Genomic DNA, 902455 nt, shown 5'->3' with positions numbered 1-902455 from the left:
GGGCTGTGCACGGCCTACGGCTCACTTAAAGGCGTAGAGCTTGCCCTCGCCGCGGCCCCTGTAGTCTTAGAGTTCAGCGAGAAGAGGGCTTGGTGCCGCTACTTCTGCCCCGTGGGCGCCGTGCTGGGAGCCGTAGGCTTTAGGAAGGTCTTCGGAGTCAAGATAGATACCGAGAAGTGTATAAACTGTAAGGCCTGCATGAGGGTTTGCCCGACGGGAGCCATAACGGAGGACAGCTTTAAAACTGGGGAGGTTTCGCGGACTGAGTGCATAATGTGTCTCAGATGCTACGACGTCTGCATGTATGACGCTTTAAAGGTCGGAGTGCTACCTCGCGCCCACGGGTAGGTTCTAAAGGGGAAAAGTTGTCATTTTATCATATTTTACCCCGTGAACGTAGTTAATAGTAGAATTTCACTTAAAACCGTTTAAACCCTTAAGTCGAAGGCTGGTATCGAAGACTTGGTGAACGGGATGCACCGGAAAACCCTGGGCCTAGTACTGCTACTGTTGCTAGTAGCCTCCCTTGCGGGCGTAGCTCCAGTAGTCTCCGCACAGCAGGCGTCGACGGAGCAGGAGCGGCTCCAGAGGCACATAAGCTTCCTGCTCAACCAGACTGCGAGGCTCGAGAACTTCGTGAACTCTAGGGTTTCGAACGCCACTCTGAAAGAACTCTTGTTGCAGCAGATATCCACTGCGAGATCCACGTTGCAGCAGGCGCTTCAAACCCTCCAGTCCGGGGACGTGAACGGCACCAAGGAGCTCGTACGGGAAGCCTCCGCGGAGCTTAGGAGCGTGGCGCTTCAACTCTACAAGGAGATTAGGGAGCGGGAAAAGCTCAGAGCCGCGCACCTACTAGAGGTGGAGATAAGGGTTCTGCAGAACCAGCTACGCGCTTTGAGGAACGTCGCTTCGAGGCTTGGAAGCCTCGGCGCTGATACTTCGAATGTCACAAGGCTTATCGACGAGGCATCAAGCCTACTCGATCAGGCTCTTAACTCGTTGAAGCAGAACAACATGGCGCAGGCCTCGCAGCTAGTCGAGCAGGCGAGGTTGAAGGTTAAGGAGGCCGAGAGGTCTATATGGTCTCTGGCCGTCCAGCTGAGGTCTAAGAGGGCGGAGAAGGACTTAGAGCTCTTCGCGAACGCGTCGAGAAAGGTGTACGAGAGGCTCCTGAAAGTTTCGCCGGGGCTCGCCGCTCAGTTCAAGAACTGGTCTGACGCGCGTATAAGCGAGATCAAGAAGCTCATAAGCGAAGGTAAGCACGTCGCCGCGCTTGAGGAGATCAGGAAGAGCTTCCACAGGATGGGCTGGGTCGTCGCAGGCCTAGCGGAGCTTGGAAGAGTAGAGGCCTTAGCGCGCGAGGGCGAACGCGTAGCCAGCGTTATCAAGGTGTGCAACGCAACGCTTGCAGGCGAGATCTCCAAGGTTGCAGCGCAACTAAGGGATGCTGCGAGCAAAAGGGATCTCCAAAAGGTGCGGGAGCTGTCCGCGCAGCTGAGGGACCTCCTCGTAGAGGCCAGGTTCGCCTGCAGGCCTGGGCACCGTAAAGGTAAGCCCTAAAAATTCAAAAAATTTTTTATTTTCCGAGTAGCCTTCTAAACCAGTCTACGATGCTTTCTATAAATAGTGATATTCTCAGGAGGATCTCTTGTAGCCAGTCCGTTAAGCTTTTACCGGGTTGGCTAGGTTTCTGGGGAGGTTGCTCCGGCTGGGTGGGAGCGCTGGGCGTCTTTTGAGTTTCCGCCGGTTGTCCCGGCTTTACGCGCGCTAGGTCCAGGGTGAGTTGCCCGAGTTGTGAGCCAAGCTTGAGGTATGCGAGCGAATCTCTCAGCTCGGCGCCGTAGGACTGATTGATGTAGTACACGGTTACAAGCATGTCGCTCGTGGCGGAGGCTACGCTTAGAGCGTTCTCCAGGGATACCCCGGAGTAGGGGTCTTTCCCGGAGGCTTGCACTTGGAAGTAGAGCATTGCGGCCTCGGCCAGCGCCACGCTCCTAGCGGCGGCCACCGCCGCTAGCAAAGGCTTCCTGGAGGAGTACAGCCTGGCAGAGATCTGGTAATAGGCGCTTGCTGCGTCAATGAGAGTTAGGTCTCCGCCAGCCTCGCTGAGCACGGAGTATATGTACGGCCACGTGCTTCTTGCCACCGAGAGGTATGTTGCCGCCGCTTGAGATGCCTGGATGCCCCCTCCCCTCGGGATGCCGCTCAGCCAGTTCTCTGCCTCGTCCAGCAGGGCTGACGAGTAAGCTAGCTTCTGCAGGGCTGTCGCCGGGTCGCTACTCCACGCGGCGGCCGACTCGTTGAAGAGCTTCAAAGCGTGGATCACCTTGTCTGTTGCCAGTATGAGTGCATTGATCTCTCCTATGCTCCTTGGCGCGGAGTCCTCGACCGCGCCCGCGAGCCGGGAGAGCCTGTCGCTGACCTCTTGTACCTGCTGGTCCAGTTGCAGGCCAGAGTAGTAGTCTACCAGTAGCTTAATCCACCTCGACACGGCTATGCTGGACGTGAGGAGGGGTATCGACGAGATGCCCTCCGCCCTCGTCGCCGAATCCAGGTAGCTCTTCGCGTACCTGTCCAGGTAAGACTTCAGCGTGGATTTTCCGAGCTGTGTTAGCCGCGAGGAGTTAACGTAGGAGTAAGCCTCGCCGAGCTCTTTCCGCGCCAGCGAGGTTAGCGAGCTTTTCACCGAGGCTATCTTTTCCCTCGTGTCTGCGCTCAGGTAAGGCTTCCCTAACGGTGGCCGCGCGACGCTGACGCCGAAGAAGTAGCGTAAAGCTTCGGAGAGGGTGGATATCTCCACGACCCTGAGGTGCCAGTTCTTGTAGGCGTACTCCGTCAGGTTTACGGTGACGGGCTGGGTCGTGTAGAGCCTGAAGGGCCCAATCTTCCTCTCGACGGTCTGGTACTGCGTTACGATGCTTTGCCCGGGTGGGACTAGGAACACCTTCGCACCCGCCTGAGCCACTGCCTGAGCTTTTTCGAAAACTCCGCCCACCGGGCCGACGGTGCCGTCCGGCGAGATCATACCCGTGACGAAGACTGTTCGGTTGATCGGCTTACCCGTGAGCGCCGAGTATACGGCGACCGCCATGGCGACTCCCGCGCTGGGCCCACCCACTATCACGGCGTCGCCCTGCACCTTGAAGTAGTAGTTGTACTGCGAGAAGTTAAGCCCGAGGAGCCTCGTGACGACCCTCGCGGCGGCCGTAGCTGCTCCCTGGAAGTCCTCCTGGGTCAGGGAGTACGTGGAGACGTAGACGTCTCCCCAACCCTCCGTTACGAATACCGAGATGTTGGTAGCGGAGCCTACGAGGCCGGACTCAGTCTGCGCCACCGCGGGGGCGAGTATCCAGGCTGAGCCGATTACCTTGAGCTGAGCGGTAGGCGGGCTCGCCGCGACGACCACCGCGGACAAGGCTACGAGCAAAGCTAGAGGTAACCCGAGGAACTTCTTTTCGAGCATAGCCGATACTATTACAGCTTCCGGGCTAAAAAAGATGCTTTTAGGCGTGGAGACCCCGCGCCCTCAAGCACTCAACAATAGCGCCCGGGTTGTCCACGGTTACGAAGTCGGCGCCCAGCTCGACCACCCTTAACGCATCCTCGCAGCCGTTTACGCCCCAGACATTTACCAGTAGCCCCCTTCTGTGAGCCTGCAGGGCGTGCTCTTCCTCGAAGAGCGCGGCGTGGATGCTGACGATATTTGCCACTTTCACCGCCGAGGATATGGACTGGGGAGACGGGCTGGGCAGGTCGGCGAGAGTAGCTATCCCCGGGTCGAGCTCCTTCACCCTCCTCAGCACGCTCCAATACCCCGAGAGCACAACCGCTCTCTCCTCTAGCCCCCACTGCAGGATCCTCCCGACGACCTCCTCCTCTATACCCGGGACCTTAACCTCGACGAACACCCCCGCGCTCGTCGAGGCGATGTAATCGAGGAACTCCTCGAAGAGCGGTACCTGTACTCCCGCGTACCTCCCGGAAAACCAGGAGCCGGCGTCCAGGCTCCTAACGTAGTCCACAGTCTTCTCCGAGACGTACCCGTCCCCGTTCGTGGTCCGGTTCAGCGTTGCGTCGTGAATGCAGACGAGCGCGCCGTCCCGCGTCCTGTGCACGTCTGTCTCCACGAAGTCTGCCCCTGCCCTCACGGCTTCCTCGAACGCTGGCATCGTGTTCTCCGGGGCAACGGCGCTAGCCCCTCTATGCGCTACGACCAGTACTTTCCTGGGCACAGGCTTAGCGCGCCGTGGCTTAGAAAAAGCTGTCGACGCGCGCGAGGCGGGGCTTCGGGATTTCCAGTCCCACCGCCATCTTAAGCTTGTCTAGTGTTGCGAAAGCTATTACTATCCTTCACCGCGTAGTCTTGCGGGGTGCCGGGCGTGGAGGAGGTAGAGGTTAGGCCTCTCGAAAAAGCGGAGGAGTTCTCGCAGGCAATGGAGGTGCAGAAAACGGCTTGGGGGATGCCGGACATAGAGGTCATACCGTCCAGGATCCTGATAGCCATAGCCAGGAACGGGGGCCTCGTTCTCGGCGCGTTTGCGCGCGGAAGGCTCGTAGGGTACTCCTTCGGCTTCCTGGCTAGGGACTCGCAGGGCCTCTACCTCTACAGCCACCACACGGGGGTGATCCCGGAGTACGAGGACAAGGGTGTGGGCTTCGCCCTGAAGGCTAAGCAGAGGGAGTACGCGCTGAGGATGGGTCTCAGCAGGGTGAAGTGGACCTTCGACCCCCTGCAGAGCAGGAACTCCTACTTCAACCTCGTCAAGCTCGGCGCGGTGGTTAGAGAGTACCACGTGAACTACTACGGGGAGCTCACGGACCAGCTGAACAGGGGCCTGCCTTCCGACAGGGTGGTCGCGGAGTGGTACCTGGAGAGCCCCAGGGTGGTCAACAGGCTGGGCGGTAGGAGGCCCGCCGCGCCGGGCGGGGCGGTCCCGGTCATAAGGGTTAGGGGCTCGGAGCCCGTCTTCGAGCCCGCCGAGTCTACCAGCGTGCTTGTACTCGTCCCGCTGGATATAGGCGGGGTTAAATCGAGGGACCCGGAGCTGGCGCTCAAGTGGAGGCTGGAGACCAGGAAGGCCTTCCAGTACTACTTCTCGAAGGGCTACATAGACCACCACTACGTCAGGCTGGACGAGAACTACGGCGCCCACGTGCTCTCCAAGGTGTCGCTCGAGGAGGTCTTGCTTGACGCGCTACCCGGGTAGCCCGCTCACTGCGAGCCATAGGCGTAGTCGTCTATGCGTCTCCGGCGCCTTTCGAGCATAACTGCGCCTATATGCGTGCAGATACTCCTCCGCCGAGCCCAGCCGTACGCACCCCTGTAGCACGAGCACTCGTAGCGGTCGCCCGTGAAGGTGACGATGTACAGCGGCTTCCTGTCGCCCAGCTCCGGGACACCTCTCACGACCCACGTCGACGACCCCTGCCTCTCGACAGTACCCAGGAGGTAGCGCGCCAAAGCCCTCCTCAGCCACTCCTCCCTAGGAACCCTCTCGTAGAGGTCCCTCAAAGCCTCCTCCAAGGAGCCGCCGGGTTGCCCGCCGAGCGTCCTCCTAATGATCTCCCTGGCTTCCCTCAAAGCCTGCTTTACGCGCGTCTCGCGGCTTTTCTGCACGTAGCCCGAAAAACCCACCCCTACCTATATAGTTTGAGCACAGATATATCCAACCGCCTTTATCGTGGGGCTCGTGGACGCGAAGCCAATCCTGGCTGTCGGGCTACTAGTGGCGGCGACGTTGTTACTTGTAGCTCTCGCCTGGTACGACGTAGAGAGCAGGACCGCGCCACTGCCCAGGGTTAACCCCACTCCGCAGCCGCGGCAACCCCCGGCCGGCGCCGAGCAGGGCCCGGAGACAGGCGGAGAACCGCGGAACGCCAGCCTTCCTAGCACCTCGGGCTCGACGGCTGGGCAAGGGGGCACCGCGCCTGTCGCGGGCAACCTGACCGGGGGAGGCTCGCCTTGCCCGTCTTGCAACGTGTCGGCGCCGGGGAACTGGTCTCCCGGAGCTTGGAGGGTTATCTACGCGTTGAAGATAATCGTTACAGGGGGTCCAGAGTCCAATGCGAGCGCGGTGCCCGTTCTAGGCAACCTCAGCGTGGAGGTTGTATCCGTGGATCGGAGCGGCTACCAGGGATCCTGCGTCGCCACGATGAAGCAGAGGACAGAGGGGGGAGTGGCCTACGTCGACGTAACCATACCGGTGTCGATGGACAAGTGCTACTCCATTAAACCGCGCCTCGTGAAGGCGTCGCCGAGCGAGGTTGTGTACGAGCTGGACCCCGTGGAGGACCCTGGGGGCTTCTGCCACGGTTGCGCAAAGTTCACGCTGAAGATATCCTACCTCCCGCCGGGGAGCTACCAGTCCTGCCTCGTCCCCTACAAGTGGTAACGCCCCGGGGGCTAGTCAAGGAAGCTGGTAAGCCTCGACTGGCGGCTAGTGCTCTTTTTCGGGAAGGCTGGCCTACACTCTACGCCTTCGTCCCTGCAGGCCTCCAGGAGGACTCGCTCCACGAGCGCGCGCCACCGCGGGTCGGTGGACGTAGCGTCGGGGTGCTTCTCGAGGACGGGGGACATGGACTCGTCGAGCGCGGGCTTGAAGTGGAAGAAGTCGTAGAAAACCTTGGCGCCCACGCGCCCCGCCGTCTCCACTATTTTCCTGAGGTTCTCCGCCGAGTCGTTCACCCCCCTCATTATAGGCCCCACGAAGACCCACGTCTCCACGCCGGCCTCGCTCACCTTTCTCAACGCTCCCACCCTGCTGGCAGGGGGCGGGGCTCCCGGCTCCACTAGGCGAGCGGTCTCGGGGTCTAGCGTCGTTACCGTGAAGCCCACATCCACAAGGCCCGCGTACTTCTCCAGGACGTCGAGATCCCTCACGACTAGCGGGGACTTCGTCTGCACGCTCACCCTGAACCCCTCTCCTAGGAGCACCTCTAGCCCGCGCCTTGTAAGCTCTTCAACCTCCTCCACGGGCTGGTAGGGGTCCGTTAGGGTCGACACTCCTACCACGCCTTTCCTCGCCACCCTTACTTCCCGCCTTAACACCTCCACGGCGTTTTCCTTTACGTAGACGACCCTGCCCCAGTTCCTCGCCACCTCGGTGTGCCTCGTGTACGCCCTCGCGTAGCAGTAGGCACACCCGTGGGAGCAGCCGACGTAGGGGTTGTAGGCGTAGTCTAGGTCGTAGAGCCCGGACTTGGAGAGAACGCTCTCAACCCTGATCCTCCTGTACACTACCCCCTCCATATGTACGCCTCGATGCTACTCTGCCTCAAAAGCCTCCTCAGGAGGGTTGACGCGGCGAGCCACGTGCCCAGGGGTAGCCTCGTAGACTTCTCCAACCTGCGTAGCACCTCTTCGAGGCTTTCGTACCTCTCCGGCTTGGACCTGAAGAGCTCCCTCACGTTTTCCCGTACGAACCAGACCCCTATCGGCAGGAAGAAGCCCTCGTATATCTCGCGGAGGAGTATCGCCGTTCCCTGCCTCTTCTCCCGGAGCATGAACTCCGCGGTTGCAAGCCTGGCGGCGTAGTAGCAGCCTCCCAGCGAGGCGTACGTGGTTCTACCCTTGAACCCCTCCCAGTCCCCCTCGACCTCGAGCCTCGCCGAGGGGTTCCACGTCGTGTGCGGGAACCACGCCTCTATCCACTCGTAGCTCCACGCGCCGGGCGCTATTATCGCCACGAACGTGTTATCCGAGAACTTTCTCTCGAAGAACAGGTACTCGTCGAAGTAGTCCAGCCTCTTAACCTCTTCGATCAGCTCCTGCGACAGCGTCGAGTCCACGGCTGTTATAGCCCACCTAGTCGGGACGATCCTCCTACGCCCTCCCAGCCCCAGAGCCCCCACGGATAGAGCCCTCTGGATGTAGTGTACCGGCACGCCCTCCCTGTAGAGTGCATATATAGCCTCGCGGGCGCCCAGGTCGTAGTCGTAGTAGGCTTTCTCCAGGCTCCTGGGCACGCTCGGGTTACCCAGCACGCTTATCTTCGCAGCCGGGCCGGCGGGCCCCAGGGGAGGGGAGAAGAGGTCTACCAGTGGCCTCGCCCTGGGGGCTTTCTCCAGTAGGATCTCGACGTCGACGGGCCTAGAGGAGAGAGCGGCAAGCCTAACCTCGTCCGAGAGCCCCCGACCGTCGACCTTGACCCGTACCTCGCCCCTTACTATCCCGAGCCTCATGCCTATCACGTCGCGTAGGGGCATCGAGAGCCACCGCTCCTGGTCCTCGAACAGCGCGGGGTCTCCCTCGATGGACGGGACGCCGACGCTGAACCTGACCTCTGGGTACCCGTGCCTCCCGACGAAAACGGTGGGCGGAGAGTAACCGTCGATCTCTCTTGTCTCCGGAACCCTGACCCTCTCGAGTGCTAGCCACAAGTCGAGCACAGGGCAGCTACTCTTACCGCAGAGCCTCTTAGCCCCCCTGCACTGCAGGCACGTGGCCGCCGCGCGCTCGCCCATCCTGCCCTGCGCTATCGGCGTGCGCCGAGATATAAGGTAAGCGGAGAGTTTACTGAAAGTTTCCCCGCGCTAGATCCTGGAGAGGAGCGCGATAAGCAAGGCCGACAGGACGAGCGTAGCCAAGTAAGCGTAGATGTACTTGCTTCCGGGGTTCCGCGGGGAGAAGGCTGAGAACCGTGCCTCCGCGACTTTCGCCTCGCGTTCCTGGGCTATCACCGCCGGAAGCGAGGGTCTATCCGTCTGGGACACGTTGGGGTACACTATCTTCAGCACCTCGACTACGTCCTGCCTGCTCCCCTTGAGGTCCCCCTTCCTGATCGCGCCCCTCGGAACGCCCAGCTCTTCGAGCTTCCCGACTAGGATCCCAGCGACCGCCTTCCTCACCTCCTCCTCTCTCCCCGGGTAGAGCGCGTAGCCCTCGTCGAGCATTACGCGGGCAATCCAAGCTGTCCTCACGACAACCTTGGAGGGCTCGTACGCGAGCAGGTAGTCGCCGTAGCGCTTAAACCACTCCTCGAAGTCGCGCATCTCCAACTTAACCTTCTCGCTACTCAGTATGGAGCTCTCAATGTCCCCGGACACGGTGTACAACACCCAGTCTAGAGATTTATACTCTGCGCACGCTAAAGCATCGAGTCGAGGAAGAGCATGAGCAGGAACCCGAGCAGGAAGCCCGCGGTAGCCGCGTACTCGCCGCTTTGCTCCCTGTATATCTCCGGGACTACCTCCTTGACTGTCACGTAGAGCATTGCCCCTCCCGAGAAGCTCATGCCTATGGGGAGGAGCGCGGAGAACACGGTGAAGAAGTAAGCCCCTAGCACTGCCATCAGGGTCTCCGAGAGCCCGCTCAGCACTCCGTAGGCTAGCCCCTTCCTTGGACCCGCTACCTGAGCCATGGGGAATGCCACGGCGAACCCCTCCGGGATGTCCTGCAAGCCTATCGCGAGGCCCGTGGCTACTCCCAGGGGGACGGAGTAGGCTATGGACGTGCCGACCGCTAGCCCCTCCGGTATGTTGTGGATGATGACAGCCAGGGCTATGAGCCAGCTCTTCTTGAGGAGCCTCCTGCCCTCGGGGGGACCCTCGTAACCCTTGAGGAGGTGCTCGTGGGGAACCAGCCTGTCGACAGCCATTATCGCCAGCACGCCTAGAAGTATCCCCGAGGATACTAGCGCGAAGGACCTCGTCGCCTCGAGGGCCGGCAGTATCAAGCTGGTAAAGCTCGAGACGAGCATCACTCCGGCAGAGAACGAGAGGGCCAGGGTGAAGTGCCTCCAGGCCTTCTTCCCGAAGAGAACGGGCACCGCGCCGAGGCTCGTCGTGAAAGCCACGAATAGCCCCATGGCTAGGCTCGCCAGTACAGGGTCTCCCGGCAGGGCGAGCCCTACCTCTCGAAGCATAAACTTCTGAGAATTAGCACCCAGGAATAATTAAAAGTTTTTAGCCTCCCAAGGGTTATGGGTCCCTATGGACTCCGAGCCCAGGGTTGTGGTTAGCGTTACGCCCGAGCTGGCCCTTGACGACGGCTACACGTTCGCCGGAGGCCTAGGCGTGCTGGAAGGCGACAAGTTCTACGCGGCGGCGAAGCTGGGGCTGAAGTACTACGCCTTGACGCTGTTCTACAGGAACGGCTACGTGGACTACGCGTTCGATGACTCGCTGAACCCGGTCGCCAAGCCGCAACCCCAGCCTGCGAGCTTCCTGGGGTCTCTCAAGGACGGCGGCGAGCTGGAGGTCTTCCTGAAGGGGGAGAAGGTAGCCGTCAAGGCATGGGAGTACGAGCATGGAAGCGCTAAGGCTGTGTTCTTCGAGCCCGTAAGCCCGGATTGGGCGCGTAGCCTCGGCGAGAGGGTTTTCCTGGAGAGGGACGCGGAGGAGAGGTTCTACAAGTACATCCTCCTCGCGCGCGCCGCCGTAGCCTACATGAAGGACAGGATAGGCCTGGAGAACATAGCGTACATAGACCTCCAGGAGGCGTACACCGCCGTGATACCCCTAGTGTTCAAGATACCCGGGAGGTACCGGCTGGTGATACACACTCCCGGGCCCTGGGGGCACCCGTCCTTCCCGAGGGACCTCTTTGCCAAGGAGCTCGGCTACCGGTTCATCGAGAACCCCGTTGTGCTGACAAGTATCGGGGCAGCCACCGCCTACGAGGTAGTAATGGTCAGCTCGAAGCACTTCGACATAATGAGGCGCGTGATACCCCAGTACTACCACAAAGCGAGGTTCGTGACTAACGGCGTAAACATAGATAGGTGGATGAACCCCAAGCTGAGAAACCTGTTCGCGAGCGGGAGCCTCGACGTCGCTACGCTGAGAGGCGTCAGGCTCGAGATGCGGGACCAGCTCGTCAGGTTCCTGAAGTCCAGGAAACAGGTCAACGTTGACCAGGACACCTTTATCTTCGCGTGGACGCGCAGAGTGACGAAGTACAAGAGGCCCTACTTCCCCGTCAGGCTCATAGAGGAGCTCGGCGACAGGGACACGCTCTTCGTTCTCGGCGGGAAAGCGCACCCGGAGGACAAGGAGGGGTTGCAGTACATGAGGAAGTTCAAGGAGCTGGAGAAAACGCGGCCCAACGTTGTCTACGTCCACGACTACTCCGTGGAGAGCGCTAAGATCATACTCTCGGGGGCCGATGTGCTGGCATTTACGCCTTTCCCCGGGTGGGAGGCTTCGGGGACGAGCTTCATGAAGGCAGGGGTTAACGCTGTCCCGTCCATCGCTTCGCGCGACGGCGCCGTAGTAGAACTCCTCACGGACGGGGTGAACGGGTGGCTGTTCGGGGAGGACATAAGGGAACTGATAGACTTCGGGAAAGACCCCCGCGTGAGCGAGATCGACGAGAAGGACTACGAGGAGTTCAAGAGGAAGTACGCCCAGGCTAAGGATCTCTACGCGAACGACAGGGAAGGCTTCCTCAAGGTCGCGCTGAGCGCTGTCCTCTCGCTGACGATGCGCGTCGACATAGTGAGGGCACTGAGGGAGTACTACCCGGACCTCGTACAAACCTAGAGGCCTTGGCTTGACGGCTTTTTCCTCCAGGAGCCTGCGTCTATCTCTGCGGTCATCGATCCGAGCCGCCCGACCCTTACCCTCGCCCCGTACCTCTCAGCGAGCATCGAGGCTTGAAGAAAGCTGGCGGGAAACCCTAGAGCTTTCTCCACGGTGGCGATTATCCTAGCGAGAGCCCCGCCTCCGTCGTAGTCGAATATGAGGACGCTTTTCCTAGACACCCTCAGGGCTTCTTCCAGCGCGTCGAACGGCCGCACGAAGTGGTGTAGCGAGTCGTGGAAAACCGCGGTATCGAAGCAGGAGTCCCTGAACGGTAGCATGCACGCAGATGCCACTACGTAGCAGGCATGAGGGCTCCTCGGCGAAGCCTTCACGAGTTCCGCGTCGACATCAACCCCGACAGCGAAACCGTACCTCCCAGCAAGGGATCCGAGGAAAAGCCCCCTCCCGCTACCCACATCAATCAGCATGGGGGAATACGGAACCTCCCTCGCCTTGGAGCGGTAGTAAGCCTGGGGGACGAACCTGTACAGGAGGCGTAGCAGGCGTTGCCCCGGCGCGCCGCTGGGCATTCCTCGATGCAAACCCCTGCCCCCGTTTCTCGTGTAGGCGATCTTTAAATACCTAACCCGCCGTAGACCCCGCGTGAGCGTTTGGAGGCTCGCGTTAAAGTTCGTCGAGAGGGACATACTCTTCAAGAAGCTCATAGCCGCGCTAACGATCCTCGCGATAGCGAGCGGCGTCGCCACGTTCGTAAGCCTCAGGATCCTAAGCCTTGGAAGCCGCACGGCGGCTATGAACATTGTACAGCAGGTTCTCCCCGGGGAGGTCGTTGTCTACGGGCAGGGGCTCTACGACGTGTCCGAGGACGTTCTCTCCGATATCAAGAGGCTTCCCGGCGTGAAGGACGTTACACCGGCAATCCTAGTCACGGGGTACGTTGGGAGGAACGCCGTCTTCCTGCTCGGCGTCCGCCCCGAGGACATAAAGAACGTGGTTTCGAGGTTCGTCGACGGTCAGCCCTTCACGGGGTTGACGGGGGCCTACGCGATAGCGGACGTCGGCTTGGCTAGAAAGCTGGGGTTAAAGGTGGGCGACAAGGTCACCGTTAAGCCCCCCTACGGGACCTACTTCAAGCAGTACGAGGTAGTAGGGATAGCCGAGGTCGCTATGAAGATCGAGGAGATAGGAGCGGCGGGGGGCTACCTGATCCTTCCCCTCAGGGAGGCGCAGAACCTCCTCGGGAGGCCCGGCTACGTGAGCATGGCGGTCGTGAAGGTCGAGGACGGCGTCGACCCGCAGGAGGTCAAAACACTGATCTCGCTTGTATACCCGGGGTCTAGGGTGATGCTCCGCGAGGAGGTCATAGGGGTAGTCTTCAAGGTAATGTCGCTGATAGAGGGCCTCCTCCTCTCCACAACGCTGGTAGGCCTCGCTGTGGCAGTCTTCGGGACTACGAGCACGATTACCTCCACGGTTAGGGAGCATCAACGCGAGATAGCGATTATGCGCGCGGGAGGGTCTTCGAGGAGGGACATAGCGTTGATATTCATGCTCGAGTCGCTGGTCTACGGCGTGTCGGGAGGCATCCTTGGGATAGTGTTCGGCATAGTCGGCGCCCAGGTAGGTATAGAGGTGGTGTCTTCCTACGGCTTCCTGAACCCTCCGCTCATACTCGAGCCCGCGACCCTACTGCTGGGCTTCCTGCTCGCCGCGGGGCTCAGCGTTCTGTCGTCGCTATACCCGGTCTGGAAGGCTACCTCGATAAGGCCTGTCGAGGTGTTGAAGAGTGAGTGAGGAAGCCCTAGTCTTAAGGGACATCTGGAAGATCTACAGGACGCAGTCCGAGGAGATCCCCGTCCTGAAGGGCGTTAACCTCTCGGTGAATCAGGGGGAGCTAGCAATCATAATGGGGCCCAGCGGTAGCGGTAAGAGCACCCTGCTCTCCATAGCGGGAGGGCTCGAAAGGCCATCGAAGGGGAGGGTCATCGTGGGCGGTGTCGACATAACGGACCTAGACGAGGACGAGCTGACGAAGATAAGGGCGAGGAAGATAGGCTTCGTATTCCAGTCATTCAACCTGATACGCAACCTCACGGCCGTGGAGAACGTAATGATGCCGCTGATATTCACGGGTATGTACTCCTGGAGGCAGGCCCGCGAGATAGCACTCAAAATGCTGGAAATAGTGGGGCTCAAGGGACACGAGGAGAAGTTCCCTAGGCAGCTTAGCGGGGGGCAGCAACAGAGAGTCGCCATCGCGAGGGCGCTCGCCCCGAGCCCCGACATAATACTCATGGACGAGCCGACGGGTAGCCTCGACGTGGACTCAGCGTCGAGAGTCCTCTCGCTCGTTAAGTGGCTCAACGAGGCCTTCGGGCAGACGATAATAATCGTTACTCACAACCCGGAGATAGCCGAGCTCGCCACGAGGACGTTCTACATAAGGGGCGGGGAAATATACCAGCAACCACCCACGTCGACTCTCGCCGACAAAGTGAAGGAGCTAAAGTCCTCCGCTGGTTACGGGAGCTTCGCGAAGGTACAGCTAGACCTGCTGAAAATAAAGCTGGAAGCCTTGGAGGCCGCAGCCAAGCAGGGGAAAATCCCCCCAGAGGTTCTGGAAGGAGAGTTGAAGTCCCTCGAAGCCAGGATATCCAAGCTGGAGAAGTACGCCTCCTCGTAAGGCGCAGGTACAAGCCTTCTGCCCTGGAAGTAGCCGTGGCGAGAGTGGCGTGTAGTTTCAGGGGGACAAGTGTTTCGACAAATGGCTAAAAACATTGTTTGTAGAAAAGATATGTTTAAATATGTGATATCGCAGTAGACCACCATGAATGCCATGCTTAGACGTGTATTGGCGGTGCTCGTAGCCTTAACCGTGCTAGCTCCGGCTTTGTACGCGCAACCGGTTATCGGGGTCAAGAAGACAGTCGTAAGGGAGATGGACGTAGTGCCAGGGTGTAGCTACAATACCACGGCGACCGTCACGCTCATATTTGACGGGGACGTCGTGCTGAACTTCACGGACTACGTGGCGTACCCGGAGGAGGGGGACGTGGCCTCCACGGAGCCCCCGGCTTCCTCGCTGGTCACGGGTAATCTACGCGCAACTACGTGGAGAAACCTCAACGTAACGAAGGGTTACAGTTTAAAGTACAGTGTTCCCTCCAGGAGCCTCTTCAACGTGTCGGTCCAGCTGAGCGCCGACGGAAAACCGCTTAAGCTCAACTGCTCCAGCGGCTACTGCGTGGCGCAAGCCCTCAAGGCTAAGACTCTCGAGTACACGTTGACAGTTTCGGCTATCGACCCGTTGCTAAGCAAGCTACAGCTCCCCATCTCCGTCAGCTGGAGCGTTGACCCCGCGTACCTTTACCCGGTAGCCTACTCCGAGAACCCCCAGAGCGTACGCGAGTCCGGGACCGAGGTGAGCTTCCAGTGGAGCTCCGTGATTAACGGCTCGTACTCTCTGAGCGTGGTCTTCGAGATTCGAGGCGAGAACCCCTGGGGCGAGGTAGCCGTGTCCCCACCGATAGTGACGGTGACACTCGACCCGCGCGTGCAAGCAGCCCTGATGTCGAGGTACAAGTCCTTCATGTACAAGTTCCTCGAGTCAAACCTGGGAAACCTCACGCAGCTCGAGGAGAACGTGACGCAACTGAGGGACCTTCTCTACAATCTCAGCAAGGGGTTCGGAGAGGAGGCTTCAATGCTGGAATCGGCGGCGGGGCAGGCGGAGCAGGCTTCGAGCTACATGTTTACAGCGGCTCAGCAGATAAAGAACCTCTCGGGAAGGGCTGGGAGCCTCCGAGGAGAAGCGGCGGCGTGGTTGCAGAACGCGTCGGAGCTCGTGGCTAAGGCGAAGGAAGCGCTGGGCAGTGCCTCGCGCAACGCGTCTTTGACCGATGAAAAGGTAAAGAAGGTACTCGCGGCTCTGAACTCCTCTGCCTATGTGAACGTGTCGGCGGTTACCTCCCTGATAGAGGTCTCCCGGAACCAGCTTGGCGAGGTCGAAGGACTCCTAGAAAGGTACAAATCGATCCTCGCAGAGATAGAGGGGCTCCAGGGGCAGGCCTCTGAGGCGGCCGAGAACCTCGCCTCGGGGGCCCAGAGGCTAAGGCTGATGTCGAGCATGCTTAGAGAGGCGGCCTACAACCTGAGGTCTCTGTCCGAAGGGCTCGCGAGGGCGGCTTCCCTCATAGACTCCTCGCTGGGTAAGCTTTCGAAGCTGGGCTCGTCCAGCGTGATGCCGGAAGGGTTCGACGAGTACAACAGGACGTTCTACAGCCAGGTAGCGGTAAGCCTGACGCCGGGTGTAGAGCTAAGAACGGAGATGATGGGCGAGGTCTACTACTTCTCCTTGCCGTACATCAAGGTGAAGAGAAGCGTGCCGGACGTCTCCGGGGTGAAGCTCGAGTCCCCCTCCAGGAGGGTTGCCTCTGCGTGGCCGCTCGCGCTACTCGTAGTCTTCGCCGGCGCCGCGCTAGCTCTCGGTAAGCGGGGCTCCAGGCAGTCTTCGCCGGCGAGCGAGGAGGCTCTCTCGAGGATAAGGAGCCTCAAGGAGAGGATCTCGAGGATAGAGGTGGGGGTTGGTGCCTGAAGCATCCACGAAGAACGTGTTGCTGAGGGGGGTCGACGGGGAGGCTTACGGCGAGCTGTCTAGGGCTGCCAAGAGGATGGGTGTCAGCGTTGGCTACCTGGCGTCTCAGGCGTTCAAGGTCTTCTTAGCGCTTCTAGACGCAGGCCCACAGCTTGCGGGCTTCAAGGGGGATCTCCCGGGCTTTATAGGCAGGGCTCTCGCCGTGGAGAAGCGCAGGAAGCCTGTGTTCATCAGGCACGTTGGGAGGCTGGTTTTATCGAGAGAGGACCTCGAGAAGGTCGACGGCTCCCTGTTCATATTCGGCGTCGGCGAGCTCGTGTTCGACCCCTCGGTGGACACTAAGCTCTTCGAGGAGAAGGTCCTGAGGATAGTAGACTGCGGGAAGGTAGTCATCCATAGGGGGCTCGACAAGCTCGCGGTTCTCTCGAAGTCCCTCTTCATCGGAGAAATACAGGAGGTACTCTAGCGTCGAAATCCAATTAAGGTTGCGCGAGGAGAGTACGCGGAACCCTATGGGCGGTAGCGCTTTGATCATAACGTGTAAGCTCGGCTTCGAGAGGGTAGTAGCGTCCTACGTAGAGGAGCTCGACCCGGCGGCGGAGGTTGAGGCTACGCCGCAAGGCTTCGCCGGGCTTGTACTGGTTCGGCCGGGCAACCTTAAAGCCGAGGAGCTCGCACGCGCGGTTAAAGAGAGGGTTCCGGAAGCCGAGAAGGTGTTCGTCGCGGACGCTGAGTGCAACGCGAGCATAGAGGAGATAGTCAGGTGCGCGGTGGGGATAAGCGCCGGGATAAGCCGGGAGGAGAGCTTCGCCGTTAGGACTGTGAGGAGGGGTAGCCACGGCTTTACAAGCCTAGACGTGAACGTAGCCGTGGGTTCAGCAGTGAAGGAAGCAACGGGGGCCAGGGTCGACCTGGAGAACCCCGACAAGGTAATCTTCGTGCAGATACTGCAGGACAAAGCTTACCTGTCCCTGGTCCCGGGCTCCGAGTTCTACAAGAAGATGCCCTCCTCGAAGTACCCCGTGTACAAGGTCTTCAGAAAGCTCGTCGTGGCACACGAGCCGTACCTCGGTCCTCCGGACGCGTCGTACGTCATGGGTACCCGTATCGGCAGGGAGGTCCAGGTGTTCGAGGTCGGAAAGCTGTACGTAACGCCCGTGGGGGCGGTTGACGCGTACTCCCTCTACAGCTTCCTGAGGGGCGCCTTCGAGGGGCAGAGGTCCCGGTTCGAGTTGCAGAAGAGGAGCTACGGGAGGGAGGTCGTCAAGACGGAGGTGTACGTGCAGGACATGTACCAGTTCGCGAGGTCCAGGCTCGGGAAGCCGCTCATAATATTCGAGCCCGAGGGGGAGCCCGTGTCCAGGGTGGCCGGGGAGGTCGCGGACTTCATAATAAGGAAGGTCTTCAAGGAGAAAGAGGAGGTAGCGATAATGGTTGGGGCTAGAGAAGGCGTGCCGACGGGGCTTTTCCGGTTTGCGGACTTCGTTCTCGACGTGGCCCCCGGGGTGGTTATCTCGACGGAGTACGCCCTTTCCTCCGGGCTGATAGCGCTCGCCACGATACTTCACGAGAAGCTCGTAGAGGCGGCGTCCAGCGGGGAGCTAGGCGCGGGCGAGCCTTAGGAAGCTCAAGGCATAAATATATGTAAATGGGGATTTGCTAGGCTTACTTATGCGCGGCTACCCCCTTTTAGGCGGCACGCGCTCGAGGCTACTCGTAGCTTTCCTGGCTGTCCTCCTGGTGGCGCTGGTACGGGTAGCCGTCTCCGCGCCTGCATACACTTCCACGCACTTCGAGGTTTACGACTCCGCGGGAGCGGGCGTAGCGTACGCGCAGAGTGTCGCCGCGGAGCTGGAGTCGGCGTACTCGGCTCTCAGCGGCTCCGGGGCTAGCCTAGCGCCTCCGTGCTCTGGTAGCCTCTACGTCGTGAACGTGACCCAGTTGCCTGGCGGGGAGGGAGGATACGTGAGATGGACGTACTACTACGATTCGTCGGGCAGGATAACTTCTTCCTGTGTGAACTACATCGCGATAGCGCCTGGGCTTACCTCGTCGACTTTGAGGCATGTCGCCTTCCACGAAATGGTTCACGTGTCGCAAGTCTCCTACTTCAGGTACACTGCGGTGCCGAGTAGCTACCCGTGGTACATAGAGGCCAGCGCGGAGGGGATCTCCAGCGAGCTTAGCGGTGTCTGCGGGTGGGAGCCCTACTACTTCAGCAACTCCCTCTACTCCAGCAACCCCTACAGCTACTCGGGCTCCGCGTGGCAGAGCTACGCCTACGGAGCCTTCTACTACTGGGTGCTCGCTTCCGGGACCTCTACAGTTCCGGGAGCCCTTTCCGGTAGCGTCTCGGGTAGTAGCGTGGACTCTGCGTGGGTTGACTCCACCTACGTGTCCTTCCTCCTAGCGATAGTCAAGGGCGTATCCATCTGCGGAAGCATCTACAAGCCGAGCTTTCAGAGCGTCTCCGTTACCGGCACATCTACGAGCTTCCAGGTGTCTCTCAGCGGTCTCAGCGCATCGTACTACAGCGTCTCGCTACCGGGGCCCGGCATGGTCACGGTGAGCGTGTCCGGCAACGTGCGTAGCAACATAGCCTTGAACCAGGCTTTCTACGAGTCTAACTCCTCGCTCCTCCTAGCCTTGGTCAACCCGTCTACCTCCAGCGCTACCTACCAGGTTACGATAACCTTCTCGCCGCCGCTCCTGGTAAAGGTGTCCGGCGGGACCTTCTACCCCGTGGACGGCAGGCTCAGCCTCCAGCTCTACGTAACGTACGCGGGTCAACCCGTGACGGGGACGGTGAGGGTAAACGGGGTAGACGTCCAGGCATCCTCGGGCTACGCGTCCGTAACGTTGACGAACGTTACCTGGGGTAGCGTCCAGCTAACGGTGGAGTACTCCGGCTACTCCTCCACGCTGAGCGTCGCACTGCAGAAACCATCGGTTACTCTATACACGCAGACCCCGCTCTTCCTGTCGCCGAGCGGGTACGGGGACCTCGTCCTCAAAGTGTCGAACCCGAACCAGGTCGCTCTCTCGCTCCCCCTGGTGGTACGCCCGCCGGTGAACAGCTCCCTAGCTTTCCAGAGCCTAAGCCAGACCCTGAGCCTTAGCCCCGGCGATAACACCGTTAGGCTGAGCTTCTCGGTGACGGGCGCGCCCGCCCAGGGGACGGGCTACGTGGACGTACTCACGGGGAGCAACGACAAGGTATCCGTGCCCTTCTCCGTTGTCCCAGCGTCTCTCTCGGTCGTAAAGGCTAGCTACGACGGGGCGCGCGGCAAGACGATAGTAGACGTCGCGGTTCAACCAGCCGCCCTAACGGTTACCGTCGAGGTAGGCGGGCTCGGCGGGAAGGCGGCTGTGCCTCTCTCCACGTACATCGTGGGCGTGGTGGAGGTATCGATACCAGCACCGTCGGCGTCCCTGTCCGCAAAGCCAGAGCTCGTGGCGCCGTCCTGGTTTACGGCTAGAGTCTCCGTCTCGCTGTCGGCTCAGGGTAGCTGTCCGCCGTACCCCGTGAGTTACTCGCTGAGCCTGAGGGTGAACGGCTCCGACATCGGGAGCGCCTACTTCGCATGCGGAGCCTCCAAGGACGTGGAGGCAACGGTTAACGCGTCGCGCTCAGACAGGGAGGTCTACCTCTTCGTGCTCAACGGGAACCCCTCCTGGAGCGCAAAGGTCAGGGTAGTACCCCCGACCATCAGCGCCTCCCTGGTCAGGTGGACTGTACTTGGGAACGGTAGCATCGTGGAGGCTAAGGTCGCGGTCGCGGGGCCGCACAAGTACCTGGTTCTCGGCAGGGTCTTGTCGAACGAGAGCTTCACGCTGACCCGGAGCCTGCCGGCCGGCGTCAAGGCGCTCGACGTGGACACCGGCTTCGCCAAGTTGCGCCTCGAGATGCCGCCCGTGAAGGTCCACGTCTCTGCGCCCGAGGTAGTCCTCATACCCAACGCCGTCACCGTGAGGGTAACCGTGGAGACGGAGGCTGTCGTCAAAGCCTCCCTGGAGGTCAGGCTGAACTCCTCCCTGCAGAGAGAGCTTCCGGTAGACACGTCGCTGAACAGGACCTCGTTCGTGTTCGAGCTGAAGCCGGGCGCCCCCGGAGTGTACACGCTGAGCGTAGGCTCCTGGTTCGGCGGGAGCGAGGCGTCCTTCTTCTACGTGGTAGTCAAGGGGGTCGACGTCGAAGCGCCTCCCTTCGTGCTCGTAAACGAGCAGGCAGAGGTTCACGTAAAGCTGTACGTCTACCCGAAGCTACCGATCCACGCGAACCTCTCCGTGGCCGGATGCGGGGTGGGCGAGTACAGGAGGATCCTCGGGAACCAGTCCTTAACGCTACGCTTCGACAAGGCTTGCTCCGCCGTAGTAACGGTGTCCGTGCTCAACTTCACGGCCTCCAGGAGGATTTACTGGGACTACCTCAACCTGGCGCTTGAGAACGTGCTCGGAACCCTCGACGGGGCCCCCATAGTGGGTAACGGCACGGTGACGGGCAGGGCTTACTTTGCAAACGGGTCCGCCGTACCCGCCAGGGTGAAGGTCGACGGCGAGTACTCGGTAACCGTGGCGGAGACGGGCGAACGGGTATTCAGGCTTTCCGTGGAGTACCTCGGCTGGCACAACGAAACCACGGTCAAAGCTTTCCTAGTGCCGGCGACCCTCTACCTGAAGGCAGTCAACGTGAGCAGGGAGCTCGGAAGCCCGGCGAGCCTCGAGGAACGCATAAGGCTCGCGGTGGTCTCGGGGGAGTGGGGTAGCCTTTCCCGCGCGCTGAAGGTCTACGAGGAGTCGCGCGAGAAGGCTAAGGCGGCAGACCCACTGGCGATGCTCGCAAAGAGCCTCTCGGAGAGGTGGGCTACCGAGGGGGACGAGAAGCTGATAGAGTACTCCGACTTCATACTGAGGTACGAGGTGCCTATATACGCGTCCATCGCGCTGTTAGCCGTGGCGGTCCTAGCCGCCCGGAGGCTCCGGCGCAGGCGCGGCGAGAAGGTCTAGGCGCCCGTCAGCAAAGACCAATCTCTTCACGCACGCTCGGCTCGACGTGCCTCGTCACCCGGGCGCTTAGAAAGGTTCGCGCGGAGATATAAGGTAAACGAATCCTTTTTTAAAGACGGCCGCCCCGAGAGAGCCGTGGCCAGCGCAGTAATAACGGGCGCGTCCTCCGGGATAGGCAGGGAGCTATCGGCAGAGGCCTGCAGGCGGGGTTACAGGGTCCTCGGGATCGGGCGGAACGAGGCGGCACTGAGGGAGCTAGCCTCCGAGCACCCGGACTGCTTCGCGTACCTCGTCCTAGACCTCTCGGACCCGGCTAGCGCCGAGCGGGTAGCAGAGTTCGTCTCCAGCGAGTTCCGTAGCCTCAGCCTGCTCGTTAACAACGCGGGGTACGGGGTCGGCAGGGGGATTCTCGAGATGACGCCGAGGGAGATCCTCGACACGGTAAACGTGAACTTCGCAGCCCCGCTCCTCCTAACCAAGCTACTTCTACCCTACATGGAGAGGAGCGGCACCGTGGTGAACGTTGTAACGGCGGGTATACACGTGCTCATGACCAGGCTACCGCTCTACGGGGCCACGAAAATCGCCCTGCACTACGCATCGGAGGCCCTCAGGAGGGAGCTGTCAGACAGGGGCGTAAACCTCCTCGAAGTCTTCCCGGGAGTCGTGGAGACGAGCTTCCACGAGAGAGCTGGGCTCGGCAGGCAGAAAGGGTACCCCGCCCGGAGAGTCGCGGTAGAGATACTGGACGCTGTCGAGAAGAGGAAGAAAAAGCTCTACGTTCCACGGTACCTAGCCGCCCTAAGGCTCCTGGGCCCCTACCTGCCGGCCCTCTACTGAGGCATGCCTAGTCGCCAATGCAGAGAACTCCCGGCAAGTCCTTGAACAAGCTATCCTTCCTGGCGTACACGTTGATTCAGCGATGAGAGGGGTCTATGTATACCGAGCGAGGAGCCCCCTTACCCTTAACCCTCCCTTCTCGGTTCCGAGGAAGTACTCGACCCGGGCAATCGTATACCACTACGCCCTGTCCTCCATCCTGTCCTCAGGAGAGAAGGGCTCCACCTTCCCGCGGTCGGCGCCGAAGAGGTCCTCCGGTATCCCCAGCTCCTTGTAGGCGAGCTTAGCCACTACTTCGTCGAAGCTTCTAGCCCCCATCCTCTCCTTCAGCCTGACGAGAGCCCTGTAAGTGCTCTCCCTCAGCCGTATGCTCTTAGCCACGCTACAATCTACGTTCTACAGCCCATAAGCCTATCGCGACACGAAACCTTAATACCTGCGGAGAGCTAGAAGGGGTCCGAAGCTTATGACGGGCGAGCCACGCGTGCTGAGGGACGAACTGCTCTGCGAGGGGAGGAGGGTCAAGCTGTACAGGAGAGTTGTCTCGGCCGGGGACGCCGAGGTCGAGAAGGACTACGTGGCTTTCGGCGAGAGCGTCGTAGTCGTGCCGGTACTGGAGGGCGGAGCCCTGGTCTTCGTCAGGCAGTGGAGACCTGCGATAAACCGCTGGATAGTAGAGCTTCCAGCCGGGCGCGTCGAGCTGGGCGAGGGCGTCTTGGAGGCCGCTGGGAGGGAGCTCGAAGAGGAGACAGGCTTCAAGGCTGGCGCACTGAGGGAGGTGGGCTCTTTCTACGTTTCACCTGGGTACAGCGACGAGTTAATTCACGTCGTGGTAGCGGAGAGACTCGTAGCCGCCAAGGCGCACCCGGAGCCCGGCGAAGTTCTCTCGGTGGTCGTGATGAGACCGGAGGAGTACCTCTCGAGGGTTGGACGCGAGAGCCTGGACCTGAAAACGGTGGCGGCGATACACCTTTACCTCGGCGGGTCGAGGTGAAGGGCTCTGGGCTTGAAGAGTACGGGGCTCCTCTTCTACGCGGAGAGGGTTTACAGCACGCTTACGGGGCTCCTCTTCGTACTCATAGTTACGAGGAGCCTTTCACCGGAGGAGTTCGGCGCGTGGAGCGTTATATCCACGCTCCTCTCCTACGCGACGGTAGCCACAGTGGTAAACTACTGGGTTACGAGGCTCAGGTCCAGGGGGGTCGTAGAGGTAACGGTGAGCGGGCTCGCCTTATCGCTCCTCTTCGCGCTCGCGTCGAGTGGAGCGTACCTAGTCCTGCTCCCGTACCTCTCCGGGGAGTTCGGGGTAGCCCGCTCCGCGCTGCTGGTGTCCACCCTCTACATACCGGTGCTCTACGTCAACGGGGCCCTCTACTCCAGCCTCTACGCGGTGAGCCCGGCGCGCGCGGCTGTCTCGGAGTTCCTGTTCGAGACGGGGAAAACAGTGGCCGCCGTCCTCTTCGCCCTCTCCGGCGGGGTGAGCCTGGTATCCGCGCTTATAGCCGTGCTGGCAGGGCACATCCTGCAGGGAGCGTTCCTCGCCGTCTCCACGAGGAGAGACCTGGTGCGCAGGCCGAGCGCCGCCCTCGCGAAGAGGGTACTCTCGCTGTCAACCTTCAACTTCGCCGCGCAGCCCTCTACGTTGCTCTCCAGCCTGGACGTACCCCTGATATCCGCGGTTAGAGGAAACCTCTCAGTCGCGTACTACACCGTCGTTAACACCTTCTCCAACCTCGTCGGCTACTCCGGGGTGCTCTCCAAGGGGCTCTACCCCTCCCTTCTCTCAGTGGACGACTCGTCGGCCCACAGGGAGAGAATAGAGGAGTCGCTGAGGCTCGTACTGCTCGTAGGAATCCCCGCCGCGGCGGGAGTCGCGGCGCTGGCCCCCAACCTCCTCTACCTCCTCAGGCCGGACTACGTCGCCGCGGCGAACGTCCTGAGGGTGGCCGCCGTCACGTCCATCGTAGCCTCGGTGAACGGTGTTTTCTCGGACGCCCTGCAGGGCGTTGAGCGCGCAGACCTGGAGGGGAAAGGCCTGAGGGAAGTGGCCAGGAGCAGGATATTCAAGGTTTTCGCGCTCGGCTACGTGAAGCTCGCGGTGGGGCTACCCGGGGTAGTCGCGGCGGTCTACCTCTCCGGGGATCCGCTTGCCGTGGCTCTACTCGGGAAGGCGTCCTGGCTAGCGGCGGAGCTCGTTGTCTTCGCAATCCTCCTCTGGTGGATCCGCGGACACGCAAGGCTCGGGGCCGTGGCAAGGTCCCTTCTCGCGTACTCCGCGGCGTCTGTACCCGCGGTTCTCGTCGCGCTCGCGGTGAACCCCTACAGGATACGCGAAGCCTTCCTGGCGCTCCTCCTGGCGGGCGCAACCTACTTCGGCTCGCTCTACGTGCTAGACCCCTGGTTCAGGAGCCAGGCATCCCGCGTCGCCGCCCTATTGGCGCGGCGCTCGCCGCCCTCTACGACAAGCGCGAGATCAGGGTAGACCTTGCCCAGCTCTTCGCGCAGGGCTTCCAGCGGTTCACCCAAGCTCCCGGCGGCGGGGGACAGGAAAAGGGTAGCCTTCCCGTACCCGGGTTCTAGGAGCAGTACGCCCAGGATCCTCCCGCGGAAGCCCAGTAGGAGCTCGTAGGCATGTAGCCTAACGTGGAAGCCCCTAGCCCTCAGCCTGGAGGCCAGCTCTAGGCGCGTCCTGGGGCTCAGGTTCATCTACTCACCAACAAGAAAGCACCGAGCCGGAGTAAAAAACCCGTGCTACGCGCGCTACTTCCCGGTTCTGAGAAGCCACTCCGAGACTTTCTGCGCCGCGAGCCTCCCGCTACGCATGGCGAGCCCTATGTTCGACGGCCCGTGCGCGACGTCTCCAGCCGCGAAGAGCCCCTTCACGCTCGTCATGAAGTTCTCGTCGACCTTTATAGACCCGTCCCTGTTGAGCTCGACCCCGAGCGACTGCAAGCCGGGGGGAGGCGTAGGCTGTAGCCCGACCGCCGCTACCAGGGAGTCGAGCTCGATTACGAACTCGGAGCCCGGTATGACCTCGGTCGCCGCTGTTCGGCTCGTCGTAGGCTTCACCCTGGCGAGCTTCAACCCGCTGATAGAGTCTCCCCCGACGACCTCTACGGGGACCACGTTCTCGATGAACTGTACGCCCAGCTCCTCTAAGTGTTTAAGCATGTGCTTCGCTGGTGCAACGCTCATAGGCCTCCTGTACAGGAGGATGGGCTTCGCACCGTACTCGTGCACCGCGAGCTCCGCTACGTCTACGGCCGTTAGCCCCGCCCCGACTATTCCCACCCTGCCCTCGAGAGGAGGAGGCGGGCTCGAAGCATAGCCGAGCTTGTAGGACATGAAGTGGTATATCCAGTCGAGCGCGTTGTACACTCTACCCTTGTTCTCCCCGGGAATCCCGAGAGACCTCCCCTTCCAGGTCCCCGTGGAGATGACAACCGCGTCGTAGTCCTCCAGGAGCTCCTCGACCTTCAGGTCCCTGCCCGCCTCGGTATCCGTATAGAAGCTCACACCTATACCTGCTATCGCCTTTATACTTTCTCGTACATCCTTCTTCGGGATGCGGAACTCCGGGATAGTGAACATGAGCATGCCGCCGGGCTCCGGTAGGCGGTCGAAGACGTCCACCTTGTGGCCTAGGCACCTCAGAACGGAGGCCGCCGCTAGGCCAGCGGGGCCGGACCCTACGATCGCTACCTTCTTCCCCGTCTCTGGCGCCGGTTGGTTGCACGTAAGGAACTTTATCGGCATTTCGGTTCAAGTTTATAAGTATAAAGCCGGCTCATTAGTATTTCTCTTTACATAGAGAGCGCTCTCTAAGAACATTTGTAAAGACATGCGCTTTACAAAGGCTAAGAACAAGCTGGGAGAAAAAACCTCTCAAGACTGTCGTGCGGCAACAAGCGCCCTGCGCGGAGCGAGGCGCCCCCTCGTTACGCCGAGAGAACTATCAGTGGCTTCCATGCCGGCCTCCGGGTCTCCGCCTAGAAACATCGCCCTCACAGCGTCGATGTTCTCGGGGATCACCACGGCTTCCTGGTGAACCACGTACGACAGCGTCGCATACTCGCCGTCTACGTGCACAGAGTCCTCTAGCACGGCTACCTCGTACATGTCGCCCCTAAGCCTCCTGTCCCGGAAGAACTCCAGGAGATCCGGGGTCGCCTCGAACTCGCCTCCTGCGACGACTATCCTCCTGTGCGACTCCAGAGCCTCGATGACGTCGCCCCTCGACAGCCTGCCGCCGAGCCTTACGCGCGCAACGTGGAGGTGCGCGAGGGTGGTCGGAACTTTCACAGCCACCGTGAACACGTTCAGCCAGGGGAGAACAGTCCTAACGTCCGACGCGTGGTGCGACGGGACGCCTCCGTCGAGGCTCAAAGCGTTGAGGCGCGCTCCCTTCCTATCCGCTGGGTCCGCAGCCCTCCTAGCTATGACGACGAAGACCTCGCGCAGCTCTCCCAGCGAGGAAAGAGCGCTGACAACCCTCAGGATACCGGTAGTATTGCAAGACGGAACCCTGACGTACCTCCTGCCGAAAGCATCCCCGTAGTTGAAGAAGGGGCTAAACGTGAGCTCCGCGACAGCCGCCGGCTCACCACCCTGGAAGACCGCGCGAACACCGTACCTCGAGTAAAGCTCGTCCCTGTTCCTCAGCCCCTCGCCCCCGGGCGCCGCGTCCACCACGACGTCCACCCTCCCACTCCCAAGCAAGTCCTCGAGAACACCGCCAACCCTCACTCCGCGCTCCTCGAACAGCGAGGGACTAGCGCCGCGCACGTAGAAAGGCACACCCTCGAGGACCCCTCCCCGAGACAAGCTACTAAGAACCCCGAGGCTAGGCCTCGGCGACGATACACCTACAAGCACCATGTCGGGCTGTAGCGAGACGGCGTGCGCCACCCTCTTGCCAATAGTACCGATACCGTTCACAAGTACTCTTATCGGCACGAGCATGGGGGAGGCAAAGTAATTAATAAAAATTATTAATGATAAATTCAACGAATCGAGATAACCAGGGCCGCTCTCTTAAACGGGAAAAAGAACTAGCCTTTACGGGGGCGTTGCTCCTCTGCCGAGCATTCTTCTAAGCTCCTCTATCCTCGAATCAACCTCCTTCAATTCCTCTTCCACTCCCTTTATCTCCTCTTCGAGGCTCTTCCTATACTCCTCCAGCCACCGCCTGTAGTCCTCGAGGTACCTGAGCTCCTGCTCCGGGGACATCGGAGGAGCCCACGGAGGCATCGCCGGAGGATAGCCGTAGTACGGCGGGTAACCCCAGCCGCCCCACCCAGCCCTCCAATACCTCCTCCAAGCGAAAGCCATGCGGATCACCACCAGGGCAACCAGTACCTAGCTTGCCAGGGTGCTGGGTAGTAGGGCTTTGGGTAGTACGCCCAGTAGTAAGGCGCTGGGTAGTAAGGTGTCCACGGGTACCGTGCCCAAGTGTACGGTGCTAGCCGCCAGCAAGCACCCCTACCGAACACCCAGCCAGGCCTCTGCCAGGGCGGCAGGTAGCTGAAAGGACCCCTACCAGGCCACCCACCCCACCAACTCATTCTGCCTCACCGATTTACGTGATAAATCACGAAATATTTAAGCATTACGCTTAAAGAAGGCTTTAAATGAAGGGTACCCGGCTTGTTAAGGTGTAGGGGGTTTGGCGATGCCCGGGCATGGGTGGTGCTACAGGCACAGGAGGGGGAGGATAGGAAGGCCGCCGAAGCCGGTCAGCGTGGGGTTTCTTCCAAGCGTGCAGGGCTTTAACCCCTACCCTCCGCCTCCTTTACCCATAGAGCCCGTGGTGCTTGAACCGGCGGAGGTCGAAGCGCTCCGACTGGTAGACTTGGAGAAGCTGTCGTACGAGGAGGCGGGGGCGAGGATGGGCGTTTCGAGAACCACCGTGTGGAGGCTCGTTGAGAGCGGTAGGGAGAAGCTTGTCTCGGCGATCCTCGAGGGGAGGCCCATAGTGATAGCCCAGCTCCCCGGCGCTCCCGGGGAGACCGGGCAGGGATGACAGTTTTTCGCGCAACTATCACGCGGCGTCATGCATAAATGATTCTTGGCATCACTGGGGCTTAGGGATGTTGAAGCTTGAGTGGAGCGCGGGGACTATACTGCTCAGGGGTTCTCCCCCGCCGAGCGTGGCTCCCTACTTCCGCTTCGACCCTAGGGTCAAGGGTTACCGCGCCCTCGCGATACAGTACAGGTGGATAGTGGAGGCCTTGAGGGAGGCTGGCGTCGAGTTCGAGGACGACGTCCTGCACCCTCCCCAGTGCAAGCTCCAAGCGCGCGAGGTCCAGCTCAGGGACTACCAGGAGGAGGCCCTGGAGAGGTGGATGGCTGGGAGGAGGGGGGTCGTGGTCCTGCCTACGGGGGCAGGCAAGACGATGGTCGCCCTCGCGGCGATCGCTAGGCTCGCTTGCCCCACGCTGATAGTCGTGCCGACACTGGAGCTCATGGACCAGTGGGAGGAGGGGGTTAGGAGGCACCTGGGGGTCGCGCCGGGGAGGTACGGGGGAGGGGAGAAGGAGGTGGGCTGTGTCACTGTAGCCACGTACGACTCGGCGTACGTGAACGCGGAGTTCCTGGGAGACAAGTTCGAGCTCCTAGTGTTCGACGAGGTCCACCACCTCCCGAGCCCGGGCTACAGGCAGGTAGCAGAGCTCTCGGCCGCCCCCTGGAGGATGGGCCTCACGGCGACCCCGGAGCGGGAGGACGGGCTCCACGAGCTCCTGCCGTACCTCGTCGGCCCCGTCGTGTATAGGCGCGGCGTGGGCGAGATGGCGGGGAAGTGGCTCGCGGAGTTCGACGTTGTCCGCGTGTACGCGGAGATGTCGCCGGAGGAGAGGGAGGAGTACGAGAGGCTTACGAGGACGTACAGGTCGTTCCTGAGGAAGAGGGGGCTCAGGATCCGGGGCCCCCGGGACTTCGAGAGGCTCGCCGCGCTCAGCGTGAAGGACCCCGAGGCCAGGGAAGCCCTCCTCGCGTGGTACAGGGCCAGGAGGATAGCCCTGCACGCCTCCTCGAAGATGGAGGTCCTCGAAGAGCTCCTGGCGAGGCACAGGGGCGACAAGGTGCTGATATTCGCCGAGCACGGCGACGTGGTGAGGAGGATATCCTCCCGCTTCCTGGTACCCGAGATAACGTACAGGACGCCCGAGGAGGAGCGGAGAGCCGTGATGTCCGCCTTCAGGAAGGGGCTCGTGCGCGCCATAGTGACGAGCAAGGTGCTGGAGGAGGGCGTCGACGTCCCGGACGCGAACGTCGCGGTGATCCTGAGCGGAACGGCGAGCAGGAGGGAGTTCGTCCAGAGGCTTGGGAGGGTCCTAAGGCCGCGCGAGGGGAAGAGGGCCGTGGTCTACGAGGTCGTGACCTCCGGAACCAAGGAGGTGGAGATCTCGCGGAAGCGCAGAAAGGCGCTGAAGGGTGGGCAGTAGTGTTGCCGTCCAACCTCCTCGTGGCACGCGCGCGGCGGGGGCGCATCGAGCCCCTGCTACTCGAGCCTTCCGGGCTACCGGTGGCCCTCGCCTCGGAGGTCCTGGAGCTCTTCGAGCGGGGGGTGGGCAAGGGCAGGAGGGAGCTTGAGGAGGGCCTCGCCGACCTGGAGGAACTCGCCCTCGAGCTGGGCCTCGACCTCAGGGTAGTCAGGGCTATGTTCACGCTCGCGGCGCGGCACGCGAGGTTCGAGCCCCCGAAGGCCCCCGTCGACCCCGTGAAGGCGAGGATGGAGGTCTTCGAGGAGGCTTGCAGGGAGTTCGGAGTAGCGGTCACGGAGGAGGAGAGGTCTACGGTGCTCCGGCGGGTAGCGGAGAGGCTCGGCTGCAGCGTCGAGGACCTGGAGTCGGTGCTCGGCGGGTACCTCGAGGAAGTACTGGCGGAGCCCCCGGCGCTGAAGGCCGAGGACCTCGTGAGGATGCTTAACCTCTCGATGGTGCAGACGCTGCTCTTCAAGGCCTCGCAGCTCGAAGTGGTCTTCAGGAGCGACGGCGCGACGGCGAAGAAGCTGCTGAGAGCGGTGAAGAGGCTGGGCCTACTCTACGTCGCGGAGCAGCTCGGCGAGGGGGTGAGGCTAACCGTGGACGGGCCCGCGTCGCTGCTGAGGCAGACCAGGAGGTACGGGACCAGGCTGGCGAAGCTAGTCCCACTCGTGATGCTGGCTGAGCGCTGGAGGATCAGGGCTAGGGTCCCGGCGAGGGGGAGGGACCTCTTCTTCGAGCTCGGCGACGAGAAGTCGGGGCTGTTCCCAAGGGTGGAGGAGGAGCCGGAGCCCCTCTTCGACAGCGAGGTCGAGAGGGAGTTCTACAGGAGCATCTCGAGCCTCGCGCGCGGCTGGAGGGTGGAGCGGGAGCCCGAGCCGCTCGTAGCCGGGAACAAGGTCCTGATACCCGACTTCTCGGTGTCGAACGGCGAGAGGAAGGTGTACATAGAGATACTCGGCTTCTGGACCAAGGACTACCTGGAGAGGAAGATGCAGAAGCTTAGAGAGCTACGCGGGGTCAACATCGTGGTAGCCGTGAACGAGGAGCTAGCGTGCTCCTCCGTGAAGGACCTGCCCCACGACGTCGTGGTCTTCAAGGGGCGGCTGAGGGGGGCGGACGTCTACCCGGTACTCAAGCGCTACCTCGGCGAGCCCCCCGAGGAGCCGCGAGAAGAAGTCGAGTACCGCCTGGAGGGGCTACCGGACCTCTCCGGGAGAACACTCTCCGAGGCTATCAGGGAGCTCAGGAAGCTGGGGGTCCCCGAGAGCGAGGCAGTCAAGGTGCTCGAAAAGCTGGGCTACGGGGTCGACTGGACAACGCTAGACCCCGACAAGCTCGTACTGAAAAAGAATAAACGCCGGTAGCTCGGAAACAGCTTGTGGACTCCGCGCTAGCGTTCGGGCCCGTGCCTAGCAGGAGGCTGGGGAGAAGCCTCGGCGTCAACAACATACCGGCCAAGGTGTGCTCCTACTCCTGCGTGTACTGCCAAGTCGGGAGGACTACGGTCCTCACGGTGGAGAGGAGGGCCTTCTACGAGCCCGAGAAGGTATACGAGGCAGTCAAAGCCAAGCTCGGAGAGGCGGCGTCCAGGGGGGAGAGGGTGGACTTCGTAACATTCGTGCCGGACGGGGAGCCTACTCTGGACGCGAACCTCGGGAGGGAGATCTCGCTCCTAAAGGGCCTGGGGAAACCGGTAGCCGTCCTCACGAACGCGTCGCTCCTGTGGCGCGAGGACGTAAGGGAGGACCTAGCAGGCGCAGACTTCGTATCCGTGAAGGTCGACGCGGTCGAGGAGGGCCTGTGGAGGAGGGTGAACAGGCCGAGCAGGGAGCTAAGCCTTGAGAAGGTCCTGGAAGGTGTATCCGTGTTCGCCGAGGAGTTCAAGGGAACCCTTGTCTCGGAGACAATGCTCGTAGGAGGCGTGGAGTACGGCGAGGAGCTGCAGCGGCTCGCGGACTTTCTGGGAGGCCTGAGGAGGCTCGCGAAGGCCTACGTAGCGGTCCCGGTGAGGCCCCCCGCCGAGAAGTGGGTGAAGCCCGCAGGGGAGGAGGTCGTGAACGCCGCCTACCAGCTTCTCTCGGAGAGGCTCGGCCCAGGCAGGGTGGAGTTGCTCACGGGGTACGAGGGAAGCGACTTCGCGCCAACCGGGAACGTAAGGGAGGACCTGCTCGCCATAACGGCGGTGCACCCGATGCGGAGAGACGCCGTCGAGGAGTTCCTTAAGAGGGCGGGGGCGGAGTGGGGCGTAGTGGAGGAGCTCGTGCGCGAGAACCTCCTGGTAGAGATCGAGTACGAGGGGAAGCTTTACTACATTAGGAGAATAAGCAGGCTAGCCGGGCGGGAGCATTAAACCGCGGTCCTAGACATTTTCTTCGATACTTCGGCAAGCTCGCGCTACAAGGTTTTTCGCCTTGAAGGTGGGCTGGCGAGGGGCTGGCGTCCTCCTAGGATGCGGCGCTTAAAAACAGAAAAGCTTATATAGGGTGTTTATGCATCACGATGCATAAAGGGGGTGGGGTATGCCGGAGGACGAGAAGACAGTGGAGGTTAGCCCTGTCTGGGAGGAGGCCCTCGTGCAGGAGTTCGTCTACCTGATAGGGCACTTGAACCACTCGGAGCAACACCTCCTAGAGGCGGACGCCTACCTGGGGCGCCCGGCCTTCGGGGACCTCGTCGACAGGCTCAGGGAGTGCAGGAAGATCGTGGGGCAGGCTCTCTTCGAGATAGAGGCGCTCGAAGCCCGGGGAGGCGGAGGGGACTTCAGGACCTCCTGGGAAAGCGTGTGGTGCACCTTGAAGCACCTGGCAACCGCGCTCATACACACGGACGAGGTCATAGAGAAGGTTCTCAAGAAGGCGAGGAGCGGGCAACAAGACCTGGAGGCGGCGGCGCGGATAAACTCCCAGCTACAATCCCTGCTCGAAGCCAGGAAGAGCATACTAGACTCCATAGAAGACCTGGTAGCGAGGGCTAAGGCTCTCTCCGGCTCTGTAGACCTCTCCAGCGTGAGGTGCAGGGAGGACCTCTGCCTCGAGGAAAACGATAGCCACGAAGGGGGCTAGCGCCCGGGGAGAGGAATGGGCTTCCCGGAAGCATACGCCGTCGTGAGGCTTTCCCCGGAGGCTCCGAGGAGCATTAAAAACAAGGTATCGAAGACCCTCCTAGGAACGACGGTGACTGTGAAGGGCAAGAGGTACAGGGGGAGGGGGCTGCTCGAAAAGCACGGCGGACTGGCTCTGTGCCCCGGGACATACCTCGTACCCCTAACGGAGCTCGAAGCCTTCCTCGGAGAGCTCGACTCCCGCGGTCTGAGAAACTACGTAGTCGTCGACAACCTCTGCATCTACGCGTGCAGGTAGCGCGAAGACGCGGAAAAGCCCGCCGCTCCCGGTTTTGAAGCGAGGGTTACGCGGCGCGTAGAGCGGGTTATTGCTTCAACGAGTGGACGACCCTGGGTGTGAGGTCGCCGCTCCACTTCAAGACCCATATACCCATCTCCTCGGCGAGCCGCAGGGCGGAGGGGGTAGCGTAGTCCGCGTATATCACTTTGATCATCCTCGACCTCAGCAGGTCGGGCCTCGCCTTGGCGATGTACTCTACCTTCCTCTCCAGCTCCTTTACGAGCTCGTCTCCAAGCCTAACTGTCGCCTCGCCCACCACGCAGAGATCGTCCGACACACCGTACACGTTGATCTCCTTATCGTCTACAACGATCGAGGACAGTGCGATCCTGACGCCCATCTCTTCCCTCATCCTGTAGCTAATAACCTCCCCTGCCTCCTCCTCGACAGTCAGAGTAAGCCTCTCCACTGTCTTCGAAAGCCTGTTAAGCGTAACCCAAATCTTGCCCTGCCCCTCCTTCAGCTCGGCGATCTCCTGCCATATCTTCGTCTGCCCCTCTCTAAGCCCCTTGATCTCCTCCCACATTTTTGTCTGTTCCTTGCGTAGCTCCTCAATCTCCTCCCAGATCTTTGTCTGCTCTTCGCGTAGCTTCTCGATCTCTTCCCACACTTTCTTGATTTCCTTCCACGTCCTCGCCTGCTCCTCCCTCAGCTTTTCAATCTCTTTCCACGTCTTTGCCTGTTCTTCACGCAATCTTTCAATTTCCTTCCACGTTTTCGCCTGTTCCTCGCGTAGCTTCTCGATTTCTCCCCAAACTTTCTCGATCTCCTTCCACGTTCTCGCTTGCTCCTCCCTAAGGTCCCTGACCTCCTCCCACAGCCTGTCGAGCTTCTCCAAAATTTCCCTCATCCCGATAAGCCCGGCTACAGCGTGCCTGAACTCCGCGTCCTCCTCGAGGGTTCTAAGTATCCTCAGCTTCTCCTCCTTGCTGAGCAACTCCACCCCAGCTACCCGGGTTACCTACTCCTGAAGCAGGCTATAAGCTTGTCGAGCGGTTCTCTCCGCCCGGTCACGGGTGTCCCGCGCTCCACGCGTGAGTCCGCGCAAAAGGCAGATAAATGTCGGCTTACCCCCTCTTCATAGATGTCTAGGCGTAGCCTGGCAGAGTTACTAGTCCTCCAGTTGTTGCTCGTAGCGCTCCTAGCCCTGTTCTTCTACAAGCCGGGAGGCACGGCGGCCGGGACACCCGACCTAAGGGAGGTGCCGAGGCTCTTCGTAGAGGCGGTCTACCACCTCAACTCTTCCTCGACGATGCTCCGGAACCCCGCCCGGTGGAACGCGGACTTCCGGTCGATGTCCGCGAACGCTTCTAGGATTGCAGGCGAGATAGCGTCCTACAGGAACGCCCTCTCCGAGATGGACCCCTCCGACCTCGTGTTAAGGCTGTTAAGCGCTTCCGACAGCTACGGCCGGATGGCGAACGCCTCCTCCAGTATCTACGCGGCGCTGGACGTCCTCTCGGGGTCCAAGGAGAGCATCCAGAGGTACCTCGCGGCGCTGGAGGAGTGTAACGCGGCTGAGGCGCACAGGCTCGGGCTGAGCATCGCGGGCAACCTCTCTAGGGCGTACTCCCTGGTAGGACTAGCCGCGGGCAACCTCTCCCTCGCCGACCCCTCGACGCTGCTTTCCCAGAGCCACGTCGACGCCCACCGCAACGCGTCCGAAGCCGTGGACGCCGCTCAGAGGTACCTGAAACAGCTACTACTCGCCGTCGACATAACCTCCAAGCACCCGGAGGAGCTGGACGCGCTGTGCAAGGCGAGGAAAGCCGGGAGGAGCATTGCCGTCAGCGAGCAGCTCGCGAGATCCCTCGGGGCGCTCAACCCTCCGGACGCCGGGCCTTTCTCGTACGCGGTCTCGAGGCTTAAAAGCCTCCTCTACGCGGTAGCGAACGCCCAGCAGGGCGGGGGGAGCGGGGCCGGCTACGGCGCCCCGAGTAGCGACGACTAGGTGGTCCTCCATGTACCTCGTCTTCGGGAAGGCTTACCTATTGCTCCTGGCTCCGGCGTCGCTCCTCGCCATCTACGCGGTGTACAGGCGGGCGAAGAGAGTCCAGGAGGGTATCAGGAGGGCGCTCCCCGGGGAGCTACCGGGGTTGACGCCGCGCCTCGCTCTCGCCTCGGCGATAGCCTTGCTCCTCGTCTTAGCGGCTAGCGAGCCCCGCGTAGTCGAGGTTAAGAGGGTCGAGCTACCCTTGGAGGAAGCCTACAAGCTGAGCGGCGTACCGACGTTGCACGTGGTCGTCCTAGACGAGTCGAAGAGCATGCTCTCCGCGGATGTCTACCCCGACAGGTGCACCCTCGCGAAGAGGTTCGCCGAAAAGTACATAGAGGGGCTACAGCCCTCGGACCTCGTAGTCCTTGTCTTCTTCTCTTCAAGCTCTAACGCCACGGGCCCCCTCCCGAGGGACAACGCGCTGAGAGCGCTGGACGGCTACACGTGCAGGTACAGGTACACGGCGCTCGGCGACGCGCTGGTATCGGCGTACAGCGTCCTCGCCGCCTCGGGGCTCCCGGGAGCCGTTGTCGTAGTGAGCGACGGAGGGTGGAACTACGGGTCAGACCCCCTCCAGGTCGCCCAGAGCATCCGCGCCTCCAACTACAGCCTCGTCCTCGTAAGAGTGGGGGGCGACCCCAGAGGCTCGCTTATGCGTGACGTAGCCTCGAAGGCCAATGGGAAGTACCTCGAGCTCGACGCTTTCTCGCAGGACCTCGCTCCGAGCATAGCGTCCAACGTCTCCGCGACTGCACGCTACGAGGCGCTAAGGCTCGCGGGGCTGGCGTACGCGGACGTAACCGTGGAGACGCCAGTAGGCCGAGAACCGCTACTACTTCTCGCAGCCCTCCTCGCGGCGCTACTCTTCAGAGACGGCCTGTAGGTGGTCCAGGTGTACTTCGAGAAGCCGGAGCTCCTCCTCGCGGGCCCCCTGCTCGCAGTCCTCCTGTACTACCTCCACGTGAAGGGCTACAGGCGGTTCTATGCGAAGAAATCCAGCCTCAAGAACCCCCTAGCCGCGTACGCCGGTACCGGCGGCGCTGAGCCGCGGAGGCTTGGCACGCTGGCCCTCAAAGTCCTCCTAGCCGTTCTCGTAGGGGTGGCTCTCGCGGGCCCCTACATCGTCGTGGAGAAGAGGGTTGAGCGAAGCGGGTCCGCCGAGCTAAACGTAAGCCTCAATGTCGCCAGGCCGGCCGCGGTCCTCGTCGTAGACGTGAGCGGTAGCATGGAGGACAGCATACCCGGTGGGGTGAAGATAGAGGTTGCCAGGAGGGCGGCGACCCTGCTCGTGGAGAGAATGCCGGGCGGCGTGGACGTAGGCCTCCTAGCGTTCTCCGACAGAATCGTACTCTCGTTGCCGCCGACGGGGGACAGGAGGAGGGTTCTCGATGCCATAGAGTCCCTGAAGCCGGGCGGCGGCACTATGTACACCTACCCGCTCCAGGCGGCTCTAAGCTGGCTGAAGCCCTACAAGCTCTTCAACGCCTCGACGCTCGTGGTCTTCGTCTCGGACGGTCTCCCGGCAGATGCGGCCACGTATAGAACCCTTCTGTCCGAGTTCAGAAGCCTGGGCATCCCGGTGTACACCGTGTACATAGGGCCGGGCGGAGACGAGGGGGAGAGGGAGCTCAAGTTAATAGCGGGGTCGACGGGAGGCGAGGAGTACACGGCGGGTAGCGCGGAGGAACTGTTGAAGGCTTTCAAGACGCTCGCGGAGAAAGCCTCCTCGATACTCGTCCGGGCAAGCGCGGTCGGAGTCGCCGGCGGAGTGGTAGAGGAGAAGGTAGGGCTGAGCTGGGCCTTCGCAGTCTCTGCCTTGATCGTTACCCTGATCCTCCTCTACGCGCGTAGCCGAGAATCCGGCGTAGCCTTCTAGCCAGCGCTTTCGCCGCCTCCACGGGGGACGGCGGGGGCACTCCCACTAGCCTGGACTCCGTGACTACGAGCAGGGCGCCGATAGCGGCCAGCACCGCCGCCCTGAGTACCTGCAGGGTTGTCGGCCTGTAAACAGCGACGACCTCGCTACCCTCGTGGCCCACGATGGAGTGGAGCCACTTCTCGACGTAGTCGGGCGGTAGCCCGAGCTTCGACCCTGCCTCCGCTAAGCTGAGCCTAATGGGGGTCGACGAGTTTTGAAGCTCTACGTAGGTAGAGTTAAGCTTCACGGTGACGACGCAGACTAGGTAGCCGCCCTGCTTAAGGGGCACGGCGCCCGCGTAGTACTTAGGGGTGAAGCCTGTCCCTCCCACTATCACGCGTACGCGGGTGGGGAAGGTCGCGTTCTTCTCCTGGAGCTCCACGGCGCCGGACCTCTCCAGCAGTTTCAGAACGTTGCTTATGGTCGCAGGGCTGGGGGGCGATGAGACTAGAAGTCTGTATCTAGCGTGGGTTGCTCGGTCAAGGAAGGCGCATCTAGGCTTCGAGTAGTCGGCGTGGAGTATCACTGGTACGTAGTTTTGCCCGACGAGAACCGAGCCTGGGTACGCCTTGTCGAAGAGCGCTAGGGATGTCTCCACGCGGTAGGTGAAGCCCTCCACGGGATTCGGAGGGGCGACGTCCATCTCCAAGGCTATGAGGGCTGTGTCCCCGTAGACTACAATCTCCGAGGGGCCGCCGGAGAACACGGAGCCCAGGTAGAAGGGTATCTCTCCCATCCTAGTAGCGTACGCTACGAAGATTAAGGAAGCAATCGAGACGGCGATCAACGAGTAGCCCAGCATCCTCAGCATGTGCTACACCTCGAGACGCCTGCTAGTCACTAGGTATACGGCTACCGCTAGCGTGGCTACGAGCACGGCGGAGCCGGCTACCGCGTGCGGTTGCGGGTTTAACGAGTAGTAGAGGGTGAACGGGTAGACGCTCTGCGCGAGAAACTCTAGAAGGGGGTTCAGCGCTCTGCCCTGGATCCGCGATAAGGATGCGAGAAACAGCGTAACAAATGGAGCCGCGACTCTCTGGACGAGCCAAGTCACTACGAGTAGCGCCGAGCTCCTGCCGAGAAGCGCGACGAGGAGCAGGAGGAGCCCCGAGATCATGTTCTCCAGCACCCAGAACGCGTAGAGGGACGGGTCGTGCTCCCAGAGAAGCGCCGGATCCACCACGGCGGCGGAGAACAGCGCGGAGGCTACCAGGGAGGCTAGGGGCGACACGACGACAGCGAGAGCCCAGGAGGCCACGTACTCGGAGCGGCTAAGCGGTTGCGAGAGGTACAGCGCGGCGGAGCCTTTCAGCTCACCTGCGAGCGAGCTAAGCCCCATCAAAACCAGGAAGCCGTACGCGTAGCTCATCAACATGAGGGGGAAGTAGGAAAACGGCGGGCCTCCCGCCAGGCCCCTGCTGGACGCGTAGGCTAGTACGAGGAAGAACTGGAGGAAGCTGAAGCCAACGGCGAGTAGCGACGTTGCGGCTGCAACCTTTCCTGAAACGAAGAGCTCGTGCCTGACCGTCTTCTTCAGGGAGCTAGCCAGCCCTACTGACCGCCTCATACACCTCACCCAAGCTCCGCGATGTAACGCTCCAGCTCTCCGCGAGCCCACTCCTCCTGAGATCCTCGACTACAGCCTCCGCCTCCCGGAGCTTCTCGCCGGGCACCCTCGCCACCACGAGCCCGTCTGAAACCTCCACGGAGAGGAACGCCTCGGAGAGTATGAGCCTGGAGGCCGCGAGCCTGGGGGACCTCGTCTCGATGCGTAGCTCGAGGGTCGCCATGAACCTCCTGGCGAGCTCCAGCAGGCTCCCCTGGGCGACGGCCACGCCCCCGCTCAGCACGACCGCGTAGTCGCAGACCTTCTCCAGCTCCGGTAGCACGTGGGACGATATAACCATCGTTACCCCGAGGTCCTTCTTCAGGTTCTCCAGCATCCCGAGTATCTCGAACCTCGCCGAGGGGTCCAGGTTGGCGGTCGGCTCGTCCAGCAGGAGTAGCTCGGGCTCCCCCATGAGCGCGATCGCGATCCCCAGCCTCTGCAGGTAGCCCCTGGACAGCGACGAGACAGACCTCTCCATGTACCCCTCAATGCCCGCTAGCCTGGCGACGCGGACCGCCTCCTGGGCGGGGAGCCCCCTAAGCCCCGCCAAGTGCTCCAGGAGCCTCCTCACGGTCACGTCCTGGGGGTAGAGGGGCTTCTCGTGGAGCACCCCGACCCTCCTCCGTAGCTCGACGCCGTCGTACCAGGGGTCGAGCCCCAGCACCCTCACCTCTCCCCCGCTCTTCTTCAAGAGCCCCACCGCGAGCTTTATCGTCGTAGTCTTCCCGGAGCCGTTGGGGCCCACGAGGCCGGCTGTGACGCCCCTGGGTATGTGCATGTCCAGCCCTCTGAGGGCGGCGAAGCCGCCGTACTTCTTGACGACCCCCTTGAACTCTATCACCCCCTAGCCACCTCGACCACTTTCCTCAACCCCTCCCTGATAACCTTGATGTGGGCCACCGCCTTCTCGCCCCTGAACTCCTCCGAGACTAGCTTCTCGACGTTAAGCACGAGCCTGTGGTTCAGCACCGGGAAGAGCGCCCTGTCGACGTCGACCCTCTCCACGACGGTGGAACCCCTCATCGCCGCGAGAGCCTTCGAAGCCTTAACGAGCGCTATACCGCTCCTCGGGCTAGCCCCGAGCTCGAAGTACTCGGCGATCTCCGGGTAGACGCTCGGCCTCGTAAGCCTCACGACCCTGGCCACGTACTCGAATACCTCGTCCGGGACCTCCACGCTCCTCGCCACGCAGTCCTGGGCCTCGACGACCCACCCGGGCTCCACGAGCCGCTCGAGGTCCTCGTAGGGCTCCCCGACCCTGTACCCGTGGAGCCTGTATATGCTCACCTCCTCCTCCAGGGAGGACGGGTAGCCCACGAACACCCTCATGAGGAACCTGTCGAGCTGAGCCTCTGGGAGCGGATACGTCCCCTCCTGCTCGACGGGGTTCTGCGTCGCGATCACGAAGAAGAACTTCCCCCTCTCGCGCACCTCCAGCCTGTAGCTCCTATCCCCTATGGTCACCTCCCTCTCCTGCATAGCCTGTAGAAGCGCGCTCTGAGTCCGGGGAACAGCCCTGTTTATCTCGTCTGCTAGCAGGAAGTACGTGAACACCGGGCCGAAGCGCGGCTCGAAGCTCCTCGTGGAGGGGTTGAACACGAGGTTCCCCGTGATGTCGGACGGCATGAGGTCCGGCGTGAACTGCACCCTGGAGAAACCCCTGTAGGCGACGCCGTCCAGCTCCAGCGCGTAGCCCTCGGACAGCCCCAGTAGCCTCGCAAGGCTCTTCGCGAGAGTAGTCTTAGCTATCCCCGGAACCCCCTCCAGGAGGACGTGCCCACCGGCTATGAGCGAGGCGAGCACGAGCGCCTTCTCCTCCTCGTAGCCGACGACGACCCTTCCAAGCTCCCCGAGGAGCTCCCGGGAAACCTCCTTGACGTCGTCGACGCCTACCGGCATCGCGGAGCACCGCCCACTGCGCAAACGCCTCCCCGCTTATCTACTTTACGAGCACCACTTCCCTGGCGGCGAGGACGTCTCTCAGCGGCACGTCCGCGCACTCCGCCGGGCCCGTTCTCTTAGAGTGGGACTCGAGGAGGGGCGACAGCCTCTCGAGGAGGCCCATCTCCGAGAGGAGCCTCCTGGCCTCCTCGACCTCCGCCCCGGAAAGCCTCGGGCTCTTCAAGGGGTCGCGGAACCCCACCAGCCTGTAGTAGGCGTCCTCGCCGGCGAGCCGCCTAGCCTCGGAGAGAAAGGACGCCCAGTTGAGCTCGACCCTGCCCCTCCTCCTGCAGGCCCTGAGCCCAGACTCCCCCGCCCCCACGACGAACCCGTACACGTAGCCGAGCACCCCGTTGCTCGCGCTCACGCACAGCTTGCCGACAACCCCCTCGTCCACCACCGGGCCCCCGGAGAACCTGAGCCCCCTGAACTCTGCCTCCCGCTGGCTACCCAGCAGCACCACCCCGATCCTCTCCTCGGCGCCGGTGGAGGGGTTCTCGAGCACCCTCACGTCTATAAGCGAGATCTCCCCGGGCCTCACGAGCCCCTTCAGCACCCTGACCTCGCGGCCGCCGACCCTGGGGACCTCGAGCCCCAGCCTCCGGGCGGCCAGCACGAGCGCCTCGACCCCCTCCCCGCCCGGCTCAACCCCCCTCTCGCGCAGAGCCCTCCTCAGGGCATCGGCGTCCACGCCCAGGGAGACGTAAGCCTCCAGGACAACCCCCTCGGGCGCCAGCCTGTACCCGCCCACCACGCCGTAAACAAGCCCAGCGGAGTCCACTACGAGCGCGCCTAGGAGCTCCTCCGGGTCGTAAAACTTCATATGCCGCTCCCGCGGTTACCGGGGCGAAGGGCTTAATATGGATGATCACTGCAGGGCGGCGAGGAGCGCGCTGAGGATCGCCGAGAGAGACGTGGCGAACTACGCCACCGGGACGAGCCCCGTCTCGTCGATGGGCCTAGGGCTCGAGTACGTAGACTTCCGCGAGTACCAGCCATTCGACGACGCTAGGCACATAGACTGGAGGGCGACGGCGAGGTCCCCGGGCCCCGACGGGGGCTACAGGCCCATAGTGAAGGTCTACAGGGCCGAGAGAAAGACCAGGGTCGCGCTGGCAGTCGACCTCTCCGCCTCCATGCTGTACCAGTCCAAGCCGAAAACCCTCGTGTATGCGCTGGCAGTCATAGCCGCAGTTGCAGACACCTTGGAGGACACGTTCACGCTAGTCCTATCCACGGGGAGGGGCTTCGAGGTCTACGGGAAGGTGAAGCCCAGAGACCTGCCCCACATCATTGCATCGAGGATATGCGCCTCCACAGCCCCCGGCAAGGCTACCCTGGGAGAGATAGCCGCGAGGCTCCTCGCCCTGCCAAGGGCCCCAGTACTCCTAGTCACGGACTACGCCCACAGCTTGGAGGACTTCGAGCGATCCTCGAAGACCCTAGCCGCGTCGAGGGGAGCCGCGTACCTCCTCGTCTACGACTGGTGGGAAGTCCACCCGCCCCCAGACGCCCTCGCAACCCTCGTAGACCCGGAGACCGGTAGCCGCGTCCACGGAAGGCTACGGGAGGTGTACGCCGGCATAGCGAGGCACGTGGCACTCGCGAGGTCCAGGCTGACCTCCGGCGGGTCAGCCTTCATGGACACCTGCTGGCAGAAAGCCCGGGAGGACAGGGCGAGGCTCTCGCTCCTCTACTTGAAGGCCAGGAGCCTCAAGCCTCCCCGCTGACCCGCTCCGCGCAGGCCTCCAGGACCTTCTCCGCCTCCTCGACTATCTCGTCCTCGCCTCTATCGACCTCTAAGAGCTGGTGCTCCGCGTAACCTCTCTTCCTCTCGGCGAGCGCGGCGCGCCTAAGCTGAACCGCCCGGCGCAGAGGGTGAGCCACGACGTCCATGTAAGCCCTCGCGATAGCGGCGACCGTAGCCTCGTGGAGCACCACGACCTGGTCTTCGAGCTCCAGGATCACCCTCACGTGGCTATGCCCCCTAGGAACGAAGACCGTGACCCCCTCGACCTTCTCGTTAGGGTAGCACCTAACCCTCTTCACGCGGAATCAAGGCGTCCAAGGCTATAAAAAGACCTCGCGCGGCGCACGAGAGGCAGCTACGGGCGAACAGCCGCTACCCATGCACGCGGGGGCTCGGAGGGCGAGCCGAGAACGTTCGGCGAACGCTTCGAGAAAGGGGGCGGCTCAGACGCTACCGGGCAACCTCCCTGTAAACATCGAGGTACTGCGCGTACACCTTGTCCCAGCTGTACTTCTCCGCCACGACTCTCTTCGCGGCCGAGGCCAGGCGGGCCGCGAGGTCGCTGTCCTCCAGGAGCAGCCTGACGGCGCGCGCCACCTCCTCCGGGGATGGCTCGACGAGTAGCCCCGTCTTCCCATCCTCTACCAGCTCGGTGTTCCCTCCAACCTTCGTGGCGACGACGGGGACTCCCATAGCCATCGCCTCCAAGAGCGCGGTGCTAAGCCCCTCGTAGCGGGACGGCAACACGAAGACATCGGACCCCTTCACCACTCTGAGCGCACGCTCCCTCGGCATGGGGCCGAGGAAGTGGATCCTCGGGTCGCCCCCCGCGAGGCTCCTCAGCTCCTCCTCCAGGGGGCCACCGCCGACCACGACGAGGTGCGCATCAACGTCGAGAGCCCTGAAAGCCTTCACCAGGAGGTCGACGCCCTTCTCCCTGGACAGCCTACCGCTGTAGACAACCTGCCTTTCGTACATCCTCTCCCCTTCACCCGGCAGGTCCGACGGGTCGACGGCGTTCGGAACATGGACGACGTTTACGCCGATCCTAGAGTAGTGCTCGGCGGTCGCCCTGGAAACAGACGTCACGCGGTCCGCCCATCCCAGCGCAACCCTCTCGGCGACCCCGCTCAGCCTGCCCAGCAAGCCGCCGTGAAGGTAGCCGACCTGCTCCGAGAAAACCCCGTGGAGCGTTAAAACCCTCCCTCCCCTCGCCGCGCGCATCGCGGGCGCCGACGGCACGTTATGCGCGTGTACAACGTCGTACCTACGCCCCTTCAGCCTGCCAAGTGCCACCTTCAAAGCAGACGTAGCCGCGAAGCTCGGGTTCATCAAGCCCTTCACAGGCAGAATAGGAGTATTCTCGGCGGAGACAACCTCGACCTCGTGCCCATCGCGCCGAAGCAACTCGACGAGCTTCCCGACGTGTTGCGCCACGCCGCCCAGCCCGCTAACCCTCGGCGAAACAACGAGCAACCTAAACGTCTCCATGCACTCCCCCTCTAGGTACAAGCACCACTGCTTAGAACGTCTTAATAAGTTACACTGCGGTACAGAACTCCTAGAAGCGCAGGATTCTCCGCCTTTAATGAAAAGGGATTAAAGGGTGCAGCTTCATAGAAGAAACGTTGTGCGGGATACGCATGGAGAGTGCGTTGTTCCAGGCTCACGGGAAGTTGCGTGCCTTGCTTGCAACCAGAAGGCTCTTCGAGAACTGGGTCTACGCGCGCGAGTCGAATACCACGGCGGCGCGGAGCTATTTTTAAGAGTTCTCGGCGAAGACTTCGCCTGCAGGGATACCGGGTACTCTCCTGCACCCGGAGTCGGGCTCTCGTTTGCAACAAGAAGCGCTAACCCATACTAACGGACATGCTTCTTTCTGCGCGGCGTGCTTACGAAGCGTTCCAAGCTTCTAGCAGTAGCATATGCTAGCATTGAAAGCGACAATGGAAGACCGACAACGAGGCTCGCTATAAAGGTCTTTAAGCCCAAGAGGATACCCCTCCTCTTAGCCTGGTATAGTAGGTAGGGAAGTACATAGGCAGGGAAGAGTAAAGTGAGCATCGGGAGATTTTTCGCAAGTCCGACTATTAGCGCTACAAGCATCGGAAGGTAGCCGAGGTAGTAAAGGTACCTCTTGTACCTCCACATGTAAACGAGTACATCTTTGAGACCCGGATCGAAGCTGAGACCGAGAACCTTTACTTTAGCCTTCTTCCGAATACCCTTTAAAAGTTCGGTGAGAGGTTTAGAAACGTATATGTCGCTACCAGCTCTACCGGTAACGTTCACATCGACAGCCACCACGCCTCTATGCACGGCTACTCTATAACCGAGGGAACGTGCCTTTACGCAGAAATCAGCGTCCTCGCCAAAGGTAAGCTCGGGGTCAAACCTAACCCTATCCAACACGATTTTTCGAATAAGCGTTGCACCCATAGCGACAGCGGGAACAAGCTCTACGCCGATTTTTCCCCTCTTCTTACACAGCTCTTCTAAAACTCTCCAACCTTCTTCTACACTGGAGACTTTAATGGACAGGGTATCTGCGGACAAGATATCGATCCCATAGTCTGAGGCGGCTTCGTATAGCATTTTCAAACCGTCCGGCTCTAGGAGTACGTCGCTGTCCCAGAAGAATATCGCCTCCCCCCTCATCCTCTCGATAGCTATGTTCCTAGCCTCAGGGATATTGCTCCTCTGCACGACGACCTCGAAGCCTGCTAGGTCGGACCCGCTCAGGGCTTCGCGCACAACCTCCACCGTGCGGTCAACGCTCCCGCCGTCCACGAGGACGAAGAAAATCCTGTCGTGGGGGTACGTCTGGGAAAGCAGGCTCTTCAAGGCGTGCCCGATAATCCACTCCCTGTTCAGCGCCACCATCGCGACCGTGATCAACGGGTACTCGCCAGCCCGAGCCACGGCTCTTCGAAGAGCAAGAAGCTTTTTAGCTTTGCGACCAGGCGTAGAGCTTGAAGATGCTCGGAGGCGAAAGCATGAAGGTGCTACTTACACCCCACGTGGAGCACTACACCGTGGGGCTTGCCGGCGAGCTATCGAGAAGAATCAAGGTCGAGCTCCTGGCGTTCGCACGATACCCCGTCTCCGCGAGGCAGATGGTAGTCCCCCGCCTCCCGGTACCGGGGCACCGGGACCTACTCTACAAGTACGCCCTTAAGGCGCTGGCCCGGCGCTACGACGTAGTACACGTGAACACCGCCAGCCACGGAGCCCTCTTAGGCCCCCGCGACAACCTGCTACTAACGGAGCACGGCTGGCCTGAGCCAGAGCTCGTGGAAAGAGAGCAGCGCCGCTTCTACGAGAAGGAGCGCGAGAGCCTGCTTCAGCTATACGAGGCAGGGGTCCCCGTGGTAACTATAAGTAACTTCTCGGCTAGGATGCTCCGCGAGAGGCTGGGAGTAAAGGCTACGGCTGTCGTGTACCACGGGGTCCTGGACACCTTCCGAAGGAATAAGCCGCTGGAACCGCCCATACACCACGTCGTGCTCTGGAACTCGCGTCTCGTAGGATTCAAGGAGCCGTTCACCTTCCTAGAGGCGATCAGGCTAGTGAAGGGGAAGGCGAGCTTCGAAGCGGTCATAAGGGGGGATGGGCCTCTAAAACGGGAAGTTGAAGGCTACCTAAGGAGGCATGGGCTCGAAGACACGGTGCGCTTCGCCGAGAGGATACCCTTCGAAAAGCTCCCCCAGCTTTACCGCTCGGCAACAATATTCATTCACACATGCTCCAAAGAGCCTTTCGGGCTCGCCGTGCTGGAGGCTATGGCGAGCGGTCTACCCGTCATCGTACCCGACGCCGGAGGCGCGGCGGAGGTGGCAGGCGACGCCGGGTTGAAGTTTCGGCCCGGCGACAGCGAGGACCTGGCGGAAAAGCTCCTAGTGTTGCTGACGGACCAACAGCTTTACGAGACCTTCTCCGCTAGGAGCATCGAGAGGTCCGCATTCTTCACTTGGGAAAAAGCCGCTTCCACTTACCTGGATCTTTACAGGAAGATCTCCGGTGCGTGAAGCATGCATTCGAGTAAGCCTCAACTAGCGGTGGTCGCTAACCCCTCGGAGCACGGAAGCGGCGGCGAGCTTAGGGCTTTAAGGTCTGTAAAGGAGTATGCTAAACATTTCCACGTCTACCTTTTCACCCCTCTACGCGCGGTAGGCTCTACGTCCTTAAGGAGCCTTGCGCGGCTGAAGAGCTTAGGCGTAGCTCTCTCGGGATGCATTACGTATCCGAGAATTGGGAAGCTGGAGCCCGAATTCAAGCTTTTTTTCCCGCAATTAACTAGGCTAACGACGACAAAACTCCCCTTCTTCGACGGCATCGTAGTGCTACACGAGAATATAGACTATCTATACGCTGGCTACCTTCTCGGCAAAGCTAGCGGAGCGCCGGCGATGGTTCTCCTGCAGAACCCCCCTCTTTTCGGGTCAAAGAAAAGGCTCAGTGAGATACTCAAAGCTGTATACCTGTGGGAGAAGCTCACTTCAGCTTCCACTCTCGAGGAAGCTTATGCTACCGTGCGCCTTGCAAGGCTACAAGTGAGAAGACCAATAGAGGAGGCCAGAATTCGAATGTTGCTCAACAAGTACTCGCTCGTAGTAGGGGTGAGCAGAGCAACAGTTCTAGAAATGGGGGAACCCTGGTTCAGCAAGGCTTTCTACCTAGATCCGGGTGTAAATCTAAACGAGGAGGAAGTACATTTATTGAGCAGGATTCGCAAAAGTGTTAAAGAGAAGGAAAACTGCATACTGTACAAAGGCGGCCTTACTCCCGTGAAAGGTATCTTAGACGTTCTCCTTGCCTACAGACTCATTAGGAAGGAGAGAGGCGATCTGAAACTCGTCATCACAGGGAAACTGGACAGCAAAACTCATAGAAAGCTTCTCGTAGCACTTAAAAAGCTAAACCTCAAGGACTACGTTGTCCTTACAGGATTTATATCAAGGGAGCAGCTCTTCGAGCTCAACGCTAAGGCAAGGCTCCTGCTCCACCCAAGCCATATGGATTCATTTCCATACACTGTCCTGGAGTCTTTACACGCAGGAACCCCCGTCGTAGGCTACGATATACCCGCGCTCAAAATATACTACGGCGGGCTTCCCGGAGTCAGGCTTGTACGGGAAGGCGACGTAGAAGCCTTAGCAACAGAGGCTATCGACATGCTGGAGAGAAGCCCCAAAGAGGTTAATCCTCCAAGCTTGAAAAGCTGGAACGAGATAATAGAGGAGGAGCTTAGCTTGGTTAAAAAAAAATTGCTAGGCGAACATAGACACTCGTAAGGAAAATATAACTCCTAACCTTAAACCTTCAGGGGGTGTTTACTTTGACGCGCGCGTCGACATGGGCTCCGGGAAGCCCGTGGAGTTCGAGGAAACAGTGCTACCAGCGCTAGCCGAAGCAGCGCGCGCCGCCCTGCAGTCCTAAGTCAGAGTTCCCTGCAGGAGACGTCCGCAACGGTTAACCCGTGCTTCTCCAGAACTTCCCGGGGCAGCTCCGCGCCCTCCCATGCTATCCTCCCCCCGTGTATCACGGCGTACCTGTCCGCCACGCGGGACGCGACCCCGACGTCCTGCGTCGCGAGGAGGACTCCCCTGCCCTCCCGCTTGAGCCTGCAGACAGCCTCGAGCAACGCCGAGGCGGAGCGGGGGTCGAGGTTCGCCGTGGGCTCGTCGAGTAGAAGGTACTCCGGGTCGTAGACGAGCACGGACGCTAGGGCTACCCGCCTCTTCTCGCCGTAGCTCAGCGCGTGGACAGGCCTGTCGAGGAGGCCCTCAACGCCCAGCATGCGGGCGGCGCGCTCCAGGCGGGACGCCTTCTCGGCTTCTGGGAGGCCCAGCTGGTTCAACGCGAACGCGAGCTCCTCCTCGACCGTCGGGTTGAAGAGCTGGTCGTCCGGGTCCTGGAAGACGAGCCCTATCCTCCTCCTAGCGCCGGGGAGCTGGGACCAGAGGTCCCTGCCGTCGAGGAGCACCGAGCCTCTCGAAGGCTTCAGGAGACCCGCGAGCGCGAGCAGGAGGGTAGTCTTTCCGGAGCCGTTCGGCCCCAGGAGGGCTACGACCTCGCCCCTTTCAAGCCCCAGCGTGACCCCGCGGAGCACGTCGCCGAAGCCCGGGTAGCCCGCCCACAGGTCCCTACACTCCAGCACTAAGCCCCACCCGCGAACACCGCCGTCATGAGCAGGGCCCAGGCTATAAGCGCGGCGTCGGCGGGCCGGGGGTCTAGGCGCCTACGGGGGGCTAGCGGCTCGCCGAAGCTCCTCGCCTCCAGCGCCATCTGCAACGCCCGCGCCCTCCTAACCCCTGCGAGCAACAGGTCGCCGGCGACGCTCGAGACAACGGACCAGGAAGCCCGGGAAGACGCGAGAAGCCTGGCCTCCCTGGCGGCCAGCATCCTCGACGCGTCCCTGGCGAAGACGGGGATAGCCCTCAGCGTGAGCCCGAGCTCCCACACGAGGCCCCGGGGGAGCCGTAGCTCCTCGAGCCCCCTCAGCAACCAGAGCCAGCCGAGGGATGCGAGGACACCCGTGAAGGCCGAGGACGCCGCGACAGCCCTCAGGACGAAGAGCGGCGCCCCGGGGTCCCCGCGGAGCAACGCGGGGAGCGCGACCAGCCCGGCGAAGAACGCGGAGACGAGCGTTACCGTGAGCCAGCCCCTTAGCTTCCGGGAGGTTGCAGCGAGCACCGCTCCGAGGGCTATCGCCATGGCCGGCGTGGCGGGCCCGGAGGCGTAGGAGGCCTCCACGTCGGCGGCGAGCCCAACGAGTACGAGCGCCCAGGGGGACGCGGGCGGCTTTCCGGCGGAGCTGAGCTCCTCGGCTACGCCGGACACAGCCTCTAGGAAGGCCTGGAAGAAAGAGAAAGCCCTACTTTTCACGGGTGGTCACTTGAGGGCCTTAAGTAGCAGGTAGCCGAGCGCGAGCACCACTGCGACTCCCAAGAAGCCCGAGACTATGTAGCCCAGCCAGTCCGGGAGCCCGGGCACCGTGTAGTCGAGGAACGGCGTCCAGTTTATCTCCTCCGTCGTCTCGTTGAGGCCGAGCGCCTCAGCGGCGAGGTCCAGGGGCTCGTGGTAGCCCACGAGGTTCGCCAGCCAGACCCCGAACACGGGGCTTACAAGCACCATTGCGAGTACCGCTAGGGCAGCCTTCCTGTGCTTCTTGAGGATGCTTACCACCTTGCCCATCCCCCTCTCACCCCGCTACGAGCTGGGGAGCCTTAGACTTCAGGTAGGCGTAGACGGAAGCCGTGATCAAGCCCTCCACCACCCCGAGGAGCGCGTGCCAGCCCCCCATCACCGGCACCGTGACCGAGAGCCCGTAGAGGAACTGCTTCGAGAGCCCCAGCTCCACGCCGCACACAACGCCCGCCAGGGTTATGCTGAGCCACCCAGCCAGGAAGGCTCCGACCACGCGGAGGCGCTCCGGGAAAGCCCTGTACGCGAGGTACCCGGCGAACACCGCCACTATCCCCATGTTTAAGACGTTGGCGCCGAGAGTCGTTATACCGCCGTCGTGGAAGACTAGAGCCTGCGTCAAGAGCACGAGGAACATAGTGAGGCTAGCGAGCCAGGGGCCAACCAGTATCGAGGCGAGAGCCCCGCCGACCAGGTGCAGCGAGGTCCCGCCGGGTATAGGCCAGTTCAGCATCTGGGCCGCGAAGATAGCGGCGGCGAGGACGGGGACAAGGGTCTTCTGCTCGGAGCCCGCGCTCCTAGCCTTCAACGCGGAGAACGCCAGGACCGCCAGGGAGAGCGCGTAGGTGACTGCGCACATCGCCGGGTCGAGGTACCCGTCTGGTATATGCATACCCGGTCAAACCCCGTGGACGCGGCGCCCGCTTATAAGCTTTGCGCAAGTATTACTAAATCGTGGTAACGTGAGCAACGGGAAAACGCTTATTTACCCGCCGGGAGACGTGCACGCGTGGAGAGCCGCCAGAGCATAGGCAGCGCAGTCTCCGAGACAGCGGCGAGCGCGGTCTCGATACTCGGGGGGCAAGCCTCGGCAACCCTCGTCGCGGGCATAGCCTCGATACTCCTGGCGAGGATACTGGGGCCAGAGGGCTACGGAAAGTACGCCCTCGCGACTACGGTCGCCTCCCTGCTCTCCATATTCACGGACTTCGGAGTATCGGCGGCCGTCGCGCGCGAAGCATCCCGCAGGGGCCGCGAGGGAGTAGCGGGGCTCGTAGGGCTTGCTCTCGCCTTCACCCTGGCGTCGGCGCTAGTGTCGACGGCGCTAGGCGCGCTGCTCTCGGAGAGGCTCACCCTCCTCCTGCTCAACAGGGCCGAGATGGTCCAGCTCACCCTCCTAGCCCTACCCACAGTCTTCCTCAACTCCGCCCTGAACTTCTCGTATTTCGCGTTGCTAGGCCTGGGGGACACCGCGTCCCTAGCGGCCCTACCAGTGATACGCGACCTTTCGAGGAGCGTTCTCTCCCTAGCCCTCGCGGCGGCCTACGGAGTACCTGGGGCGGTCGCGGGGCTAGTCGCAGGCTACGCCTTAGCCGCCGCCTCGGGGCTCGCCGCTCTCTACAGGAGGCTCGGCCGCCTCCCGCTAGCCCCCGCCGGCGAGCTGAAACCCCTGCTGGGCTACGGGCTACCGCTGTACGCGTCGAGCGTCCTGGGAACCCTCTCGGGGATATACCAGAACTCCGTAGCCGCCTGGTTCGCGACGGACGTAGAGGTGGGGAACTTCAAGGTAGCGATGAACTTCGCCGCCCTCATCCAGCTACTCGTAGCCCCCATCTCCCTCTCCCTCCTCCCGGCGTTCTCGAGGCTCAGCGGCGATGACTCCGGGAGGTTCTTCCGCTACGCCGCGCGCTACACCGGGCTAATCCTCGTCCCAGCCGGGGTCTACGCGGCAGTAGAGTCCCGGGACCTCGTCGCCCTCGTTTACGGCCGGGAATACGCGCTCGCGCCGGGCTACCTCTCGCTGTACTCGGCCTCCCTCCTGCTCTCCGGGCTGGGGACAGCGGCGCTGCCGAGCTTCTTCCAAGGGGTAGGCGACACGAGGGCCAACCTCGAAGCCTCGCTAGCCGGGCTCGCGGTACTCCTACCGCTCGCCGCCCCCCTCACGCAGAGGCTAGGGCTATACGGGCTCGTAGCCTCCCTCGTAGCCTCCTCGGCCTCCTCGGCGGCATACGGCGTGTGGAGAGCGCGCAGGGTGGGGGCAGAGGTAGACTTCCTGCACGCTACCAGAACATGCGCGGCGGCGCTAGCCGCGCTCGCCCCGCTAGCCCCCCTAGCGCTTCTCAACGTGCACCCAGCCCTACGCGTAGCCGCGACGGCTACAGCCTACGCCCTCGCCTACGGGGCGCTCGCCCCCCTCTTCGGCTGCATCGACGGGGGAGATATCGAAGTCCTCGGGCAAGCCCTGCGCGGCACACCGCTAAAGCCCCTAGCATCGCTAGTGCTCCGCTACGAGGCAGTCTTCCTGCGCGCGGCGAGGAACCTCTCCGGGAAGTGAAGGCCCGCCCAGCGCGTAGCTCTACGACAGTGTCGGGCAACCCTCCAAAATTGTTCTCAGCTGGTTATTTCTCGCTTCCCCGTTTACCCAGACCCGTACCGCCGCTAAATGCTGTTCCTCCGGCTTTCAGCACGGCGGTGTCCGCAACAGATATAATGAGGCTGAGCCCCTGTTTTCCAGGGGTGCGCGTTGGCGGAGCCCGTAGCGCTCGCCGTCCTCTCGACCGTTATAAGCGTAGCGGCTGCCAGCTCCTCGATGGCCTACTGGCTCGGCAGGAAGTTCGAGAAGATTAACGCCAGGCTAGACAGAGTAGAGGAAAGACTTGGAGGGGTGGAAAAGAGGCTTGAAGGCGTAGAGGGAAGGCTCGACAAAGTGGAGGAGAGGCTTGAAAGCGTCGAGGAAAATCTTGGAGGAGTGCAGGAGAGGCTTACCAAGGCGGAGAGGAGGCTCGCCGACCTGGAGGGAAGGCTCAGCAAGGTAGAGGGGAGGCTCGAAGCGCTGGAGAGGAGGGTTGACGGCGTGGAGAAAGCACTGGGGGACGTGGGGGAAAGGCTGGACGCCGTCGAGGCGAGGCTATCGCGGGTCGAAGGGAGGCTCGAGGGGGCGGAGTCCAGGCTTGCAGGCGTCGAGCACGGGCTCGAGAAAGTTGAATCTAGGCTCTCAAGGGTAGTCAAGGGCTTCGAGTCTCACCAGGAGTTCCTCATAGACTACCTCGCCTCGGAGGGCGTTATAAAGGAAAAGACGGCGCTCGTCGTCCGCGCCGAGCTGAGGTCCGTGCTAAGCCTTCTCTCCAACCCCCTAACGAAGGAGGAGGTGGAGAAGCTGAGGGAGTACCTGGAGAAGGATCCAGGCGAGTTCACGATGGAAGAGGCGGAGGACTTCCTGAGGCTCGCCAGGAAGGCCGTGGAGGAGCACGGGGACAAGTACGAGGTCTACAAGCTCCACCTCTACGCCGCGCTCGTTAGGGGGTGGACGAGGAGGAGGCTTGCGAAAGCGGAGGAGAAGGGGGGTAACCGGTGTGATAGTTAAGGAGAGGCTGGCGCGCGCCCTGGAATACATAGGCTTGCTCAAAGAGCTGAGAAGGCGCGCCTCTCCCGAAGCCCTAGCCGGTGACTACGTTGTAAGAGGGGCTGTCGAGAGGTACCTCCACCTGGCGATCGAGGCCGTAATCGATGCAGGGATGAGGCTATGCTCCTTGCTGAGGCTCGGCAAGCCCGAGAGCTACCGCGACGTTGCCAGAATCCTTCGAGGAGCCGGCATGCTCAGCGCGGCGTCCGCCGGAAAGCTCGAGCTGTGGGTAGGGTTGAGGAACGTGCTCGTCCACGGCTACGCCAGGATAGACTACGGCAAGCTAGCCGAGGCTTTAGGCGAAGTCGAAGAGCTAGAAAACATAGTCTACGAGATCGCCAGGAGCACCGAAAACAGAGGGGTAGACCCCCCAAAGGCCGGGAAAGACGCGGAGACAATCGCCAGGGTGCTCAGCAACAGGAGCAACGTAGTCTTCGCCTATATATTCGGGTCACGCGCCAAGGGTCAGGCCCGCTGTCGTAGCGACATCGACGTAGCGGTGTACACGCGGGGCGAAGCCTCCTGGAAGCACCTCGTAGAGCTGAAAAACGAGCTCGAAGACGCGCTAGGCCTAGACGTGGACCTCGTACACCTAAACGAAGCTCCACTCACGCTAGCCTACGAGGTAGTCTCAACGGGCGTACTGGTTCTAGACAGGGATTCGGAGGCGAGAGCCGAGTACGAAGTCAAAGTCCTAAAGCAGTTCCTAGACATGAAGCCCAGGCTCGAAGAGTACTACGAAGAGCTATTCAGACAACGCGAGTAGAAACAATGAGCCAAAAGCGCGCAAATCTCGCGCGCGGGTTAAGAGTCCTATGGAGCACGGGAACGTTATAGGCAGTACTCCAGGCGAGCTGACGAAGTACATGCTTGCGTCAGAGCTCGAGGGACATTGCTTCTTAGGTAGTTATCTTCGGGCAATAAAAAGAATAAAATATTCTGCCCGAGAGTGCTTTAAAAAAGAAAAGCTTTATTAATTTTTTCTTCGACTAAGAAAGGCGGTGTCTTGCTTGAGGGGCGCGCGCGGAGAGCCTCCATCGCCTGCAGTACCATCGCTGACGCCATCGCTGGTTTCCGCCGCCTACAAGCGCGCGCTGAGGTTCGGGATCGGCGTGATCTATGTGACACCTATTTCCTCATGCGGACGCTGAGACCCCTGTGAGGCCGGGTGCGCGAGCCGCTCTTCGAGGTCACCAGTAAACTAGGGGTCAGAGTTAGGGTCTCCAGGGGGTACTGGGAGTACATTGTCAGCATTAAGCACCCCTCGCTGAAGGGCCTGGAGGGCGTGGTCAGAGAGGCTCTGGCGAACCTCCTCGAGGTTAGGAGAAGCCCTCGCGACCCCAGAGTGTACCTGTACTACGGCACATACATGGATAAGCTCATCTGTGTGGTCGTTAAGCACTTGAATAGCGAGGGTTTTATAATAACGGCCTATAACTAAAAGATATTTAACTAAAAGAGCGGCCAGAGGTGAGGTGGTGTGGAGGAGGCGGCAGACGTGAAGGTACGCGTCTACTACGCTCCGGAGCTCGACACCCTGGACCTGTGGCTGGACGAGCCCGGAAGGGAGAGCTTCTCGGAGCCTCTGAACGACAACATCGTCCTGAAGCTCGACGAGAGGAGAGAGGTCATAGGCTTGGAGATAGTGTCTCTGGGGAGCTTGACCCGCGAGGACGTGCAGGTAATACCGGAAGGCGTGAGGAGGGTCCTGCTGGAGGCGCTGAAGAGGCTCTACTCGAGGACCCTGGCTAGGCTCGAGGCCTAAAGGCGCGGGTTAGCCGCTCCCGGCAGGTTCGGGCGGCACCTCACGCCCCGGCGGTGAGGGAGGAGGAGCTGAAGAGCTACAGGGAGAACGTTACTAGGTTGCAGGAAGACGTTAAAAGCCTGCAGGTAAAGCTGAGTAGCGCTCAGACGGATCTCTCGGCTTTGAAGGCTCAGGTTTCGAGCCTTGAGGCTCAGCTCTCCGAGTCGAGGTCCCGCCTAGCGGAGGCTGAGGCTCGCGCCCAGCTTGTAGGCGTAGCCGGGACCGTGGTAGGCTTAGTGGTGGGCTTCGCTATTGGCTACTTCGTCTCTAGGAAGCGTCTCGGCAAGCCGGAAGCGTCTCCGGAGTAACCTTAAAATATTTTCTTTTTGCGGCGGCGAAATATATAATAAAGTGTATGCCTGTTAAGGGAGGCGGTTCCATGAACAAGGACCAGCTCGTAGGCACGGCTATAATGCTCGCCTCTATCGCCGGGATACTGGTCTACGGGTGGATCCTCTTCTTCACCCAGTGGTCCCTCCTCCTACTCCAGCTCACGGGCTTCGTTGCTGTAGCCGGGGTCCTCGGGATACTCGCCTGGATAGGCTTCACGCTTGCCACTACTCCCCCTCCTAAGCCGATAGAGGAGATAGAGAAGGAGATAGAGGAGGAGCTCAAGAAGCTAGAAGCCGAGGAGAAAAAAGAGGAAAAGCAGTAGCAACGCTGCTCTCAAGCAAACTAATGCTTTTTTGCTTTAACAGTTTCCCAGGCTGTCTAGAGGACTGGCTGGGAAGCCCCCTACCCGATAGCGATAAATACTGCGCGCGAGTCCCACCCCGTGTCGAAGCGCTACCTGGTAGCCGCGCTCGCCGCCCTACTCCTAGCATCCCCAGTACTAGCGATATCCACGCGGCGCCCTGAAACCCCCCTCCTACTCAACCTCACAGTGTACCCGCCGGGGCTCGCCCTCAAAGAGCTTTCAACGACGCGGAGCGGGCTCGCCGCGGTATTCGTGAACACAGCGGACAAGGAGGTAGCCGTGGACAAGCTGTACCTAGCGGTGGAGCCGCCCGAGAGCTTCCAGTGCGCAATCAGCGTGCCACCGCTCCTAGAGACTCCCCCCGGCCCCTGCTCCTACAACTCCTCCAAGGACCCTCTCTTCAAGGCCCCGCGCGTCGAGCCGGGCGGAAGGGTAGCGGTACTCGTAGCCCTCTCGGGAACTCTCAGGCTCACAGCGCTGAACCAGTCGGAGGAAGCCGTCCTGAAGCTCGGGGTGGGAAACGCCACCCTCGTGAAGAAGCTGAGGCTTTACGGCTGGGTAGACGGGGAGGCGAAAACGCTCGGCAGGCCGGGCGAGCTGGAAGTACGCCTAGTGTTCGGCGGCAACTCCACGGCTAGGCTGGCGGTCAGCGGGGCGAGGGTTGAGGTCGCCGGGGCAACCCTGAAGAACCTAAGGGTCGTGGAGGCGGCGAACTTCTCCGGCTCCGTCAAGGCGGAGAACGGCTCGATAGTCGTGGACGGCTACGCGTCGCCCCCAGCCTCCATCAGGGTAGTCGCCGAGGCATACTCGACGGTAGGCGTCGGAGGCGCATCGCCCCGCGTCGTGCTCAGGCTGGGAGACTCGGAGAAGGCTATAGGCAGAGCCGAGGTACCCGCGGCGAAGCTCGTCGACCTGAAACCCCTCCTCGGCTTCCTCCCCTACGCCTACGAGGTATCGGTGGAGGGCGGGGGAAACGGCTACGCCGCGGTGAGGGTAGGCCCCCACACCTACAACGTCACGCTCACCGGCGGCAGGGGCTCCCTAACCCTCGGCGAGGCATTCTGGCCCCTGCTCTCGTCGTACCCCGTGGAGCCCGTCTCGGTGGCGCTTATAGAGGGCAACGCCACCAGGGAGTACCCCGCGGTTCCGCCGGGCGAAGCGCCGAGGGTCACGACGGGGCTCGCCCTCCTAGCCATAATCCTCGCCTCCGCTGCGGCAGTGGCACTGCTGGTGCGCAGGGCGGCGAAGCTCGAAAAGCAGTGCGGCCCGGTAATAGAATTCGAGCTTTAGCAGCGCTCGGCGAGGCTTCTCTCTTTTAGTCGGCTTTGACAAAGCCCCTCGAACGAGCGAAAACTTTTAAATTTTAGAAAAGTTCTTGGCGCAGAAGCTTAACGAGGTTTCGAGACAATGACGTCGGAGCCGTCAGCGCTACTCGGAGCCGTAGCCCCTCCGGGATTGCTCCCGGAAGCCTTCTACCTGCTTCTAGACGCCCTCTCCCTCCTCACCCTCGCGGGCATACTCGCGTGGTCCGCCTACCACGCCCCCATAATCGTCGCCGGGCTACTAGCCCCCCGGGGCAGCGGGGACGACCCGGGGAACGGGCTTCCCAGGGTGACAGTCATAGTGCCGTCGAAGGACGAGGGGAGGCGCGTCGAGCGTTGCCTCAACGCTATCCTATCCTCGGACTACCCCCTGGAGAAGCTCGAAGTGATAGTCGTCGACGCCAGCTCGGACGGGTACGTCGAGGAGATAGTGCGGAGAGCCGGAGAAAGGTACCCGGGCGCGGTCAGGTTGATAAGGGAGGAGGAGCCCCGCGGGAAGCCCGCCGCGCTGAACAGGGCGCTTAGGGAGGCGACGGGGGAGGTCGTAGCGGTGTTCGACGCGGACAGCGTCCCCGAGAGGGACGCCATAAGGCGCGCCGTGAAGCACCTCGAGGAGCCGGGGGTCGCCGCGGTCCAGGGGAAGACGCTGGTACTCAACGAGCGCGAATCGGTGCTCGCGAGGGTAGCCTCCAAGGAGGAGAAGGCCTGGTTCCACGCGCTCATACGCGGGAGGGAGAGGCTCGGGCTCTTCGTACCGCTCACCGGGAGCTGCCAGTTCGTTAAGAGGAGCGCGCTCGAGGAGGTCGGGGGGTGGAGGGAGGACGCCCTCGCGGAGGACCTGGAGCTATCGATGGACCTCCTCGCCAGGGGCTACAGGGTGAAGTACGCGAACGACGTCGTCTCCTGGCAGGAGGCGCCGACCTCGCTGAGGAGCCTCGCCGTGCAGAGGAACAGGTGGTATAGGGGGTACATGGAGGCATTCGCGAGGCACCTGCGCCTCGCCCTCGCGGGCAGGAGGGGGCTGGACGCCGCCATCCTCTCGGCGGGGCCCTACCTGATGGCGCTCAGCCTCCTAGCGGTGGCCGCCTGGCTCGCCTCGACGGCTTTGCCCCACGTAAACCACTTCTCGACACCCGCCGCCCTCGTCGCCGCGCTGAACGCCGTGTCCCTCTTCTCGGTCAGCGTCGCCCTCGCGCTCAGCGAGAGGCCCGTAAGCGCGAAGAACCTAGCCTGGGTCCCGGTTATCTACGCGTACTGGTTCACGCTCTCCGCGGTCGCCCTCCACGCCCTCGCCGAGATAATCCTGAGAAGGCCGCGCGTCTGGAGAAGGACTCCGAAGCCCATATAAGCACGGGGCGGGTGAGGGGCGCGTGAAGAAAGCGGCTCTCGCGGTCCTCGTACTGCTCGTAGCGGCTACGCTCGTACCCCCGCAGCGCCAGGCGAGCGTCGAGGCGAAGCCGCCCGTAGACTGGCTGGAGCTAGCGAGGGCGGCGTGGGGCTACTTCTCCCCCGGCTTCGGGCTGAGCCAGAGGGGGATCAACTACGCGACGCCCTCCTGGCACTACGTGACGGACTGGGACGTCGGCAGCTACCTCTCGGCGATAGTCGACGCGGCGTGGCTCGGGCTGATATCCAGGGATGAGGCTATCAGCAGGGCCGAAAAAGTGCTCGCCTTCCTCTCCACGAGGCCGCTACACCCCTCCGGCGTGCCGTACTCGGCGTACAGCTCGGACACGGGCATGCCGGCGGAGAATGCGGGGCCCTCGAACCCCAGCGACGCCGGGAGGTTGCTGATAGCCCTCTACAGGCTGAAGAAGAGCTTCCCGGAGCTCGCGCCGACCGTGGACTACGTCGTCGAGAGGAACGGCTTCTCGGCCTTCGCGGGCTCGGTGCCGGACAGCGGCTTCTACTCGTACTACTACGCCTACGGCTTCCACCTCTGGGGCTTCAACACCCCCCAGGTCATGAAGGCCCTCTCGATGCTCGGGAGGCTACCCTACACGAGGACTGTCGACGCCTACGGGGTCCGGCTACCCTACGTGGAGGTAACGATGGAGCCGATACTCCTCACGATCTTCGAGCTAGACCCCCCGCCCGAGTTCTACGAGTGGGCGTACAAGGTCTACAAGGCGCAGGAAAACCGCTACCTCGCCACGGGTAAGCCCACCGCGTTCACGGAGGGTCAGGTCAACGCGCCCCCGTACTACATCTACGAGTGGATAGTCGACATATACACGGGCGAGACGTGGACCGTGTGGAGCGGCTCCCTCGGAAAGCTCAGCATGACGCCCGTAGTATACGCCAAGGCGGCTCTAGGCATGCACGCCATCTGGAACACCAACTACACAGCCTTCCTAGCGGAGTACGTGATGAAGGCTAAAACGCCCAACTGCTTCTACGAGGGAGTCGACGAAAACGGCAACGTCGTCTACGCGATAACCGACAAGACGAACGCCATGATAGTGAGCGCCGCGAGGTACGCACTGCAGAGAGCAAGCAAGCCCTCGGTAACGGCGGGAGCGGTCCCAGCCCTCTACCCAGGCGAAAACGCGACGATAACGCTCAACGTAACCCACCAGCTACCCCTACCCATCACCCTAAGCGCGGAAGCCCCACCCGGGATAACAGCTGAGGTCGAGCCCAGCACCGGGAAAGCCAACCTAACGGCGAGGCTAAAGGTATCGGCGCGGCAAGGGCTAGCCCCCGGCAACTACACCGTCACAGTAAAAGTCTCGACGATAGCGCACAACGAGACGCTAACCCTCACCGTGACAGTCAAGCCCCCCGGCTACACCCTCAGAGTAAGAGTAGTAGACGCCTGCGGAGACCCAGTACCCGGCGCAACGCTACTACTAAACGGGCTCAAAGCAGGAGAAACCGACGCCAAGGGAGAAGCCGAGGTAAAACACGTGGAAGGAGAAGCAACGCTCACCGCGATCTACGCAGGGCTAGAAGTAGCCGGGCCACTAAAAATCAGCGTAAACTCCGACACCAACGCGACGCTCAAGGCAAACCTCCGAAAAATAGCAGTCGCCTTCACAACCCCCGACGGAAAACCCGCAACCGGGATACTCGTAGTAGCACTGCTAGGGCGAACAACCCTCTCAACCGCAAAGACGAACTCCACGGGGCACGCACTACTACCGAGAATACCCCCCGCAAACATAACCCTACAAGCCTACACACCCGACGGAAAGCTACTACTAGGAGAATGGACCGTGAACGCCGCGCAAGGCGAAGGAGTAGTAGACCCAGAAATCCCCCCAACCACCAGACACCTAGAGGCATAGACGATGAGCAGGAGGAACGCCGTCCTCTCAGCACTAATACCGGCGCTCGTAAGAACGATCCCCGAAATCCTCTCATGGCCCTACACGGTAGGCTTCGACCCCGTCGGCATATACGCCGTAAACGCCTACCAAGGGGTTTTCCTCTCGATGGGCATCCCCCAGCTCTTCAAGACGACGAGCCTGTACTTCCTAATCGTAACGCTCGCATACAAGGCCCTCGGAGACCCCATCCTAGCGGTCAAGCTCCTCGCACCCATCCTCAACGGGCTCCTAGGCTACACCGTCTACCGCTACGCCAGGTCAACCGGGCTCGGCGAGAAAGCCTCCCTCGCGGCCGCCCTCATCTCAACGACCTACTTCGTGGGGCTCAGGATATCCTGGGAGATGCACAGGCAAATGCTCGCAACAGCGATGCTCCTAGCCTACATGGAGCTCGACAAGAAGCCCGGGCGCGCAGCCGCAGCCGCGCAGGCGGCGCTAGCCTTCCTCATAGGCTGGACCCACGAGTTCATAACAGTGATACTAGCCGCGGTGGCGGCGGCAAGGCTCCTATCCTCGAAGACCCCCAGGGAAGCCCTCAGGGCTTTCACAGCGCTACCGGCGGGCGCCCTCCTACTCTACCAGGTCTACACCCCGGAGACAGGGGCGCTGGCCGTACCCGCCGAGAGGCTCGCCGGGGTAGACCCAGCGTACATGCTAGCGTACGCGACAGGCTTCCTAGCGTACCTCTACGCACCCCTCCTCCCCCTACTAGCCTACGGCGCAAGCACGCTGAGAGACAGGGGGACGCTCGCCTGGACAGCCACCTGCCTCGCGATGACGTACTCCTTCCTGACAGGAACAACGGTGCTCTGGTTCCGCTGGGCGATACTCCTAAACTACCCCGCATCCCTGGCGGCGGGCGCCGGGCTGGAAAAACTCCTCGAAAAACCCGGGCGCGCGAGGAAAGCCGCGCTCGCACTCGTAGCCGTATACGCCTCGATGACCGCGACCTACATAGCCCTACCCCCCGAGCAACAGTTCAACAAGTACTTCGGAGACTGGAACATCTACAAACACTACATGCAGACATCCATGCTCCAAAACACCCTACCACTATCCGACACCCCGAGCGCAATACAGGCAGTAAAGTGGGTAGACACACTACCCGGAAACAAAACCCTAGTACTACACGAAGCCTTCCACAGCTGGGCGGCACTATACGCGAAAAACTCGAAGCTAATACGCGTAGGCGAGCACATGCTCTCAGCGCCGAACCAGTACAGGCCCAACACCGCGGAAGAAATCCTGCGGGCAGCGCGCAGAGAGGCAGCCACGGGCGCGAAGGTCTACACGATCTGGTGGGTCGCGGGAAAAGGCTGGTACAACATGCCAAACCCACCCCCAGGCTTCAAAGAAGTGAAAAGATTCGGGGAAATAGCGGTCTACGAGTACCAAGGCTGAGAAAAGCTTTATTATTTTTTCTTCGACTAAGAAAGGCGGTGTCTCGCTTGAGGGGCGCGCGCGGAGAGCCTCCATCGCCTGCAGTACCCTCGCTGACGCCATCGCTTGTTTCCGCCGCCTACAAGCGCGCGCTGAGGCTCGGAACCTTCTGGAGGCTCTCCGCGGAGGAAAGAGCGCTCCTCAAGCTCGCCGGGAGGCTCAAGGCTATAAAGAGCCCCCTCCTAAAGGAACAGCTACTCAAGATCCTGGAGAAAGTGTGGCCCGAGAAGGCCAAGGTCTTCAAGGCCTTCGAGGAGGGCCTAAAACAGCTCTCCAAGAGGATACAGCTAGCCCTGAAGATAGGGGCCCTCGCCGTCGCAGAAGAGCTTTCGAAGGCGGGGCCCCAGCTAGTACTACATCTAGGGCTAGCCTGGATAAACACACCACCATTCTACAGGGGTGAAGGCTAGGGCGACGAGCACTCCCGCGAACCCCTGGGCCTCCGAGGTAACGATAGTCATCCCAACGCTGAAAGAAGAGAGGGGGGTAGGGCTCGTGATAGACGAGCTTAAAGGCGAGGGATGGACGAACATACTCGTCGTCGACGGGGGAAGCACGGACAGGACGAGGGAAGTCGCCGCGGAGAAGGGGGCCAGGGTCGTGCTCCAGGAGGGCCGGGGCAAGGCGGACGCCGTTAGAACCGCGCTCAGGTACGTCGAAACGCCCTACATAGTCGTGATGGACGGCGACTACACGTACCCAGCGCGGCACGTCGCAGAGCTTCTGAGGACGGCTAGGGAGAGGGGGCTAGACGAAGTCATAGGGGCAAGAACTAGGGGGCGCGAGAACATACCACTCCTCAACAGGTTCGGGAACTGGGTAATCACTGAGACGTTCAACGTTCTCTTCGGGACAAACCTCTCCGACGTGTGTAGTGGGATGTACCTCGTCAGGACGGAGGTAGCGAGGGAAGTCCAGTTCGAGTCCAAAGGCTTCAGCGTGGAGGTAGAGATAGCCGCTCACGTAGCGTCCACGACGAGGAGAATCGGGGAGATACCGATAGAGTACAGGCCGAGGGTCGGCGAGCCCAAGCTCAGGAAGAGGCACGGGCTGAGAATAGTCCTCGACGCGTTCAGGCTCGCGCTCCGCTACAACCCCGTATTCCTATTCTTCTCCGCAGCCTCAATCGTACTCATACCATCACTCGTGCTGGCAGCCTGGGTCGGCTACCGCTGGCTAGTACAGGGAGTCAAGCACCAAGTATGGGGCATAATAGCAATCGTGGGGACAGGCGTGGGCCTCGTAGCCCTGCTCAACGCGATAATGTCCCTCTACCTCAAAAGGCTGGAGCTCAGAATAACAGAGCGACTAACAAGGCTCGAAGCCGAGCTAAAAGCCACCACAAAACAACCGAGCAAGAAAGACGCCGACTCTAGGCGACTTCCATAACCACCGCATACGCTTTAGGTACAAGGGTTAACGGCGTGAACGCCATCGAGCAGGTAGCGAGAGAAGCCTCCGAGACGCAGGTAGTAGTAATGGCCGGCGGGGAAGGGAGAAGAATGGGGCTCGTACCAGTGCCCAAGCCCCTCCTAGAACTCAACGGCAAACCCCTCCTAGAGCACTGCATCGAGTACTACGCGAGGTGCGGCTTCAAGGACTTCACAGTCCTAACAAGGCAGGAACCCGTAGCCGAGAAAGCGCGGGAAGCCGGGAAAAAGCTCGGAGTAAACGTAAAGGTATCGATGGACCCACCCCTACCCAAAGTGGGGAAAGGGAAGGCGCTGAAGCACGCGCTGCAGACGGGCGCCGTGGACCCGGAGAGGAGGGCGCTCGTAGTCTTCCCGGACGACCTCTACCTAGACGACACGTTGCCGCTAAGGTTCCTCGCGAGCCACGTAGAGGCGGCGCGGAGGATGGGGGCGTGGGCGAGCGTAGCGGTGACACTCGGGCTAGCGCTCCCCTACGGCGTGGTCGAGATAGACGCGGAGGGAATGGCTGTAAGCTTCAAGGAGAAGCCGGTACTACCGATACACGCGAGCATAGGGCTGTACGCCTTCGAGCCCCAAGCCCTAAAGCTACTACTAGAGGTCGTAGACATGGACTCGCCCAGCGCGGTAGAATTCGAGTCAACGTTGCTACCCCTGCTCGCAGAGCAACGCAGGCTACACGCATACCCCGTACCCCACCACGCATGGTTGCCGCTGAACACCCTCAAAGAGCTAGACGAAGCCTCCAAGATCTTGGGCGGCAACCGGGAAGCATTGCGCTAGGATAAAACTCTCCAGGCCAAGGATTAGCAGAGCGTATGAAAGTTTGCTTTGTTTGCTCGCATTTATGGCCTCACTCCTACGGCGGGGCAGAGAGGAGGTACTACATCCTCGCCAAAGAGCTTATGAAGAGAGGGCACGACGTCGTATACGTCACGTACGACTACGGCGAAAGCGAAATCCCCCTAGCGACCGTGGGACCCCCACCTAGGCTCTACGACGAGAAGGGCAGGAGGCGCCTACTCCCAGCGCTGGAGTTCGGCTGGAAGACCGCGAAGCTCGTTGAAAAGCTGAAGTGCGACGTGGTAGACGTCACGGTGCCGTACACGACCGCGCTTTTCATGAAGCCACGTAGCTTCGTGCTGACGTACCACGAGTACTGGGGAAAATATTGGGAGCACTACTTCTCCAAGCCTCTGGGAACACTCGCCGCCATCGCGGAGAAAAGGCTACTGAGGAAAGCCGTGCTCGTAATCACACCTTCCAAGCTCGTGGCCAACAGGATCCTAAGCGAGGTGGGCACCGTGAAGGTAGCACCGGTACCCATAGGTCTGAACCCCGACGACTACGCGAAGTACAGGGGGCGAAGCAGGGACATAGACGTCACCATGATCGGCAGGTTCACGTACACAAAGGGCTGGTGGAGGCTAATAGAAGTACTCAGGCAGGTAGACAAGCCCCTCCGAGTAGCAGTAGTAGGAGACGGCCCACTCTACAACGAAGTAACCGCGCAGCTCGAAAAGCTACACCACGAGGTGCACAGCTACAGGAAGGCAAGCGAAGAGGAAAAACTCGAACTACTCGCGCGCAGCAAGTACTACCTAAACCTCTCAGACGCCGAAGGATTCAGCATAGCAACCCTCGAAGCAATCCTATGCGGAGCAACACCCATAGTCCTCGACACAGGGCTCAATGCTGCAGTCGAAATAGTAGAAGAGACAGGTTGCGGCTACATAGCCAAAAACCTGAGAGAAATTGCGGAACAAGTAGCCAAGGAAACCAGTACCTGCACGCCCAATATATCGGGCTACACCATTCAGACTTTCGTCAACAATTACCTCAGATTTTTAGGAGAGCTTCAGACGATGAGAGTAAATGCGTGAAACCAGAATAATATTTTTAACGGACTACTTAACAACTAAAAGTGGCGGTGTAGGTTTTCTCTACGAAGTAATGAAAAAAATAGCTGGAAAATATCGCATAGATATAATTGCGGGGCGTGTTGAGGAAAGCCTCCAAAAGGAAGATTATGTAAGAATTTTGAATCTTAATGTGTACCGGGATGATCTTCCATCAGCACAACCCGAGAATGCAGTAAAATTTCTGAATTTATCGACGAAAATGCTCAAAAGAATAGTTAAGTGCACCGGTGAGGAAGAGTTAATCCTACACTTCAACAACCATTTTCCCAACTTAATACCCTGGTTTATTGTAAATAGTGTGCCAAAAGTATGTTCAATACATCACCTCGAAGAAACAGCGCAATTCTCCGGGGTGATACCCAAGCTCGCCAAGGTAGCGGTACAGGATGTATTCGAGGTCAACAGCCCCTGCACCGTCGTACTTACAGTCTCAAAGAGCGTCAGGCAAAAGCTAGCCTCGCTCAGAGCCGTGAGGAAGGGCGGCATCGTTGTGATCCCTCCGGGCATAGATACTGGGAAGTACCTCTCGGTACGCAGAGATCCAGAGGAAAACACCTTCATCATGGTGGGAAGGCTGGAGAAAAGGAAGCACTACGACCACGCGATAGTAGCCTTCAAAGCGGTAGCCAAGGCAGAGCCCAACGCCAAGCTTCTCATAGTGGGCGAGGGGCCTCTACGACCGTACCTAGCCCAGCTCATAAGAAAGTTTTCACTCGTTAGGAACGTTCAGTTGCTGGGATCAGTAAGCGAAGAGGAAAAGCTGAGTCTGCTTTCAAAAGCTCAGGCGCTGATCCACCTCGGGTACCCCGAGGGATTCGGCATCGTGCTCATAGAAGCGCTCGCCGCCGGAGTACCAGTAATAGCCTACGACATACCACCGCTCAACGAAGTCGTGGAGCACGGTGCAACAGGCATACTTGTGCCAAAGGATGACGTAAGAGTGCTGGCCAGAGCTATAGTCAGGTTCAACAGCTATACCTTCGAGGAGAAAACACTGAGAAAGAGAGCCGAGCGCTACGACATCAACATTATTGCAAGGGAGTTCGCCAGACTCTACGATACGCTAGCCTGCTGTAGGAGAAATAATGCTGGAAGTATTCAATGAAAATCCTTTACGTCAACCCAGCAAACATCGATTACCCAGGTGGCGGCGAAAGATTCGCAGTAGAAGTGCTAACGAGGCTCAGCAAAAGAGGGCACGAGGTCGGAGTCCTGCATATCAACTGGGCGCCGCACCCGGCTACCAGCGCGGGCAACGAGTCGAAGCTCCTAGACCGCGGCGCTGAGCTACACAAGTGCGGCTACATAAAACTGCCGAGAGGCTTCCCAGTAGTGGATCCCCGTTGCCTAGTCAAGCCCTCGAAGCAGTACGACGTCCTCTACATCCCCGCGTACTCCCCCAACGAGCTAACAGTATCCCTCCTGAAAAAGTCCAAGGCGCTAAGCGTGCCAGCAGTTGCCGTCTTCCACTGCATGCTCGCAGACAACGTCCTAGCGCGTCTCTACACCCCGCTCTACATAGCGGCGTTCAACAGCTTCGACAAGCTACATGTGCTCAACAGGTTCCAGCGCAACTTCCTAAAGAGCCACGGGATACCGGAGGAAAAGATCGAGTTCATACCCAATGGAGTGGATACGAGCACATTCCAACTGTGCAGGGACCCCTCTGCCTCCGAGGACTTTAATATCGTCTTTGTAGGAAGACTCTTAAAAGATAAAGGTGTAGACACCCTACTGCGAATTATTTACCTCATTAACGATGAGCTAAATTTACACGACGTGAAGTTTACAATAGTAGGTTCAGGCCCCCTCGAGGAAGACATTAAGAAGCTTGCTCAAAAATACCAAAATGTAGTATTCCTAGGATACGTGAAGCATGAAAACATGCCGAGCATTTATAGGGAAGCAAACTTGTTCCTACTACCCTCCAGATCTGAGGGTATGCCCCTAAGCCTTCTCGAGGCTCAAGCCTGCGGGCTACCTGCCGTCGCCTCAAAGATCCCTGGAGTACTCGACATAGTAAGGGATGGAGTAACCGGGAGGCTGGTCGACGCAGAGGACGTCCGTGGCTTTGTGTCAGCGATAGAAGAGTGTTACCGGCTTTGGGAAAGCTCGCCTCAAGAGTACTATAACTTGAACAAAAAAATTAGAGAATATATAGTTAGGAACTACGACTTAGAGGTAGTCGTGGGAAAAATAGAGAAAATGCTTCACGAAGCAATCTATAAGGTGCAAGTTTCGTGAAACAGGTACAGGAATTCTCGCATAAAGGAAAATACTGCAAAAAGCTTAGAATAGCATTCGTACACAACTACTACATCCACTATAGGGTTCCCCTATTTAAAGCACTAAGCAGAGTTTTTCATGTAAAATTCTTCTTCGATGATGTCTACGAATACGTGAAGAAACCGGAAAAAGAACTAGACTTCGTGATAAATAAAGGACCTAGGATAAAAGGGATAAGGCTTCCAGTCACACTTTTATTCCACTTGTTAAAGCAGAGACCACATCTAGTAATTGCCGGCGACTCAACGTACCCCAGCACGCTAATAGCCTTTCTTACCTCCAAGATGCTAAGAGCGAAGTTTATCCTGTGGGAAGAGAGGTGGTTCTGGCACAGCAGCCTCCTTTCAAATCTTCTATGGCCTTTCTCACGTACGGTGGCACTAAAAGCCGATGCGCTCATAGTACCTGGCACGCTATCCAAAGAGTTTTACAAGAACATAGGAGTCGAGAAGGGAAGGATTTTCGTAGCACCGAATGCAAGCTACGTCGACATAAACGAGGAAATTAAAAACAGGGCTAGAGCTCTTAGAAGAAAACTAGGCTTGGACAATAAGATCGTAGTACTTTACATTGGGAGAGTAATTCCTTTAAAAGGTGTCCACCTAATTCTCAAAGCTTTAACAAAAATAAATGAATATAACCTGCACCTGTTGATTCCCGGCACGTTCGTCGATCCTTGGTACAAGAGACTTCTTGACGATATTGTAAAGGCAAGCAAACTTGAAAGCAAGGTAACAATGCTTAGTCTTAAGTTCGTCAGGGTAGAGGACAGGGGAATCTACTACGAGCTAGCAGACATAGTTTGTTACCCTTCGTACTACGAGGCCTGGGGTATGGTGGTTAACGAGGCGGCATATGCCGGGAAACCGGTAATATCCACGAGAACGTGCGCCGCGGCATACGACATACTCTTCGGACATCCCGAACTCGTAATACCTCCAGGAAACGTTGAAGAACTAGCCAAAAGCCTAAAACTTTTAGCAATGGATGCCAATAAAAGAAAGGCTATCGGAATGGAATTGAAACGCTTAATAAGCGAGAAGTACTCCTACGAGGAAATGCTGAAAGGCTTCCTCAAAGCCATAAAATACACCTTGGTAAATCAGCTTACCGAGCAGTCACAAAACAAGCTAGATTAGTCGCATGAGAATTTTGCTTTTCCTCGGCTTCCCGAATCCGTTCCCAGGCGCGGCTTGGGCGAGGGTAGGCTTCTTTGCCGAGAAGTGGTCCAAGATGGGGCACTCGGTCGGGGTTCTAAGAATATTTACCCCTACAACCCTCAGCAAGAGGGGGCTAGAAGAATGGGAAGCATAAATAAGAATAAGAAAACGTTGCTGTTTATAAGTGCAATTGTAGGATCCACAGGAGATGTAATAAACGAGTGGCAAGTTGCAATGAGTCTTGCAAAGCATGCAAGGAACGTGTTTATTATCGCACCTGTAGGACTGAGGTACGTTATTAGCCGTGAGTATAAAAAATATCTACTTGATAGGCCTTCTAATACGAGAATAATCTTGCTTCCTTTTGCATTATTACCCTCGGATTTTTTATATTTGATGAACTTAATAATTTTTATATTTTACTCTTTGATGATATATATTTTAACGCTAACGCTTGATATGATGATACATTTTGATATAATCTATGTGAGAGACTCTAGGTTAGCATTACTGCTTGCATTTTCTCCACGCTTAGCGAGGAAATGTTTTGTAAAAATAGCCGCTATTCTTGAAGATGGAATTTACCAAGTACTGTTGCGACAGCTGACGTTAATGTTAATAAATTCTATTGACAGACACGTCTTAGAACGAACGGCGGGGATAATAACGCACTCGGCTGATTTTGCTAAGTCTCTTGTTCTTAGAAAGAAGGTTTTACCTAAAAGAATAATTGTAATACCTCCAGGTATAATGCTAAACACAGTAAAAATTGTAAGGCGCATATGCAGAAGGAAAACAAAAACGGAGAACGAGGTGACGGTGGGATTTCTTGGATTTTTAGCTCCATGGCAGGGTGTAGACATGCTGTGCAGTATAGTTGCCGAGCTCAATCGTTTAGGCTATAAGGCGAAGCTAAAGGTTGTCGGTGACGGTCCCTTAAAGCGCCAGCTCCTCAAGGAATGTACGAAGCTAGGAGTGCCTGTCGAAATAACAGGATTCGTTAGTCATCCTGTTGCCCTGTGCATAGCTAGAAGAGACTTCGATGTGATGGTTCTTCCTCGTGTATCGACAGAAACTACAGCAACTATTATGCCGATAAAGGTTATTGAGGCATTAGCCCTGGGAATACCTGTTGTAGCTACCGAGCTCCCCGTGTATGAAAGCTCGGCTTTTAGAGAAAAAGGGCTCTATACGTCAAGGAGGGATCCTAAGGCTTTCGCTGAAACTATTGCTAGGATTCTGCGCGAATCAGGTTCAGATACTATCAAGTTGCCTAGTTTTGATCTTTTTAAACCTTATCTATACGATTATAGTGTTAAGAGATTTATTGAATATGTTTCCGAGGGGTGAAAATTTGTCAGAGCGGACAATCGAAGTTGCTATCTTAATGGTACTTGTTGCCGTTTATGTTCTTTCAACTGCATATAAGTTAGGGGCATCTATTCCTGTAGCATTATTACTATTTTTAATTTTACCAAGCTTTTTCCTGTCGAAAATAATCCTACATAAAAATATATTTAAGGATGTTTACGGGACGCGCGCGGTTGGGAGAGACCATGGCGCGTCGCGTCGTTATCGACTGCAGGCACATAATAGACGCGGTAAAGGCTAGCAAAGCCGGCTTCAAATACTACGGCTTAGGCATATACACCGAGTAACTGTAGTGCTGAGATGCCCAAGGATTCGCTTTCGAGCTTTCCGTCGCCGAGTAGCCCGGGTTGTGGGGCTGGTGGCTTTTCTAGCAGTTTTCTGTACTCCTGTACGAGCCTAGCTGGGTTTGCGTCGGCGCGCGAACAACTCTAAGTTCTCTATCATTACAGTGAGGCAATGATGAAGCGCACGAAGAAGAGCGTAAAGCCTTTCTGTGCATACGACGGGGGAGCAGGGCAAAAATTCATATAATGTGCGCTAATTAGACAGTTGTTTATGTTGAAGAAGGCTGTGATCACAGCTGCCGGCTTGGGCACGAGACTACTGCCCATCACTAAAGAGCTACCTAAGGAGATGTTGCCACTTTTCTCAGTGTCGGACAACGCTGTAGGCCTTAAGCCGATCATACACATTGTTTTCGAGTCGTTGCTCGGTGTGGGGGTCTCAGAAGTGTGTTTTATCGTTGGCAAAAGCAAGCGTGCTATTGAGGACTACTTTACTCCCGATGCAGACTTCATAGAGGTGCTCCGGGCTAAGGGGGTCGAGAATAGGGCTAACGAGCTGATGAAGTTCTACTCCGCGATCCGCAATGCGAAGATATTTTTTATAAATCAGCCTGAGCCGCGTGGCTTTGGCGACGCCGTGCTCAGGGCTGAGCCCTTCGTGGGGGCTGATCCCTTTATCGTCCATGCAGGCGACGATGCCGTGATTAGCGAGGGGCACAACCATTTGAGGAGGCTCGTTAAGGTATTTCAAGAGTACGATTGCGACGCTACATTGCTCGCGGAGGATGTCGAGGATCCGCGGGCTTACGGCGTACTCAGGGGCAAGGTTGTGAACGATTACGGAAGCATATTACGCGTCCTAGATATTATCGAGAAGCCGAGAGAACCCCCTACAAATATAGCCGCTATAGCCGTCTACGCGTTTAAGCCCAAGATATTCTCGTATTTAAGGAACGTTAAGCCTGACAGCGGTGGAGAGGTTCAGCTCACAGCGGCCATTAAGGCTATGATCGATGACGGATGCGATGTCTGCGCCGTAAAGCTCAAGCCTGGCGAGAGGAGGCTCGACGTGGGGACTCCACAGAGCTATTGGAAGGCACTTTATGAGAGCTACCAGCTGGCGGTGCGCAGGATGCTGGTCTCGGTGATGAGCGATGGATAGAGTGGCAGTAATAGGCCTCGGTTACGCGGGTCTGCCCTTTGCCGTTGCCCTAGCCCACCGGGGGTTCAAGGTAGTGGGAGTAGATACTGATGAGGAGAAGGTCGAGCTGATAAATAAGGGCGTGAGCCCGGTGTATGAACCAGCCCTCAATGATTATTTGAAAGGTGTCTTAGAGAGAGGTCTTTTCAAGGCCACTACCAGCGTCGCCAAAGCTATTGAGGAATCGGACGTGGTGTTTGTGTTCGTTGGCACGCCAACGAAAGCCGACGGGTCGCTAGACTTGACGCAATTGGAAAACGCCTCAGAGGACATTGGCAGGGCGCTAAAGGATGAAGGTGGTTACAAGCTTATCGTTGTTAGGAGTACGGTTCTCCCGGGGACCACTGAGGGCGTAGTTAAGAGGATCATTGAGGAGAGATCCGGTAAGATATGCGGCAGAGACTTTGGCCTATGCATGAACCCGGAGTTCTTAAGAGAGGGCAAGGCCCTCTACGACATCTTTAACCCGGCTAGGATCGTCATTGGTGAGTACGATAAGAGAAGTGGTGACATCCTTGAGAGCGTATACAGAAGGTTCCACGGCGAGAAGATGCCGCCGGTTATCAGAACAAGTATTGTTAACGCTGAGCTGATAAAGTACGCGGCAAACGCTTTCTTAGCCATGAAGGTTAGCTTCATTAATTTGATAGCCAGAATCGCACAACGCCTACCTCGAGGGGACGTTATTGAGGTCGCCAGTGGCATAGGTCTGGATCCTAGGATAGGCAGGGATTTCCTCGATGCTGGCCTCGGCTTCGGGGGTTCGTGTCTGCCTAAAGATTTGAGGGCGTTAATAAAACTGGCGAAAAGCCTAGGCGTTGACGCCAAGCTTCTCGAAGCGATTCTCGAGGTTAACGAGACGCAAATAGACGAGGCTTTAGAGCTCCTCAGAAGGGCTCTCGGGGACCTTAGGGGTAAAAGAATAGCTGTCCTCGGCTTAGCATTCAAGCCCGGTACTGACGATGTGCGTGAAAGCCAGTCGATAAAGCTGGTGAAGAGGCTTGCCAAGGAGGGAGCTGTGTTGCATGCCCATGACCCCTTGGCCCTTGATGCCGCTAAAAGAGTCCTCCAAGGTATTGGAAACGTTGCGTTCTTCAGCGACGTCTACGAGTGTGCGAGGAGATGCGATGCTATCGTTGTAGCCACTGACTGGGGCGACTACAGGAATCTGTGCTTTGAGCGGTTGGGAGAGACCATGGCGCGTCGCGTCGTTATCGACTGCAGGCACATAATAGACGCGGTAAAGGCTAGCAAAGCCGGCTTCAAATACTACGGCTTAGGCATATACACCGAGTAACTGTAGTGCTGAGATGCCCAAGGATTCGCTTTTCGAACTTGCGAAAGAATTCCTTTTTTGCATACGATAACTAAAAATGTTTAAAACGCATGCTTAAAATTAAAGCTTTAACTTCAGAAAAAATGTTTGTAGCTTTTCTTGTAATAATATATTCATCTGTATACTTTGCTCTCTCTCCTGGTCGTGATGTTCTAACACCAGATGAGCTCGTGTATCTGAGCAATGCTCAGGATTTCTTGCGCTACGGAATACTGTTACCCTTCGACTACGACCCCGTGAGACCTTACACGGCGGTAGTTAAGGGTAGACTACTATGGCAACTGTACCTCGCATTCGTCGAGGCGGCGTCAGGAACCGCTGTACCCCCAGCACCGGTAGTCAACCTCCCCTTCCTCCTCGTCTACCTTGCGTCCACCTACATGTTAATACGGGAACTTGTAGATTTTCCAGAAGCGCTGATCCTGTGGACCGCGGTCGCATTTAACCCGTTCGCCGTAGTGTACTTCAACTTTTACTTGACGGACTTCGCGTTTGCATCGCTATCCCTACTCTCGATCTACTACCTTATATGGTCCCTTAGAAGATGGGCCAAGCTCACAGGGATCCTCAAATCTTACATAGTAGCAGCCTTAGCCCTATTGGTAAAACTTAACATGCTTCTAGTAATTGCTCATTGGATTCTCTTAGTCGTAGTCTTTGCATGGAAAAAGTATTGGCGCCTCTCAAAGTGGCACAAGACACTTTTCATAGTTGCAATTGCTCTTCCCGTAGCCTACGAGCTCCTTCTAGACGTCCCGGCACACATAACGTACTACGTACTTCACGACCTGAACCTCAACAGGGTGTTTTCTCGATACGTTTTCGTGTCCCCGCTCGGGCTTCTGGTAAACTTCTTTTATAAGACCCCCTTCTCTCCCGGAAGGCTGTGGTACGATATACCCATACACGAAAAATACCTCTACCTCGTGAACACGCTGAGCGTCGATGTGTACAGCCCGCTCCTCTCCTCGCTAGCGTTGCTCTCCCCCCTTCTCTTCTGGAAAGAACGCAGGCACGGCATAATGTTATCACTCTTGTTATTCCTTCTTCTTCCAGTGTTCTATTTTCATATACTCAACGGAAACCTCTGGGATCTAGCTCGTAACAGCCTTTTAGCCTTCGTAATCTTGGAAGTAACGGGCCTTACTGCCCTCTACGCAGTTACGCGGAGCAATACCCAAGTAGTCGTCGCGGCTTTCGTAGCATCTCAGTTACTGCTCTACGCCGAGTACATCGTAAGCCTTAATTACAAGGCAACCTTCCAGGTACCAGGCTCATCTCTCTACAACTTCCTAGAACGTACGCTTTGGGTGAACGGCCTCGTAGCCTCTGCTCTTATGCTCCTCGTAGTAGAGAAAGTGCACTCGAGGATTCCTGTGAGAACACAGCGTGCCATAGCCCTGGTCTTAGTAACAGTACTTCTGCTTGCCAATTCATACGAAACCTTTAGGGTAACCTTCGAGAAAAACGCTTACCTAAGGCAACACGGCGTGCACGAGCTTCTGGCAAAGCTCGGCGAGGCAAACTGCGGGTCCTCCATTGTGTTGACAAATATACCGCAACTGAAGCTCTACCTGCCGCCGGGCATCGTCGTGGTGAACTCTCCTCTTTCTCAGAGAGAAGCACAAGTATTGCTAGGCTCGGGGCTCGAGGTGTGCGTTGCTTTCACGAGCAACGTCATTCCATCCTGGGTAAGTTACCGCGTCGGGGCTTACAACTACATGAAATCGATGTTTTCATGCAGGAATATCCCCGGCCAAACATGCGGGGCAAACTATACAGTTACCATTTTTGAGGGAGAACGCTTAAAGCAGAGCCCAAGCAGCGTGAAATTAGAGTATGCAAAACTAGAAGTCGTAGTAAACGCCAGCGGCATTAGGCAAAAATACGTCGTCACGCTAGGAGTAAATTCGGAGGAACAGTACAACAACACGCTAATCATACTGCAGGGACTCGATAGCGTCTCAAGAGTCGTCGTCATGAACATCGTGCAAGGGCTCAACGAGGTAAAGGTAGAGATTCCAAGTAAAGTTAGAGATCTCGACATAGGCATATTCTTTTCAAGAAAACTCGAGATTACGGTACTGCACCCGCAGAGCAGAAGCATACTACTAAAAACTCTGCTATACCTGCGGGAGTAAAGAAGAATGCCAAGGAATGTTCCTCGTAAAAAGCTAAGAATTTTAATCATAACTTCTTTTGATCATCCCCGGCTAAGACTGGAGGCGGAGGCTCTTAGAGAAGTGTTTCTCGTGGACTACATTTACTTAAAACCCTTATCGGAGATTTTATCAAAGAAGCAGTTGTTCAAATTGTTACTTTCCAGTTTACCGTTGCTATTAAAAAATGAATTTTCATTGAGAATTCCGCCGATCCCGGTAAAGCTGTATCGCGCGCGGTTAATAATGTGGAATATGCCGTAAAGCCAGCTTTCTATGATGAGAGTGTATCTCTGCCATTGTTTTTCAAAATATTATAGCGCTTACATTCTGGTGTTGCTTAATATTTGGATATAAGCTATAAAAGAAGGCGGAAGAAGCGTGAATCTCGTCGATGCGATTAAGAGGATGGTTGTATACCAGAGCAACGAGGCGAAGAAGGATGATGGAGGCAGGAAGTAGTGACATATCGGTTGCTATAGTTTCGTCTGTTGTAGGTAAGTCGCCTAGAGAGGTTACTTACTCGTTTGTTTTCGACGAAGCTTATAGACTGGTGCAAAGAGGAGTGAACGTCCATGTAGTGCGGGCGGCAGTAGAGGAAAGCTCTTCCTCTTATGGTATCAATTTCCATGGAATAAGAAGACGCGTTGATGCAGAAGCATTTGTAGAACTTCTGAAGAACCTTCCGCTGTACTCTCCGTTTGCTCTTCTAAGGAATCCCTTAATGCTTTACTGGGAGAATCTCTACGCTTTAAACATATCCAACGTTGTTGAGAACCTTCGTATCGATCTCATTCATGCTCACTTTGCCTATCCAGAGGGTTTCTCAGGGTTGATAGCTAAACGCAGGACTAAGAAGCCTCTAGTGGTTACTCTGCATGGATACGACATTCTTGTGGAACCATCTGTAAAATACGGTATTAGACTTAGCAAGCGGTACGACGCTTTGGTACGCGAAGTCCTTGTGAACGCAGACGCGGTAATCGTAGCTAGTAGAGCTGTTTTTGAGGAGGCTGTGAAGTTGCGTGGACGGAAAAGCGGTACGTACTTGGTACATAACGGTGTTGACATCAAAAGGTTTAACCCGAACCTTAACGGCTCTCTTATTCGTAAAAGGCTTGGTATAGAAAACAAGTTTGTGGTGTTTAGTGCTCGTCATCATAGACCTGTGTACGGCCTTGAATACCTGATAAAAGCAGCGGCCCTGGTGGTGAAACTTAGAAGCGATGTTGTCTTTGTAATTGGTGGTGAAGGTCCTTTAAGAACATACCACGAAAAGCTTGTTGAAATGTTAAACTTGGAAAACAATGTAATTTTTACTGGCAGGATTCCGCGGGACGAGATGCCTCACTACTATGCAGCAAGCGACGCTGTGGTGGTTCCTTCGTTGCAGGAGGCATGGAGCCTTGTCGTGACCGAGGCTATGGCATCGGGTAAGCCCGTTGTGGGTACGAGAGTTGGGGGGATAGTGGATCAGATAATTGACGGCTATAACGGATTCCTAGTTCCGCCTAGGGATCCAAAGGCTATAGCCGAGAAGATTCTCTGGCTCATCGACAACCCTGACGAGGCTAAAAGGATGGGTATGAACGGCAGAAGATTAGCTGAGGAGAAGTTCGATATTGAAAAGAGAATCGAAAAGATAATTGGTATATATAAAGAGCTTGTAGGGTAGCGCTATGAAGAGGAGGTTAGGGCTCGTCGCTGGGAGGGTCTTCCTGTGGATGAGGATTTTCAGGTCTTTTAGAGGGCTCACGTTTAGGAGTGCGGTAAACATTCCTCTGTCCGCGGCTGTGGATCTGCTGGCTTCTCTCGTAACAACGCCCAGCAACCCTAGGATGCTTTTCAGCGGCTTTTACCTCGTAAAAGAACTAGGTGTGGTGGTTTTCGTTCGAGGAGGGACGGAGGACTTGTACTATTTACTTCCGGGTCGAGAGGGACCCGTAGATGAGTTCATACGTTCAGCCCTGTCGCCGGGAGACGTTTTCGTGGATGTCGGCGCGAATGTAGGTTACTACACTCTCCTGGGTGTGTTGAGAGGTGCTAGGGTTGTAGCCATGGAACCTGTGCCGCAAACGGTAGCTGTGCTGAAAGCTAATCTCCGGCTTAACGGCTTTTCCGGTGTCATAGTAGTCGATAAGTGTGCGTGGAGCACGCGAGGGCGCGTGACGCTATTTGTTCCCTCTGGGCGCTATTACGGGTTGTCATCTGCTTACCATGACAGAGGCGTAAAGGGTTCTTTAGTCGGGGTGGAGGCTGTCAGGTTGGACGACGTGCTAAGGGGATTCGACCGTATAAGGCTTGTTAAGCTGGACGTCGAGGGTGCGGAGTATGACGTTTTGAAGGGCATGGAGAGCGTCTTGGAGAGAGTCGATTTTATCGTAGTGGAAGTATCCCGCAGAGCGAAGGACATTATCTGCTTGTTGAAATCCCACGGCTTTAAGGTGAGGAGGATGGGCTTTACTACATACGTTTTGGCTCAAAGGATCTCATCTTCTCATTAGCTCTGAAATAGTTTTCGTTATTCGCTCGGCGGCTTTTCCGTCGCCGAGTAGCCCGGGTTGTGGGGCTGGTGGCTTTTCTAGCAGTTTTTTGTACTCCTGTACGAGCCTGGCTGGGTTTGCGTCGGCGAGTCTGACCCATTCGGCCTGCACGAGCTCTATCCATTCCGTTCGGTCGCGTAGGACTATCGCTGGCTTTCCTAGAAGGTAGGCTTCTCGTTGCACCCCTCCCGAGTCTGTGACGACGAGTTTTGACCCCGTGACTAGTCTGAGGAAGTCTACGTAGCCGAGGGGCTTCGTGGCTACGAGGTTGGGGTTGCTGTATAGCTCTTTTTCTAAACCTGCTTCTTCTGCTCTGCTCCTTGTGCGGGGGTGGATGGGGAAAACGACCTTCGTGAGTGCCGCCAGTTCTTTGAGGCACTTGATTACTTCTGCTAGCTTTGCTGGGTCGTCGACGTTTTCGGCGCGGTGGATTGTCGCCATCACGTACTCCCCCTCCAGTAGCCCCAGCCTTCCGAGTATGTTGGATCTCTGTATGCTTTCTATCCATTTTTGGAGCACGTCCACGTGGACGTCGCCTGTGAGGAAGACTTTTCCGGGCACGTTTTCTTTCAGCAGGTTGTCCCTGGCGGAGGGGGTCGGCGCGAAGAGGAGTGCTGACACGTGGTCGACGACTCTCCTGTTTATCTCCTCCTGCATTTTCATGTCGTGCGAGCGTAGCCCTGCTTCTACGTGTGCCACTGGGTAACCGGCTTTCGCGGCGGCGAGGGCGCCGGCGAGCGTGCTGTTTGTGTCGCCGTAGACGACCACCACGTCGGGGTTTATGCTCTTCAAGTGCTCCTCGGCTTTCTTGACTATCTCGCCGACCTGGTAGCCCTGGCTCCCCGACCCGACGCCGAGGTGTATGTCTGGGTCGCGGAGTCTCAGTTGCTCGAAGAATACCTTCGACATCTCGTAGTCGTAGTGCTGGCCCGTATGGATGACTGTGTGCTCGAATTCTCTGTCGAAGGTCTCTGCGACCGCGGCTAGCTTCACGAAGTTGGGGCGCGCACCGACTATTGATACAACTTTGGTCATTGCGTGGTTGTTGTTTTTTGGAATAATATTTGTGTTTTCGCCTCGGTGCCTGCGATTTTGAAACAAGGAACTGTATAGTTCGGGTTACCAATCTTACGCCTAGCCGTCGGTGGTGGGCGGATTTTGTGCTCCCAGTGCTGTGTCTCTCGATATAGCCCTTAATAGCGTTGTGGTATAGTCTTCGTGGAAAAACAAAAGAATAACGAAAAGTTTGAAAAAATTTCGGAAAGAAATAAGAAAAAAAATATATGTTAGTTAAGCACAAATAATACTGCTATGGGGAATAAGAAAACAATCGCAGGACAAAAGCTAGTAGCAGTTGTACTAGCGGCAGTGTTGCTGTTCTCTTCTCTTCCAGTAGTAGCATTTCCACGAGAAACACAGCCTTTAGACAACGCGGGTATTCCATCCGGAGTCTTCGTGGGCAACTTTACTGCTGGTGGTGAGCAAGTAAGGGCATCCACGGTAGTGTTTAAGAAGGGTGTCTCGGAGAACATAGTTTCCAAGGCTTACGGCGAAGTGTTGAAAATGTATACCTTTGAGCGTACACTTTCTGTTGCTAACGGGAAACAAGTGAAGGTGAGAGAGGTTAAGGTTTCTAGGCTTGTGATGGACAAGCAGGGCCGCTATATGTTCAGGGTTGCTGAGAAGCCGGAAGTTGTTAAGCAGGTTCTGCGTGCGTATGGTGACTACGTGGAGGCTGTTGTTGCGAAACCTGTTCCTCGAACCTTTGAAAGGTTACCAGAAATCGACAATCTGCCTAAGCTGCCAAGTCCTGCACCTACAAACGTAATTATTGGGCAATTAATAGGTGCAGCGCAGGTACGTTCAGTCTACGGTGTCAACGGCTCTGGTGTGAACATTGCGATAGTAGATACGGGTGTTGACTTTGGTCATCCAGATTTGACTTCGGCACTCGCGTACTGGAGTGGCACTTACAAAGGTGAGTGGGTAGTAGAGCCGCTGGTCTTCGACGCTGATGAGTCTCAAGTGCTTCTTTTCCAGGATGTTCAGCTTGTTAACTCTACTCATGTCTATGTCGGTGGCAAGAGTTACACCACGCTTATACCCTGGCCTGTAGATATCTATCCACCCTACGACTACTACAGAATCCCATTATCTGTGTATAACATGGTGTCTCAGCCTGGTGGCGGGCTTAGGTTTGGTGTCACGTATCTATGGAGGTATGACGGCATACGTATCGTCGGCGTGTTGCTAGTAAAGCCGTACACCTTTGGTTACTACGCCTACGCACTTATAGACGTTAATAATAACGGCAGGTTTGACGACGAGGTGGCACCACCAATTGATCCCTATGGGAGGGGTAGTGTTCTGAGGTACTCAGCGAACAGGGTTATCGCGCCTGATTACGACAGAAATGGTTTTCCTGACGACTCTTTCGGCGTTGCCGGCGGCTTCTTCTATGATTGGTGGTGGTACTTCAACTATCCTGCGGAGATTTTCCCTGGCTGGGATAGACAGGGCCGTTGGCTTAGCATTTTCTACGACTTTTACGGTCATGGTACTTCGTGCGCATCGGCAGCGGCGGGACGTGGCGTCGTAGCGTATAACGTAACTGGGCTGGGCGTGGTCAAGCTTACCGGCATAGCGCCCGGAGCCAAGATAGTAGGCGTTAAGGCTCTGTGGATCGGGAACGTCGAGGTCGGCATGCTGTGGGCGGCGGGCTTTGATGTTAACCCATACGATGGGAAATTCTACTACACTGGTAGCAGGAGGGCGCATATCATAAGTAACAGCTGGGGTACCTCGTACTTCACCTACGACGTAGGAGCTTTCGGCTACGACCTGGAGTCCGTGTTCGTTGCGGGTCTCTCTATGCCAGGCTTCCTCGACCCGAGGTACCCCGGTATTTTGATAGTGCAGGCCGGCGGCAACGGTGGCCCTGGCTACGGTACCATAACGTCCCCCGGCGCGTCTCCCGGAGTATTAACAGTAGGTGCCTCCACCTCGATGCACTTCGCCTACGTACTATCGAAGCAGGGTTACGGCTCTGTCTTCATGTCTGGAGGGGGCTGGGCTTTCGACGAGGTTGTGAGCTGGTCGTTGCGCGGGCCCACTGTTGCTGGCTACGTTAAGCCGGACGTGGTAAACGTGGGCGCCTTCGGCTTCACAGCGGCTCCTGTAACCGTGAACTACACCATATTCGGCGGTACTAGCTACGCTACCCCGCTCACAGCCGGTGTTGCGGCGCTGGTGTACCAGGTTCTGCCCACGGCGGATCCCGACCTCGTGAAGAGCATAATAGCGTCTACTGCCCAGGGAGTAGGGTACGATGGTCCGTCCCAAGGCTTCGGCCGCGTAAACGCATTCTACGCTGTGTCTTTAGCGAGATTGCTTGCTGGTAAAACAGCGGCTAAGTACGAAATTCAGTTTATGAGTAACTCTCTATGGTCTGCCTACTCCTCTAAAGCGGCTAGTACCTGGTACTGGCAGTGGTGCGACAATATCGCTGCGTACATGCTTTGGTGGGCTGGTACCGAGCTATCTCTCCCAAGCTGTAGTATGCCGTCTGCGGTAGCATCGAGAATTGGTGGTTCGCTGTTCTTCGGTGACGTACCGGTCGGTGGCAACAAAAGTATCACACTGACTGTTAAGAACCCAACAAACAAGACTGTTTCCGTCTCCCTGTCTCCACGGATATTTAAGCTGACGAATACCACGGTGCTGAGCAGGTCTCTTTCGCTCTCGCCTGGGACAAGCTACAATAGAACTTACTGGGTCTTCACCGCTGCTAACCTGACGTCCACGTTGCGCTTCATGGAGGTCGTGGCTACTATCCCGTTCTCCAAGTTCGACTCGAACTACAACTATCGGCCGGACGTGAGGGTGAGGGTGTGGATCCACATCTGGAGGAGCGATACCAACGCTAACGGCGTCCCGGATCCAGACGAAATGGTACTCGTGAACTACGGCGCCGCCTGGTCTAACTGGAACCTAGCCACGATGAGCAACCCGGCGGGTAGGCTAAGCGCGGGAGGCTTCAAGGGGATAGTAGTCACGGTAGACCTGGTAAGGGGTCCCGACGCGCCGAGCTACGTACCACCGATACCCGTCACAGTCACAGTTAACTACGTGGACACGGCTGGCGATAGCTGGGTCTCTGTCTCGCCGAGCACGGCTACGATCTCACCTGGTGGCTCGCAGACCTTTACGCTAACTCTCAAGGTTCCAAGCAATGCTGTGCCCACGACGTATATTGGCGAGGTTGTTGCAGTGAACAACGTTACTGGTCACGCAACGGCGATACCGTACTCGTTCAACGTGTATACTACGGTTGGAGCTTCCTCTGTAAACCTGGTTACAGGTGTTAACGGCAGGTGGCCTAGTGCGTTCAGCATTAGGGGTGCTAACGACTGGGGTTGGAGGTACGAGTCGGGCGACTGGCGCTTGTTCCACGTTAAGCCCGGCGTGCCGAACGGTCTAGCTTTCGAGTTCGAGGCTGGCTGGTCTCTGCCTGATACCTCGCTAATAGCCTACGCCGTTGGACCCGACGGCCAGTTCGCGGGTGCCTACTTCGGTCAGGGTGCTTCGTGGCATCGGTACTTGGGAGGAGGGCTTTTCATGTGGTTTGATACGGGCGCGGGCTCTGTGCAGAACGCTAAGCGCGTAGTGATATTCCCGGCTATCGACTACCGTACATGGCTGTACCCGCACGGCAAGCCTGAGAGCGGTGTGTTCACATTTGTAGTGAGGAGCGCGCTGTTTGACGCGTCGGCTGGGGCTTCCGAGATTATCTCGGCGAAAGCAAGGGTGCTACAGGCTCAGCAGAAGCTTCCAGCGTCCGTTACTGGTGGTGGCACGTTCGTGATAAGGTACTCACTTCCGTACATTGTGAAATATATCTCTGCTGGTGCGTATAGACCGATGACTCCGTGGCTCGACTACGATCAGAGATACACGCCGGGGATCACTTCTATCTCGCCGTCCTCGGTCTCTGGACCCTATCCGTCTGGAACTGTGTTTACATTCTCCTTTATGGTGCAGAACTACGGTGCTGAGGGTCAGAAGTTCGATGCCGTTGCTGGCTTCCTTGTAAGTCTCCCGTCGCTACCGGTGTACTACAGGGACTATGGAGGTAGCTACGTAAAATGGACGGACTGGTATCTATTAGAGGACTGGATTAGAGTATCTAAGTAAAAAATAAATTTTTTTACATTTTTAAAGCCTACGGTTTGAGGACTGTTGGTTCTGTCTTGCTGTCTCAGGATTTGTAGCTTAGCTCCATGGAGTTCATGGTGTAAGTACTACACATGCAAGAGGATGTCGAGGTACGAGTTCGCCGTTAGGCTTGCCGAGAGGCTTGGCTACTCGGCTGACCTCGTGGATGCTGTGAGCGCGGCGGAGATGAAGGGGTGGGTGGCTAGGAGGCCTAGGGATTCGAGCCTTGATACTTCGAGGGCGAGGGGTATTCTTAGGACGAGGTTCTACGATACTGGGCTTGCGCTGGACATGTTTGCCGAGGAGTGACGTGGGGGTGTGTCTGGTGCCGTTTAAGTCGTTTAGGAGGCTTGAGATTCCGGACGTGGTGCTCGTCGAGTACGCGGTTTTCCCCGATGAGAGGGGTTTCTTCGCGGAGCTGTACAAGAGGACTGAGTTCCTCTCGGGGGGTGTGCCGTACGGCTTTGTCCAGGTGAATCTTAGCTTTTCGAGGGCTGGGGTTGTTAGGGCTCTTCACTACCAGCTTAAGCCGATGGAGCAGGGGAAGCTTGTGTACGTGGTGAGTGGTAGGGTTTTCGACGTGGCGGTGGATATTAGGAGGGGGTCGCCGTGGTTTGGGAGGCATGTGTCTGTGGTGTTGGAGCCGGGCTTCGCGCTTTGGGTTCCTCCGGGCTTTGCTCACGGTTTTCAGGCTTTGGAGGATTCTTTCTTCCTCTACTTCGTGACGAAGGAGTATAGTCCTCAGCACGAGAGGTGTATTTTCTGGAGGGATCCTGATCTCGGGATTAGGTGGCCGAGGGTGGAGGGGGCTGTGGTGAGTGGTAGGGATTCGAGGTGCCCGTTGTTCAGGGAGGCTGAGACGAACTTCGAGTACCCGCTGTAGCCGCGGGCTACGTAAAGCTAGCGGGGGAGCGGGTGTCTTTCTTCTTCGATTTTTTGGACTTCTCAGCTTCTTCTAATTAGGCTTTTTCGGCTTCGGTTGGCTTTTTCTCCTAGTGTTCTTCGTTCTTTGCTCAGCTCTTTAGCAGTAGTGCTGAACGAAATCGATCAACCTTTGTGCTACGTCATCGGAAAGACCTATGACCTTAGTAAGTTCGATGAGGGTGTCCTCGGGCGCGAGCTTCTTGTCCCGTAGAGCCTTAAGCAGGTAGTTCAGGGCTGCCTTAAGCTTACCGTACTCGCCTTTGGGCAACTGCTGAACCCAAGTCTGTTTTTTGAGGCTTTCCCAAGCCTGCCTGTAGAAGCCGTAGTTCTTCTCGTACTCGCTCCTCAGAGTGGCTACAAGCTGAGCGATAAGTCCTTCGGGTGCATTGCCGCCGAACAGCCTGTACATCTTATACTCGTACTTTAGCGGGCTACTTGCACGGTAGCTCTTCTTTCTTGCCATACCTAAGCAACTAAAAAGCAGGCTCGTATATATTACTTCGTTACTTAATACCACTTTTAAGGACGTATGCGCGAGGCTAGCGGAGCTACCTGAGTAGGTCTCTTACCTTATTCTCTTCAATTTCTACATCTTCTCGGGATGCTTGGCTACGCGTTTTCACCGTGATTTGCGGTTTTCATCGATTATCTCAGCCCACGCGCGGGGGTCTATCTTGTCTTTCAGCGTGCTGGCAAATTCGTCGAGGGCTTTTCTCAGCTCTTCTTCGCCGGTTTTCTCCGCGGTCGGCGCCTTCCCGGTGGGCTTGGATACTTTTGCGCCGCGCTTTTCGAGTATCTTTTTAACCCGGTTGGGGACCTTCGCGCTAGTGGTGTTCAAGCGTTGCCACCTGTGGGCGTGGTGTGTCGGTGCGTGTGGTGTTAAATGTTTTTGGCGGGGCTTTGCCCGTACTTTTCGGCGAGTTCTTCTTCGAGTATTACGTTGTGGGTGGGTTCTCCTTGCTTCTTGAGGAACCCTACCAGGTGGACGTCCCTGGTGAGGAAGAGTAGGCCTCTGGTTAGTGATGTTGTGTAGAGTAGGAGGTCTATTAGGTCTCTGTGGCCTTTCCTTCTCAGCTCGAGCGCTTTCATAACTCCCTCCACTGTCGGGCTTTCCTCTATGAACTCCTCGAAGATGGATGCAAGGCCTGCGAGTGCTCTACTGCTGTTGTACCCAACCCTGCTCAGCTTGCCCACGATTTCTAAGATATTGAACTGCGTGTAGTAGTACTCGGCAACACCGCTGTCGCGGAGCTTCTTTAGTAGAGCTAATGTACCCTCTACACCCTCGACGTTCACACCGACTATAGGCAACAGGTACGTCGAGTCCAAGAGTATCCTAATCCTGGCCGAAGAGCTCATCTTGGAGCTCCTCCGATTCCTTTTCGAATTCCTCAAACGTGGTTTCGGCGAACTTGGAGCCGTGTAGTGCGAGCTCGAAGGGGTCAGGCACGGGCTCGATTATTATGCGGTGGCCCTCGACCCTGAGTTTCAGCTTGGAGCCCTCCCTGATTCCAACGGCTTTGGCTATGCTTTTCGGTATGTATAGGGTGTTCTTTTTGCTGAGCCTTACTCTGACCTCGGATATCATAATTTTCTCAGATACCATCTTGTTACTCAGAAATATAAGGTTTTCCGAGCACACAAGGTTGAGCCAATAGCGCAGACACTAGCCGGGGATCTGGGTGCTCAGAAATATAAGGTTCGGGTGGAAAGGTATTTCAACGCCGGAGTTTATTGTGGAGTGGGGCGTGAGCGTCGTGGGAGCTCGCAAGAAGGTTGTTGTCGAGGTGCCTTGCTTTGTCGGCGAGGAGGATGTGGTTAGGGCTGTTGAGGAGGTTTTGTGCGAGAAGTATGGCGTTGTGGCTGTGGATGCTCTTAGGAGGAGGCTGGGGGTGACGGAGCTCAGGGAGGACGTACCCGTGTATGAAGACGTTGCCGTGTTGAGGGAGAAGGAGGGGAAAAGAGTTGTGTCTAGTCAGGAGTAGGAGCGGTGGATGCAAGCGTAATTGTAGAACTATGAAAAGTTACGCGCGCGTAGCCGCTTGATCCGCGGTGGGCATGTCTTCGCGTGCTCGACCGAGGGTGCTTGGTCGCGGCGCCCGCGTTGATTGTAAAAAGCTACGAGCTAGCTTATAGTGGGGGTGCCTTGAGTAGTTGCGTGGTTGCTAGGGTCGAGGTGTGCAATCTTCGCGATAGGTCTAGGTGTGCTGGCTTCGAGCTTTTGGTCGATACGGGCTCTATGTATACGTGGATTGAGGGTGGCAGGTTAAGGGGGCTGGGCATTGAGCCTACGGGTAGGAGGGTGTTCGGGACGATTGGGGGTAGGGTTGTTGAGCGCGAGATCGGTGAGGCCGTTATTGGGTGCATGGGTGAGAGGGCGACGTGTATTGTTGTTTTCGCTAGGGAGGGTGACGCGGAGGTTCTGGGTGTCACGGCTCTCGAGAACTTGGCACTAGAGGTTGACCCTACGACGAAACAGTTTAGAAGGGTTGAGGCGGTGCCGGCGCTCTGACTGTCCGGGTAGCTGTGTGTCGGCGCGTTGCCTTACGTTCTGGCGTTTCAGTCTACTATCGAGCCGTAGACTACGTCGATGCCGAGTTCTCGTGCTGCTTCGATGGCTTCCTTCGCGGCGTTCACTGCTACGATGATTCTCCTGGTCGGCGTTCTGCCTATGATCTTGGATACGATGCCGCACTTCTCGTTGAACCAGTACACGTCGTCTACTTCCAGGAGGCTTTTCACCTCGATGAAGTAGACGCTGGTGTCGTGCATGTATATGTCTAGCTCTATCCTGGCGCCTCTCCTGTAGTACTTCCCGTCTATGTCGACGTACGTGTACTTTTCTATCTTGCCGACGTCCTTCACGCCGAGTCCTAGCAGCGCGTCTTTGTACAGCTCGTAGACGAGCTTCTCGAGGTCCCTGCCCCACCTCCTGCCGATGGACCCTACGGCGGCCTTCAGCTCTCCCACGCTCTTGGTCAGCTCTTTCAGCCTCTCGGAGTGTTCTTCAAGGATTCTAGAGTGATTTCTGACCTCCCTGGTTAGCTCCTCTAATCTCTTGGAGTGCTCTTCGAGGACTCTGGAGTGATTTCTGATCTCTCCGGCCAGTTCTTCTATTCTCCTAGAATGCTCTCCAAGGACTTTCGAGTGTTCTTCGAGGATTCTGGAGTTATTTCTGACCTCCTTGGTTAGCTCCTCTATCATCTTGGAGTGGTCCTCTATGGCTCTGAGCGTGCTTTCGAAGCCTGTCTTCATGTACTCGGCGAGCACTTTGACGGCCTCGGCTAGGTCTCTCAGCTCATCGGCCCTAGCTCTCCTCACGGCTCTTTCGACTACCTCTTCGAGCCTGGACCAGTCAATGGATGGAATGGCCATTACAGTTTTCCAATTACGCTGTACGCCCGCCAGCTTATATGAATTTTTGGTGAGTTCAGGCGGAGACGTGTTTTAACGCTGAAGCGGTGCGCGCGACTCGTGAGTGGAGGTCACTTCGGGGGAGGGCTTGTCGCCCGCTCTTCTTTGAGGGCTTGGAGGGTGTCTATGGGTTCCTTAGTCGCCAGGAATACGCCCATCTTGGCTAGTATCCTGCCCAGTCTGGCTCCCAGCTCGGAGGGCGGCGGGTCGGTGGGTCCTGTCCAGTAGATTAGCACTGGCACGCCGAGGAGCCTCGCGGCGCCCGCCGCTCTTTCCCACAGCTCTAGGGCCTCCCTGGCTCCGCAGCTCAGTGTGACCTGTAGGTAGGTCCCGATGCTCTCGTCGTGCAGGAGCCTGGCCTCCAGTACGGGGGCGTTCTGCAAGCCCGGGGCTTCCAGTAGTACCGGTTCTCTGCCGGGAGGTTTGTGTGCACGCATGGCCGCGCTTTGGACGTGGCTTTCCGCGCTTAAGGGTTGCGGTGCCGGGGCCTGCGTTCAGCTTCCCCGCCTATCCAGGCGTATGGGTGAGGCTTTTGGCTTTAGTGCGCGGGGGGTCTTCGTCAGGTTTAATAGAGTGTTGCGCTGGATGCGTTGATGGGAATGCCTGTTAATGCGCGTGTATACGTGAGGGACTTCGGTCCTTTCGAGGAGGCGAGTATAGAGGTTAGGCCGCTGACGGTTCTCGTGGGCAGGAACAGTGTGGGTAAGTCGATGCTATTGCAGCTAGTGTGGGCGCTGACAGTAGCGATGCCCGACTTAAAGTTGCTCGGCGAGGCTGTCTCAGAGCTCGGGGCAGGGGAGCTCGTAGGCGAGGTTTTGGAGGGTGTCGAGAAAGGGTCTGCGTCCCGGGATAGCTTCAAGAGGCTCCTCAAGCTATACCTGGAGGCGCTTCCCGGGGCCCTCGCTACGGGCCTCGGCAGGACGCTCGAGGAAGTGTTCGGCGCTGGTCTGCAGGAGCTCGTGCGGAGCGGCTCGGGGCGGGCGGTTGTGGGTGTTGCGGGCTCGTTTTCCTCCATCGAGTTCGTGATTGAGGGTGGGCGCCTCGCAGTGAGCCGGCACAAACCCTACGAGGGCTTCCTGGACGAGCTAGAGGTCACTGTGCCGGCGCCTGGGAGGCTTAGGATTATTCATAGGCTCTCCGGCGTCAGTCTGTACGACGAAGCGGTTTTGAGTCCGTCCGACTTGGTTGACGCGGTGCTCAAGGTGTTAGCGATTTATTTGTACAAGGCTCTCGACATCTTCTTCGAGGCTCCCGGCGTTTCCGTGCTTCTGCCTGACAGCAGGGCTGGGCTTTCAAGGATCCTCCTTAAGCCCTACGCTAGGCCTAGCTTGCTTAAGGACGTGTTGTACCCCGACGAGCACTTCAGGGACGCCTACTTCATGCTGGCCGAGAGCCTGGCCGAGGGGAAGGTCGACACGGGAGACTTGGAGGACTTTCTGAGAGAGCTCGGTTGTAGCGTGGAGGCAATCCCGGAGGGCGGGGTGCGCGCAGTATACGTCAACACGTGGAGTGGCCAGAGGCTTCCCCTGCCCCGCGCCCCCTCGGGTGTGCGCGAGTCGCTAGCTGTAGCGCTGGCCCTCGTGGTTCCAGAGCAACCATGGCTAGTGTTTATCGAGGAGCCCGAGGCCCACCTGCATCCTCGGGCGCAGAAGGCTTTAGCGAGGCTTATCGCTAGGGCTGTCAAGAAGCACGGGAAGGTGGTGGTCCTCTCGACGCACAGCGATTACCTGCTCTACGCGGTTAGCAACATGGTGGCGTTGTCCTCGTCGCCGGGTGTGGCGGAGAGGCTGGGGTACAGCGCGGCCGAGGTTTTGGATCCAGGGCTCGTGGCGGCCTACTTGCTCAGGGCTGAGGGGAGGAGGGCTGTTGTCGAGAGGTTGGATGTGGGGCCGGAGGGTGTGCCTGAGGAGGAGTTCGTGAGGGTCGCCGAGGAGCTGGCGGAGGAGAGGGCGAGGATCCTGGCTTAGCGTGGTCGCCGTGAAGATAGACCTGGAGGAGCTGGCACGCGCGGTGAACTGGAGGGGTAAGCGGGCAGACTACCTCCTCGTAGGCGAGGGCGCCGTGGCAGTGGTGGAGGAAACGGAGAGGGCGAAGATCGACGACGTGAGGAAGCTGGAGAGCACGGTCGAAGCGTTGCTACGCGGGCCGCTCGCCGCCGCTGTGCCGGGGCTCTGCAACCCGTTCAGGATCGTAGCTGTGCTTCACTCCAAGAGGGGGGTGGACAGCATGGTCTACCGAGAGCTAATGTCCCAGACGAGGAAGAGGGGCGTGGTATACCGTGCGGCTAACTGCCAGCAACAGCTGGAGCGGGTGCTGAGAGAGCATGGGTTCAGCGAGTCCTCAGCCGCCCCCCCCAACGCTGATTAATTAGTCCTAGATTTCCTGCTTCTCGACTTTGATCGGGGACTGTAACGTTTGATTCTAGGAGGCTTTATGTGCGTCGAATCTCTAATAGTCGTCCAGGGTTTACTATTCCTGGCTGTACGAGGCTGTTTTCGCTTTTATCCTTCGAAGATGGGAGAAAGTGAGCTTTAAGCAGGAAAGCATGAGCCCTGCAACCAGCAGGTATCCTCCCTCCGGTGACACCTCTTCCAGCTCGCCCGTTGTCGGATTCACCCTCAGGCCCAGGGTCTCCAGCGCGTAAACGCCCAGCAAGGGGACGGGGGCGTCGACTTCGGCTACGAGCACGGGCCACTTCCTGCCTTTGACTTCAACCTCGGCCAAGTACAGCCTGGCTCCGATCCTCCTCTTATCCGCCAGGGTGAGCTCGACGGTGTACGGGGTCTCGTAGAGGCCCAGCTCCCCTAACGGTCGTCGGGTCTAGCACCACGTAGGTGGAGCCCGTGTCGACGAGCATTTTAACAGCCTTGGAGCCCTTGGCCCCACGCACCAGCACGTCGACGTACGTGAAACTCGCGGCGCCGCACCCTCGGCAGTTCAAGGTTTCTCTCTTTTATAGGCTTTACAGTCAAAGCAAACGCGGTTAAGCTACGTCTCAAGCACGGCCCTTCCCGAGAATCAGGCACTGATGCGTGCTCCCGAGTAGAGGCTCAAAGAGGTGGCGACCGGTAAAGCTTTATAGGCTAGCCACTACTCTTGTAAACGCCTAGATGGCTGTACCCATCGCCCTACCTCCAAGTCTCGCTAAAAAGATCTTGGAGGAAGCCAGAAAGCGTGGTGTAACTATCGAGGAGTACATAGTAGACTTTCTCACGCGTGACTTCGACCCAAGCGACAGGGCTAGAGAATATGTGGAGGTTGCCTTGTACCTGCTCGATCGGGCTAGAGAAGAGCTGAAGAGGGGGGATGTTAGACAGGCTGCCGAGAAAACCTGGGGCGCAGCCGCGCTAGCTGTGAAAGCTTACGCTATGTGGAAAGATGGCAGAAGATTAACAAGCCACGGGGAGCTGTGGGACTACGAAAGCCTGATCGAGAGCGAGCTCGGCGAATGGGTCTACGACGCCTGGATGGCTGCTAACGGCATGCATACATGCTTCTACGAGGGATGGTGCAAGGAGAGCCACGTAGAGACAGCTATTAAGCATGTAGAGGGGCTCGTAAAGACGGTAGCTCAAAGGCTAAGAGAACTTAAGAACCGGTAAACTTCTTCCTGGGACTTCGTGGGCTTACAAAGCGCGCGGGAAAATGGTGAGCATTAGGCGTGAAATTAATATTTTACACTGAACGCTTAGTGACGTGGGAGGGGTGGTGGCCGAAGAGGATGTTACCTTGGTAACCGCTGAAGAGATTCTGAAATATGCTGAAGAAGAGTTTGAGAAGGCGATCAAAACAAGGGATGTAATGCTTTACAGAAACGCTGCGGATAAAGCCTTCTTCTCTATGGTACTTGCCGTAAACTCCTACATATACCGAAAGATGAACGTGACGCCGAAATCACACAGCGAACGGAGATCTCTACTTAGAAAGATGAACAGGGAAGACCTTAGAGCTCTCTACAGCGATATCATGAAAACGCTACACGATGAAGCCTTTTACGAGGGAGTCTATAACCCCAAAGAGGCCGAGTACGCAATTAAACAGGTTAAAAAGATGCTTGAAGAGTTCAAAAAGGCTAGAGCTACCTCTGCGAGGAGACAACCTCACTCTCTTAGAGTGATCGATGAACACACTATCTATACTTCGCGCGAAAGCCCCTTGCCTACAGGGCGCGCCTAGTTCCTACGCACGGGATCTGCTAGGCCTCTGGTGCCTTCCCTTCTCAGCTCAGGCTCCCCAGACTTTTCCGCTGATATTTTCCTTCTTCGCGCGCTCCGCGTATGCTCGTGTAGGTGTACGTGGGGTGAGCCTCTCTCGTTTTCTCGAGGGATAGATGGTGAAAGGATATAAGGGGGAGCGGCTGTAGGACTGGGAGGAGTGGGGTCTGCGGTGGATGGTTAGGGAGGAGGCTGTGGACTGGCTTGAGGAGGCTGTTGCAGATCTTGAGAGGGCTGTGAGGGCTGAGGGTGTAGGGGACTATAGCTTGGCTTGTTTCATGGCTCAGCAGGCTGTGGAGAAGGCTTTTAAGGCCTGTTACATAGGGCTTCTGAGGAGGAGGCCTCCTAGGGCCCATGACCTGGTGATGCTTTACAGCGAGTTGAAAGGCACGCTTTCTCTCCCAGGGGACGTCGAGGAGGCTCTCCCGGAGCTTTCCCAGTACTACGTCACAGCCAGGTATCCTAACGCGGGCCTTAGGAGGCCTTCTGCGAGTTTCTCGAGGGCGCAGGCTGTTCGAGCTATAGAGGTGGCTAGGGGTGTCGTTGAAAGGGTTAGAGAGGCTCTCGCTACCCCCTAGGGTTGCGGGGGCCCTGAGGGATTTTGTGGAGAGTATTAGGAGGGTGTGCGGGGATGCCAGGGTCTACTTGTTCGGTAGCTATGCTAGGGGGACGTGGGTCGAGGACAGCGATGTAGACCTGGTGGTGGTTTCTAGGTGCTTTGAGGGTATGGAGCCCGGCGAGAGGTATAGGTTTGTGAGGGGGCTGGCTAGCAGGGAGCTCGCGTTCGAGTTTCTAGTGTATACTCCGGAGGAGTTCGAGGAGGCGCTGAAGAGAAGCGTGGTGGTGCAGGATGCGATGGAGTACGCGGTGGAGCTTTCTTAGGGGGCTGAGTCCCTTGCATGCCGTAAAAGCATTTTTCCCTTTTCAGGAAAGTCATAGACGCAGTGGTAACTATTTCCAGGGGGTTCGCTGAGGAGGCCGAGAGGAGGGGCGTCGACTTGGAGGGGGCTCTGCCGTCTAGGGCTTTAGTAGACCCTGTCGAGGTTGCCGGGGCTAGGATCGATTTCGCCGAGGAGATGCTCAGGGAGGCCGAGGAGTACGTGGCTAAGGGTAACGTTGTTCAGGCTTCTGAGAAGATCTACAAGGCCGTCGAGGAGTGCGTCAAGGCGTTGGCTGAGAGGTTTAACGTTAAGCAGCTTGAAGAGGTTAGGAGGAGGGGGAGGTGGGACGCTTGGTTGCTGGGTCAGGCTTCGACGGATCTCTCCAGGATTCTCGGCGAGGATAGAATCAGGTTCGCTTGGGCTACTGCGTACGATGTTCACGTTTGGGGCTTTCACGAGGCAAAGTACAGGCTCGAGGACGTTGAATCTGCTTTACCGATAGCTAGGTGGTTGCTTGAGTACGCGAGGAAAGTCGTTCAGCAGGCTAAGTAGGGCTGGTAGCGGCCGCCTACCGGTTGCCGTGCTTGCGGACGGTGGATAGGTGTAGCTTTCTCGCCGAGCGGGAGCTCTCTGGGCCGGCTGTAGCTATACTTAAATACTTCTTTACGTGTATACTTACGGGCGGGTTTACGTGAAGGTGAAGGTTACTCTCTCGCTGGATAGGGATCTTGTTTCGAGGGTTAAGAGTAGGCTTGCCTTTGAGGGTAGGTCTCTCAGCGAGCTTGTCGAGGAGCTTCTGTCTATGTACGACGTGGAGGCTTTTGTGAGGGATTTGTGCAGGGATCTCGGCGTCGAGTGTAGGTATTTCTCGCCGCAGGAGGTTGTTAGTGGGAGGGTTAGGGGGTTGAGGGCTGAGGACGTTGTTAGGGAGGTTAGGTATGGGCGTGAGGAGCGTTTACCTTGATACCAGCGCGATTGTCAAGAGGTACGTGGTGGAGGAGGGGACGGACGTGCTCGACGAGATCTATGCGGGGGCGTATGCGGGGGACGTCACGATAGGTTTCTCGCTTTTTAACATCGGTGAGGTAGCTGTGGTGTTCGATAAGTATAGGAGGAGGGGCGTTATCGCCGACGTGAATGACTGTTTCTCGAAGTTCCTGAGCGAGGTTAGCACGCTGGCTAGGTTGGGGTCTCTCAGGGTGGTGCGTATAAGCAAGCCTATACTTGTAGAGTCCGTGAGGTACGTCTTTAGGTACGGGGTTTACATTGCTGATGCTCTTCAAATAGCCTCGGCGAAGAATTTTGAAGCTTTCTTGACGTTCGATGAGAGATTGGCGGAGGTAGCCGTTAAAGAGGGATTAAGGCTCTTCGGTAAGGAGTAGCGCGCTGGGGGCGGTTGCTGGTGATCGACAGGGAGTATGTAAGGAAGCTCCTGCTGGACATAGAAGAATCTATGAGGATGTCCTCGAAGAAGCCTCTAAGCCCTTCGAGAGTCTTTCGCGCGCTGAGAGGAGCGAGATAAGGTACTACCTCGCAGTGCTGGTTGAGGCGCTTATAGCCTTGTGCTACCATATCGCTAGAAACGCCTACGGGGTTAGGCCTGAGACGCCTGTGAGGACGTTTAGCGTGCTAGTTGAGAAGGGTCTTATGAATGCTTGGGAGTTCGAGGAGCTGGTTAAGCTTGTTAGGTTGAGGAACCTGCTTATCCACAGGTACTGGGTTGTAGACGATAGACGCGTGTACGATAGCGTCAGGAAGGATTTTAAAGCGGTTAGAGAGTTCTTGGAGAGGGTGAAGCGAGAGCTTGGCTTTTGACGAGTACAGGTACTACAGTGGGGGTAAGGAGGAGGTTTTGGCTAAGCTGAGGGAGGTGCTTGGCTCCGAGGAGGAGGTGTTGCTGGCCGTAGTGTTCGGTAGTTTTGTCAGCCTCGACAGCTACCGCGACGTGGACTTGGCGGTTTATACTAAGCGCGGGGATCTCGGGTACCTGGCGGCGCTCTCGGCGAGGCTGGAGCTCGCGCTCGGCGTGCCGGTCGACGTGGTTCCTCTCGACGAGATACCGCCCCGGTTTAGGTACAGCGTGCTGACAAAGGGGGTGGTGGTGCTGGAAAGGGTTCCGGGGCTCTACGAGTCCTTGCTGAGCCGGACGCTGGACGAGCTGTACTACGAGGCGGGTTGCAGGAGGTTGTGCGAACGCATCGATGCGTTCTCGGGAGACTTGTAGGTGCCGTAGCTGGGAGGATTCGCGGCGGCTCAAGAGTCTAGCGCTTTGTAAGGATTCGCACAAGAGCCCGGCGGTAGGCTTTCAGCTATCGGGTTACGTTGTCGCCGCGCGCTCTATGCGTGTAGCTTGTAGGAGGTTCTCGTCTTCTCCAATCCTTTCTTCTTCAGCTCTTCGAAGGCTTTTACCAGTTTCTCGAACTCGCCCGTGCTGTGTAGCACCACCCCTTCTTCAAGGGCGCTGATTATTAGCGGGTTACCTTTCTCGACCATTTCGAGGGCTTCACTCAGAGTGTATGGGTGGGGCTCCACAGGGAGCCTGACGTCCCGTAGCGCGTCGAGAACCTCTCCTATCCTATCTAGGTAGTCTTTATCGAAGTCGCCTATTACAAGAAGGTCGTAGTCGCTCCAAGGCTTCCAGTCGCCGCGAGCCCTCGAGCCGAAGAGTATAACTGCGTACACTTTGAACCTGTTTTTCAGTCTCTCAACGACGTCGCTCAAAGTGTTCAAAGGCTTCGCCTCGCAAAGTCGACTATCGCTTTGGCGGCGCTAATAGCCCTTGAAGAGGCTTCGCTGTCGTAAGCTTCGTGCGGCGTTCCCGCTGGGTGGGCATTGGGGTAGCGCGCGGGTATGTAGTGCCTGTCCAGCTCTCTGGCATAGCTGAGGAGCTCATCTATTCTCAACCCCCTGGCCTCAAAGTACCTCTCCAGGAGAACCCTAACGCTGTGCCCCCACGGGGCCTCGTGTATACTGTAAAGTAGCGCTTTACAAGCCTTTTCAGCCGCCTGGTGAGCGTAGAAGGCGGCAGCATTGTACCTACCCGCTTTGTGAAGAATCTCGGCGGTCTCGAGATCCCACTCCGCCTCTGAGAGCCAGCGCAGAGCCTCGTCACTCACCTGCCCGTCCCCTTCTTGCACTTAAAAGCTTTTATATATGTTTATACTTTTTCGCGAACCTCATACTGCATACTCGTCTATGGGGCGCAGGTAGAGACTTATGGAGGTTACTCTCGGGGCACGCGGAGAGGCTCGTGAAGGCTGAGGATCGGCAACCGGAGAGAAGGCTTTTCACAGGTAAACAGTCCTCTAAGCCTTCGAGCGATTGTCGACCTCTAAGCCTCCAGGGGTTACGTGTACGGCTCGTCTCGCGCGTCTCAAGTACTCTTTGGCTTCGTTCTCGCTGACTATGTGTAGCTCTACCGGGGCGTCCCAGGGTAGCCCGTACGCGTCGATTGCTCTTTCAAGGACGTCCGCGTAGAGCCCTTTACGCGCGCCGCCGGGTACCACCACCAGGATGTCTATGTCGCTCAGCGCGGTAACCCTGTCCTCGGCGACTCCGCCGATAACGTAGACCCTGGCGCCGGGCACCACGTCCATAGCCGCTTTAGCAATGGCTTCGGCGTATTCGCGCCACTTCCTCAAGTGCTCGAAGTGACGCTTAACCCAGCTTGACACTCTTAGCCACCTTCTCTAGTGTCTCCACGAGCTTCTCGACAGTCCTAACAGCAATCTCGACGTCCTCGGAGCCGTAGACATACGTTCCGTACCTACCCATCGTGTAGGCTTCCTCGAGGAGAGCCAGGGCGCGGCGGTGCTCGAGGGCTAAGCCTGTGATAGCGTCTGCCTCTTTCTCGTAGCCCGCCTCTCTTAGGCTCCTCGCGAAAAGGCCCAGGAGCTCCCTCAAGCCATGCCCTCGTACCTTCTCGCCGAGTAGCTCGTAGTGAACAGCCTTTATGTACAGCTGGGCGCTTTGCTCAGCGAGGAACAGCGCTAGCCCAGCGTCTTCGATGGACCTTGCTACCTGGAGGAGTTTCACAGCTCTACGCTTCAGGGTCTCTACGTACTCGCCGCTCAACCGGCAACACCTTTACGCGTACCGCCCGGTGCGTGGGCAGGATCACCGCGATAGGAAGCGTAGAAGCCTAATAAGTGTAGCGTAGTTTCCGCTTTTTTCTTCTGTCCCATGCGTAGGCCGGAAGAGCTAAATATCTCTCCACTAATGGAAGATTGAGACCGTGCTGGACTCCCCTGAGTACGAAAGGTGGATGGAGACAGCCAGGAGAACCCTGAGCTCTGCGCGCGGGGATCTAGAGAGAGGAGACTACAACTGGGCTTGCTTTAAGGCCCAGCAAGCAGCCGAGTTCGCGGTTAAGGCTCTTCTCTACGGGCTGGGGCTCCCTCACCACGGGCATAGCGTGTCCCGCCTACTAAGGGTGATGCCTGGCGGCATAAGTGTTCCTCAGGACGTGATGCAGGCTGCGATTACTCTGGACAAGTACTACGTGCCTACGAGGTATCCGAACGCGTGGCACGAGGGTATCCCGGCGGAGTACTACTCCAGGATGGACGCAGAAGAGGCTATAAGGCACGCAGAGGAAATAGTAAGGTGGGTGGAGAGATCTTGGAGGTCGTTGAAAGGAGGGTGAAGCTCAGAGAGGAGGTGGTGAAGGAGGCTTTAGAATGGGCCAGCAGGCTTAGAGGTAGCGTTACGGCTGTGCTCGTAGGCTCCTACGCGAGGGGCGACTTCAACGAGTGGAGCGACGTAGACGTGGTGCTGGTATCCGGGGAGTTCAAGGGAGGCCCCTTGGAGAGGCTGAAGGCCATCGAAGTCCCGCCGGGATACGAAGTTATACCCCTCACCCCCGAGGAGTTCGAAAGGCTCCTCGAGAGAGGAGACCAGCTGGCGCTAGAGGCCGTGGAGAGAGGGGTAAAGCTACGGGACGATCTCGGACTGCTGAGCCGAGACTTCGCCGAGAAAGCCCGAAAGAGCCGACCGGGTACTTCCTAAGCCCCTCGCTTTTCAGCACCTGTTGGGCTACAGTTTTCGGAGAGCCTTAACGGAGAAACGGCGCACGTAGCGGAGGCTCTAAGAGAAAAAAATCACTTGTGCTCTGTTCTCTTGGATCAGCCTGGCTATAGTGGCCGGCTCAACCCTGCTCTCTAAGCGCTCCTTGGTACGCCTCAGCATCTTCCTGGGACGACCTCTTCCCGATTCGCGACGTAGCGCTCGAGCGGGGTCCTCGCGGCTTCGCCGACATTGATGTCGAGCATCCTAGGAACCGTGTGCGGCTCTCCCGGCTTCTAGAAGCTGACAGTGGGCTAGGCTGTTCTCCCTATTATGAGCTCTACGCCCTTCTCGCCGGCAATTTTTTCAAGTTTCTCTGCTAAGTCCCTGGGCGCTGTAAGTATGACTAGGATTTTCCTGGGTTCTTTACCGTACTTGGCTTTCACCAGCTCCGCCTTCCTGACTAGCTTCTCAAGCTCCTCCAGGGACTCTGCGTGTGCCGTTACTTCTCCGACTATGAGTGGTTCTTCGAGGAAGAGGTCTATCTCCTCGCCTTCTACGACCTCCCTCCTCAGCTCTGAGCCTTCCGGGACTTCGCCCGCCTCCCTGAGGTAAGCGGTCAGGAACTTCCTAACAAATTCCTCGAAGGTCATACCCGCAAACTTGCTTAACTCCCCAAAACCGGCAATCATAGCGCTCCTCAACTTTGCTAACTCCTCGCTATGCTTCTCTAAAATCTCCTCATGCCTCCTCAGCGCCTCGTCGTGTCTAGCAAAGCCTTTGTTCATGTCCTCTCTGAGCTTTACTAGCTCTTCCTCGTGCCTCCTCAACGCTTCATCGTGCCTGGCAAATCCCTTATTCATATCCTCCCGTAGTCCCTTCATCTCCTCTTCATGCCTCCTGAATAACTCGTCATGCCTAGCGAAACCGGCGTTCATGTCCTCTCTAAGCCTGGTGAGCTCTTTGTCTTGTCTAGCAAAGCCGGCGTTCATGTCCTCCCTAAGCTTCACGAGTTCTTCTTCATGCCTTTTAAGAGCCTCGTCGTGTCTAGCGAAGCCCTTGTTCATATCCTCCCTCAGCTTGTTGAAGTCCTCTCTAAGCTTCACAAGTTGCTCCTCGTGCCTTCTCGATGCTTCGTCGTGCCTCGCGAAGCCGGAGTTCATGTCTTCCCTAAGCTTTGCGAGTTGCTCGTCGTGCCTGGCAAACCCCTTATTCATGTCCTCTCTAAGCCTGATTAGCTCCTCATCGTGTCTTCTCAAGGCCTCTTCGTGCTTCTCGAGGATCTTTTCGAGCCTTTCAAGTATTTCCCCGTGCTTCGCGAAGCCCGCGTGCATTTCTTCTCTGAGCCTCTTCATCTCCTCGGCTAGGGAGTCTAGCCTCCTCAAAACCTCTAACACTCCCAGGTAGCCTGCGACTGCATACCTAAACTCCACGTCCTCCTCCAGTAGCCTCAGAAACTCGGCCCTAACTCCCAACCCAGGCCCCCAAGTAATCTGGAAGCAGGAGTATTTAAGGCGAACGCCGGGTGCTCGGGTGAGCGTGGGCGGGGATGCATGTTTCAAGGCTCTCTTTACCGGGCTGTGCTTGTTTGTTGGTGCACGTTTTTGTGGCGGAATAAGCATAACATTGTTATATCAATGTATAACGTTGTTATTCAACCTAATCTCTTTTCAGGAATGATTGTATAACATTGTTTTGTCTATGTCTAACGATGTTTTGCTAAGTTGGCTCCAGGCATACGGTGACCAGGTACTTCTCGCCGAGCTCCTCCCTCAGCACTCCTTCAAGCCTACCCACACTCCTGTGGGCTTCCTCTATGCTTTCCCCCCGGGGAACCTTGCACACTATGTCTACGAGCGTCTTCCCCTCGGTCTTTACAACCTTTACGTCGGCGACTTCGAGCTTCCCGCGGAGCCCCTCCCGGCTCAGCACTCTTTCCACGGCTTTCCTGACGTCTTCCTCGCTCTTCGCCGCCGGCTCTACGTGGACAACGACGCTGGAAACGCCGGGCGTCGACTCTACCTCTCTTTTAAGCTCGTCCGCTATCCTCTTCGCCTCCTCGACGCTGACGTCCGGCTTAGCCTCCACGTGAAACCTTACGTGTACCCCGCCCTCGCCCCTGGCTAGCTCTAGTCCGTGCACTCTGACTACTCCTTCGCGGCGAGCCGCCTCTTCCACTCTACGGGCGATCGTAGCCGCTACTTCGTCCTGGGGCTCCATGTGTATAGTAACGTCTACGTCCACCCCCGCCCTGCCCCTCAGCTCCTCCTCCACCTCGTCTACGAGCCTGTGAGCCTCCTCTAGGGTCATGCCCGGCGGGATCCGCGCCACGGCGTCGAGGAAAACCCTGGGCCCCGCCTTCCTGGCTCTAACCCTCTCGACGGGTAGACCGCGGCTCGAGGCGACTTCGCGGAAGAGGGCTACGACCTCTGTGGGAGTCCTATCCATGAGCTCGTCTACGGCTGTCTTGGCGAGCCTCAGCGACGAGTAAGCGAAGTAGCCGGCGATCGCTACGCTCACGGCCATGTCCAGGTACTTGAGGTACGGGCCCTTGTACAGCGTGCCGACCACGCTCAGCGCGAGGATAGTCCCGGTGGCGTAGAAGTCGCTGGTGTAGTGTAGCGCGTCGGCTTCCAGAACCGTGGACCTGTAGAGCCGCGCGCCCCTGGAGAGAGCCCTCGCCCTCCACATGTCCATCGACATCGTGAACGCGAGGAGAAGGGAGGACCACGCGGTGAACGCGACCGAGTAGCTGGGCGCGAGGGCTCTTTGAAGCGACTCGTAAACTATGAACGCAAAGATTACCGTCAGTAGCCCAGCGACGAACAGCGTGCCGAGGCTCTCGGCTTTCTCGTGCCCGTAGGAGTGGTCCGCGTCGGGCCCCTTCGAGGAGACGGCGACAGCCGCTACGGCGAACACGTTCCCCAGTATGTCTACCAGGCTGTGGAAAGCGTCCGCGAGCACGGCGAGGCTGTTCGTAAGCGCGTAGACCGCTAGCCGTAGTGACAGGATCAGGAGTGTGACGAGCAGAGAGGTGGTTACGAGCCTCAGCTTGGATCCTCCTCCGGGCACGGCTACCCCCAGCCCTCAACGCGAAGCCCCATGGTTTAAGCCTGTCGGACGCTAAGGCTTTTTAGTGCTTTTAGCCTCTTGAACCTGTATGAAGTCGCGCCTACTCCCCGTCTTGATGGCTGGCTGGGCTATCGGCGCGATGTACGCGGGAGTGGTCAGCGGGACCTTGACGCTGATAAGGGCGGAGCTCGCGATGGGAGCGGAGGAGGCCGGGAGGGTTCTGAGCAGCTGGCTCCTCGGGATGCTCCTCGGCGCCTCCCTGATCGGCTACCTCTCCGACAGGGTTGGGCGTAGGGCGTCCCTCGTCGCCTCCTACGCACTCATGGGTGTTTTCACCCCTATGAGCGCCGCGGCCCGGGGATGGCTGGACCTATCGGTGTACAGGGTGCTCGCGGGGGCCGGGAACGCGGGCTACATGGTCACGGCGAGCGTGCTCCTAGCGGAGTACGCGCCGACCTCTTCCAGGGGCAGGCAGGTCGCAGTGCTGGAGAGCGCGTGGGCGCTCGGGTGGCTGGCATCCCTCGTGCTATCGCGGCTAATCGCGCCCAGCTACGGCTGGCGCGCCGTCTTCTTAGCGTCCAGCGCGGCGCTGGCACTGCTCCCTGTTCTCTACGTAGCCGTCCCGGAGTCCCTCAGGTTCCTCGTGTCTAAGGGTAGGCTCGCCGAAGCCGAGGCCCTCGCGGGGAGGCTCGGGGTAGAGGTGCCGCGGGCCCAGCCGGCCGCTAGGGCCGGGCTGAGGGACCTCGTCGGGAGGAGGTACCTGAGGAGGAGCGTGATGCTGTGGATCCACTGGTTCATGCTCGTACTCGCGTACTGGGGGATCTTCCTCTGGCTCCCCGACATACTCTACAAGCGCGGCATACCCTTCGTCAGGAGCCTCGACTACGCGATACTGATAACGCTAGCCCAGATACCGGGCTACCTGTCGGGAGCCTACCTCGTAGAGGTCGCCGGCAGGAAGCCCGTCCTCGCCGCCTACATGCTGGGCGCGGGCATCGCGAGCGCCGGGCTGTGGGCCGCGAAGACAGACCTCGAGGCCCTCGCGTGGGGCGTGCTAGTCTCGTTCTTCAACCTCGGCGCCTGGGGCGTGACCTACGCCTACACTCCGGAGCTGTACCCAACCGAGCTCAGGGGAACCGGTAGCGGGTGGGCAAACGCATTCGGGAGGATAGGCGGGATCCTCGGACCCTACGTGGCCGGCGTCATGATACAGTCGTACGGGAACCCCTCGGCCCCCTTCGCCGTCTTCGCGCTGGCGCACGTGGTCTCCGCCGCCGTGGTCGCCGCGCTGGGCGTCGAGACGAAGGGGAGAAGCCTCGAAGAGGTCTCGGCTTAACCCTTTTTCCCTCACACGTGTCTCCACGCGCGGTAGAGGGGGATCGGTCCCCCGGCACCGGGGCTGAGCGCTGTTAACTCTTTAGTTACCAATTTAAAACCGCGAGGTTCTATAATAGTGGGTGCCGATGGGTTTAAACGATTCGAGCGAGGTACCCACGCTTGCAGCGAGGGATGCCTGCAGGAATGTCAGCACGATTCTTTTCGCCTGGCTCTACGCCTCGGCGGTAATGCTGATACTCTACGAGTACAGCGGCTGGCAGCCCCTCGGGGAAGCCGCGAAAAGGTTCGGGGTGTACGCGCTGACAGGCGGGGACGTAGCCTTCCTGCCGACCCTGCTAGCCTTCCTGGCAGCCCTCCTCGGAGCGGAGTGCGCCCAGCCGGACGAGAGTAGCGGGGTGTACAGGCTGAAGGTCTTCGCGTACTTGTCTACCGTCGCGTACGGGCTTGAAAACCTAGCCGCGAGGGAGGCGGCGTACCTCCTTCCCATCCTCGCGTTGCCAGCGATGTACCCGGTCTTCAAGGTAACCGCGGGGAGCGGTGGTGAAGCCTGGTTCCTGGGCGTAACGCTCTTCTTCGCGGGGCTCCTAGCCCTCGCGGTCAAGCCGCCCGTGCTCGCATACGTGGGGTTCGCCTACGCCTTCGTAGCCGTGGCTAGCCAGAGGTGGCGCGAGCTACTCCGTAGCGACGCCTCGCTGCTCGGCAAAGGGTCGGCCCTACTGCTCCTAGCGGTACCCGCCTTCGCCGCGTCAGCCTCTGCCTACGAGGCTGCCCTCGGCTGGAACACCTACCTCGACGTACCGTTACTCGTGCTCGTCGCCTCGCTCACGGTCTTCGCGGCTCTCCGCGTGCTTCTCGAGGGGAGTAGCGCGGGCGTAGTGGCGCCGGTGGTATCCTCGGCCGCGGCCTACGCTGCCCTCGAAGTGTTCAGGGGCACCGCCGTATCTGTGGTGGCGTTGCCCGTCACAGTCCTCCTCGCGGCCACGTACGTGTACAGGCTTCTACCCCGCCGGGACGACTACGCGGCTACGGGTATAGCCTTGATGACGGCTTACATGTCGCTGGTAGAGCCCCTGAGCTACGTGTTCGGGAAAAGCCCCTGCTACGCATGCACGGCGGTAGCCGCGCCAGCAATAGCCGCGGGCCCGCTAACCACCGTGGGCGTTTTAAGGGTGCTCCTACTCCCACCCGGGAAGGCGGAGCCAGAGCGGAAGCAGCCCCTCCTCGAAGCCTGGAGTCCTGCCGCGGTCGCCGTGCAGCGCGGGGCGAAGAGAGGGGCTGTTACCCCGGTGCGCGGTGCCGGCTACGCTAGGCCTAGGCGTAGGCGCCCCGTGGATTTCGACGGCTTAGCCGCCAGCTACTACCGGGAGGCGCAGAAGTACATGGAGCTAGCCTACGAGATGAGAAGGAGGGGGCTTCTCGACCAGTCGATGTTCTACGCCGAGCAGTCCGTGGAGTTCCTGGTAGACGCCTTGGCCCTCAAGGTGAAGAGGATAGTGCCGTCCGAGATAGAGGACTTCAGGAAGCACAGGCTCTTCTCGATGATGCTCTTCCTCGTGGAGGGCGACGCCGTGCCGAGAAAGGTGGAGGAGTGCCTGCACTTCCTGTCTAAGAGCTACACGAGGAGGTACAAGCTGGAGAGCGCCGTGACCTGGGATGAGGCGGACAGGGCAGTAGAGTGTATGGAGCGCGCCTGGGAATACGCCATGAGGAAGTTCGCGGAGCCTCTGCGCGAGCTACGGGAGAAGAGCGCCGGGGAAGGGAAAACCGGGTGAGCCGGGTCTTTCCTTCAACCCTTGCAGGCGCCTCTCAAAGCCTCCTCGGCGGTGGTCTTCGACGGCGATACGAGTAACTCCAGCCTTCTGAGCTCCCAGCTCACCGCTATCCTCTTGGAGTAGAAGACCTCGCTACCGAACTCCACCGATACTACGTGAAGGTCCCTCGCCGACCACTGCCCCGGCGTCGACTCCTCCAGGAGCTCTACCGCCTTGTCGAGGAACAGCTTGAGGTCTACAGCCACGCTCCCCGAGCGTACGGGCGCGCTTGGCGTGAACGCAACGTAGGTCCACCCTCCCCCTATGGAGCGCTGGATCCACACGGTCCAGTTGAGAGGTTTAAGGGTGCAGTTCACGAGAACCGGCGCCTCGAACCTCGATACCGCGGAGCCAGCCGGGGTGGCGTTGTCCCAGTAAAGCCAGACCATGACCTCCAGGTCTCCCCGCGACACCCCGGGCTCCCCCGCCCTCCTCTTCAGCCAGACGTCGTACGCCACGTTCACCCCGGTACTGCTCCAGTGCACGGAGTACTCGGCTAGAGCCACCACCCTGGGTAGTAGGTCCAGCCTAGCGGGGAGAGGGAGAGGGTCGCGCGGAAGGGGGTGCGCGGGGTCGACGCCGAACGGCTTTACCCCGTATATTACCTCGTGGTACGCCACCACGCCCTGCCTCAGAGGGGCGTCGACCTCCAGCGCGGTCTCGATGAGGAGGGGTCCACCCGCCCTACACTCCATCCGCGCCGACCCGCGTACGAGCCCGCTTCCCTCGAAGTCCACAAGCCCCCATAGGTTCGGGTCTATAGACGCCGCCCCCACCGGCTTCCAGACCGAAACCCTGCTCCCGTCCGCCACCGCGACGGCGTACCGGGAGCAGGGAACCAGGGTTAAGCGCCCCTGAGGTTCTTCTAAGCGGAAAACTGTGATGAAAATACCTGCTAGTGTGACTACTAGTACTAATAGCAGAAATAATGCCGTTTTAAATCCGAGCAACATTATTCTCGCCTGAGGCTTTTCTCGGTAAAGACGAAACCTCCATTCTTAAGATGAGAACTATGCCTATTAGGATGATTAGTAGAGTGACTAGACCTAGGTAAAAACTTTCGTTAAGCATTCTACGCTGAATGTGGTATGCTAGAGAGACAGCGTCTAGTAAAAGAAGAGTGAACAGTGCTATAAGCAACTCTCTAGAGCCTAGAGCTACCTTACCTTCTTTCATAAAGCCAGCACCTCACGAAATGTCCGGGTTCAACCTCTATTTCTGGTGGCTTCCTTGTGAAGCATCCGAGCTTCTCTGAAGCGTAGGGACACCTCGAAGCGTACTTGCATCCAGTAGTGGTGTAGACTGTTTCTTCTTCTGCTTCGAGCCTTAGCCTCGCTGCCCGAATCTTTTCCTCGGTCGCCCACCTGGAGCTAAGTGTTGGTACGGATGCTAGAAGGTTCGTCGTGTATGGGTGAAGGGGTTTTTCCAATATTGTGGCGTCCCCTCTTTCCATGACGTGTCCCCTATACAATACAACTATCTCGTCTCCGACGTAGTACGCTTGAGAAACGTCATGCGTTATGAGCAACGTCGAGATGTTTTCACCGGTCTTTAGATCGTAGAGGATATTTAATATGTCCACCCTCGTTGAGGCATCCAGCATTGATACGGGCTCGTCTGCCACTAGTAGTCTAGGTTTCACCAATAGAGCTCTCGCTATGGAGACTCTCTGCAACTGTCCGCCACTGAGCTGGTGAGGGAACTTTCCAAGAACGCTTTGCGGATCAAGCCCCACTCTTTCAAGTACTTGTTTAATCGCGTTTTCTGGGTACTCCGAGCACGTATACTTTTTACACGTTAGCTCTAGGATATCGTCCACCGTTTTCAGGGGGTTAAAGCTGGAGTAGGGGTCCTGAAATATTCCTTGAACGTTTCTGTAGTAAGCCGCAGATTCCTCGGCATCGAAGGCAAAGATATCCTTCCCCTCGAAAATAACTCTTCCGCTAGTAGGCCTTAGGATCCTTAGGATTATCCTGGCTATTGTTGTCTTGCCACTTCCGCTCTCGCCTATCAACGCCAATATCTTTCCTTTATCGACCTTAAAGCTGACATCCTCTACGGCTCTGAACCTCGTTCCACCGAAGAGTCCTCTGGAGTATTCCTTAGTCACGTTCTCTAGTCTTAACAGTTCAACCACTAATCCCACCCCCTCAACCAGCAGGCTACAAGATGACCGTCTACATTTTTTGCTGGGGGCTCCTCGCTTTTACACCTGCCAACCGCGTATGGGCATCGGGGCGCGAACCGGCAACCCGGCGGAGGATTTGCTAGGCTCGGTGGAAGTCCTTTTATTCCCGAAAGTCTCTGCTGAGAAGCCTTAACGCCGAGCTTTGTTAAAGATGATATCAGCATGTTCGTGTATGGATGTAGCGGTTTTTTAGCTATTTCCTCTGCTGGTGCTATCTCCGCTACTTTCCCAGCATACATGACCATGATTGTATCCGCTACTTGGTATATCAGGGATATATCGTGTGTTACCAGTACGGCAGATCCTATAAGTCCTTCATCGACAAATCTTCTAATGTTGAGCATTATCCCCTTCTGCGTGACCACATCTAATGCGGAGGTGATTTCGTCTCCCAGTAGCAACCGAGGCGATGTTAGGGAGGCTATCACTATTGCTACGCGTTGACGCATTCCGCCTGAAAGCTCTATGGGATACATATCAAGTACTTTTTCGGACAGCGAGACCTCCTTAAGCCGCTCTCGTGCCAGCTTAATTATTTCGCTCTCACTCAGTCCATGCGTTTTTGCGAAGTCTGCAAGATACTGCTTTATTCTGAAAACTGGTGGTAGAGCATCCAGTGCATACTGAGGAATAATCGTTAGGCGTGTGCCGAGTACACTTTTCTTTTCTTCCTTGCTCATCCTGTAGAGATTTTTCCCATCAAACAGTGCATCTCCGCCGATGTACTTCATGGGCGGCCTCACATTTACGAGCGAGTTTAGCAATGTTGATTTTCCACTGCCACTTTCGCCTACTATCCCCAGTATTTCTCCTTCGTGGACTTCGAATGAAACTCCATCTACGGCTTTTACCTCTGTACCTTTCACAGCGTAGTATATCCGGGCGTCACGAACCTGAAGGATTGTGTTCACATTCATTCACCCCTTAGCCGAGGATTGAAAAGCTCGTCGAGAGAAGACGATATCACATAGAGGCTACCCAGAAACAGCGTTATCAGTATTCCAGGTATTATTGCCCACCACCATACATTCATCTGTATTGCATTCCAGAGCACTGCTTGTTGAAGTATGAACCCTATGGACATTATGTTGCCGGGTACTAGTCCAAAGAACTCGAGTGTAACTGAGAAGAATACGGCACTTGAGAATTGCAGGACAAACACTAAGGCTACGTATGAAAGCATATTTGGGAGAATATCGTTGAGTATGGTTTCGAACGCGGAAAGCCCGCTCATCCTGGACACTAAAACGAAGTCTCGAGAACGGAGGGACTTTGTTATGCTTCGAACGGCCCTTGCAACCCAGTGCCACTGAAGTAATCCTATCAGCAGTCCATTAAACTCGAGGCCCCTAAAGCCAATGTAAGTGAGTACAAGTATCACTATGAGTAGTGGGGGTATGGTTAGAAGCAAGTTCACTACGAACGATACGATTTCATCGACTAGACCGCCGAAGTACCCCGAGACTAGTCCGAGTAGAACTCCCACAGTTGTTCCGACAATTGCCGCGATGACTCCTACGTAGAGTGATACTCTAAGACCATATACAACTCTTGTAAATAGGTCGAAGCCGAACCAGTCTGTTCCAAGCCAGTACTTACTGCATGGGGGTTGACGCGGGGGTCCCGCCGTTTGAGTAGGGTCGTACGGGGTTATAAGAGGTCCTACAGCGGCAAGCACGATCGTGAACAGTACCCAGAAGAGTGCGAAGCGTACTCTTTGCTTCCTTAAAAGGTATTTTAAACTCCAGACGAAGGAGGCCTTTAGTCTGGACCAAGTGGACATAGCGCTCACCTACTGTTCTGTTAACCTTGTCCTAGGATCTAGAACTCCGTAGAGGATATCTATGATGAAGTTAGCCACGAGAACGCTAATTGTCACTACAAGTACAATGCCCTGTGTCAGGAAGTAGTCCCTGTTTTGTATCGCATTCACTAAGTAGTATCCGAGCCCTGGGTACGAGAAAACAAATTCGACTGCGACTCCCAGGCTAACCAGCATGCCTATCTGTATTCCTAGCCCGGTAACCTGCGGAAGTAGCGCGTGCCTGTATACATACTTGCTCAGCATAGAATCGGAGAAACCAAGGTCTTCCATGTACTTTGCATAATTGGAGCCTAGCTCGTAGATAATCATGTTTCTCATACCTATCATCCACCCGCCCATTTGTACGAGTACGTAGGAGGCAAATGGGAGTATCCAGTGCATGAAAGCATCCCACAAGAACGTAACATTGAGGCTTGGCGTAAGCCCCCTGGAGTATGGGAAGCCGGATGGCAGACATATGGGCGTTGACTTGCAGAGCTCTACGGAGAACACAAACTGGAGTACTACTCCTAGCCAAAAGTACGGTGCATTAGCAAGGTAGTAGGCGAGTGGCACGAGTATGTTGTCGAGTAGGCGCTTCTTAGCTGCTAGAGCTCCTAGCTTATTTCCAATATACCATGATACTAGGAGAGCAGGAGCCACTGGCGCTACAGTGTACGGTATTGCCTCCATTATTATTTCGCTGACAGGTGTGGGAAACCTGTAGACACTGATACCCAAGTCTCCCTGGAAAAGCCCTAGCCAGAAGTTTATGTACTGTTCCCAGAGAGGTTTGTCTAGGGCAAATGCTTTAAGAAAGTAACTTCTCATTTGCTCCGCTGAAGCCTGTAACCCAGTTAAACCCATTCTGCTTATTAATACGTCGACAGGATTTCCAGGAGCCATTCGTGGAATTAACCAGTTTATCGTGACGATGAGGAAGAAGGATAAAAGTAGTATGAATAGCCTTTTAAGAAAATAGTTAAGCAAACCGCTGTTAACCCTATGTCCTTGAAGAATCTTTGAAGTCATCGTCTATCACCCAAAAAGAAAAATATTTATGGGCTTATTGAGGCTTGGTTTCTTCCTTCTTTTTGCGCTGTACAAAGAACATGTAAGCTACGGCAAGTATAGCGACTATCACTATTAGCGCCACTATGTACGGAGTGTAGTCTGGTGCTGGAGCGGTAGGCGTCGTCGGAGCAGTGGGGGTAGTCGGAGTAGTTGGAGTGGTCGGTGTAGTTGTTGGAGTAGTTGTGGGAGTTTTCACAGGTCTGAGTTTAAGGAGCACCAATAAGCCGCCGTCTTGCCACCTCCCAGGCCACGTCACCGGTACGCCGTACGGGTTATCGGCGCTAGGCCATCCTGTCCAGTACAGCTTCGAGCCAATGAACCAGTAGCCGTTGTACCATAATGGTATGTAAGGCATCTCGTCTAGGTATATTTGTTCAAGTTGACCGTAGAGTTGCTTCAGCTTGGTAACATCGCTGAGAGGTGTATTCGCTATTGTGTGCAAAAGCTCTGTTACCTTCGGATTAGAGTACCTGCCAAAGTTCCCGCTCCAGGAGTATTCGCCTACGGGTGGGGCATCGGGCCATAGTGCCCAGTTGTAGATAACCCAGGGGGATATAGAGGCAAAGCTGCCAAAGTTGTTTATCAACATGTCAAATGTTCCTTTGTACAATGCCTCGCTATACGCCGAGTAGTCCGGGAACTGCGCCTCGACGTAAAGTCCTACTCTCTGGAGATCGCTTGCGATAAGTCTGGCTGCCTCCATCCAATCAGTCCAGCCATACGGCACAATTATAGTAAGTTTTAAAGGCTTGCCTCCGGGTAGCTCTCTCCACCCGTCTCCATTATAGTCCTTTATCCCTATGCTGTCAAGCAATTGCTTTGCTTTTTCGGGGTCGTACTTATACCCATACCTAGATATAAGTTCTGTGTCGATGAAAGGCTTGTATCCAGGTATGTCGAGTATGCCTATAGGTAAGGCTTTGATAACGCCCCCCTCAAATACTGTGTTGATTATTTTATCCACGTCTATAGCGTAGTAGAGAGCTTTGCGGAAAGTAGGGTTATCCATGGGCGTTTTTTTCGTGTTCACAAAGAGGAATGCAACGTTTGCAGGAAGGTTCCACGGTGACTTATTATACCAGGTTACTAAGAACGGGTATTGTTGTACAAGACTGGAGAAGCCTGGCAGGAAGTAGTTGCTCCAGTCCAGCTCTCCTCGAGCCAGCATCGCTAGAGCAACAGCGTTACTCGATACCATGACGTATACGATATACCTTGGACCGGGTGTTCCGAAGTACTTCGTGCCCCACCAGTTATCGTCGCGAACCCATATCATGCGGTCAGACGTGTAGCTACTAGCCTTGTACATCCCGGAGCCTATGGGCGGCCAGTTTGCATCTTCCAATGGTTTTTCCTTGTTAACCCATACATGTTTCGGGATTATAGCGACTGATCTCAGGAAATCGTAGATCTGCGGGTAGTTTACGGTTGTGGCATTGCAGACAAAAACTACGGTTCTGGTGTCGGGTGTTTCAACGGACAGCAGGTAGTTTAGAATGCTAGAATAATAGACGGCTGTGTTTTTCTTCGGAAACTCGTAGAACGTGTACGCAACATCTTCGCTTGTAAGCGGTTGCCCGTCCTGCCATCTTGCCTCTTTTAGCTTAATTGTTATTCTCACTGTATTACCGCTTACCTGGAAGCTGGGTTGACCATCGGCTATCCAAGGAATGAAAGTTCCGTTTGCAGGGTTATATAGATACAATGTTTCGTAGACAAGCCCTATTGTACCCGTTACAGCGGACCACGGTATTAGGGGGTTCCAGTTGTTCGGTGGAGACCACATTCCGCCGCCGACGTAGATGGCTTCCTCCCTGGGTATAGTCTCGGGCGCTGCGAAAACAGGGGCGATTGTCGCGAGAACTACTAGTACCAGTATTGGTGCAACTTTTGCCTTTTTCATATTTTCAGCCTCTGTTGCAAGATTGATGTGAACATGGATACTTATAAGTTTTTCTACGAAGTTATAATATTACAACAGGGTAAAGATTTATATAATGGTAAATCCCCAAAAAATGGCAAAGGTGCTTCGAACATGAGTACAATGATGTTTCCGCAAAAATTTAGGTGGGGAGTCTCCGAGTCAGGTTTTCAGTTCGAGATGGGAGACGAGTATAGGCGCTTCATAGACACAAACACCGATTGGTGGCACTGGGTACGTGACCCTCACAACATCTCTTCCAGACTTGTCAGTGGAGATCTGCCAGAAGACGGTATAAACTACTTCGAACTATTTGGGAAGGATCATGAATTGGCAAGGGAGCTGGGACTTAACACTTACAGGCTGGGAATAGAGTGGAGCAGAATCTTTCCACATCCGACCTGGTTTATAGAGGTAGATTTTGAGAAGGATTCCTTGGGTTTCGTTAAGAGCGTAAGGATAGACGAGGATACCCTTAGGGCTCTGGACAGGTATGCTTGTCGGAAGGCCGTGCAGATGTACAGAGAAATACTGCTTGACTTACGCAAAAGAGGATTCAAAGTAATCGTAAACCTTGTACACTTTACGTTACCTTACTGGATTCACGACCCTATAAGGGCGAAGTCTTCTGAGCTTTCTGAGGGACCTTTAGGCCTCCTCGAGGAAAGCTTCCCTATTGAGATGGCGAAGTACGCAGCTTACGTTGCATGGAAGTTTGGCGACTTAGTAGATATGTGGTCCACGTTTAATGAACCAGTAGTACCTATAGAGCTAGGCTATCTAGGCACTTACACAGGTTTTCCTCCAGGTGTCAATAAGCCCCAGGCAGTTCCTAAAGCATTGGTAAACACTGCTATCGCTCATGCCTTAGCTTACGATATGATAAAGAAGTTTGACAATGTAAAGGCTGATCCCGACTCTAATTCTCCGGCAGAGGTGGGTCTAATCTACAATATAATTCCAGCATACTCTCCCGAGGGAACAAAATCAGAAAAAGCCGTTGAGCATTATTCATATTTCCATAACGAGTTGCTACTAGAGGCCGTAAAGAACGGCAGATTAGATGTCGCGCTTGACGGCAAAAATATCCTTAAACCCGCTGCTCTAGGCGGGAAGCTTGACTGGTTAGGTGTTAACTACTACACTAGGATTGTTGTCAAAGAGTCTTCTCGTCGCTTTAACGGACATCCAGTATTAGACTTCGAAGCAGTGGCTGGTTACGGATACGCTTGTGTTCCGTTCGGACTCTCGAAGATTGGAAGAGCTTGTGATGGAATGGGGTGGGAGTTCTATCCAGAAGGGCTTATTGATGCATTGAGGATTGGGTCGACCTACGCGAGTAAGCTTTTAGTCACGGAGAACGGCACCTCCGATCCTAGGGACGTAATACGTCCCAGTTATCTCGTAAACCATCTGTATGCATTATTACTAGCCATAGAGGAAGGAATAAATGTAGAAGGTTATTTGCATTGGGCGTTAACGGATAACTACGAGTGGGCTCATGGTTTTCGGCAACGTTTCGGTTTGTTCGAAGTAGACCTCATCACGAAGAGTAGAATTCCAAGGCATTCTTCAAGGATTTATAAGCATATAATCCAGCAAGGTTTTATACCAAGTGAGTATAAGAAAGACATCGTCGAGTTTAGGGGGATATAGGATGAAGACAATAGCTGTAGATGAGGCGACTTGGAAAAGGCTTAGAGAACTAAAGGATAAACTGGGTTTTCAGTCCTATAACGACGTGATAAGAGCCCTCGTAGAACAATGGCACGTCAGCCGCGTACAGGAAAGCGTTGAGAAGCTTGAAATAGACGTGGATGCCGCCGAAGCTTTAGCCTTCTTTAGACAGATGAAGAGCATTCAAAAAACTAAAGCCTAGGTCTGAAAAATGGAGTATCCTTTAGCGCCGTCGACGGATATACTCTTGGATGCTCCTGCATTGGCGCTACTACACAGTATCCGCTACAAAAACCTTATACCTCTAATCGTAGCTCGATACAAAGTTCATGTGACCGTTTTCTCTCTCGTGGAATTTTTGACTTACCTGTATTACTCTAGGAAAACTAAGGACGGGTTAAAGGTTCTAACAATGCTGAAAAATATCTACGATGTGATTGAGCATCTCGACGATAACGTTGCACAAAGAACTGCGATGATTATGAGCGATCTTCTTCATCACTCACTCAGTGCTCCCTTCGAAGACATCGTAAACGTAGCATACGTTCTGGAGAAGAATTTCGTGCTAGTTAGCGGTGATCCCAGCAGATACGAAGCTCTTCAAAAGTACGGCTTCCTGATGATAAGCGTTGAGATGCTTATTCAAGAGATTGAAAACTATTTGAAAACCAGCAAAGAGAATGAGAGCTAGGTTTTAACGACACGAATAATGGAGCCCGACTTTGGGGGAAATACAGCTCTCATCTCTCTCTTCGACTCTGGTAATAGCCTTGCTTTACCGCCAATTACTTGTGCTTCTACGATTCTTGTAGCACTCGTAATGCTTGTCTCCACATTTTCATTGCTGTGATTAATCACTATTAAAAGATCGTCCTTTTCTCCCGTGTAAACTTGTAGCTCGACTCTAGGATCCTTTGAAGCATAACGTCTTTCTACCTCTGAAACAAAGGCAAGTTGTTCATAAAATATTGTTCCTTCGTGCCATTGAGCGTTTTCCTGTGCCTGTAATATCACCTCTATAGGTATCAGCGATAGAATGGTCTTGCCACGCCCCCTTCGAGAGAAGAAGATTACCGGTTCTCCTTCGTCATCCAAGGCTATTACGTCCGAGTCCGTGCTTTGCGCCTTGAAAGTATAGATGCTTTCTGGTACTTTTAGTAATAGTTCGTCCCCCTCACTGAGGTTGCCAAATTTCCTGACGAATTTCAATTTAACGACTCCGAAGATCTTGCGTCCCATGGAGCCTGCCTCTAGAACGTTTTCCACGCCAAACAGCTCGTTCCAAAGGTGTGTCGGCGCATCGTGGAGGGCTTTGAAAGCACCGGCTCCCCTGATAACGGATGAATAGAGGGTTCCGCCGAGCTCTACATATTCTAGAAGGTTGCGCCACGTAGAAGCAAGTGTAGCTACTACAGAAGGAAGGACTACTAGCTTAGCGCTTTTTAAAATCTTTTTCAGGTCTAGCTCGTAAACCATTCGAGAAGGAACGCTAGAGGCGGATAGAAGCGAGTAGCTCATCAAGTGCGGTTTTATGGATTCCCAAAAGCCTAGTGACTCTTTGTACCATATGAACTCGTAGTCTCTGAATAAGTAAAATGGATAAACTACAAAAGTGCTTGATAAACGTTTGTACTTAGAGTGAAGTCCGAGCTTTTCTATTCTTTCGACCACATGAGAAAAGTTCCTGTAAGAGTCTGCTGCTAGTTTTTCGCTACCGTCTTTCTTCAGTAAACCAAAGCCGAGCTCTAAAGGTCTCCAATCGTATGGCTCACCGCTCTCTTCTGTGAAGTCTGAGAAACACCAAATAAACGCTCCAGAAGCTTCGTGAGCTAGAGATGTGTAAAGAATTTCCTCCACAAATCGCGCGTGGCTTTCCTCGCTGAATTGTAGTGTACTAAAGCCGAACTCTTCAAGTATGACTGGCAGGTCTCCTGCGTTGGAGAAGAGTTCAAGCATTGCCCCATAGAAGTATCCAAGCCGTACGAGATCGGTGTCGTATAGGTACAAGTGTGGCCCAACGTAGTCGACGAGGTGACGTACATTAGGGGTTTCTTGCATAAAGCTGTCTGGTATGTCTCCGCTGGATACGATGTGATTTGGGTCTACGGATTTCATAGTTTTTGTAAATGCTTCGAGTAGCCTGAGGGCATCTTCTCTTGTCGTAGCTCTCTTTACCAAGCTGAGCTCGTTACTTAGTATCCAGCCAGCAAGTGCAGGGTGTGATGCCAGCCTTTCTGCTATTTTTCTCGCAAAAGTAGCGGTCTTCTCCACGGAAGAGGGGGTGTAAAGGCTGTCGAAGCTGGTCCACGGTATTGGGAAGTTTTTTCCGCTCATGTGTCCTACGAGTAACGTTACGAATGCCTGGAGGTTTTTCTCGTGAAGCAAATCGAGGAATCTTTGTAGCTTCTGCAGACTCTCTTCAATTGGAATTCCTCTCTCATCCGCAAAATCTATATCCCTTAAAAATATCCTTACTACTCTAACGCCGAGTTCTTTCATTTTTTCTATGTCTTTCTTTAGGCTCTCTTCGTCCCATTCTTTCCACATTTTTACGTTGTATAGTCTAGGCCAGTAGTTAACTCCTAGTAAGAACTTGAACGCTTCGTCCAATAATACGAAAGACCCGGCTTTTCGTGTTCTCATACTGTCAGCTTGCAAAAATTTATATGCTTATAAATTTTCTGCAAAATGCAAGAGCTATGAGTAGCTTACTCCTAGCATTTTTACTGATTTTACTGTTAACCTTGCCTTCTCTGTATGCAGTGCCCAATAACTCGGCGAGGCTTGTAGCGTGGGTTGTCCCTTGGGGTGAGAGGGTGGATGCCCGCGAGGTGCCGGGCTACATGGTTCCGGGAGTGGTCGTCGCCTACGACGTTGACCGGGGTGTCGAGCCCCCTTCTCTTTCGCAGTGGTTATCGTACTCTGTCTCCCAGATCGAAGCCTTGAGGAGCAGCGGCAGGGAGGTCTTCGTGAACCTGTTCTGCGAGAAGTACGTGCCTTCGTGGAGCTGGAGGGGAGGGCTGAAGACCGTGCGCCTCGACGGCAGGGTGCTCGCAGAGCTGAAGAGGGTGCTGGGGGACGGGGAGGGGGCTTACATAGGCTTCAGCGAGCTGACGTCCTGCGTTAACGACGCCGGGTGCAGGGAAGAGCTCTCGGCGGCGTACAGGGAGCTCAGGGAGGCGTTTCCGGCGGCTAAGCTGTACTACTACGGGTCCGGGGGAGATGACGTGAATGCTCTGCTCGACCTCCAAGCTAAGGCTGGGCTCGACTACGTCGGTATCGACTTCTGGGACCTGGAGCTCGGCCCTCAAGGGGTCCGCGTGAAGAGGTACCTGGTCTCGAAGGTGGAGGAGCTTGCGCGTAGGCTCGGCTGGGGGAAAGTCATTGTCGGAGAGGTTGGGCTGAGGGTAGACGATGAGGAAGCGTACATCGAGCCGTGGAACTGGGGCAGGCGTAGAGTCTTCAATGAGTCGGCGGACGCGAGGTACTACTCGGAGATCCTCACCGGGCTACTCGTAGAGGAGAAGGTAGCGCCCGCCTTCATAGGGGTCTGGGCGTGGAACGACGGTGTCTTCGCGGTTAGAGGCGAGAACGACGTGCTAGATGTGCTTTCACGCTTCGCAACCTCCAGCCCTGAGGGTTCGGCGTCCACTGTGCGGCTCAACACCCCTCTTCCATGGGTGTTCCCGTGGGTAGCAGTCGCACTGGCACCGATCGCTGTCTTCGTCGCCGTAATCCTTCAACGCAGACACCGCTCGAAGCGAGGCGCGCCGGGCAACGCGTAGCCCTACCCGTAGTTCCTAAGGGAAAAAGGAGGAAGATTTCACAGCGCTTACTTGCCGCTCTTCACGTAGTACACGGAGTAGGAGATCGTTAGCCCGCGGCTAGCCTCTTCCAGCGCCGCCCAGTCCTCGGGCTTAAGCCTCCACCCAGCCGCTCCCGCGAGCTCCTCTACCTGGGCGGGGCTCTTCGCGCCGGGTATCGGCACGACCGCCGGGCTTGAGGTTATGAGCCAGTTGAGGGCTACCTGTACGGGGGTTTTCCCGTACTTCTCCCCGGTAGACTTCAGGAGCTGTACGACGCGCCAAACCTTCTCGAAGTTCTCCGGGTGGAAGACAGGCTCCCTGGCCCTCACGTCGGCGAACTGCGGCAGGTTGTCAGGCGTGTACTTGCCGGTGAGGGCCCCCTTGGCTATGGGGCTCCACGCCTGCACAGTTATCCTGTGCTTCTCCGCGTACGGTATCACCTCAGCTTCGGCCCACCTCTCCACGAGGTTGTAGCGGTGCTGGAACACCTCTACGTCTGCCCTCGCCAGGCTGCTCCGGAAGCTCTCCACGAGCTCTACGGGGAAGTTGCTCAACCCCAGGTAGCGTACAAGCCCGACGTTTACCAGTTGCTCCATCGCCCTGGCGTAGACCTTGGTGGGGTAGTTGTGCCAGCAGGGTGGCCAGTGCGCGAGTAGCACGTCGACGTAGCCTAGCCCCAGGAGCTTCACGCTGTGCTCGACCGCCCTGGGTATGTCTAGCGGGTTGAGGAACTCTCCCGGGATCTTTGTTGACACGATTATCTCGTCGCGCTTCGCGCCGAGCTCGCGGAGGGCGGAGCCGAGCGTCTTCTCGCTGAACCCATTGCCGTAGACCATCGCCGTGTCGAAGAAGTTTATCCCGAGCTCCAAGGCTCTCTTCACGACGCTCTTAGCCTTCTCGTAGTCGGTGAGCCCCCATGCCTCGCTGAACTCCCACGCTCCCAGGCCTATCCTAGAAACCTTTTCACCTGTTTTACCTAGAACCGTGTACTCCACGATTCGGGCATATGACAGCGGGGTATATAAGTGTAACTGAGTACCGGGGGCTGACAAGCCCTCCGCCTTGCCACGCGAACAGTTATTAAGCCGCGCCTCCACCCCGGGAGTGTGGGCATCAAGGCGCTCGTGGTAGACCTGGACGGCACCCTCTGGTCCCACAGGGATATCTCGCGCACGCGCCCGCCGTTCAGGAGGGTCTCCGACGGCGTAGTCGTAGACTCCACCGGGCAGGAGGTCAGGCTGAACCCCTGCGTCGAGGAGGCGCTGAGAGCCGCTAGGGAGGCAGGCTTAAGGCTGGCAGTGGCGAGCTGGAACGACCCGGAACCCGCCGTCGAGGCTCTGAAGGCACTCGGGGTCTACGGGTACTTCGACCTCCTAGTGATCGAGCCTCACCCCGGGAAGGACAGGATGCTCGAGAAGATACTCCGAGAGCTACGCCTGTCGCCCGGGGAAGTAGTCTTCGTCGACGACACCGAGTACATGGTCGAGCTCGTGCGGGAGGCGCACCCCGGGATACTCTCCCTGAGGATGGGGGTGGACGTGAGGGATTTCTGCGAGCTTCTACGCAAGTTAAATATTTTTACGACGCAGGGGTTTAGGAGCCGTGGCGAAGGCTAGCAAGTCCAAGCTGGTAGCAACGGTCGGGGTTTTCGCGGCACTCACGACCGTAGCTACGGTGATAGTGCAGATACCCGTCCCGGAGACCAAGGGCTATATCAACCTGGGCGACGCCGTCGTCCTGCTATCGGGCATCGTCCTCGGCCCGGCGGCCGGGGCGCTGGCGGGCGGAATCGGCTCAGCGCTGGCAGACGTTCTCTCCGGCTACGCCCACTGGGCCCCCTTCACCCTGGTGATCAAGGGGGTTGAAGGGTTTCTCGCGGGGCTCCTCTCGAGGACCGGGAAGACGGCTTTGAGGACGTTGGGTGTCTTGCTGGCCGCGTTCGAGATGATTCTCGGGTACTTCCTCGTAGAGACACTCCTCTACGGCGTCGGCGCGGCTCTAGCCGAGCTTCCGGGGAACGTCTTCCAGGCGGTGTTCGGCGCGCTGGTAGCGCTACTCGCGGGGGAGCAGTTGAGGAGGCGCATCGGGGTCGCGGATGCCGTTTCGTAGGCTCGGGAAGCTGACATACGGGGAGCTCGAGGAGCTCCTCTCGAGGCTTAGGAGGCAGGACGCCAGCGTGCTCCTGGGGCCGGCTATAGGCGAGGATGCTGCTCTGATAGACCTCGGGGACAAGGTTCTCGTCGTGCACGCGGACCCGATCACCGGGGCTGTGAGCAACATAGGGTGGCTCTCGGTCCACGTGTCTGCGAACGACGTAGCTACACGGGGGGTCCAGCCCAGGTGGCTTGTCACGGTGGTTCTGCTACCGGAGGGCGCCGGGCAGGATGTCCTATGGGACATAGCCGGCCAGCTGAGGAAGGCTGCCGACGAGATAGGGGCGACGATAGTGGGAGGGCACACCGAGTTTACGCCGGGGCTGGACAGGCCGATACTGGTCACCACGGCTATGGGGGTGGGCGGGAAGGGCGAGGTTCTCGCGACTTCGCGTGCAAGGCCGGGCGACGCCTTGATACTGACCAAGGGGGCGGGGATAGAGGGTACCGCGATACTCGCGACGGAGCTCTACGACGAGCTCTCCAGGAAGGTAGATAGGGAAGTGCTGGAGAGGGCTAAGTCCTTCATCTACGAGGTAAGCGTGGTCAAGGACGCCTTAACTGCGGTGAGGGCTGGGGGTGTCCACGCGATGCACGACCCCACGGAGGGCGGCGTCCTCGGCGGCCTCCAGGAGATGGCTATCGCGGCTAACGCCGGCCTCGTCGTCGAGGAGGAAAAGATACCCGTAAGGGAGGAGACGAAGGCTGTGTGCCGCGCGCTGGGGGTAGACCCACTGAGGCTGATAAGCTCTGGATCCCTGCTGATAGCCGTCGAGGGCTCCAGGGCCAGGGACGTCGTGGATGCTCTCTCCAGGGAAGGCATACCCGCGGCGGTCATAGGGAGGCTTACCGAGGGTAGCGAGAGGATCCTCGTAAAGAGGGGCGGCGAAATCGTAGACCTAAACGAGCCCGTAGTCGACGAGCTCTGGAGAATACTCGGGGAGAGGTAAAAAAAGGCTTATATTTTGAGGCCCAGCTCCCTAGCTATCTGCGCTATCTTTTCCTCCACTTCCCGCGTCTCCGGGGTGAGAGGCGTCCTAGCGTACGGCTTTACCGGGGCACCCATGACTTTCAGCAAAGTCTTCACGGAGGTCGGGAAGGAGGTGGCGTAGTCGTAGACGCGTACGAGCCTCAAGAGCTTGTGCCAAGCCTCCAACGCCCTTTTCAGGTCCCCGGATCTGTACGCGTCGTAGACCTCGCGGTGTATCTGCGGGGCGGCGTTTGCGAGCGCCATTATCCCGCCGTCGCCTCCCATCATCAGCACCGGTAGCAGGAGGTCGTCGAGCCCTGTCAGCACGGCGAAGTCCTTCCTCTCAGCCTTCACTACCTGTACCAGCTGGCGGAAGTAGGTGAAGCTCTCGACGGTAGCCTTGGCGCCCGCCAGGTTGCTGTGCTCCTTCGCGAGCTCCAGGTAGAGCCCCACCGGTATGTTGATCCCCGTAGTCGCCGGTATGTTGTACACTATTATCGGGAGGTCTACCTTTTCGAGGATAGTCGAGAAGTGGACCTTCAGCCTCTCCGGGGACACCTTGAAGAAGTAGGGAGGAGTAACCACGGCGCCGTCGACCCCCAAGTCCTTGAAGGTTCTCCCGAGAGCGACGGAGTCCTCAGTGTAGTTAGCGCTGATACCCGGGATAACCCAGACCTTGCCGCCGACAGCCTCCAGGACCAGCCTCGTTACCTCGACGGCCTCCTCCCTCGATAGGTGCACGAACTCCCCGGTAGTGCTGTTCGGGAAGATCCCGTGAACCCCCTTCTCGGCCTGGTACCTGGCGAGCCAGGCGACCGCCTCCCTGTCCAGCGAGAGGTCCTCCCTGAACGGCGTGATGAATGGGGATATCACTCCGTAGAACCTGGCGCTCACTTCTCCTGCACCTTCTCAGGTAGCGATAGCCGGATGCTGAGGTAGCCGAAGATGGGGCCCAGCAGGTTAGCGGCAACCTGCCATACCAGTGCAAGCGTGGCGTCTAAGAGGAGTTGCCCTGTCTTCGGGTAGAACCCCCCGTAGTACGTTCCGAAGTAGCTGGGGAATGCAAAGAACACGGCCGCACCCGTGAACTTGAACACCGATATTATGTACATCAGTACGAGTACGTCGAGGAATTCGACGAGCATTACCGGGATGATGTAGTGGACTCCAGGCATAGCCTTCACAGCGTAGTCGAAGCCGACAACAGCTAGCCAGCCGAAGACCCCTCCCAGCGGCGTGGCCTTGTATATCTCCTTGAACGCTTTCTTGTCTGCGCCTAGCGCGAAGTAACCTGCCCATGTAACGAACGTTGCCCAGACGGGTAGCCCGAGCGGTGGGAGAGTCACAAGCAGGCTGAGAGCAGCTAAGTAGGCAACTGTAAGCTCTATTGGAACCTTATACCTAACCGACATGTCTACCCACCCGCATTCTTCTCGACCCATTCGCGAACCCTACCGAACCCCTCACGAATCTTCTCCACCGGTAAAACGTACGAGACACGCATGTACCCATCACCGCCCCTCAAGGGGAAGGCAGTCCCAGGTAAGAGAACTACACCCGCCTCGAACAGTAACCTCTTCGCAAGCTCGTCCACACTCCTCAAGCCCGTCGCTCGGAGAACCTCCTTGAAGTTCGGGAAGAGGTAGAATGCACCCCTGGACTTCACGGTGCTAACGCCGGGTATCTTGCTGAGCTCTTCGAAAGCGGCGTCCCTCCTCCTACGGTACTCCTCTAGTAGCGGCTTGAACCAGCCCGTACCCAGCTGGAGCGCCTTGAGCGCCCCGTACTGGAGAGGAGCGGGCGGACAGCTGTACATGTTCGTCGCAAAGACTTCGAGGGCCCGTATGACTTCTTCTCTGGCGACGACGTAGCCGAGCCTCAGCCCGGTCATAGCCCAGGTCTTCGAGAAACCGCTCACGTACACGACGTAGTCGCGCCAGTCCGGTGCCTGGAGGAAGCTCGCGTGCTTCCCCTCGTACACGTAGTCCTCGTATATCTCGTCGCTAATCACGAACATGCCCTTCCTCCTAGCCAGCTCCAGTAGAGCCTCCACGTCTTTCTCCTCGAGCGCCGAGCCCGTCGGGTTATGCGGAGAGTTCACGACGATACCCCTCACCCTGTGGAGGCCCTCTACAGTCCTCTCGACGTCCTCCGCCGAGAGCCTGAACCCTCTCTCCTCCGCGAGCCTCACGAAGACAGGCCTGCCGCCCGCGTACCTAATAACACACTCGTACGTCGGAAACGCAGGGTCCTGCACGACGACCTCGTCTCCAGGCCTCGTCAGGAGGGAGATCGTCATGAAGAGCGCTGCCTTAGCCCCCACGGTTACCGCGACTTCGCTGGGCTTAACGTCCACTCCGTACTTTTCGCCGACGTAGCGCGCTATCTCCTCGCGGAGCTCCGGTATGCCTAGCGGCGAGATGTACCTCGTGTAGCCCCTGTCCAGCGCCTCCTTGATTGCTTCGAGTGCTTCTCTAGGGGGCTGGAAGTCGGGTTGCCCTATCCCGAAGCTGATAACGTCTATACCTTTACGCCTAGCCTCGGCTGCCAAGTCGAGGTATACGAAGGCGCCCTCAGGCTCTAGTTGCTCCGCGAGGGGAGAAAAAACCAGCGTAGGTTTAGGCAAGGGGTATCCCCCTACTCCAGCACGGCGAAAGCCCTGACGGGGCTCGCGGACCCGTTCGTTATCCTCAGGGGCGGGCCGTAGAACTGGAACGTCTTCCCTAAGAGCTCTCCGAGGTTTGTGAGGTTCTCGAATATCACTATGCCCTTCGGTAGCAGGATCTTGTGCCCGGGGAACGGGGCCTGGTCTATGCTGGGAGCATCTATGCCGACAGCGTTCACGCCCAGGTCTGCCAGGTACCTCGCCCCGCCCTCGTCGAGACCCGGGTGGTTGAACCAGTCGGGAGTCCCCGCCTTGGCGTCGTACCCGGTTCTTATCAGGACGACCCACCCGTTACCTACACCTTTCCCCTCTAGAGCCTTCTCTAGGAACTCGCGGGTTATCGGCGCCTTGGGCGGGAGGTGGCTCGCGTCTACGACGATCCCTCTACCCATGAACCTCTCCAGCGGGACCTTGTCTATGGTGGGTGCTCCCTCGATGAAGTGCGCCGGCGAGTCTACGTGGGTCCCCGTGTGCTCTACGAGCATTAACAGGTTGCTGTAGTACCCGTGCTCCTTTATCGTAGTCCACGTGTGGACGATGGGGACGGGGTAGCCCGGGAATACGGGCGCCCCTGTTTTAAGCTCCATCGTCAGATCAACTATTCTCATGGGGCTCAGCCGGTACACTTTTCGCATATCTGTGTGATTAGCTTTCTGCTAAAGCCTTTAACCGAAATCCTTAAATATACCTTCAAGGAAGGCTACGAGCTCTGCGCATGTAGCCAGAGCCCTTCTCCTCCTCACGGAAAGGTAGCTCCTAGCCTGTCCCGTCAGCGCGGCGACTTCTCCCAGGGTGCCTCCAGCGAAGAGCCTTAAATCCTTGTACGTGCAACCGTTGCTTAATCTCTTCTCAAGGTACTCGCGTATACCTACAGCATCTAGAACGAGCTTCGCCGCGGAGAATGTCGATGCGTTTAGACGCATACTCCTAACTATGGAGACTTCGTGCCCTTTCTCCTCCAGGTACTCCCTGAGGCGCTTCGTTACGCCACGCATAACCACGACCACCCAGTACTCGTACCCGTTGCTCGCAAAGAGGGGGCTATGCCAGAAGACGTCCTCCTCCGACGTGAGAGCATCCATAGCCATCGTCGAGTGCATGCGTATCGAGAGCAGAGCCCTCGACCCCCTCTTCGAGACTACCCTTACTTCCTCCACTCTCTCGTCTCCCCTCAGGGAGTCTAAAATGCTTCTAAGCGACGGCGAGTTCCCGACGTAGAGGTACCCGTACACCTTACCGCGGACAAGCCGGGAGGAGAGGGCGTCAAGCCTCTCTTCGGGGAACCTTTCAGAAACGCTCACAACGGGGCAGTCCGGCTGGTGTATACGCCAGACCTCGACGAGCATTTCAAATCTATAGCATGTTCGGCGTAGCCAATAGATAAACCTTGTACCCGTGGAGAAGCTTATTGGAGTTTTCCCGATTTTTCACGTTAAAAGCCCGACGTAGCTAGGGGTGGTGGAGGCCGAGGTTCGCCCGACAAATAGTTTAACTAAGCCTTTAGGCTTTGCATCGGCAGGAGTCACGGAGCACTGGGGGAGGTGCTTGGCGTACCTCCAGAAGAGAAGGCTCCAGGTAGTCACCGACGTCCTGAGCAGGTTGCTGGCGGGCGAGGCCGCTACGAGGGACGAAGCCATCGGCTTGCTGCGCAGAGCATACCTAGAGGCGGGCCTGGAGCCGCTGAGGGGGCTTTCCACTCCTCGGAGCTTCTACAGGGAGATGTCGCTGGTGTACGCCGTGGGCAAGTACGGGCTTGGGCTCGACGAGGAGCTCGAAGGATTGCGGGAAATATTCGAGGTGGAGGCTCTCTGCGACGCGGCGCTGGGGCTCGTGAGGAGCGGCGCCGGCGTCGAGGAGTCGGTTTTCAGGGTGTTCGGGCGCCTAAAGGAGTCCGACGTTAGGAGTTTCCTCAACTACGTCTTGGCGGCGAGCCTGCTCGGCTACGTGGGCTTCGAGGAGCTCTTGAAGGTGCTGGGAGGTCTAGAGGCTTACGGCAACGTAGCGCGGGACTACAGGATCCTGGTGGTAGCGTACAGGCTCGCGGACTTCGTGGGCTCCAACAAGTTTTCCAGGAGGTCCGAGAAGGAGGCGGCTAAGCTGGACCTAGCGAGGAGCCTCGGCGACGAGAAGGCTTTGCCGTCGGACGGGCTCGTCTGGAGGATAGCTGTAAACGTCTACGGCGTAGACGAGGGTGTGGCTAACCGCGTCCTCAGGATGAGCCCCAGCGACCTCGCAAGGGTAGTTCTCGAGTCTAGCACGTGGTGGTACGGGTACGTGGTGTCTCCCGGAGAGCTGGAGGAATACCTCGCCGGCCTCGAGCCGGAGTGGCTCCAGGCGTACCTCTACCTCGAAAAGAAGCTCAGGAAGGCTTTCCCGGCTTCCTCGAGGCTAGTCGCGGCGGCAGCCGTAGACCAGGCGAAGGCGGAGGGGGCGAGCCCCGAGTCCCTGACGGCTAGGAGCGTAAACATCGAGAACCCCGTCTCCAGCCTGCTGGAGTGGGGGTGCTCCGGCTGGAGGTTTACCTACATGAACCTGGCTCCCAAGGGGGAGTTCGAGCTGAGGCTTGAGGACAAGCACGAGGTAATAGTCTTCGACCGCGTCCGGGCGTACGAGGCCCTCGCCTTGGGGGTCAGGAGGCTCAGGGAGAGGATAGCGGAGAAAGCTAGCGGGGACCTCGACGTGAAGGTGAGGCTCGGCGGGAGGCTCAGCGGTATGTGGCTCAGGGTCCAGGCCATGCTCCTCGCGGTTAAAGTCGTCGGGGAGGCCTACGTGTTGACCGCGCCGCCCGCAGCCCAGGCGAGGCTCCGGGAGGGCCTCCTGGAGGAGAGGAGGATCCCGGTGGACGGCGGGGAGCTCGTCGCGAGGCTTGTTGAGCGAGGGTTTAACCGGTACGTCACGCTGGAGCTAGGCGGGAGGAGGATCGCGACGCTGAAGCTGGGCTCCGACCCCGGGAAGCTGGAGGAAAAGGTCGAGAAGATACTCTCGCATAACCTCCCGAAGGGCGTGAGCGAGGAGAAAAGGCGGCTACTGGGAGAAGAGGTGAGGAGCCTGCTCAAGCGCTGAGAGGCTTCGCGCGGAGGCGCGCCCCGAGCTTCTCCTCGAGGAGCCCGAGCATCTCGCGGTAAGCCTGGATCTTCGAGGTGTGCCTGGCGTCCAGGGGTCCCGGCCTCTTCATGTAGAACCTGTTAACCTCCGGTACTGTTCCGCGGAGACCGGCCTTCGCGAGGGCGTAGGCGAGCCTCGCGAGGTCCACGATGTACCCGGCTAGCGCCGGGCTATCGTTTATCCGCATGTTCACTACGAGCTCGTCCGTGAAGCCCCCGAAGGAGACCCACTGAACGTGCATCGAGACGAACTTCTTGTCGCCGAGGGGTTCGAGGTAGCCGGTAGGCCTTATGAAGTGGGGAGGCTCGTAGCCGAGTATGTCCTTTAAGAAGCCCGACTTAGTGTTCTCCTTTGCCAGGTTCCTCTCGGGCTCCGTCAACGCCAGGAAGTCCGTGTTGCCCCCTATGTTGAACTGTGCTATCGATAGAACCCTTCTGTTCCTCTCCTTCAGGTGCTCGGCTAGGTCAACGGTGAGGGGGGTCGCCCCCGTGGCGCCGTCGTCGCCGAGAACCAGCAACCCGTTCTCCCGCGCCTTCTCTACGAACGCTGGGCTACAAGCTACGTAAGCGGGCTGGAGGTTCACGTAGGAGGATCTCCCGTGCCTTAGAACCAGGAAAGCGTAGACCTGCGAGTGGGGTAGATCGCCCCTATATGCTTTCTCCTCGACCTCCCGCCACGAGTAGAGGGGGCTGGAAGCAACGGTACTCGTAACGTCTACGACGACGTCCGGTTTCACGTCGTCTAGCCATTCCTCGAACGCCCCGTAAGCGTCCGCCAGGGGCTTCGAGTCGTCCAGAGCCTTCGTCCTTATGAACCCGGGCGTGCTCCGCAGCTTAAGCCCGGGCGCCACGACGACCTCTCCGAGCTCTGGCTCCGGGCTAAGCCCGTACATAGGTGCCACTTCGCGGAGGCTCTTGCCGACCTTTCTTTCGTCCACGTCTACGCTCCCGGCAATTTCGAGGTCCTCCACCGGGACGCCGAAGTCCACGTCTGCGAGCGGTACTCCCCAGGGCTCGATCTCGCCTTTCTTCAGCTTGCAGAGCCCCCACGCGAAGATCGTTGCGACGTAACCCTGCCCGACCAGGGCTACCCGAACCACGTCTACCGCCAACTAGTTCATGACCATGAACTATATAAATCTTAACTTATACCGGCTCCCGGGCGCGGGCGGGCCTACCTCGTTATCCTCAGCTCCTTTATCTCCTCCAGGAAGCTCCTGCCGGGCCCCTCGGTGAAGTGCTTCCTCGCGGGCGCCAGTATCTCGGCCAGCTCGCGCGATAAAGCCTCCTTTAGGTCCGCCGGGTGCACGAGCCTCTCCCGGAAGGCTTCCTCGAGCTCGCCGTACGTGTTGAAAGCCCTCCTCTCCCCTGTCTTCTTGTTTACAACCTCGAAGGGCTCCTTCCTGTTCCTGAAGACTATGTACCTAGCTATCTCGAGCAGGGGGTTCATCTCGACCTCGCCCGCGGGGCAGAATGCCCTGCCTATCTTGCTCCTGATTTCCTCCTCGGAGTCGTGTATGAATAGCGCGGTCTCGGGCTTCGACTTCGACATCTTAATGTTCACGAGGGTCTCGCGGAAGAGCTCCTTGTCCCCGGAGTTCTTCGCCTCTACGAGCTTCTTCCAGTCGCTGGCGTCGAGCTGGAGCCCCGGGAGGAGGTGGTGATGGAGGGCTACGGGCTTGTACCCGAACAGCTTTTCTCCGACCTCGATCGCTATAACGTGGGCTTTCCTCTGATCCATGCCGCCGTGCGGTATGTTGACGCCCATGCTGAAGATGTCCGCCACCTGCATGGGCACGTAGAGTAGCTGTGCGAAGCTAAGCGCCTCCGACTCCGACCTCCCGAGGATGGTTACAGACCTCCTGACGCGCGACAGTGTCGTCTCCATGGAAACCCTCAGCACGTTCGTGAAGTAGTCTAGTCCAAGCTTCTCGTAGAGCTCCGACCCGAGGATGAACTCCGTTTTGTCGGGGTCTCCCCCCACTATCCTCAGCGAAACCCTCAAGGCCTCCTTGAAGTAGCCGCCGGCAACCCTCCTTATCACGTCGAGGTCCCCTCCAAGCTTCCTGTTGATCCAGCTGTGGTAGTCCGCCAGGAACACCTTAGTCTTCACGCCGACGCTCTGGAGGTCCGCCACTTTCTGCATGGAGATAAGCCCGGTACCGAGGTGGACGAGCCCGGAGATCTCGAAGCCTATATAGTGCACCAGTGGCACTCCGTTTTCGACCAAGCTCTTCAGCCTGTCCGGCGTGAGCAACTCCTCTGTTGGCTCCCGCAAAGCGGCTTCAACAACCTTCTCTGGATCCAAAGCCGACACCCCCGAGAGCGTAGAACACAGCACTCAAATATCTTTCTACTCTACTATCGCGTACCTCTCCGCCCTAAGAACGTTGACCACGGCGGCCAGGCTCGAAGCCAGCGAGAGAAGGGCTAGCTCCGCTATGGGTATCCCCTTGAAGCCCGCCATCGTGGCCTCGCTGCTCACGGAGAAGTCGTAGCTACCCTTACCCGAAACGGTGCACCTGCCGTAGGCATCGCAGGCGAGGACGTCGGTGGTCACGTGGCCCTGCCCCCTGTCTAGCAACCCGTAGGAGTCGAACGAGAGGTTAGCCTTTATCGTTATCTCGACGGGTAAGCCGTTGACGACTCCCCTCAGGCTTTTATCCACGGAGATACTCTTTCCGGCGGCCTGGCTGTTGTAGAGGAGGTTGGCAGCCCTGAGGCGGTTTACAACGACCCTCACGCCGCTACTCGATATGGGGGTGACGTCCAGGACTCCGCCCGGCTGGAGCTGGATTATCACGCTTTCAGAATCGTTGACGCCTCTACCCGTGACGCTCACCGTTAACACCTTGTTCACACCCCCCGTGGTCTCCGCCTCTACAGCCGAGTAGACTGCCGCGGCCGCGACGAGCCCTATCAGCACCGCTACGACTGCCTTGCTGAGCCTCGTGAAGCCCCTCTCAGTGAAGAATATGTTCCTGAAGAAGTAGTGCATCGAAGAGTACAGCCTGAGCAGCCCTATCCTCTCCTCGCTGACGAGCACCGGAAGTAGCGCGAGCCCGCCTATAAACCCCCCTGCGTGCGCGAATACCGCGACGCCGAGGCTAGCCCCCAGGAACCCCTGCAGTATCTGTAGCGCGAACCAGAACACGAGGTAAGCCGCCGCTTTCATGGTGAAGCATAGCGGGATGAATACGTAAAAGAAGCACATCGTGAGCCTGGTCCCCGGGAACAGCAGGAGGTACGCGCCTAGAACCCCGCTTATAGCACCGCTGGCACCGAGGGCCGGCACGAAAGCCGAGCTCGCGCCCTCTATGGGTAGGAACGCCGTGTGGAAGACGCTCGCAAGGATACCGCTCGCGAAGTAAAGCAGGAAGTACCTCTCGCTACCGAGGACTGCCTCGACGCTCTTCCCGAACGTGTAGAGGTAAAGCATGTTGAAGAATATGTGCGCCAGGTTGGCGTGCAGGAACATCGAAGTGAAGAGCCTGTAGAGGTGCTCGGGCCTCGCGAAGTACGCTGGGACAAACGCGAACGCGTTAACCCAGGCGTCGGAGACCGCGAGGAAGCCGTTCTCGTAGCTCGACACGAGGTAGACCGCCACGTTTACGAGTATTATTCCAAGCGTGACCGGGGCTCCACGCCTCTCTATGTCCTCGTAGTCTCGCTGAAACGGCAAACCCATACGTCTCGGGTAAATAGCGCGCACCGGCGTATTAAAACCATATCGCGCGCACTCGAAGGAGAGCCGGGAGTACTTTCAGCAATTCTTTGAGAGTCGCGCGCTAATCGCCCGGGAGAATGCTCAGCATCTCCTCTAGCTCCCTTGCCCTCACGCCGCGCCTCTCCCTGAGCCACTTCACGTACGCTTCGTCGACATTCCTGCTGGTAACCAGGTAGTCGAAGACGTACTCCACGAGCTCCCTCACCCAGCCCTCGGAGCCCACGTCCGGCTCGTCCGTGGGGGGATACGGGAGCCCCCAGACGTCCACGTTCGTCGCACCGGGGACGCTGAAGCTGGAGACCGTCACGTACCCCTCGCGCACCGGGACCTCACTCCTTGAGAGAAGCTTCCTCCACTCCTCCAGCCTAACCTCCCCGGTAACCCTAACCCTGAGCAGCGCCGACAGGAACTCTCCCGCGCTACGGTAAAGCCCCTCGAGCTTGTCCCCGTAGCAGGCTACGCGCGCCCCGAGCACCCGGAGGGACCTGATCAGTGGCTCCTCCACCCAGAGCCAGCCCCTGTAGAACTCCGGCATACCCCTCCTCGCCTCCTCGACCACCCTGTCCCAGCCTACCTCGCCGCGCGCGTAGAGGTTAACGACACGCTCCATCTCCCTGGGGTACGGAACGTAGACGCCGCGAATCTCCTCGCCGAGGTCTAGAAGCTTCTCCGAGAGCTTCAACCGCGCCAACCTGAGCCTGGGACCCCTCAGTACTACGGGCATCCCGCGTAGTGTAAAAAGCCTTAACCTTTTAAGGCTTTTCCAGAAGCAACGGTTATTAGGGTCTGGCTCGACGAGTAGACGTGTACCCGGCGCACGCGGTGGCCGCGGTTAGTTGCGTGGTTAAAAAGGGAGGAAAGTTCCTCCTCGTTAAGCGCGGGAAGGACCCCGGCAGGGGGCTTTGGGCTTTCCCGGGCGGCGTCATAGAGGCTGGGGAAGGGGTGTTCGACGCGGCTAAGCGGGAGCTGTACGAGGAGACCGGGCTGTCCGCTAACCCTCTGGGCGTGGTCGGCGTCACAGAGGTTATACACACTGATGGAGGCAGGGTCAAGCACCACTACGTGATACTGAGCGTCTTGTTCGACGAGGAGAGCCTGGAGGGCTCCCCGAGGGCCGGGGGAGACGTGGAGGAAGTGGCTTGGATGAGCCTCGACGAGATTCTGGGCAGGGGAGACGTGGTCGCCTCGGTTAAAGCACTATCCGCGGACCTGCAGGGCGGGCCGTGTACACTGGGAGTCTACACGCTGAGGCTTCGGGGGTAGCCCGCGTAGCGGGGCTCCTAGCGCTCCTCGAGCTCTAGAACCTCCTTCTTACCCTTCTCCAACTCCTTTACTTGCTCTGGGTCGAGCCTCTCGAGTAGCGAGAGGAACTCTCCTACATGCGTCTTCTCTTCGCGGGCTATGTCCTCGAAGACTTTCCTCGCGAGAGGATCGTCCGTAGCGTTTGCAAGCTGGAGGTAGAGGTTTACCGCGTCGAGCTCGGCGATTATGGAGAGCCTGACTGCCTGGGCGAGCTCCTCCTTAGAGAACTTCCTGCCGGGCGGAACTTCCAATGGGTTTTTCGCGAGCATAATCTAAGTTCGCGTTGCCCCTTTAAAAGCTTGCCTATAGCCGTTAAGGATATATACTCGCAAGCGCCGAGAGTACCAGGATGATGACTTTGCCGAGTGTTGAGCAGTGAAAGACCATTCATGGACTGACGTTTTCAAGCCTCCTTTGAGTACTCCTTGACGCGTAGCCCGAGGAGCTTCGAGACGCTTTTAACCTCCCTTACGACGTCGCCGGGCATTACGAGGTGGTGGTTCGCGGGTGCCACCAGCGGGATTACCTCCGCGTCGAAGTCGAACTCCACGTGTGCCTGCGTCCTGCACATCGCTCGGCTGATAAAGCCAGAGCGCACCACCCTGCCCCTAGCTACGTAGACCTCCGAGAGGTCCCGTGAAAGCGAGGCCACCGTTACCTCACCGGGCTGAAGCTGGGACGCCACTGCTACCGGGTAGCCGCTCTCGAAGTGGTCTACCAGGCTGGGAGCCCTGGCGATGTCGAACGCTATCGTGCAGTGAGAGAAGACCCCGACCCTGCCCTCGAAGTGCGTAGCGTTGGCTATCCACCCCGAGGACCCTGTAAGCTCCCTTGAGACGAGCATTAAGAGCGCCGAGTAGAGGTCAGCCTCGCAGGCCGCCGCGAAGCCGTCCGCGTTCAGGAGCGCCAGCGCAACGCAGGGGGATACGCGGTGCTCTACGAGGTAGGGGAAGCAGTCAACGGCGACCGCGTCGAGCCTTTTCTCCTCGGAGAGCCTCCTCAACGCGTAGTACACCCCGCCGACGTGCTCGAGGCTTGAGCGGTACAACTCGAAGCCCGGGACCCCCGACACCCTGGAAAGGAAGGACTCCACAGCCTCTCTGGGAGCGGACTCTGCGGCGGAGAAAAGCTCCTCGGCGGGCACCACTTCGATAGTCCAGCCGAGCCTCGACGAGAAGACATCCGCGTAGCGAGGCTTAGAGCCCACCACGCCCACCCTCGCCCCCAGAACCCGGCCTGCTCCTCGGGCAACTCTGACAGCCGCGCTCGCCGCGGCGGCGCAGTTGCCGTCCGAGAAGGAGCCGCAGTGGAAGAGAGCTACACCGACCCCCCTGGATTCGAGAGCCGCTCTCGCAGAGATCGCCGAGGCTAGGCTGTTGTGCTCGCCCTGCGCTAATAGCGCCACAGCCCTGAAGCCTCCTTCCGAGGCGAACTCCTGTATCAACCCGCTGGTCCCGCCGGTTAAGACTACGGCTAAGGGGAGGGAGCCCCTAAGCTCCTCGACGGCTTTCTTCAAGGTGTCGCGCTCCGCGACCACCTCGGGGTAGACGGGTACGCGGAGAACGCTCGAAACGTAGCTGTACGCCTGCCTGTAGTAGCCCTCCCCGTGGATCCTCGAGGCGAAGGCTACCGCGTATACGTTCACGAGCTAGTAACTGCGGAGAGGCTAAAAAGCATTGTCGCGCGAGCTTCGCGGGGGGCTCTGCATTTTTCTAAGCTGGCTGAGCGTTTAGCTTATGCGAGTGGAGTAAGCGAAGAGTAGCGCGGCGATCAGCGAGAGAGTTGCGCTGTAGGTGAACGCTACCGCCCTGCCCGCAGTGTCCCACAGGTAGCCTACGACGGTCATACCGGCTAAGGTTGCGAGACCCGTGGCTATGTAGAAGACGCCGTACACGGTTCCCCGAAGCTCTGGAGGAGCAAACCTCGGCAGGATAGCCCTGGAGACTGTCTCGTAGCTCCCGAAGAACACCCCGTAGAGTACGACTGCTACGGCGAAGCCCGCAAGGTTCTCCGTCCTCGCGAGGGCTATCGACGCGAGGGCGAAGAAGACTAGGGAGCCTACGAGGACCTTCTCCTTGCCTACCCTGTCCGAGAGTACGCCTGAGGGGTAGCCTACGGCCGTGTGGAACAGGTTTATGGCAAGGTAGACTAGGGGTACCAGGTCGGCGGCTACGCCCACCTCCCTTGACCTCACGAGCAGGAAGGAGAAGTCGTAGTATCCGAGGCCCATCACGGCGAAAGCGGCGAGCACGAGTAGCAGCCTCTTGTTGCCCAGCACCTGTCTTGCGCCTTTAAGGATCCTGGCCTCCCTGCTCTCCGTCTTCACGTCTACGACGAAGGCTAGCAGTATAGCCAGGGCGATCACCGCGGGAATGAAGGAGACTAGGAAGAGGTTCCTCGGCCCTATGAGCGGCAATAGTAGCGTTGCGAGGAGGGGACCTATCATGGCTCCACTCTGGTCGATCGTTCTGTGAAGCCCGAAGGCTTTCCCAGAGGATTCCTCGTCTATGGACTGGCTTATCAAGGCGTCACGCGGCGAGGTTCTGATACCCTTACCTGTGCGGTCGAGGGCTTTTACGACCAGTGCGTCCCAAGGGCTATGGGCGAACGCGAACAGCGGCTTCGAGACCGCGCTCAGGGAGTAGCCGGCGAACACGAGCGCTTTTCTACGTCCAAGTCTGTCGGATATGTACCCGCTCACGAGCCTGAAGAAGTAGTTCGCGAGCTCTCCGATACCCTCGATGAGCCCGAGTAGCGCGCGGGTAGCCCCAAGCTCCTGGACGAGGAACACGGGGAGGTAGCCGTTAATCATCTCCGTTGAAACATCGGTGAAGAGGCTGACGAAGCCCAGCGCGTAGACGTTCCTTATCCCCGGCTTCCCGTCTTTCTCCGGCACGGTTACGCGTACAACCCGTGAATATATACGCGTTTCGGATTCGAACAGCAAAAAGTAGATATATTCTTAGACGAAGTTGTCGAAGTGTGAGTACAGCAGAAAAGCTCCCGTGCGCAGATTTCCTTCTGTCCAGGAGGAGCGTGAGGAAGTTCTCAGACGAGCCGGTCCCAGACGAGCTGATCTACAGGGCAATAGACATCGCGAGGTTTGCTCCCAGCGCACACAACGCCCAGCCGTGGAGCTTCCTAGTAGTCAAAGACCGGGAGAAGCTGGAGAAGCTCGCAAAGATACACAGGTGGTCGAAGCCCATAGCGAACTCGAAGGTCGCGATAATAGTGTTCTCGGACGAGAAGGTTTCCCCGAAGTCCCACCTCGTCGACGGCGCCATAGTGGCTACGTACCTTTGGCTCGCGCTGCACTGCCTAGGCCTCTCGACGGTCTGGATCTACACCCTGGAGCAAGCGGAGGAGATTAGGCGGATAGTCAACGCCCCGCCGCACCTGTTCCCCGTCGCGATATTCCCCGTAGGCTTCCCGGCGGAGTCGCCGCCGCCGAGGCCTAGGCGGAGCCTAGAGGAGCTTGTTCACGTCGACTCGTACTGAGAGTCGAGTAGCCAGTCCCTTTTTACTTCTTCGTAGTAGTCGAGGACGCGGGAGGCTAGGCGCACGACGGCCTCTTTCGGCACCTCTCCGGCCTTCGGGCACGCAGGGTCGACGTGTACCCAGAGCTTAGGGCTGTACGCCAGCGGGTAGAGCCGGCACGCCGTAGGCCGGTCCTCGTATATGGTGCAGGCGTTGGTGGTGGGGTCGAGGAAGACGCAGTGGGAGTCGACGTTTTTCAGTACGGGTACGCCCGCCCTGTACTCAGCGAAGTCCTCGAACCTGTAGCCCCTGGAGGTTATCCGCTCGATGTCCCTGCGCGTTAGGGGTACTACCGCCTTGTAGCAACACTTGCCGCACAGCCTGCCGTTTACCCGGCAGTCTATCTTCAGTTCCTCCATACGGCGCGTTAAGGCCTGAAGCCAAACACTCTCTCTACGAGAGAGCCGAAGAGGTAGCCTACGAGCACCACGAGGAATACTATGGAGGTGTTTTCGAGGAACTCTCTCAGGAAGTTGCCCCCGAGGATGACCGAGCTGAAGTACGAGAACGCCGCGAGGGCGGCTACGGCTAGCGCGACGGACGCGGCTAGCGCGGTTGCCACCGAGGGTACGAGGAAGAAGGGGGATGTGAGCATAACCACTGTCAACATGTACATTAGCCCCGTTACCAGCGCGTTTACAGCCGGGCTCTTACCCTTCTCCTGCTTTGCCTGCAGGTAAGCCGCGGCCGCCATGGACATCGAGGCGCTTATACCGACTATCAGGCCCGAAATCCCCGTGTAGATCGGCGAAGAAGTGTAGCCGAGGAACCCCGCGTGGACGCCTGAAAGCTCTATGATGGCGTCGGACATGCCGAGAGCCATGGCGCCCAGGTGCCTGACAGCGAACTCGTCTATCTGCGAGGCGAGCGCCTCCTCGTGGTACTTCTCGTCCTCTATTATCCCCTTCAACGCCTCTCTCTGCTCCTCGGAGAGCCCGGCGGACTCGAGCACCCTTACGTACTCCTCGACCACCCTCCCCTCGTGCCTCTCGAGAAACTTGATTATGAACACTTTTCCCAGAATCCTCGACGAGAGGACTAGGAAGGCTAGCTTCAGGCGGTCCCACCTTCCGAGCTCGACGCTCCCCGAGAACCTCGACCAGAACTCGTAGTGGCTTCTCTCCTGCTGTGAAAGCTTCTCGAGGATCTCCCTGTTCGCCGGGTTCTTCTCTATGCCCGCCAGCCTCCTGTAGAGCTCCGAGTCAAACAGCTCGTCCAAGGCGTACTCCGCGAACGGCATACCGGTAGCACCCGCTCTACAACGTCTACGATGCGCGGCGGCGAGATAAAAACCTAAGCGCTCTACTGCTTCTGCTTTACCTTCTCGAATACCTCCATAGCTTCGCTCCAAGTCGGTATCTCGTGCGACCCAAGCCGGGTTACCTTCAGCCCTGCCACCACGGTTGCGAACCTCACGGCATCCCGGAGGTCGAACCTCTTCAAGCCCATGAGTAGCCCCGCCGCGAACGCGTCGCCGGCCCCCGTGGTGTCGACGACGGTCTCGGGCCTGTACGCGGGGACCTCGAACTCCTCGTCCTTGGAGACCACGTAGACGCCCCTGCTACCCCGCTTAACTATCACTAAGCCCGCCCCCTCGCCTAGTAGCACGTTCGCGGCCTCCTTGACGTCTTCTACGCCGGCTATCGCCTTCACCTCTATCTCGTTGGGTAGCACTATGTCCGCAAGCCTGACTATGGGTTTGAGCGCCTCGATCCCCATCCTCGCCTGCCTGCGCCCCGGGTCCCACGAGACCCTCACTCCCAGCTCCTTCGCCGCCTTCGCCACGAAAGCCGAGGTGTCAACCCTGAGGCTGGCTATGTGGAGGTGCCCCGTCTCCTTGAGTATCTTGAGGTTCACCTCCTCGGGTTGAAGGGACTCGGCGACCCCCTTGTCCCCGTACATCACTATCTGCCCCTGGGAGTCGATGATCACTATCGTGAAGCCCGTCTTGCCGTTCAGCGCGTCTATCCTAACGTTGGAGATGTCGACCCCCTCCCTTACGAGGTCTTCGAGGGCGTTCTTCCCGAAGTCGTCGAACCCCACCTTCCCTATGACGGCGGAGCGCCCCCCGAGCCTCCTAACCCCTATCGCGACGTTCGCCGCGCTTCCCCCGACGCCGTGGCTCTGGCTCTTAATGACGCCCTCCCTGTCGGGCGTTGCGAAGGCGTCTACGCAGAACCTCAAGTCCAGGAGTATGTGCCCGAGCGTTACAACGTCGTAGAACGCCATCCCGCCTCACTGCCCCCCGGCTTTCCTCAAAGCCTCTTCGGGAGCGTAGCCTTCGTGCACAACGTACATTATCGCCTTAGCCGCGAGGGTGGGGTCCTCGTGCTGGAAGATGTTCCTACCGACGACGACGCCCTGCGCGCCGGCGTCCATCACGCTCTTCACGACGTAGAGGAAGTCCAGCAGAGTCCTCGCCTTCGCGCCGCCGCTCATAAGCACCGGTACGCCGGCGGCTACCTCGACCACCCTCCTGAAGCTCTCGGTGCTCCCCGTGTAGTAAGTCTTGATCAGGTCTGCCCCGCTCTCGATGGCTGCGCGGACACCGTACCTCACAACCTCCACGTCGTACATGTTCTTTATCGCGGGGCCCCTCGGGTACGAGAGTTGCAGGCAAGGCAACCCGTAGGTCTCCGCGGCCCTCTTCACCTGGAACCAGCGCTCCAGCATCAAGTCCTCGAAGTTGCTCCCCCAGTACACGGTTGCCGCGACAGCGTCGGCGCCCAGCGCGACGGCGTCCTCCACGAAGCCGAACGGGCTTTGAAGCAGCTTCTCTGCCTCGGGCCTCAGGCTAGTCTTGCTAGTCACCTTGACTATCAGCGGCACCTTTCCCTGCCAAACCTCGCTGGTCAGAGCCGCTATGCCCGGTAGCATCATGACGGCGTCCACCTCCCCGACAACCTTGGAGAGGATCTTCCTCGGGTTCACAGTCTCCCCTGGGAAGTCGCCTGGACCGTGCTCGACTCCGTGGTCGAACGCGAACACTACGGCCTTGCCGTCTCTAAGTATCCTGCCGAGCCTAACTCTCTTACCTATGTACCCATAACCCATTTTCTATCGATTCCTACATACCGCATACTTCGTAAAAATACTCTTTGTAATCATCGACGGTAATCATTGGCGTCAGGTATATCTGCCGGGGGGCTGTTCCTATCCACGTGAAGGTAGCCAGGGTAAGCGAGATAAAGCTTCTCGACAGGGAGGCCGCGGAGAAGTACGGCGTAAAGGAGGAGATCCTGATGGAGAATGCCGGCGCCAGCGTAGCCAGGCTTGCCGTGTCGCTCATAGGGCTCCCCATGAGCGCGGCAGTTGTCTGCGGGCCGGGGAACAACGGGGGAGACGGGCTCGTAGCGGCTAGGCACCTTTCAAGCATGGGCGCGGACGTCAAGGTCTTCCTGGTGGCGGCCCCGGACAAGCTGGCAGGCATAGTCAAGGAGAACTACGAGCGCGTAGTCAAGGCCGGGATAGCCGTGGAAGTAGTGGATGAGGAGAGGGCGGAGGGGCTCTCCGAGGAGCTCTCCCTCTTCGACGTCGTCGTAGACGCGCTGTTCGGGACGGGCCTCTCCAGGCCCCTGGAGGGTGTCTACAGGAAGGTTGTAGAGGCGATAAACGGTAGCGGTTCCCTAGTGATAAGCGTCGACATCCCCTCGGGGGTCCACGGGGACACGGGGCAGGTTCTAGGCGTAGCTGTGAGAGCTGACTACACCGTGACGTTCGGGCTCCCGAAGCTCGGGAACCTCATGTACCCCGGCGCCGAGCTAGGAGGCGAGCTGTACGTACACCACATCTCCTACCCCAGGGCGTTGCTCGAGGACAGCCGGTTGAAGGTGGAGACGAACGACCCCGTACCCCTGCCGCCGAGGAGGCCGGACACGCACAAGGGGGACTACGGGAAGGCGCTGTTCGTCGCGGGCTCGCGCAGGTACATGGGGGCACCCCTGCTCTGCTCAAAGTCCTTCCTGAAGGCGGGCGGCGGGTACTCTAGGCTCGCGACGATTAAGTCCATCGTGCCGTTCCTAGGCGTGAGGGCCCCTGAGGTGGTCTACGAGGCGCTCGAGGAGACAGCCTCGGGCACGGTCGCCTACGGCAACCTCGAGAGGATACTGGAGCTCTCGAAGTCCTCGGACATAGTGGCCGTGGGGCCGGGGCTCGGGCTCGAGGAGGAGACGCTGAGGCTTGTCTGCGACCTAGCTAGGAGCGTCGAGAAGCCGCTCATAGTGGACGGCGACGGCCTCACCGCGGTTGCCCGATGCGGCGAGTACATCTCGGAGAGAAGGGCTCCCACAGTGCTCACCCCGCACGCCGGCGAGATGTCGAGGCTGACGGGGAAGAGCGTGGAGGAGGTAAGGGCGTCCCGGGTCGACGCGGCGCTGGAGCTCGCCGGGAAGCTTAAAGCCTACGTGGTGCTCAAAGGGGCTCACACGGTCATAGCAACCCCGGATGGGAGGGCGTACATCAACCTGTCGGGCAACCCCGGCATGGCGACCGCGGGCTCCGGGGACGTGCTGGTAGGGGCCATAGCGGCGCTCTACGGGCTCGGCCTGGGCTTCGAGGAGGCTGTGAGGATGGGCGTCTTCGTGCACGGGCTCGCAGGGGACATAGCGGCGGAGGAGCGCGGGCAGGACGGCTTAACTTCAGTGACTCTGATGAACTACCTCCCCAAGGCTCTGAGGGCGCTGAGGGAAGACTTCGAGAGCGTGCTCGAAAGGTATACCATTAAGGTCCTGCCGTAGGGGACTATGCTGGACCCCCTCGAATACCTGCTGAGGCCCAGCGTCCTCGGCGAGATGTCGGACTTCCTGAAGGGGCGCTGGGTAGCGGTGCACTGCTCCAGGAAGATGAAGGACGGCAGACAGCTCCTCGTCAGGTACGCCGGGGGATCCCCCCTCAAGGCTTCGAGCCCCGCAGAGCTCGCGGCCCTCCTCAGGAGGCTCGGGCGCCTCGGGCCCAGGGCCGTTTACGGCACGGCTAATGTCTACGCGAAGCTGGAGACGAGGGAGGACGCCCTGAACTACTCCGGGAACGTGCTGAGGAGGACCGTGACGTGGGACATAGACTCGCTCCCGGAGCACTGGAGGGCGACGATCGAGGCGGCGCGCGCGATCGTAGACTACCTGGAGAGGGAGGGGGTAGTCAAGAGCGTGTGGCTGAAGTGGAGCGGGCGCGGAATGCACGTACACCTGCACGAGTACGCGGTGACCAGCGAGGTTATCGAGAAGCACGGCGTGCTCGACGCCACGTGGTCCCTGGCCCAGCTAGTCTTGGAGGAGGTCAAGGAGAAGATCCGCGAGGTCAACGCGAAGCACGGGTCGAAGATAAAGGTCGAGAACCTCATGGACCCCCAGAGGGTCTTCACGGCGCCCCTAAGCCTCCACAGGGCCCTGGACGTTGCGTGCGTAGCGCTGAAGCCCGAGCAACTGGACGACTTCGAGCCCTCGTGGACGAACCCGGAAAGCCCCGTCCACAACCCCTCGTGGCGCGCATACGAGGAGGGCGAGGCGGATCACCTGGCGGAGAAGGCCGTCGGGCGCATAGGCGGGTACCTCGGGAAGCCCCGCGCACAGCCCGTAGCCCCGCGCGCCCCTGTCCCCGTGCTCGAAAACCCCTCCGGGTCCCTCGCAGAGGTGAGGCTACGCTTCAACCCGTACCCCGGCCCGCTGAAGGGAAGGAAGCTCTACCTGGACCCTATGAAGGCGGTGAGGCTCCTCGAGGACGTCCTGAGCCACTACGTGCTCGGAAACATAGGACTAGAGGAGGCGGTCAGGTACCTGGAGGCTACGAGGACAGTCACGCTGAAGGCCCAGGGGTACTCCAAGGCTGACCTCGAGCTCCTCGAGAAGCTCTACGACGAGGCCGTAAGGGTGTTGCTCCAGAAGAGTAGGGAGGAAGTCGAGGAGTGGCTTAGGAGAGGGGGTCGGTAAGGCCGGGAAGCCTCATCGATCGGCAGGTAGCCGAACTCCTCATCCCGCGAGAGAATTAGGCACAGCGATAAATGCTTTACCCTAGTTATGTTTAATAGCGCGCCACGCGCGTCACACGAGGTGCTGGCAGTGTCGGAGGAGCTACCGGAGAAGCCCCTGCTCGACCACGTCTACGACTTCCTGGAGACCTTGAGGAGGATACTGATAGAGTTCATAGCCTTCCTAATACTCCTGATATTCCTGCCGGCCCCCTGGATGCTGCCTAGGTCCTACTACCCCCTAGTGTTCGCGTTGATGAACGCGACGAACCACTACATGCTGGACTTCAACGACAACCCCTTCAGCGGGCCTTTCGCGAGGCTCTTCGGGGTTAACGGGTCCAGGGTCGTGCTGATATCCCACGGCTGGTTCGACTCCCTGACCGCGGCGCTACTCCTATCGGTTGTAATAGCGGCGGGCGTCCTGAGCCCGCTGATAGCGTACGAGGTGTACAGGTTCGTGGAGCCGGGGCTCTACTCCCATGAGAAGAGAGTCGTGAAGAGGTACACTGTCTTCGCGCTGAGCCTGTTCGTCGCCGGGCTCCTCTATGGGTACTTCGTAGTGATGCCTATAGTATTCTCGGTCGCCGTGTGGCTGGCAACGCTTGGAGGGGCAAGCCTCTTCTTCTCCATTCAGGAGTTCTACCAGAACATAATGCTCGGAACGCTCGCCACGGGAGTCTTCTTCATGTTCCCCCTCGTAGTACTAGCCTTGCACAAGATAGGCGTGGTGACTTACGAGACTCTCCGCGGCAACTGGCGCTACGTAGTGTTCGCTGTCTTCGCTTTCCTGGTTATGGTGACTCCTGACCCCACGTTTTTCAGCGACCTGGTTCTCGGCGCACCCTTCGTCGCGCTGTACTTCCTCTCGATGTGGCTCGTAAAGCGGGAGGAGAGAAAAGAGAAGAAGAAAAGCTAGCCGGCACCTTTTACTCGGCGAGCTCCTTCTCTAGGAGGTACTCGGTCTTCAGCGTTCTGAAACCGCTCCTCGAGAGCTCCTCCACGACGACCTGCTTGGACGAGTCCACGGGTATCACTAGCGTGTCTATGCCTGCCTCGAGCCCGAAGTCCCGGAACCCCTTGAGCAGAGCCCTGAGGGCCTCCACGGAGCTGTAAGACGACAGCGCTACGTAGTCGGCGAATACCTCGTCGTCCGCGGAGAACTCCGCGACCCCCCTCACTCTCCCCGACTTGTACGCCGTAAGGGTCTTTTCGCCCGCCCCGTACTTCTTGTATATCATCCTGTCCACGGGCTCCGTCAAGGTACTCCACATGGTGGTAGGCTTGTACCTCTTCAGCCTCCCCCTGAGCGGCGCGTCCCGTAGCCTCAGCTCGTAGCCTGGCGGCGCCTCGGCCGGCAGGGAGCCGGTTCGCGCGTACATGAAGAGTATGAGCCCGACCACCCCGTAGCCGCGCCTTAGGTAGAAGTCGAGAGCCCTGAGGTTGCTGTCTTTAACGCTTAAAGCAATCCTTTCGACTCCTCTCTTCGCGAGTAGTTCTTCGAGGCCCGAGAGTAGCCTTCCTCCTATTCCGAGGTCCCTGTACGCGGGGTCTACCGCGAGGCTGTCGACGTAGGCGCGCTCTCTGTGCTTGTAGGCTATGACGAACCCGAGAACCTCGGATCCCCGCTCCGCCACGAGAACTATCCTCCTCGACGACCGGACGGAGAGCATAGCTTTGAACCACTGGTAGTCCTCCTCGTCAAGCCCCTCCAGCGAGCTCAGGTGTATCCTGAATATCGCGTCGACGTCCCTAAGCCTCGCGGGGCGGACAACTACAGCGGAAGCTCCGCTTTCGCCGCTACTAGAAGCCTGTAGTCAACTCATGCCTTCAAACCCACCTAGCACCAGCAAGTGCGCCTCCCCCTTAATAAGCTTTTCGCGTGAATCGAAGCTGAGGACAAGCTTGCGTACGAACGTAGCGTAGTCTGCTGGATCCCTACCGCTACTGCTCGCGCTCTCTCCTACTCCCCTGGCCGCGCCTGGGCTCCTGTGCTCACCCGGGCGTGCGGGCACGCCTCGTTTCGAGCCGTGGGACACGGCTACCTCGTCGCTATACCCCACTCGAGGAGGGCTCTGTGTATCATCTCGGCGCTTATCCCGGCGATGATTATCGCCATGAACCTGCCCAGGCTTCTCACGAAGTTTCTCCCTAGGAGCTCCAGGAGGCTTTCCCCGAACGCCAGCGTGGCGTAGACGAGCAGGGTTGCGAGCAGTGCTCCGAGGAGGGTTACCGGTAGGCCTTCGGACGCGCTTAGGACTATGAGCGTGGTTATGGTTCCAGGCCCGACGAGTAGGGGGGTCGCTATGGGGACTACGAGAGCCTCGTCGCCGCTTTCAAGCCCCTTCGTCCTGCTCATCCCGGAGAGCATGTCCACGGCTATGACCATCAATAGCACCCCGCCGCCCAGGCGTAGAGAGGCAATGCTAACGTTGAGAAGCCTCAGGAGGGGGTCGCCGATAAGGCTAAAGACGACCATGAGGGAGAACACTATCATCGAGGCTTTCCTAACCGCGTGCACCTTTTCCCGGGAGTCCAGGCCCTCCGTCAGGTTCACAAATGTCGGTATAACGCTGACGGGGTTCAAGACGGCGTACAGCTGTACGGCTACGAACAGGCTCTTGAAGAGAGTATCCGCGAGCGCTACGCTCAAGGGTACCACCGCGCCTGCCGGGGGATTACGCCTAAATACTGATAAATCTTTTTAAGCTCGGAGGGAAAGAGGAGGAGGCGTGGATACCGCTCACAAAAAGTATCTACTAACGGCTCTTTCGATAACAACGCTCGGAGCGTTCATGGCAGGCCTCGACGCGCGCATAGTAGTCGTCGGGCTAGACGTGATAGCCTCAGCCCTCAAAGCGGACATCGAGGAAGCGCTCTGGTTCACGCAAGCATACATGCTTGGAAGCACGCTCATGCTTCTACTCGCGGGGAAGCTCGCCGACCTCTACGGGAGGGTGAAGCTCTACGCATACGGCTTCCTGCTGTTCACCCTGGGGTCAATCCTCTCCGGAGCCGCCGCGACCCCCCTACAACTGGCCGCCTCGCGCTTCCTGCAGGGCCTCGGCGCGGGTGTTCTCACAACTCTAAGCGCGACTATAATCACGGACGTCGCCGTCGGCGGACCCCTTGCCTTTGCGTTGAGCATAAACTCTCTAGCCTTCCGCCTCGGGTCAATCCTGGGCTTAACCGCTAGCGGGCTGATAATAGGCCTTCTAGGTTGGAGGGGCATCTTCTACGTCAACGTCCCCGTGGGCATAGCCGGGGCAATACTCTCCAGGAAGAGGCTCAGGGAGACCTACACGCCGCGCGAAAAACCCCTGATAGACTGGGTCGGCTTCTGCCTTTTCACGGTCTCGCTCCTAGGCCTCCTGCTAGCCTTAACGTTCTACGCCTACGGTCTCTCCTATAGGAGCTTCGCCCGCCTACTCCTACTGGTATCCGCAGCCTGCTTCCTCCTCTTCATCGCCGTAGAGGCGAGGAGCGACCACCCGATACTCGACTTATCCCTGTTCAGGATCTGGGGCTTCACGGGGGGAAACATAGCCCAGTTCCTGAACGCCGTTGCGTTCGGCGCGGTCATGCTGCTCTTAACGCTCTACTACGAGGTCGCCCTGCGGAAAAGCGCTTTCGAGACGGGGATAAGCCTCCTCCCCTTCGAGCTCTCGTTCCTCGCGTTCGGGTTGCTGAGCGGAAGGCTCTCCGACAGGTACGGCTACGTCAAGTTCGCCATACTGGGGCTACTCGTGGGTAGCCTCGCACAGCTTCTACTCGGAGGCTTAACGGTGAGCACAAGCCCGGCGCTCGTAGCGGCATACTCGGCACTGCTCGGGGCTGGGAACGGGCTCTTCCTGTCGCCGAACACGAGCGCGATAATGAGCTCTGTGCCCCCGGAGAGGAGGGGGGTCGCCTCGGCTATTAGAGCCATAGTCTTCAACGTCGGGATGACTATAAGCCTGAACATAGCGGTAATACTTATCTCCACGAGGATCCCCTACGAGACGGTAACCCAGCTACTCGTAGGAGCAGAGCTAATGACCTCGGACACCGCTACCAGCAGGGCGCTCCTTGTCGACGCGATAGCCTACACGTTCAGGGTCCTCGCGCTGGTAAACCTCTCGGCGGCCCTCTTCTCCTTCACGAGGCTGAAAGGAGGAAAAACGGGCCGAGCCCTCCCGGTCCTCGCCGAGTAAAGAGCCCCTTCTACCGCCGGGTCCTCGCCACGTAGAAGAAGAACGCCGACGCGAAGACCACCAGGACGGCTATGTCCACCGGGGTCTTGAAGACTCCCAGGGGGTGCACCGGGAGGAAGTTGTAGTACTCGAAGTACGGGTCCCCGAGGAGGGAGACGACGCTCAAGCCCGAGAGGTAGGCGAAGTACCAGAGGTCCTCCCTCCTAAGCCCCACCCCGGCTACGCGCGCAAAGACGGGGACGACGGCGAGTGTCAGCAGGGCTCCTACGAGGGTCCACGGCCAGCAGGACCAGTACGCCACGAGTGTCGAGAAAACGAAGGAGACGTAGGCAACGAGCTTCCCGAAGGGGTTCCTGAAGGCTGGCCTGTAGTCGCCCCTTCCGCGTAGCACGGCGAGCCCGAGGGACGACACGGCGTACGGGACTATCGAGGTCATCACGCCGAGAAGCGCGATCGCCGGGAAGAGCGGCAGGAGTACGAGCACGGCGCTCGCCACGATAGACGAGAGCAGGAGCCCTACGTGCGGGGTACCGTAGCGGTCGTGAACCTTCCCGAGGACCTTGGGAAGGTCCCCCGCCTGCGAGAAGGCGTAGGGGAAGCGCCCGCTGTCGAGAAGCCACACCCCGCTGGCGCCGCCCGTCGAGAAGACCGCGCCCAGCATCACCGCTACTGCCACCGCGAGTAGCCCCCTCGACCTCGCGACGTCGGATAAAGGCGAGGAGAGGTTCGCCAGGGACCCCCAGTCCCCCTGCGCGAGCCCCAGCGACTTCCAGTCCAGGAGGCTCAGGAACGACAGCACTATCAACACGTAGACCGCCGTGACGATACCCATCGAGAGGATTATCGAGAGTGGTACGTCTCTCTGAGGCTTCTTCACCTCCTCGACCGGTATCGTTACGCTCTCAAAGCCCATGTACGGCCAGACAGCCAGGGAGACGGCGAGCCCAAGCGAGACGGCGTCCAGCCCCTCCAGCACGTTGAACCGCGAGGGCTCCGGGTAGGCGAGGCCCGCCGCCGCGAAGATAGCCAGTGCGAACACCTTGAGCAGAGTCGTCGCGGAGGCGTAGAGCCCCCCGTACTTCACGCCGACGTAGTTCAGCAAAGTGAGGAACCAGAGGAAGGCTAGCCCCGCCAGAACTCCTACGGGCGTTAACCGCTGACCCTCAACGAGCCCCGGCACGAAGAAGCCAAGGTAGCTTACAAACGCCGCGGTAACGGCTGAGACGGTTAGAACGCAGGAGACGTAGTAGCCCCAGCCCACCAGGAAGCCCACGGTCCGCCCGAAAGCGGCCCGCGCGTAGACGTAGGGCCCACCTGTATCCCCGAAGGCTGACCCTAGCTCGGCGAAAACCAGGGCGACGACGGTCATCGCTACCCCGGCGAGGATCCAGGCGAGCAACGCGCTGAGACCTGCCGTCGAGAGGGTTAGGGAAGGCATCATAAATATACCCGAGCCTATTATCCCGCCCACGCTGATACCTACAAGCTCCAGTAACCCCAGCTCGCGCCGTAGCTTAGACATAGCCTACCCGGCGGTAGCTATTCATAAAAAGCTTTTCTAGCAATTACTACTGGTAATGAAGGGTGGCTTTCCCCCGGGGAAAAGTATATAAAGCAGAAATTATAGCTAAAAAACGATTTACATGTTGAGCGAGCTTAACACCAACCTAAAGCTCCTCGCCGCGTTGTATGTGATCTTCTCGCTGGCTAACGGGCTACTAGCGGTAGTCATGCCCCCCTACCTCCTTCACCTAGGCTTTACGGGCGCGGAGGCAGGGCTACTACTGGCCGTGATGAACCTAGCGATGATCGCCGGCATGGTACCATTCTCCTACGTGGCGGACCTCAAGGGGAGAAAGCCCCTGGCTATCGCCGCCTTCGCTCTCGCTCTTCCCGCAGGCCTCGCGTTGTACTCCGCGAACAAGGCGGCAGTATTCGCCGCCTACCTGCTCAACGGCCTCGCGAACTCCATGGCCGTCGTCTCCCTCAACCCCCTCGTCGCCGACTCGGCCGGTAGGCGTGAAGTAATGGAGAAAGCTTTCACCGCCCTCCAGGTTCTCTCGCTCGTGTCGTCGTCAGCGGGGATGCTCGTAGCCGCGGCTTACCCGTCGCTCGGCGCCGCGGACAGAGTCTCCGCGTACAGGTCCATGATCCTCTACGCATACCTCGGGCTCCTAGCCGGGCTAGTCCCCCTCCTCGGGGTGCGGGAAGAGTACAGGCCCGGGCCCAGGAATGGGTTAAGACTATCGTTCTCGAAGGTATCCCTGGAACTCGCCCTGCTCGCCGCCCTGACGGGCCTCGGCGCCGGGATCGGCGTCTGGAACTCGGGCTACTACTTCTCGAAGAAGTTCGGCGTCGAAGCCTTCGAGCTGGGCATCCGAGGAGTAGCGGAGAACGCCCTGCTCGCCGCCGCGACCCTCCTCGCCCCCCTCGCTTCGAGGAGGCTCGGCACCCTCGGCGCAGTCGTAGCTTTCCAGCTGGCCAGCGTGCCCCTACTCGCGGCAACGGCCCTCTCGCCCAGCTTCGTCTACGCCGCCGCCTTCTTCACGGCGCGTAGCATGCTGATGAACGCCGCCAACCCCCTGCTCTCAGCCCTCCAGATGAGTCTCGTCGAAGAGGGGGAGAGGGCGAGGCTAAGCATGCTACTCACGCTGGCGTTCCAGCTCCCGGGTAGCATCGGCTCAGCCATCGGCGGCTACCTCATGGACGTGCAGATAGACCTCCCGATCTACCTCACCTCCGCTGTGTACGCCGTCCAGACAGCCCTGCTGTACACCCTCCTGAAACCGCACCTCGCGCAGAGCAAGGCTTCCTGACACACAACGCGTATATACCCCTGGCAGCTTTCTAGCTAGGATGATGACGCCGTCCCAGTAGAAGGATAGATGACTAGCTCGCGACGAGCTGACGCGCTTTTCTCCGGCCTGTTTTCGGGAAAAGTTTCAACGGCGCGGCGGCTGGTGAGGGGTGCAGGCTTTTTGTCTATTGAAATTTTTACGTAAAAATTGGGGCTACCGTTAAATAGGCGCCAGAACCCTCGACATTCCAACATGCCGGTACCCAAACTAGGTAAAAAGGCTGTAGCGGTAGCGGTCGTCGCTCTGGTAGCGGTCGTCGCCGCCTACGTCGCGCTGGCGCCCAAGCCTCCGAAGTACAAGAACGTGATAGTGATAGGTACCACGGACTCCGTGCAGACAACGCTCGACCCGTGCGAGGCCTACGACTACCTCGGCGTAAACATAATCCAGAACATGGGTGAAGGTCTCTTCGGCTACGAGCCCGGCACAGCCAAGATAGTGAACAAGCTCGCCGTGAGCTATACGATCAGCCCGGACAGGAAGGTCTGGGAGATAAAGATCAGGAGGGACGCGAAGTTCCAGGACGGAACCCCCCTCACCGCGCAAGCCGTGGTCTGGTCCTGGGAGAGGACGATAAAGCTGAACCAGGACCCAGCTTTCCTGATAGCCGACCTCATAGAGAAGGCAGAGGCGGTGTCCGACGACACTATACGCGTGTACCTGAAACAACCCTTCGAGGAGACCTACGTGAAGTCGCTGCTAGCTACGTGGGTAGCCTTCCCCGTGAACCCGAAAACCACGCCGATGGAGGTGGTCAAGCCTCCCAACACCGTGGACATGATAGGGCCGTACAAGCTCGCGAGCTGGAAGCCCGGCGAGTACATCGAGCTCGTAGCGAACCCGAACTACTACGGCGAGAAGCCTAAAACCGAGAGGATTATAATCCGCTTCTACAAGGACGCCCAGTCCCTCAGGCTGGCCGTGGAGAACGGGGAGGTGGACGTCGCGTTCAGGACGCTCTCGCCTGCGGACGTTAAGGACATAATCGCCAAGGGCCAGCTCCAGGTCGTAAGCGGGCCGGGCATAGCCCCCATAAGGTACCTCGTCTTCAACGTGAAGAAGGAGCCCTTCAACGACAAGAGGGTGAGGCAGGCCATAGCCTACCTGATAGACAGGAACCAGATAGTGAACACCGTGTTCATGGGGACATTCGCCCAGCCGCTCTACAGCATGGTCCCCATAGGCTTCATAGGCCACAAGGACAGCTTCAAGGAGAGGTACGGCGACAAGCCTAACGTCGAGGCGGCGAGGCAGCTGTTAAGGCAGGCGGGCTTCAGCGAGTCCAACCCGCTCAAAATGGAGCTCTGGTTCACGCCGGTGAGGTACACGCCTGCCGAGCCGGACATAGCCGCCATAATAAAGCAGAACCTCGAGGCCAGCGGGATGATAAAGGTAGAGCTGAAGAGCGCCGACTGGGCTACGTACAGGTCTCTCTTCAAGCAGGAGAAGATAGCCGTCTGGCTGCTCGGGTGGTTCCCGGACTTCCTCGACTCGGACAACTACGTGAGGCCTTTCTACCACTCCGGGGCTAACGGCTGGCTTCACGTGAACTACAAGAACCCCGTCGTGGACGAGCTGATAGACAAGCAGGTCTTGCAGCCGACGGAGGAGAGGATTAAGACCCTCGCGCAGATACAGGACATAGTCGCCGACGATGCGCCGATAATCCCGCTCTGGCAGGAGGGTCAGTTCGCTGTCGCACAGAAGAACGTGAAGGGGATAGTGCTGGACTACTCCCAGATATTCAGGTACTACCTCATATACGCCGAAGTGCAGGGCTAGCCCTAGGTGCCGCCGGGATGGGCCTAAAAGAATATGTTCTTTACAGGGTATTGTTGACCCCCGTGATGCTCTTCGTCCTTCTCTCCTTCGTTTTCATACTCATGAGGGTCCTCCCCGGAGACCCGATAACGATGCTGGAGGGGAAGAACATCCCGGAGGAGGTGCTCGCCAGACGCAGGGCCGAGCTGGGTCTCGACAAGCCGCTGTACGTGCAGTACTTCGACTACCTCTACTCCCTCTTCGTCAAGCGCGACCTCGGCGAAACGGCCCTTGAGAGGATACCGGTGGCCTACCTCGTAGCCTCGCGGTTGCCGGCGACCATAGAGCTAACGGTGGCGGCCACGCTGATCGCCGCGGCTCTGGGCATCGCCCTGGGCCTCCTCTCGGCGAGGTACCAGTACACCGGGGTACAGTACTTCGCGAGGTTCTACTCCTCGGTGGTCTACTCGGTCCCGGTGTTCTACCTCGGCCTACTCCTCCAGGCCTACCTCGCGAAGCCCCTCGGCTTCCCGACGACGGGGCGCCTGAGCCCGGTCAACATGGTCGCTGTCGACAGCCTACCGGTGAGGACGGGCTTCGTGTTCATCGACTCCTTAGCGGCCGGCAGGCTGGACATACTCCTGGACTACCTGGCGCACATAAGCCTGCCAGCCCTCACCCTCGGGGTGTACCTCTCGGGGGTCTTCTCGCGCGTAACGTACCTCTCGGTCGAAGACGCTATGTCCCAGGACTACACCCAGGCGGCGAGGGGCAGGGGGATCAGGGAGTGGACGGTCGTCAAGAGGTACGGCCTGAGGAACGCCCTCATCCCGATACTGACGATGACGGGGCTACAGGTAGCCGCCCTCCTCGGGGGCGCCGTCCTCACCGAGACGACGTTCAACTGGGAGGGGGTGGGGCTCCTGGTGTACGAGGGGATACTCAAGCGGGACTACGCGATCGTGCAGGGAGCGGTCACCATATACGCCGTCCTCGTCACCCTGACGAGCCTAGTCGTGGACGTACTGTACGCCTACGTAGACCCCAGGGTGAGGTACGAGTGAGGCGCCCGAAAACCTTCGGGGAGTGGTGCATCCTCGCGGGGGCAGTTCTCACGTCGCTCGTGGCTCTCCTCGCGGTCCTAGGGGAGGCCCTCGCCCCGGGCAACGCGACCGAGAGCTACCTCGTCGTAGACGGGAAGGTCTACGAGGTTCCCCCGCTCCTCCCGCCCCTCTCGGAGGTCAGGCTTGGCTCCAGGACGGTGGTCTTCCTCATGGGGACGGATCAGCTGGGCAGGGACGTCTTCAGCAGGCTCCTCGCGGGCGCGAGGTTCGTGCTGGCGGTCGCCTTCCTCAGCACGGCGGTCTCCGCGCTCGTCGGCGTGCTCCTGGGCCTCCTCTCCGGCTACGTGGGCGGGTTGCTGGACCGGGCCCTCTCGCTCGTCATGGACAGCCTCTACTCGCTACCCGGCCTTATAGTCGCCATCGCGCTGGCGGCCCTCCTCGGGACGGGGGTTGTGAACATGTCGATGGCGATAGCGGTAGCCTACATCCCGTCGTACTTCCGCATGGTGAGGGGGCAGGTTCTCTCCCTCAAGTCGGCCCCCTTCGTAGAGGCGGCGAGGGTCGCCGGGGCGGGCCCCCTCGACGTGGCCTTGAGGCAGATAATGCCGAACACCTTCCCAGCCATAGCCTCCCTGCTCCCCATAACCTTCGCGGACGCGATCATAACGGAGGCTGGGCTCTCGTTCCTCGGGCTGGGCATAGAGCCTCCCACGCCGGACTGGGGCTTCGACCTCAACAAGGGCAGGCAGTTCTTCCTGGCGGGCTACTGGTGGATAGGCGTGTTCCCGGGCCTCGCGATAGTCGTCACGGTGCTCGGCTTCCTCCTCCTCGGCGAGGGGCTAAACGAGATGCTTAACCCGAAGAGGTGGCAGGCATGAGCCTCCTCGAAGTCAGGGACCTCGTCGTGAAGTACGCTACGAGGCAGGGCGAGGTCGAGGCGCTCGGCGGGGTAACGCTCTCCGTGAACCCGGGGGAGGTGCTGGGCGTGGTCGGCGAGAGCGGGTCCGGGAAGAGCACGCTGGGGCTAGCGATCCTGAGGCTACTGCCCAGGTACGCCAGGGTCGAGAGGGGGCAAGTGCTCTACAACGGCGCCGACCTCCTGAAGCTGGGGGAGGAGGAGCTCAGGAGGATAAGGGGGAGGGAGATCTCGATAGTGTTCCAGGACCCCTACTCCTCCCTTAACCCCGTGATGCGGATAGGGGACCACTTCGTGGAGCTATTCGAGGAGCACGGCTACGGGTACTCCAGGGAGGAGGCCCTGCGCAGGGCGGGGGACATCCTCGAGAGGATGGGCGTCCCGAGGGAGAGGCTCTCCGACTACCCCCACCAGCTGAGCGGGGGGCAGAGGCAGAGAGTAGCGATAGGGCTCGCACTGGCGCTGAACCCCAAGCTGGTAGTAGCGGACGAGATAACGACCGCGCTGGACGCCCTCGTGGAGGCCCAGATAATGGACCTACTGAGGGAGGTCAAGAAGGAGTACGACACGTCCATACTCTTCATAACGCACAACATGGGGCTAGTCGCCGAGCTTGCCGACAGGGTGGCGGTCATGTACGCCGGGAAGCTCGTCGAGCTGGGAAGCACGGGCGAGGTCGTGGGGGACCCCCTCCACCCGTACACAAAGGCTTTGCTGGCGGCTGTGCCGAGCATAGGCGGATCGAGGGAGGTTAAGCCGATACCCGGGGACCCTCCCGACATGAGGAACCCCCCGAGGGGCTGCAGGTTCCACCCGAGGTGCCCCTTCGCGACCGAGAAGTGTAGAGCAGAGGAACCGGTTCCAAGGGATAGGGGTGGTAGGATTGTCGCATGCCACTACGCGTGAACTACTGGTGGTAGAGGACCTCAGGGTCTACTTCCCAGTGAGGAGGACTCTCGGCGAGATACTCAGAGGGAGGCAGAGGCTCCTCAGAGCGGTGGACGGCGTCTCCTTCTCCCTGCGGAGCGGGGAGATAATGGCGCTGGTCGGCGAGAGCGGGTCCGGGAAGACGACGGTTGCACGGGCGGTGGTAGGGCTCGTGAAGCCCACCTCCGGCAGGATACTCTTCGACGGTAGGGACATCTCGAGGCTGGACGGGAGGGAGCTGAGGAGCTACAGGAGGAGCGTGCAGATGGTCTTCCAGGACCCCAGCGTGAGCCTCAACCCGAGGATGAAGGTAGGAGAGCAGGTGAAGTACCCGCTGGACGTGAACAAGGTGGGCTCCGAGGACGAGAGGAGGGAGGCCGCCCTGAAGGCGCTGGAGAGGGTCGGGCTTGTACCGCCCGAGGACTTCTACTCGCGGTACCCTCACCAGCTGAGCGGGGGGCAGAGGCAGAGAGTAGCGATAGCCAGGGCGCTCGTACTGAACCCCAGGCTCCTCCTCGCCGACGAGCCCATATCCAACGTGGACGTCTCGGCTAGGGCCCAGATACTCGCCCTCCTCAAAAGCCTCCGCGACGAGAGATCCCTCTCCATACTCTACATAACGCACGACCTCTCGTCGGCCTGGGCGATAGCGGACAGCGTCGCGGTCATGTACCTGGGAAAGCTCGTCGAGGCGGGACCCGTTCAAGAGGTATTCAGCAACCCGCTACACCCCTACACCAAGGCGTTGCTCTCCGCCGTCCCATCGCTGACGCCCGGCGGCGCGGCCAGGAGGAGGGTGACCCTGAAGGGAGAGATACCGAGCCCCCTCAACCCGCCCGCCGGCTGCAGGCTACACCCGAGGTGCCCCTTCGCGACCGAGAAGTGTAGAGCAGAGGAGCCGGCGCTAGCGGAGGCCGGGAAGGGCCACCTAGTCGCGTGCCACCTCTACGCTACTCCTTAGCGGGCTTACCCGCACCCCTAAGCACGACGTCCACTATCTCCAGGAAGCCGTCGCTGTAAGGCGCCTTTGCCACGTAGGAAGCCTCTTTCTTCACCTCTTCGGGGGCGTGGGCCGGGCACGCCGAGAAGTCAGCAACCCTGAACATGTCCACGTCTACCTCGCTGTCCCCCACCGCCACTACGTAGTCGAAGCCTCCCCCGAGCATTTCGAGGGCTTTCCTCAACCCCACGCCCTTGTTCACGCCGGGCGGGTGGACGTGGAGCGCGACGCCGCTGTACTTAACCTCCAGCCCCATAGCCCCGAATACGTGCCTAGCCTCGCCGACAGCGTAGCCCGGGTCCACGCCTTTCCTCAACGCGAAGGTCACGTCTACGAACCTGAAGAGGTTCTGCCAGCTATCCTCGAGGCAACAGGACAAGCGCTCCCTCGCAACCCTCAAGACCAGCTCCTTGTCTATCCTGCCGAGGATCTCCAGCCTCCTCCCGTCTCCCACAACCCCGCCGTTCTCCCCGACGGCGACCCCGGACGTCGGGAGGTACCTCGAAAGCCCGTAGACTATAGGGTAAGCCGTCGCGCTCGCGAGAACAACGAAGTACCCCTCGCGCTGAAGCCTCTCCAACGCCTCGACAACCCTGCTACTAATCCTCCTCTCCCTGTCCGTCAAGGTCCAGTCGACATCGACGAACACTGCTACCCGCGCCATACCGACCCCACTGAAGCATGCGTACAGGGTTAAAACAGTATCGTAAACTCTCCGAGTAAGAATTCAAAACACTTTTAAAAAAATAGACATATATACCGGTAGAGGACAGAGTTTACTGTGTGGGGCACGACAGAACGATCGGGGGGAGTTTTCGCCCCTACCACATGGGTAGAGTAGCCATCTTCCCGGAGGGTAAGCCTTACTTCTTCCACGTAGTACTAAACCCGGAGGCTTACGTGGTCGTAGGCGTGCTGAGGGACATTCTCGACGTCTTCGCCGGGGAGAAAGTCCCAATACTCCTGTTTAAGACCTCTACACCTCCCCGCGGCTCGGGGGAGGACATACGGGTAATAATAGCGGCGGACATCAAGGAGGACAGGGAGGCTGAGAAAATAGTAGCCGCGCTCAGGAGGAAGAGGTTCGTGAAAGAAGCGGAGTACGCCCCGCCAGTAGCGCCGGGGATAGGCTTAGACGCGTGGAGCTACCCGCCTGTAGCCGCCGGCGAGAGGGCAATAGTGTTTAGAGAGCAGGTATTCAGGCGCCTCGTGAGGTTTGGCTGGGAGCACTTGGGCTCCGGGTACGGCGGGATACTCTACAGGACTTTCTTCGAGGCTGGGAGGGAGGTCTACGAGAACTTCTACAAGAGGCTTGGGCTAGGCAAGGAAGACCTCGTGAGGCTCGCCGAGGAGATGTTCAGGTTGATGGGCTTCGGAATACTGAGGATAGTGGAGCTAACGAACGACAGGATGGTCGCACAAGTCTACGACAACGTCGAGTGTAAAAGCCTCGTGGGGATAGAGGGCGCAGAAGGCACAATAATCAGGGGGTTGCTAGCGGGCTGGCTCTCGGGCTACTGGGGAGTAGACATAAAAACCGTGAGACCAAAAGAGACAAAGTGTATAGCGAGGGGAGACCCCTACTGCGAGTACGTATTCAGAAGAGGATCCTACGACGAAGAGGTTCGGGCGCAGTAGCCCCGAACAAATTTATTCGTATTTTTTCTCCGTAGAGCCGTGGCGGCGCTGAAGTCTGTCTGCCCGAGGGACTGCTACGACACATGCCACCTAGCGGTCTCGCTGGACGGCGGAGAACTGAGAGTAGCGCCGGACCCGGGCTTCGCGTTTACGGCGGGCTTCCTGTGCCCGCGGGGAGCGGTCGAGGCTAGGAGGGTTTTCTCGGCGGGGCGCGTCCTCTTCCCGTACAGGAGGGCCGGGGGAAAGCCGGGAAGGAGCTTCGAGAGGGTTGAGTGGGGTTCCGCGCTGGACGAGGTTGCTTCGAGGCTGAAGGAGGTTCTCGAGGAGCACGGGCCGGGCGCCGTTCTGCACTTAGAGTACGCTGGGAACATGGGGCTGTTGACGTGGTATTACCCTCAGAGGCTCTGGAACTGGCTGGGCGCGGCGAGGACTGACTACAGCATTTGCAGTAAGAGCGGGCACGAAGCCCTCTCCCTGCACTACGGCTTGAGCTACGGCAGGACTCCCGAGGAGGCAGAGGGCTCGAGGCTCTTCGTGTTCTGGGGCTTTAACGCGAGTGTCAGCTCGCCGCACCTCTGGGCCGCGGCGCTGAGGGGGAGGCGTAGGGGGTCCGTGATCGCGGCAGTTGACCCCAGGAGGAGCGAGACCGCGCTGAAGAGCGACTTCGCCGTTCACCCGAGGCCGGGCACCGACGTCGCGCTGGCGTACGGCGTTATCAACTACCTTATCTCGGAGGGGCTCTACGACGAGGATTTCGTAGAGCGCTACACGGTCGGCTTCGAGGAGCTGAGGAGGGAGGCTTCGAGGTGGAGCCTCTCCAGGGTTTCGGGGGTGACGGGTGTAGGCGAGAAGGACGTTGCGAGGCTCGCGGAGCTCTACGCCGAGCTGAAGCCTAGCACTACCTTCATCGGGTTCGGGGTTCAGAAGGGTGTTAACGGGGCGGAGGCTGTGAGGGCAGTCTCCCTTATACCGGCCCTCGTCGGCCAGCACAGGGGCTTCTACTACTCGAACAGTAGGAGGTGGCTCGTCGACCTCGCCGCCGTCACGGGCGAGAGGCACGCGCCCCCGGGGAGGGTTGTCAGCCAGGTGGCACTCGCGGAGCTCGTGGAGAGGGGCGAGTTCAAGTTCATCTACGTGTACAACATGAACCCCCTCTTGACGTTGCCGGGGCAGGGTAAGCTGAGGAGAGGGCTTAGCAGGAGCGACGTGTTCGTCGTGCTCCACGACACGCACTGGAACGAGACCGCGGACTACGCGGACGTGGTTCTGCCCGCCGCCACCTACCTCGAGAAGGACGACGTGGTGATCCCCTACGCGCACGGCTACGTGGCGATGTCCAGGAAGGTTATCGAGCCCTTGGGGGAGAGTAGGAGCGAGGTCTGGGTTACGTGCGAGCTCGCCAGGAGGCTCGGAGCCCCCGAGTGGGTCTGCAGGGACCCCCTCGACGTCCTCAGGGAGGCTCTGGGCGGAGCGCTCGAGGGAAGCTTCGAGGACCTACTAGCCGGCAAGACCCTTAGGCTCAAAGCCAGGAGGCTAGACGAGTACCAGACCCCCTCCGGGAGGATCGAGCTCTACTCGCGGAGGGCCCTCGAGCTGGGTTTCAGCCCGCTACCGGTGCAGGGGGAGTACGACGGGGAGGGCTTCGTCCTCTTAAACTCCGCCACGCCCCTCTACACCCACACGCAGTTCCGCGACGTCTACGGCCCCATACCCGCCGTCGTACACGTGAACCCGGTGGACGCCGAACGGCTCGGAGTTAGGGACGGGGACCTCGTCGAGCTCTACAACGAGCATGGAAGCGTGGTTGTAAAAGCCCAGGTAACGGAGCTCGTACCCCCGGGCGTCCTCTGGTCCCCGCGCCAGCTAGTCGGGCTGGACGGCTCCCCCCAGAACTCGCTCGTACCCACGGAGACGCAGAGGATAGGCGGAGGACCGGTCTTCAACTCTACGAGGGTATTCGCGAGACCCGCGCGGGTAATTTAAGGGGCTAGCCCCTTAGCTCGCGGGGGTGCCCTGGATGCGCGTAGTAGTTGGGGTGGGCTCGGCGAACCCCTCGAAGATAGCCGGGGTCGAGAAGGCCTTCAAGAGGTACTTCGGAGACGTAGTCGTCAAGGGCTTCAGGGTGGAGTCCGGCGTTGCCCGTCAACCGTTCTCGCTTGGGGAGATCCTGAGGGGAGCTAGGAACAGGGCGCTGAGAGCCCTCGAGGCTTGCGGGGAATGCGCGTTCGGAGTCGGGGTCGAGGCAGGCATCTTCGCTGTCGACGGCTTCTACATGGACACTCAGGCCGCCGTGGTCGTGAAGAGGGGTGGAGCGGAGGGGGTGGGCTTCTCGTCCTCCTTCGCGGTTCCCCCGTTCATAGTCGAGGAAATCCTGTCGGAGGGCCTCGAGCTCGAAGAAGCCGTGGACAGGCACTTCGGGACCAGGAACGTCGGGGAGGGCGAGGGCTTCGTCGGCCTGCTCACTAGGGGCGTCGTCGTGCGGGAAGACCTGGCGGAGCAGGCTGTCCTAATGGCGCTCATACCGGTCCTCAACGAGGAGCTTTACTTTAGGAAAAGTAGATAAGCATGTGCGCGGTAAAAAGGGGCTCGGTGGCTTAGGTGAGGGTTGTATCGGGGCTCGCGGCTTTCATCGTGGTGGTTCTAGCCCTAGCGGCCTCCGTAGCGTCTACGTTCATCCTGCCTCCAGCCTTCGCGCCGGCAGTCTTCTGGTTCGTGGTGGGCGGCTGGCTCGTCCTGGCGGCGCTACTCGCGGGGGTGGAGGAGTCCAGGGTTGTCCCAGCTAGGGCTCTCTACGCGCTTTACGGAGGACTAGCCGTAACGGCGTCCGCGGCGTACACGGTGCACCTCCTGGTCGCCGACGCGAGGGTGTCGTTGCTCGTGCTCCTCGCAGGGGTAGGCGCCACAGGGGTCGCGTTCTACGTTGCCCGCGCGCACAGGTAGCCCTACCTGAGCTTTACCGTTTTTACCTCGAAGGGCTTGAGCCTTAAGCGTAGCTTGCCGCCCGACACCTCCACCCTCCCCAGGACCCTCAGCTCCGGTATGTCTACCTCCACGGCCTCCCTAAAGGGGACGTTCACCTCTACCTCCACCTCTACTTCTCCGCGGTGGGGGTTGTACAGCCTCATCACGTAGCCGTCCCCGTCCTCCGCCGCCTTAAACGCCCCTAGGAGGGCCTCCGGGGGGTTGACGGAGAGGAAGCTCTCGGAGCGCTCTACAGGCGCCGTAGCCACGGCGAGGGGCTGCCTGAGGAGCTCGGCGGCCACGAAGGCTACGCGTGCCTCCTCGTAGCCTCCTAGGTGCGGGTAGATGTAGTACGTCGTCTCGAACTCCCCCACGTCGCTCCACGGGTTCGGGAACGTGGGGGACTTGAGGAGGCTGAGGCTAACGTAGTCCTCCCGGACGGAGTAGCCGTGCCTCCCCGGGGCTATCACCGCGAAGCCCCTAGCGCCGTCGGAGACGTCGACCCACCTGAGCGCTGGCGCCTCGAACTTCGCCCTGTCGATGCTCGAAGCCCAAGCCGGGCTCCTGTACACGACGCCGTAGGGGGTCTCGAAGACAGCCGCGGTGGGCTTGAACGCTGGCTTCATCCAGGCCTTCACCAGGAACCCCTTGTCGAACCACTCGAGCCTCGTCTTCACCTCCACCACGGGGCTGAACCTGTAGACGCACACCCTCTGCGTAACTCTGGACTTGCCGAAGCCCTTTACGTACTCGACGCACGCCCTCAGCCGCCCGCGCTCAACGAGCCTGGGCTCCGAGAGCGTCCTCGCCTCCTCCCACCTGGACAGGAAGTCGTCCGTAAGCTCCCAGGCGTCGAAAACCCCCGGCCTGTCGAAGTGCACGCGGAGCTGGTTTGATGGCCGCGACAGCACCTCCTCTCCGCCGGGGAGCAACCTCACGGACCCCAGCGAGCCGTCCCGGTCTACCACCACCTCGACTGCGCCGCTGGAGAGCAGTATCCCGCCGTCGACCTCCTCTACTCTCAGCGGCTCCCCTTCATCCACGCACCCGCCCGACGCGCTGTAGACGCGGTAGCCGGCCGGCGGTAGCTCGACCTCGACCAGAACCCCCTCCTCCGACTCCTGGCACTCCGCGCCGCGCGGCGCCATGCCCATGGGGAGGGAGACGATAGCCCTCCGGGGCCACGGCAGGGGGTTGAAGACTGCGACCCCGCCTTCGCCGCCCCCCAGGTAGGCTTCGAGGGCCTCCCGGGCCAGGGAGGAGGCCTCCCGCAGGACCATCGAGAGGTCCCTGTACGCGTCCTCGTAGACCTCCTTCATCGAGGACCCCGGCAGGATGTCGTGGAACTGGTGCAGGAGGAGGGTCTTCCAGAGCCTCTCGAGGCGCGCCGACAGCCCCTCCCCCGTCCTGGAGGATGCGAGCGAGGCGACCTCCTCGGCTGTCAGGAGGGCTAGCTCCGCCCTCCACATCAGCTCCTTTACCTGTAGGTTCGTGGTGTAGGTCCCCCTGTGGAACTCCACGTAGAGCTCCCCGTCCCACACGGGCATCGAGCCCTCGGAAGCCTTGAGCCTCGCCAGGTACTCCTCCTCTTCCAGGTGCCTGAGCCTCGGCAACCCGGGGAGCCTCTTGACGACATCGAGGGATTCGAGCATCTCCCTGGTCGGCCCCCCTCCCCCGTCCCCGTAGCCGTAGGCGTACGGCAGGAAGGGGACCTCGCCCCTCTGCTTGTACCTGGACCAGTACGCCTTCACGCTTCCCGGGGTGAGCATCTCGTTGTAGCTGTTCAGGAGGATCTGGACGGGTATAGTGGAGCCGTCGACCCCCCTCCAGAGGAAGGAGTGGTAGGGGAACTCGTTGGTATCGTTCCAGAGCACCTTGTGCGTCACGAAGCACTCGAGCCCGCTCTTGACGAGTAGCTGGGGCAACGAGTAGGGGAAGCCGAAGCTGTCCGGTATCCACCCGATCCGGGCTGTCCTCCCGAACCTGGAGTAGAAGTACCTCTGGCCGTACAGGAACTGCCTCGCCAGGCTCTCCCCCTCCACGAGCTGGACGTCGCTCTCAACCCACATGCCCCCAACCGGTATCCACCTACCCGACTCGACGAGGCGCTTGATTTCGCGGAAAAGCTCCGGGTAGTCCTCCTCGACCCACTCGTAGTACAGCGCCGAGCTCTGCGCGTACACGGGTCCCCCGTACTCCCTCAGGAGCGAGACCACGTTCGCAAACGTCCTCGCGACCTTCTCCCTGGTCTCCTGCACGGGCCAGAGCCACGCGGCGTCTATGTGGCTGTGCCCAACTATGAAGAGCTCCCCCGCGCCCTCCTGGCTTTTCCTCAGCTCCTCGAGGAGTGAGAGGAGGGGCTCCAGCCTGTCGCAGGCGCGCTTCACGTCGTCGAGGCTCGACGCGCCCACGTCCCTGAGCCTGCCGCCCAGGATCCCGGCGCCGTAGACACCGGAGAGCCACGCGTAGTCCCCGTACCTCTCGGGCAGGTCCCCCCTCGAGAAGCTCCTCCCGCCCTCATAGAGGAGGCTCAACGCCACCGTTATCTGGAGCACGCTCGGCGAGACGGGAGCGGACATCAAGGCGTCGAAGAGCTCCCCTTCGACCCTCCTCCTCACCGCGTCGTCGGGGGGAAGGGACTTGAGGTAGGACACGAGGGAGAGTAGCTTGAGCGCGAGCGAGAAGCCGCGCCAGTACACCTCGGCGAGGAAGGCTTTCTCGAAGCTCAGGCTCCAGTCGTGGAAGCCGAACATCCCCCTCGGCGAAGCCCTAATCCTCAGCTCGTGGAGCCCCGGGTCCAGCGGGAAGTACGTGTGCGCTTCGTCTATCCCGCCTACCAGCCTCCCGTCGACCTCGAGCGTAGCGTTCCCGCTCAGGACGAACTTCGCGAACCACCTGTGCTCGCTCGACGGGACCCTAGCTTTCCCGACGAACTCGTAGATCCTACCCGGCTCAGCCTGCACGCGTACCGGTAGGAACTTCTCCCTCCCGTCGAGCCTCCAGACGGAGAGCGGGATGTACCTCTGAACGGACGCTACCAGAAGGTCGAACAGCGACCTCTCGGCGTCGCGTAGCTTCATAAACGCATCAACAATCTACGCGCAAAGCGTGCTTAAATTACTTAACTTCGAAAAAGCGCTAACCCGCAGGGCTAGCCGGGGGTGCCCGAGCCGGAGGATATAGCCTCCTCGACGCTCCTGCCGAGCTCCTCCGCCGCCTGCCTGATCAAGCGCTCGGAGAGCTCCCGCCTAACGCCCGTGGCGAGGTAGAAGGAGAGAGCGGCGGACGCGTAGTAAGCCGAGGCGAAGACGGAGGCAGTCCACATGAAAGCCTTGACGAGGGAGACCTTCACCCGGTCGTCGAAGCGCGTGAGTAGCTCGGATAGAGCGAAGCCCAGGAACTCCATGTCGAGCCTCACAGGGACGCCGCGCGAGAGGTTCCGGAGGCCGACCCAGAAAAGCCAGAGCCCGTGCGCCCTGTCGTAGTTCCCGTTGAATACCAGTATGAGGTGCGACTTGCAGAACTCGCGTAGCTCCTCCAGGCTCAGCGCGCCCTCCTTGATGAGCCTGGCTACCTCCTCGTCCTCGTAGACCCTGCCGAGAAAGCCCTCGACCACGCCGTCTATCAACGCGTTGGCATCGCTCCAGGACGACCTGAGAAGCTCGATGTCTGCCTCGGAGATGCCTACAACCTTCCGCGAACGCTGGGACCAGCTCTCGGCGTACTCGACGATGCTACGCTTAACGGAGTCCAAAAGCCCTCGCACAGAGAAAAAAAGGGAAAAGGGCTTAGTTATTCTTTTCGACTAAAAGCCTTCCTCTGTGCGGATCTGCGACACCTCTGGGCGCCGCGTTGGGCTAGAGTCTTAGGTAGAGCCATCCCTCGCTTTCCTTCTTCACTATCTCGGCGACACCGGAATTCACCACCGTTACACCGTCCACCAGGTCCTCGCTCCTAATACCTCTATCCCTCATGGAGTTTCTGCAGGCGGCTATTACTACGCCTCGCTCGACGAAGCCTCTGATTTCGTCGTCGAATCCTTTCCCCTTAACGAGAGCGTTTATCGCCGTCTGGTGGAAGACTATTTCAACGACAGCGTCGGGTACCTCGCTGAGCAGGTTTCTACACGATTTCAGAGCCTGAGGCACGCTGTTCAAGTCTGAGACTTGGACAACGACCTTCAACGGCACGTAGCGTAGAAGCGCCCGCCAGATTAACTGTTTTTCGGTGCACCAGGCTTAAAAGTCCGAGGGGCACTAGGTGACGTGTGGATAGCGTGGACATAACGTTGCCCGGCTTCAACGTGCTTGTGGACGTGAAGGGCGATACGAGCGGCGTCGCACTATCCCTAGCCGGGAATCAATGGTTCGTGGTCGACGAACTCGTACACTACCTGAACTCGCTAGGCTTCACCGTTTACGTCGAGACGATACCGCCGGGGCTGGTCAGGGAGAGAGCCCTGGGGAAGGCTCTTAGAGTTGGAGCTTTAACTGTAAACCTGAGGCCCGAGATAGTCTCGCTACCCCCGCAGATGCTTGCCGGTATCCCAACGGTGGACACGTTCGAGTACGCGGAGAGCGAGGTAGCTGTAGCTTACCAGGGGAAGCCGGTGGAGGATCTGTGCGACATTAGGAATAGGAGAGTTGCGATCCCCAACCCCGTGACAGAGGGTATAGGCGCGTTGCTCAGGGACATGTACAGCGAAGCGTGCGGAGACTACCTGGAACTAATCACTAAAGGCTCCGTATACCTAACCAGGATACACCACAGAGAGATACCGGAGCTTATGAGGCACGGAGTGGTAGACGCGGGGGTAATGTGGGTAACCGAGGCAAGGTACTGGGGCCTACCGTACTTCGCGCCGAGCACGGGGAGGAGGGGGAAACTGGTCTTCGCGTTGCTACCTTGGGCCACGGATAAAGCCAGGCAGCTCTTCAGGCAGTTGCGTAGCCAAAAAGTCAAAGAGATCTACGAGAAGTACGGCTTTAAGTGGATAGCCCAGCCATGAGGAAAGCCCCAGGCAACCGCCCGCTTGGAGGCCGGAAAGCTACCTTAAAGTAGCGCCCTACCCCTGCGCTAACAGCTTCTTGGCTTTCTCCAGCCTACTCTTAGCGCCCGCGACTAGGAACCTGTAGTCGCTACCCAGGGCTATGAGGCTAAATCCTAGGCTTAAGGCGAACTCTAGAGACTCGTCGTCGGAGCAGTACATCCCGCCCGGCACGCCTAGGCTACGGGAAGCATCCGCAACCCTCTCGATCGCCCTGCGTACGGCTTCCTCCTTCCACGACCTATACCCGAACGAGAAGGATAAGTCGTTCGGACCTATGAAGAAAGCGTCGACACCGTCTGTAGACAGTATTTCCTCGATGTTCTTTACCGCTTCCTGCGTCTCTATCTGCACTACGACGAGTACCTTGCCTGCCTCTTCGAAGTACTCGTTCGTTCTCAGACCATAGGAAGCAGCCCTCCTAGGTCCCACCCCTCTAATACCCCTCGGAGGATACTTCGTAGAGGCAACTGCGAGTTTAGCGTCCTCCGACTTGTTCACTAAAGGGAACAGTATTCCGGCTACACCTAGATCGAGTACACGCTTAACGTACACGGGGTCATTGAAAGGCACCCGTACGAGCGGGGTTGCATCGTTCTTTACAGCGATCAGCATGTACTCTAAGAGCTGGAAGTCCAGAGGAGCATGCTCCATGTCGAATAAAAGCCAGTCAAAGCCTAGTAGCGAAAGCATCTCGGGTACCTCGGGGTTACCTATAGTGACCCAGGCGCCAAGCGCCGCTCTCTTTTCCGAGAGGAGTCTAGGTAGCTTACCAATCATTTCTTCGTCAAGCCCACACCCCCTCTGATGTTAAATTGTTTTTGCCTAACGGGTTTATGCATTTTCCCGCAGAATAAACCCAAATGCATTAGGGAAACGCGATATTTATTACCTGTGTGGTGTAGCGAATCGATCGTATGTACAAAATAGCTGTTGTTAATTCAAGGTCTTTCGGGGTAATTGCGCCCGATGTTCTACAAAAATTGCAGGAAGTGGCTCAGATCGATTTTATCGACGTCGAAAAAACTCTGAGAGGTAAAGCGCTAGCTGAAAAGCTCGAAGGATACCATTTCATCATTGCTAGTGTAACTCCTCTCTACGATAGAGAGTTCTTCGAGAACAACCGAAGCTTATTGCTCATAGCAAGGCATGGGATCGGTTACGATAACGTAGATGTAGATGCGGCGACAGAGCAGGGCGTAATAGTTACAAGGGTTCCTGGATCAAGAGAGAGAGACGCTGTGGCGGAACTTGCTGTGGCCTTGTGCCTAAACGTAGCGCGTAAGGTTTGCCAGGCCGCCACGCTGGTTCGAGAGGGAAAATGGGCTGAGAGGGGTAAAATTGTCGGTGTTAATATCTCAGGAAAGACTGTTGGCATAATCGGTTTAGGGAACATTGGTAGTAGAGTTGCAGAAATTTTCTCTAGAGGTTTCAATGCCAAAGTTGTAGCGTACGACCCATTTGTAGGAAAAGACTATGCCGCCCGGTTTGGAGCCGAGCTTGTAGATCTGGATACGCTCCTAAGGGAGTCCGATATAATACTGCTACATGCACCTCTCACGAAGGAAACATACCACATGATCGGCGAGAAAGAGATAGATAAAATGAAGAAAGGAGTCATAGTAGTAAATACTGCTAGAGGCGAGCTGATAGATACTAATGCTCTTATAAAGGGCTTAGAGTCGGGAAAAATTGCAGGAGTAGGCCTTGACGTCGTAGAAGGAGAACCCATAGGAGCAGATCATCCTCTGCTAAAGTATAGAAACGTCGTTATCACGCCGCACATAGGTGCAAATACCTACGAGGGACTCAGGGGGATGGACGAAGCCAATGCTGATGCAATACTAAAGGTTATCCGCGGAGAAGCACCGCTTGAGTACATGGTAAATCCAGAGGTTCTTAAGAGGGGTACCAGGGCTAATCTAAGAACTTAGCGCGCGGAGAACATGGGAAGCAACGCATTTAGCAGGTACTTGAACTCTTTAAACCTTTCCATGTATATTCGCTGATTTTCTGGTATCGGCTCAACGGTTTTATCGAACTTGACTAAATGCTCTACTCCGGCGGCGTTACCCTCTATTGCAATTTTCGCTACAAACGAGGAACCGAGTAGCGCCGCATCTCCTTTGGTAAATGCCTTTATGGGTACTCCGAGTACGTCGGCGAGTATTTGTAGCCATAGCCGCGAGTTAGCACCTCCACCCGTGATTCTCACTTCTCTGAAGCTCAGACCGTTCTCTCTTAGAGCTTCGTTAACAAGGTTTAAGTTAAATGCTACTCCCTCCATTATGGCGCGTAGCACATCTTTCCTTGTATGCCATTCTCGCAAACCGTAAATAACGCCGCTAGCATTGTTCCCAAATTCTGGAAATCTTTCTCCGCTGATATACGGGAGGAAGACTACCCCGTTAGAGCCCGGAGGAGATAGCGCCGCCTCATTGTCCAGTAACTCGTATTCGCTCACCCCCAGTTCTTGCGCTACCAGTCTTTCTAGTTGTGCGAAATTGTCCCTAAACCATCTCAGGACAACAGCTCCGCTGTTCACGGCACCACCGGGTAGCCAATAGCCGCGTAGAGAGTAGTACGTTTGAAAACGCATTTTCGGAGAAGAGTCTATAACGGGAATCCTGCTCGCCACTCTGAGCATAGTACTGGTAGATAGGTGAGAGGTAGCTACGTCTTCCTCAAGTCCACCCAGTCCTAAAGACACTGCTGCCCCGTCAAATACTCCTGCTACTACTGGTACGGGCGATTTCAGCCCGATGCTTCTCGCAATGCTGACTGGCACGTCTCCAACAATAGTATCTGGCTCTACGAGCTGAGGTAGCTTATCGAGGTCCAATCCTGCGCTGTGAATTATCTCGTGGTCCCAGTCCTTTCTCTCTAGGTTGAGGAGCTGAGATCCTGAGGCAGAGCTTACTTCCATAACTTCTTCTCCGGTAAGGCGTAGCAGTAAGTACCCTTTAGCATCTAGAAAGCGTTTTGTTGCACGATAAGTGTTTTCTCTAGCGGTTTTCAGCCAAAAAATCTTTGCGAGCGGGTAAATGAATAGAGGTGGGCACCCGGTTCTCCGATAAACGTCCACGGGGTTGAGAACCTGGAATAAGGTTCTCAGCGTCCTTGTAGCCCGTCTGTCCAGCCAGGTTAAAACATTCGTAAGCGGTTCTCCTTTGCTATCGAGAGCCAACACGCCAAAGAGGTACCCTGAAAGCACCAAGCAATCCACTTCGCTGACTCCGGCCTTCGCTAAAGTTTCCTTTAGGTTCTCCAATACCATTCTGAAAAGAGTTTCTGGATCGTGCTCTGCAGCTTCGGGCTCCGGCCTAAGAATAGGTATTTCTTTCCTCACAAAGCCGGTAACTCCTTTCTCGAGATCAACCAGCGCTGACTTTAAAGTACTAGTGCCAACGTCTACTGCTAGTATTTTCATTCCGTGAATCCCTCGCCCCCCTCCAGAAGGTACTTTAGAATCTTCGACTCGGATCTTCTTATATGTTCTGCAAGCGTAGCCTTTGAGATGCCTAGCTCTTGTGAGAGGTCAGACAACGAGTACTTCCGCGGCCAGTCAAAGTAACCTTTTATTATTGCCTTAGAGAGTATTTTGCGCTGAAGAGGCGTTAATTTCGATAATAGGTCTGTCCGCATTAATAGCGCGTACGAATCCTTTAAGGCGTCCGTTAGTAGCACTTTCTCCATACGCGTCACAGTGCCATACTTCTTTAACCTGTCTAAAAGAATGCTGGGCTCTTCCTCCGAAATGATAAAGAATTTTCTAGTTCCTTTTTTAATTACATAGGGAAATAGTATAAATCTTCCTGTGCCTAAAGTATAGTCGTAGAATGTACAATAATCCCTTTCAAGAATAAAAGTTACGGATTGTTTATTCTTGTTCAAAACCTTGAAATCCAATATTTCGTTTTTGAACTTCATTTCTTCTAACACTTGATAGAATTTTAGGTTCCCAGAAGTTGTTGCGTGTGCTAAAGTCTTGTATGTGCTTCCGCTCTGTATAATATTGAGCACAGTTATCTCGATGCCTGGTAAATTCGTAAGTTCGCTGAGAAGGCTTTTTTGAGGACGCATGTAAACTTTGTACGGCCTTAAGGTTGTCATACTGTAGACTGTGATACTTACCAAAGAGGTATTATTTAAAGTTTGGGCCAAAATATATAAGTGATGATAGGATCAGTGGTAGGAGTGGTGTATGCCTGTTACACGTCTATACGGAATAATTCCTCCCCTTATTACACCTTTTGACACAAAAGGTAATCTCTCGGTAGACCGCCTAAGTGGGATTGTTGAGTTTACAAAGCCCTATGTTCACGGATATTATCTTTGTGGGACTTACGGTCTGGGCCCTCTGATGAGGACTGATCAAAGGAAAAAGGTTGCTGAAAGAGTTGCCGAGCTTGTAGGAGGCGAGAAGCTGATAGTTGTACACGTGGGGTCTGCCGATACAGAGACAGCCGTAGAGCTTGCTAAACACGCGCAGGACATAGGGGCCCACGCCGTGGCTAGTGTACCACCCTTTTATTACCATCACTCTGAGACGCATATACTCAACTTTTTCAGAGAACTCGTAGACTCCGTTTCTATACCCGTATACGCGTACAACAATCCTCCACGAGTAGGTTATCCAATTACGCCCGAACTCGCTCTTAAGTTAAAAGAGGTCGGAGTCGCGGGGATAAAAGATAGTAGCTTCGATGTTCAGGCGTTCATAGACTATAAGGTTACCTTGGGCGAAGATTTTGACGTAGTGGTGGGGACGGAGGCCTTAATGCTTCCCACGTATGTTCTCGGGGCCAGGGCTTTTATACCTGGTATGTCCAACTATGCTCCGGAGATAGTCTTCAAATTGTTTAAGGCTTTAGAGAACAGAGATTTCGAGAACGCCGCTAAAATACAGTATAAAATCAACAAAGTACGGAGACAGGTGCAAAGACTCGGGCCCACAATACCTCTAGTGTACTTGGCACTAAAACTTAGAGGGGTAGACGCCGGCTTTCCAAGAAAACCTTTCCTGCCAGCTCCTCACGAGGTTCAAGAGATTTTAAAGTCGTACATTGAGGAATTGTTAGAAGGAGTAGAGACCTAGCATAGCCCAAACGAATTTGGCTGTAGCTTTAATAATTTATAGTATAAATTTCTTTCTCGATGAGCAAAAAACCTCCAACGAAAATAATTGCTCTCATAGTCTTAGCCGTAATAATAGTCGCAGGAATAGGCGTTCTACTCGTTCAACAGCTAACGCCTAAGCCTAAGCCTCACCTCGTGATCTGGGGTAGAGCTACCTTTGTTCCTCCTCAGATGTACTGGATCGAAAAGAAGGTTCGCGAGTGGGCAAGCAAGAATAATGTGGACGTTGAGATAACTTGGTACGCGGTAGCAGATATAGGTAAAAAGCTGACCGCCGCTGTCGAAGCAGGGAACCCTCCCGACATTGTTATCAACGGGCACCCGGTTGCGATATTCGCTGAGAAGGGTTTGCTACTTCCCTTAGACGATGTTATCGAGAAACTAAACAAGAGCGACTTTTATGAAATTAAGCTCAAAATATGCTCTTGGGGAGGACACTATTACTGTGTGCCTATGGGATTTGAAATGACATGGCTTCACGTGCGCTGGGACATCGTACAGAAAGCCGGTGCACAGAACCTGTTCCCGCTAAAGTCGTTGGATGATTTCTACGTAGCGGCTAAAGCTTTACATAACGTAGAGCCAGGCGTTTACGGCGTAGGCTTGCCACTAGGGCTAAATGGTTACGACACATGGTGGACCTTCGAGCACTTCTGGGGAGGATACGGTGGGGCTATGCTTGCAAATAGGAGCGTTGCCGGAGTGATTATGGACAAGGAACCTTACCGTTCTGCGCTTAAAAAGGCCTTCGAAATAGAGAGGAAAATATGGGTTGAGAAGCTGACACCGCCTGATAGCGACCAGTGGGTGGACGCATCGAATAACAACGCCTACATACAAGGCAAAATAGCTATGACAATAAACCCAGCAAGTATTTACTATGCTCTAATGACGCAAAACCCAGAGCTCGCCGCCAAGACTAAGCTGTTCGTGTTACCCATATCTGTTGATTGTGGAGACGAGAGCACATTCATATTCAAGACTACGAAGTACCCGGATCTCGCAAAGGACCTAGTTTACTACCTATTTGCTGACAAGGATGATTATCGCCGAGGCTTCGTCGAAGCCGGCGCCCTCTACTTCTTGCCTCCATTTAAGTCGCAAATGAAGGTAATTTCCAGTGACTGGAAGAAGGGCAAGTACCCAGCCTTTGGAGAAGACCCAGCAGTTGCAGTAGAGAAAATCAAGTTTATGGAGACTGCTGCTTTCCCGCTTGGCGAGAGAACTACGCCCAGTGAGACGTTCAGAGAAGGCTTCATCTGGAACGAAATGATACAAAGGGTTGTAGTCAAGGGCGAAGATCCCGACAAAGTAATTGACGAGTATGCAGCGAGACTACGCGAGGAAGTGCGCAGGGTTTACGGAGGATAAGTTTTTTCTTTTTAAAGGGTGTTTTTCTCATGAAGCATTCAAAGTTGCTTTCGCAATGGCTTTACGTGGTACCAACACTCACACTTATCATAATTATATTCATTATCCCAATAGGCTACAATGTTTGGCTAAGTTTTCAGGAGAAAAGCCTGGGGGGTGAGGCTGTCTTCATTGGACTTAAAAACTATCAAAGGCTTCTCAGCTCTGCCTCCTTCTACAAGAGTGTCGTTAACTCAGTAATCTACACTTTTACTTCGGTCTTCTTTAAGGCTCTTATAGGCTTAGGAGTAGCTCTGCTTTTAAACAAGAAATTCTGGGGGAGGGGCTTCCTCAGAGGTTTCTCCATACTTCCCTGGGCATTTCCATCGTTCGTGGTTGCTGTACTGTTCTGGTTTAACTATGACTATCGAGGCACTTTCAACACCGTTCTGAAGTTAATGGGTCTTCAACCTGTTCACTGGATGAGCTACGACATGGCGATGGCATCAGTCATACTTATCAATATCTGGCACGGCTGGCCCTTCTTCTTCATGGGGTACCTAGCCGGCCTGCAGGCTATTCCCGAAGAGCTTTATGAAGCCGCTGAGATTGATGGGGCATCAGCGCTTCAGAAGTTCATCCATGTAACCATTCCGCAACTCAAGCCTGTATTATACACTGTAGCTCTCCTCTCCACAATGTGGACGCTCGGGGAGTTTACCCAGATATACATGACTACGGGTGGAGGTCCCGTGGACGCGACAACAACCATTCCAATAGCTACCTTTAAGATAGCCTTTATGACTGAAATAAACTTCCCCCTAGCGGCTGCATACACGATTCTTGTCTTGCCGATATACCTTGTGCTGATTTACTTTACCTTAAAGCAGATGGGTGAGTAGCCATGGGGGAAGGGAGGAAACTGGTTGAAAGATTAATTATCTTTGCAGGCTCTGCGATCTTACTGCTTTGGATAGTAATACCGACGTTCTGGGCTTTTAAAACAAGTATTTCTACACCTGAAGAGGCCTGGAAACCTCTACCAACAAAGATAACCTTGGACAATTACTTAAGTCTCTTTAACCCGTCGCTTGAAGCTATTTTACGTGGAATGGGAATAAGAGCCGCACTGCCTGACCCCATGATTGTATACATTAGGAACAGCCTTATCGTTTCATTGCTAGCATCTACAATAGGCGTTATTCTAGGCTCGCTTGCAGGCTACAACCTTGCGAGGTTCGACTACAAAGGGAAAAGAGTGGTTACATGGCTCGTTTTATTCGCATATGTCTTCCCAGTCTTCATACTGATAGTTCCCGTCTTAATCATCGTGCGGAACCTCGGACTCTATAACACACTTCATGGTCTAGCTTTAGTCCACTTAGCGTACACTTTACCCTACTCTACTCTGATGATGAGAAGCTACTTCTACGGTATACCCAGGGTTCTCGAAGAGGCCGCTTTAATAGATGGTTGCACGAGATTTGAAGCCTTATGGAGAGTCGTTATACCAGTGTCGGTTCCAGGCTTTATCACAGCGTTTATCTTCTCCTTCACTCTCTCCTGGAACGACCTACTCTTTGCATTAGTGCTTCTTAGCTCTAGCAGAAACTATACTCTCCCGATAGCGACGACATTCTTCCTATGGGGAGGCGAGATAGTGGATCCAGGAGGTTTAGCTGCCACGGCAATATTTGCAGGGCTTGTCCCCTCAGTTCTTTACATGCTGGTGCAGAAATACGTTGTAGCAGGATTGATAAGGGGAGCTGTTAAAGCCTAGTGAGCTTTATGGCAATTGTTGTTGTGGACATTGGTACTACAAACATCAAAACGGGTATTTTTAACGAGGATGGGCGTCTTCTGCACTCGTTCACGGAACGTGTTACACTTGAGGTAGACGCATCCGGCAGGGCTGAGCAAAACCCCTATGAGATATACTCGAAAGTAGTTTCTTCTTTGAGGCAAGCCGCTAAGTTCACAAAAGGTGAGGCAGAAGCGATATTTTTCACTTCTCAGATGCACAGCGCAATGATTCTAGACAGAGAGGGCGAACCGCTTTCTGGGCTTGTAACGTACCTAGATACTCGCCCGTCACAATTCATAGATGAGATAGACGCGGAAAGCTACGAGCTGTATCAGGAAACGGGGTGCCCCCCTCTATACGTGTATCCATTGATAAAAATAATTTACCTGAGAAGGCTGTTAAACCCTAGAGCAGGCTTTAAGGTCGCCGTGTCCGTTAAGGAATTCCCCCTCTTCAAGCTAACTGGGCATCTAGCGGTGGACGTTTCGACCGCTTCGGGTGCTCAAATGGTGGATATACGTAGTCTTAAATGGAGCGAAAAAGCAATTGAGATAGCCGGGCTTGGCGAAGAAAACCTCCCAGAGCTGTATATCGGCGAGAAAGAGCATTTAGAGCTCTCCAGTGAGGCTTCGACACTTACAGGCTTTAAAAAAGCTACGCCGATATACCCCGGGGTATCAGATGCCGGTGCCCATAGTTTCGGAGTGATCGCCCTCGAGCGTAACGTTCTAGCATTAAACGTGGGTACGAGTGCCGCGATAAGAGTTACAGAGCCGTCTCCTGTCCTAGACGGAAGGCATATGCGCTTTTTCTCGTACTATGCCGGTAATTCACGGTGGATAGTAGGCGGGGCCGTGAACAACGCGGGGGTAGCCGTGGAGTGGTTTCTAAGAAACTTTGCTACTGCAGAGGAGATTGTATCCGAGACTGCAAACATTGATAGGTTCACTTTGCTAGACATAGAGACTAGGCTCTCGCCGCCCGGAGCTAATGGCCTAGTATTTTTACCTTACTTAACTGGAGAAAGATTCCCGATACGAGACCCATACTTCAGGGGTGCATTTTACGGCGCATCTCTATCTACAACGCGTAACGATATGCTTAGGGCAATAATGGAAGGAGTTGCTTTCACGCTGAAAATGATTCTAGAAGCCTTGAAAGAACACGGACTTAACCCTCTCCTTACTCATGGGGGAGGGGGAGGACTACGGATAGGTACTTGGAGGCAAATATTCTCTGACGTGTTCGGAATGCCTCTCTATGTGGTAAGGGAGCACGTAGAGCCTACACTAGTGGGAGGATGGATTCACTACTCTTTGGCTCAGAACAGAATCGGATACAGAGAAGCATTAGCATTGAAAGATGAAATTTTAGATGGTGGTGCCGAACCCCTTGCACAAAATGTCGAATTTTATTCGAAATACTTTTACTTATACTTTAAGTTTTATCAAGCATTGAAGGAGTATAGTAGAGAATTCCACGAGTTTAGAAAAAGCCTACTTAAAGATTTTTTCTGAACTAGCAACTTGCCTCGTAGCGCTACTTTTTCGACTTTCACATTAGGTTAAGGATTTAACTATCAGAATCGGGTTTTCCAACATATGGAGGGTCAGGGGCTCGCTTTTCTGGAGAAGCTTGGCTACTTGGAGAAGGCTTTCAGGTCTAACGCTAGGCTTGCCGGGGCGCTTAGGGGGTATATTGCCAGGAAGTTCGAGGAGATAAGGGCTAGGGAGGGGCGGGACTACAGGATCAAGATCATGGACTTCTGCGGGACTCACGAGTGGACTATCGTGCACTTCGGGCTTAGGAGCCTCATGCCGGAGGGGGTCGAGCTGGTGGCTGGGCCCGGGTGCCCTGTCTGCGTCACTCCTTCCTGGTACATCGAGAGGGCTATAGAGCTCTCCCTGAGCGGGGTGACCGTTTACACGTACGGGGATACCTTCAAGCTCCGCGCGGTGAACCCCGTGGACGGCGTCTCGTCCCTCGAGGAGGCTAGGGCGGCGGGGGGTAGGGTGAGGCTCGTGGTGAGCTTAGTGGACGCCGTGAGGGACGCCTCTAGGCATGGGGGCGAGTCGGTCTTTCTCGGTATAGGCTTCGAGACCGTTGCCCCCGGCTACGCCCGCGCGGTCGTCTCGGGGAGCCTCCCGGAGAACCTCAAGCTCATGAGCCTCGTTAAGCTCACGCCTCCAGCCATGTTCTACTCCTTGGACATCCTGCGCGACAAGCCCACGGAGCCGCCTGTCATGGGGGTGATAGCGCCGGGCCACGTGTCGACGGTTACCGGGGCGAAGGCGTGGGAGCCCGTCGCGGAGCAGTTCCAGGTGCCCGTGGTCGTGTCGGGGTTCGAGCCTATAGACGTGCTCATGGGTATCGCGGAGATCATGCGGCAACTGGCGAGGGGGGAGTACGGGGTCAAAGTGGAGTATACGCGGGCGGTGACGTGGGAGGGGGACCTGGAGGCGCAGGCGGCTATACACGAGGCGTTTGAAGCTGTGGACGACGCGTGGAGGGGGATAGGGTTCCTGCCGCTCAGCGGGCTTAGGCTCAGGGAGAAGTACGGGCGCCTGGACGCCTTGAGGCACTTCGGGATCGAGGAGCTGACGCCCGAGAAGTGGCGGAAGGACACTCCTCCCGGCTGTAGGTGCGCCGAGGTGACGCTCGGGAAGGCTAAGCCCACGGACTGCCCCATGTTCATGAAGAAGTGTACCCCCGAGAAGCCGTACGGGCCCTGCATGGTTTCCCTCGAGGGGACGTGCGCCGTCTGGGCTAGGTTCGGAGGGGGAGGGCTGGCGGACCAGATAGCTCGAGACCTAGCGCTGGAAGCCGGGCTGGGATAGCGTATGTAAAAATACTACAAGCACGGTTTTTAAGCGGCGCGCGCCTAGCTTTAGTGGTGGTACGCGGTGTGCTGGGGGACTCCGGCCGTCGTGCTGGAGGTTTCGGGCTCCACTGCTAGGGTGGACTACGGGGACGGGGTTGTCAGGGAGGTCTTCGTCGGCATAGCCGGGGACAGGGTCTCCAGGGGGGACATCGTGGTTGTCCACGCGGGCGTCATTATCTCCAAGATCTCGCCCGAGGGGCTCAGGGAGGAGATAGAGTTCCTCAGGGGGATACTCCAGGAGGCGGGCGAGGCCGAGGACGCGCTGACCGCGCTCAGGGAGAACGTGCTGGCGCTCGCGGAGAAGCTGAAGCGGGAGGGGTGAGGCGTATCCCGGGTGGCAAGGGGGTCGTAGAGCTAGCGGACGGCCAGGGGGGCGTGGAGACCCTCAGGCTCCTCGAGGAGCTCTTCTTCAGGAGGGTGAAGGAGCACCTCAAGAGGGTGGAGGGGGGCGTCGGGATAGATTTCCCGGACGACGGCGCGCTCATACCCCTGCCCGGCGGGGGCTTCCTCGTCGTCACGGCGGACTCTTACACCGTGAACCCTCCGTTCTTCCCGGGCGGGAACATAGGTAGCCTCGCGGTTCACGGATCGATAAACGACGTCGTGATGATGGGCGGGAGGCCTGTCGCCATGCTCGACACTATAGTGGTCGAGGAGGGCTTCCCGATGGGCGACCTGGAGGCCATCGTCAACTCTATGCTCGAGGCGCTCGAAAAGGAAGGTGTGCCGCTGATAGGCGGGGACTTCAAGGTCATGCCGAAGGGCCAGCTCGACAGGATAACTGTGACCACGGTGGGGCTGGGGGTTGCGCGTAGCCCCATAGTCGACAAGCCGAGGGGCGGCGACAAGATAGTCGTCACGGACTACGTCGGGGACCACGGCGCGGTCATCCTGATGCTCCAGATGGGGATGGGGGACGTCGAGGAGATAGCGAGCGGTTCTCTGAAGAGCGACTCGAAGCCCCTGACGCCGCTACTACCTGTCTTCGAGAAGTTCGCCGGGTACATCCACGCGGCGAGGGACCCGACCCGCGGGGGGCTCGCGGGTGTTCTGAACGAGTGGGCTAGGAGCGGCGGGCTCCTGGCTGTCATCAGGGAGGAGGAGGTGCCGGTGCGGGACGCCGTCAGGAGGTTCGCGGAGATGCTCGGCGTAGACCCCCTCTACCTCGCGAGCGAAGGCGCAGCGGTCCTCTCGGTCTCCCCCGAGGTAGCCGAGGAAGTAGTCTCCGAGCTCAGGGGGAGGGGTTTCCCGAACGCGAGGGTTATCGGGGAGTTCCGCGAGAACCCCAAGTACAGGGGCTTTGTCGTCTCCGAGACGGGGGTCGGCGGGCACAGGATTATCGAGCCACCTAGAGGGGTCATTGTCCCCAGGATATGCTGAGGTGTAGCTATGAGGCTTAAGCTCGGCGAGGTAACGCTGCTACTTGGGGAGGGGGTCTCCGTCGGGATACTCTTCGGCGGGAAATCCATAGGCGTCAACGCGGGCGGAGGCTACGCGTACCTCTTCTACACCCGCTGCGGCTACGAGCCACAAGGCATCGGCGGCGATTTCTACTCCCCCTGCGGGGGACGCGTCGTGAAGCCTGGAGACGCCCTGGAGCTGGAGGGCTTCAGGGTTAGGGTCGTCAGCGGCTACAGGCGCGCGGAGCAAGGGGGAGGCGTCGGCTACGTGTTCTACCTAGGCGGGGTCAAGGTCTACTATGCCGGCCCGACGGGGCTAGTCGAGGAGATAGTAGGCCTCAGGGGCGAGGATATCGACGTCGCCCTCCTACCCCTCGGCGAGGGGGCCATGACGCCCGAGGAGGCATCCGAGGTCGTGAGGACGGTGAGGCCTAGGGTAGCGGTCCCCCTGAGGGCGGGGCCCGAGAGGTGGCTGTACAGGTTCCGCGACCTCTCACTCGTTTACACGCAGGTAGTCGTACCGGGGAGGAGGTGAGGAGGCGTGGTGCCGGAGCAGGCTAGGAGGGTTGTACCGCCGTCGGCTAGGTTCAAGGTGATGACGCTCGCGGAGTACAGGAGGGTGTATCGGGAGAGCGTGGAGGACGTCTACGGATTCTGGTCCTCCTACGCGCGCCTGTTGCTGTGGAGGAAGCCCTGGGAGAGGGTCGTGGAGGGCGAGGCTCCCAGGGTTAGGTGGTTCGCGGGCGGCGAGCTGAGCCCCTACGAGAACGTTGTCTCGAGGCACAGGGGCACCCCTGTCTGGAGGAAGGTCGCCGTCCTCTACGAGTCGGAGAGCGGGGACGCCGAGGTTCTGACGTACGAGGGGCTCGACGCGCTGGCGGGGAGGATAGCCGGCTGGCTCGAAAGCGTCGGGGTGGGGAGGGGGGACTGGGTCACTGTCTACTCGCCGCCGAACCCCGAGTCGCTGGCATTCATGCTGGCGGCGATGAGGGTGGGCGCCCCCTTCGAGCCCGTCTTCACGGGCTTCGGCTACTACGAGCTGGCGAAGCGCATAGCGAGGAGGGGCTCCAGGGTTGTATTCACTGTGGACGGCTACACCCGCAGGGGGAGGGAGGTGGACACGCTTGGAAGCGTGCTCAGGGCGGTCGAGGAATCGGGGGCTAAGCCCGTCCTGCTCGTCTCGGAGAGGCTGGGAAGGAAGGTCCCGGCGGCGCCCGGCGTCTACACGCTCGATGAAGCTCTCTCCTCGGGCGCCTACAGCGGTAGCGCCGTCCTCGGCTCCTCGGAGCCCCTCTTCGGCCTCCACTCGGCCTACAGGGACGACTTCAAGCCGCTGTCCTACCCGGCTGCGGGCTTCCTCGTACAGGTCTACGCGACGTCTAGGTGGATAGGCCTCAAGCCCCGCGAGACTCTCTTCAACACAGTCTGGCCGGGCTGGATAACCGGTGTCTCCTACCTCGTCTTCGGCCCCCTGATGACGGGCTCCACTGTCGTTCTCTACGACGGCGCGCCGGACTGGAGGGGCTGGGACAGGTGGATAAGCATCGTCGAGAGCTACGGTGTCACGCTGCTCCTGACGACCTCGGGTGCCCTCAGGCTCATGTCGAGGCAACCGGCGGAGCTTTTCCGGAGCCACGACTACGACTCCCTGAAGGCAGTGCTGGTAACGGCGGAGCCCCTCGACGCCGAGACGTGGGGCTGGGCTTACAGCGTGCTGGGAACCCTCAAGAGGCCCCTCGTGGACTCCGTCCCCTCGGAGCTCTCGGGAGCTATACCCGTGCTGGACCTCTACATACAGAGCGAGGTGGGGACGTTCCTCGTCGGCAACCTCCCGAGCTACACGTTTACCCACATAGTCCCCGGTACCTGCGGCCCGCCGATGCCAGGCTTCCACGTCGAGGTCCTGGAGGACGGGAGGCTCGTGGTCAGGAAGCCTTGGCCCGCCATCCCCGTGGAGGCGCCGGGCGACTTCTGGGAGAAGTGGCGGGAAGGTTTCTACGACACGGGCGACGCCGCCCGCTACTCGGTTGACGGCTACATCGAGGTGCTCGGCAGGAGGGACGGCGTGATGAAGGTCAGCGGGTACAGGGTGAGCCCCGGCGCTATAGAAAGGGTGGTCGCGGGGGTCCCCGGGGTGAGAGGGGTCAGGGTCTACGCGAGGCCAGACCCCCTCAAGTTCGAAGTCCCCGTTGTATCGGTGGAGGGCTCCGCGGACCCCGAGGCCGTCAGGAAGGCTGTCAGGGAGAAGCTCGGCCCGATACTCGAACCCGCCCAAGTAACCGTGCCCCAGGAGTCTCACAGCGCTTAGCGCGCGAAGCACATAACTTGGATGAGTGCACTCACCCCTCGGTCTTCGCGTGCCCAGGTTTAGGGGGCTGGGATCATCTGATGCGGGGTTTTCAGAATCCTTATATAGCTGTACTGTGGAATAATCAGAGAGGATTGCATGTCGGAATCTGTTAGAGTTGGGAAGAGGTTCACAGTGGTTATCCCAAAGAGCGTGAGGGAGAAGGTCGGCCTAAAAGAGGGGGATCTACTGGAGGTTAGGGTGGAGGGGGGTAGGATAGTCCTTGAGCGTAAAGATTTCAATCCGTTCAAAGTTCTCGCAGAGGTTATCGGGGAACCTTACAGGGAAGAGAGGGACGAAAGAAAGGCGGAAGAGTGGTTGAGGAATGCCTGTCGTTGATACGGAGTTTCTTTTCGCTTTGAGCCCCGGCGACCCGAGACATGGGAGGGCTTTAAGGTTGCTGTCTATGAAGGGGTTGAAGGTCCCCGATACCGCTCTGCTAGAATTCCAGGTCGTGTTGCGGGCAAGAGGCAGGAAGCCCGGCGAGATAGCCGCTGCGATGAATGCCTTGAAACACGTTTTCAAAAGCTACAGGGTTAGAGAGGTTTCTACGATTGGCACGGAGTTGTTTGTTAGGCAGGCAGAGTTGGAGGAAAAGTACGGGCTGAGCTATTTCGACAGCATGATAGCAGCCTCGGCGCTAGCCGTAGACGGCGTTATTGTCTCGGATGACAGGGCTTTCGATAGGGTGCCAGGCTTGCGGAGAATACCGCTGGGCTGAGTCGTTCGCCTACTGCGGAATTAATTCATGCAAGCAAAAGGTTTCGAGGAAAGAGTCTTAGCGTGCAGGTATTCGTGCTTCAGGAGTCCCGTAGCGCTTAGCGTGGTGAGGCTTGTGAAGCGTGAGGGTAGGCTTCTCTGCGTGGAGGGGCTAGACCTCTTCGACGGTACCCCTGTGCTGGACATAAAGCCATGCCAGTCGACGAGGATGCACGCGCACCGGAGTGGCTTTCGAAGGGGCTAAAGCGGTAGCGCGCGAGTTCAAAGTGGTGGAGGCGGTTAGAAGTCTTCGCGAAGCGTAGTGGGGTGCTCGCCCAGATCTTCGCGTGCTACAGGTTTAGGCGGAGGGTCTCGGTCTTCTCGCTCCTCCCCGAGGCTCCCAGCGAGTCGTCTACGCTCTCTACGGAGAGTACCTGTACGAAGTAGTACTCGTTAACCCCGCTAGACTTCAGTACTTCGTCTAGGCTCGTTCTCTCCTCGTCGTATACGACCTCTACGCGCGAGCCGAACACGTATACGGCTACTACGCCGGGTACTCGGAGCAGGTGTGCCTTGCTTGGAGCCACGCAGCTACCGCACCCTATCCCGGAGACCTTGAGTGTGGCTTTCTTTAAAGGCATAGGCGTCAAACAACGCTAAAGGTTCTAAAATCTTTCGAGCCCGCCCAGAGGGGAAAAAGGAAGTTATTTTCTCCTCAGAACCCCTGGTATTTCTCTCTCGGGGCTCCGCAGATCGGGCACTTCTCGGGCGGCTCTGGTCCAACGTACGTGTGCCCGCATACGGGGCATACCCAGACTTTCCCGTCTATCGGCCAGTCCTTTCCTTGGTCTACGCTGGCTTTAGCCTCCCTGTATAGCTTCGCGTGGATCTTCTCCGCTTCGAGGGCCCAGCGGAAGCTCCTCTCGGCCCCCTTCTCGCCCTGGAACCTGGCGACCTCGATGTAGGCTGGGTACATCTCGTTAACCTCGTATTCCTCGCCCATTATGGCTAGTTCGAGGTTCTTGGAGGTAGTTCCAGGCCCCGCTGGGGTGCCGGCGTACACGGGGAAAGCCTCCTTGTAGTCGCCGAGGTTCCCGTAGTGGTTTTTCGCGTGCACGAACTCGGCGTAGGCTATTGCTCTGAAGAGTCTAGCGACGTTTGGGAAACCTTCTCTATCGGCTATCTCGGCGAACACCAGGTACCTCATGTGCGCCATTGACTCTCCGCCGAAGGCGCTTAGAAGCAAGTCTCTTGTTATTTCGTGGAGCTTCATCGAATACTATCATCCGGCGAGGGTTAATACGGTTTACTGCCGAGACGCTTTTGCCGACGAATGAGGTTTGCAAAGTTGCCTCAGCGCTGGTGGATTATTGGAAGGTACTTGGAGAACTGCTCTACGTACTTGAAGCCGTGGTCGGGGTATACGAGTACGTAGTCGCCCTCGGGTAGCTCGCCGCCGCTGTAGAGAGCCTCGAACGCCGCCGTTACCGCTCCGCTACTGAGCCCCACCAGTATCCCCTCCCTCCTCGCCACCTTCACGGCGTGGGCGACCGCCTCCTCCGGGGTTACGTCGACCACCTTGTCCACGGATACGTAGTGAACCCACTTCATACCCGTCTCCACCCTCCTGATCCCGGGGATCACGGTGCCGGGGGCGGGTTGAACGCCGTATATCTTCACGTCGCTGTACCTGCTCTTAAAGTACAGCGAGAGCGCTGAGAGGTGCCCGGAGGTCCCCAGCCCCCCTACGATGCCGCGCAGATTTAGCTTTGCGCTTCTAACCTGGAGGTCTAGCTCCTTGGCCGTGTACCTCAGGTGTACCCCGAAGTTCGCGTCGTTTTCGAACTGGTTTAGGTGTACCCCGCCCTCCTCTTTCGCTAGGTGCTCCACGTCGTCTATAAACTCGACTGTGAGGCTTTTCGGCACTCTGCGCACTTCTGCCCCCATGACTGACAGCAGAGTGTCGGAAGCCTTTTGGATAGTCTCCGGGAGGAAGAGCTTCACCCTGAACCCTTTAATTGCGCCCATCGCAGCGAGCGCCATCCCCGTGTTCGTGCTCGTCGCCTCGTAGAGCGCGAGGCTCGCGCCGGGATGCTTTTCGAGGAGCTTCTTCACCATGTACCAGCCAATCCTGTCCTTAACGCTCATGCTGAACGGGTTGAAGAACTCGAGCTTAGCCCAGGCGCGCACCTTCCCGTCGCCCAGAGAGTTGAGCCTCACGAGGGGCGTGGGCCAGTTCTTGTAGAGGAGCTCCTCGGTGCTGTTGAAAACCCTAAGGGTGGACGGCGACACGTCTTCGTAGAAGCCGAGCTCCTCCAGGCTACACTCCGCGGGCGCCTCTCCGCACCGCGGAACCCTGCACCCGAGCATAGCGAGGGCCTCCTCCACTAGGGCGTCCTCGGGCCTCCCGGACAAGCACTTAACGCGGCCCTCCCTAAGAATCCTCGAAGCTACTTCGAGCACTCTCCTCAAGTGCTCGTCTCCGCGGAAACGCGCGTCCACGGGGGTCACCTCAGCATGGACAGAGGGTACCTCACCTCCGGTACCTCGAAGCACAGGCGGTGCCTGCTAGTCTTGTGGGGGAGTAGCTTCCCGGTAAACCCGGCTCTAATAACGAGGTCCTTGGTTACAACCCAGTCGCTCCTCCAGCTGTCCACGCTCACGCACGGATCCTCGTAGCTAACCAGCAACGCTGGAACCACAGTCTTCCCCAGCTTCCTGAGAACGGCGACCCTGTGGTGCCCGTCGAGAATTATCAGCGTCTCGCACTCCACGAGTACAGGTCTCTCAAGGTATCCGGCGCCGAGGATCTCCTCCTCGAGCGACCTCAGCCTCGACGGGTCTACCTCTTCGTGAGGCCTAAGTAGCCCGATGGGCACCAGCGCGACTGGGTAGTCCTCGGCGCAGCAGAGGAAGTCTCTCTCCAAGTTGATGACGCCTGATAGCTCGGGGCTTCTAAACAGGTGCCTGCAACACTCGGGGAACACCGTCTCCCCGCGAAATCCCACTGTCATCGAAAGACTTGCTATACAAACTCCTATATATATCCTGCTGTCATATCTTCCCTAATCAACAGCTCTCTCCAGCAGAGCTTCACCAATACGTACACGAGTCTCCTCCTGCCACCATGCTGAAAGTCTGTTATCACAGTTTTTCTCGCCTGGTCTCTCGCTGTTATCGAGGCGTTTAGTACTGTATGTATAAAGTATTTAAGAGACCGGTGCAATGAATGCTCGTGCTGGGCTTCGCGGACTACGTGTTGATGATAGTCTTGGGCTTCGTGACGGCTGTCTGGGGCTATAGGATTGCGAGGCTCTGGGTGTCCTTCATCTCTGCCATCGCCGTGGGCTACGCTTTCTACGCTTTCTCTACGCCGGCTCTCAAGTCGGCGCTAACGCCCCTAGTACTTTTCCTCATAGGCTTCTTTGTGGGCGCGCTCATAGGCTTCGCCGTCTTCAAGCTCGCAGTCTCGCTTATCGCCGGCTTCGCCATAGCCTACGCGCTGGAATCGCACGGGTACGTGGTGCCCGGGGAAGGCCCCCTCCTAGTGTTAGCCCTCGTATTCGCCCTCCTGATCTACGCCGTTATCGACAAGCTACTAGTGCTTGCATTCGCGCTGGCAGGCTCCTCCATGGTATTCCTCGGGCTCCGGGGGGTAGGCCTACCCCTATACGTCTCATTGGCCCTCTCAGCCCTCCTGGCGGTCGTAGCTCTCTACAAGAACCTCAGGTAGGGTCAAGCCTTCGCAACCTTCGAAGGGCATATGACGCTGAAGGGGCAGTACCTGCACTCCCAGGTGTAGCGCGGCGCCCTGGGCTCGCGTATCCTGGAGGCTACCTCGTCGAGCCCCATCCTGTCCCCCACCTCGTACTGAGCCAGCCTCTCGGGGGAGATGTACACCAGGTAGCTCTTCTCGAGGTCGAAGAGAAGGTTGTAGATCCTCGCCTGGTCCACGTGGTGCTCTAGCGGCAGTGCGGCGTCGCCCCTCAACGTCTTGATCTCGACGCCGATCCTAGCCCCCTCGGGCGTCGTGACGACGAGGTCGGCCCTACCCTTCAGGGTGTACTTGGCGTCGTCAACGCTGACCTCGAGGCTTCTCTCGGGCTCCACCTCTACTCTGTACTGCTTTGCGGCGAGAACCTGGGATAGGAGGGCTTCGAGCCCTCGGTGCACGAGCGTTCCGAGGACGAGGGGTGGGCTGAAGAACTCCGAGAGGGCGAGCTCCTCGTATTCCAGCGAGAACACAGGCTTCAGGCTACACGATACGAGGTCTGTAACCCACACAACGCCTCTCTCCCTCTGGTGCCTCGCTCTCTCCTCCCTGAACAGCCCGTAAAGCTCCTTAACTATGTCGAGGCCAGACACGCTGTAGAATCGCGGGGAGGAAGCTATTATACCTGGCGGACTGCGACCCATCTCTCCATTTTGCCGTGCCTTAGTTCGGTGCGCGGGAGTTCAGAAAGCTAGGACTCGCGCACTTGCACGCCCGTAGGAGCTTCCTCAAGGCGTTGCCGATTCTCCTGGAAAGCTTTTCCTCTACTCTCAGCTCTACGAGGGGGGTGGTTCCCAGGATGCGCCTCGTAAACGCCTTGACGGCGTATCCTCGGGCTTCCAGGAAGCGGGAGAGGGAGTAGGCGAGAGGCTCTACGCTTACGTCGGCGTGTATTCCTCCGAGTACCCTTTTAAAGGTCCCGTCGAGCGCCAAGCTGAACCCCGCCAGCCTTGCCCACTCGGCGAGCTCTGATCGAAGCCCGGCGACAGGGGGCGGGAAGAGTAGGAGCACGACCCTGCCTCCCTCCTCGGAGACGGCTAGGCGCAGGACGTGGCTCGGATGCGCGCCGTGCAGGAAGGCTTCCTTGAGCTCGCCGACCGCTTGGTGGAGAAAGTATATCAGAGCTAGTAGCAGGAAGAGGGAGCCATAGCTGAGCTCAAACGCTCTACCCACGCAGATATTCTTCGCAGGCGCAGTATAAAAAGCTCGCGCGCATCAACGAAGGTTTTAAGGTTTAAGGTTGTTAAACTTAGTTGTGACGTTTAAGCGCGTAATAAGGATTAGCGGGGGCTACTACGTCGCGTTACCCAAGGGCTGGGTGGAGCAGCTGGGGCTCGCGGGGTCCTACGTGAAGATAGAGTACTTGCCGGACGGGTCCCTGCTGGTACGCCCGGCGGAGAGGGGGCGGGAGGAGCAGCTAAGCGTAAAGGTTCTCTGCGACGAGCACGTGTTTAGGCGTATACTCTCGGCGTACCTGAAGGGCTACGAGGTCATAGAGGTAGAGCTTTCCCCGGGGTGTCTCGACAAGGCGCGTGCAGGCGTTGAGAGCGCCCAGAGGTTGCTTCCAGGGTTGGAGCTCGTCGAGGAGGGCTCGGAGAGGCTTGTCCTGCAGTGCTTCATAAAGCCTGACTACAACCTTGACTCGATAATCTACAGGATGGATTCTACGACACGGGAAATGCTCCTAAAGGCTACCGACCTGCTTCTAGGAGGAGGCGACGCCTCCGCGGTATCCGCCCTTGACGACAGGGTTGACAGGCTCTACTTTCTAGCCGTGAGGATAATGCGTAGAAGGATTAGGGACCCGACGCTGTCCCCCGACGAGAGGCTGAGGCTCCTCGACATGAGGCTTACGGCGAAGAACCTGGAGAACCTGGGCGACTCCTACGAGAGCCTAGCCAGGCTCGACGCGCGGCTACCGGAGGAAGGCTTGGCGGAAGCTTCCCGGGCGCTGGCCGACCTCCAGAGGAGGTCTGTGAAGCTTTTCCTGGAGGGTAGCGAGAGTAGGGACGAGCTGTTGCTCGACTACCGAAGGCTGGAGGAGTACCTGAAGTCGAGGGAGGGTGTATGGCCTAGGGCCGTAGTCGAAAAGCTGGCGTTCGCCTTAGTCCTGGTGAAGGACATAATAGACCTAGCTTAGCGCGCCGCGCTTGAGCGACCGGGAGAGAATAAAAGATGTTTAGAACCCTTTCCTGGCTTCCCCGCGCTTAACGAACTGTAGTGTTACCGCGGACGCTAGGAGGAAGACTATCGAGTAGGGGAATAGCGCCTGGTAGCCGAGCACGTCTATGAAGAGGCCTGCCAGCGGCGGGGCGGTTATAGCGGCGCTCTGGGACGCGAAGTAGTAGAGCCCCGTGTATGCTCCGAGCCTCTCCCTACTGGTCATGTCCACCACGGTTGGAAGGGAGTTGACGTTGACGAGGGCCCAAGCGAATCCTCCGAAGAAGAATATGGCGCCTAGAACGTAGATCACCGCCCCTGTCTTCACGGCTGTCGAGGCGTAGAACGCTAAGCCGAGCAGGACTACCAGCAGGGCGAGCCCGAGCGTCATGGTCTTCCTCCTGCCGAGCCTCGCCCCGATAAAGCCCGCGGGTAGGGAGAACACGAGGAACCCGAGCGCCACGAAGCCCAGGATCAGGGAGCCCGCCGCCTCCCCGATCCCCAGGTACCACTTCGCGTAGCTGGTGAAGAAAGTCTCTATCGCGTTGTAGCCTATGAACCACAGGAAGATCGAGGCTAGCATGAAGAGGAGGCTTTTATCCTCGCCCAGGAACGCCTCCCTGAGGTTCGCCGAGAGCTCTGAGAAGCTCTTCCTAAACGACTCCCGCAGGAGCTCGCCCAGCCTGACGGACCCTCCCCTCGCCTTGAACTCCTCGGGCTCGTCTACGAGTAGGACAACGAGTAGCGATGCCAGGAGCATCGTGACTGCCGCGGCTACGAAGGGGTAGGAGGGGTTCATTTCGTAGAGCTTTGCGCCCACGAAGAACGCTAGGAGGGATCCAACGCCGCCCATGAAGTTTATTATGCCGTTCGCCTGGCTTCTCTTCTCCGAGGGGGTTATGTCGGGCATGAACGCTATTACAGGCGACCTGAACAACGCCATCGAAAAGTTCATCACGACTATAACGGCTAGCATCGCGTAGAAGTCTCCTCTGAGTAGCGGTATCAGCGCGAATGTCAGCGCGGCTGGAGGGGCCCCGAGGATTATGTAGGGCTTCCTTCTGCCTATCCTCGTCCTAGTTACGTCGCTCAGCACGCCTATGTAGGGGAGAAGCACGACCGCGAATATGTTGTCGATAGTCATTATGAACCCTACGAGCCACGATGCGAGCCCGAACTCTTTCAGGAATATCGGGACGTAGGAGTTGTAGATAGACCACAGGATGCTTATCCCGAAGAACCCGAACCCCAGGAGGAATATCTTCCCGTAGCTGAACCTCTCCATTCAGGGGCACCTCTTTGGGTGCTGATACCTCTCTTTGGGTTATTTAAGCTTTTCGCAAAATACTATATAAGATGGGCTATCGTTGAATTAACCGTGATCGAAGGGTTCAAGCCCGAATGCTTGGCCATCCTCGAAGAAGCCGCTTGCAAGTTCTACACAGCGTTAGCGCGGAAGGTGAAGGACCCCAGGTTGTCTAAAGCCCTCGAGGTTGTGGGCTTAGAAAGCAAAAACCACTACGAGATTATCGTAGCTTTCTTCGGGAAGCCCGCGGGCGCGGAAGATTGCAGGCGCTTCTTTGGAGAGGAAGGCTTCAGGATGGTAGAGGAAATGCTCCAGGTAGCTGAGAGGCTTTCATCCGGGGTGGAAGTCTCTCTCGAGGAGGTCGCGTCGCTACTGGAAAGGTTCAACTCCGTGGAGAAGGTGGCGGGGGAGGAGATCTACAGCAAGCTGTACTCAGTGCTCATAGCTGAGGAGTGCAAGGGTCTAGCATCGTTACTTATGAGGAGCATAGCATCTCAAGAAGACTTTCACTACAAGGTCGTGGAGGAGGTAGCGAGAACCCTGAGAAGAGAGGCGCAGGCAAACCGGGAGCGTTGCCCAGAGTAGGTTTTCCCGTCAACGCTTAGCTCTTAAGCCGAACACTAGTCATTGATAGTGTCTAGGGTATGCGACTGGCTCCGTCAGGCGGCTCACGACCTCAAGCTGGCTAGGAGGTCCATGGATTCCGGGTGCTACGAGTGGGCGTGTTTCGCGGTGCTGAGAAGGTTGTCAAAGCGCTCTACCAGTGCCTCGGCATCGAGATTTGGGGCTACTCGGTCTCTAAGATGCTCGAGCACTTGCCGAGCGAGCTTAAGCCTAGCCAGGAGATTATCGATGCGTCTAAGGAGCTTGACAGGCACTACATACCCACTAGGTATCCGAATGCGCACGTCGAGGGTGCACCGATGGATTACTACACGAGGGGGTGACGCGGAGAGGGCTGTTGATAACGCGAGTAGGGTGATCGAGTACGTCAGAGGTAAGATTCTTCAAGCTGGATGCGGAGAGAGTCGCGAAGGAGTTGAGTGAGTACGCTAAGCGCGCCGTCGAGCGCGGCGCCTTGGCCGTTATCCTAATCGGCTCGCTGGCTAGGAGCGACTACACGGCGTTCTCTGACGCTGATGTAGTCGTCGTGGTTGAGAGAGATTGTAGGAGGCCCATGGATAGGGCTTTAGACTTTCTCGACCCGACGCTGTCCACAGATTTAGAGCCCAGTCTACACAATAGATGAGTTGAAGAGGATGGCCTCGGCTGGGAGTAGGCTCGTTTGTGAAATCCTCAGCTACGGTAGGCTACTAGCCGGTAATCCCTCGGTGATCGAAGAGCTAAAAAGAGCCTACGGTCGCTCTAGCCCTGCTAGCAGACAACTCTAGTCACGCGTTGAACGCTTCTCGAGGCTATTCTCCTGCAATATCTCCGCGTGGTAGAGTAGAGCTTTTCTACTTGGGCTCGGCTCTTTTACGTGGGGGATGAGGAGAGGTTTGGAGCACTGAGGCGTGAAGAGTGGGCTGAGCACGGACCCCGGTGTCTATTCTGCAGAAAACTTATATACAAGATAGCTCTATAGAGCGGAGAGACTATGCTGCATAAGAAGTTGAAGCTTAAAGGTTACCTCAAGCTCTTGGTGCTTGCCGCGCTGGAGAAGGGTCCGCTTCACGCCTACGGGTTGATGAAGGAGCTCGAGAAGAGCCTGGGCTTTAGGCCTAGCCCGGGAGCTTTGTACCCGATACTCAGGAAGCTTATACGCGAAGACCTCGTCGTAGCGGAGCTGAGGGGCTCGGGGGACGTGAAGACCCGGGTCTACAACATCACGGAGAAAGGTAGGAGCTTCCTGGAGCACCACAGGGGCGAGCTCGAAGAGGCTTTGAGCCTGGCGAGGGCGTGGAAGAGGTTCGAGGAGGTGAAGGGTTACAGACTTTTCCACGCTATAGACGAGATCCTGGACTCTATTAACTCGCTGGACGACCAGAGGCTCGCGGAGCTGAGGAGACTTATCGCGGAGTTCGAGCTGAACGTTATCAGGGTTTTAGAGGGTGTGAAGAGTGGTGAGTGAGGCGATTAGAGTCGAGAACCTCGTTAAGAGGTTCAAGGATGTCACCGCGGTCGACGGTGTGAGCTTCACCGTCAGGGAGGGCGAGATCTACGGGTTGCTCGGACCGAACGGCGCCGGGAAGACTACTACGATCCACATTCTGACCACTCTTCTCAGGCCTACGTCCGGGAGGGCCCTGGTAGCCGGGTACGACGTCGTGAAGCAACCTTCAGAGGTCAGGAAGCGTATAGGCATAGTGTTCCAGGATCCGAGCCTCGACAACCAGCTCACGGCCTGGGACAACATGTACATCCACGGCATGCTCTACGGGCTGGGCGGGCAGGAGCTTAAAAGGAAGATAAATGAGCTCCTCGACTTCGTAGAGCTGAAGAATTTCGCGAACAAGCAGGTGAAGTACTTCTCGGGGGGCATGAGGAGGAGGCTGGAGATAGCTAGGGCCCTGCTCCACGAGCCGGAGATACTGTTCCTGGATGAGCCAACCATAGGCTTGGATCCCCAGACGAGGGTTAAGATATGGGACTACATAATGGCGATAAAGAAGGAGAAAGGCATGACTATTGTTCTAACGACCCACTACATGGACGAGGCGGAGCAGCTCTGCGACAGGATAGCGATAATGGATAGGGGGAAGATAATAGCCGAGGGGACGTCGGATGAGCTGAAAGCCCTCGTGGGCAACGAGGTTATCTACTTGAAGCTCGACGGCTCGGCGCCGGCGTGCCTGGAGGCGGACTTCATAAGCAGTTGCAGGATTGTCTCGGGCGGCTTGGTCGAGCTCTCCGTGAAGAACGCTTCTCAAGCGATGCCCAGGGTCTTCGAGCTCGCGGAAGAGAAGGGGCTGAAGATAGTCGAGGTGACTTACAGGCGGCCCACGCTGAACGAAGTGTTCATACACTTGACTGGGCGCGAGCTTAGAGACTCCTTGGAGGAGTCCCCTAGACCGCCGCATAGGAGGTGGTAGGCTATGAGGGGTCTAGCGACGATGGTGTATAGGCAGGTAAAGCGCTTCGTAAACGCGCGTTCGAGGCTCGTCATGTCCGTAGTCCAGCCGGTTACCTGGCTCGTCTTCTTCGGGATGGGCTGGAGCAGGGCTTTCAGCTTCCCGGGGGCGAGGGCGATGTTCGGCGGCCTGGACTACTTGTCCTACCTGGCTTCGGGCATGGTCGCGATGACTATAATCATGGGGTCGTTTATGAGCGGGATCTCCGTTATATGGGACAAGCAGTTCGGCTTCCTGAAGGAGACCTTGGTGGCGCCGGCTTCGAGGGCTGAGATCATAATAGGCAGAGCCCTCGGGGACTCCTTGGTCGTAGTGTTCCAAAGCCTGATAATCATGGCGCTAATGTTCCTGGTGGCGCCCGGGCTTAACCCATACGGGGTTCTGCCGGCGGTGGGCTACGGGCTTCTCTTGTCGCTGGGGTTCGCATCTATAGGGATAGCTTTATCCACGAAGATTACGAGCATGGAGGGCTTCCAGATGATAGTCAACCTGGTAACGATGCCCCTCCTCTTCCTCAGCGGCATCTTTTACCCCATAAACACGATGCCGGACTGGATGAAGGTACTAGCATACCTCGACCCGGCTACGTACGCGGTGGACGGCATGAGGTACTGCCTGACCGGCGTCTCGAGCATCGACCCCCGGGTCGACGTAGGGCTACTCGTAGCGCTCACCTCGGTGTTCCTCGTAGTCGCCGCGAAATCCTTCGAAAAAACGACCATCGAGGACTGAGGTGCCCTGCGGCGCCGCGCGCGAGGAAAAAGGTTTTTTGTAGGCGTGAAGCAACTATTCGCCGCTATTTTCCCAGTAGCTCGCCGAAGAAGGATAGATACCTCTTCACGTGTTGCGTAATGACGAAGTTCCTCCTCACGTGCTCGCGCCCCGCCTCGCCCAACCTCCCTCTAAGCTGGTTGTCCGCCAGCAAGGCCTTAACTCTCTCTGCCAGCTCCTGGACGCTCCAAGCCGTGAATCCCGTCACCCCGTCTACCACTTGTTTCTTGACGCCTCCAACAGGCCTCGCCACCACGGGTACTTTTTTCCATAGCATCTCGGTGACCGCAAGACCGAAGCCCTCGCGGATAGCGGTGTGAAGTCCCACGGTGGTTCCCCTCTGGAAGGCGTTCACCTCCAAGTCCCTGACACCGATAGCGTCTGTCAGTATGTGTACACCCTCTTCGCCCTTAACGTAGCCGAGTACCTTCTCGTAGAAAACCGCGCCCTCTGGGTCGTCCCTCGCCATGGAGGACACGAGGAGTAGCTGGGCGCCGGGGACCTCCTTCTTCACTTCTCTAAAGACGTCGACCGCGCTGAAGACGTCCTTCCAAGGGTCGAAGCGGGCAACCTTGGTGATAACGGGTCTTTCGGGGTCTACTCCGAAGCGTTTAAACACGCTCTCCACCTCTTTTTCGCCGAGCTCCCTGTTCTTGTCGCTGAGAGGATCTATGCTAGGCGGGGATACCAGGACTCTGTCCTCGAACTCCTTTTTAACGTACTCCTCGCTGTGTACTATCACCCCCCTGTAGTACCCGAGGAAGGGGGAGAGCTTTTCCCAGAAGGATGCATTCGGGGAAGAGATGTCTATGTGGCACCTCCAGACCCAGACACCCCTGGCACCGCGCTTGAACATAGGTAGCGCCATGGGCTGGGGGTCGTGCACGAGTACCACGTCAGCGTCGAGGTCGAGGATCTCCGCGTTATACTGGTTCCACTTCAGGTAGGTTCTCCAGTCCTCGTCCGTGAGTACGAGCGAAGGGTTACCCTGAAGCCCGTTGTGAATCTTCTTCGTGACCTGGAAGAACTCGTCCTCGGCTTCCAGAACCTCCCACCTGGCGTCGATCCCGAGAGAACTCATCACCGGGACCATGCTGTGAAGAATCTCGGCGACTCCTCCGCCGTAAGCCGTCGAGTTCACGTGTACTACGCTTACCCCCTTTAACCTCTTGGCGACCCTTACGAGCTCCTCGATATCCTCCCTACCCACGGCGGGCACGTAGTCCTCGATTCTCCTGGAGTACCTCGGGGTGGCTTTGATAGTTACCACCGAAAAGTAGTAGTTGCGTTCAGAAATATTTTTTTCTATCCGGTTATTAGCGTCGTGATGGAGCCGGAGTTCGAGGACGCCTACAATGCCCTAGTCGAGCTGGGGCTAAAGCCGTACGAGGCGAGGGTATACCTCGCCATCGCCGACGGGAGGGAGAGGACTGCGAACGAGATCGTAGCGTTAACCGGCGTCCCCCAGCCCAGGGTCTACGAGACTCTCGAATCGCTGGCGAGCAAGGGGCTCGTGGAAGTCGCCCTTTCGAAGCCGAAGCGGTATAGAGCCATAGAGCCTTCCCGAGCCATAGAGATCTTGGCGGGACTAGCGAGCCGGAGGATCGAGAGCAACAAGGAGAGAGCTTTGAAGGCGCTTAGCCGCGTCTACCTGCAGGCGGAGGACGTGCAGGCGCCCAGGGTGAGGGTCATTAAGAACAAGTCCGAGGCGATTCTCAGGGCGAGGAAGATGCTGGAAAACGCTTCCTACGATGCCCTGGTAGCAGGCCCCCCGCGCCTGGTGGGAGAGATCCTTCCGCACAGTGTTGGGGGCGGCGCGGCTAGAAGGCTCGTAGCGGTTGTCTACTACGAGGGCGTGGAGGAGCCTCTCCCCGCGGAGCCGTGGCTCGGCCTGAGGTTGAGGAGCGTGGGTGTAATCCCTCTCGTCATAGCCGACTCCGCCAGGGCGGTGATCCTCAGGGAGTCCTACGCGCTTGAAATCGCGGAGGAGGATCTCATCAGGACCTTCCTGGACTTCTACTACCACGCGCTGTGGAGGGTGAGTAGCGTGGTGAAACCCTTCGAGCCCGTGGAGGGCTTCGAGTACACGGCTACGTCTATCTGGTTGCTTAACGAGGTTTTAAAGGAGTGCCTCGGCAGGGGGCTAGGCGCGGAGGTTACAGTCGCGGGCGTGGAGAGGAGGACGGGGAGAAGCGTGACGCTTACCGGTAGACCCGCGGAGATATCCGAGAACGGTCAGGGGGTACGCGTCTCCCTCGTGCTCGAGGTGGGCCAGAGAAAAATCACCGTCGGCGGGCTGGGGGCTAGGCTGGAGGACGTCGAGGGCAGGGTTTTCAGGCTGAAGGTACTGCCCCGGGCTCCTTAGGCCGTAATGCTAGCCTTTAACGCCCCACCCGGCGAAGCCCCTCACGTAGTACTTCTTGAACGCGACGTAGACCAGTAGAGGGGGTAGCATCGCCAGTATAGCGCCGGCACTCAGCAAGCCCCAGTCTATGTGGAACTCGCCTTTTAGCAACGCTAGGCGTTGTGTGACAACGTAGTTTGATGGCGACGGGAGGAACACCATCGCGTAGAAGAAGTCTCCCCAGACCCACGTGAACTGTATCGCGGAGGCCGCGACGACTGCGGGCAGGCTTAGCGGCAGGAGGATTTTCCAGAAGATCGTGAACTCCGATGCCCCGTCTATCCTGGCTGCCTCGACGAAGCTTTGCGGTAGCATTCTGAAGTAATTCCTCATGAAGAACGCTATCCACGGAGTTCCCCACGCGCTGTGGAGGAGTATTATGCCTGCAAGCTTGTCGTGTAGCCCTGTCTTCACGTAGAGCGAGAACAGCGGTATGACCACCATTTGCTGGGGCACGGACATGAAGACCAGTATCGAGACGAAGAGCAGAGTTCTGTACCTAAACGAGAGGTACGTGAGGGAGTATGCCATCATCGCCGCGAAGACCACGGGTATCACTGTGCTCAGAGAGGCCACTACGAACGAGTTCTCAAGGCCCTTGACGAAGTTGAAGGATGGGTTAAGGAGTACCTCGACGTAGTTTTCGAGGGAGTAGTTTCCCTGTAGCGTCCACCAGCCGTTGAGGACGACCTCCTTGTACGGCTTCACGGACATAACCACTAGGGCTACGAAGGGCAGGAGCCATAGCGCGGTGAAGACCCAGAGGGCCGCCGCTACGGCTACCCTTGAGGGTGCAAGCCTGCGCCTCATCTCTTCTCACCGCTTAGAATCATCCTTATGTACCAGTACGCGGGCACCAGCGTGAGGAGCGCCAGGATCACGGCAACAGCGGCGGCCTTGCCGTACTCGAGGGAGCTCGCGAAGTACGTGTACATTATCAGGGCTAACACTGTGGAGGAGCCTCCGGGCCCCCCGCCGGTGACCACGTACACTATGTCGAATATCTTGAGGATCCACATCACGGTCATCAGCGTTACCACCACGGTTATCGGCTTTAGTTGCGGTACGATTATTCTCGTGAATATCTCCCACTGGGACGCCCCGTCGACGAGCGCTGCCTCGACCATGCTCGAGGGTATTGAGTCGAGGCCTGCCAGGTAAAGCGTAACGCTGAAGCCCAGCCATAGCCACACCGAGCCGAGTATAAGCGCCAGCAGAGCCGTCTGGGGGTATATGGTCCACGTCTTTGAGAGTAGCGGTACGCCTAGCGCGCCGAAAATCCTGGGGAAAATCCCCAGGCTATCGTCGAACATAAACCTGATTATCAGCCCGCTCACAACGCCCGGTAGAACCATCCCCAGGAAGATCGCGCCGGCGATAAAGCTGGAGCCCGGGACACCCCTGAGGGTGTAGGCGAGGAGCATCCCTAGGAATACAACCGCAGGAACCGCTATCACGATCCAGAGAGCGTTGTGCACAAGGGCGCCCCAAGGCGGGTACGGCCCCGGGTTAGCTACGAGTAGCGCTTTTAGCGGGATGCTCTCGGTCAGTACTTCGACGTAGTTCTTTGCGGAAAGCGCGCCGTCAGCGGTGAAGCTGAGAACAACGGTCGCCACTATCGGGTACACCACGAACACCAGGATTACCGAGAGGGGAATCCCCAGGAAGACCAAGAGGTCTTTCGTAGAAGCATTCTTCATGCAGGTCTCCCCACGAAAGAAAAAGAAAATGGACCTTTTTAGCTTAACCCGACGGCTTCGGCTGACTGCTCTCCAGCGTCTTCAGGACGGAGTCTAGGGCTCCTGGGTTGACCCACAACAGCTTCAGCTGATCCCAGAAGAGCTTCTGCCAGTCTCCCCCGATAGAGTCGTCGAGGTCAGGCAGTATGGCTAGCCCCTTGCCGGTGATCTTGGTGTATACACTCTGCATGGGCTTCCATAGCTTCTCGACGGGTGCCTTCGTCCACGTCGGGATCTTACCGGAAGGTACGCTCGCGTGTACGACCTGCCCCTCCGTGGCGAGGTACTTGATGAAGTCGAGCGCGGCGTCAACGTTCCTCGAGTACTTCGGCACGAAGGCGTAGTCCGCGCCTCCAACGACGCCCTTACTCTCGGGTAAGGGGAAGAAGTCTAGGTCGTTCGGGTCTTCGACCATCCCCGTGATCCAGGTCCCCATGAAGTAGAGCCCGTACTCGCCTGCCCACCACTTGGGTATGACAGTGGTCCACTCTATCGGCTCGCTGAAGTAGCCTTTCTGGAGTAGCGGTATGAGGTAGTCGGAGAACACCTTCCTCACGCTGGGATCCGTGAACCTAGTCTTCCCGGATATGAGGTTTAGTTGCATCTGTGGACCGCCGTACGCGATTATGAAGTGTTCGACAATGTCGCTTATCGGCCACCCGACCCCGTCTCCCGTGGCTATGGGGTTCTTCACGCCGGGTATCCCCTTGATCTTCTCCAGTAGTTGCACGAACTCGGCGTAGGACTTCGGCTCTGTTAGCCCGTACTTCTGGAAGAAGGACTTCCTGTACCAGAAGCCAGGCTTTAGCCACATCGTGAACGGTGCACCCCAGATCTTGCCGTCGGCTTTCACGGCGTCGACGATTCCCGGTACGTACTCGTTTTCCTTGATTATGCCTGTGAGGTCTACTAGATGCCCCTCCTTGCCCATCTTGGCGATGAACCACGCCCACCCGAAGATTACGTCTCCAGGAGCTACGCCGGCGGCGAACTGTATGGGCATTGTCGCCGCTACGTCCTCGGCGCGCATAGTCCTGTACTCAATCTCGACGTTGGGGTGCGTCTTTACGTAGGCGTCGATCACGGCCTGGAAGTACTTCGCCTCGTCACCCGCCCACGGGCCGATCACCACCAGCTTTACTTTCTGTACGGGGGGTGTAGTGGGCGCGGGTTGCTGGGATATCTTCCCGACTTGTTGCTGGAGGCTCGAAACCGTGCCCTGGAGGTTGCTTATCGAGGCTTTGAGATCGCTAATCGCGGATGCCAGCGACTGAACGGTTACAACGGCGTAGAGGCTCACTAGGAGAGCTATTATCCCTACGGCGATAGAGGCTAAAACCAACCTGTTTTGTTGCTGGCTCATCGCTAAATAAGCCAAGATGCAAAGATTTAAGTTTTTCGTCGCTACTACTTAAAGGTGGTAGTTGATCTTTCCCTCGGCAACCGCCGCAAAACCGTCGCGGGGTAAGAGTTAACCTTTAAACCAGCCTTACCGGCTTGTGAATCGTGGAGCCGCTACTGGTTATCACTTCGCCGAAGGACGAGTCGATACTCCTAGAGGCTCTCTTCGAGGCCTTAGGGGTTAAATACACGCTCGCCGAAGAAGGCGACTACGTGACGTTCTACCTGGCGGGCGAGAACGTCGAGACCCTGGCGTACAAGATCGCCGATAAGACCTCGCTGGAGATAGGCGGGGATCTGCTACGCATAATGAGGATAGGCGCTGGGAGCGCCATCGCTAAGTACGGGAAGGTGTTCTACGCCGTCATGAGGAGCGAGGAGGAGGCGGAGAAGGTGGCGTCACTCCTGAAGAGCGCTACCGGCGCGAAGGTTACGCGGAGGGGCCGCAGAGTGTACGGCGGCGGGGAGGCGCTGGAGTGGATGCTCGAAGTCACCCTGAACTACCGCTTCGTGAGGAGGGGCGTCGAGAAGGAGGTTCTCGCCCTAGCCAGGAAGACGCTGGAGCCAGGTAGGAGGAGGGTCCGGGTGGCCCGCAGGCTTATGCTCAGGCTGTACAAGGAGTTCGCGATAAGGGTCGAGGGCGACTACATAGAGGTTCCGGAGGGGAGGATAGCCAGCTACATACTGTCCGGGATGGCCACGGACTGGGAGAACCTCGAGCCCGTATTCCTGGAGCACCTCGGGATCAAGCACGTGGAGACAGCGAAGCTAAGGCTCGGGCACAAAACCGCGCCTGTAGACATATACGTGGTCGGCGAGTACAGGGAGGTCGGCGTCGCCCGGCGGGTAAGCCTCGAAGATCTACGCGACTTCCTCGACGAGGAGCTAGTGGAAATGATCGGCGTGGGGAAGAAGGGGAAGCTCTACATCCCGGACGTCGTTCTCGACGCTCTCCTCGAGGCCGGCGTGCTCGAAAGGTCCCTGAGGCCCCTCGAGTAGCGCGATACGCATTAGTAGGGGCTGGCGGCGGGGAGTACCTGTATGAGGATCCTCTTAACGGGCTTCGGGCCGTTCGGAGAGGAGGACGTCAACCCATCGTCGACTGTGGCTATCGAAGCCTCCAGGAGGTTGCGGGAGGCGGGGTACGAGGCTAAGGCGCTCGAGCTACCGGTATCCTACAGGAGGGCGGGGCAGATGATCGAGAACGCGGTAGCCGAGTATAAGCCGTGGCTGGCTATAGCGCTGGGGCTCTACGGCGGCGTTACGCACGTGAGAGTCGAGAGAGTCGCGCTGAACATCATGGACTTCTCTACTAGCGACGTCGACGGCGCCCAGCCGGTAGACGAGCCCGTAGACCCCGAGGGGCCGCCGGCCTACTTCTCCAGTATACCGACGAGGCGTGTAGTCGAGCGGCTACGCGCCGAGGGGATCCCCGCGGCCCTCTCGTACTCGGCTGGCACGTACCTCTGCAACTACGTGATGTACAAGTTGCTGAGACTGTCCGACGTGAGGGGGGCGCCGGTTCGCGCGGGCTTCATACACCTGCCGTACACGCCGGAGCTGGCGTCGAGGAAGAAGGGCCTCCCACCCAGCCTCCCGCTCGAGCTACAGGTAAAGGCCGTGCTAATCGCGGTCGAAGAGTCTCTCAAGAATGCGGGAAAACACTAAAACCCCGGTCTTCTCTACAAGCGTGTGGCGTCGCGCTCCGCGAAGCCCCTGATCAGGTGGCTGACTGCGGGAGACCTCCCCGCCGCCATGGAGGTGCTAGAAGAGGCGTTCGAGGGGGCCGAGAGGTACTGGAGCACGAGGCTCCTAGGGTACCTCGAGACGCTCGTCGCCGAGATAGACGGGAGGGTGGTGGGAGTCGCGGAGATATACGAAACCGAGGCTAGAGGCTACGGCAGGCTGGGCGTCGTGTCCTACCTAGCGGTGAAGAGGGAGTTCAGGCGGATGGGGGTTGGGAGAAGCCTCGTCGAGGCGGCAGAGAAGATCTTCAGGGAGAGGGGTTGCGCCTACGTGGCGGCGAGCACCAGGAAGTCGAACAAAGCCTCCCAGGCCCTCTTCCGGAAGCTAGGCTACGAGCTCTACGAGAGGGGTAGCAGGGTCTTCGAGGACCTGGAGGGACCTCTCTACGCCTACAGGGACGACGTGGTTATGCTCAAAAAACTCTCCGTGTAGTCCTCCGGAGAAGTACGCTCTGCCTCTAAAGCGTAGTCGTGCAAAACTGTCATGTGAACGACAGGCTTATTACTTCCGGTGCGGAAGTTACTTCCGGTGCGGAAGCCATGCTATTCGACCCTAGGCCGAAAGAGAGGAAGGAGGATCTTTACGACTTTGAAAGGGAGCTGGGAGAACTTGAGAAGTTCGTCGGGGAGCCTCTGGTCGTGGTTTCGGGGCTGAGGAGGACTGGGAAGACCTCGCTCATCCTAACGGCTCTCAACGAGCTGGGAGAGGTGTACGTGTACGTCGACCTGAGGGAGGGGGCTTCGTCCGCCGCCGGGATCTACAAACTTTTGTCGAGGAGCTTCGGCGAGACCTACCGGAGGCTGGGGGGAGGGGTAGGGGAGCTTTTCCGAAGGGTTTTGTCGAGAGTTAGGGGTGTAAGCTTCATGGGGCTCGAGGTCTCCCTGGACTGGTCTCCAAGGGGGAGGCCCTTGCTGAGCGAGCTCTTCGACGCGCTGGACGAGCTCGGGGAGAGGCTCGGGAGGAAGGTCGTGGTCGTGCTAGACGAGTTTCAGAGGGCTAGGACGGGCTTCGGGCTCGCGTTGCAAAACGCTGTGGCCCACTCCTACGACTTCAACAGGAATGTTTCCTTCGTGCTGTCAGGCTCTGAGATGGGCGTGCTCTACGGGGTTCTCGGCAACCCCGAGGGGCCTCTCTACGGGAGGGCTTACGTGGAGGTTAGGACGAGGAAGCTCTCGGCGGAGGAGTCGCTGGACTTTCTCAGGAGGGGCTTCGAGGAGGCAGGCCTCGAGGTTGAGGGGAGGGAGCTGGAGAGAGCTGTGAACGAGCTGGACGGCATAATAGGGTGGCTTACGTACTACGGCTACCTGAGGCTACGCGGGAAAGGCTCCCTCGAGGAGATAGTTAGCGAGGCCACAGCCCTCGCTAGGAGGGAGCTCGAAGAATTCCTCTCCACGCGTATGAGCAGGAGGTACAGGCTGGTGATGAGGTTGCTCGCGAGAGGCGTGAAGGAATGGAGCGAGCTGAAGAGAGAGCTGGAGAGGGCCGAGGGTAGAGAGGTCAGCGACAGGGCGCTATACGAGGTTCTCCAGCACCTGAAGAAGCACTCCTTGATAGACGAGAACAACGAGTATACGGACCCGGTGAACAGGCGAGCCGCGCTGGAGCTATAGCTTGGTCTACGCTTGCTGTGAGGAAGCGTTTTAGAGTTGCTACGTGCGTATCATGGTGGATGTCAGCGTTGAAAATTCCTGCGAGAGGGCTCGACCTAGGTTTAACCCCCTACCCCTCATTCACTCTCTCGCTGTTCGAGGAGGTAGACGGCCGGTACGTCAAGCTGGCAGGACGCTCGGCTGGGTGCTGGATAGCGCAGAGGGGCGACACGGTGGTTTCAACTTGTCCCAGGGGGGAAGTTGAGGAGTACTCTGGCCTCTGGTTCCTCGAAGTCAAGGAGTCTTGCAGAGTGTGCGATAGGCTCTACTGGTTGCTGGAAGCGCTCGAGGAGGCGTACCCGGGCCTCGGCCTCTCGGTCGATACCTACGACCCTCTACACATCTTCACCGCAGTCTTCCTCTCGCAGTCCACGAGCTACCACGTAAACGTGCTTTCCTGGGCTAGGCGCCTCTGGAGGATGAGCGGAGACCCCCTCGAAGCGGCCGAGCTCGCGCCGGGGATCGGGGGGAGCTACCAGCTCAGGAGGCTCCCCCAAGCCGTCAGGTGCGTAGCAGGGGGCTGGCCACGCGACAGCGCGGAGCTGAGGCTCTTCCTGCTCAGGTGCCGCTTCGTGGGTCCGAAGACCGCTGACGCGACCTTGCTGTTCGCGAGGGCGGACACCGCCTCGGCGCCGGTCGACAGGCACTTTGCCGCCATGAACCGGAGGCTTGGTCTCTTCGAGGGGGTGCGTCTGCCGGAGGCGAGGCTGTGCAGGAGGTACAGGTGCGGGGACTGCCCGGCGCGCGGAGATTGCTTGAGGTGGCTAGCCGCCGAGTGCTTCGGGAGGCTGGCGGGCTGGGTGCAGACAGCGCTCTACGTGCACGACAGGAAGTACTGCTCTAGGGGTGGTTGCGGCGAGTGCCCCTTGAGGCGCGAGTGCCGCGGGGTGGGCGGAGTTGAGCGGTGAGCGCGGCTACGACCCCATCCTCCTCGCGGAGGCCGTGCGGAGGATGGTTGCGCGGGGCTCCGAGAGGAGGTACTACAGGTTCAGGGGCGGGAGGTGGTACGGTGGCATAGCCACGGCGGACTGCGTGGGTTGCAACCTGCGTTGCGTCTTCTGCTGGGGGTGGAGGGTCAGGGATAGGCCGAGCGGTGCCGGGCGTTTCTACTCTCCCGAGGAGGTCTACGAGCGGCTAGCCTCCATAGCCGGTAGGAGGGGGTACAGGCTCGTCAGGATCTCCGGGAACGAGCCCACGATAGCGTGGGATCACTTGCTGAGAGTCATAGAGCTGTTGGAGGCGGACGGGCGATTCCGATTCGTGCTCGAGACCAACGGAATACTGATAGGCGCGGATAAGTCGAAGGCGAGGGACCTCTCGAAGTTCTCCTCCGTGCACGTAAGGGTGTCGCTTAAGGGGGCGAGCGAGGAGGAGTTCCACTTGTTGACGGGGGCGAGGAGGGAGTTCTACAGGCTCCAGCTGGAAGCCCTCAGGAACCTGCTGGACGAAGGAGTCCCCGCGCACCCCGCGGTTATGCTGTCGTTCTCCGAGCCCCGAGCGGTCGACGAGCTCAAAGCCAGGCTTGCCGAGATAGACAGATCGCTCGTCGAGGAGTTCGAGGAGGAGTACGTCTTCCTATACCCCCACGTCGTGGAGCAACTGAGGAGGGCGGGGCTCCAGCCGAGGGTAGCCTTCGAGCCGGACAACATACCGGAGGAGCTCGTATAGGCATAAATACCGGGGCCTAGCGCATGGATACTGTGAGCATTGGGAGGCTCTTCGAAGGCTTCTTCGTCGTGGCCCACAGGGGGGCGAGCGGCTACGAACCGGAGAACACGCTGAGGGCTGTGCGCAGAGCCCTGGAGATGGGCGTGGACGCCGTCGAGGTTGACGTGAGGCTTAGCGCCGACGGTGTTCCCGTAGTCATACACGACGAGACCCTCGAGAGGACTACGAGCGGCAGGGGGAGGGTCAGGGACTACCCGGTAGACGAGCTCCGAATGCTGGACGCCGGTAGCGGCGAGAGAATACCCCTGCTCGCCGAGGTGCTGGACGAGGTGAAGGGAAAGGCCGCCCTCTTCCTGGAGCTGAAGGAGGTCGAGGCGGCGGCCCCATCCCTTTCGCTCGTCGAAGAAAAGGGGATGCTGGGCGACGTCCTCTTCATATCGCTCCAGCCCGAGGCGCTCGCCGAGGTCCGCAGGATGTCTCCCCGGGCGTACCTAGGGCTCATCTACTTCAAGCCCGGCGAGTGGATCCTGGAGGCGAAGAGGCTCGGCTGTAGCTTCGTCCTCCCGCACTACAGGCTAGCCACGGAGAAGGCTGTCTCGTTCGCGCACAGGCTGAAGCTACGGGTGGTAGCCTGGACGGTGGACGACCCGGCGACAGCGGCGGAGCTGAAGAAGAGAGGCGTAGACGGGGTGGCGTCAAACTTCCCGGACAGAATCCTCCCTCTGAGGGGCTAGCGCGCGAACCCAGAAAGAGGCTACTTTCCGAAGAACAGTCTCTCGATGGGTATGGACTTGAACTCGTCCGCCGAGCCTTCCCTGACTATCTTCCCGCCGACTAGCACCGCGGCTCTGTCAGCGATTTCGAGCGCCCTGGCAACGTTCTGCTCGACTAGGAGTATCGCGACCCCCCTCGTCTGCTGTATTTCCTTTATTTTATTCATAAGGGTGGCGCCCGCCTTCGGGGAGAGGCCAGACGTGGGCTCGTCGAGCAGTAGCACGGACGGCCTCGTCATCAATGCTCTCGCAACAGCGAGCATCTGCCTCTCGCCGCCGCTGAGCGTCTTCGCCTTCTGGTTCCTCCTCCTCTTGATCTCGGGGAAGAGGTCAAGGATATCCTCTATGTCGGAGCGTATCCCGGGGTCCTTGCCCCGAATGAAGGCTCCCACCACGAGGTTTTCCTCCACTGTCAGGTTCGGGAACACGTTGTCCAGCTGTGGGGCGTAGCTCACCCCGAGCTTAACGATCTCCGAGGGCTTCCTGCCATTCAGCTTGACGCCGTTGAAGCTAACCTCCCCTCTGTGGAGCGTAGCTAGCCCGAAGATAGTGTTGAGCATTGTCGTCTTGCCGGCCCCGTTGGGACCCAGCACCGCCGCTATCTCGCCCTTCCCGAGCTCGAAGCTAACGCCGTGCAACACCTCCATCTTCCCGTAGCCCGAGTAGACGTCCACTAGCCTAAGCACTCCCACCACCTATGTACGCCTCCACCACCTTGGGGTTCGAGGTAACCTCCTCCGGTTTACCCTCCGCTAGTAGCTGCCCGTTGTGGAGCACGTAGACGTAGTCCACGTACTGCATGAGTATCTCGATCCTGTGCTCGACTATGAGGAACGTGTAGCCCTCCGACCTCAGCTCCCGTACGAGCCTGAAGAGCTCGTGCGCCGCCCCCGCCTCCACGCCAGCCGCGGGCTCGTCGAGCAGGAACAGCTTCGCCGGCGTCATTAGCCCCCTGATAGTCTCGAGTAGCTTTATGTGGGCCCCGCTGAGCTCCGACACCCTCACGTTGGCGTACTCCAGGAGCCCGAACCTCCTGAGCAGCGATACTGCCTTCCTCGCGAGAGCTCTCTCCTCCTCGATCCACGACGACGGCTTCAGCGCTTTGAGGGGGTTTTCTCCTTTCTGGGCGAAGGGTGTTACGAGCAGGTTTTCGAGCACAGTTAGGGACTTGAAGAGCCTCGGTATCTGGAACGTCCTGACTATACCCTTGGCGAAGACCTCGTTGGGGTTGAGGCCGTCTATCCTCTCGCTCCGGTTCCCGTCGTTGAACCAGACCTCCCCCTTGTCCGGCACGTAGAACCCCGTTACCACGTTGAAGAGCGTGGTCTTCCCGCTACCGTTCGGCCCTATGAGCCCCACGATGCCCTGGCTCGGCACGGAGAGGCTGACATCCTGCAACGCAACCACGCCCCCGAACCTCTTCGAGACACCTTTAACCTCCAGTATGTTAGCCACTAGCACCACCCCCGAGCTCCTCCCAAGCCACAGTTTCGACCCTCCCCTCGGGTAGTAGCCCCTGCGGCCTGTAGAGCAGTACGAGGACCATCACGAGCCCCACCGCGAACCCCCTCACGTAGTCGGGAGATATCACCGTGACGCCTAGCTGCGGTGTTACGAAGGAGAGAGCCCTATCGATGAACGTGAATATGGACGCGCCGAGTAGCGCCCCCCTGAGGTTGCCCATACCGCCCAGGATTATCATCGCCCAGACGTTGAACGTAACTGCGGGGACGAACATGTCTGGGTTCACGGAGGTTAGGTAGTAGGCGAGGAGCACGCCGGCAACCCCGCTGAAACCGGAGCCTATGAAGAGGACCGTCGCCTTAAGCTTCGGCACGTGCTTACCCATGCAGAGCGCCGCTACTTCGTCGTCCCTGACTGCCCTCAGAGTCCTGCCGAGGGGCGAGTTCGTCAACCTGTCCATCACGAGGTACGTAGCCGCGAGTACTGCGAGCACGAGTGCTAGGAAGAGCACCTCCCTGAGCCTCGGCTGGGGCACCCAGGAGAACGGCCCGGGTATGGACATGAGCCCCCTGCTACCCCCGACGGGCTCATAGTGCTGGAGGAATATGCGGAAAAGCTCGCCCGTGCTTAGAAGCGTGAAGCCCACGAATGCCGGGCCGACCCTGATGATCGGGTAGCTCAGCAGGTAGCCGATCACGCCTGCAACTAGGAAGGCTGTGGCGAGCGAGAGTGCTAGGAGCCCCAGGTTCAGGGCTGGGTTCTTCCCTGCGAGCTCCCCGAGCAACACTATGCCGCTGACGTCGTAGGGCGGGGTCTTCGACACATCGACCCCGTTCAGCAGTAGGAAGAGGTAAACGGTGAGCGTTGCCCCTACGTACGCGCCGAGCCCGTAGAAGAAGACCTTCCCGAAGTTCGTCACCCCGCTCGTACCCGACTCGAAGTTCAGCGTTAACGCGAGTATAGCGTAGATCCCGAGCAGGGTCAGCCAGCTAATTAGGAACCCCACCACGTCTATCATTCCGCCCTCACCTTTCTAGACCTAAACCTGAACGGTAGCCCGCCCGCGGCGCCTAAAGGCGGGAAGGCTATGAGGATCGTGAGCAGGGTCACGAATGTCAGGAATGGTCTGAAGCTTATAGGCACGCCGAAGTAAGTGTTTAGCGCCGCTATCCCGACGTTCTCGATGAAAGCTATAGCCACGGCGCCGAGTCCAGTCCTGAGCAACGAGACGAGCCCCCCTATGAACGACACAGTGAATACCTGTAGGATCATGGCGTCGGCGGATGTCGGCGTCACGGTCCCCGAGAAGCTCGTCCATATGGCGCCCCCCACGGCCGCGGCGCCCCCCGCGATAAGCCAGGTTAGGTTGACTATAGTGTTCCTCGGGATCCCGGATATCTCGGCGAGCACGGGGTTGTCGGCGACGGCGCGCATCGCCTTTCCTAGGGTGGTCTTTTCGAGGAAAAGGTACAGCGAGGCTACGAGCACTAGCGCGGCGAGCCCTCCGGCTACGAAGGATTGCTGTAGCCTGAGGCCCAGCAACTCTACCTCGGGCACGTCGGCGTATACTATCCTGCCGTAGGATATGAAGTTCTTCAGTGTGTAGTAGTGGGCTATGTCCGCAAGCATGTATAGTGCGTAGTTGTACATTATCCAGAGCCCCATGGACGCTATCATTATCAGGCTCATGGAGGCGCCCCTCTTCTCGAGGGGCCTGAACACCAGGAGGTGGTTTACGAGCGCTATGGACCCGCCCACCGCGAAGGCAGCGAGACACGCGAGGGCTAGGCTCGTGTTGCCGAGGAGGCCGTTCAGGAAGACGGCGGTGTAGATGCCATAGGATATGAAGTTCGCGTGTGCGAAGTTGATCACCTTGGTGTTTCGGTAGCTAAGGGTTAGCGGTATGGAGAACAGGATGTAGAAAAAAGTGTATTGGAAAAAATTTAGTATTGAGTAGGGATACCCGGGTAGCATGCTGTAGTTACACCTTCTTTACGGGTACGGTTTAGCCGTAAACACTATGGAGCCTCTCTCGTATACCCCTACGTCTTTGAAGTCGTAGCCCCCGTCGGTCTTGACTATCGCCCATACTCCGTAGTCCTGGTACGCTTTGTCGCCCGCCTCGTCGAATATTGCCCAGCCGCTCACTCCGTAGTAGTGCTTCGCGACTTCGATCAGCGCGCTCCGTATAGCGTTGCCATCGCTACTACCAGCCCTCAGCATAGCCCAGCCCGCGAGCATAACTGCATCGTAGAGCGTATCGCAGAACACGGAGGCGTCCACCCCGTACTTCTCCTTAAGTCTCTTCTTGAAGTCCTCGTAGAGCGGGTTGCCTATGAAGAGTGGGCGTGTCCCCAGCAACTTCGTCTTAGCGGCGAAAGCCCCGACAGCCGGGGCTTTGAGCTCTGCGGCTCCGTGGGGACCCTCGGAGACGAACCACCTCACGCTGGAGAGGACTGGCGACTCGGCGGCGTGCGACAGTATGTTGCCGCCGTCCGTGTCGAACGATATCAGCACGACGGCGTCTACTTTCTCGGACTGCACCTTACTGGCGAGGCTGGCGACCTCTGCGGCGTAGTCGGAGAGGCCGGTCTGGTAGGGAACGTCAATGGAGCTTCCGCCAAGCTCGGAGAAGTACTTCTTGAAGAAGTCCGCGAACGCGTTACCGTACTCGTCGTTCCTGTGGAACACTATGACCTTCCTGGCGCCCTCCTGATAGGCGAGCGTTGCGAGCACTCTTGCCTGCCCGGCGTCGGACCCGACGGTTCTGAAGATGAAGTCGCCGGGTATTGCGAGCGTGGGAGCAGTGGAGGACGGCGAGATTAAGACTATCTGGTTGCTATCGACGAATCCTTTCACGGCCTTAACCTGCGAGCTTGCGGCGGGTCCTATTATGACCTTTATTCCTTGCTGTGCGAGCGTCTGGACGTTTTGGAGGGCCTTCTCGGGCGTAGTCCCGTCGTCGAGTATCACGGCCTTGAACTCTACGTTAAACCCGTAAGCCTGCGCCTCCTTGTTCAGGTCGTCTATTGCCAGGTAGACCACTTTTTCCCAAATTTTCCCGATGGACGAGAGCTCGCCGGTCAGCGGGAGCGTGAAGCCTATAGTGTAGACTTTCTTGGGAGCCTGTTGCGCCGCGCCGGGGGCCTGCCCCGCCGCTCCTCCGAAGATCGCCGCGCCTATGGCTACTCCGACTATGAGGGCGATTATCGCGACTGCTACGAGCTTTACGTCAAAGGCGAATTTTCCCTTTTGCTGAGATTGCGTTGCACTCATGTCTACCCCCCTCTCTGGGGTTAGTGTGCTGTGAAATTACCCTATATATAAGCGTATCCTGTGCATTGCTGAAAAGCGTACGCAAGCATCCTTCGGACAGCTGGAGCGCCCGCCCGGGCCGCCGCGCTTGTGCGGCATTTTTTACGAAAAACGAATGCCTCCCAGTAATGCGTTTAAATGGTCTGGTGAGGGCTCTAATAAAGCTTTACGGGGAAAAGTTGATTAGTAAGCCTTGGAGGGCTCTAGGAGGTTGAGCGGCTCCTCGCCCCGGACGAACCTCAGGACGTTCTCGCAGGCAAACCTGAGGCAGTTCTCCCTAGCCTTCCTGGTCCAGCCGGCTTTGTGTGGAGTCGCGACGACGTTCGGCAACTTGTGGACGCCGAGGGGGGACGGGTAGTCCTTGTCCGGAGGGTACCTCCACCACACGTCTATCCCCGCGCCGGCGATCCAACCCTCGCTTAAAGCCCTGTAGAGAGCCTCCTCGTCTACCACGGCGCCGCGCCCCACGTTGACGAGGTAGGCGGTCTTCTTCATGGACTTCAGCTCCTTTTCTCCTATCAGGCGGTAAGTCTCCCTGGTTAGGGGCAACGCTAGAACTACGAAGTCAGCTTGGGACAGAGCCTCTGCGAGCCTCTCCACGGGGTATACCTCGTCCGCGAGGGAGTCCTTCTCGGGATTCTTCTTCACGGCGAGCACGCGCATGTTGAAAGCCTTCGCGATCCTGGCCACCTCCCTCCCTATGTTCCCGTATCCCACTATGGTCACCGTGGACCCGTCCAGGTCGGCGAGGAAGTTCTCCTCCGTAAAGCTACGCCACAAGCCACGCTTAACCTCCCCGTCCTGCTCCACGACCCTCTTCGCGAGCGCCAGTATGAGCGCGAAGGCGTGCTCCGCGACGGCCCTCGCGTTACAGCCCTTCGAGGTCGCCACCTTGACTCCTCTCTCGAAGAGGTACTCGAGGTCCAGGTTGTCGGCACCCGCGGCGGGAACCTGGACGAACTTGAGCCTCCCGGCCGCCTGGGCGGCGTCCCGTGGAAGGATGAAGGCTATCGCCACGTCTGCCTCCTCTATGCCTGCGAAGCCCTTCCCGCTCTTGTACACAATGCGGGCCTCGCGTGACAAAGTCTCCTCTACGATCCTCCTCTCCCACTCCTTTAGGTCGAGCGCCACGTAGACCGTGTACACACTTAAAGAAAGCCCCCCGGCTTTATAAGCACGCCGGCTATCCTTCCTCTGCTCCAGGCGTGTATATCCGCGCGGGCTTTCCGTCCTCTATCTCCACCACCGTGGCGCCGGGCGGCTCCTCTATGTCTACGTGCGTTATGAGGAAGACCTGGTCGAAGAACCTCGTGAGCTCCCGTGCAAGTAGCTCCACGATCCTGCCCCTCCTCTCCGCGTCCGAGGAGCCCAGCGGCTCGTCGAGGAAGAGGAACCTGGGGTACGTGCCCTTAGCGCTGGGTAGTAGCGAGAGCGTGAAGGCAATTCTCATCGCCAAGAGGAACTGGTCGTTGGTTCCCCCGCTGTAGATATCCCTCTGCATCCACCTCCCAGCCTCCGCGTCGTACACGGACACGTCATACCTCTCAGGGTCGATCTTCACGGCCTTGTACCTCCCGTTGGTCACGTACGACACGATCCAGTTCATGTTCTGCTCGACGCTGGGGGCGAAGGCGGCGCGCCTCTTCGCGGAGACTTCCCTGAGGAGCTTTACGGCCTCCCTCCTCGCGTTAACCTCTACCTCGAGCTCCCTAACCTCGGACTCCAGCTTCGCCAGCCTATCCCTTACCGCGGGTAGCTCCTCCAGCTTCTTCTCCGCGTCTCTCAGCTCGCCCGTTAGAACCCTCCTCCTCTCCTCGGCTTCGGCCAGCCTCCTGGAAACCTGCTGGTAAAGCCTATCGTAGGTGTTGTACACAACCTCTACGCCCTCGATGTCTCTCTCGTCCACGGGCCACACGAGCCCCTCTATCTCGAACGGCGGCTCCGGGACCACTAGCCTGGATAAAGCGTCCAGTAGCTCCTCCCTCCTCTTCGCAAGCTCGCCCAGCCTCTCAACCCTCTCCTCGACGCTCCTCTCGACTTCCTCCAGCTGTTTTTCCAACTGGGAAACCCTCTCCCCCACGGAGGCAGCTTCCTTTTCCAGGGCCTCCTTCTCCGCCCTCGCCCTCTCGTATTCCTCCTCCCGGCGGGCTCTCTCCCTCGAAACCCTTTCCCTCACTTCCTGGAGAGGTAGCTTTGAGAACTCCTCCCCGAGAACCCCTTTGAGCTCCTCCTCTGCTCGAAGTAGCCTGGCGTCGATCTCCTCTAGCCTCTTGGAGAGGCTCTCCCTGTCCGCCACGTCCCTTTCGAGAGACTTGAGCCTCTCCTCCACGAGGGCCCTTTCCCGCTCGAGCCTCTCCCTCTCCAGCCTAAGCCGCGAGACCGTCACGCTTTTCCTGTAGGCTCCGGCGGCCAGCGAGAGTACTGCTAGGAGTGCGCCCGCAATGCTTAGAGCCAGGAGAGCCGGGTTGACGAGGAGGAGGACTGCCGAAGCCACAAGGAGGGCGGCGGACGCCACCTTGCTCCAAGCCGGGAGGCTTTCCCCTGCTATCCTGGACTCCACGGACCTAGCTTCCTCCGCTAGCCTGGCAGACTCGCCGAGGAGCTTGGGCCGCTCTTCGAGCCTCTTGTCGAGCTCTGCTATTCTCTCCAGGGTCCTCCTCTTCTCGTCGAGGAGTGACTGGTACTTGTCGAGCAGCTCGAGGGCTTTTCCGGAGAACTCTATGGCCCTCCTCCTCTCCTCCTCGGCTTTCCTGAAGGCCTCCCGCACGGCCCTTCCCCTCTCCTCCAGCTCGCCCAGGCGCCTCCTCTGGGCCTCTAGCTCTCCTTTAAGCTTCACCGCCTTCTCCTCAAGGCTCCTCCTCTCCTCTTCCAGCTCCCGGATTCTCCTCTCCACCTCCTCGATGCTCCTCGATGTCTTCTCCCTCTCCCTCAGGACTCTGAGCAAGCCGTCGAGGTACTCCCGGACCTTCCTGGACCTCTCCTCCTCGCTCCTCAGGGCGGGTAGCTCCTTCTCAACTTCCTCCAGCTCCCTTCTGTACTCCTCGACTTTGACTTTGAGCTCCTCCAGGTTTCTCAGTTTATCTTCGAGGGAGCTTTTCTCCAGCACCTTTTTCTCGAGCTCTTGTTGCATGGCTCTACGCTCCTCCTCTAGCTTCTCTATCGCCTTGTTGTAGCTCTCGAAGCCCATCATCATGTTTATGACCTTCTCCCTCTCGTTCTTCCCCATTCGCAACAAGTGCTCGAGGTCCTTCTGCGCTATGACGTTCGTAGCCAGCATTTCGCGCCAATTCACGCGTACAAGCTTGGAGACCTCCTCGTTAACCCTAGACGGAGAGGTCGCGATCAGCCTTTCTCCGCCCTGAGTTATCTCTACGAGCCTTGCCTCGACCTGCCTCCCGCCCTCCCTCCCCCTCTCGACTACTCTCTCGACTCTGTACCTCCTACCCTCGACCTCGAATACGACCTCCACCCTCGCCCTACCAGACCTATGGTTCACCACGGAGTCCAGCCCGGCCTCCCGCGCTCCGCGTAGCTCCTGGATTATCCTGTAGTCGCCGAAAAGCCCGAAGAGTACGGCTTCGAGTATCGTCGACTTGCCGGCCTCGTTCCTGCCCCTGATAACGACGAAGCCCTTCGGGAACACTAGCGGCTCCTGGAAGTTAAGCCTCCTGAAGTTCTGCGCCTTGAGGCTTACGAGGGTCACCATGCCCCGCTCTCCTCCAGGGCTTTGACGCCCCGCTCCAAGGCTTTCAGCAGGATAATCCTGTCTTCCTCCGGGGCCTCTCTAAGCCTCCCCTCCACCTCCTCCCTGAAGGCCTCTATGGGGCTCTTGGACTCAACCGCTACGGAAGGTTTCTCGGCGTAGGCGCACCTCAGCTCGGAGTCCTCCACAACCACGTGGAAGAACCTCTTCTCGGCGTTCTTCAGGAGCTCGGCCCTGCTGTACCTCGTGAGCCTGGCGAGGGGTATCGAGCCCTCCACGAGCACCCTTAGGAGGAGCCTCGGGTCCGGCGGTGGGAGGCTCGACAACACGTACCCCACGGGGTCCTCCGCCGAGGGCGGCACCTGGACCCTGACGGTTTTGATAGGCCTCGTGGGCACCTCCTTGAACTCTGTCTCGACGCGCCCGTCGCCGTGGACCTTCACGTAGAGGAAGCCCTTCGCCCCGTCCCCTTCCTCGATGAAGCTCCTCCTCTCCGTGCTACCGGGGTACGCCGCCACACCGCCGTTGCCGAGGGGTATCGTTACCCGGGAGTGCACGTGCCCTAGCGCGGCGTAGACGCAGTTGTCCGGTATGTCCTCCCGGGTTATCCTCGGGGCCCTCCAGGCGCCCGGCACTTCTACCCCAGCGAAGTTGTAGTGCATTAGGACTACCTCTATGTCGCCTTCCCGGGGTACCCTCGCGTTGTACTTCCTCAGCGGGTGCTCGTCCAGCCCGACCTCCGGGTTGTAGGATATCCCGGCGACCGCGACGTCGAACCCGTTCACCTCGAAGTGGTCGACCTCGAACTCCGAGGTCTTCTCGAAGAACCTCGCGTAGCCCGACGCCTCCACCTCCTTGAGCGGCGAGAGCCCCTCCTCCAGGCTCCTGGGCATGTCGTGGTTCCCCGCTATCACGTAGACCCTTACCCCCTCCGAGTAAAGCCTCCGGAACGCCCTTATGACCTGGACCCTGACGGGGTTTCTCGGGTTAACGGAGTCGAAGAGGTCCCCCGAGACGAGGAAGAGGTGCGGCTTCGCCTCGACGGCGAAGTCTACAACCCTCCTGAAGGCGTTGAGGAAGTCCTCCCTCCTATCCCGCACCTTGGGCCCGAGGAAGGTGAACTTGGGGTCGAGGTGGTTGTCGGCTGTATGGACTATGCGCAGAACCTCCACGGCTTACACCTCGGAGAACAGGTTCTCATAAACCCTGCGGCAAAGCTGCCTTCGACAGCCATCGAGCCTACACCTCGGATAGTAGGTCCTCGCCCCTATATGTCCTTGACGCGAGGCTGAGCTCCTCGCGGGCTCTCCGGAGCTCTGCGACGAGGTCTATGTCGGCGCCCCCCTCCCGCGTAAACCTGCGCCTCACCTTCACCACGACGGGTACCCGGGTCAGCTCCCCAACTATTATGGCCTCGCCGACGTTGAGCCCAGGTAGGTCCCTCATGAGGTCCTCCCCCAGCCTCTCGCTAGCCTCGGCGACAGCCCTCTGGTCGCTCGGGTTAGTGATCCTCAGTATTATCTGGCTGTTGCACTGGCTCAGGGCGTCCGCGTCTATCTTGCTCGGCCTCTGGGTCACAAGGATCAGGAACACGCCGAACTTCCTGCCCTCCGCCGCTATCGTGTTTATGATCTCGGAGGACATGGTGGACCTCTTCGAGGCCTTGGATGGGACGAACCTATGAGCCTCCTCTACCACCACGAAGACGGGGTACCTGAACTCCCCCGAGTACCTCAGCCTGTATATCTCCTCTAGCACGGTGCTCACTATGTAGTCCTGGCTCGCGTCGTTAAGCCCGGACAGATCCAGCACGCTCACGTGCCCCGGCTTCAGGATCTCGTCCTTGACGGACGTGGTGTACCTGCCGAACACGCTGAACTTCCTCAGCTTCACGAGGTGGTTGTACGCGCTCGACGCGTAGGCAGCCTCCTTGCCGCCTCCCCGCGACATCTTCTCCAGCTCGCCGAGCAGGTCGTCAATCGTGTAGTCCCTCCCCCTGAGCTTGTCGAGGGCGTCGCGGATAGCCTTCCTTACGTTCGTCCACTTCTCCGGAATCCCGGCTATCCTCGCCACGTCCTCCGCCGAGAGATCGGAGAACTTCACCGTCAGCTCGTGCACGTTGTCCATCTGGCTCGGGTCGTAGCGCCCAGTGCTGTTCGGGTTCCTGAAGACGAGGACCCTGTCCGAGTACTCGTGGCGCCTCATGTCCCTGTCCCTGCTCAGGAACACGTAGTCCGCGTGCGGGTCTATGACTACCGCCGTGGCTCCCAGCCTCAGCAACTCCTCCAGTATGACGCCGACGGTGTACGATTTGCCCGCGCCGGTCTGGGCTATAACGGCGACGTGCCTCCTGAACCCGTTCACCGAGAGGTAGACGTCGACGTTCCTGCGGGAGACGAGGCTACCTATGCGTATACCTTCCTCCCCGGGGTACGAGAAAAACTCCCTGACGAAGTCGTCCGGGGCCAGGTAGACCGGGTTTCCCGGGAAGAAAGCCCTCCTGGGCATCAGGACCACCTTCCTCCCGTCCTCCTCGGCGAGGTAGCCGAGGGTCCGCGCCGCGCAGAGAAGGTTGGCGTCGTCTATCCCAGCCTCGTGTATCCGCTCTAGGCTCTCCAGGTCTAGCCTACTGCTGTACGCGTCGCTCCTGGAAACCACGCCGGTCACCTGGCAGAGGACGTCCACCTCCCTCTCCTCGCCGGCGACCACCTCCCTCGACTTAACCAGCACGTACTCGTACTTCGGCGGGTGGTCCTGCTTCGTCGTGACGAAGATGAAGCTCTCCGGAGTAGCCTCCTCGACTATCCTGCCGACCTGCCTAAGGGAAGAATACACGCCTATCACCCCTCGAGTGTATGATGGCGAGCCCAAGCTCCTGCATCGCGAGCCTGTGGTAGAGCTCCATTGTCTCGGCCGTCGCCTTCACCCTCCTGTCTGCCTCGAGTAGCAGGGCGTTGTACCTCCTCCTACCCGCGTAGAGCAACGCGAGGAAGCCCAGTACCTCCAGCAACTCCCCCGGAGTCTCGGCGAGGAAGCGCGAGTCGCCTGCGGTCTCGTAGCCGCTCCCGCCCGCTAAGTCGACGCGGAGAGGGTCGTCGCCGCGGCTAAAGACGGCGTAGCTGGTGACCACCGGCGGGTACTTCTTCATGCACTCAAGAACCTGCGAAGCCCTCTCGTCGAACTCCTCGCCGAGGCGCTCCGCAGTTTTCTCGAAGACGTCCCTGAGCAACGCGGCCCCGCGGGCCCCGTCCGTCAACAGGATGTCTGTCACGCCCGTAGACACCTTTTCGAGGCTAAGCCTCAAAGGGCGGGAGAAGCCCCTACCTGGGTCACAGGCGAGTATCACCTTGGAGTCTGGCACGGAGCTCGTCGCCTCCTCGAAGAGCTCGTAGACCTCCGGGCTCAACCCTTCTCTTACCAGCTTCCTAACGTTCTCGAGGGCCTCCCTGGGCCTCCTCTTGAGGAGCCTCCAGTAGCCGAGCACGGCGCCTGCGAGCGGCTCGCCAAGCCCCTTCAAGACCGACTTGAGCCTCAGGTAGAGCAACTCCTCCTTCAGGACGGTAGACCTGGAATCCTTGCTTACGCCAACCACGAGCGCGCCGCGGCTCCGCGCCTTGGAGAAAAGCTCGGAGTAGAGCTCGACGTACTCGAACATGAAGTCCTCCCTCCCCTCGACCTCCAGCTCCCTTAAGACGTGGATCATCCTCCCGTACAGCGACCCATCTATCAGCACAAGCCGCGCCCCCTCCTCCACTGCCCGCAGGGCGACGACGTGCTCGACGTGCTCCCTTACGAGCCGCTTAAAGTCGTCGTAGTCCCGCACGTTCCTCGGGTAGAAGGCGTCCAAGCGTAGCTCGCGTATCTCCTCCCCGCCAGCGCTTAGCGCCAACGACCGCGTAACCAGGACGACGCCGCCGCCCTGCACTTCGATGTCATCGCTACTACTGTCCACGGCGTAAGCCGGCCCCCGCGCACCCCTAGGCTCAAGGTCCCGGATCCACGCCTCCCTTACCAGCTCCCCGTAGCGCTCCCTTAACCCTCCCTCGCTTCCCAGAATCCTCTCGAGCTCCGAGCGCTTTCTCCGAACCTCCCTAACGAACAAGTCGGCGAACCTAGGCACAGAAAAAGCTACGCGCAGAACCGATATTAACCTAGTGCGGTTGAAACACCGAAAGTAAAAACAAAAAATAACTAGACTACTTCTCTAGGGATTTGTAGCAGAACCACCAGTCGAAGCACTCGATCTCCTTCCTGGCGGCTTTCTCGAGCCTCTCCTTCGCTGTCTTCTCGTCGCTGGCGGGCGGTATGATCACCTTGCCGCCTATGAGCTCGTTGTTAGGCCAGTTCGCAGGCAGTGCTACGCCGTGCTTGTCTGAAACCTGGAGGGCTTTGACTAGCCGGAGTATCTCGTCCATGTTCCTGCCGACTTCCTGCGGGTAGTAGAGCACAGCCCTTAGAACTCCGTTGGGGTCTATCACGAAGACTGCTCGAACTGTGTTCGTCCCCTTGCCGGGGTGTATCATTCCGTACTTCTTCGCTATCTCCCCAGTATCGTCGGCGATTATCGGGAACTCTATCTCCACTCCGAGCTTCTCCTTTATCCACTCAACCCACTTGATGTGGCTGAAGACCTGGTCTATGCTTAGCCCTATCAGCTGTACGTTGAGCTTCTTGAACTCTTCCATCTTCTTCTGGAAGGAGACGAACTCAGTGGTGCATACAGGGGTGAAGTCGGCGGGGTGGCTGAACAGCACTACCCACTTACCCCTAAAGTCGTCGGGGAAATTTATGACTCCGTGGGTAGTCTTAGCGGTGAAGGACGGGGCCTTTTCGCCCAGTAAGGGCATCCTTATCTCAGACATGTTTTATCGACGACCAAATTACATTGAAATATTTAAACGTTTGGTTCGAAAATCTAACATAATGAGTACGTAAGGATTCGCTTGTACTGCGCGCTTCGCTGTCTCCCGCGGCGCGGCTAAGCGGGAGCTACGCGTTAAGCTCATTACCTGGGTGAACAAGGTTAACTCGATGACCCTGGTTGTAAAGAAGGTGGATGAGAGGAAGCTCAGAGAGTTCAAGGCTGAAGCTATAAGGAGGGGGCTAACCCTCTCCCAGGCAATCGAGGAAGCAATGGACCTCTGGCTCTCCTCCAGGCTCCTCCTAACGGAGGCCGACGCTAACAACGAGGCCTACGCTAGGGAAAAGGAGAGGCTCCTCAAGGAGCACCGCGGCATGTACGCGGTCTTCGCGCACGCCCGCCTGGTAGGCGTCTACGCCACGCTGGACGAAGTGATAGCCGCCCTTAAAGGCATCAGGCCTAAGCACGCGGTGGTAGTGAAGGTCGGCGAGGACAAGGGAGGCGAGCTGGAATGGTGGGGAGGGTCTACGTTCCTGTAGGTTGCTGGGAGTACGGGCGCGGCAGGGTCTATGGATACCCGCAGGTCAGGCTTAAGCTGATCAACCTCCTGGGCGAAGAGCTCGAGCTAGAGTTGCCCGTCGACACGGGCTTCGAGGGCTCCTTGCTTCTAGACAGGGAGACCTACGAGTTCTTCGCGGTAGGCGAGTTACCGCGGGAGGCGTGGAGGACCCATAGAACCCTGGCGGGGCCCTTGCCTATGAGGGCGGCGCGCGCAGTGGCGGTTATAGGCGGCGAGAAGCGCGAGGTGCTCGTAGAGACACCGGTTTACGGTCTAGGGAAGAGGCTCGTGGGTAGAGAGCTGTTGAACTCCCTAACGCTTGTGCTGGACGGCCCGAGAGGGTTATCCTGCTTAGCTGAGCCTACCGGAGGCTCCTAAAATTTGTTGCGAGCGCGTCTCTGGGAGCTCCTATCCGAGGAATTACTATGCTTTGAAGAGGAGAAAGGCCTGTTTTTTAGGGGCTTCCCGGGCTACTCGCCGAACATTATTGGCTTGTTCATCAGGTCTAGGAGTATCCTTACGAGGTTTACTCCCCTAATTCTCCCCAAGCCGCCTCTCGCGCAGGAGATTTCATCGAAGCTCGTAACGTCGTCTCTACGCACGCCGGGGCCGTTTATCAGGAGGGGTACGGGGTCCCCGCTGTGGTCCCTCACCGTGCAGGGGGTCGAGTGGTCGGCGGTTACGGCCACTATCGTCTTTCCGCGGTCTATCCTCGAGAGGAAGCCTGCGAACGCCTCGTCTACGCGCTCGATGAAGCGGGCCTTTTCCAGGGGCTTAGCGTCGTGCCCAGCGATGTCCGTACCCTTCACGTGTATGAAGACGAACTCGTAGCCCCTCCTATACGCGTCGAGCGCCCGGTTGAAGATCGCGTCGAGATCGGTGTCGAGGTCTGCCGTTGACCCACCGGGTATCTCCCCCTCTATGCCGAGTATCCTCGCTACTCCCAGCACCGTTGCCTCCTCCGCGACTAGGTACGCCGTTGCCCCGAACTGTTCACGGAACGGTACTATCCCGTAGGGTACCATGCCCGCCCCCCTCGTCAGCACGGCGTTAGCCGGTAGCAACCCTCTCTTGACTCTCTCCTCGTTTACCGGGCAGCGCTCCAGCTCTTCGTGCGCTCTCAGCAGTAGCTTCCAGAGGATGCGCGCAGTCCTCTCGGACTCCGGGTCGTTCGTCAGCGGTTTAACCTCCCTCACCGGCTCCCCCTCCCTGGCGGTTCCGGGGTCTGAGTCGCTGACACGCGGCGAGAGGGAGTCCCCCCTGAGCACGACGACGAGCCTATGCGCGGTCGCGTGGTGGAAAGAGACCCTTACGTCGTCCACGGAGCCTATCCTCTCGTTGAGGTACCTCGTGAGAGCCTCTGCGTCCTCGCCCCTTATCCTGCCCGCCCGCCTGTCGACGACGATAAGCCTACCGCCCTCCTCTCTCACAGTTGCGAAGTTAGCGCGCAAAGCTACGTCGCCGGGCTTAAGCTCTACGCCTATCCCGGCCGCCTCGAGCGGCCCCCTTCCGGGGTAGAACCTGTAGGGGTCGTAGCCGAAGAGGGCCATGTGCCCCGTGTCAGTCCCGGGGCGGACCCCCGGCTCTATGACGTCCATTATCCCCGTAACGCCCTCGGCCGCTAGGGAGTCGAGGGTGGGCTTCCTCGCAACCTGTAGCGGCGTTCTACCTCCCAGCTCTGGGACTGGCCTGTCCCCCAGCCCGTCGAGTATCAGTACGACGCTCCTGTAAAGGGGCTTAGGGCTCCAGTACTCGCTCATCCACTCCTCACCAGGTAGAGGTCCGAGGGTACCTGCGGCACTACAACCCTCTCCGGCTTGACGTAGTTGAAGAGGTGGAGCGCGAGCCTCGTGGAGTTAGGCTCCTCTCCGTGGTGGAGCACCACCAACCCCTCCTCCTTGAGAGTCCTCTGGACGAGCTCCACGTTATCCCTAACGTCGAAGTGCATCTTGACGGGGACGTCGTAGACCCTGCAGGAGAACCGGACCACTTCGCCGTTAAACGTGAAGGCACCCGCCTCTCTGTGATCGAGCAACCTCCTGCCGAACGTGCCCGGAGCCTGGTAGCCCGTCAGTATGACGGACGAGGAGGGGTCTTCCCTCAGCTTCTCGAAGAACCTCCTGGAAGTCTCCATCAACATGAGGTCGGTTGCGAGCACTACGGACGGCTTTACGCGCGCAACCTCGTCCACCTCGTCCTTCGAGAAGACGTGGAAGGGCTCCGCTAGGTGGGGCTTCCTCTTGGCAACTTCGAGGAACTCAGGCTTGACGTAGCCCTCGTACGCGGCGACACGCTCGACGCCCTCCGCTATAGACTTCTCGACGAATATGGGAGCCCCGCTCCCGAGGATCTCCCTGCTACGGAGGAGGATCATGAGCGTCTCCTGCCCCCTCCCCACGGCTGTAACCGGTATGAGCGCAGTGCCGCCCCGCTTAACAGTTTCGAGGACGAGCGCCGCCACCCTCCGCTCCCCGACTCCCGCGTCCACAACTCTGTCGCCGTAAGAGGCATTCGCTATTACGACGTCGTAGCTACTGGGCGCGGGGGCCGGGTCGCGGAAGACGCTTGACCCCCTGTTTATGTCCGCGGCGTAGAGCATACTCCAGCCGCCCACCGATACCTCCATGTACATCGAGCCTAAAGCGTGGCCCGACTGGTGGAAGGCTACTTCGACGTCGCCGCTAGTAACCACGCTACCATCGCCGACCGTCTTCACCATCTTCCTGGCCTCGTCGCAGTCCTCCTCCGTGAAGAGGGGCTTACCATCCTCCTCGAGGACCGTCCACTTATACCACTGCTTGATGCCCAGCTCGGCGGTCGGCGCGCTCATGTATATCGGGCCGTTGAAACCCCTCCTAACGAGGGCCGGGACAGCGGCGAGGTGGTCCTCGTGGAGGTGGCTGACGAAAACCGCCTCTACCTTCCCGGCGTCTATCAGCCCGAGGAACGGGGGCTCGCCGTACTTGCCCCCGGAGTACACCTTCTTCACGCCGACGTCGAATACGTAGTAGCGCCCCCCGTGCTCCAAGGCTAGGCAGGACCTCCCCTGCTCCCGGTAGCCACCGAGAAAAACGAGCCTCATAACTAGACACCTAAGGAGAAAAATACCCCTATTTTTAGCCTCCCACTTTCAGCTCGACGTACCTGTATACGTCCCTGTAGTACCAGGCGAAGAAGCACGCCGCGGCTACGAGGGCCAGCGCCACGAGCGCGACGTGCGGCTGGCTCGGCGAAGGCGCAGGTAGGACTGCGACTTCAGCCGAGAACGAGGAGCCGGGGCTCAGGGACTTGGGGGTCACGGTTTTCTCGTCGAGGTTCCAGAACTCGAAGCAGGAGTCCACCCTGCGGATATCCAGGGTTGCGACCTTCGATGTTATCGAGGAAACCGCGTACACCGCGTTCCATCCGCTGGGCGGGCACACGCGTATCCTCACGCCCGGCAGGTCGCCGTCCTTCTCCCAGCTAACGGACGTGAAGTAGTTCGTCACGGGTATGTTGAGCACCTTGTCGCTCACGGGGGTGTAGTCCTTGGCGTAGCCGGACTGGATCTTAGCCCCGCTCTTCACCTGGCACACGATGGAAACGGTGACCGTTGCCCACTTGGGGCCGGAGACGGGCTTTTTCAGCGCGATCTCGACTCTGGAGAGGGGCTTCGTTACGAGCTTCGCCTTGCCCGCCAGCTCCTCGCCGTCCAGCACTACGGACGCCTTCGTGAGGTTGGCGCTAACGAAGGACAACCCCAGCGGGACGACGAGCGCGGAGTCCGAGCAGTTCGCCATCTTGAACGAGACCGTTAGGTTAAGCGTGAACACCCCGCTTTCAAGGTCCTCCCTGTACTCCCAGCCCAGTATCTTCACGTCGTAGAGTACGCCCTTGATCTTTGAGGGCTCGGCGCGCGCAGCCGCGGCTACAAGCAGGGTCGCTACGAGTAGCGTGGCGAGGATTACGGAGCCCTTCACGCCTACCACCCTCCTCACACCTTCCACCCCGGAAGCATCCCTATCGAAGCCAGGAAGTTAAGCCAGGGCCAGCCGACGGCGAGGTAGAGGACGTAGCCGATAGTGCATATCGTTAGGCCGTAGATTATCATGTCGCGCATGGTGAAGTACCCGGTTCCGAAGTAGATGAGGTTAGGCTTGCAGTTGTACGGGAACGTGAGGTCCCAGGATATAACGAAGGCGGCGGGTAGCGCTATGGCTACGGGCGGTAGGCCGAGAGCCCTGGCGAGGGCTATGTAGAGCGGTATGAATATCGCGGTTCTGGTCGTCTTGCTCGAGAAGAACACGTGGCTGTAGAGCATGAGGGCCAGGAGGAGCGCGTAGGCTACGAAGAGGTCCACGCCTTTCTGAAGCCCAAGCGCGTTGACAAGCTGCATTACCAGCCACTGCCCGCCCCCGGAGTCGTTGAGCGCGAGCCCAACTGCGTACGCGCCGGCGCTGAATATCATCAGGTCCCACGGTATCTTCGCGTCGCCCCACTTCTTGAGGGGGCCTAGCTTTGGCAGGAACAGTAGGGAGGCACCTATGACAGCCGCGAGAGCGTAGGGTATGCTGAGCCCTGCGAACATTACCTCGTGCCACTGGTCCGTAGCCCATAGGAATAGCACTAGGAGGAATACGGCGAGCGTGTACTTCTCCTCCCGGCTCAGCGGTCCCATGGACTTGAGCTCCTCCTTGAGCTTCGCGCGCCACTCCGTGCTCGCCGTGGAGCCTATCTCGGGCGGGAAGAGCTTAAGCCCGACGATCCACAGTACTACCAGCATTACCAGTATTACGGGCATCTGGGCGACCAGCCAGGTGAGCCACGGTACCTCGACCCCCGCCATCCCCTTCAGGAAGCTCCACGCGAGTATCTGCGGCGCGGTAGCCGTGAGTATCATGGAAGTACTCAGGTTGTTGGCCATGGGCTGTTGCATCATGAGTATCTTCCCGTAGTTGCTCTCGCCGGGCTTAAGATTGTAGGCCTCGGCTATGAGTAGGGCTATCGGGAGCATTATGCTAGCCCTCGCGGTGGTGCTGGGGACTACGAAGGCTAGGGCGAGGTTTATCAGTATCAGCCCCAGTAGCGTTAGGGACGGGGACCCGCCGAAGACTAGGAGGAGCCTGTACGCGAGCCTCTTGCCTATACCTGTCTTCTCCATCGCGCTCGAGAGTATGAAGGCGCAGACCATGAGCCATATAACGTCCTGCCCGAGCTGCTGGAAGGTCGACGTAACGGAGTAGCCGCCGGTTATCGGGAGAAGGGCTATGGCCAGTAGCGAGGTCAGCCAGAAGGGAATCGGCGACGTAAGCCATAGTATGAGGGCGAAGGTGAACACGGCGAGGGCCCTCTGCCCCCACACGGTGAGGCCTGGCGGCGTGGGCATCAGGGAGATCGCGAGGAGCGCGAAGATCGCTAGCGGCATCCCGGCTGCCTGGAGGTACTTCCCGAAACCTCTTTTTTCAGCATTGGTCAAATTTTTTCACCTAGCGTGAAAAATTTGCGCAGACAAGGATAAATACTTTTCTCCGAGAAGCTTAAAACGTGGAAGGGATGGAGCGCGCGCGCACGGGTATAAAGGGGCTGGACGAGGCTCTAGAGGGCGGGTTGCCGAGGCCTTCCTCCGTTCTCGTCGCCGGGTCCATAGGTAGCAAGAAGAACACTTTTGCCCAGAGGATACTCTACGAGGGTCTGCTCGAGGGTGAGAAGGGCATCTATGTTACGGTCGACCTCTTCCCGGAGGACATCGTGGAGAACATGGAGAAGTACGGGATGAGCGCGCGGCGCTTCATAGAGGAGGGCAGGCTTGTCTTCATAGACTGCTTCTCGCCGAGGGTTGGCGTTGAGAGCTCCGCGAGGTACCTAGTCGAGAACCCCTTCGACCTCGACGAGGTGCTTAGGGAGATAGTGGTGGCCAAGCGGGAGTTCCTCGAGCCGGGCGATAGGTACAGGCTCGTGATATCGCACCTCTCGACGCTCTTCTTCTCGGCATCCAAGGAGCTGATACCCGGCTTTATCGGCAGGTTGCACGCAGAGGCTCGCAGATCCCGCGGTATACACGTAATGGTGTACAGCGAGGGGGTGCTCAACAAGCACTACGAGTGCTTCTTGAAGAGCCTCCCCGACGTCGTCTTCGAGCTCTCGAGGCGGGGGAGCAGCCGCTACCTCAGGATTCTGCGCTGCATAAAGACTTCCTACCCTCTAACCCCGTTCAGGCTTTCGCACGATATGAGCGCCGCGACCCCCGTGGAGGGTGAGGAGCGCTAAATGCCAGGCGAGGCTGACCGCGCGGCGATGAGCAGAGTGGAAGAGGTTCTAGCCTCCCTGGGCTTCTCCCGGTACGAGATAAAGGCGTACCTCGCGCTCCTAATAAGGGGCGTGGCGACGGTAAGCGAAGTCGCGGACCTCAGCGGGATATCCTACACGAAGGCTTACGACGTGCTCTCAAGCCTCGAGAACAAGGGGCTCCTAGCCTCGGTGCCCGGGAGGCCCCTCAGGTTCCAGGCACTAGACCCCGAGACCGCTATGCGCAACCTCCTCGAGAGGAGGAGGAGCGAGTTGCTCGGCGAGATAAAAAGGCTCGAGGAGAAGGTCTCGGAGGCTACGAGCGAGCTCAGGAAGCTCTACTCGCCGGAGGCGCGGAGCCCGGTCTTCCTTGTGAGGGGCGAGAGGGCTCTCCCGACCTTGGTGCAGGAGGCTCTGAGGAGCGCGGAGGCAACCGTTGTCTGCTCGGACGCCTCGAAGGTGTTCGGGGAGCGCGACGCGGAGCTTCTGCGCAGAAGGGTGAATGTCGTGGAGCTAGGGGGAGGCGAGCCCGCCGCATTGCTCGTGGAGCCTGGTAGGGTAGAGGTGTACGTGAAGGAAGACGTCGAGGCGAACTCCTACACGGTGGTCGTGAACTCAGAGAGGCTTGCGGGTCTACTGCTAAGGCTGCTCGAAGCCCTCCGGGGCTCCGGCGGGAAGCAGTAGCGCGTCACTCTATTATCCTGGGTAGCGCCGCGGTCGCGGCGAGGAGCATTGCGAGTGAAAAGGTTGCGAGGATCCCGGTATTCGCGAGCGTAGACCAGTAGTCGCAGTAGATCAGCGAGGCGCGGAGCGCCTGGATAGTGTAGGTGAGCGGGTTGAAGAGGCTTACGTACTGGAGCGGTTGCGGCATGAACTCTACGGGGTAGAGAGCGTTGCTTGTGAAGAAAAGCGGCATGGTTATAGCCTGGATGATCCCCATGAACCTCTCCCTCGTCTTCATGGCCGACGCCATTATTATCGAGAGGGCTGTGAGGCCCGTCGAGCAGACGTAGACCGCCAGGGCGGCTAGGCAGAGTGCGAGCGGGTTAACGTTGAGCCTGGCGCCGAGGGGGAGCGCTATGAGGAGAACCACGAACAGCTGGGACAGAGCCCTCGTGGCCCCTGAGAGGGAGCGCCCCAGCACTATGAGGAAGCGGTTAACGGGTAACGTGAGGACCCTTTTGAGTATTCCCGAGTCCCTCTCCCAGACGAGCATTATGCCGTAGGCTATGGCTATAAAGGAGGTTGACTGCATGAGCACGCCGGGAGCTATGAACGTCAGGTAGTCAACGCTACCCGTTGGTATAGCCCTGACCCTACTCATCACCGTGCCGAAGACCCCTATCCACAGCGCCGGTTGCACGGCCCTTGTGAAGACCTCCGTGGGGTCGTGGCGTAGCCTCCTCAGCTCCAGCTCGACGAACGCGAGCACCTTGTCCACAGCCACCTCAACCACCCCTTCCTATAGCCTTACGGGTGGCGGCCACCTCCCTCAGGCTAGACCTCTCTGCCTCCTCGAACGTCATACCCGTAAGCCTGAGGAAGACGTCCTCGAGAGAGGGGGGCTGTAGGCTCACTTTCTTCACGTTGACCCCGTTGCCCAGGAGCGCCCTGAACACTCCGGCTACCTGTACCTCGAGGTCCTCGACTCTCAGTACGACGGGGTTCCCGGCGGAGACCACCTCGACGCCCCTAACCCCCGACAGGGCTCCCAGGGCTTTCTCCAGCTCGCCGTCGAACTCGATCTTCACGGTTGCGCCGCCCCCAGCCTTCTCTACGAGCTCTCTCGGAGCCCCCTCGGCGATAACCCTCCCCCTATTCATCACGGTGACCTTGCCCGCAAACCTCTCCGCCTCGTCCATGTAGTGCGTGTTGAAGACTACCGTCACGCCGCCCTCCCCCGCGTACTCCAGAATCCTGGACCACACGAGCTCCCTCGCGCGGGGGTCAAGCCCTATGGTGGGCTCGTCGAGGAACAGGACGCGCGGCTTGGTCATCAGCGCTATCCCGAGCTCTAAGCGCCTAATCATCCCCCCGGAGTACGTCTTCACAAGCCTGTGCTTAGCCTCCCCCAGGCCCATGAACTCGAGCATGTCCTCGACGACCCTCCTCCTCTCGCTCGGAGGAACCCCGTAGAGCTTCGCGTATATCATGGCGTTCTCGTAGCCCGTAAGGTCCGTCCACACCGAGAACTCCTGCGGCACGTACCCTATGACTTCCCGCACCCTCGCCGCCTCCTTAACGACGTGGCGGCCCAGAACCCACGCATCGCCGCTGGAAGGCTTGATCTGCGTGGTTAGTACACGCATGAGCGTAGTCTTCCCGGCGCCGTTGGGCCCCAGCACGGCGTGTATCTCTCCCTCCTCGACCACCATCGAGACGCCGTCGAGCGCCCTGACCCCGCCGCTAAACACCTTCGAGACTCCTCGGACAACGATGCAGGAGCTTCTACCAACCCCCTCGCCCATACTCGATGGCGCCACGCGACCTACACCTATAAATATTTTGAAAATTGCGAGGCCCCCGCGTAGCTTGTCAGGCTCAGACCGCGGGTGCCTGGCTCTCGAGGGTGTAGCGCCTACGGGCGTTACGAGCGTAGCCGCTCCAGGCGCGCGGCTTTCCCCGAAGAGTTAGGAATAATAGGGGCTTTTCGGAAAGCTTACCCGGCGAGAGGCTTTGGTTGAGCTGACCGTGAAGCCTGTTCTTGCGTACAGCGTGTACGAGAGGCGCGAGGCTACGAGCTGGCGCGCCTGGGGAGGGATAGCGGACGAGGAGAGCGCTGAGGAGGAGAGGCGTAGGATCAAGGCCGAGCTAAAGAACCTCGAGCAGAGAGCCGGCTTCCCCCTCAAGTTTCTACCAGTAGGCATGGTGAAGAGCTACGGGGACGTGGATCGCCTGGAGAAGGCGGACGTTTACCTGCTCTACGCCGCCGGCGGGGACGAGGGGCTCCTGATAGGCGTTGCCTACCGCGGGCCGACAGTTGTTTTCCTCAGGCATAGGTCCGGCCCCCTCTACCTGTGGTACGAGATAATAGACGCCAGGCTGATAAGGCGGTACAACGACCGCATCGGTCAGGTTTGGCTGGACTACGACGACGTGGTCGTAGACGACTACGAGGAGCTTCTGAGGAGGCTCCGGGCGCTCTACGCCTTGAAGAACACCCTCGGGGCTAGGGTTGTCGCGGTTGGAGGCGCGTCGGGGTGGGGTATAGGCGGGAAGGCTGTCGAGCTTGCGAGGGCGAGGTGGCACCTCGACATAGTCGAAGTCTCCTACGCCGAGCTTGCCGAGAGGATAAAGAAGGCTATGGGCGACGAGCGGTGCTTGGAGGAGGCTAAGCGGATGGCTAAGGAGTACCTCTCGGAGGAGGGGGTACGCCTGGAGACTAGGGAGGAGTTCGTCGTGAACGCCTTCGTCCTGTACCTCGTGTTTAAGCAACTCCTCGAGGAGCACGAGGCCAGGATAATAACTGTGAACGAGTGCATGACAACGATAATGCCTATCGCGAAGACCACCGCGTGCCTCGCGCTCAGCCTCCTGAACGACGAGGGTTACCTCGCGCTCTGCGAGAGCGACTTCGTCGCTATACCCGCGGCGATACTTCTCCACTACGCCTCCGGGAAGCCCGTGTTCCTCGCAGACCCCACGTTGCCCCACGACGGCATAGTGACTGTAGCCCACTGCACAGCGCCTAGGCTCATGGACGGCAGAAGTAGGGAGCCGGCCCGGATACTCACGCACTTCGAGTCCGACTACGGAGCGGCACCCAAGGTGGAGTTCAGGAAGGGGCAGGTAGTGACGGTGCTCATCCCAGACTTCGAGGAGAAAACTTGGGTGGGCTTCAGGGGGAAGATTGCAGAAGCCCCCTTCCTGCCCATCTGCAGGAGCCAAGCCGAGATCGAGATAGAGGGGGACTGGCGACGCCTCCTAAGGGAGCTCAGGGGCTTCCACTGGCTGATAGTATACGGGGACTACCTGCGCGAGGTTAGCTACGCGCTCAAAAAGGTGGGGATGGAATTCGTGGAGATAGGCTAGCGGAGGCGGCTGGTAAAGCCTAGCCTACACGCGGGCGCGCCTGACCCGCCGACTTCGAGGCCTCTGCGATGAGTGGCAGAGTCGCGGCGACCAGGAAAGAGCCCGCCAGGTACGGCAACCCCGGGGAAACTGCGGCCAGCAGGCCTGCTAGGAGAGGTACAGCCAGGAGCACGGTCAAGCTCAGCGCGGATAGCCCTGACGATACTAGGGCCGCCTCCTCCCTCGCGATAGAGCCGTAGAGCCAGGCCCTGCTGAACACGAGGAACGCGGAGTCGAACATCCTAAGCGCGAAGCCCAGCACCATGAGGGCCCAGAGCGGGGGCTTCGCCGAGAGGAGGAGCATGGATGCGGAGACCCCAGCCGCCGAGAGAGCCATTGCCCGAAAGCCAAGCCGCGCGGGCACTCTGTCGACTACGAGCATTGAGGCTACGGAGGCAGTGCTCATCGATGCATCGAACAGGGCAACATGGAACAGGTTCCCACCGTACCCCTCTACCACGTAGTTCACGAGGACGAAGGCCGGCGTGAGTTGCCAGGCTAGTAGGTAGAGTAGCTCTACAGACAGGTAGAGCCTCAGCCTCCCCCCGAGCGCTCCGGCCAGTTTTCTCAAGTCGTCTAGCAACGATCCCTCTTCCCCCTCCTTGAGGGTTACCGGGTAGAAGAGCGCGAGCACGTAGATGGCGAGCGCTACGTGGGCAACGGCGAGCGCGAGGAAGCCCTCCCTCACGGAGCCAGGGCGAAGCGCGCTGAGAGCGTAGCCCAGCAATGGGTAGCTGATGGCGGCAGACGCCTCTGGGAGAAGCATGTGCCATACGAGCGCATCTTTCAACCTGTCCTCCGGGTAGACAGCCCTCTCGTACGCCTGGTAGAGCGGGGTGGAGGATCCCCGCTACCTTCGAGAGGAGGAGCGCTACCCTCGCAACGAGGACGGCGAAGCCGCCTGTAGCGAAGTAGAGGAGCAACAGGGACGCGGCCTCTAGCACGTCGATAAACGCTAACCCCTTCTTCACGTCGTGGAAAGTGAAGTACCTGCCGATGAGGATCCTGGCGGGCAACGATGCTACGTTCACGGCCGCGTAGAGAGCGCCGAGCTGAACGGCGGTGTAGCCCTCCTCGACGAGGCTGTAGGGTAGCATGTACCAGGCGAAGAGGAGCGGCGCTGTAGCAACGTGGTAGAGGATGTAGCGCCTAGCGGGCTCCGGTAGTTCACTCCACCTCATGGCTTGCCACCAACACCCCATAAAGACCTAGCTTTTTTTCGCTAACTTTCGGCTCGGCTCTCCAGAGGCCTAATCCAAGCTCTCCCAGCTTTCCTGTACGCGCTCCTTGCCCGCGCGCGGGCAACGATGTACAAATCCTCGGACACGTCCTCGTAGCCTCTCAGCGTCGCTAGATCGACAACGCTGTGTCCCCACGCACTCGGCGTGAGCGCGTAGAGCAGGGCCCTGACTGCTTTTCCGGCGGCCTGTTGCGCCTGAAAGCATGCCCACTCGTAGCTATCGGTAGCCGAGCTGTCACGCGTAGCTTTAAGGTCTCTTAAGGCTTGGAGGAACCGCTTCTTAGCCTCTTCGAACCTATCCGGTACGGCCTCTTCGCTACTGGATGCTAGGAGCATTTATGTTTTAACTGTGGGTCTACGCGCCTTGCCGTCTCGCTAGGGCTCCTCCCTTCGCGAGCTTGGAGGCTACCGCCGTCAGGAGAAGAGTTACCAGGACGATTATTATTGAGAGCGCTGCCCCGTCGCTGAAGTACCCGTCCGTGAATAGGAGGAAAGCCACGACAATCGCGGTCTCAACCTGCGTTGAGAGTATAGCGCTAGCGCTTAACTCCTTCATCGAGCTGTTGAAGACGAAGATCCAGCTACTGAGTAGCGCGCCTGCTGAAAGCGGGAGCACGACCCTTGCTAGGGTTTTGCCGAAGCTTACTCCGTGAATCCTGGAGGCCTCCTCGAGGCTCTCGTCTATTTGGAGGAGTGCGGGGGCTAGCGTCCTAGTAGCGTAGGGCAGGAACCTTATCACGAAAGCTACGAGCAGGATTCCCACTGTCCCGTAGAGTGGTCCGTAAAGCTTACCAGCCGCTACCAGGAGCCCCACGCCTATAACGAGCCCCGGTATGCTGAACGGGAGGAAGACTATGTAGTCTATGATCCTGGAGAGTAGCGAGGGGGAGCGGACGGCAACATATGCGACGAGTAGCCCTACGATGCTCGCTATGCTGGCTGCCCCCAGGCTTAGGAGGAGGGTAGCTACGAGTGCCCTCCTGCTACGCTCCATAGCGAGTATCTTCAGGTAGTGGTCAACCCCCAGATTGGAGAGCGTTATCGGCTCGCCCCACGTTCTCACAAGGGAACCCACGATTACGGCCAGTATTGGCATGTAGACGAGCACCAAGGAGGTTGCAATCGCCGCGAAAGCCTTGTAGCTAGGCTTCCTTTCCTCGACTCTGGCCGCTTTCCCCGTCACGACCGCGTACCTCTTTCTCGAAAGCACGAAGAAGTTCAGGTAGAGCGCGAGCAGGCTTATAGCGGAGAGCACAACCGAGAGTACCTCCGCGGCCGCGTAGTCCACGGGGGACACGGTCATCAGGGAGTATATCTGCGTTACAAGCGTTGTGTACCCCACGGGGAGGCCTAGCACCGCCGGGGCACCAAACTCCGAGATCGAGTAGGCGAACGTCAGTATAAAGCCGGAGAGCACGCTCGGTAGCACGAGGGGTAGCACTATACCCGTGGCTATCCTCCGCGGAGACACACCGTGGATCCTAGCGGCTTCCTCCAGGCTTGCGTCCAGGTTGAGTAGCGCGGGGTAGATCGAGAGCATGGCGAGCGGGTAGTTGTGCAAAGCGAGCACGAAAACGAGGTTTAAGGGTCCGTAGGGGTTTAGCGGGCTCCGCATCCCCGTGAACTGCTCGTAGAGACCGCGGTTTGTCCAGAGCATAATCCACCCTGTTGCTATCAGGAACGAGGGTATCACGTAGGGTCCCGTGAGCAGGGAGAGTAGGAGCTCTCTTCTCGGGATGTTGTAGCGCGCCAGGAGCCACGCGAACATCAGCCCTACAAGCGTGGCCAGGAGAGCCGTAAGGCTACACACGAACACCGAGTTTACTAGCGGCCTATACAGGTAGTAGGGCTTGGAGAGCAGAGAGTTCAGTCTCTGCGGGTCCTCGACGGCCAGCGTTGCCACATCTGAGAAAATGAGCAGTATGGGGGGCAGAACCAGGGCTACGGCCGCTACTAGAAGAGCGACGGTCAGCCACTTAGGCACCATAGCGCAACGCCCAAAAAAATAAAGATTTTTTATCCACCGAATATCTGCGTCCACTTATCCCTTATTTGGCTCACAATGGGCCTTAGCTCGTCCATGCTTACCTTCAGGATCTTCAGCTGGGAGAGCGGTGGAAGACCCTTCGGCGCAGGGGCATCAATCCTGGTAGAGTAGGTGTAGGCATCGGTTAAGGCCTGGGCCCCTAGCTTGGAGAGCAGGAACCTCAAGAACACCTTAGCGTCCTCCGGGTGCTTGGCGTTCTTTACTAGGCCTACGGGGCTGGGTATCGCTATGGCCCCCTCCTCCGGTGCTACGAACTTTAGCGTGGGGTACGCCCCGAGGTACATTGTAAGCGTCACGCCTACGGGTCTCTCACCCGTGGCAACAACCCTTGCGACGTCGGGCACGTCTTGTACAACGAGTACATCGTTTTCCTTCAGCTTTTCGAAGTAGCTCCACCCGAACTTTGAGGCGAGGGCCGCTACTGCGACCTGCGTGGATCCCGAGTAGAGTGGGTTGGCTATCACTACCTTACCTTTCCACTCAGGCTTCACCAAGTCCTGCCACGACTTCGGCGGGTCAGTCACTATGTTCGGGTTATACACTATCACCATTACAAGCACTCTTCCCCACACGTAGTACCCTCTGGGATCCCTGTACTCCTGGGGGATGTATTTCAGCTCGGGAATGTCGGGGAACTTCTCTATGATGCTCTCGTTTATCAAGGTCTCGAACTCGAAGGGTGATGCTATGTAGACAACGTCTGCCTCCACGCTACCGGCCTTTTTCTCCGCAAGGAGCTTAGCGACCACTTTCCCCGTCCCGGACCTCCAGACCTCCAGCGATATCGTAGACCCGAAGTACTTGCTCCAGTTACCCTTCCAAGAATTTACGATGACGTCTGGTATACTTGTGTAGAATACCACCTTGCCGGCGACGTTCTCCGGAACCTCTATTCTTTCGCCGGTCGGTAGCTCGACGACAGCCTTTGCCGGTGTAGCCGGCTGAGAAGGTTTAGAGCCAAAGTATACCAATGCGCCGATGGCTACTGCTAGTACGATTACGAGAAGTATTCCTAGGACTTTGAGCTTTGGCATAATGCCTGCACCAAATATAATTCCGCCAAAAAATACATAAAGTTTATTGCCTCATAATGAGGCGGGATTGCGCCTTGAACTCCGCGAAGCCTCCCCTCTCGTCCTCCGAGGAGGGGATCCCGGGCAGGGGGTGAGTGGGCTATATGCCGTACCTAAGCGCTGAGAACCTGGTTAAACGCTACGGTAAAGTGCTCGCCGTAGACCACGTGAGCTTCTCGGTTGAGAGGGGAGAAATGCTCGGCCTACTGGGCCCCAGCGGCTGTGGCAAGACTACTACTCTTAGGATAATAGCCGGCCTAACGGTGCCAGACGAGGGAAGGGTGCTGGTAGAGGGCGAGGACATCACGAACGCTCCTCCCGAGAAGCGGGGCATGGGGATGGTTTTCCAGAACTACGCTCTTTGGCCCCATATGACGGTCTACGACAACGTGGCCTTCCCGCTCAGGGCTAGGGGCATGCCTGCAGACGAGGTTCAAAGGAGAGTTAAAGAGGCGCTGGAGATAGTCAGGCTCTACGAGTTGAAAGACAGGTACCCCCACCAGCTGAGCGGGGGTCAGCAGCAGAGAGTCGCCTTGGCGCGCGCACTGGCTGTTCAGCCGCGGGTAATACTGCTGGACGAGCCTTTGAGCAACTTGGACGCCAAGCTCCGCGAGGAGATGAGGTTCGAGCTGAAAGAGCTTCAGAGAAAGCTCGGAGTAACAGCCGTGTACGTAACGCACGACCAGGCAGAGGCCCTAGCACTCTCGGATAGGATAGCCGTCATGAAGGACGGCAGAATAGTGCAGATAGGTACTCCGAGGGAAATATACGAAGAGCCTGCCAACGCCTTCGTCGCGGACTTTATAGGCAAGATAAACTTCCTGGAGGGACGCATCGAGGAGTTCCTAGGGGAAGGCTACGTCCTCGTCAGGGTGGGCGACGGGCTTTACGTGAAGGCGTACACAAAGAGGGTGCACGAGAAGGCCCCCGTTATAGTGGGGGTAAGGCCAGGCTACATCGAGCTACGGGGGACGCGCCCAGAGAAAGTCGACGAGTCCAGGGTGAACGTTTTCGAGGGGGTCGTGGTTAGGAAGACGTACCTCGGGGACGTGTACGATTACCGGGTGAGGGTCTCGGAGGGCGTCACCCTTAGAGTCGAGGCCAGGGAGAACTACGATGTTGGATCGAAGCTGTACCTAGTCGTGCCGGCGGATAGGACGCTGGTTATAGACAAGAAGACCGGCTGGGCGTAGCGGTTGCTCCGCAGATCCCTCTTGAGAAGATGAGAAGAGAGAAAAGCCGGGCGCGCGTTAGAGGTCGAGCACCAGTACCTCGTACTCCTCGAGGGGTACTCTTATAGCAACCTCCTCGCCCTTAGTCTCTACCTCGTACTTCTTCGAGGTTAGGGGGGAGTAGGCTTTCTTCGGGGCGAAGCCTCTTAGGCGTAGGTGTGCTTCAACGGGTACTACGCGCCTAGGCGGCATCACGCTCTCGCTCGTCGAGTGCCAGGCATCGGGATCCGCGGTGTTTCCGCGTACAATGATCCTCCTGTCGTACGTTAGGTTCACGAGGTGCACGACTAGCTGACCGCTTCTCGTGTAAGGCTCGACGAGAACGAGTCCCTCGCTCTCCAGCTTCAGCGGGGGCTCTCCGCCGGCCCACCTGGCGGCGTTGAGTATCAGCGCTTCGTGCTGGGGGAGGCCGGTCCTCCAGAACAGCCTGCCGAGTTGTCCGGAGAAGTACACGACGCGAGGTTCCTCCCTCGCGGTGATGGCCGGTGCCCCTGTAGGCGACCCCAGGAGGGGCGGAGACCTCCCGTTCTCGTACTCGTAGCCGTACTCCCCGGCGGGCTCGCCCACGTATCCCAGCACCGAGGTTCCTTCGAGTGCCTTCACGCGAGCGTGCCACGCGATGCTCGGCGGAACCCTTCTACCGTTGAACACCCTATCGTAGTCGCCCCAGAGGATAGCCTCGCCCTGGAGTCCCTCCGTCACGGGGTGCTCGCCGTGTGGGAGGACGTAGCTCCACGGTAGTTCGAGAACCCCCTTGTACGAGACTCCGAGTAGCTCCGATAGCTGGAACTCCTCTAGCTGGCGCCCGTCCTCGTCCATCGTGGACGTCAGGTACGTGGCTACGACTCCAAGGCCTCTCGCGGCGCGCTCTGCGAGCGACGCTACCCCCCTTCTCGACATACTGGCGACACTGCCCAGGAGGAGCACTCTGTAGCCCTTCAGCTCTCCCGAGTCCAGCTGGGTGTCGGATACGAAGTCGACAGGGTACCCGCTGTACGCCAGCGCGTAGTAGAGCCCCCTCGCCTCGTCCGTCACGTGCCTCGGGTCGCTCCGCCCGAGCCAGTCCCTGCTCCTATTCGAGTAGACTACGCCCGCGTAGCGTAGCCGCTCGGCCCCCTCCATGTACTCTTCTAGCGCCTCTACTTCTCTGAAAGCCTGGGCGGCTGCCTTCAGCCCCTTCGGGGACTGAACGAAGGCGGAGCTGAATACCAGGAGCATGGGCTCCCCTCCCGCCGCGAATATCTCGCGTATCCCCTGCCTTACTACTACGGGGCTCGTCGTGGTTGTTGTGAGGGCCATGTGGAACGAGTTGCGGGTTGCCCAAACCCTCTTTGCACCCATAGCCTTGGACAGCTTGACTATCTCGGCGAGGAAGCCCGGCGGCTGGTAGTCAGCCTCGGAGCCCTCGGCGAAGACGACGTCGACGGCGTTCCTGGACATCTCGACTATCGTGTTCGCCCTGCCCCTCCAGCCGGCTGGGTGGCTGTTGTACACGAGGAAGGCTCCCGGCTTCGCCTTTCTCACGAAGTCCTTAACTCTCTCGAGAGCCTTCACGTTCACCCTGTACCTCCACGCGAAGGCCCTCCTGAAGGCCTCGCTGTCCCAGTCTTCCTCCGACGGTAGCTCTCCTCCGACCTCCTCCGCGTAAGCCTTCCTGCAGTTCTCGCAGAAGCAGGCTCTCTCCACGTCGGGCATGTACCTGAACGAGTCGAGGAACACGCCGTCGACACCATAGCGCAGGACCTCCTCCGCCTCCCTGAGCACGTAGTCGAGGAACGGGGAGTTCAGGCACATGAGCGGCCACCTAACCTTGTCCTTAACGCCCTGGGGATCCGTGTCCATGTGTATTACCCTCCCGTTCCTGTCGCGCTGAGCCCACTCGGGGTGGGAGCTGTACAGCTCCGGGTTCGTCGTATGCCCTATCATCGCCACGACCTTTATTCCGCGCCTGTGAGCCTCCTCCACTACTTCGCGTAGCAAGTCTCTGGACTTCAGGCTTGCTACCTTCCTTGCAACGGCGCTGTCGTAGTACGCCCTCCCCCAGGCGTCCCTCGCGAAGATGACTACAGTGTCGCAGTGGAGCTCAGCCGCGAGCCCCACTATGTCCGCGCCGGTAACGCGGTCTGCGTACTGGGCTAGCTTATCCTCGAAGTTGAACTGCAGTATCCTGGCCATTTCACGCACCCCTTAACTCGATTCTCGACGCGGCAAACTCCTCTACTACGGCGTCGGGCCCCCCTATCCTGATGCTCCCGGCGCGCGTGTCCACCACGAAGTGCGCCACGCCCGTTGCCTGGTCTACGACGGCGTCCCGCACTATCCCCTCGACGATGGCTTCTCCCCGGGAGCCCGTGTACCGCCCGTACGCCGTTAGGCTCAGCCTCCTTCCCTCTGAGAGGAGCCTCTGTGCCTCGATGAGTGCGAGCCTGTTCACGGTGAAGCAGGATGGCAGGCGCACAGGCTCATCCCTTATAACGCTACCCCTCAGCCAGCGGTTGAAGAAATCCTGCTCCAAGTAGTCTATCAGCACGGGCTCTTCCACGGATAGACCGTACTCGGGTCTCTCGCCGGGACCGAGCCTCCTTTGCGCCACAAGCGCAACCCGGGAGTCCACGACCACCATCATATCCCCGGAGACAGCCTTCCTAGCCTTCCTGACGACCACCTCGTCCTCCCTGACCGGTATGCCTGGTAGCTCGTAGAGAATGACGAAGACGTTAACCCCTTCTTCCTCCTTCTTTCTCAGCTCCTCCCAGTACGGCTTCACGAACGAGCTGTCGCCGCACACTATGACGTCGCACTTAGCGGACCGTATGTACTCGAGCCCCCGAATGCGGAACGCTCTCCAGCTACGTAGCACGTAGACCCCGTACTCCCGCGAGGCTGGGTGCGCCTGCGCGGAAATGGATTTCAGCCTCTCGAGAGCATTCTTCCTGAGGCTCTCGACCCTGCTCCTGTATATGGCGTCAAACGTTTCCACGGAGACAGCCCTGTATATGCTGGGCTTGCCCCTGCTGACCTCTACCAGCCCAAGCCTTACCAGCCTCTTGAGGTATTGATGGAGCTGCGATCCAACCATGTCCACCTTGTCGCTAAGCTCGCGAAGAGTGGAGGGACCGTACTTCAGTAACGCCTGGTAGATCTCTGCCTCGGGTCTGCCTGCACCGAGCACTCGGAACATCTCGACTAGGCTGTCTGAGCTCACGACTTTTTCTTAACAATGAATTAATAAAAAGTTTTTCATCCCGCCTTAAAAAGCCGGAGAGCGCCGGGTGCAGAGTAATTGATTATCAGAAAAATTTATAACGAAGTTTTCTACAAAGTAATCGATAAAGCATGCCCCAGAAAAAGGTACTGGTAGCAGCGGTAGTAGCACTAGTTGTCCTGGTAGCCCTCGCCGCCTACGTTCTCTACCGGCCGAAGCCGAAGTCTGTCACCCTAACGTTCGTCTCGACGCAGCTCAGCCCTCCCACCGAGCAAGCTTTCATGAGGTCTCTACTATCCCGGTTCGGGAACGAGACGGGCATAAAGGTCGACTTCGTGCCGCTAGGCTACACCGACATGGTGGCGAAGGTAGAAGCAGAGGTCAACTCCGGGAAGGTCTCGACCAACATAATCGGAGGTCTCTCCTCGGAGGTGGACTACTTCGCCAGCAAGGGGCTTGTAGAGGATCTTTCTAAGTTCGGCTCCCTACCCGGCAGGACGTTCTACCCAGCGCTCGAGCAGGCCTCGAAGATGTACGGCATTAAGGCCATGGTTCCCTGGATGACCGCGACCTTCGTTATCGTGGTGAACAACAAGGCCTTCGACTACCTGCCGCCGGGCCTTACGAAGGACGACGTGATAAAGGGAACCGACAAGTGGACGTACGACGCGCTCCTAGCGTGGGCCAAGAACATCTACGAGAAGACCGGGAAGCAGGCAGTAGGGTTACCGGCGGGGGGCGGAGGGCTCCTCCATAGGTTCCTCCACGGCTACCTCTACCCGTCCTACACGGGGTACCAGGCGAAGGCGTTCAACTCCCCGGAGGCCGTGGAGCTTTGGAAGTACCTGAGGGAGCTCTGGAAGTACACGAACCCTGCCAGCACGACGTACGACGCAATGGCGGACCCCTTGCTCAAAGGTGACGTCTGGATCGCGTGGGACCACGTCGCCCGGGTGAAAGCCGCTATAACGACCTCGCCCGACCAGTTCACGGTGTGCCCCGTGCCGCGGGGACCCAAAGGGAGAGGCTACATAGTGGTTCTAGCAGGGCTCGCTATACCCAAGGGAGCCCCCGACCAGGACTCGGCGTGGAAGCTCGTAGAGTTCCTGACGAGGCCAGAGGTTCAGGCCAAGGTGGCCGAGAACGTAGGCTTCTTCCCGACAGTTAAGGAGGCAAGCCCGGCGATAACGGGTCCCATAAAGAAGCTGGCTGACGGTGTGTCCGCTCAGATGGCGGCCCCAGACTCCATAGCGGTTATGATACCGCCGCTCGGCGCCAAGGCTGGAAGCTTCAACTCCGTGTACCGCGATGCCTTCACGAGGATCGTGCTCAAAGGAGAGGACATCCAGGCGGTTCTAGCCGACGACGCCGGAAAGCTTGACAGCATATTCAAGGAGCTGAAGATACCGCCTCCCTAAGCGGTGTCCCAGCCGTGAATAACAGGTTTTTTTCTCCGTCTAAGGCTATGCCCTACCTCTTGATACTCCCCAGCATGCTCTACATGCTCGCCTTCATAGGCTACCCCCTAGTCCAGTCCCTCTCCTGGGCCCTTCTCCCGGACTCCCACGGCTCCATACCCATCGTGAGGATACTGACCTCGGAGAGATTCTCGGAGGTCCTCGTGAACACGTTCCTCCTCCTATTAGCGATAGTCCCGGCACAGTTCGCCTTAGCCCTGCTAGCTTCGCTTGTACTCGTTCAGCGCTTCCCCGGTAGGGAGGTCTCGCTCTACTTCTTCACTGTGCCGCTGGCGCTGAGCGACGTCTCGGCGGCGCTGATATGGTACACTATGCTCTCATCGAGGGGTTTCCTCAACAAGCTCCTAATGGAGGCAGGGCTGATATCCTCCCCGATACAGTTCTTCGGCTACGCTTTCCGGAACATGGAGTTCCTGGCAATAGTGCTCACCGAGGTCTGGAGGGCAACCGCGATAGTCTTCATAAACATCTACGCCGGGTTCCAGACTATTAACCGCGAGCTTCTCGAGGCGGCGGACGTCTTCGGGCTAAGCTCCCTCCAGAAACTCCGGTACGTCACGCTACCGCTCCTCAAGCCGAGCATACAGTCGGCGCTAATCATAAGGACCCTCTTCGCGCTACAGACATTCGCACCGGTGCTAATCCTCGCCGGCTTCGACATACCCGTGCTCGCGACGGAAGCCTTCTACCAGTACACACTGGTGATGGACGTGCCGACGGCGGCCGCGTGGTCCCTGCTCATAGGGGCTGTTACCTTCGCGCTCGGGGCGTTCTACCTCCGCGCGCTGAGAACGCCCGAGGTGGGCTAGGGATGCCGGTCAGGAGGTCTATCTTGTTGTCAATCGTGGGGGCACTGCTCTCGGCTTGGATACTCGTCCCCCTGGCCTACACCATGCTAGCAGCATTCGCGGATCCCGAGGACTACTACCGCCACGTTATTCCGACCAAGTACACGCTGGAAAACGTGAATGTGTTCCTCGAGCTCGGGGCCCTCGACGCTATGGCGAGGAGCGTATTAGTAGCCTTCCTAACCATAGCTATAAGCTTCGCCGTAGGCGTTCCAGCGGGGTACGCCGTGGGGAGGTGGGTGTTCAGGGGCAAGGACTCTTACAGGCTCGCCGTGCTGTCGATGAGGATGTTCCCCGTCATGGTGATGGCGATACCTCTCGCAAGCCTCTACATACGGCTAGGGCTCTACGACTCCCTGCTGGGAGTTGCGCTGGTTCACGCGGCGCTAGCGCTCCCCTTCGTGGTCCTAATAACTTCGAGCATATTTGTCAGCATACCGAGGGACCTCGAGGAGGCGGGCCTAGTCTTCGGTCTGTCGAGGGTCCAGGTATTCACGAAGATCACTGCCCCGCTGGCCCTCCCGGGGCTCTCCGCGGCGGCTATGTTCACGTTCGTCACCTCTTGGAACGAGGTCTTCGCCTCGACGATACTCACGCTCAAGGAGCGCACCCTGCCTGCCCTCACGGTAGCGACGACTATACTCTCGACGGGCGCGGCTGCCCCTGACCCGTACAGGTTCGCCGCGGCGACGCTTTTAGCGCTCCCGGCGTTCATAGTCATGCTCTACATGAGGAAGTACCTCACGGTTATGTGGGGAGGTGCCCGGGTGAGCTAGGATGGTGGGGGTTAGGCTGGAGCACGTTACCAAGCGGTACGGGAAGGTAGTCGCGGTGGACGACGTTAGCCTGGAGGTCAAGGAGGGAGAGTTCTTCGTACTCCTGGGGCCCAGCGGTTGCGGCAAGACAACGACTCTCCGAATAATCGCGGGCCTAGAGGAGCCGGACGAGGGGAGGGTGTTCTTCGGAGAGGAGGACGTGACGAGGCTACCCCCCGGCAAGAGGAAGATCTCGATGGTGTTCCAGAGCTACGCCGTGTGGCCGCACATGAAGGTGTACGATAACATTGCGTTACCACTCAAGGTGCAGGGCTACCCTCCGGAGGAGATCGAGCGCAGGGTTAGGGAGGCGGCGCGGCTCGTGCAGATAGAGGATCTCCTCGACAGGTACCCGCAGCAACTCTCGGGTGGGCAGAGACAGAGGGTCGCGGTTGCCAGGGCGCTGGCAGTGACGCCGCGCGTACTGCTCATGGACGAGCCTCTGAGCAACCTCGATGCCCTCCTCAGGGTGCAGGCGAGGGCGGAGCTAAAAAGGCTCCAGCGCGATACCCGCCTCACCACGATCTACGTAACGCACGACCAGGTGGAAGCAATGGTTCTAGCCGACAGGGTAGCGGTAATGAACAGAGGAAGGGTACTCCAAGTGGGACCCCCGGAGGAGATATACAGCAAGCCTTCGAGCAGGTTTGTCGCGCACTTCATAGGGTCGCCCCCCATAAACCTCTTCGAAGGCACGGTTACGCCTAGAGGTGTCGACGTCGGCTTCGTGGTTCTGCCTGTGGGCGCGGGGAGTCTCGAGGAGTACAGCGGCAAGAGGGTCATAGTGGGCATAAGGCCCGAGGACGTCCATTTAACGGCCTCCCCAGGCTTCATAGAAGTCGAGGGAAGCGTCTGGGTCACGGAGAACCTGGGAGGAGAGTACGTAGTGCTGGTAAGCGTGGGCGATGTCATCCTCAGGGCGAGGAGTCGAGAGAAGCCCGAGTCGGAGAGAGTCAAGGTATACCTTGACCCCTCGAAGCTACACTTCTTCGACAAAGAGACAGAGGCCAGGATCTTCAGCTAATAAAATATTTTTTTTATTCGTGTCGGTGCCTCAGGGCTACAGGGTTCATTCTCGCCTTTAGCTCTTCGCTAGCTTTAGCCTTTATGATATCGAGTACTTTGAGGCACCCGTCGTCGCTACACTCGTGCCGTAGCCTCTCGGCTAGCTCCACGAGCTCTCTGAGGTGCTTCTCCGGGTTCTTGGTCCTGTCCCCCCAGTCGAATATGCTGCAAAGCCTTCTAGCAAGCTGCGGGGTTAGGCGCTCGTTTACGGTGGAGACTACGTCCTCCGGGGCTATAGTGTCCGGGTGCCCGTACGGCATGTCGGTTCCATTGGGTTCGAGGCCGAACAGCGCGCAGCAGTTGAACACGTACAGCTCGAAGTCTTTCCACGTCTTCCTGAACTCTTCCTCCACTTTTCTCAGCCTTCGGCTACCCTCGACGGCGCCCGATATCGTCAGAACGGCTACCTTGTCCACCCTGTAGCCCTTTTCCAGCGCGGCTTGCTTAAGCCTGAGTAGCGAGCCCGATAGAGTGGCCCCGGTCGCTATGGTATCGCCGACTATGACTATGGCTCTATCGGGTAGAGCCTCGAAGTTCTCGTAGCTTATGTCAACATCCCACGCGCCGTCCCCCATCGGGTAGCGCTTCGCGCCCACGATGCACCTCTGAAGGCTCCTCCCGAAGACATCCTTGAAGGCTTCGTCGATCATGTAGTACATGCCCCCGGACATTATCGTCAACTCGCACAGCCTGCTTAGCGGAACGCCCCTCAGGGGTAGCTCGTGGTACAGCACTTTGAGGAACTTGACGGCCACCTCCCTGGCTAGCTCGTGGAGCTTTTCGCCGCAGAGCCACGGCTTCGTGTGGATCTCGAGCACCTCGTCGCACACCATGATGTACTGGTTTCTAGGCAGGTCCTCCCTTACCACCCTGTAGAGTACCACTCCCTCTACGGGGGTATCCACTCTGACCAGCCTAGCTTTTCCCTCAGACGTAGCCGTGCGCATACTCGAGCCACCCCAGCCCGTAGCAGTACCTGAGGACTATGTACAACGCTAGGAGCAGGAGGGAGGATGCTACGACCAGGTAGTCCTCCCTCCTGAACCTGTACTCCCTCAGGCTGCTCCTCCTGGGCGACGCGCCGAAGCACCTGGCCTCCAAGACCATTCCAACCCTTCTAACGAGGCTCAGGCTGTTAACGATGAGAACGGTGAACAGTGTGGAGTAAGCCCTAAGCCTCTCGAGGAAGCCTCCCTCCTCGAACCCCCTGTAGCCCCTGGACTTGAGAGCGTCGGCTATCCTCCTCGCCTCCTCTTCGAGGAACGGTATGAACCTGAAGGTTAGGGCTACCGTAAAGGTCAGTTCGTAGGGTAACCCCACCTTCTCCAGGGAGTTCGCCAGGTCTCTTGGGTACGTGGTGAAGGCTACGGTTAGAAAGCTGAGCATTATCACTAGTAGCCTCAGCGCGGCTCCCACCCCTAGGTAGAAGCCCTCGACGGTTACCGGGTACTTCAACCCGAGGAAGCTGATGTAGAACAGCACGGTGCCCTTTTTCACCTCAACTGCGGCGAAGAGGCCGTTGAAGAGCACTAGTAGTAGCGTGCTCCCGAGGAGGGTCGACATTATCCACTTCGAGTGGAACTCCTTAAGCTCGTATACCCTAGACAGCAGGAGGAATGCTACCGCGAAGGCTAGCGGGGGTAGCAGGTATAGCGGGTCGATCACTATCAGGGCAATCACCATCAGCGAGGTTAGCCACACAATCTTCGCTCTAGGGTCAAGCCTGTGGATCACGGTTATGCCGCCATACCTGAACATCCGGCACCACCTCCAGGTAGCTTGAGAGAAGCTCGCACCGGGCCAGCACCTCTGGAGAGCCGTCCTGCACAACCCTACCCCTTGACATCACAACGACTCTCGTGGCGTACTCGAACGCCAACCGCGGGTCGTGTGTTATGACAACGATTGTAGAGCTTTCCCCCAGCATCCCCAGGACGGTGTCCAGCACCCTCCTCGAGTGGGCACTGGTCATCCCCGTCATAGGCTCGTCGAGGACTAGGACCTTGGGCCTCATCGCTACGATCGACGCTATCATCAACCTCTTGAGCTCACCGACGCTGAGCTCCTCCGGTATCATGTCCAGCTTGTCTTCCAGCTCGAACGCCCTGGCGATCCTCGCGACCTCTCTCCTAACATCGTCCCCGCCTACACCCAGGTGCCGGAGCCCCATCGCTATCTCGTCGTACACGCTCTCCCCTACTATCTGGTGCGCCGGGTTCTGGAAAACCAGCCCCACTATCCTCGACAGCCTGTAAGTAGGGCACGTCCGAGTGTCGCAGCCGTCGACGAGCACCCTCCCGCTGCTCGGCTTGAGAAGACCGTTCATGTGCTTCACCAGGGTGCTTTTACCGCTACCGTTCCTACCCATCAGGAAGACTACCTCGCCCTCCCTAAGCGTTAAATCCACGTGGTCGAGGGCCAGAGTCCCGTCGGGATACCTGAAGCTCACTTCCTCGAACCTGACCACCTCGCGCCCGCGGCTACCCGCCCTCGCCTTCGCAGGGCGCCTCGCCGGGCGGGCGTCCAGCCCCAGCCTAGCGAGAACGTCGGAGCGGAGCACCTTGCTCGGCTCCCCGTCGGCTACCACGCGCCCTCCCTCCATGAGCACGGCCCTCTTAGCGTACCTCCGCGCTACCTCCACCTTGTTCTCCACGACTATAACCGTCAGGCCGTGTTCCTCGTTTAGCCTCTTCAAGGTCTCGTAGACCTGCAGTGTTCCCGGAGGGTCTACGTTCGCCGTCGGCTCGTCCAGCACTATGACCTTAGGCCTGAGGGCCAGTACGGAGGCTATGGCTAGCCTTTGCTTCTCGCCCCCGGAGAGCTCCGAGGGGCTCCTCTCCTCGTACCCCCTAAGCCCGACCATCTCCAGCGCCTCGCCGACCCTGAGCCTTATCTCCTCCGCCGGGACCCCCAGGTTCTCCAGGGGTAATGCCACCTCGTCTACCGCCCGGAGCTCGAGTAGCTGAGCCTCCGGGTCCTGCAGGATTACGCCGACGCGCTTCGCCAGCTCTGCTACGGGGTGCTCCCTGGTGTCCAGCCCGTCTACCTTCACTGACCCCTTAATCTCGCCTTTTACGCAGTGCGGTATCAGGCCCGAGAGGGCGTAGACCAGCGTGGACTTGCCGGACGGGGAAGGACCCATAACCGCGACGAACTCGCCTTGGCTTATCGAGAGGCTTACGGAGTCCAGCGCCCTCCTCCCGTTGGGGTAAGAGAAAGACAGGTTTTCCACTCTAACTACTTCGCCCACTCCTACGCACCCCCCAGTAGCCTCCTAACCCTCTTGTTCTCGAGTATGCTGGCCGTGATGCCTGCCGCTACGAAGTCCTGGACTAGGTCCTTTGCCAGCACGAACCACGTGGGGATCCACGGGTACTGTTGCACAACGTAGAGGGCGAAGGCATCGTAGGGCACGTAGGCTATGGCCCCCATGCAGCCAGCCAGCGTGAGCAACAACCTTCTATTCTCGGGGAACCTTAGGACCAGCAGGGCGGCTACCGCCGCTGCCACAACGCCGCTGACTATGGAGACGTAGGGCACGGCCAGCCCGGTCTCCGGACCTGCCGCCACGGCTCGCTGGGTCATTGATACTAGGTCCTCGAAGGTCACCTTGCCGTACCTCATCTGGTCGACCCACCACGTTAAGAAGAAGCCGCCGAAGAAGAAGAATGGAGGCGCTAGTACCCTGAGCAGTCTCACCTTCTTCGCGAAGAAGCCTGCCACGCCGCCCTGTATGGCTGTGTAGACAACGTAGCCCTCCCACCCGTACTTCACCGCCTGGACGTAGCCGCCGAGGAGGCCTGTAAGGGCTCCTAGCAGAGGGCCTCTCGTGAAGGCTACTAGAAGTATCGGGATCCCGGTCATGCTGAACTGTATGTTCCAGGGGCCAGGTATAGCGAAGAAGCCCAGGACGTTGGCGAGAGCAGCCATAACGGCGACGAGGGCAACGTCCTGCGTGCTTATCCTTCTCTTTACACCCGAGCTTTCCTTAAGGGTGGTACCCAAGTGCCCTTCAAGCCCTGTTTCCAGGTCCTATAAATACCTAACGCTCAGAAATACGGGAAGAATGCTTAAAGGCTTCTCCTGGGCGCGCGGAGCATGCACCGGCGGCTGGGTTTTGAGTGGTTTAGGGGTACTCTAGTTCTCTACCGGTTACGACCAGTACTCCTTTCTCTCTATGTAGCTTCTCCAGGACCTCTAGGGCTTCTCTGCCGAGGTTCGCTACAGCCAGCACTGCTAGCTCCACTTTTCTCCCGCTGATCTCCTCGACTACCTTAACTCTCTCCATAAGCTTAGCCGCCTCCCTCTCGGCATCCTCGGCGGAGCGCAGGTAGGTAGTCACTTCCCCCACTAGCAACGGCTCCTCGCAGAAGAGGTCGAGCTCTACTAGTACGCCTTTGTACGCTAGGTTGACGCCAACCCTGACCCTAGCCTCCGGGTACCCCTTCTCCGCCAGGAGTCTCTCCAGGAAAGCGGCGGCGTAGAACTCGAGTGTCATGCCAACAGCTTCGCCTAGTTGCCTAAAACTGGCGCGTAGCCCATCCACATCTCCACGCAACCTCTCCTGCCCTTCTCTCAGCGCCCTGACCTCCTCCCAGAGCCTCTGCTGGCCTTCCCACAGCTTCCCCTGGTCCTCTCTTAAAGCTCTAACTTCCTCCCATAATTTTTCCTGGTTTTCCCTGAGAGCCTTCACCTCCTCCCACAGCCTCCTCTGATCCTCTCTCAGCGCCTTAACTTCTTCCCATAGCTTTCCCTGCCCCTCTCTGAGGGACTTCACTTCCTCCCATAGCTTTTCCTGGTTTTCCCTCAGAGCTTTTACCTCTTCCCACAGCTTTCTTTGATCCTCTCTCAGCGCTCTGACTTCCTCCCAGAGCTTTCTCACCTCTCCCCACAGCTTCTCCTGTTTTCTCCACAGTTGCTCCTGTCCCTCCCTCAAAGCCTTTATCTCGCTCAGCGTCGCGTCCATCTTCTCGAGCAAATCCCTGAAGCCCAGCAAACCGGCTAACGCGTACCTAAGCTCCCTATCCTCCTCCAAAGCCTTGATAAGCCTCTCCCACTCCCTCCTACCCAGCGCCGCCACCAGCCAAACCCGAGAAAAACTAACCGGAAGTATTTAAAATGGTTTTCTGGAAGGAGGTTCGCGGTCTAGCGTTTAAGTGCTACGAATGCGTCCTGCTACGTGCTAGCATAGCTAGTTCTTTTCTCGACAAGATGTAGTTTCCACCGGTGAGCCTTTTGCCTAGCCTAATAAGGCTTGTCTCACGAATCTTCCCCTTTGCAAGCACAGAGGAGTCTGAAAGCACTTTCCTAGTTGGTCCGTCTGCCACTATCTCTCCGTTAGCAAGCACTATTGTTCTGTCTGTGTATTCCACTGCGAGATCGGTGTCATGCGTTATTAGTACAAGTGTTTTAATGACGCCGGCGTTTACCAGGGAGTCTACGAACTCCATGAAAGCAGTATATGTAGCGTAGTCCTGCCCCGCTGTAGGCTCGTCCAGCACCAGAATCCTTGGCTTCATAGATAGTATTGAGGCAACGCATATTCTCTTCTTCTCCCCATGGCTAGACGCAAAGGGGGAGAAGTCGAGCAAGTGCTTCACAAAGCACCTCTCCGCCGCCTCCTCCACTCTCCCAGGTATCTCGGAGGGCGGAACTCCCAGATTTCTAGGCCCAAATGCTATTTCTTCTCGCACGGTCTCCGCGAATAGCATGCTGAAAGGATCCTGAAACACTAGCCCGACCATCGGCGCGACTTCATAGACTTCCATCGTGTGGGTATCCCGTCCGTAGACCAGGACGCTACCCTCCGTAGGTTTAAGCAAGCCGAGCATGAGCTTCGCCATTGTGCTTTTACCGGCGCCATTGTTTCCGAGAAGCGCGACTCTCTCCCCCTCGCGTATCTCAAGGTTTATCCCTTTGAGTACGGGCTTGTCCTCGTAGCTAAAGCTCACATTCCTAAACTCTACGGCGACTACCCCCGGAGAGTGATGCGGCAGAGAGATGCGTGGAGCCTCCACGATGCCCGGGGGCAAGTAAGCCTCTGCTGGAACCTTCAGTTCATCCGCAAAGTTGGCGAGCTCCTCTACTCTCTCCACCTCCCTAACTATGGTTCCCTCTCTCATCACGAAGACCCGGTCCACCCCTACCTCCAGAACTTCCTCAACTCTGTGTTCCGCTATTACGACTGTTTTTCCCTCTTCGCGGAAACTCTTTATCACCTCTTGAACCGTGGCTACACCTTCGCTATCGAGATTGGCTAGAGGCTCATCCATGAGTATTATTTCGGGCTTCATGGCTAAGACGCCGGCTATGGCTACTCTCTGTTTCTCGCCGCCACTCAGCTCGTTCACGTCGCGATCCTTCAGGTGCAGTATGCCGAGTCTACTCAGCGCCTCTTCAACCCTCCTCTCAATTTCCTCTCTCTCGATGCATAGGTTGGAGGGGCCAAACGCTACGTCATCCGCTACTGTTGGCAGAAATAGTTGCTTCGAGACCTCCTGCATAACTGTGCCTACAATTCTCGACAATTCGTAGACGGGAGTTTCTGCTACGGTAAGCCCCCTTACCCTGACGGCTCCCTTATAAGTTCCCGAGTACCTATGGGGTATCAGCCCATTGATGGCCTTTAAAAGCGTAGATTTCCCGCTCCCGCTCCTACCGGCAAGAAGCACCACTTCGCCCTTGTCTACTTCCAAGCTAACGTTCCTTAACGCTGGCTCCCCTTTACCGGCGTAAGTAAACGAAAGCTCCTCGACCTCTATTTCAGGCACCCGTAAGACCACCGGGAACTCCACGGCTGAACGCAAAAATACCTTGCGCCCTACTTTCCCGTGGGATCCACCTACTAAACCAACACAGATGCTCGGAGAAACCCGCCGAGAGACCTAGCGGGCTAACCCTTGCTTCGCCTGATGCTGCAGGGCGAGGTATAGGTAGTACGCCAGCCCTCCCAGGAGGAGCACGGAGCAGAGCAGGTAGACGGCCGGGGTTAAACTGGGGTCGTAGAGAGGGTTCGCGGCGTAGGGGTAGAGCGGCCTGATGTCGGGGTACAGCGGCGAGTCGAGCAGAACGTGAACCGTGCACCCTAGGATCCCGGCCACCGCGAAGCCCTCGAAGCCAACGCTCCGCGACCCTTCCAGCAGGGCTCTCTTCCAGGCGTTCCCGAGTACCTTCTCCGTCGCGTGCATCAGGAGCCCTAGGCACAGCCCCAGCAACGCGGCGCCGGCGAACGTGTGGAGGTAGCCGTGGAGGGGGTAGTCGAGCCCCAGCACGAGCACTACTAGCGGCTCGACGTCCACCGCGATGCTGGCCAGTATGAACGTGGGGGCGTGGATCCTCTCCCTGAGCGGAAGCCCCACGGCGAGAGCAGGCCCCAGGTGAAACGGCGTGAACGGCATGCCCGTGCACCGCTACCTGAGGCCGGGGATCGACTCCGGGTCTACTTGGACCCACTGCCCGTTCTCGAGCTTCGCGTACCCCCTCGTATACTTCTCGTAGATACTCAGCACCCTCAGCCTCAGGTCCCTGTGCGGGATGAAGTCCGGGGTGCTGTTTATGCCGTCGAAGTGTATCATCTCGACGTGCCAGACGGGCTCCGCGCCCGGAAGCCTCCAGAGCCCCCTGCTCGCGACGAGGTAGAGGGAGTGCTTGACCAGGGATGGCTCGAGCCTTACAAGCCCCTTTGACAGCCTCTCCGGGAGAGTCTCGACGTGCCTCTCATCGTACCTCAGGAGCCTCGGGTCCGCGCCGACCGCGAGAAGCATGAGCAGGACGCCGTTGCACTTGTAGCAGGTACCGCAGGGCTTCACAACCCCGTTCTCTACGTGCGTCGAGTGGCAGCTCGTTACGAGCGGCGCGAGGTCCGGGTACCTGTCGAAGAGTATCCTGAGTATCGTTATGGGTGTTACCGGCCTTAGAGGCGACCACTGCTTGATGCCCAGCCCCCTCTCCTCGAAGTACCGCGTCATGTAGACGTCGAAGTCTAGGGACTGGTCGTAAGTCGCGTAGTAGTGCCTTATACCCTTGTACTCGAACGTCAGCCCCGAGGGGTCGTCGAACTCGTTTCCCATGACTATGTTGCCCACGCCGTACTTGAGCGCCAAGGGGAGGAACGAGAGTATGTAGTGAGCGTACCAGAAGAGCCTGACGGGATATATCTCCCTGTTCTTCCTCCAGTAGTTCGGGACGACTATCTTCATGTTCTTCTCTATGAACGCGAACAGCCTGTCCACGTTGCTCCAAACCCTCCTGGTGTTGGGGTCCCTCCTCGACAGCTCCCTGTAGGCCGTGAGCGCCGTCCACCAGTGCCTCCCGGCCTCGTTGAGGAAGAACGGGTAGACCTCGCACCCGGCCTCCCTGAGGAGTCCGTACGCGAACAGGCTCTCCTTGCCCCCCGACGACATGACGCCGCACTTCGAGTAGTCCGGCTCGGCCTCCAGGTACGTCGAGTCGTCCACGTTCTCGGCGACAACGGTCGCCCGAGGCTCGGCGTCCTCCGGCGTCACGCTCTCCGGGTCGGGGAGGTACTCCTCCTTTATGAGCCCTGTGCGCGCGACGATTCTGTTCACGAAGATGTCCCCTGCCGTTACCCGCGCCATGTCCTCGAAGAACCTCAAGTCCAGGCTGTGAAGCTTCACGTCGAGCCTTATCTCGTCTGCGAACAGTGCGTAGTTAACCGCCGGCACTATGCCGGCCATGCTGGAAGCCTCCTCGAGCACCCTAGGGTCGAGGTCCTCTGGGTAAACGTTCACGAGCTCGTACTCCTTCCTCAACCCGTCGAACTCCAAGACGTACCTAACGCTCGTACGCCTACCCTTGACCTTCACTGGCCCGACAGTTATCTTGTCAAAGCACTTCAGGTCCACTCTTAGCCCACCACTTCCGGGAACCTCCTGGTTATCTCGTCGACAATCCTCCCGACGCCCTCGATCATCGGGACCACGACGGGGATCCCGAGCTCCTTCTCAAGCTTCTCCCTCTCGGCGAGCACCTCCCGCTCCGAGAGCCCCTCGGTGCTGAGAGTGATCGCGAAGACCCTCCTATCGGTTATTATCTCGACGAGCTTCAGGAACTTCTCCAGGGGTGGAACCGGGTACTCGGGGAACCCGTCCAAGTGCTTCCTACCTGGCGCGTGGTGCAGGATGGTGACCTCGGGTTTCAACAGGTTCAGTATCTCGTAGCTCCCCGGGAACACCGGGTGAAGCAGGCTACCCTGACCCGGCACGACTATGACCTTGGGCTTCTCCTCGCTGTACGCCCTCCACACGACGTCCTCCAGTACTCCGGGGACGAAGTCGTTTATCACGCTGTCAAGCACGAAGACGTACTTGGCGCCCTGCATCCAGGCAGTCTGCCCCGTACCGACGAAGACGGCTTTAATTCCCCTCGCGTTGAGCTCGTCGGTCACCATGTGGGCAACCGTCCTCTTGCCGACAGCCGAGTCCGTCCCTATCACGACCACTTTGAGGGCTTTGACCTCCTTTATCTTCCCTGTGTAGAACTTCCTGGTGTTGTAGTATATCTTCCTCACGTCTATTATTTCGGCGCCAGTCTCCCTGGCTATCCTAGAGAGCTCCGGGTCGTCACTGAGAAACTCGTGTAAACCAGAAACCACGCTTATCCCCCTCTTCAACGCCTCCTTCACCACCTCCCTGTAGGACGGCGGGAGCCTGCCACCAGGAGTCGCCACGCCGATTATGAGGAACTTTACCCCGGGGTGCTCCTTCAACGCCTCCTCGAGGGAGGAGTATATCTTTATGCCGCGAGGTTTCCCGTCGAGCACTTCGCCTGCATCCCTCCCAGCGAGGGTGCTGTCTATCACCCCGACTATCTTGTAGCGTAGGCTCTTCCTGACGAGCCCGTGCGCCGTCTTGCCGTCAGTCGTCGAGTAGAGACCCTCCGCCAGTATTACCGCTTCTCCCTCCTCCATCTCCCCGTTATCACCGCTACTACCGGGCCGTCGACCTCGTTTGCCTTAAGGTACTCGCGTACAGCCAGGAGCGCGGACGCCGACGCGGGTAGAGCGCTTACCCCCTCGAACGCCCTGAGGAGTATCGACATCTCGACCATCTCGGAGTCGCTGAAGCCGAACGCCGCGCCCTTAGACGCGTATATAGCTCTCAGAGCCTCCTCGGCGTTCAGCGACCTAATCGCGACGAGCGGCTCGTTCACCGGGGTTTCGCGCACCTCGGAGACCTCGACCGGTAGGGGCTCCGTCGACCCCCTGCTCCAGGAGTAGACGAGCTGGTTCGCGTTGGACGTGCTGGCAGCGACCATCCTCGGGATCCTCGTAGTCTCCCCGGCTCTGTACAGCCTGTAGAAGCCGTGGTATATCCCTACGAGCGTGGTTCCGTTCCCCACGGGTACAGCCACTACGGCAGGGGCGTCTCCGAGCTGCCTCACGATCTCCCTCGCTATGAGGGAGTAAGCCTCTATGCTAACGTGGTCGTTCACGCTACCGGGGTTCGCGTCGTACCACCCGTTAGCCCTTGCGGAGCTCACGCTTACCGCGACCGCGTCCTCGTAGGGCCCCTCCACCTCCACTACACGCGCCCCGTACCTCTTCATCTCCGGCACCCTACTGTTGCTGTAGCCCTTCGGGACGAATATCACCGCCCTAAGCCCCGCGAGCCTAGCGTAGTACGCTACCGCGACGCCGTAGTTACCGCAGGTCCCGACCGTCACCGTGTCGTAGCCGTTGAGAACGGCCTCTCCCACGTGCGCGAGGGCAGCCCTGTCCTTGTGCGTACCCGTGGGGTTGTAGCCCTCGTACTTCAAGTAGACAGCGGCGCCGTCAAGGTTGAGAAGCTTCCTGAGAGATGTGAGCTTGAGCAGGGGGGTTGAGAGCGCTAAAAGTTTACTACTAGATGAGTCTCCCTCCTCCACCTTCACCCTTCACCGTCGATTCTAGACGTTACACCCCTGAGGATTAAACCCTTGTATTGCTAGGAGGGTTTAAAAGAAAAAGGAGCCCGGGAAGTCCGAGGCAAAACTATACTCTACGCGGTTGAAACACGGCGAGCATTTTGCCCCGGCAAAACTTTCGGCACATAGACTTCCACTGGCGGTTCGCGGGAAAGTGTTCAGCCCCGGCGTAGAAAAGCTAAAAAAGGCTCTCTGCCACATCTAGGGGTGCTCGGAACCCTGGTAAACACGCTGACCGTGCTGGCAGGGTCCCTCGTCGGTTTGCTCCTCAGGAAGAGCGTGAACGCCGAGAGAGTAGCGTTTGTCGCCGACGTGCTTGGGCTTTTCACAGTGGCGATCGGGGTTCAAATGGCGCTCCAAGCGAGAAAGCCCGTGGCGATGATAGTCTCGTTGCTCCTCGGCTCCCTGGTGGGCGAAGCCCTCGGCGTGGAGGGAGCTCTTCAGAGGCTTTCGGAGAGAGTATCGAGGACGAGGTCCCAGGGCGTGGTCGACGGGATGCTCACAGCCTTCCTGACGTTCTGCGTGGGGCCAATGACCGTAGTGGGGTCTATCAGGGACGGCTTGGGAGACCCGAGCATACTGCTGGCAAAGTCCGTCATGGACGGCGTCGCATCGGTTGCCTACGCCGCGGCTATGGGTGTAGGCGTGGTGTTTAGCTCCGTCTTGGTGCTGGCCTTCCAGGGATCCCTGGCGTTGCTCGGAGCGCTGACGGGGGCGCTCCTGCCAGAGGCGTCGGTGAACGAGCTGACCGCGGCAGGCGGAGTGCTCCTAATAGGCGTAGGCATCAATTTGTTGAAGCTGAAGAGGATCCGCGTGGGGAACATGCTCCCGGCGCTCCTGCTGGCACCAATCCTGGCGCTGACGGGCATGCCTTAACAAGCCCTCGGAAACGTTACTTTGTCTTCGAAGAGGGTGTATAAAGATTAGAACCTTTTTCCAAAAAATGGAGGAAATCTATTTAACGAAAACGGCTATTGGCAAGAAATCTTTACGAAGGAGCAGTAGAAGAGCATTTAAAACCCCGATCATTTAGCGAGGAACAGGGGGGCTGGAGGGCAACCTCACCCGGGGTAGCGGATGACGTTGTGCAACCCTCCTAAGCCCCCCAGCCAGATATTCTTTTCACGCTTAAGGTTTGCTGGTGAGAGGCTTGCGCCTATGGTAAGGGGCGAAGAACGTATAAAGCGAGGAATACCAGCGAGATTACAGCCGAAAGTATAGCGAAAGCCTTGTCCAGAGTTTTCATGGACAGTTTTCTATACCACGTATGGCACTTTGTCCCTCCGAACCCCCTCAGCTCCATCGCATCGGAGACATCGTAGATGGAGAGCGTTGCAGACACGGTTACGGGCACTATCAACGGGATTACCGCTAAGATCCTGCCGAGAGGATTCTTCCCACCCCGCGGCCTATACCCCCTAGCCATCTGCGCTTCTAATGTGCGCCTTAACTCGTCCACGAACTGAGGGAAGTACCTAAAACCTAGATGTACGGCATACGCGGCCCTGTAGCTCAGCCCGAGTTGTCCTAGCGCAGGAGCGTAAAGGTGAGGAGGAGTTGTGTAAACGAACGCGACCGTAACTGTTGCTACCGCTAGAAGCTTGAGTACAGGAGTGATAGACCTGGAGAGGAGCTCCGCGCTCATAAATGCCTCTAATAGCTCTCCGCGCGGCCTATGGTAGAGCACAGCTACGAACAGATAGTTCAGGAAAGACAGAACCAGGGCTACGATCAGTATGAACTTCCAAGTGTTCTTCGTTTTCGAGAAGGGAAGCCTTGCGAGAAGATAGAACGATAGGCCTAATGCTAGTGTTAGTACCGCTAGAAGGAGGTTGTAGGAAAGCGAAGCCGCTAAAACCACGCTTCCAACAAAAAATAGTTTAACCCTGGGATCCAGTCTGTGTACGATGCTACTCCCTTCAATGTACCTAACTATTCTGCTCGACATTCTAGGTTCTCCTAGACCTGCCTTTTACCGCCGCACTATAAGCTTTGATCAAGACAGGGGTGAGTATGGCGCCGTTAACGGCGTCGGTCACAGCGGCTGGTAGGAACAACGCGTATATTGCCTCTTCGATCGTAGATATCCCATACCCGAAAATGTAGTCAGTAAAGGACGCGAAGCCCATGCCGACTATAGATCCTACGACTGCGAGTACCGACGCTACCATTAACCCCTTCTTCTCTAGTAGCTCTTCGCGCTTAATAATGTACGATGCCAGCCCGGATATCAGTCCGAGGAGCCCGTTGCCCACGTCCCAGTTCCACCAGAAACCTCCCCAGCTCACAGCGTCACTTATCGTGTTTCCGAGAAACCCCACTACAAAGCCTACAACTGGGCCGAATACGTGGCCGAAGAACATGGGTATACTTACGCTGGGACGCACGGAGACGAGTTGTGATCCAGGTATCTGGAGAATGTTGAAGAAAACGTTGAAGGCAGCGTAGAGCGCCGTTCCAATACCCATGGCGACAATATCTGTAGTAGACAGCACTTTTCTTGAACGCTTTAGCTCTGTAGCCACGTTCTTAGTAGCCTTTTAGTCTAAGATAAACTTTTTCGCTTTAATGCCGCGGAAGACAGCTTTATCGTTAGCCCACTTCTCCACGCGTCTACAACCATGCCGGTTATACTTGTGCTAGCGTTTTCGTCTGCAATTTTCATCGAGCTGATTCAGGCCCTTAACACTCTCCGAGCTCGTATCCGTGATGCTCGCCTTGCGGGTGGCATTCGTCTACTCCGTGCACATGAGAGAAACGTTTTTCGCAACGGGTTCTGAGTGTTGGAAGCGTATGTTCGACGCGAAGCCCCTGATAGGTGCCGGTGTACTGGTGTACCTAACGGTAGCCCTCGTGGCGCGTAGCAGGAGGCCTAAGACTCCTGTGTGGAGCATCATGGCGTTTGCCTCTTTCATAGTCGTAGCCACGGGGCTTCTCGGCATAGACGACGTGAGGAAGAGCGTAGACGTAGACGTGATACTATTCCTCGTGGGTATGTTCAGCATAGTAGGGCTCGCGGAGACGAGCGGGCTCCTCACTGCCGCCTCCTACTTCTTCGTATCCAGGTTTCACAGCAGGGTGAAGCTCTTCTACGCGTCGGCCGTTCTCTTCGGCCTGCTCGCCGCGTTCGCGGTAAACGACACCGTTGCCCTCATGGGCCCCGCGGTGGCGTACGTGATTTCGCGGGCGGCCGGCATAGACCCCAAGGCGATGTTCCTCCTCCTGGCCTTTTCGATAACGATAGGGTCGGCGATGACCCCCATAGGGAACCCCCAGAACGTGCTCATAGCCTCGGGCTCCGGGATGCCGGCCCCAATGCTGGTATTCACGGCTAGGCTGGCGGTACCCACGCTCGTCAACCTGCTCCTAACGGCCTACCTGCTCTCCAAGCTCTATGGGCTGAGGGACGCTAAGGTGCAGGTGGCGCTGATCCCGGAGGAAGCCATAAGGAACAGGAGGGATGCCGCCCTGGCGGCCGCCGGCCTCGCCGGAACAGTTCTCGCGCTGGTGGTCAACGACTTCCTCGAGCTCGCCGGGATGCCGCACGTATCGGACAGGGGCATTATACCGTTCGTCGCTGCCGCCGCTATCTACCCGTTCACCTCCAACCCGAGGAGGATCCTCTCGAGGGTCGACTGGTCCACCGTAGTGTTCTTCATAACCATGTTCATAACGGTCGCGGGGGTTATGAGGAGCGGGGTCGTCGACCCCGCACTACGGCTCTTGCTCCCCGAGAAGGCTACCGGAGCCCGGGATCTCTTCGCGATAGCCCTCCTCTCGCTGGCGCTGAGCCAGTTCCTGAGTAACGTGCCGCTGGCAAGCATAATGGTGGAGTACATGAGGGGGCTAGGCTACTCGAGTACCGATGTCCGAGCCTGGCTAACGCTGGCAACAGCTTCAACCATCGCCGGCAACCTTACCCTGCTGGGCGCGGCTTCGAATATCATCATTCTCGAGATGCTCGAAAGGCGCTTCAAGACGACGATAACATTCACGGAGTTCCTCAGGGTAGGCGTGCTCGTAACTGCGCTGAACATGCTCGTATACGCGCCGTTCCTACTCTTGTAGAATGAAATAATTTCAAAAAGCATGCGGCTAGAGGGTTTACCATATGTTCTGAAACGAGAAAAATTATTTATCCCGGATAGCGAGGAATACTTGTGAATAGGCTACCGGTACTGGGGGTCGAGCTGTCAACAGAGGAATCGCTGAGCCTTATAAGGGGGAAAACCTCGGACGAGCACTTCGAGAGGCTCCTGAGGACGAGGAACTCCAGGCTCCTGAGGGACATAGCTGCCGTCATCCTGGTGGCTAAGCCCTCAAGCCTATTCGTGAACACGGGTAGCGAGAGCGACAGAGAGTACATAAGGAGGAGGGCGCTCGATAACGGGGAGGAGCTCCCGACGAGATACGAGAGGCACACCGTCCATTTCGACGGAGCGAAGGACCTCGCAAGGGACGTCGCGAACACGAGAATCCTCTACCCCGGCGGAAGGCGGGTAGCGATGGTCAATACCTACGACAGGGGGAGGGGCGTGGAGGAGCTAAGGGAGCTCTTCGAGGGAGTAATGCGCGGAAGGGAAGCCTTCGTGTCCTTCTACCTCTACGGACCCCGGGGCTCTCCCTTCTCCCTCTACGGCGTCCAGGTAACGGACTCGGCGTACGTTACTCACAGCGAGGAACTGCTCTACAGAAACGCTTACCGGGACTTCGTGGAGAAAGGAGAGGACGTGGAGTACATGCTGTTCGTGCACTCTGCGGGGGAGAGGGACGAGAGGGGTTGGAGCAAGAACACTGATAAGCGCAGGATCTACATCGACGTTGAGAACAGCACTGTTTACTCCGTCAACACTCAGTACGCCGGGAACACCGTGGGCCTGAAAAAGCTCGCCCTCAGGCTTGCTGTATACAAGGGCTACAAGGAGGGCTGGCTTGCCGAGCACATGTTCATCGTCGGGTTGAAGGGGCGCGGAGGCAGGCTAACCTACTTCGCGGGGGCTTTCCCGGCTGGTTGCGGGAAAACGTCCACCGCCATGATCGCGGACACGGTCGTTGGGGACGACCTAGCGCTGATACACGCCGTTAACGGCGTAGCGGTTGCGGTGAACCCAGAGGTCGGCATGTTCGGGATAATAGACGGCGTGAACCCGGCCGACGACCCGGAGATCTACAGTTTACTCACGAACCCCGAGGTGGAAGTAATATTCAGCAACGTGTTGCTCACGAGGGACGGGGAGGTGTGGTGGAGGGGGAAGCCCGAGGAGCCCAGGGAAGGCCTAAACTACGCAGGCGAGTGGTGGCCCGGCAAGAGGGACGAAGGCGGAAAGGAGGTTCCACCCTCGCACCCCAACGCTAGGTTCACGCTCAGCATCAGGCACTTCCCGAAGCTAGACCCGAGAATAGACGACCCGGGCGGAGTCCCCCTCTCCGCGATGGTGTTTGGTGGCAGGGATTCCTCTACCCTTCCCCCCGTACTCGAGTCCTTCGACTGGAACCACGGAGTGGTGATGATGGGCGCGGCGCTTGAAAGCGAGAAGACCGCCGCCGTGATCGGGCAGGTAGGGGTGACAGAGCTAAACCCTTACGCTATCCTCGACTTCCTGCCCATATCCCCCGGGGCTTTCACGGAGCTCCACTTCAGGTTCGCGGGGAAGCTCAGAGTCACGCCGAAGATATTCGGGGTCAACTACTTCCTGAGGGGGAAGGACGGCAACTACCTAGCGGAGAAGCGCGACAAGCTGGCGTGGCTGAGGTGGATGGAGGCGAGGGTTAACGGCGAGGTAGGCGCGGTTAAAACGCCCGTAGGCTACGTGCCTGTCTACGAGGATCTCAGGGAGATCTTCGACAAGCACCTCGGCAAGGAGTTCCCCGAGGGGCTCTACGAAGAGATGTTCTCCGTGAGGGTTCTAAACTACCTGGGCAAGGTGGAGAGAGTGTACAAAGCGTACCTGGAGGACAGCGATGCCCCTCCACTACTCTTCGAAATACTCAGGGACCAGGAGAGGAGGCTTAAAGACGCCGGCGCGCGCTACGGGCCGGTGATAAGCCCCTTCAAGTTCGACAAGGCGTGAGCCCCTACCCGAGGGCGTGCCTCACGACGTACTCTATTACCCTTTCGATCTCGCCTTTAACGCTCTCAGGTAGGCCCGGGGTCTCCGCTGTGAGGTAGCCCCTCAGGAGTATAGACCTCGCCTCCTCCTCGCTGAACCCCCTAGCCATAAGGTACTCTATCTTCTCCCCGGAGAGCATGCCTATAGCCGCCTCGTGCGTCAGCTCAGCCCTCTCCACCCTGGACTTCAGCACCGGGACAGCTTCTATGGTCGAAGAGGGGTCGAGCATGACCCCAAGGCACTCTATGTGCCCCTTCACGTCGTTGGCCTCCGCCTCTACAGACCCCCTGGAGACTATCGTAGACCCCTTGCTCCCGAGCACCCTGGAGACGAGCTCCGCGCTGCTCCCCTCTCCCAGAAGCACGGCCCCTCCACCCACGTCGTAGACGCCGGGCCCCGTGCCGGCGACTACGGAGGTTAGCTTGGCGCTCGCCCGCCTATACAGGTAAACCCTGGGGTACGTCTGCAGGGACGCTACCGGGCTGTACACGGCGTAGTAGCTCACGTATTCTCCGCCCTCCTCCACCCTCACCGCAGTCCTGGGGCGTACGTGCGTACCCTCGCCCCACGCGTGGAGCATGGTGAAGACGAGCCTCGCGCCGGGACCCACGAAGAACTCCGAAAGCCCCACGTGGAGCCCTCCCTTGACGCCGTGCGGCACGAGGCAACCCGTCGTGACGACAGCCTCCGCCCCCTCGTCGAGGTAGACGACGTTGTGAGCGAACTGGACCTCCTCCCCTGTGAAGAGGCTCAGGCAGGTGTATATCGGCACGTCGACCTTGACGCCTGGCGGTACGTAGACGTAGTAGCCGGCCTCCCCGCCGTAGAGGTAGGCGTAGGCGGTGTACTTGTCCGTCGCCGGGTCTATCAGGGACCAAGCTACCCTCGCGGCGGGCCCGTCCTCCTTCAAAGCCTTCGAGAGGGGCTTCACCACGACCCCGTATTCCCGGAATAGCCTCTCGGCTAGAACCCTCGCAAAGATAGTCTCGCCCACCTGGACGTAGCTCGCCCGGGAAACGTCTATGCCGACTCTCTCCTTCACGGAGGAGGAGACAGCCCTGGGCGGCTCCCCGGCGGAGTACCCCGGCGCCGCGACCCTGAAGGACGATAAATCGAGGTCCGGGCCATAGGGAGAGGGCTTCGACAGCGCCTTCCTAGCCGCTTCAACGCGCTCCATCAGCCTCACCGCACAGCCCCTTAAAGCCCCTCTCCTCTACGAGCCCGGCCACGCTCCCCGGGGCGCCGCTGTACACTATCCTCCCATCGCAGAGGACGTGTGCAGCCGTGCCGCCAACCTTCTCTATGAGAGCCCTGGTGTGTGTCACCACGATCATTGCCGTGCCGAACTCCTCCGAGACGAAGCTCAGGGCATCCGCTATCAACCAGAGGCTGTCAAGGTCCACCCCGCTGTCCGGCTCGTCGAGCAACGCGAGCCTGGGGCGCATCAACGCGACTAGGAACAGCTCCGCCCTCTTCCGCTCGCCCCCGCTAAAACCCCTGAAGGAGTCCCTGCCCATCAGGTGCTCCAGTCGTAGCCTGCGTGAAAGCTCCTCCACGTACGCCCCGGTGCCGAACCTCCCAGAAACCAGCTTGGCGAGGCTCCTCAAGGGGACCCCCACGAGCTCCGGCGGGATCTGGTAGGCCAGCGCCACGCCCCTCCTAGCCCTCTCCACCACCGGTAGACCGGTCACGTCCTCGCCGTCCAAGAGGACTCTTCCGGAGACCACGCGGACCCTGGGAAGCCCCGCCAGCGCCGACAGGAGGGTAGTCTTGCCAGCTGCGTTGGGCCCCATCAGGAAGTGCACCTCGGCCTCGCCGACGCCGAGGCTAACCCCTCTCAGCACCTCGGCGCCTCCCACCTCGACGTGCAAGTCCAAAGCCTCTAAGAGAGTCATAGTGCCCGAAGAGAAGCTCCGACCAAGCCTTTAAGCCTACCGCCTCTACACTCTACCTGAGCAGTACGCCTGCTACGGCGGCGCCCAGCAACGCGGAGGCGGAGGACAGCAGGAAGAGGGTTCTCGGGCTGTAGAGGTCCGCGACGAGCCCCGCGGCTACGCCGACCGCGGACCCGAATAGCGCCGAGAGCGTCCCCTCGAAGGCGTAGAACGTAGCTCTCTCCGACTCGTCGCTCAGGTCCATCAAGGCCTTGGAGTACGCGAGCCAGAACGCCGGCCACACCGGTATCACGAAGAACAGGGAGAAGACGAGGTAGTTCGGGGACAGAAAGTACCCCAGGTAGAGAGCGGTCCACCCGAGCCCTGCGAGCACGAACATCTCCCGCGTCGAGAGCCTGTCGGCGAGCCTGCCGTAAGGGATGGACGCTAGCCCGAAGAGAGTTGTGACTGCCACGAGCGTCGACCAAGCTTCAGGCGGGCCGTTAAGGTACTTCACGAAGTACACCGAGAACACTCCTCCGCTCAGAGCCCCGGGGAGGCTGAGCACGAGCCTAGCTAGGTAGAGCTTCCAGAACCTCCGGGGTATCTTCGGGATGCTTACAAGCTTCCTCGAGCTAACGGGGTTCCGGTTACCCTCTTCGGGGATCATGCTTATCAGGACTAGGGGCAAGACCCCGAGCAAGGCGTTCAGCCTGAGCATCCACCTGAAGCCTATCCAGTTGTACAGGAACCCTGAAAGCATGCTACCGGCGAAGCCGCCGATGACCGTGGACGCGTTGTAAACCCCGAGCCTCGACCCCCTCTTGTCCTTGAAGACCTCCGCCATCAAGGCGGAGAACGCCGCTCCCCCAGCGCTCCCGGTGAACGCCCCGAGTATCTGGACGAGTATCGCATCGTTAATGCTTGACGCGAAGCTGAGAGCCAGGGAAGCCAGGGAGCCCGTAGCCAAGCTCAGCTGAACGAACTTCTTCCTCGACCCATTAGTATCAGACAGCCTGGCCCAGAAGAGCCCCATGATCACTGAGACCGCCACCGGGGCCTGGCTGGCAATACCTGCCTGGAAAAACCTCCCGCCGGCGAGCCCGTAGAGGTAGAGAGCCATGAACGGCGATACGAGGTTACCGGCGAAGCTACTCGCAAGCCCGTACGCTACGAGCACTTTCTCCGCTCTTCCACCGCCCGTCGAGGCGCGGGGCTCCGCTCTCTCTCCGCTCTGAGTTTCAGCCTTACGCGACACACATACCACCCCGAACACTCAAAGAGGATGCAGAGAGCCCCCACAAATATAAACCCCGCGCGCGGTATCTTTCCGGGTGGTTGGCTTGGCGGAAGACCTCCAGGAAAGGGTTATCAGAGCCTACGAGAAGGTTAGGGACAGCGTTGTAAGCGTAACGGCGGTAAAGGTCCTGGACTTCCTCTTCGTACGCGAACCAGTCTCGGGGCTAGGGTCCGGCGTAGCGGTAAGCGAGGACGGCTTGGTGGCTACGAATGCCCACGTCGTCGAGGGCTTCGAGGAGATCTCCGTGACGACTCCAGGTGGGGACCACGTAAGAGCGGAGGTCGTAGACGTGGATCCGCACTACGACATAGCGTTTCTTCGAGTAGAGAGGGCGAGGCTTAAGCCAGCCGAGCTGGGCGACTCCGACAGCTTGAGGGTCGGGCAGTTCGTTGTAGCTGTGGGAAACCCCTTCGGCCAGCTCCTCGGAGGTCCCAGCCTGACGTTCGGCGTTGTGAGCGGGCTCGGGAGAAGCCTGAGGGCCGAGGGAAAAATATACGAGAACCTCATACAGACGGACGCGCCGGTAAACCCCGGGAACAGCGGAGGCCCCCTCGTCGACCTCGAAGGGAGGGTCGTGGGGATAACGACCGCTATGATACCGTTCGCCCAAGGCATAGGGTTCGCCATACCCATAAACGAGGTGAAGTACGCCCTGGCCCAGCTTGAAAAGTACGGCAGGATTCTCAGACCGTGGATAGGCGTCTACGGGCTAGACGTGAACCCGGCGATAGCCTACCAGCTAGGGTTGCCGAGAGCGGCCGGAGTGCTCGTACTAAGGGTTGTCCCCGGGAGCCCCGCCGCCAGGGCTGGCGTAAAGCCCGGGGCAGTCATACTGAAGCTGGACGGCTCGGAGGTCAAAGGCACGGGAGACCTCGTGTCTAAGCTCAGGCAGAAGGAGGTAGGGGAAAAAGCGGTCCTAGAAGTCTTCTACGCGGGTACGCTCCGCAGGCTCCAAGTAACGGTAGAGGAAGCACCGTAGCACGCACCGCTAGCACAGGTAGAAGCACTACCCTCAGCTCTACGGTCCCCAAACGTTCAACGTGAACGAGCCGACGTTCTCGAAGCCCACGTAGCTCGGCGAGCCGGGCGGCGCGCAGCTATACCTGGAGAGTATGGAGCCATCCGACCCCCTCACTATGGCTTCGTAGACACCGGATAAAAGCCTAAGGTCAACCCAGTAAGCGCTACCGGTGTACAAGGGCGCAGTCGCCGCGCCGCACACCGCGTAGTAGCTCCCACCGCTCACGTAGACCCCGAACAGCTTGTTCAGGTTTGAGCCGAGGAGGTAGAAGCCGTAGGAACCCGTCCCCGTGAAGTTCGCCGCGTATGAAGCCCCGCCGGCGACGAGGGGTATGCAGACGAGGTTCCCGCTAGACCGGAAGGCAGGGGTCGCAGGCGTAGTAGGTCAACGAGAGGTCGTCCCAGAACAACCCAGAAATAACCTTTTTCGTGCCAGGGATTGCGGGGGTACAGCGCCGGGCATCAGCGGCCATGAAGGTCACAGCGCATGCTAGCGTTAAGGATCCGTCTCCTCCGGGAGCCACTGCCCGTGGCTTGGCTCTGGCTCTACGTAGTTGCGGACGTAGAAGTTGTCATATAGGTGGTCGACGTTCTTGTTGTACGCGCTGAAGAGGCCTAGCCTGGAGCCGGAGGTTATCGGGCTTGAGTCGGTCCAGTCGATAACCTTAGAGTCGTCCACGTACACTGTTATGTGCCCACCGTACAGCCTCATCTCAAGCTTGTACCAAGTATTAGCCTGCAAGCTGTAATAGACGTGCACGGGCTCTACCTCGCTCGGCAGACCAGTACTCTTAACGAGCTCCACGTTAACTCTTGGCCTAAACGTTAACGAGTCGATCAGGCTCGGCGCGTATATGAGCCTAGCGTAGTACTGCCTTATGTAGCCGTTGGCGTCGACACTGTGCCTAGCCGCTACTCCCGCCTCCTCTATCTCCTCGAGCTTCCCGAGGTTTATGAGGACACATACAGCCACGTTACCATTCTGGACGTCCGTCAACGCGTACATGTGGCTAGCGTCAACAGTCACGCGGTGCTTGAGAGCCCCCTGGAAGAGCTGCCAGCCAGAAGAGTCGCTACCGTCCACGTCGCCCCAGCCGTCCGCCCCCTTGTCGTATGGGAAGCTCGTGAAACCTATGGCGCTCGAGAAGTCGTTGAAGTAGATGAACGTCGCCGCTCCGTTGCTCTCGCTAGTAGCAGAGGGGTTTCCGTAGTAGACGTATATCCTGGCTGTCCCGGGGCTGGCAGGTATGCTCGGCACCTTCACCCATACGGTGGCGCAGCCGCCGCTAACGCTCTCCACCCAGTACGGTATAGCTACCTCTCTCCCGTCGGGCTGGAGGTACGAGAACCTGAGGTCCCCGAAGTCCGCCCTCCCCTTCCCGTTCAAGTAGACAGTATCCCCCGAGTCAGTCCCGCTACCACTACACACCCTGAGCCTCACCTGGTAGCCGGAAACAGCCCCCGCAGTAGAGCCAACAATGTCGTGGCCCTTCCTATACAGCCAGCCGCAGTAGAGCCAGCTCATTGTTTTGAATACCCAGACTATCTTCTGCCTAGCCTTGGACGTGCTTGCATTGAAGTAAAGCCACGTGTAGAGCCTGGCGACTTCCGAGCCCAGAGGTGCTCCAGAGCCCACGAGGACTTCTAGCCTGAAGTTCGCGCTTCCCTGCACGCTTACAGGCGCGCCGGCACTCTGCGTTATCGACCCGCTTACTACCTGTACTTGTTGCGTGCCGCCGAGGCTTACGTTTACCGATAGCTGAAACGCGTAGTTACCGGTTACGGACTCCGCATATAGTTTCGCGGGTAGATTGGTTGAAGCGGACAGGACTAGTGCTGGGTCGAAAATGACCCTGCAACCGAGCGGCGCAGTCACCTCGACGTACGTCACGTTTAAGCCGTTCTCCGCTTGCGCGTACGCGGCGGTTCTCTTGACTCCGTAAGCGGCTAGCTTCTTGACGGGGGGCTGGGTCGCCTGGACGTGCCACTCCGTCAGGTTGATTATCGTGACGGCGGCGTAGGCGCCTGCCAGCGCGAGCATGGCTATCGAGAGGGCTAGAACGGTTTTCCTCATGCTAGCCACCCGGGAAGCTCGAGTACGCGGCGTCCAGCCTCTTCAGCTCGGCGAAGGGGGCTGGGCCGAGGGCTAGGGAGAAGTAGCCGTAAGTGCCCCCCGAGAGGAAGAAGTCCCTGCAGAGAGCCACGCCGTATTTTTCGAGCCTCAGCGGCAGGTAGTTGCCGGTCGTACCCGGGTTGAAGGCGAGCGAGGTGTTGCCGCGCAGCGCGATCCTCGGGGAGACCCACTCCAGAACTATCCCCCTGTAGCTGAGGCTGGGCCACACGTATACGAGCGCTGCGTTCACGCCGCGCCCCCACAGTGTCACCGCCGCCTCGACCCTGTAGTTCGAGAAGCCTGTCGTGGAGAACCAGAGGACAGTCCTCACGGGGCCCGAAGCCGCGTTTCTCCAGGAGCCGGGGTCGCTGAGCTCCTCCTTCACCGACTGGTAGGGGAACACCACGTAGCCAGACAGGTTCAGCGAGAAGCCCCTCGCCTCCACGCCCCACCTCGACAGGTTCAGCCTCTCGCCCCCGAGTAGCGCGGCCCCCTCGAGGACCTGCACGTCGCCCGCCTCACCCCAGGGGTACCTCCCGCCCATGTAGATGTAGATCCTGGAGCCGTTCTCCAGGTACGCCGCGAAGACGAGCCTGTCGTCCCCCCAGACGGCCTCCCCGGGCCGCCTAACCCCGGAGGGCTCGGCGACGCCGTCCCCCCTCACCGTCCAAGCCTCGACCTGGTAGGGCAACAGGTAGTCGGCCCCGCTCCTCCGCAACACAACGGCGAAAGCGTCGCTACCGAGCCCGGCTATCCCGGAGATCCTCCTGACGAGCCTCCCGTTGACGTAGACCTCCCCGGACCCCGTGACCTCGAACAGCGCCACCCCCGGCTTCGAGACTACTGGCACGAGCTCCACCCTCCTCGGGAACGTGTTGTTCCACCAGTCGGTAAGCCTGTAGGAAACCCTGACCCTCGACTCCGTAGCCCTGGCGTAAGCCGGATCCACGAACACCAGCTCCACGCTGCCCGGGCTCGAAGCCTTGACGCAGAGGTCGAGCCTAGCGGACGAGCCCGCCGGCAGGACCACCTCCCTCGACGCGTTTACAGCGCCCAGCGCGAAGACAGCGCTACCGTTGAGCCTGAGCTCCAGGAGGCTCAGCCCCCTCGGCGGGGAGGCGCTGATCCTCAAGCGGTACGCCTGCCCCGCGGCGCCGAGGTTCTTCAGTTCCAGCGCTCCGCCGTAGCAGTAGACGGTGGTATTCGAGGCGTAGACGTCGAGCTCGGCGGGCTTTGCCTCGACGTCCCGCGCGCCCCCCACGACCACGGCCTGGACGCCGAGGGGGTATAGCAGTACCAGCGTTGCGAACGCGGCGACGAGCAGCGATGCTAGGTAGAGGTAGACGTCCCTCTTCCTGAGCCGCACGACCATACCACCCACCTACTAGAAAGGCGGTAAAGAAATATAAAGGGTTTAGTTCAAAAAAAGAATTCCTTTTACCCTTGGGATACGACGTCGATCTGAATGCTCATGAGGTCCGTGTTCCAGGAGCTCTGCGGTGTGGATGCGTCTACGAGTACCTCGGCGGATACGGGGACGCAAATACCGGGCCCGACCTGTACGGTGCCCGTGGAAGCGGGTGGTGTGGTCGTGGAGGTTATCGTTATCGAGGGCCCGCTGGGGTAGCCGCCAAGCCATAGGGTTAGGTACTTGACGTAGTTGTTCCAGCCACCGCTACTTATCACTCCCTTGTATACTAGGCTGACGGTGTAGGTCTTCGTGGTGTCCTTGTTGCAGATCTTTATGACCTCGCTGTAGCGGGTGGGATCCCCGGTGTAGCCCTTAATCGTTATCACTGTCCTGTTCGTCCCGTCGCTAGCAGTGGTCGTCGACACGCTTATGAGCCCGGTACCGGCGTCGGCTCCCGCTACCTTGACTATTGGGGGCGTGCCGGCTGCCTGGATGTGCCACTCGGTTATGTTTGTCAGCGTCACCGCGGCTACGGCGAAGGCTGTGGATGCCAGCGCTATTAGGAGTGCTACCAAGGTTGTCTTTTTCACTTGCATGTTTTCACCCTTTGAACCACCGATGGGAGCGGGGGTATTTAAACTTTTTAGTTCGGTTTTCCGGAAGGTCTGCGTTCAGAGCCCTGGACTCCTATCGTTCAATGCGCGGCTTGATATCTGTGCGCGTTGCATTAATACCGGTGGCGGGCTTGAAACGTGTACTGGTGCTGGCAGGTGTCTTGTCCGTGGTGCTAGCAGTGGTCGCTGGTGCTTGCTACTCCGAGGCCGACAGGTACGCCGTCGAAGTAGTGCTCAACAAGCCCGGGGTGGGCTACGACGCGTCGAGGCTCGCGGAGCTACTAGGCGTCGATGAGTCGTGGCTCGGGGAGGCGTTGCGCAAAGGCGTGGCCTACAGGAGCTCCTACGACCCGAGGCTCGTGGTCGTCGTATCGCTACAACCCCTCGAGCCGGGCGGGAAGGCCGAGTATCTCTCTGTGCGCGTCCAGGCGCCCCTGGTCTACAAGGCCGGCGGCGTGGAGGGCGGGGCCGACCTGTGCGGCGTAGGCTTCAAGAAGCCGGTTAGGCTGGCCGCCGGCTCCGGGGAGCTCGAGGTAAGCCTTGGGACGCTCGTAGTCGGGGCGCCGTCGAAGGTTGTCTTCAGGCCTACGCTCGAGTCCGTCGCGCCGCCCTACGCGAACCTCTCCGTAGGGGGTGTCGTCGAGCTGAGGGGTACGCGTAGCTACAGCGTGGCGGCGCCCTGCTTCTACGTTAGGGGGGAGCAGTGCTACAGGGTGATGGTGATCATACCCGGCTACGACGCCCCGATGGACGTGGAGCCCGGGCGGTACGAGGTTTCCATGAGGCTGGGCTGGAAGTCGTCCGCGGACGTGGACGCGGTGCTAGTGCTGGGCGTGGAGTACCGGGGGCTCCCGGCGAACCTCTCGGCGGCGGAGGGGCTGGGCTGGCTGCGCGAGCCTAGGGGCGGCGTCGAGGCTCTGCGCAAGGAGGTGGGGGGCGGGAGTATCTACGTTGTTTTCGACAAGTCCGGGTGCCACGCCAGCGTGGCGGCTTCGGGGCTCGGCGAGGACGCGGTTAGGAGGGAGGTCGACGCGTTGCTGAGGGCTCTGGGCTACTCGTACTACGACCTAGAGCTCTCTGCGAAGGGGCGCGTGCTGGAAGCCGCTTTCGAGCTGAGCGGAGACCCCTTGAGGGAGGCTTTGAGGCGCGAGCTAGGGCTCCTGGTGGAGGCGGGCGCCGTGAAGGGGCTCGAAGCCGCCGACGTATCGGCGATCGTAGCGGCGGCGTCGACGGGGCTCGCGGGTTGGAACGAGAGGCTAGTCTGGCACGACGGGAGGTGGATCCCCTACAGCAGGTACCCCGGCGCCGTGATCGCTAGGTGCGCCGAGCAAGCCCCGGAAGTCTTCCTCTCCGAGAGCGAGAGCTACGAAAAGCTACCAGTGCTAAACCTGCGGGAACCCGGCGGGGGAGGCGCAGAGCTGTGGCTACTCGCCGCGCTACCCCTGGTTGCGGTTCTCGCGGCTATCGCGTACTTCTTCAGGAGGAAGCGGTAGCCGAAAAATTATCCTTTTTCTCTCCAGCCTTAGCCGAAGCCTCGCCCATCCTCCCCAGCTTCTTGTACTCCGCCAGCCCAACGAGGAGCGCGGCTATCAGCGCTACCGCCAGGAATGTCGCGAGACCCGCATTCGTCAACCTCGCGGCGTACCCCGCCGCTTTCTCCGTCTCGATGAGCCTTACTCCCAGAGCCTCGACGTCGAGCCGCAGGAAGGCGCACAAAGCTAGGACGCCGAGCCAGAGACAGCAAAAGGTTGCAGAAAAGGCGAGCACAGCCTTGCCAATGGAGGTCAGCGCCGCGACCCTGGAGCAAGACCCCTCGAACACCACTCTTTCCCCCTCGTCGTGGATGAGGGCGTCCCTTTTTGCGGAGAGGAGGACGGCTAGGGCGAGGAAGAGGTCTCCCCCAGCCCCCATAGTGTTGAAGACAACTATGAACTCGGCAGTTTCCCTCGCAAGCCCTTCCAGCGTCTTAGCCGCTACGAGGGCGGCGGGCGTTAGCACGAGTAGCGGTGCTAGAGCCACTACGAGCCACTCGTCCCTGCGTAGACTGGTCTTGGTCGATACGTAGACCCCTACGAGGATCCAGCTTGCCCGGAAGGGCTTCACGCTTATCCCACGGGCGCCGAACGCGTAGGCAACGGCGACGTGTATCCCCTCGTGGAGAGCAAGCGTGGCGAGCACGCCTAGCGCGAATACTACAAGGTCGGCTGGAGGAGTGAAGCTTCCCAAGAGGAGGACCGCTACGTAGAAGAGTAGGAGCGCGAACCCAGCCACGGCGGCGAGGCTCTCCTTGACGGACACGTAGCACCTCTCTCCCTGCACGCCCTAACTCCCTCTTCGGACGTCTGGCGATAAATCGCTTTCCTTTTATGGTTTTTGACCTGGCATGAAGGTTTTGCCTAGGAAAGATCGGCGAGTGTATCCACGATCCTTAATGCTTCGCACCGCAGTATCTGCGCTTAACGAAGGTGACATCCACGTGGCTCCTGCTTTTTTCCGCCTTCCAGCCTCGACTGTCAGCCAACAGTCGAAGGGTTAGCCGAGGGGGAAGAGCAGGATCACCAAGTAGAGCCACGCTACGTGCGTAGAAACTGCGGCCGCGAGCCCGAGCCTCGTTGCAACGAGCCCCGTGTAGGCGCCGACTACTAGCGCTCCGAGCATGAGCGCCGGGTTGAGCGTGTACACGTGTACTAGAGTGTAGTACGACACCATCACCGCTAGTGCTGCGCGGGTAGAGCCGAAGCGCTCCACGAGAAAGGAGAGGAGCCCGCCCCTCCAGTAGACCTCCTCGGAAGCCCCTATCGCGCAGAGCGCGGTTGCGAGGAGCAGGTCTCTGCGGGCGGATTCCCGCACCATAGAGTATACCTGCTCGACTGCGTAGAAGTACCCGAGCGCCGCGAGGAAATGCTTCCCAGCAACGAAGACGAGGTAGAGCGGGATAGCCGCGAGCAATCCCAGCGCGACTTCCCGTGCGCCGGCGCCCAGCCTCAGGGCTCCGCGCCTAAAGGCTACGGTCGAGATTGCTAGAACCAGCGTTGCCCCAAGCATTGCCTGCACGAACACCTCCCTGAACGCGAGGAACGCTAGGGGCCAGAGTAGCGCCGGTAGGAGCGCGTAAACGTAGCTATACGCGGCCCGCACGGTGTCTCTCCTCAGCCGCCCGCCCGGCTGGACAGCATGCTCCTTATCCTCTCCAGGTACTCCTCCCTCTTAACCACGGCCCTCTCGTGCACCGCGTAACCTATCAGCGTCTTCCCGCTCCACGCCTCTATCCACAGGGTCACCCTCCTCCCGTCGCTCCTCAAGATCCTCCCTCTGACCTCCACCTGGGAGCCTAGCAGCGCCGGCGCTACGTGGTGCACGTCTATCCTCACACCGACAGTCGTGTAGTCCTTCCCGAGTTTCTCGTCGAGGAACACCCTGCTAGCCTCCTCCATGAAGGCCACGAGGTTCGGCGTCGAGAGTATCCCGGTGTCCCCCAGCGATATGTGCCTAGCGAGGTGCTCCCGCTGAACGGTGTAAGTCCTGGAGAACGCCTCGCCCTCCACCACCATCACCCGTGGCTCTCCGTGGGCGCCTCCAGCCGCCTCAGCTCGCCCCTCGCAAGCATCGAGGCCGCTTCGACGACCTCCACGTGTCTGTCAACGGCGTAGACCTCCACGCCGGCCTCCCGGAGCCTGTAGAAAGCCCCCGCCCCTATATCCTTGACTACGACCGCGTCCGGCCTCAAAGAGAGGACGAACCCCAGGACCGCGTGCCCCCTCCCCTCCTCTACGGTCGGGGCGACCGGATTCCTCTCCACCCTCTCAAGCTTCGCGGAACCACCCTCGACTACGACTACCGCGAAGAATGGCGCCCTGCCGAAGTGCGGCGACACTAAGTACTTCCCACCGCTCGGAACAGCTGGAACCAGTACCCTCACACCCACGAGATAGACGAGCAGAATATAAACCTGCCTCCAGGAAGAGTTCTTGTGGCGGGCGTTATACTTGCGCACGGCGACTCCGACGGCGTGACGGCGGCCGCCATAGCGAAGAGCGTTTACAGGGACGCAGAGGTCTTCTTCACGCACCCGGTGGGGCTCGCGAAGGACCTGGAGGAGTTCGCCCGGGGCAGGAGCCCCGTGATCATACTCGACGTCGCCGTCGACGAGGCCGGCGCGCCGAGGCTAGCGGAGGTTCTCCGCTCGCTGGGCGCAGAGGTCGTCTACGTAGACCACCACCCGGGTGGAGAGGCGCTGGAGAAGATACGCGTACCCGGCGTGAGGGTCGTCCACGAGGAGGGGCCCTGCGCGGCGGAGCTTGCCTACAGGTTCTTCAAGCCTCCCAGAGAGATGAGCAGGGTGGCGCTCTACGGCGCTATAGGCGACCACGCCCTGGGAACCGCGTGGGTCGCGGAGGCTCTCGAGGAGTGGGACTTGAAGACGCTCTTCTTCGACGCCGGCGTGCTCGTGCTGGCTCTCGAGGCTCTGGGGAGGGACTACGAGTCGAAGAGGAGGGTCGTGGACCTCCTGGCGGGCGGCGGCGTGCCGTCGCGGGAGAAGAGCCTCGTAGAGCTCGCGGCGAGGCAGAGCCTGCTCAACGAGGAGCTCAGGGTCAGGGTTCGTGAGAAGGCTCTGGTCGTTGGGCAGGTAGCCTACGTCATGGACCCTGGCGGGAGCCTGGGCACCGCGGCCTTCTACGCGAGGGTGGAGAGAGGCGTGAAGGTAGGCGTAGCCGTAGAGCGCAGAGGGGAAACGTGCGTGATGAGCCTTAGGTCTACCGGCGGAGTGGACCTCAACGCCCTGCTGAGAAGGATAGCCCCGAGGCACGGTGGGCACGGGGGAGGACACAGACAGGCGGCCGGCGCCAGGATCCCGTGCGGCGAGCTCGAGAAGTTCTTGGCGGAGCTTGCGGCCAGCCTCGACCGTTAAGGGGTACGCATACCCGCCGAGGGCCCTACGGGAAGAGGGCCATCTTCAAGAGGATCCCCACTACACCCACCAGTATCGGGACGTTAAATGCAATGAACAACTTTACGAATAACCCCATCATTCCCTCGAGCCTGGCAATTCTCTGCTCCAGCGAGCCAACTCTCCGCTCCACTAGGTCGATTTTTTGCTCCAGTAGGTTGATTCTTTGCTCCAGCGAGTTGAACCTTTGTTCGAGCGCCCCGATTTTTTGCTCGACGGTGTCGGCGCGGCTTACGATATCCCCTCTAATCCCCTCTCTCAGCTCCTTCAAATCCTGCTTTGTGGCAACATCTCTGTAGAGAGCGGTTAGCACGGCTATCCTCAGCCTCCTGTCCCCGAAGATCTCCGAGACTAGCTCCTCCGCTAGACCCCTTCTGAGGTCCTCCCTTTGCCTAAGCTCCTCTAGTAGCTTCTCGGCTATAGACAGGCTCATCAAGGATCAAGAGGCTGTATCGAATATTAATAGCTTTGGGGCTGGGTAAAGAGCTATGGCTTGACTACGACCTTTACCTCTCCGGGCCTGAACGACCTCTCGAAGGCTTCCCTCGCCTTCTCCAACCCGCCGTAGACGCTGGTAATCACGGGCCTCACCCTCCCCTCTCTCAACAGCCTTATGGCTTCGCGGAACTCCCTGAAGGTACCGCACCTGGAGCCGATGACGGCGACCTCCTTGACTACGGCCTTGGTGAGGTTAACGCTCCCAGGGTTGCCGGGCGTCGACTTTAAGTGAACAGTGCCCCTCGGCTTTACGAGGTCGACCGCGAGGTTAAGCGCTGAGGGGTCCCCGGAGACCTCGAACACCACGTCGAACCCGACGCCGTCCCCGGACTCGCCGCCCAGCCTGGACGCCTGCTCTGCCGTCACCACCTCAACGTCTAGGCTCCTGAGTATCTCTGCCTTGGAGCTACCAGCCCGCGAGACGACGACGGGCCTGAAGCCCGCGTCCTTGAGCACCTGGACGAGCATCACGGCGAGGTTCCCGGTTCCCACCACGGCTACGCTGTCGCCCGGGGCGGGCGGCTTGAGCCTCAGCGCGTTGAGCAAGGCCGCTAGGGGCTCGACCTCGGTGGCGACTACGGGGTCTAAGCCCTCGGCGGCGTGAAGCGCGGTTGCAGGGGCGACGAAGTACTCGGCGAGGCCCCCATCGAAGTCTATGCCGAGAGTCTTCTTGTAGGGGCAGTGAGTGTAGAGGCCCGACCTGCAGTACTCGCACCTCCAGCACGGGAAATTGATCTCGGAGACCACGAGCCTGCCCACGAGTTCCTCCGGCCCCTCCACGACGACCCCCGAGACCTCGTGCCCGGGGATGAGGGGCTTCTTGAAGAGCGGGTACGTGCCTTTGTAGAACGCCTTGTCCGTCCCGCAGATACCGACCGCGAGGGTCTTTACGAGTGCCCATCCCTCCGGCTTCTCTGGGAGCGGTACGTCCTCGACCCTCAGGTCTCCCGGACCGTAGAGTAACGCGGCCTTCACGCACGTCTACGCTCGGTAGATCAAAATAAATCTTAGTGCGCGCGGTTAGAGAAGTGGGTGCGGATGGATCGGGCCGACTTCGCTAGGGACGCCGCGAGGGTTCTCGAGGTAGCCAGGAGGATAGGCGTGGTGGACGTCGGGAGGCTTAGCGCCGAGACGGGTATCCCGGAGGGCAGGGTGAAGCTCATCCTGCTGATGCTCCGCGACGCCGGCATCCTCTCGGAGGAGGGGCTGGCCTGTAGTGAGTCGGCGTGCGCCTCCTGCCCCCTGAGGGCTGTGTGCACCGCTAGGGGCGGCGCGAAGATATACGTACGTCTACGCAAGGAGCCCTAGGCGGCCGGTGGTTGGGCAAGCGCCTTGGCGGAACCCTCCCTTATGAGCACGAGGGCGGCGATGAACAGCGCTACTGAGAGCAAGCCTGCTACGGCGAGGGCGTGGGGGACTGCGGATAGGAACGAGAGCAGTATCTGTACTACCTCGAGTATAGCCGCCGTCTTGAAGCTGTCCAGCCCGGTCGCCGAGGAGAGCTCGAAGAGCATCAGTATTTCGCCTATCCGCGCCACGAAAGACGCGATGGCCGCAAGGACTACCAGTAGTAGCACAACGATGAAGCCGGTCATTACGGCCAGCATAGCTTCGGGGCCAACGGGTGGGTAGCGCCCGGCGAGCGCGGGCATAGCCGGTAGCGCGAATGCCACGAGAGCGACTACGGCGAGCACTGCGAGCGCGAGGCTCGCCCAGTAGCCGTACTTGATCATCTTCGAGGAGCCGCCCAGAGCCTCCCTCCACTTAGCCAGCCTGTCGGCCGCCGGTATCAGGCGCGCGAAGACAGCGAAGAGCCACAGCACCCCGCCAGCGATGAAGAGGATGAGCACCAGTAGCAAGAGTAGCAGGTGGCGTGCCAACGCTGCGCCTAGGCGGAGCGCCTCCTTGCCTGCCCACAGCTCCGGTACGGATGGGAGGAAGCCGGGCAATAGGAGGGCGAAGACGAGCAGGGCCACGAGGTTTACCAGTTGCGAGGCGAGCATGGCTTCAGAGTAGCCTTTCAGCAACCGCATGCCGTCCACGTAGAAACCAGCCTTCTCGGACACGGAGAAAAGTGTTCTCCCGAGTATTTAAGCATTACCGCCGTGTTGCGCGCGGGTGTACGCGAAGAACCACAGAGCCCCCGCTGCTATCACGGCTAGCCCCATAGCGAGCGCAGTCTTCTCGACGCTCAGGCTGAGCAGAAGGCTCGTGAAGGCGCCGGCAACCGCGTGCCAGGGCCTTAGGGGCGACCTGAAGGGCGGGTCTACCCCGTCCAGGTAGAGCTTCACGTCCGCCACGTTCGTGAGTACGTGGGAGACGAGCACCAGGAAGCTTGTAACCATCGCCAGCCGGGAGATGTCGAAGAGGGCTACGAGTACTAGCATCACGGTCCCGGAGAGTAGCACTGAGTAAACCGGCGTCCCGAGCTTCTCGTTTATCTCGGCTATCTTGTCTGGGATCTCCCTGTTCCTCGCCATCGCGTAGAAAACCCTGGACTGCCCCATGACGGACGTCAGCACGACGCTGAACGTCGCGACGAGCCCTCCCACGCCGACCACCCACCCCACGCCGACCCTGCGCGCTACCTCTTCGAGGGGGGCATTGCTGGAGGCTAAAGCCTCGTACCCGGCGACCCCCACCGCGACCACCGCTACGAGCGCGTAGAGCGCGGCGGATACCGCGAGGGCTAGCAGTATGGCTCTCGGTATGTTCTTCTCGGGGTCTTTAACCTCCTCGGCGAGCGTCGATATGCGCGGGAACCCTATGTAGGCGAAGTAGAAGAGGGCGGAGGCCTCCATCACCGGGAGAAGCCCCTTCGGCGCGAACGGCTGGAAGTTCTCGGGCTTCACGAGCGCCGCCCCCGCGGCTACCAGGAGTAGTAGCACGGAAACCTTCACCGCTACGAACACGTCGTTAACGACCGCTGACAGCTTCGCGCCGAGCGCGTTGAGCAACGTTACGAGCACGACCAGCGCGAGCGCGGCGACCCGCGGGTTAACGCTGGGAACCAGTGCCGAAAGGTAGTACCCGAACCCCTGGCTCGCGGTAGCCCCCAGCACTATGTTGCCGGCTACCCACATCCACCCCATGAGGAAGCCCACCGCCGGGTGGAGCAACGTGTGCCCGTACTCGTAGACCCCGCCCGCCCTCGGGAGGGCCGAGCCAAGCTCCGCGAAGCTAAGCGCGGTCAGCGACGCGCTCAGCCCGGATACGAGGACTGCTAAGACCACGGCGGGGCCCGCTAGCCCTGCCGCTATGCCTATCAGCACGAATATACCGGCCCCTATTATCGCGCCTAGCCCTACGGAAACCGCGTCTAGTAGCGTCAGCGAGCGCCTAAAGCCCTTCTCCCCCGCCACGGTAGTGCCATGCGAAACACGCGCTTAAAAAGCTCGCGACACTAGCACTACGTTCATAGCGGAGGAGAGGCCGGGCACCTTATTCTTCGGTTTCTTGCCCAGCTTTCTGAGCGCTTTGCCAGTGCTTGCCTCAGGCGTTCCAAGAGGCGTTCTACGCTTGGTCCTGCAGGATGGCTCTGCGGCGTTGCCCCTCAATCTTCCTCTATGAACGCTATGAGTACGTTGCAGTCTTTCGAGTGCCGGTCGGCGTACTTCATCGCACTCCCTGGCCGGCAGCGCGATGCTAGGTTTATTCGGGTAGCATAGCTCGATGCGTTGCGCCTACTTTAAGTCACTCCTATGCTTTGAAGAAACTTTTAATGGTCGATGACAGGCTTATTAGAGTCCTCGACGCAAACAGCATGTAATGGCCGTACAGTGGTCCGTCAAGTCCGTCAAGGACTACGTCGACGCCTGCTCGGAGACGAGGCTCAGGGAGCAGTGCGTGAGGGAGGCGGAGGAGTCCGTTGGCACGTGGGTATACAGGGCGAGCTACTCCTTCTTCCTCTCCGGCGTCCTCGGGAGGGCTATACAGCGAGTGCCGCCCGACATTGCGTGGAAGGTCCACGAGTACCTCGTGGTCAAGCCTAGGTCCCGTATACCCTTCGACGAGCAGCTCTACAGGGTGTTAATCGAGGTCTTCAGGGCTGTGGAGGAGAGCCCCGCTACCCCCGAGGAGAAATTGCACGCGAGAAGGCTCAGGGAGCTCGTTGAGACGGCGCTAGCCCTTCGTAGCTCCATTGAGCGCGAGTAAGCCCCCGGCTACGCCTGCACCGCGGCCGCGAGTTTCCGCCGCCTCGGCGGGCTCCTCTCGCTGGTTTGTGCGCAGAGTAAATCTCGTTAGCTAAAAAAGCTTTTAAGAGTCGAGGGCTCTGTGTCGCGCGTGCCGAAAATAAAAATAAGCGTTATAGGCGCAGGTAGCGTTGCGTGGAGCTCTAAGCTCGTACACGACCTCCTGCACACGCCCTCCCTGTACGGTAGCGACGTGTACTTCATGGATATAAACGAGGAGAGGCTACGCATCCTCAGGGGTCTCGCGGAGAAGTACAAGTCGGAGGTCGGGGCGGAGTACAACTTCTTCTACACGACGGACAGGAAGGAGGCTGTGAGGGACTCGGACGTCGTGATAAACACGGCGATGTACGGTGGGCACAGGTACTACGAGCTTATGCGCGAGGTTAGCGAGAAGCACGGCTACTACCGGGGCGTGAACAGCGTTGAGTGGAACATGGTGAGCGACTACCACACGATATGGGGCTACTACCAGTGGAAGCTCGCGATGGACATAGCGAGGGACGTCGAGGAGCTGGCGCCGGGCGCCTGGCTGATCCAGATGGCGAACCCCGTCTTCGAGCTTACAACACTGATTTCGCGGGAGACGAGGGTCAAGGTCGTAGGGCTGTGCCACGGGCACCTGGGCTACAAGGAGATAGCGCAGACGATAGGGCTCGACCCGGCGAGGGTGGGCTTCGAGGCTATAGGCTTCAACCACGTGATATGGCTGACGAAGTTCACCTACGACGGGGAGGACGCGTACCCGCTCATAGACAGGTGGGTAGAGGAGAAGGCGGAGCAGTACTGGTCGCAGTGGAGGATGAGGCAGGTAAACCCCTTCGACATACAGATGTCCCCTGCGGCTGTCGACATGTACAGGCGCTACGGGCTCTTCCCGGTAGGCGACACCGTCAGAGGAGGTACCTGGAAGTACCACTCGAGCCTCAAGACGAAGCAGTACTGGTACGGCCCTACGGGCGGCCCCGACAGCGAGATAGGCTGGGCTCTCTACACCGCGCACCAGGAGTACTGGCTGGCAACGCTGGCCCAGGCGGCCTCCGACCCGAGGATACCGGTCTCCTCCCTCTTCCCGCAGACCAGGACCGAGGAGAGTGTCGTCCCGCTAATCGAGAGCCTCATGCTCGACAAGCCGGGCGAGTACCAGGTCAACGTGCTCAACGGCAACGCGATAGAAGGCATACCCAGCAACGTGGCAGTCGAGGTGCCGGCCAGGGTGGACGCCCGCGGTATACACCCGAAGACCGGGCTGAGGCTACCGAGGAAGATACTCTCGCTCGTCATGCAGCCCAGGCTGCTCCGCGCGGAGATGGCGATAGCCGCCTTCCTGGAGGGCGGGAGGCAGTTCCTTATAGACTGGCTCATGCTGGACCCGAGGACGAGGAGCGAGGAGCAGGCAGAGAAGGTTTGGGAGGAGATACTATCGCTACCCGGGAACGAGGAGATGAAGAGGCACTACAGCTAGCACGCCGAGAGCCGCGGGTACCGTTTAGCCCGGAGAACGAACTAAAATGCTTAAATATTGTTTTTCGGCTTTTCTGCGAGCACGTATGCTGGTGCCGACGCTCTCGGGCCTAGTAGCCGTTCTCACGTCCGCGGTGCTGAGGCTCGCGAAAGGGAAGCCCTCGAGCGAGGACGAGTGGAGCGCCTTCGCGGCGGGGATAGTCCTCGCGTTCATAGATGGCTTCATGATTGCGTATTTGGTGCCCTTCTTCCCGTACTTCGCGTCGAAGTTCCTCTTCCACGTCTACCTCTACACGTTGCTAGCCTCCCTGACCGCCGTCCTCTACGCCATGTACAAGGCGGTGACAGACCTCAGGGTCTACGCGGCGGCATCGATACCCTGGATCCTCGTGATACTGCTCGTAGCCGTCGCCAAAGCCACTGGTTCGCCCACGATATTCCTCGTATAGCGCTAGCTTTATTTACGCCGGGATGAGTCGTGAAGAGCAGGACCATGGAGAAAAGAGCTTTCCTGGCGTTGCTGCTACTGCTCAGCTCTCTCTACGTCGCCGGGCTTTACCGCTCGGAGGCCCAGCCGCCCGCGCTCGTCGTCCTAAGCGGGTCGGCTACCCTTAAGAGCTCGTCTTCGAGCAACGGGACGCACCTCTACGTGCTCTCGGTGAGGGTTCCGCCCCTCTCGAAGCTGTCCGAAGAGACCATTGCGTGCGTCTACAACGCCGGGATAGCCTCCGCGAAGGCCTCTCTCGGCGTGGTGGAGGTTCGGGGCGGCGGGGACTACGCGTGCCTGACCTACACCTTCGACAATAGGGGGCTCGGCTACGTCGAGGATACAGTGTCCCTGGTAGTGGTGGAGCCTCCCCGCGCCGCATCCCCGCCCGTAGCCGAGGTAGCGGTTGCCGTGGCGGCGGTCGCCGCTACCTCTTACCTCACGCTAACCGAGAGCGGCAGGCAGAAGCTGTTCGCAGCTCTCTCAGCGCCGGTAGCCTACTACGTGGCGAAGCGCGAGGACGTGCTGAGGAGCGAGAAAAGGGTGAGGATACTGGAGTACCTGAAGCAGAACCCCGGGGCGAGTATGCGCAGGATCTCCAGGGAGACGGGCGTAAGCTTCGGGGAGGTTCAGTGGCACCTCTCCATACTCGAGCGCCTAGGCTACGTCCAGAGGGTTAGAATCGGGAAGTACACCGTGTACTACCCGACGGGGGTTCCCGCGGAGCGCTGGCTAGCCTGCTTCGCGGAGAGGGAGCTCGGGCTGAAGGTTAAGCCTGGTGCGTTAGAGAAGGCTCTTCCAAGCCTCGAAGAGTACCTTGCCTTCAGGCAGATCCCCCTGGAAGCGTTGCGGTCAGCGCTGGGCTCCTAGCCTCCCCAGGGCTTCCAGCAGTGCCTCCGCCAGCCTGCGCGCAGACTCGGCGACTGGGCGCGAAACTCCCTGCGATACCTCGAGGTTCTGCACCTGTATGCCGAGCACGTAGACCTCCTCGAGCCCCAGGTACTCCGCCACAAGCCTCAAGGGTAGCTTGTGCGTCGAGGGGAGAGCCTCGTAGGCGGCGTCGAGCCTCGACAGCACGATGCTTCCCGGCTCCAGCCCTGCGTCGACCGCGTCCACGATGAGCGCTACCTTTACGCCCGCCCGGCGAAGCTCGTGTAGGCAGTTCTCTAGCCCCTCCTCGCACACGAAGACGTAGGGGTACTCGGCCGAGGCTTTTACGCGCGCCCCTACTAGGAGGCCTGCGGCGTCGTCGCCGCGCAGGTAGTTCCCCAGGAAGACGAGGGCCGGCCTCCTCCGGAGTATCTCCTCGACGGCGCTTTTGAGCACCTCGGGCAACGTCGCCACGCCTCTCCCCCGCTACGCGTACACGACCCTGTACCTGTAGGCGTTACCCGCGTAGCCGAGCTGGGAGGCTAGCCTCTCGACGAGCCCCCGTAGCTCTTTCTCGTACCTTTCCCGTAGCCCGGGGTTTTCGCGGTAGTGCTCCACGAGCCTCTCCCTAAGCCTCCTGGCGCCCCCCTCGTCCCTCAAGGCCTGGAAGACGTAGAAGTAGTGCCGAAAGACGTCAGCCCTGGGGTCGAACCTGTCCTGCGCCGCCTCGTAGCGCTTGAGCAAAGTCTCTAGCTCGGGGGAGTAGAGGCTAGCCTTCGCCTTGACGACCCACCTTAGGTGCTCGACCACCTCGCTGTATATCTCCTCGTAGAGCCTCCTCGTCTCAGAGCCCGGCGGGTAGGAAGCCATCACCTCGAGCAGGAGCTGTACGAGCACGCCCGACATCTTGTACTTCACCGCGCCCCCCGTAGCCCTCCCCACGACCCCCCAGACCCCGAAGCCCTTGTCCGAGTAGGGGTGGCTACCGCTACCCGAGTGTATCGAGAGGTAGGCGTTCATGGACGAGACCACCGCGTGGAGGTTCCTCAGCCTCTCGTAGAGCGCGTGGAGATCCCCCGAGTAGTCCTCCCGCTTCCGGAACCCCACGTTCGGGGCGATGAAGTCCACTCTTAGCCCCCGCCGCAACAGCTCGGACAAGTAGAAGAAGACTTCCCTGGCCTCGCTGACCCCGGGAGTCTCGTCAAACGCGACCTCAAAGCCTAGCTCGACGCCCATCGCCTCCCTAGCGGCCCGGTATATCCTCTCGGCGTAATCGAGGCTCCTTCTGTACTTCACGGCGAGCCTCGCCACGTCCTCCCTAGAGAGCCTCACGGCGACTACGCGGTCGCCGCCAAGGAAGTAGTGCACCCCCTCGTACCTCTCCTCCAGCGCTCTCCTCTCATCCCCGTCGAAAACCTCCTCGTAAGCCGCCGCCACCTCCTCCGCGCCCACCTTATCGTACGAGTAGTCTATGAGCTCGCACGTATCTATGGTGACGAAGTCCACGCCTCCCGCCTCGGCGGCCTCCCTGAGCTCCCTCTCCACGTACCCAATAGACCAGGATACTTCCTCCTCGCTCAGCGGCTCCTCCACGGGGACGCCGGCTATCTTCTTCAATGCTCTCTCCACGCTGCCCAGTATGGAGACGTGGTCGGCCTCTACCTCCACGGGTACGGAGAGAGCCTTCGAGTACTCCTTCACGCTTCGTATAAAGCCCCCTATGCTCGTACCGGTGTGCCCGAAGTAGAAGAGCCTGGGGTCGCTAGACTCGATGTACTCGGCGGGCGCGGTCTCCCTGTTGAAGGAAAGCATGAGCGACCCGGTCATTCCGAGGCTCTTGAAGGCGCTCAGCAGGGGAGGGGCTACGACCTCGGGTATCCTGATACCGAAGCCGGGCCTCGGAATTTTCCCCAAGTACACGTGTAGCAATGCGCCCCTAGGCTTAAAAGGTTTCTACCTTTGCGGGTAGGCTTTTTCCTCGAAGAGGTGAACGTTTAGAGTTCAGAAAGTAAACCAAAGATTTTTATTACGATTACTTCATAATTTTGTTGAATGAAAAAGGTGAGCGCATGAACCTTTTAGAGCAGTGGTTGAGCTACCCTGCTGCGATCGACAGAATTCTATCGATAATAGGCATAGAGATCCACTGGTTCATCCTCCAGTACGTACTCGGGCTACCGCTGGTAATCCTCGTCGCCCTCTTAGCCTACAAGAGGACTGCTAACGAGAGCTGGCTCAAGCTCGCCAGGACATCGGCGAAGGCCCTCGGACTAGTGTTCGCCGTGGGAGCAGCTAGCGGTACGGCTTCGGAGTTCGGGCTCCTCGTGATATGGCCGAACCTTTTGGAGGCCGCCGGGAGGTACATCTACTTCCCGCTCTACGTAGAGATATTCGCCTTCCTAACGGAGATAACCTTCATCTACCTGCTGGTCTTCGGCTGGGGCAAGCTATCCCTTAACGGCAGGATAGCGGTAGCCTTCCTGGCGCTTCTCGGCGCCTGGCTGAGCGGAGCGATGATTATGAGCGTGAATAGCTACATGGTGGCTCCGACGGGGGTCTCGCCAGCCTTCAGCCAGGAAGCCGGCTGGCTCTACTCGCAGGGGTACCCCAAAATTCTCCTAGTAGTCCCGGAGCGGCTCGTAGACGCTCTGGACGTCGGGAAGCTCCAGTCGCTGGGTATGGAGGTCGTCGGGCGGGTAGGCGGGGGAGTCGCGGTGTACATGCCCTCGAGGATCGTAGCGCGCCTCGCCTACGAGGCGTGGGGAGGTAGAACCGTGGGGGAGAGCGTGCTGGCACTAGTGGTGAAGCCCGAGGCTCTTCCAAGCCTTAAAGCCACGCTGGTAAAAGACGTCGTAGACGCTGTGCTCACGGAGACTGTTAGAACCGTCGGCTACACTACAGTGACTTTCAAGTCCCCTGTCTTTGTTGGAAGCTTTCTGCACGCCGTCGGGGCGGCGCTCACAGTAACGGGCTTCACCATCGCGGGAGCCTACGCCCTCCTGTCCCTGCTCTCCAGAAGGGAGTCCAAGTACTACGCGGACGGCCTGCGCTTCGGGGTGGTATTCTCCCTGGTCGCCGTGGCCGTGCAAGGCGCCGTCTTCGGGCACGTTATAGGGACGGAGATAGCGAAGTACAACCCGGAGAAGCTCGCGGCGATGGAGGGTACGAGCAAGGCTGTGCTGAGCATCCCCAGGGCGCTCGGGATAGAGTCCTTGATGAAGGCGATAATATTCGGGAACCCCGGCGCCGCGATGCCTTCATACGACGAGATACCGGTCGACTACTGTAGGCTCGACAACCTGCCGCCGGTACAGGACTGCAGGCCGCCCTTGATCCTGCATTACCTCTACTACTCGAAGATAGGGCTCTCGTTGCTCCTAGGGCTACTCGCGCTAGCCGGGACGGTGCTTATCTACACGGGGAGGGCTCCGGGTAGGCTGACGCTGTACGGGTTTGCCGTGTCCCCCGTGATTGCCCACGCCGTTTCCTTCCTCGGGTGGGCTGTCAGGGAGATGGGCAGGAAGCCTTGGACGATATACGGCGTCATGACGGTCGACGTCGCGCACACGGCTAATCCGGCCGGCGCCGCCGAGTACGCGGTCGTAGCCTCGATCTTCCTAGGGGTGCTCGCCGCTCTCATCTACGCGTCTTGGAGGATCCTCCTCGCGCCCTCCCTGAGGGGTGGTGGTGAATGAACGCCCCCGTGCTCTTCATGGCGCTGGTATTCGGGGTACACATCGTTGCAGTGAATATAGGGATAGCGCTCTCGACGATAGTGCCGCTCCTCGTCAAGAGGTCTAGGGCGCTCGGTGACAAGGGGCTAGAAGGCGTGGCGCGCTCCTTGTTCAAAGTGTACGCGGCTACGTACGGGCTGGCGGGAGTCATGGGTACGGCGTTCACAGTTTTCCTGGCGAGCTTCTACCCAGAATTCGTCGGCGTAGCCGGGAACCTGACGATGGTACCATTCGGCATATCGATTGTATCCATTATGCTCCACTTCTTCGCCATAGTCGCGTTCTGGTACGGCTGGGACAGGTTCAGCCCGAAGGTCCACGAGGCCGTAGGCTGGCTACTAGCGGCCACAGCGTACACGATACCGCTAGGCTTCAGGGCTGTCTTCGCTTTTCTCAACACGCCCGCGGGGCTCGTTCTCGGGGAGAAGCCGAGCCTCAACGTAGTTCAGGCGCTTCTCAACCCGACGTTCCCGCCGCTCTACCTTAAAAGCGTGGTAGGCGCCCTCGTTGCTGGCTTCCTCTTCGTAGCGGCGGTACTGGCGTTCAAGGGGCTTAGGACAGCCTTGACGGACGCTGAGAGGGGGTTGTACGTCTTCAGCCTCCGCTACGCCTCGATGCTTCTCTTCGCGATGATGTTCCTAGGCGCCTGGTACGCAGTCTCCCTAGTGAACGTCCCTGTGAAGTTCAACAATATCTTCGCCCCGCTGGGCGCCTCGCTACCAGCACCTACAACGTCTAACTACGCCTGGCTCTTCCTCGTGAAGATGGTTCTCGTAGCTGTGCAGGGCGCCGCACTGCTACTGGTGCTGCTCCCGCGCGGCAAGGGAGAAAGCCTCCTAGAATCCCCGGCGGGCTACAAGGCAACCATAACCGCGGCAGTAGCGGCTGCCCTAACCGTGCTTACAGGGGAATACCTCAACGCCTTCAGCCAGTACCCGTTCTTCGTAGCTAACGCTCCCCTTATAGCCGACAAGCTCCCGGAACCCTACAGGACCATCCTCACGCGAGCGTTAAACCTTGAAAATGTCAGCCCACTAGCCCAGGATCCGGCGCTCTACGCGGCAACAGTGCTGGGCGTGCTCGTGCTCTTCGCGGCAGCCGGGTACATGATCTACGTGGTCTTCTTCAAGAAGGGAGGCGAGGAGTAAGGCTTTTTTCTCTCTCTCCTCGGTACGGCGCGCGGAGCAGTTAGAGGGGGTCTTGTACGCTATCTTTATAGCTCCCACTGTTATCTAAGCGTCGAGGGTAGGTGGGCGTTGGCTAGGAGGATGGCCCTGAGGAAGCTCCTAGGATACCTCGAGAAGTGCGAGCTCATCTCCGACGAGGAGCTCATGGAGATAGAGGACAGGCTGAGCAGGGGCGAGGACGTTCTCGAGATGGGCATAAGGGTTCTGGGGTACGACGAGAAGAAGGAGGACTACGTAGTCGAGGTAGAGGACCTCGAGGGCCTTCTATCCGAGAACGGCTACAACCCCGACTACGTGAGGTATCAGGAGGAGTAGCCCTTCGGGCGTAGCCACAGCCACGCGAGTACAGCTAAGGCTACGAGGGCCGTCAGGGCTACCGCGAGGAGGGCGAGCACAAGCCCGGCGGAGGAGCCGTACCCGAAGCATAGCGGCACGAAGCCTATGACTACGCAGCCCGCGAACCCCACGGACGCCGGCGACGCGATAAACGAGTAGGCGGCGAGGGCTAGGATCGACGCTACAGCTAGCAGGAAGCCGAGCGCTACGAGCGAAAAACCGAGCTCCTCCAGCTTCCTCACCTGGGAGCCACCCCTCTCAGGAAGTTGAGGAGGATCAGCAGGAACACGGAGAGGAACATTATGGCTATGGCGAGGTAGGCGACCTTCCTGGCGGCCTCGGGGCTAGACCCGAAGATAACCGGTATGGGTCCGACGACGAGCACTCCTCCCGCCTCGACTTTCGACTCTCCGGGGGAGCCTCTGAGGGCCGAGAGGGCTACCAGTATGAAGCCAACGAGGACAAGCACTACGCTCGCCGCTACTAGGGCGATCAAAACCTGGAAGACGGCGTCCATAGCCACCACCGCCCACTTTAGAAAGAAGGCTTAACAGTATAAATTTTCAGCGATGGAAGCCAGACTTAGAGGGGGTTGAGGCGCGTGCTTGTATGCGCTAAGCATAAGTACTTAGCGCGGGTATAAGAGGTAGCAATGTCCGAGACGGTCGTTTTACCGAGAGCAGTGGTCGAGGAAATCGCGAAGAGGGCGTCGGCGCTCGGTGTCAGCACAGACGAGTACCTCGCTGACTCCGTGCTTAGGTTCCTCGACCCGGAGGTTGCCTCCGAGAAGTACCTCGAAGCCTCCCTCCGGTTGCTTCAGCAGGCTAGGGAGGAGCTCAGCAAGGGTGACCTCAGGCAGGCGGGTGAGAAGGTCTGGGGGGCTTGCGCTCTCGCCATTAAGGCCTATGCTTTGGCCACGGAGGGGAGAAGGCTGGAGTCGCACGCGGAGCTGTGGGTATACAAGGATCGGGTAGCGAGGAGGCTCGGCGGCTGGGTTAGGGTTGCGTTCATGCTTGCGAGCTCCATGCACGTTAACTTCTACGAGGGCTTGGCCACCAGGGAGGACGTTGAGGACGCATTGCGGGAGGTCGAAAGGCTGGTAAAGGCTGTGGCTGAAGCGCTGAGGAACCTGCAACGCTAGCCTCTGTTTACGCGCGACCTGTAAGCTCTTACGATCTCCTCTACTGCTTCCTGTATCGTTAGGGCGTTCAGCTCGATGCCTGCCTTGCGTAGCTCGTAGCACAACTGGACTATCTGCGGCGGCTTTATGGCGGCCTTTCTGAGAACGTCGAGCGCCGTGAGTACCTCCCGGGTGTTTCCGTCGAGCACCTTCTCCCCGTTCGCCATGAGTATCGTTCTCCGCGCAGTCTCCGCCGCGAACCTCATATCGTGGGTTATTACAATAACCGTATAAAGTTCTCTTATTCAGCCTCTCGACAAGGTCACGTGCTTCTAGCTTGAGTGGAAGTTCCTTATCGAACGCTTTCACCTAGCCCTGAGGTATTCGTGGAGGAATGCTAGCCCGCTGAGTAGCGAGGCGAGGATTGCGGCGGCGCGGTCTGGGTTCAGCTCTCCGCCCTGTAGCGTTAGCAGAGCTTCCCCGGCCGAGAGGCCGAGGAAGAACGCCGAGTAGAGCAGGAGCCTGTGGAAAGCCCTGCTACCTATGAACACGTAGTCCTTGAGCTTTATACGCTTAGCCACGGTGTAGCCGTCCTCCCCCTTCTTCACGAGCCCCAGGTCCTCCAAGCGGTTCAAGTGGTAGTGAACGGTGCTCGGGGGTAGCCCGAGCTCCCGCGCAAGCTCCCGCACCCCCATTTCCCCTGACTGGAGTAACTCCAGGTATATTCTCAGGGCTGTCCCAGACAGCTCCGGCTCACCGGACATACATGTACACAGCGCGCGTACGAATATGAACTTACAGCTGTACGGCGGCCTGAACGGTGTTGTTCGAAGAGCAGAGTGATAAGGGTGCCCGGCGTAGAAATCGCGGTGAAAAGCCTTGGATAGGAGGATGCTCGTAGCCGTAGTGTTGCTAGCCCTTATCGGCGCGCTCACACCCTTCGCGCTCTACGTAGCGCTGGGGCCCCGCGCGGCCCCCACGGCTGAGACTGGCGCCCGGGGCCAGCGGCTCCTCGAGTTCTACCCGCTGGGTGGCGAGACGTTCGCGTCCCTGAAGGAAATCCTGGACTTCGCGGAGTCCAGGTTGAAGGCACTGGAAACAGCTCGGGCCTACACGGCGGGCGCCGTGCTCCCCACCGAAGCTACGCGGGCGGCAACCGCGGAGGTATCGAAGACGAACGTCCAGGTAGTCGGGGTGGACGAGCCGGACATCGTGAAGGCAGGTAGCGGGGTAATAGCTGTAGCGAGGGGGTCGGAGGTCTACATCGTGGGGATCGCCGAGAGAAAGGTTCTCGGCAAGATCTCAGCTGGGTCCCAGGTTTTCGGCCTCTTCCTGGAGGGGTCTAGGCTCGCCGTGATAACGTCGACGCCACTGATCAGACCCCTCGTAGTCCTCCCGGGAGCCGGGAGTCCCCCCTACCTGGGCGGCGTTGCCAACACGACGCTCCTGGTGTACTCTATCGAGGATCCGTCTAGCCCCAGGCTTCTGTACTCCTCTTCGGTGTCTGGCTACCCGCTCGGCGCGCGCATGCTGGGCGGCGTGGTGTACATCCTCACGTCCGCGCCCCTAGAGGTAAAGCTCCCGCTGGTAGACGGCGAGCCCATACCGCCAGGCTCGGTCGCGAAGATAGACCCGTCGGCATCCTGGTACCTGGTGCTCCTCTGCATGGACCTCTCCACGGGGAAGCACTCGGCGTACGCGTTCACCTCAGCCCCGAGTAGCTGGATCTACATGGGCGAGAACAGGCTCTACGTCGCGTCCTACCCATCAGTATACGAGGAGGCCCTCAAAGAGTTCCTGGAAGCTGTGTCCAAGCGCCTACCCGGCGGCGTCTCCGGCAGGGTCTCCGGGCTGGCTTTTCAAGGGTTGCTCGGCGAAGCTCTCAACGCGCTGGAGGACTACCTATCCTCGGTGAGCTACGATGTAGCGAGGGATATTCTGGAGAAGGCTGCAGCAGAGGTCCCGCCGATACCGGACAAGACGATCTTCAAGGTCTTCGCCGTCAGCGGGCTGAAGGTCAGCTACCGGGGCTCCGTCGAGGTACCCGGGAGGGTTCTCGACCAGTTCTCGATGGAGGAGCTCGGCGGCTACTTCGTCGTAGCCACGACCTCGGGGGAGTGGAGGGTGAGAGCCTCGATTGCGAAGACGCTCATTACGCCCCCGAGCCCCCCAAGCCGCAACGTAACGGTGGAGGTTTGTAGCGGTGGCTCGTGCCGCGAAATCGTCGTGCCGATCACAGTGCAACCCACCTCGCTACGCGCCGGCAGGCCTATAGTCTACGTGGGCGTGGAGCCCGCGGCGGACACCTCTAACAACGTTTTCTCCGTAAGCCTAGAGGACCTGAAGGTCAAGGGCAACCTCACCGGGCTAGCCCCCGGCGAGAGAGTCTACGCCTCGAGGCTCGTCGGGAGCACGATGTACCTAGTTACCTACAGGCAGGTCGACCCGCTCTTCGCAGTGGACCTCTCGGACCCGTCCAGCCCGCGCGTTCTCGGCTACGTGAAGGCTCCCGGCTTCAGCGAGTACCTACACCCCGTCACCGGCAAGCTACTCCTAGGGGTGGGCTTCACAGACGATAGGAGGCTCAAGGTATCCCTCTTCGACGTCTCCGACCCGAAGGCTATAAGGGAGGCCTCCACGGTCACTATCGCCGCCTCGTCCCCCGTAACGTCCGACCACCACGCGTTCAGCTTCGACCCGAGCAACGGGAGGGCGTACATACCCGTCAGCCTCTGGTACACGGGGTCCGGCGGCGTAATGGTGGTCGAAGTCAAGAATGGGAGGCTCTCCTTCGTGAAGCTACTGGAGCACCCGGGCGCCCTGAGGACAGTGTACACTCCAGACGAGGTATTCACGGTGTCGCAGGCATCCGTCAATGTGTACTCCTCCAGCACCCTTGAGAAAGTAGGCGAAATACCCCTCGACTAGTTCCTTTTCGTGCGGAAGAAGCGCCCTGCCTGTCGCGAAGCCTAGCTTCCCTCACGACTCGTTACTCGGCGCGTCTTCTACCGAAGCCGACCTTGATGCGACGCAAAAAGATATTAGGTTTCCGCGGCTTCTACTTTTGTGTGCGATACTCTGGTTGCCCTGAGGGGGGCGACGAGGGACGGAGTAACGATCTTCGCGAAGAACAGTGACCGCGAGCCGAACGAGGCCCAGGTGCTCGAGTTCGTCCCGAGGATGCGGCACACGGAGGAAAGGGTGCGCGTTACGTACGTGGAGGTTGAACAGGTAGACGAGACCTACGCCGTCCTCATATCGAGGCCTTTCTGGATGTGGGGAGCGGAGATGGGCGTCAACGAGTTCGGGGTGGCGGTTGGCAACGAGGCTGTGTTTACCCGCGGGGGCTACTCGAAGACGGGGCTGACGGGCATGGATCTCGTGAGGCTCGCGCTCGAGAGGTCTAGGACTGCGCGGGAAGCCTTGAAGTGGATAACCTCCCTGCTCGAGGAGTACGGGCAGGGCGGTAACTGTAGCTACTTCAGGAAGATGTTCTACAACAACTCCTTCCTGGTGGCGGATCCCCGGGAGGCGTGGGTGCTGGAGACTGTGGGACGCGAGTGGGTCGCTGAGCGCGTAGAGAGCGTTAGGTCGATTTCGAACGCGCTCACCATAGGCGAGAGGTGGGACTCCTCCTCGCCGGGGCTCGAGGAAGCCGCCAGGAGGCTGGGTTGCCGCTCCCCGGTGAACTTCAGGGAGTGCTTCTCCGACTTCCTCTACACGAGGGTCTCGAAGGGCAGGGAGAGGCACAGGTACACGCAGGGAGAGCTGGAGAAGGCTGTCGGGAAGATAGACTTTTTCTTCGTGGCGAGCCTCCTCAGGCGCCACTCCAGGGAGCCGTACGAGCCGTCGAGGGGGTCCAACGCGGATATATGCATGCATGCCGGGGGCCTCACGAGGCCTTCCCAGACGGCGGCTTCCATGATAGCGCTGCTATACGAGGAGGCGCCGGTAGCGTTCGTCACGGGGACCTCGACGCCGTGTATAAGCGCGTACAAGCCGGTCTTCCTCTCGGCGGGGCTCCCGGACCTCGGGCCTAAGCCTTCCCACGTCTTCGACGGGGGCGCGAGCTACTGGTGGAAGCATGAGCTTCTCAGCAGGAAGCTCCTCTGCGGGTACTCCAGGTACGCCGGCGTCGTGGCGCGGGAGATGGAGAGGGTGGAGAGGAAGTACTTCGAGAAAGCCATGGAGGCGAGGACGGGCTACCTCAAGGGGCTCGTAGGCGCCGAGGAGCTCAGGAGGATAACCGCGGAGGCTTTCCGCGAAGCGGCGGAAGTCGAGGAGAGGCTAGCCGCGGAGGTGAAGGCTTCCAGGTGCCTTAACCCGCTCTACGCGCTCTACTGGCGAAGGATTAACAGAGAAGCCTCCTTGACGGCCTAGCCGGAGAGCATAAAGCACAGCTCTACGCGAAAGTTTAAAGCTAGTAGTCCTGGGACTAGACGAGGGGGCTTTGCTGAGTGAATGCATTGTTCGAAGATTCTGGGAAGGCTCTTAAAGCGGCGCGGAGGGAGCTGGACGAGTACAGGAAGACCGGGGATTCCATGAAGCTTAGGCAGGCGGCTGAAAAGGGCTGGCTGGCCATTAACAAGGCTGTCGAGGAATTTCTCAAAACACTCGGCGTTGAAGCAAAGACCTATAGGGAGAAGAGGGATGCCTTGAAGAAGCTGGGGCTCAACACGCTGAGAGATAGGTTCATGGCCAGGGAGAAGGGGGTTACACATAGACTGCTTCTACGACGGGCTGTGCGACGAGGAGTTCGTTGAGTACGAGCTCGGGAAAGTCGAGGAGACAATCAAGGAGCTTGAGAGCATCGTGAAAGAGCGCGTGGGACAAGCTTAGCCTACACTCGGACCGAAACCGGGAAGTCATTGTAGTGGAACCCTCCCGGCCAGCCTATCTGCGCGCGAGAACAGCCAGGCGCGTTAAGCTCCTAGGTGTGGCTGAAGGGAGAGAAAACGGCAAGCGAAAGCTGAAGGAAACGGACGCCTGGCTCTTCCTTTAGGAAGGGCAAATATAAATAATCGTGGGCCGTGTGAAAATTGTGGGCAAGATGGCCAAAGTAGTAGTGGTGGACGCGGAGGGCAGGGTGGTCATCCCCAAGGAGGTTCGGGAGAGGCTGGGGCTAGCCGAGGGTAGCAGGCTGTTGCTCGTTGAGCTGAGCGACGACACCATAGCCCTGAGGAAGCTGGACGCCAGGAAGATCCTGGAGGCGATAGCTAGGGAGGTGAGGGAGAAGAGGGTGAACCTGGAGAAAATAGAGCGCGAAGTGGAGGAGGAGGCTGACAGAGTCGCATCGAGGAGGATCGAAGAGATGCTTGCTGGGCACTAGTGTATCCAGGACTTTTACCGGGATTTTCAGGGCGCGAATCTCAGCTCCTGCTTTACCTCGAAGTGCTCAGTAAGCCTGATGTCCCTCGAAGACGAGCCCACTCTGACTTCGTACTCGCCCGGCTCGACTACCCATACCTTCTCGCGCTCGTCGAAGCTGGCTAGGTCCCTCAGGCTAACCCTCAGCTTTATCCTCTCCGCCTCCCCGGGTTCCAGTAGCCTCGTCTTCCTGAATGCCTTCAGCTCTTGGAACGGCTTGTCGATCCTGCCCCGAGGGGCCCGCACGTAGACCTGCGCTACCTCCTTGCCCGGGCGGCTCCCAGCGTTCACGACTTCGAAGGACACCTTGAGGGCTCCGCGCGACAAGGCGACGCGGAGACCCCTGTACTCGAACTTCGTGTAGCTGAGCCCGTACCCGAACTCGTAGGCTGGCTCCACGCCGAAGGTATCGTAGTAGCGGTAGCCGACGTAGACCCCCTCGCAGTACACGACTCTGCGGGGATCCTCCACGGGTAGCCCCGGGTAGCACTCGGGCGCCTTCGCCGCCGGGACGTCCGTCCAGTCCCGCGGCCACGTCATAGGGAGCTTCCCGGACGGGTTTACTCTGCCTGCCAGCACGTCTGCTACCACCCTGCCGGCCTCCTGCCCCGGTAGCCAGACTACGAGGATCGCGTCGACGAGGTCCCTCCAGCTCGCAACCTCGATTGGGCCGCACACGTTGAGCACGACTACCACCTTCTTACCCCGCCCGCGGAACTCCCGCGATACGAGCCTCAGCAACCTTTCCTCGCTCTCCGTGAGGTAGAAGTCGCCCCTAACCGGGCGCCTGTCCCACCCCTCCCCGGAGACCCTGTAGAGCACGACCACCGCCGCGTCGTTCCTCTCGGCGAACCTAGCCGCGTCGCCCTCGCTGACGATGTCCTGGGGTAGCGGGTCCGCGTACACCTCGTCGAGGTAGAGCTTCTCGAGGAACTCCTCCCCCCTCGCTTCGCGCACGTAGCGCTCGTAGATCGAGGAGAGCTCCTCGTCGACCAGCAACCCCCCGCTCTTCAACCCCTCCAGTACCGTGACCACGTACCTCGGGTGCGTGTGACCACTCCCCATCCCGCCCTTCAGCGTCTCAACCTGCCCCGTCCCGAATAAAGCCACCCTGGCGCCGGGGCCCAGGGGTAGCGCTCCCTCGTTCTTGAGGAGCACGACCCCCTCGGATGCCGCCTCGTAGGCTACCCTAGCGTGCCCATCTAGGTCCGGCGCGCCTCTAGGCCTGTAGCCCCTGTACGTTAGCGACTTCCTCACAAGCCTGAGAACCCTCTCCGCGGAGGCTTCGAGAGCCTCTAGCCGCAGCCTGCCGCTCCTAGCGGCCTCCAAGAGCTTCTCGACGGCCTCGTCGCTCCCGGGCATTATCAGGTCGTTCCCAGCGTTGACCTGCTCCACCGAGTCGTCCCCGGCCCCCCAGTCCGTCATCACTACCCCGTCGAACCCCCATTCCTCTCTGAGCACCCTGGTTAGGAGCCACTCGTTCTGGGAGGAGTACTTCCCGTTGAGCTTGTTGTAGGAGCTCATCACGCACCACGGCTTAGCCTTCTTCACCGCTATCTCGAAGGGCTTGAGGTAGATCTCGCGGAGAGCCCTCTCGGAGACCACGGTGTCTATAACCGTCCTGTTAGTCTCCTGGTCGTTAGCCGCGAAGTGCTTCAACGTCGCACCGACGCCCACGGACTGCACGCCCCTAACGTACGCGGCCGCCATCTCCCCGCTGAGAAGAGGGTCTTCGCTGAAGTACTCGAAGTTCCTGCCGCACAGCGGGTGCCTGTGCATGTTCACCCCGGGAGCCAAGAGCACGTCCACGCCGTAAGCCCTGCACTCCTCTCCTATAGCCCTGCCCACCCTCTCCACGACCTCGGGGTTCCACGTCGCAGCCAGCATTGTCGGCACCGGGAAGGCTGTCGCAAACCACCTGCGCCCCCCGCTAGGCTCAACCCTGAGCCCAGAGGGGCCGTCGGCAGTCACTATGGACGGTACCCTGACGGGCCGCGTCTCCCCGGCGGCTCCCGGTAGGCGCCTGGAAGAGCCCCAGCCGACGACGAGGCTAGCCTTTTCCTCGAGCGAGAGCCCAGGGCCCCTTCCCCTCACAAGCCCCCTTGGCGCGCGTAGCAGGCTAGACACGTGTAGGTAACGCGGAGCCCGTATTTGTCCCTACCGTTGCGCAAAGTTTTTGCGGGTCTGCGGAGGTTTAGGAGGCGTGGCGAGGCTCAGGTACCTTGGGCACGCGGCCTTCGACGTCGAGCTCGAGGGGTTCGACGGGAGGAAGAGGAGGATCCTGCTTGACCCCTGGCTCGAGAACCCCCTCAGCCCGGTGAAGCCCTCCGACTATAGGGGAGCGAGGGTCGACTACATCTTCGTGACGCACGACCACGGAGACCACCTGGGCAACGCGGTGGAGCTAGCAAGGGCTACGGGCGCCAAGGTTGTAGCGGTGTACGAGCTGGCGGAGGAGCTGTCCAAGGAGGGCGTCCAGGCTGTCGGCGCCAACATAGGCGGGCCCCTGGCGCTGGAGGGCATCCAGGCTGTCTTCACGCCCGCTCTCCACAGCTCTTCGAAGGGCGCACCGACGGGCGTCGTTGTGCGCGGCAGGGATACCGCGGTGTACCACGCCGGGGACACGGGGCTCTTCGGGGACATGCGGCTGATCGGGGAGCTCTACGCGCCCGACGTAGCGCTTCTACCGATAGGCGGGCACTTCACGATGGGCGTAGTTGAGGCGCTGAAAGCCGTCGAGTTGCTAAGACCGAGGCTGGCGATACCGATGCACTACAACACCTTCCCCGAGATAAGGGCAGACCCCGAAAAGTTCAAGGAGCTAGTCGAGGCGACAACGCGCACCAAGGTCGTAGTCCTAAAGCCTGGAGACTACGTGGAGTACCCGTAACCGTACTGGCACGTCGAGCTTTAAAAAAGGTTTTTCCCGGCAGGCCTTCGGGGCCTACTTTCTCTATTCGCGTACCTGGGCGCTGGCTAGGCCTCCGCCCTTTGGAGCACGTAGATCTTCGACCCTATAACCATGTTATTGGGGATGAGCGCGAGGCTCCCGTCGCTCTTCCTTATAACCGTGAAGAGGGTGGATATGTCCTCGACTACTCCCTCCTCCCCGGCCACGTTAACCCTGTCGCCTATCCTTATGGGCCTTACTATCAGCGTGAAGAGGCCGGCGAGGGCCTGCCCCAGGACTTGCTGCGAGGCGAATCCTACCACCATCCCGATGAAGCCTCCGAGAGCGACGCCTGCCGCCCCACCCGCTGTCCCGCCGGCTATGCCGGCCAGTAGCGCGCCTATACCCAGTATGGTGAAGAGGCTCCTAACAGCGGCCGCGGTTGGGTGGGGGTACTTCGCGCGGAGCGTCCAGTAAACAGTGTCCGCGAAGGCCCTGATTATCATGTAGCCGAAGAACAGGCTGAGTCCTATCGATATGTAGGTAGCGTAGGCGTCTATGACGGGCTTAGCTAGGGGGAAGAAGTACGGTACAGCGGTGAACACAGTTGCAGTTACAACCACGTAGGTAACGATCCACAAAGCTAGCTTTTGGAGACTCTTCCTCACGTTGGTAGCTACGCTACTCACAGCTAAAACCTTCCAGTAGGCTTCAATAACGTGATCCGACACCATTGACCGTAGTACCGTCGTCGTACGAGCTTTTGGAAACAGTTTCCATATGTTTTGGAGAGATTTATTAGAGAGGCCTTAGAAACTGTTTCACAATGGGCACGGCAAGCGTTCCGGCTGTACGTGCTAGGTACACCAGGATGGGGCTCGTCGCGCTCGCCGCGGCTCTCATGTGTGCCTTTGCCCAGGTGAGCTTCAAGGTCGGCCCCGTACCGTACACTATGCAGAACGCGGGGGTCGTGCTTGCAGGGCTACTCCTAGACCCGGCGGACGCGGCTACCTCCATGCTCGTCTACCTTCTACTCATAGCTCTCGGGGCCCCTGTAGCGGCGGGGCTTAGGGGAGGCCTAGCGGTCCTGCTCGGGTATACGGGCGGCTACCTCCTGGGCTTTGTGCCGTCGGCTTTCCTCATGTCCGTACTCTCAAGGCTCTACCTCAGGGGTAGGGGGTTGGACTCCGCGAACCGCCGGGACCTACTAGTCCTCCTTGCTCTCTCCGCAGTCGCCGTCACGCCAACGTACCTGCTGGGCTTCCTAGTCTTCTCGCTCTACGCTGTGCCGGGATCCAAGCTGTACGCGTGGGCCTCCGGCGTGGCGGGCTGGCTGGGGCTCGGCGGCGCGCCTGGCTGGCTCGTGCTGTTCGTAGCCTCGGTCGCTGTCTTTGTGCCGCAGGACTTGTTGATGGACCACGTGGTAGCCGTGCTCGCCGCCAGGGAGGTCGCGAGGCTCTTGAAGGCGAGGGGTATACGTGTCGGGTAGGGCTGTGAGCGTTGAAGGGCTATCCGTGTCCGTGGGGGGTAAGAGTATACTCGAGGGCTTGAGCTTCGAGGTGGAGGAGGGGGAGCTCGCCGTAGTAACGGGGCCTACCGGTAGCGGAAAGACGACGCTCCTCAAAGTCCTCGCTGGGGTGATACCCGGGCTCTACGACTCCTACAGGGTTACGGGTAGCGTGAAGGTGTACGGCCTCGACCCGCTGGAGGCAGCCGGGAGGGGGCTAGTCGCCTACGTACCCCAGGACCCCCACTACTACTTCCTCGGGGTAACGGTAGGCGAGGAGGTCGCCCTCGCCGGTGGCGTAGCGGGCTTCGCGGAGCACCTGCTCCGGTACCCGTCGCGCAGGATCGACGAGCTCTCCGACGGTGAGCTCTACAGGCTCCTGGCGGCGACCGCCCTCTCCGGCGGCGCCAAGTTGTTACTCCTAGACGAGCCTACAGCCCGCGTCGACCCGTGGGGCCTCGGCGAGGTTCTGGAAACACTCTCGGAGCTCGGCGAGGAGAGAGGCCTAACCACGCTACTCGTAGAGCACAGAGTGGACCTCGTGAAGAGCTATGCCAGCAGGGTGATAACACTCGGCGACGCGCGTGCCGGCGCAACGCCGCCCGCGAGGGTTGCCGGCAGGGCCGGGGCGAGGGTAAAGGTCTACGCGGACAAGCTCGCCTACGCCTACGAGAGGGGGAGGCCCGTGCTCCGCGGTGCCTCGCTGAGGGTGCGGGAGGGGGAGTGCGTCGCCGTGACGGGTAGGAACGGCTCCGGCAAGACGACGTTGCTGAAGATACTGGCAGGCATCCTGAAGCCCTCAGCCGGCACTCTGCTCGTCGAGAAGCCAGTCTTCCTCGTACCCGCCGCGCCGCTCTACTGGTACTCCTCCGCCAGCGTCGAGGAGGAGGTCGAGCTCTTCGCGGAGGCCTGGGGGTTTAGGGGCGACGTCGGCGAAGTGTTGGAGCTCTTCGACCTCGAGAGGCTCGGCGGCAGGAACCCCTACGAGCTCAGCGCCGGGGAGTCGCGGAGGCTCTCGCTCGCGCTAGCGTACGTCTCCCGCGCGGAGACGCTCCTCCTCGATGAGCCGACCCTTGGGCTCGACGCGCCATCCAAGCGGGCCTTGCTCGAAATGCTGGAGGAGTTCGCCTCTAGGGGTTCCAGCGTGGTTGTCGCTACGCACGACCTCGCGTTCGCGAGCCTACTGGACAGGGTGCTGGAGCTCAGGGGAGGCGTCCTTGAGGAAGTTGAGTAGGTTGCTCTGTGAGGTAACCGCGCCCGGCGCGGGCAGGGTCAGGCTTAGCCCAGCCGTAGCCCTAGCCGCTGCTTTCTCGGGGTCTCTGGCCGCGCTCCTAGCCCCAGCCGCCTCGCTACCCCTGGTGCTCGCGGCTTCAGCGCTCCTCTCCTTGACCGTCGCCGGCGCGCGCAGAACGGCCGCGGCGATACTGCTCTCCGCGCCCTTCCTCGGCTTCTACGCCGTCTCTTCTACGGCCGCCCAGCTACTGCTGGGCTTCTTCGACCCCCTCTACGCCGCCTCCACGCTGGCGAGACACCTCTCGGTCGTCCTCCTCTCCTACACCGCCTTCTCCGCGGTGAGCGTGGCGGACCTTTTGAGGCTCGTAGGCAGGCTGAGCCCGGGGCTCGCCGCGGAGCTGGCCCTGGCGTACAAGCTGGCTTACACCGCTAGCCTAACGCTGAGGCAACTCGGCGAGCTCTACGGCGTTAACCTCGGGGGCCGGAGGGCGAGGAGGCTTGTAGCCCTCTCGAAGAGCCTGACCTACCTGACGGCCCTGCACACGCTATATATGCTGGAAGCGCTCTATACCAGGAGGGTGGTCGCGGGGTGGACGGCAAGGAGCTGAGGCGCAGAGTGTTGGAGGTACTGGCTAGGAGGGGTGGCTACGTGAGGGGCGGCGAGCTCGCGGAGAAGCTGGGAGTATCCAAGGTAGCCATTCACAGGGCGATCGTAGGCCTGAGGAAGATGGGCTACGTCGTGGAGTCGCACCCGCGCAGGGGCTACAGGCTCGTCTCCTCCGACAACCTCGCAGACGCGAACGCCGTCGTCGCAGGTGCCGGGAGGACCCTCAGGTACACCGCGTACTACGTCAAGACGTGCGGGTCCACGCAGGACGTTGCCGACGCGCTGGCATCCCAGGGGGCGGAGGAGGGGACGGTGGTCGTCGCGGAGTCCATGACTAGCGGCAGGGGGCGCCTCGGGAGGAGGTGGTTCGCCGGCCCCGGGGGCCTCTGGTTCACGGTGATCCTGCGCCCCCAGCAAATGAAGCACCTCCAGCTACTCTCCCTAGCCGCGGGGCTCTCCGTAGCCAAGTCTGTGAGGGGGCTTTACGGGATAGACGCTAGGCTCAAGTGGCCCAACGACGTGGTCGTAGGCGAGAGGAAGCTCTGCGGCATCCTGGTGGAGGGCAAGGCGGAGGCGGACGCGCTGAAGTACCTCCTGCTAGGCGTGGGTGTGAACGTGAACAACGAGGTCCCGGAGGGGCTGGAGGGCGTGGCTACGAGCATCAAGGAGATACTGGGGCACCCCGTGCCGAGGCTCCCCCTGCTCAAGGCGATACTCGCGGGGCTAGACGGGTACTACGCGGCGCTCAAGCGGGGGGAGCCCGGCAGGGTGGTAGAGGAGTGGAAGACGCTCTCCTCAACGCTCGGGAGGCGCGTAAGGGTATCGATCGTGGGCGGCGGCGTGGTGGAGGGGGTAGCCGTGGACGTTACGAGCAGGGGGGAGCTCGTCGTGCAGAAAGACACGGGGGGAAGGGTCACCGTAGACGCCGGCGACGTGGAGCACCTGAGGTGAAAGCCTCGGGGCTCTACCTCTTCTTGGAGGCGAGCGTCATGGCGACCGTGGCTAGCGCTATGGACACTACGAAGAGCACCACGGCGTAGGCGGCGGACACCGGGAACTGGCCGGCCGTTATCTGGATGAACATCTGTATCGTAACGGTCTCCCAGCCGGGCTTGTAGAGGAAGAGCGACGCTGTGAGCTCGTTCACTATCTCTATGAAGGAGAAGAGAGTGCCCGCCAGTATCCCGTAGATTGCGTTGGGCATTACTATCTTGAAGAACGTTCCGAGAGGCTTTTCCCCGAATACGTACGCCGCCTCCTCCAAGGATCTCCTTATCGTTACGTACGTAGCGTAGGCATAGCGGATAGTGTAGGTTATTCTCCGCGTGGCGAGCATTAAGGGCATTATTAGCCACGTGGAGCCCAGAACCCCCATTACCGGTATGTCCTTCCTGAACGCGAAGAGGAAGCTTGTTCCAACGACTATCCCGGGAACCACGAACATCATTGAGAGAGCCGAGTCTATGACTTCGTTTAGCGGGTGGTTCGTCCTCGTCACGACGTAGGCTCCGAACATTCCAACAAGGAGGCATATAGCAGTCCCTATCGCCGCGTAGATCGCCGTGTTCACGAACGGCGTCGGGCTATGGAATATCGTGGCGAAGTTCTCGAGCGAGTAGCTCGTGGGAAGCGGGGTAAGGCTCCACGCTTTCGAAAGGCTTATCACGAAGACGAAAACGTGGGGAAGGAGCCCCACGAAAAGCGCTAGGTAGATGAGCAAGGGTACTAGCACTCTGCGCACCCCCCTCAGCTCCACCTCTTCTACGGGCCTGGGGAGCCTTAGGCTGGCGTACTCCCTGAGGGAAATGTACTTCTTCATGGCTAGGAACAGCCCGATGACTATTACGAGCATGAAGAAGACCATGTACGTCCCGGTTCTCACCCTTGACTCGTCGATTGCCTGCTGGATGTTTACGAAGGCCTGGGGTGCTAGTAGCTCGTACTGGCCGAGGACTATCGGGGTAGCGTAGTCGGTGAACGCGAAGGAGAAGACCATGAAGAGACCCGTCATAAGCCCGGGAGTCACCGCTGGGAGGGTTACCGTGAAGAACCTCCTTATCGGCGGGGCTCCGAGGGACTCCGCCGCCTCCTCCAGGCTCCTGTCCAGCTTCAGCAGGCTATTGTACACGTTTATAGCTATCCACGGGAAAAGCGTAATCGTTTGTACGAGGATGACGCCGTGAAGACCGTAGATGAAGTTTATGGGTCTCTCGATCAGCCCCCACTCCATTAACAGTAGGTTTACCGTTCCGAACCTTCCGAGCAGGAAGATGACCGATAGGGCGCCCACGAATGGTGGAACCATCGTCGGCATAAACGTTGCCGAGAGGACGTAGTTTTTCCCGAGGACTTTGTACCTGTGTAACGCGTAGGCGTAAGGCACGCCTATCAGCGTGGCTAACAGCGTGGTTACAAGCGCGACGTAGAGGCTGTTTTTAAGCGAGGATAGAAAAAGGTCGCTCTCCAGGAAGGCTACTACTTCGCTCAGGCTCCTAGGGGAAACTACGAAGAGTACGAGGTACGCGAGGGGGTACAGGATGAAAACGGCTACGTACAGGAGGATTAAGAGCCTGGCTACCGAGGTGAAGCTTACGCGCATAGACGGCACCTACCCCTTGAGAACCCTGATATTCCCGGGGTCCACTCTTAGGTACACCTTCTCTCCGGGGCTGAAGAGCCCGGCGCGGGCGGGGTTGTGTATCTCTGCCCTGATCCTCTTCCCTCCTACCTCCACGTCTACCCTCAACAGGCTCCCGAGGAACTGCACCGAGTCCACTCTCCCCTCTAGGAGCCCCGCGCTCCCGCCGCGCGGCGCTCTGAGTATCTCCACGTTCTCGGGTCTGAACGCGAGGTAAACCTCTTCTCCCTTCGAAGCCTTCTCGTCCGCAGAGACGTGTAGCTCCCCGATTTCCGACTCTACGACGAGCTCCCCGGTGTCCGGGGCTACCTCGGCAACCTTTCCTTTCACGATGTTTACCTGCCCAACGAAGTCCGCCACAAAGAGCGTTCTAGGCCTATAGTAGATGTCTAGGGGCGACCCTACCTGCTCTATGAAACCTTTGTTCATAACCGCTATCCTGTCGGATATGACGAGGGCCTCTTCCTGGTCGTGGGTAACGTAGATAGACGTGATCTTGAGCTCTTTCTGAAGCTTCCTGATCTCCGTCCTGACGTTAATCCTGATCTTGGCGTCGAGGTTGCTCAGCGGCTCGTCCAAGAGCAACACGCTGGGGTTTATGACGACAGCCCGCGCGAGCGCTACGCGTTGCTGTTGCCCGCCGCTCAGCTGGTGCGGGTAGCGGTCCAGTAGATCCTCAATGCCCAGCAGAGACGCGACCCTATGGACGCGCTCGTCTATCTCGTCCTTGGGGATCTTCCTTAAGCGTAGTCCGTAGGCAATGTTGTCGTAGACCTTCAAGTGAGGCCACAGCGCGTAGTCTTGGAAGACTAGCCCAACGTTCCTCTCCCAAGGGTTCTTCTCCGTAACGTCCTCCGAGTCGAAGTACACTCTTCCACGCGTAGGCCGGTAAAGCCCACTTATGACTCTCAGCAACGTCGTCTTACCACAACCGCTGGGGCCGAGCAGGGTTACGAGTTCTCCCTCCGCGACCTCCAGGTTAACTCCTCTAAGGGCTTCAACCTTCCCAAAAGTCATCCACACGTCTTCGACTTTAACGGAGACCAACGTCGATCCCCTCGTGAAAAACATGGATCAAAAAATAGTTTTCCGATTTACTGCTTAGCCTTCTTGCCTAGCTTTCCGCGTAACAGGTATGCAAGTGCAGCTATCACGACTAGGGCGATGACCGCGTAGACCAGGATCTCCGTGGCGGAAGGCCCTTTAGGCGCTGTCTCCGCTATTTTCGCGGCTTCCAGAGCTAGCGCCTTGGCAGTGGCGTAGTCTCCCTTGTCGAACGCACTTATAGCCTGGGCCAGCTTGGCTTCCGCGTCCGGCACTCCTTTTACCTTTGCCTGAACGCTTAGAATAGTGCTCCAAGCGTCCTTCAGCTCCGAGTGCTTAGCGACTATCGTGTTGTCGAAAATCTTACTGATATTCGTGTACATAGCTTCAGCGAAGGTGAAGTTGTAGAACTTCACGTTGGTAAAGGTCTTGAGGTAGTCGTATATCGTGTCCTTTCCTCCGAGGTACTCCCTGAGGATAGCAGCCGTGGAGTTTGGAGGTCCGGCTATCTTGACTGTGGGAAGCACGGGTATTCCTCCCGCGCTTAGAGCGGCTTGCTGGGCGTCCTCTGTGTACCACCAGTCGAGGAAGGCTTTAGCGATGTTCGGGTGAGGCGCTCCCTTGAGTAGGGATACACCTGAAACTATGAAACCCGTGGGATCCATGTACATCGAAACGGGGTATCCGTTGTACCTGTTGATAATGGCCCCCTGGCTGTATGCAAAGCCTACGGCATACTCACCTTTAGAGACCAAGTCTACGACGTCCGCGCTTCTCTGCACGAAGGCGCCTACGTTGGCGGCGAGCCTCCTCCAAAAGGCCCATCCCTGATCCCACCCTCTGTTCTGGATTATTATTCCGACGTTGATGTACGTGGACGACGACCTAGACGGTGTACACATGACTATCAGGTCCTTCCACTTGGGGTCTAGCAGGTCGTCCCAGGTCTTCGGGGGTTGAAGTCCGAGCTTCTCGAGAACTTTAGTGTTGTACATGAAGCCGTGCCCCCACCAGAGCTTGGGGTGCCACATTTCATCGGGGTCTTTGAGTGGGAAGCCGAGGAACGTGGACGGAATAGCGTCGTAGCCCGGAGACTTGGGCTTATAGCTTTCTAGGAGACCCTTCTCTTTCAGCTTCCAGTGGTATATGAGGTCTCCTCCGAAGAAGATGTCCGCCTCGGGTTTCCCGTTCCAGGCTATAATCCTGTTCATGCATTCAGGGGATCCCGCCTGTATGAGCTTTACGTCTACGTCCACTCCGAGCTTGTTCTTAGCATAGTTCTTAAACGCTGTTGTGACAGCCTTTAAAAGCAGCGTATTGCTAGGCGTTATCAGGACTAGAGTGTTTTCGTACTGCTGAGTTTCTACATTTAGAGGCGGGGTTTGCACGCTTGCGCTTGCAACGCTGACGACTGCTAGGACCAGTATTGTTAGGATTCCAAATCCGAGTAGTTTCTTGTTCATAGCGCGGTATCCTATACTATCATTGCTTATAAAGCTTTTCTATAAATTTTTTAATCTACAGCCAGCCTCTCTTCCGTAGCGCGTAGGCTAGTATTGCGGTGAGCGTTGCCATTGCTGTGAGGACCGCTGGGTATGCGTACGGCCACCTCGCCTCGGGGATTTCGAGGTTCATCCCGTAGATACCGGCTATCACGAGGAGTGGTAGCGCTATCACGTTTATCGCTGTAAGCTTCTTCATTACCTCGTTGAGGGCTAGCGAGAGGGCGGAGAGGTGGAGGTCCCTTATGTCCGCCAGCCTCTCCTTCTGCGACTCCACCATGTCGAGTAGCTGCACGGCGTCCTCGTAGACCTCCTGTACGAGCCTCTTCGCGCCCTCGGAGAGGTCGTAGACCCCCTCCCCGAGTAGTAGCGAGGCGGCGGCTCTAAGCGAGTAGAGGTCCCTCCGGAACTCCACCAGGGACCCGCGCACGCGCCTAAAGCGCGCCACGTCGACCCGCGTCGGGTCCTCGGCCACGCTGTCCTCCAAGCCGTCTATCTCGTCTTCCAGGGCGTCGTAGTAGGCGTAGTACTCGTCGATGAGCCTCAGCAGGGAGAGGGCGAGGAAAGCGTCCGGGGAACTCCTGCAGCCGTAGGAGTTCTTCTCGAAGTCCTCCCTGAGCCTGGCGAGCAGGCCTCGCGGCGCCGCAACGGCTACTGTGTCGCCTCTAAGCAACGCGGCGAACCGCCCTTTACCGGGGTAGCCGAGGACGACCACAAGCGCGTCCTTGTACGCCGTTACGCGCGTCCTCTCCGCGTCTCTAGCCACGAGCTCCGCGACGTCGAGGTCCACGGGGAGCTCTCTGAGGGCATCCGCGACGCTCCTCCCGTCGACCTCCACGAGTAGCGCCCGCCCGCCCTGAAGGTGTAGCTCGTCACCTGCCATACGTTTTTAATGGTTGCGCGGGGTTAAAATGCAGTATGCGGAGGGTCTTGCTGCTTGCCTGCGCGCTCGCTGTGCTCGCGGCGACCCTGGGCGTGGTGGCGCAGTCCTGCATAACGCTGGAAGACTCCTTGGCGGTGGAGGTCGTCCTGAACAAGCCGGGGGTATCGCTGAACCTAGCCGCGCTCCTGGGCTCGGGGCACGCTAGGAGCGTTTCGGGCGAGGTTGCTGGCTACAGGAGCGGCTTCGACGACAGGCTGGTAGTCCTCGTGGGGTATACGAGGATCTCGGCTAGCTACCCGTTCATCAGGGTTCAGGTCCCCGTGGCCGGCGGGAAACCCCTCTACGCGGTCGGGGAGGGCGAGGTCGTAGCGGTGCTGAGGGAGGAGCTCGAGAGGCTCGCGTCGCAGGGAGTGCTCAGAGGCCTCACGGCGGGGGATATCGAGGCTATCGCCTCTAGGGCGCGCCTCGGCGACGCCGGCTGGGACCTCAGGCTCGTCTACGAGGACGGCGAGTGGAAGCCGTTCAACACCACCAAGATGTACACGCCGCTGAGCGCCTGCCCAGTCCACCCAGAGCTGGACTACGAGTCGCTACCCGTGTACCCAGCCCCCGGCCCGCGAATCCCGGTAGCCCTGCTTGTAGCCGTCGCCCTCGCCGTTGCCATTGCCATCTACGCGCTACGCCTTAGACGCAAGCGAAGCCCGGCGCTTGACGTGCGGCATCGTTCTTCGGCTTAAGTCTGCCTCTCCGCAGAGAATGCCGATAAAAACAACACCGCAGGCTACCCCACTCTAAAAGCCCTGACCCGCACTCCGCCGCCTCGCTCGACGCTCAGCGCCAAGCCGGACTGGAACGGTAGCTCCTCGAATCCCTCACCGCCGAGGTACTCCGCCAGAGTCGACGAGAAGACTGCCACCCACCCGTCCCCGCGTAGCAGGAGCAACCTGTAGTACCTCTCGTGCACCTCGCTCCCCAGCAGGCCGGGCGAGAGGTAGGAGACCGCTACTCCGAGCAGGGAGGAGCCCCACAGCATCGCGGCGACGTTCATCGCCGTCTCCGTGTACCTCGCAGCCTCCCCGAATGCCTCCGCGAGGTTCCCGGCCCCGGGCAGGTCCAGCCTCCTGTACACGTACTCGCCGAGGTAGAACGTGTCGGTAACGTCCGGGAGAACGGGGACGCCCAGGCTCGCCGCCAGGTCCCCCGCCCTCATCGACCCGTTGTGCGCGAGGAACATCTCGTAGCCCCTCCACCCGTAGTGGATCGGGTGAGTGTTCCGGGCACTCACGGAGCCCGCGCTAGCCTTCCTAGCGTGAACGACGAGAACCCCCTCTCCGCGGAGCGCCCGCCTAAGCTTCTCGAAGCCCCAGGCGTCCTCGTACACGGGTATCGTCGACCTGTAGTGCTCCACCCGCTGATACTCTTCGAGCGTCACCGCGGCGAAGCCCCATCCGTCCCCGTGCCTCCCGCACTTCCCGGTGCCCGCGACGCTAGGCATCAGCGGGTCGCACGCCGAGGCCTTCGCGAAAGCCTCAAGAACGGCGGGTGGTAGCTCTGAGAGGTTACCGACAGCTATCAGTTGCCTGCACACGCCCCTCTAAGCCTGGCCCAGGCCTTAAGCTTTTCTCGTACGTCCGCGGGCTTTTTCCCGGGGCCCGGCCTCTCTGAGCGAGTTAAGCAAGGCTATCAGTGAGATCGCGATGAACGCTAGGAAGAGCGCGTCCTCTACGGTCACCCGCCTCCCCCGCCTTTCCTCTCGGCGAGCTTTGCGAGCTCCTTGTTCACCTCGACTACGTTTACGATGTCGTAGCCGGGCCCAAGCACGTAGAGGTTCGCCGCCCTGTACTTCTCCGCGTTCTCCCGGAGGACTCGGGCGACGAGTTCCTCTGGGAGGCCTGTCTTCCTGCTAACCTCCGGGACTTGCCTCAATGCGTAGTCGAGGGGCACGAAGGGGTCGCACCCCGACGAAGTGTTTTCCGGGGCGAACGGCTTGAAGAACTGGGGTTTCTCGCCGTAGCAGGAGGCGAGCTCTGGGCCGCTTTTCGGCACTGCCAGTGATAGCGCCCACACGAGCGCTGGGTAGGCGAAGCCGAGGACTAGCATTAGCGTTGCGGAGAGTGCCAGGGAGGCCGCGGCGAGCCTTACGTAGCGCTGCATCCTATCCCACCCCGAGGTATACTAGTAGCACGTCGATAAGCTTTATCGCTACGAACGGCGTCACGACTCCTCCGAGCCCGTAGACGAGGAGGTTCCTGGCTAGTAGCTCGCTGTAGGAGGCTACCTTGAAGCCTGCACCTCTCAGCGCCAGCGGTATGAGCGACGGTATTATGACGGCGTTGAATATCATCGTTGCTAGTATCGCGGACTCGGGGCTGTGGAGCCCCATGAAGTTCAGCCAGGAGAGCTGGGGGAAGCTCCGGGCGACGATCATCGGGAAGATGGTGAAGTACTTGGCGATATCGTTCATTATGCTGAAGGTCGTTATCGCCCCCCTCGTCGTCTGCAGTTCTCTGCCCACCTCGACTACCCTCACCACCTTGGTGGGGTCGGAGTCCAGGTCTATCATGTTCGCCGCCTCCTTGGCTGCCCGCGTACCGCTGTTCATCGCTATGCCGACGTCCGCCTTGGCGAGCGCGGGGGCATCGTTCGTGCCGTCTCCCAGCACGGCTACCACGTGCCCCTCCAGTTGCTCCTCCTCTACTCTCCTCAGCTTGTCCTCGGGCTTCGCGCGGGCCACGTAGTGCTTTATGCCCACTTCCCTAGCAATAGCCTCCGCCGTCACCGGGTTATCGCCGGTTATCATTACGAGCTTTACGCCCATCTTCTTCAGCCTCCTGATCTTCTCCTTCACCCCCTCCTTGATCCTATCCTTCAGTACGACTACCCCCACAGCCTCGTCGTTCAACGCGACGAGTAGCGGGGTCTCGCCCCTCCTACCCACCTCCTCGACTATGCGGGCTATAGCCTCCCTAGTAGCCCTATCTTCCCTCACTACCTCCAACACCGAGTCCACGGAGCCCTTTATCACGGTTACCCTCTCGCCCCTCTCCCTCGCCTCCAGGATGCGCCTCGACACCTCGCTTAGAGGAGTGACTGTCCCGGCGAAGGGGCTCTTCCTGCGGTACCAGGAGAACTCCACCCCGCTGAACCTTGTGCGCACGTCGAAGCTTATCTTCCTGGCCGAGAGAGCCTCGTTTACCAGCAGGTCTTCCGGTACGTAGCCCTTGGACTTCGCGAGCTCTATGATAGAGATCCCCTCGTGGGTCCTGTCCCCCACTGAGGCCAGGTACGCCGCCACCGCGACGTCTCTCTCGGTGTAGTTCTTTAGCGGGATGAAAGCCACCGCGCTCCTAGAGCCCTCGGTTATAGTGCCCGTCTTGTCGAATACTATCACGTCTACGTCCCCCGCGGCTTCGACCGCCTTCCCGGACTTAGCTACGATGTTCTCAGCCATCAGCCTCGTGACCCCAGCCACGCCTATCGCCGGGAGAAGCCCCCCTATAGTCGTCGGCATCAGCGCCACCAGGAATGCGACCGCGAGCACGGGGTCTGCCCAGCCGCCCACCGATCTAAGGGCGAAGTACAGCGAAGCGGTTATCACGAGGAACGTTAGCGAGAGTCCGCCGAGGAGTATCGAGAGCATGACTTCGCTCTTCATCTTCGGCCTCTTGGCCGTCTGGATCAGCGCCATGAGCCGGTCGATGTAGCTTTTACCGGGCTCCGCGACTATCTCCACCCTGATCCTCCCCCTAACGACCCTGGTGCCGCCTATCACCCTGTCGTCCTTCTTCTTCTCGACGGGCTCCGACTCGCCCGTCAGCATGGATTCGTCTACGTACGCTATGCCTTCTAGCACGTAGCCATCCCTGGGTACGTACTCCCCCTCGCCAACCACCACGACGTCGCCTGGCACAAGCTCCGAGGAGCGCACGTCGACGACACGGTCACCTACGAGCTTATGCGCTACTACGTCCTTTTCGAGGCTCCTGAGGTAGTCGACCCTCGCTCTCGCCTGGTGCTCCGAGATGGACTCCGAGAGCGTGGAGAACCAGACCGTTGCGAGCAGTATGACTAGCAGTTGCACGTGGAGGGCGCTGGCGGCGCCCTCGCGGAGCCCCTCGAGGGTCGCGTAGACGGCCGTAAAGAAGGCGCCGAGCTCCACTACGAACATTATCGGGTTCTCGCCGAAGAGGTACGCCGGGTTGAGCTTTTTGGCCGATTCCCAGAGCACGCTGGTCCACTGAATCTTCACGTCGGGCGGCATGGAGGTTCACCCGGAGGCTAGCGGTCCTATGGCTATGAACGGGAAGAACGTCAGGAGGAATAGGACCAGGATCATTAGGGTCGAGAAGGCAACGAAGAGTAGCCCCCTGGTCTCCACGGGGTCGGGTAGGCTTACCGGGGGGGTCCCGGCGAGGTCCTCGGCTATTAGCAGCATCAGTGCTATCGGCACGTACCTGCCCAGTAGCATCACGATGGCTGTGGATACGTTCCAGAAGGGCGTGTTCGCCGCGTCGCCGAGGTAGCTCATACCCGTGTTCGAGGCGGCCGATGAAAACTCCAGCAATACCTTCGTGAACGTCGCTGGGCCGGGGGGTCCGAGGAAGCCGCACGCCCCCGTTAGCTGGGCTACTACTGTCGGCACGAGTATTATCACGGGGTGGACCAGGAAGAGCGCTACAGCGTACTTGATAGCCCTCGGGGAGACGGCGCGCCCTAGGAACCTCGGAGTCTTGCCGACCATGAGCGACCCTATGAAGACTACTATCACTACGTAGACTGTGAGGTAGACGAAGCCCAGCGCGGATCCGGGCGCGGACTGGATAAACATGCCCATGAGTATCGAGGATACGGCCGAGGGGCCCATCGGGGTCAGCGACGAGGAAGTGGCTCCCGTGTTCGTCAAGGCCGAGACGACGTTGAATATGAGAGTCGGGCTACCTCCCAGCCTCGGCTCTACCCCTCTCCCGAGGAGCGGGAAGCCGCTGAGGGGGGCTATGGCTAGGAGGAGGGAGAGGAGCACCAGGTCTATGGCGTAGAGGGAGTACCCCCTCCCCCGCCCGGCGATCCTTTCGTACGCGAAGGGCAGGGAGAGGGGTACGAGGAGCATCAGGAAGGCTTCGAAGAAGTTTGTAAGCGCGCTCGGGTTTTCGAGGGGGTGGGCGGAGTTCGCCCCAAAGTAGCCTGCACCGACGTTTCCCAGGAGCTTTATCGCCACTAGAGAAGCGACGGGCCCGGCGGGTACCCCGGCTGCAACCAGCGCGAGAGCCGCTAGAACCGAGATGGGGGCGTAGACGACGAGGAGGGATCTTAGGAAGTCGGCGAAGAAGTTCCCGGGCTCGCCCACCACGAGAGACCTCATGAAGGCTACTGCGACCGAGAGGCCGGTGGCGGAGGCTACGAAGGACATCGGTATGACGACGAGCACTTGGAGCAGGGCCGAGAGGTCCCGCTCCCCCACGTAGTGCTGGAGGCCGGTGTTCGTTACCAGCGAGACAGCGGTGTTGAAGGCGAGGTCCAGGGAGACCGGGGGCCCCGCCCGTACTACGCCTTGAAGGTACAGCGCCAGCGTTGCCAGCGCTATCGACGCGAAGTTCAACGCGAGGAGGGAGGCGAGGTACTCCCTCCAGCTCGTCTTAGGCTTCGTGTCTACGCGGAGAGCGCCTAGAACCCTGCCTTCGATGAGCGCCAGGGCTTCCGGGGGGTTCCTGTGCCAATCGACCACGAGCTTCGAGATCAAGCGGCCCAGGAGGCTAGCCGCTAGGCTCACGGATACGAGTAGTAGGGACGCGTGGATCACGTAGACCGCGGTGTCGCTAGCCATATTTTCCTCTAAGGTCGAGTGTAAAGCCGTCCAGTCTTAAGGTTTTCTTTTATTAACGAGCAGTAGTTAGACCCTTGGAGAAAAATATTCCTCGTAGCGAGAAGCCTAGCCCCCTTGGTAAGATTTAAGTAAGACCTGTTTTTTACTCTTCACGTGAAGACCGTTGTCTCGAGGAAGGGGCAGGTGGTTATCCCAAAGGAGGTTAGGGAGAAGCTCGGCCTCGTACCGGGAACGGTGCTGAGGGTGCGCGTCGAGGGGAAGAGGGTTGTCCTGGAGCCGGTAGAGGAGCCTCCCCGCGAGGTTTTCGTCGAGGCTGGGCCCGAGGTTACGGGTAGGCTTCTACGCGAGGCGAAGCTTGAGTCCGATAAGGCCCTGAGGCTCCTGAGGGACCTGGGTGTCGAGGAAGGCTAGGGTGGCGCTGGATACCAGTGTGATAGTGGAGTACATCGACGCGAGGGGCGATCTGCACAGGCAGGCAGAGCTCGTATTCTCGGCTCTACTGTCGGGTAGGCTGGAGGCTTTGATTCCGCACCCAGTCCTAGCCGAGACCTACTACGTTGCGGCGAGGCTTTACCGGGCGTTGGGCGCCGGGGACCCTGAGGGGACGGCTTCCAGGCTCGTGTCTTGGCTCTACAGGCTTCCATCCGTGAGCGTGCCGGAGGGTGGGGTAGAGCTCGCAGTAGAGGCTGGGAGGGTGAAGGCGAGGTACGGGGTAGCGCTGACGGACTGCTACGTATTAGCTGTTGCTAGGGTCTACGCCTGCAAGGCGTTGTTCAAGAGACCCGAGGGCGAGATGGCGAAGCACCTGGACGAGCTGAGAAGGGAGTACGGGGCGGTCTTCCTGGAGGACTACGCCTAGCGGCGCGGTAGCTAGGAAGCACTGTGCGCGCGGTAACCCTCGACGCTATAGTGTATCACGCACGTACTGAGGCCAGCAGGCCCGAGTAGCCCCTGTACTGTTAGCCGGAGGCTGAACCAGAAAAGAAAAAATAATTTTTAGCTAATCCTTGAGCTGGACGCGCTCCAGCGTCAGGGCGAGGTCGCTGCGCACCCCGAGCAACGCGGCGAGCGTCGACGCTGGCACCTCATCTAGCACCCTGCCTTCCCACACGACCTTCGAGGTGGGTAGCGTCCGCTGAGCGCCGCGCATTAGGGCGAACACCGGGATCCCCGAAGCGTAGTCGACCACGAGGTGGAGGGGGAGCGCGCGGCTACTGTACGTTGCGAGCGCGAAGAGGCGGGGGCAGCCTCCCAGCGCGGCGAGCGCACTTGCTAGCTCTGCTTCCTGGCTCAGCGGCCGGTTCAGGGGCCTGGCGAGCACGACTTCGCCCGACGACACGTTTACCTCGGCTACGAGCATCCTCTCCATGTCCAGCACGGTCAACAACTTCATCCTGGCGGTAGCAGGCCTGAGGCTCTCGAGCTTGTAGGGCTCGCCGGGCCTCGCCCAGAGGAAGCTCAGCTCGAGCTCTCTCCCTCTAGCGAAGAGCGGGAACACGAGCCCCACGCGCGTACCGTTGGGGAGGTAGTAAGCCGCGCCGTCGTAGAGGAGCGTCAGGGTCTTCACCAGGCTCATGTTGCCCCCGCCGCGCAACGGCGCGCCACTAAGCGCCAGAGTGAAGTTCACCGCGTAGACCCCTCCCCTCCTGGACACGGAGACCACGAGGCGCGCGTTGCCGGGCTCCGCCTTGACGTCTCCTCCTTCCTCAGCCTCGACGAACAGGAGCGTGGGGCCGAGCGAGTACTCGAGGACGAGGGTTTGGCCCTCCCTCAGCGCAACCCCCGGGCACTTTTCGACGAGCGCGAGGTAGCCGAGGCCGCTCGGCACGCCGGCGGGCAATGTAGCCTGGGCGGGCTCCTCCGGCGAGGAGGGAGCGGCTACCCCGTTGAGGCACCCTTTACTCGCAGAGTACAGCTCGCGCGGGGGGCCCAGGCTTTCAGGGAGCGTTTGAGGAGGAGCTTTGCTTGCACTGAGGTTCAGCCAAAGAAGCACGGAAGTTGCGAGTAGAGCTGCGAGGAGCGCCAAGATGCTAACTCTTTTCACCATAGCGATAAATAGAACAAAACGTGGTTATATATTTCTTGCGCACATTGTACGGCAAAGAGTACAGGTGGTAGGCGAGAAGGCTTGGAGCCTGCGTGCTTATCGTCAAGGACTACGTTCCCGTTGCGGAGAATGGCTGGAGTTGCACGCGAAGTTATGGGTATACAAGCATTGTGAGCCTTTGGGCTCGGTGGCTTTGTCAACTTTTCCTGAAGCTTGCGAGTTTGGTGAAGAGGTTCAGAAGCGTGAAGGCCTCTATGACGCGAGCGCGTATTGTCCCCGACTACGTGAAGGCTCTCTCCGAGCTGGTTACAGCAGCCTTACTTCTATCCTACTTGCACAATCATGCGTGTAACATGCTCGAAGGGTTACCCCTTCCGGGCGCTTTTAGATCGCTGGAAGAATATATGAGGTCTGGAAGAATATATGAGGTAAAGCTTATATATTTAGGCCGTATGTTATACTTGGGGACAGCAATGAACGCTCTCGAAGCGGAAGGTTTAGTGAAGAGGTTTGGGAACGTTGAAGCCCTCCGCGGCGTAAGCCTAGAGGCGAGGAAAGGCGAGCTCCTCGTGCTGGCAGGCCCCAACGGCGCCGGTAAGACCACCACGGTCAGGATCTTCACGACGAACCTCAGGCCCGACGCCGGCGAGGCGAGAGTCCTCGGCTACGATGTCGTCCGAGAGTACAGGGAGGTTAGGAGGAGGATCGCCTACATCCCCCAGGGCTTCGAGCCCTTCTGGGAGCACACACCCGAGGAGTACGTCACTGCAGTCCTCATGATGAGGGGCTGGTCCTTCTGGGAGGCGAGGGCCCAGGCCAAAAGGTGGCTTGACGCGCTGGGACTCTCCGACGCGAGAAGGCCCATCAGGGTGCTGAGCGGGGGCCAGGTGCGAAGGGCCGTGGTGGCCGCCGTACTCGCGACGGAGGCGGAGGTTCTCTTCCTCGACGAGCCGACCGAAGGGCTGGACGTCGAGGTGAGGAGGGAGGTGTGGAGGGCGCTGAGGGAGAGGCTGAGGGACGGGTCTAGCATACTGATGACAACGCACGACATGGGCGAGGCAGAGGTCGTCGCCGACAGAGTCGCCCTGATAAACTCGGGCGTGGTGCTCTGCCAAGAGAGCCCCAGGGCGCTCGTCGAGAAGGTACCCTACCGGTACCGGGCCGTAGTCAAGAAGGGCTCCCCGCTACCAGCCGACGCCGTGGATCTCGGAGACCGAGCCATCGTGTACTTCCGCAGCAGGTCCGAGCTCGGCGAGTTCGTATCCTCCCTCAGCGACCCCGGGCTCCTCGTATCAGCCGGCAGCGTGGGCCTAGAGGACGCGTACCTCTTCCTGCTACGGGGTGGTGGGAGGTGAGGCGGTCCAGGCTCTGGAGGCCCCTCGGCGTCGCTTACGCTGAGCTGATCCTCTGGAGAAGGCAGTGGATGTGGATTGCCCAGGATGCCGTGTGGACCCTTTCGCTACCTCTTATCTTCTACTTCTGGGGAGGCTTGAAGGCGCTGAAGAGCCTCGTCGTCGCCTCATTCGTAGCGACGGGCTGGACGGTGGGGGTGAACCTTGTCGGGCAGACGGTTGGCTGGCAGAGGGTCTCGAGGATACAGGAGGCTCTCGTAGCCTCTCCCCTAAGCCCCTCCGACTACTTCGTGGGCACAGTGCTGGGGCAGATTCCCTACTTCCTTACGGAGTATACGGCATTCACGCTGCTCGCCCTCTGGCTGGAGGTGTCGCCGGCTGGCGTGGCCGCGCTGTACGCTCTCTCCTTCGCCTCGTTGGTGCTCGGTAGCTTCCTCTCCCTAGCCGTCGTGCTGAGGATAAAGAACCCGATGAACATCAGCGCAGTAACGAACCCCCTCGTCACGGTAACTATCATATTGCCGCCGGTGTGGTACCCACTCTCGGCTCTCCCAGAGGTAGCGAGGCTCCCGGCCCTCCTGGCCCCGACCGCCGCCCTCGCAGAGCTCGCCCGGTGGGTCGCCGGGCTAGGTTGCATGGATCCCGCTGTACCCCTCCTGGTCACCTTCGTGTGGATCGCTGGGACGGGGGTTGCGTTGAAGAGCGCCCTGCACTGGGGGCTGGAAAAGTAGCGGTAGTAGCCAAAGAAGATAAGAAGACTTCAGCTTAGTCCATGTGCAAAGAAGGTTTTTCCAGGAAAGAGTTGCTAAACGAATCGGGGAAGTACGGGTATTTTCCCTGAGGACCATGCTTAGCTGTAGCTTGTTTCAGGGTTGTAGCGACACTGGGCGGAGGGGCTCGAGCATTTGGTAATCCTTATATTCTAGGTATACCTGGTATACCAGTATGAGCGTTACTGTTTCGATAAAGGTGCGCAAGGAGGTAGCCCAGCTGGCCGAGAAGATGGTGAGGTACGGGCTCGCCAGGAATAGGTCCCACGCTTTCAACATAATGATCGAGAGGGGGTTGGAGGAGGTCAAAAGGGAGGTTGCGTTCTGGGACGAGGTCTACAGGTCTGCGGAGGAGCTCGAGAAGTCCGGGTTCAGGCTGAGGCACGGCGGTCTGAGCAGGCTACTTGAGGAGGGTAGGGAGAGGTCGTCCACCCCGCCCTGAAGGGGCTCTGTGTCCGGATAACGGGGGCTAGGTATGATCTACCTCGATACGAGCGTGATCGTGTCTTACGTGGACGAGGAGGACCCGAACCACGGGAGAGCTGTCGAGCTGCTGGGCAGACTGATGGAAGACAGGGTCGCCAGCCAGCTCACGCTCCTAGAGCTCGCCGCAGTCTACTCGAGGGCAGGGCTCCCCAACCCCGTCTCGCTCGCAGTGTACTCGCTGAGGGTGGTGGGCGCCTCGCTCGTCGACGTGGACCTTAACCAGGTTTCAAGGCAGGCTTTGAGGTACGCCCAGCTCTTGAGGCTCAGAACCCTCGACTTACTACACGTAGTCGCCGCCAGGATGCTCGGGGCGAGCGCGGTAGCATCCTTCGACAAGGAGATAGCCGAGAGGGCAGGCGCCATCAGGGAGGCGCTGGGCTTGGAGTTCGTAGGTTGAGGGGGCCCGGCTAACCCTTATGTACCGGGGCCCCGCTCTTAGTACTGTGGGCGTGGTCGAGGAGATATACGAGTACGCTCTCTCCAGGGCTGGCTCGGAGAGGGTTAAGCGCGTAGTTATCGGTGTGCACGCGACGCTGGTAGAGCTCGAGGACGGCAGGGCGGGCGTGGCTTACACGAACAGGGAGGGCCCCCTCTCCAGCGTTACCCCGGGGAGGCTGAGGGGCATGAATGTGTCCGACGCCCTGGGGCTCCTCCTGTCCCCCAGGGGGCTCGAGGTCAGCGTGGGGCTGGCGGCTGTGAACGCTCTGCTGAACGCCGCGGGGGAGGGGGTGGTGGAGGCGGACGCGCTGGAACAGGTAGGCGTCGCGCCCGGCGACTCCGTAGTCCTGGTGGGCTACTTCGCGCCGTACGTCGAGGCGCTCAGGGGTAGGGTGAGGAGGCTCGCCGTCCTGGAGTTCGCGAGCGTAGTGGTCGAGGGCGTCGAGGTGTACCCGTGGTGGGCCTACGCCGCCGTGCTTAGAGACGCGGACAAGTTGCTGATAACGGGCTCCTCGATAGTTAACCACACTATCAACTACCTGTTAACAGCCCCGACGCGCGCCGAGAAGCACCTCGTAGGCCCCAGCTCGCCGCTAGCCCCCGAGGTCTTCGGGAGGTACGGCGTGAAGACTATCAACACGGCTGTCGTCGTGGACCCGGAGTCCTGCGCCACGATACTGATGGAGGGCGGAGGCTTCTCGTCGTGCTTCAGGGAGGGTTGCCTGCGGAAGGTTAGCGCCAGGCTAGACGGGTGAAGGGGTTGCGTAGGGCCAGGCTCCAGGAGCCCCTGGGAGGCGGGGTCGTCGCGTGCTTAGCGTGCGAGAGGAGGTGCAGGGTGCGCCCCGGCGCCCGCGGGGCCTGTGGGAACTACGCGAACGTGGGCGGCGTGCTCTGGCACGCTGGCTACGGGAAGCTCAGCGCCGTGGAGCTGAGGCCCATCGAGATAAAGCCGCTGTTCCACTACTGGCCGAACTCCCTGGCCCTCACCTACAGCAACTTCGGCTGCAACTTCCACTGCCCCTGGTGCCAGAACCACCACCTCAGCTTCTCCCTGCCCCCCGAGGGGCTCGAGCCCGTCGACCCCGAGGCCCTCGCGGACCTAGCCGTCTCGGCGGGGGCCCAGGGGATCTCGGCTAGCTTCAACGAGCCTATAACGAACCTAGACTACGTCGTCGACGCGTCCGAGGCCGCGAGGAAGAGAGGGCTGTACTCGATGATGGTTACCAACATGTACTTCACGACCAGCTCGCTCAGGCTCGTACTGGAGGCGGGCGTCGACGGCTTCGCCGCTAGCGTTAAGGGGTGCCCCTCCGCGAGGAGGGTTCTCGCGAACGTCGACCACTACGTGGTCTTCAGGAACGCGAGGGTTGCTCTGGACAGCGGGGCCCACGTCGAGATAGTCTACCTCGTCGTGCCCGGCGCCAACGACTCCAAGGAGTGCTACGAGTGGGTGGTGGGGACCCTCCTGGACACCCTGGGGCCCGAGGTCCCGCTCCACGTGAACAGGTACTACCCCGCCTGGGCCTGGAGGGAGCCGCCGACCCCCCTCGGGAAGCTCCTCGAGGTGAGGGACTACGCCGTCAAGGAGGGCGTGAAGTACGTCTACGTCGGCAACGTCCACGACCCCGAGCTCGAGTCGACGAGGTGCCCCAGGTGCGGCAAGACCCTTGTCAGGAGGGAGGGGTACAGGGTCGTCGAGTTCAACTTGGACTTCGAGGGCGGGAGGTACAAGTGCCCCAGGTGCGGCGAGCCGGTACCCATCAAGGGGAGGTACGTCGCGCCCGGGTAGCTCAGGCAATCCTCCTTCCGAACCCCCTCGGAGAGGCGCTGTTGTCGTAGACTTCCTCCACGTGCACCAGGTAGACGGGCCTATCGCCCCTGCGCTCCGGCGGGGTGTAGTGGAAAGCGTCGTGGACGAGAGTCACGTACTCGTGGTACTCGTCGTCGAGGTGTATCGACGCGTACCCCTTCACCTCGAAGCTCAGGCTGGGCGGCTGGAAGAACACCAGGCTGACCCTGGGATTCCTCTGGATGAGGGTCCACGTGTGCCTCGAGGACCAGGGAACCCGCTTCGCGAGCTCCACAGTCGCGAGGACCTCGAAGTCCATCTCCTTCTCCGCCCTCTCCCTCTCCAGGTACACGTGCTCCAGGAGGAGCCTCACGCCCCTCTCCAGGTGCTCTCGCTCCACCTCCTCCATGCTGGCGCCCTCCGAGAGCCTCTCGTCGGACTCCTCGACGTGCTCCCTGAACACCCTTATCTTCTCGCGGATGTAGTCCCTAGAAGCCACGTAGCCGCACCCCACGACCTTCCCGTTCACCTCGATCCTCCCGTCCACCTCAGCCGCGGTGACGAGCACGGGCGTGTGCCTGGTGAACTCTAGGGCCATGTCTCGGCCGGCGCCGCCGGACAACAGCCTCTCCAGGAGCCTCCGCCTACCGTAGTAGTTCCACTCCAGGAACTCGTCGGGGAGCCTAGCCACGATTGTAGAGCCGCGGAGCCGGATAAATGATTAATGGGGGTAATTGGAGAACAACGCTTAAAAGCGCGGGATGAAGGGGTCCCGGGATGGCTGGGGACGTGGGCGAGCTTAGGGAGAAGCTCTTCCAGGCAGTGGTAGAGGGGGACGAAGCCGCGGCGGAGGAGTACACGAGGCGCCTCGTCGAGCGGGGGCTGGGTCCTAGGGAGATAGTCTCCGAGGTGCTTGTGCCGGCGATGAGGAGGGTCGGCGAGCTCTACGAGAAGGGCGAGTACTTCATACCGGAGCTCGTGATGTCCGCGGAGGCCTTCAGGAGGTCCATGGAGGTCCTGAGGCCGCTGATAAGGGGGCAGGGCGAGTCCCCGGCGAGGTGGGTCGCCGTCTTCGGGACGGTGAGGGGCGACATACACGAGCTCGGGAAGAACCTCGCGGCCGCTGTATTCGAGGCCGAAGGCTTCCACGTCGTAGACCTGGGCGTAGACGTTCCGCCCGAGAAGTTCGCCGAGGCGGTCGAGAAGTACAACGCCAGGGTAGTCGGTATGAGCGCCCTCATGACGACGACGATGCTGGAGCAGAGGAACGTCATCGAGGAGCTGAAGAAGAGGGGGCTCAGGGACAAGGTCATAGTGATAGCCGGCGGCGCGCCTGTAACGGAGGAGTGGGTCCGCGAGATAGGCGCCGACGTCTGGGGTAGAGACGCCTTCGAGGCTGTGAAGATAGTTAAGAGGATGCTGGGTGAGGGGTAGTGGTTCCGTCGGTAAGCGTTCTGAGCAGGAGAGAGGCAGAGGAGATAACCGGCGAGGCGCTGAGAGTCCTGGAGACCGTGGGCGTCTTCTTCGAGGATAAGGGCGTCGAGAGGATAGCCCTGGAGGGGGGAGGGAGGCTAAAGGACGGGCGCGTGCTCATACCCGAGGACGTCGTCAAGGAGGCTTTGAGGACGGCGCCGAGGAGGATCAGGCTCTACGACAGGGACGGCAGGGAGGTCGCCGTCCTAGGGGAGGGCGCGAGGATATTCAACCCCGGATCGGCGGCGATAAGGATACTGGACCACGGCTCCCAGACCCCCCGGAACCCGACGCTGGAGGACTTAAAAAAGCTAGTCATAGTGGCAGACTACCTGAAGGGGCTGAAGGCCCAGAGCACCGCGCTTGTACCCTTCGAGGTCCCCGCCGAAGTCAAGGACGCCGTCAGGCTGTACGTCGTCCTGAAGTACTCCGGGAAGCCCGTGGTCACCGGGGCGTTCACAGTCGAAAACCTCCCGCTCATGGTGGAAATGCTGGGGGCGGTGAGGGAGGACTACGCTGAGAAGCCTTTCGCGATCTTCGACGTCTGCCCCACGCCCCCTCTCTCCTGGAGCACCGTGACGTCAAGGAACCTGGTCGACCTCGCGAGGCTGGGCGTCCCCGCGGAGATAATATCGATGCCTGGGCTCGGGGCGACATCTCCCGTCACGGTTTACGGCGCGATCATACAGCACCACGCGGAGGTGCTCAGCGGCATCGCCTTGTCCCAGCTCGTCAAGCCGGGGGCACCCGTCATCTACGGGGGTAGCCCGACTATGATCCACCCCTACTACGGGACCCCCTCGATAACGGCCCCCGAAGCCGTCCTCATAAGCCTGGCGTACAGGGACCTAGCCCGCTACCTCGACCTTCCCTCGCACACGTACATGGGGCTAAGCGACTCCAAGACCGTCGACTACCAGGCGGGCGCCGAGACGGCCTACACCGCCGCGCTAGCCGCGCTGGCAGGCTTCGACGTGATATCCGGTGCGGGGATGCTGGAGTACGAGAGCGTCCAGTCGCTCGAAAAGCTAGTGCTCGACAACGAGGCGTGCCTCATCGCCGAGAGGCTCGCGAGAGGCGTAGAGGTAGACCCCCAGGCCCTCGACGCCCTGAAGGAGGGGGTGCTGGAGAAGAAGGGCAACTTCCTCGCGTTGAGGCACACGAGGCAACACTACAGGAGCGAGATACTCGTACCGAAAGTCTGGGACCTAGCGCCCAGGGCGAAGTCGACGGGAGTGCCGCTAGCCGAGCTGGCGCACAGAGAGGTAGAGAGGATACTCGCCGAGCACAAGCCGCCACTCCTCGACGGCGACGCGCTCCGAAGACTGGACGCAGTCTACTCGAAGCTGTGGGAGTCGCACGGGCTAAAGCCTGTGCCTCCACCGTAAACGTTTCGGCTTTCGCGGCTACCTCACTGCAACTTTTACGGCTTCATCCCCGGAAAGCGTATAAGCTGGTTTAGCAACGAAGGAGGCATGTTCGCGAGGATACTCGTCGCCTACGACGGGTCGGAGCACGCGAGGAAAGCGCTCGAAGTAGCCGTAGACCTAGCCTCCAAGTACGGGGCCAAGCTGTTCGTAGTCGAAGTCGTCGACTCGAAGTCCCTCACGTCGAGCCTAAGGGAGGTTCCCTCCCTCGACGTCGGCAGGGTTATAGCCGAGATAAAGTCGAAGGCTAGCGTAGACGTCAGGGAGTGCTTAAGGCTTGCGCAGAGCAGGGGCGTAGACGCGGAGGGAGACGTGCTGGAAGGGGACCCAGCCTCGGAGATCCTGAGGTACGCCGAGGAGGTCAAGGCGGACCTGATAGTCACGGGGTCCAGGGGGCTGTCCCTCTGGAAGCGTATCTTCATCGGAAGCGTTTCCAGCAAGATAGTCTCCGAGTCGAAGGTACCGGTCCTCGTCGTGAAGTAGCCTAGGCCTTCCCGAACCTCCTCTCGAGGTAGAGCCTCCTCTCCAGCTCCACAGTCTCCTCCGGTAGCTCGAACGGAGTGCCGAGGATGCGGGAGTACACGGCCACCTTCGCCGCCCTCTCCAGGTACCCCAGGTTTGCTATAGCCTCCTCGAGCGTGGAGCCGCAGGCGAGCGCCCCGTGGTTAGCCATTAAGACCGCGCACCTGTCGCCCAGAGCTTTAACGACGTTCCTCGCGAGCTCCTCGGTGCCGGGAGGGGCGTACTCCGCGACCTCTATCGGCCCGCCGAGGTACAGTACGAGCTCTTCCAGCACGGGCTTAAGCCCCACCCTCAGCGCCGCCAGGACGCCGGAGTAGACGGGGTGCGCGTGGACAACCGCGTTCACGTCCCGCCTCGCCCTGTAGACCGCCAGGTGGGTCTTAAACTCCACGGAGGGCTTCCCCCTGCCGTCGACCACCGACCCGTCCTCCCGGACGACGAGGACGTCCTCGGGCCTAAGCTTCGACTTCAAGACGCCGCTCGGCGACACGACGTAGACGCCCTGCCCCGCGCGCACGCTGATATTCCCGCTGTACCCCCAGTTCAGCCCGAGCTCCTCGAGCCGCCTGAAGGCGTCCGCAACCTCTCTTCTCAAATCCCCGTAGAGCATGGGTAAACAAAGGCTCTCAAGGTTTTTAAACCCTAGCGCGTTCTCGCGGGCGTGGAGGTAGACTCGAAGCCGATGAGGAGGCTGAGGGAGAAGACGGGCGTGGAGAACCTCTGGCTCTACGTTCTCGCAGAGCTCGCCAAGGGGGACTGCTACCCCTACGCGTTGCGCAGGGCAGTCCTGGAGGACTTCGGGGTCGACGCCGGAAAGGTCGTGTTCTACGTGGTTACGGGCAAGCTGGAAGCGGAGGGCTTCATAGAGGGCTACTACAGGGACAGGAGGAAGTACTACCGCATAACCGAGCGGGGGCGGAGGCTACTCAAAGAGGGTATAGCGTACCTGAGGACGCTCGCAGACAGGTTGGAGAGGGTCTCTGAAGGCGGCGCAGCGCGCTGCGAAGGCTAGGTTGCTACGTCGTACTCCTCCGCCATCTCGGACAGCGCGCGTTTGAGCAGGGCGTAGAGAAGCGCCGAAGTCGCGACGGAGGCTGCCGAGAGGACAGAAGCCCAGCTCCAGGCGTTGAGCGACGTGAAGAGGTAGAAGGCGAGTTCGAGGAGTATCAGGAATACGATCGTAATGACCATCACCGCGCCTGAGGCGAGGCCCTCCAGCACCGTGGTACCGCCGTACGAGTACCTCACGACCTTCCTCTTCGAGGCGAAGTAAAGCGTGGACGCCAGCGACAGAAATCCTGTCACAACGAAGCCGGGCGCCGCCACCAGGGGTAGCAAGAGGGGCAAGGGGCTCCACGCCAGAACAGCGTGGACAGCCGAGACTACGAGGGCTCCCTCGGCCATGTGGACAGCGTACTTCACCAGGAGGGCGCCTGCAACGTGCTCCATGCTCGCCGAGTACACCCTGTAGACCCAGTACGCCTGGACATCCTCCGCGAGCTTCTGGGAGAGAAAGCCAAAGAGCGGGATCATCGCCATATAGACCAGAAACACGGGTACAAGCATTAGCGCCTCCCCCTTCAGCGGGCCCAGCAATCTCACAGCTACCAGCGCCACGGCTACCGAGGCGGCGAGGAGAACCGAGAAGCCCTTGAGGTGTCCGGGGCTCAGCAAGCTCCTCCGGAGCACGAAGGACTTAACCGCGGACTCCGGGGAGCTGAAGTCGAGGCTAGGCCCCCGCGCTATCCCTTTCCTCGAGGAGGCCTCCCTGAACAAGTATTCCAGCGGTAGCACGTCCTCGGGGGATACGTACACGCTCAGCCGTACCGCGGCAGCGAACAAGAGAAGCGTTACCAGCGCGGTCTCCGCTAAGGCTAGCAGGAGGTCCGCCACAGTCTCCGCGCGGGTAAACGGGTAGATAACGCACTCCCAGACGGGCCTAAGGGGTAGCGAGAGTAGCGGCGATACGCGACCCTCGACCAGGGAGTGTGCGACTCCTCCCACGGCGTACGCCGCGGCTATACTCCTAGCCGGGAGAGTCCAGCCCTTGGAGCTGAGCGCTTTCCGCAACACTCCGACTGATAAGCGTAAGTACGAGAGGAAAAGCACCTGAAGGAGTGCCGAGAGTGGTAGAAGGAAAGCCTTCGCAGAGCCCCCGCTTACGTCGAGGGCGAGGGGTATAAGGCCGGCGAGGCTGATTATCGGCAGGGCGGACGCGGCTACGTCGAAGAGGGCGTGTCCAGCGATGTACGTGTCCATGCCTACGGGCTGCGAGAGCACGAGCTCGTACTCTGCCTCTCTGACTATGAGCACGGCGTCCCGCCTCCCTGGAGCTAGCGGGCGCATGAAGGCTATGCTCGCGAGCGGGTACAGGAGCGTGAGCGCGCTGAGAATGTCTATCAGCTTTTCCTTGTCGAGACCCAGCGAGCGCAGGAAGCCGCGTATCTGCCCAGCTCCTGACGTCTCGCCGGTCTTCTGCGGGGCCCCGACTTTGGGGAGGAGCACCAGTGCTACCAGCAGGGCAATAAGCACCGCTAAGAGTAGCTTGAGAACCCACATCCTCCTGCGGAAAGGCTTAAGCAACGGGTTGACCACGTCGTTCTTCACGAGGTACTTGAAGAGCGCGAGCGCCTTGGCGGGGTCCACGCCTACCCCCCGGACTCCCCCGACTTCACTATTTTCAGGAAGGCCTCCTCGAGCGTGCTCCCGGGCTTCTCGGAGACCCTGCTCTTGAGCTCCTCCACGGTTCCCTCCGCGATCAGCCTACCCTTGTAGATTATCCCCACGCGGGTGCAGAGCCTCTCCACGGAGTCGAGCTGGTGGCTCGAGATCAGCGACGTCACACCCTTCGACGAGAGCCTCCTAACCTCCTCCTTGAACACGTGCTGGGACTCGGGGTCCATCCCGGCCGTCGGCTCGTCCATCAGGAGGACCTTCGGCCTAACCAGGAACGCCGCGGAGACCAGGACCTTCTGCACCATCCCCCTAGACAGCTCGCCCATGAAGGAGTCCTTCCTACCGGCAAGCCCGAAGACCTCGAGGTAGTACTCGGCGTCGCCCGAAACCTCGCGCCAGTCAAGCCCCCTAAGCGCCGCGACGAACCTCAGGAACTCCTCTACAGTCAAGTTCTGGAAGACGACGGGGTTCTCCGGCACATAGCCGACGAGCCTCAACGCCTCGACGCGCCTACTGGAGACCTCCACGCCGTAGATCCTGGCGTAGCCCCTCGACGGCTTAAGCAACCCCGCCAGGATCTTCAGCGTAGTAGTCTTCCCGGCCCCGTTCGGCCCCAAGAGCCCGTAGATCTCGCCCGGACCAATCCTCATCGTAAGCCCGTTGAGAGCCCAGGTATCCCCGTAGCTCTTGTAGAGGTCGACAGCCTCCACGGCGTAAACCTGCTGGGACATCACACCAGTTGAAGGAAACCATTTTATCTAGTTTTCCTTACCGTCGCGCGGAGGGGCTACCAGTACTCGGGTTTCTCGCTCTCCCTGACGGTCGAGGGGGGATCGCTAGCGTGCCTCCAGAGACCCCTCCTGAAGCTCAAAGCTACTACGCCGAGCTCGTCCATAACGTAGTCGCTGAGCAAGACCTCGTCCACGTAAGGGTTCACTACCAGCACGCACGCGGCCTCACTCTTCACCTCGCCGCCAGCCAGTAGCTGGATGCGGGCCTGGGCGCTGAGAACGTAGAGCGTCACCTCGCCTCCCGCCGTAAAGGCATCCTCGCCCCTCACCTCCTGCGGCGGCCATAAACCGAGCCTCCTCGCCAGGGCGACGGGTATGCACACGTCGGGCTCATCGCTCTCGAAGCCCGAGTTCAGCAGGGCAGACGTTTCGAGAGATCGCTCCCCCACCACTATCCTAACCCTTACCCTTATCCCCATCTACCCTCACGTAGCTAGCAGTTCTCCCTGTCTTCCTGATGTACCCTATGAACTTTATCCTCCTCCTCGACCTCCGCAGCCGCTTCAACTCCTGGACTATGTCCGCGTACCTCTCCACACCTCACGCCCATAATATACCATGGGGGCGCACTATTAAGGCTGACGGGCGTTGAAACTTCTTGCCTAATTTCCTGTGAAAACTTTTAGGCACGCTAAGCTGCGCGGCTCAGTGGTGGGGCTAGGCCTCATGCCTCGGCTGAAACTTCCCTCTTCATCGCCGCTAGGGGAAAGGCGGGAGTAAGCCATATACGTTTCGCCGGGATGAGTGGCGCGTGGGCGAGGTTTACACCCTGGGCTACGGGGGGCTGAGCCCGGAGCGCTTCGCGGAGAAAGTCTTCTCGCTGGGCGTGAGGGTCGTGGTGGACGTGAGGAGGTACCCTAGGTCGAAGGTGGAGTTCTTCTCGGGCGACAAGCTGTCCGCGTGGCTCGCGGAGGCAGGCGTCGGCTACGAGTGGATGGGCGAGCTAGGAGCGCTAGGCATGGCTAGGCGGCGCGGAGAGCTCGGCGAGGCCCCGTGCACGGACTCCCCGACCTTCCGGGTATACGTTGCCTACCTGGTCTCGGACCCCGGGGCTCTGGCGGCCCTCTCGAGGATCGGGGAGATGGCGTCGAGGGGGCTGAGGCCGCTCCTGCTGTGCAGGGAGAGGAAGCCCGAGCACTGCCACAGGCAGTTCGTGGCGGACGCGCTGGTAGCCAGGGGTTTCAGGGTGGTGCACGTCGTGGGCGACGAGCTCGTACCGCACGCCGGCTCCCCGTGCTACGGCTACGTAGCCGAGAGGCTCGAGAAGCTGTAGCGCCTCCCGTCAGCCGGGGACAGCGGCCGGGCACCCGCCGTGCCCCCGGAATCGAGGCTCATCACCCGGCAACTGTATACCGGGCTCCATGCTCTTAAGGTTAGCTCACGGGAGCATCGGAGGGCCCGGTACGCAGACGTAGAACGGCGGGGTGCTTGATAGCGCCTCGCTAGGAGAGTTACACTACTCTACTGACTGCGCCGTGGGTTGTGAAGGGGTAAAGGTAATTAAGGCTCGTATAGCGTATACGATCCTGGATGCTCTCAAAGTTCTTTGAGAACTGGAGTAGGAGGAGGGAGATCCTCGCCCACGCGAGGGACTACGCGAGGCTGATCAAGAGGATCTGCGTCGAGGAGGTGGACAGGGACTGCAGGGTGATACTCTTCGGCTCGGCGGCTAGGGGTGACTACAGGGTAGACAGCGACGTAGACGTCCTCGTGGTAACCGAGAAGGCTGTCGACGCGCTGAGCAGAGCCGAGGTCGCGGCGAAGATATACGAAAGGCTGGGCTTCAGGGACCCTGTAGAGCTACACGTGGCTACGCCCAGGGAGTTCGAGGAGTGGTACAAGAGGTTTATCGACGTTTACGAGGAGTTCTAGCGCGTAAAGCTTAAGGCGCCCCGCCCGGTGTATTGCTTGACCCCGCGGGGCCGAGGGGTGAGGAGGGAGGAGACGGCTGACCCGTGAGGAGCCTGCGCCCCGACGCCGCCGGGGATAAACGCGCCGAAATACGGCATTCTTATAAGCAATCGGGGATGCTTCTGCGCGGTGGGCAGGCGTGTACAGGGTTCTAGGCTTCAGGGACGACGTCTACCTCGGCAGGGTTGTGAAGGCGGAGTTCAGCGCCCCGAGGGAGGGGGAGTACGCCTACCTGCTCGGCAACTTCAACGCGTTTAACGAGGGAAGCTTCAGGATGCGGGGCGCGGGCGACAGGTGGGTCGTCGAGGTAGAGCTACCCGAGGGGGTCTGGTACTACCTCTTCTCGCTGGGGGGTAGGCGCGCGGTCGACCCGGAGAACCCCGAGACCACCGTCTACTCGAGGAGGGCTTACAAGTTTGAGGAGAGGGTTAGCGTGGCTAAGCTCCTTGGCTTCGACCCGGCGTCCTGCAACGGCTTCTGCGAGGAGGCATTGTACCACTACCCGAGCTTGACCTACGTTTACCCCTTCGGGGGCGTGCTCTTCGTTAGGCTCAGGGCGCTCAGGGGGAGCCTCCAGAAGGCTTTCTTGGTTGTCGACGGCAGGAGGCTGGAGATGAGGCTGAAGGCCCGCGACGAGGTATTCGACTACTACGAGGCGAGCCTCGAGGCGGGCGGGGAGGTATCCTACTACTTTGAGGTTCTCGGGGGAGGGAGGCTCCACCGCTACGGGGAGTTCTCCGTAGACGTCAAGTCCCTGGAAAGCCTTATCCGGGTGCCGGAGTGGGTGTACGGAAGCGTGTTCTACCAGATTATGCCGGACAGGTTCGCGGAGGGAGGCCTCGAAGAGATAGCCGAAAGGCTAAACCACGTCTCGGGGCTGGGGGCGAACGCGCTGTACCTTACCCCCATCTTCGAGTCCACGACTTACCACGGCTACGACGTCGTGGACTACTACCGCGTAGCCGGCAGGCTCGGCGGGGACGAGGCGTTCGGGAGGCTCCTCGCGGAGCTGAAGAAGAGGGGGATGAGGGTAGTACTGGACGGAGTCTTCCACCACACGAGCTTCTTTCACCCGTACTTCCAGGACCTCGTGGAGAAGGGGGAGGAGTCGCGGTACAAGGGCTTCTACAGGGTGCTGGGCTTCCCCGTCGTCCCGCGGGAGTTCCTCGAAGCCCTGAGGTCCGGGGCGCCGCGGCACGAGCTGAAGAAGTACCCGCGGAGGTACGAGAGCTTCTTCGACGTATGGCTGATGCCCCGCCTGAACCACGACAACCCGGAGGTCAGGAGCTTCATAACCGGCGTCGGCAGGTACTGGGTCTCCAGGGGGGTAGACGGCTGGAGGCTAGACGTGGCGCACGGCGTGCCCCCCGAGCTTTGGAGGGAGTTCAGGGAGACCCTCCCAGGGGACGTCTACCTCTTCGGCGAGGTCATGGACGACGCGCGCATATGGCTCTTCGACAAGTTCCACGGCGCTATGAACTACCTGCTCTACGACGCGGTTCTCAGGTTCTTCGCCTACCGGGAGATAACCGCCGAGGAGTTCCTCAACAGGCTCGAGCTTCTAAGCGTGTACTACGGCCCCGGGGAGTACGCGATGTACAACTTCCTCGACAACCACGACGTGGACAGGCTCCTATCCCTCGTGGGCGACAGGGACAAGTACCTCTGCGCCCTGGTCTTCCTCTTCACGTACAAGGGGGTCCCCTCCATATACTACGGCGACGAGGTAGGCCTGGAGAACACGGACTCGCCGTTCATGGAGCGTTCCAGGGCCCCCATGCGCTGGGACGAGTCAACCTGGGACAAAGCGATACTGGAGGCTACGAGGGCGCTGGCGTCGCTTAGGAGGAGGAGCGCGGCGCTACAGAGAGGGGCATTCGAGCCGGTGAGATTCGAGGGAGGGCTACTCGTGTACAGGAGGAGACTCGGCGACGAAAGCATCCTCGTCGCCATAAACTACTCCGAAAGCGAAGCCGTACTCGAAGAGCCCGCGCAGAGCGTGCTCTTCCGCTCGGGAAGCGTCAAAGAAAAGCTTCTAGGACCGTTCTCCAGCGTAGTCGCCGGAGACCGCTAAGACGTCGAGGCAGCTACTCCACAGGCTCGAATAAATCCTTTGTTGCGCCGCAGACCGGGCAAACCCAGTTCTCCGGGAGTTCCTCGAAAGGTGTTCCTGGAGGTATGTTGGAATCGGGGTCTCCTAGCTCCGGAGAGTACACATAGCCGCACACGGTGCACCTGTACTTCTTGTACTTTTTCTCTTGCATGTTTCCACCGGCGGTTAGTTGGCGCCCAAAAGGCTAGATTAACTTTTCTATGCCGTTGTCATAGAGCCTTTTTTGGCTCGTTTATTCAAAGAGATTTGGGGAATAGTTTCACCAAAATTTATTAAAAAGGAAAGTTTATTAGATTCCTCTGGAAACTCTGTTCGATGGTTGAAGAGCTATCGGTGCTTATTGGAGGGCAAGCTGGAGACGGCATCAGGCAGACGGGCGTGATTATAGCGAATCTCTTCAACAAGATGGGCTACTGGACCTTTGTCTACGACGATTACCAGTCCCTGATAAGGGGAGGTCACAACTTCGCGATTGTGCGGGCTTCCCGTAGGAAGGTGCAGGCCCACAGAGACAGGGTAGAAATCTTAGTGGCGCTGAACCAGGAGAGCGTGGAGAAGCACAGCTGGAGGCTGGGTGAACGTTCCCTCGTAGTGTTCGACTCGGGTAGCGTCAAGGCGGAGGGCCTGGGGATACCGATGGCGGAGATGGCGAAGAGAAGGGGGCTTCCGCTAATTATGAGGAACAGCGTCGCTGTAGGGGCTTTGGCGTCAATGCTGGGAGTAGAGTTCTCGCTCGTTGAAAGCGTTGTCCGAAGGGCTATCAGCAGGAACGTTGAAGAAAACTTGGAGCTGGCGAGGGAGGGTTACGCGTCGACCGGGAAGTACGCGGGTATGTTCAAGTTGGATGTTCTCGGAAGCCCGCCGGGCTACCTTGTAACTGGTAACGAGGCGCTGTCTCTCGGAGCGGTTAAGGCCGGGATGAAGCTCTACGTAGCATATCCTATGACGCCGTCCTCCAGTATCCTGCACTACCTCGCCGCGAACGAGGACAAGTTCGGGATCGTGGTGATCCACCCGGAGAATGAGATCGCCGTTATAGGCATAGCCGAGGGGGCGGCCTACGCGGGTGCGAGAGTAGCGGTGGGCACGTCTGGCGGGGGCTTCGCCTTGATGGTTGAACACTTAAGCCTCGCCGGCCAGGCGGAGATACCCGTAGTGATCTTCCTAGCCCAGAGGCCCGGTCCGGCGACCGGAGTCCCGACGTATACGGAGCAAGGCGACCTGTTCTTCGCGATTTTCGCCGGGCACGGGGAGTTTCCAAGGGTGGTCCTAGCCCCAGGCGACGCGGACGAAGCCTTCCAGCTATCTGGAGAGGCGATGAACCTAGCCTGGAAGTTCCAGGTCCCCGTAATCGTGCTGAGCGACAAGCACCTCAGCGAGAGCGTGTACACGGCTATCGTAGACGAGGGTTCAGTCAAGGTGGAGCAGGAGAAGCTTTGGGACGGTACGGGGGAGTACAAGAGGTACCTCTTCACCGAGGACGGAGTCTCCCCGCTGGCCTTCCCCGGAACACCGGGGGCTATCGTGAAGGCTAACAGCTACGAGCACGACGAGTACGGCTTAACGACGGAAGACCCGGTTCTCGTGGCCAGGGGCCACGAGAAAAGGCTTAGGAAAATGAAGGCCATCGAGTCGGAGCTGAGGGAAAAGCCTTGTGTAAAGACTTACGGCAACGAGGGAAGCGAGACCGTCCTGGTCACCTGGGGCTCCACGAAGGGTGTAGTAGTCGAGGTAGCTGAGAGGCTCGGCCTCTACGTCGTGCAACCACTCTGCCTGTACCCTCTCCCGACCTGGGAGCTGAAGAAACTTATAGATCCCGGGAGGAGGATCGTAAGCGTCGAAGTGAACTCTACGGGCCAGCTGGCTACGTGGCTCAGCTACAACGGCTTCAGGGTTGACGGCAGGATACTGAAGTACAACGGCAGGCCTTTCTCCGTAGAGGAACTGGAGGAGCGCCTACTGAGGGGTGGTGCGGCGTGAAACTCCTCGTAAGCCTGAAAGACTTGGGAACGTACGCCAAGAACACCTGGTGCCCCGGTTGCGGGAACTTCGGGATAGAGAGGGCGGCTAAAACTGCGTTCGCCGAGCTGATAAACGAAGGGGTAGTGAATAGAGAGGACATAGTCGTGGTAGCCGGTATAGGTTGCCACGACAAGATTGTAGACTACATAAACCTCAACTCCTTCCGGTCGCTACACGGGAGAGCGATAACCGTAGCAACGGGGATAAAAATCGCGAACCCAAGGCTCCAGGTAGTAGTCTTTGTAGGCGACGGAGACGCCTACGGAGAGGGGCTAGAACACCTAGTATTTGCCGCTAAAAGGAACATCGGGATAAAGGTGATAGTACACGACAACAGAGTCTACGGGCTAACGACAGGTCAGTACACACCTACGTCTCCTAAAGGCTTCCCGGGTAGGTCGACGCCCAAAGGCTCTGTCGAAGACCCCTTAAACCCCGTGAAGCTCCTCCTGGCTAGCGGCGCCTCTTTCGTCGCTAGGGGCTACTCGGCGAGACCGGACCACTTAAAGGGACTCATAAAGCAGGCTATTATGCACAGGGGTTTCGCGGTGATAGACGTGCTCCAACCCTGCGTGACGTTCTTCGATACGTACAAGTACTACAACGCCAGGGTCTACGACCTCCAGGAAGCCGGCCACGACTACACGAGCTACGAGGCGGCAATGAGGAAAGCCGAGGAGTGGAACTACGGGGTAGACGACAGCGGAAGAATACCGATTGGCATCTTCTACAAGGCGGAGAAGCCTACATACGAGGAAACGATCCTGAAAGGCAAGAACCTGCTGAGCCGGGAACCACCAAGCATAAAAGAAGCCCTGAGGCCCTAATTACCCGCACGTTAATAATTTAAATTAGATCAGAAAAATTTATAAATAAAAACTTTCGAAGCAAATCCGTGAGAAGCAGAAAAATCGCCGCAATTTTGGCAATACTTCTCCTACTAGGAGTACTGATTGGGACCTCTCAAGCAACAGCGGGACCCAGCCCCTCCTACCCGACGGGGGATCCCCAGACGTGGGTTATCTACCAAATCGTCATCGATAGGTTCTACGACGGGAACACGTCGAACAACAACCCTGCGAAAAGCCCGGGTCTCTACGACCCCACCAAGACTAACTGGAGGCTGTACTGGGGCGGCGATATCGATGGTATAATAGCGAAACTACCGTACCTCTATGAACTCGGAGTTACCGCTATATGGATATCGCCTGTCTTCGACAATATAGACGTCGCTATAAACACTAGTAGCGGCCTGCAGGCAGGGTATCACGGCTATTGGCCTAAGGACTTTAAAGTAATAGAGGAACACTTCGGTTCCTGGAGCACTTTCTACAAACTCATACAGGAAGCCAGGAAGTACAACATCACGGTAATTATCGATTTCGTTGTAAACCACAGCAACCCAAGCGATGCCGGCGAATACGGAGCACTATACGATAACGGTACGTTCGTCACCGACTATCCAACGGATGCAAAATACGCTACGGTTGACCCAATAACTCGTAGTCTCTCGAATATATACAACCACAATGGGGGGATTACGAACTGGAACGACAGGTGGGAGGTTAGGTACAAGAACCTGTTCAACCTGGCTGACTTTAACCAGCTGAACCCTTGGGTGGATAGATACCTCAAGGAATCTACGGCTTTGTACCTGAAGGCCGGTATCGGGGGGATACGGCTGGACGCCGTTAAACACGTGGAGCCGGGCTGGCTGAAGACGTACGCCGACTACGTGTACGCGATAAAAAACGTCTTCATGTTCGGAGAGTGGTACCAAAGCTTTAACGACGAGATGTACTGGGACATGGTTAAGTTCGCGAACGACAGCGGGATCAGCGTTATCAACATACCGCTTCAGCAGGTCCTAGTAGACGTATTCGCCTACGACACAAAGACCATGTACGACTTGGACAACGCGGTCAAGAAGTATACGAGTAACTTTATGTGGCAAAACAAGCTGGTTAACTTTATAGACAGCCACGACGTGCCGAGGTTCCTCTCGCTGAGCAAGAGTATCACGAGGTTCCACCAGGTGCTAGCATTCGTGATGACCGCCCCCGGCATCCCGGTGATATACTACGGGGACGAGCAGTACCTACACTACGACGCAACGAACGAGTTCGGGCAGGTTGGGGGAGATCCTTACAACAGGCCTATGATGACATCCTGGGACACTACGACCACGGCGTTCAAGTTGATAAAAGCCTTGGCACAGTTAAGGCGCGCTAATACCGCTCTAGCCTACGGCTTGGTAACCACGCGGTACGTGAGTAGCGACGTGTACATCTTTGAGAGAAAGTTCTTCGGAAACGTGGTCCTCGTAGCCATAAACCGGAACCTAAACTCCCCGGTTGCCGTTTCCAATGTTTACACTTCCCTCCCCGACGGGGTGTACAGCGACTATCTAGGAGGGCTTATCAACGGGACAAGCATCAAAGTCGTAGGCGGTAAGTTCTCGGTAACCTTGCCCCCCGGCTCCGTTTCCGTGTGGCAGTACAAAGCAGTACCGAGCGGTCCATGGGTAGGAGCCATAGACCCGACGATGGGCAGGGCTGGGAACGTAGTCGTGATCAGCGGGGAAGGGTTCGGTAGCCAGCCGGGACAAGTCCTGATAACGAACGGGCAGAGCACGTGGAGCGCTACAGTTACGTACTGGAGTGATAAAAGCATAGAGTTCATAGTTCCCTCAGGGGTAACAACTCCTCTCAACGACAACCACGTAACGGTGATTGTTAAAAGAGCCGACGGGGCGACGTCGAACGGGATAGCTTTCCAGTACCTCTCGGGTAGACAAATCCCCGTTATATTCGAGGTGCAGAACACCAAGGGAACAACCCTGGAGACAGTGCCTGGAGAGTTCCTGTGGCTAACCGGTAGCGTCCCAGAGCTAAGCAACTGGAGCCCCGCAACTACGAGGGCTGTGGGACCCATGCTTTGCCCAGCGTGGCCTAACTGGTTCGTCGTCGCCAGTGTCCCGGCGAATACGTACATAGAGTTCAAGTTCTTGAAGGCTCCGCTAGGCGGTACCGGGGTCTGGGAGCCTGGAAGCAACCATGCTTACACTACTCCCTCGGACGGGATAGGAAGAGTGTCCGTCACTGCTAACGGGTAAGTTTTTTCTTTAAAAGGTATGTTTAATTATTGCGAAAAGTATAAATGTAGGAATTTGCAGGAGTAATACTCGATGACGGAAAAACAACAAAAACAAGCCTCTAAGAAGACCCTGACAATAGTAGCAGCAGTTGTTCTAGTCCTCGTTGTACTGGGAGTAGCCGCCATGCTACTAACGCAGAAACCCTCCGCTCCTAAACGGAACGTAACGATCGTTATCTGGCACGCCATGGGTCCAGAGGAAGTTAAGACGCTCGAAGACGTCATCGCGGACTTCCACGTTCAACACCCGGAGATCACCGTGAAGCTTGAGCAGAAAGCGGACCTCGAGACCTCCCTCAAAACGGCCATCCCGGCTGGGCAGGGCCCAGACCTCTTCATATGGGCTCACGACTGGATAGGTAAGTTTGCAGAGGCCGGCCTCCTCGAGCCGATCGACGAGTACGTGACTCCCAGCGTGCTGAACAAGTTCAGCCCGATAGGGCAGAACGCTATAGAGTACCGCGGGCACTACTACGCGATGCCCCTCGCCGCCGAGACGGTCGCCCTGATCTACAACAAGGCCTTGGTGCCTAACCCGCCGAAGACCTTCGACGAGATGAAGAGCATAATGGCCAAGTTCACTAACCCGGACAAGGGTACGTACGGCCTTGCGACGCCGATAGACCCCTACTTCCTCTCCGGGTGGGTGCACGCCTTCGGAGGCTACTACTTCGACGATAAGACCAAGCAGCCCGGGCTGGACAAGCCTGAGACGATAAAGGGCTTCAAGTTCTTCTTCGAGCAGGTATACCCCTACGTCGCTAAGACCCGCGACTACAACGCGCAGGTAAGCCTCTTCCTCGAGGGCAAAGCCCCCATGATGATCAACGGTCCTTGGAGCATCGGCGACGTCAAGAAGGCTGGCATAAACTTCGGCGTAGCCCCGTTGCCACCGATAGACAGCTCGAGCGTGCCGCACCCGTACGGCGGCGTGAAGCTGGTCTACGTAGCTAAGGGAGTTAAGGACAAGGCCGCGGTCTGGACGTTCCTCGAGTGGTTGACCACGAATCCGAACGTCATCAAGCAGTTCGCCATACGCAACGGCTATATCCCCGTGCTCAAAGAGGTCCTCAATGACCCGGAGATACAGAACAACCCCGTGATCTACGGCTTCGGGCAGGCCGTCCAGAACGCTATCCCGATGCCTAAGAGCCCCGAAATGGCGGCCGTCTGGGGACCCGTGGACACTGCCATCACGAACATCATGGGCGGAAAGCAGAGCATAGAGGCCGCACTGACAGCCGCGCAGCAGGAGGTTCTGTCCGCCTTGAAGAAGTAATATTTTTCAAAACCATTCTTTTTTGTAAACCTGCCGGGTGTTTACCGGGATGAAGAAAGAGTCTCTTGCGGCTCTAACACTGATACTACCGGGTATGGCGGCGTTCCTCTTCTTCAACGTCTACCCGATCTTCTACTCGGTCTTCATAGCTTTTACCAACGCGAAGCTCGGGAACTTCCCCGTCCAGGCCCCCACCGCGGAGCCCCTAAGGATAGTGGGCTTGGAGAACTTCGTCTGGGCTCTGAGCGACGAGAAGTTCAGGACAGCGTTCCTGTGGACATGGGTCTTCGTAGCTACGAGCGTGACCCTGAAGGTTTTAACCGGTATTTTCCTCAGCGTTCTGTACAACAGCAAGTACGTTAGGGGGAGGGCTATCTACAGGTCCCTCTTGATAATCCCCTGGGCCCTGCCGCTTCTCTTCACGATAACGGTCTGGCGCTTCATGTTCGACCCCGTCGTGGGGCCGGTTAACGGCGTCCTGAGGGCTTTGGGAGTCGCAAACCCGCCTGACTGGACTACGGACATCACGTGGGGCTTTATAGCCCTCAACATCATCGAGGTGTGGCTAGCGTACCCGTTCATGCTGACGGTTATAACGGCCGCCCTGCAGTCGGTACCCTACACTCTGATCGAGGCCGCTATAGTGGACGGCGCGAGCTACTGGCAGAGGCTCACCAAGGTCATTATCCCCATAGTTAGCAAGCCGATAATCTTCGCGACTATACTGACCTCCGCGGCGAGCTTCCAGTACTTCCTGGTACCGTTCCTCTTCAACGGGAGCCTGTTCGAGGACAGGTTCCTGCTGCTCTACGGCTACAAGAAGGCTTTCGGCTCGGCGGTTCCGGAGTACGGCAAGGCGGCCGCTATCCTCGTGATAGTAACGCTCGTCCTCGCGGTGTACATGTTCGTGAACGTAAAGATAACGAGGATCCAGGAGGGTGCCAGGAAATGAGGGCGCAGCAGAAGGCTAGGAGGAGCGACTTCTTCAAAAGCGCGGTGCTGACGCTGCTCGCGCTCGTCGTTATGGGCGTACTGCTCTTCCCCGTTTACTACATGTTCATGGTCTCGCTTAAACCCGTTGGAACCCTAGCCACTACGAGCCTCGAGGTAATTCCGAGCAAGGTTACGCTCGACAACTACCTAGAGATACTCGTGGGTCACTACGAGGCGACGCTGGACGTGAAGAGCTTCGCGCTCCGCGCCCAGAACGCCACGATATCGGATGCCCTGAACCGCTACGAGGTCGACCTGTATGACGGAGTCGTGGCCGGCGACTACCCCGTGAAGTTTACTCTAAGCAACGCTAAGATTCTGGAGAGGAGGGGAGGACAGGAGAGAGGTGAGAGGGACGCCACGATAATAGTCGGCGGGGACTACCTGAAGGTGGGCGCGGACTCCGCGGAGACGATAACGGCGGCTAGAAGGCTGACGGTTGAAGCGAGGAAAATCGTCGTGAAGGTCAGTGGTCCCGGCGGAGCGCCCCTCGACCTCTCGAAGTTCAGAGAGGTGGCTCCGGGCGTCTACGAGGCGGAGAACGCCAGGCTGTACCTGGAGGACGGGGGGAGGATCTCGGCGGAGAAGTGCACCGTTGAGACTACCAGTTTCAGCTACATAAGGCTGGCGAAGGTCGGGGGAGAGATATGGGGCTACATGAGTAGGAGCCTGATAATCGCAAGCCTAACGGTGGTTCTAACCCTGCTCTTCGTGGTGCCGTCCGCCTACGCGTTTTCGAGGCTCAAGTTCTTCGGGAAGGGGCACATACTCTACTCTTACCTCATGTTCACGCAGGTAGCGGGAGGACTGGGGATAGCCGGGCTCGTAGCCCTGTACGGCATGCTCGTTAGGCTCAACCTGGTGAACAACATCTTCGTGCTACCGGTGATCTACGCGGCGGGGAGCGTCCCGTTCAACACGTGGCTCCTCAAGGGGTACCTGGACTCCATAAGCCCGGATTTCGACGAAGCCGCCCTCGTAGACGGGGCGAGCTACGCGCAGATCATAGGGCAGGTCCTAGTGCCGATGGCGCTACCGGGTATAGCGACGGTCGCAATCTTCTCCTTCATCGGGGGGTGGACGGAGCTCATACTTGCGAACCTGCTGCTCAACCAGGAGAACCACCCCTTGACCGTCTACATCTACGTGTTGCTCACCAACCTCAGGAACGTGTCCTGGAACCAGTTCGCGGCCGCCGCTCTGATCTTCGCCCTCCCCGTCGTAGTGATGTTCCTGCTGGCCCAGAACTACGTCAGAAGCGGGTTGACGATGGGAGGACTAAAAGAGTAAACCTTTCACCTTTTTCTCCGGCTTTTCCCGGGGGTGCCCGAGGCTAAGCTAGGAGTCCGAGCGTCAGCGCCGACGCAGCGGGAACCGTTAGCTCGTCCAGCGTAGAGCTCGTAGTAGCGGCTTCTGCCAGCGTGGACACGATCGACGCTACGAGCGACGGGAAGAGCGGTACGCCGGCTACGAGGCACGACGCGAAGGCGGCGAGGAACATCGCAGCCGAGCCCGCGAGCGTCTTCCTCCTGTTGAAGGGTAGCCTAGGCCCGCCCACCTCCCTTCCTACAACGGCGGCTGCCGCGTCGCCGAAGCTGGACACCATCACTGATGCCGCCGCCCTGTGGGGCTCCATGAGGGCTACTATCAGCAGCGTGGAGAACCAAAAGTACACGGTCCCGGTGAAGTAGCCGCCTTCGAGCTCCTCCCTCCTAGCCATAACCCTGAAGGTGTGGGACGCTATGGGCACCTCTACGCGTAGCCCGAGCCTCAGGACAGCCTCGTGGACCGCGTAGAGAGCGAAGAAGAAAGCCGCTATGGCCGTGGCGATGGGGTTGCCCAGCCAGACGACGACGGGTATCGCGAGGACCCCCGGTATAACGTGGATAGACTTCCTCCTCAGCTCGCGGAGAGTCTCCTGCTTCAAGCCAGCCCACCCACCAGGAACGCGAGGAGCCCCATGAGCAACGGGACCTTGAGTATCCTCGTCGCGATCCAGGCCCTCCTCGGCTCGGGCCCCGCCTTGAGCAACGCCAGCGCTATCGGCGCGTCGACGCCGCCGAACGCGAAGAGAGCGTAGAGAGCGCCGTAGCCCGACAGGAGCGGCAGGGGGCTCAGCGCCACCACCGCCAAGAGGAGCACGGCGGAGACCCTCAGCGCGGCCCTCGCCCCCAGCGTCGACGCCACAGTCTTCACGCCCCTCGCGGCGTCCCCCTCCAGGTCCTCCACGCCTTTAAGCACCTCCCTCCCGAGTATTATCAGGAAGGCGTAGGCGGAGGGTAGCAGGGAGCGCCAGGGCTCGGGGGACGCCAAGGCGCCGTACACCACGTTGAGGGCCGCGAGGAAGGCTATCAGCACGTTTCCCGGGAGACCCAGGGCCTTGACCCTCCAGGAGTAGAGGAAGAGGAGCGCGGAGGCCAGCACGGCAGTGAAGCCGCAGAGAGGGGAGACGAGGAAGCCCAGAGCCAGCCCAGCCGCTAGGAGGGGAAGCGACGCCGAGACAGCCGAGCCCGGCGAAATCCTGCGCGACGGGAGCGGGCGCCACGGCTTGCTTATAGCGTCCGACTCCAGGTCGAAGTAGTCGTTGACTATGTTCCCCCAAGCCGCGACTAGCGCCGCAGAAGCGGCTACGAGCACTCCTTGAGGCAGGCTACCACCCCTCCCGGCCACGTACCCCGTGTATGCTCCGAGCGATACTACCGCGCAGTTCCCGGCCCTGAGGAGCCTCAGCCAGTCGGCTACGCGCTGGAAGAGCGCTCCAGGCAGGCTCGACTTCACGTGTGAGCTTCCATACAGGGGGGTTAAGTAGCTTCCGCTCTCTCTTTTTAAAAGTATAGCCTCAGGTCTAAATTACCGCGACGCGCGCAAGCGCTAGCAAAACGGGAACCGTCGGGGGGTTACAGCCTAGTTACAAACCTCCTCGTCGAGTAAATACTCCCAGTAGCCGGGTCAACCGCAAGCCCTAGTCTCTCCAACGCCTCCACTCCCACGCAAACCTCCCCTCTCTCGACGATAGCTACCAAGACGGGAGCCCTCCTACCGCTCAGCTCAACCTCAACGATGCTGTAATCAACCTTTTTAACAGTCCCATCCGCCAGCTCGACATCCATCTTCCCCAGCACGCGCAAGCCAAGCTCCTCTGCGACGCTTCTGGGCAGAACCAGTGTCGTTGCGCCGGTGTCCACGAGAGCCTTTACTTCAAGCGACTTTTCTCCGTGGTAAAGCTTTACGGGCGCGTATACGTGACCCACGCTACCCACCTACTAAAGATCAGTGGAAGCTTATAAACCAACTCTCAACCCGCCGGCGAGGAGAACTACCGCTCGACCCTCGGACTCGAGGCTAGTCGGTCAGGCTCTCTTTTTAAGAGTATAACCCCGGTTTAAATAGCTCCGCGAGAACGGGTCCCCGGTGGTTGGATGCTCGCCCTAGTGGCGGAGGACCTGTGGAAGGTATACGGGAGCGGGGAGCGGAGGGTAGAGGCGCTGAGGGGTATAAGCATCGAGGTTCGCGAGGGGGAGGTCGTCGCGTTGCTGGGGCCGAACGGGTCGGGTAAAAGCACGTTCATGGGTATAGCGGCCGGCGTCGTGCGCCCTACTCGCGGCAGGCTACTCGTCTACGGTGGAGAGCCTTACTCGGACGCGGGTGTTAGGGGTAGAATTAGCTACATGCCCCAGGACTACGGCCTCTACGCCGAGCTCACGGGCATCGAGAACTACGAGTTCTACGCCGCGCTCATGGAGGTAGACGCTAAGGAGGCTAAAAGGAGGCTTGAAGAGCTCAGCGGGCTACTAGGGCTCGGCGAGTGGTTCTACAAAAGGAGGGTGTCGACGTACTCTGGCGGGATGAAGCGCAAGGCCAGCCTGGCCCTAGCCCTGGCGTCGAACCCCGACTTACTGTTGCTAGACGAGCCTACCTCCGGGCTAGACCCGAACGCTAGGAGGGAGGTCTGGGGCGTCGTGGACGGGATGCGGCGCTCCGGCAAGACTGTAGTCCTAGCGACGCACTTGTTCGAGGACGCGGAGCGGCTGGCAGACAGGGTCGTGGTCATGAGGGGCGGTGAGGTCGTGGCGGCAGGTTCCCAGGAGGATCTCAAGCGAAAGGTTGGCTACAAGTACGCGGTGGACCTAGAGCTAAGGGAGGAGCCGGGGGCGGAGCTCCTAGAGAGAGTCAGGATGCTTGGCTACGAGGCTATACCGGCTGGGGGTTCGAGGGTAACGGTGCTCGGCAACAGCCCCAACCTCCTGGACGAGGTGGAGGCGATCGGGGGCGCTGGCGTCGTGTCCGCGTCGATGAGGCGGGTTAGCCTGGGAGACGTCTACTTCCTCTTGACGGGGGTGAGGCTGGAGTGAAGGCGGGCAAAGTGGCGGCGGTGGTCGTTAGGAGCGTGAAGCTCTTCCTCAGGGACAAGAGCACCCTTTTCTGGAGCTTCGCCTTCCCCCTAATGCTCCTCTCGTTCTACGTCTTCCTCTTCGCGCCGGGGGCGGGCCAAGGGAGAGCTGTGTCCATTAACGTAGCCGTGGTTCCGGGCTCGGAGGCCGTAGCCGCGTACGCCGAGGAAACCGCGAAGTACTTGAAGGCCCCGTGGAACGCCAGCCTGAAGCTCAGCGTAAATGCCACTGTCTGGGGCAACCTCAGCTCGGCGATGAACGCGCTGAAGAAGGGCTACCTGGACGCCGTAGTCCTGGTGGAGCCCGGGAGCGGGGGGACACTTAACGTCACCGTGTACGTGTTGAGGGGGACGCCGGACCCCTCCAGGGAGGAGCTAGTCGCCGCCTACCTCTACTCTTTCTTCTACCAGGTAGCTCACTTCGAGGCCCTCGGGGAGCTTTCCCGCTTCGTGAACGCAACGGCGTCGAGGGTTCCCGGGCTAGCCCCGGCCGCCGCGGAGGTCGTCGAGAGGGCCTGGAGAGCCGCCCTAAACCCCGGGGTCAGAGTCGTGGGCGTCGTTCCCGGCGAGGAGGGAGCACAGCTGAGGTCCAGGGTTGTCGGGTGGCTGACCCTCTCGGTCGTCTTCATGAGCTTCATGTTCGAAGGCGTCGTGGGAGGCGCCGCCGCGGTGGCTTCTGAGGCGAAGAGGGGCTTTCTGCGCAGGCTTCTCTCGACGAAGCTGACCCCCAGCGAGTACTTCGCCGGGCTGGCGATCTCCTGGCTCGCGCTCATGGCTGCATCGGCCGTGCCGACGTGCCTCCTCGGCTTCGTGGCCTACGGCGGCTCGCTCGCTGTGAAGATCTTAAGCGCAGAGGCCTTATTCCTGCTACTCCTGGTACTGGTCGCAGGGCTCCTCGCGTTCTCCGCGGGGCTCCTCATTGGGCTGTTCTTCAAGTCGCCCGAGTCGGCGAGCGTGGTGGCGAACATCATCGTCTGGCCCACGATGGCTGCCGGCGGCTTTTGGCTGCCGAAGTGGATGCTCCCAGACCCCCTCAGGGCGTTCGCAGAGGTAAACCCCTTCTCGATTCTCTTCAGCGCGACCTCCGAGGTGGCAGTCTTCGGTAGGAGCATCTCGGGCTACCTCCTGCCGACGGTAGCCGCGGTTCTACTCTCGCTAGCGCTCTTCGCGGTAGCGGCGGTCCTCTACGCCAGGCTTGCCCCGAGGCTAGCGGAGGAAGCCGCGTAGCTCCCCTGGCTTCTAAAAGCTTTTTCTCATAGTAAAGCTTAACAGGAGGCTTGCGGCGTGCGGGGAGGGGGCCTGGTTGAGGGATCGGTTGAGAGTCGGGGTTGCGCAGATACACTCGTTGCTGGGGGACGTGAGGAGGAACCTCGAAAAGCACCTGGAGTACGTTGAGAGGGCTAGGGAGCTGGGGGTAGAGGTCCTCGCCTTCCCGGAGCTCTCCCTCACGGGCTACCTGCTAAGGGACCTGGCGTACGAGGTTTCGGACGCGGCGCGCGAGGCTCTGGGCGAGATCGCGGAGGCTTCGCGGGGGCTCTGCGTGCTCGTAGGCCTGGTGCATGAGCCGCGCGCTGGGATCTACGAGAACAGCGTGGCCGTGGTGAGGGACGGCTCTGTCGCGGGGGTAGTGTCGAAGCTGTACCTGCCCGACTACGGGCTGTTCGAGGAGAGCAGGTACTTCAGGGAGGGGAGTTGTAGCCGCGAAGGCGTGTTCGAGTGCGGGGGGTGGCGCGTCGCCCCGATAATCTGTGAGGACGCCTGGCACCCGGAGCCAGCGGAGCTCGCCGCGAGGAGGGGGGCGGACGTGGTGTTTATCCACGCGTCTTCGCCGATAAGGGGCCTCTACGGGTCGGGCGAGGCGAACATAGAGAGGGTGTGGGAGGCCATAGCCGTTACCAGGGCTGTGGAGAATGCTTGCTACGTTGTCTTCGCAAACAGGGTGGGGCCGGAGGACGAGGAGTACTTCTGGGGAGGATCCATGGTCGTGGCGCCCGACGGCGAGGTCGTTGCAAGGGCGAAGAAGATGGAGGAGGAACTGCTGGTAGCAGACCTGGACCTGTACAGGCTGAGAGCTTCGAGGAGGTTCAGCTCGTTCAAGAGGCACAGGCGCGATATACACGTCGTCCTAGGTGAGCTGGATTGAGGTACGTGTTACCCCCGATAAACGCCGAGAGAGTCGCCGAGTACATAGCGAGGAGGCTCAGGTGGTACGTCAGGGAGTACGCCGGCAAGCGTGCAGGCGTCGTCGGAGTTAGCGGGGGCGTGGACTCGGCGGTGGTAGCCTTCCTCACGGCCCGGGCCCTGGGGCCCGAGAACACGTACTGCTACGTGCTCCCCTCCTTCGCGACGCCCAAGGAGGACGTCGAAGACGCTCTGCGCGTAATAGAGGCGCTCGGGCTACCGGACGGCAACTGGGAGGTTATAAGCGTGGACCCGATCCTGAAGAGCTTCGAGGAGGTCCTCGGGGAGATGGACAGGGTGGCGAGGGGGAACGTTATGGCGAGGATCAGGATGATAATACTCCACGAGAAGGCCTACGCCCACAACGCGCTCGTGATCGGCACGGGCGACAAGAGCGAGCTCCTGCTAGGCTACTTCACGAAGTACGGGGACGGGGGAGTGGACGTCCTGCCTATAGGAGGGCTCTACAAGACCCATGTAAGGCAACTGGCAAGGTACCTGGGAGTCCCCGAGAGAATAGTGGAGAAGCCAAGCTCCCCCAGGCTCTGGCCCGGCCAGACAGCCGAGGGCGAGCTCGGAGCCCCGTACGAGCTCGTAGACTCAGTGCTCTACCTCAGGTTCGAGAAGTGGTTGCCCGAGGAGAGGATCGCGGAGGAGCTGGGCGTCGAGGTCGGCGTGGTGAAGCGCATCCTGGAGATGGTGAAGAGGTCTCAGCACAAGAGGATGATGCCGGAGGTCTTCCACGTCGGCCAGAGGGACCTAGGCTCGGACTGGAGGTACCCGCGGCAGTGGTTCTAGCAAGCCGCGCAGGGCTACCCTAGCCTCTATAAGCACTAGCGCTAGCCCACCATCAACGGTATATATGCAATAACCCGCAACCATGAGCCCGGGTAGCGCAGGGAGGATTGCAATGGCTCAGGGGTTTTCGCGTAGCAATGCTTCATTGGTTAGGCGCTTTGGGAACAGAAGCTTTATTGCTAGGGCAGGCGGTTCTAAAGGGTAGGTGTGAGGAGTGAGCTTTAGCGAAGCATTGACCAAGGCATGGAAAGCCGTTGAGCTGGCGCGTAGAGAGGTCGACGAGTACAGGAAGGACCGTGAGCCCTTAAGACTGAGGAACGCGTGCGAGAAGGGTTGGCTGGCGGTGGTTTTAGCTACAGACGCTCTTCTGGTTGCACTTGGCTACGGGAAGCCTGAGAGCTATAGGGAGAGGAGGGAGCTCTTGGGGAAGCTTGAAAGAGAGAAGCCGGAGATAGCTAGGCTCGGGTTGAGGGACAGATTCGGGGCGAGAGGCTACTACCTCCATGTGCAGGGATACCATGAGGGGGCGCTGGGGGCGGACGAGGTCGCCGAGGAGCTGGAGAAGGTGGAAAGATACGTCGGAGATGTGGAGCGCATAGTTGAAAGCGAGCGCTCGGCGCACGTAGAGAGAGCTAAAGCTTAAAGGGGGCTACGCGAGGTCGAGGGTTGTCGCGGGCTTGGGCATTGGGAGCGGCGGTAGCTTCGGGGACGGGGTTTCCCCGAGCTTCAGGTATGCCTCCGCTATGGCCTTCCCGAGGTCTGTGAGCTCGACGCTCCTATTCCTTCCCTCGTGCCTCCTGACGACGAGGCCTCTCTCCTCCAGCTCCGAGACTAGCCTGCTGTAGCTCGCTTTGAGCGTTGGGTCGGGCTTCCTGTCCGGCGGTAGCCCCGTAACCCAGCGTATCAGGGTCGTTATGCTGTCGGCGGAGCCCTTCACGTACAGCGTTACTAGGACTCTGCGGGCTTCCTCCCCGCCCTCCCCGTCGTCGATAACCTCTAGGCTCACCCTGGGCCTATCGACAGTCTTCAGGTCGGAGGCCGTCAGGTTGTCCTTAGCTCTTATGAAGTCGGCGAACTCGGGGGTCTCGGGGTCCGGTATGAAGGCGCCTATCTGCTCGGGTTGCACGGCGTAAAGCCTGCAGTTCGGGAACATCAACGCCACCGTCGACACGACTGCGACCATTAGCGGCGGCATGTCGGTAACGTCTATCAGCACCTCCGAGGCGCCCAGCCTCTTCTCGTGGAGCAACACCTGGTAGACCTGCGAGGCTATGCTCTCCTGGCTCAGCGGGTTAACCTTTACGAGGACGGGCTTGAAGAACGAGAGCACCTCTGCGAGCCTCTTCACGTTGTACCTCGAGACGGCGCCGTACTTGTCCGGCTTCCCGTCGTAGAGGAGGTACACTCGCTCGACCGGGTGCCTCAGCCTGACCCTCTCGAAGCCCTCGAGGATCAGGCGGGGGTGGAAGCCCACGTAGTGGACAGTCACTACCATCGCTGCTCACGGAACGCTCTTACTGCATCCGTACTTACTGCGCGCTACTAGTATATATGCTTAATGCTACCGTTTCAGAGAAGCAGCAACGGTAACGTTTTAACGCAACCATTCTTCCCGTGCTTCCCGACGGGAAAAGGTTGCAGTAAAATGCTACCGTTTTACCTTCGCACTACGGTCGGACGACCCCTAGTTGGTTGTTTCACGGAGGTACCTTCGCTACCCTTTATAAAAAGTAAAAAGTACTCATGCTTGGTGGCAGGCGTGGCGCTACTCGAGAAGGCTGGCTACCTAGGCGCGGACGTCGAGATGCTCGTCGAAAGGGTGAACGAGATCTACAGGAAGAGCGGCGGGGCTGTGCAGCTAACCCTCCTCGGCGAGCCCGCGCGCCCCTACCCGTACGCTAGGTTCGAGGGCGTCGTCGTGAGGGGGCCACCGGTCTCGGAGTCGAGGTTCAGGGCTGTGGAGGAGGTCCCGCACAGGGAGCTCGTCTACGCAGTCGACGCGGCGGCGAGGGTACTCTTCGACGCGGGGAGCTTTAAGATAGTCTCCGCGAAGGTCGCCGCGGGCGCGTGGAGGGGGGTTGAGCGCGTCAAGATATTCGACCCCGTAAAGAGGGTTAGGGTCGTCGAGAGCCTGGACGAGGCTGGCGACTGGCTCGCGGAGGTCGAGCTCGAAGCTGCGCTGAGGTTCGCCAAGGAGAACCCGGGTGCGCTGATACTACTGGACAGGCCCCTCTTCTTCAGGTCGGGCTCTAGGGCTAGGAGGGTCTTCAAGGCGCTGGTCGAGAGGGACTGGAGGGTCGTCGGGATCCCGAAGTCCTCCTCTATACGCCTCTCGAGCGGCGAAAGCGCGGTCGGCTACGTCGCGAGGCTCGGGAACAGGCTCTTCAAGGGGCTTCCCTGGGCGTACTACCCGCTCCTCGAGGGCGAGAGGCTGGGGGGTGTGGGGCTAGGGGTCGGCGCGGCGAGGCTGTCGCCGGACGCGGCGGCGTTCAGGGTCGACGTGACGTGGGAGCTGGCCGTGAGGGCCGACTTCGACTACCTGGCCGGCATGCTCGCGTACCTCCAGGACTTCACCTCTCCGGGCTACCCGTTGCCGCTGAAGATCGTGCACAACCTTTCGAGGATTAGCGATGACGAGCTCTCGATGGACAGGGAGCTACTCCTGGAGGAGCTCGGGGTGGGCAGGGCGGAGTCCGCGGGTAGGAGGCTCCTGGAGGACAGCGGGGGCTCCGAGTTCAAGTCGAAGTACCTGTGGGGTGGTGTGGGTTGAGGCTCGGCGTCGTCGTGTGGGCTGAGGGCGTCACCGTGAAGTTCAGGATAGCCGAGGACTCTGTCGTCGAGAGGGGGATGCTGGTAAAGGTCGTAGACCGCGGCAGGAGGTACGTGTTGAAGGTAGTGGACTTCAAGCCCGAGAGCCTCTTGACGCCGGCGGAGGTAGCGATCATTAGTAGCAAGGCGGACAGAGGCGAGAAGCCCCAGCTGAGGGACAGGGACCTCAGGCTCTACGACACAGCCATAGCTACCATAGTGGCGCAGATAGACGAGGACGGCGAGGTTCACGGGCCGAGCAGCGTCCCGGCCCTCTTCTCCCCCGTCGAGGAGCTCGGCGAGGAGGACTTGAAGATGCTCAGGCTCCACACGGGGGACATACCGATAGGCAGGGTGAGGTTCGGCCACAGCGCCGTGGACGTCGAGGTCGCGCTGGACGGCGCGAAGACAATCCCCCACCACATACTCGTGGTCGGCGGGACGGGGGCGGGTAAGAGCAACTTCGGCAGGGTCCTGGCAGCCTCGATACTGCACCTCAGGGGGAGGTACAGCCTCGTCGTATTCGACTGCGAGAGCGAGTACCTGCTGGGCTCGAAGCCGGGCGAGATGGGACTGGCGCACCTGCCGTTCTCCGAGGAGTACCTCTTCCTCGTGTCGGCCAGGGTCCCCAGGCCCGGGAGGCTGAGGGTAGAGCTCCCGGAGCTCGGGGAGGAGAGGAGCATACCGGCCTACCCCCTCAAGATGGACGTCTCGCGCCTCAAGCCGGGGGACTTCGCGCTCACGGGCGAGTTCTCGAGCCCCCAGGAGGAGCTACTCTGGCTTGCCTACAAGCAGTTCGGGGAGGGGTGGGTGGAGGCGCTCCTCTCGGGGGACGCGAGGACAGTCTACTCGAGGCTCGGCAGGATGGCGGGCGTCAACACGATCAGCGTTACTAAGAGGAAGATCAGGTACCTGACGGGGGACGGCTCGGTATTCTGCAGGGACTGCGGCTACGACCTGGCGGCGGCCGTTCTCTCGATGGTCCTCAAGGGCAGGGTCGTTCTCATAGAAACCCCCTTCGCGACGGAAGGCGAGGAAAAGCTCCTAGCGACCGTGGTCGCCGAGAGGGTATTCAGGGCCTACGAGAGGATGCGCAAGGAGCTCCCGGAGAAGTGGAGCCAGCTCCCGCCCGTGCTCATAATGGTGGAGGAGGCGCACAGGTACCTCGGGTCCCAGGCGCTGGGCGGGAAGGGGGAGGTCAGGGAGAACGTGTTCTCCATAATAGCGAAGAGGGGCAGGAAGTACAAGGTCGGAGGGCTCTACATAACGCAGATGCCCAGCGAGCTCATGGACGCGGTGGTGAGGCAGGCGCTCACCAAGGTCATACTCTCCCTTCCAACGAGGCCCGACTACCTCGCCGTCATGAACCACAGCCCGTACCTCGACGAGGCCGAAGCCGAGATAAAGACCCTCGACAGGGGGGAGGCGATAGTGGTCAGCCCCCCGAGCGGCTTCAGGCTCGCGGTGTCCGCGAAGATATACCAGTACGAGGAGTACGCCCTCAGACTCATACAGGAAGAAAAGCGTCTGCTAGCTACCCGAGAGGTCTCGAGGACGCCCGAGTACGCCGATGCCTAGACCGGCACGTACCGCGTGAGCAGGTAGAGGGCGGCGAAGGAGACCGTCGGCACGGAGACGTTGTCGTCTATCCTCAGCTTTCCGATGTACTCCCACCTCTCCACCAGGCTGGCGAGGGCGGCGGACAGTACTCCCGGGACGCCGAACCCCATGGCGACAGCCATGGCGGCGGACACTATGAACATCGCGAGGTTCCCGCTCCAGTGCTTAACCCTCCTCTTGAAGAGAGCGTTCCTAACTATCCCCGTAACCCCGTCGCCGACAGCCATGAAGAGCAGGGGGAGCGCTGGGAACAGGAACGGGTTGGCCAGCTTAAGGTCCCTCCCGACGAACCAGCCGAGAACGACGAACACGCCCCACATCAAGCAGAAGTCCACCTCGTAGATGTTCTCGGGGTCCTGGAACCAGTACATCAGCTTGCCCGTCCTGTGAGGCAGGTAAGTTAGGAGAGCCAGCACCATCGCCATCGCGAACGGCAGTACGGGGGTCGAGAATATCGGGAAGTACGCGATAACCGCCGCGACAAGCCCCCCGGCGAGGATGTGTATAACCTTCCTGGCGTAGTAGATAGCGACGCGCTCGTTGCTCCTCTTAACGAAGAAGTTGTAGGTAGCCTTAGCCACGACGAGCACTACGAACATTACCCAGGCGAAGAGGGCGATAGTCCAGCCGACTTCCTGCGGCGTAACCACGCTTGGGAGGGCGCTTTTCATTCTTAAAAACTTTATCGAAAACAGTTTCGACAAAAAGCTATACCAGCCCTCGGACAGCTAAAGCAGTTTTGCAAATTACCTCTATGCAGAAAACTTTTACGTCAAGAGGGGCTAGGGCTACGCGTGGAGACCCGCGGCTCGCTCGTACTCGGCGTTGCAGACCTCTCCGTGAGCGTTGCGCTGTGGTACGTGTCTCTATGCCTGCTGGAAGCCGCGTACACCCGGGCCGGCGGAGCCCTAGCGGTATCCGCGGTTTTCGCCGCCCGCCTCCTAGCCTCCGCCGCGCTAACAATCCTCCTGGGCTACGCCGCGGACAAGAAGGGGGCAGGCCTCGTCCTGCTGTGCACAGCCTGGTCCATCCCCGTCTTCACAGCCGCCGCACACTGGGCGCTAAGCCTCCGAGCGCCGCCCCCGACCCTCCTAGTCCTCCTAGCGCTCGGCCTGGAAGCGGTCCTCGCGTCGTACGGCGCTTTGAAGTACGCCCTGCCCCCATCCTCGACCCGGAGGCTCCCGAGAGGGTCAACGCCGTGCTCGAAGTGTCGTACTCCATCGCCATGGTGGCGGGCCCCCCTCTAGCCGCGTGGATGGCCTCCGCCGGCCCCGCGGGCATCTCCGCGGCTGTCGCCCTCGAGCTCTCAGCCCTCGCACTGTTAACGGCTGTACTGGCGCGTAGAGGCCTAAACGCGCCAATAGGGCCCGGCGGCGGCTTTCTCCAAGCGCTGTGCAGGCTCGCAGGCTCCAGGGCCCCGCGCCTCGCCCTAGTACTCTCAACGGCGATATCCGGCGTGGGTGCGCTCGTAAACGTCTCGGTGGCGCTTGTAGCGGGCAGGCTCGGGGAAGTGCTACCAGGCTTCACGGCTAGCTACTCCCTGCTCTCCGCCCTCACCGGGCTAGGCTCCCTGGCTGCGAGCGCGCTGGCCGCGAGGAGGGGCGTCCTCGGGGAAGGCTTCCTCTACGCCGGCCTGTTGCTCCTCTCCGCGTACCCCGCCTTGCTGGGGCTATCCATGTCCGCGGAGCCCAGCCTTCTCCTCGCCACGATCCTACTCGCCTTCTCGACGTTGAACGGCTTCGGGAACGGCGCGTTTTTCCTCTGGATCCTCTCGGCGGTGCAGAGAAGCATGGGAGGCGACGTCGGCAAGGCGCTTGCAACTCTCTACGTGTTGGGAGCCCTGGCGGGGCTCCCGTTCAGCCTGGCCGCCGGCATTGCCGCTCAAAGCCTCCCGGCGTTGCTGGTAGCCTCCTCGGTGCTACTAGCCTCCCTGCCAGCCACCGCCGCGCTGGCGACGCGCTTTTCTCCCGGCCGCGCGTAGAGGGGTGAGCTTTTTGGCTCCTGTCGCGGTAAAGCTTTAATCTACCGAGCCGGACTTAACGTATAGGCTATGGAGTTGCTCGACCTCGTCTCGCTACTCGTTACGCAAGCCCCCCTCGTAGCCACAGCCATAGCAATCCTGGTAGTCTACATCGAGAGGAGGATTGCTTACGTCGAGAAAAGGTTAAGCGGCCTAGAGAGTAGGCTTGGCGGCTTAGAGAGCAGGCTCGACGAGATCACTAGAAGCGTTAACAGCTTAGTCGACTTCAACGAGGCTCTGCTCTCCATACAGGTAGGCAAAGGGCTCCTAGCGGGCACCGAGTACAAGGCTCTCCAGACCCTCTTGGCTGTCTCCAGGCCTCAGCCCAAGACGAAGTACTACACGAAGGAGGTTTACGAGAGGCTCGGCCAGCTCCTATCCAAGGACCCCGACGAGCTGACGTGGGACGACGTCTTCGAACTCGAAAAGATACACGACTTGCTCATCATGGAGTGGAGGGAGAGCAGGAGGGAGGAGCTGGCGAGGTACGCGGGGAAGCTGAGGGTCGCCATAGCGATGGCGAAGGGTTTCCTGTTGAAGAGAGGCGTCCTGCCCCCGCCGAACAAGCCTGTTTGAGCGTGCGCTCTAGAGTACTTCCCTTAGGCTCACAGCTTTAACTACGCCTTTCGCCTTCTCCCTCAGCACCCTGTCCTCGGTCACCAGGGATAAACCGTTCCTTATCGCTAGCACCACGTAGGACGCGTCGTAAGCCGTTAACCCCAGCTTGGCGGCTGTCTCCAGTATCTCCGCCTCGTACGGGTGGGGGCTCAGCACCTCTACGAGCTTAACGGTCTCGGCGAACACCTCGACCAGGTTGGAGGCCTCCTCGACGCTTATACTACCGGCCAGCAGGGCCTCCTTCCAAAGCGCGTTAACAACCTCGTATACGGTAAGCCACTGGATGTAGTTCCCGTAGATTACCCTCAAGTTCCCGAGCTTCAAGGCCTGCACGACCGACGAGGCGTCCAGGAGGAACCTCCTCTCCATCCAGGGCTACCTCTCCCTATCCTCCCTAATCCCCCTCACAACCCTCTCGACGTCTATCCTCTCCAGCGCGCCGCGCATGGCTTCGAGCCTCTTCTCGAGCTCCTCCAGCTTGCGCCGCTTAACCTCCTCCTCCAACGCGCGCCTAAGAACCTCGGAAATCCTGATACCCAGCCTCTCCGCCTCCTCTTTAAGCTCCCTCCTAACCTTAGCGGAGACGGTAACGTAGCCACCCATCGTCTTCCCCAAAAGTAGTAACGAACGTAGTATATAAGGGTTGACCTTCAACAAGCATGAGCTCCTGGTTCGCGCAACGCTTATCTCTGCCCTCGCCGTGCGTATCATGGAGATGTGCCTCGACGACGTTTGGAGCGGGCTAATCAACGCCTGCAAAGAGCTTAGAAGGGTGTTCGGCGATGAGTTCGTAGGCCTCATGCTGTTCGGAAGCTTCGCTAGGTGCGAGGCTGGCGAGCGCAGCGACGTCGACGTATTCGTGGTCTTCAAGACGCTTAGGGGCTTCGAAGTTAGGGCCAGGGCGTACAAGGCTATAGCTAAGCACGTAGACAAACCGCTAACCCTCGTAACAACTACAGTCGACGTATTAACAAGCGGTGACTGGACATCGCTCATGGTGAACATAGGCTACGACGGAGTAGTAGCGTGCGACTACGACGGATCCCTGCACAGGTTCAAGGAGAGAGTCCTCGGGATCATACGGGAACTCGACCTGGTGAGGTATAGGACTAGCGACGGCAAGTACGGGTGGATGAGGCGCGACGGCAAACCAATAATGCAGCCGGGGTTGAGCGGTGTTCAACCCAGCGAGCGAGCTTAGATACAGGTTAAGGCTAGCCCAGGGGGTACCTGAGGGAAGCCGAGGAAGCGTACAGAAGGGGGGACTGGAGGGCGACCGTGGGAAGTGCGCAACTAGCTGTCGAGAACTACGCTAAAGCAGTAATAGCTTACTTCAGGGTGCCGAGCTGGAGCCACGACCCATCCGGCGAACTCCTATCTCTCTTAGGCTCGATACCCGCTGACGCGCAGAGAGAGGCCGCAGAGCTAGCCGACATCGCGAAAACGTTAGCCCCCGAGCACGGCAGAGCTACGTACGGCGAGCCCGAAAGAGGCCTACTACCGTGGGAAGTGTACACGAGGAGCGATGCCGAGAGAGCCTTGGAACTAGCTAGAGCGGCATCCAGGCTAACAGCATTAATACTCAGCAAGCTAGGAATCGATCCCTAGCTCAGCGAGCCCCACCCCATCCAAACACATGGGTGGTTCCCGCGCGCGGCACGCGCGCTTACCCCGTTACGAGCTTATGAAGGCTCTTTTAGTGCAACCTTCACGGCATCGCGCGATGCAGTGAAGAACTTCGACACGCGTTAAGCGCGCAGTCCCCAGTGAATTGCTTCGGACGAGCTGCGGGGATTTCACAGTTTACTTCTCATTAGCGCCGTTAGCCGTTCCTACGAAGTCCTCAGCCCGGACAAAGTTCGCACCGCCTCTCCTAAGTGCCTCGAATAAGTCCGGGGTTAGAAAGTGTATCTCAAGTGGGAACCAACTCGGTACGCCTATTTTTTCTAACTCCTCCACAATCTTACCGGCGATCTCGGACCTATTCCTCGGCACCTCCCTAACCACCACAGCGATATCCACATCGCTTGCAGCCGTGTACTTACCGTCAACGATGGATCCGAAGAAGAATATCTCGTCGTCAACTCCATACTCACTCAGCACACGCTTAACCACGCTGAGCACAGACGGCGCTAGCTCGCGAAACCTAGACAACAGCCTCATCTTCTCCCTAACGAAGTCAACGTACGCATCCGCCCTCGACACTCTCAATCAACCTCCATAAATCCCTCATCAATCCAATGCAAACCTCGGCGTCATCGCGGCTATAATCGATACTGCCGTACCTAGCTACTACGTAGCCCTCTACAAGGTCCCTCAACTCCCTCCTAAACCTCCTCATCAACTCATCAACCCTACTGTCCCGCGTGTACTTATAAATAATCGCTAGCAACTCCCTAATATCGTGGATCCTCGGCATAAAGCCCATATGCCTCAATATAAATGCCTTCAGCCTTAATTGAGTTGATTGCTCAGCGTAGAAGCAAGCCAGGTCGTAGTAACGTCGTTGAATGCTCTCTCAGCATCATCCCTAAACCTGCTAGCTCTCCTGATTAACCTATTGACGTCTTCGATGCTCGTACATCCCACCTATTTTTAAGAACCTACGGAGTCAGCTTTATTACGATTTAGGTGTAAACCTTCGTTACGTATTAAGGCGCGCGCAGCGCGCGAGGCGTTCTTCCTTGGCTGCTTCTGGCCGCCGTAATAAAACTCTATTTCAGCCATCCTTCGTATTTCAGGGATCATTTCAATCGCAACAGTGAAAACTTATGAAAAATAATTAAACCGACCCTTAGGAGTGGAAGAGGACGGCCGTAGCGTTGCGGCTCTATAGAGGCTAGAGACATTTACCTTGAACATCGTGAGACGTAAGCTCAACTGTAGCTTAAAGCCCAGGCGCGCGCTAACTGTTGAATAGTGTACAGTTCTTCGATGCCTAGTTGTTATAGGCTTTCTCTGCGACATGGATATATTGCCTCGGCGCGCCGTTCTTTTTATGGCGAGCTTTAAGGGTGTCTTGACTCGGGAGGACAAGGAGAAGTACGAGTTCGTTCTCCTGCCGTTCGAGGTGCCGGAGGGCGTCGAGGCTATAGAGGTTGAGTACAGCTACAGGGCGGCGGGGAGCGGCGAGTGCGAGGTGGACATAGGGCTCTTCTCGCCGGGCGACCCGTCCTTCCCCGCGGATCCCTCGGTGTTCAGGGGCTGGAGCGGTACGAACAAGAAGAGGTTCGTGGTGGGCAGGCGGTACGCTACGCCCGGCTACCTCCCGGGAGACATCACGCCGGGTACGTGGCACATCTTGCTCGGGCTCTACAAGATCCCCGAGTGCGGTTGTGAGTACGAGGTTAGGGTAGAGCTCCTCGGCTCCGAGCGGGGGGAGGAGGCTCGCGTTCCGCAGCCCGCCGGCGGGGGAGGCGGGGCGCGGGGCCCCGGGTGGTTTAAGGGGGACTTGCACGTCCATTCCGTGCACAGCGACGGGGACGCCAGCGTCGCCGAGCTTGCACGCATAGCCAGCGGGAAGGGGCTCGACTTCGTCGTGCTCACGGACCACAATACCGTAAGCCACGTCGCCGAGTGCTTGTCCACGGCGGGGCCGGCGAGGGTGTTCCCGGGGATGGAGGTAACGACGTACTACGGGCACATGAACCTCTTCGGCGTGAGGAGCTGGGTGGACTTCAGGGCTAGGAGCGAGGGCGACGCGCGGAGGGTTATTGAGGAGGCTAAGCGGCGCGGCTACTTCACGTCCATCAACCACCCCAAGCCGGACTACCCCTGGCTACTGGGGAACGAGGACCGCGTCGACGGGCTGGAGGTCTGGCAGACCGTCTGGGAGTACTTCAACTACTTGTCCCTCAGGAAGTACGTGGAGCTGTTGGAGAGGGGGAGGGACGTCGTGGCGGTGGGGGGTAGCGACGCGCACAGGGTCGCACGGGAGGAGGGGATACCGAGGCTGGGGGAGCCGACGACCGTGGTGTACATGGAGAGGCTGAGCGAGGATGAGTTCCTCAAGTCGCTGAGGCTCGGCAGGGTCTACGTCACCGAGAACCCCTCGGGGCCCAGGCTCGTCTACCGAGCCCGGGGCGGCGGCGCCGAGGCAAGCCTGGAGACGTCGAGGCTTCTCCCCAGGGTTGAGAGCATCGAGGTGTTCGTCGAGGGCGGCGCCGGCTCCGTGGTTCTACTGCTCACCCCGGGCGGTGTGGTTAAGCTGGGCTTCGTGGACGGCGACAGCTCGGTTGTCAAGGCTAGCGTCGAGCACTCCGGGGACGGCTTCTACGCGCTACCCCTGCTGGCCAGCGCTGAGTACCCGTTCGACGACCCTCTAAGCGAGGACGCCGTTGTAAGGGCTATAGCCAACCCCGTGCTGGCTAGACGCTAGGGCTGCTGGCCGGCTAGGCTCTTCAGGGCTTCCAGGGCGGCGTGCGGGTGGTCCTCCGCCCTCGGCAGGTCCCTGAGCACCGCTCTAACCACTCCCTGCTCGTCTATAACGAAGGTAACCCTCTCGGCGGTCTTCCCGGACCTTCCCACGACGCCGTACTTGCCGGCGACCTCCAGGGATGGGTCGGATACGAGGTTGAAGGCCGCGTTGTACCTCTTCGCGAACTTCCTAAGGGTGTTCACCTTGTCGGCGCTGACGCCGACGACCTCCGCGCCGAGCCTCTTGAACTCTTCGTACAGCTCACTGAACTCGGAGAGCTCGCGCGAGCAACCAGGCGTGAAGGCCTTGGGGAAGAAGAAGAGCACGACCCTCCTACCCCTGAGCGAGCTTAGCCTGAACACCCCGCCCGTGCTTTCAGCCTCGAAGTCCGGCGCCTGCTCCCCGACCGAGACCACGCCCGACACCACTCAAGCTACCGCTTGGGAGGTATAAAAATGCTAGTCAGCCGTGTCACCACTCTTCACTGCTCCGATACTCGTGGCTCATCACTGTGCTAGAGTAGCGGCGGGGGAGATAAAGGTAGCGCGTCACTCCTTCAAAGCCGGCTTCAAAGCCACGCCTAGAGCGCCCGCAGTCTCCCAAGCATCAGTGTCGATAAAGCCACCTACGAGCACAAGCCTCGGCTTAACCCCGTAGAGCTTCTCGTAGAGCAAGCCAACCCTGTAGAGCTCGGCGACGTCTCCCCGGGAAACCCTCGACTTAACCTCTACCAGTATGTGCTCTCTGTCCCTGACGACGAGGTCTACCTCTACCTCGGACTTGTGCCCGTAAACCAGCCCTTCCTCGTCGTACATCGTCACCCTCCTAACTGCACCGGCGCCCAGTACCTCCTCTACCACGTACTTCATTGCTTCGCGGAAAGCCGACTCAGTGAGGACACCGAACCTATGGCTAACCACCATGATAATCCTCCTTAGCTCCCTAATCTCCTCCAATAGCTCGTTGAACCTCTCCTCAAGCCTCGCGAAGCGCTCTAAGAGCTCCCTCATGCCTAGGAGCCCCATCACCGCGTGGCGGAACTCCGCGTCCTCTTCGAGTAACTTCAGGAACTCGGATTTCAACATCAACCTTCAAGGTTTTGGGCAATTAAAGCTATATAAATTCTAGGTCAGCGACCAGAAACCTCTTCACCCCTCAGGCGGGGAGTTCATTCATCACCGAGTCTAGCAGAACATGAGAGGAGTAATAAACTTCACGCAGGGAAAAGGCTTAAACCCCCTAGATATACTTATACTTCGGGAGCCCGCTGGACGCGCCCGCGTCGGCGAGGATGAAGGCCGGTGGGACTCACCGCGCGTTGGACACCCCGCCCCCGGGCCAGCGCTCCAAGCGGGCTTCACGCTTTCTCTGCGCATCGGGTGCGTGCATCCGCGGGGCTGCGCGAAACAGTAATATTCCACCTGGATACACGGGTTTACGCCATGAAGACATGGAAGCTGAGCCTAAACTCACCGGCGAAGAGCAGGAGGCTGGGCTGGCGGGCTCTCGTAGCCATGGTCGCGCTATCCGCAGTGCTGAGCGTGGCTCTCCTCTACGCCCGCTCGCAACGGCCGGCCGAGCCGTACCTCCTGGCGTCCTCCAGCGAGGTGTACTCCGCCGTCAGCTCTGGAGGGGCGGTAGCCATTATGTTCTCGTCGCCCACGTGCCCGGTCTGCGAGAAGATGGAGCCCTACTGGGCGGCCTTAGCCAGCCGGGGCGGGGTGCTCGCCGTCCGCTTCTACGTGGTGAGGCTCGGGGAGGGAACCGCGGAAGCCTTCTACAAGTACGGCGTGACGTCGACCCCGACGTACATACTCTTCCTGGACGGAAGGGTTGCCGCGAGGTACGTGGGGGAATTCCCGGGACCTAACGTCACGCAGTCCATGCTCAGCTGGGTTCTCGCATCCCTGGTCCAGCCACTGCCCCAGGCCGGCGCGCCCCAGGGAAACTCCTGCGAGGCCGGGTCCTGCCCCGTGGAGCCGAGGAGCCAGGGCTCCGGCCTGCCCCTGGTGGCGGCGGTAGTCTCGTTCTTCGCCGGTGTCCTTGCGGCGTTCTCCCCCTGCACCCTCCCCCTGCTCATAGCCCACGCCGCGGCTTCCGCGAGGGTAGGGGCTAGGGCGTCCAGGATGGCTGGCGGGTGCTTCGCGGCTTCCGCGTCGAGTATACTCGCCTTGGGGTTGCTCTTCGCCCTGCTCTCCAAGGCACTCTCGGTGGCCCACGCCGTCCTGACATCCTTCACCGCCATCCTCCTCCTGCTACTGGGGGCTTCGGGGGTTGCTGGCTACAGGGTTGACCTCCCGGCCGTTCTCCCGGGGGGCAGGCTGGGCGTGTACGGTAGGTGCGGCCTCTTCGGCTTCTTGTCCGTTCAGTGCAACCTCCCCCTCGTGCTCGGCCCCTTCCTGGCAGTGGTGGGTACAAGCATGGAGGACTTCTCGGAGGCGCTGTACCTGGCGCTCGGCTACTCCCTCGGGACCAGCTCGGTGCTCGCGCTCGCGCTGTCGGGCTCCGGGAAGGTTGCCTCGCTCTTCGAGCGCGCCCTCTACAGGGAGGACCTCGTGAACAGGCTTTCGGGGCTCCTCCTAATAGCCGCGGGCACCCTCCTGCTATTCCAGCCGTACGCCTAGCCCGCCGGCGGGCTTAGAGCTGGAACTTCTTGAACGCGACGTACTTGACGGGGTCTACTACTCCCAGCGTGAAGGCGGCGGTGTAGCCTAGCGCGAAGAGTGCTTGGAGCGGAGTAAGGGGTGTCATCAGGACTCCGAGCACGGCCATCGCGGTGAACACGGCTATAGTGGCGGTGATCGAGGCTAGGAGCGCGTTGCCGGGCCTCGAGGACCAGAAGTGCTTCCTCTCCCTCACGATGTACACTCTGAACTGGCTCGAGTACACGAGTAGTAGGAGCGTGAAGCTCCTGAGCTGTTTCTCCTCGAGGCCTAGGTACCTCATGCCGAGCGCTATTGCCAGCATGCCTTCCGCGACCATGAGTATGCCGACGGCGAGGGATGCGAGCGTGATGTTCCTCACGTTCCACTTGTTCGGGTTGCTCGTATGCTTGACGTTGTCCGTCGCCAGGGACATCGTGGAGAAGTCGTTCGCGAGGAGGAGGAGCGTCATGTCGAGTAGCCCCAGCAGGAGCCTGTTGAGCCAGAAGAAGCCCAGCGCGAGCATGCCGATGAACTGTACGACTTTGACCACCTTGTTCACGACCCAGGAGAGTAGCCTCTGGTACACCTGCCTGCTCACGACTATCGCCTTGACTATCCCCTTGAGCCCCTCCTCGGTGAGCACCACGCTGGCGGAAGCCTTTGCGACGTCCGTCGCGTTGCTGACGGCGATGCCCATCTCCGCCTGCTTGAGGGCTGGGGCGTCGTTGACCCCGTCCCCCGTCATGCCCACCATGTGCCCCTTCTCCTGGAGTAGGCGCACGATCTCGTACTTGTCCTCCGGGTACACCTCGGCGAAGCCGTCGTACGTATCGACGAGCCTCAGCTTCTCGTCCCTGCTTAGCCGCTTGAACTCGGCGAACGATACGACCCTGTCCCCTATCGAAGCCTGGCGCGCGACCTCCCTGGCGATGGCGACGTTGTCTCCCGTGAGCATCATGGGCTTTATCCCGAGGCTTTTAAGCTCCTCTATCAAGGCCTTGGAGTCCGGCCTCACGGGGTCGGCGAGGGCCAGCAACCCTACTGGCGTAAGGGTGTCGAGGTCGTTGTCCGGGGACCTCGCGACGGCTAGCACCCTGTAGCCCCTCCTGGACAGCTCTTCGAGCGCCTCCTCGGCCTCGCGGGGCGCCCCGTTGCACAGCTCCAGGACTACCTGCGGCGCACCCTTGACTGCCTTGAAGCGGGCCCCGTCGTGCTCAACAACCGCCTCGGACCTCTTCAGGGATGGGTCGAACGGCGTGAAGGATACGCGCCTGTAGGCTTCGAGCCTCAGCCCCCGCGACCTGGCGTAGCCGATGACGGCGGAGTCTATTATGTCCTTGCCCTCCTCGGACGAGGCTAGAGCCGCTACGAGCGCGACGTCGTCCTCCCCGTAGCCTCGGAGGGGCACTACTCCCACGACCGAAAGCTTGTTCTGCGTTATGGTCCCCGTCTTGTCCAAGCAGACCACGTCTATCGACGCGGCGTCCTCGACTGAGCTGAGCCTCGTCACGAGTGCACCCTCCTTGGCGAGCTCCAGGGCTCCGACGGCCTGGACTATCGTGAGCACCGCGGGGAGCGCGACGGGAACCGCGCCCATGAGGAATATGTCCGCGAAGACGGCTATCGAGAGGAGGTCCATCCCGCGCACCAAGGCGTATGCGGCGGTGGCTAGGAGCGCGGCGACCCCCACGTAGAGCATGTACCTCGTGACGGCGAGTATGATCTCCTCCTGGTGGGACCTCGGCTTCGCTATCTTCACCAGCTCGGCTGTCCTCCCGAAGTAAGTGTTGACCCCCGTGTTGACGACTAGGCACTTCGCCTCGCCCCTGACGACCACGGAGCCCGCATACGCGACGTCGGACTCCTTCAGGCTCACCGGTAGCGACTCGCCCGTAAGCGCCGACTGGTCGACGAGTAGCTCTCCGCTGACTATCTTGACGTCGGCTGGCACGAGGTCCCCCAGCCCCAGCATAACCACGTCTCCGGGGACTATCTCCCTGGCCTCCCTCGTGGTCCACGAGCCGTCGCGGAGCACCTTCACCCTGACCACGAGCCTCTTCTTGAGGTATTCGAGCGCCTTCTGCGACTTACGGGAGTGCGCGAAGCCTATAGCCGCGTTCACGGTGAGTAGGGCGAATATTATCACGGCCTCCAGGTAGTGCCCGAGCAGGTAGGAGAGAACAATCGCGAGCTCCAGTAGCCACGGCATGGGGCCCCAGTACCGCGAGAGGAACTCCACGACGGGGCTCCTCTTCTTCTCGACGACCTCGTTGTAGCCGTACTTCTCCAGCCTCCTCCTCGCCTCCTCCTCCGAGAGCCCCGAAGGAGAGGCCTCTAAAATCCTGAAGGCCTCCTCCACGGGTAGCTTGGCAAACTGGTCTGTTGTGAGTGTGGAGGGCACGGAAATCTGAGAAAGCCGACCTATTAAAAAGTTTAGAGGCTATGGTCTATTATTACCGCCCGGTGCTCCGGTAGCACCTTTAGGCTTACCCCGTAGACTTCCCGGAGCAGGTCCTCCCTCATTACGTCCTCCGGCCTCCCAAAGGCGTAGACGGAGCCATCCTTCATCGCGAGGATCTTGTCCGAGTACCTGTACGCGTGCGTCAAGTCGTGAAGACACATCACGACGGCTACCCCGCGCCCCGAGGCTAGCCGCCTGATAGCCGACAGAATCTCTACCTGGTGCTTCGGGTCCAGGTCGTTCGTGGGCTCGTCGAGGAGTAGCACGTCCGGCTCCCCCGCCAGCGCCCTAGCTATAACCACCCTGCGGAACTCCCCTCCGCTCAGCTGGTCCAGGCGCCTCGCGGCTAGATGGGAGGCGTTAACAGCCCTTAAGGCTTCCACCGCCTTCCGGTAGTCGCTTTCCGAGTAGTCCCACGACGCGTAAGGCCTCCTACCGGTCAACACAAAATCCAGAACGGTCACGTAGGATTGCACGTCCACCCTTTGCGGAGAGTAGCCGATAATCCTCGCTATCTCTCGCCTCTCCATGCCGGCGATCTCCCTCCCATCCAGGTAGACTGCGCCCAGCCTCGGTCTGAGTATGCCGTCGATCGCCCTGAGGAGGGTCGTCTTGCCGGAGCCATTCGGCCCTATAATCGAGAGGATCTCCCCCCTTTCAACATCGAAGCTCACGCCTCCCAGAGCTTTGAAGTCCCCGTAGTACACCGTTACTCCCAGAACCTTAAGTAGGGGCACGGCCACTACCCCTCAGCAACAGCGCTACAAGCACGGGTGCACCGATCAGCGACAGCACTATCCCGACCGGCAGGACGACGGGGGATAGGACGCTTCGCGACGCGGCATCGGACACTAGAAGGAGGAGGCTACCGGTGAGCATGGACGCCGGTACGAGGTACCGGTGCCTCCCGCCCACGAAGAGCCTCGCCAGGTGGGGGGATACGAGGCACAGGAAGGCCAGAATCCCGACGAACGCTGTCGCTAGGGCTGCGCCGAGCGCGGCTACCAGCGTGACTACCAGGCGGGTCGCTCTGGGGCTCACGCCGGAGGACGCCGCGAGCTCATCACCGAAGGACAGGAGGTCCAGGTCCTTGTGGAAAGCTACGTAGACCGGCAGAAGCGCGGAGGCGCCGGCCGCGAGGACTCCTAGCTCGCTCCACCCGGCCCGTCCAAGGTCCCCGAAGGTCCAGAAAATCACGGTTGCCAGCTGTACCTCGTTGAGCACCAGGTACTGCATGAGGTAGAGCGCGGCCTGGTACACGAAGCTGATGGCTATCGACGAGAGCACGAGGGCCCTCGGGTCGAGGCCCGCCTTCCAGGAGAGGGCTAGCACTACGAATACCTGTACGACCGCGAATGCGAACGCGAAGAGCGCGATGAGAGTTGGGCGCGAAAAGGTCAGCACCCAGGCTCCGCCCGTCCCGCCTATCCCCGTGACCAGTGCCACTGCTACGCCGAGCGCCGAGGCCTGCGATATCCCGAGCGTGAAGGGGGAGGCCATGGGGTTGCGGAAACTCGCTTGCGTCAGTGCGCCAGCCCCGCCCAGCAGTGCACCTACTAGGAGCGCGACGAAAGCCCTCCTAGCCCTTAGCGCGAGGACTATGCCCGCGTCGCTGGACCCCTCCTGTAGTAGCCGGAGCACATCCCAAGGCTTGTAGACAGTTCCCGAGAGGATCGAGAGAGGCAGAGCCGCGGCTACCAGCGCTAGCAGGAGAAGCACCGCGAGGCTCCGCCTTCCAAGCAAGCTTTCTACAATCTCCATACGCTAACACTTGAAGAGGTCGGAGAGGTCCCCGAAGCCCCTTCCCAGCCCGGACACGAAGTCCTTGTAGATCGGCTTTCCAAGGAACTTCTGGTATATCTCGTCCGCCTTCCTCGCCGGATCCACGTCAGCGAAGCGGTCGGGGTAGAGGACTTTGCCCATGTAGTACGCGTCGGCGAACGCCGTTGCCACGTTGGTGTGGTAGTAGTTGAACGGCAGTATCGCGTAGACCCTCCCCGCCCTGAAAGCCTCTAGCGCGCAGTACTTCGATTTATCCTTGTTGAAGTCGTCGAGCACGTTGTTAAGGTTGTTCAGGTCTATGAACACGTAGGCTGGTTGCCTCTTCAGTATGAACTCAAAGTCCACGTTGATAAAGCCCACCTTACCTGTCTCGTCGGCGATGCTACCGGTGCCTATGAGCTGGAGGGGCGGGAATTTCCCCTGCGTACCCGTGAAGGGTTGCGCGCCCTTGTAGGAGACGGCCCCGACGTAGATGCTCTTCTTCTCAACACCCTTCGCCCTGCTCGCGAGATCCGAGACCAGGCTGTCGACGTACGAGCAGAGCTCTCTCGCCCGTTCCTCCTTGCCGAGGATCTTTCCGAGCAAGGTTATCGCCCTCTTAAACTCAGAGGCGTTGAGGTACCCGGCTATCCCATAGTCCACCACGACGACGGGTGCTCCCACCTCCTGGGAGAGCCTGTCCGGGTCGTAGAGCTCGACGTAGACCCTCGACATTATCACGAGGTCGGGCTTCACGCTTCTTATAAGCTCCGGGTTTGGAGGGCTCCTGGGTCCCCCGGGGCCTATCGTGGGCAACTTCCTGAAGAACTCCGAGTACACCATGGCGTAGTCCCGCCCTACGACGGACCACGTCTTCTCCGCATCCTCCACCCCGACGACGAGGTCTACTGCGCCGAGGTACGATACGAGCCTGAGCGCCCCGGGACCTATGGCTACCACCCTTGAGACCCTCGCCGGTACACTCACGTTCCTCCCGGCATAGTCGACGACCCAAACCACCGAGGGTTTCTGCTCCTCCCGGGGCTTCACAGCCGGGTAGTAGAGGAGCGCGGCCCCCGCGATGGCCACTACGATTAACAGCAAAACGGCTACCTTCCAGGCTTTCATCGCCCGATCACCCTGAACGGGATCCTGAAGCTAGCCACGATGCCCCTCCCAAGAACGGCGGGTACGGGTACACCCGCGCAGCTCGCGCAGAGAGGCTTCCCGTCCACGTAGACGGCGCGTGGCTTCCACACGAGCTCTCCGCACTTGCTACACTTCACAGTCTCGAAAATAGGGGCTCTCTCCACTTCCTCCTCGAAGCTCACCTCCTCGACCTTGAAGAAGCTCTCGGGTAGCTCGAGCATCCTAAGGCCTAGTTCCTCGAAGAGCTTGTCCAGCTCTTCAGCGTCCTCGCGCGTACCCCGACCCTCCACGACAACTTTCCTCCACAGCTCCGACGCGCGTGGCGGATAGAGGCTCTCGACTTTCTCCGGTACAACGTAAACTCTTACGCCCCTTTTCTCCCCCCTCCTGAAAAGAGTGAGGGCGGTCTTCCCGGTGTCCAGGTAAATTAAAGCGTTGTTACCGAAAGTGCAGCCAGTCGCGACTTGTACTCCGTCCGCGAAGCAGTTGTTAGCCTCTACTATCGCTACGAGCTCCTCGCCAAGAGTCTCGGAGACGCCGGGCCTCTCCCGGACTCCGAGCTTCTCAAAAGCTATCTCCGATGCTCTCAGCCCCAGCACGAGGTATGGGCATACGTGTCCGTGGAACTCCCTAGCCTTCTCCAGAAGCTCCTTGCTAACCACAGGGGATCACCGTTTTTCTCATACAGTAACAACATCTAGTAATACCATGTTATATACTTTGCGTTTCTCCCCCGTCAGAAGAACGCCGATCGTGTAGACATACGCGTGAGGCATATAGGCTGGACAACGTTACGTATCTTGTGGGGCTGGCGTGGATCCTGCGGAAACGTGGGAGGAGTTGAGGCCTGTCTTCGAGAAGCACGGCGTGCTCTTCGCCTACCTCTTCGGCTCTAGGGCTAGGGGGCTTGAGAGGGAGAACAGCGACTGGGACTTCGCGGTCTACTTCGGCAGGGAGGTCACTGTGGTCGACGAGGCACGCCTCGAGGACGACCCCGAGAAGGCTACTGGCTTAAAGGTGGACGTCGTAGCGCTCGACAACGCGCCCCTAGACTTCGTCTACGTGGTTCTGAGGGACGGCGTACCCGTGTACTCCAGAGACGAGCGGCTCAGGAAGAGTTGGGAGATCGAAGCCTACCTAGAGTACCTCGACTACGAGGCGTGGATTTCCAGTCTGCGCGTCTAGGCGCGCACCCAGTCACCGTTCACCTTCCTGTAGGCTACCCACGGGTGCTCCTTCTTCAGGGCTTCGAGGTCCACTACCCGCGAGCCCTCCGGCCTCCCTTCCAGGAAGCTGACGACGTCGTCTATGATCCCCGTATCCCTCGGCACGGCCTTCTCCCTCAGCACGTAGTAGCCCCCGTCCTCCGAGAAGTAGACGAGGCTCAGCGGCCCTAGGAGCGAGAACACGCCTGCCTGGTAGTAGACGTGGCGCCTGGGCTCCCGCTCCACGTCGAAGCTCTTCACCTCGTAGAAGTGCCCGGTGTACTCGTCCTTGAAGTCCGGCTGGGCGTAGAGAGCCCCCGCGAAGCCCTCCTTCAAGAAGATGACGACGTGGGTCTTCGGCTTCAGGTACCTGGTGTAGGGGCTCTTCGACCACGCCGCGAGCATCCTCCAGATCCTCCTCGCGGCCTCCTCGACCTCCTCCCTGGAAGCCCTGTAGCCCATCTTCTCCAGCTCCGCCTTGAGGACGGCGACGGCGCACCTCTGCGCGTAGCCCAGCGGGGGGCGCCTAGCCCTCCTATAGTAGTAGTTGTACTTCGAGGTTGCGACTTCCACCGCTTTTCCGAGGGCTACGCTCACCGGTGGGTCAGCCTCGCCAGCCCTGCTCTTAACGTAGGCGTAGGTAGGGGCTACCACTGCCTTCACGCGGACCACCCCGGAGCTTACTGGGCAACGTCTCTCTCTTCGAGGAGCTCTCCAGCCACGCCTACACCCACGAACAGCACGACCGCTCCGGCAACCGCGGACGAGAGGGCGTACAGCGCGACGTACCGCTCCCCGGACGCGGCGGCTAGCTCGAAGAGGGATACGCCGAGCGCCGATAGCGACGCCGAGACTGCCAGCAGTAGTAGCGCTAGGGCGTCCTCGACAAGGTAGAAGCCCCTCGAAGAGTACCTAACCACCCTCCTCTTGCTCATCACAAGGGCTACGAGTAGAGTGGTCGCCACCCCGGCAGTCGCGGAGGCGAAGACCGAGGAGAGGGGTAACAGGAGGTAGACGCGCTCGCCGGTGTAGGAGAAGAGCAGGAGCCCGGCCGCCAGGAAGGAGGCGAGCGAGTACACGAATACCTTCAGCGAGGATGCGAGCGCGAGGTACCTGAGGTCCACGGGCACTGACCTGTAGAGCCAGAGCGGGGAGAAGTCCTCCTGGACCGAGAGCTGGAGCTCCACGAGGATCACCATCATTGAGAACACGACGGCGAAGACCGCCAAGCTGAGGGGGTCCAGCCGCGGGGCGAGCGCTCTCGCCGCTACCCCGGCGAGCCAGCCGGCAACCGCCCCGGCGACCGCCAAGGCCCCCTGGGCGCCGACCAGCGGGCGCAGGAAGACGACCCTGAGCACGGAGGCTCCGGGGCTCGACGAGTAGGTCTTGATGCGCGCGGAGACCAGCCTGCCCAGCCTCAGCCTCCTCACCTTCTCCGAGAGGGGCTTCACGTCCTCCGGCGACACGAAGCCTGCCAGCGCGTACTGAGCGGCTACGAGCGCGGCTACAGCGAGGCCGAGGAGGCCGGTCTCAGCGGCTACCTGCCCCACGCTCTCGGAGACTGTGAAGCAGTGCACGAGGGAGGACGCCGGGAGGAGGGCCGGGTACACGAGGAGCGGGGATACAGTCCCGGTCACGGCCGAGTGGGCCGCGGAGGCTACCAGGTAAGCCAGGAAGGCGGCTCTGAGCGCCCACGCCTTCCCCCTCATCGCTAGCTTGGCTGTGTTGACTAGGCCTGCCGCTACCTCGGTGAACACCACGTAGAGGAAGAACGAGGCCGGCAGGAGCAGGACCTTGGCGGCGTTGCCGGCGGAGAAGACCGCCGCGTAGAATGCTCCGGGGACGAGGAATACTAGCTGCACCGCTAGCGACTGTAGCGCTTGGTGAAGCGTTCTCCCGAGCACGTACTCCCTCATCGTCACCGGGAGGGTTAGCAGGACCTCGTACTCAGCCTCCTCCGAGACTGTCAGCTCCGTCCTCGGGAGTAGCCCCACCACGGCCAGCGAGAGAGCCTGGAAGGCGGCGAGCGTTTCTACAGCGCTCCTCTTGTCTAGGCCCTGCACCGAGAGGCTCCTCCTCGCGTAGGCGAACGCGTCACCCCTGTAGGCGGCGAGCACGGCGATAAGCGCGTAGAGGCCCGCGAGGAGAGCGGCGAGGAGGAAGGCGGCTACGCGCGCCCTGCCCCTGCGTAGCACGCCCAGGCTGTTCATCGTCAAGTAGCGTGCAACGGTGAAGGCGCCCCTCAAGCTACACACCCTTCACGAGCCTCATAAAAACGTCCTCCAGGGTCGCGTCCTCCCCCAGCTCCGCCGCCCTCTTCACGTCCTCCAGCGACCCCTCCGCGATCAACCTGCCGCCCGAGATTATCCCAACCCTCGACGCAAACCTCTCCACGACGTCGAGCATGTGGCTCGAGAGGAGGACGGCCGCCCCCCTCCCAGCGAGCCGCCTGAGCTCGTCCTTCAGGGTCTTCTGGGACTCCGGGTCCATCCCGGACATCGGCTCGTCCATCACGAGTACGCGCGGCTCGTGGAGGAGCGAGGCTACGACCAGGACCTTCTGGACAGTCCCCCTAGAGAGCTCCCCCATGAACGCGTCCCTGTACTGCTCGAGCCCGAACATCGAGATGTACCTCTCGGCGCGCTCCGAGAGCACGTCCCTGGGTATCCTCCTCAAAGCCCCGACGAAGTCGAGGAACTCGGAGACCCTGAGGTAGTCGAAGCCCACGGGGTTCTCCGGAACGTAGCCGGTACACCTGAGAACCTCCCTCCTCTCCCTCAGCACGCTGTGGCCGCACACCACGACGTCCCCAGCGTCCGGCCTCAAGAGGCCCACCACGCACTTCAGGGTCGTAGTCTTGCCGGCGCCGTTGGGGCCCAGCAACGCGTAGATCTCTCCCGGGCGCACCGCGAAGCTCAAGCCCTCCACGGCAGCCTTCCCGCCGTACCTCTTCTCCAGCCCCTTCACCACCAGGAGGCCTTCCAGCATACTCCGCGGTAAACCCGGAGAAGAACTTAAAGGTAGCGCTAGCCTCCCGGAGCGACGACCCTCGCGGCCCTCCTCTTCCTCCAGGAAGCGTACTCGTAGAGGGCCACGTACACCGCGAAGACAGCTAGAACCGCCAGCAGCGAGACCCCCAGGAGCTCGGAGGCGCTGAGAGCCCAGCCCCCAACCTCGGCTACGACGTCGAGCGCGGCTTCGACCCTGCTCTCCCTAGAGGGCTCCACGACAGCCTCTACGCGCGCCGAGCGCCCCCCGTACGCAACGGCTACCTCGTAGGTACCGGCCGGTAGAAGGGTGCTGTAGATACCCGAGGAGCCCGCGGACCCCTCCTCGACGGTAACGCCTCCCCGCGAGATGGTTACGAGGGCGCCGGGGAGCGCCTGCCCCCTCGCACCCTTAACGGCGACCGTCAGCCTGCCTATGCTCGGGACGACGAGCGTTGAGTTCTCGTATACGGTCACGGTCTTCTCGTAGTTGACGGGCACCCCCTTCCAGGAGACCACCTCCACCCGCAGGACTCCCTTAACGACGTCCTTGACGGTGAAGGGCGCGGCCGGGTTAAGCGTGAACTCGTACACCCTGCCGTCGAGCGTCGACACCCTGACCAGCGCCCCAGCAAGGCTCGTGCCGTCGTACGCGACTATCCTCAGCGTAGGCTGGCCCCACGCCAGCGGGGCTAGGAGCACCGCGGCGACGAGCAAAACCCCGAGGAGCCTCATCAACAACCTTCACTGCGCGCCTGGACATATAGTTTATGCGCCGCGTTTTCTCCGCGCGCAGGCAGCCTCCTCGACGAAGGCCCTTATGCGCCTAACCCCCTCCCGTATGGACTCCACAGGCAACGCGTAGGAAAGCCTCACGTGCTCCCGCCCCGCCCTCCCGGAGTAAGCGTCACCCGGGAGGACCACCACGCCGGCCTGGAGTAGCGACTCCGCAAGCTCCCTGGAGGAGCCCACGCCCAGCCTCTTCAAGAGCCCCCTCACCCTGGGGTACACGTAGAACGCGCCGCGAGGTCTGTAGAGCTCCACCCCCTCCACCTTGGAGAGCTCCTCGAGAAGCGCGTCCCTCCTCCGCCTGTACTCCGAGAGAACCCCTGAGAACCAGCCGAGACCGTGGTCGAGGGCCCTGAGGGCGGCGAGCTGGGCCGGAGAGGGCGGCGAGCCGTAGACATTCACGGCGACTGCCTCCAGCCTCTCGACTAGCCGGCGCGGGGCCACGACGTACCCAAGCCTGAGCCCAGCGAGCCCCCAGGTCTTCGAGAAGCTCCCGACGTAGACGGACCTCTCGCGGAGCTCGGGTACCTGCAGGACGGACTCGTGGCTACCCTCGTAGACGAAGTCCTCGTAAACCTCGTCGCTCACAACGTAGAAGCCCTTCCTGGCGGCGAGTCCTCCCAGCTCTTCCAGTAGCCCGCGGGGGGCCAGGGAGCCCGTCGGGTTGTTGGGGAAGTTCAGCACCGCAACTCCTCCCTCGCCGAGCCTCCCGGCTATGCTCTCGGCAGACCACTCGAAGGACTCCTCGATCCCCGAGTACGCGTAGACGACCCTACCACCGGCAAACCTCGCCACGTCGTCGTACATGGGGAAGCCCGGGTCCTGCACGACGACCCTAGCCCTCCCGCGCACGAGCAGGACGAGCGAGGCGAAGACCGCGGCGGTCGCGCCGGGAGTCACCGCGACCTCGCTGGGCTTAACATCCACCCCATACTTCTCCGAGAGGTACCCCGCCAGCGCCTCGCGGAGCTCCGGGAGCCCCAGGGGCGGGGTATACTTCAAAGCCTCCGCCCCAACCGTCCTAAGGGCTTCGAGAACCTCGCCGGGCGGGGAGAAGTCCGGCTGGCCTATCCCGAAGCTCACGGCGCCTTTCCCGGCTTTCTCGAGGAACTCGAAGGAGGGGTCCATCTCCAGGAAGTCCGCCCCGCGACGCCTCCTCGGTAGCCTAAGCGGCGACACGGCTAGCCGCGTCGCGCGCACATATATACCTCACGTCAAAGCTTTCAGCAAAGATGCTCGAGAGTAAATAATCTACTTCGCGAAGACCAGCACTATGAGTGTAGAGTGTGAGTCAGATGACCTAACTATAAAAAAGAGATGTTTGAGGGTTCTCAGTGACCGGCGTAGAAGCCTGCCATTATTAAGGCGCTCAGTATGGTGAACAGTAGTATTACTGCCGTTCGCGCGCGAGCCAGGAAGAAGAAAGGAGAGCTGTAGCGAGCCGGGAGTAGCGCGAAACGTTTTTGACTCGAAGTCGCGTAGGTCGATGGCGATGGAGGTTGAAAGGGAGCTCGCGAGGATCTATGCACGCGCGGAGTTCAGGGCTGTAAGCGGTCCCCGCAGGTACGTGCGGATTGCCGTCTCGAACCCATACCGTAGGTGGACGTACACGATGATGCTCTTCAAGGTGGGTTGCGAGAAGCGCGCGAGGATCCACGTGCTGAACGAGTGGTGGGACAAGCTCCACGGGTGGAGTAGTCTCGAGGATGAACACGTAAGTGTATTCGGAGGGCTTAGGAGGGCTATCAGGGGTTTCTTCTACTCAGTGGCGAGGCAATGCGCACTCGAAGGGGATGAGGGCGAAGAGACTTCGATCACCGTGGAGTACCACGAGGCGCTCAGGCGCTACATCCACGCTATATTCCCCCTCCAGACAGCGGAGAGACTTATCGTAGTCCGCGGGAGCCTCAGAGAAGTTGTAAGCGCTCTTGCGCCTGTGGCTGTACTCGTCGAGGAGCTCGAGCCCGAGCTTGCCGCCAGGTTTACACACGCTGGCAACGTCGTAACCGCGAGGCCGGAGGAGCTTGTAGACTTGAGGCCGAGCGTCTGTGACTCAATAGTAGTGTTCGAGAAGGGCAAAGCATACCACGTGGAGCCACAGTCGCCGGTCAGGAGGATTGTGAGGGTATGAGCGACTTTGTGAGGCTCGCCTGGGAGGGGGTTAGGGAGAGGCGCAGGTTCTTCGAGTCCTACGTTGAGAGAATTGTGGGCTTCTTCGGCGGCAGAGTCACGCTGATACTCTTTGGTAGCAGGGCGAGGGGCGACGAGATGTTGAGTAGCGACTACGACCTAGCGGTCGTCGTAGAGGAGGAGGTCGACGTCCTCGGACTGACCGAGACCCTCGTAAAGATGCGGCCCCGCGGGCTACCCGTAGACGTTGTCGTCCTTCAAAAGGAGGAGCTGGGAGACCCCCTAGTGACCAGAATGCTGACACCCTGCAGGATGCTGTACAACGGCTTAGGCATTCAGGAAGCCCCGTGCCAGTAGAGTAGGAGGCATGCCCGAGGCGTCAGGCCTGCAGCTTCTCCTTCACCCTGCCCTCCAGCTCCCCGACTAGCCTCTCCGCGCGGCTTATGCCTACCTCTACGTCTTTCTCCGTGCACCAGCCCTCGTAGAAGCATGTGTGCATGCTGCTAGCGTAGGCCCAGGAGTCCCTAACCCACTCGCCTAGATCGCTCACCAAAACCTCCTTGTACCTCCACAGGTCCCCGTGGCTAGCAAGCCTTTTCCCCTCCTTCGCGTAAGCGTAAGCTTTCACGGCTAAAGCCACCGCTACCCAAACCTTCTCGGCGGCCTGCCTTACATCCCCCTTTCCGAGCTCCTTCCTTGCCCCCTCGAGGAGCTCTTTAGACGCCTCGATGAACGCCTCAGCCTTGTCCCTGGGGTCTAGGTTCCCGCTTATAACTTCTAAGAAATACTCCTCCAGGCTAACCCCCAGTCTCTCGGCCTCCCTCCTAGCGCGCTCGACGAGCACTCTGGGCAACGACACGGCGACCAGCAACTGGGCGCACCGCTATGTAAGTAGAGGCGAGCGATTTAAAGCTCGCTCGCTTACGGGAAAAAGCAAATAGCTACGTTAGCCCTAGCTCTTTGAGCCTATCCGCGCCCCCCTCGATCCTCGCCTCCGCGCGTTAGCCGGCGCCCAGCCTCTTCCTGATCCTCTCGACGGCAGGCTTGAGGTAGTCCAGCCCGAGCTCTCTGAGTGTCTCCTCGGTCGGTATCCCGAGGCTGTCCCAGCCCAGGTAGCCGAAGTACTCCCTCTTCTGGGACTCCACCTCCTCCCTGCTCACGCTCCTCCCCTTGAACGGGCCGCTGGGCAGCGGCTCGTAGAATCTCGGCGGGTTGTCGTCGTCGCGCCTCGGGTCCCAGTAGAGGTCGGGGCCGCCGAGGAGTAGGAGCACCCTCTGGAGCGTTATGATTCTCCTGCCGTGTACCCTCATCCAGGTTTCCCGCGTTATGTCCCAGCCCGTGATAGCCCTCAGGAACTGGAAGGGGAGGTCTCCGTGGACGTTGAAGGAGCAAATGACCGCCGAGTCCTCGAACGCCGATGTGAACTCTCCCCACTGCCTGTCGACCGGTAGCCTTGGCGGGCTGGTGTGGTCTCCTCCCTGGACACCCACGGCGTACGTGAAGGCTTGCGGGAAGTCCTTCCCGCTGCGGGCGCCGTGCGCGCCGACGCCCACTCCCTTCACGTGTACGGCGTACTTCGAGAGGTCGACGCCCTTCAGCTTCCCGAGCTTTAGGGCTGCCCTCGCGGTGCCCTCCGCCAGGCAGTCGCCTATCCCCTCCCTCCGCGCTATCATGGACATGAGCCTGGCGAAGGCTTCGGCGTCGCCCCACTTGAGCTCGAAGCCCAGGTCCTCCCGTGTCAGCACCCCCTTCTCGTACAGCTCGGCGGCGAAGCCCAGCACGTTCCCGGTCTGTATGCCGCAGAGCCCGAGCTCGTCGGCTAGGCTCGAGAGGTATACGTTGGCCCTTGGCTCGAACACGCCTAGGTTGGGGCCCAGGTATGCTTGTAGCTCGTAGTCCGGCCCGTCCGTGGTTGCCCCGGAGAACTTCCCGCTTCTGAGGCGCGAGATCTTCATGCAGGTCTGCGGGCAGCCGTAGTCGCCCCAGTACCTCTTGACCCAGTGGGCCTCGTAGTTCTGCACGCCCATGCTCCTGGAGTCGTGCCACTCCTCCTGCCAGTTCCTCACGGGCTCGCTGCTAGTCAGCGACGCCACCTCGTAGCCCCCGCTACTCGTGCCCCAGTGCTTCCAGAGCACGTTCCTGTTGAGGGCGCTCCAAGCCTCGCGTATGAGGAGCTTGACCCAGTCCGGGTGCTTCGCGCGCGGCATTGGGCCGAAGCCCTTCACCGCTATGGCTTTCAGCATCTTAGACCCCATGACAGCCCCGTAGCCCCCGTAGCCGGCGGCGTGCGACAGCTTCGCCATCACGGCGGCAGTCCTCACCCTGTTCTCCCCGGCGGGCCCTATGTAGATGAACGACGGCTCCTTGGTGAGCCCCTCGCGCGCCAGCAACCTCCGCTTGAGGTCTCCCCAGAGCTCCCGGGAGAGCCTCCTGTAGGTCTCCGTCCCCCCGAGCCCCCAGAGGTGCTCCGCGGACCTTATCTCGACGTTTTCCCCCTCCACGTAGAGGTAGACGGGGTCCTTGGACGCACCCTTCACGACGATCCCGTCGTAGCCGGCCGCCCTGAGCTCTACCGCGACCTCGCTGGAGACGACGGAGCCCACAACGCCGTTGGACTGGGGGGACTTACCCGAGATGCAGAGCTTAACGCCCGGGTAGTAGCCCGTGAGGGGCCCCGTTAGGACTAGCAACATGTTTTCGGGGCCCAGGGGGTCTACCTCCTCCCACCTGTCCCCCAGCTCCCTCCAGAGGAGGTAGGCCGCGAGCCCCCTACCGCCTATGAAGTTGAACGCTACGTCCTCCTCCAGCTCTACGACCCTGTGCTTCCCCCGCGAGAGGTCCACCTCGAGGAGCCTCCCCGCGTAGCCGTAGAGAGCCACGCCTACTCACCCCCGAAGAGCGTTTCAAACAACCTCTGCGCCACCTGGTCGGGCATAGTGGAGTACACCTTGAAGCCCACGCTCGTGTAGGGTACAACCCTGAGCGCGTCGAAGCCCGCCTCGTGGCATGCCTTCACGCACTCCGGCTCGCCGCCGCACAAGTCGCAGACGATAGCCTTCCTCGTCTCCGGGTGGAGCCTCATCACCTTCCCCGGGCAAGCCCTGACGCAGTCCCCGCAACCCGTGCACTTCTCCCCGTCGACGAGGACGGCGCCCGTCGACTCGTCGACCCTGAGCGCCGAGTACCTGCACGCCTTCACGCACGGGTAGTCCCTGCACTGGGCGCAGAGGTGAGGCACGTCGACCCCCGGGAAGAACTCGAAGACCCTTATCCTGCTGGCCTCCGGCCAAACAGTCCCCTCGTGCTTGAGGCTACACGCCACTTCGCAGAGGCGGCAACCCGAGCACCGCAGGTAGTCCCTGAGAATGAATATAGGTCCAGCCATTAAGGGCTGGGAGGCGCGGAAGTATATAAGCCTATTCCGGGGCATGTGTTCGCGTCGTGTCGCCGGCCTTCAACACGAGCCTGATGGACGCGTGCACTCCCTGCAGCTCGCTTTCGGATAGGCCGTTCCTCGGTATCTCCAGGAACGCGTACCCGCAATTCCTGCACACGAACAGCTTAGCGTGGGTACGCCTAGAAACGTAAACCTCGAAGTTCTGGCGTCCCGCAGACCCGCAGCTCGGACAGGTAAACCTCTCGAACTCGCGCTCGTAGCCGCAGATGCACCTGGCCTTGGCCCTCTGCTTCGCGAAGCCGACGCTGGGCTCCTCCTCTAGTAGGACTAGGGATGGCGCCTGCCCGCATACCGGGCACTTAAGGCCTCTAGGCTTTACCCAGCCGAACTCGAGCGCCGTTACCCTTTTCACGACGTAGTCTGAAAGCTCCTCGCCCACGCCGAGGGCCTCCGCCTCCCTAACTACTTCATCCCTGTTCGCCACGTTGCCCGCTAGGGGCTCCTCGAAGGATCTGAGAACGGGTTTGGGTAGCCTTCTAACCACTTCCTCGACTCCTTCGAACAGGCTGTAAACCTCTCTCAGCGCCTGCTTGCACTCCTCCGAGCCCCCGCACAGGGAGTCGAACAGCGCATCGATAAACTGGTTCACGCAGACTCACCGAAACGGGAAAAGAAAAAGTTTTTACTGCTCGGGGGCTACGCCGTAGCGCTTTACGTAAGCCTTCATGTGCTCTGCGACCCAGTCGAAGGGCGCTGTGCCATTGCCGAACATGGCGTCGAGGAGTGGCCTGTTGGACGGGTGGAAGGCGGCGAAGAGGTGGAACAGCACGAAGAGAACCGTTATGCCGAAGCCCAGGTCGTGCAGGAAGAGTAGTATCGCGGCTTGCTGGGCCGTTAAGCCTAGGGCGTAGCGGAGCATGAGCCCGACGCCGCTCACAGCTAGGAGCGCGAAGCCTACTCCGAGGAGTATCGCCAGATAGGACACGAAGACGTTGTGTCTCTCCATTTTCTCTAGTACCTCCTCGGGTATAGGCTTGCCGAGCAGGTAGTGTTTCGCGAGGGAGGAGGCCTCCTTGAGCTGGTCCCTCAGGGGCTTCTTTAGGGGGTCGAATACCCTAGCCTTCCCGGAGCAGAAGAGGTAGCACCCGTACACTACCAGCAATCCTCCCCACGCTACGCCGAATATCCTGTGCAATACTCGGAATATCTGCACTCCGGCGGTGACGGGGTCTACTCCGAGTAGCGGGGCGAAGGGAAGCCCGACTACGTAGGCAAGCCACGAGAAGTATTCAAGCGCCATTACCGTTAAGCCGGTCACCGATAGTATTGCTATGAAGTGCAGGTTGTGGGTGTGCGCTATCCTGTAGCTCTTGCTTATTATCTCGACCCTTCTACCCACGCCCATCACCTCTTCTCCTCCTGGGAGCTCGACTTCACCTCCTCGACCCTGCTCTTCCTCCAGGTAGCCACGCCTATAGCCGCCAGCGCCAGTGCGCCGAGAGCGCCGCCGTAGAGTATCAGCGGTTTAAGAAGCTCCCTGCCTTCCTGCGTAGCTACGGGCTTGCCTCTATCGGCGAAGTGCTCCTTTATCGCGTAGCTTCTCCTCTCGGAGCCCGCGTATATCCAGCGTACACCGCCGCCCACGTAGCTGTCGAGGTTTAGCCCGAAGACGGTCTTCCCGGTGGATTGTAGCTCTTTCGCTTTTTCGATGATGTCGCCCGCCTTCCCGAACGTGAAGACGCCCGTGGGGCACGCTTCTACGCATGCGGGAGCTCTGCCGTTCTGGATTCGGTCCACGCAGAACGTGCACTTGTAGTACTTCCCGTCGGAGCCCCGCCTGGGGACGCGGAAGGGGCACGCTGTCTCGCAGAAACCGCACCCTATGCACTCTTCCTTGCTTATAACAACGGCGCCCTCGGGGGTTACCTTTATCGCCCCAACGGGGCAAGCCCTGCTACACGGAGCCGTGGCGCAGTGCATGCACTGGAAGGGTAGAGGAACCACGTCTACCTGCTCAAATACGACTTCGCCGGCCGGTGTGAGCAGAGCCTTCTTCGACTTACCCTCGTAGTAGAAGACTACCTTCCAGTCGTTAGCCGTGAGGTCCGGGGGATTCGTAAACGTGGGGCTGAACGTGGTTTTCTCGGCTTGCCTCGAGTTCCAGTCCTTGCACGCAACCTGGCAGGCACGGCACCCTATGCACTTATCGAGGTCTACCAGTACAGCGTAGCCCTCGCTTAAACTGGGAAACTTCTGCAAGACCATTCTACACCACCTCCGCCTTCCTAATTTTACCGATCCAAGCCTTAGTCTCCTGGATCGTCGTAACCACGTCACCTACGTCGGGCGAGATGAAGTTCCCCTGGGGGCCGGTCACGTACCCGAGGAAGCTGAACGCCCACACAACGTTTACATGCGGTAGCTGCCTGCCGTTCACTGTTAGGTAGGCCTCGCCCTCCGTCACGTATGCCCTCATCTTTATCGACCCTCTAGCAGTGATTATCTCCACGTAGTCCCCCGAGTTCACGCCCAGCTTCCTCGCAAGCTCCCTCGGAACGTAGACGAAGGGCTCCGGATCCAGCTCTGCCAGCAACGGAGTCCTCCTAGTCATTGACCCGCTGTGCCAGTGCTCCGTGAGCCTGTTCGTGGTTATAACCACGAGCTCTCCCGGGATGCTCGATAGGTCCTGCGGTGTAAGCGCAACCCCGACGGGCTTGCCCCTCACGATGTCGGGTTGCTCGTTGAGTACCTGGAGGTTGTAGCTGTTCAGCCAGGCGAGGGTCGGGTACCGTATCGCCATCTCCAGGTCGGGGCTTTCGACGGGCTCCGTGTGTATAGGCCACGTGAAGGAGTAGCCCGGGTACCACCCTTTCAGCTCCTGGATCGTCTTGTTCACGGCGTCCCTCATGTTACCCGTCTGCTCGTAGTACTTCTTCAGGGTAGCCCTCATCTGCTCGTAGGTGGGCTTGAACTGCCTCCAACCGCCGCCCGGGAAGAAGGCCCTCTTCACGGTAGCCTTCACGGCTATCGCCGTGTCCTGATCCCAGTACAGGGTATCGTTGGCCCAGAGGTACTTCATGCCGGTGCTCGCGACGTACTCCTCGAACGTGAGCAGCTTTACCTCGCCGCCGTCCTCGACAGCGAAGAGCCCCAGAGGCCTCAGCTCGTTGTGCCTTATGAGGTGCATGACGTCGATCCCCCCGTAGAGGTCGGCAACCCCGCTTAGCCTGCGTTTAAACGCTCTGGGAAGCCAGAAGTTGTGCCCAGGTATGAAGGCGGGCCTGTACTCGCCCGTGTACTCGTCTATCCATTCCCCGGTCTCCCCGGTGGCCTGCCACTGACGCCCAGCCGCGTACACGGTGTCCGTCGTGCCGAGAGTGTCGGCGAGGCCTGTGTAGCTGTAGAGTATCCTGACGTTCATGGGCCAGGACCAGCCCCAGTTCTTGTAGACCTTGAACGTAGACGAGAAGAGCCCGTCGATCTCGCCCGGCTGCCTCAGCCTCTTGTCCCTCCGCATCGAGGTGAACTCGTCCCTAACCGGGTCGTACATCCCCTGGTAGATGAGAACCGCGAAGTTTATCTCCTTGTTTATTATCCTGGGGTTGACCTCTGCCTCGATGCTCCTTATCGGCGACGCGGCGCCCTTGCCTCCAGAGTAGTCCCAGCTCGCGTCGGGCCTGAGCGGGCGCTCGTAGAGGAGGACGACCCTGCCGCCCTTTCTCACCTTCACCTTCTCGCTCTTCAACCCGAAGACCTCGCTCGGTAGCTTCACGGCGCCGTAGTTCCTCAGGTACTGGAATAGCTTGGTGATTATCCAGTAATCGGGCCTAGACTCGCCCCTGGGGTTCAGAGCGGCGTAGGTCCACTGTATAACCCTGTTTCCGTTCGTCTTCGTGCCCTCCACCTCAGCGAAGGAGGACGCCGGTAGGAGCACGTCGGCGAACCACGCGGTCTCAGTCTCGAATATGTCCGACACTACGAGGAGGTCGAGCTTCGAGAGAGCCGCCCATATCACCTTTGCGTTCGGGTTGGTCACCGCGGGGTTCTCCCCGAATATGAAAGCCGCCCTTATCTCGCCGTTGAGGACTCTCCTCGGGAAGGTTATCTCCGTGGACCCCGTCCCGAACGGGAAGTCGCATACGACGGTCCCGTTGACGGGGTCGTCCTCCGGAACCGTTCCGCAGAAGAAGCCCCAGAGAAGCTCGAACCTCCTCCAGCCGTAGAACGTGTACACCTGGAGTATCTTCGTGAGGTCAGCGCTACCCTTGTCGGGCGTCGTGGTTGTAAAGGTCTTCCTCGCCCACTCGGGGACGACCCAGTTCCAGGCGTCCGGCATCCCCTGGAGCTTCCAATCCTGGTAGAGGCGCACGTAGAACGTAGAGGAGGGGGACGCGTGGTACCCTGGGAGGGCGCCCAGCCCTCCTCCCTGGACGTCGGTGACTCCCTGCACGTTGCTATGCCCCCTGAACGGGTGGGCGCCGCCGCCCGGGAACCCTACGTTGCCCAAGAGGAGCTGCATTATCGCAGCGGCCCTGATTATGTTTATGGTGGCGTTCGTGTGTTGCGTCATCCCCATAGCCCACTGGACGACGCCGTGCTTCTTGTGGTTAGTCGCCACACCGCTGTTTTCGACGTAGATCCGGGCAACAGTTCTAAGCATGTCGACCGGGACTCCGGTAATCCTGGAGACGGTCTCCGCGTCGTACTCCTTGATAAGCTCCTTGAAGTCTGCCAGGTCGTCGTCCGTTACGTTCCACCTCGACCTTAAAGCCTTGAACGCGTCGAGGGAGTCTATCGGGGGATCCCTCTCGAAGAAGGCGTAGTGGAGGATGTAGAGGAAGATCGCCGTGTCGGTACCGCTCCTGAAGGGAACCCACAGGTCGGACGCCATGGCGGTTCTGCTGTACCGCGGGTCGAACGTGATGAATATCGTCCCCCTCTCCTTCTTCCCCTTGAGGAAGTACTGGAACGACAGCGGGTGGGCCTCGGCGGGGCTCGAGAAGAATAGGACCACGTCGGCGAGTGCCACGTCCTCTATAGTCGCGGTCTCCGCGCCCCACCCGTAGGTCAGCGCCAGCGACGACACCGTCGAACTGTGGCACTTCCTGTACTGAGAGTCTACGTTCGTAGTCCCCAGGAATTCGGCGAGCTTAGTTGTAAGGTAGCCCGCCTCGTTCACCATTATGGACGAGCCTATGAGCTGTATGGGAACCTTCGAGCCGACGTAGTAGTAACCGTCAGGCTGCTTGGGCGCGCCGCTAGAGCTACGCCACTCGTTGAGTATCTTCGCCACCCTGCTCGCTATGAACCTGAAGGCCTCGTCCCAGCTTACAGGCTTCCACTGTGGCGGGTACTTCTTGACAAGGGCTACTAGCTCGTCCCAGCTCTTAGCGCTGAGAATCTCCTCGGGAGGCGGCTTCGGACCCGTCCTTATCATCGGTTGCGTAACTCTCATCTCGTTTTCGACTAGCTCGAACGCCGCCTTACCCTTCGGGCACAGCGCGCCGAAGTTTATGTAGGAGTCGGGAGACCCCTCGGTCCACAGGATTTGGTCGCCGAACGTGTAGAAATCAATGGAACACCCCATCGAGCAGTACGGGCATATAACTGGCGTTATCCTCGCCTTCGCGAGATCCCCCTTGCCGCCTATCTCCCCGAAGCCCCACTGCGTCTTCCAGGGTTTAAGGGGTATTGGTTGCGCTTCGACCGGTAGAGCTAGCGCGGACGCCGCTATGGCTGCCAGCTTCAAAAAGCTACGCCTATCGATCTCTCCGGGCATCTAGAACACCCTTTTAACCTCGCCTTTCTCGCGCTTCCCGTAGAGTTTCTTCGCGGCGAAGCACGTGAAGTCCTCTTCCTCGAGGTAGAGGGCCGCTAGCCCGTGTATAGCTTCCGGCATGAGCTGACTGTCAGCCTCGAGCTTCCTTTTAATGGATGCGTGTTGCTGGTAAAGCGGGTGATGTTTTTCCAGCATCGAAACCAAGGATTTCTGCACAAGCTTAAATACCATTATTAAACAATAATAACTTGTACTTAGTAAGACGTATCCTTTCCACGATATTCTCGGGCGAAAATACCGGGTGTACCGGCACGCCTAGAGAGTACTCTGGTTGCCTCTCCGTTACAGTGTGAGAGCAGGAGTCTTTAACCGCGGCGGGGGTGGCGAACGTGCACGTGTCGTCGGTTGAAGGCTCAAAAAGAAATAAATACCCGGCTTTCACAACTAAAAGTTGATAAACATGGTGAACGGCGCCGAAGTTCCTCCGCTGAACCCCGTTCTCCAGTTTTCCCAGACTACCCGCACAAGGCCAACGGGGGTAACCATACTTGCCGTCCTCAACATGCTTGGAGGAGCCTTGCTCGTCCTTCTAGGGCTGATCTTCGTAGCGGTAGGCCCCCTGCTCGAGCGCTCAACGCCTGCAACCATGCCTGGGCTGTTCTCGCTAATCCTGGGAGGCCTCGGTGCCCTCCTCATAGTCATGGGCGCAGTTTCCCTAATCGTGGGGTGGGGGCTGTGGACCGGCAAGGGGTGGGCCTGGTGGGTCACAGTAATCTTCGAAGTGCTGGGACTGCTAAGCGGTCTCCTTTCGGCGGCCGCGGGAGACCCGTTCTCAGTAGTAGGGCTCCTAGTCTCGGCCATCGTGCTCTGGTACATGTTCAAGCCGCACGTGAAGGACTTCTTCGGGGTCAAGGTGGGCTTCTCGACTTGAGCCTTTTTTAGGCGATAACTATCTATTTCTCCGTTACGCGTTAAGCGAGGGTGTAGGGTTGAGCGCTTCGCTCAGCGAGCCGCCGGAGCCCCTGGAAATCAAGGAGAAGATCAGGGCGCTGAGGTCGGCGCTGGGGGCAGGCTTGGAGGCAGACCGGTTGGCGGTGTGGACTGGCAACATGCTGGCGAGGTACCTGTGGGGTGCTTGGGGGGCGGAGCTCAAGAGGGCTGGATTTACGTGGCAGAGCTTCATGTCCCTCCTGAAGTTACACACGGACGACGTGGTCGCGTGGGCGCTTAGGGATAACCTCTCGTGGGGCGAGCTTGTCCGCAGGGTCATCTCCAGCGTGGAGGGTAGGAGGAGGTCTGACCTCTCCAGGTTCCTCGGCTAGCCGCGCCTCGCGAAGCTCGCTATCAGCTCCTCGTAGCGGTCCGGCGTGTAGACGCCTGCGAGCCTCCCCGCGTGTAGCTTCGCCGCTCTGTGGCAGTTCCATATCAGCTCCAGGTTGTGCGTCACCATGACTATCGTGACTCCGAGCTCCCTGTTCAGCCTCCTAAACGTCTCCATGACCACCTCGCTGCTAGACGCGTCGAGGTTCCCGGTTGGCTCGTCCGCGAGTAGTACCCTTGGCTTCCCGACTATCGCCCGGGCTATCGCAACGCGTTGCTGTTCCCCGCCGCTGAGCTGGGTCGGGTACTTGTGGGCGAGGTGCTCTACGCCTACGAGCCTCAGCGCTTCGAGGGCCATCCTCCTCCTCTCCTCCCTCGGCACCCCGCGCTTGACTAGGGGTAGCTCCACGTTCTCGAGGACCCTCAGCCTCGGCACCAGGTAGAAGAGCTGGAAGACGAAGCCGACGGTGCGGTTCCTGTAGGCGCTGAGCTCCGCGTCCCTCCTAAGCGAGGATATCTCGACCCCGTCGACCACGATCCTCCCGCGCGTCGCCCTGTCGAGGCCGCCCACGAGGTGGAGGAGCGTCGTCTTACCGCTCCCGCTCGGACCCACGACGGCGAAGAACTCGCCTCTCCCAACCTCCAGCGTGACGCCCCGGAGCGCTACCGTCTCGTTCGGGGGCTTGCCGTACACCTTCCACACGTCCTCCAAGACTATCGCGCTACTCATACCTGAGCGCCTCCACGGGGTTGAGGGATGCCCCGCGCCTCGCGGGTATGAACGCTGCCAGCACGTTGGCGGCTAGGGGTAGCAGGACTGCGAGCCCGGCGGTGTGGGGGGTTAGGGCGACGCCTATCTGTATGCCGAAAGCCGATATCTTCACGACGCTCGACGAGGCCAAGGCGGCCAGGAGGCCCGCCGCCGCCCCCACCAGCGACACGATCACGGTTTCGAGGAGGAAGACCGCCAGTATGTCCCCGCTCGTGTAGCCGAGCGCCTTGAGTATCCCTATCTCCTTCGTGCGCTGGGTGACGCTGATTGTCGTGCTGTCGAAGATCCAGAGAGCCGTCACGCCCATCCCGACGGCTGATATAAGCGCTATGAAGAGCTGGAGAGCGCCGACGAGGGAGGTGAACTGCTTGACCATCGCGGCCGCCGATATTATCCTGGAGCCCGGCGGCGCGAGGGCCCTGATGTTCTCGGTTATCGAGTCCAGCGCGTCGAGGTTCTCGACGAGCACTATCGCCACCGGGTAGTTCCTAGTCCTCCCAAGGTACGTGAAGAAAGCGTCGGGGTCCATGTAGATCGTCGCCACCTGGAAGTCGTGCCCCATCGACATGCTGGAGCTCGTCTGCTCGAGTAGACCAACTACGAAGACCTGCACGTTCCTGCCGCCCACCCTCACGTTGAGGACGGACCCGACGTCGAGGAGCTTCCTCCCCGTCTCCTGGTCCCTCCACAGGCTGTACGACACGAGTACGCCGAGCCCCCTCGGCTCCGTCTCCCCCTCCGCCACAGCCTTCCTCATGTCCGAGACTCCGAGGTACCTCGGCAGGAAGGAGGGGTCGACAGCCACTATGTTCACGGGCTTCTCCCCGGACTCCGTGTAGACGACGCCGCTCGCCATGAGCACGCCCTGCGCGTCCTTGACTCCCGGGATGCTCTTGAAGTAGGCTATGTCCGCATCCGTCAGCCCGGCGTACCCGCCTATCACGAAGACACTGTCCGCGGCTATCGTCGACTGGAGTTGCTCGACGAAGGCCTTCTGGAAGCTCTCGCCGACGCCGAGCGCGAGGCTCAAGGCGAGCACCGCTATCATGACGCCGAGCGCCGCCCCGGCCGCCCTGCCCTTCTTCTCCTTAAGGCTGGTGAAGGCCAGGTAGAGGTAGTCGGAGAGGTTCATCTAGGCCTACCCCCTCCTCTTCCTCGCGGCGTACGCGGCGGCCAGCAGCAGGGCTACCGCAACGGCGGCGAGGTAGACGTACGGGTTCGCGGACCCGCCCTGCGCCTGGCGCGAGGGCTGCTGCCTCGCCACGTTGACGTAGACCGTCCTCTCGGCGCTCCTCGAATACCCGTACGCGTCCCTGTACGTCACGACGAACCTGACCTCCTGCATCCCCTCCTCGACTGCCCTGAAGCTGAACGGGACCGTCGTGAGGACCTGGGGGTTGAGCTGGCCCAGGTACGCGTAGGTCGAGCGCAGGGGGGAGAGGCCCCTGGACGCGTAGGCAGAGACGTTGACCGCGTAGACGGGGAACGTGCCGTCATCCACCAGGCTCACCGCGAATATGACGTTGGACCCGACCTCGGGGCTCTGCGGCACGACGTCCACCGAGGTTATGGACACGGAGGACCTCTGGGCGACGTAGAACGTGAACGACCCTCCGCTAGTCGCCAGCCCGCCTCCCTCCACGCTGTAGAGAGCCTGGTAGGCGACGGACTCGCTGCTAGAAGCCGTCGCCGGTACGAGCACGGTTACAGGGACGCTCCTCGACTCGCCCGGCCCCAGGTCGCCGACTACTAGGAAGCTCGGGGAGACGCTCAGGGGGCTCTTCTGGACCCCCAGCACGAGGCTAAGCCCCTTAACGGCGACCCCGCCGGCGTTGACCACCCTGAGCGAGACGTTGGACGCCTGCCCGGCTACGAGAACCGGCGGGTCCGGCACGACGACTATGCTCTGCCCCGCCGCCGCGTAGAGGTATACCTGTTGCGCCACGCTCTTCTTGGACCCGGAGCAGTCGAGGTAGCTCACGGTGACGGAGAACGAGGGGAAGGGGGACTGCGGGACCACGCTGAGCGGCACTACCCTCCTCTCCCCGGGCTTCAGGTCTCCCAGCTCGAAAACGGTAGGCACGGAGGCGTTGAGCAGGACTGAGCCTTGAGGCGCGACGTACACCTCTACCTGCCTGAGCGCGGTCCGCCCGGAGTTCTCCACGACTAGGAGCACGGGGTTAACGGTTGAAGAGTACACCATCTGCGGCCTCACGCCCACCGAGACCCTCTCGCCCCAGCACGCCGTAAAGCTGTACTCGAGGCTCGTCGACCCGCCCAGCCCCGTGTAAGTCTTCTGGGCGTCGTCCCACGAGTCGCCCCAGGACACCGAGACCCTCAGGGTGCACTCCGACCCGAGGCTCGACGTGTTAAGCGTGAACCTCGCCGTCTTGACGGTCCCGGGGCGCCAGGAGCCGACGTCCACGCTACCCGCGGAGACCTCCGCGCCGCCGCAGCGAGCCGTTAGCCCAAGGCTTGCCCCGAGCAACGTGTACGCCCCGTAGTAGCTCACCGAGACCTGCACCACCCCTGAGGGGACGCCGCTGTCCAGAACGCTTACATCCTCCAGTACGAACGCGTAGGCCCTGGCGCTCCCCGAGGGGCTGACGGTCACCGGGCCCGCGCCCACGAGTGTTGCCGCTACGGTTACCGCTATCAAGAGCAAGACCGGTCCAGTCTTCATACGTTCCGCCTTTATTGGAGGCATATCGGTAACCGATATTTATGTAGGTTTCGCCCTGCTAGAGGCGAGCCTTCGAAGGTCCTCCGCTATTCTCTCGATTCGGGATACCTGCTCGTCGGAGAGCCCGTCCCTAGACGCGACCTCCCTCAAGTACTCGACGTAGCCCTCCAGGATGCAGAGAGCATCGTCGATGCCTGCAGGCTGGGATGCCAGCCCGAGCTTTTCGAGCTCCATTCTGCCCTTCTCGGTCAGGTAGTACACCTTGCGCCAACCCTCCTCCTCGCGGCGGACTAGCCCTTCCTCCTCTAGGGCTCTAAGCGTCGGGTATACCGCGCCAGGGGAGGGTCTCCAGAAGCCGAGCGTTATCTCCTCTATCTCCTCTATTATCTCCACACCGCTCATCGGCCTCTTCCTCAGCAGTGAAAGTACCATTATGCGCAGAGGGTTCCTGGCGAAGCTAGCCATGAACACGTGCATACCCAGAGAGTAAGCAGGCTCGGAATAAAAACGCTTGCCCCTCTAAGTCGTGTAACCTTCCTTCGGAAGTAGTATAAGATAAAACTTATATATTGGCTGCATGTAAATATTGCGGGTTGCTATGAGCGGAGGAGCGGTCGTCGCCAAAAACCTGGTGAAGGTTTTCCGTACGCGCGAGGGGGGAGCGCTCTTTAGGGGTAAGAGGAGGGAAGTCGTCGCGCTCCAGGGAGTAAGCTTCGAGATACGTCCCGGCGAGATATTCGGGCTCCTGGGGCCTAACGGCGCGGGGAAGACCACGACTATAAAGATTCTCAGCACGTTGTTGCTTCCCGACTCCGGCGAGGCATGGGTGAACGGGTACAGCGTGCTCGAAGAGCCGCGCAAGGTCCGCGAGAGCATAGGGGTGAGCCTGTACAGCGACAGGGGCTTTTACTGGAAGCTTACAGGGAGGGAAAACCTCGAGTACTTCGCACGCCTGTACCACTTGGAGAGGGGCTACGCCAGGAGGAGGATAGAGGAGCTTCTAAAGCTACTGGATCTAGAAAAGGACGCAGATAGGCTTGTCGAGGAGTACAGCACCGGCATGAAGTCCAAGCTGAACATAGCTAGGGCTCTGCTCCACGACCCCCCGGTCCTCTTCCTCGACGAGCCGACGATAGGGCTGGACCCTAACTCGGCGAGGAAAGTCCGGGAAGTTGTGCTGGAGCTCAAAAAGAGTGGGAAAACAATACTGCTCACAACGCACAACATGTTCGAGGCGGATATGCTAGCTGACCGCGTCGCTATAATAAACAAGGGCAGGATAATAGCGGTGGGGTCTCCGAGAGAGCTTAAATCGAGAATCTCGGGGAAACAAGTCGTAGAGGTGGAGGTCGCGGGAAGACCCGAGGAGGTCCGAGAGAAGGTGAAAAGCGTTCAAGGCGTGCTCGCCACGTCTCTCTCCGCTGGAAGCGGTAACCCCTACGCCGGGACGCTGAGGGTAGTGTACGAGGGGGACGGCGTTCTGCGAGAAGTGCTCTCCGCGGTGCTAGACAGCGGAGCCAAGCTGTTGAGCGTGAGAACAGTCGAGCCCACGCTGGAGGACGTGTTCGCGTTTTACACGGGTGGGGGGCTTGAAGAAAACTAGGCACGCTTTTTTCGCCGTTGCCTCCGGGGTGCTAGTCAAGGAGGCCAAGATAATGACGAGGTATGTCGGCTCGCTTCTGATGGTGGTCTTCATGCCGTTCGCGCTCGGAGGGCTGTACATAGGCGTTGGGCTCGCGCTGGCAGGCCCGGGGGCTCTGGGCAACTTTCAGGGCAACACGGGTGTGTCTAACCCCGTGCTCTACTTCACCTTGGGAGGTGTCCTCATGGTGTCGAGTATGATAATGATCGAGAATACGTCGAGTATAATCAGGGAGGAACAGCTGATGGGCACGTTCGAGCTTCACTACCTCACGCCGAACAGCACGGTAGCTCTCTGGATGCTCCACGCACTAGCATCCAGTCTCCTCTCGGTGCTGATATTCGCGCTCGACGTATCCATTGTGGCTCTGAGCGGCTTCCGCGGGGTAAGCGCGGCGGACTGGCTTCTAGCTTTCCTGGTGGTGCTCGTAGGTCTGCTCCCCCTGGCGGGGCTGGGGCTCGTAGTCGCGGCGCTGACAGTACGCTTCAAGGAAGTCTACGCGGTGTCGCAGACGATCAACGCATTCGTAGCGATGCTCTCCGGCTTCTACTACCCGCTCGAAGTCTTCCCGAGGGTGGTGCGGGTAGCCGCGGCGCTCCTGCCGACTTCGCACGCCTCCGAGATACTCAGGGAGCTCTTCGGCGGGACGGGGCAGGAGGTACCCATACACTTCAGAATCGCGGCTATGTTCCTACTGGCAGTCCTCTACCTGTACGCCGGGAGAACCGTGTACAACAGGTGGGAAGAGGGGGCGAGGCGGAATGGAGAGCTCTCGAAGTACTAGAGTAGAGGGGCTACGGGGTCTTCTCCTGGAGTTCGAGGCGGCGGCGCTCGCGGGGCTTAAGAACTACTTCAGGTACGCGGCGTGGCTCGTCTCGGACATAGTTACTACGCCGGCGTGGCTCATCCTCCTCATAGTGCCCATCCTGCTGTTCCTCCCGAAGGAGCGCTGGAGCGACCAAGTAGTGCTGAACACTCTCTTCTGGGGCATGATACTGTGGGACGTGGTGGGGGCGGGGCTCTGGAGCTTCGGGATGACGATCAGGCGGGAGCAACAGACGGGAACACTGGAATTCCTATTGATCACCAACGCCAATAGAGCCGTGCTCTTCTCGAGGAGCCTCTACTCGAGGCTCATCTCTCTACCCCTATCGATACTCTACACGTACGCGATCTTCACTGCGATCTTCGGCGTAAACGTGCTACTACTGGAGCCTCTACACGCTGTCGCCGCGCTTTTCGTAGGCCTCGTGGCATCGATGGGCTTTGGCTTGCTCTACGGAGCGGCAGTCTTCAGGTTCAAGAACGTTGGCCCTCTAACCAGCATACTGCAGTTCGTCTTCCTGGGGCTCTGCGGCGTCTTCTTCCCCGTCACCGCGCTGCCGGAACCCCTGAGGATACCTGCCTACCTGTTGCCCTTCACGTATACCGGCGACTTGCTGAGGCACCACGCGGCGGGGACGGAGACCCTGCTACCCGTAGGGCTGGAGTGGATAGTCTTTCTAGCGGAAACCGCGGCTTACCTAGTAGCCGGTTTCGCGTCCTTGGCTCTCGTGGAGAAGAACTTGAAGAGAAAGGGGCTACTCGGAGCCTACTAGTCTGGTACCGAGAGGAAGCTTGACGCGGTAGAAATAAATCCCTGAGACAGGGACTAGAATCGCGAAATGAAGTTTGGCGTTGAGCATATCCCGGAGCCTTACAGGGCGTTGGTTGTCGGGCTACTAGAGTCCCTGCTAAGGCTCTACGGGGGCTCCCTGGTTTCCCTGGTCGTCTACGGTAGCGTGGCTAGGGGGAGCCCGAGGAGGGACAGCGACCTGGACTTGCTCGTAGTCTTCGAGGATTTGCCGAAGTCGAGGGTGGAGAGGGTTAGGCTGTTCGAGAGGGCTGAGGACGAGGTACAGCCGTTGCTCGACGAGCTGATGGAGAAGGGGTACTACGTGTCCTTGTCCCCGGTCATCAAGACTAGGGAGGAGGCTGGGAGGTTCTCGCCGCTATACCTGGACATGGTCGAGGACGCGGTGATAGTATACGACAAGGGCGGCTTCTTCGAGGGCGTGCTGAGGGCGCTGTCGGAGAGGCTGAGGAGGCTCGGAGCTAGGAGGGTGTGGGTGAGCGGTAGGGCGTGGTACTGGGTGTTGAAGGGCGAGTACAGGTTCGGCGAGGTGGTAGAGCTTGAATAACCTGGAGCTCGCTAGGTCCCACATAAACCAGGCCCTGGAAATCGTGAGGCAAGCGACCGAGGCTCTGGAAGGCGGCAACTACCCCTACGTTGTTAGGCAGTGCCAGGAGACCGTAGAGCTACTACTCAAGGCGGCGCTTAGAATCGTGGGCATCGAGCCGCCTAAATGGCACGACGTCGGCCCCGTGCTTAGAAGGGAGAGGGCAAGGTTCCCGGCGTGGTTCCAGGAGAGGGTAGACGAGCTCGCGTCGATCTCGAGGAGCCTTAGGAAGGAGAGGGAAGCGGCCATGTACGGGGACGAGGAGAGCGGCTTACCCCCGGAGGAGCTGTATACGAGGATGGACGCCGAGAAAGCCCTCAGAGACGCAAAGATAACCTTGGAGCTCGTCAGGCAGCTTTACGAAGAAGCTGCGAGGCTTTCGCGGGGCGCGGGCGGGGAGGCTTAGCGCGCTCGCCGACTCGGGGGCTAACCTCCGCAGGCGCACCCCGAGGATTCGCCGGTGCCGCTCCGGATGAGGTTCTTTTCGTACAGCTTCTCCCAGCACTCCCTGCAGACCCAGACTCCTCCCAGCTCCTTGTGGTCCGCGTATAGTAGCGAGTCGACTTCCCTACCGCATATGGAGCACTTCATATGCCTCGATATATCAAAAGGTTCCAGTAAAGATAAACTTTATTGCGTGGATAGAAGGTCGGGGTACCTCAGCACCGAGTCCGCCGCGATTATCGCGACCCTGAGGCCCCTGGAGGCGAGCCTCCTCGCCACGTGGAAGCTCGCGCCCGTGGAGGGCCCCGCGAGGACTCCCGCGCGCAGGAGGTCCTTCAGCGAGGAGAGGGCGTCCGCGAGGGAGACTTCCTCCACGGAGTCCACCACGCGCCCATGCCTCTCGTAGAGCTCCGGGACGAACGTCGACGCTAACCCCTCTATGTTGTCTCCGAGCCTGCCGCCGGCGATGGGGGAGCCCTTGGGCACGACGCCGACCACCCGGGCTTCGGGGACCCTCTCCTTCAGGTACTTCCCGATGCCTATCACCGTTCCCCCGGTGCCTATCCCCATTACGAACGCGTCTACGCCGCCTGTCTGGCTCAACAGCTCCGGCCCCGTCGTCTCGTAGTGGGCCCGCCAGTTCGCCTCGTTCCCGTACTGGTTGAGGAAGGGCAGGCCGTTCTCCTCCGCGAACCTCTTCGCAGCATTCACGTAGTGGTCCGGGTCGCCCCAGGGCTTCCTCGGAACCAGGTGGACCTCCGCCCCCATGCCTAGCAGTAGCCCGAGCTTCCCCTTGGAGATTGTGTCCTCCGCGAATATGATGGGCTTGAAGCCCGCCAGTACCCCGGCCCACGCGAGGCTTACAGCCGTGTTGCCGCTCGAAGCCTCGACGAAGCTTCCCCCGGGCCTCAGAACCCCCTCCTCCACGGCGCTCCTCAGCATGTAGACGGCTATGCGGTCCTTGTGGCTACCCGTAGGGTTCGTGTACTCGAGCTTCACGTAGACCTTGCCGGGCGGCACGTCCAGCTCTAGCACCGGAGTCTTCCCGACGAGCTCCCCGATCCTGCGCAGGTCCACGGCGGCCACCTAGAGGAACTTGTCTATGGTGGAGGTCTTCCTCTCCTCCTCTTCCTCCTCCGGCTCTCCGAGCACGTACTCCGCTAGGTCTGCTTTCGGCTGGGGCGTGCTCCACGCCGCCCTCCAGTCTATGTCCTTGCCTCCCAGGTTGACGCCGTACCTCTCGGGGAAGCTGTCTATCCTGACTATGCCGGGCAGGGGGGCGGCGGAGCCCGAGATGAGAGCCTCGCCGGTCACGAGCCCCGAGAGCCCTTCAACCATCTCGCGCATCACGTCCTCCATGCTCCCGAGTATGTACTCCTGGTCCCTCGGGTTCGCCGTTCTAAGCGCTATCAGCGTCCCGCACTGGGCTAGGAGCGTCTGCGAGAGCTCCCTGGGCCTCTGGCTCACGACCCCGAGCCCTATGCCGAACTTCCTACCCTCCTTCGCTATCTTCTCCAGTATCTCGCGTGCGGGGCTCCACCTCCCCTGCGGGGCGTAGTTGTGGGCCTCCTCGACTACCAGGAGCGTTGGCTGGGGCTTGCCTGCGAGGACGCTGGCCGTTATTATCCTCCAGAGCGACTTGAGTATGGTCGCGGCGGTCGATACCTGGGCGTCGCTAGCGAGCCCTCCCAGCGCTATCAGCGTGACGCCAGGCTCCAGCAGGGCCCCGTAGACCCTCATGTACGCCTCGACGCTCCTCCGGGGCTCCTCGCCGCCTAACCCCTCGTAGAGCCTGTCGCTGTTCCTCGGCCTAGTCACGTAGCGTAGCTCGCTGTTCTCGAGGAGCATCTCGAGCTTCAAGACGAGGTCGTCGAGGGAGCGGTCGTACCTCTGCCTCGACGACTTCTGCAACCCCTCCAGGTAGCCGAGGAGCTCCTCCGCCCTGAAGTATATGGGGTCGTCGGCCCCCGCGTACTTGTACCTAGCCCTCCGGACCTCCTGGAGGGCGCCGCGCAGGTACATGACCTGCTTCGTCGCCCTCGTGGGGTCCAATCGGAGTAGCCCCGCGATCTCCTCGAGCCCGAGGGTCCATATCGGGACCTCGAGCGGGGACGGCTTCACGCCGTACCTAGCCTCCACGAGCCTCGCTATCCTGCCGGCGGGGCTCAGGACCCTCACCCTATCGAACTTCTCGGCCAGCGGGACGTACTCGTTGTGCGTATCCACAACTACGACCCTGGAGTAGGGGAACTTCTCGAGTATCTCGCCGAGTATCACCGCGACTGCGTTGGACTTCCCGGCGCCCGTCATCGCTAGGACGGCGAAGTGGCGCGAGCAGAGCATGTCGAGCGAGAGGGTGTACCTGACCTCGGGGTTCTGCGAGAGCCTGCCTATCGCTATGTCCCCGGAGCCGACGAACCTCGCCAGCTCCTCCCCGTCCGCTAGGTAGACCTTCTGCCCGGGCCTCGGTAGCTCCGGGACACCCCTCACGAAGCCCTTGCCGTCGTAGTAGCCGACGAGCATCGCTACGAGCTCGTTCCGGGACGGCCTTATCTCCGGGTAGCCCTCGAGCTCCTCCACTATCCTGCTCTTCCTGTACAGCTCGTCGAGAAGGTTGAAGCTGACGACCATCGCGTAGGACCAGCCGCCGGAGGCCTCCACCTTCACGTACGCGCCCGGCCTCGCCAGGTAGCCCAGCTTGTCCTCGTGGACCGCGAACCTCAGGAGGCTCTGCCCGTACACCGTAACTACCCTTCCAACCTCCACCCCAGGCTCACCTCAGCCCTGCCTGCACCCTCCCGGAGGGCGCGAGCATAGCCTTGAGTACAGGGCTCTCCGCCCGCTTATAAAGCTCGTCTCCGACGAGCCTGGCTAGCTCCGGGTTCAGCACGGCCATGTTGTGCACGTAGCTGAGGGGCTTCGGGTACCCGCGGCTCTCGGCCAGCGAGCTGAGCGTCGCGAGGGCTTCCCTGGCCTCGTCCTCCCCCACGTAGCCGGGGAACGTCATCTGGAGCACCGGGCCGTGGAGCCTGAGCTTGAAGTAGGCGACCCTGTACCGCCTCCACTTGGCGAAGAGCTCCTCCACGAGCTTTCCCGGAGCGGCGCAGGGCTTCGGCCTCCCGAACTCCCTGCCTTCGAGCACCGTGTAGACACCCTCCAGGCGCCGCCACGCGTAGTCGAGGAGAGTCACGTCGTTGAGCCAGCCGCCGACCCCCTCCTTCTCGGCCAGCTGGTCTGTGTCGGCGTCCTTGGCTACCCAGAAGAGGGGGACCCCGGACTCCCGCCCCGCCGTCAGGAGGCTTCGCAGGGCTTCGAGGTACACGGCTACCTCGGCGAAGACGTACGAGTAGTCCAGGAGGACCCTCTTCTCGACGCCACCCACGCCCCCGCCGAGCCTCGTGTAAAGCCTCCACGCTAGGCCCGAGACTCCCTCGAAGAGCTTCGCCGCGCCTTTAACGCCCTCCGAGCCGAGCGCCTCCTCCACGAGCCCCGCCGCCTCCCCGGCGTAGCTCTCGGCCGCCTCCCTGTCGACGAGCCCCTGCGCCTCCTCGTAGACGTCCCTAGGGTAGCCGAAGACGACCATCATCTCCGAGACGTAGCTACCGTCGAGGAAGACCGCCTCGACGCCGGACCTCACCAGCCTGGCCGCCGAGAGGAGCTCGAGTATCGACATGTAGAGGTTCGCCCTCTGCTCCCCGAAACCCTTCGGCACGATGCGCGCCACGAGCGGGTGCCTCGAGCCGTGGGAGACGGGCCTAAGCCTACCGGAGTCGAGCACTATCGAAGCCACCGAGAACACGGCGACGTAAGCCCCCCTGCGCTCGTCGACCACGTTGCTCCCGTCGACGAAGCCCGCGCTCTTAAAGGGCGAGCCCTCGATCTTCTCAGCGAGCTCCTCGACCCTCCTCTCCACGGAGGCGAGAATCTCCTCCGAAACTCTCAGAGCCGCGCCCTCCATCGCTACCAGGCGTTAACGGTCTCCGAGGATAAAAAGCTATCACGCAGTCTAGGGTGAAAGTACAACGGAGTTGGCGCGCGGTAAAGAAATCTCGCTTCAGGGGGTCTTCACTTAGAGGGTCCCGCCTCGACTCCGAAGAATTCCTTCACGTGGGGCCTAAGCACGTAGTACAGAACTACCAAGGAGATGAATAGCCCAAAGAGCCATATCGGGTCATTTATGACCGTTAGGACGAGCATTATGAGGGCTGATAGCGACTGGTTTACTACGGCGAGCCACCAAGCCCACTTCATGCCGTACATGAATCCGACACCCGTAGCCATCAGGGCTACTCCATAGAGGAGCCAGGCAAGGAAGGTTTCGGCGGGGAGGTTTTCTGCCATCATGGCCTGGACCATTCCGAGGACGAATATCCCTGAGAACAGGTAGAGGTACGCAAGGATCGTTACTCCTAGGGGTCTTTTACGGCCCTGCTGGGGTTGCTGGGAGCCGCTAGCCCCAGCCTCCATGGCTTATCGGTTTTCTAACCCTTTGGCACATCATTTATAAAAGTTTCGGTTTCAAGACCGAAAAATCCTCCAGGCCCTTATAGGTGTGAGGGTGAAAGGAGTACGGATAGACAGCCGTAGCCCCGTGAAACAAGCGGCAAGGTTATCTAGGCGCGCCCCGCCTTTAACCGCGGTAGAAATGCCGAGACCATCACTCATAGGAGTGGAGGTAACGGTCCTCGTGGACGACTACGCGGGCTTCTCGAGGCTCCTCGCCGAGCACGGGTTCAGCGTATACCTCTCGCTAAGCTACGACGACGGGTCGAAGTACAGGGTTCTATTCGACACTGGCCGGAGCGGTAGGGTCCTCCTCGAGAACGCCTCCTCTCTCCGCTTAAGCCTCGAAGAAGTGGACGCGGTGGTCTTGTCGCACAGGCACTACGACCACGCGGGCGGGTTGCCTGCCCTGCTCGAGAAGGCAGGCTTCAAGCCCGTGGTAGCCCACCCGGACGTCGTGAAGCCTAGCTACGCGGACTCCGGGGGCTTCAAGAGGTTCTCCGTCGCCCTCCCGGCGAAGGCGTGGGAGGAGGTGGCCGGGGGCTCGGAGCTCGTACTGACGAGGGCACCCCTAGAGCTCGCGCCGGGGGCGTGGTTCCTCGGGGAGGTCGAGAGGATCTACGACAACTCGTACGCGGTTAAAGGGTTCTACACGCTGAGCGGCGGGGAGGTCGTGGAGGACAAGCTACTAGACGACACGGGGCTCGCGGTGAGAGTCGGGGATAAGGCTCTACTCGTGGCTGGCTGTAGCCACTCGGGGATCTCCAACCTGGTGCGCAAAGCGTTGCTAGTCACCGGTGCGCGCACGGTAACCGTTATCGGCGGGCTCCACCTGGCGGGCGCCACAGCGGAGGAAGTCGAGAGGGTAGTCTCGGAGCTATCCTCGCTGGGCGTAGAGGAGATACACGCCGGGCACTGCACGGGGCTACGCGGCGAGGCCGCGCTACTCAAGGCTTTCGGCGGGCGCGCCCACAGGATACACTCCGGCTACAGGCTCGCGCTCCCCGGGAAAGCCGAGCCGCGAGAGTAGGCGCTAGAGCCGAACCTCGACGACCCTGACCCCCAGCTTCCCCGCCACTCTCAGCTGCCTCTCGTCGAGAGTCAGCAACGGCTCGCCCTCCTCGACCGCCAGCGCCAAGTAGAGGGCGTCGTACACGGTAACCCCGTGCTCCACCGCTATCTCGAAGGCCGCGTCCAGGTAGTCGGCCTCCGGCCTAAGCTCTATGTTGACACCGATCATCGACTTAAGGACGCGTAGAAGCCTGCGCGCCTCCTCCACGCCCACGTAGCCCCTAACCCTGCACGCCTTCCAGACAGCGTTCGCCACTTCCTTCACGACCATGTCTACGGACACGGCGCCCACGAGGTACTCCGCCAGGCTCTTCCAGCCGGGCTCCTTCAAGACGAAGGCCGCTAGGGCCGAGGCGTCAACCACTGTCACGATCCTCCCTCACGGAGGCCGCCGCGAAGCCCCGCGGGACGCCGGCCGGGATGCTCTCCAGCTCGCTGACAACTCTCTCTATGTTCTCGCGGGCCTCTATCTCCCTTATCTTCTCCTCGACGAACCTCCTGAGCTCCTCGGGCCAGTCGACCCTGTCCCTGTACCTCAGCATCTTCTCCTTGACCTCCCTCCTCACCTTGAAGCTAACAGTCGCGCTCATACGCGGTATACCGCAAGGTATACCATTTAATAAACATTGCGGTAAACCAGGGGGGCCGAGTACCCCGGAAGGCTACACCTCTACCCGAGACGGAAGAACAGGTTCCTAGTGCAGGTTAAAGAAAAGAAAAAAGTTGAAACTTTTAGGGTAGGCTCAGCGCGTAGTCTACCGCCGCCAGCGCGTCTACGAGCCCGTAGCCCGTGAAGACGTCGAAGCCGGGCGAGTTTATGTCCTTAGCAGTCTTGGTGAGGACGTCGTAGACCTGGGACGGCGTCAGGGGCTGCTTCCCGGCTGCGAGCCTGAGGGCCTGTATGAGGGCAACCGTGGCGGAGACGTGCGGGGTCGCCATGCTGGTCCCGGAGAGAGTAGCGTAGCCGCCGTTCTTGTACGTGGAGTAGACGTTTACACCGGGCGCCGCTACGTCTACCTCGGGTCCGTCGCTACTCCAAGTGGGCACGTTGGCGTTGCTATCCACGGCTGCCACCGCTATGACCTCGCTGTACCTCGCCGGGTAGGCGACGTTGTCCGTCGTGGGGTCTCCGTCGCCCGAGTTCCCCGCGGCCGCTACGAGGACAGCGCCGTTGCTGTACGCCCACTTAACCGCATCGTATAGGACCTGGCTGTCGCTACTTCCGCCGAGAGACATGCTGAGTATCTTGGCGTCGTCGCTAGTACCCGCGACCCCGTCCGGCCCCTTCACGGCGATGATTATACCCTCCGCTATGTCGGAGTACGTCCCGGAGCCGGCGTCGTTGAGTACTTTAACCGCGTAGAGCGTTACGTTCGGCGCGACGCCCGCGTTTCCAACCCCGTTTATCGCGGAGGCTATGGTGCCGGCGACGTGGGTCCCGTGCCCGTTCCTGTCGGCGCAGTTACTCAGCTTCGTACCCGTGTACGTCTTAACCCCGACGGTGTTCGCGCACCACACAACTTTGCCTTTAAGCTCGGGGTGGGTGTAGTCTATCCCCGTGTCCAGAACCGCGACTACCACTCCCCTTCCGAGCGCCTTCCAGCCGTACACCGGGTAGTACTTGTCCCAGACCTTGCTGGCGTTAATCATCTTCACGTCCCAGAGGACGTCCGGGTAGCTCGAGAGCTCCAAGGCTACCGCGACCTTGTCCTCCTCGACGTACCTTACGCCCTTAATCCCCTTAGCCTTCTCGATAGCCTCGGGTGGCAGGTAGAAGACAGCGGCTTTTATCTCGCGTAGAACCTTTACCTTCTCGGCTCCCGGTAGCCCCTCGACCGCAGCCAGGGCACCCTCGTTCTCATATCCAACGACAACCCTTACCTTATTCGTTGCCGGCGCCGTGGTTACCTGTAGTACCGGTATTAGTAGCACTAAGACAAGTAGTACTAGTACTGCTTTCCGCATTGGAGGAGCTTTCCAATTCGAGTATAAAAGCTTTATATATGTATAAACGTAAAGTCGACTAAGCTCAAAGAGCCGGCCTAACCGTACATCTAGAAAGTGCATAACCTAAGTAATCTTTACTCGACACGCGTTTCCATGCTAGGAATGTTAAGTGGATACAGAGGTTTGCCGAGAGAGAGGGAGGGTACCTGCTTATCGGTGCACGCTAAGCGCGCCGCTAACCCGGTGCTTCTTCCGCGGTAGGGAAACGGGCTTCACCTTCTCCAGCAGGCAGGACCCAGACACGTTCACCACGCGCAAGGTAAAAGGGCCGTACTCTTTGAGGGAACCTCGTTCGAGGCGTATCTCCGGTAACTCGGAGCTCCAGGTTCACCGGTGCACGGAAAAAGACATTAATCTCTGCGACGCGCTACAGAGTTGTATGAGCGCGGTGACAAGGGAGGTTAACCTTCCCAGCGGTCTCTCGACGGTTATGCGCGCATGGCTCCCCGAGGGAGAGCCGAAGGCCGTGGTCGTCGGGATACACGGGTTCGCGGAGCACTCCGGCAGGTATGCACACGTCGGAGACTTCTTGTCGAGCCGCGGCTACGCGCTCTACATGTACGACTTGAGGGGGCACGGGCTCTCCAAGTGGGAGAGGGGCTACGTCGACTCCTTCGACCAGTTCGTCGAGGACAGCGTAGCCTTCTACAGGCTGGTGGTCTCGGGGCACGCTGGCAAGAAGGGGTTCGTGCTGGGGCACAGCATGGGCGGAGTAATCGCGGTGCTAACGGTCTACAGGCTTGGGGGAGAAGTGTCGGGGCTCGTCACCAGCGGGGCGGCGCTAGAAGTCAACGTGGGAGCCGGCACGAGGCTCCTGCTCCGGCTCCTCTCAGCCGTCAACCCGCGCGGGAGGGCGAAGCTACCCGTAAACGTGGACTGCCTCTCGAGGGACAAAGCGGTTGCGGAGAGCTACGTTGCCGACAACCTTGTGTTCAAAGACCCTACGTACAGGTTGCTGGCAGAGTTCGGGAGAGGGGTCTCCGAGGCTTGGAAAGCCGCCGCGAAGGTTACCGTGCCGGCCCTGCTCATGCACGGAGAGGAGGATTGCCTCGTGCCTCCAAGTGCCTCCAGAAAGCTTTTCCAGGTACTGCCGTCCAGCGATAAGACGCTGGAAGTCTTCCCGGGTATGAAGCACGAGATTTTCAACGAGGTGGACAAGGAAAAAGTCTTGGAAAAGCTCGCAGAGTGGCTAGACAAGCACAGCTAAGCCCGCTACTGGGCCTGTAGCTTCCTGAGAACGGTCGGTAACCCGAGCTCGTCTGGGCGCAGCTTCCTGCGGGGCTTCTTCGCGATTACGATGCCCGTACGCGGCTTCCCCGGGTACCTCGCGAAGTCTACGTCCTCGAAGAAGAGCCATACCAAAGCGAGGGTGCCAGCCAGGTCCCAGTACCGCGTTTCGCCCACCGCGCGCTTACCCGTGGAGAGGTCGACGTGCATCCTTCTCACCACTCCGCGTAGCGAGTCGTAGCCCACCTGGACGCTGAGCGCGCCCCGCCTCTCGTCGCCCTCGTAGAACACCTCCCTGTACCCGCCCAGCACAATTAAGCCGTAGAACCTGTCGTTCTCCTCGACTAGCAGGACGCCGTCATCGGCTAGGCTCTCCGCGATCGAGGAGTAAACCCTGGCGGCGTCGAAAGCGTCGAAGTGCGGCGTGGTAAGGCCGTATACCAGCGCCACGTCGAACCTCCTGCCCAGCGCGTGTAGCTCCCGAGCGTCCAGCACGTAGGTCTCCGCGGGCGAGCCCAGCTCCGCCTCGCTGAAGCGCCTCGCCAGCTCCAGCGCCTCCCTCCTCAAGTCGACGAGCACGAGCTCCACCTCGAGGCCTCTCTCCGTGAAAGCCTTCGCGAGCGCGACTCCCCCTAACCCCGCCCCGCTACACACGTCAACCACGCTGAGGCGGCGCTTCCCGGCGATGCCGGTCAGCCACTCGTGCTCGAGGAGGCCCCTGAAAAAGCTGAGAGCGGCCTCGTACCTAGCCCTCCCCTCGGGCGAGAGGGGGTCCTCGGGCCACGGGAACACTTCGTAAAACCTGCTCAGGCTTTCCCCGAGGCTCTCCGCGCCTACCACAGCTAGATAGGCGCGCGGCGCCGTATACGTCTTGCGGCGCTAGGCATATATTCCCGGGGCGGCGGTACCGTAGCGATGAGCGCGGAGAGGAGGTTCAGGTTCGCGGTCTCCTACGTACCCGTCTTCGTTGCCAGGATAGGGTCCGGCGCGAACACGTTCCTGGTAGCCATGCTCGCGAGCGGCGGGGACGTCGCGGCGGGCTTCGTTATGGCGGCGTACCCGCTCATGGAGGCTATAGGCGCCCTACTCGCCGGCTCGTGGTCCGACTTCGCGGGGAGGAAGCGCACGCTGATAGCAGGCTACGTGGCCAGGTCGGCCGGGATGCTCTCCCTGGCGGCGGTATTCGCGCTTTCGAGCTCTTCCCCCGGGAGCCTTGTGTTCGCCGCGCTGGAGGCCGCCTTGAACGGCGTCGTCGGCTTTACAACAGCCCTGATACTCGTCTCTTCGCTCTCGATGGCCACCGACCTCACCGAGACGGGGAACAGGGGGCTTGGGATGGGGGGCTTCGAGTTCGTGAACCTCGCGAGCTACGGCGCCGGGTACCTCCTGGGCTCGCTTCTCTACAGCGTGCTCCCCGGCTACCCCGCCTACCTAGCCGTGGCGCTCCTCACGGCCCTGGCGACCCCGGTCTTCGCGGCGTTCCTCGAGGAGACGAGGCCCCCCGTCCCCCTGGTGAGGAGGGGTCTTCTCTCCAGCCTACCGAGGTCGGCGCTCGTACTGCTACCCGTCTGGGTGGCGCTCACGACGATAATAGGCATCGGTATCTACGCGCCCAGGGTTATCCACGACCACCTAGGCGCGGTGCACGGCCCAGCAATCGGTAAGGCCGGGATAGGCCTGCTGTTCCTCGGCGCCCTCGTGCTCCTCGGCTCCGGCGCGGTGTTCTTCGGGAGGCTCTCGGACTCCTGGGGGCGCGTCAAGGTATTCAGGCTCGGCCTAGCCGGGGGCCTCGCGGCGCTTTCAGCCATGAGCGTCCTCCTCGCCCTCGGCGTAGACATCCTCAGGGCTGCCGCCGCCGTAGCCCCCCTGATGTTCCTCACGTCCGCCGTAGGGCCCACGATACTCGCGCTGGTCGGGGACCAAGCGTCCACGGATGCCCGCGGCAGGGTGATGGGCGTGTACAGCGTGGTCCTAGGGCTCGGGATGGGGCTCGGGAGCATACTGGCCGGGCTCGCCTCCAGCGCCCTCCCGTACAACAGGCCCCTTGCCCTCTCGCTCGTAGCGCTCGCGGCTTACTCGGTGGCCGCGCTCGCGCACCTCTACCTGGAGAGGCGGCTCGGCGGCTCCCTGTAGGGTATGAAGAGCGAGTTCATGAACTCCGCCTTCCACTCTGGGCTAGCCGCGAACTCCACGAACTCCACCTTCGAGAGTATCTCGTCGAGCTCGCTGAGCGCCTCCTCCGATACCAGCGCGAGCACCGCTCCCCCCACCGCCGTGTTCCCCGCGAACCACACCTTCTCCGGGGGCACGGGCGGGAGGAGGCCTATCTCCAGGGCGTTCTCGACGTTGAGGCTCGACCCGAAGGAGCCCGCCACCACGACCTCCTCCAGCTCCTCCGCCTTGAACCCCCTCATCTTCATGAGGGTCCTAGCCGCGCTCGACACAGCGGCCTTCGCCAGCAACACCTGCTCGACGTCCTTCTCGGTGAAGACTATGTCCCGGCCTATCGACGTCTCCTTGGCCCACGCGACGACGAACTCCATGCCCCTCTCCCCCCTCCTCAGCCTCCTCGTCGAAGCGTCCCTCCTGAACCTCCCCCGGGCGTCCAGGAGGCCCGCCCTGTACAGCTCGGCGACGAGGTCTATCATAGCGGATCCGCATATCCCCCTGGGCCTCGCGCCCCCCACCGTGGTGTACTCGACCTCCCCGTCCTCCCCCACCCTCACCCTGTCTATCGCGCCGGAGACAGCCTTCATCCCGAACGTTATCTGCATGCCCTCGAAAGCGGGGCCCGAAGGCGCGGAGCCGGAGAGGAAGCGGTCGCCGGAGCCAACCACAACCTCGGTGTTCGTCCCCACGTCTACCAGCATGGCTGGGTAATCCCTCCTGTGGAGCCCCGTCGCCAGCACGTCCGCCACCGCGTCGCCGCCCACGAAGCCCCCTATCACCGGGAACACGAGGGCAACCGCGCCCGGCCCCGCCTCCAAGCCGAGGTCCGCCGCCCTCACCTCCAGGGCCCTCCTCGTCACGGCCACGTAGGGGGCCCTCGCGAGCTGGGACACGTCGAGCCCCAGCAGGAAGTGCTGCATAGCCGTGTTGCCGGCGAACGCGAACGCGTAGACCTCGTCCGCCCGTACGCCCAGCGAGGAGCGGAGCCTCGCCACGAGCCCGTTAACCCCCTCGACGAGCACGCGGCGGAGAAGGTCCAGGTTGCCAGGGCTCCTCGACGCGAAGTCCATCCTCGTCATTATGTCCTCCCCGTAGGCGAGCTGGGGGTTCTCGGCGAAGCCCTTCGCCACGACCACGCCCCTAGAGGCGTCTACGAGGTGGGCTACGAGCTTCGAGGTCCCGAGGTCCACCGCCACCGCGTACGTCCCCCTACCCGAGCCCCCCGGCTCAACCGAGAGCACCCTGCCCCTCCACGCGACGACCTCCAAGGACCAGGAGGACTCCCTGGCAACCCGCGGCAAACTCCTCAGAACGTCGAGCCCCGGCGGCTCGAACCCCCCGAGAACCCTCCCAAGCCCCTCGGCTAGCCGCTCCTCGTCAGACCTCCAGTCGGAGAGACTCGGGGGAGTCAGCGAGAGCGAGACCCTCCTGAGCGGCGGCGCCACCCTGACGGGCCTCGCGTAGCCGTCCACCGCAGCCACCCTCTCCCCCGGCGACTCCCTGCTCTCCTCCGGGACGTAGACGGCGACGTCCCCGTGCACCCTGGCCTGGCAGGCAAGCCTGTAGCCGGATCCCAGGTCCCCGCCCAGGAGCATGGACTCAGACCTCGACGGAGGCGAGAGGGCGGAGGAGCCCCCGGTTACCAGCACCCTGCACTTACCGCAGAAGCCGCGGCCCCCGCACACCGAGGCAACCCTTACCCCGCTCCTCGCCAGGGCTTCGAGAAGCGTCGCCCCGCTCTCAACCTCCACCCTTGCCCCGTAAGGCTCCACCCGAACGACGGGCATGTATCCGCCTAGAACGGGGAAAGTATTAGAGCATTACGCGTGCACCCCAGCTCGCGGCTCTCCGCTCAATCCGGTGAGGATTGCCACTGGAATGGCGGTTTAAAATCGAAAAATATACTCATGTATACATACAAATGCATAAATAATTGTAGGTTGTAAACAGGGTGGTGACAGAAATGAGTCAAGTATATGCATGCCCGATGTGCGGCTGGTGGGGCTGGCCTTGGACCGCGCCGTGGTACCCTGGCTTGGGCTTCGCCGGTGCCCTATCAATGCTCGTAACGCTACTGTTCTGGGTGCTACTAATTGCACTGTTCGCAGCGATCCTGTACTATCTGGCGAGGCGCGCGTCCGAGCCACACCAAGAGAGTAGTGTAAGCCTGGAGAGAATAGAAAACGAGCTCAAAGAGATCAAGGAGAGACTGGAAAGGATCGAAGAAGAAAAGCGCCGCTAAAATCCGGGAAAATTCCACTTTTTCTGATAGTCAGCCAACCGGGCACTCCTCACCGGTCAGCCCACTGAAGGCTCATCACGAGATACAATCCTCCACGCGAGGTTTAACCCTTTCGCGCACGCCTAGCTTTCTCGGCCCTGCGGATGCACAGCTCTTATATTTTATTTTTGGGTATAGTTAACAGGGCGGGGTGGGTCGCTGTGGGTGGGGAGGAGGGGTTCGAGGGTGTGTACATAGTTGAGCCGGCTGGTAGGCATTTGAGGCTACTCTTCAAGGTGAGCAAGGTCTACGCTCTGGAAAAGTCGCCGTACCAGGAGGTTGTGCTCGCGGAGCTAGAGGGCTTTGGGAGGGCCTTGCTCCTCGACAAGTTCATACAGAGCACCGAGAAGGACGAGTACATGTACCACGAGCTACTGGTTCACCCAGCGATGGCGGCGCACCCGGCCCCCGAGAGGGTGCTCGTACTTGGGGGCGGCGAGGGGGCGACCCTCAGGGAGGTCTTGAAGCACGGGACTGTGAAGAAGGCGGTCATGGTGGACATAGACCCCGTCGTCGTGGAGTTCTCGAAGAAGCGCCTCGGGCACATGCACCTCGGTAGCTTCGACGACCCGAGGGTGGAGGTGGTCATAGCGGACGGCAAGGACTACGTGAGGCAGGCGCCCAGCGGCTACTTCGACGTCGTGATAATGGACCTCACGGACCCCTACGCGAGCGAGATCGCGAAGCCCCTATACAGCCCCGAGGCCTTCGCCGAGGTTAAGAGGATCCTGAAGCCGGACGGGGTCGTGGCTACGCAGGCAGGGAGTAGCTACTTCTACCCCGAGGAGTACAGGTCCGTCCTGGAGAGCGTGAAGAAGTCCTTCGCCCACGTCTCGGAGTACTGGTTCTGGGTCCCAAGCTTCGGGGTAAACGTGAACTTCATCGTGGCTTCCGACGCGTACAGGCTCGAAGACGTAGTCGGGCTGGTGGACGCGAGGCTCGCCGAGAGAGGCGTGAAGACCAGGCTACTCACGGGCAGGCTACTCGAAGGGCTACTGAAGATAGGCGTCTTATACCCCTAGCTTTATCTGCCCCGGCGCCGAGAGTTCTCGGAGGCGCGAGGCATGGGGTGGGAGAGGGTAAGGCTGGAGTTCGCCAGAGGAGTGTCCGTGAGGTTCGCCGATAGGGACGAGGCCTTGAGGCAGGTGGAGAGGGTAGCCGAGAGGGGTACGAGGTTCCCGGTAGTCGTCTACGGGCCGGAGGGTTGCGGTAAGACTGCTCTCTTCAGGCAGGCCGTGGAGATACTCAAGAGCCATGGCTACGGGGTGGTCTACGTTAACCCCGCTGCCAGTGTGAAGGACGAGAAGGTCGTGTCGACCGAGGACGTGAAGGAGATTGTCGGAGCTACGGTCGGCCTGCTGGAGCCCGCGGCGGCTACGCTCGCGGAGAAAGCCTTCGAGCTCGTATCGAGGCTGTTAAGCGTTAAAAGGAGGGTGGCGGTTATACTCGACGAAGTCTTCCAGGCCGTCGGCCCCGAGAGGGCGGAGGTCTACGTGAAAGCACTTCTAGACGCCATCGAGTACCCCTCCGCGAGGTACGAGAGCTTCGTCGCGATTATAGGCTCAAGCGAGGGCACCACGAGGGCTAGGGTTGCCAGGCACAGCTGGGCTACGATAAGGGTGCTCTGGAACATGGCGAGGGAAGGCTTCAAGGAGCTCTACGATCAGATACCCGGGCCGGGGCTCGACTTCGACTCCGCGTGGAGGCTGACGGGGGGCAACCCCAGGTACCTCGCTATGCTCTACGAGCACGGCTGGGACGCAGGCTCGCTAGTAGAGGAGGTGGTATCCGCCAGGAGGCTTAAAGCGTTCGCCTCAAGGCTAACGCCCCTGCAACTCGAAGCTCTCTCGGAGGCCGTAGAGGACCCGGACAGGCTTCTCGAGTACCTGAAGAGAGGCGAGCCGTCAATCGAGAGGCTCGTAGACTCCCTCGTAGAGCTCAACCTAGTAGCGGAGATCCCCGACAGGGGCTACGGCTGGCTGGACAAGGCGCCACCGGAGAAGGACCCCTCCCTCGGCATAGGGAGGTTCTACGCGTGGCAAACACCGATCCACAGGGAGGCCGTGAGAAGGGCCCTGAGCGGCGTGCACGAGCGGGCCTAGGCGCGTGCGGCAGACATATATAGCCGGGAGGGTCTGAGTTAAGCGGACGTATGGCCGGGGAGGTCGAGGAAAGCTCGTATATCGTGGCTAAGCTTCTCAACTGCCTGAAAGAGGTCTACACGTTCAAGGAGCTGGAGGAGGCCCTCGGGGTCTCCTCCCAGATACTCTGGCGCTACACGACTTTCACGCAGTTCCCCGAGAGGCAGACGGCGAGGAAGATACTGGACGGGATACGGGAGAAGAGGCTCCTCGAGAGGGCGTTCAAGGAGATGGTTATCGGGGAGAGGAAGACCGTCGAGGAGTGGCGCTTCCTCTTCAACCCGCGCTTCCTGAACCTCGTCGGCTACCTGGCTTGGAAGAAGTTCAGGGACGACGGCGTCGACGTCGTGCTAGCCGCCGGCGAGAAGAACGCCGCCCTAGCCGCCATACTCGCCGAGTGGCTCTCGGCGGAATCCTACGTCGCAAGCGAGCACGCCTGGTCTAGCTGGGGAAAGCTGTACTCGGCTTCCTACAGCTCGTCCGAGAGGGAGGAGATAGTCTACCTCCACGTGCCCAGGGAGGCCTTGAAGAGGGACTCGAAGGTCCTGTTCGCCAAGGGCGTCGCGAGGAACTTCGAATCCCTAGCCGCCCTGCGAAGCATAGCCGAGCAGGCCAAGGCTGTGCCTGTAGGAGCAGTCGTAGCCGTGTCGCTCTCGGGCGAGTGGATGGGGCTAGCCGAGAAGGCGGGGCTAAGGAAGGTCTACGTAGCCTCGGTAGTCGCCGACGGAAACGTATTCGTGAACTTGCCTTAGATCCACCGAGAATGCCCAACTTACATCCTGCGCAGCAGCGCCTGTTCTCAGGGAAGCATACGTCCAGTTCGGCGCCCTTTTCCAGGAGAAATGGGGGCTATTCGTCTCTGTTTAAGGGCTACCCGAATAAAGTAATGCTTATATCGGTAGACCTAAGCATTTCTGCTTGGGTGAAAACATAGAATGAAATATGTCACAGTCTCTGCCAAAATACCCCGTGAGCTGAAGGAACTTATGGATAAGTATGGTGTAAAGCCTGGCCCTGTCATCAGAGAAGCCTTAGAGAGGGAGATTAGAAGGAGGATCCTAGAGGAAGCTGAGAAGCTTGCCAGAGAGCTGAGCAAGAAGGTGTCCCACATTCCCGACGAAGAAATAGCAAGGATTATAAGGGAGGACAGAGAGGCGAGGTAGCATTGTACGTATTTGACGCAAGCTCTATAGTTAACCTGGTCAAGAAGGGCTCGGCTAAGGTGTTCGAACTCGGAGTAACACTTGACCTAGCACTTTACGAATCTCTGAACAGCGTATGGAAAGAGTACAAGCTACTGGGTAGAATCGATAGAGAGACCGCTGCAAACTACGCTGACGTATTAGCTAAGGTGTTTGAGGGTATCAAGAGCCTGAGTATTAAAGGTTCTGAAAGGGACGTACTTGAAATAGCCTTAAAGGAAAACCTGACGGTATACGATGCCTCATACCTCTATTTAGCGATGAGGGACGGGCGGACGCTGGTAACCGACGATAGAAAGCTCAGAGACAAGGCATCTAGGTATGTCAGAGTACTGAGTAGCGACGAGATAGCCAGTAGACACTTAAATACATGATTTTCCTTGTCTTTCAGTTTTTCCGCTGTAGAACTGCTACACTATCTTCGCGCATAGCCGCCAGGCCTATACGCCGCGCATAATATTTACTGCCTCTATTGACGCTCTAAAAGCTCCTTAAGCTTGCCGAGAACGTCCTCAGCGTACACCGTGGCACCGCAGTAGCTACACTTCGTCTCCCTACCTGTCTCCGGGAGCTTGAGCGGCGCCCCGCACACCGGGCACTTAACGGTGTACACTACGACGCCTCCCCTCTCCAGTATATCCCTAATCGAAGAGAAGTCTACCGCCGGCTTCTCTCGTTTCTCCAGCGACCTCACCCTCTCTGCTCTCAAGCGGGTTATCTCGTCCCTCCACGTCTGCGCACCCGGTATTTCCAGCCTAAACCGGCTCCAGTAGCCGCGTAGCTTCGTCGTTACCAGGAGCTCGGGGATGGGAGACTTCTCCTTGAGAACCTTAACGCCAACGATCTGTTCGAGCAGTATAGACTCGTGCACCTCCAGCCTTTGATTCTCAAAGGGGCGTTCGGCGACTCCTTCGATTATGAGCCTCTTCCCAGTGAGGTAGACTTTCGGAAGCACCAGCGTCAACGGGAACTCCTGTGCTTGTCCCTCTGCCGAGCATAGTCCAGCGTGCCCCCTTAGAACCACTACCTCGTCAGGATCCAGTAGGACAGCCTCCGGACGCTCCGGCATCGATGCGTCCATTTCCTTTAGCTTCTCCAGGATTCTCTCCTCTTTAAGAGCCACTTTTGCGACGATAACAACGAACACAGAGTAGAGGAAAAGTATCAAGAGAAGGATCATAGCTACGAGTGGATTCCAAAGGAACACGACTGCGAGTAAAAGAAGCACAATGAGACCTACGAGCGACGCCGGTGACCTCACCTGGCCTTTTTCAGCCATGCGCGGTCACCGAAGCTCTACCTGGGCTTTCTCCGGGAAGCTCCTCCGGATCTCCTCCGCTACGAACGCGGCGACCCTCTCGACCTCGCTCTCGGCTTCGCCGGGCTTCTCGGAACCCCCGTAGACGTGTATCTCCAGGACCGGGGCGTCCACCTCGAAGCCCCTCGGGTGGCTCTTCACGTACACCAACTCGCTGAGCTTCAAAGCCTTCTTGACCACCGGGGCGACGTCGGACTCCGGGACCCCCTTCACCCTGACGACCCTCTCGGCGTAGAAGTGCGGGGGACCCCTGCTCCTCAGGAGCGGCTCCACGTGCTCCAGGAATATCGCCTCCATCTCCGACGGGACGCCCGGCAGGCACACGACGATCTTCGAGCCCTCCTCGACCAGTATCCCGGGCGCAGTCCCCACGGGGTTCGGGAGGGGCCTAGCACCCCTAGGCATGACCGCCATCTTCTCGCGCTCCGGCGTCATCGGGTAGCCCCTCCGCGCGTACTTCTCCTCGACCATCCTCAAAGCCTCCGCGTTCACCTCGGCAGGCCTGCCCAGCGCCTTTGCGAGCGCGAAGTTCGTTACATCGTCCGGGGTCGGGCCCAGGCCGCCCGTCGACACGACGACGTCCGCCGAGCCCAACGCGTCCCTAAACGCGCCGGCGATCTCCTCCTCCACGTCCGGCACGACGACTATCCTCCTAACAGCGTAGCCTAGAAGAGTAAGCCTCTGCGCGAGCCAAGCGGCGTTCGTGTTCACAACCCTGCCTATCAGCAACTCGTTCCCAACGGACAGTATCCAAGCAGAGCCCTTCACGCTTTGAAAGGCGAGTGGCACCAAGAAATCCTTTGCGGCGCCGGCGCTTCTCTGGCCGGAATTTATATCTTTTTCAGCGACCTATTTAGGCTGACAAGGTGTGTACGACGTTGTAATAGTTGGGAGCGGGATAGTCGGGTTGATGACCGCGTACAGGCTGTCCCGCTACAAGCTCAGAGTCCTAGTCGTCGACTCGAACCCAGAGCCCGGCTGGGGCGTCTCGAAGGGGCACGCCGCCATAGTACACGTGGTGCAACTCCCCTTCAGCTCCCTCAAGAGCAGGATGGCCAGGGAGGGCAACAGGCTCCTCGGGGAGGTAGCCAGGGAGCTCGGCGTGAGGCTCGAGAGGACGAGCACGCTGGTAGTGGCGACGAAGCTCCACCACTTACTCGCGTTGCCGCTCGTAGCCCTCTACCTGAGGCTCAACCTGGGGAAGGAGTTCCCCGTCAAGCTGAGGGGTAGGGGCTACCTGAGGCGCGAGGAGCCCGGGCTTACCAGGAAGGCTCTCGGGGCGGTGGAGGTCTACGGCTACGGGTGTGTCGACAACTTCGACCTTCTCTACGGGCTCTACGAGTTCGCGTCTGCTAACGGCGTTGAGTTCAGGTTCGGCGAAAGGGTTGTCGCCGCGAGGGTTTTGGAGGACCGCGTCGAAGTCGAGACCGACAAGGGGAACGTCTACGAGGCAGGCTTCCTGGTGAACGCCGCCGGCCTCTGGGCGGACGAGGTGGCGAGGTTTACGGGCGACGAGGCGAGCTTCGAGCTCGGGAAGGGCGTGCTGCTCGTATTCGACAGGAGGCACACCAGGAGGTTCGTGGCCCCCGCGTACCTGAAGCCCGACCCCAAGACGAAGGGCGGCGCCGTGATGTTCACTGTGGACGGGAGGGGGCTCTGGGGGCCGAACCTCAGGCCCGCCAGGGACAAGTACGACGTGTGCGTAGACGAGGAGGACGTAGAGATGCTGTACAGGAAGTTCGCACCCCTGCTGGAGGGGGACCCCGGGATCCCGCTGAAGGCATACGCCGGTGTACGCCCGATACCGCCCGAGAACGACTTCAGGATAACGTACTCGAAGAGCAGCCGGAGGGTTGTCCACGCCATCGGGACCGAGTCGCCCGCCTTTACCGCCTCTCCGGCGATAGCCGACAGGATAGTCTCCATGCTCGGAGACGCCGGGCTCAGGCTCGAGCCTAAGGAGAAGCTGGCGCCGAGGAAGCCCTTCCCCCGCGCGAGGGACAACCCTGAGAAGGCGAGGGGTAGGGTCGTCTGCACGTGTTCGCTGGTAACAGAGGAGGAGGTGAGAGAGGCTGTGAGGAGGGGTTCGAGGACGCTCCAGGGAGTCATGTTCAGGACCGGGGCCTGCATGGGGACGTGCCAGGGGGCGAGGTGCATAGCGGAGGTAGCGCGCATAGTAGCCGAGGAGCTGGGGGTGGGCGTGGAGGAGCTTACCCTCAGGGGTGGTGGGTCTTGGCTCGTGAAGAAAAAGTAGTGGTGATCGGCTCGGGCCTCAGCGGGCTGGCGCTCGCGGACTCTCTGCGCGGCGTAGAGGTCGAGGTCTACGAGGTGCGCCGCGAGCCCGGAGGGTTCTTCGCCAGGGACGACTACCCGGTGGACGGGGTGCGCGGCTCGGAGCTCGTGTCGAGGCTCCTCGCCGGGAGGAAGGTGCGCACAGGCGTGGCGGCGTTCAGGCTCGACGAGGGTGGGGCGTGGTTCCTGGGCGAGGAGGGGGCGTTCAGGGCGGAGGGCAGGGTGGTCCTCGCGACGGGCTTCCGGGAGAGAACCGCGGTCGAGCTGGGCGTATACGGGTGCAGGCCCGCCGGCGTCTTCCCGCTTACGGCGGCCTGGGACTTCGCGAACATGGGGTACTCGGTGGGGGACAGGGTGCTGATCTACGGCTTCAACCACTACACGCTGTCACTAGCCTCGAGGCTCGTCAAGGTCTGCGACAAGGTGGTCATCCTGTACAGGGAGCCGTCCCTGGTCCATAGCGTAGACGAGGCTCTGAGGCTGGGGGTAGAGGTGGAGAGGGGGAGGGTGAGGAGGGTCGAGGGGCGCGACAGGGTGGAGCTCGTGAAGACGGATTCCTCCGAGCTGAGGGTCGACGCGCTGGTGCTCGGGGAGCTGGCCCCCTGGAACCCCCTCGGCGGCAGGTTGCTCGCGGGCAACGCGTTCATGGTTATAGAGTCGCCGTTAAAGCTCGTAGAGTCTTCGAGGCTACTGGCGGAGCTCCTGGAGGCGGGCGGGGAGCTGAGGAGGGTCGAGGGCGGTGTCCCGGCGTTCCCCGGCTACGTCTCGGAGAAGCACAGGAGGGTCATGCTGGGGGTTGGGAGGGGCGCGAGGGTGAGGCTCGGCGACCGCATCGTCACGACGGAGGAGCCCTACCAGGTCGTAGAGCTCCCGCCCGGGAAGCCGCGCGTCGAGGTGGCTTGAAGTGTACGGGGTTATAGACGTGGGGACTACGGGCGTAAAGCTTGCTGTCTTCGACGGGGAGCTGAAGAGTATACACTACGAGAGGGTGGAGCTGGGCTACGAGCCTGCGGGCAGCGGGAGAGTCGAGCAGAGCAGCGCCGAGATGTCGAGAGTCGTGAGGGGGTTCGCCAGGAAGGCTAGGTCCCTCGGGGCCAGGAGGATAGGGCTCTCGACGTACAGGGCGTCGGTCGTAGCGTGGAGCAAGAGCGGGGAGCCCCTCACGAACATAGTGACCTGGATAGACGGGCGGGGGCGCGAGGTCGTCGAGAGGCTACCCGTCTGGGTCAAGCTCCTCGAAGCCCTAAGCCCCTCGCTCGCCAAGGTACTGCGCCCAGACACGCCGGCAGTGCTCATGAAGTGGCTGTACGACAACGTCCCGGGACTCCGCGAGAAGGTCGAAAGGGGCGACGCGTACCTCTGGACCCTCGACTCCTACCTTGTATACCTGCTCACCGGCAGGTACGCCTCGGACGCTACGAGCTCCGCGCTCACAGGGCTGGTACACCCCAGGGACCTGGAGCCCATAGGCGCCGTGTTCGGGATCCTCTCGCTCCCCGAGGCGGCCCCCGAGATCGTCGACTCGGTGCACGAGTTCGGCGAGTTCGAAGGCGCCGACGTCGCCGTCTCCATAGCGGACCAGCAGGCGGCATCCGTTTACCACGGCCTACTGGAGCCCGGGAGGGTGAGCGGGGTCCACGGAACCGGTAGCTTCGTCGAGGAGTCAACGCCGAAGCTCGTCGTGCCCGGGGAGGGGCTGGTGCCCGTTGTCATAGCTAGTCTGGACGGCAGGAGGTTCTACGGCGCCGAGGGCTTCCTGAGGGCCTCAGGGCTCGTGGTGGAGTGGCTCAGGAGCGCCGGCTTCTTCTCCTCCTACGAGGAGATGGAGAGCCTAGCCTCCAAGGCGAAGCCCCGGGCAATAGTCGTCCCCTCCTTCCGCGGGCTCAGGACCCCGGACGCCCCGCTCCTCAAGGGGATGATACTCGGGCTCGACCCCTCCACGACCAAGGCGGACGTAGTAGCAGGGCTCGCCTGGGGGGTAGCGCTCTACGTTGCCTACCTGCTCGGGAAGCTCTCGAAGTACTGCGGGAGCCCCCGCGAACCCCTCTGGTCGGGCGGCGGCTACAGCAGGTCGAACGCCTTTCTCCAGGCGCTGGCGGACGCCACGGGGCTGAAGGTGGCGAGGCCCAGGGACGTCGAGTCGAGCATAAGGGGCGTGCTGAAGCTACTCCTATACTCGGAGGGCAAGGCGTCGCTGGACGACCTCAAGGAGCCGCCCGAGGTCGACGCGTACTTCGAGCCGCGCGCGGGCTCCGAGGCGAAGACTTTAGTAGGCGAGCTGGAGGAGCTACTCGAGGTGGTTGCGAGGTGGGAGGAGAACGCGTTCCTAAGCGGGAGGTTCTAGAGGAGCTCGGAAGGCTACTGGGAGACAGGCTCTCGACGTCCGAGGAAGTCCTCAGGCTGTACAGCAGGGACTACTGGCCCCTGGCCCTCCTCAAGGAGGTCCGCGGGGAGGCTTTGCCGAGGCCCCTCGCCGTCGCTTGGCCCGAGAGCGCCGAGGAGGTGGCGGCGGTTGTACGCGTCCTGGCGAGGCACGGAGTCCCCTTCGTCCCCTACGCGGGCGGCTCCGGCGTGATAGGCGGCACGATCTGCGAGGGGTGCGTGGTGATAGACGTCAAGAGGATGAACAGGGTCCTCTGGTTCTCCGAGAGGGACGCCGTAGCCGTGGCGGAGTCCGGCGTGCTCCTCAGGAAGCTCGAAGAGTACCTCAACGCGAGGGGCTTCACGCTGAGGCACATACCCCAGTCCTACCCCGAGGCCGCCCTGGGAGGCCTCGTCGCCACGATGAGCACAGGCCAGTTCAGCACGAAGTACGGGGGGATCGAGGAGCTAGTACTCGACTTGGAGGCGGTGATGCCGGACGGCCGGATCGCGCCGTTCAGGAGGAACTTGGTCCCGAGGGCCGCGACGGGCCCAGACTTCAAGAGGTTGCTCATAGGGAGCGAGGGGCAGCTCGGCGTGATAACGAAAGTGGCGCTGAAAGTCTTCCCGCTACCCAGGCACTCGTGGATGCGTGCCTACGCGTTCCCATCCTTCGAGAAGGGCCTCGAGGCTATGCGCGAAGTTATGCTCTCCGGGGCGACGCCGGCCGTCGCGAGGCTGTACGACAAGGACGACTCGGCGGCTAGGTTCCACGACGCCAGGGACATACTGCTCCTCATCGTCGAGGAGGCGGAGGAGGAGCTCCTCGAGGCGAAGAGGAGGGTGATCGAGAGGATCCTCTCGAGGCACGGCGCCGTCGACGCGGGGGAGGAGCACGTCGAGAAGTGGCTGAAGACGAGGTTCGACGTGATATCCGAGCTCAAAAAGCTCGTAGTACCCCTCAACCTGTGGTTCGAGACTATAGAGACAGCCGCCCTCTGGAGCAACCTTCCGAGGGTCTACGCCGAGTTCAAGAAGAGGGTTAAGAGCGTGCCCGGGGTCTACGCGGTCCTCGCACACGCATCCCACTTCTACACGACGGGCGCATGCATATACTTCACGCTGACCTACGACGCGAGGGAGGACGTCTACTGGAGGATGTGGGAGACGGCGGTGAGGGTCCTCCTCGAGAACGGGGCGACGATAAGCCACCACCACGGCGTAGGACTGCTCAGGGCGAAGTGGGTGGGCGAAGAGCTGGGCGACACGCTAGAGTACCTGAAGAGAGTCAAGAAGGCGCTGGACCCCGGCAACCTCAGCAACCCCGGGAAGTGGCTGGGGTGAGCGCTTCGTGGTGAGCCTCAAGGCACTCAGGGCCGTGAAGGTAACGCCGGGCCTCGCCGCCCGCCTAGCGCTCCTACCCTTCAGGAGGGTCAAGAACCCCTGCATCTACTGCCCCGGCATATGCCTGGCGTCCTGCCCAACCTACACCGCCACCGGCAACGTCCTCCTAAGCCCCCTGGGCTACTCCAGGTTCAAGGAAGTGGCGGCGAAGAACTGCCTGAAGTGCTGGCGGTGCTCCTTCGAGTGCCCCCTCGGCTTCCAGCTACCCGAGACCTACAGCCCGGAGCCCGCGAAGCCCCGCCTCCACTCCCTCAAGCCAGGGGAAACCGTCCTGGTGGCAGACCTCGAGCTCGACGCGCCCTACGCCGAGAAGCTCGCGGAAGCCCTGGGGACAGGGCTCGCCCTGGTATCCGGGGTAGCCGCCAGGTACTCCGAGGGGCGCCCCCTCGACGCGGGGGCAACGAAGAAGCTCGTAAAGCGGCTGGGAGGCGCAGAGGCACTGGTAGCGGCGTCGCCCGAGGTCTCCCACGCCCTCGGCGTAGACTTCTTCGCCCTCCACCTAGCGGAGCTCGGCGTTAAGATCAGCTACGAAGGACCAGTGCACGTCCCGTGCCTCCTCAAGCCCGTCGAGGAGAAGTTGCTGAAAGCGCTCGAAGAGGCTGGCGTAAAGGCTACGGAGGTCGACGACGAGTCGTGCATCAAGCAGGGGGTGAAGAAGGGCTACCTCTACCTATGCCCCCGCGCCGCCGCGCTAGGCGCGACGACTATCTACGACCTCGCCTCGACGCAGGAGCTGCGAGGCGCGGCAAAGGTTAAGTAGCCGGCTGGGGCGTTTAGGGGCGGAATGGAGAAGACAGTGGTTATCCCGAGGAGGCTCGTAGAGGAGGTCGAGAAGAGGGGGTTGAGCGTCGAGAGCCTCGTGGTAGACGCGTTGTCGAAAGCGCTCGACTTGGACCCTGAGGTTGTCGCCGAGGCTAGGCTCGAGCTCGCGGCGAAGTTCATGGAGGAGGCCGACGAGTACCTGGGCAAAGGCGACCCAGTCCAGGCGAGCGAGAAGCTGTACAAAGTTGCCGAGGAGTGCATCAAGGCGCTGGCAGAGGGCTTCAACGCCCCAACGCTGGAGAAAGTCAGGGAGAGAGGCAGGTGGGACACATGGCTACTCGGCATGGCGGCCACAGACCTCTCCAGGATCCTCGGGGACGAGAGGGTACACCTGGCGTGGTCCAAGGCCTACGAGATACACGTGTGGGGCTTCCACGAGGCCAAGTACAGGGTGGAAGACGTCGCGGCGGCGAGGCCCGTGGTGAAGTGGCTACTAGACTTCGCGGGGGAAGCCCTGAGGAAGGCCAGGAGCCGCCGGGAGTAGCGCGAGCGCTACCTGCGCCCCCGCCTCGACGCGGCTAGCTCCACGACCCTAGCGGCTAGCTCCTCCGGGGTATCCACGTAGACAACCGGGGCGCTCCCCCTGCCGTCGAAGCCCCGCGGGAAGGCGCGCTCCAGCGCGTCCGACGAGAGCCCAGTCCCCCTCAGCACCGCGACGGGCTTCCCGTAGGAGTAGGCGAGGAAAGCCTCCACCACCGTGCCAACCTCGCCCCCAAGCACCGCCAGCGCGTCAGAGCTCCTCACGAGCGCCACGCTCCTCCCCCTCAAGTCGAGCCCCGTATCCACGCGGACGAAGAGCTCGTCGTCCGGGACCTCCGCCGGAGGGTCGACCGGCAGGAAGAACACCACGGTCAAACCCCTCCTCCTAGCGGCTTCAGCCACGTCCCTCATAACACCCCAGTAACCCCCAAGCAACACCCTAACACCGCCCGGCAAAGCCGAGACAAACCTCCAAGCCCTCTCAGCGTCAGAGCCAGAGCTGTGAGCCGCCACACCTATATGCAACACTGAGACCACCCAAAGCGAAAAACCCGGCACAGCGCAAAAACCTTCCGCCGCAAATTCCCGGCAGAGGTCGGGATTTCGATTTTCTGTTTACGAATCCCACTCGACGAGAAGAACCTCTTTTGAAAATACTTCCTATGAAATCCCGTTTTCTGCCGGGAATTTCCCGAAACAGTTTTCGAAGTCTCTCTTGGGTAAACTTTGTCAAAGAGGCAGTTTTGCAGGCTTCGACTCACTGAGAAAAGAATTTATAGATCCTCTGCCGTGAAAAATGGTCGGAAGCAACTGTGAAAGCATTGAAAGCCGCACGAAGGACTCCAGCTTCCTGCCGCGCTCCAAGAAGTTGAAGCAACTGTGAAAGCATTGAAAGATCAGTATCGTGGGCTCACCGCTCACCAAGCCAGCTAGGATCGGAAGCAACTGTGAAAGCATTGAAAGATCCGATTCAACGGGAAAACAATTGAAAGAGAACTTGGGAAGCAACTGTGAAAGCATTGAAAGGTAGTATTCCTCGCCGTGGGTCCCGCTCTTAGACAACCTTACCCTCGAAGCAACTGTGAAAGCATTGAAAGGTCTGCCACGTAGAACACCAGCTGTGTCACGGCGTAGGCCGAAGCAACTGTGAAAGCATTGAAAGGTTCAAGTTGCTGAGGCCGGGCTTCGGCGCCGAGGTCACGAAGCAACTGTGAAAGCATTAAAAGCCGAACGTAAACAAAAAGCTCATACGTCCGCACCTCTTCCAACGTGATTTTTTAGAAGCAACTGTGAAAGCATTAAAAGCAGACGCACCGAGTCAGTACTGAACCATTGATCGGAACGGGGGGCGGCTGTGGGAAAGCATTGAGAGGGTCATATCCTCGAAACAGTTCTTGCCTTAAGCGTTGAAAGGCGCGCGTGTTTTCGCGCGCAGCTATGGGGGAGACCTGAACGGTTTGAGGAGCCTGGCCCCCCTCTCGAACAGCTCGGAGACCCTGAGGTTCTCCGCAACCACGGCAAGGGTGTCTGGCCTGCGCGCACTCCACGCTACTCTCCTGCACCTCGCGGCGAGCGCTAAGGCCAGCTCCCAGCACTGAGCCGCGCTGCACTCTACCAGCAGGCGCCCCCCGACGGCGGGGTCGGCCTCGGCTAGCCTGGGCTCGTCGAGCACGGCTGTCGGCGGTAACAGGGATCCGTCGAGCAACCCCACCCGCAGCACGGAGTAGCCGGCGTCGTGCAACCGTAGCATCGACTCGGCTAGGGCGTCGGCGTCGGCGCAGGACAGCCAGAGCTCGGCGGCGCCACCCCTGCGGAGGAGCGCTCTAAGCGTGCACGCGAGCTCAGCGCGGCCGGGAGGCTCGACTATAAGCGATAGCCTCAGCGTCGCCGATCCACCTTCCTCAGGAGGTAGACGTCCGGGAAGCTGAGCGCCTCGAGCTCCACCTCGGCTACGCGCCTCAACTTTAGGAGGAGCTCGTCCACGTCCATCGTCTTCCCGGAGCAGAGCAGCGCCAGATCCGCGGAGCATTCCTGGAACGCCTTCGCTACGCCCGCGCAGAGGTCCAGGTACTCGTCCCTGTGCACACCTCCCCTCACGACCTCCCCGGCAACCCTCTCCTCGCGCGCACCGTGCCCCAGCTCCTTTCCCTTCCGCAACCAGGCGAGAAGCCTGGCTTTTTCCCCGGCGCACGACCCCCAGTTGTACTTCTCGACCTGGACCCTCGAGACGAAGTGCACGGTCACCCCGATCCTCACGAGGTAATCGAGGAGCTCGGCGTTAAACGAACACCCCGGAGAGGGGTGCCTGCACCCGAAGAAGGCGAGGAGGTCTACTACGGCCCTCCTAGCCACCACCCTTCAGCAAGAGGAGCTCTGCGAGCGTGAAGGAGGGTGGCAACGTGGACTCCTCGGCCACGTACATCTTCGAGTCCCAGTCCCACCTGAAGTACACCGGCGCCGCGGAGAGGGCTACGGCGACGTACGGCGAGTGGGTAGTGACGACCGCGTAGTTATCGCCCGGCATCTCCTTCGCGAGCCTCTCGAGGGCCCTCGCGTACGCCACCTGCTGGAGGGGGCTCATAGCCTCCTCGGGTTCCTCCACTACGAGAAACCTCGCCGCCGCGGGCACCGAGAAGAAGAGCTTCGTAAGCTCCCAGAGCAGCGCGGAGGACACAGCGGACGAGACGCTCTCTACCTGAACCTCGGAGCCTAGGCGCTCGTCGCGCACTATGAAGCCCTCCCCCGTCACCGTGAGGTGGAGCGGGGCTACGTCCTCGACCCTCACGCCGGCCCTCTCGGCGACCCTCCCGAGCACCTCCTCCACGAGCCTCTCAGCTCTGCTTAACAGCTTCGTGTCCACGCTCTCCTTGAGCTTCAAGACGTCCCGCGAGCCCGACAGCAACCACTCCACCTCTCTAATAAGCCTGTAAGCCTCGCTCGCAATCCCGCCCGTCGGGGGTTCGAGCCTGCGAACCTCTCCCCTCAGCTCCTCGAGCTTGTCCTTCACACTCTGGAGGTACGCCCTTAAAACCAGCCTGTAATCCTCCACGACGTAGCCCAGCACCCCTCCCTCGACGCCCTCGACCTCAGCCGCCACAAGCCCCCTCGCGCCTTCAAGCCTGTCCCCGAGCAATTCCTCGCTCAGCGGAGTGACGAGCTGGAGGTCTAGGAGCGCCAGGAGGATCGCCCTCGCCGACGCGGACTTCAACGTCGCGTTAAAACCCGTGAAGGCCCTCACGGAGCCCGCCTCCAGTACAAGCTCGACGCCGCGTAGCCGCTCGCCCGAGAGCTTGACCTTTATGCCCCTTTTCATCGAAACCCGGAAAGGCATTTATACATGTTAATGAAAAATATTTCGTGTCGAAGAAGTATTCGCACCTCCCGCGCAACCTCGATAAACTGATAACCGACGCCCTGAACGCCGGAAAGGTTCTCGAAGCGGTTGACGCCATTCTCGCCTCGCAGGAACTCGTCGGTAAAACTACCACCACTGCCTATAGGAGGATCCACGAGGTGGTGGGCACTGTTCTCGACTACCTAACGAGAAGCACTCCAAGTACAGCTAGGGCCTCGCTCGAGCTGGCACGCGCGAAGACCATCGTAAGTTACCAGTGGGCCAGGAAGCAGATAAGCGACGGGATATACCAGGTCGTAATGAGAGTCCTAGACAGCGTGGCTAGCAGGCTTAACAACAGAGGAGATCTCATCGAAGTCGCAGAGCGCGGGCGCGCGATCCTCGATGCTCTCGCCGTGCTAGTCTACAAATACGAGAGGTGATAGCCATGTCCGCGCTTCAAAGGGAGCTACGGGGCATAGTCAGGCTAGGCTTGAAGATGGAGACAGTCACGGGCCTCCTGATCAGGATGCCCGTCCACGCCCAGGTATACAGGATCGGGGGCGCAGACCTCTACCCGATCGTGACCAAGCGCAAGTACAGCCTCGGCGGCGCGGAAGTCGAAGTGGAGGTTCCGCTGGTCCCCGGCTCCAGCCTGAAGGGGAGGATGCGCGGGCTCTTGGAGCTCTCGCTCGGCAAGCGCCTTTACACCTCGGACGAGAGGATATGGCTCCATGCGAGAATCCTCTGGGGTACCCGTGCTCATCCGATGTCCACAGACGAGCTAATTCGGGACATAAGCGGTAGGTGCGAAGTAGACGAAGTATTTGGATCTCCCGCCGTGGGCTTCGACCAGCTCGTCGAAATGCTTGCCAGAGACTTAGCTTCGAAGCAGGGCAAAGAGGAACCCGATGACGCCGACTACGAAGAGGCGGGGAAGGTTGCCCGAAGCCTGGCGCTGAACCTTGCGCTAACGAGGCTGCTGGTCGACGACATGACCCCGGACAAGGACTACGTTGGCGTGCTCAGCGAGAACGGCAGGAGGATCCTGGCGATCTCGGACTTCCTCGAAGAGAAAGGCGAGAACAGGATCGACAGGATAACCTCCGCGGCTGACCCGAGGCAGGTTGCCCGCGTCAAGCCGGGGGTGGTGTTCCAGGGAGCGTTGAGGCTACTCGTTTTCGACATCGACAAGGGGTACGTGAAGAGGAACCTCGAGCTAGTCGCCAAGGGGCTCAGGCTGGTGGAGGAGACGTACCTGGGCGCCTCCGGTAGCAGGGGGTACGGCAGGGTGAAGTTCAAGGACATCTCGGTGGAGGTAATGAAGACCTTCGGCGCGGAGAAGCCCGAGTACAGGAAGCTAGCGGACCTAGCTAGCGTCGAAGCTCTGCTGGGCAAGGTGGACGAGATAGCAGGAGAAGTGGAGAAGACGCTCTTCGGGTAGACTTCATGCTCGAAGCGTTCAGGGTGGACTTTGAGAAGGGGTTCAGGGTCGGGTACCGCAGGCCGGAGCGCGTAGTCCCAGCCGCAGCCGTGCTCCGTGCCCTCGCGAGCGTAGCGTCTATGACGGGGGATACCGGCTTGCTACGCGCAGTGCTGGAGGGGCGGGTTGCGGCCTCCGCTATTCTTCCGGCTCTCCACGACGGGGGCAGGCTCGTGCCGCTGGTGCCTCTCGCACCCCAGGGCGTGGTGCACGCCTCGCTGTCGAAGTCCGCGGGGCTCGGCAGGAAGGTTAGGCTGTACGCCACCCTGGGCGGCGCGAGGAGGCTGGCAGAGGCCCTAGACACCGCTGGGTGCGGCGTGGCTCCCTGCGCGGAGCTCGTAGGAGAGCTCTCGAAGAGGCTGAAGGTCGTCGTCCTCAAGGGGGGTGACGCCGTGCTCGTCGACGATGGAGAAGAAGCCGCCGTCGCGGGGGCTACCCCGACCGACGTGGGGCTTGCCGCCGAGCACAGGAACGCCATCGATAGGCTCACGTCGTCCGCCAACCCCTTCCTCGTAACGTACGCTAAGCCCAGGGGCCCGATGGTCTTGCTGGTCGAGCACGAAGGCCTCGACGTTGAGAGAGCCCTCAAGCTACTCGGGGAGCTCGGGCTCGGGGGGTTGAGGAGCAGGGGGCTGGGCAGGTTCACGGCCAGGAAGATCGACCTCGGAGAGAGCCGGGGCGTCGCCCCCCTCCCGCGGGCCTCTACGGGGAGGTACGCCGTGTCGCTCGGAGAAGTGCCGCTCTCGTCGGACGCCGTGGACTGGAGGCGGAGCTTCTTCGAGCTATCGGTGATCACGGGCTACGTGGGGCCTCCCTACGCCCAGCGCCTCGCCAGGCCCATCGCGGCGTCAAGGGCTGGCGCCTCGCTCTACGTGGCTAAGCGGAAGTACGAGCGCGTGGAGGTGGGTAGCGAGGACGTCCCCTCGACATTCGTGTTCAACCCGCTCCTCGTGCAGGGTGCCTAGCATGAGGAGGCTCACCCTCAAGGTAGAGGTCGTGACCCCCGTCCACGTCTGGGACGGGTACGAGAGGGTGTACGGCTTGGACGTTGTCGCGGTGGACGGGCAGGCGTGCGTAGCCGACTTCGAGAGGCTGAGGCCCGACGCGCTGAGAGGAGAGCCGCCGGCCGGGCTCGCTGAGTTCGCCGAGAGGGTTGCGCGCTGGGTCAGGGAGGGGGCGTTGCCGTGCTCCAGGCGGGTCGGCATGAGGGCTCAGCCGAGGGTGGGGGACGCCGTGAGGCTGCTACCGCCGACCCTCGTTCCCGCGTCGTCGCTCAAGGGCTACCTGAGGACCGCGCTCTTGTTCCGGTTGCTGAGGAGGGTGGCGGAGGAGCGCGGATCCGAGGAGGCGGCCAAGCTCCTGAGGGGCACCGTGAACACTAGGGGCGACCCGAGGCGCGCCGGGGAGGCCTTGGAGAACGCTTTGCTCAGGGTGCCCAGGCTGAGGAGGCAGGGAGGGTACGCCGACGCCATGCAGTCGGTCGTCGTGTCGGAGCCGAGGGCCTCGGGGTGCGCGAGCTCGCTGAGTAAGCTCAGCGTGGTGGAGGCCTCCGGGAAGGCTGTCGGAGAGCTCGTAGTGGAGGTCCTGGAGGGGGGCTCGTTGGAGTACGAGGTACTGTTCCCGGAGCCGCCGCCCGTCAACCTCGCGAGCGCCGGCGGGCTCGAAGGCGAGCTCAAGGCTATCGCGGGGCTCCTCGCCTCCCCGAGCCCCGAGGAGCTTGCGCGGGCCCTCGAGGAGTTCGGCTCAGCGCTCCTGGAGCACGAGGTGGAGAGGCTGAGGGGCGCGCGGGAAAGCCTCGCCAAGGCGGGCTACGACGTCGCCACGTACCTCGGCAGGCTGGAGGGGCTTAGGGGTGGCGGGTGCGCCGTCGCCAGGCTGGGCTTCGCCACCGGCCACGCAAGCAAGACGCTCGCGCTCCTGGTTAAAAGGCTCGACCCTGAGCTCTACAAGGAGGTGGCCGACGCGATGTCCAGGAGGCTCGGCAGGACGTGGGACGAGCTCACGTTCAAGCTGGTAGACGTGGGCGGCGCCTACCTGGGCGCGGGGTGGGTCAAGGTATGCGTCCAGGCCTGATACTGCTCTACGAGGCCGGGCTAGCGCTTTCGCGCCACGCGAAGAGAGCGGCGGAGGGCAGGGAGAAGTGGAGGTGCAGGGAGCTCGGAAGCGAGAAGGAGCTCGCAGACCCGAAGACAGCCGGGGCTAAGCTTGCAGAGTGGTTCGCGAGGAGGGCTGGGCTCCGCGGAGACCTCCAAGGCACGGCCGAGGAGGCCCTGAGCCTAATAGAGAGGGTGGACCCGCTGTCCGCCGGCGCCTTCTCGGGCGTGGAGGAGTACGCGGGGAGAGTGCGGGAAGTCTGGGCGGGCGTCTCCGACCCCTGGGACGCGCCGCTACTCAGCCCGCTCCGGATCCTCGAGAAAATGGGCTACCGGGAGCTCCTGTCCGGCTCCAGGGCCGAGCTCGACGCGGAGGCTCCGAGGAGGCTCCTTGGAGACCCGGAGGAGCTGAAGAGGTACGTCGGGGAGGCGAAGGGCAGTAGGTCGTGGCTCGCGGCGAGACCCCTCCCGCGGGAGTTCACGGAGATCCTCGAAGCCTTGAAGCTACGCTCCTTCGAGGAGGCAGTCAGAGGAAGCGACTACGGCGAGGTCGCCGAGGCGCTACTCTCCATGCTCGGGAGGGCGGCGGAGTTCTACGAGGCTCTCGGCTCGTGCAACGGCGTCGACGACACGCTTGAAAGCGTGGTTTCGAGCACCCTAGCGCTCGTGCCCTCGCACCCGCTCCTGCCCTCCGTGCCCCTGCCGGCTCTGGCGAGGCTGCACGCCGCCCTGGCGTCCGCTGGAGAAGGGTTCGTCCTCCTAGGCCTGGACGTCAACGGGATACAGGACTTCGTCTACGCGCCGGTAAGGGAAAGCGCGGCCTCGAGGGTGCTGAGGGGCAGAAGCCTACTGGTGGAGCTCGTGCAGTTCACAGCGACCAGGATCGTGCTCGAGCTCGCCGGGGCGACGTGGTCGGCCCAGCTCAGCAAGGAGGGCGGAGCCCCCACCTTCGTGCTACCCGGCTCGTTCAGGGACAAGGTCGACGCGCTCAGGGAGATCCTGGGAAGGTGGATGGCCAGGCAGTTCAAGGGCTCGCTGTGGCTCACGGTGGCGTGCTCCGACCCCGCGCCGACAGCCAACGCCGCGAATCCTGGAGGCGCGTTCGTAGCCGTCTCCGAGAGCTACTCAACCGCCGTGGCCTTCTCGAAGGACTCGCGCTTCTCCGGGTTCGCGGCGGAGCTCGCGGCCCTCGGGAACGAGGACGTCGAGGACCTCGACTCGCTGACCAGGGAGCCCGTCCTAAAGGGCGACGGGCTCAAGCTCAGGGTGGAGCGGAGCACCAGGGACTACGCGGAGAGCCTAGCACCCGACAAGCTCTCCGACGGGGACCTGCTCGGAGGGCTCACGCACATCAGCCTGGCCTGCGGAAGCGCCGCGAGGAACCTTGCGGCCGTAGTCTCGCTCTACTTCTTCAAGGGCGGCAGGCCCTGCCGCGAGGCAGCGGAAGCCGTGCTCGGCGCCGTGTTCAGGGAGCGGGGCAGAAGGCTCTACTTCGTCCTCGAAGGGGACCAGCCCCTCGCCGTCGCGCTCGCACCCTTCACGGAGGCGGGGGCGATCCACGTCCTCGTGGCGCACACGAGGCGGGAGCTCGCCAAGGCGGAGGAGAACCTGAAGGCCGCGGAGACCCTCCTCAGGGTCATGAAGGGGTACGTGAAAGGGGCTGCGGGGCTCGCCGAGAAGATCCACGTGGAGGTGAGGGTCGTGAACGCCCCGCGCGACTTCATACCCTCGGCGGGCGTCGCGGAGCACTACAGGGGGTTGCCCGTGGCCTTCTCATTCGCGCCCTACTACACCAACCCGTACCACCCGGTGAGGGCCGAGGAGGAGGCGCGGCCGATAATGGGAGGCGAAAGGCGCGTCGCCGAGAAAGTGCGCTTGCTGGACCTGGACGACATGGGCGTGATCGCCGTCTCCCTCCTTGACGCAGACAAGATGGGGGACGTGTCGAAGTCCCTAGGCGCCTACCCCGCTATCTTCTCCGCGGTCTCCGACTTCCTCTCAATGGGGTTCGGCGTAAAGGCGTACTCGGCCGTCCTAGCAGACGCGAAGAAGAGGGAGGGGGGAAGGGGGATCCTCCTCTACGCCGCGGGAGACGACCTAGCGGTCTACGGCGAGTGGCACGACGTGCTCAGGATACTCGACATCGTGAGGAGGGAGGTCCTCGAAGGGCTCCTCAACCCCCTCGCCGCGAGCAGCGGGATGGCCGTAGCAGACAGGAAGGACCCCGTGCTCCACGTCTACGACGCGGCGAGAGCCGCCGAGAGGGAGGCGAAGAGGCGGAGCCAGCCCGGCGGCTCCCTCGCCGTGAGCGGTATCTGCAGGAAGCCCATACCAATGTCGGGCGGCGAGCTGGACCTCGCGAGGCTAGCCGCGGTAGTCGGAGCGGCCCTCGGAGAGGAAGCCGGGGAGTTCGAGAGCCTCAAGCCCCTAGTCTACGCCCTCGCCGAGCTGGCCCACGAAGCCGAAGAGGCGGAGGAGGCTCTAGGCAAAAGCCCGCTCAGAGTCGCGAGGGTTGTCGTACACTACCGCTACCTCGAGGCTAGGCGCGGAAAGGACTTCGAGAAGCTCTCCGAGCTCCTCGGCGAGCACGGAGTAAGGCTCCCCGGGCCCAAGGACCCGAGCAACGAAGTCGTGAGAAAGCTGGCAGCCCTCAAGCCGCTCTTCGACTTCCTAGCCCTCGCCGCGAGAAAGCCTAGAGAGGCTAGCCCGCAACCCAAGGTCTAAGAATCCCTAGCAGAAACGAATATCCTTATGATTTTTCTCTACAGCCACTTCGCTTAAGCCAGCTGGTAGTATTTTTGGGGATAGACTAGGGCAGATTCATTTTCATTTTTCAATGCTTTCACAGTTGCTTCTGCATGGAATTATCAAGAGAATTCACATGGCCACTGTGCGGACTACGAAACTTTCAATGCTTTCACAGTTGCTTCTCCTCGAAAGGATACGCGGGGTGTAAGCCGTGACGCCCCCTTTCAATGCTTTCACAGTTGCTTCGCGGCGCTCGCGGAGCGCGGGTTGCGCGTGAGCGGCAACTCCCTGTCCTTTCAATGCTTTCACAGTTGCTTCGGCACGAACGACGCCCTGAGGCGGCTCGCCTCGGCGTCCTTTCAATGCTTTCACAGTTGCTTCTTTCCATCTCTCACGCGCGCGACGAGAATGTAGAACCTAAGCTTCTCTTTCAATGCTTTCACAGTTGCTTCCGACCACTTTTCACGGCAGAGGGTCTATAAATTCTTTTCTCAGTGAGTCGAAGCCTGCAAAACTGCCTCTTTGACAAAGTTTACCCATGGGAGGCTTCGAAAACAGGCACGGGAAATTCCCCACAGAGATCGGGAATTTGTGGGAAGTATTTTCAACAGGGATTCTTCCCGTCGAGTGGGATTCGTAAACAGAAAATCGAAATCCCGACCTCTGCCGGGAATTTACGGCGGTATGCTCTTATAGGGGCTCGCCACTTTCTCCTACGTGTACGTCTTTACCGCCCGCTTGGAGATCGTGCCTTTGAGGGACGCCCTGCTACCCCCGTTTACGAGCAAGGTGACGAGGACAGCCTTCGCGGCTCTCTGGGGGCTAGATCCGGAGACCATGGGTAGGAGGGCCTCCTTCTCCGTGCTCTTCAGGGGGGATAGGCCGCTGTACAAGCTCGCCGGGGAGGAGGCGCCGCTGCTCGCGAGGGAGGGGGAGGTCCTGAGGGCGAGGGTCTCGATGCTCTGGGACGGCGCCCCCGGGTTGCCGAGGCAGGAGGCTGTCTTCGTGTTCGGGGCGGCGGAGATGAGGGCTAGGGTAGCCGAGGTCGAGGTCTTCGAGGCTTCGGCGCTGAGGGAGGATGTCCCCGAGAAGTTCGCCCTGCGCTTCCTGACCCCAACCCTCGTGCCCGTCCCCGGCAGGGGGTCGCTGCTCAAAGCCGGGGGTCCGAGGAGGAGGTACAGGCTCGTCCCGGACCTCCCGCTCGCACTGGCGCACCTAGCCTACGACGCGGCGATGAGAGGCGTCAGGCTGGCGAAGGCTACTCCGGGCAGGATACACGCGTGGGCCCTCAGGGCGCTGGCCGAGCTCGACTACGACGCTAGGCCCGTCACCGCGCTCTACACCGTCAGGGACGGGAAGCCCGCGACCGAGAGGGGCTTCGTGGGCTTCGTCGCCTACGAGCTACTAGACACGAAGTCCGAGTACGCGGAGGACTTCAGGAGGCTGATGGCCTTCGCGCTCCGCTTCGGCATAGGGAGGTCGAGGAGCATAGGCTTCGGCCACGTCGAGATGTCACCGCTAGGCCCCCCGAGGCGCCTGCGCGCCGCGCCCCGGAAGCCCGGGGGACACGCAAGGGCGCAGGGCTAGGCGACGTACTTCTCCAGCCTCGCCGAATGCCTTCAACGGCAACGCCTCTCGCCGGTTGCGAGGAAACGGCTTGGCTACGTTTTTAAGCCCCAACGGGAACTAGACGTGGTGCTAAGCATTGGCCGTGCAAGCTCTTAAAGCCGAGCTCCTGCGCCTACTCAGGGAGGACGAGGAGTTTAGGCTCGCCGTAGCCGGCCTCCTGGGCCTCGACACAGTACTGGGCGAGCTGAAGAAGCTGAGGGAGGACTTCAACAAGCTCGTCGAGCTCGAGAACAGAAGGTGGGAAGAGAACAGCAAAAGGTGGGAAGAAAACTGGAGAATGTGGGAGGAGAATAGCAAGAGGTGGGAAGAGAACAATAAGAGATGGGAGGAGAACAACAGGAAGTGGGAGGAGGCGTACAAGAGGTTCGAGGCGATCGAGGCAGAGCTCAAGGGGCTGAGAGAGGACTTCAACAGAGGCTTCGACGAGCTCAGGAGGAGGATAGACGCGCTCGGCGCTAGATGGGGTATAGCGTCGGAGTCCGCCTTCAGAGAGGGCATGAGGGGGGTTATTGAGAGGATCCTCGGCGCCGGGAAGGTTGAAAGGTGGATGTACTACGATAGGGAAGGCGAGGTCTACGGGCACCCGGCAATGGTCGAGGTAGACGTCGCCGTGAAAGACGGCGAGCACATACTGATCGAGGTAAAGTCGAGCGTTTCAAGAGGAGACGTAGCGGTTTTCCGGAGGATCGGAGAGTTATACGAGAAGGTGAACAGAGTCAAGCCGAGGTTGATCATGGTATCGCCCTACGTCGACCCTAGGGCGCTCGAAGACGCGAGAATCCTAGGGGTAGAGATATACACGTAGAATAGCTTCCCTGAACCTTGACAACACAGATGGAAGCCTTCCAGCCTCTCGGCTCGACGACGCGGGAACCTTCTTCCCGCGTTCCCCCGCTACTCCTTCACGAGCGCCGCGACGAGTGATAACACGGGGGAGAAGGCTATCGGCAGGCGAGGAGCCGGCTCAGCTTCCCCGCCCGCCTCATGACTTCGGACTAGGTGTTGCTCATCACCGCCTCTCTCTTCACGCCTCCCGCCCGGATTAGCTTTTCGCCCGCGGAAACTATATGTGGCCGTGCTTCCTCTTTCCGGTTGCATGGGGAGTGCCGAGTGCGCTGAGCCGTGATGACACTAGGGGCGCCGACCGCGAGGTTATTTAGGGGGCGGGGCGGGGCTATACGCGTGATCGATGCACTGGTGTTGACGCTGGGCTTCGAGCCGGGGCCCCTGATAAGCGCTGTTGCCTCGGCGGCGTCGGAGGGGCTGGCGGAGGGCGCTAGGGTGGTGGTGCTGACCGCTGGCTTCCCGGACGAGAGGGCTGAGCGCGCGTGGCTGGAGTTCCAGCGCGTAGTCGGCATGATGGGCTTGGCGAGGAGGCCGGGCTTCTCCGTGGAGAAGAGGGAGGTCCCGCTCGACGACTTCGTTGCAGCAGTTATCAACGTGAAGTCCTTGTTCAGGGGGCTCGAGGACAAAAGGGTGAGGATCTCGATTACGGGCGGCATGAGGGCGCTGGGCATCGCGGTTCTGACGGCCTACTTGCTCACCAGGTGGAGGGTTGACCCCGAGGTCGAGGTGTACCTGGAGGGGCAGGGGAGGGCCTTGCGGTTGCCGCGCCTCTCGAGGGTGCTGGGGGTAGGCGTCCCCGAGGCCTGGCTCGAGGTGCTCTCAGCCCTGGAGAAGAGCGGCCCCTTAGGCGCAAGCGACCTCGGCGGGTTGCTGGGCAAGGATAGGAGCACCGTGTTCAGGTACCTGAAGAGGATGGAGGAAGCGGGGCTCGTGAGGCAAGTCGATGGCGGCTACGTCGCGACGGACCTCGGAAGGCTCCTCCTGTGATAAACGTAGCAACGCGTTCGGGGTCTTGTGCATAAAACTGCAACACCGTGACAAAAGAAGCTACACCCGTGCAAAAGACATATTAACCCCAACTTCGCGACTATCTTGTATGGCGCAGCAAACCTCGGTTAAGGGTCTGGTTGAGAGGGTGCTCTCGCCTGGAAGCGAGGACAGGGCCTTCCTGGACCAGTTCGTCCGCTACCTCGCCGCCTACAAGGTTGTGGAGCAGAACCTCTCGCTCTTCGACAGGCTCGCGAGGTGTAGGAGCGTCGAGGAGTTCGCCTCCGTCCTCTACGAGTGCGTGAGGGTGAAGGACAGGGTTCTCTCGAGGCTCGAGGAGGGCGTTAGGAGGGGGGAGTACAGGCTCGCCTTCGATGCTAAGGCTGAGGACGTCGGGAGGGTTTTCAACGTCGGCTCGGAGGCCGTCGAGAGGGTGGTTAGGCTCGCCGCGGAGAACCCTAGGTTCGTCGGGTCGGTGCTGGCGTCCCTCGCCCTCAGCTACGGCGGGATAGTGGAGGCCGAGAGGAGGGGGTGACGGGACATGGTGTACGTCAGGGTGACTGGTAGGGCTATAGTGAACGTGCACAGCGCGAACGCCGAGGGCGCCGTCGGGAACTACACGGGGCTCAGCAGGGTTTTCGTCGTCAAGAGAAGGGGCAGTGGCTACGAGGTCGTCGAGGAGCCCGTGATATCCGGGAACATGGTTAAGCACTGGCACGCCGTCAGGATGGTCGAGATACTCAAGGAGGTTGGAGGGGGGAAGGCGCGCCTCTGCGATAACTGCAAGAGGTTCATAATGTACAGGTCTACGATGAACTTCAACGACGAGTTCGAGTACGTGAAGGCCTGCGCGATCGAGGACGTGCACGGTTTCCTCCAGCCCGACGCGGGCGTTAGGAGGGAGAGCCTCGTCAAGTTCTCCTTCATGGTCCCAGTCGAGGAGCTGGACGCCGGCTCCACCGCCGTGACCCACAACAGGGTCTTCCTCGACGAGAGGGGCTCCGTGCCCAGGGAGCAGCAGGCGATGATGGTGTTCAAGAGGGAGCACGCCAGCGGCCTCTACGGCTTCTCCGCCGTCATGGACCTCAAGTACGTCGGCAGGCCCCTAGCAGACCCCGACAACGCCAACAAGGTCCTGCCGCTGGACGAGCGCAGGCTCAGAGCCAAGGCCGCGTTGCTCGCGATGGCCGACGTGCTCTCCGGGAGGTTCGGGGCTGCCAGCGCGAGGGCGCTGCCCATCGTGAAGGTAGAGGAGCTCGTATGCGCCGTCGGTAGGCAGCCGATACCGAGCCTGGTGCACGGCTTCTACAGCGACTACGCCGAGGAGAGCTACAGGCTACTCAGGGGCTTCCTCTCAGCGGGCGCCGCGCAGGACGTCAAGGTGTTCGTTTACGGCAGGAGGGTCGCGGAGGTGTTCTCGGGTCTCTCCGAGGTAAGGAGGGACGCGGTCAAGGAGGTTGGCTCGCCCGTCGAAGCCTTCGTGGAGGCCGCGAAGGTGGCGGAGGAGTGGCTGAGCTGATCCTCGCCAGGCTTAAACTACCTTTTTTCTCCGTTAAATCCCCGGAGGCCTTCCAGGTCATGTCGGCGCTCCCGCTCCCCCAGCCCTCCACGCTTCTAGGCGCCCTAGCCTACGGCGTCGGCGTCGCGAGCGGGCGCGGTACGAGGGCCTACGAGGAGGTAGTGGAGCTGGCGAGGAAAGGCAGGCTGATGGCGGCCAGGGCGGCGGCCCCGCCGGGCGCCTCGCTACCCCTGGTCTTCTCCTCCGTCGTCCTGAGGAGGTTCAGGGTGGCCGATAAGGCGCACGAGGCCAAGGGGAAGGGCGAGAGGAAGCCCATAGAGCTCCTCCGCGAGGCCGTGGGCTCCGGCGACTACGCGGAGGCGAAGAGGATAATCGAGGTGGAGCTGTCGGACGCGCTGTACAGGGAGTACGTCGTCGGCTTCGAAATCCTGGCGGCGTGGGTCGCGGAGGAGGGCGCCGTGGACCCCAGGGCGGCGTGGAGCGTGCACAGACTCGGCGACACCGAGTCCCTCTGCACGGTGGTGGACGTGTCCGTCGAGAGGTGCCCGGTCGCGAGGAAGAAGGTCGTCAGGACCCTGTTCCCGGCCCCCGCAGTCGACGGGATGCTGGTCAGGAGCGGCGGGGCTGTCTTCGCGAAGATGAGCGACGAGCTCAGGGAGCTGAGGACGTTCGCGGTCCCGGGGTTCAGGGGCTTCGAGCGCGCTGGACGCGCGAAGGTCCCCGTGTTCAGGCCCGGCTACGCGGAGATAGAGTACCCCGGGGAGGTCGCGGTCTGCGAGTCGAGCCTCGGGGACATCGTGCTGAGGGGGTGAGGGCTACGCCTACCCTGTACACGCCGGGGCACTCGCCCTACACGGACACGTTGATCATGCACGCGCTTGCCAGGGCGGCGTGGGGCGCGAGGGACGCGGCTCTGAGGGTTCGCGGCACGGGCTTTGAGTACGTCCTCGAAACCTCTGTCGACGCGCGAACGCTGGCGTACGAGCTCCGGCGCACATTCGAGGAGGTGCACGCAGCCTTCCTGGACAGGCAGAGGCTCGGGAGGCTCTTCCAGGACAAGGACGTGAGGTTGCTCGACTCCGCCCTCGACCCCGAGGGGCTACGGGCATTCCTGGAGGGCGAGCTCTCGAGGCCGGGGCACGCGGGCGCCGAGGGGAGGGGGTTCGACGGCTTGACGTTCAAGCTCCCCTTGATGCCGTCGGCGGGCAAGTACCTCCACACAGACCTCACGAGGAAGCCGAAGTACGAGGCCAAGGAGTACAGGGTGTGCAAGTACTGCGCCGCCCTAGCCGCGCTCGGGCTGGCCTCCTCTGTGTACGTGGCGAGGGGGGCGAGGGTCCTCGTGGTTACGCTGGCGTTCAGCGGCGAGGCCGGCTACGACGCGCTCGGCGGGTACTACGACTTCCTCCAGGGAGAAGAGGCGAAAGACGTGCTCGGCGTCCTGGGACCCCGCGTGGACAACGTCCCTGAGAGGCTCCTCGCCCAGCTTGCCGTGGCGCTCCTCACCCGCAACGCCCTGGAGGCCTTGGACCACGCGGGCGCTACGTGGAGGGTTTACGCGGTGAAGTTCGACACGGGCAGGGCTGTCCAGGTGAGGGGCTTCTACGACGTGGAGGTGGACAGCGTGGTGGGGGCTATGAGCTCGCTTGCGCGCGTGGACGACGCCAGCTACTCCAAGCTCCGGGACATGCTGAAGCAGCTCGCGAGGGCTACAGGCGCGGACAGCCCGAGGGCCGGCTACGCGCTCGAGGCCCTCTCCAGGCTCTTCGAGTTCTTCGAGACAGCGTCCCCGGACTCGCTCTACGGCTTCGCGAGGAGCGTGTACTGCGCGTACGAGGGTAAGGCTGGCTTCCACGGCGTGGTGGAGTCCCTGGTCAGGGCGTGGGTGTGAGCTTGCAGGAGTACTGGGGGGTAGTGGAGAGGGTCGTCTCGTCGAGGAACAGGAGACCGGTGCGCTACTCGTACTTCGAGGACGTCTGGAGGGCCGTAGACGAGGGGCACAGGCTGGTCGTCGTAAGGGCACCCACTGGTTGCGGCAAGACGGAAGCGGCCACCGCGCCGTTCATCAGCGACGCGGCTAAAGGCTCGAGGCGCTGGGTCTCGCTCGTCTACGCGCTACCCACCCGCTCCCTCGCCTCGGCGATGCTGAGGAGACTGTCCCGCTCGCTGGCCGCGGCGGGGGCGGAGTGGACCACCGCGACGCTGAGCTACGGGGGCCTCTGGGAGGCCAGGCCGTACCTCGAGGGGGACGTGGCAGTCACGACGTACGACACGCTCCTCCACCAGTTCTACGGCGTCGTCTCCCCGGGATACCACCTCCTCCTGCCCGCGGCGAAAGTCTCTGGCTCGCTCGTGGTCCTCGACGAGACCCACCTGCTCCAGGACGCCCACTGGTACGCCCCGAGCCTTCTCCCGGCCCACGTCGCGTCCCTCGTATCCCTGGGGGCCCAGGTGCTCGTGGTGGGGGCCACGGTGCCGGAGGTCCTGCTCGAGGAGCTACGGAGGGAGTACAGGCTTGTGAGCCGCGGGGAGGAGCCGGCAGTGGTAGACGCGGCGGACGAGCCGGCGAGGGGCAGGCTGGACGTCGAGCTCAGGGGCGGCGGGATGCCCGTGGAGGGGCTGTGCAGCCTCCTCGAGGGCGCCCCGAGGCCCGCGCTCGTCGTGGTGAACAAGGTCGAGAAGGCCGTCGAGGCCTACAGGGCGCTCCGCTCCTGCCTCGGGGGGAGCGTTGCGCTACTGCACTCGAGGCTGAGGGGCGGCGTCAGGGCGCGCGTTGAGGGGCTGTTCGAGGGGGACGGCGCCCCCGGGGACCTAGTCCTGGTCGCAACCCAGGTCGTGGAGGCGGGGCTGGACCTCGACGTGCGCTTCCTCGTGACCGAGGTCTCGCCTGTCGACTCGCTGATACAGAGGCTGGGCAGGTGCGCGCGGAGGAGCGACGGCCACGCCGTCGTCTTCCTGGACGAGGAGGCGGCGCGGAACGTCTACCCGAGGGAGCTCGTCGAGAGAACGCTGGGGGTCGTCGACGCCCAGTCGCTGGCGGAGAGCGTTAGGAGGCTAAGCGTTGCCCGCGAGCTCGTAGACGGGGTGTACGCGGCGGAGGTCGTCGAGAGGCTTAGGAAGGGGTGGGAGCGCGCCCTGAGCGAGGTGAAGGGCTGGGCCTTGAGGTTCCCGCGAAGCCTCCTCCACAAGGAAGCGCACAGAGAGCCGGGGCCCCTACTCAGGCTCGGCTACGAGGTCGCCTGCTACCTGCCGGGGAGCGCTGGCGAGTACGAGGCGTTGCTGGGCGGCGGGGAGACCGCAGTATCCCTGGAAAGGCTCAGGGACTACACCGTGAGGCTGTCCGTGGAGGGGCGCGGAGAGGCCCCGGCGGCCGTCGTCCACGAGGTCGGCGGCCGCGAAGTCGTCGTCGCGCTCGAGTACAAGCGGGTCGACGGAGGGCTAGCCCTGAGGGGGAGGCGCATGGAGCCCCGCGCTTTCCCCCGCGCCGTCGAGTCCGGCGAGCTCTTCCTGCTGAACCCGGCGTTCTACCTGAGCGAGGGCGGGGACGAGCTCGGGGTGGTTCGGCCGTGGAGGTCCCGGAGTGCGTAGCGCTGGCCAGGAGGCTCGGCCTACCGGAGGGCGCTAGGCCGTGCCCCGGTTGCCGGGGGCCCCCGCTCCCCTCCTACTTCCGCGAGGGTAGGGGGCTGGGCTGCTGGGTCGCCCACACCGCGCTCAGCGCGGTCGAGGCCGCGGATCTCGCTGAGGAGCTGGACCCTCTCCTGCGCAGGCTGGGCCTGCGGGGCTCGGTGCTAGACGCCGCGTTGCTACACGACGTAGGGAAGCTCACCGAGGAGTACGTGGAGCGGGCCTACCACTACCACAACTTCGCCTCCGCGGTGGTAGCCGAGGACGTGCTGGCCCGCATGGGTGTAGGCGAGGACAGGTTCGTCGTGGCGAGCGCAGTGCTCCTTCACCACGAGGCTAGGCACTGGGAGGAGCTCCTCAGGGAGCCTCTCCCCGGCCACGTGATCGAGACGCTCAGAGGAGGGCCCTTCAGGCTACACAGGAGCGCGCGTGCGGCCCTGGAGGCCCTCTCCGGCCTATTGGAGCGCGCCGGGCTGGGGTCCGAGGTTCCCCGGCTGGTCGGCGAGAAGGAGGTCTACGAGGTTAAGCGCGAGGTCAAGGTGAAAATCGCGCGGGTCGCGGTGCCGGAGAGGGTGCTACCCCTCTACTGGGTTCTCTACGAGGCTGACAACAGGGCGGCGAGCGCGAGGGAGGGGCGCTACTGGCTCTGGTCGCTGGGCGAGGCGGGCCGCCGAGACCCCCTCCGGCTCGCCGGGGAGGCCCTCGGGCAAGGGTTGCTCGCGGGCTTAACTGCCGTGAGCGTACCGCTCAGGCGCGCGCGGGGGGTGATGGGTTGAGCGGGGTTGTCTCGAAGCTACGCGCCTACGCCTCCTTCCTCGCGTGGCTCGCCGGCGTCTACTCGGAGCCGTGGCTGTCCGCCTTGGCGCTACGCTTGCGCAAGCTCTCGATCACCGCTAGGCTGAGGCTCACGGCTACCCTGAGGGGGGCCGAGTACCCCTTCTCCGCTCTGCACCCCGCGGTGAGGAAGGCGATCCGTGGGAGAGAGCGCGAGCTTAGGGAGCCGACGCCGATCCAGGTCCTCGGGATACCCAGGATACTCAGGGGGGAGAACGTCCTCCTAGTGGCGCCGACGGGCTCCGGGAAGACTGAGTGCGCCTTCCTGCCCGTTCTACACTTCCTGGCCGCCGAGAGGGAGGCTGGGAGGCTGGAGCCAGGGGTTTACGTGCTTTACATCACCCCCCTGAGGGCGCTCTGTAGCGACGTCGCGAGGAGGCTTAGATCCTACGTCCGCTCGGCCCTCGGCGACGGCTACCTCGTGGGCGTGTGGCATGCCGACATCAAGAAGAACGAGAAGACGAAGCTCGCCGAGAAGCCCCCGCTCGTCCTCGTTACCACCCCGGAGTCCCTGGAGGCAATCCTCGACACCAAGCACAGGTTCCGCAAGCACCTCGCGAAGCTGAGGTGGGTCATAGTGGACGAGGTCCACGAGCTCGCAGAGTCGAAGAGGGGGTTGCACCTCCTCGTCCTCCTCGAGAGGCTGAAGGCGACCTTCGGGATCCCGAGGCTCCAGAGGATACTCATCTCCGCGACAGTCGGCGACCCCCGCAGGATAGCGCGGCTCTTCGGCGGGTCGGACGGGAAGGTCCGGGTCGTGCGGGATCCCGGGCTCAGGAGGATTGACGCGGAGGTCGTGCTACGCCGCGGTAGGAGCGCTGAGGAGCTCGTAGACGCGCTCGAAGAGCTAATGGGGAAGGGTAGCGGGTACCTCGTATTCGTCAACACGAGGTCCGAGGCGGAGGAACTCCACGCGGAGCTCGAGAAGAGGGGGCTGGGCGATATACTCGTGCACCACGGCTCGATGGGCGCGTCGAAGAGGAGGGAGGCTGAGAGGAAGTTCAAGGACCGCGAGGTGAAAGCCGTCGTGTGCACTAGGACCCTCGAGCTAGGGATAGACGTGGGGTCCGTTGAAAGGGTCTTCCAGGTCGGGTCCCCGTCCCTGCCGGCGTACTTTGCGCAACGCGTCGGGAGGGCTTCGCACAGGCCCGGCGAGCCCGCTAGGGGGACTCTCGTGTGCCTCGACATGAACGACCTCGTGGAGTCCGCGGCCATACTGTCCATGCTCGGCAGGGGCTCGTTCGGAGCGAGAAGAGGGCCTCCGCCGGCAATGGACCTAGCCCTGCGCCAGGCCCTAGCCCTGGTACTACAGCACGGGGACAAGGCGGGCGCTCAGGCTGTCGCAGAGCTCCTGGGCTCGCTCCTCTCGCACGTACCCGCGTCCTGGGGCCTCGGCGCTAGAGAGGCGTTGAGGGTGCTGGAGGAGAGGGGCCTCGTCGAGGAGAGAGAAGTCGTGGACGTCTACGGCGAGAGGGCGAGGGTGCTCAGGCTCGGGGGGCGCTTCCCCGAGGCGTGGCGTAAGATCGGCGCGTTCTTCACGATGATCCCCGAGAGGAGCGAGCTGGAGGTGAGGCACGGGCGGGAGAGGGTGGGCGTCGTGGACGTAGTCAACCTGAGGCTGATGAAGAGGGGCGTTGTCATCAGGCTGGGGGGTAAGTGCTGGAGGGTGAAGGAGCTGAGGGGGCGCTTTGTGATCGTAGAGCCCGAGGCCTCTGACCGCTTCGCCATCCCCGTGTGGAGGGGCGGCTACGTGCTGGCACCTCAGAGCGTGGGGCTAGAGGTGTACCGCTTCCTCTCGAAGGCCGCGAGGCTTCACAGGAGAGGCACCTCACTCGGCGAGTGGAGATCCGGCGGAGTGGCGTTCAGGCTCGACGAGGAGGCTAGGAGGGGCCTCGCCGTGCTCGCAGAGGAGCTCTCGGCGCGCGGCGTGCCCATGCCCGGCCCCCGCAGGATGGTCGTTGACAGAGTTAAGGCCAGCGCTCTAGGCGCGCTGGACAGGTTCCTGGGCGTATCCCCAGAGCCTCGCGCCACGACGACTGTTCTCCTCTACCCCTTCGGCGACTACATCGCGAACACCCTGGCGGCGTTGCTCTGGAGTAGCGGGAGTGTGAGCAAGGTGATCCCGAGGAGCTACGGCATCCTGGTCCGCCACGAGGCCAGCTTCGACCCGTTGGAGTACCTCCTGGGCGCGGGCCGAAGGGAAGTCGAGGAGGCCGTGAAGAGCTCGCCCTACGTCTACGTGGTAGCGTTCGAGCTCAGGAGGAGCTTCGGGTACTCCCGCATAAGCGAGAAGACCCTAGAGGAAGACAAGCTCCTGCGCGAAGAGTGCGTGAGGCAGGCGAAGCACAGGTTCTACGACGTGGAGGGGGCGCTCAGGCTACTCGACTGGGTTAGGCATGGGTGTATCTCTGTCTCCGAGAGGCTTGTCGAGAGAGTAGGGGACCTGCACCCCGTCTCGCGCTACCTCTTCGAAGCGGAAAGGCCTCCCGCGCCCGCCGCCTAGCCTGGAAGGACCGGTAAGGATATAGGCTTGCCCCTCGCCCGTTTCCCCTGGTGCGGCTTTATGGGCGCGTGGCGCCGCCTGGCGGCCTTCCTGGCCATCGCGTACGCGCTTGCAACGGCTATCGACGTAGCGGTGTATGCCTCGGGTTTTCGGGGGGCGCTGGCGACGGTTGCGTGGGGCGCGGCGAGGATGTGGAGCGTGGCCCTCGCGGTGTGGCTCGCCGACAGGGTTAACGGTACGGGGTGGGGGGTTAGGGGCTTCCTGGGCTCCCCCTCCTCGGCCTTGAAGCTCTACCTGCTCTCCCCCCTCGTGGCCTACGCTGCGCTCGGGGTTTACGCGGTGCTCGCAACCCTCCTGGGGCTCTTCGACTTCGACGCCTACGTGGAGCTGTTGGCCAAGGCCCTCGAGCGCTCCGGCGCTCCCTCGGCGCTCGCCCCCGCGCTCGCCGTTGCCGGCATAGCGTCCGCCTACCTGGCCGCGGTGACCGTGAACGCCGCGCTAGCCCTGGGCGAGGAGCTCGGCTGGAGGGGCTACGCGTACAGGTTGCTGGGCGGCGAGCCGGGGCTCAAGTCGACGCTCGTGGTCGGCGTTGCGTGGGCGTTGTGGCACGCGCCGGCGACGATCCTCCTCGGCTACAACTACCCCGAGTCCAGGCTCCTCGGGCTCCTGCCCTACTCCGCGCTTCTCTCCGCGGCCACCTACCCACTCCTCCTCGCGACCACGGCTTCCGGTAGCGTGTTGCCGGCGGCCTCGCTCCACGGGGCTATGAACGCGCTCTGGGGGTTGACGGTGGCGGCTTCGAGGCTCAGGGGCGCGGAGGGAGAGCTCCTCCTCGGCATGGGGGTCCTCGGTGTCGCGGCGTGGGCTATCGTCGCCGTAGCCCTATGGGCGGTGGCGGGGCGCAGGAGGCGCGCGGAGAGGTTGCCGGAGGGTGCCAAGCCCGGCGAGCCGGGCCTCGCGGGTGGGAGCGTCAGGGAGGACCGCGGGAGTCGTTGATTCCCGGCAAGGTGCATTGCCGGGGAGGGCGCCGTCTCCAGGCGTAGCTACTTCTCCCACGCGTCGAGCGGGGGCTTGTGGCCCGGTGGTAGCGGGGATCTGTAGACGCGCCCGGCGAGCCTCCTCTTGTGCTCCTCCTTCGCCTTCTCCAGGATCTCGGGCTTCGTGAGCAGGTCGAGGGCCGAGGCGGCCAGCACCTTCGACGCGAAGATCAGCGCCTTGTGCCCGATCCCGGCGGCTGACTGGGCGACTGCCTGCCAGGAGTGCGCGGGGGTTCCGAGGACCCAGGCGGCGGTGCTGAACTCCAGTGTTGGCGCCTGCCAGCTGACGTCGGCTACGTCCGTCGAGCCGTGCATCACCGTCCCCTCGCCCCACGGGTCCGGGACCTCGTCGTCGATGAGCTTGTCCACGAGCCGCTCCCAGCCGGGCCTCCCGGACTTCCTCAGCTGGCCCACCTTCACCTCCCTCGGTATCGTCTTGGCTATCTCCTCGGCGAACCTCAAGTCCTCCTCGCTGTACTCCGGTAGCCCAACCTCGCGCATGTTCCCCACGACGAGCTCCGCGAGAACCCTGTTCGGCAGGAGGTTGTAGACACCCTCGAGGAACTCCACCTCGACCCTCGTCTGCGTCATCAGCGCGGCTCCCCTCGCTATGTCCACGACCCAGCTGTATATCCTCTCGACCTCCTCCCTCTCCGGCGCCCTGACGTAGTACCAGGCCCTCGCGTACTCTGGGACAACGTTCGGCTGGCCCCCACCCCTCTCCACGACGTAGTGGACCCTCGCGTCCTGCGGCAAGTGCTCCCTCATGAACTCCACGCCTATATTCATCAGCTGGACGGCGTCGAGCGCGCTCCTCCCCTCCTCCGGCGACGCGCCGGCGTGGGAAGCCCTCCCGTAGAAGTGGAACCTCGCGGAGTTCACCGCAAGGCTACTCTTAAGCGTAGCCGCGTTCATGTCGCCGGGGTGGTGGCTGAGAACAGCGTCAACGCCCTCGAACACTCCGTCGCGCACCATGAACACCTTGCCGCTGAAGTTCTCCTCCGCCGGGCAACCGAAGAACTTCACAGTGCCCCCCAGCCCCTCCCTCTCCATCGCCGCCTTGACGGCGAGCGCCGCCGCCATCCCGGAAGCCCCGTGGATGTTGTGCCCGCACCCGTGCCCCGGCGCCCCGGGGACGAGGGGCTCCCTCCACGGGACAACCTTCTGGGAGAGCCCCGGCAGCGCGTCGTACTCCCCGAGGATCCCGATGACGGGCCTCCCGCTACCCCACGTCGCGACGAAGGCGGTGGGCATCCCGGCGACCCCCATCTCGACCCTGAAGCCGTGCCTCTCGAGCTCGCCCGCGAGGAGCCTGGAGGACTTGAACTCCCTGAGGCCGAGCTCCGCGTACTCCCAGATCGCGTCGGAGACCTTGACCAGCCTCTCCCTGTAGCCGTCTATCCACTCCAGCGCGTACTCCTTAACCACAGGTCCCGCCCCCGACGTAGCGCATCAACAGCTCCCTGCTCTTCCTCACGCCCGAGGAGTAGTCCTCCCTCCCCTCGTACTCGAGGGAAACCCACCCCTTGAAGCCGTGCCTCCGGAGCATGCCGAATATCCTGCCGTAGTCGAGGTCCAGCGTGTACCACACGCCGCCGCCGAAGTAAGTCTTCGCGTGAACCATGACGGCGTAGGGCGCTATGGCTTCCAGCTCGCTGTAAGTGTCGTGGACGAAGTTCCCGGTATCCATGACGACGCCGAACCACCTCGAGCTAACCCTCCTCACTATCTTAAGCATAGTCTCAGCCCTCGTGGTGAGACCCCAGTGGTTCTCCAGCCCCACTATAACCCCGAGCTCCTCGGCCGCGTCGAGGCACCGGTACAGGCAGTCCACCACCCACTCCACGGCGTCGTCCTCGCTGTAGCCCTCGAGCGGTGGCTCAACACCCCTCCTCGCCATCAGCTCATCGAAGCTCTTCACCGTGCCCCACCTCCCAGAGTCCACCCGGACTACGTCCGCGCCGAGCTCGTAGGCAACGTTAAGCCACTCCACGACACGCTTAACCTCCGCCTCCCTCTCCGCGGGGTCAGGCCTAACGAAGTTGTTGTGAAGCGCGACGGCGTATATCTCGAGGCCGTGCTCGAACGCGAACCTCCTAACCTCCTTCAGGTAGCTCCTAGCCCTCGACTCCACGTGGTCCACGAGAACCTCGACCCCCGCGAAGCCGTCCTCGTAGGCCCTCCTCAAGTACTCCCTCAGCGGCAACCTAGGCCCCTCGAAGTGCCAGTACGAGTAAGTCGAAACCCCGAGCCTCACAAGCAAAGCCGGACAGCCGGGCTAATAAGGCTAGCGAAGAACGCTCGTCAACGCCACGATAGCTGGTGAAGGTGCTTTAAGGATTACTATCGCCGGTAGCCACGCCGCGCGAATTCTTTTAGGGTTGCTCGAGTATCGTTATCCTTATGTAGGCTTCCCCTGTGCCATCGAACCTCAGGTCTCCCTGCTTCATTCCCGGCTCTACGCGGAGCGATGGCCCCGCGGCTGTCCTCCTCTCCCAAGTTGCGCAGGAGAAGTACTTGGAGTAGTCCGTTTGTATGAAGAGTCGGTTGATCTCGTCTTCGCTCTTAAAGGTCCAGGGGTAGAAGAGGTCGATTATGCCCCTGTCTATCACGCAGGTGAGCGTAGGCGTGTTGCCTAAGGCTGCGCCCACGTCGAAGTATAGGTTGTCGTTCCTGACGACCACCGCGAGCCTTCCCCATGCTCCTCCCCAAGCCGTGTAGTTGAGCTCTACTTTTATCTTCTTCCAGGGAGGCATGGATATGTAGAAGACCCAGTCGGAGCCGTTTACCCAGAACCAGCCGTTGCCCAGGTACTTGTACACGGCGCGGAAGGGTACGACCATCATCTTGGAGGGCTGCGCGACGGTCTTCACGGTGGTGTTGCCGGCTATCAGCTCTATGACTGCTCCTTCGAGCTTCGCGGGCGCATAGCCCCACACCTGCTCGAATACCTCGCTATCCGAGAGGTTGAGCGCGAGCCACCTCGCCCTGAGCGTCTGGTTCGTCGAGAGCCTCCTCCACCCCTCGAGGCACACCTTGACGGTCTCGTTGAACGGCACGCAACCAGCGTCGTCCACGCCGTAAGGCGAGAGGTTCAGCCTAAGCACCCCCTCGAAGCCCACCTCGAAGTCCCCCGCGTAGACAGTCCCGTTGAGGGAGACGGGGACCCTGACGTTGACGAACCGCGCCACCCTCCTGGACCTCTCGAAGACTAGGAGCAACGAGGAGTTCGAGGAGACCTCCAGCGCGGCCGAGGAGTTGACGGGCCTGTAGCCGCCCGGGGCTACGGGCTCGACGAGCACTGTCGACGGGCACGGAACCTCGACGGACGCCGGGAGCCGGTAGAGGGAGCCGTTAACCCTAGCCCCAGCACCCTCGACGTTCGCGCGCAGGTAAACAGTGCAGAAAACCCTTTCAAACACAGCCTCGACGGTAGTGTTCCCATACACCTTCGCTACGCCAGGTAAAACGGGCGACCCGTTCACCATCAGCGTTTTCAGCCTCCAGCCCTTCGGCGCCGACGCGTTGATAGCCAGGACCGCCGGAACCCTGAGCGTCAGGGTGGTGTTCACGTAGCTTGAGCCGTTGACGAGCAGGGCCCCAACGCCGTGAACCCTCAGAGCGACTGTGGCGTTTCTAGGCTTCTCGGCGGGCGCTGTAGCCGGCTGCTGGGGTAGCATTTTAGGCGCCGTGAACATCACGTAGGCGGCGACCACTGCTACTGCTACTAGCAGTGCGAGGGTCTTTGCCTTCATACCCATGCGTTACTTCCGGCCGAGGGTTATTTAGGTTTGTAGCGGCGTTAACCCGGGGTCTGCGCGGTGATAGAGGTTAGGACGGAGAGGCAGGCGAGGGCCCTGGTGCTCGGCGCTACAATCCTGGGGACGGGCGGTGGCGGGAGCCCCTCGCGGGGGCTGGCAGCGATCCTAGACGCCCTGCGGAGGGGGTTGCCCGTGAGGATCGTCGACGTCGGCGAGCTCCCGGAGGAGGGCTTCGCGGTCACGGCGTACAACGTCGGCTCGATAGCCCCGGGCGCCGCGGCGGCTAGGGAGCGCAGGATCGCCGACCCCTTGAGGAGGGCTGTCGAGGAGCTGGAGAAGGTTCTGGGCGGGAGGGTTGCGGCGATAGTCCCGAACGAGATGGGCGGCGGGAACACCGCGGCAGCCCTCAGCCTAGCCGCCGAGCTCGGAGTCCCGGCCGTCGACGGTGACCTCGTCGGGAGGGCGGCGCCCGAGGTGCACCAGTGCTCCGCGATCGTCGCAGGGGTCCCGCTGTGCCCCTCGGCCGCCGTGACCGCTAGCGGAGACGTGGTCGTGGTTAAGGAGTACGCGAGCATCGACGACTACGAGGCGGTAGTGAGGCACCTCTCGGTGCTCGGGGGAGGGCGCGCCGCCGTGGCGGATACGCCGATGAGGCGCGGCGAGGCGGCTAGGGCCGTGGTTAGGGGGACGGTGTCGAGGGCGATGAGGGTCGGCGAGGAGGTGCTGAGGGCCAGGGAGGAGGGGAGGGGCCCCGTGGCTGCGGCTACGCGCGCCCTGGGCGGGTGGAGGGTTTTCGAGGGCGTGGTCGAGAGGTACGAGTGGAGGGACGAGGGCGGCTTCCTGCTGGGGGAGGCCGTTGTGAGGGGGACGGGGGAGTACAGGGGGAGGACCCTAAGGACCTGGATAAAGAACGAGCACATAATGGTCTGGGTGGACGGCGAGCCCGCGGTAATGCCTCCCGACCTCTTCTCCCTGCTCAGGGACGACGGCGAGCCCGTCACGAACACGGAGCTGAAGGTCGGCGACAAGGTACACGGGGTGGCCGCGAAGGCGCCGGAGATCTGGAGGACGCCCGAGGGGCTCAGGTACTTCGGACCCAGGCACTTCGGCTTCGACTACGACTACGTCCCCGTCGAGGAGCTAGTCGAAAGAGCACTCCGAGCCACGCGGTGAGCAACAGTGCAGCCGGGGCCCGTGCTCAGCTAGGTGCCCGTGCAAGTAAGCTTAAATTCGCGGAGCCCTCTTACATCTCGTGGCGAGGTTGACCGTTTCGATAGACGACGACCTGGCAGAGCGCCTGAGAAGGGCCGCGGAGGCTCTCTACGGGTCGAGGAGAAGGGTATCCAGGGTGGTCGAGGACGCCCTCAGGAGCTACCTAGCCTCCCTGGAGATAGAGGAAAATGTGCGCTACCTTGCAGTTAAGGGTGGAGAGACCCTCGCCGAGGCAAAGACGCTGTCCGAGCTCGCCGCAAAGCTCAGGGAGCTCGGGGTCGACACGAGAGGGGTTAGGATAGTGAGGAGCGGTAGCCCTAAGAGCCCGGCCCGCGGCGGGTACCGCTTAAAGCCGGCGGCTGAGTAAGAAGCATTAGCGTGATAGCCTCCTCTAGACTCAGATTCCGTGAGAATGCGTGCCAAGCCCGTCTACCAAGGTTTTCGCCCCTCCGAGGCTTAGACGCTCCGTCCTTGGTTACTGCGGTGCAGAGTCTCCCTCAACCACTCCTCCGCCGATACGGCGACACCCCCAGCCTTCTCCAGCAACTCCCTGTCACTAGTAACGAGCCTCGTGCCCTAGCGTAGTGGACGTAAGCCGCGTCGTAAGCCGTGAGGCCGAACTCTACAGCCGCCTCAGCTATGGCCTGGAGATCCTCGGGCTCGACTCGTACCACCTACAAGTACTCGATTAGCGACGATACAGCCGAGCGAGAGTCCCTGAGAAGCCCTCTGCGCCCCTCCACTACAACGGCGTTAAGAACCTCGTACAGCGTTAAGTCGAGCACGGCGGCGCCCTCGAGGAGCTAGCGCGCGGGGATCACGGGACAACTTCATGAAAGGATAGAGGGCCGAGGCATCAACGAGCACCGGGAATCCTGCCCCTCCTGGAAGCCTTCACGACCTCCACCCACTCCTCGACCGGAAGATCGCCCATGCTCTCAGCGAAGCCTCTCAGAGCCTCCTCGACCCTCCTCAGCTTCTCCTCCTCGACAGCCTTCCTCAAAGCCTCCTCAACAACCCTCCACACGTCAACCCCCCGATCCTCCTATGCGTACCGGTGCTCGAGCCGCGCTTTACAAAGAGCTGGGAATGGTTGCTAGTAAGCATCTCTGACCCCCTCCTCGCCTTAGGGAGCAAGGCTTCTATTTGCAGTGAAAACAAAAGCCAACGGTAAAAGCTTTAAGCGTTGAAATAAATTGATGCTAAACAGGTGCTGAGGCGGGTGGTTGCAGAGGGGCGTAAAAATGTCTTTTTATGTGAGGTTTGTTAACCGTGTCAAGGAGATCGATTCTCTAAGGTCTTGGTGCTCATCCCAGAGAGCTACCCCCATCTATCTCTATGGTCCCGAAGGCTGCGGGAAGACGAGGCTCCTAAAAGAGTTTGTTTCTAGGTTTGAGGAGTTCTTCGGTGAAGACGCTATAGCTATATACATCGATGCTTTGGAGAGAGAGTCGCTGTCAAAGGCTTTTCTCTCATCGAAGTCTGTGAGAATAGCAACTGAGACTCTTCTAAGCCTTGTTGAGAGGTTCTCGGGTCTCGCGGTTGGGAGAGCGCTAGCAGAATCCATCGTAACTCTCGTTGAAAAAGCTCTTACGAAGAGAAAGCTGGAGGAAAGCTACATACTCATAGCGGTTGACGATGTTGCAAAAGCCGTTGGGCTCGACCAGATCGAGCTGTATGTTAAGTGGCTCTACGAAGCTATGTGGAAGCTCTACGAGGAATACAAGCCAAGAGCTATAAACATGGCTGTTACAACGTCTGAGGGGGAAAGCCTAAACCTTGTACTGAGACATAGGCACTCGTACATAGCTCTCCTATGGAACCTTGATAAAAGGGGTTTCGAGGAGCTGTTCGAAGAGCTTAACCCACCAAGTAGCATAGACTTCGAAACTGTTTGGAGATTGCTGGGTGGAAACCCTGGGAAGCTGGTAGAGCTTAAGGTAACGTATGGGTGGAGCATAGACGACATGATCAAGGATGCAACCGCAAGGCTGGTTTCAGTAGCCAAGGAGGTTAGAGGCAGAGGGCTCGTGGAGCAAGTTAAGCTGATTATCGAAGACCCCGACAACATATGGCATAGGGCGTCTGTAGAGATGGGAGAGGCGGAGAGGATACTGTTAAGACGCAATCTAATCATATACAAAGGAATGCCGACGATAGCGAGGGAGGATGTGAAGCCAGACAAGGAGATCGGCATAGGGGAGTACTATGCATGGCAAATACCCTCGTATAGAGAGATTCTGAAGAAGATACTTGGCGTGTGAAGAGACCAGCGCACCAACCCCTCTTCGCATCGCGCGGGAGCACAGTCTCAGCGCTTGTAAGGTGCGAGCGCGTAGAGCCCTAGCTCCCGGGCTCTCTCGTCGGCGGCTGGGTGCACGAAGAAGCCGAACAGAACCCCCAGGACCTCCCCCGCCTCCCTCCCGGCGAGCCTCGCGTAGACCCTCTGGTAGAACTTGTCCACGTCGTCCCTGTAAATCCTCGCCTTCACCTCGCCTACGACCAAGACCCTCCTCCCCTCCCTGGTCCCCTCCCCGTACAGGTCGACCTCCACCTCCTCCCCGTCCACCCTCACGACGCCCCTGCCCAGCTCCACCTCCACGCCCAGGTGCCTGTACAGCCAGCCCGGGACCATGAGGGCCGCCACGTCCTCCAGCCCGAAGCCGATTGCCTCGCTGAGCCTGCCGACCTGCGCGGCAAGCCCCCTCACAGCCTCCTCGAGCCTAGCTATTGCCTCGTCGTGCCTAGCTATAGCCTTCTCCAGCCTAGCGATGGACTCGTCGTGCTTGGCTACGGCCTTCTCTAGCCTAGCTATCGTCTCATCGTGCTTGGCTACTGCCGCCTCCAGCCTGGCTATTACCTCGCTGTGCTTAGACACTGCCGCCTCCAGCTTCGCTATGCTCTCGCTTTGCCTAGCCACAGCCTCCTCCAGCCTGGCAAGCCTCTCCTCGGATTTCGCCTGAGCCTCCGCCAGCCTAGCTACAGCCGCCTCCAGCCTAGCTACTGCCTCGTCGTGCCTGGCTACGGCTACTTCTAGCCTAGCGATAGCCTCGCTGTGCCTGGAAACAGCCTCCCCGAGCCCGGCCACCGCCGCCTCTAGCCTGGACAGCCTCTCCTCGGCCCTCGCGTGTGCCTCCACTAGCCTCTCGACAGCCTCCCTCAACCCCTTCAACTCCGCCCTTAGATCCTCGAGCCCCAGAAGCCCCACTACCGCGTACCTAAACTCCTCGTCCTCCCTGAGCAGCCTGAGCATCTCGCCTTTAAGGCTGGAGGCCATCGAGACTAGACCTCGGCAAGCCTAAAAACCTTTACGGACACCCGGCGCCGGGCCGCGGCGCGGCAACGCTCCTACTCGACTAGCTCGAGGAGCTTCCTGACCCACTCCCTCGCAACTACCAGCCCGTCCCTGACCTCGACGAGGCCCTTCTCCTCGAGCTCCTCCACGCTTACGCCCCTCCTCTCCAGGGCGCCCCTGGGGGTGGGCTCCCTCAGCTCCCGCAAGGCATCGGCGTATTTCGCCTTCAAGCCGAGGGGTAGCACGGGTAGCTCGATGACGTCCCTCGTAGCCTCGTGCACGTAGAACACGGAGTCCGCGCCTACGAGTAGCGAGACCAGCGTCAGGTACGCCGCCTCCACCTTGAAGCCAGCCGTAGCGTTAACGTAGACCCTGTACCCGCTCCTCTTCTTGTTCGCCATCAGCCTAGCCGCCTTGTCCACCATGTCGAGGAGGGCCTCGTGGAAGTACTCGTAGCCCCACCCGAACTTCTTCAGCTTCACGGGCTCCTGGACCTGGACCCTCGCCCCGCCCAGCGCCCCCCGGAGCCTCTCCCTCGCGTACCTCTCGACGAGCCTGGCGCAGAAGTACCCCGTACCAGTGTCGGTCGAGTAGAACATGAGCTCGACGTCCGCGCCCGCAAGGCTACCCTTCCTCCTCTCCAGGAAGCCTAGCAGAGCGTTAAGCTCGGCGCTAGCCTCCCTGGGGCTAGCCTCCAGGACCCTGTAGACGGCGTCGAAGAGCTCGTCGCCGGGGTGGGCCCTCGCCTCGAACTCCCTCTGCCTCTCGTCCGTGACGCTGAGCCTCGAAGAACCCTTGACGAGGCCGCGGTACTTCTCGGGGACCCTGTCCAGCCACTTGGTCTCCACGTTGCCCAGTATGCTCGTACCCACCGTGGAGACTACGAGCACCCCCGCCATACGCTCCAGGAAAAAACCCGGAGTAGATAAACCTAGCGCACGTAGCCCGAGTACTTGCGGAGCAGGCGCCCCACCTCCTCCGCGAGCCCCTCGGGCAGGAGGGGGTCCGAGAGGTAGCCGGCCAGGTCCCTCAGCCTAGCCTCCACCCACCCGAGGTCCCCCTCCTCAGCGGCGACCCTCAGCTCGACGTCCATAGCCTCCAGGTGGGCCCTGTAGGAGTCCGGGTAGGCCCTCCTCAAGACGCCCCGGTCGACCCTGTACCCCATCCTCTTGAGCGCACTTATCTCCGCGAGCTCGTGGATCAAGAGGTACCTGTTGCCCACGACGCCCCACAGCCCCGCCCTGTCCCCGGTGTAGGTGTCGGCCTCCATGTACGCGGCGAACTCCTCCGGCGAGACGTCGCAGTCGAAGCCCCTCCTCCTCAGCTCGCCGCAAACCTCCCGAACCCTCTCCTCCACCTCCCGCGGCAACACGGAAAGCAACGGCGCCCGGCTTAAAAAGCTCGGGGTCGACAGTTGACGATGGTTAAACTTTTATCCGGGTTTAACCGTGTAAGCATGGGTAACCGTGATGAAAGCCGTGCTCAGGGTCCGCAGGAAGGGCGTCGTCATACTGCCCAAGAAGCTGAGGGAAGCCGCCGGCATAAGCGAGGGGGACGAGGTCTACGCCGAGGTAGCGGGGGGAGCGATAGTCCTGAAGCCGCTGAGGCCGACGGTCGTGGACGTCGACCCCTCCCTCGTCGAGAAGCTACTACGCGAGGAGTACGAGCTGGAGGAGGGCGCCGGGGTGGGCGGCGCTGAGGGCAGTCCTTGACACCGGGGTACTGGCGGAGTACATAGTCGCGAGGGCCCCCTACAGGCCCAGGGTCGAGAAGCTCTTCGGCGAGGCGGCGAGGGGAAGGCTCAAGCTCTACGTCAGCGTAGTCACGCTGAGCGAAGCGCTCTACGTCGCCTCAAGGATATACGGCGCCGCCGGCGTCGAAGACCCGAACGAGAAAGCCCTAGAGTTCATAGACTGGGTCACCGCCAGGGCGACCCCAGTAGCCGCAGACGAAGACGTAGCCGTGAGGGCCGGGGAGCTGAAGAAGAGGCTTCGAATAGCGCTACCAGACTGCTACACGATAGCGACAGCCCAAGCCCTAGACGCCACCCCCCTCTTCAGGGCGCCCGAAAAGGAGATGATACCCGTCCTCGAAGCCCTCAGGAAAGCCGGAGTAAAGTTCCTGGATGAGGTGGAAGCGTAGCGCCCAGCGCGCTCAACCCTTCTCCACAACGCTTCTCACGTTCTCCATGCACTCCTCCCTGTACCTCACGTAGACGCTCCCACCCTGCACCTTGACCTCCACGACGTTCCTCTCCAGGCCCGCGTGAGCGTAGAAGTTCCTCGCGTCCACGTCGCACTTAACCCCTCTCCCGAGGATCTCCTTAAACTTCTCCACAGCCTCCCTCCTAACCGAGTCCCCGACACCCTCCTTGCGGAGCAGGCCCTCCACAGCGTCGTACACAGCCGCGTAGGGCACAACCCTCCCCTCAAGCTCTATCCCAGCATCCCTCGCCGCCGAAACCCTCCTCTTAACGTCGCTCACCTCGTAGCCCAGCAACCTCTCGCCGAGCCTCGTAAGCCCGAGGGACCTCCCCACCTCCAAGAGCCTGTCAACCCCCATGAACCCCTGCTCGTCCACCCCGCACAGCTCCGCCAGCCTCGGGACCACGCGTCCAAGCACGTAGACAGCCTCCAAGACGCCCGGCACGGAGTCGCTGAACGCGTAGACATGCTCCACGCGCACCTCGCCACCGGAGGCGACGTCCCTCTCGTAGAGCGCCCCTCTGACCCTCTCTAAAAGCCTCCCGGCCATCGAGGAGAAATCCCCGCCGGCGAGCTCCCTCACCTTCGAGCACAGGTAAAGCGTTAAGCCGTAGCCGGCGAGCTCCACCAAGGCCTTCGCCAGCGGTTTAACCTCCTTCAGCTCCCCGAACTCCTTCCTCAGCTCTTTAAGGCTATCCGGCGGCTTGACCTTCTCATCCTTCTTGAGCATCCTGTAAGGCTCCGAGTCGAAGTGCGGGAGCAACTCCTCCAAGACCTCCCTGGGCGAGGCGCTGAACACCTTCACGTCGACAACCATGACGCCCAGCTCCAAGCCCGCGAGGCCGCCCGCCGGAGTATCGCTCTGAACGGTGGCGACGCAGACCTTCCTCCCCTCAAGCGCGCTGTAAACCCTAGCCACCCTCTCGACAACCCTCTTCGCGACTATGGGCAGGTAGTTTATCCCGTGCGTAGAGTCGAAGACAACGGCGTCCGGCTTGAAGGCGTCGACCCTCTCGAGCAGGTCCAGCTCCATCGCGACAGCCGCGTTCTGCGGCGACCCCCTAAACACGTACCTCTTACCCTTACTACCGGGGCCCAGCGCGTACACACCCGTACCCGGCAGAACAACCGTGGAAACCTTGTCGAGCGGGAACCCAACCTCCCCGAAGTAACCGGAGACGAAAAGCCCGGCAACCTTCTCGGCCCTCCCGCGAACCTCCCCGTAACCCTCCGGGTCCTTGTTCAACCACCCGTCGACGTATTTGTTCAGCTCCTCTACAAGCTTCCCCCTGACGTCGTCGTCGGAGGGAACGCTCAATCTCGGAACAGCGGACAGAGAGTCAAGAGCGTAGACGACGACCCCCACGTCGAAGCCCATCTCGCTCAAAGCCTTCGCCTCCACGGGAGTAGGGCTGTGGGCCTCCACGTAGCCTCCAATGCTCCACTCGCTCAACCTATGCCACTTATCGACGTTGGCCGGCGGAACAGCGGCCGAGTACCGCTCTTTGAGCCAGTTACCCGGGAAGCCCCACGTAGCGACGACCAAAACCCTGGACACGGGGCATCCAGGAATTACTGTGCAAAAAGTTAAATAAGGCTTTCGGGGCGGACGATCAAGAATCGAAAACGAATAGTAATCGGTGGTAAACGTTCAGCCCTTAACCGATGAGCTCAAAACATTCCACGAGCAGATCCGCGCTCAACCCCAACGCGAACAGCCGACACTCCACCCTCGGCATCAACCATCCTCGCGGTCCTCCCTAACGTACTTAGCGGCGGTCCCGCTAGGCGCCGGGGGGAAGAGAAGCGATAACCTTCTCTAAATCCTCTACAGCCTTCGCTTGCTCAAGCTCCTCAACCCTCCTCTCTAGAAACCTCCTCACCTCCTCACCCCAGTCAACGCGGCCTCCAAGCTCATCCATACGCCTCTTAAGCTCCCCCGGAATCCTAAAAGAGACAGTCACGCCCCTCCACCAGCAACGCACCGAGAACATACGCGTACACCCACACTTAAAACCATCGCGTACACCAGCCACCGCTACCGGGAAGCCTTCGAGCTGTAAACCCTCACACCCCTCTCGAAAGCCTCCGCGTAGAAAGGGTTCCCGGCGGCCACCGCCTCCTCGAGCTCCCTCCTTGAGACAACCGTGACCTCTACATCCACGTCCCCCACACTCCTCAGCGCGAACCTCTCGCTATCCGAAACCTCGCGCTCAACAACGACCAGAATATCCACGTCGCTCAACCCCCGCACGAACTCACCCCTCGCGAGAGAACCAGCCACTATCACCTCCAAAGGCCTATACCTCTCCACCAGCTCGTCTACAACCCTCTCCAACCCCGGGACAAGGTCCTCCAAAGCCCCACACCTAAGAACCTCCCTCAACCTCACCCTCGACACATACAACCACCCCTCGCACAAACCAGCTTCAACCCCAGCCCAAAAAGCTTAACCCTCCCGAGGCGAACAACCGCCCGTGGACACAGCCAGGACCACGAGGCTCATTGAAGAAGCAGAAAACCTCCTGAGGGTAGCCCTCGAAGAGTTCGAGAAAGGCGTCAAAGAGGGAAGCGACGAGGCAATCAGGGACTCAGCCGAGAAAGCCTGGCGCGCCGTAGCCAAAGCGGCAGACGCACTCCTACTCGCCAAGGGCTTCAGCGAGGAAAACATCGAGACCCACAGGCAGAAAAGGCTCGCCCTCGAAGAACTAGCCGCGAAAGACCCCGAAGTAGCGAGGCAAGGCTTCAAGGACAGGTTCATGGCTAGAGAATACACGCTCCACGTAAGATGCTTCTACGACGGAGAGTACACCTTGAGCTCCCTGAGAGAAGAGTTGGAGAAGGCCAGGCAGTTCGTAGAAGACGTGAAGAAAGCCACCGCCTAGAAGGCGCGCCGGCGAGGTCTTACAAAAAATAAAAAATCAATGCCTTCGAAGAAAAGTCCATAGAAAGGTGCTATGACCCTTAAGGCAGGCGGTAAAGAAAGAACTCTCCTCCATACACGTTACGCTCTCCTAGCGCTGATGATCATACTGGTTATGACTCCCCGTCTATTAACCGCGCAAAGCACTAGCGTGAATGTACATGGAGTAGTCGTTGACCCGAGGGGGGCGCCGATAAGCGATGTATCAATACTGATCTTCGGCGAGGATAACACTCTTGTCGCCAGAGTTAAAACCAGCATGACGGGTGACTTTTGGGCTTTACTGGCTCCAGGCACGTACAAAGCTTCCCTAATTAAAGTGGGCTACGAGGCTAAAACCATTTCCTTTAGCATTTCCGGCGACAGGCTACACGTAGAGCTGGGAGAGATCACCCTGGATTACAGCCTCTCAGTCTCCGTAGAGCTCAGAGATGTAAGAGCCAGCTGTCTTTCCACGCTCCGCATACCGGTGGTTTTGGCGGAGAAAGGTTCGAGAGAAGAAACCGTCACCCTCTCGGCGAGCGCACCTTCCGGGTGGACCGCTGGCTTCTACCTGGGAGACCTCGAGGTGAAAAGCATAGTCTTAAGCCCTGGGCAGACCTTGAAGCTTGACCTAGTGCTGAAAGTACCTTACAACGCCTCCGGTCGGTACAACATAACGGTAGACGTTCTTGGATACACTCTTCAGAGGAGAGTGATCACAGTCGACATCGAGCATAGAGACCCCCAGCTCGTAACATCTACCTACCTAAGCGTAAAGGCGTCTCCCGGCTCAACGGTGAGCCTCGACGGTTTAGAGATAACGAACAAGCTTCCCGATAGGACTTCAGGGGTAGTCTTCCTGCTACTACCGAGCCGGTGGTCAGGGAGTATTCTCGACTCAACTAGCGGCAATAACCTCTACAAGCTCTCCTTGAACCCCGGAGAAAGCGTGAAAGCTAAAGTCGTCCTGCAGATCCCCGATACCGCGGCACCGGGTAACTATACAGTAGGCGTTGTGTTCAGAGGCGTGGACCCGTACTTCGAGTCGAAGCTCTGGCTCAACGTTACCGTCGTAAAGGGAAAGCCCCTCGCGAAGCTAGAAACCGAGACTCCTTTCCTCAACACCTACGCCGGCCGTAGTGCAAGCTTTCTCGTCACTACTAGGAATATCGGCGAAGGAGACGGAGTCGTAGAGCTAGTCGTGAAAGGACTGCCGCCCGGCTACAGCTGGCGTATAGAAGACCTTAACGGGAATGTTATCTCCAAGCTGTACCTGAAGGCGGGAGAAAGCAGGCAATTAAAAGTTGTCGTAAGCGTACCTCTCCTCGCCGAGCCCTCGGTCATTCCTTTCATACTCGAAGCCAACACGAACTATTCTCGTGTAAGCCTACCTCTCAACCTGGGAGTTATGGGAAGCTACAGCCTCGAGTATACAACCCAGAACTTCTACTTGGAGGTGACATCGGGCTCTTCGGCCACCTTCCAATTAGGGGTCAAAAACACCGGCTACAGCTCATTAACAAACGTAAGAATAGAGGTGTCTAACGTGCCGAGGGGGCTCCGCGTAAACATCTCTCCAGAAGTCGTTCTATCGCTTAAAGCCCAGGAAAACGCCAACTTCACGGTAACAGTTTACGCAGAGCCGGACGTAAGCGCTGGAGACTACTACATAACCTTGAAGCCGCTGGCCGACCAGCTCAGCGAGGATCAATCCCTAGTTGCAACGAGGCAACTCCACGTATACGTAAAGACGGGGGCCGGCGCGGTATACATAGGGCTGGGAGCTCTACTCGCACTAGTAGTGCTTTTAGTCGCGGTCTACAGAAAGTTCGGCAGGAGGTGAGAGAGTGGAGCTCGCCGTGGAAACAGATAGGCTGGTCAAAGTTTATAGGGACAGGGGATCCGAGGTCAAGGCTCTCGACGAGGTTAGCCTCAGAGTGCCGGCTGGAAGCATCTTCGGCATATTCGGGCCCAACGGTTCCGGGAAGACCACGCTTATATCAATCCTCTTGGGCTTGATTTTACCCACGAGGGGTAGCGCAAGGGTGCTGGGGTACGACGTTGTAAAGCAGTCCCTAAGCGTGAGAAAGAGGGTGGGGTTGCTACCCGAGGCCTTCGGCTTGTACGAGCACATGACCGCGCTTGATAACCTAGTATTTTTCGGGCTACTAGACGAGGTGCCGAAAGGCGAGGTCGAGAAAAGGGCCCGCGAGGTCCTCGAGCTCGTAGGACTGAGCAATAAGGCGGGCGCAAAGGTCTCCACTTTCTCGAGGGGCATGATACAGAGGCTGGGGCTAGCGCAGGTTCTCATGAAAGACCCAGACCTCGTAATCCTCGACGAGCCGACGATGGGCCTCGATCCAGACGGCATAGAACTCCTAAAGATCCTAGTGCTAGGGCTCAGGGAGAGGGGCAAGACCATAATGATATCCACGCACCTCCTCCACGAAGTCGGCAACATCTGCACGCATGCAGCGATAATCAGGAAGGGTAAGGTATTAGCTCAGGGTAGCCTCGAGGAAGTTACACGAGAACTCGCAGAAAAGCAGTATTCAGCCTACGCGGTGAGAAGGACGGATTACTCCGAGAGGCTCCTCGAGGAGCTCCGCTCGCTCCCCGAAGTCATAGTTACGGGGCACGGCGGGAACACGATCAGGGTTTTAGCGAAGAACGACCGCGTCTCCGCGCTCATCGAGGTCGCTGAAAAGCACGGAGCCGCCGTAGAACCCTTAACATACAGGGAGGTAACCTGGGAAGACGTGTACCGCTTCTACCAGGGTGGTGCTAGGTGGTAAGCAAGGTGCTAGTAATCGCGAGGAAAGAGTTTGCAGACACGGTTTCAAGCAGGAGGTTCTGGATCGTGGTCGCAGTCTTCCTGCTCGTATTCCTGTTCAACACGGTCTCCGTCTACCTAAGCTTCAGGGCAGGCCAAATCCCCCAGGAGAGGGACCTCTTCCTAGAGATAGGACGAGGCATAGTAGCATCCCTAGAGGTAGCGGCGCCACTCCTCGGGATAGCCCTGGGCTTCAGCGCCATAAGCGGGGAAAGGGAGAGGGGGACGCTGAGGCTCATACTCTCAAAGCCCGTGTACAGAGACGTCGTAGTAAGCGGCAAGGTGCTAGCCTCGCTAGCATGCATCACGCTGGTAGTGTCGGGCGCCTCGCTCCTAGCGGTGCTAGCCTCGGCCATCCAGGGAGTAGCGGTGATGCCCGACCACATCGTTCGACTCGCGATATTCATCGCGCTCGCTACGCTCTACGCGCTAACGTACTACGCTTTCTCCCTCCTAGCCTCTATACTCTCCAGAAAGTCAAGCCACTCCTTGCTACTAAGCCTAGCCGTCTGGGTGTTCTTCGCAATAGCTTTACCCGCGGCATCGATAGCCATAGCCTCGCTACTAGCAGAGCCCCCGCCACCCACTACCACCGGCCTAGCCGAGTGGCTGAGCAGAGTCATTCAAACCTCCCTCACCCTGCAGTACTTCTCTCCCAACCTGCACTACGCGTCACTAGGCTACCAGCTTTTCGGCATTAGAATAACTTTCACCGCCAAAGGCAACGTCGTAGAGGTAACAGAGTACATTGGGAAGATAGACCCCGTACGCCTAGTCGTCACGCAATGGGCGGATTTAGCACTTCTAGCGCTGTACTCCCTTATGGCTATCCTAGCATCATACATAGCATTTGTCAACAGGCAAGAAAAATGAAGGGAGAACGTGAAGAAAAATTTCGAAATGTTTCAAAAATATTAAGTAATTCTTTCAAAAATTCTGCCAAAAAAAAAATAAAAAACCTTTTCACAGAAAAATCGCCGAGGGGGACAAACATGAAAACAAAGCTCAGGAAGTACGCCGCGTACGCCGCATTCACAGTGATAAACGGCTGGCTCTGGGCAATAGCTATTACGGCCATAGTCGTAGCCGCGAACATGCATGCAGGGTTCAGCGCAGACCCCCTCGTCAAGCGCTACCAAGCCGCAGGCTACACCGAGTACTCCGCGACCCCCATCCTCTTCGCCGCAACGTTCGCAACCTCCGCCCTAGCAATCACCAAGGCCCGCGATAAGAGAAAAGTCTACTACCTCGCACCCGCCCTCGCAATAGCCATAACCATAATTGCAATTGGGCTAGTAACCGCGCTAATCATCGACAGATCTGCACAGTCTTGTAAAGACATGTGTGGTCCTAATGGTGTAGAATATTGGAGCGTCCGAGGACCTTATATTAATCTGAATGGTAGTATAACCGTAGACACGGGCGGCACTGTCTGCCGTTGTAGAGGAAAATAATTTTTCTTCCTTCTTCTTTGTTTTAAAGAATTGGGTGTCAGGGCTGTGCAATCCTCCCTCTTCAGGGTTGCCAGGGTGCTGTCCTTTTTTACCGCGCACTTCCTAGGAAGCTTCGAATACCTACTCGCGCTCGCCCTTCTGCTTCTGGCTATTCCTTACCGCGGCTCCATAGCCCTGTTCATGAACAGCCTGCTGGACCTCGAGGGGAGGCTAGGGCTGGAGGGCGCCCTCATACCTTTCTCAATGTACATTTATATGCGCGCGCTTTACGCGAAGATGCCTCAGCTATCCCCGGTGGCGTCCAGGACCATTCTCGGGAAAACGCTGTACGCCGTTGCCCTCGTTACAGTCTCGGCGCCCCTCACTCTCTTAACGGTGCCCCTCTTCTCGCTGTACAGGCAGTCCTACCTGGTATCCGTTCTCGCGGCTGTAGCCCTTGCAGTCGCGCAGGTATACGGCACTACCCCGCTCCTGGTAGCAACCGCTCTCGTGGCCCCAGTAAGGCCTGTCGACGCGATCGCAGTGCTCGTTTTCGAAGCCTTGTCTAGGCGCGAGAGCCTAGCGGTAGTCAAGGTGGGAAGAGAGGTTATGACGACGGCTGGCTGGCTCTACAGGGTTCTTGCGCTGGTCTTCGCCCTACTCATCGTCTACCTAGTCTCCGCGCACGGCTCGCCGTCTCCCAGCTGCCCGTGCGAAGCTAGGGTTACGAGCCTTCTCGGACCCGCGATCGAGTGTAAAGGAGAGTGCCCCGACGACGTAGCGCTCATTGTGCGGTCCCTCATAGCGTCCCTAGGCGTGGAGTACTACCTCGTGCTCCTCGCCGTCGCGAGCCTCGACTCCTACCTGGACTCCTACCTCAGGTACCTCTACGTCCTCGGCAGGAGGTTTAGCGCGAAGCCCCTAGTTACGCTTGTAAACCTGGTCGCTCTCAGCGCGCCGCTAGCCATACTCCTCCCCGGCTTCGAGGCGGCGGGTAGCCTGTACGCTCTCCTGGTGGCCACCCTTACCCTGTGGGTCTTAAAGCCGGACATCTACCGCTCCAACGGGCTACTAGCATACTACCTCGTAACTATCCTAGCGCTGTTCCTCCTGGTACCCGCGCTCAGCCCGCTCGCAACAGTAGCGGGCTACTACGCGCTCTTAGCGCTCGCCCTGCCCATGCCCCTAATCCCATGGGCGGTGGAGTATGCGAGGCACAAGCTTGGTTGCTAGAAGGGACGTCCCAGGCTTCCTGAAGGCCCTGACGGCAAAGCTACTAGGCACGTGGCTATCCCGGCTACTCGTACTGCTCCTGCTCGCCGCCTCCCTGGTAGGCGTGTTAACAGGGTGCTACTCGTGCATCGCGAACGTAGCAGAGATCGTGCTCGCGTTCTTCGCATACGCGTACGTCCACGAAGTCGCCCAGTTCCTCTTCATCGACTCCGACGTCGAAGTAGCATACGAGGACGGCGCCCTGACGCTACGCGCCGTGGGAGAGCCCCGCTGGCCCAGGCTCGCGGTAGCTTGCGGGATCGTAGCCCCAGGCGTCCTCGGCGCCGCCGCGCTGGGCTCCTTCCCCGCGTTCGGCCTAGTAGTCCTGCTACTAACGCTTATAACCCTACTCAGGTACCTTGCAGACGAGGTGGAGTAGAGTGCTGGAGCTGAGAAACCTCGTTGTCGGCTACTCGGAGCCCTTAACGAAGGCCCTCAACCTCCAGTTCGAGAGGGGCAGCGCCATCGCATTCTTCGGCCCGAACGGCGTTGGCAAAACAACCCTCCTGAAGACCCTTTCAACCCTCCTAGAGCCGCTGGAGGGGTACGTCCTGCTGAACGGGGAAGCCGCCGAGAAACGCAGGCAGAGGATATTCTACCTGACAGAGCTCATCGACGTCCCCCTACGCGTAACCGCGAAGCAGTACGTAGACGCGGTCTCCGGCTTCTACCCGGACAGCATAGACTCCCTGGAAGCCTTAAGGCTCGCGGGAGTCCCACCCAACGTGAAGCTCGGCAAGCTCTCAATGGGCATGAGGAGGAGGGCCCAGCTAGCCGCGGCGCTCGCAGTCGCACCCTACGTGGAGCTAATGTGCCTAGACGACCCATTCGTAGGCGTAGACGCGCAGAGCTCCTCGAGAATACTCGAGCACTTCAAGCGAGACAACTACGTGCTCGTCGTAGCCTCTCGAACCCCGGTAGAAGGGCTTGAAAACATAGACTTCTCGACACTCAAACCCGAAGAGTAGCGGCACAACCCACGCGGACAAAAAGCCCCCGAAGCCCACCCGCGAACAAACCCCGCCAGCACCGCCGGAAAAACAGTCCCAACACCCTCATCCAAGCACGCCGCCCGGCGAGGTTTTGCGTACACAAAACAGCACGCGAAAACTAGCCGCAAACCCGCATTTCAACCCTTAAAGCCTCTGCTTGGGAAGGCTTATAAAGCGTTGACGGTGTCAAGGTTAAAGGTGTTTCGGGGATTTTTCCTTTGCCAGTCCTTCCCGTTGGATTGATATGACGGCGTCATTTATAAATGTTTTTCGGGGATTTGTTCTCAACGGGAAGAAGGGAACAGAAAACGTTTTATACCGCCACAGAGAAATGTTAAGCAGGGCTTCGGGAAGAAGCCCCCACAAACCCCCTCAGTTCAAAATCAGCAAGACTAAGAGCCGACCCTCCTCGCCAGCTTTACCGCTATGACGGTTCAAAATCAGCAAGACTAAGAGACGTGACGTCTGCTCATTAGGCTCGCAATCTTCTCAACGCCGGTTCAAAATCAGCAAGACTAAGAGCTAACTTGAGAATCCACAGCAGATCTTTCGGTGCTTCGTTCAAAATCAGCAAGACTAAGAGAGCCCGTCGAATACCTGCTCCAGAGCTTCTTCTTTCCTTGTTCAAAATCAGCAAGACTAAGAGTAGAGGTAGTGTTCCGGGTCGGCAGGAGGGCCCACAGTTCAAAATCAGCAAGACTAAGAGGCCGGCAACCAGAGAAGAAGCTCGTGTCCAATTCGTTCAAAATCAGCAAGACTAAGAGAGACACCTCTCAGTGAAATTGATGTCTAAGTCAGTTCAAAATCAGCAAGACTAAGAGCGTAAGCCATGCCTCGCGTGCGGGGATCCCTGCTTCTTGTTCAAAATCAGCAAGACTAAGAGAGAGGACTCTGCGAAGTGTTGGGTCGAAGAGTTTTAATTGACAAGACTGAAAGTGTTGCTCTGTGAACGTCTATAGCTCGCGGTTTTTGAAGGAGCCTTTGAATCGTGAGCAATTTGGTTTAGTTTCAGTGTATTCTGTTAGAAAAGTTTATGTAGACTTTAGGGTAAGAGAAGATGCAAAGTGGAGGGGGCTTCATGGACGCGGGCTCTCGCGCGACGATTGCCTACTCGTTGTTGCCTCCGCCTCTCTCGGCTTTGCCGGCGAAGTACTGGACTAGTATCAGCCTCTTGGTTCACGGTTACAGCGTGGGGGCGCTGTTCCAGGAGCTCGTCGCAGGGGTGGGGGAGTGCGCGGGGGATGCCCCCGGCGAGGATGAGGCGTTCATACTGGGGTTTATACACGACCTCGGGCAGAAGCTGGGCGTACTCGGGAAGGCCTCTTTGAAGAGGGTTGAGGAGTGGGTTAAGGATAGGCTGGAGTTGCTGGGCGTAGACGGTGCATCGAGGCTTGCGAGGTATGTTAGGACGAACCCGGCTGAGACCATGGCTGATCCAAGCTACCCCGGCTGGGTCTGGTCTTTGCTGAGGTTTGCGGACAGGGTTCAGGGTTCCTCCTCGCCCGCCGATATGTTTTCATTGGTAGAGGATCTCGGGAGAGACTTGAACAAGGAGTTGCACGCGACCTTGTTGAACGTGAACGTGCCCCACGTGTACCTGAGGGCGGCTATCTCGTACTACGTGTACCGGGAGTTGAGGAGTAGGAGAGAGGAGCTGGGAGTTTTAACGGTTATCTCGACTCCCTTCGGGATGCTCGTTGTATCCGAGAAACCTCTACAACTCACTGTGGAGTGGAGGGAATTCGCCGAGAGGGGCTTCTTCGGGGAACCGATCATTCACGACGTTCTCGCCGATAAGCTGGCAAAGTTCGCGGAGTGTTGTGACCAGCGCGCGTGTGTCGAGGAGCATTCCAAGAAAGGTGAGAAGTCCAAGGATCCGACATATAGTGGCTTCAAGAAGAAAGACTGTGAGAAATCCGTGCTTTTTGGCAGGAAGGTTTCGGCCTACGAGGTTACATTGCTGTATTACGGTGGCAGAAACGTTGACACGATGTTCCTAGGCTCCAGCCCCGTCCTTCCCAGTGATGTATCCGTGAACCTCGGGTTCGAAGGCGTTGATTACAGAGATGGCGGCAAGTTCACCTGCGTTATCTGCGGTTTAAAAACCGAGTCGGCGGTCACCGTTGGCTACGCTAAAACCCTCGCTGAGCTAGTCGGGGCCCGCGCCCCGAAGACCGAGAAGTGGACGAGGCGGTCCCCGCCCCGCAACCTCAATCAACTCTTCGGTAGCCTCAACGAGGGTAGCATGTGCCCGCTCTGTATGGGCGACTACCTGTTGTACTTAAGGATGGTGAAGCGGTCTACGGGTAGCGACGTGGTCTCAGCGTCTTTTAGTGCTTCTACCTCTGCAATAGCTCTGGAAGACTTGGCTAGGATACTCGGTGCGCTCGTATCGGGTGGCATTGACGTTGACGCCTTGGAGTCTCCAGACTCGTTCGCTGAAAGCCTGGAGGATGTGCTTAACATCGGTGGAAACTTTTACACTGACTGGTTCTCTTCCAGGATATTTGCCTTTGGAAACTTTAAGGGTAGAGGTGAAGAAAGGATAGTGAACATCGTAAGCAGAGCGGGGCTAGTGATATCCGCCGGGCTTTACCCGCTCACGGTCTCCGACCACGTGCCGCTAGATAACCCCGGCACGCTGTTCAGGTCGGACATTGGCGTTAGGAGCATTTACTCCTACAGTCCCGCCGACAGAAACCTGGGGAGGTACACCCCGTTCGTGGCGCTCGCAATGGCTTTCCTAGGCGAGCTGGGCGCTAGGAAGGGTCCCGCGTCTTCTGCCCCCACGGTGCTCGGCGTCCTCGATTACCCGCCGAGCCTAGCCCCGCTGATGGCGCAGTATGCGTCCCCCTCCGCTTATTCTGAGCTTTTCCACGTTATTAGCATGCTGGAAGAGGTGGTGTAGGTGGCTGTGAATTTGATCGACAAATGTAGGTACGACTCCTCTAGGAGCATAAACTACTACACAGAGCGCTTGGCAGGGTTAATGTCTGTTGTCGGGCAACGGCGAGGCGGCAGGTCGACCCACGCGTACACCAAGGAGGTGAGGAGGGCTTTGGAGACGCTTGTAATCTACGCGTGGGGGAAGGACGAGCTCATACCCGAGATTGCCAGGGCCCATATACCGGACGAGCTGAGAAGCCGAGTTGCCAGAGAATGCTTCGCCAGCTTGCTGGAGGGGCTTCTCAGAAAGTTCGTGGAGGCTTCTAAGGATATCTCCGTTGGATCTAGGATAGAGCTTATGAATATCGTGGTATCGTCTATAGCAGAGATGGCTATGCACCGCTCGTTTCCTCCATACGTGGAACAGTTCTTGTCTGAGGTTTTTCCCCGGGAACCGGGTAAAGTTGAAAATGTTGTTGAAACAGGTGAGTCGGAATGAGTGGTGAAAAGAGGGACGTGTTGGCGGAGCTGGGGCTGGGCGACCTTAGACCCTACCTTAGGAGCATCGGGGATAAGGACAGGATCTTTCCAAAGGCTCACAGGATAGAAGTAGTCTTCCTCGTGAGGGCCGCGAACTACCTGTTGCTTAGAACGGAGGGCGCCGGCACGATAAACATGACGACCTTGGAGTACAGCGGAGGCGCGATGGAAGTTCCCGTCATACAGCCCCAGAAGCTCATGGCGGTTACGAGGAGGCAGATGCTCCAGTTGCTGAGAGAGTACAGGGACTCTCTCGACGAAGTCTCGAAGAGGTGGCTCGTTCAGGAGGTAATCGGGAAGGCTAAGGATCTCGGTTTCAAGAAGGTTAGCGAGGAGTGGAACTGCACGATTCAGCCTCCGCTCGCGGAGTTCGGGGAAAAGGCTACCGACATAGGCATGGACGGGTTCTGTCCTCACTGTACGATTTTCGGAGCCGCGCTCACCGAACAGCACAACGAGAAGTTCGGTGGGCTTAGCATCGGTATAAAGACGAGGGTTAGGTTCGACCCGGCGTTTGCAACTCAGAGGAGAATTACCCCGGAGACTCACAACAAGGTCACGGAGGGCCACCTCTCTATGACCGGGCAGGCACTCTTCAGCGAAGTGCACGTGGAGCCCGGAACCGTGTTCATCGGTAGAGCCGAGCTCGTAGACCTGACAGAGCCCGAGCTGGTAGCCACGCTGTACTCGCTGGCAACTCTCCGCGAGCTCGGAGGAAGATCCGGCATTTACGGAACGGTCAGGGTCGAGATACTGGGGGTAAAGGCTGGAAAGTACGCTTCGACGACAGCGTACGACTTGGCTGCCGAGAACGCCGGGAAAGGGTATGAAGAAGTCAAGAAGAACTTGAAGGAAAGGCTGGAGAAGCTCGGCTTCACGCCCGTAGATAATTCCAAGTTGCTGGCAGCCGTCGACCACAAGGATCCCAACGGTCTCTTCAAGGATCTGTGGAGGAGCAGTATAGACTTCGCCGAGAAGATGGTTAAGTGGGTGGAGGAGCTAAAGGGCGGAGGTCAGAAAGGGTCGGGTAAGAAGTCAAGGTCGAAGAAAGCCGAGCCCGAGGAGTCTGAGGAGGAGTAGCGCCGGCGACCGGTATGGTGTTTTTCTACCGCGCGGAGCTCAGGCTAAAAGGCTTTCTCTGGTACCATACGCTGGCGAGGGCTACTGAGAGCTTTTACACGCACAGCGTGGTACCTGTGGTGCACAACTACGGGTTAACGCTCGCCTTAGCGGGCTATGACGCTGACCCAGCATTCGGCTACGTCTCGATATACGGGAGGAAGGGCTACAGGTCTCTGCTGGAGCTGTTCAGGGAGCACGGTGTCTACGCCTACCCCGCTATCGCCAAGAGGGCTTACACGCAGGAGGTTATCATGTCGGCGATAGGGGAAAGCACCGTGCAGGCGAAGGGGAAGGGGAGGCTGTCCTACCCAGACTTCACGAAGAACGTTGTCCTCGCGCCGGGCAGCATACTTGAAACCTTGATAGTATCGGAGGGCGAGCTACCGTCTAGGTTCGCCGTCAGGATTGGCGCTAAGAGGGCGGGTACCCTCTGGGTGGAGTTGACCCGGGTTCCCGTCGACATAGCTAACAACAGGAAAGTTACACACCCGTTCAACGTTAACGATGTTGTAAGGGTTGACGGTTACACGGTTCTGTTGCGTCACGAAGCGGGAGACGTGGGTATATTTGGGGTCGCAGAGGAAGCCTACGTGGTGCCGGTGAGGGATTCAAAGACTAAAGAGGTTGTCGTCCCTGCTTTGAAGCTCGAGTGAGCCCGGGTCTATGTCCGTGGAAGAGCTGGTGATACGGGTAGACCCCGTCTACACCCCCTACAGCAAGCCGGAGAGACTCCTCGGATCCTACAAGCTCACGGAATTCCAAGTCGAGGTATCCAGGGAGCTTGGAAAGCGCTCAGACGTCCTGCTCGTCGCTCCGACGGGTTCCGGGAAGACCCTCACGCTCCTGCTCTCGCCGGGCCTCGATGGAGAGGATTTCCCGGGCTTCGTGGCGCTCTACCCGAACAACGTTCTACTGCAAAACCAGATGGAGACCGTTGCCTCGGCGCTCTCGGAGGCTCTGGGCGCTAGACCCTTGGAGGGCTTTGGCGGAGACTCCTCTCTCCTAGTGTACGAGGTGCCCGCTGAGGTGGGTTGCGACTTGGACGCCGCGGTGTGCGGCTCGAGGTACGTTGCCCTGCAAGCACTTTCCGGGAGGTTTATCGTAGGGGACCCCACGAAGAGGGACTTCGTCTACAAGCAGGCGGAGATGCTTTACAAGCTCAGCAGGAAGGGCGGGCTTTACCACGTCGTTTTCGCGACGCCGGATACGTACCTTCTCATCTACACGGGCGCCTACAGAGACTTCGAAGACGTCGGTAAAACAGTCCACAACCTGCTTGTGAGTCTGGCGGCGGGCAAAGACGAGCGTGCACTCGAGGACGCTTTGAGGAGTACGAAGACCGCTACGCGCTTCGAGCTGAGCAAGATACAGGGCGTGAAGGAGAGAGTGCTCGTGCACCCCGTATTCGTGGACGAGTTCCACCTCTACGGCCCATACGAGGTCGACGCACTACACGCGGTGATCTCGATGTTCAAAAGCGATACAAACCTACCGGTCGTCTTCTCCTCGGCGACGCCCGCAGACGACATACTAGAGGAACTCCAGGACGCCGGCGTCAGGCCGAGCCGCGTTGAAGCTAGGGTCTCCAAGGGAGAAGGGTTCGGCGTTAAGGGACCCATGGAGCTGGTCTTGCACCCGGTCGAAACGGAGAAGAAGGGTATAGGTGCGTACTACGAGGCCTCTGAGGCTGTCCAAGAGATAGTCTTGGAGAATCTGCGGAGGGATCTCGAAGGCTTCGGTGGGGGGAAAGCCTTGGTAATACTCGAGAGGCTCTACGCCGTCGCCGAGCTAGCCGTCAGGCTTAAGGGTGAAGGCATACCGTGCAGGTGCATCGCGAGCGACATCGTCACGAGGAACCTCGTCGGTGCCTGCGTTGAGGAAGCACAGGTAATAGTCGGTAGCGAGGCGACATCCCAGGGAGTCAACCTAGGCCCCGTGAAGCTAGGGTACATGGGGGGCGTCGCGGCCGAGGACGTTGTACAGAGGCTAGGCAGGGTTGGGCGGCGCGGCGTCCCGTCGAGGGTGCGCCTCGCAGTTCCCGCAAAAGTACTCGAAAAGCACAGCCCCCCGGACTCCACGGACTACGCGGGGCTGGTAAAGTGGGTCGGCGAGGCGTTTACGAACTACGCGAGGAGGAAGCGCGACGTAGTGCATTTTCTCAGCGAGAAGATAAGGAGGTTCAGGAGGAACATCATACGTGCCGTCGGGGCAGTCTCACTGGCAAGGGTGTCCGGTAACACCAGCGCCTTGAGGAACCTCGGGATAAGTGGCTCGGAGGCCGCGGAGATGCTTGAAACGTTCGTGGGACCCCCGGAGCAACTGTCTAGGCTGGTGATGTTCAGGAAGAGCGGGTTCAGCGTGAGGTACACGGTGGAGGGTGGCTCCGGGGAAGGCGAAGACTCCATAGGGCTTATAACGAGAAACTTCGAGATCGTCGGCTCCGAGAGAGGAGTTCTTAAGATCCGGCTAAAGCGCGCAAGGGGGAGCCTAGTTATAGAGAGTAGCGGTAACCTGAGGGGGCTCAGCCAGAAGATCGTGGATCTCGCGGATTTCCTCAGGCTTACCCGCGGGAGGCTCATAGTGGAGATGGGTGACGGCGAGGTAGAGCTGGCCCGCTGGAAGGAGGGGGGCGTGCTTCGACGCGGAGACGCAATGGTCTACGTTCTTGAGCAGGGACCCGAGATCTCCGAGTACATAGCGTACACGGGCGAAGGTGCATCTGTGCGCAATCCACAGACTGGGCGTAGCTACGCGGTTATCTTTATCTAACCCGGGGAGCGGTATTCACCGTGATAGTGATCGTCGCCTATGACATCTCCGACGAAGACAGGAGAGGCAGACTGCGCAGATATCTTAGGAGGCTGGGCCTCGCAAGAGTTAACAGAAGCGTCTACGCTGGGCCTGGAACAGCTACTACAGCAGAGCTCGTGGCAGAGCGAGCTAAAGAAATCGTTGAAGAAGGCGATTCGGTGTTCGTCATCGTTGTTAGAGAAGATGAATACCAGAGGGCACACGTATTTGACGGCAGAGATTACTACATCGTGTCGGAGCGAAAATACGAAGTATACTAGGCTCAACCAGCTAGCATGGGGCATACTGTGCCCCCACGCCATGCAGCTACTCTGGCACGGCTCAGCACCCCTAGACCAGTTCGAGTACCCGACCGCCGAGGAGTCCAAGAAAAGACACAGAGCCGTTCTCTCCGCGGCTAAGGAAGTAGCAGAAGATCTAGATTACGCGGTGCTCGATTGCGAAGAAGAGTACGAGCACCGCATAGGGTTCAGGAGGGGCGAGGAAACCCTCTGCGCGCTGTCCAAGGCGGACGCTGTCTGCACGTTAGCGCTCAAGGGAAGGCTCCTAACGCTGTACCTAGAGGTCTCCTCGTCTAGGATAAACGTCGCGAAGCCGTGGCAGGCCCTGTTGCGGGGGCTGGCCCTCTACTACGAGAGAAGGCTGCCTGTACTCGTCGTCGTAGTATCGCCACGCGAGCTAATCTACAAGCTGGTCTCCAGCGTCGACCAGGAGAGGATCCTGCGGCGCGTCTTCGGGCTTGAAGGGGGCGCGGCGCTCTCTCCCAACCTTTGTAGCCTCTGCGAACTGGTACACGTGTGCCCGTACAGGCTGGTCTAGGATGAGGTTGCTCGTGCTACGCGGCGTAGACGAGGTGACCGTGAGTAGCAGGAGCACGGTGGTGATCAAGTCCGGGAACAGGGTGTTCGAGCGGGCTCTCAGGGACGTCGACGCAGTCCTCGTCGTGGGCTCTGGGATCAAGATATCGTCCTCCCTCCCGCCCGTGTTGGCGCTCCACGGCATACCTCTCTCGATACTCGCGAAGGGGCACGTCGCTGTGCTACTGAACCCTGTCGGGACGAAGTATAACAACTACAGGGCCCTCCAGTACACGTTGCCGAAGAACAAGGCGCTCGCAATCGCGCTCGAATACCTCAAGTCCAGGGTGCGCGGAATGGCGAGCATAATCAGGAACCGCGGGGGAAGGCTCCCCGCGCTCCCCGAGCCTCCCGACCCAGCGCTCTACGAAGACCCGGCGAGGCTCGAATCGGACATAAGATCCTGGGAGGCCGCCGCCTCGAACACCCTCTGGGACGAGGTCTTCAAGCTACTGGACCCATCCGCGGCCAGGGAGCTCAGAGAGAGATACGGCTTCGCGGGGAGGAAGCCCGGGCACCCGGACCCCCTCAACAAGGCTATCTCCGCCATGTACGCAGTCCTCTACACGCTCTCGACGAAAGCACTCGTAGCCGCCGGGCTAGACCCCACCTACGGCTTCCTGCACAGAACCCAGTACAGCGTGCCGCTAGCGTTCGACTACGCCGAAGCCTTCAAGCCCTTAGCAGTGGAAGCCGCGCTGGACCTCGTAAACGAGGAAGGCCTCCCAACGCTGAGCGAAGACGGCGACCTCGACAAAGACTCCCTCAACAAGGCCATGAAGAGGCTCTACAGGTACCTCTCAGCCAAGCACAGGGAAACCGGGAAAACACCCTACCAGCAGATACACCTGAAGGCATTCTGCCTCGCAAAACACCTGGAAGGCAAGTGTAGCAGAGAAAAACTCGCCTTCACGTGGGACAAAAAGCGCTACATAATACACGAGTAAAGCAACCCCAGCCCCCAGACCCCAAAGCAGAAACACCCAGCCGCAAACCCGCATTTCAACCCTTAAAGCCTCTGCCTGGGAAGGCTTATAAAGCGTTGACGGTGTCAATTTTAAGAGTTTTTCGGGGATTTCTCCCTTGCCAGGCTTTCCCGTCGAATTGGCATGACGGCGTCATTTATAAAAGTTTTTCGGGGATTTCTTCCCAACGGGAAGAGGGGAGGAGTTAATCTTTTATACCTCCACAGAGAAATAAAACCCGGATTTGCGGGAAGAAGCTCCCGCAAACCCCTCAGTTCAAAATCAGCAAGACTAAGAGCCTCCTTTGCCCACGGCATCGGTAGGTCAGGTCCACGTTCAAAATCAGCAAGACTAAGAGTAAAGAATTCTTCAACGCTGATTCCCCCGGCCAGTTCAAAATCAGCAAGACTAAGAGCGCTTGCGTAAAGCGTCTGTCCCGTCGCCGCCACGTTCAAAATCAGCAAGACTAAGAGAAGGGACATTATCGTTGCATCAGGCTCTGGTACACCGGCGTTCAAAATCAGCAAGACTAAGAGTGTGCAGGTCTATCAATCTCGTGCTCATTTTGGGTCGGTTCAAAATCAGCAAGACTAAGAGTAGTCGTCGATTATTTGCCGTGCACGTTTCAGCGTGTTCAAAATCAGCAAGACTAAGAGTGATAGTTTACACACCACATGTATAAATCTTTTAGTTCAAAATCAGCAAGACTAAGAGATGTTAACCACTTCCTCAGACCTCTTAACCATAACGTTCAAAATCAGCAAGACTAAGAGGAGCCTGGGGAGCCGCGAGGAGAAGTAGTCGCCGCGGGTTCAAAATCAGCAAGACTAAGAGGATAAGGGAGATGGCGCTCAAAGAGTGCGCAAGTAAGAGCGAGTTCAAAATCAGCAAGACTAAGAGTAAGCAACGCGCACGTGCTACACCCGTACCCGCTAGTTCAAAATCAGCAAGACTAAGAGACGAGATTCTGGTTCAGATAGCGAGTTATCTGTTCAAAATCAGCAAGACTAAGAGCTGTTGCGCGAAACAACGTCCGCTAGGAGCAACCACGCGTGTTCAAAATCAGCAAGACTAAGAGTAAAGCCGCCTAGCCAAAAACCGTGCCAGAGCCTGTTCAAAATCAGCAAGACTAAGAGGAGGGTCTGCGACAGCGCCTTCACGATTACGGCGCGTTCAAAATCAGCAAGACTAAGAGTCCATGCCGTCGAGGTGCCCGAGGAGGAGGTCGAAGTTCAAAATCAGCAAGACTAAGAGTGATTTTGAAACGCTGAATTCTGCTTTCATTTTTCTCAGTTCAAAATCAGCAAGACTAAGAGGGAGGCTCAGGAAGCTCGGCTTCAGGGTCTACGTGTTCAAAATCAGCAAGACTAAGAGCCGCCCCGGAGGGGGCCATCGTGTACGTCGGCTACAGTTCAAAATCAGCAAGACTAAGAGTACTCTTATTCTGGGGCCAGACCTCTCGTTCATCTGTTCAAAATCAGCAAGACTAAGAGGTGTGAGTGCGTGAACGCGCGCGAGCAATCCGTCAATGTTCAAAATCAGCAAGACTAAGAGCTTGGCTAGCACACGACGCTGGGCAGGGTCAAGTTCAAAATCAGCAAGACTAAGAGATTTTATGCGCGTAACCACACGGCGCGCTGAAGGATCGAGTTCAAAATCAGCAAGACTAAGAGGGGACGTCTACGCGTCATGGAACTGGAGGCCGCGTTCAAAATCAGCAAGACTAAGAGCGCGAGCCATGTTTCGCGTGCGGGTAGTCCCGTTTCTTCAGTTCAAAATCAGCAAGACTAAGAGACCTCAAGCTTTAAGAAAAAGCCCAACCCCTTCGCCTCGTTCAAAATCAGCAAGACTAAGAGAGCAAACGTTTTGGCACTATTTCGTGCAGAAGCCGTTCAAAATCAGCAAGACTAAGAGGCCTCCTCCACAGCATCACCGCGCCTATGTGCGTGTTCAAAATCAGCAAGACTAAGAGAAGCTCGCCCCGCCCCCCAACGTGGACAGGAGGACCAGTTCAAAATCAGCAAGACTAAGAGAAGTTGTCCGTGTTGTCCGGCTCAAAAGAATTAGTAATAAACCATACATGCACACGTTCAAAATCAGCAAGACTAAGAGGAAGCCGGACGGGACCAAAACGGCGTCGAGCTTGTGTTCAAAATCAGCAAGACTAAGAGGCGAGCAGTGGACGTACAGAGTGAGGTATTGAGCTCGTTCAAAATCAGCAAGACTAAGAGCGCTGAGCGTGCCGCGCGCGTATTGGGAAGCGTGTTCAAAATCAGCAAGACTAAGAGAGGTTTCTTTACTTTTCTCGGCTTTCTCCATGCTCTGTTCAAAATCAGCAAGTGTAAGAGGGTAACAGAAGAGGTTGCATTCTCTAATATTCTTGTTCGAAAAATCGTGAAAAGTTTAGAAAAACGATCAATTCAATCAATTTTTAGAGCCCAATCTTTCCGCTAAAACTGCCTCAACCTTATCCTAGACTGACGATGCGAGGAGCGGTTCCCGAACCTCTCGGCGCCCGTTTCTCCAGCCTACGCGCAGACACCTACGGGTAGCCACCTCGAACAAGGCACGCGCCTCCTCCTTGAATGCGCAGGAAGAGCCGAAGAGCTCCTGCGGCAAGAAAGGTCTTGTCAAAAATTAAGCCTCTTAGTCTTGCTGATTTTGAACCGAAGGTAACCCGTTCTGGAGCCAGTCCCTCAGCGTCTGCGCTCTTAGTCTTGCTGATTTTGAACGAGGGAGAGCCGAGGAAGGAGGGGAAACGCGCCGAGCTCACCTCTTAGTCTTGCTGATTTTGAACTAGCGCTAGACCTCGGCGACCTCTTCAACGCCGCCTCCTCTTAGTCTTGCTGATTTTGAACACGGCGTCTCAAGCATCGCATGGCCCCTCAGGTTCTCTTAGTCTTGCTGATTTTGAACAGGCTCTCTTACCTCTCTCGCGCTCTCCCCTAGTAGCTCTTAGTCTTGCTGATTTTGAACGCGCAGTAGTCAACTACGGGTTAGACCTCGCATGGTTCTCTTAGTCTTGCTGATTTTGAACTACTAAGTGCGGCGCTCTTGAAACGATAAGCACTCTTAGTCTTGCTGATTTTGAACGTGAACGTGAGGAAACAGCTAGCCGCGAGGAGCGCTACTCTTAGTCTTGCTGATTTTGAACAAATTTCTAGGAGGTTTGCGTACCCATTGTGCACTCTTAGTCTTGCTGATTTTGAACCTAGCCGCGATTCTAGCCACGAATTGTACTGCGCCTCTCTTAGTCTTGCTGATTTTGAACTCATAGGATCAACAGGCTGCGGAAAGACGACGTTCATTCCTCTTAGTCTTGCTGATTTTGAACCTATTGCGGATGCTGCTCAATGATAACCATTTCGACCTCTCTTAGTCTTGCTGATTTTGAACAATACTCTCTGAGCTAGACCTTCTCCCGGGTGACCCCCTCTTAGTCTTGCTGATTTTGAACAAACGGCGCAACAGCTCGGCGGCCACATGCGCCTCTTAGTCTTGCTGATTTTGAACTCGCGCGCGCGAGAGAGAGATTTAGACGAAGTAACTCTTAGTCTTGCTGATTTTGAACGTAAACCTTTTCTTTTTTTGTTGTTGTTTTCTTTTCTCTTAGTCTTGCTGATTTTGAACGGAAGTACCCTGTTAGCAGGGTAGAGTACGAGTCCATCTCTTAGTCTTGCTGATTTTGAACCTAACGTTTATATTACGTCTTAACGTTATCTTTCTCTCTTAGTCTTGCTGATTTTGAACTATTTGCCCTTATCGACCGGCACCTTTTCTACTCTTAGTCTTGCTGATTTTGAACCGCCGATACAGGTGTGGGTAAAACTACGTTGGCTCTTAGTCTTGCTGATTTTGAACGGTACGCGGTCGGGGTTTTGCTTCTAACGCCGGCTGTCAGGCTCTTAGTCTTGCTGATTTTGAACGCTTTTATGCCAAGCTTTGTGCTAAAACCCGGTGCTCTTAGTCTTGCTGATTTTGAACGTGTTCACTATTGCAAAGCAACTCTTCTCCACTCTTAGTCTTGCTGATTTTGAACTTGCCTCAGGGTCAACCTCCGGCCCGTAAACGTCCACTCTTAGTCTTGCTGATTTTGAACAGACGTTGTTAATGAGCGTGTAAGCGAGCTTCTTGACTCTTAGTCTTGCTGATTTTGAACCAGGAAAGATGACATGGATATCTGGGAGTATTTGCTCTCTTAGTCTTGCTGATTTTGAACTGAGGGGGTTTGTGGGAGCCTTTTCCCGAAGCCCTGCTTAACATTTCTCTGTGGCGGTATAAAACGTTTTCTGTTCCCTTCTTCCCGTCGAGAACAAATCCCCGAAAAGCTTTAATAAATGACGCCGTCATGCCAATCCGACGGGAAGGCCTGGCAAGGGAGAAATCCCCGAAAAACTCTTAAAATTGACACCGTCAACGCTTTATAAGCCTTCCCAAGCAGAGGCTTTAAGGGTTGAAATGCGGGTTTGCGGCTAGTTTTCGCGTGGGTTCTGGTGTCTGTGCTCCTTTTCAACAAGGATTTATAGTGGTTTTTCGGTTTTTTAGCTGTATGGGGGTGTTCGTTGTATCTGACTACGAGTACGGCTACCTTTTGCTCGCCTCCGCGTATACTCCCGTGCACGCCGGTAGTGGGCGTGGCTACGGCTTCGTGGACTTGCCTGTTCAGAGGGACTCGCTCGGCTACCCGGAGGTGTGGGGCTCCAGTGTTAAGGGCGCGTTGAAGGGTTTCCTGTTGAGGTCCGTGGGCGTCGAGGCTAAGGGGTTTTTCGGCTCCGAGCCCGAGGAGTCTCCGACCGTGCCGGGCTTGGCAGTCGTCACGGGTTTGTCGTTGCTGGCTGTCCCCGTGCCGAGCGTGCGGAGGGGCATCGTGTACGTGACTACCCCCTACCTGGCGTCCAGGGTCGCCGGGTACGTCGACGTCGTGAAGAGGCTGCGCGGCTTCGAGGGGGTGGAGTCGCTGGCCTTCCCGCTGGAGGCCTTCGAGAAAGCCCTGGTGGAGGTCGTGGAGGCGGGGTCTAGCCTGGGCGAGGGTGAGGCGGCGGCGTCGAAGGGGGTTGCGGTTGACGGCGCCGTGTACGTCTCGGGGAGCCGCGTCAGGGTGTCCCGGGAGCTGGAGTTCCCCGGGGGGCTCGACGACGCGCTTCGCTCTCTGAACGTGCTGTACTCCTACAAGAAGGTGTTCGGGAACCTCGTCGTCCTCCCGGACGGGGTCGGCCGGAGCGTGGTGAACGGGGCGCTCCAGGTTGTCTACAGGAACAGGCTCAGCGACGCCACGAAGACCGTGGAGAGGGGGGCGCTGTGGAGCGAGGAGTACCTCCCGTACGGCTCCCTGCTCGTAGGCGCGGTCATGGTGAAGGACTTCGAGAAGCTGAGGGGGCTCCTGGAGGCCGGGCGGTACGAGGCCCAGCTCAGGCTCTACGAGTCCGCGTGGGGCAAGCTGAGGAGCATTCTGGGCGCGATGAACGGGTACCTGGTCGTCGGGGGCAAGGAGACCGTCGGCAAGGGGGTCTTGAGGGTCGCGATCGCGAGGGGGTGAGCGGGTTGCCGGAGCCCTTCGAGGAGGCCCTGCGCGTGTGCACGGCGGTGCGCGACCTCTGCGGCGGCGCCGAGGGGTGCGGGGAGTCGTTCCAGAGGAGGGTGGAGGACTTTCCGGGGCTCGTCTCGGCGGCGGGGCTCGTGCCGGCCCTCGCGTTCTACCTGTCCAAGGTCGAGGACTACGGCGTGCTCAGAGACTTCTACTCGCTCTTCTCCTCCGGGAGCCTCCCGAGGGACGCGCGCAGGGAGAAGATGCTCGAGGACCTGAGGGAGGAGGGGCTGGGCTACGCCTCGGCCCTCGCCGCGATCCTCGCCTACGCGGCTAGGCAGGCGCCCGCCGGGTGCTCCCTGAAGCTGGACGGCGACGCCGCGCGGGGAGTCGCCGAATTCCTAGACTGCATACGCAGGGGCGGCGGGGAGCTCGTAGTCCTCGCAACCCTGGAACCATTCGTGGTCGAGCTCGGCAAGCTCGCCAGGGCGCTTCTCGGGAGGTGAGCCGGGTTGGAGGTGGAGGAGCTCTCAGCCGTCGGCGCGAGGCCGGGGTGCTTCTTCTCGGCGGACTTCGTGAACATCACCCCGTGGTACGGCGGCAGGCACACCCAGGACGCTGTGAGGTGCCTGGACGAGAGGTGCACGAAAGCCTACTACTCGCTCCCTACGGCCAGGAGCGTGAAGGGGCTGCTGAGGTGGCTTACCAGAGCGGTGGTAGCGAGCTTCGTCCCCGACGACCAGCTGGCCAGCCACGGCTACGCCGCGGTCGAGTGCTTCCCGAACTGCGGGTCCAGCAAGCCGGGCCTCGTCGAGGCGATCTTCGGAACCGTGGAGCACGCGAGGCCCGGGGGGCAACGCGTAGGGTCCAGGGCGGGCGCCCTCTCGGTCGTCGTGAAGCCGAAGCTGAACTGCCGCTCACCCGTCTACGCCGAGTACCAGGACGTGCTAAAGCTGATCAAGAGCATAGCCGGGGGTAAAGGGTGGGGCGTTTACTCGCAGAAGCCGAGCGCGCTGCTACAGGAGCTCGAGGACCGGGGCTTCAGGGCGCTGAGGGGGGAGGCGAGGCCGGAGGACAAGGCGGCGGGGTTCGCCGAGCTGTTCACAGTCCCGCGCGTACTGCTGAACGCCCAGAGGCTCGGCAAGCTGAGGGGCAAAAGGCAGGAGGAGTTCGCGAGGAGCCTCTTCGAGGTCCAGCCGCTCAGGGAGGGGTGCGTCTCCATGCGCGTCGAGCTCTACCTCGACGGGGACATGCTCTCCGGGGCCCTGGAGCCCGCGCGGGGGGAGGAGCTCGCGGAGAGCGTGAAGCGGCTCGAGGAGCTCCTACTGGTCTACGGGCTACTGCTCTTCGGAATCGGGAAGGCTTCGAGCAGGGGCTTCGGCAGGTTCGCCCCCAAGTCGCCGAGGGGCAACGTGCACCCGCTGGTCGAGAAGGCCGCCGCGCGCCTCGAGGAGAGAGACCTCGAGGGCTTCAGGGAGGAGTGCCTGGGGCTGGCTGAGCGGGCGCTGAGGGCCCTCGGCGTCGAGGCGGAGGCGAGGAGGACGGTGGCGAGCGTCCCGAGGATCTCGAACGCCGAGGTAACGCTGATCGAGAGGCCGGCGCACCCGTACCCGTACGCATCCAGGGAGGCCGCGAGGGTTAAGCCCTCCAAGAAGCCATGCTCGGGGGACGTGCTGTGCGTGCTGAGCGCCGTAGGCAAGGCCACGCTGAAGAGCACGTGGAAGGCCTACTGGCAGTCGATCTCCGGGGCTGAATGGGGCGTGACGGGCCCGGGCTTCCCGTTCCACACGTGGGGGCTGGGCCTGCCGAGAGCCGTGTGCAAGGGAAACTCCTGCACGGGCTACGTCGTCGTCGACGCGGAGAGCCTTGGAGGCGCGCAGGGAGACGTGGACTACTGCTTGCAACGCCTCAGCTTTAGGAACGACCTGAAGAGGTGGAAGTCGCCGCTCGTGCTGTCCCCCGTCCCCGCGGGCAACGGGCTCGGGGTAGCCGTCGTCCTGCTCAAGCGCCTAGACATCAAGCCGTTCCTGAGCCCCGAGGCGCGGAGAGCCGTCCTCGCCCACGTCGGTATACACCAGGGTAGCAGATACTTGCACGTGATCGACGTTGGGAGGGGCGCGTCGACGACCGGCTGGACCGAGGACTGCGGGTCGGACCCCCTCGGCGCCGCCGACGTCTCTCAGAGGAGGGTCGTCGCGCTCCCCGGGGACGCGGCGGAGCTCCTCGTGAAAGTCCAGGAGCTCGCGAGGGACTGGGTTGTGTACCTGCTGAGGTGATCGCGGTGGACCTGCTGGGCCTGGTTTACGGATACGTCGACGAGCTCCTGAAGAACCCGGAGGCGGAGAAGGAGGAGCTGAGGAGGAGGCTCATCGAGAGAATAGTCGAGAACTACTCGCGGGGACGCGAACTGGACGAGAAGCTGAGGCTGTCCAGGGAGAGGCTCGAGAGCCTAGCCGCGGGGCTCGCGCTGGCGGGCTTCCACGTCTTCGTGGTTGACGCGAAGCTCTCCACGATGGGAGCCGTCGGGGTGTCGCACGGGGTTTTGAGAAGCGTGTTCGAGGTGGGGGTTAGCTGGGACCACGTGCTGGACCTGCCGTTCATACCGGGCTCCAGCGTCAAGGGCGCCGTGAGGGCGGTCGCAGAGCGCGCCTCGAGGGACGACGCGGACGTCCTGTTCGGGAGGGGCGGGGACTCGGGGTGGGCCGGGCTACTGCTCTTCTTCGACGCCTACCCCGTCGAGGCCGGGGACAGGCTCCTCGAGCCAGACATCGTGACGCCGCACTACAGCAGGGGCGGGAGGCCCGTGAGGTTCGAGTACGAGGTCGAGCCCGTGCCCGTGGCGCACGTCTCGATCGCGCCTGGGGCCGTCTTCAGGTTCGTCGTCGCGGTCGAGCCGGGAGGGGGCGTCCTCCACGAGGAGGTGGACCGCGCCCTCGCGAACATCTGCGGGAGGCTCGGCGTCCAGGGCGGGGGGCCGGCGTCGCTCCTGCTAGGCCTCTTGGAGTACGCGCTCGCCAGCGGCGTTGGGGCGAGGACGAGCCAGGGCTACGGGAGGTTCGAGGTCGTCTCGCGCTCCGCGGTGATCAACGGGTCGGAGCACAGGACGCCCCTCCGGGTGAAGCCCGCGAGGGCTAGGAGGGGCAGGTCCACTCGTCCCGGTGCGGGGTGAGGGGCGTGTACTCGAGCATCGGGGAGCTACTGGAGGTGAAGACCGCCGCCCTGCTGTACGAGCCGCCGTGGAAGGCCTTCGCGCAGCTGAAGAAGGCGCCGCTACTGCCCTGGGCGAAGCGGGGGGCGGGGCACTGGGAGGCGGACGCCCTCGCGGTGGCGGAGAGGCTGGGGCTCGCGGAGGTCCTCGAGAGGAGGCTCGGGGAGGTGAAGGAGCTCGCCCGCCTGGCGCTCGGCGCCGAGCCGCTCGTGCTCGACGGGGCAGGCGTGCAGCCGCCGGAGAGGCTCGTGCTCCTGAACGTGTTCGACCCGGACGTGTGCCTCGACCCGGGCAACGGCTGCGACCTCAGGGCGTACGCGCGGACAGTGGAGTCCGCCGCCCCGGCCTTCGCGGAGAGCCTCGCGAACGCTCTCTCAGGCCTGGGGGACGCGGCCCTGAGGTACCACGCGCTCTGGTTCCTCCTGGAGCCGCTCTGGTTCCGCGCGTGCGGCGCGCCCGTCGTATCGCCGGCCGACCCGAGGTTCCCGGTGTACACGGTCTTCGACCACGTCTACGCGGCGGCCACGCTCGCGAACGCCTTCAGGGGCGGCTCCTTCAGGGGCTACGTGGTCGTCGTGGACTACGCGGGGGTCCAGGAGTACATCTCCAAGGCCAGGAAGGCCCTCGACCTCTGGGCCTCCTCGTGGGTAGCCTCGCTCGTCACGTGGGCCACCGTCCAGCCGTTCGTCGAGCTCCTGGGGCCAGACGTCGTCGTGACGCCCTCGCTGAGGGGGAACTGGTTCTACGCGGCGTGGCTCCTCGGAAGGCTCAGGGGCACCGGGGCCTACGGGGCGGCCAGGGAGGCGGCGAGGCTCGCGTACGGCTACTCGGGCTTCCCGAGGCACCCGATAATGCCCACGCGCGCTGTGCTCTTCCTCCCGGAGGTTCCCGGGGCCCTCGAGGACGCCCTGCGCGACGAGGCCTCGCTTAGGGGCTTCATAGAGAGGAAGGCCTCCGAGGCCTGGTCCAAGGCGGTCGGAGCCGTCCTCTCCGAGGGGAGGCTGGGCGCGCTGCTCGGCGAGACCCTCAGGGCGAACGGGGTCGAGGCAGACGCCTCGGAGCTGGAGGAGTACGTCGAGAGCGTCGCCTCGACGCTACCGCTCCCGCAGAGGCTCATAGTGTTCAGGCACGGGGAGTCCTACGCTAGGTACAGGGAGTGGCTGGGCAGGGTGTTCGGCGGGGAGCCCGCGGCGGAGGCGGGCGGCGCCAGGGTATCGCTCGACGAGCGGGCGCTCTACTTCCACTACCTCATGGACGAGTACATCCCGTCGGAGGAGGCCCTGTGGAAGCTGAGCAGGGTGGACCCGGACGTCGAGGCCCAGTCGAGCCGATGGTGCGGCGCGGCGGCCGAGGTCTTCGGCAGGCTCGGCTTCTGCAGCGTGTGCGGCGAGAGGCCGGCCGTGGTCGGGGCGCCGTCCAGCAGGTACGGGGGGCTCGGCCCCGAGTCTAGGAGGGTCGTGACGGAGGGCGAGAGGCTCTGCCCGAGGTGCCTCGCGAAGAGGCTGGTAGCCCTCAACCCCTTCGCCGCGCTGAGGGCCGTCGGGGTCCCGGCGGCGAGGACGTTCTGGTCCGTCCCCACGACGAACGAGCTCGCGAACGCGGAGGTAGCGGAGGAGCACCTGGACAGGGTCCTCGACGTGGTCGAGAGGCACCGGGAGGCCGTGGCGAAGGTCCTCGCGGGCTTCCAGTGGGACCACGAGTACTACTCGCGGAGGCTCGCGCGGAGGGCCTACAGGAGGGCCGGCAGGGAGGTCGCGCTCGTCGCGCTCAGGCTGCTCGCAGCCCTCATCGAGGCGGCGACGGAGCAGGAGTACAGGGAGAGGTTCGCGAAAGCCCTGGACGCGCTCGGGGATGGGGAGGCGCGCAGGGAGATCGAGGAGCTGTTCAGGTCCATAGCCGGGAAGAGGAGGACGCGGCTCGCCGTGGTGAAGGGGGACGGGGACTACGCGGGGTCCAGGCTGCTCCGGGCGAGGCTGCGGCTCGGCGCGGGGGAGTACGCGGGCAGGGTCGCGGCGCAGGCCGGGCTCGGGGGCGGGGCGGCGGAGCTACTCGCGAGCGTAGCCGGGAGGCTCGGCTCGACCGTCACGCTCTCACCCCTCTACACCGCCTCGGCGTCCAGGTCGCTCAGCCACGGCGCCGTCCTAGACGCACGCGCGGTCGAGGGGCTGGGGGGCTTCGTGGTCTACGCGGGCGGGGACGACCTGCTCGCGCTGACGCCTGCGACGGCCGGCGGGAGGTACGTGGCGCTGGAAGCCGCCCTCAGGACCCGCAGGGGCTACTGGGGGGAGCGCGGGAGGGGGCCGAGGGGCTTCCACGCGTCGCCCGGAATCCCGCTCGTCTCGCCCGCCCCCAGGAGCTACGGAAGGTCGTACGCGGTGCTCTCGATCCACTACAGGGACCCGCTCAGCGCGGCCGTGGCGAGGTCGTCCGAGATGCTCGAAGAGGCGAAGGCTTGCACCGCGGTGTACGGGCCCGCAACCGTCGAGAGGGACGCCGTCCGGCTAGAGGACCTCAGGTCCGGCTCCTCCGCGATGCTACCCTTCAGGGCGGGGCCCGGCGCCGGGCTGGCCGGGAGCCCCGTTTGGAAGGCCGCGCTACTGGCCTCCATGGAGCTACGCGGGGAGGTCTCGTCGAGCCTCTTCTACGACTTCTTCTCGTGGCGCTTCGACGAGCTCGTGGAGAGGCTCGCCGCCGAGTCGAGGACGCGCGAGGCGTGGCTCGCCCTGCGCTACCTGGTCTCCAGGAACACCAGGAGGAACCCCGACGAGGTGGCGGGGAGGGTGCTGGGCGAGGAGCTTGTAGCGGCTAGGCTCAGGTCGGCGGACGGGAGGGAGGAGAGCCTCGCAACCCTGGTGCTCCGGGCCGCCAAGGCGCTCAAGAGGATGGAGGGGTGACGCTGGTGGCGCGCGTCCTGGTATACCCGGTGGACAGGGTCAGGTTCAGGAGGACCGGCGCCTTCGACCCGTACGCCAGCGGGCCCGCGACCCACGCGTCCACGATGCACTACCCGCTACCCTCGACCCTGGCCGGTCTACTGGCATCGATAGGCTACTCGCGCCCGGAGCCCCCGGCAGACCCCCTGGAGGGAGTCAAGGCGCTACTCGAGGGGCAGGGGTGCGCGTGCCGCTCCGTCAAGCTCAGGCCCGGCTACGTCGTCTCCCGCGGGAAGGTCTACGCCGCGCTGGCGGGCGGCTACGCGGAGCTCCAGGCCCTCAGGAGGGCTGTCCCCGAGGCCCTGGAAGCCTACCTCGACGCCCTCGAAGCGTACCTGGAGGGCTCGGCCAGCAGGGGGAGCGAGCTTCTGGAGAAGGCGGGCCGGGCGCTGAGAGGCGCCTACGCGGAGGCCAAGCCGGAGTGGAGGATGGGGGTAGGGCTCGAGAGGGCTGTCAAGGTCGCCCGCGAAGGCTACCTCTACTCCGCCGCGGAGCTAGACCTGAAAGCCGCGCTGGGCGCAGACGCCGCCGTAGCAGCCGAGATCCTGGGCGCCGACTGCGCCTCGACGCGCGAGTACGCCGCGAGGTTCGCCAGCGACGGGGCACCCGTAAAGGTCGAGGTGGCGCCCGGGCAGATACTCCTCGAAGAGCTACCCGGCGACGAGCAGTGCGTAGCGCTACTCCAGGTAACCCCGATACTGCTACCCGAACCCCCGCGCACGAGCGGGCCCCTAGCAACGACAACGCTACTCCAGCAGGCAGTCAAAAGCGCGGAAATACTGCTAGCAACATCCACTCTCAAACCCCTCTTCGACTCCAAAACAACACTCGTAACCCCGGGCTACAGCCTCAAAGACGGGAGGCACAGAGACCCCCTACCAGGCATAGCCGGAAACACGCTCGCAATCGCAAAGGCAAACCCGAGGAAAACATACGAGGAAGGAGCAGGGCTACACAGCGACACAGGATGGGGCACACTCATACCCATCCAGCTCCCAGAAAAACTCTGCGAAAAAGCCGCGAAACTCAGAGAAAAACACCAGCAAAAAAGCAAGAACCCATTCAACCCTTAAAGCCCCGCGCCCGGGAAGGCTTATAAACCCTTGACACTGTCAACAATAAAAGCATTTCGGGGATTTCTCCCTTGCCAGGCTTTCCCGTCGGATTGGCATGACGGCGTCATTTATAAAAGTGTTTCGGGGATTTGTTCTCGTTGGGAAGAAGGGAACAGAAAACGTTTTATACCACCACAGAGAAATAAAACCCGGATTTGCGGGAAAAGGCTCCCACAAACCCCTCAGTTCAAAATCAGCAAGACTAAGAGGGATGTCCGCGCAAAATGGGGCAAGCCTTAGGAGTTCAAAATCAGCAAGACTAAGAGGCGCGAGCATGAGCGCGCCGAATCCGTACGGGACAAGTTCAAAATCAGCAAGACTAAGAGACAAGCTCGCCGCGCAGAGGGACGACCCCGTATGTTCAAAATCAGCAAGACTAAGAGTTGACGTGGATCGGGACGTGAATTCTTTTATCATACAGTTCAAAATCAGCAAGACTAAGAGTGTAGCAGTGCGGCTAGCCTGACCTCGTAGACCGGCGGCGTGTTCAAAATCAGCAAGACTAAGAGCCATGACGACCTTCGTTTGCGCATGCCTTGCGAGCGCTAGTTCAAAATCAGCAAGACTAAGAGAGTATCCCTGACCCGTCGATAGACTGGGATTCGCCCGTTCAAAATCGGCAAGACTAAGACGTGGGGCTTTCTCGCCGGTTGTTGCGTTAGCGGCCCATCGCCGTCGTGAAGTCTAGGGGTAGGGCTCTAAACGGGGCTGACGTTACCACTACGTCGACCCCTGCCCGCGCGTAGTCGGCCACGTTCTCGGCCGTTACCCCGCCGGACGCGCCCACCCTTGCCTCCGGGAACCCGGCCTTGACTACCCGCACCCAGCCGTTGAGCGTCGCCGGGCCTACCCCGTCGAACCGGGCGTAGCGGGCCCCCGCCTCGAGGGCCTCCAGCGCCTCCTCCAGTGTGACCACCTCGACCCCCACGGCCCTGTAGCCGACCCTGGCGACCAGCCTCTCCACGGCTCCCTCCACCCCCGCGCCCAGCAGGGACAAGTGGCTCCTGAAGACGAGTACCTCCTCGGAGCATGCCGGTACGCCGCGGGACCTCGCCGCGACCAGCGAGACGCCCGGTGGTGGGGTCTAAGCGGGGGAAGCCCTCCCGCGAGGGGCTCGGGGCTGTGAGCGTAAAAGCCTTCCCAGCTATCGGGTGGAGAGCGTCGGCGAGGGCGCTGGCTACGCCGGGAATCCTCCTGCTCGACGAGCCGTCCTCGTGCATAGACCGCGAATCCAGGGCTAGGCTGAGAGGCGAGGTAATGAAGATAGTTAGATCGGTCAACGTGGCAACGCTGCTCGTATCCCACTGCGTGGAGGACAGCGTGGTAGCCGATGCAGTAGTATTCATGAGGAGAGGAGGAATAGCGGCGGAGAGCGGTACAGACTCTAGCTAGCCTCGTCCTCTCTTACTCCTCCACTCGGCATACCTCCTAGCCACTTCCACAGCCATCTCCGCCACCTCGGCGGCGCTCCTTCCAAGAATTACGAGGAGAGGCTCCTTTCCGGGAGCTTCACCCTCAACCACTATACCGGGTATCCCCCCGTAGTTCTCGACCAAGTACTTCACCTTCCACGGCGTCGAAGCACCCTCCACCCGGGCAACCCCTCCCGGCTCTCCACCTCGATCTATAAACCCGACCTCCAACCCCTTCTCCCCAGCATACGCGTATAGAAACCCCTTAACCTCTTCACCAAACCTTAGGTTCACCCCAGCCCTAATCTCCGGTCTACACTTGTTCCTCGACTATTAGCCTCGCCATGTGCCACGAAGCACCGAACCTCGGATAAGAAGAAGCCTTAGGCCTACCATTCACAACGGTTATTCTACCCTCAACACCCGCCACGTCGCGTACAGTTCTCGGATTCGGAAGAGCGTATACAATGTTACTCCTCACCTCCGGTATAAGCATACTCAACTCAGGGCACCCTTCAAGCATCCCTACAGCCCTGACCAAATTACCCAAAACCCTATCAACCTCCTCGCCCACACCGCCAACACCGTCGCACAAGCTAATAAGCCTTACAGGCAGACCACGCACCACCTCGAGCATGGAAGACCAGCATCGAAAAACCTCCACGCGCACACCGGGCCGGCATACGAGCTGGGATGAGTAGCCGCTAAGACACAGGAGAACTACACCCAAACAAAAAAGGCAACAGAAGCAAACAGAGATTAATCCTTCGTGATACGGGGTGGGAGCAGAGGCTTCCCTTGTCGAAGCCTGCCCGTCGGTTTTTCCTCCTCTAAGCATATAGGCTTACGGGAGGAAACTCATTTTCAAAATGAAGCTTCCCACGCGTTTTCTCCCTATCCGTATCACTCAGCATGGTAGGCGTAGGTCTTGAAAGATTTTCAAATGCTTCCCGTAAACGCTTGCCAAGGATACGCACATACCCGGAGAAAAAGATAAATACATCCAAGCCCCATTACAAACGTCCACGAGAAACGGTATCAACAACGAATGAGTTGAAAGCTCACGTTTGTCGTCATCCTTATCTTTCTGAAGCTCGCCCCGTATCAACAACGAATGAGTTGAAAGGCGAAGACAAGGGAGTTCCGTAGATCTCGATGAAAAACTGTATCAACAACGAATGAGTTGAAAGTTCAGCGAGGTGGAGGACTTCGGGCCGCCCGCCATGCTTAGTATCAACAACGAATGAGTTGAAAGGAGCTAAACCTGGAGAAGCTGATGGAGCTGAACGCCGGAGGTATCAACAACGAATGAGTTGAAAGTCAGGCCGCCCGGCGACGCCAGGCACAACAGCTACGTGTGTATCAACAACGAATGAGTTGAAAGCGCAACAACACCAGAAGGGGGGATTTCGATCTCCGGCTTGTATCAACAACGAATGAGTTGAAAGAGTCCGTAGTTCACCACGGCGCTGAGCGCGTTGTCTATTAGTATCAACAACGAATGAGTTGAAAGGGTGGGGGTTGTTCCTCCTCCTACGCTCCTCCTCAAGCAACCTTTTGAGTAGCAGGTATCAACAACGAATGAGTTGAAAGCTTGAAGCGTTTAACGTTTTCGTCGAATACCTCGTCGAGTATCAACAACGAATGAGTTGAAAGTCAAGTTGCTGTATGGGATCAACTGGGAAGACCCGTTCGTATCAACAACGAATGAGTTGAAAGTGAAGTACTCGTAGCTCTTGCCGTACTCCTCCTCCGCGTATCAACAACGAATGAGTTGAAAGATGTTTGGGCTGATGTAATGTATGTTCGTGACCAGCCAGTATCAACAACGAATGAGTTGAAAGTGGTTATACCCTGCGAGGGCGTAGCACAGCCGAAGAGGGTAAGTATCAACAACGAATGAGTTGAAAGAGCATTATCTCAAAAAGTAGGGCTTGAACTGTTAAGCGGGTATCAACAACGAATGAGTTGAAAGGGTACTAGGCGCGCGAGCGACCGCTCCAGTTTTTCGAGTTGTATCAACAACGAATGAGTTGAAAGCTACCGGCGAGCTGCTTGCTAGGGGGGCGTCCTGGGGAGGTATCAACAACGAATGAGTTGAAAGCTATCTCGCGCGACAGCTCCACGAGGCGCATCGCCGGGTATCAACAACGAATGAGTTGAAAGAGGAGGTGAGGATAGGCACCGCGGACGGCTCGGCGTTCGTATCAACAACGAATGAGTTGAAAGTCAAGGCGCACGACTTCCTAGAAGCCGTGGAGGAGAAGAGTATCAACAACGAATGAGTTGAAAGCCATAGCCCTCGCCGCCTCCCTCTTCACGTTCGACTTGGGTATCAACAACGAATGAGTTGAAAGTTATTTCAACAGGTGCACGTTTCTGGACAGCGTCCCACACTGTATCAACAACGAATGAGTTGAAAGTCCAGCTTTTCCTGCGCCAGCTTGTTCAGTAGCTCGTTGTATCAACAACGAATGAGTTGAAAGGGGGGTAAGGGCTCGCTGAAGGACACGTTCTTGATACCGTGTATCAACAACGAATGAGTTGAAAGCCTTCTTGATGTGGGCGAAGCGGGGCATCGCCCCGTATCAACAACGAATGAGTTGAAAGCGGGAGAGGCGAGGAAGATCGAGGTGCTCGAAGTCTTCGGTATCAACAACGAATGAGTTGAAAGGGGATTGCTACTGCTACCACCACCTCTACCACCCCATCTCCACCGTATCAACAACGAATGAGTTGAAAGTTGTACGCCTTCACCGTGTTCTCGGCCCTCTCCCACGCATGTATCAACAACGAATGAGTTGAAAGCTACCCTGATCCTCCGAAGGCTCACCCCCCGCCCCCCAACGTCAGTATCAACAACGAATGAGTTGAAAGTCTATCACCACCGCCACCGAAACTCGCGCCAGGCGTGTATCAACAACGAATGAGTTGAAAGACATAGTGGAAACAATACTTGCCTGCTCAGCTCTGCGCAACCCCCAGTATCAACAACGAATGAGTTGAAAGCCGAGCCAGGGGTAGGTGTACCTCTTCTTCACGTCGAGGCGTATCAACAACGAATGAGTTGAAAGTACTACATTAGCGACGGTCGCTGGCTCATGGTGGATCTCGAAGTATCAAAGACGAATGAGTTGAAAGAGCCAGTATACGGCGAAGGGCTTCCCAGCCTCGTCTCTCAGTATCAACGACGGATGAACTGAAAGTGAAAGAGGTAGCGTCCGTGTGGCGGTGTTACGTCCGTAGAGTATCAAAAACGAATGAACCGAAAGGTTCGGTGGATGGTAATCCTCTGCTTCTCCTCCTTCCTCGCGTATCAACGCTGCGAGGCTAGAGCTGAATAGCTTGGGGAGCCATGGTTCCGTGTCTACCTGGTATCAAGGACGGATGGGTCGGGAGAGCAGTGCCCCGCCTCGGCTCGGGCTGTTGAGGTTCGGGCGTTAAGGTATTAAGGGGGGTTGGTGTTTTCTGTGTGTGGGCTCTGTCGTCGTCGTAGAGCTTTCGCTTAGGGCTGTGTCGGGCGGGTCTCTCCCGTGGTTCTCGGGGGCCGAGTGTAGGGGTGCGTTGCTGAGCGCTGTGGGGGCTGTGGATGGGGGTGTCGCGGGGCTCATGCACGGTAAGCCTGGCTCTCCGTCTGTGTTCGCGCTTAGGCCTCTGCGCTTCGCCTCTGGGTTCAGGGTTGTGGGTGAGGGGGTGTCGGCGGGCGTTCTCTTCGAGAGGGGGGCTCTCGCAAGGATGGAGGTCGCCTTCCTGGACGAGGGGGTTGCGAGGAGGGCTGTCGCCGCCATCGCCTCTACGAGGTCCTTCTCGGTGAAGGGGCAGGAGTTCGCGCTCGAAGGCTTGGCGCTCAGGGTCTACGACCCGGCGAGGGTCCTGGAGGCGGGGCCCTTCGAGGCTCTGGACGTGCGCTTCCACACCCCCACCTACTTCAACCCACTCTCAGGGGACAAGGAGTACAAGGTCCTCTACCCGGACCCCGTCCACATGCTCGCAGGCCTAGTGGCGACGGCCCACAGGCTCACGGGCGCAAGCCTACCGAAGCCGGAGGAGCTGGCATCCACCGTCTACGTGGCAGGCCTAGACGTCAAGACGCCGCCAATGGAGCCCTCGAAGCCGGCGCCAAACGGCTTCGTAGGATGGGTGAAGCTGAAAGCCAGGAAGAACGCCCCCAGCGACAAGCTAAGCCTGGTGCACGGCCTCCTAAAACTGGGAGAACTCACGAACATCGGCGGAAACAGGAGCGCAGGCTACGGAGTAATAACCGTGAAAACAGCCAATCAACCCTCAAAAACAACACCCGAGAAAGCTTAAAAACCCTTGACACTGTCAACGATAAAAGCTTTACTGGGATTTCTCCCTTGCCAGGCTTTCTCGTCGAGTTGGCATGACGGCGTCATTTATAAATGCTTTTCGGGGATTTCTTCCCAACGGGAAGAGGGGAGGAGTTAACGTTTTATACCGCCACAGAGAAATGTTAAGCGGGGTTTCGAGAAGAAGCTCCCACAAACCCCTCAGTTCAAAATCAGCAAGACTAAGAGGTGAAAAGCCCATGCAGGGGGAACCACTCCCCTAGTTCAAAATCAGCAAGACTAAGAGTTGATAGCCATCCCCAGACCCGTGAGATCGAGACGCGGTTCAAAATCAGCAAGACTAAGAGATTGCCGACCATGTAACAGGCAACGGGATTTCGTTGAAACCATCGTGTTCAAAATCAGCAAGACTAAGAGAAAACATAGTAGGCGTCGGCGCTTTCGTCGCGGTAAGTTCAAAATCAGCAAGACTAAGAGGGCGAAGCTGGGGCTGTTCGGCGGGCAAGCCAGTTCAAAATCAGCAAGACTAAGAGCTTCTTGAACGGCAAGCTCACGCCGATTGAGTGTTCAAAATCAGCAAGACTAAGAGTCGCTCCACAGCCCCAGCTTCCCATAGGTGTAGGTTCAAAATCAGCAAGACTAAGAGGAGGAGTATCCTCTCGAAGTAGAATGGACACGCGTGCGGTTCAAAATCAGCAAGACTAAGAGTCCCTAGAGTAAAGAGATTAGATTAATCTCTTTTCAGTTCAAAATCAGCAAGACTAAGAGGTATCAACCCTCTAGCGGAGTTACGGAACTTATAGGGTTCAAAATCAGCAAGACTAAGAGACAACCTGGTGGCGTGGTCTCCCTCGCTGGGAAGCAGTTCAAAATCAGCAAGACTAAGAGGCGTGTCGCCGGGAGTGAATGCATAAAGGCCGGGTTCAAAATCAGCAAGACTAAGAGTCGACGTGACAAGGCTGGACAAGGAAACGGCTAGTTCAAAATCAGCAAGACTAAGAGATTCACTCGTTTCACCTCGCGGGGTTTTCCCCGCCCATGTTCAAAATCAGCAAGACTAAGAGTCGACGAGCACCGCTCCGTACACGTGGACGAGGTGTAGTTCAAAATCAGCAAGACTAAGAGTAACGGGGCTCACGAGGCTTACCGCGCCTTCAACCTTGTTCAAAATCAGCAAGACTAAGAGTGCTGGCGCACGCGCACGAGATACCGGAGCGGTTCAAAATCAGCAAGACTAAGAGTTGCAAGCTGTTTCGGTGTAGCAGCGTAGGCCACACGCGTTGCTACAGTTCAAAATCAGCAAGACTAAAGGGTCTATTAGGTGCCTGTTTGTGACAAGCCAAGTTCTCGTTCAAAATCAGCAAGACTAAGAGTTGGTAGCTGAAGGTAGCGTACGAGGGGCGTGGCCCCAGAACCTGAGTGTTCCAGGGCTTTGGGCCGAGCGCGGTCGGCGAGTTTTCCTGCTTGTGAGCGCGCGGTAACGGTTCGGGCCGGGGTTGACTGCCGGGGAGTGTTCCCGGGGTGCCGGGTCGTTCTCGGGCTGGTGCTTAGGGCGGGGCTTGTCGTGTCTTCTCGCTTCGCCGCTCGTCGAGCACGATTCTCTTGGCTTTTTCGAGTAGGTCGAGGGCTTCGGCCCAGCGCTCCTCGAGGGTTTCGGGGTCGAGGCTTCCCTCGTAGAAGTTCTCGTGGAGCCTGTGTGCCTTGTCGATTAGGTCCCTGAAAAGCTTCCTGTGCTCCTTGCCGACGTTGCTCGTCACGAACCTGTCCAGCTTGCCCGTACTCCAGTGGGCCACGAAGACCCCCTTCTCCGCCGCGTAGAGCTTGATGAGCGCCGTCACCGCTCCCCAGAGCTTCTCCCCTGCCTGCCTCGCGTCGCCCCTCCTCTTGAGCTCGAGTGCCTCGGCGTAGTACTTCTCGAAGAGCTCCCTGTACCTCTCCACCCTCCCGGAGGGGTCGACCCCGATCCGGGCGAGGTCCTCCACTACGTCGTCGACGCCCCACCCCGCCGCCTCCGCGACCTCCTTGACCACGGCCTCGCCCTCCCCGAGCCTCTCGCCGGCCGCGAGCCTCGCGCACACCCCGGCCACCTCCGGCCACTCGGCGAGCAACTCCTCGACCTTCCCCACAACTCCCACCTCCTCAATGCTTTCACAGTTGCTTCAGGGGCACAAACAATAATGGCGATCACGTTCAGCGGGGAGAGCTTTTCAATACTTTCACAGTTGCTTCACATGGCTAGGTTCCGCGTGCTGCACGGCGAGGCGTTCTACGACTTTCAATGCTCTCACAGTTGCTTCTCACCGTTGTTTGCGTCTCCGTTGTCGTGAGTTGTGCTTGGTCTTTCAATGCTTTCACAGTTACTTTTCTCTCATGTACGCGCGCTAACCCGAGAATATGGTGTCGCGGCAATTGCATGCTTTCAATGCTTTCACAGTTGCTTCCCGTGTGAGTGTAAACGATGAGGGTGTGGTGCTGGAATGCGCGTTTCTTTCAATGCTTTCACAGTTGCTTCAGGGCCACGGTGGCCGAGCTAGACAGCCCGAAGAAGCACGCTTTCAATGCTTTCACAGTTGCTTCGGTGCGAGTAACGTTGCTGATCATCTGCGCGTGAACAAGCCTGCCCTGACTTTCAATGCTTTCACAGTTGCTTCCCGCCGCCTTGTCCACCCTGTAAGCACGTGTGCCCCGCGTGCTTTCAATGCTTTCACAGTTGCTTCTCGCGACCTTTATGGTCGCCCGCGACCAGACGTCGTCGTACTTTCAATGCTTTCACAGTTGCTTCAACAATGGAAAGTCAAGGTCGCGGTGCAAAGCAAACCGTTGCTTTCAATGCTTTCACAGTTGCTTCCGACCACTTTCTACGGCAAAGGTGTTATAAATTCTTTTCTCTTTGTTTCGAAGCCTGCAAAACTGCCTCTTTGACGAAGTTTACCCATGGGAGGCTTCGAAAACTGTTACGGGAAATTCCCAACAGAAACCGGGATTTTACGAGAAGTATTTTCAAAAGAGACTCTTCCCGTCGAGAGGGATTCGTAAACAGAAAATCGAGTTCCCGGTTTTTGCCGGGAATTTGTGGGTATGCCCGTTATGCGCGGCTTTGGGCTGTTGCGCGAAAAGCTATTATACTCTGGTGCTCCGTTTAACCCCGTGGAGGCCTTCGTAGGCGTTGATGGGGGAGCGACGAAGACGCTTGCCGTGGCGGGTGACGCGGAGGGCTGTGTTCTCGGCGTTGGGGAGGCTGGCCCCTCTAACTACCACGTTGTCGGCATTGATGGCGCCGTGGAGAACATAAACGCGGCTATACGGGGGGGCTCTCGGCGGCGGAGTGGCCGGCGTGGCTGTGCTGGGCCTGGCGGGGATGGATACTGAGCGCGACTTCAGGGTGTTCGGGGAGAGGGGTGCCCCGAGGGTCGCGGCGAGGAGGGTTTACGTGCGCCACGACGCCGAGGTTGCGCTCGTGGGGGCTACGCTGGGGGAGCCGGGGGTCATAGTCATAGCCGGTACTGGCTCGGTCGCGGGGGCTAGGAATAGGAGGGGCGACTACGCGCGGTGCGGCGGGTGGGGCTACCTGCTGGGCGACGAGGGTAGCGCCTACTGGATAGCGAGGGAGGCTTTGCGCGCCGTTCTGTGGGCTTTCGACGGGCGGGGGCCTCCCACGGAGCTCACGGGGGCCGTCCTGGGGGCCCTCGGGCTCTCGTCCCCGGAGGACCTGGTCCCGAAGGTCTACGCGGAGGGGGTTGGCGTGCGCGAGCTGGCGAGGCTCGCCCCGCTTGTCACCGAGGCGGCTAGGCGCGGCGACGCCGTGGCTAGGAGGATAGTGGAGGAGGCCGCGTACCACCTCGCGCTACACGTAGTCACCCTCGTGAGGAGGCTGGGCATGGAGGAGCCAGTCAAGGTGGCGCTCGTCGGCGGGGTGTTCAGGGCCGGTGAGGTCGTCACTGAGCCCCTGAGGAGGCACCTGGAGAAGCACTTCAAGGTGGAGCTCGTCGAGCCGAAGTTCCCGCCCGCCGTCGGCGCCCTCCTCCTATCCTACATGCTGAGCGGCGTCCCCCTAACCCGGAGCCTACTCGAAAACATCGAGAGAACCGCGCGGGAAAAGGGGTTAACGCCCTAGCCCGGGGAGGCGGCGCAAGGCGGGAAACTCTCTCCGCGCGGGGCAACCGCGAAGGAACTGATGGATCTGTGGAACGTCGTAGGCCTGCGGGTGTCTGTCGGCGTACCCGCAGAGTGGCCCCGAGGCAACTGTGAAAGAACTGCGAGAGGCGTAGCGGTCCCCGGCAAGCCCGCAGGGTAGTGAGCGGGGTTTGCGGCCCGCCCCGGGTCGGCGGCGCGTTACGTTAATGCTGGAAGTGCGCCTAGGTTTACGGGGTCCGCGGTGGCGGGTGGCGTTGTCGAGGAGTACTCGAGGGACACGTTACACATATTTCCCCGTAAAGCGCTAGAAGACGTGGCTAGGAGGGTTTCGGAGCTATGCGGGGCGAGTCGCTAGACGACGTGGTAAGGGAGTACCTCGAGGAGGAGAGGGAGGCTAGGGAGATTAGGAGGAGGATGGCGGACTGGGAGTTCATAGAGAGGCAGCCCCCAAGGGTGAGGGCCGCCTTGAAGCTGTACGTCGAGAAGGGCGACATAAGGCTGACCTCCAGGATAGCGGGCATGAACATAGACGAGTTCAGGGAGCTCCTCAGGAAGGCCAGGATCCCCGTCGTAGTCTAGCGGCCCGTTGCCGGGCCACACGGCGGAGGCCTGGAGGCCTTCTCCGAGAACAGATCCCCGGGGCTCGAAGAATGACGATGAGCGGAGCAACCTGAGGGGACCTTGCCTATAGAGGGTGGTTTAACTTTGATCGCTTTTACAACAAAGAAAACGTGAAAAACCTCCCTACAAATTCCCGACAGAGGTCGGGATTTTGATTTTCTGTTTACGAATCCCTCTCGACGGGAAGAATCTCTGTTGAAAATGCCTCCCGTGAAATCCCAATCTCTGTCGGGATCCTCCTGTGCCCGTTTTCGAAGTTTCTCTTGGGTAAACTTTGTCAAAGGGGCAGTTTTGCATAGTTCGAAACAAAGAGAAAAGAATTTATAGACCCTCCGCTGTGAAAAATGATCGGGAAGCAACTGTGAAAGCATTGAAAGAGTACGAGCGCGTGCTCGACGGCGAAGTTGACGCGGTGAAGCAACTGTGAAAGCATTGAAAGATGAATCTTAATGTCAGTTCTCTGTCACATAGAACTTCTCTCTGAAGCAACTGTGAAAGCATTGAAAGCGCCGCGAGGCTGAGTATAGCCGCCTTCACCATGTCTTGGGGAAGCAACTGTGAAAGCATTGAAAGTATACAAACGGGCGGGGGCGGACGTCTGGCTGTTCGAGGAAGCAACTGTGAAAGCATTGAAAGCTGTCTAGCGAGAAAATTATCACGAAATTTTTAGGAAACGAAGCAACTGTGAAAGCATTGAAAGAGGGAACTTCGTAAAGCTCGAGCCGGAGAAGCCTAAAAGGAAGCAACTGTGAAAGCATTGAAAGTCCAGCGGGGTGCCCCGCAGCAGCGGCGACCAGAGCGCCGCCAGAAGCAACTGTGAAAGCATTGAAAGAAGGCCGTCTCCGGTGTATAGTAGTGCAAGCTTTACCGCCCTGAGAAGCAACTGTGAAAGCGTTGAAAGTTTTAAGCCTGTGCGTGTAGTGTACGTGGGGGTCTGGGTGGCTAGGGTTGGGAGGGTTAAGGCGAGGAGGGTTAGGGTTGGCAGTGTGAAGGGCTTCCTGGGTGTTGGGCGTGGCTGTGAGGGTAGAGGCGGGGGTAGGTCTGAGGAGGTTGTCGCCCTGGTGAACAGCGGCTACGACGCCCCAGCTGATGGTCCCGGTCGGGCTTGCGAGGGTTTTTGGGGCTTTGGCCCCCGCCTGGCGACGCGCGGGAGGAGGTGTTCGAGACTGCCGGTGGGCCCCTGAGGGTGTGGGTTGCTAGGCGTGCGGCTAGGGTTCACGTGGTGGCGGGTGGCGCCGAGTCGAGGGAGGTGGACGTCGTTGTCTCGCCGCTGGCGGACGAGCCGCTCATAAGCGACGTCTTGGCGGGGGAGCTCGAGATAGCGGTCGAGGACTTCGCGAGGGGGCTTTGGAGGTTCAGGTGGGAGCCCAGGGAGGTCCTGCGGGAGAGCTAGAGGAGGCGCTAGCGCAGGCTTGCCGTTAACCACTTTATAGGCCTGCGGGGCGTTGTAGTGGGGGTTCGCGTGGGCGGGGATGTGTTGCGGGTGCTTTGGAGCGAGGTGTACGGTGGGAGTAGCGAGGCGGCTTCTAGGCTTGCCCCCTTGCTCGTGTCTACCGCCGTGTTCGGGCCGCACTCCAGGGGGATGGCTGAGCTCGTCTTGTCCTCGTTCTCCGGGGAGGGCGTGGGGGGCCTCGAGGGCGCCGTGCGCTGGTTTTCGAGGGTTGACGCCGGGACGTTCGCCGAGATAAGGGAGGCTGTGCTCGGGGCTAGGCGCGGGGCCGGGGGCTCCGGGTACGGGAGGCTCGTGCTGGGGCCTGCCAGGAGGATAGTGAGGGAGGCTTTGAGGGAGGCCGGCGGGGGCGTGGGCGTCGAGGAGGCTCTCCGCTCGTACCTCGCGTCTAGGGTTGGCTGGAGGCTCGTGGGGGCTGTGGGGGAGCACTTCGACAGGGTTGCGGAGGCTGTGGGGGTGTTCGTGCTGGGCTTCGACTTGTGGCTCGACGAGTGGGACTGCATCAAGGAGTACTTCGAGCTGGAGGGCTCCGTGGCGCCGGCGGCCGTCGGCTACGCGGTCGCGTCGAGGCTCGGCGAGCTCGTGGAGCCCACGGCCAGGGAGAGGGCCGTGAGGCTGCGCTCGGAGCTGAAGGGCTACGGGGAGGGCTGGGAGAGGGGGGTCGCCCTTATGAGGGGTATCGGCTACGCGGCGATGTCGGACCCGTACGAGATGAGCGGCGAGGAGCTCGAGTCAGCCCTCCACCTGATGGACGAGGCCTCGGCTACCTGGTACTTCGCGTCCGCGCGCATCTACCTGGTCGCGGCGAGGGGGCTGCTGGACAGGGCTCTCGAAGAGGTGGAGAAGGGGGGCTCCGGTAGCCTCGTCCGCCACGCGCTCGGCGTCGCGGCCTCGACGCTCACCTCCGGCAGGTGGGACCTGGCGAACGAGCTTGCACCCCTAGCCCTAGCCGCCGCCGACCGCGTGCGCAGGGACTTCAAGGGCGACGCGGGGCTGGCGGTCCTGGCTTCAAGCGTGCTAGCGAGCGTAGCGCTCCTGAGCACGGACGGCGGGGCGCGGCGCGGCTCCTACCTCTCGCTCCTGCTCCTAACGGCGGCGTACCCTGAGGACGCGGGCGGCGTCTCCTCGTTCCTCCACCTCAACGCGGCGAGGGCTGCGAGGGCTATCGGGAGGCTCGAGAGCGCCGAGGAGCACCTGAGGAAGGCGGAGGCCCTCCTCCCGAGGCCGGGGGCCCGGCTTGCCGGGGGCGTGGACGCCGACACCCTTAGGACCACGGTGGCCCTGGAGAGGGGTATGGTCGCAATGTACCTCAAGAGGCTCGGGGAGGCGTGGGGGTACTTCAGGAGGGTGGCCGAGGAGGAGAAGGCGCGGTACGCGAGGCTCGGGGACCCGGCCTTCCTCGCGAGGGCTATCGTGGCCGAGTCCTGGGCCCTCAGGGTGGGGGTCATGGAGGCGCTGCTGGGCGGGGACGAGGAGGGGTTCTGGGAGCACGCGGGCAGGCTGGTCGCGCTCGGCGAGGAGTACGAGGAAAGGTGCGTCGAGGGCCACGACCCCCTCTGCGAGATGCTGGGCCCCCGCTACGCCCTGGCACACGCCGAGGCCGTCGCAGTCTCTGCGCTGAGGGCGCTGTGCGGGCGCGGCGCCCAGCTCAAGCCCCTCTGGGGCGAGTACTTCGACGTGGACCCGGACTACGCGAGGGCTGTCGCTTCGCTACTCTACGCGCTCGGGAGGCTGGGCGGCGGGAGGGTCGAGGAGCACGGGGCCCGGGAGGCCCTGGAGGCGTTCGCGCCGGGGGGTAGGAGGGTTGGGCCGTGCAGGGCTGTGAAGGACAAGGCTCTCGGGAGCCTTTGCTCCGAGATGCTCCGGGGAGGGTACACGAGGCACCAGTTCCTCGCCGTCTGCGTGCTCGTCGGGTGCGGGGAGCTGGAGGCGGCGAAGGAGGCTGTCTCGGAGGTGGCCGGCTACTCGGACCTACCCGTCGAGCAAGCCCTCCTGGCGAAGGTCGCCGACGGGCTTAGCGAGGCGGCAAGGGGAGGCTCCGCCGAGCGGCTGGCGAAGGCGCTCGTAGCCACGTGGCTACGCTTCTACTAGGAGTGGGCGGCGAGCCTTACCTGGAGTTCACGGTGGGGGCAGGCTCGTGCGCGTAGACCACCCTATGACGCTCGTCGGGCTCTTCCTCTCGGGCGGGGACGCGCGGTTCGAGGACGGGAAGCCCGTGCTCGAGTTCAGGGTGCGCAGCGGGAAGGTAGTGAGGGTTGAGGGCGCGAGGGCCGTCGAGCTCGCGAAGGTAATGGTGGACGCGCTACGCGCAAGGGAGGCTTTGGAGCTGCACAGGTTCCTGAAGGCGCTCCGCGTGGATAAGCTCGACCGCCTCGAGGAGCTGGCGCGCTCGGGGCGCTAGGTGCCTAGCACGTCGTCGATGCCCCCTTGTGGTGCACAAGAAGCCTTGGACCGCTCTCCGCGTAGCTAGAAGAATCGCACCACCCGTGTTGCGCGTAGCCGCTTCAACGCGAGGGGCTGTGCCGGGCTCCCGTGGACGGGGTCTCAGAGGTCTCTAGGTACTGCGGGAGGCCCGTCTCCTAGAGGCTACGTAGAGCACGAGCAGGAGTCCTAGAGAGGCGCCTGCCGCGGCGGGCAGGTAGTTCGTGTAGAGGCCGTGTGCCGTCTCGAGGAGCCTCGAGGAGGCCACAGCCCCTGTTATGACGCCTGTGAGGAAGGATACCGATAGTAGTGCAGAGGCCCTCCCCCTGTACTTATAGTGGGTGTCGGACACGATCTTCGAGGAGGCCGGGAGTACCGTGCCGAGAGCTACCCCGAAGAATAGGGACGAGAGGGTCCTCGAGAGGCTCTCTATGCTCACTAGAAGCAGTCCCATGGAGAGAGCTACGCCAGACAGGCCTATCGCCAGGGCCCACAGCGCTTTTGAGACCTCTCTGACAACGTGTCTTGCGGTGAAGGCCATGACTAAGAGAGAGAAGAGGGTGGCCTGAAAGGCCCACCAAGCAACCTCCGCGGCCGCGGCCTCCCTGGGGAGCCCCAGGCCTCTAGTCAGAGAGATTGACATACTACCCACCACGGTCCCTATGCCCGTGTAGAGGATGTATGCAGAGACGTACGCGGCTACCAGCGTTCCGAGGGCCACGGGATCCCTCGGCCCCTCCCACAGTGCTCTCCTGGCCAAGGCCTCCCTGTACCTCCTAGAGATCTCTATAGAGGCGATCAAGCCTGCAACGTAGAGTGGTATCAATGCGTAGAAGACCCCGCGGAAGCCGTAGTGCAGGACTACTGTCCTCGCGAGCAGGCTCCCGATAGCTATCGGCGTCCCCGTCACGACCCAGTATAGCGTGAACCCTGTCTCCAGTCTCCTAGTGACCATGTCTCTAAATACAGCCAGTATACCTGGAAAGAGGGCTGAGTCTACCGCCCCGTGCAGAGCCCTCACCACGAGTAGCTCCGTGGGGCTTCTTGGGAGGGTGTAGAGGTATACTACAGCCAGGTCTGCGAGTATGAGAGACTGGACCACGCCTGCCCTCGAGACCTTGTCTAGCAGTAGGCCCACTACGGGTAGAGAGATTAGGGCAGACATAGAGTACGACGCCACGATGATACCTGCTAGGGAGTCCGAGGCTCCCAGAGACTTCGCGTACTGCGCCACTATAGGAGATATCGTCGAGTGGTCTATCATTGTTATAAAGACTACTATGTACAGCGAGATGTAGAAGGAAAGAGACCCTTTCCCCATACGCGACGCCTCTACAGGTGAGAAGGTTCTATTTAAGCACTGCGACGCGCGTCCCTGATCCTCTGCCGGCTAAAACGACGGAGAATAGAATGTTGCTATCGAGGATTAGAGTAGACCTCTCCTCCTGTACTCCTCCTCCAGGGTCCTCCAGGTCTCGCTCCTCGTCTCCTCGAACTCCTCGAGCGCCTTCTCGGCGTCCACGCCGGCGACGCCCTCCTCGAGTAGCTTGAGCACGCGCCTCCTCGCGTACTTGCGGGAAAGCCCCTCCGCTACCCAGAGCAGGACCTCCCTCTCCGAGACGTAGTCCGGGACCTTCACGCTGACAACCTTCATTTAACCTCGCCGGGAGTTGCGCGAAGGACGGTATTAAGGTTGCGGCCGGCTAGACCTCGACCAGCTCGCTGGGCGGTATGAACCTCTTGTACCACTTCTCGAACTGCTCGGGGCTCGCTACGTGGAGCTCGACTGGCGCCTCAGTGCTCCTGTAAACCTCCACCATTAAGTCGTACTTCCTGTCGACCGCCGACGTCACTACGAGCACGTCTATGTCGCTAGCCGCGGTGTAGTCGCCCCTGACCGCCGAGCCGAAGACGAAGACCCTCGCCTCGGGGTCGAAGCGCCTAGCCACCTCCTTCACGAGCCCGGCGACAGCCCTGTAGTCCCTGAGGAAGCGGAGAGCGCTACCCCTCGACACGCCTCCTGAACACCTCGGCGACGAACCTCGCCAGGTCCCTGACCTCGGCCTCCTCGTAGGCCGTGGGGAAGTACCTGGAGGCCAGGTACGCCTCCTCAAGCCTCGCCACGTAGTGCAGGTTGCCGACGTTCTCCACGAGCTCGAGGACGGAGGGCTCCGCCTCGCCCAGCTCGCGTATAAGCCTCCTCAGCGAGTGGGTTCTCGGGTAGCTTCCCTTCAGCACCAGCAACTTGTACTCGAGTATCAGCCGGCAGTACTGCTCCAGGCTGAACGCCGCCAAGTCGTACTCACCCTCATCGATAAGCCTTAGCGCGTTCCTCAGAAAAGCGTGCGCCCTCCTCCTGAGAACCTCCGCCTCTTCGAAAGACATACCCCTCGTATCAACGCCGAGCCCCTAGATAAACTCCGCGAGCCCGGATACCCCCAGAAATGCGAGAGCAACGCGGACAGCTTTGCCTGCAAAGCTCTTCCAGCTACCTCGAGGCCTACCGATGTTCGGGGCTCCGGAGCCTGCTCGCCCAGTAAGCCTCTTCGAGCTCCTCTAGGCTCATCCTCGGCTTCACGACGCCCCTAACCCTCCTCGTCGCGGAGCGCACTCGGGCCACCTCCGGCTTTCGGACGAACCCCCGGTACTTTAGCCTTGCGCAAAGTTTTTTTGGCGCGCGTCTCCAAGCTAAGCGCGTGGGCAGGGCTTTCGTAGGCCTAGTCAGGGACCACAGGACGAGGATAGGCAGGATAGTGAGTAGGGGTGGCAAGTATAGCGGTAAGAGTCAGGCTTAGGGTAGCCCGGGGCGGCGTAGCCGTCGAGACACCCGCTCTCGCCAACACGGGCTACGAAGCCGAGACACCCCAGCTCCTCGTACCGGTCAGGCTGGCCCAAGAGCTCGGGTTGTGGCCTCCGGGGCCCGGGGTCGAGGAGACGGAGTACGAGACCGCCGGGGGCCCACTGAGGGTTTGGGTCGCGCCTAGAGCTTGCAGGGTAAGCGTTCTCGCGCCCGGAGCGTCTTCCCCCGAGGTCGAAGCGGACATCGTGGTGTCGCCCCTAGCCTGCGAGGTTCTAATGAGCGACAAGCTGATCGGAGAGCTCGGAGTAGCTATAGAGGACGCCGGGAGAGGTTTATGGAGGTTTAGGTGGGAGCCGAAGGAGGCACTGAGGCGCAGCGAGCCTCCGAGGTACTGGAAGTAGTATAACGAAGGTATACTTAAATCTAACAATGTTATGCAAAATTGCCGGCCAAACAAACCCATGTTTTTCTCTACAAAAACATTGTTATACTTTCATGTAAAACGACGTTATACAACCAAAAGCCTAGAACATTTGTACAAACAGCGACAAGCGCACGCAGGGCCCGGCGCTGGCTACGGCTGTGAAGGCCAGCAACGCTACTAGCAGCAGCAACAGGCGTGTTTTGTTGTCCACGTGATGGGAGGGGGAAAAGAATTATTTTAGGGTTGCGCTACCCGTAGACCTCGACCGTCACGTAGCTTTCTCCGCTACCCTCGAAGAAGAGCCAGCCCAGGTTTATCAGGGGCTCTTCGCCGACCTTCCCGAAGAGGCGCCAGGAGCCGCCGATCTCCGGCGTCGCCGTGACTTTGTTCACGTCTACTCCGTCGAAAGTCACGGTGTACTCGCAGGGGCACCTGAGCAAGTTGGGCTCGCGGCACCTAGCTACGAGGCCCTTCCAGACGTCCCCGTCTGGGAAGGTGTACGTTGTGTTGGATATTATCCTGCATATTCTTAGCCCCCAGCCTTTGACCTTGACTACTACCTTGGTGTCGGGGCGTGCTTGGAGGAAGAAGCCGACCCAGGCTCCGCGTACTAGGAGGGTGCCGTTTCCGAGGTCTTCGACCTCGCCTTCCTGGGTGAACACCGTCCAGTAGTGTAGCAGGGTGTCCGTTGGTTTCCCGTTGTAGATTACCTTGACGTAGAAGTCTGTCCTGTTTGTCGCGGAGCGGTAGTAGGCTATCCTTAGGACGGCGTCTCCGGCTAGTGGCGGCGTCGAGCCGTTGGAGGCGGGTATGGGCATCGAGAACCTAAAGGTCTCGACTAGGCCTGGGATCCAGCGGTAGCAGGTGGCGTTTACGTAGGCGTATGGGCATATCCAGGTGTTGTTCCTGTAGATGCACTTGGCGTCTAGGACTATGCTGGCGTTCCTCGGGAACTCGAGGGTCGCGGAGGTGTTGAGGCTCCACTCGGCTAGGAGGGTTTTGCCCCTCACGGCCTTTACCTTCACGGGTATCGCGGCGGGGTTTTCGACGTAGAGCTTTACGCCTTTAAGCTTGTAGAGGAGCGTCACGGTGACGTCGTCCTCCAGCTTGATCTTCATCGAGGAGTTGAGGGGTTCTAGGTCCTCGGACGCCAGGGGCTCTACCTCGACCTCGGAGCCGCATGGGAGCGTCGCCTCGCGCGGGACCCCGGACTCCACGCCGTACACCTTCACCCTAGCCCACGAAGCGTTGGCGACGACGAGGAGCCTGCAGATGATAGACCTGAAGACAGCCTCTATCGTAGTGTCATCGTTTATCTTTGTGACGCCGGGCAATGCGGGAGAGCCGTTGACGAGCAAAGCTTTCAGCCTCCAGCCTAGCTGGGGAGAGGCGTTAATCACCAAGACGGCTGGCACCTTGAGAGTTAACGTGGCGTTGCCGTAGCTGGTGCCGTTGATTACGAGTGCTCCGGGCCCGCGAACCCTTAGGGTGACGGTGGCTTCACTCCGCCCGAAGATAGCCTCGATTGTAGTATTGCCCGAGACCCTCACCTCGCCGGGCGGGGTGGGGGAGCCGTTTACCATCAGTGTTTTTAGCCTCCAGCCCGGCTGGGGCGAGGCGTTGACCGCTAGTACTGCTTGCCCGTGGATCGTCAGGGTGGCGTTGCCGAAGGCTGTTCCGTTGACTAGGAGGGCTCCGGGGCCGCGCACTTTGAGCGTGACCGTGTACCTCTCCTCCTCGAAGAACGCCTCGATTACAGTATCGCCGGAGACCCGCAGGGCGCCCGCCTTGGCAGGCGACCCGTTGACGAGGAGGGCTTTGAGCCTCCACCCCTTCAGCGGGAGCGCCGAGACCTCGACCGCGGTTGGCACGCTTACCCTCAGCGTCGCGTTGCCGTAGGCGGAGCCGTTCACGACGAGGCCTCCCGGGCCGTGCACCCTCAGCGTTAGTGTCGCGCCGCTAGGTCTTTGGGCCGCGAAGAAGAGGTAGGCGACCGGCACAGCCGCCGCGAGCAACAGTGCCGCTAACACCTTCACCTTCACGCGCCACCACCCGCGCGTCCAGAGGCGTCGAACAGCCCCGGCAGTACCATAACCCAGTAGAAAGGGGAGTATTTATGTATTCTTATGTATTTGTCGGCGATCTCTCTGCGCGCCCGGAGACCCGCCCATCGGTCTCGTGCGGCGGTAGCCTTAAATTCCGGGAGGAGGTCCCCCTCCCATGGGTGGGGAGCCGGTCGTTGTGCCCGAGCCGGCGAGGCTCGAGTTCGGGGGGCGCTGGTTCAGCTTCGACGGCTTCTCGAACCTCGACCCCTTCGTAGCCGAGGAGTTCCGCCTGCCCAGGGGGGAGTGGGAGGTTCGGAGGGTTGAGGGGGAGGGGACGGGCCTCGAGGTCAAGGAAGGCTTCGTCGAGGTGTGGGGGGATCCGAGGGTCTACACGGCGACGTTGATCCAGCTGGTCATTCAGGGGGGTTACCGCGCCATCCCGGAGGTCAGGGTCGAGGAGAGGTTGCGCTTCGAGTTCCGGGGCTTCCACCTAGACGTTGCGCGCGGCGGCGTGGCGACTGTGGAGGAGCTGAAGAGGCTTCTGCGCTGGCTCTTCCTCCTGAAGTACAACTACCTGGCCGTCTACGTCGAGGACCTCTTCCCCTGGGACCGCTACCCGGACATCGGGGCGAGGCGGGGCAGGTACACGGGCAAGGAGTGGAGGGAGGTTGTGGAGTACGGGGGTAGGCTCGGGGTGGAGGTCTTCCCATCGCTCGAGCTGGCCGGGCACATGGAGAACATCCTGTCCCTGCCGGGGTACCGGAGGTTCAGCGAGTGGCATAGGCCGGAGGAGGGGTGCCTGGACGTGGGCGACCCCGAGGCTAGGAGGTTCGCGGAGGAGTTGCTGGAGGAGGCGCTCGAGAAGACGAAGTCGAGGTACATCCACATAGGCGGCGACGAGACCTGGGCGATGGGGAGGGGGAGGAGCCTGGACAGGACCCTGAGGTTCGAGTGGCCGCGGCTCTACGCCGAGCACCACTCCAGGCTGCTTCGGCTGGCCAGGGAGCGCGGCAAGACCCCGCTGATCTGGGGCGACATGCTCGCCGGCATGTACCTGCGCGAGACCGAGAGGGATCTGTGGAGGCCGATCCTCGAGAACCCGGCGTGGAGGGAGGCCGTGGTGGCGAACTGGGACTACTCGCCCGGCACCGTCGAGTACTTCAAGCAGAAGATCCGGCTCTTCAAGGAGAGAGGCTACGAGCAAATCGTCTGCCCGGGCCTCTGGAACTGGGACAGGTACTACCCCGACTTCGACGCCGCCCTGGCGAACGTGAAGAGCTTCCTGCAGGCGGCGCGGGAGGAGGGAGTCAAGGGCTTCATGGTGACCGCGTGGGGCGACGACGGGGAGGAGTGCCTCTACTCCTTCCTGTACCCGCTCATCCTGGCCTCGATGGAGTACGCCGAGGGCAACGGCAGGTGGGAGGAGAAGTGGCTCGCGCTCAGCGGGGAGCCGCGCGAGGTGCTGGAGGTCAGGAAGGCGCTCGGCAAGGGCGAGGTCGCCAACTACGTCAAAAGGGTGCTCTTCTCCCCCACGGACGAGGTGAAGGGCCTCCCGGTCTTCGACGAGTGGAGGAAGGCGCTCGAGCTGGCGGAGAGAGTCAGGCTCCCACCAGACCTCGAGTTCGTGAAGCGTTGCCTGGAGGTGGGCCTGAGGAAGGTGGAAGGAAAGGCCACGGCAGCCGACCTCCTGGGGCTCGCCAGCCTCTACGCGGACCTCTGGCTAAGGGAACGCAAGCCAGCGAACCTCGCCAGGGTCTACGCCCGCTTCTACAGCGCCGCCGCCTTAGGCCGCGCGCCCAAAGCCCGGCGCAGAGCAAAGCCGGCCTCGTCACCGCATAAAAGGGTTTAGGGCTCGACGAATACCTGTATCTCTACGTGCGTCCCGGGGTAGACCTGTATTTCGAGCCAGCCGGGCTGCACGTCGGGCGACTCCAGCCTCGGGCCCCAGTGCGCGGTGCCGCCCGCATAGCTCCCTAGGTTTGTGGTTACCGTCGCGCTGCACGTTCCCTGCATTATGCACCTCGGCAGTGTGATCTCGAAGTATGTTACGTCTTCGAGCATCACGGAGCCGCCCTTCGTGCGGTACATCGAGGGGCCGTTCTCCAGCACCACGCAGACCTCTATCTTCCCGGCGTTCCTGAGCGGCTTGCCCTTCACTACTACTTTGCTCCAGTTCTTCGGGGTTTCTAGGAGTACTATGAGGAAGCCGGGCGCCTCTATTTCCCAGACTCCGTTGCCCTTGTACCTCCAGGACCCCGACTGGAACTCCGTAACCGTGAGCACCATCCTGGCCTTGACTTCTCTGCCGGCGTAGAGTACTCCTCCGAGTGTCGAGCGTGGTGGGTGGCACTTGAGGCTCCAGCCCGCCACCAGTACCGTGTCGTTCGCGACTTCGAGCGAGGCGTCGCCGTGTAGGAGCGTCCAGCGCCCAGCCACACTGGCGTTCCAGTAGTGCACAGCCTCGCAGGTCTCGTTGAGCTCCACGCTCGCAGGGCCCAGCACGAGGACAGAGAAAGCCGGGACCTCCAGCACAGTGGTCGAGTTCACCCAGGAACCGTTGATTGTTACGGGGTGCTCGCCCGGCACCACCTTGACCTTTACCTTCACCTGCTCGAAGAAGGCCTCGATCGTCGTGTTGCCGGAGACCCTGACCTCGCCGGGCGAGGTGGGGGAGCCGTTGACCAGCAATGCTTTCAGCCTCCAGCTTCTAGGCGTGGACGCGTTGATCGAGAGCAGTGCCCCGCCCCTGAGCAACAGCGTGTCGTTGCCGTAGCCCGAGCCGTTGACGAGCAGGTAGCCGGGGCCGTAAACCCTCAGCGTGACCACGGGGCCACTCCACGCGAAGAAAGCCTCTATCACTGTGTCGCCCGCGATTCTTGCTACGCCTGGCTGTGCCCGCGAGCCGTTTATCAGCAGGGTTTTGAGCTTCCAGCCTGGCTGGGGTGAGGCGTTGATCGCCAGGAGGGCTGGTACGCTTAGCGTTAGGGTGGCGTTGCCGTAGCTGGTGCCGTTGATTACGAGCGCTCCGGGCCCGCGGACCCTCAGGATGAGGGCGGCCTCGCTGCGCTCGAAGAAGGCCTCGATGGTCGTGTTGCCGGATACCCTCGTCGCGCCTGGCAACGCGGGTGAGCCGTTCACGAGGAGGGCTTTGAGCCTCCAGCCTTTCGGAGCGGAGGCGTCCAGGGTTAGCGTCGCCGGGGCTTTGACTGTCAGGGTGCAGTTGCCGCGTGCCGACCCGTTCACGAGTACCGCGTCGGGGCCGTAGACTCTCAGCGTGACCGTGGCGTTCCCGGGTTGCGCGGGCTTCGCGGGCTGGTAGAGAAGCAGGATAGCGGCGACCGCGGCTACCACTGCCAGTAGGGCGGCGAGAGAGCCGACCCTCATACCCCTCACTTCACTCTCCCCTTCCCCGGTATTTAAGGTTCTCGGCTACCAGGGCTTTACGAGCACTAGGGGTCCTCTGCGCGACGCTATCTCCTTCACGGCCCTCTCCACCTCCGCCGCGAGCATCTGCGGGTCCGACTCGGCAACCCTCCTCGCCGCCCCCACGCCCATCCTCGACGCTATGCGCGCCAGCGCGCCCCTAACGGCGGCGGAGGCCAGGGCGTCCGTGAAGCAGACCTCACCCCTCCTTATCAGCAACGCTAGGGCTAGGCGGCGCGCCTCCCTGGCCGCCGGGAGTTCTTCGAGCACGCTCGGCCCCTCTTCGCGGGCGCCCCGCGGCGCGACCCACACCCTCTGCCTCCACTTGGCTGCCCAGAGGTCGAACCAGTCCCCGAGGATCGAGGCGAACTCCGCGGGCTTCTCCTCGGCTAGCCCCTCCACGTACGCGTATGCCTCGCCGGGGCCCCCGAACCCCTTCTCGACGCAGACGTAGTTCAGGAAGTCCTTCTCGCAGACCCCAAGCATCAAGCCCTCCTCCCAGCCCTCGAGCCCCGGGAACTCCTCCTCGATCCTCCTCGAGAGAGCCGCCCTCAGAGCGGTCCAGCCCACACTCTTAGCCACGGGCTACGAGCATAAATCCTCAACGCGCGCAGGCCTAGAAAAAAGAGGTTGCACGAGCTAGGGGGCCCTGGCTAGCTCTACGCGGGCTGGCTTCTGCCAAGAGAGCGGTACGAGGCCCCTGGCGAGTAGCTCTTCGAGCGGGGTTTCTGGTATCTCGGCTTCCACGATCGACCCGTTGACCTTGGCGTACGTTGCTCCCACCTCTAGCAGTGCTTTCAGCGCGTCCGCCACCCCCGAGGAGGGCTTCAGCTTGACTGCTCCGCCCACCCTGCCGTACGTGCAGGCCTCCTCGAGGCGGGGGTCCAGGGGGTCTAGCACGCCGTAGGGGGTCGCCACGGGGCTCGGCTGGCGCCCCGCCCTTGCCTCCTCGGCTAGCCCGGCGTAGAGGTCTTGGACGCTCCGGCACTCGGCCCACACCCAGCCGTTCACGGGCTCTGAGAGCTCCCTGCACCTCCCGGGCGCCCTCCCCCTGAACGCCGCGACTACCGCGCCTCCAGCCATGCCGCGAACTCCTCGACGCCCATCGGCTTGGTTTTGAGTAGCTGTGCGAGCATGGCTCCTCCCTTGTCGGCGGCGTACTCGACTACGTGGATCCTGGCGTCCCTCAGCTCCAGCAGGCCCATCCCGGTGCTCTTCTTGCCCCCGACCGCGACCCCCAGCTCCTTGACGTAGAGGAGCGTGGACGCGAGTAGCCTGGACGCCGCGCTCCCCCTCTCGTCGACCTCCCCGACCATTAAGAGCTTGACAGGGGCGCCTGGGTCCCCGGCTTCCACGAAGTACAGCACGCCCTCCTTGACGGTCCCGGTCTTCCTGTCTATCCCGACCCCCGGCTTCCTGAACGTGGGCGCCTCGACGACGGAGTCCGCGAACTTCAGGCTACCCGCCCTGACCCTGTTGCCGAAGAGCTTCCCGACGGGGCAGTAGTACTCGAGGTACTGCTCCAGGGCTTCCCGCGCGTCGATGCCGGCTTCGCGGTCGAGGCCCAGCTCCCCCACGACGCGCTTCACGTCCGCGGGGTCGAAGCGCGTAGCCGCGCCCTTCAGGGCGGCCTCGAAGTCGCCGCGCAACTTCTCGAGGTAGGCGTCCCTCCCCCTCTCCCCGGCCGCCGCGAGCTCCAGGGCGAGCTTCTCGGGGCCCGTCGCGGGGATGGACGGCGCCAGCTTCTCGGCTATGCTCCTGAACGCTCCCTTCCACGTCGAGCCTGGTACGAGGAGCCTGCCGTCCGGGAGCCTCAGCGCGTAGAGCACGTTGCCCTCCCTCCTCCCGCCCACGTGCAGGGGGCCCCTGGCCTCAAAGGCTAGTATCGCCGCGAACTTAGCCTGGAACTGCGCCCTACCCAACCCCACCACCCCTCAGGTACTCCCCGAACGGTACGACCGCGTTCACGCCCGTGAGCCAGTAGCCGCCCAGCCTCACCGGGATCCCCGCCCTCGGGTCGCGGTTGCAGGAAACCCTGCCCTCGACGAGCGCGCCCTGCCTAACGAGCTCCACTACGGGTAGCGGAGACCTCTTGAAGGAGTCCCAGCCGGCGAGCACCCTGTACGTCCTCCCGAGCACCCTCTCGACCTCGAGCGTGCAGTCGCCCCACGACGCCTTCTTCAACGGCACCAGCGGCGAGAGGGCTACGAAGAGGCCGGAGGCGGAGAAGGGGGCGCTGCCCGCCGCCTTCAGCGTGAGCTCCGCCCACCCGAAGCCCCTCGAAGCACCGCGCCCAACCGTAACCTCCAGCCTCCCCGGCAGGTCGAAGGGGGCCCAGACGTACGCCCAGAACTCCGTACCCTCCGCCACCGCCTCGTAGTCGAAGAGCATCCCCCTCTCGAACGCCCCCCTCCTCTTGCTCACGCCCACCGAGGTCGACCTGAACGTCCTGATGGGCGCCTTCTCCGCGACGACAACCCCTCCCTCGGCCACGCGCTTGTAGACGACGATGCCCGGGTAGGCCGGCTTGAGCGTGTGGTCCCTGCCGACGGGGCACTTGATGCTCTCGAGCTTCCCTTGGCGCGCGTAGACGGGGGCGAAGTCGTAGACAACCCCGCACTCCCTGCAGTACGCGGCGAACGGCGAGGCGGGCAGGGCCCTCTTCCCGCCCACGAGCGGGTAGGCGGGCGACGAGAGGACGGACGGGCTCTCCGCCTCCCTCCTGAGGTCGTCCAGCGACAGGACCCCCTCCGCGCGCAGGGCGTCGAGGATAGCGCCCCTGAGCGTCGAGCCCGGGATGTAGCCGAGCGGCTTCACGTAGCCCCTCTCGGTCCTCCTCTCCACGACTATCGCGGGGCTCCTCAGTACCAGCCTCGCCTCGTACAGCATCAGACCACCCCCTCCCAGAGCCAGGACCTAACGCCCTCCAGCAACCCCCTCCACTCGGGCGCCACGACCGCGTCCAGCGCGCCGCCGTCCTCGACCCTCGCGTCGACGAGCGAGCCCCTGCCCACCCTGCTCGTCCTTAGCTCAGCCACCGCGAGGAGGAGCAGGGGGACCAGGCGGGAGGCCGCCCCGTCCACCCTGACCTCCCCCACGAACTCGGAGCCGGGTAGCAGGTGCTCGACGCTCCTCAGGCTCCCCTCGCGCACGGTCTGGGTGTCGTCCCTGAGCGCCGTCCTCGCCACTATGACCGGGGCCGGCCTCCCGACGGGCGAGAAGTCGCTGACGTAGACCTTCGACGCCCCCTCCACGCTCGGGTAGGGGTAGCCGAACAGCGTGCAGACGTCGCAGGGGCCTCCCATGGCCTCGTGGGCCTTCCTCACCTTCTCCGGGTCCACCTCGCCGCAGCTCGTGAAGCCGTAGGCGCCCGCCACCCTGCTCGCCGCGCTCCTCAGCACGCCCTTCACCGTGCTCCCGGGCACGTAGTACTCGTAGGTGCCGTCCGCCTTGACCTTCCTCGCCGTCACTATGTCCGCCCCCAGGACGTCCGGTATGCCCCAGCCGACCGTCAGCAGGGAGACGGCCCTAAGCCTAAGCCTGAACCTTATCACCACGCACCACCCTTAACCAGCTTTATGAACGTGAGGAGGTCGACCAGGGGCACGTAGCCCGACGCGTTCCCAGACTCGTCGAACAGGTTCGACTCGATGAAGCGCTTGAGCGCGCCGTACGCCTCGCTTGTCTCCTCGCCGAGGGCCTCGGACTCCAGCTGCCTGAGCACGTATATGTACGCCTGCTCCCTCCAGTACGCGGAGCCCGAGACCTCCCTCCACGTGTCCAGGGCGACCCTCCTCAGCGCCGCCAGCCTCTTCCTAGCCCTCTCGACCTCCTCGTCCTCGCCCTCCGCCCTCGAAGCCAGGTAAGCTTTCCCGAAAGCCTCCGCGTGGGCTTTGAACGAGGAGTCCTCGCACCAGGCGCCCCGCGCCGGAACCCCGAGGACGTGGCTGAACAGCCTGGCCCACGCCTCCGGGACTCCCTCCCCGCTGAGAGCCTTCCTCTCGATGAGGTAGGGCTGGTAGCCGTCTATGAGCTGGTCCCTCGACTTCTCGCCAAGCTTCCGCGAGTACCTCTTCAGCCTCTCCCTGGCTGTCGCCCCGGACGGCGAGCCGGAGTCGAACACGTCGAAGACTAACGCGCCGCACCTGTGCCTCGTAGCGGCGAGCTTCGCCTCCTCCATCTCCGCCGACGCGCAGTCGACGAGAGACCACACGCTCATCCTGGCGGGCCCCGCGGCGACGGAGGCCGTGAGCGTCGCGACCAGCCCGAGCTGCCTCGAGAACTCCTCCGCTATGAAGTGGGCTAGGAGGGGCGCCGCCCACGCAGGAGCTATCAGGACGCCGTCGTCCCCTCCCATGTACAGCGTCCCCAGGAACACCCTCGCCACCTCGGCTTCCGCCGCCCCGTCGCCCGCGACCCTCCTGACCCCCTCGTAGAGGGCTTCGAGGGCCTTGAGGTAGGCGTTCTTCAAGGCCATGTCCACCCTGAAGCTCCTCTCGATGGCGTCCGTGAAGGACAGGGCCTTCGACATGAACGCTCCCATCGCGTTCCCGTCGAACTTGATCACCGCGCAGTCCCTGAGGCGCTTGGGCTTAGCCGCCTCCCTCGGGTCGTGGCCCGCGATAACCTCTACCACGAACTTCGACACATCATTCCACACCGCATCGAAGGCCTCGCTCGGGGTGAAGGAGCGGCCTCCCACCTCGACCCTCGACTCCCACTTCTTGCGGAAGTGGACCTCGGAGCCCAGATCGTAGAGCCTGCTGCATGTCTGGCACGCGGGTACCTCGCCTTCGGGCGTGCGAACACTCGTTGAGGCCCACTCCCTCAGGCAGAGCCTGCAGAGCTCCCTGCCGTTCTGCGGGTCGAACTGCGGCTCGTCCGCCAGCTCTACGCCGAGCTTGGCGATCAGCAGGGCCTCCTCGATCTTCTCCCAGGCTGTCTTGAAGTCCACGTGGAACTCCGCATCCGCTACCACCAGCCTCAGCGGCTCCGGCAACTCCTCTTTGACCTTCCGGGCGAGCTCCCAGACTCTCTCGGCGAGCGACTCCGGTAGCAACATGAGGAGGATACCGCCCCCGGAGTAGAGGAATGCCTCCGGCGGTACGCGCACGCCGTTAGCCCTCAGGTAGAGCGGCAGGTAGGAGTACGTCACGAAGTCCACTAGGAGGCTCGCCGCGGCTACAACCCTGAGCTCCATGCTCCTGTAGACGAACTCCTGTATGGAGCCAACGTCGAAGAGGAGTAGCGTTAAGCCCTTCACACCCTCCTCCTTCTCCTCCTTCCTCACATTCTCGGCGGCTTCCTCCGCTCTCTCCAGGAAGAGCTCAGTCAGCTCCTTGACGGGGTCCTCCCTGGCGAGCCCCTCCCTCTTGAGGTCGTCGAGCCTCTCGTAGAGCCTCCTCCAGAAGCCCCAGTCGTCCCTCCTCCCGCCCACCAGCCCCTCCATCCTGGAGACCCTGTCCCCTATAGCCCTGTCGACGACCTTGGCGAGCCTGTCCGCGGCCGACGCCAGCCTGTCGGCCCTGCTCACGTAGCCCTCGCGGGCGTGGTGCTCCCTGACCTCCCCCACCACCCTGGCGAGGACCTCGTCGCCCACTATCCCCTTGAGGAGGTACTCGGCTATCCTGGCAGACTCCTCGGCGTGCCTCTCCGGGTCCACCGCCTTGCCTATGTCGTGGAGGAGGGCGGCAACCCTGGCGACCGCGGCCTCCCTGCGCCTCTCCTCCTCCGTCTTCCCGGACTCGTAGGCCAGGGCCCACGCCAGAGCGGAGGTCATGAGCAGGTGGGCGGCTAGGCTCGACGTGTTGTACCCGGGCCTCGTGTCAGCCGGGAACGCTACCCACAGCCTGTACACGTTCTCGTAGGCCTCGCGCCCGAAGACCTCGCCGAGCCCCATGGCCCCCAGGTCGAGCCCGAGGACGTCGCGGAGCATCGAGTAGACGTCGCCCTTCACCAGCCCGAAGTACCTCTTGAAGAGGGCGTCGGGGAGGGCTAGGAGCGCCACCTGGGCTTTCATAGGGCTCGGGTGCACGGGCGAGAGCTCCCGCGAGAGAGGGGCCTTGAGGAGCACGGCGGCGACGTTCGCGACGACTTCCAGCTTCTCGTAGTCGTCCCGGGCCTCCGCGGCGAGCCTCTCCGCCAGCCTCCTGGCCGCCCCGATGAACCACTCCAGGGCCTTCACGTCGCCCGGCTCGACCCTCCTCACGCTGACCGGGCCGCACCTCCCCCAGACGGGGACCCTGAACGCCCTGTACACGGGGTACGGCTCCCTAAGCTCCAGCGAGAGACTCAACCGCCCCCACCTCGTCTACGTCAAGCAACTCGTCCCCGAACTCCGACCTAGCCGCGCCCACCAGGGCGGAGACTAGGCGGTCGAGCTCCGCGCCCGAAGCCCTGGAGCCCGGCGCGAGCGACGCTCCGCCCACCTCAAGCTTCTCGGAGAACGGGGCGAGGGCCAGCCCTTCGAGCTCGAAGTGTACGACGCCGAACCTCTCCCCGGGCGAGCTGTACTTGTGCTTTCCGAGGAGGACCTGCCTGCCCATCCTCCCGTCCCTGAAGCCCATGCCGTAGAGCAGTAGCCCCAGCTCCGCCGGCTTGAGGTTCCTGAAGGTAACGGCGCCCTCGAACCTGCCGCCGGGCTTCACCGCCAAGAGCTTCTCGCCCGCGTAGAGCTCGACGCGCTCCGTCTCGGCGCGCGCGGCGACCAGGTCCCCGAAGTAGACGAGCCCCTGTAGGCCGGCGGTGCCGAAGATGTCGCACAGCAGGCAGACCTCGGGCGAGTCCTCGCTGTACTCGCAGGCCTCCCTGCCGGGGTAGGAGAGGGAGGCCTCCCAGACCCTGAAGTGCCTCCAGCCCTGCTCCCCCTTCTTCGGCGGGGCCACCGGGCCCTCGGTCGCCCTTATGAGGCAGGACCTCGCCACGCCGTTCTTGGGCTTGAAGCTGAGCTCGAGCCTGCTCCTCACGTTCCCCTTGACGCTGCTACCCGGCACCACCAGCCTGCCCCCGGCGTAGACCGGCTGGGCGTAGTCGAGCTCGATTTTCCCCGACAGCCTCGCTACGAGGTCCTCGAGCTCCCTCCTCGTCCTAGCCCTGGATGCGGAGGACCTGACCTCCTCGACTGGGACGGAGACGCGCTGGACGCCGGAGCCCACGTGCAGGTAGCTGTCTGCGACCAGCGCTACCTCGAGGCGGCCCGCAAGCCCTTCGAGCACGCTCCTGCTCCTCGGCGCCCGCCTCGCGACTCTAACCGCGCTTCCCGAAGCTTGCATTGGACCACACCTCCTCGAGCTTAGCCAGCGCCTTCCAGGCGGAGTCCCCGGAGGCCCTTAGCCACCCGTCCCTGGCCTCGGCGAGGCCCGAGAGGTCGACGTCCGAGTCGTAGTCGTCGAGCTTCACCAGCACCGAGCCGCGGACAGTCGCGCCCCTAGCCGCGAACTCCAGGCCCTCCACGCGCACCTCTCCGAAGCCCCTCGTCTTGAAGCCGCCCACCCTGACCCAGCCCTCGTTCATCATCCTGATGACGGCGGAGAGGAGCCCGAGCGCGTAGTTGGGGAGGTTCGTAGTCCTAGCCTCGAACCTGAACCTCGCGCCCGGCTCGACGTACTCGACCTGGTAGAGGGCCCTCTCGTAGACGGCGCCCGTCCTCCTGTTTATCGCTATGCCCGTCCTCACCCCGGTGGAGACGTCGACGACGCCCCCCTTCTCGTCGACGGGGTAGGCGTCGCTGAACTCGACGTGCCCGGAGAACGAGGGGGCGCCGAAGACCTTGCACATCAGGCAGGCCTTCTCGTGGAACAGCCTGACGGCTTCCAGGCTGTGCCCCTCCCTCATCAGCCCCTGCAAGTAGCTCAGCAACTTCTCGCCGCCCAGCGACGGGTCCTCGTAGTCCATGCACGTCTCCCCGCTCAGCCCGCTGCACACGCTTAGCCCCTTCGCCACTGCGAGGGACTGGGAGAAGCTCCTGAACACACCCTTCAGGCTACTGCCGGGTATGTAGGGGACGCTTTTACCGCCAAGCCTAACCCTGAGGACCGAGAGGTCCACCGGGGAGCCCAGCGGCGCCTCCCTGCCAGCGCCCACCCTCAGCGGAGACTCGGCGACGAGGTAGCCCCTGAAGACTGCCTCCCTGAGGAGGACCCTGTGCGAGGACCACGGGACCTGGCTCAAACCGCACCACCCCCTATCTTCCCGGACTCTAGGCGCTGGAGCCTGCCGTCCCTAACCCCGTACACGACGTACTCGCCCTCCACTAGCCTGAGGAGCCCGTAGCCCACAGTCTTCCTGGCGCCGACCTGGACCATCCCCTCGGCGAGCATGTCGAGAACCCTCCTCAGGATCCTGCCCCTCTCGTCCCCGGGCTCCGGGTACACCCTTATGTTCACGATGTCCATCATGAAGCTCCACCTGTGCCCCGGCTCCACCTGGCGCTCGGTGTAGAGGATGTTCGGGTGAGCCCCCCGGAAGTCCCTGTTAATCCCGACGCCCGTCTTCATGAACAGCGTGGGAGTCCCCTTCGGGTAGGCGTCGTAGATCCTCACGTGGCTCGCCAGCCTCGTGCTACCGAATATGCCGCATATCAGGCAGTACTTCCCGTCCCGCGCCTCCTGCTCGGCCGCCTCGAAGTCCCACGGGTCGTGGATAACGTGCCCCTCAGCCCTCGCTATAGCCTCCGCCAGGCTCCTGAACACACCCTTCAAGCTACTACCGGGTATGTAGGGGACGCTCCTATCCCCGAGCCTAACCCTCAACGGCTCCAAGTCGACCGGGGAGCCGAGCTGAGCCTCCCTGCCAGCGCCCACCCTCAGCGGCGTGAGGTTCTCGAGAACCCCCGTCACCCTGGTGAAGAGGTCGAGCCTGTCGAGGTCGTTGTACTGCAAGAAGGCTCACCTAGCCCCCACCATCGCTTTGAGCAGGGACTCCAGCGTCACCTGCTCCGGCCTAACGTGGGGCCTAGAGCCCGCCGTAGCCTCGTAGACCCACTTCGCGAACCCGAGAAGCTTCCTCGCCTCCTCCTTCCCCCCGCCCTTCTCGTAGACGTCGAGCAAAGCCTGAGTAACGAGCCTCGCGGTAGACCTACCAGTCCCAAGCCTCTGCGCCTGCCTCTGAGCGAAAGCCGCGGTAACCAGCAAAGCCTCGCGGCCCTCGAAGGAGTCCAGAGAGGCTATAAGGTTCTCGATCTGAGAACCCTTAAGGTTCTCGACGCGGGCCGAAACGCCTATCCTAGCGCCCCAGTCCAGAATCTCCTTCTCAGATAGACGAGGCGCCGACATACGACAATATAGTTACAAGCATCCTAATATAGATTGCGCGGTAACCCGAAAAACAACGAAAAAACAACACAACCCCCAAGCCAGCCAACAACAATTCAACAACACACCACACGCAACAAACAAACCTCACCAACGTAGAACCAGACAAAACCTTCCAGGCAAGCCTCCCCAGCCCCAGCTTCAACCCTTAAAGCCCCCGCTTGGGAAGGCTTATAAACCCTTGACAGTGTCAAGGGTAAAAGCTTTACTGGAATTTTTCCTCTGAGGGGTCTTCCCGTCGAATTGATATGACGCTGTCATTTATAAAAGTGTTTCGGGGATTTGTTCCCAATGGGAAGAAGGGAACAGAAAACGTTTTATACCTCCACAGAGAAATAAAACCCGGATTTGCGGGAAAAGGCTCCCACAAACCCCTCAGTTCAAAATCAGCAAGACTAAGAGGCGCGCTAGTACCTAGTATAGCCTCGTTTATGTTCTTCAGTTCAAAATCAGCAAGACTAAGAGGAACGGATCTTACCCTAGCAACCATGCCAGAGTTCAAAATCAGCAAGACTAAGAGTAGGGAGCTTGGCTAAGGCGGCAGTATGCCCTCCCTCTGGAGGGCCGTTCAAAATCAGCAAGACTAAGAGCGCCCAAAACCTACCGGTTCACCCCGCCCCGCCTGCTCCGTTCAAGTTCAAAATCAGCAAGACTAAGAGACGTTTAGTCGGTTCCGTCCCCCCGCATATGCGCGTTCAAAATCAGCAAGACTAAGAGCAAGCCCACGAACTCGAAGACCCTGTGCTTCCCGTCACCGTTCAAAATCAGCAAGACTAAGAGTATTAAGCTTGAACCAAGTTCTGAGTGTCTTGGATCTCGCGAGTTCAAAATCAGCAAGACTAAGAGTTAGCGGCGGACGCGACTCCGCAGTAGCCTGCTACATGTTCAAAATCAGCAAGACTAAGAGAAATCGCTTATTGCCCCGATTATCGCAAGCCTCTCCAGCTCGGTTCAAAATCAGCAAGACTAAGAGAGCGCCTTCGGCGCCCACATCGCCTCGCCCGGCGTCGCGTTCAAAATCAGCAAGACTAAGAGAATAACCGTGGTCGCCATACCGGGTATCGGCGTGGTCGCCCCGTGCAAGTTCAAAATCAGCAAGACTAAGAGATACAGGCGAGTGGCTCCATAGTCTCGACGTCCTTAGTTCAAAATCAGCAAGACTAAGAGGCAAGGTTGTGGATCACACCATCAAGCCACCCTGTTCAAAATCAGCAAGACTAAGAGCGAACCGCGATGGTAGGGCTGGCAACGCCATGTGTTCAAAAATCAGAGGTTTGTGTCGATATACACACGAGGTGGGGGTGTTTGCTGGTTTCGCGTTGGTTGTTTAGGGTTGGGCTTGTAGCGGTAGTCCTGCTTCTACTCGTAGCTCGATGCGTGCGCGCCGAGAGGGTTTCGCTGCTTCCTCGCTCGATAAGCTACTACAGCATTAGGGTTTCCGCGGCGCCGGCGTACGTCGTGCTCGTGAGTCATCAGCCGTGGCCGGCCGTGGCTTACCTGGCGACTGCCGAGGAGTGTGAGCATTTCCTCGCGCGCGGGGGTAGTGACATCGAGGTTTTGAGGGTGGTTAGCGTGCCAGGCTACGGCGTGGTCTCCTTGAGGATAGATAGCCCCGGCTCGTACTACGTGTTTTTCTACTCGGACGAGAGGCTCTACGTCTACGTTAGGTACTACGGCTTGCCGGCGGGCCTTGCCAGCTACCCGGACGTCGCGGTGAATACGAGCATGGTTCTCGGCTTCTTCAACGTAAGCGCAGCCTCCGCTAAGAGCTACAGCAGTAGAGCCGCGGAGGCGGACGCGTGGAGCCTCCAGCTGAACGCCGTCGTAGAGGTTTCCTTGGCGGGCGGCAGGAAGCAGTACTACTGGGTTCAAAACATGGTCGGCGGCATAGAGGGTACTCGTTCGTACGAGAACAAAACGGAGAAGGCTATTATGTACCAGGTTTGGAACAACATTTGGAACAATACGGGGCGGCTTAGCCTGCTAAGCGACGAGAGGATATCCGGCTGCGGTGGTGTGTACAGGGATAGGGACGAGTACTACTATGCGTGCGTGTACACCTACAGCCCCTGCGACCTGCCCCTGGCAGGCTTCCTGGTCGTCAGGGCTTACGCGAGTAACGGCGCTGTACACGTCGATTTCGGCTACGTCACCGCTCAGAGCGGCGACTACAGGCCCGCGATTATAACGTGGTACGACAACGTGACCATAAGGACTAACCCGCCGGCCGTAGGCGCCGGCATAGTGGCTACGTCGAGCTACCTGAACGGGCGTGGGCTCCCGCTGAACGTTGAGCTCGTGTTCTGCGGTTTCTGTTGCTCGGAGCACGCTACGTTCAGCGAGCTGGAGGCGAGGCTCACCCTTGCCTACTGGAGGGGCGGCGGCTGGGCGCCTTTCCCGAATCTGTACAGCTTTGGCGTGAGCACAAACGAGACTGCTACCAACGTGGCTGTGCGGTACGCTGACGGCTTCGCGGTCGTGGAAAGAGGCGCGCTGAGCCCGGCTAAGCTCGCGGAGAGGCCGAGGCTACCGGCCCTGCCGATGACTAGCGTCAGGTACTGTAGCATGTTGACCGGGGAGTGCTCCGTCAGGTACGTGTACTCCCCTGTAACGCTCGCCGAGAAGGCTAGCGTCGTGTACGACGGCAACCGCACCAGGTACGTGCTTTTAGGGTACTACGTGGACGGGCGGTTCACCGAGGACCCGCCGACCATAACTCCTAGTAGCTCGTGGTTCACGCACTACGAGGTTAGGTCGAGCTACAAGGCTCAGCACTTCGTGGTCGTCTCCAGCCCCCTCCCCGTAACGGTTAACGGTACGAGGACTACGCGCTACGCCGGGTGGCTCGACGCGGGCTCCTCCATAGTCGTCGAAGTCCCGGATCGGGTAGTGCTCGAGAACGGGACGCTGTTCACGCCCCTGAGTAGCGGCGGGGTGTTCCGCGTCGACTCGCCGGTAACAGTCGAGGTAGCCTGGCAACCCTACTACCTCGTCACCGTTACGAGCCAGTACCCGGTGCTCGTCAACGGCGAGAGGACGGAGAGGTACAGCAGGTACCTGGCGCCCGGCACCCAGCTCGAGGTGAAGGCGGAGCCCGTGCCGCTGTACGGCGGGCTCGTAACCATGGACCCGAACGCCTCTTCGATAAGGCTACTGGTCACCGCGCCCGTAACGCTGTCGGTGTCCTACTCGCCGAACTACACGCGCCTAGTAGCCGTAGCCGCCGTAGCCACCGTTCTAGTCGCTGTAGCCGTCGCCAGGAGAAGGAGGCGCTTCGAGGCCTTCTACGAGCCACCCCTCGACGAGCTCTTAGCCGCCTAGCCCCCGCGAGTTTCAGCGTTATCTCTCAGCGACGGGCTTTTTACCCTCCACGCCGCCTAGCACCCGTGCCGGGCCCGGAGGGGAACCGCGCGGGAACAGTCGAAGAACTCTTCAGGGCAGTCTGCTCGGGGGACGCGAAGAGGGTGAAGGCCCTCCTAGAGGGGGGCGTCGACCCGAACGCCGCGGGCCCCGCGGGGCTTGCTCCGCTACACTGCGCCGCCATCTTCGGGCACGCCGAGGCCGCAAGGCTACTCCTGGAGCGAGGCGCAGACCCAAATGTGAAGGACAAGATCACATGGGATGTACTCAGCTCCGAGCTGGGTCGCAAAGGGAGGACACCGCTACACTGGGCCGCCGTGTACGGGCACTTCGTCGTAGCCGAGGTACTGCTCGACCGCGGCGCAGACCCGAACGCCACCGACGAGGAAGGCAATACTCCATTGCACCTGGCGGCGCTACTAGGGTTTGCAGACATAGCCAGGCTACTGCTGGATAGAGGCGCAGACGTGAACGCGAAGAACAGCTCCGGGAAGACACCGCTTCACTACGCCGCTGAGCAAGGAAGCGCAGAAGTCGCAAAGTTGCTACTCGAGCGGGGCGCCGATCCGGGAGCTACGGACACGTATGGCAATACACCGCTACACCTGGCTGTTAGGAGCATAGAAGTCAGTAAGCTACTCTTAGAGAGAGGGGCTGACGTAAACGCCAGGAACAACGAGGGACGAACGCCGCTACACCGCGCAGCTATGGAGGGAAGCGCCGAGGTGGTGAAGTTTTTGCTCGAGCGCGGCGCAGACCCGTGCGCTGTGGACGCCTTTGGAAATACCCCCCTACACTTAGCCTTTAAAAACATGGAGGTTGCCAAGCTACTCTTAGAGAAAGGTGCAGACCCCAACGCGAAGAATAGCTCAGGGATGACGCCGCTACACTTCGCCGCAGGACTGGGAAAAGTCGAAGTCGTCGAGCTACTCCTAGAGCACGGAGCAGATGTGGACGCTAAGGATAACGATGGGCTTACACCGTTAGCCTATGCGGCTCACCGCCAGGATATGTATATACGCGCAGATGCGCTCACAGCGTTGAAGGTCGTCGGGCTACTCCTGGAGCGGGGCGCAGACCCCAGCCTCATCGGCTCGGATAGCTACACGCTACTCCACAAAGCGGCCTTTTGGTGCTACGCAAAGGTTGTCAGGCTCCTCCTAGAGAAAGGTCTGGATGCTAACGCAAAGGACGAGTACGGAAGAACTCCGCTACACTGGGCCGCGGAGCGGGGATGTCCGGAGGTAGTAGAACTCCTGCTCGAGCACGGGGCAGACCCCAACGCAAGGAATGACTCCGGGATGACACCGCTACACCTAGCGGCGACTGTGAAAGACACTGAGGCTGCGAAGCTTCTGCTAGAGCATGGGGCGGATCCGAACGCCGAGGAGTATGGAGGCTCAACTCCGCTGGCTATTATCTCCTCCTTTTTCTGTTACGATGATAACATTACGGACTGGCTTACAGGCGAGCACAAAGCACTCGAGTTTATCAGGCTACTGTTGGAGCACGGAGCAGAGCCTGGCAACGGTCTTCACGCGGCGGTAAGGTGCGGGCGCCCGGAGTGCGTTAAGAAGTTGCTTGAGTGGGGCGTGAACCCCAATACCAGGGACAACGACGGCAACACGTTGCTACATGCCGCCGCCTGGAATGGGGACGTGGAGGTTATCGAGATTCTGCTGGAGAGGGGCGCAGACATTAATGCCAGGAACAAGTTCGGGGAAACACCGCTACACGTAGCCGCGGAGCGAGGAAACTTCGAGGCAGTGAAGTTGCTACTAGAGAGGGGCGCGGAGGTAAACGCGGACGCGCTCTGCTACGCGGCAAGGAGTTGTCGCTGGGACGTCTTCACGCTGCTCCTCGAGAGAGGCGCAGACATTAACGCGAGGGACTGGTTTGACAGGACTCCGCTACACGGCGCCGCCGGGTGCAGGGACGCCGGGATTGCGAGGTTCCTCATCGAGAGAGGGGCAGACATTAACGCGAGAACCAAGGACGGAGAAACACCGCTACATAAAGCCACGTCCAGCGGGAACGTCGAGGCGGTAAGACTGCTGTTGGAGCACGGCGCCGACGTAGACGCCAGGAACGATTTCGGAGGGACACCACTGCACCACGCCGCCGCCCGGGGGCACCTGGAGATAGTCAGGCTCCTGCTCAAGCACGGCGCAGACTCCAACGCAAGGAACAGTCACGGGGAGACACCGCTACACTACGTAGCTGAACACGCAGATATGTGTAGCAAGAACGCATGGGATAATTGCTTGAGGATCGCCGAGCTTCTCTTGATACACGGAGCAGACGTAAACGCCAGGGACTCCCGGGACCAGACGCCGCTCCACATAGCCGTGTTTTTCGGCTCCCGCGAGCACCTCGAAGTCGCGAGGTGGCTCCTGGAGCACGGGGCGGACCCCAACGCGAGAGACTGGGAAGGCAACACCCCACTACACTACGTAATTGAGCATTCCTTCTGGAGGGAACGGCGAGAAGCTATCGAGCTACTATTAGAGCACGGGGCGGATCCGAGTATAAGGAACTCCGAGGGGCTGAGCCCGCTACAGCTCGCTGTGATCAAAGGAGACACCGACGCTTTCGCGCTGCTCTCAGGGTACATGTTCAGGTTCAGGAAAACTCGGTAAGCGCGGCGAAGAATACCCGGGGCACCAGCCTGCAGACGTTGACGCAGAAGTACTCGCCCGGGCAAGCAGGTGTTTTCCGCGGATGCCCGGAGTCTTTCGGAGGGACCGAGCCCCGAGGGGCTAAAGCCGGGTATGCCAGGAAGCCCGGATAGCGGAGACTCTTATCCGAAAAGTATTTAAGGAAGAAAGTAGAACATCCTGAAGGCTCCCCGAACGGGGAGCCCTAGGGGGGACGCGCTCCTCGGGGACGCGGGGCCTCTCGCCCGGCTAAAGGCCGGGGATGCTCCGCGCCCGGCGCCCCCGCTTCTCAGGCGTTGCGGGGGCAGTGCATCAGGGTAACCCCCCTACGGGGCGCTTCTCCTCTTCTAGAGGGGGGCGCGGGTGCCCGTCCGCCGCTGGCCCACCCCGCCGCGAGGCGGGGACAGGGCGTGGCGGGCGGCGAATAGACGAGCCCGCGCGCGAACCCCGGGAAACGGATAAGGGGTGTAGCCGCGGGCTGTGAGGATGAAGCCTTCCCCGCCGGGCGCCGATGAAGGCCTGCCAGGAGGTGGCGGCGTTACGTCGCTACTCCCGAAGGCCTGCCGGAGGCAAGCCGTCCCGCCGGTGGCGGGCGGGCCACGAGGAAGCGGGAGGGGGGCGAGTCCCGCCCCGAGGCAAGCCCCCTCTCCCCCTCCCTTCACACGCTTCTAGCGCCTTCAGCGATACGAGGGGGAGAGGAGCCCCTCCCACCCGGGGTCAAGCCCCCAGGGTTGCCTGGGGGTGGGGCTCCCCCTCGCGACCTCCGCCGGGGGACGGGCGGGTGAACAGCCTGCTTGGACTTCGGTGCGGGGATGAGCGGGGGGTGGAGTCCGGGGCTGTGTGCCTCGGGCGGCGGCCCCGGCTAGCCTGGTGGCGAAGCTCGGGGTGCCTTTGAAGGGCGGGGCTCCCTCTCTCCGCGCTGGGTGGGGTGTGTGAGGTCCGTTGTCTTGGCTTACGCGGAGTTGCTTGCCTGCGCCGTCGACTTGGACCCTGCGGGGGCGGCGATGGGGGTTGTGTGTTCCAGGGTTTTCTTCGACTGCTTCAGGCTCGAGAAGGTCTCCGTGGTCGACGGGGTTTCCGACGAGTGGCTAGTCGTGGAGGCTAAGCTGGAGCTCTGCATAGACGAGTACGTGCTGGTGGTGCAGGAGGACCGCGTCTCCGTCTACCTGGGCCGCGAGCTCGTCGCGTCTACCCCGCTGAGGCGGGGAGGCTCCTTCCTCTCCGCGCTCCTCGACCTCTTCAAAGGCGAGGACGTCGTCGTGGGGGATTTCGAGGAGTGAGGCGCGTTAGCCCTGTGCCCCCGCGGTGCTTCGAGGCGTTCGTGGACGCCGTTACAGGCGCGCTTGCGCGGGACGCGCGCTCCCTAGCCCCCCTGCTACGCGTGAGGGCGGTCTACGCGTACAGGGAGGGCGAGTGGAGGCTTGCAGGCTACAGGCTGTCGCTGCGCGTCGGGGGAGCCTTCGTCGCTGTGAGAGTGCCGGAGAACACCGTCTACGCGAGGGCGTTCTCCTGGAGGGACTGGACCCTCCTCGACCCGGAGAAGGGGGAGGCACTGCTGGAGGCCGTCCGGAGGCTCTACCCGGCTCCGCGCACCCTGAAAGCGTAGCGTTTTTTCCCTTGGGGGTGGGAGCCGTGGAAGAAGTCGCCGAGAGAACCGTGAAGATCCTCCTGGCAACCAGGGGGAGCTTAGAGGGTTCGGTTGCGGCGACGCACCCGTCGAGGTAGCCACGAACGCCGGTAGCGTGTACCTCCAGATGCTCAGGATACTCGAAGAGGTCGGCGCGCTCAAGCACGACGCGAAAGAAGTCTACAGGGCGCTGAAAACCTCCCAGCGCTAAGCCCCCGCGAAAAACCCTTTTTCCCGGGTGGGCAGAGGGCTGAAGTTCTGGGTATCGGTGTACGCCGCTTCGAGCGCCTGCGACATAGCCTCGACATACGCCGCCCTCTCCACCGGGGCGTTCTACGAGGCAAACCCCAACACGGCCGCCCTCCTGGGAAACCCCCTCCTCCTAGCCCTGAGAGAAGTTCTCGTAATCCTACTCCTCGCGCTCCTAGCCTACGCCCTGCGCAGAGTAGCCGGGAAGCTAGGCCTCCCGCCCAGCGCCTCCAACGCCCCAGTAGCGGCGGCATCCGCGGTGAGAGCAGCGGCAGCACTCCACAACGCGGTCCTACTCGCCCTCCACGCGAAAACAACTTTTTCCAGGGTGGGCGGGGAAAAGCAAACACCACGACGCGCAGAAAGACTACCCGCGTCCAGGCCACTCCTCGACAGCAGGACGCCCCAAAGCCTTGTGCCCCACCGAGACCGCGAAGCCTCCGGGCCACGACAGAGCCAACGCGTCGAAGACCAGTAACGGAAGCTACACGGCGAGCACGAGCCTTTCAATGCTTTCACAGTTGCTTCGCGGAGCCGAGGCTCCTGGCGACCTCCTCCGTGGCGTATATCCCTTTCAATGCTTTCACAGTTGCTTCCCCCACTGCGCCGAGCCTTTCACAGCGCTTGGCGAGTAACTTTCAATGCTTTCACAGTTGCTTCTCCGTGCAATAGACGTCGCAACCGCTGGGAAATCCCTCCGAACTTTCAATGCTTTCACAGTTGCTTCTTGAGCCCGGAGCTGGAGCAGCGGCTCTCGGTCCTGGTCTTTCAATGCTTTCACAGTTGCTTCGTGAACCTGCTTGCCGGTGTCGATGAACTCATACGTAACTTTCAATGCTTTCACAGTTGCTTCATACTAAAGAAGACGACCGACGAGCTCGAAAGAGTGAAACTTCTTTCAATGCTTTCACAGTTGCTTCCCACATCAGCACTTCCTGCCGCAGCTCGTCCACGCTCATTTGCTCGAACTTTCAATGCTTTCACAGTTGCTTCAGTCTACCAAGCCGCATTGCTGGTGGGTGAGGCGTAATGAGCCTTTCAATGCTTTCACAGTTGCTTCCGCTGACGTTGAGCACCCTGGCCGCCTCCAGCAGTGCCTCCTTTCAATGCTTTCACAGTTGCTTCGAGAGGATCGGGCAACTGGCGGAGAAGCTTGAGGAGACTTTCAATGCTTTCACAGTTGCTTCGGGCTCCGCGGGGCTACCTCGTAACTGCCAACGTTACTTACCTTTCAATGCTTTCACAGTTGCTTCCGACCACTTTCTACGGTTGAGGGTCTATAAATCCTTTTCTCAATGAGTCGAAGTCTGCAAAACTGCCTCTTTGACAAAATTCACGCATGAGAAGCTTCGAAAGCAAACACGAGATAATCCCGACAGAGATCGGGATTTTACGGGAGGCATTTTCAACAGGGATTCTTCCCGTCGAGAGGGATTCGTAAACAGAAAATCGAATTCCCGACCTCTGTCGGGAATTTGTAGAAAAGAGCCCATGAGCCGTGAGTGCGCGGAGGTGTCTCCGCCGGTCTTCGCGTAGAAGTGGCCCTCGCCGAGGGTTGAGCTTACGGGGAGAGTCTTACCAGGAGGCGCTCCAGGTACCCGCGCAGGTACTCCTGGGCCGCTGGGTGAGCCACGCCTTGACGGTTCCATGCTCCTGCTCCGTAGGTTCTGACTATTTCTTCTACGACCTCTTTGGGTGGTAGTAGTTCGACTTCGACGCCCGACGCCTTGGATGCCAGCTCGATTATCCTTCTATGGGTGTGGCTAGGACTAATCCTAAGCTTGGACGTGTACGTGCGCACGAAGGCTACCCTGTGCGCGTAGGAGCTCTTTGTCCTCTTGAGGAAGGCGGCTACGTAGCTCGCTAGTAGCTCGATGCTTTTCTCGGCGTACTCCCTCTCGTAGGGCTGCCCGTGGGCCCTGCACCACCACTCGAAGAGCCCGGGGCAGTCGTACCACTCCTCCCACTCGTAGAAGTACTCCTCGGGGACCGCTCCGAAGGGCTCGGAGACTGCCACCACGTGTATTAGTCGGCGCTTCTCTCCGAGGCTTTCCAGCGTCTTGTACAGCGCTTTGTAGGACCTGGACTCGTGGTAGGGTTTAACCGTGCTGCAGGGGTAGAACAGGAGGACCTTCTTCTCCGGTGGCGGGGTGTAGCTCTCCGCTATGAACTTCAGCCACCCGACTACCTTCTTGTTGGATGTCAGCGCGTTGTAGACCTCCCTCGGGTTGTAGAACCGCAAGTCCTCGCCGAGCCTTCCTCGCAGAACCTTCTTCGAGGAGTCGTAGCTCCTCGGGTCCCGGGACCTCCGCTTGCCCATACCTGCCGCCCTTCAGTTTACTACCGCGGGGGTAAAAATAGGTTGACTCGTGCCCCTGTGCGTGTTGCAAAAAGCTGTAGTGCTAGAAGGGAAAGGTTAAAGTTTCAGCAGTAGCACGGATTACTGGGATGGGTCTTGGAGCTTAGGTTCGTGAAGACGCTCCTCGACGCTGGGAAAACGTACTTCGAAAGCAAGGGCGTCACGTCCTTCGACCTCGAGAAGTTCGCCGAGATGCTGAGGCTCGCGTCCTCGTTGAGAAAGGTGGACGCCAAGACGATCGCAGACGCTCTCGGTCTCCACCCTAGCGACGCGTCGGGCTACCTGAGGCTGGGGTGGCACTCGGGGCTTCTCTCGTACAGCGGGAAAGCCTACTACGCGACGAGGCTTGCGAGGGATGTTGCTGGTGCTTGCTCGGAGCCGGGGAGTAGGGGGTGCGTCGAGGCTGTGAGGAGGGTTATGCTGTCCTGGTATCCCTTGAGGGTTTTCCTCTCGTACCTCTGCTCCCGCCGTAGCTTCAACGCTATGGACGCCGTGAGGGAGCTTGGGGGCGAGATGAGGTACTGGAACGGCGTTATGATGAGGCTGGGGCTCCCCGTTAGTCCTGCTGGGGGCGGCGAGGCCCCTGAGAAGCCCTTCAACAGCTATGTTGTTAGCGCCTTGTTTGAGCGGATGGTTGACCAGCTCTACGTTGGGTGCGAGCACCTCCGGGAGCCCGCGGAGTACTGGTACGTTAGGGGTAGGGAGGATGAGCCGGTGGTCGCGGTTGCCGTCGCGCACGTGGTGTACACGTACAGGGAGCCCGTGCTCGTGACGCCCCGCGTGGACGACGAGGGGCTTGGGCTCGTTGTTAGGGCTTTGCGGGAGGCTGGCCCGGGGAGGAGTGCTACGCTCGTGACCGTAAAGGGTCAGGGGGTTGCGCGGTACCCCGGCTTGGACGTTGAGTTCACGGAGAAGCCTCTGCACGCGAATATCTACGCGTCTGAGGGGGAGGTTTTGCTCTCGAGTGCTAACCTCACGGGGGACTCGCTGTACAGGAGCGTCGAGTTCGGGGTTGTGGTTAAGTCTTCGCCGTCTCTCCTCGCCGTTGTCGACGATCTTTTGCCCGGCGTTCTTCTCTGAGTTTTGCCTCCATGTCTCTTGTTTCCCCGATTGCCTCTTTGAGTAGCTCTGTGTAGAGTGCGTGGTTTTTCACGGTTATGGGTAGGCCTTCTGCCAGCGCTTTTAGTCTTACTTGTGGTGGGGCGTTGGGTAGGGGTACGATGTCTACGGGGGTTCCCAGCTCTTTTTCTAGCTCTGCGGTGGCTTCGAGTAGTTCTTCTAGGCTCCAGTCTGCGTGTACCGCGATGTCTATGTCTCTGACTTTTCTTCTTCTGAGCGCGGAGCCGAATAGGACTGCTACTGCGACGTCGCTTCTCTTCTCGAAGTACTTTTTCAGCGTTTCGACTACTTTTTCGAGGTCTATCTCGTAGAACTTAATCTCCTCCAGGCTTCTCACCGGGTGTCCGGGGCTAGGGGTGTATCCTGATGATTGCGAGGAGTATGATGCTTGCCGCGAGTGTTGCGAGGACTGAGGCTGTGAGGGTGTAGGAGATCTTCGCGATGTGGTCTAGCCTTTTGTCCAGGCTGTCTATCCTCTTGTCCAGGGACTCTATCCTTTTATCCAGTGAGTCTATCCTCTTGTCTAGCCCGTCGATCCTCTTATCGAGCGAGTCTATTCTCTTGTCTAGGTCGCTTATCCTCTCGCCGAGGCTGTCTATCCTCTTGCTTAGCTCTGCGTATGCTCCTTCGAGCCTTGAGACTCTCTCAGCGAGACTCGCGACGTCCCTCTCCAGCCCCTCAAGCTCCCTCCTCAGCCCCTCTATGTCTCGCCTCGTTGCTTCCCAGTGCTTCTCCACGTCGTGCTTCGTGGCGACGTCGCGTATGACTGCGTTTATCAGCGCTAGCCTTACGTCCGGCTCGGAGACTAGTAGCTCTGCGAGCCTCTTCCTGGACTTGGGGTCTTCTTCGAAGAGCTTCACGATGTACTCGGCGGACACGGACACGCGTTATACTCTCGCCGGAAGTATTTAAGTGCTGTCTTGGCGCTGGTTGCGCGCGCGGCGCCCGGTTACTTCCTTCCGCAGGCTTACCCTCCACTTCAGCTCTGGCTTGGCGTGTTTGAGTACTTTTTCTCTGCTAATCTCTATCACGCGTGTTTCGCCGTTTTCCTTGTAGACGATGTAGAGCCAGGAGTTTTCGTTCCTCAGGAAGTTCATGAACTCGTTGTGCGTTAGGAATACGAAGCCGTACTTTAGGTCTCTCTTCTTTACCTCTATGTAGCGGGTGTTGCCTTCCCTGTCTTTCGACTCGATGTCGTAACCCTTCTTTTCTGAGCTAACGTTTTGGGCACGCCTCCCGTGGAGTTCCTCGTACTTTATCACGTACTCTATGTACTCCTTTTCTCCATCCTCCTCCGTGTAGCTACCCGGGGAGGCGCGGAAAAAGGTTTGGGGGTTCGTGCTACTGGGAGAGGTTTGCCTTCCTGAATGCTAGCCACGCGGCTACGAGTGGGAGTAGTACCCAGGCTGCCGCCGCGGCGGCTACGTAGGCTGGTTTCAGCGCGGCTTGCACCGCTGCTTGCCCGTACTTGAGGTGCAGGGCTTCCGTTGCTGCCTGGAAGGCTACCGAAGGGTTGAAGTAGTACGCCTGCTGGACTGCCGCGGGGTCCGGCGTTCCTCTAACTGCGACCGCGATGGCGAACGCTATCGGCGCCCAGAGCACCGTGAAGACTATGTAGACTACTACCGCGAGGAGGAGGTAGCTCTTCCCCTTCGCTGATGCGGCTATCGAGTAGAACACGCTGTAGTACGCGAGCATCGAGGCGGCTATGCCGGCTGCGAGGAGGGCTGAGTCCTCGAGGGGTGGCGGCGAGCCAACGGCCCACGAGATTACTAGGTGCATGGCCGCTGTTGCGAGTAGCGGGGAGGCGGCGGACGCCAGCGCGCCGGCGGCGAACCTGGAGAGGAAGAGCTGGAGCCTCGTAACAGGCCTCGCGAGCACGAATTCGAGAGCCCCGGTGGACCTCGGCTTCGCTACGAGGTTGTATGCGGTGAGCATCACCGCTATCGGGTAGAGGAAGGCGAGTACGTTAGACGATACGAGCATCGCGGCTACGATCCACCCTTTGAGCGCCGAGCTCCCGGCGAGCGACACAGGGGTGTCTAGGCGCACGCGTCCCCGGCGCGTTTCGAGCTCTAGGTAGAGCGCCTTCCCGCTACCCGCGGCCTTGAGGTCGAAGACCCCGACCCCGCTTGCTCCCAGCTCGCCTGCGTAGGCGAGTCGCCCGGGGGTCTCGTTGTAGACGGTGTAGTACAGCTTGCTCCCGGCGACCTCGGAGTAGTTGCAGTCGGGGGGCGCTACCGCCACGGCTAGCCTGTACCCTCCCCCCTCGAGGGGTATGACCTCGCCTACAGCGAGCCACGTCTTGTTAAACGTCGACCCGAACCCTATGCCGAGCGAGGTGTGCATGTCCGCTGGAAAACACCTAATCCCACTGGACCAGGAGAGGGAGGAGCCGTACCTGTTCGCGACCCGTATCTCCAGGTTTACACTCGCGTTGGTGCTTCCGCGCCTGAGCTCCGCCTTGAAGCGCTCCCCGGTTCTAGCAGTCCACTCCGCTACAACGCTGCACGCGGGCATCGAGGCGCCGGCGCCTCCCTCGGAGCACTCCAGGAGCTTGACGGTCACAGTGTTGTCCTTGACGGGGTTGCCCGTGTAGTCGTAGACGAGGCCCTCTACTTTCACCGCGGAAGAGTTCGGGGTGACGGTGTACGCGATGCCGAAGAGCTTCCCCTGCCCCGTCATCTGAGCGTAGGCCATGTAGCCGACGGCGGCGCCGACCGCTACGAGCGCGGCTAGGAGCACCAGGGTGGATGAGTTCAGGAGGGCCCTCCTGAAGTCGTAGAGGAGTGTCCTCACGCGCCGTCACCCCGTAGCCCTACGAGCTCGAAGAAGAACTCCTCGAGGCTCTTCTCGCTCCGCTTCACCTCGGCCACCCTGTAGCCGGCGGCTACGAGCTCCGCTACGAGGCTCGACGGGTCTCCCGAGAAGCCCTTCACTGCAAGCGCGTTGCCCCTCTTCTCCGGCTCGCCGTACTTCGCCGCTATGCTGGCGGCCCCGTCGTCCAGCGGGGAGACCGAGACGAGTAGCTCTCCGGAAGCCCTCCGCCTGATCTCGTCCATCGTGTACGTCCCGACGATCCTGCCCCTGTGTATGAAGACTACCCTGTCCGCCAGCCCCTCCACCTCGCTCAGTATATGCGAGGAGAAGAGGACCGCCTTGCCCGCCTTCCTGAACTCCTGCACGAGCCCCCTGAAGAAGGCTATCCCCTGGGGGTCGAGCCCGTTGAGAACCTCGTCGAACAGGAAGTTCGGCGGGTCGTTGATCAGCGAGACTGCGAGGGCGAACCTCTTCTTCATGCCCTGGGAGAACTCCTCGAGCCTCTTGTTCGCCGCCTCGCCTATCCCGACCCTCTCGAAGAGCTCCCTCCCGAGCCTCCTCGCCTCCCCCTCCGAGTAGCCGTAGTAGCCGGCGAGGTACGCGAAGTAGTCGAGCGCCCTGTACTCGGACTCGAATATCGGGAGCTCCGGCACCCAGCCCACCCTGGCCGACGCCTCGACCTTGTCCTCGGACACGGAGTACCCGTCGATGAAGACGTCGCCCGCGTCCGGGGGTAGCACGCCGACGGTTATCCTGATCGTGGTGGTCTTGCCGGCGCCGTTCAGCCCTACGAAGCCCACGACCTCCCCGTTCCTCACGGAGAACGAGACGTCTTCGAGGACCCTCGCCTTCCCGAAGCTCTTGTAGACGCCCCTAACCTCTATCATACCGCCCGCCTGGACGCACGCCCGGTACAAAAATTTTCTCAGCAAACTTCGGGCTCGTCACGCGTCGGCCGACTGTTTACTCATCACCGCTGGGGTTGCGGGGCGCCCCTTTATCTGCCTTTCTAGTGCTTCAGCCCGGCCTTCGCGAGGAGGCTTCGCACGCTCTCGGCGGCCGAGGGGTCTTCCGGCTTGAGGGGCTTCCCGTCTGCGCCTACGTAGAGCAGGAGCTTCTTCTCACCCCTCTCGACCCTCACGAAGCCCTTCTGCAACCCGGCGTGCGCGATCATGATCCTCTTGTCCGGCTTGCGGGGGTAGGCGGCTTCCTCGAACCTCCCGGCCTCGACCTGGGAGAGCTCCTGCGCTATCAGCGCGTAGTGGACCTCGGAGACCCTCCTGTACACCCTCTCGTTCAGCTTCTCGAGCGACTCGACGTCGTTCGAGAGCCCCTCCTCCCTCACCGCCTTGCAGGCTGCCGCCGCGAGTAGCGCCGCGTAGACAGCCTGGGGGTTCACGTAGACTGGGCGCTCGACGGTCCCGCCGGAGACCCTGGTGTACGAGGCCCAGAGGCTCCTGGCCTCCTCGACTACGCCCAGGTACTCCTCCCAACTCTGAGCCGAGGCTAGGTAGACGAGGGCTAGGGGTAGCGGGTAGTAGAGGGAGGCTACCACGGGGTAGACCTTCTCGCCCATGAACCTCGACGCTCGGGCCCTGAACTCCTCGAACCTGCTCGGCGGCCTGCCGCCGCGCCACTCCACCAGGCTGCCCGCCTCGGAGGGTAGCCTTATCTCGCGGACCTCCTCCCTCCTCACTAGGTTCAGGGAGAGGCTGGGCTTCTCGGAGCCCGGCGGGTAGGGGTCCGAGTTGTAGACTTCCATCTCGACGGACCGCGAGCCGGCGAGTAGCGATAGGGACGCGGCCTCCCGGGCGACCTCGTACGCGTAGGTCGGCATGAAGTTCACCCCGTGGGTGAGGTCGACCACTATCTTCGAAGGCGCGGGGCCGCCTCGCAACACCTCCCTGGCGGCGGCGAGGAGCGCGAAGGAGTGGAAGTTCCGCACGTCGCCCGCGAAGCGCACCCCGCCCCCGAACGAGCCTATAGCCGGTAGCACCTCCACCGCTACTCCCCCGCTGCACCCGGCGCCCGCGCTCTTCGCGAGGCCCTCGACGACGGAGCGGAGCCCCTCCACCGCCTCGCCGTACCTACCCTCGAGGAGCAGACCCCTAAGGCGCGCGAGCTCCTCCCTCCGCTCGTAGAGGTACGCGTAGCCGGGCCTCTTCCCGTCGGGCTCCTTGTCGAGCTTCGCGTCGAGCAGGCTCTCCAGGACGAGCACGAGGGCTCTGGCCTCGCACCCGGACTTGGAGAGGTGCCTGCAGAGGATCCCGAGGCTCGTGAAGGACTCGTCGCTCTCTCCTCCCAGCTCGTACCTCGCGGTGTTCCACTGGGCCGGGTTGCCCCAGGTCGCTAGAAGGAGGGCCCTGCAGCCCATAAGGCTACCTGTCGGAGGGCCCCTATATCCGTTGCGCACAGGTTTATACGCGTGCGCGGAGCTACCGTACCCGTGGATAAGCGGTACGCCTACGCCGCCCTGGTAGCGTTGCTGGCCGCCGCGCCCTTCGCCTGGCTCGCCGTCCGGAGGGAGGCTCGCGCCCACGCCGCAACCGCTAGGCTCGTGGTCCTCGTGGATAACGAGGCGCTGGGCGGGCTCGAGTCGGCGTGGGGGCTCTCGGTGTACGTAGAGGCCGGGGGCGCCAGGCTCCTGTTCGACGCTGGGCCGGAGCCGGGCGTGCTTGAGCGCAACGCCGCGAGGCTGGGGGTGGACCTGTCGCGCATCGACGCCGTGGTGGTGAGCCACGGGCACTACGACCACGTGGGCGGGCTGAGGCTCTTCGCCGGGCGCGGGCTGAGGGTCTACGTGCCGGCTGGCTCGGGGCTCTCGGGCTACGTCTCCGGGCTCGGTCTGAGGCCCGTGGAGGTCGACGAGACCACCATGCTGGCGCCCGGGGTCTACGTGGTTAAGCCTCTCGTGGGCCCTCCGCCCGAGGAGGCCCTCGCGATAGTCACGGGGAAGGGGCTCGTGCTCGTAGTGGGCTGTAGCCACCCGGGGGTCGTCAACATCGCGCGGCAGGCTATCCGCGACGTCGGGGCCAAGCCGTACGCCGTGCTGGGAGGCTTCCACATGGCCGGCGCCTCCCAGCGCGAAGTGAAGGAGGTCGTCGAGGGGCTCCTCTCCCTCGGCTTCGAGAAGATCTACCCGCTACACTGTAGCGGCGAGGGCGTGAAGAGGTACCTCGCGGAGAGGCACCCCGAGGCCTACGGCGACGGCGGGGCCGGGCTCGTCGTGGAGATAGAGGGGTAAAGGTCTTAAGCCTCCGGCGCTTTGCCTTTAGGGGCTGTGACGAGCCTACGGCCCTCGAGCGGTGAAGAGTAAGCTGTTAGCCGAGCCCCAGGAACGCGGGGGTAGGCTGTACGTACCTGACCTTCTGGCGGTCTACAACTATGATCTTCGCTCCCCATCATTTCCCCACTCATCTACAACCCGTCCTTAAATGGTGGATGGGGCGCGCTACGAGGACGGCGTGGCGGTGATGCATGCGGGCGAGGAGTACGTCGAGGTCGAGGTGAAAAGAAATGAGGCGCGGGCGAAAAGCAAGGCAGAGGATGAAGCGAAGAGAAAGGCTACGCGAAGAGTCGAAGAAGCTTTGAAAAAGGATGGAGGCAAGAGTTTAGGGCTGAAACGCTCGCCTAAAACCTTCCGCGTGCGCTAGGCCGAAGGTGCCTCCCGCTTTCCGCGCTTCCTGCGGCCGAGCGCGAAGCCCGCGAGCGCGCCGAGGGCGGCCGCGGCGGGTACGGCGGCGTAGGCGAGTAGCCGCGTTTTCTCGAGTTCGCCCCTCAGCAGCGCCAGCTCGCGCTCCAGGTTTTCAAGCGCCCTCTCCCTAGCCTCCACCGTGGCGTTGCACGAGCTCAGGGATGATTTCAGCTCGTCCGAGAGCCTCCTCAGCTCGCCTACCTCGGCGCTCAGGCGCTCCAGCGTCTCGTTGAGCGCCTTCTCCCTAGCCTTGAGCCTCTCGTTCTCCTGGGTCAGCAGGAGCTCCCGCGGCGAGCTGACCTCGACGGCGACTGGGGCTGTCTCGCTCTGCGCGTAGTCGAAGGTCCCGCGGAAGACGGCTTTCACCAGGATGCGCCCGTAGACCGCCGTTGAGAGGTTCGCCGAGAAGCTACCGTCCCCGCCCACGGGGGCGTTCAGCAGGCGGGCCCACGTGGAGCCGTTGTCTATGCTCACGTATACCTCGACTACCGCCCCGCTCGGCGCCGGCGCTAGCGACCCGGAAACCTGCACTATGCCCGGCGCGGGGGACCTCGCGGAGACGCTCAGGAAGGTCTTCTCCTTGGCCACGACGGTGACGACCTGGCTCGTCGACGGGGAGTACTCGTCGCTCCCGGGGAACGCGGCGTAGATGCTCCACGCGCCCCTAGAGGTGAGCGGGATCCTGACCGTGAAGGACCCGTCGCTACCCGTGCTCACACTGACCTCGTACCTCGAGCCGTTCGGCGCTACGACCACGACCTTCACTGCCGCCTGCATAGCGGGGCTCAGCCTGCCCTGGACGAGCGCCGCGTCCCCGACGCCGTACTCCGGCCTGTCGACCGAGACGTAGACGGAGGTGGGCTTCTTCGGTGGCGGTGGGGGTGGCTGGAGGACGACGTCTACCCGCACGACGCCCTCCCCGGACGCCGACGCCGAGCCCGCGTACCCTCCGAGCGATGCCGTCACGGTGACTGTGACGGGAGTCGAGGAAACCGTGAGGTCGACCTTGTACTTCCCGGTCGAGTCCGTTACCGTCGAGGCGGAGGCTCCGCCCGCGGACACGGTCACAGAGGCGCCGGCCGCTGGGGAGCCGTCCGGCATCTTGACGTAGCCCCAGACGGTTACTGGGACCTGCGCGGACGCGTTCCGGGTGGCGGCGTAAGCCACCGCCAGCGCCAGTAGTACCAGGGCGTAGACCCTTCTCCTCAGCATTTCCCGGCCACCCACACCACGACGACTGGAGACTTCGCGTAGACGAAGTAGCCGCTCCCGGGCTCCAGCGGGAAGTCGTCCTCGGGCCCGCTCACACCGGGTACGTAGCCCCTGAACCTCTGCGCCTGCACGTCCCACCTCCACACGGCGAGCAGGCTGGTGCCCGCGGTCTCGGCGAGCTCGGAGGCCTTCGAGGGGCTCACGACGGCGCTGTAGAAGAACGGGAGGGACACCAGGTTGTAGCCGCGTTCGAGCCTCCTCACGTAGACGCTGTACGCCCTCTCGACGATCCTCGAGGCCCCCAGGCTCACGTTGAGCTCCACGTAGTACATCCCGGGAGCGAGCTGGGACGAGCTCAGGTTCAAGAGGAAGGAGGCGTAGGGGGAGCCGAGGGAGCCGCCGGCGAGCCTGGCGTCGAGCCTCCAGGAGCCCGCGCCGGACGCGTCGACAACCCTAGCCTCGAAGGAGTTCACGGGTGCGCTGGAGTTGCCGTACACAGCCACGAGCACCGCCGTCGACCCGGGGGACCTGAGGAAGCCGATAGTCGCGTAGGCCGAGGGCTGGCACCGGGGCGCGTACTGGCCGGGGTCGCCGGGCAGGTAGAGGCGCACCTTCGACTGGCCCTGCGACACGCTGACTGCTAGCTTCGCAACGTACTGGAGGGTGTACTTGGAGAGGTCCTGGGGCCCCGTCCACGACGCGCCCTGCAACGGCTTGACGTACGCGTAGGCCCCCGTGTAGCCGTTCCTGTAGCCGAACGTCGAGGCCCCGGAGGGGTCGCCGACCCTGGCGGCCCTGTCGCCGTTGAAGAGGCTGTCGAGCAGGTCTACCGAGAGGCCGACGGCGGAGTACACGGTCCCAGCCTTCCCGGAGGGCTCGTAGACCGCGTCGACGTAGTTGGCGGTGTCGCGGAGCACGAAGTACTTGTAGAAGTCGGGGCGCCCGTCCCCGTCCATGTCGGGAGCCGCGAGCTTGACCACGACTCCCCCCTCGGCGTCGCTCCTCGAAGCCGAGACCAGCTGGTAGCTGGACGAGTAGTAGTTCTTACCCGTGGCGTCGAAGTAGTCGTCCGCGAGGAAGCCCACGTGGTTGTCGCCGTACCAGGCGTCGCCCAGTACGCCCCAGTACACGAGCGGGGCGCCCACGGACACGTAGACCCTGTCGGTGGTCCTGTTGTAGGCGAAGATGAGGGGCGCCGCGCCTCCCTTGTCGTCTATGTAGGCGAACACCGCCCGGTTGTAGATCACCGCCTCGGGCCTGCCGTCCCAGTCGAAGTCCCCGACTAGGTAGGAGGCGCCCGCGATCTTCCCGAGGCGCGCGTCGTCGAGCCACTTGGACGCGAGTAGGAGCACGTTCACGAGCCTCAAGTGGTTCCACTGGTTGAGGCCCCACCCGACGCAGTCGGAGCCCTCGTGCCAGGCTGTCTCGTAGAGCAACGCGTTAGCCGCCATGACCGCGAGCCTCCACAGCTCGTTTCTAGGCGCGCTGTCCAGAGCCTTCCCCGGGGCCAGCAGCCTGTATATCACGGTGTTTGCGGGCGACCCGTTGTAGGTGGTGTACCCGAAGACGTCGCCGAATGGCATCGTGGTGTCGGGGAGCGAGTAGCCCGGCTGGCCGCTACCGTACCAGGCGAAACTCTTCGCGCTGCTCGTACCCCAGTACCACCCGTCGTAGGCCCTTCTGTAGTCGTACGGGTAGCCCGGGACCCACGTCTTGAGGTAGTAGTAGGTGTCGTAGCCGCAGTAGTAGTACTTCACCGGCGTCCACGAGCCGCTCCTAAGCCAGCCGACGACCTCGTCCACCGTTACGACCTGTATCCACGGGTGCATGGCTATCCAGGTCAGCGAGTCCCTGTAGCGGTACGGGTTGCCGGGGTCCCAGCTCGGGCTGGATATCCCGGCGGCCTTCTCCCAGTCGTCCGCGTAGAGGAACAGCATCTGCTGGTCCGCGTTGGTGGCCGCCCAGGCGAGCTTCCTCCTCAGGTTTATGTTCAGCCCTCCGTCCGTGTTCGCGAGGAGGAGTTGCTGCATCTCCCAGTCGATGAAGAAGACGTAGAGCTCCCTGCCCCCCGTCTTCGACGGGTCGTACTGGTGGGGCTTGTAGGGGCTGGTGTTCGGGCTCCAGTCATCGTGGTGCGTGTTGCCGTCGAGTATCACCGCGTAGTAGTGCTTGCTGACTGTGTACGCGATACCGGTTCTCTCGTCGTCCCACGTCCTCTCGGGTATCCACGCGGTGAGCGGGGTGTAGCCGAACAGTGCCTCGGCGTAGAGCTTTCCGAGGTAGAACGAGGGGTCGTTGAAGTTGTCGTAGAAGTACGCCGTGATGTACTCAGCCCAGGTTCCCCCGACTATGCACGCTAGCCCCTTCGCGGCGAGGCTCCTCAGGTGCGCCACTATGCTCGGGTCCCACCACACGTAGCTCGCCGCCAGGGTTCCCGACATGTGGACGCACACGGGTATCCTCCTGCCTGCCTTCGCGGAGAGCTCTTCGTGCACCCTCAGTATGTAGTCGTAGCTGTTGACGGCGTTAGGCTTGTTGAGGGCTCTGTTGTCCGCGAGGTGCTGGTTCCCGTGGTGCACGAAGGCTACCTTGGCGGTCCCGCACTTCTGGTCGCTGAACACGGCGCCGCTCCACTCGTAGCGGCCGGCGTTCCCGTCGAAGCTGACCGTGTTCGGCATGGCGTCCGCCAGGACGTTCGCGCCGCCCGTCTTCACGAGCGCGGTTGCAATCTTGGCCCACACCCTGGATGTAGGCGTCCAGCCGTAGCTCTCCAGCATGCTCCTGGGTATGCCGATCTCGACGAGGTCCCACTGGCTGTTGAAGGCTACCTGTAGCCCGCTGTTCTCGGCGAGGACAGACCAGTCGTACCTGTACACCTTGTAGTGTGCGGAGTCGTACACCGCGATAGCTACGACCCAGCGGTAGTCGCTTATGTGGACTCCGTAGCCGTTCAGCTGCAGGTAGTCGGGGGCCCACTCTTGGTACCCCGGCGCGTTCTCCCACCCGAGCATCACGTAGATGTTTAGGGCGTCCGCGACACCGCCGTCCGGGTAGCTCGCCGTCTCGGCGCCGTAGGCTAGGTCCAGGAGGTCTAGCCTGATGAAGACGTACTGGTCGCCGACAGCGTAGTACCAGGCTAGGAGGTCCCTGCTGTCGTACCAGTGGGGGGTCGCGTCGAGGAGGTCGCCGTGGGGGTCGAGCGCGTGGCAGGAGTCGTACGGCCAGTCGAAGCCTGAGCCGTCCACAGTCACGGGTTCGCCGCGGGCGGCGGCGAGTAGGAGTAGGGCTAGCAGGAGGGCCGTAGCAGCAGCGAGGCGCACGGTCCCCAAAGACATACTAACGTTATCCCGGCGGGTTACTTTTAAAGGCATCGCGGTACCTTTCTGGGGGTTGCCTTGCACGCCAGGTGCTCTGTCTGCGGGGAACCGGCGGTTGCGAGGGTAGAGTACGCTAGGAAGTGGCTCTGCGGGGCGCACTTCGCGGGGTACGTGGAGGGGAAGGTTCTCGGGGCCCTGGAGAGGTACAGGCTCGTCGAGAGGGGGTGGAGGGTCCTGGCCGCCGTGTCGGGGGGCGCCGACAGCGCGGCTATGCTCGGGGTTCTCGCGAAGGCTTCGGTGGCGCTCGGCTTCAGGCTGGCGGCTGTCCACGTGGATCTCGGGATCGAGGGGTTCTCGGAGGCTTCGAGGAGGGCGGTGGAGGAGCTTTGCGGGTCCCTCGGCGTGCCCTTCGCGGTGGTGAGCCTCCCGGAGGTAGCCGGGGTGGGGTTGCCGGAGCTCGCGAGGAGGGCTAGGAGGCCTGTTTGCAGCGTGTGCGGGGCGGTGAAGAGGTACCTCGTCAACGTGGCTGCCGCCGAGGCGGGGGCTGACGTCGTAGCGCTTGGGCACCACGCGGACGACCTGCTGGCGTACGCGGTCAAGAACTTCCTGTTCCAGAGGCTCCCCGAGCTTGCGAAGCTGGGCCCGAAGACCGAGAGCACGGGCGGCTTGGTTGGCAGGGTGCGGCCCCTCTACGAGGTCTACAAGTCGGAGGCCTCGCTCTACGCGCGCCTCTCGGGGCTACCGTTCACAGAGGAGAGGTGCCCGTACTCCCCGAACCGCTCCGTCGAGGGCGAGGTCAGGGCTTTCCTGGACTCCGTGGAGGCTAGGAGGCCGGGCTTCAAGATATCGCTCGCCAGGGGGCTCGCGAGGAACGCCGGGCTCTGGGGGCAAGGGCCGCGCAGCCCTCCCCGGGCCTGCAGGGTCTGCGGGGCGCCGTCGGAGGGCGAGCTCTGCTCCTTCTGCAGGCTGACGCTCAAGGCCCTCGGCAGGCCTATGGGGGACGTTGCGCGGGAGAAGGTTAGGGAGGCTGTCTCCGCGATCAAGTGGTGAGGCGGCGGGCGGCCTCCCTGTAGACCGGGTCGAGGAACTCGTAGCCCCTTATTATGCTGAGCTTCTCCAGCTTCTCGATTATCCTCGAGAGGGTGGCCTTCGGCAACGCGACTCCGAAGCGCTCGTCTACGTACCTGCGCACCTCGCTCCACGACCTGCAACCCTCCGCGACGGCCCTGAGCACCATCCTCTCCCTGGGCGAGAGCTTCCCGAGCTCCTCCGCCGCCAAGTTCACGGCCGCCCGCTTGAGCTCCTCCACGCTCCCCGCGCCATCGACGTAGCCCCTCCCGAAGAGCACCAGCCACCCGACTATCCCGTCGAAGAATCCGACGGCCTCCTCCACGACGCCCGGCGGGGGCTCGACGCCCTCCTCCCTGAAGCCCCTCTCGAGGAACTCCCTGGAGAGGTCCTCGCTGAACCTCTCGACGTGCACCTCGTAGGCGTACCTGCCGTAGAGGGGCGAGGAGGGGTCTTCGAGCGCCAGGAAGTCCCTGAGCATCCCCACCTCGCTTCCGACGACGACGAAGGTTACGTTCTCGAGGTTGTCGTAGCCGTACGCCAGGACGCTCCTCAGCTCCGCCGAGACGGGGGGCTTGGACTGCTGGACCTCGTCGAGGGCGAACACGAACCTCTCGCCCCTCTTGTCTATCTCGCTCAGCAGGCCCGCGAGGCTGACAGAGTCCCTCCCCCTCCACCTCACCTCCACGGAGAAGCCCGCCACGCTGACACCCCTCACGCCCTCCAGGAACCTCCTAAGCCTCCCGAGGGACTCCGAGAGGGCGTCCGCGACCCTTGTCTCGAGGTCTGCCCTCCTCACGAGGCCCCTTGCGTCGACGTAGAGCCCGTTCACCTCCCCGAGGAAGGTTCTGAGCACGCTAGTCTTCCCGACCCGCCTCACGCCCAGCAACGCGACCAGGGGTAGCCCGCGGTCGACCGCCCTGTGTAGCTCTTCGAGCTCCCTCTCCCTGTCGAAGAGGCTGTCCCTGCTGGTCTTGGGCCTAGGGTCGAACAGCTTCACGGTTCCGCACCGGAACTCAGTTCCGCACCGGAACTATTAAACCTAACCACCCTCTATTTTCACCTCTACGACCTCGTTGCCCGCGACGCACAGCCAGACGCGTTGCCCCGGCTTGACCTCGAGGGCTTTCAGGAACTCCTCGACCCCCATCGAGGGCTTCGCGAGGTAAGGCTTACCCCCGACGACTATGGCTACGTTAGTCTCGCCTCCGTGGACGAACTGGTACACCCCGGTCACAGTGCCGTTCACCCACGCGCACCGCCCGGCGGGGGCCCCTCTGAGCCTCCAGGAGAGGAACGCTGAGATCGAGGCCTTCAGGAAGGCTTGGTAGTCGCCTCCCGGGTACTGGTACACCTCGCTCGCCGTGGGGTTCGTGGCGTTGGTCACTGCTACGCCCCAGAGGGTCGTGACGCCCGTCTTGGCGTAGACGGGGGTTACCCAGAGCCAGGTCCCGTTGAGCCAGAGGAGCTGGGAGTACCTCGCGTAGAGCGTGCCGCCGCTTATCGCCGGTAGCCTGGACTGAACGAGGGACTGGACGTAGTGGGGGCTGTATATGCCGAGGTTCCTGACGTCGAAGTAGTACACGCCAGTGTTGTTCGCTACGACTATGCTCGCGAGGGCGTTGGGGCTCGCAGGGCTCACGCCGAACCAGACCCTCTGGGTGTGCCCCCGCGCGTCCGGCACTAGTAGCGTCATGTTGAGGAGGTTTTGGCTGTAGGGCGAGGCCGGGAGGAAGAGGAAGCCCCTCGGGAGCGGCGTGAAGCTGGGGGGCTCTAGGCCCGCGAGGTGGTAGAGCCAGGTCCCGACGAGCCTGTCGAGGTACTCCCAGTCGTAGCTCTGGGGCCAGTCCTCGAGCTCGCGCGAAAAGGCTGGGTAGACCCTGGGGTTGCCCGTGGAGTCGTAGACGTAGAGGTATCCAGGGGACGGCACGGTGCCTAGTAGCGGGTGCACCCCGGCGACGAAGTAGGGCTTGCCGCCGTGGATGACGGGGAAGGTGTTGCCGACCTCCGAGCCGCCGGACCTCAGGTAGGCGTTTAGGTCGATGTTCCCCCAGAGCCAGAGCCCGCTACCGACCGGCATCCGGGCTTCGACTACGAGCGCCTCGCCGGTGAGCGCGTTCACGAGTATGAGCTTGCTGACGTAGTTCTGGCTCATCGTGTTCAGCGGCGTGACCGCGAAGACCCAGTACGGCGTGGCATTCACGACTATCTGCTCCCACTCGGCTATCCTCTCGTTAGGCGAGAGCCTCGTCTCAGCCACGCCCTCAGCCATCCTGTGCCCCACGAGGATAACCGGGGACCTCGAGAATACCGATGCGAGCTCGGAAGGCGGCGCCACCTTCACGACGCCCCCGTGCCACGACGCCAGGAAGTACCCCTGGAGCGCCAGAAAGACTACGAGGAAGGCCGCGAGGGCTAGCATCGCTGCCAGGAACGCGCGGCTCCGGGTAGCCGCGGAGAGGAGGAACGCCGTGAACACGGCTACGAGCAAGGCGTAGAGGGGTAGAGGCACCGCTAGGAGCACGAGGAGCAGGTAGAGAAGCGAGTAGACAGCCAGAAAGGCTAGGCCGGCGCGCCTCCCGAAAGTCAGCGCCAAAGCGAGCGCCGAGGCGGCGACGGCCACTGCTACGAGCCATATGGACGGGAACAGGAAGGCTGGCACCGAGAGGGCTAGCAGGCCCAGCGACGCATACACCCTCAAGCCGGACACGAAGCCCATACTCCCCCGGCGATAAGAACCTTTCGCGCGGAGGAAAACCGTCGCGTGCCCAGCGCTAGCCGAGGAAGCCTCTCACCTTTCCGAGCAGCAACGCCCGGAGCTCCGCGGGGGCTGTCCTCGCGAGCTTCTCGTAGGGCTCGAGGGGCTCCGGCCTCAGCCCCATGGCGTCGAGTGCCTCATCCACCTTCTTGACGAGCTCCTCCCCCAGCCTCTCCCCCGCCAGCCTCGGCAGGTAGAACTGGGCGTCGTACCTCCACTCCTCCTCGAGCCCCGGCAGGTACCCGAGCACCTCGTCTAGGAAGTCGCCCCTGTAGGCCTCGAGCACGAAGTCCGCGTCGAGGAACGTCGGCGGCACCCCCAGCGAGTACCACGCCGCCGTATAGACTATCGCCCTGGGCGCGCTGAACAACTTGTCCTCGAGCTCCAGGGCCCTCCCGTACTCTCTCCACGAGACCCTGTCCCTCGTCGTCGGGACGCTCCGCGCATACTCGTTGACGAAATCCAGGTACTTGGAGGCCAGCGACCTGTACATCGAAGCCGCGAGCCGCGCCAGCTCGGCTACCCTGCCCCCGGCGTCCCCGGGCTCTCCCCCCGCGCCTCCCAGTAGCTTCGAGCGGACCTCCTGGTACTCGGAGAACGAGGCGTCGTACCTAACCGCCGACTGCACAGTGACCGTCGAGTAGCCCCTGTACCGCTGCACCTCGACGCCGACTAGGCGGGGGTTGTTCACCCCTCCCCTGAACGGCGGGGAGCCTCCCCCAAGTATGGGCTTGACCTCCAATCCGAGCTCCTCGCCCGCCTTCGCGGACTCGCCGAGGGCGTAGAGCAGCGAGAGGGCGGACGCGATGTGCCCCGCCTTCAAGGCGCTGTCGCTCTTACCCAGGAAGACCCTGAGAACCCCGGGGTCGGACCCGAGCTCGGCGAGGGCGCTGTGGAGGTCGCGCAGGATCTCGCGCACCCGGAGTAGCGAGTCCACGTCCTCCAGGAGGGGGACCAGCTGTGCCTGCTCGCAGGGCTGGCCTACCTCCTCGCAGAGCACCCTGGTCTTCCTGGCGAGGAGCCTCTGGACGAGCCTAACGGTCTCCGCGGAGTCCGTCATGGGGAGGACTACCCACCTCACAGCCTGGACTCCCAGCCGCTTGTACGAGTAGTAGTTCGCCAGCACGGCGGCTTCCAGCGCGAGGTCGACCCTGTCGAAGTCCTCCAGCCTCGGGTTGGGAGCCCTAACGGTAACGTAGAAGCCCTCGCCCACGGGTACTCCCAGCTCCCCCGCCTTCACGACTATCTCCTTCGGCTGAGCGTAGGGCGTAAGCTTCCCCTCGTAGTCAGACATCACTTCGTCGCAACCGTAAACGAGGAAGCTCCTCACCGCCTCCTCGACTTCCTCCTGGACTGGAACCTTGACCGTGGAGTCCGGGTGCTGGGTGCACATTAGCCTAGGCGTTTCCATCTCTCCCCCAATCCTTGTGGAAAATATCTATCTTTTCGCGTTTTAACCGTAAAAATTACCGGTTTCAGCGGTTCTAAAAAGAAAAAATTTCAGCTACTTCATGCCTGGAGGCACCACCACTACGGGGACCACCGCTAGCGCCGCGGCCAGCCAGTCCCTGCCGCAGAGCCCCGAGGAGCCGCACCTCGAGCAGTACACGCGTAGGTTGTCCACGTAGTACATGAAGACGTCTCCCTCCCCGCTCGACACCCTCCAGTACCTCTTCTTGTCCGCCGCCACGCGCCTCGCCCTCTCCTCGAGCAAACTAGCTACCTTAGCCTCGTCCCCGCACGACCGCACGGCTTCCTCGGCCGTCTCCACGGAGTACTCGTACATGTCCAGGACGGTGTAGTCGGCTATCCTCAGGTGGAGCTTCCACTGCTGGACGCCCATAGCCCCCCGAACCCTCACCTCGTCGACCGCGACCGCGCCAAGAGCCTCCCTGTACCTGTACCCCACGAGGATAGCCGGCGACACGTAAAGGGAGGAGAGAACCAGTAGCTCGGTGAGCCCCTTCTCGAGCCCCGCGCACCCAGCGAGCTCCCCCGCGAAGCGCTCGTACTCCTCCAGGGGGTACGCGAGGACCCTGAAAGGCTTCTGAGGAGACCCAAGGCTTGCGGCCGCCGCCGGCGTTAACCCGAGGTTCCTGTACCTGAACCTCTCCGCGAGCCAGCGTAGCGACTCCTTCGCGCCCTCCTCCGAGGGGTCGAGGAGCACGACTCCCCTGAGGTTCTTCACGAGGGCGGCGTACCTGGAGAACACGCGCTCACCTCGCGCCCAGCAGTAGCCTGACCCACCTCCTGACCCTCAGCTGGGACCCCTCCTCGACCAGTATGCCCCTGGCTAGGGCGTCCTTGATAGCCTCGGGCCTCACCTTCGCCTCCAGCTCCCTCCTCGCCAGGGGCTCCTCGAGTAGCCTCGCGAAGTCCTCGTAGCCCGGGCTCAGCGCTAGGGGTAGCGTTGGGAGCTCTACGACCTCGCCCATCGTCTCGTGTATGTAGTAGACCCTCGAAGCCCCGAAGAGCGACGCCGCCGCGTAGACCACCGCGGTCTCGGGCTTGAAGCCCCCGGTAGCGTTGACGTAGACGGCGTAGCCCCTCCTCCTGTAGCCCTCGACAGCCCTAGACAGCGCGTCTAGCAGGTTGTAGAGACCCTTGTCGAAGTCCCTCCCCAGGTCTGCTACGCGCTCGACCTCCACCTCCACCCCGTGCTCCCCCAGGTACTCCTTCAGGACGCTGGCGCACAGCGTCGACGCCCCGGAGTCGCTCGCGAGTAGGTACGCGGCGGCCACGCGCCCAGCCTCCAGGTACGGCCACATCGCGTTCAGCTCTGCGCTCACGCCGCGCGGGTCGAGCGCGAGCACGTCGTAGAGAAACTTGAACTCCGGAGTCCCCGGCGCGGCCCTCTCGCCCGCCTCGGCGTCCTCCCGCGACCCTACGCGCGCGGAAGCCCAGGACCTAAGCCTCCCCGCGAGGTCCCCGGAGGCCCTGGAGGCGGCGTTCCTGAGGATGCTGGTCCCAACGGTCACTACGTGAGCTTCCCGGTGTCCTGACGGGTTGCGCACGACTCTTCTTGCCGCAACGCGCCCTATATTCTTTACCGAGGCTTTTCAGGAGGGCTACGCTCCGAGTAGCCACTTCCAGAGCGGCACTACCCTCACCCTCCCGCCCTCAACCTCCCTTTCGTCCTCGTCGTCCCACGATACGAGCTCTGCCTCCCTGAGCCTCAGCTCCCGCATGGCCTCGGCGACTTTCCTCACGTGCCCCTCCTCGACCTCTAGGCACACCTCGACGAGCCTCAGCGAGCCCCCGCACTTAGCAGCGAAGTCCACCTCTCTGCCCCTCGACGTGACGTAGTAGCCCGGCTCGCAACCCCTCCTCACGAGCTCGACGAGGACGACGTTCTCGGCCCTCCTGCCGAGGTCGAGTGGCCTCTCGAAGAGGCTCGCCACCGCCGGGTCCACGACGTAGACCTTCCTCGGGGACCTGGCCCTCAGCCTCTCCGAGTACGCGAAGCGCTTCACGACGAAGACCAGGAAGGCTTGGCGCATGTACTCGACGTAGCTAGCCGCGGTCTTAGCGTCCACCTCGACCCCCAGCCCCTTCAGGCTCCTCGCCAGGGAGCGCCACGTGACGGGGCTCGCGTAACTCGAGAGGACCACGTACGCGAGCTCCAGGAGCGCCTCCGGCTCCCTAACCCTGTGCCTCTCCACGATGTCCCTGTAGAACATCGTCTCGAGTAGCGCGACGGCCTTCTCCCTCGACCTGTACAGCCACACCTCCGGGAAGCCTCCCCAGGCCAGGTACTCCCTGAGCAAGCCCTTCAAGGCGCCCCTCTCCCTGAAGGTCGAGGGCTCCGCGCCTAGCTCTGCCCGCGCGACCTCCCTGAACGAGAAGGGGAGGACGAGCCTCGAGACGTACCTCCCCCTGAGCCTGCTCGGTATCTCCGAGGACTGGAGGGCGGAGGAGGACCCTGTAACGTACAGCTGGAAGTCCTTCACGTCGTGGAGCCAGCGTAGCTTCGAGTCCCAGTCCTCCCAGTCCTGGACCTCGTCCATGTAGAGCCGGACCCTGCCCTCCCTGTACTCCTCCCTCACCATCTCGGCGAACCTCCTCGCGTCGAGCCTCCGCAGGGACGGCTCGTCCAGCGGCACGTAGAGAGCCTGGAGCCCCTCCGCCAGGTCTCTCTCGACGCTCCTCAGCATGACGAACGTCTTCCCGGACCTCCTCGGCCCCACCACGGCCACTATGTCCGGGGACTCGCGCGGAAGCTCGACCTCCCTGGGGACGATGCGCGCAACGTACTTGAGCGACCCCAGGTACTCCTCTGTGAGCTCCCTCAAGAAGCCCATGTGGATTACTGCTCCACACACCCTTATAAAGTATGCGGAATTGTATTCCGCAAACCTCCTCTAGCTACGCCCGGCGCTCCACCCCCAGGTTTACTACCTCTATCTCTATCACCGGGACGGACTTTTCCTCCTTTACCTCGCCGACCTCCGTCGAGTATATCCTGATCTTCCCGTAGGCTATCTTGTCCCCCGTTAGGCGCCGGACGCCCTCCGTGACGTAGACAGCCTTAGAGATGTTCCTCCCGACGGCCCTCACTACGACGCGGGGCGCGCCCTTGCCCAGCATGGTCATGAGTTCAAGCGTGTAGGCGCTCTCCGGCTTCTCGCCTACGAGGAGCACCTCCTCCCCCACCGCGGTCACCCAGATAGAATAGCCGGCCAAGGTATTTATTTCTTGAGTATCACTAGGAGCCCTCCGGGGGTCTTCTCGAGCCTGAGGTAGCCTGCCTTCTCGAGCCTCCTAACCCTCCTCAGGAGCGTAGTCGAGGGGATTCCCAGGGCTTCCCTGATCTCCTTGAGGTAAGCCCTCCCCCCGCTACGCCTCAGGAAGTCCAGTATCGCCTCGTCCTCCTCTAGCACCACGCCCCCCTCCCCCCTCCTCTTCAGCCTCAGCGCCAGCAACACCGCGGCGACGGCAACCGCTACGAGCACGGCGTAGGGCAGGAGCTGCTGCAACTGAGGGGCACCGCCTTGCTGCGCGGCGGGGGCTCCCTGCCCAGCCTGCGCGGAACCCGTCTCGACGAGTACAACCTGGAGGTCCTCCGCGAGCACGTCGAAGCCTAGGAGCACGTAGCCCTGCGTGTAGGCTATGGTTGTCGGCGTGGGGGATACGCCTAGCACGACGTACTCGCTACTCACGTAGACCTTGAGGGACTGGTTCTCGGCCGGCACGCTCAGCGTGGTGACGGAGTCGCGCGGAAGCCTGGACACGAAGGACGCGTTGACAGTGGAGCCCGGGTCTGCGAGCACCGAGAGAACGCCGCCGCTGAGGTTGAAGACGGGGGGCGAGGAGCCCGTACCCGTGACCCCGAGGGATTCGACCGAGCCGGGAAGCTTGAACTCGGCGAAGCCCGTCCCCGGAACCGTGAAGACGACGTAGCCCTGTACCAGGCCGCCCGGCAGTACGTAGAGAACCTCCAGGGGCTGGGCGAGCGCGAGCTGGGTCGCCGCGAGCAGGGCGAGTAGCGCGAACGCGGTTACACCGCTCTTCACAACTCCAACTGCCCCCGCCAGAGTATAAAAAACTTCGCGCGAGGTTGTCTACGTTACCGTGACTTCCGCGACGCTTATCGCCTGCTCTCCTTCGGGCTCGTAGACAAACCTCGAGAACAAGTCGCCCCCGTCGAGGTACACCCTGGCAACCCCCTGCACCCTCCGCTCGTAGACTGTGACCCACCTGTTCGAAAGCGTGAGAGCCTCCACTCTCAGCATCCCGTTCGCCGGGGCGAGGGTCAGGGTTACGCTCCGCCCGAGCGTGGGGACCGGTTGCGACACGAGCCTCCCGGAGGCCCTGAAGCCCTCCCACTGCCTCCCGGTGCCCCACTCGTAGAGCCTGAGCGCCATGAAAGGCCTCGGCCCTCCCTCGGCGACCCTCAAGTGCCAGGGGTTCACGTTCCACCACACCCAGTCCTCGTCGCCGGGGCCCCCGTCGATGTCGATGAGCACGCCCATGCTCGGCGGGGGGCTCCTCCCAGTCACCCCGGCCGAGTAGGGCGCCCCCTCGTAGGCGACGACGGGCTGGCCGGTGTCGGCGAGCACCGCTACCCCCTTCACCTCGGAATCCACGCTCCACACAGCTAGGCCCTCGTAGACCCTCACCGTGAAAACGTGGCTACCCCTCTTCAGCTCCCCCACGTCGACGGGTAGCCTCAGCTGAAGCACGCTAGACCCCCATGCGCCGGCAAAGGCATAGAGCTCGTCCTCCGAGAAGAGGAAGTGCGCGACACCGCCGCCGAAGAGGTCCTCGTTCTCGAAGCCAAACCACAGCATCGGGGACCCCCTGCCCCACGAGGGTAGGGCCGCGGCGAGCTGGAAGAAGCCGTACCTGAACGTCTTCCTGCTCCTCAGGGACAGCGTCAAGACGCCCTTCGGCCGCTTTATGAAGCTGTTCTTGAAGCGCGTGTACTCCTCTTCCTCGAGGGAGTAGACCCAGTACTTCGAGGGGTCGTCGGGGGCGAAGACCTCGCCCTTGTCGAGGGGCTTCCTAACCCAGCAGTAGAAGTGGTCCGAAAGCCTCCCCGAGACTACCTCGCCGAACCTTATCGAAGACACGCCCTACGAGGGAGGGGTGCCCTATTAACTTAGCGCTATTCTCTTAGGGTAGGTGTAGACGTTGAACCTGCCACCCCTCGCGAAGCCCACTAGCGTTACCCCGCCCCTCTCCGCCGCCAGCACCCCCTGGAGGGTGACCGCCGCCTTAGAGGCTACGAGGGGCACGGACGCTGAGACGAACTTCTCCACCACGCTACCCGTAAGCCTACACGTAACCGCGAAGCCCAGCGAGCCGAGGTCCAGCCCCCTCTTAACGGCGAGCCCTAAGCACTTGTCGACCGCGCAGTGCCTACTCACATCCTCGACGAAGCCCACAACCTCTCCCCCGGGCGTGAAGCAGAGCGCCCCGTGAAGGGCGCCTGTAGCCCTGAAGCCCTCTCCAAGCTCCGCGAGCCTCTCCACAGCCCTCACCACAACCTCGGCGGGAAACTTCCCCCACCCCCTCCTCCACGGAGCCCTCTCCAGCTCGCCGCGAACCTCCACCCTCCCGCCCTCCACTGAGACGGAGTAGCCCCGGGACGGCGAGAAGCCGAGCCCAGCGAGGAAGCCCAGCGCCAGCTCCTCCTCCATGCCCGGCGAGCAGGAAAGCGACACGAGCCTTGACCCGTTCACGTACACCGCGTAAGCCCTCTCCACGACCACCCTGTCGACACACCTCTCCAGCCTGCCGTTGCGGAGGCAGTAAGCCTCCCTATCCACAACTCCAGGCTCCGACCGCACAACCCACATACACGTGGCACGATATATAAAACATAACCTGTCCTCATTGAATGATTATAAAATGTCTGTTTTGCGTAAAGAATTTATATAAGCTGTTCAGTTATTACAACACGTGAGCCAGCAGGCAACCAAGAAGAAAGTTTCGCCGCTTCTAATCGCCGGAATCCTGGTAGTCATAGTGGTCCTCGTCGCCGCGGCGTTCCTGCTCTACAAGCCTCCAGCCGCCCCCACTAAGCCCTCGAAGATAACGTTCTACACGTGGTGGGCCGGGCTCGAGAGGTTCGCCATAGACGCGCTTATCGGCAACTTCACGAAGAATACGGGGGTTGCTGTTGAAAAGACGGCGGTACCCGGAGGCGCGGGGGTAAACGCTAAGTACGCCATCATAGCGCTGATAATGGCCGGGAAGCCCCCGGAGGCCTTCCAGGTACACTGCGGGCCCGAGATGATTAGCTACTTCATGGCGGCGCCACACGGAAAAGACGACTTCGTCGACCTGACCTCCGTCGGGCAGGAGATAGGCCTCACGGCGACTCCTCCCGGGCAGGTGTGCATGCTGAGCGGGCGCCTCTACACGCTCCCAGTGAACCTCCACAGGGCTAACCTGATCTTCATGAACAAGCAGGTACTCGACAAGTACGGCGTAAAGCCTCCGACCACGATCGACGAGCTGAACGCCGCTTGCAGCAAGCTCAAGGCGGCGGGAGTACCGTGCCTCGTGCAGGCAGGAGCGGACCAGTTCACGGTGCTACACCTCTGGGAGCAGATATTCCTCGCCGTGGCGGGACCCGATAAGTTCATAAAGTTCATGTACGGGACCCTCGACCCCAACGACCCCAGCATAACCCAGGCCACCCAGATATTCCTCGGCTACGTTGACACGTTCCCGCCGGACTGGATGGCCCTCGACTGGACCTCCGCGGTAGACAGGGTGGTAAAGGGCATGGGAGCCTTCCACGTGGACGGGGACTGGGCTGTCGGGCTTATCTACAACGTCTACCCGAACGTGAAGATGTGCCCCATAGACGCCATTACCCCTGACTGCAACATCATAGTGGCGCCGTTCCCGGGCACGCAGGGCATCTACAACATGGTCATCGACGCCGTAGCCGTGCCCAAGGGTCCCGCCCAGGACCTCGGAGTCCAGTTCGCCAAGTTCTTCGCCTCGAGGGACGGTCAGAAGATATTCAACCCGCTTAAAGGCTCGATAGCGTGCTACGCGGACCTACCGACCGACATATACCCGACCTCGATACAGAAGTGGGAGGTAAGCCAGTACGCGGCTTCCAAGTCGCAGGTATTCAGCATCACGCACGGTGCCCTGTTCTCCGACGTCTGGAGCAAGCTTCTGAGCGGCGCAGTGCTCCTAGCGCAGACAAAGCAGACCTCGATGTGGTACTCGACCGTCAGCGACGCGATTAAGCTCGAGAGACAGCTCTGGGAGCAGAGCGGGCTCTTCCTGGGAACCCCCGAGAAGCCGTTCGCCGGCTACCTCCCGCCCTGGGCAAAGAAGTAGAAAACCAAAAAATGTTTTTATTTTTTGATCCTCTTTTGTGGTGATCCTAGGATGCCTCTCAGGCTGATTAAAACTCGCGAGCTCCTAGTATTCCTCAGCCCCCTCCTGGTATTCGTCGCCGTAATCTACTACGGGGTGGGCTGGAACTTCTGGCTATCGCTCACCTCGTACTCGATCTACCGCCCAGTGCTAGAGTTCGTCGGGCTGAACACGTACGCCCAGCTCTTCTCGGACCCGGACTTCGTGAACGCTCTCGTGAGAACCCTGGCCTGGGCCTTGCTACTGGTCCTCGGCGGCAACGTGCTGGGCCTGGTTATAGCCAGCTCTATCTTCCAGCTGAGGAGCAGCAAGCTTAGATCCGTGCTTACATCCTACTTCATCTACCCAATGGCGGTGCCCTTGGTCGCGAGCGGGGTGATATGGCGGTGGCTCTTCGACTCCGTGAAGGGCTTTAACGCCGTCCTAGCGCCGCTGGGCTTTCCCAGGGTAGAGTGGCTCAGCGGGAACAACGCTTTCTGGAGCCTCGTCCTGGTATCCCTCTGGGTGTACTCCGGCTTCGTAGCGCTGATGTACCTCGCCGCGTTCTACAACGTCCCGGCGAGCGCTATAGAGGCTGCGCTCGTAGACGGTGCCGACATGCTGACCGTTATGGTTAAGATAGTGATACCCGCGTCGAAGCTTGGGCTGATACTCGGGGTCGTATTCTCCACGCTCTTCGCGCTACAGATGTTCGACCTGCCGTACTCCGTCCTCTACATAAACCCGTTCACCTCCACCCTGGTAATGTACCTCTACAACAAGTTCGCGTACATGGTCTTCAACCTCTCGGCAGCCGCCTGCATATTCCTCATAGCCCTCTCGGCGTCGATAGCAATACCCTACTCTACCTACGGCCTGAGGAAGTGGATCCTCGGGGTGGTAAGGTGAAGGCCGAGTACGCGGCGGCAGTACTGCTCCTACTGCTGGGAGCCCTCTGGGCGATACCGCTCTACGCCTTGGTGGCCGGCTCGCTCAAAAACCTGGCCGACGCGATGGGAACGCCCGTACTCCAGCCACCCTCCCAGCCAGACTTCGGGAACGTGGTTGCGGCGCTCGAGAAGTTCTCCTCGACTATAGCCCTGACGGGGCTCATAGTGCTCCCAGCGGCGTTCGCCGCGACGCTCCTCGGCTCGCTCTCAGCCTTCGCGATAAGGCTGTACGGCGGCAAGGTAGCGGACTGGCTACCAGTGGTAATCGCCCTGACTACCTACATTCCCTACCAGGCGATAATAGTCCCGCTAGTCTCCGTGATCAGGCAGGTGGAGGTAGCCACGGGTATACCCCTCTACGATACCTCCCAAGGGCTCTTCCTAGTGCTCCTCGTGTACTACACTCCCATGGCGACTCTCCTGATGTTCATATTCTCCAACGCTATGCCCAGAGAGCCCATAGAGGCCTCCCTCGTGGACGGCGCAGGCCTGCCGACTATTTACTGGAGAGTCGCGCTACCGCTCCTCGGGCCGGGCTTCGTCTCCACGCTGATATTCCTACTGATAAACATGTGGAACAACCTCTTCATCCCGCTCTCCATGACGAGAGGATACGAGAAGTTCGTCACCCTGAAAATCTTCAGCTACGTGGGACAGGCGGGAACGATCTACAACGAGATGTTCGCCGCCGCCCTCATAGGCTCGCTCCCACCGCTAGTAGTATTCCTCTTCATGAGCAAGTACTTCATCAGAGGCATGCTCACACTAACGGGTAGATCCGCCTAACCGAGAAAAAGAAAAAACTTTATTTACCCAATGCTACTGGGAGGCGCCCTCCTCCTTGGAGGCCTTTCTCCGGCTACCGCAACCCCTCTTCTTGCCCGCCTCCCCGGCGCTCTCCGACTTCTTCTTGGGCATCCAACCACCGACAATACCAAGACCTGCCCGGTATTTTTAGCTAACTGTTAACTTAACCCATCGAACCTCCATCAAGCTACCAGGGAATGCTACGTAGCTGATGACGATGAAGAGCACGGTGTAGTTTCAGAGGCTCTAGTAGTAGTCGCCGAGCAACCACGGGTTCCCGATCCTCACCCTCAGCAACCCCTCCTCCCTGGCAACCCTCGCGGCTTCCTCGGCGTGCCTCCTGCTCGTCGGGGGTAGGTCGAGCATCCTGTGGTCGGGGTGGAAGGCGAGCAGGGTGTACGGGATGTCGGGGGAGAGGGATGCGAGGAAGCGCGCGATAGCCCTTACCTCCTCCTCGTCCACGTAGCCGGGGACTAGGAGCGTGCTGGCGGTGAACAGCGGTACCTCCGGCCTCTCCTTGGCGGCCTCGGCGACCCTCCCGGCGTTGTCCAGCAGGGAGCCCTGCTCGACGCCTGTTAGAGCCCTGTATATGCCCGGGCTCCACGCCTTCAAGTCGAACTTGACGGTGCCGCCGCTCCTCAGGGAGGCTTCGATGACCCTCGGGAGAATCTTAGGGCTGAAGTGCCCGTTGGACTCCCAGCAAACCCTCATAATCCTGCCCCTAGCCCTCTCGAGCAACTCCCTGGTGAAGGCGAGCGCGTGCAGTACTTGGGGGGCGGGGTCGCCGCCGAAGAAGCAGACGCAGGTAACCCTGGGGTCTAGCGCGGCCTCGAGTAGCTCTTCGACGCTGACCCTCGGGGACCTGGAGACGGCGTTCCTCCTGTAGAACCAGTTCTGGCAGAACGCGCAGTTGTGGTTGCAGGCGCCGTAGAAGACGGCCAGGTTCACGTACCCCTCCTCGCAACCAGGCCTAACCGCGTACCTGGGGTAGCCGGCCCCCGTGGCGCCGGGGCAGAACCAGAATGCTACGCAGTTCGTCGGGTGGGGGTCGTAGTAGTACTCGAGCACGCCGCTCCCGGGTTGCCCCGAGAGGTGGACAATCCTCCCGCCCTCGTTCTTCACGAGCCCGCAGTAGCCCAGCCCGCCCTCGGGTATCCTGCAGCCCAGGTTGCACAGGCCGCACGGAGTGCCCCGAGGATCCCTCGGAGGGTCGGGCGGCAAGCCTAGAGAGGCCCTCTCCTTCCTGTGGCCCTCCAGGGCTACCTCCACCGCCCCGGGGTCGCTCCTCAAGCACTCGGCGCACACCCCGATAGCCTCCGATACCAGCATGGACTTTTTACCGCAGACCTTGCACTCCTTCTCGGAGCTCCAGAGCTTCCTGTAGAGGCTTATCCTCCACATCGCTACATGGAAGATGCGTGGCTAAGGCTTTAAGCCTCGCGCTCGCGCGCGGCAAGGCTTATCTACCGGGTATGCAGTTAGGGAGACGGTGTCGAGCGGCGAATTAAGCGCCGAGGACAAGGCGCTGGTGAGGAAGGTTCTCTACGAGGTCGAGCAGGCGTTGGGAGTTCTAAGGCTGTGCGCCGAGAGGGGTGTACGGGACCTAGCCGACGCTTTCGCCCTCAGGTACGCGGTGATACAAGTAGTGGAGGGGCTGGCAGTCATAGCGTCAAGGCTGGCCGAGCTCCGCGGAACAGTCGTAGAGGGCTACGTGGAGGCTATGAGCTTTCTAGCGAGAGCAGGGATCGTAGATCCGGCTGTGGGCGAGGAGCTCGTAAGGCTGGCTAGGCTCAGGAACCTCTTGGTTCATAGGTACTGGGAGGTGAGCGACGAGAAGATTTTAGAGGAGGCCCGTAAAAGCGGTGTGAAAACTGTGGAGGAGGCGGTGAAAAGTGTCAGAAGGTTTGTTGAAGGGTAGGAGACCCTTCAGGGTGACGGAGGAGCTTAGGGAGGCCGTGAAGGGTAAAGTGAGGAAGGTCCTCGAACCTAGAGAAGAGGTAGCCCTGGCCCTGATATTCGGGAGCTTCGTCAGAGGGGGGTTCGCGAGGGACGTAGACCTCGCCGTTTACCTCGCTAGGAGCGTGGACCTATATGAGGCGGCCGAGTACTCTGAGCTCCTGGGCAGGGTTCTCGAAAGGGAGACCGGCCTACCTTTCGACGTGGTGGTACTCAACGTGGCGGGAGAAGGGCTCTTAGCGAGAGCCATGAGGGGGGAGAAAGTACTCGTAAGGGACCAGTTGCTCTACCACGCCCTCAGGATGCTGGTAGCAGAGGCTGCCCGCTTCACGGGGATGACAGTACCTAGGGCCGGCTCTAAGCCCTCCCACGACGGCTAGATGCTTGTGTCGATACCTTAGTCTTTCCTAGTGCTTTTACTCAGTTCTAAGAGGCGCGAGAGGCCTGACGCTTTGTCGACGTTCCTTGCATGTTTTAACGCTCTCAGCGAGTAGAACGTAGCCGTTATAAGCGCGTGTGCAAGCGCCGCTAGCAGACCGCAGAGCGGTTGTCCGAGAAGCGAGGAGACGAGGAAGTAAATGAGATAAACGTTCCGCCTACCGTCGATGGCGGCAAAAGCCCTGTCGAATCTGGAGTAAGCCGTAAGGGGTATACCCATCGTCATTTTAAACTGCATGTACACGTGCCGGACGAAGGTGTCCACGACGAGAAAGGCAAAGCCGAGCATAAGGGGTAGGTGAGATCCCGTGTCTACGAACAACCTCCAGGCGAGGAAAGCATACCAGGTCTGCTCGTATAGCGCGTCGAACGAGTGCTCGAGGCTACCCACCTTTGAGGGAAACCTGACCCTTGCCAGCTTCCCGTCTACCCCGTCCAGAACTCCTACGAGGTACGCCGCTACGAGCGCCAGGGGCAAGCTCGCCTGCAGTATAAAGAATGCTACCATAAACGCTAGTAAGTCTACGAGGAGTGTAACCCTGTTAGGCGTTACCCAGCTGTGCTCGCATAGCATTTCGACTACCCTGTCCTCAATTACGGTGTTCACCCGCGAGGTTATGTGCAACCTTTTACCAGCCCTTTTGACCAGCAACTTTTTTACTTCGCGTGCGTCCAGGGGGTCACGGATCTTAACGCAAAGAGGCTCCACTTCACGCTTGAGCTCAGGATCCATAAAGGCTATTTCTCGGACGCTTACCCGTTTGAGCGAAGACTTCTCGAGCTCGCCTAGTATTACCGGTAGTTCACCAGCACTTTTACCCTCTAGCCTCGCGCTGGCTTTCCGCAGTACCCACACCTTTCCTCCACTCTTCTCGTCGAGCACCACCGTGTCCTCTTTAAACGTACTAGCCGCCCGCACCAGTGCTACGTCGATAATAGTCGATGCCTCTAGCAGGACAGCGTCTCCCAAACCCTCGACCCGCGCCGCTGAATCCAAGTACGTTACCCTGGCGTTCAGCTCTCTCCCGTCGCCTAACGCCGATTTTACGCGGCTCGGGGCATTCACGCAGACTATCTCCCTTACGCCCCCCTGGATGAGCGCAGCTATTACGCGGAGGTAGACCGGTACGCCGCACAGCTTTAGCTCATAGCAACAACGATCCTCCTCCGTGAACATTACAACGCCCTTCATTGACATGCTCACCCGGAGACAAAACGGGCTATAGCGTGTACTATGCGCTTAAGCGTGTCCTCGAATACCCTGAAGAGAAGCCTCACCAAGTCGTAGGAGATAAGGGCAAAAAGCGCGACGATAACTATCGTTAGAACCCTGTAGAGCACACCGCCAATACCGGGTATGTTCTTGAGGCTGGGGAGGAGGAACCATGTAAGCACTATTAGCACCAAGTACACGGACTCTACCAGTATACGCCTAGCAGTGTACCTTGTTACCCCGAGTTTCTCGACGAGTCTTGTCGCCAGGGCGTCTAGCAGGCTAAAGAGAGGTTCCAGGATCTTATAGCCATAGTACACAACGGCGGTTAACTGCGCGACCGTTAGAAGAGTCCCCACGCGTAGCGAATATTCATCGACTTGGAAGAGGACGTCCGATGAGAGGGGGGAGAGCATCGTAAGCACAGCTAGAACCACCGCTAGCTTCACCACATTCGTTACAAGGGACTCGATTTTCTCGGCGATCTCGTCAACACGAACCGCGGGGATGGGTACATGGGAAGGCTCTTTCCCTCTGGCAAGCCCAGATCTACGCGGCTTAAGCCTTAAAGCTATGTGCAACCAGGGCATTAGTGCGCAAAAGGCTACCCCGTAGATCGCCCCACCCACGAAAAGAGAGAGCGAAAGCACGATAGTAGCGAGAAGCTTGGAGACCAGTAACCCTGAGTAACCCTCCGCGCTTGCCATTCTGGGGAGCCCGGCAAGCGAAGTGAAAAGTATCCCAGCCCCCGCAAGCACAGACAAAGGCCATGTATCGGCAAGCCTTGAGACAAAAGCCGCTAAGGGTAGTGTAGCGAGGAAATCTACCTGCGATATCGCCGTGACGTCCCACGATGCTAGCACTGCTAGCTCGCGTAGAAGTTCGCTCGCTACTACGTGCACGGCTAATAGGGGAAACATTAGAAGCGCGTTGCTCTCCACCTGTGGGAGAAGCAGAGCCCACGATGCTAAAAACGCCGAAGCCCAGCTAGTAAGCATGGCGGGTTTCAGCAGAGAGTTCTTTAAGGCGAGCATCGAAAGCCTCGTCGTTAGGGGTTTCAAAAGAGCTCGCGAGAGGGGATCCCCAGTCCTCTTCGCTAGCTCCCTGAGCTCCACCTTCTCGACGAGTTTCCTAGCCTTAACGAGGTCCTCGGGGGTGTCGATATCTTTCCATAAAAGCCCCGTAACGTCTACGTAGTCGACCTCCTCTCCCTTAGAGGCGGCGAATCTCAGCACGTCGGCAATAGATGCCCCTGGACCTTTCTGTCTGATCACTTCCTCGATAAACTCTTTGGCTCTCCCGCGCGCCATTATCGCCCCTGTATCGATCCCGTACCGGGGCGCCGCATCTTTGCCAGCGTCCCTAACCAGTCCTCCTTCGATTATAACTTTCAAACCTTCCACAGCCTCGGAGCGGGAGGGATTCCTGTCGAGACAAACGGTAAACGACGCTTTGCTCGCGTGTTCTGCAAGCCTCATCAGTACTTCCTCCTCGAATATGTGGTCAGACATCAATATCAGGAACTCGTCCCCGACTCTTGTGAGCGCCGTGTACACGCTGTAGAGGTTCCCAAACCCGCCCTCGAGGTCTACTGTAACGACTTCGGCTAAGCCGGCGAGATGCGAGGCGAGAATATCCTTCCACGTCCTTCTCGTAACAACCACCACCTTCCTAGGAGAGAGAGCCATAACCCTTTTCAGTATGAAGTCGATTATAGGAAGGCCGGGCCTCAGTTCCATGAGTGTTTTCGGCATTTCCTCGGAGTAAGGCCTAAGCCTCGAAGCCTCGCCTGCCGCTACAATAACTACGTCCATGCTCCCCTCTTACCGATGAATTCCACTCTAATATGTGTGTCTAAACACTAAGGGAACATTAGTTGTTATTATTACGTACCTCTACACAGAGGCTCAGAGGACTCTGTGTCGAAAAGTAAGAAGAGGGCTGGAGGCTACGAGAACAGCTAAGCTAGACTAAACTCCTCACCCTCTCTGAATAAACAAAGGTTTACAGCATCAAAGCCTGCAATCATCGAAAGAGAAAACACTGTTAACCGGCGACGCCGGGGAGTAACAGTGTAGTGACTAAGGGGCGCTAGCCCTTGCTGTACAGCCAGCACGCGACGAAGTGCCCGGGCTCTGCCTCGACTACGGGCGGCTCGCCTGTCCTGCACTTCTCCGTCGCGTAGGGGCACCTGGGGTGGAACCTGCAGCCGGGCGGCACGTTTATAGGCGATGGCGGCTCGCCCGGTATTGCCAGCCTTTTCCTCGCCCTCGCGTACTTGGGGTCGGGCACGGGGACCGCGCTTAGCAGGAACTTCGTGTAGGGGTGGAGGGGGTTCTCGAAGACGGCGTCCGAGGGTCCTAGCTCGACGATCTTGCCTAGGTACATCACGGCTATCCTTTGGCTCATGTACTTCACGACGCCTATGTCGTGGGAGATGAAGAGGTAGGAGAGCTTCCTCTGCGCCTGGAAGTCCTTGAGCATGTTGAGTATCTGTGCCTGGACGGAGACGTCGAGCGACGACGTCGGCTCGTCAAGCACTACGAAGCTCGGGTTGAGGAGGAGCGCCCTCAGTATGGCTACCCTTTGCTTCTGCCCACCGCTGAGCTCGTGGGGGTAGCGGTAGAGGTGCTCCCGCCCCAGCCCCACGCTTTCCAGTTGCTTGGTTATGAAGTCCTCGGGGTCGTCGACGGGTATATTGTGCTCGTAGAGAGGCTCGCTCAGGATCTCCAGTATGGTCATCCTAGGGTTCAGCGATGTGTTGGGGTCCTGGAACACTATCTGGGCCTGCCTCCTGAACTGCTTCAGCTTCTCGCCCTTCAGAGCGGCTACGTCCTGCCCCTTGAAGAAAACCTTCCCACCGGTAGGCTCGAGGAGCCTGATCACGACCCTCCCCAGCGTGGACTTGCCGCACCCGCTCTCCCCAACGAGCCCGAGAGTCTCGCCCTCCCTTATCTCGAAGGAAACCCCGTCGACGGCCTTGACCGTTTTGGAGAAGCTACCCCTAACCTTGAAGTACTTCTTGAGGTCCCTAACCACTACCAGCTCGGACACTCCCATCACCTCTTAGCGTGCAACCAGCAGTGGACGACGTGCCCCCCACCCAGGTCTACCCGCGGGGGGTCCTCCCTGCTGCAAACCTCCATGGCGAAGGGGCACCTCGGAGCGAACGGGCACCCCGGCTTCATGTCTATCAGGTTGGGGACAGTCCCCGGGATCGACTCGAGGCGCTCGATCTTTTTCAGCGGGTTCGGGACGGAGCGGAGGAGGAGCTGCGTGTAGGGGTGTGCCGGCGACTCGAACACCGTGTACACGTCCGCCGTCTCCGCTATCCTCCCGCCGTACATGACGTAGACCCTGTCCGCCGTCTCGGCGACGACGCCCAGGTTGTGGGTTATGAGTAGCAGGCTCATACCGTACTTGGACCTGAGGTCCTTCAGGAGGTCGAGTATCTGGGCCTGGACAGTCACGTCGAGGTTTGTCGTGGGCTCGTCCGCTATGAGTAGGCGCGGCTTGTTCGCAATAGCGGTGGCTATGACTACCCTCTGCCTCATCCCGCCGCTCAGCTCGTGCGGGTAGTTCTTCACCCTGACCTCCGGGTTCGGGATCATGACGTCCCTTAGGAGGGAGACGGCCTCCCTGAGCGCGTCCCCCTTGGGGACGCCTCTGTGCTCCGTTATAGTCTCGGCTATGTGGTCCCCCGCCGTGTAGAGGGGGTCGAGCGCGCTCGAAGGGTCCTGGAACACGTAGGATATCTCGTCGCCCCTTATCTCCCGGACCTCCTCCGGGGAAAGCTTCAGCAGGTCGACCACCCTGCCGTCCCGCCTCCTGAAGAGAACGCTCCCGGACTCTATGCGCCCCGGGGGGTCTATGAGGCCTGTAAGCGCCTTCGTGAACACGGACTTACCGCTACCCGTCTCGCCCACCAGGGCTACGCTCTCGCCCTCGTAGACGTCGAGGTAGGCGTCCGTGACCGCGTGGACGACGCCGGCGTACGTGTAGAACCTGACGGTTACGCCCCTAGCCGAGAGCACCTGCCTGTCCTCCAACGCGCTCATGGTCTCACCTCTATCTTCGCCTTAAGCTCTATGGAGCGCCTCGTCTTCGGGTCGAAGACGTCCCTGAGCGCGTCCCCCACGAGGTTCCACCCGAGGGATATGAGTAGCAGGGCGGTCCCCGCCTCCACGACTATCCACCAGCTCCTCTCCGGGAAGAACTGCCCCGCCTGGGATATTATCAGCCCCAGGTCCGGTACGGGCGGCTGGGGGCCGAGCCCCAGGAAGGAGAGAGCCGCTGAGCTCAGAGTGGCTGTCGCGAAGTCGAAGGTTACCATGACGAGGAGCGGGGACATGATGTTGGGGAGGACGTGCCTGAAGAGCACCTTCCGCGTCGACAGCCCGAGAGCCCTCGCCGCCTCTATGAACCCCTGCTCCTTGACTGTCAGCACGGAGCCCCTAACTACCCTCGCGTACGGCGGCCACCAGACGAGTATGAGCGCCAGGAACACCGAGAGGAGGTTCGCCAGGTTGGGCGCGTCCCTGGGGTCCAGCGCGAACATGGATGCGACGAGCCCTGTGAACGCGGGGTTGGACATCATGAAGTCCCTCAGGGAGAGCCTCAACGTTAGGCTGAAGGCTATCGCGAGTATTAGGCCCGGGAAGGCGAGCATCATGTCGGTAAACCTCATTATGGCCTCGTCTACCGCTCCTCCGAAGTAGCCGGAGACGAGCCCGAGGACTACTCCCAGCACGGCGCTGGTAACGACGATTATCACGCTCATCACGAGGGATATCCGGAAGCCCCTGATCACCAGGCTGAGCACGTCTCTCCCGTACTGGTCCGTACCCGCGGGCGGCAACCCCTCGCAGTTACCGAGGCACGGGGGGTGGGGTAGCTTGCCGGCGAGGTCCGGGTTCGAGAGCACTGGGTACACGTCGTAGGGCTCCCACGCTATGAAGGGGCCGAAGATCGCCAGGAAGAGCGTGACCGTGACGAGAGCGAGCCCCGTCAAGCCTATCTTGGAGGACGAGAAGACGTACAGCGAGAGCTTCGTCTCTACGAGCTTGGACTTGTTTTTCTCGAGCCAGCCGGGCGAGAGCCTATCCCTGAGCCTGGCGTAGGCGTCTATAAGCCTGCTACCCAGGGCGTAGACGACGTTCACGCTTACCACCCCTAGTACCTGACGCGCGGGTCTATCAGCGCGTAGACGAGGTCTACCAGGAGGTTCATCACGATGTATATCACCGAGAATATGAACGTCCCGGCGATTATTATCGGGAAGTTCAGCCTCGTGATCCCCTGGTACATGTAGAGCCCCATGCCGGGGATATTGAAGACAGTCTCCGCTATCACGGCGCCCGTGAGCAGGCCGGCGAAGTTGAGGCCGAGAATCGTGACTATAGGCGCGAACGCGTTCTTCAAGGCGTGCCGCCATATCCTGCCGCTCGTAAGGCCCCTTGCCCTTGCAAAGAGGATCGCGTCCGAACTCAGCGCGTCGAGCAAGCTGTTCCTAACTATCCTCGCTATGAAGCCGCCGGAGAGGAGCCCCAGCGCCAACCCCGGAAGCCACATCCTAACGAACGTCGCAGAGACAACCCCCAGATCCCCGCACATGAGACCGCCGAACATCGGGACCTGGCCTACCGCCCACACGACGTAGCCCAGGAGGGGAACCGCGTTCCTGACGGAGTCCAGGCTGGCGGCGCACGCTGGAGACAGGGAGGGAACCCCGGCTAGTAGCGAGGCTCTCACGTAGACGTAGAACGCCAGTATCAGGAAGTAGTAGAGCACGAAGGCCGGCATGGAGCTCCCGAAGAGCGCGAATACCCTTACGAAGAAGTCCACGAAGCTGTCCTTCTTCGCCGCTGCCAGTATCCCCAGCGGTATGCCTATAGCCACTGTGAACAGCATGCCGAATATAGCCAGCTCGACGGTTATCGGGAACCTCTGCGCCACCTGCTGGACGACGGGGATACCCCTGGTGGGGTCTACGAGCGTGCCCGTTAGGAGCTTCTCGACCAGGAAGGCGAACTGCTCGTACCACGGCGCGTCGAACTTGTACTCCTTCCTCAGCCTCTCTAGGGTCGAGGGGTCCATGAGCTTCTCCCCTACCCACGCCCTCACGGGGTCCGTGGGGATAACGTAGGCTATGAGGTAGGTTATGAGGAGCGCCCCGAGGACGCTCGGGAGAAACGTTGCAAGCCTCCTCACCAGATAGCTAGCTAGACCCATCCACCTTCACCCGAGAGAAAAACGGGAAATTTAAAAAAAAAAACTTATGGTTTGAAGCCATACAGCTCCTGCCAGAGCGTGGCGTTCCAGTAGTAGGGGTTGTACTTGAGGAGTATGTAGCTGTCCTCCTTGTAGTCCGCAACGTAGTACGGCCCCGTGGATACAGGCTTCGTCGACAGTAGCTTGAACGTCGCGTCGGTATCGCCGACACCGACGTACTTAGCCCACGCCGCGGGGTTCCTGCCGTTATTGGAGTCGGCGAGGGCGGCCTGGTACTTGTCTCCGAGCGCGTACTGCATCGGTATTATCGAGCCTACGCCCGTCACGAATATCTGCAGTATCGGCACGTACGGGAAGCGTAGCTTGAACTTCACGACCCCGGCTGTGGGGCCCGAGTAGCCGAAGAAGTCGAGTAGCTCCTTGAGGCTGTGGACTTCCGCCGACTTGCCCTTGTACACTGTTACGAGGCCCTGGGACTTGGCGATGCTGTCTAGCTCGCTCTCCGTGAGCACGCTCGAGGCGTTGACGTCTATGTAGCTATCGATCATCCACTGGGGTCCTCCGGGCAGGTTCAGCCTAACGGCGCGCCAGATGCTGAACAAGGCGTCCACGGCGGTTATGGGGTACGTCTTGTTGTTCCACGGATCGTAGGCCTTCACGTTGCCCCTCATCACGAAGTAGAGGTCCGTCATGTCCTTGCTGAACGCCCAGGCCACGGAGAGCTCCGGTATGGGCTCCGTGTCCTCCTTCCACATCGTGACAAGCTTTCCGTATATGTGCCAGAAGATCTCCCAGCCGAAGCTCTCGTAGGACTTGGCGGGGTCGAAGGTGTCCGGCCAGCCTATATCGCCGATAACCATCGTCTCGGGGCTGTTCTTAATGTTGAGAACGCCCGTGTCGACAACCGGGGCGTTGGGGTCCTCCCAGACGAGGTCGTACCTCGCGAAAGTTGCGAGCGGGTAGTACATGCCGTGAACCCACGATCCGTAGTTCTCGCCCGTTATCTGTTGCCCGAGTATCAGCATGGTTGCCTGCTTGTTGAAGTAGATGACGGCGGCCTGCATGACGGCCTCTCTAACCGTCGGGTCGATTATCCTCTGGGCCGCCTTGCACAGCGCGCTGAGAGCAACGTCCTTCAACCCCCCGGTGCCGAGGGTAACCATGTTCACGGGCTCCGCCCAGTTAGACTTCGTCGTGTCCCAGTCTACGACGTAGCCGACTGTTATTATCGGCTTGTTCGTCGGTCCCTTGTAGGTGGCGCCTGTGCCCTTCTCTCCCGCTACTACGATGAACTTCTCTGTCTCGACGGTCATGTTGACGTTCGCGAGGTACTTACCGACGTCTCCCGGCGCGACGTTCGAGTGTACCTCTATGTCCTTGAACTCGGCGCCTCCCCAGACGAACGGCATGAGGTAGTCGTCGGGGTCGAAGTAGTCGGGTATCCACCCGAGCAACATCACCTGGTACTGGAAGTGGTCGACGAGGTCGAGGTACTTGGGCCAGGAGTACGACTCCACGGTAACCTTGAAGCCGAGCTGGCTCCACGACTGCTGGAGGAGCGTGGCTATCTGCTGGCGCGCCGTGTTGCCCTCGTTGTATATTATAGTGATCACGTACTTGCCCGGGTCGAAGCCCTTAGCCTTCAGCTGGCTGATTATCTGCTGGGCCTTCGCCATGTCGTACTCGTACTTGTTTATACCGAACTCCGTGTAGCCGGACATCCCCTTGGGGATGATCGTGTAGAGCCTAACGTAGAGCCCGCCGAAAACCTGCTTCAGTATCACGTCGTAGGGCGTCGCGTAGGCCAGCGCCTGCCTGACCTCCGGTATGTTCAGCGGCTCCTTCATCGGGTTCAACCCTATGTACTGTATCGTTAGCTGCGGCTTGTCGGGCCTCCTCACGAGGTGGAGCGTGAAGTTCCCGACACGAGTATTGTTAACGTCGGGCCACCTAGCCGGCGTTACGGCAGCGATGTCGAAGACACCGGTCTTGTACATGTTTATCCTAGTCCCCTCGTCGTTGACGATCACGTAGAGAATCTGCTTGTGGAACGGCTTAGCCACGGCGGCGGGGCCAGCTGGTCCCGCACCCTTCGGGGCCAAGAGGTAGACGGCTACAACTACGAGAATCAACGCAACGGCTATAATGGCGTACAACGCGCTCTTACTCAAGCCCTTTTTCTGCGCCTGTTGCACAACCTAAACTGTCTTTAAGCATTAATAAACATTTTACTTTACATTGAGAAAGAAATACATGAAGAATTCCGTCAAAGCAGGAGTTAAAGCTTTGAATAATAATCAACAGTAATGGGAGGGCCTCGAAGAATATTAGTTTATCGTGAAAACGTGGAGCTCGCTTCGGGAGGGATAAACTAAAAAGACTCCGCGTTATATTTATTAATGAAGCTATCACGCGGCATCCGAAAAGCTTCAGTTAAAGCTAACGCGCGGAGAAGCTTCTACCGGGAACGGCTACGCATGCTACGTTAAAGCTTTATGGCTGCCCGTAGCGTGAGGAGTAGGCTATGCCGGTAGGGTTGGATGCAAGTCTCGTCGAGGAGAGAAGCGAGGTAGACTACTGCGGGTGGGAGGCGGGGAGGCTGGAGGAGGCGCTGAGGTCTGACCCACTGCTTGGAAGAGTGATTGGGCACGCCGAGTGGGAGCTACTGGTCTCGGGCTCCTGGCGCTCGATGGGCTTCACCGGCTGCGTAGCGCTTCTCCGCCTAGCCGGCCGCGTCGAGGTCGAAGGAGTGTTCGCGGACTTCCTGAGGGGGGCGAGCTACTCCGCGCGCGTAGTGGCGGGCGGGCTCCACGTCTTCTACGACAGGGGGCGCGGGAGGGTGGTTCTGCTGGACCCCCTCCTGGGAGGTGGGGAGGGGTTGCGGGCGGACTCGGGGGAGCTCGCGAGGGTGCTCGAGTTTGCCGGTAGGCTGTGGGGGGAGGCTGGGGAGGCGCGCCTGGTAGGCGAGTACTCCTACGGCCAGCTGGGGAGCCTGAGGGTATACGAGGTGCTAACGGCTGGCGGCGCTGCGCTCGTGGGGGTTGAGCCGGGCGGGCGGATCGTTGAGCGCTTCACGGGGCTAGCCGTCCCGGGGAGGCGCGCGACGTTTCCTCCCACGTCGAGAGGGCGCGGGAGGCCAGGTCGAGGGCTAAGTGCGGGCTTGCAAAGCTGTCCGCCGGGGGCGTGTCATTCTACAACTACGACTTCCAGTCCGAGAGGGTAGGCCTGGACAACGTCGACTGGCCCGTCTCCCTGGTTTTCGCGGGCTTCGGGGGCGCCGGAGAGGTTAGGGGCTTGTTCTTCGGTGGAACACCGTACGGCAACGAGATGAAGATGCAGGTCTGGCCGGCGGGCACCTGGCTCGGCGACAGGGGCACAAAGGGCGTGGTCTACTCCCCGACGTTCAACGCCTACCTCTACCTCCACATGCGCGTCTACGAGGTCCGCGCCGGCGAGATCACCGCTGTCGGCACGACGCACTACGACCAGTTCCCCGTGGAGTCGTGGAGCGGCTACACGTCGCTGGCGTCCGGGGACTTCCTCGCTATGGCCGGGCGCAGGGGGCTACGGGTACGCGCCGACGAGCTCTTCCTGCTGAACGCCGAGGGCTTCTCCTTCGAGGAGAACCACCCGAGGCTCCACACGGGGTACGCGGGGCTCGTCTCGCGGGTGGACACGTAGAGGTGCCGTCCCAGTGTACTACGTGGACGTCTCCGCCAAGGCTCTGAGGAGAGTCGAGCGGCTCAGGAAGGCCTGGTACCCCTACGCCGCTTTCCGCCGGGCCGGGGAGCCCGGCTACCTCTACCTCTTCGACTGCTTCGCGGGGGCGCGGGGCGGGCGGCGGGCCCTGATACTCCTGGCCCGGAGGATCCCGGAGGGTGCAGTCAAGGAGGGTGACCCGCCCGTGGCGGCGCCCCTGGTCCCCTCGCGGGACTGCAACGAAGGTATAGTTAGGGGGATCCCGCCGCCCCCGCAGCCGCGCGAGAGGCCTTTAGGCGCGTCCTTCGAGGCTGTCGACTACTTCGCGGTGAGGATGCTCGGCGTCAGGGGGGCTATGCGCAGGGTCGAGGAGTTCTTCAAGGGCTTCGTAGACACGGGGGGCTTGCTCGACGCGATCGCGGAGGAGCTGAGGGTAGGCGAGCTCGAGTTCCGCGGAGTCGTCTACCAGCTAGTAGCCGTGGAGGGCGGCAGGGTCTACCTCGCGGCGGGGGGCAAGGTCGAGAGGCTACGCGTGCTCGAGAGGTTCCTGGAGGTCGACCGGGAAGCCGCGGAGGAGCTGTGGAGGGTCCTGGGCTCACCTTGAGAGGTCCAGCTTCTTCACGAACTCTATGTTCTCCAGCTCGCTGGGGTCCGGCTTCTCGACCGAGAACCACTCGTCGAGTATCTCCTTCGCGACCTCCTCCGAGAGGAGCCTCGCGCTTAGCGCGAGCACGTTGGCGTCGTTCCACAGGCGCGCGCCCCTGGCGTTCTTCGCGTCGGTGCAGAGAGCAGCCCTGACTCCCTTGACCTTGTTCGCGGCTATGCTCACCCCCGTCCCGGTGTAGCACATGACTATCCCCGTATCCACCTTGCCGCTCGCAACGAGCTCCGCAACCTCCACAGCCACTTTTGGCCAGGGGTAGGGCTTCCCCGTCAGCGGGGAGCCTACCAGCACGACCTCGTGGCCCCTGCGCTTAAGCTCCTCTACTACGAACCTCGCTATCGAGTAGTTATCGTCCGCCCCGAAAGCTACCTTCATCGCGTACAGCCTAGCCGCGGGGGGTTAAATCCGTGACGCTACGCTTATATGCCTGGCCCGCGCCGGACCGGAGGGTTGGCGGTGACTGGGGAGAAGGTGCGCGCCCGGGAGCCTTCGGGTAGCGGGGGGCTCCAGTACCACATAAAGTGCAGGCCGGGGGACGTCGCCCCGACCGTGCTCCTTCCGGGCGACCCGGAGAGAGTGCCCTACATCTCCAGCTTCTGGGACGAGTACAGGGAGGTCGCGAGGCACAGGGAGTACGTGACGCACACGGGTAGGTATAAGGGCGTCGAGGTCTCGGCTACCTCCACGGGTATAGGCGGCCCCGCGGCGGCGATAGCAGTGGAGGAGTTGCTGAGGGTGGGCGCGTCGACGTTTATACGCGTAGGAACGACGGGGGCTATACAGCCCTTCATCGACGTGGGCGACGTGATAATAGTCGCGGGCGCCGTTAGGCTCGACGGGACGACGAAGCAGTACGTGAGGGCGGAGTACCCGGCTATCGCGCACTTCGAGGTCGTGGAGGCGCTGATAGAGGCGGCCGAGAGCGTAGGCGCCAGGTACCACGTGGGGGTAGTGGCTTCAACGGACTCCTTCTACACGGGCCAGGCGAGGCCGGGCTTCAAGGGCTACGAGCAGAGCTGGATGAAGGACCTCATACCGGACCTCCAGAGGGCCGGGGTGCTGAGCTTCGAGATGGAGGCTTCAACCATCCTAACGCTGTCCTCGATCTACGGGGCGCGCGGCGGCGCCGTGCTGGCCGTCGTGGCAAACAGGGTTAAGGACGAACTCGTAGAGAACGCTGGCGTGGAGGCTGCTGTGCGTACCGCGAACGAGGCTGTGAAGATACTCCACGAGTGGGACGAGGCGAAGAAGGCGAAGGGCAGGCGTTATGCTACCCCGGGCCTGTTCCGCGCCTAGGCGTTGAGCCCTAGGAGCAGGGATACGAGCACGACGAGCAGTATCACCAGCAGGGTCTCGGCGAGCGTCCTCTTGAAGTGCGTCCTCGCGGCGCTTGAGCGGTACTTCGCCAGCGCCAGGATAGCCGCGCTCACCACGGCGATGGACGCCAGGAGGTTGAACGGCGGGGGTAGCGCGAGGTAGAGAGCTATGGGTACGAAGCCGGCGGCGAGCGTGGCTACACCGGAGAGGGCGGCTGAGAGAACGTTTGCCCTCCGGATCTCCCTGTAGAGCACCCTGTAGAGGCGGCCCAGGAGCTTGAGTGATCTGGAGACTTGCCTCTTGTCCGGGTGGTCGCTCAGGCTGTACGCCATCAGCCTCCTCAGCGCCACTACCTCCGAGAGGTCCTCCGTGACCCCGCCCAGGAAGAAGCTCGAGAAGTTCGTCACAGCAACGGACGTCAGGGCGAGGAGGGATGCGAACACCGTGAGCTTCGAGGAGAGCCCGGCGAGGTGGGAGGAGATTACGGTTATGAGGCCAGTCACGGTACCATCCGTGAGCCCTGCCACTACTTCCAGCACAGGCTCGCTCTTCAGCAACAGGTTCCTCCAGTCCTCGCTTATCTTAAGACCGGCCTCCGTGAGCTCTAGGACGCCGTCCTTGCAAACAACTAAACCCTCGCCGGAGAGCTCGGAGAGAGCCTTCCTAATCTCGGCGGGGTCCAGGCCGACTTCGTTCCCGTAGAGCTCCCTTAGCCTGGACTCTAGCTCGTCTAGCCTCAGCCTCGGGTCGTCCTCCAGCGCCAGCAGGATCGAGATCTTGATAACGTCGTAGAGGTCTTGAACCTCAAATGACATACTCTAAGTACTCCACCTACAGCGTGTATAGCTACACGAGGGCAGTTAAATATCTTTTCACGAGCAGAAAGCGATAGACTTCTTTGCTCGAATTTATACCGGGCTTTCAGAGAACGCTCGGCTTACCGGCTAGCCTAAAAACCGAGACCTCTAACCTTTCTCAAAGTTTTCCGCGTTTCCCGCCGGAGAACCCTGGCAAGAGGTAAAAATGAAGATGCACGCGAGTATCGCGTGCCATAGAGGTCCCCAGGAAAAAGCCTTAGAGCTTTCCAAAACGTTCATCTTCAAGCCATCATAGAAAAGGTTTTAGCCAGTAATTTTCTTCAACCTTGATGGTCGCGGGAAAACCTAGTAAGCTCGTTTTCGACGACTTCCTCGAGAAGAGCGAGTACTGGAAGTACAGGGTCGACAACTACGCTGGGTTCGAGCTCGGAAACAGCGTTCTACGGCTCTGGATGGGGCCCACGGAGGCGCTCTACTACTCCAACGCTGAGCTCTCCGACGGCGCGTTCGACGAGCTACCGTGGAGCCGCGCCGTCTTCGAGGCGAAGATAAGGATGAGCGGGCTACACTACGGCTCGGCTGGCTGGGGGTTCTGGAACCACACTATGGTCTTCCAGACGTGCATGCCCATGTGGTTTATACACTTGCAGAGCAGGGGGCCTTACCCGTTCCAGGGCTTCTTCGCCCAGGTCCGGAACCACTTCGCCCCTATAAAGGTGTACAGGGGCTCGCTGCTACCCTACAGCGTAGCCACCCGCTTGCTCGGGGGTTTACCGGGCGTCGTCGTGCATACCCATAAGCCGTCGATGCAGCACCTCGACTTAACGCAGTGGCATGTCTACAGGGTGGAGTGGGGAGCCTCGGAGGTTAGGTTCTATGTGGACGGCGTGCTCGCGGCGAGGTTGCCGAACAAGGGCTACGAGTCCCGGGCGAGGGCGGACATATGGATAGACAACGCCGTGTTCGGCTACAACCCCAGGGACGCGGGGCAGGTGTACAGGCACTTGACGCAGGAGAACAGGTCGAGGACGTTCCTCGAGGTAGACTACGTGAAGGTGTACCAGGAGTAGCAGCGGTGACCGCGGTGCTCGGCGCGAAGGACCTGGAGTCGTTTCTCTCGTCTGCCGGCCTCCGCTTCGAGATAGTCGAGGTGTCCCGCGCCGCCACGTCGCTTGAAGCCTCCGAGAGCCTCGGGGTAGGCTTGGACAGGATAGCCAAGACCGTAGTCTTCAAGTCCGATGGAGGCGAAACGGTGCTCGTAGTCGTGAGGGCAGACTTGAAGGTAGACCAGTCGAGGCTCGCCAGGCTCCTCGGGTACAGGAGGCTCCGCCTAGCCCGTAGGGAGGAGGTAGTAGAGGAGACTGGGTACGAGCCCGGCGGGGTTCCACCGGTCGGGCACAGGAAGCGCCTCAAGGTCTACGTCGACTCGAGGCTACTCGATGCCGGGGAGGTCTACGCGGGGGGAGGCGACGAAAGGCACCTGGTGAGGCTGGACCTCCGGGAGCTCGTCGAGAAGGGCTTCGCGGCGGCGGTCGAGGTCCCCGTAAAGCAGGCTTAACGACGTGCACGGGGGCTGGAGAGGTAGCTGGAGGAGGATATCGGAGGGCTGAGGGGCTCGGGCTAGCGTAAAATCTCCATTGTTTCCTTTTTCCTGGTTTCGCGCGCCCCGAGCACTGCCTTTATTTACCTTCGTCGCACCAGAATACCTATGAGGCGTATTAGCCTCACGGTGCCCGACGAGGTCTACAAAGCCCTCGAGGAGCTCGCGGAGAGGACGAGGATAAGTAACCGCTCCAGGCTGGTCTCGGACGCCATAATGGCGTACGCCTCGCAGAGCCTGGAGGACGGCGCGCGCTATGCCGGGGCGATAATAGTCCTCTACGACCACTCCCGGGGCGAGACAGTCTACGGGGTCACAGACGCCCAGCACGACTACCCCGAGATCTCCGCGTCGCTCCACATGCACCTCAGCGAGGACCTCTGCCTGGAGGTTCTAGGGGTGCGGGGGGAGGGTGGGAGGCTGAAGAACCTGATCTCCGCCCTTCGCGGGGTTAGCGGGGTGATAACAGTCCAGTACTCGCTCGTACGCCTAGACCAGGCAGTGCGCTAGCCCCGCGCTGTACAGGCACTCGTTGCAGCCCACCTCGTTGCCGTAGCAGTCGAACTCGTTCGCCGATACGTACCAGCAGTTCGAGGTAGCGAAGGGGCAGTCTCCGCACCAGGGCACGTTGTCGGAGAGCTTCCTGCGGGCCTCTCGGAACGCCCTGTACCTCGGGCTTTCCCATATCTCTCCGAGGGGCTCCCTGGAGGCGTTCCCGAATACCACGCGCCTCACCAGCTTGTAGTGCATGTTCGTGTATAGGGGGTGCGTGTAGGCGAGGTCCATGCATGGTACTACGTCCCCGTTCCACAGTACCACCGCGTAGTTGGAGTCTATGTAGGGGCAGGACCTCCTCTTCGCGTCGGCGTACAGCGAGGGGAGCTTCACCTCGACCCCGTACTCTTCTGCGATCCTAGCGGCTTCCTTCAGGTAGAGCTGGACCTCCTCGAAGAGGCTCTTCTTCGACAAAGCGTCCCTCGCTATCTCGGCGTTGACGCTGTAGCCGCTCGACGCCAGGCGGTCTACGAGCTGGAGGTACAGCTTCCTCTTACCCCTCGACGCGTAGGTGTAGTGCAGGAGGAACTCGTCCTGCATGGCTTCACGCGCTAACACGCTCAGGTCCTGCCCGCTCTTCTCGTAGAACTCCACCGAGAACCTGCTAGCCGTCGTGTAAACAGCTTCCCCGACCATCCCCGGCGAGTACGGTACGACGTGCGAGACGACGAGGAAGTCTAGCCCGAGCTCCCCCGCCGCCTCGGCTACCCTCGGAAGCCTCCTGTAGTTAGACTTCATGAGCACCAGCGAGACGCCCAGCCTCACGCCGTAGTCTTCCTTAAGCCTCGCCGCCGACCTAAGGTTCCCCAAAACGTCGTACGACTGAACGCCCACCCTTATCCTGGAGAGGAGGTCCAGCTCAGGCGCGTCCACCGAGAACGCAACCTCGTCTATCCCCGCCCCGAAGACCTCCGCGGCCCTCGCCGGGGACATAAGCGTCCCGTTGGTAACCGTGAGTATGTAGGCCGAGTCGCCGAGAACCTCCCTAGCGTACCTAACCATCTCCGGGAAGCCGGGGTGAAGCAGGGGCTCCCCGAACCCGTAGAGAGCCAGCCTCCTCAGCTTCCCGGAGCCCTCGTCCACCAGCCTCCGGTAAAGCCCGAGGTCCATGAAGCCGAAAGCCCCGCCCCTCCAGGTCCTCCTCACGCACATAACGCAACTCAGGTTGCACTCGTTGGTAGGCTCTACCTGCAGCCCCTCCGGGTACCCCATGAGAACCACTGTAAGACGGCGCCCCATTTAAGCCTTCTCATGCGAAACGCTTTAAAGCCTGGGCGGCGCTCGGAGAGAGACGCTGATGCTACTGAAAGACGTGCTCGCAGACGTCGCCTCGATAGCCGCCCGGGACGCGACGCCGCGCGTAGCCCTAGTTCTTCCGGCGCCCCCCGCGTACCGCGTCCTCCCGTTGGAAAGCCTCCCGGAAGGCCTCGACGCCTACGTGGTAATCGAGCCCTCCGGGTCGCCGCGCGGCCTCCCAGAGGGCGCCGCGGCCGTCTACGCGGAGGCATTGCGCCTGCCGTTCAGGGAGGGGTCCGTGGGGCTCTTGCTGTGCTTCGCGTGCATCGAGAGGGCGGACGAGCTGGAGGGCTTCCTGAAGGAGGCCTGCAGGGTTCTGGGGGCCGGGGGGCGCCTGGTTATCGGGGGGCTTACTCCTTCGAGCAGGTTGATGATACCCGGCTCGGGGGAGGGCTGGCCTCCCGGGCTCTTCGCCAAGGTCGCGGCGAAGCACCTCTCCTGCATGGACCTCAGGGTCTCCAAAGACTACTTCGTAGCCTCCTGCAGGTGTATGCGACGTTAAAGACTTAAGTACTCTCGTCGTTAGGGGTGGCGATGCGCCTAGTCTCTTTCGACGTTTGGGGGACTTTGCTCAGGATAGAGCCGTTCTACGAGGCGGCGGCGCGGGCCATGGAGGAGCTCGGGATACTCGGCTTTCGGGAGGCCCTCGATCTCCTTGTGAAGGGCTACAGGGAGGTTAAGGGCGCTCGCAGGCTTGGAGCGATAGACCCGGGCGACGTCATCGGAAGCTCTGTCGCCGTAGCGCTGGGCTCCTCCGGGGCCGGGTTGACGAAGGGCGACGTCTTCCTGGCATTCGCTAGGGCTGCGAACAGGGTCTCCGTCTCGGATCTCCTCATCCCCGGGAGCCTGGAGACCGTTGAGCGGTTACACGAGGAGGGCTACTCGCTGGCTGTTGCGAGCAACGTTATCTACTGGCCGGGCTACGTGACCAGGGTTCTCCTCGACAGGGCCGGCTTCTCCAGGTTCTTCAGGGTCCAGGTCTACGCCGACGAGGTGGGGCGGCTCAAGCCTGACCCAGGCTTCTTCGCGGAGCTCCTCAGGCTCACGGGGGCCCCGCGGGAGGGGGTGGTGCACGTGGGCGATAGCCCCCAGGAGGACCTCGCGGGAGCCTTGGCGGCCGGGGTTGCCGGCGTGCTCGTAGACGGGGGGCGGGGCGAGGCCTTCGTAGACGAGTCGCTGAGAATCGCGGTTGTCAGGAGGCTAGAGGAGGTGCCCGGGGTTATCCCGAGGCTTCTCCGGGTCGCTTGAAGCCGGCGTACCACTCCCTGTACAGCTCCAGCCTCAGTAGGTCCCTGACCGGTATCCTCTCCCTGGCCGAGGCGAGCTCCCCTTCGTCCAGGTCTACGGCGATGCTCCTCTCCCCCTCGCCGAGGTCTACGAGCAGGTGGCCGAGCGGCGTAGCGACTAGGCTGTGCCCCGTGAAGCTCTCGCCCACCTGGTTCACCGCGACGAGGTAGGAGGTGTTCTCGTGGGCCCTGGCGGCCGTGAGGGCTTTCCACTGCTCAACCTTGTAGGGGCCCCTGTACCAGGCGGAGGGCACTACGAAGACTTCGGCCCCCCTGAGGAACATCGACCGGAAGAGCTCCGGGAACCTGAGGTCGAAGCACACCGCGATGCCGAGCCGGAGCCCCTTAAGGTCCGCCACTACGGGCTCCCTGCCCGGGGAGAAGACGCTGGACTCCCTGTAGCCGTAGGCGTCGAAAAGGTGGATCTTCCTGTACACCGCCTTAACCTTGCCCTCCTCGGCTAGCACCGCCGCGTTGTACACGCCGGGACCCTCCCTCAGGAACATGGTGAAGACAGCCGCTACTCCGAGCTCCCCGGTCTTCTCGACTATCCTCGATGCGAACTCGCCATCGATGGGCTCCGCGACCCTCCAGACGTAGTCCCTCGTCGGCCCACCCGGGTCGACGCCCATGAGGTACTCCGGGAAGACGTGCAAGTAGGCGTCGCCCAACTCTAGTAGCCTGAGCGCTTTCTCCAGGTTCTCCCTCTTCTCCCCGGAAACCGCGAGCTGGTGTAAGGCTACTCTAACCACGTCGCCGAGTACGCGCGACGGATTATTAAAACTGCTACTCACCCGCTCTGAACATGCTTCCCGAGCCTGCGAAAAGGCTTTTTATCAGGTGTGGAGAGAAGGGTTCGATGGGCTTTGAGGGCTGAGCTCCCGAAGAGGGTTGTAGTCGAGAGGGGAGCCTTGCAGTTTCTACCCGAGGTTCTACGCGAGCTTGGATGCTCGAAGACCGTAGTCGTAACGGATAGTGGTGTTTGGAGCGTTGTGGGGAGCGTCGTCGAGGGTGCTTTAAGGGGGCTGGCCTACGAGGTCGTATATATCGAGGCGGCGGATAACTCGAACGTTGAGAGAGCGCGCTCGGCGGCTAGGAGGGTGGAGGCTTGCGCCGTGGCTGGGCTGGGGGGCGGGCGGCCCGTCGACGTCGCGAAGTACGCGGCGTTCATGGAGGGGCTCCCCTTCGTGAGCGTGCCCACGGCGATAAGCCACGACGGCTTCGCCTCGCCCATAGTGGCGCTCAAGGACCCGGAGGGGAACCCCCTGTCTATATTCACGAGGCCGCCCGCCGCCGTGCTCGTGGACCTGGCGGTCGTGTCGAGGGCTCCGAGGAGGCTCCTCGCGAGCGGGGTCGGGGACATAGTCGGAAAGGTTACCAGCGTCGCGGACGCCAGGCTTGCCCAGAGGCTTACAGGTGAGGAGGTCCCGGAGGTAGCCCTCAGGATGGCGGAGACGGCGGCCAGGATGGTCCTGGACGAGGTGGACGAGATAGCTTCGTGGACTGAGAGGGGTGTAGGCGTCCTGGCGCAGGCCGGGCTACTCGCAGGCATGGCCATGGCGGTGGCCGGTAGCTCGAGGCCCTGTAGCGGCTCGGAGCACCTCTTCAGCCACTCCCTGGACAAGTATGTGCCGTGGAAGAAGAGCCTCCACGGGGAGCAGGTAGGCGTGGGCGCGATCATAGCGTCGTACCTCCACGGGTTCAACTGGAGGGTTATCCGGGACGCCCTCGCGAAGGTCGGGGCGCCGACGACCGTGGAGGGGCTCGGGGTAACCGGGGAGGACGCGGTCCGCGCCCTCCTCAAGGCCAGGGAGCTGAGAAAGAGGTTCACGATCCTCGACGTAGTCGAGCTCAACGAGGGGCTCGCCTGGAAGGTGCTCAGGGAAACCGGGGTAGCGCCCACGGCCTAAGCCTTGTAGAAGCGCCCCACCCCGTAGAAGCCCCTACCCCAGTTGTGCAGTGGGAGGTCTATCTCCTTGAAGAGCCAGCCGCTCCTCTCGTTGAAGAAGCGCTCGTCGACAGCCGCGTACACGACCCTCCCCGCGAAGAACGTCACGTCCTCCGCTCTAAGCTTCCCGTGAACCACGCACTCGACGACCCCCACGGCGCCTTCGACTACGGGCGCCGACACCTTCTCCCCCTTCCTGTGCGGAATGGAGGAAGCCTTGTCCTCGTCCCTACCGCTCCTGCTACCGGCGTAGTAGAGCTTGTCCAGCATGCTCGTAGGAACCACGTTCACGGTGAACTCCCCGTACCTCTCTATCAGCTCGTGCGTCAAGCTCTCCACGTCGATCGCAACTCCGACGAGGGGCGGCTCCTCGGCTACGGGGGTCACCCAGGAAGCCGCCATGAAGTTCGCCTTCTCGCCCACCCTCCCGCTCCCGATTATGTACGCAGGCCTCGGGTGCAACACCAGGTAGAACCTTTCCACCTCCTTCATACCCACGACCCCCTCTACCCGAGGAAAAGTATATAAGCGTTTACTTTCACGCAGGGAAGGAATCTATATAAGTGTTTCTTTTCTTAAAGGCGTTGATTTCCAGAATTTACGAAAAGGTGGTGGCGCGTGGACCTCACAGTTGTGGTAGACGCGTCGAACGGCGTGGATGCCAAGAGCCTTTCGAGCGCGCTTTTCCGCGCTATACGCGGGAAGAGGGCGGGGAGGGTGAGGATCCTCGTGAAGGGAGGAGAGGCGCCGCTCCACATGGAGGTTCTCAAGGACTTTCTGAGCAACAACATAGCCGTGGGCGTCGAGGTTTACCCTGCGGAGGAGTGGAGGGGGCCTCTCGGGGACTGCGTAGAGCTGAAAGTCGGGGCGGGCGGCGTGGAGAGTTCGCCGTGCGTTGAGGGGTGACGTCGGTGGTTTTCGAGGTAGTTATAACGTCCGATAGGACAATGATAACGGACCACCACGGCAAGGAGTTCATAGGCTTCATGGCCACTGGGCCCGCTATAGGGGTCCCGGAGAGGCTCTGGATGTGGGCGTGCTGCCCGAAGCCCAAGGTCGACAGGCTCGGCAGGCCGCGCGTAGCGCCCTACGGGCTCAGGAAGATAGAGGCGAAGCTCCAGGAGGCTGGCTTCAACGCCGCCATCGTCGACCCAGACCACTTGGACAAGCACTTGGACACTATGAAGGTGCTCCTAGTGGGGCACCACGACTACTTTGCTTACGGCCCGCCGAGCAGCGAGTGGTGGGTTATCACGGGCAGGGAGCCTGTTAACAGGAGGAGCTTCAGGAGGCTCATGGAGTCCCCCGCTGTGCGCAAGGCGAAGGAGAAAGGCGTGAAGATAATCGCCGGGGGGCCCGCGGCGTGGCAGTGGCTCTGGGAGCTGGAGAGCTGGAAGAAGTGGGGCGTGGACACCGTCGTCGACGGGGAGGGTGAGGGGGTCGTCGTGGACCTAGTCGAGAAGGTTTACAGGGGGGAGCCGCTCCCAGAGTACGTCTACGTGAGCCCCCGCGACGCTCCAAGCATAGAGGAGATACCGGTGATCAGGGGCGCCAGCGTCAACGGGCTGGTAGAGATAATGAGGGGTTGCCCCAGGGGCTGCAGGTTCTGCTCCGTGACGCTGAGACCCCTGAGGTTCATGCCCATAGAGAAGGTTGTGGCGGAGGTCAGGGTCAACGTGAGGGCTGGGCTGAGGAACGTCCTGCTACACAGCGAGGACGTCCTGCTCTACGGCGCCGACGGCGTAAAGCCGAGGCCCGAGCCCGTCCTAAAGCTCCACGCCGAGGTGCTCAAAGAGGCACCCGGCAGCGTCGCGTGGTCCCACGCAAGCCTATCCGCCGTGAAGTACGCCGAGGATAACTACAGGCTGGTATCGCGATTAATGGAGATGCTGAGCGAGAGGCAGGAGATACTTGGGGTGGAGGTCGGGATAGAGACGGGTAGCGCGAGATTGGCGAGGGAGGTCATGCCGGCGAAGGCGCTACCCTACAGGGCGGAGGAGTGGGTGGAGGTCGTGAAGGACGCCTTCGCGATAATGCACGACAACAGGGTTGTCCCAGCGGCTACGCTTATACTCGGGCTACCCGGCGAGACCCCGGACGACGTCGTCAAGACCGCGGAGCTCGTCGACGACTTGAAGCCCTACAGGAGCCTCATAGTGCCCATGCTCTTCGTCCCCATGGGGAAGCTGAAGAACATGGAGAAGTTCAGGAGGGAGATGATAACCAGGGAGCACGTAGAGGTCATGAAGGCTTGCTTGAGGCACGACCTCTACTGGGCCCGGGAGATAATGGGCAAGTTCTACCTCAAGGGGGCGCACATGGCGCCTTTAAGGTTCTTCCTCGAGGCCTTCATATCCTACGTTGAGCGTAGAGCGTCGAGGATTGACGAGGAGATCAAGCAACTCTTCGAAGAAAAGCAAGCCCTAGAGAGGCGGCGGGAAAGCGTCGTCCGCGCCTAGACGGGTATCACTTGCCCCCATTTCTCGAGGGCTCTTGCAAGCTCTCTGTGCGTCTTCGCGTACTCCTGTAGCGGGACTCCCTCGAGGTACGCTTCTACAGCCTGCCTAGCCGCGGCGGCGCCCGCCCTCGGTCCGTCGGGGTGCCCTACAACGCCCCCTCCAACCTGGATGACGGTGTCTACGCCCATAGCCTTGATGACAGCGGGTAGCGTGCCCGGGTGGAGGCCTCCGCTGGAGACGGGGAAAGCCGGCTTTATCCCGGGGAATGGTTGCTGCATGTGGAGCCCGTCCTCAATGTCTGGCTTGTACGTCTGCTCCCTGAGTAGGCGCGCCATCCTGATCACGTCTACGGCTTTCGCCTCCAGCTTGCCGACCTCCGGTGTCCCTACGTGTAGCTGGTCGACGCCGATTATCCTGTACAGCTTCGCGAGGGTGAACATCGATACACCGTGGTAGGGGTTCCGGGTGAAGGCGGCGTGGAAAGCCCTGTGCCCGTGTATCGCCAGCTTGTAGTCCGCGGCTAGATCCCTTACGTACGTCAGGGAGGACCAGCCCGCTATCACCACGTCGACCATGACGTGCGTGTTGCCGAGCTCCGCTACAAGCTTAAGCCTGCGCTCCATCTCCCTGACGTCCGCCGTTATGTTGGCGAGCCAGGCCTTCCTCTCGCCCGTCTCCTTTTCGGCCCTGTCTATCGCCTTCATTATCGCCTTAGCCCTCTCCTCGAACCTGCAGTAGCTCGGGCCCGCCAGGTTCTCGTCGTCCTTCACGAAGTCCATGCCCCCGACCAGTATCTCGTAGGCCAGCTTCTCGACCTCCTCGGGGGAGTACCCGACCTTCGGCTTCGGCACGGTGCCTATTATGGGCCTCCCCCAGATCTTCAGCTTCCCGCGTACACCCTCGACGCCCTGCGAGGGGCCCTTGAAGTGCTTCAGGAAGGCTTCGGGCAAGTATATGTCCTCAACCCTCAGGGAGCGGACCCTCCTCATGCCGAAAATGTTGCCGGCAACGGACGCCAGGAAGGCCGGCATGTTCCCCTCTTCGAACAGCTCGACGGGGTACGCGACCCGGAGGATGTATGACCCGTCGCCCAGGCTCTCCATGTAGTAAGCCTTCCCCTTGAGCCTGTCGATCCTGCTCTTATCGTACCACTGGTACAGGGTAGTCCACGTGCCGACGCTGCTCTCCGCGGCTACGCCTCCCGCTGCGTCCTCTATTGTGAAGCCCTCGCTCGGAGTAACCCTAAATGTGACAATGACGTCTTTATCGGGATCCGGCAGGTAGCTCTTGACCACAAATTCGCCGTAAGGTTCAAACTCTTCCGGCATACCTTCGTCGCCTGCAACGATAAATGTCTAGGCGCCGAGATATAAGTATTTTTAAGAGGAAATTGTACGTGCGGCTACTGCGCCCCTTGCTGTGCCTGTTGCGACTCTTGTTCGAGCCTCTTCAGCTCCTCCTCTATCTCCTTCTCTATCTCCTCTATCGGCTTAGGAGGAGGAGTAGTGGCAAGGGTATAGCCTATCCAGGCGAGTATCCCGAATACCCCGGCCACCGCGGCGAAGCCCGTGAGCTTTAGTACGAGGACGTCCCAGGAAGTGAAGAAGACGAGCCACCCGTACAGCAGGATCACGACCACCGAGATGAGCGCTAAAGCCCACCCGACCAGCTGGTCCTTGCTCATAGCGTTAACCCCCTACGCATTGCATAAAGCCGCCCTCTGCTTAATAAATGTCATCATCTTCTACCTCTTCTCGAGCCTCTCGACCCGCTCGCTCAGCCTTCTCTCCTCTTCCCTCAGCTTGTCGAGCTCCTCCTTGAGCTTCCTGTACTCCTCGCCCCTCTCCATGTGCTTCTTTATTTGCTCCGCCGCGTCCCTCGCGCTCCTCGCGACCCTCCCGGAGGTGTCCCCCTGTAGCCGCTCGAGTATCGGGAGCACCCTCGGGGAGAGTAGCCGCGTACAGGCGGATATCACTGAGAGCTTCACGTGCGGGTGCCTGCTCCTGGAGGAGTACTCCAGTAGCGAGAGGACCCTCTGGCTGGGCGGGAGGTAGCCCAGGGACGCTATAGCCGCCCTCCTGAGGGGCATAGGCGTCGAGGGGGACGCGTACTTCTCCAGCAGGTCGAGAACTTCGTCGCCTAGGAGCATTGCGAGCGCCTCCAGCGCGGAGGCAGCTATCACGTGGTTGTGGGAGGGAACGTTCAAGGCCTCCTTCAAGGCGTCGGAGTACTCGCGGAAGCCCGTCTTCGCTATTGAGAGGGCGGCCTCCGCCCTTACGTAGTAGCTCTCGGACTCGTCTTTCAGCACCTTCGATAGCCTCTCCGCGACGGCCTTCTCCCTGTAGCCTCCCAGGGCCCTGACGATAGCCCTCCTAACCTTCGGGTGCCTGACCTTGTCGAGCGCTTCGAGTAGGGCGTTGAGCGCCGCCTGCCCGCCTATGCTCCCGATTGCCGAGGCGACCTCGCTCCTAAGCCCCCAGAACTCGTCCTCGGACAGCAACAGGCCCTTCAGCTCCTCTACAGCCGTGGGCGAGGCCTTCTTGGCTAGCTCCCTGACGGCGGCGACCCTCGGGTAGAGGTAGGGGCAGTGCTTCACTATCGATAGTAGCTCCTCCACGCCGAGGTCGAGGCTAAGGGCCTTGAAGGCCTTGAAGGAGGGGTCTACGCAGACGGCGGTGGGCTTGGAAGGCAACCTGAACGAGAAGACGGACTGCCTCTCCTCGACCCACACTGTGCGCCTCTCGCGGAACCCCTCGCCCAGGAACTCGACCTCCAAGGGAACCCTGTACCTCGGGAGCGAGTCGTCCCCCTGGGTCTGGGAGACCCTCAGCTCCAGGACTCCCTCCTTCTCGACCCACTTGTAGGACACGGAAAGTGCCGGGTGCCCGGCGTTGAACACGTACTGCTCGAAGAACCAGTCCAGCCTAGCCCCCGAGGCTTCCTCGAGAGCCCTCCTCAGGTCGTCCGTGACTGCGTTGTCCTCCCTCCTCGACTCGAGGTACTTCTTAACCCCCCTCCGGAACGCCTCCTCTCCGACTATGTTCATGAGCGTCCAGAGGACGAGCGCCCCCTTCGGGTAGCTGTGTGCGTCGAAGACCTCGTCGGGGTACTTGTAGAGCCGCGTCACTATGGGCCTCGCGTACTTCCCGTACTCCGAGAGGTAAGAGTCCAGCATCCCTATGAGGTCGTACACGAACTCCTCCTCGCCGAGCTCCCGCCTCCTCCACAGCGCCTCCATAAGCGTCGCGAAGCTCTCGTTGAGCCAGAGGTGGGACCAGTCCCTGCACGTCACCAGATCCCCGAACCACTGGTGGGCGAGCTCGTGCGATACCAGGGGCTCGCTCCTGAAGTCGGCGTGGGCCTTCTCGTCGTGCAGGGTCGCGCTAGTCAGTATTGTCACGGAGGCGTTCTCCATCCCTCCCGCGACGAACTCGTCGACGCACACCTGCGCGTACTTGGGGTAGGGGTACTTCACCCCCGTGAACTCCTCGAAGAACCTTACCATCTCCTTCGTCTGCGAGAAGCTCCTCGGGATATCCCCCTCCCTCCCCCTCGGCACGACGTACTGAAGCTTCACCCCGCCGTACTCCTCCTCTACCACCGAAAAGTCTCCAGCCGCGAACGCGATGAGGTAGGTCGGGATCCTCGAGTCCAGCCTGAAGCTCCACCTCTCCTTGTCCCCGAGCTCCTCTCGGCCCACCAGGACCCCGTTGGCGACGACGACTATCCCCTTGGGCACGGTGACCGCCAGGGAAACCTTGGCCTTCCTGTTAGGGTAGTCGTACGTGGGGAGCCAGTACCTCGTGTCCTCGGGTTGCCCCTGCGTGTACACCATGTAAGGCTTGCCCCCGTCGACAGGCACGAACCATGCTCCAGCCTTGGGCTCCACGGTCGCGTACCTCACGTAGACTTCTACCTCTCCGCCCGCGCCGACTCCCTCAACGCCGACGGATAGCTCCCTGCCGTCGTAGGTGTAGGCGGCCTTCCGGCCGTTCACCAGGACCTCTTCAATCTTCATGTCCACCGCGTGGAACACTACCCTCTCTGCAGGCGCGGTAACCTTTAGCCTGTTAACGCAGACCCCTCTCAGAGTCCTCGACTCGAAGTCGACGTCGACCTCCGCCCTCACCTCGAGAAGCTCGAAGGGTGGCTCGGGGGGCCACACCGGCTCGTACTCGGGGTAGGCGAACCCCCTCCCAGTCTTAACGGTAACCATGCAGACCACCCCTCACACTTCGTGAATTATATTTATCGGTAACGCGCCAGGGCGCTACATCCTCGTAAGGTTTCTCAGGTAGAGCGCCGACGCCAGCACGAGCGTTACCAGCGTCCAGGCGAGGAGCAAGGCGTACTCGTGGAACACGTTTATAGACGTGTTGTACCCGAACGCCCACCTGTACACGTCCGCGGCTAGGGAGACGGGCGACAGCTTTATGAGGAATACGACAGCGCCGGGGAAGCGTTGCTTGAGGATCTCCTCCGGGTAGAAGACGTTCGAGAAGAAGAAGAGCACGTAGTAGGTGAGGGACCTGAACGTCGCCTGGAGGTTGAAGTCACGCGTAGAGGTGGATATCGCTATCGCGAGGCTAGACATAGACGCCGAGAGCATAGCCGAGGTTGACAGGACGAGGACCGCCCCGAGCGCCGTGGGGGTCCCGACGATTAGCGCCGCGAGGACTATGAAGGAAGCCTGGTATATCAGCCCCCTGAGAGTCCCGCTGAGTATCCGCCCGAAGACTAGCGCCTCCCTGGAGACCGGGATGGAGAGGAGGTAGTGGGTGAACTCCCTCCTTATCTCGATCCCGACCTCTCTCCCTATCGAGAACGCGGAGGCGAACGTCGAGAGCGCGAGGACGCCCGTAGCGAGGAACTTCACGTAGTCGGGTATGTACTGCCTGTTCACTATGTTGTTGAATATCACGGCGAAGATCAGTATGTCCGCCAGGTTCATAGCTACCTGCGCCCCCAGCCAGAACTTGTACTTCCAGAAGCGGTCGAGGTCGCGGAGCGCTATCAGCAACCCTCCCCGGATCCCGTCGAGCCTCACTTCCACCCACCCCCCTCGACCCTCTTCTCGACGATGTATATCGCGGCGCTCGAAACCCCCGCGGCGAAGCCGAGTATGTAGGAAGCCATCAGGTAGGGGGACGACACCGAGAGGTGCTTGAACTCCTCGAAGAAGAAGAAAGTCCTCAGCAGGTCTACGAAGTGGGAGACGGGGTTCACCAGCGCCGCGTAGTAGTACGGCGCTATCTTCGCCACGACGACCGCTGGGTAGAAGACCGTGCTTAGACGTATTATCAGGGCGTCCAGCACCCCGAAGAATATGTCCGTGTAGTCGCTCGACTTCAAGCTGAGCACCACGCTTATAACGAAGCCCGTCACTCCGACAGCGAAAACTAGCGCCGAGAGCAACGATAGTAGCACGGCTACCGGGTCGTACACGCCGAGGAGTAGCACCACCACGGCGTACATCGGCAGGGTGAACAGGAACGCCGAGAGGCCCCCGCCTATGGACCTCCCGAGGGATAGGATCTTCCTCTTCATCGGCAGGCTCAGCAGGTACTCGATCATGCCCTCCTCGAACTCCTCCGCCACGTCGTACGCCTTGGAGACGCTTATCGAGAAGAGCATGGAGGCGTAGACCCCGAAGAGGTAGAAGTGGTAGTAGTCGATCCCCTGCGCCACCACGCCCCTGAACCTCACGATCGCGTTCATCGCCAGCCCGAAGACCGTTACCTGCAGGGCGAACCAGGCTACGCGCATGACCACGAATACCGTCCTCCGCTTCATCTGCGACAAGTCCCAGAGGACGAGCATGTACATTGCCCGGAGGTCTTTAAGTAGCTCCATGCTCCTCCCTCAGCCTCGCCCCGGTGAAGTAGAAGAATACGTCGTCGAGCGTAGGCTCGTGAACCATCAGCTTCCTAACCTTCACGCCGGAGGACGCCAGGAGCTCCACGATTTCGGCCGCCCTCTCCTCCCCCCTGTTCAGGTGGATCCTCAGGCTGTGGTCAGTCACCGTGTAGTTGCTCACGCCCTCCAGCTCCGAGAGGAGCTTCCTCACGTTTTCCTCGGGCCCCTCGAAGGAAATCTCAATGACGTCGCCGGCCGGGACCATGTCCTTGAGCTCGCTCACGGTGCCCAGCGCGCGTAGCTTCCCCTTGTATATTATGCCCAGCCTCTCGCAGATCCTCTCCGCCTCGAACATATCGTTCGTAGCTACGATAACCGTGGTTCCCTCATCGCGGAGACCCCTTATAATGTCCCAAAGCGCGTGCTTCGTGAGGACGTCTACCTGCGCGGTCGGCTCGTCGAATATCGCCACCTTCGGCCTCTGTATCAACACCTTCGCTATCTCGAGCTTCTTCCTCGTACCCCCGCTCAGCTGGTAGAACTGCTTCTTCCTGTGCTCCCACAGGTTAAGCTGCTCCATAACCTCCTTCACGACTGCCCGCGCCTCCGAGGAAGAGTACCCGACGACCCTTGCGTGCCACAGCAGGAGCTCGTACGGCGTGTCCACCCAGAGAGCCTTAGGCTCCTGGAAGGCTATCCCCACGTACTTCCTCACGATGTCCCCCTGCCTCGACACGGAGTATCCGTGGACGTAGATGTCGCCGGAGGTAGGCTTGTACACGGTGGCTATGGTTAGGAGGGTCGTGGTCTTCCCGGAGCCGTTGGGGCCTAGAAGCCCGAATATCTCCCCCTCGTATATGTCGAGGTTCAGCCCGTCTACTGCTACGGTATCCCCGAACTTCTTGACGAAGTTGGATATCTTTACCGCTACCCCTCTACTCATAGCCTCAGGAATACCCTCTGGAAGAATTTTAAGCTTACGTTAGAAGGAGTCTTAAGACGTTTCGTTAGAGCGCTCTGCGAGCGGAAGCCTCCCGCGCCAGCACGGAGGCCACCTTCGCCCCCTCGCCTGTCAGGCGGTAGCCCAGCACGGGCCTCCCCTCGTACTGCATAAGCGCGGGCGATATGAGCTTGCGGGCGAAGAGAGCCCTCAAAGCGTCTACGACCTGGGGCTTCTCGTAGCCCAGGCGAGACAGTAGCGCGCCGTGCGTCGCCTCTCCGCCCATGGAGTAGAGGATCCTCAGGATATCCACGTGCACGGGCCCCAGCCCCTCGAGCCCAGCGATAGGCCTCGTCGACCCGCAGGCCCTGCAAGTAGCGTTGCCAGGAGGGTTCAGCGCGCCGCAGGACGGGCAGACCCACCCGCCGATGCTCGAGACCTTCTTCTCTAAGGAGGCCTTGAGGGAGCGTGCAAGCTCATGGGAGTGCTCGAGCTCCCTCCGGAGCTCCTCGGGGCCTTTAACCCGTCCCAGCGCGATGTCGACCGCGGCGAGGAAGCACCTGAGCCAGTCGTGCCTACCCAGCAGTATGCTAGTCCTAGCCTTGTCGACCGCGTCGAAAGCGTTAGCCGAAAGTCCGAGCGCCCTCGCCTCTACTGCGAGCACGTCTCCGCACCCCCGCGGCTTCTCGAAGTCTAGGGGCACGCCTACCCTTCCGGGGTCCACGCTGAGAGCTCCCAGGAATACCCTTACAAGCCCCCTCAGAGCCGCTACGTACACGTTGTAGAAAGCCACGGCGAACGCTACGGAAGCCGCTAGGAGCGCGAGGACCGCCAAGAGCCCTCCCGGAGCCCCGGGGAAGAGGCGGACCGCCGCGTACGTTGAGCCAAGCACCGTTGCCACGAGGAGGGCGGAGGACGCGGCGAACGCGAGAACGTCTATAAAGGGGTACCACTTGAGCAACCTTAGAGCTCCTCTCGCGAAGACGTACCTCCCCTCGATGACTACCTGGTCGTCGACCACGACGCAGGGCAAGGCTTTGACGCCCCTGAACACAGCCTCGTCCGCGTCCCGGAGACCCTCCTCCCTCAGGAACCTGTAGTAGAGCCCGTAGAGAGACGGGGAGTCTACGTGGACGTAGTGGACCGCGAGTAGGGGTCTCCTGGAGGGCTTGACGAGAAGCAACGATAAGAAGAACGAGGAGTACATAAGCCAGGAGAGCTTGTCCCTGGAGAGGTAGAGCCTAACTTCCCGCACGCGCTCTGCACCAACGTAGTAAAAGATGTGGGCCTTCCTTTTATATGTATATTTCGTGCGATACTACAACTAGTTATGCTCGTAACGGAGGAGAGAGCCGAGGCACCTTTCCCTGGTGGTTTTACCCTTTATTCTTGTGCCCTGGCTGGTTTAATTCTTAGCAGTTTTTCGACTAGCTTCTTCGCGGCTGGCTTAGCCTGTGCCTTTGCAAGGGCGAAGCTGTATAGCGCCTCCCAGAGCTCCGGATCCTCGCTCGCGTGCTCGAAAAGAGAGTCCTGGGGAACCTCGTAGTAGAGCGTACCGGCGTTCCTGACAACATTCACAGTCCACCCCTCTTCTACTGCTCTCTCGTACCAGCCTTGAGGCGCGTTACTAACGGGCATCCTGGCGTAGATGTAGGCGTACTCGTCTCCGGTGGTCACTATCACGAGGTTCAGCATTGCTCCTGCAATGGGCGCATAGAAGCCGTGTTGCTGGCGCGCCGCGCGTGGCTTTCGCGATTCAACGAGTGCGAGGCGCGCCAGGTATTGTGCCTTCCTACACCCTGAAGCGCACAGGAAGGCTACTACCTGTGGAGCCTTTTCGAGGAGCAACTTTGCCAGCCTGACGGACTGCTCTGTTCTAATCCAGCGGGATCTTCGGCCAACCGCGAATTCCAGTACACGTCTAGCCGAGTTTGATCCTGGATACTCACCATCGGCCGCGTATAGCAGTGCAAGCTTTAGCGCCCTTTGCTCATCTATTTCTCCTTCGTTCGCCTTCTCTATTTCGTCCACGATTATCCTCTGTTTCACCACTTTGGGAAAGCTCCACACCCTAGGAACGTTGCAGACACCCTTTACTTTGACGGTCCACATAATGCTGACATGTCTCTTCTCATGGATCGCTATGCTTTTAATATGCACTTCGACCTCCTTCCCCGGCCAGAAACCGGGGAAAGAGGCTACCTGCCACGCCTGCGAAGTGGTCATCGCGATTTCTCTGTAACGCGCGCGGTACGTTGCGTCTCCGAAAACCCAGCCTTCCTGCGCTATGCGCAACCACTCGGGAGGAAGCTTCAGAATATCGGGAAGTCTGAGCTTGGCGACCTTGATGTACAAGCGAATCTCCACGCACCACTTGCCACTCGGCTTTAAGTATATGTAGACCCTCCATCTCTCTCCTGGAAGTTTCACCTGCCACGTTGTCTTCCCCGTCCTCTTGATTTCGAGCTCGTCTATGCGTTCTAAAGCCTCCTTCGCCACCTTCCGCGCGATCCTGAAGGCTTTCTCCTTGCCAACCTCAAACTTGTTGACAAGCTCTACGTAGGCTTCGCCGTATCGCGCATAATTAGCTTTGATGTTAATTAGCTCCCACATAACCTTGTTATGTGTAGCCTCGAGACCCCTGTAGTTATATCGGTGGAAAAGCGCCTTCCTCAGGAGCTCTCTGAGCTTCCCGCGGACGAACTCCTCGTCGAACTCGGCTCCTGCCTCCCCAGCCGCCACAGCCTCATCCTCCTTCATTTTTTCTCCAACAATACTTAACCTTTCCTTAAATGGTGGACGGGGCGCCTCGCGAGGGCGTGCTCGAGGGGTTACCGTGCGGGCTATCGGCGCGCTTTCGCGGCTCCTGGCAAGTACTCTTAGGCGCGACGGGCTCTACGAGGCTAGGCTTATAGATGCTTTGGACGCAATAGAGGAATTCCTAGCCTCCGTGAGGGGCGCCCCACAGGTCAAGGAAGACGAGAAGTTGGCGCGCAAGCTGAGAGAAGGCGTCGAAGTGCTTAGGGAGCACGGGCTAGCGTAAAAACTTTCCTTTTTTCTTTTCCCCCTGGTTTGTAAACGCGGGAGGCCCGCGGTTTCAGCTTTCTCCGCGCGATAAAAAATGCGGAAAATAGTATTTATTCTTATTTCGTGTTTAAGCGCGGAGAGAGGTGCGCTTGAGCGCCTCGAGGAAGGCTATCCTCTTCTCTATCGGCGGATGAGTTGCGAGCAGCTCTTCGAGGCTTACCAGCGGCTCTGCGAGCGCGTAGATGAAGAACATCTTGAGCTTGCTGTCCTCGACCCTCCTCTTCGCCACCTCTCGGCTACCGTAGTATGAGTCGAGGGACGCTAGCGCCGATATCATGGCGTCGGGGGATGTCACCATGGCGCCGTGGACGTCGGCGTAGTGCTCCCTCAGTCTCGAGAGGGCAAGCACGGCCAGCTGTATGATCACGCTTACAGCCATGAGGGCTATCCCGACGAGCACCAGGAGGAAGCCCCCGCCTCCCCCTCTCCTCTCCCCGTCGCCGTCGTACCTGGCCCCGGACGAGAAGAAGCCCATGTACGCCAGGAAGCGCCCTAGGAAGTACACGACGGAGGGTATTAGCCCGAAGATCAGCATCACGGTGTTGTCCTTGTGCTTGTGGTGGCCCAGCTCGTGCCCTATGACCGCCTCCAGCTCCTCGCCCTTGGCGAGCCGCATCATGCCCTCCGTGACGGCGACGTAGCTCCCGAACAGCGGGGAGGAATAGGCGAAGGCGTTAGGCTCGCGCATACGGGTGGCGATAACAGCTTTCGGCGGCTTCATCCCGGCCCTCTGCGCGACCCTGTTGACTATGTCCTGGAGCACTGGGTCCGGCTTGCACCCGTACATGACGTTTATGAGTAGGGGGGAGAAGAGCCAGGAGAAGAGCGAGGGCACGAGAGCGAAGACTATAGCCAGGGAGAGAAGCTGGCCTGTGAGCTCCGCGCCAAGCAGGCTCGAAACCCCCAAAGCTACGAGCCCAAACCCGCCCAGCACGCCGGCCATCGTGGCGATCATCGAGGACCTCAACACCCCTAGGTTTGAGGGTGTCGGGGTGAGGTACTTGCCGAAGAGGGACGGAGCCGTTACGAGCACAGCCATCGCAAGCGCGTAGCCGATGAAGTCCAGCGCCCACCAAGCACCCACGGGGCCGTAGAAGCCGGAAACGGGGACCAGTGCCTGCAGTAGCAACGAGAAGATGAGAGCAACGCTGGCGAGGCTCAAGACCAGCAACAACTTCTCCTTCATACCCGGTCAAGGTAAACTGTTCAACAAAGCTTAAAGCTTTACGCCCGAGAGCTTGAGCGAGGCTTAGGCTTCGCCCACGAGCGGAGGGCTTGAACGTTAGGCTTATCGCTCGCTACTCGGCTCTTTTAACGATGGCGAGGCTGCTCGTCGGGTGTTGCGGCTTCCCCGTGGGGCGCTCCAAGTACTACTCGATGTTCAGCGCCGTGGAGCTCCAGGAGACTTTCTACAACCCGCCCGACCCCGAGAAGCTCGCGAAGCTGAGGAGGGAGGCGCCGGAGGGCTTTGTCTTCACGATGAAAGCCTGGCAGGCCGTTACGCACCCTCTCGACAGCCCGACGTGGAAGAGGGCGAGGGTTAAGCCCGGGAAGGAGCTCGCCGACAGGTACGGCTTCCTCAGGCCGACGAAGGAGGTCTTCGAGGCGTGGGAGCTGACCGCTAGGGCCGCGAAAGCCCTGGGGGCGAGGCTCGTAGTCCTGCAGACTCCGCCCAGCTTCGACGCGAGCGACGAGAACCTGAGGAACGCCGTCGAGTTCTTCTCCTCGGTGGAGACGGGGGACTTCCTGCTGGGCTGGGAGCCTAGAGGCGACTGGCTCAGGAAGCCCGAGAGGATAGCCGAGGTTGTGGGGAGGTTTAGCCGCGTGGTCCACGTCGTAGACCCGTTCAGGTCGAAGCCCGTCGTCGAGAGGCCCACGGCCTACTTCAGGCTCCACGGGATAGGCCCGGGCGAGGTGAACTACAGGTACCGGTACACCGACGAGGACTTATCGACGCTCTGCTCGATTGTGAGCGGGCTGGGCGCCGAGGAGGTCTACGTGATGTTCAACAACGTCTACATGGCTCAGGACGCCTCGAGGTTCAAGGAAAAGTGCCCGGCAAGCAATAAATAGAGGCGCGCGGAGAATCTCTACGTCGGGTATGAGCAACAGGAAGATCGCCGCCCTCCTACTGGCCTCAGGCGCCGCGCTCATAGTCCTCGTCTTCGTGCTGGCAGTGCAGGCAGCCCTCTCGTACCAGAAGCCGCAGATAGGCGGGGACGCGGGGGCCGCGTTCAGCTCCATGCTCAGCGAGGTGCTCTACCTGTTCGGAAAGGCGGTCTTCCTGTTCGTCGCCATACTCGCAGCGTCGCACCTCTTGAAGAACGGCGTAGAGCTACTGAAGTCCGAGGGCTTCATGCAACCGTAAACCACAAAGTATTTTTGATTCGCCGTGAAGCTCGAAGGGTATGGAGAGAGTGCTCGTCGTAGGTCTAGGAGAGGTTGGCTCCGCTGTCTACGAGGTTCTCAGGGACTCCGGGAGGATGGAGGTCTACGGCTACGACCTGGACCCGTCGAAGACCGTGCACAGGCTGGAAGACGTGCCGGCGCCGCTGGACTACCTGCACGTAGCCATACCGTTCACTCCGCGCTTCGTCGACGCCGTCAAGTCCTACGCGGAGAAGCTGAAGCCGAGGGCTGTCTTCGTGCACTCCACGGTCGCGCCGGGCACGACGAGGCTCCTACACGGCGAGGCAAGGCTACCCGTCGCCTACACCCCCGTCAGGGGGAAGCACCCAAACCTGAAGAAGCACCTGCTCTTCTGGCCGAAGTGGGTCAGTGCGGTCCCCGAGGGCTTCACCGAAGAGGCGAAGAGGCACTTGGAGGCGGCAGGCTTCAAGGTGAAGCTCGCCAGTAGCCCCGAGTCGCTCGAGATAGCGAAGCTCTGGGAGACCGTGTATAGAGCCGTGATGATAGCCTCGTGGCAGGAGCTACACAGGGTCGCGGCGAGGTACGGCGCCGACATAAGGGTCGTAGCCGAATTCATAGCGGAGGTACACGAGGTGCTGGGAGACAGGCCCGTCTACTTCCCCGACTACATAGGTGGTCACTGCCTGATACCCAACACCGAGATACTGAACAAAGCCTACCCCTCGAAGCTATTCGAGTTCGTCCTGGAGTCCAACGAGAAGCGCAGAAAGGAGGTGGAGGACCCGCGCGTCAAGCGGGAAATAGAGGACACGAAGAAACTCTTCCTCAAGCTAACCCGGGCAGACTACTACGGCGGCAACATATAGCCATTTTTATCGCTACGTATATAAAGCTAAAAATACAAAGGTATTACCGGTGAAAACGATGAAAAAGAGGGGCGTAAGCCCCGTAATAGCAACACTACTCCTAATAGTCATAGCAGTAGCCGCGGCAGTCCTAGCGTACATCTGGATCACCGGGTACCAAGGAACCCTCACACAGCAAGCAAGCACAACCCAGCTACAAGAGAGAATCGCAATAGAAGCAGTAAGCTACAATGGCACTACGTTAACCGCATACGTGAGAAACGTTGGAGATGTAAAGGTTAACATCACCACGATCTACGTCTTTAACGGTTCAGGAACAATAATAAACAGTAATAATAATAATTATCAACTTGCAACTCCCGTAGTAATTAGTCCTGGACAAGTCAGTACGGTGACTACTTCTGTCACTCTAACAGCCGGTAATACCTATACTGTCGAGGTTGTCACGAAGTACGGCACTAAGGCTTCCTACGTATTCACGTACAGAGGGTAAGAGTAAGGTTTTTCTTTTTCTGCTCGTTTCTTGCGGCGTGGTTGAGGCTCGCGTAGCCGTTGAGGAGGCTGTGGAGGAGTTTAACAGGCTTCACGGTAGCGAGGGGCAGGTGAGGGTCGTGGAGTGGCGTGGGGACGGCTTTGTCGCCGAGTTCGTGGGTAGCTTCTGCGTGACTTGCGGCTTCTACGACTACTTCGAGGACTTCGCGTTGATGGTCGCGGAAAGGGGTGTACGCGTCGGCGTGGTAGACGTGGAGGAGTTCGAGGGAGGGGCTAGGGTTGCCTACCGCTTCCTCAGGGAGGGGGAGGAGCTGAGGTTCGTGCCCGAGAGGGTTGTCTTGATACTGGAGTGATCCCCGTGGACTGCAGGGGTGTCTACGCGGAGATCTCGAGGAGGCTCGCCGACCTGGACGCCGGGACTGTCGAGCGCCTGGTCTCCGAGGCTCTCGAGGCTGGCTGCGACGTCGTGGAGGTCGTCGAGGAGGGGTTGAGAAAGGGGATGGTGGAGGTCGGCGTTAGGTTTGAGAGAGGCGAGTACTTCCTCCCGGAGCTCGTCGAGGCTGGGGACATATTCAACTCGGTGATGGAGAAGTACGTGTTGCCGAGGCTTAAGGGCTCCCGGGCCGGCGTTAGGGGGCGCGTGGTGATAGGGACGGTGCGCGGGGATATACACGATATCGGCAAGAACCTCGTCGCCACTATGCTCAGGGTTAACGGCTTCGAGGTGGTGGACCTCGGGGTGGACGTGCCGCCCGAGAGGTTCGTGGAGGCGGTCGAGAAGTACGGGGCGGAGGTTGTCGGTATGAGCGCTCTCCTCACTACCACGATGCTGGAGATGAGGAACGTTATAGACGCGTTGAAGGCGGCGGGCCTCAGGGACAAGGTCAAGGTGATAGTGGGGGGAGCCCCCGTAACCGAGGAGATCGCGAGGGAGATAGGCGCGGACGCCTACGGCAGGGACGCGGTGGACGCCGTGGAGAAGTGTGCGAAGCTCGTAGAGGAGCTACGCAGAGCACGCGCTTCAAGTATATAAGCTCGCGGAGCGTTTTCCACAGCGTGAGGGGGCCGCTCCTCGTAGAGCTGAGGGCGAGGAAGGGGGAGTACGTAGAGCAGAAGAGGTTCGACTTGGAGAGGGTTTCCAGGAGGGTCGCCGAGCTGGAGAAGGAGTACGGGGTTAGCTTCGACCCGTCGAGCCCGGCTCCCAGCGAGGACCTGGCTAAACCCGTCTTCGAGGCTGGGTTCACCCTCGCCGTCGAGACGGGGCTCTACGTGGTCGACGAGTCGCGCGTTGCGAGGTTCACCGAGGAGGAGGTCAGGGAGGCTTTGAGGAACGCCCCGAGGGAGCTCAGGGTCGGGCGCGGCAAGGACGAGAGGGTGCTCCGAGCGAGGGGCCCGGGGGACAGGGTCTTCGTGTTCGGGGGCCTTGCGGGGACGCCCGTCCCTCTGGAGTTCTTCGAGGCGTCCGCGGCTTCGTACGCCGCTGTGCCGAGGGTAGACGCCTTGGACCACGGGAGCATCCAGGCTGTAGCGGGGGAGGCTGTGCGGGGCTACGCGCCGAGCGAGGCGCTGGCGGGTATCGAGGAGGCTGAGGGGGTTAGGAGGGCTCTGCGGGCTGTCGGGAGGCCCGGTATGCACGTACTGGGGGCTGAGAGTAGCGTGTCCTCGGTGGGGAGCCTCTCCGCCCTCTCCCTCGGGCTCCTGGGAGAGGGGGACGCCCAGTTGCTCCCCGTGCTTAACGAGCTTAAAACGGACTATGGTCAGTTGACTAAGGCGTACGTCGGGCTAGCGAGGGGGCTCATAGGGGCCGCCCTGGTAGACCCCGTGGTGGGCGGGTACGCGAGGGGGCCCGCGGGCTCCGCTATCGTCAGCGTCGCCGAGACTCTCCTCGCGCTGGTCGCTTACGAGGCTGGCTACTTCCTGGTGCACCCGGTTCACATACTGAGGAAGGCGACCTCGACGCTTGAATGCATGTGGGTAGAGTCCGTCGTCGGCCTCGCGAACAGGTACATGGGACTCCCGGTCGTGGCAGACATCTGGCCTGCCAACGGGGGCGGCACGAGAGAGTACCTCTACGAGGCGGCCGCCAACACGTTCGTCGCCGTAGCGTCGGGGCTCAACGTGCTTGGACCCGTACCGGCGAACGGGACCCAGCCGAACGGCGGTGGCTTCGAGTCGTGGTTCGTCGCGAGCCTGGCGGACCTCGTCGCCGAGAAAAAGGTGAGCGTGGGCGCGGCGTGGTCCGCCGCTCTGGAGCTGTACGAGAAGTACGCCGACAAGCTTTCCAGCCCGAACCCCGGGAAGCCGTTCTGGGAGCTCTACGACTTGAAGAGCCTGAAGCCTTCCGCTGAGTGGGAGAAGACTGTGTGGGAAGTCCTCCGAGAGGTCGCCGAGCTAGCCTAGCCGCCCTTAGCGGCGCAACACTTCTTCGAGTATTTTACAGAGGAAGCTCTTGTAGTCGTGTATCACGAGCCGGGAGGGCCTCCCCTCAGCCCAGGAGAGGGTGGCGTCCGGGGGCTCCGAGGTCGCCGGGTGGAACTCGATGACTAGTTTCTGCGTTGCCGGGTCGAACGTAGCTACTAGCGAGAATTTTTCGCCTTCCGCAGACATGTGCCGTTAGTAACGGCGAATAATATATGCTTTTCGTTTATACGCGATTCGTTTATACGCGCTGGTTTTCTTCTGGCTGTGGGGTGGCGGGGGCTCCCGTCCTGATTACGTCTATTACTTCCTCGGGGGTAACCTTCTCCCTTGGCACGTCGAGTATCTTTCTGCCGTGGTCCAGTGCTACTATCCTGTCGGATACCTCGTAGACGTGGTAGATGTTGTGGGAGATTATTATGACGCTTACTCCCTGCTTCTTGACCTCTAGTACGTGGTCGAGCACTCTCCGCGTTTCGCGCACCGAGAGGGCGGCTGTCGGCTCGTCGAGTATTAGTAGCTTTGCCTTGAAGTGCATGGCTCTCCCTATAGCCACGCTCTGCCTCTCTCCCCCGCTGAGCTTCGCTACTCTCTCAGACGGCGAGCGGATCCTCCTAAGCCCGATGTCCTGCAGTATGCTCCACGCCTCCCTCTCCATCCTCGCCTTGTCTAGGATCGCTATTGGGCCTATCCTCTTGGTGGGCTCCCTTCCGAGGAATATGTTCCTGTCTATGCTCAGCAAGTCTATCAGCGCGAGGTGCTGGTAGACTATCTCTATGCCCCTAGCCCTAGCCTCGCTCGGGTGCCTGAACACGACGGGTTGCCCCTCGAAGAACATCTGCCCGGCGTCCGGCTGGTAGACGCCGGCGATTATCTTCACGAGGGTGGACTTCCCCGCCCCGTTGTCGCCGACTAGCCCGACCACCTCGGCTCTGCCGACGTGGAAGTCTACGCCTCTAAGCGCCTCCACCCTGCCGAACCTCTTCACTATCCCCCTCATCTCCAGCAACGGCTCCGCCACGCTCTCACCCACCGGCTACGTACTTCCTCACCACGAATATGTTTATCACGGTGGCTACTATCAGTATCACTCCTATGAACGCGCTGTACCAGTAGGCGGGCGCCTTCGCGAGGACGAGCCCGACGCGCGTCATGGCTATGAGGAAGGCTCCGAGGAAGGTCCCCGTTATGCTGCCGTAACCCCCGGTGAGCAGGCACCCCCCGAGTACCGCGGACGTTATGGCTTCCAGCTCCAGGCCTTGCCCCAGCGTGGGGTCTACGACCTTGAACCTGCTCAGCGCCATTAGCCCCGCGAGCCCCGCTAGCAGGGACGAGAGGCCGAAGTTCAGGAGCTTGACCTTCGTGACGGAGACTCCCAGCTCCCTAGCCGTGTTCGGGCTCGCCCCCACGGCGTACGTCCAGTTGCCGTAGGGGGTCCAGTCGAGGATGAACGCTAGCAGCGCGGTGAGTGCTACGAGCCACGCGGCGCTCGTCCTGAGCCCCTGCTCCCCGACTGGGCCGTTGAGGGCGTACATGAGCCAGTGGTCGTGCTCGAGCCTGACGGGGAAGCCGCCCGTGATTGCTAGCAGTATGCCGCGCAGGAACATCATCATGCCGAGCGACGTTATGAAGCTCGGTATCCCTGTCTTTATGGTCACGTAGCCGACGAGTACCCCTATCCCGTACGCGAGCGCGAGCATAACCACGGATGCTAGCAACATGTCTACACCCATGTTCGCCATGATGGCTACCCCCATGGGCACGAGGGCGTAGACGGAGCTCACGGACAGGTTGAACTCCCCGGTGATCATGAGGAACGCTACCCCGAGGCTCACGACGCCGAGCTCGCCTGCGAGCGTGAGTATGCTGTAGAACGTAGGTAGCGTTAGGAACTTGTCCGGGACGAGCACGAGGAAAACAGCGGCTATCGAGAAAAAGCTCGAGACAACCCCTATCTCCGGGTGTTGCGCCAGGAAACCGGCTTTACGCAGACCCTCTGCCCGTGTAGCCATACCCGGTCACCAGGGGAAAAAGAAAAACAAATTTTTAGGCTCCCCCTGTCGTCGCTATCTGCTTCTTCACGGTCTCCAGCTTCGCCTTGTCGATAACGGTGGGCCCTGTCGGCACCTGGGGCGGCGGGATTATCCCGTACTTCACGTAGAGGTACATGAAGACTACGGGCAGGAAGCCCTGCGCGTAGGGCTGCTGGCTTACAGCCGCGTCGAGCTCTCCAGCCTCTATGGCTTTAAGTATCACGTTGTCGATATCGACGGTTAGGAGGTGGACCTTGCCCGTTAGCTTCATCTCGCGGAGAACCTGGAGCGCCGGGTGGGCCCCGAGGGGTCCGAGCGTGAATATGACGTCGGTGTCCGGGTGCGCGGTTAGGTAGCTCTTAAAGACCTCCGCGGCCTTCGTCGGGTCCGTCGTTATGTCGAGCTTCTCGACGGGTGTCCCCGGGTACGCCTGGGTGATCGCGTCGGTTATCCCCTTCGCCCTTGTCTCGAGACCTATGTGCCCTACCTCGTGTATCCCTATCACTACGCGCTTCGGCTTGTAGCCCTTGTCTACAAGGTACTTGGCTAGGTAGTAGCCAGCGTCGTACTCGTTCTGCCCGACGTAGCTAAGGTAGGGTATCCTCTCGTTCGGCGGCCTGGGGTCAGGGACGTTGACGGCAATTATGGGTATTCCCTGCGCGATAGCCCTCCTCGCCGGCTCGTCGAGCGCCTTGTAGTCCGTGATCGTGAGTATAATGCCCTGAGGCTTAGCCGCGATAGCACTGTTCAGCAGGTCGACCAGGGCCTGTATGCTGAACTTCTCGGGCCCGCTGTACACGACCTTCACGTTGAGGAGCCTCGCCGCGTCCTGGGATCCCTTGATTACTGGGGCCCACCACGGGTCAGCGGGGCCTCCGTGGGAGACGTAGTAGAACGTGTACTCCGGGGCGGCGGCGCCGGCTTGTAGCTGTTCGAGCTTCTTTTCGAGCTCGGCGTACTTGGAGTAGGGAACCATGGTTGCCGCGGCGATCCCGTAGCCGATTACTGCGCCGATGAGAAGGCCTATCACGACCGCTACAGCCAGGGTCTTGCCGGCTGGGCCGGTTTTCTGCTGGGACATTTTTATCGTTAACCCTTGGAAATTATAACTCCTATTAACCTTGCGGAAAATGCTTAAAAGCATAGACCCTTACGGCCTCCCTTCGATTCAAAGTTTTTTAGTTCGCTAGCCAGCCGAGACGCTTCGCAACGCGGCCTTCAGGGCTTCCTCGATGTAGAACAGCACGTAGCCATTCGGGCTTCTTCCCTCGAACGCCTTGAAGGCCTCTGCCTTCAGGGCGAGGCGGAGCGCCTCTTGCTCCGTGAAGCCCCTGCTCCTGAGGTAGAATATCCTCTGGGGGTCTACCGGGCTTTGGGACGCCGAGTGCTGGGCTTCTTCCGCGTCGTCAGACTCTATCTCGAGGGTGGGGGAGGCGTAGACCTTGGAGGAGGGGGTGAGGGGTATTAGCCTCGATGAGAGCCTTCCCCGGGCGTTCACGGAGCCTCTGACTATCTTCACTGCCCCCTTGTGCGCCAGGAAGCCGTCCGCCGAGGCTCCTACGAGCCTGATGAGGGCGGATGAGCGCGGCGACTCTACCGCTACATCCGTGTTGAGGCTTGCGTGAGCCTCCCGCGGGGACACGGCGAGTATCGAACTGTCCAGCGACGAGCCTCCTCCTCTAAGCGAGGCCTTTAGGTCCGCGTAGAGGGCTCTGCCCGACACGGCGACTACCGATTCCTGGAGCGCCGAGCCTTCCCCTAGCCGGGCCACGGCCATCAACGCGGTCGCCGAGCTTCCCGAGTCGAACAGTATTACCTCGAGACGCGACCTGGAGCCCTCCTCGACGGAGACGTTCAGAGATAGCGTCGAGAGCCCCGCCGCCTCTGGGGGCGCCAGGGAGACGAGGATAAGCGAGGAGGAGCCCCGGAGCCTCACGTTCAGGTGTGCCGAGTAGAAGCCTTCGAGGGGCTTCTCTACTGCCACGACGAGCTTCTCGCCGGAGAGTTCTAGGCTCAGCGAGGAGGCGAGGTTCGAGAAGTGGAACGCCGGTAGCTTCGTGTCCACGGGTAGGGGCCAGGAGGGCTCGTCCTCCACGCCCACGGTGCCTGGGGACAGGGTTACGTCTGGCCGGAGCACCAGGAGCCCCGCGTCGACGCCGAGCCTGGACGCCCTTTCCCGCCTGGCCACGTACTCCTCGAAGACCTCCCAGTTAGCGTAGTGCTTCGTCGCGGGCGAGTCGGCCACGTGCTGGTACGGGAGGTTCTCGTAGGCTACCTTCACGCGTAGCCACCTATTTCCTCGAATTCTAGCTCGAGTACTCTCCGGAATACCACCTGGTACTCGAAGGGGAGCTTCCCGAGCACGTCCCCGACGTAGCCCAGTACTACGAGCCTCCTGGCTTCGGACTCGCTGAGACCCCTGGTCTTCAGGTAGAAGAGAGCCTCCTCGCTTAGCCTCCCGGTCGTCGCCTCGTGGACCACGGTGGAGTCCTCCTCGTCGACCTCGTTCCTCGGGTAGGTGAGGGCCTTGGACTTCTTGTCGAGTATGAGGCTGTCGCACTTGACCGCCGCCGTGGAGCCCCGGGCGCCCCTCGCGACCTTCACTAGGCCCCTGTAGACAGCTGTGCCCCCGTCCGCGCTTATACTCTTGCTTACCACCTCGCTACTCGTGGAGGGCGCCAAGTGGTACACCTTTGCCCCTCCGTCCTTCCACACGGGTCCCTTCGCGAGGGTTATGTTCGTTATCGATACGCGCGCATTCGCGCCTCTGAGGATCGCCGAGGGGTAGACGTAGCTCACCTTGCTCCCAATGCTACCCTCCACCCACTCGACGACCGCCCCCTCCTCGACGAGAGCCCTCTTGTTGTTGAAGTTCACGAGGTTCTTGCTCCAGTTCTGGGCAGTCGTGAACTTCACGTGTGAACCCTTGTGGGCGTAGACCTCTACCATTCCGTTGTGGAAGCTGTACTTCTTGAACATGGGCGCCGCGCAACCCTCGATGAAGTGTACGAAGCTCCCCTCGTCGGCTACTACTATCGTGTGCTCCATCTGGCTCTCCAGCTCGCTGGCTATGAAGAAGAACGCCTCTATCGGTGCCTCTATCCTTACGTTTGGCGGGACGTAGAGGAAGACTCCCCCGCTCCAGAGGGCGCCGTGCAACGCGGCAAACTTGTGGTCGCTCGGCGGGAAGACCCTCATGAAGTACTTCTTCACGAGGTCGGGGTACCTCTGGACCGCCTCGCTCATATCCATCAGTATTACCCCCTGCTTCTCCAGGAACTTCTTGAAGGCCAGGTATACGTTCTCGCTCTCCAGCTGTGCTGCGAGCCCTGAGAGCACGCGCCTCTCTATCTCCGGCAACCCGAGCCTCTCGTACACCTTCCTGACGTCCTCCGGCAAGTCCTCCCAGCGAGACACCCTCTCGACGTCCGGGTGCACGTAGTGGGCGAGCTCCTCGAGGTCTAGCTCGTCGACGCCGACGAGCCAGTTCGGCTCCGGGAGCTTCTCGAAGAGCTCTAGGCTCCGCAAGCGTAGCCTCAGCATCCACTCGGGCTCTCCTTTCGAGCGCGAGATCTCCTCCACGAGGCTACGCGAGATCCTACCTTTAAGCGTGATCCTAGGCTTAAGCCTCAACGCGTCCAGGCTTACCTCGCCGAGGCTGAGGCTCTCCAGCAGGCTGGTCTTACTCACCCAGAACCACCTGGTAGCCCTTTTCCTCCACTTCGTCCAGGAGCTCTAGCCCTCCGGCGGCGCGCACCTTGCCGTCGACGAGCACCACTATCCTGTGGGGCCTCAGGGTGCGGAGAGCCAGGGGGTTGTGGGAAATGTAGAGGACTCCTGCACCGCTCTCTGCGAGCTCTCTGACTTTCCCAGTGAGGCTCTTCACACCCTCGAGGTCTAGCCCCGAGTCCAGCTCGTCGACTATGAGTATTTTAGGCTTGAAGAGTAGTGCTTGCAGGAACTCGAACCTCCTCTTCTCGCCTCCGGAGAAGCCCTCGTGGACGTAGCGCGACAGGTACTCCTCGCCGAGGCCCACCTCCCGCATGTACATGGAGAGAGCCTCTTCGCCTACCTCTACTCCTCTGCGCGCGAGGACCTCCCTCAGGAATACCGAGACCGGCAACCCCCCTATCTCCGGGGGAGACTGGAAGACGAGGAATAACCCCCTGGAAGCCCTCTCCTCAGTCTTCAAGTGGTTGATAACCTCCCCGTCCAGCGTTATCTCTCCTTCCTCGACCCTGTAGAGCGGGTGGCCCATTATGGAGTAAGCCAGGGAGGTTTTACCGCTACCATTGGGGCCTATGAGGCCTACGATAACCCCCGGAGGGACCTCTAGGTCGACTCCCCTGAGTACAAGCTTCCCGTTAACCGACACCCTTAAGCCGCGTACCTCCAGTCCGCTCATCATATCCCGCCGTCATAAGCCCAGCGGGGGCATTTATACTTTGCTCGCGCACGCGCGCGAGTGACCCGGAGAGATTCCTCGCTAGGGCGGGGATTCGGGGCTAAGTTTCCGCCTGAGCCCCCGGCTCGCGCTAGGCTTTCTTGAACTCTATCTTCGCGACGTTGACTATCTCGGCGCTAATGTAGAGCGCCAGGCCGCCTAGGAGCAGTAGCACGCCTGCCACGGTCGCCGGGATAAGTAGCACTGACGCCGCTACCAGCGCGGTGAGTCCCGCCATGCGGAAGTTGCCCTTCTCCGAGTAACGCTCGTTCGCGTAGGACGTGAGCGCGGCTACGGCGAAGGAGACTGCGGAGAACGCCATGTACTCGACGAAGGGCCTGCTCAGGAACTGTAGCCCGTGGATGTACTCGAAGAACAGCTTGATTGCCCAGAAGATACCGTAGACCACGGCTACGAGGATGCCTATCCTCACCGACAGCTCCCCTACCCGGGCGAAGTTCGCCGCCGTCTGAACCCATTTTTGTGCATCGCTGGACACGCGGCGTACACCTCTGGAGTACTTCGTGGGAAAACTCTTATGTTTTTCCGTTCTTTGCCGTTGAAGCTTCATGGTCGTGGAGCGCGCGGCCTCCCAGCAGTACGCCTTCAGGGTTCTCCTAGTGCTGGTAGCCGGTCTGGTCACCGCTCTCGCGTCCTCGCTCCTCGGGTTGGAGGCCCAGCAAGTGCTCGCCCTGACAGCCTTCCTGATGACGATATACGCGACCCTGCTACTCTGGACCTACAGGCTCCCCTTCGCGTTCCTGGGGGTCTCCGCCCTCTTCCTGCTCGGCGTGCTCGATGTAGAGTACTTTGTCGAGCACTCGCACCTGGACGTGATAGCCTTCCTGATAGCGATGATGACTATCGTGGGCTACCTGGAGGAGGACAGGTTCTTCGAGTTCATCGCCCAGGAGATCGTGAGGAGGGTCGGTGTAAACTTCAGGGCAACGTTCCTGGTGGTAGTCTTCCTGTCCGGCTTCCTGGCCCCGCTGGTCGACGAGGTTACCTCGATACTCGTTATGCTGTCCGTAGTGCTCCCGCTGAGCGGAAAGATAGGCGTCGACCCCCTACCGCTAGTCATTGCCTCCATCTTCGCGACGAACATAGGTAGCGCTATGACCCCGCTCGGGAACCCTGTGGGCGTTCTCGTGGCGTTCGAGTCCGGGCTGACCTTCTCGGACTTCCTGGCGCGGGCCGCGCCCGTCTCCGCGCTGTCCCTGGTGGTAGCGGCGGCTATACTCATGCATTTGTTTAGGGGGTACATCGAGGAGGGAAACGCCCTCGCCTCGCAGAGGTTTACCGATGGGTGGAGCGTGGCATCCCTGGAAAGGAGAACCCTCTACAGGGACGCGTCCGTGTTCTCCGCTACGATACTCTTCATAGCCGCGCACCACGTTTTAGAGGAGGCTCTCGGCTTGCCGAAGAACTCCCTCCTCCTAGCAGCCCCACTGATGGTGGCTGGGCTCATAATGTTGCTAGACCCTTCGAGGGGGTTTCACGCGCTGGAAACTAAGGTGGAGTGGCCTACCCTCGTATTCTTCTTGTTGCTCTTCGCATCGGTCGGAGCCTTGGAGAAAACGGGCGTCGTAGAGGTTCTGTCGAAGAGTCTAGGCTCTCTGTCCGCGTCGGGGGTAGGCGCCTTCATGGGAGCGTTCACGCTTTCTTCCTCCCTTATGAGCGCCTTCATGGACAACGTGATCGCCGTCGCGATTCTATCCCGGGTTGTACACGAGCTAGGCGCCCAGGGGTTCCACACAGAGCCGTTCTGGTGGCTGACGCTATTCTCGGCCGTCTACGCCGGGAACCTTTCACCGATAGGTAGCACTGCGAACATAGTGGCGCTCAGCGTCCTGGAGAAAAGGCTGGGCAGGTCCGCCGGGTTCAAGGAGTGGCTGAGAGTCGGGCTACCGGTTACGGCGGCAACCCTCGCCCTGGGCTTCGCGGCTGTCTACCTCCAGATCCCGTAGGCGCCCCGCTAGGCAACGGTCCTGAACTCCTCGCCTACAGTTATCCCCTGAACCCTCAGGTAGTCCAGTACCGCGCGCCTAATGGGCCCGGGTAGGGCTTCACCGGGTACGACCCCCCTAAGCCTTCTCCCCTTAACCGCGCTGAGCACGGCTAGGAGGCTCAGAGCCGTGGGGTACGTGATGTAGGTAGCCCCCGGCATCAGCTCGTTTACCCTTCTCTGCGATGGGAAGACGAGGTACCTCTTCGAGACCGCCCTCTCGCCTCTAACCTCGCCCTCGGCGTACACCTGTAGCGCGAAGTAGGCGTCCTCGAGGTCCCCCTCCTTTACCACCCTGACTATGTACTCGGGGGAGGGGGTCGGGGGCAGGATGTGGTAGAGTAGCTCCCTGGGGGTTACCGTCGCCTTGCGTAGCTTCACGGGCACGTCGCTCAGTATGCCGAGCCTGTACAGAGCCCTCAGGACTTCTATGTCGCTCCCGCCGGCCAGGTAGTAGAAGTTCGAGATCCTCAGGAAAGCCGGGATCGTGTAGGCTTCGTCATTAGAGACGGAGTAGCACCTAACGGGGCCTATGGGCTCCGGGAAGTTGCAGAGCGCGCTCTCGGAGAAGGGCTCCCTGAGGGAGTACTTCCTGCCGCGGAAACACAGCTCAGGCGAAGCAACGTTGAGCATCTCCTCCCTCGACCACGGAATCACGAACGAGCTCCCCCTCTGGTCCTCGAGGGACATCACGTAGAGAGACTCCGCCGAGTCGAGATCCTCGTAGACCTCCCTCGCGAGTATGTTGGAAAGGCCGGGGGAGGCCCCCATGTTTATGAGGGCGAGAAGGCCCGCCTCGCTGAACGCCTTGGAGAAGGAGAGCTGCTCGGCCCTCCTCCTCTTCCCCCCGTAGCAGGCGAGGTCCGCGTAGTTGAGCCCCGCTTTCAGCGCGACGCTCATTAGCTGCGGGTTGAGCAACCTTTCAGCCTTGTCGACCTTTACGAACGTCGGGAGAGAGTTCACCAAGAAGTCGTAGCCCGCTACCTTCGCCTTTAGCTCCTCGGCGGCGAGGGCGTCCGCCCTCTCCACCGGTATGCCTAGCGGCTCCGGGTAGTCGAGGTACCTCTTAGCCCTCTCCACGTCCTTGTCCAAGCACAGAACCTCGTCCGCAACCTTCCACTTGGCCGCGAGCCTAGCCACGAGGGAGCCGACAGCCCCGCAACCGACAACAACTATCTTCATGCTTTTCACCGGCGCTACTTACGCGCAAGTGGACCTAATATATTAGCATGCGAAATACATAAAGGTGTACGGGTTTACGTTCACTGAGCGTAGATGTCGCTCTACAAGCTCGTAGTCTTCGCAGGCGCGAAGGGCTCGGGCAAGTCCTCCCTTATAAAGGCTCTCTTCCCGGAGCTCGACGTAAGGTTCGACGAGCCGTCCTACTACAGGGACTACCCCCTGAGCGGAGGGGTCGTGGTGCGGGAGGTTGCAGGTAGGCACGAGTCCCTAGACGTGGTCTCGACGATCGCCGGGAGGTGGAGGATTAGCGTCGGAGTCCTAGTCGCCGATGCCAGCCAGCCGTTCCAGAGGGCCCTCGAACCAAAGGCGCTCGTAGTCGTCGAGAACGCGGAGAGAAAGTGCTTGGTGGCGGCGAAGGCGGATTCCCCCTACGGAGACACTGTCGCGAGGCTTAAGGGCTTCGCCGGGGAAAGGGGGTTCGAGTTCTTCGCAGCCTCCGTGAAGGACCCCGGGAGCATCGAAGAGCTTAGACTCTGGGTGCTCGAGGGGCGGCGCCCCGAGGTCAGGAAGCCCGAGCAACCCCGGGCGGTAGCCCCGCCTGTACCCGTAGACCTCGTACCCGTACCTGCCCCCAAGGCTCCGGGTAAGGGTGCGCTGTCCGAGGAAGAGCTGGCAGTGTTCGAGCTCTGCGACGGTAAGAGGGGGCTGGCCGAGATAGCTAGGATCACGGGTAAGAGCTACGGCGAGGTTAAGAGGATAGCGGACTCCTTGATGACGAAAGGCTTCATAGCAGGGTTCAAGACGCGGGTAGCCTTCTAGACGAGAGTTAACCTTAATAGCGCGCGTTGCGCGATTGCGCGAGGCGTGCAGACAATGGCGACGGAGATAGCCAGAATCCTGATGAGGATACAGAAGCATTTTGCCCCAACGGTTCACGTGCTGGTACCACAGATGCTATTTGCCTACATGGTTTCAAGCGTAGCCAGGGAGGTGTCTTCGCCGAGCGAAGTCAACAAGGCGCTTTTCAGGAACGGCGTGTGGAGTGGCACAATAGCGATGACGAGGATGGCTAAGCCCGAGGATCTATCCGCGCTGTGGCCGCGCAGGTTCGACCCGGGAAAGCTCGCCGGCTTCGTCAAGGTATTCGGGGAGGGGGCTTGGTACATCTTCGCCGGGCACCTGCCGAGGCTTAACGCTAAGCCCGTAGCGGATGGGGTTCTCTGGATAACCATCGAGGAGGGGGAGGGTAAGGAGGCTTTCTACAGCATAGAGGTTCCCGAGGGTGTAAACGTGTTCTACTTCCTCGCGGGTGCCTACGAGGGAGCCACGCAGACAGCCTTCAGGATGCTCGGCGAAGAGGAGAGGTGGATAAGCATGTGGAGACCGCTACCCGGGGGGAGGGGGATACACGGTTTCTACGCTCTCCGGGAGATCGGCGCCGAGAGAATAGTGGAGGCGGCGATAAACGCCGACAGGGATTTCTTCAGCACAGTATCCTGGGAGGATAGCTCTAGGTTCGCGGAGGAGCTTCTCGGCGTCAAGTTCCCAGCCCTCTCGCGCTGAGGCATCAGCCGCTGTCGCGCTACCCGGCTTTTAGCCTTTTCTTCGAGTAGTCCCTCTTCTTCCCCGCGAAGGGTTGCTTCAGGAGGAGCTCCGGGAAGTGCTTCAAGAGGTATTCGTAGAGCCTGCGGCTAGCGCTTCTGTCGGCCCTGTAGAGTAGCATGGAGAGTAGCCTCGAAGCTTCCTCGTCGGAAAACACCATGGAGAGCCCCAGCCTCTGCAGCGCCGGGCTCGAGTACATGAGCCTCGTGAGCTTCAAGCCGTAGGCGTACGCGTCTTCCCCGAAGTCTGCCCACCACTTAGCCTCGTACTCCTTCAGCAACCCGGGATCCTCCTTGTCGAGCGCCTGCTTAACGGTCTCCGCGGCTAGCCGCCCGCTCCGCACAGCCCCCGAGATCCCCTCGCCTGTTAACGGGTGCACGAAGCCTGCCGCGTCCCCGGCTAGGAGCACTCTCCTCTCCTGGGAGTACGTGACCGCCCTAGGCTTCCCGGGGATCAGCCACGACCTGTCCACACGTAGGCGCCCGGGCTCGCTCAGAATGCCCATCCTCCGGGCTAGCTCGAGCCCCCGGGCGAAGCCCTCCAGGTGTAGCCTGCCGTACCTTGCGGACTCTGCCAGCGTGGTGCCCATCCCGACGTTCATGTGGTTCCTCTTCGGGAATACCCACATGTACCCGTAGGTGACGAAGCCGAACATCAGGAATATCGGAGTGAAGCCGTACTCGTGACGCCACCTCTCCACCTCCGCGGATACCGGGTACTCCGCCTCGGTGCCCCAGCAGTGCCCCAGGTTCTCCGGCCTCAGAGGCGGGAAGCCGAGAGCCCTCTCTGGGAAGTTCCCCGCCCCGGTTGCTACGACCGCGTACCTCCCCTCGACCACCTCTCCCTTCCTGCTCCTCACAACCACCTTATCGCCGTCAACGGTTATGGAGGAGGCTTCGAAGCCGTGCTTAACCGTAGCCCCGTAGCTCTCCGCGAGCTCCCTCAGCTTCGCGTCGAAAACGCTACGCCTCACGAGACCGTAGCCAAGCCCCGGTATAGCGTCTACGAGTACCTTCTCGCCGGGTAGTACAAGCACGTGTCCCTCAGCGTAGTTCTCGAACGTTTCCAACGCCTCCGCGGCGCCCAGCTCTCTAAGGCTGTTCTGGGTAAGCACGGATATCCCTCCGCCGCAGTACTTGTCCCTGTTCCTCTCGCCCTTCTCGAGAACCACCACGGACAGCCCTGCCCGTGCCGCCGCGATAGCCGCGGAGGACCCTGCGGGTCCTCCCCCGACGACTACCAGGTCGTACATTGAGGTAAAACTGGAGAAACAGCTAGATAAGCGTGTCTCTCTAAAGGTTTTTAAGTTCTCTAGGAGTACCTCTAGGGAGCGCTATGTTCGTCGCGGTGATAGGCGGGGGAAGGGTCGGCTACTCGATAGCGGAGTTCTTCTCCAAGAGGGGCGACAGGGTTGTCGTCGTGGAGAAAAACGAGAAGGTGTGCGGCGAGCTTGCCGGGAGCCTCGACGTCACCGTTTACTGCGGTGACGCCAGGTCTATCAGGCTACTCGAGGAGGCCGGGGTAAACAAGGCCGACGTCCTCTTCGCGGTGTCGGGTAGCGACTCCCTAAACATACGCGTAGCGTCTGTTGCCAAGAAGAGGTTCGGGGTACCGAGGGTTGTCGTCAGGGTGAACCACGCCGAGAACAAGGAGAAGGCGGCCCAGTCGGGGGCAGACGAGGTCATATGCCTGGACGAGGTGGCAGAGCTCTTCGTAAGGGCTGTGACAGAGGTAGACTACAGGGTTCTCTTCAAGCATGGGGGTTTCGCGGTCGTAGAGATCAGAGTGTTGCCGGACTCCCCGGCGATAGGCAAGCCCCTGCGGGAGCTCGTCGAGAAGGGCTTGAAAGTGGTGGCGGTCGTGCGGGACGGGAGCCTCGTGGAGGCGGGGGAAGACCTCGTGTTGGAAGCCGACGATAGGCTCGTGCTCGCCGGGAGAGAGGAAGCAATAAATGAGACTAGGCAGGATATTCTTGGATAATGGATGTTCGAGCTCAGCCTGCCTTGGGGCTTTGCCAACCTACTACTCTTCCTGGCTAGCATAGCGCTGACGGTCGTAGCCGGCTACCTTTTCTCGGTGGTAGTGAGGAAGTCGCTAGGAAAGATCAACCCCCTCCTCTCCGAGATAATCAGCCGCTACGGCTCATGGACTATCTACGTGGTAGGGCTCCTTGTGTCGTTAGAGCTCCTGAACCTGAGGCTCGAGACAGTCCTCGTGTTCACGGCGCTTCTAGGCGCGCTTGTAATCCTAGGCTTGAAGGACGTGCTACCGAGCATCTTCGCACGGCAGTTCCTCGAAATGTACAAGCCTTTCAGGGTTGGAGACTGGATTAGGGTCGGCGATACTTGCGGAAGAGTGATCGACGTCAACGACCTCTACACGGTCGTCTTCACGTCGTCCCACGAGAAGCTCTACATCCCGAACAGCAGGCTTCTGCAGGAAAGGGTGTACAACCTGACCGCGGGTACAGGCTTCTACGTCGACGTAGACTTCGCCGCGAGCCCCTCGGAGGGGTTAGACCAGCTACTGAGGAAGGTCAAGGGCGCCATCGAGGAGGAAGCCAAGGAGGAGGGGCTCGAGGAGCCGGAGATCTTCGTCGTAGGGCTTGAGCCCGACGCGGTTTACCTGAGGGTAAGAGTGAGGGTGCTTAACCCCCAGAGGAAGGACGAGGTAAGGTCGCGCTTACTCAGAAGGGTGTACAAAGCGGTCAGGGCGACGAGGGAGTGAGGGGCTCGGCTCGGCGCCTCCTAGAGTAAACGGCGTAGACCAGGAGGCCTGCGAGGAGCCAGGCGAACCCTACGAGCCTGCCCTCCTTGTGCGTGGATACCACCATGAGCCACATCGCCAAGTTCGTCAGGAAGCCTAGGACGGCCCCCAGGGGCACGTACACCTTCCTGCCGCCCACTCTGAGCGGGACGTTGCCCGGAACCTTGTACGGCCTGTACCTGTGCGGGTCCTTAACGCGGAGCGCCAGGACCGAGAGGTTGACGACCATGTAGGATAGCAGGGCGCCGAAGTTGTAGAGGTCTGCCGCTAACCCGAGGTGCCCGACGTAGGCTAGCAGTAGCTGGATTACCGCGAAGACCACTATAGCCCTGTAGGGGGTCTTGAAGCGGCCGTGTAGCTCCGTCAACCAGCGGGGAAGCATCCCCTCCCTCCCCATCGCGTAAACCATCCTCGACACCCCCACGATCCCGGTGTTCGTCGCGGCGTAGCAGACCGTCATACCTATCACGGAGACCCACAGTGCGAGCACCGATCCGTAAGGCAGGTGCTCCGCCACCACAGCCGCCGGGTCCTTCTGGGAGGCGGCGAGAACCTCCCACCCGACAGTGCCGACAGCGAGCGTCGAGAAGAGAAGCGCGAAGAAGATGACAACTACGCTCACGAGCTTCACAGCCCTCGGTATCGTAGCCCCCGCCCTCCTGGTCTCCTCGGCCGTCTGCGAGATTACCTCTATCCCGAGGTACGACGCCATCGCGAGCGTCGAGCCGTACATGAAGCTCTGCCAATCCGGGTTCACCCCCAGGTTTACCTTGTCGAAGAATGGTTTGAAGCTCGTCAGGTAGCCTATACCCATTATCACGCTTAGACCGGCGATGTCGAGCAGGACTAGCGCAGAGCTAAAGGCCGCGGACTCCCTGATGCCGAGAATGTTCAGCACGACGAGGAAGAAGACGAGCAGAGCCGCTACGGGCCCGAAGAACTCGTCCCGCTTCAGCAAGGGGAAGAGGTGCCCCAGGTAGCCCGTAGTCGAGAGAGCGAATATAGAGCCGGTAACGACGTAGTCCAGCAGGAGGCTCCACCCGGCTATGAAAGCGGCCAGCCTTCCAAAAGCCCTATCCGCGAATACCATCCCGCCCCCAGCCTCAGGGTAGGCTGCGCTGAGCTCCGCGTAGCTGAGAGCCGTGAAAAGGTACGACACCGACGCGACTGCGAATGCTAGGGGTGTCGCTGGCCCGGCGTAGGCGGCGACGAGCCCCAGGGTCATGTAGATACCTGCCCCTACGTCCGCGTAGCCGAAGCTGAAGGCCTCGAGCAACCCGATCCTTCTACGTAGCCTCTGCTCCCCCATCCGCGTCCCCGAAGGTTTTGCGCGCTACTCTTTTACCCTAGACTATCTCCGAGAGGGCAGTGGCGTGTAACAGGGTTGCCGGGAGGACTCTCAGTGGCTCCGCGTACCTCGCACCGACCCTCGCGCCGTAAGCCGCCATCAGCGTCTTCAGGTATAGCTCGAATAGCCCCCAGTTTTCCTCGAACTGGCTCCGGTGGCTTCTAAGGGCGTTTAGCTTGATGTCCACGTAACCGTCAACCGGCTGGAAGAAGTTAGGCCTAGCAGTGTAGTAGAAGACCAAGCGTTTAACAGCGTGAGGCGCGCCGACGTGTACCAGCGGTAACGGTGATAGCATCACTGCCTCCGCCGCGAGCAGTCCTCCGACCCTGTGGTCGGGGTGAGCCTCGTAGAGCAACCATGGGTCGGGCGAGAACACTACGTCCGGCCTCTCCTCCCTTATCACCCGGATAACGCTGTTCCTGGCCTCCGGGGTGTAGGGCAGCTCGGTGTCGGGGTAGCCGAGCCAGATTACCTTTTCGACACCGATTATCCTGGCCGCCTCCTCCTGCTCCTTCCTGCGGATCTCCGCCAGCTCTCGGGGGTCGACGCCCGGGCTCGTAGTCCCCTTGGAGCCGTCGGTCAGGATTAGGTACACGACCCTTTTCCCGCTCCTAGCGAGGTACGCGAGCGTCCCTCCGGCGCCGTACTCGCAGTCGTCCGGGTGCGGCCCCACGCAGAGCACCCTCTCCGCGTCTTCGAAGGGGTTCTTCAGCTCTTCGAACAGCTCTGCGGCAACCCTCCTCAAGGCCTCCTCGGGGCCTAGCTCCGAGGCTAGCTTCCTCGCGTAGTCTTCGAGTGAACCTTCGTTCACGCCACTAAACCTCGGCCCCCCGTAATATTCTTATCTCCCTGTCGGAAAAACGTAAAGGGTTCTCTCGGGGACCGGTTACAAATATTTAAGTCAAGTTTTTATGAGAGGCTAAGGTTAAGTATGCCGTGATAAAGGACGATTCTTACGCGTTGTACTACGACTTACTGTACTCTCACAGGGATATAGGCGCGGAGGTAGACTTCCTCGAAAGAGTGTTCAGAGACTACTCGCTGATACCCGTGAAGAGCGTTCTGGACGTTGGCTGCGGAACTGGTCTCCACACGATCGAGCTCGGTAGGAGGGGGTACAGGGCCGTCGGGGTGGATATCTCGCAGAACATGCTGGAAGTAGCGAGGTCGAAGGCTCGGGAAATGACGAACGTCGAGTTCATACTCTCGGACGCGACTAAGCTCGGCTTCAACTCGGAGTTCGACGCAGCTATAGCGATGTACGGCGTTGTGAGCTACTTCGTGGACGACGAGTCCCTACTCGGCTTCCTGCGCTCCGTTAGGAGGGCAATCAAGCCCGGCTCTGTATTCGTGTTCGACACCTGGAGCCTTGTCGGGGTGCTTGAGAAGAGGGTCTACTACGAGACTCCGTTCTCAAGCTTCAGGAAGTCCGGCTCGCAACTGGCAATAAAGGAGGAAAACTGGAGGGTGGACTTCCTGGACCAGGTTGCCTACGCCGAGATACAGTGGTCGATACTTGACCTCGCTAAAGGCGAGATAGATGTCTTCAAGCACTCCTTGAAGCTAAGGCTCTTCACGCTGAGAGAGATAGTCCACGTGCTTAGGGAGAGCGGTTTCGAGCTCGTAAAGACGTTCGAGGACTACTCCGGGAAACCCTTCACGGAGTCGAGCTCCGAGATCGTTGTTATCGCTAGGGCCCTGCCCTGAGAGGTGGTGCCCGCTGACCGAGGAGCTCTTTCTGAGGGACTCCTACTTGAGGAGCTGCGAGGCCACGGTTACAGGGGTCGAGCTTCTCAAGGGGTCTAAGGCCTACGTGGAGCTGGACAGGACGATCTTCCACCCGCTCGGCGGCGGACAACCCTCGGACGAGGGCTCTATAGTCTCGCCCCGCGGCGCCTTCGCGGTGAAGAAAGCGATCAGGGATAGAGGTAGGATCAGGCACTGGGGGAGGATCGAGGCTGGAAGCTTGGAGGTAGGAGACACCGTGCGGTGCGAGCTGAACTGGGAGAAGAGGTACTTAGTGATGAGGCTACACACCGCTGGACACATACTGGACTACGCGATGCTCAGGCTTTACGGGCGGCTCGTCGAGACGCTTGACGCTTTCCACGGGCCCCCGGAGGCCTACCTCGTGTACAGCGTGAGCGAGCCGCCCGACGCGTACAGGCTGGAGGAGGAGGCGAACAAGGTCGTAGAGAGGGGGTTGAGCGTCGCCGTGAAGTTCGTACCTCGGGGAGAGCTACAAGCCCACATATACAACGCCCCCAACGTCTCCAGGCTCCCGCCCTCCGAGGAGTACCGGGTCGTCGAGATCCCCGGGGTGAACGCGATGCCTTGCACCGGTACCCACGTCTCGAACACGAGGGAGGTTGGGCGGATCAAGGTGCTCGGCGTGGAGAGGGAGGTTGTCGGGGTCAAGGTAAGGTACACCGTTGTCTAGGACTCTCTTAACCGATTGACTAATATCCCCCCGCACCTCCCCGGTGAGCGATGGGCATGAACGAGTGGTTCCTGCTCGCACTCCTGGACGCATTCTTCGCCGCGCTCGCCACGATCTTCGCTAAGATCGGCCTGCAGAACGTTGACTCCATCACAGCCACTGCTCTGCGGTCCGTGGTGATGATGCTGTTCGCCGTCGGGATGATGCTAGCGTTCAGGGGTACAGGCTTCGTATCGACCATAACCTCCAGGGAGGCCCTCTACATACTCCTGAGCGGGATCGCGGGGGGCGCCTCCTGGGTCCTCTACTTCCTCGCGTTGCAGAAGGGGGAGACAACGCCCGTATCGCTGGTGGACAAGTCTAGCCTCGCGTTCGTAGTCCTACTCTCCGTCCTAATCCTCCACGAGGAACTCACAGTGAAGAAGATAATCGCCGTCGGGCTCGTGCTGGCAGCGATCTACATCCTCGCGGTGTAGCAGTAAACTTTCGGGCAACTCGAGAATCAGTATTTATCCCCGTTTTTGCACATCTTAGCGAAGCATGAAGACCGGGGTAGCAGAGCTGCCTCTGCACGACGGGAGCGTCCCCCGCTGGCTCATAGCCAGGATGGAGAGGCTAGCGGGGATCCTCGTAGAGATGATAGTCGAGGAGTACGGTACGCGGGGCCTTCTCGAAAGGTTAGCCGACCCGGTGTACTTCCAGGCTATCAACAACATAATAGGCATGGACTGGGACAGCTCGGGCTCGACGACGGTGACTACGGCCGTGCTGAAGAAAGTGCTGGAGGAGAGGGAGCTGGGGGTAAAGGCTTGCGGTGGGAAGGGCTCTTCGAGCAGGAAGGCCCCCGAGGAGATAAGGCTCCACGCCGAGAAGTACGGGCTTGACCCGTCGGGGCTCGTGTCCACCTCCTACCTCGTCGCGAAGGTGGACAGCGCGGCGCTACAGGCCGGCTACCAGCTGTACCACCACGCGTTCTTCTTCGACGAGGAGGGCAGGTGGGCTGTCGTCCAGCAGGGTATGAAGCCTTCTACTCGCACTGCTAGGAGGTACCACTGGTTCTCGGAGCGCGTGGGCGACGTCACCGTCGAGCCTCACAGCGGCATCCATGGGTTCAGGGAGCCCTTCGCGCTCAACACGGTAGCCGCCGAGGCGGGGGAGTTCCGCAGGCTGGTAGTCGACCTCGTAGGTGAGGGGGCCTCCAGGCTTGAACGCCTCGTGAGCGAAGCGCTCCGCGTTCTGGAAGGCTACAGCCCGCTCGTCAGCTACGCGCCCTACAGCGCCGAGAAGGCGCGGTCCCTGCGCGAGAGGATGAGGCGCCTGGGCAAGCCCTCCCTAAGCCGCGAGGCTCTAGCATCGCTCGCAGGCAGGGGCGTGGAGAGCTTCAGGGATATTCTCGCCGCGAAAGCCGTGGGGCCCTCAGCTATAAGGGCGCTCGCGCTAGTCGCCGAGCTCGTATACGAGACGCCCCCGTCGTGGCGCGACCCCGTAACGCACCAAGTGGACCCCTTCAAGTTCGCGTACGCGGTGGGGGGAAAGGACGGGGTACCGTTCCCCGTGGACAGGAAGACGTACGACGAGCTAATCTCGATACTCGAAGAGTTGAAGCAACGCTTCAGAGGCGAGCCGGGAGTATTCAGAAGACTCGCCGAGCTTACGAAGAACTGGACACCGCCGCCCGAGGAGAAAGTACCCACCTAGCCAAGACGCTGAGCCTGCTACAGTTAAGACAGAAAGAGAAAAGGGAAAAATAGTCTAGGGGACGTATACCGCCGTTGCGTACCCGTCGTTGTAAGTTATGCTACCCGGGCTACCCTGGTCGTTGTAGAAGTACGCCCAGTCTTGGTACACCGTGTAGCCCTTGCTCCTTGCTATAGCCGCGAAGTCGTGCTCGGCGTACTCGGGGTAGCCGCTCCAGCTCTCGAGCGGGTACTCGTCGTAGTGCGTAGTTCCAATGACGTACTTACCCCAGGCGGGGTCGTAGATGTAGTCCGGTGGGTTCGGTGCGTACACCCTCATGTGTAGGTAGACGTACCCGTTGAGGTAGTTGCTGTATACTACGCCCTTAGTGCCCCGATCCGTGTCCCAGACCCAGCCGTTGCTGTAGATATACGCGTACATGGGGTTAGCGAGTATCGTTAAGCCGAAGAATATGTTCTTAACCTTGTTCACGTCGGCGTTCCCGTAGAAAACCATGGTTACAGGCCAGTCGACGTTACTGCTACTGACAACCTGGCTCTTGAAGTCGTAGTTGTAGAAACCGGTGCTTGTAACCCAGAGAGCCGTTAAGCCCCCGCTGGCGACCCTCAGCGAGAGAACTATGCACGAAACAACGATCAGGGAGAGAAGCCTTCTCCCCAAAGCCATACCCGTCACCTCACGGAGTATACACAGGAGACGTGTACCTCTCCACGACGGTCATGGTTGCCAGATCCACGGCTACCAGCACCTCGCCCTTATCGGAGAAGGCGCTGAAAACCGCGAGCCCTCCCGGGTACTCCCCGCTGTGGTACACCGCGACGAGGTACAGGTTCACGCTGGGACCCAGCGACTGTACGAGTCTGTGGCTCGCAGCCACCCTCCTAGCCTCCTCCAGCCTGGGGCTCAAGGGGGTATCGCGGGGTGGCCGCGTAGGCACTGCCTCCACCCTCTCTACACGCCCAGCCGTGAGGTTAACCGTGACTATCAGTGTGCGCGCCCACATGCTAGCCCTGTACTTCGGCGTCTCTAAGCCCTCGATCCACTGAGGCTCAGCGAGCTCTACCAGAGCCTCGACCTTGCTTCCCGGGTATACGCGGAGCTGGTCGAGGTTTTTGACGGTCCAGTTCGAGCGGGAAAGGTATGGGGCGAGGAAGCTATCCCTCCGCAAAACCGATAGTAGGGTTTCCTTCTCCTCCCGCGTGAGTAGCCTCCCGGATCCCTCTGGGTGCGCGGCGGGGGCCGGAGGCTTGGGAGGCGGTGGGGGGCCAGCGAGGTAGGGTAGGCTTCCGAGGGCTACAGCAACGCTGATCAAAGCCGCGGACACGGCTAAGGCCACTAGTAAGGCTAGTAGTCCCCTCAAGGCCCTTCCCCGCGGCTTTTTGTAGCGATAACTGCGTTTATAGATTTCCCACAAGCATAAATTAAAGCCTTCAAAAGGCTGGGATTGCCCGGGAGGCTTGTTAGGCTTTGCTCTGTGAGCGTTTTATACCTTTAGACAGGCTAGCCTCCGAGCCGATCTACCCAGCGAAGAGTATACAGTAAACTTTATTAGAGTAATTACTCCAACCCTTACATAGTTACACATGAGAAAGGTGAAAACGAGCATCACGGTCGACAGCGAGCTTTGGGAGGAGTTCAAATCTAGGGTTGGTAGCGAGAGAGGTTTGAGGGCTCTTAGCCGCGCCATAGAGGAAGCTTTAGAGGAGGAGGTCAGCGATGTGCTCGTAGTTAAAGCTTTAGAAAAACTGCTGGGAGAGGGGGAGGTGCCGCTGGACGTTACTCCCGTTAAGCCCAGAGTGGCTACGAACGCAGGGGAAGCTGTCAGGGAGCTAAGGGGGGCTAGGCTTTGACCGTGGTCTACTTGGACTCTAGCGCCGTAGTTAAGCGCTACGTACTTGAGCCCGGTAGCGAGGTCGTCAGCAGAGTGTACTACAAGGCGCTGAACGGAGAGAGCACTCTCTCTTTTTCGGCATGGAATATAGGCGAGGTTTTAGGGGTCCTGGATAAGTACTACAGGCGGGGGTGGCTGAGCAGGGAGGATTACGAGAAAGCGAGGTTTCAGTTCCTGGGCGAGACTATAAGACTGTTAAAGCTGAGGCTTCTGAAAATAGTTCCCGTTAGGACCAAGCTACTAATAGAGACTTGGCGCATAGTGGAGAAATACCACGTCTACGAGGCTGACGCTCTTCAGCTCGTCTCGGCGAAATACGTAGGAGCCGAGGAGTTCTATACGGGAGACGAACAGTTGCATAAAATAGCCGCCGAAGAGAGAGTTGGCAGCGTCTACGTCGGCTAATTGTACGCATAAGCTTTATACCTCTCTTACCCATAACCATTGAGGCGATGTATGGGCGAGGGTGGAGCGGGCGACGAGAAGTTCTCCGAGCGCGTACTGTTGCTGAGGAGGTTCCTCCCGCAGCTGGACGGTCCTCCTCCAAACGCCTTCAGGGTTAAGGTTTTGAGGGAGGTTCTAGGGCTCGGGGTGCTCGACCAGCCTAAGACCATAGAGGAGATTGCCCGCGTGGTTACAGACGAGCAGTTGAAGCACATGTTGATGTACTCGCCGTACAGGGGTATCTACGACTTCCGGGGGAGGTACTACACTGTTAGGAACGGCGAGCTACTCTTCGAGGATTCGAGCGGGGCTGTTGAGAGGGCTGTCCACGAGGCTGTCAGGATTCACGGTTTAAAGGCTTACGCTGTTCTTAAGGCTCTTCTGGACGCCCACGAGGCGCCCTTCGGCTACGTAGCCGCTAAGGCCTCGGAGATACTCGGCGAGCGCGTGTACCCCGCGCGTATCCTCGCGGAGCTACGCGACAGGTGGGGGCTCGTGTGGGAGGCGGGGGACCGGGAGGAGAAGCTTTGGAAGATACCGGAGGAGATTAGGCCCTTCGTGGCGGCGGCGCTTGCCAGGTACGAGGCAGGCGGCTTGAGGAGGTTTAGCACGCGGCAGGCTGAGGAGGAGTTCCTCGAGGTGTTGAGGCGCGAGGAGGAGCTGGACAACTACGTTAGGACGCTGCTTAGGGAGAGGCTGGACGAGGTGCTGGACTTCGGGGAGAAGTTCTCGGTGGGCGAGCTCGAAGGCTACCTGGTGGACCTCTTCGGGCGGGTCGTCTTCTTCGACGAGCTACTGACTCTAGCGCAGCAGTACTCCCTCGCGGACGTGGACATAGTCACCGAGGATGGCCACAAGGCTTTGAGCACGGGCTTCAACCTGGCGCTGTTCGGCGAGCCGGGCACCGGGAAGACCTTCGCCACGAAGGACTTCATACTCGGCAACGAGAAGCTCGGCGTGCCTCCGCACGGGATACCGGGGATCAACAGGTACTGCGGCGGGATGACGCCCGCGATGTTCATAGCGATCGGAGAGGCCTACGTCGGTAGAAGGTTTAACTTCATAGTGACGGAGTTCAACGACTGGTTCAAGTACAAGGGAATGGTGGAGCCTTTGAAGCTCGCGATGGAGGGGGGCGAGATATTCTACGAGACCCGGACCTACAGGGTTGGCCCCTACAAGTTCGACTCTTTCTTCAGCGTGAACTACAATACGCACGTCTTCGAGAGGGGCTACGAGGTCACAGTTAAGGACCCGAACTTCAACGCGATAGAGGACAGGATGCTGTGCAGGCTTCACAGGCTCACGAAGGAGAAGTACAGGGAGCTCGCCGAGAGCCAGAGGAGGCTAATGCTGGGTATCTCGACGCGGAAGATGGCGGAGATGGCGCCCAAGATACGCGACCACTTGACGCTTGTGTACTCCGTGTCGACGGGGAGGGTTAGGGTGGAGGGCGTTAAGCGCAGGAAAGTCCTCCTGACGGAGAAGGAGCTGGAAGCCGTGGGGGAAGCGCGCGAAAAGGTGTTCGAGGCGTTAGGGGAGGTAGGGGTCCTGCCGTTCTCCCTCAGGCTAGAGAGAAGGGCGCTACAGCTGGCCGCCGCCCTTTCCCTGGCCAACTACCTGAGGGGGGACGAGGAGGTCCTACCCATAGACAGGGAGGCGTTGAGGCTGGCGGTTAAGTTCTACGTGGAGGAGGCGTGGGTGAGGGCCCAGGAGTCCTTCGACTTGTCCGAAGTGCTGGGGAAACTGGGTGTATCATGATATTTTTAAGAAAGCGCGCCTAACACGCGCGGTGGGCTTCGTGGTCGAGAGCTTGAAGGAGCTATGGGATACGTTCCTGATGCTGTTCATCGTGGTGGACAGCATTGGTAACATACCGATCTTCTACTCCCTGACGTCCGGCATGGGGAGGGAGGAGAGGATCAAGATATTCGAGAAATCGGTAGCCGTGGCCTCGGCGCTACTGGTTTTCTTCGCGGTATTCGGCTACCCCTTCTTCCAGTACTACGGCGTATCGTTCACGGACTTCAAGATAGCCGGAGGGCTCCTCCTGTTGATCATAGCGCTGCAGGGGGTTTTCGGGCGCGTGGAGGCCGAGGCCTTGAGGAGCGAGGACCTCGCCGTAGTCCCGATGGCGACCCCGCTACTGGCGGGCCCCGGGGCTATCTACATGGTCATGTACCTTAACAGCGTCTACGGCCTCCTCCCAACCCTGGTGAGCATAGCCCTCAACACGCTTGCAAGCTACCTCATTCTGACGAAGAGCAACGTGCTCCTGGAGAAGGCTGGTAAGAACACGATCCTCGTTCTCTCGAGGATTTTCTCGCTACTCCTAGCAGTGCTGGCAGTCTCCCTGATAAGGAGCGGCATCTACGAAGCGCTGAGAGGGTAGCAACCTTGCCGCAGGGTAGCGACGCCTCCCTGTTCTCCGCGCTTAGGTTTGCGAGAAGCCTATCTGGGCTGGCTAGGGCGACGGGGCTCCCCATCCGCGCGCTCAGGAAGACCCTCCTAGGGCCGGGCACTCCTTGGAGGCTGAGGTGGAGGTTCGACTTCCGGGCGCTAGGCCTCAGGTTCGTGGGTGTACTATCGGAGAGGAGCCCGGAGGCCTACCCCTTCGTCCTGAAGGTGTACCCCCTGGAGGGGCTGGAGAAGCTGTTCCTCGTGGTGGCTCTCGTAGACGAGCAACGGGTTGACGCGCTCCTAGACAGGCTTAAACCGGTGACAGTGGTGGAGGCGCTCGAGTACAGCTTCTGGACTCCCGACGAGCTACTCGAAAAGGCGGGTTACGGGTTCAGCCCCCTGAGCTACCCCGGCGTAATGGACTTGATGGACTTACCCGAGGAGGGGGGCGCTAGGGTAAGGCCCGACAAGGTAGACCTGGCGGTGATCTCGGGTAAGCTTACGTCCCCGCTCGCCACGTTCAGGAAGGCTTACGAGTCGTCTAGGTCCCTGGACCCGGACCTCCCGAGGCTCACCGCGCAGACATTGAACCGCCACGTGAAAAAACACGTGTTGCCACACTGGAACGGGAACTACGCCTACCGCTACTCGGACACGGAGCCCGTCGGCGTCTACCTGCTGGAGGGCTGGCGCTCCGCCCCCGCTGCGCGCATACTGGTCCGCCTCCCGGGCGCGCACTTCGCGCTGGTAGACAAGAACAGGGCGATCCTTGTCGGGCAGTTCTCGCACGAGAAGAGAGCGGCGCTCCTATCCACGCTTAGAGAGCTTAAAGTCGACATGCCGCCCGGCGAGCTCCTCTGCCCGCCGGGAAGCGCGAAGAGCTACCGGTGGAGGTTCTGGAGGTTCATCGAGAGGAGGAGGTGGGTTGATGCCGGCGACGCCCCTCTAAGCGCTGAGGACTGGTTCCCGTAGTCCTAAGGAGCAGGGTGCTAGTTGTGCACTTCGCGCACGATTCAGAGAAAATAATTTAGCATTCAGCGAACAGTGAGGCTAAGCACTAGTTATTACGACGTGTACTGGAGGTACTAATATAAGCTTGCCATGGGTGTTAACGCATGGTAGGAGTGGATAGGGAATTCGTGCATTCAATGCTTAAAGACGCTGAAGAGGCATTAAAAGAGATTGAAGCAATATGTAGCTTAGAACCTAGCAGGGTTCTTGCAAATAGGACGATGCGTTTTAGTCTAAGGTATTTCGATAGTTCTGATTGTTGAAAGCCTAGCCGATATAGCTATAGCAATACTCGAAAAGGAGTTTAGGATTTCCCCGGAAAGCTATGCAGAAGCATTCTTGAAGCTGGGCGAAAAGGGGGTTGTCAGCATGGAAACAGCAATGAAAATGGCTAAACTAGCTAGTTTAAGAAATATCATTGTGCACAGGTATTGGGCTATAGATGATGCAAGAATTTTAAATGAGGCCAAGGGGAGTGGTACTAAAGCTGTAAGAGAATTTATCGATGAGGTATTAAGGTATGTCGAAACTAAGGATCCTTGAAGAAAAGCTTAGAAGACCTAGGTTTATTCCATGGGATGCTAGGAGGGAGATCATAGCGAGAATAGCCCAACTCCTTATGGATAGACCAGAGGTTTTAATAGCTGTGGTTCACGGTGGTTTTATATCGTCAGATATCTTCAGGGACATAGATATAGCTGTCTACCTCGGCCATAAACTACCGTTCATGGATACAGTGTTCTATGTTGATAGGCTTAGAGATAGGCTCCAGGAGGCTTTAAAGATAGATATTGCCCTGGACGTTCAGCTCCTTGATTACGCACCGCCAGCCTTTACATACAGAATCCTTAGTAGCGGCCAGATAATCGTCGAAAGAATGCCTGGTTTAGCGTCTATCCTGAAAATACGCGCGTTAGAAGACCTCGAGAAGCTAAGGAAATTCAGAGGCTAAAATTAACGCGCGCCGGCAACGCCCCCCAAGCGCTGAAGACTGGTTCCCGCAGTCCTAAGGAGCAGGGTGCTAGCTGTGCACTTCGCGTAGCGAAAAGTATTTAACTATGTAGCGCGATATTTTCCTTAAGGGAAAAAATGACTCATGTTAAGAGCGTAGGGCGCGCGCTCTTATTGGCTGTTCTCGTATTGATTCTCGTAGCCTCGTTAGCTCTATACAATGGCTTTCAGCAAGCGTTTAGCGAATATGCACATTGTAACGGCGGCTATTGGAAAGACAGCAATAATACCCACCTGGTCCAAGATGCTAAGTGGAGGAAAACCGTAAATGTTTACGTGATCGGCGTTGGTGATAGGACCGGTAAAGCTGAGAGTGCACTGCATAAGCTAGGACTGAACGTAAAGGTATCCAGTGTACTTGATAGAAGCGGGATAGAGTGGAGTGATGTAGTTCTAATAGACTCGGACTGGGCTGGATCCATAGGGGTGAGGTATAGGGAGCTCGTGAAAGACACTGTTAGACTTAGAAAACCTGTTGCCTGTTATGGTTCCGATGCTGGCAATAAATTCATAGAGCTTGTTGGCAGAGACTTCTTTCTAAACGAATTATCGCTTTACATTGGAGGCGAACCATTTAGTAATAAAACTCCAAACCTAGAACTGCCCGCCGATGTTAAGTTATTCTCGATTATCACTCGTAGGAGTCAAGGCGATCTACTAGTTCCGGAATACCTAGTTATAGAGAGCATAGAAGAAGACCTTGAAAGAGACATAGCAGAGCTACTTAACTGGTTGATTGATTTAGGCATAGTTGACGGTGAGGTTAAGCACTATAGTATAACTGAGGTCAACGGCTTTAAATACGTAGGATCTATCGATTGGAAAACCTATTATATCAAATATTGCAACAACAACGTTGGTAAACTCCAAGCTAAAAGTGAATACTACTATTACGGAGAGAGGGTTGGCGAAGTCTTCTACAAATGGTTCCTGATTTATGTGAACCATCTCACCACAGGTTATGGGGCTACGACTTGGTGCGGAGCCTGCCCATACGCTAACTGGGCTCTCCACAAGGCCAAAACGGAGATAGATGGACACACGGATACATTCCCGGGCCAGGTTTTCGACGACATGGGGCCTATAAATGCTATGACGTGTGTTAGTAGCATTAGCTATGAGGTATCCGCTGAAGTTAGTGGTGTAATCGCTAGAGTGTCGGTAAGCTATAACCCAAATCAGATGAGCTATACTTCCTCCGTTGACGTGGACACTGGCATTGTAAAGTGGATCCATAGTCCCTGCCAGCACGTTACCGACACGACTTGGCGTGTCGAGCCCTCTGCTATATTCTACTTGGATCCCAGGAAAGAATATGGCTACGAACCTCTCATAGTAACCCATTATTTTTACAGCGAGGTTAAAGGATACACTACTCCACGGTGTGGAGGCACAGCGTATACCTATGGACAATCATCGTACACAGCATATGTTAAAAGTTCAGAAGTAAGTCAGGGCTAACCTAGCTAGAAGATCTTTTTCTTTGTGCATCGCAAGCGGGAAACTGGGAGTGCTGTGAGTGATAAGCAACTTTACCCACAGCTTTAAGGGGCTCCTCGACTATGGTCTCGCTGTAAAGGTGGCGCGTCAGGTACGTCCTCGCGGGTCTCCTAGTTAGGCTCGCCGCTCTTGGCGGCGGGCTGTAGTGGACCGCTCGGTGCCGTTGAGGTGCTTAGCCTTCGGCGCACGAGGGGGCACAGCGGGTCTGGGGCTGTCAGTCTCCCGGTTGCTAGGTAGGCTCTCGACCTGCACCCTCCGCAGACCTCCCTGAACCTGCAACTCCTGCAGGGCTCCTCGAGGTTCTCCCTGTTCCGTATCGCCTTGAAGAGGTCTCCCTCCCACACCTCGATGGCTGGTTGCCGGGCGACGTTTCCCCCTGAGACGGGTATGAAGGCGCAGGGCCAGGCGTCCCCGTTGGGCTTTACGTAGAACATCCCCCTAGCCGCTATGCACCCGGATACCCACCTCGACGCCACCTCGGGTTTGAGCCGGGCTTCCTGCAGGAGGAGGGGGAAGTACCACGGCATGGCGACTGGTATGATTAGGCTCTGCACCTCTCCCTGAACCTTTAGGATCCTCCTGGAGAGCTTTACGAATTCCTCCGGGGTTAAGGAGAGCCAGTCGTTGGACGATCCTCTCCCCACGGAGACGAACGTGTAGAGAAAGATCACGTGGGAGCCCAGCGAGTCTGCGAGTCTCACTACATCCTCTATTTCGTCGACGTTAAGCCTGTTCGCGGTTATGTTTACCTGCACGTATAGGCCCTCTTTCAAGAGGTTCTTGATCCCCCTCACCGCTCCCCTCCAGGCGCCCGGGACGCCTCTCAGCTTGTCGTGTACAAGCGGCCTTGAAGAGTCCAGGCTCACGGCTGCGCCCAGGACGCCCAGCCTCCGCATCTCGGCGGCGACACTCTCGCTGACGAGAACCCCGTTCGTTGCGAATACGACCCCGAAGCCCAGGTCTACCGCGTGCCTGGTCAGCTCCCATATGTCCTTCCTCACGAGGGGCTCCCCGCCCGTGAAGACGAGGGTTCTGAAGTCCTTCACGGTCGTGAGGCTCTCTATAACCCTCTTCGCGCCCTCGGTGTCGAGCTCCCCGGGGTAAGGCCTCCCGGCGGACGCGTGGCAGTGCGCACACCTCAAGTTGCACGCGGCAGTCACCTCGTAGACGGGGTGCGGGGCGTAGCCGAAACACCCCATGGCTTTAGCCCCGTTGGCGCTTCTCAGCAGGGAGGACAGCGACTTCACCCACCGCGAGCCGGGAGACCAACCCGTAGCACTCCGGACGGTCGCCGCGGATAAAACCTGCCGCACGAAGAGCGTGGGCGGGACGTACCAGGGCAGAACCCTGCTCATACGTACACCCATAGCGCGAGGGACTCCAGGGCGCAGAACGTGAGCGTAAGCCTAGCCACGAGGGGGTCGGTGTTCGGCGGCGGAGGGTCGCTCATCACGGCTTTCACGGCGCTTGGCAGGAGAGGTAGCGAGAGGAGCGGTAGAAGCATACCGGCGCCGAGCAAGAGCGATAGGGCTAGCTGGGCGGCGTAAGCCGAGGCCACGTATACCGCGAACAGTATCCTCGAGGGCTTTTTCCCGAGGATAACCTCAAGCGTCCTTACCCCGGCCCTCCGGTCGACCTCCAGGTCCCGGATGTTGTCGCCCATCAGAACAGCGATTACGAGTAGTATTCCCGGCAACGAGACGAGGAGAGGCTTCGCGGAGAAAGACCCCGTAGCCATGTAGTAGAGTGCCGGCGTGTTTACGAGCCACCAGCCGGCTAGCAGGTTGACGTGCCCCAAGGCGCGGTACTTGAAGGTAAACGGGGGACCCGTGTACGCGTAGCCGAGGAAAAGCCCGGCCGCCGCCAGAGCCACAGCGTAGGGTCGGCCCACAGCCGCGGCTACGAATGCCATCAACAGTACGACCCCGGCGAGGACTACGAGCAACCGGAGGAGCTTAGCCCGAGGATACCCCTCCACCAACAGGTGCTTCCTGTAGACCGTCGTCCCCGAGACTCCCGGCAAGTCTACCCCGTGTACGAAGTCGAAGTAGTCGTTCACGAGGTGGGTCCACGCTTCTATGAGGCCCCCGCCTGCAAGCCCGTAGACAGCCATGACCGCGTCGAAGCCGGGGCTTTTCGAAGCTAGGATCAGCACCGGCAGGCCGTACACCGCGTACATCGCTACTGCCCATACGCGCGCGGCTTCCAGCGCGTGAGCCAGGCTTCTCAGCACGAGCCTCAGAAAACCCACTCCCCTAAAATACTTTAGGGTAAGCTTTCCCCGCGCCGCGGCTGGGAGCGTGGAGGGCAGTAGGCTCCCGAATCCTTGAGGACAGCCTCTACGGCGTCGGCCAGAGAGTCCCCGAACTCTCTCCTCGCCCTCGCCGAGAGTTCTTCAACGTGCCTGCACACATTGTCCAGTATCTCTTCAACCCCCGCGTATCCCTGCCTGAGGAGCCTGGAGCCCTCTATTATCGTAGCCAGGTCGTCGCTCGCTTTGACGACCAGGGCTTCCGGGCTCTCAAGCCTCCTCAGCTCTGCGAGTAGGGCGCTGTACGCCCCGAGCCCGAGGCTCCGGAGGGCCTCTTCCTCCGCTTTTCCGAACAGCTCCTCGTCCAGCTGCTTGACGTACCTCACGACGTCCCCCGTAACCGCTTCGGCCACGTCGTGGAGAATGCTCATTGCTAGAACCTTCTCGAGTTCGAGTTCGAAGCCCCGCTCCCTGGCGCGGCGGGCTACGTCGATCGCTACGAGGGCTGTGAGAAACGAGTGGTCGGCGACTGTCTCCGCTATGGATGCTGGGACTCCGCGCAGAACCCAGCCAGTCCGCGGAAGGTGCCTCAAGCTGAGCAGGCGCTCCCACTCCAACCGCTACCACCTCCGCTCTAGAGTCTAAGAGGTATAAATACTCGCGGGACGCGCGAGAAAGAGCCTCTTTAAACCGGGTCTTAAGCTATGAGCTCGCCCGAGGGTTTGTACACGTGCACCTTGGCGTAGTTAAAGGTTACCGATACCTCCGCGCCTATTGTGAGCTTCGACTCCGGCGGGAGTAGCACTCTGAGCAACGTGCCGTCGGGGGCCCTTACGTGCGCTAAAGCCTCCCTTCCCAGCCACTCGACGGAGTACACGAGGAAGCCCTGACCCTCGACGACCTTCACGTCCTCCGGTCTCACCATGAAGATGACCCTGCTCTCACCCTTGACGATCGCCGCTAGGTCGCTCGGTAACTTAAACCTCGACCCGAGCATCTCCAGGTAGTACTCCCCGCCGGCCTCGACTACGTCGGCGTCCACCAGGTTGGCGGCAGGCGAGCCTATGAAGCCTGCAACGAAGGTGTTCGCGGGCCTGTTGTAGAGGTCGTCCGGGGTGCCTACCTGCTGGAGGACGCCCTCGTTCATTACGGCTATCCTGTCGGCCAGGCTTAGCGCTTCCGCTTGGTCGTGGGTAACGTAGATCGTTGTTATACCGAGCTCTCTCTGAAGCCTCTTCAGCTCAGCCCTCACTTCGACGCGTATCTTCGCGTCGAGGTTGCTGAGGGGCTCGTCCATCAGGAAGATGTCGGGTTGCTTGGCTATAGCCCTCGCGAGCGCTACTCTCTGCTGTTGCCCGCCGCTCAGCTGCCTCGGGTACCTGTCCAGCAGGTTGTCGATCCTAAGCATTGAGGCTACCTCCTTCACTCTCCTGTCTATCTCCCCCTTCGGGAGCTTCTTCAGCTTCAGCGGGAAGGCGATGTTCTCGTAGACGGTCATGTGCGGGTAGAGGGCGTAGCTCTGGAAGACCATGCCTACGTTGCGATCCTTCGGTTCGAGGTCGTTCACTATCCTGTCGTCGAAGTATATGTAGCCGCTCGTCGGCTTGTATACTCCCGCGATCATGAGGAGAGTGGTGGTCTTGCCGCAACCCGAGGGTCCCAGAAGGACCATGAACTCCTTGTCGTTAATCGTGAGGTTGAGGTTCTTCACGGCGTTTACTCCTCCCTTAAAGGTTTTCGAGACGTTTTCCAGTACAACCCTAACCATTCCCCCTCACCCCTTTACACCGCCTACCGTGACTCTCACTAAGTACTTTTCACCGACCACGAATATCACGATGACTGGTATTAGATAAATTATGCTCAGCGCGGCTATCAGCGCGAGGTTTATGCCTCCCATCTCCCCGATGAGGCTCCGTATTAGAAGCGAGAACGTCCAGTTCGTCGAGGACTGGATGAACGTGTACACGAAGATGTACTCACCCCACCCGCTAAGGAAGGAGAAAAGACCCACGGCGAATATCCCCGGCTTGACGAGCGGTAGCATAACGCGGAAGAAGGCGCCCAGCCTGCTAGAGCCGTCTACCAGGCTAGCTATCTCTATGTCCCACGGAATGCTGTCGTAGAAGCCTTTCAGCACCCAGACTCCAAGAGGCAGGTCCACGGCCACCTTTACGAGTACCACTCCGAGCAGAGTATTGAGCAGACCCATGGATTTCAGCATGTAGTACAGCGCAATCAGCAAAACAGATGCCGGCACGCCGTGTATGACGAGGAAGGATCCCAGGAGGGCGCTCCTACCCTTGAAGCTGTACCTCGAGATTATGTACCCAGCCATGGAGGATATCAACACTACGATAAGCATGTTTCCTAGCGCGAGGAGGAAAGTGTTGAAGGCTACCGTATACACATTCGGGTAGAGCTTGCTGTACACAGGATCCTCCGCGAAGAGAACCCCGTTTCTCAGAAAGTCGAAGTTCCTCAGCGTGAAGCCCCTTATGTCAACCTGGCTTTCGCTGAATGCGAGCGCTAACAGTAGGACGAGGGGCACTAGCGGTATAACAGCTACTGCCAGAGCGATCATGTGCAGAGCTAGGCTCCTAATCTTCATGCACACCACCTCACTCGAGCACAGGCTCCGCCATAAGTTTATGCAGGCGGAAGACCTTCCAGTACACTACCGAGAGGACAAGGCCTATCACCAGGAGTATTGTCACGAAGACTGCGGCGTAGCCGTACCTCATGGCGGCGAGGTACTGCCCGAACGCCAGGTGGTACGCTTGCAGGATCATGACCTCCGTGGAGTAGTAGCCCGGTCCCCCGTCCAGGGTGAGCAGTATGTACTCGAAGGAGGCTAGCAGGGAGAGGGTCTGGTAGGCGACCACGAAGGCTATGTGCCACTTGATTAGGGGCAGTATTATCCTCCTCACGATCGTCAGACCTGACGCACCGTCAACCTTGGCGGCGACTATGAGGTCCTGGGGTATCGACTTGATCGCGCTACTGAAGATGACCATTCCCAGGCTACACCCTATAAAGCCGTTAACTATGTAGAGGAAGGGCCAGTAATACTTGAAGGTCCAGGGTACCGGCGAGAGGCCAGCGCTCTTCAGCAACGAGTTCAGGAAGCCCGTATCCATAGGTGAGAATATCCACATCATTACGAAAGCCCATATAACGCTCGGAAGAACCCTCGGCAGGTACCAGGCAGCCCTCATGAAGGTTCCTAGCGCATCGTGAACGTGCGTGGAGAGAAGCGCAAGAAGGAGGCCGACCCCGACGTTGAAAGCGAGGGTACCGGTAACGTATATTATGGTGTTCCTAACGAATATCGGCGTGTTAGGATCCGAGACGAACGTCTGGTAGTTAGAGAGACCGACCCACTCCCACTTAAACCTGTAGTCAAGGTTTGTTAAAGAGATTAGGATAGTGAGTACGGAGGGTACGACTAGGAAAAGCACTATGATCGCCGCGGCGGGAAGGAGGAAGAGCGCCATGACGAGGTATTTCGACATCCTCCTAGAAAGCCGCACCATACTTCATCACCAAAAAAATACATTTTTTTATTTATTCTTTTATTATTACGTTATCGCCAAGCGTGGACTGGAGGTTCTGCTTGAAGACCTGCAGAGCCTGGTCGGCGTCGAACTGCCCTGTCTCGATACCCTTTATCGTATTGAATATTATCGTGTTGTAGTCTCCCCATCTCGGGTGCATCGGCTGGTACTGCGCGTACTCTACCATGTAGCCCGTCATAGCGAGGAACTTGTCCTTCGTGTATACAGGGTCGGACAGCTGCCGGTACATTATCGCTAGGTGTGCGCTTTTAACGGCGTGCAACGAGTTGAGGTAGGGGTCGGTAGCCAGGGTTATTATGAGGAACGCGATCTCCGGGTACTTGCATGTCTTCGAGATGAAGTAAGCCTGTGGTTGCGAGAGGGTGACAGGCTTAAGTCCCGGCTCGCCTGCGGGGTAGAGGGCGAAGCCGAACATTTCCCAGAACTTGCTCTCGGAGAGGTTGAAGGAGCCGACCCACTGCCCCTTGTGCCACGTTCCTCCCATCCAGAACAATACTTTACCGGCTACTATTGTTGGGTGAACGTCCCTGTTCCAGTCGAGCGACGTCATCTTATCCGTTATCACCTTATACTTCTGCATCGAGGCCGCGTAGAACCAGTCGAAGACCTTCTTCCAAACCTTCATGTCCGCTACTAGCTTCCCGCTGGTCTCGTCGTAAAGCTTGCCTCCGAATGCCAGGTATACTATGGGCCAGTCAGGGCCAGCAGTCGGGCGGTGCCAGATGCCGTAGCCAGGCGCCACGACTCCCTTGTCGACAGCCTCCTTCGCTACCATCAACATGTCCTGGAGCGTGAACTCGCCCCTTCTGATCTTCTCAGGGAGTGCGTTTATCTGCTCGTCGGTCCACCCGAGCTTCTTGAGGAGGAGCTTGTTGAAGTAGATCGGCCTGGCCTCCGTGTCCTGCGGAATGCCCCATATCTTCCCCTTGTAGGTCACGGAGGACCATAGGCCGGGGATGATGTCATAGTACGTCCAGTTCCAGTACTTCTTCACGTAGTCGTCGAGCGGGATTATCCACCCGTTCTCAGCGAGAACCGCAGACCACACGTGCTCCATCTGGAATATGCAGGGCCCCGTCCCGCCTTCAAGCGCCAGGAATACCTTCTTCCTGTAATCCGTCCAAGACGCCGTGGAGAAGTCTCCCTCAACCTTGACAGTCGCCGGGACGCCCACCACCTTGAATATCTGGTTCAGCCTGTTAGCCGCTTCTACGAGGTTCAGCTGCCTGTATATCGACTCCCTTTCGGGCCCCTGAGTCCACGCGGTGATTACTATCTCGACAGGCTTGCCCTGCTGCGCGGCCATCTGCTGTAGCTGAGCCTTTACGGACTCGAGCTCCTTCTGTAGCTGCTCGTACTGGGATTTGGGCACTACCTCCTCCGCGGGGGCTTTCGGCGCAGTGGAAACTCCTATGAAGTAGCCGGCTAGTAGCCCTACCAGCAGGACTACTACGAGCAGTATCGCTGTGGTCTTCTGCAGGCCTTTTTTCTGGCTCATAGCGTGTTACTGTTCAACTATTACTTCTAATAAACTTTCGTGGAAATGCTTTTATCTTCACAGAGATTAGATCGTTTTCAGGGAAGAAAATACACTCGTTATTCTAGGTATCCCTCTATTTCCGCTTAAGCCTCGATGCTATCCGCTCGACCCTGTACTGCAGGGATGACAGTGTCTCCAGCGAGAAGAACTTGCCCGCCAGGTACATCACCGCTAGGGATAGAGTCAACGAGGCGAGGAGGTAGAGGGGCGCCTCCGGCGGTACCCGTGCGCCGATGATATCCCTGGACATCACTACCGGCTGGGTCACCGGGACCACGTAGAGTAGGGTTTTCAGGTAGACTCCGAGGAACCTCGAGGGGGCAAACGCCACGATGTAGCCTGGTATTAGTACGAGCATGGCTATAGGGCTCATCAACGTGCTCGCAATTCTCACGTCTTTGCTCAGCGCGCCGACCATCACGCCGATAGCGGCCGAGAAGAGGAGGGAGAGCACGAGGCTTGCGGCCAGGAGGGCTACGTCCCCGGTTCCGACGAACTGGGAAAGACCCCCCGCGGAGCCGAGGAGACCTTCCGCGGCTGATGGTCCCGTCATAGCCCAGGCGAAGGTTTGGAGGTAGAGCACTAGGCCTATGACTTCGAGCGCCGACCCCACGAGCGATACTATGAACATGCCGGCAAGCTTCGAGAGCAGTATCTCGGTGCTAGTCACGGGAAGCGTGAGGAGCGTTTCCAGCGTTTTCTCCTCGTTCTCGACTGCCGCCGAGGTGGCGGACATCTGCATGACAACCATAGCCATCGAGAGGACTATCATGGGTACAAGCATCACGGACATCGAGATCCCAGCGAGAGCGGCTGGCGGGTACGGCAACGCCACCCCCTTCGCCTTGACGTACGTCTCCTCCGAGAAGTTCACGGGCCTCCGAACAACCCCCGGCGCAATGCCCGTTCCCTCGAGGATCTTCGAGAGAGCGAAGTCGTCTACCAGCCGTTGAACCGAGCTGGACTCTACCCCCGCGAGGAAGTATATCTCGTCTACGACGCTTATAACGCGTACCTCCGCCCTCCTGCGCGCCGAGAGGCTCTCGCCGAAGCCCTTGTCCAGCACCAGGATGACACTAGCCCCCTTCGCCGAAGCCGCTTCCGCGGCTTTCTCAACGTTGCCCGCGTAGTCCGCCGGTAGCTCTACAACGCTGAGCTTAGAGCGCAGCCATTCGACGAACTCCCTGCTGTACGCCGTGCGGTCCAAGTCGATGACCGCTACTACCTTCGCGCCCTCGACGGCCTGTTGCACGGCGGCCTTCATGGGTATGGAGACCGCGAGCCCTATTACTGGCAGGATAAGGGCCGATATTACGAAGGGGATTATTATCCGGGGGTCGCGGAGCGTGTCCTTAACCTCCTTGGCTACCAGCACGCGTATACGCATCACATCGCCTCACCCCTACCGGCGACCATGAAGAACAGCTCTTCCAGGTTGCGCGCCCCGTGCTCGCTGAGGAGATCCCTCACCTTGCCCTGCAGGAGCACCACCCCCCGATCGATTATCGCGACCTCGCCGCAGACATCCTCCACTTCGAGCATGTTGTGGCTCGATAGGAGGATCGTGGAGCCGTGCTCCCTGGCGAATTCCTTGATCAGTGTCCTTATCTCCTTCGCGTGCACGACGTCCAGCCCCACGGTGGGCTCGTCCAGTATGGCTAGGCGCGGCTTCACCATGAGGGCCCTGGCTACCTGTATCCTCCTTTTCATCCCCTTGCTGTACCCCTTCATCTTCTCGTGTATCTTCTCGCCCAGCGACGCTATCTTGACCCCGAGCTCCAAGGCCTCCTCGGCCTCCCTGCTTCTCCCGAAGTAAAGCTCGGAGACCATTCTGAGGAACTCGTAGCCCGTGAGGTTCCTGTAAGTGCCGGCGTCCTCCGGCAGGTAGGTTACCACCCTCTTGAGCTCAGGGGAGCCGGGCGCCTTGCCGAGCACGAGGACCTTGCCGGAAGTCGGGGGTAGGAGCCCCGCGAGTATCCTGAAGGTAGTCGTCTTCCCGGCACCGTTAGGGCCTATCAACCCGAAAACCTCGCCCTCCTCGACGGCGAAGCTAACCCCTCTCAGCGCCTGGAAGTTCCCGAAAACCTTGGTCAGATTCTCTACCTGAACCGCGTACATTGGAAGTTATACCCGGGATGCGCTAAAAAGCTTTGCTTTTTCGCTAGCAAGTTTTTAATGCTTTATACTCTTCTTTCAACCGTGGCGAACCATGGCTGGGTTTAAGCCTTTCAGCGAGAAGACAGCGCCGCGCGCGCGGCTACTCGAAGAAGTAGTGACCGTGGCGTCCCTCGGTGCTGTTGCCACCTACTTGGGGCTCGAGCTCGCCGCGGTTAACCAGCTACTGCTACCAGCGCTCCAGGTGGCCGCCGTCTACCCCTTCTTCTTCAGGCACGTGAGGGGCGGGAGGCTATGGGTAGCGGCGCTGACCGTCCTGGTGTGGGCTGTCTCGGTGTCGCTACCAGTTATTGCCGCGTCCTATAACTCGAGAGGCTGGGCGTCGGCGAGAGTGATTAACGGGGAGAGCTACGTTAAGGAGATGTTCGAGTGGATAGCCACCGGGAGGGGCGCGGAGGGGGACATCAGCCTCTTTCTAATCCCGAAGCTACGCGAGGTAGCGTTGTTCGCCGCGGCTACCGCCGCCTCCGCCGGGTTGCTGGGGCTCCTCATGGGCGCTATCCTGCTGAACTACATGAACTACTACGTCGGCGTCCTGCTCGCCCATGCGAAGCCGGGCTACCTCCTGCAGGTAGCCCTCCTTTCGTGGCAAGTCTACGCCGTCCTGAGGGTCGTCGGCTACGTTTTCCTGGGAGTCGCGCTGTCGAGAATCGCGGTGCTGGTGTTTTCCCAGAGAAGGCTCGTCGTGGAGGACGAGGCTAGGAGGCTATTGCTCTACGCGCTCGTCTTGATAGCGCTGGACTTCGTGCTTAAGGCAACGGTAGCAAACTCTGTTTACCAGCCGCTCCTCAAGGAGTTCACGGGGTGAGAGGTACGGAGAGGCTTGAGGAGGGGCTGTCGCAGAACGGAGTCTACGTGTACGGGGCTGGGCGCTGGGTACTCTCGGAGAAGATCCCCCTGGACGCCGACGGCTTCTACGTAGTCTACTTTAGCAACACGATGTGCGGGGCGTGCAGGAAATTCAACGAGACGTGGTTCAAGCTCACCAAGGAGCTAAGCGGCGCTACGTTCGTTGTTGTCCTGTGCGACTGGTTCGCGAGATCCTGCCGCTCGGAGACCGCGAAGAGGCTCTTCGAGATATTCGACGTACACGTATCCCCCACTCTCGTCTTCCTGGTACGAGAAAACGGGAAGATAACCAGGATGTACAAGCACGAAGGCACGATAACCGCGGAGGGCTTCCTCGCCGTCTTCGATGCATTCAAGCGGGCACTGGGGGAGAAGTAGCGCTTAGCCGCCTTTAATCGCTTCGAGAGTGGCGAGCCTCACCGCGTCCCTGCTCGTGTACCTCGGGCTCCACCCGAGCTTTTTCAGCTTGCCTATATCTAGGTGCATGTTCTTAACGTCCCCCACCCACCCCCTGCCTCCCATCACGCCACCGGTGAACCTGTACTCAACGTTCGACAAGCCCATCGCGCTGACCACTATGTCGGCAACCTCCCTCACCGTTATGGCGTCCTCGCTCCCCACGTTGTATGCCTCGAAGCCCTCGCCCGTCCTCTCCCAGGCCAGCAGGGTTGCCTCGACCGCGTCCTCTATCCAGACGTAGCTCTTCCTCTGGGTCCCGTCGCCGAGTATCTCGAGGACCCGGGGGTTCTCCCTCAGCTTCCTGACGAAGTCCTTCACCACGCCTCTCGTAGCCCTCGGTCCCACGACGTTCGCGTAGCGAAGCGCAACCCCCTTGAAGCCGAACGTGTGCGTGTAGCTGGATATGAGCGCCTCGCACGCGAGCTTCGAGGCACCGTACACGGATATGGGCTTCAGGGGGCCGTAGTCCTCCGGTGTCGGCAACTTCTCGGCGTCGCCGTAAACGGTGCTCGAAGAAGCGAACACTATGTCCGACACGCCGAGCCTCCTCATAGCTTCAAGCACGTTGAACGTAGCGAAAACGTTGTGCTCGAAGTGCTCCCGGGGATCGCCAACCCTGACCTCGGGGTTCGCGGCGAAGTGGAAAACCGCGTCCACGCCCCGAAGAGCCTTCTCGACGTCCTCCCGGCTCCTCACGTCCCCTCGGACAAACTCAACGTCTCCGAGCACGCTCCTCAGGTTCTCCAGGGAGCCCGAGGACAGGTTGTCGAGCACGACGACCTCGTAGCCGCGCGCAACGAGCCTTTCGACGAGGTGGCTACCGATGAAGCCGGCGCCACCGGTTACCAGTACCCTCACGGATCTAGCCACGAGAACTCTCTAAAAAAGCTTTACGGATCAGCTACGGCCGCACTCTTCACGGCTCCGTAAGCCCTCCGGCTGTTCGTCATCCCAAACCTCAATCGCCAAGCCAAGATTAATGCTTTTTGCGTATTGCACGCACGGCTACGAGCAGGACTGCGACGAGCAGGATTAGCGCGTATAGGGGGACTAGGCGCGAGTAGTCGTACTGGTAAACCTCTACCGCCTCCGTGTATCCCCTCCCCCTCGCCCGGAACTCGATGGTAGCCGGGCACAGGAGTACCGGGGGCTCGTAGACGGCGACGCCGGAGGAGTTCGTCTCCAGGGTCCGAGCCTCGTAGTAGAGGCAGTTGGAGGAGTTCACAGCTACGGTTATGCCGGGTACAGGGGGGCTCACTCTGACTATGAAAGCTGGCCTGCCGAGGAGGGGTAGTCCTTCGACCTCGACGGAAAGCTTGATGGGACGCGGCCTTACCGGTACGACTGCAACGGTGTAGGCTGGCAGGTAGCCCTGCCTCATCGAGAACACCTCGACGGTCCAGTTGCCCGCGTCGCTCGCCGCGAGGACTACGCTCCCGGGGCCTACGAGCCTGTACTCGTAGCGCGAGCCGTTAGGGGCGGTGACGGCGACCTCCGATACCGCGTCCCTAGGCTCCACGCTGACGTTGACCTTGATCAGGTCGCCGTAGAGTAGCTCTCTCGGGTACTTCACTGATAGCTTCACGCTCCCCGACAACCCCTCGTAGGGGTACAAGCGGTACGAGTAGGTAAACTGCGTGCTCACAGAGTCCCGGGAGCCCGCCCTCTCCTCCCCAAGCCCCTTGACCAGCGGGACGTACCCGGGGACAGGAGGGACGAGCCCCACGTACCTCCCGGGGAGTTGCGGCTCTACGGGCACCCACCCGTAGCCCGGCAGGTAGAACTCGGCGTACGCGTGGAGGTACGAGGAGGAGCCTCCGGGCGGCGTAACCACGAGCCCCTCGACGACCCTGGCTGGTAGCCCCGCGGCACGCGCTATGGCGACGTACAGCCGGGCGAACTGGAGGCACATGCCCTGCTTCGCGTGGAGAGCCCAGAGGGCTCCTAGGCTCCAGGAGTCCCTTATGCTCCTGAGGGCGTCGTTGTACCTGAGAGTCGAGGAGACGTAGTCCGCTATCCTCGACGCTAGCTGGCGCACCGTGGAGACGCCCGACGAAAGCCTCCTGGCAACCTCGACTATCTCCGGGCTATCGCTCTCTATGTACGGGGACGGGCGCAGGAACTCCTCGAGCCCGGGCGGGAGGCTTCTGAGAGAGTCTATAGGCGCGTCGGCGCTCACCAGACTGACTTCCTGCACCCCTACGAAGCTGACTTTGAACTCCTTCCTGAACGCCCCCTCGGCTACCTTCTCGTAAACCGCGTACACGTTGCCGAGCTCGTCCTTCTCTACCCTCGAAGGCCTAGGCGACACTACCGGGCCGGCGGCGAAGGTCATGGAGTCGGCCTGGGGGAGCGCTACCCTCAGCTCCCCGACTTCCCCCGTGCCCTCTAGCACGAGCACGTAGGTAACGTTCACGACGTTCCTCCTATCGACGAGCCCCCTGTAGAAGAAGGAGACCCTCCCGCGGGAAACGCTGTTCAAAACCTTCACCGAGACGTCGACGTTGTAGTACCCCCTCAGGGCGGAGGGGGGAAACTCGTAGACGAACGTGAACTCCCACTCCTCGCCAGCGCCCCGGAGGGTGGAGGACCAGTTCCTGGAGTCTTCGCCCACGACTACTCCGAGGGGGTTGGCTACGGACAGCTTGAGGCTCCCCTCGTACCTCGTGCCCGCATCCCCGCGCACCTCCACTACGACCTTGACGGCGACCTTCTCCCCGGCGTTCACAGTCCTGTTAGGCCTCTCGACAAACACGCCGCCTACTAGAGTCCCGACCTTGACTGTTAAGCCTGTAACCTCGACCCCCGGAGACCCGGAGCTCTCAGCTACCGAGAAAACCACCAAGAGGAGGAGCACAACCGCGGAAAGCCTTCTCGCCACGTACCTAGGAAAAACGCCGAGACCTATAAACTTTGAGAGTGCTAGCCTCCCGTGAACCTAAGCCTGCGTGCAAGCAGGCAAGGGTCGTCCGTTATTACCCCGTCGATCCCCAGCCTGTAGAGCCGCTCCGCGACCTCCGGGTCGTCCACGGTCCACGTTATCACCTTGAAGCCCCGCTTCTTTATCCTCTCGACAAGGTCGCGGCTCAGCGCCTCGTAGTACGGTAGCAAAGCCTCTGCACCCAGCTTTTCGGCTATCTCGAGGTACTCGTCGTCCCACTCTTCGAGCAGTACACCCACGCTCACCTCCGGCGCCAGCTCCTTGACTCTCCGCAGAGCCTCGGGTACAAACGACGTTACCAGCGCGTCGTCGACCATCCGCAACTCTCTCAGGGAATCCACGACCTCAGCCTCCGCCCCCACGACCTTAAGCTCTATATCCACGCTCAGCCTGCCCTTAGCCAGGGAGAGAACCTCCCTGAGAGTCGGGATACGCGCCCTGCCCCCCACCCTGACCCCGAGCAACTCCGAGTAGGTCTTCTCGCTCACCCTACCCTTAACCCCCGCAACCCTCTCTAACTCGTCGTCGTGCGCCACGACGACGCCGTCACGCGTCAAGCGCACGTCGAACTCGATACCCGTAGCCCCGCACTCGTAGGCCTTCAGAAAGGAGGGGAGGGTGTTTTCCGGCTCCAGCGCGGCTGCGCCCCTATGACCCGTCAAGCTGAAGTTTTTCCCGGGCACGCGTAGAGAAGCCCCAAAAAATATTTATCTTTAGCGCGCAAAGAATTATCGATAGCTATGGCATTCCTTCCGCGAGCCCTTCTCAAAAGGCTGTACGTGAAGGGTAGCATGAAGCTCGAGCACGGCTACCTCTCCTTCAAGCTCAAGAACAGCCTGGCAACAGCTTCTCTCAACGCCCCGGTGAAGGTGAAGGTTGACGACGCAGAGGTAAAGCCCGAGGAAGTAGTGATAGTCGTCTCCGGAAGAACACTGAAGTCCTCGGAGATCTCCGAGGCCAACCCGGTGGAGGTCCCGGTGGGGACCGAGGTAGAGGTGAGAATCCCCGGTAGCTACGCGCCCGGCAAGCATAAAGTAGCCTTGGAGATCTCGGTGAAAGGGTACGGTAGGGGAAGCTTCGAGGTAGAAGACGAGGCAAAATAACCCTGAAAATTTCTAGACTAGGGCTTTTCCTGTCTTCTTGTCGAACACGTGGGCGTACTGTAGCTGGAAGCCTATGTATATCTTCTCTCCCGGAGAGGCCTCGAAGTGCCCGGGGTACTTCGCCTTGAGTATAGCGTCTCCATGCTTGAAGTCGATTATCGTCTCCGATCCTAGGGGCTCCGTTACGAAGACCTCCGCGGCGAAGCTCCCGGGGAACTCCTGCTTGCTAACGGTGATGTGCTCAGGCCTTATACCGAATATGACCTCGCTCGGCACGCCCTGCTTTATCAGCACCTCGGAGGCGTCCTTGGGGAGCCTGATGCGGTAGATCCCCGTGTCGAGCACGACCGTGTCGTCTTCAACCTTCGCCGAGGCGTCTACGAAGTTCATCGCCGGGGCTCCTATGAAGCCCGCAACGAAGGTGTTCGCGGGCCTGAAGTAGAGCTCGGCGGGGTCTGCGAGCTGCATTATCTTCCCCTCGTTCATCACAGCTACCCTGTCCGCCATGGTCATAGCCTCCGCTTGGTCGTGGGTAACGTAGATCGTTGTTATGCCGAGCTCTCTCTGAAGCCTCTTCAGCTCAGCCCTCATGTACACCCTCAGCTTTGCGTCGAGGTTGCTGAGAGGCTCGTCCATCAGGAAGACCTGTGGCTGCCTCACGAGAGCCCTACCCAGGGCGACCCTCTGCTGTTGCCCGCCGCTCAGCTGCCTCGGGTACCTGTCCAGCAACTCCTCTATCCTCAGGAGCTTTGCCACCTCTCTGACTCTGCGGTCTATCTCGTCGGCCGGCAGCTTCCTTATCCTGAGCGGGAAAGCGATGTTATCGTATACCTTCATGTGCGGGTAGAGAGCGTAGTTTTGGAACACCATCGCCACGTCCCTATCCTTGGGCGGCAGGTCGTTCACGAGCCTGTCCCCGATGTAGATCTCTCCCTCGTCTGGCGTCTCTAGCCCGGCTATCATCCTCAGGGTAGTGGTCTTCCCGCACCCGCTGGGGCCGAGGAGAACGAGGAACTCGCCGTCCTTAGCCTCGAAGGAGACCCTGTCGACGGCAACCACTTTTCCAAACCTTTTCACAAGATCTTTGACGGCTACACGTGCCAAAGCCCTCCCACCACCTACTTTTTAGCGGTAACTAGATAAAAGCTTTCCCCCAAATATATTTTTACTAATATGGGAAGTTTATCATTTCGCGGCGAGGCGCTTGGCGAGCTCCAAGCACCTGGATCTAAACTCGTTGTAGGCGTTCGTGAAGCCCTTCATCGTCTTAACCCTGGGGCCGAAGGAGACCCATTCCTCCGGCTTCAACCCGCCGCTTCCGAGGAGCTCGGCGCCGGGTATCCCCACCTCTCTGAGCACTCTTAAGAGCTCCTCTGTAAGCTCGTAGGCCTTTCTGAAGTCCTCCATCTTCACTAAGAGCTCCTCCACCTCCCTGGGGGCACCTCTGAGCACGGCGTTAGCGTAGTCCTCCAGGCGGACCTTGCCGCTTGCGTACGCCATGTGCACGTTCAGCTGGTGGTTCGGGAACTCCGTGTTCGTCATGTTCCTCGCGGCGAGCGTGTAGAGGGTGTCCTCGGGCTTCCTCTTCGAGGCCGGCAACACGTCTATGCCGCCGAGCACCTCGACTGCCTCGTCGTAGCTGAGCCCGTACCTGGAGACGAGGTAGGCTATCCACCTCGGCATGTTCTCGTCGCTGAAGAATATACCCCAAACCCTCCTGGCAACCAGCGTCCCGGAGAGGCTTATCGCCTCCTCCCAGGCGGCCAGGCAGGCCTCGACCTCCTCGCGTGTAGCCCCGCAGACCCTCGCTTTCAGCAGGAACTCGGCGAGCCGCGGATCCTTCAAGGACTTCACGTAGGCCTGGCTCGCTACGAGCTCTGCCTTCTCGTCGAGCGTCTCCGCCCTCACGCTGTAGCCCCAGCCCGTGGGAGCCTCCCAGGGCTTACCGGGCTCCGCCCCTTGTACTCCGAGCTCCCTGGCTAGCCGCGCGAGCTCCTCCTCTGGGTTTTCGAGCTGCCTGAGGGCCGTCTTTATGAGCTCCGCCGCCTTGACCTCCCGGAGGTGGGCCTCTAGCCTGCCGCCCATGTTAGTCTCGTAGGACTTCGTGAGCTTGACCCCCTTCTTGACGGCCTTCGCCCTTCCGTCGAGCTTGGCGAGGATGAGTTGCACCTCCTGGGAGACGGCGAACGTAACCGTGTTGTTCGTGCCTATGCCCATGCTCTCGAGCATCCTCGTGATCTCTATCGCCGCCTCGCTACTACCGGCAACCTTGAAGACTATGTTGGGCCTCCCCCTCTCCATGGTGCTGGGCCACCCCCAGAGAAGGTACTCGTCGTACTTCTCGAAGTACTCCTCGCTGAGCCTGTATATCTTCAACGCGTCCCTAACGCTACCCTCCACGCTGTCGGCGACGTTGGGGTTCAGCTGGTAGCTTATCATCCCGTCCTTGAAGTCGAGGAGGTGCGCGACGGGTCGGAAGACCTCCATGTTCGGCCAGAGGGCTATGAGTGTAGCCGCCATTGCGAGCTCGTCCGGGTCGCTCTCGGCCCTCTCAACGAGCTCCGGGTGCCTTCTCAGGTACTCCTCGAAGGCCTCCCAGAGCCCGGGGTCGTCCTTGTACGCCTCCGCTGCGAGAACGGGGTTCGTCGAGACCTGGACGAAGCCTAGGCGCCTAAGCCACCTCAGCCCCAAGGCGTAGTCGTTGCCGAAGCGGCAAAGCCCGAGCTTGTACATCCTGTAGTAGGCGTTCCCCTCTATAACCCTCCTCGCGCCGGCCAGGAAGCTTGAAGCGGGGTGGCGCCAGTCGACCTGCCTCTCTATCTCCTCGGACATCCACCTCAGCATGCTCTTAGCCCTAGGGTTGCTCGACATGACCTTCCCCATGTCGGAGAGCATGCCCTTAACGACCGCGGACGCCGCCTCTCTGACCCTCTCGTCCTCCTCCAGCTCCCCGAGGAAGCTCACCGCGAACCGGTAAGCCTTCTCGGACTCGGCGGCGGGGACGCCTGCCCACACGGCTTCGAAGCCTACACTGTTAAGACCCACCTCTACCAGGAGCTTCACAGCGTTACGGGCGAGCTCCAGCCCCGCGTCCCCGCGTAGCAACAGCCCGACCCTCCTGACGACCTGCCCTACGAGCTCCGAGTACCTGGGCGCCGTGAGTGGGTTGAGCAAGTGGTCCGCGCCTAGCTCCGGGAAGCCCTGCGACGCTAGGAAAACCGCGAGCCCCGCGTGGCCCCTTGCTGGCGGCGGGGACGGGAGATCCCATATAGTCTTCGGCATGCCAACCGCTTTTCTACGCCGCAAAAACACTATATTTTCGATGTGCATCAAGCTTAATAAGCAGTGGCTAGCCTCCGCGGGCCCGCTTGTACCTTAGAGCCGCCTTGAGGAACTCTAGGTAGACGGGCGATGGCCTCGCGGGCCTGCTCTTGAACTCCGGGTGGAACTGTACCCCGACTATCCAGGCGTCACCCGCAACCTCTATCGAGTTTATAATCCTGCCCGAGGGATCCGTGGACGAGACGACGAGACCGTGCCTCTCGGCGAGCTCGCGGTACGCGGGGTTGATGTGGTAGCGGTGCCTGAACCTCTCGTAGATGAGCTCGGACTTGTAGGCCTCGAAGAGCCTCGTCCCGGGGACTACCTTCACGGGGTGGGCGCCGAGCCTCATCGTTCCCCCCTTGAACGCGACCCCCTTCTGCTCGGGGAGGAGGTCGACTACCGGGTGGGGGGTCTCCGGGTCTATCTCCGTCGAGTGGGCGCCGGCGAGGCCGACCCTGTACCTCATGAACGCCACGAATAGTAGTTGCGCGCCGAAGCATATCCCGAGGAACGGCTTCCCGGTGTCCAGCGCGTACCTCGCGGCTTGGATCATGCCCTCGACGCCCCGGGACCCGAAGCCCGGCGTCAGCAGTATACCGTGCGACGAGTCGAGAACCTCCCTCACCTTCTCGGGGTTCTCTTCTATGTCCTCCGCCTCGATGTAGAGCCTCTTCACCTTCGCGCCTAGGTGGGCCCCCGCGTGGGAGAGAGCCTCGTTTATGCTGATATAGGAATCCTGTATCATCGTGTACTTACCGGGCATGGCGACGACCACCTCCTCGCTGTACTTCACGAACCTCTCGGCGACCCTCCTCCACTCCTCGAAGCGCGCGGCGTCCAGCCGCCCGTCGAGGCGGAGTACCCTGCAGAGGTAGTCCCCGAGCCCCTGCTCCTCCAGGACTACGGGCAGGAGGTACACAGACTCCAGGTCGGGGTCGGAGAACACCGCTTCCAGCGGTACGCTGGAGTAGAGGGCTATCTTCCTGCGGATATCCTCTGGGAGGGGCCTGTCGGACCTGCCTATAACCACGTCCGGCTGAAGCCCCATGCTCTGGAGCTCCTTCACGCTGTGCTGCGTGGGCTTCGTCTTCAGCTGGCCGAGAGACGAAAGGTAGGGCACCAGCGTCACGTGTACGAGCGCGGTGTAGCCCGGCGGATACTCCAGCCTGAACTGGCGGATGGCCTCGAGGAAAGGCATAGCCTCTATGTCTCCCACGGTGCCGCCGACCTCGACTACGAGCACGTCGGGCCTACTCCTCTCGGCGACGGCCCTTATCCTCCTCTTTATCTCCTCCGTGACATGGGGTATCACTTGGATCGTCCTGCCCAGGTACTCCCCCATGCGCTCCTTCAGGATGACGCTGAGGTAGACCTGCCCCGACGTGATGTTGTTCGAGGGGTGCATGTTGACGTCGAGGAAGCGCTCGTAGGTCCCGAAGTCCTGGTCTATCTCGGCTATCGTGAACCTGTAGCCCGGCGCCGGCTCAAACTCCCACACCTCCTCGCAGACGAAGACCTCTCCGTGCTCGACGGGGTTGAGTGTCCCCGGGTCGACGTTGAGGTAGGGGTCGATCTTTATCATGTCGACCTTGAAGCCCCGGAGCTGCATGAGCTTCCCTATCGAAGCCGCGACAGCCCCCTTCCCGAGCCCGCTGACAACACCGCCAGTCACGAATACGTAGCGGGTCTGCATAGACGGTTATGCGGCTACGCACCTAAAAGCCTTTTCGCGCGTCACGTAAGGCTCTTATAGCCGGGCTTCGTGGGTTGAGGCGTGCTCCTGGAGGTAGTAGAGGGCGAGATGCTCAGGAGGGTCGCCGAGGAGGCTGTGAAGTTCTACAGAGGCTCGCACCACGATCTCTCGCACGTGGAGAGAGTCTACAGGCTGGCGATGCGCATAGCCAGGGAGCTTGGCGCGGGGGTCGACCTGGAGGTTCTCGGAGCAGCCGCGATCCTGCACGACGTGGCTAGGTCCATGGAGGACGAGGGGCTCGTCGAGGACCACGCCCGGGAGGGGGCGAGGATCGCCCGCGAGATCCTGAAGAGGGTGGGCTTCCCGGAGGATAAGATCGAGAGAGTTGCGTACTGCATCGAGGCGCACAGGTACAGGGGAGGCGGGAGGCCTTCCAGCATCGAGGCCCAGATACTCCAGGACGCGGACAGGCTTGACGCTCTTGGGGCTATCGGGGTGGCAAGGGCCTTCGCGAGGGGAGGGGCTCGCGGCACGCCCTTCTACGACCCCTCTAAGCCCCCGAAGGAGAGGTACGACGGACATTCGGAGACCGTTGTCAACCACTTCTACGAGAAGTTACTCAAGGTGAAGGACACCCTGAACACAGAGCCTGCGAGGAGGATCGCCGAGGGTAGGCACAGGTTCATGGAGGAGTTCCTCGAGAGGTTCCTGAAGGAGTGGGTGGGGGAAGCCTAGCCCGCGGGGGAAAAAGAGATAAACAGGGGGCGCGGTGATGGCTGTAGGCGCTGATGTGTGGGGACCTCTCTGAGCGGTGAGGAGGCTTCCAGTCTCCCTTGCTGAGCCCCGCTACTTGTGCGCTAGCCCCACTATGCTCTCAACGCTTGGGAAGCCCTCGTCCCGCAGGTACCTCTCGATGCCCCCCAGGATCTCCCCTATGACCTCGAAGCCCCTCTTGAGGGCGGTGCCGACCCCTACGGCGGACGCGCCCGCGAGGATCAGCTCGACCGCCTCGACCCACCCCTCTACGCCCCCGGTGCCTATTACGGGGACTTCGGGGAACTCTCGGTGCAACTCGTAGACGACCCTGACCGCTATGGGGTGTATCGCCCTGCCCGAGAGCCCTCCCACGACTCCCCCCAGCACGGGCTTCCTGGCGTAGACGTCGATTACCATGGCTTTCGCGGTGTTTATCGCCGTGAACCCGTCGACGCCGGCGCTGTAAGCCTTCCTCGCGACCGCCAGGTAGTCCCCGTGGGGGCTCAGCTTCAGGAAGACCCTGTACCCGGAGGACTTGAGGGCGGAGACTATGCCGTAAACGGCGTCGGGGTCGGACATGAGGTCTGCTCCCAGCCCCTTCACGTGCGGGCAACTCGCGTTGAGCTCTAGGGCGTCGAAGCCCTCGAGCGCCTCTGCGATGCGTAGCGCCTCGTCGGGCGTGCTCGCCCCTATGCTCGCGATGACCGGTATGCCGAGGACCCGCCTGGCTTCGCGCAGGATCCTTCCCATCTCCTCTGCGCCGGGGTTCGGGAGTCCCATAGAGTTCACGAGCCCGTAGTCCAGCTCGTAGACCACGGGGTTGGGGTAGCCCTCCCTGGGGTTCAGCGTCACGGTCTTCGAGGTGACGGCGCCTGCGCCCGCGTCCTCAGCCCTCTTCATGAGCCCGACGCTGACCCCGAGGACTCCCGACGCCACTACGACGGGGTTCCTCAGCCGCAACCCGGCGACCTCCACAGAGAGCTCCACCATCGACGCCACCTCACGGGGGCAACGGGACCCTCCTTCCCGAGTGGTCGCGCCAGTACCTACCGAAGTCCTCCAGCGATAGCAGGGTCTCCCCGTCGAAGACCGGTCCGTCCGAGCACACCCTCAGCCCCAGCGGCTCCAAGGCGCACGCCCCGCAGACGCCGACTCCGCACTTGATTATCCTCTCAAGGGACGCCTGAACCCTCACCCCCGCCTCCACGGCCCTCCTCACGACCTTCTCCATCATCAGCTCCTTCCCGCACGTGTAGACGGCGTCGTAGCCCCCGCCCGGGAAAACGCGCTCGAAGAGGTCGACCGCTGTACCCTTAAAGCCCTCGCTACCATCCTCCGTCGCGACCCAGACCTCCCCGGCAACCCTCCTGAAGTCCTCGACCAGCAGGGCGTGCTCGCGCGACCGGAAACCCAGCACCGCGTGCACAGTTGCCCCGGCCCCGGACAACCTTTCTGCCAGGTAGAGCAGGGGGGCTGCCCCGTACCCCCCGCCCACCAGCAGGGCTTTACGCGCGTCGAGCCTGAAGCCCCTCCCGAGCGGCCCCCTCACGAACACGTAGCCCCCCTCCGCGACCCTCTCGTGCATGTAGCCGGTAGCCCTACCCTTCCTCGCGACAACGAGCCTGAGTGCGCCGCCCTTCTCGCCGGCCACGCTGACGGGGAACTCGCCAACCCCGGGGAGCCACACCATGACGTACTGGCCGGGCTGGGAGCCGAAGGGCCTGGAAAGCTCGAGGATGTACATCTTCACGGAGGGGGCTAGGTCCAGGACCTCCGCCACCCTAGCCCTGGTGTACCCCATGCCGCTCACCACCACCGCTCCGGAGCCCCCCGGGGGGCGCGCAGAGAGCCCCTCGCGTCTTCGAAGAACTCTCCCTCGGCGTAGACCATCCTGCCGCGCACGAAGACTGCGTGCGTCTTCGTCGAGAGGCGCCAGCCCTCGAAGGGGGTGTACCTGGCCTTCGACACCATCTCGTCGCCCCTCACAACCCACTCCTCCCTCTTAACGACCACGAGGTCAGCGTCCATCCCCACGGCTATAGCCCCCTTTTCGACGCCGAGGAGGGACGCCGGCCTGGAGCTGTAGAGGTCGATAACGCCGAGCGGTAGCCTGCCGGCGAGCACCTCGCTGAGTAGCAGGTGGAGAGCGAGCTCGAGCCCCGGGAAGCCCGGGGGTGGGTCTTCCGAGGCCTTCTCCTCCGGCGAGTGGGGCGCGTGGTCCGTTACGAGCGCGTCCGGGAGCCCCCGCGCCAGCGCGGAGTAGACCGCCGACCTGTCCGCCTCGCCTCTCAGCGGCGGGTTCACCTTGGCGATCCTGCTGAGAGTAGTCGAGTAGAGGGAGTCGGTGAGGAGTGCGTGGTGGGGCGTAACGTCGAACGTGGCCTTGAGACCCGAGAGCTTCGCCGAGAGGAGCTCCGTCACCGCGGCGCCAGTGCTCACGTGCGTTACATGTACCCATGCCCCGGCCTCCCCGCAGAGCCTCAGGGCCCTCCTCACTCCGCTCAGCTCGGCCTCGGGGGGCCTCGCGTAGCTGTGGGGCAAGCCCCTGGACTCGCGGAACATGCTCGGATCCTCCGCGTGCACTACGAGCGGCTTCCCGAGCTTCGCCATGAGGCGCGCGAAGTAAGCGGCTGACCGCGAAAAGAGCTCCTCTGGGTAGAGCTTCCCGCCCACGAAGAGCTCCGGGCACCGTAGCAACTCCTCGGGGTTCTCCGAGAAGCCCGCATAGAACGCGAAGTCTACGAGGGACTTCTCCCCCGCCCTTCTGAGCTTCTCGGCGAGCCTCTCGCAGGTGTTAGCTGGAGGCTTGTTGTTAGGCATGTCTGCCACGAAGGTCACTCCCCCCTTGACGGCGGCCCGCGACCCGGTGCGCCAGTCCTCCTTGTACTCCTGCCCCGGCTCCCGCATGTGCACGTGTATGTCCACCATGCCCGGGAGCACGAGGTAGCCTTTGCCCAGCTCGATTCTCTCCTCGGCGCTCCCCGCCAGAGCCGGCGAGGACACAGCCGCTATCCTGCCGTCCTCAACGCCTATGGACGCCTCGACTACCCTGCCGCCGATGTAGGCCTTCCCGGTGACCACGAGGTCGAACGCTCTACCCATAGGGGCTCACGAGCTGGTCTACGATCTCGGCCTCGCTGAGCGTTTCCTCGCAGTACGCGCACTTGAGTTTCAGCGGGCTGAGGGAAACCCTGACGAACCTCGGGGTGACGGGCTCCCGCTCCGAGTTCGTGACGCAGTTGGGGTTCGGGCAGCGCAGTATGCCTGTAACCACCGCGGGTGGCTCGACGCGCCTCTTCGACGCTACCTGGAAGTCCCTGATTATGTTTATAGTGGCGGACGGGGCTATGAGGGCTATCTTGTCCACCTCGGAGGGCTCGAGGAACCTCTTCTCGACCTTCACTATGTCCTTCACCCCGAGCTTCCTGCTCGGAACGTTCATGACCACCGCTATCGTTAAGCCCTCCCGGCCCGTGAGTCCGAGGATCTTCAGCACGTTGAGAGCCCTCCCGGCGGGTATGTGGTCGATCACCGTGCCCTCCCTAATCTTCCTGACGAGCAACCCTTCCTCCAAGCCCCCTCACCCCTTCAAGACGAGCTTCAGCAAAGCCATCCTCAGGGGGATGCCCAGCCTTGCCTGCTCGAAGTACTTGGCGTGAGGAGTCCCGTCGACGTCGAACGAGATCTCGTCTACGCGTGGAAGCGGGTGGAGCACGATCAAGCCCTCCTTAGCGTTCCTCAGCAACTTCGAGTCCACGACGTAGCTACCCCTGACCTTCTCGTACTCGGAGGGGTCCGGGAAGCGCTCCCGCTGGATCCTCGTAACGTAGAGCACGTCGAGCTCGCCGATCACCTCCGACGGGGACTCTACCTCCTCGAAGCCCACACCCCTCTCCCTCAAGGCCTCCTTCACGTCTTCCCGCGCCTTGAGAAGCCCCGGCGATATAAGGTAGACCTTCCTCGGCTTGAACAGGGAAAGCCCCAGGATGAAGCTCGCGGCAGCCCTCCCGTACTTCAAGTCCCCGAGAACCCCGTAGACCAGCCCGTCCACAGAGCCCTTCAGCGTCTTGACGGAGTACAGGTCGAGCATGGCCTGCGTGGGGTGGTGCCTCTTTCCGTCGCCGGCGTTTATAACCGGCTTCTCCGCCACCTCCGCCGCGAACCTCGCCGCCCCCTCAAGCCTGTGCCTAACGACTATGACGTCCGCGTAGGCGTCGAGCATCCTCACGGTATCCGCGAAGTTCTCCCCCTTAGCTATAGAGCTCTTCTCGAGCTCGCCCAGGTCTATGCAGGAGCCGCCGAGCCTCAGCATCGCCGCCTGGAAGCTCAGCCTCGTCCTGGTGCTGGGCTCGAAGAAGGCAGTCGCCAACACGTAGCCCCTCAGCTCCCCGCTGAACGCCGAGGGGTCGCGCCGAACCCTGTCCGCCTCCGCGAAGAGGTACTCGAGGTCGCTCCTCGAGAAGTCGAGTATCGACAGGACGTCCCTACCGTAGAAGGGGTTCCCACGAGACCCTAAACCCGAAACCAAATGCCCGCTCCAAACCCCGCCGCCCCGGCTAAAAAGCCTTTCGCGCGGAGCTCCCTGGTAGCCCTCCGCCGGCTTATCAAGGGAAAGTTTATAATTGTTTACTATTCGAAGTAGTATGTGCGTGTCAAGGCATCCTTCGTCTGGGACTTCGACGGAGTAATCGTCGAGACGCCGCACGAAGAAGCCTGGGCGGCGGCGTGCCGTGAGTGGGGGTTAGAGGGCTTCGACCACGAGTTCTACGAGGAGTACGTGTCCGGGCGTCCAAGGCTGGAGGGGGCTAGGAATGTGCTTTCCATGCTGGGTGGGCTGAGCCCCTCGCAACCTGACTTCGAGAAGCGAGTAGCCGAGTTCGCCGAGAGGAAGACCGAGATATACCTCCGGCTAGTCGGCGAAGGGAGGTACAGGGTGCGCCGCGACGTTGTCAACTTCATTAGCTATGCGCGCAGAGAAGGAATACCCCAGGTGCTCGCCTCCGCGTCCCGCAACGTCCTCGTCGTCTTGAGGAAGGAGCCATCCCTCTTGGGGCTTTTCGACGCAGACGTCAGTGGGAGCGGTAGATCCAAGGACGAAGTCCTCTCCTCCGCGCTGAGAGTAGTCAGGGAGCGGTGGCCCGCCGTAGCTTGTAACGTTCTCTTCGAAGATTCGCCGGCTGGAGTCGAGGCCGGGAGGCTCCTGGGCTTCAAGGTCGTGGGCTGCTTCAACCCTAGGCTCGCGGGTAGCGGGGCCAACTACACCGTTGAGAGCTTCGAAGGGCTCAACCCCCTAGACGTTTTGAGAAAGGTGGGGTGTGAGGCTTGAAGAAGTACGCGTTTAGCGATAGGGAGAGGCCTATCAGGAAGATAGCCACGCTTACAACTCTCTCCAACGGTTTTCTCAGCGTCCGCGGGGACCCGGAGACTGCGCCCTCGGAGTACGGCACGCTCGTTGCGGGAGTCTACAGCTATACGCCCATATTCTACAGGGAGCTGGTCAACCTCCCGAGGATAACCCCCGTATACGTGGAGCTAGACGGCGTGCCCATGCTACCCGTCCAGGGTAGCAACGAGTTCCTCCTGGACGCGGAGGGAGGAACTCTGAGCTACAAGGCTATCCTTGGGTCGAGCCTAGGCGAGCTGGAATACGAGAGCCTGAGGCTTACACACAAGAAGTTCAAAGGTATATTCGCGCTACGGTACCGCCTAGCCTCCCGCAACGCCGAGGGGCGCCTCTGCATCAAACACCCCATAGAGCTCGATACCCTCAACGTATCGTCTCCCCCGGAGGTCAAGGTGAAGCTTTACAAAGTCGAGGAAGTATCCGCCGAGGGCTCTTCCCCCTCGCTCTCCGTGAGAACAGCCGACAATGCCTACAGGGTGCTCTACGCCCTGATAGTGAGAGGTAGCCCCGCAGAGCCTAAGAGCTACTACACGGGGAAGGAGGTCGGCTCCTGCTACTGTGTAGACGTGAAGCCGGGCTCCGTGGTCGAAGGGGAAAAGGTTGTGATCGTCGCTCTCAGCAAGGAAGAGCTCGAAAAGTTCAGGGGGATCGCTACCTCGGAGAGCTTCGGTGGGCTTGTTTCTTCTCATGTTGGTTTTTGGAGGGGTTTGTGGGGTAGGGTTGGTTTTAGGCTTTACGGTGATTCTGCACTGGAGGATGCACTTGTCTTTAACGCTTTCCACTTGCTACAATTGTACAATGAGGGTGGAGGGGAGTTTATGCTTCCAGCTAGGGGTTTACACGGCTACGGGTATAGAGGGCATGTTTTCTGGGACTCCGACACCTACTCCCTACCATTCTACCTGCTACTAGAGCCCGAGGCCGCTAGGAAGATACTGGAGTACAGGTGTAGGTGTCTGGGCGCGGCTAGGGAGTACGCTTCCAGTACAGGCTTTAGGGGTGCTAGGTACCCCTGGGAGGGTGTTGATGACTGTAGGGAGGCTACACCCGTAGAGGTTCCTTTAGACCTCGAGGGCTCCAGGAAGGCCTTCATAGAGACTGGTAGGCTTGAACAACACATAACTGCTGACGTAGCATACGCTGTAGACATGTACTACGAGTATACGGGTGACGAGGAGTTCATGGAGAGGTGTGGTTTAAGGATTATATTCGAGACTGCTAGGTTCTGGGCTTCGAGAGTCGAGCTTGGTGGTGACGGCTACTACCACATCCGGGGCGTTATAGGCCCCGACGAGTACCACGTAGGCGTAGACGATAGTTTCTACACGAACGTAATGGCTAGGTACAACCTCGTCCTCGGCGCTAAGTACTACGCTTTATCCCAGTCTAAGCCTGGCTGGCTGAGGGTTGCCGTAGAGGAGGGTGTGAGTAGAGAGGAGGCTGAGGGGTGGCTCGAGGTTGCCGGGAGGGTTAGGGTTCCCTGCGAGCCGGGTGGTTTATGCGAAGAGTTTGAGGGCTACTTCAAGCTTAAAGACTTAGAGGTTTCCAACTGCTTCGGGGATTCCTGTGCTAAAGGCTTAGATGTGGGTTCTACTCGCCTAGTTAAGCAGGCGGATGTTGTTGCTGGCTTGTTTTTGTTGAGGAGGTTTTTCGATAGGAGGGTTTTAGAGGGGAACTACGAGTACTACTTGCGTAGAACTACTCACGCATCCTCGCTATCCCTACCTATGTACGCGGCTATGGCTGCGTACCTGGGTAGAGTGGAGGAAGCTTTAGCGTTGTTGAGGAAAGCTGCCTCCACAGACCTAGAGGATACTTACGGAAACCTTGAAGACGGCTTCCACGTAGCAGCAGCTGCAGGATCATGGATGGCACTACTACTAGGCTTCCTCGGGCTAGAGCCCCGCGGCGGAAAACTGGTCGCGGAGCCACGCCTCCCGGAGGGGCTCGGCGTCGAGCTAAACGTTTGGTTTAGGGGTAAGCTACACAGAGTAGAGGCTAGGGGCTCCGAGTACAGGATAACTGAGCTCTAAAGTTCTTCTAAGTGCGAGAGATTTATATCTCGGCTTTCGGTTAGCCCCCGAGAATGGAGGGAGCGGAGCTTAGCCTTAAGGATCTCTACAGGCTTGCCGAGAGCCTTGGCCTGAGAGAGTATGAGGCTAGAGCTTACATAGCCCTGGTTCTCTACGGTTCAATGACGGCTACAGAGCTCGCTAAGAGGAGCGAGCTACCCCAGCCGAGGGTCTACGACGTAGTGAAGGCGCTGGAGGAGAAGGGCCTAGTAGCGATATCCGAGGGAAAGCCCAGGAAGTTCTCCGCGCTAGACCCCAGGGTGGCCTTGAAGAGGTACGTGGAGAGGAGGCACGCCGAGGAAACGAGTACGCTCAACTCCATACTTAGGCTCCTGGAGTCGGCTAGCTTGAGGCGCGAGGAGCCGGGCGTGTGGACAGCTGTAGGGCAGAACGCCGGGGAAAGCCTCTTCCTCTCGGCTTTGGAATCGGCCCGGCACGAGCTCCTCGTGGCGGGCTACTCGAAGTTCCTCAGAGGGTTCCTGGACAGGCTTGCGAGGACTGATCTCGCGACGTGCCTAGTGCTCTACGACGGGGAGGACATAGGAAGCTTCGTAAACGTGTTCGACGAGGTCAGGCTGAGGCCTACGAGGGCCCCCCAGATGGCGATACCGGATTTCTCCCAGGTAGTCATAGTCTCCGGCTGGGAGTCGGGGCAGGTAACAGCCTACAAGGTTACCGATGATAACTTGATGAGGATTTTCGCCGTTTACTACCTCGACTACCTGCGCGGTAGCGGCAAGGTAGTTGCAGCCAAGTTCGGTCAGCTCGAGCGGAGGACGTACCACCACATGACAAGGGCACTCGAGCACATCAACGCGCTTCTAGGCGCCGGGCGGAAGCCCGTGCTTACCGTTCGGGGCAGGTGGGTCGCCACGGGGGAGGAGGCTACTGTAAGGGGGGTTCCCGTAAGGCTCTTCGAGAACTCGTTCAGAAGCGTTGGTACAATCCTCTTGAAGCTAGAGGACGGAAGAGAGGTCAGCGTGGGCGGAGTAGGAGCTTACCTGGAGGACGTGGAAGCCTACGAAATAACCGTTGAGGCGCGGGAGTAGGGGGCGCTCTCAGCGCGAGACTCTCTTCAAGTGCTCCAGCGCCTTGTCCATGTCCACGGCGAATACGCCTACCGCGTAGTCCGAGACGCCGCCTACCCAGACGAGCTTCTCCTTGATTCTCAGCAACCCGCACCCGAAGACCACGCCAGGCCTATCGCCGTAGAACTCCTCTAAGCTTTTCCGCGGGACCAGGAGGTACTCGGAAAGCTCCAAGAGCTCCCCCTCCTCGCTTACCACCGCGAGCCCATTCCTGTAGACGTTGTCCACCCCTACCCCGTGCCACCCCACCAGGTACTCTCCGCTCGACAGCTTCAAGGCGTTCGTAGACCACCCAACCTTGTATTCAAAGCTCTCTGCAACGAGCAAGGGAACCGCTTCGCCCGGGTCCACTGTAAGCCCTGCCAGGTCGAAGCGCGTAAACCAGCCGGCCTCCAGGAAACCCCCCGGCACCGGCACGGAGGGGCGCACGAGCGCCAGAGCCTCGCCGCCACCCTCCGAGAGAATGGCGCTGTCCTTCCAGGGCGCCACGTACCTTTCGCCTCCATACTCGAAAGCCAGGTAGCCGAGCTTCTCGACACGGCCCTCCGAGTACCTGGCAACGGCCTGTAGAGGTAGCACGCCGTTCTGCAAGGGCAGGACGCCGGTGTAGAGCACGAGGTAGTTTCCATCGGCGCCGTAGACCCTCGGGTCCTCGCACCCTCTCAGCTCCCATTCCTCGCTCGGGTATATCACCAGGTCTGCCTTCAGGGTTCCGGGTATACTCCCCGAGAGAAGGTCGTCCACGCCTACGCGTATTCTCCCCACCGATGAAACGTACCAGTAGTAGTCGAAGACCATCCTTGGGAAAATGGCGACATTCGAGCCCTCCAGCGCGGCACCCGGGTTGAAGACGGCTACCGGTCTTCTCGCGTAGTTCGTTACCTCTACGCGGATCGGAGTGATGTACGCCAGCCTTTCGAATACGTCCTGCTCCAAGCCGCGCCTCAGCCCCCTAAGCTCTGCTCTGCGCCCTACCTTCTCCGCGAGGAGCTTCGAGAGAGGATCCCCAGCTGACAGTATTTTCGCCTTCACAGCGGCGTTAACGGCGGGCTTCAAGAAAAGGCTTTCTGGGAAAAATTTAAATACTACTTTTAGTAGTAAACTCCTGATGAGCGAGCAAAAAACCCAGCAAAAGGGTTTAAGTAAGACACTGCTCGCAGTAGTTCTCGCCGCCGTAGTTCTCCTAGCAGTAGCCGCCATACTCCTCTGGCCTAAACCAACCGCCGCGCCGTCCAAGGTAGCCGTGATAAGGTTCGCCGGGTGGAGCGCCGGAGAAACAGAGATGAAGAACTACCAGAAGATAATCGAGGACTTCCAAAAGGCTAACCCGGATATAATCGTCAAGTACGAGGTAATAACCCAGATGTTCTCCGAGAACATTCTAGCAAGCTACGCGGCCGGCGCCGCTCCCGACATATTCTACGTTGACTCTGCGTGGGCGCCCACGTTCATCAGTAAGGGCGCTCTCTACCCCATAGGCGACAAGCTACCCAAGGACTTCATCGACCAGTTCTACCCGTTCCTCCTCGAACCGTTCAAGGGGCCTGACGGGAAGATCTACGGATTACCGAAGGACTGGTCCGTGCTCTCGCTGTTCTACAACAAGAAGTTGTTCGCCCAGGCAGGAGTACCCGAGCCCACCGCCGACTGGACCTGGGACGACCTCTTCAACGCCGCTAAGACCATCTACCAGAAGACCGGTAAGCCCGGGCTAGTCGTACACGCAGAGCTCAACAGGTGGGTACCCTTCCTCGTCTCCAACGGTGCTCCCCCACCGCGCTTCGACTCGGCGGCCGACGCCGCCTACTTCGACAAGCCCGAGGTTAGGAACGCGATTTCGAAGATGATAGCCAAGATACAGGAGGGGCGTAAAGAGGGCTACATAGTCCTGCCCTCGGACGTGAACGCCGGCTGGAACGGGGAGGCCTTCGGCAAGCAGCTCGCCGCGATGACTATCGAGGGTAGCTGGATGATACCCTACCTCGCGGACCAGTTCCCCAACTTCAAGTACGGCTCCGACTGGGACCTCGCGATGCTACCTAAGGGTCCCGCCGGCAGGGCAAGCATGGCTTACACCGTGGCGCTCGGAGTGAACTCCAAGACCGAGAACCTGGACGCGGCGCTGAAGTTCCTGCAGTACGTTGAAGGCATTGAAGGGCAGAAGCTACTAGTGGTGAAGATGGGTCATACCCTCCCGTCCATAAAGGCGCTAGCAAACGACCCAGACCTCTGGCCCTCTCACGCTAAGGAGCTATCGTTCGTGAACAAGTACGACCGCGTGGCGCTCTTCTTCTACGGCCCGAAGACAGGACAGATAGAGGGAAGCATAAACCAGATCATCCAGTCTGCGGTCAGGGGGGAGATAACGATAGACGAAGCGCTAAGGCTGATGAAAGACAAGGTTGCAGAAGCCTTTAAATCCTAGGGAAAAGGGATTAAACCCGGGGTTAAAATAATGTTTTTTCTATCGAAGAGGTTAAAGCCGGAGCACGTGGCGTTCATACTGCTCACGATCTACCCCTTAACTCTCAACTTCGTGTTCGGGTACTTCTCGATGATCTTCGCCTTCGCGCTGAGCTTCTTCGACTGGGACATACTCTCGCCCATGAAGTTCGTCGGGCTTGAAAACTACGCGAAGCTCGCCGGCGAGCTCGTCCAGGGCTTCTCGATCATGCTGACCGACCCCCGCCTCGTCTACCTTAAAACCCCGTTCTTCAACGGTCTGCGCAACGTGCTTCTCTACACCCTCCTTGTCGTCCCAACGCAGACGCTACTGGCGCTGGTGCTGGCAGTCCTCGCCAACCAGAAGGTGAGGGGCTCGCACTTCTTCAGGGTGGCTTACTTCCTGCCGGCGACGACGTGCCCTGTCATAGTATCGTTGATATTCATCTGGCTCTTCATGAGGGACGGCTTCGTGAACTACTTCGTAAGCGCTGTAACCGGGGGCTTCAGGCCCGACTGGCTGAACGACCCGCTGTTCCTCCTACCGGCTATAGCCATCGTTGCCATATGGGGTACTAGCGCACACTTCTCGGCGACCTTCCTAGCCGGGCTACAGGCGCTCCCGAAGGAGGTCTACGAGGCGGCCAGGATAGACGGGGCAAACGCGCTGAAACGGTTCATCTACATTACTATACCGCTCATGAAGCCTCTCATAGTCTACGCTGTGGTGCTGGGAAGCATCGGGGCCCTCCAGATGTTCGACTTGGCGTGGGTCATGGCGGGGCAGAGCGGTGGACCCGGGGGCGCCGGGTACACGGTCGCCCTGGATATCTACAACACAGCCTTCCTGCAGCTAAGGTACGGGTACGCCGCCGCTAAAGCCGTGCTCCTCTTCCTGATAGTATTCTCCCTCAACTACTACATCCAGGAGAAGATGAAGTACTTCAGGGTGGCGTGAGATGCGGAGAGCTCCGCTGAAGAAGAGGATAGTGCTACTCCTCTCGTACCTCGTTATGAGCGTGCTCGCAGCCATCTACCTCATGCCCTTCATCAGGTCGGCTGTAGCCTCGTTCATGACGTGGTCCCAGGCATCGGCGTTCCCGCCCGAGTGGGTTCCGAACCCATTCACGCTGGAGAACTACGCGAAGCTCTTCAGGCTAAGCCTGTTCCCTAGGTGGGTCCTCAACACAGCGCTCGTAAGCGGGCTCGTCGTAGCCGCCAACATCGTGACCTCCGCTACGGCGGGCTACGCATTCGCGTTTCTCAGATTCCCCGGAAAAAACAAGATCTTCAGCGCGCTTCTAGCGCTCCTCATGGTACCCCCGTTCATCACGCTGATACCGAACTACATACTCGTAGTGAAGATGGGGCTGATAGACAACCTCTTCGGCTTAGCCTTCCTGGGCTCTGCGAGCGTCTCGGGGATATTCCTCATGAGGCAGTACTACCTCTCCCTGGGACGGGAGCTCTTCGAGGCGGCTAGGCTCGACGGCGCAGGACCTCTCAGAGCATTCGTCTACGTAGCCCTCCCCCTCTCCAAGCCAGCGCTCGGTGCGCTGGCCATATACCAGTTCCTGGGCGCCTGGAACTCCTTCCTCGGGCCGCTCGTCTTCCTCAGAAGCCCCGAAAACTACACGCTACCCGTGGGGCTGAACTTCGCCTTCAGCAGGAGCATGTGGACCGAGTACACGCCGATCATAGCCGGTAGCCTTCTAGCCTCCCTGCCCACGATAATCCTCTACGTCTTGCTCAACAAGTACATGATTAGGGGCGTAGTTGTGTCGGCGAAGAAAGGGTGAGGGATGTGAGCGTGGAGCTTAGAAACGTAACGAAGAGGTTCGGGGAAGTAGCCGCGGTGTACAACGTCAACCTGCGCGTAGAGAGCGGAGAGTTCTTCGTGCTACTCGGCCCCTCGGGGTCGGGTAAGTCTACGCTCCTACGCATAATAGCGGGCCTCGAAGAGCCCGACGAGGGAGAGGTTATCATCGGGGGCAGAGTCGTGAACGACGTAGACCCGAGCGAGAGGGACATAGCTTTCGTGTTCCAGAACTACGCCCTCTACCCGCACATGACGGTCTACGACAACATAGCGTTCCCGCTCAGGATGAGGAAGGTCCCGAAGGACCAGATCCACGCGCGCGTGCTCGAAGTCGCCTCCATGCTAGGGCTTACGAACCACCTCTCCAAGTACCCCTACCAGCTCTCGGGCGGCGAGCAACAGAGAGTAGCCCTGGCGAGGGCTATCGTGAGGAAGCCCCGGGTATTCCTCCTCGACGAGCCTCTCAGCAACCTGGACGCCAAGCTCCGCGTAAAGCTAAGGTTCGAGTTGAGGAAGCTCCTCCACGACGAGCTGAAAACAACCACGATCTACGTCACCCACGACCAGGTCGAAGCAATGACGATGGCGGATCGCGTAGGCGTTATCAACAGAGGGCAACTGGTACAGGTAGGCACCCCCGACGAGCTCTTCGAGAAGCCATCAAACACCTTCGTCGCGGGATTCATAGGAACACCGCCCATGAACTTCCTGCCAGCCAGGGTCGCTGAGAAGACGCTACGCCTCGGCAACCTCGCTATCCGCTCCGAGGAGCTAGAGGGGCTAGCCGAGGGCGAGGTAATCCTCGGCATACGCCCCCAGCACCTCGAGGTAGGCGAGGAGGGGCTCCCAGTGCGGGTCGTGGGCGTCGAGAGGCTCGGCACGGGCTCGATACTCCACGGAGTCTTCGAAGGCTTCGAGGTCACCGCGTACTCCGAGAAAAGGGAGCACGCCCAGCCGGAGCTTAACGCCGAGGTACGCTTAAAGCCCGTGGGGCCCCTCTACCTCTTCGACTCGAGGAGCGAGGAGCTACTCAGGGTTGTGCGGAGCTACAGGGTCGAGTAGCCCCGGGAAAAAAACCTTTCTTTCTACGCGCGAGCCGAGAGGACCTTCTTGAGCGTCGTGAGGCTCCTCAGCCTCAGTCCCTCGCTCCTCAAGGCCTCGGATGCCCCCTCCTCCCTATCGACCACGACGAGAGCCTCCACCACCTCTAAGCCCTCGGACTTCAGGAGCCTTGCTATGTCGAGAAGCGTCCCCCCTGTCGTCGCTACGTCGTCTACTAGCAGCACCTTCATACCCCTCGCGTAGTCACCCTCCAGTTGCTTCATGGTGCCGTGGGCCTTCTTCTCGCGCCTAGCGTAGATCAAGGGCTTGCCCAGCGTGTACGCGAGGGCAGTGGCTATGGGTAGGCCTCCCACCGCTATCCCGCAGACGGCGTCGAACTCGATGGTTCTGGCTACCGCGGCGAGGGCCTCGACAACCCTCCTGAAGGCCTGGGGGTGCGACGGGAGCTTCCTGAGGTCGATGTACACGTTGCTAACCTTCCCGGAGGTCAGCCTGAACTCCCCGGTCTTGACAGCCCCTATCTCCCAGAGTATCTCCTCTATCACTCCCCGATCACCCTCCTCTGCGACTCCACTACCCTCTCCGCCGCGCCGTAGTAGTCCTCGGACGCCGTTATCGAGCGTCCAACTATCTCGAAGGTAGCGCCGTGCCTGAGCGCGCTACCCGGCTCCGCCCCCTGCGCGCCCACCCCCGGCGAGAGTATCAGGTAGTCCTCCGGCAGGAAAGCCCTCGCCCGCGCCACCAGCCCCGGCTTCGTCGCGGGGGCGACGACGCCCCTAATCCCCAGCCTCGAGGCGTAGCGCAACAAGTCCTCGAAGTGCTCGTCGAGCAACCTGGAACCCGCGTGGCTCATGGCGACAAGCCCGAACACGTCGTGCCCGCGAACCCCGCTCAAAGCCTCCTCGAGCCCCATGGGGAAGAGGTGAACTATGGAGCCGTCGAACCCGGCCTCCGAGAGTAGCGCCAACTCCTCCCTCACCACGTCCGGTATATCGGCAAGCTTGAAGTCCGCGAGGAAGTAGTACCCAGACCCGTACCTCTCGACGAGCTCGCAGACACCCCTGAAACCCATCCTCAAGGCTAAGGGGAGGCCCACCTTGACACCGACGACAAGCGGCTCCAGCGCCGCCAGAAGCCTATCGGCGAACACCGCGGGGTCGCCGGAAACGAAGTCCAGCGCTAGTATTAAGCGCGACTTCTTCCGCTCCGCAAGCCCCAACAAGTCCCTCATCCCCCATACCCCCGGGGCACGCCGCTTTAAGGCTTACGCGCGCGTACACGCCGATGAAACTCACGGAAACACTCTTCCCGCGGTTTCCGGGCACGCGGAGAAAATGGGTCGGAAGAGGCTGTGAAAGCATTGGGAAATTGCGTGATTCTTATAAGCTGTGGGGGGCTTTGTAGGCTGTGGGGGCGCGCCTTGAAGGTCAGAGTCGTGTCTCTAGACCTCGACGGAACCGTGGTTAGCAGGGAGTACGTCGACTACTTCTGGCTGGAGCTCGTGCCTAGGCTTTACGCGCGGAGGCACGGGTTGAACCTCGAGGAGGCGAAGAGGCTGGTGTACTCTGCGTACGACGAGGTGGGCCCGGGGGACATGAGGTGGTACCAGCCGTCCTACTGGTTCAAGAGGTTCGGGATAGAGGAGTGGCTCGGCGACGCCCTGAGGGAGGCTGGAAGGCTCGTGAGGGTCTACGAGGACGCTAGGAGGTTCCTCGAAAGCCTACCAGGCTCGCTCATAGCGGTGCTGAGCACGAGCGCCTCCAGGGAGTTCGTAGAGCTGGTCATGGAGAGGGAGCCCTTCCTGAGGGGGGTTTTCCGCAGGGTGTTCTCGTCTTCCTCCGACTACTCCCTGCCCGGGAAGCCCCCCGAGTTCTTCAGGATAATACTGAGGGAGCTGGGCGCCCGCCCCGAAGAGGTGGTACACGTGGGCGACGACCCGGTGCACGACTACGAGAACCCGCGGAAAGCCGGGCTGAGGGCCTACCTGCTCTCCAGGAGTGGCGGCGACGGGATAAGGGGGCTAGACGAGCTACTCGCGGTACTCGAAGCGTAGAGCCCGCGGCTACCCTCCACCCAGGGCGGTCAGAGTCGAGGTTGAAGCCCTGAAGTGTACGAGTTTAACCCCGGAGGACGCCTGAACCATTACGCCGCTGGAGTAGAAGTACCCGTTAGCCTTTATTGCAACGTCGAAGTAAAGCGGGTCCAGCGCCTCGAACTCCGCTACGCTCGCCATGAGGTAGAACGTGGAGCCGCTACCATCGTAGCCCGTAAGCCCCCACCTCCAAATACCCTTACACGCCACGGCGCCTCCGTAGAACGAGCTACTGCAGTAGTCGAGATCGCTTTCCCACGTGACCCGCTGGAACACGCCATGCAGCGCTGCGGGGAATATGCCCGGCGGGATTGCGAGAAAAACGCTTACTTGCCCGTCTACACTCCGACTCGCGGGTTCTAGACCGCTAAGCCGCTGATCCGGAAACACCCCTGTCAGGGAATCCACGACCACGCTACTCGGTTCCACAACCCACAGTAATCCAAGCATTTTAACGGGAGGGCTGAAACCACTCCAAGTCTTTTCCCCGTGGTGCTTCACCTCTACGACCCAGCGGTACGTGTCGCTCCGCGACCTCGTGCCGATACCTAAGCCCACGTCGAGCCCGAAGTCTGTACAGCCAACAATGCTGTCGCCCGGGCCCACAACGTCGTAACATACGCTAGTGTAATGCCCTATGTAGGTTCCTAAGACTTGCGCAGGCTCTACGCCTATTCCCGCGCGCATCCACGTGGATACATATGAGGCCAGTCTAACCGCTGTAGCCTCTTGGCGAGACCGCTGTAGAACGCTCATCAACGCGTATACGAGAGACTGCTTCGACTCGAGCCGCGTAACGGTATAGTACGCGGCGAGCTTCCCGCCCCTAGGTTGCGTCTCCACGAGCACAGCCTCGCAGCCGCAACCCGGGTAGAGGTAGCCGTCTCTCTCGATGAGTGGGAGGAAGGCGAAGGGATCCTCGGGGGGCGTTTTCCCCTCTCCGAGCTTCACCGGCTTCACTACCCGCGAGAAGAGCTGGTAGAGGGCATCCTCCCCGGGCTTCGACACGGCGAGAACCCTCCCAGACCGCAGTAGCGAGAGCACGAGCTCTGGGTCGCCCGAAACCCTGGGTAGAGCGTCCCAGCCCACGACGACTAGGTCGTAGCCGACAGCCCTACCCGCGCTATCAGCCGGGAGCGCTGAGAGCTCCCTCGGGGAGAGCGACGAGGCTACCGCGGATACGAATTCAGGGTCGTCGCTTACAACCGCGACTCTCCAGTCCAGCTTCAGGGAAGGCGTAGGGGTTCCAGCCTGAAGAGATCCACGCTCTACGCGAGCAGGTAAAGCTAGAAAGAAAAGAAAGATAAGACTAAGTAGCGCTACTAGGACCACTAGAAGAATACCTTTGTTCACGTTCTGCATGCTGGTCAAGTATATTGTGACGCGGGGGTATTTTTTTTTCCGCTTGGTTTTGTGGCATTCTTTTCGCAAGAGTTTCGTGTTCAGAGTAATTTTTCCAGGTTTTCCCCGTTAATGCTGAAAACATTCCAAAAAGAAAGTTTAGGGTATGTAGACGTCAACGTACATCGTAGCGACGGGGTAGTAGTACCCTCCAAGCCCGTACTTCACCGGAGAGTAGAGGTACTTGTACCGAAGCTCGCAGGGCCTGTAGTTCCTCTGCGTAGTTACAGTGGCGGAGGCAAAGCTTAGCACGCTAGCCGAGTACGAGGATTCGCCGCCTACAGAGACTGCGAACAGAGGAGCTGGGGGAGAGGTTCCCAGCGTGAGCTTTACGAAGTCCAGGGAAAGCGCGAAGAGGGGGCTCGTCTGAACCTCCCTTGTTACGTTGATACTGTCCAGTGTGAACACGTTTTGTGCTACTTTCTCCGGGCTTCTGTTCCAGTTGAGGTAGAAGAGCTTGTAGGCTTCTGCCGTCTCGCCGGCGGCGTACGGGTAGATCCAGGGGTCCGGCTCCACGGTGTACCATGCGAGGTTGTTTGTGAGGGCTTGTCCTCCGGCTGGCCTCGCAAGTGTGAGGTTCGCAGTGCCGCGGGGGACGCACGTGTACCAGTTGCAGTCGTAGTACGTGTACTCCGCGTACGCCAGGTCTCCGTAGAAGCCCACGGCTAACACGCTCTCCTTGTCGAAGTCCGAGCCGTAGTAGAACACCTTGTAGTAGTCCAGGCTTGCACCCTGCTTGTCTTCAGCGGACCATGCGTAGCCCGCGATTTTCCACGAAACGGTGCTACTCCCCGTTGGCTTAAAGCCAGCTAGAGCGGAGAAGCCTATCCTTATTCCTAGAGTCCTGTCAGCTGTGAGGGATGCCTTTAGAATCACTACGTCCAGCTTCTCTACTCTTCCCCAGATGTCTACGGTTGCGAGTGCTACTCCCTTCGTGGAGGCGTAGTACTGCTTCTTCAAGTACCAGAAGCCCGGTTTCTGCGTGTCGGGTATGTATTCCGGGGGCCAGCCTTGCTGTGTGGCTTGCGGCTGAGGCGCGCCTTTCCCAGGCATGGGTAGGGGCTCCTCGGCTAGCGTTACTTCGACTGCTCTACTTGCTTCCAGCTCGCTCGGCTTGATGGGAACCGCGGATATAGTTGCGTAGGCTTCTTCGGGCTTGTAGATGGTGGCGAGGATCAGCATGCCTATCGACACGGCGGAGGGGTCTGTGCCCCTGCTTCTAAGGTGCCTTGCCCACTCCTCGTAGCTCTCCTTGACCCTCCCGTAGTTCAGCTCGACGGAGCCTGTACCCGTGTAGTTTCCGAGAGGCTTTATCTCGCCGCTAGGCGCCCAGATGTACGCGGATACTACGACCCTGTCGCTGGGCGAGGCTCCCTGAATCTTAACCACTACGCGTGGCGGCGCTAGCACCGGGTTCCGGTAGACTACGGTGGCGCTACCGTACTCGAAGACTTCGGGTGCCTCGGCGTGCTTCACAGCGTAGGAAAGCGCAGAGACTAGGAAGAGCACCGCCAGGAGTGCTAATGCTACTCTGCGCCTTCCCACGGGTATATAGCCGCGCTCGAGGTATATATATCGCTCCGAAACGCGCGTGAAGCCCAGCGGGTCGCCGTGTCCTCCGTACTGGGGGAAACTTTTTAGGGGGCTCTGCGTGTAGTGTTCTCGGGGAGTGGTGGAGGCTAGGCGTCTTTCGACGGGCGTGGCTGGGCTCGACAAGCTACTCGCGGGCGGAGTGCCGGAGGGCTTTTTCGTGGCTCTCGTCGGGATGCCCGGCACGGGGAAGACCATAGCGTGCCTCCACTTCGTGTGGGCGGGCCTGAAGGCTGGGGAAAGCGCGATCTACGTTACGACCGAGGAGAGCAGGGAGAGCATAGTAAGGCAGGCCGCCCAGTTCGGGATGGACTTCGAGGGGGCCCAGAAGTCCGGGAGGCTAATCATCATCGACGCTTTGATGAGGGAGAAGGAGGACGAGTGGATGATGAGGGAGCTGGCAGTGGAGGAGATGCTCAGCAGGGTCATAGAGGCCAAGAAGAGGCTCGGGCGGTCCGCGAGGAGGCTCGTCATAGACTCTATGAGCGCTTTCTGGTTGAGGGCTCCCGTCAAGGCCCGGGAGGATAGCTACACAGTGAAGCGTATCCTGAACAAGTGGGGCTTCACGATCTACGCTACGAGCCAGTACGCTATCACGACTGGAAGCGCGTTCGGGTGGGGTATAGAGCACGTCGCCGACGGCATCATCCACTTCAAGCGGAGAGTAGTGGACGGAGTCCTCACGAGGTACATCATAGTCGAGAAGATGAGGCAGACCCCGCACGACCTGCGGGCCTGGGAGATACAGATACGCGACAAGGAGGGCTTAACCCTTGTAAGGCCGCTCGCCAGGAGGCTTGAAGACGAGTCCCTCCCCGAGAAGGTTGCCAGGAGGATCAAGGAGCGCGCCGAGGAGGACGAGTTCGCGCGCGAGGACTAGCACACCCTTCGACGCAAAACGGGAGGAGGCCGGGCGCCTTTCCCTGGTGGTCTATACCCTTAGTTTTCTCGCCCCAGCTTTTCGAGGCGATTCACGAGCTCCCAGGCTCTGGGGTACTGCTCGGCCTTGTACCTTGTGAAGGCGAGGAGCGTTGCGCGTAGCTCTGCGTCGTGGCGGGCATGCTCGAAGAGAGAGCCTTGAGGCACAGCGTAGTACTTCTTGCTACCCGAAGGAGTGCCCGAGGTAACTACCCGGACGTCCCAGCCTTCCTCGATTGCCTTCTCGTACCAGCCTTGAGGCACAGCGTCAACCGCGATCCTAGCGTAGACGAGGTTCATCGTAGAGATGTAGACTAGGAGTAGCTGTGCTCCTGCAATGTTTGCGTAGAACGGGTTGTTTCTCCGCCCATTTTTCCTGCCCCTCTTCTGCGGCAATCCGAGGCTGACGAATAAGAAGTGTTTAATCTTTGGACACTTAGTTACCAGCGATACAAAGCGCACGTACTCGCTAGCCCTCTCCACAGCCAAACGGGCATTAAAGACAGCGCTCTCCGTCGGCAAGTAAACTATCTCGTGGCCAATCCCGAAGAAGAGCACCCGAATCCTCAGAAAGAATGTGCGTAGCCCGTCTCCCAGGAAGGCAGTGAAAAGAGCCACTGGGTCGCCGTTGAGCTTTCTGCACTCGTCGACCAACCTGCGGTATTCTACACGTTTAACCTCGCCGATAAGCGTGGAGGCCCAGCCCAGCTCCTCCGTGTAACCGTAGATGCTCACTTCCCACTCAATGCTCATCCTGGTACTGCCGAGAACTCCTGCTTTAATGCCGAGCCTGATATCGTCGCTTGGAAAAGCCGCGAGCGTACTGGGAAGTTGCCAGCTCTGGGTAGTGCCGAAACGCACGTCGCTGCGGCGCCCATGAGGGGGTGTCACATCCGTAAGGATCCACCCCCTCTGCAGGCTCTTGAGAACCTCCCTAGGAGTGTTCACTAGAACCTCCGGAAACTCCGATTCGACCCAGAAGCCCTCCAGCGGTACGCGGACAGCCCAGCTATGCGCGTTGGGTCTCGCGACCCTCACGTACCAGTTCTCCCTGGGCGGGTATACGCGCCAGTGCTTTCCATGCCTCTCGGCTCTAAGATCATCGGCGCCGGCGTCGACTATCGACTGTAGCCTATCGCGTAGCTCTACGACAGCGCTTCCCTCCCTCGGCCTGCTGTCGTCGTTCAGCAAAAGATACTTCCTCGCGTCGATGTCGAGGAAGCGGTGAAACCTCGGGTAGACCTCGTCCGGCACAACGCTGTAGCCGTTCACCAAGAAGCGCGTGAAGTCCCAGTCAACCTCGCTCACAGTGTGATACAGGCCGCGGTAATGTGTCCTGCCCTTCCTCTTATCCTCGACCTCGGTCGAGTAGAGGCTTAAAGCCGCCCTCCTCCACGTCTCCTCCCTAACCTCTCCCTCGACCCCCTCATACCCCATCATCTTCTCTCCAACCATATTTCACCCCTCCCTTAAATGGTGGAAAGAGGCGCCCTACGAGGGCGCGGCATCAGGGGTCAGCGTGGAGGGAGAGGCCGGGAAAGAGTGTTGACCGAGCATGAGTGACCCGAGGGTTACCGTGCGAACCATCGGCGCGCTTTCGCGGCTACTGGCGAGCACTCTTAGGCGCGACGGGCTGTACGAGGCGCGCCTCGTCGAGGCGCTGGACGCGGTAGAGGAGTTCCTAGCCTCCGTGAGAAGCGCGCCGGCGAGGCTCGAGGAGGACGAAGAGCTGGCGAGAGAGCTTGAGGAGGACGTCGAAGAGCTAAGGGGGCTCGGGCTGGCGTAAAAACTCTCCCTTTTCCTTTTTCCCTGGGTTTGTAAACCGGGGAGATCCTCGGTTTCAGCTTTCTCCCATGTTTGTAAACCAAGGAGCGAGAAAACCTTTTTCGGAACGCGCGCTATAAGAGCGTCTTTTTGACTTCGCGTGCAATGGCTCTAGCGAGGGGGACTGGGACAGCCTCGCCCACCTGGTTGAACTGCGCGCGCGTCTAAAAAATTATATGTCGATTTAGCGCGAATACAGCCGTGCAAGGCGTTGGGTACGTCGAGGTAGAGCTTAGGAGGCACACTAGGCTACTCCACCCCAAGCTCGTCGCGCTCATAGTCTCCGTCGACGCCTCGGGTAGGCCGAACTTCATGCCGGCCGCGTGGCTCACACCTGTATCTGTGAAGCCCCCGCTCGTAGCGGTAGCGGTGGCGCCGGAGAGGTACACCTACAGCTTGGTGAAGTCCAGCGGGGTGTTCACGGTGAACCCTGTCGACGCGGGCATGCTCAGGGTAGTCGAGGAGGCCGGGTCCGTCTCCGGGAGGGATGTCGACAAGGCTTCCTCGCTGGGCGTAAGGTTCCTGCCAGCCCTCAGGGTGGGGGCGCCGTGCATCGAGGGTGCGCTCGCCTGCCTGGAGTGCAGGCTCTGGGCCGAGTACCCCGCCGGCGACCATTCCATTCTAGTCGGCGAGGTGCAGGCCGCTAGGGCTAGGCGGGACGCCTGGAGCGGGGCCGTCTACGACCTAGCGAAGGCGCGCCTGTTGCTACACCTAGGGGGAGACGAGTACGCGACTGCATCGAGGCTAGGCTAGCCTTGCTGCACTCTATGCGCGTGTTCCGCGGCAGGGGGTTGGGCCTCTTCTCCGGAATTTTTTACAGCTTCCACCGGAAAGCTAACGGAAACATTTGCAAGAAATTCAGGTTTCGATCAGAAAATGATTTTAAGACAGTGCATAGGGCGTTGAACGATAAGCATGGGACAGGAAACCCGGTTTATCGCATTTAACAGTGCACGCGAAAGTTTGGCAAAACTTCACCCGGCGGTGCTGGAGCTCGAGAAGATGGCTAGGGATAGGGATTCGTACGTCAAGTTCCTAGAGGAGTGGACAAGGTACTCGTGGAAGTGGGCTAGGGAAAGCAAGTACGCCACGGTCTTCAGGATCCAAGCGTCGATACTCCGCGCTATTCGAGAGTACTTGGACTCCCACGGCTTTACTGAGGCGTTGCCGCCGATAATAGGTCCCGTCACTGACCCGGGCATAAGGGGGGCTAAGCAGGTTACCGTGGACTTCTACGGGCACGAGTACAAGGTCATGTCCAGCGCTATACTCTACAAGCAGTACATGGCGGCGGTATTGGGTAAGGTCTACTTCGTCTCTCCGAACATCAGGCTTGAGCCCAACGACAGCATTTTCACGGGTAGGCACCTCGTCGAGTTCTTCCAGGTCGACATAGAGATTCTGGACGGCACGCTGGAGGACGCTATGAGCCTGGCCGAGGGCTTATTCATGCATGTTGCTAGGTACGTCGAGGAGGTGCACGGCGCGGACCTCGAGAAGCTTGGTAGGACCCTCCCAGAGTACAGGACACCGTTCGCGAGGTATACCCACGCCGAGGCGGTGGAGCTGGTAAACAGGCTGGGCTGTAGAAACCCGAGGAACACCGAGATCCTCTGGGAGTGCGAGAAGGTTCTATCGGCCCACCACACGAGCCCTCTGTTCATATACGGGTATCCCAAGGGGTCTAGGGGCTTCTACAACAGGGAGGACCCGGAGAGGCCTGGCTACCTAAGGGACTTCGACATGCTTTACCCCGAGGGCTTCGGGGAGGCTATATCGGGAGGCGAGCGCGAGTACGAGCCGGCCAAGGTTATCGCTAGGATAAAGGAGTCCGGGGAGGACCCGAAGAAGTACAAGTGGTTCCTGGAGATGCTCAGGGACTTCTACCCCTTAAAGACGGCCGGCTTCGGCATAGGGGTGGAGAGGCTGACTAGGTACATATGCGGCCTTAGGGCTGTGTGGGAGTCTAGGCCGTACCCCAAGGTCGCCGGGATAGGCCCAACCCCCTAAAGGTGGTCGGCGTGCTCGAGTGGTTTGCGCTTAAGCTAGGCGAGCTTGTGCTCAAGGTTAAGGGTAGCCTGGTGACCCTAAGGGGGATAAGCGAGTTCATGGAAGACTACCCCTTAGACGAGATACTGCTCAAAGCTATTAAGGGGAGCGAGGGCGTCTACCCCTTCGGAGAGCTAGCCACCTACGGCGCGGCGCTGCTCGGGGCGACTGTTCACAGGAAGGGTTACCCGAGGTTCCTAACGATGGACGACTTGGTCCTAACGCCTCCCGCTTTCACGCCGAAGAGGCTGGAGAAAATGGCGGAGCTCCTCAGAGAGCCCGTGTTCACCGACGTTAACCTGGAGACCAGCATAGGTGGCTTGAAGTCGTCGATGCCGCTCGTTGTGGGTACGATGGGCTCGACGGACATTGCCAGCAGGTATAGCCTAGTGATCGCAAGGGCCGCCGCCAAAGAGGGTATACCCTACGGCATCGGAGAAAACGTGCACACGATTCGAGGCTACGACAGGAGGTTGACCAGGGGGCACCCCAGCTTCAAGGAGAGGGTCATGGCCTACCTGACGAATATCGATAAGTACGGCGGAGTAATCATCCAGCAGAACGTTGAAGACGCCTACGACGAGCACTGGAACAAGGTGTACAGCGACAAAGACCTGGAGCCGTACCTCGACGAGGGCAGGGTGGCCTTCGAGATCAAGGTCGGCCAGGGCGCTAAGCCGGGGCTCGGAGGAGTGATAAAGATGAGGAAGGAGGAGGCCGTCAAGGTCAAGGAGAAGTACCACTTCCTGGAGGACCCGGCCGAGGCGAGGACCGCGTGGGTAGAGAGGTACTCCGCCCCGGGGACCTACACGGCCGACATACTGAGGGGTATGATTAGGCTAATGAAGACCAGCTACCCGAGGGCTAAGGTGTGGATCAAGGTAGGGCCTTTCAGGGATGTACTCGAAGTGGTAAAGGTGTCCTACGAGGAGGGCGCAGACGCGGTGATAATAGACGGTAAGGAGGGTGGAACCGGTATGGCACCCTCGGTGGCTATGAAGGAGCTGGGCTACCCGACGGTGGTCGGTCTAGCTAAGATCAGGAAGGCTAGGCTAATGGGCGTAGACGATAGAATGAGCCTGCTACTAGCGGGTAGACTGTTCAACGGGGCACACATCGTTAAGGCGAGAGCCCTGGGGGCTACGGCGATATACGTCGGTAGACCGTTCATCGTAGCCGCGATGGTTAAGGACGAGGCTGGTGTCAGGAACTTCATCGAGGCTACAAGGGTTGAGACCCAGATGATAGTCTCGGCGCTGGGTAAGTACAGCATCGGCGACGTGTCCCCGGAGGACGTGGCATCGCTGAACAGGGACCTTGCCTCAGCGCTAGGCGTGCCCTACGTCTACTCCGGAGAGCCTTAATCCACTGTTTCTGGGCGCGTGCGAGAATAGGGCGTTACACATTCTTTTTCATGCCTTTAGGCGCGTGCACCCCTACTGCGTGCTAGACTAGCCCCACCGCCCGTACACCCCTCCTCCTGGCGTGCTCCTCCGTCGAGCGACAGGCGAGTAGCGCGGCGACAGCCAGGAAGAGGGTTGCGGGTACCCCGTAGGCTACCGCGGCCGGCTGGACGCTACCCGTGGAGGAGAGCTTTGCGAGTAGCATGGGTCCCAGTAGCGGGATCAGCGCGACGCTGGGCGAGGCCGGGGTGGGCGAGAAGGCGAGGCCCAGGAAGGCGAGGCTGAGTATGTCCAGCATGTAGCTCGGCGTGCCCGTCCTCAGCGATAGAGACGCAAGTAGCAACCCGTAGCACAGTGACTGGGCGTAGAGCAAGGCTAGCGACGAGGCGAGCACGGGGATGCTTGCAACGCTTACGCGTGCCCCCGCGAGGCTTAGAAAGGCGTAGGCCGCGAGAGACGAGATAGCCGAGGAGGCGAGCATCGGGATAGCCCTCCCGGCTACGAGCTCGAACACAGAGACTCCGCGCACCTCGTGCTCCTCCACTAGGCCTAGGAGCACGAGGTAGTCGACCCAGCCGCCGATCATCCAGGTAGCGTTCGACAGGATGGTCCAAGCGACGAGCCCCCAGTAGTTGCTGGAGGCCTCGGGGGCCTTCCCGGCGAGGATGAAGCCGGCCAGCAGGATTATCATCCAAAGGGCGTCGGTGAGCGAGCCGGAGACTAGGCTGAGCGCGTACCTCTTGGACCGCATTAGGTGGAGCCAGAGCACGGCTTTACGCCTGCCCACGCTAGACACCCTTCCTTAGCAGGGCCTCCTCGGCCTTCCTGAACAGCCTGCTGGCAGCGGCGTTGTAGAGTATGGAGAGGGATATCAGTAGCGCGAAAGCCCCGCTGTAGAAAGCCTGGACTCCCCCGCCCCCCTCTAGGGCCCTAGAGAGCTCCACGACGTAGGTCACAGGTATGAGAGCGGAGAGCGCCCGCATCCACCCCGGCAGTACGCTCACCGGGTACACCGCCCCGGAGAGGAGCAGGACGAGCGGCGTAACCCACTCGAGCACGGGGGACTCTTCGTGTACCAGGAGCGTCGCCCCGGCGACCAGCGTGCTTATGCCCAGTAGCGGGAGCAATCCTAGGAGGAGGAGCGCGTAGGCCGCGAGGAGGTGTAAAAGCGCGTCCGCGGGCCCCTCTTCGAGCGCGAGGACAGGCAGGAACGCTACGGCTTTGAGGAGAGTTTCGAGGATGTACCTCGGGAGGTAGCTCACGACGAGCGCGAGGAGTACTCCTCCCGGCGACAGGGTGTAGTACGGTAGGACCCCGGAGACCCTTAGCAGTATTCCCTGCCCGGCGACGTCCCAGAGGACGTCTATGGAGCCGGTGACGGCGAGGGTCTGCACCACGACGTCTCTAGGCGTGTAGCCCGCGCCGAGCTGCTTCGATATCAAGAGGAGGAGCGCGTAGACGAAGTAGGGGCGGGCAAGGGTGGCGGCAAAGTACCCCTTGTTGGACTTGAGCATTGAGACCTCGAAGAGTACGCCCGCCTTGAAGATCCTCGCGACGTCTCCCGCCTTCACGGGGAGCTCACCCTGTGGCCGGCGAGCTTTATGAACACGTCCTCCAGGGAGGGCTCGACTATGCTTATACTCCTCACCTTAAGCCCGGCGGACCTCAGCTCGTGTAGCACCCTCTCGAAGGCTTCCTCGGCGTGCGCCACGGGGACTGATACCACGACCTTGTCTCCCAGCCCCTTCCTGTGCGCCGTCCTGACCTCTACCCCCGGCACGTTTCTCAGCACGTTCTGGACCTGGAGGCCGGCGAGCCCGGCTATCCTTATCTCCAGGAAGACGCTGTCGGCAACCCTCTTCTTCAGCGAGTCGACGGAGTCCACGGCGAGTATCCTCCCCTCGGATATTATCGCGACGCGGTCGCATATTATCTCGGCTTCGAACATGTTGTGCGTAGTTACCAGCACCGTCTTCCCCTTCGAGTGAGCGAGGCTTGTGAGCAGGGACCGGATCCTCCTAGCGGATACGGGGTCTAGCCCCAGGGTGGGCTCGTCGAGTATAAGCACGGGCGGGTCAGTGAGGAGTGCCCTAGCGATGCTCAGCCTCGCCTTCATGCCGAGAGACATCTCCTCGTAGAGCTTGTCGGCGTACGGCTGTAGCCCCACGTCCCTCAGTACCTCGTTCACCCTCTCCTCCAGCGCCTTCCCGTCCAGCCCGTACAGCATCCCAAAGTACTTGAGGTTCTCGCGCCCCGTCAGCTTGTAGAAGAAGCCTTTCTCCACGCTGAGCGATACCCCTATGAGCTTCCTGACCTCGTCCCTCTCGGAGACGACGTCGAAGCCCATTATCCTCGCATAGCCGGAGTCGGGGAGCAGGAGCGTTGCGAGTATCTTTACGAGGGTGGACTTCCCGGCGCCGTTAGGCCCGAGTATGCCCAGAACCTCCCCCTTCACCGCCGTGAGGGAAACACCCTTCAAAGCCTCGACCCTAGTCTCCTCTACCCTGAACAGCCCCCTCCTCTTCCTGGACACGTACGTCTTCCTAAGGTCCCTGGCCTCGACGACGTACATCCAAAGACACCTCTGCCTGGCTGGCTACAAGCGCTGAGAGGAACAGAACTCCAATACCAGTTATGCACCGCGATTATAAAAATTTTTCAGTTTACCCGCGCGACGCAGGTGCCGACCCGCGCGGTTTTCTCCCTGCGAGGAGGGCCGCCAGGCTTGCCAGCAGAGAGGTGGAGAGCAGAGGCTGAAGACCGGCGTACTCGCCGAGCAACGCTGCGAGGAGAGGGCCCAGAGAGTAGCCTGCGCCTATGAAGGACTCGAAGAGGGCGGTGTAGTTGTGGACCCTGTCGCTCCCCGACTTGAACACTCCTTCGAGCGCTATCCCGTAGATAACGCCCTGCCCGGCGCCGGCTATTAGCGAGAGTGGCAAGTGGAGGAAGGGGTTGTCGACGAATGGTATAAGCGAGGATGCCAGCAGGACGGGCGCCGCGATCTCAACCCTCTTCAGTGGCGCCGGGAGAGCGTCGTAGGCGAAGAACACCGCGGTCCTAGACAGTATCATCAGGAAGAGGGCGAGCGACAGCATGAACCTCGGCAACCCTGCCCGCTCTACGAGCACCGGGTAGAACGTTATCAGGCCCGAGGAGCTCAGGGAGTACGCGACGCACAGAACCCAGGAGGCCCTCAGGGAGTATAGAGAGGATAACACGTCGCCGAAGGTTGCCCGAGCCCTGGCCCTCTCCTCCCCCCGCCTCACCGACAGTGCTAGCAGGAGCGAGGAAGCCGAGAAAGCCGCGTAGAGCGCCCTCGGATCCAGGAGGCTCAGCGGGTACACTAGCAGCATCCCTGCGAGCGAGCCCGAGCTCCAGGAGAACGAGAACGCGGAGACCTTCCCTCCCGACGACGAGACCAGGTTCTCGACTGCGGGCCAGAAGACGCCGAAGCCCAGCAGGACGACGCCCGACGCCAGCAGGATCGCGTAAAGGCCTGTGGAGGCGGAGAGGAGGGCGTAGCCGGTAGCCATGCTGGCTAGCGAGAGGAGGATTGTCTTCGAGTCCCCCAGCCTGCCCGCGAGGACGGAGGAGAGGAGAGCGCCTGCTATGTAGACCGCGGACGCCGTCCCCGTCACGAGCCCTACCTCCGCCTCGGTGTAGCCTAGCTGGAGCATGTAGAGGACCAGCACGGGGATCATGAGCGACTGTAGCAACGACATGGAGAACGACAGGGCGTACGCTAGCCTCCCGCTCAAGGCTACCACCTCACACAGCCCGGACCACGAGGGCCTCCAGGAAGGGCACGAGGAACGTCAAGAGGAACCCGTGGACTATGCTCGGGACAACCGCGTCGTCGCCGTACACGTACGCGTAGACTGGAAGCGTGTTGTCCATCGTCGTAGCGCCGCCAAGGCTTATCGCCGACACCCTGAACCTCGAGATGACCGGGACGAGGGCGAAGGTCAACTGCTCCCTCAGAATGTTCACAAGGAAGGCCGTGAAGCCCTGCTCGGGGCCCAGGAACTGGGCGACGAAGGACCCCGCGAAGCTGTACCAGCCCAGCCCCAGGGTGACCGAGAGGGCGTAGTGCGGGGAAAGCCCGAGGAGGGCAGCCACCGTAAGCCCCGCGAGTACCGCCGACGCCAGGGTTACAGCGACAGCCTTTAGGGCGACGACCCCTCCTCTCCTCAGAGAAGCTACGCTTAAGGCTGAGTGCATCGTGAGCCCCGTAGCCGCTATGACTGCGAGCACGAGCACCGGTAGCGCCTCCGAAAGGTAGGGTCTAAGCCAGCCCGCCGAGAGGCCCGACGCCCAGCCCACGGCTATAAGCGCCAAGAGGTATACGTTGGGCCGGGGTCGCGCGCCCGCTCTAGCGTGCGCCGCGCCTCTTGAGGCTAGGGCGCCCAGCACCACCACGTAGCACACTATTGCCGCCAGGAAGAGGAGGGTCTGCGCCAGCGAGTACTTTAGCGCTTCCAGGCCGCTCGACGCCGCCCACGCGCTTATAGCCCAAACTAGGACGCCCACCGAGACGTCGAAGAAAGCCTTGGGCAGGCTAAGCCTCAGCGCCCTACCTACCACCACGGACGCGACAAAAACGGTAACAACGCTCCAGGAGTCTAGGGGCACCATACCGCGACAGTCCCGTACAGCCTAGAGCTTCGACAGGGCGTCCAGCACCGCGCAGAGGTCGTCGACTACCAGGACGCCGTCCGGCAACCGGAAGTACGGGTCGTAGAAGCCCGTCTTCACGACCATGGCTTTGAAGCCCGCGCTGTACGCCTCGGCCGCGTGCTGAGGCCTGTCGTCTACGTGTAGCACCTCCTCGTTTGACACCCCGAACTCCTCCCTCACGGCGTTGAGGGCCTCCACCCTCGACGGAGCGTCCTCGGGGACTACGAGTATCTTGTCGAAGAGCTTCACGGGTACGCCCTCCTCTATGCGCCTCCTCTTCATGCCGGGGACACCGTCGCCTCCCGACACGCTTACAACGATCTTCCCCCTCTTCTTCAGCTCCGATAGTAGCTTCACGGCGCACCTGTAGGGCTCCGAGCCCTTAACTCTCGCCTCCAGGAGTAGGTCCTGGAACTCCTTGACGTCGTACCTCACCGGGACCGCGTACTTCCTCGCGAACTCCTCTAGGAAAAGGTGCATCTTGCCGTAGTCGAACACGCCCCTCTTCTCGAGATCGTACCAAGACCTGTACACATCGTCCGTCACCATCTCCAGCATGCCTGCAGGCACGCCTATGTAGAGCAGGAGTATCTGGAGCACGTCCCTCATGTACGTGTAGCTGTCCAGCAACGTCCCGTCGACATCGAAGGAAAACACCTTCACTTCCGCCAAAACCTTCTCCAAGCCGCTCATTCGAATCAGGGCTAGGAGCCAGGTAAGAAGATAAAGTTTTCTATTAGCGCGCGAGACTCTAGACTAGGGGTACGGCTTCCTTCTTGAGGGTTTCCACCCAGGCGCTACGCCCTTCCCGCCACTCTTCGGGGGAGAGCACGAGGAGATCGACTTCCGGCTCCAGGACCTCTTTGAAAAGCTCGAGCCTCTGCAGGGCGTTTAGCCCCTCCACGCCTTCGACCACGAGTACCAGGTCGACGTCGCTAGTCTCCAGGTAGTCTCCCCGTGCCCTGCTACCAACCAGGTAGGCACCCACGAGCTTGAACCCCCTGCCCTCGCAGAGCTTGGCAGCCCTCCCGGCAACCCTCTTCGCAACCTCCAGGGCCTTCTCCTGGGACCTTAGGGCAGATGGCGCCTTACCCATTCCACGACCCTCCTGGCCCTCTCCACCAGCTCCCTCGCCTTCGCCTCGTCGTAGAGCTCGTAGGGAAAAGCGTTCGCCGCGTTGGGGTACCTCGAAATCGTGTAGTGAACTGTGAGCTCCCTCAAATCCCCGATGATATCGTCGACGCTTAGCCCCAGCTCGCTCTTAGCGGTTTCCGCCAAGGCGAGCAGGCTGTGCCCCCTATAGACCCTCCCCCGGCTTAGAAGGAGGGCTTTCAAGGCCTTCTCAGCTGCTTGCTGGCTCCAGAAAGCCGCCGAATCCCAGTCATGTGTGACTAGGTCGTTCCTCGCCTTTTCGAGGTCCCTCTCTGCCTGCCTGAACCACAGCGAGGCCTCTTCCCTCACGCTCCTCTGCCGAGTAAGAATACCCGGCTTCGCCAGAAATGCTTATCGCTCGCGCGCATGAAGTAGACCACAGTGTGCTTAACCTTCACGAACCTGCATGTAACCTTACAAACCTGGTAGAAAGCGGAAGGCGCGAGCCCTCCCGCCACGCTGAGCCCGGGTATCCGTGCGCTTGAAGGCTCCGTTAACCTGCAGGGCCCGCACCACTCAACCCAGAAACCCGCAAGCGCCACCTTGCCTGCCCAATCTCCTCCACACGCGGTCGGTAACTTAAAAGAAAGGGTTATAAAGTATAATCATGGTTAGTCTAACTGTGGTTAGTATAGTGAGGCATTCGGATTTGGCCAGGTGGAAGAGTACAGGAGCCTGGGTTCTCGTCTACGGGAGGAGGAAAGTTGGAAAAAGCTACTTCATCAGAAATTTCACTAAGTGGGACTCGTACTACTTTGTCGGCAGGGAGGGGGAAATCTTCGTCGACTCCGAGAGGATAAGCTACGAGGCCTTCAGAAGGGAACTAGCTGAGAAGCTGAAGCACAATGAGACTGTCGTGGTCGATGAGTTCCAAAGGTTGCCCAGCGAGTTTAGCGACATGTTGCATAGCCTGGGGACCAGGGGGCGCCTAGTCGCTGTTTCCTCCACCCTGTGGCTTTCGAGGGAAATTCTCAGTGGTAGATCCCCATTGCTCGGCATGATGACAGAGTTCAAGATGGGCCTGGTTGACGAGGCAGACATACTGGTGAACTTGTCGAGCTATGTTTCAGACCCGAAAAGACTTGTTGAAGTATCCGTCCTGCTCAGGGAGCCGTGGCTCACTCCGGTGTGGGAGAGAGCAAGCAACTTCGAGAGAGGGGTCGTGCAGACCCTGAGGTACACGGTGCCGGCTCTTGTAGGCGAGGTATTCAGGGAGGAGGAGCGCTTTCTTTCAAGAGTGTATGAGGGAGTACTTAAAGCTGTAGCCAGCGGGAAGAGCGTCTCGTCGGAAATAGCGGCTTACCTCTACTCCAACAGGCTCATGGCCGCCCAGGATCCAAGCTTAGTGCATCCTTACCTCAGAGTCTTGGAGAGGATAGGGATACTCGAGAAGGTGAAGTTCTACGGGAAGAATAGATACATGTACAGGCATGTTTCCCCCGTGGTTGACCTCTTCTTCTACATGGACGCAAAGTACGGTATAAGCGAGAGGGAATTGGAGGAGGAGCAAGCCTTGAGAGTGCTGAGGGAGAAAATGCCTCTCTACGTTGAACAGTTCGTTGCCTACCTACTCTCCAAGTCGATGGGGCTCTGGGCTGAGAAGATAGTTGAGCCAGGACACGAGGTAGACGTGGCTCTTGTAGACTTTAAATCGCTTAAGGCAGCGGTGGAGGTAAAGTGGAGGGAGACTCTCACTTCAAGCGACGTCGAGAAGATCGAGGAAAGGCTGTCGAGGTATAAGTGCAGGAAGATCTTGGTGGTTCCAAGAGGGGACGTTCTGCCGAGAGAGCCGAAGGGGATAGAAGTATTCAGCGCGGAAAACCTACTCGAACTAGCTAGGACACGTGTGAAAAAGCTACAGCAACAATTGTAGTTCTGGGCTCATCGACTGCTTGAGAAAGTCACAGTTGCTTCTCTTCTCTATAAGTGATACACCTTTGATACACCTTACAGCCTTTCGTGCCCATACGAATTAGCAACACGGGCCTAATCGGCTTTGCACGTACCCGGGTGCTTAGCACAGTCAATCAGCAGCTTGTAGGGATCTACGCGTACACCCCGCTCTACTGCTTCACAAAGCGCCTCGATGCACTCAAGTGGTACAGCTGAGTCCGGGAACCTGCGTAGGTACTCGTGCCACTTGGAGTCGTTGCAGAACTTAAGTGCTTCGTCGGCCCTTGCTCTACAGTGCGCGCTACCCGGCTATTAGCCCTTGAAGCGTTAGGTCGAGTTGCCTCGCGAGTAGCGGGGAGTACCCTATGAAGCGCTTGAACTCCTTGCCACCCTTAAACACTATCATCGTGGGTATGCTCATAACGTCGTACTGCACCGCGAGGTCGGGGTTCTCGTCTACGTTCACCTTGAGGAAGGCGACCCTCCCGGCATACTTGGCGGCGAGCTCCTCGAAGATAGGCTCCGTTAACCTGCAGGGCCCGCACCACTCAGCCCAGAAATCCGCAAGCGCCACCTTACACTTAGACAGCGCGTCGTTGAACGTAGGGGCTCTAGCCCACCTCTCGTAGGGGCAACGGGCGCTCCCCGCGGTGGAGCCCCTCCTAGAGACCAGCTCTCTCAGCATCCTCCTCTTTATCAGCTCGACCTCCTCCATACGCGACCAGTAGCCTAGAGAAGCAGAACCTATAAACGTTTCACTACGAAAGTAGACATAAAAAGAGAAGCACATGTCTACCAAGTGTTGTTTACATGAGTTCTCGTTTCAAGCCCATCTGCCGCGTATGTTCCTTTTACAAGCCTCCATCCGAGCGTGAATGTACCCATACTTCCTGCGCACGAATGAGTCGAAAGGCTACTCCAACGCTTTGTTTCAAAAGGAATCTTTATATTTTTTATCCTCAAGCCATTTAAGCTATGTCAAAGCTAGTCTTGGTAATAGATCAGGGTACTACTGGAACCCGAGCGGCTATTTTCGACCCGGAAGGTAGACCCGTGCCTGGCGGGTGGTCTTACAGGGAGCACACGCAGATCTACCCCAGGCCTGGGTGGGTTGAGCACAACCCCCTAGAGATCTGGGAGAAAACGCTAGAGTGCATAAGGGACGCCGTGAGGAGGTCCAAGGTGGACCCGGGCGAGATAGCCGCGATAGGAGTGACTAACCAGAGGGAGACTGTTGTCGTCTGGGACGTCCGCACCGGGAACCCTCTCTACAACGCGATAGTGTGGCAGGATAGGCGTACAGCCCCGATAACTGATAAATTGAAGGAGGAGCGGCTGGAGGAGATACGCGAGAAGACCGGGCTTATCCCGGACCCCTACTTCTCCGGGAGCAAGATACAGTGGTTGCTCGAGAACGTGGAGGGGCTTCGCGAAAAGGTAGCTAGGCGGGAGGCTGTCTTCGGCACGATAGACTCCTGGATCATATGGAACCTTACGCGCGGATCCAGGGAGGTGTTAACCCCTGAGAAAGGCGGCGCCCATGTAACCGACTACTCAAACGCCAGTAGGACCATGTTGTTCAACATAAAGAGGCTTGAGTGGGACCCAGAGCTACTGGAGGCTATGGGCGGGATACCGGAGGACTCTCTTCCAACGCCGAGGCCCTCCTCGGACCCGGAGATATACGGGTACACCGGCCCGGAACTTAACGGTATATTCAACGGTAAGAGCATAGCCGTCGCCGGGGACGCTGGAGACCAGCAGGCAGCGCTATTCGGGCAGGCGGGGTTCACGCCGGGAGACGTTAAATGCACGTATGGCACCGGGAACTTTATACTCATGAATACAGGCGGGGAGATACGCTACTCGAGGAGCGGGCTTCTAACCACGGTGTTCTACTCTCTATCAAAGGGTAGAGCGACCTACGCGCTCGAAGGAAGCATATTCATAACTGGGGCTGCTATCCAGTGGCTAAGAGACGGGCTGAAACTGATAGAAGTGTCCCCGGAGATCGACCCCCTCGCGGAGTCGGCGGACGATACGGGCGGGCTGTACTTCGTCCCGGCGTTCACGGGGCTCGGAGCCCCCTACTGGGATCCCTACGCGAGGGGGCTCATCATAGGGATTACCCGCGGAACCACGAGAAAGCATTTAGCGCGGGCAGTACTCGAAAGCATAGCCTACCTCACGAGGGACGTTGTGGAAGCCATGCAGGCAGATGCTGGCTACGCTGTGAGGATTCTTAAAGCGGACGGGGGCGCTGCAAGGAGCGACTTCCTCCTACAGTTCCAGGCAGACATTCTGGGAGTAGACGTTGTAAGACCCCTCGTACGGGAGACGACCGCTCTCGGGGCAGCCTACCTGGCGGGTTTAGCTGTAGGCGTTTGGAGCAGCCTGGACGAGGTGGGGAGGCTCTGGAGGGAGGAGAAGAGGTTTACGCCCCAGATGAGCCGCGAGAAAAGGGAACAGCTCTACGCCGGCTGGAAGGCCGCCGTCAAGCGGGCGCTCGGCTGGGCCAAGGAGGTTCCCTGGGCGTACGGCTACTAAGTATCCACCCTATTTACTCAACAAAGTTTAAATAACTATCAATAAAGTTACAGGTTGACCTCCCTTGACGAAGAAGGTCGTCGTGATAGGCGGAGGCGTCACGGGAGCAGCGCTTGCCTACGACTTGGCGCTACGCGGGCTGAGGGTAACGCTACTCGAGAGAGGCTCCATCGGGAGCGGTACGAGCGGGAGAACCCACGGGCTCCTGCATAGCGGGTGTAGGTACGTGGCGGACGTGGAGGTGGCAAGGGAGTGTTACTCCGAGAACGTGGTGCTCCGGAGGATAGCGCCGTTCCTCTTCGAGAAGAACGGCGGGATTTTCGTGGCCGTGGACGAGTCAGACCTGGAGTACAAGGACTTCTTCCTCAAGAAGTGCGAGGAGGCAGGCATACCGGTGAAGGAGGTTAGCCGGGAGGAGGCTCTCAAGCTGGAGCCGAACCTCAACCCCGACTTGAAGGCGGCGGTGCTTGTCCCCGACGGTACCTTCGACCCCTTAAAGGTCATCCTGAGCTTTTTAGCTTCGGCTAAACAGCGCGGGGCCGACATTAGGCCGTACAACGAGGTCGTGGGCTTCAGGGTGGAGGGGGGAGAGGTGAAGGCGGTTAAAGTGAGGGACAAGGTATCCCTGAGGGAGTACGAGCTCGAGGCCGACTTCTTCGTTAACGCGACCGGGGCGTGGGCCAAGAAGGTCGCCAGGCTGGCGGGGCTCGACGTCCCGGTGAAGCCCAGCCCGGGAGTCATGGTCGCGCTGGATGGGCGGGTAGGCTTCAGGGTCTTCAACAGGCTAAACAAGCCGGGGGACGGGGATATAATAGTCCACCACAGGGGGACCTCGGTTATAGGCACGACTTCCTGGGTAGTGGAGGATCCCGACAAGGTGGAGGCCCCCAGGGAGCACGTGGAGCTACTGCTCAGGCGCGGGAGGGAGCTTGCCCCGGTGACCTCCAAGCTGAGGGTGAAAGCTGTGTACGTGTCGTCCCGCCCCCTGGTGGGGAGCCTGCCGGCGGGTACCGGTAGGGAGGTCAGCAGGAGCTTCGCCATCATCGACCACTCGCGGGAAGGCGCCGGCAACATGGCAAGCGTTATAGGCGGGAAGTTCACGACTGCTAGGCTCATGGCGGAGAAGACGGGCGACTTCGTAGCCGAGAGGCTCGGTGTCTCCACGCCCTCCCGCACGGCGGAGACCCCCCTCGCACCGTACTGGGCGTACTTCACCTAGGAGGTGGTCGACGTGAGGTACCGTTTAGTGGTTAGGAGGTACAAGCAGGGCTGGAGGGAAGCGGAGTACAGGGCCTACGAGGTAGACGTTGACCCTGATACATCGGTGCTCGACGCGCTCGAAAAGGTAAGCCTGGAACAGGACCCCACGCTGACGTTCGAGCACGCATGCCACCACGGCGTGTGCGGGGCTTGCGGCATGGTCATAAACGGCGTGGAGAGGCTTGCCTGCGTGACCAGGATAGGCGAGGTTGCCAGGGGAGGCGTAGTTGTGGTCGAGCCGCTCAGAGGGTTCCGCGTTGTCAGCGACCTAGCCGTGGACAAGTCGAGGATGTTCTCCCAGTACGCGCTCGTAGAGCCCGGCACACTGGAGAGGGTAGACGGGGTGGTCGAGCTGGAAAAGCTCTTCGACTGCGTGGAGTGCGGGGTATGCTACTCTGCGTGCCCCATAGCGAACACTTTCCCGGAGTACCTGGGCCCCTCGGTCATAGCGCTTGCCTACAGGTCCTCGAAGGACGGGAAGGTCCCCGCCGTTCTAGACTCGAGGAGGGGCGTGTGGGCCTGTCACGCGGCCTTCGAGTGTAGCGTGAGGTGCCCGGTTGGCTTCAAGCCGGGCGAGACTATAATGAAGGTTAGGAGGGGTTTCCTATCGGGTAAGCTCGGGGTGAGGTAGGTGGAGAGGTTGCGGGTTGTCTTGTCGTCGTGGTTCCGCGTTAAGGGTAGAAGCCTGGAGCACGTGTCGTTCTCGTTGAGAAGGCTTTCCGGGATAGTGCTAGCCCTGTACTTCCTCGTGCACATGGTCGACATATCGACCGTCGTGCTCGGCAAGGAGGTCTACGACTCCTTCCTCAAGGTGTTCACTTCTCCTCCAGCGGTACTCGTGGACCTCTTCCTATGGGGGGTGCTGGTCGTGCACGGTGTGCTCGGAGCCTACTCCGCGGTAGTAGAGTCGGGGTTCCTCCTGGAGAAGAGGAGGCAACTCTTAGCCGCGAGCTGGCTGGCAATAGTCGTGCTCTTCGCCGTCGGCGCGGCGGTGATAGTGAATGCCTTCCGGTAAAAGCGGGGTAGCCTGGTTCCTCCAGGCAGTAACCGGAGCAGTGCTCGCGCTAGCCGTCTCAGCCCACATAGTCAGAGTGCACCTGCTCGGGTCGGCGCACGGCATACCCACCTACGAAGAGGTCTTGGCGGCTCTCAAGAACCCGCTCGTAATGCTCGGAGAGCTCGTACTGGCGTTCTCGGCTACCTACCACGCTCTATACGGGCTCCACATGGTCCTCGTGGAGTCGAAGTTGCTGAGCGAGGAGAAATCCAGAAAAGTACTGACAGCGCTGGGGATAGCGCTAGCCACGTGGATAGTAGCATTCAACGTGCTAGTGCTACTAAAATAAAAAAAGGTTTTTTTAAAGAGACAGTTCCAGGAAGATTCCTGCCTGTAGTACTAGTATTCTGAGCGCGAGCGCGCCTACTAGGGCGCAGGCGGCGGCTAGGAGTGCGAGCCTCCTATCCTCCTTCCTGAGCAGCATGAAGCCTAGCACCATCGGCACCGCTACCCCTACGAGAACTACCAGGAGCCAGAAAGCCGCGGCGAGCTCGCCTGCTACGAGAGCCTCCGCGCTCCTCCGCGCCGCCTCTACGCCGGAGTACAGCGAGACGTTCAGCAGCGACGCTAGGGCTACAGCCTCCGCGATGTCTACCGCGAGGCCCGACTTCGTAAGGAAGTTCGAGACCTCGGGCTTGTGCACTAGGATTTTCAGTACTGCGATCGCGCATATAGAGGCGGAGAGTATCCAGAGCACCGGGATCAGGGAGTTGTTCCAGAAGGGCACTCCGGGCGCGTCTGCTATCAGGAAGCCGCTGTATATCACTACCATGAAGCCCACGAAGCCCGTTAGCACGAGGTACCACTTCGCGTCAACGATCTTTTGGAGCCCTTTAGCCACTGTCTCGCGGAGGAGCACTAGTAGTGCGAGTAGCAGGAGGATGGAGAGCAGGGAGATGCCTATCGTCATCCAGGATGTAGAGAGCTTGTAGAAGAACGTGCCGCTGAGAACCGAGCGTATAATCGCTAGGGGCATGTTGAGAGGCCTTGAGAGGTCTGCCACCACGAATACTAGGGCCAGCACTATGGACGCGAACACCACGCAGGATAGCTCCTTGGTCTTCTCCTCCACCTTGCCCAGCTTCATCAACGCGTACGCAACGCTCCCCATCCCGGCTATGCCGGCGAACCAGAGGAACAGCCCAATGATTACCGGGTTCCAAACCTCCTGGAACATCATCTTCCCACCACCACGAAGAACTTTGGCCTCGTACCTTTATACTCGAGGAGCCTGACGACCCTACCCTTCTTAAGCCTCTTGTTCACCTCGCTATTCGGGTCGTCGAGGTCTCCGAACGCTCTCGCGCCGGCGGGGCACACGGTAACGCATACGGGCATCAAGCCCGCCTTGACCCTCGACTGGCACGTCTCGCCCATGCACTTCTCCGGTAGCCCGAAGTCGGGGTCGAGCCAGCGCATACCGTAGGGGCAGGCGGTCATGCAGTACTTGCACCCTATGCAGAGGTCGGGGTTTATCTTAACGAGGCCATCCCTATCGATGTACGAGGCGCCTGTGGGGCAGACGGCAACGCAGGGAGCGTTTTCGCAGTGCTGGCACTGTACCAGCAGGATGTACGGTTTCTCCTTGAGGTCGAAGACTATGCGCTTAATGTTCGTCTGTACTCCTCCCCACGTCGGGTTGTCCTTCGTGGTGGAGCGGTAGTTAGCCGCGTTGCACGCCGCTATGCAAGCCCCGCAACCTATACACCTGCTCTGATCCCAGAGGTGCGCCAGCCTCATGCTCCCACCCTTCTAACCTTAACCGTAGAGTTAAGACCCGTCGACCCGTTGAGCGGCTCCAGCCAGCTCAGAGTGAACATGTTCGGGTTTATCCCCTCCTTCATAACTTCGTACTCGCCCGTGATAAGCCTCGAGAAGCGTCCTCCCGCTCTGCTGTACACGAACAGAACGCCTTCCCTAACCCTGTTCGTCACCTTTACCCTCGCGCGGGCCTTGTAGTGGTTGTCCAGCCCTTCGAGCTCTATGAGGTCGCCGTCCTTTATGCCCAGGCGCTTAGCGTCGTTGGGGTTCATCCAGACCCTCCTGTCTACTAGGTGGATAATGTTCTTCGTCCACACAGCGTGCGCGGTGACGAACTGGTCCCTTCCGCTCACGAGGTAGAACTCGTCCGGGTTGCTCGGAAGTGTGTACGGCGGGCGCTTCCACTTTGGTAGCGGGTCGTCGTTGTACTTTAGCGCTGCCAGGCTGTATATCTCGACGAGGCCGCTGGGCGTGGGGAGGGTTCCCGGGCCCGCCTTCGGCATCCAGTGCTTGAACACATAGAAGCCTTTCTCCTCAAGGGACTTCTCTATGTCTTCCACCGGGACGTTCCACGTCTTCGAGAGGGACTCCAAGACTTTCCGCTTGACAAGCGCTTCGAACTCCTTGAACTTCTCGTAGCTGGAATACTCCTCGGTGTAGCCTACTGCCTTGGCTCTCTCGGGGACTGTTCGGCGCAGGATTTCCATCATGATCCAGAAGCCGTTCCGCGCGTCTATGCCGGGAGGCGGGTCGAGGGCTTTGTGCGACAGCTGTATCGCCGCGTGCGGAGTAAACTTGACGTCTGTGAGCTCCTCCCTTTCCAGGAAGATGTTGTCCGGGAGCACGTAGTCCGCGTAGTCAACGCTATCGTTCGGTACAACGTCGATTACCACGACGAGCTCCATGGCTTTGAGGGCCTTTTTCAGTTTCTCGGTGTTCACATCCCTAGTGAAAGGCTCGGCGCCCACGATGAACAGAGCTTTAACCGGGTACGGCTTGCCTTCGAGCGCGGCGTCAAGCACGGCGTCGAAAACATGGGGTACAGCTGGGTACTTCTGCGTGTCTATCCTCTTCGCCCTGATCCCGGGAAGCGTTCCGCCCGTAATCGTGGTTACTTTTTCGGCAGTCGCCGTGGCTGAGGGGGGCATCTTAGACCCCAGCTTTATGTAGAGACCCCCCGCAGTCTCGATGCTACCGACGAGGGCGTTGAGTGTAAGCGCGGCCCTATAAGCATCTGAGTCGTTCGCGTTCTTCGCGGACCACCAGCCGTCCTCCACCACTCCCCTAGCGTTGGCGAACTCGCGGGCAATCCTCCTGATAGTGTCCGCCGGGACCCCGCATATCTTCTCGGCCTGCTCAGGGGCGTACTGCGAAGCCCTCTCCTTGAGTAGCAGGAACGCTGTCTTCACGTGGAAGCCGGCGACGTCGCCCTCCCACTCGAGGGCCGGGTTCTTCGACTTCTTGTAGCTCAGGAAGTCTTTCGCGTCGGCGTCGTAGACAACGTAGTCTGAGCCCTCCCTGCCGAGGTCTTTCTCTGTGAGGGGGCTTCCGTCGGGCTTTATGAGGAAAGTCGCGTTCGTGTACTTCTTCAAAAAGGACTCGTCGTACAGCTTCTCGCTGAGTATGACGTGGATCATGGAGAGCAGGAAGGCGGCGTCCGTACCGGGCAGTATGGGGACCCACTCACCCTCTGCCATCGCCGCGTTGCCCATCCTGGGGTCCACGAAGACTAGCTTCACGCCGGACTCCCGCGCTTTCTGAAGCCTTTGAACCATGCCCATCGCCGCGCACAGAACTCGGCCCACGAACACTACGTAGCGTGCCCGCTCGTAGTCCGGGTCGACGGTCGGAGGTCCACCTGCCCCTAGAACCAGCATCCTCGCGTACGTGCTTGCGTTGTGGCAACAAGACGCGTGCTGAACGTGGTTAGGCGTGCCGAGCGTGAACGCTATGAGCGGCATGTGCCAGGCGTAGAAGTCGTGGTACGTGAATACGACAGACTCGGGACCATACTTGGAGATTATCTCCTTCAGCTTCGTAGCTATCTCGTTGAGAGCAGTATCCCAGTCGACCTCCTGGAACTTGCCCTCACCCCTTTCGCCAACCCTCTTCAAGGGCTTCTTCAGCCTCAAGGGGTGGTTCCACAGCTGGAGCGCGGAAGCCGCCCTCGCGCAGAGCCCCGGCTGCGGGTGCTCGAGGTTCGGCTCAACGTAGACCGTGCCGTTTCCCTCCTTGACTAGGAGAATCCCGCATCCCGCGGCGCACATACTGCACATTACGGGTATCCTGGCTGTAGCCGCGGAGGCTTCTACTTCCCGGGATGGTCTCTGAACCTTTACTGGTAGATTAAGCGAAGAGGCTATGGCGAGCAGTGCCCCGAGCTTGATTGCATCTCTCCTTGTAAGTTCTGCCATATCGATATATGATTATCTAGCCATGTTTATAAAACCTTATGTAATTCTCGCTATATTTTCACCGAAAATAATACTCTGTGTTTCTGAGAGTTCAACAACCCAGACACTGCCTGCGCAACGTAGACAGAGCTCTCTGTCTAGGATAACGGCACGATACGGTGGTGATTGGGCATCCTTTAAAGGAGAAGAGGCCCTCACCTCGAGAGTTTAAGCTCGAAATACCCAATCATAAGCTTTTTTTAAAAAAAATAGGAAAAAGAAAAAAATTGGTTTTACTTTCCTCTACCTCTTCCTTCGCCTTCCTCGTGCTCTTCCTCACTTTCTCCTTGCGTTACACTCGGAGTCCAGGGCTGCGGGCCCTGTCCGTGCTTCTCTTTGACTTCTACCTTGATCTCGTGCTTCCATCCTCCCTTCTCCTTTGCTTTCGTCGCGATCTTGTTCTCAACGCGGCTGAAGACTTCGTTGAGCTTCTTCTCTACCTCCTTGAGCTCCTTTTCGAGTTGCTTACCGGCTTTCTTCACTTCCTTCGCCGACACGTTGCCGGCCGCTATCTTCGCCGCCGTCTCGTTGAGCTCTTCCTCCAGTTCCTCCAAGCGCTCCGTGAGGTTGCCTTTGAGCCCCTTGACTTTTATCTTCGTGTGGTTTATTAAGGGGGACATGTTGAGCGGCAGGGTCTCGTTCTTCTTCAGGAGGCCTAGCTTCATCGCGCGGTTAACTGTAAGCGCCAGCGACGCCCTGTGGAGCTCGGCGTTCACGAGTCCCAGTATCTTCTTCACCACGGCGAGTGTCTTCGCGAGCTCCGGGACGGTGATGTTGCCCGCCTCCAGCTTGGCCTCAGCCTCCTCTAGGAGGAGCTTCGCCTCTTGGAGCAGGCTTATGGCGCCCGAGACGTTGTAGAGGGATGTGTTCACCTTTCCGAGGACTTCGAGGAGTAGGTCTACCCTGTTCTCCAGGACTTCGAGCTGGAGGGTGAGGGCGGTGCGGTTAATGGCTATTGAGGCGTTTACCCCGAGCTTCGTGGCGTTGGCGTAGCCTTCCTCGATTTCCCCTTCAAGCTTGAAGTGTATGTCGTACTCCTCGGCAAGCTCCTCTTGGAGTTCTAGTACCTGGCCGTAGGTGTTTATCGCTTTTATGGCGTAGATCTTCGCCTCGGTGTAGTTACCCGCGTTGAGGGCCTGTATGCTAGCGTTAAGGTATAGGTCGGCCTGGAGGGTCAGGTTGAGTATCAGGGTCCAGTTGGATCCTATGCTCGTGACGTTTAGCGTTGAGGAGATCACGGTGTTCCTGTAGTGTACCAGTTGCTGGAGGCGCTTCGCGTTCGATACTAGGATCTCGGCCGAAGTGTCTGTGCCCGCGAGGGCTATCTGCAGGGGTGCCAGTAGCAGTAGGGCTACTAGTGCTAGCCCGACGATCCTCGTTTTCATCTGCTTTCACCGTGAATAGTTGTAGAAAGGGGTCTTTGATAAGGAATGCCGCGGAAAACCCCGAGAAAACTACGTTTCTCTACGAGAAAAAGTCCCGGGCTCCTAGCAGGGCTCCACGTGTACGAGCACGTCTACTTCGGCACCCAACGCCGCCTTAACCCTCTTCTCCACCTCGTCTGCCGCCCTGTGAGCCTCCTCGATTGTTTTCCCGCCTTTAACCGCCACGACGACGTCGACCTGGTAGTGCGTACCCGAGTGCCTAACCCTGATCTTCCTCACCTCCTCCACTTCCTCGACACCCCTCAAGGACTCGGCTATCCGCCTCGTGAGCTCCTCGGAGGCCTCATCCATGAGGATCGACGTGCTCTCCCGAAGTAGGTGGAAAACCTCTACGGCGAGTATAGAGGCAAGGACGGCAGTCACAAAGGGATCCAGCCACGCAGTGGTTATCGCGGTGAGGACTCCCAGAGCTCTCAGGGAGTCACCCATGTAGTTAACAGCGTTCGCCCTCAGGGCTACGCTTTTGCTCGCCCTGTACCCGAGGTAGTTCACGCCGGCCAGCCCCGAGTCCACGGCCACTATCGCCGCGGCGATCTGGACGGCTAGGGGGTCGCTTCTCACGATATAGCCCTCCAGGACCCTCTTCACGAGCTCCGCGACTACGTAGGCCAGAGACGTACCCGCGAAGAGCCCTATAGTGTAGCCTGCCAGCGCCTCAGCTTTCCCGTGCCCGTAGTGGTGGTCCTCGTCCGGCGGCTTTCTGCTCAGCCTAACGGACAGCAGGGCTAGCGCAGAGGTAGCTATGTCGGTAACAGAGTCCACGAACTCTGTGAAGGCTGCCATGCTCGATGTGAGAGCGTAGACGGCGAGCTTAGCAACCGTGATCCCCAGCACGGCGAGGAAGGTTAGTAGCGCGACGCGTTCCCTCATGGATCCTCCTCCTAGAGCCAGCAGGACTCAAAGCTCCGGACGCCTTTAAGACTTTTCGTAATTAGTTTAGTTAGGTTTTTTAGACGCTCGCGAAGCGTGCACTGCGATGTGGAGCGAGGAGTTGGACGTAGAGGGCTTGAAGGTGCCAGTGTTCCACCTTACGAGAGACGAGGAGGTTCTCGTGTTCTCAGACGTCCACTTCGGCCTTAGGTTTAACGGCAGGGAGCTCTCGCTCCACGAGGAGCTGGCGGAGTTCCTGGAATCCGTCCTGGAGGGAGGCGAGCATCCCAGGCTGGTGGTACTGCTGGGAGATATATTCGAGCTGTGGAGCGCCAGCCTCAGGGATGTTTTCTCTGATGCTTTCGACTCGCTTAGGCTTCTATCCAGGCTGGACTCGACGATCGTCTTCGTCCCCGGTAACCACGACAGGGTGACTACGAGGCTCCACTTGGAGAGCCTTAGGGGCGGGGGTGGCTTCGTGATAGCGCCGGAGATCGTACTGCTCGACATCGACGGGAAGAAAGTTCTGCTGTTCCACGGGCACCAGCTCGACGGGCTGTTCCTTGCCGTGAAGGGGCTCTGGAAGCTTCAATCGTACGTCTACATATTCTCCGAGTCCCTGATGTCCCTTCCCGGGCCTCTCGAATGGGTCTTCGCGGCGGTAGCTGCTACCACGGTGCTTCTACTCATGGTGCTCATACAGGCAACGTCCCTGCTCATGGAGGCTGCGATCGCCCTGTCCGCCTTGATACTGCTCTCGCCGATGGTGATACTGCTGTGGAGGAAGGCCCAGGACAAGATCTGGTACGGCTTCGTGCAACCACTAGCTTCGAGGCTACTCAAGAGCAGGCTACGCGGGAAGTCCCTCCAGTCGCTCGCCGTAAGCAAGCCTCTGAGGAGGCTGATCGGGTTCCTAGAGTCCTTCCCCTCCGTGGGTAAGCTGGACCTAGTGGTGTTCGGGCACACGCACGTGCCGGAGTACCTTGCCGAGGGCGGCAGGTTGATACTGAATACGGGTAGCTGGGTTCGAAGCAACTCCTCGACCGGGGTGGATAACAAGACATACGTTAGGATAAAGAACGGTAAAGTCATGCTGGCAAAGTGGGAGGGGTCAGAGATAAAGATCTTCGAGGCTAGCCTTGTGCAATAGGCACGGGTTCCCTGAAAGGCCGGGAGCCCCCTCTTTAGTCTTTGACTCCTCCCACTTGTCGCGCGCAGGTTTTTTAGGGGCTCGCGGAGACTCCTGCATCGAGCCCTATGTCCTACTACGCCTGCGTAGCCGCAGAAGCAAGGAAGGCGCCGCCCGGAGGAGACTTTGTGCGCCTCGCGCAGATACTCCTCGACTGCGGGAAGAAGCACTGGGAGGACGTCGAGAGCGTTCTCGCTGCCTCGCTGGGCGAGGTAAGCCTTCAGGTACTCGAAGACGCCGCGGAGAAAGTACGGGTGGCTGGGCACGGGCTACAGGGAGCCCCAGAGGGCGAGAGGCGCGTGCTCCACAGGTATGTAGTGTCTTTGCTCGAGGCTTTCTTGGGGGGCGTAGATGTCTCGCTTTTAACGCTGGACACCGTTGACTGGCTGTTAGCCTCCCTCGACGAGCTGGAGTCGGTGCTCGGCGCCGGCTCGGATACCGCTAGGAGTATCCTGCGGGAGATAAGGGACAGGATTAGCTTCAACGTCGTAGAGCTGGACGTACCAGCGAGGCCGAGCCTCCTACAGGTGGATACGGAGAGCCTGCCGTGGGTTCTGGACGAGCTTTGGCCGCTACTCTCCGAGCTGGTATCCGGGGAGGGCTCCTCCTCCGCAATTTCGAGGTCAATCGGGCTACTTGAAGAAGGGCGGGCTGTGGCGCTCAAGGGCAAGGCGGGGTCCGGTAGGCACTCGCTAGCCTACCTGCTCGCCTCCAGGCTACTCGAAGAAGGGTACTCCCTCTACTACGGCGACCCGGCTCACGCTTCGCTCCTCTCCGGTAAGAAAGCCGTGTTCACTGTGTCCAGCGAGATAGTGTTTGCCCCCTCGGGCTGGAGCGGGGATCCGCCGGCCCCGGTGGTTCTGGACGGGGTGTACTCGGAGAAAGAGCTACTGGAGATAGCGGAGGCTAGGCTCGCCTGGGAGGGGCTTGGAGGCGGGAAACTCGCCCGCGAGATCGCCGAGAAGTGCCCCGGGAACCCCTCCTGCGTAGACGCCGCGTCGCTTTACCTCGCGCTCTGCCGGCAAGCCGGGAAGCCCTGCGACCTGGGGCCCGGCGGACAATCAGTCTACGAGAGGGTGAGGGAGGCTGTGCCCCCGGGCTTCCGGGAAGCCCTGTCCATCCCTGCCTCGTTCAGGACGAGGAGCTTCCCGGCTGGGGTGCTGGGGAGCGCCGCGGAGGAGTACAAGGAGTACGCGGACAGGTTGCTTTTAAGGGTGCCGCACCTGGGGCTTTACTCCTTCAGGTCTACGCCGCTCCAGCTAGCGTTTAGAGGGATCCCCGCAGCCCCGGCTGGCGTGGCTGAGCTGGCATACTCCTCTGAGCAACCATTCGTGGCTTCATGGATCCTCGTGTCAGGCGTCCCTGGCGCGGGCAGAGTCCTAGCGTACACCTCGCTGAACAGCTTGACTGAAGAGGCCTCACTCCAAGCACTAGAGGCCGTGGCCATACTGAGGCCCGGCACAGTCTCGGGGTTCCTGAGGGGCTCGACGCTCCACAGGCTGGGAGTCCTGGAGAGGTATGCGAGGTCTAGCGGTGCGCTCGCAGTCTCGGAGGAGCTCGCCCACCTCTCGGCAAGCATCCTGGAAAGGCTCGCCCCCCACGGCGAGGAGTACAGGGTCCTCCTGGGCTCCGTGCTCGAAGAGCTCGCGGAGGTAAGGCTTGGAAGGGGGTTGCCGGAGCTCTGCCTGTACACCTTGAAGAGGAGGGAGGAGCTCGGGTTACCGGAGACCGCTAGGTCCCTGGCTTTGCGGGGGTTTGCCCTGCTACAACTGGAGAGGTACGGCGAGGCGGAAAGCGCCCTGGCTAGAGTGCTCGCCATGTACGAGGAGAGCGGGAGAGCGGACGCGCTCTTCTTCTCAGTGAAGCTGTCGCTCTCCGAGGCGTGGCTGAAGAAGGGTGAGAGGGAGAAGGCCTTGAGCGAGCTCGAAGGCTTAGTAAAGCTCCTGGTCAGGGAGGGGTGCGAGTACGCCGGCATGCTCTTCGACGCAGCCTCGCTACTTAAAAGAACGACGGGAAAGAAGAACTACGCCGTTTGCGCCCAGCTGACTCGGTGCGGGTACCTCGACCTAGCCGGTAGCTACGGTTGCTTCGAGTAGAGCTCTGCGCTAACACGTTAAATGCAACATCGCGAGAACCCTCCTACCCCTAGCTACAAGCTCGTTGTACTTCTCGACAGCCCTACCAGTCTCGAGCACGTAGACCTCTCTACCCATCCTCCTAAAACTCTCGACGACCTCACTGTCCACGCGCATAAAGCCGTGGTACCCCGTGCCTACCACTACCGCGTCGACATCGAGACCAAGATACTTTTTCACGTCTTCCAGCTGGAGCCTATGACCCTCGAGTCTCCACCAGTTAGGCACTACGCCCGAGGGAGTTATGATGACATCCCTCTCATAGGCCCTGCCGCCTACAACGAGGCGCCCAAACTTGTACGCGTCTATCAATGGTTGCCCCGCCGCCACGAAAACATCATTGTTGTACGCCACAAAAACGTAGCGTCCCCTGCACGAAGAAAACTTTAAAATGTATGGTTGTAAGTTACATACTGATGGCGGAGACTGTAAAGAGGAGGTTAAAGGAGATAGAGGAGGAGCTCAGGGGCGAGCTGGGTAGACTTGAGGAGGAGCTCAAAAAGCTTGTAAGCAAGGAGTCACCGAGCCTCCAGGAGTTCGAACAGTTGAAGGAAGAGCTACGGGCACTGAGGAAGAGGCTTCTCGCCGCGAAAGTGGAGCTCAAAGGGCTGCTCTCGAAGACGCGCCTCGAGCTGGACGAGGACGTGGTAGAAGAATTGGAGGAGGAGGTAGAGAAGTTCTTCGATAAGTGGGACGACATGCTGGATTACTTCTCCGAGGCGCTGAGCGATGCAAGGGAGGCTGTCAGGGAGTACAGGCGCCCCTTTGAGAGTTTCGAGAAAGTGGTGGAGATGAGTATACGCCAGGCTACGAGCGCCCTCGAAGAGTCTCTGGCGAAGCTGAAGGAAGCCTTGGAGAAAGGCGTGCCGGGACCGTCCCTCGTCGTGTCGTCGATAAGGCTATCGGAGAGAGACGTGGAAGTAATAGACGCGCTAGTCGAGGCCGGGATATTCAAGAGTAGGAGCGAGGCTGTAGCCTTCTTCGTGCATAAAGGCATCGAGGCCTCGAAGCCCGTACTCGAGGAGGCGCTTACAAGGCTGGAGGAGCTGAAGAAGCTTAGGGAAAAGCTACGGGAGGATCTAGGCAAAGCACTGGGAGGAGGATCCGGGGAGCAGGCTCCCGGGAAGCTGCAAGGCTAGCCGTCTACGCGGTCGATCCGAGCGCCCTCGTCCGGTACGAGAATCCAAGCTTTTTTGCCGCCCTCCCTTAGCGCCGAGCCCACGACCTCCTCTTCTCCGCCCTCGGTTAAGGCTAGAAGGCTTCCGCCCATCCCGGCCCCGCTTATCTTGGCTGCTAGGGCACCCGAGCGGAGCATCGCGTCACGTATCCTCTCGAGCTCCGGGAGGCTAACCTCGTAGAGGTCTCTCAGGAGCTCGTGCTGGTAGTTCACCTCGGGGGCCAGTTCCCGCGGCTTCCAGCCTTTCCTCCTTAGAATCCCGACAGCCCTCGAGGTGGATGCCTGCATTAGCAACGTGAACAGTATCCTCTTTCTCGAAGCCTCGTCCAGCCTGTCTAGGTACGGCTGGAGATCCTCCAGGGATAGCTCCTCCCACCTGGGCTCGTCGTAACGGTACCCGAGTAGCCTCTTAAGGCCAGGAGGAACGGAGGGGTCCTCCATGAGCGCTCTCAGCCCCCGGTTTATCTCTTCCTGCCTCTTCGGGTGGATGTCTGCCACGCTGTGGCGTATACCGGAGTCTACGACTACGAACCTGAGGCTACCCGGCTCTAGCTCCTCGACTTCAACCGGGGGTCTGGGCTTGAGGAGTATCACGCCGCCGTACGCGGACGCGTACTGGTCTAGCCTGCCGCAAGGTATACCCGCAATCCTGTTCTCAGCCTGGAATGCCAGCTCCGCTAGCTCCTTTTTCCCGAGCCCGAGGTTGAAGTAGTAGTCGATAGCCTTTAGAAACGAGACTTCGAGCGCAGCGCTACTCGACAAACCGCTACCCACGGGCACCTCGCTCCTCACGACAGCCCTGAAGCCCTCCGGGAGGGGCTTCCCGAGGTACTCCTCGACAGCCCTCACAACGGCGCGCAGGTAGTTCCCCCACCACCTCCCCTCGACCAGAGGAGGATTGGTGGGCGGAAACCTGTCTACGCACTCTAAGCCCTCCGCGCACAGAGCCTCGCTTTTAACCTCGAACAGCTCGCTCCTTCCCAGAACATCCACGTACGTACGCAGGTTTATAGCTACGGGTACGACCGGGAGCCCCTTGTAGTCCTGGTGCGTGTTCAGGAAATCCACCCTACCCGGAGCCGATGCAGTGAACCTCCCTCCCGCCACGAGCGGATATCCCCCGTAATGTATAAAAGTCCTTCTGCGAAGATATTTTTGCATGCAGATCGGCATAGTGAACTTCCTGGTAGGCTGGATCGTCTCGGGCATCGCCGTGTGGCTTGCGCTGAAGCTCTTCCCGGGAAAGCAGAAGGCAGAGTCCATCCCTGGCGCCTTCCTAACAGCGCTCATCGGAGCGCTCATCTTCTGGGTCTTCAAAGTACTTCACATACCGTTTGGGACGCTGTTAGCGATACTCGTATGGCTCTACGCCCTGCGAAAGATCCAGGGGGTAGGGTGGCTCGGAGCAGCGGTTCTCGCCGTGCTCGTATACCTAATCAACGCGCTGTTCGGCCTCTTCCTGCCGACGCTCCTCTAAAGCCCCCGCGTAAAACTATTTGTTTTTTTGCGACCTGGTCTAGCGCGTGGAGGACAGTTACAACGAGTTAAGGTGGAACCCCGTACTGGGTTGCTGGGTCATAGTCTCGAGCTCGAGGGCTAGGCGTCCGTGGAGGCGCGTCGAGAAGTGCCCGTTCTGCCCTGGGAGCGAGGAGACGGGGTACGGCTGGGACGTACTGGTGCTCGACAACAAATTCCCAGCGTTGCGACGCGATGCCCGCGTCTCCAGGAGTTCCAGGGACTTGTACGTCGTTAGGGAGGCTTACGGAGCCGCGAAGGTCGTCGTAGAGACGCCGGAGCACGAGGGAGACCTCGACTCGATACCCTTTGAGAACCTCGTCAAGTACTTGGAGTCTCTCGGCAGGGTAACGGAGGAGGAGTGCCGGGACGAAAGAGTGGCGTACGTGCTACCTTTCAGGAACAAGGGGGAGGTCATAGGCGTCTCCCTGACACACCCCCACAGCCAGGTCTACGTTCTCCCCTTCGTACCCCCGAGGGTAAGCCGGGAGATGGCGATGGCCCGGGAGTTCAGGGAGAAGAGGGGCGGGTGCCTGTTCTGCCACGTGCTGGAGCTCGAAGCAGAGGAAGGCGCGAGGACCGTCTACGAGAACGAGCATTTCCTGGTCTTCTTACCGTTCTTCGCGATGTGGCCTTACGAGCTTCACGTGTACCCGAAGAGGCACGTTGGAAGCCTAAACACGCTGAGTAGCGACGAGAGGGTCTCCCTGGCGGACGCTCTACGCGTGACTGTTGCCGCGTACAACTCTCTCTTCGGCTTCAGCCTGCCCTACATCATGGTCTTCCACCAGTCCCCCTGTAGGGATGAGGGCTCCCTACACCTCCACGTAGAGTTCTACCCGGTTCACAGGTCTGCCGACAAGCTGAAGTACCCTGCAGGGATAGAGTGGGGAGGCTGGGTGTTCACGTACGACGGTCTCCCCGAGGAGAGGGCGGGCGAGCTCAGAGAAGCTTTCAGAAGGGGCGTCGAAAAGCTGAAGGCCAACGGCTACGCCGCGCGCGGGAGGGTGTGCGGCACCTCTTAGCGCGTGGTAAGCCGTTTACCGCCTTTGCGCGTCGGCAAAGCTAATATATCGAAAAATCTTTCAACAACCAAGACCCCTATGAGGAGCAGATCGTTGGTTATGCTCGCCGCGTTGATCACTGTCTGCGTTATTCTCCCCGCGGGTAGCGTCCCGGTTAACTCCGTGGCGATCACGATTCTCCCTACTGGCGTCGCGAAAGTAGACTACTCCGTGAGCGTTGGTAACGCCTCCCTGCTAGACATACAGCTCGTCGGAACCCCCCTCCCCGAGTACGGCGTCGTCGTAGTCGACGAGCACGGTACACCTCTAGCCTACATGGTTAACGAGACCACCGGTACCATGAGGATAATCACCCTGGGCTCCTCTCTCGTCTCGATAAGCTACTTCACGAGTAGCATACTCTCCATGAGTAAAGGCGTTTGGACTGTTAGCTACGTGTCCCCCCTCCCGAGCACGGTACGGCTACCGGCCGGCACAGCCCTGTCATCCCTCTCAACGGTTCCCACTTCCGTCACGGTGCAGAACCAGTCGCTCGTACTGAGCTTCCAGCCGGGCAGGGTCAGCTTTTCCTACGTCTACGTGCCCCAGCAACCGCCACAACAAGCCCCTCCGCAGACCTCGCAACCTTCACGGGTAAACGCCTCGCAACCTGCATCTCAACCCCAGCCCACGCCGAGCCCCCAGCAACCAGCCCCGGCTAAGACCACGCCTTCTGGTATGCCCATAGAGCCTCTCTACATAGCCGTCCTGGGGGCCGCGGGGGCGGCTGTCGTGCTAGCCCTCCTCCTGAAGGCGCGCGGGGGGCGGGAGCTGGGAGAGGAGGACGAGGAGATAATAGGGGTTCTGAAGAAGCTTGGTGGAGGAGCCTTCCAGTCGGACATAGGGCTCTACGTGAGCCTACCGCCTACCACGCTTTGGAGGAGGATAAGGAGGCTGGAGAAACTGGGCTACGTGAAGATAGAGAAGAAAGCCGGGAGGAACTTCGTAAGGCTGGTTAAAGGTTGACGGAAAGCTTTTCCCTCGCCTTCCTGACCGCCTCGTCTGGGACAGTCCCCTCCGAGACTATCCTCGCAAAGAGATCCGCGCTCGGGCGCTTCACTCTTCTCTTGCTGGAGAGGTCTACCTCGAATAGGCCGAAGCGCATCCTGAAGCCATCCGCCCACTCGTAGTTGTCCGTCAGAGCCCAGTGAAGGTAGCCTTTAAGGCTTATCTCGCGGCTTTCCAACGCGTCCTCGAGGAGCTTTAGGTGGAGGGCTAGGAAGTGCGGCCTCAGCTCGTCCCGCGCGTCTGCGACCCCGTTCTCCGTTACGAGTAGAGGAACGTTGTACTGCATTGCCATTTTTACAACCTCTACTATGCCCTCGGGGTATACTTCCCACCCGAAGTCCGTGGTAGGTCTCCCTGCCAGGCTCTGAGAGTTCGGTGCACACTCAAACCCGTACCCCTTCACGAGCACGGGGAACGCGGGGAACGGGATTACAGGCCTGAGGAGGTTGACCTTACCCTTGACGACGGACCTCGAGTAGTAGTTGATGCCCATCCAGTCAAGCCTCGACTTGTACTTCTCGAATACTTCGCTGGGCTCCTGTTTGAGGTCGAAGTCCCTGTCTATCCACCCGTTTACAAGGGAGTTCGGGATCCAGGAGTTATGGAGGTGGTGTGTTACCATAGATGCGTCCCGGTCGCGCTTCCTGGAGGGGTCGAGGGGGTGGAACGGTATCATGTTGTGTATAATTCCGACGGACGCTGACTCCGCGGAGTCAGAATAAGCTTTCACCCTGTCGAACTTCTTGATAGCGATGTACGCCAGTAGGTGTGCTTGTGCGATGTTGATCATAGCCCGCTTGTACGCGTCGAAGTTGAATATGCCGGGCGGGAACTTCCCCCTCCTCTTCAGGAAGCCCGACTCGGTCACCACGCTCGGCTCGTTGAACGTTGACCACGCGTCTACGAGATCCCCGAAGCTCGCCGCAACGTAGGCGGCGAACTTCGCGAACTCCACCGGGAACCTGGGGTCCGCGTAGCCCAGTGGCCCCTTCTTCGCGTTCGTGGCGCGCGCGGTTAGAGGGTCGTGGATCCAGGTTGGAAGCGTGAAGTGGACCAAGTTGAGGATGACGTAGAAGCCCTTCTCGCGGAGGTCCTCCACGACCTCCCTGTAGTGTTGCACCGCCTTCTTGTTCGCAATGCTGTCCAGCTTCTCTAAGTCGGAGTCGTCGATGTCTATACCGGTCTTAACGCCGTCCTCCTCTTCCACCCCAACCTCTACGCTGAACGTCGGCTCCGGAAACACCCTGCTCCACTCGACGTTAAGCCTGTAGGCGTTTAGCCCCAGGCTTTTCGCCAGAGAGTGGTCCTCCCTGAAAAGGTGCCAGTAGTCTATCCCTTTCTCCGGCAGATCCCCGCTGACTATTCCCTCCCTTATGTTGTACTCGTCGTGTACCCACACGTACCAGTCGGTGTTAGGGTCCAAAGCTTCCCCCGCGGGGTCCCCCATCTCGAACTGGAAGCCTGCTAGGGATACTCCCCAGAGGAAACTCTTCGGGAACATCAGCGCCCACCCCTCAGTCTCTCCGCCCTCTCCCTAATGAGGTTTCTCAGCCTGTCTATGTCGCGGGGGATTATCGCTGCTAGTACCGCGAAGAAGACGAAGCACAGAAGCCACGTATACACGCTTACCAGCAGTATAGCCTCCCCAAGGCCCATGGACTCCGCCAGTACGCCTGTCAGAAACGGCGACGTAGCGCTACCGAGGTTCTCGAAGAACCTTAGGTATCCGGTAGCGCTGGACCTCAGCTCGGGCTCGGTGACATCCGTGATGGCAGCGACTACGTTCGGGGCCGCCATGGGAATCTCGAACGCTGTGAGAACAGTGAACAGAATGAACTCCTCCGTGCTTTCAGCCCTAATCGCGAGGTAGATGAGCACTGCCGAGAAGAACACTACTACCGCCCCGAGAATCGCCCTACCCCTCTTCGTCTTTTTGAACAACCAGTCTCCGATAATCCCTGCGACTATGTTCCCTGCGACCATGGCGATGAGCGACAGGGACATTACCACCATCACGGTGTCGGGGGACAGCCCCCTCTCCTTCTCCATGTACGTCACGAACCAGAAGGTAATCGCGTTCCACGGGAAAACGCCCCAGAAGCCCTGCAGGTAGAGGAGTACGAGGGATTTGTTCTCCAGCACCTTTGGCAGGTCGGATAGCTTCGCCCTGTAGATATCCTCCGTTAACACGTCCTTGAGCTCTGGCTCGGAAACACCCCTCGGCACATCCTTTACCAGGAAGAAGGTTAACGCGCCGATCGCAACCCCTATGGGACCAGTTATGAAGAACGCGTTCCTCCAGCTAAGCCCCGCCGCCACTATGCTCAACGAGAGTATAGTCCCTATGATCGCCCCGAGAGGCCCCGTCGCGTTAAGCAAGCCGAGAGCCTTCCCGCGGCTGTAGGGGTCAAAGTAGTCTGCCACGAGGCTATAAATTCCGGGAGGCGCCGCGTCGTCGATACCCGTGGCGAGCCTCGTAGCGAAGAACTCGGAGAAGGTTCTCGAGAGGGCGTTGAAGATGGTGGTGAAACCCCATATCAGCGCCGCTAGACCGGCTAAGAGCTTCCGCGAGTACCTGTCGTAGAGGTAGCCCCACACCGGGTAGAGGAAAGCGGCTACCAGCACCGTAAGAGAGAATACTAGACCTAGCTGGCTGTACGACACCTTGAACTCGTCCATTACTTGCGGCGCAACAGCCGAGACTATGAAGCGGTCCGCCTGGTGTATAGTCAGGAAGGTGAAGAAGAACAGAACCACGAACCATTTATATTTGCTTCGCATATCGCTTTTATTTTCAACTCCGCTTTAAAAATTTTTACTACGCCTGGGCCAAGAGGCTACATCGTAGCGCTCTCACACCCTGGCAAACACTCCTCCACTCACACCACAGCGATGGAAGCTCGCCTGGATCCTCTACGCCTAGCACAAAGCTAAAGGCTTCTTTGTCCGCTATCAGTTAATATACCTGCGCGTGATTAGCTCGGAGGTGTGTGGCGTGTTCGACGCTGAGAAGGCGGCGAGGGAGGTCGTGGAGGAGTTTGGTCCGAGGCTTGACTTGACGAAGCCCGTGGAGGGCCTTCTTCCGGGCGGGGAGGCGAGAGTCTTCAGGGTTGACCTCGACGTGGCGGCTGATGTCTACATCCTGGACACGCCTCAGGGTGCCAGGATAGCCTCGATGCCGGAGATCGTTGGGGCTAGGCTTTCCGCGGAGGCCTTCTCGCTGGCGGAGGTGGCTGCTAAGCTCGTCTTGAGGCTCGCGGGCTCCGAGGAGCTCATGTTTCTACACGTCCTGCGCGGGTCGCCCGGCTACATGCTGCACGAGGCTCTCGCGAAGGCTGGGGCCAGGCTACGGGAAGGCTTCGTGAAGATTACCAGCCACTCGCAACACGGCGAGGGAAACGTCACTTTTTCCTCTGTAGGCGCGTTTACGAAGGGGAGCGATACGCTCGTCGTAGCGGATACCGTGGCTACTGGCGCGACCCTGGAGGCAACAGTTAACTTCACCCTGAAGATCGCCGAGATAAAGGGCATTAACCTGAGGAGGATAATCGTGTACGGCTTTATCGCGGAGGAGGGGCTGAGGAGGCTGGCATCCCTGGCGGAGAAGGTCGGCCTCGACGCAAAGTTCATAGCAATGCAGGACGTGGCCGCGCTTGCCTCGAACAGGTTCGACATGCCACTGTACGGTCCCGACGGTAAGGGAGGCAAGGTTCTAGGAGGCATTGTAGACGAGAGGACGCTGAGGGACATGGTGGGGGAATACTTCCCCGGAATGGATCAGCCCGGGGACTGGAGCGAGAGACAGTGCTTGCTCTTCAACGGCGAGGGCTTGGAGAGAGGGCGCATACCGGGCCACTTAGAGAGGTCCCGCGCGAAGCTCGAGGAGCTGAGAAGCATCCTAGCGGAGAGAGGGTGGTACCCCGACTGGCTCGAAGAGGTTTACAGGAAGAGGGTGGACGGCCTGGAAAGGGCCTCCTCGGAGGAATACTGCGGCCCGTAGCTCCTGGACGGTGTGGCGCCGTGCGGCTCGCCGTGCTCTTCTCTGGAGGCAAGGACTCGCACCTCGCTATGTTCAGGGCTATGAGGCACCACGAGGTGGCGTGCCTCGTTACCGTTGAGTCGAGGAACCCGGAGAGCTACATGTTCCACGTCCCCAACATCCACTTGACGGAGCTACAGGCGGAGGCGATAGGGCTACCGCTCGTGAAGGTGGAGAGCGAGGGGAGGAAGGAGGAGCTGGAGGACTTGAGGAGAGCGCTCGAATTAGCCGTGGAGAGGTACGCCGTGGAGGGCGTCGTGACGGGGGCGATAAGGTCTACCTACCAGTCTACCCGCGTGCAGAGAGTCTGCAGGGAGCTCGACCTCTGGTGCTTCAACCCCCTGTGGCTGGAGGACGAGTACGAGGTCTACAGGGAGCTACTCGAGAACGGCTTCGAGGTAATAGTCTCGGGGGTCTTCTCGTACCCCCTCGACGCGAGCCTCCTCGGGAGGAGGGTCGACTGGGGGCTCGTAGAGGAGCTGGGAAAGCTGAAGGAGAGGTACGGTGTCAGCATGGCCGGGGAGGGGGGAGAGCTCGAGACCACCGTTCTCGACGCCCCCTTCTACAGGAAGAGGGTAGTCGTGCTGGAAGCGGAGAAGGTTTACTCGAACTACTCGGGGGTTTACAGGGTGAAGAGGGCTAGGCTGGAGGAGAAGGGGGGTCTGACGTGATACTCATAGTGAGCACTTGCGCGGACAGGCTGAGCGAGTACGAGTTCGTTAAACCGCTGGCGAGGATCCTCGGGAGGTACGACAGCTACGAGGTCGTATCCTACAGGGAGGTGGGCCCGGGCGTCGTGGAGAGGTACGACAAGGTGGTTATCTCCGGGACTGCTTTGAAGGACTTCGACTACTTGAGGTACGTGGATAGGTTTAGCTGGGTCAAGGAGTTCGAAGGACCGGTGCTCGGCATATGCGCCGGTCTCCAGCTAGTCTCGCTCGTGTTCAGAGTGGGGCTTAGGGACAAGCTTGTCATCGGGGTCAGAGAGGTAGAGGTAGTCAGAGAGAACAGGCTCGCGAAGACGGGGAAGCTGAAAGCCTACTTCGTTACCTCAAAGCTACCGGCGCCGAGTAGCGCAGTCGAGGTGCTCGGCGTGAGCGAGGGGGAAAACGTGTTCTTCAAGGTCAAGGATAGGGAAGTCTACGCCCTGGCGTTCCACCCGGAGGTCTACAACGAAGAAATACTTGCGAGTTTCGCCAGGCTCTAGCCGTGCCGGCTCTGCCTGCAGAGGACGTACCTCAGTGGGCGCTTGATCCTCGCCTTCTCCGCTACACCGGGGTCTGCCAGCACGCTGTCCGGCTCGCCGTCAGCTACGATTCTGCCCCCACACATTACGACCACCCTGTCGGCGTACGCCGAGGCCAGGTCGACGCTGTGCGTTATCGCGACTACGGCTTTCCCCTCTTCCGCGAGCCTCCTCAGCGTCGAGAAGAGGTACTCCGAGAACGCTCTGTCCTGCCCCGTGGTGGGCTCGTCCACTATCAGCACAGAAGGGTTCAGCGCGTATACACTCGCAAGCGCGAGCCTCCTCTTCTCTCCCTTGCTCAGGAAGAACGGGTGCTCCTCTGCCTTGCCTTCCAGGTTGAAGAGCCTCAGCGCCTCGTCGACCGCCTTCCTCACCTCGCCCTCTCCTGCTCCGCGCAACCTTAGGCCGAACGCTACCTCCTCGTAGACAGACTGGCAGAAGAGCTGGTGCTGGGGGTTCTGGTAGACGTAGCCCACTATCGACGAGAGCTCCAGCCTGCCGTAGCTGGAGACGTCCCGCCCCCTTACGAGGACTCTCCCGCTCGTCGGGCGCACGAGCCCCGCGATCACCTTTGCCAGCGTGGTCTTCCCGCTCCCGTTGGGGCCCATCAGCGCTACGAGCTCCCCCGAGTACAGGGTGAGCGTCACGTTGTCCAGCGCCCTGATCCCTCCAGGGTAGACGTGGGTAACGCCTTGAACCCTCACCACTTCCTCGAGCCCTCCTCGCCGCCCGCGCGGCTCACCGCACACGGAGCCGTCGAGCAACCCTTTCTCCGCGAGCCTTACGAGCTCCTCCAGGGACGGTTCCCGTAGGCCGGCGGCCCTGCACAGCTCGTAGAGCTCCGGAGGGCGCAGGGACAGCCTCCTCAGCTCCTCCATTCTGTGGTAGAGTTCGCGCGGGGTGCCTTCGAGCGCGACCCTGCCCTTCTCCAGCACGACCACTCTGTCCGCGAACCTGTATATGATGTCGGGCTCCTGTTCAACCATTACTATGGTGACGTCGAGCTGCCTGCGCAGGCTCTCGATCGCCGACACGACTTCCTCCTTGCCGGCGGGGTCCAGGTCCGAGGTTGGTTCGTCGAGTATGAGTAGCTCCGGCTCCTTCGCGACCGCGGACGCTATCGCCACCCGCTGTTTCTCGCCCCCCGAGAGCTGCGAGGGGTTCCTTTGGAGGAAGCCGGCGCCGAGCCCGACGAGCTCCAGCGCCCACAGCGTCCTCTCCCTGACTTCCTCCGGCGGTAGCCCCATGGCTTCGAGGGAGAGAGCGACCTCGTCCTCCACCGTGCCCATGACGAACTGTATCTCCGGGTCCTCGAACACCACGCCTACTCTCTGCGCGATGATGGTCACGTCCGTCGAGAGCGTGGAGAGGCCGAGGACCTTCACCTTGCCGCTGAACTCGCCGGGGAGCCTCTGGGGTATTATGCCGAGGATCGAGAGGACGAGAGTCGTCTTGCCCGCCCCGCTTAGCCCTGTGATCGCGAGGAACTCGCCCTTCTCGACGCCGAGGTTTACGCCGTTCAAGGCGTAGTGCGGCGACCCCCTGTACCTCCACTTGAGCCCCTCGATTTCTACTACGCGCATACCCACCACGCCGCCAGTAATGCGAACTGCAGTGCGGCGAGCCCTAGGACTAGGCGGTCAGCCCGGGTAAGCGCGAACGCGTAGCCGCCGCGTGGGCCGCTCAGCGGCGATAATCCCTTCGACTCGAGGGCCAGCGAGACTTCGTAGCTCCTGCTGACCATGAGTGATATCAGCGGGATGAGCGCGTTGACGTAGAGGAAAAACCTCCTGTAAAGGCTCGTCTTCTCGAAGTCCACGCCGCGCGCCATCATAGCCTCCCTGATCACCCTGAAGTCGTCCAGGAACATGCTTATCCCCCTGAAGAAGAGGGAAGCCGCGACCGCGACGCCCAGCGGGAGGCGGAGCCCCCTCAAGGCTCGTACAACGTCCCTGTCGCTAACCGTAGCTACGAAGAGTGTAGCCGTGAGTATCATCGCCAGTATGCGGAGAACGAAGAAGAAGGACCTCGAAAGGGCCTCGTCCGTGACTACTATTCTCCAGGCGAGGACCCCCTTCTCGGCCTTCACTGAGAGTAACGTGTACTCGAAGAGAACCCTGCCCGGGAGGCTCGTAAAGAGGGTTAAGCTCAGAACTATGAAAGCGCTTAGGCTTGCGATGAGGACTAGGAAGCCCTTCACGACCCTCAAGGGAACCTTTACCGCCAGAACAACTAGAAAGACAGCCAGGGTCAGCGCCGCAGCCGATGGAACGTCCTTCACTAGGAGCACGTCGAGGGAGAAAGAAAGAGGAACCACTATTTTAACGAGGGGGCTTAGCCCCATGTACAGCTTGCTCTCCGCTTCGAAGCCCGTCAACTCTCCGAGTATCGTCGGCATCCCTTACGCCCACCATCCCTCGACGTAGAGCCCAGTACGCTTGAAGACCGGCGTGAGCGCTACTAGCAGCGCCGTGGATAGGACGGAGAGCACTATGAGGTCGCCTACAACCCACCCTACGAACACAGGCCAGAAGGCCGCCGCGGGTAGGGGTGGTGGGAAGTTGAAGAGAGTAAGAGTCCCGGCTCCCCATAGCCCGGAGATGAACGACGTTAAGACTACCCCGACTATGTACGTAGCCCATGTCTTAGCGTTCCCGACGGCGAGACCCACGAGGAGCCCCAGCACTGCTAGGGCTAGGCCCGTGTAAACCGAGTAGACGTAGATGCTCGTGAACGGCTCGCCCAGGCTACCCCAGAGCACCTGTACGACTATCCCCAGCAACAGCACGATGGAGCCAAGCGAGATCAGCACTGGGAAGAGCTTAGCCGCCCACCCCCTCTTCACCGTGAAGTCCGGGTCTACCCTCAGGGCCCGGAAAAGGAAGGCTGGCACTATGGCTTCGAGGAAGTCCGCGAAGGACCATACGAGCGACTGCACCACTGTGTAGCCGGAGGGGTATAGCCCCAGGAAGAAGCAGCTAAAGTAGCCTGCAAGGGCGCCCCAAGCCCCCATCCACACGCCTAGAGGCACGTATACCGCGGCTGCCACGTAGAGGGCGGAGACTCCCGGAGCGCCGAGGACGGGGAATATCAGGCTTGAGACCACTGCGAGCACGTAGGCGACTGCTGTAGCGAACACGAACGTCACTATGTGCATCCAGGTTACTTTCCTTTTTACTTTCTCCGTCACGTGAACGGTTGCGCATCTCTTTTTATAAATTTTTCTCTGAGCTTAATAGAAAAGCTTATATATAACTTTGTGATAAGTGAAAACATGCCCATCTCTAGGAGCGAGGCGGAGGTTCCGAGGATACTCGCATCGAGGGTTCTGAGAAGCCTGAAGTCGTACGTACCCTTACAGGAGGTCTACAGGGCTTTGAGGGAGGAGAAGGTAGAGGTATCGCCGTCAGAGCTATCCAGGTACGCGGCTGGGCACTCCCTTCCCCCGAGCCTAAAGGCTGTGCATATCCTCGTCGCGCTTAAGAGGAGGGGGTTGCTTCGCGAGATCCTCTCGAAGAAGATATCCATGGACGAGAACGGCGTAGTGAACGTTGCACAGCTGGCGTACGACGTAGAAGTCCTCTCGGCGGCTGTTGCGAGCGCCTACCCCACGTTCTTCAGGGGCGTAGACGTGGTGCTTACAGCCGCCGTGAACGGGATACCCCTAGCGTCCTTCGCCGCGTGGGCGCTCGACGCCAGGCTTGCAGTCGCGAGGAGGGAGAGGGAGAGCCCCTCGATGAAGTACCTAACTGCCTACCTGTTCCAGCGCGACCCGCCGAGCGTAGTCCCCCTGTACGTGCCTTCGAGCCTGCTAGAGAGGGGGGCTAGGGTTCTGATAGTCGACGACCTGTTGCGAACCGGTAGAACCTTGAAGGCTCTCTTAAGCCTCATAGACGAGGCGGACGCCGAGCCCGTAGGGGTCCTGGCCCTGGTATCGCTCAGCGAAGCCTGGAAATCCGTGTTAACGCGGGACATCCAGACAATGGTTATCCTAGAGCTAGCATCCCAAGGCTCCACCCAGCCGTAGACGCGCGCTACAGATATAGCTGTTCCACGCGTAGCATACGTGATGAGCGGCGAGTGGATCGTGGTGTCCGACTACGACGGTACGCTGGCCGAGGAGAACAGAGAGGTGGAGCCCCGCGTCTTGGAGAAGCTCGAAGAGCTCAAAGCAAAGTACCCCTTCAAGTTCGTTATAGCGACGGCGCGACCCCTGGAGGACATATCGAGGTTCGTGGGTAAGCTCTGGCTCGTAGACGCGCTCATACTGGAGGTGGGCTCAGTCGTAGCGTTGCCCGAAGCATTGGAGGTTATATTCAAGCCGTGGGGGTGGGATAGGCTCCGGGCAGTACTCAGGGAAAGCGTACCGGCTGTAAACGAGGGGAGAGTGCTGTACTACGTCGACGAGGAGGAACTCCAGGTAGCGGAGAGAGTTGCTAGGGAGAAGCTGGGAGCCTTCGGGTACGACCTCGCGAAGGTCGGCTCGCGGACGTATGCGTTCATGCCTAGGGGCATCGATAAGGGTGTGGGTCTCGAGAGGCTTCTCAAGCTGACTGGGTGGAGCGACGCCATGATAGTAAGCATCGGAGATAGCCGCACGGACCTACCGCTCTTCCAAAAGTCGAAGGTCAAGGTGGCCGTTGGGAACGCCGCGCGAGAAGTCAAGGAGAAAGCGGACATAGTTTGCGAAGAGAAGTACGGGGACTGCGTGGTAAGAGTAATCGAGGAGATAGTTAACCGTATGAGCTATAGCTGAGTCTTTCAGTGGCAACCTTAGCGTAAATAACGTTTACAAAAAAAGGAATTAAAATTGTTTTAACCGAGTACTCCTAGCAGTGCGAGTATGAATGCCGTGAGGAAGAGTATGACGACGGCTTTACCGTAGCTGTAGCCTTTGACCTTTATTAGCCAGTAGGCGTAGAGGGTGAAGAGCAGTGGGAGCAGGGATGGCATCAACTGGTCCAGTACTGGTTGTAGCTTAATGGCGTGACCAGCGTACTGGGCCAGTACTATCGGGGTTGTCGCCCTGACGTATGTCGCCGCGATTCCTCCGACCATTGCCATCGCGAAGGCTGCTATACCCTCCCTAAATATCTTCAGGACTTCTCCCTTGAGTATTTCCGCCAGGGATAAGCCGTACTTGTACCCGTAGACGAGCGTGTAGTACTTAACGGCCCAGGAGACTGGTATCCATATCAGTAGCGCTATTACCGGGCCGAGTATGTTGCCCTGGGCTCCCAGCGAGGCTCCTAAGAGGAACGCTATCGGGAGGATCGTGAACCACATTATCGAGTCTCCGAGCCCTGCGAATGGACCCATAAGCGCTGTTTTGACTCCTCTTATCGTATCCTGATCCGCCCCCTGTTCCTCTAGGGATATCACCATCCCGTAAATGGCGTTGTGGAGGTGGGGCTCGGTGTTGTAGAACTCGTTGTGTAGCCTCATCCAGGACTTCAGCTCCTCCGGGTCCTTTCTAAGCTTCTTCTCTATTTCAAGCATACCGTGCGCGAAGCCTGTCCCCATCATTCTCTCGTAGTTCCAGGACGACTGTATGAACCATGAGACCCCGAACCACCTTATGAAGTCCTTCGTCGTTGCCTTGCCGGTGGGTGGTGCCGCTGTGGTTACCGCGGCTCCAGCCTCCAATGCCTCGCGGTGGGTGAAGTAGTAGATAGCGAAGATTATGGATCCCGCTACGAGGGCTATCGCCAGGAGGCTTAGCTTCAGGTAGGCTGCGAGAGCGAAGCCGAGTACAAAGAACATCACGTTCCTACGCGAGATCATGAGTTTCATTAGAATGGCGGCACCGAGCGCTGGGAGTACGGCGCCCGCGACTGCCATCGCGTCCCAGAAGCGCACCGTGAAGGGTCCGATTTGAACCACTTGGAGGGCATCTATCGCCGCTTTAACGGCCTGTGGGTTTATGGCTAAGGCTCCCGCGAATAGCCAGATAGGTATTGCCCTGCTGAGCCCCCATGGTACCGCGCCGAGAATGTTTATCAGGGGGATTGCCCCGTAGTTCCCCCTCTCTATCTCCCTGTCAGCCCAGTGCGTGAACACCGCGTCGAAAGACCTGACAACTATCTCCAAGTTCATTGTAAGCACTGCTACGGGTATAGCCAGCGGTACCGCCGCCTCAGGCTTTAACCCCGTAGTAACGGCGACAACCACGGAGGCTATCGTCCCGCTAGCAGCCTCCGGAACGGTCCCGCCTCCTATCGTGAATAGCCCAGCGAACACGAACTCTAGTAGCGAGCCTACGAGTAGCCCTGTCAAGGGGTCTCCTAGAATAATGCCTGTGAGGGTCCCCGCGACCACGGGGCGCCAGATTCCGAGAGGTGTTACCCAGATGTAGTCCAGTCCGAAGATGAAGGCTAGCAGTCCTAGAAGCCCTACCTCGAGTGGGCCTATGGTCGCCATACAAATAGGCTTTTACCAACCTATTTATAAAGATTGTGCTTTACGACGAAAACTTAATTCGGTGGGCTTAGTTTCAGGTTCACCCGGAATGGCGAAAAGAGTATTAGATCTGAGTGGTAGGGAGCTTGCAAAGATTTCAGCTAAAGACTTCAAGTCTTCCGTCGTAAGCTCCGAGGGTAGGACTATCTGCGCGGAAGTCGTCGTCCAGTCTCCTCCACTCGTGGATGGAGTCTCCAACGTAGAGCTAGCGGCGTCCTTCGGGGCGGACATGGTCCTGTTGAACATGTACGACGTTTTTAACCCCAGGGTAGAGGGGGTGCCGGAGGAGTACGCGAGCATCTCGGATCTCTCCGAGTTCCTGCAGAGATTCGTTGGAAATAACCTTGAACCCGTGGATCCGGGCGTTATACCCGAGGGGAGGAGGCTGTCGCCGCGAAGCATCGAAAAGAGCATCGAGCAGGGTTCTAGACTCATAGTGGTGACTGGTAACCCCGGTCTCGGCGTAACGTGGTCCAGGATCAGGGAGGGGGTCGAAGCTTCGAAGCGCATAGTCGGCGAGAGAGCACTGGTGTTCGGGGGTAAGATGCACAGCGGGGGGATTCGCGGCGAGGACATCTACGACCTGAAACTGATAGAGGACGTGCTAGCGGCGGGCGCCGACGGCGTAGTCGTGCCTGCCCCTTACACCGTCCCCGGGTCTCTCCCGGAAAGAGTAAGCGCCGTGGCGCGGCTGGTCTACAAGTACGACGCTCTCCTCATGTGCGCGATCGGCACTTCCCAGGAAGGCTCGAGTAGCTCCGTAATCAGGAAGATAGGGTTGGCCTCGAAGGCATGCGGTTGCGACATACACCACATAGGAGACTCCGGGTACAGGATGGGCGTCGCCGTGCCTGAGAACATACTCGAACTATCGGTAGCGGTGAGGGGTGTTAGACACACATATAGGCGTGTCGCGATGTCCCACTTGAGGTGAGAGCCTTGAGAGTAGTGTTTGCCTCGCACGGAGGGCTAGGCTGTGCCATGCGGGAGGCAGTCGCGATGATCCTAGGGGTCTCCGTGAAAGAAGTCACCGACTGCGTCGAGCTCCTGGAAGGTGAAAGCTTCGAAAACTACTACGAGAAGCTTGCGAGCAGGGTTGACGGGGACACTATAGTCTTAGCGGACCTCTTCGGGGGGACACCAAGCAAGGCGGCACTCATGCTCCTACAGGAATCCAAGGTGAAAGCGGTGATTACAGGCTTCAACATGGCAATGGTTATACAGCTCCTATCCTCCCAGGACGAAGACCTGGAGTCGCTCGTTCTTGGAGCAAAAAGCGCAGGCATGGAGGGTGTAAGGGCATTCGTAGGTCCAGGGCTCCGGGAGTTAACGGGTAAAAAGGAAGAGGGTCCCTCCGGAAAAGATTTTTAGAAAGAGGTGACCGTTATCCAAAAAGCTTGCAGGTGGGTGATATGGAGAAAAAGCAGAACATCTTTATCCGTATAGATGACAGGTTTATCCACGGGCAGGTAACGGCCGCGTGGACGAAGAAGTTCGAGGCAAACGCCATATGGGTTGTCAACGATAAAATAGCGGGAAACCCAGCCTTGAAGCAGTTGCAAATAATGCTGGCGCCTCCAGGCATCTCCGTGGAGGTTTTAAAGGTAGAGGAGGCCGCCGCCAAGGCGAGGAACGTAGGGAATAACACCAGGGTTTTAATGCTCTTCGAAAACCCGATCGACGTGCTAGCCTTCATCGAAAAGTCCGGCGTAAAGGTGGACTGGATACTGGCGGGGCAGATGGGCTACAGGGCTGGGCGCGTCAAAGTAGAGAAGACGTTCGACGTGGGACCGGAGGAGCACAAAGCGCTACTAAGACTCCTCGACATGGGCATAAAGGTCTACTACCAGCAGCTCCCAGACTTCCCGCCGAAACCCGTCGACCTCGAGGAGAAGCTTAGAAAACTGAAATTCTAGGTGTGCTTAATGAGGATAAGGGTTGGGCTTATAGGCTCTGGGTGGTCGGCTTCTGCTCAGGCATTCTCCTTGTCTAGTCTTGGGAGGGTTGTGAGGAGGAGCGGCTTCCCCGAGGTTGAGTTGAGGGTTGTGTTTAGCAGGACTCCTGCTCACGCGGAGGCTCTTGCTAGGCAGTATGGCTTCGAGAAGTGGACTACGAGTGAGTCGGAGTTCTTCGGGGAGGATTTGGACGTTGTCGGTATAGCTTCTCCTAACAACACGCACTACCCCTACGCTTTGAGGGCACTCGAGAGGGGGTTTAACGTTGTGCTCGAGAAGCCTGTCGCTTTTAATGCTCGGGAAGCCGAGGAGATTGAGAGATACTCGAGGAGGGTTGGTAGGAGTGTCGCTGTTTGCCTTGTATCCCGGTTTACACCGGGGATACAGGTTTTGAGGGATCTTGTCGTGCGGGGAGAGCTTGGCGACTTCTTGGAGTTCAGGGGGGTTATAGCGCACGCGAAGCATGCCTACAAGGATACACCGTTTGAGTGGAGGATGGATAGGAGCGTGGCTGGTGGAGGGGTTTTCGCGGATATAGGTGTGCACGTACTCGACTTGTCTGAGTACGTGACTGGGGGGAGGGTTAGGAGGGTTTTCGGCAAGGTTTACACGCTTGTCGGCGAGAGGGTAGACCCCGCTACGGGGTTGAAGAGGAGGGTTGATACAGAGGATATTGGCTTCGCAGTACTGGAGTACGAGGCTGGGGCTGTGGGCTCAGTAGAGGCTTCGAAAGTATCGCCGGGCTTCGAGGAGCAAATGAGGGTAGAGGTTTACGGGGATAGGGGTGGTGCGAGGTTCTCGCTAAGCGAGCCCCACGTCCTCCACCTCTACCGGCGCGAAACAGGGAGGACAGAGAAAATAGTTAAGGGCTACGAGGAGATCTACGGCGACCTTGCCTGGCCTCTACCCAAGAGTTTCGAGGGCTGGGTGTTCTCCTACGTGATACTCTACAAGACTTTCTTCGAGTACCTCTCGGGGCTGAGGGAAGACTACCACCCGACAATTAGTGACGGTGTCCGGAGCCAAAAACTTCTCGACGCCGTCTACGAGTCTAGTTCAAGCGGGAAGTGGATCGAAGTCTAACACCTCCTCTAACCCCCTTAAAACCCTCTCCGAGCTCTCCTCGTCGAGAACCTGCATGACAGACTCATAGCCGAGCGCGTAGTCCCTTGGGACGAGGTAGCCTAGATACTCCCCCGAGTAGCCTACGAGCCCCAGCTTACCGGATCCGGCAAACCGCTTCAGTCGTAGAGAGAAGTCGGAGTGGAGCTCGAAGGGCGCGAAGAGAAGCCTCAAGGACCCTATCCTGAGAACACGTAGCTCGACCTCGCTGCGCCCAGCGGAGGATAGGTAGGGGGTTATCCTCTCCAGCGCTTTCACGCCTTCGAGGATAGCTTCCCTCACCCTGGGGTGCGCCGACCCTGCACCCACGCGTAACGCTGCTGACAGTTCCTCCGGCGACGGTTGCCTAAAGGACACACTGACCCTTTTGGCTTGTAAATCCACCTCTGCGGCATCCCCGGGCATGCCTCTAAGAGGTAACAGGAGGAGTTGGTCCACGAGTAGCTTTCCGAGCCTTTCTGCTTCCTCGAATGTTTGCCCCCTTCTCGTAAACCTGGTAGACACGTTTGCAGCCGCGCCATTCAGGAACAAGCCTACCCCCGCTTTCCACGCCGCGCCCAGGTACCTGAGGACGGGGTCTACGAGGTCCTTCGAGATCAGCAGGTTGTCGGGGCCCAGAACCGTGGGGTGTACCGCGTAGTTAAGCAGGTACCCAGCCGTCTGGAGCCCCCTTTTAAACACGACTACCAGTGCCTCGTCGTCCACCTTTCTGCCTGGATCCTCCCTGTCCGTAACCACGCCGCTCACGGATCCCTTCCCTACGAGTACATCGTGCCGCTCAACCCTCCCCGCGAGGTCCTGAAAAAGGATTCTGAGCCTCTCTTCGAAGTATGCCAGGTAGTCTCGGCGCAGGAAACTCCCCCCGAACGTCAGCAGTGGGTTTGTGAAGAGTGTTGCTGGCGCGGAGTGGGTGTGCGTAGCGCTTACAACGACCTCCACCGCCCCGACCTCCCTTTCCGCCACCCTGTGAACGGTTTCAACTATCCCCGAGTCGACGCCGAGAAGGTCTAGGTTTACCAGCAGGACTGCCGGTTGCCAGTCTATAAGCATGCACCTAGCCTCGACGTCGTCGTGGGCTCCGAGCGAGCGCCCCTGCCTGGCTATGTAGCCTGCGAGCTCGTGGCCCGCGGGCGGGGAGGGGGTTATGGGTACGGCTCCGAGGGCTACCCCTATAGCCGCCATTCCGGCGTCACTGGGTAACGGCTTTCGTCAGGTAGCGCGGGGAATCGATTGGTCTTGAAAGCCTCTCGCCCAGCCTGTAGGCCAGTAGCTGCAGGGGAACCGCCAGGACTATCGGCGCGAGGTGCCTCTCCGCGGGCGGCGCGGCTACGACGGCGGCGCCTTTCTCCGAGAGGGCTTCCAGGCTCTGGTCTCCGGCGAAGCCTACCGCTACGACCTTGGCGCCGGCTTCCAGAGCCATCCCGACTAGCGGGTAGGTAGCCTCGGCGGAGACTTTCTCGACAGGTACGACGAATACCACGCCGAAGCCCTTCTCGACGAGTACGAATGGACCGTGCTTGAACTCGCCCGCCTCTACCCCCTCGGCGTGGAAGTAGGAGGCTTCTTTCAGCTTCAAGGCCCCTTCGAGCGCGAGCGGGTAGGTAAGCCCCCTCGACACCACGTAGCCTCCCCTGCACTCGGATACCTCGTTTGCCGCCTTGGAGGCCTCCGAGTCAACCTTGGGTAGCCACTCCCCGAGTTGCCGCGCCGCCTCGGCTACCGCGGCTAGCTTCGAGTTAAGCGTGTCCTCGTCTATCCTGCCCTCCTGCCTGGACGCCCTGAGGGCCACCAGGTACAGCAGTAGCAGAGTAGAGGTAAAGGTCTTCGTCGCCGGAACCGCTAGCTCGGGGCCGGCCGCTATCGGGAGGTAGAGGTTTGAGAGGCGGGCGAGCCGCGAGCCCACGTAGTTCGTTATGCCCAGTATCGTCGCCCCGCGGAGCTTCGCCTCGTAGAGGGAGGAGAGCACGTCCCCCGTCTCGCCGGACTGGGATATCGCTAGGACCAGGCTGCCGGGGCCTATGTTTTCGAGGTAGTAGAGCGGGAACTCCGCCGCGCTGACCACTACGGGGTTTACCCCTACGAGCTCCGAGAAGTAGTAGGAAGCGACCATCCCCGCATGCAGGCTCGTACCGTTGGCGATTATGTAGACGTTGTCCGCGCCTGTAACGAGCCTTGCCGCGAGCTGGAGGTACTTCTTCTGCACGGAGCTCAGGGTCCTCATAAGGGACTCGGGCACCTCGTATATCTCCCGGAGCATGTGGTGCTTGTAGCCGTTCTTCTCCACAAGGGAGGGGTCGAGATGCAAGGGTTGTAGTTCCCCGAGCCCCCCGACCCCCGCGCCCGTGTACACCTCGACTCCCTCGCTGGAGACCCGGACTACCTCGCCCCTCCTCACCTCCCTGTAGCGCTCCGCGAAGCCGTGCATAGCGTACTTGCTCGTAGATACGAGGAAGAGTTCCCGGGACGCGCCGAGGAAGAGTTGCGGCCCCGTCGTCGCGGCGTAGATGCTACCCGTGGATGCGTCCAGGAAGGCTACGGCGAAGAAGCCCTGCAGCTTCTCGGAGAGCACTCCCGGTAAAGCCTCGGGGGCGCGGCCCTCCCTGAACGCTTCCTCCAGGACGTGGGCCACGACTTCGAAGTCGCTCCTCGACGTTAGCCTGTGCCCGTTGAGTAACACCTTGTCCTTCAGCTCCTCGTAGTTCGAGATAGAGCCGTCGCCGACTACCGCTAAGCGTCTCCCGCAGTCGACGTGGGGGTGGGCGTTCTCGGCTGTAGGCCTACCGTGAGTGGCGTAGCGCGTGTGCCCGAGGGCTACGCTACCCTGGAGCTTGTCGAGGCCTAGCTTGCGCGCTACCACGTCTATGGGCCCTGTGTCCTTGTAGACCTCTAGGCGCCCTTCTCGGGCTACGGCTATTCCCGAGTTGTCGGTGCCCCTGTACTTCAGCCTTTCGAGGCCTGTCACGACGAGCGGGACGACGTTCCCGCCGCTCCTAGACACGGCCCCGAATATGCCCCCCATCCGCCTCGCCTCAAGCCTCGTACACGACTTCTCCGGCTATAATCGTTTTCTTAACCTCTAGCCTCTCGTCTAGGACTACCATGTCCGCCGCGTACCCGGGTCTGAGCAGGCCGACCCTCTCCCTTCCAAGAGCCCCTACGCTTTTCGCCGGGGTGTAGCTCGCCATCGTCAGGGCTTCGAGAGTGTTCGCACCCACCTTCGTCATGTTCCTGACCGCCCTGTCCATCGTGAGCGTCGAGCCGGCGAGAGCCCCCGAGTCTGCCAGCCTGGAAACCCCCTCCTTCACCACTATCCGCAAGCCCCCGAGGGTGTACTCGCCGTCGGGGAGCCCCGCCGCGCGCACTGCGTCAGTTATGAGCACTGTCCTCAGGGGGCCCGCCAGGCGGTAAACAAGCCTCACGGTCGCCGGGTGTAGGTGCACGAAGTCCACTATCATCTCCACGAAGACGTCCGTATCTAGGAGTAACGCCATGGCGGTGCCAGGCTCCCTGTGGTGGAAGCCCCTCATCTGGTTGAAGATGTGGTTCGCCTTCCGGGCTCCCGCCTCGACCGCCCTGAGCGCCTGCTCGTACGTGGCGTCCGTGTGCCCTACGCTCACCGTGATGCCCCTCCTGCTCGCCTCCTCTATGAACTCCAAGGCACCCTCGACTTCGGGGGCTACTGTGACCTGCCTCACGAGGCCCCTCGACGCCGAGACGTACTCGTCGAGCTCCCTTAGGCTAGGCTTGCGGAAGTACTGCTCGTTCATAGCCCCCTTCATCTTCGGGTTGAGGTATGGACCTTCAAGGTGGACTCCGAGGATCCTCGCCCCCTTTGAGGGGCTCCACCGCGAGCTCGCCGCGGCGACGTTGCTACACGCCTGGAGGAGTCTCTCGTGGGGCGCCGCCACCGTCGATGCGAGGAAACCCGTGACCCCGTGCTCCGCGAGCCCGCCGGACATTTCGAGTATCTCCTCCGCGCTGGCTTCGGTTACGTCTACGCCTCCGTAGCCGTGTATGTGCGTGTCTATGAAGCCCGGCGCGACGTAGTAGCGCTCCGCGTCTACGACCCTATCGGGGACAGCCTCGACGTCGAAGCCTTCGACGACGCCGTCCTTCACCATCACGTTGACGACCCCGAGGTCGCCCAGAGGGGTGAGAACGTGGGCGTTCTTCACGAGTACTCTCAACAGCCCCACCCGGGGTATGTTGCGGAGAACTCCTACTTAAAGGTGTGCACAGGCTTAAATAAGGGGTCCTGAAGTTGTTTAGCGTGCCTCAAAGCCTGAAGTTTAGAGGCCAGGTGGTTTCTCAGGGGGTTGCCAGAGGACGTCTACTCGTCGTGCGCGCTGTCGACGTGCTCGGGCTAGTCGAGGAGAGGCGCGTCGGCGATGTCGAGGGGGAGCTCGAGAGGCTGTCGCGGGCTGGCTCGCTCGTTAGGGAGAGGCTGGAAGAGCTTAAGAGGGTATTGCCGGCCGCGGAGCGCGAGATCGTGGACGCACAGCTGTTGATGCTGGAATCCCTCGTAGCCGAGGCGGGGGAGCTCGTGAAGTCCTCTTCCCTCTCCGCCGAGTACGCGGTGAAGAGCGTCTACGAGAAGTACGCCGAGATGCTGAAGAGCGGTAGCGAGCTCTTCGCGCTCAGAGTGCAGGACCTCCGGGACCTCGCGTCCAGGCTCGTCTCGGTTTTGACCGGTGGGAAGACGGCCGGCGGGGGCTACTCCGGGAGGATCGCTGTGGCGGAGGAGCTCGACCCGATACAGTTCCTGGAAGCTGCCGAGGAGGGGTTGGCGGGCCTCGTGACCCGTAAAGGAGGGTTGACGGCCCACGTATCCATACTGGCGAGGCTCAAGGGAGTGCCTTACATGATCTCCGGAGAGCTCGACCTTGGCCTCGTCAGGGACGGCGACGAGGCGGTGCTGGACTGCGTGAACGGCGTTCTCCTCGTCAACCCGACGGCCGAGGAGGAGGAACGCTACGGGGCGTTGGCCGAGGAGTACAACAGAATGCTAGCGCTGTTCTCGAAGGAGGAGGGGCTCGAGCCCGTAACGCTGGACGGCCGCCGCGTCGACGTGTTGTGCAACGCCGGGGGGCTCGAGGAGGTCAGAGCCGCTCCGGGCTACGGGTGCGGCGGTATAGGGCTCTTCAGGATAGAGTTCGCGTACATGGTGCGTCAGGAGGCGCCGGGCGAGGAGGAGCTCTACGGGCTGTTCAAGAAGAGTCTGGAGGTGCTCGGCGGCAGGCCCCTCACGGTCAGGGCTCCCGATATAGGGGGCGACAAGCCTGTGAACTTCCTGGAGCTCCCGAAGGAGGCGAACCCCCAGCTGGGGCTCCGCGGTACGCGCCTACTGCTCGAGTACAGGGATAAACTGCTCAGGCCGCTGCTCAGGGCGGCGCTGAGGGCGGCTGTCCACGGCGACTTGAGGCTCATGTTCCCCATGGTCTCGACGGTCGAGGAGGTCGAGGAGCTCTCGGAGGAGGTCAGGAGGGCCGAGGAGGAGCTGAGGAGCGAGGGCTTCGAAGCGAGGGTCCCGAGGCTGGGCGTGATGGTAGAAGTCCCCTCCGCCGCGCTTCTCAGCCGCGAGCTAGTCGAGAAGGGGGGTTTGAGCTTCGTCAGCTTCGGAACCAACGACTTGACGCAGTACGTCCTGGCGGCGGACAGGGGGAGCGCGCACGTCGGCAAGGTGTACGACGAGCTTAACCCCGCAGTTCTCAGGCTGATAGCCTACGCTGTGGACAAGCTGGGCGGGAGGGCGGAGGTCGAGGTCTGCGGGGAGATGGCTAGCAGAACCCTCGCCGTCCCAGCCCTACTGGGGCTCGGGGTGCAGGGGCTGAGCGTAGCCCCCGTCTTCGTCGGGAGGGTGAAGTACGTAGTGAGGAGGATAGACCTCGAGGAGGCTTCGAGGGAGGTTAGGGAGGTCGTAGAGTCCGCGAGCACGTCCAGGGAGGTTAGAGCTTGGGCTAGGAGCTACCTGGAGAGAAGGGGCATTAGGGTCTTCGAGTAACTCTTACTTGTCTATGGACGGTAGAACCTCTGTGAGCAGTTTTCCCAGCTCGGCTATGGCCTCCTCCTCGTCGGGGCCCTCCGCCACAATTTCTATCTCGTCGCCCATGTCCACTCCCAGCGCGAGCAGCTGTAGGATGTTCTTGGAGTCCGCCGCCTTGTCCAGCTTCCTCACAGTTATCCTAGACTTGAACTTCCTGGCTGTCTGAACGAAGACCGCCGCGGGCCTCGCGTGCAGACCGCTCCTATTGGAAACCTTCACCTTCAGGGTCTTCATAAGCCCTCGGACGCGGTACAATGCGAACGTTTATATCTTTACCCGTACTATGTAGGCTTGGTACCGAATGGTGCAGGACGTCTACACCGAGTTTTACAGGGGCGTTGTAGGCATATTCGACAGGATTCTCCGGGAGGAAAAGCTCAACCTCGAAAAGGCTTCCGAGGTCCTCGCCCATACCTTGAAGAGCGGCGGCTTCATCTACGTGTTCGGGACCGGGCACTCCATGCTGATGGCCATGGAGGTGTTCTACAGGGCTGGAGGGCTTGTACGCGTCTACCCCCTCCTCGACCTAAGCGTCTCCGGCTTTAACGGCGCGCTTAAGAGCACGTACATGGAGAGGTTGCCCGGCTACGCGAAGGCGCTCCTCGACTCCACGCCTATAAAGCCGAACTCCTCGCTGATAATTGTGAGCAACTCCGGGAAGAACGCTGTTCCCGTCGAGATGGCGGTAGAGGCGAGGAACAGGGGAGTCAAGGTCATAGCTATAACCTCCGTGGAGTACAGCAGGAAGGTGCCTCCGAGCAACCCCCTCGGGAAGAGGCTCTACGAGGTAGCCGACGTCGTTATAGACAACAAGGTCCCCGAGGGCGACGCGATCCTCAAGATAGAGGGGTGCGAGCAAAAAGTGGCGCCCGTGTCTACGATCGTGTGCTCCTTCATACTCCAGCTACTCGTAGCCAGGACTGTGCAGAAACTCCTCTCGGCGGGGGTGAAGCCCGAGGTCTGGATGAGCGCGAACGTGCCGGGAGGCGACGAGGCGAACAAACGCTACCTAGAAAAGTACTTCGAGTCCCTCAAGCCCCTGTAGCGCGCTGGGCGAAGAAAACCTCGCACGCGCCAGCCGGGCGTATCAGCCCAGGAAGTACCTCTTCACCTCCCACTCCGTGACTTCGGAGGCCTCTGGGGAGCCCGCCTCCTCCAAGTAGCGGCGCCACTCCCCTTTCTCGAGCTCGGCCACCTTGGATAGCAGGTCCCTTAGCTCCGGGGCCTTGCCGATAGACTCCAGGGATTTCTCGAGTGCTTCTCCGAGAGTCCCCGGTATGCGCGGGTACCCGTCTGCGAGGAAGGCGTTAACCCTGCACTCCGGCCCGGGGTCTACCCTCTCCCTCAGCCCCCTCTCCGCCGAGTATAGGACCGCGAGGGCCTTCAGGTACACGTTCCCGGAGGAGTCCGGTAGCCTGTACTCCACGACGCCCGAGGCGCCTCTAAGCCCCATCGGGACCCGGATCATCGTGGACCTGTTCCCCCTCCCCCAGGTTAGGTAGATCGGGGCTTCGAAGCCGGGTACGAGCCTCTTGTAGGAGTTAATAGTGGGGTTCGTGAACAGTATAAGCGGGACGGTGTAAGCCAGTAGCCCTCCGATCACGGAGCGGCCCTCCTCGGTCAGCTCGCCGTCCTCGAAGAGGACGTTCCTGTCGCCGTCGTGCACCGAGATGTGCACGTGGAGCCCGTTGCCCGGCAAACCGTTGAAGGGCTTAGGCATAAAGGTGGCCTGGAGGCCTCTCGCGCTCGCAGCCTCCCATATGAGCTTCTTCAGGAAGACTATGGCGTCGGAGAGGGCTAGGGGGCTCATGGGCGTCGGTAACACCTCGTACTGCCCGGGGCCTACCTCGTGGTGCGCGGCTTTCAGCGCTAGCCCCGCTTCCTCCGCTTTCGTGACTATCTCTGCGATCACGGGGTACACGGTCGAGTAGGGGGAGACGTACATGTAGCCGCCGTTGTCCACTGGCTTGTAGTCCCTCGCCAGGTAGAACTCGAGCTCCGCCCCCAGCAGGACCTTGTACCTGGACTCCGCCTCCCACTTCTTCAGCAGGTTCCTCGGGTACGTCTCCATGGGCTTGCCCCCGCGGTAGAGGTCCCCTATGAGGAAGCCTGTCCTACCTATCGAGGACTCGTATACTCTCAGCGTGGAGAGGTCCGGTAGCAACGTTGCGTCGGAGTCCTCGACGCCGCTGAAACCCGTGCTGAACGCGTCTATCCTGAAGCCGCGCGCAACGTCGTCGGGCTTCTCCGGCTTTAGAACCCTGCCCCGTAGAACTCCTCCGAGATCCTGGAATACAACCTCGAAGAACTTTACGCCCTTGTCGCGGAGCTGCTTGAAAGCCCTTTCGAAGTCTTCTCCCTGCATAGAGGGAAGCTCCTCTACGCCTTTTTAACGCTTACTCGAAGATGGAGGAAAAATTTTCAGGGTTATCCGAAGGGAAGTCGTAAAAAATACAGGTTTAGGGGTTCAGGCTGGGGGGAGCACTAGAGGGACAAGACCCGCGAGGAGGCTCGCGGCCGCGGTGACCACGATGACGACTTTCAGGCCCCTGTCCGCGTAGAGGTGGGGCTTCCCCGGCTCGAAGTACACCGCCTTTATTATCCTCGCGTAGTAGGCGGCGGCTATACCCGTGTTTATCAGCGCAACCGCGGTGAGCCAGGGCGCCGGGCCTACGGCCGCGAGAAAGATGAACAGCTTGCCCCAGAAGCCGGCGAGCGGCGGCATCCCCATGAGGCTTAGGACTAGTATCGTCGCGGACGCCGCTAGGGGCTTATCGACGGTGGATAAGCCTCTGAGGTCGTCGAGCGCGACTGGGGGGCCTTCCCGGGCTCTCGCCAGCCGTGCCAGTAGGAATAGCCCCGTCTTGGCGAAGGAGTACGCGGCTAGCTGTAACACGAGGCCGTAGAGAGCTGTCGGCGCGGCTTGCTGCGAGGATAGCGCGGCTACTCCGACGAGGAGGTAGCCTGCGTGCGCGATGCTGCTGTAGGCGAGTAGCCCCTGGAACCCCCTCTGGAGGAGCGCCGTTATGTTGCCGTAAGTCATCGTGAGTAGCGCTATCAGCCCCACGATCCAAAGCCACTCTTGGCGCGCCTCGGGGGCCAGGATGGCAGAGACCTTATAGAACGCTAGTAGCACGGCGCCCTTGGATAGGGGAGCCACGATCGAGACGGGGTAGGGGTCGGATACCCCGTACGTGTCCGGCAGCCACGCGTGGAAGGGGAAGGCGCCCGCCTTGAAGCCAACCGATGCCACGGTGAACGCTAGGGCGAGGGCCGCCACCTCGCGCCCGGCGGGAACCACGCTCGGTAGGCTTAGGGACGGGCTGTTGAACGATGCGAGGCCGAGGGCCGTTAGGAGCAGCATGGACGAGGCGAGGCTCATCAGGCCGTACTTGGAGGCGCCGGAGGCGGAGTACTTGTCCCTGGGCAGGGCTATGGACGCGTAGCTAGCGGCTGACACGAGGACCCACGATACGAGGAGGAGCGGCACCGTGCCCGAGACGCTAATCCCGAGGAGCCCGGCGGCCGCCAGCGCTACCGCTCCGATCAGCGCGTTGCCTTCCTCGTACTGGGCTACCGTGGACGACGATCCCAGAAGGACTATCGAGAGGTCGAGGAGGAATACCAGCGCCAGCAACGCGGCGTACCTATCCGCTAGGAGCTCCCCCTGACTTAGGCCGCCCGAGAAGATCACGTGGAGCTCTGCGAGAGCGGCGAGCGCGACGTCGAGCAGAGTTAAGGCGAGCAACTGCCTAGTCTTCCCCTTGAAGTACGGCGAGAGAGCGGCTACGGCGGCCAGCAACCCCGTCGCCGCTGTTACCGTCTGCGCAGGGTTCACGGCAACCACCCCGCAATCGCGAGAGCGAGTATGAGGGCGGCGAGCCCTACCCAGAGGTACACGAGGTACGTTGGAGCCTTGCCTGTCTGCATCCTCCTGAAAGACGCCCACAGGCCTCTGAACGCGTCGACGAGGTGGACGTGCAGAGCCTTGTCCCAGTTCGACTCGACGTACCTGGAGCTGATGAACACCAGGCCCTGGAAGAGCCTAGGCAGGGCTTTGTGGTAGAAGCCGTCCACGAGCAGGCCGTCCACGTACTTGCTCGCGGAGGACGACGCACGCCGGAAGCCTCCCACGACGACCCTGTAGTAAACCGCGTTCAGGTACCAGCGGTCGTACAGGAATGCGTGCACCTTTTCGAGCACAGTGCCCTTTACGTCCTGGTAGGGGGTTACTCCCCTCGCGGCGTAGAGGTACAGAGTTGCCGCGAAGACAACCAGTACCAGCGTTACCGTGGCTTCAAGCACCCAGCCGGCTCCTTTGGCCTCCGCGGTGTGAAGGCTCAGCTCGCCGCCAACGCTGTGGGATAACGCCTCCTCGATGCCCCTCGAAGCGTAGGGCCAAGCCAGCCCGAGGCCGAGGCTCGCGAGCCCGAGCAACAGGTAGGGAGCCACCATGAACACCCCCGGCTCGTGTCCCTCGTGGTGGGCTTTGCCGAGGAAAACCCTCGAGAAAACCCTCGCGGTATAGGCCGCCGTGAGGGCGGCGGTGACTACGGCCAGCGTTGCCGGCAGGGCGAGCCCCGCCTCTATAGACGCGTGTATCACCTCGTCCTTTGTCCAGAACCCCGCGAACGGAGGGACTCCGGCTAGGCTGAGGGCGGCGAGCAGGAAGGCGGCGGCTGTCAGCGGCATGTCCTTCGAGAGCCCGCCCATGTCGTCGATGAACCTCGAGTGAACGGCGTGTATCACGGCGCCTGCCGCCAGGAACAGGGAAGCCTTGAAGACAGCGTGGCTCATGAGATGCGAGAAGCCCGCGTAGAGCCCGCCGACCGCGCCCGCGGCCAGCGTACCCGCCGCCACGCCCAGGAACATGTAGCCGAGCTGGCTGGCAGTCGAGAAGGCTAGTACGAGTTTAAGCTCCCTGCTTACAACGGCCATCGTGGCCATCATGAACGCGGTGAACGCGCCCAGCAAGGCTAGGCCTCCGAGGAACCCCTGCACCACCGCGGAGCCCCCTACGGGCTCCAGGGCTAGATAGGCGGCTACGAGTATGGGCGCAAACCTCAGGGCGAAGTAGACCCCCGCCTTTACCATCGTGGCTGCGTGTATCAACGCGCTCACAGAGGTCGGGCCCGTCATCGCCGTCACGAGCCACTCGTGGAACGGGAACTGCGCGCTCTTCGCGAGGGCCCCCAGGAACAGGAGCCACAGGAACGCCGGTAGCACGCCCCTGGCGAAGAGCTCGGAGGCCCACGAGGCCTGCGCCACCGCCGGTATCAGCGTCGTGCCTAGCAACGTGTGTAGCGTGGCTATGCCTACAACCATTCCGACGTCTCCGAGCCTCGTGAAGACTATGGCCCTCAGCCCGGAGTGGCTTGGCTCGGACCACATCGGTACGCCCAGGGCCCTCCTACCGTAGTCGCCCACCATGCGCTCCTCCTCGTCTGTGAACCAGTGCCCTATGAGCGCGTAGCTCGCGAGGCCGGTGCCCTCCCATCCTACGAAGAGGGATACCAGGTTGTCGGAGAGCACGAGTAGCATCATGCTCCCCACGAAGAACGTGAAGAACAGCCAGTACCGCGTCTCGCCGACCTCCCCTCTCATGTACTCGTAGCTGTAAACGGCGATCAGGAAGCAGAGCCAGGACACGACGAGGGCCATGAGCGTCGAGAGCCCGTCGAAGAAGACCCCCACGGTCACGCCTAGGGAGCCGACCCACGTGTACTGCAGGTGTATGGGCTCCTTCGAGGACAGGAACTCCGCGGCGGCATACGTGGACGTTAAGGCCGAGACCAGTATGGAGAGTATGGATATCGCGGACTTAACCCTCCACGAGTACCTGTTGGCGAGCAGGACCGCCAGGGTCCCAACATAGGGTGAGAGCCAGGCGAGCAGTAAGGCTTCTCTCACTTTCAACCACCCAGCCCGAGCCCTCCGAGCGACGAGACCAGCGGGTCTATGAGCAGGGAGGCGCACACGAAGAACAGCACGCCCAGCACTGCGAAGGCTAGGAGCGGCGCCCAGAGGGCTTTACCGGCCTCACGCGCCTCAGGTACCTTTAGGGGCCCGTAGAACACCCTCCTCATCGTCAGGAAGGAGTAGGCTGTCGAGAGCCCTATACCCACGAGAAGGGCCGCCGCCAGGAGCACGTACGAGGGGGCTCCAAGGGCTAGGGCGTGCGCGACGGCTCCTCTTAGTATCAGGTACTCGCTCCAGATGCCCAGGGTTGGAGGTATACCCGTGATGTGCATGAAGCCGATGAGCGCCAGCGAGGCCGTGTAGGGCATCTTCGAGGCGAGGCCTCCCATCCTCGTTATGTCCCGCAGGCCGTGGTACGTGGCTATCAGTATGCCCGCCACGGCGAAGAGTATAGCCTTGCCGAAGGCGTGCACCATGTAGTGCAGGAACGTCCCGGCGACGCCGTACACGTCGACCGAGGCGAGCCCCAGCAGGAGGTAGCCCATCTGGCTGATGCTACTGTACGCGAGGAGCCTCTTGAAATCGGACTGGCTCAGCGCCATAAGCCCGCCGTAGATCATCGTTACGAGGGCCCACGCCATCAGTACCGGCGAGGCGGCGGCGAAGGTTTTCGGGAAAAGCACGTAGACGACGCGGAACATCATCGCTCCTCCCAGCCCGATGAGGTTCGGGCTTAGGAGCGCCGAGATGGGCGTGGGGGCCTCAGCGTGGGCGTAGGGGAGCCACATGTGCAGGCCCGCCGCCGCTAGCTTCACCGAGAGCCCTACCACCATAAGCCAGAAGGCGAGCACGCCCACGCCTTCGCCCAGCCCCAGGAGGAAGCCCTTCTCGGGATCTACGAAGTCGAAGCCCACCTTGGAGCCCACGGTCAGCGCACCTATGAGGAAGAGGAGGGCGCCCACGTGGGTCCAGATGAGGTACATTATGGCTATCTTCAGCCTCTCGCCGTAGCCGTAGAAGGCTATCAGCAGGAAGCTGGGGATGAGCGTTAGCTCGAGGAACACGTAGAACTCAATTATGTTCGTGGACATGACGGTGCCCATCATCGAGAGGGCAAAGAGCGTGTAGAGGAAGTAGTAGGCCCCCCACCCGGGCGCCGAGACCCCTTCGCGTTCAAGCTCCTCGAATCTATGCTCCATGTAGGGGGAGCTGTAGAGCGCGATGACAGAGGTTGTAACCGCCACGCTGAACGCTACCAGGAATACCATGGGGTCCATAACCAGCGAGAAAGTCCCCAGGCTTCCCAGCTTGAACGAGAGGGGGTCGAACCACCTGTTCGAGCCGTTGGTGAGGTAGAGTAGGAGGAGGACGGCGGCCGAGAACGCTAGGGCAGAGGAGTTCAGCGCGGCTAGAGCTTTCCTGCTCTTTAACGCCAGCGAGGCCAGTGACGCCGCTAAGGGTACCAGCAACGCCAACCAGAGGTACGGTACACCCATACTACTCACCTAAACCGGGAATCTCATAAACGTCCAAACTTCTAGTCCTCCTGTAGAGGAGGATGAAAACAGAAACGAGTAAGCCCACCTCGACCGAGCTCAAAGCTATCGCGAAGAGGGAGAGAGTATAGCCTACGAGCGGGTTGCCCATGCTGGCTAGAGTTAGCAACGCTAGCAGTACCCCGTTGAACATTATCTCGAGGGATATCATCACCTTCACCACGCTCCTGCTTACAACCGCCCCTAGTGCTCCGATGCCGAAGAGGGCGGCGGACGCCGCTAGGTAGGCGTACAGGGCTTCAATCATCTAGCATCACCCCTAGCAACGGGTAAACCCGCGACGAGGAGGAGGGCGAGGGCGAACACCAGAAAGACGAGGGCGACCTGGTTCTGCAGGACTGCCTGGGAGAGCTGTTGCAGGTCGACGCCGACTCTGGGGGCGGGGCTCCCGCTGGCCGCGGAGCTCTGGAGCGCGTAGTAGAAGAGGGAGCCTGCAAACACCGATGTGAGCACCCCGGCGGCGAGCATCCTCCTCTCGTAGCCCAGCCCCCTGCCTATGAATATCACCCCCATTATCACGAAGAGCACCGTGGCGCCGACGTAGACTAGCGCGTGGAACACGGCGACGTAGGTAAAGCCGAGCAGTGCTATCAGCGAGGCTACCGAGAGGCCAACGAAGCCGAGCAGTACTGCGGCGTAGAAGTCCTCCTTCACCTTCACCGCGAGCAGGGAGGACGCCACCGCGACGGCGCACGAGATCAACACGTATACGAGCAACAGGCTACTCATGCCTCAACCCCCTCTCCTCGTCGAAAACAGGCTTCACCTTGACGGCGCCCCTCAGAAGCGCGGGGGACTGCACCTCGACTGCCAGCTTTTCCGGCGGGAAGACTAGCTCCTCCAAGCTGGAGAAAGCGACATCGTGGACCTTCGTCATCTCCAGGGCGTCCTGGGGGCAAATGTCCACGCAGAAGCCGCAGAAGATACACCGCTGGTAGTTCACTCCCGGCCTGCCCTTCTTCTCGCCCTTCTTGACGTACATCTTCATGGCGCCCGCCGGGCATATCATAGCGCAGAGGCCGCACTGGATGCATTTCTCCGGGTAGTACTTGATCATGCCCCTGTAGCCTTCCGGGGGCTCCACGTAGTACTCCGGGTAGTAGACCGTGATCCTGTTGGGCTTCACGAGGTACTTTAGCCCCGTGAGGACCGCCCTCACGTGCCCCCCAAAGTTCTTCACGTAGCTAGACATTCACCACCACCCTAAGCAAGCATGAAAGAAGAATCGAAACAACGGCTAGGACCAGGTACACCCTCCACCCTGCGCGGAGAGCCTGGTCCAGCCTGTACCTCCCGTACACGGACCTGAGGAAGACTACGAACAGCATCAGCGTAAACGCTTTCGCGAAGAGCCATACGCCGGCGAGCCCGGGGTACACCGAGTAGAGGGCGCGGGGCAGGGGCTCCCAGCCCGACAGAAAGAGTAGCGAGTAGAGTAGCGAGAGGGCGTAGAGCTTTAGGTACGCTAAGCCCATGCCTATCCCGAAAACGATCCCCGTGTACTCGACGTAGGGGCCTGCCACTATCTCCTGTTCGCCCTCAACAATGTCGAAGGGTAGCCTCCCGGAGCTCATGACCATCGCGACGAAGAAGGTGAAGGCCGCGACGGGGTTCAGGAGCGCTCCGGGCAGGAACTGCCTGCCAACGATCTCTTCGAGATCCATCGACCCGTAGAGTATAGCCATGGAGAGAGCCGACAGGAAGAGGGGGACCTCGTAGGCTAGAGTCATGAACGCCTCCCTGACAGCGCCCTGTATGCTGAACTTGTTGTTAGAAGACCAGCCCATGAGCAGGACTGAGAGCGGCGTGCTCGCCAGGATAGCCAGCAGGGCGGGGAGGGAGTACGGAGACTTTACCGGCGCGAAGCCCGGAGCAGAGGGTATCAGGGCGAAGGGGGCTATAGCCAGGGTTAGCGCGAGCGCCGGTGCAAGCATGTAGGGAACCTTGTCCGCGGTCTCCGGTACGATGAACTCCTGGAACATGTAGCGCGTACCATCGGCCAGCATCTGCAGTACTCCTCCGAAGTGCCTCGTAACGTAGAGGGGTCCAACGCGCATCTGGACCCTAGCGGCTATCTTTCTCTCGGCCCATATTACTATGAGCAGTACCGCCAGCGCTGTGAGCAAACCCGGGAATATCACCGGGGCGAACACCCCGGGGGAGAGCACGAGCCTTACTATCCACTCGACTAGCCCCATACAGGATCACCTATCCGCCTCGGGAGGGAAGTAGTCCAGAGAACCGTATATCGCGGGGAAATCCATAAACCTGTGACCGGGGGCCAGGTACCTGAACAGTATGACGTTCCTGAAGGAGGGCGTTACGACCCGGAGCCTGTACGGCTTCGCCGACCCGTCCCCCGTGATGTGGTAGAATATCTCGCCGTGCCCCATCTCGGCCCTAGCCACGGCTTCGCCGGCGGGCAACTTCAGGGAGGCGAAGAGCGCCGGGAACTTGACCCTCCCCTCCTGCAAAACCCTCTCGCGAGTCTTGGGCGGCAGGAGCTTGAGGTACTTCTCGGAGAGTATGGGTCCATCCGGCATCTTCCGGAGTACTTGGCGTATGATCGAGATGCTCTGCTTTATCTCCTCCACTCTAACCAGCATCCTAGCCATACAGTCGCCCTCCTCTCGGGTTGGAACCTCGAACTCGAGGTCCTTGTAGGCACCGTAGTCGTCCGCGAGCCTAGCGTCGTATTTCACGCCGCTCGCGCGTAGGTTCGGGCCCACGACCCCGAGCCTGGAGGCCTCGGACTTCTTCAACACCCCTACGCCTTCGTACCTCGCGACCACCTGGGGGTTCTCCAGGAAGATCCTCATGTAATCCTGCAACCTCCTCTCCATGTACCTAGCTGCTTTCTCGAACTTCTCCCCGAAGCCCTGCGGAAGATCCCTCCTCACACCCCCTGGCACGCTGTAGGTGTGTGTGAGCCTGGCCCCCGTCAATTCCTCGGCGAGCTGGAGCCACACCTCGCGGTCCCCGAACGCCCACATGAACATCGTCGAGTGGTTCAGCATGATCCCGGCTATGCCCATCCCGTACAGGTGGCTCGCTATCCTGTTTATCTCCGAGAGAAGAGTCCTGAGGTAGAGGGCCCGCGGCGGAGGCTCCACGTCGAGAAGCCTCTCCATCGCCGTTACCAGGCCTACCGTGGCGTTATGCGAGTCTATTATCGTCAGCCTTTCGAGGAGCGGTATCGCCTTTATGGCCTCCCGCCCCTCGGCGAGCTTCTCCATCGTGCGGTGCACGTAGCCTATGTCCGGGTCGACGGACACTATTACGTCTCCCTGAAGCCTCACTATGAACCTCATGTGGCCCGAGGATGGGTGTTGCGGCCCTATGAAGAGCTCGTAGACGGACTCGTCGCCCTCCCTGAGTAACAGCCTCGAGTATACGACACCGCTACTCGTACTCAACATATATACCCTCCTCTACAACCTTGAAGTCCTTCCTCAAGGGCGGGGGCCCCTCCCAGCCCGGGGGCAGTAGTAGCCTGCGGAGCTCCGGGTGCCCCTCGAAGATTACCCCCAGCATTTCCCAGGTCTCCCTCTCCATGAAGAGCGCGTTCGGCCATACGTCGAAGAGAGACGGGGTAACGGGCTTCTCGCGCGGCAACTGCACCCTGACCTCGAAGAGGAACCTCCTCTTCTCAGGCTCGTAGCTCTCGGCGTGGTAAACCACCTCGATAACCCCCTTGGACGGCCAGTCGATGCCCTCGACGGAGGCTAGGTGGTCGAAGCCCGCCTCCACGGCCGCCGCGGCTACTTCCCGGACTTTGCCCGGCGCTGGCCTCACCCTGAGTATGCTCCCCTGTACCTCGAGCTCCGCGCCCAGCTCCCTCAACCTGCCCTCCAGGGCTACCAGCCAGCTAGGCTTTTCTCCACTCACCCTTCCTCACCTTCTCTTGAAGCATGATTATCGCCTGGGCTACTGCCTCGGGCCTGGGCGGGCAACCGGGAATGAAGTACTCCACGGGGAGTATGTCCTTAGGCCTCACTATGTTATAGCTGTTGTAGAACAGGCCGCCGTCTATCGCGCATGCACCCATGGCTATGACGAACTTTGGCCACGGCATCTGGTCATAGACTATCTTGGCGGCCTCCCCCATCTTCTTCGTAAGAGTACCCTCAATAACCATCAGGTTCGTCTGGCGGGGCGAGTTGAACGGTAGGAAGCCGAACCTCTCGGCGTCGAAGCGCGGAGCAGAGGTAGCGGCAAATTCCGCGCCGCAACAAGAAGTGGTGAAGTGGACAGGCCACAGGCTGAATGTTATCGCCCAGTCCCTCAGGGACCTTATCGGCGTTTTCTCTACGAGCCACTGCGCAGCCTTTCTGGCGGACTCTTCGAGCCTACCCACCATTACGAAGCCGAGGGGGCAGCTCAAGCTCTCCACCTCTCCAGCTCATCGGCGGCTTTTACGCCCCAGGCGACGAGGGGGGCGAGGAACAGGAACGCGGAGAGGAGCACGAGGAAAGAGGGTAAGGCTTGTTCCCTTGGAACGCCCGGGTAAAGGTACAGGAACGCCAGCAGAGGCTCTACCGTCAGGTAGAGTAGGAGGTACCCGTAGTACTGGTAGGGTAGCTGCGTCTTAGCCTCGCCGCTGGGAGGGTTCCCAGCCTCGTACCTCTTCCTCTTAAACTTACCCTCGGGCCCCTTAACGAGTATGAGCGCCAGGACGACTACTAGTAGCCCCGCTACGATCCCCAAGAACAGGGTCAACGCGAGTGTACTCGAAGGAGACACCGCGTACACCTCTTTAAAAACCTTTGACCCGAGGATTTAAATCTTTACGTTAATAGCTAATAATCTTGATATATCTGTTTCAGCTGGGCGGTAAAGAAAGCGCTTGACCAAAGTAAAAAAGAGGCTTCCGGTAAAGTCTAGCCTCGCTTTGCCTTCAGGGATACTGCGCGTCAGAGAGCGAAGTAGCCGGCGATCCATCCGTAGAGCACTAGCAACGAGGCGGAGAGAGCGACGAGCCCCACGATGGAGAGTTCTGCCGCGAGCCTAGGCTTCCCAGAAGGCCTGGAGCCTTCCCCTACGCAGAGCGCGTATACCAGGTTGAAGTAGTAGCCGAAAGAGGCTATTACCGCCGTTAAGGCTAGGAGCGCTAGCAGTAGCGATGACTGGGCAACTCCGACTATTATGTAGAGCTCCGACCAAAATGTGAGGGCTAGCGGTGCCCCCGTTAAGCCGAGCGCGGCCACTACGAGCACGGCCTTGAGGACCTTGCTCCCCGAGAGGGAGCCTTGAAGCTTGTCGAGCCTCCTTGAGCCGAAGTCCGCCAGGAGCACGCCCGAGAGTATGAAGAGGGCAGCCTTTAGGAAGCCGTGGCCCGCTACGTGGAGGTAGGCGGCTGTCCTCGCGGTAGCATTCCCGGAGGTTAACCCGAGGAAGATGTAGCCTACGTTTGCAACCGAGCTGTACGCCAGTAGCCTCTTGACGTCGACCTGCCTGTACGCTGAGAAGTTTCCGAGAAGTGCGCCAGCCACTGCCAACACCGAGAGGAGCCTCAGTAGGATGGGCTCAGAGCCTACTAGCCTGTAGACGAGTAGCCCTGCCGCCTCTATCGTTATCCCCGAAAGGACTGCACTCGCAGTGCTCGGTGCCACCATGTGCGCATCCGGTAGCCAGAAGTGGAGCGGAAACACCGCGGCCTCGGCGCCGAAGCCCACTACTACGAGCATTTTCGCCGCGAGGCTTGCCTTAGCGAAGGACTCGACGGACAGGGAGCCTGTCTCCAAGTAGGATAGCGCTATGCCTGCAAGCGCGAGCAGAGATGCCACTCCGCACAGCATGATGTACTTTACCGCGGCCTCGGCGCTCTCCCTATCCCTGTGGAAAGCCGTCAACGCGAGTATACAGACGCTGATAGTTTCCCACGCCACGAACAGCCTGAGCAGGTCGCCGAGTAGGAGCAGGAGGGGCAGGCTGGCTGTAAGCACGGTGACCAGCGCGTCGTGCAGGGGTTTAGACTCCTCTACGAGGTCCAAGCCGGAGATCACGGCGGCGAGCCCTATCACCGAGGAAACGAAGCCCACGTACCCCGCTAGCCCGGGGTTTCCCAGGCTTATATACAGGAGTGCCAGCATCACTGCCGATGAAAGAGCCGTGGACGCGTATCTAGACGCTTTCCCCGGGAGGAAGCCCGAGGAAAGGATGGCCAGGGACCCCGCAAAGACAAGGGTTACAATCTCCTTCTCCACCTAGATCACCCCCAGGACAACTATCAACAAGACGAGGAGGAAGCCGAGGAGCCACAGGGTGTTAACAGCTGGGTTGCCGTACTGAAGCCTCGTAAACGTGCCCGAGAGAATGCTGACTACCCTCTTTGCCAGGAAGGTGTAGAGGTCGTCGAAGTAGAAGCCCCTGTCCGCTACCCGCGCTAGGGGTCTCAGGAACAGCCTCAGCTCGGCGAGAGCGTGCCTACCCCACACCGCGTACGAAACGGCTAGCCCGGCGAAAGCGCCGACGACGGCCGGGAGGTTCACCTCGGAGAGCTCGAGGGGAACTCCGAGGTAGGCATGCACAGCCTGTAACACTGGTAGCCCTAGGGCGGTAAGTACTGCGAGCACAGCTATAGGCACAGTCATCGCGTCGAGCTCCTCGTGTAGAGGCCTGAAGCAACAACCAGTGAATAGCCTGAAGAACAGCCTGAAGATGTATAGGGAGGAGAGAGCACTCAGCGCGAAGCAGAGGGCTAGGACAGCCTCGCCGTGTATAGCGCTTTCCAGCGAGGCGAGGACAGCCTCCTTGGTGAAGAAGCCGGGGAGCGGGGGTAGCCCGGCAAGGCTTAGCGCCCCGACGAGGAACGCCACAGCGGTAAACTTCAGCCCGGCGTCCCAAAGCCCTTCGAGCTTGTCAAGGCTCCTCGTCTTCGTCTCATGGATTATTAGACCGGCGCAGAGGAATAGGAGCGCTTTGAACATCGAGTGCGCGAGCAAGTGGTACATCGCCGCTCCGAGTGCGCCTGCACCTATCGCCAGGAACATTAGCGCTAGGTGGTTTATCGTGCTATACGCTAATACCTTCTTCAGGTCAGAGGCTCCCAGGGCTGCGAGCGCCGAGAGTAGAGCCGTGAATACGGACAGGTAGACAACGAGCTCGCCTAGCCCGGGCGCAACCTGTAGGAGCGGGTAGAAGCGCGCGAGCAGGTAGACACCGGCCTTGACCATTGTCGCGGCGTGTATCAGGGCGCTGACAGACGTGGGCCCCTCCATTGCGTCCGGCAACCAGACGAAGAGGGGGAATTGAGCGGACTTGCCCACAGCCGCTACGAGCAGGAGACTGCACACCGTCAGGGCTAGCTGCGCGTTGCCCGAGAGGGAGGCGATCACCCCGGGGATGCGCGTCGTCCCGGTAGCTTGGATTACCGTTGCCAGAGCCAGTAGGAGCCCTACGTCTCCCACTCTCGTCACGGTGAACGCCTTGAGGCCCGCCCTCCTTGCTTCCGGCTTCTCCCACCAGTACGCGATGAGCAGTGCGCTACATACCCCTACGAGCTCCCAGAACAAGTAGAGGAGGACTAGGTCCTCGGTGAGGACGAGCCCCGACATCGAGCCTATGAACAGGAGTATCAGCGAGTAGTAGCGGACGTAGCCGGCCTCTCCCGACATGTAGCCGACGCTGTACAGCGTTATGAGGAAGCCTAGGACGTTCACTACGGCTAGCATCAGGCGGGAAATCCAGTCCCCGTAAGCTCCGGGGCCCGGTGGCAGGTATCCGGCGAAGAAAGCGGCGGATAGGCAGGCGCCTACGAACGTTGCGAGCACCGCGAGAGCCTCGCATAGACGACGCGACAGCGGTCCTAGCACAGCGCATACGAGGCTCGAAAGTATCAGTAAAGCCGGTACAACTGCTACACCCACGCCTATCACCCCTTCAGCTCTGAGATCCTGTGGGGGTCTATCGTCCTGTGCCTACTCCACGCCAGGTAAAGCACAGAGATCGACACGACCTCCGATGCTCCGGCGGCCGCGACCACCAGGAGTACGGGGTCGACGGAGGGGGTAGGCGACGACCCAACAGCAGTGGACAGTATGAGTAACGAGCCTAGAATCATTGCCTGAAGCCCCATAGCCACCTTTACGAGGTTCCTGGTAGCGGCTACCGAGGTTGCACCGGCGATGACGAGCAATCCCCCAACGCCTAATAGCACGATACTTTCAGGCAACTCTATCACCCCTCAAAACGTAGATTGAACTTGTAACGGAGACGAGGAGCAACGTGAGGAGCAGGTAAGCGTCCTCCGCCGTAAACTTCCTGAGGATAACGGGTACCGGGGAGAGCCTATAGGCGAATGCGAGGAGCACGGCGAAAGCCACCGTTATCAACACGAAGAATACTGCCGCCACCACGTAGATCGAGTCTGCTCTCGCCTCCTCTTTCTCCGTGACTATCAGCCAGAGCGATAAAAGCGCTACCAGTGCCCCCGCGAACACCGTAGCCACAAGGATGCCCGCCGTCGCGCCTACGAGAAGACCTATAGACATGGCTACGAGAACCGTGCCGAGGGAGAGTAGCAACAGCGATAGAGAGACCCTCTTGGAGTAGAGGGCTCCCACGATTATCACTGCGCCGAGAACGGAGAGAAGCTCCTCGATCACGCCCACCACCCCAGAAGGAACGCCACGACTAGCTGGAGCAGGACTAGCGGGTAAACCCTCTTCCAGAAGACCTCCGCGAGCCCATAGACCCTGACTCTACTCGTAGTCGCGCTAACGAGGATGACTGCAAGTGCGACGATTAGCGATTTCAGCGCGAACCACGCGAAACCGGCCAGCGCGCCCAGCTCCTTGTAGCCGGGGCCCAGCGGTCCCCCGAGGAAAACTACGACTATGAGCGCTATCCCCCAAACCATGCTCAAGTCCTCGTAGAGCCTCATGAAGGCTAGACCCCTCCCGCTGAGCTCGGTCATCCAGCCCGCTACGACCTCCTGCTTGGCGTGGGGGAGGTCGAAGGGGCGCTTCTCGAGCTTAGCTAGTAGCGCGACGAGCGCGGCGGCGAGCGAGACCGGCTGGTAGAGACCGAGGAAGCCGTGGGACTCCTGGTACGCGAGTATGCCTTCGAAGCTCATTGTCTTCGCCTGCAGGGCGGCCGACGCAAGGCTTAAGAGGAACACCCCTTCGTACATCGAGTACTGCACGAGGAGCCTTCCAACACCTATCGCCGTGTAGGGGCTTAGGACGGAGTAGCCGGTGAGGGACAGGGTCAGCACGCCGAGCGCCAGCAAAAGGAAAACTAGCGCGAAGTCACCTTCGAACGACAGCAGGCCCTTGGTGCTCGCCACCGGGAGGACGCACATACCGAAGACAGGTATGGTTACGGCTAGGATCGGCGCGACCCTGAACGTAAAGACGTCGGTCCACCCAGGGACTATCTCCTCCTTCAAGAGAAGCTTGAAGAAGTCGTAGACGGGTTGGAGAAGCCCGTGGGGGCCCGCGTACAAGGGGCCCACCCTTCTCTGGATCCTCGCGGTAACTTTTCTCTCGAGGTACTCGAACCAGAAGCCCATAGCCACGGTGAACAGGAGCCCGGGGAAGACCAGGACGCCGAGGACAATGTCGAGCACTGCGGTCACCTCCCCCGGGTAGCCGGGGACGCGAGTAGTAACAGGTAAGCCAGGAAGAGGAGGCAGGGCAGGATTACCGAGGCGTCCCTTTCAAGGATCATGGTAAAGGCGGTGATCTCGAGCATTACGAAGAGGATCACGAACGTGTAGAGCTCCTCTACGTGGTACCTGTAGGTGGGCAACCTGGGGGCTACACCGCCCGTGAACGGCTCCCGCGCCTTCTCAGTGTGCTTCCCCCTGGCGGCGACCCTACCCGAAAGCCAGTACGCAAAGCTTACGGCTACGAGGAGTAGAAGGAAGGAAAAAAGCACCTTGAGCGCCTCTGGCTCGCCCGTTGCGAGCGGGAGGAGGGAGGCGAGGGAAATTATCTCCACGGGTTGCTTTTTAACCATGCTTATCGCCCGGCCGGGGCATACCTCCGCGCATACCCCGCAGTATATGCACTGGTAGTAGTTGAAAGAGGGTATTTTCCGCTCGACCTCCTTCCCACCTACAACCTTCTTCCCCCCGGGGACCATCGTTATAGCACCCGAGGGGCAGGACCTCGCGCAGAGGCTGCATCCCAGGCACTTGTCCCTATCGAGGAGCGGCGCCCCCCTTATGAACGAGTTGTTGAGGTGGCCTGTATAAGGTACGGTTAGCGGCGGCTGTAAGAGGCTTTTAACGGCGGTTTTTAGTATTTCCAGCTTACTCCTATACTTGTTCATCTCCTCACCCCTCTAAGCGACTCGAAAAACTTGGAAGAAACTTCCCTTCTCTTCCCGGACAAGTCGATTATAGTCACCCTGTCCATACAGCTGAAGCAGGGGTCTATGCTCGTGACGACGACTGGGAAGTCGGACAGCGTCTGCCCCTCGAGGATCTTCGCCGCGAGCTGGATGTTCGCCAGGGTCGGGGTTCTAACCTTAACCCTGTAGGGGTTGTGTGTGTTATTCGCCTTTACGTAGTAGAACAGCTCGCCCCTCGGAGCCTCGATCCTGCTGTAAGCCTCACCCTCGGGAACCGTGCCCATGAACGGCTTAGGAGGTACGGGGTTGCCCGAAGGCATCTTTTCGACCAACTGCTGGATTATGCTGGCCGACTCTACGACCTCCTTTACTCGGACCCTAATGAGGTTGTACACGTCTCCCTCGTTGGACGTGGGGACCTCGAATTCCACCTCCGGGTAGGCCCCGTAGGGCTCTATTCTTCTCACGTCGAACGGGTCTCCCGCAGCCCTCCTAACAGGCCCCACAGCGCAGTACTTCCTGGCATCATCCAGGCTGTACCTCCCTATCCCCTTCGTCCTGGAGATTATCTCCTCGGAGTACGACAGGCTTTCAAGCAGGGACTCGAACTCCCTGCGGAACGTCTCAACCCTCTCGGAGACGCGTCTCAGCAGGGCGTCGGGAACGTCGCGCCGCACCCCGCCTATGGTTACGAAGGACTTGTGGACCCTGTTCCCGGAGATCTCCTCGAGTAGGTCCATTATGGTCTCTCGGAGCCCCCAGACCCACATGAACATTGTCTCGAAGCCCGTCCAGTAGCCCACGAGGCCCAGCCAGAGAGCGTGGGAGTGTATTCTCTCCAGCTCCGCGACGAGGGTTCGAAGGTAGGCCGCCCTCCTGGGCACCTCCATGTTTAAGAGCCTCTCGACAGCCTCTACGAAGCACCACGCGTGGGAAGTACTGCATATCCCGCATATCCTCTCCACGAGGAAGATGTCCCTGAAGAAGCTCCTAGACTCCGCAGCCTTCTCTATACCCCTGTGCACGAACCCTATGCGTACAAAGGCCTTCACTATCCTCTCCCCGTCTACCACCAGGCTGAAGTACTCCGGCTCCTTGAAGGCCGGGTGGTACGGGCCTACGGGTACGACCACGCTTTCTGGGGAAAGAGGCGCGTGCAAACCCACGGCGTCAACCTGGCACGTCGGCGCCTCGGCGACTAGCGCTTTCACCGAGGCAGGGTCGACGTCCTTTAGTAAGGGGGGAGGCGCGTCGGGCGGGTAGCACTCCGGGAGTATGAAGCGCCTCTTCTCCGCGCCGTCCTGGAAGTTGACGCCGAACAAGTCGCGTACCTCTTTCTCGTAGTAGTCGGCGCCGGGGACTACCTGGGCGATGGAGGGAAGGGTCGGGTTAGCCCTGGGTAGCTTCACGGAGACGTGTCTGTAGCCGCCGCCCCCGTCGAAGTGGTATATCAGCTCTATGGAGTCCTGGAGGTCGACCGCCGTTATCGCCGTTAGGTGAGCGTAACCTTCGGCGACGAGCCTTCTAACAGCTTCCCGTATGCCTTCGGGAGGAACCTGAACCTTACCCTGTATCCTACCTCCCCCCATTAGCCTCACCCAGAACTATCCTTGACAAGGCGTGAAGCAAGCTTTCAGGCTTGGGAGGACACCCCGGGATCTTCACGTCCACCGGGAGAACCTTGTCGGCACCCCCCAGAACATTGTAGCAATTGGAGAATACACCCCCGCTACACGCGCACGTCCCGAAGGCTACCACGATCCTAGGCTCCGGCACCTGGTCGTATATAGTCTTCAAGGCATCCGCAGAAGCCCTCGTCACGGGGCCAGTTACAACCAGGACATCCGCATGCCTAGGACTGGGCACAAGCTGTACCCCGAGCCTTTCAAGGTCGAAGCGGGGCGTAAGAGCAGCGACAAACTCTATGTCGCACCCGTTGCACCCACCAGAGTTAAAGTGATATACCCAGAGGCTTTTACGCCGAAAGCCCAGATCTCCCCTCATGACATGTCTCAAAAACTACATTTCAAAAAACATATATGTACTAGATTTATTACCGCATGTTAATAATCTTTTATAACGCGCCCTTCATATTTTTACGTAATACTAAAAAATGCTTGGAATCCTCCACAACTGCCTAGACAAACATCAATTTATCTTTTACCTATGTTACAGGGAATGTACGTGCTGCTCTTCCACGCCGCGCCCCGAGGCTTTGACTGTACGCGACAAGAAAGAATATAGAAAAATATATATGTTATCTGCAACGGAGCATTATTGAGAGAAATGACGAGCAATAAAGTAGTTAGGAGGGTTCAGTTAACAGGCGGTTCAACGTTTATAGTCTCAATACCCAAGGAGTGGGCAGAAAAGCTGAGCATAGGGAAGGGGAGCCTGCTCGTGCTGTCGCTCGAGAACGACGGGTCTATACGCATAGTTCCGAGCCTCAAGCGCCCCGAAGCCCTCTCGTCCGCCGAGGTCTCTGTTAGAGAGGATACGACGCGGGGGGCTGCGCTCCGCGAGGTAATGTCCAAGTACCTGATGGGGTACAAGATGATAAGGGTTGTATTCGAGCGGGACGACCCGGAGTTTAGGCACGTGTTGAAAGACACGATCGCGAGGAAGCTTATAGGCGTCGAAATACTACACGAGGACTCCAGGGAGGTCGTTCTCCAGGTTCTCGTGAACGTGGAGGACCTCCCCGTCTCCACGATTATAACCAAGATGCGCGACGCGGTCACGGGTATGCTTGAAGACGTAAAGGCGGCGCTCGGAGGGGGAGACGTGGAGAAGATAGCCTCCGAGATAGTCTCGAGGGACGACATCGTGGATAAGCTATACCTCTACGGTCTACGCCAGCTACACGCCGCGCTGAGGGGCTACGTCGGTCTCGAGGAGATCGGGCTAAGGAAGGTGGAGGAAGTGTTGCCGCACGGCATGGTTCTTAAGAACATCGAGCGCATAGCCGACCACGCCGCCTCGATCGCACAGGCCTTGCCGCATGTAAGGGAGGCAGAGAAGATCAAGAATCCCATCTCGACGCTTTCCGACAAGGTATCCGAGTTCTTCACAGCCTCTGTACACGTGTTCCTCGACAGGGACAAGACGACTGCAAACAGACTGCTCGACGTCGACGCGGAGAAGCTAAAAGCCCTGGAGAGGAAAGTATTCGACGAGCTCGCCAGGAGGATTCCCGAGGAGATTCTAGCAGTTAGGCTGATGGTTGGTAGCTACCGTAGGATCTTCGACTACAGTACAGACATCCTTGAAGCTACGATAGACCTGCACGACATAACCTAGCGCGCTGTAGCGAAAAAACCGGGTTCTGGGAGCCTTTTTGGTTCACTTGAGGTTGAGCCTGAACTCGTACCCATACCTCTTGAAGCCTAGCTTCTCGTACCACTTGTGCACAGCTTCGCGCTCGAACCTGCTGGTCGCTATTATCTTGTAGCAGTTCATACTCCTAGCCACTTCGATTGCCTTCTTCACGAGCTCCGTCCCTATACCCCTCCCCCTGTACTCCTCGTCGACGTAGACATCCTCTAGTAACGCGTAAGGCTCCGGGTGAAGATCGTTTTTGATCAGGTAGATGTAGCAGTGGGCTACCTCTCTTCCATCGACAATGGAGATGCGCACACCGCTAGTAGCGACCTCTGTTACTTTGAACTCCACGAAGATTACGAGCCGGGGATCTCATAAAAAACCTTTTTCCGGCTAACTATCATAGAGAGTGAGAGGGTCCTCCAGAAACTCGCGCGCTACGCGGAAAAATCGTTATCGATTTAAACGTGCGTATGCGCTAGACAGGGCTTGAAGCCACTTGACGACGGTGAAGATGGGAGGAGTGTTCCTTGCTAGGAGGCGTGTGGGTAGAGGGGTCGTGCGAGCCTACTTCGTGGTCTTCGCCGACGGTAGGATGGTGAAGAACCTCGCGGAGAGGGATGCGCGGGGCGGCTTCAGCGGGGAGGCGGAGGTGGAGTTCAGGGAGAGGCTAACCATCCTCGCGAAGGCTGGGCCGAGCGGGTTCGAGGGGATGAGGCCCGGCGGGGTCTGGTACAGCGTCACGTTCGTGTCGTCGGACACGCATAGGAGGATAGAGCTGAGCCTTCCTCTCCTCGACGAGAAGGTCTCGATAACGGTCGAGGGGAGGGTCGACCTGGAGAAGATTACTAGTTGCGGTTGGTACGATGCTTCAAGCCTGATTAATCTTGTACAAGCAGAGGCTTGAGCTTGTAGTACACATTGGGAACGACCTCCGAGATGTGGAGCTCCTTCCCGTCTATGACTACCACGTGCCTCGTGGTCTTGTAGGGGTACAGGCTCCCCTTAAGAGCCCTCTCGATAACCTCTCTCTTCGACGGGCTAAACCCCTCTCTCCACGACCGCACGACTATGCGCTCGTCGTCGTAGTCTACCAGCGCGACCGGAACCTCCTTCACCCCGAGCCTTCTAAGCGCCTCCACCCTGTGGTGGCCGTCCAGGATCACTCCGTACCTCGACTCGGCAGCGATAGGCTTGATTAGCACCCCCCTCTCGAGCATGTCGCGGAGAAGCTCCTCCACTCTTTCCTCGGAGAACTCCTCGTGGGGCTTCAGGCTACCTATGCTCATAAAAGCTATCTTTGCGACATAAACTTGCATAAGTCTACAAAAATGATCACACATAAATACTTTTCTCTTAACTACTGCGCGCTTCTCCGGCTACTCCTAGGCGATTTTCTCGAGGGCTTCTAGGTCGATCCTGGACTCCAGCATGTCCAGCGAGAGCGAGAGAAGGTTCCCTACGAGGTAGTCTACCAGGCTCTGCCTATGGGTCGTCGAGAAGTACCTTGAGTAGAGGTTCACGAGACTCGACTTGCTCGCCTTGTCCCCCGTTCTGAACACGTTTATCCCGTTCTCCACGGCTCTCCGAGCGGTGTAGAGGTGAGACTTCGCGATGCTTTCACCCGCCAGGAGGGCTCTTGCGATGCTGACGAGGACGTCGCCCACCCTTTCGAGAGTCTTCCCGTAGTTAAAGTACGGTAGGAGGAGAGGTCTACTCTTCACGCCTATCTTCTCCGCGTACGAGGAGGACTTCAGCGAGAGGGCTACCTGCCTGCTCAGGAGGAAGTAGAACTTGTCGAGCTCTACGTCTCTCTCGACGACGCTGCGCAGGTACGAGGAGTCCTTTTCCTCGTAGTAGTCTTCGAGGTCTCTCACGTCGTTCTTGACCAAGATCTCCATCCTAGAGAGTATCCTCTCGAGGCTCATCGTAGACGTGTCGGCAACCATCTGGAGCTGGACGTAGTTCTCACCTTCCTCGAACACCTCTAAGCCCACGAGCCTAGCCAGGGAGCCTCTCACCTGGCTCAGAAGCCCCGCGGGCATCCTCCCACCGCTGTACACGATCCTTATCTCCGAGTAGCCCGCCTGGTAGAAGGAGATTATCATCCTCTCCGCCGACTCTTCCTCTCCCGGGGCGAGCTCCACCCTGGCTTGCTCCAGCCGCTCGCGTTGCTCCCGGAGGCCCGGGGCTACGAGCAAGCCTTCCTCCCTCTCCTCCAGGTACACCACGTCGCCCTCTCGTAGCGAGTGCCTCTTCAGCCACTTGGACGGAAGGGTTACCGCGAGGCTCGACTTCCCGAGCCTTATGAGCTTCCTCGCGTACGCCACGAGCAAGGTATATACTTACATGGATAAATACTTACTGTTTATACGAAACGCTTTATTTCTAGGCCTGGGTTTACTTTGTATGGGGCTATTCGAAGAGAAGATTAAAAACTCCGAGCTGGGGCTGAGCTTCGACGACGTTCTACTAGTCCCCAAGTACTCCGACGTGAGGATAGACGAGGTAGACGTGTCGACAAGGCTTACGAAAAACCTCCTCCTCAAGATCCCCATAATCAGTAGCCCCATGGACACCGTAACCGGCTTCGAGATGGCGAGAAAGCTCGGCGAGCTCGGGGGGCTCGGCGTTCTACCGAGGAATATCCCCCTGGACGCCGTCGTCGAGTACGTTAAGAAGATCTCCGGGGAAAACCTCCCCGTCGGCGTAGCCGTAGGACCCTTCGACGATGAGAGGGTTTCGAAGGCCCTAGACGCCGGCGCCTCGATAATAGTCATCGACACGGCGCACGGCCACAGCAGGAACGTCTTGGAGGCTACGCGTAGGTACGCGGGTATGGGGGCCGAGGTCATGGCCGGGAACATAGTGACGGCAGAGGCTGCCCTAGACTTGATAGGCGCCGGGGCTGTATCCCTGAGGGTAGGCGTTGGTCCCGGGCACGCGTGTACCACCCGGGAGGTAGCCGGCGTCGGGTACCCCCAGCTATCGGCGGTCGCGAAAGTCGCGGACGCCGCTAGGAGCCACGGAGTCTCGGTAGTGGCGGACGGCGGCATAGAGAAGCCCGCGGACATCGTCAAGGCGCTCGCAGCCGGGGCGGACGCCGTCATGCTTGGCTATCTGCTCGCCGGAAGCGACGAGGCACCGGGGCACGTCGTTGTACGCGGCGGGGAATGCTTCAAGGTGTACAGGGGCATGGGTAGTAGGGGGGCTCTTCGGAGCGGCTCGACACGCTACGGCGAGTTCAAGCGGGTACCCGAGGGGGTGGAGGGGCTCGTGCCGTGCAGGGGTCCCGTCGAGGGCGTGGTGGAGTTCCTGGTGAACGGGCTTAAGCAGGGTATGGGCTACGTCGGCGCGAGGAACCTGGAGGAGCTACGCGTAAAGGCGGAGTTCGTGAGGCTTACGCACGCGGGTGTGAGGGAGAGCGGCCCCAGGGGGCTACTGGAGGTGAAGTACTGATGGGGGTAGTCGAGGTAGGAGAGCTGTTCGCGGGCGGGAGGGTCCTGGAGAGGGCTAGGCTCGTCATGCCGGGGGTCTCCGAGGACTTTTACTTCGAGTCCGCAGTGTCCCCTGGCTTCAGCGATGCCCACGCCCACCCCCAAGTAGTGGACGTAGGCGAGGGGGGTAGGTGGAGGAACTCGTACGAGTGGATAGAGGGGAGGCGTCTACGCGTAAACGAGGCGTCGCTTAGGCGGGACGCGGAGACATCGGCTGAGCTCGCGGAGGTAGCCCTGCTCCTCTCCCTGCTCGACGGGGTCACGCTGGTGGCGCTGACAGGTAGCCTCGAGGGCAACATAGAGGCCGTTAGGAGGCTGAAGGTAGCCCCCCGAACGGTGCTTCTACCCACGGTTATGAGGGGCGAGGGCTGGAGCCTCCCCGAGAGTATATACGTGAAGTACGTGAAGAACCTGAGCATGTGGGACGGGTACTACTCGCTGGGGTTCTTCGTGCACTCCCTGAGGATGGCTGACAGGTCCATGCTGAGGGCCTCGAAGAGGATGGCGGAGAGGCTCGGCGTCCCCTTCGCGCTCCACCTGTCGGAGGGAGTGGACGAGGCTGACGAGCTTGTTGAGGCCTTGGAGGGCGATACGCGGGGCGTTATCGCTGTTCACTGCTTCGAGGGCGCGGAGAAGTGCAGGAGGCACGGGCTCAGGGTGGTGCACTGCCCAACCTCGAACCTCTACCTCTACGGGAGGACTCTCCGCGGGCTCGAGTACTTCGACTCTCTCGGGAGCGACTGGCCGCTGGTAACGGGCACCCTCCTCAAGACGTACGGGGACGCGGTGGCCGTGCACGGGCCGTCGTACAGGCTACTGGAGAGGGCGACCCTGGGCGGCTACCTGTTGCTGGGGTTTAAGCCCGAGGGAGACCTCGCCGCGTTCGACGAGCCGCTTTCAAGGGTGGTTAGAGGCGAGGCCAGGCCTAGCCACGTTTTTATCGGTGGAAGGCTGCTGGTGAGGGAGGGCGTGATCGCGGGCTACGAGCTGGGGAGGGACGATGTCGAGAGAGTCAAGCGGGAGAGGGTTAAGAGGGCCTTCGAGAAGCACGGAGTATAGCGTTGTCGTCCTGGACTTCGGGGGGCAGTACGCCCACCTGATCGCCAGGAGGGTGCGCGAGCTCAACTACCGCTCGCTACTCGTTGACTACGACTCACCCCTCGAGGATGTGCTCTCCCTGAAGCCAGTAGCGGTAATCCTCTCCGGGGGGCCCTCCAGTATCTACGAGGAGGGGAGCCCGTGGCCCAGGAGGGAGGTGCTGGAGTGGCTTCTCTCGGGGAGCGTCGCGGTGCTGGGTATATGCTACGGGCACCAGTTGCTGGCGAGGGCTCTCGGCGGGAAGGTGGAGAGGCGGGAGAAGGCGGAGTACGGTATAAGCAGGCTTAGGGTGGTCTCGGAGGACCCGCTCTTCAAGGGCACGCCGGGCGAGCAGGACGTCTGGATGTCCCACAGGGACGCCGTCGTCGAGCTACCCCCAGACGCCGTCAGGATAGCGGAGACGGATTACTCCTTCATAGCGGCTTTCCGGCACAGATCCAAGCCTATATACGGGGTACAGTTCCACCCCGAGGTAAGGCACACGGCGTACGGGCTCGCAATTCTGAGAAACTTCCTCTCCGAAGTCGCAGGCGCCAAGCCCAACTGGTTCGTAGAGAACCTCGTGGAGGAGAAGATCAGGGAGATCAGGGAGAAGGTTAAGGGGAACGTGCTGATAGCGGTGAGCGGCGGCGTCGACTCGACAACTACGGCGGTCCTCCTGCTCAAAGCGCTGGGGCCCGACCCCGTCCACGTAGTATACGTGAACACCGGCCTCCTCAGGGAGGGTGAGCCGGAGAGAGTCCTGGAGACACTCTCCAGGCTAGGGTTCAGGCACGTACACTACGTCGACGCCAGCAGGAGGTTCCTCGAGAGGCTTAGGGGGGTGACGGACCCCGAGGAGAAGAGGCGCATTATCGCGGAGACATTCGCCGAGGTTTTCTCGGAGAAGATAAGGGAAATAGAGGAGAGGTACGGCCCCTTCAGGTTCCTGGCTCAGGGCACGATCTACCCGGACAGGGTGGAGAGCGGGAGGACTGGCAAGGCAACCGCAAAGATCAAGAGCCACCACAACGTCGTGATGGGCGAGGTTCCAGGCGTGGAGCTCGTCGAGCCTCTGGCCGATTTCTACAAGGACGAGGTGAGGAGGATAGCGCTCCTGCTCGGGGTCCCGGAGGACATCGTGTACCAGCACCCGTTCCCCGGGCCGGGCCTCGCCGTCAGGGTTGTAGGCGAGGTAACCGAGGAGAAGCTCAGGATACTGCGCAGGGCTACGAGCATAGTGGAGGAGGAGTTCAAGAAGAGCGGGCTTTACAGGGAGGTGTGGCAGGCGTTCCCCGTGCTTCTCCCCGTGAAGACCGTCGGGGTGAAGGGGGACTCTAGGAGCTATGAGTACGCGGTAGCGCTGAGGGTCGTCTACAGCGAAGACGCGATGACGGCGAGCTTCGCGAAGCTACCGTGGGATTTCCTCGAGCGCTTAGCCGAGCGGCTAGTCAACGAGGTAGAAGGAGTCAACAGGGTCCTCTACGACATCACGCATAAACCCCCGGCCACGATCGAGTACGAGTAGCGCGCTACGCGCGTGCTACCGGGGTCTCGACTGCCAGCCTTCGAAGGATGTCGTAGTACTCGCGGCTACTCGTGATCACGGAGCTCAGAACACCCTCCCTCACTACCCTCCCCTTGAAGAGTAGGGCGCCCCTCGACGCGAGCCGCAGGGCTTGCTCCGGGTCGTGCGTCACTATTATCACCGTTATCTCCCTTGAGAGGCTCTTCACGAGGTCTTCTATCTTCGCGGCGTTCACGGGGTCTAGGTTGGCGGTCGGCTCGTCCATTAAGAGTACGGAGGGCTTAAGCGCGAGGGCCCTGGCTATGCATAGGCGTTGCTGTTGCCCGCCGCTCAGCGTTGTCGCCGGCTTTCTGAGCTTGTCTTTGACCTCGTCCCAGAGGGCTGCCTGCTCCAGTGCCTCGCGGACGATGGCGTCGAGCTGCCTCCCCCTCGCCAAGCCGTGGAGGCGCGGTCCCAGGGCGACGTTGTCGTAGATCGAGAGGTGGGGGAGCGGGTTGGGCGTCTGGAAGACCATGCCGACCATCCTCGCTACTTGCTCTGGGCTTAGATCCCTGTAGACGTCCAGCCCGTTGACCTCGACCCTCCCCTTAACCCTCGCCTCGGGCCTCAGCTCGATAAGCCTGTTTATCGTTCTGAGAAGCGTCGACTTGCCGCAGCCGCTGGGCCCCATTACCGCGTATATCCCTCTCCGCGGGACGGAGATGTTCACGTCGAAGAGTACTTGCTCCTTGCCGTAGTACACGTTCAGGTTCACTGTTCTGACCGCTGGGTCGCTCATAGCCTCACCTCCCTCACCGAGACTCTCAGGGCGATAGACGCGGCGAGCGTGAATGCTACGAGGATGAAGGCCGCCCCCCAGGCGAGCTCCTGCCAGTTCTCGAAGGGGCTCTGCCCGTACGTCCACACGAGTAGCGAGAGCGTGCTCGAAGGGCCGAGCAACCCGTAGAAGCCGTTGAACGCGGCGCCCGCCGTGAAGAGCACCGGCGCTGTTTCCCCGAGGGCCCTGAAGTAGGCCGCGAGGAGGGAGCTCGCTATGCCCCTGAGGTTCATCGGTAGCAGGACTAGTAGCACGGTCTTCCACTTTGGGAGGCCTAGCGCGAAGGCAGCCTCTCTGTAGGCGAACGGTATGGAGGAGAGAATCTCCTTCGTATGCACCACGATGTACGGCGTTACCACCAGGGAGAGACTCAGCGCGCCTGCCAGCAGAGAGGGGCTCTTCGTGTACACTACGACCGCCCCGTATACGAATACGCCTAGAAGCACGCTTGGTACCTCGCTGAGGAACTGGGACGCGTGCTCCGCCAGCCTGGCGAGGGGGTCTCGGGGGTACTCGCTCACGTATATCCCCGTCAGGACGCCTAGAGGCGAGGACACGAGGACTGCTATCAGGGTCATAAGCAGGGTTCCGAGCAGCGCGTAGATGACTCCTCCCGTCTCCCCCACCCCTGGGGGAGCGGGGGGTTCCGTGAAGAACGAGATGCCTCTTCTCAGCACCACCGAGGCGCCTGCGTACAGCGGCTTGGCCACGAGGAGTGCTATGAGCAGGAACACCGTCGCTGAGAACACGGTTGCACCTGCGGCTACAGCGGTGTTCACGAGCCTCCTCCTGTTCACCTGCCACCACCTCTGTGCGCCGGGAGCCCCGCCCTTGAGGCTAGCCTCAGCCCAGCGTACGTTGCAATCGAGCTCACGGCGAGTAGGAGGAGGGCGGCGAAGTAGAGGGCGCTCGGCAGGTACCTGTAGTAGTACGCCATGCCGAACTGGTTCGCTATTAGGCTTGTAACCGTGTAGGATGGCTCGAAGACGTTGGGAGAGAGGTTGTAGACGTTCCCGACGACCATGCTGACAGCCGTCGTCTCTCCAACCGCCCTGCCGAAACCTATGAGGAGCGAAGCCGCGAAGAAGCCGCGGATCATTCCGAGAATTATCCGGGCACGCTCAACCCTCGTGGCGCCGAGGCTCGTCACCGCCTCTACGTACGCGAGCGGGACCGACTTGTAAGCTACGAGCATCATTGCCGCAGCGTAAGGCGTTATCATCGTGGCCAGTACGATGGAAGCCGAGAGTATGCTCGGACCGCTGACTCCCTCCATCCCCAGGGTTCTCCCGAGCCACCTCACGGCCGGGACCACTGTGGATAAGCCCCAGAGCCCGTACACCACCGTGGGGACGGACGCGGCGACGTTTAGCGCCTCCTCGAGCGCCGCCCTTAGGGGGCGCGGAGCCACTTCCTCGACGAAAACAGTCAGCGATAGCGAGAATAGCGCTACGAGCGCGAGCGCCAACGCCGCAGTGTACAGCGAACCAAGAACTGGGACAGCGACGCCGTAGAGCTCCTCGGAGGGGTCTTCGGAGGGCCTCCAGGCATTGCTGGTAAGGATCGCGAGACCCTCGCGCGCTAACACCGGGATGGACTCACGGGCGAGCACGACAACCATAGAGCCCACGGCGAGTAGAAGGACGAGGGCTACGGGTGCAAGCACGAGGCGTAAAGCGTCCAGCTCCATGGAGGTCCCAGTTATATCGCCGCAGCTCCACTTATATAGCTTTCTTTAGTAATTGAACGTAATAGAAAGTTATTGCAAAAAATATATAGTTTTTAAAGTTAGCCCCCAGCCTCGAGGATGGCGGCGACCCTGAGTATTGCTTCGCGCAACTGCTGCGGTACGGGGGCATAGCCCTCTACGATGCTCTCGGGGCTCTGACCCTCCGTGGCTATGTACTTTAGGAAGAGTGCCAGGGCTTTAGCCTTCGGGGGGTCGTAGTTCTTCGGGCCTTTGACTACCAGGAAGGTGGGAGTGGATATGGGGTAGGCGTCTGGGTCGGGGTTTCCGAATATCGCCTCTAGGTAGTTTACGCCGGCTATGCTCGAGGAGGGGTCGAGCGCTGGGAGGGCTGAGGCGGCGATCGTAACGCTTCTCGGTGTCGGTAGAACGAAGTTTCCGGACTTGTTTCTTATAGCCGCGACGCCGAGGCCCTTCGTGTACGCGAGCTCCACGTACCCTAAAGCGTAGGGCGTGCTGTTCACAGCCTGGGCTACTCCGGGGTTCCCCTTCGCGCCCACCGCGCGGCCGAGCCCTGCGAGGGGCCACTGCACGGTTTTACCCGCCCCCACGGTTTTCCTCCACTCCGGCGAGACGTAGGACAAGTACTTCGTGAAGACTTCGTTCGTGCCGCTCGCGTCGCTTCTGTACACGAGTACTATCTCCTTGTGCGGCAGGTTAAGGCCGGGGTTCAGCTCCCTTATTCTCGGGTCGTCCCAGTACGCTATCTTGCCGAGCAGTATGTCGGCAAGAACCTCCCCGGTAAGCCTGAGGTTGCCTGCCCCCTTGATCTCAGGCACGTTGTACACCACTGCCACGCCGCCGAGGATGTAAGGTAGCTGGTATACCTCGCCGAACCTGCTCCGGGCGGCGCTGTACTGCTGGTCGTTGAGTGGTACATCGCTCCCCGCGAAGTCGACGATGCCGTTTAAGAAGTCGCTTATCCCCTGCCCCGAGCCTACGCCGGCGTACTCGATCTTGATGCCGGGGTGCTTCGAGGTAAACCTGTACGCCCAGGCCTGTATCTGGGGCATGGGGAATGTGGCCCCGCTACCCTTGAGGAGGACCTCTCGCTGCGCCTGCTGCGAGCCTATCCATAGTACCGCCGCTAGCGCGAGCCCCACTAGGAGTACGGTCAGCGCGGCTCCTCTACTTGTTAGCGGCATGTATACCGAGCTGGAGAAAATCTATGTAGCTAATAAGGCTTTCTATATATATTATCTATTTGAGCCCAAAAATATTTATAACGATGGAGCCTCTCTAGGCGCTACCCTTTCACTGCGCCCATCGTAAGCCCTGACTTCAGGTACTTCTGACTCACCACGAAGAGTATGACGACTGGTATCGATGCCATGAAGCTTGCCGCGGCGAACGCGGGTATCCCTCCGTAGGTGCTGGCGTACTGCTGGTTTCTAAGCTGGGTTATGAACACCGGTAGGGTGTAGTAGTTCTCGTTGCTGAGAAGGAGCGTGGCGAGCATGAACTCGTTCCAAGCGCCTAGGAAGACCAGTATCGCTATCGTGGCTATCCCGGGTAGCGCGAGCGGGAGGGTAATCTTCCAGAAGATCTGGAACGGCGTAGCCCCGTCTACGAGCGCCTGCTCGTCTAGCTCCCGCGGGATGGTGTCGAAGAAGGACTTCAGGAACCAGGACGAGTACGGTATAGCGCCCGCTAGGTACACGAGTATCAGGCCCCCGGGGCCCAGGAAGGTCCCCTTGGGCAACCCTATGGCCCTGAACGTCTGGTCGTAGAACACCAGGAGCCTGTATAGCGGTATGAACGTTACGAGCCCGGGTATGCTGTTGAGTACGAGGAGCGTCCAGAGTAGCTTCCTCTTGCCCGGGAAGTTGTACCTGCTGAAAGCGTAGCCCGACATCGTGCCGACGAGGACGGCGAGCAGCATGGTCAAGGTGCTCACGTAAACGCTGTTCCACATGAATAGCGGGAACTTCGTCTTAAAGAGTAACATGTAGTAGGTCGTCTCCTCAATTGAGGAGGGCAGAGAGTCCGGCTTCGGGAACAGGGCGTCCAAGAGGCTTATCTTCTCCGTGGGTAGCGAGGCCCCGAACTTCCTCAGGCTCGTCAGGACAACCCACGTGACCGGGTAGACGATTGCGTAGCTCAGCACGGCGACGAGGACTAGGAGGGCGATCCTCTGCGCCAGGGAGTGCGCCTTCGCCACCGCCTACTCACCCACGACTCTCAGCTTCTTCATGGCGTATATGCTGGCCGGTACTACGAGCAGTGCCAGGAATATGGAGAAGGCCGCTCCGTAGCCGTAGTCCCCGAACTGCCATATCGTCCTGTAGCCATAGGTCATGAGCAGGTCGGTAACGTAGATGGTGGTGCCGATAGCCTTCACGAATATCTGCGGGCCTCCCCCCGTCAAGAGCCACACTACGCCGAACTGCTGGAAGGTCGTTATCGTAGTCAAAACCGTCGCGATCGTTAGGGGCGGCTTTATGTGCGGGAGCACTACGTAGCGGAACGTCTGCCACCCGCCCGCGCCGTCGACCTTCGCCGCGTCCAGCAGGTCCCTCGGAAGCGTTTGCAGAGCCGCCAGGGTGACCGTCATTATGAAGGGGTACGCCAGCCAGACATTCGTAGCGTTGATGGACACCCAGGGCCAGAACGTGTCCAGCCTCTGCCCGAGCCAGTCTATTCTCTCGAGCCCCAGGTTCATGAGTATCTGGTTGAAGTAGCCGTAGGAGTACTGGTAGAGGAAGAACCACGCCATTATGCTTATATAGCCTGGGACGGCCCAGGGAACGATGAACACAGCCTGCCAGAACCTGCGCCAGAGTAGCTTGTCCGAGTTAAGCATGAAGGCGAAGGCTACCCCGACTAGTACCTGCAGGGCGACGTTTACCACCGTGAAGAACACTGTGTTGAGCAAGGCTCTACCCAGGCCGAGCTCGGGCGTTAGCAGCTCCTCCACTATTCTCCGGAAGTTCTCGAGGCCTACGAAGTCCCAGGAGATCCACTTACCCTTCGTTGTGGACATGTCCGTGAACGCCATGTAGAAGCCGAATACTAGTGGGTAGAAGCTTACCATGGCGAGCACTACGAGCGCCGGTAGGAGGAAGAGTATGGGGGCGCTATACTTCTTAACGGAGGATACGGGCAAACAAACCACCACCAATGAAAACGGTAAATAAAAAAGTTTTTAACTCATTTCTTCAGGGCCGCTCTTAGCTCCTGGGCCGCCGCCTTCGCCGCGTCCTGCGGGGATAGCTGTCCCTGGTAGACCTGGCTTATGTACTTCGGCACGACGTTCCACATCTGCGCGACCTCGGGTACGTTCGGCATCGGTACGCCGTACTCGGCCTGCTTGAAGAACGCGCTGATAACCTTGTCACCGGAGACTGCCGGGTCCTTCATGGCGTTCTTCCACGTGGGTACGTGTCCAGCCATCTTGGCGAGCTTTACGGAGGCTTCGCCCGTTATGTAGTGCGCCAGCGCTATTGCTTCGTCGAGGACGCCCCTCTCGGCGGCGTTCTTAGTCACGAAGACCGCCTCCACCGTCATGAAGGGCCTGGCCGGGTGCGCCGGGTCTATAGCCGGTATGAGGGTTATCTCGATGTCCGCGAGGTTCTCGCCGAAAGCCTTTTTGAGGTCTCCGATCCACCATGGACCGTTTATGGCCATCGCGGCTTTACCGTTCATGAAGAGGTTGGTCATCATGTCGTAGCTGATGTCCGGCGGGAGGTACTTGCTGAACTTGGCGATTATCTGGAACGCCTGGACGGCGCCGGGGCTGTCCAGCGCTGTCTCCAGGGTGTTGGGGTCGAGGTAGTAGGCTCCGAGCCCGTAGAACCAGCAGCTACTGAAGTACGCGTTCTGCACGTCGTACGCGAGGCCGTACATCCCCTTAGCCTTGAACTGGTCCATTATGCTCCACAGCTCGTCGAGCGTCTTCGGGGGAGTGGCTAGGAGCTTCTTGTTCACTATCAAGGCCGGTAGCTTGATGCTCTCGGGTAGCCCGTAGATCTTGCCCTTCAGCGTTACTCCCTGGAGGGCGCTCTCCATGTACTCTCCCTTAAAGGCGGAGACTTTGTCCGTGATGTCTACGAGAGCGCCCGCCTGGACGAGCTCGCCCGTCCAGTCGTGCGGGCCGGTGAAGAGGTCCGGCCCTTCGCCGACCGGTACCGCCTGTATAACCTTGTTCTTGAGCTGGTCGAAGGGGACGTTGACTATGTCTATCTGGTAGTTGGGGTTCTTCGCCCTGAAATCGTCTATAACGGCTTTAAGTGCGTCGTACTCTCCGCCAGTCCACGCCGTCCATATAGTTATCTTTACCTGTTTAGGCGCCGGTTTAGGAGCGAACATCGGGTAGAGGGCTACAGCCGCTAGTGCTACGATAACCAGTACAGCAACGGCGATAAGAAGCTTGTTTACTCCCTTCTTTCCCTTTTCCTGCGCCGCCACGGGTATACAATTATATTCCTTCTTATAAACTTTTCTAATTCCTTTTAAATAATGCTAAGTCAGAGCTCGATTATACTGCCCGTCTCCGGGCCCACGATGTAGCCCTTTAAGCCGGCGTCTCCCCTGCGGGAAAGCTCCCTTAAAGCCTCGATAATCCGCTTCACCGCGCTTTTTTCGAGGGACTCCTTCCTGACTAGGAGGTCGTACTCCTCGCTCGCCAGGTACGTGAAGCCCAGCCCGTAGCGCTCCGCAACGTACCTCACGGCTACGCCGACGTCGGCTACTCCCCGGCTTACGAGGTAGGCTACGGCTTCGTGGGTTTTAACCTCGAACGAGTAGCCTTTAAGCCTCTCCTTGAGCTCCGCCGCGTCGACGCCTTTCCCCCTGGCTTCCTCCTCTAGGAGGTGGTCTACGAGTACCCGGGTACCGCTCCCGGGGTTCCTGTTCACGAACCTGTAGCCCCCCTCTATTACCTCCGCGAAGCTCGATACCGGGCCTACCTCTTTCCTGTAGACGAATCCTTGCTCGCGCTTGTAGCCCTTCACGAGGACGGCGTCCCTTATCCCGAGGCGCTTAACGTAGGGGACGTTGTACTCCCCCGTCTCGGGGTCGAGGAGGTGTGTGCCGGCGATATCCGCTACGCCAGACTTCACCGCCTGTAGCCCGGCGAGGCTACCCACGTTCACCACGCGCACTTCCCCGGCCTCCGGGATACTGGCTACTATCGACTGGAGCAACGGGTCGTGGCTCCCGATGATGTTCACCCGGTAAGCCCTCTGGAACGGGTTCAGCACTACTTCCAGCTCGCTCCCCTCGGGGGCGTACTCGAGGTTCTCCGGGATCACCGCGAAGCCGTCGACGAGGACCATCAAGGATACTCTCCCGCTGTGCCCCGGCAACGGGAAAGCCGCCTGGCGCCCACCCCTCTCCGCCAGTATCACCGGGACAAAGACCCTTATCCCGGCCTCGCCGCGGAGCGGCGTAGCGATGACCGCCCTCCTCCGGGGGAGCTGCTGGGGAGACACTCCCTGAAGCCTGAGGATTACGGGTAGCAGGTACAGGTTGACCGTTAGGAGGCAGGACATCGGGAAGCCGGGCAGGCTGAAGACTATCTTCTCGCCGTGCAGGGCGACGGCGAGGGGCCTCCCGGGCTTCTCGCGGACTCCGTGGAGGATTATCCCCGGGTCCAGCCTCGAAAGGGCCCTGTATACTAGGTCCTCGGGCCCCGCTGAGGTCCCGCCGATCGTGGCTACGACGTCGTTCTCGTCGAGGGCTCTGTGCAGGACCTCCTCGACTTCTCCGAGTTCGTCGCGCGCACGGGGGTACACTTTGGGCTCGGCGCCCGCTAGCTTCGCGTAGGCGTACACCATCGTGGAGTTCGAGTCGTACACCTGGCCGTACTCCAGCGGTTCTCCCGGCTGCCTGAGCTCGTTCCCCGTGGGGACTATGCCGAGCCTTACGGGCCTGTAGACCTTCACTGTTCGAACTCCGAGCGCGGCGAGCGTCGCGGCGAGCGTGGGGGTAAGCTGGGTGCCCTTCCAGGCTACGACTTCGCCCTCGGCTACGTCCGAGCCGGCGGCGTCCACGTTTTCGCCGCGCGCGACCGACCTGTAGAAAGTGACCTCTCCCCCCTCCTGGTGGGTGTACTCGACCGGAACAACGGCGTCCGCGGGGTAGGGGACTACCGCCCCCGTGGATACCTCGACGCACTCGCCCCTGCCTATCGTGACGAGCCTAGTCTCCCCAGTCGAAACCTTGCCTACAAGCCTCAGCTTCCTTGGCCTATCCTCGTATACGCCGACGAGGTCGTCGCTGCGAACGGCGTAGCCGTCTACGAGGGCCCGCGTGTAGGGCGGGTAGTTGAGCGGGGAGAAAACGTTCTCCGCGAGAACCCTCCCGACAGCCTCGGACACCGGTAGCTCGACGACTCCGAGGGGTACCAGCGGCCTGTACGACTCTATGATGGGTAGAACCTCGTCCACCCCAACCAGGCTCCTGTAGATCTTGCGCTGCATCACTCCTCGACCTCCCCGTAGAGGTGTACCTCGACCTCTTCTCCCTCGTCGTAGCCCTCTAGGCCCTCCGGCACGATCACGTAGCCGTTGCCCCTCAAAAGGCTCGCAAGCGCCCCGGAGCCGCCCAGCATGACAGGCTCAGCTAGAAGGGTGCCTCCCTCCCTGTACACCCTGACCCTGGCGAACCCGACCACGCCGGCCTTGACGGTGATCCTCCTCGTTAGCCTCGCCTTCACCCTCGGGAGTAGCGGGACCTTCAGGCCTACGCGTCTGAGGAGGGGCCTCAGGAAGACCTCGAGCGTGGAGAGGGCTGCCACGGGGAGCCCGCTAGCTGCGAGGTAGAGGCGGCCGCCCTTCACGGCTACGCAAGCCGTTTTGCCCGGTTGAAGCGCGAGCCCGTGCACGATGTACTCGGGCCCTAGGGATTCGAGCGCCTTAACGGTGAAGTCGTGCCCACCCATCGAGGTCCCGCCTAGGATCACGACGAGCCACTCACCCCTGCTCCCCGCCCACTCCGCCACTGCCTCGGGGGAGTCGGGGGCCACGGAGACGTCGGTCACCCTGAAGCCCAGGCTCCTCAGCCAGGAGGCTACGAGGAAGTGCGTGAACGGCCTGAAGTACGTGCCCCCCACTATCTCGTCGCCCACGTTGAGGATGCTCGCCTCGACTCTGAACACGTTCACGTGGCTCCTCCCCTCGAGCACGAGGGCCGAGAGGTGGTGCGGCTGGATGCGGTCGCCCACCCTAACTATGGGGACTCCCTCCTCGTACTCCTCGCCCGGCAGGGAGACGTTCTCGTACCTCGCGACCCTCCTGAACAGGTGGACCCTGCCGTCCTCCTCCAAGGCGTCCTCGACGGGCACGACGGCGTCCGCGCCCACCGGTAGAAGAGCGCCCGTCTCAACCCTTACCGCGGAGCCCCTCGGCAACTCGAACCCCTCGGTTGAGCCGGGCCTCAGGACTCCTTCCAGCAACCTCAGGGTAACCGGGGCGCCCGGAGACGCGGGCTCCACGTCTTCAGCTCTGACGGCGTAGCCGTCTACCACGCTCTTCGGGGCAGGGGGGAGCTTGAAGGACGACACTACGGTCTCGGCGGAGTACCTACCGAGAGAGTCGAGGACCGGCACGCTCTCTGCGGGCGGCCGGGAGAGGAGGCCGGAAACCTCCCCGAGAACCCTGCCGACGCTGTGCAACTCCCTAATACCGCGTCACCTGTACTTGATGTAGAAGTCCCTGAACTCTCCCCTGTACTCCTCCCACTCGACGTCCACGCGCTCCACCCTAGCCAGCGGCGGTCCCCGCCTCGCCCACTCGATGACCTTGAGAACCGCGCCCTCCTCGCCTTCCAGCACAGCCTCCACCCTCCCGTCCGGCAGGTTGCGGACCCAGCCGTTCACGCCGAGGCTCCTCGCCACCTCCTGCATCGACGCCCTGAAGAACACCCCTTGAACGAGACCCGAGACGTATATGTGCGCCCTCACGAGGCGCTGGCCACGCCCCGAAACACCGCTACCAACAGCGATGGCAGACCACCTCTCCTTAAGTAGCCCGCCGAGGGAAAAAAGGCTTTCGCTACGCGAGCACGTGCGCAGGCTCCCAGCTTATCTCCGAGACAACGACCCTTGCGCCCATCTCCGAGAGGGCGCGCGAGGCTCGCTCCACCTTGTCCTCGTAGACCAGGAGGAACGCCGTGTCCCCTATCTGTGCCTGCCCGGCGCCCACCGCCCCCAGTTCTTCTGCGAGCTTGAAGGCTTTCCTCACGTTGGGCGTCGCGAGCCCGGTTTCGAGCGAGAACCTCTTGGAGACCTCGGCGAACTTCTCGATAGTCATTTCTCGGGCTAGCTCGTCTACGAGCCTTCTCCCCACCCGGTCTATCTCCGCGAGGTTCTTCGAGGAGAGTATGCTGGGCTTCGGCACCGCGCCGAAGAAGCCCACTACGACCTTTACGTCGTCGAAGAGTATCCTGTCTACAGCGTCGAAGCCCGGGGCCCCGGGCTTCAGGACTACGACGGCGCCTCCCACCACTAGCCCCGATACCGTCCCCAGGCCCGTCCTGTTCTTTACCTCCGCTACGTGGGCGACCCTCGCGAGCTCCATGTAGCCGAGCTTTAACCCGAGGAGCTTGCCCAGCGCTAGAGCCGTTGCGAGCGCGCTCGCACCGCTAGTCCCCAGGCCTCCGCCCACGGGGACCGATACGTCAACCCTGACCTCTAGCCCCCCGCTCAGCCCCGCCCTCGCCAAAAGGTCGCGCGCCACGGTCTCCACGGTCGGCATGATCCTAACTCCGTTGCTGACCTCTACCCTTACCCCTTCGCCGCCCGTCAGGCACGCTTCGACGAGGACTCCTTTCTTCAGCGCTAGCCCCGCCCCCCTAGCCCCCGTCGCCAGGTAGTCGCCTTCCACTATGTGGGTTTCGAAGAGCCCGCTTAGCCCGGCGGGGCTCCACGCCTTCGCGCACCTCATAGCCTTACTCCTCGAACACCAGCCCCGCCTTCTCGAGAACCCTGACGGTCGGGGGCACGAAGAGGGCTATGAAGGGTATCTCCGTGAGGTAGGTCCACACGAACCATACCAGCGCCGCCCACGCCGGTAGCTGCGCCTGCCCCGTGGGGAGCACGAAGAACTGGCTGTAGGCCCACACGCCGACCCCTATTATGGCCGAGCCCAGCATGAGCCCCGTCGACCCCGCGAACACTATCCTCCTGCTCTGCCTCGCGACGACCATGGGGGTCACCGTGAAGGCTAGGGCAACGGCAGACGCGACGACGAAGGATTCGTCGAGGATGCGCGCGTAGTACAGCGCCGACAGGGCTAGGACCGTGGCCACGAGCTCCACCGCTATCCCGGCCAGTACCCTCCGCTCGTCCCTGGCGAGCCTGTAGACCGCCCCCACCGCGTAGAATCCGAGGAAGTTCGCCGGAACCCCCACGGACAGGCTCAGCAAGGGGTTACCGTGCACCGCCATATCGCTTATGAATATACCTATAGCGGCGCCCAGCCCTCCTATGAGCGGGGAGAAGGCTACCGCGAACGTCGCCGGGACGAAGACCGAGGGCCAAAACCTGACTGTCCCTATCACGGGGGCGAAGAGCCCTAGGTAGGTCAGGTAGCCTAACACCGCGTAGAGAGCGGCGCAGAGCGCTACCAGGGACACACTTAGAGACTTCCTGGGCTTCACGGGTGCGAGGCGCGCGGAAAGATTTAAGATTCTTTAGTTTAACTTGTTTATGTGAAAAACCTCGTAAAAACCCTGCTACTGGCAGGCCCCCTAGCATTCGCAGCGTTCCCAGTCGTCGTGTACTTCTCGGCGTCCAGCAACCCCTGGTGGAGCCTCTACAAGCATGCCTTCAGCGACCTCGGAGGCCCCAGGGCGGCGAATCCGTGGATATTCAACTACGGGCTCATGGCTATGGGGCTTCTGGTCGTCGTCTACTCGTTCGGGGTGCTCCTAGCCTCGAAGACCAAGTACGAGTCATTCGCCGCGGGCCTACTATTCGTAGCCGGCGTGTTCCTCTTCCTGATAGGGTACTACCCGAGCGGCACGAAGCCACACACGTTCGTGAGCCTCTGGTTCTACTTGCAGTCGTTCATCGCATCAACGGCTCTCGGCATAGCCCTACTCCTGAGCGGTAGAAAGGCTGTAGGCACGGCTCTGCTCGCACTAGGGCTCGTCCCCGTACCGCTGGGAACACTCATTGAAGCGACGGTAGGCTGGCCCTCCGTAGCCATACTCGAGCTCGCCGGTGCCTTGTTCATAGGCGCAAGCGCAATCGTGGCAACCCTCCACTACATACGCGAAGCTTAGAGAAGCGAAAAACCTCTTCACAATCAAAGGTTTTTCCATCCCCCGTATGGCGCGCTTCTAGTGGGAAAAATAGGCGGCGTTTTTTCCTGGCTGTTTTGCCAATGCATGCCTGGAGCCTAAAGCGGAGTGCGAGGACTGACGGCGGCGTCGAGGAGGACGCCGAGGAGTTCAGGAGGCTGGGGCTGATCTAACCACGCGCGAGAAGACTAGGATTAAGCGTACACACGCGTCTAAGGCATAGACCTAAAAACATATTAAGGATTCCGGGGTCTTTCTTTCGAGTCTCGATGCCCGACGCGGCTGTAAACCTCTTGGCCAGGCTTATATCCAGGCTCGAGCTTGGAGAGGCGGCGTCCAAGGTTCTAGCCGTGCTAGTCCTCTCCGAGCACCCGCTTTCACAGCTAGAGCTGGTCAAGGCTACTGGGTACAGCCTGAGCCAGGTTAGCTCGGCTCTCGCCTTCTTAACGGGGCTGGGGTTTGTGTCGTTCGTTAGGAGCGGTAGAAAGAAGCTTTACTACTCTGAGAAAAATATCACGGACCTCGTGGGGGAAATCGCTAGGAGAATGCTTGAACAAGATATCAAGCCGCTTATACGCGAGCTCGAAAAAATGCCGGAGAAGAGGGAGAGAATACGCCTCCTCCTCGACGACTGCAACTTGGCAGCCGAGAAGCTCCAGAAGTCCTTCCTGCCGGGCATAGTGACCGGGAAAAAGCTGAAGATACTGTAGCAGTACGCGTAGGCTAGGGGTCTCCGCGGTAACGCGCATAGCTAACGCTAAAACTTCGAGATTCTTACCGTTTACATAAGTTAAAGCTCATAAAAAATTTATAAGCAACGTCGCTAAAACAATGTAACGTATGGAGAAATACAAACCCTACCGGGTGGGTAGGACCGTTTATGCCGTGGGTAAAACCCCTGTCTTCTTCAATATCTCGTTAAGCCCCGCGGCACTGGAGGAAGTAGGCGTCCTGGAGAGAATATTGGAAGTATTCAGGAGGGCAAACGTTAGCATCTTAACTTTTAAAGTCTCGGGTAGCCGCCCGGGTATCAGCGAGCCCGGAAGGGTGGTGTTGGCGGCCGACCTGACCGGTAGGATGGGGGAGCTACGCGACCTCGTATCCTCCCTCAGCTCCCTGCCCCACGTCCTCAGTGTGGAGACTGCGCCGCCGCTATTCGACGGCTTCGCGATGGACTTGTGGAGCTTCCCTCTGCTTTTCGACGAGAAGAGGGTCGTCTTCTTCGACGAGGAGTTCCTGAGGGGGTTCATACTGGGTGGGTGGAGGAAGCTTGGAGACGGCTACGGCGGTATACTCTTTTACTCGTCCTTCCAGGCGGCTAGGAGGGTGTTCGACGAGTACATAGCCCCGAAGAGTAGCAAGCTGGAGGACAGGCTCCTCCTCGTAGAGGAGATTCTGAGAGTCTTCGGTTTAGGCGTGTTCAAGGTTTCCAGCTACAGCGAGAGAGAAGTGGTGGTAAAGGTCTACGACGGCACGGAGGCGAAGGCCTTGAAGGGGACGGAGGTCCCAGCCGAGTTCATAACGAAGGGGATGCTCGCAGGGCTTGTCAGCGGGCTTTGGGGCGCACCGTACGGGGAGGTCTGGGTTGAGGAAAAGAAGTGCGTCTTGAGGGGAGACGAGTACTGCGAGACCCACCTTAAGCGTAGACCCTCCTAAGCCTCTCCAGGAGCCGCGGGAGCACCTCGTAGCCGTGCTCGAAGACTCCGAGGGAGCCTCGGGAGCACTCTTTCTCCGTGAACCTCGGGACGCCGTCGGGCGTTACTCCGGGAGCCATCAGGGCTAGGGGTACCGGGTCGTCCGTGTGGGATTTTCTGGTGTAAGGCGTGGCGTGGTCTGCAGTTACGAGTAGCGCCGTGGTGGCGGGGTCTATCTCCCTTAGGAGCGGCGCCAGGTAGTACTTGTCGATAGCCTCTATTGCTTCAACCTTCCTCTTAAGGTCCCCGTCGTGGCCCGGCTCGTCGGGCCCCTTCAGGTGGACGTATACCACGTCGTTCCTCTCGAGTAGCTTCAGGGTGGCTTCAAGCCTGTCGGCGTAGTCCTTGGCTTTGTCCTCGCTGGGCGGCGGGACGCTCGCCATGTCCATCCCCAGTATCCGCGCAATGCCTATCTCGACGGGCATCTCGGCGACTGCGCCGAAGCGCAACCCGTACTTCTCGCTTATCCTCTGGAGCCTCGGAAGCCTCCCCCCGGAGTCCCTCAAGAGTATCGCGTTCGCCGGTAGCTTCCCCTCCCTGGCCCTCGCCATGTTCACGGGGTGGCCTCGGAGAACCCTTATGGAGAGCTCGGTGAAGGCATTCACGAGGTCCGCCGTCCGCCTAGCCTCCTCCGAGTCGTCGAGGGGGCGCGCCTCCGCCACGAACGGCTCAAAGCTGGGCTTCGCTACGGATACGTAGCCCCTCTTCTCGTAAGCGGGGTCCGTGTTGCCCACGTTGTCCGAGAGCCTCCTCGACCTACTCCCGATGACGACGACAGCTCTATGCCCGACCGTCGCCACTACACGCGCGTACCCGTCGTGCACCCCGAGGTCCACGCCGTCCAGTGCCCGCGCGAGCTCGCGGGCCTCCTCGCTCGAGAGGTTCCTCCCGCACCTCCTGTCGATAATCCTCCTCGTTTCGGGGTCTACAGTCGCGAAGTTTGCCCTGAAGGCGACCTCGAAGCCCTCCCTTATCTCTAGGCCGGCGCCCACAGCCTCTATGGGCCCCCTACCCGTGTACTCGGTGTGGGGGTCGTAGCCCAGTATGGAGAAGACGGCAGCGTCGCTCTCCGGCGCAACCCCCCTGCCCACCGTGTATACGAGGCCGCACGCAGACTTGGAGGCGACCCCGTCGAGGGCGGGCTTCCTGGCAACCTCGAGCGACGTTGGACCATCCTCCGGCTTGTCAGCAACGCCGTCCAATACCAGGTATACCAGCTTCATCAAGGAAATAACCCTTGGCCGGTTATAAATAAGCAGTGTAAAACTTACCGTTAAGTCACACCGCGCTTCTCGCTCTGCTCTATGTACCTCAGCCACCCCTCGAGAACCTTGGGATCCACCTCTTCCCGTTGCCCCCCACGCACGATTACAACCCTGTCCACCACGAGGTCCTCTCCTTCCTTGAAGCCGCTGATCTTTATCTCGGCGTTCTCGCCGAGAACCTCCTCCAGCGCGACAGACGAGAACGTAACGGTGACCCTGCCCTCCCTCTCCTCCCACGAGTACAGCCCAGTCTTCGAGGTGAAACTCCTCAACTTCTCCAGGTTAACCCTGCTGACGCGCGACATCCTCCTACCAAGTCATTTTTCGCACTTCGCCGCTTAAAAAGGCTTGGGGTACCGAGCAACTCTAAGCGTGACGCGCGCTCAACGTTTCTCGTCAACCAGAAAGACTGTCCCCTTGGCTCAGCGCGCGCACGCTACCTATATACGTCCCCAGGATCTATGATGGTCCGGGAGCCTGTATGGGTGTCTCGGGAGGCGTCTTGCCGGAGCTCGACTGGAGGGTAGTAGAGGAGGTTATAACCCGGGAGCTTAGGCGGTACGTCTTCGAGGAGGCTGGGAAGAGCGGGGGAGTTGTCGGCGTCAGCGGAGGGGTTGACAGCGCCGTAACCTTGTTGCTGACTGCGAGGGCGCTGGGGCCCGAGAATACCTACGCGTTGATCATGCCTTCGAGCGCGACGCCGGAGGAGGATCTGCGCGATGCCTACGAGGTCGTGAGGATCGCCGGTTTACCCGGCGGGAACGTGGAGACAGTCGACATAGAGCCTATACTGTCCAGGTTCGAGGAGAGCCTGGGCCCGCTCACAAGGGTTGAGAGGGGGAACCTCGCGGCTAGGGTGAGGATGTGCATTCTCCACGCGCGGGCGTACAGGAGGAACAGCCTGGTTATCGGCACGGGGGATAAGAGCGAGCTCCTCCTGGGCTACTTCACGAAGTACGGCGACGGCGGGGTCGACGTGCTCCCGATAGGGGACCTCTACAAGACGCAGGTCCGCAGGCTCGGGTTGCACCTCGGGCTACCCGAGAGGATAGCATTCAAGCCGAGTAGCCCGCGGCTGTGGCCCGGGCACGTAGCCGAGGAGGAGCTGAAGCTCACCTACGAGGTTGCAGACAAGATCCTCTACCTGCTCTTCGACAGGGGGGTAGACCCATCCGAAGTGCCGGGCATGCTGGGCGTCGGCAGGGAGCTCGTGGAGAGAGTTCTCGAGCTCCACAGGAGGAGCGAGCACAAGAGGAGGCCTCCCTACGTGATCAAGGTGGGGGTTTAGCTTCCCTCGACGTTTCGCAACGCTAGGTCGACTTTCCTCGTGAGCTTCCCGAAGAGGGTGAGGGCGAGCGGGGTGAGCAGGACTCTGAGCATGAAGCTGGCAACGAAGGGGGTTTGGGGCCCCAGGTTGCTGTACATCCACCCCCCTATGTACGCGCCTAGGCTCCAGCTCGCCGCCGGCGCGAGCCCCCAGAGGGCGTAGATCCTCCCCCTGTACTCTTTCGCTACGAGGTCCGCCCTGAGAGACGAGTACGCGAGCCCGTAGAAGGCTCCTCCCACCGCTCCGAAAAGCGTGGAGACGATGAGTGCCGGTAGCGTGAAGCTGGAGGATGGCGGGGAGAGGACGAAGAATAGCTGGCTCAGCGTGCCCATCAGGAAGCCCAGGGTTATCGAGAAGTTCCTCCCCCTGGTGTCCACAGCCCTCCCGGCGGGTATCAGCAGGCCTAGGTTCACGAGGCTTCCCAGGGAGGCCAGCATGGCTAGCTCGCTCTTGTCGACCCCGAGGTAGTAGTACATGTAGTAGTTCGAGAGGAAGGACATCGCGCCCACGAGGTTGAAGAGGGTGTCCAGCGTTATCAGCGTGTAGACATCGCGGGACACGTGCCTCAAGGCGTCCACGTAGGATTCGAGCATGTTTACCCCGGAGCCCCTCGGCTCGAGGGTCTCCTCTATCCATAGTAGCCTTGCAACCGCGATGGCTACGCCGGTAACGAACGAGAGGAAGAATATCACCCTCACGCCGCCGACGAGCCCGTAAGCATTTACCAATGCGGCTCCGCCGAGCGGGGACAGCGAGGATGCCAGGCCCGGCACCAGGTGTAGGAGTGCGTTCATCCTCCCCCTGAGGTGCAAGGGAACCGAGTCCGCCTGTATCCCTTCGAGCGCAGGCTGGTAAAAGAGGGCGAAGCCGTTGAGCACGCTGGCAATGGCGTAGCTCCGCCAGTCGGTTGCAACGCTCATCAAGAGGTATGCGAGCGCTACGAGGAACGTCCCCACCCACAGAACCCTCTTCCTACCGTACCTGTCCGAGAGGAAGCCGCCGACTATCCTTGAAAGCGCGTTCGCCACTTGCGTTGCTGACTGCACCAGCGAGATGTCCTCGGGAGATGCCCCCAGGCGGCTAACGTAGAGCTGCGTGTACGGCCCCGCCATCGCCTGTACCGGCGACCAGACGAGCCAGCCTAGCGCTAGCACCTTGATGTTCCTAGGAACCCTTCCAAGGGACTCCCTAACCCTCCCCAGCCATCCACCCACGGGGAAACGAGAAAAACCCTCGGGAATTAAAACTTTTTTACACGCTGCGCGCGCCTCGTGTAGCACGCTAAGGAGAGGGCCGGGCGCCTTTCCCTGGTGGTTCTTACCCCTTTATTCTCGTGCCCTAGCAGGGCGCATTCTATGCGGTTCTTCGACGAAGTCCCGAGAAAGCCGGCTTTTCTTTTTCTCCCCTTCTTGCACGCAAAGGTTTTATGTATGCATGGAGGTCTTCTGCGGCGTGAGGCTGAAAGAACTCTTCATCTTTACGAGGCCATGGTCCTTCGTAATGACGGCTATATCGATAACGGGGGCGGCTGCTTACACGTACTACCTTGCGCGTAGCTTCGACCCCTTGCTCTACGCCGCCACGCTTCTCGGGGTAACGTTGCTCCACGCGTCTGCAAACGTGCTGAACGACTACTACGACACAGTTAGGGGCGTGGACGTCGAGGGGGCTCCGACTACTCGCTACAGACCGCACCCCATCATCGCCGGGAAGATGTCAGCGGGGCAGGTGCGTAACTTCGGCTTGGCGTTGATGGCGGGTGGGCTTGCCTTCGCCTTTGCGTTAGCGCTTGTACGCCAGGTCGTGGTAGTCCTGCTGGCGCTCACCGGGGTCGTGCTACTCTTCACGTACTCGGGTCCGCCCGGCCTCAAGTACAGGGCTTTGGGGGAGCTCGGAGTATTCCTGAGCTGGGGCGTCTTCATGTGGCTGGGGACTTTCTACGTGCTCACGGGGGAGCTTTCCCTTCTACCGGTGCTAGCGGGCATCCCGGTGGGCCTTCTGGTGGCCGCAGTGCTCACTGCGAACAACCTGAGAGACATAGAGTTCGACTCCAGTAGGGGGGCTGTAACTCTCGCCGTCGTGCTGGGACGCTCTAGGGGGCTGGCTTTCTACGCCTTCGAAGTGTTTTCGGCCTACGCCGCAACGATTGCCCTAGTGTTGCTCGGCGTGCTACCGCTCGGCTCCCTCCTAGCCCTCCTCTCCTTGCCGCAGGCCTTCAGGCTGTGCAAGGCTTTCAGGGAGAAGATACCGGAGACTGCGGACCCCCTCACGGCGCAACTCGTGCAGAACTTCGGGCTTCTCTACATAGCCGGGATACTGTTAAGCACCCTCGTTGCGCGAGCATAAAAATCGATTTTTATACCTTAAGACGCTTCCACCCTCGTGTGGATCGCTACTCTATGCTACCTGCTCAGGGGGGACGAGGTACTGCTTATACGCAAGCTAAGAGGATTCGGGGCGGGGAAGTACAACGGCGTCGGCGGGAAAGTCGAGGAAGGCGAGGACATCTGGCGCGCCGCGATGAGGGAGGTTCTCGAGGAGACGGGGGTTGAGGTGAAGGGGCTTTCCTACAGGGGTCTACTGGAGTTCTACGCCGGCGGCGAGGAACCCGAGATAATCGTGCACGTCTTCGTGTCCAGGGATTTCGCGGGCGAAGCGAGACCCTCCGATGAGGCTGTCCCGACGTGGTTCAAAGTGGGGGAGATACCCTACGACGAGATGTGGGAGGACGACAGGGTGTGGCTTCCTCGGGTTTTGGAGGGGCGCTGCGTGTACGGTAGGTTCTGGTTCAGCGGGGGGTTCGAGAAAATGCTTAGGTACGAGTTAAGCGTGTACGACGGGTGCTAGGTAAGCACCAGCAAGACGAAGAATAGCCCCATGAAGATGTTTACAAGCTTGAAAGCCCTGTACGCTTTCTCCCTGTACTCCCCGCTGACAAGACCCTTCAGAAGCACCGCCACCGCCAGTACCAGGGGGACTGCCGCCACCGCGAAGCCCACCGCAGAGATCAAGCCGGCCCTGAACGCCAGGAATGCCACTAGGAACACGGCGACAGCCGCGGCAAGAGAAGCAACAACACCCGCCCTCTCCCCGTAGACTGCGGGTAGCATCGGGACGCCAGCCCTCCTGTAGTCCTCGGAGTAGTACGTGCTCAGCGTCCATATGTGCAGGGAGCTCCAGACCGCTACGAGGAGCATGAGCAGCACCCCCTGGTAGCCGAATCCCCCCGTGGCCGCCGCCCAGCCGCCCAGCGCCGGCATGCCGCCCGCGAAGCCCCCGAAGACAACGCTCCAAGGGCTCTTCCTCTTGAGCAGGACGGTGTACACCGCTATGTCTATCAGGAAGCCCAGGAGCCCCGCTACGAAAACGTAGGGGTTGACCGCTACCCCAGCGGCGAGGCCCGCGGCTAGGGCCGCTGAGCTGGCGAGGACAGCGTCCTTCGCGCTCATCCTCCTCGCGGGTAGAGGTCTGTTCCTGGTTCTAAACATCGCGGAGTCTATGTCGGCGTCTAGGACCATGTTGAAGCCCGTGGTTCCAGCTATGGACAGGAACATGGAGAGAGACGCTAAGACAAGCGTAGCCGGGTCTGGTTTCCCCGCGCCTTCGAGGTAAGCGCATACCCCCGTGACTAGTAGCAACGCGGTCTGCTTCACCTTGAAGAGCTCCAGCAGATCTTTCGCGGAAGGCGCCATCGCTTAATCGAGGCACGCACCCTTATATTTTTACACATTTAGGGGTCTCAGGGAGTATAGGAGGCTACACGTAGCCTCGCCTCCCTCGTAGAACTCCACGTAGACTGCGCGGGGGTACCCCTCCTCCACTGTGAGAACACCTTTATAGCTGGTGGGGTTGGAGCCCTCCAGCCCAGCGAGCCTTAACAAGTACTGGTAGAGCCCCGTGCACGTGTCCGTGCACCCACCCCCGAAGAACACCGTAAACCCCTTCGCTGACGGCTTCAAGTGCTTCTCCGGAGAGGCCCGCGCGAGCTCCAGGAGGCGGTAAATGACCGTGTCGTTAACCCTCCACCCCTCCCCAGCCCTCGCCCACCCTCCCCCCAGGTTTACCAGAGTGACGCTCCTGTTCGAGTAGATGACGCTTAGGGACGGCTGAGACCCCCTTAAAACAACCACCGTGGTGTTTAAGGTGTGGGACCCTAGATCCACGGTGCCGCTTACGAGCACCCTGACCCAGCCCTTCGTGAAGTTCACGCGTTCCTCGAAGACCCAGCCCTTAGAGCCGAGCAACCTGTTCCTAGCGTCGACGATAACCTTCTCCGGGCTCTCCCCGGTCTGAAGCACTGCGACTACCAGTACCACGGCCAGCAACGCGGCAAGCGCGGCGAGCAGGCGCGAAGCCTTCATGTACACCTCGGTCTAGATGCGCCGAGAGCCCTATTAAGCATTCGCGCGAGAAGCGGGGGTTCAAGCCTTAGCCATGCACGCGAGCACCGCTAGGATCGATAGGGGCGCTACTAGCAACGCGATCACCGGGACGACGCGCCGGAAGACCTCCGCTTCGACGCGTTTACCACCGGTCGTCGAGGCGGCTACGGATATCTTCGCCGGCGCTATCCCGCTTCCCAGACCCGCTCCCGCGTTCTGGAGCGCGAGAACCAGAGACTGGTCTACCCCGGCTAGCTCGCCGAAAGTCTTCTGCAAGAGGCCTAGGAGCAGGTTGCTGTTAGTCGCGCTACCAGTTATGAACGCTCCGAGAACGGCGACCACGGGGACGAGGGGGAGGTAAGCCTTCCCAGCGGTCACCGCCACTACTTCGGCTAGCGCCACCGTGTAGCCAGCCTGCTTCGAGACTTCCGCCACGGCCGAGAAGAGGATAACGGCGACCACCGACCTCTTCGTCATGGATAACGCCGATACCGCCGCTTCCCGGGAGAACCTTCTGTGCGCGAGCTGTACGGCGAGGGACACCGCAACCGTGGTGAGCGCCACCCAGAGCAGGCCCCTGGCGCCCAGCGCGCCTAGAGCTATCACCGAGGCGACTAGCATAACGTACGGGCTTACCAGCCTAAGCGTTCTACGGGTAGCGGCTAGGCCCTGGGTAGCCAGGAGGCCTAGAACTAGGCCAGCGAACCCGGTTAAGGCTGCGACCATGGTGCCTGCTACGGCGAACAGCGGTAGGAGGGCGGAGGACGCGAGCGCCACGAGCGCCGCTCGCCGCCTAGCCCTACCTACCAGCAGGGCTAGCGCCAGGATCAAGACGAGGGGGGCGAAGAGGATTCTCGCGGTGAACGCCGCTAAGCTCTCCGCGTCAGCCCCCGTGACTTGCGAGAGTACGAGCGTTGGGACGCCGAGGCTGGCGAAGGGGACTGCCCACACGTGCCCGAACATCGGCAGAAGCGTTGCCTCCACGGCTCCCACGCCCAGCCCCGCCAGGATTGGTGCCGTCACGGCGGGGGAGACGCCGTAGCCGGACATGCTCTCGATGAATCCCGAGAAGTAGACTGCCAGGAAGACCTCTACGCCTTTCCCGGAGGTCAGGCTTTCCCTGAGCCTCCCGACGTAGCCCAGGGACTCGTACGCCTTGTAGAAGTAGATAGCGGCTACTATTAGCAACGAGATCTGGACACCCGTCCACGCGCCGACTGGGGCAGCCCTGAAGACGGCGCCGGCCTTGGACTGCAGTAGGGCCGCGGCGACGACGGTAGCGAACGTAGCCAGGGAAGCCGTAACTACGTCCTTCTTCAGGACGCCGAGAACGAGCGAAGGTACGAGCAGTATAGAGGCACCTACAGCCGCGTCGACAGGGTTTACGCTCATCGCCCCCCTCAAGCGCCCGAAGCTTAAAAACGCGCATTATATAAAGCATTTATTATAGCCAGGCATAGTTAACCCGGTGGGCTCGCAATGTGCCTGGTTAAGTCTAGGAGCCTTGTTTGCGCTTCTAGTAAGACATACTTGCTCGCTGTCGAGGAGGGGTGTTTGGGTAGAGTTGCCGAGTGGCTTGAGAGGGCTGGGAAGGTTACGGCTAGGTACGGGCCTCTGGTTAAAGGCGTGTACAAAGACGCCATAATAACGCTCCTAGAGCCAGACAAAGTACAAGTAATACTACAGTTCAGCAAGCTATCAATAGAGGAAATCGAGGAAGAGATAAAGAAACTGTGAAAAAAGGGAGGGGCTACGGGGGGCAGGATAGCCGTAGTCGGGGCTGGACCCTCCGGGGCGTACCTCGCGAGGCTCCTCTCGGAGGAAGGCTACGACGTAACCGTCTTCGAGGCTAACAGGAAGTTCGCCGTGAAGCCCTGCGGCTGGGGAGTCCCGTACTCGGTCGACGATGTCCTCAGGATCCCCGGGGACGCCGTCCTCGAGACCGTGCGGGGGTACAGGATCTTCGTCGACGGGAGGCTCCTGCACGAGTACAGCGGTAGGAGGCTGGGAGACATAGTCGATAAGGAGGCGTTCATACGGTACCTGCTGGAAGGCGTAGACGTGGTGCACGTGGGCGTTTCTCCCGGCAGGCTCTCGGAGTACAGCCTCGTGGTAGACGCGAGGGGGCACGCGGCGTACCCGGGGAGAAAAGCTCTAGCGCTCCAGGCTACCGTCAGGGTGGAGCCTCCGCGCGAGGAGATATGGGTGTACTTCTACTCGGACCTCGTTGGGTACGGCTGGGTCTTCCCGGCCGGGGACCGCGCCGCGCACGTGGGGGTAGGGGGGCTGGCTGGGAAGGAGTTCCTCGAGAGGAGGCTCGCGGAGCTCCTTAGAACAGTCAGAGGCGAAGTTGTACGGGTATCCGGTTCCCCGATAGCCAGCGGGGGCTTAAAGCCCGGTAAAGGCAGGCTAGCCGTGGGAGAGGCGCTGGGCGCCGTGATGCCTTTGACGGGCGAGGGTATACGCCCCGGGCTAATCTCCGCGAGAGCGGTCTACGAGAGCATAGCAAAGGGCAAGCCTCTCGAAGAGCACCTGAAGACTAGCGGGCTAGCTCTCAACGTGGAGTTACAGCTGAGGATACTGAGCCTTCTGGAGAAATCGACGCCGGAGGAGAGGGTGAGGGTCTTTTCCTCGGCGCCCCTGGAGCTCCTCGAGAGAGTGACAGCTGGGAACGTCGAGCCAAGGGAACTTCTCGGGTTCTCGCTGAGGTACCCCGCGTTCTTCGCGAGACTCGGGTTGAAGGCTGTCGCGAGGGGCTAGGCGAGCTTCGTACCGCAGTACGGACAGTAGAGGGCGTCTGCCGGTACCTCTCTACCGCAGTTGGGGCACTTCTTCGTGGCGGGCTGGAATCGGTAGCCACAGTACGGGCAGAACAGGGCGTCTAAGGGTACCGGGCGCCCGCACTGTGGGCAGGTCTTGGTGGCCGGCGGCTGGGCGGCGGGAGGTTGCTGGGGCAGGGGTTGCTGTGGTGGGGGCTGGAAGAGTGGGGGTATCATAACTACCCCTGCTCCTACGGCTGCGCCTGGGGATTTGCCAAGCTCCCTGGCGACTTCCTTCGCTGTGTCCATTTGTAGCACGTAGCCAGCCGCGCCGGTCTGCTTTATCCAGAAGAGCCTGTCCCTGTACTCGGGGGTCGTGTCTATGGCTTCGAACTTAAGGTCTATGAGCTCGAGGCCTATCCTCCTCACCTCCTCCAGGAGGAAGGCCTTCGTCTTGAAGGATACCTGCTCGAGGCTCGAGAACGCCTCCGCCAAGGAGTACCCGGAGAGGTGCTTTATTACCTTCTCGTTTATGAAGCCCCTTATGAACTCGTTTACCTCGGCGCTGGTATACTTCCCTTGGCCTCCGACGACCTCGGTTACGAAGAGCTTGGGGTCTCCGACCCTGAACCAGTAGGAACCCCTGAACATGAGTGGGGCTAGCTCCGTCGTCTGGCTCCTGCCACCGAACAAGCCTCTGAACTGCTTCGTTGAGACGAATATGACGGTAGCCTTGAACGGGGTTGTCGGGTAGCCGGCGATGGCGGACAGCACCCTCGTCAGCAGGGGTAGGTTCTGCGTTGTCAGCGTGTGCCTCCCGGGTCCAAGCACGTCGTACGCCTTGCCGTCCCGGAAGAAGACGGCGACCTCGTACTCGTGGACTATGAGCTGCGCGCCCCACGTTATGTTCTCGTCGGGGTAGCGCCAGACTATGTCGTCGGGCCCTGGGTTGACCCACTCGATTACTTGAGGCATCGCTCTCACCCTATACCCTTAATCGCGTTCTCCCTCTTAACTATCAAGTCCTCGAAGGCTAGTAGCTCGCCTCTAAGGTCGTTCAGCGCCGCTGAAACCTTGGAGGGCTCAGCGGCGGCGACTGCCCTAGCCTTCTCCACGACTTTGTCGACGGAGGAGGCGAGGCTCCAGTCGAGCTCCAGCATCTTGTCTAGCTCCTTTTCCTCTATCTTCACAGCGTCGAAGAACCCCGTATACCCGTAGCTCATCGTCTTCAGCTTCGACACCACCCTGTCGAACACCGCCTGGACCTCGTTGTACGTAGCCGCCAGCGAGGGGTCTCCCGTCGCCGCGACTACCTTCATGGCGCCCTTGAAGTCCCTGTACGCCGGCTCCAGCTTGGAGAGCAGGTAGCTCCTGATCAGGCGGTCCGCCTCGCGCCTGAGCTCCTTCTCCTTGTAGCCCCTGTAGCCCGGTATCACTAGCTCCAGCTTTTCCAGTAGGCGGAGCCTGCTAGAAACGCTTCTATAGACGTCGGACACGGTATGAGTTCCACCGTTCTGGCTAATATATGTTAGCCTCTAACTAGCGAAGGATTTTGTGACGACGGCTGTGGGAGCGAAGGCTTTGCTGAGCGAGACTCCGGCTACGACCAGGAAGCCTAGTAGTGATGTGGCGGCGAACATGGGTGCGTCTCTCGCGGCGAGGAGGGATGCCAGGGCGAGTCCCAGCGAGGCGAGGCCGCCAGCGGCAGCCGCGGCTCTGAACTTCGCCTCTACCGGTATCTCGGCGTAGAGTATCCTGGAGTCCGAGGCGTCTGCCATGAATTTGTACTCCCTTCCGGAGTAGGTGTACGTTGCGTGGATAACTGGGTGGTGGACGAGCTTCCTCTCCGACACGGCGAGGGACTCTACCCTAAGCCTGGCCCTCCCGCCGAACCTTATGGAGAGGGATTCGAGGGCCATTTCTCCAGCCTGCTCTACGGCTTTCTTCTCGGCGTCCTCCGGGCCCACGTCGGGGTTGACGAGCTTTGCGCCAGCGTTTACCACGTACCTGTGGCTGTAGAATACCTTTCCGCCCAGGGTGGGGCGTAGCTTCTCGAGTGGGGTGCCCAGCATCGAGGTGTGGCCCGGTACGTGGACTGGTAGCGTTAAGTCCTCGTAGCCGCCCGCGTAGCTCACCCTTGCTTGGAACACGAACACCCAGAACGGGTAGAAGCGTACCTCGTAGCTCTTGAAGAGGGCTTTCTCCAGGAAGTCGTTCGGTGTTTCCGGCATCCTGAGTGCCCACGACTTGAAGTTCTCGAATACCTGTTGCACGCTGTAGTTAATCCTGCCCATCAGGTGCTCTCCGACCTCCCCGCCCTCGACGGTGAAGGCTGTCCCGCAGTAGGGGCACGTGAGCACGACCTCCCCGGGGTTCCTCTCGACGTTCGCACCGCAGTAGGGGCACAGAGTCACGCTACCACCTCCGCCGGGGCGAACGCCGACTCGGCGAGCTTGTAGGCTCCTACCAACCCTATAGCCCACGCCATTAGGACGCCCGGGAAGCCGAGGTCGCTACCCACCGAGACCTGCGCCAGCGCGCCCGAGGCCAGCACGGCTATCCACGCTCCGGCGAGCCTCGCGGCCCTCTCGATGTTCGAGATGCGACGCTCGGCCTTCAGGAGGGTGGCTTTCGGTCCCGCCACGGCCCCCGCGTAGAGGTTTCCCTCCACTTTGTACGTGAAGAACCAGTACGGGACGAAGACGAGGCTCTTCTCGACTACCTTGAGGTCCACCGAGAGGGACTCGACCGCAACTTCCTTCAGGGAGCCTTCCACCTGCCTCCGCGCCGATCTCTCTATCTCTGCGTATATTTCGGAGTCTATCTCCCTCCTAGCAATGCCGAGCGCCTCCCCCGCGTCCACCTCGGCCGAGAGGAAGCTCTGCGCCACGGGCTTAACCTGCTCGGCGCTCAGCTCCGGGGGAGGGTTGTTCTCCCACTCGTACTCCACCCACCTCTTCAGGCCTTCCCCTCCGAACACCTCGGCGAGTACCCGCGCCCCCACGCCCTTGACCGTAGAGAAGCTCACGCGGCCCGCAACCTTCTTCCTCCTAACCTCCGTCCTGGTCGTCGGGATCTGCCGGGGCCTGCCCTCATGGATCACCGTGACGTACTCCGTCCTGGTAACAGTGTACGTCGCTGTCCCCGCGTACGAGCCCTCTACCTTCACCTTGAAGACCCAGAAGGGCACGTAGCGCAGAACCGCGTCGTGTAGGACTCCCCCCAGACCCCTGACTATCTCCTCCAGCTTCTCCCTGCCTCCCGGGGGCCAAGCCTTCACGCGTAGCTCCCTCCCGTACACGTCGCCGCTCCACCCGCAGTAGGGGCACACGTAGACGACGGTTTCAGGCGAGAAGTTTATGGAGGCTCCGCAGGAGGGGCATCTGAAGGAAACAGAGAGCTCGAGGTCCTCCACCTTGAAGCCCTGCGACGATAAAGCCTTCTTCGCCTCCAGCAGGACCCTGTCTCCCTGGAGCTCCTCGTAGCTGTGGTACGCCAAGCTTTTCAGGAGGCTCGCGAGAGCCTCGTCTAGCCCCGGCTGTTGAGGCTTAGCAACTGCAGACAAGTAGACCAGGCGGCCGTCCCGCGTGGTAGCGGCGACGAGGACTTTCGAAGCTTCGCCCACAACTTCGAAGAAAACTCCACGCTAATAAAGGTTGAGGAGGTCAACCCTTTGAGGCGCGTCCTTCGCGGTTATTACTTTTTCACGGCTACGGTCAAAGTTACGCCGCAGTCGGCGCAACTCTCCCTGTAGACCCTGGGCTTCTCCGCGGGGACCGTGAGGGGCTCGTAGTCGAGCGACTTGAGGTGCTCCCTTACCTCGAAGCCCGCCGCCGAGAGTAGCTTGTCGACTTCGGGCTGGCTGTAGAACCTAGCTCTCGCTAGCACGGGGTCTGCGCCCTTCTCTGCGAGCTCCGAGTACAGCTTCCCCCACTTGCTGTCGCGCTCAACGTAGAGAACCGCCAGCAAGCCCCCGCTCTTCAAGGCCTCCCATATGCGCGTCAGGGAGAGAGCCGGGTCCTCCAGGAATTCGAGCACAGTGACCATGTACGCGAAGTCGAAGGAGGGTCTTAGCGGGGCGTTCTCCGAGGTCGCGCAGAGGGGGTGCTCGCACCTCCCCCTAGCGTATCCGTAGACGAGCATTCCGTAAGCAGGCTCCAGGCACACTATCTCCCTCCCCCTGGAGAGAAAGGGCGCGAAGCGGCATGTACCGGCGCCGACGTCAACGCCTATACCGCTCGGTAGCACCTCGTCGAGCATGGATGCTTCGACTTCGAGGACTACTCTCCCCGCGGGCGAGTCGTACCAGGAGTCGTACTGCCCGGCTACCTCGCTGAAAAGCTCCAGGATCCCCCGCCCGCGCATAGCGCGACATCTCCGCGCGAGCACCTACTCCTTGAGCGAGTAGTAGATCCTCTTCCTCTTCGCCCCCTTGCTCTCGAGCTTCTTCAGGACTATCCCGCCTATCTCGCAGGTATTCTTCACGTGCGGTCCGCCGTCTGCCTGTACGTCGACGCCGGGTATCTCCACTATGCGGAGCTTCTCCACCTCTGGGGGCAACCTGCCGGCGAGCTTCACTATGCCTGGGATCTTCAGGGCCTCATCCCTGCTCAGCCAGTACACCTTTACCTCTAGGCAGCCACCGATGATTCTGTTTGTCTCCTCGACTGCCTGCTGAAAGGCTGCCTTCCAGTCCTCGACGCCGGAGAGGTCGAAGTCGTCCTTCGCCTCCTCGGGCTGTATGTGTCCACCTGTTACGAGCGCGCCGTACTTCTTGTACAGCACGGCTGCAAGCACGTGAGACGCCGTGTGGAGCTTCATCATCCTGTACCTCCTCTCCCAGTCTATGACTCCGCGCACCCTGTCCCCCGGCTTCAGGTTCACCGCGCGGGCTAGCACGTGGGCGACGTCGCCCCCCTCCTCCAAGGCCTGGACAACCTCGACCCTGTCGCCCGTCGGCAGCACGAGCCACCCCTTGTCCGTGTCGAGGCCCCCGGAGGGACCAGGGTGGAACGCCGTCTGGTCGAGAAAAACCTTGTTCCCCGAGACCCGCGTGACAACCGCGTCGAACTCCTTCAGGTAGCTGTCTTCCTGGAATAGTAGCTTGACCATGGGTATAGGTGGCTCCCCGAGGTTCTTTAGCTTTTCGCCCAGCGCGCAGAATCAGCACGCGGTAATCCGGCTCACACGTTCACCGGGGGGCAATCGCCTCATCATTTCGCTACAACCACCGGGCACATGCCTATAAACTCTATGCAAGCAAAAAAGCAAAGCAGGGCCGAGCTTTCCGGAAAAGCACCCGGCTAGCGTTTCTGCTCGACGACTTTCCTCAGTATTTCTATGGCTTCTAGGGGGTCGCGTGCTAGTAAGACTATCGATGCTTCGAGCCCCGGCTTACCGGCGTAGAAGTAGACCTGCGCCCTACACCCGGACCTTATTGCCTCCGAGACTGGGCACGAGGCCTCGTAGGGCGTCGCGTCGCACACCGGGAGGCCTATGGACTTCAGTTTTTCGAGGAGGTCTTCGGAGTACTTGAGGTTTACCGCGGCGCTGTAAGGCATGCCGGCCTCCCTGGCGGATGCGAGGACCTCGGCGAGGTGCCTCGATGCCCCGTAGCGCGGCTTCCCGCACAGCCTAGCCCCCTCCGTCGTCTTGACTATCCTGCCGTCGAGCGCTAGGACGTCTCTAGGGCTCCTGACGGGGCCAGGCGCGTAGGCGATGTTAGCGCCGACCTCCGGTATCACGTCTAGCAGCCTGGAGATCCTTACGAGCTCCTCGGCGGCCAGGGCGACGGCTGCCTCCTCGGGCGACCTTCTCTCCGCGCCGTAAAGGTACACGAGGGGGCTCACGGGGGGCTCCGCGTACTCTCTCCCGTCGACTACCACCAGGGGGTTGCCGGGCCCAGCCACTACTCCCGCGTTGCTACACGTGAGGCCTTTCTCCTCGCATGCGCTCAGCAGGCTTTCCGCGTCGCCGGTAACAGCGATTATCGCTCCGTAACTCGGCGCCGAGAGAGGCTCCACCCCTCGCGGGAGCCCTTCGAACACCTTTACGTCCCTCGACGAGACCTCCAGCGCTACACCGTACCTCTGGGCTACCTCTAGAAGGGCGCCGATGACCCCTCCCTCGGAGACGTCGTGCATGAGCTTGATGGATGGTTCTTCCTGTAGTGCGAGGGCGGCGGGGAGCGGGGTGAGGGTCGAGGGGTCTACGTCTCCGCCCGCGAGCCACGCCGCCTCGGCGCCCACCTCGCCGACGATGACTACCCTGTCGCCGCCCGCCGGCTTTTCCCTACGCCTCCCGGCTCTGCCCACCATGGTCGAGGATAGGAGGGGTAGCTCCAGCCCCCTGTACCTGGCGGTGTGCCCTCCCACGAGCCTGGTCCCGTACTTCCTGCACTCCTCGACGAAAGACCTCAGTACGCGCTCCACCGCCTCGCCGGGGTAGCCCTCCGGGAACACCGCGCTGAGCACGGCTAGCTCCGGGCGCGCAAAGCTAACAGCCAGGTTGGATGCGGAGTAGTGGTAGGCGAAGAAGCCGAGCCACTCCTCCGGGACGCCTATCGCCGGGTTCGTCGTTACGAGCAGGTCTCCCGTTAGGGGGTTCGCGTCCAGCTCGAGCCCGGCGCCAGCGCCGAGCAGAAGCTCCCGCAGCGCGGCTAGGGGGATCTTCCCGAGGCGGTTCTCCAACGGGGTCACCACGGGAACGGGTAGCCCTGCTCCCTGAGCTTCCTGTACTCCTCCTCGAGCCTCCTCTCTATCTCCCTCACCTTCGCCTCGGGTGGAGACGTCAGCAGCGTGAGCCCTACCCACGCCACAACGAGGAAGAACGTCTCCACGACGAAGAGCGCCGTGAGCTTCATGACGAGCACCTGTACTTCCTGCTGGGCGAGGAACAGTAGGTACGCGTAGAGAGACCCTAGGCTGGCGGCCACGGCGAGCAGGACTGCGCCTGCAACCCTGTCCTTATCCATCTCTCTATCCTCCCCTGTAGATATTCATGAAATACTGCGTCTCCTGCTCGGCTATGGAAGGGCAGTCGATGAGCACGCTTGCCTCGTGGTTCCTCATCATCGCCATGTAGCTCCAGTTATGGCTACCGACGAAGACGTACCTACCGTCGATGATTACGAGCTTGGCGTGCGTGGTGACGGACCTCGAGTCGAACTTTACTGCTACGCCGTTGTCCAGTAGCCTCCTGTACGTGAGCTCGTTCTCGTCTATCGTGTTCTCCAGGACTACCTTCACGTCCACCCCCTTCTTGTTCTTCGATATGAGTAGCTCGACGATCTTCGAGATTACGTCCGTATCGCTCTTAAACTGGAACATAGCTATGTAGATGGACTTATTTGCGCGGGAGATGTAGTCTAGGAGCGTTGGGTAGTAGTCCCTGTCGTTTATCACGCGTATGCTGCATTGGGGCTGAGAAACTACGGCGACGCCCGTGGGCAGGCTTCTCTGGGCGTACTGGTACCCGGCGTAGAACGCTAGGGCCATTAATATGAGGACGGCGGCTATAGTCCCAGAGGACAAGCCTCTCCTCTTCACGCTTAGTATAACGTTTAACCCCCTTTAAAACCTCACGTGCGCTCTTCTCCGTTTCTCCTTGTGCGTCGCTACCGTTCTCCCGGTTCGCTTCGTATCCTTGAGCGCACGATGCTTACTATCTCCCTGAGTATCTCGCGGTTAACCTCCTCCGGGGGCTTGGAGGCGTCGACTACGATGAACTTTTCGGGGTACTCCTCGGCGAGCTGGAGGTACTTCGCGCGGACTTTCTCCATGTACCCTGGGTCCTCGAAGCGTGTCTGCGCTACGCGCGAGGAAAGCCTTTTCATAGCCTCCTCGACGGGTAGGTCCAGCAGTACGACCACGTCGGGGAACCTCACGGACTTGTTTACCGCGAGTATGAAGTCCTGGTCCGCGCCCCTCGAGGACTGGTACGCTAGGCTCGCGAAGACAGACCTGTCGGATACCACTATCTTTCCCGCTCTCAGCGATGGGAGCACGACTTCGCGCTGCAGGATTATTCTGTCCGCGGCGAAGAGGTAGACCTCGGCCTCGACGTCTAGGTCGTGCTTGTAGAGGAACTCCTTTATCGCGGGAACCCAGGGCTCCCGCACTATCACTACCTGGAACCCCTCCGCCGAGAGCTTTTCGTAGAGCATCGCCGCCTGGGTAGTCTTCCCGCTCCCGTCTATCCCTTCGAGAGCCACGTAGAGCCCCCCGTCGACCCTCGACTTGTTATCTCCGAAGATCCTCCTCTTCTCCGTCTCGAGCAACCCGTGCACGGGGCAGTGGTACTCTATGACCAGCTCCCCCGTAGGCGTTATCGAGCGCTCAACCCTCGGCTTCACGTAGTCGCCGCACTTCGGGCAGAACACCCTCTCTCTTAAGCCTTCAGACACAGAGCCCCAAAACAGACGCGCGAATATTTGCCTTCTCGTATAACTTAGTTTTACTCCATGGAAACGAATTTATACTTGTTTTTCCCGCGAATACTCGTGGACGAATTCACGCGCATAGTTATGTGGGTCAACAGGATAGGGAGCTCCGAGGTTCTGGCCACGGAGATCTCCAGGAACACGAAGAAGGCCAAGGAGGTCATAAGCCTTCTCTCCAAGTACGGGCTCGTCAGGGAAAGCCGGAAGGGCAGGCTACGCATAGTGTCTCTCAGCCCCAAGGGGCTGGAGGTGTACAGGTACCTAGAGATGGCGAAGAGGGTTGTGTACGGCGAGGGCCCCGCCGGGGAGCCCGTAGAAGAGGCTGAGCCGGAAGTTGCCGGCGCGGAGCTCCCGAGCTTCGCGAGGGATAATCCTTGGCTCAAGGTTCTCGCGGAGAAGGTTAGGCCGAGGGTGTCGGCATGAGCGAGACGATAGTCGTGGGTAGCGAGACGTTCTCGAGGAGGCACTTGAAGGTGTTTCGGCGCGAAGAGCTGGAGGAGATATTCGGCGAGGTAGCCGAGGACCTGGCAAGGGTGGCGGAGGCTACCGTCGTCTTCTCCAGCCCCCTATCCGTGGAGGTCGAGTTCTGCGGAAACAGGTACTCGCTACCACCGGGCATAACGCACGTGAGGGGTGCCTCGCTCTCCGTGCCGAGGTGTACCTACGTCCCGGAGTACCTCGACGAGGAGTTCCTGGAGTACCTGCTCTTCGACCTTCCCCGGGAGCTGGACGGCGCGAGGGCGCCCGTGGTGGTCGAGGATATGCCGAGGAGGTTTACCAGGTGGGCCCGGGAGGGGGTGTTGTACGCGCTAGACATACTCTCGAGGGTTGCCCGCGTCTACAGGGTGCCCGTCGTAGTGTACGGTGACGAGGAGACGGAGGGGCTTTGGAGGTACGCCAGGAGGTTCGCGTGCATACGAGAGGGCCCCGAGAGGGCTTGCTTCGTGGACGGCGAGCCGTGCGGTGAGCCCCATGCCTATCCCTATTGAGGAGCTGGGGAAGGAGGAGGGCATAGGGAGGGTCACGATCTCCAGGCTGAAGAGCGCCGGCATAGAGACCGTGGAGGACCTCGTGCTCTACAACCCGGAGGAGCTCGAGGAGCTCGCCGGCATAGACTTCGAGAGAGCGCTCAGGCTCGTGAGGACCGCTAGGCGGCTGGCGGGCTGGGAGGTAAGGGCGGTGAGGGGCGACGAGTACGCCTCGCAACTCTCTCAGCGGGAGTCCCTCACCACGGGCGTTAAGGCGCTGGACGAGCTGCTAGAGGGGGGCCTCGTAACCCAGGAGATCTACGAGTTCGCCGGGGAGTACGGGTCCGGGAAGACCCAGCTCTGCCACCAGCTGTCAGTCACAGCGCAGCTACCGCCGAGCCGGGGCGGTCTCGGCGGCAAGGTTGTCTACGTGGACACCGAGGGGACGTTTAGCCCGTCGAGGATAGAGAGGATCGCCGAGAGGTTCGGCGTGGAGGGAGCGCTGGAGGGAGTCTACGTGGCGAGGCCTATCAGCGTCGACGAGCTGGAGGAGCTCGTCATAAAGGGGTTGAAGCCGTTGCTCAAGGGCGGCGTGAAGCTCGTAGTGATAGACTCTGTGATCGCGCTGTACAGGGCCCAGTTCAGGGGGCGCGAGTGGCTCGCGATGAGGCAGCAACGGATCAACTACGCCTTGGACTGGTTGAAGAGGCTCGCCAGGGTCTACAGCATAGTAGTCGTAATCACGAACCAGGTAGTCTCGGTCCCGAGCAACTGGGGCGTAGCCGTGAAGCTACCGGCGGGCGGCAACATAATCGCCCACGCCTCCACCCACAGGTTCCTCATGAAGAAGGCGGGGGACTCGTGGCTGATCGAGGTTCTCGACTCGCCGAGGCTACCCAAGGGGGCGACGGCGCAGTTCGAGATAAGGGACGACGGTCTGGGTGACGTTTAAGCCTTGAGGGAGTACAGGCTACTGTCCCGCGCCCTGGCGAGGTTCGAGAGGGCGCTGGTGTCCGGGGAGCCTAGGGTAGCGGTGACGCGCGTCTCGTCTAGGCTTGCGCCCGGCAGGGGGCTCGGCAGGGAGCACGGCTTAGAGTACCACAGCAGGCTCTGGGGCGACCTCGACTGGGTGTTAGAGCTCGAGGAGGCGTGGACGCCGCTCCCCCTGGCTTGGCGCTTCCGCTTCGGCTGGCTCGTCGGTGTCGCCGACCTAGTGCGCTTCGTTAAAGCTAGGCCGGTCGCGGTCTACGAGGTGAAGAGCTACGACACGGTTAAGCGCGCGGAAAGGGTGCAGGCGGCGCTCTACGGCTTACTCGTAGAGCTCAACTTTGCAACCAAGCCGTCGGTACGCCTCAAGACGCCCTCCGGCGAGGTCGAGGTAAAAGACTGGGAGGCACTAGCCCTCGACGCGTTGCGCGCGACGTAGCGGTGGGTTTATACGGACCCGGAGCAGGTGTTGAACCGTATGGGCGCAACGACCCCCGGTCAGAAAAAAGTGCCGGAGAAGAGGAGCCTGCTGAAGGTCTACGCGCTCATCTTTCTAACGTTCGGCGTCTACTTCTACCTCTGGCTCGTCTGGACGAAGAGGGAGCTCAACGCGCTCGGAGCGCGCATACCGACGTGCTGGCTCATCATAATCCCCATAGCGAACATTTACTGGCTCTACAAGTACGCCGAGGGCTTCGCGCAGGTGACGAAGAAGGAGTCGGCAGTGCTCTACTTCCTCGTGTTCTGGCTGTTCACCATAGTCATGCCGGCGATAGTGCAGAGCGAGCTCAACAAGATCGCGGAGGAAGGCTGAACACCCCTAAAAACCCGTTTTTCTTCCCGTTCCGTTTTCACTCGCGCGCCCTCGAGGCGCTCTCCCGGATTCCTCCCGCGACCTCGTTATAAGGCGCCTAGTACTACTGGTGGCGGGCCATGAGGTGGGTGTTGCTCGGCGAGTACGGTTTGAGGTCCTCCGTTTTCTGGGAGTGGCTTGACGACTGCTTCGAGCGCGAGCGCTTCGAGACCTTGAGCGAGATGCCCGAGGAGGAGGCTAGGCGGGTCTACGAGTCGCTGAGGAGGGGGTGCGGTAAGGATAGATACTCGTTCCCCTGCGAGCTCCTCGAGCGCGTGCACGAAGAAGTCTCGTTCTGCAGGCTTCCCTTAGGCTACGTCCTCGCCGTGTGGGAGCCCTTCGCCGTGTTCGTCTTCGCCAGGTGGGGGTTACGCGAAGCCCTGCTCTTCCCCATCTTCTACCTGGTTACGCGCCTGAAACTCGCCCCCATGGAGGCAGCCTACCTGGACTCGCTGGCACGCGAGCTCGCTAAAGAGCTGAAGTGCAGGGATGGGTTGCGCGAAGACCCCTGTACCTACTAGATCTCGTAAACTATGAAATTGGTTTTTCTGCTCCGGGAGTAGAGAGCCTCGTACATCGCGTCGAGGACGTAGCCACCCTCCCCCACTACTCCCCCGAAGGGTACCGTGTATTCCCGCGCGGCGTACACGTAGCCCCTGAACGCGTAATCCTCCACCAAGGGGTGCCTGCGCAGGAGGTCCAAGAGGGCCCCCTCCTCCGAGGGTTGCGGGTACGTGAAGGCGTAGACAGAGCCCCTGCCGGGCGCCGCCAGGGCTTCCCGCGTGTAGTAGAGGTTCGAGAGAGCCCACGCTACCCGCTCCTCGGAGCCAGGGGGCGTGTATACCTCGAAGAGCTTTCCCGGGGTTTCACCGGGGGCTTCGAGGCGCACTTCGTTGTCGAGCCTAGCGTTCTTCACGTGTTTCACGTAGTGGTAGCTGAGCACCTGGCCGCTTAGACCCCTCTCTGCGGACAGCTTTGACAGCTTGAGGAAGGGGTTTCTCGTAATCTCGGCTACGAGCATCAAGTCTACCTCGTCGGGAATGATCGGCTGCGCCGCTGGGCTCGGCCTGTGGAACGCGCCCCCCTCCACTAGCTCCGAGAGCCCCTCGGGGTCCACGGATAAAAGGCCTGCTTCGAAGCGCGTAGCGCGGGAGGCGTAGGGGTTCCAGGTGAAGCGCTCTACCTCCGAGAAGACCTCCGGCTCGAGCTGCAGTATGTCGAGAACCTCCTCCGCGGCGCCTACGGGGACGAGCACGCGGAGCGCGATGAGCCTCCTCTTCTTGGAGGGCTCGACAATAGCCTTCTCTACTACGAACGGGACTACCTTCTCGTAGACGGAGGGCGAGTAGGGTGCCAGTATGAACGTCTCCTGCAGTGATAGGACGCGGTAGTCGAAGCCTCCCCTCACCCTGAAGCCCTTCTCTTCGAGGCGCGCCAGTACGCGGGCGGCGTAGGAAGGCGAGGTACCCGTGCTCCTAGCTATGTCCACGTACCTCCTGGCGACCACAGCCGCCTTTAATACCTCGTATTCAAGCGTTCTAAGCCTCTTCAAGGCTCCCCCGTTCTCCTGCGCACCGCACCTTCATATGTTCTACGATTAGTTCTGGGCACCGCGTGCCTAGGAGGGGTGCGCGTGCGACAATGCAACCTTCTCGGCGGCGTCTAGCAACCTTTCAACCGTGTATCCCTCGTCGAACTTCAGCCTGGGAAGAGTCATCGCCACGAGCTTGAAGGCTTTCGGGTTCTCCGACTTCAGCCTCGCTACCCGCTCCCTGACTTCCCCGAGGTACTTCAGGTATTCCTCGGCGCCCGGGTAGCTGTTCTGCCAGTCGTAGAGCGCGTACACGACTGCCCCCAGCAGTTTGCCCCCGTCGAACTCCGGGAACTCGGCGTCCTCCCTTATCGTCTCGGCGACGTCGGATACTATTGTCAGGGCCTCGAGCCCCTCCCTTGTAAGCTGGAAGGCACTACTACGCTTCGCCAGTAAGCCTCTGGAAATGTAGCCGTACACTATCAAGTAGGGGTCAAGCTGGTCGAAGCCCATCCCGGAGAGAATGCCCGCTTGGGACGCCCTGTAACCCTTTCTGCGCCAAAGCCCTACAAGGGCGTCTAGGACTACCCACAGCCCCTCCCTGATCGAACTCAAGTCCAGGTATTCAACCGTCATATGCCGGAATACAGCCTCTAGGGTTAAAAAGCTATTCGTGCGTATAGCCCTTCCGCTCGGAGTTTTACTTTCGGTGTACTGTATCGTAACGTATAAATAGAGGGTCCGCGAAGTTCTCATAGTGCTTGAAGATGCCTAAACGCGCGAAAACCGAGGAGGTAGAGGAGAAGGAGGAAAAGGTAGAGGAGGAAGTAAACGTAGACGAGCTAGTAGAGGATATCCTCGGCGAGGCCGCGGCGGAGGCCCCGCCCGAGGAGGTACCCGAGGGAGAGATAAGGCTGGAGGACCTTGAAGGCGTTGGAAGGATAACGGCCCAGAAGCTCAGGGCGGCCGGGTTCTACACTGTTCGAGACCTCGCGTTTGCCTCTGCCCACGAGCTAGCGCTAGTCCTCGGCTCCGAGGAAAGAGCCATGGCTATAATCAGGTCTGCGCAGAGGCTGGTGAACAGGGGAGAGGAGTTTATAACCGCGAAGACACTGTTCGAGAAGAGGAAGAACATCGAGTACATCAGTACTGGTGTTCGTAGTCTTGATGATTTGCTTGAGGGTGGTATTGAGGTTGGTAGTATTACTGAGTTTATCGGGGAGTTTGGTGCTGGTAAGACTCAGATATGCCACCAGCTCAGCGTGATGGTCCAGCTGCCGAAGGATAAGGGAGGGCTCAACGCCAGGGCACTGTACGTGGACACAGAGGGAACGTTCAGGCCCGAGAGAATAGTACAGATAGCAAGGGCCAGAGGCCTAGACCCAGAAAAAACACTAGAAAACATAATATACGCGAGAGCCTACAACAGCGACCACCAGATGCTTCTAATAGACGAGGCGAAGAAGTACATCGAAAAGTACAACATCAGGCTAATCATAGTCGACAGCCTCATCAACCACTTCAGGGCTGAGTACCCGGGCAGAGAGAACCTCGCCTCGAGGCAACAGAAGCTCAACAAGCATATAAGCCAGCTACACAGGCTCGCGAGCCTCTACAACCTAGCGGTTGTCGTGACAAATCAGGTAATGGCTTCGCCCGACATATTCTTCGGAAACCCGCTGAAACCCGCCGGTGGAAACATAATGGCGCACGGGTGCACGTACAGGATCTGGCTTAGAAAAGCCAAGGAGGGTAAGCGCATAGCCCGCATAATCGACAGCCCGAAGCACGCAGAGAAAGAGGTAGCGTTCGCGATAACGGAGGACGGAGTCACGGACGTCTAGCGTCGCCGCGCGCGATAAGCTTTTTAAGGAAGGCTAGAGCTTACTGTGAGGGTGTAGGCAATGGGCGGAGGGAAGAAGAGGCCCACGGTCTCGCAGCTCGAGAAAAGGGTAACGAAGGAGGAGAAGAAAAAGGAGGAAGGAGGAAAGAAGCCCCAGATGAAGCTAGAAGCTTCTACGGGCAACCTTACGGAGGTATCGCTGGAGCACGTGATAAAGGAGATCAGGGGGCTCAAGTACGTCACGCCGTACGTGCTGGCTTCGAAGTTCTCTCTAAAGCTCAGCAGGGCTAAGAAAGTGCTGAGAGAGCTGGAGTCGCGCGGCGTCGTTGTTGCCTACGATAAGAATAGCCGAGTACCGATCTACGTTCCCGTTGCGAAGAGCCACAAGAAGGAAGCCTAGATAGGTAGTAGATCGACAAGCGTGCTTCTATCCTTGCCGAAGCACTCGGAAAGCTTGAGGAGCTTCTCCTTCGCGTTGACGACCTCCAGCTCCGTCACCTCTATGAGACCCCTCTTCGCCAGCTCCGCCAGGAACTTCCTCGGCTCCTTGACCCCCATCCTAATCAGGTCGTCCATCAGCCTTAAGAGCCCGATGCTCCAGTACGTGCAAAGGTACCTTAAAGCCCTCTCGTAAGCCTCGTTCCCCAGCAGGTCCGAGACCTCGCTACAGTCTACCTCTTGAACCCCGACGCTCGCCCGGGGCTCCGCCGCGGGTTCAGGGGCAGGCTCCTCCCTTCGTTCAGGCTCCTCGCCGCCCTCTTCTCCCCGCTCGACCGGCTCCTCCCGAGAGGGCTCCTCCCGCTCTTCCCCGAAGAACTCCAGGAGGGAGCGCTCCCTCGACGGCTTCACGCGTGGAGGTTGCTTTTTGGGCTTCCTCCCCTTCTCCTCCCTGGGGCGCGGAGGAGCCTTCGCGGGGACCTCCCCGGCTTTCTCCTCAGCCTTCGCGGCTACGTATTCAACCTTCTCCGGGAGCTCCAGGTTTAAGTAGGAGTCTATTACCCTCCTTTCCCCGCTCGGCTTGAAGGAGGCGTCCTCCAGGAGGCTCTCCACGACCATGTACAAAGTGAGAGAGTTGAGCCCCTCCCTCTGCCCCCAGTCTAGTATCTCGTCTACCGTTAGCCTACCCTTCTCGCGTATCAGCCCTCCAAGCCTCCTAGCGTACTCCTCTATCTCGTCCATCGACGCTAAAACTACACTGCTCAAGGTATTAAACTTGCGCGCAACGCAAAAGGGGGGCGGGCGCCTTGCATGGTAGCTTGCAAGCTACACGCGCGCTGAAAGCCTTTTTAGCGTTCATGCGAAAGGAGAAGGGAGTTCGATGCTTGGCGAAGTTGTCAAGGGGAGGGATCGGGGAGGCTCCCGTAGGTTGGAGGAGCTCGGGGACCTACTACCCGGAAGGATCCTCGAGGCTCTCTCCAGGTTTGGGTACAGGGAGCTGAACTACGTGCAGGTGAAGTCGCTAGAGCTCTCCAGAGTGTACCCCAACATGCTCATCTCCGCCCCCACGGGTGCCGGGAAAACGGAGGCGGCGGTTCTGCCCGTTCTCCGGGATCTCGTCGAGAAGGGTGGGAAGCCCATATACGCGCTCTACGTCACGCCTCTACGTGCTCTCAACAGGGACATATACGACAGGATGGTGGAGCTTTTTCGCGCCCTGGGCTTCGAGGCGGAAGTGAGGCACGGGGATACGCCGCAGAGGGTTCGCAGGAGGATAGCCGAGTCTCCTCCGCACATGCTCATCACCACGCCGGAGACTACGCAGTTCCTGCTGGTGGACGGGAGGTACAGGGAGCACTTGAAGAATACCCGGTGGGTCGTAGTGGACGAGGTGCACGAGCTACTCGACGACAAGAGGGGGGCGCAGCTATCGCTGGCGCTCGAGAGGCTTAGGCTTATCTCGCCGGGGCTCCGCGTCGTCGGGCTCTCGGCTACGCTGAGGGACCCTGAGGCGGCGCTCAGGCTACTCTCAGGCGGGAGGGTGGGGACAGTCGTCGAGTGGTTCGAGCGTAAAGCCTACGAGCTGGTAGTAGAGGACATCGACGAGGAGGGAGATCTCGCCGGGAGGGTTAAGCGCGTCGCCGAGCTGTGCAGGGGCGGCGGCGTGATAGTGTTCACCAATACGCGCGACACAGCGGAGTTCATCGGGAGGGTTCTCGCCCGCGACTACGGCTTGAACGTGAGGGTGCACCACGGGAGCCTCTCCCGCCAGGAGAGGGAGGAGGCTGAGCGGCTCTTCAAGAGCGGCAGGGTAGACGCGATCGTCGCTACGTCGAGCCTAGAGCTCGGCGTGGACATAGGGTACGCGAGGCTCGTAGTGCAGTTCGGGTCGCCCAGGCAGGCAATAAAGCTGGCGCAAAGGGTGGGCAGGGCTGGGCACAGCCTCTCGGAGGTCTCCCGCGGGGTCATAGTCCCGCTGTACCTGGAGGACGCAGTCGAGTCCGCGGTCCTCGCGCGCAGAGTGTACCTGAGGGCGCTCGAGAAGCAGGGGTTCCACGAGAAGCCTCTCGACGTGCTCTCGCACCAGGTGGCGGGCCTCGTGCTCGAGTACCGGGACCTAGACGTGTACACGGTCCACGAGGTCGTCACGCGCTCCGCCCCGTTCCGCGACCTTAGCCTGGGCGAGCTGAAGCAACTCCTCGAGTTCCTCGACTCCCTAGGCGTCGTTAGGTTCGACGGAGAGCGCGTCAAGATGGGGAGGAGGACTATCTCCTACTACTACGGCTCCGCCTCCATGATCCCGGAGACCCTATCCTTCGACGTCGTCGACATGGCGTCTAGGAGGACTATAGGCGCGCTGGACTACGCGTTCGCGTCCCTGGTCGACAAGGGCAGGGTGATAATACTCGGCGGGAAAGCCTGGACGGTGGAGGAGGTAGACGTGGATGCCAACAAGGTCTACGTAGTCGAGAACGTGGAGGAGTTCGGGGAGCCGCCCATCTGGACCGGCATGACCCTACCCGTGGACGCGAAGGTAGCGAGGGAGGTGGGCTCCCTCTACAGGAGGATCGGGGAAAGCCTCGGCAACCCCGAGGAGCTCGAGAAGCTGAGGAAGGAGTACGCGATACCCGAGAAAGCCTTCGAGAAGCTCGTAAGGATAATCGAGGAGGAGAAGAGGCTACTGGGCGTAGTGCCCAGCGACCGCAACGCCGTCGCGGAGGTCGCCAGCTACAAGGGCAAGACAGCTATAACCCTGCACTCCTACCTGGGCACGAAGGGCAACAACCTGCTCGCGCTCCTACTCGCACACGCTGTGCGGGGGTACACGGGGTCCTCAGCGAGGTACTTCGCAGACCCCTACAGGGTCCTAGTGGTCACCGAGTACGAGGTACCGGACCAGAGGGTGCTGGAGAGCCTGAGGAGCGGGCTCGAGTGGTCGCTCAGGAACCTAGAGGAGGTGGTCAGAGAGAGCAACTCGTACGCGCTAGCGTTTTCGCACGTAGCCTCCAAGATGGGGGTAGTCGACGTGAAGAAGTCTAAGCCGGAGCCGGGGCTGATGTCAAGCCTGAGGAAGAGGATGAGGGGAACACCCCTGGACAGGGAGGCGTTGAGGACCTGCCTCTTCGAGTACTTCGACCTGGAGGCTGTCGAGGAGTTCGTCAGGGAGGTCTCGGAGGGCAGGAGACCCCTCGTGTTCAAGAGGCTCCCCGAGCTGAGCCCGCTGGCCCAGCTTATATTCGAGAAGCCCGTCGTAAAGGCCGGCGCGCTGGCCTCCGAGCTCCCCGTTTCCAGCATGGTCAGCGCGGTCGTGAAGAGGATTGAGAACACCCACGTGCTACTCTACTGCGTCCACTGCGGCAACTGGCACGCCACGATGAGGGTGGTGGAGGCGAAGGCGTACCCCTCCTGCCCCAAGTGCGGCTCGAGGGCCTTAGCGGTGCTTAGGCCGTACGAGGAGGAAAAGCTCCCGGTGCTGGAGAAGTGGCGGAAGGGTGGGAAGCTCTCCCCCGAGGAGAAGAAGTTCGTGGAGAAAGTCAGGCAGTCCGCCTCGCTGGTACTCTCCTACGGCTACCCAGCGGTCTTCGTGCTAGCCGGCCACGGGATAGGGCCTACCACAGCCAAGAGCATCCTTTCGAAGGGGACGGACCCGGAGACCCTTGCGAGGAACATCCTCGTAGCCGAGGCTAACTACACGAGGACGAGGAAATACTGGGAAGAGTAGCGCGAGAAAAAATATCGCGCTTCGTGCACGCTTGCGCGCTACGCGGAGCGCTCGACCGTTACGGGCCTGCCCTCCCTCCAGCTCTTCCAGCAGGCCTCCGCGATCTCGACGACCCTAAGCCCGTCCACGCCGGTTATCGGGGGCTCCTCGTCCTTCAGTATAGAGCTGACGAAGGCCTCGTCCTCCCTGACGTACGCGTCGTAGAACCTAGACCAGAACCACTGAACTCCCCTGTAGCTCAGCCCCTGCTTCGTCCCCACAGCCAGGTTCGGGTCGACCTGGGACCCTACGTACACTGTCCCCTCCGTGCCGAGCACCTCCGTCCGCAGGTCGTAGCCGAACACGCTCTTACGGCTCCCGTGTATGAGGCCGTAGCCCTTCCCCTCGAACGTGAAGCTTATCGTGACGAGGTCGAGGTCGCCCTTCTGCCTGATCTCGTCGTAGAGAGCCGCCTCCCCCTTCACGTAGACCTCCTTGACCTCCCTCCCGACCAGGAACCTCGCCATGTCGAAGTCGTGGCTGAGCATGTCCAGGAATATCCCTCCGCTCAGCCTCGGGTCCTGCGCCCACCCCGGCGGCGGGCCCGGATCCCTCGCGATGTTTATGAATACCAGTGGCTCCCCGATCTCGCCCCTAGCTATCCTCGCCTTAGCCGCGCTGTACGCGTCGTCGAATCGCCGCATGTAGCCAACCATGAGCTTCACCCCTGCCTTCTCCGCCGCCCTGACCGCCTCCCTCGCCTCCTCGACCGTCACCGTGATGGGCTTCTCGGTGAACACGTGCTTCCCCGCCTCCGCCGCCTTGACGATCATCTCCTTGTGCAGGTTGGTGGGAGTAGTGATGAAGACAGCGTCGACCTCGGGGTCCTTGAGCATTGCGTCGAAATTCGTGTACCACTTAACCCTGTACTTCTCGCCCACTGACCGCGCAAGGCTCTCAACGACGTCCGCGACGGCGACGAGCTCCGCGTTTTCAAGGCGTGTTAGAATTATCTCCGCGTGAACCCTCCCGATCCTCCCGAGCCCGGCTACCCCTATCCTCACTTTCGGCATACCGTGTCGGGGGAGAAGCCGACTAAAACCCCATTAAAGCGTTTCCGTAAAAGTTTAAATGAAGAAGACGAGGTAGAGAACTAACAGCAGGGCGCCCACGCCCGCCAGCAACAACAGTAGCTTTACGACGACGCCGCTCTTTTCGACGCCCAGGTGCGGGTTCTGGTGCCTCAACCACTCCTCGTACTCCAGCCTCGCGAACGGCGACGCGGTATCCTCTTCCCGCCTCTCCTCCTCGCCCATCAGCGCACCTGGAAGAATCGCGCAGAGATGCTTAAAAACCTATTCAAGTAGATGACGGTGGAATCGAATGGCATACGTGAGGCCCTTCGACCCGTGGAGGTCTACGAGCCTCTGCACGTGCCCCTTCAAGTACACCGTGAACCCCTACACCGGGTGTAGCCACGGGTGCCTCTACTGCTACGCTTCCAGCTACATCAGGGACTTCTTCAACCCGAGGCCCAAGAAAGACTTCCTCAAGGTAGTCTACGGGGACCTCAGGAGGATACCCGAGGGCTCCATAGTGAACATCTCCAGCAGCAGCGACCCCTACCAGCCCCTGGAGTCGAAGTACGGGTATACGCGGAGGTTCCTGGAGCTCGCGGTCGGGCGGTACGTCGTAGAGGTAGTCACGAAGTCCGACCTCGTAGCGAGGGACGCCGACCTGCTGGCGAGGGGGCAGAGCGTGGTCTCAGTGACTATAACCACCATGGACAACGAGGTCGCGAAGAGGCTTGAGCCGGGGGCTCCCCCGCCGAGTAGGAGGGTGAAAGCCGTGGAGAGGCTTTCCGAGGCCGGCGTACCCGTGGTGCTACGCCTGGACCCGCTGATACCCGGGCTCAACGACTCAGAGGACTCCGTGAGGGAAGTGGTAGAGGCGGCCGTGGGCGCCGGGGCTAGGCACGTAGTTTCCTCGACGTACAAGGTTAAGCCGGACAACCTGGCCCGCCTCCTCAAAGCTTTCCCGGAGCTGGAGCCGCGCCTGAGGAAGCTGTACTTCGAGGGCGGCGACAGGCTACACGGCTACGTGTACGCCGAGAAGAGCTACAGGTACAGGGTCCTCTCCACGGTCAGGGAGATAGCCCACGGGCTCGGGGCTACGTTCGCCGTGTGCCGGGAGGGCTTCTACGACTTGATAGACAGGGGGGTTAGCTGCGACGGCACACACCTTGCTCGTGGACGCGGCGCCCATGCTGGGGAGGCGCGCCCGGGGTAGCCCGACCGTTGCGCGCTACGCGAGGGGCTTCTTCAGCTCGTAGGGCTTCCAGCCCAGCTTCTCCCTGAAGGAGTTTATCAGCTTGATGGACTTCTCCTTCTCCTCGACGGGCATAGCCTTGCTCTTCAAGACCCCCATGAAGAGGGCGTAGAGCCTCGCGTTTATAGTGGCCTTGGAGACCCCGTACTCCAGGTCCTCCTCAAGCTCCTTGAGTATCCCCTCGACCTCCTCCGAGGAGGATAGACCCTTCGGACCCACGTCCTTGACCTCGCGCCCCAGGTAGAGGTGCCCCTTCGACACGACCACGTACTTGCCATCCTCGAACGTTATCCTCCCCTTCGCAACCCTGTCGTAGAACGTCCAAGCCTCGTACGCCTGCGGCGCGAGCACCTTCAGCCTCGCGAGCACATACCGCCTAATCTCGTCCGTCGTGGCGCCGTCCCGTACCTTCGACTCAACCTCCTTCGCGATCTCGACCGCGACCTCCTCCGGAGCCCCCGCGTTCACCATAGAGCGCACGAGCTTCTCCCTGTCGAACTCCTCGACTTTCCCCGACCTTTTCACAACCTTCTTAGGCATAAGCCTTCAATTATTTTCAGCACCGACCTATATAAAGGCTGTGCATTTATCGAGAAGCCCCGAGTAAGCGTTCCAGGGCTTTCCTCAATGCTTCCGCGACAGCCTCGCCCTCGGCGCGGGTCAGCGGGCGCCTATCCATCCTCTCGGTGCCGTAGGGTATGACGTGCATGTGCGCGTGGAATATCTCCTGGCCCGCCTCCCTCCCGCTGTTCATCACCAGCCTAACGCCCCTCGCCCCTAGGGCTTCCCTCTGCGCCAGCGCGACAACCTTCGCGACGAACACCATCTCCGAGAGGACGTCGCCAGGGGCGTCGAAGACGTCCCTGTAGTGGTCCTTCGGGACGACGAGAGCATGGCCCCTAGTCACCGGGTACTTGTCCAGGAACACGACGACCCTGCCTCCCACGTAGACGAAGTGCGCGTCGAGCTGCCCCCTCACTATCCTGCAGAACACGCAGTCCTCCACGACTCCGCGTCCACCGCTCTGCACGCAGAGCCTACCGGTACCCGGCCTCTTAAAGGCATCGCGAAGGCTCCTCGTCCGCGGCACCTTGATATAAGGGGGCGTGGTAATAGGTATCGTGGAGTCCATTCAGTCCGCGCTACTCTCAATGCTCGGGGACAGGCTCGCCGGTGTAGTGCTCTTCGGCTCCGCCGCGAGGAGGGAGGACTTCACGCCGCTAAGCGACATAAACGTGGCAGTGATAACGAACGGGAAGGTCCCGCCCGAGGAGAGAGTGGCGATAGCGGAGGCTCTCGGCACCGACTTCTCAGTCGTCGTGCTCTCGGTGGAGGAGCTCAAGCAACTCGCGAGCAACGGGGAGTTCCTGGCCCACGAGATCCTGAGGGGCGGGAAGATCCTCTACGCGGACACCTCGCTCTACGAGGCACTGAACTTCTCGCCGCCCGTGACGAGCCGGACGCGAGAGTTCCTCGAGAGGCACGCGCTCGCCTGCGTGGGGCTCTCCCTGGAGAACTACTTCGCCGGGCGCTTCCACTACGCGCTCAACTACGCTTACAGGGGGTTGCGCAGCGCCGCTAGGTGCGTCTCCGCCCGGGACGGCGAGCTCTGCTTCTCGGACTCCGAGGTCGCGGAGGCCCTGCGCAGGAGGGGCTTCGAGGAGGCGGCGGAGGTCTACGGGAGGCTCAGGAGGGGCAGGTTCCTCGGCGTGGGGAAGGGCGACCTCTACCAGCTCCTCCTCTCGGCCTACAAGCAGGTATTCCGGGTGCTCGGGCTCGGGGAGCCGGACTTCGAGGGGCTAGTATCGAGGGTCGAGAAGACCTTCGTCTACGTATCCGAGGTAAAGCTAACCGCTGAGCGCGGGCGCGTGAAGGCGGAGGTAGCCGGGGTTGGCGCCGGGGGTAGGGAGGAGAGGCTGGAGGAGCCCCTGGTGCTAGCCGCGGAGGTGTGAACGCGTGGACCCGCGCGAGGAGAAGATGAGGATACGGGAGGAGGTCTGGGAGAGGCTCGTGAGGAGCGGGGCCGCGCTCCCGCCCTTCCCCGTGAGGGGCAGGATACCGAACTTCCGCGGGGCGGACGCCGCGGCTAGGAGGCTCGTGGAGAGCGAGGTGTTCAGGAAGGCGAGGGTGGTGTTCTGCAACCCCGACTCGCCCCAGAGGTACGTGCGCGAAGCCGTGCTCCGGCACGGTAAGACCCTGATCATGGCTTCCCCGCGGCTACGGGAGGGCTTCCTGATACTCGACCCCGGCAGGGTGCCGGAGGAGGAGTACAGGTATGCGAGCACGATTAGGGGCGCCTTCGCCTACGGCGAGAAGGTGCTGGACAGCCTCCCGAGGGTAGACCTCAAGGTCGCGGGAAGCGTCGCTGTGGACAGGGTTGGGGGCAGGGTTGGGAAGGGCGGGGGCTTCTCCGACCTCGAGTACGCCATACTCAGAACCCTAAACGCGCTCAGCGACGAGACGCCGATCGTCACCACGGTTCATGACCTCCAAGTAGTGGAGAAGGTCCCGATGGACGTTCACGACGTCCCGGTGGACTACGTCTTCACGCCCACCACCCACTTCAAGACTGCACGCGCGTACCCCAGGCCCCCGGGTATACTCTGGGAGCGCCTACGCGAGGAGGATCTGAGGGAGATACCCGTCCTGAGGATCCTGGCGAAAAGATAAGGGGTAAGGCAAATAAGCCCGGGCATTGTTTCTACCCGCGTGTCCGCAGGGTTAAGGTTCACCCATAAGCACCCGACGACCGTTGTTTTCGAGAGAGGCTCCCTCAACAGGCTGGGCGAGCTCGTGAAGGGGCTCGGCGGGAAAGCCCTCGTAGTCACGGGCCGGCAGTTCGCCAAGAAGTACGGCTACGACTCCCTCATAAAGAGCCAGCTCGAGTCCGCGGGCGTCGAGGTCTACTTCTTCTCGGAGGTGGAGCCGAACCCCACCATCGAGACTGCAGACAGGTGCGCCGAGGCGGCGCGGAAGGCGGGCGTAGACTTCTTCGTAGCGTTCGGCGGGGGAAGCGTGATAGACGTCGCTAAGGCGGCTAACGTTGTGTACAGCCTCGGGGGCAGCGCTAAGGACTACCTGTGGCCCCGCAACGTCGAGGAGAAACTCAGGCCGCTCGTAGCCGTGCCCACAACCCACGGAACCGGGAGCGAGGTGACGAAGTACTCCGTCCTCGTCGACAGGGAGACGGGCATGAAGGTCGCCGTCTCCGGGAGCGGGCTCCTACCGACGCTCGCCGTCCTCGACCCCCTCGTGCTGAAGCACCTACCGAGCGACCAGTCGGCCAGCACGGGGCTGGACGCGCTCTCCCACGCCATCGAGGCGTTCTTCAGCTCCAGGGCGACACCCTTCACCGACATGTTCGCGCTGGAGGCTTCCAGGATAGCGTTCCGCAAGCTACCCTGCGCCGTGGAGGGCTTCCTGGACTGCAGGGAGTGGATGCTGTACGCGAGCATGCTGGCAGGCTACGCTATCAACTACACCGGTACCAACATAGGGCACGGGCTCGGATACCCCCTCACAACGAGGCTAAACCTACCCCACGGCTTCGCGAACACCGTGCCCCTCCTGGGGGCCCTTGAGTACTACGAGAAGTACGCGCCGGAGAGAGCCAGGCTGTTCGCCGAGCACGTGGGGGCCACGGGGGTCGGAGGGCTGAGGGGGCTCTTCAAGGAGCTATGCAGGGAGGTGGGAGCCCCGACGTCGCTGAGCGGGCTCGGGGTTCGGAGGGAGGAGCTGGACGACTACGTCCGGGAGGGGTTGAAGTACAAGAGGAACCTCTCGAACGCCCCCTTCGAGGTGACGGAGGAGATAGTGCGGGACATCTACGAGAGGGTGTTCTAGCGCGCCACGAGGGAGGCTATCTCGCGGGCCAGCTGAGGCGGCAGGAGGTCCCTGTTCTGGAGCGTGACCGTGTAGAGCTTCACGTCGCCCCTCTCCAGTATACCCCTGAGCCTCCCCGAGGAGGACTCCCTCTCGTGGATAGTCGCGAGCACCGGCTTATCGGAGTCGAGGGCTTTCAGCACGGCGGGCAGGAAACTGGGGCTGTAGAGCTCCATGGGGCCTATCTCGTCGATGACTACGACCTGAGCCTCGGAGACCGCCCTCAGAATCGCGCCGACTCCCACCGCCTCCAGCTCCTCGACGTGCACCACGTATTTGCCCACCCGGGGCCCCGCGCCGGCGCCGACCTTGGCGAGAAAGCCCTCCCTGCCCGTGAGGAGGTCCCGAACCTTGAAGCCTACCCTCGAGCCCCCCTCGCGGACCTCGTGAGTCACCATGCCGCCGACCTTCACGCCCCTGGAGACCAGGAGCTCCGCCGTCTTGACGACGCAGGTAGTCTTCCCGATCCCCGGCCTCCCCGTGAGCAGGAAGTTCTTCGCCGCCAAGCGCTCACCTGGAGAGCTCCTCCTTCACCTTCTTGACGATCCCCGAGAGGGCCTCCGGGCTGTAGGAGAGCATCCCGGACAGGCTGAGCGGGGTTATCGCTATCTTCCCCTCCTCCAGCACGGCGTGGACGTCGCTACCCTCCTCCGCCTCGACCGGGTGCCCGTAGAGCCAGTAGTACGGGCGGCCCTGCGGGTCCTTCCTCCTCACAACCGCCGTGGAGAACCTCTTCAGGGCGGGCCTCACAACGACGACGTCGCTGGCTATGACCGAGGGGAAGTTCACGTTGAGCGCGTCCACCCCCTTCGGGAAGCCCTCGCCGACCACCGCCCTGACTATCGCCTTCGTAGACCTGAGCACGAAGTTCCTGTACTCGCCCTCCTCCAGCTCCTCGGGCGTGTCGACAGCGGCGCTGAAAGCTATCCCGGGGACTCCCTCGATCGACGCTTGGAGGACTGCGCCGAGAGTTCCCGAGGTGAGTATAACCTGGACGCTCAGGTTGTCCCCTATGTTCACCCCCGACACGACGAGGTCGGGCTTCCCGGAGATAACGTTCATCGCTATGTAGATAACGTCGCTCGGAGTGCCGGAGACGAGGTACACAGGCTCCCCGTCCAGCGAGAGCCTGTTCACCCTGAGCGGCTTGTGAAGCGTCAACCCGAGCCCCGTCGCAGACTTGGGAGTCTCGGGGACAACCACCGTCGCCTCTCCGAGGCCCCTCACAGCCTCCCTGAGTATCGCGAGTCCGGGCGAAAACGGCCCATCGTCGTTCGTTACGAGGATCTTCATACGCGTGAAAACACCGGTTCGGTAGAAAAACCTTTTCCAGACGGTTGCCCCGGTAAAACGTATATCTTTGTTTTCGATTTTATTTCGAGGGTCATGCCGCTCCTCGAAAAAATAAGAGATGCCGCCGAGAGCGGCTTTCTTGAAGAATTGTTAAAGAGAGTGGAGGGAGAGAAGTCTTTCTGCAGGGTGCTCGCATCCTACCTCGGCGCAGAGTCCGAGGCGGTGCTGAACGGGGTGGAAGCCGACCTGTACGACGGGCTGGAAGCCGCCGAGGTGAAGCTTTACCCAAAGAGGTTCTATGAAGGCTTCGGGCAGGCGCTAGCCTTGAAGGTGATCGGCGGGGTCGAGAAGCCCCTGCTACTACACGTCGTCTGGAGCGCCGACCCGCTCTACCTGGAGAACCTGAAGAAGATGGGCGCGGCTGCGGGCGTCAAGGTGGCAGTGTACGTGAGGGGTGGACCGCTCTATGAGTACGGCTAAACAGTCGAGGACGCTCGCATTCATATCGGCTTCCGGCGGAGTCGGCAAGACAACGCTCTCAGTGCTCTTCGCGGCGTACCTCCAGCACGTCAAGGGGGTGCCCGCCAGGGAGATTCTACTCGTAGACCTAGACCCCACCGCTGGGCTGAGTCTCCTACTGCTAGGCGACGAAAACTACGCGAAGGCCGAGGACGAGGGGAAGACTCTGAGCGCCGCCTACGAAGACCTCTTCGAAAGGGGTAGAAGGGTCGAGCCCGAGAGGTACATCTGGGAGGCGTCGTTCAAGGACTCCTACTTCAAGGTACTCGTACCCGGCGAGAGCTTCCCGCGCGTCGTGGAGGAGCTGTGGCGCCCCGGGAACCCCGGGGAAAGCTTCCGGAGGCTCCTCGAAGAGCTAGGCGTCTACTCCTCCTTCCGCTACGTAGTGGTAGACAGCGCCCCGTTCTTCGACGAGCGGTACACTGTGCTGAGCCTCTACTCCTCCGACAAGTACGCCGTCGTGCTACGACCAAGCATAGTCGACTTCAGGAGGACGCTGAGGATGATAAGGTACCTCGCACAGCACCACTCCGGCAGGCTTGGAGGAAGCACCGGTGCGTTCTACTCGAAGATACTCGCCGTCTACAACCTGGTAGACACAGGTACCCGGGAAGCCTCCGCGCTCGCAGAGAGGGGTATCAGGAACCCCGAGGGAAAGGAGGAGGGAAAAGCTAAGCCGAGCCAGGAGGTGCTCAAGGGTATAGACAGCCTATCAACCCTTGTAGGCAGGGTTGCAGACTACTACGTTCCAGCGCACTCCGACATAGCTAGGCTCGACGTAATAGGAAAGCTGAAGAAAAAGAAGGAAAAAGCCGAGCTCTCCCCGGTCCTTAAGCAACTGGCGGACTGGGCTGAGGGCTAGACTCTCCGGGCGGCGACAGCCTTCTCCTCCTTTACGGGGGCGCTAGCCTCCTTCACGACGTACCTTATCACGCAGTACTCTCCATCCTTGGTTACGGGCTCCTCCCCCTTCTCTCTAGCGAAGTCCTCCAGCTTCGCCAGCCCGAGGCCCTCGACGAAGCCCTTTATGTAGCCGACGTTCGGGCAAGCAGCGCCGGGTAGCTCGAGCCCTCCCACCATCCTCGGGCATATCCTACAGCTATCCCTGTGCATCCGCACCTCGAGGACGCCGTCCCTGTAGTCGACTTTGACTTCGTCCGTGAAGCCCGTGATCTCGTTGAGGGCGACGATTGCATCCTCGACGGACGAGGGCTTCAGCCCGTGCGCCAGGAAGTAGTCGGCTGTGCACCTACCGGTAGCCTCCGCGGCGCCCTTTATCACGCCGTAGTTCACCAGCCCGAGCTCCCTGAACTTCGCGATCATGCAGGCTATGTAGACGTGGTACACGTTCGCATTCCTCTTAATAGCGTTCTCAACGTTCCACATGTGATGTTCACCCATCGATGCGAAAGGTTTGGCTTTTTAAGGATTTTAGTTCAATTCCTCCCGGGGTTCGAGGGAAGGCTTTTAAGGTCGAGGCGCGGTGCCCGAGCGTGGGCTACCGCGGGGAGGAGTACTTCGAGGAAGTTGCCCGTAGGCTAGCGGAGTGGTACAGGAGGAGGGGGCGCGACTTCCCGTGGAGGCACACCAGGGACCCCTACGTCATCCTCGCGACGGAGTTCCTGCTCCAGCGCACGAGGGCGGAGACTGTCGCGAAGGTCTTCGAAGAGTTCTTCTCCAGGTACCCGTCCCCCGAGAGCCTCGCTAACGCGGACCCCGAGGAGCTGAGGAAGTTCTTCTCGAGGCTGGGCCTAGTGAGGCGCGCCGACGCCCTCAGGGAGGCGGCGAGGGAGATCGTGGAGAGGCACGGCGGCTCCGTGCCGCGCAGCAAGGAGGAGCTCCTCAAGCTCAAGGGCGTTGGGCCCTACATAGCCTCCGCTGTCCTCTGCTTCGCCTACTCAGCCCCGGTACCCGTTGTGGACACGAACGTCGAGAGAGTGCTGGGCAGGGCGGCGGGCGCCTCCTCCCGAGAGGAGGCCGAGGCGTTCCTGGAGAGGCTCCTGCGGCACGGAAACCCCAGGGAGATCTCCCTGGCGCTCATAGACCTCGGAGCCCTCGTCTGCACCAGGAAGCCAAAGTGCCCCGAGTGCCCGCTCAGCGACCTGTGCTCCTACCGCGGCTCCGGGAGACCGGGGGCTCAGTGCGCCGGCGGGGCTTCCCGGTAATCCTCCCCGCGCCGGTCCTGCTGTGGCGGCAATTGCTGCGCGGTGGGCGATTGCTGCTTTACGGCGCGCGCTACTCTGGGGGCTTTGAGGAAGGCTACCGCCGCGACTGCGGCTAAGGCTACGAGCGCCGCCTGGAGGGCGGAGGCGACGAAGGAGAGGGACTCGTACTTCTGCCTGAGGGAGCCCAGCTCCGTTAGGAGGGACTGGTAGCTCTCCTGGACGCTGGTAAGCCTGGAGGCGAGGCTCCCCTTCTCCTCCTTCAGGGATGCAAGCTCGCTCCTCAACCTAGCGTTCTCGGACTCCAGCTCGGACACCCTAGCCTTGAGAGCGTCGTTCTCCGCTTTCAGCGCGCCCGCCTTCTCCTTCAGCGCGCCCCACTCGGAGCTCACGCTCCTCAGTTGCTCGCCTAGCGCCGAGCACTTGCCGCTCTCGTTCGCGAGGGCTATTTCGAGGCTCCTCACCCTCTGCGACAGCTGGCTAACCTGCTCGGCCAGCCTGTCCGCCTCGTAGGCCTTCCTCTGCGCTTCGGCGAGGGCCGCCGAGAGCTCGCCGTAAGTCGCGCGGGGAGCCATGGCTATGGGGGCCTTGTACTCGAAGTACCTCGCCGTGTCGTTAACCGAGTAGTCCAGCACCAGGTAGAGCTCGAGGAAAGGCTCGACTGGTGGCTGGGGCACCGCCACCTGGAACTCGATGGTTGCCTGGTACTCGTAGCCGGCCGGCATCTGCTTGCCCTGGAGGAGAACCCTGTCCACCAGCACGGCCTCCCCGCTCTCGTAGACAAGGACGATCACCACCCTGAGCTTGTTCACCGTGACGTTCTTCAGGGCCGTGACGTCTAGCACGAGCCTAGCCCAGCTCCCGTACTTCACCTCCAGCGGGTATGTAGCAATAACCTTGAGGTCCCTGTTGACGTTGATAGTCATAGGGGTAGGCGTCTGCGCGGACACGTACGCGGAGACAACTAGTAGCGCGAGTAGCGCCGCTAAAACCGGTGGGCGCATGGTATCACCAACGTATTACGACCTTATTACCTTTTTCAAGGAAGCTTTAAGGGGCGATGCCCATCGCGCCGAGCACTTTTCCGGCAAGCTCCCTGGCCCTCCTCCCCTTCTCCAGCGCTTCGACAGCGTGCTCCCGCTTGTAGATATCGCTGGGCACGAGCCCCGCGCTAGGCTCCCCGTAAGAAGTTCTACCGTGCTCCGGGGCTAGGTCCCGGGCTATGTTTGCCAGCTCCTCGGCCTCCCTTCGCGCCTCCAGGGGGACAGCGTCGAGCAGTGATCTCAGCTGGTTCGATGGGTCGTAGCTCCACGTTGGAACCTCGAACACCGCTACCACGGCTTTAGCGAAGTTCTCCACAGCGAGCTGCGAGTACGCCACGACGCCTGCCCAGTCCCCGAGCGAGAAAAGCCTCTCCGCCCTCTCCAAGTGCTCGACCGCCAACCTGTACCTATACCTGACCTCGCTTACAGGGTTAATCAAGTACCCTGACCACCCCCGCCGGCTTTGGGAGGATCCAGCGGTAAGCCTTTCCGTCCTTAACCCTCCTCAACCCACTCCTCACAATCCCCTCCCTCGCGCGCCTCAGGAAGCCCTCGACGAGCCCCGTAGCGTCGTAGACCACGACGGCGTCCCAGTACACGTTCAGGAGGAGAGGCGAAACCTCCCCGGGCTCCAGGAAGCGCTTAAGCTCCATGTCCAGCACCGTCAGATCCTCGAAGAGGTCTCCCACAGCCTCCCTCAGAAGGGCGTAGAAATACCTCCTCCTAGCGACGGGGTCTTCGATAGCGCACCCCTCGTGGAGGACAAGCAAGTCCAAGTCGCTCCTCTCGCCCTGCTCACCCCTAGCCACAGACCCAAACACGAGCACAGCTTTTACGCAGGGATCTCTCAGAGAGGAAAGCCTGCTCTTAACACCCTCCAGCAACATCTCCCACTATCCACCCGTGAGCCTCTTCTTAAAAGCTTTCGCAAGAGGAAAAAGCTACTCGCGCGTAAAAAAGCAAAAAGAAAACCTGCTACTGGTTCACTTTTTCTCCTGAGGCTTCTCCTCCTTCTTTTCTTCTTTCTTCTCCTCCTTCTTCTCCTTCTTGAAGAGCTTCTTCAGGAAGGACACGTTGCATCACCGTATTAATCAATACCTAGCAATCTTCTTAAACATTTGCCCCATATTTACGGGAAACTTTCAGCGATACATCGCTATAGAATTGAAAGCATCCCCACCGCAGGGACCGCCGACGCTTAAAGAGCTAAAAGGCCGTAAACTTAGAGAGGCGGGCACCCTACCGAAGCCCGAGGAGCTGCGCCACCGTTTTCGCCAGCTCCGCGAGGTCGGCGGCCGAGGGGGCTTTGCTCCCGACTACGAGCTCTCCCCTCGCGTAGGCCTCCGCGAGCGCCGAGTCGTACCTGACCTTCACTAGCGCGAGCCCCTCGCTGGCTGCGAAGGCCTCTATCTCCGAGTCCACGCCGCCCGGAAGCCCGTACTTGTTGAGGACGAGGACCTCTCTCACGCCCGCCTCCCTGGCGAGGCTGTGCACCCTCCGAGTGTCGGCGAGGCTTAGCCGCGTCGGCTCGGCGACTAGGAGCGCTAGGTCGGCGCGCTTCAACGCGGAGCGGATACCCTTCCCGGATCCAGGCGGTAGGTCCAGGACCGCTACGTCGTAGCCGTTCCAAGTGCTCGACGCGTAGTCCAGCGTCCTCTCCATCACCTCGTGGTGCTGCCTGCTACCGGGCTTCAGCTCCCCCACCACGAGGTCCACGCCCCCCGCGCGCCCCTTCTTCACCCAGCCGACGACCTTCCTCCCCCTCGCAACCGCGCCGGCGGGGCACGCGTAGAGGCACGTGGCGCAGGACTCGCATAGGGGCTCCAGGAACAGGAGGCGCTTCCCCGGGATTAACACGAGGGCGTGAGCTGGGCAGGCGGAGGCGCAGGCTCCGCACAACGTGCACTTCTCCTCGACGATCACGGGGCTGAAAAGCGCTACCTCCTCTGCTGAGCCGAGCTCGGCGCCCAGGAGGGTGTAGGAGCAGGGGTTCTCCACGTCGAGGTCGACGAGGAGGGTTCTCGCGCCGGCATCGCTCAGGAGCCTCGCCAGGCTGGCTGCCACCACCGTCTTCCCCGTCCCTCCCTTACCGCCCGTAACCGCGACTACCTTCACCACAGTTCACACCCCCAGCGATGAGAAGACGTCTAGGAGCGCCCGCGCCGCCTTGGAGGAGGGGTACGCAACTATGAGGGGCTTCATCTCGGCGTAGGAGCGCGCCACCGCCTCGTCGTACGGTATTCGCCCGGCGACATCCACGCCGAGCTCTCCTTCGAGCCTCGCCGCGTAGCTCGGGTTCAAGTCGTACTTGTTGACAACGGCTACCGCCTTTACGCGCAGAGCCCCCGCGACTTCGAGGAGCCGCGCGGCGCCCTTCGCGGACTGAGGAGTAGGCTCCACCACTACGACCAGCAAGTCGGCCCCAGCGACGCTCGACACCACGGGGCACCCGATCCCCGGCGCCGCGTCGACGACGACGTACCTCGCCGCCCCGGACGAGAGCCTGCGGGCCCTCTCCTTGAGCTCGTAGACCAGCCTACCGCTAGCGCCTCCCCCCAGCTCGAGGTCCCCGGTAACCACGGTGACACCGTGCTCCGTCTCGGCGGCGTAGATCTCGCCGGCCCTCTCCTCCGCGAAGCCTATAGCCCCGGCTGGGCAGACGAACGCGCACGTCCCGAGGCCCTCGCACCTATCGTAGTCCACGACGGGTCCCTCCGGCCCCCTCCGGATAGCGTTGAACTGGCAGGCATCCACGCACGCCCAGCACTTGACGCAGGCAGAGTAGTCCACCACGGGGCGCCTAACCCCCCGGAACTCCTCCCTCCAGAGAACCCTCCGGGCCCCGCCGAGCGCGAGCAGGAAGTCCGGCGCCTCCACGTCGGCGTCCGCCGCTACGCAGCCTCCCCTGTCCCGCAGGTAGACGGCGAGGTTAGAAGAGAAAAAAGTCTTACCAGTACCCCCCTTCCCGCTCGCCACGACTACCTCCAAAAAAATCACCTCAGCAGGCCCAGCCTCTTCAACGCCTCGCCCAGGGGGACGCCGGGAGGCACGACCTCGACCCTGACGCCCGCCTGCCCCAAGATCATCGAGATGTTCGGGCCCAGGCTCGGGGCTACGACCACGCTGACACCGGAGCTCAGGAGCCACTGCCCGACAGCAGCGCCGACGCCGCCGGCGCCTGATGCGAAGGCGTTAGGCATGGGCTCGACCCTCGTAGCCCTCCCGTCCACGATGTCCACAATGGTCAGGAAGGGCGTCCTGGCAAACCTCGCCGACACGGGGGCGTTGAGCCCGTCCGCCGTATCCGTGCCCGCGGCGACCCTTAGCGTCCCAGGGGGAGGAGGGGGTAGCGGCGGCATCTGCGCCGAAGCCCAGGAGGCGCCGCCCTCAAAGCCTCCCCACCCTCGCCTACCGTACCCGTAGCCCAAAAAGCTCCACCCGCGCTACCCCGTGGGTACTACGGGAGCCTTGAACGTTGCCTCGACCATCTTCCTCCAAGCCTCCAGCATCGCCTTGTACATCTCGATGTAGTATATCGTTGAGAGCCAGTAGGACCACATGTAGGACCAAGCGTACATCAGGGACACTGGGTCAGGGTAAGGCACCGGGTACCAGTACGGCGGGTACCAGCCACCCGGGAAGTAGTAGTACCAGTACATCCAGCTCACCACCAGGGCCACCAGTACCTAGCCTGCCAGTACGCGTACGGCGCCGGGTAGTAGGGCGTTGGGTAGTATGCATAGTAGTATGGTGCGGAGTAGTAAGGTGTCCATGGGTAGTATGTCCACGGCGTCCAGGGTCCGCCTAGCAGCCACCAGCAAGCACCCCTACCGAACACCCAGCCGGGCCTCTGCCAAGGCGGCAGGTAGCTGAAAGGACCCCTACCAGGCCACCCACCCCACCAACCCCAACCCATCCCGTCTCACCGATTTACGTGATAATTCACGAAATATTTAAGCATTGCGCCCGGGAAAACGGTAAGCCTTTTTACCCTTGAAGGAACTCCAGGCTCAGGGTATGTCGAGGGAGACTCTGCACGACTTCACGGTCGAGTACGTGAAGATACTCGCCGAGGTGTTCGGGTGGAGCGTTAAAGCCTCCCCGGGGCAGGCCAGGGGGCCAGACGTGGTTATCGAGCACAGCTCTGGGGGCAAGGTAGACGCGGTGATGTTCGTCGAGATAGAAGTAGGCCACGACACCGGGGGCGCCGCAAGGTACTTCGGGGCGCTCTGCTCCAGGCTAGAGGGGCTCGTAGAGGAGTACAGGTCGAGGTACGGGGACGTAGCGTTCACCGTGGTCGTAGTAACGAACGCGCCGCGGAGGCTCTCGAACGGGTTGAGGAAGGAGGCTACCAGGAGGGAATTCGAGAGGAGGCTCGGCTTCGAGCCCGTAGAGGGGCGCAACGTGTTCATAGTACCCGTCCTCCTCGCCAGGGAGGTCCTACCGGCGATATTCGTGAAGGCGCTCGGAACGCGCGAGAAGTAGCGCGGCGCCGGCGGAAACACGCCGTGGGCCTGGAAGCCGAAGAAGCCGCTTCCACCTGGGAGCTCTTCGAGGCTCTGCGAAACGTTATTCTATAGCCTTCACCCCGCTAACAGTGAATGAGCGGAGAGCTCGTAGCCAGGCTTAAGAGAAGAGCGCTGGACTTCCTCGACGAAGCCCTAAGCGCAAAGAACGCGGATCTCGCGGCGTTCTTCCTGGAGCAGGCGGCCCAGCTCTACGTGAAGGCTACGCTACTCGAGCTCGTAGGCAGGGAGACTCGCGGGCACGGAGTGAGGGAGCTACTGGGGCTCCTCGCCAGGGAGCTCGAGTCCTACGGCTTCGGCGAGGCCGCGGGGAGGATCCTGGGCTTCGTCGACGGCAGGAGGAGGGAGCTCGTACTGCTCGAAGAAGCGTACACCGCTAGCAGGTACGGCGAAGCCGAGTACTCGGCGAAGGACGTCGAAAGGCTCGCGGCCACCGTTAAAGACTTGATCAAGCTACTCGATGAGGTCGCCGAGAATGTCAAGCTGGGTTAAGTACCACTTCGCGCACTTGAGGAGGTGGCGCGAGTACGCCGAGGCCGTCGCCAAGGCGGCTAAGGACCTGAGGCCGGACGCCGAGGTATACGTTGTCGGGAGCGTCGCCGAGGGCAGGGCCACCGTGCTTAGCGACATAGACATCCTCGTAGTGCTGGAGAAGGCGGGCAACGAGGACAGGAAGTACCTCCCGGCGGACATAGTCGACAGGGCAGTCGAGAAGTACTCGCTCCCAGTAGACGCGCCCGTAGAGATACACGTAGCGAGCAGAGAGGAGCTAGCGAGGTGGGCCGGCAAAGCGATGATCAAGGTAGGCTAAAGCGACGACTTTATAGCGGTCCTCGTGGAAGCAGAACACGTGATAATCTCGACTACACACTCGGTGCCGGGGTACAGGGTAGTCAAAGTTCTAGGAATAGTCACCGGGATGAGAGTGAGGACGAGGGGAGTGCTGGGAAGACTCGCGGCCAGCGTCGAAGCACTCGTAGGCGGGCGGGGCGAAGCTTACATAGAGGAGTTGAAGAAAGCGAGAGACGAGGCACTACAGGACATGGTAGCCGAAGCCTCCAAGCTAGGCGCCAACGCCGTGATAGGAGTAAACTTCGAAACCTCGGAAATACTCGAAGGCTTCATAGTCGTAACAGCCACAGGCACAGCCGTAGTCATCGAGCCCGAAAAACACGACTAACACCCAAAACACGCCGAGCCAACCCCCTTCCAGAAAACCATTTTAAATACTTCCGGTTAGTTTTTCTCGGGTTTGGCTGGTGGCGGCGCTGGGTAGGGGGGAGTGGGAGCGGTTGGTTAAGGCTTTGGAGGAGGATAGGGAGCTTAGGTACGCTTTAGCCGGTTTGCTGGGATTCAGGGATTTGCTCGAGAAGATGGACGCAACGCTGAACGAGATAAGGGCGCTGAGGGAGGGACAGGAGCAACTGTGGAGAAACCAGGAAAAACTGTGGGAAGAAGTGAAGTCCCTCAGAGAGGGGCAGGGAAAGCTATGGGAAGAAGTTAAGGCGCTGAGAGAGGATCAGAGGAGGCTGTGGGAGGAAGTTAAGGCTCTCAGAGAAAACCAGGAAAAGCTATGGGAGGAGGTTAGAGCGCTGAGAGAGGACCAGGGGAAGTTGTGGGAAGGCCAGCAGAGGCTCTGGGAGGAGGTCAAGGCACTGAGAGAGGGACAGGAGAAGCTCTGGGAAGAGGTAAGGAAGCTGTGGGAGGAGGTAAAAGCTCTGAGGGAGAACCAGGAAAAGCTGTGGGAGGAAGTGAAAGCTCTTAGAGAGGGACAGGAGAAACTATGGGAAGAGGTTAAGGCGCTGAGAGAAGAGCAAGGAAAGCTGTGGAAAGAAGTGAAGTCTCTCAGAGAGGAGCAAGGGATCCTCGCGAGAAAGATGGACTCCTTCGAGAGACGCCTCATAGCGCTGGGCGCCAGGTGGGGCATCGAGTCGGAAGCCGCTTTCAGAGAAGCCATGAGGGGAGTCGTCGAGGAAATACTAGGCGCAGGCGAAGTCCTCAGGTGGGTCTACTACGACGAAGACGGCGAAGTCCTCGGATACCCCTCCAGGGTCGAAGCAGACATACTGATAAAAGACAAGGTACACGTACTCATCGAAGTAAAACCCAGCGCCTCCAGCGGAGACATAGCAAAGCTCTGGAGGCTCGGACGCCTATACGAGAAGAAAACCGGCACAAAGCCAAGACTAGTCCTCGTAACACCCTTCATAGAAGAAGAAGCACTAAAAGCCGCAAAACAACTCGGAATAGAAGTATACACGAACACCTAGCCCTCCAAGCGCCGCCACACGCGTACCAGCGTTCTCGCCACGAGAACCCCAGGCACGAAGAAAGCCTGGAAAAGCGCCTGGAAGAAAAGCCTACGCGTCCTGTCCCACCGCCTCGCACTCACCCCTAAGCTTGAACGGGTTACCCCGAGGCACACGCAACACCTCGGGATCGCCGCGGCCCACCACGACGACGTAGCCCAAAGGCGTCAAATCCACAAGCCTAAGAGCCCTCTCCACAACCTCTCCGTAAACCCCGCGAAGCGAAGAATCAAACACGTGAACCAAGTAAACCCCATCGAAACAGTAAAGCAAAAGCGCAAGCGCCTCCCCCAGCCCCTCGTAAGCCCTAAGAGGCCTATCCTGAAAGTACTTCACCTCCAGCCCGAAAACCCCGCCACCAGCCACGACGAGAAGATCCACGTCCGGCGACAACCTACCAAGGCCATAGCGCTCCTCAACCCTCGCCCCCCAAAGTTCCCTAAGCTTCCACCTGAGAAAACGGTAAACCTCGCCTTCATTCGCGAAATCTCTCAAACCTGCCCGCCTGCTGCCGCTTTATCCCTTACAACGTACTCGTAGAACTCATCGAAGTATTCTTCGAACTCTTTTATAGCATTCTCATGTTTTTTCTTTTCTTTAATATTCCACAACGGGACATGCTCTTCAAGAGATTTTGTATAGGCTATATATTCATGTAACCTTGTCTTATACAAAGGAATCGGGTACTTGCCGTACAACTTACTCTTGTGCACCTCCTCCACTATACTATTGGCTATTTTCTCCATAGCAGTATTTGACTTCACTTTATTGAAGACTATGCCTCCACAGAGAGGCAACGTGCCCAGCTCAGTCCTGATCTTCATAGCAACTCCGCTGAAGAAGCTGCTCGCGAAGAGCCTGAACGACGTACGACCAAAGTCGTCGGGAACTATGGGGAGTATAAAGTACCTCGAAGCCGCAAGCGCCGCCTCAGAAAGAACACCCAGCGTAGCCGGAGGATCTATGAAAACATAGCTGAAGCCCTCCCCGGATAGCTTCTCGAGAGCCCTTCTAACGATATACAGCCAACCGTAACCCCCCGCCGCACTCTCCGCAACTATCCTCCTCTCAAGCTCAGTGACCCTCGAGTCCCCCGGGACAAGGTAAAGCCTAGAACTCCACTTATCCGTATGCTCAGAGACGTTAACCACACAGTCACGCGCCTCTACACCCCCACTCAGCAACCCGTAGACCGTGTGGTTGCTTTCCTCAAAGCCTCTCTGCTTTTTATGCCCAAGAATATACACGGTGGCGCTCGCCTGGGCATCCAAGTCCACGACGAGAACCTTCTCGCTACCCCCAACTCTATCGGCAAGCATAGCCGCGGTGTTAACAGCGAGCGTAGTCTTCCCAACGCCACCCTTCACGCTGAGGAAAGTAACCGCCTTCATCAGCCTCAAAAATTAAAACTCAAAACAATACTTAAAACTTTTTGAAAACAACACGCCAACAAGCCACAACAACCCAAAAATTCAACAACCTCCGCAACCCAGCCCTACGCCCCAAAATCCTCGAACACACAACCCACAGCCAAAATCCCCCTAACACCGCCGAAAGCTTCTCCACACATTCCAGCCCAAAACCTCGCCGCAAAACAACCACCCCCACACAGCGGCTAAACCCCCTGCCTGAAAACCCTCACACTCGCCTTCTGCGCAACCTCCGCCACGAGCCTCGGGTAAGAAGAGTGAACAGGAAGCACCGAGGCAGGCCTAGCTTGAAACTCGAGCTCCTTCAGCGATGTCGCTGTTCTTAGAAAATTAAGCCCGCGTCTAGTAATTTCTCTGCAAGAAAAATTTCAAACCTTTCATGTACGTACAAGAACAGCGTATATTCTGAACCTCGGTGGAGGGTGTATAGAGAGATTTCCCCTCAAACTATCCAACATCGATCTAGCCACCTCCCACAAAACTTTTCGGAACGTAGGTTCCTGAATGTTCTTAAAGACAACCACATTCACAACCTCCCTGGTGCACAAATCGCGTAATACGGCGCATGCCCAAAACTTCACAAAGGTTCTCACAACTAGCTCAGGAGGGAACATCTTTGCCGCGTTAAGATCAGCTACATGCTCGTTGACCCAGCTAGCAAGGGTAGCAGCAGGAATGGCCAATAAGTACGCAGAGAGGGAAGAGAAAAACATCTCCGCGTCCAGCATAAAAGCATCCGTGATAAGAATAATTAGAGAAGAAAGGAGAATAATCCTCCCTACAACCACGACCTTATCGAATATGCCATCATGCCCCTCCTCATGAAGGAGGACGACTTTCAGCTCGTCAACTTCGAACACTTCTGCAAGCTTCCTTGTGACACAGATCTCCCTGCCCTTTCGGCATGCGTTCAGCACATCAGAATCCACAACCCAGTACTCGTAACCACGCCCTCCGATCTCAACATACCGCTTCTCCAACTTCTTCGCGCGGCGTAGCCTTATAATCTCCATCAGAGGAGAAGAGGAGAAGTACACAAGAGCGATTATAGCGGCGGCAACTGGCATACGGGAAGCTTCCAACGCACAGTACCACACCATGTGAGGCACGAAAACAAGTAACGCCGCAACAAGCCCCAACACAATAAGGATACGAAACACTAAGACATGCTCAAGGCGCTTAAACCCTCCATGCATCGCCGCGAAATATGCAAAGGTAGTCGCAAACACCATCATCACAGACGTTGCGAGCACAAGCATCTCCATGCTCAACATTACCCAAGGTGTAGTCCCATAAAAAACCCTCGATGAGTACACCGAAAATGAATTAGGTTCTATTATACGTCAGCTCCATTGAGACAAGAAAGCATGAATTCTTCGATACTCTCCTTTTCCTCCCAGCTATTGAGGTTCGGTTTTGTCGGCTCCCTTTTTTTTCCTAGCGTTATACTTGTACTCTATTCCTCTCACAGTTTCCAGAACCCATTTCTTCTGAAATTCATTGAAGTAGTAGCACTCCACGTCTTCACAGTAATCTCTGTCCACGTATGCTATGCACACAATGTGCCTATCTGGGAACCTCGAAGCCCAGTCAATCTCATTCGCAGTGAAGGATAACGGTTCATCACGCTTCCCAACCCATTTACCTTTGACTTCCACCGTGTAAAGAATGCCGTCCTTTTTCACCACCATGTCGAAGGGTCGAGGAATACTCGCATATTCCTCCACAATTGTATAGCCCAGATTTTCGAGTAAACTCCTGATGCATCTAGCAGCAGCCCTTTCTGTGCGCTCCCTGTTCCTACTGTACCTCACTTCTCTCTCGACAAGCTCCTCGAAGCTCAAGGTAACGGGTATTAGCTCTGCAACCCCTATAGACTCTACCCTTGCACGTTTTACTTCTACGTTAATACCACCTTCGGGAAGGTTGTTTCTTGAAAGGTACTGCTGCAGTGGATGCCATACCTCGATCCACACCATACGATTAACCTCCTCTCTCTCGTCTTCCTTGAGCGACCCAGTATCCTCTACTACTGCATCCCAGGGAACTTCCAGCTCTCTGAAGACCCCCTCCTGTACCGACCTACTTCTACTCAGCGGTGTTGGCAACCTTAGGAGTATACGCTCGGAGTAAAGCTTCACTCCGTTACGCTCAAAAGTAACGTTGGCAACATAGTATCCTCCCCCGGGCTCCGGCTTCTTCTCCGGTGGGTAGCCAAGCTTTACGCGTAAACCCTCATCCACCTCATTCCTGCTCTTCCACCTCATGTTCTCTTTAGCTTTGAGAATCCGCTTTATCCTGCTCCGCAGGTCCTCCAGCCTACCAGACCTTAAAGCCTCGTAGACCTCCTCCTCTCCTAGATAAGCCGAAGACCCTATCTCCACTATCTTCCTGAGCTCTTGGTCGACCTCATAGATCTCGAACTCGCCGTAGCTCTGGGGTGGTAGGGCAGCGAGAGATATCTCGTACAATTTCTCCAACAAAGTCAAATAGTTGCTGTATTCGTCCTGCGAGAGAGTAGTCTTTAGAACCATGTCGATAACTAGTATTTTCTCTGCCTTCTGTCCAAACCTCCAGATTCTACCTATCCTTTGCACATGCTTTGTCGGGCTCCATACAACCTCGTAGTTAACAACAACATCGAAAGCCTGGAGGTTTACGCCCTCGGACATTATGTCCGTGGATATAAGTACAGCTGTAGGATACGCGGACGCTAGGAGCGCGCCTTCCCTGCTTACGTCAATCCTGTCCCTAGCCTTAGCTGTAACATACATAACTCCAAACTCGCTACAGTCAGCCTTTGCGTAGCCCTCCCCACTATCTACGATCTTACAACCCTCAAGCTTCTCAACAAGCTTCTCAAATAGGTACTCGGCGGTAGTCGCATATTCTGTGAAGACAAGTACTTTTCTCCCCTTGAGGTGATCCTTCAGCAACTTTTCGAGAGCATCCAACTTCCTGTCGGCAGCGCTAGCATATTTCTTTGCGAGCTCCTCAAGCTTCTTTACACCGGCAACGTTACCAATGCAGGCATCGAGCTCCCCCTCTTCCAGTAACTCTTCGCTGCAATACCCTCCTACAACCTTTCCGAGTGTCTTGAAAAACGCTGTTGGGCTCGACATCGCCCTCTTCTCCACTACTACGCGCACAATCTGCTCTATCTGATCGTTTTCCAGGAATTTAAGCACTTTATGAAGCGCGTCACTCTCCTCTTTCGTTGCTTTCACTTGCACTATCCAGTACCCCAAAGACGGGAATATCTTGCGCCCCTCATACTCCTCCACATCCTTCTTTTCACGCCGTACAACATAGCTGTTCGCGAGTCCTATCAGGAACTTGAAGCTACTCTCGTCGCCCGTATGCGGAGTAGCAGTGAGTAAAAGACATCCCCTCGCCCTTCTACACAGAATAGCCACCTTAGACCTGAGCGTCTCTAGCCTCAGCTTGTGAGCCTCATCAACAACTACCAAGTCCCAGTTTATCTTGTCCAAAGCCTCCATGTAGCTGTCCACCTTAGCTCTATCCAGGGTGACTAGGTAGACCCTGTGTCCCAGCGGGAAGTCAGGCGACTCCACGATGTAGAATGGTATCTCGAACATCTCCAGCTCAGATGCCCACTGCTCCACGACAGCACGAGGCACTATTACTAGAACATGGTTCACCCTCCCCAGCTCGAGGAGAGCCTTAATGTAGAGGAGAGCCTGGATTGTTTTACCCAGCCCTACGTCGTCAGCCAAGAGAATACGGGGCTCGTCAAACCACAGAGCATCAGACACAAAGTCGAGCTGGTGCTTGTAGAGATCCTTGCCGGCAGACCTCAGTATCTCAATCAGGGATACCATCACGGGAGCACCTTGCGGTACACGGCAACTATCTTGGAAAAAGCGTCAACCACTTCCTTACAGCTACGACCGTCTACCCTGCAGAGCCACATCCTATAGAGAAAGGAGTCCACAATAGCCGACAACTCATGTTGCCTAATACCAGCGGCGACTAGCTCGGCATCTTTCTGCGAAAGCCGGCCCCTACGCGCCAAAAGGTATGCGAGAGCCCTCTCAAACGGTATTCGTTCCCTAAACTCAGCCACCCCATCTCCCACCTCGATGTGCCTTTCAAGCTCCCAGGGGTAAATTCTGCCAAGAAAACTGAAGAGCTCCTCGAAAGGCACTCCAACTTCGAACCTACCTTCTGCGCACTTTACCCTAACAGCTCTCCCGCCTCTAATTGCTCGGATCAGCATTCCTCCTCCCGCTCTACGCTAAAGACAACCTTAAGGCCCCTAAACCTCTTCTCCATATCTTCGTCCACTTTCTGCGGCTCCATAAACTCGAATGTAACCTCTGCGTTAGGCGTTAACGCTTGAATTGCCTTAAGAATCTTGAGCAGTTTGTCTGCATCGTCGGGACTATTTACCTTTTTCCTCACGTTAACGATCATCTCCTCGTCTCCATAGCTATACTCAGTGGATACAGTAGCCTTAAACGGGACCCCTCTATCCCTGAAGTACCTCAAAAGAATCTCCCCGTCTTGAGCCGTATCAGCTTTAAGCCCGACTATTTCCTCTCCGACGCTCACGCTTAAGACAGTGATCTTTCTTTTACACTTCCCCCTCACTATGATGGCCACATCTCTCTCATCGAAGGTATCGTCGGCGAAAACAGCTCTGACTTTGAGAACATACCTACCCGGTTCTCCTGGAACCTTCACGTTGAAGGCGTGCCTCTTCCCCTTCACGTCGAAAACTTTCTTCACGCCATTCAAGGTGTACTCGATGCTCTTCAAATCATAGGAAGACTCCACCTCGACCAGTATTGTGGCGCCTCTAGGCCTCTCCACGCTCACCGTTTCCACGCCATCCACGGATACCGAGATGCCTTTCTGGACTTCTTCGATTTCAAGCCTCCCGCCCTCAAGGTAAATCCATTCATTCTGCTTCGACAAAAGTTCCTCTGGGGTCGCTCTAGCCTCCGGACCGCTAGGCTTCCTATACACAATGTAAACCCTTCTTTTCGCCGAGGACCCGTATTGCTTCAAGAAACCTTCGACAGCCCACTCTGTAACCCTCTTCTTGTACATGAACGGCGCTACACCCACGTCTTTATCGAGCTCCGGCATGACACATCCATTCTCGCCGAGCCACTTAACCTCTCCATCCTCCTCGAACAAACAGTTACAACCCTTGCAGTACTCCCTCAGTGCTTCTAGGAACTCCTCGAAGGACGCCGGAATCGCTGGGAATGATTCATTGTTTAGGAAAAGGCTCCAAAGGTCTCCAACCTTCTTGAAGCTATCCCAGTTTATAAGGTCGCCCGTGAATATCTCCTTGACTACTCCGCGAAGCCTGTCTCTCTTATCTTTGACAAGCTCTCCTACCAACTCGTCGAAGCCGCGCTTCTCTACGTCTTTAAAGCCCACAACGCCACGCCGCAACCATAGCCCCACGCTTTCCCTAAGGTACGCTTTTGCACGGCTTTTCAGGTTTTCAAGCCTTCCTCGAATAAGTTGCTCCAACTCCCTTCGAAGAATATCCTCCATCTCCTCCTCTAGAAGTTCCGGGAAGTAGTCAATAAGGTTCGCGTAGACCTCGTCTACCCCCTTTACTAGGCGTCCGAGATCCACGACAGCCTCCCTTACAGTTCTGGGTCCCTCGCCTACTCTTTTTAACAGCTCTAAGGTAGTCTGCGGAGGTTCTCCCTCATCGTATCTTCTCACAACGATGAGATTATTCCGCTTAACCGGTACTCCGAAGTTAAGGAGGTCTATAGCGAGTATAGCCTTATCCTGATCCTTTAGCTCTTTCTCCCACTCGTCCCTACTCGACACGACTTTAACCTTGCCGAGAGCCTTAGTACCTCCGACGCCCGCGATTACTACACTCGAGAAAGGTCCTGCCCTCTCCCTGGCAAGGCTTGCGACCTCGTCCGTAGCCACTTCAAGTCCGTCATCATCGCCGAACCTGTACATGGCGTCCCTGACTTTCTCTTCTATGCCTCCGATGAACCAGTACATGTAGCGACCGTTGACTTTCTCTATATGCAAGCCCTGCCTCGCGGCATCCTCGAGGAACATCTTAACGTCAAGAGGCTTCACCCTCGCCGGGTCGTAGCTACCGAGTATAAGTTCCTCCTCGGTTGGATACATTCGACGATGTGGAAGAAGCCTGGCGAAGAAGGTTGCAAGGAGAATGTGGCGTAGCACGGAAAGAGCAGCTATGCTTCCAGAAACCTTCCTAGCGTCGTCCTCGTAGAGCCTCAAGATGACGTTCAGTTGCCCGGCAAAAACATCGCCGGCAATAACTACCTCTTTTGGCTCTGGTAGATCTGCGAATATCACTAATTCGCCTCTCCTGTTAACGTAGGCAGAGGCCAGTATCCTCAGAAGCCCTCTAGTCAGCTGAACCCTTGTCTTCTCAACTAGGGACTCGTCTGCAAGCTGTAAAACAGCATCCAGCAGGTACGGGTTGAATGGGTAGGAGCCTCGAAGCCTGTTCTCAAACTCCCTGAGCCTTTCATCGGTTACAATGCCCTTGAGCCCGGCTAGCTCCACGCTTCTCGCGCCACTAAGCCCTGCCCACCTCCTGAATACTTCGACTATGTTCCGCGTTACATCCAGCGAGACGGTCACGTAGTGGACACGGCGCACAGCATCCAAGGATTTGGGAGCCGCAAGATCCGGTCTTTCACCGGAGAATAGGGAGAAGGACACGAAGAGAAAGACCCCCCTCCGCTCCTCGACAGCCTCTGCGAGCATCTGCATGAGCAACGGGAAGTCACGAATCTTTGCCTCGAAGTGCTGTGTCTCGTCGAATATCAAGACCACGGGGGGCTTCAAGGAGGCTTTAAGAGTATCCTTGCTTGAAAAGTCCAACGGCTTAAGGTCAACGTTGTGCTCCCCGTGGAACACTAAAACCTCGGGAACCTTCTCGAGAGAGGGAACTTTAAGCTTCACTCCCAGCTCCTCCAAAGCTTTCTCGACACACTCCCCAGCGCCCCTGCAATCCCTGTAAAGTCTGAGTATATGCAGTACGAAAGCCAAGAAATGCGATTTACCCGCCCCCAGAAGAGCCGGCATAACGTACACTTCAGACTCTCCGGACGCGAGCTTCGAGAGAAAATCGCCGAGGTACTGCTTAAACCCGTCCGTCACAAACGTCAGCTGGAAGAACAAGCGGGGGTCACAGTAAGGCTCGTAGATCTTCTCAGGCTTTTCCCCCTTGAAGAGGCTCTTATACACCTCGTAGATGTCTACCGCGGGGCTAACCTTACCCTCAGCAAGCAAATTCACGAGACTCATTGCTCCCACCACTCAAAACCCAACACAGCCCTAGAAAGCCTAACATCTGGATCCTCCTCGTCAATAAGACCCATCCCGCTAAGCCTTACAATAGCTTTTGCAAGCTCCTTCGCCTCCTCCCTAGCCCGCTGATCACAGGATACCTGGGTTCTCGCTAGCACCGAGAGCTGAAGATTCCTAAAACACTCCAGCACAGGAGCTTTCCCCCGCAACGGGTACAACACGCGCCTAACCTCGTCGACCGTCTCGTTCCTGGGCGCCATAACCTCGAACACCTTACGCTTAGCCACCTTAGGCCCTCCGCTCCGAACCTCCCTGACAAGCCCCAGTTTAACGAGCTCCACGTCTCTAATCCCAAGCCCTAACGCCACCCGAGAAAGCACGTCGCTGTCAACCCTACCCTTCTCATCCTCCACAACTCTCAGCGCAAGGTATGCCAGCGCCGCCGGGTCATGCAGGTTTACACCAGCTTTCCTCAACATAGCTTCAAAGGACAACGCCATCGCATGGCTAACAACACCCTCAGCATCTAGCTCCACGCCCCCATCCTTTACGGGGTAGAAAGAAGTTAAATAGCTAAGAGCCGCAAGATAAGCATAAACCCACGCCGTAGCACCTTCCTTCACATCTATGGCCTTTAAGTAATTACCTAGACGCTCTGAGACGGTAGTCACAACAGCCTCTTTCTCACTCGAGAGATCCAAGGGCTTCTCCACCTCCCTCCTCCGCCATCCCATAACATAGCCTCCCATCACTGCCGCCCTTCCCCTTGCTACCACATTTTCTTCAGCCTCCGTAACCACGGGGTAAGCAACTACAACCCTCATACCATTGATATGCCAGAGCGCATCTATCAAGGCTACCCAAGCCTCCGGCTTCTTAGCAACATAGTACGTTACCAGCAGACCCTTTTCATCAAGGAACCTTGTAACGTTAGCAAAAGCCCTAGCCAGAAGTTCACTGAAGGAAATGTTCAGCTTAAAGTATTTCCAACGCTCAGTATTCTCGCTGACCTCTCTCGTAGCAAAGGTCTCCCACTGAGTCTTTATCTCCTCTCCGAACTCGTCAAAGAAGGCTTCCGGCAGAAATCTGGGAATAAGCTTCCCGCCCGAGACATCGCTTAAAGCTCTCTTGAGCCACACGTAGTAAAAGTCGCTCAGCTCCGTATACGGCACGTCGTCGGCGTAAGGCGGATCCGTGACTATCAGGTCGAACTTCTCGCCCACAAGCATGTCCAGAGTTGTAGCGTCGTCGAGCAAAACCTTAACCCTGCTAGGGCTACCATACACAGCAGAAACAAGATAAGATAAGCTACCAACACTGGAATTTAACGACCTTATATATGAACCCAGAACGTCTGCTACAGGTAACTCCTCTACCCAGTTCCATGTCATAGCAATGCCTCTAAACGCTAATGTTTCTCGGATGAATTTCTGTACAGGCTCTGTAGATGTTACAATACTGTCATAATTTATTTGTTTACATAATGCTATTGCCAGGTATGTTGTTATCGCTTCGGCGTACCTAAAGGAGTCTTCCTTGCTCCAGCCCTCCTTCAGCTTTTCCTCCTCGACGCTCTTCCCGGCCTCCCTCACTAGCCTGACGAGCTTAACCAATGTCAGCAACTGCCTAGGATTGAAAAGTTTGTAGAATTTGTCAAAGCCCCATGTCCATATGCTCAGCGCGCCTCCGCCACTTGCAGTATACTTCCATAACTCTTCTGATGGTACATCCGGTTCTTTCCACTTTTGCTTCAGTTTTTCGAGGGCTTTCCATAACTTCTCTGTGTCCTCTCGTGTTGCAGGCTCGAACTCGAGGTCCCCGTCTGTGACCCTGACTTTGACCAGTATCCTGGGCCTGGCGGGCGCGTTTCTCAGTTCCTCCAAGCTTACCTTCCCAAAGAGATAATCTTCTAGGAGGCTGTTCCAGCGTTGAAGAGCCCATTTTACGTACCATTCTCCTTCTTTTTTCTTATTTTTCACAGGTTTCAATATTCTGTTTTCTTTTACGCGGTGGTCGATTTTTGCCCTACAGTAAAGGCATTGAGCTTCTTCCAACTTAGCGTTGATATTCTTTGAGGGGACAACGTATACCTGGCCGTTCCATTCTACCCTAGCACCGGACTCTTCATCTTTGCCTTGTACCTTGGCGAGAAGCTCGTTGCATGAGCTTCTTCCGGTCTTCTTGCATGCTTCGTTGAGGTCTACAACCTCTATTTCTCCGTCTCTCCATTGCATCCAGGCTAGCCTCTCGTAGCCGCGTTTCGACTTTACTCTGGCAAGCCACCAGTTGCCTACAAGTGGGGTGTAGCGCCCGCAGACGGGGCATTTAATTTCCCATGTACCTATGTATACTGCGACGTCTTCGTCGTAGAGTTCTTTGAAGTCTGGGTCTTTTTTAAGCTCCTCGGTTACCCACCTGCCCCACCTGGCCACGTCGTATATTAGTAGCGGCACCTTGTACCTGCCCGTCTCTATTATCTTTGCCGAGCCGTTGAACCGCCTGACAGCGTCTCTTAAGCCGAGGCTCTCGACCTCTTTCCCGCTTATCTCGATAAGCCTTTTGCCGTACTCCTTTGGATATTCCAATACAGCCTTGAGGAACACGTAAGCTGTCGGCAGTAGCTCGACCGCGGTTACGTCGAGGCCTAGCCTTGCAGCCTCTAGGGGTATTGAGCCAAAGCCGGCGAAGGGGTCTAGGAGCTTCTTTCCCTTGAGTTTCTCTACGAGTCTTTGGTTAGGGTTGCAAGAATGAGGAGTCCTCTTGTCCATACAGGGGAAGAGGTCTTTTAGGAAGTTGTAGCTTTCTGGGTAGTCGTCCTGTGATAGTAGCGAAGCCGCTATTATTGCTCTTGCCCCGGCAAGAGGCTTCCTGGTCCACCAGAAAACCATCTCCCAGTAAGGGGGCCTCCCTCCACCCGTCTTCTCAGACTTCGAAGCCTTGTTAATACTTTCTATCGGGAAGCTCGGCGACTCTAGTAGAGTAGGCTTTTCCTCCGGCATGGGTGCCACCTGTACGCGTAGAACCTGTTTCCGGTGTGTGGATCGAAACGGGTACAAGCGTTCATTTCTATCGGTTTTACATTGTAAAAGATGGCTTTTAATTTTTCCCTGAAGCTTGATAGTGTTTCGACGCTTAGCCTGCCTCTTTGAATGCTTTTTCTACTAGTTCTGGGTTCTCGGTGAGCGGTAGTACGTGTTTTACTATCAGGTTTAGGAGTTCCTTTGCGGCTTTTTCCTCGTCTTCTACTTCGAGGAAGCCCAGCTCGTTTATCATGAAGCCTGCCTCGTCGTCCCACATGACGGCCGTTACCTTTGCGCCTTTCTCCTCGGGTTTTAGCACTACGTAGTACTCTATGGAGAAGCTTGTGGGGCCGCAGGCTATTCCGAAGCCGCTCCAGCTGATGGCTATAGCCGGGTACTTGAACCTCGTAACCCTTACTTCGTCGTTCCTCGCGCGCCACTCGGCGTACTCCTTCAGCTCCTCCAGGACCTCCTCGTCTTCGAGGTCTTCCATTGAGAAGCTGAGCCCGGGCTTCTCCCCGGCTTTGAGGGGCTTTGCCCGGAATTCTTCTCTGACTTTGTACTCCCCGCCTTTCTCCTCCTTCTCGGAGAGCTCGTAGAGCTTGGTGAGGGCGGCGGAGACTCTGCCGGCGAGCTTGTAGAGGCTCTCGGGTCTGACACGGGATTTATCGGCGCCCGAGGTATTTATGCGTTCGGCTCGACGCCTGGGGTAGCGCGCCGTTCCTTTTCTGAAAGGTTTTATAGGAAGACGCCCAACCATAGTTGAGAGAGTGGTTTGCGTGGACGCGGGGAGGGGCTGGTTGCAGAGGGTTGTGGATAGGAATGTCGAGGAGTTTGCCGGGACGCTTGAGGCGTTGGAGTCTGCGAGGAGAGAGGTGAGGAGGAGGCTGGGATTGGAGGGGGGCTACGAGGAGGAGGCTTCTATCGCTCGGTGGCTTGTCAGGCTTTACGCTGTGAGGGTGGGTGAGGCTGAGCTTTTGAGGAGGGTTAGGGGTTGGCTTGAGGCGAGTAGGCGTGGACGTGGTTCGGCTGATGGTTTCGGTGGCGAGGGCTCTGAGGAGGGCTGACCTGCCCTACGCGGTTGTCGGGGGGTTAGCCTGCATACTTATGGGTGTTAGGAGGGTTACGGAGGACGTGGACGTCGTGGTCCTTGTCAGGGCTAGGGAGGATGTTGAAAAGCTTGTCAGGGAGCTGAGGAGTGAGGGCATTGAGTTACCGAGTAGCGATGCCTTGAAGGCTCTTCAGAACAGGGGGCTTGTAGCAGCTTTGGTAGGGCCTCTCCGCGTGGATATAAGGTATGCTAGTACCTGGCTTGACTTCGAGACTATCCGGCACGCCGTGGAGGTTAACATACGTGGGGAGCCTGTGAGGATAGCGTCGCTTGAGGACGTTGTAGCGGCGAAGCTAACGGTGTTGAGGACGTTGAGGGATGTCGAGGACGCGGTGCAACTCATGGTTCAGTACCGGGACAGGATAGACTGGGAGAGGTTGCGGAGGATCGTCGGGGGAAGCCCTCTGGAAGTTGTTAAACAGTTGCTTGACGCAATCGAGGGGGAGCTTGGGGGAGACGAGGTTGTGAGGAGGAGGATCAACGATGTGAGAAGCTTGCTGACAAAGCTGGGAAGGTGAGTAAGGGAGGACGCGAGCCGCCGAGGTTTGCGCTTATTCCCGAGGAGCCGCCGCGGCTTGGCTTCTCCGCTTAAACTTTCCCTGGAGGCTTTAAGGGCTTCTAGGATTGTCTCCGCGTCTTCCCTGGGTATTGGTCTCTTGAAGTTAGCAGGCGTGCCGCGAAGGTATACCTGGGGCTAGCTCTTCGACGCTGGCTTCGCCTACCGCTAGGGGCTCTATCCTCGCCCTCCACGGGTACTTGACTCTGCCCTCCCGTGCGCGACTTTGAACATGGGCAAACAGGCAACTTTAAGCATTGGAGATGAATTCAATTATGATGGCCCAGGAGATAAGCGAGATCAGGAAGCGGCTTGCGCGCCTTAGGGAGGAGTTGGCTAGGTTGGAGCGCCGCATTGCGCAGGTTGAGTTCAAGATGGCCTCTTCCGGGGAGGAGAGAATTAAAGCCGTTGAGGAGGAGCTCAAAGAGGAGTATCCGGGCATGAAGTTTGATAGGGATCTCCTCGAGTTGGTCGGTATATTGCCGTATAATCCCGTTGAGGAGGATGAGGAAGTCGTACGGGAGGCTATTCTCAAGAAGTTTAGATGATCTCTATGCGAGCCTTCTTTGATGCAAATATTCTAATAGATGTTTTAATGCGTAGAGATGGCTGGAGGGGTAGCCTGGCACTAATACAAAGTGAGGAATAAAGAGGTGGAAGGTTATATCTCTGCCCTCACTGTTGTGATAATTTACTTCTTAGGAGCGAGAACTCTATCCGAGGCAGAGTCTAGAGAAGTCACGAAAAGGGCTATACGCGGCTTTAATATAGTATCCATGTCAGAAGATGTGATAAAGAAGGCGTTGGGTGAGAACAGAATAAAGGATCTCGAGGACGCTATTCAATTCCACTCAGCAAAGGAAGTGGCCGACGTGTTAATAACTAGGAACAAGAGAGACTTCAGAGCAGTTGAAGATGAGGAGATAGAGGTATTGACGCCAGAAGAATTCTTGGAGAAGTACAAGGCTTAGACTGTTTTCATTTTTCTCGCGCGTAGCAGGAATACCTGAAAGCTGGGGGAGAAGGTTGATATAAAAGATCGTTAAGCCTTTTTACTCGTAGGAACCGGTGTTTTTGGGCTGTTGGATGATCTTTTTCGTGTTCTTCCAGGTTAGGTACGCTAACGGTAGGGATGCGAAGAAGAGCCAGATTTCTGGCCTTAGTAAGCCAGGACCCGCGCTGCCCTTCGTTAGCCATTCCCACGTCCACTCTTCTCCTTCCAGGAGAGCCAAGAGAGCTCCGAGTCCATCGGCACAGACTATTAGCAGGTACAAGATCCCGAAGATTGCTGAGAGAAAAGTGCCAACGAGGATGTATCCCAACGATTCGCGCGACCCCCTTGATAGCGGTATGGCGCCTCTAAGGTACGCTAGTCCAATAACCAGTGCGGCGAAGCCTCCGAGGATGTCCGCTGGAACTCCAGCGGGTGTATCGGTTATTGGTGAAAGCAGGTTGAGCATTCCTAGAGCGGACTCGGCTACTCCTAGAGCGGTGTATGCGGCTCCGAGGATTGCGGAGTAGACAACGATTTGCCCGTTTTTAATGTCTAGCTTCATGGTGCATCCCCCTAGGCATATCCGAGTAACCTACCAACAGTAACGATGACCAAGGCGACGGAGTACGCTAAAGCCAGTCCGTAGATCACCGCGAATATCGTCCACTTCCATGAGCCTGTTTCTCTGCGAATGGCGGCGAGAGTTGCGAGGCATGGCATGTAGATTAGGGAGAAAGCCATGAAAGCCAGCCCAGTCAACGGTGTGAATACCCCGCTTGATCGCAGAGCATCGATTAATTTTTCCGAGGTTTCACCTTCAGCTGTTAGACCAAAGAGGGTCGCGAACGTCCCGACGACGATTTCCTTTGCCACGAAGCCTAGCATTAAGGCTACGGCGTGCATCCAGTTGAAGCCTAAGGGGCGGACGAGCGGTTCGAGGTACTTCCCTAGCACGCCGAGGTAGGAGTTTTCCAGTACGACTCTGTCTCCCTGGTGCACGGACTCCCACGGGTAGTTAGAGAGGAACCAGACGGCAACTATTCCGAGGAAAATGATTGTGCCGGCTTTCTTCAAGAAGAGGCTACCCCTCTCCCACATGTGGATCAGCGTAGTTCTCAGTGTTGGTTTTGCGTACATTGGTAGCTCCAGAATCAGCGGGGAAGGCTTGCCTTTGAAGTATGGGAGTAGCCTCCTAAAGGACAGTGCTACCAGGACGGCAAGTACTAGTCCGAGCACGTACATGGAGAAAACGCCCACTGCCGCGTATTCACCGAGTACTGCCGAGCCTACAAGGATGTATATCGGTAGCCTCGCGCTACAAGAAATCAGGGGGGCCACGAGAATGGTTAGTATGCGGTCTTCTTCGCTATCAATGGTTCTAGTAGCCATGACTGCTGGAACGTTGCACCCGAACCCTAAGAGCATGGGAATAAAGGATTTCCCGTGTAACCCCAGCTTGTACATCACTTTGTCCATTAGGAAAGCGGCTCTAGCCAGATAACCGCTGTCTTCGAGAAGCGCCAATCCGAAGAAGAGGAAGAATATCGGGGGTAGGAAGGCTAGGACTCCGCCCAACCCTCTGAAGATACCGTCAGCCACGAGTGAGGCTAGTTGCTGGTCGCTGATGTACGTCTCCGCGATCTCTCCAAGTTTTGAGAAGAACCAGTCTATCAGGTCCGAAAATGGAGCCGAAACGTTAAATGTGAAGCTGAAGAGAGCCCACCATAACGCCAAGAATATCGGGATACCCAGGTATTTATCTAGCAAAGCCTTATCCAGTAAGTCCGAAAGAGTTAACGGCTTCGCGCCCTTCAAGATCTTAGGTAAGGCTTCGCTGATAAGAGAGTACCGCCTTTCGGCAAGGATGACTCCTACGTCTTCTCCTAAAGCATTCTTTGCTTCCGAAAGTAGGGTTCTTACGGCATCTTTGATTGGGCGCTCATCTATAAGCTTTAAAACCTCGTCGTCCTCTTCTAGGATCTTTATCGCCAGCCACCTAACAGGGTATTTGCTTGAGAGCTCATTATCCTTCTGCAAAATGTCCATCATCTTCGAGATATATTCCTCGATTTGTTTACCGTAATTAATTGAAAACTTTTTGCTTTTATCCTTTGTTCTCGCGGCCTCAATTATAGTGTCTTTAAGCTCCTCGATACCCTGCTTCGTAGTCGCAACCGTTGGGACAACGGGTACTCCGAGAAACTTCGAAAGTTCGTTCACGTCTATCTGGTATCCAAGGTCTTCCGCTACATCATACTTGTTCAACGCGATTACAACGTTGGCTTCAAGCTCTAGAAGCTGGAGTACCAGGTAGAGGTTTCTCTCAAGATTAGAAGCATCGACTACATCTACTACAACATCTGGCTTTTCTTCAACTATGAAGTTTCTCGCTATTAGCTCATCAATGGACTTTGCCGTTAGACTGTAGGTTCCAGGCAGGTCGGTTATGTGGATCTCTACACCCCTGTGGAGGAGTTTTCCCTCCTTCTTCTCTACGGTTTTCCCAGGCCAGTTTCCAATGTGGGCCTTTCCGCCGGTCAGATCGTTAAAAATTAAGGTTTTGCCAACGTTGGGATTGCCTATAAGTGCTACTCTTACCCTCACTATATCACCTCCTGAAGACTAATCATTACCCTCATTGCTACGCCTCTACCGAGAGCTATTCTTGAGCCCTTCACCATCACCAGCACTGGACCCGGAGGGCTGGAGTGCAAAACCCTCACTCTGGCACCTTTCGTGAAGCCCAGTTCAGCCAGTCTTCTGATTAAACCCATGCCACCGTTCACCTCCACTACTATTCCTTCACAACCTTCTGGGCACATTGCCAGTGGAATAACTTCCGGGCGCATCGCCAGCACCGCTAGCGAAACTACTGGTTAGTTCTTCAGGGTCGCCTGGAACTAGTACGTAGACATAATCGCTTTCCGCCTTCCTTATACTCAAGTTGTACCCCTTCACAAGGAGCTCGATGGGGTCTCCGAGCGGAGCTCTCCTGATAACTACTACCTCTGTACCTTTGACCAGCCCCATGTCCAACAATCTTTTCCTAACTGCACTAGGCCCTTCGACTCTCGTAACTATACCCTTTTCCCCGGGCTTCAGCTCGCTTAGCTTTTTCTGCACGTCTTGCCACCTCTCGTTGATGTTACGAGCTTAGGCTACTTTAAAGGCTATTCGAAAAAAGTTAGGTATTTTGCATTTTACTTCTAAAAGTTTTAGGAAAGCTACTAAAAACCTAACGGCTCTTCTTATCAAGCCTTTTTATCATTTCGCAGTAGTTTCTGAATTCATCAATCCATTCTTTAGCCTGGCTAGCGAATTCGACGAATCGTGCGATCTGTAACACAGTTTCGGGGCTAAGCTGGTGCTCCAGTATATGTGCATCCCTTTTTGCCACGTTTTCAGGAACCAAGATTATTTTCAGGAAGTTCTCGAAGATGTCACGTCTCTTTTTAACAGCCTCCGCTATCTCCTTTCCGCGCGCTGTAAGAGTTATGCCTTCGTACTTCTTGTAATCAACAAGGCCAAGCTCATGGAGCTTTCTCACCATTTCCACAGCAGTTGATGGCTTAACTCCCAGCGCCCTGGAAATATCTTTTATGCGAACGTAGCCTTTTGCTTCTGCAATTTCATAGATAACTCTCAAGTAATCCTCACTTCTCCTGGAAACCAAAGTCTTCATTAGGGATCCCTAACAATGTTCTAGTAACCTCATATAATAGTATTTCCTTTAGAGTAAGGGTTAACGAGAGTAGCGTTCCGTCGGCGCTTGCGCCGAGCCTCGTCGCTGAGACTCTGAGTGTCGTTAGGGAGGTTGCAGAGGAGTACCGGCTCAAGGGAAACCTGTACTTCAAGCCAGACGCCTTCACACTTAAGGGTGTCTGCAGGGGAGGACGCGGGCCGCGGGGCATACGCCCATACATCTACGCCTACAGCGGGAGACAAGCAGCCCTGTAGACCCCGCGCCTCTTAAGGCCGTCAAGCGCCGGCGCGCTACGCCTGCGCGGAGAAAACTTTACGTGTCTCGGTTTGAGACTTCGGCTTTGACGATCTTCGCCGCGTAGTCTAGTAGCCATCTCGCCAGCGGTAGTGCGGCTTCCACGTCCTCCACTCTGTACTTTGCCTCGTGGAACCCCCATACGTGCACGTCGTACGCGTCTTTCCAGGCCAGCCTTACCCTGTCCTCTCCAAGCGTCCTGGCTAGGTCTGTAGCCGCCATGCCGAGTAGCCACGTGTCCCACCTGCCCCTTCTCCTAGCCTCTTCGGCTTGCTTGGCGCCGAGCTTCTCGGCTAGGGCTTTCACGCACTCCTCGACGGCTTTGTACAGCTTTTCGCTGGCTTGGACGACGTCCCCCTTGGCCAAGTACTCCTCGGCTTCTCCGAGAGACTTTTCGGCCAGCTCGAGCCTAGCCTCGGCGCTGGGGTCTGTGTTCAGCGTCTTCGCAGGGTCGACGGCACTGGCTTCAATGTCTAAGCCCTTCTTCACGGCTTCCTTCACAAGCCTCTCTGGAATCGTTATTGGGGCGTGCATCCCGCTCACCGTTGCGGGGCAAGGCGTTATTAGTGGCGCCGACGGGTTAAGTAAATAAGGGGTTGCGCCGTGTTTTAGGGCTGGAGGTCGCTGTGGCGGCGCAGTTGAAGCGCGAGTTGTTCAGGCTCCTCAAGGAGGACGAGGAGTTCAGGTACGCGATGATGGCGTTGCTAGGGTTGGAGGATCTGAGGGGCTCGATGAGGGAGGTCAGGGACTCCGTGGTGGAGCTACGCCGCTCGGTGGAGGAGCTCAGGAAGACGGTCGAGGAACATACGAAGCAAATAATAGAGCTACGCAGGGAGACGGAGGGGTTGGACGAGCGCGTCTCCAGGGTTGAGGGGCTCCTAGAGAGGCTCGCGGTGAGCGAGGAGGAGGAAGCTAACGACGTGATTATGCACTTGTTGAGGCAGAGGGGGCTCGCCGTCGAGACTGCGCCGGCTGTTTTCGACGAGAAGCACGAGTTCGACATCTACGGGACCGACGGCAGGGTGACGGTTGTCGGGGAGGCGAAGGTGAGGGCCGGTCCCTCCACCGTTAGGAGACTCGCGGAGAGGGTTGAGGGCGCCGTGGAGAGGTGGCCGGAGAAGTTCCCGGGGACCGTGGTCAAGGTGCTCTACTGCCTCCGCGCCTCCCCCGGCGCGGTGGAGGAGGCTGAAAGGCTGGGAGTCTGGCTCATCGAGTCGATGAAGGAGAGGGCTCAGCCTAGGCTGTAGGTGTTGTTTACCGCGGTGTGCCGGGATGAGTGTGCGCGCTAGCCGCTTACTCGTGGCGGTGGAAATCGCCTTCGCGGCCCTGGTTTTGCTACTCTTCTGGGCCCCGTGGCTCGACGATGGAGAGGTTAGCGCCAGGCTTCTCGAGGAGAAGGGAGTCGTGGACGGGACCGTGCGTAACGGGACCGTTGTGTGCGAGTACAAGGTGAGGTGGGCGCCGTTCGGCAGGGTCGCTTTGAGCTGTGAGGGAGGACCGTACTACGTCACGTTCTGGGGGCAGGTACTGCCGTAGCGGCGGGTGCTTCGCGCTTAGCCTAGGCTAGGCGGTGGAGTAGGAGTTGCGCCGGCTCAAGCCTGCCTGTCCTCGGGTCGAGCTTCAGCCCCGCTAGCTCCAGGGTTACGGCTCCTATCAGAACCTTGTCGGTTACGTCGGAGATCCAGACGTTGGATACCGTTTTTCTGCCCTCGACCTCTATCAGCGCTACGCCCCTGTCGACCTCGACTACGCCGGCGCCCGTCTCGACTCTATCCCTGTCTACAACCTCTACGCCTAGCTCCCGGGCTAGGCTCCTCGGTATAACCGACAGGGTGGCGCCAGTGTCCACCAAGCACTCGGCTTCGATGCACCTAGCTCCCTGGGCATCGCACACTTTAGCCTTGACTCTGACGTGGCCCACGGCTTCAGCTATGCTTGCGCAGTTTTGAATCTAATAGTAAAGGTTGAGAGCTCCCCCTTGGGGCTTACGCCGTAGTAGTAGTTGAACGTCCCGCCGCACTTGGGGCACTGGAGCCTTCTAACCTCGTAGAAGCTGTACCTCCAGGGGTCTCTGAGGAGCTTGAAGGAGTCTAGGCGGTCCGAGTAGCCGCAGTGCGGGCACTCGACGAGCAACTCTACCTTAGCCATACCGTTCACCCCTGCGGTTTACGCGCCTGCAGGGCTTTCACTGCGTGCATCGTGAGCTGCCAGTTGTAGATGTAGCTCAGCTGCACGGCTAGCTGTAGGCGCTCCATCCTGTACAGCTCCATCGTAGCCTTCTCCGAGAAGCGCGCGCCCTCCGGCTGGGAGCCCCCGAGAATCTCCTTCAGCCATCTCAACACCTTCACGGCTCCCACCACGTATACTTGCGCGGAGCCTCCTAATAAGCTTGTGCATTACAGTAGCTTCGTGAGCTAGGTATCGCGCAGGCAAAAGGTCACGCTATAAATTCTATAAAAAAAGGAAGATTTACGTAGTATGAGGTGGAACCATTCCCCAGCTAGCCTTTTATTTCTCCTTCCAATCCGGCTTTTACGAGGATAACCTTTTGATTCAATAATGGAACATAGACTTCTATGTATTTCGCAACCCTACCCACGTCCTTCTCTTTATATGTCCAACCATCGTATAAATCTTGAACCAATCCATCTAAGCCAGAGGCTATAGGGGAGAATCCATTGCCGGGAAGAACTAGAAACTTGCCAAACTTCCCTTCTCTAAGTGGAGCGAGTACTTTATCCGGAAAGCCGTAGAACACAGAATCATCAGTGCATACATAGTTTATTGATGTGCTTGCAAAATGCTCATAGTAGCTACCTAACGAATACGGAATTCCTACTGCTCTAATGAATGGCTCTATGGGATGTGTGCTTTGCTCCTCTACTCCAAGTAAGACCCCCCATGTATACAGTAGAATTCGATAGTAGGGGTAGTTTTTAACGAAATGTGTATTCGGTGCATCTGGATTTCTTTCTACATAAAGATCAATAAGATTAGGATATCCCTCATAACTAATAATATTTTTTCCCAAAAACTGCTCAGCAGTATTTTTTAACCCATGAAGCCATCTATCAGTTATCCATGCAATGTAGCAATTGGGATAAGGGACTAATCTCACACCATGCGGGTAATCTTTAAAGGCAGTCCTATAGCCCCTTTCTAAATTCCTAACAAAATATTTAATTGCCTCTGCCCCACGATAAACTACTGCATTGGGGTTGAGTCTATCTTCCGTATAGTTCAAATCTTCTATTTTTTGAGGTAATTGAAAAAGAAACATAAGTGCTATTTTTCTATCGTTTTTATTACCAATCCATTCCTTTAGCAAACTCGAATTGTACCAAGGCAAAATCGTTAACCTTTTACTTAAATTTCCAGCTTGAGGAGTGGAGCTCCAGAAATACTCCCAGTGGGGAAGAAGTATTTCTTTCCAAAGCTCATCGCTGTATGGACTGTAGTACGGAAGAATGTCTAAAGCATTTTGCTGCATCTTTGCGTTAAGGGCTTCGAATACTTCCGGGTGTTTCAGATGGTATGGAGTTCTCTTCAAATGCTCGCATAGCATCCAGGCGGCGATTGGTATGTCGGTTTTTGCTACGTATACAATGCTTCCATTTTGTATCTCCCTTCCGTAACTGTATAGCATATCTTTGCTTGGTACCCTATCCAAATAGCTCCAATTCCCTATACATATTGGAACTTTATTGTCTACATAGGTGCATTTGTAGTCTACTTTGATTATTATCGGAGAAAAGTCTAGCAGGGATGGGTACTCTTCTCCTGCTCTTATCACGTTGAGAAGCAGGCTTTTACCATGTTTTGGTAGCCTTGACTGGCCTATCGCGACGCTGTAGTTTGAGAGGAAAGTAAGGGTTTCTACTTTGTTTAATCCGTATATTTCCAGGTCGTTAAGCAGGCTAAGAGCTGCCCTTATGGAATCTTTTTTCAGACTAACTTCGTTATCGTCTTCTATGTTGCGGAGAATTTGGTAGGCAAGGTTCTTCGGAGTGGGGCTTGCATTAAGAGAGGCTATGCGGAGTATGTTCTCTAAGGTTGTTGTGTCGTTTGCATTAAACAAATCCCTCACAGTCCAAAAGTCATCGAAAAAGCGGGACGCTAATTGTGCGTCGTAACCTTTTGAGAGAGCCCAGCTTATGAAAGAGTCTCGAGAGCTAAGCGTTACGTTACTGCTTATCTTGCTACTTCTGTTAAACCTATCGAGGGCGAAGAGAATGTATCCTAGCGATTTAGTAGAGGGGTGGGCTTCAGTTTTTATTCCATAGATTCCTCTTCCTTTTTCATCGACTTGTAAAGGGGAGAGGGTGTAGTTTTTTCCTTCTAGTGAGAGAATAACTTTGCTTACTCCACCTAAATCGCTGATGCTTGCGTTTAGGCTTAAGTATGGGAAACTGTAAAGTGCTTTAATCCATTCGATTCTCGGGTTGTCGAAGCGGGAAGCTGTGAAGGAGCTTTTTGCCTCATTTCCTTTGCTGTCTCTTGCAACAATTGTGACTAGATAGTTTCCTTCTTCGTTTAGAGAGACCGGGGGTAGGAGGAAGTGTGTTTGGTTTAAAGGAACTAGGGTTTGGTTCAAAACTTTTCCGGTATCTGGGAAATGTATTAGAACGTAGGCTCCCTCTACCTTTGACTCGTAGTCTGTGATCTTTGCGAGGAGGGAGAGGTATTCATCAACCTTCTTTTCCTTTATTTCGATTTTTGGTGGAGTTTTGTCTTGGTAGTAGAGAAGAGTTGCTAGGGCTAGTACGCTGAGGAGGGCTATTAGCCCGGTAGCTAAAGCGACTTTTCTGGTGCTTGGCTTTTTAGCTTTTTTAACAGCTCTCCCGGTCTCTTCTAGGGTATGTGCCATTCCTGAAATTCACCTTAAAGCACCTTTTGCGCGTACTGCGGGAATGCTACTTCGACGAACTCGCGCGGCAGATACTTCAGCGAGGACTCGGGTACGGGTGCCCACAGAGCCATGGGGTTGCTCAGATCCTTTATGAAGTCCTCTAGCAACTCTTTCTGGCCACGCGCCTTCTTAGCCTTAAAGAACAACAGTAGCGCGCTGATCATACCTTTATCATACCACCGTATTTTTTACTCCAAGGGGGTATATAAATTCCATGAGCCCGAAGCCCTCGCCGAGCCCCATAGAGAAGGCCTTCCAGCACTCGGAGCCGCCGAGCGGCGCGAGCACGTAGTACCCCTGCGAGACCCTAGCCAAGCCGACGGCGAAGGGCTCCCTGCCCCTTATCTCGACCCTTAAGCCCCTCCTCCCACCGCGAACCTCCAGGTGGCGGGGCGCTACGAGGAGCTCGCCGCCGGGAGGCGCCTCTAGGCGTACCCCGTCCAGCGAGACGCTACTAGCCTTTACCACGCCGGGGAGCATGCGGCCCGGAGCCGGGAGGCATACGAGGAAGCCGTCGAGCTTGGCAACGTTTACAACCGGGCTCATTCCTCCTCCGAAAACATTGCTTCTGATTTATAACGTGAAAAATGCCTAGGGTTTTGCCGGGGGCTTGCCTGTTAGTGTTGCTGTAGCTTTTCGACTACTTCTCTGAGTAGGCGCCCTGTTTCCCCGTCTTCGGGGTATATGTAGGTTCCCTTGATTCCTCTTGTCAGCATGATGTAGTACCTGTTTTTGAGTAGTTCGAGGGCTTTGCCGGGGTCTTTCCTGGCTAGTTTCTCCAGCGAGTACTGCCCGCCTACGTAGTCTGTTATGGCGTCGGGGTTTACGCTCCACCCACAGCCCAGCGGCCCGCACCTCCAGACCATGTCTCTGCCCCATACTACTCCGACGTAGTCTGCCTCGAAGCCTTGTGCCCCGTAGACTGAGGCGCAGCGCGTGAGGGGGTTTCCCAGCTCTCCGCACCAATACTTGGGGTACTCCTCTTTTTCGTCCATGAGCCACGTGACTACTTCTTCGCGGTCTCCGCGCTTGACTGTGAGCCTCCTGTTCTCCGGGCTGTTCAGGTCGTTCTTGTCGCCCCTCGTCTCCGTGAAGGCGCACACGAGGGCTACCTTGAAGCCTTTGTTCGCCTTCTCCTGGAGGGCTTCAAGCATGTCTGCCGGGTTATCGAATACTTTGATGTCGTAGCCCTGGACGTCCTGCTGGGCGACTGCCCCGCTGTAGACCAGGCTTTCCACGAGCTTCACGTAGCCGGGCGGGACCCTGTAGAGCGTTTTCAGCTCCCTCTCGTCGTAGGCGAGCCCGAGCCTCTCCGCCGCTTCGAGGAAGTTTTCCCTGAAGCCCTCCTCGTAGCCTATGAGTATCTGCTTGTCGTCGTAGAAGTAGACGGTGACGGGGGCGCTCTTCATTGTGTACTCGATGTTCTCGAGCGTCATCCTCTGCGCTTCGTCGAGCACCGCGAGATTCAGGTTTCTGTAAAGTCCCTTCTCGTACGCTCTTCTCTCCCCGAGCCCGTGCCCTCTGCCGGTAGAGTAGTACACTATGAGTGCGCTGAGCTTGGGCGCACCGCGCGGTGCGCGCAACGAGAGGGCGTACCTGAGCGTGTTGAGCAACCTGTTGTTCTTGTAAGCCAGGACGGCGTGGTAGCCCCTCGAAACCGCTTCGAAGAGGAGGGTTAGGGCGACGAGCGTCTTCCCGGAGCCGGTCCCGCCCCTGACGAAGAAAGCCTTCCTAGACCCCGCCTCCAGCGCCTCTAGGACGTCGTGCACCAGGACTAGCTGCTCCCTGCCCAGCCCGTACCCCTCCGAGGCTAGGAAGCGCGCCGCCTCCTTGAGGAGTTTGTCTCTGTGGCTCCGCAGGAACTCGACTATATCCCTCCTCACCGTGAACTTGGCGCTTGCTACCGCCTCGACGTCTCCCTCGTCGCCGGGCGAGCCGAGGGAGCCTACATACTCCTCCAGCTCCGCGTCGCTCCTCGCGATCCTGCAGCCATCCGAGTAGCTCGCGCCTCCGTAGAGGTACGCTACCCCGTCGAAGTGCCTCACCCTGTCCGCGGCGGTGCTGAAGTACTTGAGCTTCGAAACGTAGTTCTCCACCTGGTAGCACGGATCCACCTCTCTCAGCCCGTCGACCTGCACCACGTAGTTCAGCTTCTCAACCGTGCTCCAGCCCTTCGCCTCGACTACGAGCGCCCTACCCCTGCCGACGACTACGAAGTCGGCCCTCTCGGACCCGAACAGCGGTAGCTCGAGCACCGCGGGGAAGCCTCCCGCCCTCTCCAGGACGCCTAGGACGCGGGCAACGCTGCTACTCCACGACGCTACGAGCTCGCCGGAGGGGTCTTCGCCGTAGAACCTTCTGTAGCCCTCGACTAGCGCCCCGACGACGTCTCTCGCTTTGCTTGGGTCCGGGTCAACCACCACTACGGGTAGCGACATTCGGGGCCCAAGCACGATTTGCGTACTGATTAGATAAAAAGACTTATGTCTTTGGTGGATATTTGCGCCTACCGAGCTAGGCGGCATGCTGACAGGGGTTCCGCGAGGATCGGCGAGGCTTAGCGTCGTCTTCTTTTTCTGTGTTTGCGATGCTTGGTTTTTCTTGGGAGTGTGGGTTGTTTGCTGGGTAGTCCTAGGCTGTGTATTCTTGCTTTGAGTGTTATGGAACACATTGTGTATAGTCCTTCGTCTACGAGTTTGAGTATTGTGTGCCCGGTGTTTTTCTCTAGTTGTAGGGCTTCTTCGGTGTAGTTTTTGAGCCAGTTTTTCAGTGTGTGGATCCACTCGGTGTAGGTGTAGGCGTCTATCTTCTTTATGCCTGTGCAGTCGGCGATGGGGTTGTCTATTAGTGGGAAGTAGCTGGGGGAGAATATGTGGAGGAGCTTGGCTGTTGCTACTGGCTCATTTTCCCCTATTCCGAGTGCTTTGAGTGCTTGGTTTGCCCTGTTAAAGAGGTTTACGATTTCCTTGTCTTCGACTTCGTCGCGTAGTATGTGTTTATCGGCGAAGTGGACGAGGTTGTTCCTCATTTCTTCGAGCTTTGCTCCGAGGGATTCGAAGTACTTCACTATGGAGAAGTAGCTGTTCTCCTTGATGTACTTTATGAACCTCCTGATGTTCCAGGTGAAGAAGTAGATCGAGATTGCGTAGCCGGCGTTCCTCCTGTCGGCCTCCATGGCTTCTAGGAGTGCCCAGAGCTCCGGCTCTATCCTTTCGCGCTTCCTCGGTCCGAGCCCGAAAACGTTGTACTTGAAGTTGCGTATCGAGTCCGCGAGCCCCCTTCTGGCTTCTTCGTCGAGGGTGAATTCTCCGTGTCGAAGCCACTGCGCGGCGAGCTTTCTGGCGAAGGGGTAGGCGTCGTACTTCCCGTCGAAGAGGTCGAAGAGTGCGTGCGAGGCTTCAACCCACCTCGCGAACTCCTGCTTGGAGAGCACCCCTCCTCGTATTATAAGCGGCTGGTAAAGGTTTAACTCTTTCTGCCGGGGCCTCTCCGCCTTGCTACAGCAGTCCTCTTTCGCGCAGTATCGAGTCTAGGTCTACGGTGTCGCCGCACCTCTGCACCTCTACTTTCGCCCTTCTAGCCATGCTTACGAGTAGGGTGTTGACTCCTCCGTGGTGGTGCAACACTTTCACTACGATCGCGTTGCCCACTTTTCTCTTCACTTTCTCGTTGTTCAGGGTTTCTTCCAGCTTTTCGAAGCGCGCGCTTCGCAGACTTGGGGTTAGGAAATTCCTGAAGTGTGGGTTCGCCGGTGCGTGGAGAGCCGTTTATTCCTAGCCTAGAATAGTGCTAGGAAAGCTGTGACTGGGACGTAGATGTGCATATTTTCTTCTTCTTCGACCACTTCGAGCTTGTTTTTTGTCAAGATTATCTTCTTGCCTTCTGGAACCTCTCTTCGCGCGTTTTCTCGGTATTTAGACTCTATGAGAATCCTGTGCTTTTCACCTTTACGTGACAGGCAGAGCACGTAGTCTGTCTCTTTTTCGTTTTTGGAGTATAAAAGAACCTTGTGATAGTCTACCGTTGATACGTGCTCGAAGAACTGCTGAGCCATAACTAGGTGTGCTGCTACTACGCTTTCGACGAGTCTTCCTTTGAACCCAGGTTCGCTGAGCAATTTCTTTGAAAAGCCTAGTGGATCCACCTCGTTATGTATATGGGCTTTGAAAGCATAGTAGGGGAATGGATCCATCACATAAACCTTCCTATCTGCCCTATAATTCGGCGTGCAGGTTTGTGAAGAATCTTCACGGTACGGAAACAGGAAGAGCTTGGTCGTTTCTAGGTACTCTAGGTATTTTCCGAACCCAAATCTTGCGGAGGGAAAGCCTTCTTCGTCTACTCCCGTAACATGTTTACCTATGTTCTCCCTTTTCTCCAGTCCAAGTAAAGAGGATAGCCTCTCATGCTCTGTTAAAAACTCAAGGACGCGTTTAGTATTTTCGGGTTTTAACCCGGCGTTTTCGCTGTCGGAAATAACGAGCTCGGCAAGGTCGTGATAGAAGCTCGGCTCTATTGTTCCTTCTCTATGGTACTGGTCTACTGTTTTGGGGAATCCTCCGTGGAGGAGGTAGTCTTCGAAGATCTCGTTGAGAAGTTCGGAGAACTCGTTGTAAAAGTCCTCCAAAGCTTTAGGTATGGTACCGTGCCATAGCTGAAGTAGTATGTTAAACCTCTCGCGGGGTTTCCTTAAACGGTATCTTCTCAGATAGTCATCTATGTCTGGTCTGATAGCCTCAAGAATTTCCACGAAACGTAGAGGAACGTGAAAAAGGTTGCCTCCGAGGTTAAATAACGAGGCTAGACGACCTTGTCTATCGCTCAACTTGCTCACTGCCTCCGCTAGATCCATGGAGTGACTCCCGGTAACTATGATTTTCAGTTTGCCTTTCTCAACTAAACCGGCATCGACGAGGTTTTTGAGGACAAGTGCCCAGTCTCTCCGCATAGAGGCTTCGTCTAGAAAGATATACTTCTCCTCGGGTAGCTGTGCAGTAACGTAAAACAAGTCGAATAGGTTTAAGCTTTCTAACTTTTTGTAGTCGAGTGGGATGTAGAATACATTCTCCGGCTTTATTCCAGACTTTGAGATTAAGTGGTCAATTATTCTTACTATCAATGTTGTTTTGCCAACTCTCCTGGGTCCTCTAATCGTTACTATTCCGTAGTAGCCTTGCTTTGGGAGGGAGTTTACGATGTGGTAAAAGAGGCGTGGAGGATTTTGTAGGATAGACTCTCTGACAGCTCTAAGCAACGGGTGGTTCTGGCTCCACTCTTTGTCGCGCCACCAAGGGTTGTAGGAGTCTAGAAGGGTTTTGACATCTTCTATGTTCAAACAGAACCCCTCTTTGCTCTGATAACCCTTATGACGTAGGCTAGATCCTTCTCTATTCTTCCCAGTTCTTTAGCCATTCTTTCGTATCTTTCTTCGAGGGTGCGTACTCTCTCGATGAGGGTTACGGATTCGTCGAGTCCGAGGTGTTCGAGCACTATTTTCTTGGCGAGTGCGGCCGGCGTTGTTCCAATCTCCTTTGCTAGGCTTTCGAGCTTAGCGTACTCTTCTTCTTTTAGGTTGAACTTTACCTGCCTGTACCTGTAGCTCCGCTCGGTCATTTCTCCTCAGTACTACTTGGTACCAGTTGGTTCTTAAAAAGTTTCTTTGGTACTAAAGGTACCAATTGGTACACGAAATTAACTGAGTGTACCAAGATGGACTAGTTGGTACCAAGTGGCTCGCAGCTCTGGTAGCAGGGCGGAGTCCACGCGATAGTAGCGGCGGAGGATACGGTACGCGCGAGTTGATAATCACGTTGAGTGGCACGTTCGCGCCTGCTTGGGCGTTAGTCCTCGCTCCAGGATCCCTCTACCAGCCTGACCGCGTCTACGTCAACGGGCTTGTCGAGTATGCTGAGCATGTCTTCGAGGGGGTTCCTCGGCTCCTCTGGGATGGGCTCCAGGATTATCCTCTTTCCCTCGACCCTTACTCTCAGCTTGTCTCCCACCTTGATCCCCAGCTCTCTCCGAACGCTGAGGGGGATTGTGACCCGGTATCTCTCGGTAACCCTGACTACCTCCACGGTTTGCACTGCGTACTGCGCAGTATTTAAGCTTCTCCTTGAAGCTAAGGTTCCGTACGCGGTGCCCCGCTACCGCTCTAGCGCCGGGTGCGCGGTTTCTCTATGTCCACTTCTTTAGGCGCCAGTCGTAGATGGCTTTCTTCTTCTTGGCCCACTCGCGGATCTCCTTCAGTATGCCGTGCTCCATTACGTTCGCGTTTGCCACGAAGAGTAGCTTCTTCCTGGCTCTCGTGATGGCTACGTTTAGCCTGTTTGCGTCTGCGGCGAATGCGAGCGAGTCTTCCCGTGTAGCCGTGAGGGAGAATATTACCACGTCTTTCTCTCTCCCCTGAAATGCGTCCACGGTGTTTACTTCGACGTTGAAGCCTTGGAGGTACTCCTTTATTCTGCTCCGCTGGGCTCTGTACGGCGTGATTACTCCTATCTCTTCCTGTGGTACGCCGTGCTTGGTCAGCGCGTCTACGAGCTCGTAGCATACCCTGGCTTCCGCCTCGTTGATCCTTGAGCCGCCCCGGCGCTCTTCCTGCGAGTCTACGTGTATTAGCGTGAAGGGCTTGCGGGGCTCGAGGAAGTCGGGGTACCCCGGGCTGAGCGCGAGCGTTTTCTCCTTGGGCTTGGCGGCGGGCTTTATCTTGCCCTCGTAGACGTAGCGGGCGGCGAAGCCCACTATGTCGGGGTGGCTCCTGTAGCTTTTCCTCAGCCAGAGGGTTCTAGGGTAGCCTCCCTTCTCCCCGTAGAACCGCATGAGCCTCGTGAACGCTCCCAGGTCCTCCAGCTCTTCCCGTGCTACCTCGGACCTGAATATGGGGAGTAGTTGCTTGTGGTCGCCTACTACTATCCACTTTCTCCCCTTGACCATTGCGAGTAGTGCTAGGGTTACCGAGACCTGGCTTGCCTCGTCTATTATCACGGTGTCGAACGGGTAGTCCCGGAGGGGGTAGAGCTGGGACTTTATTAGCGTCGAGCCGACTACCCTGGCTCCTCCGAGGACCTCGCTCTGGACCTCCTCTATGAGCTTTCTCCGCTCCTCCAAGAGCTCCCTCAGCTCCCTCTCGTGCTCCCGGAGGCTCCGCTCCAGAAGGGAAAACGTCGACCTATCCTTTCCGCGGAGGTACCCTCGGTGGATCCTTATTGTTTCCAGCAACTCGTTTATCCTTTCTTGGAGGTCCGCGTACCTCTCGCCCAGCGCGCTCTTTACCTTGTAGCTTAGCAGGTAGGGCTCTATCTCCCTTAGTACCTTCTCCGGCCTGCCGACCCTCACGGTGAAGTCGATGGGAAGCTTCCCCACGGCGTTGTCCACAGCCCTGTTCGTGTGGGAGGAGATCAGTACCCGCTCGCCGCGCTCCGCCAGCTTCTCCGCGATCCCCGCTATGGTGGTTGTCTTCCCCGTGCCCGGCGGCCCGACGACGAGCAGCACCTCCCCTTCCTCTAGCTCGAGGGCGGCGTTCACCACTCTCGACTGCGACTCGTCTAGGCGTACCTCTTCCCGAGCCTCCCCGCCGCCCGCCGAGCGCTTCACCAGGGATACCTTCACGGTCCGCGCGTCGACCCTGCCGAGCGGTTTCTGCGGGGCTCCCTCGAAGAGCTCCACGGGCTTCTCGTTGAACACCGCGACGATCTCCGCCTTGCCGCCCCGCACCTGCTTCAAGAGGTCCAGCTGGAGGTCGTACCCCAGCGTTAACTCCGCGTCCGCCAGCTCTACCTCTCGGAGTTGCTGGAGCCTCTTCCGGTAGACGTTCTCGACTATGAGCGTCTCCGAGGTCGCGTCGAGCACGACTCCTAGGGGCTCGACCAATCCCCCCTCGGCGACGCCCACGACGTCTCCCGGCTCGAAGCTGAAGGGCTTTCCGCGCTTCTCGAAGAGCAGGACCTTCTCGCCTCCGAGGAACCTCGCCGGGAACCTCTCCGCCTCTGTCGCCGAGGACCCGCGCTCCTTCTCGAGAAGCTTTTCGAGCATGCTCCACAAGTCTTCCTTAACTGGAGAAGCCACGGGGTAATTCTACTCGGAGAACCTTATGCTTTTCGCGGATCAGGTACCGGTTAGCTTTCCGGGTTTGCTGTCCGAGAGGTTTGAAGTCTAAACCATATATTTATAACGTCGCCTTTTTCAGGTTTACTTGGTAAAAGCACATGTCTATAAGTAGGGCGTCTCTAGAAGAAGAGGTGTACCTGAGAGGCCTCACGGGCTTCCTTGTAGGTGAGAAGCTCTACGAAGGGTTTAAGAGGATAGCATTCGTGACCTTCGCGGACAGGATTTGTTGCTCCATCGTTGCAGCGCAGATTGCCGGCTACATGCACAGGTATGGCTACGGGAGCGGTAGCTTCAAGGTGTTCTTCTACGAGGAGGGAAGGGAGGACGAGCTGGCGAGGCAGGTAGAGTCTTTTAAGCCCGACGCTGTAAGCCTTATGATGGGCGGTGAGCAGAAGATGAGCCGCGTCGCGTCGGCTACCCGCGAAGTGCTCAAGGCTTTCTCGAGGAGGGGTTTAAGGGTTCCTGTAATCTTCCACGTGAGAGTTTTTCTCGCTACGAAGCAACTATCGTCGCTTCTAGCAGACGAGGAGGTTTCCAGTTACCTGGGCTCGCTACCTGAGCTTAGGGTTTTCACAGCTGATCTGGGCGCGAAGAAGTTCTTCTTCAATAGGATCTCCTTGGAGGGCGGGAAACTCGCCTTGAGAAAGTTTGCCGAGAGCGACTTGACGGAGGAGCACGTCGACCTACTTAAGAGATCCCTGCCCCCGCCGGAGTAACTTTTTTCTAACATTGTTTTGTTTCAGTATAACTATGTTTTCACAGCTATTTTGAAAAGAGATTAACTGGTATAATGATGTTATTGTTTGATAAAACTTTGTTTTACTTTTTCACCTCGAACGGTACTGCTATCGCTCCGAAGGGGGTGTCTATGTACGCTGTACCCTTGATCGTCCACGTGCGTTGCCCCTTGAGCACTGAGAGGACGCCGGCGTAGCTCGCCTCGAAGGGTACCGAGATCCTCCTCGTGGCGTTCGGGGGTATATCTATCCTTTGGGGTATTGTGCCGTGCCCGAGGTACGTGCCGTCGGCGTAGACGTCGAACTCTGCCCTGTCGAGTGTCGCCGTTATGCTTCCCGGGTTGTAGATGTCTATTACGAGCGTTAGCTTCGCGCTCGTGAGCCCCAGCTCGCTTACTCTTACGTCGACGAGGGTTAGCTTGCAGTTCTCGAAGGCTTTCCTCTGCTCGAACTGCACGTACGCGAAGGCCGCGAGCGCCGCCGCGACGGCTACCGCCAGGAGTAAGGCTTTCCTCAAGGAGCCTCCCGCCGCTAGGGCTTTACGACCTTGACTTTGACTTTGTTTTCTTCGCAGAGCTTGCGCGCTTCCTCGTCGAGGAAGGCTCCCTCCGAGTAGAGGACGAGTACGGGCTTCGCTTTTACTAGCTTGGCTTTTTCGAGCAGTAGCTTTACCCTGTCGGCGCCCACCTTCCCGGGCTTATCCGCTACTTCTATCGCTAGTACCTGCTTGTTGCCCCTGGCGATTACGTGTATAGGTCCGTGCCTGGTCGGGTGTAGGAGCTCGACGCTGAGCCCCGCTTCTAGGTACCTCCTGGCCACCTTGCCGAGGACTCCGTACCTCTTCTCGAGCAGCCTCCCCCTGTAGATCGCCCTAGCAGTGGTCATGGGGTATCCCCCTCCGCAAAACCGCGCATCTTCCTAAATATTTTTCCTCTTAATGCTGGAGCTGGTGTTGATCACTCTGCTTTTGAGAGCTTCTACCCGGTTTATATAGCTGGGCGTTGCTTTGGTGACTGGTGGTGGGCTTGGATAGGTACGCTGAGCTAGCCGAGCTGGCTGGGAGGATGAGGGGGTACTTCGAGAACGTGGTGACCGCTGTAAACTTCTTCACGTACGGCATGCTTACGGGCGCGTATTTCTCCGTCGTATGGGGGTTCCCGGAGCTGTGGGAATACCGGTACGCCGTGCTCGCGGGGTTTACCGCTTTGATGGTGGTGGCGTACGCGGTTACCTCTAGGTTTGCGTCGCGCGCGCCTCGGGTCGAGGTGTGGAGGTGGGTCGCCTCGTTCTTGGCTCCGTTACCGGTGTTCTACGTCGTGGCGGTGGCTACGGGCTCTGAGGCTGCCGCGGCGAGTGCCTGGTATCTCTACGTGGGGCTCTTCCTGCTCCTCGTGTACGTCTCGTTCGGCGGGGCTGAGTGGTCTAAGCCTTTCCTGGTCGCGTCTAGCACTATGCTGGCGACGTACCCGGCCGTGCTCTACTTGTCCCTTGCGAGGGGCTACGCGGCGAACCTCGTAGCGCTTGGGCTCATGCTTGCCTCCTACTACGCGGCGGGTATCTACGCGCTTCGCCGCGCTCACAGGGCGCTCGAGGGGGGCGTCGGTGGGTGAGGAGGGAGAGGAGCTTGCCGAGCTCCTCGGGGGCGTCGACCCGTTCCTCATGAACTACAAGCGGTTCGCTATCGTAACGTTGCTGTACGCGGTGGGCCCCATGACTGTCGGCGAGCTTAAGCGGGCTTTAGGCTTCTCGTGGGGCGACCTGGACAGCAAGCTCAGGAGCCTCGAGGAGCGCGGCTACGTCTCGGCTAGGAAGGTGTTGACGCTAGCTGGCCCCAGGACTCTCGTAGAGCTTACGGAGAAGGGTGTCAGGGCTTACGAGGAGCTTAGGGCTAGGCTTAGGTCCGCGCTGGACGCGGCGGGGAGGAAGGCTTAGGCCAGTTTCTCCATGCACTCTGCCACGGCGTCGAAGCTGTGCGCGGTGCAGTCGGGCTGGGTGTTGCCGGTGTAGGGGTGGAAGCCCGTGTACGCTATCGTTTTGAAGCCGCAGAGCTTGGCGCCCCTTATGTCCGCCTCCTCGTCCCCCACGAAGAAGCTTTCCCGCGGCGCTATGCCAGCCTCGGCGACTATGTGCGCGAAGAACCTGGGGTGGGGCTTCCTGAAGCCGACGCTGTCCGAGAAGGCCATGTAGTCGAATAGCTCGGCGAGCCCGTGCCTCCTCAAGAGCTCCACGCTGTGCCTCGTGCTCATAGTGTTGGAGGCTAGTACGAGCCTGTAGCCCATCTTCTTGGCGCCCTCCAGGAAGCCCCGCGCCCCCTCGGCTGGCTTCACGAGCGAGAGGTACGGCTGTATGAAGGCCTCGGAGACCTCGGATACCAGCTCCTCGGAGGGCTCTAGCCCCAGCTCGTCTAAGAGCATCACTACTTCGCCCTCCAGGCTAACCTCGATCATCGTTATGTTCCTCACCCTGTCCGCGAGCCTCCTAGCCCGCTTGTAGGCTTCGAGAACCTCGTCCTCCCCGAGAGAGGCGCCGCGGGCCCTGAGGGCCTCGGCTATCCTCCTGGCCCTCTCCCTCGAGTACTCCTCCAGGCTTACCGAGGGGTAGAGCAACGTGCCCCAGAGGTCGACGACTACGCCCCTCCAAGCCTGGCCAGGTAGCACTTCATGACCACCTCGACGTTGAGCTCGCCGGCGACCACGGGCACCTCTAAGCCGAAGTTCACGAGGACCTGTGGGTGTACCTCGCCGACTATGCCGGCGTCCCCCGCCTCTGTCACTACGCGCGCAACCCTGCCGGCGATGAAGCTCGGGTGCTCGGCTTTCTCGAGCTTAAAGCTCACCCCGAGCTGCCTGAAGAGCCCCTTTAGAGCCGCTAAGCCGTCTGTGAGCGTGACGCCCTTCCCGGCCACTGCGAAGGCTAGGCGCCTCTCCTCCCGGACCCTGTTGTCCCTCGACTCGTCCGGTATCGCGACGTCGCCCGCCTCGAACACTCTCTGGGGGTAGCCGGCGTGCTTGCTGCTCGACATGAGCCTGAGTAGCTGGGGGACTATCCACGTCCTCAGCGCGTGGTAGGCCTCGTGCCTCGGGTTCTCGACCTCTACTATCGGCTGCCTCGGCAGGAGCATCGCGTCGAACATCAGGGAGGCGCTAGTCATCATGTAGTTGTTGACCTCCACGAAGCCTAGCCCGACCATCCCCTCCCTGAGCGCCCTCGTGAAGACCTCGATGGGGTCCTCCCTGCCCGGGTGGAGCGGCGGGATCACAGCGGGCTCTATGCGCTCGTAGCCGTAGCCCATCGCTACCTCCTCGGCTATGTCGACGGGGTGCAGTATGTCTACCCTGAAGTACGGGTACCTGACCGCCACCTTACCGTTGCCCGCGGGCTCCGCGTCCATCCTCATGGCCCTGAGCAGCCTCACGGTCTCCTCTACCCCCAGGTCGAGGCCCAGGAGGTCCCTGTTCATCGACACGTCGTACACGACTTCCTCCGGCTCCATCCTCGGGGACTCCTCGTCCAAGGCTCCCTTGAGCCTCAGCGGGCGTACCTCGCCGCCCCTCACGGCGACCGCGTGGGCGAAGAGGGAGATTATCCTCCTCCCAGCCTCCGGGTCTGTGGACGTAACGTCTATGAGGACGTCCCTCGTGGACTCCGTGACCCTGAAGTCCTCGCTGTTCGTTATCGGCGGGAAGCTCACAACCTTGCCCTCCGCGTCCACTATGAGCGGGTACTCCCCGTGCCCCTTCACGAGGTGCCCGTACTCCACGCCCTTCGGGTGCTTCTCGAGGACCTCCCTGAGCGTCATCTCGATCGCGAAGCCGAGGGGCTTCATCCTCGTCTCCGGGCTAGCCGCGACGTACCTAACGGGCAACTTTATCCCGTCGAGGTCGTACAGCCCTATCGAGACCTTCCTCCTGTTCCTCCCGTAGGTGAGGTGCACCTTCTCCTGGAGCTGCATGAGCTGCCTTATCGCCTCGTCGTCCAGGGACACACCCCTCACCACGGCGAAGAAGGCGTACGGCCTGTAGGCGGGGCCCTCCACCTCGGCTACCCCCTCCGCCGACCCCACGCGGGGCCTCGGCAACCCATCCTCGACTCCGAGGAGCCCCTTGAGGTAGACCGATAGCAGCTCGGCGGAGTAGAGGTCGGGCCTGTCGTGGGTCGCCTCGTAGACTACGTCCTCGCCGCTGACCTCCTCTACCTCGCACTTGAGCCTGGGGAGCAGGTCCCGCACGGTGGACTCGTCGAGGCTCGCGCCCGTCAGCCGCTCGAGGTCCCAGAGCTTAACCTCGACCACTGGCACCGCGGCTCACCCCTTCGTCACCAGGCTCAGGGGGAGGGGTCTGGGCGAGGACTTTATGTACTCGAGGTCCTGCGAGAAGAGCACCCTGATGTCGTCGACGCCTAGCACCGTCATCGCGATCCTGTCGATCCCTATGCCCCAGGCCGCCACGTTCACGCCTCTAAGCCCGAGGGGGGCGAGGACCTCCGGGCGGAACATGCCGCCGGGGAAAACCTCGATCCACCCCAGCTTGGGGTGCTTTATGAAGCCCTCGACGCTGGGCTCTGTGAACGGGAAGTAAGCTGGCTTCACCTTCACCTCCCCGAGCCCGAGCCTGCGCGACATCTCCTGGAAGAAGCCCAGCAGGTTCCTGAAGGTAACCCTCCTGCCGACTATTATGCCCTCCAGCTGGTAGAACTCCATGCTGTGCTTCGCGTCTAGGTTCTCGGGGCGGAACACCCTGTCAAGGGAGAAGCACATGTACTCCCCCTCGCCTCGCGCGTAGAGGGTCCTCGCGGAGACCGCTGTCGTCTGCGTCCTGAGTATGAGGCGGAGCGCCCGCGCCGGGTCCCACTTGTAGCCCCAGCCCTTCGACCCCGTCACCCAGCCGTTTTCGTGTGTCAACGCTATCCTCCTCAACAGCTCCTCGTCCCCCACCCTGCCCGTGGCTCCCCCCTTGACGAAGTAGGTGTCGTGTATCTCCCTGGCGGGGTGGTCCTGTGCCTGGAAGAGGGCGTCGAAGTTCCAGAGCTCGAGCTCGACGTGGGGTCCCTTCATCTCCTCGAAGCCCATCGACACGAGTATCTCCCTGACCCAGTCGAGGAACTCGAGGTACGGGTGCTTCCTCCCGAAGCCGGCCTGCGGGACCTCGACGGACAGGTCGAACTCCTTGAATACTACCTCGCGCCACCCTCCCGACACTATGAGCTCGCCGGTAAGCTCGGTCACGACGCGGGCCTCAGCGAGGAGCCCCTCGGCGGCCAGCCTGCGGGCAGCCTCGGAGGGCCTTAGCAGGATCACCGCGTACCTCCTTGGCTCCACGAGCCTCCTCCTCTTCAGGTACGACACGTCCAGCGGCGGCTGCCTTCCCTGCTTAACCGCGAGCAGGGACTCCTTGACGGACTCAACGTGCCTCCTCGCCTTCTCGGGGTCCGAGAGGCGTACCTCGTCCCCGGAGAACGACACCGCGCCCGCCCTCGCTAGGTGGGAAAACGCTATCTGAGCCTCCTCCTCGCCCAGCTCGACCCCGAGCTCGCGCGCGAGCGCGGCTACCTCGCCCCTGCGCACTGCGCCCCTAGCCTCCAGCAGGGCGAGCAACCTCTCCTCGGGCAACCCCTTCTCCAGGTACTCCTCGCCCTCCCTGGTGAGCGAGAGCCTCTCCACCTCCCTCCTCTCCACCTCGACGAAGCCGCGGGCCCTCAGCTCCTCCACGTCCCTCATGAGGTCCTCTCTCCTGGCCCCCAGCCTCCCCGCGATTTCGTCCAGGTCTGAGGCGCCGCTCAGGACGGCGTCGAGTATCCTTTTCTGCCTAGCCGGTAAGAAGACCCGTTTTTGAGGAAGGCTTGACATGCACGCACCTCGGCTGACTAAGCTTGAGGAGGATATATGTTTTTAGCTTTAAAATCGAAAAGGTTTAACTGTATGTAGGCGTATTTCTTCTACGGTGTTGAGGCTTGCTCGACCCCTACAGGGTTAGGAGGGATTTCCCCATACTCTCGAAGAAGGTTCACGGGAAGCAGCTTGTCTACTTCGATAACGCGGCTACGAGCCAGAGGCCCCTCCAGGTGGTGGAGGCTGTCGAGTCGTTTTACAAGTCGCTGAACGCGAACATAGGTAGGAGTGTGCACGAGCTTGGGCTCAGGGCTACCGAGGCTTACGAGGATTCGAGGAAGATTGTCGCGGCGTTTATAGGGGCGAAGCCCGAGGAGCTCGTCTTCACGAAGAACACTACCGAGTCCATAAACCTAGCCGCCTACTCGTTGCTGGTGTCGGGGCTTATATCGAGGGGCGACGCCATAGTCGTTACGAGGATGGAGCACCACAGCAACCTGTTGCCCTGGGTGCGGGTAGCGAAGCTCGCGGGGGCCGAGCTGAGGGTAGTCGACGTGGACGACGAGGGCAGGCTTAGGCTCGACGAGTACGAGAAGGCTCTGTCGAGGGGCGCTAAGATAGTCGCGGTGACCCACGTGAGCAATGTGACGGGCGTCGTGAACCCAGTGAAGGAGCTGTGCAGGCTAGCGCACGACGCTGGCGCCTTCTGCCTCGTAGACGGCGCTCAGAGCACTCCGCATATGCGGGTAGACGTGAAGGATATCGGGGCGGACTTCTTCGCGTTCTCGGGGCACAAGATGCTCGGACCCATGGGTACGGGCGGGCTCTACATAAGGGGGGATCTCGCCGAGAGGCTTGAACCCCCGTTCCCGGGCGGCGGCGCCATATCCCTGGTGAGCTGCGCGGAGGACTCGTGTAGCGCCGAGTGGCTCCACCCGCCCCACAAGTTTGAGGCTGGAACTCCCAACGTTGCCGGCGCCGTGGGGCTCGCGAAGGCGGTGGAGTACTTGAGGAGCGTGGGCATGGAGGACGTGGAGGAGCACGAGAAGAGGCTTACCGCGAAGCTACTCGAGGTGCTGGAGGGTGTCGGAGCGAGGATTTACGGCCCCAGGGACATGAAGGATAGGCTCGGCGTGGTAAGCTTCAACCTAGACGGGTTGACGCCGCACGAGGTAGCCTCAATGCTCGACTTGGAGGGCATCGCGGTGAGGAGCGGGCACCACTGCGCCCTGCCGCTTGTGAAGAGGCTCGGGAGCCCGATGGGCACCGTGAGGGCTAGCTTATACCTCTACAACACGCCCGAGGAGGTGGAGTACTTCGGCGCAGTACTCGAGAAAATCAAAAAGCTAGCTACGGGCTAGACGGCGTCCTGGACGTACTCGCCACCCTCTCTCAGCGCCTTCTCAGCCCTGTAGAGCTCCCTCGAGAGGTAGGCGGCGTGGCCCGGCATCAAGGCGTCCAGGCCGACCTGCCTCAGGACCTCGGAGGCGCTACCGCCCTCGTACCTCCTGTAGAGGCGGCCGTCCGGCGTCCTCAGCTCCGCGACTATCCTGCCGCCCTCCACCCTCACCAGGAAGTTCCCCTTGTTGTCGGGCACGAAGGCACCCCTGGCCTCGGCGGCGTTCTCCTGGACTAGCCTCAGCGCCCTCCCCCAGTCGTGCTCGTAGACGTGGAGCGAGGAGCTGTAGACGACGAGCCACCCGGGCTTCACGGCTCTGCCGGTCCTTTCGGATAGCTCGCCGGCGACTCGGCGCATGAGGGCGAGTAGCCCGTACGCGTTGAGGGGCCACGCGGCGTAGGCGTCGTGGCTCCTGAAGAAGGCGACCTGGTTGTACGTGTCGCCGCTGAGGTCTCCCTGCACGGCTACGAGGCACGGGGGGTCCTGGGAGTTCGTATCCGTCGCGAAGTCCCACGTGAGCGCTATAGCCCTCCTCGTGTCCGGCGAGGACGCGAGCCTCTCGACGATGCGCCGCACCTGGTCCCCCGCCTCACGGTGCCTCCTGAGCCTGTCGCCGTAGCTGTAGACAGCGCCCTCCTCGCCTTCGAGTATTGACTTCGCCTGCCTCTCGAAGTCCTCCCGCGGGAAGTACCTGTACACCCTCTCGTCGAGGGGTTGCGAGGCGTCCAGCACTACCACCGCGCCGAGGAGCTGCCTCTGCCTCTCGCCGTACTCGCTACCCTTCACGAAGCCCCACGTCATAACGGCGTCGACGAGCTTGACCCACGCCCTGAAAAGGCTCGTCTCCTGCACGTAGAGCCCCGCCACCTGGAGGGGCCAGGACTCTAGCTCCACCTCCTCCATCCTCAGCGGCGCGGCGGGCCTCCTCGCGCCGGGCCTGTAGTTCTCCTCTATCGCCCTGGCGAGGGCGCCCCAGTCCCCCCTCTTGAACGCTTCCCTCAGGTCGACGACCCTGACCGAGGAGAGCAACGGCTTTAGCTCTTCGAGGCTCCAGAGGAGCTTCAACCCCTCGTCCACTTCGCCCTTGAAGAGCTTTACCAGAGCCTCCCCGCTACCCATCAGGTCTGCCCCGAAGACCACTAGCACGTCGACCTGGGGCGTCGTGGACAGCGTGTGGAGAAGGTAGTTCACGCCGTACTTCGTGTAGAGAGTCCCAACCGCGTAGACCTTGCCGAGCACCCCGAGCTTCTCGAGGCGCTCGACGACGACTTCCTTCTTAGTCCACAGGGTGACGACCGCTACGTTAGAAGCTGTGTTCACGATCTCCACGTCCTTCCTCAAGGAGCCCCCGGTACCTAGACGCGTGAACGTACATAAGGCTAACGTTCGCGTTAAGGATCCGCTGGCGGAGTCTCCTCCGGGAGCCACTGCCCGTGGCTTGGCTCTGGCTCTACGTAGTTGCGGACGTAGAAGTTGTCGTATAGGTGGTCGACGTTCTTGTTGTACGCGCTGAAGAGGCCTAGCCTGGAGCCGGAGGTTATCGGGCTTGAGTCGGTCCAGTCGATAACCTTAGAGTCGTTCACGTACACTGTTATGTGCCCACCGTACAGCCTCATCTCAAGCTTGTACCAAGTATTAGCCTGCAAGCTGTAATAGACGTGCACGGGCTCTACCTCGCTCGGCAGACCAGTACTCTTAACGAGCTCCACGTTAACTCTTGGCCTAAACGTTAACGAGTCGATCAGGCTCGGCGCGTATATGAGCCTAGCGTAGTACTGCCTTATGTAGCCGTTGGCGTCGACACTGTGCCTAGCCGCTACTCCCGCCTCCTCTATCTCCTCGAGCTTCCCGAGGTTTATGAGGACACATACAGCCACGTTACCATTCTGGACGTCCGTCAACGCGTACATGTGGCTAGCGTCAACAGTCACGCGGTGCTTGAGAGCCCCCTGGAAGAGCTGCCAGCCAGAAGAGTCGCTACCGTCCACGTCGCCCCAGCCGTCCGCCCCCTTGTCGTATGGGAAGCTCGTGAAACCTATGGCGCTCGAGAAGTCGTTGAAGTAGATGAACGTCGCCGCTCCGTTGCTCTCGCTAGTAGCAGAGGGGTTTCCGTAGTAGACGTATATCCTGGCTGTCCCGGGGCTGGCAGGTATGCTCGGCACCTTCACCCATACGGTGGCGCAGCCGCCGCTAACGCTCTCCACCCAGTACGGTATAGCTACCTCTCTCCCGTCGGGCTGGAGGTACGAGAACCTGAGGTCCCCGAAGTCCGCCCTCCCCTTCCCGTTCAAGTAGACAGTATCCCCCGAGTCAGTCCCGCTACCACTACACACCCTGAGCCTCACCTGGTAGCCGGAAACAGCCCCCGCAGTAGAGCCAACAATGTCGTGGCCCTTCCTGTACAGCCAGCCTGAGTAGAGCCAGCTCACGGCGTTCACGGTGAAGCTCTTCGAGTCGTCTACGCCTCCCGTGGCGGCGTTCCTAGCTAGCACCATCCACGTGTAGGTCCCGGGCTGTCCTGGGAGCGTGATAGTGATGCTAGCTTCTCCCACCTGCCCGGGGCTTAGGCTCAGCGACGTTTTGCCCACGAGGGAGCCCGCATGGTCGTAAACCTCTACGGACACCGTTCCGCTGGCATTCCCAACGTTCTTGACACTGGCTACGAACCTTTTCAGAGAGCCCGTCGCCCCGGTCACCGTGGTGTTGTAGCTTACAATAGCGAACTTGGCGAGTGCCCCCGGCGGGGCTCCACGTGTAGGCGGCAGTGATGCGCGTATCTTGTAGATGTACACCCTGGTGCTTGTCGCTACGCGTAGCTCTGAGACGTTGTAGCTTGGTATGGGCACCGATACTGTTACGCTGTCGCCGGGCTCCAGTAGCCGGTTAACGGCTATCCTGCCTGTGGGGGCTTCGCTTGTAACCGCCCAGACCGCGTATATGTAGGCGTGCCCGGGGCCCCCGTTCGCTACGATCGCGTAGAAGCCTGTGGAGTTGTAGACGGTGTATGTGTAGCCGAGGTAGTCTAGCTTCAGCTGGAAGGGGCTCTGGGACTGGGCGAGGAGCACGTAGCTCGGAGTCTTCGAGCCCACCGAGAGGCGCGTCCACGTGGCGTTCGGCAGGGTGAACGTCTGGAGGAGCGCGAGGCTTGCGTTGACCTTCTCGTAGAGCGATGCCTGGAGCGTCGCGTTGGAGTAGAGGAGCATTCTACAAGTCGTGTTTAGGAGGGTGGGCGGCACGCTCTGCGCTGAGAGGTTGAGCTTCAAGACGTAGGTTCCACCGATGTTTACCGCGTTGAATGTGCAGTAGTAGCCGTCCTCCTTCAGGAGAGCCGCGGGGTCGCACGTGCCCTGCCCCTCCTCGGCGACCGCTACGCCCGCGCTGTTCGAGGTATACGTGTCGTTTACCTTGAGGGATAGGGCGCCCTCGGACCTCCTGGCCTCCAGGACCTCCGAGGCAATTCTCTGGACCTCCGTCTGAACCTGTATCTGCCTGGAGACGAGTACCGCGAGGAGTATGAACACCATGGTTATGAATACGGCTCCGACGGCGGATGCCTGCCCCCTCGCGCAGCCGTCACGGGACATAGTCGACCCCCTCGAAGCAACCTGTATAGCTACAAGCCTTCACCCTGTAGGTCCCCTTAGAGGTTAGCGGTGTGCACACCTGTGCCGACTGCCCGACCTTGAGGTCTAGGTAGCCGCTCCACACGAGGGTATCGTTGAAGTACAGGGATACGAGCTCGGTCTCAACGTCCCCGGTGTTCGTTATGTAGGCGCATACCTTCCCCTGATCCACGTAGAGCCTCTCGAGGAGGAGGTACTCCCGGAGCCCCTTCTCGGCGACAAGCCTTTCGCGCTCAACGCGCTGCGAGAGTTGCTGGTATACGGGGTAGAAGAAGCCCCACGCCGCCGCCCAGACAGCCACAGCTACGACTACGAGCAGTATCGCGCCTATAGTCTCCGCCTGCCCCGCACGGGGCGACGCAAAGCCCTCCACGCGCACCACAAGCTACTAATGGAAATGGCACATATATTGATAGCGCGCGAGCTATCCGCGCGAATAGGTTAGCACTACCTCGCCGTAGCCGATGACGTGCCCGGAAGCCTTGCTGAGCACAGTTAAGGCGTCGGCTCCCCCGCTGAGCGCGAGCTCAGAGTCGAGGGCTAGGAGTACGAATACGTAGCGGTGGGTCCCGCTGGGAGGGCAGGGTCCCCCGTACCCCGTGAAGCCGAAGTCGTTGACTCCTTGGAGGCCGAACGGCGTTGTGGGGGCCTTGGGAAGGGACCGCGGAACCCTGGTGGCGCTTGCTGGTACGTTGTAGAGAACCCAGTGGACGAATGTTCCCCGGGGCGCGTCGGGGTCTACGCAGAGTAGTACCAGGCTCCTAGTGCCGGGCGGAAGCTCGCCCCAGCTGACATCCGGCGACTCGTCTGCGCCGTCGCACGTGTACTCGCGCGGCATGCGCCCAGCAGTCAGCCCCGCTACACGTAGCTCCACCCGTGCACCCTTCTTCGCGGCTCCTAGAAGCTCGTCTATAGAGGGGCGCCGGGGCCTAAGCGCCACGTAGGCGACCGCGAGGAGTACCGCTAGGAGCAACGCGGCCAGCAGTACGTAGCGCTTGTTCACGCGCTAAGACACGCCTAGATCGGCAATATTTTTAACGCTGGACGGTGCTTCTTGGTTATGCCTGGAGCGGGCGACTTGAAGTACTTCAAGAAGCTTGGGAGGAGCCTGCCCTCCCTGGGGATGGGGACCTGGGGTATCGGTGGCGGGTACTGGTCGCCGGATACCAGCGGCGACGCGGAGTGGGTCTCTGCTCTCAGGAGGGGTTTAGAGCTCGGCATGACGCTCATAGATACCGCCGAAATGTACGGGGGCGGCCACAGCGAGGAGGTTGTAGGCGAGGCCGTAAAGGGGTTCGACAGGGACGAGGTATTCATCGTGTCGAAGGTCTGGCCGACGCACGCGAGGCGCGACGACGTCGTGAAGGCCGCCGAGGCCAGTGTTAGGAGGCTCGGGACCTTCATGGATCTCTACCTCATACACTGGCCTCCAGCGGAGGTCCCCCTCTGCGAGACGATGAGAGGGCTCGAGGAGGTGGTGAGGCGGGGGCTCGCCAGGTTCATCGGGGTGAGCAACTTCGGGCTCGAGCTGATAGAGGAGGCTAGGGCCTGCCTGAGCCGGGAGGACGTCGCCGCGGTCGAGAACAAGTTCAGCCTGCTAGACAGGAGGGACGAGTCGAGCGTCGTGCCGTACGCCGAGAGGGAGGGTATGCTCTACCTCGCGTACACGCCGCTCGAGAAGGGCCAGCTCGCCCGCGACAGCTTCCTGGCGGAGGTAGGCAGGAAGTACGGCAAGACGGCCGCCCAGGTAGCGCTCAACTGGCTCATCAAGCTGAACCCAGTCGTGCCGATCCCGAAGGCTTCCAGCCTCGCGCACGTCGAGGAGAACGCCGGCGCGATGGGGTGGCGCCTCAGCGACGAGGACTGGAGAGCAATCTCGAAGAGGTTCAGCGAGCTCAAGGCCTGAATTACGCGCGAGCTTTTTTAATGCGTAATAGGACTTAGACGCGGTGGGCTGTGGAGGAGCCGCGGTTTCCCGGCGTTGTCTCGCGCCCGTCCCCGTACCTCTGCGCCAGGTGTAAGGGCTCGAGGAGGCTCTGCGGGCTACCGTACTGCCCCATACTCGTCAGGGCTAGGGAGCTCGCGGGGGTCTACGAGAGGGTGAGGGGGCGCAGGGAGCTCGAGGCGCCGTCTCCCCCCTCGGTGCTCGTGGGCGAGAAGGGCTACCCGTACATACGGGTGGGCGTTAACCTCGTGGGCGGGGAGGAGGGGTCTCCGAGCCTCTACGAGGATCCGGGAGCGTGGTGGGGGAGGCTCGACCTCTACGAGGTCTTGAGGCTGAGGGCCTCCATGGTCTACTCGTACGGCGTGTACAGCGCGTCGAGGGCTGTTGGCAGGGTCGGGGAGTCAGTCAGGGAGGCGGCGCTCTCGCTGAAGCCCGTGGAGTCGGAGGCGGTGTTCAGGCGTCCCCCGGACTTCTCGATGCGCTTCGACCCGCTATTGAAGCCCGTCGGCTTCTCCGCGGAGGTCGAGAGGCTGTCGGTCGTCAGCAACCCCTACATCCCCAGGAGGGTGGACCAGCTCATCGAGGACAGGGTTAAGGCGAGCCGCGCCGCCGTGGAGCTCTACGAGAGGGGGTTCGACGTCTACTACATCCAGAGGGTTCTCTCGTCGGGCGCGCTCGGAGTATCCAAGAAGTTCGTGCCCACCAGGTGGGCTATAACGGCTGTCGACAGGCTGATAGGAGACTACCTGCTGGGCAAGGTCAAGGGCTACCCGGAGGTCTCCTCCTACGAGCTGTACCACTCGTCGTACATCGGCAACTACTACAGCCTGCTCCTCATGCCCGGGAAGTGGTCGCTCGAAATGGTCGAAGTCTGGCTACCGAACTCCGTGTGGGTCCCGGGCTCCGAGCCCTACGTATCCACCGTGCACGAGTGGAGCGACGGGAAGCCGAGCGGGGAGGACGGGGGCTACGAGGCTATCCGGCTAGCTGTGCTCGAACACCTCGCGAAGCGGGGAAGGGTTGCCAGCGTCCTTGCAGTGAGGGAGATCACGCCCGAGTACTTCGCGCCCGTTGGCAACTGGCAGATACGGGAAAGCGTGAGGGCGGCGCTGAGGGGTGGCGGCGAGAGCTTCCCGAGCCTCGGGGAGGCTCTCGAAGCGCTGAAGGAGAAGCTCAGGGTACCCCTGAACTTAGTGCTCTCGAGGAGCACGTTGCTCGCGGCGAGGACTAGGCAGCGCTCAATCACCGAGTTCCTGCACCGCGAATGAGTCGGCGACCTCGTAGAGCCTCGTCAGCGCCATGAGTATGTCCGTCCTCGTGATTATGCCTTGGGGCCTACCGGACTGGTCCACGACTACGACTCTCCCGGCGTTCCTCTCGACCATGATTCTCATTATCCTGAGTATGTCCTCGTCCGGCTCGACGGTCGCCACGTCCCTGTCCATGTAGTCCTCCACTCTCGCGTCCAGCCTGCCATCGGCGTAGGCCTTCGAGACGTGCTGAGCGGAGACCAAGCCCTCCAAGACGCCCTCCTCGTCTACCACCGGGAGAGCCCTGATGTTCCTTGATACTATGAGGCGCGCAACCTCCCTCATCGACATCCCCCGCGTAGCCCGCTCCGGCCTAGGCGTCATCACGTCCCTGGCTCTAAGCCTCGGCACGGCGACCATCGAGTCCACCTCTACCAGCAACTCGCGGCGAGCCGGGTTCACGTCCTGAACCCTCCCGTGTATGATGAGCCTCGTGCCGCCGGTAGGCCCCAGGATCACCTGGGAGCCTCTGCGCACCTGGTGCATGCTCCCGGCAACCTTGAGCACAGCCTTCGCTCCCGGCCCGGACAGCGCGAGGAGGTCTAGCTCGACAACGTAGAGCCTCGAGACACGACCGTCCACCACGAGCCTCTGCGGCTCCCAGAGCTTATCCAAGGCCAGCGAGCCCTTAACAGCCTCGACACCCTTGACTGTCGGCACGTAGCCGCCGCCGGGCCCCGTCTTCGCCTCGACGAGCCCCATCGCCTTTAAGGCGGATATCACGTTCCTCACGGTCCCATCGCTCTTCCCCACAGCCTCCGCGATCTCGGAGCTCGTTACAGGCCTACCGGTAGCCTCGTAGGCGTTCACGACCGCCACGAGTATCTCGAAGAGGTTCCTCGGGATATCCATTGGGAAAAAGCTTAGTAAGCCCTGATATTAATGTTTAACTGACGTTGAATGCTCGTTCGACGATAAACGGTGCCGGAAACGCGGCTAGCAACGTAGCACGACAAGCTTTACAAGAGCCCCTGTAGAAGAGTGCCCGCCCGCGCGCTTTTCCTAGCGGCACCCTAACCGCCACCGCGCTGTTTGTAACGATCACCTTGGGAGAGCGGCGAGAAGGGAGGAAAGCGAAACGGCCGCCCGCCATTCGAACCGGGGGCCCTCCGGTCTCCGGCTGCCGCGGCTTCATCCCCCGGTCTACGCCGGGCGGTCGCCGCGTGGCATAGCCTACAGCCGGATGCTCTACCGCTGAGCTACGCGGGGCTGGTCCCCGCGCCCGGAAATTCGGGCGGGCGGCTAGATTTTCTTTATAAAGAGAGGGTTAAAAACCTTACGTGTGCTTAGTAGAGTAGGTCTACTCCGGCCTCGAGGTTTTCGAGCCATGCGAGAGCTTTTTGGACTACCTCCTTGGACTTTAAAATTGCTCCGTGCTGCGGGACTATTGTTTCCACGTCGAGGGCTTTCACCCTTGATACCCAAGCTTTGAGGGCTTTCCCGGACGCCATGTACCGCTTGTGGAACGGCTCCATGTACTTCACGTGTTCCTCGAAGCTCGGCGCGAAGTCGTAGTCCTTGTCGGGCGGCAACAGGGATGCAAGGACGTCTCCGCTGTAGAGGATCTTCGAGCAGGGGTCGTAGAGGCTGAAGTTGCCGGGGGAGTGGAGGAAGTGAGCCGGTATGAGCTTGAGGGTGCAGTTTCCGAGCTGTAGCTCTGCCCCGCTGTCGCCGACTGGTACGACTCTGTTCTCAATGTTCACGTCCGGCGGGAAGACGTGCGGGAGGAACCTTACCCACAGCTCGGGCAACACTATCTTCGCGTTTGGAAGAGCGGTGTACCAGCTCGCTGCCGCCCCAATGACGTCTGGGTCCTGGTGCGTGTAGAACAGGTACTTCACCTTGGTTGGTGGAGCGAGCACGGAGACTTGAGAGAGGAGCTTCGCGAAGACAGCCCTCCCGCTTGTATCCGCCAAGAGGGCTTCGTCCCCGTCGACGATGATGAACTGGTTTGTCTGTACCTGCCCTTTCGGCGTTAGCTCCCTGAAAACCGCCACCCTGTGGTTCTCCGAGGTATAGAGGAGTATCATGTGCCACTTAATGCGCGCGACGTTTATATTTTTCTCGCTACCGCTGGGTTACTTCGATGACGTTGAGGTCCGAGAGGCTTCCCCTCGACTTCTTGTCGCGAACCATCTTCACGTAGATATCGTCGAAGTGTATCTCGACGACCCCGTTGGTCTCCGCTATGTCGGCGAGCCACCCTGCGCCCTCCCTCTTGGCGACCTCCGCTATCACAGCGTTGGCTACCCTCTCCACTCTCTTGAGAAGCCCGGGCGCCCAGGGGCATCCACCCTCGTCTAGCAGTACTATCACGTCGACGTCCCTGCCGAAGTAGACCTGGCCCGTTATGTACTCGCCTGAAGCTATGTCCGCGTAGTAGACGCCCTCCAAGCAGTCGATAACCGAGAGGGACGATGCTATCGCCTTCGCCACCCTGTACTTCAGGAGGTCGTAGTTCCTGGCGTAGACGTAGGTCCCCTCAACCCTCTGGAGCTCGACTCTGCGTAGCGACTCCCTGACAACCTCGGCTAGTCTACTCTTAAGCTCCTCCTCGACTCTGGAAGCCAGCGCGTCCACACTGATAACGCCTTAGCCGGGAATATAAAGCTTGAGAGACTTATTCCCTCGCGAATAGCGGTAGGGCGTTGTGGGGCGTTTTCCCGAGCCTAGCGGCGCTCGCGACTGCCCTCACGTAGACGTCGTCCACGTGCACCTCTAGTAGCTTGTGGCGCGATTCTCTCGGCGCGAGGCTGGAGAGGACCTCGTTGAAAGCCTCCTCGAGCTCTGCCTCGAGCCTGCTGCTCAGGCTTTTCACCCCTATGCGCGTCTCTACGAGTACGTCTACGTCCCTCCCGTCTATACACTCTCCCTCGACGAACTCGCCTAGGCTTATCTCCGAGTAGTACACCCCTCGGACCCAGTCGTAGCCCTTCAGCGACTCCGCGACGGCGAGGGCTACCGCGTACTTCAGGGTGTAGCCTTCGCGGAGTAGCCGCGCTAGCTCGCCGGCGAACCTTTCTTTAATTTTGTCAATGTCTATCTTTACGTACATTTGTGGAAAGCCTTGCTAAACGGGGAATAAATCCTTTTCCATCGTATGCATGGATTTTTTCCAAGCCTTAGATACATTTGAATCTCTCGGCAAATGGCTGAGCCAAAAAATATTTATTCTTACTTAGAAACGTTTTTATTGTGAGAATAACGGAGCATCCCATACTGGAGTTCAGGCGGGGCTCCCCCGTAAAGTTCCGCTTCGACGGCGAAGAGGTAGAGGCTTTCGAGGGGGAAAGCATAGCGGCGGCTCTCTGGGCTTCGGGGATCAGGGATTTCCGGCGCGGGGAGCAAGGGCCCCAGGGCCCTTTCTGCATGATAGGCTACTGCTCGGGTTGCATGGTGCGCGTAGACGGCAGAAGCAGGGTTAGGGCTTGCCTCGAGCCCGTGAGGGACGGCGCTGTCGTCGAGAGGGAGGATAAGCCGCTACCGTCTGGGGTTGTCGGGGAGGCGGGCGAGGCGGGCGAGCTGGACGTCGACGTGATGGTAATTGGTTCCGGGCCTGCCGGTCTCTCGGCCGCCCTCGCCAGCGCTTCCGCCGGCCTGGAGGTACACGTGTTCGAGCGGCATTTCCGACCCGGCGGCCAGCTCGTGAAGCAGACGCACAAGTTCTTCGGGAGCGGCGAGCTCTTCGGGGGGTTGAGGGGCTTCCAGATAGCGGAGAGGCTCGTATCCGAGGCGGAGAGGGCTGGCGTGAAGATCCACACGAGGTCCCCCGTCCTGGGCTGGTTCGGGGAGGGGGTCTTCGCGGTGAACGAGGGCGGGAGGTTGCTCAGGGTTAGGGCTAAGGCAGTCGTCGTGGGCACGGGGGCTGTCGAGAGGTTCCTGCCCTTTCCGGGGAACACGCTTCCAGGCGTGATGGGCGCCGGCGCTGCCCAGACGCTGATGAACGAGTACGGGGTAAAGCCCGGCGAGAAGGCGGTGGTCGTCGGCGCGGGGAACGTCGGGCTGATAGTCTCCTACCAGCTCCTCCAGGCCGGCGTAAGCGTAGAGGCCGTCGTGGAGGTTAGGCCGGAGATAGGAGGCTGGTTCGTCCACGCGGCGAAGCTGAGGAGGCTGGGCGTCCCCATACTCACGGAGCACACTGTCGTGAGGGCTGAGGGCAGGGGGAGAGTCGAGAGGGTGGTCATCTCGAGGGTCGGGAAGGACTTCCAGCCGCTGAAGGAGTACGAGAGGAGCGTAGAGGCGGACCTCCTGCTCCTAGCCGTGGGGCTGACCCCTGAGTCCAGGTTGCTCGCGGAGATGGGTGCCAGGATGACGTGGTCGACCGAGCTTGGAGGCTACGTGCCGTACCGGGACAGGTACATGGAGACCAGTATCCCCGGGGTGTACGTGGCGGGGGACGCCTCGGGGATCGAGGAGGCTACGACCGCCCTGCTGACGGGCAGGGTGGCGGGGCTCTCGGCCGCGATAAGGATCCTCGGGGAGAGGGGTGAGCTCGTGGAGGAGAGGGAGAAGGCTCTGAGGATGCTCGACGAGACCAGGAGGACTCCCTTCTCCGCGCGCGTCGTGGAGGGTATACGCAGGGTGAGCGTCGGTGTTCAGGCGTAGCGGCGTAGTCTCGGCTGGAGAGCTGGAGTCGATGGGGCTCGTTCCCCCCAGGGAGAGGCTGATCAGGGGGGCGGTCGCGGTCACCGAGTGCATCGAGGAGATACCCTGCAACGTTTGCGAGTCGGCGTGCCCGGTGAAGGCTATCAGGGTCGAGGGGCTCAGGGGTAGGCCGAGGATAGACTGGGACAGGTGCACGGGGTGCGGTGTATGCGTGGGTGTGTGCCCGGGGCAGGCGATGTTCTTGTTGGACCTCAGCAGGGGGGCGGCGGTAACCGTTCCCTACGAGTTCCTCCCGAGGCTCAGGAGGGGGGACACCGTCGAGCTGCTGGACAGGGAGGGCAGGGTGGTGGGCGAGGGCACTGTTATCAGGGTGTTCGAGGTGAACAAGACGCAGGTGGTAACGGTGAGTGTCCCCGAGAACCTCTTGATGGAGGTGAGGGCGGTACGCCGGGCGGCGAGATGAAGGCGTACGTGTGTATGTGCGAGAGAGTGACTGTCGAGGACGTCGAGAAGGCGATAGAGATGGGGTTCACAGACCTCGAAAGCCTGAAGCGCTTCCTCAGGGTGGGCATGGGGCCGTGCCAGGGGCGCTACTGCGTCCCCATACTCTTGTCCATACTGTCCCGGAGGCTCGGCGTCCCGCCGGAGAAGCTGGGCTACGTCAGCGTGCGCCCACCGGTCGAGCCTGCGCCAGCCTCGCTGTTCCTCAAGGTGAGGAAGGATGTATGACGTGGTGATAGTGGGCGGCGGTATAGTGGGAGTCTCGCTCGCGTACAGGCTAGCCGAGGAGGGGGCGGGCAGGGTACTCCTCCTGGAGAAGGGCTACCTCGGCGGCGGCTCAACCTTCAGGTGCGCCGGCGGGATAAGGGCCAGCTTCACGAGCAGGGAGCACATCGTGCTCATGAAGAGGAGCATAGAGCTCTGGGGGGAGCTCAGGGAGAAGCTCGGGGTGAAGTACGAGAGGAGCGGGTACCTGTGGCTCATCTCGCGCGAGCGGGACGTCGAGAGGTTCAAGGAGTACTCCAGGGTGCACAACAGCTTCGGCGTGGAGACGCGGTTCGTAGACGAGGACTTCGTGAAGAGAGTTGCCCCCTACGTCGACACGTCGAGCATGGTGGCCGCCCTCTACGACCCGCTGGCCGGCAAGGCTAGCCCATTCGACGCTGTGTACAAGCAATTCCTGGCGGCCAGGAGCCTCGGAGTGGAGTTCGCGGTTGGAAGAGAGGTCGATAGCGTCCGCGTGGAGAGGGGCGAGGCGAGGGGCGTAGTTGTGGGCAACGAGCTCATTCCGGCGAGGAGCGTGGTGGTAGCCGCCGGCGCGGAGTCGGTGTTCCTGCTCCGGAGGTCCGGGGTCGAGTTACCGCTCGCGCCTGTACCTCACCACGCCGCTCTGACCGAGGAGTTCGGGAGGCTGTTCGACCCGCTGATAATAGACGTCGAGACTGGGGCCTACGCGGTTCAAACGTTCCACGGCCACGTGTTGATGGGCGTAGAAGTGGAGGAGGAGCCCTTCGCGAGGCCTGTCGTGAAGCTGGAGTTCCTCGAGAAAGTCGTGTCGACTTGGAGCAAGTGGCTCACGTGGCTTCCCGGGGCGAACATACTGAGGTACTGGGTCGGGTACTACGAGGTGACACCCGACCACCACCCAATACTGGGCCCCGTCGACGGAGTCGAAAACCTCTACGTTGCAACGGGCTTCAGCGGCCATGGCTTCATGATGGCGCCCGTAGTAGCGGAGGAGCTCGCCGAGTGGATCAAGTCGGGGAAGCCCAAATCGGAGGAAGCCGCCCGGCTGACGCTCGCCAGGTTCAAGGAGGGAAGGCTGATAAAGGAGCTCGCCGTGATAGGCTAGGCGCCCAAGGCTTTATAAGCTGGGATGTAGGAGTGTTGGGAGGTGTTCCGCCGTGTCTCTCTACGTGTCGCTGTACAGGGCGTACCAGATAGCGAGGGCCCTCATCGAGAAGCGCCCCTTGGCGCTCTCGGACGCGGGCGACGTAGACGGGGTAGTGAGCGCGACGCTCTTCAAGATCTCGAGGCCGTCCGCGGAGATCGTCCTCGCTCACCCAACGGACGTGGCTAGGAGCCCTATCCTCAGGCGTGTTTACTGGGACTTCGTCGCCGACCTCCCGTGCCCCGGCAAGGCGAAGCTGAGGGCAGACCACCACGTCACGAACACGCCGTGCGCCGACGAGGAGTACTACGACCCGTCGGCGCCAGCCTCCGCGCTACTCGCCTACAAGGCACTCTCGCTCGAAGGCAACGCCACGGCTACCCGCCTCGTAGAGCTAGCCGTGGAGACGGACACCGCTAACATCAAGTCGAGGGAGGCCTTGCTACTAGACTCGGCGGTCAAGGGGGCGGGGTACAGGGGGAAGCTGTACCTGGTCAGGCTCCTCGCCGAGAAGGGGCTGGACGCGCTGAACGACGAAAAGGTGAAGGAGTGGATAGCTAGGCACGAGGAAGTCAGGTTGAGGACAGAGTCCCTCGCCGAGAAGATCCCAGTAGAGGAGGTCACAGTAGTCGCTTTCCGGAAGAGGCTCAAGCTCTCGTACAGGTACCTGACGATACTCCTGGAGAGACGGGGCGCGAAGTTCACGCTCGTCCTGGTGCCGCGCGGGCTGTTCAAGTACAGGGTGTACGCGGGCGCCCAGCCCGAGTCCAGCTACGACGCCTCGACAGTAGCCTCCCGGCTCGGCGGTGGAGGACACAAGTTCGCCGCCGGCGCCTTGTTCAGGGCGACCTCTCTTAGACAAGCTCTGGAGAAGGCGCTGGAAGCAGCGAAGACAGGAGCGGGCGTAGACCCCCAGAAGGTAGTAGTCGTGAGCGACTACAACTGCATAAAAGAAGTGTACATGGAAGGAAAAAACAAAAAACTAGTTTTTTAAGCCGGAGAGACTCCCACGAAGAGACCTCCGGAAGTCGAAGCAACGAAGGCCGTTTTAACCGTGTCCTGGTTACCATATACTTCTGCGCTCGTTGGCGCCTGGCCGGCGATGTCGTACACGTCGCTAGCGTAGTCGTTATTCGTTATGGTCTTGCCGGTAGACGGGTCTACAGCTTTATTCTCGCCGGGATCCCAGATGCCTCCAAAGCTGTTTGCGAAGACTACTATTGTGTACTTTATCTTGCCGTTCGAGGGGAAGCCCGGTAGCGCTGAGAGCGGTACCTTCGCCTCTATGACTCCCTGCGACTTGTTGATAGCGAGTTGCCCGACGGGCTTGGGGTTCCAGCTATGGTCGAATACGAAGGGCTGTGTCTCGTACTTGCCCAGGTTCACCCCGACTATGGCGTCCCACTTCCAAGGAAGCTTAGTGTCAGACCAGTCTGGCAACCAGTCGTTGAACCCGTCGTTGGGGTTGTCTGGAGTGAAATCCATCACCACCATTATGTACGGCGAGTACTCGTTGCTGAGCTGCGACAGCTTGAACCTTAGGTATAGGTATTGCCCGTCGCTGTAAAGCCTAGCCTCGAGAACGTCCAAGTCACTCGTAATAGGCCAGTTCCAGTCAGGCCGATAATACTTGTACTGGTCACCAGCAGGGTCTGTGAGTACTGCTTCGTTGTCTACGACGCCGTAGCCCGGTGCGGGTGGGAGTGGTTTGCCGCTCCAGGCTCTGAGACTCCCGGGTAGTGGCGGGTATATCAGCTTCATGGGGACAAGGCTCCTGGCGTAGGAGACTTTCCTACCGAGGGTTGTGGATGTGAACGTTCCCTGAGATGTCGTAACGGTGTAGTAGACTGCTACTTCCTGTACGCCGTTGCTCCAGCCACCATAGACCTCCGCGTATGTGGGTGTTTGGCCGGCGATGTCGTACACGTTGCTAGCGTAGAAGAAGGAGTCGTCTATCCAGACTCCGACTTCGGGGTCGTAGGCTTTCTTCTTCCCTGGGTCCCAGATGCCTCCATAGTCGTTGGCAAAGACCAGTATGACCACCTTGACCTTGCCGTTGAGGGGGAAGCCGGGTAGCTCTGAAACGGGGACTTTGGCCTCTATGACGGCGTTCTGCTGGTCGACTTCCAGTTGCCCGACGGGCTTGGGGTTCCAGCTATGGTCGAATACGAAGGGCTGTGTCTCGTACTTGCCCAGGTTCACCCCGACTATGGCGTCCCACTTCCAAGGAAGCTTAGTGTCAGACCAGTCCGGCAACCAGTAATCGAACCCGTCGTTGGGGTTATCTGGAGTGAAATCCATTACAACCATGACGTAGGGGCTGTACTTGTTCTTCAGTGTTTGGAACTTGAACCTTAGGTATAGGTATTGCCCGTCGCTGTAAAGCCTAGCCTCGAGAACGTCCAAGTCACTCGTAATAGGCCAGTTCCAGTCAGGCCGATAATACTTGTACTGATCATTCGGGGGGTCCGTTATTATTACTTCTCCGGCGCTGACCGTGATCCCGGGAGCCTTGGGTGGCGGGGTGCCGCTCCAGCTTCTCAAGGCGGGCTCTGCGCTCGCTGTTGCTAGGAAGAGTGCTAGTACGGCTATGGCTGCTAGGAAAAGGTGTTTTTTATTCATCATCGGTATAAATGTTTCTAGGCATGTTTATAAAGATTTCTTGAAAAAAAGAATTAGTTACTGCTTACTCTTCCCGGCGCGTTTCCTGTACGCGTAGACCGCCGCTACCGCAACAACCGCTGCTATGAGCGCTGCTAGCCCGAGCCACTGGGGTTGGATCTCGCTGGGGGCCTGCTGGCCTCCTGGTTGCGTGGGTTGTTGCTGAGGTGGCTGCTGTGTCCCGGGTTGCGGGGTTACGGCTTGGGCTCTGGTTGCTTCGAGGTTTAACCCTATCCTGTTCAGCTTCGAGGCTACGGCTTCGCCGGAGTCGTAGAGCGCCTGCACCGTGTCTACCCAGGCCTTGGTGTGCGCTGGGAACGTGAAGTCCCTGTGTATGACGTCGCTGTTGAGGGACATGAAGAACGCGAATAGCGCGGCTTTATAGACGGCGCTGTTTTCGCCGTACTTCGACTTGATGTTCGCCAGCACGGACGCCGCCTTGTTTATCCAGTCCCACTGCTGCTTCTGCTCCGGCTTGTTGGTCCAGACATCGCTACCCCCAGCCCAGCTCGCCGTCGGTATTCTCGTCAGCTTCGGGAAGCTCTGCGCGCCCTCCACTACCTCCGCGACCGTGGCTGTCACTATGTACTGCTTCACGCTCTCTAGGTACGCGCACAGCCTCTCGAAGAATACGCCCGTAGTAGCGACCGTCGGGCTGAAGATCATCCAGTTTTCGCCGTCGGCGGAGATGACCACCACGCTTGCCGTGGGGTCGGAGAACCTCCTCGAAGCCACCATTAGGACGAAGTTCCTGGCCGCAGCGTCGGCGTCTTCAGGAGTCGAGAACCTGTTCTCGAAGCTTATGTAGTTGCTCAGCTGGGTGTCCCTGAAGAGCACGATTATCTGGCCCTGGGAGCCTTGGTATAGGTAGGGCGTGTATATCCCCCTCTTCTCCCCGTCGGAGCCCTTGTAGTGCGTCTCGTAGTCTAGGACGATGTACTTGACTCCCTGCTGGACCAGTATGGGTACTAGCTTCTCGCTGAAGAACATCTCGGGGATCCAGGCGCCCTTAGCGTCTACGCCGAGAACCCTCTTAGTCACGTTGAAGCCCCACTCGAGCTCTATCTTCATCGCTTCGGCTCCCCACGGGTAGGTGTCGACGACGTAGCCTGGGATCGGGTGGTTGAAGAAGTCGCTGAATATCTCTATCTGCCCCCTGCTAGCCAGCTGCTTGTAGAGCTCTAGGGCCTTCCTGACACGCGCCATCTCGGGGCTCTCTGGCGAGATGAACTTCTGCGAGAAGGAGTCAAAGTAGCCGTACTTGAGCCCGTACTCCCACTGCCAAAGCAGGCTCGGGCTAAGGTGGTACACCATCTTGACGCCCGGATACTTGGACAGAATCACTGGTTGCACGAGGTAGGCTCCGCCCTCGTAGTAGGGCTTGAACTCGTCCTCGTATGTGTGCTTGAAGGCCCAGGGGCCGTGGAACGACCCGTTGGGCCACGCGTTTATGCCCTGGTGGCTGTGCCAAACGAATACGAGCTTGAGCGGTGAGCGCCACGAAGCCGGGTCCACGACGCCTATCCTCACCTCGCGGGTAGCTGTAAACTCCTGTGTTCGCAGCGCCACTGTGTACGAGTAGATACCGGGCTTCGTCGGAACCGTAACCTCTACGAACACGCTTTGGGGTTGCTGTGAGAGCGTTACCTCGCTCTCGTAGAGGGTGGTGCCTCCCTGGGAGACGGTCAGCGTTCCCTTTATGGTGCCCCTCCTGTAGGACGCGGTTACGTTGAACTTGGCTTTCTGGCCTGGGGAGTAGAGTAGGCTGTCCGTCGACACGACTAGGTAGAGGGCCTGTTGAGCCGCCGCCGCGCCTAGCTGCTGGTACACGTCCTTGTAGCCGTAGCTTGCCAGCGCGTCTACGGGCCCGCCGAAGACCCTGTAGACGAAGGTCACGCTGTCGCCGGGGTTCAGCGTGAAGGGCGGGTACTCGGCTCTTACCTCGGTTCCCCAGGTCGACGCTTCAAGCCACACTATCCCGGCGCCCGGGGTTCCCAGGTACGCGATTATGCAGGCACCCTCCTCCGGGTCTATCATCCCTATCCATTCGAGGTCCTGCGCCGACTTCCACGTGAAGTGGAGCTTCTCCTTCGGCGAAAGCAGGTGGAGCCCCGCGCCGTCCTTCCAGGCCTGCCAGTCATTCTCACCTTTCTGCCCTATCACGCCGGTAACAGCGAAGGTGTAGCCTATCGTCCTGTCCCAGTTTACCTTGCTCTCAGCCTTTACGTTGCCCTTGTTGGTTATCTGGGTGGTTTCGTCGAAGCCGTATAGCCCTGCGTAGAAGGTGAAGGTCTTCGTTACGTGTAGAACGGTCTGGTCGCCGCTCGGGTTGGTGAACGGGACGTCTGCCTCCATTTTGAGGACGAGGACCGTGTCGTTTGAGAAGGCAACGGACGCCGAGAACTTCGCGGTTACTATTAGCCCTGGCCAGGACTGCGTAGGCAACCAGTCGTAGAGTGGGTAGCTATTACCCATAGCACCCCTACTACCAGCATTAGCCGCAAGCTCCACTCCCCCGGCTTGCCACTCGACGGGCCTGGCCCCTCTAAGGGAGATCTTTATCTTCGCTACTCCGGTGTCGACCAGCGCGTAGTCCTGGGTGAGGCTGTAGCTTATCTTGCCTGTAGGCTTGGGCATCGGGGGTAGCGTCCTCGTAGCCTGCGGCGCTGGAGGGGCTTGCTGTTGCGGCTGCTTGCCCATGAGCCTGTCCTTCAGATCCGCGAAGCCCTCCTTGTCCAGGTAGTCGGGCGAGCCCCCGTACACGGTGTACGTGAACCTTACCGGGACGTTGGGGTTGAGAACAAGGGTGGGATGCTCTACTCTAACCTCGGTGCCCCACCCTCCGACTTCGAACCAGATGGACTCCGTCCTGTTGTACACCCTGGCGACGATGATCCCTTTCTCGTCGGGGTCGTATATCCCCACGAGCCTTATGAGGGGGCTCTGCTTCCTAACCCAGCTCTCCCTGTTATCGGGTGAGCGGGTGTAGAGCGAGTCCCCGTCTACCCAGAGTTGCCAGTCGTTGTCGCCCTTCTGCCCTACCACGCCGGTAACGGCGAAGGCGTAGCCTACGAGGGCTCCTCCCCAGTTCACCTCTATCTTCATGGGAGAGCTCCCCATGTTCACGAGGGTTACCGTGAGGTTAAACGTCCTCGAGCCTTGCTTGAACACGTACTCGCGGGTCACGGCGACGTTCGAAGTTACGCCGCTGACGTCAGTCACGGGTATGACGGCTGTAAACCTCACTACGAGGACGTCCTGCGATGGCCTCGAAGTCTCGACGTTGAACTTCGCGGTTACTATTAGCCCTGGCCAGGACTGCGTAGGCAACCAGTCGTAGAGTGGGTAGCTATTACCCATGGCACCCCTACTACCAGCATTAGCCGCAAGCTCCACGCCGTCGACAAGCCAGCCTATAGGCCTGGCCCCCGTCTTACTTATCAGTATCTTCGCGACGCCCGTGTCGACGTAGACGGTTGCCCCCCTGTCCTCGAATACCGGAGCGTTCTCCGCGTATGCTAGGGGTAGGAGCAATGGTAGTAGCTGTGCCAGGAGTAAAGCCGCCAACAAGGCTTTTCTCATAGCTTGTCGTTCATACTCCCATATTCCTCTAGATAAACCTTTCTCATTACGTTTTAATAAAAAGTTTGGGGCGTTGCGGGAAGCTCCGGCGCCTACCTCTTAAGCTCTAGAAGTGCTTCCTCCATCGATTCAAGGCTACGTCGAACCGCGCGCAGGAACGACTCGTAGTACTCTTTCAACACTCCTCCGTGCCTCTTCCCCGGGGGCTCTAGGTCTACTAAAACCTCCTCCCATCCAGGTACGATCCTGGTGAAGAAAATCCTCGCCGGCACGCTCCGGGAGCCCTCTTCGACAGCCCTCTTCAGCACTAGGAGGTCTTCCACGGCGTCGAGGATGTATGGGTAAACGGCTTCGACCTCTGAGAACACTTCGCCGTACCTCCCCCTGTGCAGTGGGCGCGTGAAAAGCCGCCTGAGATGGCGCGCGTCGTGCTCGTCCCTAATGTTCACCCCCTCTAGGAGCCCGGCGACCCTCCTGGCCTCCTCGAGGAAGTAGACCTTCTCGAGCTTCTCCAGAGCTACGCGCTTGAGGAGGGAGTATTCCAGCAACCCCCACTCCTCCCGAAGGAAAGCTTCGCCCGCCCTCTCTGCCAGCGTGTAGGCTTCTAAGACCTTCTCCCAGTCAACCCTCTGGGGCTCGTCGAGGTCCGTGTGGTACACGGGGAGCACGTCCTGGAAGGTGTGCAGAGTCGCCGCCGCTACACCCTTCATGGTGAAGCTGAAGCTGTCGAATATCACCTGGTCCGAGGTGTACCTGTAGCCTTCTCCCAGAGCCTTCCCGAGCCCTCCCTGGAAGTCGGGCCCCGAGGCTGACACCGTGATCCCAGCTCCCCCGAGCACGTCGAGGTTGACGACTACTCCCAGGGAGTCGAGCTCCCCCCTCCTCTCCAAGAAGTCGGCGTAGGAGCGGGAACCCCATATCCAGTACCACGGGGAATGCCCGGGCGCGCCGTACTCCTCGGCCCCGAAAACCGCGTAGCCCGCGCTCTCCCCGAAGGCCCTGGAGAGAGCTACGACCAGCGCTACCCCGAGAACGTTGTCCGTGAACCCCGAGAGCCACTTATCGACGTGCGCCGTGAACAGCGGGCCCCCGGCGTTCCCGGCCACCACGACGCCTGTCCTCGCGGAGTGGTCGAAGGCTGTCTCAACGCGGAGGTATAGCTTCTCCCCCCTGCCCGAGACCCTCGCAAGCCTCAACCCGTCCTCCAGCGAGACAGCAACGGCGGGCACTGGAGGCGGGGTGCCTGGGCCGAAGCGGTAATCGGGGGTAGCGGTGACGACTATTCTCCTCCTTCTATCCGGGAAGGGGTCTACGAAGACGACAGCCTCGGCGCCCCTCGCCACCGCCTGTACGTACTGCCAGGCCGCTTCGTCGACCTTTCCGTACATCTTGACGACAGCTATCTTGCCCTCGAGGTCTACCCCCTCCCACTCCTCCGGGAGAACCCTCTCGCCCAGGTACACGGGCTCGAGGTAGAGCTCGCCCGAGGGGGAGCCGGGCATGGCGACAGCCTTAACGCGTAAGCCTCCCCCGGACAGCTCGACCCCCTTCTCGACCCACGTGGAGCATGGGAAGTAGTGCACCTGCGCCGAGAGCCCGTCTAGGTACCCTGCAACTGCTTCCAGGGATTCGTGCTCCTCCCTGCTCCCCGCTACCACGTCGCCGCGCGGCAACGCTGATGTCAGCTCGTACGCGATTTCCCGTATTTTCACGAATTAGCGATAAAAGCCCATGCATCATTAATGTTGCTATGAAAAGGGAGGTGAGGGAGGGTCTCGAGAAAGCGCTGGACAGCGTGGACTACGCGATAGACTTGCTTAGGGACCTAGCGGAGGAGGACCGCGTGCTCGCCGAGCTCCTCGAGGACGTGCTCTACCACCTCGAGGAGGCGGCGGAGGCGCTTAGCGCGCTAATAGAGAAGGGGGTAAAAGAGGTCGAGAAGTGAGTTAGGATTATTTACCCCCAGGGTTAAGGGGTAGGCGGTGTCTGGGAAGGCGATCTCCTTCGCCACGAGGGAGTACAGCAAGGAGGAAGTGTTGAGGGTACTTGACCCCCTCGTCGCGGAGTGGTTTTCCGGGAAGTTCGAGGACTTGACGCCGCCGCAACGCTACGCGCTCATACCTATCCACGAGGGGAAGAACGTCCTGGTGTCGAGCCCCACGGGGACCGGGAAGACCCTGACTGCTTTCCTCATAGCGTTGAGCGAGCTCTTCGGCATGGCTAGGAGAGGCGAGCTGGAGGACACAGTGTACGTCGTCTACGTCTCGCCCCTCAGGGCGCTGAACAACGATATCTACAGGAACCTCGAGGAGCCTTTGAGGGAGATAAGGGAGCTCGCCGAGAAGAGGGGGCTGGAGATCCCCGAGATTAGGCACATGGTTAGGACGGGCGACACGTCGAGCTCCCAGCGACAGAGCATGCTCCGCAAGCCTCCACACATACTGATAACGACCCCGGAGACCCTTGCGATTATTCTCGTCGCGCCGAAGTTCAGGGAGAAGCTTAGGAGCGTTAAGTGGGTCATCGTGGACGAGATACACAGCCTCGCCGAGAACAAGCGCGGGGTTCACCTAGCCTTGTCGCTCGAGAGGCTCCGCGAGCTAGTGGGGAGGGACTTCGTGAGGATAGGGTTATCGGCGACCATAAACCCCCTCGAAGAGGTCGCGCAGTTCCTGGTGGGGTACAACGACGACGGGAGCCCGAGGGAGTGCGTGATAGTCGACGCCAGGTACGCCAAGAGGAAGACCCTGAGGGTGGTCTCCCCCGTCCCCGACCTCGTCCACACCCCGGCGCAGGAGGTCACCGCGAAGCTCTACGAGACTCTCTACGAGATCGTGAGGAAGCACAGGACCACCCTGATATTCACGAACACTAGGAGCGGCACGGAGAGGGTAGTCTTCCACTTGAAGCAGTTAGCGAGGAAGAGGGGCGACATACCCGAGGATGCTATAGCGGCGCACCACAGCTCGCTTAGCCGCAACGTCAGGCTGGACGTCGAGGAGAAGCTGAAGAGGGGCGAGCTCAGGGCGATAGTCAGCAGTACGAGCCTGGAGCTCGGGATAGACATAGGCTACATAGACGTCGTCGTCCTGGTCGGCTCCCCGAAGTCCGTTACCCGCGCGCTACAGAGGATAGGTAGGAGCGGCCACAGGCTTCACGAGACGAGTAAGGGTGTCTTCGTCTGCGTGGACAGGGACGACCTCGTGGAGGTAGCCGTGATGACGAGGGAGGCTTACAGGCACCACTTAGACAGGGTCCACATACCGAGGAATGCCCTAGACGTCCTGGCGCAGCACCTGGTCGGGATGGCTATAGAGAGGAAGATGAGCGCGGAGGAGGCGTACAGGATAGTGAGGAGGAGCTACCCCTACAGGGACCTCCCGTGGGAGGACTTCGAGAACGTATTAAAGTTCCTCTCAGGAGGGTACGGGGAGCTGGAGGAGTACAAGGTCTACGGGAAGATATGGTACGACCCCGAGGAGAAGGTCTTCGGGAGGAGGGGGAAGTACGCGCGCGTGATCTACACGCTGAACGTCGGGACGATCCCCGACGAGGTGAGCGTGAAGGTCCTGACCCTCGACAGGAAGTACGTGGGCAACATCGAGGAGGAGTTCCTCGAGAGGCTGATGCCCGGGGATAGGTTCGTGCTCGGCGGGAAGGTGTACGAGTTCGTCAAGAGCGACGGGCTCACGGCGTACGTGAAGCCCGCGTACGAGCAGAAGCCCACGATACCCGCATGGTTCAGCGAGATGCTACCCCTCAGCTACGACCTCGCTGTCCGCATAGGGGAGTTCAGAGGACAGGCGTTCGAGTGGATCTCGAAGCCGGGGGGCCTGGAGAGGCTCAAGGAGTACCTGAAGAGGGAGTGCAAGGTCAACGAGGAGGGGGCCGAGGCTGTGGCTGGCTACTTCCTGGAGGAGTACCTGTTTCTGCGGTCCCTCGGCGTGGAGAAGTTCCCGAGCGACAGGGTCGTGCTGGTCGAGAGGTACAGGGACGCTGACGGCAGGGTGCACCACGTCTTCCACACGCTCTTTGGGCGCAGAACCAACGACGCCTTGAGCCACGCGCTCGCGTACCTAGCGTCTAAGAGGGCTGGGGCGAACATAGGCATAGCTGTGCACGACAACGGGTTCGCGCTGATATACCCTCCGGGCGTGGAGCCGCAGGTATCCCTCATGGACGTGGCGCCCAGCGAGCTGGAGGATATCCTGAAGAAGGCGGTGTTCAACACCGAGCTCATGAGGCGTAGGTTCCGCCACGTGGCTACCCGCGGCTTAATGATACTCCGCAACTACAAGGGGCACGAGATAAGCGTCGAGAAACAACAGCTGAGCGCAGGCACCCTGCTCAGGGTTATAAGGAAGTGGGAGGACTTCCCGATACTCAAGGAGACGTTCAGAGAGATACTCGAGGACTACATGGACATAGCGCACGCCAGGGAGGTTCTCGAAAAGGTGCACAGCGGCGAGATAGAAGTCGTGGACATAGGGCTTCTTGACACGCCCACTCCGTTCGCCTACAACATAATCCTCGAGGGGCTCAGCGACGTCGTATTAATGGAGGATAAGCGCGCACTCATCGCGAAGTTCCACGAAGAACTAATGAGAAAAATAGCCAGAGCAAAAGCTCAGGCGCAAGCCGCGCGCTAGATCCTAACCCTCTTCTTGACCTCCCGGACCACGAGCATAGAGAGAGCCATCGTTGCTGCTCCGTGAATCACGTTGAATAGCGCGGTGTAAGCGAACAGCGCGTAGACGCTTCCAGTGTACTTCAAAGCGTAGCCCAGAAAGCCGGGGAACAGCAGGTAGAAGTAAGCGTAGCTCGCCAGGGTCATCGCGGCTACGCGTGCAGCGACCCCCAAGGCGAGCCTGGTGACAGCCGAGGAGAACCTATACGCGCCGAGGAACATGGATACCACGGCCAGGAACTTCATGAACGCCCCCAGGGGGTCGGCGCCTCTCGCTACGAGCCCGAGGAAGTGCACGGTTTCCGCCGCTACACCGTAAGGCAGGCCGCAGAGCAGGAAGCCGAGAGTAACGGGAACCTCCGCCAGGTCGAACTTCAGGTACGGTAGGACGGGGAAGGGCGCCTCTAGCTTGAGAACGGAGAACGCCAGCGCTAGTGCAGCCGTTAATGCCGTTAAAGACAGTTTAGCCGTGCGGTTCACGGGGGATGGCACGAACACGCCCTTCTATAAGCCTTGCCCGCAGTTATTCAACTCTAGAAAGGTAAAACTCTTGCCGTTAAAATCGATTTTTTACAAGTCGTTAGGAGGAAAGTCGCAACGAGCAACGCGGCGTCTAGGAGTACGAGGAGTAGCAAGGCTTGGAGGGAGTACTCCACGTACAGGAAGATGGAGCAGGCGTTGTAAGCCGCGTGGAAGAGTATAGAGCTTAGCAACCCCCACCTCTCTGCGAGCAGGCCTGCGACGAGCCCTAAGAGGAAGTAGTGAGGTACGAGCAGTGCGGAGTTCACGAGGTAAACGGGATCTGAGAGGGCTAGGTGGGAGAGGGCAAAGAGGTACGCCTGGAGGGGGTTTCCTGCTACGCCTAACAGGAAGCCGCGGAAGAAGTACTCCTCGGAGAACGACGCCAGAACAGCGAAGAGGAGTGAGAGCGGAGACGGGAGGGTAACGCTACGCACGTATAGGAGCGGCTGGAACGCCACGGGGGCTACCAGCAGGAAAACCGCCGCCCTGCCGTCCAGCCTGCTACCCGTAAGCGCGGAGTTGCCGCGTAAAAGGAAGAAGCTGCAGGCCAGTAGCTCTAGGTAGGCTGCCTCAGGGTAAACGTTCACCAGTGCCACGTACCCAACGTAGACGGCTACCCAGAGCCCCTCCATCCCATCCCCGCTCCTAGTGCACAATAGCGTTATATATGTGCGTGCGGTATTGCCTAGGAGGCGTGTGTCCAAGCTGAAGAAACTCCTGGAGGAGGGGAGTGTCGAGGGGGAGGTTGCGAGGGATGTTCTACGCGCATTGATAGTGTTCGGCGGGAGCCTCTGGGCGAGCGAACTCGAAGACGCCGTGAACAGGGTGAAGCTCGGGAGGGTCGAGTACGCCTGGGATAGGAAAATTGTGGAGAAGGTTCTGAAGAAGCTTCAGGGAATCGGCGTGGTTTCTGTGGAGAAACGAGTGAGGGCCAGCGATAAGGCGGGGGGAGAGAAGGACTCGCTTATCAGGCTTGTCTCGGGGGAGGCTAGGCAGATCCTCGGGTCCGACAGGGTGCTCAACGAGTACTTCGCGTCCACGCTGAGATCCCTGAGAGAGAAAGAAGGGTGACTTAGGGTCTAGGCTCGACCCTCCTTTGAGAGCTTGTTGACGAGCTCTTGGGCGTAGGCGAAGTTGATCTTACCCTCGCTCACCATTATCTCGACGACCCTGTCTATGAGGTCACCCGTTGCCCCCGCCATTATGGCTAGGTTCCTGGCGTGTAGCCTCATGTGCCCCTTCTGTATCCCCTCCGTCGCGAGCGCCCGTAGCGCCGCGAAGTTCTGCGCGAGCCCCACGGCCCCCATGACCTCGGCTAGCTCCGTGGCCGTCTTCACGCCGAGTATCTTGAGCGCTATCTTCGCCACCGGGTGGACTTTCGTCGCACCGCCTATCGTGCCAACAGCCATTGGCATTTCGAGCGTTCCTACCAGGTTCCCGTCCTGGTCCTTCTCCCAAGTCGAGAGAGGCATGTACCTCCCCGTCCTAGCCGCGTAGGCATGGGCACCCGCCTCTATCGCCCTGTGATCCTGAGCTGTTGCGAGCGCCACCGCTATTACCCCGTTCATTATGCCCTTGTTATGGGTAGCCGCCCTGTAGGGGTCTGCCGCCGCGAATGCCCAGGCGTCCACTATCGCGTCGACGACCTCCTCGCCGCCTATGTCCTCCTTGTACACCTTCACCCAGGATCTCACCAGGCGCCTGTCCGCGAGGTTCGAGATTATCCTCAGGAGTACGCGCCCACCTGTCAAGCGCTCAATCATCGGGGCAACCTTCTCTGCCATCGTGTTTACGGCGTTAGCGCCCATCGCGTCGCGAACATCCACGAGTAGGTGTACTATCAGCATCGGTCCCCTGGGGCTCTCAACAACCCTCGCCTCCAAGTCCCTGGCGCCTCCCCCGAACTTCACGAGGACGGGGTCAACCTCGTTGGCCTTCTGGAGTATCTCCTCCTTGTGCTCCAGCAACACCATCCGCTTGTACCACGGATCCTTGACACCGAGTACCTGTATCTGGCCTATCATTATGGGCTGGGTCGCAACAGACTTTATTCCGCCATCCCTCCTCATAACCCTTGCCGCGTTACTCGCAGCCGCGACGACGCTCGCCTCCTCTATGACCATCGGGACTATGTAGTCCTTCCCGTTTATCAGGAAGTTCACGGCGACTGCGAAGGGGTAGCTCATAGCGCCTATAACGTTCTCTATCATGGAGTCCGCTATCTTCCTGTCGAGGTTGCCGAAGTTCTTGAGCAGGGCTACCTCCTCCTCTGTAAGCCCGGCGAACTCAGCCACTATCTTCAGCCTTTCCTCTATCGGCTTCTTGTAGAACTCCGGTATACGCGAAGTCCTCTGCTCGGAGCTCATACACCTCTACACAGAGTCACGCGTTAATAGGTTTTACGGGGTTAAGTGCCCCAATCCGGCGCGGCGAATAGTTTAAGAGCCCTCTGGACGCCCTCTAAGTAGGGTTGTGCGTGGCTCGCACGAGCGTCTTGGAGGTTCCCCGCCTCCGGCTACGCAGGGGGCTGGAAGTTGTAGGCTATGGTCTCTACGTAGAGGAGCTGGGGAGCCTCCTTGTCGCGGATCTCCACGTGGGCTACGAGGGGGCGCTGGCGGAGCAGGGGGTGTTCGTTCCGCCTCTCCAGGCGAGGGAGATGAAGGAGGCCTTAGCCGCCATGATTGGCGAGAGCGGCGCCGAGAGGGTGATAATACTGGGGGACGTGAAGCACGAGTTCGGCGACGTTACGCGGCAGGAGTGGCGCGAGACTATAGACCTCCTCGAGTACTTGAAGAGGGGGCTCGGTGTGAGGGTGGACGTTGTGAGGGGGAACCACGACAACTACCTCGTCGTCGTCTTGAAGAGGCTCGAGATACCGTTTCACGACCCCTACCTGCTGGAGGGTGATTGGCTGTTCATCCACGGGCATAAGCCCTTCCCGGTCGAGGGGTTCAGGGAGGACGTACGGTTCGTGGCGATGGGGCACGAGCACCCCGCCCTCGCCCTGCGGGACAGCCTGGGTGTAAAGGTGAAGCTGAAGGCTCTCCTGGAGGGGTCCTACACAGGAAAGCAGGTGTACGTGCTACCCGCCCTCAGCCCCCTCATGCCGGGAACAGAGGTGAACGTTGAGAGATCCTTCCTCTCTCCCCTCCTCAGGGAGACGGGCGTAGACGAATACAAAGCATACGGGGTCGACCTTGAAGCCGGGATATTCGACTTCGGAGAAGTGAAGTACCTGAGAAACGTCTCAGAACAGTGAGTAGCGCCTCACAGAAGTCAAAAAAACCGGGAAAAGCTCGCGTAGCCTTTCAAAGCACAGGCTAAGCGGCTCTGCGTTTCCTGAATGCTATGACGAAGCCCCTGACCCCCAGGATTTCCGCTCCGAGCCTCTGCGATATTATGACTGCAACCTCCTCTGGCGATAGCCCGTAAGTCTCTCTGAAGTTCTTTAGCAACTTGACCTTGACTATACCTCTTGACTCGAGTATGTTGTTTATCTCCTCGATGACCCCCTCGTCGAGACCCTTCTTCCCGACGTTTACGACCGGGACATCCTTCCTCTGGAAAACACTCGACGACATCGTCTGCGATGTTGTACGCGCGGTTATAAAGCCTTGCGGCAACCTCAGAAGTTTTCTAAGCCGAGAGCCACCGCGCATAGGGAGTCGACGAGCGTCCTGAGAGCAAGGCCGATAGGTTCAGGAGGTGCCCGTTCCCGGGGGTATACGCAGGGTCGTGCGCGAAAGGTCTATAGCCTTGGTGAGCGGATCCTTTGGGGTGCTCTATGGGCGTCGAGGAGTACGTGTCCGTCGAGGTAGACGTGTTCGGCAGGGAGGTGAGGAAGGTGGAGGTTCCCAGGGGCTCGACTCTCCGGGACCTCGTCACTACGCTCGGGCTTAGGGTCAGCGAGGTGGTCGTAACCGTCGACGGGGAGGTTGTAGCCGAGGACGAGCCGGTGAAGCCTGGGACGCGCGTGAAACTTCACTCGGTGGTATCGGGCGGTTAGCGGGGCGGACCTGTTGGCCAAGTGCTACGTGTGCGGGCGCAGGGCGTCTGTGTACGTTTCCTACCTGGGGGACTACCTCTGTAGCGAGCACTTCGCGGAGTACTTCGAGAGGCGCTTCCTGGAGGCCGTCAGGTTCTACAAGCTCGTCGAGAGGGGCGAGAGAGTAGCCGTTGCTGTTAGCGGGGGTAAGGATAGCCTGACCACTCTCTACCTCTTCTCCAGGTTCGCCGGGGAGCTCGGCGTGGAGGTCTTCGGGGTGGCGGTAGACGAGGGTATAGCGGGCTACAGGGAGTACAAGCTCGAGGCGTTGAGGAGCCTTGCCGGCAGGCTGGGCGTCGAGATAATCGTAGGGTCGTTCAAAGAGTACTTCGGCTTCACGCTGGACGAGGCGGTGAAGGCTCTGAGGGAGAAGGGGTTCAAGGTAAAGCCGTGCAGTGTCTGCGGCGTTTTGAGGAGGTACGTGATGAACCACGCCGCCCGGGAGGCAGGCGCGGACAAGCTCGCAACGGGGCATAACCTGGACGACGAGGTACAGGTCTTCGTGATGAACGCCTTAAAGAACCACGTCGAGGGGATACTGAGGGAGGGTATCGTCTCTGAGAGAGCGGAAGAGGGGGACCTCGTCCCCCGCATAAAGCCGCTCTACTTCATACCGGAGAAGGAGGTGCTTGCCTACACGCTGATAAGGAACATCTACACGCCGTTCGTGGAGTGCCCCTACATAGTCTACGCGCTCAGGCACCCGATAAGGCACTGGGTAAACGAAGTCGAGGACTCCTCTCCCGGCTTCAAGTACAGGGTCCTAGCGGTAAAGGAGCTCGCGAGGAAAACGGCTAGGAAGCCCTCCCGAAAGCCCTCGAGGTGCGCGGTCTGCGGGGAACCCTCCTCCAGGCCTCTCTGCAAGACGTGCCTCTACAGGGCCTACTTAGACGAGAGATACCGGAGAGTGGTTGAGGAGAAAGTTGGGAAGCTACGCTTCTCGACGTACGGCCTCGAATAGCTGGAACGCGTGCCGATCAAAGTTAAGGGCAAGAACCTTAACATTACTTCTAATGCTCTCGATAGACACCGTTTATAGACACAGTTTCACGGGAAGTCATTAGACACTGAGGAAAACTTACGTCAAGCAAGACCAAGCATAACACGTTGTGCGCTATAGATTTATAGCCGGATGGGAGGAGTGTTGTGTATGGTTAGGAGTAAACGGAGAGAGAGCTTGCAAGTATCCTCCGCGCGCTTCATCCTGGTGGTGCTCCTCCTTTTAGTAGTCTTCGCCGCTCCTCAGCCTGCCTTCTCGCAGCAGACCCAGAAGGAGTCCCTCGTAAAGATAGGCCCCATATGGTTAAAGGTATCGGTGAAGGTTCCGTCGGAGCTCGTGGCTACTAACGAGTACGAGGTACCGGTGACCGTCACGATAACCGAGGTGGAGGGAGACCTCAAGGTGTTCTACCTCAAGGCGCTTAGGTTCACGGTGGATACGAGCGTCTACGAGTACGTCCCCGACACCCCCATACCGCTCTCGCTCGGCCGGCAAGCGTACCTCTCCGTAAAGCTTACCCCGAGGTTCTTCGCGTCGCAGATGGCGCCCGGGGACGTGAAGGACACTAGCCTCAGGATAGACCTCTCGTACTACTACGAGGCGGTCCCGAAGGGAGGCTCCCCGATACAGGAGTCCGGCTACTACTCGGCGTTCACGAGTATCCCCGTGAGGGTTATAGCGCCGAAGACGTACGTGTACGTCGAGCCCTACCTGAAGATAGACTACGAGCCCTACGTCGTCAGGTTCTTCGTCGACATATGGGTGCAGGGCGAGGGGTACATCGAGAACGCCCAAGCCCAGGTAGAGGGGGCGCCCGTCCAGTGCTACCTTCTCACAACGGGGCGCATGAACGTCAACGAGAGGAGGACGCTGGAGTTCCTCATGAACGTCAGCAAGCTAGGGCCGTTTGTGAAGAGCCAGTACAGCGTCCAGGTAAAAGTCGCCGCGACGACGCCGTGGGGCTACACGTACACCTACGTATACCCGCTGAGCCTATCCATTAAGCCCGTAAGGGAGGCTAAGGTCTCGGCGCCGAGCACGGTGGTCGCGGGCGCCTACGTCCCGATAAGCATAGCGTTAACGCCGCCCGTAGAGAAGGACGAGCAGGCAACGGTGACCGTCTACTGGGGAGGGCAACCCGTCTACTCCGGTAGCTTCAGCCCTACGATATACGCGGCGTTCCCCGAGGGGGAGGCACAGGTAGCGGTCAAGGTTGACTCGAACAAGTACTCGCCGGTGACCTCCAGGTTCACCGTGAAGTCCGTGAGAGTTGAGCCCAAGGTATCCCTCCAGGTTACCGCCGGCACACTAGTCGTGAGGGTATCACCCCTCTACCAGAACTCCAACGTGGATGTGAAAGTCGTTGGTAGCGGTGGAGCGGTGGTCTTCGCGACCTCCCTCCCGGACGCGTCCTTCAGCAAGACCCCTACGAGCATAGACGGGGCGTCCGCAGTCGAGGGTACCGCGACCCTGCCCTTAAGCCTCGACCCCGGTAGCTACCAGGTAGTAGCCACCTACAACTCCCCCTGGGGCTCGAAGACCCAGACGGTCACCTACACGGTGCCCGGGGCTACCGCTGGCGCGCAGGAGGCGCCCGGCGCCCTCTTCCAGCCCATAATCCTCGTCGCGATAGTAGCAGTGGTAGCCATAGTGATAGTAGTGGTGGTGATCCGCAGGAGAAGAGAATAGCATAGAAAAGCGTTATCTATGCCTCAGCCTTTATCTATGCAGGGGTCTATGAGGAAGGCTATATCGCCCGTCATAGCAGCGGTTATACTCACGAGCATAATGCTGACCATAGTCTCCGTAGCCCTTTACTACTCGACGTCCCTCATAGACATGAACAGGCAGACAATGGAGTACGAGTACGCGAAGGAGCAGTTAACCTACGCGGCAACAGCGCTCGAACAAGTAGCCTTCGGCACCGGGGGATCCCGCTACGTGAGGTTCAGCCTTACGAGCACGGGGATATCCTTCGAGAAGGCATCCTCCCCGCTCTCCGTGTGGGTTTGGGGTGTCCAGGGAGGAGGAATCCAGCAGGTGTTCAGCGGCTACCCGCTCAGGCTGAAGGTGTGCGGGGGACCCCTGGTCACGACCTCTCCGCGCCTCCTGTACCCCGAGTCGGGAGACCTTCAAGGGGAGCTCAAAAAGCTTATCGTCGAGAGCGGTGAACCCATAGTCGTGGTCTACGAGAACTTCTCGCAGAGGGCGTGCGCGTACATGTACACGCGCGTGAGGGTTTTCTACAACGGGCAGATAAACGTGACTGTGGGGGGTAGCGTTAAAAGGTACAACTTCTTCACAATACACGTAGTCGTGCTGAAGCCGGGCTACCTGGGCGGCTCCGGAACCATACCCGTGGTCTTCAGAAACGTGGGGCTAAACGTTACAGAGTACAAGTTCGACGGGTCCAGCGACCTCGCCGTACTCGCGGAGCAGGGCACCCTCCAACAACAAGTCAAGCTCCCTCGCGCGCCCGAGGGAGCGCCGGCAGACGGCCTCGTTGTAGTAGTCAAGGTTGCTACGGTGGAGGTTAGCACGAGGTGATATGCTACGCCTAGCGCCGTTATCTCCCACGTGATAGGCACGGTTACGTTGCTACAAGTGGCTATAATTATCCTCGCGGCGTTCAGCTTCCTCCTCTTCCTGAACCAGATGCAGTCTCAGAACGTCATGCTATCCGAGGTGGCGGAGAGCGCCGCCAGGGAGGTCGTCGAGCTGATCTCGGTGTACACGCTGGGTGGGAGCAACCTGAGCTACATGTACCTCACCGTGCCCGATACGCTCGCAGGGCAGCCCTACTCGCTGAGCATAGGGGAGACGAGCGAGAACGTGCTCAACGTCACGGCTAGGCTACAGATATACCAGCAGGTAAGAGTCGTCGTAACGCCCAACTTCGGGCAGAGCCCCGTACACGCCGTGAAGGGATCCAGGGAGGTGGGCGGCTTAACCGTTTCAGACACAATACTATTACCGCTACCACCCGGCTACAAGCCCGCTATAGTGGCCTTCAGGGATGGAAACAGCATCTACGTCGGGTTTGCGAAGATCCAGACGCCTTAAAGCCCTGCGACTCGCGCGCTCAGGTTTATTAAGGCGTATCTGAGGATAGTTTTCAGGGGTATTCATGGAGGCCACGCTCGAGTACCTCGCCCTGGGGGTGCTCATCGTACTGCTCATAGCGGTAGCGTACGGCATGGCGTCAACCTCTATGAACACCCTGGGCACGGTGTACGAGGAACAGCTATTCACAGTGGCGGAGAGGGTTATGGATAAGATCGTGCTTACCCCGGGCTACCCGGCGGACTGGGGGACGAATATCTCGGTAACCCCGGACACGCTGACGGACTTCGGGCTAGCGCTCGCTGGCACGAGGACGCCGTACGTCGTGGACCCTGACAAGGTGATGCGGCTCGCGAACCTGAGCACGCTCCCGAACCCCCTCCTCCTCAACGCCTCCAGGCTCGCGCAGCTACTTGGGCTAAGCGAGAACTACGGCTTCAGGCTCCGGATGAGGCCCATGCTAGTAGTAAGCGTTAAGCCCGTGGCTTACAGGCAGTTCGGTAACTGGAACTTCTCGTCCATCTTTCAGGTCAACGTGACCAACTACTACGGGCTGGGGATTCCGAACGCAAACGTGACGGGTATGTACGTGATAGTTAGGGTGAATCCTGGCAATGGAGAAGTCGAAAAAAAGCAAGTATTCGCTAAGAGCAATCTCACAGGACCTCTGGGAACCTGTACGCTTGACTATAGATCCGAATTGAGCAACTACTTTAACAAACAGAGGACAGACAGGTGGTTCTTCGCCTTCCTGATACTGAGGGCGGAGTGGCAGGGCTTCGTCAGCGTCGCTGGCTATGCGCCGACAGCTCAGAGGGGGGTGCCCGTCGAGGGCTATATCATCGGGAAGTACATATTCGTAGATAGAACAATAGAGGTTGGAAAGACTTCTGGAGCAGTTCACGTGAAGGACGAACTTCTCCAAGCAGTACCAGAGTACCAGAACCTCCTGAACTTTACGACCGTGGTGTGGTGCAGGGACTCGACAGGTAACTTCCGCAACGACGACCCTCTCTGCAACAACGCTGGAAAGGTTCTCCCGTCAGCGAAGCAGTGGTACCTCGTGGGCTACGTTAAGTATGTCGAGCCCCTCTCGAGCCACATCTTCGTCTTCGCCCAGTTCAGGGGGAGCCCCGTCGTAATCGTGGTGAACAGGATCCCGAGCATAGACATCTCTTACGGTGGCTCGAAAGCTCAGCCAGCGAACTCCGTGACGCTTGGTCCAAGGATATGCACGATATACAGCTACCCCTACGTCGTCGAGCTCACGATATGGAGGAGGGTCGAGGGGTTCCCGTAGGTGGCGCGGTGTGGCGCGTAGAAGGGGTCAGGTGAGGATAATTGAGGCTGTCCTAGCTACGTTCATGGTCGTAGCGATTATACTCCTCGTGATGTCCTTCGCGAGGCCTCTGCGAAGCGTTTATGTGCGGGAGACAAGCGATCTGAGGAGGCTTGCGTACAACCTTTTAAACAACATGGCTGATAACGGTGTCTTCGAGAAAACCCTTGCCAACCTGAACCCCTCCGCGGCGCAGGGCGGGGGGTGCACTCTGTACGACCTCGCGATGATGGCGACTGCGAGCCTCCCGCCGGGCATACTCTTCAGGATGGACGTGTACAGGGTGGACTTCGACGTCTCGGCGGGCAACACTAGCCTTGTTTGGCTTGGGTGTGCGTCTAACTACGACACGAACACCACTAGGCTCGTGGAGTCCGAGCCCGTGAGCTACACGTACGTCTGCACGGGGGACCCGGACAGCGTTAGGGGGACTGCGCTCTACATCCTCCTCACGATAGGGTACTCGGGGTGACCGGGCTTGCGCAGGAGGAGCGCCCAGATAGTGGTAGCCGCCGTGCTGGTTATAGGGCTCGTGCTCATGTCGATACTCGTAACGGTGTACCAAGCGCACTCGCTGTTCCTGAGGACGAGGAGCCCCGTAGTCAGAGAGCTTGTAGCCGCCATAACCGCCGACTTCAAGAGGGCGCTCGCCGCGATGCTAGCCGTGGCGACGAGGGCTTACTTCAACTACTCCGAGTTCTCCGACCTAACGGAGAGGTTTAGCCAGTACGGCGTCTCGATGTACAACAGGCATAACTTCACGGTCGCTAGGATGGCGGCGAAGACCTACCTGGAGTACTGGAGGCAGTCGGTGACGAAGGCCTACGCGGAGTACGGGGTACAGGTGGGCTACGAGGTGCTACGCCTAGACCTCTCGAAGGAGCTCGGCCGCTCCAGGAGCGTCTACAACTTGATGAATGGCTACTGGTACCTGCCGACCTCGGGGAGCTACGCTTATGCGAGGCTGAAGCTTAACGTTACGAACCTTGGGTTTTACAACTGGGAGAGCGACGTCTTCGTCGGCTTAACGCTGACGGTTTACAGGAAGCCGGTGCAGGTGACCCCGCGGAACACGACGATAATCATAAACGTTAGGTACGACGGGGACATAGACTACTCTACGGATCCCCCTAGGGTAACCGGGAACCCCTACGGCAGGCTCCTCTCGAAGGGGTGGGTGAGGGTTTACTACCCCGAGAGGGACTCCCAAGGCAGGTACACGGGTGAGTGGAGGCTCGCAAAGATAACGGACGTGACGTACCAGGGCTACGGGAACTACTCGGTGACCTTCGAGCCGGCAGTAGAGGTTTTCCAGGACCCCTTGACAGGGGAGCAATATGCTCCAGTCATGGTGGTAGTATCCGACGAGAGGGGGATAGTCGTGGAGGGCTCTGCGTACAGCTACCTCGTCTTCGCGATACAAAGGAACACCCCGGACACGCTCTACTACTACGACAAGGACGGTAAAATTCAGAGCCTGAAGAGGCCCAGCGATATCAGCAACGAGGTGTACACGCTGGAGATGAGCTCCAACCTATCGCTGTTCTGGCTCGGACAGAAACTCGCCGTAGACCCCCAGCTCAAGCTACCCCCGTTCCCCTACGTACCGATCAAGCAGATCAGGGTGAACGCCACGCTCGACGGGACGCTACGTACGCTTGTCGAGAGGCCTATCCAGTACGAGAACTGGACCACCGTGCAGTGGCACGGGATATGGGTGAACGTCCCCGTGGGGCTCTCCGACCCCCAGATGGACTTCGTCAAGGGAGCTAAGTACAACACGAGGCTCGTCTTCCAGGTAAAGTTCCCGACCACCAGCGTAAGAAAGCAGGTCGTAGCGCTTTGGTGGATAGACGACCTGGACGCCGAGCCCGCGGCGTACCCCTCCAGCATAAATTACACCTACAGCAGTACTCACAAGGACGTTTGGCACCCGCTATACGACGTCGAGTTCGTCGACTTGGAGCACCAGTCCTCGCGCGGATACGACCACGTCAGCTACTGCGGCGTGGCCGCGTTCGTGCTCTGGGATCCCGACAAGGACAGCGCCCTGGGCCCCTACAACCTTCACTCCTTCGACGTCTACGGGAGCTACCTCGGCCGCTACAGGCCTTACGGCACTTGGAGCGTCTACTACAACTACCTGAGGTACTCGTGGATCAGGGCGCCGATAAGGATTTTCGCCGTGCTTAACACCACGCTGGTAGGCAACGTCTACGACTACTCGTGCAACGACGTTCGGAGCGACTACTACGACACGTTATCCATAGTGCAGGTAGTCAACGGTACGCGCTACATACCCGTCATCACCTACATCTACTGGAAATACTCGAAGAGCGGCTACGGGTACTGGATGTCCACCGAGATGGGGAAGGGTATAGCCGACTACTTCCTCTACCTAACGGCGGGCTTCGAAGGAGGACTACCTAATCAAACATATAAATTCTCCTTTGACTACGTCAAAAGTTCGCCCCGCGGAGTGCTATGCAGACCAGACCCTGGCTTTCTCATCACCCACTGGAGCGCTGTGTACAGCTTCGGTAGGGCACTCGTGCTCAGCCAGTCGGGTGTACAGCTACTCAGAAGTATCGGCGGCAACGACGCAAGGTTCTGCACAACAGCCTATGCTCCTGAGGGTACTCGGCAAGGCTCCATAGAGTACAACTTCTGGCCCTACAGCGTATACAGATCGGTGGGTAGCGGCGCCACGCTTTCCTTCTGGACAGTGATCCTGGACTACAGGGCTCAGGGAAGCGGCTTTCTCAGCGTAAGCTCCGGCGACATGTGGAAGAACGCGTACATCTACGCGCCGATGTTCCTGGAGAAGTACTCGCCCACTGTCGTCAAATACCCTTAGCGCGCCTCACTAGCCACTCGGCCAGGTTTCTCGCGGCTTTAGCCCTGTGCGAGTACAGGTTTTTCTCCTCGGTCGTCATCTCGGCGAATGTCTTCTCGGAGCCGCGCGGCCGGAACACGGGGTCGAAGCCGAAGCCCCCAGTGCCCCTCTCCTCCTCTGTTATCACGCCCGCCGCCTCGCCTTTAAAGAGGTGTATCGAGCCGTCCGGCATTCTGAGGGCTATGACGGACCTGAAGACTGCCTCCCTGTCGGAGACGCCCTCCATGAGCTTCAGCAACCCCCTGCAGCCTATCGTCTTGTAGGCGTAGCTACTATAGGGGCCGGGGAAGCCGTTGAGAGCCTTCACGAAGAGCCCCGCGTCCTCGACTATGGCCGGCTTGTCGAGGGGCGGCAGGTGCTCCGCCGCTACGAGGGCTATCTTCTCGAGGCTCTCGGACTGTACTTCGAGCTTCTCTGCGCGGAGGGGCTCCAGCTCGACGCCGAAGGGCTTAAGCGCTAGGGAGAGCTCCGCTACCTTGTGCACATTCCCGGTTACCACGTATACACGCATACCGGAAGAGAGAATCTCGAGAGGGTTAAAGCTTTCGCGCGTGGGTCGTGCAGGGTGAAGCTGTTGAAGACGGGTTGCGCTCCCAGTGCTTGGAAAACGTTGAGCCGTGAATGCTTGGGTGTACGCGAAACCTTTATCTATTGTCTTCTCTACATGTAGAGGAGTTATGTGGGTCAAGGAGAAACCCTCGTTTAGACCTCGCCCTCTACTCAGGGAGGCTTTGTGGTGCCTAGCGAACGGGCAACCTTTAAGGCCCGGGGAGGGCGACGGGGATGCTTTGAGGAGGATGCTTTTCCACGTTCAGGGGTGCCGCGAGGGCAGGTTTAGGACTGTCCCCTCGGCTGGCGCCACTTACCCCTTGGAGGTCTACGTGTCGTCTAGGGGGGAGGTCTTCCGGCTGGAGAGAGGGCTCTACAGGTATGTTCCCTGCGGGGGCGGTTTGTCGAGGGTTGGGGGTGACGCCGGCTTCGAGGGCTTCGTCTTGACGGCTTTCCCGGGCCGCACGACGACGTACTACGGCGAGAGGGGGTACAGGTACGTCCGCATGGAGCTCGGGCACGCCCTTCAGAACCTCTTCCTCTCTATCTACAGCCACGGCTTGGCTGGCTCGGTGGAGCTCGTGGACTACGAGTTCAGGGCTGGGTCCGCCGAGTACGTGCTCGCTAGGGTAGCTGTTTCCAGGCCTGCGGGCTACTGCGCCGGCTTCGCCTTGGAGAAGGGGCTCCCCCTTGACGACGTCGTAGCTGCGAGGCGTAGCGTGAGGAACTACGCGAGGGCGTCGCTGGGCCTCGAGGCGCTGGACTCCATAATGAAGTGGTCCATGGGGGAGGTCGTCGAGGGAGCGCGTCCTTACCCCAAGCTGGGGGGCGGCTACGCGGTCGAGGGCTACGTGGTTGCTACGAGCGTGAAGGGGGTTGAGAAGGGGTTGTACCGCTTCAACTCCTCCGAGCTCGAGCTAGAGCTAGTCCGGGTCGGCGAGTTCGCGGAGAAGCTGTGGAGGGCGGCGCTCATGCAGGGCTCCGTGAGGAAGGCGCCGGCCGTCGTGGTGCTGACGGGTAGGGGGCCGCTCGCCGAGGTAGAGGTCGGCGCGGTTGGGCAGAACATTTACCTAAACGCGGTCCACGAGGGGCTTGGCACCGTGGCTATAGGGGCGTTCGAGGACGAGGAGGTTAGCAGTATACTCGAAGTCGAGGACCCGCTCTACCTGATGCCCGTTGGCAAGCCGGCTTAAACCTCCGGAAAGCTTATAGCAGTGTTAAGCGTCCTTTGACTCGTGGAGTACTGGCGCGTTCCCCCGAGGGTGAAGGTGCTCGAGGCTCTCGGGGCTATAGGGGATGGGAGGGTTGTCTTTGTCGGGGAGGGGGAGGCGAGGGTCACTGGCTCCGATGGTAGCAGGGTTTACAGGGTTGTCTGGGATGGAAAGCTGGGGATAGCTTCGAACGACAATGGGTCTGTGTACAGGGGCTACCTGGGGTACCCCTCGATCGCCGTCCTTATGCTGAAGGGGATTCTGCCCTTCGACGCGAAGCTCGCCGAGGGGTTAAAGGGTATCCCGTGGAGGGAGATAAACGAGAGGTTCAAGAGCTACCGGGAGACCGAAGCCTACGTCAGGAGCCTGCTCGAGGAGAAGGGGTTCAGCTGGGCGTACGTAGACGCATTCATCGAGAGGGTCTTGTCGGAGATCAAGCGCCTGAAGCCCTACAAGGTGCCGATCACGTAAAGCTAGACAGCTAGTCCCGACGCCTATGGAGCGTACCCATGCACGGTGGGATACCGAGCCTTGGCTACCTGTGCGCTGGGGGCTCCGGGGCTTCCTCCCGGCGGCACTACGCCCGCTCCGTTATGCTAATGAATAGCTTTTTAAGCAGAGACTTTAGCCATTGGCAGAGAGATGGCGAAGGGCGTTAGCCTCCAAGTAGTGGACGTATGGAAGACGTACAGGGATCGAGGGCGCACAGAGGCTCTTAGAGGGGTGACCCTCGAGGTAGAGAGGGGGGAACTCTTCAGCATTCTCGGCCCCTCCGGTTGCGGGAAGACAACCCTTCTGAGGATTATCGCGGGGCTCTCTGCGCCGGACCGCGGGAAGGTGTTCTTCGACGGAGTAGACGTGACTGGGCTCCCCGCCTACGAGAGGGATATCGGCATGGTGTTCCAGGACTTGGCGCTCTTTCCGCACCTGACAGTTTACAAGAACGTTGCGTTCAGCCTGGAGCTCGCCGGCGTGCCGCGGGAGGTTGCGGAGCGCCGCGTGCGCGAAGTCCTGGAGCTAGTTCACCTGCCCTTCGAGGTGTTCGCGCACAGGAAGATCCAGCAACTCAGCGGAGGGCAGCAACAGAGGGTCGCTATCGCGAGGGCGCTTGCCCGCGACCCGCGCCTACTGCTCCTCGACGAGCCATTCAGCCACCTCGACTACAAGGTTAGGCTGGAGCTCATAAAGGAGCTGAAGAGACTTCAGCGCGAGACCGGGGTGACCACCGTGTATGTGACCCACGATCAGAACGAGGCTATGATGCTGTCGGACCGCCTGGCGCTCATGAAGGACGGGGTCGTCCTACAGGTTGGGCGCCCCGACGAGGTCTACAGGAAACCGGCGAACGCCTTCGTAGCGTCTTTTCTCGGCGAGTCGAACCTTGTAAGGCTGAGAGCGGTCGGCGGCGTGGCCGAGTTCAGGGGCGCTAGGCTCGATTTGTCGCTACTCTCGGAGGAGTACAAGGGCTACACGGGCGAGGTAACGCTTTTCGTAAGGCCGGAGCACGTGAGCCTACACCCGCCTCCCCACGGCAGGTACATCGAGGTAGAAGCCGTTGTCGTCGATAGGGTCTTCTTGGGCCCCTTGACGAAGGTTGTCCTCGACGGTCTCGGGGACGCGGCGTTCGAAGCTTTATTCCCCAGCAGGGACGCCTCGGGTCTCGAGGAAAGGGCGCCAGTCAAGGTGTACATAGACCTGTCAGAGACGAGGGTGTTCTCCGAGGAGTAACGATGCGGGGCGAAAGCCTAGGCGTGCGTCTAGCGGCCCTTGTTCCCGTCCTTTACGTGGCTTCCACGTTCTACTTCCCCATAGTGCTCATGCTCTTCGAGAGCCTTAGGGGCGGGGGCGTCTCCGTCTACTACCAGGTCGTCACGAACGAGGACTACCTGGCCATAATCGCCTACTCGGGGCTGATAGCAGTCATCGTTACCGCGGTCACTCTGCTCGCATCCCTCCCGGTAGCGTACTACCTCGCCTTCTACGTTGAAAGCGAGGAGGGCAAGAGTAAGTTGCTCGTCGCGTTCACTCTTCCCATGCTGGTCAATTTCCTGCTACGCGCCTACGCCTTGATGAACATTTTCTCGCTTTTAGGGTTGGCGAACAGCTTCCAGGCGGTGGTTATAGGCATGGTCTACGAGTACTTCCCCCTTATGCTGCTACCGGTGTACTCGACGTTCGAGAGGGTCGAGAGGAGGCTCCTCGAAGCCGCGGAGACTCTGGGCGCGAAGCCCCACCAGGCTGTGCTCAGGGTGCTCGTACCGGTCTCGGCGCCCGGGATACTCTCTGGAGTTACGCTCGTGTTCCTCATGGCGTTCACCGAGTTCGTGGTGCCAGCGATGCTTGGAGGAGTCTACGGCTACACAGTCGGGTACCTTGTGTGGGACTTGTTCCTGAAGTACAGGAACTGGGCCGCGGGCAGCGCGCTAGCCCTGATCATAACCGCGGCGTCCTTGCTGGCGGTATACGCGTACATGAGGTGGGGTGCGGAACTTGAAGCTTAAAAGAGTCCTCCAGCTCTACACGGCGCTTCTGCTGGCCTTCCTGTACGCGCCGCTAGCCTTCATAGTAGTCCAGTCCTTTAACGCGGCAAAGTACCCCGGCGCTTGGCGCGGGTTCACCTTGGAGTGGTACTTCGAGCTAGCCCGCGACTCGGAGATCCTGCAGGCAGCGGCTAACGGCCTAGCGGTCGCTGTCCTCTCGGCTACCCTCTCGACAGTCCTAGGGGGCGTCGCCGCGTACTACTTCTCGAAGAGAGGCTCCTCGGGCGCGGCGGACAGCTTCTTCTACGCTCCGATAGTGATCCCGGAGATCGTGGAAAGCGTCTCGCTACTCATGCTCTACTATTCTGCGGGAGTAGAGCTAGGTTTTTGGACTGTGCTGGTAGGGCACACGGCCTACAACGTCTCCTACGCTTACGTGGCCTTAAAGCCGCAGTTCAAGGTTACCTCGAGGAGCGTCGAGGACGCCGCGTACACCTTGGGGGCCAGGCCGTTCGACGTCTTCGTCCGAGTATACTTCCCAATGGCACTCCCGGGCATCGTTGCCTCGCTACTGATAACCTTCGCGATGAGCTTCGACGACTTCGTTAAAACAGCCTTTACAACGGGGCCCGGCTTCAAAACACTACCACTCGTGATATGGGCGAGGGCGGCCCGGGGAAGGGCTACGACAGAGCTAAACGCTCTGGCCTCACTCATGATACTCGTATCGCTCGCGGCCAGCTACGTCTATTCGAGGCAGGTCCTCCTCGCTAAAAAGGAGAGATTTACCGGGGGCTCGTAATAGCCTGCTACACCCTCTTTACAGCCGTGCTTATCTCCTCGACTACTTTGAGGGCGCTTTCGTCCAACGGGTAAGTCTGCACGAGCTTTGTCCCGCTCGGCGGGTAGACGGCGGGGTTCTCCAGCACGTCCTTGCCTATAAGCCCTTCGAGTAACTCTCTCTTCACGGGGCTCGGGTAGTAGGTGTAGGAGGAGTTCTTCGCGGCAACCGCCGGGTCCAGGAGGAAGTTTATCCACTCGTACGCCAGGTCCGGCGACCTCGCGTTGACCGGTATCACCATGAAGTCGATCCACACGAACGCGCCTTCTTTCGGCAGAACGTACTCTACGGACTTGTTCTCGCTTTGAGCCTGCACGACGTCCCCGCTCCACGCGTGAGCGGCGTGGAGGTCGCCCTTCGCGAGCGCCGGTATGTAGACGCTAGCGCCGTAGTAGCCGGCGAGGAAGTCGCGTTGCTCCCTAAGTAGCTCTATGATGCGTTGCTTGCTCTCCTCGGACCAGTCGTTCAGCGGTATGCCCAGGTAGAGCTTCGCCGCGTTGACGACTTCGAGGAACTCTTCCAGCATGGAGACCTTTCCCTTGTGCCTCGGCAGGAAGACTTTCGTGTCGAAGAGTTGCTCGTACCCTTCGATCTCGCCCTCCGCCACGTAGTCCCTGTTAACGCCTATGCCTGTCGTACCCCACGCGTAGGGAACAGCGTACCTGAGGCCGGGGTCGAAGTTGTTCTCGAAGAAAACTCTGTCCACGTTGCCTAGGTTGGGTATACGCGTTTTGTCCAGCTGGGCCACTAAACCCTTCTTCACCGCTTGGGGGACGTACTGGTCGGTGAGCACTATGACGTCGTAGCCGCCTCCCCCTAGCTGGAGCTTCGCGTAGGCCTCTTCGGCGGACTCGTACTCGTCGTAGATTACCTTCACGCCGTACTTGGACTCAAAATCCTTTATAATGTCCGGGTTTATGTACGCGCTGTAGTTGTAGACCCTTAGCACCCTTTCCTCGCGCTTCGGGAAGATCCAGTAGTACGCCCCTATGCTGGCAAGCGCGGCGGCCGCGCCCAGCGATGCCAGGAACTGCCTTCTCGTCAGCTTCACGCGTAGAGTTCCTCCTCTAAGCGTTTTAAAGCTACCGCTTTTTTGAGCGCCGGTAATCACGCACAGATAACGGCGCTAGGTTTAAGTGTGCACGCAGGTGTTTAGCCCCATGCGGAGCTACCCGCTCTTCTACAGGGGCGAGCTGCTAGAGCTACTTCTCTCCACGATAGCCGTCTTCCTGGTATTCGCCGCGCCGTATCTCCCGAGGTTAACCCTGGCGGGGGCCCTCGTGCTGTTCGCGCTCGCGTTTCTCGCCTACGTGCCGCACGAGCTTGCGCACAAGTTCATAGCGCAGTACTACGGGTACCCGGCTAAGTACTCGATAGTCAAGGAGCTCTTCCTCCTAACCCTGGTCACCGCGATACCCGGTATTCCACTCAAGCTCATCGCCCCCGGAACTGTCTACATATACGCGCCGCTAATAGACAAGCGCAGGAACGGGATCATCTCCGCGGCGGGTCCTGCGACGAACATCGTGCTCGGGCTAGTAGCGCTGTGGAGCGGGGGTAGCCTCGCCTCCTCGGTGGCAAGCCTGAGCGGCTGGATCGCGCTGTTTAACCTCGTACCCTTCGGGCCCCTCGACGGGAAGAAAATAGCGGAGTGGAACCTCGCCGTATGGCTCGCTCTGCTCGCCCCCGCTCTGTGGCTAACTTTCTTCGCGTAGAAGAGACCTTTTCCGTTGTCATAACAAATATATAGATCTTCTCTACCTCCTCGCTCTGTGAGTGCCGAGAAGGAAAGGCAACTAAAGCTTGAGGCTTTGAAGAAGGCTAGAGAGCAGGAGGAGGTTGCCAGGCAGAGGCTTAGCCAGGTGAAGTTCAAGGTCGCGGTTCTAAGCGGTAAGGGGGGTGTCGGCAAGAGCCTTGTAACGGCGAACCTTGCAGCCGCTCTCGCCAAGAAAGGGTTCGAGGTGGGAGTGCTGGACGCCGATGTACACGGACCGTCTATCCCGAAGATGTTCGGTGTTCACGGCCAGGTGCTGTACGCCGGGCCGGGCGGCATAATGCCCGTCGTCGGCGTAGGTAACGTGAAGATAGTGAGTGCCGACTTGATGGTCCCGGAAGAGGACACCCCGCTCATATGGAGGGGGCCCCTGAAGACGTCTTTTCTCAGGGAGCTCCTATCGATGGTGGCGTGGGGACCCCTGGACTTCCTGTTGGTCGACCTGCCCCCGGGGACGGGCGACGAGCCGCTGACCATAGCCCAGCTGATTAGGGATCTTAGCGGGGCTATAGTCGTCACGACTCCGAGCGACCTCACCAGGATCGTGGTGAAGAAGGCTATCACCTTCTGCAAGCAGGTCAAGATGCCCCTGCTGGGGGTCGTAAAGAACATGGCTTACTTCGTCTGCCCTGTCTGCGGCACGAAGCACTACATCTTCGGCAAGAGCGGCGCCGAGAGGCTCTCGGAGGAGATGAACGTGAGGGTACTAGCTGAGATACCCCTAGACCCCCGGATCAACGAGTCGGCGGATAACGGGGTACCCTTCGTCCTAGCATACCCCGACTCAGAGGCCGCAAAGAGCTTCTACAAGCTAGCGGACGAGGTTCTAGCCGCGCTTAAGGCTTCCAGCAGCAGCGGGGGCGCCGGTCAGTAGTTGTTCAGGCTTGCTCTGTCTTAGCGAATTCTACCAGGGATCTCAGGGTCTCGAAGGCGAGCGCTACGTCGCTCCCGTTGACTATGAGCACGATGTCGCGGTGGCATGACACTATCTCCGTGAGGTTCACCCCCCTTACGGCGACGCTGAGGGATATCAGCGAGACTACTCCCGGCGTTGTGAGTATCTCGGGAGGACCTGTCAGGATGACGGCGGCTTGGTTGCGAAGGTACTGTAGCACGGTCTCCGGGCTAGCCTTAGAGTACAGAGATGCCACCACGGGTTCGTCTGCTATCACCGTGACAGCCGAAGCCCCCTGGACCACGTGGAAGAGCTGGGGAGTCTTCCCCCGGCTACCGATCGGGAGAAAACTGGTCAGCTTTTCGAATCCCTCGCGCGTTACCGAGAGCACTCCAACGTCTTGGACGACCTTGAGGGAGCTGTTTGCGAGCACTCTTGAAAGCCTGTGGGTAGGGGGTACAGCCTCTAAGAGGGACTTCGAAACCCTGAGTACCGCCATCTTCACCGATATCTCGGTGAACTTTCTACCAGCCATCTTCTCTATGTCGGCGTGGAGCAACTTTGCGAGGGCAGAGTAGTTGACTATCCCCTGCTGGATGGCCACCAGGATGTACGGCCTGGCGAGCAGGGCGTTCTTCACATAGTAGGATACTCCCGCCTGTCTAGACATTGTGGTCGCGTCTCCGTCTAGCTTTATAAGCGTTTTTAAGAAAATCTAAAATATCAATTATTTTTCATCATTAAATTTTCTTTAATAAACAGAAAAGCTTATAACGGGTAGTTTCTAAAAAGCTTTCCGATAACCATGAGCATAGATAAAAAGACTTTAGGGAGTATAGCAAAGTTCCTCGCAGTGTTCGCCGTAGGACTACTGCTTGGAACGAGCCTAGGGTACTTCCTATGGCATTCAGCCTCGACGACACAGACAGTAAGCTATGTCGATAAGATTAAAGCTCGCGGTAAACTGATTGTCGGGACTTCCGCGGACTGGCCTCCATTTGAGTACGTGGACAAGAATGGTAACTACGCTGGAATAGACATAGAGATAGCCAAGAGAATAGCGCAGGAGCTCGGAGTACAGCTAGAGATTAAGGACATGAAGTTCGCCGCGCTTATCGAGGCTTTGAAGAACGGTGATGTCGACATAGTGATCGCAGACATGACTCCCACCGCGGAGAGGGAGAAAGTCGTAGACTTCTCTATCCCGTACTACACCAGCAAGGGTTACGCGGTGATAACGACTGCGAAGTCGGATATAAAGTCCGAGCAGGATCTCTACGGCAAAAAGATAGGCGTTCAGCTCGGCACGATCCAGGAGGATTGGGCTAACAACAACTTGAAGGGTAAGGCGGAGATAAAGTCTTACGATAGGGTGTACCCGGAGATGGTTTGGGCTCTGCAGAGAGGAGACATAGACGCGATGATAGTGGGAGATAAGATAGCGGAAGCTCTGATAACGAAGGAGCCCTCGCTGAAGATAGCAACGTACGTCAGCATACCGACTATAGGCGGAGCCGTCGCGGTGCCTCAGGGAGCCGAAGACCTGAAGTACGTCGTTAACAGCGTCATAGAGAAGCTCCTCGAGTCCGGAGAGATGAACAAGATATTCCAGCAAGAGATCCTTAAGTGGCTGTCTTCGAGCTAGGCGCGCGCTACCCTTAAAAACTCCCTCATTTTTCTCTCGCGGTGAGCAGAGTTGGGTTTACTGGACTTCGTGTACGAGTATACGCCTTTCATAGCGGAAGGCGTTGTCGTCACCCTGCAGATATCGGTGATATCGTTCCTGCTGGGGCTAGCGCTCGGCATAGCGCTTCTAGGACTGAGCCTCACGAGCCTCCGGCCGCTGGCCAGGATGTACATCGAGCCTGTGAGGGGGACACCCCTACTAGTACAGCTACTCCTGATCTACTTCGGGCTACCCTCGATCGGGATAAAGCTGGACGCGTTCACTTCCAGCTTTCTCGCGCTTGGGCTGAACAGCGCCGCGTATCAGGCCGAGATCTTTAGGTCTGCGCTGAAGAGCATCCCCGATGTGCAGATACTATCGGCAGAGTCGCTGGGGTTCTCCGGGTCCCAGGTTTACAGGTACGTCATACTTCCCCAGGCCCTTCGGATCTCGATACCCTCCTTGGTCAACGAGTTCGTGACGGTAGTAAAGGAGAGCTCGCTCGCCTCGGTTATAGGCATAGTCGAGCTTACGAGGAGGGGCGAGTACGTCGCCGCGTATACCTACAGGGCGCTTGAATCCTACCTGGTCGTAGCGGCTATCTACTTCGCCGTGTGCTACCTGATATCCTACCTCTCGAGGAGGATAGAGGAGAAGATAAGAATACCCGGCTACACGGGTGCCTGAAATGCGCGACGAGATCCTGGTGCTCGAGGATATAGAGGCGGGATACGAGGGTACGCCCGTCATCAGGGGTGTGTCGCTCTCCGTGAGGCGCGGCGAGAAAGTAGTCGTGATGGGCCCCTCCGGGAGCGGTAAGAGCACGCTACTGAAGGTCGCAGTGCTGCTTGTAAAGCCCTGGAAGGGTAGAGTGTGGCTGGACGGGGAGGAGCTTACGTCTGGGCGCGTGGACCTCAGGAAGGCAAGGGCTAAGACGGGGTTCGTGTTCCAAAGCTACAACCTGTTCCCCCACATGAAGGTGATAGACAACGTGGCATTACCGCTCAGGATCGTTAAGGGCTACGATAAGGCTAGGGCTCGGGAAAAGGCCGCCTCGCTACTCAGGCAAGTAGGGCTGGCGGGCTTCGAGGAGAAGTACCCCTTACAGCTCAGCGGCGGGCAGCAACAAAGGGTGGCTATAGCGAGGGCGCTCGCGATGGACCCGGTGATCCTCTTCCTAGACGAGCCGACGTCCGCTCTAGACCCGGAGTTGAAGGGCGAGGTTCTCGACGTGCTCCTCGAAGTAGCGAAGCAGGGTATCGCTATGCTCGCCGTGACGCATGAGCTGGACTTTGCCCGGGAGGCGGCGGACAGGATAGTCATCATGGAGCACGGTAGGATAATAGAGGAGGGGCCCGCTCAACAGATTCTCGACTCCCCCTCCACTCCAAGGGTCAAGGAGTTCCTACGGCTGGTAAGGAGGACAGAAGCGACCTGAAGAGCTTGTAGACTTCTACCTTTCCCCGGAAGCCGAGCGACCTGAGCCTTAGGCTGTAAAATGTCCACGCGTGCTCCACGAGTAGGTCGACCCTTTTCCAGAGCCTCGGCTGCGCCCTCCTAAGCCTCATCTCCTTCTCTAACCACGACTCCGGGTTCTCTTGTTCGAATGCTTCCTTGAGGGCTTCCTCGAACTTGGCGCCCGCGACAGCTTCCACCGCGCCGTCCAAGCTCCATCCAAGGATCGACGAGAGCGTCATCGCTGCTATCAGTAGCGGTCCCGGGGCACGCCCCTCGTAGATGCTACACAGCGACACGTAGGATTCCCCCGGGTCTACGTCGCTGTAACCGGCGAGAGACATGTCCCTTACGACTACCCTTGTTCTGGGGCTTCTTCCAGCCTCCTCGAGGTATGCGAACGTAGCCACGTAGGTGTTTCCGTAGGCTCTCCTCACGAGCCACGCCGGGATCTTCGAGTCGTAGACGAGCACGAGGTCGCTGAGGTCGGTGCAGTAGGCGGGTTCGAGCGGCACCAGGAGAACCTCCACCGCGGGCTTTCTCTCGTCGTAGTACACCTCGCGCAAGGACTTGCCCCTCAGCCTGGGAGAGGCGAGCACCTTCGCGGCGTTAACGGCCGGTAAACCCCCGAGCCCCACAATCCTCCGTGCGCCGGACTCGTGTATGGCCGCGTGAACCTTCTCTAAGCCCACCAGATCCGCGCTGTCTACGCGCAGAACGTTCTCCAAGCCGAGCTCCTCCGCGACACGCGCGCCCACATCGTCGACCACGACGGGGCAGCCTGCTGAGCGTAAAGCAGACCTTAGACTCTCGACTACCTTGAGGCGCACAGCTTCGACTCGACGCGAGAGATATATACCTGTAGCGCTTTATGCTCTCGGGGGTTCCCGTGCTTCGCGTGTATAACACGCTTAGCCGTTCCTTGGAAGTTTTCGAGCCGGTCGAGGAGGGAAGGGTCTCTATCTACGTGTGCGGCCCTACTGTCTACGATTACTCCCACGTGGGGCACGCGCGCACTTACGTGGCTTTCGACGTTATCAAGAGGTATCTCAGGCTGAGGGGCTACGACGTTGTCCACGTTCAGAACATCACGGACATAGACGACAAGATAATTAACAGGGCTAGGGACGAGGGGAGGGACTGGAGGGAGATAGTCGACGAGTACACGAAGGACTACCTCGAAGCCTTGCAGAAACTCAGGGTCCTTGTGGACGTCCACCCGAGGGTCACGGAGCACATATCCGAGATCATAGACTTCGTCCAGAAACTGATAGACTCGGGGCACGCCTACGTAGCTCCCTCCGGTAGCGTGTACTTCGACGTCGACACGTACCCGGACTACGGGAGGCTCAGCGGGAGACTCGACAAGAAGATGTGGTCCCAGGAGGAGTTCGCCTCGGAGAAGAAGAACCCCTACGACTTCGCCCTCTGGAAGGCCCGTAAACCCGGGGAACCCTACTGGGACTCGCCTTGGGGTCCCGGCAGGCCGGGTTGGCATATTGAGTGTTCGGTGATGTCCTCGAAGTACCTGGGGAGGAGGTTCGATATCCACGGGGGAGGCACAGACCTCATATTCCCGCACCACGAGAACGAGAGGGCGCAGAGCGAGGCGCTCTTCGGGGAGAAGCCTTGGGTTAAGTACTGGATGCACACGGGTATGCTACAAGTGCGCGGCGAGAAAATGAGCAAGAGCCTGAAGAACATCGTCCCCCTGAGGGACCTCTTCAGGTCCTACGACCCTCTGGTCGTTAGGCTTTGGCTCGCCACCGCGCACTACAGGACGGTGCTACAGTTCTCGGACGAGGTCCTCGAGCAGGCTAAGAGCAACCTCCAGAGGCTAAGGGGGGCGGTACAACTGCTCAAGAACCTCGCCAAAGAGGTGGAGCCCGAGGGCCGTCTAAGCGACTGGGAGCTCGGCGTATTCAGGGAAATGCTCGACGCCCGGAGAGAGTTCTACGCAAGCATGGACGACGACTTCAACGCTAGCGGTGCCTTCGCCGCTGTCATGAAGCTTACGGGCCTAGTCTACTCCCAGGTCTCGGCGAAGCCCACGTACCTCCTCGTGCTCAGGGCTCTAAGGCTCTTCGAGGAGTTCAACAGAGTCCTGGGAGTCCTCGACGAGGACTTGGCCCTCGGCGCCGCCGAGGTGCTCCCAGTGGACGAGCTCCTAGACTTAATAGTTGAGGTGAGGGCTAAGCTCCGAGAGCAAAAGAACTACGAGCTGGCCGACTACATAAGGAGTAAGCTCAGCTCGCTTGGAGTGCAGTTGATGGACCAAGGAGAGAAAACCAGGTGGATCCTCACGCGGGCATAGCGCGTGTTAAACGAGGGGGACCTTCTTTTCGAGGCCGAGGCCCAGCGCCAGCGCTCCCAGAACCCCTATCTTGTCTCCGAGCGGGGTCAGCCTGATCTCAGGAACCACGTTTAAAGCGTACTTCTCGACCTCCTCCTTCAGCCCGGCGAGCAGGACGTCCGGGTTGTTCAGGGCGACCGATCCACCCACTGTGATTATCTCGGGGTCGTACACGTTGACGAGCACCGCGAACCCGTACGCGTTGAACTTCCTAACTCTCTCCATAACAAGCCTTGCCAGCGCGTCGCCCTCCCGGAACGCGTCGAATACGTCTTTAGCCGTGAGGGGCTCCCTGGACTTGAGGGGGCTCTTCTCCCAGAGCTCGGGGTTTCTGGCCGCCAGGAACTTCGCGTACCTGGGTATGCCGGACCCGGAGCAGTAGGCCTCCCAGTGTCCCTTCTTGCCGCAACCACACGTCATCTCTTCCCCCGAGTCGACGACGACGTGGCCTACTTCGTGGGCGTTCCCGTGCTTGCCGAGGAGGAGCTCCCCGTCGACGTAGATCCCAGCGCCTATCCCCGTGCTTATAGTGACGTAGACCAGGTTCTCCAACCCCCTCCCCGCGCCCCAGTACTTCTCCCCAACCGCCGCCGTCACCGCGTCGTTCGCAAAAGCCACTTTCTTCCCCGTCAGGGACTTCAGGGCGGAGACTACGGGTAGCCTATCGAAAGGCATGTTCACGGATTTGAGTACCTCCCCCTTCTTCATGTCGAGGGGGCCCGGAGATCCCACCCCTATACCCTCTACTTCCACGCCGTGCTTTTTCTCTAGGCTTAAAGCCAAGCCGGCTATGTGGCGCAGGTACTCGTCGGGCCCGGGGAAGGAAGACGTCTTGAAGACGTGGAGCTCTAGAATCTCCCCCTCGTCGTTCCCGAGGGCTACGCGGGTCTGCGTAGCGCCTATATCCACTGCTACGGCGTACTTCACGGCTTTACTCCCACCTTTCGGCTATTTTACCTTAACGCGCGCAAGCTTTCCTACGGCGAAAAGCATTCAACGATGCAAGCGTATTTTCCTCTAGGGATGATGAGGGTTAAAAGAGGGGCTTAGGTGACCGTACACCGTCGCTTCTGACCGCCCGTGCGGCTAGTAGTGTTCCAGCTCTCCGCGAGCTCTGTTCACGAGTAGCTCCAGCAGGAGCCTAGCGTCCTCCGCCGACCCCTCCTGGAAGCGCCCACTCGCCACGGCGACGTAGTCGTCTACTCTGAGCACGAAGATAGCCCTATCCTGGAAGCGTAGCTCGAGGAAGGGGTCCGCGTCGCTCAGAATGGATAAGGTGGATCTTACCTGGGAGAGGATTTGCGAGACGTCGGCGTCCCGAGGGTACCTAAACAGGATGTCTTCGCCCATCGTCACCACGACCTCCTCGGCGCCTAGCCTGGCCAGCGCCTCGCAAAGCGCTTCCTCTTCAAGCTCGAACTCTATAACGTCTTGCGACATTAGGGTAGTACTCCCCCGATAAGCGTATATGCTTTACCGCAACCTCTTCCAGGTCGCCCACTCCTTCCTGGCTATAGGCGGGGGCTCCCCGTGTTTCCTCACCCACTCCTCCGCAAACCTCAGAGTCCTGGGGTCGCTGGGGTACCCGGATCCGAAGTCTCCGTAAGTCTTTTTGAGAGCGTTTATTATCTCGTCGCGGGTCTCCTTGGCTACTATCGAAGCGGCACCCACTATGGTGTACTTTTCGTCCGCCCCGTTCTCCGCCACAATCCTCACTTGCCCCTTGAGTAACGCTCGAACCCTCTCCTCAAACCTGGAGGGGACGGGGTCGGGGCTATCCATGTACACCACCTCCAGCTCCCCCTCCGAGAGGACCTCGTTTATTAGCTGCGCGAACACGGCGGCTTCCAGGTGGTTAAGGTTCTCGTAGCACTCTCCGCGAACAGCGCAGTCTATCTCTTGGGGCTCGACCACCCTGACCTTAACGCTACACCCAACGCTGGGTATAGCCCTGCTTAAGAGGAGCCTCCTCCTGGGGCTTAGCGCCTTTGAATCCCTGACCCCCATGTTCCTGAGCAACGGTACCTTCTCCTCCGGGCACACGACGATCGCCACCACCATGGGGCCCAGCATGGGCCCTCTACCGGCCTCGTCGATACCTGCTACTCTTCCCACATGTTTTTAAAAGGGGGCGCGGTAATAAGTGTATGCGACGGGCCTTCTACCCTGGTAGGTTTCAGCCTGTGCACCTTGGACACGTGAAGGCTGTTAGATGGCTCCTCGAGAGGGTTGACGAGGTCATAGTCGGGGTGACAGCAGCACAGTACAGCTATACCCCGGAGAACCCCTTCACGGCTGGGGAGAGGATCGAGATGCTCAGGGCGGCGTTCAGGGAGGAGTGGGGTAGGCTCTTCGTTGTCCCCCTCGACAACGTGCCGGACAACAGCCTGTGGCTCAGCTACGTGGCGAGCAGGGTTCCCTCCTTCGAGTTCGTGGCTACCGGGAACGAGTTTGTGAAGTTGCTCGCCAGGGAGAGGGGGTACGAGGTGCTAGAGCTACCGCTGTGGGAGAGAGACAGGTTGCAGGGCAGGGTTGTCAGGGAGCTTATGGCCAGCGGCGGCGAGTGGAGGGAGCTGGTACCCCCGGGGGTAGCCGAGTACCTCGAGAGGATAGGCGCGCCCGAGAGGGTGAGAAAGATCTACCTCTCCGAGAGGGTGAAGACCCCCGAGTACTAGCGACGCGATTAGCGGGCAATGCTCACCTTAATCCTGATAACCCCCCTGGAGGACAAGTCGTAGAGAGTCTTCAGGACGTCGGCGTGGGGGTACGAGGTCCTCCTAGAAACGTACTCGACGAGCTCCGTGAGGTGTACCGGCTTCTGGCCCACGATGTAGAAGAACCTCGCCGTCTCGTCGAATACTTTTACCTCCTGCTCGCTGAGAGCCGTTCTAAGCACCTGCTGGGCCTCGCTTTTCACACGTCCCAACTCCCTGTAGACACCGTTGACGTCAAAGCTCCTCGGCGACTGGCGCAAGCTTCGAAGCTCCTGCTCTACGCGTTGCAGGGCTGAGCCCAGCGCCTCGAGCCTTGCCTTCTCGTGGAGCGCCGCCACGGACTCCGCTCTCTGCAGGACCTCCCTGGTCGCCTCCAGCTCCCGCAGGGCTAGCTCGACTAGCTTGTTGTACTCGGAGCGGGCTCTCGCGGATAGGCGTTCCGCCTCGTCCAACAGGTCCTCGAGCTTGTCGTGGAACTCCTTAACGTCCTGGTAGTCCTCCTGCGGTAACCTCTCTATCCTGGATATCTCCCTCGCTATCTCCCCGTAGAGCGACGCGTTCAGCCCCTGGAATACCTCGGCCCAAGACTCCAGCGCTTGCTTCACGTCCTCTAGCCTCCGGAGAAGGGACTCGGCGCTGTCAACAACCCTTAAAAGGTCCTCCAGCGCCGCGGCTACCCTTTGAAGGCTTGCGCCGTAGCTCTCTAGGCTCTCCGCTAGGCGTTCAGCTTCGGAAATCCCCGGCGGCTCGGGAACCTTTAGGAGCTTGAGTGTCTTCTCGACGAGCCTCCCGAGTAGAGGGTTGGATGAACCCCTGGACTGGACTGCGCGGTAGAGCTCCTCCACTTTCTCCATGTTCTGGGCTGTGGTGGTGCTCGCCTTCGAGAGGTAGAAGAGGATGTCTCTCTTCTTCTTGGGCGTCTCTACTACAGCCTCTAAGCTCATATGTGTTGAAAAACAGGCATAGCTCAAATTGCTAGTGTTTAAAATAAACGCTTATATTAGCCCTTTCTCCTTAGCCTTCTGTATTATCTCCTTTACGAGCTCGTCCCTGCTCTTGCCGCTAGTCTCCACGCCGAGCTTTTCGGCGAGCTTCCTGAGATCCTCGTCGGATATCGACTCGGAGGTCGTCGTCCTGCTTTCCTCCACGGAGGACGTAACCTTCTGTGTCTCCTCGCGGAAAACGCGTACAGCTTCACCGGCAGCTTTCGCCAGCTCCGGTAGCTTCTTGGGCCCGAAGAGTATCAGTGCAAGTATGATTAGGAGTATTAGCTCGGTGGGACCTATTTGGAACTGGAGAGATACGGTTGGAGGAGCGTTTACCGGTATCATTCTCCCGCCTTAACCCTATTCGCAAAGCCCTGTTAAAAACCTTGCGAAGTACTCATAGAGGGGCGAGCTCGAGGGCTCCATTGCCTCCACTTTTAAACGCGGCTTTAAATAATCCCTGAACGCTTGGTAACGGTGGTATGTCTAGCTCGCGCAAGTACTTCGCACACCCTACAGCCGTAGTGGAGGAGGGAGCCGAGATAGGGGAGGGAACCCGTATATGGCACTTCGCCCACGTTAGGAGCGGTGCGCGTATAGGGAGGAACTGTAACATCGGCAAGGACGTTTACGTCGATCAGGGCGCCGTTATCGGGAACAACGTGAAGATTCAGAACGGTGTAAGCGTCTACAGGGGGGTGGTTATAGAGGATAACGTCTTCGTTGGACCCTACGCGGTGTTTACCAACGACAAGTATCCGAGGGCTTTCTCGACTGACTGGGAAGTCGTGCCCACGGTCGTCAAGGAGGGAGCGTCCATAGGGGCTAATGCTACCATAGTCTGCGGCGTGACTATAGGTAGGTACGCGATGGTAGCCGCGGGGAGCGTGGTGACGCGCGACGTACCGGACCACGCGCTGGTAGCTGGCAACCCCGCGAGGATAGTTGGCTTCGTCTGCTACTGTGGGAGACCCTTGAAGAGGCTCGTGGGGGAGAGGGATGGCAACGTGGTTCTTCAGTGCGACCACTGCGGAAGGGAAGTCTCGATCCCGAAGAGCATATACGAGAAGGCGCTTGAGGAAAAGAAGTAGGTACGGCAGGCCCGGTTAACCGGGTTATCTGTACTTCATAGTAATAAGTCGTATTTATTTCATCGGCGAAGGTTTATTCATCGATGAGCGGGGATCTTTTACTCTCGATAGATATCGGCACCACTACTGTGAAGGCTGGGCTCTTCCATTCGAACGGCTCGCTCCTCGCACTAGACGGGAAAGAGTACCCGACCTACTACCCGAGGCCCGGCTGGGCGGAGCAGGATCCAGACGACTGGTGGAGGACTTCCGTGGAGGTTGCTAGGAACGTATTAAAGAAGGCAGGCGTCGACCCCAGCAGGGTTGCCGGCATATGCGTCAGTAGCCAGAGGGAGACTCTCGCCTTGGTGGACAGCGAGGGTAGGAGCCTCGGGCGCGTGCCTATCTGGATGGATAGGCGTAGCTCCCCGCAGGCGGAGAGGATAAAGAGCAGGGTCGACCCCGCCGAGATCTACAGGAAGACCGGGCTCGTCGTGGACGCTACGTTTACAGCGACGAAGCTTCTCTGGTACAAGGAGAACGAGCCGGAGGTGCTTAGAAGAGCTAGGCTCGGCCTCCAGCCGAAGGACTACGTTGTGTACAGGCTTACCGGTGTAGCTGTGACGGACCACACGGTGGCGTCGCGTACGATGCTGTTCAACATCGTTAAGCTCGAGTGGGACCGTGAGCTCTTCGAAGAGCTAGGGCTCTCGGAGTACGCGGGGCTCTTCCCCGAGTCGCGCTACAGCGACGAGGTTGTCGGGACGCTCTCGGAGGAGGCTTCCAGGCTTTTAGGGTTGCCGAGGAGCGTCCAGGTGCTCGCCGGTATGGGGGATAGGCAGGCCGAAGTTCTCGGGGCCGGGATATTCGACTCCAGGAGGGTGGAGGAGTCGACGGGTACTGGGTCTACCACCGCGACCATGGTGGACTCGCCGCTCCTCGACGAGAAGATGAGGTTCTCGGTGGGCGCCGCCCCGATCAGGGGCAGGTGGGTCGTCGAGGCTGGTATGAGCACTGCGGGCGCCATCCTGAGGTGGTTCAGGGACCAAGTGGCAGACGGTGTCCAGCTGTTAGCTAGCTCGACGCGCAGAAGGGCTTACGAGTATCTGGACATGGAGGCTGCCTACGTCCCTCCAGGCTCGAACGGGCTGATAGTGCTACCCTTCTTCTCCGGCGCCCGTTCCCCCAGGTGGAACCCCTACGCGCGCGGAGTGATATTCGGCTTGACAGTCTACCATACAAGGGCGCACATATTTAGGGCTATGATGGAGGGAATAGCCTACGAGATCAGGAAGATCCTAGAGGTGTTCGCGGAAGTCGGCGTGAAGCCCGGAGAGCTCATACTGATGGGTGGTGGGGCGAAGTCCCCTCTGTGGGCCAGGATAAAGGCTAACGTGACGAAGATGGAGGTAGTCCTCCCGGAGCTCCTCGACGCCGCCCTCGCTGGCGACGCGATGCTCGCCAGCCTGAAGCTCGGGCTGAGCTCCTCGCACGACGAGGCCGCGAAAAAGTTCTTCAGGGAGAAGGCTAGGATAAAGCCGGATCCCAGAGAGAGCGCGATCTACGATTCGTACTACTCGCTCTACGAGAGGCTGGTCTCAGCTTCCGAGGCTTTCTTCGCGGAGATATCCTCGCTGGGAGAGGCTACCCCCACCCCGCCGCCCTGGGACATAGAGAAACTGGTCCACCTGCTCTTCAAGCTAGAGGAAACAAACTCGTGAATGGTTTTCCCGGGTAGCTAGGCTATCCTCAGAGCCGCCTTCACTTCGTCGACGGCCGATGGGTCTTCTATCGTGGAGAGGTCCCCGAGGCTCGCCTCCCCTCTGACGAGCGCCTTCAAAACCCTCCTCATTATCTTGCCGCTCCTCGTCTTCGGAAGCTTCTTGACGAAGATTATCGCGGCAGGCCTCGCTATCGGACCTATGACCTCCGCGACGTGGTTGGAAAGCTCTTCCTCGAGCTTCACGCTCGGAGAGAAGCCTTCCTTGAGTACGACGAAGGCGACAGGTACCTCTCCCTTTACGGGGTCCGGTTTCCCGACGACCGCGGCTTCGCTTACGGCCGGGTGCTCGACGAGTGCGCTTTCAAGCTCCATGGTTCCTATCCTGTGGGCGGCTACCTTTAAGACCTCGTCGGCCCTGCCGAGGATCCAGAAGTAGCCGTCCTCGTCCTTCATGGCGTAGTCCCCGGGGAAGTAGTACCCGTCGAACCTGCCCCAGTACGTTTTAACGTACCTCTCCGGGTCGCCCCAGACGCCTAGCAACATGCCCGGCCACGGGCGCTTGATCACCAGGTAGCCCTGCACGCCTGGCTTCGCGGGGTTCCCGTTGTCGTCCACTACGTCGGCGTCTACGCCCGGTAGGGGCAGGGTAGCCGAGCCCGGCTTGAGTGGTACGAGCTCTATGCCCGCCGCAGGCGATATCATGAAGCCGCCCGTCTCCGTCTGCCACCAGGTGTCGATTATCGGGCACCTGCCCTTCCCGACTACCTTGAAGTACCATTCCCACGCTTCGGGGTTTATAGGCTCCCCGACGCTCCCGAGTATCCTGAGGCTCGACAGGTCGTGCTTCTCGACCCAGTGCGAGCCGTAGCGCATGAACATCCTAATGGCAGTTGGAGACGTGTAGAAGACGGTGACCCCGTGCCTCTCGATGATGCTCCACCACCTGTCCGGGGCCGGGTAGTCCGGGGCACCCTCGTACATAAGCGTGGTTAAGCCGTGCAGGAGCGGGCCAAAGACGACGTAGCTGTGCCCCGTAATCCACCCTATGTCTGCCGTGCACCACCAGATGTCCTCGTCGTTCGGGTTGAAAGCCCACTTGAGCGTCCAGTATACCCACACAAGGTAGCCACCCGTGCTGTGGTAGATGCCTTTAGGCGTACCCGTAGTTCCGGAGGTGTAGAGTATGAAGAGCGGGTGGTTGGAGTCGAGCCTCTCCGGCTCTACGTAGGTGTTCCTGCCTATACCCTCCAGGGCCTCGTGGTACCAGTAGTCGCGGCCCTCCTGCATCGCGACGTCTACCCCCGCGTGCCTCACTACGAGGACACTCTCCACGCTCAGGGCCTGCTCTAGGGACTTGTCCGCTATATCCTTCAGCCTCACGACCCTCCCCCTCCTCCAGAAGCCGTCGGCGGTTACCAAGAGCTTCGCCCCAGAGTCGTTGAGCCTCTTGGCGAGAGAGTCGCTCGAGAATCCCGAGAATATCACCGTGAAGGGGGCCCCTATCCTGGCGGCAGCGAGCATGAAGATCGGGAGCTCCGGGATCATGGGAAGGTAGAGGGCGACCCTATCCCCCTTCTTGACCCCGAAGTTCTTTAGAAGGGCCGCTACCCTGTTTACCTCTACGTAGAGGTCCCTGTACGAGTACTTCTTCACCGAGCCGTCCTCCCCCTCCCATATCAGCGCTACCTTGTTCTTCCTCCAGGTCTTCACGTGCCTGTCCAGGGCGTTGTAGCTAGCATTGATCCTTCCCCCCACGAACCACCTGTAGAAAGGCTTCTCCCCATCGTCTAGGACCTTATCCCAGATCTTGTACCACTCCAGCGCCCTTGCATGCTCGTCCCAGAAGGACTCGGGATCCTCAAGCGCTTTTCTCCGCATCTCGTCTAGCTTCGCCGTTAAAACCCTCCTCTCCTCGACCGGGAGTACACCCATAGCCTATCGCCAAAACCCCGCTAGACAACAGGCTAAATCCATGACTCGTGATAGATAATGACAAATGAGAGTACCCCGGAGGGTACGTTCAAAGAGAACATGACGCATGGAGCCCCGGCCGGGGATTGAACCCGGGACCTCCGCCTTTCCAGCCAGGGCTAGTTACCAGAGCGGCGCTCTTCCAACTGAGCTACCGGGGCTACCCTCTATTCACAGGTTGAGAATTATAAACTTTGCTTCGCGCGCTTGCCTAACGCGAGGAGGGGGCTGGGCGCCTGTTCCCTGCCGGTCTTACTCTTTAGTCTTCTGTCCCCAGTTTTTCGAGGCGTTCTACGAGGCTTTGCGCCTTGGGGTATCGCTCGGCCTTGTACTTCGTGAAGGCGAGGAGTGTTATACGCAGTGCTTCGTCGTGACAGGCATGCTCCATCAAAGAAGCATGAGTGACCTGGTAGTACTCCCTGCCACCCATTCGAACCACTCGGACGTCCCAGCCTTGAGCGCGTGCCTCCTCCACCCAGCCCGAAGGCACAGCTTCGACTGCGATTCTAGCGTAGACGTGGTTCCTCGTAGAGATGTAGACAAGGTGTAGCTGCGCCCCTGCCACCTCGGCGTAGAACGGGTTATTTCTTTGGCCGTCCTTCTTACCTCTCTTCTGCGGCAATCCGTAGCCGACGAAGAGGAAGTGTTTAATCTTTGGACACTTAGTTACCAGCGAGACAAAGCGCACGTACTCGCTAGCTCTCTCCACGGCTAAGCGGGCATTAGCTATAGCGCTTTCCGCCGGCAAGTAGATGTCTTCATGTCCAACCTTGAAGAAGAGCACCCGAAGCTTTAGGAAGAATTCGAGCTCGCCGTCCCCCAGGAAGGCGGTCGTCAGCGCCACCGAGTCACCGTTAAGCTCCTTACACCTCTCGACGAGCTGACGAAACTCTGCACGTTTAACCTCGCCGATGAGCTCGGAGGCCCAGCCCAGCTCCTCCTCGTAACCGTCAACGCGCGCCTGCCACTGGATGCTCAGCCTAGTACTGCCGAGAATGCCCGCCGTGACGCCGAGCCTGACTTCTCCCGGGAAGCTGGCGAGCGTCGCTGGCAACTGCCAGCTCTGCGTTGTGCTGAAATGTACGTCGCTGATGCGCCCGTGCGGCGGAGTGACATCTGTGAGAAGCCACCCTTTCTGCAGGCTTCTGAGAACATCGCTCGGAGTATTCACTAGAACCTTGGGAAACTCCGATTCAACCCAGAAGCCTTCCAGTGGTACGCGCACCCTCCAGCTCTTCGCGTTGGGCCTCGAGACAGTTACGTACCAGTTTTCGCCGGGCACGTAAACGTGCCAGACTCTGCCGTGTCTCTCAACTTTGAGGCCGTCTTCGGTAGCGTCGACGATTGCTTGTAGCCTATCGCGTAGCTCTACGACAGCGCTTCCCTCTCTCGGCTTGCTGTCGTCGTTCAGTAGAAGGTACTTCCTCGCGTCGATGTCTATGAAGCGGTGAAACCTCGGGTAGACTTCGTCCGGCACGACGCTGTACCCGTTTATGAGGAACCTAGTGAAGTCCCAGTCAACCTCGCTCACAGTGTCATACAGGCCGCGGTAGTGTATCTCGCCCTTCTTCCCGCCCCTGGCTTTCCTCTTATCCTCTGTTCTGGTGGCGTAGAGGCTTAAAGCCGCACGCCTCCAAACCTCCTCCCTAACAACCTTCTCGACCTCTTCATTCCTCATCATCTTCTCTCCAACCATACTTAACCTTTCCTTAAATGGTGGAGGGGGCGCCCCTGCGAGGGCGCGCTCGAGGGTTACCGTGCGGGCGATAAGCGCCCCCTCGCGTATCCTGGCGAGCACTCTTAAGGGCGACGAGCTGTACGAGGCGCGCCTCGTCGAAGCGTTAGACGCGATCAAGGGTTCCTCGCCTCCGTGGGAAGCGCCCCGCAGGTCGAAGAGGACGAAAAACTGGAGAGAGCTGGAGAAGGACATCAAAGAGCTCAGGGGGCTAGGGCTAGCGTAAAATCTCGCGCTTGGCACTTTCCCCGATGGCTTTCTCTTTTCAGCCCTACGCGTTAAGCGTTTTGCCAGCGCGCTTGGTTACAGTGGTTCTTTCCTCACGCCTTCGGAGGATATCTCGACGGAGAAGATCCTCGGGCTTAGCTGTCGAAGAGCCTCGACTACCTCCTTCTCTTTCTCCGCCGTTACTAGGGCTACGATGAAGCCTCCCCCGCCCGCGCCAGTCAGCTTCGACCCAAGCGCCCCGGCGCGCCTAGCCGTGTATACGAGTTTCTCGAGTTCCAGCGTGGAGACCCCTATCGCTGAGAGGAATCCGTGGTTCACGTTCATGAGCCTTCCCAGAGACTCGTAGTCTCCTTCTTCGAGGCGCCTCGCCGCTTCCACCACGAGGCGGCCCGCCGCGTGGTACAGTGGTTCCAGCACGGAGGGGTACGTGTTTTTCAGCTCCAGCACTCTCTTGACCATTTCCCCGGTGTTCCTGGGCACGCCGCTATCAGCTAGGACGAGCCTTACACCGTTAAGCTCGGCTTTAAGGGGTATGAAGCCCTCCCCCTTCCTGTACGCTATGACGCCTCCGTACGTCGCAACAGTATTGTCGATGCCGCTCGGCTTCCCGTGGACGACCTTCTCAGCCTCGAAGGCTATCCTGGAAACCTCCTTGAGGTCCGGCTCCTCGCCGAACGCCCTGAAAGTCGCATGCGTAGTTGCAACGGCAACTGCAGCGGAGGAGCCCATACCGCTCCCGGGCGGTATCTCAGAGTCCACGGTTACCTTAACTCCGGACTTCCTGCCCAGCGACTCCATAGCTGTGTAGGCGGCGATCGCTATGGAGAGCATTTTACCGCTCCACGCCCCGCGCTCCGCGAACCGGTACTCTTCGAGCAAGCCGAGGTTCTTGGAGTACACCAGTATCCCGTCGGTGTCCGCGGGCTCAACGGTGACATGTGCCCTCAGAGAGATAGCCGCCGCGATTGCCGGTTGCCCCTCAACGACGAAGTGCTCGCCGAAGAGTATCACTTTGGCGGGTGCGCTCGAGCGCGTCGCTTGCATAAGCTTCAACTCTACGGTGAGAAAGAACAGAAAAAACTTTCGCGTTCTAGGCTAGGGCTGTATGCCCCGCGCGAGTAGGTACTCCTTGATCTTCGCGATGGACTTCTGTATCGCCTCGGCGGGGTACTCGTGCGCCGGTAATCGTCCCTCGAGGAACTCCCTGTAGGCGGCGAGATCCAAGAGCCCGTGCCCGCTCAGGTTGAAGAGTATGACCTTTTCCTCGCCCTTCCTCTTAGCCTCTAGGGCCTCGTCGATGACCGCCTTTATGGCGTGGGCGCTCTCAGGAGCAGGCACTATGCCCTCCGTCCGGGCGAAGAGCCTCGCCGCCTCGAAGACTTCCACCTGGTTGTAGGCAACGCTCTCGAAGATCCCCGCTTTTTTGAGAAGGCTTAGGGTTGGAGCCGCGCCGTGGTAACGTAGTCCGCCGGCGTGAATCGGCGGTGGCACGAAGTCGTGTCCCAGCGTGTACATCTTTAGGAGCGGTGTAAGCCTCGCCGTGTCGCCGAAGTCGTACATGTACTCTCCCTTGGTCATGGAGGGGCAGGACGCAGGCTCCACGGCGAGGAACCTCGTCTTCTTCGGTGCCTTCCCGCTACGCACCAGGTAGTAGAAGGGGTACGATATTCCCGCGAAGTTGCTCCCACCGCCCACACAGCCTATCACTATGTCGGGGAACTCGTCGAGCGCCTGCATCTGCTTGATGGCTTCGAGCCCTATGATCGTCTGGTGGAGCAGCACGTGGTTTAGCACGCTACCCAGGCTGTACTTCGTGTCCTCGTGCTCTATTGCGTCTTCCAGCGCCTCGCTGATCGCTATACCGAGAGAGCCGGGGTGCTCGGGGTCCTTCTCGAGGAAAGCCCTGCCCGCCTTAGTCCTGTTACTGGGGCTCGGGACGACCTCGGCGCCCCAAGTCTGCATCAGTATAGCCCTGTAGGGCTTCTGCTGGTAGCTCACCCTCACCATGTACACCGTAAGCTTGAGCCCGAACAGCATGGTCGCGAACGATAAAGCGCTTCCCCACTGCCCAGCCCCGGTCTCCGTCGTGAGGCGCGCCACGCCTTCGCGCGCGTTGTAGTACGCCTGCGCGACAGCCGTGTTCGGCTTATGGCTCCCTGGGGGCGATACCCCTTCGTACTTGTAGTAGATCCTCGCAGGGGTCCTGAGGGCTTTCTCCAGCCTGGTGGCCCTGATGAGGGGGGTAGGCCTCCATATCCTGTACACCTCGAGTACCTCTTCGGGTATCGGGATAAACCTCTCCTGCGATACCTCCTGCCTGATAAGCTCCTTGGGGAATATGGGTTCAAGGTCTTCTGGCGAGACGGGCTTCCCGGTTGCGGGGTTCAGCGGTGGCGGTAGGGGCTCGGGCAGGTCTGGTAGTATATTGTACCACTCCCTCGGTAGCTCCTCTTCGTCTAGGAAGTATTTTTTGCTCATAACTCGTCAAAAATGATCATAATGGTATATAAATATTGCGTTTTTCCCAATTTTATTCACATATCACGTTTTAATACACGATGTCCATTTTTGTACACGTGGAGGGGGGCTTTTGGAGAAGGGTTAGTGAAGTCGTGAAGTCGGAGAAAAGGATGAACGTAGTTAGGCTACTGTTGAAGTACGGGATCAGCGTAAGGGAAGACGGGCTGTACATCGGGGACAAAGTGAAAGTCACCGTGAGCTCCGTGGCGGAAGAAGCTCAGGTCGATAGGAGGATTGTGCTGGAGACTCTTAAACGCATACTCTCGGACAGCTACCTGAGGGAGTTCTTCTACAACCTGAGGCCCGCGGGACCCTCGCTGGTATCCGTTGCACGCGTGCTTGGCTACCGGTGCTTAGTGGTCGAGATACACGAGGATAGGCCCGGGATACTCGCGTGGGTAGCGTCCGCCCTCGCCGAGAAGGGCATAAATATCCTCCAGGTGGTGGCGGAGGACCCGAACATATACAGGGAGCCTAAACTCTACGTCGTAGTCTCCAAGCCCGTTCCCGGGGAAGTGATAGAGAAGATACTGCAACACCCGGCGGTTAAACGTGTAACTCTAAGTTAGCCAGTTTCTAGTGCACGTACGATCTCCGCGAGAACTTTCTCGGCGTAGGTCCCGGGAACCTTGAAGGATGCAGCGCCTGCGTGGCCGCCGCCCGACCCCCCGTATCGCGATGCCACATCCCATGCAGTCTTCGACGGGTTCCCCTTTGCCCCGGGAGGTGCTCTCAGCGTTAGGAGTGCCGCCTCGCCGACCCTGCTGAGAATCAACGCGATCCTCCCCTCCTCGCTGGCGATGATGGATGCCAGCATGCCGGCGAAGCCGTATACCCTCTTGTCCCTCATATCCACGGCTACAACCTTCTCGGAGCGGTAGACTACCCTGAGGCGCGCCTCCCTAAGGAGGTCCTGAAACACCTTCTCCGCTTCACTTGCGGCCTTTGCTACTTCGTCGGGGACTACTACCCTCTCGGTGATCCAGGCTCTGAGTATCCTTCTCCTTATCTGCTCGTCCCGCACGCGGTACCCGAGGACCAGGCTTAGAACCTCGACGTAGTGGAAGAGCGGGTCCTCCCGTGCTACGCTCACAGCCCTGTCGGCAACCTCTCCTATCGTGATTATCTTCTCGAAGAAGGCGGGGTCCGGGACTCTGTCCAGGAAGCTCCTAGCTATAGTCGACGCCGACGCGGCCTCTGCCAGCATGGCTTCCACCCCGATCCTCTTCAGCTCCTCGACCCGCTCAATGGTAGAAGGGTGGTGGTCGATCCAAGTCACCCTCTTCGACGCCACAAGCTTGCCGAGCTCCGCGCTGAGCCTCGGCCACACGTCCGCGTCTATCGCTAGGTCAACTATGTAGATGCCCTCCGCTCGGGGATCCACGCGGGCTAGGTCTTTGTCCAGCTCGTAGGGCTGTGAGAAGTAAAACCTCAGCTCCGCGTCCTTCTCCGCGTGCTTCAACGCGGCGGCAACCGTGGCTGTAGCGGAGAGCCCATCAAGGTCCCCGTGGAGTACAAAGGCGTAGATCCTCATATCCTCTCCATCTCTCCCATCTCTTTGTCCAGGACTTCCGCGACGTTGCAGAGAAATACGGGGAAGAGCTCCTTCTCCGCCGTAAGCACAGGGAAAGACGACGACACGCGGTAGCCGGCCAGCAGGAAGCGGCGCCGCGCCTCTTCTCCCTCCGCGACGGAGCCTACCGGGACCTTCACTCGAAGCTGTACCCTTACCAAGAAGGAGGACACAATTGTGCAGCGCACGTCTACCCGTACGCGCCCCTCCCCTAACACCCTCCTTGTTTCGACAGAGTTGCCCGAGGCTTCGGCTAGCCAGCCGCGCTTTTCGAGAGCGTGGAGCAGGCCTCCAACGCTGAGCCCGGGCCGTAGCACTGTGCATTCCTCCGACAACTCTCCGAGAAGCCTCGAAAGCTCCGATAAGAGAGGGGCCAGCTCAGACCTTCCCACAGTCTTCGTGAACTCGTGGTTCCTCCTAGCCATTCCGAGGAGGCTTCCCAGTTGCTCGATGCGCGGGCAGATTTCCGCCAGGTGTCTCGAGACTTTCAGCGCTACTTCGTAGCCTTCACCGGAGGCTACGATCTCTAGGGAAAGCTCGTCGCACGGGTCGTAGTCGCGGTTCAAACCTCTACACCCCTCTTTCTCAGCTCTTCCACGGCTTTAGCAAGTATTATCTTCACCTTGTTTTCGTCCACTCCGAGCTTTCTCGCCGCGTCCTTGACGTCGCCCGAGAGAGCGACCCTAGCGAGAACCTGCCTGGCGAGCTTCTCGTTCAACACTCCGTGCGCCAGCGCTAGTTGCGCTATTCTGGAGGCTCTCTCGAAGTCTATGTCTCTCTGCAACGCTTCGAGCGGGAGCGGGCTGGAGAACCTGTTCACGTCTTCAAGGAATATTATTGTCACCCACTCGTCGTCCTTGAGGTCCGGGTATATCTCCTTCAGGGCCTTCTTCAAATCCTCCTTATCCGCAAAGCCGTCCCGGACGGCGTCGTCGCTGTTTAGCTCACTTACCTTGGTATACCTGACGGACTTCACTCTAGCCGTGCCGTATATCTTCCCATCGCTCTCCAGGAAAACCTCGTCCCTCGTAGGCGTGACGATCCCCCTTCTTATCGTCGTTACCTTCTCGCCGCTGAGCAACATATCGATATACTTCGCTTTGAACCTCAAAGTCCTTCCTAGCTTCCTGTTGAACGTATTTGCGTGCTCCGACACCAGGCTCTCCCCTATAGACCGCGTATCTACTTTTTACCTTTACGGTGTGTACGCGTGGAGCGCGAACGTTCTTCGCCCACTGAGCCTGCTCGAGCTTGCTGCTTTTCGTCCTGGAAGACCATTTTCAGCCCCTCTACTATCTTCTTGGAGACGTAGTCTATGCGCTCGACTAGGCGGTCGTAGTACTCCAGGAACTCGCTACGCATCTCGTTTACGACTTCCTCGGGGGTTCTCTCGCCAGTAGCTATCTTCGAGAGTGAGGCTTCCATCTTGCCGCGCACCTCTGGTAGTACGAGCTCCGGGACGGTCTCGTAGAGCGCCAGGGCGAGAGTCCTGCCTAGAGGCGTGGGTATGCACCGCTTGTTCTTAACTACGAAGTATCTCCTCTCTATGTTGGTGTGTATGTGCTCCTGCATTGTGGCATCCGTACCAATGCCGTACTTCTTCATCAGGGCGAGTAGCTCAGACTCGCTGAGGTAGGGTGGAGGCTGGGTGGTTCTCGCCTCGATTTTTGCATCCTCGACTTCGACTTCCTCTCCTTCCACGACGTACGGCAAGGGCTCGTCCTTCGGGACGGAGTACTTGTAGACGTTGTAGAAACCAGCATAGACCAGCTTTCGGCCCTCCGACTGCAGGGAGAGCTCCCCCACCTTCACGACTACCCTCTGCCTCTCGACTACTGCGTTCTCGCTGATCGTTGCTAGGAAGTGCCTGACGACGTACTCGTAGACTTTCCACGCCTTCTCGCCGAACCTTCTGGTTATCTCCTCGCGGGACGCGCTCCTCGTCGGGTAGATGGGCGGGTGGGCTTTGTCGTCTTCCCGTCCCCGCGTCGGCGTGAAGCCTTTTGCAAGCACCTTGGCTACGTACCAGCCGGCGTCCTCCCACCTGGTGAACATGGACGCTATTCCGCGCAGGTTAAGCGTCGGCGGGTAGATTGTGGTCTCGGTTCTCGGGTAGGATATGTAGCCGAAGGAGTAAAGCTTCTCCGCTATCGAGAGAGTTTCCTTGGGCCTGAGGTTCAAGAAAAGGCTCGCCCTGCTCTCGAGGTACACCGTGTTCAGAGGAACGGGGGGCTCCACCTCTACCGCGTTGAACTCCGCTGATACAACGACCCCCACGCCGGTCCTCTTAACGCTATCGAGAGCACTCTTCGCTTTCTCCTGGTCTTCGAACGTGGCGGAGGCCGTGAACACGCCTTCCTGGCTCCTAAACCTGACCCTCAAGACGTAGTACTTCTTCTTCTTGAACTGCTCCCTTTCGAGCTCCCTCTTAACCACCAGGTAGAGGACCGGCGTCTGGCATGGCCCGTAGCTCAGGAAGCTACCCCTCGGCATTACCCCGCCGTTCCTCCTAGCCGAGAGAGTGAGTATACGCGTGAAGCTCGCACCTATCGTGAGGTCTACAACCATCCTAGCAAAAGCCTTGTTCGCCAGGTTCTCGTTCGGCTCCCTCAGCTTCCTGAAAGCCTCCAGTATATCGCTTTTAGTCACCGCGCTGAACCACGCTCTACGGAACTCGAGCTCCGGGTTCACGCTCTTCATTATCCTCATCACTTCGAAGGCTATCGCCTCGCCCTCGACGTCCGCGTCAAGCGCGAGTATCACTGTCGACGTCTGCCGGGCCAGAGTCTTCAAGGCTCTGACGTAGATGTACGCGCCTTCCCGAGTGACGAGCACGGGGTTCGTGAAGAAGAGTACCCGGGGGTCGACGCTCTCCCACTTGTTATACTCCTCGGGGAAGTCGAAGTCAAGTATGTGCCCGCTCACGCCTATGGATAGGTGCTTTCCTCCCTCCCAGAGGAACTCGTAGGCAGGCACCCTCTCGACGCGGAACCTCCGGACGCTACTCCCGCCTAGGAAGCTGGCTATTGCACGCGCAACAGAGTTTTTCTCTGCTACTATGACTGCCTTGTAGCTCATTACCCATTACTTCCTCTTTGCTCCTCGCTGCTCGGTCTTCTCGGCGTGCTTCCCCCTGACCCCGAGCCCCAGAAGCCTCCGTACAGCGGCGTCCAAGAACCTGATGTAGGACCCTTGTTTGCCTACGAATGCTCCGTACTCGTCGGGATTTACGTATACGGCGAGCTCCGAGCCCTCTATCTCTACGCTCGTGATATGCTTCCTGATCCACCCCACTGGGTGTATTGCCTTCACTATCTCCCCGAGATCCTGCGTCAACTCGACAGCCCTTATCTGGACCCCCGCCTCCTCCTGGGCCTTGTTTATCCTTTCGCCCTTCTTCCCTATAAGCCTGCTCAGGGTATTCTCCTTCGCGACCGCCAGGACATCGGGGGCTGTGTGCGCGCCGAACTTTTCCTTCAGGTCTTTTAGCCAGACCACGGTCACCACGTCGGCGTCAGGGGCATGGCTTTGAAGTATCGCTTTCACCTTCTCCTCCTCTTCGCTGAGGGCCCTGCGCCTCAACCTTGACTCGAGCGCCAGCTTGAAGCCTCTCTTGGAGCCGGGCCTCACTATGTCGTTTATACCCATGTTTATAACGAGGGACCTCTCCTCCCCGAGGAGCAACTCCCGGGCTATAGCGGCAGTGTTTCTCGTCTTTCCTTCGAGCGCCTGGAGTATGGGGTCACCAGCTATTACGAGCTTGGAGTTCTTCCCGGTTCTAATGATGCACTCCGTCACGAGGTCGGGCGAGGCGTACTGGACGTCGTCCAGGAAGACCAGGCTGTTGTCGAAAGTCCTACCTGCGAGGAAGTCCGGGTCGACGAACACCACCTTTCTCTGGTCGAACATCTCCCTAAGCTCCTTCAGGTCTACGTAGTCGCCGGCCACGTCTTCCACGTAGGAGGAGGCTATCTCGAAGAAGAGGTTACCCATCTCGCTGGAGTCGAGTACCTTAGACCTGGAGAGGCTTACTAGAGGCTTTACGACCACCATCCTCTTGTACTTCCCGCTCCGAACCGCAGAGAGGCCGTAGAGGAGCACGACGAAGCTTTTCCCCGTACCGCTGGGACCGAAGACCCCCACTAGGTCCACGTCCGGGCTTTCGAGAGCTCCCAGCAACATCTTCTGCTTCTCAGTAGCAGGTGTAAACGGAAGCGACATTGCAACCCCCTTAACCACTTCACCCATCTTTTTATTTACTTTACCGCCAGATAAGTCGCCGTCGCCTTTGATCAAGTTTTTAGGCTCGCGTGGAGAGATTGCTTAGTATGTGGAAACCTGATAAGCTGTATTTCGGGCCTGCCGGGATACCGACCACGGTTTCTAAGGGTGGTGTAAAGGAGGGGATGCTTGAGGTTAAGCGGCTCGGGCTGGATGCCATGGAGATAGAGTTCGTGAGGAAGATCTTCCTGGACGATAAGAGCGCTCAGGAGGTCAAGAAGTTGCGGCACGAGCTGGAAATAGTGCTCACGGTCCACGCTCCCTACTACGTCAACCTGAACAGCGCCGATGAGTCGAAGGTGAAGGCCAGCGCGGAGAGGGTGTTGAGGAGCGCCGAGGTAGGCTTCAAGGCTGGCGCTTGGAGCGTCTGCTTCCACGCGGGGTACTACGGGGACAGCGAGCCGGAGTCCGCGTACGCCAGGATAAAGTCGGAGGTAGCCGCGATCGCGAGGCAACTTCGAGACGAAGGCGTCGAGATATGGCTTAGGCCCGAGGTTCTCGGCAAGCCCTCGGAGTTCGGTTCATTGGAGGAAGTTATTCGACTAAGCGAGGAAGTGGAGAATGTACTGCCTACGATCGACTTTGCCCACTTGCACGCTAGGGGTAAAGGCGCGCTCAGGCAGTACCAGGACTTCGCCGCGGTGCTGGATGCACTCGAAAGCAGGCTCGGCAGAATAGCACTCGACAACATGCATATCCACGTATCCGGCATCGAGTACGGTGAGAAAGGGGAGATCAGGCACCTCAACCTCACGGAGGCCGACCTGGACTACAAGCTACTCGTGAAGGTCCTCAGGGACTACAATGTTAAGGGAGTAGTTATTTCGGAGAGCCCAAACCTAGAGCAGGACGCGCTTCTTCTCAAGGAGCTTTACTACGGCGGGGCCAGGACGTCGAAGCGGAAGAGATCCCGGGGCGAGTAACCCTCTAGGCTCCCCTTTAGGACGTACTTAAGTTCCCCTGGGTTTACCACGGGCCCAGGAAATAAGTCGGGGTCATCGACTGCGAGCCTCGGGCAAGCCGTGTTGACGTAGGCGTCGTAGGAGCCTAGGTTGAGCAGACCCTCTCTTGTGACCTCGTCGAACACTGCGAGCTCAGCCCGCAGCCCGCGCTCCGCGAGGAGATCCCTGATTCTCCGCGCGATCTCCGGCCTCCTCTGGCCCGTCTTTGACGATACCGCCACTAGGAAGCTTCTAGCCTCTATGGCGCGGGAGAGGTCTCTGAGCCTCCTGGCTACAATCGGCTTTACGTCAACGGGCCCGTAGTCCCCAGTGTACGGATCTACCCTCCACGTGGGCGCGCCGGTCCAGAGCGCCGCTCCCAGAGCGTGGAAGACGCCGCCAGCCACTACGATCACGGCCTCAGCGTCCTCGGCGAGTGCCGCATAGTTGCACCCGACTACCAGCCCAAGGTACCCGTCGAGGTGCCTCCCTGCAACCGTTAGCCCGGCATCCTCGGCGAGCCTCACGAGCCTGGAGAAGTACTTCGCGTGCTGGTAAGTCGTGCCTATAGTTACCCTCCTGTACCCCTTGAGGGCTACGTTCCTCACGACTTTCTCGAAGGTTTCGAAAAGCAAACCCTCGTAGTAGACAGGCACGAAGATGACAGGGGGCGCGTCCACCCTAGCGCCCACGAAGCCGTGGTGCCCTAAGTGCAGTATCGCGTCGGCGTTGATTGCCCGAGCTTCCTGCAAGGCTACGTCGCACCCTCCCCAAGCGTGCCCGCCCGAAACGTATGCTTCGACGCCGTCAGCGGCAAGCCTTGCCGCCAGCTCTCTGGCGACGTGTTTGAGCCCGTCGGGAGCCTGAAGTAGAACTCTGCGCGCCCCCAGCTTCCTGATCTCTCGGACGGGGCGCAGGTCCACCTCGTAGCCGCCTACAGAGAGACCGGCCTCCATGCTAGACCCAGCCTATCCGCGTACTCGTAGGCCTCTCTTATTTCGCTAGCGGTTGGGCGCCTAGCTATCTCGGGCCACCTTTGTGGGAACCTCGCC

Annotated in this window: 932 protein-coding genes, 1 tRNA gene, 4 pseudogenes and 10 CRISPR repeat arrays (2 of these 947 cut by a window edge); of the genes and pseudogenes, 450 read left to right on the top strand and 487 right to left on the bottom strand. The window is 59.9% G+C overall.

Translation table 11 applies throughout. The annotated features are described in order from the left end of the window. Both TPEN_RS09120 and TPEN_RS09115 read left to right on the top strand, forming a co-directional pair. Window positions 1–348 carry the 3' end of a 4Fe-4S binding protein gene (locus TPEN_RS09120; protein WP_011753449.1) on the top strand. 474 nt of this gene lie to the left of the window's left edge, so the window shows 348 of its 822 coding nt (coding positions 475–822); the start codon falls outside the window, past its left edge; its stop codon occupies window positions 346–348. 117 nt (window positions 349–465) lie between these two features. Beyond that, the gene (locus tag TPEN_RS09115) at window positions 466–1563 is read left to right on the top strand and encodes a coiled-coil domain-containing protein (protein ID WP_052885348.1); all 1098 of its coding nucleotides are present in this window, start codon (window positions 466–468) and stop codon (window positions 1561–1563) included. A gap of 16 nt (window positions 1564–1579) precedes the next feature. Here the strand turns inward: TPEN_RS09115 and TPEN_RS09110 are convergent, their stop codons facing one another. Together TPEN_RS09110 and TPEN_RS09105 are read right to left on the bottom strand one after the other, a co-directional pair. Next, a complete protein-coding gene (locus TPEN_RS09110) occupies window positions 1580–3466 on the bottom strand; it encodes a S16 family serine protease (protein ID WP_011753447.1) in 1887 nt (628 codons plus the stop codon). Window positions 3467–3506: 40 nt separating this feature from the next. After that, complete coding sequence (locus tag TPEN_RS09105) at window positions 3507–4235, bottom strand: glycerophosphodiester phosphodiesterase (protein ID WP_052885347.1); 729 nt, start codon at window positions 4233–4235, stop codon at window positions 3507–3509. Window positions 4236–4382: 147 nt separating this feature from the next. Here TPEN_RS09105 and TPEN_RS09100 point away from each other — a divergent pair, with 147 nt between their 5' ends. Further along, window positions 4383–5210 carry a GNAT family N-acetyltransferase gene (locus TPEN_RS09100; RefSeq protein WP_011753445.1) on the top strand — a complete coding sequence of 276 codons (828 nt, stop codon included), beginning with the start codon at window positions 4383–4385 and terminating at the stop codon, window positions 5208–5210. A 5-nt stretch (window positions 5211–5215) separates the two neighbouring features. On the opposite strand, the gene TPEN_RS09095 is transcribed toward TPEN_RS09100, so the two are convergent. Further along, entirely contained in the window at window positions 5216–5620 is a 405-nt protein-coding gene (locus TPEN_RS09095; RefSeq protein WP_148678052.1) for a hypothetical protein, read from the bottom strand. Between the two features lie 64 nt (window positions 5621–5684). Here TPEN_RS09095 and TPEN_RS09090 point away from each other — a divergent pair, with 64 nt between their 5' ends. Next, window positions 5685–6395: a hypothetical protein gene (locus TPEN_RS09090; protein WP_011753443.1), complete on the top strand. Its 711-nt coding sequence runs from the start codon at window positions 5685–5687 to the stop codon at window positions 6393–6395. A gap of 11 nt (window positions 6396–6406) precedes the next feature. Here the strand turns inward: TPEN_RS09090 and TPEN_RS09085 are convergent, their stop codons facing one another. The 4 genes from TPEN_RS09085 to TPEN_RS09070 form a co-directional block, all read right to left on the bottom strand. Beyond that, window positions 6407–7252 carry an SPL family radical SAM protein gene (locus TPEN_RS09085; RefSeq protein WP_011753442.1) on the bottom strand — a complete coding sequence of 282 codons (846 nt, stop codon included), beginning with the start codon at window positions 7250–7252 and terminating at the stop codon, window positions 6407–6409. Continuing rightward, a complete protein-coding gene (locus TPEN_RS09080) occupies window positions 7240–8466 on the bottom strand; it encodes an Nre family DNA repair protein (protein ID WP_011753441.1) in 1227 nt (408 codons plus the stop codon). Before TPEN_RS09080 ends, TPEN_RS09085 begins: the two co-directional genes overlap by 13 nt. 69 nt (window positions 8467–8535) lie before the next feature. Next, window positions 8536–9048: a hypothetical protein gene (locus TPEN_RS09075; RefSeq protein WP_011753440.1), complete on the bottom strand. Its 513-nt coding sequence runs from the start codon at window positions 9046–9048 to the stop codon at window positions 8536–8538. A 41-nt stretch (window positions 9049–9089) separates the two neighbouring features. Then, entirely contained in the window at window positions 9090–9866 is a 777-nt protein-coding gene (locus tag TPEN_RS09070; RefSeq protein WP_011753439.1) for a ZIP family metal transporter, read from the bottom strand. Between the two features lie 67 nt (window positions 9867–9933). Here TPEN_RS09070 and TPEN_RS09065 point away from each other — a divergent pair, with 67 nt between their 5' ends. Next, window positions 9934–11484, top strand: coding sequence for a glycogen/starch/alpha-glucan phosphorylase (locus TPEN_RS09065; RefSeq protein WP_011753438.1), 1551 nt, complete (start codon window positions 9934–9936; stop codon window positions 11482–11484). On the opposite strand, the gene TPEN_RS09060 is transcribed toward TPEN_RS09065, so the two are convergent. Beyond that, complete coding sequence (locus tag TPEN_RS09060) at window positions 11481–12068, bottom strand: class I SAM-dependent methyltransferase (protein WP_052885345.1); 588 nt, start codon at window positions 12066–12068, stop codon at window positions 11481–11483. The two genes, TPEN_RS09065 and TPEN_RS09060, sit on opposite strands and share 4 nt — an antisense overlap. Window positions 12069–12129: 61 nt before the next feature. Here TPEN_RS09060 and TPEN_RS09055 point away from each other — a divergent pair, with 61 nt between their 5' ends. From TPEN_RS09055 to TPEN_RS09025, 7 genes are all read left to right on the top strand, one after another. Further along, a complete protein-coding gene (locus tag TPEN_RS09055; protein ID WP_011753436.1) occupies window positions 12130–13281 on the top strand; it encodes an ABC transporter permease in 1152 nt (383 codons plus the stop codon). After that, complete coding sequence (locus TPEN_RS09050; RefSeq protein WP_011753435.1) at window positions 13274–14170, top strand: ABC transporter ATP-binding protein; 897 nt, start codon at window positions 13274–13276, stop codon at window positions 14168–14170. Before TPEN_RS09055 ends, TPEN_RS09050 begins: the two co-directional genes overlap by 8 nt. Before the next feature lie 153 nt (window positions 14171–14323). Then, entirely contained in the window at window positions 14324–16081 is a 1758-nt protein-coding gene (locus tag TPEN_RS09045; RefSeq protein ID WP_052885344.1) for a hypothetical protein, read from the top strand. Further along, the gene (locus tag TPEN_RS09040) at window positions 16074–16547 is read left to right on the top strand and encodes a hypothetical protein (RefSeq protein ID WP_011753433.1); all 474 of its coding nucleotides are present in this window, start codon (window positions 16074–16076) and stop codon (window positions 16545–16547) included. Before TPEN_RS09045 ends, TPEN_RS09040 begins: the two co-directional genes overlap by 8 nt. Before the next feature lie 46 nt (window positions 16548–16593). Beyond that, the gene (locus TPEN_RS09035; protein WP_011753432.1) at window positions 16594–17703 is read left to right on the top strand and encodes an SPOUT family RNA methylase; all 1110 of its coding nucleotides are present in this window, start codon (window positions 16594–16596) and stop codon (window positions 17701–17703) included. Between the two features lie 49 nt (window positions 17704–17752). Next, entirely contained in the window at window positions 17753–21088 is a 3336-nt protein-coding gene (locus TPEN_RS09030) for a hypothetical protein (RefSeq protein WP_011753431.1), read from the top strand. A 135-nt stretch (window positions 21089–21223) separates the two neighbouring features. Then, window positions 21224–21928, top strand: coding sequence for an SDR family NAD(P)-dependent oxidoreductase (locus tag TPEN_RS09025; protein WP_011753430.1), 705 nt, complete (start codon window positions 21224–21226; stop codon window positions 21926–21928). A 180-nt stretch (window positions 21929–22108) separates the two neighbouring features. Here TPEN_RS09025 and TPEN_RS09020 read toward each other — a convergent pair whose 3' ends face one another. Next, window positions 22109–22309: a hypothetical protein gene (locus TPEN_RS09020; RefSeq protein ID WP_011753429.1), complete on the bottom strand. Its 201-nt coding sequence runs from the start codon at window positions 22307–22309 to the stop codon at window positions 22109–22111. Window positions 22310–22394: 85 nt separating this feature from the next. On the opposite strand from TPEN_RS09020, the gene TPEN_RS09015 reads away from it, so the two are divergent. Both TPEN_RS09015 and TPEN_RS09010 read left to right on the top strand, forming a co-directional pair. Continuing rightward, window positions 22395–22922 (top strand): NUDIX hydrolase, encoded by a 528-nt coding sequence (locus TPEN_RS09015; protein ID WP_011753428.1) that lies wholly within the window; start codon window positions 22395–22397, stop codon window positions 22920–22922. Window positions 22923–22934: 12 nt separating this feature from the next. Then, on the top strand, window positions 22935–24410 hold the full coding sequence (locus TPEN_RS09010; protein WP_011753427.1) for an MATE family efflux transporter: 1476 nt from the start codon (window positions 22935–22937) through the stop codon (window positions 24408–24410). Here TPEN_RS09010 and TPEN_RS09905 read toward each other — a convergent pair. From TPEN_RS09905 to TPEN_RS09900, 5 genes are all read right to left on the bottom strand, one after another. After that, window positions 24311–24634 carry a hypothetical protein gene (locus tag TPEN_RS09905; protein WP_148678048.1) on the bottom strand — a complete coding sequence of 108 codons (324 nt, stop codon included), beginning with the start codon at window positions 24632–24634 and terminating at the stop codon, window positions 24311–24313. The two genes, TPEN_RS09010 and TPEN_RS09905, sit on opposite strands and share 100 nt — an antisense overlap. A gap of 54 nt (window positions 24635–24688) precedes the next feature. Then, window positions 24689–25684 carry an FAD-dependent oxidoreductase gene (locus TPEN_RS09005; RefSeq protein WP_011753426.1) on the bottom strand — a complete coding sequence of 332 codons (996 nt, stop codon included), beginning with the start codon at window positions 25682–25684 and terminating at the stop codon, window positions 24689–24691. Window positions 25685–25813: 129 nt separating this feature from the next. Next, window positions 25814–26884, bottom strand: coding sequence for a type II glyceraldehyde-3-phosphate dehydrogenase (locus TPEN_RS09000; RefSeq protein ID WP_187146334.1), 1071 nt, complete (start codon window positions 26882–26884; stop codon window positions 25814–25816). 102 nt (window positions 26885–26986) lie between these two features. After that, window positions 26987–27259 carry a hypothetical protein gene (locus TPEN_RS08995; protein ID WP_011753424.1) on the bottom strand — a complete coding sequence of 91 codons (273 nt, stop codon included), beginning with the start codon at window positions 27257–27259 and terminating at the stop codon, window positions 26987–26989. Between the two features lie 5 nt (window positions 27260–27264). Further along, a complete protein-coding gene (locus TPEN_RS09900; protein WP_148678047.1) occupies window positions 27265–27492 on the bottom strand; it encodes a hypothetical protein in 228 nt (75 codons plus the stop codon). A 107-nt stretch (window positions 27493–27599) separates the two neighbouring features. On the opposite strand from TPEN_RS09900, the gene TPEN_RS08990 reads away from it, so the two are divergent. The 6 genes from TPEN_RS08990 (at window position 27600) to TPEN_RS08965 (ending at window position 32774) form a co-directional block, all read left to right on the top strand. After that, window positions 27600–27950, top strand: a complete 351-nt coding sequence (locus TPEN_RS08990; protein WP_011753423.1) for a DUF134 domain-containing protein — start codon at window positions 27600–27602, stop codon at window positions 27948–27950. 67 nt (window positions 27951–28017) lie between these two features. Next, window positions 28018–29373 carry a DEAD/DEAH box helicase gene (locus TPEN_RS08985; RefSeq protein WP_011753422.1) on the top strand — a complete coding sequence of 452 codons (1356 nt, stop codon included), beginning with the start codon at window positions 28018–28020 and terminating at the stop codon, window positions 29371–29373. Further along, window positions 29373–30779, top strand: a complete 1407-nt coding sequence (locus TPEN_RS08980) for a DUF790 family protein (protein ID WP_011753421.1) — start codon at window positions 29373–29375, stop codon at window positions 30777–30779. Before TPEN_RS08985 ends, TPEN_RS08980 begins: the two co-directional genes overlap by 1 nt. Window positions 30780–30793: 14 nt before the next feature. Then, window positions 30794–31765 carry a radical SAM protein gene (locus TPEN_RS08975; protein ID WP_011753420.1) on the top strand — a complete coding sequence of 324 codons (972 nt, stop codon included), beginning with the start codon at window positions 30794–30796 and terminating at the stop codon, window positions 31763–31765. A gap of 169 nt (window positions 31766–31934) precedes the next feature. Beyond that, window positions 31935–32477 carry a hypothetical protein gene (locus tag TPEN_RS08970; protein ID WP_011753419.1) on the top strand — a complete coding sequence of 181 codons (543 nt, stop codon included), beginning with the start codon at window positions 31935–31937 and terminating at the stop codon, window positions 32475–32477. Between the two features lie 15 nt (window positions 32478–32492). Continuing rightward, window positions 32493–32774 (top strand): hypothetical protein, encoded by a 282-nt coding sequence (locus tag TPEN_RS08965; protein ID WP_011753418.1) that lies wholly within the window; start codon window positions 32493–32495, stop codon window positions 32772–32774. 67 nt (window positions 32775–32841) lie between these two features. On the opposite strand, the gene TPEN_RS08960 is transcribed toward TPEN_RS08965, so the two are convergent. Then, window positions 32842–33759 (bottom strand): DUF8196 domain-containing protein, encoded by a 918-nt coding sequence (locus tag TPEN_RS08960; RefSeq protein ID WP_011753417.1) that lies wholly within the window; start codon window positions 33757–33759, stop codon window positions 32842–32844. A 141-nt stretch (window positions 33760–33900) separates the two neighbouring features. Here TPEN_RS08960 and TPEN_RS08955 point away from each other — a divergent pair, with 141 nt between their 5' ends. Genes TPEN_RS08955 through TPEN_RS08945 form a run of 3 tightly spaced genes read left to right on the top strand, consistent with a single transcriptional unit; the run spans window position 33901 to window position 36688 of the window. Further along, the gene (locus TPEN_RS08955; RefSeq protein ID WP_011753416.1) at window positions 33901–34767 is read left to right on the top strand and encodes a hypothetical protein; all 867 of its coding nucleotides are present in this window, start codon (window positions 33901–33903) and stop codon (window positions 34765–34767) included. Between the two features lie 10 nt (window positions 34768–34777). Beyond that, entirely contained in the window at window positions 34778–35695 is a 918-nt protein-coding gene (locus TPEN_RS08950; protein ID WP_011753415.1) for a vWA domain-containing protein, read from the top strand. Between the two features lie 9 nt (window positions 35696–35704). Beyond that, window positions 35705–36688 (top strand): vWA domain-containing protein, encoded by a 984-nt coding sequence (locus TPEN_RS08945; protein ID WP_011753414.1) that lies wholly within the window; start codon window positions 35705–35707, stop codon window positions 36686–36688. Here the strand turns inward: TPEN_RS08945 and TPEN_RS08940 are convergent. The 5 genes from TPEN_RS08940 to TPEN_RS08920 are packed head-to-tail and all read right to left on the bottom strand — an operon-like array spanning window position 36636 to window position 41103. Further along, window positions 36636–37541 (bottom strand): hypothetical protein, encoded by a 906-nt coding sequence (locus TPEN_RS08940; protein ID WP_011753413.1) that lies wholly within the window; start codon window positions 37539–37541, stop codon window positions 36636–36638. The two genes, TPEN_RS08945 and TPEN_RS08940, sit on opposite strands and share 53 nt — an antisense overlap. A 3-nt stretch (window positions 37542–37544) precedes the next feature. Continuing rightward, entirely contained in the window at window positions 37545–38297 is a 753-nt protein-coding gene (locus TPEN_RS08935) for a hypothetical protein (RefSeq protein WP_011753412.1), read from the bottom strand. Next, entirely contained in the window at window positions 38272–39180 is a 909-nt protein-coding gene (locus tag TPEN_RS08930) for an ABC transporter ATP-binding protein (RefSeq protein ID WP_011753411.1), read from the bottom strand. Before TPEN_RS08930 ends, TPEN_RS08935 begins: the two co-directional genes overlap by 26 nt. Beyond that, a complete protein-coding gene (locus TPEN_RS08925; protein ID WP_011753410.1) occupies window positions 39177–40238 on the bottom strand; it encodes an AAA family ATPase in 1062 nt (353 codons plus the stop codon). Before TPEN_RS08925 ends, TPEN_RS08930 begins: the two co-directional genes overlap by 4 nt. 40 nt (window positions 40239–40278) lie before the next feature. Beyond that, window positions 40279–41103 carry a hypothetical protein gene (locus TPEN_RS08920; protein ID WP_011753409.1) on the bottom strand — a complete coding sequence of 275 codons (825 nt, stop codon included), beginning with the start codon at window positions 41101–41103 and terminating at the stop codon, window positions 40279–40281. Between the two features lie 37 nt (window positions 41104–41140). On the opposite strand from TPEN_RS08920, the gene TPEN_RS08915 reads away from it, so the two are divergent. Further along, window positions 41141–42010, top strand: a complete 870-nt coding sequence (locus tag TPEN_RS08915; RefSeq protein ID WP_011753408.1) for a DUF58 domain-containing protein — start codon at window positions 41141–41143, stop codon at window positions 42008–42010. Here the strand turns inward: TPEN_RS08915 and TPEN_RS08910 are convergent. Both TPEN_RS08910 and TPEN_RS08905 read right to left on the bottom strand, forming a co-directional pair. Further along, on the bottom strand, window positions 41994–42329 hold the full coding sequence (locus TPEN_RS08910) for a hypothetical protein (protein ID WP_011753407.1): 336 nt from the start codon (window positions 42327–42329) through the stop codon (window positions 41994–41996). The two genes, TPEN_RS08915 and TPEN_RS08910, sit on opposite strands and share 17 nt — an antisense overlap. 151 nt (window positions 42330–42480) lie before the next feature. Further along, entirely contained in the window at window positions 42481–43521 is a 1041-nt protein-coding gene (locus TPEN_RS08905; RefSeq protein WP_011753406.1) for a glycosyltransferase family 4 protein, read from the bottom strand. Between the two features lie 152 nt (window positions 43522–43673). Between TPEN_RS08905 and TPEN_RS10140 the strand changes: the two genes are divergently transcribed. Continuing rightward, complete coding sequence (locus TPEN_RS10140) at window positions 43674–43796, top strand: hypothetical protein (protein WP_281054508.1); 123 nt, start codon at window positions 43674–43676, stop codon at window positions 43794–43796. 94 nt (window positions 43797–43890) lie between these two features. Here the strand turns inward: TPEN_RS10140 and TPEN_RS08900 are convergent, their stop codons facing one another. Further along, window positions 43891–44952 carry a glycosyltransferase family 2 protein gene (locus TPEN_RS08900; protein ID WP_011753405.1) on the bottom strand — a complete coding sequence of 354 codons (1062 nt, stop codon included), beginning with the start codon at window positions 44950–44952 and terminating at the stop codon, window positions 43891–43893. A 56-nt stretch (window positions 44953–45008) separates the two neighbouring features. Between TPEN_RS08900 and TPEN_RS08895 the strand changes: the two genes are divergently transcribed. Both TPEN_RS08895 and TPEN_RS08890 read left to right on the top strand, forming a co-directional pair. Further along, window positions 45009–46058 (top strand): glycosyltransferase family 4 protein, encoded by a 1050-nt coding sequence (locus TPEN_RS08895; protein ID WP_052885340.1) that lies wholly within the window; start codon window positions 45009–45011, stop codon window positions 46056–46058. A gap of 312 nt (window positions 46059–46370) precedes the next feature. Next, the gene (locus TPEN_RS08890; protein ID WP_187146333.1) at window positions 46371–47324 is read left to right on the top strand and encodes a glycosyltransferase family 4 protein; all 954 of its coding nucleotides are present in this window, start codon (window positions 46371–46373) and stop codon (window positions 47322–47324) included. Between the two features lie 146 nt (window positions 47325–47470). On the opposite strand, the gene TPEN_RS08885 is transcribed toward TPEN_RS08890, so the two are convergent. The 4 genes from TPEN_RS08885 to TPEN_RS08870 are packed head-to-tail and all read right to left on the bottom strand — an operon-like array spanning window position 47471 to window position 49849. Continuing rightward, window positions 47471–48190, bottom strand: coding sequence for an energy-coupling factor ABC transporter ATP-binding protein (locus TPEN_RS08885; protein ID WP_011753402.1), 720 nt, complete (start codon window positions 48188–48190; stop codon window positions 47471–47473). Beyond that, on the bottom strand, window positions 48190–48918 hold the full coding sequence (locus TPEN_RS08880; protein ID WP_011753401.1) for a CbiQ family ECF transporter T component: 729 nt from the start codon (window positions 48916–48918) through the stop codon (window positions 48190–48192). Before TPEN_RS08880 ends, TPEN_RS08885 begins: the two co-directional genes overlap by 1 nt. A 6-nt stretch (window positions 48919–48924) precedes the next feature. Next, entirely contained in the window at window positions 48925–49227 is a 303-nt protein-coding gene (locus tag TPEN_RS08875) for a PDGLE domain-containing protein (RefSeq protein ID WP_011753400.1), read from the bottom strand. 7 nt (window positions 49228–49234) lie between these two features. After that, window positions 49235–49849: an energy-coupling factor ABC transporter permease gene (locus tag TPEN_RS08870; RefSeq protein WP_011753399.1), complete on the bottom strand. Its 615-nt coding sequence runs from the start codon at window positions 49847–49849 to the stop codon at window positions 49235–49237. Window positions 49850–49966: 117 nt separating this feature from the next. On the opposite strand from TPEN_RS08870, the gene TPEN_RS08865 reads away from it, so the two are divergent. From TPEN_RS08865 to TPEN_RS08750, 25 genes are all read left to right on the top strand, one after another. After that, window positions 49967–51511 carry an oligosaccharide flippase family protein gene (locus TPEN_RS08865; protein WP_011753398.1) on the top strand — a complete coding sequence of 515 codons (1545 nt, stop codon included), beginning with the start codon at window positions 49967–49969 and terminating at the stop codon, window positions 51509–51511. 189 nt (window positions 51512–51700) lie between these two features. After that, on the top strand, window positions 51701–52540 hold the full coding sequence (locus TPEN_RS08860) for a tropomyosin (RefSeq protein WP_052885339.1): 840 nt from the start codon (window positions 51701–51703) through the stop codon (window positions 52538–52540). Next, window positions 52530–53345 carry a type VII toxin-antitoxin system MntA family adenylyltransferase antitoxin gene (gene mntA / locus TPEN_RS08855; RefSeq protein ID WP_011753396.1) on the top strand — a complete coding sequence of 272 codons (816 nt, stop codon included), beginning with the start codon at window positions 52530–52532 and terminating at the stop codon, window positions 53343–53345. The genes TPEN_RS08860 and mntA (TPEN_RS08855) overlap by 11 nt, the downstream gene beginning before the upstream one ends. A gap of 235 nt (window positions 53346–53580) precedes the next feature. Then, the gene (locus TPEN_RS10025; RefSeq protein ID WP_187146332.1) at window positions 53581–53730 is read left to right on the top strand and encodes a hypothetical protein; all 150 of its coding nucleotides are present in this window, start codon (window positions 53581–53583) and stop codon (window positions 53728–53730) included. A gap of 17 nt (window positions 53731–53747) precedes the next feature. Beyond that, a complete protein-coding gene (locus TPEN_RS08850; protein WP_011753395.1) occupies window positions 53748–54020 on the top strand; it encodes a hypothetical protein in 273 nt (90 codons plus the stop codon). A gap of 39 nt (window positions 54021–54059) precedes the next feature. Next, window positions 54060–54344, top strand: coding sequence for a DUF2283 domain-containing protein (locus TPEN_RS08845; protein ID WP_011753394.1), 285 nt, complete (start codon window positions 54060–54062; stop codon window positions 54342–54344). 53 nt (window positions 54345–54397) lie between these two features. Then, window positions 54398–54691: a hypothetical protein gene (locus TPEN_RS08840; protein ID WP_011753393.1), complete on the top strand. Its 294-nt coding sequence runs from the start codon at window positions 54398–54400 to the stop codon at window positions 54689–54691. A 71-nt stretch (window positions 54692–54762) separates the two neighbouring features. Beyond that, the gene (locus TPEN_RS08835) at window positions 54763–55038 is read left to right on the top strand and encodes a transcriptional regulator (protein ID WP_011753392.1); all 276 of its coding nucleotides are present in this window, start codon (window positions 54763–54765) and stop codon (window positions 55036–55038) included. A gap of 120 nt (window positions 55039–55158) precedes the next feature. Further along, window positions 55159–56370 (top strand): hypothetical protein, encoded by a 1212-nt coding sequence (locus TPEN_RS08830; RefSeq protein ID WP_011753391.1) that lies wholly within the window; start codon window positions 55159–55161, stop codon window positions 56368–56370. Window positions 56371–56487: 117 nt separating this feature from the next. Next, on the top strand, window positions 56488–57750 hold the full coding sequence (locus TPEN_RS08825) for a glycosyltransferase family 2 protein (protein ID WP_011753390.1): 1263 nt from the start codon (window positions 56488–56490) through the stop codon (window positions 57748–57750). A gap of 22 nt (window positions 57751–57772) precedes the next feature. Further along, on the top strand, window positions 57773–59692 hold the full coding sequence (locus tag TPEN_RS08820) for a DUF3131 domain-containing protein (RefSeq protein ID WP_011753389.1): 1920 nt from the start codon (window positions 57773–57775) through the stop codon (window positions 59690–59692). A gap of 3 nt (window positions 59693–59695) precedes the next feature. Continuing rightward, complete coding sequence (locus TPEN_RS08815; RefSeq protein ID WP_011753388.1) at window positions 59696–61135, top strand: hypothetical protein; 1440 nt, start codon at window positions 59696–59698, stop codon at window positions 61133–61135. A 38-nt stretch (window positions 61136–61173) separates the two neighbouring features. Continuing rightward, the gene (locus TPEN_RS08810; protein ID WP_148678045.1) at window positions 61174–61584 is read left to right on the top strand and encodes a hypothetical protein; all 411 of its coding nucleotides are present in this window, start codon (window positions 61174–61176) and stop codon (window positions 61582–61584) included. Then, window positions 61574–62563, top strand: coding sequence for a glycosyltransferase family 2 protein (locus TPEN_RS08805; protein WP_011753387.1), 990 nt, complete (start codon window positions 61574–61576; stop codon window positions 62561–62563). Before TPEN_RS08810 ends, TPEN_RS08805 begins: the two co-directional genes overlap by 11 nt. 35 nt (window positions 62564–62598) lie before the next feature. Next, on the top strand, window positions 62599–63387 hold the full coding sequence (locus TPEN_RS08800; RefSeq protein WP_011753386.1) for a nucleotidyltransferase family protein: 789 nt from the start codon (window positions 62599–62601) through the stop codon (window positions 63385–63387). A 35-nt stretch (window positions 63388–63422) separates the two neighbouring features. Continuing rightward, complete coding sequence (locus tag TPEN_RS08795; RefSeq protein WP_011753385.1) at window positions 63423–64487, top strand: glycosyltransferase family 4 protein; 1065 nt, start codon at window positions 63423–63425, stop codon at window positions 64485–64487. Continuing rightward, window positions 64480–65631, top strand: coding sequence for a glycosyltransferase family 4 protein (locus tag TPEN_RS08790; RefSeq protein WP_011753384.1), 1152 nt, complete (start codon window positions 64480–64482; stop codon window positions 65629–65631). Before TPEN_RS08795 ends, TPEN_RS08790 begins: the two co-directional genes overlap by 8 nt. Then, complete coding sequence (locus TPEN_RS08785; RefSeq protein ID WP_011753383.1) at window positions 65628–66770, top strand: glycosyltransferase family 4 protein; 1143 nt, start codon at window positions 65628–65630, stop codon at window positions 66768–66770. Before TPEN_RS08790 ends, TPEN_RS08785 begins: the two co-directional genes overlap by 4 nt. Then, complete coding sequence (locus TPEN_RS08780) at window positions 66767–67951, top strand: glycosyltransferase family 4 protein (protein ID WP_011753382.1); 1185 nt, start codon at window positions 66767–66769, stop codon at window positions 67949–67951. Before TPEN_RS08785 ends, TPEN_RS08780 begins: the two co-directional genes overlap by 4 nt. Before the next feature lie 54 nt (window positions 67952–68005). Beyond that, window positions 68006–69322: a glycosyltransferase family 4 protein gene (locus TPEN_RS08775; protein ID WP_148678044.1), complete on the top strand. Its 1317-nt coding sequence runs from the start codon at window positions 68006–68008 to the stop codon at window positions 69320–69322. 576 nt (window positions 69323–69898) lie between these two features. Then, complete coding sequence (locus TPEN_RS08770) at window positions 69899–70789, top strand: sugar phosphate nucleotidyltransferase (RefSeq protein ID WP_011753380.1); 891 nt, start codon at window positions 69899–69901, stop codon at window positions 70787–70789. Next, the gene (locus tag TPEN_RS08765) at window positions 70782–72125 is read left to right on the top strand and encodes a UDP-glucose dehydrogenase family protein (protein WP_011753379.1); all 1344 of its coding nucleotides are present in this window, start codon (window positions 70782–70784) and stop codon (window positions 72123–72125) included. Before TPEN_RS08770 ends, TPEN_RS08765 begins: the two co-directional genes overlap by 8 nt. A 236-nt stretch (window positions 72126–72361) precedes the next feature. Next, window positions 72362–74305 (top strand): ArnT family glycosyltransferase, encoded by a 1944-nt coding sequence (locus TPEN_RS08760; protein ID WP_052885335.1) that lies wholly within the window; start codon window positions 72362–72364, stop codon window positions 74303–74305. Window positions 74306–74765: 460 nt separating this feature from the next. Further along, a complete protein-coding gene (locus tag TPEN_RS08755; RefSeq protein WP_187146331.1) occupies window positions 74766–75998 on the top strand; it encodes a glycosyltransferase in 1233 nt (410 codons plus the stop codon). Between the two features lie 4 nt (window positions 75999–76002). Next, complete coding sequence (locus tag TPEN_RS08750; RefSeq protein WP_011753376.1) at window positions 76003–76827, top strand: FkbM family methyltransferase; 825 nt, start codon at window positions 76003–76005, stop codon at window positions 76825–76827. On the opposite strand, the gene wecB is transcribed toward TPEN_RS08750, so the two are convergent. Beyond that, window positions 76813–77901, bottom strand: coding sequence for a non-hydrolyzing UDP-N-acetylglucosamine 2-epimerase (gene wecB, locus TPEN_RS08745; RefSeq protein WP_011753375.1), 1089 nt, complete (start codon window positions 77899–77901; stop codon window positions 76813–76815). The genes TPEN_RS08750 and wecB overlap by 15 nt on opposite strands. A 276-nt stretch (window positions 77902–78177) precedes the next feature. Between wecB and TPEN_RS08740 the strand changes: the two genes are divergently transcribed. The 3 genes from TPEN_RS08740 (at window position 78178) to rfbC (ending at window position 82963) form a co-directional block, all read left to right on the top strand. Then, window positions 78178–82059 (top strand): S8 family serine peptidase, encoded by a 3882-nt coding sequence (locus tag TPEN_RS08740; RefSeq protein ID WP_011753374.1) that lies wholly within the window; start codon window positions 78178–78180, stop codon window positions 82057–82059. A 123-nt stretch (window positions 82060–82182) separates the two neighbouring features. Then, window positions 82183–82389: an SDR family oxidoreductase gene (locus TPEN_RS08735; protein ID WP_052885333.1), complete on the top strand. Its 207-nt coding sequence runs from the start codon at window positions 82183–82185 to the stop codon at window positions 82387–82389. Between the two features lie 16 nt (window positions 82390–82405). After that, the gene (gene rfbC, locus TPEN_RS08730; protein WP_052885332.1) at window positions 82406–82963 is read left to right on the top strand and encodes a dTDP-4-dehydrorhamnose 3,5-epimerase; all 558 of its coding nucleotides are present in this window, start codon (window positions 82406–82408) and stop codon (window positions 82961–82963) included. 138 nt (window positions 82964–83101) lie between these two features. On the opposite strand, the gene TPEN_RS08725 is transcribed toward rfbC, so the two are convergent. The 4 genes from TPEN_RS08725 to TPEN_RS08715 all read right to left on the bottom strand — a co-directional run bounded on the left by TPEN_RS08725 (window position 83102) and on the right by TPEN_RS08715 (window position 84592). Beyond that, window positions 83102–83467, bottom strand: a complete 366-nt coding sequence (locus tag TPEN_RS08725; RefSeq protein WP_011753371.1) for a hypothetical protein — start codon at window positions 83465–83467, stop codon at window positions 83102–83104. A 156-nt stretch (window positions 83468–83623) separates the two neighbouring features. Beyond that, window positions 83624–83842, bottom strand: a complete 219-nt coding sequence (locus TPEN_RS09895) for a hypothetical protein (RefSeq protein ID WP_011753370.1) — start codon at window positions 83840–83842, stop codon at window positions 83624–83626. Between the two features lie 41 nt (window positions 83843–83883). After that, a complete protein-coding gene (locus TPEN_RS08720; RefSeq protein ID WP_052885331.1) occupies window positions 83884–84363 on the bottom strand; it encodes a PIN domain-containing protein in 480 nt (159 codons plus the stop codon). Next, complete coding sequence (locus TPEN_RS08715) at window positions 84341–84592, bottom strand: AbrB/MazE/SpoVT family DNA-binding domain-containing protein (protein WP_052885330.1); 252 nt, start codon at window positions 84590–84592, stop codon at window positions 84341–84343. Before TPEN_RS08715 ends, TPEN_RS08720 begins: the two co-directional genes overlap by 23 nt. Before the next feature lie 94 nt (window positions 84593–84686). On the opposite strand from TPEN_RS08715, the gene TPEN_RS08710 reads away from it, so the two are divergent. Both TPEN_RS08710 and TPEN_RS08705 read left to right on the top strand, forming a co-directional pair. Further along, window positions 84687–84989, top strand: coding sequence for a hypothetical protein (locus TPEN_RS08710; RefSeq protein ID WP_011753367.1), 303 nt, complete (start codon window positions 84687–84689; stop codon window positions 84987–84989). A gap of 161 nt (window positions 84990–85150) precedes the next feature. Beyond that, window positions 85151–85516, top strand: a complete 366-nt coding sequence (locus TPEN_RS08705) for a hypothetical protein (RefSeq protein ID WP_245534168.1) — start codon at window positions 85151–85153, stop codon at window positions 85514–85516. Between the two features lie 47 nt (window positions 85517–85563). Here the strand turns inward: TPEN_RS08705 and TPEN_RS08700 are convergent, their stop codons facing one another. Both TPEN_RS08700 and TPEN_RS08695 read right to left on the bottom strand, forming a co-directional pair. Beyond that, window positions 85564–86379, bottom strand: coding sequence for a DUF3782 domain-containing protein (locus TPEN_RS08700; RefSeq protein ID WP_011753365.1), 816 nt, complete (start codon window positions 86377–86379; stop codon window positions 85564–85566). Window positions 86380–86489: 110 nt separating this feature from the next. Then, window positions 86490–86855: a hypothetical protein gene (locus TPEN_RS08695; protein ID WP_011753364.1), complete on the bottom strand. Its 366-nt coding sequence runs from the start codon at window positions 86853–86855 to the stop codon at window positions 86490–86492. A gap of 942 nt (window positions 86856–87797) precedes the next feature. Here TPEN_RS08695 and TPEN_RS10205 point away from each other — a divergent pair. Further along, window positions 87798–88385 carry an AAA family ATPase gene (locus tag TPEN_RS10205; protein ID WP_483754792.1) on the top strand — a complete coding sequence of 196 codons (588 nt, stop codon included), beginning with the start codon at window positions 87798–87800 and terminating at the stop codon, window positions 88383–88385. Between the two features lie 10 nt (window positions 88386–88395). Beyond that, window positions 88396–88785, top strand: coding sequence for a hypothetical protein (locus TPEN_RS08685; RefSeq protein WP_148678043.1), 390 nt, complete (start codon window positions 88396–88398; stop codon window positions 88783–88785). A 102-nt stretch (window positions 88786–88887) separates the two neighbouring features. Here TPEN_RS08685 and TPEN_RS10020 read toward each other — a convergent pair whose 3' ends face one another. Continuing rightward, the gene (locus TPEN_RS10020; protein ID WP_011753361.1) at window positions 88888–89142 is read right to left on the bottom strand and encodes a hypothetical protein; all 255 of its coding nucleotides are present in this window, start codon (window positions 89140–89142) and stop codon (window positions 88888–88890) included. A 25-nt stretch (window positions 89143–89167) separates the two neighbouring features. Further along, window positions 89168–89359 (bottom strand): hypothetical protein, encoded by a 192-nt coding sequence (locus TPEN_RS10015; protein WP_187146330.1) that lies wholly within the window; start codon window positions 89357–89359, stop codon window positions 89168–89170. Between the two features lie 169 nt (window positions 89360–89528). Here TPEN_RS10015 and TPEN_RS08675 point away from each other — a divergent pair, with 169 nt between their 5' ends. The 9 genes from TPEN_RS08675 to TPEN_RS08635 all read left to right on the top strand — a co-directional run bounded on the left by TPEN_RS08675 (window position 89529) and on the right by TPEN_RS08635 (window position 93737). Next, a complete protein-coding gene (locus TPEN_RS08675; RefSeq protein ID WP_011753360.1) occupies window positions 89529–90020 on the top strand; it encodes a PaREP1 family protein in 492 nt (163 codons plus the stop codon). Window positions 90021–90114: 94 nt separating this feature from the next. Beyond that, window positions 90115–90594: a PaREP1 family protein gene (locus TPEN_RS08670; RefSeq protein ID WP_245534167.1), complete on the top strand. Its 480-nt coding sequence runs from the start codon at window positions 90115–90117 to the stop codon at window positions 90592–90594. A 214-nt stretch (window positions 90595–90808) separates the two neighbouring features. Beyond that, window positions 90809–91210: a HEPN domain-containing protein gene (locus tag TPEN_RS08665; protein ID WP_011753358.1), complete on the top strand. Its 402-nt coding sequence runs from the start codon at window positions 90809–90811 to the stop codon at window positions 91208–91210. A gap of 25 nt (window positions 91211–91235) precedes the next feature. Next, window positions 91236–91514: a nucleotidyltransferase domain-containing protein gene (locus TPEN_RS08660; protein WP_011753357.1), complete on the top strand. Its 279-nt coding sequence runs from the start codon at window positions 91236–91238 to the stop codon at window positions 91512–91514. A 62-nt stretch (window positions 91515–91576) separates the two neighbouring features. Continuing rightward, window positions 91577–92065: a PaREP1 family protein gene (locus tag TPEN_RS08655; protein ID WP_011753356.1), complete on the top strand. Its 489-nt coding sequence runs from the start codon at window positions 91577–91579 to the stop codon at window positions 92063–92065. 139 nt (window positions 92066–92204) lie between these two features. After that, on the top strand, window positions 92205–92477 hold the full coding sequence (locus tag TPEN_RS08650) for a DUF6364 family protein (protein WP_011753355.1): 273 nt from the start codon (window positions 92205–92207) through the stop codon (window positions 92475–92477). Next, window positions 92452–92895 (top strand): type II toxin-antitoxin system VapC family toxin, encoded by a 444-nt coding sequence (locus tag TPEN_RS08645; RefSeq protein ID WP_011753354.1) that lies wholly within the window; start codon window positions 92452–92454, stop codon window positions 92893–92895. Before TPEN_RS08650 ends, TPEN_RS08645 begins: the two co-directional genes overlap by 26 nt. A 154-nt stretch (window positions 92896–93049) precedes the next feature. Next, complete coding sequence (locus TPEN_RS08640; protein ID WP_011753353.1) at window positions 93050–93328, top strand: DUF86 domain-containing protein; 279 nt, start codon at window positions 93050–93052, stop codon at window positions 93326–93328. Next, entirely contained in the window at window positions 93318–93737 is a 420-nt protein-coding gene (locus TPEN_RS08635) for a nucleotidyltransferase family protein (RefSeq protein ID WP_011753352.1), read from the top strand. The genes TPEN_RS08640 and TPEN_RS08635 overlap by 11 nt, the downstream gene beginning before the upstream one ends. A gap of 113 nt (window positions 93738–93850) precedes the next feature. Here the strand turns inward: TPEN_RS08635 and TPEN_RS08630 are convergent, their stop codons facing one another. From TPEN_RS08630 to TPEN_RS08615, 4 genes are all read right to left on the bottom strand, one after another. Continuing rightward, a complete protein-coding gene (locus tag TPEN_RS08630) occupies window positions 93851–94243 on the bottom strand; it encodes a nucleotidyltransferase domain-containing protein (protein ID WP_011753351.1) in 393 nt (130 codons plus the stop codon). Then, window positions 94240–94629 (bottom strand): HEPN domain-containing protein, encoded by a 390-nt coding sequence (locus tag TPEN_RS08625; protein WP_011753350.1) that lies wholly within the window; start codon window positions 94627–94629, stop codon window positions 94240–94242. The genes TPEN_RS08630 and TPEN_RS08625 overlap by 4 nt, the downstream gene beginning before the upstream one ends. 189 nt (window positions 94630–94818) lie before the next feature. Further along, complete coding sequence (locus TPEN_RS08620) at window positions 94819–95187, bottom strand: nucleotidyltransferase domain-containing protein (RefSeq protein WP_011753349.1); 369 nt, start codon at window positions 95185–95187, stop codon at window positions 94819–94821. After that, the gene (locus tag TPEN_RS08615) at window positions 95171–95587 is read right to left on the bottom strand and encodes a HEPN domain-containing protein (protein ID WP_011753348.1); all 417 of its coding nucleotides are present in this window, start codon (window positions 95585–95587) and stop codon (window positions 95171–95173) included. Before TPEN_RS08615 ends, TPEN_RS08620 begins: the two co-directional genes overlap by 17 nt. A gap of 160 nt (window positions 95588–95747) precedes the next feature. Between TPEN_RS08615 and TPEN_RS08610 the strand changes: the two genes are divergently transcribed. After that, window positions 95748–96158, top strand: coding sequence for a HEPN domain-containing protein (locus tag TPEN_RS08610; protein WP_011753347.1), 411 nt, complete (start codon window positions 95748–95750; stop codon window positions 96156–96158). Next, entirely contained in the window at window positions 96134–96520 is a 387-nt protein-coding gene (locus TPEN_RS08605; RefSeq protein WP_148678042.1) for a nucleotidyltransferase domain-containing protein, read from the top strand. The genes TPEN_RS08610 and TPEN_RS08605 overlap by 25 nt, the downstream gene beginning before the upstream one ends. A gap of 311 nt (window positions 96521–96831) precedes the next feature. Here the strand turns inward: TPEN_RS08605 and TPEN_RS08600 are convergent, their stop codons facing one another. Further along, window positions 96832–97992: a coiled-coil domain-containing protein gene (locus TPEN_RS08600; protein ID WP_011753345.1), complete on the bottom strand. Its 1161-nt coding sequence runs from the start codon at window positions 97990–97992 to the stop codon at window positions 96832–96834. 244 nt (window positions 97993–98236) lie between these two features. Continuing rightward, window positions 98237–99589 carry a cation-efflux pump gene (locus TPEN_RS08595; protein WP_011753344.1) on the bottom strand — a complete coding sequence of 451 codons (1353 nt, stop codon included), beginning with the start codon at window positions 99587–99589 and terminating at the stop codon, window positions 98237–98239. Between the two features lie 88 nt (window positions 99590–99677). Between TPEN_RS08595 and TPEN_RS08590 the strand changes: the two genes are divergently transcribed. Continuing rightward, window positions 99678–100925, top strand: a complete 1248-nt coding sequence (locus TPEN_RS08590) for an MFS transporter (RefSeq protein WP_011753343.1) — start codon at window positions 99678–99680, stop codon at window positions 100923–100925. A 127-nt stretch (window positions 100926–101052) separates the two neighbouring features. Continuing rightward, a complete protein-coding gene (locus TPEN_RS08585) occupies window positions 101053–102699 on the top strand; it encodes a HEPN domain-containing protein (protein ID WP_011753342.1) in 1647 nt (548 codons plus the stop codon). Between the two features lie 14 nt (window positions 102700–102713). Here the strand turns inward: TPEN_RS08585 and TPEN_RS08580 are convergent, their stop codons facing one another. The 6 genes from TPEN_RS08580 to TPEN_RS08555 form a co-directional block, all read right to left on the bottom strand. Then, window positions 102714–103550, bottom strand: coding sequence for a GH12 family glycosyl hydrolase domain-containing protein (locus tag TPEN_RS08580; protein ID WP_052885325.1), 837 nt, complete (start codon window positions 103548–103550; stop codon window positions 102714–102716). A 350-nt stretch (window positions 103551–103900) separates the two neighbouring features. Beyond that, window positions 103901–104875: an ABC transporter ATP-binding protein gene (locus TPEN_RS08575; protein WP_011753340.1), complete on the bottom strand. Its 975-nt coding sequence runs from the start codon at window positions 104873–104875 to the stop codon at window positions 103901–103903. Further along, a complete protein-coding gene (locus tag TPEN_RS08570) occupies window positions 104875–105843 on the bottom strand; it encodes an ABC transporter ATP-binding protein (protein ID WP_052885324.1) in 969 nt (322 codons plus the stop codon). The genes TPEN_RS08575 and TPEN_RS08570 overlap by 1 nt, the downstream gene beginning before the upstream one ends. Continuing rightward, window positions 105840–106709 (bottom strand): ABC transporter permease, encoded by an 870-nt coding sequence (locus TPEN_RS08565; protein ID WP_011753338.1) that lies wholly within the window; start codon window positions 106707–106709, stop codon window positions 105840–105842. The genes TPEN_RS08570 and TPEN_RS08565 overlap by 4 nt, the downstream gene beginning before the upstream one ends. 9 nt (window positions 106710–106718) lie before the next feature. After that, on the bottom strand, window positions 106719–107762 hold the full coding sequence (locus tag TPEN_RS08560; protein WP_011753337.1) for an ABC transporter permease: 1044 nt from the start codon (window positions 107760–107762) through the stop codon (window positions 106719–106721). Window positions 107763–107796: 34 nt separating this feature from the next. Further along, on the bottom strand, window positions 107797–109707 hold the full coding sequence (locus tag TPEN_RS08555) for an ABC transporter substrate-binding protein (protein WP_011753336.1): 1911 nt from the start codon (window positions 109705–109707) through the stop codon (window positions 107797–107799). 33 nt (window positions 109708–109740) lie between these two features. Here TPEN_RS08555 and bgaS (TPEN_RS08550) point away from each other — a divergent pair, with 33 nt between their 5' ends. The 3 genes from bgaS (TPEN_RS08550) to TPEN_RS08540 all read left to right on the top strand — a co-directional run bounded on the left by bgaS (TPEN_RS08550) (window position 109741) and on the right by TPEN_RS08540 (window position 112093). Further along, window positions 109741–111381, top strand: a complete 1641-nt coding sequence (bgaS, locus tag TPEN_RS08550; RefSeq protein WP_245534199.1) for a beta-galactosidase BgaS — start codon at window positions 109741–109743, stop codon at window positions 111379–111381. 1 nt (window position 111382) lies between these two features. Then, on the top strand, window positions 111383–111604 hold the full coding sequence (locus tag TPEN_RS08545) for a ribbon-helix-helix protein, CopG family (RefSeq protein ID WP_011753334.1): 222 nt from the start codon (window positions 111383–111385) through the stop codon (window positions 111602–111604). Between the two features lie 129 nt (window positions 111605–111733). Further along, a complete protein-coding gene (locus TPEN_RS08540) occupies window positions 111734–112093 on the top strand; it encodes a PIN domain-containing protein (RefSeq protein WP_052885323.1) in 360 nt (119 codons plus the stop codon). Here the strand turns inward: TPEN_RS08540 and TPEN_RS08535 are convergent. Beyond that, a complete protein-coding gene (locus TPEN_RS08535; RefSeq protein ID WP_148678040.1) occupies window positions 112090–114045 on the bottom strand; it encodes a glycoside hydrolase 5 family protein in 1956 nt (651 codons plus the stop codon). The genes TPEN_RS08540 and TPEN_RS08535 overlap by 4 nt on opposite strands. Before the next feature lie 56 nt (window positions 114046–114101). On the opposite strand from TPEN_RS08535, the gene TPEN_RS08530 reads away from it, so the two are divergent. Continuing rightward, the gene (locus TPEN_RS08530; protein WP_148678039.1) at window positions 114102–115187 is read left to right on the top strand and encodes a glycoside hydrolase family 113 protein; all 1086 of its coding nucleotides are present in this window, start codon (window positions 114102–114104) and stop codon (window positions 115185–115187) included. Between the two features lie 47 nt (window positions 115188–115234). Here TPEN_RS08530 and TPEN_RS08525 read toward each other — a convergent pair whose 3' ends face one another. Then, window positions 115235–116203, bottom strand: coding sequence for an aldo/keto reductase (locus TPEN_RS08525; RefSeq protein ID WP_011753330.1), 969 nt, complete (start codon window positions 116201–116203; stop codon window positions 115235–115237). A 111-nt stretch (window positions 116204–116314) separates the two neighbouring features. Between TPEN_RS08525 and TPEN_RS08520 the strand changes: the two genes are divergently transcribed. From TPEN_RS08520 to TPEN_RS08510, 3 genes are read left to right on the top strand one after another with little or no spacing between them, the layout of a single operon-like run. Then, window positions 116315–116824 carry a magnesium-dependent phosphatase-1 gene (locus TPEN_RS08520; RefSeq protein WP_011753329.1) on the top strand — a complete coding sequence of 170 codons (510 nt, stop codon included), beginning with the start codon at window positions 116315–116317 and terminating at the stop codon, window positions 116822–116824. Then, window positions 116811–117317, top strand: a complete 507-nt coding sequence (locus tag TPEN_RS08515) for an ECF transporter S component (RefSeq protein ID WP_011753328.1) — start codon at window positions 116811–116813, stop codon at window positions 117315–117317. The genes TPEN_RS08520 and TPEN_RS08515 overlap by 14 nt, the downstream gene beginning before the upstream one ends. Further along, window positions 117304–118311, top strand: coding sequence for an AIR synthase family protein (locus TPEN_RS08510; protein ID WP_011753327.1), 1008 nt, complete (start codon window positions 117304–117306; stop codon window positions 118309–118311). The genes TPEN_RS08515 and TPEN_RS08510 overlap by 14 nt, the downstream gene beginning before the upstream one ends. 8 nt (window positions 118312–118319) lie before the next feature. On the opposite strand, the gene TPEN_RS08505 is transcribed toward TPEN_RS08510, so the two are convergent. From TPEN_RS08505 to TPEN_RS08485, 5 genes are read right to left on the bottom strand one after another with little or no spacing between them, the layout of a single operon-like run. Continuing rightward, window positions 118320–119225 (bottom strand): dihydrodipicolinate synthase family protein, encoded by a 906-nt coding sequence (locus tag TPEN_RS08505; RefSeq protein WP_011753326.1) that lies wholly within the window; start codon window positions 119223–119225, stop codon window positions 118320–118322. After that, on the bottom strand, window positions 119222–119743 hold the full coding sequence (locus TPEN_RS08500) for a DUF1097 domain-containing protein (RefSeq protein WP_052885321.1): 522 nt from the start codon (window positions 119741–119743) through the stop codon (window positions 119222–119224). Before TPEN_RS08500 ends, TPEN_RS08505 begins: the two co-directional genes overlap by 4 nt. A 2-nt stretch (window positions 119744–119745) precedes the next feature. Beyond that, window positions 119746–120957 carry a pyridoxal phosphate-dependent aminotransferase gene (locus tag TPEN_RS08495; protein ID WP_011753324.1) on the bottom strand — a complete coding sequence of 404 codons (1212 nt, stop codon included), beginning with the start codon at window positions 120955–120957 and terminating at the stop codon, window positions 119746–119748. An 11-nt stretch (window positions 120958–120968) separates the two neighbouring features. Then, window positions 120969–121604 (bottom strand): cyclase family protein, encoded by a 636-nt coding sequence (locus TPEN_RS08490; RefSeq protein WP_052885409.1) that lies wholly within the window; start codon window positions 121602–121604, stop codon window positions 120969–120971. A gap of 57 nt (window positions 121605–121661) precedes the next feature. Continuing rightward, window positions 121662–122342 carry a hypothetical protein gene (locus TPEN_RS08485; RefSeq protein WP_011753322.1) on the bottom strand — a complete coding sequence of 227 codons (681 nt, stop codon included), beginning with the start codon at window positions 122340–122342 and terminating at the stop codon, window positions 121662–121664. Window positions 122343–122454: 112 nt separating this feature from the next. On the opposite strand from TPEN_RS08485, the gene TPEN_RS08480 reads away from it, so the two are divergent. Further along, window positions 122455–124059 carry a DUF2192 domain-containing protein gene (locus TPEN_RS08480; RefSeq protein WP_187146329.1) on the top strand — a complete coding sequence of 535 codons (1605 nt, stop codon included), beginning with the start codon at window positions 122455–122457 and terminating at the stop codon, window positions 124057–124059. Here TPEN_RS08480 and TPEN_RS08475 read toward each other — a convergent pair. The 4 genes from TPEN_RS08475 to TPEN_RS08460 all read right to left on the bottom strand — a co-directional run bounded on the left by TPEN_RS08475 (window position 124049) and on the right by TPEN_RS08460 (window position 128551). Continuing rightward, window positions 124049–125200 carry a hypothetical protein gene (locus TPEN_RS08475; protein WP_052885320.1) on the bottom strand — a complete coding sequence of 384 codons (1152 nt, stop codon included), beginning with the start codon at window positions 125198–125200 and terminating at the stop codon, window positions 124049–124051. The two genes, TPEN_RS08480 and TPEN_RS08475, sit on opposite strands and share 11 nt — an antisense overlap. A 74-nt stretch (window positions 125201–125274) precedes the next feature. Further along, the gene (locus TPEN_RS08470; protein ID WP_052885408.1) at window positions 125275–126408 is read right to left on the bottom strand and encodes a tyrosine--tRNA ligase; all 1134 of its coding nucleotides are present in this window, start codon (window positions 126406–126408) and stop codon (window positions 125275–125277) included. 45 nt (window positions 126409–126453) lie between these two features. Further along, entirely contained in the window at window positions 126454–127788 is a 1335-nt protein-coding gene (locus TPEN_RS08465; protein WP_011753318.1) for a rhomboid family intramembrane serine protease, read from the bottom strand. Window positions 127789–127888: 100 nt separating this feature from the next. Beyond that, window positions 127889–128551 carry a hypothetical protein gene (locus tag TPEN_RS08460; RefSeq protein WP_011753317.1) on the bottom strand — a complete coding sequence of 221 codons (663 nt, stop codon included), beginning with the start codon at window positions 128549–128551 and terminating at the stop codon, window positions 127889–127891. A gap of 80 nt (window positions 128552–128631) precedes the next feature. On the opposite strand from TPEN_RS08460, the gene TPEN_RS08455 reads away from it, so the two are divergent. Then, window positions 128632–129090, top strand: a complete 459-nt coding sequence (locus tag TPEN_RS08455) for an NUDIX hydrolase (RefSeq protein ID WP_011753316.1) — start codon at window positions 128632–128634, stop codon at window positions 129088–129090. 17 nt (window positions 129091–129107) lie between these two features. Here the strand turns inward: TPEN_RS08455 and TPEN_RS08450 are convergent, their stop codons facing one another. The 3 genes from TPEN_RS08450 to TPEN_RS08440 all read right to left on the bottom strand — a co-directional run bounded on the left by TPEN_RS08450 (window position 129108) and on the right by TPEN_RS08440 (window position 132025). Next, the gene (locus TPEN_RS08450) at window positions 129108–129398 is read right to left on the bottom strand and encodes a ferritin family protein (protein ID WP_011753315.1); all 291 of its coding nucleotides are present in this window, start codon (window positions 129396–129398) and stop codon (window positions 129108–129110) included. A gap of 134 nt (window positions 129399–129532) precedes the next feature. Beyond that, window positions 129533–130774, bottom strand: coding sequence for a hypothetical protein (locus TPEN_RS08445; RefSeq protein ID WP_011753314.1), 1242 nt, complete (start codon window positions 130772–130774; stop codon window positions 129533–129535). Between the two features lie 84 nt (window positions 130775–130858). Further along, window positions 130859–132025, bottom strand: a complete 1167-nt coding sequence (locus TPEN_RS08440) for an MFS transporter (protein ID WP_011753313.1) — start codon at window positions 132023–132025, stop codon at window positions 130859–130861. Between the two features lie 86 nt (window positions 132026–132111). On the opposite strand from TPEN_RS08440, the gene TPEN_RS08435 reads away from it, so the two are divergent. After that, window positions 132112–132627, top strand: a complete 516-nt coding sequence (locus TPEN_RS08435; RefSeq protein WP_011753312.1) for a nitroreductase family protein — start codon at window positions 132112–132114, stop codon at window positions 132625–132627. On the opposite strand, the gene TPEN_RS08430 is transcribed toward TPEN_RS08435, so the two are convergent. The 4 genes from TPEN_RS08430 to fba all read right to left on the bottom strand — a co-directional run bounded on the left by TPEN_RS08430 (window position 132609) and on the right by fba (window position 135720). Next, the gene (locus TPEN_RS08430) at window positions 132609–133025 is read right to left on the bottom strand and encodes a YkgJ family cysteine cluster protein (RefSeq protein ID WP_011753311.1); all 417 of its coding nucleotides are present in this window, start codon (window positions 133023–133025) and stop codon (window positions 132609–132611) included. The genes TPEN_RS08435 and TPEN_RS08430 overlap by 19 nt on opposite strands. Before the next feature lie 8 nt (window positions 133026–133033). Continuing rightward, on the bottom strand, window positions 133034–133906 hold the full coding sequence (locus tag TPEN_RS08425) for a VIT1/CCC1 transporter family protein (protein ID WP_011753310.1): 873 nt from the start codon (window positions 133904–133906) through the stop codon (window positions 133034–133036). A 62-nt stretch (window positions 133907–133968) separates the two neighbouring features. Further along, window positions 133969–134895 carry a carbohydrate kinase family protein gene (locus TPEN_RS08420; protein WP_011753309.1) on the bottom strand — a complete coding sequence of 309 codons (927 nt, stop codon included), beginning with the start codon at window positions 134893–134895 and terminating at the stop codon, window positions 133969–133971. Between the two features lie 6 nt (window positions 134896–134901). Then, window positions 134902–135720: a class I fructose-bisphosphate aldolase gene (gene fba / locus TPEN_RS08415; protein WP_011753308.1), complete on the bottom strand. Its 819-nt coding sequence runs from the start codon at window positions 135718–135720 to the stop codon at window positions 134902–134904. A 107-nt stretch (window positions 135721–135827) separates the two neighbouring features. On the opposite strand from fba, the gene TPEN_RS08410 reads away from it, so the two are divergent. From TPEN_RS08410 to tatC, 3 genes are all read left to right on the top strand, one after another. Continuing rightward, on the top strand, window positions 135828–137402 hold the full coding sequence (locus tag TPEN_RS08410) for an NAD(P)H-hydrate dehydratase (RefSeq protein ID WP_011753307.1): 1575 nt from the start codon (window positions 135828–135830) through the stop codon (window positions 137400–137402). Between the two features lie 6 nt (window positions 137403–137408). Continuing rightward, window positions 137409–138590, top strand: a complete 1182-nt coding sequence (locus TPEN_RS08405) for a hypothetical protein (RefSeq protein ID WP_011753306.1) — start codon at window positions 137409–137411, stop codon at window positions 138588–138590. Between the two features lie 120 nt (window positions 138591–138710). Then, a complete protein-coding gene (gene tatC, locus TPEN_RS08400; protein ID WP_052885319.1) occupies window positions 138711–139547 on the top strand; it encodes a twin-arginine translocase subunit TatC in 837 nt (278 codons plus the stop codon). A gap of 10 nt (window positions 139548–139557) precedes the next feature. Here tatC and TPEN_RS08395 read toward each other — a convergent pair whose 3' ends face one another. Beyond that, the gene (locus tag TPEN_RS08395) at window positions 139558–140343 is read right to left on the bottom strand and encodes a GNAT family N-acetyltransferase (protein ID WP_281054514.1); all 786 of its coding nucleotides are present in this window, start codon (window positions 140341–140343) and stop codon (window positions 139558–139560) included. 326 nt (window positions 140344–140669) lie between these two features. Beyond that, window positions 140670–141290, bottom strand: a complete 621-nt coding sequence (locus tag TPEN_RS08385) for a MarC family protein (protein WP_052885318.1) — start codon at window positions 141288–141290, stop codon at window positions 140670–140672. Window positions 141291–141360: 70 nt separating this feature from the next. Between TPEN_RS08385 and TPEN_RS08380 the strand changes: the two genes are divergently transcribed. Continuing rightward, window positions 141361–142821: an MFS transporter gene (locus tag TPEN_RS08380; protein ID WP_011753301.1), complete on the top strand. Its 1461-nt coding sequence runs from the start codon at window positions 141361–141363 to the stop codon at window positions 142819–142821. A 10-nt stretch (window positions 142822–142831) separates the two neighbouring features. Here the strand turns inward: TPEN_RS08380 and TPEN_RS08375 are convergent, their stop codons facing one another. After that, window positions 142832–144343 (bottom strand): APC family permease, encoded by a 1512-nt coding sequence (locus TPEN_RS08375; protein ID WP_011753300.1) that lies wholly within the window; start codon window positions 144341–144343, stop codon window positions 142832–142834. A 121-nt stretch (window positions 144344–144464) separates the two neighbouring features. Here TPEN_RS08375 and TPEN_RS08370 point away from each other — a divergent pair, with 121 nt between their 5' ends. The 6 genes from TPEN_RS08370 (at window position 144465) to TPEN_RS08345 (ending at window position 151308) form a co-directional block, all read left to right on the top strand. After that, window positions 144465–145637, top strand: a complete 1173-nt coding sequence (locus TPEN_RS08370; RefSeq protein ID WP_011753299.1) for an MFS transporter — start codon at window positions 144465–144467, stop codon at window positions 145635–145637. 234 nt (window positions 145638–145871) lie between these two features. Next, a complete protein-coding gene (locus tag TPEN_RS08365; RefSeq protein ID WP_011753298.1) occupies window positions 145872–147461 on the top strand; it encodes an ABC transporter substrate-binding protein in 1590 nt (529 codons plus the stop codon). 17 nt (window positions 147462–147478) lie between these two features. Then, the gene (locus TPEN_RS08360) at window positions 147479–148504 is read left to right on the top strand and encodes an ABC transporter permease (RefSeq protein WP_011753297.1); all 1026 of its coding nucleotides are present in this window, start codon (window positions 147479–147481) and stop codon (window positions 148502–148504) included. Continuing rightward, window positions 148501–149382, top strand: a complete 882-nt coding sequence (locus TPEN_RS08355) for an ABC transporter permease (protein ID WP_011753296.1) — start codon at window positions 148501–148503, stop codon at window positions 149380–149382. The genes TPEN_RS08360 and TPEN_RS08355 overlap by 4 nt, the downstream gene beginning before the upstream one ends. Beyond that, on the top strand, window positions 149379–150326 hold the full coding sequence (locus tag TPEN_RS08350; protein WP_011753295.1) for an ABC transporter ATP-binding protein: 948 nt from the start codon (window positions 149379–149381) through the stop codon (window positions 150324–150326). The genes TPEN_RS08355 and TPEN_RS08350 overlap by 4 nt, the downstream gene beginning before the upstream one ends. Then, on the top strand, window positions 150304–151308 hold the full coding sequence (locus TPEN_RS08345; protein ID WP_011753294.1) for an ABC transporter ATP-binding protein: 1005 nt from the start codon (window positions 150304–150306) through the stop codon (window positions 151306–151308). The genes TPEN_RS08350 and TPEN_RS08345 overlap by 23 nt, the downstream gene beginning before the upstream one ends. On the opposite strand, the gene TPEN_RS08340 is transcribed toward TPEN_RS08345, so the two are convergent. Continuing rightward, complete coding sequence (locus tag TPEN_RS08340; RefSeq protein WP_011753293.1) at window positions 151298–152011, bottom strand: phosphoglycolate phosphatase; 714 nt, start codon at window positions 152009–152011, stop codon at window positions 151298–151300. The two genes, TPEN_RS08345 and TPEN_RS08340, sit on opposite strands and share 11 nt — an antisense overlap. A gap of 119 nt (window positions 152012–152130) precedes the next feature. Between TPEN_RS08340 and TPEN_RS08335 the strand changes: the two genes are divergently transcribed. From TPEN_RS08335 to TPEN_RS08320, 4 genes are read left to right on the top strand one after another with little or no spacing between them, the layout of a single operon-like run. Then, a complete protein-coding gene (locus tag TPEN_RS08335; RefSeq protein WP_011753292.1) occupies window positions 152131–152985 on the top strand; it encodes a V4R domain-containing protein in 855 nt (284 codons plus the stop codon). Between the two features lie 39 nt (window positions 152986–153024). After that, window positions 153025–154968: a molybdopterin-dependent oxidoreductase gene (locus TPEN_RS08330; RefSeq protein WP_011753291.1), complete on the top strand. Its 1944-nt coding sequence runs from the start codon at window positions 153025–153027 to the stop codon at window positions 154966–154968. A gap of 34 nt (window positions 154969–155002) precedes the next feature. Continuing rightward, entirely contained in the window at window positions 155003–155548 is a 546-nt protein-coding gene (gene yjjX, locus TPEN_RS08325; protein ID WP_011753290.1) for an inosine/xanthosine triphosphatase, read from the top strand. Between the two features lie 35 nt (window positions 155549–155583). Next, entirely contained in the window at window positions 155584–155925 is a 342-nt protein-coding gene (locus tag TPEN_RS08320) for a hypothetical protein (protein ID WP_011753289.1), read from the top strand. A gap of 2 nt (window positions 155926–155927) precedes the next feature. On the opposite strand, the gene TPEN_RS08315 is transcribed toward TPEN_RS08320, so the two are convergent. The 3 genes from TPEN_RS08315 to TPEN_RS08305 form a co-directional block, all read right to left on the bottom strand. After that, window positions 155928–159026, bottom strand: coding sequence for an alpha-mannosidase (locus TPEN_RS08315; RefSeq protein ID WP_011753288.1), 3099 nt, complete (start codon window positions 159024–159026; stop codon window positions 155928–155930). 71 nt (window positions 159027–159097) lie between these two features. Next, window positions 159098–159700 (bottom strand): protoglobin domain-containing protein, encoded by a 603-nt coding sequence (locus tag TPEN_RS08310; RefSeq protein WP_052885316.1) that lies wholly within the window; start codon window positions 159698–159700, stop codon window positions 159098–159100. A 103-nt stretch (window positions 159701–159803) separates the two neighbouring features. Continuing rightward, a complete protein-coding gene (locus tag TPEN_RS08305; protein ID WP_011753286.1) occupies window positions 159804–160136 on the bottom strand; it encodes a DsrE family protein in 333 nt (110 codons plus the stop codon). A gap of 77 nt (window positions 160137–160213) precedes the next feature. Here TPEN_RS08305 and TPEN_RS08300 point away from each other — a divergent pair, with 77 nt between their 5' ends. After that, window positions 160214–160954, top strand: coding sequence for a substrate-binding domain-containing protein (locus TPEN_RS08300; protein WP_148678035.1), 741 nt, complete (start codon window positions 160214–160216; stop codon window positions 160952–160954). A 57-nt stretch (window positions 160955–161011) separates the two neighbouring features. On the opposite strand, the gene TPEN_RS08295 is transcribed toward TPEN_RS08300, so the two are convergent. Beyond that, complete coding sequence (locus TPEN_RS08295) at window positions 161012–161773, bottom strand: HpcH/HpaI aldolase family protein (protein WP_011753284.1); 762 nt, start codon at window positions 161771–161773, stop codon at window positions 161012–161014. A 137-nt stretch (window positions 161774–161910) separates the two neighbouring features. Between TPEN_RS08295 and TPEN_RS08290 the strand changes: the two genes are divergently transcribed. Further along, window positions 161911–162927 (top strand): D-isomer specific 2-hydroxyacid dehydrogenase family protein, encoded by a 1017-nt coding sequence (locus TPEN_RS08290; protein ID WP_011753283.1) that lies wholly within the window; start codon window positions 161911–161913, stop codon window positions 162925–162927. On the opposite strand, the gene TPEN_RS08285 is transcribed toward TPEN_RS08290, so the two are convergent. Then, window positions 162924–164423: a gluconokinase gene (locus TPEN_RS08285; RefSeq protein ID WP_011753282.1), complete on the bottom strand. Its 1500-nt coding sequence runs from the start codon at window positions 164421–164423 to the stop codon at window positions 162924–162926. The two genes, TPEN_RS08290 and TPEN_RS08285, sit on opposite strands and share 4 nt — an antisense overlap. Then, entirely contained in the window at window positions 164420–165106 is a 687-nt protein-coding gene (locus TPEN_RS08280) for a helix-turn-helix domain-containing protein (RefSeq protein WP_011753281.1), read from the bottom strand. Before TPEN_RS08280 ends, TPEN_RS08285 begins: the two co-directional genes overlap by 4 nt. Before the next feature lie 91 nt (window positions 165107–165197). Here TPEN_RS08280 and TPEN_RS08275 point away from each other — a divergent pair, with 91 nt between their 5' ends. The 13 genes from TPEN_RS08275 (at window position 165198) to TPEN_RS08215 (ending at window position 176878) form a co-directional block, all read left to right on the top strand. Further along, window positions 165198–166091 carry a dihydrodipicolinate synthase family protein gene (locus TPEN_RS08275; protein WP_011753280.1) on the top strand — a complete coding sequence of 298 codons (894 nt, stop codon included), beginning with the start codon at window positions 165198–165200 and terminating at the stop codon, window positions 166089–166091. Window positions 166092–166150: 59 nt separating this feature from the next. Continuing rightward, window positions 166151–167503 carry an ABC transporter substrate-binding protein gene (locus tag TPEN_RS08270; RefSeq protein ID WP_011753279.1) on the top strand — a complete coding sequence of 451 codons (1353 nt, stop codon included), beginning with the start codon at window positions 166151–166153 and terminating at the stop codon, window positions 167501–167503. 29 nt (window positions 167504–167532) lie between these two features. Further along, entirely contained in the window at window positions 167533–168384 is an 852-nt protein-coding gene (locus tag TPEN_RS08265; RefSeq protein WP_011753278.1) for a carbohydrate ABC transporter permease, read from the top strand. A gap of 2 nt (window positions 168385–168386) precedes the next feature. Beyond that, window positions 168387–169262: a carbohydrate ABC transporter permease gene (locus TPEN_RS08260; protein WP_011753277.1), complete on the top strand. Its 876-nt coding sequence runs from the start codon at window positions 168387–168389 to the stop codon at window positions 169260–169262. Between the two features lie 8 nt (window positions 169263–169270). Further along, complete coding sequence (locus tag TPEN_RS08255; RefSeq protein WP_011753276.1) at window positions 169271–170803, top strand: gluconokinase; 1533 nt, start codon at window positions 169271–169273, stop codon at window positions 170801–170803. Between the two features lie 84 nt (window positions 170804–170887). Further along, window positions 170888–172123, top strand: coding sequence for a hydrogenase formation protein HypD (gene hypD, locus TPEN_RS08250; protein ID WP_011753275.1), 1236 nt, complete (start codon window positions 170888–170890; stop codon window positions 172121–172123). A 66-nt stretch (window positions 172124–172189) separates the two neighbouring features. Next, the gene (locus TPEN_RS08245) at window positions 172190–172489 is read left to right on the top strand and encodes a HypC/HybG/HupF family hydrogenase formation chaperone (RefSeq protein ID WP_011753274.1); all 300 of its coding nucleotides are present in this window, start codon (window positions 172190–172192) and stop codon (window positions 172487–172489) included. Further along, window positions 172486–173547 carry a hydrogenase expression/formation protein HypE gene (gene hypE, locus TPEN_RS08240; protein WP_011753273.1) on the top strand — a complete coding sequence of 354 codons (1062 nt, stop codon included), beginning with the start codon at window positions 172486–172488 and terminating at the stop codon, window positions 173545–173547. The genes TPEN_RS08245 and hypE overlap by 4 nt, the downstream gene beginning before the upstream one ends. Before the next feature lie 9 nt (window positions 173548–173556). Next, window positions 173557–174102 (top strand): MBL fold metallo-hydrolase, encoded by a 546-nt coding sequence (locus tag TPEN_RS08235; RefSeq protein WP_011753272.1) that lies wholly within the window; start codon window positions 173557–173559, stop codon window positions 174100–174102. Window positions 174103–174108: 6 nt separating this feature from the next. Next, window positions 174109–175875 (top strand): AMP-binding protein, encoded by a 1767-nt coding sequence (locus TPEN_RS08230; RefSeq protein ID WP_011753271.1) that lies wholly within the window; start codon window positions 174109–174111, stop codon window positions 175873–175875. Between the two features lie 138 nt (window positions 175876–176013). After that, window positions 176014–176253 carry an AbrB/MazE/SpoVT family DNA-binding domain-containing protein gene (locus tag TPEN_RS08225; RefSeq protein WP_011753270.1) on the top strand — a complete coding sequence of 80 codons (240 nt, stop codon included), beginning with the start codon at window positions 176014–176016 and terminating at the stop codon, window positions 176251–176253. Continuing rightward, window positions 176240–176635 (top strand): type II toxin-antitoxin system VapC family toxin, encoded by a 396-nt coding sequence (locus TPEN_RS08220; RefSeq protein WP_011753269.1) that lies wholly within the window; start codon window positions 176240–176242, stop codon window positions 176633–176635. The genes TPEN_RS08225 and TPEN_RS08220 overlap by 14 nt, the downstream gene beginning before the upstream one ends. Window positions 176636–176662: 27 nt before the next feature. After that, the gene (locus TPEN_RS08215; protein ID WP_011753268.1) at window positions 176663–176878 is read left to right on the top strand and encodes a TrmO family methyltransferase domain-containing protein; all 216 of its coding nucleotides are present in this window, start codon (window positions 176663–176665) and stop codon (window positions 176876–176878) included. 85 nt (window positions 176879–176963) lie between these two features. Here the strand turns inward: TPEN_RS08215 and TPEN_RS08210 are convergent, their stop codons facing one another. The 4 genes from TPEN_RS08210 to TPEN_RS08195 all read right to left on the bottom strand — a co-directional run bounded on the left by TPEN_RS08210 (window position 176964) and on the right by TPEN_RS08195 (window position 179627). After that, on the bottom strand, window positions 176964–177254 hold the full coding sequence (locus TPEN_RS08210; protein ID WP_011753267.1) for a heavy-metal-associated domain-containing protein: 291 nt from the start codon (window positions 177252–177254) through the stop codon (window positions 176964–176966). Between the two features lie 74 nt (window positions 177255–177328). Continuing rightward, window positions 177329–177886, bottom strand: a complete 558-nt coding sequence (locus tag TPEN_RS08205; RefSeq protein ID WP_011753266.1) for a rubrerythrin family protein — start codon at window positions 177884–177886, stop codon at window positions 177329–177331. 80 nt (window positions 177887–177966) lie between these two features. Beyond that, window positions 177967–179115 (bottom strand): PLP-dependent cysteine synthase family protein, encoded by a 1149-nt coding sequence (locus tag TPEN_RS08200; RefSeq protein ID WP_011753265.1) that lies wholly within the window; start codon window positions 179113–179115, stop codon window positions 177967–177969. 5 nt (window positions 179116–179120) lie between these two features. Then, window positions 179121–179627 carry a ParB N-terminal domain-containing protein gene (locus tag TPEN_RS08195; RefSeq protein ID WP_011753264.1) on the bottom strand — a complete coding sequence of 169 codons (507 nt, stop codon included), beginning with the start codon at window positions 179625–179627 and terminating at the stop codon, window positions 179121–179123. A gap of 215 nt (window positions 179628–179842) precedes the next feature. Between TPEN_RS08195 and TPEN_RS08190 the strand changes: the two genes are divergently transcribed. After that, the gene (locus TPEN_RS08190; protein ID WP_011753263.1) at window positions 179843–180346 is read left to right on the top strand and encodes a hypothetical protein; all 504 of its coding nucleotides are present in this window, start codon (window positions 179843–179845) and stop codon (window positions 180344–180346) included. 2 nt (window positions 180347–180348) lie between these two features. Here TPEN_RS08190 and TPEN_RS08185 read toward each other — a convergent pair whose 3' ends face one another. Both TPEN_RS08185 and TPEN_RS08180 read right to left on the bottom strand, forming a co-directional pair. After that, window positions 180349–180978 (bottom strand): PD-(D/E)XK nuclease family protein, encoded by a 630-nt coding sequence (locus TPEN_RS08185; RefSeq protein ID WP_052885312.1) that lies wholly within the window; start codon window positions 180976–180978, stop codon window positions 180349–180351. Window positions 180979–181048: 70 nt separating this feature from the next. Then, on the bottom strand, window positions 181049–181558 hold the full coding sequence (locus tag TPEN_RS08180) for a hypothetical protein (RefSeq protein WP_011753261.1): 510 nt from the start codon (window positions 181556–181558) through the stop codon (window positions 181049–181051). Between the two features lie 82 nt (window positions 181559–181640). On the opposite strand from TPEN_RS08180, the gene TPEN_RS08175 reads away from it, so the two are divergent. Continuing rightward, window positions 181641–182525 carry a phosphate signaling complex PhoU family protein gene (locus TPEN_RS08175; RefSeq protein WP_052885311.1) on the top strand — a complete coding sequence of 295 codons (885 nt, stop codon included), beginning with the start codon at window positions 181641–181643 and terminating at the stop codon, window positions 182523–182525. Between the two features lie 39 nt (window positions 182526–182564). Here the strand turns inward: TPEN_RS08175 and TPEN_RS08170 are convergent, their stop codons facing one another. After that, window positions 182565–183830 carry an MFS transporter gene (locus tag TPEN_RS08170; RefSeq protein WP_011753259.1) on the bottom strand — a complete coding sequence of 422 codons (1266 nt, stop codon included), beginning with the start codon at window positions 183828–183830 and terminating at the stop codon, window positions 182565–182567. Window positions 183831–183923: 93 nt separating this feature from the next. Between TPEN_RS08170 and TPEN_RS08165 the strand changes: the two genes are divergently transcribed. The 7 genes and pseudogenes from TPEN_RS08165 to TPEN_RS08140 all read left to right on the top strand — a co-directional run bounded on the left by TPEN_RS08165 (window position 183924) and on the right by TPEN_RS08140 (window position 187654). Continuing rightward, on the top strand, window positions 183924–184436 hold the full coding sequence (locus TPEN_RS08165) for a ferritin family protein (RefSeq protein ID WP_052885310.1): 513 nt from the start codon (window positions 183924–183926) through the stop codon (window positions 184434–184436). A gap of 48 nt (window positions 184437–184484) precedes the next feature. Then, window positions 184485–184544 (top strand): annotated as a pseudogene (locus tag TPEN_RS10200) (hypothetical protein); the annotation flags it as partial. A 23-nt stretch (window positions 184545–184567) separates the two neighbouring features. Beyond that, window positions 184568–184798 (top strand): HEPN domain-containing protein, encoded by a 231-nt coding sequence (locus TPEN_RS10090; RefSeq protein ID WP_011753257.1) that lies wholly within the window; start codon window positions 184568–184570, stop codon window positions 184796–184798. Window positions 184799–184890: 92 nt separating this feature from the next. Then, the gene (locus tag TPEN_RS10085; RefSeq protein ID WP_011753256.1) at window positions 184891–185100 is read left to right on the top strand and encodes a nucleotidyltransferase domain-containing protein; all 210 of its coding nucleotides are present in this window, start codon (window positions 184891–184893) and stop codon (window positions 185098–185100) included. Window positions 185101–185448: 348 nt separating this feature from the next. Next, window positions 185449–185922 (top strand): PadR family transcriptional regulator, encoded by a 474-nt coding sequence (locus tag TPEN_RS08150; RefSeq protein ID WP_011753255.1) that lies wholly within the window; start codon window positions 185449–185451, stop codon window positions 185920–185922. Next, on the top strand, window positions 185912–186883 hold the full coding sequence (locus TPEN_RS08145) for an ATP-binding cassette domain-containing protein (protein ID WP_011753254.1): 972 nt from the start codon (window positions 185912–185914) through the stop codon (window positions 186881–186883). The genes TPEN_RS08150 and TPEN_RS08145 overlap by 11 nt, the downstream gene beginning before the upstream one ends. Window positions 186884–186886: 3 nt before the next feature. Then, window positions 186887–187654: an ABC transporter permease gene (locus TPEN_RS08140; RefSeq protein ID WP_011753253.1), complete on the top strand. Its 768-nt coding sequence runs from the start codon at window positions 186887–186889 to the stop codon at window positions 187652–187654. 64 nt (window positions 187655–187718) lie between these two features. Here the strand turns inward: TPEN_RS08140 and TPEN_RS08135 are convergent, their stop codons facing one another. After that, window positions 187719–188963, bottom strand: a complete 1245-nt coding sequence (locus TPEN_RS08135; protein WP_011753252.1) for a glycosyltransferase — start codon at window positions 188961–188963, stop codon at window positions 187719–187721. Window positions 188964–189020: 57 nt separating this feature from the next. Between TPEN_RS08135 and TPEN_RS08130 the strand changes: the two genes are divergently transcribed. Next, the gene (locus TPEN_RS08130; RefSeq protein WP_011753251.1) at window positions 189021–190058 is read left to right on the top strand and encodes a TrmB family transcriptional regulator; all 1038 of its coding nucleotides are present in this window, start codon (window positions 189021–189023) and stop codon (window positions 190056–190058) included. 9 nt (window positions 190059–190067) lie between these two features. On the opposite strand, the gene TPEN_RS08125 is transcribed toward TPEN_RS08130, so the two are convergent. From TPEN_RS08125 to TPEN_RS08115, 3 genes are read right to left on the bottom strand one after another with little or no spacing between them, the layout of a single operon-like run. Beyond that, window positions 190068–190907, bottom strand: coding sequence for a carbohydrate ABC transporter permease (locus TPEN_RS08125; RefSeq protein WP_011753250.1), 840 nt, complete (start codon window positions 190905–190907; stop codon window positions 190068–190070). Next, entirely contained in the window at window positions 190904–191797 is an 894-nt protein-coding gene (locus TPEN_RS08120; RefSeq protein ID WP_011753249.1) for a carbohydrate ABC transporter permease, read from the bottom strand. Before TPEN_RS08120 ends, TPEN_RS08125 begins: the two co-directional genes overlap by 4 nt. 43 nt (window positions 191798–191840) lie before the next feature. Next, window positions 191841–193199: an ABC transporter substrate-binding protein gene (locus TPEN_RS08115; RefSeq protein ID WP_011753248.1), complete on the bottom strand. Its 1359-nt coding sequence runs from the start codon at window positions 193197–193199 to the stop codon at window positions 191841–191843. A gap of 143 nt (window positions 193200–193342) precedes the next feature. On the opposite strand from TPEN_RS08115, the gene TPEN_RS08110 reads away from it, so the two are divergent. The 7 genes from TPEN_RS08110 (at window position 193343) to TPEN_RS08080 (ending at window position 199034) form a co-directional block, all read left to right on the top strand. After that, window positions 193343–194236: a hypothetical protein gene (locus tag TPEN_RS08110; protein ID WP_011753247.1), complete on the top strand. Its 894-nt coding sequence runs from the start codon at window positions 193343–193345 to the stop codon at window positions 194234–194236. A gap of 42 nt (window positions 194237–194278) precedes the next feature. Further along, window positions 194279–194905: a pyroglutamyl-peptidase I gene (pcp, locus tag TPEN_RS08105; protein WP_011753246.1), complete on the top strand. Its 627-nt coding sequence runs from the start codon at window positions 194279–194281 to the stop codon at window positions 194903–194905. A gap of 24 nt (window positions 194906–194929) precedes the next feature. After that, window positions 194930–195415, top strand: coding sequence for a GNAT family N-acetyltransferase (locus TPEN_RS08100; protein WP_011753245.1), 486 nt, complete (start codon window positions 194930–194932; stop codon window positions 195413–195415). A 107-nt stretch (window positions 195416–195522) separates the two neighbouring features. Further along, entirely contained in the window at window positions 195523–196593 is a 1071-nt protein-coding gene (locus tag TPEN_RS08095; RefSeq protein ID WP_011753244.1) for an AAA family ATPase, read from the top strand. A gap of 59 nt (window positions 196594–196652) precedes the next feature. Beyond that, window positions 196653–197540, top strand: a complete 888-nt coding sequence (locus tag TPEN_RS08090; RefSeq protein WP_011753243.1) for an N-glycosylase/DNA lyase — start codon at window positions 196653–196655, stop codon at window positions 197538–197540. After that, window positions 197530–198300 (top strand): radical SAM protein, encoded by a 771-nt coding sequence (locus TPEN_RS08085; protein WP_011753242.1) that lies wholly within the window; start codon window positions 197530–197532, stop codon window positions 198298–198300. The genes TPEN_RS08090 and TPEN_RS08085 overlap by 11 nt, the downstream gene beginning before the upstream one ends. 32 nt (window positions 198301–198332) lie before the next feature. Then, the gene (locus TPEN_RS08080) at window positions 198333–199034 is read left to right on the top strand and encodes a glycerophosphodiester phosphodiesterase (protein ID WP_187146328.1); all 702 of its coding nucleotides are present in this window, start codon (window positions 198333–198335) and stop codon (window positions 199032–199034) included. Window positions 199035–199054: 20 nt separating this feature from the next. Here the strand turns inward: TPEN_RS08080 and TPEN_RS08075 are convergent, their stop codons facing one another. The 11 genes from TPEN_RS08075 to TPEN_RS08025 form a co-directional block, all read right to left on the bottom strand. Further along, on the bottom strand, window positions 199055–199768 hold the full coding sequence (locus tag TPEN_RS08075; RefSeq protein ID WP_011753240.1) for an ABC transporter ATP-binding protein: 714 nt from the start codon (window positions 199766–199768) through the stop codon (window positions 199055–199057). After that, window positions 199752–200528 carry an ABC transporter ATP-binding protein gene (locus tag TPEN_RS08070; RefSeq protein ID WP_245534165.1) on the bottom strand — a complete coding sequence of 259 codons (777 nt, stop codon included), beginning with the start codon at window positions 200526–200528 and terminating at the stop codon, window positions 199752–199754. Before TPEN_RS08070 ends, TPEN_RS08075 begins: the two co-directional genes overlap by 17 nt. Then, a complete protein-coding gene (locus tag TPEN_RS08065) occupies window positions 200521–201555 on the bottom strand; it encodes a branched-chain amino acid ABC transporter permease (protein WP_011753238.1) in 1035 nt (344 codons plus the stop codon). Before TPEN_RS08065 ends, TPEN_RS08070 begins: the two co-directional genes overlap by 8 nt. After that, a complete protein-coding gene (locus TPEN_RS08060; protein ID WP_011753237.1) occupies window positions 201552–202511 on the bottom strand; it encodes a branched-chain amino acid ABC transporter permease in 960 nt (319 codons plus the stop codon). Before TPEN_RS08060 ends, TPEN_RS08065 begins: the two co-directional genes overlap by 4 nt. Before the next feature lie 18 nt (window positions 202512–202529). Beyond that, complete coding sequence (locus tag TPEN_RS08055) at window positions 202530–203813, bottom strand: ABC transporter substrate-binding protein (RefSeq protein ID WP_011753236.1); 1284 nt, start codon at window positions 203811–203813, stop codon at window positions 202530–202532. A gap of 222 nt (window positions 203814–204035) precedes the next feature. Continuing rightward, a complete protein-coding gene (locus TPEN_RS08050; RefSeq protein ID WP_011753235.1) occupies window positions 204036–204998 on the bottom strand; it encodes a 2-hydroxyacid dehydrogenase in 963 nt (320 codons plus the stop codon). 37 nt (window positions 204999–205035) lie between these two features. After that, on the bottom strand, window positions 205036–207558 hold the full coding sequence (locus TPEN_RS08045) for an AAA family ATPase (protein WP_011753234.1): 2523 nt from the start codon (window positions 207556–207558) through the stop codon (window positions 205036–205038). After that, window positions 207552–208727 carry a metallophosphoesterase family protein gene (locus TPEN_RS08040; RefSeq protein ID WP_011753233.1) on the bottom strand — a complete coding sequence of 392 codons (1176 nt, stop codon included), beginning with the start codon at window positions 208725–208727 and terminating at the stop codon, window positions 207552–207554. The genes TPEN_RS08045 and TPEN_RS08040 overlap by 7 nt, the downstream gene beginning before the upstream one ends. 67 nt (window positions 208728–208794) lie before the next feature. Further along, on the bottom strand, window positions 208795–210390 hold the full coding sequence (locus TPEN_RS08035; RefSeq protein WP_011753232.1) for an ATP-binding protein: 1596 nt from the start codon (window positions 210388–210390) through the stop codon (window positions 208795–208797). After that, window positions 210374–211675 (bottom strand): DNA double-strand break repair nuclease NurA, encoded by a 1302-nt coding sequence (locus TPEN_RS08030; RefSeq protein ID WP_011753231.1) that lies wholly within the window; start codon window positions 211673–211675, stop codon window positions 210374–210376. Before TPEN_RS08030 ends, TPEN_RS08035 begins: the two co-directional genes overlap by 17 nt. Before the next feature lie 76 nt (window positions 211676–211751). Beyond that, a complete protein-coding gene (locus TPEN_RS08025) occupies window positions 211752–212417 on the bottom strand; it encodes a peroxiredoxin (protein ID WP_011753230.1) in 666 nt (221 codons plus the stop codon). Between the two features lie 169 nt (window positions 212418–212586). Between TPEN_RS08025 and TPEN_RS08020 the strand changes: the two genes are divergently transcribed. Beyond that, window positions 212587–212955, top strand: coding sequence for a hypothetical protein (locus TPEN_RS08020; protein ID WP_011753229.1), 369 nt, complete (start codon window positions 212587–212589; stop codon window positions 212953–212955). Next, window positions 212928–213353, top strand: a complete 426-nt coding sequence (locus tag TPEN_RS08015) for a pepsin/retropepsin-like aspartic protease family protein (protein WP_052885308.1) — start codon at window positions 212928–212930, stop codon at window positions 213351–213353. The genes TPEN_RS08020 and TPEN_RS08015 overlap by 28 nt, the downstream gene beginning before the upstream one ends. A gap of 92 nt (window positions 213354–213445) precedes the next feature. Here TPEN_RS08015 and TPEN_RS08010 read toward each other — a convergent pair whose 3' ends face one another. The 4 genes from TPEN_RS08010 to TPEN_RS07995 are packed head-to-tail and all read right to left on the bottom strand — an operon-like array spanning window position 213446 to window position 218430. Next, window positions 213446–214735, bottom strand: coding sequence for a 2,3-bisphosphoglycerate-independent phosphoglycerate mutase (locus tag TPEN_RS08010; RefSeq protein ID WP_011753227.1), 1290 nt, complete (start codon window positions 214733–214735; stop codon window positions 213446–213448). Further along, window positions 214732–216057, bottom strand: a complete 1326-nt coding sequence (locus TPEN_RS08005; protein WP_011753226.1) for an MBL fold metallo-hydrolase — start codon at window positions 216055–216057, stop codon at window positions 214732–214734. The genes TPEN_RS08010 and TPEN_RS08005 overlap by 4 nt, the downstream gene beginning before the upstream one ends. Before the next feature lie 34 nt (window positions 216058–216091). Further along, a complete protein-coding gene (locus tag TPEN_RS08000) occupies window positions 216092–216952 on the bottom strand; it encodes a hypothetical protein (protein ID WP_148678032.1) in 861 nt (286 codons plus the stop codon). Then, window positions 216949–218430: an SLC13 family permease gene (locus tag TPEN_RS07995; RefSeq protein ID WP_011753224.1), complete on the bottom strand. Its 1482-nt coding sequence runs from the start codon at window positions 218428–218430 to the stop codon at window positions 216949–216951. The genes TPEN_RS08000 and TPEN_RS07995 overlap by 4 nt, the downstream gene beginning before the upstream one ends. 77 nt (window positions 218431–218507) lie before the next feature. On the opposite strand from TPEN_RS07995, the gene TPEN_RS07990 reads away from it, so the two are divergent. Together TPEN_RS07990 and TPEN_RS07985 are read left to right on the top strand one after the other, a co-directional pair. After that, on the top strand, window positions 218508–219221 hold the full coding sequence (locus TPEN_RS07990) for an RAD55 family ATPase (protein WP_011753223.1): 714 nt from the start codon (window positions 218508–218510) through the stop codon (window positions 219219–219221). Next, window positions 219222–219923: a TrmB family transcriptional regulator gene (locus TPEN_RS07985; protein ID WP_011753222.1), complete on the top strand. Its 702-nt coding sequence runs from the start codon at window positions 219222–219224 to the stop codon at window positions 219921–219923. A 4-nt stretch (window positions 219924–219927) separates the two neighbouring features. On the opposite strand, the gene TPEN_RS07980 is transcribed toward TPEN_RS07985, so the two are convergent. Next, complete coding sequence (locus TPEN_RS07980; protein ID WP_011753221.1) at window positions 219928–220686, bottom strand: ABC transporter permease; 759 nt, start codon at window positions 220684–220686, stop codon at window positions 219928–219930. A gap of 1 nt (window position 220687) precedes the next feature. Beyond that, window positions 220688–221707: an ABC transporter ATP-binding protein gene (locus tag TPEN_RS07975; RefSeq protein ID WP_148678031.1), complete on the bottom strand. Its 1020-nt coding sequence runs from the start codon at window positions 221705–221707 to the stop codon at window positions 220688–220690. A gap of 208 nt (window positions 221708–221915) precedes the next feature. Here TPEN_RS07975 and TPEN_RS07970 point away from each other — a divergent pair, with 208 nt between their 5' ends. After that, window positions 221916–223271, top strand: a complete 1356-nt coding sequence (locus TPEN_RS07970; protein WP_011753219.1) for an L-fucose isomerase and-like proteins-like — start codon at window positions 221916–221918, stop codon at window positions 223269–223271. Between the two features lie 19 nt (window positions 223272–223290). Here TPEN_RS07970 and TPEN_RS07965 read toward each other — a convergent pair whose 3' ends face one another. From TPEN_RS07965 to TPEN_RS07950, 4 genes are all read right to left on the bottom strand, one after another. Further along, window positions 223291–224100 (bottom strand): MFS transporter, encoded by an 810-nt coding sequence (locus TPEN_RS07965; protein ID WP_011753218.1) that lies wholly within the window; start codon window positions 224098–224100, stop codon window positions 223291–223293. A gap of 432 nt (window positions 224101–224532) precedes the next feature. Further along, window positions 224533–224886 carry a HEPN domain-containing protein gene (locus tag TPEN_RS07960; protein ID WP_011753217.1) on the bottom strand — a complete coding sequence of 118 codons (354 nt, stop codon included), beginning with the start codon at window positions 224884–224886 and terminating at the stop codon, window positions 224533–224535. 19 nt (window positions 224887–224905) lie between these two features. Further along, complete coding sequence (locus TPEN_RS07955) at window positions 224906–226537, bottom strand: ABC transporter permease (protein ID WP_052885304.1); 1632 nt, start codon at window positions 226535–226537, stop codon at window positions 224906–224908. Between the two features lie 29 nt (window positions 226538–226566). After that, window positions 226567–227631: an ABC transporter substrate-binding protein gene (locus TPEN_RS07950; RefSeq protein ID WP_011753215.1), complete on the bottom strand. Its 1065-nt coding sequence runs from the start codon at window positions 227629–227631 to the stop codon at window positions 226567–226569. A gap of 143 nt (window positions 227632–227774) precedes the next feature. On the opposite strand from TPEN_RS07950, the gene TPEN_RS07945 reads away from it, so the two are divergent. Next, a complete protein-coding gene (locus tag TPEN_RS07945; RefSeq protein WP_011753214.1) occupies window positions 227775–228863 on the top strand; it encodes an ABC transporter ATP-binding protein in 1089 nt (362 codons plus the stop codon). Between the two features lie 57 nt (window positions 228864–228920). Here TPEN_RS07945 and TPEN_RS07940 read toward each other — a convergent pair whose 3' ends face one another. Both TPEN_RS07940 and TPEN_RS07935 read right to left on the bottom strand, forming a co-directional pair. After that, window positions 228921–231077 carry an alpha-amylase family protein gene (locus tag TPEN_RS07940; protein WP_011753213.1) on the bottom strand — a complete coding sequence of 719 codons (2157 nt, stop codon included), beginning with the start codon at window positions 231075–231077 and terminating at the stop codon, window positions 228921–228923. Window position 231078: 1 nt separating this feature from the next. Then, window positions 231079–232107, bottom strand: a complete 1029-nt coding sequence (locus TPEN_RS07935; protein ID WP_011753212.1) for a TrmB family transcriptional regulator sugar-binding domain-containing protein — start codon at window positions 232105–232107, stop codon at window positions 231079–231081. A gap of 131 nt (window positions 232108–232238) precedes the next feature. On the opposite strand from TPEN_RS07935, the gene TPEN_RS07930 reads away from it, so the two are divergent. The 4 genes from TPEN_RS07930 to TPEN_RS07915 are packed head-to-tail and all read left to right on the top strand — an operon-like array spanning window position 232239 to window position 236272. Further along, window positions 232239–233525, top strand: a complete 1287-nt coding sequence (locus tag TPEN_RS07930) for an ABC transporter substrate-binding protein (protein WP_011753211.1) — start codon at window positions 232239–232241, stop codon at window positions 233523–233525. A gap of 14 nt (window positions 233526–233539) precedes the next feature. Then, window positions 233540–234394: a carbohydrate ABC transporter permease gene (locus TPEN_RS07925; protein WP_011753210.1), complete on the top strand. Its 855-nt coding sequence runs from the start codon at window positions 233540–233542 to the stop codon at window positions 234392–234394. A 2-nt stretch (window positions 234395–234396) separates the two neighbouring features. Further along, a complete protein-coding gene (locus tag TPEN_RS07920) occupies window positions 234397–235209 on the top strand; it encodes a carbohydrate ABC transporter permease (RefSeq protein ID WP_011753209.1) in 813 nt (270 codons plus the stop codon). Between the two features lies 1 nt (window position 235210). After that, complete coding sequence (locus tag TPEN_RS07915; protein WP_011753208.1) at window positions 235211–236272, top strand: ABC transporter ATP-binding protein; 1062 nt, start codon at window positions 235211–235213, stop codon at window positions 236270–236272. A 13-nt stretch (window positions 236273–236285) separates the two neighbouring features. Here TPEN_RS07915 and TPEN_RS07910 read toward each other — a convergent pair whose 3' ends face one another. The 10 genes from TPEN_RS07910 to TPEN_RS07865 all read right to left on the bottom strand — a co-directional run bounded on the left by TPEN_RS07910 (window position 236286) and on the right by TPEN_RS07865 (window position 247203). Next, window positions 236286–237260: a hypothetical protein gene (locus TPEN_RS07910; RefSeq protein ID WP_011753207.1), complete on the bottom strand. Its 975-nt coding sequence runs from the start codon at window positions 237258–237260 to the stop codon at window positions 236286–236288. Further along, window positions 237241–238071, bottom strand: a complete 831-nt coding sequence (locus tag TPEN_RS07905) for an energy-coupling factor transporter transmembrane component T family protein (RefSeq protein WP_011753206.1) — start codon at window positions 238069–238071, stop codon at window positions 237241–237243. The genes TPEN_RS07910 and TPEN_RS07905 overlap by 20 nt, the downstream gene beginning before the upstream one ends. Then, the gene (locus TPEN_RS07900) at window positions 238031–239563 is read right to left on the bottom strand and encodes an ABC transporter ATP-binding protein (RefSeq protein ID WP_011753205.1); all 1533 of its coding nucleotides are present in this window, start codon (window positions 239561–239563) and stop codon (window positions 238031–238033) included. The genes TPEN_RS07905 and TPEN_RS07900 overlap by 41 nt, the downstream gene beginning before the upstream one ends. A gap of 2 nt (window positions 239564–239565) precedes the next feature. After that, the gene (locus TPEN_RS07895) at window positions 239566–240318 is read right to left on the bottom strand and encodes an ECF transporter S component (RefSeq protein WP_011753204.1); all 753 of its coding nucleotides are present in this window, start codon (window positions 240316–240318) and stop codon (window positions 239566–239568) included. 121 nt (window positions 240319–240439) lie between these two features. Next, window positions 240440–241393, bottom strand: coding sequence for a hypothetical protein (locus tag TPEN_RS07890; RefSeq protein ID WP_011753203.1), 954 nt, complete (start codon window positions 241391–241393; stop codon window positions 240440–240442). Between the two features lie 79 nt (window positions 241394–241472). Further along, entirely contained in the window at window positions 241473–243083 is a 1611-nt protein-coding gene (locus TPEN_RS07885; RefSeq protein ID WP_245534164.1) for an ABC transporter ATP-binding protein, read from the bottom strand. A gap of 114 nt (window positions 243084–243197) precedes the next feature. After that, window positions 243198–243710 carry a hypothetical protein gene (locus TPEN_RS07880; RefSeq protein ID WP_011753201.1) on the bottom strand — a complete coding sequence of 171 codons (513 nt, stop codon included), beginning with the start codon at window positions 243708–243710 and terminating at the stop codon, window positions 243198–243200. A gap of 12 nt (window positions 243711–243722) precedes the next feature. Next, window positions 243723–245177, bottom strand: a complete 1455-nt coding sequence (locus TPEN_RS07875; protein ID WP_011753200.1) for a hypothetical protein — start codon at window positions 245175–245177, stop codon at window positions 243723–243725. Between the two features lie 2 nt (window positions 245178–245179). Then, the gene (locus TPEN_RS07870; RefSeq protein ID WP_011753199.1) at window positions 245180–246241 is read right to left on the bottom strand and encodes an N-acetyltransferase DgcN family protein; all 1062 of its coding nucleotides are present in this window, start codon (window positions 246239–246241) and stop codon (window positions 245180–245182) included. Next, on the bottom strand, window positions 246220–247203 hold the full coding sequence (locus TPEN_RS07865; protein WP_148678030.1) for a pyridoxal-phosphate dependent enzyme: 984 nt from the start codon (window positions 247201–247203) through the stop codon (window positions 246220–246222). The genes TPEN_RS07870 and TPEN_RS07865 overlap by 22 nt, the downstream gene beginning before the upstream one ends. A gap of 240 nt (window positions 247204–247443) precedes the next feature. On the opposite strand from TPEN_RS07865, the gene TPEN_RS07860 reads away from it, so the two are divergent. After that, a complete protein-coding gene (locus TPEN_RS07860) occupies window positions 247444–248112 on the top strand; it encodes a DUF554 domain-containing protein (protein ID WP_011753197.1) in 669 nt (222 codons plus the stop codon). A 280-nt stretch (window positions 248113–248392) separates the two neighbouring features. Here TPEN_RS07860 and TPEN_RS07855 read toward each other — a convergent pair whose 3' ends face one another. Further along, a complete protein-coding gene (locus tag TPEN_RS07855; RefSeq protein WP_011753196.1) occupies window positions 248393–249184 on the bottom strand; it encodes an energy-coupling factor transporter transmembrane component T family protein in 792 nt (263 codons plus the stop codon). Window position 249185: 1 nt separating this feature from the next. Further along, window positions 249186–249761, bottom strand: coding sequence for an ECF-type riboflavin transporter substrate-binding protein (locus tag TPEN_RS07850; RefSeq protein ID WP_011753195.1), 576 nt, complete (start codon window positions 249759–249761; stop codon window positions 249186–249188). 268 nt (window positions 249762–250029) lie between these two features. Between TPEN_RS07850 and TPEN_RS07845 the strand changes: the two genes are divergently transcribed. Both TPEN_RS07845 and TPEN_RS07840 read left to right on the top strand, forming a co-directional pair. Then, window positions 250030–251304, top strand: coding sequence for an ArsB/NhaD family transporter (locus TPEN_RS07845; RefSeq protein ID WP_052885302.1), 1275 nt, complete (start codon window positions 250030–250032; stop codon window positions 251302–251304). Window positions 251305–251396: 92 nt separating this feature from the next. Beyond that, window positions 251397–253307 (top strand): phosphoenolpyruvate carboxykinase (GTP), encoded by a 1911-nt coding sequence (locus tag TPEN_RS07840; protein WP_011753193.1) that lies wholly within the window; start codon window positions 251397–251399, stop codon window positions 253305–253307. 4 nt (window positions 253308–253311) lie between these two features. Here the strand turns inward: TPEN_RS07840 and TPEN_RS07835 are convergent, their stop codons facing one another. Genes TPEN_RS07835 through TPEN_RS07825 form a run of 3 tightly spaced genes read right to left on the bottom strand, consistent with a single transcriptional unit; the run spans window position 253312 to window position 256478 of the window. Then, window positions 253312–254523, bottom strand: a complete 1212-nt coding sequence (locus tag TPEN_RS07835) for a SufD family Fe-S cluster assembly protein (RefSeq protein WP_052885405.1) — start codon at window positions 254521–254523, stop codon at window positions 253312–253314. Then, the gene (locus TPEN_RS07830) at window positions 254510–255241 is read right to left on the bottom strand and encodes an ATP-binding cassette domain-containing protein (RefSeq protein ID WP_011753191.1); all 732 of its coding nucleotides are present in this window, start codon (window positions 255239–255241) and stop codon (window positions 254510–254512) included. The genes TPEN_RS07835 and TPEN_RS07830 overlap by 14 nt, the downstream gene beginning before the upstream one ends. 52 nt (window positions 255242–255293) lie before the next feature. After that, window positions 255294–256478, bottom strand: coding sequence for an MFS transporter (locus TPEN_RS07825; RefSeq protein WP_011753190.1), 1185 nt, complete (start codon window positions 256476–256478; stop codon window positions 255294–255296). A 76-nt stretch (window positions 256479–256554) separates the two neighbouring features. On the opposite strand from TPEN_RS07825, the gene TPEN_RS07820 reads away from it, so the two are divergent. Beyond that, the gene (locus TPEN_RS07820) at window positions 256555–257499 is read left to right on the top strand and encodes a S1C family serine protease (protein ID WP_052885300.1); all 945 of its coding nucleotides are present in this window, start codon (window positions 256555–256557) and stop codon (window positions 257497–257499) included. Window positions 257500–257538: 39 nt separating this feature from the next. On the opposite strand, the gene TPEN_RS07815 is transcribed toward TPEN_RS07820, so the two are convergent. The 4 genes from TPEN_RS07815 to TPEN_RS07800 all read right to left on the bottom strand — a co-directional run bounded on the left by TPEN_RS07815 (window position 257539) and on the right by TPEN_RS07800 (window position 261660). Then, entirely contained in the window at window positions 257539–257766 is a 228-nt protein-coding gene (locus tag TPEN_RS07815) for a hypothetical protein (protein ID WP_011753188.1), read from the bottom strand. 270 nt (window positions 257767–258036) lie between these two features. Beyond that, on the bottom strand, window positions 258037–259614 hold the full coding sequence (locus TPEN_RS07810) for a DUF2341 domain-containing protein (RefSeq protein ID WP_011753187.1): 1578 nt from the start codon (window positions 259612–259614) through the stop codon (window positions 258037–258039). Window position 259615: 1 nt separating this feature from the next. Then, complete coding sequence (locus TPEN_RS07805) at window positions 259616–261034, bottom strand: hypothetical protein (protein WP_148678028.1); 1419 nt, start codon at window positions 261032–261034, stop codon at window positions 259616–259618. 56 nt (window positions 261035–261090) lie between these two features. Beyond that, the gene (locus TPEN_RS07800) at window positions 261091–261660 is read right to left on the bottom strand and encodes a hypothetical protein (RefSeq protein ID WP_011753185.1); all 570 of its coding nucleotides are present in this window, start codon (window positions 261658–261660) and stop codon (window positions 261091–261093) included. A gap of 140 nt (window positions 261661–261800) precedes the next feature. Between TPEN_RS07800 and TPEN_RS07795 the strand changes: the two genes are divergently transcribed. Next, complete coding sequence (locus TPEN_RS07795; protein WP_148678027.1) at window positions 261801–263171, top strand: hypothetical protein; 1371 nt, start codon at window positions 261801–261803, stop codon at window positions 263169–263171. Here the strand turns inward: TPEN_RS07795 and TPEN_RS07790 are convergent. The 4 genes from TPEN_RS07790 to TPEN_RS07775 form a co-directional block, all read right to left on the bottom strand. Continuing rightward, on the bottom strand, window positions 263155–263997 hold the full coding sequence (locus TPEN_RS07790; protein WP_011753184.1) for a DUF3267 domain-containing protein: 843 nt from the start codon (window positions 263995–263997) through the stop codon (window positions 263155–263157). The two genes, TPEN_RS07795 and TPEN_RS07790, sit on opposite strands and share 17 nt — an antisense overlap. 213 nt (window positions 263998–264210) lie before the next feature. Then, window positions 264211–264816 (bottom strand): CPBP family glutamic-type intramembrane protease, encoded by a 606-nt coding sequence (locus tag TPEN_RS07785; protein WP_011753183.1) that lies wholly within the window; start codon window positions 264814–264816, stop codon window positions 264211–264213. An 11-nt stretch (window positions 264817–264827) separates the two neighbouring features. Then, complete coding sequence (locus TPEN_RS07780; RefSeq protein WP_011753182.1) at window positions 264828–265229, bottom strand: thioesterase family protein; 402 nt, start codon at window positions 265227–265229, stop codon at window positions 264828–264830. Further along, window positions 265229–265597 carry a NifB/NifX family molybdenum-iron cluster-binding protein gene (locus TPEN_RS07775; protein ID WP_052885297.1) on the bottom strand — a complete coding sequence of 123 codons (369 nt, stop codon included), beginning with the start codon at window positions 265595–265597 and terminating at the stop codon, window positions 265229–265231. Before TPEN_RS07775 ends, TPEN_RS07780 begins: the two co-directional genes overlap by 1 nt. 51 nt (window positions 265598–265648) lie before the next feature. Between TPEN_RS07775 and TPEN_RS07770 the strand changes: the two genes are divergently transcribed. After that, window positions 265649–266587 carry a DHHA1 domain-containing protein gene (locus tag TPEN_RS07770; RefSeq protein WP_011753180.1) on the top strand — a complete coding sequence of 313 codons (939 nt, stop codon included), beginning with the start codon at window positions 265649–265651 and terminating at the stop codon, window positions 266585–266587. 25 nt (window positions 266588–266612) lie between these two features. On the opposite strand, the gene TPEN_RS07765 is transcribed toward TPEN_RS07770, so the two are convergent. Together TPEN_RS07765 and TPEN_RS07760 are read right to left on the bottom strand one after the other, a co-directional pair. Then, window positions 266613–267059 (bottom strand): hypothetical protein, encoded by a 447-nt coding sequence (locus tag TPEN_RS07765; protein WP_011753179.1) that lies wholly within the window; start codon window positions 267057–267059, stop codon window positions 266613–266615. 53 nt (window positions 267060–267112) lie between these two features. Then, window positions 267113–268099: an MDR/zinc-dependent alcohol dehydrogenase-like family protein gene (locus TPEN_RS07760; protein WP_011753178.1), complete on the bottom strand. Its 987-nt coding sequence runs from the start codon at window positions 268097–268099 to the stop codon at window positions 267113–267115. Window positions 268100–268162: 63 nt separating this feature from the next. Between TPEN_RS07760 and TPEN_RS07755 the strand changes: the two genes are divergently transcribed. Further along, window positions 268163–268432: a hypothetical protein gene (locus TPEN_RS07755; RefSeq protein WP_011753177.1), complete on the top strand. Its 270-nt coding sequence runs from the start codon at window positions 268163–268165 to the stop codon at window positions 268430–268432. On the opposite strand, the gene TPEN_RS07750 is transcribed toward TPEN_RS07755, so the two are convergent. Both TPEN_RS07750 and TPEN_RS07745 read right to left on the bottom strand, forming a co-directional pair. After that, a complete protein-coding gene (locus TPEN_RS07750) occupies window positions 268429–269190 on the bottom strand; it encodes a hypothetical protein (protein ID WP_011753176.1) in 762 nt (253 codons plus the stop codon). The two genes, TPEN_RS07755 and TPEN_RS07750, sit on opposite strands and share 4 nt — an antisense overlap. A 24-nt stretch (window positions 269191–269214) precedes the next feature. After that, a complete protein-coding gene (locus tag TPEN_RS07745) occupies window positions 269215–270486 on the bottom strand; it encodes an APC family permease (RefSeq protein ID WP_011753175.1) in 1272 nt (423 codons plus the stop codon). Between the two features lie 406 nt (window positions 270487–270892). Between TPEN_RS07745 and TPEN_RS07740 the strand changes: the two genes are divergently transcribed. The 4 genes from TPEN_RS07740 (at window position 270893) to TPEN_RS07725 (ending at window position 274138) form a co-directional block, all read left to right on the top strand. Further along, a complete protein-coding gene (locus TPEN_RS07740; protein WP_011753174.1) occupies window positions 270893–271279 on the top strand; it encodes a hypothetical protein in 387 nt (128 codons plus the stop codon). Between the two features lie 120 nt (window positions 271280–271399). Then, a complete protein-coding gene (locus TPEN_RS07735) occupies window positions 271400–272782 on the top strand; it encodes an alpha-glucosidase/alpha-galactosidase (protein ID WP_011753173.1) in 1383 nt (460 codons plus the stop codon). Between the two features lie 85 nt (window positions 272783–272867). Then, on the top strand, window positions 272868–273230 hold the full coding sequence (locus TPEN_RS07730) for a hypothetical protein (RefSeq protein WP_052885296.1): 363 nt from the start codon (window positions 272868–272870) through the stop codon (window positions 273228–273230). Window positions 273231–273274: 44 nt separating this feature from the next. After that, window positions 273275–274138, top strand: coding sequence for a winged helix-turn-helix domain-containing protein (locus TPEN_RS07725; RefSeq protein ID WP_052885295.1), 864 nt, complete (start codon window positions 273275–273277; stop codon window positions 274136–274138). Here the strand turns inward: TPEN_RS07725 and TPEN_RS07720 are convergent. After that, window positions 274121–274612: a hydrogenase 3 maturation endopeptidase HyCI gene (locus TPEN_RS07720; protein ID WP_011753170.1), complete on the bottom strand. Its 492-nt coding sequence runs from the start codon at window positions 274610–274612 to the stop codon at window positions 274121–274123. The two genes, TPEN_RS07725 and TPEN_RS07720, sit on opposite strands and share 18 nt — an antisense overlap. A 12-nt stretch (window positions 274613–274624) precedes the next feature. Then, window positions 274625–276058 carry a tagaturonate epimerase family protein gene (locus tag TPEN_RS07715; protein WP_052885294.1) on the bottom strand — a complete coding sequence of 478 codons (1434 nt, stop codon included), beginning with the start codon at window positions 276056–276058 and terminating at the stop codon, window positions 274625–274627. 149 nt (window positions 276059–276207) lie between these two features. Here TPEN_RS07715 and TPEN_RS07710 point away from each other — a divergent pair, with 149 nt between their 5' ends. The 3 genes from TPEN_RS07710 (at window position 276208) to TPEN_RS07700 (ending at window position 279374) form a co-directional block, all read left to right on the top strand. Beyond that, on the top strand, window positions 276208–277833 hold the full coding sequence (locus tag TPEN_RS07710; protein WP_011753168.1) for a cytochrome ubiquinol oxidase subunit I: 1626 nt from the start codon (window positions 276208–276210) through the stop codon (window positions 277831–277833). Then, window positions 277830–279020, top strand: coding sequence for a cytochrome ubiquinol oxidase subunit I (locus TPEN_RS07705; RefSeq protein ID WP_011753167.1), 1191 nt, complete (start codon window positions 277830–277832; stop codon window positions 279018–279020). Before TPEN_RS07710 ends, TPEN_RS07705 begins: the two co-directional genes overlap by 4 nt. 108 nt (window positions 279021–279128) lie before the next feature. Continuing rightward, window positions 279129–279374: a hypothetical protein gene (locus tag TPEN_RS07700; protein ID WP_011753166.1), complete on the top strand. Its 246-nt coding sequence runs from the start codon at window positions 279129–279131 to the stop codon at window positions 279372–279374. Here the strand turns inward: TPEN_RS07700 and TPEN_RS07695 are convergent. Further along, window positions 279362–279637: a TIGR00304 family membrane protein gene (locus TPEN_RS07695; protein ID WP_011753165.1), complete on the bottom strand. Its 276-nt coding sequence runs from the start codon at window positions 279635–279637 to the stop codon at window positions 279362–279364. The genes TPEN_RS07700 and TPEN_RS07695 overlap by 13 nt on opposite strands. Next, complete coding sequence (locus TPEN_RS07690) at window positions 279634–279912, bottom strand: TIGR00304 family membrane protein (protein ID WP_011753164.1); 279 nt, start codon at window positions 279910–279912, stop codon at window positions 279634–279636. Before TPEN_RS07690 ends, TPEN_RS07695 begins: the two co-directional genes overlap by 4 nt. Window positions 279913–280047: 135 nt before the next feature. On the opposite strand from TPEN_RS07690, the gene TPEN_RS07685 reads away from it, so the two are divergent. Next, the gene (locus tag TPEN_RS07685) at window positions 280048–280536 is read left to right on the top strand and encodes a PaREP1 family protein (RefSeq protein ID WP_011753163.1); all 489 of its coding nucleotides are present in this window, start codon (window positions 280048–280050) and stop codon (window positions 280534–280536) included. Here the strand turns inward: TPEN_RS07685 and TPEN_RS07680 are convergent. Then, window positions 280533–280781, bottom strand: coding sequence for a hypothetical protein (locus TPEN_RS07680; protein WP_011753162.1), 249 nt, complete (start codon window positions 280779–280781; stop codon window positions 280533–280535). The genes TPEN_RS07685 and TPEN_RS07680 overlap by 4 nt on opposite strands. A 99-nt stretch (window positions 280782–280880) precedes the next feature. Next, window positions 280881–281279, bottom strand: a complete 399-nt coding sequence (locus TPEN_RS07675; protein WP_011753161.1) for a winged helix-turn-helix domain-containing protein — start codon at window positions 281277–281279, stop codon at window positions 280881–280883. Between the two features lie 115 nt (window positions 281280–281394). Between TPEN_RS07675 and TPEN_RS07670 the strand changes: the two genes are divergently transcribed. The 4 genes from TPEN_RS07670 to TPEN_RS07655 all read left to right on the top strand — a co-directional run bounded on the left by TPEN_RS07670 (window position 281395) and on the right by TPEN_RS07655 (window position 285844). Beyond that, entirely contained in the window at window positions 281395–283443 is a 2049-nt protein-coding gene (locus tag TPEN_RS07670; protein WP_011753160.1) for a beta-propeller domain-containing protein, read from the top strand. 138 nt (window positions 283444–283581) lie between these two features. Beyond that, window positions 283582–284895: a C69 family dipeptidase gene (locus tag TPEN_RS07665; RefSeq protein ID WP_011753159.1), complete on the top strand. Its 1314-nt coding sequence runs from the start codon at window positions 283582–283584 to the stop codon at window positions 284893–284895. 86 nt (window positions 284896–284981) lie between these two features. Continuing rightward, the gene (locus TPEN_RS07660) at window positions 284982–285278 is read left to right on the top strand and encodes a hypothetical protein (protein WP_245534162.1); all 297 of its coding nucleotides are present in this window, start codon (window positions 284982–284984) and stop codon (window positions 285276–285278) included. A gap of 287 nt (window positions 285279–285565) precedes the next feature. Beyond that, window positions 285566–285844 (top strand): AbrB/MazE/SpoVT family DNA-binding domain-containing protein, encoded by a 279-nt coding sequence (locus TPEN_RS07655; RefSeq protein ID WP_245534161.1) that lies wholly within the window; start codon window positions 285566–285568, stop codon window positions 285842–285844. Between the two features lie 26 nt (window positions 285845–285870). Here TPEN_RS07655 and TPEN_RS07650 read toward each other — a convergent pair whose 3' ends face one another. Continuing rightward, entirely contained in the window at window positions 285871–287976 is a 2106-nt protein-coding gene (locus TPEN_RS07650) for a glycoside hydrolase family 3 C-terminal domain-containing protein (protein ID WP_011753156.1), read from the bottom strand. 109 nt (window positions 287977–288085) lie between these two features. Between TPEN_RS07650 and TPEN_RS07645 the strand changes: the two genes are divergently transcribed. Next, on the top strand, window positions 288086–288772 hold the full coding sequence (locus TPEN_RS07645) for a metal-dependent hydrolase (protein ID WP_011753155.1): 687 nt from the start codon (window positions 288086–288088) through the stop codon (window positions 288770–288772). 86 nt (window positions 288773–288858) lie between these two features. On the opposite strand, the gene TPEN_RS07640 is transcribed toward TPEN_RS07645, so the two are convergent. Continuing rightward, complete coding sequence (locus TPEN_RS07640; RefSeq protein ID WP_011753154.1) at window positions 288859–289506, bottom strand: mechanosensitive ion channel domain-containing protein; 648 nt, start codon at window positions 289504–289506, stop codon at window positions 288859–288861. 92 nt (window positions 289507–289598) lie between these two features. Here TPEN_RS07640 and TPEN_RS07635 point away from each other — a divergent pair, with 92 nt between their 5' ends. Genes TPEN_RS07635 through TPEN_RS07620 form a run of 4 tightly spaced genes read left to right on the top strand, consistent with a single transcriptional unit; the run spans window position 289599 to window position 293070 of the window. Further along, on the top strand, window positions 289599–290261 hold the full coding sequence (locus tag TPEN_RS07635; protein ID WP_011753153.1) for a biotin transporter BioY: 663 nt from the start codon (window positions 289599–289601) through the stop codon (window positions 290259–290261). Next, complete coding sequence (locus tag TPEN_RS07630) at window positions 290251–291513, top strand: ATP-binding cassette domain-containing protein (RefSeq protein WP_052885291.1); 1263 nt, start codon at window positions 290251–290253, stop codon at window positions 291511–291513. Before TPEN_RS07635 ends, TPEN_RS07630 begins: the two co-directional genes overlap by 11 nt. Further along, window positions 291497–292120 (top strand): hypothetical protein, encoded by a 624-nt coding sequence (locus tag TPEN_RS07625; RefSeq protein ID WP_011753151.1) that lies wholly within the window; start codon window positions 291497–291499, stop codon window positions 292118–292120. The genes TPEN_RS07630 and TPEN_RS07625 overlap by 17 nt, the downstream gene beginning before the upstream one ends. Continuing rightward, the gene (locus TPEN_RS07620) at window positions 292102–293070 is read left to right on the top strand and encodes a biotin--[acetyl-CoA-carboxylase] ligase (protein ID WP_011753150.1); all 969 of its coding nucleotides are present in this window, start codon (window positions 292102–292104) and stop codon (window positions 293068–293070) included. Before TPEN_RS07625 ends, TPEN_RS07620 begins: the two co-directional genes overlap by 19 nt. A gap of 13 nt (window positions 293071–293083) precedes the next feature. Here the strand turns inward: TPEN_RS07620 and TPEN_RS07615 are convergent, their stop codons facing one another. From TPEN_RS07615 to TPEN_RS07600, 4 genes are read right to left on the bottom strand one after another with little or no spacing between them, the layout of a single operon-like run. Next, on the bottom strand, window positions 293084–294718 hold the full coding sequence (locus tag TPEN_RS07615; protein ID WP_011753149.1) for an ABC transporter permease: 1635 nt from the start codon (window positions 294716–294718) through the stop codon (window positions 293084–293086). Window positions 294719–294727: 9 nt separating this feature from the next. Further along, entirely contained in the window at window positions 294728–295804 is a 1077-nt protein-coding gene (locus TPEN_RS07610) for an ABC transporter ATP-binding protein (RefSeq protein ID WP_011753148.1), read from the bottom strand. Between the two features lie 47 nt (window positions 295805–295851). After that, window positions 295852–297264, bottom strand: coding sequence for an extracellular solute-binding protein (locus TPEN_RS07605; protein WP_011753147.1), 1413 nt, complete (start codon window positions 297262–297264; stop codon window positions 295852–295854). 55 nt (window positions 297265–297319) lie between these two features. Continuing rightward, entirely contained in the window at window positions 297320–298186 is an 867-nt protein-coding gene (locus TPEN_RS07600; protein WP_148678022.1) for a magnesium transporter CorA family protein, read from the bottom strand. A 35-nt stretch (window positions 298187–298221) separates the two neighbouring features. Between TPEN_RS07600 and TPEN_RS07595 the strand changes: the two genes are divergently transcribed. Then, window positions 298222–298923 carry a hypothetical protein gene (locus tag TPEN_RS07595; RefSeq protein WP_011753145.1) on the top strand — a complete coding sequence of 234 codons (702 nt, stop codon included), beginning with the start codon at window positions 298222–298224 and terminating at the stop codon, window positions 298921–298923. 44 nt (window positions 298924–298967) lie between these two features. Here TPEN_RS07595 and TPEN_RS07590 read toward each other — a convergent pair whose 3' ends face one another. The 4 genes from TPEN_RS07590 to TPEN_RS07575 form a co-directional block, all read right to left on the bottom strand. Beyond that, a complete protein-coding gene (locus TPEN_RS07590; protein ID WP_011753144.1) occupies window positions 298968–299774 on the bottom strand; it encodes a class II glutamine amidotransferase in 807 nt (268 codons plus the stop codon). 140 nt (window positions 299775–299914) lie between these two features. Continuing rightward, window positions 299915–300340 (bottom strand): potassium-transporting ATPase subunit C, encoded by a 426-nt coding sequence (locus TPEN_RS07585; RefSeq protein WP_011753143.1) that lies wholly within the window; start codon window positions 300338–300340, stop codon window positions 299915–299917. A gap of 1 nt (window position 300341) precedes the next feature. Continuing rightward, window positions 300342–302447, bottom strand: coding sequence for a potassium-transporting ATPase subunit KdpB (kdpB, locus tag TPEN_RS07580; RefSeq protein ID WP_011753142.1), 2106 nt, complete (start codon window positions 302445–302447; stop codon window positions 300342–300344). 6 nt (window positions 302448–302453) lie between these two features. Next, complete coding sequence (locus TPEN_RS07575; protein ID WP_011753141.1) at window positions 302454–304007, bottom strand: potassium-transporting ATPase subunit KdpA; 1554 nt, start codon at window positions 304005–304007, stop codon at window positions 302454–302456. Between the two features lie 153 nt (window positions 304008–304160). Between TPEN_RS07575 and TPEN_RS07570 the strand changes: the two genes are divergently transcribed. Together TPEN_RS07570 and TPEN_RS07565 are read left to right on the top strand one after the other, a co-directional pair. Next, window positions 304161–304418, top strand: a complete 258-nt coding sequence (locus tag TPEN_RS07570; RefSeq protein ID WP_011753140.1) for an AbrB/MazE/SpoVT family DNA-binding domain-containing protein — start codon at window positions 304161–304163, stop codon at window positions 304416–304418. Next, a complete protein-coding gene (locus TPEN_RS07565) occupies window positions 304402–304866 on the top strand; it encodes a PIN domain-containing protein (protein WP_011753139.1) in 465 nt (154 codons plus the stop codon). The genes TPEN_RS07570 and TPEN_RS07565 overlap by 17 nt, the downstream gene beginning before the upstream one ends. Before the next feature lie 141 nt (window positions 304867–305007). On the opposite strand, the gene TPEN_RS07560 is transcribed toward TPEN_RS07565, so the two are convergent. Next, window positions 305008–306054, bottom strand: coding sequence for a hypothetical protein (locus TPEN_RS07560; protein WP_011753138.1), 1047 nt, complete (start codon window positions 306052–306054; stop codon window positions 305008–305010). 473 nt (window positions 306055–306527) lie between these two features. Here TPEN_RS07560 and TPEN_RS07555 point away from each other — a divergent pair, with 473 nt between their 5' ends. The 6 genes from TPEN_RS07555 (at window position 306528) to TPEN_RS07530 (ending at window position 310889) form a co-directional block, all read left to right on the top strand. Continuing rightward, a complete protein-coding gene (locus TPEN_RS07555; RefSeq protein WP_011753137.1) occupies window positions 306528–307409 on the top strand; it encodes an ABC transporter ATP-binding protein in 882 nt (293 codons plus the stop codon). After that, a complete protein-coding gene (locus tag TPEN_RS07550; protein ID WP_011753136.1) occupies window positions 307406–308137 on the top strand; it encodes an ABC transporter permease in 732 nt (243 codons plus the stop codon). Before TPEN_RS07555 ends, TPEN_RS07550 begins: the two co-directional genes overlap by 4 nt. 214 nt (window positions 308138–308351) lie before the next feature. Further along, the gene (locus tag TPEN_RS07545) at window positions 308352–308618 is read left to right on the top strand and encodes a hypothetical protein (protein WP_011753135.1); all 267 of its coding nucleotides are present in this window, start codon (window positions 308352–308354) and stop codon (window positions 308616–308618) included. Window positions 308619–308651: 33 nt separating this feature from the next. Then, window positions 308652–309059, top strand: coding sequence for a type II toxin-antitoxin system VapC family toxin (locus tag TPEN_RS07540; protein ID WP_011753134.1), 408 nt, complete (start codon window positions 308652–308654; stop codon window positions 309057–309059). A gap of 46 nt (window positions 309060–309105) precedes the next feature. Continuing rightward, the gene (locus TPEN_RS07535) at window positions 309106–309855 is read left to right on the top strand and encodes a DUF364 domain-containing protein (protein WP_052885290.1); all 750 of its coding nucleotides are present in this window, start codon (window positions 309106–309108) and stop codon (window positions 309853–309855) included. Between the two features lie 5 nt (window positions 309856–309860). Then, window positions 309861–310889 carry a radical SAM protein gene (locus tag TPEN_RS07530; RefSeq protein ID WP_011753132.1) on the top strand — a complete coding sequence of 343 codons (1029 nt, stop codon included), beginning with the start codon at window positions 309861–309863 and terminating at the stop codon, window positions 310887–310889. A gap of 1 nt (window position 310890) precedes the next feature. On the opposite strand, the gene TPEN_RS07525 is transcribed toward TPEN_RS07530, so the two are convergent. Beyond that, window positions 310891–311580 carry a hypothetical protein gene (locus TPEN_RS07525; protein ID WP_011753131.1) on the bottom strand — a complete coding sequence of 230 codons (690 nt, stop codon included), beginning with the start codon at window positions 311578–311580 and terminating at the stop codon, window positions 310891–310893. Window positions 311581–311666: 86 nt separating this feature from the next. On the opposite strand from TPEN_RS07525, the gene TPEN_RS07520 reads away from it, so the two are divergent. From TPEN_RS07520 to TPEN_RS07510, 3 genes are all read left to right on the top strand, one after another. After that, a complete protein-coding gene (locus tag TPEN_RS07520; protein ID WP_011753130.1) occupies window positions 311667–312323 on the top strand; it encodes a cobalamin B12-binding domain-containing protein in 657 nt (218 codons plus the stop codon). After that, on the top strand, window positions 312323–313750 hold the full coding sequence (locus TPEN_RS07515; protein WP_011753129.1) for a trimethylamine methyltransferase family protein: 1428 nt from the start codon (window positions 312323–312325) through the stop codon (window positions 313748–313750). The genes TPEN_RS07520 and TPEN_RS07515 overlap by 1 nt, the downstream gene beginning before the upstream one ends. Window positions 313751–313837: 87 nt before the next feature. Continuing rightward, window positions 313838–314272: a universal stress protein gene (locus tag TPEN_RS07510; protein WP_011753128.1), complete on the top strand. Its 435-nt coding sequence runs from the start codon at window positions 313838–313840 to the stop codon at window positions 314270–314272. A 1-nt stretch (window position 314273) separates the two neighbouring features. Here the strand turns inward: TPEN_RS07510 and TPEN_RS07505 are convergent, their stop codons facing one another. Next, entirely contained in the window at window positions 314274–314921 is a 648-nt protein-coding gene (locus TPEN_RS07505) for a class II aldolase/adducin family protein (protein WP_011753127.1), read from the bottom strand. A 51-nt stretch (window positions 314922–314972) separates the two neighbouring features. On the opposite strand from TPEN_RS07505, the gene TPEN_RS07500 reads away from it, so the two are divergent. Beyond that, the gene (locus tag TPEN_RS07500) at window positions 314973–315323 is read left to right on the top strand and encodes a PadR family transcriptional regulator (RefSeq protein WP_011753126.1); all 351 of its coding nucleotides are present in this window, start codon (window positions 314973–314975) and stop codon (window positions 315321–315323) included. Here the strand turns inward: TPEN_RS07500 and TPEN_RS07495 are convergent. The 4 genes from TPEN_RS07495 to TPEN_RS10010 are packed head-to-tail and all read right to left on the bottom strand — an operon-like array spanning window position 315320 to window position 318315. After that, window positions 315320–316957: a hypothetical protein gene (locus tag TPEN_RS07495; RefSeq protein ID WP_011753125.1), complete on the bottom strand. Its 1638-nt coding sequence runs from the start codon at window positions 316955–316957 to the stop codon at window positions 315320–315322. The genes TPEN_RS07500 and TPEN_RS07495 overlap by 4 nt on opposite strands. Before the next feature lie 2 nt (window positions 316958–316959). Next, window positions 316960–317718, bottom strand: coding sequence for an ABC transporter ATP-binding protein (locus TPEN_RS07490; RefSeq protein ID WP_011753124.1), 759 nt, complete (start codon window positions 317716–317718; stop codon window positions 316960–316962). A 56-nt stretch (window positions 317719–317774) separates the two neighbouring features. Further along, on the bottom strand, window positions 317775–318197 hold the full coding sequence (locus TPEN_RS07485; RefSeq protein ID WP_011753123.1) for a hypothetical protein: 423 nt from the start codon (window positions 318195–318197) through the stop codon (window positions 317775–317777). Then, complete coding sequence (locus tag TPEN_RS10010) at window positions 318175–318315, bottom strand: hypothetical protein (protein ID WP_187146325.1); 141 nt, start codon at window positions 318313–318315, stop codon at window positions 318175–318177. Before TPEN_RS10010 ends, TPEN_RS07485 begins: the two co-directional genes overlap by 23 nt. Window positions 318316–318529: 214 nt before the next feature. Here TPEN_RS10010 and TPEN_RS07480 point away from each other — a divergent pair, with 214 nt between their 5' ends. The 3 genes from TPEN_RS07480 (at window position 318530) to TPEN_RS07470 (ending at window position 321763) form a co-directional block, all read left to right on the top strand. Continuing rightward, window positions 318530–319051, top strand: a complete 522-nt coding sequence (locus TPEN_RS07480) for a DUF488 domain-containing protein (RefSeq protein ID WP_011753122.1) — start codon at window positions 318530–318532, stop codon at window positions 319049–319051. Between the two features lie 257 nt (window positions 319052–319308). Continuing rightward, window positions 319309–319650: a nucleotidyltransferase domain-containing protein gene (locus tag TPEN_RS07475; protein ID WP_011753121.1), complete on the top strand. Its 342-nt coding sequence runs from the start codon at window positions 319309–319311 to the stop codon at window positions 319648–319650. 178 nt (window positions 319651–319828) lie between these two features. Next, window positions 319829–321763: a glycoside hydrolase family 13 protein gene (locus TPEN_RS07470; RefSeq protein ID WP_011753120.1), complete on the top strand. Its 1935-nt coding sequence runs from the start codon at window positions 319829–319831 to the stop codon at window positions 321761–321763. 13 nt (window positions 321764–321776) lie between these two features. Here the strand turns inward: TPEN_RS07470 and rd are convergent, their stop codons facing one another. Then, window positions 321777–321953, bottom strand: a complete 177-nt coding sequence (rd, locus tag TPEN_RS07465) for a rubredoxin (RefSeq protein ID WP_011753119.1) — start codon at window positions 321951–321953, stop codon at window positions 321777–321779. Between the two features lie 164 nt (window positions 321954–322117). Here rd and TPEN_RS07460 point away from each other — a divergent pair, with 164 nt between their 5' ends. The 6 genes from TPEN_RS07460 (at window position 322118) to TPEN_RS07435 (ending at window position 330542) form a co-directional block, all read left to right on the top strand. After that, window positions 322118–323782, top strand: a complete 1665-nt coding sequence (locus TPEN_RS07460; RefSeq protein ID WP_011753118.1) for a 2-oxoacid:acceptor oxidoreductase subunit alpha — start codon at window positions 322118–322120, stop codon at window positions 323780–323782. Beyond that, a complete protein-coding gene (locus TPEN_RS07455) occupies window positions 323779–324651 on the top strand; it encodes a thiamine pyrophosphate-dependent enzyme (RefSeq protein WP_011753117.1) in 873 nt (290 codons plus the stop codon). Before TPEN_RS07460 ends, TPEN_RS07455 begins: the two co-directional genes overlap by 4 nt. 68 nt (window positions 324652–324719) lie before the next feature. Continuing rightward, the gene (locus TPEN_RS07450; RefSeq protein ID WP_011753116.1) at window positions 324720–326939 is read left to right on the top strand and encodes an alpha-amylase family glycosyl hydrolase; all 2220 of its coding nucleotides are present in this window, start codon (window positions 324720–324722) and stop codon (window positions 326937–326939) included. 72 nt (window positions 326940–327011) lie between these two features. Beyond that, complete coding sequence (locus TPEN_RS07445; protein WP_011753115.1) at window positions 327012–328259, top strand: extracellular solute-binding protein; 1248 nt, start codon at window positions 327012–327014, stop codon at window positions 328257–328259. A 49-nt stretch (window positions 328260–328308) separates the two neighbouring features. Beyond that, window positions 328309–329211 carry a carbohydrate ABC transporter permease gene (locus tag TPEN_RS07440; RefSeq protein WP_011753114.1) on the top strand — a complete coding sequence of 301 codons (903 nt, stop codon included), beginning with the start codon at window positions 328309–328311 and terminating at the stop codon, window positions 329209–329211. Beyond that, window positions 329208–330542 (top strand): ABC transporter permease subunit, encoded by a 1335-nt coding sequence (locus TPEN_RS07435; protein ID WP_011753113.1) that lies wholly within the window; start codon window positions 329208–329210, stop codon window positions 330540–330542. The genes TPEN_RS07440 and TPEN_RS07435 overlap by 4 nt, the downstream gene beginning before the upstream one ends. A gap of 43 nt (window positions 330543–330585) precedes the next feature. On the opposite strand, the gene TPEN_RS07430 is transcribed toward TPEN_RS07435, so the two are convergent. The 3 genes from TPEN_RS07430 to TPEN_RS07420 all read right to left on the bottom strand — a co-directional run bounded on the left by TPEN_RS07430 (window position 330586) and on the right by TPEN_RS07420 (window position 332512). Beyond that, window positions 330586–331179, bottom strand: coding sequence for a diacylglycerol/polyprenol kinase family protein (locus TPEN_RS07430; RefSeq protein ID WP_011753112.1), 594 nt, complete (start codon window positions 331177–331179; stop codon window positions 330586–330588). Next, window positions 331176–332030: a geranylgeranylglycerol-phosphate geranylgeranyltransferase gene (locus TPEN_RS07425; protein ID WP_011753111.1), complete on the bottom strand. Its 855-nt coding sequence runs from the start codon at window positions 332028–332030 to the stop codon at window positions 331176–331178. Before TPEN_RS07425 ends, TPEN_RS07430 begins: the two co-directional genes overlap by 4 nt. A gap of 119 nt (window positions 332031–332149) precedes the next feature. Then, window positions 332150–332512, bottom strand: coding sequence for a clan AA aspartic protease (locus tag TPEN_RS07420; RefSeq protein WP_052885289.1), 363 nt, complete (start codon window positions 332510–332512; stop codon window positions 332150–332152). Between the two features lie 159 nt (window positions 332513–332671). Between TPEN_RS07420 and TPEN_RS07415 the strand changes: the two genes are divergently transcribed. The 5 genes from TPEN_RS07415 to TPEN_RS07395 all read left to right on the top strand — a co-directional run bounded on the left by TPEN_RS07415 (window position 332672) and on the right by TPEN_RS07395 (window position 337264). Beyond that, window positions 332672–333604 carry an ABC transporter ATP-binding protein gene (locus TPEN_RS07415; RefSeq protein WP_011753109.1) on the top strand — a complete coding sequence of 311 codons (933 nt, stop codon included), beginning with the start codon at window positions 332672–332674 and terminating at the stop codon, window positions 333602–333604. Continuing rightward, window positions 333601–334869 (top strand): ABC transporter permease, encoded by a 1269-nt coding sequence (locus TPEN_RS07410; protein WP_011753108.1) that lies wholly within the window; start codon window positions 333601–333603, stop codon window positions 334867–334869. Before TPEN_RS07415 ends, TPEN_RS07410 begins: the two co-directional genes overlap by 4 nt. A gap of 76 nt (window positions 334870–334945) precedes the next feature. Further along, on the top strand, window positions 334946–335785 hold the full coding sequence (locus TPEN_RS07405; RefSeq protein ID WP_011753107.1) for a nitrilase-related carbon-nitrogen hydrolase: 840 nt from the start codon (window positions 334946–334948) through the stop codon (window positions 335783–335785). Beyond that, window positions 335782–336621 carry an NAD+ synthase gene (locus tag TPEN_RS07400; protein WP_011753106.1) on the top strand — a complete coding sequence of 280 codons (840 nt, stop codon included), beginning with the start codon at window positions 335782–335784 and terminating at the stop codon, window positions 336619–336621. Before TPEN_RS07405 ends, TPEN_RS07400 begins: the two co-directional genes overlap by 4 nt. A gap of 214 nt (window positions 336622–336835) precedes the next feature. After that, window positions 336836–337264 carry a PaREP1 family protein gene (locus TPEN_RS07395; protein WP_011753105.1) on the top strand — a complete coding sequence of 143 codons (429 nt, stop codon included), beginning with the start codon at window positions 336836–336838 and terminating at the stop codon, window positions 337262–337264. A 6-nt stretch (window positions 337265–337270) separates the two neighbouring features. Here the strand turns inward: TPEN_RS07395 and TPEN_RS07390 are convergent, their stop codons facing one another. Beyond that, a complete protein-coding gene (locus tag TPEN_RS07390; RefSeq protein WP_011753104.1) occupies window positions 337271–338116 on the bottom strand; it encodes a DUF6293 family protein in 846 nt (281 codons plus the stop codon). A gap of 255 nt (window positions 338117–338371) precedes the next feature. On the opposite strand from TPEN_RS07390, the gene TPEN_RS07385 reads away from it, so the two are divergent. Both TPEN_RS07385 and TPEN_RS07380 read left to right on the top strand, forming a co-directional pair. Further along, window positions 338372–339391 carry a DNA double-strand break repair nuclease NurA gene (locus TPEN_RS07385; protein WP_052885288.1) on the top strand — a complete coding sequence of 340 codons (1020 nt, stop codon included), beginning with the start codon at window positions 338372–338374 and terminating at the stop codon, window positions 339389–339391. Then, window positions 339388–341007 (top strand): ATP-binding protein, encoded by a 1620-nt coding sequence (locus TPEN_RS07380; RefSeq protein WP_011753102.1) that lies wholly within the window; start codon window positions 339388–339390, stop codon window positions 341005–341007. Before TPEN_RS07385 ends, TPEN_RS07380 begins: the two co-directional genes overlap by 4 nt. Here TPEN_RS07380 and TPEN_RS07375 read toward each other — a convergent pair. After that, window positions 341004–341699 (bottom strand): hypothetical protein, encoded by a 696-nt coding sequence (locus TPEN_RS07375; RefSeq protein ID WP_052885287.1) that lies wholly within the window; start codon window positions 341697–341699, stop codon window positions 341004–341006. The two genes, TPEN_RS07380 and TPEN_RS07375, sit on opposite strands and share 4 nt — an antisense overlap. A 144-nt stretch (window positions 341700–341843) precedes the next feature. Between TPEN_RS07375 and TPEN_RS07370 the strand changes: the two genes are divergently transcribed. From TPEN_RS07370 to TPEN_RS07360, 3 genes are all read left to right on the top strand, one after another. Next, window positions 341844–342296 (top strand): hypothetical protein, encoded by a 453-nt coding sequence (locus TPEN_RS07370; protein ID WP_052885286.1) that lies wholly within the window; start codon window positions 341844–341846, stop codon window positions 342294–342296. Further along, the gene (locus TPEN_RS07365; RefSeq protein WP_187146324.1) at window positions 342248–343030 is read left to right on the top strand and encodes a hypothetical protein; all 783 of its coding nucleotides are present in this window, start codon (window positions 342248–342250) and stop codon (window positions 343028–343030) included. The genes TPEN_RS07370 and TPEN_RS07365 overlap by 49 nt, the downstream gene beginning before the upstream one ends. 69 nt (window positions 343031–343099) lie before the next feature. Continuing rightward, complete coding sequence (locus TPEN_RS07360; RefSeq protein ID WP_011753099.1) at window positions 343100–343645, top strand: hypothetical protein; 546 nt, start codon at window positions 343100–343102, stop codon at window positions 343643–343645. 9 nt (window positions 343646–343654) lie between these two features. Here TPEN_RS07360 and TPEN_RS07355 read toward each other — a convergent pair whose 3' ends face one another. Beyond that, window positions 343655–344056: a type II toxin-antitoxin system VapC family toxin gene (locus tag TPEN_RS07355; protein WP_011753098.1), complete on the bottom strand. Its 402-nt coding sequence runs from the start codon at window positions 344054–344056 to the stop codon at window positions 343655–343657. A gap of 6 nt (window positions 344057–344062) precedes the next feature. Further along, window positions 344063–344290 carry a type II toxin-antitoxin system CcdA family antitoxin gene (locus TPEN_RS07350; protein ID WP_052885284.1) on the bottom strand — a complete coding sequence of 76 codons (228 nt, stop codon included), beginning with the start codon at window positions 344288–344290 and terminating at the stop codon, window positions 344063–344065. 106 nt (window positions 344291–344396) lie between these two features. Here TPEN_RS07350 and TPEN_RS07345 point away from each other — a divergent pair, with 106 nt between their 5' ends. Together TPEN_RS07345 and TPEN_RS07340 are read left to right on the top strand one after the other, a co-directional pair. Continuing rightward, window positions 344397–344888, top strand: a complete 492-nt coding sequence (locus TPEN_RS07345; protein WP_245534159.1) for a nucleotidyltransferase family protein — start codon at window positions 344397–344399, stop codon at window positions 344886–344888. A 77-nt stretch (window positions 344889–344965) separates the two neighbouring features. Further along, window positions 344966–345295, top strand: coding sequence for a HEPN domain-containing protein (locus TPEN_RS07340; RefSeq protein WP_011753096.1), 330 nt, complete (start codon window positions 344966–344968; stop codon window positions 345293–345295). A gap of 195 nt (window positions 345296–345490) precedes the next feature. On the opposite strand, the gene TPEN_RS07335 is transcribed toward TPEN_RS07340, so the two are convergent. Beyond that, complete coding sequence (locus tag TPEN_RS07335; RefSeq protein WP_011753095.1) at window positions 345491–345892, bottom strand: nucleotidyltransferase domain-containing protein; 402 nt, start codon at window positions 345890–345892, stop codon at window positions 345491–345493. Continuing rightward, complete coding sequence (locus TPEN_RS07330; protein WP_342610101.1) at window positions 345867–346178, bottom strand: HEPN domain-containing protein; 312 nt, start codon at window positions 346176–346178, stop codon at window positions 345867–345869. Before TPEN_RS07330 ends, TPEN_RS07335 begins: the two co-directional genes overlap by 26 nt. A gap of 507 nt (window positions 346179–346685) precedes the next feature. Here TPEN_RS07330 and TPEN_RS07325 point away from each other — a divergent pair. Next, a complete protein-coding gene (locus tag TPEN_RS07325; protein WP_052885282.1) occupies window positions 346686–348065 on the top strand; it encodes a CehA/McbA family metallohydrolase in 1380 nt (459 codons plus the stop codon). On the opposite strand, the gene TPEN_RS07320 is transcribed toward TPEN_RS07325, so the two are convergent. Then, window positions 348062–348532 (bottom strand): peroxiredoxin, encoded by a 471-nt coding sequence (locus TPEN_RS07320; RefSeq protein ID WP_011753092.1) that lies wholly within the window; start codon window positions 348530–348532, stop codon window positions 348062–348064. The genes TPEN_RS07325 and TPEN_RS07320 overlap by 4 nt on opposite strands. A gap of 120 nt (window positions 348533–348652) precedes the next feature. Further along, window positions 348653–349189 carry a DUF3782 domain-containing protein gene (locus TPEN_RS07315; RefSeq protein WP_052885281.1) on the bottom strand — a complete coding sequence of 179 codons (537 nt, stop codon included), beginning with the start codon at window positions 349187–349189 and terminating at the stop codon, window positions 348653–348655. 357 nt (window positions 349190–349546) lie between these two features. Between TPEN_RS07315 and TPEN_RS07310 the strand changes: the two genes are divergently transcribed. Next, window positions 349547–350728: a thioredoxin fold domain-containing protein gene (locus TPEN_RS07310; protein WP_052885280.1), complete on the top strand. Its 1182-nt coding sequence runs from the start codon at window positions 349547–349549 to the stop codon at window positions 350726–350728. 13 nt (window positions 350729–350741) lie between these two features. Here the strand turns inward: TPEN_RS07310 and TPEN_RS07305 are convergent, their stop codons facing one another. The 5 genes from TPEN_RS07305 to TPEN_RS07285 all read right to left on the bottom strand — a co-directional run bounded on the left by TPEN_RS07305 (window position 350742) and on the right by TPEN_RS07285 (window position 356782). Continuing rightward, a complete protein-coding gene (locus TPEN_RS07305; protein WP_425358388.1) occupies window positions 350742–353108 on the bottom strand; it encodes a plasma-membrane proton-efflux P-type ATPase in 2367 nt (788 codons plus the stop codon). Window positions 353109–353182: 74 nt separating this feature from the next. Then, on the bottom strand, window positions 353183–353947 hold the full coding sequence (locus TPEN_RS07300; RefSeq protein WP_011753088.1) for an ABC transporter ATP-binding protein: 765 nt from the start codon (window positions 353945–353947) through the stop codon (window positions 353183–353185). Then, window positions 353934–354971, bottom strand: coding sequence for a FecCD family ABC transporter permease (locus TPEN_RS07295; protein ID WP_011753087.1), 1038 nt, complete (start codon window positions 354969–354971; stop codon window positions 353934–353936). The genes TPEN_RS07300 and TPEN_RS07295 overlap by 14 nt, the downstream gene beginning before the upstream one ends. A gap of 3 nt (window positions 354972–354974) precedes the next feature. Next, a complete protein-coding gene (locus TPEN_RS07290) occupies window positions 354975–356099 on the bottom strand; it encodes an iron ABC transporter substrate-binding protein (RefSeq protein ID WP_011753086.1) in 1125 nt (374 codons plus the stop codon). Next, window positions 356096–356782 carry an FmdE family protein gene (locus tag TPEN_RS07285; RefSeq protein ID WP_011753085.1) on the bottom strand — a complete coding sequence of 229 codons (687 nt, stop codon included), beginning with the start codon at window positions 356780–356782 and terminating at the stop codon, window positions 356096–356098. The genes TPEN_RS07290 and TPEN_RS07285 overlap by 4 nt, the downstream gene beginning before the upstream one ends. A gap of 151 nt (window positions 356783–356933) precedes the next feature. Between TPEN_RS07285 and mntA (TPEN_RS07280) the strand changes: the two genes are divergently transcribed. Continuing rightward, complete coding sequence (gene mntA, locus TPEN_RS07280; RefSeq protein WP_011753084.1) at window positions 356934–357305, top strand: type VII toxin-antitoxin system MntA family adenylyltransferase antitoxin; 372 nt, start codon at window positions 356934–356936, stop codon at window positions 357303–357305. Here the strand turns inward: mntA (TPEN_RS07280) and TPEN_RS07275 are convergent. The 5 genes from TPEN_RS07275 to TPEN_RS07255 are packed head-to-tail and all read right to left on the bottom strand — an operon-like array spanning window position 357302 to window position 362280. After that, window positions 357302–357988 carry a hypothetical protein gene (locus TPEN_RS07275; RefSeq protein ID WP_011753083.1) on the bottom strand — a complete coding sequence of 229 codons (687 nt, stop codon included), beginning with the start codon at window positions 357986–357988 and terminating at the stop codon, window positions 357302–357304. The genes mntA (TPEN_RS07280) and TPEN_RS07275 overlap by 4 nt on opposite strands. Window positions 357989–358005: 17 nt before the next feature. Next, window positions 358006–359580, bottom strand: coding sequence for a hypothetical protein (locus tag TPEN_RS07270; RefSeq protein WP_011753082.1), 1575 nt, complete (start codon window positions 359578–359580; stop codon window positions 358006–358008). Beyond that, entirely contained in the window at window positions 359573–360313 is a 741-nt protein-coding gene (locus TPEN_RS07265) for an ABC transporter ATP-binding protein (protein ID WP_011753081.1), read from the bottom strand. The genes TPEN_RS07270 and TPEN_RS07265 overlap by 8 nt, the downstream gene beginning before the upstream one ends. 38 nt (window positions 360314–360351) lie before the next feature. Then, window positions 360352–361047, bottom strand: coding sequence for a carboxypeptidase-like regulatory domain-containing protein (locus TPEN_RS07260; protein WP_011753080.1), 696 nt, complete (start codon window positions 361045–361047; stop codon window positions 360352–360354). A 33-nt stretch (window positions 361048–361080) separates the two neighbouring features. Then, window positions 361081–362280 (bottom strand): pyridoxal phosphate-dependent aminotransferase, encoded by a 1200-nt coding sequence (locus tag TPEN_RS07255; RefSeq protein WP_052885277.1) that lies wholly within the window; start codon window positions 362278–362280, stop codon window positions 361081–361083. 313 nt (window positions 362281–362593) lie between these two features. Here TPEN_RS07255 and TPEN_RS07250 point away from each other — a divergent pair, with 313 nt between their 5' ends. Together TPEN_RS07250 and TPEN_RS07245 are read left to right on the top strand one after the other, a co-directional pair. Further along, a complete protein-coding gene (locus TPEN_RS07250) occupies window positions 362594–363232 on the top strand; it encodes a hypothetical protein (protein ID WP_011753078.1) in 639 nt (212 codons plus the stop codon). Next, window positions 363229–363588, top strand: coding sequence for a nucleotidyltransferase domain-containing protein (locus TPEN_RS07245; protein ID WP_011753077.1), 360 nt, complete (start codon window positions 363229–363231; stop codon window positions 363586–363588). The genes TPEN_RS07250 and TPEN_RS07245 overlap by 4 nt, the downstream gene beginning before the upstream one ends. A 22-nt stretch (window positions 363589–363610) precedes the next feature. On the opposite strand, the gene TPEN_RS07240 is transcribed toward TPEN_RS07245, so the two are convergent. The 8 genes from TPEN_RS07240 to TPEN_RS07205 all read right to left on the bottom strand — a co-directional run bounded on the left by TPEN_RS07240 (window position 363611) and on the right by TPEN_RS07205 (window position 372623). Further along, window positions 363611–364102, bottom strand: coding sequence for a PaREP1 family protein (locus tag TPEN_RS07240; protein WP_011753076.1), 492 nt, complete (start codon window positions 364100–364102; stop codon window positions 363611–363613). 130 nt (window positions 364103–364232) lie between these two features. Next, window positions 364233–366110 (bottom strand): aldehyde ferredoxin oxidoreductase family protein, encoded by a 1878-nt coding sequence (locus TPEN_RS07235; RefSeq protein ID WP_011753075.1) that lies wholly within the window; start codon window positions 366108–366110, stop codon window positions 364233–364235. A 2-nt stretch (window positions 366111–366112) separates the two neighbouring features. Further along, on the bottom strand, window positions 366113–366616 hold the full coding sequence (locus TPEN_RS07230; RefSeq protein ID WP_052885276.1) for a 4Fe-4S dicluster domain-containing protein: 504 nt from the start codon (window positions 366614–366616) through the stop codon (window positions 366113–366115). 31 nt (window positions 366617–366647) lie between these two features. After that, window positions 366648–367277 (bottom strand): formate dehydrogenase accessory protein FdhE domain-containing protein, encoded by a 630-nt coding sequence (locus tag TPEN_RS07225; protein ID WP_011753073.1) that lies wholly within the window; start codon window positions 367275–367277, stop codon window positions 366648–366650. Window positions 367278–367310: 33 nt separating this feature from the next. Next, the gene (locus TPEN_RS07220; RefSeq protein WP_011753072.1) at window positions 367311–368033 is read right to left on the bottom strand and encodes a cytochrome b/b6 domain-containing protein; all 723 of its coding nucleotides are present in this window, start codon (window positions 368031–368033) and stop codon (window positions 367311–367313) included. Beyond that, complete coding sequence (locus TPEN_RS07215; protein WP_011753071.1) at window positions 368033–368893, bottom strand: 4Fe-4S dicluster domain-containing protein; 861 nt, start codon at window positions 368891–368893, stop codon at window positions 368033–368035. The genes TPEN_RS07220 and TPEN_RS07215 overlap by 1 nt, the downstream gene beginning before the upstream one ends. A gap of 1 nt (window position 368894) precedes the next feature. After that, window positions 368895–372407 (bottom strand): formate dehydrogenase subunit alpha, encoded by a 3513-nt coding sequence (locus tag TPEN_RS07210; protein ID WP_011753070.1) that lies wholly within the window; start codon window positions 372405–372407, stop codon window positions 368895–368897. Next, window positions 372408–372623 (bottom strand): hypothetical protein, encoded by a 216-nt coding sequence (locus TPEN_RS07205; RefSeq protein WP_245534156.1) that lies wholly within the window; start codon window positions 372621–372623, stop codon window positions 372408–372410. 244 nt (window positions 372624–372867) lie between these two features. Between TPEN_RS07205 and TPEN_RS07200 the strand changes: the two genes are divergently transcribed. Beyond that, window positions 372868–373338 carry a DUF7144 family membrane protein gene (locus tag TPEN_RS07200; protein ID WP_011753068.1) on the top strand — a complete coding sequence of 157 codons (471 nt, stop codon included), beginning with the start codon at window positions 372868–372870 and terminating at the stop codon, window positions 373336–373338. A 58-nt stretch (window positions 373339–373396) separates the two neighbouring features. Continuing rightward, a complete protein-coding gene (locus TPEN_RS07195) occupies window positions 373397–373729 on the top strand; it encodes a hypothetical protein (RefSeq protein WP_011753067.1) in 333 nt (110 codons plus the stop codon). Here the strand turns inward: TPEN_RS07195 and TPEN_RS07190 are convergent. The 4 genes from TPEN_RS07190 to TPEN_RS07175 are packed head-to-tail and all read right to left on the bottom strand — an operon-like array spanning window position 373726 to window position 377659. Continuing rightward, window positions 373726–374457 carry an ABC transporter ATP-binding protein gene (locus TPEN_RS07190; protein ID WP_011753066.1) on the bottom strand — a complete coding sequence of 244 codons (732 nt, stop codon included), beginning with the start codon at window positions 374455–374457 and terminating at the stop codon, window positions 373726–373728. The genes TPEN_RS07195 and TPEN_RS07190 overlap by 4 nt on opposite strands. After that, entirely contained in the window at window positions 374450–375631 is a 1182-nt protein-coding gene (locus TPEN_RS07185; protein WP_011753065.1) for an ABC transporter permease, read from the bottom strand. The genes TPEN_RS07190 and TPEN_RS07185 overlap by 8 nt, the downstream gene beginning before the upstream one ends. Window positions 375632–375637: 6 nt before the next feature. Beyond that, window positions 375638–377182, bottom strand: a complete 1545-nt coding sequence (locus TPEN_RS07180; RefSeq protein ID WP_148678017.1) for a COG1361 family protein — start codon at window positions 377180–377182, stop codon at window positions 375638–375640. Between the two features lie 39 nt (window positions 377183–377221). Further along, window positions 377222–377659, bottom strand: a complete 438-nt coding sequence (locus TPEN_RS07175; RefSeq protein WP_052885274.1) for a PadR family transcriptional regulator — start codon at window positions 377657–377659, stop codon at window positions 377222–377224. A gap of 121 nt (window positions 377660–377780) precedes the next feature. On the opposite strand from TPEN_RS07175, the gene TPEN_RS07170 reads away from it, so the two are divergent. The 5 genes from TPEN_RS07170 to TPEN_RS07150 all read left to right on the top strand — a co-directional run bounded on the left by TPEN_RS07170 (window position 377781) and on the right by TPEN_RS07150 (window position 381449). Continuing rightward, window positions 377781–378785 (top strand): daunorubicin resistance protein DrrA family ABC transporter ATP-binding protein, encoded by a 1005-nt coding sequence (locus TPEN_RS07170; RefSeq protein ID WP_011753062.1) that lies wholly within the window; start codon window positions 377781–377783, stop codon window positions 378783–378785. Further along, window positions 378772–379608, top strand: coding sequence for an ABC transporter permease (locus TPEN_RS07165; protein ID WP_011753061.1), 837 nt, complete (start codon window positions 378772–378774; stop codon window positions 379606–379608). Before TPEN_RS07170 ends, TPEN_RS07165 begins: the two co-directional genes overlap by 14 nt. Next, entirely contained in the window at window positions 379586–380422 is an 837-nt protein-coding gene (locus TPEN_RS07160; RefSeq protein ID WP_011753060.1) for an ABC transporter permease, read from the top strand. Before TPEN_RS07165 ends, TPEN_RS07160 begins: the two co-directional genes overlap by 23 nt. Before the next feature lie 66 nt (window positions 380423–380488). Next, the gene (locus tag TPEN_RS07155) at window positions 380489–381004 is read left to right on the top strand and encodes a nucleotidyltransferase domain-containing protein (RefSeq protein ID WP_011753059.1); all 516 of its coding nucleotides are present in this window, start codon (window positions 380489–380491) and stop codon (window positions 381002–381004) included. Next, window positions 380997–381449 carry a HEPN domain-containing protein gene (locus tag TPEN_RS07150; protein WP_011753058.1) on the top strand — a complete coding sequence of 151 codons (453 nt, stop codon included), beginning with the start codon at window positions 380997–380999 and terminating at the stop codon, window positions 381447–381449. Before TPEN_RS07155 ends, TPEN_RS07150 begins: the two co-directional genes overlap by 8 nt. Window positions 381450–381469: 20 nt before the next feature. On the opposite strand, the gene TPEN_RS10005 is transcribed toward TPEN_RS07150, so the two are convergent. The 5 genes from TPEN_RS10005 to TPEN_RS07130 all read right to left on the bottom strand — a co-directional run bounded on the left by TPEN_RS10005 (window position 381470) and on the right by TPEN_RS07130 (window position 385954). Next, window positions 381470–381634 carry a hypothetical protein gene (locus tag TPEN_RS10005; protein WP_187146323.1) on the bottom strand — a complete coding sequence of 55 codons (165 nt, stop codon included), beginning with the start codon at window positions 381632–381634 and terminating at the stop codon, window positions 381470–381472. 39 nt (window positions 381635–381673) lie between these two features. Next, window positions 381674–382564 (bottom strand): PLP-dependent cysteine synthase family protein, encoded by an 891-nt coding sequence (locus tag TPEN_RS07145; protein WP_011753057.1) that lies wholly within the window; start codon window positions 382562–382564, stop codon window positions 381674–381676. Window positions 382565–382573: 9 nt separating this feature from the next. Further along, on the bottom strand, window positions 382574–384253 hold the full coding sequence (locus tag TPEN_RS07140; RefSeq protein ID WP_011753056.1) for an ATP-binding protein: 1680 nt from the start codon (window positions 384251–384253) through the stop codon (window positions 382574–382576). Window positions 384254–384260: 7 nt separating this feature from the next. After that, window positions 384261–385445 carry a DNA double-strand break repair nuclease NurA gene (locus TPEN_RS07135; RefSeq protein ID WP_011753055.1) on the bottom strand — a complete coding sequence of 395 codons (1185 nt, stop codon included), beginning with the start codon at window positions 385443–385445 and terminating at the stop codon, window positions 384261–384263. A gap of 107 nt (window positions 385446–385552) precedes the next feature. Further along, window positions 385553–385954 (bottom strand): hypothetical protein, encoded by a 402-nt coding sequence (locus TPEN_RS07130; RefSeq protein ID WP_011753054.1) that lies wholly within the window; start codon window positions 385952–385954, stop codon window positions 385553–385555. Window positions 385955–386132: 178 nt separating this feature from the next. Here TPEN_RS07130 and TPEN_RS07125 point away from each other — a divergent pair, with 178 nt between their 5' ends. Then, a complete protein-coding gene (locus TPEN_RS07125) occupies window positions 386133–387020 on the top strand; it encodes an MBL fold metallo-hydrolase (protein ID WP_011753053.1) in 888 nt (295 codons plus the stop codon). Window positions 387021–387023: 3 nt separating this feature from the next. On the opposite strand, the gene TPEN_RS07120 is transcribed toward TPEN_RS07125, so the two are convergent. From TPEN_RS07120 to TPEN_RS07110, 3 genes are all read right to left on the bottom strand, one after another. Continuing rightward, window positions 387024–387431, bottom strand: coding sequence for a type II toxin-antitoxin system VapC family toxin (locus TPEN_RS07120; RefSeq protein ID WP_011753052.1), 408 nt, complete (start codon window positions 387429–387431; stop codon window positions 387024–387026). Then, window positions 387418–387651, bottom strand: coding sequence for a type II toxin-antitoxin system VapB family antitoxin (gene vapB, locus TPEN_RS07115; RefSeq protein WP_011753051.1), 234 nt, complete (start codon window positions 387649–387651; stop codon window positions 387418–387420). The genes TPEN_RS07120 and vapB (TPEN_RS07115) overlap by 14 nt, the downstream gene beginning before the upstream one ends. Window positions 387652–387793: 142 nt before the next feature. Next, entirely contained in the window at window positions 387794–389026 is a 1233-nt protein-coding gene (locus TPEN_RS07110) for a S8 family peptidase (RefSeq protein WP_052885270.1), read from the bottom strand. Window positions 389027–389447: 421 nt separating this feature from the next. On the opposite strand from TPEN_RS07110, the gene TPEN_RS07105 reads away from it, so the two are divergent. Beyond that, a complete protein-coding gene (locus TPEN_RS07105; RefSeq protein ID WP_011753049.1) occupies window positions 389448–390275 on the top strand; it encodes an alpha/beta hydrolase in 828 nt (275 codons plus the stop codon). A 5-nt stretch (window positions 390276–390280) separates the two neighbouring features. On the opposite strand, the gene TPEN_RS07100 is transcribed toward TPEN_RS07105, so the two are convergent. After that, window positions 390281–391135: a class I SAM-dependent methyltransferase gene (locus TPEN_RS07100; protein WP_011753048.1), complete on the bottom strand. Its 855-nt coding sequence runs from the start codon at window positions 391133–391135 to the stop codon at window positions 390281–390283. Window positions 391136–391210: 75 nt separating this feature from the next. Between TPEN_RS07100 and TPEN_RS07095 the strand changes: the two genes are divergently transcribed. Next, window positions 391211–392428: an MFS transporter gene (locus TPEN_RS07095; RefSeq protein WP_011753047.1), complete on the top strand. Its 1218-nt coding sequence runs from the start codon at window positions 391211–391213 to the stop codon at window positions 392426–392428. Here TPEN_RS07095 and TPEN_RS07090 read toward each other — a convergent pair. Further along, the gene (locus TPEN_RS07090) at window positions 392395–394251 is read right to left on the bottom strand and encodes an ASKHA domain-containing protein (RefSeq protein WP_011753046.1); all 1857 of its coding nucleotides are present in this window, start codon (window positions 394249–394251) and stop codon (window positions 392395–392397) included. The two genes, TPEN_RS07095 and TPEN_RS07090, sit on opposite strands and share 34 nt — an antisense overlap. A gap of 176 nt (window positions 394252–394427) precedes the next feature. Between TPEN_RS07090 and TPEN_RS07085 the strand changes: the two genes are divergently transcribed. The 6 genes from TPEN_RS07085 (at window position 394428) to TPEN_RS07060 (ending at window position 398462) form a co-directional block, all read left to right on the top strand. Continuing rightward, window positions 394428–394706, top strand: coding sequence for an SHOCT domain-containing protein (locus tag TPEN_RS07085; RefSeq protein ID WP_011753045.1), 279 nt, complete (start codon window positions 394428–394430; stop codon window positions 394704–394706). Window positions 394707–394849: 143 nt separating this feature from the next. Continuing rightward, window positions 394850–395767, top strand: a complete 918-nt coding sequence (locus TPEN_RS07080; protein ID WP_011753044.1) for a spermine/spermidine synthase domain-containing protein — start codon at window positions 394850–394852, stop codon at window positions 395765–395767. A 42-nt stretch (window positions 395768–395809) separates the two neighbouring features. After that, window positions 395810–396847 (top strand): ATP-binding protein, encoded by a 1038-nt coding sequence (locus TPEN_RS07075; RefSeq protein WP_011753043.1) that lies wholly within the window; start codon window positions 395810–395812, stop codon window positions 396845–396847. 50 nt (window positions 396848–396897) lie between these two features. Then, entirely contained in the window at window positions 396898–397638 is a 741-nt protein-coding gene (locus tag TPEN_RS07070; RefSeq protein ID WP_011753042.1) for a hypothetical protein, read from the top strand. A 234-nt stretch (window positions 397639–397872) separates the two neighbouring features. Continuing rightward, window positions 397873–398049, top strand: a complete 177-nt coding sequence (locus TPEN_RS07065; RefSeq protein ID WP_245534154.1) for a hypothetical protein — start codon at window positions 397873–397875, stop codon at window positions 398047–398049. Between the two features lie 2 nt (window positions 398050–398051). Continuing rightward, window positions 398052–398462 carry a type II toxin-antitoxin system VapC family toxin gene (locus tag TPEN_RS07060; RefSeq protein WP_011753040.1) on the top strand — a complete coding sequence of 137 codons (411 nt, stop codon included), beginning with the start codon at window positions 398052–398054 and terminating at the stop codon, window positions 398460–398462. Window positions 398463–398557: 95 nt separating this feature from the next. Here the strand turns inward: TPEN_RS07060 and TPEN_RS07055 are convergent, their stop codons facing one another. After that, entirely contained in the window at window positions 398558–399367 is an 810-nt protein-coding gene (locus tag TPEN_RS07055; protein ID WP_011753039.1) for a TFIIB-type zinc ribbon-containing protein, read from the bottom strand. Between the two features lie 6 nt (window positions 399368–399373). Next, the gene (locus TPEN_RS07050; protein WP_052885268.1) at window positions 399374–400174 is read right to left on the bottom strand and encodes a nicotinamide mononucleotide deamidase-related protein; all 801 of its coding nucleotides are present in this window, start codon (window positions 400172–400174) and stop codon (window positions 399374–399376) included. A 100-nt stretch (window positions 400175–400274) separates the two neighbouring features. Here TPEN_RS07050 and TPEN_RS07045 point away from each other — a divergent pair, with 100 nt between their 5' ends. Genes TPEN_RS07045 through TPEN_RS07020 form a run of 6 tightly spaced genes read left to right on the top strand, consistent with a single transcriptional unit; the run spans window position 400275 to window position 406769 of the window. Beyond that, on the top strand, window positions 400275–401660 hold the full coding sequence (locus TPEN_RS07045; RefSeq protein WP_011753037.1) for an NAD(P)/FAD-dependent oxidoreductase: 1386 nt from the start codon (window positions 400275–400277) through the stop codon (window positions 401658–401660). Beyond that, the gene (locus tag TPEN_RS07040; RefSeq protein ID WP_187146322.1) at window positions 401639–402601 is read left to right on the top strand and encodes an FAD-dependent oxidoreductase; all 963 of its coding nucleotides are present in this window, start codon (window positions 401639–401641) and stop codon (window positions 402599–402601) included. Before TPEN_RS07045 ends, TPEN_RS07040 begins: the two co-directional genes overlap by 22 nt. Window position 402602: 1 nt before the next feature. Then, window positions 402603–404042 (top strand): FGGY-family carbohydrate kinase, encoded by a 1440-nt coding sequence (locus tag TPEN_RS07035; protein ID WP_011753035.1) that lies wholly within the window; start codon window positions 402603–402605, stop codon window positions 404040–404042. After that, the gene (locus TPEN_RS07030; RefSeq protein ID WP_011753034.1) at window positions 404006–405403 is read left to right on the top strand and encodes an FAD-binding oxidoreductase; all 1398 of its coding nucleotides are present in this window, start codon (window positions 404006–404008) and stop codon (window positions 405401–405403) included. The genes TPEN_RS07035 and TPEN_RS07030 overlap by 37 nt, the downstream gene beginning before the upstream one ends. Before the next feature lie 7 nt (window positions 405404–405410). Beyond that, window positions 405411–406223, top strand: a complete 813-nt coding sequence (locus TPEN_RS07025) for a hypothetical protein (RefSeq protein ID WP_011753033.1) — start codon at window positions 405411–405413, stop codon at window positions 406221–406223. Between the two features lie 24 nt (window positions 406224–406247). Next, window positions 406248–406769, top strand: a complete 522-nt coding sequence (locus TPEN_RS07020) for a PaREP1 family protein (RefSeq protein WP_011753032.1) — start codon at window positions 406248–406250, stop codon at window positions 406767–406769. A gap of 8 nt (window positions 406770–406777) precedes the next feature. Here TPEN_RS07020 and TPEN_RS07015 read toward each other — a convergent pair whose 3' ends face one another. The 4 genes from TPEN_RS07015 to TPEN_RS07000 all read right to left on the bottom strand — a co-directional run bounded on the left by TPEN_RS07015 (window position 406778) and on the right by TPEN_RS07000 (window position 410078). After that, a complete protein-coding gene (locus TPEN_RS07015; protein WP_052885401.1) occupies window positions 406778–407293 on the bottom strand; it encodes an SLOG cluster 4 domain-containing protein in 516 nt (171 codons plus the stop codon). Between the two features lie 275 nt (window positions 407294–407568). Beyond that, window positions 407569–408070: a CRISPR direct-repeat array (repeat unit 25 nt; unit sequence GAAGCAACTGTGAAAGCATTGAAAG). A gap of 130 nt (window positions 408071–408200) precedes the next feature. After that, entirely contained in the window at window positions 408201–408515 is a 315-nt protein-coding gene (locus tag TPEN_RS07010; protein WP_011753030.1) for a hypothetical protein, read from the bottom strand. A gap of 128 nt (window positions 408516–408643) precedes the next feature. Next, window positions 408644–409117, bottom strand: a complete 474-nt coding sequence (locus TPEN_RS07005) for a hypothetical protein (protein WP_148678015.1) — start codon at window positions 409115–409117, stop codon at window positions 408644–408646. Next, complete coding sequence (locus TPEN_RS07000) at window positions 409110–410078, bottom strand: AAA family ATPase (protein ID WP_011753028.1); 969 nt, start codon at window positions 410076–410078, stop codon at window positions 409110–409112. Before TPEN_RS07000 ends, TPEN_RS07005 begins: the two co-directional genes overlap by 8 nt. A gap of 44 nt (window positions 410079–410122) precedes the next feature. On the opposite strand from TPEN_RS07000, the gene TPEN_RS06995 reads away from it, so the two are divergent. The 16 genes from TPEN_RS06995 to TPEN_RS06920 all read left to right on the top strand — a co-directional run bounded on the left by TPEN_RS06995 (window position 410123) and on the right by TPEN_RS06920 (window position 429361). After that, a complete protein-coding gene (locus tag TPEN_RS06995) occupies window positions 410123–410542 on the top strand; it encodes a hypothetical protein (protein ID WP_011753027.1) in 420 nt (139 codons plus the stop codon). A 5-nt stretch (window positions 410543–410547) separates the two neighbouring features. Then, window positions 410548–411543, top strand: coding sequence for a type III-A CRISPR-associated RAMP protein Csm3 (gene csm3 / locus TPEN_RS06990; RefSeq protein ID WP_011753026.1), 996 nt, complete (start codon window positions 410548–410550; stop codon window positions 411541–411543). Window positions 411544–411548: 5 nt separating this feature from the next. Then, window positions 411549–412547, top strand: coding sequence for a hypothetical protein (locus TPEN_RS06985; protein ID WP_011753025.1), 999 nt, complete (start codon window positions 411549–411551; stop codon window positions 412545–412547). Window position 412548: 1 nt separating this feature from the next. Beyond that, on the top strand, window positions 412549–413655 hold the full coding sequence (locus TPEN_RS06980; RefSeq protein WP_011753024.1) for a CRISPR-associated RAMP Csm5 family protein: 1107 nt from the start codon (window positions 412549–412551) through the stop codon (window positions 413653–413655). Continuing rightward, window positions 413640–416399, top strand: coding sequence for a Cas10/Cmr2 second palm domain-containing protein (locus TPEN_RS06975; RefSeq protein WP_011753023.1), 2760 nt, complete (start codon window positions 413640–413642; stop codon window positions 416397–416399). The genes TPEN_RS06980 and TPEN_RS06975 overlap by 16 nt, the downstream gene beginning before the upstream one ends. Window positions 416400–416505: 106 nt before the next feature. After that, window positions 416506–416875: direct repeats of the CRISPR family, unit length 25 nt; unit sequence CTTTCAATGCTTTCACAGTTGCTTC. Window positions 416876–417140: 265 nt separating this feature from the next. Next, on the top strand, window positions 417141–418010 hold the full coding sequence (gene cas6 / locus TPEN_RS06970) for a CRISPR system precrRNA processing endoribonuclease RAMP protein Cas6 (RefSeq protein WP_052885265.1): 870 nt from the start codon (window positions 417141–417143) through the stop codon (window positions 418008–418010). 124 nt (window positions 418011–418134) lie between these two features. Next, window positions 418135–418857, top strand: coding sequence for a PD-(D/E)XK nuclease family protein (locus tag TPEN_RS06965; RefSeq protein ID WP_148678102.1), 723 nt, complete (start codon window positions 418135–418137; stop codon window positions 418855–418857). Between the two features lie 377 nt (window positions 418858–419234). Beyond that, complete coding sequence (gene csa3 / locus TPEN_RS06960) at window positions 419235–419885, top strand: CRISPR-associated CARF protein Csa3 (protein ID WP_052885264.1); 651 nt, start codon at window positions 419235–419237, stop codon at window positions 419883–419885. Window positions 419886–419994: 109 nt separating this feature from the next. Beyond that, window positions 419995–420420, top strand: a complete 426-nt coding sequence (locus TPEN_RS06955) for a hypothetical protein (RefSeq protein WP_052885263.1) — start codon at window positions 419995–419997, stop codon at window positions 420418–420420. Between the two features lie 6 nt (window positions 420421–420426). Next, window positions 420427–421404, top strand: coding sequence for a type I-A CRISPR-associated protein Cas7/Csa2 (gene cas7a / locus TPEN_RS06950; protein WP_011753018.1), 978 nt, complete (start codon window positions 420427–420429; stop codon window positions 421402–421404). Continuing rightward, window positions 421392–422216: a type I-A CRISPR-associated protein Cas5a gene (gene cas5a / locus TPEN_RS06945; protein ID WP_148678014.1), complete on the top strand. Its 825-nt coding sequence runs from the start codon at window positions 421392–421394 to the stop codon at window positions 422214–422216. The genes cas7a and cas5a overlap by 13 nt, the downstream gene beginning before the upstream one ends. Continuing rightward, window positions 422213–423295, top strand: a complete 1083-nt coding sequence (locus tag TPEN_RS06940; protein ID WP_052885261.1) for a hypothetical protein — start codon at window positions 422213–422215, stop codon at window positions 423293–423295. The genes cas5a and TPEN_RS06940 overlap by 4 nt, the downstream gene beginning before the upstream one ends. Beyond that, window positions 423292–424992, top strand: a complete 1701-nt coding sequence (gene cas3 / locus TPEN_RS06935) for a CRISPR-associated helicase Cas3' (RefSeq protein WP_011753016.1) — start codon at window positions 423292–423294, stop codon at window positions 424990–424992. The genes TPEN_RS06940 and cas3 overlap by 4 nt, the downstream gene beginning before the upstream one ends. Beyond that, window positions 424971–425804, top strand: a complete 834-nt coding sequence (locus tag TPEN_RS06930) for an HD domain-containing protein (RefSeq protein ID WP_011753015.1) — start codon at window positions 424971–424973, stop codon at window positions 425802–425804. Before cas3 ends, TPEN_RS06930 begins: the two co-directional genes overlap by 22 nt. After that, on the top strand, window positions 425801–428365 hold the full coding sequence (locus TPEN_RS06925; protein ID WP_011753014.1) for a DEAD/DEAH box helicase: 2565 nt from the start codon (window positions 425801–425803) through the stop codon (window positions 428363–428365). The genes TPEN_RS06930 and TPEN_RS06925 overlap by 4 nt, the downstream gene beginning before the upstream one ends. A 60-nt stretch (window positions 428366–428425) precedes the next feature. After that, a complete protein-coding gene (locus tag TPEN_RS06920) occupies window positions 428426–429361 on the top strand; it encodes a CPBP family intramembrane glutamic endopeptidase (RefSeq protein ID WP_011753013.1) in 936 nt (311 codons plus the stop codon). A gap of 47 nt (window positions 429362–429408) precedes the next feature. On the opposite strand, the gene TPEN_RS06915 is transcribed toward TPEN_RS06920, so the two are convergent. The 3 genes from TPEN_RS06915 to TPEN_RS06905 all read right to left on the bottom strand — a co-directional run bounded on the left by TPEN_RS06915 (window position 429409) and on the right by TPEN_RS06905 (window position 433157). After that, window positions 429409–430830, bottom strand: coding sequence for a M20 family metallopeptidase (locus tag TPEN_RS06915; RefSeq protein WP_011753012.1), 1422 nt, complete (start codon window positions 430828–430830; stop codon window positions 429409–429411). Then, on the bottom strand, window positions 430823–431659 hold the full coding sequence (locus tag TPEN_RS06910) for a sugar phosphate isomerase/epimerase family protein (RefSeq protein WP_052885260.1): 837 nt from the start codon (window positions 431657–431659) through the stop codon (window positions 430823–430825). The genes TPEN_RS06915 and TPEN_RS06910 overlap by 8 nt, the downstream gene beginning before the upstream one ends. A 118-nt stretch (window positions 431660–431777) precedes the next feature. After that, complete coding sequence (locus TPEN_RS06905) at window positions 431778–433157, bottom strand: hypothetical protein (protein WP_148678010.1); 1380 nt, start codon at window positions 433155–433157, stop codon at window positions 431778–431780. Window positions 433158–433223: 66 nt separating this feature from the next. On the opposite strand from TPEN_RS06905, the gene TPEN_RS06900 reads away from it, so the two are divergent. After that, window positions 433224–434336: an S-methyl thiohydantoin desulfurase family protein gene (locus TPEN_RS06900; protein WP_011753009.1), complete on the top strand. Its 1113-nt coding sequence runs from the start codon at window positions 433224–433226 to the stop codon at window positions 434334–434336. Window positions 434337–434415: 79 nt separating this feature from the next. After that, window positions 434416–434742: a CopG family ribbon-helix-helix protein gene (locus tag TPEN_RS06895; RefSeq protein ID WP_011753008.1), complete on the top strand. Its 327-nt coding sequence runs from the start codon at window positions 434416–434418 to the stop codon at window positions 434740–434742. A gap of 130 nt (window positions 434743–434872) precedes the next feature. Here the strand turns inward: TPEN_RS06895 and TPEN_RS09885 are convergent, their stop codons facing one another. Continuing rightward, window positions 434873–435049: a PIN domain-containing protein gene (locus TPEN_RS09885; protein ID WP_148678009.1), complete on the bottom strand. Its 177-nt coding sequence runs from the start codon at window positions 435047–435049 to the stop codon at window positions 434873–434875. Window positions 435050–435231: 182 nt separating this feature from the next. Further along, window positions 435232–435402 carry a hypothetical protein gene (locus TPEN_RS10000; protein ID WP_011753007.1) on the bottom strand — a complete coding sequence of 57 codons (171 nt, stop codon included), beginning with the start codon at window positions 435400–435402 and terminating at the stop codon, window positions 435232–435234. A gap of 217 nt (window positions 435403–435619) precedes the next feature. Here TPEN_RS10000 and TPEN_RS06890 point away from each other — a divergent pair, with 217 nt between their 5' ends. Next, window positions 435620–436639, top strand: a complete 1020-nt coding sequence (locus TPEN_RS06890; protein WP_011753006.1) for an ATP-binding protein — start codon at window positions 435620–435622, stop codon at window positions 436637–436639. Window positions 436640–436686: 47 nt separating this feature from the next. Here the strand turns inward: TPEN_RS06890 and TPEN_RS06885 are convergent, their stop codons facing one another. The 3 genes from TPEN_RS06885 to TPEN_RS06875 all read right to left on the bottom strand — a co-directional run bounded on the left by TPEN_RS06885 (window position 436687) and on the right by TPEN_RS06875 (window position 439039). Beyond that, entirely contained in the window at window positions 436687–437652 is a 966-nt protein-coding gene (locus TPEN_RS06885; protein ID WP_011753005.1) for a coiled-coil domain-containing protein, read from the bottom strand. Between the two features lie 71 nt (window positions 437653–437723). Next, on the bottom strand, window positions 437724–438569 hold the full coding sequence (locus TPEN_RS06880; RefSeq protein WP_052885258.1) for a putative CRISPR-associated protein: 846 nt from the start codon (window positions 438567–438569) through the stop codon (window positions 437724–437726). 32 nt (window positions 438570–438601) lie between these two features. Next, window positions 438602–439039, bottom strand: a complete 438-nt coding sequence (locus TPEN_RS06875; protein ID WP_052885257.1) for a hypothetical protein — start codon at window positions 439037–439039, stop codon at window positions 438602–438604. 100 nt (window positions 439040–439139) lie between these two features. On the opposite strand from TPEN_RS06875, the gene TPEN_RS06870 reads away from it, so the two are divergent. Both TPEN_RS06870 and TPEN_RS06865 read left to right on the top strand, forming a co-directional pair. Further along, the gene (locus tag TPEN_RS06870) at window positions 439140–439382 is read left to right on the top strand and encodes an AbrB/MazE/SpoVT family DNA-binding domain-containing protein (RefSeq protein ID WP_011753002.1); all 243 of its coding nucleotides are present in this window, start codon (window positions 439140–439142) and stop codon (window positions 439380–439382) included. Then, complete coding sequence (locus tag TPEN_RS06865; RefSeq protein WP_052885256.1) at window positions 439366–439812, top strand: PIN domain-containing protein; 447 nt, start codon at window positions 439366–439368, stop codon at window positions 439810–439812. The genes TPEN_RS06870 and TPEN_RS06865 overlap by 17 nt, the downstream gene beginning before the upstream one ends. A gap of 12 nt (window positions 439813–439824) precedes the next feature. Here TPEN_RS06865 and TPEN_RS06860 read toward each other — a convergent pair whose 3' ends face one another. The 3 genes from TPEN_RS06860 to TPEN_RS06850 form a co-directional block, all read right to left on the bottom strand. Then, window positions 439825–441432, bottom strand: coding sequence for a TM1812 family CRISPR-associated protein (locus TPEN_RS06860; protein ID WP_011753000.1), 1608 nt, complete (start codon window positions 441430–441432; stop codon window positions 439825–439827). A gap of 226 nt (window positions 441433–441658) precedes the next feature. After that, window positions 441659–441868, bottom strand: coding sequence for a type II toxin-antitoxin system VapB family antitoxin (gene vapB, locus TPEN_RS06855; RefSeq protein WP_011752999.1), 210 nt, complete (start codon window positions 441866–441868; stop codon window positions 441659–441661). A gap of 44 nt (window positions 441869–441912) precedes the next feature. Further along, window positions 441913–442275, bottom strand: coding sequence for a nucleotidyltransferase domain-containing protein (locus TPEN_RS06850; RefSeq protein WP_011752998.1), 363 nt, complete (start codon window positions 442273–442275; stop codon window positions 441913–441915). 76 nt (window positions 442276–442351) lie between these two features. On the opposite strand from TPEN_RS06850, the gene TPEN_RS06845 reads away from it, so the two are divergent. From TPEN_RS06845 to cas1, 16 genes are all read left to right on the top strand, one after another. After that, complete coding sequence (locus TPEN_RS06845) at window positions 442352–442759, top strand: PaREP1 family protein (protein ID WP_011752997.1); 408 nt, start codon at window positions 442352–442354, stop codon at window positions 442757–442759. A gap of 189 nt (window positions 442760–442948) precedes the next feature. Beyond that, a complete protein-coding gene (locus tag TPEN_RS06840; protein ID WP_052885254.1) occupies window positions 442949–444622 on the top strand; it encodes an NEW3 domain-containing protein in 1674 nt (557 codons plus the stop codon). A gap of 4 nt (window positions 444623–444626) precedes the next feature. After that, window positions 444627–445574, top strand: a complete 948-nt coding sequence (locus TPEN_RS06835) for an ABC transporter ATP-binding protein (RefSeq protein ID WP_011752995.1) — start codon at window positions 444627–444629, stop codon at window positions 445572–445574. Further along, window positions 445568–446485 (top strand): ABC transporter permease, encoded by a 918-nt coding sequence (locus TPEN_RS06830; RefSeq protein WP_011752994.1) that lies wholly within the window; start codon window positions 445568–445570, stop codon window positions 446483–446485. The genes TPEN_RS06835 and TPEN_RS06830 overlap by 7 nt, the downstream gene beginning before the upstream one ends. Before the next feature lie 119 nt (window positions 446486–446604). Continuing rightward, window positions 446605–447066, top strand: coding sequence for a hypothetical protein (locus tag TPEN_RS06825; RefSeq protein ID WP_011752993.1), 462 nt, complete (start codon window positions 446605–446607; stop codon window positions 447064–447066). A gap of 30 nt (window positions 447067–447096) precedes the next feature. Beyond that, the gene (locus TPEN_RS06820) at window positions 447097–448278 is read left to right on the top strand and encodes a hypothetical protein (protein ID WP_052885253.1); all 1182 of its coding nucleotides are present in this window, start codon (window positions 447097–447099) and stop codon (window positions 448276–448278) included. After that, the gene (locus TPEN_RS06815) at window positions 448253–448696 is read left to right on the top strand and encodes a hypothetical protein (RefSeq protein WP_148678007.1); all 444 of its coding nucleotides are present in this window, start codon (window positions 448253–448255) and stop codon (window positions 448694–448696) included. The genes TPEN_RS06820 and TPEN_RS06815 overlap by 26 nt, the downstream gene beginning before the upstream one ends. Window position 448697: 1 nt before the next feature. Continuing rightward, on the top strand, window positions 448698–449285 hold the full coding sequence (locus TPEN_RS06810; protein WP_011752990.1) for an ATP-binding cassette domain-containing protein: 588 nt from the start codon (window positions 448698–448700) through the stop codon (window positions 449283–449285). A 399-nt stretch (window positions 449286–449684) separates the two neighbouring features. Beyond that, window positions 449685–450192: direct repeats of the CRISPR family, unit length 24 nt; unit sequence GTTCAAAATCAGCAAGACTAAGAG. 174 nt (window positions 450193–450366) lie between these two features. Further along, window positions 450367–452217 (top strand): hypothetical protein, encoded by a 1851-nt coding sequence (locus TPEN_RS06805; protein ID WP_011752989.1) that lies wholly within the window; start codon window positions 450367–450369, stop codon window positions 452215–452217. Then, complete coding sequence (locus tag TPEN_RS06800) at window positions 452218–452694, top strand: hypothetical protein (RefSeq protein WP_011752988.1); 477 nt, start codon at window positions 452218–452220, stop codon at window positions 452692–452694. It begins immediately after the preceding gene. Then, window positions 452691–453815, top strand: coding sequence for a type I-D CRISPR-associated protein Cas7/Csc2 (cas7d, locus tag TPEN_RS06795; protein ID WP_011752987.1), 1125 nt, complete (start codon window positions 452691–452693; stop codon window positions 453813–453815). Before TPEN_RS06800 ends, cas7d begins: the two co-directional genes overlap by 4 nt. 14 nt (window positions 453816–453829) lie before the next feature. Further along, window positions 453830–454510, top strand: a complete 681-nt coding sequence (locus TPEN_RS06790; protein ID WP_011752986.1) for a hypothetical protein — start codon at window positions 453830–453832, stop codon at window positions 454508–454510. A 10-nt stretch (window positions 454511–454520) separates the two neighbouring features. Beyond that, window positions 454521–456626 carry a DEAD/DEAH box helicase gene (locus TPEN_RS06785; RefSeq protein ID WP_011752985.1) on the top strand — a complete coding sequence of 702 codons (2106 nt, stop codon included), beginning with the start codon at window positions 454521–454523 and terminating at the stop codon, window positions 456624–456626. 20 nt (window positions 456627–456646) lie between these two features. Beyond that, window positions 456647–456928, top strand: a complete 282-nt coding sequence (gene cas2 / locus TPEN_RS06780; protein ID WP_011752984.1) for a CRISPR-associated endonuclease Cas2 — start codon at window positions 456647–456649, stop codon at window positions 456926–456928. Window positions 456929–456968: 40 nt separating this feature from the next. Next, window positions 456969–457487: a hypothetical protein gene (locus TPEN_RS06775; RefSeq protein ID WP_052885251.1), complete on the top strand. Its 519-nt coding sequence runs from the start codon at window positions 456969–456971 to the stop codon at window positions 457485–457487. A gap of 1 nt (window position 457488) precedes the next feature. Continuing rightward, window positions 457489–458472, top strand: coding sequence for a CRISPR-associated endonuclease Cas1 (gene cas1 / locus TPEN_RS06770; RefSeq protein WP_011752983.1), 984 nt, complete (start codon window positions 457489–457491; stop codon window positions 458470–458472). A gap of 110 nt (window positions 458473–458582) precedes the next feature. Here cas1 and TPEN_RS10195 read toward each other — a convergent pair whose 3' ends face one another. Next, a complete protein-coding gene (locus TPEN_RS10195) occupies window positions 458583–459008 on the bottom strand; it encodes a hypothetical protein (protein ID WP_425358382.1) in 426 nt (141 codons plus the stop codon). Between the two features lie 2125 nt (window positions 459009–461133). Beyond that, window positions 461134–462709: a CRISPR direct-repeat array (repeat unit 24 nt; unit sequence CTCTTAGTCTTGCTGATTTTGAAC). Window positions 462710–463039: 330 nt separating this feature from the next. On the opposite strand from TPEN_RS10195, the gene cmr4 reads away from it, so the two are divergent. The 6 genes from cmr4 to TPEN_RS06740 are packed head-to-tail and all read left to right on the top strand — an operon-like array spanning window position 463040 to window position 471228. Beyond that, a complete protein-coding gene (gene cmr4 / locus TPEN_RS06765) occupies window positions 463040–464026 on the top strand; it encodes a type III-B CRISPR module RAMP protein Cmr4 (protein WP_052885250.1) in 987 nt (328 codons plus the stop codon). Window positions 464027–464031: 5 nt separating this feature from the next. Then, entirely contained in the window at window positions 464032–464520 is a 489-nt protein-coding gene (locus TPEN_RS06760; RefSeq protein ID WP_187146321.1) for a type III-B CRISPR module-associated protein Cmr5, read from the top strand. Window positions 464521–464532: 12 nt separating this feature from the next. Beyond that, a complete protein-coding gene (locus TPEN_RS06755; RefSeq protein WP_052885249.1) occupies window positions 464533–466290 on the top strand; it encodes an RAMP superfamily CRISPR-associated protein in 1758 nt (585 codons plus the stop codon). A 5-nt stretch (window positions 466291–466295) separates the two neighbouring features. Next, the gene (gene cmr6, locus TPEN_RS06750; protein WP_011752979.1) at window positions 466296–467183 is read left to right on the top strand and encodes a type III-B CRISPR module RAMP protein Cmr6; all 888 of its coding nucleotides are present in this window, start codon (window positions 466296–466298) and stop codon (window positions 467181–467183) included. Window positions 467184–467188: 5 nt separating this feature from the next. Continuing rightward, window positions 467189–470116, top strand: coding sequence for a type III-B CRISPR-associated protein Cas10/Cmr2 (locus TPEN_RS06745; RefSeq protein WP_187146320.1), 2928 nt, complete (start codon window positions 467189–467191; stop codon window positions 470114–470116). Between the two features lie 5 nt (window positions 470117–470121). Next, complete coding sequence (locus TPEN_RS06740) at window positions 470122–471228, top strand: hypothetical protein (RefSeq protein ID WP_148678006.1); 1107 nt, start codon at window positions 470122–470124, stop codon at window positions 471226–471228. Window positions 471229–471455: 227 nt separating this feature from the next. After that, window positions 471456–471902: direct repeats of the CRISPR family, unit length 24 nt; unit sequence GTTCAAAATCAGCAAGACTAAGAG. A gap of 26 nt (window positions 471903–471928) precedes the next feature. Here the strand turns inward: TPEN_RS06740 and TPEN_RS06735 are convergent. After that, on the bottom strand, window positions 471929–472333 hold the full coding sequence (locus TPEN_RS06735; RefSeq protein WP_148678005.1) for a beta/alpha barrel domain-containing protein: 405 nt from the start codon (window positions 472331–472333) through the stop codon (window positions 471929–471931). 11 nt (window positions 472334–472344) lie between these two features. Here TPEN_RS06735 and TPEN_RS06730 point away from each other — a divergent pair, with 11 nt between their 5' ends. Then, window positions 472345–472662 (top strand): P-loop NTPase family protein, encoded by a 318-nt coding sequence (locus tag TPEN_RS06730; RefSeq protein WP_187146319.1) that lies wholly within the window; start codon window positions 472345–472347, stop codon window positions 472660–472662. On the opposite strand, the gene TPEN_RS10135 is transcribed toward TPEN_RS06730, so the two are convergent. Both TPEN_RS10135 and TPEN_RS10130 read right to left on the bottom strand, forming a co-directional pair. After that, window positions 472659–472976: a thiamine-phosphate synthase family protein gene (locus TPEN_RS10135; protein WP_011752974.1), complete on the bottom strand. Its 318-nt coding sequence runs from the start codon at window positions 472974–472976 to the stop codon at window positions 472659–472661. The genes TPEN_RS06730 and TPEN_RS10135 overlap by 4 nt on opposite strands. A gap of 19 nt (window positions 472977–472995) precedes the next feature. Next, the gene (locus TPEN_RS10130) at window positions 472996–473256 is read right to left on the bottom strand and encodes a thiamine-phosphate synthase family protein (RefSeq protein ID WP_187146318.1); all 261 of its coding nucleotides are present in this window, start codon (window positions 473254–473256) and stop codon (window positions 472996–472998) included. A gap of 461 nt (window positions 473257–473717) precedes the next feature. Next, a CRISPR array of direct repeats spans window positions 473718–475954; the repeat unit is 25 nt; unit sequence GTATCAACAACGAATGAGTTGAAAG. Window positions 475955–476156: 202 nt separating this feature from the next. Between TPEN_RS10130 and cas6 (TPEN_RS06715) the strand changes: the two genes are divergently transcribed. After that, the gene (cas6, locus tag TPEN_RS06715; RefSeq protein ID WP_011752972.1) at window positions 476157–476993 is read left to right on the top strand and encodes a CRISPR system precrRNA processing endoribonuclease RAMP protein Cas6; all 837 of its coding nucleotides are present in this window, start codon (window positions 476157–476159) and stop codon (window positions 476991–476993) included. Between the two features lie 203 nt (window positions 476994–477196). Beyond that, a CRISPR array of direct repeats spans window positions 477197–478365; the repeat unit is 24 nt; unit sequence GTTCAAAATCAGCAAGACTAAGAG. A 174-nt stretch (window positions 478366–478539) separates the two neighbouring features. On the opposite strand, the gene TPEN_RS09870 is transcribed toward cas6 (TPEN_RS06715), so the two are convergent. Beyond that, window positions 478540–479118, bottom strand: coding sequence for a PaREP1 family protein (locus tag TPEN_RS09870; RefSeq protein WP_011752971.1), 579 nt, complete (start codon window positions 479116–479118; stop codon window positions 478540–478542). A 373-nt stretch (window positions 479119–479491) separates the two neighbouring features. Further along, entirely contained in the window at window positions 479492–479659 is a 168-nt protein-coding gene (locus tag TPEN_RS10190) for a hypothetical protein (RefSeq protein ID WP_425358381.1), read from the bottom strand. A gap of 420 nt (window positions 479660–480079) precedes the next feature. Here TPEN_RS10190 and TPEN_RS10125 point away from each other — a divergent pair, with 420 nt between their 5' ends. The 7 genes from TPEN_RS10125 to TPEN_RS06680 all read left to right on the top strand — a co-directional run bounded on the left by TPEN_RS10125 (window position 480080) and on the right by TPEN_RS06680 (window position 485598). Continuing rightward, complete coding sequence (locus tag TPEN_RS10125) at window positions 480080–480361, top strand: BadF/BadG/BcrA/BcrD ATPase family protein (protein WP_052885244.1); 282 nt, start codon at window positions 480080–480082, stop codon at window positions 480359–480361. Continuing rightward, a complete protein-coding gene (locus tag TPEN_RS06705; RefSeq protein ID WP_052885243.1) occupies window positions 480318–481106 on the top strand; it encodes a BadF/BadG/BcrA/BcrD ATPase family protein in 789 nt (262 codons plus the stop codon). Before TPEN_RS10125 ends, TPEN_RS06705 begins: the two co-directional genes overlap by 44 nt. A 356-nt stretch (window positions 481107–481462) precedes the next feature. Then, window positions 481463–481705, top strand: a complete 243-nt coding sequence (locus TPEN_RS06700; protein ID WP_011752970.1) for a hypothetical protein — start codon at window positions 481463–481465, stop codon at window positions 481703–481705. Between the two features lie 394 nt (window positions 481706–482099). Further along, window positions 482100–482648: direct repeats of the CRISPR family, unit length 25 nt; unit sequence GAAGCAACTGTGAAAGCATTGAAAG. 37 nt (window positions 482649–482685) lie between these two features. Then, window positions 482686–482931, top strand: coding sequence for a hypothetical protein (locus tag TPEN_RS06695; protein WP_148677998.1), 246 nt, complete (start codon window positions 482686–482688; stop codon window positions 482929–482931). Then, the gene (locus TPEN_RS06690) at window positions 482904–483140 is read left to right on the top strand and encodes a hypothetical protein (protein ID WP_245534153.1); all 237 of its coding nucleotides are present in this window, start codon (window positions 482904–482906) and stop codon (window positions 483138–483140) included. Before TPEN_RS06695 ends, TPEN_RS06690 begins: the two co-directional genes overlap by 28 nt. A 69-nt stretch (window positions 483141–483209) precedes the next feature. Further along, on the top strand, window positions 483210–485288 hold the full coding sequence (locus TPEN_RS06685) for a hypothetical protein (protein ID WP_052885241.1): 2079 nt from the start codon (window positions 483210–483212) through the stop codon (window positions 485286–485288). A 46-nt stretch (window positions 485289–485334) separates the two neighbouring features. Continuing rightward, entirely contained in the window at window positions 485335–485598 is a 264-nt protein-coding gene (locus TPEN_RS06680) for a hypothetical protein (protein ID WP_011752967.1), read from the top strand. Window positions 485599–485751: 153 nt separating this feature from the next. Here TPEN_RS06680 and TPEN_RS06675 read toward each other — a convergent pair whose 3' ends face one another. The 4 genes from TPEN_RS06675 to TPEN_RS06660 all read right to left on the bottom strand — a co-directional run bounded on the left by TPEN_RS06675 (window position 485752) and on the right by TPEN_RS06660 (window position 488003). Then, on the bottom strand, window positions 485752–486939 hold the full coding sequence (locus tag TPEN_RS06675) for an MFS transporter (protein ID WP_011752966.1): 1188 nt from the start codon (window positions 486937–486939) through the stop codon (window positions 485752–485754). A 105-nt stretch (window positions 486940–487044) separates the two neighbouring features. Continuing rightward, complete coding sequence (locus TPEN_RS06670; protein ID WP_011752965.1) at window positions 487045–487272, bottom strand: hypothetical protein; 228 nt, start codon at window positions 487270–487272, stop codon at window positions 487045–487047. 49 nt (window positions 487273–487321) lie between these two features. Beyond that, the gene (locus TPEN_RS06665) at window positions 487322–487633 is read right to left on the bottom strand and encodes a nucleotidyltransferase domain-containing protein (RefSeq protein WP_011752964.1); all 312 of its coding nucleotides are present in this window, start codon (window positions 487631–487633) and stop codon (window positions 487322–487324) included. Beyond that, a complete protein-coding gene (locus TPEN_RS06660; RefSeq protein WP_011752963.1) occupies window positions 487620–488003 on the bottom strand; it encodes a HEPN domain-containing protein in 384 nt (127 codons plus the stop codon). The genes TPEN_RS06665 and TPEN_RS06660 overlap by 14 nt, the downstream gene beginning before the upstream one ends. Before the next feature lie 378 nt (window positions 488004–488381). Between TPEN_RS06660 and TPEN_RS10075 the strand changes: the two genes are divergently transcribed. Continuing rightward, entirely contained in the window at window positions 488382–488819 is a 438-nt protein-coding gene (locus TPEN_RS10075; protein WP_011752962.1) for a hypothetical protein, read from the top strand. Window positions 488820–489090: 271 nt separating this feature from the next. Here the strand turns inward: TPEN_RS10075 and TPEN_RS06650 are convergent, their stop codons facing one another. Beyond that, window positions 489091–490884, bottom strand: coding sequence for a hypothetical protein (locus TPEN_RS06650; protein ID WP_011752961.1), 1794 nt, complete (start codon window positions 490882–490884; stop codon window positions 489091–489093). Window positions 490885–491062: 178 nt separating this feature from the next. On the opposite strand from TPEN_RS06650, the gene TPEN_RS06645 reads away from it, so the two are divergent. Then, the gene (locus tag TPEN_RS06645; protein WP_011752960.1) at window positions 491063–492736 is read left to right on the top strand and encodes a beta-N-acetylhexosaminidase; all 1674 of its coding nucleotides are present in this window, start codon (window positions 491063–491065) and stop codon (window positions 492734–492736) included. Here TPEN_RS06645 and TPEN_RS06640 read toward each other — a convergent pair. The 11 genes from TPEN_RS06640 to TPEN_RS06590 form a co-directional block, all read right to left on the bottom strand. Then, on the bottom strand, window positions 492733–494271 hold the full coding sequence (locus TPEN_RS06640) for a hypothetical protein (protein ID WP_245534195.1): 1539 nt from the start codon (window positions 494269–494271) through the stop codon (window positions 492733–492735). The genes TPEN_RS06645 and TPEN_RS06640 overlap by 4 nt on opposite strands. 45 nt (window positions 494272–494316) lie before the next feature. Continuing rightward, window positions 494317–494880: a hypothetical protein gene (locus TPEN_RS06635; RefSeq protein WP_052885239.1), complete on the bottom strand. Its 564-nt coding sequence runs from the start codon at window positions 494878–494880 to the stop codon at window positions 494317–494319. Between the two features lie 69 nt (window positions 494881–494949). Further along, a complete protein-coding gene (locus TPEN_RS06630; protein ID WP_011752957.1) occupies window positions 494950–495393 on the bottom strand; it encodes a hypothetical protein in 444 nt (147 codons plus the stop codon). Continuing rightward, window positions 495375–496232 carry an RAMP superfamily CRISPR-associated protein gene (locus tag TPEN_RS06625; RefSeq protein WP_187146317.1) on the bottom strand — a complete coding sequence of 286 codons (858 nt, stop codon included), beginning with the start codon at window positions 496230–496232 and terminating at the stop codon, window positions 495375–495377. Before TPEN_RS06625 ends, TPEN_RS06630 begins: the two co-directional genes overlap by 19 nt. Beyond that, entirely contained in the window at window positions 496225–497199 is a 975-nt protein-coding gene (locus tag TPEN_RS06620; protein ID WP_011752955.1) for an RAMP superfamily CRISPR-associated protein, read from the bottom strand. Before TPEN_RS06620 ends, TPEN_RS06625 begins: the two co-directional genes overlap by 8 nt. Continuing rightward, entirely contained in the window at window positions 497199–497864 is a 666-nt protein-coding gene (locus TPEN_RS06615; protein ID WP_245534152.1) for an RAMP superfamily CRISPR-associated protein, read from the bottom strand. Before TPEN_RS06615 ends, TPEN_RS06620 begins: the two co-directional genes overlap by 1 nt. Continuing rightward, window positions 497861–500605, bottom strand: coding sequence for an HD domain-containing protein (locus tag TPEN_RS06610; protein WP_011752953.1), 2745 nt, complete (start codon window positions 500603–500605; stop codon window positions 497861–497863). Before TPEN_RS06610 ends, TPEN_RS06615 begins: the two co-directional genes overlap by 4 nt. Then, a complete protein-coding gene (locus tag TPEN_RS06605) occupies window positions 500583–501581 on the bottom strand; it encodes an RAMP superfamily CRISPR-associated protein (protein ID WP_011752952.1) in 999 nt (332 codons plus the stop codon). Before TPEN_RS06605 ends, TPEN_RS06610 begins: the two co-directional genes overlap by 23 nt. After that, complete coding sequence (csx7, locus tag TPEN_RS06600; RefSeq protein WP_011752951.1) at window positions 501556–502479, bottom strand: type III CRISPR-associated RAMP protein Csx7; 924 nt, start codon at window positions 502477–502479, stop codon at window positions 501556–501558. Before csx7 (TPEN_RS06600) ends, TPEN_RS06605 begins: the two co-directional genes overlap by 26 nt. Continuing rightward, the gene (gene csx7 / locus TPEN_RS06595) at window positions 502476–503189 is read right to left on the bottom strand and encodes a type III CRISPR-associated RAMP protein Csx7 (protein ID WP_011752950.1); all 714 of its coding nucleotides are present in this window, start codon (window positions 503187–503189) and stop codon (window positions 502476–502478) included. The genes csx7 (TPEN_RS06600) and csx7 (TPEN_RS06595) overlap by 4 nt, the downstream gene beginning before the upstream one ends. A 6-nt stretch (window positions 503190–503195) precedes the next feature. Then, a complete protein-coding gene (locus TPEN_RS06590) occupies window positions 503196–503582 on the bottom strand; it encodes a hypothetical protein (protein WP_011752949.1) in 387 nt (128 codons plus the stop codon). Window positions 503583–503999: 417 nt separating this feature from the next. After that, window positions 504000–504845: a CRISPR direct-repeat array (repeat unit 24 nt; unit sequence GTTCAAAATCAGCAAGACTAAGAG). A gap of 81 nt (window positions 504846–504926) precedes the next feature. Here TPEN_RS06590 and TPEN_RS06585 point away from each other — a divergent pair. The 5 genes from TPEN_RS06585 to TPEN_RS06565 all read left to right on the top strand — a co-directional run bounded on the left by TPEN_RS06585 (window position 504927) and on the right by TPEN_RS06565 (window position 511992). Continuing rightward, window positions 504927–506942: a thermopsin gene (locus TPEN_RS06585; protein ID WP_011752948.1), complete on the top strand. Its 2016-nt coding sequence runs from the start codon at window positions 504927–504929 to the stop codon at window positions 506940–506942. A 65-nt stretch (window positions 506943–507007) separates the two neighbouring features. Further along, entirely contained in the window at window positions 507008–509620 is a 2613-nt protein-coding gene (locus tag TPEN_RS06580) for an ankyrin repeat domain-containing protein (RefSeq protein WP_011752947.1), read from the top strand. A 950-nt stretch (window positions 509621–510570) separates the two neighbouring features. After that, on the top strand, window positions 510571–510918 hold the full coding sequence (locus TPEN_RS06575) for a hypothetical protein (protein ID WP_011752946.1): 348 nt from the start codon (window positions 510571–510573) through the stop codon (window positions 510916–510918). Next, window positions 510915–511244 carry a hypothetical protein gene (locus TPEN_RS06570; protein WP_011752945.1) on the top strand — a complete coding sequence of 110 codons (330 nt, stop codon included), beginning with the start codon at window positions 510915–510917 and terminating at the stop codon, window positions 511242–511244. The genes TPEN_RS06575 and TPEN_RS06570 overlap by 4 nt, the downstream gene beginning before the upstream one ends. A gap of 259 nt (window positions 511245–511503) precedes the next feature. Beyond that, window positions 511504–511992 carry a DUF5658 family protein gene (locus TPEN_RS06565; RefSeq protein WP_011752943.1) on the top strand — a complete coding sequence of 163 codons (489 nt, stop codon included), beginning with the start codon at window positions 511504–511506 and terminating at the stop codon, window positions 511990–511992. 25 nt (window positions 511993–512017) lie between these two features. Continuing rightward, window positions 512018–512767: direct repeats of the CRISPR family, unit length 25 nt; unit sequence CTTTCAATGCTTTCACAGTTGCTTC. Between the two features lie 308 nt (window positions 512768–513075). Here TPEN_RS06565 and TPEN_RS06560 read toward each other — a convergent pair. Then, window positions 513076–513834, bottom strand: a complete 759-nt coding sequence (locus TPEN_RS06560; RefSeq protein ID WP_011752942.1) for a DUF5591 domain-containing protein — start codon at window positions 513832–513834, stop codon at window positions 513076–513078. A 135-nt stretch (window positions 513835–513969) separates the two neighbouring features. Between TPEN_RS06560 and TPEN_RS06555 the strand changes: the two genes are divergently transcribed. After that, window positions 513970–514953, top strand: a complete 984-nt coding sequence (locus tag TPEN_RS06555; RefSeq protein WP_011752941.1) for a phospholipase D-like domain-containing protein — start codon at window positions 513970–513972, stop codon at window positions 514951–514953. Here the strand turns inward: TPEN_RS06555 and TPEN_RS06550 are convergent. From TPEN_RS06550 to csx1, 6 genes and pseudogenes are all read right to left on the bottom strand, one after another. Next, window positions 514892–515329 carry a nucleotidyltransferase domain-containing protein gene (locus TPEN_RS06550; protein WP_011752940.1) on the bottom strand — a complete coding sequence of 146 codons (438 nt, stop codon included), beginning with the start codon at window positions 515327–515329 and terminating at the stop codon, window positions 514892–514894. The two genes, TPEN_RS06555 and TPEN_RS06550, sit on opposite strands and share 62 nt — an antisense overlap. Before the next feature lie 13 nt (window positions 515330–515342). Further along, a complete protein-coding gene (locus TPEN_RS06545; RefSeq protein WP_148677996.1) occupies window positions 515343–515870 on the bottom strand; it encodes an LA_3659 family protein in 528 nt (175 codons plus the stop codon). Window positions 515871–515900: 30 nt separating this feature from the next. Continuing rightward, a pseudogene (locus TPEN_RS06540) lies at window positions 515901–516266 on the bottom strand (protein NO VEIN domain-containing protein); the annotation flags it as partial. Window positions 516267–516333: 67 nt separating this feature from the next. Then, the gene (locus tag TPEN_RS06535; protein ID WP_011752937.1) at window positions 516334–517791 is read right to left on the bottom strand and encodes an ABC transporter permease subunit; all 1458 of its coding nucleotides are present in this window, start codon (window positions 517789–517791) and stop codon (window positions 516334–516336) included. Next, complete coding sequence (locus TPEN_RS06530) at window positions 517788–518699, bottom strand: ABC transporter ATP-binding protein (protein ID WP_052885236.1); 912 nt, start codon at window positions 518697–518699, stop codon at window positions 517788–517790. Before TPEN_RS06530 ends, TPEN_RS06535 begins: the two co-directional genes overlap by 4 nt. A 122-nt stretch (window positions 518700–518821) precedes the next feature. After that, window positions 518822–520186 (bottom strand): CRISPR-associated CARF protein Csx1, encoded by a 1365-nt coding sequence (gene csx1 / locus TPEN_RS06525; RefSeq protein WP_011752935.1) that lies wholly within the window; start codon window positions 520184–520186, stop codon window positions 518822–518824. Between the two features lie 72 nt (window positions 520187–520258). On the opposite strand from csx1, the gene TPEN_RS06520 reads away from it, so the two are divergent. Continuing rightward, window positions 520259–521056: an MBL fold metallo-hydrolase gene (locus TPEN_RS06520; RefSeq protein WP_245534151.1), complete on the top strand. Its 798-nt coding sequence runs from the start codon at window positions 520259–520261 to the stop codon at window positions 521054–521056. Window positions 521057–521246: 190 nt separating this feature from the next. Next, complete coding sequence (locus tag TPEN_RS06515) at window positions 521247–521465, top strand: hypothetical protein (RefSeq protein ID WP_052885235.1); 219 nt, start codon at window positions 521247–521249, stop codon at window positions 521463–521465. Here the strand turns inward: TPEN_RS06515 and TPEN_RS06510 are convergent. Then, window positions 521462–522718 carry a carboxypeptidase regulatory-like domain-containing protein gene (locus TPEN_RS06510; RefSeq protein WP_011752933.1) on the bottom strand — a complete coding sequence of 419 codons (1257 nt, stop codon included), beginning with the start codon at window positions 522716–522718 and terminating at the stop codon, window positions 521462–521464. The genes TPEN_RS06515 and TPEN_RS06510 overlap by 4 nt on opposite strands. Continuing rightward, entirely contained in the window at window positions 522712–526053 is a 3342-nt protein-coding gene (locus TPEN_RS06505) for a glycoside hydrolase (RefSeq protein ID WP_011752932.1), read from the bottom strand. Before TPEN_RS06505 ends, TPEN_RS06510 begins: the two co-directional genes overlap by 7 nt. A gap of 60 nt (window positions 526054–526113) precedes the next feature. On the opposite strand from TPEN_RS06505, the gene TPEN_RS06500 reads away from it, so the two are divergent. Then, the gene (locus tag TPEN_RS06500) at window positions 526114–527085 is read left to right on the top strand and encodes a PP-loop family protein (protein ID WP_011752931.1); all 972 of its coding nucleotides are present in this window, start codon (window positions 526114–526116) and stop codon (window positions 527083–527085) included. Here the strand turns inward: TPEN_RS06500 and TPEN_RS06495 are convergent. From TPEN_RS06495 to TPEN_RS06450, 10 genes are all read right to left on the bottom strand, one after another. Beyond that, on the bottom strand, window positions 527075–528103 hold the full coding sequence (locus TPEN_RS06495; protein ID WP_011752930.1) for an AAA family ATPase: 1029 nt from the start codon (window positions 528101–528103) through the stop codon (window positions 527075–527077). The genes TPEN_RS06500 and TPEN_RS06495 overlap by 11 nt on opposite strands. A 42-nt stretch (window positions 528104–528145) precedes the next feature. Next, a complete protein-coding gene (locus tag TPEN_RS06490; RefSeq protein ID WP_148677994.1) occupies window positions 528146–529813 on the bottom strand; it encodes a hypothetical protein in 1668 nt (555 codons plus the stop codon). Window positions 529814–529877: 64 nt separating this feature from the next. Continuing rightward, entirely contained in the window at window positions 529878–531272 is a 1395-nt protein-coding gene (ppcA, locus tag TPEN_RS06485; protein ID WP_011752928.1) for a phosphoenolpyruvate carboxylase, read from the bottom strand. A 93-nt stretch (window positions 531273–531365) separates the two neighbouring features. Continuing rightward, window positions 531366–532073 carry a hypothetical protein gene (locus tag TPEN_RS06480; RefSeq protein WP_011752927.1) on the bottom strand — a complete coding sequence of 236 codons (708 nt, stop codon included), beginning with the start codon at window positions 532071–532073 and terminating at the stop codon, window positions 531366–531368. A gap of 4 nt (window positions 532074–532077) precedes the next feature. Further along, a complete protein-coding gene (locus TPEN_RS06475) occupies window positions 532078–532875 on the bottom strand; it encodes a putative CRISPR-associated protein (RefSeq protein WP_052885233.1) in 798 nt (265 codons plus the stop codon). Window positions 532876–532929: 54 nt separating this feature from the next. Next, window positions 532930–534162, bottom strand: coding sequence for an ATP-binding protein (locus tag TPEN_RS06470; protein WP_011752925.1), 1233 nt, complete (start codon window positions 534160–534162; stop codon window positions 532930–532932). A gap of 64 nt (window positions 534163–534226) precedes the next feature. After that, complete coding sequence (locus tag TPEN_RS06465) at window positions 534227–534514, bottom strand: DNA/RNA-binding protein (RefSeq protein WP_011752924.1); 288 nt, start codon at window positions 534512–534514, stop codon at window positions 534227–534229. A 35-nt stretch (window positions 534515–534549) separates the two neighbouring features. Further along, on the bottom strand, window positions 534550–535374 hold the full coding sequence (locus TPEN_RS06460) for a helix-turn-helix transcriptional regulator (RefSeq protein WP_011752923.1): 825 nt from the start codon (window positions 535372–535374) through the stop codon (window positions 534550–534552). 48 nt (window positions 535375–535422) lie between these two features. Continuing rightward, complete coding sequence (locus TPEN_RS06455) at window positions 535423–536433, bottom strand: hypothetical protein (RefSeq protein WP_011752922.1); 1011 nt, start codon at window positions 536431–536433, stop codon at window positions 535423–535425. Window positions 536434–536457: 24 nt separating this feature from the next. Further along, a complete protein-coding gene (locus TPEN_RS06450) occupies window positions 536458–537162 on the bottom strand; it encodes a formate dehydrogenase accessory sulfurtransferase FdhD (RefSeq protein ID WP_148677992.1) in 705 nt (234 codons plus the stop codon). Between the two features lie 103 nt (window positions 537163–537265). Here TPEN_RS06450 and TPEN_RS06445 point away from each other — a divergent pair, with 103 nt between their 5' ends. The 3 genes from TPEN_RS06445 to TPEN_RS06435 are packed head-to-tail and all read left to right on the top strand — an operon-like array spanning window position 537266 to window position 540423. Continuing rightward, entirely contained in the window at window positions 537266–538669 is a 1404-nt protein-coding gene (locus TPEN_RS06445) for an ABC transporter substrate-binding protein (RefSeq protein ID WP_011752920.1), read from the top strand. Window positions 538670–538720: 51 nt separating this feature from the next. Next, the gene (locus tag TPEN_RS06440; RefSeq protein ID WP_011752919.1) at window positions 538721–539596 is read left to right on the top strand and encodes a carbohydrate ABC transporter permease; all 876 of its coding nucleotides are present in this window, start codon (window positions 538721–538723) and stop codon (window positions 539594–539596) included. After that, window positions 539593–540423: a carbohydrate ABC transporter permease gene (locus TPEN_RS06435; protein ID WP_011752918.1), complete on the top strand. Its 831-nt coding sequence runs from the start codon at window positions 539593–539595 to the stop codon at window positions 540421–540423. The genes TPEN_RS06440 and TPEN_RS06435 overlap by 4 nt, the downstream gene beginning before the upstream one ends. Before the next feature lie 267 nt (window positions 540424–540690). Here the strand turns inward: TPEN_RS06435 and TPEN_RS06430 are convergent, their stop codons facing one another. After that, a complete protein-coding gene (locus TPEN_RS06430) occupies window positions 540691–541845 on the bottom strand; it encodes a radical SAM protein (protein ID WP_011752917.1) in 1155 nt (384 codons plus the stop codon). A gap of 88 nt (window positions 541846–541933) precedes the next feature. Here TPEN_RS06430 and TPEN_RS06425 point away from each other — a divergent pair, with 88 nt between their 5' ends. Together TPEN_RS06425 and TPEN_RS06420 are read left to right on the top strand one after the other, a co-directional pair. Then, window positions 541934–542362 (top strand): DUF86 domain-containing protein, encoded by a 429-nt coding sequence (locus TPEN_RS06425; RefSeq protein WP_011752916.1) that lies wholly within the window; start codon window positions 541934–541936, stop codon window positions 542360–542362. After that, on the top strand, window positions 542337–542780 hold the full coding sequence (locus tag TPEN_RS06420) for a nucleotidyltransferase domain-containing protein (protein WP_011752915.1): 444 nt from the start codon (window positions 542337–542339) through the stop codon (window positions 542778–542780). The genes TPEN_RS06425 and TPEN_RS06420 overlap by 26 nt, the downstream gene beginning before the upstream one ends. A gap of 17 nt (window positions 542781–542797) precedes the next feature. On the opposite strand, the gene TPEN_RS06415 is transcribed toward TPEN_RS06420, so the two are convergent. The 7 genes from TPEN_RS06415 to TPEN_RS06385 form a co-directional block, all read right to left on the bottom strand. Further along, window positions 542798–544030, bottom strand: coding sequence for a hypothetical protein (locus TPEN_RS06415; RefSeq protein ID WP_011752914.1), 1233 nt, complete (start codon window positions 544028–544030; stop codon window positions 542798–542800). A gap of 8 nt (window positions 544031–544038) precedes the next feature. Then, window positions 544039–545865 carry a phosphocholine cytidylyltransferase family protein gene (locus tag TPEN_RS06410; RefSeq protein ID WP_011752913.1) on the bottom strand — a complete coding sequence of 609 codons (1827 nt, stop codon included), beginning with the start codon at window positions 545863–545865 and terminating at the stop codon, window positions 544039–544041. Between the two features lie 277 nt (window positions 545866–546142). After that, complete coding sequence (locus TPEN_RS06405) at window positions 546143–547111, bottom strand: ABC transporter ATP-binding protein (protein ID WP_052885228.1); 969 nt, start codon at window positions 547109–547111, stop codon at window positions 546143–546145. After that, on the bottom strand, window positions 547111–548109 hold the full coding sequence (locus TPEN_RS06400; RefSeq protein ID WP_011752911.1) for an ABC transporter ATP-binding protein: 999 nt from the start codon (window positions 548107–548109) through the stop codon (window positions 547111–547113). Before TPEN_RS06400 ends, TPEN_RS06405 begins: the two co-directional genes overlap by 1 nt. Further along, window positions 548106–549212, bottom strand: coding sequence for an ABC transporter permease (locus TPEN_RS06395; protein WP_052885398.1), 1107 nt, complete (start codon window positions 549210–549212; stop codon window positions 548106–548108). Before TPEN_RS06395 ends, TPEN_RS06400 begins: the two co-directional genes overlap by 4 nt. An 11-nt stretch (window positions 549213–549223) precedes the next feature. After that, entirely contained in the window at window positions 549224–550282 is a 1059-nt protein-coding gene (locus tag TPEN_RS06390; protein WP_011752909.1) for an ABC transporter permease, read from the bottom strand. Window positions 550283–550326: 44 nt separating this feature from the next. Further along, window positions 550327–552477 carry an ABC transporter substrate-binding protein gene (locus TPEN_RS06385; RefSeq protein WP_011752908.1) on the bottom strand — a complete coding sequence of 717 codons (2151 nt, stop codon included), beginning with the start codon at window positions 552475–552477 and terminating at the stop codon, window positions 550327–550329. Between the two features lie 329 nt (window positions 552478–552806). Between TPEN_RS06385 and TPEN_RS06380 the strand changes: the two genes are divergently transcribed. The 3 genes from TPEN_RS06380 to TPEN_RS06370 are packed head-to-tail and all read left to right on the top strand — an operon-like array spanning window position 552807 to window position 554585. After that, window positions 552807–553505: a hypothetical protein gene (locus TPEN_RS06380; RefSeq protein WP_011752907.1), complete on the top strand. Its 699-nt coding sequence runs from the start codon at window positions 552807–552809 to the stop codon at window positions 553503–553505. Next, window positions 553466–553963 carry a hypothetical protein gene (locus TPEN_RS06375; protein ID WP_011752906.1) on the top strand — a complete coding sequence of 166 codons (498 nt, stop codon included), beginning with the start codon at window positions 553466–553468 and terminating at the stop codon, window positions 553961–553963. The genes TPEN_RS06380 and TPEN_RS06375 overlap by 40 nt, the downstream gene beginning before the upstream one ends. Before the next feature lie 13 nt (window positions 553964–553976). Further along, window positions 553977–554585 carry a hypothetical protein gene (locus tag TPEN_RS06370; RefSeq protein ID WP_011752905.1) on the top strand — a complete coding sequence of 203 codons (609 nt, stop codon included), beginning with the start codon at window positions 553977–553979 and terminating at the stop codon, window positions 554583–554585. Here the strand turns inward: TPEN_RS06370 and TPEN_RS06365 are convergent. Beyond that, the gene (locus tag TPEN_RS06365; RefSeq protein ID WP_011752904.1) at window positions 554577–555020 is read right to left on the bottom strand and encodes an RpiB/LacA/LacB family sugar-phosphate isomerase; all 444 of its coding nucleotides are present in this window, start codon (window positions 555018–555020) and stop codon (window positions 554577–554579) included. The genes TPEN_RS06370 and TPEN_RS06365 overlap by 9 nt on opposite strands. 48 nt (window positions 555021–555068) lie before the next feature. Between TPEN_RS06365 and udp the strand changes: the two genes are divergently transcribed. Continuing rightward, complete coding sequence (udp, locus tag TPEN_RS06360) at window positions 555069–555941, top strand: uridine phosphorylase (RefSeq protein ID WP_011752903.1); 873 nt, start codon at window positions 555069–555071, stop codon at window positions 555939–555941. On the opposite strand, the gene TPEN_RS06355 is transcribed toward udp, so the two are convergent. Then, entirely contained in the window at window positions 555938–556777 is an 840-nt protein-coding gene (locus TPEN_RS06355) for a hypothetical protein (RefSeq protein ID WP_011752902.1), read from the bottom strand. The genes udp and TPEN_RS06355 overlap by 4 nt on opposite strands. Window positions 556778–557109: 332 nt before the next feature. On the opposite strand from TPEN_RS06355, the gene TPEN_RS06350 reads away from it, so the two are divergent. The 3 genes from TPEN_RS06350 (at window position 557110) to TPEN_RS06340 (ending at window position 558890) form a co-directional block, all read left to right on the top strand. After that, the gene (locus tag TPEN_RS06350; RefSeq protein WP_011752901.1) at window positions 557110–557850 is read left to right on the top strand and encodes a LamG domain-containing protein; all 741 of its coding nucleotides are present in this window, start codon (window positions 557110–557112) and stop codon (window positions 557848–557850) included. Between the two features lie 14 nt (window positions 557851–557864). After that, window positions 557865–558338: a YbaK/EbsC family protein gene (locus TPEN_RS06345; protein WP_187146316.1), complete on the top strand. Its 474-nt coding sequence runs from the start codon at window positions 557865–557867 to the stop codon at window positions 558336–558338. Window positions 558339–558488: 150 nt separating this feature from the next. Next, the gene (locus TPEN_RS06340; RefSeq protein WP_011752899.1) at window positions 558489–558890 is read left to right on the top strand and encodes a CopG family ribbon-helix-helix protein; all 402 of its coding nucleotides are present in this window, start codon (window positions 558489–558491) and stop codon (window positions 558888–558890) included. On the opposite strand, the gene TPEN_RS06335 is transcribed toward TPEN_RS06340, so the two are convergent. Then, entirely contained in the window at window positions 558870–560174 is a 1305-nt protein-coding gene (locus TPEN_RS06335; RefSeq protein WP_011752898.1) for an SPASM domain-containing protein, read from the bottom strand. The two genes, TPEN_RS06340 and TPEN_RS06335, sit on opposite strands and share 21 nt — an antisense overlap. A gap of 58 nt (window positions 560175–560232) precedes the next feature. On the opposite strand from TPEN_RS06335, the gene TPEN_RS06330 reads away from it, so the two are divergent. Beyond that, window positions 560233–560733: a methyltransferase domain-containing protein gene (locus TPEN_RS06330; protein WP_011752897.1), complete on the top strand. Its 501-nt coding sequence runs from the start codon at window positions 560233–560235 to the stop codon at window positions 560731–560733. A 32-nt stretch (window positions 560734–560765) separates the two neighbouring features. Beyond that, entirely contained in the window at window positions 560766–561479 is a 714-nt protein-coding gene (locus tag TPEN_RS06325) for an HAD family hydrolase (RefSeq protein ID WP_011752896.1), read from the top strand. Here the strand turns inward: TPEN_RS06325 and TPEN_RS06320 are convergent. Next, window positions 561451–562311, bottom strand: a complete 861-nt coding sequence (locus TPEN_RS06320; protein ID WP_011752895.1) for a carbon-nitrogen hydrolase family protein — start codon at window positions 562309–562311, stop codon at window positions 561451–561453. The genes TPEN_RS06325 and TPEN_RS06320 overlap by 29 nt on opposite strands. 48 nt (window positions 562312–562359) lie before the next feature. Between TPEN_RS06320 and TPEN_RS06315 the strand changes: the two genes are divergently transcribed. Next, the gene (locus tag TPEN_RS06315) at window positions 562360–563427 is read left to right on the top strand and encodes an iron-containing alcohol dehydrogenase (protein ID WP_187146315.1); all 1068 of its coding nucleotides are present in this window, start codon (window positions 562360–562362) and stop codon (window positions 563425–563427) included. On the opposite strand, the gene TPEN_RS06310 is transcribed toward TPEN_RS06315, so the two are convergent. After that, window positions 563424–563957, bottom strand: coding sequence for a flavin reductase family protein (locus TPEN_RS06310; protein WP_011752893.1), 534 nt, complete (start codon window positions 563955–563957; stop codon window positions 563424–563426). The two genes, TPEN_RS06315 and TPEN_RS06310, sit on opposite strands and share 4 nt — an antisense overlap. Before the next feature lie 126 nt (window positions 563958–564083). Between TPEN_RS06310 and TPEN_RS06305 the strand changes: the two genes are divergently transcribed. Together TPEN_RS06305 and TPEN_RS06300 are read left to right on the top strand one after the other, a co-directional pair. Further along, window positions 564084–564371 (top strand): hypothetical protein, encoded by a 288-nt coding sequence (locus TPEN_RS06305; protein WP_011752892.1) that lies wholly within the window; start codon window positions 564084–564086, stop codon window positions 564369–564371. 5 nt (window positions 564372–564376) lie between these two features. Next, a complete protein-coding gene (locus tag TPEN_RS06300) occupies window positions 564377–565924 on the top strand; it encodes a B12-binding domain-containing radical SAM protein (protein WP_011752891.1) in 1548 nt (515 codons plus the stop codon). Here the strand turns inward: TPEN_RS06300 and rbcL are convergent. The 8 genes from rbcL to TPEN_RS06260 form a co-directional block, all read right to left on the bottom strand. Next, window positions 565921–567252 (bottom strand): type III ribulose-bisphosphate carboxylase, encoded by a 1332-nt coding sequence (rbcL, locus tag TPEN_RS06295; protein WP_011752890.1) that lies wholly within the window; start codon window positions 567250–567252, stop codon window positions 565921–565923. The genes TPEN_RS06300 and rbcL overlap by 4 nt on opposite strands. A gap of 74 nt (window positions 567253–567326) precedes the next feature. Beyond that, window positions 567327–567608, bottom strand: coding sequence for a transcriptional regulator (locus TPEN_RS06290; RefSeq protein ID WP_011752889.1), 282 nt, complete (start codon window positions 567606–567608; stop codon window positions 567327–567329). 60 nt (window positions 567609–567668) lie between these two features. Next, entirely contained in the window at window positions 567669–570140 is a 2472-nt protein-coding gene (locus TPEN_RS06285; protein WP_011752888.1) for a M1 family aminopeptidase, read from the bottom strand. Between the two features lie 54 nt (window positions 570141–570194). After that, a complete protein-coding gene (locus tag TPEN_RS06280) occupies window positions 570195–570971 on the bottom strand; it encodes an ABC transporter permease (RefSeq protein WP_245534149.1) in 777 nt (258 codons plus the stop codon). Then, a complete protein-coding gene (locus TPEN_RS06275) occupies window positions 570968–571777 on the bottom strand; it encodes an ABC transporter permease (RefSeq protein ID WP_148677989.1) in 810 nt (269 codons plus the stop codon). The genes TPEN_RS06280 and TPEN_RS06275 overlap by 4 nt, the downstream gene beginning before the upstream one ends. Continuing rightward, on the bottom strand, window positions 571764–572723 hold the full coding sequence (locus TPEN_RS06270) for an ATP-binding cassette domain-containing protein (protein ID WP_011752885.1): 960 nt from the start codon (window positions 572721–572723) through the stop codon (window positions 571764–571766). Before TPEN_RS06270 ends, TPEN_RS06275 begins: the two co-directional genes overlap by 14 nt. Window positions 572724–572787: 64 nt before the next feature. Then, window positions 572788–573975, bottom strand: coding sequence for a zinc ribbon domain-containing protein (locus TPEN_RS06265; RefSeq protein ID WP_011752884.1), 1188 nt, complete (start codon window positions 573973–573975; stop codon window positions 572788–572790). 128 nt (window positions 573976–574103) lie between these two features. Next, window positions 574104–575480, bottom strand: a complete 1377-nt coding sequence (locus TPEN_RS06260) for a hypothetical protein (RefSeq protein WP_011752883.1) — start codon at window positions 575478–575480, stop codon at window positions 574104–574106. 76 nt (window positions 575481–575556) lie between these two features. On the opposite strand from TPEN_RS06260, the gene TPEN_RS09865 reads away from it, so the two are divergent. Further along, the gene (locus TPEN_RS09865) at window positions 575557–575763 is read left to right on the top strand and encodes a hypothetical protein (protein WP_011752882.1); all 207 of its coding nucleotides are present in this window, start codon (window positions 575557–575559) and stop codon (window positions 575761–575763) included. A 111-nt stretch (window positions 575764–575874) separates the two neighbouring features. On the opposite strand, the gene TPEN_RS06255 is transcribed toward TPEN_RS09865, so the two are convergent. Continuing rightward, a complete protein-coding gene (locus TPEN_RS06255) occupies window positions 575875–576993 on the bottom strand; it encodes a zinc metalloprotease HtpX (protein ID WP_011752881.1) in 1119 nt (372 codons plus the stop codon). A 131-nt stretch (window positions 576994–577124) separates the two neighbouring features. Here TPEN_RS06255 and TPEN_RS06250 point away from each other — a divergent pair, with 131 nt between their 5' ends. Genes TPEN_RS06250 through TPEN_RS06220 form a run of 7 tightly spaced genes read left to right on the top strand, consistent with a single transcriptional unit; the run spans window position 577125 to window position 581935 of the window. Further along, on the top strand, window positions 577125–577880 hold the full coding sequence (locus tag TPEN_RS06250; protein WP_011752880.1) for a DUF72 domain-containing protein: 756 nt from the start codon (window positions 577125–577127) through the stop codon (window positions 577878–577880). 28 nt (window positions 577881–577908) lie between these two features. Continuing rightward, on the top strand, window positions 577909–578175 hold the full coding sequence (locus tag TPEN_RS06245) for a hypothetical protein (RefSeq protein ID WP_011752879.1): 267 nt from the start codon (window positions 577909–577911) through the stop codon (window positions 578173–578175). A 40-nt stretch (window positions 578176–578215) separates the two neighbouring features. Next, window positions 578216–579043: a Rossmann-fold NAD(P)-binding domain-containing protein gene (locus TPEN_RS06240; RefSeq protein ID WP_011752878.1), complete on the top strand. Its 828-nt coding sequence runs from the start codon at window positions 578216–578218 to the stop codon at window positions 579041–579043. A 58-nt stretch (window positions 579044–579101) separates the two neighbouring features. Further along, window positions 579102–579536 (top strand): archaellin/type IV pilin N-terminal domain-containing protein, encoded by a 435-nt coding sequence (locus TPEN_RS06235; protein ID WP_011752877.1) that lies wholly within the window; start codon window positions 579102–579104, stop codon window positions 579534–579536. A gap of 37 nt (window positions 579537–579573) precedes the next feature. After that, window positions 579574–579888, top strand: a complete 315-nt coding sequence (locus TPEN_RS06230) for a hypothetical protein (protein WP_052885223.1) — start codon at window positions 579574–579576, stop codon at window positions 579886–579888. 5 nt (window positions 579889–579893) lie between these two features. Continuing rightward, window positions 579894–580568: a cobalamin B12-binding domain-containing protein gene (locus tag TPEN_RS06225; RefSeq protein ID WP_011752875.1), complete on the top strand. Its 675-nt coding sequence runs from the start codon at window positions 579894–579896 to the stop codon at window positions 580566–580568. A 23-nt stretch (window positions 580569–580591) separates the two neighbouring features. Then, complete coding sequence (locus TPEN_RS06220; protein ID WP_011752874.1) at window positions 580592–581935, top strand: monomethylamine:corrinoid methyltransferase; 1344 nt, start codon at window positions 580592–580594, stop codon at window positions 581933–581935. A gap of 6 nt (window positions 581936–581941) precedes the next feature. Here TPEN_RS06220 and TPEN_RS06215 read toward each other — a convergent pair whose 3' ends face one another. From TPEN_RS06215 to TPEN_RS06180, 8 genes are all read right to left on the bottom strand, one after another. Then, entirely contained in the window at window positions 581942–582142 is a 201-nt protein-coding gene (locus tag TPEN_RS06215; RefSeq protein ID WP_052885222.1) for a hypothetical protein, read from the bottom strand. Window positions 582143–582194: 52 nt separating this feature from the next. Continuing rightward, entirely contained in the window at window positions 582195–582974 is a 780-nt protein-coding gene (locus TPEN_RS06210) for an ATP-binding cassette domain-containing protein (protein ID WP_011752873.1), read from the bottom strand. Between the two features lie 4 nt (window positions 582975–582978). After that, a complete protein-coding gene (locus TPEN_RS06205; RefSeq protein WP_011752872.1) occupies window positions 582979–583965 on the bottom strand; it encodes an ABC transporter permease in 987 nt (328 codons plus the stop codon). Window positions 583966–583999: 34 nt separating this feature from the next. Continuing rightward, window positions 584000–585067, bottom strand: coding sequence for a sugar ABC transporter substrate-binding protein (locus TPEN_RS06200; RefSeq protein WP_245534148.1), 1068 nt, complete (start codon window positions 585065–585067; stop codon window positions 584000–584002). Window positions 585068–585172: 105 nt separating this feature from the next. Then, window positions 585173–586267 carry a SufB/SufD family protein gene (locus tag TPEN_RS06195; protein WP_011752870.1) on the bottom strand — a complete coding sequence of 365 codons (1095 nt, stop codon included), beginning with the start codon at window positions 586265–586267 and terminating at the stop codon, window positions 585173–585175. Continuing rightward, a complete protein-coding gene (gene sufB, locus TPEN_RS06190; protein ID WP_011752869.1) occupies window positions 586264–587676 on the bottom strand; it encodes a Fe-S cluster assembly protein SufB in 1413 nt (470 codons plus the stop codon). The genes TPEN_RS06195 and sufB overlap by 4 nt, the downstream gene beginning before the upstream one ends. After that, on the bottom strand, window positions 587669–588394 hold the full coding sequence (gene sufC, locus TPEN_RS06185; RefSeq protein WP_245534147.1) for a Fe-S cluster assembly ATPase SufC: 726 nt from the start codon (window positions 588392–588394) through the stop codon (window positions 587669–587671). The genes sufB and sufC overlap by 8 nt, the downstream gene beginning before the upstream one ends. Before the next feature lie 127 nt (window positions 588395–588521). After that, window positions 588522–588929 (bottom strand): hypothetical protein, encoded by a 408-nt coding sequence (locus tag TPEN_RS06180; protein WP_011752867.1) that lies wholly within the window; start codon window positions 588927–588929, stop codon window positions 588522–588524. A gap of 70 nt (window positions 588930–588999) precedes the next feature. On the opposite strand from TPEN_RS06180, the gene TPEN_RS06175 reads away from it, so the two are divergent. Continuing rightward, window positions 589000–590397, top strand: a complete 1398-nt coding sequence (locus TPEN_RS06175) for an ArsB/NhaD family transporter (protein WP_011752866.1) — start codon at window positions 589000–589002, stop codon at window positions 590395–590397. A gap of 8 nt (window positions 590398–590405) precedes the next feature. Here the strand turns inward: TPEN_RS06175 and TPEN_RS06170 are convergent, their stop codons facing one another. Next, window positions 590406–591617 carry a saccharopine dehydrogenase family protein gene (locus TPEN_RS06170; RefSeq protein ID WP_011752865.1) on the bottom strand — a complete coding sequence of 404 codons (1212 nt, stop codon included), beginning with the start codon at window positions 591615–591617 and terminating at the stop codon, window positions 590406–590408. 93 nt (window positions 591618–591710) lie between these two features. On the opposite strand from TPEN_RS06170, the gene TPEN_RS06165 reads away from it, so the two are divergent. Next, entirely contained in the window at window positions 591711–592436 is a 726-nt protein-coding gene (locus TPEN_RS06165; protein ID WP_011752864.1) for a GTPase domain-containing protein, read from the top strand. Between the two features lie 45 nt (window positions 592437–592481). After that, a complete protein-coding gene (locus TPEN_RS06160) occupies window positions 592482–593180 on the top strand; it encodes a hypothetical protein (protein WP_052885220.1) in 699 nt (232 codons plus the stop codon). Between the two features lie 19 nt (window positions 593181–593199). Here TPEN_RS06160 and TPEN_RS06155 read toward each other — a convergent pair whose 3' ends face one another. Beyond that, window positions 593200–594471 (bottom strand): NAD(P)/FAD-dependent oxidoreductase, encoded by a 1272-nt coding sequence (locus TPEN_RS06155; protein WP_011752862.1) that lies wholly within the window; start codon window positions 594469–594471, stop codon window positions 593200–593202. Between the two features lie 83 nt (window positions 594472–594554). Here TPEN_RS06155 and TPEN_RS06150 point away from each other — a divergent pair, with 83 nt between their 5' ends. Further along, window positions 594555–595199: a potassium channel family protein gene (locus TPEN_RS06150; RefSeq protein ID WP_011752861.1), complete on the top strand. Its 645-nt coding sequence runs from the start codon at window positions 594555–594557 to the stop codon at window positions 595197–595199. Between the two features lie 3 nt (window positions 595200–595202). Next, window positions 595203–595946: a mechanosensitive ion channel domain-containing protein gene (locus tag TPEN_RS06145; RefSeq protein WP_011752860.1), complete on the top strand. Its 744-nt coding sequence runs from the start codon at window positions 595203–595205 to the stop codon at window positions 595944–595946. On the opposite strand, the gene TPEN_RS06140 is transcribed toward TPEN_RS06145, so the two are convergent. Both TPEN_RS06140 and TPEN_RS06135 read right to left on the bottom strand, forming a co-directional pair. Next, on the bottom strand, window positions 595927–597294 hold the full coding sequence (locus tag TPEN_RS06140) for an APC family permease (protein WP_011752859.1): 1368 nt from the start codon (window positions 597292–597294) through the stop codon (window positions 595927–595929). The two genes, TPEN_RS06145 and TPEN_RS06140, sit on opposite strands and share 20 nt — an antisense overlap. 37 nt (window positions 597295–597331) lie before the next feature. Then, window positions 597332–598144 carry a PIG-L deacetylase family protein gene (locus tag TPEN_RS06135; protein WP_011752858.1) on the bottom strand — a complete coding sequence of 271 codons (813 nt, stop codon included), beginning with the start codon at window positions 598142–598144 and terminating at the stop codon, window positions 597332–597334. Window positions 598145–598269: 125 nt separating this feature from the next. On the opposite strand from TPEN_RS06135, the gene TPEN_RS06130 reads away from it, so the two are divergent. From TPEN_RS06130 to TPEN_RS06115, 4 genes are all read left to right on the top strand, one after another. Next, window positions 598270–599040, top strand: coding sequence for a class I SAM-dependent DNA methyltransferase (locus TPEN_RS06130; RefSeq protein ID WP_011752857.1), 771 nt, complete (start codon window positions 598270–598272; stop codon window positions 599038–599040). Window positions 599041–599086: 46 nt separating this feature from the next. Then, window positions 599087–599773 (top strand): alanyl-tRNA editing protein, encoded by a 687-nt coding sequence (locus tag TPEN_RS06125; RefSeq protein WP_219729826.1) that lies wholly within the window; start codon window positions 599087–599089, stop codon window positions 599771–599773. A 50-nt stretch (window positions 599774–599823) separates the two neighbouring features. Beyond that, entirely contained in the window at window positions 599824–600249 is a 426-nt protein-coding gene (locus tag TPEN_RS06120) for an EamA family transporter (RefSeq protein ID WP_245534146.1), read from the top strand. Between the two features lie 64 nt (window positions 600250–600313). Continuing rightward, on the top strand, window positions 600314–601471 hold the full coding sequence (locus tag TPEN_RS06115) for a DUF763 domain-containing protein (RefSeq protein WP_011752854.1): 1158 nt from the start codon (window positions 600314–600316) through the stop codon (window positions 601469–601471). A gap of 54 nt (window positions 601472–601525) precedes the next feature. On the opposite strand, the gene TPEN_RS06110 is transcribed toward TPEN_RS06115, so the two are convergent. Beyond that, window positions 601526–602137: a hypothetical protein gene (locus TPEN_RS06110; protein WP_011752853.1), complete on the bottom strand. Its 612-nt coding sequence runs from the start codon at window positions 602135–602137 to the stop codon at window positions 601526–601528. Between the two features lie 10 nt (window positions 602138–602147). Beyond that, window positions 602148–602831: a hypothetical protein gene (locus TPEN_RS06105; protein ID WP_011752852.1), complete on the bottom strand. Its 684-nt coding sequence runs from the start codon at window positions 602829–602831 to the stop codon at window positions 602148–602150. Window positions 602832–603054: 223 nt separating this feature from the next. Here TPEN_RS06105 and TPEN_RS06100 point away from each other — a divergent pair, with 223 nt between their 5' ends. The 9 genes from TPEN_RS06100 (at window position 603055) to TPEN_RS06070 (ending at window position 609689) form a co-directional block, all read left to right on the top strand. Then, a complete protein-coding gene (locus tag TPEN_RS06100; RefSeq protein WP_011752851.1) occupies window positions 603055–603321 on the top strand; it encodes a hypothetical protein in 267 nt (88 codons plus the stop codon). A gap of 2 nt (window positions 603322–603323) precedes the next feature. Next, complete coding sequence (locus TPEN_RS06095; RefSeq protein WP_245534194.1) at window positions 603324–603767, top strand: type II toxin-antitoxin system VapC family toxin; 444 nt, start codon at window positions 603324–603326, stop codon at window positions 603765–603767. 51 nt (window positions 603768–603818) lie between these two features. After that, window positions 603819–605567: a hypothetical protein gene (locus tag TPEN_RS06090; protein WP_011752849.1), complete on the top strand. Its 1749-nt coding sequence runs from the start codon at window positions 603819–603821 to the stop codon at window positions 605565–605567. A 31-nt stretch (window positions 605568–605598) separates the two neighbouring features. Beyond that, window positions 605599–606198 carry a MarC family protein gene (locus TPEN_RS06085; protein ID WP_052885219.1) on the top strand — a complete coding sequence of 200 codons (600 nt, stop codon included), beginning with the start codon at window positions 605599–605601 and terminating at the stop codon, window positions 606196–606198. Between the two features lie 5 nt (window positions 606199–606203). Continuing rightward, window positions 606204–607178 carry a hypothetical protein gene (locus TPEN_RS06080; protein WP_011752847.1) on the top strand — a complete coding sequence of 325 codons (975 nt, stop codon included), beginning with the start codon at window positions 606204–606206 and terminating at the stop codon, window positions 607176–607178. 143 nt (window positions 607179–607321) lie between these two features. Beyond that, a complete protein-coding gene (locus TPEN_RS09990) occupies window positions 607322–607480 on the top strand; it encodes a hypothetical protein (protein WP_187146314.1) in 159 nt (52 codons plus the stop codon). Beyond that, entirely contained in the window at window positions 607458–607760 is a 303-nt protein-coding gene (gene hepT / locus TPEN_RS09860) for a type VII toxin-antitoxin system HepT family RNase toxin (RefSeq protein ID WP_148677986.1), read from the top strand. The genes TPEN_RS09990 and hepT overlap by 23 nt, the downstream gene beginning before the upstream one ends. Then, window positions 607738–608169, top strand: coding sequence for a nucleotidyltransferase domain-containing protein (locus TPEN_RS06075; RefSeq protein WP_011752845.1), 432 nt, complete (start codon window positions 607738–607740; stop codon window positions 608167–608169). Before hepT ends, TPEN_RS06075 begins: the two co-directional genes overlap by 23 nt. A gap of 137 nt (window positions 608170–608306) precedes the next feature. Continuing rightward, window positions 608307–609689, top strand: a complete 1383-nt coding sequence (locus tag TPEN_RS06070) for a hypothetical protein (protein ID WP_011752844.1) — start codon at window positions 608307–608309, stop codon at window positions 609687–609689. A 149-nt stretch (window positions 609690–609838) separates the two neighbouring features. On the opposite strand, the gene TPEN_RS06065 is transcribed toward TPEN_RS06070, so the two are convergent. From TPEN_RS06065 to TPEN_RS06025, 9 genes are all read right to left on the bottom strand, one after another. Continuing rightward, the gene (locus tag TPEN_RS06065) at window positions 609839–611083 is read right to left on the bottom strand and encodes a radical SAM/SPASM domain-containing protein (protein WP_052885218.1); all 1245 of its coding nucleotides are present in this window, start codon (window positions 611081–611083) and stop codon (window positions 609839–609841) included. Further along, window positions 611080–611979 carry a prenyltransferase gene (locus tag TPEN_RS06060; RefSeq protein ID WP_011752842.1) on the bottom strand — a complete coding sequence of 300 codons (900 nt, stop codon included), beginning with the start codon at window positions 611977–611979 and terminating at the stop codon, window positions 611080–611082. The genes TPEN_RS06065 and TPEN_RS06060 overlap by 4 nt, the downstream gene beginning before the upstream one ends. Window positions 611980–611993: 14 nt before the next feature. After that, window positions 611994–612596, bottom strand: coding sequence for an HD domain-containing protein (locus tag TPEN_RS06055; RefSeq protein ID WP_011752841.1), 603 nt, complete (start codon window positions 612594–612596; stop codon window positions 611994–611996). Between the two features lie 80 nt (window positions 612597–612676). Next, window positions 612677–613747 (bottom strand): ABC transporter ATP-binding protein, encoded by a 1071-nt coding sequence (locus tag TPEN_RS06050; protein ID WP_011752840.1) that lies wholly within the window; start codon window positions 613745–613747, stop codon window positions 612677–612679. Window positions 613748–613753: 6 nt separating this feature from the next. After that, entirely contained in the window at window positions 613754–614590 is an 837-nt protein-coding gene (locus TPEN_RS06045; RefSeq protein WP_011752839.1) for a carbohydrate ABC transporter permease, read from the bottom strand. A 10-nt stretch (window positions 614591–614600) separates the two neighbouring features. Next, on the bottom strand, window positions 614601–615515 hold the full coding sequence (locus TPEN_RS06040; protein WP_011752838.1) for a carbohydrate ABC transporter permease: 915 nt from the start codon (window positions 615513–615515) through the stop codon (window positions 614601–614603). A 31-nt stretch (window positions 615516–615546) separates the two neighbouring features. Next, window positions 615547–617055: an ABC transporter substrate-binding protein gene (locus TPEN_RS06035; RefSeq protein ID WP_011752837.1), complete on the bottom strand. Its 1509-nt coding sequence runs from the start codon at window positions 617053–617055 to the stop codon at window positions 615547–615549. A gap of 115 nt (window positions 617056–617170) precedes the next feature. After that, window positions 617171–618484: an ABC transporter permease gene (locus TPEN_RS06030; protein ID WP_011752836.1), complete on the bottom strand. Its 1314-nt coding sequence runs from the start codon at window positions 618482–618484 to the stop codon at window positions 617171–617173. Continuing rightward, window positions 618484–619215 (bottom strand): ABC transporter ATP-binding protein, encoded by a 732-nt coding sequence (locus TPEN_RS06025; RefSeq protein WP_011752835.1) that lies wholly within the window; start codon window positions 619213–619215, stop codon window positions 618484–618486. The genes TPEN_RS06030 and TPEN_RS06025 overlap by 1 nt, the downstream gene beginning before the upstream one ends. Window positions 619216–619306: 91 nt before the next feature. Here TPEN_RS06025 and TPEN_RS06020 point away from each other — a divergent pair, with 91 nt between their 5' ends. Continuing rightward, on the top strand, window positions 619307–620080 hold the full coding sequence (locus tag TPEN_RS06020) for a hypothetical protein (protein ID WP_011752834.1): 774 nt from the start codon (window positions 619307–619309) through the stop codon (window positions 620078–620080). After that, window positions 620077–620499: a TlpA family protein disulfide reductase gene (locus TPEN_RS06015; protein WP_011752833.1), complete on the top strand. Its 423-nt coding sequence runs from the start codon at window positions 620077–620079 to the stop codon at window positions 620497–620499. The genes TPEN_RS06020 and TPEN_RS06015 overlap by 4 nt, the downstream gene beginning before the upstream one ends. A gap of 3 nt (window positions 620500–620502) precedes the next feature. On the opposite strand, the gene TPEN_RS06010 is transcribed toward TPEN_RS06015, so the two are convergent. The 3 genes from TPEN_RS06010 to TPEN_RS06000 all read right to left on the bottom strand — a co-directional run bounded on the left by TPEN_RS06010 (window position 620503) and on the right by TPEN_RS06000 (window position 624204). Next, complete coding sequence (locus TPEN_RS06010) at window positions 620503–621438, bottom strand: NAD-dependent epimerase/dehydratase family protein (protein WP_052885216.1); 936 nt, start codon at window positions 621436–621438, stop codon at window positions 620503–620505. A 118-nt stretch (window positions 621439–621556) separates the two neighbouring features. Then, window positions 621557–623461, bottom strand: a complete 1905-nt coding sequence (locus TPEN_RS06005; RefSeq protein ID WP_011752831.1) for a transglutaminase-like domain-containing protein — start codon at window positions 623459–623461, stop codon at window positions 621557–621559. A 41-nt stretch (window positions 623462–623502) separates the two neighbouring features. Continuing rightward, window positions 623503–624204 carry a glycerophosphodiester phosphodiesterase gene (locus TPEN_RS06000; protein ID WP_011752830.1) on the bottom strand — a complete coding sequence of 234 codons (702 nt, stop codon included), beginning with the start codon at window positions 624202–624204 and terminating at the stop codon, window positions 623503–623505. Between the two features lie 57 nt (window positions 624205–624261). On the opposite strand from TPEN_RS06000, the gene TPEN_RS05995 reads away from it, so the two are divergent. Next, window positions 624262–624624 (top strand): C-glycoside deglycosidase beta subunit domain-containing protein, encoded by a 363-nt coding sequence (locus tag TPEN_RS05995; RefSeq protein ID WP_011752829.1) that lies wholly within the window; start codon window positions 624262–624264, stop codon window positions 624622–624624. A 12-nt stretch (window positions 624625–624636) separates the two neighbouring features. On the opposite strand, the gene TPEN_RS05990 is transcribed toward TPEN_RS05995, so the two are convergent. The 3 genes from TPEN_RS05990 to TPEN_RS05980 form a co-directional block, all read right to left on the bottom strand. Next, complete coding sequence (locus tag TPEN_RS05990; protein WP_011752828.1) at window positions 624637–625728, bottom strand: ABC transporter ATP-binding protein; 1092 nt, start codon at window positions 625726–625728, stop codon at window positions 624637–624639. Window positions 625729–625809: 81 nt separating this feature from the next. Beyond that, on the bottom strand, window positions 625810–627906 hold the full coding sequence (locus TPEN_RS05985; protein WP_052885215.1) for a transaldolase family protein: 2097 nt from the start codon (window positions 627904–627906) through the stop codon (window positions 625810–625812). 67 nt (window positions 627907–627973) lie between these two features. Then, on the bottom strand, window positions 627974–629641 hold the full coding sequence (locus TPEN_RS05980) for a CTP synthase (protein WP_011752826.1): 1668 nt from the start codon (window positions 629639–629641) through the stop codon (window positions 627974–627976). Window positions 629642–629722: 81 nt separating this feature from the next. On the opposite strand from TPEN_RS05980, the gene TPEN_RS05975 reads away from it, so the two are divergent. After that, window positions 629723–630376: an HD domain-containing protein gene (locus TPEN_RS05975; protein WP_011752825.1), complete on the top strand. Its 654-nt coding sequence runs from the start codon at window positions 629723–629725 to the stop codon at window positions 630374–630376. A gap of 111 nt (window positions 630377–630487) precedes the next feature. On the opposite strand, the gene TPEN_RS05970 is transcribed toward TPEN_RS05975, so the two are convergent. Genes TPEN_RS05970 through pyrB form a run of 5 tightly spaced genes read right to left on the bottom strand, consistent with a single transcriptional unit; the run spans window position 630488 to window position 634925 of the window. Further along, window positions 630488–631387, bottom strand: a complete 900-nt coding sequence (locus TPEN_RS05970) for a dihydroorotate dehydrogenase (RefSeq protein WP_011752824.1) — start codon at window positions 631385–631387, stop codon at window positions 630488–630490. A gap of 10 nt (window positions 631388–631397) precedes the next feature. Beyond that, the gene (locus TPEN_RS05965) at window positions 631398–632198 is read right to left on the bottom strand and encodes a dihydroorotate dehydrogenase electron transfer subunit (RefSeq protein WP_011752823.1); all 801 of its coding nucleotides are present in this window, start codon (window positions 632196–632198) and stop codon (window positions 631398–631400) included. A 5-nt stretch (window positions 632199–632203) separates the two neighbouring features. Next, window positions 632204–633499 (bottom strand): dihydroorotase, encoded by a 1296-nt coding sequence (locus TPEN_RS05960; protein WP_011752822.1) that lies wholly within the window; start codon window positions 633497–633499, stop codon window positions 632204–632206. Beyond that, a complete protein-coding gene (gene pyrI, locus TPEN_RS05955) occupies window positions 633492–633971 on the bottom strand; it encodes an aspartate carbamoyltransferase regulatory subunit (protein ID WP_011752821.1) in 480 nt (159 codons plus the stop codon). The genes TPEN_RS05960 and pyrI overlap by 8 nt, the downstream gene beginning before the upstream one ends. Before the next feature lie 6 nt (window positions 633972–633977). Next, window positions 633978–634925, bottom strand: a complete 948-nt coding sequence (gene pyrB / locus TPEN_RS05950; RefSeq protein WP_011752820.1) for an aspartate carbamoyltransferase — start codon at window positions 634923–634925, stop codon at window positions 633978–633980. 117 nt (window positions 634926–635042) lie between these two features. Here pyrB and TPEN_RS05945 point away from each other — a divergent pair, with 117 nt between their 5' ends. Genes TPEN_RS05945 through TPEN_RS05935 form a run of 3 tightly spaced genes read left to right on the top strand, consistent with a single transcriptional unit; the run spans window position 635043 to window position 638922 of the window. After that, window positions 635043–635723: an HAD family hydrolase gene (locus tag TPEN_RS05945; protein WP_011752819.1), complete on the top strand. Its 681-nt coding sequence runs from the start codon at window positions 635043–635045 to the stop codon at window positions 635721–635723. Beyond that, window positions 635720–637834, top strand: coding sequence for a glycoside hydrolase family 65 protein (locus TPEN_RS05940; RefSeq protein ID WP_011752818.1), 2115 nt, complete (start codon window positions 635720–635722; stop codon window positions 637832–637834). Before TPEN_RS05945 ends, TPEN_RS05940 begins: the two co-directional genes overlap by 4 nt. A 53-nt stretch (window positions 637835–637887) precedes the next feature. Continuing rightward, complete coding sequence (locus tag TPEN_RS05935; RefSeq protein WP_011752817.1) at window positions 637888–638922, top strand: TrmB family transcriptional regulator; 1035 nt, start codon at window positions 637888–637890, stop codon at window positions 638920–638922. A 9-nt stretch (window positions 638923–638931) separates the two neighbouring features. Here the strand turns inward: TPEN_RS05935 and TPEN_RS05930 are convergent, their stop codons facing one another. Next, window positions 638932–640017, bottom strand: a complete 1086-nt coding sequence (locus TPEN_RS05930) for a glycoside hydrolase family 130 protein (RefSeq protein WP_052885213.1) — start codon at window positions 640015–640017, stop codon at window positions 638932–638934. A gap of 52 nt (window positions 640018–640069) precedes the next feature. On the opposite strand from TPEN_RS05930, the gene TPEN_RS05925 reads away from it, so the two are divergent. From TPEN_RS05925 to TPEN_RS05910, 4 genes are read left to right on the top strand one after another with little or no spacing between them, the layout of a single operon-like run. Beyond that, window positions 640070–641386, top strand: a complete 1317-nt coding sequence (locus TPEN_RS05925; RefSeq protein ID WP_148677981.1) for an ABC transporter substrate-binding protein — start codon at window positions 640070–640072, stop codon at window positions 641384–641386. A 30-nt stretch (window positions 641387–641416) separates the two neighbouring features. After that, on the top strand, window positions 641417–642361 hold the full coding sequence (locus TPEN_RS05920) for a carbohydrate ABC transporter permease (RefSeq protein WP_011752814.1): 945 nt from the start codon (window positions 641417–641419) through the stop codon (window positions 642359–642361). Window position 642362: 1 nt separating this feature from the next. Beyond that, entirely contained in the window at window positions 642363–643202 is an 840-nt protein-coding gene (locus TPEN_RS05915; protein ID WP_011752813.1) for a carbohydrate ABC transporter permease, read from the top strand. 5 nt (window positions 643203–643207) lie between these two features. Continuing rightward, window positions 643208–644284, top strand: coding sequence for an ABC transporter ATP-binding protein (locus TPEN_RS05910; RefSeq protein WP_011752812.1), 1077 nt, complete (start codon window positions 643208–643210; stop codon window positions 644282–644284). Between the two features lie 23 nt (window positions 644285–644307). Here TPEN_RS05910 and pyrE read toward each other — a convergent pair whose 3' ends face one another. Together pyrE and TPEN_RS05900 are read right to left on the bottom strand one after the other, a co-directional pair. After that, window positions 644308–644829 (bottom strand): orotate phosphoribosyltransferase, encoded by a 522-nt coding sequence (pyrE, locus tag TPEN_RS05905; protein WP_011752811.1) that lies wholly within the window; start codon window positions 644827–644829, stop codon window positions 644308–644310. Next, window positions 644826–645515 (bottom strand): orotidine 5'-phosphate decarboxylase, encoded by a 690-nt coding sequence (locus tag TPEN_RS05900; protein ID WP_011752810.1) that lies wholly within the window; start codon window positions 645513–645515, stop codon window positions 644826–644828. The genes pyrE and TPEN_RS05900 overlap by 4 nt, the downstream gene beginning before the upstream one ends. A gap of 189 nt (window positions 645516–645704) precedes the next feature. Here TPEN_RS05900 and TPEN_RS05895 point away from each other — a divergent pair, with 189 nt between their 5' ends. Next, entirely contained in the window at window positions 645705–646337 is a 633-nt protein-coding gene (locus tag TPEN_RS05895; RefSeq protein ID WP_052885212.1) for an HAD family hydrolase, read from the top strand. Between the two features lie 9 nt (window positions 646338–646346). On the opposite strand, the gene TPEN_RS05890 is transcribed toward TPEN_RS05895, so the two are convergent. Beyond that, window positions 646347–647738 (bottom strand): hypothetical protein, encoded by a 1392-nt coding sequence (locus TPEN_RS05890; RefSeq protein WP_052885211.1) that lies wholly within the window; start codon window positions 647736–647738, stop codon window positions 646347–646349. Between the two features lie 138 nt (window positions 647739–647876). Further along, on the bottom strand, window positions 647877–649322 hold the full coding sequence (locus TPEN_RS05885; protein WP_052885210.1) for a hypothetical protein: 1446 nt from the start codon (window positions 649320–649322) through the stop codon (window positions 647877–647879). 127 nt (window positions 649323–649449) lie between these two features. On the opposite strand from TPEN_RS05885, the gene TPEN_RS05880 reads away from it, so the two are divergent. Next, entirely contained in the window at window positions 649450–650247 is a 798-nt protein-coding gene (locus TPEN_RS05880; RefSeq protein ID WP_011752807.1) for a KaiC domain-containing protein, read from the top strand. A gap of 59 nt (window positions 650248–650306) precedes the next feature. On the opposite strand, the gene TPEN_RS05875 is transcribed toward TPEN_RS05880, so the two are convergent. Next, entirely contained in the window at window positions 650307–651740 is a 1434-nt protein-coding gene (locus tag TPEN_RS05875) for a hypothetical protein (protein ID WP_011752806.1), read from the bottom strand. Window positions 651741–651840: 100 nt separating this feature from the next. Here TPEN_RS05875 and TPEN_RS05870 point away from each other — a divergent pair, with 100 nt between their 5' ends. The 4 genes from TPEN_RS05870 (at window position 651841) to TPEN_RS05855 (ending at window position 655522) form a co-directional block, all read left to right on the top strand. Further along, window positions 651841–652071, top strand: a complete 231-nt coding sequence (locus TPEN_RS05870; protein ID WP_011752805.1) for a hypothetical protein — start codon at window positions 651841–651843, stop codon at window positions 652069–652071. Window positions 652072–652310: 239 nt separating this feature from the next. Then, window positions 652311–652862, top strand: coding sequence for a flavin reductase family protein (locus tag TPEN_RS05865; protein ID WP_011752804.1), 552 nt, complete (start codon window positions 652311–652313; stop codon window positions 652860–652862). Window positions 652863–653024: 162 nt separating this feature from the next. Beyond that, entirely contained in the window at window positions 653025–654119 is a 1095-nt protein-coding gene (locus TPEN_RS05860) for an asparagine synthetase A (RefSeq protein WP_011752803.1), read from the top strand. An 11-nt stretch (window positions 654120–654130) separates the two neighbouring features. Continuing rightward, complete coding sequence (locus TPEN_RS05855) at window positions 654131–655522, top strand: glutamate synthase-related protein (protein WP_011752802.1); 1392 nt, start codon at window positions 654131–654133, stop codon at window positions 655520–655522. 82 nt (window positions 655523–655604) lie between these two features. Here the strand turns inward: TPEN_RS05855 and TPEN_RS05850 are convergent, their stop codons facing one another. From TPEN_RS05850 to TPEN_RS05815, 8 genes are all read right to left on the bottom strand, one after another. Next, window positions 655605–656348 (bottom strand): hypothetical protein, encoded by a 744-nt coding sequence (locus tag TPEN_RS05850; protein ID WP_011752801.1) that lies wholly within the window; start codon window positions 656346–656348, stop codon window positions 655605–655607. Between the two features lies 1 nt (window position 656349). Beyond that, window positions 656350–657132, bottom strand: coding sequence for an ABC transporter permease (locus tag TPEN_RS05845; protein ID WP_011752800.1), 783 nt, complete (start codon window positions 657130–657132; stop codon window positions 656350–656352). Then, window positions 657129–658133 (bottom strand): ABC transporter ATP-binding protein, encoded by a 1005-nt coding sequence (locus tag TPEN_RS05840; protein ID WP_011752799.1) that lies wholly within the window; start codon window positions 658131–658133, stop codon window positions 657129–657131. Before TPEN_RS05840 ends, TPEN_RS05845 begins: the two co-directional genes overlap by 4 nt. Before the next feature lie 91 nt (window positions 658134–658224). Continuing rightward, the gene (locus TPEN_RS05835) at window positions 658225–659319 is read right to left on the bottom strand and encodes an MFS transporter (protein WP_011752798.1); all 1095 of its coding nucleotides are present in this window, start codon (window positions 659317–659319) and stop codon (window positions 658225–658227) included. 10 nt (window positions 659320–659329) lie between these two features. Further along, a complete protein-coding gene (locus tag TPEN_RS05830; RefSeq protein WP_011752797.1) occupies window positions 659330–660196 on the bottom strand; it encodes a LysO family transporter in 867 nt (288 codons plus the stop codon). A 21-nt stretch (window positions 660197–660217) separates the two neighbouring features. Further along, a complete protein-coding gene (locus tag TPEN_RS05825; protein ID WP_011752796.1) occupies window positions 660218–660931 on the bottom strand; it encodes an HAD family hydrolase in 714 nt (237 codons plus the stop codon). A gap of 58 nt (window positions 660932–660989) precedes the next feature. Further along, window positions 660990–661334: a nucleotidyltransferase domain-containing protein gene (locus TPEN_RS05820; RefSeq protein WP_011752795.1), complete on the bottom strand. Its 345-nt coding sequence runs from the start codon at window positions 661332–661334 to the stop codon at window positions 660990–660992. Beyond that, window positions 661310–661699, bottom strand: coding sequence for a HEPN domain-containing protein (locus tag TPEN_RS05815; RefSeq protein WP_011752794.1), 390 nt, complete (start codon window positions 661697–661699; stop codon window positions 661310–661312). Before TPEN_RS05815 ends, TPEN_RS05820 begins: the two co-directional genes overlap by 25 nt. Before the next feature lie 313 nt (window positions 661700–662012). Between TPEN_RS05815 and TPEN_RS05810 the strand changes: the two genes are divergently transcribed. Then, window positions 662013–663263, top strand: a complete 1251-nt coding sequence (locus TPEN_RS05810; protein WP_245534143.1) for an ATP-binding protein — start codon at window positions 662013–662015, stop codon at window positions 663261–663263. 321 nt (window positions 663264–663584) lie between these two features. Here TPEN_RS05810 and trxA read toward each other — a convergent pair whose 3' ends face one another. Further along, the gene (trxA, locus tag TPEN_RS05805) at window positions 663585–663998 is read right to left on the bottom strand and encodes a thioredoxin (RefSeq protein WP_011752792.1); all 414 of its coding nucleotides are present in this window, start codon (window positions 663996–663998) and stop codon (window positions 663585–663587) included. Window positions 663999–664258: 260 nt separating this feature from the next. Between trxA and glpK the strand changes: the two genes are divergently transcribed. The 5 genes from glpK (at window position 664259) to TPEN_RS05780 (ending at window position 668436) form a co-directional block, all read left to right on the top strand. Beyond that, window positions 664259–665830, top strand: a complete 1572-nt coding sequence (gene glpK / locus TPEN_RS05800) for a glycerol kinase GlpK (RefSeq protein WP_011752791.1) — start codon at window positions 664259–664261, stop codon at window positions 665828–665830. A gap of 64 nt (window positions 665831–665894) precedes the next feature. Then, complete coding sequence (locus tag TPEN_RS05795) at window positions 665895–667049, top strand: FAD-dependent oxidoreductase (RefSeq protein WP_011752790.1); 1155 nt, start codon at window positions 665895–665897, stop codon at window positions 667047–667049. Window positions 667050–667061: 12 nt separating this feature from the next. Continuing rightward, window positions 667062–667721 carry a succinate dehydrogenase/fumarate reductase iron-sulfur subunit gene (locus tag TPEN_RS05790; RefSeq protein ID WP_011752789.1) on the top strand — a complete coding sequence of 220 codons (660 nt, stop codon included), beginning with the start codon at window positions 667062–667064 and terminating at the stop codon, window positions 667719–667721. After that, window positions 667722–668105, top strand: coding sequence for a succinate dehydrogenase/fumarate reductase transmembrane subunit (locus TPEN_RS05785; RefSeq protein ID WP_011752788.1), 384 nt, complete (start codon window positions 667722–667724; stop codon window positions 668103–668105). Next, complete coding sequence (locus TPEN_RS05780; protein WP_011752787.1) at window positions 668092–668436, top strand: succinate dehydrogenase/fumarate reductase transmembrane subunit; 345 nt, start codon at window positions 668092–668094, stop codon at window positions 668434–668436. Before TPEN_RS05785 ends, TPEN_RS05780 begins: the two co-directional genes overlap by 14 nt. A gap of 12 nt (window positions 668437–668448) precedes the next feature. Here TPEN_RS05780 and nrfD read toward each other — a convergent pair whose 3' ends face one another. From nrfD to TPEN_RS05755, 5 genes are all read right to left on the bottom strand, one after another. Next, entirely contained in the window at window positions 668449–669327 is an 879-nt protein-coding gene (gene nrfD, locus TPEN_RS05775) for an NrfD/PsrC family molybdoenzyme membrane anchor subunit (protein WP_011752786.1), read from the bottom strand. After that, the gene (locus tag TPEN_RS05770; RefSeq protein ID WP_011752785.1) at window positions 669324–669887 is read right to left on the bottom strand and encodes a 4Fe-4S dicluster domain-containing protein; all 564 of its coding nucleotides are present in this window, start codon (window positions 669885–669887) and stop codon (window positions 669324–669326) included. The genes nrfD and TPEN_RS05770 overlap by 4 nt, the downstream gene beginning before the upstream one ends. After that, the gene (locus TPEN_RS05765) at window positions 669884–672322 is read right to left on the bottom strand and encodes a molybdopterin-containing oxidoreductase family protein (protein WP_011752784.1); all 2439 of its coding nucleotides are present in this window, start codon (window positions 672320–672322) and stop codon (window positions 669884–669886) included. Before TPEN_RS05765 ends, TPEN_RS05770 begins: the two co-directional genes overlap by 4 nt. 272 nt (window positions 672323–672594) lie before the next feature. After that, the gene (locus TPEN_RS05760; RefSeq protein ID WP_011752783.1) at window positions 672595–673746 is read right to left on the bottom strand and encodes a hypothetical protein; all 1152 of its coding nucleotides are present in this window, start codon (window positions 673744–673746) and stop codon (window positions 672595–672597) included. A gap of 102 nt (window positions 673747–673848) precedes the next feature. Then, a complete protein-coding gene (locus TPEN_RS05755; RefSeq protein ID WP_011752782.1) occupies window positions 673849–674676 on the bottom strand; it encodes a cation diffusion facilitator family transporter in 828 nt (275 codons plus the stop codon). Between the two features lie 106 nt (window positions 674677–674782). Between TPEN_RS05755 and TPEN_RS05750 the strand changes: the two genes are divergently transcribed. Beyond that, on the top strand, window positions 674783–675826 hold the full coding sequence (locus TPEN_RS05750) for a UDP-2,3-diacylglucosamine diphosphatase (RefSeq protein WP_011752781.1): 1044 nt from the start codon (window positions 674783–674785) through the stop codon (window positions 675824–675826). Window positions 675827–675933: 107 nt separating this feature from the next. Next, window positions 675934–677961, top strand: a complete 2028-nt coding sequence (locus TPEN_RS05745; protein WP_011752780.1) for a tetratricopeptide repeat protein — start codon at window positions 675934–675936, stop codon at window positions 677959–677961. A 9-nt stretch (window positions 677962–677970) separates the two neighbouring features. Here TPEN_RS05745 and TPEN_RS05740 read toward each other — a convergent pair whose 3' ends face one another. Next, window positions 677971–678354, bottom strand: a complete 384-nt coding sequence (locus TPEN_RS05740; protein ID WP_011752779.1) for an Mth938-like domain-containing protein — start codon at window positions 678352–678354, stop codon at window positions 677971–677973. Window positions 678355–678416: 62 nt separating this feature from the next. Here TPEN_RS05740 and TPEN_RS05735 point away from each other — a divergent pair, with 62 nt between their 5' ends. Beyond that, window positions 678417–679139, top strand: coding sequence for a ribbon-helix-helix domain-containing protein (locus TPEN_RS05735; protein ID WP_052885204.1), 723 nt, complete (start codon window positions 678417–678419; stop codon window positions 679137–679139). Here the strand turns inward: TPEN_RS05735 and TPEN_RS05730 are convergent. Continuing rightward, a complete protein-coding gene (locus tag TPEN_RS05730; RefSeq protein ID WP_011752778.1) occupies window positions 679136–680284 on the bottom strand; it encodes a galactokinase in 1149 nt (382 codons plus the stop codon). The genes TPEN_RS05735 and TPEN_RS05730 overlap by 4 nt on opposite strands. Window positions 680285–680336: 52 nt before the next feature. Here TPEN_RS05730 and TPEN_RS05725 point away from each other — a divergent pair, with 52 nt between their 5' ends. The 3 genes from TPEN_RS05725 to TPEN_RS05715 all read left to right on the top strand — a co-directional run bounded on the left by TPEN_RS05725 (window position 680337) and on the right by TPEN_RS05715 (window position 682722). Continuing rightward, a complete protein-coding gene (locus TPEN_RS05725) occupies window positions 680337–680654 on the top strand; it encodes a hypothetical protein (protein ID WP_052885203.1) in 318 nt (105 codons plus the stop codon). A 46-nt stretch (window positions 680655–680700) separates the two neighbouring features. Further along, on the top strand, window positions 680701–681717 hold the full coding sequence (gene galT, locus TPEN_RS05720) for a galactose-1-phosphate uridylyltransferase (RefSeq protein ID WP_011752776.1): 1017 nt from the start codon (window positions 680701–680703) through the stop codon (window positions 681715–681717). A 78-nt stretch (window positions 681718–681795) separates the two neighbouring features. After that, on the top strand, window positions 681796–682722 hold the full coding sequence (locus TPEN_RS05715) for a helix-turn-helix transcriptional regulator (protein ID WP_052885202.1): 927 nt from the start codon (window positions 681796–681798) through the stop codon (window positions 682720–682722). Here TPEN_RS05715 and bgaS (TPEN_RS05710) read toward each other — a convergent pair. Together bgaS (TPEN_RS05710) and TPEN_RS05705 are read right to left on the bottom strand one after the other, a co-directional pair. Next, window positions 682712–684265, bottom strand: a complete 1554-nt coding sequence (gene bgaS / locus TPEN_RS05710; protein ID WP_011752774.1) for a beta-galactosidase BgaS — start codon at window positions 684263–684265, stop codon at window positions 682712–682714. The genes TPEN_RS05715 and bgaS (TPEN_RS05710) overlap by 11 nt on opposite strands. Further along, entirely contained in the window at window positions 684265–685545 is a 1281-nt protein-coding gene (locus TPEN_RS05705) for a spinster family MFS transporter (RefSeq protein ID WP_011752773.1), read from the bottom strand. Before TPEN_RS05705 ends, bgaS (TPEN_RS05710) begins: the two co-directional genes overlap by 1 nt. Window positions 685546–685750: 205 nt before the next feature. Between TPEN_RS05705 and TPEN_RS05700 the strand changes: the two genes are divergently transcribed. From TPEN_RS05700 to TPEN_RS05690, 3 genes are read left to right on the top strand one after another with little or no spacing between them, the layout of a single operon-like run. Continuing rightward, complete coding sequence (locus tag TPEN_RS05700) at window positions 685751–686764, top strand: hypothetical protein (RefSeq protein ID WP_148677978.1); 1014 nt, start codon at window positions 685751–685753, stop codon at window positions 686762–686764. Between the two features lie 20 nt (window positions 686765–686784). Further along, window positions 686785–687474, top strand: coding sequence for a diphthine--ammonia ligase (locus TPEN_RS05695; RefSeq protein WP_011752771.1), 690 nt, complete (start codon window positions 686785–686787; stop codon window positions 687472–687474). Next, window positions 687471–688010, top strand: a complete 540-nt coding sequence (locus TPEN_RS05690; RefSeq protein ID WP_011752770.1) for a glutamine amidotransferase-related protein — start codon at window positions 687471–687473, stop codon at window positions 688008–688010. The genes TPEN_RS05695 and TPEN_RS05690 overlap by 4 nt, the downstream gene beginning before the upstream one ends. On the opposite strand, the gene TPEN_RS05685 is transcribed toward TPEN_RS05690, so the two are convergent. The 3 genes from TPEN_RS05685 to TPEN_RS05675 are packed head-to-tail and all read right to left on the bottom strand — an operon-like array spanning window position 688007 to window position 691239. After that, window positions 688007–689632 carry an ABC transporter ATP-binding protein gene (locus TPEN_RS05685; protein ID WP_011752769.1) on the bottom strand — a complete coding sequence of 542 codons (1626 nt, stop codon included), beginning with the start codon at window positions 689630–689632 and terminating at the stop codon, window positions 688007–688009. The genes TPEN_RS05690 and TPEN_RS05685 overlap by 4 nt on opposite strands. After that, window positions 689623–690447: an energy-coupling factor transporter transmembrane component T family protein gene (locus TPEN_RS05680; protein ID WP_011752768.1), complete on the bottom strand. Its 825-nt coding sequence runs from the start codon at window positions 690445–690447 to the stop codon at window positions 689623–689625. The genes TPEN_RS05685 and TPEN_RS05680 overlap by 10 nt, the downstream gene beginning before the upstream one ends. Window positions 690448–690450: 3 nt before the next feature. Then, window positions 690451–691239, bottom strand: coding sequence for a hypothetical protein (locus TPEN_RS05675; protein ID WP_052885200.1), 789 nt, complete (start codon window positions 691237–691239; stop codon window positions 690451–690453). Between the two features lie 84 nt (window positions 691240–691323). Here TPEN_RS05675 and TPEN_RS05670 point away from each other — a divergent pair, with 84 nt between their 5' ends. Together TPEN_RS05670 and TPEN_RS05665 are read left to right on the top strand one after the other, a co-directional pair. Continuing rightward, window positions 691324–692076, top strand: coding sequence for a phosphoribosyltransferase family protein (locus tag TPEN_RS05670; protein ID WP_011752766.1), 753 nt, complete (start codon window positions 691324–691326; stop codon window positions 692074–692076). 42 nt (window positions 692077–692118) lie between these two features. Next, on the top strand, window positions 692119–692805 hold the full coding sequence (locus tag TPEN_RS05665) for an HAD family hydrolase (RefSeq protein ID WP_011752765.1): 687 nt from the start codon (window positions 692119–692121) through the stop codon (window positions 692803–692805). Between the two features lie 59 nt (window positions 692806–692864). Here TPEN_RS05665 and TPEN_RS05660 read toward each other — a convergent pair whose 3' ends face one another. Continuing rightward, window positions 692865–694469, bottom strand: coding sequence for a PTS system mannose/fructose/sorbose family transporter subunit IID (locus TPEN_RS05660; RefSeq protein ID WP_011752764.1), 1605 nt, complete (start codon window positions 694467–694469; stop codon window positions 692865–692867). A gap of 88 nt (window positions 694470–694557) precedes the next feature. Between TPEN_RS05660 and TPEN_RS05655 the strand changes: the two genes are divergently transcribed. The 4 genes from TPEN_RS05655 to TPEN_RS05640 are packed head-to-tail and all read left to right on the top strand — an operon-like array spanning window position 694558 to window position 697546. Beyond that, window positions 694558–695442, top strand: a complete 885-nt coding sequence (locus tag TPEN_RS05655; protein ID WP_011752763.1) for a DUF7916 family protein — start codon at window positions 694558–694560, stop codon at window positions 695440–695442. Between the two features lie 14 nt (window positions 695443–695456). Continuing rightward, window positions 695457–695879 (top strand): PTS sugar transporter subunit IIA, encoded by a 423-nt coding sequence (locus tag TPEN_RS05650; RefSeq protein ID WP_245534191.1) that lies wholly within the window; start codon window positions 695457–695459, stop codon window positions 695877–695879. Between the two features lie 41 nt (window positions 695880–695920). Then, complete coding sequence (locus tag TPEN_RS05645; RefSeq protein WP_011752761.1) at window positions 695921–696424, top strand: PTS sugar transporter subunit IIB; 504 nt, start codon at window positions 695921–695923, stop codon at window positions 696422–696424. A gap of 9 nt (window positions 696425–696433) precedes the next feature. Then, window positions 696434–697546, top strand: a complete 1113-nt coding sequence (locus tag TPEN_RS05640) for a Gfo/Idh/MocA family protein (protein WP_011752760.1) — start codon at window positions 696434–696436, stop codon at window positions 697544–697546. On the opposite strand, the gene TPEN_RS05635 is transcribed toward TPEN_RS05640, so the two are convergent. The 3 genes from TPEN_RS05635 to nagA are packed head-to-tail and all read right to left on the bottom strand — an operon-like array spanning window position 697520 to window position 701781. Then, window positions 697520–698767, bottom strand: coding sequence for a hypothetical protein (locus tag TPEN_RS05635; protein WP_011752759.1), 1248 nt, complete (start codon window positions 698765–698767; stop codon window positions 697520–697522). The genes TPEN_RS05640 and TPEN_RS05635 overlap by 27 nt on opposite strands. Before the next feature lie 7 nt (window positions 698768–698774). Further along, complete coding sequence (gene glmS, locus TPEN_RS05630) at window positions 698775–700604, bottom strand: glutamine--fructose-6-phosphate transaminase (isomerizing) (RefSeq protein WP_011752758.1); 1830 nt, start codon at window positions 700602–700604, stop codon at window positions 698775–698777. Window positions 700605–700614: 10 nt separating this feature from the next. Continuing rightward, window positions 700615–701781: an N-acetylglucosamine-6-phosphate deacetylase gene (nagA, locus tag TPEN_RS05625; protein ID WP_425358379.1), complete on the bottom strand. Its 1167-nt coding sequence runs from the start codon at window positions 701779–701781 to the stop codon at window positions 700615–700617. Window positions 701782–701855: 74 nt separating this feature from the next. Between nagA and ptsP the strand changes: the two genes are divergently transcribed. Next, on the top strand, window positions 701856–703586 hold the full coding sequence (gene ptsP / locus TPEN_RS05620) for a phosphoenolpyruvate--protein phosphotransferase (RefSeq protein ID WP_052885196.1): 1731 nt from the start codon (window positions 701856–701858) through the stop codon (window positions 703584–703586). Between the two features lie 3 nt (window positions 703587–703589). Here ptsP and TPEN_RS05615 read toward each other — a convergent pair whose 3' ends face one another. Beyond that, the gene (locus tag TPEN_RS05615; RefSeq protein ID WP_011752755.1) at window positions 703590–703862 is read right to left on the bottom strand and encodes an HPr family phosphocarrier protein; all 273 of its coding nucleotides are present in this window, start codon (window positions 703860–703862) and stop codon (window positions 703590–703592) included. Between the two features lie 67 nt (window positions 703863–703929). On the opposite strand from TPEN_RS05615, the gene TPEN_RS05610 reads away from it, so the two are divergent. After that, a complete protein-coding gene (locus tag TPEN_RS05610) occupies window positions 703930–704673 on the top strand; it encodes an SIS domain-containing protein (RefSeq protein WP_011752754.1) in 744 nt (247 codons plus the stop codon). A gap of 42 nt (window positions 704674–704715) precedes the next feature. Here the strand turns inward: TPEN_RS05610 and TPEN_RS05605 are convergent, their stop codons facing one another. The 20 genes from TPEN_RS05605 to TPEN_RS05510 all read right to left on the bottom strand — a co-directional run bounded on the left by TPEN_RS05605 (window position 704716) and on the right by TPEN_RS05510 (window position 723406). Then, the gene (locus TPEN_RS05605; protein WP_011752753.1) at window positions 704716–705993 is read right to left on the bottom strand and encodes a glutamine synthetase family protein; all 1278 of its coding nucleotides are present in this window, start codon (window positions 705991–705993) and stop codon (window positions 704716–704718) included. A 102-nt stretch (window positions 705994–706095) separates the two neighbouring features. Then, the gene (locus tag TPEN_RS05600) at window positions 706096–707466 is read right to left on the bottom strand and encodes an NADH-quinone oxidoreductase subunit N (protein ID WP_011752752.1); all 1371 of its coding nucleotides are present in this window, start codon (window positions 707464–707466) and stop codon (window positions 706096–706098) included. Beyond that, window positions 707463–709538 (bottom strand): NADH-quinone oxidoreductase subunit 5 family protein, encoded by a 2076-nt coding sequence (locus TPEN_RS05595; protein WP_011752751.1) that lies wholly within the window; start codon window positions 709536–709538, stop codon window positions 707463–707465. The genes TPEN_RS05600 and TPEN_RS05595 overlap by 4 nt, the downstream gene beginning before the upstream one ends. A gap of 2 nt (window positions 709539–709540) precedes the next feature. Further along, complete coding sequence (locus tag TPEN_RS05590) at window positions 709541–711043, bottom strand: complex I subunit 4 family protein (RefSeq protein WP_011752750.1); 1503 nt, start codon at window positions 711041–711043, stop codon at window positions 709541–709543. Between the two features lies 1 nt (window position 711044). Continuing rightward, window positions 711045–711350 (bottom strand): NADH-quinone oxidoreductase subunit NuoK, encoded by a 306-nt coding sequence (gene nuoK / locus TPEN_RS05585; RefSeq protein WP_011752749.1) that lies wholly within the window; start codon window positions 711348–711350, stop codon window positions 711045–711047. Beyond that, window positions 711347–711832 (bottom strand): NADH-quinone oxidoreductase subunit J family protein, encoded by a 486-nt coding sequence (locus TPEN_RS05580; protein WP_011752748.1) that lies wholly within the window; start codon window positions 711830–711832, stop codon window positions 711347–711349. Before TPEN_RS05580 ends, nuoK begins: the two co-directional genes overlap by 4 nt. Then, complete coding sequence (locus TPEN_RS05575) at window positions 711825–712295, bottom strand: NuoI/complex I 23 kDa subunit family protein (RefSeq protein WP_011752747.1); 471 nt, start codon at window positions 712293–712295, stop codon at window positions 711825–711827. The genes TPEN_RS05580 and TPEN_RS05575 overlap by 8 nt, the downstream gene beginning before the upstream one ends. Further along, on the bottom strand, window positions 712288–713301 hold the full coding sequence (nuoH, locus tag TPEN_RS05570; RefSeq protein WP_011752746.1) for an NADH-quinone oxidoreductase subunit NuoH: 1014 nt from the start codon (window positions 713299–713301) through the stop codon (window positions 712288–712290). The genes TPEN_RS05575 and nuoH overlap by 8 nt, the downstream gene beginning before the upstream one ends. Window positions 713302–713307: 6 nt before the next feature. Continuing rightward, window positions 713308–714522 carry an NADH-quinone oxidoreductase subunit D gene (locus tag TPEN_RS05565; protein WP_011752745.1) on the bottom strand — a complete coding sequence of 405 codons (1215 nt, stop codon included), beginning with the start codon at window positions 714520–714522 and terminating at the stop codon, window positions 713308–713310. Continuing rightward, entirely contained in the window at window positions 714506–714991 is a 486-nt protein-coding gene (locus TPEN_RS05560; RefSeq protein ID WP_011752744.1) for an NADH-quinone oxidoreductase subunit C, read from the bottom strand. The genes TPEN_RS05565 and TPEN_RS05560 overlap by 17 nt, the downstream gene beginning before the upstream one ends. Further along, window positions 714972–715463, bottom strand: a complete 492-nt coding sequence (locus TPEN_RS05555; protein WP_052885395.1) for an NADH-quinone oxidoreductase subunit B — start codon at window positions 715461–715463, stop codon at window positions 714972–714974. Before TPEN_RS05555 ends, TPEN_RS05560 begins: the two co-directional genes overlap by 20 nt. Window positions 715464–715483: 20 nt before the next feature. Next, window positions 715484–715846 carry an NADH dehydrogenase subunit 3 gene (locus TPEN_RS05550; protein WP_011752742.1) on the bottom strand — a complete coding sequence of 121 codons (363 nt, stop codon included), beginning with the start codon at window positions 715844–715846 and terminating at the stop codon, window positions 715484–715486. Between the two features lie 170 nt (window positions 715847–716016). Beyond that, a complete protein-coding gene (locus TPEN_RS05545; RefSeq protein WP_011752741.1) occupies window positions 716017–717309 on the bottom strand; it encodes a complex I subunit 5 family protein in 1293 nt (430 codons plus the stop codon). Further along, on the bottom strand, window positions 717310–718971 hold the full coding sequence (locus TPEN_RS05540) for an NADH-quinone oxidoreductase subunit 5 family protein (protein WP_011752740.1): 1662 nt from the start codon (window positions 718969–718971) through the stop codon (window positions 717310–717312). 5 nt (window positions 718972–718976) lie between these two features. Continuing rightward, a complete protein-coding gene (locus TPEN_RS05535) occupies window positions 718977–719276 on the bottom strand; it encodes an NADH-quinone oxidoreductase subunit K (RefSeq protein WP_011752739.1) in 300 nt (99 codons plus the stop codon). Next, on the bottom strand, window positions 719269–719709 hold the full coding sequence (locus tag TPEN_RS05530; protein WP_011752738.1) for a hypothetical protein: 441 nt from the start codon (window positions 719707–719709) through the stop codon (window positions 719269–719271). Before TPEN_RS05530 ends, TPEN_RS05535 begins: the two co-directional genes overlap by 8 nt. Continuing rightward, window positions 719706–720674 (bottom strand): complex I subunit 1/NuoH family protein, encoded by a 969-nt coding sequence (locus TPEN_RS05525; RefSeq protein ID WP_011752737.1) that lies wholly within the window; start codon window positions 720672–720674, stop codon window positions 719706–719708. The genes TPEN_RS05530 and TPEN_RS05525 overlap by 4 nt, the downstream gene beginning before the upstream one ends. Before the next feature lie 5 nt (window positions 720675–720679). After that, window positions 720680–721381: a 4Fe-4S binding protein gene (locus tag TPEN_RS05520; protein ID WP_011752736.1), complete on the bottom strand. Its 702-nt coding sequence runs from the start codon at window positions 721379–721381 to the stop codon at window positions 720680–720682. Then, window positions 721378–722991 (bottom strand): NADH-quinone oxidoreductase subunit D, encoded by a 1614-nt coding sequence (locus tag TPEN_RS05515; RefSeq protein ID WP_011752735.1) that lies wholly within the window; start codon window positions 722989–722991, stop codon window positions 721378–721380. Before TPEN_RS05515 ends, TPEN_RS05520 begins: the two co-directional genes overlap by 4 nt. Beyond that, a complete protein-coding gene (locus TPEN_RS05510) occupies window positions 722978–723406 on the bottom strand; it encodes an NADH-quinone oxidoreductase subunit B family protein (RefSeq protein WP_011752734.1) in 429 nt (142 codons plus the stop codon). The genes TPEN_RS05515 and TPEN_RS05510 overlap by 14 nt, the downstream gene beginning before the upstream one ends. A gap of 282 nt (window positions 723407–723688) precedes the next feature. On the opposite strand from TPEN_RS05510, the gene TPEN_RS05505 reads away from it, so the two are divergent. Next, entirely contained in the window at window positions 723689–724702 is a 1014-nt protein-coding gene (locus TPEN_RS05505) for a phosphate uptake regulator PhoU (protein WP_052885190.1), read from the top strand. Between the two features lie 42 nt (window positions 724703–724744). On the opposite strand, the gene TPEN_RS05500 is transcribed toward TPEN_RS05505, so the two are convergent. After that, a complete protein-coding gene (locus TPEN_RS05500; protein WP_011752732.1) occupies window positions 724745–725074 on the bottom strand; it encodes a GNAT family N-acetyltransferase in 330 nt (109 codons plus the stop codon). A gap of 148 nt (window positions 725075–725222) precedes the next feature. Between TPEN_RS05500 and TPEN_RS05495 the strand changes: the two genes are divergently transcribed. Further along, window positions 725223–725630, top strand: coding sequence for a hypothetical protein (locus TPEN_RS05495; protein ID WP_011752731.1), 408 nt, complete (start codon window positions 725223–725225; stop codon window positions 725628–725630). Here TPEN_RS05495 and TPEN_RS05490 read toward each other — a convergent pair. Continuing rightward, complete coding sequence (locus TPEN_RS05490) at window positions 725605–726042, bottom strand: ParB N-terminal domain-containing protein (RefSeq protein WP_052885189.1); 438 nt, start codon at window positions 726040–726042, stop codon at window positions 725605–725607. The genes TPEN_RS05495 and TPEN_RS05490 overlap by 26 nt on opposite strands. Before the next feature lie 66 nt (window positions 726043–726108). After that, entirely contained in the window at window positions 726109–727053 is a 945-nt protein-coding gene (locus TPEN_RS05485) for a phosphate signaling complex PhoU family protein (protein ID WP_052885188.1), read from the bottom strand. A 79-nt stretch (window positions 727054–727132) separates the two neighbouring features. On the opposite strand from TPEN_RS05485, the gene guaB reads away from it, so the two are divergent. Genes guaB through guaA form a run of 3 tightly spaced genes read left to right on the top strand, consistent with a single transcriptional unit; the run spans window position 727133 to window position 730825 of the window. Continuing rightward, complete coding sequence (guaB, locus tag TPEN_RS05480) at window positions 727133–728182, top strand: IMP dehydrogenase (protein ID WP_011752728.1); 1050 nt, start codon at window positions 727133–727135, stop codon at window positions 728180–728182. Further along, complete coding sequence (locus TPEN_RS05475) at window positions 728182–729279, top strand: amidohydrolase family protein (protein ID WP_011752727.1); 1098 nt, start codon at window positions 728182–728184, stop codon at window positions 729277–729279. The genes guaB and TPEN_RS05475 overlap by 1 nt, the downstream gene beginning before the upstream one ends. Beyond that, window positions 729221–730825, top strand: coding sequence for a glutamine-hydrolyzing GMP synthase (guaA, locus tag TPEN_RS05470; protein ID WP_052885187.1), 1605 nt, complete (start codon window positions 729221–729223; stop codon window positions 730823–730825). The genes TPEN_RS05475 and guaA overlap by 59 nt, the downstream gene beginning before the upstream one ends. Window positions 730826–730829: 4 nt before the next feature. Here guaA and TPEN_RS05465 read toward each other — a convergent pair whose 3' ends face one another. The 12 genes from TPEN_RS05465 to TPEN_RS05410 all read right to left on the bottom strand — a co-directional run bounded on the left by TPEN_RS05465 (window position 730830) and on the right by TPEN_RS05410 (window position 742989). Then, window positions 730830–731603 (bottom strand): phosphate ABC transporter ATP-binding protein, encoded by a 774-nt coding sequence (locus tag TPEN_RS05465; protein WP_011752726.1) that lies wholly within the window; start codon window positions 731601–731603, stop codon window positions 730830–730832. Next, window positions 731600–732439, bottom strand: a complete 840-nt coding sequence (pstA, locus tag TPEN_RS05460; protein ID WP_011752725.1) for a phosphate ABC transporter permease PstA — start codon at window positions 732437–732439, stop codon at window positions 731600–731602. The genes TPEN_RS05465 and pstA overlap by 4 nt, the downstream gene beginning before the upstream one ends. After that, a complete protein-coding gene (gene pstC, locus TPEN_RS05455; RefSeq protein ID WP_011752724.1) occupies window positions 732436–733332 on the bottom strand; it encodes a phosphate ABC transporter permease subunit PstC in 897 nt (298 codons plus the stop codon). The genes pstA and pstC overlap by 4 nt, the downstream gene beginning before the upstream one ends. A gap of 98 nt (window positions 733333–733430) precedes the next feature. Continuing rightward, a complete protein-coding gene (gene pstS, locus TPEN_RS05450) occupies window positions 733431–734534 on the bottom strand; it encodes a phosphate ABC transporter substrate-binding protein PstS (RefSeq protein ID WP_011752723.1) in 1104 nt (367 codons plus the stop codon). Between the two features lie 101 nt (window positions 734535–734635). Next, complete coding sequence (locus tag TPEN_RS05445) at window positions 734636–735550, bottom strand: sugar ABC transporter permease (protein ID WP_011752722.1); 915 nt, start codon at window positions 735548–735550, stop codon at window positions 734636–734638. 3 nt (window positions 735551–735553) lie between these two features. After that, a complete protein-coding gene (locus TPEN_RS05440) occupies window positions 735554–736507 on the bottom strand; it encodes a carbohydrate ABC transporter permease (protein WP_148677973.1) in 954 nt (317 codons plus the stop codon). A 32-nt stretch (window positions 736508–736539) separates the two neighbouring features. Beyond that, window positions 736540–737796, bottom strand: a complete 1257-nt coding sequence (locus TPEN_RS05435) for an extracellular solute-binding protein (RefSeq protein WP_011752720.1) — start codon at window positions 737794–737796, stop codon at window positions 736540–736542. Between the two features lie 59 nt (window positions 737797–737855). Continuing rightward, complete coding sequence (locus TPEN_RS05430; protein ID WP_011752719.1) at window positions 737856–739811, bottom strand: molybdopterin biosynthesis protein; 1956 nt, start codon at window positions 739809–739811, stop codon at window positions 737856–737858. Beyond that, the gene (locus TPEN_RS05425; RefSeq protein ID WP_011752718.1) at window positions 739811–741004 is read right to left on the bottom strand and encodes a molybdopterin molybdotransferase MoeA; all 1194 of its coding nucleotides are present in this window, start codon (window positions 741002–741004) and stop codon (window positions 739811–739813) included. The genes TPEN_RS05430 and TPEN_RS05425 overlap by 1 nt, the downstream gene beginning before the upstream one ends. A gap of 15 nt (window positions 741005–741019) precedes the next feature. Then, window positions 741020–741292, bottom strand: coding sequence for an acylphosphatase (locus TPEN_RS05420; RefSeq protein WP_011752717.1), 273 nt, complete (start codon window positions 741290–741292; stop codon window positions 741020–741022). A gap of 91 nt (window positions 741293–741383) precedes the next feature. Further along, window positions 741384–742274 carry a GHMP family kinase ATP-binding protein gene (locus TPEN_RS05415; RefSeq protein ID WP_011752716.1) on the bottom strand — a complete coding sequence of 297 codons (891 nt, stop codon included), beginning with the start codon at window positions 742272–742274 and terminating at the stop codon, window positions 741384–741386. Between the two features lie 4 nt (window positions 742275–742278). Next, entirely contained in the window at window positions 742279–742989 is a 711-nt protein-coding gene (locus TPEN_RS05410) for a hypothetical protein (RefSeq protein WP_245534141.1), read from the bottom strand. A gap of 51 nt (window positions 742990–743040) precedes the next feature. Between TPEN_RS05410 and TPEN_RS05405 the strand changes: the two genes are divergently transcribed. The 3 genes from TPEN_RS05405 (at window position 743041) to TPEN_RS05395 (ending at window position 745290) form a co-directional block, all read left to right on the top strand. After that, window positions 743041–743616 (top strand): DUF998 domain-containing protein, encoded by a 576-nt coding sequence (locus TPEN_RS05405; protein WP_011752714.1) that lies wholly within the window; start codon window positions 743041–743043, stop codon window positions 743614–743616. A 287-nt stretch (window positions 743617–743903) separates the two neighbouring features. After that, complete coding sequence (locus TPEN_RS05400) at window positions 743904–744344, top strand: MarR family transcriptional regulator (protein ID WP_011752713.1); 441 nt, start codon at window positions 743904–743906, stop codon at window positions 744342–744344. 130 nt (window positions 744345–744474) lie between these two features. Beyond that, window positions 744475–745290, top strand: coding sequence for a 4-vinyl reductase (locus tag TPEN_RS05395; RefSeq protein WP_011752712.1), 816 nt, complete (start codon window positions 744475–744477; stop codon window positions 745288–745290). Here TPEN_RS05395 and TPEN_RS05390 read toward each other — a convergent pair. Further along, window positions 745271–746551: a BPG-independent phosphoglycerate mutase family protein gene (locus TPEN_RS05390; protein WP_011752711.1), complete on the bottom strand. Its 1281-nt coding sequence runs from the start codon at window positions 746549–746551 to the stop codon at window positions 745271–745273. The two genes, TPEN_RS05395 and TPEN_RS05390, sit on opposite strands and share 20 nt — an antisense overlap. Before the next feature lie 50 nt (window positions 746552–746601). Then, complete coding sequence (locus TPEN_RS05385; RefSeq protein ID WP_011752710.1) at window positions 746602–746898, bottom strand: hypothetical protein; 297 nt, start codon at window positions 746896–746898, stop codon at window positions 746602–746604. A gap of 176 nt (window positions 746899–747074) precedes the next feature. On the opposite strand from TPEN_RS05385, the gene TPEN_RS05380 reads away from it, so the two are divergent. Then, complete coding sequence (locus tag TPEN_RS05380) at window positions 747075–747881, top strand: NAD+ synthase (RefSeq protein ID WP_011752709.1); 807 nt, start codon at window positions 747075–747077, stop codon at window positions 747879–747881. On the opposite strand, the gene TPEN_RS05375 is transcribed toward TPEN_RS05380, so the two are convergent. Then, the gene (locus TPEN_RS05375) at window positions 747878–749134 is read right to left on the bottom strand and encodes an MFS transporter (protein WP_052885186.1); all 1257 of its coding nucleotides are present in this window, start codon (window positions 749132–749134) and stop codon (window positions 747878–747880) included. The two genes, TPEN_RS05380 and TPEN_RS05375, sit on opposite strands and share 4 nt — an antisense overlap. 220 nt (window positions 749135–749354) lie before the next feature. Between TPEN_RS05375 and TPEN_RS05370 the strand changes: the two genes are divergently transcribed. Together TPEN_RS05370 and TPEN_RS05365 are read left to right on the top strand one after the other, a co-directional pair. After that, on the top strand, window positions 749355–750266 hold the full coding sequence (locus tag TPEN_RS05370; RefSeq protein WP_011752707.1) for a prenyltransferase: 912 nt from the start codon (window positions 749355–749357) through the stop codon (window positions 750264–750266). A gap of 36 nt (window positions 750267–750302) precedes the next feature. Further along, window positions 750303–750767, top strand: coding sequence for an 8-oxo-dGTP diphosphatase (locus TPEN_RS05365; RefSeq protein WP_011752706.1), 465 nt, complete (start codon window positions 750303–750305; stop codon window positions 750765–750767). Here TPEN_RS05365 and cyoE read toward each other — a convergent pair. From cyoE to TPEN_RS05350, 3 genes are read right to left on the bottom strand one after another with little or no spacing between them, the layout of a single operon-like run. Then, window positions 750764–751612, bottom strand: coding sequence for a heme o synthase (gene cyoE, locus TPEN_RS05360; RefSeq protein WP_011752705.1), 849 nt, complete (start codon window positions 751610–751612; stop codon window positions 750764–750766). The genes TPEN_RS05365 and cyoE overlap by 4 nt on opposite strands. 30 nt (window positions 751613–751642) lie before the next feature. Beyond that, window positions 751643–752281: a hypothetical protein gene (locus TPEN_RS05355; protein ID WP_011752704.1), complete on the bottom strand. Its 639-nt coding sequence runs from the start codon at window positions 752279–752281 to the stop codon at window positions 751643–751645. A gap of 60 nt (window positions 752282–752341) precedes the next feature. Continuing rightward, window positions 752342–753694: an L-lactate permease gene (locus tag TPEN_RS05350; RefSeq protein WP_011752703.1), complete on the bottom strand. Its 1353-nt coding sequence runs from the start codon at window positions 753692–753694 to the stop codon at window positions 752342–752344. A gap of 87 nt (window positions 753695–753781) precedes the next feature. On the opposite strand from TPEN_RS05350, the gene TPEN_RS05345 reads away from it, so the two are divergent. From TPEN_RS05345 to TPEN_RS05340, 3 genes and pseudogenes are all read left to right on the top strand, one after another. Beyond that, the gene (locus TPEN_RS05345) at window positions 753782–754039 is read left to right on the top strand and encodes a hypothetical protein (RefSeq protein ID WP_011752702.1); all 258 of its coding nucleotides are present in this window, start codon (window positions 753782–753784) and stop codon (window positions 754037–754039) included. Between the two features lie 27 nt (window positions 754040–754066). Continuing rightward, window positions 754067–754168 (top strand): annotated as a pseudogene (locus TPEN_RS10185) (NAD(P)-binding protein); the annotation flags it as partial. Further along, on the top strand, window positions 754169–755062 hold the full coding sequence (locus TPEN_RS05340; RefSeq protein WP_011752701.1) for a geranylgeranyl reductase family protein: 894 nt from the start codon (window positions 754169–754171) through the stop codon (window positions 755060–755062). On the opposite strand, the gene TPEN_RS05335 is transcribed toward TPEN_RS05340, so the two are convergent. The 10 genes from TPEN_RS05335 to tmk form a co-directional block, all read right to left on the bottom strand. Next, window positions 755059–756036 (bottom strand): SPFH domain-containing protein, encoded by a 978-nt coding sequence (locus tag TPEN_RS05335; RefSeq protein WP_011752700.1) that lies wholly within the window; start codon window positions 756034–756036, stop codon window positions 755059–755061. The genes TPEN_RS05340 and TPEN_RS05335 overlap by 4 nt on opposite strands. A gap of 5 nt (window positions 756037–756041) precedes the next feature. Beyond that, the gene (locus TPEN_RS05330; RefSeq protein ID WP_011752699.1) at window positions 756042–756557 is read right to left on the bottom strand and encodes a hypothetical protein; all 516 of its coding nucleotides are present in this window, start codon (window positions 756555–756557) and stop codon (window positions 756042–756044) included. 39 nt (window positions 756558–756596) lie between these two features. After that, the gene (locus TPEN_RS05325) at window positions 756597–757475 is read right to left on the bottom strand and encodes a TFIIB-type zinc ribbon-containing protein (protein WP_011752698.1); all 879 of its coding nucleotides are present in this window, start codon (window positions 757473–757475) and stop codon (window positions 756597–756599) included. Then, window positions 757472–758686, bottom strand: coding sequence for a TFIIB-type zinc ribbon-containing protein (locus tag TPEN_RS05320; RefSeq protein WP_011752697.1), 1215 nt, complete (start codon window positions 758684–758686; stop codon window positions 757472–757474). The genes TPEN_RS05325 and TPEN_RS05320 overlap by 4 nt, the downstream gene beginning before the upstream one ends. 71 nt (window positions 758687–758757) lie before the next feature. Further along, window positions 758758–759426 carry a class I SAM-dependent methyltransferase gene (locus TPEN_RS05315; protein ID WP_011752696.1) on the bottom strand — a complete coding sequence of 223 codons (669 nt, stop codon included), beginning with the start codon at window positions 759424–759426 and terminating at the stop codon, window positions 758758–758760. Window positions 759427–759450: 24 nt separating this feature from the next. Beyond that, entirely contained in the window at window positions 759451–760173 is a 723-nt protein-coding gene (alaXM, locus tag TPEN_RS05310; RefSeq protein WP_011752695.1) for an alanyl-tRNA editing protein AlaXM, read from the bottom strand. Window positions 760174–760364: 191 nt separating this feature from the next. Continuing rightward, entirely contained in the window at window positions 760365–761750 is a 1386-nt protein-coding gene (locus TPEN_RS05305) for a thiamine-phosphate synthase family protein (RefSeq protein WP_187146312.1), read from the bottom strand. Between the two features lie 5 nt (window positions 761751–761755). Continuing rightward, window positions 761756–762034 (bottom strand): hypothetical protein, encoded by a 279-nt coding sequence (locus tag TPEN_RS05300; protein WP_011752693.1) that lies wholly within the window; start codon window positions 762032–762034, stop codon window positions 761756–761758. Window positions 762035–762038: 4 nt separating this feature from the next. After that, window positions 762039–762608, bottom strand: a complete 570-nt coding sequence (locus TPEN_RS05295; RefSeq protein WP_052885184.1) for a phospholipase D-like domain-containing protein — start codon at window positions 762606–762608, stop codon at window positions 762039–762041. 68 nt (window positions 762609–762676) lie between these two features. Then, entirely contained in the window at window positions 762677–763465 is a 789-nt protein-coding gene (gene tmk, locus TPEN_RS05290) for a dTMP kinase (protein ID WP_052885183.1), read from the bottom strand. 96 nt (window positions 763466–763561) lie between these two features. On the opposite strand from tmk, the gene TPEN_RS05285 reads away from it, so the two are divergent. The 6 genes from TPEN_RS05285 to TPEN_RS05260 all read left to right on the top strand — a co-directional run bounded on the left by TPEN_RS05285 (window position 763562) and on the right by TPEN_RS05260 (window position 766830). Next, window positions 763562–763924, top strand: a complete 363-nt coding sequence (locus TPEN_RS05285) for a hypothetical protein (protein ID WP_052885182.1) — start codon at window positions 763562–763564, stop codon at window positions 763922–763924. Continuing rightward, window positions 763921–764490, top strand: a complete 570-nt coding sequence (locus TPEN_RS05280; protein ID WP_011752689.1) for a hypothetical protein — start codon at window positions 763921–763923, stop codon at window positions 764488–764490. Before TPEN_RS05285 ends, TPEN_RS05280 begins: the two co-directional genes overlap by 4 nt. Further along, entirely contained in the window at window positions 764474–765421 is a 948-nt protein-coding gene (radA, locus tag TPEN_RS05275) for a DNA repair and recombination protein RadA (RefSeq protein WP_011752688.1), read from the top strand. The genes TPEN_RS05280 and radA (TPEN_RS05275) overlap by 17 nt, the downstream gene beginning before the upstream one ends. 3 nt (window positions 765422–765424) lie before the next feature. Beyond that, entirely contained in the window at window positions 765425–765895 is a 471-nt protein-coding gene (locus TPEN_RS05270; protein WP_011752687.1) for a hypothetical protein, read from the top strand. Window positions 765896–765934: 39 nt separating this feature from the next. Next, window positions 765935–766270, top strand: coding sequence for a DUF4234 domain-containing protein (locus tag TPEN_RS05265; protein ID WP_011752686.1), 336 nt, complete (start codon window positions 765935–765937; stop codon window positions 766268–766270). 119 nt (window positions 766271–766389) lie between these two features. Continuing rightward, a complete protein-coding gene (locus TPEN_RS05260) occupies window positions 766390–766830 on the top strand; it encodes a hypothetical protein (protein ID WP_011752685.1) in 441 nt (146 codons plus the stop codon). On the opposite strand, the gene TPEN_RS05255 is transcribed toward TPEN_RS05260, so the two are convergent. Together TPEN_RS05255 and TPEN_RS05250 are read right to left on the bottom strand one after the other, a co-directional pair. Beyond that, window positions 766827–767861: a hypothetical protein gene (locus TPEN_RS05255; RefSeq protein WP_011752684.1), complete on the bottom strand. Its 1035-nt coding sequence runs from the start codon at window positions 767859–767861 to the stop codon at window positions 766827–766829. The two genes, TPEN_RS05260 and TPEN_RS05255, sit on opposite strands and share 4 nt — an antisense overlap. 66 nt (window positions 767862–767927) lie before the next feature. Beyond that, entirely contained in the window at window positions 767928–768476 is a 549-nt protein-coding gene (locus TPEN_RS05250) for a hypothetical protein (RefSeq protein ID WP_052885181.1), read from the bottom strand. A gap of 131 nt (window positions 768477–768607) precedes the next feature. Here TPEN_RS05250 and radA (TPEN_RS05245) point away from each other — a divergent pair, with 131 nt between their 5' ends. Together radA (TPEN_RS05245) and TPEN_RS05240 are read left to right on the top strand one after the other, a co-directional pair. Then, window positions 768608–769684, top strand: a complete 1077-nt coding sequence (radA, locus tag TPEN_RS05245) for a DNA repair and recombination protein RadA (RefSeq protein WP_011752682.1) — start codon at window positions 768608–768610, stop codon at window positions 769682–769684. Window positions 769685–769744: 60 nt separating this feature from the next. Continuing rightward, window positions 769745–770083, top strand: coding sequence for a 30S ribosomal protein S25e (locus tag TPEN_RS05240; RefSeq protein ID WP_011752681.1), 339 nt, complete (start codon window positions 769745–769747; stop codon window positions 770081–770083). On the opposite strand, the gene TPEN_RS05235 is transcribed toward TPEN_RS05240, so the two are convergent. Beyond that, window positions 770080–770886 (bottom strand): PolB1-binding protein PBP2 family protein, encoded by an 807-nt coding sequence (locus TPEN_RS05235; RefSeq protein ID WP_148677966.1) that lies wholly within the window; start codon window positions 770884–770886, stop codon window positions 770080–770082. The genes TPEN_RS05240 and TPEN_RS05235 overlap by 4 nt on opposite strands. A gap of 115 nt (window positions 770887–771001) precedes the next feature. Between TPEN_RS05235 and TPEN_RS05230 the strand changes: the two genes are divergently transcribed. Further along, entirely contained in the window at window positions 771002–773842 is a 2841-nt protein-coding gene (locus tag TPEN_RS05230) for a DEAD/DEAH box helicase (protein WP_011752679.1), read from the top strand. Between the two features lie 38 nt (window positions 773843–773880). Here the strand turns inward: TPEN_RS05230 and iolG are convergent, their stop codons facing one another. Further along, on the bottom strand, window positions 773881–774894 hold the full coding sequence (gene iolG / locus TPEN_RS05225) for an inositol 2-dehydrogenase (protein WP_011752678.1): 1014 nt from the start codon (window positions 774892–774894) through the stop codon (window positions 773881–773883). A gap of 54 nt (window positions 774895–774948) precedes the next feature. Then, a complete protein-coding gene (locus tag TPEN_RS05220) occupies window positions 774949–775137 on the bottom strand; it encodes a hypothetical protein (RefSeq protein ID WP_011752677.1) in 189 nt (62 codons plus the stop codon). A 67-nt stretch (window positions 775138–775204) separates the two neighbouring features. Here TPEN_RS05220 and TPEN_RS05215 point away from each other — a divergent pair, with 67 nt between their 5' ends. Further along, entirely contained in the window at window positions 775205–776110 is a 906-nt protein-coding gene (locus TPEN_RS05215) for an SPL family radical SAM protein (RefSeq protein ID WP_011752676.1), read from the top strand. Between the two features lie 15 nt (window positions 776111–776125). Here the strand turns inward: TPEN_RS05215 and TPEN_RS05210 are convergent, their stop codons facing one another. After that, window positions 776126–776689: an ATP cone domain-containing protein gene (locus TPEN_RS05210; protein WP_011752675.1), complete on the bottom strand. Its 564-nt coding sequence runs from the start codon at window positions 776687–776689 to the stop codon at window positions 776126–776128. Between the two features lie 46 nt (window positions 776690–776735). After that, a complete protein-coding gene (locus TPEN_RS05205; protein ID WP_052885180.1) occupies window positions 776736–777239 on the bottom strand; it encodes an HIT family protein in 504 nt (167 codons plus the stop codon). Window positions 777240–777270: 31 nt separating this feature from the next. Here TPEN_RS05205 and TPEN_RS05200 point away from each other — a divergent pair, with 31 nt between their 5' ends. From TPEN_RS05200 to TPEN_RS05190, 3 genes are read left to right on the top strand one after another with little or no spacing between them, the layout of a single operon-like run. Next, the gene (locus TPEN_RS05200; protein WP_148677964.1) at window positions 777271–778101 is read left to right on the top strand and encodes a nucleotidyltransferase domain-containing protein; all 831 of its coding nucleotides are present in this window, start codon (window positions 777271–777273) and stop codon (window positions 778099–778101) included. 4 nt (window positions 778102–778105) lie between these two features. After that, the gene (locus TPEN_RS05195; RefSeq protein ID WP_011752672.1) at window positions 778106–778819 is read left to right on the top strand and encodes a 5-formyltetrahydrofolate cyclo-ligase; all 714 of its coding nucleotides are present in this window, start codon (window positions 778106–778108) and stop codon (window positions 778817–778819) included. Window positions 778820–778858: 39 nt separating this feature from the next. Continuing rightward, entirely contained in the window at window positions 778859–779992 is a 1134-nt protein-coding gene (locus TPEN_RS05190; RefSeq protein WP_011752671.1) for an iron-containing alcohol dehydrogenase, read from the top strand. Here the strand turns inward: TPEN_RS05190 and TPEN_RS05185 are convergent. Next, a complete protein-coding gene (locus TPEN_RS05185) occupies window positions 779989–780537 on the bottom strand; it encodes an NTPase (RefSeq protein ID WP_011752670.1) in 549 nt (182 codons plus the stop codon). The genes TPEN_RS05190 and TPEN_RS05185 overlap by 4 nt on opposite strands. Before the next feature lie 4 nt (window positions 780538–780541). Continuing rightward, a complete protein-coding gene (gene surE / locus TPEN_RS05180; protein ID WP_011752669.1) occupies window positions 780542–781324 on the bottom strand; it encodes a 5'/3'-nucleotidase SurE in 783 nt (260 codons plus the stop codon). A 93-nt stretch (window positions 781325–781417) separates the two neighbouring features. On the opposite strand from surE, the gene TPEN_RS05175 reads away from it, so the two are divergent. Both TPEN_RS05175 and TPEN_RS05170 read left to right on the top strand, forming a co-directional pair. Further along, window positions 781418–781804, top strand: coding sequence for a hypothetical protein (locus TPEN_RS05175; protein ID WP_052885179.1), 387 nt, complete (start codon window positions 781418–781420; stop codon window positions 781802–781804). After that, window positions 781791–782705 (top strand): AAA family ATPase, encoded by a 915-nt coding sequence (locus TPEN_RS05170; RefSeq protein ID WP_011752668.1) that lies wholly within the window; start codon window positions 781791–781793, stop codon window positions 782703–782705. The genes TPEN_RS05175 and TPEN_RS05170 overlap by 14 nt, the downstream gene beginning before the upstream one ends. Here the strand turns inward: TPEN_RS05170 and TPEN_RS05165 are convergent. Then, window positions 782702–783229, bottom strand: coding sequence for a hypothetical protein (locus TPEN_RS05165; protein ID WP_011752667.1), 528 nt, complete (start codon window positions 783227–783229; stop codon window positions 782702–782704). The genes TPEN_RS05170 and TPEN_RS05165 overlap by 4 nt on opposite strands. A 107-nt stretch (window positions 783230–783336) precedes the next feature. Here TPEN_RS05165 and TPEN_RS05160 point away from each other — a divergent pair, with 107 nt between their 5' ends. After that, window positions 783337–784008 (top strand): HhH-GPD family protein, encoded by a 672-nt coding sequence (locus TPEN_RS05160; RefSeq protein WP_052885177.1) that lies wholly within the window; start codon window positions 783337–783339, stop codon window positions 784006–784008. Here TPEN_RS05160 and TPEN_RS05155 read toward each other — a convergent pair. The 8 genes from TPEN_RS05155 to TPEN_RS10120 all read right to left on the bottom strand — a co-directional run bounded on the left by TPEN_RS05155 (window position 783981) and on the right by TPEN_RS10120 (window position 788863). Beyond that, window positions 783981–785009, bottom strand: coding sequence for a hypothetical protein (locus TPEN_RS05155; RefSeq protein WP_011752665.1), 1029 nt, complete (start codon window positions 785007–785009; stop codon window positions 783981–783983). The two genes, TPEN_RS05160 and TPEN_RS05155, sit on opposite strands and share 28 nt — an antisense overlap. A gap of 46 nt (window positions 785010–785055) precedes the next feature. Continuing rightward, window positions 785056–785487, bottom strand: a complete 432-nt coding sequence (locus TPEN_RS05150; RefSeq protein WP_011752664.1) for a HEPN domain-containing protein — start codon at window positions 785485–785487, stop codon at window positions 785056–785058. Further along, window positions 785480–785935 (bottom strand): nucleotidyltransferase domain-containing protein, encoded by a 456-nt coding sequence (locus TPEN_RS05145; protein ID WP_011752663.1) that lies wholly within the window; start codon window positions 785933–785935, stop codon window positions 785480–785482. The genes TPEN_RS05150 and TPEN_RS05145 overlap by 8 nt, the downstream gene beginning before the upstream one ends. Window positions 785936–786287: 352 nt before the next feature. Next, window positions 786288–787166 (bottom strand): nucleotide-binding protein, encoded by an 879-nt coding sequence (locus TPEN_RS05140; protein WP_011752662.1) that lies wholly within the window; start codon window positions 787164–787166, stop codon window positions 786288–786290. A gap of 3 nt (window positions 787167–787169) precedes the next feature. Next, window positions 787170–788036, bottom strand: a complete 867-nt coding sequence (locus TPEN_RS05135) for a nucleotide-binding protein (protein WP_011752661.1) — start codon at window positions 788034–788036, stop codon at window positions 787170–787172. A gap of 5 nt (window positions 788037–788041) precedes the next feature. Next, window positions 788042–788476, bottom strand: a complete 435-nt coding sequence (locus tag TPEN_RS05130) for a NifB/NifX family molybdenum-iron cluster-binding protein (protein ID WP_148677961.1) — start codon at window positions 788474–788476, stop codon at window positions 788042–788044. Window positions 788477–788491: 15 nt separating this feature from the next. Continuing rightward, a complete protein-coding gene (locus tag TPEN_RS05125; protein WP_052885174.1) occupies window positions 788492–788719 on the bottom strand; it encodes a hypothetical protein in 228 nt (75 codons plus the stop codon). Window positions 788720–788734: 15 nt separating this feature from the next. Next, window positions 788735–788863: a hypothetical protein gene (locus TPEN_RS10120; RefSeq protein WP_281054507.1), complete on the bottom strand. Its 129-nt coding sequence runs from the start codon at window positions 788861–788863 to the stop codon at window positions 788735–788737. 202 nt (window positions 788864–789065) lie between these two features. Between TPEN_RS10120 and TPEN_RS05120 the strand changes: the two genes are divergently transcribed. The 5 genes from TPEN_RS05120 to TPEN_RS05100 all read left to right on the top strand — a co-directional run bounded on the left by TPEN_RS05120 (window position 789066) and on the right by TPEN_RS05100 (window position 791844). Next, window positions 789066–789533 (top strand): hypothetical protein, encoded by a 468-nt coding sequence (locus TPEN_RS05120; protein WP_011752658.1) that lies wholly within the window; start codon window positions 789066–789068, stop codon window positions 789531–789533. A 116-nt stretch (window positions 789534–789649) separates the two neighbouring features. After that, the gene (locus TPEN_RS05115; protein ID WP_011752657.1) at window positions 789650–790066 is read left to right on the top strand and encodes a HEPN domain-containing protein; all 417 of its coding nucleotides are present in this window, start codon (window positions 789650–789652) and stop codon (window positions 790064–790066) included. Further along, window positions 790050–790385: a nucleotidyltransferase domain-containing protein gene (locus TPEN_RS05110; protein WP_011752656.1), complete on the top strand. Its 336-nt coding sequence runs from the start codon at window positions 790050–790052 to the stop codon at window positions 790383–790385. The genes TPEN_RS05115 and TPEN_RS05110 overlap by 17 nt, the downstream gene beginning before the upstream one ends. Before the next feature lie 39 nt (window positions 790386–790424). Continuing rightward, window positions 790425–790754 carry a YbjQ family protein gene (locus tag TPEN_RS05105; protein WP_052885173.1) on the top strand — a complete coding sequence of 110 codons (330 nt, stop codon included), beginning with the start codon at window positions 790425–790427 and terminating at the stop codon, window positions 790752–790754. Window positions 790755–790833: 79 nt separating this feature from the next. After that, the gene (locus TPEN_RS05100; protein WP_011752654.1) at window positions 790834–791844 is read left to right on the top strand and encodes a PD-(D/E)XK nuclease family protein; all 1011 of its coding nucleotides are present in this window, start codon (window positions 790834–790836) and stop codon (window positions 791842–791844) included. A gap of 90 nt (window positions 791845–791934) precedes the next feature. On the opposite strand, the gene TPEN_RS05095 is transcribed toward TPEN_RS05100, so the two are convergent. The 8 genes from TPEN_RS05095 to TPEN_RS05060 form a co-directional block, all read right to left on the bottom strand. Further along, window positions 791935–792378, bottom strand: a complete 444-nt coding sequence (locus tag TPEN_RS05095) for a hypothetical protein (RefSeq protein WP_011752653.1) — start codon at window positions 792376–792378, stop codon at window positions 791935–791937. Continuing rightward, window positions 792375–793274 (bottom strand): ParA family protein, encoded by a 900-nt coding sequence (locus tag TPEN_RS05090; RefSeq protein ID WP_011752652.1) that lies wholly within the window; start codon window positions 793272–793274, stop codon window positions 792375–792377. Before TPEN_RS05090 ends, TPEN_RS05095 begins: the two co-directional genes overlap by 4 nt. A 416-nt stretch (window positions 793275–793690) precedes the next feature. Continuing rightward, window positions 793691–794578 (bottom strand): M48 family metalloprotease, encoded by an 888-nt coding sequence (locus tag TPEN_RS05085; RefSeq protein ID WP_187146311.1) that lies wholly within the window; start codon window positions 794576–794578, stop codon window positions 793691–793693. Between the two features lie 135 nt (window positions 794579–794713). Then, window positions 794714–797155, bottom strand: a complete 2442-nt coding sequence (locus TPEN_RS05080) for an SNF2-related protein (protein ID WP_011752650.1) — start codon at window positions 797153–797155, stop codon at window positions 794714–794716. Beyond that, on the bottom strand, window positions 797155–797553 hold the full coding sequence (locus TPEN_RS05075; protein ID WP_011752649.1) for a hypothetical protein: 399 nt from the start codon (window positions 797551–797553) through the stop codon (window positions 797155–797157). Before TPEN_RS05075 ends, TPEN_RS05080 begins: the two co-directional genes overlap by 1 nt. Then, window positions 797547–800606: a hypothetical protein gene (locus TPEN_RS05070; RefSeq protein ID WP_011752648.1), complete on the bottom strand. Its 3060-nt coding sequence runs from the start codon at window positions 800604–800606 to the stop codon at window positions 797547–797549. The genes TPEN_RS05075 and TPEN_RS05070 overlap by 7 nt, the downstream gene beginning before the upstream one ends. Then, window positions 800603–803608: a DUF1156 domain-containing protein gene (locus TPEN_RS05065; protein ID WP_011752647.1), complete on the bottom strand. Its 3006-nt coding sequence runs from the start codon at window positions 803606–803608 to the stop codon at window positions 800603–800605. The genes TPEN_RS05070 and TPEN_RS05065 overlap by 4 nt, the downstream gene beginning before the upstream one ends. Before the next feature lie 133 nt (window positions 803609–803741). Beyond that, window positions 803742–804389 (bottom strand): hypothetical protein, encoded by a 648-nt coding sequence (locus TPEN_RS05060; protein WP_011752646.1) that lies wholly within the window; start codon window positions 804387–804389, stop codon window positions 803742–803744. 10 nt (window positions 804390–804399) lie between these two features. Between TPEN_RS05060 and TPEN_RS05055 the strand changes: the two genes are divergently transcribed. The 4 genes from TPEN_RS05055 to TPEN_RS05040 all read left to right on the top strand — a co-directional run bounded on the left by TPEN_RS05055 (window position 804400) and on the right by TPEN_RS05040 (window position 806267). Continuing rightward, window positions 804400–804696, top strand: coding sequence for a hypothetical protein (locus TPEN_RS05055; protein ID WP_052885171.1), 297 nt, complete (start codon window positions 804400–804402; stop codon window positions 804694–804696). After that, window positions 804644–805258: a DUF6036 family nucleotidyltransferase gene (locus tag TPEN_RS05050; RefSeq protein WP_052885170.1), complete on the top strand. Its 615-nt coding sequence runs from the start codon at window positions 804644–804646 to the stop codon at window positions 805256–805258. Before TPEN_RS05055 ends, TPEN_RS05050 begins: the two co-directional genes overlap by 53 nt. Window positions 805259–805571: 313 nt before the next feature. Next, window positions 805572–805844: a hypothetical protein gene (locus TPEN_RS05045; RefSeq protein ID WP_011752644.1), complete on the top strand. Its 273-nt coding sequence runs from the start codon at window positions 805572–805574 to the stop codon at window positions 805842–805844. A 90-nt stretch (window positions 805845–805934) separates the two neighbouring features. Beyond that, on the top strand, window positions 805935–806267 hold the full coding sequence (locus tag TPEN_RS05040; protein WP_148677957.1) for a PIN domain-containing protein: 333 nt from the start codon (window positions 805935–805937) through the stop codon (window positions 806265–806267). An 81-nt stretch (window positions 806268–806348) separates the two neighbouring features. Here the strand turns inward: TPEN_RS05040 and TPEN_RS05035 are convergent, their stop codons facing one another. The 6 genes from TPEN_RS05035 to TPEN_RS05010 form a co-directional block, all read right to left on the bottom strand. Beyond that, window positions 806349–806852: a hypothetical protein gene (locus TPEN_RS05035; protein ID WP_011752642.1), complete on the bottom strand. Its 504-nt coding sequence runs from the start codon at window positions 806850–806852 to the stop codon at window positions 806349–806351. Window positions 806853–806863: 11 nt separating this feature from the next. Continuing rightward, window positions 806864–808894 carry a ferrous iron transport protein B gene (gene feoB, locus TPEN_RS05030; RefSeq protein WP_011752641.1) on the bottom strand — a complete coding sequence of 677 codons (2031 nt, stop codon included), beginning with the start codon at window positions 808892–808894 and terminating at the stop codon, window positions 806864–806866. Then, window positions 808894–809064, bottom strand: coding sequence for a FeoA family protein (locus tag TPEN_RS05025; protein WP_245534140.1), 171 nt, complete (start codon window positions 809062–809064; stop codon window positions 808894–808896). The genes feoB and TPEN_RS05025 overlap by 1 nt, the downstream gene beginning before the upstream one ends. Before the next feature lie 28 nt (window positions 809065–809092). Further along, a complete protein-coding gene (locus TPEN_RS05020) occupies window positions 809093–809413 on the bottom strand; it encodes a FeoA family protein (protein WP_011752639.1) in 321 nt (106 codons plus the stop codon). Between the two features lie 112 nt (window positions 809414–809525). Beyond that, window positions 809526–809972, bottom strand: coding sequence for a metal-dependent transcriptional regulator (locus TPEN_RS05015; protein WP_011752638.1), 447 nt, complete (start codon window positions 809970–809972; stop codon window positions 809526–809528). Window positions 809973–810305: 333 nt separating this feature from the next. Next, complete coding sequence (locus tag TPEN_RS05010) at window positions 810306–810821, bottom strand: PaREP1 family protein (RefSeq protein WP_011752637.1); 516 nt, start codon at window positions 810819–810821, stop codon at window positions 810306–810308. 62 nt (window positions 810822–810883) lie between these two features. Here TPEN_RS05010 and TPEN_RS05005 point away from each other — a divergent pair, with 62 nt between their 5' ends. Then, complete coding sequence (locus TPEN_RS05005) at window positions 810884–811534, top strand: DUF8196 domain-containing protein (RefSeq protein ID WP_052885168.1); 651 nt, start codon at window positions 810884–810886, stop codon at window positions 811532–811534. Between the two features lie 25 nt (window positions 811535–811559). Further along, window positions 811560–811823: a hypothetical protein gene (locus TPEN_RS05000; RefSeq protein WP_011752635.1), complete on the top strand. Its 264-nt coding sequence runs from the start codon at window positions 811560–811562 to the stop codon at window positions 811821–811823. 22 nt (window positions 811824–811845) lie between these two features. Here the strand turns inward: TPEN_RS05000 and TPEN_RS04995 are convergent, their stop codons facing one another. From TPEN_RS04995 to TPEN_RS04940, 13 genes are all read right to left on the bottom strand, one after another. Further along, complete coding sequence (locus TPEN_RS04995) at window positions 811846–812208, bottom strand: aspartyl protease family protein (protein WP_011752634.1); 363 nt, start codon at window positions 812206–812208, stop codon at window positions 811846–811848. An 8-nt stretch (window positions 812209–812216) separates the two neighbouring features. Then, the gene (locus TPEN_RS04990; protein WP_011752633.1) at window positions 812217–812435 is read right to left on the bottom strand and encodes a hypothetical protein; all 219 of its coding nucleotides are present in this window, start codon (window positions 812433–812435) and stop codon (window positions 812217–812219) included. A 5-nt stretch (window positions 812436–812440) separates the two neighbouring features. Beyond that, window positions 812441–812635, bottom strand: a complete 195-nt coding sequence (locus tag TPEN_RS04985; protein WP_011752632.1) for a hypothetical protein — start codon at window positions 812633–812635, stop codon at window positions 812441–812443. 152 nt (window positions 812636–812787) lie between these two features. After that, complete coding sequence (locus TPEN_RS04980) at window positions 812788–815154, bottom strand: hypothetical protein (protein WP_011752631.1); 2367 nt, start codon at window positions 815152–815154, stop codon at window positions 812788–812790. A 14-nt stretch (window positions 815155–815168) separates the two neighbouring features. Further along, window positions 815169–815360: a hypothetical protein gene (locus TPEN_RS04975; protein ID WP_052885165.1), complete on the bottom strand. Its 192-nt coding sequence runs from the start codon at window positions 815358–815360 to the stop codon at window positions 815169–815171. 7 nt (window positions 815361–815367) lie between these two features. Next, window positions 815368–815742, bottom strand: coding sequence for a hypothetical protein (locus TPEN_RS04970; protein ID WP_011752630.1), 375 nt, complete (start codon window positions 815740–815742; stop codon window positions 815368–815370). Between the two features lie 71 nt (window positions 815743–815813). Beyond that, the gene (locus tag TPEN_RS04965) at window positions 815814–817634 is read right to left on the bottom strand and encodes a DNA/RNA helicase domain-containing protein (protein WP_052885164.1); all 1821 of its coding nucleotides are present in this window, start codon (window positions 817632–817634) and stop codon (window positions 815814–815816) included. 119 nt (window positions 817635–817753) lie between these two features. Continuing rightward, window positions 817754–818629, bottom strand: coding sequence for a hypothetical protein (locus TPEN_RS04960; RefSeq protein ID WP_011752628.1), 876 nt, complete (start codon window positions 818627–818629; stop codon window positions 817754–817756). 64 nt (window positions 818630–818693) lie between these two features. Beyond that, entirely contained in the window at window positions 818694–818858 is a 165-nt protein-coding gene (locus TPEN_RS09985; protein ID WP_011752627.1) for a hypothetical protein, read from the bottom strand. Window positions 818859–818974: 116 nt separating this feature from the next. Then, window positions 818975–820531, bottom strand: coding sequence for an ATP-binding protein (locus tag TPEN_RS04955; protein ID WP_011752626.1), 1557 nt, complete (start codon window positions 820529–820531; stop codon window positions 818975–818977). Further along, window positions 820528–820809 carry a hypothetical protein gene (locus TPEN_RS04950; RefSeq protein ID WP_011752625.1) on the bottom strand — a complete coding sequence of 94 codons (282 nt, stop codon included), beginning with the start codon at window positions 820807–820809 and terminating at the stop codon, window positions 820528–820530. The genes TPEN_RS04955 and TPEN_RS04950 overlap by 4 nt, the downstream gene beginning before the upstream one ends. A gap of 227 nt (window positions 820810–821036) precedes the next feature. Continuing rightward, window positions 821037–821273: an AbrB/MazE/SpoVT family DNA-binding domain-containing protein gene (locus TPEN_RS04945; RefSeq protein ID WP_052885163.1), complete on the bottom strand. Its 237-nt coding sequence runs from the start codon at window positions 821271–821273 to the stop codon at window positions 821037–821039. 100 nt (window positions 821274–821373) lie between these two features. Continuing rightward, the gene (locus tag TPEN_RS04940; protein WP_011752623.1) at window positions 821374–823263 is read right to left on the bottom strand and encodes a DEAD/DEAH box helicase; all 1890 of its coding nucleotides are present in this window, start codon (window positions 823261–823263) and stop codon (window positions 821374–821376) included. A gap of 140 nt (window positions 823264–823403) precedes the next feature. Here TPEN_RS04940 and TPEN_RS04935 point away from each other — a divergent pair, with 140 nt between their 5' ends. Next, complete coding sequence (locus TPEN_RS04935) at window positions 823404–824021, top strand: hypothetical protein (protein ID WP_011752622.1); 618 nt, start codon at window positions 823404–823406, stop codon at window positions 824019–824021. A gap of 103 nt (window positions 824022–824124) precedes the next feature. On the opposite strand, the gene TPEN_RS04930 is transcribed toward TPEN_RS04935, so the two are convergent. Together TPEN_RS04930 and TPEN_RS04925 are read right to left on the bottom strand one after the other, a co-directional pair. Continuing rightward, on the bottom strand, window positions 824125–824559 hold the full coding sequence (locus tag TPEN_RS04930; RefSeq protein WP_011752621.1) for an LEA/WHy family protein: 435 nt from the start codon (window positions 824557–824559) through the stop codon (window positions 824125–824127). A 14-nt stretch (window positions 824560–824573) separates the two neighbouring features. Continuing rightward, window positions 824574–824927: a hypothetical protein gene (locus tag TPEN_RS04925; protein ID WP_011752620.1), complete on the bottom strand. Its 354-nt coding sequence runs from the start codon at window positions 824925–824927 to the stop codon at window positions 824574–824576. A 131-nt stretch (window positions 824928–825058) separates the two neighbouring features. On the opposite strand from TPEN_RS04925, the gene TPEN_RS04920 reads away from it, so the two are divergent. Both TPEN_RS04920 and TPEN_RS04915 read left to right on the top strand, forming a co-directional pair. Next, window positions 825059–825652: a hypothetical protein gene (locus TPEN_RS04920; RefSeq protein WP_052885161.1), complete on the top strand. Its 594-nt coding sequence runs from the start codon at window positions 825059–825061 to the stop codon at window positions 825650–825652. Next, a complete protein-coding gene (locus tag TPEN_RS04915) occupies window positions 825645–825974 on the top strand; it encodes a transcriptional regulator (RefSeq protein ID WP_011752618.1) in 330 nt (109 codons plus the stop codon). Before TPEN_RS04920 ends, TPEN_RS04915 begins: the two co-directional genes overlap by 8 nt. On the opposite strand, the gene TPEN_RS04910 is transcribed toward TPEN_RS04915, so the two are convergent. The 3 genes from TPEN_RS04910 to pheS are packed head-to-tail and all read right to left on the bottom strand — an operon-like array spanning window position 825971 to window position 829887. Continuing rightward, window positions 825971–826699 carry an HAD family hydrolase gene (locus TPEN_RS04910; protein WP_011752617.1) on the bottom strand — a complete coding sequence of 243 codons (729 nt, stop codon included), beginning with the start codon at window positions 826697–826699 and terminating at the stop codon, window positions 825971–825973. The two genes, TPEN_RS04915 and TPEN_RS04910, sit on opposite strands and share 4 nt — an antisense overlap. After that, entirely contained in the window at window positions 826669–828339 is a 1671-nt protein-coding gene (gene pheT / locus TPEN_RS04905; RefSeq protein ID WP_011752616.1) for a phenylalanine--tRNA ligase subunit beta, read from the bottom strand. The genes TPEN_RS04910 and pheT overlap by 31 nt, the downstream gene beginning before the upstream one ends. A gap of 6 nt (window positions 828340–828345) precedes the next feature. Then, window positions 828346–829887 carry a phenylalanine--tRNA ligase subunit alpha gene (gene pheS / locus TPEN_RS04900; RefSeq protein WP_011752615.1) on the bottom strand — a complete coding sequence of 514 codons (1542 nt, stop codon included), beginning with the start codon at window positions 829885–829887 and terminating at the stop codon, window positions 828346–828348. Between the two features lie 104 nt (window positions 829888–829991). On the opposite strand from pheS, the gene TPEN_RS04895 reads away from it, so the two are divergent. Continuing rightward, a complete protein-coding gene (locus tag TPEN_RS04895) occupies window positions 829992–831230 on the top strand; it encodes an aminotransferase class V-fold PLP-dependent enzyme (protein WP_011752614.1) in 1239 nt (412 codons plus the stop codon). On the opposite strand, the gene TPEN_RS04890 is transcribed toward TPEN_RS04895, so the two are convergent. Genes TPEN_RS04890 through TPEN_RS04875 form a run of 4 tightly spaced genes read right to left on the bottom strand, consistent with a single transcriptional unit; the run spans window position 831227 to window position 835894 of the window. Further along, on the bottom strand, window positions 831227–832609 hold the full coding sequence (locus TPEN_RS04890) for a thymidylate synthase (protein WP_011752613.1): 1383 nt from the start codon (window positions 832607–832609) through the stop codon (window positions 831227–831229). The two genes, TPEN_RS04895 and TPEN_RS04890, sit on opposite strands and share 4 nt — an antisense overlap. Window positions 832610–832659: 50 nt before the next feature. Beyond that, on the bottom strand, window positions 832660–834852 hold the full coding sequence (locus tag TPEN_RS04885) for a DUF2341 domain-containing protein (RefSeq protein WP_011752612.1): 2193 nt from the start codon (window positions 834850–834852) through the stop codon (window positions 832660–832662). Beyond that, the gene (locus tag TPEN_RS04880) at window positions 834842–835273 is read right to left on the bottom strand and encodes a hypothetical protein (RefSeq protein ID WP_011752611.1); all 432 of its coding nucleotides are present in this window, start codon (window positions 835271–835273) and stop codon (window positions 834842–834844) included. The genes TPEN_RS04885 and TPEN_RS04880 overlap by 11 nt, the downstream gene beginning before the upstream one ends. A gap of 42 nt (window positions 835274–835315) precedes the next feature. Next, window positions 835316–835894, bottom strand: a complete 579-nt coding sequence (locus tag TPEN_RS04875; RefSeq protein WP_011752610.1) for a YbhB/YbcL family Raf kinase inhibitor-like protein — start codon at window positions 835892–835894, stop codon at window positions 835316–835318. Window positions 835895–835951: 57 nt separating this feature from the next. Between TPEN_RS04875 and TPEN_RS04870 the strand changes: the two genes are divergently transcribed. Both TPEN_RS04870 and TPEN_RS04865 read left to right on the top strand, forming a co-directional pair. Further along, window positions 835952–836797 carry an aldo/keto reductase gene (locus TPEN_RS04870; RefSeq protein WP_011752609.1) on the top strand — a complete coding sequence of 282 codons (846 nt, stop codon included), beginning with the start codon at window positions 835952–835954 and terminating at the stop codon, window positions 836795–836797. Window positions 836798–836847: 50 nt separating this feature from the next. After that, window positions 836848–838104: an Nre family DNA repair protein gene (locus TPEN_RS04865; protein WP_011752608.1), complete on the top strand. Its 1257-nt coding sequence runs from the start codon at window positions 836848–836850 to the stop codon at window positions 838102–838104. Here TPEN_RS04865 and TPEN_RS04860 read toward each other — a convergent pair. The 4 genes from TPEN_RS04860 to TPEN_RS04840 all read right to left on the bottom strand — a co-directional run bounded on the left by TPEN_RS04860 (window position 838075) and on the right by TPEN_RS04840 (window position 841201). Then, window positions 838075–838998, bottom strand: coding sequence for a CBS domain-containing protein (locus TPEN_RS04860; protein ID WP_011752607.1), 924 nt, complete (start codon window positions 838996–838998; stop codon window positions 838075–838077). The genes TPEN_RS04865 and TPEN_RS04860 overlap by 30 nt on opposite strands. 434 nt (window positions 838999–839432) lie before the next feature. Beyond that, window positions 839433–840176, bottom strand: a complete 744-nt coding sequence (locus tag TPEN_RS04850) for an oxygen-binding di-iron domain-containing protein (protein ID WP_011752606.1) — start codon at window positions 840174–840176, stop codon at window positions 839433–839435. A gap of 37 nt (window positions 840177–840213) precedes the next feature. Then, a complete protein-coding gene (locus TPEN_RS04845) occupies window positions 840214–840726 on the bottom strand; it encodes a hypothetical protein (protein WP_011752605.1) in 513 nt (170 codons plus the stop codon). A gap of 40 nt (window positions 840727–840766) precedes the next feature. Next, entirely contained in the window at window positions 840767–841201 is a 435-nt protein-coding gene (locus tag TPEN_RS04840; protein WP_011752604.1) for a hypothetical protein, read from the bottom strand. A 140-nt stretch (window positions 841202–841341) separates the two neighbouring features. Between TPEN_RS04840 and TPEN_RS04835 the strand changes: the two genes are divergently transcribed. The 5 genes from TPEN_RS04835 to TPEN_RS04815 are packed head-to-tail and all read left to right on the top strand — an operon-like array spanning window position 841342 to window position 845636. Continuing rightward, window positions 841342–842751 (top strand): FAD-dependent oxidoreductase, encoded by a 1410-nt coding sequence (locus tag TPEN_RS04835; protein ID WP_011752603.1) that lies wholly within the window; start codon window positions 841342–841344, stop codon window positions 842749–842751. Next, window positions 842738–843214 carry a 4Fe-4S binding protein gene (locus TPEN_RS04830; RefSeq protein WP_011752602.1) on the top strand — a complete coding sequence of 159 codons (477 nt, stop codon included), beginning with the start codon at window positions 842738–842740 and terminating at the stop codon, window positions 843212–843214. Before TPEN_RS04835 ends, TPEN_RS04830 begins: the two co-directional genes overlap by 14 nt. After that, window positions 843211–843480, top strand: coding sequence for a (2Fe-2S)-binding protein (locus TPEN_RS04825; RefSeq protein ID WP_052885158.1), 270 nt, complete (start codon window positions 843211–843213; stop codon window positions 843478–843480). Before TPEN_RS04830 ends, TPEN_RS04825 begins: the two co-directional genes overlap by 4 nt. After that, the gene (locus tag TPEN_RS04820) at window positions 843473–844603 is read left to right on the top strand and encodes an NAD(P)/FAD-dependent oxidoreductase (protein WP_011752601.1); all 1131 of its coding nucleotides are present in this window, start codon (window positions 843473–843475) and stop codon (window positions 844601–844603) included. The genes TPEN_RS04825 and TPEN_RS04820 overlap by 8 nt, the downstream gene beginning before the upstream one ends. A 52-nt stretch (window positions 844604–844655) precedes the next feature. Beyond that, window positions 844656–845636: a DHH family phosphoesterase gene (locus tag TPEN_RS04815; protein ID WP_011752600.1), complete on the top strand. Its 981-nt coding sequence runs from the start codon at window positions 844656–844658 to the stop codon at window positions 845634–845636. On the opposite strand, the gene TPEN_RS04810 is transcribed toward TPEN_RS04815, so the two are convergent. From TPEN_RS04810 to TPEN_RS04800, 3 genes are all read right to left on the bottom strand, one after another. Further along, window positions 845633–847267, bottom strand: coding sequence for a hypothetical protein (locus TPEN_RS04810; protein WP_011752599.1), 1635 nt, complete (start codon window positions 847265–847267; stop codon window positions 845633–845635). The genes TPEN_RS04815 and TPEN_RS04810 overlap by 4 nt on opposite strands. Window positions 847268–847321: 54 nt before the next feature. Then, the gene (locus tag TPEN_RS04805) at window positions 847322–850885 is read right to left on the bottom strand and encodes a glycoside hydrolase (protein WP_011752598.1); all 3564 of its coding nucleotides are present in this window, start codon (window positions 850883–850885) and stop codon (window positions 847322–847324) included. A 92-nt stretch (window positions 850886–850977) separates the two neighbouring features. After that, window positions 850978–852597, bottom strand: a complete 1620-nt coding sequence (locus TPEN_RS04800; protein ID WP_011752597.1) for a M28 family peptidase — start codon at window positions 852595–852597, stop codon at window positions 850978–850980. Between the two features lie 38 nt (window positions 852598–852635). Here TPEN_RS04800 and TPEN_RS04795 point away from each other — a divergent pair, with 38 nt between their 5' ends. Together TPEN_RS04795 and TPEN_RS04790 are read left to right on the top strand one after the other, a co-directional pair. Further along, window positions 852636–852830: a hypothetical protein gene (locus TPEN_RS04795; protein ID WP_052885156.1), complete on the top strand. Its 195-nt coding sequence runs from the start codon at window positions 852636–852638 to the stop codon at window positions 852828–852830. A gap of 37 nt (window positions 852831–852867) precedes the next feature. Continuing rightward, window positions 852868–855534: an ATP-dependent helicase gene (locus tag TPEN_RS04790; RefSeq protein ID WP_011752596.1), complete on the top strand. Its 2667-nt coding sequence runs from the start codon at window positions 852868–852870 to the stop codon at window positions 855532–855534. Here TPEN_RS04790 and TPEN_RS04785 read toward each other — a convergent pair. Continuing rightward, entirely contained in the window at window positions 855531–856052 is a 522-nt protein-coding gene (locus TPEN_RS04785) for a hypothetical protein (RefSeq protein WP_052885155.1), read from the bottom strand. The two genes, TPEN_RS04790 and TPEN_RS04785, sit on opposite strands and share 4 nt — an antisense overlap. A 53-nt stretch (window positions 856053–856105) precedes the next feature. Next, window positions 856106–856726 (bottom strand): CPBP family glutamic-type intramembrane protease, encoded by a 621-nt coding sequence (locus tag TPEN_RS04780; protein WP_052885154.1) that lies wholly within the window; start codon window positions 856724–856726, stop codon window positions 856106–856108. Window positions 856727–856790: 64 nt separating this feature from the next. Here TPEN_RS04780 and TPEN_RS04775 point away from each other — a divergent pair, with 64 nt between their 5' ends. Beyond that, on the top strand, window positions 856791–857165 hold the full coding sequence (locus TPEN_RS04775) for a hypothetical protein (protein ID WP_052885153.1): 375 nt from the start codon (window positions 856791–856793) through the stop codon (window positions 857163–857165). Window positions 857166–857173: 8 nt separating this feature from the next. Here the strand turns inward: TPEN_RS04775 and TPEN_RS04770 are convergent, their stop codons facing one another. Next, window positions 857174–858460, bottom strand: coding sequence for a hydroxymethylglutaryl-CoA reductase, degradative (locus TPEN_RS04770; RefSeq protein ID WP_011752593.1), 1287 nt, complete (start codon window positions 858458–858460; stop codon window positions 857174–857176). 110 nt (window positions 858461–858570) lie between these two features. On the opposite strand from TPEN_RS04770, the gene TPEN_RS04765 reads away from it, so the two are divergent. Beyond that, complete coding sequence (locus TPEN_RS04765) at window positions 858571–859353, top strand: metallophosphoesterase (RefSeq protein ID WP_011752592.1); 783 nt, start codon at window positions 858571–858573, stop codon at window positions 859351–859353. Window positions 859354–859414: 61 nt separating this feature from the next. Here TPEN_RS04765 and TPEN_RS04760 read toward each other — a convergent pair whose 3' ends face one another. After that, window positions 859415–859675 carry a YhbY family RNA-binding protein gene (locus TPEN_RS04760; protein ID WP_052885152.1) on the bottom strand — a complete coding sequence of 87 codons (261 nt, stop codon included), beginning with the start codon at window positions 859673–859675 and terminating at the stop codon, window positions 859415–859417. 203 nt (window positions 859676–859878) lie between these two features. Between TPEN_RS04760 and TPEN_RS04755 the strand changes: the two genes are divergently transcribed. The 8 genes from TPEN_RS04755 to TPEN_RS04720 all read left to right on the top strand — a co-directional run bounded on the left by TPEN_RS04755 (window position 859879) and on the right by TPEN_RS04720 (window position 868398). Beyond that, on the top strand, window positions 859879–860100 hold the full coding sequence (locus TPEN_RS04755) for a MoaD/ThiS family protein (protein ID WP_011752590.1): 222 nt from the start codon (window positions 859879–859881) through the stop codon (window positions 860098–860100). A gap of 13 nt (window positions 860101–860113) precedes the next feature. Further along, entirely contained in the window at window positions 860114–861100 is a 987-nt protein-coding gene (locus TPEN_RS04750) for a TIGR00269 family protein (protein WP_011752589.1), read from the top strand. Between the two features lie 189 nt (window positions 861101–861289). Next, window positions 861290–862828 carry a hypothetical protein gene (locus TPEN_RS04745; protein ID WP_011752588.1) on the top strand — a complete coding sequence of 513 codons (1539 nt, stop codon included), beginning with the start codon at window positions 861290–861292 and terminating at the stop codon, window positions 862826–862828. 48 nt (window positions 862829–862876) lie between these two features. Then, window positions 862877–863686 (top strand): hypothetical protein, encoded by an 810-nt coding sequence (locus TPEN_RS04740; protein WP_052885151.1) that lies wholly within the window; start codon window positions 862877–862879, stop codon window positions 863684–863686. A 30-nt stretch (window positions 863687–863716) separates the two neighbouring features. After that, window positions 863717–864202: a hypothetical protein gene (locus tag TPEN_RS04735; protein WP_011752586.1), complete on the top strand. Its 486-nt coding sequence runs from the start codon at window positions 863717–863719 to the stop codon at window positions 864200–864202. Between the two features lie 64 nt (window positions 864203–864266). Continuing rightward, window positions 864267–865502: a hypothetical protein gene (locus tag TPEN_RS04730; RefSeq protein ID WP_011752585.1), complete on the top strand. Its 1236-nt coding sequence runs from the start codon at window positions 864267–864269 to the stop codon at window positions 865500–865502. Between the two features lie 10 nt (window positions 865503–865512). Further along, entirely contained in the window at window positions 865513–866013 is a 501-nt protein-coding gene (locus TPEN_RS04725; protein WP_011752584.1) for a hypothetical protein, read from the top strand. 6 nt (window positions 866014–866019) lie between these two features. Beyond that, a complete protein-coding gene (locus tag TPEN_RS04720) occupies window positions 866020–868398 on the top strand; it encodes a hypothetical protein (RefSeq protein WP_011752583.1) in 2379 nt (792 codons plus the stop codon). Here the strand turns inward: TPEN_RS04720 and TPEN_RS04715 are convergent. Beyond that, window positions 868385–868948 carry an XTP/dITP diphosphatase gene (locus tag TPEN_RS04715; protein WP_011752582.1) on the bottom strand — a complete coding sequence of 188 codons (564 nt, stop codon included), beginning with the start codon at window positions 868946–868948 and terminating at the stop codon, window positions 868385–868387. The two genes, TPEN_RS04720 and TPEN_RS04715, sit on opposite strands and share 14 nt — an antisense overlap. Window positions 868949–869114: 166 nt before the next feature. Here TPEN_RS04715 and TPEN_RS04710 point away from each other — a divergent pair, with 166 nt between their 5' ends. The 5 genes from TPEN_RS04710 (at window position 869115) to TPEN_RS04690 (ending at window position 873479) form a co-directional block, all read left to right on the top strand. Further along, complete coding sequence (locus TPEN_RS04710) at window positions 869115–870179, top strand: SagB/ThcOx family dehydrogenase (RefSeq protein ID WP_011752581.1); 1065 nt, start codon at window positions 869115–869117, stop codon at window positions 870177–870179. A gap of 42 nt (window positions 870180–870221) precedes the next feature. After that, window positions 870222–870668: a hypothetical protein gene (locus TPEN_RS04705; RefSeq protein ID WP_011752580.1), complete on the top strand. Its 447-nt coding sequence runs from the start codon at window positions 870222–870224 to the stop codon at window positions 870666–870668. Between the two features lie 171 nt (window positions 870669–870839). Continuing rightward, window positions 870840–871925 carry an ABC transporter ATP-binding protein gene (locus TPEN_RS04700; protein ID WP_011752579.1) on the top strand — a complete coding sequence of 362 codons (1086 nt, stop codon included), beginning with the start codon at window positions 870840–870842 and terminating at the stop codon, window positions 871923–871925. A gap of 2 nt (window positions 871926–871927) precedes the next feature. Beyond that, window positions 871928–872698: an ABC transporter permease gene (locus TPEN_RS04695; protein ID WP_011752578.1), complete on the top strand. Its 771-nt coding sequence runs from the start codon at window positions 871928–871930 to the stop codon at window positions 872696–872698. Then, window positions 872688–873479, top strand: coding sequence for an ABC transporter permease (locus TPEN_RS04690; RefSeq protein ID WP_011752577.1), 792 nt, complete (start codon window positions 872688–872690; stop codon window positions 873477–873479). The genes TPEN_RS04695 and TPEN_RS04690 overlap by 11 nt, the downstream gene beginning before the upstream one ends. Window positions 873480–873486: 7 nt before the next feature. On the opposite strand, the gene TPEN_RS04685 is transcribed toward TPEN_RS04690, so the two are convergent. Further along, window positions 873487–874569: a polyamine ABC transporter substrate-binding protein gene (locus TPEN_RS04685; protein WP_011752576.1), complete on the bottom strand. Its 1083-nt coding sequence runs from the start codon at window positions 874567–874569 to the stop codon at window positions 873487–873489. Window positions 874570–874678: 109 nt separating this feature from the next. Between TPEN_RS04685 and TPEN_RS04680 the strand changes: the two genes are divergently transcribed. Next, the gene (locus TPEN_RS04680) at window positions 874679–875233 is read left to right on the top strand and encodes a zinc metalloprotease (protein WP_011752575.1); all 555 of its coding nucleotides are present in this window, start codon (window positions 874679–874681) and stop codon (window positions 875231–875233) included. A gap of 57 nt (window positions 875234–875290) precedes the next feature. Next, window positions 875291–876166, top strand: coding sequence for an Mrp/NBP35 family ATP-binding protein (locus TPEN_RS04675; RefSeq protein ID WP_011752574.1), 876 nt, complete (start codon window positions 875291–875293; stop codon window positions 876164–876166). 4 nt (window positions 876167–876170) lie between these two features. On the opposite strand, the gene TPEN_RS04670 is transcribed toward TPEN_RS04675, so the two are convergent. After that, window positions 876171–876857, bottom strand: a complete 687-nt coding sequence (locus tag TPEN_RS04670; protein WP_011752573.1) for a hypothetical protein — start codon at window positions 876855–876857, stop codon at window positions 876171–876173. A 135-nt stretch (window positions 876858–876992) separates the two neighbouring features. Here TPEN_RS04670 and TPEN_RS04665 point away from each other — a divergent pair, with 135 nt between their 5' ends. From TPEN_RS04665 to TPEN_RS04655, 3 genes are read left to right on the top strand one after another with little or no spacing between them, the layout of a single operon-like run. Then, a complete protein-coding gene (locus tag TPEN_RS04665) occupies window positions 876993–877832 on the top strand; it encodes an ABC transporter substrate-binding protein (protein WP_011752572.1) in 840 nt (279 codons plus the stop codon). A 51-nt stretch (window positions 877833–877883) separates the two neighbouring features. Beyond that, window positions 877884–878540, top strand: coding sequence for an amino acid ABC transporter permease (locus TPEN_RS04660; protein ID WP_011752571.1), 657 nt, complete (start codon window positions 877884–877886; stop codon window positions 878538–878540). Window position 878541: 1 nt separating this feature from the next. Continuing rightward, window positions 878542–879291, top strand: a complete 750-nt coding sequence (locus TPEN_RS04655) for an amino acid ABC transporter ATP-binding protein (protein ID WP_011752570.1) — start codon at window positions 878542–878544, stop codon at window positions 879289–879291. Here the strand turns inward: TPEN_RS04655 and TPEN_RS04650 are convergent. After that, window positions 879248–880138, bottom strand: a complete 891-nt coding sequence (locus TPEN_RS04650) for a hypothetical protein (protein ID WP_011752569.1) — start codon at window positions 880136–880138, stop codon at window positions 879248–879250. The genes TPEN_RS04655 and TPEN_RS04650 overlap by 44 nt on opposite strands. A 59-nt stretch (window positions 880139–880197) precedes the next feature. Between TPEN_RS04650 and cysS the strand changes: the two genes are divergently transcribed. Further along, complete coding sequence (cysS, locus tag TPEN_RS04645; protein ID WP_011752568.1) at window positions 880198–881622, top strand: cysteine--tRNA ligase; 1425 nt, start codon at window positions 880198–880200, stop codon at window positions 881620–881622. Window positions 881623–881628: 6 nt separating this feature from the next. Here the strand turns inward: cysS and TPEN_RS04640 are convergent, their stop codons facing one another. The 3 genes from TPEN_RS04640 to rnhB all read right to left on the bottom strand — a co-directional run bounded on the left by TPEN_RS04640 (window position 881629) and on the right by rnhB (window position 883776). Further along, the gene (locus TPEN_RS04640) at window positions 881629–882588 is read right to left on the bottom strand and encodes an ROK family protein (RefSeq protein ID WP_011752567.1); all 960 of its coding nucleotides are present in this window, start codon (window positions 882586–882588) and stop codon (window positions 881629–881631) included. Window positions 882589–882747: 159 nt separating this feature from the next. Then, window positions 882748–883101: a hypothetical protein gene (locus tag TPEN_RS04635; protein WP_011752566.1), complete on the bottom strand. Its 354-nt coding sequence runs from the start codon at window positions 883099–883101 to the stop codon at window positions 882748–882750. Window positions 883102–883134: 33 nt separating this feature from the next. Continuing rightward, window positions 883135–883776, bottom strand: coding sequence for a ribonuclease HII (gene rnhB / locus TPEN_RS04630; RefSeq protein ID WP_011752565.1), 642 nt, complete (start codon window positions 883774–883776; stop codon window positions 883135–883137). A 32-nt stretch (window positions 883777–883808) separates the two neighbouring features. Here rnhB and TPEN_RS04625 point away from each other — a divergent pair, with 32 nt between their 5' ends. Beyond that, window positions 883809–884336: a nicotinamide-nucleotide adenylyltransferase gene (locus TPEN_RS04625; protein WP_011752564.1), complete on the top strand. Its 528-nt coding sequence runs from the start codon at window positions 883809–883811 to the stop codon at window positions 884334–884336. An 8-nt stretch (window positions 884337–884344) separates the two neighbouring features. On the opposite strand, the gene TPEN_RS04620 is transcribed toward TPEN_RS04625, so the two are convergent. Together TPEN_RS04620 and TPEN_RS04615 are read right to left on the bottom strand one after the other, a co-directional pair. Next, on the bottom strand, window positions 884345–885319 hold the full coding sequence (locus TPEN_RS04620; RefSeq protein ID WP_011752563.1) for a Fis family transcriptional regulator: 975 nt from the start codon (window positions 885317–885319) through the stop codon (window positions 884345–884347). 51 nt (window positions 885320–885370) lie between these two features. Continuing rightward, entirely contained in the window at window positions 885371–885706 is a 336-nt protein-coding gene (locus TPEN_RS04615; protein WP_011752562.1) for a Sec-independent protein translocase subunit TatA/TatB, read from the bottom strand. Between the two features lie 137 nt (window positions 885707–885843). Between TPEN_RS04615 and TPEN_RS10115 the strand changes: the two genes are divergently transcribed. Beyond that, on the top strand, window positions 885844–886452 hold the full coding sequence (locus tag TPEN_RS10115; protein ID WP_011752561.1) for an acyltransferase: 609 nt from the start codon (window positions 885844–885846) through the stop codon (window positions 886450–886452). Between the two features lie 83 nt (window positions 886453–886535). Continuing rightward, entirely contained in the window at window positions 886536–888152 is a 1617-nt protein-coding gene (locus tag TPEN_RS04605) for a xylulokinase (RefSeq protein ID WP_011752560.1), read from the top strand. 17 nt (window positions 888153–888169) lie between these two features. On the opposite strand, the gene acs is transcribed toward TPEN_RS04605, so the two are convergent. The 3 genes from acs to TPEN_RS04590 all read right to left on the bottom strand — a co-directional run bounded on the left by acs (window position 888170) and on the right by TPEN_RS04590 (window position 891821). Beyond that, window positions 888170–890086, bottom strand: coding sequence for an acetate--CoA ligase (gene acs, locus TPEN_RS04600; protein WP_011752559.1), 1917 nt, complete (start codon window positions 890084–890086; stop codon window positions 888170–888172). 107 nt (window positions 890087–890193) lie between these two features. Then, a tRNA-Thr gene (locus TPEN_RS04595) sits at window positions 890194–890286 on the bottom strand. Window positions 890287–890384: 98 nt separating this feature from the next. Continuing rightward, a complete protein-coding gene (locus TPEN_RS04590) occupies window positions 890385–891821 on the bottom strand; it encodes a hypothetical protein (RefSeq protein ID WP_148677950.1) in 1437 nt (478 codons plus the stop codon). Window positions 891822–891882: 61 nt separating this feature from the next. Here TPEN_RS04590 and TPEN_RS09840 point away from each other — a divergent pair. Beyond that, a pseudogene (locus TPEN_RS09840) lies at window positions 891883–892086 on the top strand (hypothetical protein). Window positions 892087–892163: 77 nt separating this feature from the next. On the opposite strand, the gene mvk reads toward TPEN_RS09840, so the two are convergent. Together mvk and TPEN_RS04580 are read right to left on the bottom strand one after the other, a co-directional pair. Next, on the bottom strand, window positions 892164–893132 hold the full coding sequence (mvk, locus tag TPEN_RS04585; protein ID WP_011752557.1) for a mevalonate kinase: 969 nt from the start codon (window positions 893130–893132) through the stop codon (window positions 892164–892166). A gap of 51 nt (window positions 893133–893183) precedes the next feature. Further along, window positions 893184–894566: a TrpB-like pyridoxal phosphate-dependent enzyme gene (locus tag TPEN_RS04580; RefSeq protein ID WP_011752556.1), complete on the bottom strand. Its 1383-nt coding sequence runs from the start codon at window positions 894564–894566 to the stop codon at window positions 893184–893186. 80 nt (window positions 894567–894646) lie between these two features. Here TPEN_RS04580 and TPEN_RS04575 point away from each other — a divergent pair, with 80 nt between their 5' ends. Next, the gene (locus TPEN_RS04575) at window positions 894647–895177 is read left to right on the top strand and encodes an ACT domain-containing protein (protein ID WP_011752555.1); all 531 of its coding nucleotides are present in this window, start codon (window positions 894647–894649) and stop codon (window positions 895175–895177) included. Here the strand turns inward: TPEN_RS04575 and TPEN_RS04570 are convergent. The 5 genes from TPEN_RS04570 to TPEN_RS04550 are packed head-to-tail and all read right to left on the bottom strand — an operon-like array spanning window position 895174 to window position 900429. Next, window positions 895174–896142, bottom strand: a complete 969-nt coding sequence (locus TPEN_RS04570) for a phosphoesterase DHHA1 (RefSeq protein WP_011752554.1) — start codon at window positions 896140–896142, stop codon at window positions 895174–895176. The genes TPEN_RS04575 and TPEN_RS04570 overlap by 4 nt on opposite strands. Beyond that, complete coding sequence (locus TPEN_RS09980) at window positions 896139–896747, bottom strand: hypothetical protein (protein WP_011752553.1); 609 nt, start codon at window positions 896745–896747, stop codon at window positions 896139–896141. The genes TPEN_RS04570 and TPEN_RS09980 overlap by 4 nt, the downstream gene beginning before the upstream one ends. Further along, a complete protein-coding gene (locus tag TPEN_RS04560; protein ID WP_011752552.1) occupies window positions 896744–897337 on the bottom strand; it encodes an ASCH domain-containing protein in 594 nt (197 codons plus the stop codon). The genes TPEN_RS09980 and TPEN_RS04560 overlap by 4 nt, the downstream gene beginning before the upstream one ends. A 26-nt stretch (window positions 897338–897363) precedes the next feature. After that, window positions 897364–899259, bottom strand: coding sequence for a DNA topoisomerase (locus TPEN_RS04555; protein WP_011752551.1), 1896 nt, complete (start codon window positions 899257–899259; stop codon window positions 897364–897366). 6 nt (window positions 899260–899265) lie between these two features. Further along, the gene (locus TPEN_RS04550; RefSeq protein WP_052885147.1) at window positions 899266–900429 is read right to left on the bottom strand and encodes a PhoH family protein; all 1164 of its coding nucleotides are present in this window, start codon (window positions 900427–900429) and stop codon (window positions 899266–899268) included. Between the two features lie 80 nt (window positions 900430–900509). Between TPEN_RS04550 and TPEN_RS04545 the strand changes: the two genes are divergently transcribed. Next, window positions 900510–901385 carry a TIM barrel protein gene (locus TPEN_RS04545; RefSeq protein ID WP_011752549.1) on the top strand — a complete coding sequence of 292 codons (876 nt, stop codon included), beginning with the start codon at window positions 900510–900512 and terminating at the stop codon, window positions 901383–901385. Here the strand turns inward: TPEN_RS04545 and dph2 are convergent. Together dph2 and TPEN_RS04535 are read right to left on the bottom strand one after the other, a co-directional pair. Next, window positions 901337–902359, bottom strand: coding sequence for a diphthamide biosynthesis enzyme Dph2 (gene dph2, locus TPEN_RS04540; RefSeq protein ID WP_011752548.1), 1023 nt, complete (start codon window positions 902357–902359; stop codon window positions 901337–901339). The genes TPEN_RS04545 and dph2 overlap by 49 nt on opposite strands. Next, on the bottom strand, window positions 902338–902455 hold the end of the coding sequence (locus tag TPEN_RS04535) for a radical SAM protein (RefSeq protein WP_011752547.1). 1007 nt of this gene lie beyond the right edge of the window; 118 of the gene's 1125 nt are visible here — the last part of the coding sequence; the start codon falls outside the window, past its right edge; its stop codon occupies window positions 902338–902340. Before TPEN_RS04535 ends, dph2 begins: the two co-directional genes overlap by 22 nt.

It is taken from the genome of Thermofilum pendens Hrk 5, assembly GCF_000015225.1.
Classification (GTDB): Archaea; Thermoproteota; Thermoprotei; order Thermofilales; family Thermofilaceae; genus Thermofilum; species Thermofilum pendens.
The sequence above is the reverse complement of the archived record's forward strand: the minus strand, read 5'-3'. Positions and strand labels throughout refer to the sequence as shown.

Coding starts and splice junctions, on each gene's coding strand:
- TPEN_RS09110 (WP_011753447.1), bottom strand. CDS start 3,466: ATGCTCGAAAAGAAGTTCCTCGGGTTACCTCTAGCTTTGCTCGTAGCC.
- TPEN_RS09085 (WP_011753442.1), bottom strand. CDS start 7,252: ATGGAGGGGGTAGTGTACAGGAGGATCAGGGTTGAGAGCGTTCTCTCC.
- TPEN_RS09080 (WP_011753441.1), bottom strand. CDS start 8,466: ATGGGCGAGCGCGCGGCGGCCACGTGCCTGCAGTGCAGGGGGGCTAAG.
- TPEN_RS09070 (WP_011753439.1), bottom strand. CDS start 9,866: ATGCTTCGAGAGGTAGGGCTCGCCCTGCCGGGAGACCCTGTACTGGCG.
- TPEN_RS09065 (WP_011753438.1), top strand. CDS start 9,934: ATGGACTCCGAGCCCAGGGTTGTGGTTAGCGTTACGCCCGAGCTGGCC.
- TPEN_RS09045 (WP_052885344.1), top strand. CDS start 14,324: ATGCTTAGACGTGTATTGGCGGTGCTCGTAGCCTTAACCGTGCTAGCT.
- TPEN_RS09035 (WP_011753432.1), top strand. CDS start 16,594: ATGGGCGGTAGCGCTTTGATCATAACGTGTAAGCTCGGCTTCGAGAGG.
- TPEN_RS09030 (WP_011753431.1), top strand. CDS start 17,753: ATGCGCGGCTACCCCCTTTTAGGCGGCACGCGCTCGAGGCTACTCGTA.
- TPEN_RS09015 (WP_011753428.1), top strand. CDS start 22,395: ATGACGGGCGAGCCACGCGTGCTGAGGGACGAACTGCTCTGCGAGGGG.
- TPEN_RS09905 (WP_148678048.1), bottom strand. CDS start 24,634: ATGAACCTGAGCCCCAGGACGCGCCTAGAGCTGGCCTCCAGGCTGAGG.
- TPEN_RS09005 (WP_011753426.1), bottom strand. CDS start 25,684: ATGCCGATAAAGTTCCTTACGTGCAACCAACCGGCGCCAGAGACGGGG.
- TPEN_RS08995 (WP_011753424.1), bottom strand. CDS start 27,259: ATGGCTTTCGCTTGGAGGAGGTATTGGAGGGCTGGGTGGGGCGGCTGG.
- TPEN_RS09900 (WP_148678047.1), bottom strand. CDS start 27,492: ATGAGTTGGTGGGGTGGGTGGCCTGGTAGGGGTCCTTTCAGCTACCTG.
- TPEN_RS08990 (WP_011753423.1), top strand. CDS start 27,600: ATGCCCGGGCATGGGTGGTGCTACAGGCACAGGAGGGGGAGGATAGGA.
- TPEN_RS08985 (WP_011753422.1), top strand. CDS start 28,018: ATGTTGAAGCTTGAGTGGAGCGCGGGGACTATACTGCTCAGGGGTTCT.
- TPEN_RS08970 (WP_011753419.1), top strand. CDS start 31,935: ATGCCGGAGGACGAGAAGACAGTGGAGGTTAGCCCTGTCTGGGAGGAG.
- TPEN_RS08965 (WP_011753418.1), top strand. CDS start 32,493: ATGGGCTTCCCGGAAGCATACGCCGTCGTGAGGCTTTCCCCGGAGGCT.
- TPEN_RS08955 (WP_011753416.1), top strand. CDS start 33,901: ATGTCTAGGCGTAGCCTGGCAGAGTTACTAGTCCTCCAGTTGTTGCTC.
- TPEN_RS08950 (WP_011753415.1), top strand. CDS start 34,778: ATGTACCTCGTCTTCGGGAAGGCTTACCTATTGCTCCTGGCTCCGGCG.
- TPEN_RS08940 (WP_011753413.1), bottom strand. CDS start 37,541: ATGCTGAGGATGCTGGGCTACTCGTTGATCGCCGTCTCGATTGCTTCC.
- TPEN_RS08935 (WP_011753412.1), bottom strand. CDS start 38,297: ATGAGGCGGTCAGTAGGGCTGGCTAGCTCCCTGAAGAAGACGGTCAGG.
- TPEN_RS08925 (WP_011753410.1), bottom strand. CDS start 40,238: ATGCCGGTAGGCGTCGACGACGTCAAGGAGGTTTCCCGGGAGCTCCTC.
- TPEN_RS08920 (WP_011753409.1), bottom strand. CDS start 41,103: ATGAAGTTTTACGACCCGGAGGAGCTCCTAGGCGCGCTCGTAGTGGAC.
- TPEN_RS08915 (WP_011753408.1), top strand. CDS start 41,141: ATGGATGATCACTGCAGGGCGGCGAGGAGCGCGCTGAGGATCGCCGAG.
- TPEN_RS08905 (WP_011753406.1), bottom strand. CDS start 43,521: ATGGAGACGTTTAGGTTGCTCGTTGTTTCGCCGAGGGTTAGCGGGCTG.
- TPEN_RS10140 (WP_281054508.1), top strand. CDS start 43,674: ATGGAGAGTGCGTTGTTCCAGGCTCACGGGAAGTTGCGTGCCTTGCTT.
- TPEN_RS08895 (WP_052885340.1), top strand. CDS start 45,009: ATGCTCGGAGGCGAAAGCATGAAGGTGCTACTTACACCCCACGTGGAG.
- TPEN_RS08875 (WP_011753400.1), bottom strand. CDS start 49,227: ATGGGCAAGGTGGTAAGCATCCTCAAGAAGCACAGGAAGGCTGCCCTA.
- TPEN_RS08870 (WP_011753399.1), bottom strand. CDS start 49,849: ATGCATATACCAGACGGGTACCTCGACCCGGCGATGTGCGCAGTCACC.
- TPEN_RS08835 (WP_011753392.1), top strand. CDS start 54,763: ATGAACAAGGACCAGCTCGTAGGCACGGCTATAATGCTCGCCTCTATC.
- TPEN_RS08825 (WP_011753390.1), top strand. CDS start 56,488: ATGACGTCGGAGCCGTCAGCGCTACTCGGAGCCGTAGCCCCTCCGGGA.
- TPEN_RS08815 (WP_011753388.1), top strand. CDS start 59,696: ATGAGCAGGAGGAACGCCGTCCTCTCAGCACTAATACCGGCGCTCGTA.
- TPEN_RS08795 (WP_011753385.1), top strand. CDS start 63,423: ATGAAAGTTTGCTTTGTTTGCTCGCATTTATGGCCTCACTCCTACGGC.
- TPEN_RS08790 (WP_011753384.1), top strand. CDS start 64,480: ATGCGTGAAACCAGAATAATATTTTTAACGGACTACTTAACAACTAAA.
- TPEN_RS08785 (WP_011753383.1), top strand. CDS start 65,628: ATGAAAATCCTTTACGTCAACCCAGCAAACATCGATTACCCAGGTGGC.
- TPEN_RS08770 (WP_011753380.1), top strand. CDS start 69,899: ATGTTGAAGAAGGCTGTGATCACAGCTGCCGGCTTGGGCACGAGACTA.
- TPEN_RS08765 (WP_011753379.1), top strand. CDS start 70,782: ATGGATAGAGTGGCAGTAATAGGCCTCGGTTACGCGGGTCTGCCCTTT.
- TPEN_RS08755 (WP_187146331.1), top strand. CDS start 74,766: ATGATGGAGGCAGGAAGTAGTGACATATCGGTTGCTATAGTTTCGTCT.
- TPEN_RS08750 (WP_011753376.1), top strand. CDS start 76,003: ATGAAGAGGAGGTTAGGGCTCGTCGCTGGGAGGGTCTTCCTGTGGATG.
- wecB (WP_011753375.1), bottom strand. CDS start 77,901: ATGACCAAAGTTGTATCAATAGTCGGTGCGCGCCCCAACTTCGTGAAG.
- TPEN_RS08740 (WP_011753374.1), top strand. CDS start 78,178: ATGGGGAATAAGAAAACAATCGCAGGACAAAAGCTAGTAGCAGTTGTA.
- TPEN_RS08735 (WP_052885333.1), top strand. CDS start 82,183: ATGTCGAGGTACGAGTTCGCCGTTAGGCTTGCCGAGAGGCTTGGCTAC.
- TPEN_RS08725 (WP_011753371.1), bottom strand. CDS start 83,467: ATGGCAAGAAAGAAGAGCTACCGTGCAAGTAGCCCGCTAAAGTACGAG.
- TPEN_RS08720 (WP_052885331.1), bottom strand. CDS start 84,363: ATGAGCTCTTCGGCCAGGATTAGGATACTCTTGGACTCGACGTACCTG.
- TPEN_RS08715 (WP_052885330.1), bottom strand. CDS start 84,592: ATGATATCCGAGGTCAGAGTAAGGCTCAGCAAAAAGAACACCCTATAC.
- TPEN_RS08700 (WP_011753365.1), bottom strand. CDS start 86,379: ATGGCCATTCCATCCATTGACTGGTCCAGGCTCGAAGAGGTAGTCGAA.
- TPEN_RS08695 (WP_011753364.1), bottom strand. CDS start 86,855: ATGCGTGCACACAAACCTCCCGGCAGAGAACCGGTACTACTGGAAGCC.
- TPEN_RS10205 (WP_483754792.1), top strand. CDS start 87,798: ATGCTGGCCGAGAGCCTGGCCGAGGGGAAGGTCGACACGGGAGACTTG.
- TPEN_RS08675 (WP_011753360.1), top strand. CDS start 89,529: ATGGCTGTACCCATCGCCCTACCTCCAAGTCTCGCTAAAAAGATCTTG.
- TPEN_RS08665 (WP_011753358.1), top strand. CDS start 90,809: ATGGTTAGGGAGGAGGCTGTGGACTGGCTTGAGGAGGCTGTTGCAGAT.
- TPEN_RS08645 (WP_011753354.1), top strand. CDS start 92,452: ATGGGCGTGAGGAGCGTTTACCTTGATACCAGCGCGATTGTCAAGAGG.
- TPEN_RS08590 (WP_011753343.1), top strand. CDS start 99,678: ATGAAGTCGCGCCTACTCCCCGTCTTGATGGCTGGCTGGGCTATCGGC.
- TPEN_RS08585 (WP_011753342.1), top strand. CDS start 101,053: ATGGGTTTAAACGATTCGAGCGAGGTACCCACGCTTGCAGCGAGGGAT.
- TPEN_RS08570 (WP_052885324.1), bottom strand. CDS start 105,843: ATGAATGTGAACACAATCCTTCAGGTTCGTGACGCCCGGATATACTAC.
- TPEN_RS08565 (WP_011753338.1), bottom strand. CDS start 106,709: ATGTCCACTTGGTCCAGACTAAAGGCCTCCTTCGTCTGGAGTTTAAAA.
- TPEN_RS08560 (WP_011753337.1), bottom strand. CDS start 107,762: ATGACTTCAAAGATTCTTCAAGGACATAGGGTTAACAGCGGTTTGCTT.
- TPEN_RS08555 (WP_011753336.1), bottom strand. CDS start 109,707: ATGAAAAAGGCAAAAGTTGCACCAATACTGGTACTAGTAGTTCTCGCG.
- bgaS (WP_245534199.1), top strand. CDS start 109,741: ATGGATACTTATAAGTTTTTCTACGAAGTTATAATATTACAACAGGGT.
- TPEN_RS08545 (WP_011753334.1), top strand. CDS start 111,383: ATGAAGACAATAGCTGTAGATGAGGCGACTTGGAAAAGGCTTAGAGAA.
- TPEN_RS08535 (WP_148678040.1), bottom strand. CDS start 114,045: ATGAGAACACGAAAAGCCGGGTCTTTCGTATTATTGGACGAAGCGTTC.
- TPEN_RS08530 (WP_148678039.1), top strand. CDS start 114,102: ATGAGTAGCTTACTCCTAGCATTTTTACTGATTTTACTGTTAACCTTG.
- TPEN_RS08510 (WP_011753327.1), top strand. CDS start 117,304: ATGCCGTTTCGTAGGCTCGGGAAGCTGACATACGGGGAGCTCGAGGAG.
- TPEN_RS08500 (WP_052885321.1), bottom strand. CDS start 119,743: ATGTCGGTTAGGTATAAGGTTCCAATAGAGCTTACAGTTGCCTACTTA.
- TPEN_RS08490 (WP_052885409.1), bottom strand. CDS start 121,604: ATGAGAATAGTTGATCTGACGATGGAGCTTAAAACAGGGGCGCCCGTA.
- TPEN_RS08485 (WP_011753322.1), bottom strand. CDS start 122,342: ATGCTCGTCGAGGTCTGGCGTATACACCAGCCGGACTGCCCCGTTGTG.
- TPEN_RS08465 (WP_011753318.1), bottom strand. CDS start 127,788: ATGGGTTTGCCGTTTCAGCGAGACTACGAGGACATAGAGAGGCGTGGA.
- TPEN_RS08460 (WP_011753317.1), bottom strand. CDS start 128,551: ATGCCCGTAGTACTGAGGGGTCCCAGGCTCAGGTTGGCGCGGTTGAAG.
- TPEN_RS08450 (WP_011753315.1), bottom strand. CDS start 129,398: ATGCTCGCGAAAAACCCATTGGAAGTTCCGCCCGGCAGGAAGTTCTCT.
- TPEN_RS08430 (WP_011753311.1), bottom strand. CDS start 133,025: ATGGAGGAACTGAAGATAGACTGCCGGGTAAACGGCAGGCTGTGCGGC.
- TPEN_RS08425 (WP_011753310.1), bottom strand. CDS start 133,906: ATGCCGTTCGCGGAGTACGCCTTGGACGAGCTGTTTGACTCGGAGCTC.
- TPEN_RS08420 (WP_011753309.1), bottom strand. CDS start 134,895: ATGGCGTTCTACGACGTTGTAACGCTCGGGCACATACTCCTGGACTTG.
- fba (WP_011753308.1), bottom strand. CDS start 135,720: ATGGGTTATGGGTACATAGGTAAGAGAGTTAGGCTCGGCAGGATACTT.
- TPEN_RS08405 (WP_011753306.1), top strand. CDS start 137,409: ATGCTGGACCCCCTCGAATACCTGCTGAGGCCCAGCGTCCTCGGCGAG.
- TPEN_RS08375 (WP_011753300.1), bottom strand. CDS start 144,343: ATGTCTAAGCTACGGCGCGAGCTGGGGTTACTGGAGCTTGTAGGTATC.
- TPEN_RS08370 (WP_011753299.1), top strand. CDS start 144,465: ATGTTGAGCGAGCTTAACACCAACCTAAAGCTCCTCGCCGCGTTGTAT.
- TPEN_RS08365 (WP_011753298.1), top strand. CDS start 145,872: ATGCCGGTACCCAAACTAGGTAAAAAGGCTGTAGCGGTAGCGGTCGTC.
- TPEN_RS08360 (WP_011753297.1), top strand. CDS start 147,479: ATGGGCCTAAAAGAATATGTTCTTTACAGGGTATTGTTGACCCCCGTG.
- TPEN_RS08350 (WP_011753295.1), top strand. CDS start 149,379: ATGAGCCTCCTCGAAGTCAGGGACCTCGTCGTGAAGTACGCTACGAGG.
- TPEN_RS08340 (WP_011753293.1), bottom strand. CDS start 152,011: ATGGCGCGGGTAGCAGTGTTCGTCGATGTCGACTGGACCTTGACGGAC.
- yjjX (WP_011753290.1), top strand. CDS start 155,003: ATGCGCGTAGTAGTTGGGGTGGGCTCGGCGAACCCCTCGAAGATAGCC.
- TPEN_RS08315 (WP_011753288.1), bottom strand. CDS start 159,026: ATGAAGCTACGCGACGCCGAGAGGTCGCTGTTCGACCTTCTGGTAGCG.
- TPEN_RS08295 (WP_011753284.1), bottom strand. CDS start 161,773: ATGATTGGTAAGCTACCTAGACTCCTCTCGGAAAAGAGAGCGGCGCTT.
- TPEN_RS08290 (WP_011753283.1), top strand. CDS start 161,911: ATGTACAAAATAGCTGTTGTTAATTCAAGGTCTTTCGGGGTAATTGCG.
- TPEN_RS08285 (WP_011753282.1), bottom strand. CDS start 164,423: ATGAAAATACTAGCAGTAGACGTTGGCACTAGTACTTTAAAGTCAGCG.
- TPEN_RS08280 (WP_011753281.1), bottom strand. CDS start 165,106: ATGACAACCTTAAGGCCGTACAAAGTTTACATGCGTCCTCAAAAAAGC.
- TPEN_RS08275 (WP_011753280.1), top strand. CDS start 165,198: ATGCCTGTTACACGTCTATACGGAATAATTCCTCCCCTTATTACACCT.
- TPEN_RS08270 (WP_011753279.1), top strand. CDS start 166,151: ATGAGCAAAAAACCTCCAACGAAAATAATTGCTCTCATAGTCTTAGCC.
- TPEN_RS08265 (WP_011753278.1), top strand. CDS start 167,533: ATGAAGCATTCAAAGTTGCTTTCGCAATGGCTTTACGTGGTACCAACA.
- TPEN_RS08260 (WP_011753277.1), top strand. CDS start 168,387: ATGGGGGAAGGGAGGAAACTGGTTGAAAGATTAATTATCTTTGCAGGC.
- TPEN_RS08255 (WP_011753276.1), top strand. CDS start 169,271: ATGGCAATTGTTGTTGTGGACATTGGTACTACAAACATCAAAACGGGT.
- hypD (WP_011753275.1), top strand. CDS start 170,888: ATGGAGGGTCAGGGGCTCGCTTTTCTGGAGAAGCTTGGCTACTTGGAG.
- TPEN_RS08235 (WP_011753272.1), top strand. CDS start 173,557: ATGAGGCTTAAGCTCGGCGAGGTAACGCTGCTACTTGGGGAGGGGGTC.
- TPEN_RS08225 (WP_011753270.1), top strand. CDS start 176,014: ATGTCGGAATCTGTTAGAGTTGGGAAGAGGTTCACAGTGGTTATCCCA.
- TPEN_RS08220 (WP_011753269.1), top strand. CDS start 176,240: ATGCCTGTCGTTGATACGGAGTTTCTTTTCGCTTTGAGCCCCGGCGAC.
- TPEN_RS08215 (WP_011753268.1), top strand. CDS start 176,663: ATGCAAGCAAAAGGTTTCGAGGAAAGAGTCTTAGCGTGCAGGTATTCG.
- TPEN_RS08210 (WP_011753267.1), bottom strand. CDS start 177,254: ATGCCTTTAAAGAAAGCCACACTCAAGGTCTCCGGGATAGGGTGCGGT.
- TPEN_RS08205 (WP_011753266.1), bottom strand. CDS start 177,886: ATGAAGCTCCACGAAATAACAAGAGACTTGCTTCTAAGCGCCTTCGGC.
- TPEN_RS08195 (WP_011753264.1), bottom strand. CDS start 179,627: ATGACAGTGGGATTTCGCGGGGAGACGGTGTTCCCCGAGTGTTGCAGG.
- TPEN_RS08190 (WP_011753263.1), top strand. CDS start 179,843: ATGCTCGTGCTGGGCTTCGCGGACTACGTGTTGATGATAGTCTTGGGC.
- TPEN_RS08170 (WP_011753259.1), bottom strand. CDS start 183,830: ATGGAGAGGTTCAGCTACGGGAAGATATTCCTCCTGGGGTTCGGGTTC.
- TPEN_RS08150 (WP_011753255.1), top strand. CDS start 185,449: ATGCTGCATAAGAAGTTGAAGCTTAAAGGTTACCTCAAGCTCTTGGTG.
- TPEN_RS08140 (WP_011753253.1), top strand. CDS start 186,887: ATGAGGGGTCTAGCGACGATGGTGTATAGGCAGGTAAAGCGCTTCGTA.
- TPEN_RS08130 (WP_011753251.1), top strand. CDS start 189,021: ATGGAGCCGGAGTTCGAGGACGCCTACAATGCCCTAGTCGAGCTGGGG.
- TPEN_RS08125 (WP_011753250.1), bottom strand. CDS start 190,907: ATGAGGCGCAGGCTTGCACCCTCAAGGGTAGCCGTAGCGGCGGCCCTC.
- TPEN_RS08120 (WP_011753249.1), bottom strand. CDS start 191,797: ATGAAGAATGCTTCTACGAAAGACCTCTTGGTCTTCCTGGGGATTCCC.
- TPEN_RS08115 (WP_011753248.1), bottom strand. CDS start 193,199: ATGAGCCAGCAACAAAACAGGTTGGTTTTAGCCTCTATCGCCGTAGGG.
- pcp (WP_011753246.1), top strand. CDS start 194,279: ATGAGGATCCTCTTAACGGGCTTCGGGCCGTTCGGAGAGGAGGACGTC.
- TPEN_RS08095 (WP_011753244.1), top strand. CDS start 195,523: ATGCTATTCGACCCTAGGCCGAAAGAGAGGAAGGAGGATCTTTACGAC.
- TPEN_RS08090 (WP_011753243.1), top strand. CDS start 196,653: ATGTCAGCGTTGAAAATTCCTGCGAGAGGGCTCGACCTAGGTTTAACC.
- TPEN_RS08065 (WP_011753238.1), bottom strand. CDS start 201,555: ATGATAGACGTGGTGGGGTTCCTAATTAGCTGGCTGACCCTGCTCGGG.
- TPEN_RS08060 (WP_011753237.1), bottom strand. CDS start 202,511: ATGCTACCCGGGTATCCCTACTCAATACTAAATTTTTTCCAATACACT.
- TPEN_RS08055 (WP_011753236.1), bottom strand. CDS start 203,813: ATGAGTGCAACGCAATCTCAGCAAAAGGGAAAATTCGCCTTTGACGTA.
- TPEN_RS08045 (WP_011753234.1), bottom strand. CDS start 207,558: ATGGTGACCCTCGTAAGCCTCAAGGCGCAGAACTTCAGGAGGCTTAAC.
- TPEN_RS08025 (WP_011753230.1), bottom strand. CDS start 212,417: ATGTCTGAGATAAGGATGCCCTTACTGGGCGAAAAGGCCCCGTCCTTC.
- TPEN_RS08020 (WP_011753229.1), top strand. CDS start 212,587: ATGACCCTGGTTGTAAAGAAGGTGGATGAGAGGAAGCTCAGAGAGTTC.
- TPEN_RS08015 (WP_052885308.1), top strand. CDS start 212,928: ATGGTGGGGAGGGTCTACGTTCCTGTAGGTTGCTGGGAGTACGGGCGC.
- TPEN_RS08010 (WP_011753227.1), bottom strand. CDS start 214,735: ATGAGCGAGTACTGGAGCCCTAAGCCCCTTTACAGGAGCGTCGTACTG.
- TPEN_RS08005 (WP_011753226.1), bottom strand. CDS start 216,057: ATGAGGCTCGTTTTTCTCGGTGGCTACCGGGAGCAGGGGAGGTCCTGC.
- TPEN_RS07990 (WP_011753223.1), top strand. CDS start 218,508: ATGGAGCGCGCGCGCACGGGTATAAAGGGGCTGGACGAGGCTCTAGAG.
- TPEN_RS07985 (WP_011753222.1), top strand. CDS start 219,222: ATGCCAGGCGAGGCTGACCGCGCGGCGATGAGCAGAGTGGAAGAGGTT.
- TPEN_RS07975 (WP_148678031.1), bottom strand. CDS start 221,707: ATGGGCGAGGGGGTTGGTAGAAGCTCCTGCATCGTTGTCCGAGGAGTC.
- TPEN_RS07960 (WP_011753217.1), bottom strand. CDS start 224,886: ATGCTCCTAGCATCCAGTAGCGAAGAGGCCGTACCGGATAGGTTCGAA.
- TPEN_RS07955 (WP_052885304.1), bottom strand. CDS start 226,537: ATGGTGCCTAAGTGGCTGACCGTCGCTCTTCTAGTAGCGGCCGTAGCC.
- TPEN_RS07950 (WP_011753215.1), bottom strand. CDS start 227,631: ATGCCAAAGCTCAAAGTCCTAGGAATACTTCTCGTAATCGTACTAGCA.
- TPEN_RS07945 (WP_011753214.1), top strand. CDS start 227,775: ATGCCGTACCTAAGCGCTGAGAACCTGGTTAAACGCTACGGTAAAGTG.
- TPEN_RS07940 (WP_011753213.1), bottom strand. CDS start 231,077: ATGGCCAGGATACTGCAGTTCAACTTCGAGGATAAGCTAGCCCAGTAC.
- TPEN_RS07930 (WP_011753211.1), top strand. CDS start 232,239: ATGCCCCAGAAAAAGGTACTGGTAGCAGCGGTAGTAGCACTAGTTGTC.
- TPEN_RS07920 (WP_011753209.1), top strand. CDS start 234,397: ATGCCGGTCAGGAGGTCTATCTTGTTGTCAATCGTGGGGGCACTGCTC.
- TPEN_RS07915 (WP_011753208.1), top strand. CDS start 235,211: ATGGTGGGGGTTAGGCTGGAGCACGTTACCAAGCGGTACGGGAAGGTA.
- TPEN_RS07910 (WP_011753207.1), bottom strand. CDS start 237,260: ATGCGCACGGCTACGTCTGAGGGAAAAGCTAGGCTGGTCAGAGTGGAT.
- TPEN_RS07905 (WP_011753206.1), bottom strand. CDS start 238,071: ATGTTCAGGTATGGCGGCATAACCGTGATCCACAGGCTTGACCCTAGA.
- TPEN_RS07880 (WP_011753201.1), bottom strand. CDS start 243,710: ATGCCGTTCACGCCGTTTCACCTGGGGCCTGCTCTCGCCGTGGGGCTT.
- TPEN_RS07870 (WP_011753199.1), bottom strand. CDS start 246,241: ATGGAGGAGGGAGAAGCGGTAATACTGGCGGAGGGTCTCTACTCGACG.
- TPEN_RS07855 (WP_011753196.1), bottom strand. CDS start 249,184: ATGTCGAGCAGAATAGTTAGGTACATTGAAGGGAGTAGCATCGTACAC.
- TPEN_RS07845 (WP_052885302.1), top strand. CDS start 250,030: ATGTTCGACGCGAAGCCCCTGATAGGTGCCGGTGTACTGGTGTACCTA.
- TPEN_RS07835 (WP_052885405.1), bottom strand. CDS start 254,523: ATGGAGCGCGTTGAAGCGGCTAGGAAGGCGCTGTCGAAGCCCTCTCCC.
- TPEN_RS07830 (WP_011753191.1), bottom strand. CDS start 255,241: ATGACTCTCTTAGAGGCTTTGGACTTGCACGTCGAGGTGGGAGGCGCC.
- TPEN_RS07810 (WP_011753187.1), bottom strand. CDS start 259,614: ATGAGGAAAACCGTTCTAGCCCTCTCGATAGCCATGCTCGCGCTGGCA.
- TPEN_RS07800 (WP_011753185.1), bottom strand. CDS start 261,660: ATGCAAGTGAAAAAGACAACCTTGGTAGCACTCCTAATAGCGCTGGCA.
- TPEN_RS07780 (WP_011753182.1), bottom strand. CDS start 265,229: ATGGTGGTGGAGGGCGAGGCGTTCTCCAGGACTTACACCGTTCAGCGG.
- TPEN_RS07765 (WP_011753179.1), bottom strand. CDS start 267,059: ATGAGCCTGTCTATAGCCGAGAAGCTACTAGAGGAGCTTAGGCAAAGG.
- TPEN_RS07755 (WP_011753177.1), top strand. CDS start 268,163: ATGGATCGGGCCGACTTCGCTAGGGACGCCGCGAGGGTTCTCGAGGTA.
- TPEN_RS07740 (WP_011753174.1), top strand. CDS start 270,893: ATGGCCGTACAGTGGTCCGTCAAGTCCGTCAAGGACTACGTCGACGCC.
- TPEN_RS07730 (WP_052885296.1), top strand. CDS start 272,868: ATGCTGGTGCCGACGCTCTCGGGCCTAGTAGCCGTTCTCACGTCCGCG.
- TPEN_RS07725 (WP_052885295.1), top strand. CDS start 273,275: ATGGAGAAAAGAGCTTTCCTGGCGTTGCTGCTACTGCTCAGCTCTCTC.
- TPEN_RS07710 (WP_011753168.1), top strand. CDS start 276,208: ATGAACCTTTTAGAGCAGTGGTTGAGCTACCCTGCTGCGATCGACAGA.
- TPEN_RS07705 (WP_011753167.1), top strand. CDS start 277,830: ATGAACGCCCCCGTGCTCTTCATGGCGCTGGTATTCGGGGTACACATC.
- TPEN_RS07690 (WP_011753164.1), bottom strand. CDS start 279,912: ATGGACGCCGTCTTCCAGGTTTTGATCGCCCTAGTAGCGGCGAGCGTA.
- TPEN_RS07685 (WP_011753163.1), top strand. CDS start 280,048: ATGTCCGAGACGGTCGTTTTACCGAGAGCAGTGGTCGAGGAAATCGCG.
- TPEN_RS07680 (WP_011753162.1), bottom strand. CDS start 280,781: ATGAGGTTCGCGGCGGAGACTGCGCGGAGAACGATACTCATGGCGAAC.
- TPEN_RS07675 (WP_011753161.1), bottom strand. CDS start 281,279: ATGTCCGGTGAGCCGGAGCTGTCTGGGACAGCCCTGAGAATATACCTG.
- TPEN_RS07655 (WP_245534161.1), top strand. CDS start 285,566: ATGGCCAAAGTAGTAGTGGTGGACGCGGAGGGCAGGGTGGTCATCCCC.
- TPEN_RS07640 (WP_011753154.1), bottom strand. CDS start 289,506: ATGGTGTCGGATCACGTTATTGAAGCCTACTGGAAGGTTTTAGCTGTG.
- TPEN_RS07635 (WP_011753153.1), top strand. CDS start 289,599: ATGGGCACGGCAAGCGTTCCGGCTGTACGTGCTAGGTACACCAGGATG.
- TPEN_RS07615 (WP_011753149.1), bottom strand. CDS start 294,718: ATGCGCGTAAGCTTCACCTCGGTAGCCAGGCTCTTAATCCTCCTGTAC.
- TPEN_RS07605 (WP_011753147.1), bottom strand. CDS start 297,264: ATGAACAAGAAACTACTCGGATTTGGAATCCTAACAATACTGGTCCTA.
- TPEN_RS07600 (WP_148678022.1), bottom strand. CDS start 298,186: ATGGCAGGTGACGAGCTACACCTTCAGGGCGGGCGGGCGCTACTCGTG.
- TPEN_RS07595 (WP_011753145.1), top strand. CDS start 298,222: ATGCGGAGGGTCTTGCTGCTTGCCTGCGCGCTCGCTGTGCTCGCGGCG.
- TPEN_RS07585 (WP_011753143.1), bottom strand. CDS start 300,340: ATGCAGCGCTACGTAAGGCTCGCCGCGGCCTCCCTGGCACTCTCCGCA.
- kdpB (WP_011753142.1), bottom strand. CDS start 302,447: ATGCCGCCCGACGTGAAGATTCAGTGGACCAGCGTGCTCTGGGAATCG.
- TPEN_RS07575 (WP_011753141.1), bottom strand. CDS start 304,007: ATGGCTAGCGACACCGCGGTCTACGTGATCCACGCGTCCCTACTACTC.
- TPEN_RS07560 (WP_011753138.1), bottom strand. CDS start 306,054: ATGGTGAAAAGAGTTAGCATCTTGGCGCTCCTCGCAGCTCTACTCGCA.
- TPEN_RS07555 (WP_011753137.1), top strand. CDS start 306,528: ATGAACGCTCTCGAAGCGGAAGGTTTAGTGAAGAGGTTTGGGAACGTT.
- TPEN_RS07545 (WP_011753135.1), top strand. CDS start 308,352: ATGAGCGTTACTGTTTCGATAAAGGTGCGCAAGGAGGTAGCCCAGCTG.
- TPEN_RS07540 (WP_011753134.1), top strand. CDS start 308,652: ATGATCTACCTCGATACGAGCGTGATCGTGTCTTACGTGGACGAGGAG.
- TPEN_RS07520 (WP_011753130.1), top strand. CDS start 311,667: ATGGCTGGGGACGTGGGCGAGCTTAGGGAGAAGCTCTTCCAGGCAGTG.
- TPEN_RS07510 (WP_011753128.1), top strand. CDS start 313,838: ATGTTCGCGAGGATACTCGTCGCCTACGACGGGTCGGAGCACGCGAGG.
- TPEN_RS07505 (WP_011753127.1), bottom strand. CDS start 314,921: ATGCTCTACGGGGATTTGAGAAGAGAGGTTGCGGACGCCTTCAGGCGG.
- TPEN_RS07490 (WP_011753124.1), bottom strand. CDS start 317,718: ATGTCCCAGCAGGTTTACGCCGTGGAGGCTGTCGACCTCTACAAGAGC.
- TPEN_RS07485 (WP_011753123.1), bottom strand. CDS start 318,197: ATGGGGATAAGGGTAAGGGTTAGGATAGTGGTGGGGGAGCGATCTCTC.
- TPEN_RS07475 (WP_011753121.1), top strand. CDS start 319,309: ATGCTCTCAAAGTTCTTTGAGAACTGGAGTAGGAGGAGGGAGATCCTC.
- rd (WP_011753119.1), bottom strand. CDS start 321,953: ATGCAAGAGAAAAAGTACAAGAAGTACAGGTGCACCGTGTGCGGCTAT.
- TPEN_RS07460 (WP_011753118.1), top strand. CDS start 322,118: ATGGTTGAAGAGCTATCGGTGCTTATTGGAGGGCAAGCTGGAGACGGC.
- TPEN_RS07445 (WP_011753115.1), top strand. CDS start 327,012: ATGACGGAAAAACAACAAAAACAAGCCTCTAAGAAGACCCTGACAATA.
- TPEN_RS07440 (WP_011753114.1), top strand. CDS start 328,309: ATGAAGAAAGAGTCTCTTGCGGCTCTAACACTGATACTACCGGGTATG.
- TPEN_RS07435 (WP_011753113.1), top strand. CDS start 329,208: ATGAGGGCGCAGCAGAAGGCTAGGAGGAGCGACTTCTTCAAAAGCGCG.
- TPEN_RS07415 (WP_011753109.1), top strand. CDS start 332,672: ATGCTCGCCCTAGTGGCGGAGGACCTGTGGAAGGTATACGGGAGCGGG.
- TPEN_RS07390 (WP_011753104.1), bottom strand. CDS start 338,116: ATGGTAGTGACTGTCCACTACGTGGGCTTCCACCCCCGCCTGATCCTC.
- TPEN_RS07360 (WP_011753099.1), top strand. CDS start 343,100: ATGGAGTTGCTCGACCTCGTCTCGCTACTCGTTACGCAAGCCCCCCTC.
- TPEN_RS07355 (WP_011753098.1), bottom strand. CDS start 344,056: ATGGAGAGGAGGTTCCTCCTGGACGCCTCGTCGGTCGTGCAGGCCTTG.
- TPEN_RS07350 (WP_052885284.1), bottom strand. CDS start 344,290: ATGGGTGGCTACGTTACCGTCTCCGCTAAGGTTAGGAGGGAGCTTAAA.
- TPEN_RS07345 (WP_245534159.1), top strand. CDS start 344,397: ATGGAGATGTGCCTCGACGACGTTTGGAGCGGGCTAATCAACGCCTGC.
- TPEN_RS07325 (WP_052885282.1), top strand. CDS start 346,686: ATGGCGAGCTTTAAGGGTGTCTTGACTCGGGAGGACAAGGAGAAGTAC.
- TPEN_RS07315 (WP_052885281.1), bottom strand. CDS start 349,189: ATGTTGAAATCCGAGTTCCTGAAGTTACTCGAAGAGGACGCGGAGTTC.
- TPEN_RS07310 (WP_052885280.1), top strand. CDS start 349,547: ATGAAGACATGGAAGCTGAGCCTAAACTCACCGGCGAAGAGCAGGAGG.
- TPEN_RS07295 (WP_011753087.1), bottom strand. CDS start 354,971: ATGGAGATTGTAGAAAGCTTGCTTGGAAGGCGGAGCCTCGCGGTGCTT.
- TPEN_RS07290 (WP_011753086.1), bottom strand. CDS start 356,099: ATGAAAGCCTGGAAGGTAGCCGTTTTGCTGTTAATCGTAGTGGCCATC.
- TPEN_RS07265 (WP_011753081.1), bottom strand. CDS start 360,313: ATGCTGGAAGGCCTCCTGGTGGTGAAGGGGCTGGAGAAGAGGTACGGC.
- TPEN_RS07260 (WP_011753080.1), bottom strand. CDS start 361,047: ATGAGGCTCCTCGGGGTTTTGCTCGTCGCCGCGGTGCTCCTAGCCCCG.
- TPEN_RS07250 (WP_011753078.1), top strand. CDS start 362,594: ATGGAGGTTGAAAGGGAGCTCGCGAGGATCTATGCACGCGCGGAGTTC.
- TPEN_RS07245 (WP_011753077.1), top strand. CDS start 363,229: ATGAGCGACTTTGTGAGGCTCGCCTGGGAGGGGGTTAGGGAGAGGCGC.
- TPEN_RS07230 (WP_052885276.1), bottom strand. CDS start 366,616: ATGGCTGGACCTATATTCATTCTCAGGGACTACCTGCGGTGCTCGGGT.
- TPEN_RS07220 (WP_011753072.1), bottom strand. CDS start 368,033: ATGGGCGTGGGTAGAAGGGTCGAGATAATAAGCAAGAGCTACAGGATA.
- TPEN_RS07215 (WP_011753071.1), bottom strand. CDS start 368,893: ATGGTCTTGCAGAAGTTTCCCAGTTTAAGCGAGGGCTACGCTGTACTG.
- TPEN_RS07210 (WP_011753070.1), bottom strand. CDS start 372,407: ATGCCCGGAGAGATCGATAGGCGTAGCTTTTTGAAGCTGGCAGCCATA.
- TPEN_RS07200 (WP_011753068.1), top strand. CDS start 372,868: ATGGTGAACGGCGCCGAAGTTCCTCCGCTGAACCCCGTTCTCCAGTTT.
- TPEN_RS07190 (WP_011753066.1), bottom strand. CDS start 374,457: ATGAGTAGCGCGATAGTCTTGGAGGACGTGTGGAAGGTGTACGGCAAG.
- TPEN_RS07185 (WP_011753065.1), bottom strand. CDS start 375,631: ATGAACCTCTCCGACTACCTCTACCTGGCCTTCACCAGCCTTAAGGAG.
- TPEN_RS07180 (WP_148678017.1), bottom strand. CDS start 377,182: ATGAAGACTGGACCGGTCTTGCTCTTGATAGCGGTAACCGTAGCGGCA.
- TPEN_RS07175 (WP_052885274.1), bottom strand. CDS start 377,659: ATGCACGTGTTCATGGCTAGCTTCGCCAGGAACCCTCTGCGCATAATG.
- TPEN_RS07170 (WP_011753062.1), top strand. CDS start 377,781: ATGAGCGGAGGAGCGGTCGTCGCCAAAAACCTGGTGAAGGTTTTCCGT.
- TPEN_RS07160 (WP_011753060.1), top strand. CDS start 379,586: ATGGAGAGCTCTCGAAGTACTAGAGTAGAGGGGCTACGGGGTCTTCTC.
- TPEN_RS07155 (WP_011753059.1), top strand. CDS start 380,489: ATGAAGTTTGGCGTTGAGCATATCCCGGAGCCTTACAGGGCGTTGGTT.
- TPEN_RS10005 (WP_187146323.1), bottom strand. CDS start 381,634: ATGAAGTGCTCCATATGCGGTAGGGAAGTCGACTCGCTACTATACGCG.
- TPEN_RS07135 (WP_011753055.1), bottom strand. CDS start 385,445: ATGGAGGGCGCGGCTCTGAGAGTTTCGGAGGAGATTCTCGCCTCCGTG.
- TPEN_RS07130 (WP_011753054.1), bottom strand. CDS start 385,954: ATGGAGGCTGGGGCTAGCGGCTCCCAGCAACCCCAGCAGGGCCGTAAA.
- TPEN_RS07125 (WP_011753053.1), top strand. CDS start 386,133: ATGCCGAGACCATCACTCATAGGAGTGGAGGTAACGGTCCTCGTGGAC.
- vapB (WP_011753051.1), bottom strand. CDS start 387,651: ATGAGCGCGACTGTTAGCTTCAAGGTGAGGAGGGAGGTCAAGGAGAAG.
- TPEN_RS07110 (WP_052885270.1), bottom strand. CDS start 389,026: ATGCGGAAAGCAGTACTAGTACTACTTGTCTTAGTGCTACTAATACCG.
- TPEN_RS07105 (WP_011753049.1), top strand. CDS start 389,448: ATGAGCGCGGTGACAAGGGAGGTTAACCTTCCCAGCGGTCTCTCGACG.
- TPEN_RS07095 (WP_011753047.1), top strand. CDS start 391,211: ATGAGCGCGGAGAGGAGGTTCAGGTTCGCGGTCTCCTACGTACCCGTC.
- TPEN_RS07090 (WP_011753046.1), bottom strand. CDS start 394,251: ATGCCCGTCGTTCGGGTGGAGCCTTACGGGGCAAGGGTGGAGGTTGAG.
- TPEN_RS07085 (WP_011753045.1), top strand. CDS start 394,428: ATGAGTCAAGTATATGCATGCCCGATGTGCGGCTGGTGGGGCTGGCCT.
- TPEN_RS07080 (WP_011753044.1), top strand. CDS start 394,850: ATGCACAGCTCTTATATTTTATTTTTGGGTATAGTTAACAGGGCGGGG.
- TPEN_RS07075 (WP_011753043.1), top strand. CDS start 395,810: ATGGGGTGGGAGAGGGTAAGGCTGGAGTTCGCCAGAGGAGTGTCCGTG.
- TPEN_RS07070 (WP_011753042.1), top strand. CDS start 396,898: ATGGCCGGGGAGGTCGAGGAAAGCTCGTATATCGTGGCTAAGCTTCTC.
- TPEN_RS07065 (WP_245534154.1), top strand. CDS start 397,873: ATGGATAAGTATGGTGTAAAGCCTGGCCCTGTCATCAGAGAAGCCTTA.
- TPEN_RS07055 (WP_011753039.1), bottom strand. CDS start 399,367: ATGGCTGAAAAAGGCCAGGTGAGGTCACCGGCGTCGCTCGTAGGTCTC.
- TPEN_RS07020 (WP_011753032.1), top strand. CDS start 406,248: ATGGAGAAGACAGTGGTTATCCCGAGGAGGCTCGTAGAGGAGGTCGAG.
- TPEN_RS07010 (WP_011753030.1), bottom strand. CDS start 408,515: ATGCTACGGTTGCACGACGCCGGCTACTCCGTGCTGCGGGTGGGGTTG.
- TPEN_RS07000 (WP_011753028.1), bottom strand. CDS start 410,078: ATGAAAAGGGGCATAAAGGTCAAGCTCTCGGGCGAGCGGCTACGCGGC.
- csm3 (WP_011753026.1), top strand. CDS start 410,548: ATGTCCGCGCTTCAAAGGGAGCTACGGGGCATAGTCAGGCTAGGCTTG.
- TPEN_RS06985 (WP_011753025.1), top strand. CDS start 411,549: ATGCTCGAAGCGTTCAGGGTGGACTTTGAGAAGGGGTTCAGGGTCGGG.
- TPEN_RS06980 (WP_011753024.1), top strand. CDS start 412,549: ATGAGGAGGCTCACCCTCAAGGTAGAGGTCGTGACCCCCGTCCACGTC.
- TPEN_RS06975 (WP_011753023.1), top strand. CDS start 413,640: ATGCGTCCAGGCCTGATACTGCTCTACGAGGCCGGGCTAGCGCTTTCG.
- TPEN_RS06955 (WP_052885263.1), top strand. CDS start 419,995: ATGGCGCAGCAAACCTCGGTTAAGGGTCTGGTTGAGAGGGTGCTCTCG.
- cas7a (WP_011753018.1), top strand. CDS start 420,427: ATGGTGTACGTCAGGGTGACTGGTAGGGCTATAGTGAACGTGCACAGC.
- TPEN_RS06920 (WP_011753013.1), top strand. CDS start 428,426: ATGGGCGCGTGGCGCCGCCTGGCGGCCTTCCTGGCCATCGCGTACGCG.
- TPEN_RS06905 (WP_148678010.1), bottom strand. CDS start 433,157: ATGAAGGCAAAGACCCTCGCACTGCTAGTAGCAGTAGCAGTGGTCGCC.
- TPEN_RS06890 (WP_011753006.1), top strand. CDS start 435,620: ATGTCTTTTTATGTGAGGTTTGTTAACCGTGTCAAGGAGATCGATTCT.
- TPEN_RS06885 (WP_011753005.1), bottom strand. CDS start 437,652: ATGGCCTCCAGCCTTAAAGGCGAGATGCTCAGGCTGCTCAGGGAGGAC.
- TPEN_RS06880 (WP_052885258.1), bottom strand. CDS start 438,569: ATGGCGGGGGTGCTCGTAGTCTCCACGGTGGGTACGAGCATACTGGGC.
- TPEN_RS06870 (WP_011753002.1), top strand. CDS start 439,140: ATGAAAGCCGTGCTCAGGGTCCGCAGGAAGGGCGTCGTCATACTGCCC.
- vapB (WP_011752999.1), bottom strand. CDS start 441,868: ATGTTCTCGGTGCGTTGCTGGTGGAGGGGCGTGACTGTCTCTTTTAGG.
- TPEN_RS06825 (WP_011752993.1), top strand. CDS start 446,605: ATGAAAACAAAGCTCAGGAAGTACGCCGCGTACGCCGCATTCACAGTG.
- TPEN_RS06815 (WP_148678007.1), top strand. CDS start 448,253: ATGCGAGGCACAAGCTTGGTTGCTAGAAGGGACGTCCCAGGCTTCCTG.
- TPEN_RS06805 (WP_011752989.1), top strand. CDS start 450,367: ATGCAAAGTGGAGGGGGCTTCATGGACGCGGGCTCTCGCGCGACGATT.
- cas7d (WP_011752987.1), top strand. CDS start 452,691: ATGAGTGGTGAAAAGAGGGACGTGTTGGCGGAGCTGGGGCTGGGCGAC.
- TPEN_RS06790 (WP_011752986.1), top strand. CDS start 453,830: ATGGTGTTTTTCTACCGCGCGGAGCTCAGGCTAAAAGGCTTTCTCTGG.
- TPEN_RS06785 (WP_011752985.1), top strand. CDS start 454,521: ATGTCCGTGGAAGAGCTGGTGATACGGGTAGACCCCGTCTACACCCCC.
- TPEN_RS06775 (WP_052885251.1), top strand. CDS start 456,969: ATGCAGCTACTCTGGCACGGCTCAGCACCCCTAGACCAGTTCGAGTAC.
- cas1 (WP_011752983.1), top strand. CDS start 457,489: ATGAGGTTGCTCGTGCTACGCGGCGTAGACGAGGTGACCGTGAGTAGC.
- cmr4 (WP_052885250.1), top strand. CDS start 463,040: ATGGGGGTGTTCGTTGTATCTGACTACGAGTACGGCTACCTTTTGCTC.
- TPEN_RS10125 (WP_052885244.1), top strand. CDS start 480,080: ATGCGCGGCTTTGGGCTGTTGCGCGAAAAGCTATTATACTCTGGTGCT.
- TPEN_RS06700 (WP_011752970.1), top strand. CDS start 481,463: ATGCGGGGCGAGTCGCTAGACGACGTGGTAAGGGAGTACCTCGAGGAG.
- TPEN_RS06675 (WP_011752966.1), bottom strand. CDS start 486,939: ATGGGGAAAGGGTCTCTTTCCTTCTACATCTCGCTGTACATAGTAGTC.
- TPEN_RS06670 (WP_011752965.1), bottom strand. CDS start 487,272: ATGAAGGTTGTCAGCGTGAAGGTCCCGGACTACGTCTCGGAGAGGGAG.
- TPEN_RS06660 (WP_011752963.1), bottom strand. CDS start 488,003: ATGTCTTTCGAAGAGGCGGAGGTTCTCAGGAGGAGGGCGCACGCTTTT.
- TPEN_RS06645 (WP_011752960.1), top strand. CDS start 491,063: ATGGGTGGGGAGCCGGTCGTTGTGCCCGAGCCGGCGAGGCTCGAGTTC.
- TPEN_RS06640 (WP_245534195.1), bottom strand. CDS start 494,271: ATGAGGGTCGGCTCTCTCGCCGCCCTACTGGCAGTGGTAGCCGCGGTC.
- TPEN_RS06630 (WP_011752957.1), bottom strand. CDS start 495,393: ATGGCTGGAGGCGCGGTAGTCGCGGCGTTCAGGGGGAGGGCGCCCGGG.
- TPEN_RS06620 (WP_011752955.1), bottom strand. CDS start 497,199: ATGCTGTACGAGGCGAGGCTGGTACTGAGGAGCCCCGCGATAGTCGTG.
- TPEN_RS06605 (WP_011752952.1), bottom strand. CDS start 501,581: ATGCAAGCTTCGGGAAGCGCGGTTAGAGTCGCGAGGCGGGCGCCGAGG.
- TPEN_RS06590 (WP_011752949.1), bottom strand. CDS start 503,582: ATGTCGGCGCCTCGTCTATCTGAGAAGGAGATTCTGGACTGGGGCGCT.
- TPEN_RS06560 (WP_011752942.1), bottom strand. CDS start 513,834: ATGGGCAAGCGGAGGTCCCGGGACCCGAGGAGCTACGACTCCTCGAAG.
- TPEN_RS06530 (WP_052885236.1), bottom strand. CDS start 518,699: ATGATAGAGGTTAGGGGCGTCTACAAGAGCTTCGGGAAGGCGAGGGTC.
- csx1 (WP_011752935.1), bottom strand. CDS start 520,186: ATGGGCTGCAGGGCCCTCCTTCTAGCGACCTGGGGCAACCCGGCCCAG.
- TPEN_RS06515 (WP_052885235.1), top strand. CDS start 521,247: ATGGTGGATGGGGCGCGCTACGAGGACGGCGTGGCGGTGATGCATGCG.
- TPEN_RS06510 (WP_011752933.1), bottom strand. CDS start 522,718: ATGCTGAGGAGAAGGGTCTACGCCCTGGTACTACTGGCGCTGGCGGTG.
- TPEN_RS06505 (WP_011752932.1), bottom strand. CDS start 526,053: ATGTCTTTGGGGACCGTGCGCCTCGCTGCTGCTACGGCCCTCCTGCTA.
- ppcA (WP_011752928.1), bottom strand. CDS start 531,272: ATGGAAACGCCTAGGCTAATGTGCACCCAGCACCCGGACTCCACGGTC.
- TPEN_RS06470 (WP_011752925.1), bottom strand. CDS start 534,162: ATGGGCTTCTTGAGGGAGCTCACAGAGGAGTACCTGGGGTCGCTCAAG.
- TPEN_RS06450 (WP_148677992.1), bottom strand. CDS start 537,162: ATGTGGGTTGTGCGGTCGGAGCCTGGAGTTGTGGATAGGGAGGCTTAC.
- TPEN_RS06440 (WP_011752919.1), top strand. CDS start 538,721: ATGCCTCTCAGGCTGATTAAAACTCGCGAGCTCCTAGTATTCCTCAGC.
- TPEN_RS06430 (WP_011752917.1), bottom strand. CDS start 541,845: ATGTGGAGGATAAGCCTCTACAGGAAGCTCTGGAGCTCCGAGAAGGAG.
- TPEN_RS06415 (WP_011752914.1), bottom strand. CDS start 544,030: ATGAAGGGCGTTGTAATGTTCACGGAGGAGGATCGTTGTTGCTATGAG.
- TPEN_RS06410 (WP_011752913.1), bottom strand. CDS start 545,865: ATGGACGTAGTTATTGTAGCGGCAGGCGAGGCTTCGAGGCTTAGGCCT.
- TPEN_RS06405 (WP_052885228.1), bottom strand. CDS start 547,111: ATGGGAGTGTCCGAGCTGGTAGTGGTTAGGGACCTCAAGAAGTACTTC.
- TPEN_RS06400 (WP_011752911.1), bottom strand. CDS start 548,109: ATGAGCGCGTTGGAGGACAGGCAGGTGCTCTCGGCTAGGGGCGTAACC.
- TPEN_RS06390 (WP_011752909.1), bottom strand. CDS start 550,282: ATGGGTCTAGCTAGCTATCTGGTGAGGAGGCTTGCAACGTTTCTCCCG.
- TPEN_RS06380 (WP_011752907.1), top strand. CDS start 552,807: ATGCCGGTAGGGTTGGATGCAAGTCTCGTCGAGGAGAGAAGCGAGGTA.
- TPEN_RS06365 (WP_011752904.1), bottom strand. CDS start 555,020: ATGAAGGTAGCTTTCGGGGCGGACGATAACTACTCGATAGCGAGGTTC.
- udp (WP_011752903.1), top strand. CDS start 555,069: ATGCCTGGCCCGCGCCGGACCGGAGGGTTGGCGGTGACTGGGGAGAAG.
- TPEN_RS06355 (WP_011752902.1), bottom strand. CDS start 556,777: ATGTCATTTGAGGTTCAAGACCTCTACGACGTTATCAAGATCTCGATC.
- TPEN_RS06350 (WP_011752901.1), top strand. CDS start 557,110: ATGGTCGCGGGAAAACCTAGTAAGCTCGTTTTCGACGACTTCCTCGAG.
- TPEN_RS06340 (WP_011752899.1), top strand. CDS start 558,489: ATGAGGCGTATTAGCCTCACGGTGCCCGACGAGGTCTACAAAGCCCTC.
- TPEN_RS06335 (WP_011752898.1), bottom strand. CDS start 560,174: ATGGGGCGCCGTCTTACAGTGGTTCTCATGGGGTACCCGGAGGGGCTG.
- TPEN_RS06330 (WP_011752897.1), top strand. CDS start 560,233: ATGCTACTGAAAGACGTGCTCGCAGACGTCGCCTCGATAGCCGCCCGG.
- TPEN_RS06325 (WP_011752896.1), top strand. CDS start 560,766: ATGCGCCTAGTCTCTTTCGACGTTTGGGGGACTTTGCTCAGGATAGAG.
- TPEN_RS06310 (WP_011752893.1), bottom strand. CDS start 563,957: ATGAAGGAGGTGGAAAGGTTCTACCTGGTGTTGCACCCGAGGCCTGCG.
- rbcL (WP_011752890.1), bottom strand. CDS start 567,252: ATGCCGGAAGAGTTTGAACCTTACGGCGAATTTGTGGTCAAGAGCTAC.
- TPEN_RS06290 (WP_011752889.1), bottom strand. CDS start 567,608: ATGAGCAAGGACCAGCTGGTCGGGTGGGCTTTAGCGCTCATCTCGGTG.
- TPEN_RS06285 (WP_011752888.1), bottom strand. CDS start 570,140: ATGGTTACCGTTAAGACTGGGAGGGGGTTCGCCTACCCCGAGTACGAG.
- TPEN_RS06275 (WP_148677989.1), bottom strand. CDS start 571,777: ATGGAGCTACTTAAAGACCTCCGGGCAATGTACATGCTCGTCCTCTGG.
- TPEN_RS06270 (WP_011752885.1), bottom strand. CDS start 572,723: ATGAGTAGAGGGGTAGCGGTAAAGATATCCAACTTCGTCAAGAAGTTC.
- TPEN_RS06260 (WP_011752883.1), bottom strand. CDS start 575,480: ATGAAGGAGGATGAGGCTGTGGCGGCTGGGGAGGCAGGAGCCGAGTTC.
- TPEN_RS06255 (WP_011752881.1), bottom strand. CDS start 576,993: ATGAAGGAGAAGTTGTTGCTGGTCTTGAGCCTCGCCAGCGTTGCTCTC.
- TPEN_RS06250 (WP_011752880.1), top strand. CDS start 577,125: ATGGCGAGGCTGCTCGTCGGGTGTTGCGGCTTCCCCGTGGGGCGCTCC.
- TPEN_RS06245 (WP_011752879.1), top strand. CDS start 577,909: ATGAGCAACAGGAAGATCGCCGCCCTCCTACTGGCCTCAGGCGCCGCG.
- TPEN_RS06240 (WP_011752878.1), top strand. CDS start 578,216: ATGGAGAGAGTGCTCGTCGTAGGTCTAGGAGAGGTTGGCTCCGCTGTC.
- TPEN_RS06235 (WP_011752877.1), top strand. CDS start 579,102: ATGAAAAAGAGGGGCGTAAGCCCCGTAATAGCAACACTACTCCTAATA.
- TPEN_RS06215 (WP_052885222.1), bottom strand. CDS start 582,142: ATGTCTGCGGAAGGCGAAAAATTCTCGCTAGTAGCTACGTTCGACCCG.
- TPEN_RS06205 (WP_011752872.1), bottom strand. CDS start 583,965: ATGGCTACACGGGCAGAGGGTCTGCGTAAAGCCGGTTTCCTGGCGCAA.
- TPEN_RS06200 (WP_245534148.1), bottom strand. CDS start 585,067: ATGTCCCAGCAGAAAACCGGCCCAGCCGGCAAGACCCTGGCTGTAGCG.
- sufC (WP_245534147.1), bottom strand. CDS start 588,394: ATGATGAGCGGACTGGAGGTACGCGGCTTAAGGGTGTCGGTTAACGGG.
- TPEN_RS06175 (WP_011752866.1), top strand. CDS start 589,000: ATGGTCGTGGAGCGCGCGGCCTCCCAGCAGTACGCCTTCAGGGTTCTC.
- TPEN_RS06170 (WP_011752865.1), bottom strand. CDS start 591,617: ATGAAGATAGTTGTTGTCGGTTGCGGGGCTGTCGGCTCCCTCGTGGCT.
- TPEN_RS06165 (WP_011752864.1), top strand. CDS start 591,711: ATGTCGCTCTACAAGCTCGTAGTCTTCGCAGGCGCGAAGGGCTCGGGC.
- TPEN_RS06155 (WP_011752862.1), bottom strand. CDS start 594,471: ATGTACGACCTGGTAGTCGTCGGGGGAGGACCCGCAGGGTCCTCCGCG.
- TPEN_RS06150 (WP_011752861.1), top strand. CDS start 594,555: ATGTTCGTCGCGGTGATAGGCGGGGGAAGGGTCGGCTACTCGATAGCG.
- TPEN_RS06145 (WP_011752860.1), top strand. CDS start 595,203: ATGTTCGAGCTCAGCCTGCCTTGGGGCTTTGCCAACCTACTACTCTTC.
- TPEN_RS06140 (WP_011752859.1), bottom strand. CDS start 597,294: ATGGGGGAGCAGAGGCTACGTAGAAGGATCGGGTTGCTCGAGGCCTTC.
- TPEN_RS06120 (WP_245534146.1), top strand. CDS start 599,824: ATGGGCATGAACGAGTGGTTCCTGCTCGCACTCCTGGACGCATTCTTC.
- TPEN_RS06115 (WP_011752854.1), top strand. CDS start 600,314: ATGAAGACCGGGGTAGCAGAGCTGCCTCTGCACGACGGGAGCGTCCCC.
- TPEN_RS06110 (WP_011752853.1), bottom strand. CDS start 602,137: ATGGCTTTGGGGAGAAGGCTTCTCTCCCTGATCGTTGTTTCGTGCATA.
- TPEN_RS06100 (WP_011752851.1), top strand. CDS start 603,055: ATGAGAAAGGTGAAAACGAGCATCACGGTCGACAGCGAGCTTTGGGAG.
- TPEN_RS06090 (WP_011752849.1), top strand. CDS start 603,819: ATGGGCGAGGGTGGAGCGGGCGACGAGAAGTTCTCCGAGCGCGTACTG.
- TPEN_RS09990 (WP_187146314.1), top strand. CDS start 607,322: ATGGTAGGAGTGGATAGGGAATTCGTGCATTCAATGCTTAAAGACGCT.
- TPEN_RS06075 (WP_011752845.1), top strand. CDS start 607,738: ATGTCGAAACTAAGGATCCTTGAAGAAAAGCTTAGAAGACCTAGGTTT.
- TPEN_RS06070 (WP_011752844.1), top strand. CDS start 608,307: ATGACTCATGTTAAGAGCGTAGGGCGCGCGCTCTTATTGGCTGTTCTC.
- TPEN_RS06065 (WP_052885218.1), bottom strand. CDS start 611,083: ATGAGCAGGGTTCTGCCCTGGTACGTCCCGCCCACGCTCTTCGTGCGG.
- TPEN_RS06050 (WP_011752840.1), bottom strand. CDS start 613,747: ATGGTTAGGGTTGTACTGGAAAACGTCTCGAAAACCTTTAAGGGAGGA.
- TPEN_RS06045 (WP_011752839.1), bottom strand. CDS start 614,590: ATGAAGATTAGGAGCCTAGCTCTGCACATGATCGCTCTGGCAGTAGCT.
- TPEN_RS06040 (WP_011752838.1), bottom strand. CDS start 615,515: ATGGTGCGGCTTTCTAGGAGGATGTCGAAATACCTCGTCATGGCGCTC.
- TPEN_RS06035 (WP_011752837.1), bottom strand. CDS start 617,055: ATGAGCCAGAAAAAAGGCCTGCAGAAGACCACAGCGATACTGCTCGTA.
- TPEN_RS06030 (WP_011752836.1), bottom strand. CDS start 618,484: ATGCGTATACGCGTGCTGGTAGCCAAGGAGGTTAAGGACACGCTCCGC.
- TPEN_RS06025 (WP_011752835.1), bottom strand. CDS start 619,215: ATGTACGCGGTTCAGGTAGAGAATCTGACCAAGGTTTTCGGGAACTTC.
- TPEN_RS06020 (WP_011752834.1), top strand. CDS start 619,307: ATGGCTGGGTTTAAGCCTTTCAGCGAGAAGACAGCGCCGCGCGCGCGG.
- TPEN_RS05995 (WP_011752829.1), top strand. CDS start 624,262: ATGGCATTCCTTCCGCGAGCCCTTCTCAAAAGGCTGTACGTGAAGGGT.
- TPEN_RS05985 (WP_052885215.1), bottom strand. CDS start 627,906: ATGCCGAAGACTATATGGGATCTCCCGTCCCCGCCGCCAGCAAGGGGC.
- TPEN_RS05980 (WP_011752826.1), bottom strand. CDS start 629,641: ATGCAGACCCGCTACGTATTCGTGACTGGCGGTGTTGTCAGCGGGCTC.
- TPEN_RS05970 (WP_011752824.1), bottom strand. CDS start 631,387: ATGGTGGAGCTCTCTGTGGAGGTCGCCGGGTTGCGGCTGAGGAACCCC.
- TPEN_RS05965 (WP_011752823.1), bottom strand. CDS start 632,198: ATGGGGTACACCAGGGCTAGGGTGGCGGAGGTCCTGGACCTAGCCCCC.
- TPEN_RS05960 (WP_011752822.1), bottom strand. CDS start 633,499: ATGGGTAGAGCGTTCGACCTCGTGGTCACCGGGAAGGCCTACATCGGC.
- TPEN_RS05935 (WP_011752817.1), top strand. CDS start 637,888: ATGGAGGGAGCGGAGCTTAGCCTTAAGGATCTCTACAGGCTTGCCGAG.
- TPEN_RS05925 (WP_148677981.1), top strand. CDS start 640,070: ATGAGCGAGCAAAAAACCCAGCAAAAGGGTTTAAGTAAGACACTGCTC.
- TPEN_RS05920 (WP_011752814.1), top strand. CDS start 641,417: ATGTTTTTTCTATCGAAGAGGTTAAAGCCGGAGCACGTGGCGTTCATA.
- TPEN_RS05915 (WP_011752813.1), top strand. CDS start 642,363: ATGCGGAGAGCTCCGCTGAAGAAGAGGATAGTGCTACTCCTCTCGTAC.
- TPEN_RS05900 (WP_011752810.1), bottom strand. CDS start 645,515: ATGAGGGACTTGTTGGGGCTTGCGGAGCGGAAGAAGTCGCGCTTAATA.
- TPEN_RS05890 (WP_052885211.1), bottom strand. CDS start 647,738: ATGCAGAACGTGAACAAAGGTATTCTTCTAGTGGTCCTAGTAGCGCTA.
- TPEN_RS05875 (WP_011752806.1), bottom strand. CDS start 651,740: ATGGTTGGAGAGAAGATGATGGGGTATGAGGGGGTCGAGGGAGAGGTT.
- TPEN_RS05870 (WP_011752805.1), top strand. CDS start 651,841: ATGAGTGACCCGAGGGTTACCGTGCGAACCATCGGCGCGCTTTCGCGG.
- TPEN_RS05860 (WP_011752803.1), top strand. CDS start 653,025: ATGGGACAGGAAACCCGGTTTATCGCATTTAACAGTGCACGCGAAAGT.
- TPEN_RS05840 (WP_011752799.1), bottom strand. CDS start 658,133: ATGTACGTCGTCGAGGCCAGGGACCTTAGGAAGACGTACGTGTCCAGG.
- TPEN_RS05830 (WP_011752797.1), bottom strand. CDS start 660,196: ATGGTGCCCCTAGACTCCTGGAGCGTTGTTACCGTTTTTGTCGCGTCC.
- TPEN_RS05825 (WP_011752796.1), bottom strand. CDS start 660,931: ATGAGCGGCTTGGAGAAGGTTTTGGCGGAAGTGAAGGTGTTTTCCTTC.
- TPEN_RS05820 (WP_011752795.1), bottom strand. CDS start 661,334: ATGGGTAAGGCGCCATCTGCCCTAAGGTCCCAGGAGAAGGCCCTGGAG.
- trxA (WP_011752792.1), bottom strand. CDS start 663,998: ATGGAGGAGGTCGAGCTGATAAAGAGGAGGATGCTGAGAGAGCTGGTC.
- glpK (WP_011752791.1), top strand. CDS start 664,259: ATGTCAAAGCTAGTCTTGGTAATAGATCAGGGTACTACTGGAACCCGA.
- TPEN_RS05780 (WP_011752787.1), top strand. CDS start 668,092: ATGCCTTCCGGTAAAAGCGGGGTAGCCTGGTTCCTCCAGGCAGTAACC.
- nrfD (WP_011752786.1), bottom strand. CDS start 669,327: ATGATGTTCCAGGAGGTTTGGAACCCGGTAATCATTGGGCTGTTCCTC.
- TPEN_RS05770 (WP_011752785.1), bottom strand. CDS start 669,887: ATGAGGCTGGCGCACCTCTGGGATCAGAGCAGGTGTATAGGTTGCGGG.
- TPEN_RS05765 (WP_011752784.1), bottom strand. CDS start 672,322: ATGGCAGAACTTACAAGGAGAGATGCAATCAAGCTCGGGGCACTGCTC.
- TPEN_RS05760 (WP_011752783.1), bottom strand. CDS start 673,746: ATGAAAACGAGGATCGTCGGGCTAGCACTAGTAGCCCTACTGCTACTG.
- TPEN_RS05755 (WP_011752782.1), bottom strand. CDS start 674,676: ATGAGGGAACGCGTCGCGCTACTAACCTTCCTCGCCGTGCTGGGGATC.
- TPEN_RS05750 (WP_011752781.1), top strand. CDS start 674,783: ATGTGGAGCGAGGAGTTGGACGTAGAGGGCTTGAAGGTGCCAGTGTTC.
- TPEN_RS05745 (WP_011752780.1), top strand. CDS start 675,934: ATGTCCTACTACGCCTGCGTAGCCGCAGAAGCAAGGAAGGCGCCGCCC.
- TPEN_RS05735 (WP_052885204.1), top strand. CDS start 678,417: ATGGCGGAGACTGTAAAGAGGAGGTTAAAGGAGATAGAGGAGGAGCTC.
- TPEN_RS05725 (WP_052885203.1), top strand. CDS start 680,337: ATGCAGATCGGCATAGTGAACTTCCTGGTAGGCTGGATCGTCTCGGGC.
- TPEN_RS05715 (WP_052885202.1), top strand. CDS start 681,796: ATGAGGAGCAGATCGTTGGTTATGCTCGCCGCGTTGATCACTGTCTGC.
- bgaS (WP_011752774.1), bottom strand. CDS start 684,265: ATGTTCCCGAAGAGTTTCCTCTGGGGAGTATCCCTAGCAGGCTTCCAG.
- TPEN_RS05705 (WP_011752773.1), bottom strand. CDS start 685,545: ATGCGAAGCAAATATAAATGGTTCGTGGTTCTGTTCTTCTTCACCTTC.
- TPEN_RS05685 (WP_011752769.1), bottom strand. CDS start 689,632: ATGCGCGTAGTAGAAATCGAGGGGCTCAAGTGGAGGTACAGGGGGTCG.
- TPEN_RS05680 (WP_011752768.1), bottom strand. CDS start 690,447: ATGCCGACGATACTCGGAGAGTTGACGGGCTTCGAAGCGGAGAGCAAG.
- TPEN_RS05670 (WP_011752766.1), top strand. CDS start 691,324: ATGCCCATCTCTAGGAGCGAGGCGGAGGTTCCGAGGATACTCGCATCG.
- TPEN_RS05665 (WP_011752765.1), top strand. CDS start 692,119: ATGAGCGGCGAGTGGATCGTGGTGTCCGACTACGACGGTACGCTGGCC.
- TPEN_RS05660 (WP_011752764.1), bottom strand. CDS start 694,469: ATGGCGACCATAGGCCCACTCGAGGTAGGGCTTCTAGGACTGCTAGCC.
- TPEN_RS05655 (WP_011752763.1), top strand. CDS start 694,558: ATGGCGAAAAGAGTATTAGATCTGAGTGGTAGGGAGCTTGCAAAGATT.
- TPEN_RS05645 (WP_011752761.1), top strand. CDS start 695,921: ATGGAGAAAAAGCAGAACATCTTTATCCGTATAGATGACAGGTTTATC.
- TPEN_RS05640 (WP_011752760.1), top strand. CDS start 696,434: ATGAGGATAAGGGTTGGGCTTATAGGCTCTGGGTGGTCGGCTTCTGCT.
- TPEN_RS05635 (WP_011752759.1), bottom strand. CDS start 698,767: ATGGCGGCTATAGGGGTAGCCCTCGGAGCCGTACCCATAACCCCCTCC.
- glmS (WP_011752758.1), bottom strand. CDS start 700,604: ATGGGGGGCATATTCGGGGCCGTGTCTAGGAGCGGCGGGAACGTCGTC.
- TPEN_RS05615 (WP_011752755.1), bottom strand. CDS start 703,862: ATGAAGACCCTGAAGGTGAAGGTTTCCAATAGGAGCGGTCTGCACGCG.
- TPEN_RS05610 (WP_011752754.1), top strand. CDS start 703,930: ATGGTGCAGGACGTCTACACCGAGTTTTACAGGGGCGTTGTAGGCATA.
- TPEN_RS05605 (WP_011752753.1), bottom strand. CDS start 705,993: ATGCAGGGAGAAGACTTCGAAAGGGCTTTCAAGCAGCTCCGCGACAAG.
- TPEN_RS05590 (WP_011752750.1), bottom strand. CDS start 711,043: ATGGGTGTACCGTACCTCTGGTTGGCGTTGCTGGTACCCTTAGCGGCG.
- nuoK (WP_011752749.1), bottom strand. CDS start 711,350: ATGATTGAAGCCCTGTACGCCTACCTAGCGGCGTCCGCCGCCCTCTTC.
- TPEN_RS05580 (WP_011752748.1), bottom strand. CDS start 711,832: ATGAGTAGCCTGTTGCTCGTATACGTGTTGATCTCGTGCGCCGTCGCG.
- TPEN_RS05575 (WP_011752747.1), bottom strand. CDS start 712,295: ATGTCTAGCTACGTGAAGAACTTTGGGGGGCACGTGAGGGCGGTCCTC.
- nuoH (WP_011752746.1), bottom strand. CDS start 713,301: ATGGGGCTAGTCGAGTGGATAGTAAGGCTCGTGCTCTCCCCCGGGGTG.
- TPEN_RS05565 (WP_011752745.1), bottom strand. CDS start 714,522: ATGTTGAGTACGAGTAGCGGTGTCGTATACTCGAGGCTGTTACTCAGG.
- TPEN_RS05555 (WP_052885395.1), bottom strand. CDS start 715,463: ATGGTGGGTAGGCTCGAAGAGTCCGCCAGAAAGGCTGCGCAGTGGCTC.
- TPEN_RS05520 (WP_011752736.1), bottom strand. CDS start 721,381: ATGAACAAGTATAGGAGTAAGCTGGAAATACTAAAAACCGCCGTTAAA.
- TPEN_RS05515 (WP_011752735.1), bottom strand. CDS start 722,991: ATGGGGGGAGGTAGGATACAGGGTAAGGTTCAGGTTCCTCCCGAAGGC.
- TPEN_RS05510 (WP_011752734.1), bottom strand. CDS start 723,406: ATGAGGGGAGATCTGGGCTTTCGGCGTAAAAGCCTCTGGGTATATCAC.
- TPEN_RS05505 (WP_052885190.1), top strand. CDS start 723,689: ATGACGAGCAATAAAGTAGTTAGGAGGGTTCAGTTAACAGGCGGTTCA.
- TPEN_RS05490 (WP_052885189.1), bottom strand. CDS start 726,042: ATGCAAGTTTATGTCGCAAAGATAGCTTTTATGAGCATAGGTAGCCTG.
- guaB (WP_011752728.1), top strand. CDS start 727,133: ATGGGGCTATTCGAAGAGAAGATTAAAAACTCCGAGCTGGGGCTGAGC.
- TPEN_RS05475 (WP_011752727.1), top strand. CDS start 728,182: ATGGGGGTAGTCGAGGTAGGAGAGCTGTTCGCGGGCGGGAGGGTCCTG.
- guaA (WP_052885187.1), top strand. CDS start 729,221: ATGTCGAGAGAGTCAAGCGGGAGAGGGTTAAGAGGGCCTTCGAGAAGC.
- TPEN_RS05465 (WP_011752726.1), bottom strand. CDS start 731,603: ATGAGCGACCCAGCGGTCAGAACAGTGAACCTGAACGTGTACTACGGC.
- pstC (WP_011752724.1), bottom strand. CDS start 733,332: ATGGAGCTGGACGCTTTACGCCTCGTGCTTGCACCCGTAGCCCTCGTC.
- pstS (WP_011752723.1), bottom strand. CDS start 734,534: ATGCCGCTAACAAGTAGAGGAGCCGCGCTGACCGTACTCCTAGTGGGG.
- TPEN_RS05430 (WP_011752719.1), bottom strand. CDS start 739,811: ATGCAGCGCAAGATCTACAGGAGCCTGGTTGGGGTGGACGAGGTTCTA.
- TPEN_RS05415 (WP_011752716.1), bottom strand. CDS start 742,274: ATGAGGTGCGCGAAGGCGTGGAGCCCCGCCGGGCTAAGCGGGCTCTTC.
- TPEN_RS05400 (WP_011752713.1), top strand. CDS start 743,904: ATGCCCGACGCGGCTGTAAACCTCTTGGCCAGGCTTATATCCAGGCTC.
- TPEN_RS05395 (WP_011752712.1), top strand. CDS start 744,475: ATGGAGAAATACAAACCCTACCGGGTGGGTAGGACCGTTTATGCCGTG.
- TPEN_RS05390 (WP_011752711.1), bottom strand. CDS start 746,551: ATGAAGCTGGTATACCTGGTATTGGACGGCGTTGCTGACAAGCCGGAG.
- TPEN_RS05385 (WP_011752710.1), bottom strand. CDS start 746,898: ATGTCGCGCGTCAGCAGGGTTAACCTGGAGAAGTTGAGGAGTTTCACC.
- TPEN_RS05380 (WP_011752709.1), top strand. CDS start 747,075: ATGGGTGTCTCGGGAGGCGTCTTGCCGGAGCTCGACTGGAGGGTAGTA.
- TPEN_RS05370 (WP_011752707.1), top strand. CDS start 749,355: ATGGAGGTCTTCTGCGGCGTGAGGCTGAAAGAACTCTTCATCTTTACG.
- cyoE (WP_011752705.1), bottom strand. CDS start 751,612: ATGGCGCCTTCCGCGAAAGATCTGCTGGAGCTCTTCAAGGTGAAGCAG.
- TPEN_RS05355 (WP_011752704.1), bottom strand. CDS start 752,281: ATGAAGGCTTCGCGCCTGCTCGCCGCGCTTGCCGCGTTGCTGGCCGTG.
- TPEN_RS05350 (WP_011752703.1), bottom strand. CDS start 753,694: ATGAGCGTAAACCCTGTCGACGCGGCTGTAGGTGCCTCTATACTGCTC.
- TPEN_RS05345 (WP_011752702.1), top strand. CDS start 753,782: ATGTGCCTGGTTAAGTCTAGGAGCCTTGTTTGCGCTTCTAGTAAGACA.
- TPEN_RS05335 (WP_011752700.1), bottom strand. CDS start 756,036: ATGCCTCAAGTAATCGAGTGGGTCAACCCAGGGCCCGACGACATAGTC.
- TPEN_RS05315 (WP_011752696.1), bottom strand. CDS start 759,426: ATGCGCGGGCGGGGGATCCTGGAGCTTTTCAGCGAGGTAGCCGGGCAG.
- alaXM (WP_011752695.1), bottom strand. CDS start 760,173: ATGGTCAAGCTACTATTCCAGGAAGACAGCTACCTGAAGGAGTTCGAC.
- TPEN_RS05300 (WP_011752693.1), bottom strand. CDS start 762,034: ATGGATAAGGACAGGGTTGCAGGCGCAGTCCTGCTCGCCGTGGCCGCC.
- TPEN_RS05280 (WP_011752689.1), top strand. CDS start 763,921: ATGAGCGAGACGATAGTCGTGGGTAGCGAGACGTTCTCGAGGAGGCAC.
- radA (WP_011752688.1), top strand. CDS start 764,474: ATGCCTATCCCTATTGAGGAGCTGGGGAAGGAGGAGGGCATAGGGAGG.
- TPEN_RS05265 (WP_011752686.1), top strand. CDS start 765,935: ATGGGCGCAACGACCCCCGGTCAGAAAAAAGTGCCGGAGAAGAGGAGC.
- TPEN_RS05260 (WP_011752685.1), top strand. CDS start 766,390: ATGAGGTGGGTGTTGCTCGGCGAGTACGGTTTGAGGTCCTCCGTTTTC.
- TPEN_RS05250 (WP_052885181.1), bottom strand. CDS start 768,476: ATGACGGTTGAATACCTGGACTTGAGTTCGATCAGGGAGGGGCTGTGG.
- radA (WP_011752682.1), top strand. CDS start 768,608: ATGCCTAAACGCGCGAAAACCGAGGAGGTAGAGGAGAAGGAGGAAAAG.
- TPEN_RS05240 (WP_011752681.1), top strand. CDS start 769,745: ATGGGCGGAGGGAAGAAGAGGCCCACGGTCTCGCAGCTCGAGAAAAGG.
- TPEN_RS05230 (WP_011752679.1), top strand. CDS start 771,002: ATGCTTGGCGAAGTTGTCAAGGGGAGGGATCGGGGAGGCTCCCGTAGG.
- iolG (WP_011752678.1), bottom strand. CDS start 774,894: ATGCCGAAAGTGAGGATAGGGGTAGCCGGGCTCGGGAGGATCGGGAGG.
- TPEN_RS05220 (WP_011752677.1), bottom strand. CDS start 775,137: ATGGGCGAGGAGGAGAGGCGGGAAGAGGATACCGCGTCGCCGTTCGCG.
- TPEN_RS05215 (WP_011752676.1), top strand. CDS start 775,205: ATGGCATACGTGAGGCCCTTCGACCCGTGGAGGTCTACGAGCCTCTGC.
- TPEN_RS05210 (WP_011752675.1), bottom strand. CDS start 776,689: ATGCCTAAGAAGGTTGTGAAAAGGTCGGGGAAAGTCGAGGAGTTCGAC.
- surE (WP_011752669.1), bottom strand. CDS start 781,324: ATGAAGATCCTCGTAACGAACGACGATGGGCCGTTTTCGCCCGGACTC.
- TPEN_RS05175 (WP_052885179.1), top strand. CDS start 781,418: ATGCCGCTCCTCGAAAAAATAAGAGATGCCGCCGAGAGCGGCTTTCTT.
- TPEN_RS05170 (WP_011752668.1), top strand. CDS start 781,791: ATGAGTACGGCTAAACAGTCGAGGACGCTCGCATTCATATCGGCTTCC.
- TPEN_RS05165 (WP_011752667.1), bottom strand. CDS start 783,229: ATGTGGAACGTTGAGAACGCTATTAAGAGGAATGCGAACGTGTACCAC.
- TPEN_RS05155 (WP_011752665.1), bottom strand. CDS start 785,009: ATGCGCCCACCGGTTTTAGCGGCGCTACTCGCGCTACTAGTTGTCTCC.
- TPEN_RS05145 (WP_011752663.1), bottom strand. CDS start 785,935: ATGTTGCTGGAGGGTGTTAAGAGCAGGCTTTCCTCTCTGAGAGATCCC.
- TPEN_RS05120 (WP_011752658.1), top strand. CDS start 789,066: ATGTCGAGGGAGACTCTGCACGACTTCACGGTCGAGTACGTGAAGATA.
- TPEN_RS05115 (WP_011752657.1), top strand. CDS start 789,650: ATGAGCGGAGAGCTCGTAGCCAGGCTTAAGAGAAGAGCGCTGGACTTC.
- TPEN_RS05110 (WP_011752656.1), top strand. CDS start 790,050: ATGTCAAGCTGGGTTAAGTACCACTTCGCGCACTTGAGGAGGTGGCGC.
- TPEN_RS05090 (WP_011752652.1), bottom strand. CDS start 793,274: ATGAAGGCGGTTACTTTCCTCAGCGTGAAGGGTGGCGTTGGGAAGACT.
- TPEN_RS05085 (WP_187146311.1), bottom strand. CDS start 794,578: ATGGAGATGCTTGTGCTCGCAACGTCTGTGATGATGGTGTTTGCGACT.
- TPEN_RS05080 (WP_011752650.1), bottom strand. CDS start 797,155: ATGGTATCCCTGATTGAGATACTGAGGTCTGCCGGCAAGGATCTCTAC.
- TPEN_RS05075 (WP_011752649.1), bottom strand. CDS start 797,553: ATGCTGATCCGAGCAATTAGAGGCGGGAGAGCTGTTAGGGTAAAGTGC.
- TPEN_RS05070 (WP_011752648.1), bottom strand. CDS start 800,606: ATGAGTCTCGTGAATTTGCTTGCTGAGGGTAAGGTTAGCCCCGCGGTA.
- TPEN_RS05065 (WP_011752647.1), bottom strand. CDS start 803,608: ATGCCGGAGGAAAAGCCTACTCTACTAGAGTCGCCGAGCTTCCCGATA.
- TPEN_RS05060 (WP_011752646.1), bottom strand. CDS start 804,389: ATGGTTGGGCGTCTTCCTATAAAACCTTTCAGAAAAGGAACGGCGCGC.
- TPEN_RS05045 (WP_011752644.1), top strand. CDS start 805,572: ATGATGGCCCAGGAGATAAGCGAGATCAGGAAGCGGCTTGCGCGCCTT.
- TPEN_RS05035 (WP_011752642.1), bottom strand. CDS start 806,852: ATGAAGCTAGACATTAAAAACGGGCAAATCGTTGTCTACTCCGCAATC.
- TPEN_RS05025 (WP_245534140.1), bottom strand. CDS start 809,064: ATGGGTTTAATCAGAAGACTGGCTGAACTGGGCTTCACGAAAGGTGCC.
- TPEN_RS05015 (WP_011752638.1), bottom strand. CDS start 809,972: ATGAAGACTTTGGTTTCCAGGAGAAGTGAGGATTACTTGAGAGTTATC.
- TPEN_RS05010 (WP_011752637.1), bottom strand. CDS start 810,821: ATGCACGCCCCAATAACGATTCCAGAGAGGCTTGTGAAGGAAGCCGTG.
- TPEN_RS05000 (WP_011752635.1), top strand. CDS start 811,560: ATGAGTGTGCGCGCTAGCCGCTTACTCGTGGCGGTGGAAATCGCCTTC.
- TPEN_RS04990 (WP_011752633.1), bottom strand. CDS start 812,435: ATGGCTAAGGTAGAGTTGCTCGTCGAGTGCCCGCACTGCGGCTACTCG.
- TPEN_RS04980 (WP_011752631.1), bottom strand. CDS start 815,154: ATGGCACATACCCTAGAAGAGACCGGGAGAGCTGTTAAAAAAGCTAAA.
- TPEN_RS04975 (WP_052885165.1), bottom strand. CDS start 815,360: ATGATCAGCGCGCTACTGTTGTTCTTTAAGGCTAAGAAGGCGCGTGGC.
- TPEN_RS04970 (WP_011752630.1), bottom strand. CDS start 815,742: ATGAGCCCGGTTGTAAACGTTGCCAAGCTCGACGGCTTCCTCGTATGC.
- TPEN_RS04965 (WP_052885164.1), bottom strand. CDS start 817,634: ATGTCGCTACCCGTAGTGGTGGTTGACCCGGACCCAAGCAAAGCGAGA.
- TPEN_RS04950 (WP_011752625.1), bottom strand. CDS start 820,809: ATGACCGAGCGGAGCTACAGGTACAGGCAGGTAAAGTTCAACCTAAAA.
- TPEN_RS04935 (WP_011752622.1), top strand. CDS start 823,404: ATGTCTATAAGTAGGGCGTCTCTAGAAGAAGAGGTGTACCTGAGAGGC.
- TPEN_RS04925 (WP_011752620.1), bottom strand. CDS start 824,927: ATGACCACTGCTAGGGCGATCTACAGGGGGAGGCTGCTCGAGAAGAGG.
- pheS (WP_011752615.1), bottom strand. CDS start 829,887: ATGTCAAGCCTTCCTCAAAAACGGGTCTTCTTACCGGCTAGGCAGAAA.
- TPEN_RS04885 (WP_011752612.1), bottom strand. CDS start 834,852: ATGTCCCGTGACGGCTGCGCGAGGGGGCAGGCATCCGCCGTCGGAGCC.
- TPEN_RS04870 (WP_011752609.1), top strand. CDS start 835,952: ATGCCTGGAGCGGGCGACTTGAAGTACTTCAAGAAGCTTGGGAGGAGC.
- TPEN_RS04860 (WP_011752607.1), bottom strand. CDS start 838,998: ATGGATATCCCGAGGAACCTCTTCGAGATACTCGTGGCGGTCGTGAAC.
- TPEN_RS04850 (WP_011752606.1), bottom strand. CDS start 840,176: ATGATACTCCTCTATACCTCGGAGAACCACAGGGTGGCGGTTTTCAGG.
- TPEN_RS04840 (WP_011752604.1), bottom strand. CDS start 841,201: ATGTACGTAAAGATAGACATTGACAAAATTAAAGAAAGGTTCGCCGGC.
- TPEN_RS04825 (WP_052885158.1), top strand. CDS start 843,211: ATGAAGGCGTACGTGTGTATGTGCGAGAGAGTGACTGTCGAGGACGTC.
- TPEN_RS04820 (WP_011752601.1), top strand. CDS start 843,473: ATGTATGACGTGGTGATAGTGGGCGGCGGTATAGTGGGAGTCTCGCTC.
- TPEN_RS04810 (WP_011752599.1), bottom strand. CDS start 847,267: ATGATGAATAAAAAACACCTTTTCCTAGCAGCCATAGCCGTACTAGCA.
- TPEN_RS04805 (WP_011752598.1), bottom strand. CDS start 850,885: ATGAGAAAAGCCTTGTTGGCGGCTTTACTCCTGGCACAGCTACTACCA.
- TPEN_RS04795 (WP_052885156.1), top strand. CDS start 852,636: ATGAAAAGGGAGGTGAGGGAGGGTCTCGAGAAAGCGCTGGACAGCGTG.
- TPEN_RS04780 (WP_052885154.1), bottom strand. CDS start 856,726: ATGGAGGGGCTCTGGGTAGCCGTCTACGTTGGGTACGTGGCACTGGTG.
- TPEN_RS04770 (WP_011752593.1), bottom strand. CDS start 858,460: ATGAGCTCCGAGCAGAGGACTTCGCGTATACCGGAGTTCTACAAGAAG.
- TPEN_RS04760 (WP_052885152.1), bottom strand. CDS start 859,675: ATGTCGTCGAGTGTTTTCCAGAGGAAGGATGTCCCGGTCGTAAACGTC.
- TPEN_RS04755 (WP_011752590.1), top strand. CDS start 859,879: ATGGGCGTCGAGGAGTACGTGTCCGTCGAGGTAGACGTGTTCGGCAGG.
- TPEN_RS04745 (WP_011752588.1), top strand. CDS start 861,290: ATGGTTAGGAGTAAACGGAGAGAGAGCTTGCAAGTATCCTCCGCGCGC.
- TPEN_RS04740 (WP_052885151.1), top strand. CDS start 862,877: ATGAGGAAGGCTATATCGCCCGTCATAGCAGCGGTTATACTCACGAGC.
- TPEN_RS04730 (WP_011752585.1), top strand. CDS start 864,267: ATGGAGGCCACGCTCGAGTACCTCGCCCTGGGGGTGCTCATCGTACTG.
- TPEN_RS04715 (WP_011752582.1), bottom strand. CDS start 868,948: ATGCGTGTATACGTGGTAACCGGGAATGTGCACAAGGTAGCGGAGCTC.
- TPEN_RS04710 (WP_011752581.1), top strand. CDS start 869,115: ATGTGGGTCAAGGAGAAACCCTCGTTTAGACCTCGCCCTCTACTCAGG.
- TPEN_RS04700 (WP_011752579.1), top strand. CDS start 870,840: ATGGCGAAGGGCGTTAGCCTCCAAGTAGTGGACGTATGGAAGACGTAC.
- TPEN_RS04695 (WP_011752578.1), top strand. CDS start 871,928: ATGCGGGGCGAAAGCCTAGGCGTGCGTCTAGCGGCCCTTGTTCCCGTC.
- TPEN_RS04680 (WP_011752575.1), top strand. CDS start 874,679: ATGCGGAGCTACCCGCTCTTCTACAGGGGCGAGCTGCTAGAGCTACTT.
- TPEN_RS04670 (WP_011752573.1), bottom strand. CDS start 876,857: ATGTCTAGACAGGCGGGAGTATCCTACTATGTGAAGAACGCCCTGCTC.
- TPEN_RS04665 (WP_011752572.1), top strand. CDS start 876,993: ATGAGCATAGATAAAAAGACTTTAGGGAGTATAGCAAAGTTCCTCGCA.
- TPEN_RS04655 (WP_011752570.1), top strand. CDS start 878,542: ATGCGCGACGAGATCCTGGTGCTCGAGGATATAGAGGCGGGATACGAG.
- TPEN_RS04635 (WP_011752566.1), bottom strand. CDS start 883,101: ATGTCGCAAGACGTTATAGAGTTCGAGCTTGAAGAGGAAGCGCTTTGC.
- TPEN_RS04625 (WP_011752564.1), top strand. CDS start 883,809: ATGCGACGGGCCTTCTACCCTGGTAGGTTTCAGCCTGTGCACCTTGGA.
- TPEN_RS04620 (WP_011752563.1), bottom strand. CDS start 885,319: ATGAGCTTAGAGGCTGTAGTAGAGACGCCCAAGAAGAAGAGAGACATC.
- TPEN_RS04615 (WP_011752562.1), bottom strand. CDS start 885,706: ATGATACCGGTAAACGCTCCTCCAACCGTATCTCTCCAGTTCCAAATA.
- TPEN_RS10115 (WP_011752561.1), top strand. CDS start 885,844: ATGTCTAGCTCGCGCAAGTACTTCGCACACCCTACAGCCGTAGTGGAG.
- TPEN_RS04605 (WP_011752560.1), top strand. CDS start 886,536: ATGAGCGGGGATCTTTTACTCTCGATAGATATCGGCACCACTACTGTG.
- acs (WP_011752559.1), bottom strand. CDS start 890,086: ATGGGTGTACTCCCGGTCGAGGAGAGGAGGGTTTTAACGGCGAAGCTA.
- TPEN_RS04590 (WP_148677950.1), bottom strand. CDS start 891,821: ATGGTTGGAGAGAAGATGATGAGGAATGAAGAGGTCGAGAAGGTTGTT.
- mvk (WP_011752557.1), bottom strand. CDS start 893,132: ATGCAAGCGACGCGCTCGAGCGCACCCGCCAAAGTGATACTCTTCGGC.
- TPEN_RS04580 (WP_011752556.1), bottom strand. CDS start 894,566: ATGAGCAAAAAATACTTCCTAGACGAAGAGGAGCTACCGAGGGAGTGG.
- TPEN_RS04575 (WP_011752555.1), top strand. CDS start 894,647: ATGTCCATTTTTGTACACGTGGAGGGGGGCTTTTGGAGAAGGGTTAGT.
- TPEN_RS04570 (WP_011752554.1), bottom strand. CDS start 896,142: ATGAGGATCTACGCCTTTGTACTCCACGGGGACCTTGATGGGCTCTCC.
- TPEN_RS04555 (WP_011752551.1), bottom strand. CDS start 899,259: ATGAGCTACAAGGCAGTCATAGTAGCAGAGAAAAACTCTGTTGCGCGT.
- TPEN_RS04550 (WP_052885147.1), bottom strand. CDS start 900,429: ATGGGTGAAGTGGTTAAGGGGGTTGCAATGTCGCTTCCGTTTACACCT.
- TPEN_RS04545 (WP_011752549.1), top strand. CDS start 900,510: ATGTGGAAACCTGATAAGCTGTATTTCGGGCCTGCCGGGATACCGACC.
- dph2 (WP_011752548.1), bottom strand. CDS start 902,359: ATGGAGGCCGGTCTCTCTGTAGGCGGCTACGAGGTGGACCTGCGCCCC.